At 65.9% G+C, this 919697-nt stretch carries 816 protein-coding genes, 9 tRNA genes, 1 other RNA gene, 22 pseudogenes and 1 riboswitch (2 of these 849 running past the window's edge); of the genes and pseudogenes, 374 read left to right on the top strand and 474 right to left on the bottom strand.

The window, feature by feature from the left end:
* On the bottom strand, positions 1-956 hold the start of the coding sequence (gene metE, locus AVCA_RS06320) for a 5-methyltetrahydropteroyltriglutamate--homocysteine S-methyltransferase (RefSeq protein ID WP_012700034.1). 1336 nt of this gene lie to the left of the window's left edge; the window shows 956 of its 2292 coding nt (coding positions 1-956); the start codon lies at positions 954-956; its stop codon lies off the left edge, out of view.
* 107 nt (positions 957-1063) lie between these two features.
* Between metE and metR the strand changes: the two genes are divergently transcribed.
* On the top strand, positions 1064-2062 hold the full coding sequence (metR, locus tag AVCA_RS06315; RefSeq protein ID WP_012700033.1) for a transcriptional regulator MetR: 999 nt from the start codon (positions 1064-1066) through the stop codon (positions 2060-2062).
* 54 nt (positions 2063-2116) lie between these two features.
* Positions 2117-5206 (top strand): transglycosylase domain-containing protein, encoded by a 3090-nt coding sequence (locus AVCA_RS06310; RefSeq protein ID WP_012700032.1) that lies wholly within the window; start codon positions 2117-2119, stop codon positions 5204-5206.
* Positions 5207-5246: 40 nt separating this feature from the next.
* Here AVCA_RS06310 and putA read toward each other — a convergent pair whose 3' ends face one another.
* Positions 5247-8411: a bifunctional proline dehydrogenase/L-glutamate gamma-semialdehyde dehydrogenase PutA gene (gene putA, locus AVCA_RS06305; protein ID WP_012700031.1), complete on the bottom strand. Its 3165-nt coding sequence runs from the start codon at positions 8409-8411 to the stop codon at positions 5247-5249.
* A 69-nt stretch (positions 8412-8480) separates the two neighbouring features.
* The gene (locus AVCA_RS06300; RefSeq protein WP_175555978.1) at positions 8481-10535 is read right to left on the bottom strand and encodes a TonB-dependent receptor; all 2055 of its coding nucleotides are present in this window, start codon (positions 10533-10535) and stop codon (positions 8481-8483) included.
* A gap of 170 nt (positions 10536-10705) precedes the next feature.
* Here AVCA_RS06300 and lon point away from each other — a divergent pair, with 170 nt between their 5' ends.
* The 4 genes from lon to AVCA_RS06280 all read left to right on the top strand — a co-directional run bounded on the left by lon (position 10706) and on the right by AVCA_RS06280 (position 17438).
* The gene (lon, locus tag AVCA_RS06295) at positions 10706-13108 is read left to right on the top strand and encodes an endopeptidase La (protein ID WP_012700028.1); all 2403 of its coding nucleotides are present in this window, start codon (positions 10706-10708) and stop codon (positions 13106-13108) included.
* Between the two features lie 213 nt (positions 13109-13321).
* Positions 13322-14713 carry a GntP family permease gene (locus AVCA_RS06290; protein ID WP_012700027.1) on the top strand — a complete coding sequence of 464 codons (1392 nt, stop codon included), beginning with the start codon at positions 13322-13324 and terminating at the stop codon, positions 14711-14713.
* A 23-nt stretch (positions 14714-14736) separates the two neighbouring features.
* Positions 14737-15897 carry an iron-containing alcohol dehydrogenase gene (locus tag AVCA_RS06285; RefSeq protein ID WP_012700026.1) on the top strand — a complete coding sequence of 387 codons (1161 nt, stop codon included), beginning with the start codon at positions 14737-14739 and terminating at the stop codon, positions 15895-15897.
* 44 nt (positions 15898-15941) lie between these two features.
* The gene (locus tag AVCA_RS06280) at positions 15942-17438 is read left to right on the top strand and encodes a CoA-acylating methylmalonate-semialdehyde dehydrogenase (protein ID WP_012700025.1); all 1497 of its coding nucleotides are present in this window, start codon (positions 15942-15944) and stop codon (positions 17436-17438) included.
* Between the two features lie 44 nt (positions 17439-17482).
* On the opposite strand, the gene AVCA_RS06275 is transcribed toward AVCA_RS06280, so the two are convergent.
* Positions 17483-18286: an IclR family transcriptional regulator gene (locus AVCA_RS06275; protein WP_012700024.1), complete on the bottom strand. Its 804-nt coding sequence runs from the start codon at positions 18284-18286 to the stop codon at positions 17483-17485.
* A gap of 192 nt (positions 18287-18478) precedes the next feature.
* On the opposite strand from AVCA_RS06275, the gene AVCA_RS06270 reads away from it, so the two are divergent.
* The 4 genes from AVCA_RS06270 to AVCA_RS06255 all read left to right on the top strand — a co-directional run bounded on the left by AVCA_RS06270 (position 18479) and on the right by AVCA_RS06255 (position 20905).
* A complete protein-coding gene (locus AVCA_RS06270; RefSeq protein WP_012700023.1) occupies positions 18479-18877 on the top strand; it encodes a protease inhibitor I42 family protein in 399 nt (132 codons plus the stop codon).
* An 88-nt stretch (positions 18878-18965) separates the two neighbouring features.
* Positions 18966-19709, top strand: a complete 744-nt coding sequence (gene cmoA, locus AVCA_RS06265) for a carboxy-S-adenosyl-L-methionine synthase CmoA (RefSeq protein ID WP_012700022.1) — start codon at positions 18966-18968, stop codon at positions 19707-19709.
* Positions 19706-20665, top strand: a complete 960-nt coding sequence (gene cmoB, locus AVCA_RS06260) for a tRNA 5-methoxyuridine(34)/uridine 5-oxyacetic acid(34) synthase CmoB (RefSeq protein WP_012700021.1) — start codon at positions 19706-19708, stop codon at positions 20663-20665. The genes cmoA and cmoB overlap by 4 nt, the downstream gene beginning before the upstream one ends.
* A gap of 33 nt (positions 20666-20698) precedes the next feature.
* Positions 20699-20905, top strand: a complete 207-nt coding sequence (locus tag AVCA_RS06255; protein WP_012700020.1) for a DUF2905 domain-containing protein — start codon at positions 20699-20701, stop codon at positions 20903-20905.
* Here the strand turns inward: AVCA_RS06255 and pdxJ are convergent.
* The 15 genes and pseudogenes from pdxJ to AVCA_RS24470 form a co-directional block, all read right to left on the bottom strand.
* A complete protein-coding gene (gene pdxJ, locus AVCA_RS06250; protein ID WP_012700019.1) occupies positions 20902-21648 on the bottom strand; it encodes a pyridoxine 5'-phosphate synthase in 747 nt (248 codons plus the stop codon). The genes AVCA_RS06255 and pdxJ overlap by 4 nt on opposite strands.
* The gene (gene recO / locus AVCA_RS06245) at positions 21641-22333 is read right to left on the bottom strand and encodes a DNA repair protein RecO (protein ID WP_012700018.1); all 693 of its coding nucleotides are present in this window, start codon (positions 22331-22333) and stop codon (positions 21641-21643) included. The genes pdxJ and recO overlap by 8 nt, the downstream gene beginning before the upstream one ends.
* A gap of 212 nt (positions 22334-22545) precedes the next feature.
* A complete protein-coding gene (locus tag AVCA_RS27105; RefSeq protein WP_072432621.1) occupies positions 22546-23952 on the bottom strand; it encodes a polysaccharide lyase family 7 protein in 1407 nt (468 codons plus the stop codon).
* A 1178-nt stretch (positions 23953-25130) separates the two neighbouring features.
* Positions 25131-26033 (bottom strand): GTPase Era, encoded by a 903-nt coding sequence (era, locus tag AVCA_RS06235; RefSeq protein ID WP_012700015.1) that lies wholly within the window; start codon positions 26031-26033, stop codon positions 25131-25133.
* Positions 26026-26715, bottom strand: a complete 690-nt coding sequence (gene rnc / locus AVCA_RS06230; RefSeq protein WP_012700014.1) for a ribonuclease III — start codon at positions 26713-26715, stop codon at positions 26026-26028. The genes era and rnc overlap by 8 nt, the downstream gene beginning before the upstream one ends.
* A pseudogene (locus AVCA_RS06225) lies at positions 26712-27078 on the bottom strand (DUF4845 domain-containing protein). The gene rnc and the pseudogene AVCA_RS06225 overlap by 4 nt, the downstream one beginning before the upstream one ends.
* Positions 27079-27170: 92 nt before the next feature.
* The gene (lepB, locus tag AVCA_RS06220; protein ID WP_012700013.1) at positions 27171-28022 is read right to left on the bottom strand and encodes a signal peptidase I; all 852 of its coding nucleotides are present in this window, start codon (positions 28020-28022) and stop codon (positions 27171-27173) included.
* A gap of 4 nt (positions 28023-28026) precedes the next feature.
* Positions 28027-29826 (bottom strand): translation elongation factor 4, encoded by a 1800-nt coding sequence (gene lepA / locus AVCA_RS06215; protein ID WP_012700012.1) that lies wholly within the window; start codon positions 29824-29826, stop codon positions 28027-28029.
* A 148-nt stretch (positions 29827-29974) separates the two neighbouring features.
* On the bottom strand, positions 29975-31396 hold the full coding sequence (locus AVCA_RS06210; RefSeq protein ID WP_012700011.1) for a DegQ family serine endoprotease: 1422 nt from the start codon (positions 31394-31396) through the stop codon (positions 29975-29977).
* Between the two features lie 11 nt (positions 31397-31407).
* Positions 31408-31878 (bottom strand): SoxR reducing system RseC family protein, encoded by a 471-nt coding sequence (locus tag AVCA_RS06205; protein ID WP_012700010.1) that lies wholly within the window; start codon positions 31876-31878, stop codon positions 31408-31410.
* The gene (locus tag AVCA_RS06200; protein WP_012700009.1) at positions 31875-32828 is read right to left on the bottom strand and encodes a MucB/RseB C-terminal domain-containing protein; all 954 of its coding nucleotides are present in this window, start codon (positions 32826-32828) and stop codon (positions 31875-31877) included. The genes AVCA_RS06205 and AVCA_RS06200 overlap by 4 nt, the downstream gene beginning before the upstream one ends.
* 8 nt (positions 32829-32836) lie before the next feature.
* A complete protein-coding gene (locus AVCA_RS06195) occupies positions 32837-33424 on the bottom strand; it encodes a sigma-E factor negative regulatory protein (RefSeq protein WP_012700008.1) in 588 nt (195 codons plus the stop codon).
* A 32-nt stretch (positions 33425-33456) separates the two neighbouring features.
* Positions 33457-33879 (bottom strand): annotated as a pseudogene (gene rpoE, locus AVCA_RS06190) (RNA polymerase sigma factor RpoE); the annotation flags it as partial.
* Positions 33879-34832, bottom strand: a complete 954-nt coding sequence (locus AVCA_RS06185; RefSeq protein ID WP_012700007.1) for an IS1595-like element ISAzvi1 family transposase — start codon at positions 34830-34832, stop codon at positions 33879-33881. The gene AVCA_RS06185 and the pseudogene rpoE, both read right to left, overlap by 1 nt.
* A 54-nt stretch (positions 34833-34886) precedes the next feature.
* Positions 34887-35072 (bottom strand): annotated as a pseudogene (locus AVCA_RS24470) (sigma factor); the annotation flags it as partial.
* Positions 35073-35426: 354 nt separating this feature from the next.
* Here AVCA_RS24470 and nadB point away from each other — a divergent pair.
* Positions 35427-37043 (top strand): L-aspartate oxidase, encoded by a 1617-nt coding sequence (gene nadB / locus AVCA_RS06180; protein WP_012700006.1) that lies wholly within the window; start codon positions 35427-35429, stop codon positions 37041-37043.
* Here nadB and AVCA_RS24465 read toward each other — a convergent pair.
* Both AVCA_RS24465 and AVCA_RS06175 read right to left on the bottom strand, forming a co-directional pair.
* Entirely contained in the window at positions 37012-37464 is a 453-nt protein-coding gene (locus AVCA_RS24465) for a protein YgfX (RefSeq protein ID WP_012700005.1), read from the bottom strand. The two genes, nadB and AVCA_RS24465, sit on opposite strands and share 32 nt — an antisense overlap.
* Positions 37448-37702, bottom strand: coding sequence for an FAD assembly factor SdhE (locus tag AVCA_RS06175; protein WP_012700004.1), 255 nt, complete (start codon positions 37700-37702; stop codon positions 37448-37450). The genes AVCA_RS24465 and AVCA_RS06175 overlap by 17 nt, the downstream gene beginning before the upstream one ends.
* 121 nt (positions 37703-37823) lie before the next feature.
* Here AVCA_RS06175 and ygfZ point away from each other — a divergent pair, with 121 nt between their 5' ends.
* Complete coding sequence (gene ygfZ, locus AVCA_RS06170; protein WP_041807518.1) at positions 37824-38765, top strand: CAF17-like 4Fe-4S cluster assembly/insertion protein YgfZ; 942 nt, start codon at positions 37824-37826, stop codon at positions 38763-38765.
* Positions 38766-38774: 9 nt separating this feature from the next.
* Here the strand turns inward: ygfZ and ung are convergent, their stop codons facing one another.
* Positions 38775-39473: a uracil-DNA glycosylase gene (gene ung, locus AVCA_RS06165; protein WP_012700002.1), complete on the bottom strand. Its 699-nt coding sequence runs from the start codon at positions 39471-39473 to the stop codon at positions 38775-38777.
* Between the two features lie 321 nt (positions 39474-39794).
* Between ung and AVCA_RS25930 the strand changes: the two are divergent.
* Positions 39795-40926 (top strand): annotated as a pseudogene (locus AVCA_RS25930) (IS630 family transposase).
* 20 nt (positions 40927-40946) lie between these two features.
* On the opposite strand, the gene AVCA_RS06150 reads toward AVCA_RS25930, so the two are convergent.
* Positions 40947-41842 (bottom strand): IS630 family transposase gene (locus AVCA_RS06150; RefSeq protein WP_236616293.1). Its coding sequence is split into 2 segments (ribosomal slippage): positions 40947-41548 and positions 41548-41842, totalling 897 coding nucleotides; the frame shifts between segments, so codons are not numbered across the junction.
* Between the two features lie 115 nt (positions 41843-41957).
* Between AVCA_RS06150 and AVCA_RS06145 the strand changes: the two genes are divergently transcribed.
* The 3 genes from AVCA_RS06145 (at position 41958) to AVCA_RS24455 (ending at position 45613) form a co-directional block, all read left to right on the top strand.
* Positions 41958-42974 (top strand): IS110-like element ISAzvi2 family transposase, encoded by a 1017-nt coding sequence (locus AVCA_RS06145; protein WP_012700000.1) that lies wholly within the window; start codon positions 41958-41960, stop codon positions 42972-42974.
* Between the two features lie 779 nt (positions 42975-43753).
* A complete protein-coding gene (locus AVCA_RS06140) occupies positions 43754-44572 on the top strand; it encodes an enoyl-CoA hydratase (protein ID WP_041807517.1) in 819 nt (272 codons plus the stop codon).
* Between the two features lie 94 nt (positions 44573-44666).
* Positions 44667-45613 (top strand): IS630 family transposase gene (locus AVCA_RS24455; protein ID WP_085930843.1). Its coding sequence is split into 2 segments (ribosomal slippage): positions 44667-45003 and positions 45003-45613, totalling 948 coding nucleotides; the frame shifts between segments, so codons are not numbered across the junction.
* A gap of 20 nt (positions 45614-45633) precedes the next feature.
* Here AVCA_RS24455 and AVCA_RS25920 read toward each other — a convergent pair.
* Positions 45634-46765, bottom strand: a pseudogene (locus AVCA_RS25920) (IS630 family transposase).
* Positions 46766-47545: 780 nt separating this feature from the next.
* Between AVCA_RS25920 and AVCA_RS24445 the strand changes: the two are divergent.
* Together AVCA_RS24445 and AVCA_RS06115 are read left to right on the top strand one after the other, a co-directional pair.
* Positions 47546-47770: a cysteine-rich CWC family protein gene (locus AVCA_RS24445; protein ID WP_072432525.1), complete on the top strand. Its 225-nt coding sequence runs from the start codon at positions 47546-47548 to the stop codon at positions 47768-47770.
* On the top strand, positions 47760-48452 hold the full coding sequence (locus tag AVCA_RS06115) for a pseudouridine synthase (RefSeq protein ID WP_012699996.1): 693 nt from the start codon (positions 47760-47762) through the stop codon (positions 48450-48452). Before AVCA_RS24445 ends, AVCA_RS06115 begins: the two co-directional genes overlap by 11 nt.
* A 222-nt stretch (positions 48453-48674) precedes the next feature.
* Here AVCA_RS06115 and ltrA (AVCA_RS06110) read toward each other — a convergent pair whose 3' ends face one another.
* From ltrA (AVCA_RS06110) to AVCA_RS06090, 5 genes are all read right to left on the bottom strand, one after another.
* A complete protein-coding gene (ltrA, locus tag AVCA_RS06110; RefSeq protein WP_072432526.1) occupies positions 48675-50366 on the bottom strand; it encodes a group II intron reverse transcriptase/maturase in 1692 nt (563 codons plus the stop codon).
* Between the two features lie 1032 nt (positions 50367-51398).
* Positions 51399-53039 carry a chaperonin GroEL gene (groL, locus tag AVCA_RS06105; protein ID WP_012699994.1) on the bottom strand — a complete coding sequence of 547 codons (1641 nt, stop codon included), beginning with the start codon at positions 53037-53039 and terminating at the stop codon, positions 51399-51401.
* A gap of 45 nt (positions 53040-53084) precedes the next feature.
* Positions 53085-53378: a co-chaperone GroES gene (locus AVCA_RS06100; protein WP_012699993.1), complete on the bottom strand. Its 294-nt coding sequence runs from the start codon at positions 53376-53378 to the stop codon at positions 53085-53087.
* Between the two features lie 431 nt (positions 53379-53809).
* Entirely contained in the window at positions 53810-54289 is a 480-nt protein-coding gene (locus AVCA_RS06095) for an FxsA family protein (protein WP_012699991.1), read from the bottom strand.
* Positions 54290-54354: 65 nt separating this feature from the next.
* Positions 54355-55086: a HugZ family pyridoxamine 5'-phosphate oxidase gene (locus AVCA_RS06090; protein WP_175555906.1), complete on the bottom strand. Its 732-nt coding sequence runs from the start codon at positions 55084-55086 to the stop codon at positions 54355-54357.
* Positions 55087-55197: 111 nt separating this feature from the next.
* Between AVCA_RS06090 and AVCA_RS06085 the strand changes: the two genes are divergently transcribed.
* The 3 genes from AVCA_RS06085 to AVCA_RS06075 are packed head-to-tail and all read left to right on the top strand — an operon-like array spanning position 55198 to position 57954.
* Positions 55198-55959: an SDR family oxidoreductase gene (locus AVCA_RS06085; protein ID WP_012699989.1), complete on the top strand. Its 762-nt coding sequence runs from the start codon at positions 55198-55200 to the stop codon at positions 55957-55959.
* Between the two features lie 44 nt (positions 55960-56003).
* Positions 56004-56417 carry an MGMT family protein gene (locus AVCA_RS24440; RefSeq protein WP_072432527.1) on the top strand — a complete coding sequence of 138 codons (414 nt, stop codon included), beginning with the start codon at positions 56004-56006 and terminating at the stop codon, positions 56415-56417.
* Entirely contained in the window at positions 56407-57954 is a 1548-nt protein-coding gene (locus AVCA_RS06075) for an AmpG family muropeptide MFS transporter (protein WP_012699988.1), read from the top strand. The genes AVCA_RS24440 and AVCA_RS06075 overlap by 11 nt, the downstream gene beginning before the upstream one ends.
* A 65-nt stretch (positions 57955-58019) precedes the next feature.
* Here AVCA_RS06075 and AVCA_RS06070 read toward each other — a convergent pair whose 3' ends face one another.
* Positions 58020-58499 (bottom strand): YajQ family cyclic di-GMP-binding protein, encoded by a 480-nt coding sequence (locus tag AVCA_RS06070; RefSeq protein ID WP_012699987.1) that lies wholly within the window; start codon positions 58497-58499, stop codon positions 58020-58022.
* Between the two features lie 146 nt (positions 58500-58645).
* Between AVCA_RS06070 and AVCA_RS06065 the strand changes: the two genes are divergently transcribed.
* Genes AVCA_RS06065 through AVCA_RS06055 form a run of 3 tightly spaced genes read left to right on the top strand, consistent with a single transcriptional unit; the run spans position 58646 to position 62255 of the window.
* Positions 58646-59596, top strand: coding sequence for a putative 2-dehydropantoate 2-reductase (locus AVCA_RS06065; protein ID WP_050764371.1), 951 nt, complete (start codon positions 58646-58648; stop codon positions 59594-59596).
* 45 nt (positions 59597-59641) lie between these two features.
* Positions 59642-61657 (top strand): ATP-binding protein, encoded by a 2016-nt coding sequence (locus AVCA_RS06060; RefSeq protein ID WP_012699985.1) that lies wholly within the window; start codon positions 59642-59644, stop codon positions 61655-61657.
* A gap of 19 nt (positions 61658-61676) precedes the next feature.
* Positions 61677-62255, top strand: a complete 579-nt coding sequence (locus AVCA_RS06055; RefSeq protein ID WP_012699984.1) for a cob(I)yrinic acid a,c-diamide adenosyltransferase — start codon at positions 61677-61679, stop codon at positions 62253-62255.
* Position 62256: 1 nt separating this feature from the next.
* Here the strand turns inward: AVCA_RS06055 and AVCA_RS06050 are convergent, their stop codons facing one another.
* From AVCA_RS06050 to secA, 4 genes are all read right to left on the bottom strand, one after another.
* Positions 62257-63198: a Nudix family hydrolase gene (locus AVCA_RS06050; RefSeq protein WP_012699983.1), complete on the bottom strand. Its 942-nt coding sequence runs from the start codon at positions 63196-63198 to the stop codon at positions 62257-62259.
* The gene (locus AVCA_RS06045; RefSeq protein WP_012699982.1) at positions 63195-63839 is read right to left on the bottom strand and encodes a glutathione S-transferase family protein; all 645 of its coding nucleotides are present in this window, start codon (positions 63837-63839) and stop codon (positions 63195-63197) included. The genes AVCA_RS06050 and AVCA_RS06045 overlap by 4 nt, the downstream gene beginning before the upstream one ends.
* Before the next feature lie 78 nt (positions 63840-63917).
* Complete coding sequence (gene argJ / locus AVCA_RS06040) at positions 63918-65135, bottom strand: bifunctional glutamate N-acetyltransferase/amino-acid acetyltransferase ArgJ (RefSeq protein WP_012699981.1); 1218 nt, start codon at positions 65133-65135, stop codon at positions 63918-63920.
* A gap of 150 nt (positions 65136-65285) precedes the next feature.
* Complete coding sequence (gene secA / locus AVCA_RS06035; protein ID WP_012699980.1) at positions 65286-68033, bottom strand: preprotein translocase subunit SecA; 2748 nt, start codon at positions 68031-68033, stop codon at positions 65286-65288.
* Between the two features lie 265 nt (positions 68034-68298).
* Here secA and AVCA_RS06030 point away from each other — a divergent pair, with 265 nt between their 5' ends.
* Positions 68299-68751 (top strand): DciA family protein, encoded by a 453-nt coding sequence (locus tag AVCA_RS06030; RefSeq protein ID WP_041807514.1) that lies wholly within the window; start codon positions 68299-68301, stop codon positions 68749-68751.
* Between the two features lie 69 nt (positions 68752-68820).
* Here the strand turns inward: AVCA_RS06030 and lpxC are convergent, their stop codons facing one another.
* The 18 genes from lpxC to rsmI all read right to left on the bottom strand — a co-directional run bounded on the left by lpxC (position 68821) and on the right by rsmI (position 88156).
* The gene (gene lpxC / locus AVCA_RS06025; protein WP_012699978.1) at positions 68821-69732 is read right to left on the bottom strand and encodes a UDP-3-O-acyl-N-acetylglucosamine deacetylase; all 912 of its coding nucleotides are present in this window, start codon (positions 69730-69732) and stop codon (positions 68821-68823) included.
* 106 nt (positions 69733-69838) lie between these two features.
* Positions 69839-71023 (bottom strand): cell division protein FtsZ, encoded by a 1185-nt coding sequence (gene ftsZ / locus AVCA_RS06020; protein WP_012699976.1) that lies wholly within the window; start codon positions 71021-71023, stop codon positions 69839-69841.
* 38 nt (positions 71024-71061) lie between these two features.
* Positions 71062-72309 carry a cell division protein FtsA gene (gene ftsA / locus AVCA_RS06015; RefSeq protein ID WP_012699975.1) on the bottom strand — a complete coding sequence of 416 codons (1248 nt, stop codon included), beginning with the start codon at positions 72307-72309 and terminating at the stop codon, positions 71062-71064.
* Positions 72310-72330: 21 nt separating this feature from the next.
* A complete protein-coding gene (locus AVCA_RS06010; RefSeq protein WP_012699974.1) occupies positions 72331-73191 on the bottom strand; it encodes a cell division protein FtsQ/DivIB in 861 nt (286 codons plus the stop codon).
* 3 nt (positions 73192-73194) lie between these two features.
* Positions 73195-74142, bottom strand: coding sequence for a D-alanine--D-alanine ligase (locus tag AVCA_RS06005; RefSeq protein ID WP_012699973.1), 948 nt, complete (start codon positions 74140-74142; stop codon positions 73195-73197).
* Positions 74139-75563, bottom strand: coding sequence for a UDP-N-acetylmuramate--L-alanine ligase (murC, locus tag AVCA_RS06000; protein WP_217652872.1), 1425 nt, complete (start codon positions 75561-75563; stop codon positions 74139-74141). Before murC ends, AVCA_RS06005 begins: the two co-directional genes overlap by 4 nt.
* Positions 75564-75597: 34 nt before the next feature.
* Positions 75598-76668 (bottom strand): undecaprenyldiphospho-muramoylpentapeptide beta-N-acetylglucosaminyltransferase, encoded by a 1071-nt coding sequence (gene murG, locus AVCA_RS05995; RefSeq protein ID WP_012699971.1) that lies wholly within the window; start codon positions 76666-76668, stop codon positions 75598-75600.
* A complete protein-coding gene (ftsW, locus tag AVCA_RS05990) occupies positions 76658-77878 on the bottom strand; it encodes a putative lipid II flippase FtsW (RefSeq protein ID WP_012699970.1) in 1221 nt (406 codons plus the stop codon). Before ftsW ends, murG begins: the two co-directional genes overlap by 11 nt.
* Entirely contained in the window at positions 77878-79224 is a 1347-nt protein-coding gene (gene murD / locus AVCA_RS05985; protein ID WP_012699969.1) for a UDP-N-acetylmuramoyl-L-alanine--D-glutamate ligase, read from the bottom strand. Before murD ends, ftsW begins: the two co-directional genes overlap by 1 nt.
* 10 nt (positions 79225-79234) lie before the next feature.
* A complete protein-coding gene (gene mraY / locus AVCA_RS05980; protein WP_012699968.1) occupies positions 79235-80317 on the bottom strand; it encodes a phospho-N-acetylmuramoyl-pentapeptide-transferase in 1083 nt (360 codons plus the stop codon).
* Entirely contained in the window at positions 80318-81685 is a 1368-nt protein-coding gene (locus tag AVCA_RS05975) for a UDP-N-acetylmuramoyl-tripeptide--D-alanyl-D-alanine ligase (protein WP_012699967.1), read from the bottom strand.
* Positions 81678-83141: a UDP-N-acetylmuramoyl-L-alanyl-D-glutamate--2,6-diaminopimelate ligase gene (locus tag AVCA_RS05970; protein WP_012699966.1), complete on the bottom strand. Its 1464-nt coding sequence runs from the start codon at positions 83139-83141 to the stop codon at positions 81678-81680. Before AVCA_RS05970 ends, AVCA_RS05975 begins: the two co-directional genes overlap by 8 nt.
* Positions 83141-84880: a peptidoglycan D,D-transpeptidase FtsI family protein gene (locus AVCA_RS05965; protein WP_012699965.1), complete on the bottom strand. Its 1740-nt coding sequence runs from the start codon at positions 84878-84880 to the stop codon at positions 83141-83143. Before AVCA_RS05965 ends, AVCA_RS05970 begins: the two co-directional genes overlap by 1 nt.
* The gene (gene ftsL / locus AVCA_RS05960) at positions 84877-85170 is read right to left on the bottom strand and encodes a cell division protein FtsL (protein WP_012699964.1); all 294 of its coding nucleotides are present in this window, start codon (positions 85168-85170) and stop codon (positions 84877-84879) included. Before ftsL ends, AVCA_RS05965 begins: the two co-directional genes overlap by 4 nt.
* Positions 85167-86108, bottom strand: coding sequence for a 16S rRNA (cytosine(1402)-N(4))-methyltransferase RsmH (gene rsmH, locus AVCA_RS05955; RefSeq protein ID WP_012699963.1), 942 nt, complete (start codon positions 86106-86108; stop codon positions 85167-85169). Before rsmH ends, ftsL begins: the two co-directional genes overlap by 4 nt.
* 2 nt (positions 86109-86110) lie before the next feature.
* A complete protein-coding gene (mraZ, locus tag AVCA_RS05950; RefSeq protein WP_012699962.1) occupies positions 86111-86569 on the bottom strand; it encodes a division/cell wall cluster transcriptional repressor MraZ in 459 nt (152 codons plus the stop codon).
* Positions 86570-86863: 294 nt separating this feature from the next.
* An RNA gene (gene rnpB, locus AVCA_RS24080) (RNase P RNA component class A) lies at positions 86864-87222 on the bottom strand.
* 70 nt (positions 87223-87292) lie between these two features.
* Entirely contained in the window at positions 87293-88156 is an 864-nt protein-coding gene (gene rsmI, locus AVCA_RS05945) for a 16S rRNA (cytidine(1402)-2'-O)-methyltransferase (protein WP_012699961.1), read from the bottom strand.
* A gap of 113 nt (positions 88157-88269) precedes the next feature.
* Between rsmI and AVCA_RS05940 the strand changes: the two genes are divergently transcribed.
* The 4 genes from AVCA_RS05940 (at position 88270) to AVCA_RS05925 (ending at position 91687) form a co-directional block, all read left to right on the top strand.
* A complete protein-coding gene (locus tag AVCA_RS05940; RefSeq protein ID WP_012699960.1) occupies positions 88270-90093 on the top strand; it encodes a penicillin-binding protein activator in 1824 nt (607 codons plus the stop codon).
* Position 90094: 1 nt separating this feature from the next.
* On the top strand, positions 90095-90457 hold the full coding sequence (locus AVCA_RS05935; RefSeq protein ID WP_012699959.1) for a YraN family protein: 363 nt from the start codon (positions 90095-90097) through the stop codon (positions 90455-90457).
* A 106-nt stretch (positions 90458-90563) separates the two neighbouring features.
* Positions 90564-91157, top strand: coding sequence for a phosphoheptose isomerase (locus tag AVCA_RS05930; protein ID WP_012699958.1), 594 nt, complete (start codon positions 90564-90566; stop codon positions 91155-91157).
* The gene (locus AVCA_RS05925) at positions 91154-91687 is read left to right on the top strand and encodes a BON domain-containing protein (protein ID WP_081434874.1); all 534 of its coding nucleotides are present in this window, start codon (positions 91154-91156) and stop codon (positions 91685-91687) included. Before AVCA_RS05930 ends, AVCA_RS05925 begins: the two co-directional genes overlap by 4 nt.
* Before the next feature lie 38 nt (positions 91688-91725).
* On the opposite strand, the gene AVCA_RS05920 is transcribed toward AVCA_RS05925, so the two are convergent.
* From AVCA_RS05920 to AVCA_RS05870, 11 genes are all read right to left on the bottom strand, one after another.
* The gene (locus tag AVCA_RS05920; RefSeq protein WP_012699956.1) at positions 91726-92133 is read right to left on the bottom strand and encodes a ClpXP protease specificity-enhancing factor; all 408 of its coding nucleotides are present in this window, start codon (positions 92131-92133) and stop codon (positions 91726-91728) included.
* A gap of 9 nt (positions 92134-92142) precedes the next feature.
* The gene (locus AVCA_RS05915) at positions 92143-92760 is read right to left on the bottom strand and encodes a glutathione S-transferase N-terminal domain-containing protein (RefSeq protein ID WP_012699955.1); all 618 of its coding nucleotides are present in this window, start codon (positions 92758-92760) and stop codon (positions 92143-92145) included.
* Positions 92761-92851: 91 nt separating this feature from the next.
* Positions 92852-93631 (bottom strand): cytochrome c1, encoded by a 780-nt coding sequence (locus AVCA_RS05910; protein WP_012699954.1) that lies wholly within the window; start codon positions 93629-93631, stop codon positions 92852-92854.
* Positions 93631-94842, bottom strand: coding sequence for a cytochrome b (locus tag AVCA_RS05905; RefSeq protein ID WP_012699953.1), 1212 nt, complete (start codon positions 94840-94842; stop codon positions 93631-93633). Before AVCA_RS05905 ends, AVCA_RS05910 begins: the two co-directional genes overlap by 1 nt.
* Positions 94842-95435, bottom strand: coding sequence for a ubiquinol-cytochrome c reductase iron-sulfur subunit (gene petA, locus AVCA_RS05900; RefSeq protein ID WP_041807007.1), 594 nt, complete (start codon positions 95433-95435; stop codon positions 94842-94844). Before petA ends, AVCA_RS05905 begins: the two co-directional genes overlap by 1 nt.
* A 262-nt stretch (positions 95436-95697) precedes the next feature.
* A complete protein-coding gene (rpsI, locus tag AVCA_RS05895) occupies positions 95698-96090 on the bottom strand; it encodes a 30S ribosomal protein S9 (protein ID WP_012699951.1) in 393 nt (130 codons plus the stop codon).
* Positions 96091-96105: 15 nt separating this feature from the next.
* Positions 96106-96534: a 50S ribosomal protein L13 gene (gene rplM / locus AVCA_RS05890; protein WP_012699950.1), complete on the bottom strand. Its 429-nt coding sequence runs from the start codon at positions 96532-96534 to the stop codon at positions 96106-96108.
* Between the two features lie 338 nt (positions 96535-96872).
* Positions 96873-97538 (bottom strand): deoxyribonuclease V, encoded by a 666-nt coding sequence (gene nfi, locus AVCA_RS05885; RefSeq protein ID WP_012699949.1) that lies wholly within the window; start codon positions 97536-97538, stop codon positions 96873-96875.
* A gap of 103 nt (positions 97539-97641) precedes the next feature.
* Positions 97642-98766, bottom strand: coding sequence for a cell division protein ZapE (gene zapE, locus AVCA_RS05880; RefSeq protein ID WP_012699948.1), 1125 nt, complete (start codon positions 98764-98766; stop codon positions 97642-97644).
* A 170-nt stretch (positions 98767-98936) separates the two neighbouring features.
* Positions 98937-100298 carry a tryptophan--tRNA ligase gene (locus AVCA_RS05875; protein WP_012699947.1) on the bottom strand — a complete coding sequence of 454 codons (1362 nt, stop codon included), beginning with the start codon at positions 100296-100298 and terminating at the stop codon, positions 98937-98939.
* A 22-nt stretch (positions 100299-100320) separates the two neighbouring features.
* A complete protein-coding gene (locus AVCA_RS05870; protein WP_012699946.1) occupies positions 100321-100953 on the bottom strand; it encodes an alpha/beta hydrolase in 633 nt (210 codons plus the stop codon).
* Positions 100954-101222: 269 nt separating this feature from the next.
* Between AVCA_RS05870 and AVCA_RS05865 the strand changes: the two genes are divergently transcribed.
* Complete coding sequence (locus AVCA_RS05865; protein WP_012699945.1) at positions 101223-101666, top strand: Z-ring associated ZapG family protein; 444 nt, start codon at positions 101223-101225, stop codon at positions 101664-101666.
* Positions 101667-101879: 213 nt separating this feature from the next.
* Here the strand turns inward: AVCA_RS05865 and cysN are convergent, their stop codons facing one another.
* The 3 genes from cysN to AVCA_RS05850 all read right to left on the bottom strand — a co-directional run bounded on the left by cysN (position 101880) and on the right by AVCA_RS05850 (position 105595).
* The gene (gene cysN, locus AVCA_RS05860; protein ID WP_012699944.1) at positions 101880-103781 is read right to left on the bottom strand and encodes a sulfate adenylyltransferase subunit CysN; all 1902 of its coding nucleotides are present in this window, start codon (positions 103779-103781) and stop codon (positions 101880-101882) included.
* Positions 103782-103793: 12 nt separating this feature from the next.
* Complete coding sequence (gene cysD, locus AVCA_RS05855; protein WP_012699943.1) at positions 103794-104711, bottom strand: sulfate adenylyltransferase subunit CysD; 918 nt, start codon at positions 104709-104711, stop codon at positions 103794-103796.
* Positions 104712-104836: 125 nt separating this feature from the next.
* A complete protein-coding gene (locus tag AVCA_RS05850) occupies positions 104837-105595 on the bottom strand; it encodes a Nif3-like dinuclear metal center hexameric protein (RefSeq protein WP_012699942.1) in 759 nt (252 codons plus the stop codon).
* A 111-nt stretch (positions 105596-105706) separates the two neighbouring features.
* Between AVCA_RS05850 and algW the strand changes: the two genes are divergently transcribed.
* Positions 105707-106858: a Do family serine endopeptidase AlgW gene (algW, locus tag AVCA_RS05845; protein ID WP_012699941.1), complete on the top strand. Its 1152-nt coding sequence runs from the start codon at positions 105707-105709 to the stop codon at positions 106856-106858.
* A gap of 39 nt (positions 106859-106897) precedes the next feature.
* On the opposite strand, the gene hisC is transcribed toward algW, so the two are convergent.
* The 10 genes from hisC to AVCA_RS05795 all read right to left on the bottom strand — a co-directional run bounded on the left by hisC (position 106898) and on the right by AVCA_RS05795 (position 114938).
* The gene (gene hisC, locus AVCA_RS05840) at positions 106898-107953 is read right to left on the bottom strand and encodes a histidinol-phosphate transaminase (protein ID WP_012699940.1); all 1056 of its coding nucleotides are present in this window, start codon (positions 107951-107953) and stop codon (positions 106898-106900) included.
* A 114-nt stretch (positions 107954-108067) separates the two neighbouring features.
* Positions 108068-109378 carry a histidinol dehydrogenase gene (gene hisD / locus AVCA_RS05835; protein WP_012699939.1) on the bottom strand — a complete coding sequence of 437 codons (1311 nt, stop codon included), beginning with the start codon at positions 109376-109378 and terminating at the stop codon, positions 108068-108070.
* Positions 109379-109486: 108 nt separating this feature from the next.
* Positions 109487-110122, bottom strand: coding sequence for an ATP phosphoribosyltransferase (hisG, locus tag AVCA_RS05830; protein WP_012699938.1), 636 nt, complete (start codon positions 110120-110122; stop codon positions 109487-109489).
* Between the two features lie 66 nt (positions 110123-110188).
* Entirely contained in the window at positions 110189-111454 is a 1266-nt protein-coding gene (gene murA, locus AVCA_RS05825; protein WP_012699937.1) for a UDP-N-acetylglucosamine 1-carboxyvinyltransferase, read from the bottom strand.
* A 20-nt stretch (positions 111455-111474) separates the two neighbouring features.
* Positions 111475-111714, bottom strand: coding sequence for a BolA family protein (locus AVCA_RS05820; protein ID WP_012699936.1), 240 nt, complete (start codon positions 111712-111714; stop codon positions 111475-111477).
* Between the two features lie 175 nt (positions 111715-111889).
* Complete coding sequence (locus tag AVCA_RS05815; RefSeq protein ID WP_012699935.1) at positions 111890-112198, bottom strand: STAS domain-containing protein; 309 nt, start codon at positions 112196-112198, stop codon at positions 111890-111892.
* A complete protein-coding gene (locus AVCA_RS05810; protein ID WP_012699934.1) occupies positions 112195-112842 on the bottom strand; it encodes an MlaC/ttg2D family ABC transporter substrate-binding protein in 648 nt (215 codons plus the stop codon). The genes AVCA_RS05815 and AVCA_RS05810 overlap by 4 nt, the downstream gene beginning before the upstream one ends.
* Before the next feature lie 19 nt (positions 112843-112861).
* Positions 112862-113332 carry an outer membrane lipid asymmetry maintenance protein MlaD gene (mlaD, locus tag AVCA_RS05805; RefSeq protein ID WP_012699933.1) on the bottom strand — a complete coding sequence of 157 codons (471 nt, stop codon included), beginning with the start codon at positions 113330-113332 and terminating at the stop codon, positions 112862-112864.
* The gene (gene mlaE / locus AVCA_RS05800) at positions 113332-114129 is read right to left on the bottom strand and encodes a lipid asymmetry maintenance ABC transporter permease subunit MlaE (RefSeq protein WP_012699932.1); all 798 of its coding nucleotides are present in this window, start codon (positions 114127-114129) and stop codon (positions 113332-113334) included. Before mlaE ends, mlaD begins: the two co-directional genes overlap by 1 nt.
* Complete coding sequence (locus tag AVCA_RS05795) at positions 114129-114938, bottom strand: ATP-binding cassette domain-containing protein (RefSeq protein WP_012699931.1); 810 nt, start codon at positions 114936-114938, stop codon at positions 114129-114131. Before AVCA_RS05795 ends, mlaE begins: the two co-directional genes overlap by 1 nt.
* Before the next feature lie 224 nt (positions 114939-115162).
* On the opposite strand from AVCA_RS05795, the gene AVCA_RS05790 reads away from it, so the two are divergent.
* The 10 genes from AVCA_RS05790 (at position 115163) to AVCA_RS05745 (ending at position 122305) form a co-directional block, all read left to right on the top strand.
* Entirely contained in the window at positions 115163-116137 is a 975-nt protein-coding gene (locus AVCA_RS05790; RefSeq protein WP_041807000.1) for a KpsF/GutQ family sugar-phosphate isomerase, read from the top strand.
* Between the two features lies 1 nt (position 116138).
* A complete protein-coding gene (locus tag AVCA_RS05785) occupies positions 116139-116663 on the top strand; it encodes a KdsC family phosphatase (protein WP_012699929.1) in 525 nt (174 codons plus the stop codon).
* Positions 116664-116671: 8 nt separating this feature from the next.
* Positions 116672-117247, top strand: a complete 576-nt coding sequence (gene lptC, locus AVCA_RS05780) for an LPS export ABC transporter periplasmic protein LptC (protein ID WP_041807512.1) — start codon at positions 116672-116674, stop codon at positions 117245-117247.
* Positions 117234-117788 (top strand): lipopolysaccharide transport periplasmic protein LptA, encoded by a 555-nt coding sequence (lptA, locus tag AVCA_RS05775; protein WP_012699927.1) that lies wholly within the window; start codon positions 117234-117236, stop codon positions 117786-117788. The genes lptC and lptA overlap by 14 nt, the downstream gene beginning before the upstream one ends.
* Positions 117788-118513, top strand: coding sequence for an LPS export ABC transporter ATP-binding protein (gene lptB / locus AVCA_RS05770; RefSeq protein ID WP_012699926.1), 726 nt, complete (start codon positions 117788-117790; stop codon positions 118511-118513). Before lptA ends, lptB begins: the two co-directional genes overlap by 1 nt.
* A 131-nt stretch (positions 118514-118644) precedes the next feature.
* Positions 118645-120153 (top strand): RNA polymerase factor sigma-54, encoded by a 1509-nt coding sequence (locus AVCA_RS05765; RefSeq protein WP_041806998.1) that lies wholly within the window; start codon positions 118645-118647, stop codon positions 120151-120153.
* Between the two features lie 119 nt (positions 120154-120272).
* Positions 120273-120581, top strand: coding sequence for a ribosome hibernation-promoting factor, HPF/YfiA family (gene hpf / locus AVCA_RS05760; RefSeq protein WP_012699924.1), 309 nt, complete (start codon positions 120273-120275; stop codon positions 120579-120581).
* 12 nt (positions 120582-120593) lie between these two features.
* A complete protein-coding gene (gene ptsN / locus AVCA_RS05755) occupies positions 120594-121058 on the top strand; it encodes a PTS IIA-like nitrogen regulatory protein PtsN (RefSeq protein ID WP_012699923.1) in 465 nt (154 codons plus the stop codon).
* A gap of 95 nt (positions 121059-121153) precedes the next feature.
* Positions 121154-122011: an RNase adapter RapZ gene (rapZ, locus tag AVCA_RS05750; RefSeq protein WP_012699922.1), complete on the top strand. Its 858-nt coding sequence runs from the start codon at positions 121154-121156 to the stop codon at positions 122009-122011.
* A 21-nt stretch (positions 122012-122032) separates the two neighbouring features.
* On the top strand, positions 122033-122305 hold the full coding sequence (locus AVCA_RS05745; protein WP_012699921.1) for an HPr family phosphocarrier protein: 273 nt from the start codon (positions 122033-122035) through the stop codon (positions 122303-122305).
* Between the two features lie 59 nt (positions 122306-122364).
* Here the strand turns inward: AVCA_RS05745 and pmbA are convergent, their stop codons facing one another.
* A complete protein-coding gene (gene pmbA, locus AVCA_RS05740) occupies positions 122365-123711 on the bottom strand; it encodes a metalloprotease PmbA (protein ID WP_012699920.1) in 1347 nt (448 codons plus the stop codon).
* A gap of 77 nt (positions 123712-123788) precedes the next feature.
* On the opposite strand from pmbA, the gene yjgA reads away from it, so the two are divergent.
* Positions 123789-124307, top strand: coding sequence for a ribosome biogenesis factor YjgA (gene yjgA / locus AVCA_RS05735; protein WP_012699919.1), 519 nt, complete (start codon positions 123789-123791; stop codon positions 124305-124307).
* Between the two features lie 16 nt (positions 124308-124323).
* On the opposite strand, the pseudogene tldD reads toward yjgA, so the two are convergent.
* The 8 genes and pseudogenes from tldD to AVCA_RS05695 all read right to left on the bottom strand — a co-directional run bounded on the left by tldD (position 124324) and on the right by AVCA_RS05695 (position 135292).
* Positions 124324-125766 (bottom strand): annotated as a pseudogene (tldD, locus tag AVCA_RS05730) (metalloprotease TldD).
* A 2-nt stretch (positions 125767-125768) separates the two neighbouring features.
* A complete protein-coding gene (locus tag AVCA_RS05725) occupies positions 125769-126617 on the bottom strand; it encodes a carbon-nitrogen hydrolase family protein (RefSeq protein ID WP_012699917.1) in 849 nt (282 codons plus the stop codon).
* 75 nt (positions 126618-126692) lie between these two features.
* Positions 126693-130526, bottom strand: coding sequence for a YhdP family protein (locus AVCA_RS05720; RefSeq protein ID WP_012699916.1), 3834 nt, complete (start codon positions 130524-130526; stop codon positions 126693-126695).
* Positions 130527-130535: 9 nt separating this feature from the next.
* Positions 130536-131993 (bottom strand): ribonuclease G, encoded by a 1458-nt coding sequence (rng, locus tag AVCA_RS05715; RefSeq protein WP_012699915.1) that lies wholly within the window; start codon positions 131991-131993, stop codon positions 130536-130538.
* Positions 131994-132039: 46 nt separating this feature from the next.
* Entirely contained in the window at positions 132040-132630 is a 591-nt protein-coding gene (locus tag AVCA_RS05710) for a Maf family protein (protein WP_012699914.1), read from the bottom strand.
* Positions 132631-132681: 51 nt separating this feature from the next.
* Positions 132682-133161 carry a rod shape-determining protein MreD gene (gene mreD, locus AVCA_RS05705; protein ID WP_012699913.1) on the bottom strand — a complete coding sequence of 160 codons (480 nt, stop codon included), beginning with the start codon at positions 133159-133161 and terminating at the stop codon, positions 132682-132684.
* Positions 133162-134217, bottom strand: a complete 1056-nt coding sequence (mreC, locus tag AVCA_RS05700; RefSeq protein WP_072432528.1) for a rod shape-determining protein MreC — start codon at positions 134215-134217, stop codon at positions 133162-133164.
* A gap of 37 nt (positions 134218-134254) precedes the next feature.
* Positions 134255-135292, bottom strand: a complete 1038-nt coding sequence (locus tag AVCA_RS05695) for a rod shape-determining protein (protein ID WP_012699911.1) — start codon at positions 135290-135292, stop codon at positions 134255-134257.
* A 205-nt stretch (positions 135293-135497) separates the two neighbouring features.
* Between AVCA_RS05695 and gatC the strand changes: the two genes are divergently transcribed.
* The 5 genes from gatC to AVCA_RS05670 all read left to right on the top strand — a co-directional run bounded on the left by gatC (position 135498) and on the right by AVCA_RS05670 (position 140327).
* Positions 135498-135785 carry an Asp-tRNA(Asn)/Glu-tRNA(Gln) amidotransferase subunit GatC gene (gatC, locus tag AVCA_RS05690; RefSeq protein WP_012699910.1) on the top strand — a complete coding sequence of 96 codons (288 nt, stop codon included), beginning with the start codon at positions 135498-135500 and terminating at the stop codon, positions 135783-135785.
* A complete protein-coding gene (gene gatA / locus AVCA_RS05685; protein ID WP_012699909.1) occupies positions 135785-137236 on the top strand; it encodes an Asp-tRNA(Asn)/Glu-tRNA(Gln) amidotransferase subunit GatA in 1452 nt (483 codons plus the stop codon). The genes gatC and gatA overlap by 1 nt, the downstream gene beginning before the upstream one ends.
* Before the next feature lie 106 nt (positions 137237-137342).
* Complete coding sequence (gene gatB / locus AVCA_RS05680; RefSeq protein ID WP_012699908.1) at positions 137343-138791, top strand: Asp-tRNA(Asn)/Glu-tRNA(Gln) amidotransferase subunit GatB; 1449 nt, start codon at positions 137343-137345, stop codon at positions 138789-138791.
* A 53-nt stretch (positions 138792-138844) separates the two neighbouring features.
* Entirely contained in the window at positions 138845-139216 is a 372-nt protein-coding gene (locus AVCA_RS05675) for a septal ring lytic transglycosylase RlpA family protein (protein WP_012699907.1), read from the top strand.
* Positions 139217-139244: 28 nt separating this feature from the next.
* Positions 139245-140327, top strand: coding sequence for a calcium/sodium antiporter (locus AVCA_RS05670; RefSeq protein WP_175555903.1), 1083 nt, complete (start codon positions 139245-139247; stop codon positions 140325-140327).
* A 9-nt stretch (positions 140328-140336) separates the two neighbouring features.
* Here AVCA_RS05670 and AVCA_RS05665 read toward each other — a convergent pair whose 3' ends face one another.
* Complete coding sequence (locus tag AVCA_RS05665; protein WP_012699905.1) at positions 140337-141278, bottom strand: AEC family transporter; 942 nt, start codon at positions 141276-141278, stop codon at positions 140337-140339.
* A 352-nt stretch (positions 141279-141630) separates the two neighbouring features.
* Here AVCA_RS05665 and AVCA_RS05660 point away from each other — a divergent pair, with 352 nt between their 5' ends.
* On the top strand, positions 141631-142491 hold the full coding sequence (locus AVCA_RS05660; RefSeq protein WP_236616353.1) for a class I SAM-dependent methyltransferase: 861 nt from the start codon (positions 141631-141633) through the stop codon (positions 142489-142491).
* 295 nt (positions 142492-142786) lie between these two features.
* Here AVCA_RS05660 and AVCA_RS05655 read toward each other — a convergent pair whose 3' ends face one another.
* Together AVCA_RS05655 and AVCA_RS05650 are read right to left on the bottom strand one after the other, a co-directional pair.
* Entirely contained in the window at positions 142787-143347 is a 561-nt protein-coding gene (locus AVCA_RS05655) for a response regulator transcription factor (protein ID WP_012699903.1), read from the bottom strand.
* Positions 143340-144602, bottom strand: coding sequence for an ATP-binding protein (locus AVCA_RS05650; RefSeq protein ID WP_041806992.1), 1263 nt, complete (start codon positions 144600-144602; stop codon positions 143340-143342). The genes AVCA_RS05655 and AVCA_RS05650 overlap by 8 nt, the downstream gene beginning before the upstream one ends.
* A gap of 176 nt (positions 144603-144778) precedes the next feature.
* On the opposite strand from AVCA_RS05650, the gene AVCA_RS05645 reads away from it, so the two are divergent.
* Genes AVCA_RS05645 through AVCA_RS05620 form a run of 6 tightly spaced genes read left to right on the top strand, consistent with a single transcriptional unit; the run spans position 144779 to position 150981 of the window.
* Entirely contained in the window at positions 144779-145489 is a 711-nt protein-coding gene (locus tag AVCA_RS05645; RefSeq protein ID WP_012699900.1) for an SIMPL domain-containing protein, read from the top strand.
* A 13-nt stretch (positions 145490-145502) separates the two neighbouring features.
* Complete coding sequence (locus tag AVCA_RS05640) at positions 145503-147116, top strand: ABC transporter substrate-binding protein (RefSeq protein ID WP_012699899.1); 1614 nt, start codon at positions 145503-145505, stop codon at positions 147114-147116.
* Positions 147117-147125: 9 nt separating this feature from the next.
* Positions 147126-148136 (top strand): ABC transporter permease subunit, encoded by a 1011-nt coding sequence (locus AVCA_RS05635; protein WP_012699898.1) that lies wholly within the window; start codon positions 147126-147128, stop codon positions 148134-148136.
* A gap of 10 nt (positions 148137-148146) precedes the next feature.
* Positions 148147-149046: an ABC transporter permease subunit gene (locus AVCA_RS05630; RefSeq protein WP_012699897.1), complete on the top strand. Its 900-nt coding sequence runs from the start codon at positions 148147-148149 to the stop codon at positions 149044-149046.
* Between the two features lie 10 nt (positions 149047-149056).
* Positions 149057-150025 (top strand): ABC transporter ATP-binding protein, encoded by a 969-nt coding sequence (locus AVCA_RS05625; protein ID WP_012699896.1) that lies wholly within the window; start codon positions 149057-149059, stop codon positions 150023-150025.
* Entirely contained in the window at positions 150022-150981 is a 960-nt protein-coding gene (locus AVCA_RS05620) for a dipeptide ABC transporter ATP-binding protein (RefSeq protein WP_012699895.1), read from the top strand. Before AVCA_RS05625 ends, AVCA_RS05620 begins: the two co-directional genes overlap by 4 nt.
* Positions 150982-151093: 112 nt before the next feature.
* On the opposite strand, the gene AVCA_RS05615 is transcribed toward AVCA_RS05620, so the two are convergent.
* The 5 genes from AVCA_RS05615 to AVCA_RS05595 form a co-directional block, all read right to left on the bottom strand.
* A complete protein-coding gene (locus tag AVCA_RS05615) occupies positions 151094-152014 on the bottom strand; it encodes a 5-oxoprolinase subunit C family protein (RefSeq protein ID WP_236616352.1) in 921 nt (306 codons plus the stop codon).
* Positions 152011-152685, bottom strand: a complete 675-nt coding sequence (gene pxpB, locus AVCA_RS05610) for a 5-oxoprolinase subunit PxpB (protein ID WP_012699893.1) — start codon at positions 152683-152685, stop codon at positions 152011-152013. Before pxpB ends, AVCA_RS05615 begins: the two co-directional genes overlap by 4 nt.
* On the bottom strand, positions 152685-153437 hold the full coding sequence (locus AVCA_RS05605; RefSeq protein ID WP_012699892.1) for a 5-oxoprolinase subunit PxpA: 753 nt from the start codon (positions 153435-153437) through the stop codon (positions 152685-152687). The genes pxpB and AVCA_RS05605 overlap by 1 nt, the downstream gene beginning before the upstream one ends.
* Positions 153438-153505: 68 nt before the next feature.
* Positions 153506-155857: a PepSY domain-containing protein gene (locus AVCA_RS05600; protein ID WP_012699891.1), complete on the bottom strand. Its 2352-nt coding sequence runs from the start codon at positions 155855-155857 to the stop codon at positions 153506-153508.
* Between the two features lie 208 nt (positions 155858-156065).
* Positions 156066-158327 carry a TonB-dependent receptor gene (locus AVCA_RS05595; protein WP_012699890.1) on the bottom strand — a complete coding sequence of 754 codons (2262 nt, stop codon included), beginning with the start codon at positions 158325-158327 and terminating at the stop codon, positions 156066-156068.
* 177 nt (positions 158328-158504) lie between these two features.
* On the opposite strand from AVCA_RS05595, the gene AVCA_RS05590 reads away from it, so the two are divergent.
* From AVCA_RS05590 to AVCA_RS05565, 6 genes are all read left to right on the top strand, one after another.
* A complete protein-coding gene (locus AVCA_RS05590) occupies positions 158505-159185 on the top strand; it encodes a Fe2+-dependent dioxygenase (RefSeq protein WP_012699889.1) in 681 nt (226 codons plus the stop codon).
* A gap of 10 nt (positions 159186-159195) precedes the next feature.
* Positions 159196-159957 (top strand): tetratricopeptide repeat protein, encoded by a 762-nt coding sequence (locus tag AVCA_RS05585; RefSeq protein ID WP_012699888.1) that lies wholly within the window; start codon positions 159196-159198, stop codon positions 159955-159957.
* Positions 159958-160131: 174 nt separating this feature from the next.
* A complete protein-coding gene (locus tag AVCA_RS05580; protein WP_012699887.1) occupies positions 160132-160731 on the top strand; it encodes a PepSY-associated TM helix domain-containing protein in 600 nt (199 codons plus the stop codon).
* Positions 160732-160743: 12 nt separating this feature from the next.
* The gene (locus AVCA_RS05575; RefSeq protein ID WP_175555904.1) at positions 160744-161256 is read left to right on the top strand and encodes a DUF2271 domain-containing protein; all 513 of its coding nucleotides are present in this window, start codon (positions 160744-160746) and stop codon (positions 161254-161256) included.
* 14 nt (positions 161257-161270) lie between these two features.
* Complete coding sequence (locus tag AVCA_RS05570) at positions 161271-162218, top strand: DUF4198 domain-containing protein (RefSeq protein WP_012699885.1); 948 nt, start codon at positions 161271-161273, stop codon at positions 162216-162218.
* 157 nt (positions 162219-162375) lie between these two features.
* Positions 162376-163917, top strand: a complete 1542-nt coding sequence (locus AVCA_RS05565) for a sulfite reductase subunit alpha (protein ID WP_012699884.1) — start codon at positions 162376-162378, stop codon at positions 163915-163917.
* A gap of 251 nt (positions 163918-164168) precedes the next feature.
* On the opposite strand, the gene AVCA_RS05560 is transcribed toward AVCA_RS05565, so the two are convergent.
* The 5 genes from AVCA_RS05560 to AVCA_RS26345 form a co-directional block, all read right to left on the bottom strand.
* Positions 164169-165284 carry an alpha-hydroxy acid oxidase gene (locus AVCA_RS05560; RefSeq protein ID WP_012699882.1) on the bottom strand — a complete coding sequence of 372 codons (1116 nt, stop codon included), beginning with the start codon at positions 165282-165284 and terminating at the stop codon, positions 164169-164171.
* Between the two features lie 12 nt (positions 165285-165296).
* Entirely contained in the window at positions 165297-165977 is a 681-nt protein-coding gene (locus tag AVCA_RS05555) for a Fe2+-dependent dioxygenase (RefSeq protein ID WP_012699881.1), read from the bottom strand.
* Between the two features lie 76 nt (positions 165978-166053).
* Positions 166054-168285, bottom strand: coding sequence for a TonB-dependent receptor (locus AVCA_RS05550; protein WP_231876165.1), 2232 nt, complete (start codon positions 168283-168285; stop codon positions 166054-166056).
* Between the two features lie 475 nt (positions 168286-168760).
* Positions 168761-169924 carry a type III PLP-dependent enzyme gene (locus AVCA_RS05545; RefSeq protein ID WP_012699879.1) on the bottom strand — a complete coding sequence of 388 codons (1164 nt, stop codon included), beginning with the start codon at positions 169922-169924 and terminating at the stop codon, positions 168761-168763.
* Between the two features lie 205 nt (positions 169925-170129).
* A complete protein-coding gene (locus AVCA_RS26345; RefSeq protein ID WP_175555905.1) occupies positions 170130-170435 on the bottom strand; it encodes a hypothetical protein in 306 nt (101 codons plus the stop codon).
* A 74-nt stretch (positions 170436-170509) separates the two neighbouring features.
* Between AVCA_RS26345 and AVCA_RS05540 the strand changes: the two genes are divergently transcribed.
* The 4 genes from AVCA_RS05540 to AVCA_RS05525 all read left to right on the top strand — a co-directional run bounded on the left by AVCA_RS05540 (position 170510) and on the right by AVCA_RS05525 (position 183308).
* Positions 170510-171487, top strand: a complete 978-nt coding sequence (locus AVCA_RS05540; RefSeq protein ID WP_012699876.1) for an AraC family transcriptional regulator — start codon at positions 170510-170512, stop codon at positions 171485-171487.
* Positions 171488-171614: 127 nt separating this feature from the next.
* Positions 171615-179765 carry an MBG domain-containing protein gene (locus AVCA_RS05535; protein WP_012699875.1) on the top strand — a complete coding sequence of 2717 codons (8151 nt, stop codon included), beginning with the start codon at positions 171615-171617 and terminating at the stop codon, positions 179763-179765.
* A 6-nt stretch (positions 179766-179771) separates the two neighbouring features.
* On the top strand, positions 179772-181433 hold the full coding sequence (locus tag AVCA_RS05530; protein ID WP_012699874.1) for a ShlB/FhaC/HecB family hemolysin secretion/activation protein: 1662 nt from the start codon (positions 179772-179774) through the stop codon (positions 181431-181433).
* 291 nt (positions 181434-181724) lie between these two features.
* Positions 181725-183308, top strand: a complete 1584-nt coding sequence (locus AVCA_RS05525; RefSeq protein ID WP_012699872.1) for a peptide chain release factor 3 — start codon at positions 181725-181727, stop codon at positions 183306-183308.
* 226 nt (positions 183309-183534) lie between these two features.
* On the opposite strand, the gene AVCA_RS05520 is transcribed toward AVCA_RS05525, so the two are convergent.
* Both AVCA_RS05520 and AVCA_RS05515 read right to left on the bottom strand, forming a co-directional pair.
* The gene (locus AVCA_RS05520) at positions 183535-184917 is read right to left on the bottom strand and encodes an IS4-like element ISAzvi7 family transposase (protein WP_012699871.1); all 1383 of its coding nucleotides are present in this window, start codon (positions 184915-184917) and stop codon (positions 183535-183537) included.
* Positions 184918-185054: 137 nt separating this feature from the next.
* Positions 185055-186008: an IS1595-like element ISAzvi1 family transposase gene (locus AVCA_RS05515; protein ID WP_012700007.1), complete on the bottom strand. Its 954-nt coding sequence runs from the start codon at positions 186006-186008 to the stop codon at positions 185055-185057.
* 187 nt (positions 186009-186195) lie between these two features.
* On the opposite strand from AVCA_RS05515, the gene AVCA_RS05510 reads away from it, so the two are divergent.
* Positions 186196-186948, top strand: a complete 753-nt coding sequence (locus tag AVCA_RS05510; RefSeq protein ID WP_012699869.1) for an SDR family NAD(P)-dependent oxidoreductase — start codon at positions 186196-186198, stop codon at positions 186946-186948.
* 2 nt (positions 186949-186950) lie between these two features.
* On the opposite strand, the gene AVCA_RS05505 is transcribed toward AVCA_RS05510, so the two are convergent.
* From AVCA_RS05505 to ptsP, 3 genes are read right to left on the bottom strand one after another with little or no spacing between them, the layout of a single operon-like run.
* Positions 186951-188726 carry a PTS fructose-like transporter subunit IIB gene (locus AVCA_RS05505; protein ID WP_072432687.1) on the bottom strand — a complete coding sequence of 592 codons (1776 nt, stop codon included), beginning with the start codon at positions 188724-188726 and terminating at the stop codon, positions 186951-186953.
* 32 nt (positions 188727-188758) lie between these two features.
* A complete protein-coding gene (gene pfkB, locus AVCA_RS05500) occupies positions 188759-189685 on the bottom strand; it encodes a 1-phosphofructokinase (RefSeq protein ID WP_012699867.1) in 927 nt (308 codons plus the stop codon).
* A complete protein-coding gene (gene ptsP, locus AVCA_RS05495) occupies positions 189685-192558 on the bottom strand; it encodes a phosphoenolpyruvate--protein phosphotransferase (protein WP_012699866.1) in 2874 nt (957 codons plus the stop codon). Before ptsP ends, pfkB begins: the two co-directional genes overlap by 1 nt.
* Positions 192559-192732: 174 nt before the next feature.
* On the opposite strand from ptsP, the gene cra reads away from it, so the two are divergent.
* Positions 192733-193725: a catabolite repressor/activator gene (gene cra, locus AVCA_RS05490; RefSeq protein ID WP_012699865.1), complete on the top strand. Its 993-nt coding sequence runs from the start codon at positions 192733-192735 to the stop codon at positions 193723-193725.
* A gap of 11 nt (positions 193726-193736) precedes the next feature.
* Here the strand turns inward: cra and AVCA_RS05485 are convergent, their stop codons facing one another.
* Positions 193737-195296, bottom strand: a complete 1560-nt coding sequence (locus AVCA_RS05485) for an alkaline phosphatase D family protein (protein ID WP_012699864.1) — start codon at positions 195294-195296, stop codon at positions 193737-193739.
* A 175-nt stretch (positions 195297-195471) separates the two neighbouring features.
* Here AVCA_RS05485 and AVCA_RS05480 point away from each other — a divergent pair, with 175 nt between their 5' ends.
* Both AVCA_RS05480 and AVCA_RS05475 read left to right on the top strand, forming a co-directional pair.
* Positions 195472-196848: a UDP-glucose dehydrogenase family protein gene (locus AVCA_RS05480; RefSeq protein ID WP_012699862.1), complete on the top strand. Its 1377-nt coding sequence runs from the start codon at positions 195472-195474 to the stop codon at positions 196846-196848.
* Positions 196849-196910: 62 nt separating this feature from the next.
* On the top strand, positions 196911-197690 hold the full coding sequence (locus tag AVCA_RS05475; protein WP_012699861.1) for a TatD family hydrolase: 780 nt from the start codon (positions 196911-196913) through the stop codon (positions 197688-197690).
* Between the two features lie 160 nt (positions 197691-197850).
* Here the strand turns inward: AVCA_RS05475 and ampE are convergent, their stop codons facing one another.
* Positions 197851-198693, bottom strand: coding sequence for a regulatory signaling modulator protein AmpE (gene ampE / locus AVCA_RS05470; RefSeq protein WP_012699860.1), 843 nt, complete (start codon positions 198691-198693; stop codon positions 197851-197853).
* A complete protein-coding gene (gene ampD / locus AVCA_RS05465; RefSeq protein WP_012699859.1) occupies positions 198690-199253 on the bottom strand; it encodes a 1,6-anhydro-N-acetylmuramyl-L-alanine amidase AmpD in 564 nt (187 codons plus the stop codon). The genes ampE and ampD overlap by 4 nt, the downstream gene beginning before the upstream one ends.
* A 141-nt stretch (positions 199254-199394) precedes the next feature.
* Here ampD and nadC point away from each other — a divergent pair, with 141 nt between their 5' ends.
* The gene (gene nadC / locus AVCA_RS05460; RefSeq protein WP_012699858.1) at positions 199395-200243 is read left to right on the top strand and encodes a carboxylating nicotinate-nucleotide diphosphorylase; all 849 of its coding nucleotides are present in this window, start codon (positions 199395-199397) and stop codon (positions 200241-200243) included.
* Positions 200244-200900: 657 nt separating this feature from the next.
* On the opposite strand, the gene AVCA_RS24425 is transcribed toward nadC, so the two are convergent.
* Complete coding sequence (locus AVCA_RS24425; protein WP_012699856.1) at positions 200901-201398, bottom strand: pilin; 498 nt, start codon at positions 201396-201398, stop codon at positions 200901-200903.
* A gap of 528 nt (positions 201399-201926) precedes the next feature.
* Here AVCA_RS24425 and pilB point away from each other — a divergent pair.
* The 5 genes from pilB (at position 201927) to yacG (ending at position 206908) form a co-directional block, all read left to right on the top strand.
* Complete coding sequence (pilB, locus tag AVCA_RS05450; RefSeq protein ID WP_012699854.1) at positions 201927-203627, top strand: type IV-A pilus assembly ATPase PilB; 1701 nt, start codon at positions 201927-201929, stop codon at positions 203625-203627.
* A 224-nt stretch (positions 203628-203851) separates the two neighbouring features.
* Positions 203852-205069 carry a type II secretion system F family protein gene (locus tag AVCA_RS05445; RefSeq protein ID WP_012699853.1) on the top strand — a complete coding sequence of 406 codons (1218 nt, stop codon included), beginning with the start codon at positions 203852-203854 and terminating at the stop codon, positions 205067-205069.
* Between the two features lie 2 nt (positions 205070-205071).
* Complete coding sequence (locus AVCA_RS05440) at positions 205072-205941, top strand: prepilin peptidase (RefSeq protein WP_012699852.1); 870 nt, start codon at positions 205072-205074, stop codon at positions 205939-205941.
* Between the two features lie 161 nt (positions 205942-206102).
* Positions 206103-206711, top strand: coding sequence for a dephospho-CoA kinase (gene coaE, locus AVCA_RS05435; protein ID WP_012699851.1), 609 nt, complete (start codon positions 206103-206105; stop codon positions 206709-206711).
* Entirely contained in the window at positions 206708-206908 is a 201-nt protein-coding gene (yacG, locus tag AVCA_RS05430) for a DNA gyrase inhibitor YacG (RefSeq protein ID WP_041806982.1), read from the top strand. The genes coaE and yacG overlap by 4 nt, the downstream gene beginning before the upstream one ends.
* A 105-nt stretch (positions 206909-207013) precedes the next feature.
* On the opposite strand, the gene AVCA_RS05425 is transcribed toward yacG, so the two are convergent.
* Genes AVCA_RS05425 through AVCA_RS05415 form a run of 3 tightly spaced genes read right to left on the bottom strand, consistent with a single transcriptional unit; the run spans position 207014 to position 208586 of the window.
* The gene (locus AVCA_RS05425; RefSeq protein WP_012699850.1) at positions 207014-207700 is read right to left on the bottom strand and encodes an energy-coupling factor ABC transporter permease; all 687 of its coding nucleotides are present in this window, start codon (positions 207698-207700) and stop codon (positions 207014-207016) included.
* Entirely contained in the window at positions 207697-208164 is a 468-nt protein-coding gene (locus AVCA_RS05420; RefSeq protein WP_012699849.1) for a hypothetical protein, read from the bottom strand. The genes AVCA_RS05425 and AVCA_RS05420 overlap by 4 nt, the downstream gene beginning before the upstream one ends.
* Positions 208161-208586 (bottom strand): GNAT family N-acetyltransferase, encoded by a 426-nt coding sequence (locus AVCA_RS05415; RefSeq protein ID WP_012699848.1) that lies wholly within the window; start codon positions 208584-208586, stop codon positions 208161-208163. Before AVCA_RS05415 ends, AVCA_RS05420 begins: the two co-directional genes overlap by 4 nt.
* 304 nt (positions 208587-208890) lie before the next feature.
* Between AVCA_RS05415 and AVCA_RS24420 the strand changes: the two genes are divergently transcribed.
* From AVCA_RS24420 to AVCA_RS05400, 4 genes and pseudogenes are all read left to right on the top strand, one after another.
* Positions 208891-209064 carry a DUF3094 domain-containing protein gene (locus AVCA_RS24420; RefSeq protein WP_012699847.1) on the top strand — a complete coding sequence of 58 codons (174 nt, stop codon included), beginning with the start codon at positions 208891-208893 and terminating at the stop codon, positions 209062-209064.
* Between the two features lie 64 nt (positions 209065-209128).
* Positions 209129-210427: an NAD(P)/FAD-dependent oxidoreductase gene (locus tag AVCA_RS05410; RefSeq protein WP_012699846.1), complete on the top strand. Its 1299-nt coding sequence runs from the start codon at positions 209129-209131 to the stop codon at positions 210425-210427.
* 1051 nt (positions 210428-211478) lie between these two features.
* Positions 211479-212353, top strand: a pseudogene (locus AVCA_RS26700) (beta-glucosidase); the annotation flags it as partial.
* Positions 212350-214149, top strand: coding sequence for an ABC transporter ATP-binding protein (locus AVCA_RS05400; RefSeq protein WP_012699845.1), 1800 nt, complete (start codon positions 212350-212352; stop codon positions 214147-214149). The pseudogene AVCA_RS26700 and the gene AVCA_RS05400, both read left to right, overlap by 4 nt.
* Before the next feature lie 681 nt (positions 214150-214830).
* Here the strand turns inward: AVCA_RS05400 and AVCA_RS05395 are convergent.
* The 6 genes from AVCA_RS05395 to rluD form a co-directional block, all read right to left on the bottom strand.
* Positions 214831-214906: transfer RNA gene (locus tag AVCA_RS05395), tRNA-Lys, on the bottom strand.
* A 15-nt stretch (positions 214907-214921) separates the two neighbouring features.
* A tRNA-Pro gene (locus tag AVCA_RS05390) sits at positions 214922-214998 on the bottom strand.
* Between the two features lie 9 nt (positions 214999-215007).
* Positions 215008-215083 (bottom strand) — tRNA-Asn (locus AVCA_RS05385).
* Between the two features lie 167 nt (positions 215084-215250).
* Positions 215251-217815, bottom strand: a complete 2565-nt coding sequence (gene clpB, locus AVCA_RS05380) for an ATP-dependent chaperone ClpB (protein WP_012699844.1) — start codon at positions 217813-217815, stop codon at positions 215251-215253.
* Between the two features lie 172 nt (positions 217816-217987).
* Positions 217988-218716, bottom strand: coding sequence for a peptidoglycan editing factor PgeF (gene pgeF / locus AVCA_RS05375; protein WP_012699843.1), 729 nt, complete (start codon positions 218714-218716; stop codon positions 217988-217990).
* Positions 218716-219687, bottom strand: coding sequence for a 23S rRNA pseudouridine(1911/1915/1917) synthase RluD (rluD, locus tag AVCA_RS05370; protein WP_041807510.1), 972 nt, complete (start codon positions 219685-219687; stop codon positions 218716-218718). The genes pgeF and rluD overlap by 1 nt, the downstream gene beginning before the upstream one ends.
* 146 nt (positions 219688-219833) lie before the next feature.
* Here rluD and AVCA_RS05365 point away from each other — a divergent pair, with 146 nt between their 5' ends.
* A complete protein-coding gene (locus AVCA_RS05365; RefSeq protein ID WP_012699841.1) occupies positions 219834-220847 on the top strand; it encodes an outer membrane protein assembly factor BamD in 1014 nt (337 codons plus the stop codon).
* Between the two features lie 100 nt (positions 220848-220947).
* Here AVCA_RS05365 and AVCA_RS05360 read toward each other — a convergent pair whose 3' ends face one another.
* Positions 220948-222582 (bottom strand): NAD+ synthase, encoded by a 1635-nt coding sequence (locus tag AVCA_RS05360; protein ID WP_175555955.1) that lies wholly within the window; start codon positions 222580-222582, stop codon positions 220948-220950.
* Between AVCA_RS05360 and AVCA_RS26340 the strand changes: the two genes are divergently transcribed.
* The 3 genes and pseudogenes from AVCA_RS26340 to AVCA_RS05350 form a co-directional block, all read left to right on the top strand.
* Positions 222581-222802, top strand: coding sequence for a hypothetical protein (locus AVCA_RS26340; protein ID WP_175555956.1), 222 nt, complete (start codon positions 222581-222583; stop codon positions 222800-222802). The two genes, AVCA_RS05360 and AVCA_RS26340, sit on opposite strands and share 2 nt — an antisense overlap.
* An 8-nt stretch (positions 222803-222810) precedes the next feature.
* Positions 222811-223053 (top strand): PP0621 family protein, encoded by a 243-nt coding sequence (locus AVCA_RS05355; protein ID WP_012699839.1) that lies wholly within the window; start codon positions 222811-222813, stop codon positions 223051-223053.
* Between the two features lie 141 nt (positions 223054-223194).
* Positions 223195-223512, top strand: a pseudogene (locus AVCA_RS05350) (AAA-type ATPase lid domain-containing protein); the annotation flags it as partial.
* Positions 223513-223582: 70 nt separating this feature from the next.
* On the opposite strand, the gene thiO reads toward AVCA_RS05350, so the two are convergent.
* The 6 genes from thiO to AVCA_RS05320 form a co-directional block, all read right to left on the bottom strand.
* A complete protein-coding gene (gene thiO, locus AVCA_RS05345; protein ID WP_012699837.1) occupies positions 223583-224674 on the bottom strand; it encodes a glycine oxidase ThiO in 1092 nt (363 codons plus the stop codon).
* A gap of 329 nt (positions 224675-225003) precedes the next feature.
* Positions 225004-228138 carry a pilus assembly protein gene (locus AVCA_RS05340; protein WP_236616351.1) on the bottom strand — a complete coding sequence of 1045 codons (3135 nt, stop codon included), beginning with the start codon at positions 228136-228138 and terminating at the stop codon, positions 225004-225006.
* Positions 228139-228173: 35 nt separating this feature from the next.
* Positions 228174-228659 (bottom strand): hypothetical protein, encoded by a 486-nt coding sequence (locus tag AVCA_RS05335; protein ID WP_012699835.1) that lies wholly within the window; start codon positions 228657-228659, stop codon positions 228174-228176.
* Positions 228656-229843: a PilW family protein gene (locus AVCA_RS05330; protein WP_012699834.1), complete on the bottom strand. Its 1188-nt coding sequence runs from the start codon at positions 229841-229843 to the stop codon at positions 228656-228658. Before AVCA_RS05330 ends, AVCA_RS05335 begins: the two co-directional genes overlap by 4 nt.
* A complete protein-coding gene (gene pilV, locus AVCA_RS05325; protein WP_269078194.1) occupies positions 229840-230412 on the bottom strand; it encodes a type IV pilus modification protein PilV in 573 nt (190 codons plus the stop codon). The genes AVCA_RS05330 and pilV overlap by 4 nt, the downstream gene beginning before the upstream one ends.
* The gene (locus AVCA_RS05320; protein WP_012699832.1) at positions 230409-230804 is read right to left on the bottom strand and encodes a type IV pilin protein; all 396 of its coding nucleotides are present in this window, start codon (positions 230802-230804) and stop codon (positions 230409-230411) included. The genes pilV and AVCA_RS05320 overlap by 4 nt, the downstream gene beginning before the upstream one ends.
* Positions 230805-231116: 312 nt before the next feature.
* Here AVCA_RS05320 and AVCA_RS05315 point away from each other — a divergent pair, with 312 nt between their 5' ends.
* Positions 231117-231632, top strand: a complete 516-nt coding sequence (locus tag AVCA_RS05315) for a GspH/FimT family pseudopilin (protein ID WP_012699831.1) — start codon at positions 231117-231119, stop codon at positions 231630-231632.
* 31 nt (positions 231633-231663) lie between these two features.
* Here AVCA_RS05315 and ispH read toward each other — a convergent pair whose 3' ends face one another.
* The 8 genes from ispH to AVCA_RS05275 form a co-directional block, all read right to left on the bottom strand.
* The gene (gene ispH / locus AVCA_RS05310) at positions 231664-232611 is read right to left on the bottom strand and encodes a 4-hydroxy-3-methylbut-2-enyl diphosphate reductase (protein ID WP_012699830.1); all 948 of its coding nucleotides are present in this window, start codon (positions 232609-232611) and stop codon (positions 231664-231666) included.
* A gap of 40 nt (positions 232612-232651) precedes the next feature.
* Positions 232652-233089, bottom strand: a complete 438-nt coding sequence (locus AVCA_RS05305; RefSeq protein ID WP_012699829.1) for an FKBP-type peptidyl-prolyl cis-trans isomerase — start codon at positions 233087-233089, stop codon at positions 232652-232654.
* Positions 233082-233585, bottom strand: a complete 504-nt coding sequence (lspA, locus tag AVCA_RS05300; RefSeq protein WP_012699828.1) for a signal peptidase II — start codon at positions 233583-233585, stop codon at positions 233082-233084. Before lspA ends, AVCA_RS05305 begins: the two co-directional genes overlap by 8 nt.
* Positions 233586-233621: 36 nt before the next feature.
* Positions 233622-236453 (bottom strand): isoleucine--tRNA ligase, encoded by a 2832-nt coding sequence (gene ileS, locus AVCA_RS05295; RefSeq protein WP_012699827.1) that lies wholly within the window; start codon positions 236451-236453, stop codon positions 233622-233624.
* The gene (gene ribF / locus AVCA_RS05290) at positions 236450-237406 is read right to left on the bottom strand and encodes a bifunctional riboflavin kinase/FAD synthetase (protein ID WP_041806975.1); all 957 of its coding nucleotides are present in this window, start codon (positions 237404-237406) and stop codon (positions 236450-236452) included. Before ribF ends, ileS begins: the two co-directional genes overlap by 4 nt.
* Before the next feature lie 135 nt (positions 237407-237541).
* The gene (gene murJ, locus AVCA_RS05285) at positions 237542-239086 is read right to left on the bottom strand and encodes a murein biosynthesis integral membrane protein MurJ (protein ID WP_012699825.1); all 1545 of its coding nucleotides are present in this window, start codon (positions 239084-239086) and stop codon (positions 237542-237544) included.
* A gap of 574 nt (positions 239087-239660) precedes the next feature.
* Complete coding sequence (locus AVCA_RS26695) at positions 239661-240167, bottom strand: hypothetical protein (protein ID WP_231876192.1); 507 nt, start codon at positions 240165-240167, stop codon at positions 239661-239663.
* 78 nt (positions 240168-240245) lie between these two features.
* Complete coding sequence (locus AVCA_RS05275; RefSeq protein WP_012699823.1) at positions 240246-240455, bottom strand: DUF2790 domain-containing protein; 210 nt, start codon at positions 240453-240455, stop codon at positions 240246-240248.
* A 1229-nt stretch (positions 240456-241684) separates the two neighbouring features.
* Here AVCA_RS05275 and AVCA_RS05270 point away from each other — a divergent pair.
* Positions 241685-241897, top strand: a complete 213-nt coding sequence (locus AVCA_RS05270; protein WP_012699820.1) for a cold-shock protein — start codon at positions 241685-241687, stop codon at positions 241895-241897.
* A gap of 97 nt (positions 241898-241994) precedes the next feature.
* Positions 241995-242489, top strand: coding sequence for an RDD family protein (locus AVCA_RS05265; protein WP_072432609.1), 495 nt, complete (start codon positions 241995-241997; stop codon positions 242487-242489).
* 46 nt (positions 242490-242535) lie between these two features.
* On the opposite strand, the gene lptG is transcribed toward AVCA_RS05265, so the two are convergent.
* Together lptG and lptF are read right to left on the bottom strand one after the other, a co-directional pair.
* On the bottom strand, positions 242536-243597 hold the full coding sequence (gene lptG, locus AVCA_RS05260) for an LPS export ABC transporter permease LptG (RefSeq protein ID WP_012699818.1): 1062 nt from the start codon (positions 243595-243597) through the stop codon (positions 242536-242538).
* Positions 243590-244711: an LPS export ABC transporter permease LptF gene (gene lptF / locus AVCA_RS05255; RefSeq protein ID WP_041806970.1), complete on the bottom strand. Its 1122-nt coding sequence runs from the start codon at positions 244709-244711 to the stop codon at positions 243590-243592. The genes lptG and lptF overlap by 8 nt, the downstream gene beginning before the upstream one ends.
* Before the next feature lie 270 nt (positions 244712-244981).
* Here lptF and AVCA_RS05250 point away from each other — a divergent pair, with 270 nt between their 5' ends.
* The 6 genes from AVCA_RS05250 to rlmF all read left to right on the top strand — a co-directional run bounded on the left by AVCA_RS05250 (position 244982) and on the right by rlmF (position 253581).
* On the top strand, positions 244982-246472 hold the full coding sequence (locus AVCA_RS05250) for a leucyl aminopeptidase (RefSeq protein ID WP_012699815.1): 1491 nt from the start codon (positions 244982-244984) through the stop codon (positions 246470-246472).
* Positions 246473-246518: 46 nt separating this feature from the next.
* Entirely contained in the window at positions 246519-246947 is a 429-nt protein-coding gene (locus tag AVCA_RS05245; protein ID WP_012699814.1) for a DNA polymerase III subunit chi, read from the top strand.
* A 6-nt stretch (positions 246948-246953) separates the two neighbouring features.
* Positions 246954-247304 (top strand): hypothetical protein, encoded by a 351-nt coding sequence (locus AVCA_RS05240; RefSeq protein ID WP_012699813.1) that lies wholly within the window; start codon positions 246954-246956, stop codon positions 247302-247304.
* A 144-nt stretch (positions 247305-247448) separates the two neighbouring features.
* Positions 247449-250283, top strand: a complete 2835-nt coding sequence (locus tag AVCA_RS05235) for a valine--tRNA ligase (RefSeq protein WP_012699812.1) — start codon at positions 247449-247451, stop codon at positions 250281-250283.
* Positions 250284-250736: 453 nt separating this feature from the next.
* A complete protein-coding gene (locus AVCA_RS05230; protein WP_012699810.1) occupies positions 250737-252497 on the top strand; it encodes a putative bifunctional diguanylate cyclase/phosphodiesterase in 1761 nt (586 codons plus the stop codon).
* Between the two features lie 76 nt (positions 252498-252573).
* Positions 252574-253581 (top strand): 23S rRNA (adenine(1618)-N(6))-methyltransferase RlmF, encoded by a 1008-nt coding sequence (rlmF, locus tag AVCA_RS05225; protein WP_012699809.1) that lies wholly within the window; start codon positions 252574-252576, stop codon positions 253579-253581.
* A 58-nt stretch (positions 253582-253639) separates the two neighbouring features.
* On the opposite strand, the gene AVCA_RS05220 is transcribed toward rlmF, so the two are convergent.
* Positions 253640-254344: a GNAT family N-acetyltransferase gene (locus AVCA_RS05220; protein ID WP_012699808.1), complete on the bottom strand. Its 705-nt coding sequence runs from the start codon at positions 254342-254344 to the stop codon at positions 253640-253642.
* Between the two features lie 535 nt (positions 254345-254879).
* Between AVCA_RS05220 and AVCA_RS05215 the strand changes: the two genes are divergently transcribed.
* Complete coding sequence (locus AVCA_RS05215; RefSeq protein ID WP_012699807.1) at positions 254880-256436, top strand: TerC family protein; 1557 nt, start codon at positions 254880-254882, stop codon at positions 256434-256436.
* A 4-nt stretch (positions 256437-256440) separates the two neighbouring features.
* Here AVCA_RS05215 and AVCA_RS05210 read toward each other — a convergent pair whose 3' ends face one another.
* The 7 genes from AVCA_RS05210 to AVCA_RS05180 all read right to left on the bottom strand — a co-directional run bounded on the left by AVCA_RS05210 (position 256441) and on the right by AVCA_RS05180 (position 264088).
* Complete coding sequence (locus AVCA_RS05210) at positions 256441-256671, bottom strand: hypothetical protein (protein ID WP_012699806.1); 231 nt, start codon at positions 256669-256671, stop codon at positions 256441-256443.
* Positions 256672-256838: 167 nt separating this feature from the next.
* The gene (locus AVCA_RS05205) at positions 256839-260252 is read right to left on the bottom strand and encodes an AAA family ATPase (RefSeq protein WP_012699805.1); all 3414 of its coding nucleotides are present in this window, start codon (positions 260250-260252) and stop codon (positions 256839-256841) included.
* Positions 260249-261469, bottom strand: a complete 1221-nt coding sequence (gene sbcD / locus AVCA_RS05200; RefSeq protein WP_012699804.1) for an exonuclease subunit SbcD — start codon at positions 261467-261469, stop codon at positions 260249-260251. The genes AVCA_RS05205 and sbcD overlap by 4 nt, the downstream gene beginning before the upstream one ends.
* A gap of 81 nt (positions 261470-261550) precedes the next feature.
* Positions 261551-262075: a cytochrome b gene (locus AVCA_RS05195; protein ID WP_012699803.1), complete on the bottom strand. Its 525-nt coding sequence runs from the start codon at positions 262073-262075 to the stop codon at positions 261551-261553.
* 11 nt (positions 262076-262086) lie between these two features.
* Positions 262087-262404 (bottom strand): DUF2218 domain-containing protein, encoded by a 318-nt coding sequence (locus AVCA_RS05190; RefSeq protein ID WP_012699802.1) that lies wholly within the window; start codon positions 262402-262404, stop codon positions 262087-262089.
* Positions 262405-262454: 50 nt separating this feature from the next.
* Positions 262455-263249 (bottom strand): SDR family NAD(P)-dependent oxidoreductase, encoded by a 795-nt coding sequence (locus AVCA_RS05185; protein WP_012699801.1) that lies wholly within the window; start codon positions 263247-263249, stop codon positions 262455-262457.
* A gap of 26 nt (positions 263250-263275) precedes the next feature.
* Positions 263276-264088: a DODA-type extradiol aromatic ring-opening family dioxygenase gene (locus tag AVCA_RS05180; protein ID WP_012699800.1), complete on the bottom strand. Its 813-nt coding sequence runs from the start codon at positions 264086-264088 to the stop codon at positions 263276-263278.
* 105 nt (positions 264089-264193) lie between these two features.
* On the opposite strand from AVCA_RS05180, the gene AVCA_RS05175 reads away from it, so the two are divergent.
* The 5 genes from AVCA_RS05175 to AVCA_RS05150 all read left to right on the top strand — a co-directional run bounded on the left by AVCA_RS05175 (position 264194) and on the right by AVCA_RS05150 (position 269821).
* Positions 264194-265105: a LysR family transcriptional regulator gene (locus AVCA_RS05175; protein ID WP_175555957.1), complete on the top strand. Its 912-nt coding sequence runs from the start codon at positions 264194-264196 to the stop codon at positions 265103-265105.
* 207 nt (positions 265106-265312) lie between these two features.
* The gene (locus AVCA_RS05170; protein WP_012699797.1) at positions 265313-266650 is read left to right on the top strand and encodes a TAXI family TRAP transporter solute-binding subunit; all 1338 of its coding nucleotides are present in this window, start codon (positions 265313-265315) and stop codon (positions 266648-266650) included.
* Positions 266651-266750: 100 nt separating this feature from the next.
* A complete protein-coding gene (locus AVCA_RS05165; RefSeq protein WP_012699796.1) occupies positions 266751-267452 on the top strand; it encodes an HAD-IA family hydrolase in 702 nt (233 codons plus the stop codon).
* Positions 267453-267969: 517 nt separating this feature from the next.
* Positions 267970-268983: a nucleoid-associated protein YejK gene (gene yejK / locus AVCA_RS05155; protein ID WP_012699795.1), complete on the top strand. Its 1014-nt coding sequence runs from the start codon at positions 267970-267972 to the stop codon at positions 268981-268983.
* Positions 268984-268996: 13 nt separating this feature from the next.
* A complete protein-coding gene (locus tag AVCA_RS05150; protein ID WP_012699794.1) occupies positions 268997-269821 on the top strand; it encodes a polyphosphate kinase 2 family protein in 825 nt (274 codons plus the stop codon).
* 27 nt (positions 269822-269848) lie between these two features.
* Here AVCA_RS05150 and AVCA_RS05145 read toward each other — a convergent pair whose 3' ends face one another.
* A complete protein-coding gene (locus AVCA_RS05145) occupies positions 269849-271102 on the bottom strand; it encodes a CobW family GTP-binding protein (protein WP_012699793.1) in 1254 nt (417 codons plus the stop codon).
* Between the two features lie 449 nt (positions 271103-271551).
* Between AVCA_RS05145 and AVCA_RS05140 the strand changes: the two genes are divergently transcribed.
* From AVCA_RS05140 to AVCA_RS05115, 6 genes are all read left to right on the top strand, one after another.
* Positions 271552-273570 (top strand): sigma-54-dependent Fis family transcriptional regulator, encoded by a 2019-nt coding sequence (locus AVCA_RS05140; protein ID WP_236616350.1) that lies wholly within the window; start codon positions 271552-271554, stop codon positions 273568-273570.
* 542 nt (positions 273571-274112) lie between these two features.
* Positions 274113-276050, top strand: coding sequence for a hydantoinase/oxoprolinase family protein (locus tag AVCA_RS05135; protein WP_012699791.1), 1938 nt, complete (start codon positions 274113-274115; stop codon positions 276048-276050).
* Between the two features lie 3 nt (positions 276051-276053).
* On the top strand, positions 276054-276452 hold the full coding sequence (locus tag AVCA_RS05130) for an acetone carboxylase subunit gamma (RefSeq protein ID WP_175555958.1): 399 nt from the start codon (positions 276054-276056) through the stop codon (positions 276450-276452).
* 77 nt (positions 276453-276529) lie between these two features.
* Entirely contained in the window at positions 276530-278665 is a 2136-nt protein-coding gene (locus AVCA_RS05125) for a hydantoinase/oxoprolinase family protein (protein ID WP_012699789.1), read from the top strand.
* 43 nt (positions 278666-278708) lie between these two features.
* Entirely contained in the window at positions 278709-280985 is a 2277-nt protein-coding gene (locus tag AVCA_RS05120; protein ID WP_012699788.1) for a hydantoinase B/oxoprolinase family protein, read from the top strand.
* On the top strand, positions 280982-281848 hold the full coding sequence (locus tag AVCA_RS05115; protein ID WP_012699787.1) for a hypothetical protein: 867 nt from the start codon (positions 280982-280984) through the stop codon (positions 281846-281848). The genes AVCA_RS05120 and AVCA_RS05115 overlap by 4 nt, the downstream gene beginning before the upstream one ends.
* A 393-nt stretch (positions 281849-282241) precedes the next feature.
* On the opposite strand, the gene AVCA_RS05110 is transcribed toward AVCA_RS05115, so the two are convergent.
* The 4 genes from AVCA_RS05110 to AVCA_RS05095 all read right to left on the bottom strand — a co-directional run bounded on the left by AVCA_RS05110 (position 282242) and on the right by AVCA_RS05095 (position 286338).
* Positions 282242-283177, bottom strand: a complete 936-nt coding sequence (locus AVCA_RS05110; protein WP_012699786.1) for a glutathione S-transferase family protein — start codon at positions 283175-283177, stop codon at positions 282242-282244.
* Between the two features lie 30 nt (positions 283178-283207).
* Positions 283208-283471, bottom strand: a complete 264-nt coding sequence (locus tag AVCA_RS05105) for a GIY-YIG nuclease family protein (protein ID WP_012699785.1) — start codon at positions 283469-283471, stop codon at positions 283208-283210.
* Positions 283472-283578: 107 nt separating this feature from the next.
* A complete protein-coding gene (locus tag AVCA_RS05100) occupies positions 283579-284865 on the bottom strand; it encodes an OprD family porin (protein ID WP_012699784.1) in 1287 nt (428 codons plus the stop codon).
* A 327-nt stretch (positions 284866-285192) separates the two neighbouring features.
* Positions 285193-286338, bottom strand: coding sequence for an IS481-like element ISAzvi11 family transposase (locus tag AVCA_RS05095; protein ID WP_012699782.1), 1146 nt, complete (start codon positions 286336-286338; stop codon positions 285193-285195).
* An 805-nt stretch (positions 286339-287143) separates the two neighbouring features.
* On the opposite strand from AVCA_RS05095, the gene AVCA_RS05090 reads away from it, so the two are divergent.
* Together AVCA_RS05090 and rhlB are read left to right on the top strand one after the other, a co-directional pair.
* A complete protein-coding gene (locus AVCA_RS05090; protein WP_012699780.1) occupies positions 287144-287803 on the top strand; it encodes an alpha/beta hydrolase in 660 nt (219 codons plus the stop codon).
* Between the two features lie 167 nt (positions 287804-287970).
* Complete coding sequence (gene rhlB, locus AVCA_RS05085; RefSeq protein ID WP_201765942.1) at positions 287971-289452, top strand: ATP-dependent RNA helicase RhlB; 1482 nt, start codon at positions 287971-287973, stop codon at positions 289450-289452.
* A gap of 54 nt (positions 289453-289506) precedes the next feature.
* Here the strand turns inward: rhlB and moaE are convergent, their stop codons facing one another.
* From moaE to AVCA_RS05060, 5 genes are all read right to left on the bottom strand, one after another.
* A complete protein-coding gene (gene moaE, locus AVCA_RS05080) occupies positions 289507-289953 on the bottom strand; it encodes a molybdopterin synthase catalytic subunit MoaE (protein ID WP_012699778.1) in 447 nt (148 codons plus the stop codon).
* Position 289954: 1 nt separating this feature from the next.
* Positions 289955-290203 (bottom strand): MoaD/ThiS family protein, encoded by a 249-nt coding sequence (locus tag AVCA_RS05075; protein ID WP_012699777.1) that lies wholly within the window; start codon positions 290201-290203, stop codon positions 289955-289957.
* Between the two features lie 173 nt (positions 290204-290376).
* On the bottom strand, positions 290377-290853 hold the full coding sequence (moaC, locus tag AVCA_RS05070; RefSeq protein ID WP_012699776.1) for a cyclic pyranopterin monophosphate synthase MoaC: 477 nt from the start codon (positions 290851-290853) through the stop codon (positions 290377-290379).
* An 89-nt stretch (positions 290854-290942) separates the two neighbouring features.
* Positions 290943-292337, bottom strand: a complete 1395-nt coding sequence (locus AVCA_RS05065) for a PhoH family protein (RefSeq protein WP_012699775.1) — start codon at positions 292335-292337, stop codon at positions 290943-290945.
* A 327-nt stretch (positions 292338-292664) separates the two neighbouring features.
* Positions 292665-293735 (bottom strand): cation diffusion facilitator family transporter, encoded by a 1071-nt coding sequence (locus AVCA_RS05060; RefSeq protein ID WP_015589526.1) that lies wholly within the window; start codon positions 293733-293735, stop codon positions 292665-292667.
* A 62-nt stretch (positions 293736-293797) separates the two neighbouring features.
* Here AVCA_RS05060 and yaaA point away from each other — a divergent pair, with 62 nt between their 5' ends.
* Together yaaA and AVCA_RS05050 are read left to right on the top strand one after the other, a co-directional pair.
* Entirely contained in the window at positions 293798-294577 is a 780-nt protein-coding gene (yaaA, locus tag AVCA_RS05055; RefSeq protein WP_012699773.1) for a peroxide stress protein YaaA, read from the top strand.
* 315 nt (positions 294578-294892) lie between these two features.
* A complete protein-coding gene (locus AVCA_RS05050) occupies positions 294893-296263 on the top strand; it encodes a metal-dependent hydrolase family protein (protein WP_012699772.1) in 1371 nt (456 codons plus the stop codon).
* Here the strand turns inward: AVCA_RS05050 and AVCA_RS05045 are convergent.
* From AVCA_RS05045 to coxB, 4 genes are read right to left on the bottom strand one after another with little or no spacing between them, the layout of a single operon-like run.
* A complete protein-coding gene (locus AVCA_RS05045; protein WP_012699771.1) occupies positions 296260-297081 on the bottom strand; it encodes a cytochrome c oxidase assembly protein in 822 nt (273 codons plus the stop codon). The genes AVCA_RS05050 and AVCA_RS05045 overlap by 4 nt on opposite strands.
* Positions 297072-297407, bottom strand: a complete 336-nt coding sequence (locus tag AVCA_RS05040) for a hypothetical protein (RefSeq protein WP_012699770.1) — start codon at positions 297405-297407, stop codon at positions 297072-297074. Before AVCA_RS05040 ends, AVCA_RS05045 begins: the two co-directional genes overlap by 10 nt.
* Complete coding sequence (gene ctaD, locus AVCA_RS05035; RefSeq protein WP_012699769.1) at positions 297404-299911, bottom strand: cytochrome c oxidase subunit I; 2508 nt, start codon at positions 299909-299911, stop codon at positions 297404-297406. The genes AVCA_RS05040 and ctaD overlap by 4 nt, the downstream gene beginning before the upstream one ends.
* Positions 299908-300855 (bottom strand): cytochrome c oxidase subunit II, encoded by a 948-nt coding sequence (coxB, locus tag AVCA_RS05030; protein WP_012699768.1) that lies wholly within the window; start codon positions 300853-300855, stop codon positions 299908-299910. The genes ctaD and coxB overlap by 4 nt, the downstream gene beginning before the upstream one ends.
* Before the next feature lie 21 nt (positions 300856-300876).
* Between coxB and AVCA_RS05025 the strand changes: the two genes are divergently transcribed.
* On the top strand, positions 300877-301374 hold the full coding sequence (locus AVCA_RS05025; protein ID WP_012699767.1) for a DUF2231 domain-containing protein: 498 nt from the start codon (positions 300877-300879) through the stop codon (positions 301372-301374).
* Between the two features lie 34 nt (positions 301375-301408).
* Here AVCA_RS05025 and AVCA_RS05020 read toward each other — a convergent pair whose 3' ends face one another.
* The gene (locus tag AVCA_RS05020) at positions 301409-301822 is read right to left on the bottom strand and encodes a CopD family protein (protein WP_012699766.1); all 414 of its coding nucleotides are present in this window, start codon (positions 301820-301822) and stop codon (positions 301409-301411) included.
* Between the two features lie 247 nt (positions 301823-302069).
* On the opposite strand from AVCA_RS05020, the gene AVCA_RS05015 reads away from it, so the two are divergent.
* On the top strand, positions 302070-302255 hold the full coding sequence (locus AVCA_RS05015) for a con-10 family general stress protein (protein ID WP_012699765.1): 186 nt from the start codon (positions 302070-302072) through the stop codon (positions 302253-302255).
* Between the two features lie 121 nt (positions 302256-302376).
* On the opposite strand, the gene AVCA_RS05010 is transcribed toward AVCA_RS05015, so the two are convergent.
* Together AVCA_RS05010 and AVCA_RS05005 are read right to left on the bottom strand one after the other, a co-directional pair.
* Positions 302377-303723 carry a sigma-54-dependent transcriptional regulator gene (locus AVCA_RS05010; protein WP_012699764.1) on the bottom strand — a complete coding sequence of 449 codons (1347 nt, stop codon included), beginning with the start codon at positions 303721-303723 and terminating at the stop codon, positions 302377-302379.
* A 469-nt stretch (positions 303724-304192) separates the two neighbouring features.
* Positions 304193-304705: a DUF4142 domain-containing protein gene (locus tag AVCA_RS05005; RefSeq protein WP_012699763.1), complete on the bottom strand. Its 513-nt coding sequence runs from the start codon at positions 304703-304705 to the stop codon at positions 304193-304195.
* A gap of 257 nt (positions 304706-304962) precedes the next feature.
* Here AVCA_RS05005 and AVCA_RS05000 point away from each other — a divergent pair, with 257 nt between their 5' ends.
* On the top strand, positions 304963-305472 hold the full coding sequence (locus AVCA_RS05000; RefSeq protein WP_012699762.1) for a ferritin-like domain-containing protein: 510 nt from the start codon (positions 304963-304965) through the stop codon (positions 305470-305472).
* A gap of 203 nt (positions 305473-305675) precedes the next feature.
* On the opposite strand, the gene AVCA_RS04995 is transcribed toward AVCA_RS05000, so the two are convergent.
* Positions 305676-306536: an SDR family oxidoreductase gene (locus tag AVCA_RS04995; protein WP_012699761.1), complete on the bottom strand. Its 861-nt coding sequence runs from the start codon at positions 306534-306536 to the stop codon at positions 305676-305678.
* A 251-nt stretch (positions 306537-306787) separates the two neighbouring features.
* Here AVCA_RS04995 and AVCA_RS04990 point away from each other — a divergent pair, with 251 nt between their 5' ends.
* From AVCA_RS04990 to AVCA_RS04890, 21 genes are all read left to right on the top strand, one after another.
* The gene (locus tag AVCA_RS04990; protein ID WP_012699760.1) at positions 306788-307342 is read left to right on the top strand and encodes a hypothetical protein; all 555 of its coding nucleotides are present in this window, start codon (positions 306788-306790) and stop codon (positions 307340-307342) included.
* Between the two features lie 10 nt (positions 307343-307352).
* Positions 307353-307802, top strand: coding sequence for a DUF421 domain-containing protein (locus tag AVCA_RS04985; protein ID WP_012699759.1), 450 nt, complete (start codon positions 307353-307355; stop codon positions 307800-307802).
* 118 nt (positions 307803-307920) lie between these two features.
* A complete protein-coding gene (locus tag AVCA_RS04980; protein ID WP_012699757.1) occupies positions 307921-309351 on the top strand; it encodes a cytochrome ubiquinol oxidase subunit I in 1431 nt (476 codons plus the stop codon).
* A 4-nt stretch (positions 309352-309355) separates the two neighbouring features.
* Positions 309356-310363: a cytochrome d ubiquinol oxidase subunit II gene (cydB, locus tag AVCA_RS04975; protein WP_012699756.1), complete on the top strand. Its 1008-nt coding sequence runs from the start codon at positions 309356-309358 to the stop codon at positions 310361-310363.
* 663 nt (positions 310364-311026) lie between these two features.
* Positions 311027-311194: a hypothetical protein gene (locus AVCA_RS04970; RefSeq protein WP_012699754.1), complete on the top strand. Its 168-nt coding sequence runs from the start codon at positions 311027-311029 to the stop codon at positions 311192-311194.
* A 164-nt stretch (positions 311195-311358) separates the two neighbouring features.
* The gene (locus AVCA_RS04965; RefSeq protein ID WP_012699753.1) at positions 311359-311760 is read left to right on the top strand and encodes a KGG domain-containing protein; all 402 of its coding nucleotides are present in this window, start codon (positions 311359-311361) and stop codon (positions 311758-311760) included.
* A 316-nt stretch (positions 311761-312076) separates the two neighbouring features.
* Positions 312077-313117, top strand: coding sequence for an AI-2E family transporter (locus AVCA_RS04960; RefSeq protein ID WP_012699752.1), 1041 nt, complete (start codon positions 312077-312079; stop codon positions 313115-313117).
* Between the two features lie 520 nt (positions 313118-313637).
* Entirely contained in the window at positions 313638-313796 is a 159-nt protein-coding gene (locus AVCA_RS24395) for a DUF1328 domain-containing protein (RefSeq protein WP_012699750.1), read from the top strand.
* Positions 313797-314991: 1195 nt separating this feature from the next.
* Positions 314992-316302, top strand: a complete 1311-nt coding sequence (locus AVCA_RS04950; RefSeq protein WP_012699749.1) for a nucleotide sugar dehydrogenase — start codon at positions 314992-314994, stop codon at positions 316300-316302.
* 113 nt (positions 316303-316415) lie between these two features.
* Positions 316416-317897, top strand: coding sequence for a mannuronan synthase (gene alg8, locus AVCA_RS04945; protein ID WP_012699748.1), 1482 nt, complete (start codon positions 316416-316418; stop codon positions 317895-317897).
* Positions 317898-317933: 36 nt separating this feature from the next.
* Positions 317934-319100, top strand: a complete 1167-nt coding sequence (locus AVCA_RS04940; protein WP_012699747.1) for an alginate biosynthesis protein Alg44 — start codon at positions 317934-317936, stop codon at positions 319098-319100.
* A 13-nt stretch (positions 319101-319113) separates the two neighbouring features.
* Positions 319114-320487 carry a sel1 repeat family protein gene (locus AVCA_RS04935; protein WP_012699746.1) on the top strand — a complete coding sequence of 458 codons (1374 nt, stop codon included), beginning with the start codon at positions 319114-319116 and terminating at the stop codon, positions 320485-320487.
* An 8-nt stretch (positions 320488-320495) separates the two neighbouring features.
* On the top strand, positions 320496-321986 hold the full coding sequence (locus tag AVCA_RS04930; RefSeq protein ID WP_012699745.1) for an alginate export family protein: 1491 nt from the start codon (positions 320496-320498) through the stop codon (positions 321984-321986).
* A gap of 29 nt (positions 321987-322015) precedes the next feature.
* On the top strand, positions 322016-323596 hold the full coding sequence (algG, locus tag AVCA_RS04925; protein ID WP_012699744.1) for a mannuronan 5-epimerase AlgG: 1581 nt from the start codon (positions 322016-322018) through the stop codon (positions 323594-323596).
* Positions 323597-323616: 20 nt separating this feature from the next.
* Positions 323617-325068 (top strand): alginate O-acetyltransferase AlgX-related protein, encoded by a 1452-nt coding sequence (locus tag AVCA_RS04920; RefSeq protein ID WP_012699743.1) that lies wholly within the window; start codon positions 323617-323619, stop codon positions 325066-325068.
* A gap of 8 nt (positions 325069-325076) precedes the next feature.
* A complete protein-coding gene (locus AVCA_RS04915) occupies positions 325077-326201 on the top strand; it encodes a mannuronate-specific alginate lyase (protein WP_012699742.1) in 1125 nt (374 codons plus the stop codon).
* A gap of 192 nt (positions 326202-326393) precedes the next feature.
* On the top strand, positions 326394-327893 hold the full coding sequence (locus tag AVCA_RS04910) for an MBOAT family O-acyltransferase (protein WP_012699741.1): 1500 nt from the start codon (positions 326394-326396) through the stop codon (positions 327891-327893).
* Positions 327894-327905: 12 nt separating this feature from the next.
* The gene (locus tag AVCA_RS04905; protein WP_012699740.1) at positions 327906-329072 is read left to right on the top strand and encodes an alginate O-acetyltransferase; all 1167 of its coding nucleotides are present in this window, start codon (positions 327906-327908) and stop codon (positions 329070-329072) included.
* A 35-nt stretch (positions 329073-329107) separates the two neighbouring features.
* The gene (locus AVCA_RS04900; protein ID WP_012699739.1) at positions 329108-329761 is read left to right on the top strand and encodes an alginate O-acetyltransferase AlgF; all 654 of its coding nucleotides are present in this window, start codon (positions 329108-329110) and stop codon (positions 329759-329761) included.
* A 96-nt stretch (positions 329762-329857) separates the two neighbouring features.
* Entirely contained in the window at positions 329858-331303 is a 1446-nt protein-coding gene (locus AVCA_RS04895; RefSeq protein WP_012699738.1) for a mannose-1-phosphate guanylyltransferase/mannose-6-phosphate isomerase, read from the top strand.
* Between the two features lie 195 nt (positions 331304-331498).
* Entirely contained in the window at positions 331499-331963 is a 465-nt protein-coding gene (locus AVCA_RS04890; RefSeq protein WP_012699737.1) for a hypothetical protein, read from the top strand.
* An 881-nt stretch (positions 331964-332844) separates the two neighbouring features.
* Here AVCA_RS04890 and AVCA_RS25735 read toward each other — a convergent pair.
* A protein-coding gene (locus tag AVCA_RS25735; RefSeq protein ID WP_144061657.1) for an IS5 family transposase occupies positions 332845-333602 on the bottom strand; the annotation gives its coding sequence in 2 pieces (ribosomal slippage) (positions 332845-333287 and positions 333287-333602; 759 coding nt in all).
* 184 nt (positions 333603-333786) lie between these two features.
* Between AVCA_RS25735 and AVCA_RS04875 the strand changes: the two genes are divergently transcribed.
* Complete coding sequence (locus AVCA_RS04875; protein ID WP_012699736.1) at positions 333787-336405, top strand: DEAD/DEAH box helicase; 2619 nt, start codon at positions 333787-333789, stop codon at positions 336403-336405.
* A gap of 126 nt (positions 336406-336531) precedes the next feature.
* Here the strand turns inward: AVCA_RS04875 and AVCA_RS04870 are convergent, their stop codons facing one another.
* On the bottom strand, positions 336532-337032 hold the full coding sequence (locus AVCA_RS04870; RefSeq protein WP_012699735.1) for a phosphate-starvation-inducible protein PsiE: 501 nt from the start codon (positions 337030-337032) through the stop codon (positions 336532-336534).
* Positions 337033-337315: 283 nt separating this feature from the next.
* On the opposite strand from AVCA_RS04870, the gene AVCA_RS04865 reads away from it, so the two are divergent.
* Positions 337316-337537 carry a DUF3509 domain-containing protein gene (locus AVCA_RS04865; RefSeq protein WP_012699734.1) on the top strand — a complete coding sequence of 74 codons (222 nt, stop codon included), beginning with the start codon at positions 337316-337318 and terminating at the stop codon, positions 337535-337537.
* Positions 337538-337588: 51 nt separating this feature from the next.
* On the opposite strand, the gene AVCA_RS04860 is transcribed toward AVCA_RS04865, so the two are convergent.
* From AVCA_RS04860 to AVCA_RS04845, 4 genes are all read right to left on the bottom strand, one after another.
* On the bottom strand, positions 337589-338692 hold the full coding sequence (locus AVCA_RS04860) for a dihydrolipoamide acetyltransferase family protein (RefSeq protein ID WP_012699733.1): 1104 nt from the start codon (positions 338690-338692) through the stop codon (positions 337589-337591).
* A gap of 19 nt (positions 338693-338711) precedes the next feature.
* The gene (locus AVCA_RS04855) at positions 338712-339698 is read right to left on the bottom strand and encodes an alpha-ketoacid dehydrogenase subunit beta (RefSeq protein WP_012699732.1); all 987 of its coding nucleotides are present in this window, start codon (positions 339696-339698) and stop codon (positions 338712-338714) included.
* A complete protein-coding gene (gene pdhA / locus AVCA_RS04850; RefSeq protein WP_012699731.1) occupies positions 339691-340779 on the bottom strand; it encodes a pyruvate dehydrogenase (acetyl-transferring) E1 component subunit alpha in 1089 nt (362 codons plus the stop codon). The genes AVCA_RS04855 and pdhA overlap by 8 nt, the downstream gene beginning before the upstream one ends.
* A gap of 133 nt (positions 340780-340912) precedes the next feature.
* Positions 340913-341932 (bottom strand): Leu/Phe/Val dehydrogenase, encoded by a 1020-nt coding sequence (locus AVCA_RS04845; RefSeq protein WP_012699730.1) that lies wholly within the window; start codon positions 341930-341932, stop codon positions 340913-340915.
* 124 nt (positions 341933-342056) lie between these two features.
* Here AVCA_RS04845 and AVCA_RS04840 point away from each other — a divergent pair, with 124 nt between their 5' ends.
* From AVCA_RS04840 to AVCA_RS04805, 8 genes are all read left to right on the top strand, one after another.
* Positions 342057-342860, top strand: a complete 804-nt coding sequence (locus AVCA_RS04840; RefSeq protein ID WP_012699729.1) for a SirB1 family protein — start codon at positions 342057-342059, stop codon at positions 342858-342860.
* Positions 342861-343763: 903 nt separating this feature from the next.
* The gene (locus tag AVCA_RS04835) at positions 343764-344759 is read left to right on the top strand and encodes a ribonuclease T2 (RefSeq protein WP_012699728.1); all 996 of its coding nucleotides are present in this window, start codon (positions 343764-343766) and stop codon (positions 344757-344759) included.
* A 105-nt stretch (positions 344760-344864) separates the two neighbouring features.
* Complete coding sequence (locus AVCA_RS04830) at positions 344865-345800, top strand: LysR family transcriptional regulator (RefSeq protein ID WP_012699727.1); 936 nt, start codon at positions 344865-344867, stop codon at positions 345798-345800.
* Between the two features lie 205 nt (positions 345801-346005).
* Positions 346006-347511 (top strand): CoA-acylating methylmalonate-semialdehyde dehydrogenase, encoded by a 1506-nt coding sequence (locus AVCA_RS04825; protein WP_012699726.1) that lies wholly within the window; start codon positions 346006-346008, stop codon positions 347509-347511.
* Positions 347512-347565: 54 nt separating this feature from the next.
* On the top strand, positions 347566-348342 hold the full coding sequence (locus AVCA_RS04820) for an enoyl-CoA hydratase (protein ID WP_012699725.1): 777 nt from the start codon (positions 347566-347568) through the stop codon (positions 348340-348342).
* Between the two features lie 46 nt (positions 348343-348388).
* Positions 348389-349282 carry a 3-hydroxyisobutyrate dehydrogenase gene (gene mmsB, locus AVCA_RS04815; protein WP_012699724.1) on the top strand — a complete coding sequence of 298 codons (894 nt, stop codon included), beginning with the start codon at positions 348389-348391 and terminating at the stop codon, positions 349280-349282.
* Positions 349279-350361, top strand: a complete 1083-nt coding sequence (locus AVCA_RS04810; protein WP_012699723.1) for an enoyl-CoA hydratase/isomerase family protein — start codon at positions 349279-349281, stop codon at positions 350359-350361. The genes mmsB and AVCA_RS04810 overlap by 4 nt, the downstream gene beginning before the upstream one ends.
* Before the next feature lie 20 nt (positions 350362-350381).
* On the top strand, positions 350382-351533 hold the full coding sequence (locus AVCA_RS04805) for an acyl-CoA dehydrogenase family protein (RefSeq protein ID WP_012699722.1): 1152 nt from the start codon (positions 350382-350384) through the stop codon (positions 351531-351533).
* Between the two features lie 33 nt (positions 351534-351566).
* Here AVCA_RS04805 and AVCA_RS04800 read toward each other — a convergent pair whose 3' ends face one another.
* The gene (locus AVCA_RS04800; RefSeq protein ID WP_012699721.1) at positions 351567-352457 is read right to left on the bottom strand and encodes a LysR family transcriptional regulator; all 891 of its coding nucleotides are present in this window, start codon (positions 352455-352457) and stop codon (positions 351567-351569) included.
* A gap of 469 nt (positions 352458-352926) precedes the next feature.
* On the opposite strand from AVCA_RS04800, the gene AVCA_RS04795 reads away from it, so the two are divergent.
* The 5 genes from AVCA_RS04795 (at position 352927) to AVCA_RS04775 (ending at position 359631) form a co-directional block, all read left to right on the top strand.
* Positions 352927-354816, top strand: a complete 1890-nt coding sequence (locus AVCA_RS04795) for a propionyl-CoA synthetase (RefSeq protein ID WP_012699720.1) — start codon at positions 352927-352929, stop codon at positions 354814-354816.
* A gap of 710 nt (positions 354817-355526) precedes the next feature.
* Positions 355527-356897 (top strand): OprD family outer membrane porin, encoded by a 1371-nt coding sequence (locus AVCA_RS04790; protein ID WP_012699718.1) that lies wholly within the window; start codon positions 355527-355529, stop codon positions 356895-356897.
* Between the two features lie 386 nt (positions 356898-357283).
* Positions 357284-358363: a tonB-system energizer ExbB gene (gene exbB, locus AVCA_RS04785; protein ID WP_012699717.1), complete on the top strand. Its 1080-nt coding sequence runs from the start codon at positions 357284-357286 to the stop codon at positions 358361-358363.
* Positions 358364-358366: 3 nt separating this feature from the next.
* Positions 358367-358792, top strand: coding sequence for a TonB system transport protein ExbD (exbD, locus tag AVCA_RS04780; protein ID WP_012699716.1), 426 nt, complete (start codon positions 358367-358369; stop codon positions 358790-358792).
* The gene (locus tag AVCA_RS04775; protein WP_012699715.1) at positions 358789-359631 is read left to right on the top strand and encodes an energy transducer TonB; all 843 of its coding nucleotides are present in this window, start codon (positions 358789-358791) and stop codon (positions 359629-359631) included. Before exbD ends, AVCA_RS04775 begins: the two co-directional genes overlap by 4 nt.
* A 269-nt stretch (positions 359632-359900) precedes the next feature.
* Here AVCA_RS04775 and AVCA_RS04770 read toward each other — a convergent pair whose 3' ends face one another.
* Positions 359901-361379 (bottom strand): inorganic phosphate transporter, encoded by a 1479-nt coding sequence (locus tag AVCA_RS04770; RefSeq protein WP_012699714.1) that lies wholly within the window; start codon positions 361377-361379, stop codon positions 359901-359903.
* A 241-nt stretch (positions 361380-361620) separates the two neighbouring features.
* Between AVCA_RS04770 and AVCA_RS04765 the strand changes: the two genes are divergently transcribed.
* The 3 genes from AVCA_RS04765 (at position 361621) to AVCA_RS04755 (ending at position 364950) form a co-directional block, all read left to right on the top strand.
* Positions 361621-363087, top strand: a complete 1467-nt coding sequence (locus AVCA_RS04765) for a DUF4118 domain-containing protein (RefSeq protein ID WP_012699713.1) — start codon at positions 361621-361623, stop codon at positions 363085-363087.
* Entirely contained in the window at positions 363084-363773 is a 690-nt protein-coding gene (locus tag AVCA_RS04760) for a response regulator (RefSeq protein WP_012699712.1), read from the top strand. Before AVCA_RS04765 ends, AVCA_RS04760 begins: the two co-directional genes overlap by 4 nt.
* Before the next feature lie 172 nt (positions 363774-363945).
* On the top strand, positions 363946-364950 hold the full coding sequence (locus AVCA_RS04755) for a TerC family protein (protein WP_012699711.1): 1005 nt from the start codon (positions 363946-363948) through the stop codon (positions 364948-364950).
* A 57-nt stretch (positions 364951-365007) separates the two neighbouring features.
* Here AVCA_RS04755 and AVCA_RS04750 read toward each other — a convergent pair whose 3' ends face one another.
* The 6 genes from AVCA_RS04750 to AVCA_RS04725 are packed head-to-tail and all read right to left on the bottom strand — an operon-like array spanning position 365008 to position 369273.
* The gene (locus tag AVCA_RS04750) at positions 365008-365466 is read right to left on the bottom strand and encodes a ferritin-like domain-containing protein (protein WP_012699710.1); all 459 of its coding nucleotides are present in this window, start codon (positions 365464-365466) and stop codon (positions 365008-365010) included.
* A gap of 9 nt (positions 365467-365475) precedes the next feature.
* Positions 365476-365760, bottom strand: coding sequence for a ferredoxin family protein (locus tag AVCA_RS04745; RefSeq protein WP_012699709.1), 285 nt, complete (start codon positions 365758-365760; stop codon positions 365476-365478).
* Positions 365761-365771: 11 nt separating this feature from the next.
* On the bottom strand, positions 365772-367070 hold the full coding sequence (locus AVCA_RS04740) for an FAD-dependent oxidoreductase (protein ID WP_012699708.1): 1299 nt from the start codon (positions 367068-367070) through the stop codon (positions 365772-365774).
* A gap of 12 nt (positions 367071-367082) precedes the next feature.
* A complete protein-coding gene (locus AVCA_RS04735) occupies positions 367083-368165 on the bottom strand; it encodes an electron transfer flavoprotein subunit alpha/FixB family protein (protein ID WP_012699707.1) in 1083 nt (360 codons plus the stop codon).
* Positions 368166-368176: 11 nt separating this feature from the next.
* Positions 368177-369022 (bottom strand): electron transfer flavoprotein subunit beta/FixA family protein, encoded by an 846-nt coding sequence (locus tag AVCA_RS04730; RefSeq protein ID WP_012699706.1) that lies wholly within the window; start codon positions 369020-369022, stop codon positions 368177-368179.
* A 32-nt stretch (positions 369023-369054) separates the two neighbouring features.
* Positions 369055-369273 (bottom strand): 4Fe-4S binding protein, encoded by a 219-nt coding sequence (locus AVCA_RS04725; RefSeq protein WP_012699705.1) that lies wholly within the window; start codon positions 369271-369273, stop codon positions 369055-369057.
* Between the two features lie 360 nt (positions 369274-369633).
* Between AVCA_RS04725 and AVCA_RS04720 the strand changes: the two genes are divergently transcribed.
* The 4 genes from AVCA_RS04720 (at position 369634) to AVCA_RS04705 (ending at position 375625) form a co-directional block, all read left to right on the top strand.
* Positions 369634-371328 carry a cation:proton antiporter domain-containing protein gene (locus tag AVCA_RS04720; protein ID WP_012699704.1) on the top strand — a complete coding sequence of 565 codons (1695 nt, stop codon included), beginning with the start codon at positions 369634-369636 and terminating at the stop codon, positions 371326-371328.
* 115 nt (positions 371329-371443) lie between these two features.
* Positions 371444-372028, top strand: a complete 585-nt coding sequence (locus tag AVCA_RS04715) for an RNA polymerase sigma factor (protein ID WP_012699703.1) — start codon at positions 371444-371446, stop codon at positions 372026-372028.
* Entirely contained in the window at positions 372025-373074 is a 1050-nt protein-coding gene (locus AVCA_RS04710; RefSeq protein WP_072432548.1) for a FecR family protein, read from the top strand. The genes AVCA_RS04715 and AVCA_RS04710 overlap by 4 nt, the downstream gene beginning before the upstream one ends.
* 118 nt (positions 373075-373192) lie before the next feature.
* Positions 373193-375625: a TonB-dependent siderophore receptor gene (locus AVCA_RS04705; protein ID WP_012699699.1), complete on the top strand. Its 2433-nt coding sequence runs from the start codon at positions 373193-373195 to the stop codon at positions 375623-375625.
* A gap of 128 nt (positions 375626-375753) precedes the next feature.
* Here the strand turns inward: AVCA_RS04705 and nhaA are convergent, their stop codons facing one another.
* The 3 genes from nhaA to AVCA_RS04690 all read right to left on the bottom strand — a co-directional run bounded on the left by nhaA (position 375754) and on the right by AVCA_RS04690 (position 380236).
* Complete coding sequence (nhaA, locus tag AVCA_RS04700; protein WP_175555929.1) at positions 375754-377115, bottom strand: Na+/H+ antiporter NhaA; 1362 nt, start codon at positions 377113-377115, stop codon at positions 375754-375756.
* A gap of 171 nt (positions 377116-377286) precedes the next feature.
* Positions 377287-379497, bottom strand: coding sequence for an LTA synthase family protein (locus AVCA_RS04695; RefSeq protein ID WP_175555926.1), 2211 nt, complete (start codon positions 379495-379497; stop codon positions 377287-377289).
* A gap of 271 nt (positions 379498-379768) precedes the next feature.
* Positions 379769-380236: a ferritin-like domain-containing protein gene (locus tag AVCA_RS04690; protein WP_012699695.1), complete on the bottom strand. Its 468-nt coding sequence runs from the start codon at positions 380234-380236 to the stop codon at positions 379769-379771.
* A 229-nt stretch (positions 380237-380465) separates the two neighbouring features.
* Here AVCA_RS04690 and AVCA_RS04685 point away from each other — a divergent pair, with 229 nt between their 5' ends.
* The gene (locus AVCA_RS04685; protein WP_012699694.1) at positions 380466-381383 is read left to right on the top strand and encodes a LysR family transcriptional regulator; all 918 of its coding nucleotides are present in this window, start codon (positions 380466-380468) and stop codon (positions 381381-381383) included.
* Between the two features lie 52 nt (positions 381384-381435).
* On the opposite strand, the gene AVCA_RS04680 is transcribed toward AVCA_RS04685, so the two are convergent.
* From AVCA_RS04680 to mdcA, 10 genes are all read right to left on the bottom strand, one after another.
* On the bottom strand, positions 381436-382839 hold the full coding sequence (locus AVCA_RS04680; protein WP_012699693.1) for a sodium:proton antiporter: 1404 nt from the start codon (positions 382837-382839) through the stop codon (positions 381436-381438).
* 629 nt (positions 382840-383468) lie between these two features.
* The gene (gene madM / locus AVCA_RS04675; RefSeq protein ID WP_085930862.1) at positions 383469-384233 is read right to left on the bottom strand and encodes a malonate transporter subunit MadM; all 765 of its coding nucleotides are present in this window, start codon (positions 384231-384233) and stop codon (positions 383469-383471) included.
* 8 nt (positions 384234-384241) lie between these two features.
* Entirely contained in the window at positions 384242-384667 is a 426-nt protein-coding gene (gene madL / locus AVCA_RS04670; RefSeq protein ID WP_012699690.1) for a malonate transporter subunit MadL, read from the bottom strand.
* Positions 384668-384719: 52 nt separating this feature from the next.
* Complete coding sequence (gene mdcH, locus AVCA_RS04665) at positions 384720-385655, bottom strand: malonate decarboxylase subunit epsilon (protein WP_012699689.1); 936 nt, start codon at positions 385653-385655, stop codon at positions 384720-384722.
* Entirely contained in the window at positions 385652-386290 is a 639-nt protein-coding gene (locus tag AVCA_RS04660; RefSeq protein WP_012699688.1) for a malonate decarboxylase holo-ACP synthase, read from the bottom strand. The genes mdcH and AVCA_RS04660 overlap by 4 nt, the downstream gene beginning before the upstream one ends.
* Positions 386291-386313: 23 nt before the next feature.
* Entirely contained in the window at positions 386314-387120 is an 807-nt protein-coding gene (gene mdcE / locus AVCA_RS04655) for a biotin-independent malonate decarboxylase subunit gamma (protein WP_012699687.1), read from the bottom strand.
* A complete protein-coding gene (locus AVCA_RS04650; protein WP_012699686.1) occupies positions 387117-387968 on the bottom strand; it encodes a biotin-independent malonate decarboxylase subunit beta in 852 nt (283 codons plus the stop codon). Before AVCA_RS04650 ends, mdcE begins: the two co-directional genes overlap by 4 nt.
* Positions 387961-388260 (bottom strand): malonate decarboxylase subunit delta, encoded by a 300-nt coding sequence (locus AVCA_RS04645; RefSeq protein ID WP_012699685.1) that lies wholly within the window; start codon positions 388258-388260, stop codon positions 387961-387963. Before AVCA_RS04645 ends, AVCA_RS04650 begins: the two co-directional genes overlap by 8 nt.
* 2 nt (positions 388261-388262) lie before the next feature.
* A complete protein-coding gene (locus AVCA_RS04640) occupies positions 388263-389141 on the bottom strand; it encodes a triphosphoribosyl-dephospho-CoA synthase (protein ID WP_012699684.1) in 879 nt (292 codons plus the stop codon).
* Entirely contained in the window at positions 389141-390802 is a 1662-nt protein-coding gene (gene mdcA, locus AVCA_RS04635) for a malonate decarboxylase subunit alpha (protein WP_012699683.1), read from the bottom strand. Before mdcA ends, AVCA_RS04640 begins: the two co-directional genes overlap by 1 nt.
* Before the next feature lie 303 nt (positions 390803-391105).
* Here mdcA and folM point away from each other — a divergent pair, with 303 nt between their 5' ends.
* The 4 genes from folM (at position 391106) to AVCA_RS04615 (ending at position 393008) form a co-directional block, all read left to right on the top strand.
* Positions 391106-391849 (top strand): dihydromonapterin reductase, encoded by a 744-nt coding sequence (gene folM, locus AVCA_RS04630; RefSeq protein ID WP_175555927.1) that lies wholly within the window; start codon positions 391106-391108, stop codon positions 391847-391849.
* A 41-nt stretch (positions 391850-391890) separates the two neighbouring features.
* Positions 391891-392268 (top strand): dihydroneopterin triphosphate 2'-epimerase, encoded by a 378-nt coding sequence (gene folX / locus AVCA_RS04625; RefSeq protein WP_012699681.1) that lies wholly within the window; start codon positions 391891-391893, stop codon positions 392266-392268.
* A 108-nt stretch (positions 392269-392376) separates the two neighbouring features.
* A complete protein-coding gene (locus AVCA_RS04620; RefSeq protein WP_041806950.1) occupies positions 392377-392670 on the top strand; it encodes a DUF1244 domain-containing protein in 294 nt (97 codons plus the stop codon).
* Positions 392667-393008 carry a HopJ type III effector protein gene (locus AVCA_RS04615; protein ID WP_012699679.1) on the top strand — a complete coding sequence of 114 codons (342 nt, stop codon included), beginning with the start codon at positions 392667-392669 and terminating at the stop codon, positions 393006-393008. Before AVCA_RS04620 ends, AVCA_RS04615 begins: the two co-directional genes overlap by 4 nt.
* Positions 393009-393076: 68 nt before the next feature.
* On the opposite strand, the gene AVCA_RS04610 is transcribed toward AVCA_RS04615, so the two are convergent.
* Entirely contained in the window at positions 393077-394471 is a 1395-nt protein-coding gene (locus AVCA_RS04610) for a cytochrome-c peroxidase (protein ID WP_012699678.1), read from the bottom strand.
* Positions 394472-395060: 589 nt separating this feature from the next.
* Between AVCA_RS04610 and cysZ the strand changes: the two genes are divergently transcribed.
* The gene (cysZ, locus tag AVCA_RS04605) at positions 395061-395837 is read left to right on the top strand and encodes a sulfate transporter CysZ (protein WP_050764359.1); all 777 of its coding nucleotides are present in this window, start codon (positions 395061-395063) and stop codon (positions 395835-395837) included.
* A 63-nt stretch (positions 395838-395900) separates the two neighbouring features.
* On the opposite strand, the gene AVCA_RS04600 is transcribed toward cysZ, so the two are convergent.
* A complete protein-coding gene (locus AVCA_RS04600; RefSeq protein ID WP_012699676.1) occupies positions 395901-396194 on the bottom strand; it encodes a hypothetical protein in 294 nt (97 codons plus the stop codon).
* A 394-nt stretch (positions 396195-396588) separates the two neighbouring features.
* Here AVCA_RS04600 and AVCA_RS04595 point away from each other — a divergent pair, with 394 nt between their 5' ends.
* The gene (locus AVCA_RS04595; protein WP_012699675.1) at positions 396589-397800 is read left to right on the top strand and encodes a glycosyltransferase family 4 protein; all 1212 of its coding nucleotides are present in this window, start codon (positions 396589-396591) and stop codon (positions 397798-397800) included.
* Here the strand turns inward: AVCA_RS04595 and mnmH are convergent.
* Positions 397761-398873, bottom strand: a complete 1113-nt coding sequence (gene mnmH, locus AVCA_RS04590) for a tRNA 2-selenouridine(34) synthase MnmH (RefSeq protein ID WP_012699674.1) — start codon at positions 398871-398873, stop codon at positions 397761-397763. The genes AVCA_RS04595 and mnmH overlap by 40 nt on opposite strands.
* A complete protein-coding gene (gene selD, locus AVCA_RS04585) occupies positions 398873-399910 on the bottom strand; it encodes a selenide, water dikinase SelD (protein WP_012699673.1) in 1038 nt (345 codons plus the stop codon). The genes mnmH and selD overlap by 1 nt, the downstream gene beginning before the upstream one ends.
* 114 nt (positions 399911-400024) lie before the next feature.
* On the opposite strand from selD, the gene AVCA_RS04580 reads away from it, so the two are divergent.
* Positions 400025-401014: a patatin-like phospholipase family protein gene (locus AVCA_RS04580; protein ID WP_012699672.1), complete on the top strand. Its 990-nt coding sequence runs from the start codon at positions 400025-400027 to the stop codon at positions 401012-401014.
* A 49-nt stretch (positions 401015-401063) separates the two neighbouring features.
* Here AVCA_RS04580 and AVCA_RS04575 read toward each other — a convergent pair whose 3' ends face one another.
* The 3 genes from AVCA_RS04575 to AVCA_RS04565 form a co-directional block, all read right to left on the bottom strand.
* Positions 401064-402158 (bottom strand): AI-2E family transporter, encoded by a 1095-nt coding sequence (locus tag AVCA_RS04575; protein ID WP_012699671.1) that lies wholly within the window; start codon positions 402156-402158, stop codon positions 401064-401066.
* A gap of 114 nt (positions 402159-402272) precedes the next feature.
* Positions 402273-403076, bottom strand: a complete 804-nt coding sequence (locus AVCA_RS04570; protein WP_012699670.1) for a DUF4892 domain-containing protein — start codon at positions 403074-403076, stop codon at positions 402273-402275.
* Positions 403077-403196: 120 nt separating this feature from the next.
* Positions 403197-404060 (bottom strand): alpha/beta fold hydrolase, encoded by an 864-nt coding sequence (locus tag AVCA_RS04565; protein ID WP_175555928.1) that lies wholly within the window; start codon positions 404058-404060, stop codon positions 403197-403199.
* 100 nt (positions 404061-404160) lie between these two features.
* Between AVCA_RS04565 and AVCA_RS04560 the strand changes: the two genes are divergently transcribed.
* Positions 404161-404931 (top strand): phytanoyl-CoA dioxygenase family protein, encoded by a 771-nt coding sequence (locus AVCA_RS04560; protein WP_012699668.1) that lies wholly within the window; start codon positions 404161-404163, stop codon positions 404929-404931.
* Between the two features lie 323 nt (positions 404932-405254).
* Here AVCA_RS04560 and AVCA_RS04555 read toward each other — a convergent pair whose 3' ends face one another.
* A complete protein-coding gene (locus AVCA_RS04555) occupies positions 405255-405782 on the bottom strand; it encodes a cytochrome b/b6 domain-containing protein (RefSeq protein WP_012699667.1) in 528 nt (175 codons plus the stop codon).
* Positions 405783-405788: 6 nt separating this feature from the next.
* Complete coding sequence (locus AVCA_RS04550; protein WP_012699666.1) at positions 405789-406055, bottom strand: PepSY domain-containing protein; 267 nt, start codon at positions 406053-406055, stop codon at positions 405789-405791.
* A 265-nt stretch (positions 406056-406320) separates the two neighbouring features.
* On the opposite strand from AVCA_RS04550, the gene AVCA_RS26335 reads away from it, so the two are divergent.
* A complete protein-coding gene (locus AVCA_RS26335; protein WP_012699665.1) occupies positions 406321-406485 on the top strand; it encodes a hypothetical protein in 165 nt (54 codons plus the stop codon).
* A gap of 9 nt (positions 406486-406494) precedes the next feature.
* Here the strand turns inward: AVCA_RS26335 and AVCA_RS04545 are convergent, their stop codons facing one another.
* On the bottom strand, positions 406495-407673 hold the full coding sequence (locus AVCA_RS04545; protein ID WP_012699664.1) for a multidrug effflux MFS transporter: 1179 nt from the start codon (positions 407671-407673) through the stop codon (positions 406495-406497).
* A gap of 274 nt (positions 407674-407947) precedes the next feature.
* Between AVCA_RS04545 and AVCA_RS04540 the strand changes: the two genes are divergently transcribed.
* A complete protein-coding gene (locus AVCA_RS04540) occupies positions 407948-408601 on the top strand; it encodes a TetR family transcriptional regulator (protein WP_012699663.1) in 654 nt (217 codons plus the stop codon).
* Here AVCA_RS04540 and AVCA_RS04535 read toward each other — a convergent pair.
* Positions 408580-408777 (bottom strand): heavy-metal-associated domain-containing protein, encoded by a 198-nt coding sequence (locus tag AVCA_RS04535; RefSeq protein ID WP_012699662.1) that lies wholly within the window; start codon positions 408775-408777, stop codon positions 408580-408582. The genes AVCA_RS04540 and AVCA_RS04535 overlap by 22 nt on opposite strands.
* A gap of 102 nt (positions 408778-408879) precedes the next feature.
* Between AVCA_RS04535 and cueR the strand changes: the two genes are divergently transcribed.
* Positions 408880-409296 carry a Cu(I)-responsive transcriptional regulator gene (gene cueR, locus AVCA_RS04530; RefSeq protein ID WP_012699661.1) on the top strand — a complete coding sequence of 139 codons (417 nt, stop codon included), beginning with the start codon at positions 408880-408882 and terminating at the stop codon, positions 409294-409296.
* A 48-nt stretch (positions 409297-409344) separates the two neighbouring features.
* Here the strand turns inward: cueR and bfr are convergent, their stop codons facing one another.
* Positions 409345-409809, bottom strand: coding sequence for a bacterioferritin (bfr, locus tag AVCA_RS04525; protein ID WP_012699660.1), 465 nt, complete (start codon positions 409807-409809; stop codon positions 409345-409347).
* Positions 409810-409973: 164 nt separating this feature from the next.
* On the opposite strand from bfr, the gene AVCA_RS04520 reads away from it, so the two are divergent.
* The 3 genes from AVCA_RS04520 to AVCA_RS04510 are packed head-to-tail and all read left to right on the top strand — an operon-like array spanning position 409974 to position 412472.
* Positions 409974-410210, top strand: a complete 237-nt coding sequence (locus AVCA_RS04520) for a hypothetical protein (RefSeq protein ID WP_012699659.1) — start codon at positions 409974-409976, stop codon at positions 410208-410210.
* A 54-nt stretch (positions 410211-410264) separates the two neighbouring features.
* Positions 410265-411185 carry a histone deacetylase family protein gene (locus AVCA_RS04515; RefSeq protein ID WP_041806946.1) on the top strand — a complete coding sequence of 307 codons (921 nt, stop codon included), beginning with the start codon at positions 410265-410267 and terminating at the stop codon, positions 411183-411185.
* 54 nt (positions 411186-411239) lie between these two features.
* The gene (locus AVCA_RS04510; protein WP_012699657.1) at positions 411240-412472 is read left to right on the top strand and encodes a TIGR03862 family flavoprotein; all 1233 of its coding nucleotides are present in this window, start codon (positions 411240-411242) and stop codon (positions 412470-412472) included.
* 19 nt (positions 412473-412491) lie between these two features.
* Here AVCA_RS04510 and AVCA_RS04505 read toward each other — a convergent pair whose 3' ends face one another.
* The 3 genes from AVCA_RS04505 to hrpB form a co-directional block, all read right to left on the bottom strand.
* Positions 412492-413796 (bottom strand): DEAD/DEAH box helicase, encoded by a 1305-nt coding sequence (locus AVCA_RS04505; protein ID WP_012699656.1) that lies wholly within the window; start codon positions 413794-413796, stop codon positions 412492-412494.
* A 252-nt stretch (positions 413797-414048) separates the two neighbouring features.
* On the bottom strand, positions 414049-414804 hold the full coding sequence (locus AVCA_RS04500; protein WP_012699655.1) for an SDR family oxidoreductase: 756 nt from the start codon (positions 414802-414804) through the stop codon (positions 414049-414051).
* Between the two features lie 66 nt (positions 414805-414870).
* Positions 414871-417387 carry an ATP-dependent helicase HrpB gene (gene hrpB / locus AVCA_RS04495; protein ID WP_012699654.1) on the bottom strand — a complete coding sequence of 839 codons (2517 nt, stop codon included), beginning with the start codon at positions 417385-417387 and terminating at the stop codon, positions 414871-414873.
* A 107-nt stretch (positions 417388-417494) separates the two neighbouring features.
* On the opposite strand from hrpB, the gene AVCA_RS04490 reads away from it, so the two are divergent.
* From AVCA_RS04490 to AVCA_RS04475, 4 genes are all read left to right on the top strand, one after another.
* A complete protein-coding gene (locus tag AVCA_RS04490; protein WP_012699653.1) occupies positions 417495-417914 on the top strand; it encodes a hypothetical protein in 420 nt (139 codons plus the stop codon).
* Positions 417915-417983: 69 nt separating this feature from the next.
* On the top strand, positions 417984-418865 hold the full coding sequence (locus AVCA_RS04485) for a cation diffusion facilitator family transporter (protein ID WP_012699652.1): 882 nt from the start codon (positions 417984-417986) through the stop codon (positions 418863-418865).
* Between the two features lie 320 nt (positions 418866-419185).
* Positions 419186-419665 carry an Lrp/AsnC family transcriptional regulator gene (locus AVCA_RS04480; RefSeq protein WP_012699651.1) on the top strand — a complete coding sequence of 160 codons (480 nt, stop codon included), beginning with the start codon at positions 419186-419188 and terminating at the stop codon, positions 419663-419665.
* A gap of 59 nt (positions 419666-419724) precedes the next feature.
* Positions 419725-419928, top strand: a complete 204-nt coding sequence (locus AVCA_RS04475) for a DUF2788 domain-containing protein (RefSeq protein WP_012699650.1) — start codon at positions 419725-419727, stop codon at positions 419926-419928.
* Between the two features lie 12 nt (positions 419929-419940).
* Here the strand turns inward: AVCA_RS04475 and AVCA_RS04470 are convergent, their stop codons facing one another.
* The 3 genes from AVCA_RS04470 to AVCA_RS04460 form a co-directional block, all read right to left on the bottom strand.
* A complete protein-coding gene (locus AVCA_RS04470; RefSeq protein WP_012699649.1) occupies positions 419941-420573 on the bottom strand; it encodes a pseudouridine synthase in 633 nt (210 codons plus the stop codon).
* Positions 420574-420634: 61 nt separating this feature from the next.
* Positions 420635-421447 carry an ethanolamine ammonia-lyase subunit EutC gene (gene eutC, locus AVCA_RS04465; protein ID WP_012699648.1) on the bottom strand — a complete coding sequence of 271 codons (813 nt, stop codon included), beginning with the start codon at positions 421445-421447 and terminating at the stop codon, positions 420635-420637.
* Between the two features lie 161 nt (positions 421448-421608).
* Complete coding sequence (locus tag AVCA_RS04460; protein WP_012699647.1) at positions 421609-423003, bottom strand: ethanolamine ammonia-lyase subunit EutB; 1395 nt, start codon at positions 423001-423003, stop codon at positions 421609-421611.
* A 361-nt stretch (positions 423004-423364) separates the two neighbouring features.
* Between AVCA_RS04460 and AVCA_RS04455 the strand changes: the two genes are divergently transcribed.
* The 6 genes from AVCA_RS04455 to AVCA_RS04430 all read left to right on the top strand — a co-directional run bounded on the left by AVCA_RS04455 (position 423365) and on the right by AVCA_RS04430 (position 428598).
* Complete coding sequence (locus AVCA_RS04455) at positions 423365-424204, top strand: urease accessory protein UreD (RefSeq protein ID WP_012699646.1); 840 nt, start codon at positions 423365-423367, stop codon at positions 424202-424204.
* Positions 424205-424507, top strand: a complete 303-nt coding sequence (locus AVCA_RS04450) for an urease subunit gamma (RefSeq protein ID WP_012699645.1) — start codon at positions 424205-424207, stop codon at positions 424505-424507.
* Between the two features lie 82 nt (positions 424508-424589).
* Positions 424590-424895 (top strand): urease subunit beta, encoded by a 306-nt coding sequence (locus tag AVCA_RS04445; RefSeq protein ID WP_012699644.1) that lies wholly within the window; start codon positions 424590-424592, stop codon positions 424893-424895.
* Between the two features lie 116 nt (positions 424896-425011).
* Positions 425012-426712, top strand: coding sequence for an urease subunit alpha (gene ureC / locus AVCA_RS04440; RefSeq protein WP_012699643.1), 1701 nt, complete (start codon positions 425012-425014; stop codon positions 426710-426712).
* A 290-nt stretch (positions 426713-427002) separates the two neighbouring features.
* Positions 427003-427953 (top strand): lysylphosphatidylglycerol synthase transmembrane domain-containing protein, encoded by a 951-nt coding sequence (locus AVCA_RS04435; protein ID WP_012699641.1) that lies wholly within the window; start codon positions 427003-427005, stop codon positions 427951-427953.
* A gap of 195 nt (positions 427954-428148) precedes the next feature.
* Positions 428149-428598, top strand: a complete 450-nt coding sequence (locus tag AVCA_RS04430; protein WP_012699640.1) for a tellurite resistance TerB family protein — start codon at positions 428149-428151, stop codon at positions 428596-428598.
* Here the strand turns inward: AVCA_RS04430 and AVCA_RS04425 are convergent.
* Positions 428572-429492 (bottom strand): DMT family transporter, encoded by a 921-nt coding sequence (locus AVCA_RS04425; RefSeq protein WP_050764356.1) that lies wholly within the window; start codon positions 429490-429492, stop codon positions 428572-428574. The two genes, AVCA_RS04430 and AVCA_RS04425, sit on opposite strands and share 27 nt — an antisense overlap.
* Positions 429493-429731: 239 nt before the next feature.
* Between AVCA_RS04425 and AVCA_RS04420 the strand changes: the two genes are divergently transcribed.
* The 5 genes and pseudogenes from AVCA_RS04420 to AVCA_RS04400 form a co-directional block, all read left to right on the top strand.
* Positions 429732-430454 (top strand): TorF family putative porin, encoded by a 723-nt coding sequence (locus AVCA_RS04420; RefSeq protein ID WP_012699638.1) that lies wholly within the window; start codon positions 429732-429734, stop codon positions 430452-430454.
* 194 nt (positions 430455-430648) lie between these two features.
* Positions 430649-432070, top strand: a complete 1422-nt coding sequence (leuC, locus tag AVCA_RS04415) for a 3-isopropylmalate dehydratase large subunit (protein ID WP_012699636.1) — start codon at positions 430649-430651, stop codon at positions 432068-432070.
* 3 nt (positions 432071-432073) lie between these two features.
* The gene (gene leuD, locus AVCA_RS04410; RefSeq protein WP_012699635.1) at positions 432074-432682 is read left to right on the top strand and encodes a 3-isopropylmalate dehydratase small subunit; all 609 of its coding nucleotides are present in this window, start codon (positions 432074-432076) and stop codon (positions 432680-432682) included.
* 82 nt (positions 432683-432764) lie between these two features.
* Positions 432765-433159, top strand: a pseudogene (locus AVCA_RS24360) (transposase); the annotation flags it as partial.
* A 59-nt stretch (positions 433160-433218) separates the two neighbouring features.
* A pseudogene (locus AVCA_RS04400) lies at positions 433219-433482 on the top strand (transposase); the annotation flags it as partial.
* Positions 433483-433735: 253 nt separating this feature from the next.
* Here AVCA_RS04400 and AVCA_RS04395 read toward each other — a convergent pair.
* Positions 433736-434761 carry an IS110-like element ISAzvi4 family transposase gene (locus AVCA_RS04395; RefSeq protein ID WP_076611906.1) on the bottom strand — a complete coding sequence of 342 codons (1026 nt, stop codon included), beginning with the start codon at positions 434759-434761 and terminating at the stop codon, positions 433736-433738.
* 76 nt (positions 434762-434837) lie between these two features.
* Between AVCA_RS04395 and AVCA_RS04390 the strand changes: the two are divergent.
* Positions 434838-435725: pseudogene (locus tag AVCA_RS04390) on the top strand (IS3-like element ISAzvi9 family transposase); the annotation flags it as partial.
* 632 nt (positions 435726-436357) lie between these two features.
* On the opposite strand, the gene AVCA_RS23970 reads toward AVCA_RS04390, so the two are convergent.
* From AVCA_RS23970 to AVCA_RS25900, 14 genes are all read right to left on the bottom strand, one after another.
* Positions 436358-436852, bottom strand: a complete 495-nt coding sequence (locus tag AVCA_RS23970) for a disulfide bond formation protein B (protein ID WP_269078200.1) — start codon at positions 436850-436852, stop codon at positions 436358-436360.
* A gap of 13 nt (positions 436853-436865) precedes the next feature.
* Positions 436866-437495: a thiol:disulfide interchange protein DsbA/DsbL gene (locus AVCA_RS23965; RefSeq protein WP_236616349.1), complete on the bottom strand. Its 630-nt coding sequence runs from the start codon at positions 437493-437495 to the stop codon at positions 436866-436868.
* The gene (locus AVCA_RS04385) at positions 437488-439149 is read right to left on the bottom strand and encodes an ABC transporter ATP-binding protein (protein ID WP_012699627.1); all 1662 of its coding nucleotides are present in this window, start codon (positions 439147-439149) and stop codon (positions 437488-437490) included. Before AVCA_RS04385 ends, AVCA_RS23965 begins: the two co-directional genes overlap by 8 nt.
* Positions 439150-440004, bottom strand: a complete 855-nt coding sequence (locus tag AVCA_RS23960) for a lanthionine synthetase LanC family protein (protein WP_232294630.1) — start codon at positions 440002-440004, stop codon at positions 439150-439152.
* Between the two features lie 44 nt (positions 440005-440048).
* The gene (locus AVCA_RS04380; RefSeq protein ID WP_004543203.1) at positions 440049-441881 is read right to left on the bottom strand and encodes a DUF4135 domain-containing protein; all 1833 of its coding nucleotides are present in this window, start codon (positions 441879-441881) and stop codon (positions 440049-440051) included.
* Between the two features lie 922 nt (positions 441882-442803).
* On the bottom strand, positions 442804-446970 hold the full coding sequence (locus AVCA_RS04375; RefSeq protein WP_012699625.1) for a non-ribosomal peptide synthetase: 4167 nt from the start codon (positions 446968-446970) through the stop codon (positions 442804-442806).
* A 147-nt stretch (positions 446971-447117) separates the two neighbouring features.
* Complete coding sequence (locus AVCA_RS04370) at positions 447118-447393, bottom strand: phosphopantetheine-binding protein (RefSeq protein WP_041806940.1); 276 nt, start codon at positions 447391-447393, stop codon at positions 447118-447120.
* Entirely contained in the window at positions 447387-447953 is a 567-nt protein-coding gene (locus AVCA_RS04365; protein ID WP_041806938.1) for an AMP-binding enzyme, read from the bottom strand. Before AVCA_RS04365 ends, AVCA_RS04370 begins: the two co-directional genes overlap by 7 nt.
* A 28-nt stretch (positions 447954-447981) precedes the next feature.
* A complete protein-coding gene (locus AVCA_RS04360) occupies positions 447982-451860 on the bottom strand; it encodes an AMP-binding protein (protein ID WP_012699624.1) in 3879 nt (1292 codons plus the stop codon).
* A gap of 203 nt (positions 451861-452063) precedes the next feature.
* Positions 452064-452705: a thiol:disulfide interchange protein DsbA/DsbL gene (locus AVCA_RS24350; protein WP_232294634.1), complete on the bottom strand. Its 642-nt coding sequence runs from the start codon at positions 452703-452705 to the stop codon at positions 452064-452066.
* Positions 452695-453075 carry a hypothetical protein gene (locus AVCA_RS25905; protein ID WP_139239968.1) on the bottom strand — a complete coding sequence of 127 codons (381 nt, stop codon included), beginning with the start codon at positions 453073-453075 and terminating at the stop codon, positions 452695-452697. Before AVCA_RS25905 ends, AVCA_RS24350 begins: the two co-directional genes overlap by 11 nt.
* 3 nt (positions 453076-453078) lie before the next feature.
* A complete protein-coding gene (locus AVCA_RS24345; protein ID WP_157158204.1) occupies positions 453079-453987 on the bottom strand; it encodes a JmjC domain-containing protein in 909 nt (302 codons plus the stop codon).
* Entirely contained in the window at positions 453980-455668 is a 1689-nt protein-coding gene (locus tag AVCA_RS24340) for an ATP-binding cassette domain-containing protein (RefSeq protein ID WP_004543226.1), read from the bottom strand. Before AVCA_RS24340 ends, AVCA_RS24345 begins: the two co-directional genes overlap by 8 nt.
* Positions 455669-455719: 51 nt before the next feature.
* Positions 455720-456421 (bottom strand): glycine-rich domain-containing protein, encoded by a 702-nt coding sequence (locus AVCA_RS25900; RefSeq protein WP_139239967.1) that lies wholly within the window; start codon positions 456419-456421, stop codon positions 455720-455722.
* Between the two features lie 1334 nt (positions 456422-457755).
* Here AVCA_RS25900 and AVCA_RS26690 point away from each other — a divergent pair.
* A pseudogene (locus tag AVCA_RS26690) lies at positions 457756-457949 on the top strand (IS110 family transposase); the annotation flags it as partial.
* 249 nt (positions 457950-458198) lie between these two features.
* On the opposite strand, the gene AVCA_RS04345 reads toward AVCA_RS26690, so the two are convergent.
* From AVCA_RS04345 to AVCA_RS04325, 4 genes are all read right to left on the bottom strand, one after another.
* Positions 458199-458948 carry an IS5 family transposase gene (locus AVCA_RS04345; RefSeq protein WP_004543214.1) on the bottom strand — a complete coding sequence of 250 codons (750 nt, stop codon included), beginning with the start codon at positions 458946-458948 and terminating at the stop codon, positions 458199-458201.
* 129 nt (positions 458949-459077) lie between these two features.
* Positions 459078-460013: a DUF4198 domain-containing protein gene (locus AVCA_RS04340; protein ID WP_012699617.1), complete on the bottom strand. Its 936-nt coding sequence runs from the start codon at positions 460011-460013 to the stop codon at positions 459078-459080.
* 367 nt (positions 460014-460380) lie between these two features.
* Positions 460381-461138 (bottom strand): IS5 family transposase gene (locus tag AVCA_RS25725; protein WP_144061657.1). Its coding sequence is split into 2 segments (ribosomal slippage): positions 460381-460823 and positions 460823-461138, totalling 759 coding nucleotides; the frame shifts between segments, so codons are not numbered across the junction.
* Positions 461139-461602: 464 nt separating this feature from the next.
* Positions 461603-462619, bottom strand: coding sequence for an IS110-like element ISAzvi2 family transposase (locus AVCA_RS04325; RefSeq protein WP_012699615.1), 1017 nt, complete (start codon positions 462617-462619; stop codon positions 461603-461605).
* Between the two features lie 115 nt (positions 462620-462734).
* Between AVCA_RS04325 and AVCA_RS04320 the strand changes: the two are divergent.
* A pseudogene (locus tag AVCA_RS04320) lies at positions 462735-463591 on the top strand (IS630 family transposase).
* A 52-nt stretch (positions 463592-463643) separates the two neighbouring features.
* Here the strand turns inward: AVCA_RS04320 and istB are convergent.
* The 5 genes and pseudogenes from istB to AVCA_RS25880 form a co-directional block, all read right to left on the bottom strand.
* Positions 463644-464423, bottom strand: coding sequence for an IS21-like element helper ATPase IstB (gene istB, locus AVCA_RS04315; protein WP_012699613.1), 780 nt, complete (start codon positions 464421-464423; stop codon positions 463644-463646).
* Positions 464420-465445, bottom strand: a complete 1026-nt coding sequence (istA, locus tag AVCA_RS04310; RefSeq protein ID WP_012699612.1) for an IS21 family transposase — start codon at positions 465443-465445, stop codon at positions 464420-464422. The genes istB and istA overlap by 4 nt, the downstream gene beginning before the upstream one ends.
* A gap of 583 nt (positions 465446-466028) precedes the next feature.
* Positions 466029-466247 (bottom strand): hypothetical protein, encoded by a 219-nt coding sequence (locus AVCA_RS27220; RefSeq protein WP_407919055.1) that lies wholly within the window; start codon positions 466245-466247, stop codon positions 466029-466031.
* Between the two features lie 162 nt (positions 466248-466409).
* A pseudogene (locus AVCA_RS27215) lies at positions 466410-467100 on the bottom strand (IS701 family transposase).
* Positions 467101-467400: 300 nt separating this feature from the next.
* Positions 467401-467556, bottom strand: a pseudogene (locus tag AVCA_RS25880) (NAD(P)-dependent alcohol dehydrogenase); the annotation flags it as partial.
* A 47-nt stretch (positions 467557-467603) separates the two neighbouring features.
* On the opposite strand from AVCA_RS25880, the gene AVCA_RS04300 reads away from it, so the two are divergent.
* The gene (locus AVCA_RS04300; protein ID WP_236616347.1) at positions 467604-467957 is read left to right on the top strand and encodes a type 2 periplasmic-binding domain-containing protein; all 354 of its coding nucleotides are present in this window, start codon (positions 467604-467606) and stop codon (positions 467955-467957) included.
* A gap of 106 nt (positions 467958-468063) precedes the next feature.
* Here the strand turns inward: AVCA_RS04300 and AVCA_RS04295 are convergent, their stop codons facing one another.
* A complete protein-coding gene (locus AVCA_RS04295; RefSeq protein ID WP_012699610.1) occupies positions 468064-468978 on the bottom strand; it encodes a LysR substrate-binding domain-containing protein in 915 nt (304 codons plus the stop codon).
* Positions 468979-469238: 260 nt separating this feature from the next.
* On the opposite strand from AVCA_RS04295, the gene AVCA_RS04290 reads away from it, so the two are divergent.
* Both AVCA_RS04290 and AVCA_RS04285 read left to right on the top strand, forming a co-directional pair.
* Positions 469239-470111: an alpha/beta fold hydrolase gene (locus tag AVCA_RS04290; protein ID WP_012699609.1), complete on the top strand. Its 873-nt coding sequence runs from the start codon at positions 469239-469241 to the stop codon at positions 470109-470111.
* Between the two features lie 112 nt (positions 470112-470223).
* Positions 470224-471525: a dicarboxylate/amino acid:cation symporter gene (locus tag AVCA_RS04285; RefSeq protein WP_012699608.1), complete on the top strand. Its 1302-nt coding sequence runs from the start codon at positions 470224-470226 to the stop codon at positions 471523-471525.
* 311 nt (positions 471526-471836) lie between these two features.
* Here AVCA_RS04285 and ltrA (AVCA_RS04280) read toward each other — a convergent pair.
* Positions 471837-473204 (bottom strand): annotated as a pseudogene (gene ltrA, locus AVCA_RS04280) (group II intron reverse transcriptase/maturase).
* 491 nt (positions 473205-473695) lie between these two features.
* Positions 473696-474706: an inositol 2-dehydrogenase gene (iolG, locus tag AVCA_RS04275; RefSeq protein WP_050764345.1), complete on the bottom strand. Its 1011-nt coding sequence runs from the start codon at positions 474704-474706 to the stop codon at positions 473696-473698.
* A 506-nt stretch (positions 474707-475212) separates the two neighbouring features.
* Between iolG and ureE the strand changes: the two genes are divergently transcribed.
* From ureE to ureG, 3 genes are read left to right on the top strand one after another with little or no spacing between them, the layout of a single operon-like run.
* Entirely contained in the window at positions 475213-475713 is a 501-nt protein-coding gene (gene ureE / locus AVCA_RS04270) for an urease accessory protein UreE (protein ID WP_012699604.1), read from the top strand.
* Positions 475710-476384 carry an urease accessory protein UreF gene (locus AVCA_RS04265; RefSeq protein WP_012699603.1) on the top strand — a complete coding sequence of 225 codons (675 nt, stop codon included), beginning with the start codon at positions 475710-475712 and terminating at the stop codon, positions 476382-476384. Before ureE ends, AVCA_RS04265 begins: the two co-directional genes overlap by 4 nt.
* A 15-nt stretch (positions 476385-476399) precedes the next feature.
* Complete coding sequence (gene ureG / locus AVCA_RS04260) at positions 476400-477014, top strand: urease accessory protein UreG (RefSeq protein ID WP_012699602.1); 615 nt, start codon at positions 476400-476402, stop codon at positions 477012-477014.
* A gap of 193 nt (positions 477015-477207) precedes the next feature.
* Here ureG and amn read toward each other — a convergent pair whose 3' ends face one another.
* Positions 477208-478704 (bottom strand): AMP nucleosidase, encoded by a 1497-nt coding sequence (gene amn, locus AVCA_RS04255; RefSeq protein ID WP_175556004.1) that lies wholly within the window; start codon positions 478702-478704, stop codon positions 477208-477210.
* Positions 478705-478859: 155 nt separating this feature from the next.
* Between amn and AVCA_RS04250 the strand changes: the two genes are divergently transcribed.
* From AVCA_RS04250 to AVCA_RS04220, 7 genes are all read left to right on the top strand, one after another.
* On the top strand, positions 478860-479636 hold the full coding sequence (locus AVCA_RS04250; RefSeq protein ID WP_012699600.1) for an HpcH/HpaI aldolase family protein: 777 nt from the start codon (positions 478860-478862) through the stop codon (positions 479634-479636).
* A 6-nt stretch (positions 479637-479642) separates the two neighbouring features.
* Positions 479643-481757: a TonB-dependent receptor family protein gene (locus AVCA_RS04245; protein ID WP_012699599.1), complete on the top strand. Its 2115-nt coding sequence runs from the start codon at positions 479643-479645 to the stop codon at positions 481755-481757.
* Positions 481758-481836: 79 nt separating this feature from the next.
* Entirely contained in the window at positions 481837-483036 is a 1200-nt protein-coding gene (locus AVCA_RS04240) for a siderophore biosynthesis protein PvsA (protein ID WP_012699598.1), read from the top strand.
* Positions 483037-483044: 8 nt separating this feature from the next.
* The gene (locus AVCA_RS04235; RefSeq protein WP_236616346.1) at positions 483045-484811 is read left to right on the top strand and encodes an IucA/IucC family protein; all 1767 of its coding nucleotides are present in this window, start codon (positions 483045-483047) and stop codon (positions 484809-484811) included.
* Positions 484796-485935, top strand: a complete 1140-nt coding sequence (locus tag AVCA_RS04230; protein ID WP_012699596.1) for an MFS transporter — start codon at positions 484796-484798, stop codon at positions 485933-485935. The genes AVCA_RS04235 and AVCA_RS04230 overlap by 16 nt, the downstream gene beginning before the upstream one ends.
* A complete protein-coding gene (locus tag AVCA_RS04225) occupies positions 485932-487692 on the top strand; it encodes an IucA/IucC family protein (protein WP_012699595.1) in 1761 nt (586 codons plus the stop codon). Before AVCA_RS04230 ends, AVCA_RS04225 begins: the two co-directional genes overlap by 4 nt.
* A complete protein-coding gene (locus tag AVCA_RS04220; RefSeq protein ID WP_012699594.1) occupies positions 487683-488873 on the top strand; it encodes a type III PLP-dependent enzyme in 1191 nt (396 codons plus the stop codon). The genes AVCA_RS04225 and AVCA_RS04220 overlap by 10 nt, the downstream gene beginning before the upstream one ends.
* A gap of 10 nt (positions 488874-488883) precedes the next feature.
* Here AVCA_RS04220 and AVCA_RS04215 read toward each other — a convergent pair whose 3' ends face one another.
* Positions 488884-490533, bottom strand: a complete 1650-nt coding sequence (locus AVCA_RS04215) for an acyl-CoA dehydrogenase family protein (protein ID WP_041806925.1) — start codon at positions 490531-490533, stop codon at positions 488884-488886.
* 112 nt (positions 490534-490645) lie between these two features.
* On the opposite strand from AVCA_RS04215, the gene AVCA_RS04210 reads away from it, so the two are divergent.
* From AVCA_RS04210 to AVCA_RS04195, 4 genes are all read left to right on the top strand, one after another.
* Positions 490646-491443: a hydroxymethylpyrimidine/phosphomethylpyrimidine kinase gene (locus AVCA_RS04210; RefSeq protein WP_041807505.1), complete on the top strand. Its 798-nt coding sequence runs from the start codon at positions 490646-490648 to the stop codon at positions 491441-491443.
* 98 nt (positions 491444-491541) lie between these two features.
* Positions 491542-492171 carry a thiamine phosphate synthase gene (gene thiE, locus AVCA_RS04205; protein WP_012699591.1) on the top strand — a complete coding sequence of 210 codons (630 nt, stop codon included), beginning with the start codon at positions 491542-491544 and terminating at the stop codon, positions 492169-492171.
* Between the two features lie 55 nt (positions 492172-492226).
* Positions 492227-493516, top strand: coding sequence for a glutamate-1-semialdehyde 2,1-aminomutase (gene hemL / locus AVCA_RS04200; RefSeq protein WP_012699590.1), 1290 nt, complete (start codon positions 492227-492229; stop codon positions 493514-493516).
* A gap of 347 nt (positions 493517-493863) precedes the next feature.
* Positions 493864-494409 carry a tetratricopeptide repeat protein gene (locus AVCA_RS04195; protein ID WP_012699589.1) on the top strand — a complete coding sequence of 182 codons (546 nt, stop codon included), beginning with the start codon at positions 493864-493866 and terminating at the stop codon, positions 494407-494409.
* Positions 494410-494613: 204 nt separating this feature from the next.
* Here AVCA_RS04195 and aldA read toward each other — a convergent pair whose 3' ends face one another.
* The 9 genes from aldA to AVCA_RS04150 form a co-directional block, all read right to left on the bottom strand.
* Complete coding sequence (gene aldA / locus AVCA_RS04190; RefSeq protein WP_012699588.1) at positions 494614-496047, bottom strand: aldehyde dehydrogenase; 1434 nt, start codon at positions 496045-496047, stop codon at positions 494614-494616.
* 17 nt (positions 496048-496064) lie between these two features.
* Complete coding sequence (locus tag AVCA_RS04185) at positions 496065-496865, bottom strand: aldolase/citrate lyase family protein (RefSeq protein ID WP_041807504.1); 801 nt, start codon at positions 496863-496865, stop codon at positions 496065-496067.
* Between the two features lie 114 nt (positions 496866-496979).
* Entirely contained in the window at positions 496980-498164 is a 1185-nt protein-coding gene (rhmD, locus tag AVCA_RS04180; RefSeq protein WP_012699586.1) for an L-rhamnonate dehydratase, read from the bottom strand.
* A gap of 23 nt (positions 498165-498187) precedes the next feature.
* Positions 498188-499483 carry an MFS transporter gene (locus AVCA_RS04175; protein WP_050764337.1) on the bottom strand — a complete coding sequence of 432 codons (1296 nt, stop codon included), beginning with the start codon at positions 499481-499483 and terminating at the stop codon, positions 498188-498190.
* Positions 499484-499847: 364 nt separating this feature from the next.
* Positions 499848-501083 carry a maltoporin gene (locus AVCA_RS04170; RefSeq protein WP_012699583.1) on the bottom strand — a complete coding sequence of 412 codons (1236 nt, stop codon included), beginning with the start codon at positions 501081-501083 and terminating at the stop codon, positions 499848-499850.
* A 146-nt stretch (positions 501084-501229) separates the two neighbouring features.
* Positions 501230-502207, bottom strand: a complete 978-nt coding sequence (locus AVCA_RS04165; RefSeq protein ID WP_012699582.1) for an amidohydrolase family protein — start codon at positions 502205-502207, stop codon at positions 501230-501232.
* Positions 502208-502352: 145 nt separating this feature from the next.
* Positions 502353-503123 (bottom strand): NAD(P)+-dependent L-rhamnose 1-dehydrogenase Lra1, encoded by a 771-nt coding sequence (gene lra1 / locus AVCA_RS04160; protein WP_012699580.1) that lies wholly within the window; start codon positions 503121-503123, stop codon positions 502353-502355.
* 31 nt (positions 503124-503154) lie between these two features.
* Positions 503155-504222, bottom strand: coding sequence for an L-rhamnose/proton symporter RhaT (gene rhaT / locus AVCA_RS04155; protein WP_012699579.1), 1068 nt, complete (start codon positions 504220-504222; stop codon positions 503155-503157).
* Between the two features lie 26 nt (positions 504223-504248).
* A complete protein-coding gene (locus AVCA_RS04150; protein ID WP_012699578.1) occupies positions 504249-504560 on the bottom strand; it encodes an L-rhamnose mutarotase in 312 nt (103 codons plus the stop codon).
* Between the two features lie 381 nt (positions 504561-504941).
* Here AVCA_RS04150 and AVCA_RS04145 point away from each other — a divergent pair, with 381 nt between their 5' ends.
* Positions 504942-505886 carry a LysR family transcriptional regulator gene (locus AVCA_RS04145; protein WP_012699576.1) on the top strand — a complete coding sequence of 315 codons (945 nt, stop codon included), beginning with the start codon at positions 504942-504944 and terminating at the stop codon, positions 505884-505886.
* Positions 505887-505907: 21 nt separating this feature from the next.
* On the opposite strand, the gene AVCA_RS04140 is transcribed toward AVCA_RS04145, so the two are convergent.
* Positions 505908-506237: a DUF1820 family protein gene (locus AVCA_RS04140; protein ID WP_012699575.1), complete on the bottom strand. Its 330-nt coding sequence runs from the start codon at positions 506235-506237 to the stop codon at positions 505908-505910.
* 755 nt (positions 506238-506992) lie between these two features.
* Here AVCA_RS04140 and AVCA_RS04135 point away from each other — a divergent pair.
* The 6 genes from AVCA_RS04135 (at position 506993) to lnt (ending at position 513852) form a co-directional block, all read left to right on the top strand.
* Complete coding sequence (locus AVCA_RS04135) at positions 506993-508138, top strand: IS481-like element ISAzvi11 family transposase (protein ID WP_012699574.1); 1146 nt, start codon at positions 506993-506995, stop codon at positions 508136-508138.
* Between the two features lie 252 nt (positions 508139-508390).
* The gene (gene miaB, locus AVCA_RS04130) at positions 508391-509719 is read left to right on the top strand and encodes a tRNA (N6-isopentenyl adenosine(37)-C2)-methylthiotransferase MiaB (protein ID WP_012699572.1); all 1329 of its coding nucleotides are present in this window, start codon (positions 508391-508393) and stop codon (positions 509717-509719) included.
* Between the two features lie 139 nt (positions 509720-509858).
* Positions 509859-510869, top strand: a complete 1011-nt coding sequence (locus tag AVCA_RS04125; protein WP_012699570.1) for a PhoH family protein — start codon at positions 509859-509861, stop codon at positions 510867-510869.
* Positions 510862-511350: an rRNA maturation RNase YbeY gene (gene ybeY, locus AVCA_RS04120; protein WP_012699569.1), complete on the top strand. Its 489-nt coding sequence runs from the start codon at positions 510862-510864 to the stop codon at positions 511348-511350. The genes AVCA_RS04125 and ybeY overlap by 8 nt, the downstream gene beginning before the upstream one ends.
* The gene (locus AVCA_RS04115; protein ID WP_012699568.1) at positions 511347-512189 is read left to right on the top strand and encodes an HlyC/CorC family transporter; all 843 of its coding nucleotides are present in this window, start codon (positions 511347-511349) and stop codon (positions 512187-512189) included. The genes ybeY and AVCA_RS04115 overlap by 4 nt, the downstream gene beginning before the upstream one ends.
* A 112-nt stretch (positions 512190-512301) precedes the next feature.
* Positions 512302-513852, top strand: a complete 1551-nt coding sequence (gene lnt, locus AVCA_RS04110) for an apolipoprotein N-acyltransferase (protein WP_012699567.1) — start codon at positions 512302-512304, stop codon at positions 513850-513852.
* Here the strand turns inward: lnt and AVCA_RS04105 are convergent.
* Together AVCA_RS04105 and AVCA_RS04100 are read right to left on the bottom strand one after the other, a co-directional pair.
* Positions 513843-514604: a YdcF family protein gene (locus tag AVCA_RS04105; RefSeq protein WP_012699566.1), complete on the bottom strand. Its 762-nt coding sequence runs from the start codon at positions 514602-514604 to the stop codon at positions 513843-513845. The two genes, lnt and AVCA_RS04105, sit on opposite strands and share 10 nt — an antisense overlap.
* A gap of 26 nt (positions 514605-514630) precedes the next feature.
* Positions 514631-515059 (bottom strand): zinc ribbon-containing protein, encoded by a 429-nt coding sequence (locus AVCA_RS04100; RefSeq protein WP_012699565.1) that lies wholly within the window; start codon positions 515057-515059, stop codon positions 514631-514633.
* Between the two features lie 197 nt (positions 515060-515256).
* Between AVCA_RS04100 and leuS the strand changes: the two genes are divergently transcribed.
* From leuS to holA, 3 genes are read left to right on the top strand one after another with little or no spacing between them, the layout of a single operon-like run.
* Positions 515257-517869, top strand: coding sequence for a leucine--tRNA ligase (leuS, locus tag AVCA_RS04095; RefSeq protein ID WP_012699564.1), 2613 nt, complete (start codon positions 515257-515259; stop codon positions 517867-517869).
* Between the two features lie 50 nt (positions 517870-517919).
* Entirely contained in the window at positions 517920-518546 is a 627-nt protein-coding gene (locus tag AVCA_RS04090; RefSeq protein ID WP_012699563.1) for an LPS-assembly lipoprotein LptE, read from the top strand.
* Positions 518547-518583: 37 nt separating this feature from the next.
* Entirely contained in the window at positions 518584-519624 is a 1041-nt protein-coding gene (gene holA, locus AVCA_RS04085) for a DNA polymerase III subunit delta (RefSeq protein WP_012699562.1), read from the top strand.
* A 28-nt stretch (positions 519625-519652) separates the two neighbouring features.
* Here holA and AVCA_RS04080 read toward each other — a convergent pair whose 3' ends face one another.
* Positions 519653-520237: a YfbU family protein gene (locus AVCA_RS04080; protein WP_231876357.1), complete on the bottom strand. Its 585-nt coding sequence runs from the start codon at positions 520235-520237 to the stop codon at positions 519653-519655.
* A gap of 209 nt (positions 520238-520446) precedes the next feature.
* On the opposite strand from AVCA_RS04080, the gene arfA (AVCA_RS04075) reads away from it, so the two are divergent.
* Positions 520447-520608 carry an alternative ribosome rescue factor ArfA gene (arfA, locus tag AVCA_RS04075; protein ID WP_012699560.1) on the top strand — a complete coding sequence of 54 codons (162 nt, stop codon included), beginning with the start codon at positions 520447-520449 and terminating at the stop codon, positions 520606-520608.
* 178 nt (positions 520609-520786) lie between these two features.
* Here the strand turns inward: arfA (AVCA_RS04075) and AVCA_RS04070 are convergent, their stop codons facing one another.
* Positions 520787-521413: a thermonuclease family protein gene (locus AVCA_RS04070; RefSeq protein WP_012699559.1), complete on the bottom strand. Its 627-nt coding sequence runs from the start codon at positions 521411-521413 to the stop codon at positions 520787-520789.
* A gap of 498 nt (positions 521414-521911) precedes the next feature.
* Here AVCA_RS04070 and arfA (AVCA_RS04065) point away from each other — a divergent pair, with 498 nt between their 5' ends.
* Positions 521912-522070: an alternative ribosome rescue factor ArfA gene (gene arfA / locus AVCA_RS04065; protein WP_012699558.1), complete on the top strand. Its 159-nt coding sequence runs from the start codon at positions 521912-521914 to the stop codon at positions 522068-522070.
* A gap of 116 nt (positions 522071-522186) precedes the next feature.
* On the opposite strand, the gene AVCA_RS04060 is transcribed toward arfA (AVCA_RS04065), so the two are convergent.
* The 4 genes from AVCA_RS04060 to AVCA_RS04050 form a co-directional block, all read right to left on the bottom strand.
* The gene (locus tag AVCA_RS04060) at positions 522187-522483 is read right to left on the bottom strand and encodes a type II toxin-antitoxin system RelE/ParE family toxin (RefSeq protein WP_012699557.1); all 297 of its coding nucleotides are present in this window, start codon (positions 522481-522483) and stop codon (positions 522187-522189) included.
* Positions 522480-522692 carry an addiction module protein gene (locus tag AVCA_RS04055; protein WP_012699556.1) on the bottom strand — a complete coding sequence of 71 codons (213 nt, stop codon included), beginning with the start codon at positions 522690-522692 and terminating at the stop codon, positions 522480-522482. Before AVCA_RS04055 ends, AVCA_RS04060 begins: the two co-directional genes overlap by 4 nt.
* A gap of 11 nt (positions 522693-522703) precedes the next feature.
* Complete coding sequence (locus tag AVCA_RS26330; protein WP_012699555.1) at positions 522704-522856, bottom strand: hypothetical protein; 153 nt, start codon at positions 522854-522856, stop codon at positions 522704-522706.
* A gap of 364 nt (positions 522857-523220) precedes the next feature.
* Entirely contained in the window at positions 523221-524915 is a 1695-nt protein-coding gene (locus tag AVCA_RS04050; protein WP_012699553.1) for a sigma-54-dependent Fis family transcriptional regulator, read from the bottom strand.
* Between the two features lie 382 nt (positions 524916-525297).
* Between AVCA_RS04050 and AVCA_RS04045 the strand changes: the two genes are divergently transcribed.
* From AVCA_RS04045 to AVCA_RS04000, 10 genes are all read left to right on the top strand, one after another.
* Positions 525298-525555 (top strand): phenol hydroxylase subunit, encoded by a 258-nt coding sequence (locus AVCA_RS04045; RefSeq protein WP_012699552.1) that lies wholly within the window; start codon positions 525298-525300, stop codon positions 525553-525555.
* A 57-nt stretch (positions 525556-525612) separates the two neighbouring features.
* Complete coding sequence (locus tag AVCA_RS04040; protein WP_012699551.1) at positions 525613-526611, top strand: aromatic/alkene monooxygenase hydroxylase subunit beta; 999 nt, start codon at positions 525613-525615, stop codon at positions 526609-526611.
* Entirely contained in the window at positions 526608-526877 is a 270-nt protein-coding gene (locus AVCA_RS04035; protein ID WP_012699550.1) for an MmoB/DmpM family protein, read from the top strand. Before AVCA_RS04040 ends, AVCA_RS04035 begins: the two co-directional genes overlap by 4 nt.
* A gap of 38 nt (positions 526878-526915) precedes the next feature.
* Positions 526916-528451 (top strand): aromatic/alkene/methane monooxygenase hydroxylase/oxygenase subunit alpha, encoded by a 1536-nt coding sequence (locus AVCA_RS04030; RefSeq protein WP_012699549.1) that lies wholly within the window; start codon positions 526916-526918, stop codon positions 528449-528451.
* A gap of 62 nt (positions 528452-528513) precedes the next feature.
* A complete protein-coding gene (locus AVCA_RS04025; RefSeq protein WP_012699548.1) occupies positions 528514-528873 on the top strand; it encodes a phenol hydroxylase subunit P4 in 360 nt (119 codons plus the stop codon).
* A 10-nt stretch (positions 528874-528883) separates the two neighbouring features.
* On the top strand, positions 528884-529945 hold the full coding sequence (locus AVCA_RS04020) for an NADH:ubiquinone reductase (Na(+)-transporting) subunit F (RefSeq protein WP_012699547.1): 1062 nt from the start codon (positions 528884-528886) through the stop codon (positions 529943-529945).
* Between the two features lie 289 nt (positions 529946-530234).
* Positions 530235-531161: a catechol 2,3-dioxygenase gene (locus AVCA_RS04015; protein ID WP_012699546.1), complete on the top strand. Its 927-nt coding sequence runs from the start codon at positions 530235-530237 to the stop codon at positions 531159-531161.
* Positions 531162-531266: 105 nt separating this feature from the next.
* Positions 531267-531458 (top strand): 2-hydroxymuconate tautomerase, encoded by a 192-nt coding sequence (locus tag AVCA_RS04010; protein WP_012699545.1) that lies wholly within the window; start codon positions 531267-531269, stop codon positions 531456-531458.
* 328 nt (positions 531459-531786) lie between these two features.
* A complete protein-coding gene (locus AVCA_RS04005) occupies positions 531787-532593 on the top strand; it encodes a SphA family protein (RefSeq protein ID WP_012699544.1) in 807 nt (268 codons plus the stop codon).
* A gap of 79 nt (positions 532594-532672) precedes the next feature.
* Entirely contained in the window at positions 532673-533785 is a 1113-nt protein-coding gene (locus tag AVCA_RS04000; RefSeq protein ID WP_012699543.1) for a hypothetical protein, read from the top strand.
* On the opposite strand, the gene AVCA_RS03995 is transcribed toward AVCA_RS04000, so the two are convergent.
* The 17 genes from AVCA_RS03995 to AVCA_RS03915 all read right to left on the bottom strand — a co-directional run bounded on the left by AVCA_RS03995 (position 533736) and on the right by AVCA_RS03915 (position 550258).
* Complete coding sequence (locus tag AVCA_RS03995; RefSeq protein WP_236616345.1) at positions 533736-534650, bottom strand: LysR family transcriptional regulator; 915 nt, start codon at positions 534648-534650, stop codon at positions 533736-533738. The two genes, AVCA_RS04000 and AVCA_RS03995, sit on opposite strands and share 50 nt — an antisense overlap.
* Before the next feature lie 86 nt (positions 534651-534736).
* Positions 534737-535186, bottom strand: a complete 450-nt coding sequence (locus tag AVCA_RS03990) for a GlcG/HbpS family heme-binding protein (protein WP_012699541.1) — start codon at positions 535184-535186, stop codon at positions 534737-534739.
* A gap of 96 nt (positions 535187-535282) precedes the next feature.
* Positions 535283-536332: a 4-hydroxy-2-oxovalerate aldolase gene (gene dmpG / locus AVCA_RS03985; protein WP_012699540.1), complete on the bottom strand. Its 1050-nt coding sequence runs from the start codon at positions 536330-536332 to the stop codon at positions 535283-535285.
* 55 nt (positions 536333-536387) lie between these two features.
* The gene (locus tag AVCA_RS03980; protein WP_012699539.1) at positions 536388-537848 is read right to left on the bottom strand and encodes a 2-hydroxymuconic semialdehyde dehydrogenase; all 1461 of its coding nucleotides are present in this window, start codon (positions 537846-537848) and stop codon (positions 536388-536390) included.
* Between the two features lie 25 nt (positions 537849-537873).
* Positions 537874-538797, bottom strand: coding sequence for a catechol 2,3-dioxygenase (locus AVCA_RS03975; RefSeq protein ID WP_012699538.1), 924 nt, complete (start codon positions 538795-538797; stop codon positions 537874-537876).
* Positions 538798-538805: 8 nt separating this feature from the next.
* Positions 538806-539120 (bottom strand): 2Fe-2S iron-sulfur cluster-binding protein, encoded by a 315-nt coding sequence (locus AVCA_RS03970; RefSeq protein ID WP_012699537.1) that lies wholly within the window; start codon positions 539118-539120, stop codon positions 538806-538808.
* 13 nt (positions 539121-539133) lie between these two features.
* Positions 539134-540090, bottom strand: coding sequence for an acetaldehyde dehydrogenase (acetylating) (locus tag AVCA_RS03965; RefSeq protein ID WP_012699536.1), 957 nt, complete (start codon positions 540088-540090; stop codon positions 539134-539136).
* Positions 540091-540136: 46 nt separating this feature from the next.
* Positions 540137-540328: a tautomerase family protein gene (locus AVCA_RS03960; RefSeq protein WP_041806918.1), complete on the bottom strand. Its 192-nt coding sequence runs from the start codon at positions 540326-540328 to the stop codon at positions 540137-540139.
* A gap of 16 nt (positions 540329-540344) precedes the next feature.
* Positions 540345-541133, bottom strand: a complete 789-nt coding sequence (gene dmpH / locus AVCA_RS03955) for a 2-oxo-3-hexenedioate decarboxylase (RefSeq protein ID WP_012699534.1) — start codon at positions 541131-541133, stop codon at positions 540345-540347.
* A gap of 13 nt (positions 541134-541146) precedes the next feature.
* Positions 541147-541932 (bottom strand): 2-oxopent-4-enoate hydratase, encoded by a 786-nt coding sequence (gene dmpE, locus AVCA_RS03950; RefSeq protein ID WP_012699533.1) that lies wholly within the window; start codon positions 541930-541932, stop codon positions 541147-541149.
* Positions 541933-542426: 494 nt separating this feature from the next.
* Entirely contained in the window at positions 542427-543698 is a 1272-nt protein-coding gene (locus AVCA_RS03945) for an OprD family porin (protein WP_012699532.1), read from the bottom strand.
* Between the two features lie 212 nt (positions 543699-543910).
* On the bottom strand, positions 543911-545242 hold the full coding sequence (locus AVCA_RS03940) for an MFS transporter (RefSeq protein WP_012699531.1): 1332 nt from the start codon (positions 545240-545242) through the stop codon (positions 543911-543913).
* A gap of 85 nt (positions 545243-545327) precedes the next feature.
* The gene (locus AVCA_RS03935; protein WP_012699530.1) at positions 545328-546101 is read right to left on the bottom strand and encodes a 1,6-dihydroxycyclohexa-2,4-diene-1-carboxylate dehydrogenase; all 774 of its coding nucleotides are present in this window, start codon (positions 546099-546101) and stop codon (positions 545328-545330) included.
* A 46-nt stretch (positions 546102-546147) separates the two neighbouring features.
* Positions 546148-547158 (bottom strand): benzoate 1,2-dioxygenase electron transfer component BenC, encoded by a 1011-nt coding sequence (gene benC / locus AVCA_RS03930; RefSeq protein ID WP_012699529.1) that lies wholly within the window; start codon positions 547156-547158, stop codon positions 546148-546150.
* A gap of 106 nt (positions 547159-547264) precedes the next feature.
* Positions 547265-547753, bottom strand: coding sequence for a benzoate 1,2-dioxygenase small subunit (gene benB / locus AVCA_RS03925; RefSeq protein ID WP_012699528.1), 489 nt, complete (start codon positions 547751-547753; stop codon positions 547265-547267).
* A 2-nt stretch (positions 547754-547755) separates the two neighbouring features.
* Positions 547756-549117: a benzoate 1,2-dioxygenase large subunit gene (gene benA / locus AVCA_RS03920; protein WP_012699527.1), complete on the bottom strand. Its 1362-nt coding sequence runs from the start codon at positions 549115-549117 to the stop codon at positions 547756-547758.
* Between the two features lie 181 nt (positions 549118-549298).
* Entirely contained in the window at positions 549299-550258 is a 960-nt protein-coding gene (locus AVCA_RS03915) for an AraC family transcriptional regulator (RefSeq protein WP_012699526.1), read from the bottom strand.
* A 239-nt stretch (positions 550259-550497) separates the two neighbouring features.
* Here AVCA_RS03915 and AVCA_RS03910 point away from each other — a divergent pair, with 239 nt between their 5' ends.
* Entirely contained in the window at positions 550498-551421 is a 924-nt protein-coding gene (locus AVCA_RS03910) for a LysR family transcriptional regulator (RefSeq protein WP_012699525.1), read from the top strand.
* Positions 551422-551449: 28 nt separating this feature from the next.
* Here AVCA_RS03910 and AVCA_RS03905 read toward each other — a convergent pair whose 3' ends face one another.
* The 4 genes from AVCA_RS03905 to AVCA_RS03890 are packed head-to-tail and all read right to left on the bottom strand — an operon-like array spanning position 551450 to position 557664.
* Positions 551450-554674: an efflux RND transporter permease subunit gene (locus AVCA_RS03905; protein WP_012699524.1), complete on the bottom strand. Its 3225-nt coding sequence runs from the start codon at positions 554672-554674 to the stop codon at positions 551450-551452.
* Positions 554675-554684: 10 nt separating this feature from the next.
* Positions 554685-555944, bottom strand: coding sequence for an efflux RND transporter periplasmic adaptor subunit (locus AVCA_RS03900; protein WP_012699523.1), 1260 nt, complete (start codon positions 555942-555944; stop codon positions 554685-554687).
* The gene (locus AVCA_RS03895; RefSeq protein ID WP_012699522.1) at positions 555941-557215 is read right to left on the bottom strand and encodes a TolC family protein; all 1275 of its coding nucleotides are present in this window, start codon (positions 557213-557215) and stop codon (positions 555941-555943) included. Before AVCA_RS03895 ends, AVCA_RS03900 begins: the two co-directional genes overlap by 4 nt.
* Positions 557216-557271: 56 nt before the next feature.
* Positions 557272-557664, bottom strand: a complete 393-nt coding sequence (locus AVCA_RS03890; RefSeq protein ID WP_236616344.1) for a hypothetical protein — start codon at positions 557662-557664, stop codon at positions 557272-557274.
* A gap of 162 nt (positions 557665-557826) precedes the next feature.
* Between AVCA_RS03890 and AVCA_RS03885 the strand changes: the two genes are divergently transcribed.
* Positions 557827-559143, top strand: coding sequence for a lytic murein transglycosylase (locus tag AVCA_RS03885; protein ID WP_012699519.1), 1317 nt, complete (start codon positions 557827-557829; stop codon positions 559141-559143).
* A gap of 361 nt (positions 559144-559504) precedes the next feature.
* Here the strand turns inward: AVCA_RS03885 and AVCA_RS03880 are convergent, their stop codons facing one another.
* From AVCA_RS03880 to AVCA_RS03820, 13 genes are all read right to left on the bottom strand, one after another.
* Positions 559505-561301: a thiamine pyrophosphate-requiring protein gene (locus AVCA_RS03880; RefSeq protein WP_012699518.1), complete on the bottom strand. Its 1797-nt coding sequence runs from the start codon at positions 561299-561301 to the stop codon at positions 559505-559507.
* A gap of 369 nt (positions 561302-561670) precedes the next feature.
* Entirely contained in the window at positions 561671-562648 is a 978-nt protein-coding gene (lipA, locus tag AVCA_RS03875; protein ID WP_012699516.1) for a lipoyl synthase, read from the bottom strand.
* Complete coding sequence (lipB, locus tag AVCA_RS03870; protein WP_012699515.1) at positions 562645-563301, bottom strand: lipoyl(octanoyl) transferase LipB; 657 nt, start codon at positions 563299-563301, stop codon at positions 562645-562647. Before lipB ends, lipA begins: the two co-directional genes overlap by 4 nt.
* Complete coding sequence (locus tag AVCA_RS03865; RefSeq protein WP_012699514.1) at positions 563301-563579, bottom strand: DUF493 domain-containing protein; 279 nt, start codon at positions 563577-563579, stop codon at positions 563301-563303. Before AVCA_RS03865 ends, lipB begins: the two co-directional genes overlap by 1 nt.
* Positions 563580-563649: 70 nt before the next feature.
* Positions 563650-564864: a D-alanyl-D-alanine carboxypeptidase family protein gene (locus tag AVCA_RS03860; protein WP_012699513.1), complete on the bottom strand. Its 1215-nt coding sequence runs from the start codon at positions 564862-564864 to the stop codon at positions 563650-563652.
* A 62-nt stretch (positions 564865-564926) separates the two neighbouring features.
* Positions 564927-565904 (bottom strand): septal ring lytic transglycosylase RlpA family protein, encoded by a 978-nt coding sequence (locus tag AVCA_RS03855; protein ID WP_012699512.1) that lies wholly within the window; start codon positions 565902-565904, stop codon positions 564927-564929.
* Positions 565901-566929 (bottom strand): lytic murein transglycosylase B, encoded by a 1029-nt coding sequence (mltB, locus tag AVCA_RS03850; protein WP_012699511.1) that lies wholly within the window; start codon positions 566927-566929, stop codon positions 565901-565903. The genes AVCA_RS03855 and mltB overlap by 4 nt, the downstream gene beginning before the upstream one ends.
* 14 nt (positions 566930-566943) lie before the next feature.
* Complete coding sequence (gene rodA, locus AVCA_RS03845) at positions 566944-568092, bottom strand: rod shape-determining protein RodA (protein ID WP_012699510.1); 1149 nt, start codon at positions 568090-568092, stop codon at positions 566944-566946.
* Positions 568093-568412: 320 nt separating this feature from the next.
* A complete protein-coding gene (gene mrdA, locus AVCA_RS03840) occupies positions 568413-570335 on the bottom strand; it encodes a penicillin-binding protein 2 (protein WP_012699509.1) in 1923 nt (640 codons plus the stop codon).
* A 13-nt stretch (positions 570336-570348) separates the two neighbouring features.
* Positions 570349-570816 (bottom strand): 23S rRNA (pseudouridine(1915)-N(3))-methyltransferase RlmH, encoded by a 468-nt coding sequence (rlmH, locus tag AVCA_RS03835; RefSeq protein WP_012699508.1) that lies wholly within the window; start codon positions 570814-570816, stop codon positions 570349-570351.
* 7 nt (positions 570817-570823) lie between these two features.
* The gene (gene rsfS / locus AVCA_RS03830; RefSeq protein ID WP_012699507.1) at positions 570824-571177 is read right to left on the bottom strand and encodes a ribosome silencing factor; all 354 of its coding nucleotides are present in this window, start codon (positions 571175-571177) and stop codon (positions 570824-570826) included.
* Positions 571178-571197: 20 nt separating this feature from the next.
* Positions 571198-571842, bottom strand: a complete 645-nt coding sequence (gene nadD, locus AVCA_RS03825) for a nicotinate-nucleotide adenylyltransferase (protein ID WP_012699506.1) — start codon at positions 571840-571842, stop codon at positions 571198-571200.
* Positions 571842-573107 (bottom strand): glutamate-5-semialdehyde dehydrogenase, encoded by a 1266-nt coding sequence (locus AVCA_RS03820; RefSeq protein ID WP_012699505.1) that lies wholly within the window; start codon positions 573105-573107, stop codon positions 571842-571844. The genes nadD and AVCA_RS03820 overlap by 1 nt, the downstream gene beginning before the upstream one ends.
* Before the next feature lie 198 nt (positions 573108-573305).
* On the opposite strand from AVCA_RS03820, the gene AVCA_RS03815 reads away from it, so the two are divergent.
* Together AVCA_RS03815 and AVCA_RS03810 are read left to right on the top strand one after the other, a co-directional pair.
* Positions 573306-574625, top strand: coding sequence for a bifunctional DedA family/phosphatase PAP2 family protein (locus AVCA_RS03815; RefSeq protein ID WP_012699504.1), 1320 nt, complete (start codon positions 573306-573308; stop codon positions 574623-574625).
* Between the two features lie 316 nt (positions 574626-574941).
* Positions 574942-576672 carry an alpha,alpha-phosphotrehalase gene (locus tag AVCA_RS03810; RefSeq protein WP_236616343.1) on the top strand — a complete coding sequence of 577 codons (1731 nt, stop codon included), beginning with the start codon at positions 574942-574944 and terminating at the stop codon, positions 576670-576672.
* A 33-nt stretch (positions 576673-576705) separates the two neighbouring features.
* Here the strand turns inward: AVCA_RS03810 and AVCA_RS03805 are convergent, their stop codons facing one another.
* From AVCA_RS03805 to AVCA_RS03795, 3 genes are read right to left on the bottom strand one after another with little or no spacing between them, the layout of a single operon-like run.
* A complete protein-coding gene (locus AVCA_RS03805) occupies positions 576706-577296 on the bottom strand; it encodes an LON peptidase substrate-binding domain-containing protein (RefSeq protein WP_012699502.1) in 591 nt (196 codons plus the stop codon).
* A 9-nt stretch (positions 577297-577305) separates the two neighbouring features.
* A complete protein-coding gene (locus tag AVCA_RS03800) occupies positions 577306-578022 on the bottom strand; it encodes an LrgB family protein (RefSeq protein ID WP_012699501.1) in 717 nt (238 codons plus the stop codon).
* Positions 578019-578381, bottom strand: a complete 363-nt coding sequence (locus AVCA_RS03795) for a CidA/LrgA family protein (RefSeq protein WP_012699500.1) — start codon at positions 578379-578381, stop codon at positions 578019-578021. Before AVCA_RS03795 ends, AVCA_RS03800 begins: the two co-directional genes overlap by 4 nt.
* A gap of 266 nt (positions 578382-578647) precedes the next feature.
* Between AVCA_RS03795 and AVCA_RS03790 the strand changes: the two genes are divergently transcribed.
* Complete coding sequence (locus AVCA_RS03790; RefSeq protein WP_012699499.1) at positions 578648-579289, top strand: Rossmann-fold NAD(P)-binding domain-containing protein; 642 nt, start codon at positions 578648-578650, stop codon at positions 579287-579289.
* A 291-nt stretch (positions 579290-579580) separates the two neighbouring features.
* Here AVCA_RS03790 and AVCA_RS24300 read toward each other — a convergent pair whose 3' ends face one another.
* A complete protein-coding gene (locus AVCA_RS24300; protein ID WP_041816953.1) occupies positions 579581-579769 on the bottom strand; it encodes an oxidoreductase-like domain-containing protein in 189 nt (62 codons plus the stop codon).
* Positions 579766-581616, bottom strand: a complete 1851-nt coding sequence (gene ftsH, locus AVCA_RS03785; protein ID WP_012699497.1) for an ATP-dependent zinc metalloprotease FtsH — start codon at positions 581614-581616, stop codon at positions 579766-579768. The genes AVCA_RS24300 and ftsH overlap by 4 nt, the downstream gene beginning before the upstream one ends.
* Before the next feature lie 238 nt (positions 581617-581854).
* Between ftsH and AVCA_RS03780 the strand changes: the two genes are divergently transcribed.
* Together AVCA_RS03780 and AVCA_RS03775 are read left to right on the top strand one after the other, a co-directional pair.
* A complete protein-coding gene (locus AVCA_RS03780; protein ID WP_012699495.1) occupies positions 581855-582076 on the top strand; it encodes a hypothetical protein in 222 nt (73 codons plus the stop codon).
* Positions 582040-583398, top strand: coding sequence for a sensor domain-containing diguanylate cyclase (locus AVCA_RS03775; protein WP_236616342.1), 1359 nt, complete (start codon positions 582040-582042; stop codon positions 583396-583398). Before AVCA_RS03780 ends, AVCA_RS03775 begins: the two co-directional genes overlap by 37 nt.
* Before the next feature lie 192 nt (positions 583399-583590).
* Here AVCA_RS03775 and AVCA_RS03770 read toward each other — a convergent pair whose 3' ends face one another.
* The 4 genes from AVCA_RS03770 to AVCA_RS03755 form a co-directional block, all read right to left on the bottom strand.
* Positions 583591-585363, bottom strand: a complete 1773-nt coding sequence (locus tag AVCA_RS03770) for an aryl-sulfate sulfotransferase (RefSeq protein ID WP_012699493.1) — start codon at positions 585361-585363, stop codon at positions 583591-583593.
* Between the two features lie 110 nt (positions 585364-585473).
* Positions 585474-586715, bottom strand: coding sequence for an aryl-sulfate sulfotransferase (locus AVCA_RS03765; RefSeq protein ID WP_231876445.1), 1242 nt, complete (start codon positions 586713-586715; stop codon positions 585474-585476).
* The gene (locus AVCA_RS03760) at positions 586708-588060 is read right to left on the bottom strand and encodes an aryl-sulfate sulfotransferase (RefSeq protein WP_012699491.1); all 1353 of its coding nucleotides are present in this window, start codon (positions 588058-588060) and stop codon (positions 586708-586710) included. The genes AVCA_RS03765 and AVCA_RS03760 overlap by 8 nt, the downstream gene beginning before the upstream one ends.
* An 11-nt stretch (positions 588061-588071) precedes the next feature.
* Complete coding sequence (locus AVCA_RS03755) at positions 588072-590435, bottom strand: TonB-dependent receptor (protein ID WP_373878255.1); 2364 nt, start codon at positions 590433-590435, stop codon at positions 588072-588074.
* 183 nt (positions 590436-590618) lie between these two features.
* Between AVCA_RS03755 and AVCA_RS03750 the strand changes: the two genes are divergently transcribed.
* A complete protein-coding gene (locus AVCA_RS03750) occupies positions 590619-591572 on the top strand; it encodes a LysR family transcriptional regulator (RefSeq protein WP_012699488.1) in 954 nt (317 codons plus the stop codon).
* Positions 591573-591726: 154 nt separating this feature from the next.
* A complete protein-coding gene (locus tag AVCA_RS03745) occupies positions 591727-592779 on the top strand; it encodes an ABC transporter substrate-binding protein (RefSeq protein WP_012699487.1) in 1053 nt (350 codons plus the stop codon).
* A 58-nt stretch (positions 592780-592837) separates the two neighbouring features.
* Here AVCA_RS03745 and AVCA_RS03740 read toward each other — a convergent pair whose 3' ends face one another.
* Positions 592838-593734, bottom strand: a complete 897-nt coding sequence (locus AVCA_RS03740; RefSeq protein ID WP_012699486.1) for a TauD/TfdA dioxygenase family protein — start codon at positions 593732-593734, stop codon at positions 592838-592840.
* A 37-nt stretch (positions 593735-593771) separates the two neighbouring features.
* Positions 593772-596183, bottom strand: a complete 2412-nt coding sequence (locus tag AVCA_RS03735; RefSeq protein ID WP_012699485.1) for a TonB-dependent receptor — start codon at positions 596181-596183, stop codon at positions 593772-593774.
* A 326-nt stretch (positions 596184-596509) separates the two neighbouring features.
* Between AVCA_RS03735 and AVCA_RS03730 the strand changes: the two genes are divergently transcribed.
* Positions 596510-597427 carry a LysR family transcriptional regulator gene (locus AVCA_RS03730; RefSeq protein WP_231876423.1) on the top strand — a complete coding sequence of 306 codons (918 nt, stop codon included), beginning with the start codon at positions 596510-596512 and terminating at the stop codon, positions 597425-597427.
* A gap of 18 nt (positions 597428-597445) precedes the next feature.
* On the opposite strand, the gene AVCA_RS03725 is transcribed toward AVCA_RS03730, so the two are convergent.
* The gene (locus AVCA_RS03725; protein ID WP_175556038.1) at positions 597446-598483 is read right to left on the bottom strand and encodes an ABC transporter substrate-binding protein; all 1038 of its coding nucleotides are present in this window, start codon (positions 598481-598483) and stop codon (positions 597446-597448) included.
* 282 nt (positions 598484-598765) lie between these two features.
* Between AVCA_RS03725 and AVCA_RS03720 the strand changes: the two genes are divergently transcribed.
* The 5 genes from AVCA_RS03720 to AVCA_RS03700 are packed head-to-tail and all read left to right on the top strand — an operon-like array spanning position 598766 to position 603190.
* The gene (locus AVCA_RS03720) at positions 598766-600352 is read left to right on the top strand and encodes an ABC transporter permease (protein WP_012699480.1); all 1587 of its coding nucleotides are present in this window, start codon (positions 598766-598768) and stop codon (positions 600350-600352) included.
* Positions 600349-601158, top strand: coding sequence for an ABC transporter ATP-binding protein (locus tag AVCA_RS03715; protein WP_012699479.1), 810 nt, complete (start codon positions 600349-600351; stop codon positions 601156-601158). Before AVCA_RS03720 ends, AVCA_RS03715 begins: the two co-directional genes overlap by 4 nt.
* 60 nt (positions 601159-601218) lie before the next feature.
* Complete coding sequence (locus AVCA_RS03710) at positions 601219-602043, top strand: energy transducer TonB (protein ID WP_012699478.1); 825 nt, start codon at positions 601219-601221, stop codon at positions 602041-602043.
* Between the two features lie 33 nt (positions 602044-602076).
* A complete protein-coding gene (locus AVCA_RS03705) occupies positions 602077-602787 on the top strand; it encodes a MotA/TolQ/ExbB proton channel family protein (protein ID WP_012699477.1) in 711 nt (236 codons plus the stop codon).
* A gap of 1 nt (position 602788) precedes the next feature.
* Positions 602789-603190 carry an ExbD/TolR family protein gene (locus AVCA_RS03700; RefSeq protein ID WP_012699476.1) on the top strand — a complete coding sequence of 134 codons (402 nt, stop codon included), beginning with the start codon at positions 602789-602791 and terminating at the stop codon, positions 603188-603190.
* A gap of 175 nt (positions 603191-603365) precedes the next feature.
* Here the strand turns inward: AVCA_RS03700 and AVCA_RS03695 are convergent, their stop codons facing one another.
* From AVCA_RS03695 to AVCA_RS03680, 4 genes are all read right to left on the bottom strand, one after another.
* Positions 603366-603662, bottom strand: a complete 297-nt coding sequence (locus AVCA_RS03695) for a YceK/YidQ family lipoprotein (protein WP_012699475.1) — start codon at positions 603660-603662, stop codon at positions 603366-603368.
* Positions 603663-603970: 308 nt separating this feature from the next.
* Positions 603971-604603: a flavin prenyltransferase UbiX gene (gene ubiX, locus AVCA_RS03690; protein WP_012699474.1), complete on the bottom strand. Its 633-nt coding sequence runs from the start codon at positions 604601-604603 to the stop codon at positions 603971-603973.
* Between the two features lie 4 nt (positions 604604-604607).
* Positions 604608-605960 (bottom strand): UDP-N-acetylmuramate:L-alanyl-gamma-D-glutamyl-meso-diaminopimelate ligase, encoded by a 1353-nt coding sequence (gene mpl / locus AVCA_RS03685; protein ID WP_012699473.1) that lies wholly within the window; start codon positions 605958-605960, stop codon positions 604608-604610.
* An 82-nt stretch (positions 605961-606042) separates the two neighbouring features.
* Positions 606043-607953, bottom strand: coding sequence for a sigma-54-dependent Fis family transcriptional regulator (locus AVCA_RS03680; protein WP_175556030.1), 1911 nt, complete (start codon positions 607951-607953; stop codon positions 606043-606045).
* A 309-nt stretch (positions 607954-608262) separates the two neighbouring features.
* Here AVCA_RS03680 and exaC point away from each other — a divergent pair, with 309 nt between their 5' ends.
* The 13 genes from exaC (at position 608263) to AVCA_RS03615 (ending at position 623078) form a co-directional block, all read left to right on the top strand.
* A complete protein-coding gene (gene exaC / locus AVCA_RS03675; protein WP_012699470.1) occupies positions 608263-609783 on the top strand; it encodes an acetaldehyde dehydrogenase ExaC in 1521 nt (506 codons plus the stop codon).
* 212 nt (positions 609784-609995) lie between these two features.
* A complete protein-coding gene (yiaY, locus tag AVCA_RS03670) occupies positions 609996-611144 on the top strand; it encodes an L-threonine dehydrogenase (RefSeq protein ID WP_012699468.1) in 1149 nt (382 codons plus the stop codon).
* Between the two features lie 106 nt (positions 611145-611250).
* A complete protein-coding gene (locus AVCA_RS26325) occupies positions 611251-611589 on the top strand; it encodes a hypothetical protein (RefSeq protein WP_175556029.1) in 339 nt (112 codons plus the stop codon).
* Between the two features lie 34 nt (positions 611590-611623).
* On the top strand, positions 611624-612652 hold the full coding sequence (gene adhP, locus AVCA_RS03660; protein WP_012699466.1) for an alcohol dehydrogenase AdhP: 1029 nt from the start codon (positions 611624-611626) through the stop codon (positions 612650-612652).
* Positions 612653-612774: 122 nt separating this feature from the next.
* Entirely contained in the window at positions 612775-613599 is an 825-nt protein-coding gene (locus AVCA_RS03655; protein ID WP_012699465.1) for a M90 family metallopeptidase, read from the top strand.
* Positions 613600-613682: 83 nt separating this feature from the next.
* Entirely contained in the window at positions 613683-614210 is a 528-nt protein-coding gene (ppa, locus tag AVCA_RS03650) for an inorganic diphosphatase (RefSeq protein ID WP_012699464.1), read from the top strand.
* 187 nt (positions 614211-614397) lie between these two features.
* Complete coding sequence (locus tag AVCA_RS26320; protein WP_041806908.1) at positions 614398-614688, top strand: hypothetical protein; 291 nt, start codon at positions 614398-614400, stop codon at positions 614686-614688.
* Positions 614682-617090 carry an EAL domain-containing protein gene (locus tag AVCA_RS03640; RefSeq protein ID WP_012699461.1) on the top strand — a complete coding sequence of 803 codons (2409 nt, stop codon included), beginning with the start codon at positions 614682-614684 and terminating at the stop codon, positions 617088-617090. Before AVCA_RS26320 ends, AVCA_RS03640 begins: the two co-directional genes overlap by 7 nt.
* 143 nt (positions 617091-617233) lie before the next feature.
* A complete protein-coding gene (locus AVCA_RS03635) occupies positions 617234-617476 on the top strand; it encodes an exodeoxyribonuclease VII small subunit (RefSeq protein ID WP_012699459.1) in 243 nt (80 codons plus the stop codon).
* Positions 617473-618360 (top strand): (2E,6E)-farnesyl diphosphate synthase, encoded by an 888-nt coding sequence (ispA, locus tag AVCA_RS03630; protein WP_012699458.1) that lies wholly within the window; start codon positions 617473-617475, stop codon positions 618358-618360. The genes AVCA_RS03635 and ispA overlap by 4 nt, the downstream gene beginning before the upstream one ends.
* A gap of 107 nt (positions 618361-618467) precedes the next feature.
* A complete protein-coding gene (dxs, locus tag AVCA_RS03625; RefSeq protein ID WP_012699457.1) occupies positions 618468-620369 on the top strand; it encodes a 1-deoxy-D-xylulose-5-phosphate synthase in 1902 nt (633 codons plus the stop codon).
* 114 nt (positions 620370-620483) lie between these two features.
* Positions 620484-622376: a TonB-dependent receptor domain-containing protein gene (locus AVCA_RS03620; RefSeq protein WP_012699456.1), complete on the top strand. Its 1893-nt coding sequence runs from the start codon at positions 620484-620486 to the stop codon at positions 622374-622376.
* A 123-nt stretch (positions 622377-622499) separates the two neighbouring features.
* The gene (locus AVCA_RS03615) at positions 622500-623078 is read left to right on the top strand and encodes a peroxiredoxin (RefSeq protein WP_072432507.1); all 579 of its coding nucleotides are present in this window, start codon (positions 622500-622502) and stop codon (positions 623076-623078) included.
* A 17-nt stretch (positions 623079-623095) separates the two neighbouring features.
* Here the strand turns inward: AVCA_RS03615 and AVCA_RS03610 are convergent, their stop codons facing one another.
* The 6 genes and pseudogenes from AVCA_RS03610 to AVCA_RS26315 form a co-directional block, all read right to left on the bottom strand.
* Positions 623096-623377, bottom strand: coding sequence for a phosphate/phosphonate-binding periplasmic protein (locus tag AVCA_RS03610; RefSeq protein WP_012699454.1), 282 nt, complete (start codon positions 623375-623377; stop codon positions 623096-623098).
* Positions 623376-623606 (bottom strand): annotated as a pseudogene (locus AVCA_RS26685) (phosphonate metabolism protein PhnP); the annotation flags it as partial. The gene AVCA_RS03610 and the pseudogene AVCA_RS26685, both read right to left, overlap by 2 nt.
* Before the next feature lie 88 nt (positions 623607-623694).
* Positions 623695-624246 carry a phosphonate metabolism protein/1,5-bisphosphokinase (PRPP-forming) PhnN gene (gene phnN / locus AVCA_RS03605; RefSeq protein WP_012699453.1) on the bottom strand — a complete coding sequence of 184 codons (552 nt, stop codon included), beginning with the start codon at positions 624244-624246 and terminating at the stop codon, positions 623695-623697.
* Positions 624246-624864 (bottom strand): annotated as a pseudogene (locus tag AVCA_RS26680) (alpha-D-ribose 1-methylphosphonate 5-triphosphate diphosphatase); the annotation flags it as partial. The gene phnN and the pseudogene AVCA_RS26680, both read right to left, overlap by 1 nt.
* 361 nt (positions 624865-625225) lie before the next feature.
* A pseudogene (gene phnK / locus AVCA_RS27210) lies at positions 625226-625366 on the bottom strand (phosphonate C-P lyase system protein PhnK); the annotation flags it as partial.
* A 141-nt stretch (positions 625367-625507) separates the two neighbouring features.
* Positions 625508-625783: pseudogene (locus AVCA_RS26315) on the bottom strand (phosphonate C-P lyase system protein PhnH); the annotation flags it as partial.
* Positions 625784-626070: 287 nt separating this feature from the next.
* Between AVCA_RS26315 and AVCA_RS03600 the strand changes: the two are divergent.
* A complete protein-coding gene (locus AVCA_RS03600; RefSeq protein ID WP_041806907.1) occupies positions 626071-627366 on the top strand; it encodes an NCS2 family permease in 1296 nt (431 codons plus the stop codon).
* A 34-nt stretch (positions 627367-627400) separates the two neighbouring features.
* The gene (trmA, locus tag AVCA_RS03595; protein WP_012699451.1) at positions 627401-628486 is read left to right on the top strand and encodes a tRNA (uridine(54)-C5)-methyltransferase TrmA; all 1086 of its coding nucleotides are present in this window, start codon (positions 627401-627403) and stop codon (positions 628484-628486) included.
* Positions 628487-628493: 7 nt separating this feature from the next.
* On the opposite strand, the gene AVCA_RS03590 is transcribed toward trmA, so the two are convergent.
* Positions 628494-628997: a DUF4345 family protein gene (locus AVCA_RS03590; protein ID WP_012699450.1), complete on the bottom strand. Its 504-nt coding sequence runs from the start codon at positions 628995-628997 to the stop codon at positions 628494-628496.
* 176 nt (positions 628998-629173) lie between these two features.
* Between AVCA_RS03590 and AVCA_RS03585 the strand changes: the two genes are divergently transcribed.
* Entirely contained in the window at positions 629174-629608 is a 435-nt protein-coding gene (locus tag AVCA_RS03585; RefSeq protein WP_012699449.1) for a DUF411 domain-containing protein, read from the top strand.
* A 91-nt stretch (positions 629609-629699) separates the two neighbouring features.
* Positions 629700-630554 carry a KPN_02809 family neutral zinc metallopeptidase gene (gene ypfJ / locus AVCA_RS03580; protein WP_012699448.1) on the top strand — a complete coding sequence of 285 codons (855 nt, stop codon included), beginning with the start codon at positions 629700-629702 and terminating at the stop codon, positions 630552-630554.
* A gap of 8 nt (positions 630555-630562) precedes the next feature.
* Here ypfJ and AVCA_RS03575 read toward each other — a convergent pair whose 3' ends face one another.
* The 3 genes from AVCA_RS03575 to AVCA_RS03565 form a co-directional block, all read right to left on the bottom strand.
* Positions 630563-631159 (bottom strand): HAD family hydrolase, encoded by a 597-nt coding sequence (locus AVCA_RS03575; RefSeq protein WP_012699447.1) that lies wholly within the window; start codon positions 631157-631159, stop codon positions 630563-630565.
* The gene (gene tesB / locus AVCA_RS03570; RefSeq protein WP_012699446.1) at positions 631156-632028 is read right to left on the bottom strand and encodes an acyl-CoA thioesterase II; all 873 of its coding nucleotides are present in this window, start codon (positions 632026-632028) and stop codon (positions 631156-631158) included. Before tesB ends, AVCA_RS03575 begins: the two co-directional genes overlap by 4 nt.
* A 98-nt stretch (positions 632029-632126) precedes the next feature.
* Positions 632127-632903 carry a ferredoxin--NADP reductase gene (locus AVCA_RS03565; protein WP_012699445.1) on the bottom strand — a complete coding sequence of 259 codons (777 nt, stop codon included), beginning with the start codon at positions 632901-632903 and terminating at the stop codon, positions 632127-632129.
* A gap of 141 nt (positions 632904-633044) precedes the next feature.
* Here AVCA_RS03565 and AVCA_RS03560 point away from each other — a divergent pair, with 141 nt between their 5' ends.
* Together AVCA_RS03560 and AVCA_RS03555 are read left to right on the top strand one after the other, a co-directional pair.
* Positions 633045-634169 carry a methyltransferase gene (locus tag AVCA_RS03560; protein WP_012699444.1) on the top strand — a complete coding sequence of 375 codons (1125 nt, stop codon included), beginning with the start codon at positions 633045-633047 and terminating at the stop codon, positions 634167-634169.
* A gap of 591 nt (positions 634170-634760) precedes the next feature.
* Positions 634761-637034, top strand: a complete 2274-nt coding sequence (locus AVCA_RS03555; protein WP_012699441.1) for a YgiQ family radical SAM protein — start codon at positions 634761-634763, stop codon at positions 637032-637034.
* A gap of 1 nt (position 637035) precedes the next feature.
* Here the strand turns inward: AVCA_RS03555 and AVCA_RS03550 are convergent, their stop codons facing one another.
* The 8 genes from AVCA_RS03550 to rnr all read right to left on the bottom strand — a co-directional run bounded on the left by AVCA_RS03550 (position 637036) and on the right by rnr (position 645372).
* The gene (locus AVCA_RS03550) at positions 637036-638250 is read right to left on the bottom strand and encodes an MFS transporter (RefSeq protein WP_012699440.1); all 1215 of its coding nucleotides are present in this window, start codon (positions 638248-638250) and stop codon (positions 637036-637038) included.
* A 67-nt stretch (positions 638251-638317) separates the two neighbouring features.
* Entirely contained in the window at positions 638318-639709 is a 1392-nt protein-coding gene (dnaB, locus tag AVCA_RS03545; protein WP_012699439.1) for a replicative DNA helicase, read from the bottom strand.
* Between the two features lie 111 nt (positions 639710-639820).
* Positions 639821-640267, bottom strand: coding sequence for a 50S ribosomal protein L9 (gene rplI / locus AVCA_RS03540; RefSeq protein WP_012699438.1), 447 nt, complete (start codon positions 640265-640267; stop codon positions 639821-639823).
* Between the two features lie 21 nt (positions 640268-640288).
* On the bottom strand, positions 640289-641179 hold the full coding sequence (locus tag AVCA_RS03535; protein WP_012699437.1) for a hypothetical protein: 891 nt from the start codon (positions 641177-641179) through the stop codon (positions 640289-640291).
* A gap of 35 nt (positions 641180-641214) precedes the next feature.
* Positions 641215-641445, bottom strand: a complete 231-nt coding sequence (gene rpsR, locus AVCA_RS03530) for a 30S ribosomal protein S18 (RefSeq protein ID WP_012699436.1) — start codon at positions 641443-641445, stop codon at positions 641215-641217.
* 28 nt (positions 641446-641473) lie between these two features.
* The gene (gene rpsF, locus AVCA_RS03525; RefSeq protein WP_012699435.1) at positions 641474-641884 is read right to left on the bottom strand and encodes a 30S ribosomal protein S6; all 411 of its coding nucleotides are present in this window, start codon (positions 641882-641884) and stop codon (positions 641474-641476) included.
* 162 nt (positions 641885-642046) lie between these two features.
* Positions 642047-642790, bottom strand: coding sequence for a 23S rRNA (guanosine(2251)-2'-O)-methyltransferase RlmB (gene rlmB, locus AVCA_RS03520; RefSeq protein WP_012699434.1), 744 nt, complete (start codon positions 642788-642790; stop codon positions 642047-642049).
* Positions 642787-645372, bottom strand: a complete 2586-nt coding sequence (rnr, locus tag AVCA_RS03515) for a ribonuclease R (protein ID WP_012699433.1) — start codon at positions 645370-645372, stop codon at positions 642787-642789. Before rnr ends, rlmB begins: the two co-directional genes overlap by 4 nt.
* Positions 645373-645580: 208 nt before the next feature.
* Here rnr and AVCA_RS03510 point away from each other — a divergent pair.
* Positions 645581-645667, top strand: a tRNA-Leu gene (locus AVCA_RS03510).
* 107 nt (positions 645668-645774) lie between these two features.
* A tRNA-Leu gene (locus tag AVCA_RS03505) sits at positions 645775-645861 on the top strand.
* A gap of 130 nt (positions 645862-645991) precedes the next feature.
* On the opposite strand, the gene AVCA_RS03500 is transcribed toward AVCA_RS03505, so the two are convergent.
* The 12 genes from AVCA_RS03500 to AVCA_RS03445 form a co-directional block, all read right to left on the bottom strand.
* On the bottom strand, positions 645992-647284 hold the full coding sequence (locus tag AVCA_RS03500) for an adenylosuccinate synthase (protein WP_012699431.1): 1293 nt from the start codon (positions 647282-647284) through the stop codon (positions 645992-645994).
* A gap of 55 nt (positions 647285-647339) precedes the next feature.
* On the bottom strand, positions 647340-648527 hold the full coding sequence (locus tag AVCA_RS03495) for an ATP phosphoribosyltransferase regulatory subunit (RefSeq protein WP_012699430.1): 1188 nt from the start codon (positions 648525-648527) through the stop codon (positions 647340-647342).
* Positions 648528-648561: 34 nt separating this feature from the next.
* Positions 648562-648747, bottom strand: coding sequence for a DUF2065 domain-containing protein (locus tag AVCA_RS03490; RefSeq protein WP_012699429.1), 186 nt, complete (start codon positions 648745-648747; stop codon positions 648562-648564).
* A 104-nt stretch (positions 648748-648851) separates the two neighbouring features.
* On the bottom strand, positions 648852-649721 hold the full coding sequence (gene hflC / locus AVCA_RS03485) for a protease modulator HflC (RefSeq protein ID WP_015589520.1): 870 nt from the start codon (positions 649719-649721) through the stop codon (positions 648852-648854).
* The gene (gene hflK, locus AVCA_RS03480) at positions 649721-650884 is read right to left on the bottom strand and encodes an FtsH protease activity modulator HflK (RefSeq protein WP_072432508.1); all 1164 of its coding nucleotides are present in this window, start codon (positions 650882-650884) and stop codon (positions 649721-649723) included. The genes hflC and hflK overlap by 1 nt, the downstream gene beginning before the upstream one ends.
* A gap of 95 nt (positions 650885-650979) precedes the next feature.
* Positions 650980-652281, bottom strand: coding sequence for a ribosome rescue GTPase HflX (hflX, locus tag AVCA_RS03475; RefSeq protein WP_012699426.1), 1302 nt, complete (start codon positions 652279-652281; stop codon positions 650980-650982).
* 13 nt (positions 652282-652294) lie between these two features.
* The gene (gene hfq / locus AVCA_RS03470; RefSeq protein WP_012699425.1) at positions 652295-652549 is read right to left on the bottom strand and encodes an RNA chaperone Hfq; all 255 of its coding nucleotides are present in this window, start codon (positions 652547-652549) and stop codon (positions 652295-652297) included.
* A gap of 90 nt (positions 652550-652639) precedes the next feature.
* The gene (gene miaA / locus AVCA_RS03465) at positions 652640-653611 is read right to left on the bottom strand and encodes a tRNA (adenosine(37)-N6)-dimethylallyltransferase MiaA (RefSeq protein WP_012699424.1); all 972 of its coding nucleotides are present in this window, start codon (positions 653609-653611) and stop codon (positions 652640-652642) included.
* 76 nt (positions 653612-653687) lie between these two features.
* A complete protein-coding gene (gene mutL, locus AVCA_RS03460) occupies positions 653688-655613 on the bottom strand; it encodes a DNA mismatch repair endonuclease MutL (RefSeq protein ID WP_012699423.1) in 1926 nt (641 codons plus the stop codon).
* Entirely contained in the window at positions 655610-657037 is a 1428-nt protein-coding gene (locus AVCA_RS03455) for an N-acetylmuramoyl-L-alanine amidase (protein WP_012699422.1), read from the bottom strand. Before AVCA_RS03455 ends, mutL begins: the two co-directional genes overlap by 4 nt.
* Before the next feature lie 20 nt (positions 657038-657057).
* Complete coding sequence (gene tsaE, locus AVCA_RS03450) at positions 657058-657528, bottom strand: tRNA (adenosine(37)-N6)-threonylcarbamoyltransferase complex ATPase subunit type 1 TsaE (protein WP_012699421.1); 471 nt, start codon at positions 657526-657528, stop codon at positions 657058-657060.
* The gene (locus tag AVCA_RS03445) at positions 657513-659015 is read right to left on the bottom strand and encodes a bifunctional ADP-dependent NAD(P)H-hydrate dehydratase/NAD(P)H-hydrate epimerase (protein WP_012699420.1); all 1503 of its coding nucleotides are present in this window, start codon (positions 659013-659015) and stop codon (positions 657513-657515) included. Before AVCA_RS03445 ends, tsaE begins: the two co-directional genes overlap by 16 nt.
* Positions 659016-659074: 59 nt before the next feature.
* On the opposite strand from AVCA_RS03445, the gene queG reads away from it, so the two are divergent.
* On the top strand, positions 659075-660139 hold the full coding sequence (gene queG, locus AVCA_RS03440; RefSeq protein ID WP_012699419.1) for a tRNA epoxyqueuosine(34) reductase QueG: 1065 nt from the start codon (positions 659075-659077) through the stop codon (positions 660137-660139).
* 15 nt (positions 660140-660154) lie between these two features.
* On the opposite strand, the gene orn is transcribed toward queG, so the two are convergent.
* Positions 660155-660697, bottom strand: coding sequence for an oligoribonuclease (gene orn / locus AVCA_RS03435; RefSeq protein WP_012699418.1), 543 nt, complete (start codon positions 660695-660697; stop codon positions 660155-660157).
* A gap of 84 nt (positions 660698-660781) precedes the next feature.
* Between orn and rsgA the strand changes: the two genes are divergently transcribed.
* From rsgA to AVCA_RS03415, 4 genes are all read left to right on the top strand, one after another.
* Positions 660782-661813 (top strand): small ribosomal subunit biogenesis GTPase RsgA, encoded by a 1032-nt coding sequence (gene rsgA, locus AVCA_RS03430; protein WP_012699417.1) that lies wholly within the window; start codon positions 660782-660784, stop codon positions 661811-661813.
* Between the two features lie 53 nt (positions 661814-661866).
* Complete coding sequence (locus AVCA_RS03425; protein ID WP_012699416.1) at positions 661867-662682, top strand: thiosulfate sulfurtransferase; 816 nt, start codon at positions 661867-661869, stop codon at positions 662680-662682.
* 9 nt (positions 662683-662691) lie between these two features.
* Positions 662692-663552, top strand: coding sequence for an archaetidylserine decarboxylase (gene asd, locus AVCA_RS03420; RefSeq protein ID WP_012699415.1), 861 nt, complete (start codon positions 662692-662694; stop codon positions 663550-663552).
* 453 nt (positions 663553-664005) lie between these two features.
* Entirely contained in the window at positions 664006-665079 is a 1074-nt protein-coding gene (locus tag AVCA_RS03415; protein WP_012699413.1) for an NAD(P)-dependent alcohol dehydrogenase, read from the top strand.
* 148 nt (positions 665080-665227) lie between these two features.
* Here AVCA_RS03415 and serB read toward each other — a convergent pair whose 3' ends face one another.
* Positions 665228-666442: a phosphoserine phosphatase SerB gene (serB, locus tag AVCA_RS03410; protein ID WP_012699412.1), complete on the bottom strand. Its 1215-nt coding sequence runs from the start codon at positions 666440-666442 to the stop codon at positions 665228-665230.
* 182 nt (positions 666443-666624) lie between these two features.
* Here serB and AVCA_RS03405 point away from each other — a divergent pair, with 182 nt between their 5' ends.
* From AVCA_RS03405 to AVCA_RS03400, 3 genes are all read left to right on the top strand, one after another.
* On the top strand, positions 666625-668268 hold the full coding sequence (locus AVCA_RS03405; protein WP_012699411.1) for an AhpA/YtjB family protein: 1644 nt from the start codon (positions 666625-666627) through the stop codon (positions 668266-668268).
* Positions 668269-668552: 284 nt separating this feature from the next.
* Positions 668553-668717: a hypothetical protein gene (locus AVCA_RS26310; protein ID WP_175555895.1), complete on the top strand. Its 165-nt coding sequence runs from the start codon at positions 668553-668555 to the stop codon at positions 668715-668717.
* A 249-nt stretch (positions 668718-668966) separates the two neighbouring features.
* A complete protein-coding gene (locus AVCA_RS03400) occupies positions 668967-669143 on the top strand; it encodes a con-10 family general stress protein (RefSeq protein ID WP_012699409.1) in 177 nt (58 codons plus the stop codon).
* A 30-nt stretch (positions 669144-669173) separates the two neighbouring features.
* Here the strand turns inward: AVCA_RS03400 and AVCA_RS03395 are convergent, their stop codons facing one another.
* On the bottom strand, positions 669174-670361 hold the full coding sequence (locus tag AVCA_RS03395) for an acetyl-CoA C-acyltransferase (RefSeq protein WP_012699408.1): 1188 nt from the start codon (positions 670359-670361) through the stop codon (positions 669174-669176).
* 43 nt (positions 670362-670404) lie between these two features.
* A complete protein-coding gene (locus AVCA_RS03390) occupies positions 670405-671169 on the bottom strand; it encodes an SDR family NAD(P)-dependent oxidoreductase (protein ID WP_012699407.1) in 765 nt (254 codons plus the stop codon).
* A gap of 105 nt (positions 671170-671274) precedes the next feature.
* Here AVCA_RS03390 and msrP point away from each other — a divergent pair, with 105 nt between their 5' ends.
* The 11 genes from msrP (at position 671275) to AVCA_RS03335 (ending at position 679939) form a co-directional block, all read left to right on the top strand.
* Positions 671275-672285, top strand: a complete 1011-nt coding sequence (msrP, locus tag AVCA_RS03385) for a protein-methionine-sulfoxide reductase catalytic subunit MsrP (protein WP_012699406.1) — start codon at positions 671275-671277, stop codon at positions 672283-672285.
* Entirely contained in the window at positions 672285-672887 is a 603-nt protein-coding gene (msrQ, locus tag AVCA_RS03380; RefSeq protein ID WP_012699405.1) for a protein-methionine-sulfoxide reductase heme-binding subunit MsrQ, read from the top strand. The genes msrP and msrQ overlap by 1 nt, the downstream gene beginning before the upstream one ends.
* Positions 672888-673095: 208 nt before the next feature.
* Entirely contained in the window at positions 673096-674004 is a 909-nt protein-coding gene (locus AVCA_RS03375) for a glutamate/aspartate ABC transporter substrate-binding protein (RefSeq protein WP_012699403.1), read from the top strand.
* A gap of 76 nt (positions 674005-674080) precedes the next feature.
* Positions 674081-674824 (top strand): amino acid ABC transporter permease, encoded by a 744-nt coding sequence (locus AVCA_RS03370; RefSeq protein ID WP_012699402.1) that lies wholly within the window; start codon positions 674081-674083, stop codon positions 674822-674824.
* The gene (locus AVCA_RS03365) at positions 674821-675489 is read left to right on the top strand and encodes an amino acid ABC transporter permease (RefSeq protein ID WP_175555896.1); all 669 of its coding nucleotides are present in this window, start codon (positions 674821-674823) and stop codon (positions 675487-675489) included. The genes AVCA_RS03370 and AVCA_RS03365 overlap by 4 nt, the downstream gene beginning before the upstream one ends.
* Complete coding sequence (locus AVCA_RS03360) at positions 675486-676220, top strand: amino acid ABC transporter ATP-binding protein (protein ID WP_012699400.1); 735 nt, start codon at positions 675486-675488, stop codon at positions 676218-676220. Before AVCA_RS03365 ends, AVCA_RS03360 begins: the two co-directional genes overlap by 4 nt.
* Positions 676221-676230: 10 nt before the next feature.
* Positions 676231-677319 (top strand): asparaginase, encoded by a 1089-nt coding sequence (locus AVCA_RS03355; RefSeq protein ID WP_012699399.1) that lies wholly within the window; start codon positions 676231-676233, stop codon positions 677317-677319.
* Between the two features lie 79 nt (positions 677320-677398).
* Positions 677399-677704, top strand: a complete 306-nt coding sequence (locus tag AVCA_RS03350) for a MazG-like family protein (protein WP_012699398.1) — start codon at positions 677399-677401, stop codon at positions 677702-677704.
* Positions 677701-678459: a methyltransferase domain-containing protein gene (locus AVCA_RS03345; RefSeq protein ID WP_012699397.1), complete on the top strand. Its 759-nt coding sequence runs from the start codon at positions 677701-677703 to the stop codon at positions 678457-678459. The genes AVCA_RS03350 and AVCA_RS03345 overlap by 4 nt, the downstream gene beginning before the upstream one ends.
* A gap of 79 nt (positions 678460-678538) precedes the next feature.
* Entirely contained in the window at positions 678539-679144 is a 606-nt protein-coding gene (locus AVCA_RS03340; RefSeq protein WP_012699396.1) for a DUF4136 domain-containing protein, read from the top strand.
* A 249-nt stretch (positions 679145-679393) separates the two neighbouring features.
* Positions 679394-679939, top strand: a complete 546-nt coding sequence (locus AVCA_RS03335) for a DUF4136 domain-containing protein (protein WP_012699395.1) — start codon at positions 679394-679396, stop codon at positions 679937-679939.
* A gap of 29 nt (positions 679940-679968) precedes the next feature.
* Here the strand turns inward: AVCA_RS03335 and AVCA_RS03330 are convergent, their stop codons facing one another.
* Complete coding sequence (locus AVCA_RS03330) at positions 679969-680988, bottom strand: patatin-like phospholipase family protein (RefSeq protein ID WP_231876227.1); 1020 nt, start codon at positions 680986-680988, stop codon at positions 679969-679971.
* 839 nt (positions 680989-681827) lie between these two features.
* On the opposite strand from AVCA_RS03330, the gene AVCA_RS26305 reads away from it, so the two are divergent.
* Entirely contained in the window at positions 681828-681977 is a 150-nt protein-coding gene (locus AVCA_RS26305; RefSeq protein WP_175555898.1) for a hypothetical protein, read from the top strand.
* 623 nt (positions 681978-682600) lie between these two features.
* Here the strand turns inward: AVCA_RS26305 and AVCA_RS03320 are convergent.
* The 6 genes from AVCA_RS03320 to AVCA_RS26660 all read right to left on the bottom strand — a co-directional run bounded on the left by AVCA_RS03320 (position 682601) and on the right by AVCA_RS26660 (position 686095).
* The gene (locus AVCA_RS03320; protein ID WP_236616340.1) at positions 682601-683692 is read right to left on the bottom strand and encodes an eCIS core domain-containing protein; all 1092 of its coding nucleotides are present in this window, start codon (positions 683690-683692) and stop codon (positions 682601-682603) included.
* A gap of 48 nt (positions 683693-683740) precedes the next feature.
* Complete coding sequence (locus tag AVCA_RS27000; RefSeq protein WP_269078191.1) at positions 683741-683866, bottom strand: hypothetical protein; 126 nt, start codon at positions 683864-683866, stop codon at positions 683741-683743.
* A 6-nt stretch (positions 683867-683872) separates the two neighbouring features.
* Positions 683873-684106, bottom strand: coding sequence for a YidH family protein (locus tag AVCA_RS26670; RefSeq protein WP_236616339.1), 234 nt, complete (start codon positions 684104-684106; stop codon positions 683873-683875).
* Between the two features lie 130 nt (positions 684107-684236).
* A complete protein-coding gene (locus tag AVCA_RS03310) occupies positions 684237-684602 on the bottom strand; it encodes a hypothetical protein (protein ID WP_236616338.1) in 366 nt (121 codons plus the stop codon).
* 278 nt (positions 684603-684880) lie between these two features.
* Entirely contained in the window at positions 684881-685432 is a 552-nt protein-coding gene (locus AVCA_RS26665) for a cytochrome P450 (RefSeq protein WP_231876225.1), read from the bottom strand.
* 45 nt (positions 685433-685477) lie between these two features.
* Positions 685478-686095 carry a cytochrome P450 family protein gene (locus AVCA_RS26660; RefSeq protein WP_231876224.1) on the bottom strand — a complete coding sequence of 206 codons (618 nt, stop codon included), beginning with the start codon at positions 686093-686095 and terminating at the stop codon, positions 685478-685480.
* A 513-nt stretch (positions 686096-686608) separates the two neighbouring features.
* Between AVCA_RS26660 and AVCA_RS03300 the strand changes: the two genes are divergently transcribed.
* Positions 686609-688369, top strand: a complete 1761-nt coding sequence (locus AVCA_RS03300) for an ABC transporter ATP-binding protein/permease (RefSeq protein ID WP_231876223.1) — start codon at positions 686609-686611, stop codon at positions 688367-688369.
* On the opposite strand, the gene AVCA_RS03295 is transcribed toward AVCA_RS03300, so the two are convergent.
* From AVCA_RS03295 to AVCA_RS03285, 3 genes are all read right to left on the bottom strand, one after another.
* Positions 688355-689461 (bottom strand): glycoside hydrolase family 5 protein, encoded by a 1107-nt coding sequence (locus AVCA_RS03295; protein WP_012699388.1) that lies wholly within the window; start codon positions 689459-689461, stop codon positions 688355-688357. The two genes, AVCA_RS03300 and AVCA_RS03295, sit on opposite strands and share 15 nt — an antisense overlap.
* Positions 689462-689609: 148 nt before the next feature.
* Positions 689610-690323 carry an aquaporin Z gene (aqpZ, locus tag AVCA_RS03290; RefSeq protein ID WP_012699387.1) on the bottom strand — a complete coding sequence of 238 codons (714 nt, stop codon included), beginning with the start codon at positions 690321-690323 and terminating at the stop codon, positions 689610-689612.
* 182 nt (positions 690324-690505) lie between these two features.
* Entirely contained in the window at positions 690506-691459 is a 954-nt protein-coding gene (locus AVCA_RS03285; protein WP_012699386.1) for an SdiA-regulated domain-containing protein, read from the bottom strand.
* A gap of 643 nt (positions 691460-692102) precedes the next feature.
* Between AVCA_RS03285 and AVCA_RS03280 the strand changes: the two genes are divergently transcribed.
* The 3 genes from AVCA_RS03280 to AVCA_RS03270 all read left to right on the top strand — a co-directional run bounded on the left by AVCA_RS03280 (position 692103) and on the right by AVCA_RS03270 (position 694698).
* The gene (locus tag AVCA_RS03280) at positions 692103-692957 is read left to right on the top strand and encodes a universal stress protein (protein ID WP_012699384.1); all 855 of its coding nucleotides are present in this window, start codon (positions 692103-692105) and stop codon (positions 692955-692957) included.
* An 89-nt stretch (positions 692958-693046) separates the two neighbouring features.
* Positions 693047-693340, top strand: a complete 294-nt coding sequence (locus AVCA_RS03275; RefSeq protein ID WP_012699383.1) for a hypothetical protein — start codon at positions 693047-693049, stop codon at positions 693338-693340.
* A complete protein-coding gene (locus AVCA_RS03270; protein ID WP_012699382.1) occupies positions 693337-694698 on the top strand; it encodes an MATE family efflux transporter in 1362 nt (453 codons plus the stop codon). Before AVCA_RS03275 ends, AVCA_RS03270 begins: the two co-directional genes overlap by 4 nt.
* 392 nt (positions 694699-695090) lie before the next feature.
* On the opposite strand, the gene speA is transcribed toward AVCA_RS03270, so the two are convergent.
* From speA to AVCA_RS03235, 7 genes are all read right to left on the bottom strand, one after another.
* Positions 695091-697001, bottom strand: a complete 1911-nt coding sequence (gene speA / locus AVCA_RS03265) for an arginine decarboxylase (protein ID WP_012699380.1) — start codon at positions 696999-697001, stop codon at positions 695091-695093.
* Between the two features lie 38 nt (positions 697002-697039).
* Positions 697040-697411, bottom strand: a complete 372-nt coding sequence (locus tag AVCA_RS03260) for a translation initiation factor Sui1 (protein WP_012699379.1) — start codon at positions 697409-697411, stop codon at positions 697040-697042.
* 170 nt (positions 697412-697581) lie between these two features.
* Entirely contained in the window at positions 697582-697926 is a 345-nt protein-coding gene (locus tag AVCA_RS03255; protein WP_012699378.1) for a nucleotidyltransferase family protein, read from the bottom strand.
* Entirely contained in the window at positions 697913-698344 is a 432-nt protein-coding gene (locus AVCA_RS03250) for a nucleotidyltransferase substrate binding protein (protein WP_012699377.1), read from the bottom strand. The genes AVCA_RS03255 and AVCA_RS03250 overlap by 14 nt, the downstream gene beginning before the upstream one ends.
* Before the next feature lie 207 nt (positions 698345-698551).
* Positions 698552-699559 carry a 2-hydroxyacid dehydrogenase gene (locus AVCA_RS03245; protein ID WP_012699376.1) on the bottom strand — a complete coding sequence of 336 codons (1008 nt, stop codon included), beginning with the start codon at positions 699557-699559 and terminating at the stop codon, positions 698552-698554.
* 199 nt (positions 699560-699758) lie between these two features.
* Positions 699759-700292, bottom strand: coding sequence for an NUDIX hydrolase (locus AVCA_RS03240; RefSeq protein ID WP_012699375.1), 534 nt, complete (start codon positions 700290-700292; stop codon positions 699759-699761).
* On the bottom strand, positions 700292-701341 hold the full coding sequence (locus tag AVCA_RS03235) for a DUF2333 family protein (RefSeq protein WP_012699374.1): 1050 nt from the start codon (positions 701339-701341) through the stop codon (positions 700292-700294). Before AVCA_RS03235 ends, AVCA_RS03240 begins: the two co-directional genes overlap by 1 nt.
* 210 nt (positions 701342-701551) lie before the next feature.
* Between AVCA_RS03235 and AVCA_RS03230 the strand changes: the two genes are divergently transcribed.
* The 13 genes from AVCA_RS03230 to AVCA_RS03170 all read left to right on the top strand — a co-directional run bounded on the left by AVCA_RS03230 (position 701552) and on the right by AVCA_RS03170 (position 717423).
* Positions 701552-703315 (top strand): protein-disulfide reductase DsbD, encoded by a 1764-nt coding sequence (locus AVCA_RS03230; protein ID WP_231876311.1) that lies wholly within the window; start codon positions 701552-701554, stop codon positions 703313-703315.
* A 167-nt stretch (positions 703316-703482) separates the two neighbouring features.
* Positions 703483-703926: a type II 3-dehydroquinate dehydratase gene (gene aroQ / locus AVCA_RS03225; RefSeq protein ID WP_012699372.1), complete on the top strand. Its 444-nt coding sequence runs from the start codon at positions 703483-703485 to the stop codon at positions 703924-703926.
* Between the two features lie 22 nt (positions 703927-703948).
* Positions 703949-704410: an acetyl-CoA carboxylase biotin carboxyl carrier protein gene (gene accB / locus AVCA_RS03220; protein ID WP_012699371.1), complete on the top strand. Its 462-nt coding sequence runs from the start codon at positions 703949-703951 to the stop codon at positions 704408-704410.
* A 17-nt stretch (positions 704411-704427) separates the two neighbouring features.
* Entirely contained in the window at positions 704428-705777 is a 1350-nt protein-coding gene (accC, locus tag AVCA_RS03215; protein ID WP_012699370.1) for an acetyl-CoA carboxylase biotin carboxylase subunit, read from the top strand.
* A 155-nt stretch (positions 705778-705932) separates the two neighbouring features.
* Positions 705933-706811 (top strand): 50S ribosomal protein L11 methyltransferase, encoded by an 879-nt coding sequence (gene prmA / locus AVCA_RS03210; RefSeq protein ID WP_012699369.1) that lies wholly within the window; start codon positions 705933-705935, stop codon positions 706809-706811.
* Positions 706812-706888: 77 nt separating this feature from the next.
* A complete protein-coding gene (locus AVCA_RS03205) occupies positions 706889-708055 on the top strand; it encodes a DUF3426 domain-containing protein (RefSeq protein WP_012699368.1) in 1167 nt (388 codons plus the stop codon).
* Positions 708056-708230: 175 nt separating this feature from the next.
* Complete coding sequence (gene dusB / locus AVCA_RS03200; protein ID WP_041806902.1) at positions 708231-709229, top strand: tRNA dihydrouridine synthase DusB; 999 nt, start codon at positions 708231-708233, stop codon at positions 709227-709229.
* The gene (fis, locus tag AVCA_RS03195) at positions 709226-709546 is read left to right on the top strand and encodes a DNA-binding transcriptional regulator Fis (RefSeq protein ID WP_041806900.1); all 321 of its coding nucleotides are present in this window, start codon (positions 709226-709228) and stop codon (positions 709544-709546) included. The genes dusB and fis overlap by 4 nt, the downstream gene beginning before the upstream one ends.
* Positions 709547-709618: 72 nt before the next feature.
* On the top strand, positions 709619-711226 hold the full coding sequence (gene purH / locus AVCA_RS03190) for a bifunctional phosphoribosylaminoimidazolecarboxamide formyltransferase/IMP cyclohydrolase (RefSeq protein WP_012699364.1): 1608 nt from the start codon (positions 709619-709621) through the stop codon (positions 711224-711226).
* A gap of 148 nt (positions 711227-711374) precedes the next feature.
* Positions 711375-712655, top strand: coding sequence for a phosphoribosylamine--glycine ligase (gene purD / locus AVCA_RS03185; RefSeq protein WP_012699363.1), 1281 nt, complete (start codon positions 711375-711377; stop codon positions 712653-712655).
* Between the two features lie 131 nt (positions 712656-712786).
* On the top strand, positions 712787-715594 hold the full coding sequence (locus AVCA_RS03180; RefSeq protein ID WP_015589522.1) for a response regulator: 2808 nt from the start codon (positions 712787-712789) through the stop codon (positions 715592-715594).
* Between the two features lie 62 nt (positions 715595-715656).
* The gene (locus AVCA_RS03175; protein WP_012699361.1) at positions 715657-716922 is read left to right on the top strand and encodes an Hsp70 family protein; all 1266 of its coding nucleotides are present in this window, start codon (positions 715657-715659) and stop codon (positions 716920-716922) included.
* 126 nt (positions 716923-717048) lie between these two features.
* A complete protein-coding gene (locus tag AVCA_RS03170) occupies positions 717049-717423 on the top strand; it encodes a hypothetical protein (RefSeq protein WP_012699360.1) in 375 nt (124 codons plus the stop codon).
* 43 nt (positions 717424-717466) lie between these two features.
* Here AVCA_RS03170 and AVCA_RS03165 read toward each other — a convergent pair whose 3' ends face one another.
* Positions 717467-718351 (bottom strand): esterase/lipase family protein, encoded by an 885-nt coding sequence (locus tag AVCA_RS03165; RefSeq protein ID WP_012699359.1) that lies wholly within the window; start codon positions 718349-718351, stop codon positions 717467-717469.
* Positions 718352-718482: 131 nt separating this feature from the next.
* Here AVCA_RS03165 and AVCA_RS03160 point away from each other — a divergent pair.
* Positions 718483-718880: pseudogene (locus AVCA_RS03160) on the top strand (termination factor Rho).
* Here AVCA_RS03160 and AVCA_RS03155 read toward each other — a convergent pair.
* From AVCA_RS03155 to nrdR, 11 genes are all read right to left on the bottom strand, one after another.
* Positions 718877-719725, bottom strand: a complete 849-nt coding sequence (locus AVCA_RS03155; RefSeq protein WP_012699357.1) for a cobalamin-binding protein — start codon at positions 719723-719725, stop codon at positions 718877-718879. The pseudogene AVCA_RS03160 and the gene AVCA_RS03155 sit on opposite strands and share 4 nt — an antisense overlap.
* A gap of 1 nt (position 719726) precedes the next feature.
* Positions 719727-720353, bottom strand: a complete 627-nt coding sequence (gene ribA, locus AVCA_RS03150) for a GTP cyclohydrolase II (protein ID WP_012699356.1) — start codon at positions 720351-720353, stop codon at positions 719727-719729.
* 292 nt (positions 720354-720645) lie between these two features.
* A complete protein-coding gene (locus AVCA_RS03145) occupies positions 720646-721392 on the bottom strand; it encodes a substrate-binding periplasmic protein (protein WP_012699355.1) in 747 nt (248 codons plus the stop codon).
* Complete coding sequence (locus tag AVCA_RS03140; RefSeq protein WP_012699354.1) at positions 721389-721868, bottom strand: phosphatidylglycerophosphatase A family protein; 480 nt, start codon at positions 721866-721868, stop codon at positions 721389-721391. Before AVCA_RS03140 ends, AVCA_RS03145 begins: the two co-directional genes overlap by 4 nt.
* Positions 721869-721872: 4 nt before the next feature.
* Complete coding sequence (gene thiL / locus AVCA_RS03135; protein ID WP_012699353.1) at positions 721873-722838, bottom strand: thiamine-phosphate kinase; 966 nt, start codon at positions 722836-722838, stop codon at positions 721873-721875.
* 10 nt (positions 722839-722848) lie between these two features.
* A complete protein-coding gene (gene nusB / locus AVCA_RS03130; protein ID WP_050764334.1) occupies positions 722849-723328 on the bottom strand; it encodes a transcription antitermination factor NusB in 480 nt (159 codons plus the stop codon).
* Positions 723325-723801, bottom strand: a complete 477-nt coding sequence (gene ribH, locus AVCA_RS03125; RefSeq protein WP_012699351.1) for a 6,7-dimethyl-8-ribityllumazine synthase — start codon at positions 723799-723801, stop codon at positions 723325-723327. Before ribH ends, nusB begins: the two co-directional genes overlap by 4 nt.
* A 132-nt stretch (positions 723802-723933) precedes the next feature.
* Positions 723934-725013: a bifunctional 3,4-dihydroxy-2-butanone-4-phosphate synthase/GTP cyclohydrolase II gene (gene ribBA / locus AVCA_RS03120; RefSeq protein ID WP_012699350.1), complete on the bottom strand. Its 1080-nt coding sequence runs from the start codon at positions 725011-725013 to the stop codon at positions 723934-723936.
* 15 nt (positions 725014-725028) lie between these two features.
* Positions 725029-725688 carry a riboflavin synthase gene (locus AVCA_RS03115; protein ID WP_012699349.1) on the bottom strand — a complete coding sequence of 220 codons (660 nt, stop codon included), beginning with the start codon at positions 725686-725688 and terminating at the stop codon, positions 725029-725031.
* Positions 725689-725805: 117 nt separating this feature from the next.
* Positions 725806-725962: riboswitch (FMN riboswitch) on the bottom strand.
* An 80-nt stretch (positions 725963-726042) separates the two neighbouring features.
* Complete coding sequence (gene ribD / locus AVCA_RS03110; protein WP_072432509.1) at positions 726043-727146, bottom strand: bifunctional diaminohydroxyphosphoribosylaminopyrimidine deaminase/5-amino-6-(5-phosphoribosylamino)uracil reductase RibD; 1104 nt, start codon at positions 727144-727146, stop codon at positions 726043-726045.
* The gene (gene nrdR, locus AVCA_RS03105) at positions 727143-727607 is read right to left on the bottom strand and encodes a transcriptional regulator NrdR (protein ID WP_012699346.1); all 465 of its coding nucleotides are present in this window, start codon (positions 727605-727607) and stop codon (positions 727143-727145) included. Before nrdR ends, ribD begins: the two co-directional genes overlap by 4 nt.
* Before the next feature lie 112 nt (positions 727608-727719).
* Between nrdR and AVCA_RS03100 the strand changes: the two genes are divergently transcribed.
* The 3 genes from AVCA_RS03100 to trxA all read left to right on the top strand — a co-directional run bounded on the left by AVCA_RS03100 (position 727720) and on the right by trxA (position 729779).
* A complete protein-coding gene (locus AVCA_RS03100) occupies positions 727720-728163 on the top strand; it encodes a hypothetical protein (RefSeq protein WP_012699345.1) in 444 nt (147 codons plus the stop codon).
* Positions 728160-728819: a class I SAM-dependent methyltransferase gene (locus AVCA_RS03095; RefSeq protein WP_012699344.1), complete on the top strand. Its 660-nt coding sequence runs from the start codon at positions 728160-728162 to the stop codon at positions 728817-728819. The genes AVCA_RS03100 and AVCA_RS03095 overlap by 4 nt, the downstream gene beginning before the upstream one ends.
* Positions 728820-728909: 90 nt before the next feature.
* Positions 728910-729779: a thioredoxin gene (gene trxA / locus AVCA_RS03090; RefSeq protein WP_012699343.1), complete on the top strand. Its 870-nt coding sequence runs from the start codon at positions 728910-728912 to the stop codon at positions 729777-729779.
* An 11-nt stretch (positions 729780-729790) separates the two neighbouring features.
* On the opposite strand, the gene AVCA_RS03085 is transcribed toward trxA, so the two are convergent.
* Positions 729791-730126 carry a hypothetical protein gene (locus AVCA_RS03085; protein ID WP_012699342.1) on the bottom strand — a complete coding sequence of 112 codons (336 nt, stop codon included), beginning with the start codon at positions 730124-730126 and terminating at the stop codon, positions 729791-729793.
* Between the two features lie 147 nt (positions 730127-730273).
* On the opposite strand from AVCA_RS03085, the gene AVCA_RS03080 reads away from it, so the two are divergent.
* The 6 genes from AVCA_RS03080 to AVCA_RS03055 all read left to right on the top strand — a co-directional run bounded on the left by AVCA_RS03080 (position 730274) and on the right by AVCA_RS03055 (position 735754).
* Positions 730274-730843 carry a DUF2796 domain-containing protein gene (locus AVCA_RS03080; RefSeq protein WP_012699341.1) on the top strand — a complete coding sequence of 190 codons (570 nt, stop codon included), beginning with the start codon at positions 730274-730276 and terminating at the stop codon, positions 730841-730843.
* A 100-nt stretch (positions 730844-730943) separates the two neighbouring features.
* Positions 730944-731591, top strand: a complete 648-nt coding sequence (locus AVCA_RS03075; RefSeq protein WP_012699340.1) for an ABC transporter ATP-binding protein — start codon at positions 730944-730946, stop codon at positions 731589-731591.
* 1 nt (position 731592) lies between these two features.
* Entirely contained in the window at positions 731593-732858 is a 1266-nt protein-coding gene (locus AVCA_RS03070; protein ID WP_012699339.1) for an ABC transporter permease, read from the top strand.
* 9 nt (positions 732859-732867) lie between these two features.
* Positions 732868-733383, top strand: a complete 516-nt coding sequence (locus tag AVCA_RS03065) for a DUF3299 domain-containing protein (RefSeq protein WP_012699338.1) — start codon at positions 732868-732870, stop codon at positions 733381-733383.
* Positions 733384-733941: 558 nt separating this feature from the next.
* Entirely contained in the window at positions 733942-734622 is a 681-nt protein-coding gene (locus tag AVCA_RS03060; RefSeq protein WP_012699337.1) for an OmpW/AlkL family protein, read from the top strand.
* A 457-nt stretch (positions 734623-735079) separates the two neighbouring features.
* Complete coding sequence (locus tag AVCA_RS03055; RefSeq protein ID WP_012699335.1) at positions 735080-735754, top strand: OmpW/AlkL family protein; 675 nt, start codon at positions 735080-735082, stop codon at positions 735752-735754.
* Positions 735755-735891: 137 nt separating this feature from the next.
* Here AVCA_RS03055 and AVCA_RS03050 read toward each other — a convergent pair whose 3' ends face one another.
* From AVCA_RS03050 to AVCA_RS03040, 3 genes are all read right to left on the bottom strand, one after another.
* Positions 735892-736830, bottom strand: coding sequence for an NAD-dependent epimerase/dehydratase family protein (locus AVCA_RS03050; protein WP_012699334.1), 939 nt, complete (start codon positions 736828-736830; stop codon positions 735892-735894).
* Positions 736823-737707 carry a sugar nucleotide-binding protein gene (locus AVCA_RS03045; protein WP_041806899.1) on the bottom strand — a complete coding sequence of 295 codons (885 nt, stop codon included), beginning with the start codon at positions 737705-737707 and terminating at the stop codon, positions 736823-736825. Before AVCA_RS03045 ends, AVCA_RS03050 begins: the two co-directional genes overlap by 8 nt.
* Positions 737708-738188: 481 nt before the next feature.
* The gene (locus tag AVCA_RS03040) at positions 738189-738926 is read right to left on the bottom strand and encodes an SDR family oxidoreductase (protein ID WP_012699332.1); all 738 of its coding nucleotides are present in this window, start codon (positions 738924-738926) and stop codon (positions 738189-738191) included.
* A gap of 131 nt (positions 738927-739057) precedes the next feature.
* Here AVCA_RS03040 and AVCA_RS03035 point away from each other — a divergent pair, with 131 nt between their 5' ends.
* Positions 739058-739957, top strand: coding sequence for a LysR family transcriptional regulator (locus tag AVCA_RS03035; protein ID WP_012699331.1), 900 nt, complete (start codon positions 739058-739060; stop codon positions 739955-739957).
* A gap of 71 nt (positions 739958-740028) precedes the next feature.
* Here AVCA_RS03035 and AVCA_RS03030 read toward each other — a convergent pair whose 3' ends face one another.
* Both AVCA_RS03030 and AVCA_RS03025 read right to left on the bottom strand, forming a co-directional pair.
* Positions 740029-740532, bottom strand: a complete 504-nt coding sequence (locus AVCA_RS03030; RefSeq protein ID WP_012699330.1) for a single-stranded DNA-binding protein — start codon at positions 740530-740532, stop codon at positions 740029-740031.
* A 9-nt stretch (positions 740533-740541) separates the two neighbouring features.
* Complete coding sequence (locus AVCA_RS03025; RefSeq protein WP_012699329.1) at positions 740542-741930, bottom strand: MFS transporter; 1389 nt, start codon at positions 741928-741930, stop codon at positions 740542-740544.
* Between the two features lie 132 nt (positions 741931-742062).
* Here AVCA_RS03025 and uvrA point away from each other — a divergent pair, with 132 nt between their 5' ends.
* Positions 742063-744897 (top strand): excinuclease ABC subunit UvrA, encoded by a 2835-nt coding sequence (uvrA, locus tag AVCA_RS03020; protein ID WP_012699328.1) that lies wholly within the window; start codon positions 742063-742065, stop codon positions 744895-744897.
* 253 nt (positions 744898-745150) lie between these two features.
* On the opposite strand, the gene rplQ is transcribed toward uvrA, so the two are convergent.
* The 55 genes from rplQ to bioB form a co-directional block, all read right to left on the bottom strand.
* Positions 745151-745543 (bottom strand): 50S ribosomal protein L17, encoded by a 393-nt coding sequence (gene rplQ, locus AVCA_RS03015; protein ID WP_012699327.1) that lies wholly within the window; start codon positions 745541-745543, stop codon positions 745151-745153.
* 44 nt (positions 745544-745587) lie between these two features.
* A complete protein-coding gene (locus AVCA_RS03010) occupies positions 745588-746589 on the bottom strand; it encodes a DNA-directed RNA polymerase subunit alpha (RefSeq protein ID WP_012699326.1) in 1002 nt (333 codons plus the stop codon).
* A gap of 22 nt (positions 746590-746611) precedes the next feature.
* On the bottom strand, positions 746612-747232 hold the full coding sequence (gene rpsD, locus AVCA_RS03005; RefSeq protein WP_012699325.1) for a 30S ribosomal protein S4: 621 nt from the start codon (positions 747230-747232) through the stop codon (positions 746612-746614).
* 16 nt (positions 747233-747248) lie between these two features.
* A complete protein-coding gene (gene rpsK / locus AVCA_RS03000; RefSeq protein WP_003093689.1) occupies positions 747249-747638 on the bottom strand; it encodes a 30S ribosomal protein S11 in 390 nt (129 codons plus the stop codon).
* A gap of 30 nt (positions 747639-747668) precedes the next feature.
* Complete coding sequence (gene rpsM, locus AVCA_RS02995) at positions 747669-748025, bottom strand: 30S ribosomal protein S13 (RefSeq protein WP_012699324.1); 357 nt, start codon at positions 748023-748025, stop codon at positions 747669-747671.
* Positions 748026-748158: 133 nt separating this feature from the next.
* Positions 748159-748275 carry a 50S ribosomal protein L36 gene (gene rpmJ, locus AVCA_RS02990; protein WP_012699323.1) on the bottom strand — a complete coding sequence of 39 codons (117 nt, stop codon included), beginning with the start codon at positions 748273-748275 and terminating at the stop codon, positions 748159-748161.
* A 28-nt stretch (positions 748276-748303) separates the two neighbouring features.
* Positions 748304-749632: a preprotein translocase subunit SecY gene (secY, locus tag AVCA_RS02985; RefSeq protein ID WP_041806896.1), complete on the bottom strand. Its 1329-nt coding sequence runs from the start codon at positions 749630-749632 to the stop codon at positions 748304-748306.
* A complete protein-coding gene (gene rplO / locus AVCA_RS02980) occupies positions 749633-750067 on the bottom strand; it encodes a 50S ribosomal protein L15 (RefSeq protein ID WP_012699321.1) in 435 nt (144 codons plus the stop codon).
* Positions 750068-750070: 3 nt separating this feature from the next.
* Positions 750071-750247 (bottom strand): 50S ribosomal protein L30, encoded by a 177-nt coding sequence (gene rpmD, locus AVCA_RS02975; RefSeq protein ID WP_012699320.1) that lies wholly within the window; start codon positions 750245-750247, stop codon positions 750071-750073.
* 2 nt (positions 750248-750249) lie between these two features.
* Positions 750250-750750: a 30S ribosomal protein S5 gene (gene rpsE, locus AVCA_RS02970; RefSeq protein WP_012699319.1), complete on the bottom strand. Its 501-nt coding sequence runs from the start codon at positions 750748-750750 to the stop codon at positions 750250-750252.
* Positions 750751-750753: 3 nt separating this feature from the next.
* The gene (gene rplR, locus AVCA_RS02965; protein ID WP_012699318.1) at positions 750754-751104 is read right to left on the bottom strand and encodes a 50S ribosomal protein L18; all 351 of its coding nucleotides are present in this window, start codon (positions 751102-751104) and stop codon (positions 750754-750756) included.
* Between the two features lie 10 nt (positions 751105-751114).
* A complete protein-coding gene (rplF, locus tag AVCA_RS02960) occupies positions 751115-751648 on the bottom strand; it encodes a 50S ribosomal protein L6 (protein WP_041806894.1) in 534 nt (177 codons plus the stop codon).
* 12 nt (positions 751649-751660) lie between these two features.
* Positions 751661-752053, bottom strand: a complete 393-nt coding sequence (rpsH, locus tag AVCA_RS02955) for a 30S ribosomal protein S8 (protein ID WP_041806892.1) — start codon at positions 752051-752053, stop codon at positions 751661-751663.
* Between the two features lie 183 nt (positions 752054-752236).
* Positions 752237-752542 carry a 30S ribosomal protein S14 gene (gene rpsN / locus AVCA_RS02950; RefSeq protein ID WP_012699315.1) on the bottom strand — a complete coding sequence of 102 codons (306 nt, stop codon included), beginning with the start codon at positions 752540-752542 and terminating at the stop codon, positions 752237-752239.
* A 12-nt stretch (positions 752543-752554) separates the two neighbouring features.
* Positions 752555-753094 (bottom strand): 50S ribosomal protein L5, encoded by a 540-nt coding sequence (gene rplE, locus AVCA_RS02945; RefSeq protein WP_012699314.1) that lies wholly within the window; start codon positions 753092-753094, stop codon positions 752555-752557.
* A gap of 20 nt (positions 753095-753114) precedes the next feature.
* A complete protein-coding gene (gene rplX, locus AVCA_RS02940; RefSeq protein ID WP_012699313.1) occupies positions 753115-753429 on the bottom strand; it encodes a 50S ribosomal protein L24 in 315 nt (104 codons plus the stop codon).
* A 12-nt stretch (positions 753430-753441) separates the two neighbouring features.
* Positions 753442-753810: a 50S ribosomal protein L14 gene (rplN, locus tag AVCA_RS02935; protein ID WP_003289207.1), complete on the bottom strand. Its 369-nt coding sequence runs from the start codon at positions 753808-753810 to the stop codon at positions 753442-753444.
* Between the two features lie 23 nt (positions 753811-753833).
* Positions 753834-754100 carry a 30S ribosomal protein S17 gene (gene rpsQ, locus AVCA_RS02930; protein ID WP_012699311.1) on the bottom strand — a complete coding sequence of 89 codons (267 nt, stop codon included), beginning with the start codon at positions 754098-754100 and terminating at the stop codon, positions 753834-753836.
* A 2-nt stretch (positions 754101-754102) separates the two neighbouring features.
* Positions 754103-754294: a 50S ribosomal protein L29 gene (rpmC, locus tag AVCA_RS02925; RefSeq protein WP_012699310.1), complete on the bottom strand. Its 192-nt coding sequence runs from the start codon at positions 754292-754294 to the stop codon at positions 754103-754105.
* Positions 754294-754707: a 50S ribosomal protein L16 gene (rplP, locus tag AVCA_RS02920; RefSeq protein WP_012699309.1), complete on the bottom strand. Its 414-nt coding sequence runs from the start codon at positions 754705-754707 to the stop codon at positions 754294-754296. Before rplP ends, rpmC begins: the two co-directional genes overlap by 1 nt.
* 14 nt (positions 754708-754721) lie before the next feature.
* Positions 754722-755408, bottom strand: coding sequence for a 30S ribosomal protein S3 (gene rpsC / locus AVCA_RS02915; RefSeq protein WP_012699308.1), 687 nt, complete (start codon positions 755406-755408; stop codon positions 754722-754724).
* A 13-nt stretch (positions 755409-755421) separates the two neighbouring features.
* The gene (gene rplV, locus AVCA_RS02910; RefSeq protein ID WP_003304070.1) at positions 755422-755754 is read right to left on the bottom strand and encodes a 50S ribosomal protein L22; all 333 of its coding nucleotides are present in this window, start codon (positions 755752-755754) and stop codon (positions 755422-755424) included.
* Between the two features lie 13 nt (positions 755755-755767).
* Positions 755768-756043 (bottom strand): 30S ribosomal protein S19, encoded by a 276-nt coding sequence (gene rpsS, locus AVCA_RS02905; RefSeq protein WP_012699306.1) that lies wholly within the window; start codon positions 756041-756043, stop codon positions 755768-755770.
* A gap of 16 nt (positions 756044-756059) precedes the next feature.
* Entirely contained in the window at positions 756060-756881 is an 822-nt protein-coding gene (gene rplB, locus AVCA_RS02900) for a 50S ribosomal protein L2 (RefSeq protein WP_012699305.1), read from the bottom strand.
* 11 nt (positions 756882-756892) lie between these two features.
* Positions 756893-757192: a 50S ribosomal protein L23 gene (gene rplW, locus AVCA_RS02895; RefSeq protein WP_012699304.1), complete on the bottom strand. Its 300-nt coding sequence runs from the start codon at positions 757190-757192 to the stop codon at positions 756893-756895.
* Positions 757189-757791, bottom strand: a complete 603-nt coding sequence (rplD, locus tag AVCA_RS02890) for a 50S ribosomal protein L4 (RefSeq protein ID WP_012699303.1) — start codon at positions 757789-757791, stop codon at positions 757189-757191. The genes rplW and rplD overlap by 4 nt, the downstream gene beginning before the upstream one ends.
* Positions 757792-757805: 14 nt before the next feature.
* The gene (gene rplC, locus AVCA_RS02885) at positions 757806-758441 is read right to left on the bottom strand and encodes a 50S ribosomal protein L3 (protein WP_041806890.1); all 636 of its coding nucleotides are present in this window, start codon (positions 758439-758441) and stop codon (positions 757806-757808) included.
* Positions 758442-758525: 84 nt separating this feature from the next.
* A complete protein-coding gene (rpsJ, locus tag AVCA_RS02880) occupies positions 758526-758837 on the bottom strand; it encodes a 30S ribosomal protein S10 (RefSeq protein ID WP_003243886.1) in 312 nt (103 codons plus the stop codon).
* A gap of 150 nt (positions 758838-758987) precedes the next feature.
* Positions 758988-760181 carry an elongation factor Tu gene (gene tuf, locus AVCA_RS02875; protein WP_012699289.1) on the bottom strand — a complete coding sequence of 398 codons (1194 nt, stop codon included), beginning with the start codon at positions 760179-760181 and terminating at the stop codon, positions 758988-758990.
* A gap of 30 nt (positions 760182-760211) precedes the next feature.
* The gene (gene fusA, locus AVCA_RS02870) at positions 760212-762314 is read right to left on the bottom strand and encodes an elongation factor G (protein ID WP_041806888.1); all 2103 of its coding nucleotides are present in this window, start codon (positions 762312-762314) and stop codon (positions 760212-760214) included.
* Positions 762315-762344: 30 nt separating this feature from the next.
* Entirely contained in the window at positions 762345-762815 is a 471-nt protein-coding gene (gene rpsG, locus AVCA_RS02865; RefSeq protein ID WP_012699299.1) for a 30S ribosomal protein S7, read from the bottom strand.
* 98 nt (positions 762816-762913) lie between these two features.
* A complete protein-coding gene (gene rpsL, locus AVCA_RS02860; RefSeq protein WP_012699298.1) occupies positions 762914-763285 on the bottom strand; it encodes a 30S ribosomal protein S12 in 372 nt (123 codons plus the stop codon).
* A gap of 137 nt (positions 763286-763422) precedes the next feature.
* Entirely contained in the window at positions 763423-767622 is a 4200-nt protein-coding gene (rpoC, locus tag AVCA_RS02855; RefSeq protein ID WP_012699297.1) for a DNA-directed RNA polymerase subunit beta', read from the bottom strand.
* A 65-nt stretch (positions 767623-767687) separates the two neighbouring features.
* Positions 767688-771764: a DNA-directed RNA polymerase subunit beta gene (rpoB, locus tag AVCA_RS02850; protein WP_012699296.1), complete on the bottom strand. Its 4077-nt coding sequence runs from the start codon at positions 771762-771764 to the stop codon at positions 767688-767690.
* A 214-nt stretch (positions 771765-771978) separates the two neighbouring features.
* Positions 771979-772347, bottom strand: a complete 369-nt coding sequence (rplL, locus tag AVCA_RS02845) for a 50S ribosomal protein L7/L12 (protein ID WP_012699295.1) — start codon at positions 772345-772347, stop codon at positions 771979-771981.
* A gap of 81 nt (positions 772348-772428) precedes the next feature.
* Positions 772429-772929 (bottom strand): 50S ribosomal protein L10, encoded by a 501-nt coding sequence (gene rplJ / locus AVCA_RS02840; RefSeq protein ID WP_012699294.1) that lies wholly within the window; start codon positions 772927-772929, stop codon positions 772429-772431.
* 197 nt (positions 772930-773126) lie between these two features.
* Positions 773127-773822, bottom strand: a complete 696-nt coding sequence (rplA, locus tag AVCA_RS02835) for a 50S ribosomal protein L1 (RefSeq protein ID WP_012699293.1) — start codon at positions 773820-773822, stop codon at positions 773127-773129.
* Positions 773823-774254 carry a 50S ribosomal protein L11 gene (gene rplK / locus AVCA_RS02830; protein ID WP_012699292.1) on the bottom strand — a complete coding sequence of 144 codons (432 nt, stop codon included), beginning with the start codon at positions 774252-774254 and terminating at the stop codon, positions 773823-773825.
* 116 nt (positions 774255-774370) lie between these two features.
* Positions 774371-774904 (bottom strand): transcription termination/antitermination protein NusG, encoded by a 534-nt coding sequence (gene nusG, locus AVCA_RS02825; protein ID WP_039806181.1) that lies wholly within the window; start codon positions 774902-774904, stop codon positions 774371-774373.
* A gap of 10 nt (positions 774905-774914) precedes the next feature.
* Entirely contained in the window at positions 774915-775289 is a 375-nt protein-coding gene (gene secE, locus AVCA_RS02820; protein ID WP_041806885.1) for a preprotein translocase subunit SecE, read from the bottom strand.
* A 42-nt stretch (positions 775290-775331) separates the two neighbouring features.
* A tRNA-Trp gene (locus tag AVCA_RS02815) sits at positions 775332-775407 on the bottom strand.
* 53 nt (positions 775408-775460) lie between these two features.
* On the bottom strand, positions 775461-776654 hold the full coding sequence (gene tuf / locus AVCA_RS02810; protein WP_012699289.1) for an elongation factor Tu: 1194 nt from the start codon (positions 776652-776654) through the stop codon (positions 775461-775463).
* 67 nt (positions 776655-776721) lie between these two features.
* Positions 776722-776797: transfer RNA gene (locus AVCA_RS02805), tRNA-Thr, on the bottom strand.
* Positions 776798-776820: 23 nt separating this feature from the next.
* Positions 776821-776894: transfer RNA gene (locus tag AVCA_RS02800), tRNA-Gly, on the bottom strand.
* Between the two features lie 26 nt (positions 776895-776920).
* Positions 776921-777005: transfer RNA gene (locus AVCA_RS02795), tRNA-Tyr, on the bottom strand.
* A gap of 134 nt (positions 777006-777139) precedes the next feature.
* Positions 777140-777811 carry an SPOR domain-containing protein gene (locus tag AVCA_RS26655; protein WP_231876202.1) on the bottom strand — a complete coding sequence of 224 codons (672 nt, stop codon included), beginning with the start codon at positions 777809-777811 and terminating at the stop codon, positions 777140-777142.
* A gap of 8 nt (positions 777812-777819) precedes the next feature.
* Positions 777820-778575, bottom strand: a complete 756-nt coding sequence (locus tag AVCA_RS02785) for a pantothenate kinase (RefSeq protein ID WP_012699287.1) — start codon at positions 778573-778575, stop codon at positions 777820-777822.
* Complete coding sequence (gene birA, locus AVCA_RS02780; RefSeq protein ID WP_175555932.1) at positions 778559-779524, bottom strand: bifunctional biotin--[acetyl-CoA-carboxylase] ligase/biotin operon repressor BirA; 966 nt, start codon at positions 779522-779524, stop codon at positions 778559-778561. Before birA ends, AVCA_RS02785 begins: the two co-directional genes overlap by 17 nt.
* A 108-nt stretch (positions 779525-779632) precedes the next feature.
* The gene (locus AVCA_RS02775) at positions 779633-780565 is read right to left on the bottom strand and encodes a phosphatidate cytidylyltransferase (protein ID WP_012699285.1); all 933 of its coding nucleotides are present in this window, start codon (positions 780563-780565) and stop codon (positions 779633-779635) included.
* Complete coding sequence (locus AVCA_RS02770) at positions 780565-781257, bottom strand: lysophospholipid acyltransferase family protein (RefSeq protein ID WP_012699284.1); 693 nt, start codon at positions 781255-781257, stop codon at positions 780565-780567. The genes AVCA_RS02775 and AVCA_RS02770 overlap by 1 nt, the downstream gene beginning before the upstream one ends.
* Positions 781258-781402: 145 nt before the next feature.
* Positions 781403-782026, bottom strand: coding sequence for a CDP-alcohol phosphatidyltransferase family protein (locus AVCA_RS02765; protein WP_085930860.1), 624 nt, complete (start codon positions 782024-782026; stop codon positions 781403-781405).
* A gap of 88 nt (positions 782027-782114) precedes the next feature.
* A complete protein-coding gene (gene bioC / locus AVCA_RS02760; RefSeq protein WP_012699282.1) occupies positions 782115-782918 on the bottom strand; it encodes a malonyl-ACP O-methyltransferase BioC in 804 nt (267 codons plus the stop codon).
* Positions 782911-783633 carry an alpha/beta fold hydrolase gene (locus AVCA_RS02755; protein WP_012699281.1) on the bottom strand — a complete coding sequence of 241 codons (723 nt, stop codon included), beginning with the start codon at positions 783631-783633 and terminating at the stop codon, positions 782911-782913. The genes bioC and AVCA_RS02755 overlap by 8 nt, the downstream gene beginning before the upstream one ends.
* A complete protein-coding gene (gene bioF, locus AVCA_RS02750; protein WP_012699280.1) occupies positions 783630-784805 on the bottom strand; it encodes an 8-amino-7-oxononanoate synthase in 1176 nt (391 codons plus the stop codon). Before bioF ends, AVCA_RS02755 begins: the two co-directional genes overlap by 4 nt.
* 116 nt (positions 784806-784921) lie before the next feature.
* The gene (gene bioB, locus AVCA_RS02745) at positions 784922-785977 is read right to left on the bottom strand and encodes a biotin synthase BioB (RefSeq protein ID WP_012699279.1); all 1056 of its coding nucleotides are present in this window, start codon (positions 785975-785977) and stop codon (positions 784922-784924) included.
* Positions 785978-786078: 101 nt separating this feature from the next.
* On the opposite strand from bioB, the gene AVCA_RS02740 reads away from it, so the two are divergent.
* The 4 genes from AVCA_RS02740 (at position 786079) to dsbG (ending at position 790019) form a co-directional block, all read left to right on the top strand.
* On the top strand, positions 786079-786816 hold the full coding sequence (locus AVCA_RS02740; protein WP_175555933.1) for a ComF family protein: 738 nt from the start codon (positions 786079-786081) through the stop codon (positions 786814-786816).
* Between the two features lie 109 nt (positions 786817-786925).
* Positions 786926-787900, top strand: coding sequence for a serine/threonine protein kinase (locus AVCA_RS02735; protein ID WP_012699277.1), 975 nt, complete (start codon positions 786926-786928; stop codon positions 787898-787900).
* 184 nt (positions 787901-788084) lie between these two features.
* Complete coding sequence (rarD, locus tag AVCA_RS02730; protein WP_012699276.1) at positions 788085-788981, top strand: EamA family transporter RarD; 897 nt, start codon at positions 788085-788087, stop codon at positions 788979-788981.
* Positions 788982-789245: 264 nt separating this feature from the next.
* Positions 789246-790019 (top strand): thiol:disulfide interchange protein DsbG, encoded by a 774-nt coding sequence (gene dsbG, locus AVCA_RS02725; RefSeq protein WP_012699275.1) that lies wholly within the window; start codon positions 789246-789248, stop codon positions 790017-790019.
* 13 nt (positions 790020-790032) lie between these two features.
* On the opposite strand, the gene AVCA_RS02720 is transcribed toward dsbG, so the two are convergent.
* A complete protein-coding gene (locus AVCA_RS02720) occupies positions 790033-790551 on the bottom strand; it encodes a glycine cleavage system transcriptional repressor (protein WP_012699274.1) in 519 nt (172 codons plus the stop codon).
* A gap of 303 nt (positions 790552-790854) precedes the next feature.
* Between AVCA_RS02720 and AVCA_RS02715 the strand changes: the two genes are divergently transcribed.
* Together AVCA_RS02715 and AVCA_RS02710 are read left to right on the top strand one after the other, a co-directional pair.
* Positions 790855-793029, top strand: coding sequence for a malate synthase G (locus tag AVCA_RS02715; RefSeq protein WP_012699273.1), 2175 nt, complete (start codon positions 790855-790857; stop codon positions 793027-793029).
* Positions 793030-793283: 254 nt separating this feature from the next.
* Positions 793284-795221 carry a putative nucleotidyltransferase substrate binding domain-containing protein gene (locus AVCA_RS02710; protein WP_012699272.1) on the top strand — a complete coding sequence of 646 codons (1938 nt, stop codon included), beginning with the start codon at positions 793284-793286 and terminating at the stop codon, positions 795219-795221.
* Between the two features lie 34 nt (positions 795222-795255).
* Here the strand turns inward: AVCA_RS02710 and AVCA_RS02705 are convergent, their stop codons facing one another.
* Positions 795256-796401: an RNA-guided endonuclease InsQ/TnpB family protein gene (locus AVCA_RS02705; RefSeq protein WP_012699271.1), complete on the bottom strand. Its 1146-nt coding sequence runs from the start codon at positions 796399-796401 to the stop codon at positions 795256-795258.
* 132 nt (positions 796402-796533) lie between these two features.
* Between AVCA_RS02705 and AVCA_RS02700 the strand changes: the two genes are divergently transcribed.
* Positions 796534-797256 carry a 3'-5' exonuclease gene (locus AVCA_RS02700; protein WP_012699270.1) on the top strand — a complete coding sequence of 241 codons (723 nt, stop codon included), beginning with the start codon at positions 796534-796536 and terminating at the stop codon, positions 797254-797256.
* Between the two features lie 219 nt (positions 797257-797475).
* Here the strand turns inward: AVCA_RS02700 and katG are convergent, their stop codons facing one another.
* Both katG and AVCA_RS02690 read right to left on the bottom strand, forming a co-directional pair.
* Positions 797476-799674, bottom strand: coding sequence for a catalase/peroxidase HPI (gene katG, locus AVCA_RS02695; protein WP_012699269.1), 2199 nt, complete (start codon positions 799672-799674; stop codon positions 797476-797478).
* 77 nt (positions 799675-799751) lie between these two features.
* The gene (locus AVCA_RS02690; RefSeq protein ID WP_012699268.1) at positions 799752-800000 is read right to left on the bottom strand and encodes a hypothetical protein; all 249 of its coding nucleotides are present in this window, start codon (positions 799998-800000) and stop codon (positions 799752-799754) included.
* 324 nt (positions 800001-800324) lie between these two features.
* Here AVCA_RS02690 and AVCA_RS02685 point away from each other — a divergent pair, with 324 nt between their 5' ends.
* Entirely contained in the window at positions 800325-801212 is an 888-nt protein-coding gene (locus AVCA_RS02685; protein WP_012699267.1) for an acyltransferase, read from the top strand.
* Positions 801213-801264: 52 nt separating this feature from the next.
* Here the strand turns inward: AVCA_RS02685 and AVCA_RS02680 are convergent, their stop codons facing one another.
* Both AVCA_RS02680 and AVCA_RS02675 read right to left on the bottom strand, forming a co-directional pair.
* Positions 801265-802242, bottom strand: coding sequence for a Bug family tripartite tricarboxylate transporter substrate binding protein (locus AVCA_RS02680; protein WP_012699266.1), 978 nt, complete (start codon positions 802240-802242; stop codon positions 801265-801267).
* Positions 802243-802555: 313 nt separating this feature from the next.
* Positions 802556-803974: an MFS transporter gene (locus AVCA_RS02675; protein ID WP_012699265.1), complete on the bottom strand. Its 1419-nt coding sequence runs from the start codon at positions 803972-803974 to the stop codon at positions 802556-802558.
* Here AVCA_RS02675 and AVCA_RS26300 point away from each other — a divergent pair.
* Positions 803892-804197, top strand: coding sequence for a hypothetical protein (locus AVCA_RS26300; RefSeq protein WP_175555935.1), 306 nt, complete (start codon positions 803892-803894; stop codon positions 804195-804197). The two genes, AVCA_RS02675 and AVCA_RS26300, sit on opposite strands and share 83 nt — an antisense overlap.
* Before the next feature lie 191 nt (positions 804198-804388).
* Here the strand turns inward: AVCA_RS26300 and AVCA_RS02670 are convergent, their stop codons facing one another.
* Both AVCA_RS02670 and AVCA_RS02665 read right to left on the bottom strand, forming a co-directional pair.
* Complete coding sequence (locus tag AVCA_RS02670; RefSeq protein WP_012699264.1) at positions 804389-805129, bottom strand: TraX family protein; 741 nt, start codon at positions 805127-805129, stop codon at positions 804389-804391.
* A gap of 26 nt (positions 805130-805155) precedes the next feature.
* A complete protein-coding gene (locus tag AVCA_RS02665; protein ID WP_012699263.1) occupies positions 805156-805461 on the bottom strand; it encodes a hypothetical protein in 306 nt (101 codons plus the stop codon).
* A gap of 170 nt (positions 805462-805631) precedes the next feature.
* Between AVCA_RS02665 and mdtD the strand changes: the two genes are divergently transcribed.
* Positions 805632-807053, top strand: coding sequence for a multidrug transporter subunit MdtD (gene mdtD, locus AVCA_RS02660; RefSeq protein ID WP_012699261.1), 1422 nt, complete (start codon positions 805632-805634; stop codon positions 807051-807053).
* Between the two features lie 391 nt (positions 807054-807444).
* A complete protein-coding gene (locus AVCA_RS02655; RefSeq protein WP_012699260.1) occupies positions 807445-809349 on the top strand; it encodes a diguanylate cyclase in 1905 nt (634 codons plus the stop codon).
* A gap of 28 nt (positions 809350-809377) precedes the next feature.
* On the opposite strand, the gene AVCA_RS02650 is transcribed toward AVCA_RS02655, so the two are convergent.
* The 6 genes from AVCA_RS02650 to AVCA_RS02625 form a co-directional block, all read right to left on the bottom strand.
* Positions 809378-810067 carry a glutathione S-transferase N-terminal domain-containing protein gene (locus AVCA_RS02650; protein ID WP_012699259.1) on the bottom strand — a complete coding sequence of 230 codons (690 nt, stop codon included), beginning with the start codon at positions 810065-810067 and terminating at the stop codon, positions 809378-809380.
* Positions 810068-810079: 12 nt separating this feature from the next.
* On the bottom strand, positions 810080-810766 hold the full coding sequence (locus AVCA_RS02645) for a glutathione S-transferase N-terminal domain-containing protein (protein WP_236616337.1): 687 nt from the start codon (positions 810764-810766) through the stop codon (positions 810080-810082).
* 48 nt (positions 810767-810814) lie between these two features.
* Complete coding sequence (locus tag AVCA_RS02640) at positions 810815-811402, bottom strand: TetR/AcrR family transcriptional regulator (protein ID WP_012699257.1); 588 nt, start codon at positions 811400-811402, stop codon at positions 810815-810817.
* A gap of 166 nt (positions 811403-811568) precedes the next feature.
* The gene (ald, locus tag AVCA_RS02635) at positions 811569-812690 is read right to left on the bottom strand and encodes an alanine dehydrogenase (protein WP_012699256.1); all 1122 of its coding nucleotides are present in this window, start codon (positions 812688-812690) and stop codon (positions 811569-811571) included.
* Between the two features lie 162 nt (positions 812691-812852).
* Positions 812853-813611 (bottom strand): slipin family protein, encoded by a 759-nt coding sequence (locus AVCA_RS02630; protein ID WP_012699255.1) that lies wholly within the window; start codon positions 813609-813611, stop codon positions 812853-812855.
* A gap of 1 nt (position 813612) precedes the next feature.
* A complete protein-coding gene (locus AVCA_RS02625) occupies positions 813613-815031 on the bottom strand; it encodes an NfeD family protein (RefSeq protein ID WP_012699254.1) in 1419 nt (472 codons plus the stop codon).
* 843 nt (positions 815032-815874) lie between these two features.
* Here AVCA_RS02625 and yccS point away from each other — a divergent pair.
* The 3 genes from yccS to AVCA_RS02610 all read left to right on the top strand — a co-directional run bounded on the left by yccS (position 815875) and on the right by AVCA_RS02610 (position 820213).
* Positions 815875-818049: a YccS family putative transporter gene (gene yccS, locus AVCA_RS02620; RefSeq protein ID WP_012699250.1), complete on the top strand. Its 2175-nt coding sequence runs from the start codon at positions 815875-815877 to the stop codon at positions 818047-818049.
* A gap of 113 nt (positions 818050-818162) precedes the next feature.
* Positions 818163-819560 carry a cytochrome b6 gene (locus AVCA_RS02615; protein ID WP_012699249.1) on the top strand — a complete coding sequence of 466 codons (1398 nt, stop codon included), beginning with the start codon at positions 818163-818165 and terminating at the stop codon, positions 819558-819560.
* A 170-nt stretch (positions 819561-819730) separates the two neighbouring features.
* On the top strand, positions 819731-820213 hold the full coding sequence (locus AVCA_RS02610) for a GreA/GreB family elongation factor (RefSeq protein WP_012699248.1): 483 nt from the start codon (positions 819731-819733) through the stop codon (positions 820211-820213).
* 43 nt (positions 820214-820256) lie between these two features.
* On the opposite strand, the gene AVCA_RS02605 is transcribed toward AVCA_RS02610, so the two are convergent.
* The 3 genes from AVCA_RS02605 to AVCA_RS02595 form a co-directional block, all read right to left on the bottom strand.
* Positions 820257-821192 carry a DUF808 domain-containing protein gene (locus AVCA_RS02605; protein ID WP_012699247.1) on the bottom strand — a complete coding sequence of 312 codons (936 nt, stop codon included), beginning with the start codon at positions 821190-821192 and terminating at the stop codon, positions 820257-820259.
* 172 nt (positions 821193-821364) lie between these two features.
* Entirely contained in the window at positions 821365-821643 is a 279-nt protein-coding gene (locus AVCA_RS02600) for a DUF3509 domain-containing protein (RefSeq protein ID WP_012699246.1), read from the bottom strand.
* A gap of 170 nt (positions 821644-821813) precedes the next feature.
* On the bottom strand, positions 821814-822329 hold the full coding sequence (locus tag AVCA_RS02595) for a M48 metallopeptidase family protein (RefSeq protein ID WP_012699245.1): 516 nt from the start codon (positions 822327-822329) through the stop codon (positions 821814-821816).
* Positions 822330-822589: 260 nt separating this feature from the next.
* Between AVCA_RS02595 and AVCA_RS02590 the strand changes: the two genes are divergently transcribed.
* Genes AVCA_RS02590 through AVCA_RS02580 form a run of 3 tightly spaced genes read left to right on the top strand, consistent with a single transcriptional unit; the run spans position 822590 to position 824851 of the window.
* Positions 822590-823369, top strand: coding sequence for a DeoR/GlpR family DNA-binding transcription regulator (locus tag AVCA_RS02590; protein ID WP_012699244.1), 780 nt, complete (start codon positions 822590-822592; stop codon positions 823367-823369).
* Entirely contained in the window at positions 823362-824387 is a 1026-nt protein-coding gene (locus tag AVCA_RS02585) for an oxidoreductase (RefSeq protein ID WP_231876204.1), read from the top strand. Before AVCA_RS02590 ends, AVCA_RS02585 begins: the two co-directional genes overlap by 8 nt.
* A complete protein-coding gene (locus AVCA_RS02580; RefSeq protein ID WP_012699242.1) occupies positions 824384-824851 on the top strand; it encodes a heme-degrading domain-containing protein in 468 nt (155 codons plus the stop codon). The genes AVCA_RS02585 and AVCA_RS02580 overlap by 4 nt, the downstream gene beginning before the upstream one ends.
* Positions 824852-824896: 45 nt before the next feature.
* Here AVCA_RS02580 and fba read toward each other — a convergent pair whose 3' ends face one another.
* The 4 genes from fba to tkt all read right to left on the bottom strand — a co-directional run bounded on the left by fba (position 824897) and on the right by tkt (position 830544).
* A complete protein-coding gene (fba, locus tag AVCA_RS02575; RefSeq protein ID WP_012699241.1) occupies positions 824897-825961 on the bottom strand; it encodes a class II fructose-bisphosphate aldolase in 1065 nt (354 codons plus the stop codon).
* Between the two features lie 225 nt (positions 825962-826186).
* The gene (locus AVCA_RS02570) at positions 826187-827347 is read right to left on the bottom strand and encodes a phosphoglycerate kinase (protein WP_012699240.1); all 1161 of its coding nucleotides are present in this window, start codon (positions 827345-827347) and stop codon (positions 826187-826189) included.
* 32 nt (positions 827348-827379) lie between these two features.
* Entirely contained in the window at positions 827380-828426 is a 1047-nt protein-coding gene (gene epd / locus AVCA_RS02565; RefSeq protein ID WP_012699239.1) for an erythrose-4-phosphate dehydrogenase, read from the bottom strand.
* Between the two features lie 120 nt (positions 828427-828546).
* Positions 828547-830544, bottom strand: a complete 1998-nt coding sequence (gene tkt, locus AVCA_RS02560; protein ID WP_012699238.1) for a transketolase — start codon at positions 830542-830544, stop codon at positions 828547-828549.
* Between the two features lie 253 nt (positions 830545-830797).
* Between tkt and AVCA_RS02555 the strand changes: the two genes are divergently transcribed.
* The 3 genes from AVCA_RS02555 (at position 830798) to AVCA_RS02545 (ending at position 835266) form a co-directional block, all read left to right on the top strand.
* Positions 830798-831808 (top strand): ArsR/SmtB family transcription factor, encoded by a 1011-nt coding sequence (locus tag AVCA_RS02555; RefSeq protein ID WP_012699235.1) that lies wholly within the window; start codon positions 830798-830800, stop codon positions 831806-831808.
* A gap of 59 nt (positions 831809-831867) precedes the next feature.
* Positions 831868-833058 carry a methionine adenosyltransferase gene (metK, locus tag AVCA_RS02550; protein ID WP_012699234.1) on the top strand — a complete coding sequence of 397 codons (1191 nt, stop codon included), beginning with the start codon at positions 831868-831870 and terminating at the stop codon, positions 833056-833058.
* Positions 833059-833367: 309 nt separating this feature from the next.
* Positions 833368-835266, top strand: coding sequence for a beta-ketoacyl synthase (locus tag AVCA_RS02545; RefSeq protein ID WP_012699232.1), 1899 nt, complete (start codon positions 833368-833370; stop codon positions 835264-835266).
* 42 nt (positions 835267-835308) lie between these two features.
* On the opposite strand, the gene cysQ is transcribed toward AVCA_RS02545, so the two are convergent.
* Positions 835309-836133, bottom strand: coding sequence for a 3'(2'),5'-bisphosphate nucleotidase CysQ (gene cysQ, locus AVCA_RS02540; RefSeq protein WP_012699231.1), 825 nt, complete (start codon positions 836131-836133; stop codon positions 835309-835311).
* Entirely contained in the window at positions 836130-836696 is a 567-nt protein-coding gene (nudE, locus tag AVCA_RS02535) for an ADP compounds hydrolase NudE (RefSeq protein ID WP_012699230.1), read from the bottom strand. Before nudE ends, cysQ begins: the two co-directional genes overlap by 4 nt.
* Positions 836697-836854: 158 nt before the next feature.
* Between nudE and yrfG the strand changes: the two genes are divergently transcribed.
* Together yrfG and AVCA_RS02525 are read left to right on the top strand one after the other, a co-directional pair.
* Positions 836855-837520: a GMP/IMP nucleotidase gene (gene yrfG / locus AVCA_RS02530; RefSeq protein WP_012699229.1), complete on the top strand. Its 666-nt coding sequence runs from the start codon at positions 836855-836857 to the stop codon at positions 837518-837520.
* Between the two features lie 317 nt (positions 837521-837837).
* A complete protein-coding gene (locus AVCA_RS02525; RefSeq protein WP_012699228.1) occupies positions 837838-838296 on the top strand; it encodes a glycine zipper domain-containing protein in 459 nt (152 codons plus the stop codon).
* A 66-nt stretch (positions 838297-838362) separates the two neighbouring features.
* Here AVCA_RS02525 and cls read toward each other — a convergent pair whose 3' ends face one another.
* The 3 genes from cls to hslO all read right to left on the bottom strand — a co-directional run bounded on the left by cls (position 838363) and on the right by hslO (position 842615).
* The gene (cls, locus tag AVCA_RS02520) at positions 838363-839808 is read right to left on the bottom strand and encodes a cardiolipin synthase (protein ID WP_012699227.1); all 1446 of its coding nucleotides are present in this window, start codon (positions 839806-839808) and stop codon (positions 838363-838365) included.
* Between the two features lie 114 nt (positions 839809-839922).
* Entirely contained in the window at positions 839923-841467 is a 1545-nt protein-coding gene (locus AVCA_RS02515) for a phosphoenolpyruvate carboxykinase (protein ID WP_041807502.1), read from the bottom strand.
* Positions 841468-841721: 254 nt separating this feature from the next.
* Positions 841722-842615 carry an Hsp33 family molecular chaperone HslO gene (hslO, locus tag AVCA_RS02510; protein ID WP_012699224.1) on the bottom strand — a complete coding sequence of 298 codons (894 nt, stop codon included), beginning with the start codon at positions 842613-842615 and terminating at the stop codon, positions 841722-841724.
* A 351-nt stretch (positions 842616-842966) separates the two neighbouring features.
* Here hslO and AVCA_RS27205 point away from each other — a divergent pair.
* From AVCA_RS27205 to AVCA_RS02435, 15 genes and pseudogenes are all read left to right on the top strand, one after another.
* Positions 842967-843059 (top strand): annotated as a pseudogene (locus AVCA_RS27205) (hypothetical protein); the annotation flags it as partial.
* A gap of 86 nt (positions 843060-843145) precedes the next feature.
* Complete coding sequence (locus AVCA_RS02500; RefSeq protein WP_012699222.1) at positions 843146-844267, top strand: NAD-dependent epimerase; 1122 nt, start codon at positions 843146-843148, stop codon at positions 844265-844267.
* A gap of 55 nt (positions 844268-844322) precedes the next feature.
* Positions 844323-844991 (top strand): sugar transferase, encoded by a 669-nt coding sequence (locus tag AVCA_RS02495; RefSeq protein WP_309299841.1) that lies wholly within the window; start codon positions 844323-844325, stop codon positions 844989-844991.
* Positions 844992-845033: 42 nt separating this feature from the next.
* The gene (locus AVCA_RS02490; RefSeq protein ID WP_012699220.1) at positions 845034-845705 is read left to right on the top strand and encodes a CpsD/CapB family tyrosine-protein kinase; all 672 of its coding nucleotides are present in this window, start codon (positions 845034-845036) and stop codon (positions 845703-845705) included.
* A 28-nt stretch (positions 845706-845733) separates the two neighbouring features.
* Positions 845734-846738, top strand: a complete 1005-nt coding sequence (locus AVCA_RS02485; protein ID WP_012699219.1) for a polysaccharide biosynthesis/export family protein — start codon at positions 845734-845736, stop codon at positions 846736-846738.
* 2 nt (positions 846739-846740) lie between these two features.
* Positions 846741-848330, top strand: a complete 1590-nt coding sequence (locus AVCA_RS02480) for a GumC family protein (protein ID WP_012699218.1) — start codon at positions 846741-846743, stop codon at positions 848328-848330.
* The gene (locus tag AVCA_RS02475; protein WP_012699217.1) at positions 848303-849415 is read left to right on the top strand and encodes a glycosyltransferase family 4 protein; all 1113 of its coding nucleotides are present in this window, start codon (positions 848303-848305) and stop codon (positions 849413-849415) included. The genes AVCA_RS02480 and AVCA_RS02475 overlap by 28 nt, the downstream gene beginning before the upstream one ends.
* Before the next feature lie 4 nt (positions 849416-849419).
* On the top strand, positions 849420-850823 hold the full coding sequence (locus AVCA_RS02470; RefSeq protein WP_012699216.1) for an O-antigen ligase family protein: 1404 nt from the start codon (positions 849420-849422) through the stop codon (positions 850821-850823).
* Entirely contained in the window at positions 850820-851785 is a 966-nt protein-coding gene (locus tag AVCA_RS02465) for a glycosyltransferase family 2 protein (protein ID WP_012699215.1), read from the top strand. The genes AVCA_RS02470 and AVCA_RS02465 overlap by 4 nt, the downstream gene beginning before the upstream one ends.
* On the top strand, positions 851778-852929 hold the full coding sequence (locus AVCA_RS02460; protein ID WP_012699214.1) for a glycosyltransferase family 2 protein: 1152 nt from the start codon (positions 851778-851780) through the stop codon (positions 852927-852929). The genes AVCA_RS02465 and AVCA_RS02460 overlap by 8 nt, the downstream gene beginning before the upstream one ends.
* Before the next feature lie 9 nt (positions 852930-852938).
* Positions 852939-853994: a polysaccharide deacetylase family protein gene (locus AVCA_RS02455; protein ID WP_012699213.1), complete on the top strand. Its 1056-nt coding sequence runs from the start codon at positions 852939-852941 to the stop codon at positions 853992-853994.
* Entirely contained in the window at positions 853991-855292 is a 1302-nt protein-coding gene (locus tag AVCA_RS02450) for a lipopolysaccharide biosynthesis protein (protein ID WP_012699212.1), read from the top strand. The genes AVCA_RS02455 and AVCA_RS02450 overlap by 4 nt, the downstream gene beginning before the upstream one ends.
* A complete protein-coding gene (locus tag AVCA_RS02445) occupies positions 855289-857229 on the top strand; it encodes a hypothetical protein (protein WP_012699211.1) in 1941 nt (646 codons plus the stop codon). Before AVCA_RS02450 ends, AVCA_RS02445 begins: the two co-directional genes overlap by 4 nt.
* A gap of 141 nt (positions 857230-857370) precedes the next feature.
* Positions 857371-858510, top strand: coding sequence for a GNAT family N-acetyltransferase (locus AVCA_RS02440; protein ID WP_012699210.1), 1140 nt, complete (start codon positions 857371-857373; stop codon positions 858508-858510).
* Positions 858495-859280, top strand: a complete 786-nt coding sequence (locus AVCA_RS02435; protein WP_012699209.1) for a ChbG/HpnK family deacetylase — start codon at positions 858495-858497, stop codon at positions 859278-859280. The genes AVCA_RS02440 and AVCA_RS02435 overlap by 16 nt, the downstream gene beginning before the upstream one ends.
* Positions 859281-859532: 252 nt before the next feature.
* Here AVCA_RS02435 and AVCA_RS02430 read toward each other — a convergent pair whose 3' ends face one another.
* The 6 genes from AVCA_RS02430 to AVCA_RS02405 form a co-directional block, all read right to left on the bottom strand.
* On the bottom strand, positions 859533-859928 hold the full coding sequence (locus AVCA_RS02430) for a DUF6491 family protein (protein WP_012699208.1): 396 nt from the start codon (positions 859926-859928) through the stop codon (positions 859533-859535).
* 215 nt (positions 859929-860143) lie between these two features.
* Entirely contained in the window at positions 860144-861082 is a 939-nt protein-coding gene (locus AVCA_RS02425) for a 2-hydroxyacid dehydrogenase (protein ID WP_012699207.1), read from the bottom strand.
* Positions 861083-861112: 30 nt separating this feature from the next.
* A complete protein-coding gene (gene garD / locus AVCA_RS02420) occupies positions 861113-862666 on the bottom strand; it encodes a galactarate dehydratase (RefSeq protein ID WP_012699206.1) in 1554 nt (517 codons plus the stop codon).
* A 21-nt stretch (positions 862667-862687) separates the two neighbouring features.
* Positions 862688-864079: an MFS transporter gene (locus AVCA_RS02415; RefSeq protein ID WP_012699205.1), complete on the bottom strand. Its 1392-nt coding sequence runs from the start codon at positions 864077-864079 to the stop codon at positions 862688-862690.
* A 232-nt stretch (positions 864080-864311) separates the two neighbouring features.
* Positions 864312-865223 carry a 5-dehydro-4-deoxyglucarate dehydratase gene (gene kdgD / locus AVCA_RS02410; RefSeq protein ID WP_012699203.1) on the bottom strand — a complete coding sequence of 304 codons (912 nt, stop codon included), beginning with the start codon at positions 865221-865223 and terminating at the stop codon, positions 864312-864314.
* A gap of 615 nt (positions 865224-865838) precedes the next feature.
* Positions 865839-866597 (bottom strand): FadR/GntR family transcriptional regulator, encoded by a 759-nt coding sequence (locus tag AVCA_RS02405; RefSeq protein WP_012699200.1) that lies wholly within the window; start codon positions 866595-866597, stop codon positions 865839-865841.
* Between the two features lie 317 nt (positions 866598-866914).
* Here AVCA_RS02405 and AVCA_RS02400 point away from each other — a divergent pair, with 317 nt between their 5' ends.
* A complete protein-coding gene (locus AVCA_RS02400; RefSeq protein ID WP_012699199.1) occupies positions 866915-868492 on the top strand; it encodes an aldehyde dehydrogenase (NADP(+)) in 1578 nt (525 codons plus the stop codon).
* A gap of 468 nt (positions 868493-868960) precedes the next feature.
* Complete coding sequence (locus tag AVCA_RS02390; protein ID WP_041806879.1) at positions 868961-870259, top strand: OprD family porin; 1299 nt, start codon at positions 868961-868963, stop codon at positions 870257-870259.
* Between the two features lie 21 nt (positions 870260-870280).
* Here the strand turns inward: AVCA_RS02390 and AVCA_RS02385 are convergent, their stop codons facing one another.
* Entirely contained in the window at positions 870281-870673 is a 393-nt protein-coding gene (locus tag AVCA_RS02385) for an RNA-binding S4 domain-containing protein (RefSeq protein ID WP_012699197.1), read from the bottom strand.
* A gap of 92 nt (positions 870674-870765) precedes the next feature.
* Between AVCA_RS02385 and rimB the strand changes: the two genes are divergently transcribed.
* Complete coding sequence (gene rimB, locus AVCA_RS02380) at positions 870766-871236, top strand: retropepsin-like aspartic endopeptidase RimB (RefSeq protein ID WP_041806877.1); 471 nt, start codon at positions 870766-870768, stop codon at positions 871234-871236.
* On the top strand, positions 871233-872138 hold the full coding sequence (gene rimK / locus AVCA_RS02375) for a 30S ribosomal protein S6--L-glutamate ligase (protein WP_012699195.1): 906 nt from the start codon (positions 871233-871235) through the stop codon (positions 872136-872138). Before rimB ends, rimK begins: the two co-directional genes overlap by 4 nt.
* Before the next feature lie 42 nt (positions 872139-872180).
* Here the strand turns inward: rimK and AVCA_RS02370 are convergent, their stop codons facing one another.
* Entirely contained in the window at positions 872181-873494 is a 1314-nt protein-coding gene (locus AVCA_RS02370; RefSeq protein ID WP_012699194.1) for an ATP-binding protein, read from the bottom strand.
* Positions 873495-873591: 97 nt separating this feature from the next.
* A complete protein-coding gene (gene ompR / locus AVCA_RS02365; RefSeq protein WP_012699193.1) occupies positions 873592-874332 on the bottom strand; it encodes an osmolarity response regulator transcription factor OmpR in 741 nt (246 codons plus the stop codon).
* A gap of 386 nt (positions 874333-874718) precedes the next feature.
* Between ompR and AVCA_RS02360 the strand changes: the two genes are divergently transcribed.
* From AVCA_RS02360 to gshA, 10 genes are all read left to right on the top strand, one after another.
* Complete coding sequence (locus AVCA_RS02360; RefSeq protein WP_236616335.1) at positions 874719-875222, top strand: hypothetical protein; 504 nt, start codon at positions 874719-874721, stop codon at positions 875220-875222.
* On the top strand, positions 875213-876004 hold the full coding sequence (gene bcsQ, locus AVCA_RS02355) for a cellulose biosynthesis protein BcsQ (protein WP_012699191.1): 792 nt from the start codon (positions 875213-875215) through the stop codon (positions 876002-876004). Before AVCA_RS02360 ends, bcsQ begins: the two co-directional genes overlap by 10 nt.
* Positions 876005-876032: 28 nt before the next feature.
* Positions 876033-880400 (top strand): UDP-forming cellulose synthase catalytic subunit, encoded by a 4368-nt coding sequence (gene bcsA / locus AVCA_RS02350; protein ID WP_012699190.1) that lies wholly within the window; start codon positions 876033-876035, stop codon positions 880398-880400.
* A gap of 9 nt (positions 880401-880409) precedes the next feature.
* Positions 880410-884513 carry a cellulose biosynthesis protein BcsC gene (locus tag AVCA_RS02345; protein WP_012699189.1) on the top strand — a complete coding sequence of 1368 codons (4104 nt, stop codon included), beginning with the start codon at positions 880410-880412 and terminating at the stop codon, positions 884511-884513.
* On the top strand, positions 884510-884980 hold the full coding sequence (bcsD, locus tag AVCA_RS02340) for a cellulose biosynthesis protein BcsD (RefSeq protein ID WP_012699188.1): 471 nt from the start codon (positions 884510-884512) through the stop codon (positions 884978-884980). Before AVCA_RS02345 ends, bcsD begins: the two co-directional genes overlap by 4 nt.
* Positions 884970-885983, top strand: coding sequence for a glycosyl hydrolase family 8 (locus AVCA_RS02335; protein ID WP_012699187.1), 1014 nt, complete (start codon positions 884970-884972; stop codon positions 885981-885983). Before bcsD ends, AVCA_RS02335 begins: the two co-directional genes overlap by 11 nt.
* A 35-nt stretch (positions 885984-886018) precedes the next feature.
* Complete coding sequence (locus AVCA_RS26295; RefSeq protein ID WP_156483686.1) at positions 886019-886159, top strand: hypothetical protein; 141 nt, start codon at positions 886019-886021, stop codon at positions 886157-886159.
* Positions 886160-886250: 91 nt separating this feature from the next.
* A complete protein-coding gene (locus AVCA_RS02330; protein ID WP_012699186.1) occupies positions 886251-888563 on the top strand; it encodes a Tex family protein in 2313 nt (770 codons plus the stop codon).
* A gap of 10 nt (positions 888564-888573) precedes the next feature.
* A complete protein-coding gene (locus AVCA_RS02325; protein ID WP_012699185.1) occupies positions 888574-888957 on the top strand; it encodes a PaaI family thioesterase in 384 nt (127 codons plus the stop codon).
* A gap of 173 nt (positions 888958-889130) precedes the next feature.
* Positions 889131-890723: a glutamate--cysteine ligase gene (gshA, locus tag AVCA_RS02320; protein WP_012699184.1), complete on the top strand. Its 1593-nt coding sequence runs from the start codon at positions 889131-889133 to the stop codon at positions 890721-890723.
* A gap of 458 nt (positions 890724-891181) precedes the next feature.
* Here gshA and AVCA_RS02315 read toward each other — a convergent pair whose 3' ends face one another.
* Genes AVCA_RS02315 through AVCA_RS02290 form a run of 6 tightly spaced genes read right to left on the bottom strand, consistent with a single transcriptional unit; the run spans position 891182 to position 898045 of the window.
* Positions 891182-891478: a hypothetical protein gene (locus tag AVCA_RS02315; protein WP_012699183.1), complete on the bottom strand. Its 297-nt coding sequence runs from the start codon at positions 891476-891478 to the stop codon at positions 891182-891184.
* Positions 891475-892347 (bottom strand): energy transducer TonB, encoded by an 873-nt coding sequence (locus AVCA_RS02310; protein WP_012699182.1) that lies wholly within the window; start codon positions 892345-892347, stop codon positions 891475-891477. Before AVCA_RS02310 ends, AVCA_RS02315 begins: the two co-directional genes overlap by 4 nt.
* On the bottom strand, positions 892344-892787 hold the full coding sequence (locus tag AVCA_RS02305; protein WP_012699181.1) for an ExbD/TolR family protein: 444 nt from the start codon (positions 892785-892787) through the stop codon (positions 892344-892346). The genes AVCA_RS02310 and AVCA_RS02305 overlap by 4 nt, the downstream gene beginning before the upstream one ends.
* A gap of 9 nt (positions 892788-892796) precedes the next feature.
* On the bottom strand, positions 892797-893501 hold the full coding sequence (gene tolQ, locus AVCA_RS02300) for a protein TolQ (RefSeq protein WP_012699180.1): 705 nt from the start codon (positions 893499-893501) through the stop codon (positions 892797-892799).
* A complete protein-coding gene (locus tag AVCA_RS02295; protein WP_012699179.1) occupies positions 893498-895489 on the bottom strand; it encodes a phytase in 1992 nt (663 codons plus the stop codon). The genes tolQ and AVCA_RS02295 overlap by 4 nt, the downstream gene beginning before the upstream one ends.
* A gap of 27 nt (positions 895490-895516) precedes the next feature.
* Entirely contained in the window at positions 895517-898045 is a 2529-nt protein-coding gene (locus AVCA_RS02290) for a TonB-dependent receptor (protein ID WP_012699178.1), read from the bottom strand.
* A 332-nt stretch (positions 898046-898377) separates the two neighbouring features.
* On the opposite strand from AVCA_RS02290, the gene AVCA_RS02285 reads away from it, so the two are divergent.
* Both AVCA_RS02285 and AVCA_RS02280 read left to right on the top strand, forming a co-directional pair.
* The gene (locus AVCA_RS02285) at positions 898378-899292 is read left to right on the top strand and encodes a GGDEF domain-containing protein (protein ID WP_012699177.1); all 915 of its coding nucleotides are present in this window, start codon (positions 898378-898380) and stop codon (positions 899290-899292) included.
* 2 nt (positions 899293-899294) lie between these two features.
* Positions 899295-900329 carry an AraC family transcriptional regulator gene (locus AVCA_RS02280; RefSeq protein WP_012699176.1) on the top strand — a complete coding sequence of 345 codons (1035 nt, stop codon included), beginning with the start codon at positions 899295-899297 and terminating at the stop codon, positions 900327-900329.
* A gap of 469 nt (positions 900330-900798) precedes the next feature.
* Here the strand turns inward: AVCA_RS02280 and argA are convergent, their stop codons facing one another.
* Both argA and argE read right to left on the bottom strand, forming a co-directional pair.
* The gene (gene argA / locus AVCA_RS02275) at positions 900799-902097 is read right to left on the bottom strand and encodes an amino-acid N-acetyltransferase (protein ID WP_012699174.1); all 1299 of its coding nucleotides are present in this window, start codon (positions 902095-902097) and stop codon (positions 900799-900801) included.
* Positions 902098-902137: 40 nt separating this feature from the next.
* Complete coding sequence (gene argE, locus AVCA_RS02270; protein ID WP_012699173.1) at positions 902138-903295, bottom strand: acetylornithine deacetylase; 1158 nt, start codon at positions 903293-903295, stop codon at positions 902138-902140.
* Positions 903296-903601: 306 nt separating this feature from the next.
* Here argE and AVCA_RS02265 point away from each other — a divergent pair, with 306 nt between their 5' ends.
* Positions 903602-904363, top strand: coding sequence for a hypothetical protein (locus AVCA_RS02265; protein ID WP_012699172.1), 762 nt, complete (start codon positions 903602-903604; stop codon positions 904361-904363).
* A 326-nt stretch (positions 904364-904689) separates the two neighbouring features.
* On the opposite strand, the gene AVCA_RS02260 is transcribed toward AVCA_RS02265, so the two are convergent.
* A complete protein-coding gene (locus tag AVCA_RS02260; RefSeq protein WP_012699170.1) occupies positions 904690-906300 on the bottom strand; it encodes an inorganic phosphate transporter in 1611 nt (536 codons plus the stop codon).
* A 75-nt stretch (positions 906301-906375) separates the two neighbouring features.
* Positions 906376-907395, bottom strand: a complete 1020-nt coding sequence (locus tag AVCA_RS02255) for a transporter (RefSeq protein ID WP_012699169.1) — start codon at positions 907393-907395, stop codon at positions 906376-906378.
* Positions 907396-907889: 494 nt separating this feature from the next.
* On the opposite strand from AVCA_RS02255, the gene AVCA_RS02250 reads away from it, so the two are divergent.
* The 5 genes from AVCA_RS02250 to AVCA_RS02230 all read left to right on the top strand — a co-directional run bounded on the left by AVCA_RS02250 (position 907890) and on the right by AVCA_RS02230 (position 912625).
* The gene (locus tag AVCA_RS02250; protein WP_012699168.1) at positions 907890-909254 is read left to right on the top strand and encodes a CYTH domain-containing protein; all 1365 of its coding nucleotides are present in this window, start codon (positions 907890-907892) and stop codon (positions 909252-909254) included.
* A gap of 52 nt (positions 909255-909306) precedes the next feature.
* A complete protein-coding gene (locus tag AVCA_RS02245) occupies positions 909307-909996 on the top strand; it encodes a DUF502 domain-containing protein (protein WP_012699167.1) in 690 nt (229 codons plus the stop codon).
* A 74-nt stretch (positions 909997-910070) separates the two neighbouring features.
* Entirely contained in the window at positions 910071-911855 is a 1785-nt protein-coding gene (locus AVCA_RS02240) for a type IV pilus assembly ATPase TfpB (protein WP_012699166.1), read from the top strand.
* Between the two features lie 94 nt (positions 911856-911949).
* Positions 911950-912201: a membrane protein gene (locus AVCA_RS02235; protein ID WP_012699165.1), complete on the top strand. Its 252-nt coding sequence runs from the start codon at positions 911950-911952 to the stop codon at positions 912199-912201.
* 88 nt (positions 912202-912289) lie between these two features.
* The gene (locus tag AVCA_RS02230) at positions 912290-912625 is read left to right on the top strand and encodes a DUF2388 domain-containing protein (RefSeq protein ID WP_012699164.1); all 336 of its coding nucleotides are present in this window, start codon (positions 912290-912292) and stop codon (positions 912623-912625) included.
* A 608-nt stretch (positions 912626-913233) separates the two neighbouring features.
* On the opposite strand, the gene AVCA_RS02225 is transcribed toward AVCA_RS02230, so the two are convergent.
* Entirely contained in the window at positions 913234-913905 is a 672-nt protein-coding gene (locus tag AVCA_RS02225; protein ID WP_012699161.1) for a YceH family protein, read from the bottom strand.
* A gap of 151 nt (positions 913906-914056) precedes the next feature.
* Here AVCA_RS02225 and AVCA_RS02220 point away from each other — a divergent pair, with 151 nt between their 5' ends.
* The 4 genes from AVCA_RS02220 to AVCA_RS02205 are packed head-to-tail and all read left to right on the top strand — an operon-like array spanning position 914057 to position 917554.
* Positions 914057-915205 carry an MlaE family ABC transporter permease gene (locus AVCA_RS02220; RefSeq protein WP_012699160.1) on the top strand — a complete coding sequence of 383 codons (1149 nt, stop codon included), beginning with the start codon at positions 914057-914059 and terminating at the stop codon, positions 915203-915205.
* Positions 915202-916002 carry an ABC transporter ATP-binding protein gene (locus tag AVCA_RS02215; RefSeq protein ID WP_012699159.1) on the top strand — a complete coding sequence of 267 codons (801 nt, stop codon included), beginning with the start codon at positions 915202-915204 and terminating at the stop codon, positions 916000-916002. The genes AVCA_RS02220 and AVCA_RS02215 overlap by 4 nt, the downstream gene beginning before the upstream one ends.
* The gene (locus AVCA_RS02210; protein WP_012699158.1) at positions 916002-916940 is read left to right on the top strand and encodes an MlaD family protein; all 939 of its coding nucleotides are present in this window, start codon (positions 916002-916004) and stop codon (positions 916938-916940) included. Before AVCA_RS02215 ends, AVCA_RS02210 begins: the two co-directional genes overlap by 1 nt.
* Positions 916937-917554, top strand: coding sequence for an ABC-type transport auxiliary lipoprotein family protein (locus AVCA_RS02205; protein ID WP_012699157.1), 618 nt, complete (start codon positions 916937-916939; stop codon positions 917552-917554). The genes AVCA_RS02210 and AVCA_RS02205 overlap by 4 nt, the downstream gene beginning before the upstream one ends.
* Positions 917555-917557: 3 nt before the next feature.
* On the opposite strand, the gene AVCA_RS24235 is transcribed toward AVCA_RS02205, so the two are convergent.
* On the bottom strand, positions 917558-917716 hold the full coding sequence (locus AVCA_RS24235; RefSeq protein WP_012699156.1) for a YqaE/Pmp3 family membrane protein: 159 nt from the start codon (positions 917714-917716) through the stop codon (positions 917558-917560).
* Between the two features lie 476 nt (positions 917717-918192).
* Entirely contained in the window at positions 918193-919365 is a 1173-nt protein-coding gene (locus AVCA_RS02195; RefSeq protein WP_236616334.1) for an aspartate aminotransferase family protein, read from the bottom strand.
* A gap of 220 nt (positions 919366-919585) precedes the next feature.
* Between AVCA_RS02195 and AVCA_RS02190 the strand changes: the two genes are divergently transcribed.
* Positions 919586-919697, top strand: the start of a protein-coding gene (locus AVCA_RS02190) for a LysR family transcriptional regulator (RefSeq protein ID WP_012699154.1). The gene runs 788 nt beyond the window's last position; only the first 112 of its 900 coding nucleotides appear in the window; the start codon lies at positions 919586-919588; its stop codon lies off the right edge, out of view.

The raw sequence follows: 919697 nt of genomic DNA, 5'->3' as shown, positions 1-919697 counted from the left end.
GATGGCGCCACCCACAGCCGCTGGCCGAAACGTTCGGCTGCCAGGCGCAGCAACCGCAGGGCCTGCTCCAGATCGCAGCGCCAGATGTTACGGCCGTCAACCATGCCGAGGGACAGCACCTTGTACGACGGCAGACGGTCGAGCACGCCGGCCAGTTGCTGCGGGGCACGGACCAGGTCGATGTGCAGGCCGTCGACCGGCAGGTTCGCCGCCAGGCCGAGGTTGTCCTCCAGCGCGCCGAAATAGGTCGCCAGCAACTTTTTCGGCGGCGTCTGCTGGAGCAGGTGATAGGCACGCTCGAAGGCGCTTTTCCAGGCCTGGGGCAGGTCCAGCACCAGGATCGGCTCGTCGATCTGCACCCACTCCACACCCAGCGCGGCGAGCCGGCCGAGGATCTCGCCATAGACCGGCAGCAGCCGTTCGAGCAGCTCCAACCGGTCGAACGCGTCGTCCCGTGCCTTGCCCAGCCAGAGATAGGTCAAGGGGCCGAGCAGTACCGGCTTGACCCTGTATCCCGACTGGTGAGCCTCGGCCACCTCTTCGAACAACTGCTCCCAGCTCAGCCGGAACTCCTGGTCGACGCTGAATTCGGGGACCAGATAGTGATAGTTGGTATCGAACCACTTGGTCATCTCCAGCGCCCGGGTACCGGTGCCGCGCGCCATGGCGAACAGGGTATCCAGGCCGATCCGCCCGTCGGCCGGGCGAAAGCGCGGGGGAATCGCGCCGACTAGCAGCGAATGGGCGAGTACCTGGTCGTACCAGGCGAAATCGCCGACCGGCAGCAGCTCGATGCCGGCATCCCGCTGCATCCGCCAGTGGGACGCACGCAGCGAGCGGCCGACCGCACGCAGACCGGCCTCGTCCAGCCGGCCCTGCCAATAGGCTTCGAGGGCCTGTTTCAATTCACGATTGCGGCCGATGCGCGGGAATCCAAGGGTGTGAGACAGGGCCATGCGCCTTCCTCCATATCAGTGAGGGCGGCATTGTCGACAAGGCCTCCAGCATGAGACAAACTCAGATTATTCTTGATTAACTTTATAAATTTTCATGGGAGCCCCTTATGCTCGAGCTGCGCCACCTGCGTACCCTGCACGCCCTGCGCGAGGCCGACAGTCTGGTGGAGGCCGCCGAGCGTCTGCATCTGACCCAGTCGGCGTTGTCCCACCAGTTCAAGGAGCTGGAGGAGCGCCTCGGCCTGCAGCTGTTCGTACGCAAGACCAAACCGCTGCGTTTCACCAGTGCCGGTCTGCGTCTGCTGCAACTGGCCGATGCCCTGCTGCCCCAGTTGCGCAGCGCCGAACGAGACCTGGCGCGCCTCGCCGGTGGAACCGCCGGCCGCCTGCACATGGCCATCGAATGCCACAGTTGCTTCCAGTGGCTGATGCCGACCATCGACCAGTTCCGCGATGCCTGGCCCGAAGTCGAACTGGATCTCGCCTCCGGTTTCCCCTTCGCGCCCCTGCCGGCCCTGGCGCGCGGCGATCTCGATCTGGTGGTGACTTCCGATCCGCTGGAAATGCCCGGCATCGCCTACGTGCCGCTGTTCACCTACGAGGCGTTGCTGGCCGTGGCCAACCAGCACCCGTTGGCTGCCAAGGCATACATCCGACCTGCTGACCTAGCCGAGGAAGTGCTGATCCACTACCCTGTGGAGCGTGATCGCCTGGACATATTCACACGCTTCCTCGACCCGGCCGATATCGAACCGGCCGGTGTGCGCACCGCCGAGCTGACGGTGATGATGCTGCAGCTCGTGGCCTCCGGACGCGGGGTCTGCAGCCTGCCGAACTGGGCGCTGCACGAGTACAGCTCGCGCGGTTACGTCACCGCCAGGCGGCTCAGCGAAAAGGGCCTGCACGCCACGCTGTATGCGGCGATCCGTGCCGACATGCTGGACGCCCCCTTCATGCGCGACTTCCTACTGACCGCCAAGGACACCTCCTTCTCCACCCTCGAGGGGGTCAGCGCGGCACAGAAAGATCGCTCCTCCGCGACAAAGAGAGATGAAGCACAAAAGGCTGGCAAAAGAGGCTCCCCGGCGCCATCGGGCAACGGCTAAGCTAATTATCCGACGGACAAGCGGACAGGCGGGAAACGCCAGGTACAGGTCGATATGGGTGTAATTTGGCAGCGAGATGAACAGCGATCCGCACTCTCCGAGCGCGACCTGCCGACCTCAGCGCCCCCGCCTTCCCACCGGTTGCGCTGGCGCCTGCTGGTCTGGTTCGTGGTGCTGGCCGGTGCCGCTGTGCTCGGCGTACTGCTCTATTTCGAACTGCAGACCTCGCGCCTGCAGTCGCGGGAATTGAGCCGCTACGCGGCGACCCTCGGCTACTCCGTGGGCGATGGCCCGAGTCCGGCGATCCACTTTCCGGAATACGGCCCCTACGATCGCCGCCTGGGCTACACGGCGTTGCCCGAATGGCTGCCGCGGCTCGAACAGCGGGGTTTCGAGATCACCCGCCAGGCGCGCTTCTCCCAGCCGCTGCTGGAATACAGCCACCGCCGCCTGTTCCCGCCCTACGCGGAAAAACCCCAGGCCGGGCTGACCATCAGCGACTGCCGCGGCATGCCGCTTTATAGCTACCGCCTGCCGAGGGAGTTCTATTCCAGCTATGCCAGTATTCCGCCGCTGGTGGTGCACAGCCTGCTGTTCATCGAAAACCGCTATCTGCTCGACCCGTCGCAGCCACTGGCCAACCCCGCGGTGGACTGGCCGCGCTTCGCCAAGGCCGCGCTCTCGCAGGTCCGCGAGATGTTCGGTTTGTCCGGCCAGACGGCCGGCGGCAGCACCCTGGCCACACAGATCGAGAAATACCGCCATTCGCCGGATGGCCTGACCGACTCGGCGATGGAAAAACTGCGGCAGATGTTCTCCGCCAGCGTGCGTGCCTACCAGGGTGGAGCGCAGACGATGGAGGCCCGGCGGAACGTGGTGCGCGACTACCTGAACAGCGTGCCGCTCGCCGCCGCGCCGGGCTACGGCGAAGTGCACGGCCTGGCCGACGGCCTGCGGGTCTGGTACGGCACCGACTTCGCACAGGTCAACCGGCTGCTCGCCTCGGCGGACGCCGATCCGGCCGAGCGCGGCCTGGCGTTGCGCCAGGTGCTCTCGCTGCTGATCGCCCAGCGTCGCCCCTCCCACTACCTGATCGCCGGCCGCGAAGAACTGGCCACCCTCACCGATAGCCACATCCGCCTGCTGCGCAAGGGCGGCCTGCTCGACCCCGTGCTGGCCGAGGCCGCCCTCGCCCGGCGCGCCGTGTTCCGCGACTGGATGCAGGAGCCCGTGGTCCAGCCTGTCGAAACCACCAAGGGCATCAGTGTCGCCCGCAGCCGCCTGGCCACCCTGCTGCAACGCTCGTTGTACGACCTCGATCGTTTCGACCTGTCCGCCAGCACGCCCCTGCAGGGCGAACTGCAGGATGCGGTCACCCGCTATCTGGGCCAACTGGCCGATCCGTCGTTCGCCGAAGGCATCGGTCTGTTCGGCGAACGCCTGCTGTCGCCGGAGAAAACCGCCGAAGTGCGCTACAGCTTCACGCTGTTCGAGCGCAGTGGCGACAGCTTCCTCGTGCGGGTGCAGACCGACAGCACCACACAACCCTTCGATATCAACGAAGGCAGCAAGCTGGAGCTGGGCTCGACCGCCAAGCTGCGGGTGCTGACCACCTATCTGGAAATCATCGCCGAGCTGCACGCGCGTTTCGCCGGACAGGAACGGACCGCCCTGCAGGCAGCCAGGGCCGAGACGGAGCCGCTGGATTTCCTGACCCAGTGGGCCATCGAGTGGCTGATGGCGAATCCCGGCGGAACCCTGCCGGCCATGCTGGACGCGGCCCTCGAACGGCGCTACTCGGCGAGCCCCGGAGAGAGCTTCTTCACCGGCGGCGGCCTGCACACCTTCACCAACTTCAACAGGGTGGACAACGGACGCCGACCGACCATGCGCGAGGCCCTGCGCGACTCGATCAACCTGCCTTTCGTGCGCCTGCTGCGCGACATCGTCCGCTACACCATCTACCAGTCGCCGAACAACAGCGTCGCCCTGCTCAAGGACGACCAGGACCCGCGCCGCCTGGAATACCTGACCCGCTTCGCCGACCGCGAGGGCACGGTCTACCTGCGCCGCTTCTGGAACAAGTACCGGGGCAAGAGCAGCGACGAGCGCCTGGCCACCTTCCTCGAAGGCCTGCGCGTCACATCGGTGCGGCTCGCCGCGGTGCACCGCTACCTGTTGCCGCAGAGCGACCGCGCCACCTTCGATACCTTCCTGCGCGCCCACCTGCCGAACGACCGCACCCTCACCGAGAAACGTCTCGACAGCCTCTACCGCAGCTACGGCCCGGGCGCCTACAGCCTGCCCGACCAGGGCTACATCGCCCGGGTCCATCCCCTCGACCTGTGGCTGCTGGGCTATCTGATCCAGCACCCGGCGGCCAGCTACCAGGAGGTGGTGGAAGCCAGCCGCGACGAGCGCCAGGAAGTCTACGGCTGGCTGTTCAAGAGCCGGCATCGCAGCGCCCGGGACAGCCGCATCCGCACCATGGTGGAGGTCGAGGCCTTCCTCGACATCCACCAGCGCTGGCAGCAGCTCGGCTATCCCTTCCCCCATCTGGTGCCTTCGCTGGCCACCGCCCTGGGCAGTTCGGGAGATCGCCCGGCGGCGCTCGCCGAGCTGATCGGCATCATCCTCAACGATGGCGTGCGCCTGCCGGTGGTGCGCATCGACAACCTGGAATTCGCCGTCGACACCCCCTACGAAACCCGTCTCGGCCTCGCCCCCGGTCGCGCCCGCCGGGTATTGGCCCCGGAGGTCGCGGCAGCCCTGCGCGGCGCTCTCGCCCAGGTAGTGGAAAACGGCACGGCACGGCGCCTGTTCGGCAGCTTCCAGCAGGCCGACGGCAAGCCCCTGACCGTCGGCGGCAAGACCGGCACCGGCGACAACCGTATCCAGCGGGTCGCTCGCGGTGGCTATGTGATCAGCTCTCAGGCACTGAACCGCACCGCCACCTTCGTCTTCTACCTCGGCCCGAACCACTTCGGCACCCTCACCGCCTACGTTCCCGGTCGCGCCGCGGAGAAGTTCCGCTTCACCTCGGCATTGCCGGTACAGGTGCTCAAGGGCATGGCGCCGATCCTGCAGCCCTATCTGCGGGGACAGAACAGCCTCTGCCAAGCACCGGCGAGCGCGCGGAACTGAACAGCAGCAGCCTTCCCCGTCCCGGCGGGGAGGCGCAGCCTCACTCCCTCTCGGTCAGGGACAGCAGCGAGGCATTGCCGCCCACCGCAGCGGTATTGATCGCGGTGGAGCGCTCATGCACGAAGCGCAGCAGATAGTTCGGTCCGCCGGCCTTCGGCCCGGTACCGGACAGGCCGCAGCCGCCGAAAGGCTGGACGCCGACCACCGCGCCGATCTGGTTGCGGTTGACATAGAGGTTGCCGACCCGCGTCAGAGCCTCGATGCGCCGGGCGGTCGCTTCGTTGCGGCTGTGCACGCCCAGGGTCAGGCCATAACCGCTGGCATTGATCGCCGCGACCACCTGTTCGAGATCCTCCGCGGCATAGCGCACCACGTGCAGAATGGGGCCGAAGTGCTCCTTCCTGAGTTCGCCGATGCCGCCGATCTCGAAGGCCAGCGGGGCCAGGAAATGGCCGTTCAGAGCGGGCGCCAGTCCCGCTTCGGCGAGCAGGCGCTCCTCGCCCTTGAGCAGGTCGACATGCTCCAGCAGCGCCTGGCGGGCCTGGGTGTCGATCAGCGGCCCGACATCGGTGTCGCGGCGCTGCGGCAGACCGACCCGCAGCTCGGCCATGGCGCCCCGCAGCAGCTCGATCACCGGCCCGGCGATTTCGTTCTGCAGGTAGAGCACGCGCAGCGCCGAGCAGCGCTGCCCGGCACTGGTGAAGGCCGAATGCAGGGCATCCTTGACCACTTGTTCGGGCAGCGCGGTGGAGTCGACGATCATCACGTTCTGCCCGCCGGTCTCGGCGATCAGGGTGACCAGCGGCCCGTCGCGCCAGGCCAGGCGGCGATTGATCAGCCGCGCGGTTTCCGTGGAGCCGGTGAAGCAGACCCCGGCCAGGTGCGGATCGGCGCAGCAGGCAGCGCCCAGAGCGGGGCCGTCGCCGGGCAGGAAAGCTATCGCCTCCTTCGGCAGACCGGCGGCGAACAGCAATTCGAGCGCGCGGGCGGCGATCAGGCTGGTCTGCTCGGCCGGCTTGGCCAGCACGCAGTTGCCGGCAACTAGGGCGGCAACGATCTGCCCCAGATAGATAGCCAGGGGGAAGTTCCACGGACTGATGCAGACGAACAGGCCGCGCCCCTCGTAGAAAAGCTCGTTACGCTCGCCGGTCGGCCCCCTGAGTTCCGTGCGCTTCAGGGTCAGGCGCGCCTGCTGGGCGTAGTAGCGGCAGAAGTCGACCGCCTCGCGCACCTCGTCGAGGCTGTCCTGGATGGTCTTGCCGGCCTCCAGGATGCATAGCGCCACCAGCTCGGTGCGGTGCTCCTCGAGCAGGTCGGCGAGCCGCCCGAAAATGGCGGCACGCCGCTCCATCGGTGTGGCGTTCCAGCGCGGCCAGGCGGCGGCGAGCCGCGCCATGGCCCGGTCGACCAGCTCCGCCCCGGCGAACCAGACGGTGCCGACCACCCGATCGAGATCCTGGGGGCTGCGCACTTCGTGCACCTCGCCGGCGAGAACCTGGCCATCGACCAGAGGCGCAGCCTGCCAGCGATGTTCCAGTTGCACCCGCAAGGCCCGCTCGAACGGCTCCCATTGGCTGCGCACGTTCAGGTTGATGCCCCGCGAATTCTTCCGTCCCGCCCCATGGATATCCACGGGCAGCGGAATGCGCGGGTTGGCCAGACCACTGCAGCGGCGCAACTGCTCCACCGGATGCCCGATCAACGCCTCCACCGGAATCCGCGGATCGACCAGCCGGTGCACGAACGAGGAATTCGCGCCGTTTTCCAGCAGGCGGCGGACCAGATAGGGCAAAAGCTCGCGGTGTTCCCCCACCGGCGCGTAGATGCGTACCTGCACCTGCTGTCGTTCGAGGAGGCAGTCGTACAGGGCATCGCCCATGCCGTACAGGCGCTGGAATTCGAAGTCATGCGGCGGATGGGTCTCGGCCATGGCCAGAATGCAGGAAACGGTATGCGCGTTGTGGGTGGCGAACTGCGGATAGAGCACCCCACGGCAGTGCTCGCCGAGCAGGTAGCGGGCGCAGGCCAGGTAGGAGGTGTCGGTCCCTTCCTTGCGGGTGAACACCGGATAGCCCTCCAGCCCTTGCACCTGGCACTGCTTGATCTCGCTGTCCCAGTACGCCCCCTTGACCAGGCGCACCGGAATGCGCGTATCCAGCTCGCGGCCGAGCAGGGTCAGCCAGACCAGTACCGGCAGCGCGCGCTTGGAATAGGCCTGCACCACCAGACCGAACTCGCCCCAGCCACGGATCGCCGGATCGCAGAGCAGCTTTTCGAACAGCTCCAGGGACAACTCCAGCCGGTCGGCTTCCTCGGCATCGATGGTGATGCCAACGTTCAGCGAGCGGGCCAGTTCGGCCAGTTCGCGCACGCTGGCGAACAGCTCGGCGAGCACCCGCCGGCGCTGCGCCGCTTCGTAGCGCGGATGCAGTGCCGAGAGCTTGATCGAGATCGACGGCCGCGGTCCGCCGCCGACCTGCGGCTCGCGACCGAGCGCCTCGATGGCCAGGCGGTAGTCGGTCAGGAAGCGTTCGGCGGCCGCCTCGGTCAGGGCCGCCTCGCCGAGCATGTCGAAGGAATGACCGTAGCCCCGCTCGCGGGCCCGGCGCGCATTGCGCAACGCCTCGGCGATGTTGCGGCCGAGGACGAACTGGTTGCCCATCAGCTTCATCGCCTGGTTCAGCGCAGCGCGGATCACCGGCTCGCCGGAGCGCTGCAGCAGCCGGCCGATCACCTTCTTCGGCCGGCCGTCGGAGCTTTCCGGACTGACCAGCCGGCCGGTCATCAGCAGACCCCAGGCGGCGAAGTTGACCAGCAGGTTGTCGCTGTGGCCGAGGTGCTGCGCCCACTGCGCCGCACTCAACTTGTCGCGGATCAGCGCCTCGGCGGTGGCAGGGTCGGGCACCCGCAGCAGCGCCTCGGCCAGGCACATGAGCATCAGCCCTTCCTGGGTGTCCAGGCTGTATTCGCGCAGCAGGGCATCCAGGGTGACCTCCACATTGCCGCGGCGGCGCACCGCCTCGATCAGTGCCCCGGCCCGCTCGCGGATCGCCGCGATGCCGGCCTCGCCGGGATCGGCCAGCGGCAGCAGTTCGTTCAGCCAGGCCGCTTCGTCGACGCAATAGTTGGCACTGATGAATGGAAAGAATTCTCCGGCGCTGGTGTCGAGCACATTACCCTGCAGAACCCGACTGGCTTTGAACATCGTCCACCTCCTTCTCGCCATTCCCGGAATTAGACGATAGCAAGCGGCAAGAGGCCAGTCGCGCCAGATTCAGAATGTCATCCGCAGCCCCAGGGTCAGGTTGCGTCCCGGCTGCACCACGTCGTCCTTGATGAAGGAACTGTGGTCGCGGGCCTTCTCGTCCAGCAGGTTGTCTCCCTTGAGATAGATCTGATAGTCGGCACGCCGGAGCGCGCCATGGTAGGTGAGGCTGGCGCCCAGCATGCTGTAGCCGGAAGTCTCGGTCTCGAAGTCGGCCAGGCGGTGCTGGTGATTCACCCGGTAGAACTCCAGTTGACCGTCGAGGCTGGAAGTGAAACCGTGGTCCAGGCGCACACCGAGGCGCCCCGCGGGAATCCGTGGCAGGTCGCCGCCGCCATCGAGCAGCTTGCCGCGCACATGGTCGCCGAACAGGGTCAGGGCCGTGGCGTCGGTGGCCTGGAAGCGCACCTCGCCCTCGACGCCGGTGAACAGCGCATCCTGCTGCCGGTACTCGATCTCTCGGTAGCCGGAGCCGATGTCGCGCCCGGTATCGGCGGCATAGATGTAGTCGTCCACCTGGTTGCGATAGAGGGTGAAGCTGAAAGTGGTGCGCCCGGCGAACTTGCGCAGAGTCAGCTCGAGGTTGTGCGAGGTTTCCTCGTCCAGTTCGGGGTCGCCCAGCTCGACGGTGCGGGTCGCCGCATGCGGGCCGTCGGCGTAGAGCTCCTCGGCGCTGGGCAGGCGCTGCGAACGGCTCAGCGAGAAGCCGAGCGAGTAGTTCGGCGCAAAGCTCCACACCGCGCCGGCGGAGAACGAGGTGCCGCGGTGGTCCTTGTCCGGTCGCCCCTCGGCCTCGATGTCCTGCCATTCGTGGCGCAGGCCCAGTTCGTAGCGCCAGGCGCCGTCGGTGTATTCCTCGAGCAGGAACAGCGCATGGTTGCGGGTGATGGTCGGCGGCACGTAGGCCTCCTCGCCGCTAGCCCTGAAGTCGCGGCGCAGAGTCTGTCCGCCGAGCACGCCACGCCAGCCGAACAGCGGCTGGTGGGTCAACTCCAGACGGGCGTCGCTGGCATCGTTGTCGAAGCGGGTACTGACCTGCCCCCCTTCGACCTCCTCATGGCGGTAATCGCTGTGGGCGACGCGCAGGCGCGCCAGCTCGAAGCCGGGCAGCGGGTCCTGGAGTTCGCCGCGCAGGTCCCAGCGATACTGACGGAGATCCACGTAGGGCACGCCCTCTCCCTCGTGCTCGTGGTCATGCTCGTCGTGATCCTCATGCTCCTCGTCTTCGTGTTCCTCCTCGTGCTCGTCCTCATGCTCGCCGCAATGCCAGGCCGGCCCGTCGAGGTGGCAGTCGGCGTGCTGGTGACCGAGCAGGCCATAGCGATTGTTCTGCTCGGTGAAGGCCACGCCGAGGTAGCCGCGTTCGCCGACGAAGCTGGCGCCCAGGCTGAAGGTATCGGTGTCGTTGTACGAGCCATCCTGCTTGCTCGGCGAGCCATGGATCTCGTAGTCGTCCGCCTGGCGCTTGACCCCCTCGACGCGCACCGCGAAGTTGCCGCTGCCGGCGGTGATGCCGAACACGCCGGAACCCTCGTTGGCCACGCTGTTGGCACGCAGCTCCAGCTCGCCCTCGTAGCCGTTTTCCGGGACATGGGTGGGCACCTTCTTGTCGATCACGTTGACCACCCCGCCGATCGCGCCGCCGCCGTAGAGCAGGGTCGCCGGTCCCTTGAGCACCTCGATGCGCTCGGCCATCAGCGGCTCGCTGCTCACCGCGTGGTCCGGGCTGATGTTCGAGGCGTCGAGCACATCCACGCCATCGCTCAGCATCTTCACCCGCGCGCCCTGCTGGCCGCGGATCATCGGCCGCCCGACCCCGGCACCGAAGCTCGCCGAGCGTACGCCGGGCAGACCTTCCAGGGTCTCGCCGAGGGTCGCCTCGCGGCGCAGGACCAGTTCGTCGCCTTCCAAAACTTCGGCCGGGGTGGTCATTTCGTGGGGCTTCTTGGCCAGGGCGCTGGCACTGACCACGGTGGACTCCAGTTCCAGCGGCTCGCTCGCCCCGATGGCCGGGACCAGGCTCAGTCCGAGGGTCCAGGCGAGGGAATGGCGCTTCATACAAATCTCCAGAATACGGATGGCGAAGGCCTGGGCAGACGCTCCCGGCCACGTCGGGCAGCGAATTTACCACGTTATATCATAACAATTAACCCCCTTTAGACGGTCCATCCATCGATTGAAAAAACCGCGCCGCCACCCCATCTAGTCAACAAAGTTGCCAGACAAGGTGAGTCATGAACGACCAGGAAATCGCGCCCGAGATCGTCGACGAAAAAACCGCGGCCAACAGTCTCGTCCTGCCCGAGCAGACTCTGCCCGAACAGGTGTACGTCATTCCGATCCACAACCGCCCGTTCTTCCCGGCCCAGGTGCTACCGGTGGTGGTCAACCCCGATCCCTGGGCGGAAACCCTCAAACGCGTGGTCAAGACACCGCAGCACAGCCTGGCGCTGTTCTACATGGACCCGCCGCCGGAGGATGCCGAGGACTTCGACCCGGACAAGCTGCCCGAGCACGGCACCCTGGTGCGCGTGCACCACGCTAGCCAGGAAGGTGGCAAGCTGCAGTTCGTCGCCCAGGGGCTGGCGCGGGTGCGCATCCGTGGCTGGCTGAGCCGCAAGCCGCCCTATCTGGTCGAGGTCGATTATCCGAAGAGCGCCCAGGACCCGCGCGACGAGGTCAAGGCCTACGGCATGGCGCTGATCAACGCGATCAAGGAACTGCTGCCGCTCAATCCCCTGTACAGCGAAGAGCTGAAGAACTACCTGAACCGCTTCAGCCCCAACGAGCCCTCGCCCCTGACCGACTTCGCCGCCGCGCTGACCACCGCGCCAAGCACCGAGCTGCAGGAAGTGCTGGATACCGTGCCGGTGCTCAAGCGCATGGAAAAGGTCCTGCCGCTGCTGCGCAAGGAAGTCGAGGTCGCGCGCCTGCAGAACGAGCTGTCCGCCGAAGTCAACCGCCAGATCGGCGAGCGCCAGCGCGAGTTCTTCCTCAAGGAGCAGTTGAAGATCATCCAGCGCGAGCTGGGCATCACCAAGGACGACAAGAGCGCCGACGCCGACGAGTTCCGCGCCCGCCTGGAAGGCAAGGTCGTGCCGGCGGCGGCGCGCAAGCGCATCGACGAGGAACTCAACAAACTGTCGATCCTCGAAACCGGCTCGCCGGAATACGCGGTCACCCGCAACTACCTGGACTGGGCGACCAGCATCCCCTGGGGCGTCTACGGCAAGGACCGGCTCGACCTGGCCCATGCCCGCAAGGTGCTCGACAAGCACCACGCCGGAATGGACGACATCAAGGCGCGGATCACCGAGTTCCTCGCCGTCGGCGCCTTCAAGGGCGAGATCGCCGGCTCCATCGTGCTGCTGGTCGGTCCGCCCGGCGTCGGCAAGACCAGCATCGGCAAATCGATCGCCGAATCCCTCGGCCGGCCCTTCTATCGCTTCAGCGTCGGCGGCATGCGCGACGAGGCGGAGATCAAGGGCCACCGGCGCACCTATATCGGCGCGCTGCCGGGCAAGCTCGTGCAGGCCTTGAAGGACGTCGAGGTGATGAACCCGGTGATCATGCTCGACGAGATCGACAAGCTGGGCGCCAGCCATCACGGCGATCCGGCCTCGGCGCTGCTGGAAACCCTCGATCCCGAGCAGAACGCAGCCTTCCTCGACCACTATCTGGACCTGCGCCTGGACCTGTCCAAGGTGCTGTTCGTCTGCACGGCGAACACCCTGGATTCGATCCCCGGCCCCCTGCTCGATCGCATGGAGGTGATCCGTCTGTCCGGCTACATCGCCGAGGAGAAGTTCGCCATCGCCAAGCGTCATCTGTGGCCGCGCCAGCTGGAAAAGGCCGGGGTGCCGAAGAACCGCCTGTCGATCAGCGACAGCGCGCTGAAGGCGGTGATCGAGGGTTACGCCCGCGAGGCCGGCGTGCGCCAGTTGGAGAAACAACTGGGCAAAATCGTGCGCAAGGCGGTGGTCAGGCTGCTGGAAGCCCCCGAAGCCAGGCTGAAGGTCGGCCCCAGGGATCTCGAGGACTATTTGGGCATGCCGCCGTTCCGCAAGGAGCGGCGCCTGGAGGGCGTCGGCATCATCACCGGCCTGGCCTGGACCAGCATGGGCGGCGCCACCCTGCCGATCGAGGCGACGCGCATTCACACCCTGAACCGTGGCTTCAAGCTGACCGGCAAGCTCGGCGAGGTGATGAAGGAATCGGCGGAAATCGCCTACAGCTACGTCAGTTCGCACCTCAAGCAGTACAAGGGCGACCCGACCTTCTTCGACCAGGCCTTCGTCCACCTGCACGTACCGGAGGGCGCCACGCCCAAGGACGGTCCCAGCGCCGGCATCAGCATGGCCAGCGCCCTGCTGTCGCTGGCCCGCAACCAGGCGCCGAAGAAGGACGTGGCGATGACCGGCGAACTGACCCTCACCGGCCAGGTGCTGGCCATCGGCGGAGTCCGCGAGAAAGTGATCGCCGCCCGCCGGCAGAAGATCTTCGAACTGGTCCTGCCGGAGGCCAATCGCGGCGATTTCGAGGAACTGCCGGCCTACCTCAGGGAAGGCCTCACCGTGCACTTCGCCAGGACCTTCTCAGACGTGGCCAGAGTGCTGTTCCCCCACGACAAGCCCTGATCCACCCAGCGGACAGCCCCGTCCGCCCTACCTCCCGCCCCGGCGCCGGTCCTCCCGGCGCCTTCTTCGCCCTCCTCCCGCTCCCCCGCAGTCAAGGCCAGGCTGACGGACAAGGCTGTCCTGTCCGCCTCGAAATCCGGCTTGACACAAGATAAATCATCAATAACGATACAGATCATATCGTTTTAAACAAAAATAACAAAGGAAAACGCTATGCTCGCCATCACCGGGATAGTCCTATCCCTCGTTCTACTCATGTATCTCGCCTACCGTGGGATCAACGTCCTGGTCCTCGCTCCCGCCCTGGCACTGTTCGCCGTGCTGTTCAGCGGCGAAAGCGGCACCCTGCTCGGCACCTACACCCAGGTGTTCATGCAGAGCCTGGGCAACTACGTGGTCAAATATTTTCCCCTGTTCATGCTCGGCGCCATCTTCGGCAAGCTGATGGACGACTCCGGCTCGGCCCGAGCCATCGCCCACTGGCTGGTACGCCGGCTCGGCAGCGAACGCTCGATCCTCACCATAGTGCTGGCCTGCGGCATCCTCACTTACGGCGGCGTCTCGCTGTTCGTGGTCGGCTTCGCCGTCTACCCCATCGCCGCCGCCCTGTTCCGCGAGGCGGACATGCCCAAGCGGCTGATTCCCGGCGCCATCGCCCTGGGCGCGCTGACCTTCACCATGACCGCGTTGCCCGGCACGCCGGCGATCCAGAACGCCATCCCGATGCCCTTCTTCGGCACCGATGCCTTCGCCGCGCCGGTACTCGGCATCCTCGGCGGCGGCGTCATGCTGCTCGGTGGCATGTTCTGGCTGAACCACCGGGCATCCCTGGCCAGGGTCGCGGGAGAAGGCTTCGGCAGCCATGTGGATGAGGCCCGGATCGAAGAAGCGACGGGCAGCGGCCCCGGCATCGCTCTGGCACTGTTGCCCATAGTGCTGGTGATCCTCGGTAACTTCGCGTTCACCAAATACCTGATCCCGGCGCTGGATCACGGCTACCTGGCGCAGCCGAAGTTCGGCGCCACCGACCTCGGCGCGGTGCTCGGCATCTGGTCGATCATCTGCGCCCTGGCGCTCGCCTGCCTGGTGCTGATCGCCGCCAACTGGCGGCGCTGGACGAACCTCCGGGACACCCTCAACAAAGGCACCCTGGGTTCGCTGCTGCCGATCTTCAACACTGCCTCGGAGGTGGGCTACGGCTCGGTGATCGCCTCGCTGGGCGCCTTCGTGGTCGTCCGCGACTTCCTGGTCGGGCTATCGCCGAACAACCCGCTGATCTCCGAGGCCATTCTGGTCAACGCGCTGGCCGGCATCACCGGCTCGGCTTCGGGTGGCATGAGCATCGCGCTCAACACCATGGGCCAGACCTATCTGCAGTTGGCCAACCAGTTCGGCATCGCGCCGGAACTGCTGCACCGGGTCGCCTCGATCGCTTCCGGCGGACTGGACGCCCTGCCGCACAACGGCGCGGTGATCAGCCTGCTGGCGATCTGCGGACTGACCCACCGGCAATCCTATTCCGACATCTTCGTCGTGGCGGTGGCGATTCCGCTGCTGGCCCTGGCGCTGGTGATCGCCCTCGGCACCGCCTTCGGTGCCTTCTGATTCCTTCCCAGAGGAGAACTCCCATGTCCGTGCAAGCCATACTGCCGCGCATCATGGAAATCGGCGCCGGCGCCAGCCGGAAACTTCCCGAAGTGCTGGCCGTCCTCGGCTGCCGGCGGCCGCTGCTGGTCACCGACCGGATGATGGTCGAACTCGGCTACGCCGAACGCCTCCAGGCGCCCCTGAACGAGCGCGGCATCGCCTGCGAGACCTTCGCCGACACCGTGCCCGAACCCACCGCGGCCTCCATCCAGGCGGGCGTGGCCAAGGTGCGCGAAGGTGACTACGACGCCATCGTCGCCCTCGGCGGTGGCAGCCCGATCGACAGCGCCAAAGCCATCGCCATTCTCGGCAGGCATGGCGGGCAGATCCGCGATTACCGCTTCCCGCGCCAGGTGAACGAGCCCGGCCTGCCGATCGTCGCCATCCCCACCACGGCCGGGACCGGCTCCGAGGTGACTCGCTTCACCATCATCACCGACGAGAGCAGCGACGAGAAAATGCTCTGCGCCGGGATCGGCTTCATGCCGCAGGCGGCGCTGATCGACTACGAGCTGACCCTCTCGCTGCCGGCACGGGCCAGCGCCGACACCGGCCTCGACGCCCTCACCCATGCCATCGAGGCCTATGTCAGCCGCAAGGCCAATCCCTACAGCGACAGCCAGGCCATCGCCGCCATGCGCCTGCTCGGCCCGAACCTGCGACGGGTCTACCGCGACGGCGGCGACCGGGCGGCGCGCGAAGCGATGATGCTCGGCGCGACCCTGGCGGGAATCGCCTTCTCCAACGCCTCGGTGGCGCTGGTGCACGGCATGAGCCGGCCGATCGGCGCCTTCTTTCATGTGCCGCACGGGCTGTCCAACGCCATGCTGCTGCCCAGCGTCACCGCCTTCTCGATCCCGGCCGCCGAGCGGCGCTACGCCGAATGTGCGCGCGCCATCGGCATCGCCGCCGGATCGGATGACGACGCCAAGGCCAACGCGAAGCTGTTGGCCTTCCTTCACGAGCTGAACAGCGAACTCAAGGTGCCGACCCTGGAACAGTTCGGTGCCGAGCGCGCGCGTTTCGAGCAACTGCTGCCGACCATGGCCGAGCAGGCCCTGGCCTCCGGCTCCCCCGGCAACAACCCGCGCGTGCCCGACCAGGCGCAGATCGTCGAGCTCTACCAAGGCCTCTGGCGCTGAGCACCAACCCATTCCATCCAACAAGCACAAGAGAGAGCGAAGCCATGACCCTCATTGGACACTTGATCGGCGGCGAGCGCCGCAACGACGCGACCCGCACTCAGGAGGTCTTCAATCCCGCCACCGGCCGGGCCGAAAAACAGGTGGCCCTGGCCGCCAAATCCACCGTGGAAGAAGCCATCGCCGCCGCGCAGGCGGCCTTCCCCGCCTGGCGCGACACCCCGCCGATCAAGCGCACACGGATCATGTTCCGCTTCAAGGAACTGCTGGAGCAGAACGCCGAGCGGATCTGCCAACTGATCGGCGAGGAGCACGGCAAGATCGTCCACGACGCCGCCGGCGAGCTGCAGCGCGGCATCGAGAACGTCGAGTACGCTTGCGGCGCGCCACAGTTGCTCAAGGGCGAGCACAGCCGCAGCGTCGGTCCGGGAATCGACTCCTGGAGCGAATTCCAGCCGCTCGGCGTGGTGGCCGGTATCACTCCGTTCAACTTCCCGGTGATGGTGCCGTTGTGGATGTTTCCCATGGCCATCGTCTGCGGCAACTGCTTCGTCCTCAAGCCTTCCGAGCGCGATCCCGGCGCGACCCTGTTCATCGCCGAGCTGTTGCACGAGGCCGGCCTGCCGCCGGGCGTACTGAACCTGGTCAACGGCGACAAGGAGGCGGTCGACACCCTGCTGCACGATCCGCGCGTGCAGGCGGTCAGCTTCGTCGGCTCGACGCCCATCGCCGAATACATCTATGCGACCGCCGCGGCTAACGGCAAACGCTGCCAGGCGCTGGGCGGGGCGAAGAACCACGCCATCCTGATGCCCGACGCCGACCTGGACAACGCGGTCAACTCGCTGCTGGGCGCCGCCTTCGGTTCTTCCGGCGAGCGCTGCATGGCGCTCTCGGTGGTGGTGGCGGTCGGCGACGCGGTGGCCGATGCGCTGGTCGCCCGTCTGCGGGAGGCCATGCGGGGCCTGAAGCTCGGCATCCACCACGAGCGCGGTAACGACTTCGGCCCGCTGATCACCCGCCAGCACAAGGACAGGGTGGTCGGCCACATCGACAGCGCCGAACGCCAGGGCGCGCAGGTGGTGGTGGATGGACGCGGCGTGCGGACTCCCGGCTGCGAGGAGGGTTTCTTCGTCGGCGCCACCCTGCTCGATCGGGTGAGCCCGGAGATGGACAGCTACCGCGCGGAAATCTTCGGCCCGGTGTTGCAGGTGATACGGGTGTCGAGCCTGGAGGAAGCCATGGCGCTGATCGACGCCCACGAATATGGCAACGGCACCTGCATCTACACCCGCGACGGCGAGGCGGCGCGCTATTTCAGCGACCGCATCCAGGTCGGCATGGTGGGCATCAACGTGCCGCTGCCGGTGCCGGTGGCCTATCACAGCTTCGGCGGCTGGAAGCGCTCGCTGTTCGGCGACCTGCACGCCTACGGCCCGGACGGGGTGCGCTTCTACACCCGGCGCAAGACCATCACCCAGCGCTGGCCGTCGGCCAGCCTGCGTGAAAGCGCCGAGTTCTCGATGCCGACCCTGAAGTGAAAGCGCTTCCGCGCTCCGCCCTTCGCCGGGCGGTCGCGGGGCGCTCAAGCCGATGGCAGGCCGTCCTGCGGACGCGCTTCGAGCAGCAGCTCGGCCAGTTCGTCCGCGGCACGACGCAACAGCGGCTCCATCGCCTCGAGTTCGTCCAGGTTCCTGCGCAGCGTCGGCGCATGCACGAACAGGCAGGCATGCAGGCGGCCTTCCGGCCCGCGGATGGGCACCGAGCAGGCCACCATGCCGTCGATGAACTCCTCGTTGTCCACGCCCAGGCCGGTTTCGGCGATCGACTGCAGGGCAGCCTCCAGCTCTTGCGGATCGGTGATGGTATTGCGCGACAGCCGCGTGAGCGGCAGATTGCGCAGGATCTGCTGGCGGCGTGCCCTGGAGAAGCTGCTCAGGTAGAGCTTGCCGCTGGCCGAACACCACATCGGGACATGGGAGCCGACCGGCAGATGAATCTGCAGCGGCCAGTTGCTCTGCACCCGGTCGTAATAGACCATGTCGATGCCGTCGGGGATGGCGATACCGCAGGTTTCGCCGGTTTCCCTCGCCACGCGCTGCAGGATCGAACGGCGCAGCGCCTTGTGCCGGCTGGCGTACAGCACCCCCATGGCGATCCGCTGCAGGCGGTCGCTGGGCACGATCAGCCCGCGCAGATCCACCTGCAGGTAGCCGTCGGCTTGCAACTGCTGCAGCAGGCGATGGATGCTGGGTTTGGGGATGTCCAGCATGAAGGCCAGTTCGGCCGGCGATAGCGCCCGCTCCGACTGCGCGACGGCCTCGACGATCTCCAGGACGCGCGAAATGGAAGACCCCTTGCTCCTGCGTTCCGTTTGCTCACCCGTCATCCGACCACTCCCCCGACCACCGAATCGCCTTGTACCGGCACCTGTGCATCCGTGCATTTTCCCTTCTGCCCGACCGGCCTGTCCAACCATGGTAGGTGTCAGCTCCACGGATCGTGGCCCCAAGCTCCAACCTCTGCAGAGCCCCGCCCCTCCGGCTATGATCCCCCATCATCCTCGCCAGGAGTCCTCCGCATGCGCCTTGCCCTGCCCTATCTGCTGCCCCTCGGCTTCGCCTGGCTGACGGGCTGCGCCCACGACGACGGCAGCTCCACCGTCACCCTCGTGGGGGACGACGACTGTCCGCTGCATCTGGAAAGTCGCCAGCACCTGGTACTGACGCTGCCCAGCAACCCGTCCACCGGCTACCGCTGGCAGGTGCGCGAATCCGCCTCGCGGGTACTGCGCAGCCTGGGGCCGGAGGTCTACAGCGAAGCGAAGGAGTCGGGGGTGGTCGGCAGCGCCGGGCAGTCGACCTGGCGCTTCCAGGCCGTGCAGGCCGGCCAGGACAGCCTGCTGCTGGTCTACCAGCGGCCCTGGGAAGCCGGCAGGGAACCGGAAAAGGTCTTCGACTGCGCCATCAGCGTCGAATGACCGCCCGGCGCGCATTGCCCGGCTCCGCTGTATGGGCAAGGCACTCTTGGCTAAAATGCCGCGCCCTGCCCCCAGTTGCGGAACCCCTGTGAAGCACTCTCCCGACCGTCTCTTCGCCCGGCCACTCGCCGAAGTGCCGGACTTCGCCTTCAACGAGGACGTGGCCCGGGTGTTCCCGGATATGATCAAGCGCTCGGTGCCGGGTTATCCGACCATCGTCGAGAACATCGGCGTGCTCGCTGCGCAGTTCGCCCGGCCCGGCACCCGCCTCTACGACCTCGGCTGCTCCCTCGGCGCCGTCAGCCAGGCACTGCGCCGCCATGTGAAGAGCGAAGGTTGCCGGGTGATCGCGGTGGACAACTCGCCGGCCATGCTCGAGCGCTGCCGCGAATACCTGCATGCCCAGGACTCCATGTTCCAGGAACTGCTGCCGGTGGAAACCGTCGAGGCGGACATCCTCGCCCTGGCGCTCGAGCCGGCCTCCCTGGTGGCGATGAACTTCACCCTGCAGTTCATTCCGCCGGAACGGCGCCTGGAGCTGCTCGGCCACATCCACCACAGCCTGTTGCCGGGCGGGGCGCTGATCCTCTCGGAAAAGCTGCGCTTTTCCGATGCCGAGGAGCATGGCCTGCTCGGTGACCTGCATCTCGCCTTCAAGCGGGCCAACGGCTACAGCGAACTGGAGATCGCGCAGAAACGCAGCGCCATCGAAAACGTGATGAAGCCGGACAGCCTCGAAGAGCATCGCCAGCGCCTGCTGGCTGCCGGCTTTCGCAAGGTGGTGCCCTGGTTCCAGTGTCTCAACTTCGCCTCGCTGATCGCCCTGCCATGATCGACTTGTCCCCGCTCGTCCGCCGCCTCGCCGGCACCCCCCTGGCCGCCTGGGCCGACAGCCTTCCGGCCGAGTTGGACGAACGGCTGACCCGCAGCCATGGCGACCTGCAACGCTGGAAGGCGGCATTGCAGGCCCTGCCCGCCTTGACGGCCGAGCGCATCGAGCTGAATGGGCGAGTGAGCCTGAGCGGTACTTGCCACGAAGAGACCCGCGCCGCCCTGCGCCAGGCCCTGCTCGGCCTGTCGCCCTGGCGCAAGGGTCCCTTCGAGCTGTTCGGCGTACTCGTCGATACCGAGTGGCGCTCGGACTGGAAGTGGCAGCGGGTCGCTCCGCATCTGGATCTGCGCGGCCGGCGCATCCTCGATGTCGGCTGTGGCAATGGCTACTACATGTGGCGCATGCTCGGCGCCGGCGCCGACTGCGTGATCGGCATCGATCCCAACTGGCTGTTCTTCTGCCAGTTCCTCGCGCTCCGGCATTACCTGCCGGAACTGCCCGCCTGGCACTTGCCCCTGGCTCTCGAGGACCTGCCGGAAAAACTGGAAGGCTTCGATACGGTGTTCTCCATGGGCGTGCTCTATCACCGCCGCTCGCCGATCGACCACCTGCTGGCGCTCAAGGATTGCCTGCGCCCGGGGGGCGAACTGTTGCTGGAAACCCTGGTGGTCGACGGCGATGTCGGCACCGTGCTGGTGCCGGAGGACCGCTACGCGCAGATGCGCAACGTCTGGTTCCTGCCCTCGGTGGCGGCCCTGGAACTGTGGCTGCGCCGCGCCGGCTTCGTCGAGGTGCGCTGCGTGGATGTCGCCGTCACCTCCGTAGAGGAACAACGCGCCACCGAATGGATGACTTTCCAGTCTCTGCCAGACTTTCTCGATCCGACCGACCGGGGCAAAACGGTCGAAGGCCTGCCCGCACCGACCCGTGCCGTGCTGCTGGCCCGCAAGCCCTGAACCCGTTCCACCTCGCCGGCAGGAGGTGACTGGATGGCCCGCTGGCTGATGATCCTCGGAGCGGCCCTGCTGCTGCTCGGCATCGCGCTGCAGCATGCCCCCTGGCTGTTCGGCTGGTTCGGCCGCCTGCCGGGCGATATCCACATCGAGACGGAGCGCGGCGGACTCTTCATCCCCTTCACCTCCATGCTGCTGATCAGCCTGGTGGCGAGCCTGTTGTTCAATCTGTTCCGCCGTTAGCGACGCGACGCGGCGCCCACCATCAGCAGCTTCATCTCCTGCACCGCCGCCTTGAAGCCGACGAACAAGGCATGCGCGACTATGGCATGACCGATATTCAGCTCGTGCATGCCCGGAATGGCCGCCACCGGCTCGACATTGTGGTAGTGCAGGCCATGGCCGGCATTGACGATCAATCCATGACTCAGGCCGTACTCCACGCCATCGCGGATGCGCGCCAGCTCGCGCGCCGTCTCCGCCGGGGTGCGGGCATCGGCATAGCGTCCGGTGTGCAATTCGACGGCCGGTGCGCCGATGCGCGCAGCGGCCTCGATCTGCTGCGGTTCGGCATCGATGAACAGCGACACCTCGCAGCCGATACGCGCCAGGCGCTCCACTGCGGCGCGAATGCGTGCCTCCTGGCCGGCGACGTCCAGCCCTCCTTCAGTGGTCAGCTCCTGGCGGGTCTCGGGGACGAAACAGGCATGCGCCGGGCGGATCAGTTCGGCGAAGGCGAGCATCTCTTCGGTGACGCCCATTTCGAAGTTCATCCGCGTCTGCAGCACCTCCTTGAGCACCCGCACGTCGCGCTCCTGGATGTGCCGGCGATCCTCGCGCAGATGCACGGTGATGCCGTCGGCCCCGGCCTCCTCGGCATCCAGGGCGGCCTTGAGCGGATCCGGATAGCGGGTGCCGCGGGCCTGACGCAGGGTCGCCACATGGTCGATGTTCACGCCGAGCAGAATACGGTTGGCTTCAGTCACGGGAAGACTCCTTGAGATTCGTGAAGAGTTCGCGGCTGACCAGCGGCCGACCGCCGAGATGAGGCGCCAGGGCTTGGCGCATCAGGCGCTTGGCCGCGGCCAGAGCACCGGGAAACCGCCAGTCGGCCTCGGCCATCGCCAATAGTTCGCCACCACTGAACAGGCCCGGCTGCAACTGATCGACGGGCTCCAGTCCGACATCCGGCAGCAAGCGGTAGAGCCTTCGGACCTGCACGGACTGGCCGTTCAGATCGCGATCCAGGGAAAAACCATAGCCCAGCTCCACCAGCAGGCGCCATTCGAAGGCGCGCAACAGCGGCTCCAGCGGACGCCCGACAGCCAATGCGTCGAGGGTCAGGGAGTAATGTTCGAACAGGGACGGAAAGGGATCTTCAGGAGGCAGGAGACGGATCAACAACTCGTTCAGGTAGAGCCCGCTGAACAGGCTGGCGCCAGTCAACCAGCGGGGAGAGCCGTTGCTTTCCAGGCGGGCGACGCTCTTCAGCTCGCTCCGGCCGCGCAATACCAGCTCCAGCGGTACGAAGGGTCGAGCCAGACTGCCAGATTTGCCGCGCGCGGAACGCATCGCAGCACGCAGTCTCCCTTGCGGGGTGAAGAAATCCGCCAGCACGCTGCTTTCCCTGTAGGGACGGCTATGCAGGATAAAGGCAGGTTGGCTGGTCATTGTGAGGGCAGGCAGGAAAGATCCATTTCCTGCCTCTTTCCGGCTCTAGCAGTCTGCTGAAAAACCCCTTGGCCAGCATGAAGCGGCGCTTTTTCAAAGGGGAGACGAGACATTTTACACTGGGTCTTGTCTATCTTTCACTCTGAATCAGCGAATCGAATGAATTCATGACACTGAAACGAGGTCTTTTTCAGCAAGCAGCGAAATAGCCGTCAGACAATCAGCGCGCTGGTATCCGTCACGCTGTCATCGACACCGACAACCGTCACCAGAGTGACATCTGCGGCAGACCCCTTGGCTCCGTCGGCATCGACGTGCACTTCGTAAGTATTATCGGTAGTTTCCTTGAAATTGATGAATCCATTGGATTTCAAATCTTTCAAGGACATGTCGTCACCGCCGCGGGAGAAATCCTCCACCAGTGAGGAAATATCGATCACATCTCCCGAACGGAAGTCGGTAATGGTGTCGCCAGCGTCCTCGAGGCTGGTGAATACGAACTTGTCCGCACCGCTGCCACCTTCGAGCAAGTCTTTGCCAGGCCCGCCCTGCAGCACGTCATCGCCAGCAGTACCATAGAGCTTATCGTCACCGGCATTTCCGTACAGCTTGTCGTTACCGCTGTTCCCATACAGCTCGTCGTTGCCGTCACGGCCATATACCTTGTCATCCCCACCATTTGCACGGATGACATCGTTCTCTTTGGTTCCGGTGAGGGAATTGGCCTTATCGTCACCCTTCAGGGTTGCAGAAGTTGAGGAGGCGGAGGAAGTTGAGGAAGTTGAACTGGAACTACCGGTAGTGCTGCTGGACTGGCTCTCGGTATCAGTCACGGCACTGGACGCGGTGCTGGTGCTGGTGCTGGTGCTTTTCGTAGTCTGCTCCTGCAGACCGGCAAGACCGCCACCATCGGTATGAGAGAAATCCAAACCGTAGAAGGATACCTGAGCGCTACCCGAGCCGCTGCTGTCATTGACGCCCAAGTAAGCCCCGGCCTTGAAGTAAAACTTATCCGACTGCCAGACGGAACTGATCTTGCTGGTCGAAGTGTATGTATTGCCATCGGCATAGACTTCAACCGTAAGCTCGTCACTCTTGGCATCGATCTTGTAGGAGAACTTCTCGTTCAAGGACACATTGGGCTCATTGCCATTGGCGTCCTTGAGAGCGAAAGTCGTCTCGGTATTCTTGGAGCCGGCTCGGTCGTTTACAAAATAGACCTTCCCGTTTTCATAATAAAGACGGACAAGCTCCTCGTCCTGGCCATGGATCTGGCCAACGACCACCCGACCCGGGCTGCCATCGGACTTTTGCGGAACCTTGTCTACCTCGAGGGTTGCCGTCATGGTGCCACCCTCGCTGAGCTTCCAGGCGGCACGCTCGCTCCCCTTCATCTCGCGCAGTTCGGAACGCGCATACTTGGAGCCGCTGGTCGTCGCACCATTTACCATGGCAGAGAAAACCATGGCCTTGTCAGACGCATCGTAAAAATAGTTAGAGTTCTCATACCCCACAAGATTCTCTACTTCCACGGCCACACCACTGGTGCTGCCCTTACTATCAACCGGCAAAGTGAGTTTCCAGTTGCGAAGGTCGAAATAATCCGAGTTGTAAGCCATCTTTCCTCTCAATTAGTAATTTGCTCTGATCACATCCCGTGACATTGATTGAAAACACCAAGTCGGGCAGCAGGCCATAACCCCAAATTCAAAAGGGCAAAAAGTGAACTACAAGCCCAGCTAAACCGACTGGCTCGAGGCAGCCACCCAGAAAGGCGGCAATACTGGAAAATCCGAACGAGGTTTTGTACAGATTCACTCGGTCCGGCTTGAAAACAATCAGGCTACTTGGCAACCCGACAGAATAAATCAGGCACTGCCATTACCCCCAAAGCTCAGTATCCGGCACAGAGGTACCTCGGGCTCAGTCCGACGAGAATACTTGCAGAATATATTGGCGCATGCATGAAAGGCCCAGCAGCCAAGATCGTACAAGTGCGCCTGCCGAATAAACCGCATATGCTGCCGAGCTTAAAGCACGCAGCAAATGGCAAGATCGTCTTATATCGCTATACCTCTGACACACCCCAGTGACATTGAATACTCGAAAAATTTCGAGCATAGCCAGCCCGCCTCCAGCCTCGAGAAACAGGCAGGAAATCATCGTGACCAACTCATCACAAAACGACCGGCTGTAAGTCCCTATACTTGAAATATCAGGCCGAATATTCGGCAAAATTCTTTCACATAATTTTCAACAACCGAACTACACTTACCCCTAAAACGCCATCGATTCTGAACAACTTTCCCGCAGGATTCCAGTCCATTCGTCGCTTCGCTTAAGCGAGTCGATATAGCACAACAGATAGATAACTATATCGTTATGAAAAATACGGAATTCAACGAGGCTCGAACGAGAGAATGAGCAAAGAATACAGCCGACAATGATGCCATTAGGCCATAACTATTTCGTATATGTCACCATTTGCTTTCCGATGAAACATCGGAAATTACAACTCGATTTGGGAAAGTAATATGGAGAATATGCGGGAGATTTGCGCCCGATTTGGCGCGGCTTCGATTGCGGGAGAAGAATCGTCGCATGCCCCTGTAGCCCTGTCTGGAATGGGGCTACAAGACGCACGGACTCAAAGGCGAAAGGCCACCATGCGCCAGCATGCCGCAGAGTCTGCAACACGCTTCAGGAGGAATGGAGAAAGGGGAACCGAACGGGAAGAGAACAAGAAAGTTTCGCCCAATGGCGAGGAGCCCCTTGCGGGTCGTTAAGCAAGAAAGGATTAGCTATCGCGATATCCCAACGAATGAAGGGCTCGCTCATCATCGGACCAGCCGCCCTTCACCTTGACCCATAGGTTAAGCATGACCTTGGAATCGAAAAGCACCTCCATGCCCTGGCGAGCCTCCTGGCCAATACGCTTGATCCGTTCGCCCTTCTCGCCAATGATGATTTTCTTCTGCCCCTCGCGCTCGACGAGGATCAGCGCATGGATATGCAGAACCTGCCCCTGCTGCTTGAAGTCCTCGATTTCCACTGTGACCTGGTAGGGCAACTCGGCCCCGAGCTGGCGCATGATCTTTTCCCGCACCAGTTCGGCGGCGAGAAAGCGGCTGGAGCGATCGGTGATCTGGTCTTCCGGGAAGAAATGCTCGCCCTGCGGCAAACGCCCGGCGACCAACCGCTCCAAGGTATCCAGATTGTGTCCGTGCAATGCGGAAATAGGCACGATTTCGGCATTGGGCAATTGCTGCGCCAACCATTGCAGATGCGGCAGCAACTCGACTTTATCCTCGAGGCGGTCAGCCTTGTTCACCGCAACCAGAACCGGCCCCTGCACATATTGGAGACGATCGAGCACCAGTTGGTCCTCTTCGGTCCAGCGCATGCGATCGACCACGAAGATCACCACATCGACATCCTTCAGCGCAGCCGAGGCGGTCTTGTTCATGTAGCGGTTGAGCGCCTTGTCGTTCTGCTTGTGCAGGCCGGGGGTATCGACATAGATCGCCTGCACGTCGCCTTCGGTCTTGATACCCAGCATGTTGTGACGAGTGGTCTGCGGCTTGCGCGAGGTGATTGCCAGCTTCTGCCCGAGAATGTGGTTGAGCAGTGTGGATTTGCCCACATTGGGGCGTCCAACGATGGCCACGTAGCCACAGCGCAACGAGTTTTCCTCAGTCATTGCCATTCTCCACTCCAAGGGCCACCAGCGCCGCCGCTGCCGCCACCTGCTCGGCGATGCGACGGCTGGCCCCCTGGCCATAAGTTTTGTCGTTCAGCAAAGCCACTCGGCATTCGACGAAGAACGTCCGGCAATGCGGCTCACCCTGGATGTCCACCACCTCATAACGGGGCAGTTCGCAAGCCCTGGACTGGAGAAATTCCTGCAGGCGGGTTTTGGGGTCCTTGTTGGTGTCGACCAGGGTCAGGCTATCCAGTTCGCCGGCCAGCCAACCCAGGACACGCTCGCGCACCGTATTCAGACCGGCGTCGAGGTAGATGGCCCCAATCAATGCCTCGAGAGCATCGGCAAGAATGGATTCACGCCGAAAGCCGCCGCTTTTCAGCTCACCGGAGCCAAGCCGCAAATGATCACCGAGATCGAAGCCACGGGCCAGCAAGGCCAGGGTTTCGCCCTTGACCAGCCGGGCCCGCAGACGCGACAGCTGCCCCTCCTTCGCCTGAGGGAAGCGCTCGAACAAGGCTTCGCCAGCGACGAAATTGAGGATGGCATCGCCGAGAAACTCCAGCCTCTCATTGTTTCGACTGGCAAAACTGCGATGAGTCAGCGCCAGGAGCATCAGATCCTGGTTCTTGAAAGTATGGCCGAGCTTGCGCTCAAGACGGTTCAGGGATGCGCTCACGGTATGGATACACGGAATTCTTTGTCGAAATTCACCACCAGATCGAGACTCTCGATCAGGGGCTCGCGCTTTTCGTATTTTAGATGAGCACGGAACTCATTGTTTTCCAAGGTCATGTTCAACACCTCCTGCAGATTCAGATCCCACAGAGGTTGTCGACCTGCATACCCTTGCTGACATGGGCATAAAAGTCTCCGCTGCTGCGGGCCTCGCCGGCTCGATCCGTTTCGATGGCAGTGATGATCTTCTCCATGGACATATAGTCGAAATAGCGAGGAATCATCTTGAATATCGTACTGGCGAAAAATGCCACCACAGCCAACCCAGTATCGACAGGCCTTTCCGCGAATGAGGGAGTTTCATGCTCAATCTCTTTCGTCCAGCCACTGACGGTGAGACAGCCTACAGTCCAGCTGCCCCACCGTGCTGACGAATACCGCACATTTGTCGAGCGGTCAGTGGATCAGACCGACACGCGTGAAATTCGGCAAATTCTGCAGCTTGGGCTCCGGCCAGCTCATCCAGACGGCGAAGGCTTTGCCGACGATGTTCTCGTCAGGAACCATGCCCTGCATCTCGTCGGCAATCAACGGATCGTTCCAGTAACGGCTGTCGTTGGAGTTGTCGCGATTGTCGCCCATCATGAAGTAATGCCCCTCCGGCACTACCCATTCATGCGAGGGCTCGGCATTGCGCCTGCTTTCCTTGCGGATCAGGTGCTCGACATCTCCGAGCTGCTCCTTGTAAAGCACTGCATTGCCCAGAACCCCGGGCGCCTTGCCCAGTAACTGCTCGGGAACCGGGGCTCCATTGACGAACAGGCGCTTGTCGCTGCCATAGCGGATATGATCACCCGGCAAACCGACTACCCGCTTGATGTAATTGATGCTCGGATCGCTGGGGTAGCGAAACACCATCACATCGCCACGTTGCGGTTCACCCACCTCGATCACCTTGGTATCCAGTACGGGCAGACGAATCCCATAGGCAAATTTGTTCACCAGAATGAAATCCCCCACCTCAAGGGTGGGCTTCATCGAGCCCGACGGAATCTGAAAGGGCTCTACCAGGAAAGAGCGCAGGACAAGCACTATGGCCAGTACCGGGAAGAACGACTTGCCATATTCGACCAGCAACGGTTCCTTGTTGAGACGGTCCACCACACTCTGGTCAGGCTGGCCGACACTGCCCTCGTACTCGGCAACCGCCGCCCGTCGGCGCGGCGCCAGCACAAGCAGATCAAGCAGGACCAGTGCACCGCTGATCAGTACTGCCAGCACTAGTAATAGAGGGAAATTGATCGACATAGAGCTAACTATCTACCTTGAGCACAGCAAGGAAAGCTTCCTGTGGAATTTCGACACTACCAACCTGCTTCATCCGCTTCTTGCCGGCCTTCTGCTTCTCCAGCAATTTGCGCTTACGCGTCACATCGCCGCCATAGCATTTTGCCAGGACATTCTTTCTCAGCGCCTTGACCGTGGTCCGTGCCACTACCTGTCCGCCAATGGCGGCCTGGATGGCCACATCGAACATCTGCCGAGGAATCAGTTCCTTCATCTTCTCGGTAAGTGCCCGCCCCTTCTGGTGAGCCTTGTCGCGATGCACGATGAGCGCCAGGGCATCCACCTTGTCGCCATTGATAAGGACGTCCAGCTTGACCAGATTGGCAACCTGAAAGCGATCGAAACTGTAATCCAGCGAGGCATAGCCACGGCTGACCGACTTCAAGCGGTCGAAGAAATCCAGTACCACCTCGTTCATCGGCAAGTCGTAACTGATCTGGACCTGGCTACTGAGGAACTGCATGTCGCGTTGGACACCACGCTTCTCGATGCACAGATTGATGACATTACCCAGATGTTCCTGCGGCACCAGAATATTGGCGCGAACGATCGGCTCACGCATTTCGGCAATGGAAGCCAGGTCCGGTAACTTCGACGGATTGTCGACACATATCGTATCGCCATTCTTCAGCAGGACTTCATAGACCACCGTCGGCGCTGTGGTGATCAGATCCAGGTCATATTCGCGCTCCAGGCGCTCCTGGATGATTTCCATATGCAGCATGCCAAGGAAACCGATGCGGAATCCGAAACCGAGCGCATCCGAACTTTCTGGCTCATACTGCAGCGCAGCATCATTAAGCGTCAGCTTCTGCAATGCCTCGCGGAAATCTTCGAAATCATCCGAGCTGACCGGAAACAGTCCTGCATAGACCTGCGGCTTGATTCGTTGGAAACCTGGCAGCATATCCACATTGGGAGTGCTGGATAGCGTCAGGGTGTCGCCTACCGGTGCACCGTGAATGTCCTTGATGCCGGCGATGATGAAACCCACCTCACCCGCCTTGAGATCAGGCATCTCGGTGTGCTTTGGGGTGAAAACCCCGACGCTGTCCACCTGATGGACCTTACCGGTGGACTTCACCAGAATCTTGTCACCCTTCTTCACTCGGCCGTGCTTGACCCGCACCAGCGAAACCACGCCCAGGTAGTTGTCGAACCAGGAGTCGATGATCAGCGCCTGCAGCGGCGCTTCGATTTCGCCTTGGGGCGGAGGAATGACCCGGACCAGATGCTCGAGCACATCGGGCACACCCATTCCGCTTTTCGCACTGCACAAGACCGCATCGCCGGCATCTATGCCGATGATGTGCTCGATCTCATCCTTGACCCGCTCCGGCTCTGCCTGGGGCAGGTCCATCTTGTTCAGCACCGGCATCACCTCCAGCCCCTGCTCGATAGCCGTATAGCAATTAGCGACCGACTGGGCCTCTACCCCTTGACCGGCATCCACTACCAGCAGGGCCCCTTCGCAGGCAGCCAGGGAACGGCTGACTTCGTAAGTGAAATCGACATGACCGGGCGTATCGATAAAATTCAACTGATAGGTTTTGCCGTCCTGCGCCTTGTAATGCAGGGTCACGCTGTGGGCCTTGATGGTGATGCCACGTTCGCGCTCAAGATCCATGGAGTCCAAAACCTGAGCCTCCATTTCCCTCTCGGAAAGGCCGCCACAGATCTGAATGAATCGGTCTGCCAGTGTCGACTTGCCATGATCGATATGGGCGATGATGGAGAAATTGCGGATATGACTGAGGTCACTCACAGTTCAGCACTCGAAAAGGCTCGGGCGGGCTAGCCGTCAAAATGGCCGGAGAGTTTAACTGATCAATATTACCAGCGTCACGCATTACCTCTCTTGACAGGCATGAAAAGAGGGCGGTTTCACCGCCCTCTTTTCATGTCCGGGAGCCTCACTCGGCCAGTTTGAAAGTAATGAAACTGGCACGCCCCTGGCGCAGCACCCTCATGGATACCGACCGGCCTTTTGGCAACGCACCGGCCACTTCGGCAAAGGTCTTCGCCGAGTCGATCGGCTGATTGTTCAAATGGGTAACTACATCGCCAGGCCGCAGTCCGATCAATGCGGCCGGACCGTTCAGCACTTCGCGAATGACCACACCACCCTTGAGATCAAGGGATTTCTTCTGCTCAGCCGTCAGTTCGGTGACCGTCACTCCAAGGCGATTGCTGCTCTGTTCCGTGCCCGCGATACTCGGCTGAACCCCATTCCCCTCCTCCGGCAAGGCCCCGACAGTGATAGCGATGTTCCTCCGCTTGCCGTCACGCACCACCTCGAGATTGGCTGCAGCCCCGGGTTTGAGCCCCCCAACCAGATGCGGCAGATCGGCCGACATCACAATAGGATGACCATCTAGGCTGAGAATGACATCGCCGACCTGCAAACCGCCCTTGTCCGCCGGTCCATCCTCCAAGACCTGGGCGACCAACGCTCCGGCCGGCCGATCCAGACCAAAGGACTCAGCCAGATCCTTGTTGACTTCCTGAATGATTACTCCCAACCAACCGCGAGCAACCTTGCCAGTGGCCTTCAACTGATCGGCCACGCCCATGGCAACCTCGATGGGAATCGCGAAAGACAAGCCCATGAAGCCCCCCGACCGGGTGAATATCTGGGAGTTGATGCCTATGACCCGTCCATCCAGATCGAAGAGCGGCCCGCCGGAGTTACCGGGATTGATGGCCACATCGGTCTGGATGAAAGGAACGTAACTCTCGTTCGGCAGGCTTCGCCCCGTGGCACTGATGATGCCCGCAGTCACGGAATGATCGAAACCGAAAGGGGAACCGATGGCCAGAACCCATTCCCCGACTCTCAATTGGTCGGTACGTCCCAGTTTGACTGTGGGGAGATTCGAACCCTTGACCTTCAACAAAGCTACATCGGTAAGAGGATCGGCCCCGACCAGCTCGGCCTCGAGCTCACTGCGATCGGACAAACGCACGATGATTTCATCGGCATCGGCCACCACATGGTTGTTGGTTAGAACATAGCCATCTGGAGAAATGATGAAACCCGAGCCCAGGGAGTGCGCCTCACGCTGCCGCCCGTTATCCGGAGTACGCGGAAGTTGCGGAATGCTGCGCTCCAGGAACTCCCTGAAAAGCGGCGGAAGCCCCTCGAGATCAGGCAATCCCTGAACCGTGGAGCGATCGGGAAGCTTTTGCCGGGTACTGATATTGACTACCGCCGGCGAGGCTTCCTCCACCAGCGAGGTGAACTCCGGTAATTGCGCCTGCACGAAGAGCGACTGCCCGAGCAGCAGGGCACCTGCCAAAACGGAGGCGAAGGACTTAAAACCAACCTTTGACATACTTCCTCCACTCAAAAAGCCGCTTGCCTGACTTGTCCTTCGGAAGCACCAGGCAAGGCACGCAGCACCACTGGCTGCAATGTCGGATCATTCATCTGGCGTCGGCTTATTCTGCGCACCATGGCCCAAACAGAGACAAACCCCAGAAAACCGGCCGGGATCATCAACGACTCCCCGAAACCGAGCTGCTGAATGGCAATAGTGCAGACAAACAGCCCCAGCAAGGGTAACAGGTAGATCGCAAGAGTGCTGCGTAACAGGAAGTCCTCTCGGATGCCGACCACCACGGCGTCGCCGACTCGAAGCGGCATGACCGACAAGGCACGGATACGCCTGCGCCGCCTCGGTGTCTCCAGCCAGTCGAACGACCAGCGACCGCAACCGACGCTTGCAGTACAGCCAGGACAGGCGGCTTCATCCAAGGCTTCGATCCATACAGCCTCACGCTCGATTGCTACCACCCGGCCCGGCTCCTCGATCATCGATCAGCCTGTTCCTCACTTGCACGAATCGACAGGACTATACGCTCGGCCGTCCCCAAAGGAACTTCGCCGATGACGGTAACCATCATATCGCCATCTGCGGTCGATATACGCTTGGACACAACGACAGTCGGCCCCAACTGGCTGCGGGCATCCTCGACAAGAGCGCTATGCAAGGGCTCGATGAATACCGAAAAACGCGCCAAGCCATCACCGTACATCAAGTAGGTGATGTTTTCACCTGAGACGGGACTGGGCTGGGTATGCATGCTACGCAGGGTAAAACCTGGCGGCAGCCATTCGGAACGCCAGGCTCCCTGCTTGGGAGTCGACGTCTGAAGGACTTCGACAGGTTGGCAGGCAGGACCAGGCTCCAGTTTATCCTTGGTCAAGGGGGTGGATGTATCCAACTGAGTGAATTGGAGCCGCTCGAGCAGTTGGCCTTTCTCGTTCAGGAGGAGGGACTTGAGAGGGAGGGAGGTTTCTCGATCGAGATGCAGCTCGAAACCATAGCGGTATTGATCACGCGGCAATATGGTCAGTACCACGGCAGAGCGGCCGGCGACCCGGGACTCGCCAACCATCCGAATCTCATACCACTCGGCGAGCTTCTGCGGATCCAAAGGACGGGGCGGCCATGGTCCCTCGCCCTCGATCAACTGATCTGCCACGGCGCTGCTGCCGCACTTGAGTCGCCCATCGACTCGCATAACCTCCACGGGAGCGCCATCCAATCTCAAAAGGCGCTCTCTCGACTCCCCATCATTCTGGCCAGCCTGATGCCAAATGGCATGCGTGGAAAAACTGCCGTTACGCTCGTAGACAAAAACGCCTTGAAAGCTTTGCCGCTGCTCCGCCTTCAGCAGGCGGCTCAACCAATTCTGCGCATCGGCAGCCTGTACGGACATCGCCATGCTGCCAACGAGCAAAAGCAGAGAAAAAAAACGCATGCTCCTCCTCAGCGGTTTTCCAAGCTGGCCGCACGGGCATAAGGTAAAGCACTCTCGGCCCCATTCACAGACGACTGCTGCACATGTTGACGAAGATAGGTGGGAAGCCTTTTTTCATGCCATTCCGAATCCTTCCCCATGTCCTTGGAAGAAGGCTCCTGGGATTGCTCGACGCCCTCGGTGTAGCCCGCCAGAATCGGGGTGCCCTGCACCTGCGGTGCCGACAGGGAAGGTTGCGGTGCCCTCTGAGCCAGTTCGGCATCGCTCATCTCGCTCTGGTTATAGAGACGAACGCCCGCCAAGACCGCGACAGTCACCGAAGCCGCCACCGTGATGCGGCCGACGAATCCCCACGAGAAAATTCGGGCCTTGGGCATCGCCTCCGCAGCCAGGGCGGCCGAAACACCGGCAGCGATATCCAGACGCGGCTCGAGCAGATCCCTGTGCATGACGGCACGCGCCAGTTGATAACGCGACCAAGCGGCCCGCAACTCGGCATCATCCTTGGTGGCAGCGAGCACACGATGCAACTCCATCTCGTCCGCCTCGTCGTCCATCACTGCGGACAGCGATTCATACAGGGCTTCACGACTCATGATGATACCTCTCTCGGCAGACGGCCGCAGTCTTAGGTTTCCTGCAGTAATGGCTGCAGCGCTTTATCTATCGCTTCACGCGCCCGAAAAATGCGTGAACGCACGGTTCCAACCGGACATTGCATGACGCTGGCAATATCTTCGTAACTCAATCCATCGAACTCGCGTAGCGTCAGCGCCGTACGCAAGTCCTCCGGCAACTGCTGAATGGTGCGGTGCACAGTGGCCTCGATTTCATCCCTCAGCAAAGAGCGCTCCGGTGATTCGATATCCTTGAGGGCATGATCACCCTCATAAAACTCGGCATCACCTGCACTCACATCGCTGTCTGGAGGACGTCGTCCACGGGCCACCAGATGATTTTTCGCAGTATTGATGGCAATGCGATACAGCCATGTATAGAAAGCGCTGTCACCACGAAAATTGCCAAGTGCACGATAGGCTTTGATGAAGGCTATGTCTGAGTTAGCTGTTGCATGGCTACTCGCCCCAGCGCCTCCCTCAAGCAAATCAATGGATTGAGCTGCGTCTTGTAGCGTTCGAGCAGGCGGCGCCATCCCAGGTAATGGGTCAGATACTTGGTGGCCACCCCATGAAAGGGAATCATCCAGCTCTTCAGTCGGCTGTCATAGGCGTTCACGTTCTGGATGTGAAAAGGCCCATCGACCCTGCGCTTCTGGCTCGGATTGACCGGCTGATGGGTGATGCCTTCTGCCTTGGCAAAGTGGGCATAGACGGCGGCACTGTCAGAGCAAAGAATCGCATCAGCATCGATCAGGGGGCGTAGTCGCTCCCTGACATGCACGGCATCGAGCTTCTTCAGCTGAAAGTCGGCATGCTGGCCGCTGCGATCTCTCACCACCAGGACAGGAATCTGCTCGGCAGACAACCCGCGTTGCTTCGCGCTGCCTCCGCGCCTGCGAGGTGGGCGCGGCAAGTCTCGCTGTCCCTTGAAAGACTCCAGGAAGAAGGTTTCATCGGCCTCGACAATCCCGGACTCATGCTGAGCCTGGTGATCGGCGATCTGGGTCAGGAACCGGTGTCGCCACAGGAAGGCTGTGTTCTTACTGACGCCACAGTGTTTCGCCGCCCTGCGTACCGTCAGGCTCTGGGTCAACGCCTCGGCATAGCCTTGCCAGAGATGGCGCTTTCGCAGGCGCGCCATCGGTGTACCCGTCAATGGGTTGCTGGTTTTGCCGCAAAACTTGCAGCGATACCGTGGCAGGCCGCCACTGGAGCCCCACGGCTGTAACTCGCTGGACTGACAGTGCGGGCAACTGCTGGGCGTGGCGATCATCTCCTGCGGAAGGCTGCCTGGTGCCGACAGGCATGCCTTCAGCTGCTCACGCTGTTCCGGGCTGAGGTTGGAGAGCTGAGCGATCCATCGCGTGAACTGACTCGCTTTCATGATCCACCTCCCGCATGCAGAGACGCCATGATCAGCTTAGCCTGCTGCAACAGCTAACTCAGACATAGCCTTGATGAAAGCCTCTTGAGCAACATCCTGAGCCTCATGAGCATCATGCACAAAACGCACGATCAAACCGAGAATCTTGTGCTGGTATTTCAGCACCAGCAAATCGAAGGCTCGCCTGTCACCACGCTGCACTCGCTCGACCAATTGCTGATCTTGCTCCTGGTTTAACATGAATACTCCTCGTTAAACCCCAGGGGGCACAGCATCAGACGCCGGATCACTCTGTTTTCATTGACATGGGTATTAAGCAAAAGTTCCCCCTCAAAGCGAGGCTTCCCGTAGAAAGCGAACAACTCCGATGGATCAAGCAACCTGAACTACCCACAATGGAAATAGTCACTCGCTGAGCTAGACCTGCTCCTCTCCGAGCTTTCACTGTCGCCAACCGGTATGCCATCCTGTTGCAGCCGGTTATTGACTCCTGAGGGAGCTGCAGAGTTCCCCTCGCAGCCCTGCGGCCAAGTCGGCAATTGTGCCAAGCCCGACTTTTCCCTACCAGCTTTTTGTTTTCCCGGATTTTTCGATATGAGCCAACACTTTCAGCATGATGTCCTGATCATTGGCAGCGGTGCGGCCGGCCTGACTCTGGCACTCAACCTGCCGTCTCAATTGCATATCGCGATCCTGAGCAAGGGAGAGCTCTCCAACGGCTCTACCTTCTGGGCTCAAGGCGGCGTCGCCGCTGTGCTGGACGACACCGACACGATCGAGTCCCATGTCGAGGACACATTGATCGCCGGTGCCGGCCTCTGCCGAGAAGAGGCAGTGCGCTTTACGGTGGAGCATAGCCGGGAAGCCATCCAGTGGCTGATCGAACAAGGTGTTCCTTTCACCCGCGAAGACCCTACGGCACGAGACGATGGCGGTTTTGCATTTCATCTGACCCGCGAAGGCGGCCACAGCCATCGGCGCATCATCCACGCCGCGGATGCCACCGGGGCCGCCATCTTCAAGACTCTACTCGCCAAAGTGCAGGCACGACCGAACATCGAACTGCTCGAACAGCACGTCGCCATCGACCTGATCACCGAAAGCAAGCTCGGCCTGCCAGGCAGGCGTTGCCTGGGCGCCTACGTCCTCGATCGTCAGAGCGGCGAAGTCGAGACACACAGCGCACGCTTCACTGCGCTGGCTTGCGGCGGCGCAGCCAAAGTCTACCTCTACACCAGCAATCCCGACAGCGCCTGCGGCGACGGCATCGCCATGGCCTGGCGTGCCGGCTGCCGGGTGGGCAACCTGGAGTTCAACCAGTTCCACCCGACCTGTCTTTATCATCCTCAGGCCAAGAACTTCCTGATCACCGAAGCCCTGCGCGGCGAGGGCGGGCTGCTCAAGCTACCCAACGGCGAACGCTTCATGCCCCGCTTCGACCCACGCGCAGAGCTGGCACCCCGGGATGTCGTCGCCCGCGCCATCGACCATGAAATGAAGCGTCTCGGAATCGACTGCGTGTATCTGGATATCAGCCACAAACCGGCGGACTTCATCCAATCGCACTTCCCGACCGTCCATGAACGCTGCCTGGACTTCGGCATCGACATCACCCGCGACCCCATCCCCGTGGTCCCTGCCGCCCACTATACCTGTGGCGGTGTCGTCGTCGACAACCATGGACGGACCGACATTCCCGGACTCTATGCCATCGGTGAAACCAGCTTCACCGGCCTGCATGGCGCCAACCGCATGGCCAGCAACTCTCTGCTCGAGTGCTTCGTCTATGCGCGCTCCACCGCCTTCGACATGCTCGAGCAAATGGCGGACATCGAATTGCCGAGCAATCTGCCGAGCTGGGATGCCAGCCAGGTCACCGACTCCGATGAAGATGTGATCATCGCGCACAATTGGGACGAACTACGGCGATTCATGTGGGACTACGTCGGTATCGTACGCACCAGCAAGCGCCTGCAGAGAGCCCAGCACCGGGTCAAGCTGCTACTCGACGAAATTAACGAGTTCTATAGCAACTACAAGGTTAGCCGCGACCTGATCGAGCTGCGCAATCTGGCCCTCGTCGCCGACCTGATGATTCGCTCGGCCATGCAACGCCACGAAAGCCGTGGCCTGCACTACACCCTCGACTATCCGGACATGCTGCCCGAGGCCCGCGACACTATTCTGGTGCCACCCACCTACGCCGGCTGAATTTCAGCCGCACCCTCAAGCGACGATGAACATCCCGCGCCAGCGCATCGCGCGGGATGCATATGCCCCTCACCCACCGCTCCTCCGGCAGACGAAAGCGCAGAATGATCGCCAGCGGGAGGGCCAGGCTGTCCGGCCGCAACTGCACGGACTGCCAGCCTCCGCGCGCACTCCACAACTGCCAGCCTTTTGCTGTATGACGCACACCACGGAAAGCCACGGAATGGGATAGCAGGACATGTCTTGGCAGACACCAGACCGCATGCGCCAGGCACAGCGAAACACCGAGCAACTGCCCCCAGGAAGGAATATCGGCCAGCGCAAGGGAGCCCAGGGCGAGCGCCTGGACGATCAGGTAGGCCGCCAACAACTGCCGCGAGGGCTGCCAGCGGCACTCGAAGACATCACTTGGGTTGGACACGATCCAGAATAATGGTCACCATGCGACGCAAATCGGGATCGGCCGGCTCTTCCCGACGCATGAACCAGCCAAACATATCCTGATCCTCACACGCCAGCAGCTTGCGAAAACGCGCCTGGTCCTCTGCATCCAGATTGGGATAAGCCTCTTTCACGAAAGGCACCAGCAGCACGTCCAGCTCCAGCATGCCACGCCGGCTATGCCAGGAAAGACGGTTGAGTTCGATATCGTCGACCATGGAATGGGTTCCTTGAAAGAAGGGTCGCATTATAGCCACGTTGCAAGGCAACGACACCGCTGACAAGGCATGGACCGGTCTCTATGATGAGTGCCATTCCCTATCAACTGCAGTGATGATCATGGCCGACTCCGCTTTCTTTTGCCCGCTGCGCCACGAGGGTGTGCTTGCCGTTCGTGGGCCGGATGCCGATAAATTCCTTCAGGGGCAGGTGACCTGCAACCTCGATTACTTGAAGGATGGCAGCTCCAGCCTCGGTGCCCGATGCACACCGAAGGGGCGCATGGTGTCGAGCTTTCGCCTCCTTCCCGACCGGGATGGCTTTCTCTTGGCCATGGCCAGCGAACTGATCGAGCCCCAGCAGACCGAGTTGAAAAAGTTCGCAGCCTTCTCCAAGTCCCAGTTGATCGACGAAAGCGGCGCCTGGTGCCGCTTCGGCCTTCTGGGCGATGACGCTGCCCTGGCTGCCCTGGACCTGGTTCTCCCCCAGGAAGCCGGCCGGGTCGTCCGCAACGGCGAACTCGCCGCCATCCGCTTGGAAAGTGGACGCGCCGAACTCTGGGCACCAGCCGAACAGGCTGAAGCATTGCATACCCGTCTGGCCGGCCATTTGCCCGAAGCCCCGCTGGAGTCCTGGCTGCTGGCGCAGATCCGTGCCGGAATCGGCCAGGTCTACGGTGCGACCCGCGAACTGTTCATTCCGCAGATGATCAACCTGCAGGCGGTCGGCGGCGTGAGCTTCAAGAAGGGCTGCTACAGTGGCCAGGAAATCGTCGCGCGCATGCAGTACCTGGGCAAGCTCAAGCGGCGCCTCTATCGTCTGGCGCTGCCTGGCGCCGAAGCACCGGCTCCCGGTACCGAGCTGTTCTCCCCCGTACACCGCACCAGTGTCGGCGAAGTAGTCCTGGCCGCCCCCGCTGAAAACGGCGTTGAACTGCTCGCTGTGTTGCAGGAGGATGCCGTCGAGGACGGCCGCATCGCGCTAGATACGCCCGACGGGGTGGCCCTGCACCTGCTCGATCTTCCCTACGAGTTGAATCAAGAATCGGAAAACCGGCGTTAGGGCCAGCGTTCAGGGCTCTTCCGGCAGGTGCCAATCGATCGGTGTCAAGCCATGCTGTTCAAGAAACTGATTGGCTCGACTGAAATGGCCGTTGCCGATAAAGCCCCGGTGAGCCGACAGCGGCGAAGGGTGCGCCGAGCAGAGAACCAGGTGCTTGCTCGAATCGATCAAGCGCCGCTTGCTCTGCGCATGGGAACCCCAGAGCATGAACACCACATGCTCCCGCCGCTGACTGACCACTTCGATCACCCGATCGGTGAATCGCTGCCAGCCCATACCGGCATGGGAGCCGGCATTGCCCCGCTCTACCGTCAGCGAGGTGTTGAGCAACAGCACCCCTTGCTCGGCCCAGCGTTGCAGATGACCATGCTTCGGTATGTCAATGTTCAGATCGCGCTTGAGCTCCTTGAAGATGTTCTGTAACGAGGGTGGCACCGGCACGCCAGGCTGTACCGAGAAGCACAGGCCATGGGCCTGACCGGGCCCATGGTAGGGGTCCTGGCCGATGATCACCACCTTGACCTGGTCCAGCGGCGTCGAATCGAGCGCATTGAAGATCAGCGATCCTGGTGGATAGATCTCCTTGCCGGCAGCCTTCTCCCGCCGCAGAAAATCGCTCAGCTCCTGCATATAGGGCTTTTCGAACTCGTCGTGGAGTGCCTCCTTCCAAGATGCCTCCAGCCTGACACGATCCTCGACGCGGCCCATATCTTGCCCTCTTGCAAATGACTGCCGCACGCTAGTGAAGCCCCGCCGCCAAGTCAAGGCTGGGCCACAAGTGCGGCTATAAAGAGGCCCGCCCACGCAAACCTCCGGCCATCCCCACAACGCATGACGTTGAGGACGGGGTAAGGCACCGATATATCGATCATCGTGCCCCAGGAAGGGACCGACACGGGCAAGCGCACCGATCCACCGTCCTCACAAGAAAGAACGCACTTGAAAAGGCAACTGCCTCGCCCGTATTCGTCCAGACGACACGACCTAGTGTTATGACACAGCTAAATCTGCGTCATGCATAATGTCGGCATGGAACATTACAGAATCATCCTCAGTCCTCAAGAAAGAGCGCGGTTGCAAGAGCTGACAAGCAAAGGCAGGACCGCGGCAAGCCAAGTCATCAACGCCCTGATCCTGCTGGCCTGCGACCGCTCGCAAGACCAGGGGCCGCGCAAGACCAGTGCACAGATCGCCCAGATGCTGGGCGTGAGCCAACGCAAGATCGACAACCTCAAGCGGCGTTGCGTGCAGGAAGGTCTGGAGTCGGTGCTGGTGAGAAAGAAACCCCGGCGCGAATACGCCCGCAAGATCGACGGCGAACTCGAGGCACGCCTGATCGCCCTGAGCTGCGGACCTGCTCCCGAAGGTCATGCGCGCTGGACGCTCAAACTGCTGGCCGAGCGTGCGGTGGAGTTGGAATATGTAGACTCGCTGTCGTCGGAGACGGTGCGACGTGCCCTAAAAAAAACGAACTCAAGCCGTGGCGCAAGGTTGGCTGGGTGATCCCGCCGAAGGCCAGCGGGGAATTCGTGGCGGCCATGGAGCAGGTGCTGGATGTCTACAGTCGACCCTATGACGAAGGCCATCCGGTGGTCTGCATGGACGAAACGCCGCGGCAACTGATCCGCCAGGTGCGCGAGCCCCTCGAGGCGGTACCGGGGCATCCCGGGCGCGATACGAGTACGAGCGCGCTGGCACCTGCAACGTCTTCGTAGCCTGTGAGCCGCTGGCCGGGCGGCGCATCGCCAAGGTCACCGAGTACAAGAAAAGGCAGGACTGGGCGCTGTTCCTGCAGGACATCGCCCAAGCCTGGTCCGGGGCCGAGCGCATCACGCTGGTGATGGACAACCTCAACACCCACAGTGCCGCCTCGTTGTACGAGACCTTTATGCCCGAGCAGGCCAAGGCCCTGAGAGATCGCTTCGAGTTCGTCTACACCCCCAAGCATGGCAGTTGGCTGAACATGGCCGAAATCGAGATCAACGTACTCGCCGGCCAGTGCCTGGACAGGCGCATCGACTCCCTCGAGCGGATGCGCAAGGAGGTCGCCGCATGGCAGCAATGCCGCAACCAGCTCGATGCCAAGATCAACTGGCAGTTCACCACCCAGGATGCGAGGGTCAAGCTACGCAGCCTATATCCGCAGATTGAAGTGTGTTGAGATACTAGAGCATTTTTACCTTATCCTGATTCATATCCGGCTGCCTCGAAGTAGTGCCTGCAGTCCTGCGCCGAGAACTGCGCAATCGCCTCGCCAATGCTCTGCCACAGCTGCGGCACGGTCCGCGCCGCCGCCTTTCTCAGCAGTGCCTTGAGCTTGGAGAAGGCCATCTCGATCAGGTTCAGGTCGGGGCTATAGGGTGGCAAGTAGCGCAGTGTGGCTCCTGCGCCTTCGATGGCCTGGCGTACCCCCGCCACCTTGTGGGCCGGCAGGTTGTCCATCACCACGATATCGCCGGGCGTCAGCTCGGGTACCAGAACCTGCCCGACATAGGCCAGGAAGACCGGGCCGTTCATGGCGCCGTCGAGCACCAGCGGCGCGCTCAGGCCATCCAGCCGCAGGCCGGCGGTAAAGGTCGTGGTTTTCCAGTGGCCGTGGGGGATCGCGGCCCGGCAGCGCTCGCCGCGAGGGGCCCAGCCTCGCAGGCGGGCCAGGTTCGTCGAAGCGGCGGTTTCGTCGACGAAGATCAGCTTGCGCCAATCGAAACCGGACTGCTCCTCGATCCATCCCTGTCGGGCTGCCTGGACGTCCGGCCGTTGCTGCTCGGCTGCATGCGCGGTCTTTTTTTGAACGTCATGGCGTGCCGGTCGAGAAACGTCCACACCGTCGCCAGGCTGACACGGACGCCACGCTCCCGTTCGAGGGTCGCGGCGAGTTCGGCCAGCGTCAGGTCGGGGGTCTGCTCGAGCAGGCCGAGCAGGTAGTCCGCATGGGGATCGAGCCGCAAGCCCCGGGGCTTACCCTGTCGGCGGGCGACGAGTTCCCCGCCTTCCCGGAAGCGCCGTACCCAGACGATCGCTGTTGCCGTCCCGACGTCGAATCGCTCGGCGGCCTGCCGAGCCGATAGCCCACCCATGGCCGCGTCGACGACGCGCCGGCGAAGGTCAATGAAATGGACTCCCCCCTCCTACGGCGTCAATGCACCAGACTGAAGTTGCTGGAAACAGCAGTCACCAGAGGAGAGCGTCCCCATGAAACTCAAGCGGATAGGCGTCGATTTGGCAAAGCAGGTGTTCCAGATTCATGGCGTCGACAGCCACGAGCAGGCGGTCTGTCGCAAACAGCTCAAACGCTCGCAAATGCTGGACTTCTTTCGTCAACTCGAACCCTGCACGGTGGCGATGGAGGCCTGCGGCAGCTCCCATTACTGGGCGCGCGAGCTGAGAGTCCAGGGACATGAGGTGCGACTGATCGCACCGCAGTTCGTCAAACCCTACGTCAAGAGCGGCAAGAACGACGCCAATGACGCCGAAGCGATCTGCGAGGCGGCCAGTCGACCGAACATGCGTTACGTCGAGGTGAAGAGCGCCGAGCAGCAGGCCGGCCAGGCCCTGCACCGGATCAGGAGCCGCCTGATCCGGGCGCGGACGGCGCTGGTCAACGAGATTCGCGGGTTGCTGGGCGAGTTTGGCCTGGTCGAGAGCCGGCACGGCGTGGCGGCTACCCGCCGACTGGCACAGGCGGCCTTGGCGGATGCCGAGAACGGCCTGCCGGGCCAGATGCGCGGGTTACTGGTGGAGTTGCAAGGCGAATTGGTCGAGCATGAAGCGCGCTTGTCTCGTCTCGACGAAACGATCCAGCGCCAGGCTCGCGAGGACGAGCGGGTGGAACGCCTGATGCTGGTCGAGGGCATCGGTCCGATCACGGCCACCGCCCTGGTGTCGGCCGTGGGCGATGCTCGCCAGTTCCGCAGCGCCCGGCAGTTCGCTGCCTGGCTGGGGTTGGTTCCTCGCCAACACTCCAGCGGCGGCAAGGAGCAGCTGGGCCCGATCAACAAGCGAGGCGATACTTACTTGCGCACGCTGCTGGTTCACGGAGCCCGAGCGGTGCTCAGGCACTGCCAGGACAAGGCGGATCGACGCAGCCAGTGGCTCCAGCGCTTGCTGTGTCGACGCAACCCGAACATCGCCACGGTCGCTTTGGCGAACAAGAATGCCCGGATCGTCTGGGCGATCCTCAGTCGGGGAGATTGCTATCAACCTGGCTGAAAATAAAATCGCAGGCTGCACAGCCTGCAAAATGTTGAGCAGTAACCAGTAGATCCACCCCGATTGCACAGTGACATGCAGCGATGACGAACCGGTCGAACCGGCATGTGTAAAGCCTGCACAGTGCGTCGGCCCCCTGCAAGCAAGGCCGCTAGATCAATCAGGCACACATGAGCGGATTTTCATCATGGCTCGGGGCAGCCAATGCCTCATCGGAAGCCGGATATACGCAAGCAGTCGTACCTACGTTCGTCGGCAGGGCAAATCACTGGCAAACCGGGGGGAGTCCATATATGCACTGTATGCCCGAGCCATTCTGGTCTCCTTGTCCGAGCGGGAGAGGAGAACCGAAATGACCAGGAAGAGCAACCCCTGTATGTCGAATTCGTATTTTCTAAAAATGCTCTAGACTTGAGCATGCCGCCAGTTGCCTCTCCCTCGATGCGACATAGGCAATTCTGGATCAATCTTTAGCTGCAACTGGCCGCTGACCGGCTGGACCATCGCCATACGCGGGCTAGCCTTATTGCGTGATCGCCAAGCGTTTTCCGCCACCGATCAGTGCCGGGATCGGGCAAGGAGCCCTTGCACTCTCATGGCGCCCAACGGTTATCCGGCAACCATCCGCTGGAGCGCAGAGCAGCGACTGCGCACACCAGGCACTCGAAGGAGGCCCGAAATCGTACGTGATCATCGCCTGCCATTTGCTGGAGAAGGACGGCACGATGGTGCGGTGGCCAATCCAGCGCAGCCATCGGCCTGCCCTCAAGGAAAACACCATGAGTCATTCTGTAGAAACCTACCATTCCGGGCCCTTTGACCTGACCCACAAACTGACGGTGGAAAAGCACGGGCATACCGCGCTGATCACCATCAATCATCCACCGGCCAACACCTGGGACCGAGACTCGCTTATAGGTCTGCGCCTACTGCTCGAACATCTCAATCGCGACGATGACATCTATGCCCTGGTGGTGGCCGGACAGGGAGAAAAATTCTTCAGTGCCGGCGCCGACCTCAAGGTGTTCGCCGATGGCGACAAGGGGCGCGCCCGGGAAATGGCCCGACACTTCGGCGAAGCCTTCGAAGCACTGCGCGATTTCCGCGGCGTCTCGATTGCTGCGATCAATGGCTATGCCATGGGTGGCGGCCTGGAATGCGCGCTGGCTTGCGACATCCGTATTGCCGAGCGGCAAGCCTTGCTGGCCCTGCCGGAAGCGGCGGTGGGACTGCTGCCCTGTGCTGGCGGCACCCAGATACTGCCCTGGCTGGTCGGCGAGGGCTGGGCCAAACGCATGATGCTATGCGGTGAACGAGTGGACGCCGAAACAGCCCTGCGTATCGGACTCGTCGAGGAGGTCGTCGAACCCGGCGAGTCCCGCGGCCAGGCTCTGCTGCTGGCAGCCAAGGTGGCCCAGCAGAGTCCGGTCGCGGTTCGTGCCATCAAGCCCCTGATCCAGGGTGCCCGCGAACGTGGTCCGAACGGCTGGCTCGCGGAGGAACGTGAGCGTTTTGTCGATCTCTTCGAAGCCGAGGATACTCATGAGGGGGTCAACGCCTTTTTCGAAAAGCGCACGCCGCAGTGGCGTAACCGCTAGAGCATTTTTGGCCTGACTAGTGGTTGTAGCCAAGCCGGGATCGGGCAGCCAAGCTGAACGGAAGCATGGGTTCGGCAAGCACTGGAGGTGGCTCATGGGATGGCGTCGAGGGCAGGCCTACGGGCAGGATCTGCGTGATCGGGTGCTGGCGGCCGAGGGCTCGATTCGCGAGGTGGCCAGGCGCTTTGCGGTGAGCGACTCCTATATGGCGCGGGCACGCTCGCGACAGCAACGGGGCCAGGTCAGTGCCGGGGTCCAGTGCAACCATGTCCCCCCTCGACTCCAGGGGCTCGAAGGGGCACTGACCGAGCGCGTGGCCGCCGCGCCCGAGCAGACGCTGACGCAGTTGTGCCAGTGGATCGAGGCCGAGCATGGCGTGCGGGTGAGCCTGACCACGATGTGGAAGACGCTGGGACGGTTGGGGCTGACGCTCAAAAAAAGACCGCGCATGCAGCCGAGCAGCAACGGCCGGACGTCCAGGCAGCCCGACAGGGATGGATCGAGGAGCAGTCCGGTTTCGATTGGCGCAAGCTGATCTTCGTCGACGAAACCGCCGCTTCGACGAACCTGGCCCGCCTGCGGGGCTGGGCCCCTCGCGGCGAGCGCTGCCGGGCCGCGATCCCCCACGGCCACTGGAAAACCACGACCTTTACCGCCGGCCTGCGGGTGGATGGCCTGAGCGCGCCGCTGGTGCTCGATGGCGCCATGAACGGCCCGGTCTTCCTGGCCTATGTCGGGCAGGTTCTGGTACCCGAGCTGACGCCCGGCGATATCGTGGTGATGGACAACCTGCCGGCCCACAAGGTGGCGGGGGTACGCCAGGCCATCGAAGGCGCAGGAGCCACACTGCGCTACTTGCCACCCTATAGCCCCGACCTGAACCTGATCGAGATGGCCTTCTCCAAGCTCAAGGCACTGCTGAGAAAGGCGGCGGCGCGGACCGTGCCGCAGCTGTGGCAGAGCATTGGCGAGGCGATTGCGCAGTTCTCGGCGCAGGACTGCAGGCACTACTTCGAGGCAGCCGGATATGAATCAGGATAAGGTAAAAATGCTCTAGTATCTCAACACACTTCAATCTGCGGATATAGGCTGCGTAGCTTGACCCTCGCATCCTGGGTGGTGAACTGCCAGTTGATCTTGGCATCGAGCTGGTTGCGGCATTGCTGCCATGCGGCGACCTCCTTGCGCATCCGCTCGAGGGAGTCGATGCGCCTGTCCAGGCACTGGCCGGCGAGTACGTTGATCTCGATTTCGGCCATGTTCAGCCAACTGCCATGCTTGGGGGTGTAGACGAACTCGAAGCGATCTCTCAGGGCCTTGGCCTGCTCGGGCATAAAGGTCTCGTACAACGAGGCGGCACTGTGGGTGTTGAGGTTGTCCATCACCAGCGTGATGCGCTCGGCCCCGGACCAGGCTTGGGCGATGTCCTGCAGGAACAGCGCCCAGTCCTGCCTTTTCTTGTACTCGGTGACCTTGGCGATGCGCCGCCCGGCCAGCGGCTCACAGGCTACGAAGACGTTGCAGGTGCCAGCGCGCTCGTACTCGTATCGCGCCCGGGATGCCCCGGTACCGCCTCGAGGGGCTCGCGCACCTGGCGGATCAGTTGCCGCGGCGTTTCGTCCATGCAGACCACCGGATGGCCTTCGTCATAGGGTCGACTGTAGACATCCAGCACCTGCTCCATGGCCGCCACGAATTCCCCGCTGGCCTTCGGCGGGATCACCCAGCCAACCTTGCGCCACGGCTTGAGTTCGTTTTTTTTAGGGCACGTCGCACCGTCTCCGACGACAGCGAGTCTACATATTCCAACTCCACCGCACGCTCGGCCAGCAGTTTGAGCGTCCAGCGCGCATGACCTTCGGGAGCAGGTCCGCAGCTCAGGGCGATCAGGCGTGCCTCGAGTTCGCCGTCGATCTTGCGGGCGTATTCGCGCCGGGGTTTCTTTCTCACCAGCACCGACTCCAGACCTTCCTGCACGCAACGCCGCTTGAGGTTGTCGATCTTGCGTTGGCTCACGCCCAGCATCTGGGCGATCTGTGCACTGGTCTTGCGCGGCCCCTGGTCTTGCGAGCGGTCGCAGGCCAGCAGGATCAGGGCGTTGATGACTTGGCTTGCCGCGGTCCTGCCTTTGCTTGTCAGCTCTTGCAACCGCGCTCTTTCTTGAGGACTGAGGATGATTCTGTAATGTTCCATGCCGACATTATGCATGACGCAGATTTAGCTGTGTCATAACACTAGGGCAGCCCACACTCCGAGCGCCCACCGGGAGGGCGGGCTTCGACTGCCCCGCATGACACGGCCATTCCGCTACGCCCAGGCCTCCTGGAGCCTGCCGCACCAACCACGGCCATCATGCCTGGCACGGGAATGATCACGGCATCCATCCCATCGGACGCTCCGAAGGCAGTCTCCGCAGGCTTTCCACCATGTACGGGCAGCCGCCCGAGCAGACGTCTCGAGTGCCCGCGTGGCGCACGAGCCGGCTCGCCCTGCGCCCCACGTGGCATCATGGATGCATTCCGAATGCGGCAAAGGCCAATATTCACTGGCCTTCGCTTGGTAGCATCCGTTCAGCATCGAAAGAGCGCACTCGCTCAGCAGTTACCCTTCTTGACCTGTCCCGGCGGACAGAAATATCCACCATGTGCTCCGCGACTATCACTCAGGTCAAGATGTACATCATTCTTCCGCTCGGTGCGAACACCTGGCGCACTCGTACTGCAACCGCTCAGCAATAAAACTGCCCCCAAAAGACACACTGACAAGCCACGCATCGGATACTCCCGAATTCTCTACCAAAGCATAAAAAACCAATAAAAATAAAGACCTACCAAGAACATGAAGACATAATCGCAAAATTTATATGGTCATTCTAAGCTTGGGCACTTTCCTTTTGCCATTACCCTTCGGCGGACTTATGCACTGGCTCGGTGAGATACCGAAATTTTGCACAATATCGGTGCACCTCCTGTCATGACCAGAGAGAAAGATCCCCGACATTGCCCTTTGTGCGACAGCCCCAACGCCTGCGCGCAGGCCAATCCAATCCAGGAGCAGACAGCCATCTGCTGGTGCTTTTCCAGAACGATCAATCCCATCGTCCTACAGGCTGTGCCAGCGGACCTGCGCGGCCGGGCCTGCCTGTGCAGCCGGTGCCTGCTGCGCTTGCAAAAAGAAACCCCTCCCGATGCGCCTTGACCGCTTTCTCGGCAACCTGCCCGACTTCAACCGCCGGAATTCACGCCTGCTCCTGGCCAGCGGACGAGTACGGGTCGATGGTCAGGTAGTTCGCGACGGCTGCAGCGAAATTCGCGAGTTCAGCAGGATCGAAGTGGACGGCAGGATCCTGCAGCCCGGCAGAGCAGCGCTTTATTTCATGCTGCACAAGCCCGCAGGAGTGGTCAGCGCCACTCGCCATGAACGGCACCGTACCGTGCTCGATCTACTGGACGAGCCGGACAGGCAGGGACTGCATCTGGCCGGGCGCCTCGACCTCGGAACCACCGGCTTGCTATTGCTCACCAACGACGGGCATTGGTCACGCCGAATCACGCATCCACGATACAAGCTGGCCAAGGTGTATTACGTGGAAACCGCCGAGCCGATCGGTGAGGAATACATCGAAACATTCGCTCGTGGCCTCTATTTCGCCTTCGAGGATCTCGTTACCCAGCCTGCCCACCTGGAACTGCTCGGCAGCCACAGTGCCCGACTGACGCTGTTCGAAGGACGCTACCACCAGGTCAAACGGATGTTCGGATACTTTCGCAACCCAGTGCTGCGCCTGCACCGGGAAAGCATGGGACCGCTACGACTGGAGTCAGAACTGCCCCCCGGTCACTATCGCCCTTTGACAAGCGAGGAAATCCAACTGATTTGAAAGAAAGCCGGAGTACCGAGAAACATGGGCGAAGCCTTCCCGGCACGAAGTACCGGCGGAAAGGCAGACGCCCCGAACGAATCGGGGCGTCTGTGGGCGATCAATCCCTACATAGGCAGGAAATCGACCGGAAACGGATCGACAGGGCTGTCGGGTAAGGAGCGACCATTGCTGGCCACCCCTCCCCTAAGAACCGTACGTGCGAGTTTCCCCGCATACGGCTCAAGCCTTTGTAAGCCCTTTCTCAATCGAAAGAGCCGGTGCCGCACTGTGTAGCTGTCGATGACAGTTGGGATGCAACAGCACCAGATTGTCCAGCTCGTCGCCTCCGCCCATGTGCCGCTTGATGATGTGGTGGATGTTCCATCCCGTCTCGAACGTGATCAACTGCTTGCACATCGGGCAGCGCTTGCTCTGGCCTAGCCACAGCCTCAGCGTTTTCCGTTTCCCTTCGTCCGATCTCCGCCAGGCGTATTCCAGCCTTTCCTCGAAGTACATCTCGTCTTCCGGGTCGTACGGATTGGCCTCCGCTCTGATTTTCTTGTGCCGCTGTATGGTTGTGTCGTCGGCGTACAGCAATGTGGCCAGTTTGCCGCTGGGATACCGCCCGGAGAACACCCAACTGCGCGTACCGATGCGCTTGAAGTATTTCTCCTTGATCCAACGTTTGCAGCGATTTCCATGTCGCCGCCTGCACCACCGCCACAACAACTTCCATATCCGGTAATCCACGTAATTGAAGGTCTGCTTGGCGACTATCGGCCGATGATAGTTGGCCCAGCCCCGGATGACCGGGTTGAGCTTGTCTATCAACAGACTGGCCGGAGCCGTCTTGTTCCCCTCGATCAACGCCTTGACCTTGGCCAGAAATGCCTTGACGTTCCGGTGAGCTGGCTTGATCAGCAGCTTGTCACCGTACTTGCGAACATTCTGGCCGAGGAAATCGAACCCCTCCGATACATGCGTGAACAGCGACTTTTCCGCCGCGAGGCTCAACCCGCGCTCCGCCATGAAGGCGGCGACGACGGGCTTCACCTCATTCACCAGCAGCTCTTTCGAGATGCCGGTGATGACGAAATCGTCCGCATACCGCACATAGTTGACCTTGGTCTTGTAGCTGGCTTTGGTGTTGCGTTGCCCGAATCGCGATTCGAGCGCCTTTTCCAGACCATCAAGCGCCAGGTTGGCCAGCACCGGCGAGATGATGCCTCCTTGCGGAGTTCCCGCCCCGGTGGGGTTCAATTGGCCGGATTCCAGGTATCCCGCCTTCAGCCATTTCCGTAAGACCGCCTTGTCCAGCGGGACGTTGGCGATCAGCCAATCGTGACTGATGTTGTCGAAACAGCCTTTGATATCCCCTTCCATGACCCACTGCGCGGAGTGCTTGCGACCGAGGTTGACGAACAATTGCTCGATTGCATCCGCCGTGGAACGGTGAGGACGAAAGCCATAGGAATTCCGGTCCGCCGTGGTCTCGGACACCGGTTCGAGCGCCAGCAGGTATAATGCCTGCATGGCCCGATCCAGCATCGTCGGTATTCCCAGCGGTCGGCGCTGGCCGTTGGCTTTGGGGATGTACACCCGCCGCAACGGCCTGGGCCGGTAGCCCGTGCGCTGTAACCGAAAAATAGCCTTCCATTTGCTTTCAGGCGTGCTCCAGGTTTCCCCGTCGACGCCCGGAGTCCTGCGACCCCGGTTTTCAGTGACCCGTTTGACCGCCAATGCCTTGGCGGCGAACGAGCGGACCAGCATGCGCTGCAAGGTTTTCACCTGCCGCCATTGCCGATTCTTGGCTGCCTTCGCGATCCGTACCTGTAGCCCTCTCACCCGCCGATGACTGGTTGCCCAGTCGATCGTGTGCCAACTGCTGGCCGGGAGGGAGGACGCAGGTACTTCCTTTTCAGACGCACTCATCTTGCTTTCCTCCAAAGAAGATTTCCCCGGAGGAGCAGCGGACGCACGTCGCCCTTGCGGGGAGTGAGTTCACTACCCCGCGAGGGATTTCTGTTCAGACGCCGCCGGTCGGACCGAACGACGCCAGCTTTTATGGCTTTACAAGCCTTTTCGCGATCAAAGACCAGTCGGAAGTGGGCACCCTTTCGGGTCGGGGCAACGGCCCCTATCCAGCCCCGTTACAGGGCGGCATTCGCTTTTTCCGACCTCCTTTACCCGCACTTTCAACAGCCTTCCTTGCGGTCGACCTGCCCCCGCTCTACCAGCCAGTGGCGAAAATACGGGCTTACCGAGTTCCATAACCATCACAAGAGTGGGTTAGGCCCTGCCTGTTCACCGGTGACTCGATGTCAGCGTGTCCCCAGATGTAAGAGGGACAACCAGTCACGCACCCTTTTGGTCGAAGCCTGTCAGCAACTTTGGCTCCATGCGGTTGACGGTGTTTATCAGCAGTTCACTTACGTTGGCCGTACCACCCAGCCTAGCGCCTCGCCCGCGTGTTGCTCGCAGGGTCTGCATGGCGCCTCGCGGCGACCACGCACCACAGACATCATGGGGCTACATTGTCAGGACGCTTCGCACCCCGCCGTTACCGGCGACGCACTGTCCCTAGGCTACTTTCTGGCTGAACAGAAGGTCTCGCGCCCCGGCCACCTTGCGGTTTTCGGGTGAGACAATGACAGCTATGGCTTGCGCCCTACGGATAGGAGCAGCCAGCTTTTGGACACGATCTCCCATACCTCCCCTGTACTCAAAACGCGAAATACAGGCTCAGTACGAATATCGTTTTATGGTCTCCACGGTGGAAGACCGGATATTTAGGCAACGAATTGCCGAATCCTTAGCGCCTTGACGGCACCCTGAATCCGGGCTTTTGTCGCCCGGATCTCGGGTTTTTAGAGCTGTTTTGCGGGAAAAGCGGCCACCAACCATGTGGTGACCGCCTAGGATGTAGCCCGCTAGGTACTCCTACCTATAGCGACTCTCGTCGCACTACATCATGCCGCCCATGCCACCCATACCGCCCATGTCCGGCATGGCTGGAGCTGCCTTGTCTTCGACAATGTCGGCGACCATGGCCTCGGTGGTGATCATCAGTCCACCGATCGAAGAAGCCGCCTGCAGCGCGGAGCGGGTAACCTTGGCCGGATCGAGGATGCCCATCTCGATCATGTCGCCGTATACGCCGCTGGCAGCGTTGAAGCCGAAGTTGCCAGAGCCCTGCTTGACCTTGTCGACCACCACGCTCGGCTCATCACCGGCATTGGCGACGATCTGACGCAGCGGTGCTTCGACGGCACGACGTAGCAGGGCGATGCCGACGTTCTGGTCTTCGTTGTCGCCCTTCAGACCCTCGATGGCCTGCAGGGCACGCACCAGAGCCACGCCGCCGCCGGGAACCACGCCCTCCTCCACTGCCGCACGGGTCGCATGCAGGGCGTCTTCGACGCGGGCCTTTTTCTCCTTCATCTCGACCTCGGTGGCGGCACCGACCTTGATCACGGCCACGCCACCGGCCAGCTTGGCCAGACGCTCCTGCAGCTTCTCGCGATCGTAATCGGAGGAGGTTTCCTCGATCTGCTTGCGGATCTGCGCCACACGAGCCTCGATGTCGGCCTGGGCACCGGCACCGTCGATGATGGTGGTGTTTTCCTTGTTCAGCACGACGCGCTTGGCGTTACCCAGATGCTCCAGAGTGGCGCTTTCCAAGCTCAGGCCGACTTCCTCGGAGATCACGGTGGCGCCGGTCAGGATGGCGATGTCCTGCAGCATGGCCTTGCGACGATCGCCGAAGCCCGGAGCCTTCACGGCAGCGACCTTGACGATGCCACGCATGTTGTTGACCACCAGGGTGGCCAGGGCTTCGCCTTCGACGTCTTCGGCGACGATCAGCAGCGGACGGCCGGACTTGGCCACGGCTTCCAGCACCGGCAGCAGCTCGCGGATGTTGGAGATCTTCTTGTCGACCAGCAGCAGCAGCGGGTTGTCCAGTTCGGCAACCATGGTGTCGGGCTTGTTGATGAAGTACGGAGACAGGTAGCCACGATCGAACTGCATGCCTTCGACGACGGACAACTCGTTCTCCAGGCCCGAGCCTTCCTCGACGGTGATCACGCCTTCCTTGCCGACCTTGTTCATGGCCTCGGCGATGATGTTACCGATGGACTCGTCGGAGTTGGCGGAAATGGTGCCTACCTGGGCGATCGCCTTGGAGTCGGAGCACGGCTTGGCCAGCGACTTCAGCTCCGCAACGATGGCGATGGTCGCCTTATCGATGCCGCGCTTCAGATCCATCGGGTTCATGCCTGCGGCAACGGCCTTCAGGCCTTCGTTGACGATGGCCTGGGCCAGTACGGTAGCGGTGGTGGTACCGTCACCGGCTTCGTCGTTGGCCTTGGAGGCCACGTCCTTCACCAGTTGGGCGCCCATGTTCTCGAACTTGTCTTTGAGCTCGATTTCCTTGGCCACGGATACGCCATCCTTGGTGATGGTCGGTGCGCCGAAGCTCTTGTCCAGGACCACGTTGCGGCCTTTCGGGCCGAGAGTGGCCTTGACGGCATCGGCCAGGACGTTCACGCCTACCAGCATTTTCTTGCGGGCGGAATCACCGAACTTGACTTCTTTTGCAGCCATTTTGATCGTTCCTCAATCTTGGATGTTCTATGGAGACTCGGGGAATCAGGCTTCGACGACGGCGAAAATTTCGTTTTCGCCCATCACCAGCAGATCTTCGCCATCGACCTTGATGGTATTGCTGCCGGAATAGGGGCCGAACACCACCTTGTCACCGACCTTCACGGCCAGCGGACGGACTTCGCCGTTGTCCAGCACACGGCCAGTGCCCACAGCGACGACTTCGCCACGGTTCGGCTTTTCCGCAGCGGAGCCCGGCAGCACAATGCCGCCGGCGGTCTTGGTTTCTTCTTCGCTACGACGAATCACGACGCGGTCATGCAGAGGACGAAGCTTCATTGTCGATCTCTCCTAGTTTTCTATCGTTTCAGCAACCGATGCCATCATCGGCCCGTTAGTAAAAGCCGGCATTGCCGGTTGCGGCCCGCAGTGCGGGACCGCAGAAGATAGCCTGTCGTCCGACAGGAACCTTGCGGTGACCGCTAGATGTGGGCACCCAAGAGCATTTCAAGAGCGGAATGGAAAAATTTTCCGCCCACCGGTCCGGTTGTCGGCCATGACGGTACAGGCCGGAAAAGCCAAGGCGCATGGGCCCATGGGGCCGATACCATGGCCAGGGAAACGCGGCTGTCCAGAAGCAGAAACCGGGGCAGAAAAGAAGAGACTCACAGGCTCAAGACCGGACGACAGAGCCCGATCGCCATCAAGGTAGCGATACTCAAGGCAACGCATACGGTCCTGCAGAGAAGGGACAGGAGACGGACACCGAATCAGTCGTCCCGGCGCTCGTACTCGCCCTCGATGACATTGGGGTGACTAGAGCGGGGGGAGGCCTCCGGACGGGACTGACCGGAGCGGGCGGCCAGATCGTCGAAGAAGGCACGACGACGCAAGGCCTGCTCCTTGGTACGCCGACGCAGCCGGTCCAGCAGGAAATGCCGCGTGAAAGGCAGCAGGCAAGGTATGGCCAGCAGGTCGCTGACGAAACCGGGCAACAGCAGCAGGCCGCCGCCGATGGCGATCAGTAACCCGTCGAGCATTTCCTGTTCCGGCAACTCGCCACGCGCCAGCCGCTCGCGGGCGCGCCAAGCGGTCGCCACACCGGCGAGGCGCAGAACCAGTCCCCCGACCAGCACGCCGAGGACGATCAGCAGCAGAGTCGGCAAAACGCCGATCGCGGAGCCGACCTTGATCATCACGGCCAGCTCAAGCAGGGGGAACAGCAGAAACAGTAGTAGAAAAGCGCGCATCAATGATTTCCCGGGCGGAAGAACGCTTCCAGTCGGTGACTAAATGGGGCTTTTCCATCGCCAATTCAAGCCTGCTCCTGCCCAACGGTTGGCCAGACCTCGGCGTGAGCCAGTTGTACCAAGGCCTGGCGAACCATGGCGGGATTATTACAAGGTGTGGAGAAGGCCAGCCAGTACAGTGCCTGACCGATACGCAGATGGAAGCCCTCGCTGTCGATGCCGACCATTTCCGCCGGCTCGTCGGCCGGCAGTCCGGCCAGTGTGACGTAATGGGCGATGGCCACGGCGTGGTCGCGGTTCATGTGCTCGATCATATCGACCTCGATCGTTCCGGCGAAGGGGTTGGCCAATTCCACGCCTTCCAGCCAGTGAATGGAACCGAAGCCGCCGATGAAACGCCAGCGCACCGGCTCCAGCACCCAGAAATCGAAGTCGTGGGCGCGATGGTAGTTTCGCGAGGCCGGAAAATAGCAGTAGTAGCGTGCAGCGGCCGCCTCGATCTGCGCCTCGTCCTGCAACGGCCGGGCTTCGGCCATGAGCGTCAGGCGCCCGGCGGCCTGCACGTCGAGCGCTCCGCGCTCGCCGACCAGCAGCGAGCACCTGCGGTCGACCTGCAGGTTGCGGGTGTGCTGGGCGATCCGGCTGATCAGGAGCAGCGGGCAGCCCGCCGCATCCAGGCAGTAAGGCACCGCCGATCCGAAAGGGAAGCCGGGGAGGCTCTGGGACAAGGTCGCCAGCGCCCCGCGGTACTCTTTGAGTAATAATTGTCGGGCATCCTTTGGATCCTTCACCTTCACGCTCACCTTATGACTCCTCGTCGAAGATCCGTCACAGCGGACAAGTGCCCAGCATAGCGAGTAACGGCACCGGCAAGGCAACAGTGAATCCATCCCAAAGAGGGATAGCAGATGCAACTGAACGATAAGGTCATCATCATCACCGGAGGTTGTCAGGGGCTGGGGCGGTCCATGGCCGAATATCTGGCGGCCAGGGGAGCGAGGCTCGCGCTGGTCGATCTCAACGCGGAAAAACTCGACGACACCGTCACGGCCTGCCGGGCGGCCGGCGGTGGCGAGGCGCGTGCCTACCTGTGCAACGTGGCCAGGGAAGAAGAGGTGATACGAATGGTCGGCCAGGTGGCCGAGGACTTCGGAGCGATCAATGGTTTGGTGAATAACGCGGGCATCCTGCGCGACGGTCTCACCGTCAAGCTCAAGGATGGCGAGTTGAGCACCCTGAGCCTGGCCCAATGGCAGGCGGTGATTGACGTCAATCTGACCGGTGTGTTCCTCTGCACACGGGAAGTGGCGGCGAAGATGGTGGAACAGGGCGACCATGGCGCGATCATCAACATTTCCTCCATATCCCGCGCCGGCAACATGGGCCAGGCCAATTATTCGGCGGCCAAGGCCGGGGTGGCAGCCGATACCGTGGTCTGGGCCAAGGAATTGGCGCGTTATGGCATCCGCGTGGCGGCCATCGCCCCGGGATTCATCGAGACGGAAATGACCGCCAGCATGCGCCCCGAGGCCCTGGAAAAGATGACTGCCAGCATTCCGCTCAAGCGCATGGGCAAGCCTGCGGAGATCGCCCATGCTGCCACTTTCATCTTCGAAAACGATTATTTCACCGGGCGCGTCATCGATCTGGATGGCGGCCTACGCCTGTAGACGACGGGCTCCGGGCGCAGGCCTGGAGCCGCTTTTCCGATACGATGCATTCCCAAGTCCCTTACAGCCCCCTCCATGAGCCCGCAGCGGAAGACGCTAGCGGGCGCCGGCAGGCCCTGTATCAGACACTGGCCCAGGTGCCACCCGGCCAGGTGGTCAGCTACGGATACCTCGCCGAACTGGCCGGACTCGGTCGGGCGGCCCGCTGGGTCGGTCGTGTCCTGGCGCAGTTGCCGAAAGACACACGCCTGCCCTGGCACCGCGTAGTCGCTGCCGATGGCCGACTCAGTCTCGCCCCGGATACCCCTGCAGGCGAAGAACAACGCGCCCGACTGCGCGCGGAAGGGCTGGTCATACGCAACAATCGCGTGGATATTCGCCGGCACGTCTGGCATCCAAATGATGCTGCGGTTAGAGTGCGCCCTTTGCCCGCCACAACGAAGCCCCATGTCCCATAAATCCTGGCGCGACGCCCTCGCTGCTTATGCCAGCCCCGCCACCTTAGCCTTGCTGATGCTCGGCTTTGTTGCCGGCTTGCCTTACATGCTGGTGTTCTCCACCCTGTCGGTGTGGCTGCGAGAAGCCGGGATCGCTCGCGAAACCATAGGCTACGCCAGCCTGATCGGCCTGGCTTATGCCTTTAAATGGATCTGGGCCCCCCTGCTCGACCAGTGGCGCCTGCCGCTGCTCGGCCGCCTCGGCCGACGACGCTCCTGGTTGCTGCTGTCGCAGACAGCGGTCGCGCTGGGGCTGGCCGGGATGGCGCTGTGCGACCCACAGCGCGCCCTGCCCTGGCTGATCGCCCTGGCGGTGCTAGTCGCCTTCGCCTCGGCTACTCAGGACATCGCGGTGGACGCCTATCGCCTGGAAATTGCCGAGGGCAGCCGCCAGGCCGCCCTGGCCGCCAGCTACATGGCTGGTTACCGGGTATCCGCCCTGCTGGCCACCGCCGGCGCCCTGTACTTCGCCGATTGGTTCGGCTCCACCAAAGGGCTCTACAATGCCTCCGCCTGGGGCTCCACCTATCTGGTGTTCGCCCTTCTGATGCTGCCCGGCCTGATCACCACCCTGCTGATGCGCGAACCCACGGTTCCCCTGCAGACCCAGCAGGAGGCGGCGCGCTTCAGCTTCAACCACCAGATGCTGTCGATCCTGGTGCTGATTGTGCTCATGGTCTCGGTTCCGGCGACCTTCACCCAGCTCTACAGCAGCGACATCCTGCTGGTGCTGCAGGGGCGCATGGGCGTGGTCGAGCTGATCGGCGAGGATCGCGCCTTCCTACGCTTTCTGCTCTATCTCATCCTCTCGACCTTGTGCCTGTCGGCCATGGGTCGGCGCAGCCTAGCGCCGGTGCTGACCCCGATCAGCGACTTCATCCAGCGTTACCGCTGGCAGGCCCTGCTGCTGCTCGGTCTGATCGCCACCTATCGCCTGTCGGATACGGTGCTCGGCGTGATGGCCAACGTGTTCTATATCGACCAGGGTTTCAGCAAGGAACAGATCGCCGGCGTCAGCAAGCTGTTCGGTCTGATCATGACCCTGCTCGGCGCCGGCTTCGGCGGCCTACTGATCGTCCGCTTCGGCATTCTGCCGATCCTCTTCATCGGCGGCGCGGCCTCGGCGGCCACTAACCTGCTGTTCCTGATGCTCACCAGTATGGGAGCCAATCTGGAGATGCTGGTAGTGACCATCTCCTGCGACAACTTCAGCTCCGGCCTGGCCACCTCGGCCTTCGTCGCCTACCTGTCGAGCCTGACCAGCCTGAAGTTCTCCGCCACCCAATACGCCCTGCTCAGCTCGATCATGCTGCTGCTGCCGCGACTGATCGGCGGCTATTCCGGCGTGCTGGTGGAAAAACACGGCTATGCCCAGTTCTTCCTGTTCACCGCCCTGCTCGGTGTCCCGACCCTCTTGCTGATTCTCTGGCAGTCGCGCCAACAACCCCTCAGCCCCGAACCTACGGAAGATGGCGACGCCGTTACCGAGCAATCCTGAAGCGCAACGCAAGCCCCCCGGCCTGGCCGGGGGCTTATGTTGCATACACGGGATCCGGGACCAGCTCAGTCACGGAAGTTGTTGAACTGCAGCGGCATGCCCAACTCTTGGCCGCGCAGCAAGGCGATGGCCTCCTGCAGGTCGTCGCGCTTCTTGCCGGTAATACGCACCTGCTCGCCCTGGATCGCCGCCTGCACCTTGAGCTTGGAGTCCTTGATCAGCGCGACGATCTTCTTCGCCAAGTCCTTGTCGATGCCCTCGCGCAGAATCACCTCCTGCTTGACCACCTTGCCCGAGGCATAGGAATCCTTGTATTCCAGGCACTGGATGTCGACCTTGCGCTTGATGAGGGCGAGTTTGAGGATCTCGATCATCTGTTCGAGCATGAAGTCGGCCTCGGCAGTCAGAGTGAGCGTCTTGTCCTTGAATTCGAAACTACCTTTGCCACGCAGGTCGTAGCGCCGATCCAGCTCTTTGATCGCGTTGTCGACGGCGTTGGTGACTTCGTGCTTGTCCAGTTCGGACACCACGTCGAACGAGGGCATGGAATTCCTCCAGTTGGGGCGCGGCCGGCATCGCGGCAAGCGCCAAGCTTGACGGTTGAAATGACTTCTCATTATAACGGTTCGATCACGGTGCATGCCGGAGCCCAGGGCACCCGGAACGCCCCGAGCCACCTGCGAGTCCCGCCATGTCCCCAACCCCGCTCGACGCCTCCCGGCCCACCTTCGGCGAGCCGACCTGGCACGTGCTCGGCGCCGGCAGCCTCGGCAGCCTCTGGGCCGTACGCCTGGCCCGTGTCGGCCTGCCCGTACGACTGATCCTGCGCGACCCGCAGCGTTTGTCCGCCTACCACTGCGCTGGCGGCCTGCGCCTGGTGGAGGACGGCATGGAGCAGTTGTATCCGATTCCGGCCGAAATCCCCGACGCCGCGCCCCCCATCCGTCGCCTGCTGCTGGCCTGCAAAGCCTATGACGCGGTACCGGCGGTCGAACACCTGGCATCCCGGCTGGCAGCAGGTGCCGAACTCGTCCTGCTACAGAACGGGCTCGGCAGCCAGGATGCAGTGGCCGCCCGGCTGCCCGGATGCCGCTGCGTGCTCGCCTCGACTACCGAGGGGGCCTTTCGCGATGGCGACTTCCGGGTGGTGTTCGCCGGCCGGGGGCATACCTGGCTCGGCGATGCGGGACAGCCGCCGGCCTGGCTGGACGAACTGGCCGCAGCCGGCATCCCCCACGCCTGGAGCGAGACGATCCATGGCCGGCTGTGGCGCAAGCTCGCCCTCAACTGCGCGATCAATCCACTGACCGTGCTGTACGATTGCCGCAATGGCGGTCTGCAGGCGTACGCCGGAGAAGTCGCCGAACTCTGCGCCGAGCTCGCCGAACTGCTGCGCCACTGCGATCAGAGGGACGCCGCCGAAGGACTGCAGGAAGAGGTCGAACGGGTGATCCAGGCCACTGCGGCCAATTATTCATCGATGCATCAGGATGTGGCCCGTGGCCGACGCAGCGAGATCGCCTACCTGCTTGGTCATGCCTGCCGCGAAGCCGAGCGCCATAAACTGCATCTGTCCCGCCTGAAGGCCCTGCAGCAGCGACTGCAACGGCATCTGGCCGAACGCGGATTGCCGCTCGACTGAAGCTCGCGCTAACCTGCCATTTCCTCCTTCAGCCGCGTGATGCCCATGGGTTTGCGTCAGCGTCTCGAAAATCTGCCGGTCGGCCGCAAGCTCCTGGCAGCCCTGGTGGTCCTGCTTGCCACGGTGCTGCTGCTGGCCAATCTGGCCTTCATCAGCGCGGCCTACTGGATCTCCCAGCAAAACATGACCCCTCAGGCGCTGGGCGTACTGGGCCACCTGATCGCCAGCCCGTCACTCGCCGGGCAGGTCCTCTCCTCGCCGGAGGCGGCCCATGAGGTGCTCCTGCGTCTGGAGTCCTATGCCCCGCTGCGCAGCGCAGCCCTGTATGGCCGCGACGGTCGCCTGCTCGCCCGGATACAGCGGGGCGAGCCGCTGCACTTGCCGGAACATGTCGACAAGGTGCCGACCTGGCAACAACTCGAATTTCGCGTCACCCAGTTGATCGAGCTGCCACAGCCGGACCAGCCTTCCGGCCATCTGCTGCTGGTCGCCTCCAGCGAATTGCCGGGCGCCTTCTACACGGGCACTCTCACCGCCAGTCTGTTGATCCTGGCTTTCAGTGTCCTGCTGTGGATGCTGGTGGCCCGCCAGATCCGACGGCTGATCACCCGGCCGATCCGCAAACTGGAGGAGCTTTCGCGCCGGGTCACCCTCGAGGAGAACTACTCGCTGCGCGCCCTACGCGGCAACAGAGACGAAATCGGCAACCTGGCCGATGCTTTCAACACAATGCTGTCGCGCATCGAGGCCCGCGAACAACAGCTCAAGCGTGCCCGCGACGAGGCGCAAAACGCCTTCGACCAGGCCCAGAGCCTGACCGAGGAAACCCGCCGCTTCAATCGCAAACTGGAACTGGAAGTCCAGGTGCGCAGCAAGATCGAGAAGAAGCTCACCGGCTTCCAGAACTATCTCAACAGCATCATCGACTCGATGCCCTCGGCCCTGATCGCCCTCGACGAGCAGCTCTACGTCACCCAGTGGAACCAGGAAGCTAGCAGCCTCTCCGGGACGCCCCTGCACGAGGCCCTGAACCAGCCGATCTTCCTCGCCTTTCCGCCGTTGCAGCCGTTCCTCGACCAGCTCAGGCATACCGCCGAACTCCACCAGGTGGAGAAGATCGAGCGCATCACCTGGCCGCGCAACGACGAACCCCGCCACTACGCACTGACTTTCTATCCGCTGATGGGCGGCGGCGGGCGGGGTGTGGTGATCCGCATCGACGACATCACTCAGCGCCTGTCCATGGAAGAGCTGATGGTACAGTCGGAGAAGATGCTGTCGGTCGGCGGCCTCGCCGCCGGCATGGCTCACGAGATCAATAATCCATTGGGTGCCATCCTGCACAACGTGCAGAACATCCGTCGGCGCCTGTCGCCGGAGCTGCCGAAAAACCTCGAACACTCGGAGGAGTGTGGCATCTCGCTGACTGCGGTGAACGACTACCTGGATCGGCGCGGAGTGCCGCAACTGCTCGACGGCATCCAGCAGGCCGGATCCCGCGCGGCGAAGATCGTCAGCCACATGCTCAGCTTCAGCCGGCGCAGCGACCGGCAACTGAGCCCGAGCCTGCTCCCGGCGCTGATCGATCAGGCCCTGGAAATCGCCGGCAACGACTTCGCCCCGGCCGAGAGCTTCGACTTCAAGAACATCCGCATCCTGCGCGATTTCGATCCGAGCCTCGGTCCGGTACTGGTCATCGCCAACGAACTGGAGCAAGTGCTGCTCAACCTGCTGAAGAACGCCGCCCAGTCCATCCACCAGCGCCAGAGCGGACCGCCTGGGCGCATCGTGCTGCGCACCCGCCGTAATCCGCCATGGGCGGAGATCACTGTCGAGGACAACGGTGTCGGCATTCCCGAAAATGTACGCAAACGCATCTTCGAGCCGTTCTTCACCACCAAGGAGGTCGGCCAGGGCACCGGTCTCGGCCTGTCGGTGTCCTACTTCATCATCACCAACAACCACAAGGGACAGATGGAGGTGCAATCGCGCCCGGGCCAGGGCAGCAGCTTCACCCTCCGCCTGCATCTGGCCGAGTCCCCGGAAGGCGCCGAACTCTGACCCGCGGAGAGAAATAGCCATGGGCAACCGACTTTCGAAAATCTACACGCGCACTGGCGATACCGGTGAAACCAGCCTGGCCGATGGCCGCCGGGTAGCCAAAGACCACCCTCGGGTGGAAGCCATGGGCGAGGTGGACAGCCTGAACTGCCAGCTCGGCCTGCTGCTCGCCGAGCTGGACGAGCAGCGGACGCGCTGGCCCGGTCTCGGCGAACTGAGCGAAGTCCTGGCGCCCTGCCAGCACCGTCTGTTCGATCTGGGCGGCGAGTTGGCGATGCCGGTCTATCGAGCGCTCGAAGGGCGCGAAATCGAACGCCTGGAAGCGACTCTCGACCGCTGGAACGCCGAACTGGGCCCCTTGCGGGACTTCATCCTGCCTGGAGGATCGCGGCTGATCGCCCAGGCCCATGTCTGCCGCAGCCAGGCCCGCAGCGCCGAACGGCGCTGCCAGCAGCTGAATGCCATCGAGGCGCTGCGCCCGGAACTCCTCGCCTACCTCAACCGACTCTCCGATCTGTTGTTCGTTGCCGCGCGACTGATCGCGCGCCGCCAGGACCGGGCGGAAGTCCTCTGGCAGGCGGCCAGCCCGCCGGCCTGAATCATTCCGACCAGAGCCCACGGATGGCGGCGATGCCCTGGGCACCGGTCCGCCAAGCACGCGCCAGATCCTGGCTGCCGAGCCCGCCGAGCAGAAATGCCGGGCGGTTGAAGCCCCGCAGCAGCTCGGCCGCCCGTTCCCAGCCCAGCGGACTGGCCCCGGGATGACTGCTGGTGGCCTCGATAGGCGACAAGGTGACGAAGTCCACCCCCATCCGGGTGGCCAGAGCCAGTTCCTCGGCATCGTGGCAGGAGGCCGCCAGCCAGCGTTCGGCCGGGAAGGGCCGGCCGTTGGCGGCGTATTCGCGCAGTTGTCGGGCCGTCAGATGCCAGCCGGCCGCCGGGAAATCGCCGAGCCACTCCAGCGGCCCCTTGAGCATTAGTTGCGCCCGCCCGGCACAGAGCCCCTGCACATCGACCGCCAGATCGCGGTACTGAGGGTCGAACATGTTGGGAGCCCGCAGTTGGATCAGACGGATACCACCCTCCAGGGCGCTCCTCAGACCCCGCAACAACGCCTGCGGAGAAAGGTCTTCCGGCGTGATCAGGTAACGCTCGGGCAGCCGGGCAGCGGCGACGATCGGATGATTGGCGGCCGGAAACCGATAATCCGGAAGTTGCCGTGGAGCGACCCAGGCCAGCGCCTGCCCCTCGGCGCCGTGCGGCTCGCCGGCGAAGGCTGCGACCTCCCAGACATCCAGCAGCACGTACTGGTCAGGGTAGTCGTGACGCACCTGGATCAGCGGCCTGGCGGCGCTCACGCGAATACCCAGCTCCTCCTCCAGTTCCCGGGCCAGGGCCGCCTCGACCGCTTCGCCCGCCTCGACCTTGCCGCCGGGAAACTCCCAGAGCCCCCCCTGATGCTTTTCCTCCGGGCGTCTGGCGATCAGCACCCGGCCGTCGGCACCGCGGATCACCGCTGCCGCGACATGTATACGCTTCATTCGATCGTCTCCGTTTCCTGAAGGGCCGCTTGGTACCAGCGCTGGAAGGCTGGCCACCGGTAGATGGTTTCCACGTAGGCCGCCGCCGGCTCCGGCAGGGATACCGCATAGCTGCGCAGGCGCGCCGCCACCGGGGCATAGAAGGCATCGGCGATCCCGGCATGGCCGAACAGGAAAGGACCATCCGCGCCGAAACGCTGCCGGCAGTCGGCCCAGAGCGCGCAGATGCGGCCGATGTCCTCCTGCACGGTAGCCGGCAACGGCAATGCCAGCGGCCTCGGCCGACGCCGGAGATCCATCGGTAGATGGCTGCGTAGCGCAGCGAAGCCGCTGTGCATCTCGGCGCACAGCGAACGCGCCACAGCCCGAGCGTATTCGCCGCGTGGCCAGAGGTGGCGGTCGCCACAGGTTTCGGCCAGATACTCGGCGATCGCCAGGGAGTCCCAGACCGGCCCTTCCTCGGTCAGCAGCACCGGCACCTTGCCGGTGGGCGAGTGACTCAGCAGGCGAGCGCGACTCGTCTGCTGGTACAGGGGGATGCGGACCTCCGTATAAGGCTCCTCGGTCAGCTCCAGCACCAGAGCGGCGCGCATCGACCAGGAAGAGTAGTTCTTGTTGCCAATGATCAGGGTCAGGGGCATGGCAGTCTCCTTGGCTGCGGGCAGCTCACGGCGCGCGAGCACCGCTGCGCAGCCAGCGACCTGCCGCCCGCGCGGCGCTCAGGTCCGGTATTCGGCGTTGATCTTCACGTAGTCGTGAGACAGATCGGTGGTCCAGATGGTTTCGCTGCAATCGCCCCGCCCGAGCTCGATGCGGATACCGATCTCCGGCTCGGCCATCACTGCGGCGCCCTGCTCCTCGGTATAGGTCGCGGCCCGGCCACCCTGCCTGGCGATGCAGACATCGCCGAGGAATACATCGATCCGGCTCACGTCAAGCTGCGGCACACCGGCGCGTCCGACGGCAGCGAGAATGCGTCCCCAGTTGGGATCGGAAGCGAACAGCGCAGTCTTGATCAGGGGCGAATGGGCGACGGCGTAGCCGACGTCCAGGCATTCCTGATGGGTGGCACCGCCATTGACCTGCACGGTGACGAACTTGGTCGCGCCTTCGCCATCGCGGACGATGGCCTGGGCCAGTTCCATGCTCACCTCGAACACGGCCCGCTTCAGTCTGGCGAACAGCTCGCCCTCGGCCGCGCGAATCTCCGGCAGCGCCGCCCGGCCGGTGGCGACCAGCATGCAGCAATCGTTGGTGGAAGTATCGCCATCGATGGTGATGCGGTTGAACGACTTGTTCGCCGCATCGCGCAGCAGATCCTGCAACACCGGCTGGGCGACCTTGGCATCGGTGGCGATGTAGCCGAGCATGGTCGCCATGTTCGGCCGAATCATCCCGGCCCCCTTGGAGATGCCGGTGACGGTGATGGTGACGCCGTCATGCACGAACTGGCAACTGGCCCCCTTGGGCAGGGTGTCCGTGGTCATGATGCCCTCGGCGGCGGCGGCCCAGTTGTCGGAGGCGAGATCGGCCAGGGCAGCCGGCAGTGCGGCCTCGATCTTTTCCACCGGCAGGGGTTCGCCGATCACCCCGGTGGAGAACGGCAGCACGGCACTCTCATCGACTCCGGCCAGTTCGGCCAGACGGGCGCAGGTCCGTGCGGCGGCCAACAGGCCCGGCTCGCCGGTACCGGCATTGGCGTTACCGGTGTTGGTCAGCAGGTAGCGCACACTCCCCTGGACACGCTGTTTGGCGAGAACCACCGGCGCCGCGCAGAAGGCATTGAGGGTGAACACCCCGGCGACCGTGGAGCCTTCGGTACAACGCATCACCACCACATCCTTGCGCCCGGGGCGCTTGATGCCGGCGGAAGCGATGCCGAGTTCGAAACCGGGGACCGGGTACAGGGTAGGCAGAGGGCCAAGACCGACAGCCATGAAGGGCTCCTTCGTATGGGTTCTGTTGAATGAACGTACCAGGGTACGGAAAACGGGCGGAAAAACGCCGCGACCGGTCGGGCCGGCCGCGGCGCTGCGGATGCGATCCTGCGCACTCCGGATGCTGCGCCGGAACGCAGCCTAGCAACTCTAGTTGAGCTGCCCGTGACAGTGCTTGTACTTCTTGCCTGACCCGCAGGGACAGGGCTCGTTGCGCCCGATCTTCGGCTCCGGACGCACCGGCGCAGTCCCCGGCAGAGGCACCTCCTCCACGACTTCGAGGTCGTCCTCCTCCGCCTGAGGAGCCAGGGCCGAAGCGGCCGCATGCTGGAATTGCATGCGCCTGGCCAGGGCCTCTGCCTCACGACGCAGCCGCTCCTCCTCCTCGGCCGGATCCTCGCGACGGACCTGTACGTGGGAGAGTACGCGGATGGCATCGCGCTTGATCGACTCGAGCAGACTCTGGAACAGCTCGAAGGATTCGCGCTTGTATTCCTGCTTGGGATTCTTCTGTGCATAGCCGCGCAGGTGAATGCCGTGGCGCAGATGGTCCATGGTCAACAGGTGGTCCTTCCACAAGTCGTCCAGCACGCGCAACAAGATCTGCTTCTCGAAGGTCCGCAAGGCCTCGGTGCCGGCAATCTCCTCCTTCTCGCGATAGGCGACCAGCAGCGCCTCGAGGATACGCTCGCGCAGTGCCTCCTCATGCAGCCGGTCGTCTTCGTCGAGCCACTGCTGCAGCGGCAGTTGCACACCGAAATCGCTCTGCAGCACGGCCTCCAGACCAGCGACGTCCCACTGCTCGGGCAGCGACTGCGGCGGGATATGCTGGCCGATGGCCGCGCCCAGCACCTCCCGACGGAATTCGGCGATGGTCTCACCGATGTCCTCGGACTCCAGCAGGCTGTTGCGCATGTGGTAGATCACCTTGCGCTGCTCGTTGGCCACGTCGTCGAATTCGAGCAACTGCTTGCGCATGTCGAAGTTGCGCCCCTCGACCTTGCGTTGGGCCTTCTCGATGGCATTGGTCACCATGCGATGCTCGATGGCCTCGCCAGCCTGCATGCCAAGCGCCTTCATGAAGTTCTTCACCCGGTCGGAGGCGAAGATGCGCATCAGGTTATCTTCCAGAGACAGGTAGAAACGGCTGGAGCCCGGATCGCCCTGGCGGCCGGCCCGGCCGCGCAACTGGTTGTCGATACGCCGGGATTCGTGGCGCTCCGAAGCGATCACGTGCAGGCCACCGGCCTCGATCACCTGCTGGTGGCGCTTTTGCCAGTCGGCCTTGATCTGTGCGACCGGCTCATCGGTCGGGTTTTCGAGGGCGGCGACCTCGACCTCCCAGTTGCCGCCGAGCAGGATGTCGGTACCCCGGCCGGCCATGTTGGTGGCGATGGTCACCGCGCCGGGGCGCCCGGCCTGGGCGATGATCTCGGCCTCCTTCTCGTGGTACTTGGCATTGAGCACCTGATGCGCGATGCCTTCCTTCTTCAGCAGTTGGGAAACGTATTCGGAGCTTTCGATGGAGGCGGTCCCCACCAACACCGGACGTCCCTGGGTCTGGCATTCCTTGATGTCGCCGATGATCGCCGCGTACTTCTCTTCCTGGGTCAGGTAGACCAGATCGTTGAAGTCCTTGCGTGCGATCGGCCGGTGGGTCGGGATCACCACCACGTCGAGGCCGTAGATCTGGCGGAACTCGAAGGCTTCGGTGTCGGCGGTGCCGGTCATGCCGGCCAGCTTGTGATAGAGACGGAAATAGTTCTGGAAGGTGGTCGAGGCCAGGGTCTGGCTCTCCGCCTGGATCGGCAGCCCCTCCTTGGCCTCGATGGCCTGGTGCAGCCCCTCGGAAAGGCGCCGGCCCTGCATGGTCCGCCCGGTGTGCTCGTCGATCAGCAGCACCTGGTTGCCCTGCACGATGTATTCGACGTTGCGATGGAACAGCACATGCGCGCGCAACCCGGCGTAGACGTGGGTCAGCAGTTGCAGATTATGGGCGGAGTAGAGGTTGTCGCCCTCGGGCAGCAGGCCGGCACTGGCCAGCAGTTCCTCGATGAACTGGTGGCCCTGCTCGTTCAGCTCGATCTGCCGGGTCTTTTCGTCGACGACGTAGTGGCCTTCCTGGGTGACCACGCCCTCCTCTTCCTCGATGTGACGCTTCAATCGCGGAATCAGGGCATTGATCTGCAGGTACAACTGCGAGCTGTCCTCGGCCTGGCCGGAAATGATCAACGGCGTACGCGCCTCGTCGATCAATATGGAATCGACCTCGTCGATCACCGCATAGTTGAGTTCGCGCTGAAACTTATCCTCCAGACTGAAGGCCATGTTGTCGCGCAGGTAGTCGAAGCCGAACTCGTTGTTGGTGCCGTAGGTAATATCGGCAGCATAGGCGGCCCGCTTCTCCTCCGGCGGCTGGAAGGGCGTGACCACGCCGACGGAAAGCCCCAGGAACTCGTACAACGGGCGCATCCAGTTGGCATCGCGACGGGCCAGGTAGTCGTTCACCGTCACCACGTGCACACCCTTGCCAGCCAGGGCATTGAGATAGACGGCCAGGGTCGCCACCAGAGTCTTGCCCTCGCCGGTACGCATCTCGGCGATCTTGCCCTCGTGCAGAACCATCCCGCCGATCAATTGCACATCGAAGTGGCGCATGCCCATTACCCGCTTGCCTGCCTCCCGGGCAACGGCGAAGGCTTCGGGCAGCAGTTGGTCAAGGGTTTCGCCCTTGCCGAGACGGCCTCTGAACTCCTCGGTCTTGGCGCGCAACTGTTCGTCCGTCAGCGCCACCATCTGCTCTTCGAGGGCATTGATCGCCCGCACGGCTCGACGCATGCGCTTGACTTCACGATCGTTCTTGCTCCCAAAGAGCACTCTCAACAAAGGCGCAAACATATCGACAGGTTCTTCCTCACATATGAATGGTGGGCGGGCACGAGGCCGACCCGGCAGCCGCAAAGGGCCGCAATGGGAAAAAGGCATTCTACTCGCAAACTCGCCCGGCAAGAAAAGAGGCATCATGCAGCAGGACTTTCTACTGCTCGAAGTGCGAAGGCCACACGCCAGACTCAGGACTGCCCGAAGCCCGCCCCCTGCGACAGAACCTCAAACGAGCATGGGTTCTGCTACCATGGACAGCCTCATCCTCCGGCCAACAACCATGACCTTTCGTCCCTCGCCGGCCCGCCCCTCCGCTGCGCTGCTGCGCGAATCCAGACCGCTCAAGTCGCTGTTCGGCCAGGCGCAGCAATTGGTCCGGCTCCAGCACCTGCTGGACAGTCAGTTACAGCCTGCCGCGCGTGGGCATTGCCACGTAGCATCCTGGCGTGAAGGTTGCCTGCTGCTGATCGTCACCGATGGTCAGTGGGCCACCCGATTGCGTTACCAGCAACGTCGTCTGCAGCGCCAGTTGCTGACGCTGGAGGCATTCCGGGGCCTGAGCAGGCTCCTCTTCAAAGTGCGCCCCCCCATGCAGGCGAACGCCTCTTCCTCCCGCGTGAACAAGCTATCCCCGGCCGCTGCCGAGAGTCTCCGGACGGCAGCCGAAGGCATTGACGATCCCAGGCTCAGGGCGGCACTGAAGCGGCTGGCCCGTCACGGCCGGCCCGACTAGCCGAAAACGAGACGCCTCGCTGCAGGCCCCGGAGCTGGAAAAGGAAGAGGAAGAGGAGAAGCGCTCGGCTCAGACAGCCGCTATGGGACGCACGTAGGAGATGGGAGCACTCATGGCGTCTTCGAAGGTGACCACTTCCCAAGCATCCTTCTGTTCGAGCAGAGCGCGCAGCAAGCGGTTGTTCAAAGCGTGCCCCGACTTGAAGCCGCGGAATTCGCCGATCAGGCTGTTGCCCAGCAGGTAGAGGTCGCCGATGGCATCGAGAATCTTGTGCTTGACGAACTCGTCCTCATAGCGCAGACCATCCTCGTTCAATACCCGGTTTTCGTCGACCACGATGGCGTTATCCACGCTGCCACCTAGCGCGAGGTTGTGCGAGCGCAGAAACTCGATATCGCGCATGAAACCGAAGGTTCGTGCACGACTGACCTCCTTGACGAACGAAGTACTGGAGAAATCGATACTGGCGGTCTGCGTACGGCCGCGGAACACAGGATGATCGAAATCGATTTCGAAGCTCACCTTGAAGCCATCGAAGGGCAGGAAGACGGCACGCTTGTCATCTTCCTCCACGGCCACTTCACGCTTGATGCGGATGAACCTCTTGCAAGCCTCCTGTTCCTGCAAACCTGCGGACTGGATAAGAAAGACGAAAGGACCGGCACTGCCATCCATGATCGGCACTTCGGGGGCGGAGAGTTCGACGTAAGCATTATCGATCCCAAGACCGGCCATGGCCGAAAGCAGGTGCTCCACCGTGTCGACCTTGACATCACCCTTGACCAGCGTCGTGGACATGGTGGTTTCACCGACGTTTTCAGCCCTTGCGGGGATATCCACTACCGGATCGAGATCGATGCGCCGAAACACGATCCCCGTGTCGACAGGAGCGGGTTTCAAGGTCAGATAAACCTTCTCCCCCGAGTGCAAACCCACTCCCGTGGCACGAATAATGTTCTTCAGGGTGCGTTGTTTGATCATGGTTTGGCCGCTAGCAGTTGCGAATCTTCTTCAATAACCAGCAAAAATGATAGCAGAACCAATATTTGCTGGATATCAATCAATACAAGACCCCTGATAAACGCAATCAATCTGCTTGACGGCGCAGGAAAGCCGGGATGTCCAGGTAGTCCAGGTCGTCCTGCGGGTTGATCTTGGCAGCCGTGGCGCTGGCGGCATGGCTCTGGCGCTGTACGGTGGGCCGCTCGTAGTCCTTGTAGTTCACCGTCTGATCGCCGCGAGGTACAGCGGGAGCAGCAGCAGCAGCGCCAGCGGGCTGCAGCGTATTGTCCACCACTTTCATCGGCTTGTCGGCTCGCGTGCCCAGACCAGTGGCAACCACGGTCACATGCAATTCGTCGCGCATGTCCGGATCGATCACGGTGCCCACCTTCACCATGGCCTGGTCGGATGCGAACTGCTCGATGATGTTGCCGACGTCGGAGTATTCGCCCAGGGAGAGATCCGGGCCGGCCGTGATATTCACCAGAATGCCGCGAGCGCCCTGCAGATGGACATCCTCCAGCAGCGGGTTGCGGATCGCCGCCTCGGTGGCCTCGCGCGCCCGGTTCGGACCGCTGGCAAAACCGGTACCCATCATGGCCATGCCCATTTCGCTCATTACCGTCTTCACGTCGGCGAAGTCGACGTTGATCATGCCGGGACGCTTGATGATGTCGGAAATACCGCGAACCGCACCGGCCAGCACATCGTCAGCCTTGGCGAAAGCGGACAGCAGGCTGGCATCCTTGCCGAGAATGGTCAGCAGTTTCTCGTTGGGGATGGTGATCAGCGAATCCACATGCTCGGCCAGCAGGCGGATACCCTCTTCGGCAACCTGCATGCGCTTACGTCCTTCGAACGGGAACGGGCGGGTCACCACGGCCACCGTCAGAATGCCCAGCCCCTTCGCCACTTCGGCGATGACCGGAGCGGCGCCAGTACCGGTACCGCCGCCCATGCCGGTAGTGATGAACACCATGTCGGTGCCCTGCAGCACCTCAGCGATACGCTCGCGGTCCTCCATTGCGGCTTCGCGGCCGACCTCGGGGTTGGCACCGGCTCCCAGCCCCTTGGTCACCCCCGAGCCCAATTGCAGGACCGTCCGTGCAGTAATGTTCTTCAACGCCTGCGCATCGGTGTTGGCGCAAATGAACTCGACGCCCTCGATGCTGGTGGCTGCCATGTGATTCACGGCATTGCCGCCGCCACCACCGACACCGATGACCTTGATCACTGCACTTTGCGGAACGTTGTCTACGAGCTCGAACATATTCCCTCTCCTTTCTTTTTTACTGCCTACCGCCGTTGTCAGAAGTTGCCTTGGAACCATCGCTTGAGTCGTTCCAGGACAGGTATCTTGGTTTCTTCGCCATAACTGCTGGTGCCGGATACGGGCGTGCCCTCGGTCTGCTTCTGCAGCCCGTAAAGCAGCAATCCCACCCCGGTCGAATAGATCGGGTTGCCGATCACGTCATCCATTCCCCTGACACTGTGCGGCACCCCCAGGCGCACAGGCATGTGGAAGATCTCCTCGGCCAGCTCGACGGCGCCTTCCATCTTCGCCGAGCCGCCGGTCAGAACGACGCCGGCGGGTATGAGGTCCTCGTAGCCGCTACGCTGCAGCTCTGCATGGATCAGGCTGAACAGCTCGTCGTAGCGAGGCTCGACCACTTCCGCCAGCGCCTGGCGGGAAAGCTCCCGCGAGGGGCGCTCGCCGACACTGGGGACGTTGATGGTTTCGCCGGCGCCGGTCAGCTTGGCCAGGGCGCAGGCATAACGAATCTTGATCTCCTCGGCATACTGGGTCGGCGTGCGTAGCGCCATGGCGATGTCGTTGGTGACCTGATCGCCGGCGATCGGGATCACAGCGGTATGCCGGATCGCTCCCTCGGTGAAGATGGCGATATCGGTGGTACCGCCACCGATATCGACCAGGCATACGCCCAGCTCCCTCTCGTCCTCGGTGAGTACCGCATGGGCGGAAGCCAACTGTTCGAGGATGATGTCGTCCACCTCCAGATCGCAGCGGCGCACGCACTTCTCGACGTTCTGCGCGGCATTCACCGCACAGGTCACCACGTGCACCTTGGCCTCCAGACGCACGCCGGACATCCCCAGCGGCTCGCGTACGCCTTCCTGGTTATCGATCACGTAGTCCTGCGGCAGGGTGTGCAGCACTCGCTGATCCGAAGGAATCGCCACCGCCTGGGCCGCATCCAGAACGCGCTCGAGATCCGCCTGACTGACCTCGCGATCACGGATGGCGACAATTCCGTGGGAGTTCAGACTGCGGATATGGTTCCCGGCCAGGCCGACGAAGGCCGAGTGAATCTGGCAGCCGGCCATCAGTTGGGCCTCTTCCACTGCCCGCTGGATGGACTGCACGGTGGACTCGATATTCACTACCACACCCTTCTTCAAACCTCGCGAAGGATGGGAACCGATCCCGACGATCTCCAATTGGCCATCGGCCGTCACCTCGCCAACCAGGGCCACCACCTTGGAGGTGCCGATGTCGAGACCGACGATCATCTTGCCGCTCTGCGCGCTTGCCATGTTTTCTGCCTGCTCCTCAACTCAGTGCACAGCGGCGGGCTCGACCGCCGTTGGCGCGACCGGCTCCCGCCATGCCACGGCCAGCCCGTTGGCATAGCGCAGATCGATGCGCGCGATATTCGCATTCTGCTCTTTCAAGGCCCGCTCATAGATGGCGCTGAAGCGGCGCATCTTGGCGAGCAAATGATCACGCCCGAGCAACAGCTCGATGCCCTGGGTGGTGGTGACGTACCAACTGCCGCGCTCGCGCAGCTCCAGACGTGCAATGGAAAAGCCCAGGGGCCTGAGCATCTGGTTGAGCACGTGATACTGCTGCATCACCTTTTCCTGCGCCTGCTGGGGGCCGGCCAACTGCGGCAGATGCTCATAGCGGGATACTTCGCTCGGCGCGAAGGACTCTCCCTGATTGTTCAGCAACGCTTCATCGCCCCAGCGCGCTATCGGCAGTTGCTCTTCCAGGTGAACCACCAGTTGATCGGGCCATACGCGCCGCACTTCGGCCTTAGCGATCCAGGAAATGCTCTCGAGCGCATCGCGGATGCCGGCCAGATCGACGCTGAAAAAGCTCGCCTGGCGGAAAGGCGCGATGCGATCGAGGACTGTCTGGTTGCTGACGTAGCTGAGATGCCCTTCCAACCTGACATCGGCGATCGGCTGGTCCGCATAGGGCATCAGACGTTGCGCCAGGAAGTAGCCACCCGCGCAGAGAGCCGCCAACAGGAGCAAACCGCCCAGCTTCTTCAGCAAGGTCATGCCCAGTGTCGACAGGCGCGCCGATACGGGCGGCTTGGCCACCGTGCGGCTGGCTCCCCGGCGAACCGGCTTGCGTGCCGGGGCTCGCCCCAGCCCTGGTTGTCGATGACGAAGCATGGTGCCGTACATGGCTCAGCCCCTTGCCTCGACGCTGTCGGCCAGAACCGCCAGCACCAGTTGCTGGAAATCCAGTCCCGCGGCACGCGCGGCCATCGGCACCAGACTATGATCGGTCATGCCCGGCACCGTATTGACTTCAAGCAGCCAGAAGCGGCCCTCCGCGTCCTGCATCACGTCGACCCGCGCCCAACCCTGCACCCCCACCGCCTCGCAGGCACGCGCGCACAACGCCTTCAACTCCTCCTCCTTGCTGGAATCGAGCCCGCAGGGAATCCGGTACTGGGTATCCGAGGCCAGATACTTGGCGTCGTAATCGTAGAAACTGTGCGGCGTGCCCAGACCGATCGGAGGTAACACCTGCCCACGCAATAGGGCGACGGTGAACTCCGGCCCCTGGATCCACTGCTCGACCAGCACCTGGGGGTCATGGGAGCGGGCAGACAGCCAGGCGGCGATCAGTTCGTCGATGTCATTCACCTTGGCCATGCCGATGCTCGAGCCTTCGTGGGCCGGCTTGACGATCAGCGGAAAACCGAGATCCCGTGCGGCGGCCCGGCAGTCGCTCTCGCTGGTCGGCACCGCATGGCGCGGCGTCGGCAACCCCAGGCTCTGCCAGACCTGCTTGGTGCGCAGCTTGTCCATCGCCAGGGCCGAAGCGAGAACGCCGCTGCCGGTGTAGGGAATGCCGACACATTCGAGCAGGCCCTGCATGCTGCCATCCTCGCCGCCACGGCCATGCAGGACGATGAAGGCCCGATCGATCCGCTCGCGACCCAGTCGCTCGAGCAGGTCGTCGCCGACGTCGATGCCGAAAGCGTCCACGCCGGCGCTCTGCAGCGCTTCCAGCACGGCCTGGCCGGACTTCAGGGAGACCGCCCGCTCGGCGCTCTTGCCGCCGAACAGTACGGCGACACGACCGAAGGCTTGCGGAGCCAGTGTGGACTTCAGGGCGTGATTCATGGCAATTCCCTCTGGGCGACCGCCTCGGGCCGGCCGCCGAACAACGGATTCCGGAGCAGTTGTGGTGCCAGGCCGCCGATATCGCCGGCCCCCTGGCAAAGCAGGATGTCGCCGGGACGCAGCAACGGCTTGAGCAACGGGGCAATATCCGCACCACGCTCGACGTAGATCGGGTCCAGTTGGCCGCGCTGGCGGATGCTGCGGCACAGGCTGCGACTGTCGGCCCCGGGAATCGGCTCCTCGCCGGCCGGGTAGACCTCCATCAGCAGCAGCACATTGGCATCGGACAGGATCTGGACGAAGTCCTCGTAGAGATCGCGCGTCCGGGTGAAGCGGTGCGGCTGGTAGACCATCACCAGACGGCGATCCGGCCAGCCGCCACGGACTGCCTTGAGCACCGCGGCGACCTCGCGTGGATGATGGCCATAGTCGTCGACCAGCATCACGCCGCCCCCCTCGATCTGCAGTTCGCCATACACCTGAAAGCGCCGGCCGACCCCCTGGAAGCCCGACAGTCCCTGGACGATGGCGGTATCGTCGATGCCTTCGTCGCAGGCGATGGCAATGGTGGCCAGGGCATTCAGCACGTTGTGCACTCCCGGCATGTTGACCGACATCTCGAGCGGTGCACGCTCCTGGCGCAACACGGTGAAATAGGTACGCATTCCGGCCTGGCGGATGTCGACGGCACGTATATCGGCATCCTCGCCGAGGCCATAGGTGATCGTCGGACGGGCGACCAGGGGCAGGATCTCGCGTACCACCGGATCATCCACACAAAGCACCGCCAGGCCGTAGAACGGAAGATTGTGCAGAAAATCCACGAAGGTCTTCTTCAGCCGGCTGAAGTCGCCTTCATAAGTGTCCATGTGATCGGCATCAATGTTGGTGACCACGGCCACCATGGGCTGCAGATGCAGGAAACTGGCGTCGCTCTCGTCGGCCTCGGCGATCAGATAGCGGCTGCTGCCGAGCTGGGCATTGGTGCCTGCGGCATTCAGCCGGCCGCCGATGACGAAGGTCGGGTCCAGCCCACCGGCCGCGAATACCGAAGCGATCAGACTGGTGGTGGTGGTCTTGCCATGGGTACCGGCCACGGCGATGCCATGTCGGTAACGCATCAGTTCGGCGAGCATCTCCGCCCGCGGCACCACCGGGATGCGTCGTTCCAGGGCGGTCATCACCTCAGGGTTGGAACTGTTCACCGCACTGGATACCACCAGCACATCGGCGCTGGCGGCATTCTCGGCACGATGACCGATGAAAATCTTCGCACCGAAGCTTTCCAGGCGCGCGGTCACGGGCGACGCCTTGAGATCGGAACCGGAAACCTCATAACCGAGATTCAGCAGTACCTCGGCGATGCCACACATGCCGGCCCCCCCGATACCGACGAAGTGAATGCACCCGATCCGCCGCATGCGGCGGATCTCGGCCTGGATCGCGTCCTGGGACTTAACCACGCGCCACCTCCAGGCAGATGTCCACGACCGTACGGGTCGCATCGGGCTTGGCCAGACGGCGGGCCCTGGCGGCCATACCTTCGAGTTGCTCGGGGTGCATCGATACCTCGCTCAGGCGGGCGGCCAGGTCGGCGGCTGTCGTGGTCGCTTGCGGCAACAGGAAGGCCGCGCCCTCCCGTGCCAGATAATCGGCATTGCGGGTCTGGTGATCGTCGATGGCATGCGGCAGCGGCACCAGCAACGCAGGCAGCCCGGCGGCGGCAAGCTCGCTCACGGTCAAGGCGCCAGCACGGCAGACCACCAGATCGGCCCAGGCGTAGACGCGGGCCATATCCTCGATGAAGGGCACGACCTCGGCCTCCACCCCGGCTTCGCGGTAGCGATCGGCGGTGCTCTCATGGTGCTGGCGACCGGCCTGATGAAAGAGCTCCGGCCGCTGCTCCACAGGAATCAGCGCCAGGGCCGCGGGCAGCAGCTTGTTCAGGGGCTCGGCGCCCAGGCTTCCGCCCAGGACCAGCAGGCGCAGCCTGCGTCCGTCGGGGATCTGCCGCGAGCTGTCCAGAAACAGCTCGGAACGCACCGGATTACCGGTAGTACGGCGTTTGCCGGTGGGCTTGAAGGTATCCGGAAAGGCCTCGCAGATCCTGTCGGCCAGCGGCGCCAATGCCCGGTTTGAGGTGCCTGCCACGGCATTCTGCTCGTGGATGACCAGGGGGGCGCCAGTCAGTTTTGCCGCCACACCGCCGGGACCGGTGACGAATCCGCCCATACCCAGCACGCATACGGGACGCAGCTCGTTCATGATCCGACGGGCCTGGAACAGCGAGCGGATTAATTGGAAAGGAGCCTTGAGCAGGGTTGCCAACCCCTTGCCACGCAGCCCGCCGATCTGAATCCGATGCAGCGGCAGCCCGGCCGAGGGCACCAGATCGTTCTCGATTCCACGCGGTGTACCGAGCCAGTGCACGGCATAGCCACGCGCCTGGAATTCCCGTGCACAAGCAAGCGCCGGGAATACATGGCCCCCAGTACCGCCTGCCATGATCAGTACATTAGCGCCCATCGGTTTGCTCCTCGTGATCCTCGGCGAAATCTTCCTCGCTGAACCGTGCGTTTTCGTTGCCCAGCCGAGTGCGGCGCTCCCAGTCCAGACGCAACAGCAGACCCAGGCTGACACAGCAGATCACCAGCGAACTACCGCCATAACTGAGGAAAGGCAGGGTCAGCCCCTTGGTCGGCAGCAGACCGACATTCACCCCGATGTTGATGAGGAACTGGCCGATCCACAGGAAGGCCAGTCCATAGGCCACATAGGCCGAGAAATATTGCCGCGCCTTCTCGGCCCATAGCCCGAGATAGAGCGCGCGCACGCAAACGAAGGTAAATAGGCCGAGGGTCGCCAACGCACCGAACATCCCCAGTTCCTCGGCCAGCACGGAGAAGACGAAATCGGTGTGCGCCTCCGGCAGGTAGAACTGCTTCTGTACGCTGTTGCCGAGTCCGACCCCCAGCCACTCGCCACGCCCGAAAGCGATCAGCGCCTGGGTCAACTGATAACCGGCACCGAACTGGTCGGCCCAGGGATCTGTGAAGGTGATCAGGCGTTGCAGGCGATATTCCTGGGTCTGCACCAGCACGAACACCGCAGCGACGGCAGCGCCGGCCAACAGGGTGAAACGGAACAGGCCGACGCCGCCGAGGAACAACATCGCCGCAGCGGAGCCCAGCATCACCACGGTGGCGCCGAAGTCCGGCTCCAGCAGCAGCAACCCAGCCAACGGGATCAATACGATGATCGGCTTGATGAAGCCGATCCAGCGCCGGCGCACCTCGTCCTCGCGGCGCACCAGATAGCCGGCGAGGTAGATCACCACGAACAACTTGGCGAGCTCCGATGGCTGGACGTTGAAAGCACCGAAACCGATCCAGCGCATCGAACCGTTCACCTCGCGCCCGATACCCGGGACCAGCACGAGGATCAGCACACCAAAGGCGGCCAGCAGCAGCTTGCCCCCCATGCTCTGCCAGGTTTCCAGCGGTATCAGCATCACCACGCCACCCGCGACGATGCCGATCACCAGATACACCAGATGGCGGACCATGTAATAAAAGGTGTTACCGGCTTGCACCGCAGCGACTTCGGAGGATGCCGAGGTAATCATCACCAGTCCGAGGCCGAGCAGGGCCAAGCAACCGGCCAGCATCGGAAAGTCGACATCGAAGCCACGCTGGCTGAAGAGTGGCGACGGATAGGGACGCAACAGGGCCAGCATCAGGAGAGCCCTCCCACCGCTTGGGCGAACAGGCGTCCACGCTCTTCGAAGTTTCGGAACATATCCAGGCTGGCGCAGGCCGGCGACAGCAGCACGGCATCGCCCGCCTCGGCCAGGGAAGCCGAACGCTCGACCGCCTCCTCCAACGTCCCGACCCGGACCAGCGGTACGGCGCCATCCAGCACCACGGCGATGCGCCCGGCATCGCGCCCGAGCAACACTACGGCACGGCAGTGCTCAGCGACCGGCCGACGAAGACTGGAGAAATCCGCCCCCTTGCCATCGCCACCGGCGATCAGCACCAGCTTGCCGGCGATATCCGCCCCCAGCCCCTCGATCGCTGCCAGCGCGGCACCGACATTGGTTGCCTTGGAGTCATCGTAATACCCCACTTCACGCACGTCCCGCAGCCACTGGCAACGGTGGGGCAATCCGGCGAAGCGCTTCAGAGTCTCCAGCATCGGCGCGAACGGCAAGCCAACCGCGTGCCCCAGGGCCATTGCCGCCAGGGCATTGGCCTGGTTGTGGGCACCGCGAATCTTCAGTTCGCGGACCGGCATGAGCGTCTCGAACTGGAAGGCCAGGCATTTCTCGCCGTTCTCCTCCAGCAGACCGAACCCCTTGAAATCCGGCTTGCCGAGGCCGAAGGTCCAGCATGGTAGCCGGTCGGCGACCAGCGGCCGGGACAAGGCATCGTCCCGGTTCACCACCACCTGGCGTGCGCCGCGGAAGATGCGGTGCTTGGCCAGGTGATAGGCCTGCAGGTCGGCATAGCGATCCATGTGGTCTTCACTGACGTTGAGACAGGTGGCGACCTCGGCATTCAGCCGTTCGGTGGTCTCCAACTGGAAGCTGGACAACTCCAGCACATACAACTCGATGCCATCGTCCAGCAGGTCGAGGGCCGGAGTACCCAGATTGCCGCCCACCGCCACACGCCGCCCGGCCGCCCGGGCCATCTCGCCAACCAGGGTGGTCACCGTGCTCTTGGCGTTGGAGCCGGTAATGGCGACGATCGGCGCCCTGGCGTACCGGGCGAACAACTCGATGTCGCCGGACAACCTCACTCCGCGCGCGGCTGCGGCCTGCAATGCCGGCGTGGACAGAGCCAGGCCAGGACTGACGTAAAGCTCGCTGGCGCGGCAGAGGAATTCCACGTCCAACTCACCGCAACGCACTTCGACCTGCGGGAACTGTGCCTTCAAGGTGGCCAGCTCCGGAGGATTGGCGCGGGTGTCGACCACGGCGAACCGCGCGCCCTGGCGGGCCAGGAAGCGCACCAGGGACATGCCGCTCTTGCCGAGACCGACGACGATGCGGAATTGGTCGGAAGCGATCAGGCTCATTTCCCTGCCCTCAGCGCAACTTCAGGGTCGCCAAACCGATCAGCACCAGAACCACGGTGATGATCCAGAAACGCACGATCACCCGTGGCTCCGGCCAGCCCTTCAGTTCGAAGTGGTGGTGGATCGGTGCCATGCGGAACACGCGCTTGCCGGTGAGCTTGAAGGAGGCGACCTGGATCATCACCGACAGGGTTTCCATGACGAACACTCCTCCCATGATGAACAGCACCACCTCCTGACGAACGATCACCGCGATGGTGCCCAGCGCCGCTCCCAGCGCCAGCGCTCCCACATCGCCCATGAAGACTTGGGCCGGATAGGTGTTGAACCAGAGAAAACCGAGACCGGCACCGATCAGCGCGCCGCAGAACACGATCAGTTCGCCGGCGCCTGCCACGCTGGGAATCAGCAGGTACTCGGCGAACTTCACGTTGCCGGACAGATAGCAGAAGATGCCCAGGGCACCACCGACCATCACCGTGGGCATGATCGCCAGACCGTCGAGTCCGTCGGTCAGGTTCACCGCATTGCTCGAGCCGACGATGACGAAATAGGTCAGCACGATGAATGCGGCGCCGAGAGGGATCTCGATGGTCTTGATCAACGGCAGGATCAAGGTGGTTTCGGCCGGAGTCTGTGCAGTCATATAAAGGAAGAGCGCGGCGCCGAGGCCGAAGACCGATTGCCAGAAATACTTCCAGCGGCTCGGCAGGCCGCGGGAGTTCTTCTCGATCACCTTGCGGTAGTCATCGACCCAGCCGATGGCACCGAACAGCAGGGTCACGGCCAGTACGGTCCAGACGTAGCGGTTGGACAGGTCCGCCCAGAGCAGGGTGCTGATGGCGATGGCGGACAGGATGAGCGCGCCGCCCATGGTCGGCGTACCCTTCTTCGACAGGTGCGACTGCGGACCGTCGTCGCGCACCGCCTGGCCGATCTGGCGGATCTGCAGGGTCCGGATCATCCAGGGGCCCAGGCACAGAGCCAGGATCAGGGCGGTCAGCACCCCGAGAATCCCGCGCAGGGTCAGATACTGGACGACCGCGAAACCGGTATGGAACTGTTGCAGGTACTCTGCCAGCAGCAGCAGCATTTAATGAATCTCCTCGCTGGAACCGCAGAGAGCCGAGACGATCTTGTCCATCGCCGCACTTCGCGAACCCTTGATCAGAATGGTGGTATCAGGATGCTGCTCGCTGCACAGGGCCTCGAGCAGACCGGCTTGGTCGGCGAAATGCCGGCCGCCTTTTCCGAACGCCGCGACCGCATGCGTCATCAGCGGCCCCACGGCATACAGGGCATCGACCTTGCCGGCCGCATAGGCACCGACCTGACGGTGGCCCTCTTCCGCCCAGGCACCCAGTTCGCCCATGTCGCCGAGAGCAAGGAGGGTGCGTCCGGAAAAGCCGGCGAGTATATCGATAGCCGCACGCATTGACGCGGGATTTGCGTTGTAGCTGTCATCGATCACTCGTACGCCACTCGGCGCGAACTGCGCCACGGCGCGGCCCTTGACCGGCTGCAGGCTTTCCAGCCCGGCCCGGATTCCGACCAGCGGCATCCCCAGGGCATGGGCCGCGGAGGCAGCGGCCAGGGCATTGGCCACATTGTGCCGGCCCAGCAGATTGAGCTGGATGCGCGCCTCGCCGGCGGGCCCCCGGAGCGTGAAAGCCGGGCAGCCACGGGCGTCGGGCTGGATATCCCGCGCCAGGAAATCGGCGTCGCTCGCATCCAGTGCGAAACTCAGCACGCGCCGCCCCGCGGCGCGCCGCTGCCAGATGTCAAACGCCGGATCATCGCGATTGAGCACGGCAATGCCGTCGGCCGGCAGGCCCTCGAGTATCTCGCCCTTGGCCTCGACGATCTTCTCCGGCCCGCCGAACTCGCCGACATGCGCCGTGCCGGCGTTGGTGATGATCGCCACCTGCGGACGGGTCAGAGCGACGGTGTAGGCGATCTCGCCGATCCGGGAAGCGCCCAGTTCGATCACCGCACCGACATGCTCGGGCGCCAGTTCCAGCAAGGTCAGCGGCACCCCCAGGTCATTGTTCAGGTTGCCACGGGTCGCCAACACCGGACCACGGGTACGCAGGATGCTGGCGAGCATTTCCTTGACCGTGGTCTTGCCGCTGGAACCGGTCACCGCGGCCAAAGGACCGCTGTAGGCCTGGCGATTGAGGCTCCCAAGCCGACCGAGGGCAAGCCGGGTATCGGCCACCTGCAACTGCGGCAGTCCCAGCTCCGGCATGGTGCGCTGCACGAGGGCAGCCACGGCCCCCTTGGCGGCAACCTCGGCGAGAAATGCATGGCCATCGAAACGTGGTCCGACCAGCGCGACGAACAATTGTCCCGAACGAATCGCCCGACTATCCGTGCCGACCGAATCGAACGTCACATCATCCCCTGCCAAGGCCCCCTGCAGCGGACCGGCGATTTCGTTCAGGTACAGAGCCTTAAGCATGAGCTACTTCCCAGGCGTACAGGGCCTTGGCGGCCTCCTCGATGTCGGAAAAAGGCTGACGCACGCCATTGATTTCCTGGTAGTCCTCATGCCCCTTGCCGGCCAGCAACAGCACGTCGCTCGCGTCGGCACCGGCGATCAGGCGGGCGATGGCCTGGCCACGTCCATGCAGGCAGGTAACCTTTTCCGGTACACCGATACCGCTGCGGATATCGGCGAAAATCTGCTCCGGAGACTCGCTGCGAGGGTTGTCGTCAGTAATCAGCAGCGCATCGGCCAGGCGCTCGGCGACCGCCGCCATCAGCGGACGCTTGCCGCGATCACGATCGCCGCCGCAGCCGAACAGGCACAGCAGGCGCCCGCGGACATGGGGACGCAGCGCCTCCAGAACCTTCTCCAAGGCATCCGGGGTATGGGCATAATCCACCACGACCAGCGGCTTGGCGCCTCCCCCCAGCCGCTGCATGCGTCCGGCCGGAGCCTGCAATTGCGGCACGACGCGGAGAATTTCGTCCAGTGCGTAGTCCAGCCCCAGCAGTGCCCCGACCACCGCCAACAGGTTGCTCAGATTGAAACGCCCCAGCAGCGGGCTGTGCAGCAATCCCTCACCTTGCGGGGTCGCCACCTCGGCCCGTACCCCCTGCTCGTCGAAATGCGCACGGCGACAGTGCACCTGGGCAGAGCGACTCTCCAGGCTGTAACCGATCAGGCGGGATGCATTCGCCTCCCCAGCCAGGAGCCGACCGAAGGGATCGTCCAGATTGAGCACCCGGCAGCGCAGCCCGGGCCAGGCGAACAGCCGGGCCTTGGCCGCACCATAGGCATCCATGCTGCCGTGGTAGTCGAGATGGTCGCGCGACAGATTGGTGAAAATCGCCACATCGAAGTCCAGCGCCGACACACGGCCCTGCGCGAGCGCATGGGAAGACACTTCCATGGATACCGCACGGGCACCGGCCTGCTTCAATCCCGCCAAAGCCGCCTGCACGCTGATCGGGTCGGGCGTGGTGTGGCGACCACTCTGCAACGCGCCATGAAAACCATTGCCCAGGGTACCGATGATGCCGCAGCGCTCCCCGAGCAAATCCAGGGCCTGGGCGAGTAGTTGGCTGACGCTGGTCTTGCCGTTGGTCCCGGTCACACCGACCAGACACAAGGCTCGGCTCGGCTCGCCATAGAAGCGGCCGGCAATTGCCGACAACTGCCCGGCCAGCCCTTTGATTGGAACCAACGGTACACCACCGTCAGCGAACGATGGCGCCCCCGCGGCCTCGTAGGCCACGGCCGCCGCCCCCCGGGCAAGCGCATCCGGGATATGGGCGCGGCCATCCTGCCGGCCCCCCGGAACCGCGAGAAAGAGGTCCCCCGGACGCACCTGGCGGCTGTCCAGGGTCAACTCCCGGATCAGTAGCGCCGTCTCGGCCTGTGGCAGCAACTGATTGAGCGGCATGGGCATCAGATACGCTCTCCTTTGCCGGACGCATCCTTGTTGACGGTCTTGGTCTCGGCCGGCGGCGGCAGGTTGTCCGGTGCCACGTTCATCAGGCGCAACGCGCCGGCCATGACCCGGCCGAATACGGGCGCCGAAACCAGACCACCGAAATAGGCGCCGTTGCTCGGCTCGTCGATCACCACGGCCATGGCGATACGAGGGGCGCTGGTCGGGGCGAAGCCGGCAAACAGCGAGCGATACGACTTTTCCTTGTATCCCTTGGCGCCCACGCTGGCCTTGCGCGCCGTGCCGCTCTTGCCTGCGACGTGATATCCCGGCACCTTGGCGCGGAATACGCCGCCCGGAGCTTCGACGACCTGCTGCAACATGCCCTGCATGGTCTTGGCGACGTTCGGGGAGATGACCTGAACGCCTTCCGGCGCCTGTTCCTGCCGGGCCAACGCAAGAGGCAACGAACGACCATCGTTGGCCAGCGTGGCATAGGCATGGGCCAGTTGAACGGCCGTTACCGAGAGGCCATAGCCATAGGACAGCGTGGCAGTCTCCGCCTTGCGCCATTCGCGATGACTGGGCAGGTTGCCCACCTGCTCGCCAGGGAAGCTCAGACCGGTATCCTGGCCGAAACCGACACGCTGCATCAGCGAGTGGATGGATGCACCACCGATATCGAAGGCAACCTTGCTCATGCCGACGTTACTCGACTTGATCAGGATGCCAGTCAGATCCAGAACGCCTCCTTCGGCGTGCGAAACATCGCGAATGGTATAGCGCCCGATCTGCAACCTGCCCGGCGCCACCTCCACCCTGTCGCTGGGCTTCCAGCGTCCGGTTTCCAGCGCGGCGCTCATGGAAAGCGGCTTCATCGTCGAGCCGGGCTCGAAGACATCGACCAGGGCGCGATTGCGCATGGCCGCCGGATTGAGGTTGCGCTTGTTGTTCGGGTTGTAGGTCGGCTGGTTGACCATCGCCAACACTTCGCCGGTCTTCACATCGATCATCACCAGGGTGCCGGCCTTGGCGCCGACCTCGGTAATGGCATTGCGCAACTCCCGATGTGCCAGATACTGCAGCCGCAGATCGATGGACAGCGCCAGCGTCTTGCCAGCCTTGGCGTTCTGTACCACCTGGACATCCCGGATCAGCCTACCGCGACGGTCCTTCAGCACTTGCCGCTTGCCGGGCACACCGGCCAGCCATTCGTCGAAGGCCAGCTCCATGCCTTCGCGCCCATGATCATCGATATCGGTGAAGCCGAGCACATGGGCGGTGACCTCGCCCGCCGGATAGAAACGCCGGAACTCTTCCAGGGCGTAGACACCCGGGATCTTCAAATCGAGCACGGCCTGCCCCTGCTCCGGGGTCAACCCTCGGACCAGATAGGCGAACTCGCGGCCAGCCAGTTGCTCGAGACGCTCGGTCAGCGCCTTCTCATCCTGGCCCAGGGCCTTGGCCAGGGTGGCCCACTGGTCGCGTGCACCGGCCAGCTCCTTCGGATTGGCCCACAGGGTGGTGACCGGAGTACTGACCGCCAGAGGCTCGCCATTGCGATCGGTGATCAGTCCACGATGCGCGGGGATAGGGATGTGCCGCATGCTGCGTGCATCACCCTGCCCCTTGAGGAAATCATGATCGAAAATGTGTAGGTCGACGATGCGCCAGGCGATGGTAGCCACCATCAGAGCCAGGAGAATCAGCACCAGACGGAAACGCCAGGGATAGAGTGCCCCCTCGAGCTTCATCATGGCGCCACCAGCCGTACTTCCGCCGCGTCCGGGACGCGCATCTTCAAAGTTTCGGTGGCCAGGGTCTCGACCCGGCCATGCGCGGTCCAGGTGCTCTGCTCGAGGATCAATCGTCCCCATTCGGCCTGCAGCTTGTCGCGCTCGCTCAGTTCGCCGTACAGGGCATTGAGCAACTGACGATTCCAGTAGGCGCTATAGGACACCGCGATGGCGGAGAACAGGGAGGCAACGAAAAGTACCAGCATCAACAGACTACCGCCCGGCATGGTCTTGTCCGACATACGACTCATCGAAGCTTCTCCGCCACACGCATGATCGCGCTGCGGGCACGGGGATTGGTCTTGAGTTCGGATTCGGAGGCATATCGCGGCTTGCCAATCAGCTTGAGACGCGGCTCGAAGGCAGCCGGACGGATCGGCAGATCACGCGGCAGCTTGTCAGCCTCGCCCTTGACCTGCCGACGCATGAACCGCTTGACGATGCGGTCCTCCAGCGAATGGAAACTGATCACGGCCAGGCGGCCACCGACTTCAAGTACCTCCAGCGCAGCATCAAGCCCCTGCTCGAGATCGCCAAGCTCATTGTTTATATGAATACGCAAGCCCTGAAAGGCACGCGTTGCCGGGTTCTTGCCCTTCTCCCAGGCTGGATTGGCGGCAGCCAGTACCTGCGCCAGATCGGCGGTACGCTCGAACGGCCTCTCCTGGCGACGCTGTACCACGGCCTGAGCCATGCGCCTGGCAAAGCGCTCTTCACCATAATCCTTGAACACGTGGGCAATCTCCTCGCAGGAAGCCTGAGCCAGCCATTCGGCCGCACTCAGGCCGCGGCCCGGATCCATACGCATGTCCAGCGGACCGTCGTTGAGAAAGCTGAAACCACGCTCGGGATCGTCCAGTTGCGGCGAGGACACACCCAGATCGAGCAGCACACCACTGACCTTGCCGACCAGCCCACGCATTTTCATCTCGTCCGCCAACTCGGCAAAACTGCGCTGCACGATGACGAAGCGAGCGTCCTCCGTAGCCAGAGCAAGCCCGGCAGCGACCGCCTGGGGATCCTTGTCGAACCCAAGCAGGATACCTCCCGCGCCAAGACGCCCGAGAATCAGCCTGCTATGCCCGCCTCGCCCGAAAGTGCCGTCCAGATAACAGCCGCCCTCCCGGATGGACAGAGCGTCGACCGCCTCTTCAAGCAGCACGGTGATATGACTGAAACCACTCTTCATAATCACAGGATCAAGTCGCGCAATTCGCCCGGCAGGTCTCCGGGTTGTTGTTTGATAGCCGCCAGATCCGCATTTGCAATCGCGATCCAGGCATCTTCATTCCACAGCTGAAATTTGTTCAGTTGGCCGACCAGCATCGCGTGCTTGTCCAGACTCGCATGCTCCCGCAGGCGTGGCGGAATCAGGAAACGCCCACTGCCATCCAGCTCGAGATCCACGGCATTACCGATCAAAAGCCGCTGCAGACGGCGAGTTTCCTCACGCAGCGAAGGAAGCTCACGCAGTTTGGTCTCGATGAGCTCCCATTCCGGCAGAGGGTATATGCAGAGACAGGGGTCCATCGCATCGATGGTGACGATGAGTTGCCCCGCCGAGCGAGCCATGAGCTCCTCACGATACCGGGCAGGCATCGAAATCCGCCCCTTAGCGTCAAGACTGACGGCATTTGCTCCGCGAAACACGGTCGCGCTTCCCCTGACTGCAAGCTTCCCTGCCCACTGAAACCCACTTTATGCCACTTCGTACCACCTTGCGCACACTATAGAAACGCCCCACCCCACCGTCAAGGCAGCGGAAAATGAAAAAATCCTTATGGGACGGCGATTTAGCTGATTATGAGAGAGAAAAATCGCAACTAATGCGGAACAAATTCAGCAAAATCAACAAGCTGAATTGCATACTTGAAGGGGATTATGAGATGGAGGTTTCCTGCTCGGCCTCTGATAGGCCTCACAAAGCGCGGCGAGGAGAAAAAGGGGGAGAGCCGGTCTGTAAGCCGGGTTCTGTCGAGGACAGTCATTCCTCTACGACGACCATCGCTGGCCGCCTTTAGCAACCTACCCGGATCCAGCGCGGGCCACGCCAATGGATCCCTATTTGGTCTTGCTCCGAGTGGGGTTTACCTAGCCACGAACTGTTGCCAGCCGTGCGGTGCGCTCTTACCGCACCTTTTCACCCTTACCGGCGCTTGCGCGCTTAGGCGGTTGTTTTCTGTGGCACTTTCCGTAGGCTCGCGCCTCCCAGGCGTTACCTGGCACTCTGCCCTATGGAGCCCGGACTTTCCTCCCTCCCATATTGAGGAACAATATGGGACAGCGACTGTCCAACCGACTCTCCGCCGGCAAGGGTAATGCTCGCCGACAGTATCCGCAAGCACTCCTCCTCCAGGGCAACATGCGCCGGCCTCATCCTCGACGTTCCAGAGCTGCCTGATAAAGCAGGTTCTTGCGTACTCCGGTAATCTCAGCGGCCAAAGCTGCAGCCTTCCCCAACGGCATCTCCTTTAACAAGAGATCGAGGACGCGAAGCGCTTCCGCCGATACCGAATTGTCGGAAGGAGCCTGCCAGCCAGCCAACAAGAGCACGCACTCGCCACGTTGCTGATTGCCATCGGCAGCAACCCAGGCACGCAACTCGCCGAGGGGCAATCCCTGGAAGGTTTCGAAGGTCTTGGTCAGCTCTCGTGCCAGAACCGCCAGACGATCGCTCCCCATGATCCGCTCGAGATCACCCAGGCATTCGAGCAACCGATGCGGCGCCTCGTAGAAAATCAGCGTGCGAGACTCTTCTTTCAAGCGCTCCAAACGAGCTTGACGCGCAGCCGTCCTGGCCGGCAAAAAACCCTCGAAGACAAAACGATCCGAAGGCAATCCCGCGGCGGACAGCGCCGTGATCAAGGCACAGGGGCCGGGCACCGGGACCACCCTTATACCGGCGGCGCGCGCCTGACGTACCAGATGAAACCCTGGATCGGAGATCAATGGGGTACCGGCATCGGAAATCAGCGCGACATCCTCACCAGCCAGCAGCCGCGCCAGGAAGCGCGCGCCCTGGTCACGCTCATTGTGCTCATGACAGGCAGCCAAGGGCGTCATGATGCCGAAATGCTGCAGCAAACGCGCGGAATGACGAGTATCCTCGGCCGCGATCAGGGCCACGTCGCGCAGCACGCTGAGCGCCCGTGTGGAGATATCGTCAAGGTTGCCAATCGGGGTAGCAACGACATAAAGGATGCCTATCCTTGGATTCAGCGCAGCGGATACGGCCATGGCACCCCCTTAGACGATCAAAACACGCATTGTAACCGGTTTCCCGATCACGACATCACACCCAAGGCTTGGGTACAATTCTTCAATTGTCCTTGAGCATCAGGAACGCCTCAATGATCGCCTGTCTGCGCCCCCTTTCCGCCCTTTTTCTTGCCGGTCTCCTGACTGCCTGTGCCAGTTCGCCGTCGTCCAAGCTGGGCGAACTGCCCTCGCCTTCACAAGCCAGCGTCGAGCAACTCCTGCAGCAGGCAGACAAAAGCAAACCGGAAAAGGCCGCACTCCTGCGTCTGACGGCCGCTGACCAGGCTTACCGGCAGAAGGACCTGGCCCAGGCCATGCGCATTCTCGAGCAAATTCCGCTGGATAGTCTCAAGCCCGCCCAGCAGATCTTCGCCAGCACTCTCGGCGCAGAGATCGCCTTGGCCCGCAACAATCCCAAAGTAGCGCTCAAAACCCTCGACCACCCCAGCATGCAACACTTGGGCGAACTGCCCATACAGCAACAGATTCGCACCCAACTCACGCGCGCACGTGCCCTGGAAGCGGATGGACAGCACCTGAGCGCTGCCCGCGAGCGGATTTTCATCGCTCCCCTACTGAGCGAATCGAACGCCAGCGAAAACCACGAGCGGATCTGGCGACTGATTCAGGGTCTGCCACTGGATGCTCTGAATGCCCCCGGAGAAGAGAACAGTGAACTGGGAGGTTGGCTGGCCTTGGCTCGCGGCATAAAAAGTGCCGGCACCCTGGAGTTGCAGCAGGCGGCCATCGACCAGTGGCGCGCAGCCAACCCGCAGCATCCGGCAGCCCTGCAGTTGCCGGTACCGCTCATCAAACTACGCGAGCTGGCCAGCCAACCGCTGAACAAGATTGCCCTGCTGCTTCCGGAGGAAGGCCAGCTCGCCTCAGTGTCCCGTGCCTTGCGCAACGGCTTCATGGCCGCCCATTACCAAGCGCAGCAACTCGGCCAGCAGCCCCCCAGCATCGAGCTCTACGACAGCAGCCGATTGACCTCCATCGACGACTTCTATCGCCAGGCCCAGGCCGCCGGAGTGCAACTGGTCGTCGGCCCCCTGGAAAAAACCCTGGTCAAACAGCTCGGTGATCGGGAACAGCTACCGATCACCACGCTCGCCCTGAACTACGGCAACGCCGGACAGGAAGGCCCGCCACAGCTTTTCCAATTCGGTCTGGCAGCAGAAGATGAAGCCCGAGGAGCCGCCCGCCGCGCCTGGGCAGACGGTATGCGCAGGGGCGTCGCCATGGTGCCCTCCGGCGAATGGGGCGACCGGGTTCTTCAAGCCTTCCAGCAAAGCTGGCAGGCTGCGGGCGGCAACCTGGTTGCCGTCGTTCGGATCGATCAGCCTGCCCATCTGGCTCAGCAGATTGCCGAACTGTTCCAACTGCGTCAAAGCGAGGCACGCGGCAAACGCCTGCAGGCTGTGCTTGGTAGCGAGGTGGTCGCACAACCCTCGCGGCGCCGCGATATCGACTTCATTTTCCTCGCCGCCACCCCGCAGCAGGCCCAGCAAATCAAGCCGACCCTCGCCTTCCAATATGCCGGCGACGTACCGATCTATGCCACTTCGCATCTCTACAGCCCCAAGGAGGAACGGAACTATTACCTTGACCTCGAAGGTATTCAGTTCTGCGAAACACCCTGGCTGCTGGATGCAAATCCGAATGACAACCTACCGCAACTGGTTGGAAATCAATGGCCGCAGGCCAAAGGTAGTCTGGGACGCCTCTACGCCATGGGCGTCGATGCCTACCGAGTCGCTCCGCGACTGGCACAACTCAAGGCACTACCGGAAACCCGCATCGACGGGCTCTCCGGCAACCTGAGCCTGAGTCCCGACCAGCGCATCCAGCGCCAGTTGCCTTGGGCTGCGTTTCGCGATGGCCAGATACAGCGCTTGCCGGCCAGCGGTTTCTGACATGGACAGGCAACGCATAGGACGCGATGCCGAGGCTCTTGCCCTACTCCATCTAACAGCGCAAGGGATGCGCCTCCTGGCGCAAAACTGGCGCTGTCGATGCGGCGAGCTCGATCTGGTCATGCTCGACGGCGATACGGTAGTATTCATCGAGGTGCGCTATCGGCGGCATCTCGCCTGGGGAGGCGCACTGGAGAGCATCGATACACGCAAGCGCATGAAACTCATCCGCACCGCTCAGTATTTTCTACAGCAAGAAACACGTTGGGCCAGGCATCCCTGCCGTTTCGATGTCATTGCCATCAATGCCGACGAGAGCGCATCCAGCCGTCTGAACTGGATTCGCAGTGCTTTCGATGCCTGATCCGGCAAGCTACCTAGTTCTCAAACGTTCTGCGGCAGCCCCACCGCCCCCATGCGCCAGACTTTCCTCTGACCGCAGCGAACACCAACTTTGAAGGCTATCGCCGATGGACATGCACGCCCGCATCAGCCAGCTCTTTCAGGCCAGCATTGAAACCAAGCAGCAGGCCATGGAGGTCATCCTCCCCCATATCGTCCAAGCCAGCGAACTCATGGTTCAGGCCTTGCTCAACGAAGGCAAGATCCTTTCTTGCGGCAATGGCGGTTCAGCCGGAGATGCACAACACTTCTCGTCGGAACTGCTCAACCGCTTCGAGCGCGAACGCCCCAGCCTGCCGGCCATCGCACTGACCACCGACAGTTCGACGCTCACTTCGATCGCCAACGATTACAGCTACAACGAAGTTTTTTCCAAGCAGATCCGCGCCCTGGGTCAACCCGGCGACGTTCTGTTGGCCATTTCCACCAGCGGCAACTCCGCCAATGTGATTCAAGCCATCCAGGCCGCTCATGACAGGGAAATGCAGGTAGTTGCTTTGACTGGCCGCGATGGGGGCGGCATGGCCGCATTACTGCTCCCCGAGGACATCGAAATCCGAATACCAGCCAAGGTTACGGCCAGGATTCAGGAAGTGCACCTGCTGGTCATCCACTGTTTGTGCGATTTAATCGACAATCAACTGTTTGGAAGCGAAGAATGAAAAGCTCACTTCTGATCATTGGTGCCCTGACGGCAAGCCTCTTCTTGGGAGGCTGCAGCAATCGCAGCATCGGTAACAGCATTGACGATCAATTCATCGAGCCCAAGGTTGCCGAGAAAATCCGCCAGGCACATGCCGACCTGGATAGCGACAGTTCGCATATCGTGGTCACGACCTACAATGGCGTCACCCTGCTTGCAGGCCAGACTCCGCGCACAGAACTCAAGCAACTCGCCGAACAAGCCGCACTCTCGGTCCCCGGGGTAACGAGGGTGCATAATGAAATACAGATCCTTTCCCCCGCTTCGCTCCTTGCCCGCAGCAACGACTCTTTGCTGACTACCAAGATCAAGACGCAAATGCTTGCCGATAGCACGATCCCTGGCTCGAAAATCAAGGTGGTCACCGAGAACGGCATCGTCTATCTACTGGGATTGATCACTCGACAGGAAGCGAATAGAGCAGCCAATCTGGTACAGGGCGTTTCCGGCGTGCAGAAAGTCGTCAAACTGTTCCAGTACACGGACTGAATAAAAAGGCGATCCCGAGGGATCGCCTCTTGTACGGACTATTTGACCACCTTCAGGCTCGGGCGCCCAGCCGGCCGCGGCGGCTCGCCACCGGAAGGCCCATCATCGTCGGGGCCAGCGCCTCCCTCCGCAGCCGGTGGCTCGACCTCGAAAACCATGCCTTGGCCATTTTCGCGCGCATAGATAGCCATGACGGCTTCGGGTGGTATGAACAGGCTATGAGCGACACCACCGAAGCGGCCTTCGAAACTTACCCCCTGATTGTCCATATGCAGATGCCTCACAGCGCTGGGAGAAATATTGAGGACAATCTGCCCATCGCTCACGTAACCGGCCGGAACCTGTACATTCGGCATCTCGGCATTGACCAGCAAGTGAGGCGTGCAATCGTTATCGACGATCCACTCATAGAGCGCACGCAGCAGATAGGGACGACTGGAGTTCATATCACCTCCTCATGTTGGCCGCATATCGCGTTCGACAGCGGACAGGCTGACCTGAAAGGCCTGGCGAGCGAACTGGCGCTCCATGTATTCGAGCAGAGGCCTTGCACTGCGCGGAAGCTCTATACCCAATAGCGGTAGCCGCCAGAGAAGCGGCAAGAGACAGCAGTCCACCAAGCTTGGCTCGTCACTAAGAAAATAAGGTTTTTCAGCAAATAAGGGAGCGACTTCAAGCAGGCTCTCTCGCAGCTCCCTGCGCAACTGATTGCAACCGCCCCCATCGCTACGCTCATTCAAAATCCGATCGACCAGAACGCACCAGTTGCTCTGGATACGATGCATCAGCAGACGACTGTTGGCACGGGCGACAGGATACACCGGTAGCAGCGGCGGATGCGGATAACGCTCCTCAAGATACTCCATGATCACCCCCGGCTCGTACAGGAGCAAATCACGATCCATCAGCGTGGGTAACGCGCCATAGGGATTGAGCTCGGCAAGCTTGTCCGAGTCCTGCCCCGGATCTATGTCCAGGATCTGGACGACAATCCCTTTCTCGGCAAGCACCATCCGCACACGATGGGAATAGTGGTCAGCCGGGTCGGAGTAACAGGTCAACCGTTTGGTCATGCCCGGCCCCTCGGTTGCAGGTCATATTTTCGGAATAAAAAAACACACGCGCCCCGAGGACGCGTGTGTTTACAGGCGCAAGTGCGATACGTCAGTGCACGTCTTTCCAGTATTCGCGCTTGAGCAGATAGGCGAACACGAAAAAGACCGCCAGGAACAGAAGCACGTAACCACCGACTCGCTGGCTTTCCAGCTTGACCGGGTTGGCCGAATAGGCAAGGAAGGTCACCAGATTCTTCACCTTCTCGTCGAACTCTTCGGGGGTCAGTGTGCCGGTTTTCGGCAGAATGGTCAGTTGATCGCAAGCCTCATGGGTAATCTCCGCCCCCGTGAGCGGGTCATACTGCTTCTTGCCATCCTCAACCACCTGAACCTGCTTGCAACCGAAGACCTGACGCCCCTGCAGGCCAGCCAGCACGTTAGGCATGCCAACGTTTGGAAAAACCGTGTTGTTCACTCCCAGAGGACGCGACGGATCTTCATAGAAGCTGCGCAGATAGCTATACAGCCAGTCGTTGCCACGCACACGGGCGACCAGTGTCAGATCCGGTGGCGCCGCACCAAACCAGACCTTGGCATCCTCCGGGCGCATACCGATCTTCATGTGGTCGCCAATCTTGGCACCGGTGAAGATGATGTTTTCCAGCATTACCTCTTCCGGAATGCCCAAGTCCCTGGCTACCCGCTCATAGCGCTGGAAACGGGCGCCATGACAACCCATGCAATAGTTGGCGAAGGTCCGCAGGCCATCCTGCATGGCAGCCTTATCAGCCAGATCAACGTCGACTTTGTCCAGTTCGACAGCGGTCCCCGCAGCAAAGGAAAAGGCCGGCAGGATTGCAAGAATTAACGCAGCAAATTGCTTTTTCATCAGCCAGTCACCCTTTCCGGAACCGGTTTGGTCTTTTCCATCCTGGTATAGAAAGGCATCAGGATGAAGAATGCGAAGTACAGAACCGTGCATACCTGCGACAGCAGGGTGCGACCCGGCGTGGGAGAAAGCACTCCAAGCACACCGAGAATCAGGAAAGAGACACAGAATACCAGCAGCCACAACTTGCTCAGCCAGCCCTTGTAGCGCATGGACTTGACAGGACTGCGATCCAGCCAAGGCAGAACGAACAGCACGGCGATAGCCGCTCCCATGGCGATGACGCCAAGCAGCTTGTCCGGAACGGCGCGCAGGATTGCGTAGAATGGCGTGAAGTACCAGACGGGCGCGATATGTTCGGGTGTCTTGAAGGCATTGGCCTGCTCGAAATTCGGCTTCTCGAGGAAATATCCGCCCATTTCCGGGAAGAAGAACACCACAGCGCAGAAGACAAAGAGGAACACCACCACACCGACTATGTCTTTCACGGTGTAATAAGGATGGAAAGGAATGCCGTCCAACGGCTTGCCATTGGCATCCTTGTTCTTTTTGATCTCGATACCGTCAGGGTTGTTGGAGCCAACCTCATGCAGGGCCAGGATATGCAGAACGACCAGACCAAGCAGAACGATCGGCAACGCGATGACGTGCAGAGCGAAGAAGCGGTTCAGGGTAATGCCGGAGATCAGATAGTCGCCACGGATCCATTGGGTCAGATCCTCGCCGATCACCGGAATGGCGCCGAACAGGGAAATGATGACCTGAGCCCCCCAATAGGACATCTGGCCCCAAGGCAACAGATAGCCCATGAAGGCCTCGGCCATCAGGCACAGGTAGATCAGCATACCGAAGATCCACACGAGCTCGCGCGGCTTCTGGTAGGAACCATAGAGCAACCCGCGAAACATATGCAGGTAGACCACGATGAAGAACGCCGAAGCGCCGGTGGAGTGCAGATAGCGAATGATCCAGCCGTACTCGACATCGCGCATGATGTATTCGACGGAAGCGAAGGCCTCCTCGGCGGACGGGGTGAAGCTCATGGTCAGCCAGATACCGGTGAGGATCTGGTTGACCAGCACCAGCAACGCTAGAGAGCCGAAGAAGTAGAAGAAGTTGAAATTCTTCGGTGCGTAGTATTTGGACAGATGGTCTTCCCACATCGAGGTAGCGGGAAAGCGGGCATCGATCCACTCCATGAATTTGCTCATCACGCCTTCTCCTGATCCACGCCGACAATGATCACATCATCCGATTCATAGGAATGCGGAGGTACCGGCAGGTTCAAGGGCGCGGGCTGTGCCTTGTAGACACGACCGGCCAAATCGTACTTGGAACCATGACAGGGACAGAAGTAGCCCCCCACCCAGTCGCCCCCCAGATCCGCCGGCGCAACCTCGGGACGGAAGGAAGGAGCACACCCCAGGTGCGTGCAGAGGCCGACCAGCACCAGGATCTCGGGCTTGATCGAGCGCAGTTTCCGGTCGACATAGGCTGGCTGGACCGAGGCAGCGGAATCAGGGTCCGCCACGGCAGACTCAACCTTCTTCAGATTGGTGAGAATCTCCTCGGTACGGCGGACGATAAACACCGGCTGGCCACGCCATTCAGCCACTATTTGCTGCCCTGGCCCAATTTTGCTGACATTCACCTTTACCGGTGCACCTGCGGCCTTGGCCTTGGCACTTGGGAACCAGGATCCCACGAATGGGACCGCAGCCCCCACCGCCCCCGCCGCACCCACCACTGAGGTGGCTGCAACCAGGAAGCGACGCCGGCCGACATTCACGCCGTCATTGCTCATTCAGTTGTCTCCCATCAACTCTGCGGTCCGTTACCCGGACCTGTAATAAAAAAACGAGGCGCGCGAAAAAACGGCAAAATGTTAAAGAAAACCCTTAGGTCTGACAAGGTAATAGCCGGATACAATAATGTCGCGGCGCTTGCAAAGAGCGGCATCGGAGTCGCGACAAGCTGTCGCAGAACCTCTCCAGGCACAAAAACTCCGGACATAAAAAAACACCCGGTACTCGACGAGTACCGGGTGTTTCCTGAAAGCGCCGGAATCAGCGCTTGGAGTATTGTGGACGCTTGCGCGCCTTGCGCAGACCAACCTTCTTACGCTCGACCTCACGGGCATCGCGCGTCACATAGCCAGCATGGCGCAACGAACTGCGGAAAGTCTCGTCATACTCGATCAGAGCGCGAGTGATGCCATGACGAATGGCACCAGCCTGACCGCTGACACCACCACCAATGACAGTGACATAGATATCGAACTTTTCCACTGTTTCGGTCAGCTCGAGCGGCTGACGAACCACCATACGAGCGGTTTCGCGACCGAAGAACTGCTCGAGAGAGCGGTTGTTGATGGAAATCTTGCCAGTGCCCGGACGCAGGAAGACGCGAGCGGTAGCAGTCTTGCGACGGCCAGTGCCGTAGTTTTGAGTCGCCGACATAATTGAGCTATCCCCTTAAATCTTCAGTTCTTGAGGCTGCTGAGCGGTATGCGGGTGAACAGCACCCTTGTACACCTTCAGCTTGCGATACATGTCGCGACCCAGCGGATTCTTCGGCAGCATGCCCTTGACCGCAGTCTCGATCACGCGCTCGGGCGCCTTGGCAATCAACTTCTCGAAGCTGATGGATTTGATACCGCCCGGAAAACCGGAATGGGAATAGTAGATCTTGTCGCTGCTCTTGGCACCGGTAACCCGTACTTGCTCGGCATTGATCACGACGATGTAATCACCGGTATCCACATGCGGAGTGTATTCAGGCTTGTGCTTGCCGCGCAGACGGCTGGCGATCTCAGTAGCCAGACGACCCAGGGTCTGGCCGGCAGCGTCGACGACATACCAGTCGCGCTTAACGGTTTCCGGTTTCGCAGTAAAAGTTTTCATTCGTTATAGCCTCAGGGGCCACCCTGAAAATAAGGGGGCGAATCGTACTGAATGGTGCTTGCCTTGACAAGGCCAAGGCGGCCGGAAACAGACGCTATCGGGGGCTCGGGTCAGCGCGTCCGCAACGGCGGGAGATCGGTAGGCTAGGCATCCCCTACCTGATTTCTAGCGGGCTAGGCATCCTCACCAGAAAATCTCTCAAATCATACCGACTAACGAGAAAATAGCAACTATTTTTCCGTAGGAAACGGAACCTTACCCTAGCTCGCCAAGAGTCCTTGAAGCACTTGCCCCGTCAGCCGACCATTCGCCGCCCAGGTCCGGCCGGTCACTGTTTATCAGGCTCTGCGCGAAGCAAGCCGATCGGCCAGACGGGTCGGCTCGGGCAAGCGATAACGCGTAACACAAGCCATGACCAATCGTGGCGCGCTGGCCAGACTGACGCGATGCCCCGGAGAAACGATCAGGGGACGCACCCGATCCTTGCTGCGCAGCACCGCTCCCAGCACCTCGCCCCGATACATCAGAGGAACCTGATCTCCGCGGTGGGAACCCAACTCCGCATGGGTACCAACGAGAATCTTCTTGGCCACACCAATGGTTGGCAGGCCGCTGACTACTCCCAGATGGGCCGCAATGCCCAATCTGCGTGGATGGGCTATCCCCTGCCCATCGCAGAAAACCAGATCAGGAACCCGCGGCAACTCCGCCAGGGCGCGCAGAACGGCAGGAAGCTCGCGAAAGGACAGCAATCCCGGAATATAGGGCATAGAAGTCGGAATGCGTACCAGACTCTCGGCAAGCACTCCCAGGGTATTGGCATCGAGCAGCACCGCCGCCGCTCGCGTGATGCCCCCACCCTCTTCGAAACCGACATCCACGCCGGCTATCAGGCCCAGATCGGGAAAATCGTCGCGCAACACAACCCGCCCGGCCAGTTCCTGCTGCAGAAGACGGGCTCCGGCGGGCGTGCCATCCCAGTCACCGAAAGGCGAGTCGGGCACAACCAGAGGCGCAGACATACCTTGAATCCCCTTCCACCACAGTCTGATCGAAGCAAAGGACGCCAGCCACAAATGACGGGGCCGCTCACACGGCCCCTGTCGATCACGGCTTGTGTGGCCGTGCGAGGAACTCGTGGGACTGCATTTCCAGCAGACGGCTCAGTGTCCGCTGGAATTCGAACTCCAGACGACCACCGGTATAAAGATCCTTAAGTTCGACTTCGGCAGAAATGATCAATTTGACGTTGCGATCATAAAACTCATCAACCAGGTTGATGAAACGTCGCGCCATGTCATCCTTGGAGACATTCATCTGTTCGACATTGGACAGCAATACCGCCTCGAAGACCTTGCCCAGCTCGATGTAATCGTTCTGACTGCGCGGACCGTCGCACAATTCGCGGAACTCGAACCAAGCCACATCATTGGCAGTCTTGCGTGCGCGAATCTCACGGTTCTCGATCAGCAGGACATCGTTCTCCTTGACCGCACAACGCTCGGTGAGCAGGCTGTTGAAGCTGCGCTCCAGACTCTCCTCCGCCTCAGCATCCAGCGGCCAGTGGTACAACTCGGCCTGCTCCAGGGCGCGCAAGCGATAATCGATGCCACTGTCGACGTTGACGATCTCCGTATGCGCCTTGAGCAGGGCGATCGCCGGCAGGAAACGGGCACGCTGCAGGCCGTCCTTATAGAGGCCATCCGGCACGATATTGGAAGTAGCCACCAGACTCACGCCATTCTTGAACAGCTCCTCCAACAAGGTAGCGAGAATCATCGCATCGGTGATATCGGATACGAAGAACTCGTCGAAGCAGATGACCCGTGCCTCGTTGGCAAAACGCTTGGCAATGATGGTCAGCGGATTCTTCTCGCCCTTGAGGGTTTTCATTTCCTCGTGCACCCGCTTCATGAAGCGATGGAAGTGGGTGCGCATCTTCTGTTCAAAGGGTAGCGCGTCGTAAAAAGTGTCGACCAGATAGGTCTTGCCGCGCCCCACCCCTCCCCAGAAATAGAGCCCCTTGATTGGCTCCTTCTGCTGAGTCTGCGACTTCTTGCCGAGCAGCCTATCGAACAAGCCGAGCTTGCTGCCCGTGGCCGCCGCCTGCGGACCGGTGCCGACCAGGTCGTCATAGAGGCGCTGCAGATGACGCACCGCATTTTCCTGAGCGGTGTCGTGGAAGAAATCGGGGCGTTTCAGGTCGGCTTGATAACGCTCAAGGGGTGTCATGGTGGAGTCGGGATAAAGTCGTGAAGAGGCCGCCTTGGCGGCGCTCTCGTCTGTTGGGAATGTCGTCAAGTCGTTCAAAACGGGCCACCCTCATCAAGAGTTCAAAGGTTCGCAACCGTCTGTCCGAGCCGAAAAGCGTAAATCCGGTACGGTACAGAGTCGCACGGCGATCAATCGGCAAGCCCTGAAATCGCTTCCCGCAGGCGCAACATGGCTGCCTCCAAAGCATCCGGATCGGCATACGTCGGGCTGTCGGCCATGCATTCGCCATCCAGCCAGAGACTGAACTGGGCGCCTTCGTCGGCACGCAGTTCGAGCGCATCCGCCCCCAGGGCAATCAACTGCTGGCTGATCCGCCCCACAGCCTTAGGATCGTCAAAAGGCCGCGACAACAGCAACTCCTCGCCATCGGCGGCCAGAAAACGGAAGCGGAAACTTCCGTCGGGCTCACGAAAACTGACGAAACGCGCAGTTTTCACTGCCTTCTTCTTGCCACCGGCAGTCTGACTGTGCGCCTCAGTGCGGAACGAGCGTAACCCGACCGCCTCGCGCAGCTCGCCGAGGAAAGGGGTGGCGATCCTGCGCGCCTTTGCCGCACCGGCGAGAAGAATGTCCTCCAAGTCAAACGGTCTCGCAATCAGCGTTTGGTAGCGCTCACGAGCCTCGCCCAACTCGTTTTCCAATAGTTGGAGCAAACGCTGCTTGGCCTCGCCCCAGGCGAGACCAGCCAGCAGATCGGCACGAAATTCGTCGAGTTGCTCGGGCGTGGCGAACGCCTGGTAGAGCGTGAACAGATGCGAGCCGTCCGGATCCTTCGGCTCGCCCGGCTCCCGCGAATCGGTGACGATGCGGGCAATGGCATCTTTCAACTGGCGACTGGAGCCGAACAGCGGAATGGTATTGTCATAACTCTTCGACATCTTGCGGCCATCGAGTCCCGGCAGGGTAGCGACCTCTGCCTCGATCACCGCCTCTGGCAGGGTGAAGAGCTCCCGTCCCCGACCGAACAGATGGTTGAAGCGCTGTCCGATGTCGCGTGCCATTTCCACGTGCTGGATCTGATCGCGACCGACCGGCACCTTGTTCGCGTTGAACATCAGGATGTCCGCCGCCATCAGCACTGGATAGCTGAACAAGCCCATCGTCACCCCGGTATCGGGGTCTTCTCCGCCCTCCAGATTCTTGTCCACCGCGGCCTTGTAGGCATGCGCGCGGTTGAGCAGCCCCTTGGCCGTCACGCAGGTGAGTAGCCAGGTCAGCTCGGTAATCTCGGGGATGTCCGACTGCCGGTAAAAAGTCGTCCTCTGCGCATCGAGTCCGCAGGCCAGCCAGGTAGCGGCAATTTCCAGGCGTGAGCGCTGGATGCGCGCCGGGTCGTCACACTTGATCAATGCGTGATAGTCGGCGAGGAAATAGAACGAGTCGGCCTGGGGATCGCGGCTGGCAACGATTGCCGGGCGAATGGCACCGGCATAATTGCCAAGATGCGGAGTACCGGTAGTGGTGATGCCGGTGAGAATTCGAGTGGTCATGGTATGAGCTTGTCTACGATGATCAGAGGCGCGAACTGACCAAGTCCTTCAACTCGCCCAGCCTGCCATGGAAGAAATGCCCGCATTCTGCCACTTTCAGTAACTCATGGGGACGCTGCAGGGCTGCCGACCAGTCGTAGACCAATTGCGGGCTGACCACCTCGTCCTGTTCCGGCTGGATGATCGTCAGGTCACTACCCTGTGGCACAATCATCGTTGCACGATCCAGGCGCATCACCGCCGGCGCGACCAGGAACATCCGCTCCGGCACCTGCCCCAGTACAGCCAGGCGCTCCGCAAGATTGAGTGCGACATAGCCACCGAAGGAAAAGCCGAAAATATTCAAGGGTAGCTGCGGCAACTGCCCGCGTACCCAACGAACGACCGCTTCGGCATCATCTACCTCGCCGCTACCCATGTCGTGATCGCCTGCGCTGGCGCCGACGCCCCGATAGTTGAAGCGCAGCGTACTGTAGCCGGCATCCCGGGCGGTACGTTGCAGGGTGGAGACGACCTTGTTCAGCATGGTCCCGCCCTTCACCGGATTGGGATGGCAGAGCAGCGCCAGGCCGCGGGCCTGCGGTATCTCAAGGTAAAGAGCCTCGAGTGGGCCACAGGGTCCATCGATGAACAGGGAGTTTTCGCGATTCGACAAACTATATCTCCGTGAGCAAGCCAGAGGCCGACTCGTCTGGCGTGGTTGGATCGCCGCGCCCTGCAAAGGGACCGCAGCACAGGAATGCGCTGCGCCGCCAGCCCCGTGGGCGGGCCGTGACAAGGCTTGTCCAATGACGGCACACTGTCCATGACACGGTCAAGTCCGGACCCATTTGCCGGCATGGAGCATCGCGTGCGTCTAGATCAGCTATACAGGGCATCCTGGAGCCGCTAACGTAAAACAAAGAAGCGTATAGAGGAAGGATCGTGGAACAGACGCTCATGGCTTGGTTACTACCAGCCCTCACCCTGCTCGTCGGCATCACCATCGGCTTCATTGCCGCCCGTCTATTGCCCAATGCGGTCCCCAGCCGGACACAACGCCAACTGGACGAACTGCAGGAGCGCTTCGATACCTATCAGAGTGAAGTGATCACCCATTTCAACACCACCGCAAGCCTGGTGAAGAAGCTCACTCAGAGTTATGCGGAGATTCAGGAACACCTGTCAGAAGGCGCCAGCCGTCTCGCACTCGATGAATTGACCCGCCAGCGTCTGCTCGCCACGCTGCAAAACGAAGAAAACCTCGGCAACCATGAGCGCCTGTCCAGCGCAATGACTCCCGAGGCTCCCAAGGATTACGCTCCCAAGCTAGCCAATGCCCCCGGCATGCTGGACGAACAGTTCGGCCTGAAGGGCGACAGGCACTGAAGCTCTTCTCTTGCAAGGCTCCAGGCCCCGCCCTGGCGGGGTTTTTCCCTTCCCGAACTACCCACCACAACGACACCGATAGAGGCTTGCACCGCTCATCGCCGTGGAGACTGACGAAGCCCGCAGGCACCTTGCAGGCCGCAAAAAATCGGACTCCAGGGAGGTCGACACTCCACGCCCCCCGCGACACAGCCACGGGGGGAGTGGACGGGCCTAAAGGGCGCCGCGACTACGCAACAGCTCGAGCACCTGCTTCACCCCCTCTTCCACCGAAAGATGCAAGGTATCGACCACCAGATCCGCATCCAGCGGTATGTCGTAGGGGAAGGACTCACCGGGGATATGATCGCCTCCCGCAGCATAGAGGCCCTGTGGATCCCGCTCACGGCAGACCAGCGGGGAAGCCTGTACATAGACGGTGATCAGGCGCTCGACACCGATCAGAGCCCGCGCCTGGGCACGCCCCTCGGCATCCGGAGCGACGAAGGCGGCCAGCGTCAGTAGACCGGCTTCGTTGAACTGCCGAGCCACCTGGGCGGCGCGCCGCCAGTTCTCGGCGCGCCCGGCACGATCCAATGGCAATCCCTTGTTCAGATCATGACGCAGATTCTGCCCATCCAGTACGTATACTGCGCGCCCCATATCGAACAGTTTGCGCTCCAGGGCATAGGCCAGGGTGCTCTTGCCGGCGCCTGACAGGCCAGTGAACAGAATCGTGGCCGGCCGCTGGCCGAAGCGTGCGGCACGCTCTTCGGCGCTGACATGGGCTAGCAGCCCATGATGACCGCCGACGTTCTGCCCGGACGGAGGCTCGGCGACGATCATACCGGCGCCAACGGTACCGTTGGTCAGCCGATCGATGACGATGAAGGCACCGGTGGTGCGGTTGTACTCATAACCATCGAGGGCAATGGGCGCATCCAGGCCGACCCGAACACGAGCGATCTCATTGAGCTTCAGTTCGCTGGCCGGTGCACGATCGAGGGTGTTGACGTCGATACGGTGCCCGATGGCGACGATGTTGCCCGGCACATAGCTGGTGGCGCGCTTGATGTCGTACTTCTTGCCCGGCAGCATCGGCTCCTCGGCCATCCATACCAGCATGGCCTCGAAGCTGTCGGCGACCTGTGGACGATTGTCGGCATGCACCAGCATGTCGCCGCGCGACACGTCGATCTCGTCCTCGAGAGTCAAGGTGATCGCCTGACCGGGAATCGCCTGCTCCAGTTCACCATCATAGGTGACGATGGAACGCACTCGACTGGTCTTGCCCGACGGCAACACGGCGACCTCGTCCCCCTTGTGCACGACACCACTGGCCAGGGTGCCGGCGAAACCACGGAAGTTGAGGTTCGGCCGGTTGACGTACTGAACCGGGAAACGCATGTCGGTCAGATTGCGATCGGCGGCGATTTCGACGGTCTCGAGGATCTCCATCAGCGATGGCCCCTGGTACCAGGGCGCACGCTCGCTCCGGTTGACCACGTTGTCTCCCTTGAGCGCGGACATCGGCACGAAATGCAGCGAACTCGGCCTGAGGCCGAGGCGCTCGGCAAACTGCAGGTAATCGGCCTGGATGCGCTCGAAAACACCCTGATCGAAATCCATCAGATCCATCTTGTTGACCGCGACCACGATGTGCCTGATACCCAGCAACGAGGCGATGAAACTGTGCCGGCGGGTTTGGGTCTGCACGCCGTAGCGGGCGTCGATGAGGATGATCGCCAAATCGCAGGTGGATGCGCCGGTGGCCATGTTGCGGGTGTACTGCTCGTGGCCAGGGGTGTCGGCGATGATGAACTTGCGCTTGGCAGTGCTGAAATAGCGATAGGCGACGTCGATGGTGATGCCCTGCTCGCGCTCGGCCTGCAGGCCGTCGACCAGCAGCGCCAGATCGACCTCATCGCCGGTCGTGCCGACCTTCTTCGAATCGCGGGTGATTGCTTCCAGGTGATCCTCGTAGATCATCTTGGAATCGTGCAGCAGGCGACCGATCAGGGTGCTCTTGCCGTCGTCGACATTGCCACAGGTGAGAAAGCGCAGCAGTTCCTTGCGTTCGTGCTGAGCCAGATAGGCGAGGATGTCCTCGCTGATCAATTCGGATTGATGCGACATGGAGCGAAGACCTTAGAAGTAACCCTGACGTTTCTTTTCTTCCATCGAGCCGGCGCCATCGTGATCGATGACTCGCCCTTGGCGTTCGGACGTGCGGGTCAGGAGCATTTCCTGGATGATGTCCGGCAGGGTAGCGGCGGTAGACTCCACGGCACCGGTCAACGGGTAGCAACCGAGGGTGCGGAAACGCACCATCTTCTTCTGGATGCGCGCTTTCTCCTCGGCGGAGAGATGTTCGAGAATACGATCATCGTCGATCATGATCAGGGTGCCGTTCTTCTCGATGACTTCGCGCTCGGCGGCGAAGTACAACGGCACTATAGGGATCTGCTCCAGGTAGATATACTGCCAGATATCCAGCTCGGTCCAGTTGGACAACGGAAACACGCGAATCGATTCGCCCTTCTTCACCTTGCCGTTGTAGACGTTCCACAGTTCGGGGCGCTGGTTCTTCGGATCCCAGCGATGCTTGCTGTCGCGGAACGAATACACGCGCTCCTTGGCGCGGGATTTCTCCTCGTCGCGCCGGGCACCGCCGAAGGCGGCATCGAAGCCGTACTTGTCCAGCGCCTGCTTGAGGCCCTCGGTCTTCATGATGTCGGTGTGCTTGGCACTACCGTGGGTGAAGGGGTTGATGCCCTGCGCCACCCCGTCGGGATTGACGTGGGTGATCAGCTCCAAGCCCATCTCCGCGACCATCTTGTCGCGAAATCTGTACATCTCCTGAAACTTCCACTGAGTATCGACATGCATCACCGGGAACGGCAGCTTGCCCGGGAAGAATGCCTTGCGCGCCAGATGCAACATCACGGCAGAGTCCTTGCCGATGGAGTACAGCATCACCGGGTTGTCGAACTCAGCGGCCACCTCACGGATGATGTGGATGCTTTCCGCCTCCAGCTGCTTCAGATGCGTCAGTTTGTCGGCCATGGTTACTCACGGATTGCGGATGGGTTACGGCCGGCGGGCCGTGGGACGTCGGCGCACTCTAGCACAGTCCCACTTCTAATAGACGAAGCACTCAGATCAAAGCGATCTAGCGATATAGCTGCCACTCAAACCGGATTGGGGCAATCGACGAACAGATGCTCGACGTCAAAGGTTCGCGCCAGGTATTCGCCCAGAGCCTGCACACCATAGCGTTCGGTGGCATGGTGCCCTGCCGCGAGGAAATTGATACCGTTCTCCCGGGCACTGTGCACGGTGGCCTCGGAAACCTCGCCGGTCAGATAGGCGTCGGCATCGGCGGCGATCGCCTGTTCGATGTAGCCCTGTGCGGCCCCGGTACACCAGGCGATACGATGGATCGGTCGCTCGGCTTCGATCAGCAGGGGCTGACGACCCAGCACCTGATGCACTTGCCGGGCGAACTCCAGTGCCGCCACCGGCTCGGCCAGGCAGCCGATCAGACCGACCGAGCGCGGATTGCCCGGCTCCAGCGCTCCCTCCACCCGCAGCCCGAGCCGCCTACCCAGTTGCACGTTGTTGCCCACCTCGGGATGTACATCCAGCGGCAGATGGTAAGCCAGCAGGCTGATCTCGTTGCTCAGCAGGGTATGCAGCCGGCGCCGTTTGTTGCCCACGACACAGGGATTTTCGTTGCGCCAGAAATAACCATGATGGACCAGCACCAGATCTGCCCCGACCTCGACCGCCGCATCCAGCAGCGCCTGGCTGGCCGTTACGCCACTGACGACTCTGGAGACCCGGGGACGTCCCTCGACTTGCAGGCCGTTCGGACAATAATCGGCGATGCCGCTCACCGCCAGATAGCGATCGGCTTCTTTCACCAGTTCAGACAGGGCGATGGCCATCTACGTCTCCATGAAAGGCTCGCGAGCCGCTAGCCAGTCGGCGGCTCCCTCGTATAATGGCGCACCTTACGATCCCCCCTTAGCCCTCGCAACCCCAAGGACTCCCGCTCCATGCTAAAGGCCCTGCGTTTTCTTGGCTGGCCCCTGGCGGTCGGAGTGCTGCTGGCCCTGCTGATCATCCAGCGTTATCCGGAGTGGGTCGGCTTGCCCCGGCAGCTTGCCGATGAGCAGCAACTGTCCCGCTCCATCCTCGCTCCCCAAGGCCCCGTCTCCTATGCCAATGCCGTGAGCAGCGCCGCACCGGCGGTAGCCAACCTGTACACCACCAAGGTCGTCAAGAAATCGAACCAGCCGCTGTTCGACGATCCACTGCTGCAACAGTACTTCGGCAACTCCCTGCCCAGTCAGCGGCGCCTGGAATCCAGCCTGGGGTCTGCGGTGATCATGCGCCGGGATGGCTACCTGCTGACCAACAACCACGTCACCGCCGGTGCCGACCAGATCGTCGTCGCCCTGCGGGACGGACGGGAAGTCCTCGCCCGGGTGATAGGCAACGATTCGGAAACCGATCTGGCCGTGCTCAAGATCGATCTGGACGAATTGCCGGTCATGCATCTCGGACGCTCCGACAGCATCCGCATCGGTGATGTCGCCCTGGCCATCGGCAACCCCTTCGGCGTCGGCCAGACCGTGACCATGGGCATCATCAGCGCCACCGGGCGCAACCAACTGGGCTTGAATACCTACGAGGACTTCATCCAGACCGATGCAGCGATCAATCCGGGCAATTCGGGCGGCGCGCTGATCGATGCCAATGGCTATCTGATCGGCATCAATACCGCCATTTTCTCCAAGTCGGGCGGATCCCAGGGTATCGGCTTCGCGATTCCGGCCAAGCTTGCCCTGGAGGTGATGGAGGAAATCATCAAGCACGGTCAGGTAATTCGCGGCTGGCTCGGACTCGAGGTGCAACCACTGACCAAGGAGTTGGCCGAATCCTTCGGCCTGGAAGGCCGGCCAGGCATCGTCGTCGCCGGCATATACCGTGACGGCCCCGCACAACGGGCCGGTCTGCAGCCGGGCGACCTGATCGTCAGTATCGATGGCCAGCCGGCCACCGATGGACGCCATGCCATGAATCAGGTCGCCCAGACTCGACCGGGAGAAACCATCGAAATCGAGGTCCTGCGCAACGGCCAAGCCCTCACCCTTAGCGCCGAGATCGGCCTGCGCCCGCCACCCACCGCCGTGCAGCAGCCATGAAACCACCCTGCCTGGGAACGAGACGGGCCCACTTGCGGCTCAGCAAAGGGCCGCCAGCACATCGGTCAGCGCCCGGTTCTGTTCCGGGGCTCCGACGGTGATGCGCAAGAACTGACGAATCCGTTCCTGCTTGAAATGGCGAACTATCACCCCCTGCTCGCGCAGCCCTGCCGCCAATCGTTCGGCATCGTGAACAGGGTGGCGAGCGAAGACGAAGTTGGCTGCCGATGGCAATACTTCGAAGCCCAGACGCTGCAACTCACCGACCAGGCGTTCGCGGCTGTCGATCACCTGCCGGCAGGTCTGCTCGAAGTAGGCACGATCCTCGAAGGCCGCCGCCGCTCCAGCTATGGCCATACGATCCAGCGGATAGGAATTGAAGCTGTTCTTGATCCGCTCCAGCGCCTCGATCAGTTCCGGGTGACCGACCGCCAGACCGACCCTCAGCCCGGCCAGGGAACGCGACTTGGACAGGGTCTGGGTCACCAGGAGATTGGCATGCCGGTCAACGAGACCGATCGCCGTCTCGCCACCGAAATCCACATAGGCCTCATCCACCACCACCACCGAGTCCGGATTGCTCTCGAGCAGCCGCTCGATGGACTCGAGCGGCAGCAGGCAGCCTGTCGGAGCATTGGGATTGGGGAAGATGATGCCTCCGTTGGGACGCACAAAGTCTTCGACGCGAATGCGAAACTCCTCGTCCAGCGCAACGGTCTCGAAGGGAATTGCGTAGAGACCACAGTACACCGGATAGAAACTGTAGGTCACATCCGGGAACAATAGCGGCCGGCCATGCTGGAACAGCCCATGGAAGATGTGCGCCAGCACCTCGTCGGAGCCATTGCCGACGAACACCTGACTGCTCCGCACTCCATAGTAGTCGGCGATCGCCTGCTTCAGGCGCTCGCCGTTGGGATCGGGATACAGACGCAGGCCATCGTTCAGCTCGGCCTGCATGGCGGCGATCGCCCGCGGCGACGGCCCGTAGGGATTTTCGTTGGTATTGAGCTTGACCAGCTTGCTCAGCTTCGGCTGTTCGCCTGGCACATAGGGCACCAGGTTCTTGACGAAGGGACTCCAGAATTTGCTCACGCCCTTCCTCTCCTCGGATTCGTTGCAATCGTCTTGCGTAGAAGCCAATCCTCCGGCGCGCTCATGCTCGTGAGCATCGCGGACGGATTCGCCTCCGCCGGTTTTGTGTGGACTTCACGCCTTGATCCGGTACTCGGCGCTGCGCGCATGAGCCGTCAGGGACTCGCCACGGGCCAGCACCGATGCGGTCTCACCCAGTTCGGAAGCGCCCGCCGCCGAGCAGAAGATGATCGACGAGCGCTTCTGGAAATCGTATACACCCAGCGGCGACGAGAACCGTGCGGTACCGGAAGTCGGCAGCACATGGTTGGGACCGGCGCAATAGTCACCCAGCGCCTCGGCGGTATAGCGCCCCATGAAGATGGCACCGGCATGGCGGATCTTCGGCAGCCAGCGCTGCGGATCGGCTACCGACAGCTCGAGATGCTCGGGGGCGATACGATTGGCCACGGCAATGGCCTGTTCCAGGTCGGTCACTCGGATGAGCGCGCCACGCCCCTCCAACGAGGTACGGATGATCTCCGCGCGCTCCATGGTCGGCAGCAGGCGGGCGATGCTCTCGGCCACCCGCTCGAGGAAATCGGCATCCGGACTGACCAGAATCGACTGGGCATCCTCATCGTGCTCGGCCTGGGAAAACAGGTCCATGGCGATCCAATCCGGATCGCTCTGCCCATCGCAGACCACCAGGATCTCCGAGGGGCCGGCGATCATATCGATGCCGACCTGACCGAATACGTGGCGCTTGGCCGTAGCCACATAGATGTTGCCGGGGCCGACGATCTTGTCCACCTGCGGCACACTCTCGGTGCCATAGGCCAGCGCAGCCACGGCCTGGGCTCCGCCGATGGTGAACACGCGGTCGACGCCTGCCACGCAGGCGGCAGCCAGCACCAGTTCGTTGAGCTCGCCACGCGGGGTCGGCACCACCATCACCACCTCCGCGACACCAGCTACCTTGGCTGGAATGGCATTCATCAGCACCGAGGATGGATAAGCCGCCTTTCCGCCCGGCACATACAATCCCGCACGGTCGAGCGGAGTGATCTGCTGACCGAGCACGGTGCCATCGGCTTCGGTATAGGTCCAGGAGTCCTGCTTCTGCCGCTCGTGGTACAGGCGTACACGCCCGGCAGCTTTTTCCAGGGCTTCGCGCTGCTCAGGGGAAATGCGCGTCAAGGCCAGTTCCAGACGCTCGCGCGGCAGGATCAGTTCGGCCATGGAGCCAGCCTCGACATTATCGAAGCGCCGGGTGAACTCGACTACGGCAGCATCACCACGCTCGCGTACGGCCTGGAGGATATCCAGCACGCGTCGATTGACGGCCTCATCGGAAACGCTTTCCCAGCTCAGCAAATAATCCAGATGGCGCGGAAAGTCCGGATCGGCAGCGTCGAGTCGGCGAAGGGCGAGGGATGTGGTCATAACGGCCTCTTGAATGGCTGGAACTCGGGCGCCGCTAGCCTAGCAAGCCTTCCGCGCGGGCACCCGAGAAATTTCGCTATGACACGGATAGGCGTTGGCGGATCAGGATCAGGCCGGATGTCGGCTTTCGACGGCGGCGCGCAGGGTATCGATCAGGGTCTGGATGCGCGCATGCTGCATCTTCATCGAAGCCTTGTTGACGATCAGACGCGAGCTGATGGTAGCGATCAGCTCTTGAGGCTCCAAGCCGTTGGCGCGCAGGGTATTGCCGGTATCGACCACGTCGATGATCTTGTCGGCAAGGCCCACCAGCGGTGCCAGTTCCATGGAACCATAGAGCTTGATGATATCCACTTGACGACCCTGCTCGGCGTAATAGCGCTTGGCCACATTGACGAACTTGGTAGCCACCCGCAGACGTCCCCTGGGCGCTTCGGCACCGACCTTGCCGGCGGTCATCAGCTTGCAGTTGGCGATCTTCAGGTCGAGGGGCTCGTACAACCCCTGGCCACCATACTCCATCAGCACATCCTTGCCGGCGACACCCAGGTCGGCAGCACCGTTTTCGACATAGGTCGGCACATCGGTGGCACGGACGATCAGCAGGCGCACGTCTTCTTGGCAAGTGGGGATGATGAGCTTGCGGCTCTTGTCCGGATTCTCGATGGGTACGATGCCGGCTTTTGCGAGCAGCGGCAAAGTGTCATCGAGAATCCGGCCTTTGGACAGGGCGATGGTTAGCATGAAAACGGATGTCCTTGATATTGACCCCATCGTGGGCTGAAATCGGCGCCGTGCCAGACGCCGACCCTAGCCCGGAATGCGACGGATCTTGGCACCGAGCAGTTGCAGCTTTTCCTCGATGCATTCGTAACCGCGGTCGATATGGTAGATGCGATCGATCAGGGTATCCCCTTCCGCTACCAGCCCGGCGATCACCAGACTGGCGGAGGCACGCAGGTCGGTAGCCATGACAGGAGCCCCCTTCAGGCAGGGCACGCCTGTGACGATGGCGGTGTTGCCCTCCACCAGAATGCGCGCGCCCATGCGATTCATCTCGTAGACGTGCATGAAGCGGTTCTCGAATACCGTTTCGATGACGGTGCCAGTACCTTCGGCCACCGCGTTCATGGAAATGAACTGAGCCTGCATGTCGGTCGGGAAAGCAGGATAAGGCGCGGTGCGTACGTTCACGGCCTTGGGCCTGTTTCCCTTCATGTCCAAGGAAATCCAGTTGTTGCCGGTATCGATCTGTGCCCCCGCCTCCTCCAGCTTGAGCAGTACCGCCTCGAGAATGGTGGGATCGGTATCCTTGAGCTTGACCCGGCCACGGGTGGCAACAGCGGCCACGAGGTAGGTCCCGGTTTCGATACGGTCGGGCATCACGCTGTAACGGCCGCCGCCTAGGCGTTTGACGCCTTCGATAACGACGGTGTCGGTGCCGGCGCCCTTGATCTGGGCGCCCATGCCGATCAGAAAGTTGGCCAGGTCGACCACTTCAGGCTCGCGAGCGGCATTCTCCAGCACGGTACGCCCGCTGGCCAGCGCCGCAGCCATCATGATGTTCTCGGTACCGGTCACGCTGACGATATCGAAAAAGAAATGACCGCCACGTAGACCGCCGGCCGGAGCCCTGGCCTTGATGTAGCCGCCATCCATTTCGATCTGTGCACCCAGTGCCTCGAGACCACGGATATGCAGATCGACCGGCCGCGAACCAATGGCACAGCCTCCCGGCAGAGCCACCTCGGCCTCGCCGAAGCGCGCCAGCATGGGGCCGAGCACCAGGATCGAGGCACGCATGGTCTTGACCAGTTCGTAAGGCGCCACCAGCGTCTTGATGCTGCTGGCGTCCATTTCGACGCTGAGCTTTTCGTCGATCACGGGCTGCACCCCCATGCGCCCGAAAAGCTCGATCATCGTGGTGATGTCGTGCAGGTGCGGCAGGTTGCAGACGGTAACGGGAGTGTCGGCCAGCAGGGTCGCCGCCAGAATGGGCAAGGCCGCGTTCTTCGCTCCAGAGATACGGATCTCGCCATCGAGACGATGACCGCCGGTAATGATCAGTTTGTCCATGGTTTCTCGCGCAGACAGGCTCAGGAACGCTCGGCCCAGGCGGCGCGACTGAAAAATTTCATGGTGATGGCATGGATCCGACCATCGACGATCCAGTCGTTCAGCTGTGCATAGACCAATTGCTGACGCTTCACCGGGCTCATGGCTGCCAGTTCGTCGCTGATCAGGATGAGCTGGAAGTCGCAGCCCTGCCCCTGCACCTCAACCTGGGCGCCAGCCAGCCTGCTCTCCAGAAAGGTCTTGACCTCGATAGGCTGCATGCATACTTCGGAAGCTGTCATGAATTACTCCTGCAGTGGGGTATGGGCGCACAAATAGACAGGCCCTTGGAATGACCGGCTTCCTGGATGCACCGGAAAGCCGCTCATCTTACAAAAAAGCCTACCGACTGCGAACCCTGCCGACATCGAACCGACAAAAGACCTGCACGGATAGTCACGCTTCCAGCGGCAAGAGCTCGAGCAACCCACAAACCTGGGCGATCTCGCACATATCCTCGGGCAGCGCCCGCACCTGCAGGCGCTTGCCGGCAGCCTTGGCATCGCGCAGATACGCCAGCAGCAGGGATACCCCGACACTACTGGATTTTTCCACAGCCGAGCAATCGAGCACCAAACCGTCAGTTCCGGCGGTACCGATCAGGGCCCGTCCCTGCTGACGCAGAGCCGGCCCGGTGCCATAGTCAAGCACTCCGGAAAGGGCAAGCACGCCAGGCTCGGCCTGAAGAATCGAAGCCTCGCTCATTGGCCCTGAGCCTTCCTACCTTCCTCGCTATCCTTGGCCTTGGCTACCACATCGGCCCAACCATCGATGGTCTTGTCAAGATTCTGGCCGTTGCGCTGCATGCTGTCGGCGAACTGATCACGGAACAGTTTGCCGATATTGATGCCATTGATGACGACATTGCGCAGCAGCCACTGGTCCTGCTTCTTCACCATGGTGTAGGAAACCGGATAGACGGTACCCTGAGTATCGCGGACCTCCATGCCGACACTGGCGCGGTCGCCCGCGGCCGGAGCAGACGAAGGCAATACGCGAATGTCCTGATTGGTGTACTCCAGAAGGGCGTTACCGTAGAACTGCATCAGGCTACGCTTGAAGTTCTCCTGAAAACGAGTCATCTGCTCGGGGCTCGCCTGGCGCGAATACTTGACGGTCATGATGCTACGCGAAATTCCGTCGGCATCCACGACCGGCCCCAGAATCCGATTCAATGCATCATAGAAAGCCTGTGGATTGCTCTTATAAAAAGCCTTGTTCTTCTTCAGATCGTCGAGAAGAGTTTCGGTAGTCTGCTGCACCACCTGATGGGGAGTGGTCGATGCAGCTGCAAATAGCGGCAGAAGAGCCAGCAGAATCAGAAAACCACGACGCAAAACGGTAAGCATGGGAGAATATCCTCTGTAACTATTCTTCTTTGGCCTTGTTGACGGAGTTCATCAGGAACTTGCCGATCAGATCCTCGAGCACCAGTGCCGACTGGGTATCCCTGATCGAGTCGCCATCCTTCAGCACTTCCTCTTCGCCTCCAACACTGATGCCAACGTACTTCTCGCCCAGCAGGCCAGCGGTCAGAATAGACGCCGTGGAGTCGGTCGGCAGATTGTCGACACGTTTTTCCAGCTCCATGGTCACGCGACCGGTGTAACTGTTGCGATCCAGATCGATGGCCGTGACCTTGCCGATGGCAACGCCGGCCATGGTCACCTTGGCCCTGTTCGTCAGGCCGGCGATGTTATCGAAATACGCATAAAGCCTGTAGGTATCACCATTGGTACTGACCGTCAGGCCACTGACACGCAGTGCCAGCAGCAGGAGGGCCAGCATACCTGCCAGGATGAACAGGCCAACACCGGTTTCCAGGGTGCGGGTTTGCATCAGTTATCTCCAAACATCAAGGCTGTCAGAATGAAGTCCAGTCCCAGCACGGCCAGCGAGGCATAGACCACTGTTCTTGTAGTAGCGCGACCGATTCCCTCCGAGGTCGGTTCGCAGTCGTAACCTTGGAATACGGCAATCCAGGTCACCACAAAGGCAAAGGCAATGCTCTTGATCGCGCCGTTGACCACGTCGTCGTACAGATCCACGCTGCTTTGCATACTGGCCCAGAACGAGCCGTCGTAGACGCCCAGCCAGTCCACCGCGACCATGGCCGCCCCCCAGATGCCGACCACATTGAAGATCGCGGCCAGCAACGGCATGGAAAGGAAACCGGCCCACAGGCGCGGTGCGATGATGTACTTGAGCGGATCGACACCGATCATTTCCAGACTGGAAAGCTGCTCGGTGGACTTCATGTTGCCGATTTCCGCGGTGAGCGCCGAACCGGCACGTCCGGCGAACAGCAACCCGGTGACAACCGGCCCCAGCTCGCGCAGCAGGGTCAGGGCGACCAACTGCCCGACCGCCTGCTCCGAGCCATAGCTGACCAGGATGTTATAGCCCTGTAGCGCCAGCACCATGCCGATGAAGAGACCGGAGACGACAATGATCGGCAACGACAGCACACCAATCGAATGAATCTGCTTGACCAGCAACTGGAAGCCGCCCCCGGCCCCGCTCCGGCCGAACGTGGCATGCATCAGGAACAGCGCGGAACGCCCCAGCGCTTCGATCACATCGATCGCAGCGCGGCCGAGCAGGCCGACCTGCTCGAAGAGGGATCTCTTGTGCATCAGCGCCTCCCCAGAAGGTCGTTGCGATAATCCGGGGCCGGAAAATGGAAGGGTACCGGCCCGTCCGGCAGCCCCTTCATGAACTGGGTAACACGCGGATTCTTGGAGTTCATCAAGTCCTCGGGAGTCCCCTCCCCCAGAACCTGCCCATCGCCTACCACGTAGAGGTAATCGGCGATGCTGGCCGTTTCGGCCAGATCGTGGGAAACCACGATACTGGTAATGCCAAGGGCATCATTGAGCAGGCGAATCAGGCGGACCAGCACACCCATGGCGATCGGATCCTGGCCGACGAAGGGTTCGTCGTACATGAGGATCTGGGGATCGAGGGCAATCGCCCTGGCCAGCGCCACCCGGCGCTTCATACCTCCGGAAAGCTCATCGGGCATCAGATCTATGGCGCCACGCAATCCGACCGCCTGCAGTTTCATCAGGACGATGTCACGGACCATTTCATCCGGCAGCTTGGTATGGACCCGCAGCGGAAAGGCAACGTTCTCGAACACATCCAGATCGGTGAAAAGGGCCCCGCTCTGGAACAGCACGCCCATTTCCTTGCGCATCTCGAACAATTCGCTGCGAGAAAGCTGCGGGAGATTATGCCCATTGACCCAGACTTCGCCGCTTTCCGGCCTCAACTGGGCAGCTATCAGACGCAACAGAGTAGTCTTGCCACAGCCCGAAGGGCCCATGATTCCGGTGACTTTGCCACGCGGTATGCGGATATCTACATTGTTGAAGATGCTGCGCGAGCCTCGCTTGAAGGAAACGCCCTTCAGCGTGACCGCGTAGTCGTTTGAGTCGCTCATCTAGACTCCTATGTGAATACCTCTCGGCTAGACGCCGCCCCAAGGCAAAAGAGGGACACCGTACCGTTTGGTCGGACTGGCGGGCACTATAACACTGCAAGCACCGGCGTCCCAAGCATACAGGCGTCGTAGACCGCGCTGGCCGTAATAGCGGTAGTGGAAACGTGAGCAAATATGACCTTTACCGCTATAATCGACGCCTTTTTCAAGCGACGAGCCGCCCTATGCCACACTCGAGCAACCCGATCCAGTCAGCCCAACGCACCATACGCCTGGAAATCGAGGCCATCGAGGCGCTTCTTGCACGCATCGACGATACGTTCACCACGGCCTGCAAACTGATTCTCGAGTGCAAGGGGCGGATAGTGGTCGTCGGCATGGGCAAATCCGGGCACATCGGGCGCAAGATTGCCGCCACCCTGGCGAGTACCGGAACACCGGCATTCTTCGTCCATCCCGGCGAAGCCAGCCACGGAGACATGGGCATGATCACACGCGACGATCTGGTCCTGGCCCTTTCCAACTCCGGCTCCACCGTGGAGATCCTTACCCTGCTGCCACTGATTCAACGCCTTGGCATCACCCTGATCAGCATGACCGGCAATCCAGACTCTCCCCTGGCAGGAGCGGCTACCGTCAATCTCGACGCCGGCGTCAGCCAGGAAGCCTGTCCGCTCAATCTGGCGCCCACCTCATCCACCACGACCGCCTTGGTGCTCGGCGACGCACTGGCCATCGCCCTGCTCGAGGCGCGAGGCTTCACCGCCGAGGACTTCGCCTTCTCCCACCCCGGCGGCGCTCTCGGCCGTCGCCTGCTGCTGAAGGTGGAAAACATCATGCACGCCGGCGATAGCCTGCCCTGCGTGCAGCGCGGCACCACGCTGCGCGAAGCGCTGCTGGAAATGACCCACAAGGGGCTTGGCATGACCGTGGTGCTCGAGACCGATGGACGTTTGGCCGGCATCTTCACGGACGGCGACCTGCGTCGCGCCCTGGATCGCAATATCGATGTGCGCCAGGCCACCATCGACGAAGTGATGACCCCGCACGGCAAGACCGCACGCGCAGGAATGCTCGCCGCCCAGGCCCTGAAAATCATGGAAGACCACAAGATCAACGCCCTGGTGGTGGTAGACGAGGAGGATCGTCCGGTCGGCGCCTTGAATATGCACGATCTGCTGCAGGCGGGGGTTCTGTAAGATGAACGACGAACTGCTGCAGCGGGCTCGGGGCATTCGCCTGGCCGTTTTCGATGTCGACGGAGTGCTCACCGACGGGCGTCTGTATTTTCTGGCCGACGGCAGCGAATTCAAGACTTTCAACACGCTGGACGGTCATGGCATCAAGATGCTGATCAATTCCGGAGTGCGCACCGCTATCATCAGCGGCCGCAGCACCCCGGTTGTCGAGCGCCGTGCCCGGAACCTGGGCATCCAGCACCTGTACCAGGGGCGCGAAGACAAGCTGGCCGTGCTGGATGAGCTGCTTGCCGAACTGAAGCTGGACCACGGGCAGGTCGCCTACCTCGGTGACGATCTCCCCGACCTGCCGGTCATCCGTCGTGTCGGCCTGGGCATGGCCGTGGCCAGCGCCGACTCCTTCGTCCGCCAGCATGCCCACGGCGTCACCCGGGCGCGCGGCGGCGAAGGTGCGGCCCGTGAATTCTGCGAGCTGATCCTGCAGGCCCAGGGCAACCTCGAAACCCTCCAGAGCGCTTACCTGTAGAGGCGATGATGCTGCGCAAACTTCGCTCCCCCCTGATCCTGCTCCTGCTGGTCCTGGCTGCTCTGCTGGCGGCAGTGGGTTACTGGAACATTCGCCCTGCGAGCTTCATGGACAAGACGCCTGCCGCCACTGACGACAGCGCCATCGACTTCTACGTGACCAACGCCTACACACTGCAATACCAAGCCGAAGGCAAGCTGCATTACGAGATGACAGCCGAAAAAGTGGAACACCTCAAGACCAGCGAGATCACCCTGCTCACCCGACCCGACCTGCTGCTTTTCCGCGGCACGCCCATTCCCTGGCACGTTCGCAGCGAGCGCGGCGAAGTCAGTCCCGCAGGGGATCAGGTCGAACTGGTCGATGCGGTGCGGGTCGAGCGCACCGATACCCAGGGACGCCCGACCATCCTCACAACCAGTCGCCTGAGCGTGTTTCCCGAGCGGGAATATGCCGAAACCCAGCAACCCGTTAAGATCGAAGCGGCCAACGGGGTGACCACGGCCGTCGGGATGAAAGCGTATTTGGATGACAGCAGGATGCACCTGCTGTCCAGTGTAAGAGGCCAGCATGAGGTTCGCTAACCGTTTTTCCCACCGGGCCCTCCCTCTCCTGCTCAGCCTGCCCCTGCTGGGGGCGGCGAGCGCCTGGGCCCTCTCATCCGATCGCGACCAGCCGATTCGCGTCCAGGCCGACAGCGCCGAACTCGATGACAAGCAAGGGGTCGCGGTCTACCACGGCGACGTGGTGATCACTCAGGGCACGCTGAAGATCACCGGCAACAAGGTCACCATCACCCAGGACGACAATGGCGACATCAAGGTCTTCACCTCGGTCGGCAATCCGGCCTACTACGAGCAGAAGCCGGCGCCCGACAAGAGCGTCGTCAAGGCCTACGGTCAGACCATCCAGTATTTCGCCGAAAACGAACGCATCGTGTTGATCGACAAGGCTCGCGTGATCCAGGACGGCAACACCTTCGAAGGGGAGAAGATCGTCTACGACACCCAGCGCCAGATCGTCAACGCAGGTCGCGCCACGGGGGCCAAGGTAACCAGCCCGAAGCCGCGGATCGACATGGTCATTCAACCGAAAAAGAAACAGCAGCCAGGACAGACACAGTAATGGCCACCCTCAAAGCCCAGCATTTGGCCAAAAGCTACAAGGGCCGCCAGGTCGTCCGCGACGTCAGCCTCTCCATCGAGAGCGGCCAGATCGTCGGCCTGCTCGGTCCCAACGGCGCAGGCAAGACCACCTGTTTCTACATGATCGTCGGCCTGGTCCGTGCCGATCAGGGGCGTATCCTGGTCGATCAGGACGATGTAACCCATCTCCCCATGCACGGCCGCGCCCGGGTGGGTATCGGCTACCTGCCCCAGGAGGCTTCGATCTTCCGCAAGCTCACGGTGGCCGACAACATCATGGCGATTCTCGAAACGCGCAAGGATCTCGACAAAGAAGGCCGCCGCCAGGCGCTCGAAGCCCTGCTGCAGGAGTTCCACATCAGCCATATTCGCGACAGCCTCGGCATGAGCCTCTCCGGCGGCGAACGGCGTCGCGTCGAGATCGCCCGCGCCCTGGCCACCACACCGAAGTTCATCCTGCTCGACGAACCCTTTGCCGGCGTCGACCCGATCTCGGTGAACGATATCAAGCAGATCATCCACCACCTCAAGAACAAGGGCATCGGCGTCCTGATCACCGACCATAATGTCCGTGAAACGCTGGATATCTGCGAAACCGCCTACATTGTCAACGATGGACAATTGATAGCCGAAGGCGACGCCGAGGCCGTCCTCACCAACAAACTGGTGCAGGAGGTCTATCTCGGCCACGAATTCCGACTATGAAACGCTCCACAGAATGGGATAGACCAGTCAAATTCCGTTATAATCAGGCATAGAATTTGCTTTAAGAGGGCGCATCGTCGCCTCGTAGTGATTGACGCGAATGCTTCGGCAAATATGGTGCTTCCTACAATATGAAACCATCGCTAGTCCTTAAGATGGGGCAGCAGCTGACGATGACCCCGCAGCTGCAACAAGCCATCCGTCTGCTTCAACTGTCGACCCTGGATCTGCAGCAGGAAATCCAGGAGGCCCTCGACTCCAATCCCATGCTGGAACGTCAGGAGGACGCCGAGGACTACGACAGCCCGGATATGCTGGGCGAGCATGGAGACCAGTCGACGCTCGACACCACGCCCGGCTCTTACCAGGAAGGCTACGAGAGCGGGGCGGCCAGCGAGGATGGCGGTACCCTCGAAGAGGGCGACTGGCACGAGCGGATTCCCAGCGAGCTGCCGGTGGATACCGCCTGGGAAGACATCTACCAGACCAGTGCCAGCAACCTGCCGAGCACCGATGAAGACGAGTGGGACTTCACCACCCGCACCTCCACGGGCGAGAGCCTGCAGAGCCATCTGCTCTGGCAGTTGAACCTGACCCCGATGTCGGATACCGATCGCCTGATCGCCGTCACTCTGATCGACAGCATCAACAGCGACGGCTATCTGGAGGCCGCCCTGGAGGAAATCCTCGCCTCTCTGGACCCGGAACTGGGAGTCGAACTCGACGAAGTGGAAATGGTGCTGCGCCGCATCCAGCAATTCGAACCGGCCGGGATCGCTGCCCGCGACCTCAGCGAATCGCTGCTGCTGCAACTGCGCCAGCTACCGCCCGATACCCCCTGGCTGGAAGAGGCGAAACGACTGGCCAAGGACTATCTCGACCTGCTGGGTAACCGCGACTTCACCCAGTTGATGCGACGCATGAAACTCAAGGAAGAAGAATTGCGTCCGGTGATCGAGCTGATCCAGAGCCTCAACCCTCGTCCCGGGGCCCAGATCGAGAGCAGCGAGCCCGAATATGTCGTGCCTGACGTCATCGTGCGCAAGCACAACGACCGCTGGCTGGTGGAGCTCAATCAGGAGGCGGTGCCGCGCCTGCGCATCAACCCGCATTACGCTGGCTTCATCAGACGCGCCGACGCCAGCGCCGACAACACCTTCATGCGCAACCAACTGCAGGAGGCGCGCTGGTTCATCAAGAGCCTGCAAAGTCGCAACGAAACCCTGATGAAGGTTTCGACCCAAATCGTCGAGCACCAGCGCGGCTTTCTCGACTACGGCGAAGAGGCCATGAAACCGCTGGTGCTGCACGATATCGCCGAGGCTGTCGGCATGCACGAATCGACCATCTCCAGGGTCACCACCCAGAAATACATGCACACTCCACGCGGTATTTACGAGCTGAAGTACTTCTTTTCCAGTCACGTCAGTACCGCCGAAGGCGGTGAGTGCTCGTCCACGGCCATCCGCGCCATCATCAAGAAATTGATTGCGGCGGAAAATCCGAAAAAGCCATTGAGCGACAGCAAGATCGCTGGTTTACTGGAAGAACAAGGCATACAGGTGGCTCGCCGTACAGTTGCCAAATACCGGGAATCGCTCAGTATTGCGCCTTCCAGCGAACGCAAGCGGCTTATGTAACGGGACGGGATCGGGTGTGCCCATTGCGCTGGCAGCAACCGCCCGGCGCCTCACTCGAAGCAGCGTATACCGGTAGCAGGCCCGTCAGCCTGCATCAAATAGAAACAAGGAGAAGCGGTATGCAAGTCAACATCAGTGGACATCAACTGGATGTGACCGACGCCCTGCGCGACTATGTCGAGGAGAAGATCAGCCGGCTCGAACGCCATTTCGACCGCATCACCAGTGTCCAGGTGATCATGACGGTCGAGAAGCTCAAGCAAAAGATCGAAGCGACCCTGCATGTCTCCGGCGCCGAAGTGGTCGCCAATGCCGAGCACGAAGACATGTATGCGGCCATCGATCTGCTGGCCGACAAGCTTGATCGCCAACTGATCAAGCACAAGGAAAAGCAGATCGAACGCCAGCAGGGCGCAACGGCCCGCTGACTCTCCTGTCCCATGATCAGACTCGAAGACATTCTGACCCCCGGCCGTTCCCTGGTGAACGTGCCGGGAGGAAGCAAGAAACGCGCTCTCGAATACATAGCCAATCTGGTCGCCCGCGAAATGCCCGATCTGAATCAGCAGACGATTTTCGAGAACCTGATTGCCCGTGAAAAACTGGGCTCGACCGGTTTCGGTAACGGCATCGCCATTCCTCATTGCCGCCTGCCCGGCTGTCCTGCCCCGATCAGTGTCCTGCTGCGGCTGGATGCGCCGATCGACTTCGATGCCATCGATGGCGCTCCGGTAGACCTTCTGTTCGTTCTGCTGGTGCCGGAAGCCGCCACCGACGAGCATTTGCAATTGCTTCGCCAGATTGCCAGCATGCTCGATCGTAGCGAGGTGCGCGAGCGCCTGCGCCAGGTCGAGAGCAGCGAGGCCCTTTACCAGGTGGTCGCGGACGCACAGAAGAGCCTGTAAAGTTTCCACCGGAATGCGGAGGTTCGTCGGCCGTGAACGAGCAAATTGGCAACCCAGCTTTCGGCATTCATGCCTGACGACGGAAAGCTCTCATCATGCGCGTGATCATCGTCAGTGGCCGCTCTGGCTCCGGTAAAAGCACCGCCCTCAACGTGCTGGAAGACAACGGCTTCTTCTGCATCGACAACCTGCCGGCGGTCCTGCTTCCCGAGCTGGCCGAGCGGGCGCTGTTGCATACCGAACTGCTCGAGCCACAGGTCGCCGTATCCATCGACGCACGCAACCTGCCCAGCCAGTTGAAACGCTTCCCCGAACTGCTCGCCGAAGTGCGCACCCGTTATATTCTCTGCGACCTGCTCTACCTGGATGCCGACGACAAAACCCTGCTCAAGCGCTTCTCGGAAACCCGCCGGCGCCACCCGCTGACCAATGAGAATCGCTCGCTGGCCGAAGCGATCCGCGACGAAGGCCGTTTGCTCACACCGATCAAGGATCTGGCCGATCTGAAGATCGACACGACCCATCTCAATCTTTACCAGTTGCGCGACACGCTCAAGCTGCGTCTGCTGAACAAGCCGGAACCGGGAACGGCCTTTCTGATCGAATCCTTCGGTTTCAAGAAGGGAATGCCGGTGGATGCGGATCTGGTATTCGATGTGCGCTGTCTGCCCAACCCCTACTGGAAACCGGATCTGCGCGACTTTTCCGGCCTGGACCAACCGGTCGCCGACTACCTCGCCGTCCAGCCGGACGTCGAAGAGATGTATCAGGACATCCTGACCTATTTGCAGAAATGGCTGCCCCGCTTCGCCGCCAGCAACCGCGCTTATGTCACCATCGCGATCGGATGCACCGGCGGCCACCACCGTTCGGTCTACCTGGCCGATCGGCTCGGCCAAGCCTTGAAGCAGTCACTCAAGAACGTTCAGGTTCGCCACCGCGACCTTTGCTGACGCTGAAGGATGGATAACGCGATGCCCGCCTGCGAAGTCACCATCATCAACAAGCTCGGGCTGCATGCCCGGGCAGCCGCCAAGTTCGTCGGCATCGCCGGACGCTATGCCTGCGCGGTACGCATCGGCCGCGCTCCGGAGAATCTGGTCGATGGCAAGAGCATCATGGCGGTCATGATGCTGGCTGCCGGCAAAGGAACGGTCATTCACCTGCATACGGAAGGCGAGCAAGACAGGGAGGCGCTGGAGGCCTTGGTCCAACTGATCAACAATCGCTTCGACGAAGACGAATGACGCTGCCCCACTACCGCCGGGAGCCCCGACGGTAGCCATTCGGCTCGGCGCCACCCCGCTCAGCTTCCCGCCAGGGTCATCCGCTCCACGAGCACCGAACCGGTGCAGATGTTGCTGCGATGCTCCAAATCGTTACCGACCGCGACAATCCGTCGGAACATATCACGCAGATTGCCGGCGATGGTCACTTCCTGGACCGGATACTGGATCTCGCCGTTCTCGACCCAGAAACCACCGGCACCACGGGAGTAATCGCCGGTCACCAGGTTGAGTCCCTGCCCCATCAGCTCGGTCAACAGCAATCCACGCCCCATTCGGCGAATCAGTGCGGCCTGATCCTCATCGCCATGGGTCACAAACAGGTTGTGCACCCCACCGGCGTTGGCCGTGCTCGGCATACCCAGCTTGCGTCCCGAATAGGTTCCCAAGGCATAGCTGGCCAAGCGCCCCTGCTCGACGAAATGCTTGGCGCGGGTCGGTAATCCATCGGCGTCGAAGGCGGCGCTGCCCAACGCCCGGGGAATATGCGGGCGCTCGTCGAGACTCAACCACTCGGGAAACAACTGCTCGCCAAGGGCTCCCTCGAGGAAAGAGGCATGCCGATAGAGATTGCCGCCGGTAATGGCGGCGATGAAATGCCCGAACAGGCCGGTAGCCAGTTCGGCGGAGAACAGCACCGATACCTCACAGGTCGGCACCGGCCGCGCGCCGAGACGACGCGCGGCCCGCTCCGCCGCCTGCCGACCGATCGTCTGCGGATCGGCCAGCGCCTCGCCAATCCGGTTGACGTCATACCAGTAGTCGCGCTGCATCTGGCCTTCGCCTTCGGCGATCATCACGCAACTGAGACTGTGCCGGGTACTGGCATAGCCGCCGACGAAGCCATGGCTGTTGCCGTAGACGCGGCATCCCTGGTGCGAATTGAGCGAAGTGCCGTCGGCATTGCGAATCCGCGGATCGGCGGCAAAGGCCGCCGCCTCGCATTCCAGCGCGCGCTCGATGGCCTGCTCGGGAGCGATCGCCCAAGGATGGAAGAGATCCAGTTCCGGTAGCTCGTCCGGCATCAGGCCAGCGTCCGGCAGACCGGCGCAGTCGTCCTCGGAAGCGTGCCGGGCGATCGCCAACGCGGCAGCCACGGTTTCCCGGATCGCCTCCTCGCCCGTCGCCGAAGTGCTCGCCGAGCCCTTGCGCTGACCGAGATAGAGGGTGATGCCGAACCCCTGGTCGCGATTGAACTCGACGGTCTCCACCTCACCCTGGCGCACGGTGGTGGACAGGCCCTGCTCGATGGATACGGATACCTCGCAGGCTGTGGCGCCCTGCCGCGCGCTTTCGGCGAGTATCCGCTCGACCTTGGCCCGCAACTCCGGCAGCGCCTGCGGACCTACCATTTCTGCTGGATTCATAACTACTCCTGTCAGGTCCGGGCCAGTCGCTCCGGAGCTGCTGTTATCATGGCGGCCTGTATCTCTGGACCACCACCATGTCTGAATTTCACCAAGACCTCTCCGAAGAGAAGAGCAAATCCCAGGTCAAGCGCGAGTTGCATGCCCTGCAGGAACTCGGCGAGCGCCTCGCCGGCCTCAGGCCCGAGCAGCTCGATCGCCTGCCGTTGACCGACGCCTTGCGCCGCGCCTTGCTGGATGCGCCGAAACACACCGCGCACATCGCCCGCAAGCGGCACATCCAGTACATCGGCAAGCTGATGCGCGACCAGGACATTGACGCCATTCTCGCCCTCTTCGAGCAGTTGGACGCCTCCAGCCGCCAGTACAACGAGCGCTTTCACGCCCTCGAGCGCTGGCGCGACCGGCTGCTCGACGGCGGCGACGAAGCGCTCGAGGCCTTCGTCGGCGACTACCCGGACACCGACCGCCAGCACCTGCGCGGCCTGATCCGCCAGGCCCGCCACGAGACGGCGCAGAACAAGCCACCGGCCGCCAGCCGCAAGATCTTCAAATACATCCGCGATCTCGACGAAAGCAGGCGCGGGCTTCGCTGATACCCCGGCACCGGCCTCAGGCCCCGGTACCGCCGACGGTGATCGCATCGATCTTCAGGGTAGGCTGGCCGACCCCTACCGGAACCGACTGACCGTCCTTGCCACAGGTGCCGACACCGCTATCCAGCACCAGGTCGTTGCCGACCATGGAAACCCGGGTCATCACCTCCGGACCATTGCCGATCAGGGTCGCTCCCTTGACCGGCGCCGTGATCCGGCCATCCTCGATCAGGTAGGCCTCGCTGGTGGAGAAGACGAACTTGCCACTGGTGATGTCCACCTGGCCGCCGCCGAGGCTGGCGCAATAGATCCCCTTCTTCACCGAGGCGATGATCTCCTCGGGTTCGCTTTCCCCGGCCAGCATGTAGGTGTTGGTCATGCGCGGCATCGGCAGGTGCGAATAGGACTCGCGGCGACCGTTGCCGGTCGGCGCCACGCCCATCAGGCGGGCGTTCAGCTTGTCCTGCATGTAACCGCGCAGAATGCCGTTCTCGATCAGCGTGGTGCATTGGGTCGGCGTGCCCTCGTCGTCCAGGCTGAGCGAGCCGCGCCGGCCGGCCAAGGTGCCGTCGTCGACGATGGTGCACAAGCTGGAAGCCACCTGCTCGCCGATCCGGCCACTGTAGGCCGAGCTGCCCTTGCGGTTGAAATCCCCTTCCAGTCCATGGCCGACCGCCTCGTGCAGCAGCACGCCGGACCAGCCCGGACCGAGCACCACCGGCAGCGTACCGGCCGGCGCCGGGATCGTTTCGAGGTTGACCAGCGCCTAGCGCACGGCCTCGCGGGCATAGCCCATGGCACGTTCCTCGTCGAGGAAGAAACGGTAGTCGGTGCGTCCGCCGCCACCGTGCCCGCCGCGCTCGCGACGGCCATTCTGCTCGACGATGACACTGACGTTGAAACGCACCAGCGGACGCACATCGGCACCCAGGCTGCCGTCGCTGGCAGCGATCAGGATGTGCTCCCAGGCGCCGGCCAGACTCACGGTGACCTGCTTGATGCGCGGGTCCAGCGACCGCGTGGCGGCATCGACGCACTTGAGCAGCTCGACCTTCGCAGCCCGATCGATCACCTCCAGCGGATTGTCGGCTGCATAGAGACGCGTCACCGACGCTCCGGTAAAAGCCTGCACGCGGCCCGACTGCCCGCTACGGGCGATCGAACGCGCCGCCTGGGCCGCCTGACGCAACGCCTCGCCGGTGATCGCGTTGCTGTAGGCGAATCCGGTCTTCTCGCCGGACTGGGCGCGCGCACCGACGCCCTGGTCGAGATGGAAGCTGCCCTCCTTGACGATACCGTCCTCCAGCACCCAGGACTCGGATACCTGGCTCTGGAAATACAGGTCGGCCGCGTCGATGCCGGGGCCGGCCAGTTCGCCGAGCAGCGCCGGCAAGGCATCGAGATCCAGACCACCGGGGCTCAGCAACTGCTGGCTGACGGGTAACAACAACTCGCTCATATTCACTCCATTTCGATCGGCCGCGGCACGGCCGACACTGAAAATCGCCGATGGCGCTGCACCGGCATACGCTGACGGATCGCCGCCTGCTCGTCGGCATCCCGGCGGGCCAGCAGTACGCCCTCGCCCTGCGCCTGCTCGGCCAACGGCCGCCCCCAGGGATCGACGATGACCGAATGGCCGTAGGTTTCCCGGGGGCCGGGATGCAGGCCCCCCTGGGCGGCCGCCAGCAGATAGCACTGGGTTTCCAGCGCACGCGCACGCACCAGCACATGCCAGTGGGCGCCGCCGGTCACCGCCGTGAAGGCCGAGGGAGCGCTGATCAGCTCGGCCCCGGCATCGCGCAGGGCGGCATAGAGCTCGGGGAAGCGCAGGTCGTAGCAGACCGACAGACCGAGCCGACCGGCCGGGGTATCCGCCACCACGATCCGCTCACCATGGGCATAGTCGTCCGATTCGCGGTAGCGTCCGCGCTGGTCGGCCACGTCCACGTCGAACAGGTGCAGCTTGTCGTAGCGAGCCACCTGCTCGCCATGCTCGTCGAACAACAGCGAACAGGCATGGGCCTTGGCCCACGGCCGGCCGTCCGGCGGCAGCGGCAGGGTACCCGCGACTATCCACAGGCCGAAATCACGGGCCGCCTGGCGCAGGCAGGGCAGCACCGGCCCTTGCCCTTCGGCCTCGGCACGGGCCAGGGCAGCGCTATCGCGCCGACCCAGGGCGGCGAAGTTCTCCGGCAGAACGGCAAGGCGCGCGCCCCCGATAGCGGCCTGCTCGAGCAGACGGCGCGCGGTCGCGAGGTTGGCCGGCACATCGTCCTGGCTGACCATCTGCAATACCGCCACGTTCATTGGCCTTCTCCGCTTTTCCAGGATTTGTCTGCCCAAGCTCTCGCACTTTGCCAGCCACTGCAAGCCTTCCTGCGGCTAGCGCGGCTTCTCGAAAGGCTTGTCGAAGGTAATTCTAGGCTCTCGCCAAGGACCCTGGACGCGATACTGCACACTGGCGAAACGTGCCACGCGATCGCCGAGCAGCTTGTCCACGACGAACAAGGCCCCGCCGACCGCCGGTGCGCCGGCCAGCAGGGCGGCGAGCGGCAGGTTGTTGGTGATCGGCAGGGTGACCAGCAGCTTGGCATCGATATTATCGCCGGGCAGGTTGAGGACGCCGTCCAGCTCCAGATTGCTCGAGGGGCCGGTCAGGGTCAGCGGAATCTCCGTCCGGAAGACTCCGTCGCGCCCTTCGACCAGCCCCTTGACCCGGTCGTAGCTCAACCCCTTGCCGAACAGGTCGGAGAAATCCAGGCGCAACCGACGGCCAATGGCATTGAAGTTGAGCAGGCCGAACGCCCGCAGGGCCGAGGCCGCGCCCTCCACTTCGTGGAACTGCCCTCGTCTCAGGCTGACATCGAAGCTGCCCGTATAGCGCTGCAAGGCCAGGGCCGCCGGAGAGCCCGGCCAGTTGCCATCGATGTCCACACGGAACGTCTCGCTGGAAGCACTCGGGGCGAATCCCCAGGCCAGCAGCACATCGGCGAGGTCGCCCCCCTGCAAGCGCCCCCGGAACCAGCTACGGGTAGCGCCGGGCCGCCCCTGCCAGCCGGCGCTGCCGAGCACTCGCAAGCCCTTGAGGTCCAGATCCAGGTCGCTGAACTGCACGCCGTCGGGACGCGGCCGGGCCTTCAACGACCAGGCCCCCAGCGGCTCGGCGCCCTGTTGCAGACGGGCGATGCGCACATCCAGCGCCGGAATCTTCCGCGGGTCGACCGCCTGCAGGGAATCGTCGGCCGACGCGCCGGATGGCGCACCGCTAGATCCGGCCACACTGGCCGGTAGTTGCAGATGCGACAGATCGACGACGATCGGCGCCTGGGAAGTCGTCGGAATGGCGATGCGCCCCTGAACCTGCGGGCTTTCCAGTTGCAGGTTCCAGCCGGCCCGGCCGGATGTCAGCGAGGCGCCGAGCGAGTCCAGGTGGACACCGAGCCCCTGGAAACGACCGATCTCCAGTTCGGCGCCACGCAGCAGGCCGGCCTGCGCACCGCCTTGGGCGGCCAGAGGGGCCAGAGCTACCTGCCAGGCGTCCCAGTCCAGGGTGGGAATCCGACCGCGCAGCCAGAGGCCACGTGCCCTCGGCAACCGAGCTTTGCCGCTGCCGAGAAGCAGTTCGCCGCGCCCCTCGCCGAAGCGTCCGGACGGCGCGGCCAGAGCCAGACTGGCCTGATCGGCGTAATCCAGCCGGTAACGGCGCTCGGCGCCATCCAGGGTCATGCGCCAACGCGTATTGCGGGCCTCTCCGGCCGGCTTGCCCAGCGGCTCCGGCAGATCGATGCGCAGGCCGCGCAAGGTGGAATCGGCCTGTAGCCAACTGTTCGCGCCGTCCAGCAGCAACTCGAGGCGATAAGGTAGCTCGCCGGACAGCGGCAGGCGCTGGCTTACCTGCAACCACTTGGCAAGCGCCGCCGCGGATACCTGACCGTTGGCCTGGATACGGGTCCGCGCCTTGCCCTTGCGCCCCTCGGCGAGAGCCCGGCCGCGTACCGGCCGGCCGAACGCCTGGGCGCGGATGTCCGGCGCACTGAGCCCCTTCGCCGTATCGTAGCTGAAGGCACCTTGCAGGCGGGTCAGTTGCAGGTTCGGCTGGGCCATCTGCAGGCGCGCGCCCTCGGTGTGCAACTCCGCCACCACTCGCGGTGGCCGATCCACCTCCCGGCGCAACGGGATGTCCAGCGTGAGCCGCCCCCGCAGCGGCCCCTCGCCCGACCAGCCGGCGAAGATTTCCGCGGTCTCCAGCGGCGCCTCCCGGAGAATGCGCAGGCCGTCGCCGACACTGCCTTCCAGCTCGCCTTCCACCTGCAAGTGCGGCACCCCGCCCTTGGCCGAAGGAATCTCGGCCATGGCCGAACTCAGCCGGGTGTCCAGCACCCGCCCGCTATCCAGGCGCACGCGCACGCCGCTGTCCTCGACGAACACCTCGCCCTGCGCCTCGCGCAACGCCGGCCAGCCCGGCTGATAGGCCAGCTCGACATCGCGCACCTTGAAGAACAGAGCGAGACTGCGCGCCGCATCCTCGGCGCCCTTGTTCAGCGAGCCCTGATAGAGGAAATAGCCTTCGTCCACGCGGCCGGCACGGATCGCGGTCTTCAGCCAGTCGGCCAGTTGCGGCGACAGCCCGGGCGAAAGGGTCGGCAGGTATTTCTCGGCGTAACGGGCATCGCCATCGCGCAGACCGACGCGCAGATCCATGTAGTCCTCCTCCGCCGGATCGCGGCGCAGGCGGATCAGGAAGTCCCCGCTGGCGCGTCCCTCCTCGCCGTCCGTCTGCACGTAGGGGCTGCGCAGGGTCACGCTCTGCTCGTCGATCCGCCAGAACAACTGACCGGCCGCATGCCGGTAGTGCCAGGGACGGGGGAACAGGCGCGCGAGATGCAGGGCGAGGTCCTCGCCGTTGAAGCGCAGCTCGCCGCCGGCCAGATCGCCGCTGACACTGCCGCTGACATTGTTCGCCGCCGGCACACCCTGCCAGGCATCGAAGGCCACGCCCTGAAGATTGGCCGCATAGGCGAGACGCTGGCCTCCCTCGGCCCGGGGACGGTAATCCAGCCGCAGGTTGCGCAGGCTGCCACGCGGCCGCAAGGCCTCCAGGGCGCCTTCGGCGGCCTCCGGCAGCGGCGCAAGGGACTGTACCAGCGGGGTCAGCGGGGTCAGGTCGAGGTGGTTGGCGGTCAGCGTCCAGGCAGAGGCGGCATCGGCCGCGGTCCGGTGCTCGAGCGCGATCTGCACGCCCGCCCAGCGGCTCTCGCCGAAGTCGGCTTGCAGCGAATCGATCAAGGCGCGGAGATTTTCGCCATCGCTCAGAAAATGCCCGCTCAGCGCCAGGTCACGCACCTCGGCCGGCGCCTGCCCGGTGCGCTGGATGCGCAGCTCGGGCGCCTGCAGGCGGGCCGCCGCGCGCTGCAGGCGGCTCTTGTCCCAGGCCAGCCAGAACTCGCCGCCGGCACGCAGCCGCTCGATCCGCCAGTCGCCGGTCAGGCTGCGCGGCACCCAGCTCGCCCAATCGCTCTGCGGCAGGCTGACGTAGAGTTCGGCGGAACTCTGCCGCCAGCCCTCGTCGGCCAACTGGCCGTGCAGGCTCAATTGCAGCGGCTGGCCGTCGGGCAGGATCAGCCGACCGTCGAGACGCTGCCGCCAGCCGTCGCTGCGCAACGTGAGGTCGACGTTCTGGAGAGAGAAAGGCTCCTGCCCGTGCGGCGCGAAGGTGACCTGGCTGTCCAGCAGCGACAGATGATCGATCCGCTCGAGCGCGCGCAGGGACTCGTCCGGGTTGAACGGCCGCTGCCGGCCGCGCTGCGGCGCCCCCTCCAGGGTCCAGCGTCCACCGGCATCCTGCGCCAGAGTGAAACTCACCCCCTCGACCTCCAGCGCGGCGACGCGCAACTCGCGGGCCAGCAGAGTGCGCAGCAGATCGAGGCGCACCTGGACCCGCTCCAGGTGCAGCGCATCCTCGCCCTCGCCGATCGTCACGTCACGCGCCAGCAGGCGTGGCGACAAGGCGGTCCAGCGCCCCTCCAGGGCACGGATGGCGACCGGCATGTCCAGTACGTCGCGGACCCGCGCCTGCACTTCGAGGCGCGTGTCGGCGACCAGTGGCGCCAACTGACGCCCCAGGCTGACGCTCAGCGCCAACAGCATCAGGCCGAGGAAACCGAGCCCGAGCAGGATACGCAGGACGATCGCGAACAGGCGGGAGGATCGCGGCATGATCAGCGCTTACAGCAGGACGACATCGTATTGCTCCTGGGAGTAAGTGCCCTCGACCTGGAACTTGATCGGACGGCCGATGAAGGCCTCGAGATCGGCGACGTTGCCCGACTCCTCGTCGAGCAGTCGATCGACCACCTTCTGATTGGCCAGCACCAGATAGCCCTCGGCCTGGTAGGCGCGGGCCTCCCGGAGAATCTCGCGGAAGATCTCGTAACAGATGGTCTCCGCCGTCTTCAGCTTGCCACGCCCCTGGCAGCAGCTGCAGGGCTCGCAGAGCACCTGTTCGAGGCTCTCCCGGGTGCGCTTGCGGGTCATCTGCACCAGCCCCAGCACGGTGATGCCGATGATGTTGGTCTTGGCGTGGTCGCGCTCCAGCTGCTTCTCCAGGGTACGCAGCACCTGGCGCTGATGCTCCTCGTCCTCCATGTCGATGAAGTCGATGATGATGATCCCGCCCAGATTGCGCAGGCGCAGCTGGCGGGCGATCGCGATGGCCGCCTCGAGATTGGTCTTGAAGATGGTTTCTTCCAGGGTGCGATGGCCGACGAAGGCGCCGGTATTGACGTCGATGGTGGTCATCGCCTCGGCCGGATCGATGATCAGGTAGCCACCGGACTTGAGCATCACCTTGCGCTCCAGGGCCCGCTGGATCTCGTCCTCGACGCCATAGAGGTCGAAGATCGGGCGCTCGCCGGGATAATGCTCGAGGTGGTCGGTGATCTCGGGCATCAGTTCGGAGACGAACTGCAAAACCTTCTGGAAGGTTTCCCGCGAGTCGATGCGGATTTTCTCGATGCGCGGGCTGACTAGGTCGCGCAGGGTGCGCAGGGCCAGGCTGAGGTCCTCGTAGATCACCGCCGGTGCGCTGGCGGTCTGGATCTGCCCGGCGATCTGGTCCCACAAGCGGCGCAGATAGCGGATATCCGCGAGAATCTCGTCGGCGCCGGCACCCTCGGCGGCGGTACGCAGGATGAAACCGCCCTCGTGCTCGATCCCTTCGCTGGCCACGCAGTCGGCTACCACCTTCTTGAGACGCTCGCGCTCGGCCTCCTCCTCGATCTTCAGGGAGATGCCCACGTGGCGGGTACGCGGCATGTAGACCAGATAGCGGGAAGGAATCGACAGGTGGGTGGTCAGTCGGGCCCCCTTGCTGCCGATCGGGTCCTTGGTGACCTGCACCACCAGGCTCTGTCCCTCGTGCACCAGGGCCGCGATGTTCTCCACCGCACTGCCCTCGCGGGTGGAGATTTCCGCGGCATGGATGAATGCCGCGCGCTCCAGGCCGATGTCGATGAAGGCTGCCTGCATGCCCGGCAGCACCCGCACCACCCGCCCCTTGTAGATGTTGCCGACGATGCCGCGGCGCTGGGTGCGCTCGACGTGCACCTCCTGCAGTACGCCGTTCTCCACCACCGCCACGCGCGACTCCATCGGCGTGATATTGATCAGGATTTCTTCGCTCATCGCATATTCCCGAAGCTGGGCGCGGCTTGTCCGCTCAGGCGCCTTGTCATTGTCGTTGCCAGCATGGAATGCCGAATTCGGCCAGCAGTTGCGCGGTTTCGCAGAGCGGCAGGCCGACCACCGCCGAGTAGCTGCCCTCGAGATGGCTGACGAATACCGCAGCGAGGCCCTGGATGGCATAGCCGCCGGCCTTGTCCAGCGGCTCGCCGGTGGCCCAGTAGGCCTCGGTCTCGGCAGCGGCGAGCGGACGGAAGGTCACCCGGCTGCGCACCAGCCGCGCCTCGCAACGCCCGGCAGAAGCCAGGGCCACCGCGGTCAGCACCTCGTGCCCGCGCCCGCCGAGCGCCCGCAACATGGCCAGCGCCTCGGCACGACTCCCCGGTTTGCCGAGGATGCGTCCGTCCAGCGCCACGGTGGTGTCCGCACCGAGCACCACCGCCTGGCGGTCGCCGGCGAGGCCGGCCAGACCGGCCGCCGCCTTGTCGCGCGCCAAGCGCTCCACATAGGTTGCCGGAGTTTCGTCCGCCAGGGGAGTCTCGTCGATAGTCACCGCCAGCGTGGTGAAGGGTACGCCGATCTGTGTCAGCAGCTCGCGTCGACGGGGCGAGCCGGAGGCCAGGTAGAGCGTGGCAACCATGCGATTTCCCTCTGTCTGAAGATCCACCCGCCGTCACGCCGGAACCAGGGGTCAATTGACATTGAAGCGCAGTCGAAGACTGCGCAGAGCGGTGAACACCCAGGGCCAGAGCAGGGCGCTGACCAGAGCCGGCAGCAAGAAGACCAGGGTCGGCGGGCGATTGCCGGCCAGCGCATTGAGCCAGAGCTGTACCAGTTGGGCCAGGCCGAAGACTACCAGCAGGACCAGGCTCTGTTGCCAGAGCGGAAACATGCGGACACGCTGCTGCAAGGTCAGCATCAGGAAGGCGATCAGCGTCAGGGTCAGGGCATGCTGTCCGAGCAGAACCCCATAGAGCACATCCATCGCCAGCCCCAGCAGCCAAGTCAGGGTCAGGCTGACCCGCTGCGGCACGGACAGAATCCAGTAGGTGATGAACATCGCCAGCCACAACGGCCGGCCGAGTTCCATGAAATCCGGCATGGGCGCCACGCTGAGCAACAGGCCCACCAGATAGCTGGCCCAGATCAGCCAACCGTTGTGCTCGCCCATTCAGCGTGCCCCACCCGCACTTGCCGGGGCCGGTCGTGCCGGCTGCGCCGGCGCGGGAGCCGGCGCAGCCTCCGCCGAGGGCTTCGCGTCCTGCTTCTTCGCCTGCTCGGCGAGCTGGCGATCGTGCGCCTCCTGCGCCTGGGCCGCCTCGCTGGCGCGCTGCTCCGGCGAGCGCGGATCGCTGAACACCATGAGCATGTAACGGGTACGATTGAGGGCCGCCGTGGGCACGGCGCGAACGATGGCGAACGGCTGTCCGGAATCGTGGATCACCTCGCTCACCACGGCCACCGGATAACCGGCGGGAAAGCGCTGGCCCATGCCGGAGCTGACCAGCAGGTCGCCTTCCTTGACGTCGGCGGTATCGGCGACATGGCGCAGTTCGAGACGCTCCGGATTGCCGGTGCCGACGGCGATGGCGCGCAGACCGTTGCGGTTGACCTGCACCGGAATGCTGTGGGTGGTATCGGTGAGCAGCAGCACCCGCGCCGAGTAGGGCATGACTTCCACTACCTGCCCCATCAAACCGCGGGCATCGAGCACCGGCTGGCCGAGAAACACCCCGTCGCGCTCGCCCTTGTCGATCAGGATGCGATGGGTGAAGGGATTAGGATCGACGCCGATCAGCTCGCCGACCAGCACCTTCTCGTCCACCAGCGCCGCGGAGTTGAGCAGTTCGCGCAGACGCACGTTCTGCTCGGTCAGCGCCGCCAGCTTCTGCAGGCGGCGTTGCATCAGCAGGGCCTCGGCCTTGAGCTTCTCGTTTTCCGCTAGCAGCTCGCTACGGCTGCTGAACTGCTGATTGACGCCATCCCAGATGCGCACCGGCAGATCGGCCAGCCAATAGAAAGGGGTCAGCACCAATCCCAGTTGGCTGCGTACCGGCTTGAGCGTGTCGAAACGGGCATCCACCACCATCAGCGTGGCGGCGAGCACCACCAGCACCAACAGACGCATCACGAGCGAAGGCCCTTTGCTGAAGAGCAGTTTGATAGCGGGTTCCTCGCGACTACACACCCAACCGCCTGTCACGCCCCCCGGGACACCGGAGGGCATCGCTTCCGGCGCGCACCCCGGAGCCCGGCCCGGCGGCTCACTCGGTGGAGAGCAGATCCATGCGGTGGCTGTCGATCATTTCCAGCGCCCGGCCGCAGCCGCGCGCCACACAGGTCAGCGGGTCCTCGGCGACGATCACCGGCAGTCCGGTTTCCTGGGCCAGCAGCTTGTCCAGATCGCGCAACAGGGCGCCCCCGCCGGTCAGTACCAGACCGCGCTCGGCGATGTCCGCGGCCAGCTCCGGCGGAGACTGCTCCAGGGCGCTCTTCACCGACTGCACGATGCTCGCCAGCGACTCCTGGATCGCATCCAGCACCTCGTTGGAATTGAGGGTGAAGCTGCGCGGCACGCCCTCGGCCAGATTGCGCCCGCGCACGTCGATCTCGCGCACCTCGCTGCCCGGCCAAGCGGCACCGATCTCCTGCTTGATGCGCTCGGCGGTCGCCTCGCCGATCAGACTGCCGTAGTTACGCCGCACATAGGTGACGATGGCTTCGTCGAAACGGTCGCCGCCGACCCGGACCGATTCGGCATAGACCACGCCGTTCAGCGAAATCAGGGCGATCTCGGTGGTGCCGCCGCCGATGTCCACCACCATCGAGCCATGCGCCTCGTCCACCGGCAGGCCGGCGCCGATGGCCGCGGCCATCGGCTCCTCGATCAGGAACACTTCGCGGGCACCGGCACCGAGGGCCGACTCGCGGATGGCCCGGCGCTCGACCTGGGTCGACTTGCAGGGCACGCAGATCAGCACGCGCGGACTGGGCTGCAGGAAACTGCTCTCGTGCACCTTGTTGATGAAATACTGCAGCATCTTTTCGCAAACGCTGAAATCGGCGATCACGCCATCCTTCATCGGACGGATCGCGGTGATGTTGCCCGGGGTTCGTCCCAACATGCGCTTGGCCTCGGTGCCAACCGCTACGACGCTCTTCTGGTTGCCGTGCGTGCGGATGGCGACCACGGACGGCTCGTTCAGAACGATGCCGCGCTCGCGCATATAGATGAGGGTGTTGGCAGTTCCCAGATCGATCGACAGATCGCTGGAAAACATGCCACGGAGTTTCTTGAACATTGACGGGAACCCTGAGGCGAAGCATGGGTAAAAAAGAGCGCAAACTCTAACAATGGCAGGGATTTTGGGCAAGGCGCCCACTGTGCTAAATTCCCCGTTTTCAGCAGCCCGCAAGGCCGGCGAGCACGGTCTTCGCCCCCTGTCCGTGCCCCGGTGCCCGGACTTTCCCCCAGCGGCCGGCTGCCCGTTTTTCTGGAGAATCCCGATGGCGCTTGAACGCTCCGACGTGGAAAAGATCGCTCACCTGGCCCGCCTGGGGCTGGACGACGCCGAGATTCCACGCACCACCCAGACCCTGAACGACATCCTCGGCCTGATCGACCGGATGCAGGCCGTCGACACTCATGGCATCGAGCCCCTGGCCCATCCCCTGGAAGCCACCCAGCGCCTGCGTCCGGACGAGGTCACCGAGACCGACCACCGCGACGCCTACCAGGCCATCGCCCCGGCCGTGGAGAACGGCCTGTATCTGGTTCCCAAGGTGATCGAGTGATGCATCGACTGACTCTGGCGCAAATCGCCCGCGGCCTGGCCGCCAAGGAATTCTCCTCCGTCGAGCTGAGCGAGGCCCTGCTGGCCCGCATTGCCGAACTCGACCCCGGGCTCAACAGCTTCATCACCGTCACCGCCGAGCAGGCCCTGGAGCAGGCCCGCGCCGCCGATGCGCGGCGCGCCGCCGGCGAGAGCGGCGCCCTGCTCGGCGCGCCGATCGCCCACAAGGACCTGTTCTGCACCAAGGGCGTGCGCACCAGTTGCGCCTCGAAGATCCTCGACGACTTCATCGCCCCCTACGACGCCACCGTGGTGGAGAGACTCGCCGCCGCCGGCTGCGTGAGCCTCGGCAAGCTGAACATGGACGAGTTCGCCATGGGCTCGGCCAGCGAATCCAGCCACTACGGCCCGGTGAGAAACCCCTGGAACACCGAATGCGTCCCCGGCGGCTCCTCCGGCGGCTCGGCCGCCGCGGTGGCGGCGCGGCTGGTCCCGGCGGCCACCGGCAGCGATACCGGCGGCTCGATCCGCCAGCCGGCGGCATTGACCAACCTCACCGGCCTCAAGCCCACCTACGGCCGCGTCTCGCGCTGGGGCATGATCGCCTACGCCTCCAGCCTCGACCAGGGCGGCCCGCTGGCGCGCAGCGCCGAGGACTGCGCCCTGCTGCTCTCCGCCATGGCCGGCTTCGACCCGAAGGACTCCACCTGCGTCGATCAGCCGGTGGACGATTACCTGGCCGCGTTGCACCGGCCGCTGGCCGGCCTGCGCATCGGCCTGCCGCGCGAATACTTCGGCGCCGGCCTCGATCCGCGCCTGTCCGATGCGGTGATGGCCTGCGTCGAGGAACTGAAGAAGCTCGGCGCCACGGTGAAGGAAATCGGCCTGCCCAGCATGCAGCATGCGATCCCCGCCTACTACGTGATCGCCCCGGCCGAGGCCTCCTCCAACCTGTCGCGCTTCGACGGCGTGCGCTTCGGCTACCGCTGCGAGAACCCGCAGAGCCTCGAGGACCTGTACAAGCGCTCGCGCGGCGAAGGCTTCGGCGCGGAAGTGAAGCGGCGCATCATGGTCGGCACCTACGCCCTCTCCGCCGGCTACTACGACGCCTACTACCTCAAGGCGCAAAAGATCCGCCGGCTGATCCGCAGCGACTTCATCGGCGCCTTCCAGGAGGTGGACCTGATCCTCGGCCCGACCACCCCGAACCCGGCGTGGAAGCTCGGCGAGAAGGGCGACGACCCGGTCGCCGCCTACCTCGAGGACATCTACACCATCACCGCCAACCTCGCCGGCATTCCCGGCCTGTCCATGCCGGCCGGCTTCGTCGACGGCCTGCCGGTGGGCGTGCAATTGCTCGCGCCCTACTTCCAGGAGAGCCGTCTGCTCAACGTCGCCCACCAGTACCAGCAGGCGACCGACTGGCACCAGCGGGCACCGGAAGGATATTGAGGCATCGCTCCGCAATGCGGCCGATGCTCCTCTCCCCGCCGGGGGAGAGGGTGGCCCGCAGGGCCGGGAGAGGGGCCGCATGCCACCAGATTCGAGGAACACACAGATGCAATGGGAAACCGTGATCGGGCTGGAAATCCACGCACAGCTCGCCACCCGCTCGAAGATCTTCTCCGGCAGCGCCACCGCCTTCGGCGCCGAGCCCAACACCCAGGCCAGCCTGATCGACCTCGGCATGCCCGGCACCCTGCCGGTGCTCAACGAGGAAACCGTGCGCATGGCGGTCCGCTTCGGCCTGGCCATCGAGGCGGAAATCGGCCACACCAACGTCTTCGCCCGCAAGAACTACTTCTACCCGGACCTGCCCAAGGGCTACCAGACCAGCCAGATGGACAAGCCCATCGTCGGCAAGGGCCACCTGGATATCACCCTGGAGGACGGCACGCTCAAGCGCATCGGCATCACCCGCGCGCATCTGGAGGAAGACGCCGGCAAGAGCCTGCACGAGGACTTCCACGGCATGACCGGCATCGACCTCAACCGCGCCGGCACGCCCCTGCTGGAAATCGTCTCCGAGCCGGACATCCGTTCGGCCAAGGAGGCGGTCGCCTACGTCAAGGCGATCCATGCGCTGGTCCGCTACCTCGGCATCTGCGACGGCAACATGGCCGAAGGTTCGCTACGCTGCGACTGCAACGTCTCGGTGCGACCCAGGGGCCAGGAAGCCTTCGGCACCCGCGCCGAGATCAAGAACGTCAACTCCTTCCGCTTCATCGAGAAGGCGATCAACCATGAGATCCAACGGCAGATCGAGCTGATCGAGGACGGCGGCAAGGTGATCCAGGAAACCCGCCTGTACGATCCGAACAAGGACGAGACGCGCTCCATGCGCGGCAAGGAGGAAGCCAACGATTACCGCTACTTCCCCTGTCCCGACCTGCTGCCGGTGGTGCTGGAGGACGGTTTCGTCGAGCGATTGCGCGAAACCCTGCCCGAGCTGCCCAACCAGAAACGCGAGCGTTTCCAGAGCCAGTACGGTCTGTCCGCCTACGATGCCAGCGTGCTGTCGGCCAGCCGCGAGATGGCCGAGTACTTCGAGGCGGTTTTCGAGGTCTGCGGCGATGCCAAGCTGGCGGCCAACTGGGTGATGGGCGAGTTGTCCAGCCTGCTCAACAAGGAAGGCCTGGAGATCGAGCGCTCGCCGGTATCCGCCGAACAGCTCGGCGGACTGATCCGGCGCATCCAGGACAACACCATCTCCGGCAAGATCGCCAAGATGGTCTTCGAGGCCCTGGCCGCCGATGAAGGCGCCAGCGCCGATGCGATCATCGAGCGGAAGGGCCTGAAGCAGGTCACCGACACCGGCGCCATCGAGAGCATGCTCGACGAGATGCTGGCCGCCAACGCCGCCCAGGTCGAACAGTACCGCGCCGCCGACGAGGCCAAGCGCGCCAAGATGTTCGGCTTCTTCGTCGGCCAGGCGATGAAGGCCTCCAAGGGCAAGGCCAACCCCGGCCAGGTCAACGAACTGCTGAAGAAGAAGCTCGAAGGCTGAGCCAGCGACAGCGCCGGGCCCAAGCCGGCGCTGCACTTCCCGGAGCTTCGATCATGCTGCGAACATTGCCACTCGCCCTCCTCCTCGCCCTGCTCGCCGGCTACCCTTCGGAGCGGCTCGAAGCCGCCCGCTACAGCGCCGAGGGCATGGCCTCCTACTATGCCAGCCACCACCACGGCAAGCGCACCGCCAGTGGCGAGCCCGTGGATCGCAACACCCTCACGGCCGCCCACCGCACCCTGCCGCTCGGCAGCCGGGTGCGGGTGACCAGCCTGAGTACCCGCCGCAGCGTGGTGGTGCGCATCAACGACCGCGGCCCCCACACCCACGGACGGATCATCGACCTGTCCTACAAGGCCGCCCGGCAGTTGGAGATACTGCATGCCGGCGTGGCCCTGGTGCGTCTGGAACTGCTCGACAACTGAGGGAATGACCGCCTGGGACGGACCCCGAATGAATCCTCTGACCTTCATCTGCCTGATCGCCGGCCTGGCCCTGCTGATCGCCGGCGCCGAAGCCCTGGTCCGCGGCGCCGCACGCCTGGCCGCCCGCTTCGGCATTCCGCCGCTGATCATCGGCCTGACCGTGGTGGCCTTTGGCACCAGCGCCCCGGAAATGGCCGTCAGCGTGCGATCAGCCAGCGGCGGACAGGGCGATATCGCGGTCGGCAACGCCATCGGCAGCAACATCTTCAACGTGCTGATGATCCTCGGCCTGTCCGCACTGGTCATTCCGTTGCGGGTTTCGCGTCAACTGATCCGTTTCGACGTACCCGTCATGATCGGCGTCAGCCTGCTGGCCTGGCTGCTGGCCATCGACCGCGAGTACGGCCGTCCGGATGGAGCGCTGCTGTTCGCCGGCATTCTCGCCTACATCGCCTTTCAGGTGCGCAGCGGCCTGAATGCCGGAACCAGCGGCGACGGCAACGAATTCGAGACGGAGTTCGGCAGGAAGCCCGAGGGACGCCTCGCCCTGCCTGGCCACCTGGCGCTCGTCGCCCTCGGCCTGGCCATGCTGGTCTGGGGCTCCGACCTGCTGATCGATGCCACGGTGACCCTGGCCCGAGCGCTCGGCCTGTCCGAACTGGCGATAGGCCTGACCATGGTCGCCGCCGGAACCTCGCTGCCGGAACTGGCCACGTCGCTGGTGGCCGCCATCAAGGGCGAGCGCGATATCGCCGTGGGCAATATCGTCGGCAGCAATATCTTCAACCTGCTCGCGGTCCTCGGCCTGGCCGCGCTGGTCTCGCCCGCCCCGATCGAGGTATCGCCCAACGCCCTGGCCTTCGACTACCCGGTGATGATCGCGGCGGCGGCGGCCTGCCTGCCGATCTTCCTCACTGGCTACCGCATCGGCCGCTGGGAGGGGTTGCTGTTCTTCGGCTACTACCTGGCCTACGGCGCCTACCAGGTACTGTTCGCCAGCGGCGCTTCCGCCGTAGACCTGCTGCACGACGCCCTGGCCTGGTACGCCCTGCCGCTGACCGCCGTGACGCTGCTGGTCATCGCCGTCCGCGGATGGCGGCAGCGAGGCTGAGGGCGCAGCTCAGATCCAGCCGAGCCACTGCAGGATGAAAATACCGATATTGGTGGTCACCGCGGCCAACAGCGTGGTGATCACCACTATCCCGCCCGCCAACTGATGATTGCCGCCTACCGCCTTGGCCATGACGAAGCTGGCCGCGGCGGTCGGGCTCGCGAAATAAAGGAAGAGCACGCCCAGTTCGGCACCACGGAAACCGCACAGCCAGGCGCCGAGCGTCTCCAGCAGCGGTAGCCAGACCATCTTCAGCAGACTGGCGCCAAGCGCCATGCCGCCGCTTTCGCGCAGGGCGGCGAGGGAAATGGTGCCGCCGATGCAGATCAGCGCCAGCGGCATGGTCATCTGCGCGAAATAGTCGCCGGAGGTGAGCAGCCAGGCCGGCAGGCCGACATGCCAGTAGGCGAACGGGATCGCCACCAGCACGCCGATGATCAGCGGGTTGCCGAGAATGCTCTTGGCGAGGCTCCAGGGATCGGTCCGGGCGGTCGGACTGTAGAACGCCAGCACTACCGATGCGAGCGTGTTGTAGACCAGGATCACCGCCCCGGCCAGCACCCCGCCGAGGGACAGACCGTAATCGCCGTACATGCTGGTGGCCAGGGCCAGGCCGACGATGCCGTTGTTGCCGCGAAACGCGCCCTGCACATAGACGCCGCGATCGGGACGCGGGCAACGCCACAGCGACCAAGCCCAGGCGATCAGGAAGCCGGCGATGGAGGCCAGGGTGAAATAGCCGAGCAGCGCCGGTTGCAACGCCGCATCCAGATCGGCCTGCAGGATCGCGAGGAACAGCATGGTCGGCATGGTGCCCTTGAACACCAGCGTCGACGCCGTGTCGATGAAGGCGATGTCGATCCAGCCGAGGCGCCGCAACAGTACGCCGAGAAACAGCATGGCGAATACCGGTGCGGTGATGCCCAGGGTTTGCGAGAACAGCGCGAACATGTGAAAAGTCCGAAAAATAATAGGCACCTATCATAACGGCATATCTCCCGCCGCGAGGCGGGATGCCGAGGCACGCCGCCCGGATGGCCCGGCCGGGCCGGAACCACGAGTTGCCGTCCCGGCACATCCGCTCCCGACGGCACCGGAATGATCGAAAAACGGGCAGTTCGACAAAGGGCTGCGGAGCCATGCTTAAAGACACCGTAACAAACCAGTGATAAATCAATATCCATCTGAAAAACCACAAGTGTTTTACGGGCAAATATTCAGGCACAGACATCTTGTCGCCACGGCCCGCCTATCGCCGTTCAAAACCAATCCGTCGTTTGACTTGGTGGTTGATGGAGAAAAAATGGAAAAGCATTGGTGCAGACTCGAACGAGAGGGCAACATCGGCATTGACTTCATAATCAACCCATACCTTTATAAAGAAATTGCCGACTTTCTCTGCGAAAACCCGGAATCGAAGATCGTCGATTTCGGTGCGGGCACGAACATGCTGGCGATTCAATTCATGTATGGAAACTCGCCAGACATCCCAGCCCTGGAGTCGATAAAAAACATCGCTCAGGCGAGAAAGAACATCGACAGCTTCATCGGCCTGGAAGGCTCCGAACAGTTGGTCGCAAAGGCCAGAGAACAGCTTGGCGAACTGGGACATCCGGGCAATATCGACATTCGCCACTTCGAGGTGAGGCACGGACGGAGAAAACCTTTCGGCGACTCGTCCATTGCCCTGGCCATTTCGCGAAACTTCGTCATGCACCTGGAAAAGAGCGATCTGGAATACCATGTCTCGGAAATTTCCAGAATTCTGAAAAGCGATGGAAAGTCCATCATCGCCTTTCTGAACCCGAGCTATGAACAAAAGAAACACCTCGACCTGAGCCCGCACAACAAACCGCTGCAGACCAACGAGAAATACTCATTCGTCCATGGCTCCCACGGAGAGCATGGAGTATTCGCCCATTACTGGAAGGACATCGATACCTACGAAAAGATCTTCGACAAACACCTGAAGATAATAAACCGGGTCGAGTGCTTCCCCATCACCGACAGATTCAGGGAAAAATACCACCGTTATTATCAGAAGGACTTACCAATGGCCCTGGTATACGTTCTGGCGAAGCGGCAAGGCCCCAACCATGAATCGCTCCTGCCGCCCGGCCGCCAATCCGCGCGATACATTGCAGGCGATACCGTCATGAGATGATCGGGCAGCGACTCCGGGAGCCCGACGCTCCAGGGCGATCGCATGGAGTCATCCGCTCGACAGTGGACTGGCAAAACCCATGTGCCAATTCGTTCCGGCGCGGTCTTCGGCACCGTTGCACGAGCCGCTGGCCGGGAGGCCGGACACTCCGCTTTCGGGCTCCCGCCAGTCACTTTCCCTTCGCTCGCGCGAACGAATGAAACAACCGAGAGAACGCGCGTCCGGCATCCGGGTCTGGCCTGCGGCCGCTCGCATCGAGCCGATGCCCGATGCGAAAGACCATGGCGCCAGGCCCTCAGCGGCGGACCGGACGCTTCTGCAGCTTGCGCTGCAATGTACGCCGGTGCATACCCAGGGCGCGGGCGGTGGCGGAGATGTTGCCGTCGTTCTCGCTGAGCACGCGCTGGATGTGCTCCCACTGCAGGCGATCCACCGACATGGGGTTGTCCGGCACCAGGCTGTTCAGGTCGACGTGCTCGGAAAGCAGCGCGGTGAGCACGTCGTCGGCGTCGGCCGGCTTGCACAGGTAGTTGCAGGCGCCACGCTTGATCGCCTCCACGGCGGTGGCGATGCTCGAGTAACCGGTGAGGATCAGCACGCGCATCTCGCTGTCCAGTTCGAGCAGCTTCGGCAGCAGCACCAGCCCCGAGTCGCCCTCCATCTTGAGATCCAGCACGGCATAGTCCGGCACGTCCTGAAGCGCCAGCTCCAACCCCTCCTCGGCCGAACTGGCACAACTCACCCGGAAGCCACGGCGGGTCATGGCCCGCATCATGACCCGGGTGAAGGTCGTGTCGTCGTCCACCAGCAGCAGGTGCGGCTGCTGTTCTTCTCCCTCGATCGGATGCTCACTCATAGTAGTCTCCTGGCCCCAGGCGCGGCAGCCGCAGCTCGGTCAGCGTACCGCCCTCCTCGTGATTGTAGAGTTTCACCGAGCCGCCGGCGCGAGTCACGCTGGCCTGGCTCAGAAACAGGCCGAGGCCGAAGCCCTTGCCCTTGGTGGTGAAGAAAGGCTTGCCCAGTTGCTCGGCGATCGCCAGCGGCACGCCTTCGCCATGGTTGCGGATGCTGATGCACAACTCCTCGACGTCCCAGTCGAGGTAGATGTCCAGGTCGTCCGGACAGGCATCGGCGGCGTTGTTGAGCAGGTTGAGCAGCGACTGGGTCAGGTCCGGCGACGGCGCCAGGCGCGGCATGGAACCCGTGCCGAGGATCTCGTAGCGATAGCTCGCTTCCGGGCGCATCAGGTGCCAGCGATTGAGCGCCGTCTCCAGCCAGGCCGCCGCGCTCTGCTCCTGGACCGTCTGCATGCGATCCGCCTCGGCGGCGCGCACCAGTTGCTGCAGGGTGTCCTTGCACAGCTTCACCTGTTCCTGGAGCACCGCCAGATCCTCCTGCAGCAGCGGATCGTCGTGCTCCTGGCGCAGTTCGGTGATCAGCACGCTCATCGTCGCCAGCGGCGTGCCCAGCTCATGGGCGGCGCCGGCCGCCTGGGTAGCCACCGCCAGCAGTTGCTGGTCGCGCATGCCCTCCTCGCGGCGCGTGGCCTGGAACTCCTCCTGACGACGCAGTTCGCCGGCCATCCGCCCGACGAAGAAGGTGATCAACGCCGCCGCCAGGGCGAAGCTCAGCCACATGCCGTAGATCAGCAGGGTGACGCGATGCTCCGGCGGCAGGGTAGTCGGGTTGTACCAGAAGACCAGCAGGGTGTAGGCCACGAACGCCAGGCCGGCGAGCATCACCGTGTGCCGCCTGGGCAGGGTCGCCGCGGCGATGGTCAGCGGCACCAGGTAATAGGAAACGAAGGGGTTGGTCGGACCGCCGGTGAAATACAGCAGCAGGCTGTGGATGATCAGATCGCAAGCCAGATGGCCGGCGTATTCCAGATCGGTCACCGGCCACGACATGGTCAGGCGCAGAGCGGTTCCCAGGCAAAGCATGGCCGACAGGCTGAGGGTGAAAGCGAGCGCCAGCCAGGGCAACGGCATCAGATCGGTGAGATAGGCGAGCCCGACCGAACCGGCCTGGGCGGCCAGCACGAGGACACGGATCAGGATGAGCCGACGGAGGTTGTGGCGGCTGGCCGACAGCATTTGAACGGGTGCGAGCATAGGAATGGCTTGTCATGGGGCCCCGGGAGCGCGCGGCCAGTATACCCAAAAGCCCGCCACCAGCCGGGCCGAATGCGGCAACCGGACGCAGGCGGGGCTGCAAAAACTGGACTACGCCGGTAGAGTCTGGCTCGACACCCAACGGACACGTTCCCGGCCCACACAAGGATTTCCCCATGCTCCGCCGTCTTCGCCCCGCCATTCCCCTCGTCCTCGCCGCTCTGGCCAGCCTGCCGGCACTGGCCGAGGACAGTTCCCGCTACAACCGAATCTCCCTGCACGCCGAGGCGAGCCGGGAGATCGCCCACGACCTGATGCGGGTGACCCTCTACGCCGAAGCCCAGCACAAGGACCCCGGCCAGTTGGCCGGCGACATCACCCGCACCCTCAACGGCGCGGTGGAGCGCGCACGCCAGGTGGCGGGGGTGAAGGTCAGCCTCGGCAACCGCAACAGCTATCCGGTCTACGAAGACCAGGGCCGGCGGATCGTCGCCTGGCGCGAGCGCGCCGAGCTGCGCCTGGAAAGCGCCGACTTCGCAGCCCTTTCCCAACTGAGCGCCGACCTGCTCGGCGAACTGAGGATCGCCGACATGCGCTTCGCCATCGCCGACGCCACACGCAAGAAGGGCGAGGACGCACTGCTGCAGGACGCCGTGCAGGCCTTCGGCGAGCGCGCCCAGCTCGCCACCCGGGCGCTCGGCGGCAGCGGCTACAAGCTGGTCAGCCTGAACCTCGGCAGCAGCGGCGTGGTCCCGCCCCCCTTCGCCCGCGTGGCGATGGCGAAGACCCTGGACCACGAGGCGGGCGCGCCGGCGCCGGAGATCGAGGCCGGCAGCAGCCAGGTGAGCGTCAGCGCCGACGGCGTGATCGAGGTGCAGATGCCCTGAGGCAGCCGCCATCATGATGCTCCGACGCCCGACCGCCCTCCTGCTCGCCGGCCTGCTCGCCGGCGCCGTCCAGGCCGCGCCGAGCAGCCTGGTGGTCTGTACCGAGGGCAGCCCGGAAGGCTTCGACATCGTCCAGTACACCGCCGCCGTCAGCGCCGACGCCTCGGCGGAGACGGTGTTCGACCGCCTGCTGCGCTTCGCTCCCGGCGGCAGCGAACTGCTCCCCGCCCTCGCCGAGCGCTGGGAGGTGTCCGCCGACGGCCTCGAATACACTTTCCACCTGCGCCGCGGCGTGAAATTCCAGCGCACGCCCTGGTTCATGCCGAGCCGCGAATTCAACGCCGACGACGTGATCTGGAGCTTCCGGCGGCAGATCGATCCCGCGCATCCCTGGCACAAACTGTCGCCGCGCGGTTTCCCCTATGCCGAATCGATGGCCGTGGGCGAGCTGATAGAACGCATCGAGCGCCTCGATGAGCACCGCGTGCGCTTCGTCCTGCGCCACCCGGAGGCGCCCTTCCTGGCCAACCTGGCGATGGGCTTCGCCTCCATCTACCCGGCCGAATACGCCGATCGACTGCTGGCCGCCGGCACCCCGGAGCGCCTCAACAGCCAGCCGGCGGGCAGCGGCCCCTTCATCTTCGAACGCTACGAGAAGGACGCCCAGGTGCGCTTCCGGCGTAACCCGGACTACTGGGACGGCGCGCCGGCCATCGAGCGGCTGATCTTCGCCATCACCCCCGAGCCCAACGTGCGGGTGCAGAAGCTCAAGGCCGGCGACTGCCAGATCGCCCTCTACCCGCGCCCGGTGGACCTGCCCGGCCTGCGCCGGGACGTGCGCATCCAGGTGCTGGAGGACGAACCGCTGCTGACCGCCTACATCGGCATCAACACCCGTCATCCGCCGCTCGACGACGTGCGGGTGCGCCAGGCGCTCAACCTCGCCTTCGACAAGTCCGCCTACCTGCGCGCCCAGTACGGCGAGGGCGGCGCCAGCCCGGCGGTGGCACCCTACCCGCCGAGCCTGTGGGGCTCCGACCCGACGCTCGCCGGCTGGCCCCACGACCCGGCGCGAGCCCGCGCCCTGCTGGCCGAAGCCGGACACGCCCAAGGCCTGAAGCTGAGTATCTGGACCCGTCCCGGCGGCGGCCCGACCAACCCCAACCCCGGCATCGGCGCCCAGTTGCTGCAGGCCGACCTGGCCGCCATCGGCATCCGGGCGGAAATCCGCGTGCTGGAATGGGGCGAGCTGATCAAGCGGGCGAAGAACGGCGAGCACGACCTGGTGTTCATGGGCTGGGCCGGCGATAACGGCGACCCGGACAACTTCCTGACCCCCAATCTGTCCTGCGCCGCGGCCGCCTCGGGCGAAAACCAGGCCGGCTGGTGCGACGAGCGCTTCGACGCCCTGTTGCGCGAGGCGCGCCGCACCACCGACCAGGCGCAACGCACCGCGCTCTACCGCCAGGCCCTGGCGATCTTCCACGAACAGGCGCCCTGGATTCCCCTGGCCCATCCCCGCGAGTTCGCCGCCGTGCGCCGCGACGTCGAGGGCTTCGTGATCAGCCCGCTGGGCACCAACAACTTCGCCGGCGTGCGTCGCGCCCCGGCCAACGCTCCGGAGTGAGCCCCGCGCATGTTGTCCTTCCTCGCCCGCCGTCTCGGCTTGCTGATCCCCACCTTCCTCGGCGTGACCCTGCTGACCTTCGCCCTGATCCGCCTGATCCCCGGCGACCCGGTGGAGGTGATGATGGGCGAGCGCCGCCTCGACCCGCAGATGCATGCCGAGGCCATGCACCGGCTCGGCCTCGACCGGCCGCTGCACGAGCAGTACCTGAGCTACCTCGGCCAACTGGCCCGGGGCGATCTCGGCCAGTCGCTGCGCACCCGCGAAAGCGTCTGGAACGAGTTCGCCGGGCTGTTTCCGGCCACCGTCGAACTGGCCCTCGCCGCCCTGCTGCTGGCCGGCGTCCTCGGCCTGCTCGCCGGCACCCTGGCGGCGCTGAAGCGCGGTTCCATCCTCGACCACGGCACCATGGGCCTGGCGCTGACCGGCTACTCGATGCCGATCTTCTGGTGGGCGCTGGTGCTGATCATGTTCTTTTCCGTGGAACTCGGCTGGACACCGGTCTCCGGGCGCCTCGACCTGCTCTACGACGTACCGCCGGTGACCGGCTTCATGCTCGTCGACACGCTGCTCAGCGACGAGCGGGGCGCCTTCCTCGACGCCCTGCGCCACCTGATCCTGCCGGCCATCGTGCTCGGCACCATCCCGCTGGCGGTGATCGCCCGCATGACCCGCTCGGCGATGCTCGAAGTGCTGCGCGAGGACTACATCCGTGCCGCCCGCGCCCGTGGTCTGTCGCCGGCGCGTCTGGTGTTCGTGCACGCGCTGCGCAACGCCCTGGTCCCGGTGCTCACGGTGTTCGGCCTGCAGGTCGGCTCGCTGCTCTCCGGCGCGGTGCTCACCGAAACCCTGTTCTCCTGGCCGGGCATCGGCAAGTGGCTGATCGAGGCCATCGGCGCCCGCGACTATCCGGTGGTGCAGAATGGCATCCTGCTGATCGCCGCGCTGGTCATCCTGGTCAACTTCGTCGTGGACATCCTCTATGGCCTGGCCAACCCACGCATCCGTCACCGGCAATGAGGGCCCGTCGATGAATACCTCCTCCCTCGCCAGCGAACCGGCCTGGCCCTCGCCCTTGCGCGACTTCTGCCGAGCCTTCGCGCGCAACCGTGGCGCCTTCGCCGCCCTGCTGTTCCTCGCCCTGCTCGCTCTCTGCGCGCTGCTGGCGCCCTGGCTCGCGCCCTTCGACCCCGCCGCCCAGCACCGCGACTTCCTGCTCACCCCGCCGGCCTGGCTGGAGGGCGGCGAGACGCGCTTTCCGCTCGGTACCGACGAACTGGGCCGCGACCTGCTCTCGCGACTGATCCATGGCGCGCGCCTGTCGCTCTCGATCGGCCTGGCCTCGGTGGCGCTGTCGCTGCTGCCCGGCGTGCTGCTCGGCCTCTGCGCCGGCTTCTTCCCGCGCCTGCTCGGCCCTTCGATCATGCGCCTGATGGACATCATGCTGGCGCTGCCCGCCCTGCTGCTGGCGGTGGCGGTGGTCGCCGTGCTCGGTCCGGGACTGCTCAACACCGTGCTGGCGATCGCCATCGTCTCGCTGCCCGCCTATGTGCGCCTGACCCGCGCGGCGGTACTCGGCGAGATCCACCGCGACTACGTCACCGCCGCGAAGCTGGCCGGCGCCGGACGGCTGCGCCTGATGTTCGTCGCGGTGCTGCCGAACTGTCTGGCGCCCTTGATCGTCCAGGCTACCCTGGGCTTCTCCGCGGCCATCCTGGATGCCGCCGCGCTGGGTTTTCTCGGCCTCGGCGTGCAGCCGCCGAGCCCGGAATGGGGCAGCATGCTGGCCGCGGCGCGGGATTACATCGAACGCGCCTGGTGGGTGGTGACCCTGCCGGGCCTGGCCATCCTCTCGAGCGTGCTGGCGATCAATCTGGTCGGCGACGGCCTGCGCGACGCGCTGGACCCGAAGCTGAAGAACCTGGCCTGAGGAACGCACCATGAGCCTGCTGGAAATCGACAACCTCAGCGTGCGCTACGGCCCCGCCGGCGCCCCGCCGGTGGTGGACGGCCTCGACCTGCGCCTGGAGGCCGGCGAGGTGCTGGCCATCGTCGGCGAGTCCGGCTCCGGCAAGTCGCAGGCCATGCTCGCCCTGCTCGGCCTGATCGATCCGCCCGGCCGGGTCGCCGCCGGGCGCCTGCGCTTCGCCGGTCACGACCTGCTCGCCCTCGGCGAACGCCAGCGGCGCCGGCTGCTCGGCAAGGAGCTGGCGATGGTCTTCCAGGACCCGCTGGCCGCCCTCGACCCCAGCTACCGGATCGGCTTCCAGCTCGAGGAAGTGCTGCGCCAGCACCTCGGCCTGCGCGGTCGCGAGGCCCGCCGGCGCGCCCTGGAGCTGCTCGAACAGGTCGAGATCCCGGCCGCCGCCAGCCGTCTGGAGGCCTACCCGCATCAGCTCTCCGGCGGCATGGCCCAGCGCGTGGCCATCGCCCTGGCGATCGCCGCCGGGCCGCGCCTGCTGATCGCCGACGAACCGACCACCGCCCTCGACGTGACCATCCAGGCGCAGATCCTCGAACTGCTGCTGAACCTGCAGCGCGAGCGCGGCATGGCCCTGCTGCTGATCAGCCACGACCTCGCCGTGGTCGCCGAATGCGCCAGCCGGGTCTGCGTGATGTACGCCGGCCAGGCGGTCGAGGTCGGCGAACTGCCCGGCCTGTTCGACGCCCCGGCGCATCCCTATACCGAGGCGCTGCTCGCCGCGCTGCCCGAGGCCGGTACCGCGCGCCGCCCGCTGCGCGGCCTGCCGGGAAGCGTCCCCGGCCATCACGACCGCCCCGCCGGCTGCCTGCTGGCGCCGCGCTGCGCCTATGCGCAGGACGACTGCCGCGCCCTTCGGCCAGCGCTGGAAGCCAGGCGCCGAAGCCTGGCGCGCTGCTTCCACCCGCGCAACCAGGAGAGTCCATGAATCCGGTGCTGATCGCCCGCGACCTGACCCGTCACTACCGTGTCTCCCGCGGCCCGTTCCGTCCCGCGGCCAACGTCCAGGCGCTGAACGGCCTGTCCTTCGAGCTCGAGGCCGGCGAGACCCTGGCGGTGGTCGGCGAGTCCGGCTGCGGCAAGTCGACCCTGGCCCGCGCCCTGACCCTGGTCGAGGAGCCGACCGCCGGCTCGCTGCGGATCGCCGGCCGGGACGTCGCCGCTACCGATCACCGGCTGCTGCGCCGCGACGTGCAGATGGTCTTCCAGAACCCCTACGCCTCGCTCAACCCGCGCCGGCGGATCGGCGACCAGTTGGCCGAACCGCTGGCCATCAACACCGACCTTTCCGGCGCCGAGCGACGCGCCAGGGTGCTGGCGATGCTTGACCAGGTCGGCCTGCGCGCCGAGCACTATGCACGCTACCCGCACATGTTCTCCGGCGGCCAGCGCCAGCGTATCGCCATCGCCCGGGCGATGATGCTGCGTCCCAAGGTGCTGGTCGCCGACGAGCCGACCTCGGCGCTCGATGTGTCGGTACAGGCCCAGGTGCTCAACCTGTTCCTGGAACTGCAGCGGCAATTCGGCACCGCCTACGTGTTCATCTCCCACAACCTGGCGGTGGTGCGCCACGTCGCCGACCGCCTGCTGGTGATGTACCTCGGCCGGTCCATGGAGCTCGGTCCCGCCGAAAGGATCTACCGGAAGCCGCTGCACCCCTACACCCAGGCCCTGCTCGCCGCCACGCCGACCCTGCATCCCGAGCCGGGCCGCCAGCGCGTCCGCCTCGCCGGCGAGCCGCCCGACCCGCTGGAGCCGCCGTCCGGCTGCGTGTTCCATCCGCGCTGCCTATATGCGACGGAGCGTTGTCGGGTAGAGGTGCCGGCGCTGCGGGAGGTCGATGGCCGGAAAGTGGCTTGTCATTATGCGGAGCGGTTCGTGTAGGGCGGGTTGGTGCAGCGTAACCCGCCGGTATGCCGGGGGGGCCGGCCCATTTTCCGCGCTCATGACATCGCGCTTTCCTCGCGAAAGTGAGGCCACGAAAACCGGCAAGCGCTCAGCGTCCGAAGAACCGATAGAACTCCCGAATATCCTCCTGCATCCCCCCCAGCTTCACCCGCTCGAAACGCACCTCCCGGTGCGCCGGGCACTGCGCCAGCAAGCCCAGGTCCAGCGGATGCACCCAACCGAGGATGGGATAGCCGCCCATGGTCTGTCGGTCGGCCATCAGCACGATCGGCTGGCCGTCCGGCGGCACCTGGATGGCGCCCGCGGTCACTCCCAGCGACCACTGCCTGGCCGGTGCCCGCAGGGGCTCGCCGGAAAGGCGCGTCCCCATGCGGTCGGACTGCGGACTGAGGCGCCAGGGCCGGGCGAAGAAACGCTGGCGATCAGCCACGCTGAAATCCCCGGCATCGCCGCCGAGCATCACCCGCAGGCAGGGCTCGGCCCGGTAGTCCGGCACGAAGCGCCAGGGCACGCTGGCGGCGCCGGGCAGGACGACCGGCACGCAGGGCAGGAAGTCCCCGGCGCACAGCGGCCGGCCGTCGCCGTGCAGGCCGCCGAGCCCCTCGCGCTCCTGGGTCGCCACGCTGCCCAGCACGGGAGCGGCGCGAAAGCCTCCCGCCACCGCCAGGTAGGCGCGCTGGCCGCTGCGCGCGAAACCGAGGCTCAGACGCTGCCCGGCGCGCAGGGCGAAGCGCGACCAGTTCGGCCGTGGCGCGCCGTCCAGGCGGATATCCAGTTCGGCGCCGCAGAGCGCCACCCAAGTGTCGAGCGCGCTTTCCAGCTCCATGCCGCCCAGGGCGATTTCCACCAGCGGCGTGCCCCGGGGATTGTCCAGCAGTCGGTTCGCCCAGGCCGCCGCCTGGATGTCCAGAGGGCCCGCGGGAGACACGCCGAGGTGCTGCCAGCCCAGCCGGCCGGCATCCTGCAACAGGCTGAACGGCCCGGGGCGAATCACCGCGAGGCCCGTCACGGCGCACCGCCCTCGGCGCGAAAGGCCGCTTCGTCGATGGCCAGGAAACGCACCCGGTCGCCCACCGCCAGCGCGCAGGGCGGCTCGGCCTGGGCGTCGAACAGGCGCCACGGACAACGCCCGATCAGGTGCCAGCCCCCCGGCGAAGTCTGGGGATAGATCGCCGTCTGCCGCTCGGCGATGGCCAGCGAGCCGCCCGGTACCCGGGTGCGCGGCGTGCGCCGGCGCGGCAGGGACAGGCGCGCGTCCAGTTCGCCGAGGTAGGCGAAGCCCGGGGCGAAGCCGATGGCGCCGACCCGGTACTCCACGCCGCTGTGCAGGGCGATCAGCTCGGCCTCGCTCAGGGCGCAGGCGCGGGCCACCTCGGCCAGGTCCTCGCCGGCATACCAGACGGGGATCTCGTGCAGATGCCCGCTGCGGGAAGGCTGCGCCTGCACGCACCAGTCCTCGAGCAGGGGCAACAGGCGCCTGCTGAGCTGCAGATGATCGGTCCGCAGCAGATCGTAATGCAGCAGCAGGGTGGTCCAACCGGGCACCAGATCGACGACCAGCGGCCCCAGTTCGAGCTGGATCAGATCGGCCAGGGCGGCGATGCGCAGCGGCAGGCCGGCGTCCGGCTGGTCGGCCAGGACCAGCAGCAGGGCTTCGGGGCCGGCGGGTTCGAGGCGCATCAGAGAGCGTCGAGCGCCGCGCGCAGGCGGCGCAGCACGGCCAGCGACTCGGCGTTGTCGCCGTGCACGCAGAGGCTGTCGGCGCGCAGGCGCAGCGGCTTGCCGTCGAGGTCCGGGAAAGGCTCGCCGCGGGCGATGGCCAAAGCCTGGACGAGGATGCGCTCGGGGTCCGTGTGCAGCGCTCCGTCCAGGCGGCGCGGCGCCAGCCGGCCGTCGGACAGGTAGGCGCGGTCGGCGAAGGCCTCGAACAGCAGCGGCACCCCGGCGGCCTCGGCGAGCCGCCGCTCGCGGGCGTTGTCGGCCAGCGCCAGGACCATCAGCGGCAGACCCGGACGGAAGGCCGCGCAGGCCTCCAGCACGGCGCCGAGCAGTTCGTCGTCGAGCACCAGATCGTTGTACAGCGCGCCATGCGGCTTGACGTAGTCGACGCGGGTGCCGGCGGCGCGGCAGAAGGCCTCGAGCGCGCCGAGCTGATAGAGCACCAGGGCGCGCACCTCGTCGGGCGAGCAGTCCAGGTGGCGGCGACCGAAGCCGGCCAGGTCCGGGTAGGCCGGGTGCGCGCCGATGCTCGCCCCGTGGCGCACCGCCAGGGCCACGCTGCGCTGCATGGTCAGGGGGTCGGCGGCATGGAAGCCGCAGGCCAGATTGGCCTGGTCGATCAGCGGCATGGCGAGCGCGTCGTTGCCCATTTTCCAGACGCCGAAGCTCTCGCCCATGTCGCAGTTGAGAAGGATGCGGGTAGCGGTTTTCATCGCGCTAGCTTGGAGCCTCCGCCGCTCTGTCGCAAGCCTGCGGGAGGAATAGCCCCCGCGCGACGACTTCAGAAGAGATCGCGGCGAAAGCGTCCCTCGTCGCGCAGGCGCTCGACCGCGGCGCTGCCGAGCAGCTCGATGAGCACCGCCTCGACCCCGGAAGCCATGCCACGACTGCCGCACAGGTAGATGACGGCCCCCTCGGCCAGCCAGCCGCGCAGGACGTCGGCGGCGTCGCGCAGGCGATCCTGCACGTAGACCTTGCTTCCCGCGTCGGTGGAAAAGGCCAGGTCGAGGCGGGCCAGCCGCCCCGCCGTCTGCCAGGCCAGCAACTCGTCGCGACAGAGGAAATCATGGGCCTCGCTGCGTTCGCCGAAGATCAGCCAGTTGCGGCTCTGGCCACGCCGGACGCGCTCGCGCAACAGGCCGCGCAGCCCGGCCAGACCGGCGCCGTTGCCGATCAGCAGCAGCGGCCGGTCGTCCGCCGGCAGGCGGAAGCCGCCGTTGGAGCGCAGACGCATCGGCACGCGGGCCCCCGGCGCCAGCTCGCACAGCCAGCCGGAGCACAGCCCCGGCGTACCGTCGGGACGCCGCTGCCGGCGCACCAGCAGCTCCAGCACACCATCCTCTTCCAGCGAGGCGACCGAATAGCAGCGCGGCAGCGCATCCTGCGGTGGACGGATCTCCACCAGGTCGCCGGCCTCCCAGTGCTGCCCGTCCGGCACCTGGAAAACCAGGCGCCAGACCGGTTCGGCCGTGCTGCCCGGGTTGAGGCACTCGCGGGCCAGCAGCATCCATTCGTCGAAGCGCTCCTCCTGCGCCGCCGGCGAGCCGCCGCCGACCAGCCGGCCGAGTTGCTCGCGCCAGGTCTGCAGGGCCGCACCGTCGTCGCCATCCACCTCCACCGGAGCGAACAGCGCCCGGGCCCCCTGCTTTTTCAGCCACTGCTCGAGACGCCGGGCGAAGGCGCAGAAATGCGGGTACTGGCGGTCGCCGAGCCCGAGCAGGGCGTACTGCAGGTGGCTCAGTTCGCAGTCGCTGCCGAGCACCCGGCGCGCGAAGCCACGGGCGCTGTCCGGCGCCTCGCCGTCGCCGAAGGTGCTGACCACGAACAGTACGCGCTCGGCACCGCGCAGGTCGCTCTCGTCGAGCTGCGCCAGCGAACGCACCTGCACCGCGGCGCCAGCCGCCTGCAACTGGCCGGCGGCCTGCCAGGCCAGGCGTTCGGCGAAACCGTTCTGGCTGGCGAAGCCGATCAGCCACGGCTGGCCCTCGACCGACAGCGCCAGGGCCCGTTGCGCCTCGCGAGCGGCGCGGCGGCTGCGCCGGCGATCGAGATAGAGCTGCCAGCCGGTGACGAAAAACAACGGCATGCCCAGGCTGGCGAGCATCATCAGCACGCGCCCGGGATGGCCGAAATACTCGCCGGTATGCAGTGGGTAGAGGCTGGCGAGCAGGCGCCGGGGCAGGCTCTTGTCCGCGTAGCGTTCATGCTCGAGCGGCATGCCGCTGGCGATGTCGAGGCTCAGCCGGTCGGTCGCCCGGGAATGGTCGGCGCCGGACGCGACATAGGTGATCTGCAGCGGCTGGCCGGGACGCTCGGGCAGCGTCAGGTTGACCTGCCGGTAGGTATCCCCCACCTCGCGGCGAAAAGCCTGGAACAAGGGATCGAGGTCGATCGCCGGCGCCGCCGCCCCGTCCTGCCCGCCTCCCGGAGGCGGAGCGCGGCGTCCGCCGTGCTGCGCGGCGGTTTCGCCGGCCAGGGCGAAGAGGCCCTGGCGATACCAATCGTAGGACCAGTTCAGGCCGGTCAGCGCGGCCAGCATATAAAGCAGCAGCACCCAGGTACCGGCCACCGCATGCAGGCCCCAGAAAAAACCGCGCCCCTGGCGCGACCAGTCGAGGACCAGCCAGGCGCGCCAGTCGCCGGCCTGGCGCGGCCAGCGCAGGTAGAGGCCGGACAGGCAGAGGAACACCAGGATCAGGGTCGAGGCGCCGGTGATCGCCTTGCCGGTGTCACCGATGGCCAGCCAGCGATGCACCTGCATCATGAAACGGAAGAAATCCAGTCCCCGCGCCGCGCCGAGCAGGTCGCCGCTGTAGGGATCGGCGTAGAGGGTCTCGCCGCGCGGAGCGGCGCCGTCGACGCTCACCCGGGCGGCATCCTCCGGCGCGCTCGACAGGGTCAGCCCGAGCACCCGGCGCTGCCCCAGTTGCCCGCGCAGGCTGGCGAGCAATTCGTCCGGAGTCAGCGCCCGGGCGTCCTGCGGCACCTCGACGGTCATCACCCCCGGATTGAGAAAACGCAGCAACTCGTCCTGGTAGGACAGGCTCGCGCCGCTCACCCCCATGACCGCCAGCACCAGCCCGGCAGTGATGCCGAACAGCCAGTGCAACTGGAAAAGAATCTTCTTCAACACCTGATGTCACCCGATCGGTATCACCCCTGGCGACACGCCTGGAATCGAAATGCGCTCGCCCGTCATGCCTGCCGTCACGGCAGTGTGAGAGGATTCTATTCGAGAGCTTTTTGCAACAAACCGGCTTTACTCAGCCTTTACCCGGTATGCCGACCAGATGCGCGAAGACCGCCCGCGGGCGGCCTCCGGCAGCTTCGCAGCCTGCTCATCAGAAGTGCAGGTTGGTGGCCAGCAGCACGGTGCGCCCCGGCGCCACGTGGGCCATGTGGGTCGGATAGATCTGGTCGAAGTAGCGCTTGTCGGTCAGGTTCTGCACGTTCAACTGCAGGTCGAGGTTCTTGCTCACCTTCAGGTTGGCCATGGCGTCGTAGCGCCAGTAGCTGGACACCAGGGCCGTGTTGGCAGCGTCGCCGTAGCGCGAGTCCACGTAGTTGGCGCCGCCGCCGACGGTCAGGAAGGGGAACAACTGGTAGGTACTCCAGAAGCTGAAGCTGTTCTCCGGCGTGCTGGGGTTCTCGTTGCCGTCGTTGGCGCCGTCGACGCCGTTGACCACACCGCCGTTGACGATCTCGCTGTCGAGGTAAGTGTAGTTGGCGAAGATCTGCCATTCGCGGCTGAGCCGCCCGCTGACGCCCAGCTCGAAGCCCTTGATCTCGACCTCACCCATGTTCTGCGTCCGGCCATCCTGGTCGGTGACCCGTGCGTTGGACTTCTTGGTCTTGAAGATCGCCGAATCCAGCGCCAGGCGACCGTCGAAGAACTCCCACTTGGTGCCCAGCTCGATGTTGCGGTTGCGTTCCGGCTCGAGATCCTGGGTAGCGGTTGCGATGCTGTCGCTGCCTTCGCCGGAGGTCTCGCCGACCGGGTTGCGCGAAGTCGACCAGGCCACGTAGATGCTGCCGTTGGGTAGCGGGTTGTAGACCACGCCGAGCTGGTGGCTCCAGAAGTTGTTGTTGTTCTCGTATTTGAAATTGCCCGCGGACGTACCACGGCCACCCGTGGAATAGCCCGAGGATTTGGTTTCGAAGTCGTCGTAGCGCAGGCCGAGGTTCAGCGACCATTGGTCGTTGAACTTGAGGGTGTCGAACAGGTAGCCGGACTTGGTCTGGGTATCGGTGTCGGTATAGGCCAGACCGTCGGTGTAATACCCCGACCAGGAATCCTTGTAGGTCGGGTTGTTCAGGGTCGTACAGTCGCCCGAGGCCAGCAGCGCCGAGCTACAGACCCGGCCAGCGGCTCCCTGGGTGAAGGCGTAGGGCCGGTTGTGCACGTCCTGGTCGGTGATCTCGATGCCGCCCACCATGGTGTGCTCGATGAAGCCGGTCTTGAACTTCGCCCGGATATCGGTCTGGTTCACCCAGCCTTCCGAAGTGGAGTTGCGGCTTTTCGGCGAGCGCCACACCAGTCCCTGCTCGATATTCCCGGCCGCGGAGTCGTTCGGGTTGGTGGCGATATAGTCGAGGGTGGTGCGCACCTGGCGGAAGGAGTTGGAGATCGTCACGTTCTCGGCGAGGTCGTGCTCGATCCTGAAGGTGCCCGAATCGGTGCTGCTTTCCCGGAAGTCGCGGCTGCTCAAACCGTAGAAGGCGTCCTTGTGACCCACCGGACGGCGCACCGAACCGGTACCGGACGGGCTCAGCGGAATGCCGTAATCCGGCATATCGTCGGCTTCCACGTGATAGTAGGAGAAAGTCGCGCGGGTCGGGGTGTCGAAGCCGAAGGTGATGGTCGGCGCCACGCCCCAGCGGCTGACGTCCACCCCGTCGCGGCCGGCGACGTTGGCGTCGTGCTTCATCAGGTTCAGGCGAAAGCCGATCTGGTCGCTCAGCATCCGGTTGAAGTCCAGGGTGGAACGACGGGTCTGGTCCGAACCGAAAGTCTGGCTGATATCGAGGAAATCGTTGCGCTTGGCGGTCTTGGTGATCATGTTCACGCTGCCGCCGGTGGAACCGGCGCCGGTATAGGCCGAGCCCGGCCCCTTGCTCACCTCGATCTGCTCGATGTTGAAGATCTCGCGGGTCTGCGAGGCGACGTCGCGCAGGCCGTCGATGAAAGTGTCGCTCTCGGCGTTGAAGCCGCGGATGATCGGCCGGTCGCCCGCCGGGTTGCCGCCCTCGCCGGCGCCGAAGGTGATGCCGGAGGTGGTGCGCAGGGCATCGACCAGGCTCAGCGAGCCGGTGTCCTCGATGACCTGCTTGGAAATGATGGTGACCGACTTGGGCGTCTCGCGTAGCGGCGCGGTGAACTTCTTCGAAGCCGACTCGACCTTGTACTCGCCCTCCCGCTCGTCGACGATGCTGTCCGCCTCCATCGACACGACGCCCTGCTTCTCGGCATCCTTTTCCGTCGGTTTCTTCTGCGACACTTCCTCGGCACGCAGCCCGCCGATCGAGCTGAAGGCCGTCATGACTCCCAACGCGGAAGCCAGCACGCGCGGCGTGGCGGCCGGGCGCTCATTGATACGCGACATTTCGTTTCCCCCTGGCGAACGAACGGCGCGCACTCTATTCGAGAACAATTCTCGAAATCAATAGATACAATTTTCAAATGCACCGAATTTTCAATCTTTACCTTTCGTACCATTTACCCGGAAAATAGAAAAAAATATCATTTGAGATACATTCTCGATTAACAAGGGCCAGCCAGCATGCTGCTACACATACCGGGGGTGTTTTCCCGCGACGAGGTCCGGCGCATTCGCCAGGCACTGGAGCAGGCGCAATGGCTCGACGGCAAGGTGACCGCGGGCTATCAGTCGGCGCGCACCAAGCACAACCTGCAGCTCGCCGAGGACGACCCGCTGGCGCGGGAGATCGCCAGCGCCATGCTCGAACGCCTGTGGCAGAACCCGCAATTCATGTCCGCCGCGCTGCCGCACAAGGTCTATCCGCCACTGTTCAACTGCTATACCGACGGCGGCACCTTCGGCTTCCACATCGACAACGCCGTGCGCCAGGTACGCGGCTCCGCCGAACGGGTACGCACCGACCTCTCCTCCACCCTGTTCTTCAGCGATCCGGACGAATACGACGGCGGCGAGCTGGTGATCCAGGACACCTACGGCTCGCAGCGGCTCAAGTTGCCGGCCGGCGATCTGGTGCTCTACCCGGCCACCAGCATCCACCAGGTCACGCCGGTCAGCCGCGGCGCGCGCTACGCTTCCTTCTTCTGGACGCAGAGCCTGGTCCGCGAGGACTCCCAGCGCAGCCTGCTGTACGAGATGGACCAGGCGATCCAGAGCCTGTCGCGCGACGTGCCGGATCACCCGGCGCTGGTCCAGTTGACCGGCAACTACCACAACCTGCTGCGCCGCTGGGGCGAAGTGTGAGCGAACGGCCATGAGCTTCATCCTCCGCCGCACCGAAACCCCCGACCTCGAACGGCTGGGCCGCAGCCTGGCCGACGATCCGCGCCAGGCGGCGCGCTGGATTCTCGCCGCGGCGGGCGCCGGCGAACCGGAGGCCCAGGCCCTGCTCGGCCAGATCCTGCTCGATGGCCTCGGCATCCAGCCCGACGCGGTGCTGGCCCGCGACTGGTTCGCGATCGCCGCCCGCAAAGGGCACGCCATGGCCGGCAACATGCTGGGGCGCTGCTGCGAACTGGGCTGGGGCGGCCCCGTCGACGAAGCCGCCGCCGCCCGGCATTACCACGAGGCGGCCGTGCGCGGCCTCGACTGGGGCATGTACAACTACGCCAACCTGCTCGCCACCGGCCGCGGGGTCGAGCGCGACGAGGAGCAGGCCTTCGCCTGGTATCAACGCGCCGCCGCGCAGGGGCACGCCAAGTCGATGAATCTGGTCGGACGCTACTACGAGGAAGGCCGGGTGGTCCGCGCCGACCTGCAGGCCGCCTTCGAATGCTACCGGCGCTCCGCCGAAGCCGGCGATTTCCGCGGCCAGTTCAGCTACGCGACGGTACTGATGGGCCTGGACCGCTGGGACGAGGCCCGCCACTGGCTGTGCGAAGCCCTCGCCCTCGGTCATCTGAAATTCCTGCGCAAGGCCTGCGACGAACTGCGCCGGGCCGCCGTCGCGGAAGTCGCCGACATCGCCGAAGCCTACGCCCGGCGCTGCACCGAGCTGGAGGCGACGGCCTCCTGAGCGAAAGGCCGGCGTCCACGCCGGAGCCGCCGTGCGGGTGTCGCTTGCCACGCTTCCCCGGCGGCGAGCCGAGGGGTAAACACGAACGTATATTATTGGTAAATTTTTCGCATAAATCGCACGGGCCTCCCTAGAATCCGCCGGAATTCCGACCTCTCCGAACAGAAGCTCCCCATGCCCCGTACTTTCTGGCTCGGCACCCTCCGCCAATGGCACTGGATCAGCTCCGCCCTCTGTCTGGCCGGCATGCTGCTGTTCGCCGTCAGCGGCATCACCCTCAACCACGCCGCGCAGATCGAGAGCAAGCCACGGGTGGAAAACCGCAGCGCCCATTTGCCCGAGGAACTGCTCGCCGCGCTGCGCGCCGAGGCGCCGGGAAACGGCCTGCCGGCCGTGCTGCGCGACTGGTTGGAAGAAGAACTGGACATCCGCCTGGACGGACGCGAGGCCGAGTGGACGGAGGACGAGCTGTACGTCGGCCTGCCGCGTCCGGGCGGCGACGCCTGGCTGAGCCTCGACCTGAAGTCGGGCGAACTGGAGTACGAGGACACCGACCGCGGCTGGATCGCCTACCTGAACGACCTGCACAAGGGCCGCCACGCGGGCGTCGCCTGGAGCTGGTTCATCGACATCTTCGCCGCGGCCTGCGTGGTCTTCAGCCTGACCGGCCTGCTGCTCCTGCAGCGCCAGGCCGGCGCACGGCCGAGCACCTGGCCACTGACCGGCCTCGGCCTGCTGCTGCCACTGTTGATCGCCTTGCTGTTCATCCATTGAAGGATCATGCCCATGCGCAAACGCTTGCTGCTCCCCCTCTGCTCGCTGCTCGCCGCCCCGGCCTTCGCCGCCGAACTGCAGATCGGCGTGGAAATCCCCCGCCTCGAGGTCGCCGAGTACCATCGCCCCTATGTCGCCATCTGGCTGGAGAAACCCGACCAGCAGCACGTCGCCGACCTGGCGGTCTGGTACGACCTGAAGATGAAGGACAAGGAAGGCGAGAAGTGGCTCAAGGACCTGCGCCAGTGGTGGCGCCGCAGCGGCCGCGGCCTCGAACTGCCGGTCGATGGCGTCAGCGGCGCGACCCGCGCGGTCGGCACCCACAACCTGACCTTCGGCGGCGACAGCGCCCAGCTCAAGAATCTGCCGGCCGGCGAATACAGCCTGGTGGTCGAGGCGGCGCGCGAGGTCGGCGGCCGCGAACTGCTGCGCGTTCCCTTCGCCTGGCCGCCCCGGCAGGCCGAGCAGCACCAGGCCCAGGGCAAGAGCGAACTGGGCACCGTCACCCTCCAGTTGAAACCCTGACCAAGGAAGCCACCATGAAACCGATCTTCAAATGGACCGCCCTGGCCCTCGCCGCCTGCCTGCCGCTGTCCGCCCATGCCCACCGCGTCTGGATGCTGCCTTCCGCCACCGTGCTGTCCGGCGAGGACCCCTGGATCACCGTGGACGCCGCGGTATCCAACAACCTGTTCTATTTCGACCACTTCCCGCTGCAACTGGAAGGCATCGGCAAACCGCAACTGCCGCCCTCCGCTCCGGCGCCGCAGAGCGGCCCCGACGGCAAGCCCGCCGCGCAGGCCGGCCAGCCCGGCGGCCCGGGCGCTCCCGGTGGCCAGCCGCCGATGCGCCGCCCGCCCAACAAACTGCTGGTGCTGGCCCCCGACGGCAGCGAGGTGAAGCCCGAGAACGGCAATCGCGGCCGCTACCGCAGCACCTTCGACGTGCACCTGACCCAGAAGGGCACCTATAAACTGGCGGTGGCCAACAGCGGCCTGATGGCCTCCTGGAAGGAGAACGGCCAGCCGCGCCGCTGGATGGGCAAGGCCGAGGATCTGGACAAGGATGTACCGGCCAAGGCCGAGGATCTGAAGGTGGTGCAGACCAGCAACCGCATGGAGGTCTTCGTCACCTCCGGCAAGCCCACCGATACCGTGCTCAAGCCCACCAACCAGGGGCTGGAACTGGTGCCGGTCACCCATCCCAACGACCTGGTCGCCGGCGAGGCCGCCGAGTTCGGTTTCCTGCTCGACGGCAAGCCGGCCAAGGACCTGGAGATCACCCTGATCCCCGGCGGCAACCGCTATCGCGACGAGACCGGCGAGATCAAGGCGAAGACCGACGCCCAGGGCAAGGTCAGCATCACCTGGCCGAGCGCCGGCATGTATTGGCTGGAGGCCGAGCTGAGTAGCACGGAGGGCGTCGCCAAGCCGGTCACCGAGCGCCGCGCGGTGTACAGCGCGACCCTGGAAGTGCTGACCCCCTGAGCGGTCCGCGACAGCCGGTAGGGTGGATGGCCACAGCCATCCACCACGGTGGACGGGCCGGCGGCATCGTCGTCCACCTCGCGGGGAGCGGGGAGGACGCCAAGTCCTTGCTCGCGACGTCTTGCCGCCGTCGCCTCACGCCGCGGAGCCCACGACCTTGAAGCCGTTCCTTCTCCTCGCCGGCCTGGCGTTCATCGCCCTGCTGCCGTGGCTGCAACCCTCCCGCGAGCTTTCCGCCCTGTTGGCCGTCCTCGCCTGGCTGGGCGTCTGCCTGCACGGCTGGCGGCAATGGCGGGCCGGGCGCGATGACACCCGCCCCGGCGACGGCCTGCCGGTCGCCTACGCCAGCCAGGGCGGCCAGGCGCGGGCCATCGCCGAGCGCAGCGCCGCCCAACTGCGCGACGCCGGCCTGCCCGCCCGTGCCCTGCCGCTGGAGGCGCTCGACCTGCGACGGCTGGCGCAACCGGCGCGCCTGCTGCTGGTGGCCAGCACCTATGGCGACGGCGAAGCGCCCGACCACGCGGCGCGCTTCGAGCGCCGGCTGCTCGGCGAACGTCCCGACCTGCGCGCGCTGGAATATGCCGTGCTGGGCCTCGGCGACCGCCAGTATGCGCATTTCTGCGCCTTCGCCCAGCGCCTCGACCGGCGCCTGCGCGAGCTGGGCGCCACGCCGCTGTTCGACCGCCTGGAGGCCGACCGCGCCGACCCGGCGGTGTTGCGCCGCTGGCAGCAGCAGCTCGGCCGACTCGCCGGCGATACCCGCTTCGACGACTGGCAGGAAGTCGACTATCAGCCCTGGACATTGATCCGGCGCCAGTGCCTCAACCCCGGCAGCCAGGGCGCGCCGGTGTTCCACCTGCACCTGGCCCCGAACGACAGCGCCGCCGACTGGCGGGCCGGCGACATCGCCGAGGTAGGTCCGTGCCTGCCGGCCGAACGGGTCGCCGTCCTGCTCGAACGCCTCGGCCTGGACGGCGGAGAGTTCCAGGCCGACGGCCGCCCGCTGGCCTGGCACCTGGCTCGCCGCCAGTTGCCGGAGGATGCCCGCGAACTGACCGGGCTGTCCGCCGCGGAACTGCTGGAGCGGCTGCCAAGGCTGCCGCACCGCGAATACTCCATCGCCTCGCTGCCCGGCGACGGCCGTCTCGAACTGCTGGTACGGCAGATGCGGCACCCCGATGGCCGCCTCGGCCTCGGTTCCGGCTGGCTGTGCCACCATGCCGCCCCCGGCGCGACCATCGATCTGCGCGTGCGCGCCAACCCCGGCTTCCGCCTGCCCGCCGATGGCGGTCCGCTGATCCTGATCGGCAACGGCACCGGCCTGGCCAGCCTGCGCGCCCATCTGCGCGAACGCGAGCGTCTGGGTCGGCACGGCCACTGGCTGCTGTACGGCGAACGCAACGCCGCCCACGACCGTTTCTTCGCCGAGGAACTGGAGACCTGGCGGCGCGACGGCCATCTGGCGCGCCTGGACCTGGCCTTCTCCCGCGACCAGGCCGCGTCGGTCTACGTCCAGCACCTGCTGCGCGAGGCCGCCGACGAGTTGCGCGCCTGGCTGGCCCGCGGCGCCAGCCTGCTGGTCTGCGGCAGCCTGCAGGGCATGGGCCGCGAGGTCGACGCCCTGCTCCACGGCCTGCTCGGCGGCGCCGAGGTGGAACACCTGCGCGAGGCCGGACGTTACCGCCGCGACCTTTACTGACAGTTGCGGACAACGGAAACCTCGTGCTCCACACCGGTCGCGAACGAACCCGCTTCTACAGGGAGAGTGCCGAACGTCCGGCGTTGCAAGGTGGCGCTCCCGGGTAGGAGCGGATCACCGCGGCGGCCGTCCGCCGCGACCTACCGAAGGCGCCCGAAGCCCCGTACCCACTCCGGATCGCGAACGAATTCACGCCTGCAAGGGGAACGCGAAAGTCCGGCGCCATGGCGATCGCCCGGTGCAGGAGCGGATCACCGCCCCGGCCGCCAGAGCAGCTCGGGTCCGATATCGGCCAGGGTCCGGCAACCGGTCAGGGCCATGGCGACCTCCAGCTCGGCGCGCAGCAGTTGCAGCGCATGGCAGACGCCGGGCGCGCCCGCCGCGGCCAGGGCAAAGACGTAGGACCGCCCCACCAGCACCGCGCTGGCGCCCAGGGCCAGGGCCTTGAGCACGTCGGTGCCGCGGCGGATGCCGCCATCCAGCAGCAAGGGCAGCCGTCCCTCGACGACCCCGGCGATCTCCTCCAGCACCTCGATGGTCGCCGGCTGGGTGTCCAGGGTTCGCCCGCCGTGGTTGGAGACGATGATCCCGTCGATGCCCTCGGCCAGCGCGCGGCGGGCATCCTCGGGGTGCATCACGCCCTTGACCAGCAGCGGCAGACGGGTCAGCGAACGCAGCCAGGCGAGCTCCCGCCAGGTCGGCGCGGCGGCCAGCAGCGGGCCGCCGAACAGCGGGCTGTCGCCGATCCGGGCGATGGTCGGCGGCAGCGCGCGCATGCCGCGCAGGTTGACCGCCTCGACTCCCTCCGGCAGCGCGAAGCCGGCGCGCTGCTCGCGGTTGCGCAGGCCGCTGACCGGCGCATCCACGGTCACCACCAGCGCCTGGTAACCGGCCGCCTCGGCGCGCTGCACCAGTTCGCGGGTGAAGGCGCGGTCGGGCTGCACGTAGAGCTGGAACCACAAGGGCGTCTGCGCCTGGCGGGCGATGTCCTCCAGCGCCACGCTGGCCTGGGTGCTGACCACCATTCCGGCGCGCGCCGCCGAGGCCGCCAGTACCGTGGCCAGCTCACCGTCCGGGTGGACCAGCTTCTGGTAGGCCACCGGCGCCAGCAGGATCGGCTGCTCGAAGCGCTGACCGAACAGTTCCAGGCGGGTATGGCCGTCCGTCAGGTCGGGCAGCGCCCGGCTTCGCAGGCGCAGGCGCTGGAAGGCCGCGCAGTTGTCGCGCAGGGTCAGTTCGTCCGCCGCGCCACCGGCCATGTAGGCCCAGGCCTGCTCGCTCATGCGCTCGCGGGCGAAGGGCTCGTAGTCGGCGAGCGCGGCGATGCTCGCGGGAATCTGCTGCAGCTTGGGCAGGGGGTCGTGCATCGGGTCCGCTCCTCAGGTATCCGCCCAGTGCCGCAGCAGGTTGTGATAGACGCCGGTCAGACGCTCCAGCAGCGGACTGTCGGGCCGCTCGGCGGCCAGCGCCTGGATCGACTCGTCCAGCTCCAGCAGCGTGGCCCGCTGGCTGTCCCCGCGTACCAGGCTCTGGACCCAGAAGAACGCGGCGTAGCGCGCGCCGCGGGTGACCGGAGTGACCTGGTGCAGGCTGGTGCCGGGGTAGAGCGCCAAGTGGCCGGCCGGCAACTTGACCCGCTGCGTGCCGTAGGTGTCCCGGATCACCAGTTCGCCGCCATCGTATTCGTCCGGATCGCAGAAGAACAGAGTGGCCGACAGGTCGCTGCGAACCCGGTGCGACGTCCCCGGGACACTGAAAACCGCATTGTCGATATGGTCGCCGTAAACGCCGCCGCCAGTGTAGCAATTGAAGCGCGGCGGCAGCACTTTCAACGGCAGGGCTGCGGCCAGAAAACGCGGGTTGGCGCCGAGACGCTCCAGAATCAGCGCCCCCAGCCGCGCGACCAGCGGATCGTCCTGGGCCAACTGCAGGTTGGCCTTGGCCCGGATCGCCACATGTCCGGCGGTCTGCCGCCCGTCATGCCAGGCGGCCCGTGCCAGGGCCTCCCGACACTGGCGTAGCTGACCCACCGTCAGCACATCGGGAATCGTCAACATCATCGTCAAAGCATCCCATCGAGCGGAACACCACCGGGATTGGCGCGAGCCGCTCCCTGGCGGCGAATACGGGCGGCGTTCAGAACCGGAAGTCGGTACTGACCTGAACCAGGCGCGGACTGCCCCACGCCACACGGGTTCCGTTCCAGTTCGAAGACACCGGATATTCCTCGTTGGTGAGGTTGTCGACGTTCATGCGTATCCCGATGTTCTGATTGATGTCGTAGGAAGCCATCAGGTTGTAGATCGTATAGCTGGGCAGCTTGCCGTACAGACCGTTGGCGATGATGCGGTTGGCGTCGTCCGGACGCCCCAGATAGGACGAACCGACGTGCTGCAGGCCGCCCCCCACCGTCAGGCCGAACGGCAGGCGATACGTGGTCCACAGGCTGGCGGACACCTCCGGCGTGAAGGCCAGGTCATCGCCATCGGTGCGGGAATGGCTGCCGTAGTCGGCCGGGTTGGCGTTGCGGCGCACCTGATCCATGCGGGTGCTGTGCCGGCGCTCGCTTTCCATCAGCATGAGGCCGCCGAACACGCTCCAGTTTTCGGTCAGCTTGCCGGTCGCGCTCAGTTCGAGGCCGTAGACGACCTGCTTGCCGTCGCCCTTGTGGCTGTCCTGGGTTTCGCCCGCGTCGCGGCCGGTGATCGGCACATCTTTCTTTTCCGTATAGAACAGCGCCGCCGCGGTGGAGAGACGATCCTTGAAAAAGTCCCACTTGGTGCCGATCTCGTAGCTGTAGGACACCACCGGATCGGCGCCCTCGACGAAACCGGGGAACACATTTGCATCCGGGCGGGAAATATCCGGGTTGGACAAATAGGACCCCGGCGGCTGGTGCGAAACCCCGAAGGCGGCATAGATGCTGCCGTTCTTCGCCGGCTTGTAGACCAGGCCCAGCTTGCCGCCCACCGTGAATTCGGAGTCGTCGTAACCGTCGATGGCCATGCGCGTACCATTCGCCAGCTTGCTGTCGATCCGTACCCGGTAATGCTCCAGGCGCACGCCGCCGGTGAGTTGCCAGCGCTCGTTGAATTCGGCGGTGTCGTAGGCGTACAGCGCCACGGTGTCGATCTTGACCTTGCTATCGTTGGCTTTCGACGGAGTCGCCGAACCGGTCCGGTTGTAGTCGGGCTCGTTGATGGGCGTGTTGCCGCCGTTCACGGTGGGATAGCCTTTGGATTCCGACTTTTCCAGGGTGAATTCGAGGCCGGCGGCCAGATTGTGCTTTATGGAACCGGTGAGAAAGCGCGCCGACAGATTGGTCAGGTTGCTGAAGGTGTAATTGTCCCGGTCGTAGAACTGCGTCTGGGTGGTGGCCTGCCGGGTGGCCGGAACGTAGCCGGTCGGCACGGTATAACGGGCATCCCGGCTGACCCGCGACCAGCGGGTCTGGTTGCTGAGACTCAGCCCGTCGCGCAGATCGTGCTCGAAGCGAGCCATGAAGGAATAACTGGTGGTGTCGTCGTAATCGGAGTCCAGGCCGTAGAACTCGTCGCGGTCGCCGCTGCCGGCACCGGGATCGTGCCGGTCCATGTAACGCACCGTGGCGCCGGGCACGCCCCAGTCGGGCCGGTCGTTCTGCTCCAGGTGCTCGTAGAAGAAGATCGCCCGGGTGTCGGTGCCGAGGCCGAAGGCCAGGGAAGGCGCCAGGCCCCAACTGTTTTTCTCGGCATGTTCGCGGCCGGGTATGCCGCTGTCCTCCCACAACAGGTTCAGGCGCATGGCCACGGTGTCGGCCAGCGGCTGGTTGAGGTCCAGAGTGGTGCGTTTGCGGGCCTCGGACTGGTACTGATCGAAGCCATAGGTGGCCACACCGCCGATGGATCTTTCCAGCGTTGGAACCTTGGTCACCATGTTGACATAGCCGCCGGCACCGCCGCGGCCGTTGTCGGCGGCCGGCCCCTTGACGACCTCGACCTGCTCGATGTTGAACACATCACGGGTGTAGCTGCCGGAGTCGCGCGAATCATCGATGAAGATGTTGCCGCTGGTGTCGAAGCCGCGCAGACTGAAGTTGTTGGAGCTGGTGGAGAAACCGTTCTCGCCGGCGTTGAAACTGATCCCCGGAGTGTTTCTCAGGACCTCGGTCAGGTTGCGCGCGCCTTGCTCCCGATAGAGGGTTTCCGGAATCACGCTGATGGTTTGTGGCGTATCCAACAACGGCGCGGTGTGCTTGGGCGAAGAAGTCCGATCGACCTTGTAGCCATCATCCTTCTCGCCAAGAACCGAGAAACTGTCGAGCTCTACCGAATCCTCGCGCTCCCTGGCGACCTCCGCCGCCAGCCCGGCCTCCCCGCAAGAAAACATGGCAAGACCGATTGCCGAAACCAGTGGGCCGCGCTGCTGAAATCCTTCAACGCCATCTTCGCAGAGTTGCTTTCTCATGAAAAATCGACTCGATTTGGGGATTTCCCAAATCCTACTCAAGAGAGAATCTCATTCAACAATTGAGATTTATTTACATTTACAAAATGTGACATACGAGTATGTATATATAAATGCAGAAATAGATGAGTCACCTTGCCGTCTCTGAACGTACCCGCTCCCCGCGGTCGCCCACTCCGCCCCGGCAAGGGGCCGCAGCCGACGGTTCGAAAAATAAGGTCGAGAGAGGATGGCGCAGCCCCCAATGGGGGAATGGCGACGAACACCGGCGCCAGCTTCGGAACCAGAATCACGCAAGGTGGGAACCGGTCGATCGGTTCGCGTTGGAGGTCGCCTCCGGACACGAAAACGCCGCGACGGACGCGGCGTTTTTCACTGGCGGGCAGAGCTTATAGGCTTATAGATAATAGGACTTCAGCGGCGGGAAGCCGTTGAACTCCACGGCGCTGTAACTGGTGGTATAGGCGCCGGTGGACAGCCAGTACAGGCGGTCGCCGCTGGCCAGGTTGAGCGGCAGGCCGTACTTGTAGTTCTCGTACATGATGTCGGCGCTGTCGCAGGTCGGCCCGGCGATCACCACCTCTTCCATCTCGCCCTTCTTCTCGGTCCAGATCGGGTACTTGATGGCCTCGTCCATGGTCTCGATCAGACCGGAGAACTTGCCCACGTCGGTGTACACCCAGCGCTCCACGGCGGTGCGCGACTTGCGCGAGACCAGCACCACTTCGCTGACCAGGATGCCGGCGTTGGCGATCAGCGAGCGGCCCGGCTCGAGGATGATCTCCGGCAGTTCCTCGCCGAAGTCTTCCTTGAGGAAGCGGATGATTTCCTCGGCATAGGTCTGCAGGCTGTTGGTCTTGGTGATGTAGTTGGCCGGGAAACCGCCGCCCATGTTGATCATCTTCAGCTCGATGCCGTCTTCCTGCTTGAGGCGCTCGAAGATCACCTTGACCTTGGCGATCACCGCGTCCCAGACGTCGATGTCGCGCTGCTGGCTGCCCACGTGGAAGGACAGGCCGTAGGGCACCAGGCCCAACTGGCGGGCGAGGATCATCAGGTCCAGGGCCATGTCCGGCTGGCAGCCGAACTTGCGCGACAGCGGCCAGTCGGCCGACGCGGTGCCCTCGGTGAGGATGCGCACATAGACCTTGGAGCCCGGCGCGGCCTTGGCGATGTTGCGCAGGTCGGCCTCGGAATCGGTGGCGAACAGGCGCACGCCCTTCTCGTAGAAGTAGCGGATGTCCTTGGCCTTCTTGATGGTGTTGCCGTAGCTGACGCGCTCGGGACCGACGCCTTCGGCCATCACCTTGTCCAGCTCGTAGCGCGAGGCGATGTCGAAGTTCGAGCCCTTGTCGCGCAGCAGGCGAATGATCTCCACCGCCGGGTTGGCCTTCACCGCGTAGTAGATGCGGGCGAAGGGGAAACAGTCGCCCAGTTCCTCGTAGGCGTTGGCGATGATCTCGGTATCGATGACGACGAAGGGCGTTTCCTGCTTGTCGGCGAAGGCCTTCATGCGCTGGAAAGTGGCGGGTGGGTAGTAGTCTTCGATCTTGATCGACATGCACGGACTCCAAATGGCAAAACGCGGAAAGGGTCAAAAAGGGGTTCGAACGCCTGATCAGTTTCCCCACTTTGGTTCGCCTACTTCCCAAGGCTTGTCGCCGAAAGCAAAAAGGCCAACCGGAAAGGCGGGTTGACCTTGCTGTCTCGTCGTCAGTACTTGAGCCGGATGGATCGTTTCCAGCATGGACGTTCGGCCGCGAACTTTAGGGCCACACGCCACGGGCGGCAATCGGAAATTGCCCTGCAAGGCGGCTCTTTACATTGTCACCGACGAACGTTGCAAATCTTCGACAGAACGTCATGAATGCTGCACGTTCCATGACCTTCGGAACATGCTCCGCCTCGAAAACCGGCAGGCTCGCGCCGCTGGACACGCCGCCAGGGCCCGACAGCGAACCGCTCGTCGGCGAAATCGTCCAGCGCGCCTTTTCCTGGTTGCCGGCCGACCGGGCAGTGTTTTGAGTTTTTCGAAAAAGTTCCTTATTTTCCGTCGGCCAGCTCCTTGCCACGAACCGCCGCCGGGCCGAGGGCATGGCCCGGCGATCGCCGGTCGACCCCATGCGTTGCCGAAAAGGAATCGCCCATGCTTCCCGCGGACCCCGTCACCGGCCAGCCCGACGCACAGACGGAATCCCATCTGATCGAGCAGGAGCTGGCGCTGCTGTTCGACAAACCGCCGGCCGGCCCGCTCGCTCCCCGCCTGCGCAACGGCCTGCCACCCCGCTTGCTGGAAGACACGCGTATCGTCAAGGCCATCCGCCTGATCGAATCGACCACGGAAGAGCCGTTCCCCCTGGAGCGGATCGCCGCCCACGCCAATCTCAGCGCCTCGCGTTTCCAGCGCCGCTTCCAGGAGGCGATGGGCGAGAGCCCCGGCGAGTACCTGCGGCGCACGCGGCTGGACCGCGCGGCGATCTTTCTCATCATCTCCCAGGAGTCGGTGCTGTCGATCGCCCTGTCGACGGGTTATGCCAGTCATGAAGCCTTCATCCGCGCCTTCCACCGCCAGTTCGGCCTGGTACCCACGCAATACCGCCAGTTCGCCCGCCGGGCCTCCACCCCATTGGCCCCGGAAGACGAACCACGCGTAGCCCAAGTGCGGGTGGAATCCTTCCCGTCGCAGCCGGTGCTGGCCATGCGCTTCTATGGCAGCTATGCGCTGGTCGAGGACAACTGGCGGCGCTTCGCCGAATGCCTCGACCGGGCCGGCTTTCCCCTGGCCGATGCCCAGGCCGTCGGCATCGTTCAGGACAACCCGGAAATCACCCCCAACGACCTGGTGCGCTACGATTGCGCCATCGTCGACGCCGGCTTCGACCGCGAGCACCCCGCTCTCTCGCGCCTGATCCTGCCCGCCGCGCGCTTCGCCTGCCTGGAGCATCGCGCACCCTACAGCCACATCTTTCCGGTCTATCGCACCATCGGCTCGGTGTGGGGGCCACGCTCCGGCGAATGCTTCGGCGCCGGCGGGACGGGCACCCTGGAGCGCTACCGGCAGCCACCCTGGCTGAACGGCGGCGGAGAGCAATGGCTGGACGTGACCATCGCTCTGAAAAACTGAGCCAGGACGCGGGAAGGCGCGACGCGCCCGCAATGATGGCGAAAAGACAGCAATCTCTATCAAGAAGGTATCCGCGCCCACCTCCTAGGCTACCCGGCTCAATTGCTTCGGGCAGTCGGGAGGGAACATGAACCGGATCTTCAACATCGTCTGGAACCGTTCGCTGGGCGGCTGGACAGTCGCCAGCGAACACGCCCGCCAGCGCGGCAGGCCCGGCGGCGCCTGCCGCGCCCTGGCCAGCGTCGTCGCCCTCGCCCCCGCCTGCGCTTTCGCCGCCGACCTGCCCAGCGGCGGCGACGTCGTCTCCGGCGCCGCCGGCATCGCCACCACCGGCAAGGAGATGACCGTCTCCCAGTCCACCGCCAAAGTCGCCATCGACTGGCAATCCTTCGACATCGGCACCGACAACAAGGTGACCTTCGACCAGCCGAGCAGCAGCTCCATCGCGCTGAACCGCGTCACCGGCTCCGACGCCTCGAAGATCATGGGCACCCTGCAAGCCAACGGCCGGGTCTTCATCGTCAACCCCAACGGCGTGCTGTTCGGCAAGGACGCCCAGGTAGAAGTCGGCGGACTGGTCGCCTCCACCCTGGACATCGCCAACGAGGACTTCGAGAAGGGCAACTACCGCTTCAAGGGCGACGGCAGCAACGCCGCCGTCACCAACCGGGGCAACATCACCGCCGCCGACGGCGGCGCCGTGGCCCTGCTCGGCGGCACCGTCAGCAACCGGGGCACCATAGTCGCCAACCGGGGCACGGTGGCCCTGGCCGCCGGCAACGCGGTGACGCTGGACTTCGTCGGCGACGGCCTGCTCAGCGTGCAGGTCGACGAAGCCACCGCCGACGCCCTGGTGGAAAACCACCAGCTCATCAAGGCCGACGGCGGCCAGGTCATCATGACCGCCCGGGCCAGCGACGCCCTGCTGAAGACCGTGGTCAACAACGACGGCATCGTCGAAGCGCAAACCCTCGGCGAGATGAACGGCCGGATCGTCCTCGACGGCGGCGACGAAGGCACCGTGCAGGTCGCCGGCACGCTCGACGCCAGCGCCACGCTGTCCTCTCCCCCGGCCCCTCTCCCGCAAGCGGGCGAGGGGAGCCAAGCCGCGGACGCCCTCGGCATTACCGCTCCACACCCACAAGAGGAGAGCCGGATCGCGGGCCTCACCGGCAGCACGGGCAACCTCCCCTCTCCCATGCATGGGAGAGGGGCCGGGGGAGAGGGTAACGGCGGCAGCATCGAGGTCACCGGCCGGCGCATCGCCCTGACCGGAGCCACCCTGGACGCCAGCGGCACGACCGGCGGCGGCACCATCAAGGTCGGCGGCGACTGGCAGGGTTCCGGCACCCTGGCCCACGCCAAGACCACCACGGTGGACGCGAAAACCACCCTCAAGGCCGACGCCACCGAACAAGGCGACGGCGGCAAGGTCGTGGTCTGGTCGGACGAGAAGACCACCTACGCCGGCAGCATCAGCGCGAAAGGCGGCAAGCGGGGCGGCGACGGCGGCAAGGCGGAAGTCTCCGGCAAGGCGGTGCTGGCCTTCGAGGGCAAGGTCGACCTGACCGCCGAACAGGGCCGGACCGGCGACCTGCTGCTGGACCCGTACGACCTGACCATCAGCGACACCGGCGACAGCAATGTCAGCAGCTTCACCGCCAGCGGCGACGACAGCGTGCTCGACGCCTCCACCCTGGAAACCGCGCTGTCCACCGCCAACGTCACCGTCTCCACCGGCACGGGCGGCACCCAGGCCGGCGACATCACCGTGGCCTCGGCAGTGGAATGGAGCGCAGATACCGTCCTGACGCTGCAAGCGGCGGGCAACATCGACGTCGACGCAGACATCACCGCCACCGGCGACAGCGCCGGCCTGGTCCTCTCCTACGGTTCCGGGCAAGGCTACGGCCTCAACGATGGCGCGCGGATCACCCTGTCGGGGGACGCCGCCACGCTGTCCATCGGCGAGACCGGTTCGCTTGCCAGCTATACGCTGATCCATGATGTCACCGCCCTGCAGGCCATGAGCCTGAGCGGTTATTACGCCTTGGCCGAGGATATCGACGCCAGCGCCACCAGCGCGTGGAACGGCGGCGCCGGGTTTGCCCCCATCGGCACCATTGGCGGGAGTGAATTCGGCGGTACCCTGGCCGGTCTGGGCCATGCCATCGACGGGCTGACCATCAAGCGCAGCAGCAACGCGACCGGATTGTTCGGCGCCACCAGCGGCACCACCATCCGCGACCTGACGCTATCCAACGCCGCCATCGTCGGCATGGCACGCACCGGGGCGCTGATCGGCGATGCCTATGGCACCACGCTGACCAATATCCATATCACCGGCACGGTGACCGGGTATCAGGAAGTCGGCGGCATCGCCGGATGGTTCGGCGATTCATCCCTGACCGATTCATCATCCACGGCCAGCGTGACAGCCACCGTCAACGCCGCCGGGGGATTGGCCGGCTATGGCTATTACGGGGTGAGCATATCCGACTCCTATTCCGTCGGGGCGGTCAGCGCCGGCGACCAGGCCGGCGGGTTGATCGGGCGGGCCAGCGGTGCCACCACGACCCTGAGCAATGTGTACGCCAGCGGCGCAATCACCGGCAGCAATGCCGGTGGGTTGATCGGCGTCGCGAATAGCGGCACCACCTTCGCCACCACCAATGCCTATTGGGATATGACCACCACCGGCCAGGGCACCAGCCCCACCGGCACCGGCATCGCCAACAGCAATGCCTTTACCCAAGCCACCTATGCCGGCTTCGACTTCACCAATACCTGGGTGATGATCGCGGGCCAGACCCGGCCGATGCTGCGCAACGAATATTCCACCGTCATCCATACGCCCCATGCGCTGCAATTGATGTCGCTGGCCCCGTCGGGCAGCTACCGGCTGGGCACCAACCTGTCCCTGGCCGCCACCGCCAGCAACAGCGGCGAAATCTGGGGGGCCGGCGGCTTTTTCCCCATCGGCGACAATTCCACCCCCTTTACCGGCACCTTCAATGGGCAAAGCCATACCATCGCCGGCCTGACCATCGATCGCGGCGCCACCGATTACGTGGGTCTGTTCGGCTATACCAGTGGGGCCACGATCAGCAATGTGGGCCTGGCAGGCGGCAGCGTCACCGGCAATGATGATGTCGGCACCCTGATCGGTTACATGCAGGACGGCTCAGTGACCAATGCCTCCGCGAGCGCCACGGTCTCGGCGAACAGTTCCGGCGAAGCCAACGCGGGTGGCCTGGTGGGCGCCAATGATGGAGGTGCCATCAGCAGTTCCTCCGCCAGCGGCAATGTGACGGGCGCGGGTTATCAGGCCGGCGGGCTGGTCGGCTATCTCCTCAACGGAGGATCCATCGCCCAGTCTTATGCCACAGGCAACGTGACAGGGACCAATACGACCGCTGGATACGGCTACATCGGCGGTCTGGTCGGCGCCAATGGCTTTTCCGGCGACGGCGGCACGATCAGCCAGTCTTACGCCACCGGCTCGGTGACCGGCGCCGCCGGCCCCATCGGCGGATTGGTGGGCCACAACGAGGGTGCCATCACCAATTCCTATTCCCTTGGTGCGGTGATCGGCACCGGTTCGGCTTCGAACGTCGGCGGACTGGTGGGGGTCAATTACAACAACGGCACCATCGTCACCAGCTATGCCGCCGGCTATGTCAGCGGCACCGGCCCGGGCGGGCTGGTGGGCTGGAACAACAATGCCGCCGGGGCCATCGTCCTGAGTTACTGGAACACCGAAACCACCGGCCAGTCATCGGGAATAGGCGGGGGCAACGGCAACGCCATCGCCCGGACCACGGCACAGTTGCAGGGCACCCTGCCCACCGGTTTCTCCGCCTCGATCTGGGGCGCCGGCGCCAATCTCTATCCCTATTTCGGCTGGCGCTATCCGACGACGCCGATCGCGGTTTCGGGCCTTGCCTATTCCGATGCGGGCACCAGCGCCCTGGCCGGCGCCGGGGTCACGGCGATTTCGGACGGCAGCGCCATCGGTTATGCCAGCACTGGCGCCAACGGCTACTACTACGTCCTGGCCGACGCGGATACCTTGGCGAGCACCGGGGCGCTCGCCTATCTCGATAACGGCAGCGCCAATGGGGCGGCATTCAGCGACGTGATCGGCACCAACGGGGTGCAGAACCTGTCGATCTATGGCTCGGGCGCCCACCTGATCACCGACGCCGCCACGCTGACGGCCACGCGCACGAACTACATCGCGACCTTCGGCGGCTACGGCGACAGCGACCTGTCGTTCCTGTCGAACAGTTCGCTCGACAACCTGACCACCGTCGCCGGCTACGGCGTCTACCTCGACGCCAGCGGCGACTACGGGTTGAACACCAACCTGGGATCGAGCGGCCTGCTGTCGCTCGCCAGCGGCGGCACCTTCGGCGTGTCCGGCGACATCGATCTCACCGCCGCCGGCGACCTGACGATCGGCGATGCCGTCGCCTGGAACGACACGTCGAGCCTGACCCTGACCACCACGTCGAGCGGCGACATCGCCCTGGGCGACACGCTGACCGCCGCCGACGGCACGCTGACCGTGGCAGCAGCGGGCACGGCAACGACGGCGGACGCGATCGACGTCGGCACCTTCGCCCTGACTTCCGGCACCTGGCGGCAGATCGCCACCAGCCTGCCGTCGTTCAGCGCCACCGATTTCCGCCTGACCACCAGCGCCACCTTCATCCGGGCGACCGGCGGCACCGGAGCCAGCGGCACCCCCTATCTGATCGCCGATGTCTATGGGCTTCAGGGCATGGCCTCGACTTCGCTGCTCGGCGCGCACTTCGCGCTGGCCAACGACATCGACGCCAGCGGCACTGCCGACTGGAACTGCGACGGCAGCGGCAATTGCACCGGCTTCAACCCGATCGGCGATATCGGCACCACCTTCACCGGCACCTTTGACGGTAACGGGCATATCATCAGCGACCTGACCCTCAACCGCAGCGACAGCGAGAACTACATCGGTCTGTTCGGCTACGTCGGCAGCAGTGGCAGCATCGCCAACGTCGGGCTGGAGGACGGCAGCGTCAGCGGCGGCTATTACTACATCGGCAGCCTGGCCGGCTACAACGCCGGCACCATCAGCGGCAGCCATGCCGATGTGAACGTGAGCGTGAGCGGCGCCAGTTGGTACGGTGGCGGGCTGGTCGGCTACAACGCCGGCAGCATCAGCGACAGCCACGCCACCGGCGACGTGCAGGCCGTCGGCGTCAGCCGCGAATACGGCAGCCAGTATCTCGGCGGGCTGGTCGGCAACAACACGGGCAGCATCCAGTACAGCTACGCCACCGGCGATGTCAGCGGCGAATACATCGTCGGCGGGCTGGTGGGCAGCAACAGCGGCAGCATCGAGGCTTCCTACGCCACCGGCGACGTCAACGGCATCACCGACTACTACGGCGGCAACTTCATCGGTGGTCTGGCGGGGGTCAACAACAACGGCAGCATCAGCGACAGCTACGCCAGCGGCAAGGTGACGGGCAACTACGACGTGGGCGGGCTGGTCGGGGATAACTTTGCCTACGGCGGCACGGCCAGCATCGGCAACAGCTATGCCACCGGCAGTGTGACGGGCACCAACTACATCGGTGGGCTGGTCGGGACGAACAATTCCAGCATCACCGCCAGCTTCTACGCCACCACCGATACCGACGGCAATGCCATCAACAACGGCAGCGACGGTGCGTGGACCGGCAACGCCTATGGCACGGCCAAGACCCTGGCGCAACTGCAGACCCTGTCCACCTTCACCGACGCCGGCTGGGACATCGACGACGAAGGCGGCACCGGCAAGACCTGGCGCCTCTACGAAGGCGACACCACGCCGCTACTGCGCCATTTCCTGACCGCCGTGACGGTGACGGCCGACGGCAGCGCGAGCAAGACCTACGACGGCACCAGCACGGGCAGTCTGGGCAGCGGCTACACCGCCACGCTGACCGACGGCAGCGCCGCCGACGCCAGCCCGATCGACGGCACGCTGACCTACACCACCGGCAGCGCCAATGCCGGCAGCTACACGCTGGCCGCTGGCACACTGGGCCTGGGCGGACTGTATTCCGACCAGCAGGGCTACGACATCGGCTACGCCGGCACGGCCAGCGTCAGCATCGACAAGGCGGCGCTGACCGTGACCGCCAACGATGCCGACAAGACCTACGACGGCCTCGCATACAGCGGCGGCAATGGCGTGACTTACAGCGGCTTCGTCAACGGCGAAGACACTTCGGTGCTTTCCGGCACGCTGGGCTATGGCGGCACGGCGCAGGGCGCGGTGAACGCCGGCGACTACGCGATCGCCGCCAGCGGCCTGAGCGCCACCAACTACGCCATCGCCTACGTCGCCGGCGATCTGAGCATCGACAGGGCGGCGCTGACCATCACCGCCTCCGATGCCTCCAAGACCTACGGCGAGACCGCGAACCTGAGCGACTACAGCGTGTCGGGTCTGGTCAACGGCGATTCGGTCGGCCGCGTCGATCTCGCCAGCACCGGCGAGCCGGCGACCGCGACGGTCGGCCGCTACGCCATCGCCGCCAGCGGTGCCGAGGGCACGGGCCTGTCGAACTACGACATCGGCTATGTCGACGGCACCCTGACGGTCGGCAAGGCCGGGCTGACCATCACCGCCTCCGATGCCTCCAAGACCTACGGCGAAACCGCGAGCCTGGGCGGCTACAGCGTGTCGGGTCTGGTCAACGGCGATTCGGTCGGCCGCGTCGATCTGGCCGGCGCCGGCACGGCCAACACCGCGACGGTCGGCAGCTACACGATCACGGCCAGCGACGCCGACGGCACGGGGCTGTCGAACTACGACATTACCTATGTGGACGGCACCCTGACCGTGGCCAAGGCCGGGCTGACGATCACGGCGAGCGATACGTCCAAGACCTACGGCGAAACCGCGAGTCTGAACGGCTACACGGTCGATGGCCTGCTCAACGGCGACAGCGTGAGCGGCGTCGATCTGGCCGGCGCCGGCACGGCCAACACCGCGACGGTCGGCAGCTACACGATCACGGCCAGCGACGCCGACGGCACGGGGCTGTCGAACTACGACATCACCTATGTGGACGGCACCCTGACCGTGGCCAAGGCCGGGCTGACGATCACGGCGAACGATACGTCCAAGACCTACGGCGAAACCGCGAGTCTGAACGGCTACACGGTCGATGGCCTGGTCAACGGCGACGGCGTGAACAGCGTCGATCTCGCCAGCACTGGCAAGGCGGCGACCGCGACGGTCGGCAGCTACGCCATCGCCGCCAGCGGTGCCGAGGGCACGGGTCTGTCGAACTACGACATCGGCTATGTCGACGGCACCCTGACGGTCGGCAAGGCCGGGCTGACCATCACCGCCTCCGATGCCTCCAAGACCTACGGCGAAACCGCGAGCCTGGGCGGCTACAGCGTGTCGGGTCTGGTCAACGGCGATTCGGTCGGCAGCGTCGATCTCGCCAGCACCGGCGAGGCGGCGACCGCGATGGTCGGCCGCTACACCACCACCGCCAGCAACGCCGACGGCACGGGCCTGTCGAACTACGACATCGGCTATGTCGATGGCTCGCTGACGGTCGGCAAGGCCGGGCTGACCATCACCGCCTCCAATGCCTCCAAAACCTACGGTGAAACCGCGAGCTTGAGCGGCTACAGCGTGTCGGGTTTGGTCAACGGCGATTCGGTCGGCCGCGTCGATCTCGCCAGCGCCGGCAAGACGGCGACCGCGACGGTCGGCAGCTACGCCATCACCGCCGCTAATGCCGATGGCACGGGCTTGTCGAACTACGACATCGGCTATGTCGACGGCACCCTCACCATCGGCAAGGCCGGGCTGACGATCACCGCCAACGACGCCGGCAAGACCTACGACGGGCTGGCCTTCAGCGGCGGCAACGGCGTCAGCTATTCCGGTTTCGTCGAGGGCGAGGACGCTTCCGTGCTGTCCGGCACCCTGGTCTACGGCGGCTCGGCTCAGGGCGCCGTCGATGCCGGCGGCTACGAGCTCAGCGCCGGCGGCCTGACTTCCGGCAATTACGCCATCGCCTACCTGCCCGGCGGCCTGACCATAACCCCGGCCATCCCGGTCGTCGCCGAACCGTCCCGCCTCTTCCAGCCGCCGGCGGCCTATGCCGACATCCTCGCCTCGGTCCACGACAACGAGCGCAAGCCGCTGGTTCTGGGCGGGCAACGCGACCCCTACCAGGTCATCGACACCGGCATCCGCCTGCCCGAAGGAATCTGATCCGCCATGCGCCTGTCCACGAGTCTGCTGTCCGTCGCCTTGCTGCCCGTTTCCCTGCTCGCCTCCTCCGTCGCCCTGGCCGCCAGTGCGCCGGACGCCGGCCAGACCCTGCAGAGCCTGGAGCCGCCGCTGCAATTGCCGCCGCGCCAGTCCCTGGAGCTGAACCTGCCCGACGCGCCCGCCGCCGAGGTCAAGTCCGGCGGGCCGAGCCTGCAGGTCCGCGGTTTCGTTCTCGACGGCAACGCCGCCATTCCCGCCGCCGAGTTGTTGCCGCTGCTCGGCGATCTCAAGGGCCGCTCGGTGTCGCTCGGCGAGCTGCGCGCCGGCGCCGGGCGCATCACCCGCCTGTACCGCGAGCGCGGCTATCCGCTGGCCCGCGCCTATCTGCCGGCCCAGGAGATCGAGGCCGGTGTCGTGAAGATCGCCGTGCTGGAAGGCCGTTATGGCGAGATCCGCGTCGACGGCAAGGCGCACCTCGGCGGTTCGGCCCTGGCCCCGCTGGCCGCCCTCAAGCCCGGCGAGGCGGTGCGCGCCGGCCCGCTGGAGCGCAGCCTGCTGCTGTTGCAGGAAACCCCCGGCGTGGCGGTGAAGTCGACGTTGCGCCCCGGCGCCGATACGGGTACCACCGATCTGCTGGTCGAGACCAGGCCGGAGCGGCTGGTCAGCGGCAGCATCGATGCCGACAACTACGGCAACCGCTTCACCGGCGAGTACCGGCTGGGGGCGACCGTGAACGTCGACAATCCGCTGGGCCTGGGCGACCGCCTGAGCCTGCGCGCCATGGGTTCGGACGAGGATCAGGATTACTACCGCGTCGCCTATCAACTACCGGTCGGGCCCTGGGCGACCCGCTTCGGCGTCGCCTGGTCGGACATGGATTACCAGCTCTCCAAGGATTTCGGCGATCTCGATGCCCACGGCGAGGCGCGCATCGCCAGCCTGTTCGCCCTCCAGCCGCTGATCCGCCGCCGGGATTTCTCCCTGGATGCCCGCCTGCAGTTCGATGCCAAGCACCTGAAGGACGATATCGATCTGTTCGACAGCCGCAGCGACAAGCGTTTCCGGGTCACCACCCTGGGCCTTTCCGGCGGCGGGCGCGACCGGCTGTCCGGCGGCGGCGTCTATGCCTTCGCCCTGGACTGGAGCCACGGCAGCCTGAACCTCGACGGCGGCCAGGAGAAGGACTCCGACCGCGCCAGCGCCGGCATCGCCGGGCAATACCATGTGCTGCGCCCGAGCCTGACCCGGCTGCAGCGCCTGACCGAGCGCTTCAGCCTGTATGCCCAATTGCAGGGGCAGTGGGCCGACGGCAACCTGGACAGCTCGGAAAAGCTCTACCTGGGCGGCGCCTACGGCGTGCGCGCCTACCCGCAGGGCGAGGCGTCCGGCGACCAGGGCTGGCTGGCCAACCTCGAACTGCGCTATGCGCTGAGCGACGCCTGGCAGTTCTCCAGCTTCGTCGACCACGGCGAAGTGCGGCTGCACAAGGACACCTGGGACGACGGCGAAAACCACCGCCATCTGTCCGGCGCGGGGCTCGGCGCCGCCTGGGCCACGCATGGCTGGCGGGTCAGCGCCACGGCGGCCTGGCGGCTGGGCAACGAGGACGCCGAGAGCGACAAACGCCGCGTGCCGCAGCTCTGGGCGCAGGTGGTGCGCTATTTCTGAGTAACCGTATTCGGGGCCAGCCGGTTCCGGATCGGCACGACAGCGCGGGCGCCGGGCTTCGGGCTGCCTGCGGCAGGTCGCGGATGAATCCGCTCCCACAGGGAGAACACTGCCGGTGTGGGAGCGGATTCATCCGCGACCCGCGCCGACGGAACGGCAGGCCGGCTGGTCGCCGGGCAGCCGGTTCCGCTACTGCCCGGCGGATGGAATCGCTCCGGCGAATGACGGGGGAAGCCGGCGCCATCCTGTATACTTCGCGTCCATTTTTCGCTCCGCTCCAGGTTTCCACCCATGACCACCCAGGCCGCCGAAGTCGCCAAGCGCCGTACCTTCGCCATCATCTCCCACCCCGACGCGGGCAAGACCACCATCACCGAGAAGCTGCTGCTGATGGGCCAGGCGATCGCCGTGGCCGGCACGGTGAAGTCGCGCAAGTCCGACCGCCACGCCACCTCCGACTGGATGGAGATGGAGAAGCAGCGCGGCATTTCCATCACCACCTCGGTGATGCAGTTCCCCTACCGCGAGCACATGATCAACCTGCTCGACACCCCCGGCCACGAGGATTTCTCCGAGGACACCTACCGCACCCTGACCGCGGTGGACTCGGCGCTGATGGTGCTCGACGGCGGCAAGGGCGTCGAGCCGCGGACCATCGCGCTGATGGACGTCTGCCGGCTGCGCGACACGCCGATCGTCAGCTTCATCAACAAGCTCGACCGCGACATCCGCGACCCCATCGAACTGCTCGACGAGATCGAGGCGGTGCTGAAGATCAAGGCCGCGCCCATCACCTGGCCGATCGGCTCCTACAAGGACTTCAAGGGCGTCTATCACCTGGCTGCGGACAGGATCTTCGTCTACGTGCCGGGCCACGGCCACGAACGCATCGAGGTGCCGGTGATCCAGGGGCTGGATTCGGCCGAGGCGCGCGAGCACCTGGGCGATCTCTACGACGGCTTCGTCGAGCAGCTTGAGCTAGTGAAGGGCGCCTGCCACGAATTCGACCGGGACGCCTTCCTCGAGGGCGAGATGACCCCGGTGTTCTTCGGCACCGCGCTCGGCAACTTCGGCGTCGACCAGGTGCTCGACTGCATCGTCGACTGGGCGCCGCAGCCGCTGTCGCGCGCCGCCCACGAGCGGGTGGTGGAGCCGACCGAGGAGAAGTTCACCGGCTTCGTGTTCAAGATCCAGGCGAACATGGACCCGAAGCACCGCGACCGCATCGCCTTCCTGCGCATCTGCTCGGGCAGGTACGAGAAGGGCATGAAGATGCGCCACGTGCGGATCAAGAAGGACCTGAAGATCGCCGACGCGCTGACCTTCTTCTCCAGCGAGCGCGAGATGCTGGAAGAGGCCTGGGCCGGCGACATCATCGGCCTGCACAACCACGGCACCATCCAGATCGGCGATACCTTCAGCGAGGGCGAGATCCTCGGCTTCACCGGCATCCCGCATTTCGCCCCGGAGCTGTTCCGCCGCGTGCGCCTGAAGGACCCGCTGAAATCCAAGCAGTTGCGCCAGGGCCTGCAGGAGCTGGCCGAGGAAGGCGCGACCCAGGTGTTCTTCCCCGAGCGCAGCAACGACATCATCCTCGGCGCGGTCGGCGTGCTGCAGTTCGACGTGGTGGCCAGCCGGCTGAAGGAGGAATACAAGGTCGAGTGCGCCTACGAGGCGGTCAACGTCTGGTCGGCACGCTGGATCGAATGCGACGACAAGAAGAAGCTCGAGGACTTCAAGGTCAAGGCCTTCGAGAACATCGCCATCGACGGCGGCGGCCACCTCACCTACCTGGCGCCGACCCGGGTCAACCTGAGCCTGATGGAAGAGCGCTGGCCGGAAGTGAAATTCCGCGCTACCCGCGAGCATCACTGATCCCCTGGGCAGGAGCCGGCCCGGCCGGCTCCGCACCTCCCGCCGCCCTCCCCGCACGAAGGCTGTCAGGCCCAGCCCTCCGAGGCCTTTTGCTTTTCGCGGCGTCGAGCGCGCCTGCGCTTGCCCCTCCCTACGGCGCGGAGCGACCGGCCCCGGAACTCTCGCGCAGGAGCGAGAGAGCCATCGAGCGACGAGGATGATCGTGCCCACGCTTCTGCGCTCGTCGTTATACATAAGTTCCGGCGAGCGCATCGCGTGCTTCCAGTGCAATGACAAACTCCCGCAATCGCTGCAATCCGATCCACATGGCCTTGGGGCCGGGTGGGCCATCGTGTTTGCGCCCCAGATAGCCGCCCAGACCGGCCACCCACTCAACCATCTCGCCCAGTCGAGGTGGCACCGGCGGCGGTGGGCAGCGCTTGATCACGAGGTAGGCGGCCCGCCACTCCCGGGCTTCGAAAATCAACTCGCAATTCAGCTCCGGGCAGGCACGTCCGAGCATCAGGCTGTACAGCACTCGCCAGGCAACCACCAGGTAAAGCCCGATGCAAGGCAGTAGCCGCTCCTCGGTTTCCAGTTGCAGGCAATTGATCTGACAGCCGTTTTTCAGGACATGAAAGTAAATCTCGATATACCAGCGCACGGCATACCAGGCGACAATCGTAGAGGCCTGTTCCAGGCTGCCCACCGGCAAGCTGGTCAGCAACAGCCACTCCAGCGGCTCGACGCCCTCCGGAGGATTCTCTTCGCGGGCCAGCACGGCATTGACGGAGACTTCCGGCAAGTGGCGACCGATTCGAGCGGGGGGACGCAGCACGACAGTGGCCGAACGCAACGTGACCCGGGCCTGCCGGGCCGGGCGCTTCGGGCGTGCCCGGACCTCGACGGCGAGCTGCCCCAGACCCGGCGCCATGGCCAGCGATGCCCATAGCTTGTCGGCATCGCCCGTCAGCACGCGTCGATCCTGTGCCGCACGCACGATCCACTGCGCCCGCGTGGACGGTGCGACTTCCGCATACTCGGTGAACCATTCATACAGATCCCCTTCCGCATCGGCGAGGTTCACCAATTGCGTTTTGGAGATCTGCCCCTGCAACGCGCAGCTAGCCTGGTAACTGTCGATCCAGCGCCGGCTCTCCTTCTCGTCCACGCCCTTGCCACGACGCGCCTTGCGCGGACTCGGTTCGTCGCGGCTCCACCACAAGGCCTCCACGACCCCAAGGCAGATGCGTTCTGGGGTAAAGGCCACGGTCGGATGCAACCGACGCGGGTATTTCTGCTGCTCCTTGAGCGTGCCCACGCCCTTGGGGCCCAGGCTCACCCACTTGTCGAGCTCGGTGGTGTCCTGTACCAGCAACACCACCGGGCAACACTCCATGCGCTGCAGCGTGGCATCCCGATGCGGTGTCAGCACCGTCTCGAATGTTGCCTTCTCGTGGTCGAAGAACCGATAGGCCGCCATCGTTTCCGCCCAGCCCCGGCAGGCCGCGGGAATGCTGCTCCCCGGGTGCGCTCCCAACCGCTCCAGGACCTTGGCTACCCGTACATTCAGGCGCTCATCGCCCAGGTCGGCGGTCTGCATTTCCTCCTCTGCCCAGTTCATCGTCATTCTCCACGAATCCCTTTTGGGTATAGACCTGTGGGGACTGGAGTTGTGTATAACGACGAGCGCTCCTGCGTGGGCACGTTGCAGAGGACGCTTCGGCGCCTTTCCTGCCGATCGATTATCGGGGAGTTTAGGCAAGGCTATGTCTGAGTTAGCTGTTGCATGGCTACTCGCCCCAGCGCCTCCCTCAAGCAAATCAATGGATTGAGCTGCGTCTTGTAGCGTTCGAGCAGGCGGCGCCATCCCAGGTAATGGGTCAGATACTTGGTGGCCACCCCATGAAAGGGAATCATCCAGCTCTTCAGTCGGCTGTCATAGGCGTTCACGTTCTGGATGTGAAAAGGCCCATCGACCCTGCGCTTCTGGCTCGGATTGACCGGCTGATGGGTGATGCCTTCTGCCTTGGCAAAGTGGGCATAGACGGCGGCACTGTCAGAGCAAAGAATCGCATCAGCATCGATCAGGGGGCGTAGTCGCTCCCTGACATGCACGGCATCGAGCTTCTTCAGCTGAAAGTCGGCATGCTGGCCGCTGCGATCTCTCACCACCAGGACAGGAATCTGCTCGGCAGACAACCCGCGTTGCTTCGCGCTGCCTCCGCGCCTGCGAGGTGGGCGCGGCAAGTCTCGCTGTCCCTTGAAAGACTCCAGGAAGAAGGTTTCATCGGCCTCGACAATCCCGGACTCATGCTGAGCCTGGTGATCGGCGATCTGGGTCAGGAACCGGTGTCGCCACAGGAAGGCTGTGTTCTTACTGACGCCACAGTGTTTCGCCGCCCTGCGTACCGTCAGGCTCTGGGTCAACGCCTCGGCATAGCCTTGCCAGAGATGGCGCTTTCGCAGGCGCGCCATCGGTGTACCCGTCAATGGGTTGCTGGTTTTGCCGCAAAACTTGCAGCGATACCGTGGCAGGCCGCCACTGGAGCCCCACGGCTGTAACTCGCTGGACTGACAGTGCGGGCAACTGCTGGGCGTGGCGATCATCTCCTGCGGAAGGCTGCCTGGTGCCGACAGGCATGCCTTCAGCTGCTCACGCTGTTCCGGGCTGAGGTTGGAGAGCTGAGCGATCCATCGCGTGAACTGACTCGCTTTCATGATCCACCTCCCGCATGCAGAGACGCCATGATCAGCTTAGCCTGCTGCAACAGCTAACTCAGACATAGCCTTAGGCAAAGACCTTGGAGGGGCCGGCTGTCAGGCCTTGTCAAACCGCTCTGGCATGCTACTTCTACGCCCTCGCGCTCGCCCCGGCGAGCCAACCCCCTCACTCAAGGAGAAGTCCATGGATCTTCAATTGCAGAACCGAAACGTACTGGTCACCGGCGGTACCCGCGGCATCGGCCGGGCCATCGTCGAAGGCTTTTTGCGCGAAGGCGCGCGCGTGGCCTTCTGCGCCCGCGACCCGCAGGGCGTGGCGCAGGCCGAACGGGAACTCGGCGCGCAGGCCTTCGGCCAGGCCGTCGACGTCACCGACGGCGCGGCGCTGGAGCAGTGGGTGAAAGACGCGGCGGCGCGCCTGGGCGGGATCGACATCGTCGTGCCCAATGTCAGCGCGCTGGCCGGCGGGCAGAATCTGTCGGCCTGGCGGCAGGCCTTCGAGACCGACCTGCTCGGCACCGTCGGCCTGGTCAACGCCGCCCTGCCCTGGCTCGAGCGATCCGAGGCGGGAGCGATCGTGATCATCTCCAGCGTCTCCGGCCGGCAGATCGACCTCTTCGCGGAGCCCTACGGCGCACTCAAGGCGGCGCTGATCCACTACGGCAAGGGCCTGGCCCTGCGCCTGGCCGGGCAGCGCATCCGGGTCAACGTGGTCTCGCCGGGCAACGTCTACTTCGAGGACGGCGTCTGGGGCCGGATCGAGCGCGAGCAGCCGGAACTCTTCGCCAGGTGCCTGGCGGCGAACCCCATGGGCCGCATGGCGCGGCCCGAGGAAGTGGCCAACGCCACGCTGTTCCTGGCCAGCGCGGCCGCCAGCTTCACCACTGGCACCAGCCTGCTGGTCGACGGCGGCCTGACCCAGGCGGTCCAGTACTGAGTTCAGGCGTGCCGGCCCGACGGCCGCTCGGCGGGCTGGCCGGGCCGCTCCGTCGCAGCCGCCATCTCGGCGACCTCCCCGCGCTTGAGCACGGCGTACAGCCCCCCGGTCAGCAGGCTGCCGGCGGCGATCGCCAGCAGGTACAGGAGCGCATGATTGATCGCGTTGGGAATCAGCAGCACGAACAGTCCGCCGTGCGGCGCCATCAGCTTGCAGCCGAAGAACATCGACAAGGCGCCGGTCAGGGCGCCGCCGGCGACGCTCGCCGGGATCACCCGCAGCGGGTCCCTGGCGGCGAAGGGTATCGCCCCCTCGGAGATGAAGCACAGTCCCAGCACGCCGGCGGCCTTGCCGGCCTGCCGCTCGGCCTGGGCGAACTTGTAGCGGGCCAGCAGGCTGGCGATGGCCATGCCGAGCGGCGGCACCATGCCGGCCGCCATGGTCGCCGCCATCGGCGCGTAGCTCTGCGAGGCCAGGAGCCCCACCGAGAAGGCATAGGCCGCCTTGTTGACCGGCCCGCCCAGGTCGACGCACATCATGCCGCCGAGCAGCAGGCCGAGGAGCACGGCATTGGTGCTGCCCATGCCGTTGAGGAAGTCGGTCAGCCCGGCGAGCATGCCGGCCACCGGCGCACCGACCACGTAGATCATCACCAGCCCGGTGAACAGGCTGGAGAGCAGCGGGATCAGCAGGATCGGCTTGAGCGATTCGAGGCTGGCCGGCAGGCGCAGCCAGCGGCCGAGGGCGCGGGAGCAATAGCCGGCGAGAAAGCCGGCGGCGATGCCGCCGATGAAGCCCGCGCCCAGTTCGCCGGCCAGCAGGCCGCCGATCATCCCCGGCGCGAGGCCGGGACGGTCGGCGATGGAATAGGCGATGTAGCCGGCCAGCACCGGCACCATCAGCTTGAACGCGGTGTCGCCGCCGATCCGCATCAGCGCCGCGGCCAGACTGCCCTCCTCCCTGAACGCCTCAATGCCGAAGACGAACGACAGGGCGATCAGGAGGCCGCCGGCCACCACCATCGGCAGCATGTAGGACACCCCGGTCAAGAGATGTTTATAGGGGCCGCTCCTCATCGCCTTGCCCGGCGAGGCAGCCGCGGCGGGGCTCGCGCCGGCCTGCGGCAGCGCCTCCTCCAGGGCGCGGCGCAGGGTCTGCTGCGGCTGCTTGAGGGCCACGCCGGTGCCGCAGCGGTAGATTTTCTTGCCGGCGAAGCGGCTGGTGTCCACCTCGATGTCGGTGGCCAGCAGCACCACGTCGGCGGCGGCGATGGCCGCCTCGTCGAGCAGGTTGCGCGCGCCCACCGAACCACGGGTCTCCACCTGCAGCGCGTAGCCGAGCTGCCTGGCGGCCTGCTGCAGGGCCTCGGCGGCCATGAAGGTGTGGGCCACCCCAGTCGGACAGGCGGTCACCGCCACCAGCCGCGGCTGGGCACCGGACGTGGCAGCCGGCGCGGCCGCCCGCGGCTGGAACGGCTCGGCACGCGCGGCGGCCTCTTCGAGGAAGCGCTGCGGGTCCTGCAGCGCATCGGCCGGAGTGGACTGCAGCAGACGCTTGCCGGCGAAGCGGTCGAGCGCCAGCTCGCCGGTCTTGACCACCACCACCAGATCGGCGGCGGCGATGTCTTCCTCGGCGAGCGGCGAGCCGATCGCCCTGGGATCATGCACCTCGACACGGGTGGTCCAGCCCAGGCGCAGGGCCGCCGCTTCCAGCAGGCGCGCGCAGAGCACGCTAGTGACCATGCCGCTCGGACAGGCAGTGACGATCAGCAGATTCATGAAAAAGAAACCTCTTTTCTTGTTGTGTCGTATCAGGCCAGCGAGGTGACCGTGACGCCCGCCTCCAGGCGCGCCAACTGTTCCCGGTCGTGGATGCCGAAGCCCAGTTGGGTGACCGCCTGGGCGGCGATGGCGGTGGCCAGGCGCAGGGTGCGCTCGGCCGGCCAGCCCTCGAGCAGACCGTGCAGGGTCGCGGCGAGCAGCGAATCGCCGGCGCCCACCGTGCTGACCACCTCGACCCTGGGCGGGCACGCCGCCAGGGCGATACCCGGACCGAACCAACTGGCTCCGGCGGCGCCGCGCGACAGCAGCACATGCTCGACGCCCTGGGCGCGCAGGCGCGGCGCGGCGCCCAGCGCCTCGCTCGCGGCGACGCCGAGGACCTCGGCCAGTTCCTCCTCGTTCGGCTTGACCAGCCAGGGCGCCAGCTCCAGACCGGCACGCAGGGCCGCGCCGCTGCTGTCCAGCACCAGCGGCACCCCGAAGGCTCCGAGCCGGCGCAGCAGCACGGCGAACCATTGCGCCTCCACGCCTTGCGGCAGGCTGCCGGCGACCACCACGGCGTCGTGCCCGCCGACGATCGGCTCCAGCCGTTCGAGCAAGGCTTCGCGATGCTCGGCCTCGACCAGCGGTCCCGGCCCGTTGATATCGGTGATCCGCCCGCTGTGCTCGGTCAGCTTGATGTTGCTGCGGGTCTCTCCCGGCACCCGGACGAAGGCATCGAGGAAACCGCGGCGATGGAACAGCGCCTCGAAAGGCGCCGCGTTGGCGCTGCCGAGAAAGCCGCAGACGGTCACCCGGTGCCCCAGGTCGGCGAGCACCTGGGCGACGTTCAGGCCCTTGCCGGCGGCGTGACTGACCAGCGCCTGGCTGCGGTTGACCGTGCCCGGCTGCAGGCTGTCGAGGCGCAGGGTCAGGTCCAGCGCCGGGTTCAGGGTCAGGGTCAGGATGCGCGCCATCAGTGCGTCTCCCCGACCAGGTCGCGCACCGCACCGGCGCTCTCCAGCGCCAGGGCCCGCTGCGCCAGCGCCCGGCTATGGGCGAGGTCGAGTTCGCGCACCCTGGCCTTGACCAGGGCGATGGAGCGCGCCGAGACGCTCAGTTCGTCCACCCCGAGGCCGACCAGCAGCGGCACGGCGAGCATGTCGCCGGCCAGTTCGCCGCACACGCCGACCCACTTGCCCTCGGCATGGGCCGCCTCGACGGTCATGCCGATCAAGCGCAGGACGGCGGGATGCAGGCCGTCGGCCTGGGCCGACAGGGTCGGATGGCCACGGTCGATGGCCAGGGCGTACTGGGTCAGGTCGTTGGTGCCGATGCTGAAGAAATCCACCTCGCGGGCCAGCACCGGGGCCAGCAGCGCCGCCGAGGGCACCTCGACCATGATGCCGAGTTGCAGGTCGTCGACCGGGATCTCCTCGCGCAGGCGCAGGGCCAGGTCGCGGGCGATGCGCCATTCCTCGACGCCGCCGACCATCGGGAACATGATCCGCAGCGGCCGGCCGTCGGCCGAGGCCAGCAGCGCGCGCAACTGGGTCTCCAGGATGTCCGGGCGCTGCAGGCTCAGGCGGATGCCGCGCACGCCGAGGAAGGGGTTCTCTTCCGCCGGCATCGGCCAGTAGGGCAAGGGCTTGTCGCCGCCGACGTCCAGGGTGCGCACCACCAGCGGCCGGCCGCCGAGGCCGTCGAGCACGCGGCGGTACTCGGCTTCCTGGGCGTGCCGGTCCGGCGCCTGGGCGTGGTCCATGAACACCAGTTCGGTGCGCAGCAGGCCGACCCCCTCGGCGCCCAGCTCGACCGCCTCGGCGCTCTCGCCGCTGGCGCCGATGTTCGCCGCCACCTCCACCGCGTGGCCGTCGCGGGTCACCGCCGGCAGCATGCGCTCGGCGTGGGCGCGCTCGCGGCGCAGCCGGTTGGCCTCGCGCTCGCGGCGTGCCTGCTCGAGGGTCTGCGCGTCCGGCGCGACGCGCAGCACGCCGTGGTCGCCGTCGAGCAGCAACGGGGTGCCCTGGGCCAGCGCCAGCACCGCCTCGCCGGCGCCGACGATGGCCGGAATGCCCAGGGCGCGGGCGATGATCGCGCTGTGCGCGGTGGCGCCGCCGCGGGCGGTGAGAATGCCGGCCACGCGCAGGCGGTTGAGGCTGGCCACGTCGGAGGGCGCCACCTCGTCCATCACCAGGATGTAGGGCTCGTCCGGCTCGCGCGGCGCCTCGACGCCGCACAGGTGCGCCAGCACCCGCCGGCCGATGTCGCGCAGGTCGGCGGCGCGCTCGGCGAGCAGCGCATCGTGCAGGGCCTCCTGCTGCTGCGCCACCGCCTCGGTTTCCACGCTCCAGGCGGCCTCGGCGCTGAAACCGTCGGCCAGACGCGCGTTGACGTCCTCGCGCAGCGTCGGATCGCGCAGCATCGCCTGATGGGTGATGAAGATCTCGCGGACGTTGGCTTCCTCGCTGTCGTCGATCAGCCGCTGGATGTCCGCGGTGACCTGCGCCAGGGCGCTGTCCAAGCGTTGCAGCTCGACCAGCATGCCCTGGCCGCGCTGCGGGTAGTCGAGTTCCAGCGGGGTGCGCACCAGCGCCGGACCGATGGCGATGCCCGGCGCGGCGGCGACCGCCTGCAGACGCGTGCCGGCCGCTGGCGCTCGCGGCCGGACGAAGGTGGAGGTGCCGGGCTCTTCGGACGGCGGCGTCTCGCCCGGCAACGCCAGGGGCTCGATGCTCTCGCCGAGGCCGGCCAGCACGGCCGCCTCGATCGCCGGCAGGGCATCGGCGGCGATCGCCGGTTCGGCGCTGAACTCCAGTGCCTGGCCGCGCCGCGCGCCGAGCGCCAGCAACTTGCTCAGGCTCTTGGCCGACACCCCGCGGCCGCTCTCGCCGGCCAGACGGATGCGGATCTCGCCGTCGAAGGACTGGGCGACCTCGACCAGCGCCTTGGCCGGCCGCGCGTGCAGCCCGTGAGCGTTGGCCAGGGTGACGCGCAGGCTCGGCCAGTCCTCCGGCAGTTCGGCGCCCAGGGCCTCCAGCACGGCACGGCTGCAGGTGGCCTGGCTGAAGGTGGCGCCGCGCCCCTCGATCAGCAGGTCGCAGAGTCGCTCGAGCAACTGGCGGTGCGCTTCGCCCAGGCTGGCCAGGCAGAACAGCCCGGTCAGCGGCTGGCCGTGCAGGACGAGCGGCCGGGCCGGGGTGACGAAGGCGAGCCCGGGTTGCTCCACCGCCTGCTCGCTGTTGAGCCACCAGAGTCCCTCGCCCAAAGGCAGCGGCTGACTCTGCAGCAGGCTGCCGGCGAAGCCGGAAGCCACGCAGCCGGCCCGCTTCAAAAGGCGCGCGCCATGCCAGACCAGTTCGTCGAAGTCCTCGGCGGCCACGCCCAGGCCGATCAGTTGACTGTCCAGGGCCAGTTCGCGCGGCGCGCCCTGCAGCAGCGCGACCAGTTGTTCGGGCTCGCCGGCCTCGCGCAGCGCCTGGCTCAGATCGCCCTCGCCGAGCGCCCGGGTCAGCAGTTGCAGCAGGTGCAGGTGCTCGTCGGAACGGGCGGCGACGGCGATCGCCAGGTAGACCTGCTGGCCATCGCCCCAATCCACGCCGTCGGGGAACTGGATCAGACGCACGCCGGTACGCTTCACCTGGTCGCGGGTTTCCGGCGTGCCATGGGGAATCGCGATGCCCTGGCCGAGGTAGGTCGAGCCCTGGGCTTCGCGGGCCTGCATGCCGGTGAGGTAGCCGGGCTCGACCAACCCGTCGTCTACCAGACCCTCGGCCAGCAACGCCAGCGCCGCCAGCTTGTCAGGCGCGGCGCGGCCCATGCGGATCTGCGCGGCATTCAACTCGAGCATGGAAATCTCCTGATTGTTCTGGTTCTGGCAAGAGCCACCGTCGAGCGCAGGCGACGCCGGTCATTTATGGAAGAATAGTTCAACGGATCGCCTGCTGAATCGTTTCACTGCGGGCTGGCACGTTACCCGATAATGGGCGATCCTTGAAGCCCTGCCGTTACCCAGGATGCAACCTTGAAACTCAGCGATATCGCCCGTCTGGCCCAGGTATCCGTCACCACCGCCAGCTATGTGATCAACGGCCAGGCCGCCCAGCGGCGCATCAGTCCGGCCACCGTGGAACGCGTGCTGGCGGTGGTCGAGCGCTACGGCTATCTACCCGACCAGCAGGCCGCCGGCCTGCGCCGCGGCCAGAGCCGCTGCCTGGGCTTCATCCTCCCGGATCTGGAGAACCCGAGCTATGCGCGCCTGGCCAAACTGCTCGAACAGGGTGCCCGCGCCGTCGGCTACCAGTTGCTGATCGCCAGTTCCGACGACGACCCGGCCAGCGAGCGCCAACTGCTCGAACTGTTCCGCTCGCGGCGCTGCGACGCGCTGATCGTCGCCAGTTGCCTGCCGCAGGACGACCCGCTCTACCGCAACCTGGTCGAGGGCGGGCTGCCGGTGATCGCCGTCGACCGCGCCCTCGACGCCGCGCACATCCGTTCGGTGGTCAGCGACGACCAGTTGGCCGGCGCCCAGCTCACCGCCAGCCTGCTCGACCCGCCGCCGCGGCACATCGCGCTGATCGACGCCTACAGCGCCCTGCCGATCAGCCAGGCCCGCGAGCGCGGTTTCCACCAGGCCCTGGAAGGCTTCGAAGGAATCGTCAGCGTACACCATGCCGAGCAGTTCAGCCGGGCCTGCGGCTGCCGGCAGATGCGCGAGCTGCTGAACGGCGCGGACCGGCCGGACGCCCTGGTGACCACCTCCTACGTGCTGCTCGAAGGCGTCTTCGAGGCGCTGCGCGACTACCCGGCGGAGACGTTCGCCGACCTGCGCCTGGCCACCTTCGGCGACGCCCAGTTGCTGGACTTCGTGCCGCTGCGGGTCAATACCATCGCCCAGCAGTACGACCGCATCGCCGAACGGGTGCTCGAGCGGACCCTGCGCGCCATCGAGGGCGACTACCAGCCGGGGATCGAGGCCATCCCGCGCACCCTGAAGGTGCGCCGCGGACAGGCGTAGGCGGAAACGGCTCAGGTCGGCTGCAACTCCCGGCCGTACACCGCCACGCCGTCGATGTCCCGCAGGCTGACCCGCAGCAGGCCGCTCCGTGCCTCGATCTCCACCTCGCCGAAGAACTGGTAGCCGGCCAGCGGCGAGCTGTTGGCCACCGGCGGCGCCTTCTGGAACACCACCTCGGGTCCGAAGGTGCGGTCCAGCGGATTGGGGCCGAAGCTGCCGGCGTTGAGCGGGCCGGCGACGAACTCCCAGAACGGCTCGAAATCCTGGAAGACCGCCCGCTCCGGGCTGTAGTGGTGAGCCGCGCAGTAGTGCACGTCGGCGGTCAGCCAGACGATGTTGCGGATATCCTGCCGGCGGATGAAGGCCAACAGTTCGGCGATCTCCAGCTCGCGGCCGAGGGCCGGCCCGTCGTTGCCGTTGGCGATCGCCTCCCAGCGTCGCCGGCCCTGGGCGTCCTCGCCGTCGGGGATGAGCAGGCCGACCGGCATGTCCGCGGCGATCACCTTCCACAGCGCCCTCGAGGCACGCAGCTCGCGCTTCAGCCAGTCGAGCTGGGGATGGCCGAGGAAGGCGGTGCCCGGCCCCTGGCGCGGCTGCAGGTTGTCGCTGTTGGCATCGCGGTAGCTGCGCATGTCCAGCACGAACACCTCCAGTTGCGGACCGTAGTCGAGCTTGCGGTAGATGCGCCCGGCGCCGTCCGGGCGCAGCACGCGCATCGGCGAATACTCGAGGAAGGCCTGGCGGCCGCGGGCGGCGAGCAGGCCGATGTCGCGCACCCGGTAGCGGTCGTCCAGTTCCTTGCCCGGCGACCAGTTGTTGGTCACCTCGTGGTCGTCCCACTGCCAGATCTGCGGCACCTCGGCGTTGAAGCGGCGCAGATTGTCGTCGAGCAGGTTGTAGCGGTAATTGCCGCGGAACTCGTCGAGGGTCTCGGCCACCTTGCTCTTCGCCTCGGTGACCAGGTTCTTCCACACCTGGCCGTCGGCGGTCTGGATCTGCGCGCTGATCGGTCCGTCGGCATAGACGCAGTCGCCGCTGTGCAGGAAGAAATCCGGCTGGCGCCGGCGCATGGCCTCGTAGATGCGCATGCCACCGATCTCCGGATTGATGCCGAAGCCCTGCCCGGCGACGTCGCCGCCCCAGACGAAGCGGATGTCCCGTGCCTGCGCCGGGGCGCTGCGCAGGTGGCCGAACCAGGGCTCGCCGAGGCTGCCGTCGCGGGCGTCCTCGAAACGCACCCGGTAGAAGATCGACTGGTCCGGCGGCAGGCCGCTCAGGTCGATGCGCGCGGTGAAGTCGCGGCTGGCGTCGGTCACCTCCCCTACCAGCCGCCGCGGCGCGCTGAACACGCTGCGGGTGTCCCACTCGACGATCATCCGCGCCGCCCGGTCGCAGCGGCTCCAGATCACCGCGCGATCGCCCTGCAGGTCGCCGGACTGCACACCGTCGGCGATGCGCGGCCGGGCGCCGGGAGCGGCGATCAGCGCCGGGGCGCAGCCCATCCCCGGCAGCAGCAGGCCGGCGCCGAGTCCCTTCAGCAGGCGACGGCGGTGGCTATCGATATCGCTCATGTACGTCTTCCCATACGGACCCCGAGGAAACAACGGTTTAAGCCATTCCCTTGACCGGAACATGACGGAAGACGCCAACCGTCCCGGTCCGCCGATCCGCCACGGGATCGTAAAGTCCCTGACACATCGCTGCGCCAGCATCGCTGCATCGCTTGCGCACTCGGGAGTATCGGTCTTGAAAATCAGTGTCTTCGGCATCGGTTACGTGGGTCTGGTGCAGGCCGCGGTCATGGCGGAGGTCGGCCACGACGTGCTCTGCATGGACATCGACGCGGTCAAGATCGCCCAATTGCAGCGCGGCCAGGTGCGCCTCTACGAGCCCGGCCTGGCCGAGCTGGTGCGGGAGAGCCTGGAGGCCGGGCGACTGCGCTTCAGCACCGACGAGCGGGCGGCCGTCGAGCACGGCCGGGTAGCGTTCATCGCCGTCGGCACCGACTCGCAGGCGGACGGTTCGGCCAACCTCGCCGGCGTGCTGGCAGTCAGCGACGCCATCGCCCGCCATCGCCGCGATCCGCTGGTGATCGTCGAGAAGTCCACCGTGCCGGTCGGCACCGGCGACCGCCTGCAGGCGCGCATCGCCAGGGCCGTGAAGGACGCCGGGCGGAATCTGGACTTCGAGATCGTTTCCAACCCGGAATTCCTCAAGGAAGGCTCGGCCCTGGCCGACTGCCGCAGGCCGGACCGCATCATCGTCGGCAGCACCTCGGCGCATGCCCGCGAAACCATGCGCGAACTCTACGAACCGTTCAACCGCAACCACGACCGCATGCTGTTCATGGACCTGCGCAGCGCTGAGCTGACCAAGTACGCGGCCAACTGCATGCTCGCCACCAAGATCAGCTTCATCAACCAGATGGCCGAGCTGGCCGAGCATCTGGGCGCCGACATCGAAGCGGTGCGCCAGGGCATCGGCGCCGACCCGCGCATCGGCTACCACTTCATCTACCCCGGTTGCGGCTACGGCGGCTCGTGCTTTCCCAAGGACCTGCGGGCGCTGATCCACAGCGCCGGCGAAGCGGGCTGCGCCAGCGACCTGCTGCAGGCGGTCGAAGCGGTCAATGCGCGGCAGAAGGGCAAGCTGTTCGAACTGGTGCGCCGCCATTTCGGCGACGACCTGCGCGGGCGGACCTTCGCCCTCTGGGGACTGGCCTTCAAGCCGAACACCGACGACATGCGCGAAGCGCCCAGCCGCGACCTGATGGAAGCGCTGTGGGCCGCCGGCGCGCGGGTGCGCGCCTACGACCCGGAGGCCATGCACGAGGCTCAGCGGCTCTACGGCGACGACGAGCGGCTGCAGTTGATGGGCACCCCGGAGGCCGTGCTGAGCGGCGCCGACGCCCTGCTGATCTGCACCGAATGGCAGCAGTTCAAGGCCCCGGACTTCGCGCTGATCGCCCGCAAGCTGGCGGCTCCGGTGATCATCGACGGCCGCAACCTGTTCGACCCGGAACGCCTGGCCCGTTACGGCCTGCGCTATTTCGCCATCGGCCGCGGCGAGCGCCTGCCGGCTCTCGGCAGCCCGCAGGCGGACAGTCTGCAGCGCACGGCCTGAACCGGGCAGGCGACGACGGGATATCCTTGGAGAAACCCGCTCTCCCAAGGAGTCCGCCGCCGGTGCGCCTGATCGACACCCACAACCACCTCGATTTCTCCGACTTCGACGCCGACCGCGCCGCCGTGCTGAGCCGCAGCCGGGCACTGGGCGTCGACCGACAGGTGCTGGCCGGGGTGTACCGCGCGAACTGGCAGCGGGTGTGGGACCTGGCCTGCGCCGAGCCCGGCCTGTACGCCGCTCTCGGCCTGCACCCGGTCTATCTGGAGCGGCACCATGCGAGCGACCTGCGGGAACTCGGCGCCTGGCTGCAGCGCCTGCGCGGCGACGGCCGGCTCTGCGCGATCGGCGAGTTCGGTCTCGACTACTATCTGGCGGAACTGGATCGCGAACGCCAGCAGGCGCTGTTCGAGGCCCAGTTGCGGCTGGCGACGGACGTGGAGTTGCCGGTCCTGCTGCACGTGCGGCGCGCCCATGCCGCGACCGTCGCCACCCTGAAACGCCTGCGCCCGCCCCGCGCCGGCATCGTCCATGCCTTCAGCGGCAGCCGCGAGGAAGCGCGGGAATACCTGAAACTGGGTTTTCGCCTGGGGCTCGGCGGCGCGCCGACCTGGCCCCAGGCCAACCGCCTGCGCAAGGTCGTCGCCGAACTGCCGCTGGAGGCCGTGGTGCTGGAAACCGACGCCCCGGACATGGCGCCGGCGATGCACCCGGGCATGCGCAACAGCCCGGAGCATCTGCCGGACATCTGCGCCGCCCTCGCCGCGATCATGCGAGTCGAACCGCAGGTCCTGGCCGAGGCCAGCACGCGCAACGCCTGCGAACTGTTCAACTGGCGCTGAGCGGGACCGCGGTCCTCGCCGGCGAAACTCCCGAAGCGCGCCGATGATGGCGGATGAATCGGCCCCATGGCATCGGCTGGAAAACCGCGTAGCGTTTTCCGTCGGAATCCGCGGTTGGTGGACGGCCGAAGCCATCCACCCCATGGGGCGGGCAGCCGGCCTAGAGAAACAGAATCGCCAGCGCCATCACCACGTACCAGAGCATCCCGGCGCGCACCAGCAGTTGCCACAGCTCGTCCAGGGTCATCAGCCCCGCCTCGCCGGCCAGCACCTCCGCCTCCAGCCCCTCGTTGGCCGCCCGTCCGGCCTCGATCACCACTTTCGCCGCCGGTACCTCGCGATCCGACAGATAGCGCAGCAGCACGCGGAACACCGCGCCGAAATTGCCGACCAGGGCGAAGCTCAGGGCCAGGCCCCGTGCCGGCAGCCAGTCGAGCAGATGGCGCAGGCGCACCGAATGCTCGCGCAGGGCCGGCAGGCTCGTGTGCTCGCCGGTCAGCGCCGTCAGGCGATAGGCCAGCACCGCCACGGGCCCGAGCAGGGCGTACCAGAAGATCACCGCGAAGAAGCTCTGATAGGCCTGCCAGAGCAGGTAGCCCTGTACCCGGCGCAGCAGCGACAGGCTCTCCTCGGCCCCCACCGCCAGATCGCGCTCGGCCGCCAGACAGGCGGCTTCGCTGTCGCCGCGCCGCCAGGCCTCGCGGAACGGCTTCAGCTCGGTCAGGATATCGCCGCGTCCCAGGCTGTAGACCAGCACGAAAACATGCAGCGGCAGCGCCAGCCAGCCGTAGAGCGGGAGCGACAGCAGCGCCAGCAGCACGCCCAGCACCAGCGCCGACAACAGCACCAGACGGAACAGCGCGCGCCGCGGATCGCCGGCCAGATCCGGGTTCGTCTCGACCCGGTCCAGCAGCCTCAGCCAGAAAATGTCCTGCTGGATGTGCAGGCGCCAGCGGGAAAACCGTTCCACCAGCAGGGCCAGCAGGAGCACCAGAAACGTCATCGAATATCTCCCGGATCGGACAGGGCGGTGCGGTAGCGCACCCAATCGAACGCCAGCCCCGGATCGGTCTTGCGCTGCGGGGCGATATCGGCATGGCCACGGATGCGCCGGACATCGAGCGCCGGATAGGCCTTCAGCAGCAGACGGGTGAGGATCGTCAGGCTGGCGTACTGGGCGTCGCTGTACGCTAGTTCGTCGGTGCCTTCCAGCTCGATGCCGAGGGAGAAGTCATTGCAGTTCTCGCGTCCCTCGAAGCACGACTGCCCGGCGTGCCAGGCACGTTCCAGGCAGGAGACGAACTGGGTGACCGCCCCGTCGCGCTCGATGAAGAAATGCGCCGACACCCGCAGCGCGGCGATGGACGCGAAATAGGGATGCTCGTCCGCCGGCAGGCAGTTGCGGAAGAACTGCTGCACCTTGCCGGTGCCGAAACAGCCCGGCGGCAGGCTTATGTTGTGGATCACCAGCAGGGAAACTTCACCTTGTGGGCGGGCATTGAAATTCGGCGACGGACAATGGCGGATACCCTGGAACCAACCGGTGGAGGGGTCGAACTGCATGCATCTCTCCTGAAACCAGCCGACACTCTAGAGCAGCCGGGCCGCCGGGCCAAGCGATGTGCTGCCGCGCAACGACTCCGTACTGCACGGGAGACGGCACGCCCCCTATAATCCGGGGCACCCCACCTGCCGGAGTCCTTCATGCCAGACCTCATCCTTGCCGATCTGAGCGCCGAAATCGCGGCCAACGTCCGCCGCGCCCTGGCCGAGGACATCGGCGGCGGCGACATCACCGCGCAACTGATTCCCGAAGGCCGCCAGGCCCGGGCCCGCGTCATCACCCGCGAGGCGACGGTGATCGCCGGCAGCGCCTGGGTCGACGAAGTGTTCCGCCAGATCGACCCGCGCGTCGCCGTGCGCTGGGAGGTCGCCGACGGCGAACGGGTCGACGCCGACAAGCTGCTGTTCAGCCTGGAGGGCCCGGCCCGGGCCTTGCTCAGCGGCGAACGCAGCGCCCTGAACTTCCTCCAGACCCTGTCCGCCGTGGCCACCCGCTGCCGCTACTACGCCAATCTGGTCGAGGGCACCCCGGTGCGCCTGCTGGACACCCGCAAGACCCTCCCCGGCCTGCGCCTGGCGCAGAAGTACGCGGTCACCTGCGGCGGCTGCCACAACCACCGCATCGGCCTGTTCGATGCCTTCCTGATCAAGGAAAACCACATCGCCGCCTGTGGCGGTATCGCCGCGGCGGTCGCCACGGCCCGGCGCATCGCGCCCGGCAAGCCGGTGGAAGTCGAGGTCGAGGACCTGCAAGAGCTCGACCAGGCCCTGAACGCCGGCGCCGACATCGTCATGCTCGACGAACTCAGCCTCGAAGACATGCACATCGCCGTGCGCCGTACCGCCGGCCGGGCCAAGCTGGAAGCCTCCGGCGGCATCAACGAAAGCAGCCTGCGCCGGATCGCCGAAACCGGCGTCGACTATATCTCCCTCGGTACCCTGACCAAGGACATCAAGGCAGTGGATCTGTCGATGCGGCTGCAGTTGTGAAGGAGTTCACCTTTTCCTGCCACCCGGCGCTTGAGCCATTCGCTACGAATATTCAGGCACGAAATTCGATATTCGCTGCGCTTCCGGATCGAACCGTTACGGCAGGAATACTCGATATTCACCTGGAAACAGCCGGCCCACGCATTCCAGGCAACACCACAAGGGTTCGTTTCCAGGGCCTGGCGCTCGGTCGTCGGTTCGCGGTACAGCAGCGCAAGGTGACGTGACGTGGACATCGCCACAGTCGTTGCCTTGGCGAACAGGAATGCTCGGCTTGCCCGGGCGATCCTCGGCCGGAGTGAAAGTCATCGGCCCGGCCAAGGGGTCCAGGCCGTACACCCTGGAAAACGTTGAGTCGAAGATCCACCACGATTGCACAGTGACATGCAGCAATGGCGAACCGGCCTGTGCGAAACCTGCCTTTGCTCCAGGCCCACTGATCACCGAGGCCGCCAGGGCGGAGCGGCTATTCGTCATGACTCAAGACAAACACGTCTTCGCCGAAAGCCGAATATGCGGAAGCAGTCGTACCACGTCGTCGACAAGAATTTTCACTGGCAACCAGGGGAGTCCATATAGAGAAAGCCCGCCGGACATGACGAGAAACCACGCGTGGGGCGGCGGGTTACATTCCCCCTACAAGGCTACGAAGCTGAATTAACGACAGCTAGCGGGCAGATACTTAGACTCTATGCCATTCGATGCGGCCGATTGACACTTCCATCCTTTTACAGAGTTCAGAGTTGTGCGATTGAAATCCGCAGCACTAGCAGCGGCGGACAAGCCTGCGTCGGTATAAGGAACAAACTCCAGAGCGGTATTAGTGCCAAGTTGGGAAATATTTTGGGCAACGACAGTAATAACCCCGACTGCAGAGGTGTTAACCGATGCCACATACTGGGATGGAGCATCGGCACCACTAGCAGTCTCACCACAACCGAACCCATCGGCGGTTGCATCAGCAGCGAAACCAATCTGCGAGGCTTCGGTAATCGCGATGCGGCAACTGGAGGCTGCCAATACAACTTCGGAAACCTTGGCACGCGCAGTGTAATCCTGATAAGCCGGCAACGCTACCGCAGCCAAAATCCCGATGATCGCCACCACCATCATCAATTCGATCAGGGTAAAACCATTCTGCGCTTGAGCTTTCATGAAACATCTCCTTGAAGTATTCAGGCATTCTTCCTGGACTGCCAGACTCATTGAAGGCAATGTACCAGTCATACCTGACCTCTTCCGTGATGCTCTAGACCTTTGAGGGCTAAAAATGCTTGCGCAAAATTGTCTGAAAGTTTCATCGTCATCAAGCCTCGACTTATAAATCGGTATTTAAACCGCCCCGAGACATGAGTAACGAATCACAAAACAACAACCTGTAACTGTGACGAAGTTCCCCAGCCTCCTGCCGTAGAAACATGCAGAAATCGCCAACCCGGCATACTCTTACAACAGCCCGACTCCCAAGGCTGCCAACTTCTGAAATTTTCCGTCACTCGGTCACTTCGAATTGGCGGCTGAGTTACAAGGCGAGTCATTGCCCATACAGGGAAACACTCCCTATTTTTCGACTCATGCTCCAGCCTTCCCGGTGAGTAAGGGATGGGAATGAGCTTGAGAGCACTCGGCGGCGACCGGCCCTCGGCTCGTCATCTTTTCCTGGCGCAGAGAGCTGTCCACCCGATGCACGACGACATTTCCCTCCACGGTCTGGCACGGCAGATGGTGCTGGCCGGACTGATCGACGAGAAGACGGTCCTGCAGGCCCAGCGGCAGGCACAGCGCAACCAGACCCCACTGGTCACCTGGCTGGTGCAGAACAAGCTGGTCAAGAGCCGGGGGTTGGCGGAGCTGGCCGCGGAGCAGTTCGGCATCGCCCTGTTCGATCTCGGGACGCTGGAGCGGGAAAACCAGCCCCGCGACCTGCTCAGCGAGAAACTGATCCGCCAACATCGCGCTCTGCCGTTGTGGCGGCGCGGCAACCGGCTGTTCGTGGCGATTTCCGACCCGACCAACCACGAGGCAATTCGTGAGATCCGCTTCGGCACCGGGCTGAACACCGAAGCCATCCTGGTCGAGGACGACCGTCTGGGCGAAGCCATGGAGAAGTACTTCGAGGGCGCCGACACCGCCCTGGACGATCTCGCAGACGCCGGGCTGGACGGCCTCGATATCGAAGCCGGCGACCGGCATGACGAAGCGCTCAATCCGGCCGGAGATGCCGAAGATGCGCCGGTGGTGCGCTTCATCAACAAGATATTGCTGGATGCGATCCGCCGCGGCTCCTCGGATCTGCACTTCGAACCCTACGAGAAGAGCCACCGGGTGCGTTTTCGCACCGACGGCATCCTCCATGAGGTGGCCCGGCCGCCCGTCCGGTCGGCGCCGAAGATCGCCGCGCGCCTGAAAGTGATGGCCGGGCTGGATATCTCCGAGCGGCGCAAACCGCAGGACGGTCGGATCAGGATGAAGCTGCCGAAGGGCAAGGCCATCGACTTTCGGGTCAACACCCTGCCCACGCTGTGGGGCGAAAAGGTGGTGATGCGGATTCTCGACCCGTCCAGCGCGCAGATGGGTATCGATGCCCTCGGCTACGAGGAGAGCCAGAAGGCGCTCTACCTGGAGGCACTGAGCCAGCCGCAGGGCATGATCCTGGTGACTGGTCCGACCGGTTCGGGCAAGACGGTGTCCCTGTATACCGGCCTGAACATTCTCAATACCGCGGAGGTGAATATCTCCACCGTCGAGGACCCGGTGGAAATCAACCTGGAAGGCATCAACCAGGTCAACGTCAACCCACGCCAGGGCATGGACTTCTCCCAGGCGCTGCGCGCCTTCCTGCGCCAGGACCCGGACATCATCATGGTCGGCGAGATCCGCGACCTGGAAACCGCGGAGATCGCCATCAAGGCCGCACAGACCGGCCACATGGTGATGTCCACCCTGCACACCAACAGCGCGGCGGAAACCCTGACCCGCCTGCGCAACATGGGGGTGCCCTCCTTCAATATCGCCACCTCGGTGAACCTGATCATCGCCCAGCGCCTGGCGCGCAAGCTGTGCGCCTGCAAGCAGGCGGTGGACATTCCCCACGAAACGCTGCTCGCCGAGGGATTTCCGGAAGAGCGCATCGGCGCCTTCAGGCTTTATGCCCCGACCGGTTGCGAGAACTGCAACGGCGGCTACAAGGGCCGGGTCGGCATTTATGAAGTGGTTAAAATCACTCCGGCCCTGCAGCGCATTATCATGGGGGACGGCAACTCCATCGATATCGCCCGGCAGATGCGCGCCGAGGGTTTCAACGACTTGCGCGCATCGGCCCTGTGGAAAGCAATGCAGGGCGTCACCAGCCTGGAAGAAGTCAACCGCGTCACCAAGGACTAGCGCATGTTCATGAAATATCCACTCGCGGCGGCTGCGATCCGGGCGTGGCGGCCTATAGCGCCCTCTCCCCGGAGCAAGCCGTAACACCCCGCAGGAGCAGGCTCCTGCGACAAGCAGCATGGTGCGGGAAAAACGGGTTTCCCGGTCCTCTCTCCATCACTTTCCGGCTTGTGCCGACTCCAAACGGCAACGCAACCCAGAAACACTCGATGACAGGCCCCGACATGGCGGAAAAAGCGTTGAAAATCAGTCTGTTCACCTGGGAGGGCATCGACCGGCGCGGTGCCAGGATCAAGGGAGAACTGAACGGGAGAAATCCGGCGCTGGTCAAGGCGCAACTGCGCAAGCAGGGCATCAATCCGACCAGGGTACGCAAGAAGGCCGGCTCGCTGTTCGGCGGCGACCAGAAGATCAAACCGCTGGATATCGCCCTGTTCACCCGGCAGATGGCCACCATGATGAAGGCAGGCGTGCCGCTGCTGCAGGCCTTCGACATCATCTCCGAGGGTTTCGACAAACCGGCCATGCGCAAGCTGGTGGACGAAGTGAAACAGGAGGTGGCGGCGGGCAACGGTTTCGCCGCTTCACTGCGCAAGAAGCCCCGCTATTTCGACAACCTCTACTGCAACCTGGTGGAGTCCGGCGAGCAGTCCGGCGCCCTGGAAAGCCTGCTGGAGCGGATCGCCACCTACAAGGAGAAGACCGAGGCGCTGAAGGCCAGGATCAAGAAGGCGATGACCTACCCCATCGCGGTGATCCTGGTGGCGATCGCCGTCTCGGCCATTCTGCTGATAAAGGTGGTACCGCAATTCCAGTCGGTGTTCGCCAACTTCGGTGCCGAACTGCCGGCGCTCACGCTGCTGGTCGTCAACCTGTCGGAAGTTCTGCAGGAATACTGGTTCTACGCGCTGCTCGGAATACCCATCGCAGTTCTCATCCTGAAGCAGGCCCACCGGCGCTCCGAGGCGTTTCGCAACTGGACGGATCGCAGCCTGCTGAAGCTGCCGATCGTCGGCCAAATCCTCTACAAGTCGGCGGTGGCCCGCTTCGCCCGCACCCTGTCCACCACTTTCGCCGCCGGTGTGCCGCTGGTCGACGCACTCGACTCGGTGGCCGGCGCCACCGGCAACGTGGTGTTCCGCAACGCCACCGAGAAGGTCAAGGCCGACGTCACCACCGGCATGCAACTGAACTTCTCCATGCGCACCACCGGCACCTTCCCCAGCATGGCGATCCAGATGACCGCCATCGGCGAGGAGTCCGGCACGCTGGACGAGATGCTCGACAAGGTGGCGGGCTTCTACGAGGCCGAAGTGGACAACATGGTGGACAGCCTGACCGGTTTGCTGGAGCCGATGATCATGGCGGTGCTCGGCGTGCTGGTCGGCGGCCTGATCGTCGCCATGTACCTGCCGATCTTCCAGTTGGGCTCCGTGGTCTGAACATGTCCATCGTCGATCTTCTGGCCGGCCCCGGACTGGCCTTCGCCGTTTTCGCGGGGCTGCTGGGCCTGCTGGTCGGCAGCTTTCTCAACGTGGTCGTCCACCGCCTGCCGAAGATGATGCTGCACGACTGGCAGGCACAGGCGCGGGAAGTGCTGGAACTGCCCAACGAGCCTCCCGGCGAGCCTTTCAATCTGCTGCTGCCCCACTCCCATTGCCCACATTGCGGGCACGCGATCAGGCCCTGGGAGAACATCCCCCTGCTCAGCTGGCTGCTCCTGGGTGGCCGCTGCTCGGCCTGCAAGGCCCGGATCGGCGCGCGCTACCCCCTGGTGGAGCTGACCTGCGGGCTGCTTTCGGCCCATGTCGCCTGGCATTACGGCTTCGGCTGGCAAGCCGGCGCCATGTTGTTGCTCGGCTGGGCTCTGCTGGCCATGAGCCTGATCGACTACGATCATCAACTGCTGCCGGATTCGCTGGTGCTGCCGCTGCTCTGGCTGGGCCTGATCCTCAACAGCTTCAGTCTGTTCGTTTCCCTGGAGGACGCCCTCTGGGGCGCGGTGACCGGCTACCTCAGCCTGTGGTCGGTGTACTGGCTGTTCAAGCTGTTCACCGGCAAGGAAGGCATGGGCTACGGCGACTTCAAGCTGCTGGCGATGCTCGGCGCCTGGGGTGGCTGGCAGATCCTGCCGCTGACCGTACTGCTCTCCTCGCTGGTCGGCGCCATGCTGGGGATCGTCATCCTGCGCCTGCGCAAGGCCGAAAGCGGCACGCCGATCCCCTTCGGTCCCTTTCTCGCCTTCGCCGGCTGGATCGCCCTGCTCTGGGGCGAGCAGATCACCGCCGGCTACCTGCGCTTCGCCGGTCTGTAAGGACAGAGCCCGCCTTGGCCTTTCTGCGGATTGCCAAGAACCGGACTTTCGCCGTGTCCGGCGGCGTGCAGCCGCCTTACGCAAGGGCCATGGGTCACGAAGCGTTGCATATCCGCCGGCAACAGGGTATCTAGCACGGCACTGCGGCACTGGGAGCGCTCATGAAACCCTGGATTCTCGGCCTGACGGGCGGCATCGGCAGCGGCAAGAGCGCCGCCGCCCAGCATTTCAGAACGCTAGGCGTGCCGCTGGTGGACGCCGACGAGGCGGCGCGCTGGGTGGTCGAGCCCGACCGCCCGGCCCTGGCGAAGATCGCCGAGCATTTCGGCGCGGACGTTCTTCAGCCCGACGGATACCTCGATCGCGCCGCGCTGCGCGCCCGGATTTTCCAGAACGCCGAGGAGCGCCGCTGGCTGGAGCGATTGCTGCATCCGCTGATACGCCAGGAAATCCGCAGCTATCTCGAGCGCGCCACCTCGCCTTATGCCATTCTGGTTTCACCCCTGCTGCTGGAAACCGATCAGCACAGGATGACCCAGCGCATCCTGGTCATCGATGTGCCCGAATCCCTGCAGCTCGAGCGTGCCATGCAACGCGACCGGGCCGACCGGAAACAGGTCGAGGCGATCATCAAGACCCAGGCCGGCCGCGAAGAGCGCCTGCGTCGAGCCGATGACGTAGTGATGAACGACCGAGACCTCGCCTGGCTGCACAGCGAGATCGAACGCCTGCACCGGCTCTACCTGACCCTGCGCGGAGGCCAGCCATGAAACAACCCTTGACGGTAGCCTGCCCCACCTGTCGAGCGCCGGTCGAATGGGGCCCGCAAAGCCCGCACCGGCCATTCTGCAGCGAGCGCTGCAAACTGATCGACTTGGGCGCCTGGGCAGCCGAGGAACATGCGATCCCCGGCGACAGCCTGGAAGGCGAACTGTTTTCCGAAGAACTGCCGCCCCGCGGCCACTGAACTGTCCCGAACGGTTCGCAGGGCGGCTGCAACCCTCCGCCGTTTCCGGGATCGTCCTCGATCCCTCCCGGAGGGGCGCGCCCTTGCGTGCCGGCGCGCTATCGGTCAGCGCGGCTCGTCATCCTTCCACGGCGCCTGCAGGTAACGGCTGCGGTTGAAGGTCTCCAGCCACTCCGGGCAGTACACCACCAGGCCGCTGATGACCGCTCCATTGATGAATGCCTCGGGGAACATCACCAGCCACAGATAGCCGAGGTAATCCTGCAGCCACGGCGGCATTTCGTACCGGCCGTCCAGCCACAGCACGGCGAATCCGGCCAGCAGGCAGGTCAGGGCGCTCAACCCGGCGGGAAAGAAGCCCGAACAGAAGATGTAGACAAACAGGTTGCGCGGCTGCGCACGCTCGACCAGCAGGGCGCAGCCTTCGGTGATCGCCACGGGAATGCCCACCAGCAGCAGGCCGTTGACGCCCAGCGCCGCCAGATCCTGCCGCCCCAGTAGCAGTAGCCCGAGCTGCGCAGCCAATCCGACGAGCATCGCCAGCGGCCAGTCGAGCAGCAGGGTCACCGCCGTCATGCCGATAAAGTGAAAGGAGAGTCCGGAAACGAAATCGCGCCGCACCAGCCAGAGCAGGAACAGCGCCAGGACGGTGCCGAACACCAGGTGCTGGCGCCGGCTGTCGCTGAACAACTCCAGCCAGGGCGCACGCCAAACGGCATAGAGCATGAGTCCCAGATAAAGGCCCGCACCGATCAGCCGGGTATCGGGCGCCAGCAGATCGGCGGCGATCACGGCGCCGCCTGCTCCAGGGCCTCGACCAGGGTCCCGGCATCGGCGAACTCGCGCATGGCGCGCAACCGCCCCTGCTCCAGATCGAGCCACAGCACCTTGGCCGGATCGCCCGGATAACGGGAAGCGACCCGGGCATCGCGATCGAGCAACACGCGATAGGGATAGTCACGCATCGCCGGAATGGCGAACAGCCGGGCGACCAGCGAGGGCATGCGGCTGATGTCGGCGACGAACACGGCCCTGCGCGCCTCCAGGTAGCCCTGCGGCCTCGTCTTGAGCGCCGCCTCGACCAGCCGGGCGCCATCCATGCTGCGCGCGATCAGCAGAACGCGGGTTTCCTCGTTCAGGCTGTAGGCCTGCTCATGCTGGTCCAGCAGGGTCCAGGGCGTGAGCCGTTCGCCCACTTCGAGCGCCAGCGCCCAGAGGGGCGCCAGGGCAAGCACGATGCCGGCGAAGATCCTCACTCGCTGCTCCTCCGCGTGGAATAGACTTGAATGTCGCTGCGCCTCTCCCAGCCGGTCTGTGCCGACCAGAAAGTCTGTGCCAGGGGGGCGTCCCGCAGGACGAAGACATGGGACTTGCCGATCCCCAATCGCGCGAGCCTGGCCAGCGCCTCGTCCAGCAGCGCCCGGGCGAAGCCGCGACCACGGCAAGTCTGGTCGACGGCCAGATGTTGCAGGTAACCGCGGCGCCCGTCATGACCGACCAGCAATGAGGCAACGATTCGTCCATCGAGTTCGATCAGCAGGCTAAGTTCCGGATTGCGGGCAAGGTAGGCACAGAAGGGTTCGTAGCCATCTTCGTCACGCAATTGCAAACCCGGCGTACGCTGCCAGAGCGCCAGCAAGGCCGGATGATCGGCAGGTGCGATGGGGCGGATGGGCATGGAAAACTCCGGAAAACGGACGATGAAGTCTATACGGGTCGCGACCGGACCGGCGGGCGGCAAGGAGCCATCATGAGGGTGGGCAGACAAACGTTTGGGAAGCCCCTGGAGAGGCCGCTCCAGAGATATATCCCGTGATTGGCCGCTACCGTTGAGCGGACTTCGACCATTTTAAAAAATTTAGCCAAAAGACATATTGCCAGCCGAGCGGCACAACGAGTTATGATTCATGTCAACAATCCAGCGAGCATTTCGGCCTGCCCAAATGTCGCATGGAAGGATTTCACAGAATGTCGAGCCCTGCATGCCAAGCCGCCTGAGCCCCGATGATCAGCAACGTGTCGATGAGTACCTGAGCGCCCCGCAGCATCAGGTGGAACGCCAGCCGTTCCGCCCATGGCGCCTCGCATTGATCGTGCTGGCCGTGGTTGTCTGCCTGGGCCTGCTGAGCCGAATTCTGGGTCGCCTGGCGCTATGAGCTGCCTTGCGCTCGCCCCCGCGACCCCTACCCCGGTTTTTTCTGGCCTTATGAGACTCTAACCATGACTCATCGTATCGTAATCGTCGGCGGTGGCGCTGGCGGCGTGGAACTCGCTACCCGCCTCGGCAAGACCATGGGCAGGAACTTCCAGGCGAAGATCACCCTGGTCGACGCCAACATGACCCACCTGTGGAAACCGCTGCTGCACGAAGTCGCCGCCGGCTCGCTGAACTCGACCGGCGACGAACTGAACTATGTGGCCCAGGCCAAATGGAACAACTTCGAGTTCCAGTACGGCCGCATGTGCGGTCTGGACCGGGCCAACAAGCGTATCCGCCTGGCGGCCCAGCCGGCCCAGGAAGATCGCGCGCCCCTGCCCGAGCGCGAACTGGAATACGACACCCTGGTCCTTTCCGTCGGCAGCACCACCAATGACTTCGGCACCCCGGGCGCCGCCGAGAACTGTATTTTCCTGGAAAGCCGCGACCAGGCCGAGCGTTTCCGCCGTCTGCTGCTCAGCCACTACTTGCGTGCCCACGCCAGCAATGACGACGGCCATCAGGTCAAGGTCGCCATCGTCGGCGCCGGTGCCACCGGGGTCGAACTGGCCGCAGAACTGCGCCACGCCTCCAAGGAACTGGTCGCCTATGGGCTGGAGCGCATTCCGCCGGAGAACCTCAGCATCACGCTGATCGAATCCAGCCCGCGTGTACTCGCCGCCCTGCCCGAACGCATCAGCCGCTCCGCGCACGCCACCCTGGAAAGCCTGGGCGTTCGCGTGCTCGTCAGCACCGCCGTCAGCGAGGTCACCGCGGAAGGCGTGAAGACGAAGGACGACCAGTTCATCCCCGCCGACCTCATGGTCTGGGCCGCAGGCGTCCGCGCGCCCGCCTTCCTCAAGGAGCTGGATGGTCTGGAAACCAATCGCATCAACCAGTTGCAGGTCCGCCAGACCCTGCAGACTACTCTGGACGACGATATCTTCGCCTTCGGCGATTGTGCCTCCTGCCCGCAGCCGGGTACCGACCGCCCCGTTCCGCCGCGCGCCCAGGCCGCTCACCAGCAGGCCAGCCTGCTGGCCAAGTCGCTCCACCGCAAGCTGCAGGAAGACAAGCCTCTGCTGGAGTATCGCTACAGCGACCACGGCTCGCTGATCTCCCTCTCGAGCTTCTCGGCGATCGGTAACCTGATGGGCAACCTGACCGGCAACGTGACCTTGGAAGGCTGGCTGGCCCGCAAGTTCTACATTTCCCTGTACCGCATGCACCAGATGGCGCTCTACGGTACCTTCCGCACCCTGATGATGATGCTGGGCGACCGCTTCCGCAGCAGCACCGAACCCCGCCTCAAGCTTCACTGAGTCCCCTCCCCAGCCCCGCGAGCGCCAGCCGCTCGCGGGCTCTTTCCCCCGGAGTTTCGAAGGCGGCGACTCGGAAGCGCTGTATCGTGAGGCAGGCATCCTCATGAACTCGTGCAGCCCTGCCATCGCGTTACACCGCGTACCCGCAGCATCCGCTGGATGTGCCCGCTCAGCACCTCGTCACGCACTGTTTGCAACGAACGCCACTCGAGGTCGGCTTGACGGGATGCGTGGACACAATAGCCGACGGAGCGATCGGTAGTACCCGACAGATCGCCCCATGGCGCACAGGGTATCCATCGATGGAAGCCTTCATGGTTTCTTGAAGCACCGCAGAAGTGCCTGCCAGTCATCCCTGCCTGGGCGAAATACGCCTTGCGCAGGATCTCGTTGGCCTGGCTCAGTTCCCGGCTCTCTCGCTCGCAGGTGCTCAGCCTATTGTTTGTCACACCCAGCCTAGCGAACCCACGAGCGAAGGATTTCAACGGTGCAACCGATCTTCGGCGCATCGAATCGATCGCCCGACTGCAAGTCGCGCTCATGCTGCTCCGGCACCAGGCGTACGGCGGCCGACCGGCAGACAAGGCGGAACCTGTCCGCTTTTTCTCCACTCCATACCCCCCGCCTGTCGAACGGAGAGCCGGACAACGACAACCGGAAGCGGGATGCAGCCCGCTTGCGCCATGGGGGACCAAGCATGAGCTGGGCAAGACCCTTTCAGTCCGCTCTCGGCAAATCGAATCGGACCATACCCACGGCAATGATCGACTACAGGGTAGACGTGCCAACTCTGCTATACCTGTCGCACCTGCGCTGAAGCTTCGTCTACCAGCGCCCGCAGCACCTGATGGCGCGCTTCGCCCGCGACTGGCAGGTGCTGTTCTTCGAAGACCCCATGGCCGATGCCGCCGAGCCCTGGCTGGAAATCCGCCATGAGGAAGGCATGCAGGTGCTGGTGCCGCACCTGCCGCCGGACTGCCGTGGCCCGGCAGCCTCCGCAGCCCTGCGCCGCCTGCTCGACGGGCATCTGGCCGTGCAGCCTCCGCAGCGCCTGATCGAGCGCTCGCCGGACCAGTACGACTGGTCGGGCTTCCTGCCCATGCTGCGCGCCGCCCAGGAGCGGGGCCAGCAGGTGATCTGGGACATCTGCCACTACGGCTGGCCGGATGACCTCGACCTCTGGCGGCCGGCCTTCGTCGAGCGCTTCGCCGGTGCCCTGGCTCGACTGCTGCGCAACGAGGGTATCGACGCCCCCTTCTATTCACCGGTCAACGAGATTTCCTACTGGGCCTGAGCCGGCGGCGACCAGGCGTTGTTCAACCCGCTGGTCCGCGGCCGTGGCCGTGGCCGTGGCCGTGTGGCCAGGAACTCAAGCACCAGTTAGTGCGCGCCAGCATCGCGGCGATCGAAACGATCCGCGAGGCCCAGTATGAGGCCTGGGACCTGCTCACCGGACGGGCTTGGCCGGGCCTCGGCGGCCGCCCCGAGTACCTCGACATCGCCGGCGTCAATCACTATTCGGACAACCAGTGGTACCACGGCGGCGCCACCATCCCTCTCGGCGATCCGGCCTACCGCTCCTTCCAGAGCATTCTCGCCGAGGTCTACCAGCGCTACCGGCGGCCGCTCCTGATCGCCGAGACCGGCGCCGAGGGCGAGGCTCGTGCGCCTTGGCTGCGCTACATCGCCGAACAGGCCTTCGCCGCCATGCGGCGCGGCATGCCGATAGAAGGCATCTGCCTCTATCCGATCCAGGACTATCCCGGCTGGTTCGACGAACGGCACTGCCCGACAGGCATCGTCGGGATGCCCGACAGCCAGGGTCGGCGCATACTGCACAGCTCGCTGCAGACCGAGCTGCGCACGCAGCAGGCCATGCTGACCCGACTTCTGGAAGACTCGAGCGCATCGCATTTTCTGTCATGAGCCCAAAAAGCAAGTCCGCTCCCCGCCGACGGCTGCAACTGCCGAGCCGTCCACTACCCTTTCTCTGGCGCTATGTGCGCCGGCGCCCCTGGCATTTCGGCCTGATGTTCGCGCTGATCGTCGGCGCCGCCGGAAGCGCGGTGGCGGTGCAGTACGGCATGAAGCTGCTGGTCGATGCCATGACCACGGCCGACCGCCTGGCCGCCGACGTGTGGACGCCATTGGCGCTGTTCCTCGGCCTGATCATCGCCGAGAACGCCTTCTGGCGTCTCGGTGGCTGGCTCGGCTGCCAGACCGTGGTGGCCAGTTGCGTGGATATCCGCGTCGAGCTGTTCCGCTATCTGACCGGCCACCCGATGCGCTACTTCAACGAGCACTTCGCCGGCGCCCTGGGCAACCGCATCACCGCCACCGGCTCGGCGGCCGGCACCATCTACGGCGGCTTCGCCTGGAAGATCATGCCGCCCCTGGTCGATTTCGCCGGTGCCGTGGTGGTGCTGCTCACCGTCGACTGGCGCATGGCCCTGACGTTGATCGGCGCCGTGCTGCTGATCGCCCTGCTGATCACCAACTACGGCATCCGCGGCCGCACCAGGCACCAGCGCTACGCCGCCCAGGCCGCGCATGTCGGCGGCGAACTGGTCGATGCGGTGTCCAACGTCTGGACCATCAAGGCTTTCTCCGCCCGCGACCGCGAGAGCGAGCGGCTGGCGCAGAAGATCGGCAGCGAGGCCCATGCCCATCGCAAGAGCTGGATGTACATGGAGAAGGCGCGCCTGCTGCACGACGTCTGCCTGTCACTGATGGCCGGCGGCATGCTGGTCTGGGCCATCCAGCTATGGCGCGCCGGCAGCGTCAGCGCCGGCGACGTGGTGCTGGTCAGCGCGCTGACCTTCCGCATCCTGCACGGCTCGCGCGACCTGGCCCTCGCGCTGGTGGATACAACCCAGCAGCTCGGCGCCATCGCCGATACCCTGCGCATCATCGTCCAGCCCCATGCCCTGCACGACCCCGACCAGCCGCTGACCGCCGCCGACGGCACCATCGACCTGATCGACGTGGGCTACCGCTACCCGGACGACCGCCAGGTATTCAAGGACTTCAACCTGCACATCCCGGCCGGGCAGAAGATCGGCCTGGTCGGCCCAAGCGGGGCCGGCAAGTCGACACTGGTGTACCTGATCCAGCGCCTGGACGATGTCCAGGAGGGCAGTATCCGCATCGACGATCACGATATCCGCCAGGTCAGCGTGGACAGCCTGCGCCAGATGATCGCCGTGGTGCCCCAGGAAACCGCGCTATTCAACCGCAGCATCCGCGAGAACATCCGCTACGGCCGCCCCGAGGCCAGCGACGAGGAGGTCGAGGAGGCGGCGCGCATGGCCTATTGCGATGCCTTCATCCGCGAGCTGCCACGGGGCTACGACACCCAGGTCGGCGAGCGCGGGGTGATGCTCTCCGGCGGTCAGCGCCAGCGTCTGGGGATCGCCCGTGCCTTCCTCAAGGACGCACCGATCCTGATTCTGGACGAGGCCACCTCGGCCCTCGACACTCATTCCGAGGCGGAGATCCAGGTCGCCCTGGCCGATCTGGTGCGCGACCGCACGGTACTGGCGGTGGCACACCGATTGTCCACCGTAGCCAATTTCGACCGCATCCTGGTGATGCAGAAAGGCAAGGTGGTGGAGGACGGCAGCCCGGCCGAACTGCTTGCCCGCGACGGCCTCTACGCTTCGCTGTGGCGGATGCAGGCCGAGGGCTTCCTGCGCGACCCCAAGCTGCCGACGGTCGGCTGAGCAATGCAGCAACAGCTGAACTCCCACGCCTCCGACCCGACTCGCCTGGGCTCTGTGCGCAAGAGGCATCGCCCCCTGCTGCCCGAAGCGAAAACCTTCGACAAGGGGGCAACGATTTTCACCAAACCATTCCAACCCATTCTCGATTTCCCCCAGCCCTCCAGCCGGCGAAAGGCATGACAGTCCCCTCTTGAACGACGAAATGATCCAAGGAGGTGTGAAAAAGGAACGAATGACGACAGCAAGAGACCTACCCGAAAGAGCCGGGACTCGCTCCTGAAATGGCTAAAGGGTCTGGCCCGGCCTTGGGGTTCAGGCTGGTCGTCTTCGAACCCCTCTTTCACATCGGCATTCGCCTGAAATGCCCTGCTGCAGATCCGGGCGATGGATGTCCACCTACTGAATCGCTATATCCGCATCCGCGACGAGACAAGAACCCCATCGGAATTCAGCGTACGCAATTAACGGCGTTTCAAGCGAGGCAGGGAGATAGCGGAAGGAGGAGTAATTACCGCAGAGAATGGCCGCGACAGAACCAAACTGCTCATCTGAAAAATGCAGAAGTGATCTGACACTGCCTCGGAAACAACCCGTCTTTCGGGCTGACTTGCAACCGAGTAATCTGTGCAGAATCGAGAAAGCCCACAGCGAACCACGAAATCCGCTGAAAGCCATAAGTAATGGTGGGTCGTGTAGGATTCGAACCTACGACCAATTGGTTAAAAGCCAACTGCTCTACCGACTGAGCTAACGACCCAAGCGAGTGAAGAGATGGTCGGGGTAGAGAGATTCGAACTCCCGACATCCTGCTCCCAAAGCAGGCGCGCTACCGGACTGCGCTATACCCCGTCTGAAAGCTGGCTCCGCGACCTGGACTCGAACCAGGGACCCAATGATTAACAGTCATTTGCTCTACCGACTGAGCTATCGCGGAACTTTCATCACTTCTAGTACTTGCAACGAAACGCAAACACCGTGTCCGTTGCAGTGGCGCGCATTTTACGATTCCCGACGCCTCTGTCAACCCTTGAAAATACTTTTCGCAGCAAACACTTATTTTCGCCCTCTGCCGTCGATGCGGGAGAAGGCGAAAGGACAGCATCAGCCAAAGACGATCTCGTCGCCCTCCACCCTGGCGAAGATCTTCGCGCCAGGCGCGAACTGCCCGGCGAGAATCTGCTGCGCCAGCGGGTTCTCGATCCAGCGCTGGATCGCCCGCTTCAGGGGCCGTGCCCCGTAGACCGGGTCGTAACCGACGGCGATCAGCTTGTCCAGGGCCTCATCGGAAAGTTCGAGGCTCAGCTCGCGCTCGGCCAGACGCTGGCGCAGGCGCTTCAACTGAATCTCGGCGATGCCGGCGATCTGCTCGCGGGCCAGCGGGTCGAATACCACCACCTCGTCGATGCGGTTGATGAACTCCGGCCGGAAATGGTGGCTTACCGCATCCATCACCGCCGCCCGCTGCGCCTCGCGATCGCCGGCCAGCTCCTGGATCTGCGCCGAACCAAGGTTGGAAGTCATCACCACCACGGTGTTCTTGAAGTCCACGGTACGCCCGTGGCTATCGGTCAGACGACCGTCCTCCAGCACCTGCAGAAGGATGTTGAACACATCGGGGTGAGCCTTTTCCACCTCGTCCATCAGCACCACGGAGTAAGGCTTGCGGCGCACCGCCTCGGTCAGGTAGCCGCCCTCCTCATAGCCGACATACCCCGGAGGGGCGCCGATCAAGCGGGCTACCGAGTGCTTCTCCATGAACTCGGACATGTCGATGCGCACCAGGGCCTCCTCGGTATCGAAGAGGAACTCGGCCAGCGCCTTGCACAGCTCGGTCTTGCCGACCCCGGTCGGGCCGAGGAACAGGAAGGAGCCGCTCGGCCGGTTCGGATCGGCGAGCCCGGCGCGGGAACGCCGCACCGCATTGGCCACGGCGGTCACCGCCTCGTTCTGGCCGATCACCCGCTGATGCAGCAACTCCTCCATCTTCAGCAGCTTCTCGCGCTCGCCCTCGAGCATCTTGGCCACCGGGATGCCGGTCCACTTGGAGACCACCTCGGCGATCTCCTCGTCGGTGACACGATTGCGCAACAACTGGTTCTCCCGCGGCTGCCCGCCGTCGGCGGAGGCCAGCTTGCGCTCCAGCTCCGGAATCAAACCGTACTGCAGCTCGGCCATCCGGTTCAGATCACCCTTGCGGCGTGCCGCCTCCAGATCCAGCTTGGCCTGCTCCAATTGCTGCTGGATCTGTGCCGAGCCCTGCACCTCGGCCTTCTCCGACTTCCAGATCTCCTCGAGGTCGGCGTACTCGCGCTCGAGCTTGGCGATGTCCTCTTCCAACTTGGCCAGGCGCTTTTTGGTCGCCTCGTCGGTTTCCTTCTTCAGCGCCTCACGCTCGATCTTCAGCTGGATCAGCCGGCGATCCAGGCGATCCAGTTCCTCGGGCTTGGAGTCGATCTCCATGCGAATGCGGCTGGCCGCCTCGTCGATCAGGTCGATGGCCTTGTCCGGCAGTTGGCGGTCGGTGATGTAGCGGTGCGACAGCTTGGCCGCAGCGATGATGGCGCCGTCGGTGATGGTCACTCCATGGTGCACCTCGTAGCGCTCCTTCAGGCCGCGCAGGATGGCGATGGTGTCCTCCTCGCTCGGCTCGTCCACCAGCACCTTCTGGAAGCGGCGCTCCAGCGCGGCATCTTTCTCGATGTACTGGCGGTACTCGTCGAGGGTGGTGGCGCCGACGCAATGCAGCTCGCCACGCGCCAGAGCGGGCTTGAGCATGTTGCCGGCATCCATGGCGCCTTCGGCCTTGCCGGCGCCGACCATGGTGTGCAGTTCGTCGATGAACAGGATGACGCGCCCCTCCTGCTTGGCCAGCTCGTTGAGCACGGCCTTCAGGCGCTCCTCGAACTCGCCGCGGAACTTGGCGCCGGCGATCAGCGAACCCATGTCCAGCGCCAGCAGGCGCTTGTCCCTGAGTCCGTCCGGCACCTCGCCGTTGACGATGCGCTGGGCGAGGCCTTCGACGATGGCGGTCTTGCCGACACCCGGCTCGCCGATCAGCACCGGGTTGTTCTTGGTACGCCGCTGCAGCACCTGGATGGTGCGGCGGATCTCGTCGTCGCGTCCGATCACCGGGTCGAGCTTGCCCTCCTCGGCCCGGGCGGTCATGTCGACGCAGTACTTGTCCAGGGCCTGGCGGGACTCCTCGGCATTCGGATCGTTCACCGTCTGGCCGCCACGCAGGTTACCGATGGCGTTCTCGATAGCCTTCTTCGACACGCCCTGGCCAAGCAGCAGCTTGCCCAGGCGGGTGTTGCCGTCCAGCGCGGCGAGCAGCACCAGTTCGCTGGAAATGAACTGATCCCCCTTCTGCTGGGCCAAGCGGTCCGCCTGGTTGAGCAGACGCGCCAGGTCCTGGGACAGATTCACGTCGCCAGTGGGGTTCTGCAGCTTGGGCAGTTGATCCAGCTCCTTGCTCAGAGCCTGGCGCAGGCCGTTGATATCGAAGCCGACCTGCATCAGGAGCGGCCTGATCGAGCCCCCCTGTTGATCGAGCAGCGCCTGCATCAGGTGTAGCGGCTCGATGGCGGCGTGGTCGAGGCCGACTGCCACGGACTGGGCATCGGACAAGGCAAGTTGCAGTTTGCTGGTCAATCGGTCGATTCGCATGGAGTCATCCTTCCTGAAGGAGCGGGCTGGCATACTGGATGGCCTGCCGGGTTGAAGCATAGATAAGGATGATCGGCGGGGATTCAAGGCCGCGGAATTGATCCGCGTCAGCAGCCAGGCCCATGGGCCGAAAAATCGGCGCGGAAACCCGCCCGGCCGCGAGACGAGGCGATCAGGGCGCGGCCAGCCACACCAGACTGGCGAAACGGCCGGTGCGCGGCGTGCGGCGATAGGAGTAGAAACGCTCATCCCGGACGGTGCAGAAGCCACCGCCATGAACCGCCTCGATACCGCGGGCAGCCAGGCGGATGCGGGCGAGCCGGTAGAGATCGGCCATGAAACGCCCGGGGTTTCGACTCGGCACGAAGGCCGGGGCAGCCTGCGGATGATGCTCGAGAAAGGCCTCGCGCACCTCGGGCCCCACTTCGAAGGCCGCCGGTCCGATGGCCGGACCGAGCCAGACCAGCAGCTCCTGCGGCGCCACGGCCAGGGCATCCAGGGTCGCCTCCAGCACGCCGCCGGCCAGCCCGCGCCAGCCGGCATGGGCTGCCGCCACGCGCGTGCCGGCACGGTCGCAGAACAGTACCGGCAGGCAGTCGGCGGTGAGAATGGCGCAGGCGACACCCGCACGGTCCGTCCAGCAGGCATCGGCCTCGGGCGTCAGCGCCGGATCGGCCGGAACCACCGTCACCCCGTGCACCTGGCGCAGCCAGGCGGGCTCGCAGCCGAGGCCGGACTGCAGGCGTCGACGATTCTCGGCCACGGCTTCCGGCTCGTCCCCGACATGGTCGCCGAGGTTGAAGCTGTCGAAAGGCGCGACACTGACGCCTCCCGCGCGGGTCGTCACGCAGGCGCGCACCCGTGCTGGCACGGGCCAGTCCGGCGCCAGCCGGGCATTCATCAGACGAACGCCTCGTTGTCCTGGCGCAGCAGTGTCAACAGCCAGACGAAATCGTCCGGCAGCGGCGCCTCCCATTTCAGGCGCTCGCCGCTGGCCGGGTGATCCAGTTCGAGGAAGCGGGCGTGCAGGGCCTGGCGCGGAAACTCCCGAAGCGCCTGCACCAGGGTCGGACTGGCCGCCGGCGGAATGCGGAAACGCCCGCCATAGACCGGATCGCCCACCAGCGAATAGCCGACGTGCGCCATGTGCACGCGGATCTGGTGGGTTCGCCCGGTTTCCAGCTTGATACGGGCATGGGTATGCGCACGGAAGCGTTCGAGCACACGGTAGTGGCTGACCGCGGGCTTGCCGCCCTCGACCACCGCCATGCGCTGGCGCTGCTGGCCATGCCGGCCGATGGGCGCATCGATGGTGGCGCCGGCGGTGATCACACCGACCACTATGGCCTCGTAGATGCGGCTGACACTGCGCTTTTGCAGTTGCTCGACCAGCCGGGTCTGCGCCTGCAGGGTCTTGGCCACCACCATCAGGCCGGTCGTGTCCTTGTCCAGACGGTGGACGATGCCCGCGCGCGGCACATTGACCAGCCCCGGCACATGGTGCAGCAACGCATTGAGCAGGGTGCCGTCGGCATGCCCGGCAGCCGGATGCACGACCAGCCCGGCCGGCTTGTTCAGCACAAGGATCTGCTCGTCCTCGTGGACGATGTCCAGTTCGATGGCCTGGGCGATCCACTCGCCCTGCGCCTGCTGCTCGGCATCCAGTTCGAGCAGCGCGCCGCCATGCACGATGTCGCGGGGGCGCAGCGCGGCGCCATCGACGGTCAGTCGCCCGTCCTTGATCCAGGCGGCCAGGCGCGAGCGCGAATGCTCGGCGAAGAGTTGTGCGGCGACCTGGTCCAGGCGTTGGCCGCCCAGCTCGACGGGGACTTCGGCGCGAAGTCTGATAGCCTGATCGTTGTGTATTGACATGCTCGGCAACGGCGGGGCATGGCCTTTGGTTTCGACCATGCGCTTGTGGTTAAATACGGCCCCTCTGCCCCGGCTCGTGCGGGGCGCCCATCATAACAGGACGGCCCGGCCCCCGACAGCCGCCGTCACAGGGACGCACAGCCTCCATGCACCTGAAACACCTGCTGCTGATCGCCTCGCTCGTTCTCATCGCCGCCTGCGGATCGAAAAAAGAGAAGGAGGAAGTCGTCGACGAGAATCTGAGCGAGACCGAGCTGTACCAGCAGGCCCAGAACGACCTCAACAACGAGAACTTCGGCTCCGCGACCACCAAGCTGAAGGCCCTGGAATCGCGCTATCCGTTCGGCCGCTACGCCGAACAGGCACAGCTCGAACTGATCTACGCCTACTACAAGAGCCAGGAAACGGACGCCTCGCGCTCGGCCGCGGAGCGTTTCATCCGCCTGCACCCGCAACACCCGAACGTCGACTACGCCTACTACCTCAAGGGGCTGGCTTCCTTCGACCAGGACCGGGGGCTGCTGTCGCGCTTCCTGCCGCTGGACATGACCAAGCGCGATCCGGGCGCGGCCCGCGACTCCTTCAACGAGTTCGCCCAACTCACCAGCCGCTTCCCGAACAGCCGCTATGCGCCGGACGCCAAGGCGCGCATGGTCTATCTGCGCAACCTGCTGGCCGCCTACGAGATCCATGTCGCCCATTACTACCTGAAGCGCGAAGCCTACGTCGCTGCCGCCAACCGGGGTCGCTATGTTGTGGAGAACCTCCAGGAAACGCCCGCGGTGGGCGACGGCCTGGCGGTGATGATCGAAGCCTACCAGCGCATGACCCTGGACGAACTGGCCACCACCAGCCTGGAAACCCTGAAGCTGAACTATCCCGATCACCCCAGCCTGCAGAACGGCCAGTTCGTACCGCTGGAGGAAGAGGACGACAACCGCTCCTGGCTGGGCAAGGCGACTCTCGGCCTGATCGAGAGCAAACCGCCTCTGCCGCCGGGCGAAACCCGCGCCAATCAGGACATCCGCCGCATGTACGAGGAGGCCCGTCAGGAAATCCGCGCCGACCTGAAGCAAGGCGAGGAGACCCGCGAAGCGGTCGAAAGCGCCGATCGCAAGCCCAAACGCGCCTGGTGGAACCCCCTGCGCCTGCTCGACTGAAACCAGTGCCGACAGCAAGCAATGGGGAGGGAGGCCCAAGGCCTCCTTCCCGCTTCGACGAAGGACCGGCCACACGCGGGACTCCCCGCGTGCTCCTCGCTCAATCCCCCAGCCGCCAGCCGGACGTGATCGGATAGCGCCGGTCCCGGCCGAAGCCGCGCTGGGTCACCCGTACTCCGACCGCGGCCTGGCGGCGCTTGTATTCGTTGAGATCCACCAGCCGCAGCACCCGCCTGACGGTGTCCTCGTCGAAACCTTCGGCGACGATGGCGTTGGCCGAAAGGTCGTACTCGATATACAGCTTGAGGATCTCGTCGAGCACCGGATAGGGCGGCAGGGAATCCTCGTCCTTCTGGCCCGGAGCCAATTCGGCCGACGGCGGGCGGTCGACGACCCGCTGGGGAATCACCGCCCCCAGGCGATTGCGGTAGTCGCAGAGACGGAACACCAGGGTCTTGGGCACGTCCTTGAGCACGTCGAAGCCCCCGGCCATGTCGCCGTAGAGCGTCGCGTAGCCCACCGCCATCTCGCTCTTGTTGCCGGTGGTCAGCACCAGATAGCCCTTCTTGTTGGAAATGGCCATCAGCAGGGTACCACGGCAGCGCGCCTGCAGGTTCTCCTCGGTGGTATCCCGGCCGAGCCCCTCGAACACCGGCGCCAGGGTCCCCATGAAGGCCTCGACCATCGGTGCGATCGGCAGCACCCGATAGGTCACGCCCAGGGCGCGCGCCTCGGCCTCGGCATCCTCGAGACTCATCTGCGCCGTGTAGTGATAGGGCATCATCACCGCCTCGACCCGCTCCGCTCCGAGCGCATCCACCGCCACGGCCAGGGTCAGGGCCGAATCGATACCGCCGGACAGCCCCAAGACCACCCCCTTGAAGCCGTTCTTGCACACATAGTCGCGCACGCCCAGCACCAGCGCCTGATACACGCTCGCCTCCAGCTCGGGCAGTGGTGCGCAGTTGGTGGCCCGCGGCGTCGCCGCCCCGTCGTCCCCGATGCCGAGATCGACCGGATAGAGCCCTTCGACGAAGGCCGGCGCACGCTGGACGACCTGACCGTCCGCCGCGACCACGCAGGAGCCGCCGTCGAAGACCAGTTCGTCCTGGCCGCCGACCTGGTTGACGTAGATCACCGGCATGCCGCCTTCGCTCGTCCTGGCGACGAGGATCTCCTCGCGCTCGCGCTGCTTGTCCAGGTGGAAGGGCGAGGCGTTCAGACTGAGCATCAGCCGTGCGCCGGCCTCGCGCGCCTGGCGCATGGGCCCGGGGAACCAGATGTCCTCGCAGATCGACAGGGCCACGGGGATGCCCTTGATATCCAGCAGGCAGGCCTCGCTGCCCGGCTCGAAGTAGCGACGCTCGTCGAACACCCGATAGTTCGGCAAATGCTGCTTGTAGTAGCTCGCGAGAAGCTCGCCATCGGCGATCACCGCGGCGGCGTTGAAGCGCCGCCCATCCTCCAGCCAGGGATAGCCGATCACTAGATAGATGCCCCGCACTTCGTCCTTGAGTCGCTGCAGGCCTTGCTCGATACGTAGTTGCATGCTCGAGCGCAGCAGCAGATCCTCCGGCGGGTAGCCGCACAGCGCCAGTTCGGGAAACACGATGACATCCGCGCCCCGGTCGTCGCGGGCACTGCAGGCCGCCTCGATGATGCGTTCGACATTGCCGTGCACATCGCCGACGCGCAGATTCAGTTGGGCCATCACGACCCGCAGGGTTTGGCTCATGGCCGTCTCCACCGATGAATATGACGCACCCGGCATGCCACGGGCGCGTTCCGAAAAAATCCATTCTCCCGCATCGGCGCCCGCGAAAACAACGCACGAAGGCCCCTGGCGGGAAGAGCCGAAAAGCATCCTCGAAGCTGCCGACCAACGCACGGAAGCAGACAGTGACATGGCCCCGGCAAACCCCGGCTTGCTAAAATGCCGGCTCTCTTTCGATTAGAGCACCTCATGGGCCTGTTTCGTCTGCTGTTCTGGATCCTCGTCATCATTGCCGTCATCTGGCTCTGGCGCAGACTGATGCGCCCCGCCGCCCCTCCCGTCAACAAGAGTGGCCCCGACGCCCCCAAGCCCATGGTCCGCTGCGCCCACTGCGGCATACACCTGCCGCGCGAGGAAGCCCTCGCCGAAGGCAGCCGCTGGTACTGCAGCCAGGCGCACCTGACCCAGGGTCCGCGACGCGGTGGACGCTGACCCTTTGCCGGAACGCAATGCCTCGCCGCGCGGCGCTCCGCTGGACGGTACCTCGGCGGGCGCCTGTGCCCGTACCACCGGTATCGGCTGGTGACGGAGGAAGCCGGCCAGCCCCCTGCCCGACTCGGCGAGGATGCCTAGGAAAAGCTCCGTAGCTACCGCTTTCCGGGCAACGTGCGCGAACTGGAGAATATGCTGGAACGGGCCCATAGCCTCTGCGAGAACGCCCTGATCCTGGCTAGCGACCTGCGCCTCTGCGACACCTCGAAGCCCGCCGAGAACGATGGAACGATGCGGGCGGACATCGGCAACCTCGAGGACCATCTGGAGGAAATCGAACGCCGGCTGATCGTGCAGGCCCCCGAAGAGGCCCGCAGGAATCGAACCGCCGCAGCCCAGCGCCTGGGCCTGACCTTCCGCTCCATACGCTACCGTCTGAAGAAGCCGGGCATCGACTGAGCCCCGGCCCATGTCCCGGCGGATCTCTCCCCGGGGAGGCCCGCCTCGTCGCCGGGGCGGGAGTTCGGTGCTATCCGATCCTTCCTGCCGGCGCGTAAGGCGCCGGATCGATGATCGGCTCGCGCTCCAGCAGCAGGTCGGCGAACAACTGGCAGGACGCCGGCGCCAGCACCAGCCCATTGCGGAAATGCCCGCAGTTCAGCCATAGGCCTTCGCAACCGGGCACCGGACCGATATAGGGAATGCCCTCGGGAGACCCCGGCCGCAGCCCCGCCCAGTGCTTGACCACCTCGGCGCCGGCCAGCGCCGGCAGCAGCGCTTCGGCGGACGCCTTGAGGCTCGCGAGAGCATCCTCCGTGGGGGTCTTGTCGAAGCCGACATCCTCCAGGGTGCTGCCCACCAGGATGTGCCCGTCCCGCCGGGGAATCGCGTAGCGCCCATCGGCCATCACCATCCGCGGCAGGAAATCCTCGGCGCACTTGTAGAGGATCATCTGTCCCTTCATCGGCTTGACCGGCAGTTCCAGTCCCAGGGTGGCGAGCAGCTTGCCGCTCCAGGCGCCAGCCGCGACCACCACCCGATCGGCACGCAGGTCGCCGGACGGCGTGCTCACCCCGACGATCCGCCCGCCCTCGCGAACGAAACCGGTCGCCGCGCGGCTCTCCTCGAGAACCACGTTGGGCATACGCAACAGTGCCGCGTGCAACGAAGCGAGCAGCCGGGGATTGCGCACGTTGGCCACGCCCGACATGAAGAGCGCCCGCGAAAAGCCCGGCCCCAGGGCCGGCACCGCCTGGTGCACGGAGCCGATGTCCACGGCCTCCAGCGGCCGTTTCTCGCGGGCCGCCCAGGCCAGCGCCTCGGCCTCGTCCTCCAGATCCAGCCAGTAGAGGCCGGTGACATGCACCTCGGGATCGATGCCGGTCTCGTGCCGCAAGCGCTCGCCCAGGGCCGGATAGAAATCCTGCGACCAGTGCGCCAGCGCAGTCACCGCCGGGCTGTAACGCCAGGGATAGAGCGGCGACACTATGCCGCCGCCGGCCCAGGAGGACTCCTGGCCAAGCGGGCCCTGATCCAGCAGGCGGACCTCCAGGCCGGCCTCCGCCAACCGCTGAGCCGACAACATACCGATGGCACCACCGCCAACCACCAGGACTCGCATCACACCCTCCCCAAACAAAACGGGCCGTAAATCGGCCCGTTATACCTCCGCCGGACGACTGCCGGCCAGTACTTATCGCGAACGCCGACTGCAGCGACGACTGCTCACGCGCATGGGCACAGTCCATTCGCGGTGCTCCTCACCAAGGTTCGCCCCGCCAGGCCGACCTCGACCACTCGCTCCCGGCTACCCGCGCGGGGAAAAGTGCGACAGAGGCATGAGCACGCCGGGCAGGGACTCGGTCAAGGCGAACCCGCGCAGACCGCGACGACGCCGTGCGAATCCGCGCCACTACCGGATGCCGCCACCGGAAGGACGTAGGCCTGCCCTCATCGCTCGATATTCCAATAGACCTTGGCCTTGGGCTGGACGACACCTGAAGCCGCCCTGGGAGATCCGCCTTCCAGCGGGGAGTCGGGATCGGAGCCGATGATGAAAGGCACGCTCGAACCGTCATCGAGCGTCACCATGCCGGCTACCGGGGACGGCGGCAAACCGCCGCCCACGATGACTTCGTAACGCATGGCGCCGCCGTTCCCGCTCTCGGCATTGCGGTAGTCGATGTTGTACACCCTGGCGGTTCCCAGTCTGGAGCACTGGCCGGGGCCATGGACCGCCGGCGTGTGCGTACTGAAGGTCACGGTGCCATGGACCGTGATGGCCGAAGTCACCGTCTGCTCGCTATCGGCGAGCGCCAGATACCAGCCCTTCTTCCGTGCCAGAAGCGCTTCGCTAGGCGTATCCGGGGTCGTAATGGGATATAGCGAGTCCATGCATAGATAATCGCCAGCGCAAACACCCTTCGCGTTCTCGTCGGTCAGCCAGGCCGTATCCGTCGGTTTGTCCTTGAGCATGAAGAAATGGTTGGCGACGCTGGTGGCCGCCGCGTAGCTGGCCAGCGGCTTCTCGCGATCTCCCGAGCCCAGCAGCACGTAATGGGTATCGCCCAGCATCACCACGTCCGGCGCGAACATGAACTTCCGGTTGGCATCGCAGGATGAACGTCCATCGCAGCCCAGCGAAGCGATCCGGACCATGCTCCAGTCGCCGGGCCCGGCCGCGTCGAAAGCGATCCGGTAAACCGTCCCGCCGGTATCCGCGACATAGGCGTAAATGGCCAAGCCGCTCTCGTCGGGCACTATGGTGACATCACCGACCACGCTGCGCTCGGTCTTGAACTCGGCGATCGGTTCCCCGTCGTCGGCATCCATCACGTAGATCCGGTTGCCCAGCGGGTTGTCGCCGCAAAGATGGTTATGGGCGAGGTCGTCGGTCTTGTCCTCGCAGGTATCGTAGCCAGCCCCCATGATCAGCAGCGGAGACTTGCCGGAATCGTAGCCCGCCGTCTGGAACGGCCTGGCCGACGACCAGGTCTGTCCCAGACGCTCGAAACCATCGGTGCAGTCCGTACCGCTCATGTCGCTGTCACAACCAATCCGCCATTTGAACACTGGCTTGGCCAAGGCAGTGTCGGACACCTGGAAAGCATACAGGGCACGCCCTCCGCGACGCATGCCGGCGTAGATCCACGCACCTCCGCTGTAACGATGGGCCGTGATCGGGCCGTCGAAGCCATAGGGTTTCGGCTCGGGCTCGGGTACCGCGCCGGACGCCACCGCTGTCCGATCCTTGTAAGCGATGCCGACGATGTTGTCGCGCAGCCGTGCGATCCGGGGATGGAATTCCGGGGCCATGAAGGACCACAGCTCGCCGCCAGGCGCCATGCCGCCGATGGAGGCACCGGAGTCGCGGTTGCCGTTCACCGCGCGCAGGATGCCATCGTTCCCCCCATAGAAAACCACCACCTCGGCATCGCTATCGGTGCCGAAATTGATGGCCATGGGACGGGAATGGAGCACATCGGCATGCACCGATGGGCGTACGGTCGTCGCGCTGATAGCGGTCGGATCGACAAACTCCGTTTCACCGTTGCCGCCACGCCCCCAGTTGATCTCGTCGGCAGCGATCGAACCGACCGTCAGAGCATGGAAGTCGATCAGTTCGGTACAGGCCGTCGTCGCACAGCTCTTGATGTTGCGTGCGTCACTGCCGCTCAGGGTACGAAGCCTGTAGCTCTGGGCCCCCTTCTCCACCACGTTGCCATCCGGATAGTCCGCATGGACCGAGTCGGCGACGGCAAGACAGCCGCCGGCCGGAGCGCCATTGACATTACCCCAGTAGGCGGGCTGCGTGACCGATGCAGGGCCCCAGAAGCTGCGGGCGCATTCGCCGATGAAGCCGGTCGAACTGTCGATCGCCTGCTCGCCTTCGGCATCCAGCAACTTGAGCGCATTGTCGACCAGGCCGAGCTTGTACTGCTTGAGATTACCCGCCCAGCGAGGCAGGCCATTCGCATCCGGGCGGAACATCCCGACATAGACTTGATTGCGGTAGGTGCCCCGGGTGTTGACGCTGGCCGGCAGGCTGACCGAGGCGAATACGCTGTCGACCGCCTGAATCTCGGAAAAGATGGTGCTCAGTGCCGTCTCGATTTCATCGGCATTGGTCGCCGAGAAATATTTCCCGCCCCCGACATGCGCCATGCTCTTCAGCAGCCTGCTGTGATCCTCGCTGGCTTGCCTGTTGTAGACGTCGATGGCGTAGGTAAGCACGTTCTGCTTGCCGGGCGCCGCGCTGACGTCGGTCTGATATAGAAAGCGGGCCATCTCGTCGCCATAACGCACCTTGGACGAGGTGGTTTGATAGAGCTGACCGGCATCTCCCCCCACGTTCTTCAGCAGGGTGGCGACTTCGTCCTCGCCATTCGGCGACCAGCCGTTGCCGATCAGGATGAGGTAGTTTTTCGACTTGCAGGTTTCCGTGGCCGGTACGACGGGCTTGTAGAGGGTTTGCCGGCTATCGGAGAAGGCGGCCGCATCCCGCCTGTCGAAGACATCGTCACCCGAATAACGCCACGGCCCGAAGTGGGTCGGACCGACTGGCGAACCGGCCGTGTCATCGTAGGCATTGGCCGGACTGGTATGACCGCCGAAGTATTTGAATACCTCGAACATCGCCCGGCTATAGCCCACCTCCGTCGTTACCTGCCCGCCCGTACTGAATTCGGACTCGATCTCGGCAATTTCGGCCAGAAGCTCGGCCCTGGCCCCCTTGGTCATCTGCTTGACGTGCGAGCGCACATAACCGCCGTCGAAGCGCTGTCCGGTCCCCTCGTCGAGCATCATGAGCCCGACGTTGAGCTTGGCGTCCTCCCCTTCCGGCGCCAGCGCACCGATCACCGTCCTGATGGCGCTCAGTTCGGCCAGCCCTTGCTTCATATCCGGGAAATATTGAGCGTCGTCCGCCCAGTTGGCCGTGTTATCGAGCAGGATGACGACATTCGGGTAATCCGTACCCCGTTCCGATTCCACGCCGACGAACAGGTCGATATCCTCCGCATCCGCGCCAGCTCCGATCGCCAGCAGGGTAGCGGCCAGCAACCCTCTCCTGAATCTATTCCTCATGCTGCGGATTCCATTGGAGGTTTCGGGAACTTGCCTCAGGGACAGACCTTGCCTTTCTCCGCACTGCTGAGCAGGACTCGCACACCCGAACGCACCAGGGTATCGGCCCCACTGAGCGGGTCGTTCACCGAGGCACGGATTTCCCAAACGGTATTCCAGGTGAAGTCGGCCATCGCCGGCAGGGTCACGCTGCTCGGCGCGGTCGCAGCGGCGGGCGACGCCCGAACGCATTCCGGTTCGGCGATATCCACCCCGTAATCGGTTTTGTCGTCATCGTTGAGATCGATCTCCACGCGTTGCCCGGATGGAGATGCGCTGAAAGGCGTGCTCAATATCAGATTGGTGGCCATATTGGCCGCGGCTATCGACTCGTCGCGCGACTGCATGTTGCCAACGGCTTTGAGATTGCTCGTGCCGAGTACGAAAGCGCTGGAAACCAGCAAGGTGAACAGCAACAGCACGACGAGGCCGACCACCAGCGTCGCGCCAGCCTGGCGGCGATGTCCGGGAAGAGTCCTCATGGCGTTTCCCTTCTTCCCGAAACATTGTTCAGCCGGACGACCGTGGAAAATACATGACGCTTGAAACCATCGTTGGCGGCCGCGACCGCCTGCTCCCCCAAGGTATAAGACTTGCCGTCCGTATATCCGGGAGTGCCGGTCTGAGCACGCACCAGCAGATGGAGCTTCACCGCGACCACATTGATCAACCTGTCGAGCGAACAAACTCCCGAACAATGAACGAACTCGTCCGGTACGCCATCTCCACGATTCACGGGAGAGGTCAGGTTTTTCCTATCGGCCCACTCGACCGCCTCCCTGTAGGGATCTGCGTCGGAACTTTCGACGATGATATCCCTGCCGGAATCGCTGATCCGATCCACGCCCAACTCGACCCTGAATCCTTCTATACCCTCGATCAGTACAACGGCGGATCTGGCCTTGATCTCTCCAGCCTCCAGATCGAGTTCCGAACGCACCAGGGTCGGAACACCATCTCCCAGCGTCACCGCGTAGTCGCGGATATAGTAGATATGGGAAAGGAATCTTCGCCTGGAAGCGATAGTCGTACAGTCGCGATCATGCAGGACGAAATCGGCAGGATCGGTGGAAAATATATATGGAGCCTCCGAAGAAACGCTGGCGGGACAGTCGCCTCCACGGGCACGGGATGCCTGAAAATAGAGTCTCCCGCTCTCTTCCGCTTCACAGCCGCCAGCAACGCAGGTATTCAAGTGGCGCACCACCAGAATATCGGTACCACTTCTGCGATTGGTTATCACGGCCCCGCATTCGGAAGGTGGCGAATCATGGACCTGCAGCGGAACTCCCAACTGGCTGGTACGAGTCGCTGCTGTCCATGAAGAATACGCCAGACAAGGATCGGGAACGACAGCCGGAATCTCGGCCGGTACCGCAGTCACTGTCAGATCGTCGAAGTCCGGAATATAACTATCCCAGAAACCGGCATGGGCGATATCGTTCTGCAATAACTGAATCGCGAATCGTCCATTCTCGATCAGCATATTGGTCTTGGCCATTTCATCATTGGTGCGACTCACATTGAGAAACAGCGTCAAGACCGCCGTCATGATCAAGAGTCCGATGGTCGAGGCGACCATCAATTCGATCAGACTGAAACCGGTCTGGGCGCAATGAATGAATATGCGGGCGGACCGCCGTCCGCCATTGAAACGCTTGTTCATAGGTCGGCGATCCGCACGATGGTGGTCACGACACGCCGGCAGCGATCAGCGGCACAGGCCGAGCCGCCGTCCCCGTCGTATTGCCCCGCTGCGCAGGCGACACTGGCCGGCGGCGCGGCAATCGGCCCTCCGCCCTGCCAGGCGACCGTGATCAGGTACTCGTCGCTGCCGAGAGACTCGATGCAACCGCGTCCTCCCAGCATGGCTCCCAGCCTGCTCGAATCGCTGCCGGTTTCCGCCGCGCCCTGCAAGGCGGCACACCATTCGCCGAGGTCGATGTCCTTGCGCGATGCCGTCGAAGTCCCACAGGCGGAACCGACCCCGACAGGGCTGCCGGCGCCCGTCACATAGCCCGCCGCCGCGTTGCGGTTGGCCGAGATCCGGTTCGCCATGTCGCTCAGCAGGAGCAGCGCCTGGACGCGTTGATAGACCTCCATCTCCGACTGTTGCAGGCGCACCTGCAGAGCCGCCATGCCAAGCAGCCCCACGGACAGGATCAGAAGGGTCACCAGCACTTCGATCAGCGTCACGCCAGTCTGCTCACTCCGGCGAAACCGCCTGCGGGTCACCACTTGTCCGCAGGGGTTCTCACCCCTTCGCTGTCGAGCGTCAGCCTCTCGGCATCCTTCATCTGCACGCCCCTGGCGGTAAAGGCGATGAGAAAGGAAGGAAGCGTGCCGCTGCCGGGCGTCACCGCATAGTCATAGTGAGCCGCCACATCGCTCGGCAGTACATATCCGCTCTTCTCCAGTTCATCCCGGGTGGCATAGGCACGGTTGGCCAGCAGAAACTGCTGCTGGCGGCTGGCGATTTCCATCATCGCCCCTTGAGCGGCTCCCCGATTGCCGCGCAGAACGTACTGCCGATAGCCGGGATAGGCGATCGTCGCGAGTATTGCGATTATCGCGACGACTATCATCAATTCGATCAGGGTAAAACCGCGCCTTCCATTTCGCTCCATCGCGTGACTCCATAACCCGCGCAGCATGATTTTTTTGCTTCACTGCCACAGAGCCGTATTTTCAAGAAGTCCGGAAAAATTCCCGAGCACTGGTCCACTTATCCGAATATCCGCTTCGCTCCGTTCCAGCGGGAAACCCGGACCCTTGAAGCGCATCACGCTCGGTTCCCAGCTCACCTGCTTAACCTTCGAAAGACGGTTCCGGAGTCTCCGGCTCATCCGGATCGGACGGGCTCATTCCAGCCCCGTCGTCATCCGGAAAACGGCTCCCGCGGGATGTAGGGGTCGTTCACACAGATAAGGTGGATACCAATGCCCGGCTTTTCCCGCGCCTACACGCTGATCGAACTCATGACCACCCTCGCCCTGGTCGGCGTGCTCGCCATGGTCGGCGCCCCCGCGCTCAGCCATAGCGTCGAAGGCCAAAGGGTCGGCACTACCAGCCGCAACCTCGGCGCCGGCCTCGCCCTGGCCAGGCATGCGGCGATCAGCCAGAACCATCCGGTACTGGTCGAGAGTCTCGAAGGCGATTGGGAGGCAGGCTGGAGGGTGTATGTCGATGCCAATTCGAATGGCGCTTTCGATCCCGGCGAGCGGGAGCTGTCGAGACAGGGCAAAGCCCCCAGCGGCGTGCGAATCGCGCCGAACAGTCCTGTCCGGGGCTATGTGCGCTATATCGCGACGGGGCAGGCGCAACTGGCGAGTGGAGCCTTCCAGGCCGGAACCTTCACTATCTGCCACCAGAACGGCCGGCATGCCGTGAGAAGCCTGATCCTGAACGCCAGCGGCCGGGTCCGCTCGACCCGGAACGCTCCCGGTACCTGCTGACGGAGAGAAACGGCCGGATCGTGCCGGACACTCAGTCCGACGACACCACCCGCAACTCCTTCGGTATCGAGAAGGTGATGTTTTCTTCGCGGCCGGTCAATTCCTCGACGTTGACGACGCCCCATTGCCGCAGTCGGTCGATCACGTCACGTACCAGCACCTCCGGTGCCGAAGCGCCGGCGGTGACACCGACGCGCCGGATGCCATCGAACCATTCGCGACGAAGATCCTGGGCGCCGTCGACCAGATAGGCGGGAACTCCGATGCTCTCGGCCAGTTCACGCAGGCGGTTGGAGTTCGAACTGCTGGAGCTGCCGACCACCAGCACCAACTGGCACTCGCCGGCCAGTTGCCTGACCGCGTCCTGGCGATTCTGGGTGGCGTAGCAGATGTCGTCCCTACGCGGGCCACCGATGCCCGGAAAGCGGGCGCGCAGGGCATCGATCATGCGGGCGGCGTCGTCCATGGACAGGGTGGTCTGGGTGACGAAAGCCAGGGACACGGGATTGCGCACCTGCAGGCGGGCGACGTCCTCCTCATCCTCCACCAGATAAATAGCGCCGCCATTGGCCGTATCGTACTGGCCCATGGTGCCAACCACCTCCGGATGCCCCTGGTGCCCGATGAGGATGCACTCCCGGCCCTCGCGGCTGTAGCGGGCGACCTCCATGTGCACCTTGGTCACCAGCGGACAGGTGGCGTCGAACACCTTGAGCCCGCGCCGCGCGGCTTCCTGGCGCACCGCCTGGGACACGCCGTGGGCGCTGAAGATGACGATGACGTTGTCCGGCACCTGGTCCAGTTCCTCGACGAAGATGGCTCCCCGAGAACGCAGATCGTCCACCACGAACTTGTTGTGCACCACCTCGTGGCGCACGTAGATCGGCGGACCGAAGACCTCCAGGGCACGGTTGACGATCTCGATGGCGCGATCGACGCCGGCGCAGAAACCACGGGGATTGGCAAGCTTGATGTGCATGGGAGGTCTCGGCAGGAATGGGGCGGATGGCGATCGCGGCTCAGACGGCCCTGACCTCGAGGATTTCCACTTCGAAGGTCAAGTCGCGGCCGGCCAGCGGGTGATTGAAATCGACGGTGACCTGCTGATCGTCGAAGGACTTGACGACACCCGGCATCTCGCCGCTGGCGGCATCGTTGAAGATCACCATCAGGCCTTCGGAGAGCTCCATGCCTTCGAATTGGCCGCGCGGCATGACCTGTACGTTCTGCGGATTGGGCCGGCCGAAGCCCTGCTCCGGCGCAATCGGCAGGGCACGCTTGTCGCCGGCCTTGAGGCCATAGAGAGACAGCTCGAACCCGGGCAACAGATTGCCATCGCCAACCCGGAAGGTGGCCGGACGCCTGTCGAAGGTACTGTCGACCACATCGCCCGAGTCGAGCTTGATGGCGAAATGCAGGGTGACTTCCCGATCGGGACCGATGCGCAGCTCAGTCATGGGCAGTTTCTCCGGACTTCTTGCTGATGAACATATCCAGCGCCAGCATGATGGCGCCCACGGTAATGGCGCTGTCGGCCAAGTTGAATGCCGGGAAGAACCAGCGATCCTGCCAGTGCACCAGGATGAAGTCGATCACATGGCCATAGGCCACGCGATCGAACAGATTGCCCACGGCGCCACCCAGCACCAGCGCCAAGGCGATGGCCAGCCAGGTTTCGGAGGGCTGGAGACGCTTGAGCCAGACCACCAGAACACTGCTGACCGCGATCGCGATCAGGGCGAACAGCCAGCGCTGCCAACCGGACTCGCCGGCGAGGAAGCTGAAGGCGGCGCCGGTATTGTAGGCCAGGGTCCAACTGAACAGACCGGGAAGGATCTCGATCTGCTGGTGGAGCTGCAGGGCACCCTCGAAATGGAGCTTGCTGACCTGGTCGAGGACGAATACCAGAAGGCTCAGCCAGAGCCAGGGCAGCTTGCCGAAACGGGAATTCATCGACGCCCACCTACCCCGCCGCTGCCACGATGCGGATCATGCATACTGGCGGACCTCGCCCTCGCCCTGGATGTTCTCCACGCAACGCCCGCAGATCTCCGGATGCGCCGGATCGAGCCCCACATCTTCGCGATGGTGCCAGCAACGGGCGCACTTGGTATGGACCGACTTGCTCACCTGAATGCGCAGACCGGCGACCTCGGTGTCCACCGCATCCGCGGGAGCGGCCCCGAGCGGCTGGACCTGCGCGGCCGAAGTGATCAGCACGAAGCGCAGTTCGTCGCCCAGCAGGGCCAGGCGCCCGGCCAGGGCCGGCTCGGCGAACAGGACGACCTCGGCCTGCAGGTTGCCGCCGATGGCCTTGGCATTGCGCCGGTTCTCCAGCTCCTTGTTCACTGCGGCCTTGACCGCCATGACCTGTTCCCAGAAGGCGCGATCCAGGGCGAAGCCGTCCGGCAGCTCGGCGAAACCCTGGTACCAGGTGTTGAGCATCACCGATTCGTTGCGCTCGCCCGGCAGGTACTGCCAGATCTCCTCGGCGGTGAACGCCAGGATCGGCGCGATCCAGCGCACCAGCGCCTCGCCGATGTGGTACATGGCGCTCTGGCAGGAACGGCGCGCCACGCTGTCGGCGGCGCAGGTGTACTGGCGGTCCTTGATGATGTCGAGGTAGAAACCGCCCAGCTCCTGCACGCAGAAGTTGTGCACCTTCTGATAGACGACCCAGAAGCGATAGCTGTCGAAGGCTTCCTCGACCTCGCGCTGCAGCAGCAGGGCGCGGTCCACCGCCCAGCGGTCCAGCGCCAGCATGTCCTCGGCGGCCAGCAGATCCTTCGCCGGATCGAAGCCGCTGAGGTTGGCGAGCAGGAAACGCGCGGTGTTGCGGATGCGCCGGTAGGCGTCGGCGCTGCGCTGGAGGATCTGCTTGGATACCGCCATCTCGCCGGAATAGTCGGTGGCCGAAACCCACAGGCGGAGGATGTCGGCGCCCATGCTGTCGGTGATTTCCTGCGGGGCGATGACATTGCCGAGGGACTTGGACATCTTGCGGCCGTTCTCGTCCACGGTGAAGCCGTGGGTCAGCAGGCCGCGATAGGGCGCATGGCCGTCGATGGCCGCGCCGGTCAGCAGCGACGAGTGGAACCAGCCGCGGTGCTGGTCCGAGCCCTCCAAGTAGAGATCGGCACGCGGCCCCTGGTCATGGCCCATCGGATGCGAGCCGCGCATCACGTGCCAGTGGGTGGTGCCGGAGTCGAACCAGACGTCCAGGGTGTCGGCGATCTTGTCGTACTGGTCGGCCTCGGCACCGAGCAGTTCGGCGGGGTCGAGCCTGAACCAGGCCTCGATGCCTTTCTGTTCGACACGCCTGGCCACCTCCTCCATCAGCTCGACGGTACGCGGATGCAGCTCGCCGCTTTCCTTGTGCAGGAAGAAGGGAATCGGCACGCCCCAGTTGCGCTGGCGCGAGATGCACCAGTCCGGACGGCCGGCGATCATCCCGTGCAGGCGCGCCTGGCCCCAGGCGGGGACGAACCGGGTCTGCTCGATGGCGGCCAGGGCGCGTTCGCGCAGCGTGGTGCCGTCCTTCGCCTTGCTGTCCATGCCGACGAACCACTGCGCGGTGGCCCGGTAGATCAGGGGAGTCTTGTGCCGCCAGCAGTGCATGTAGCTATGGCTGATCGTCTCGTGCTTGAGCAGGCAGCCGACTTCGGCGAGCTTGGCGACGATGTTCGGGTTGGCTTTCCAGATGAACTGGCCGCCAAAGAACGGCAGCGACTCGACATACACGCCGTTGCTCTGCACCGGGCTGAGAATCTCGTCGTTGCTCATGCCGTAGCGCTTGCAGGAACGGAAGTCGTCCTCGCCATAGGCGGGAGCCGAGTGGACGATGCCGGTACCGGCGTCCAGCCCGACGTAATCGGCCAGATAGACCGGCGAGAAGCGTTCGTAGAACGGATGGCGGAAGCGGATGAGCTCCAGCGCCTCGCCCTTGGCGGTGGCCAGCACCTGGCCCCGCAGGCCGTAGCGGGCCAGGCAGCCCTCTACCAGTTCCTCGGCCAGCAGCAGCAGCCGGTCGCCGCAATCCACCAGGGCATAAATGAAGTCCGGATGGACGTTGAGCGCCTGGTTGGCCGGAATGGTCCAGGGAGTGGTGGTCCAGATGACGATGCCGGCCGGCTTGTCCAACTGAGCCAGGCCGAAGGCGGCGGCCAGCTTGTCGGCATCCCCGACCGGGAAGAACACATCGATCGCGTCGGACTTCTTGTCCTGGTATTCGACCTCCGCCTCGGCCAGCGCCGAGCCGCAGTCGAAGCACCAGTTCACCGGCTTGAGACCCTTGAACACGAAACCGCCCTCAACCATCTTCGCCAGGGCGCGGATTTCCCCGGCCTCATTGGCGAAATCCATGGTCTTGTAGGGGTTTTCCCAGTCGCCGAGCACACCGAGACGGATGAAGTCGGCCTTCTGCCCCTCGACCTGTTCGGCGGCATAGGCACGGCAGCGCTCACGGGTCAGGTCCGCCGGCTGGTTCTTGCCGAAGGTGGTTTCCACCTTGTGCTCGATGGGCAGGCCGTGGCAGTCCCAACCCGGTACGTAAGGCGCGTCGAAGCCGGCCAGGGTCTTCGAGCGGACGATCATGTCCTTGAGGATCTTGTTGACCGCATGGCCGATGTGGATGTTGCCGTTGGCGTAGGGCGGGCCGTCGTGCAGGATGAACTTCTGACGTCCCTCGCCGATCTGCCGCAGCTTGCGGTACAGGCCGATGCTGTTCCAGTGCCGCAGCGTCTCCGGCTCGCGTTGCGGCAGGCCGGCCTTCATCGGGAATGCCGTTTCCGGCAGGTTGAGGGTCGCTTTGTAGTCGGTCATCGTTGTTCGGGCTCGTGAGTAAGCGGTTTACCCTGCCAGTAGGCTCGGGCGGCGGCGATATCCGCGTCGATCGCCGCTTTCAGCGCATCCAGGGAAGCGAAGCGTTCCTCGTCGCGCAGCTTGTGATGGAAGGTGACACACAGGTGTCGGCCATACAGGTCGCCGGCAAAATCCAGCAGATGCGCCTCCAGATGTGCGCGGCCATCGCCCGTCACCGAGGGGCGCACACCGATGTTGGCCACTCCCGGCCAACGCCGCCCGTCCAGTTCGGTGCTCACCAGGTAGACGCCGGTGAGCGGCACCCGGCGGCGCTTGAGCTGCACGTTGGCAGTCGGCGTGCCGAGTTGGCGGCCCAGTTTCTGGCCATGCAGCACCCGGCCGCAGAGGCTGAACGGCCGGCCGAGCAAGCGCTCGGCCAGGGGCAGATCGCCATGACTCAGGGCGGCACGCAGCCGCGTGCTGCTGACGCGCAGGCCGTCCACCTCGACGGTGACCGCCGCCTCGACGGTGAAGCCCTCCGCCACACCGGTCTGGCACAGGAATTCGAAGTCGCCGGCGCGGTCGCAGCCGAAGCGAAAGTCGTCGCCGACCTCCAGGTGGCGCACGCCCAGTCCCTCGACCAGCACGCTCTGCACGAACGCCCGGGCACTCAGCTCGCACAAGCGGCGATTGAAGGCCAGACAGAGCACCCGGTCGACGCCCTGCGCCGCGAGCAGTTCGAGCTTTTCCCGCAGGCGGGTCAAGCGCGCCGGGGCACGCTGCGGACTGAAGAACTCCCGCGGCTGGGGTTCGAAGATCACCACGCAACTGGGCAGGCCCAACTCGGTCGCGCGCTCGCGCAGGCGCGTGAGGATCGCCTGGTGACCACGGTGGACACCGTCGAAATTCCCAATGGTGGCGACACAACCCCGATGCTGGGGCCGCAGATTATGGAGGCCTCGAACCAGCTGCATAGGAAACATCTTGCCTGCAAAGTGGCCGATTATACGCACAGCCGAGGCCTGGCGACAGGTCGGCAAGACGCTCAGAACGGCGGATCGCCGCCGGAAACGCCGCTCTCACGACCAGTTGCACGACACCCACCGGGATCAGGCGATCGACCTGCGGGAAAAATCCCGCAACCGGAAGCCGAGCAGCAGCAACGTACCGAAATAAGCCACGATACCTGCCAGCACCAGGGCGCCCAGGCGCAGGAAGCGCTCCGCCATCACACCCTGCTCCCAGGCCGGCATCAGCGCCATCCCCCCGAGCAACACCGCGCCCATCGCCAGCACGGCCACCAGCAACTTGAGGAGGAACACGCCCCAGCCCGCCTGCGGCTCGAACCGCCGCTGCTGGCGCAGCTTCCAATAGAGAAGACCGGCGTTCAGACAGGCCCCCAGCCCGATGGCCAGCGCCAGGCCGGCATGCGGGACGGGAAAGGTCAGGATGAAGGTCACGTTCATGACTTGGGTGGCGCCCAGGGTCAGCATAGCGATGCGCACCGGCGTACGAATGTTCTGCTGGGCGTAGAAGCCCGGCGCCAGCACTTTCACCAGAATGATCCCGAGCAGCCCGACCGCATAGGCGATCAGGGCATATTGGGTCATCAGGGCATCGTGGGCTGTGAACCTGCCGTATTGGAACAACGACACGGTCAGCGGCTCGGCGAGAATCGCCAGAGCCAGCGCACAGGGCAGCACCAGCAGGAAGCACAGGCGCAGCCCCCAGTCGAGAAGCCGCGAATACTCCTGCCGGTCCCGGCTGGCATGGGTCTTCGACAGGGCCGGCAGCAGGATGGTCCCCAGCGCCACGCCGAGCACGCCGGACGGCAGCTCCATCAGGCGGTCGGCGTAGTACATCCAGGACACCGAACCGGCGGCGAGAAAGGATGCGAAGATGGTGTTGATGATCAGCGAGATCTGTCCCACCGAGACGCCGAAGATGGCCGGCGCCATCTGCCTGAGTACCCGCCACACGCCGCTATCGCGCAGGTTCAGCCGCGGCAGCACGAGCATCCCGATCTTCTTCAGGTGCGGCAACTGGTAGAGCAGTTGCAACAGGCCGCCGGCCAGCACCGACCAGCCCAGCGCCAGCACCGGCGGATCGAAGAAGGGCGCGAGAAACAGTGTGAAGGCAATCATGCTGAGGTTTAGCAGGGTCGGCACGAAGGCCGGCACGCCGAACCTGTTCCAGGTATTGAGAATCGCCCCGGCCAGCGAAGACAGTGAGATCAGCAATATATAAGGAAAGGTGATCCGCAGCAGCGTGGCGGTGAGCTCGAACTTTTCCGTGGACTCGGCAAAACCCGGCGCCGAGACCCAGATGATCCAGGGCGCCGCCAGGATGCCGAGCAGGGTCACCAGCGCCAGCACCAGGGTCAGCAGACCGGCGACATAGGCGATGAAGGTGCGCGTCGCCTCCTCGCCCTGCTGGGTCTTGTATTCGGCGAGGATCGGCACGAAGGCCTGGGAAAAGGCGCCTTCGGCGAAGATGCGCCGCAGCAGGTTGGGCAACTTGAAGGCGACGAAGAAGGCATCGGTGGCCAGACCGGCGCCGAAGATGCGCGCCACCAGGGTATCGCGCACGAAGCCCAGCACGCGGGACAGCATGGTGATGGAGCTGACCGCCGCCAGCGACTTGAGTAGATTCATGGAAACCGGGATTCGAGGTCTGGCTGGAAGAGAACGGGTCCGACCGAATGCCAGCCGGCCGCGGCCGACGGTGGCGGCGAGGCCTGGCCCCGAGCGGAGCCGCGAGTGTAGAGACCGACGACGGCTATCGCAATGCGCTGCGCGCAGAGCCTTCGGAGCAATCGCATGAAGCCATGAGCGGATTGAAAGCGGACTGGAAAGATCGTGCGTCGAGTGGTTCCGGCGTTTTCTGGTGCACTGGCTGCTTGCCGAGCGCTCCGATACGCCCTGTTTCGAGCCCCACCCGAGTTACTGTCTCGTTGCTTGCCCGACAGGTCGAAAAGCAGCCGAACAAGGGGTACCTTTCGACTTGAGGACGTATTGGGGGTAGAAATTCGATAATCACGCGGCTTTCAGGGCCCGACAAAGGCGCAAAGCAAGACACTATCGGCCTTGCAGCAGCCCCTCGCGAATCGACGCATCGGCCAAGGGTTGTACCTGTTCGGGCACCACGGAATACATTCAGCGCCAGGCGGGCCCTGAAACTGAAAAACCGGCTAAAAGCCGGTTTTTGTTGTCTCGTCCGCGACGCCTTTTAGCCCTTCGCATACTCCCGCAGCCGCGCCTGCAGCCAGGCCCGCTCCTGCTCGGCAATCCGCGCCCGCACACGCCGCTGGTACAGTGCCAGTCTTTGCCGTCGCTCGTCGACCGAGAGGCCATCCCAGCCGCAGAACAGTCCGGCGTCGTCCACCGGCTCCTCGGGATCTGCCCCCGGTTTCGGTGTGGGCTGCATCCAGCGCCCCAGAAACAGCCCGGCCATGAACAAGCCACAGCATGCAAGCACAAGAGAAAGAATCGGATCGATGGTCATCGGCTGCCCTTCCCGGCATAACAACTCACGCGGAACCACATGCCAGTTGTGACCGCACGACAGGCTCAAAGTGCCATCGACCCGAATCATCTTTGCATAACATCCCCTTCTCCTGCGCGGGATGACCATGCCGAAGCCGGACAAGGCTACCGGGAGGTCCAGCGAAGCATCGATCGCCGTTGCCCACGCTCGTCTTGCAAGGGCACGATGCCAATGCCCGGAGCGGGCCATGAAGTCTCCGGCTGATGCTGACGAAAGGACGCCTCTCGGAGCTACATCGCATTAGATAAATTTCTTGCGGGAAGCACACTAGTTATCATGGCACCCCGCAGTTTCCGGATACAGATAACGAATGGTATTGAGATTTCCAGTGGAGTCCTCATAGGTCATCTGTGCAGGAATGACCCCGCAAAAATCCGGTTCGGGCGGGAAATACTCCATGGCGACTACTTCGGCAATATCCAGGCGCATGCCATATTCATAATCCGTCACTTCGGGTTCTTCGGAATAGATGATCATCTCTTCCAGCTCCGTAGATTCTACGGCAGGACGGCCCCCATTCTCGGCCATGGACAGAGAGGCCGACAAAAGCAGGACTGCAGCGCAAATTACTTTCACGGATTTCATGCCAGAGACTGTCATAGGAATACCCCTCCCACAGGAGAAGAACTCAAGAAACACACGACGCACGGCAACAACCGGCGCCGCTCCTCAGGCAGTCAATAAGTAAAAAGCGAAACCGGTCCGAGGAGCCGGCCCGCTGTCCTCCCGACCGGCGAGAGGTCGCGGCAGAACCCTTCTCCGCATCGCCAGCACATCCACATCCGGTAGCCACGCCCGACGAAAGCGAAACGGTCACGGACATGCGTCCCTGCAGTAACAGCAATGATCGAATGAAAGCCCACTGCCACGGGAAGGCACATGAATGTGCCCGCAATCCCCTTCTTGCCTGGCGCCACCCGACCTATCGTTCGTCGGAAGCCCTGCCATATCCAACTTCCGAACAATGCCTGTAATTTTCATCCGCCGTCGATACAAGCAAAGATCCCATGGCTATCAGGGTCAAGCCGAGGCTTATCGGATAGGGTTATTTCAATATGAATATATAGAATCGAAGATTATTCGAAGAATGAAATCCCTTTGAAAAGCCAAAGAAAACAAGATCCATGCCTGTTGTCTTCAAACATTATCATGCTGCGACCAGTCGAATTTCCTGCCCCCACATAATGCGGAACAAGGGGAAAACCCCACCTGTCCCCGCCTCGCTCAAGAGCCGTGAAAACCTTCGCCGCCCCGATCCCGCGAACAGTGCGCCGCATTGCAATCACCCTGCAATCAATGGAAACAAAACGAGACGGCAACGCCCGTCCAAGGCTCGGCGAAGCGCCGGCTGGACACCTGCTCGCCTGTCGGCAGCTCCTGCTTCGCGCCCGGCGCAAAAGCCGCAACATCCCCATACGGAAATGGATATTTCTCATAAAAACATGATTTTTCATCAAAAATAGCCACAAGTTTCAGGCAACGAACCGGCCATGAAAACCTTCCGCTACAGGGCTTGGCTTTTTCCGCGGACTTGGCGTACAGTATCTAAACTGTGTTTGCGTGGGTCGCTGTTGAATCTTGACTTGGTGGCAGTAGGTCCTACAGGTCCGCTACATCCCGCTCGACTTCTCTTACTCTCTGCAACCAGTTCTAGCTCTCTGTTGTCACAGAGACTGCCATCAACTCCAGTTTCAAGGAAATAAGACATGTCGAATCGTCAAACCGGCACCGTCAAGTGGTTCAACGACGAGAAAGGCTTTGGTTTCATCACTCCCGAGAGCGGTCCGGATCTGTTCGTTCACTTCCGTGCGATCGAAGGTACTGGCTTCAAGAGCCTGAAGGAAGGCCAGAAAGTCAGCTTCGAAGCAGTGCAGGGCCAGAAGGGCATGCAGGCCGACAAGGTTCAGATCCTGGGCTGATCGCCGGCTCGACAAAAAGCCCTCGATGACGGCATCGAGGGCTTTTTCATGCCCGGATCCCTTAGAATGCCGGCCTTTGCCTGACCGCGAGTCCGCCATGCCCAAGCCCGCCCTGATCCCCCGAGGTGATTTTCCTGCCGCAGGGCTGCCCCGTCGCCTAGCGGCGATGTTCTATGACTTCCTGCTCTGCGTAGCCCTGCTGATCGTCGTCACCTTCATCTACAAGCTGGTCCAGATGGCCATCCTCGGTAGCGAGCGCCTCAGACAACTGTCCGATGCCGGCGCACTGGATGGCGACCCGTTGCTCTCCACCCTGCTGTTCTTCTGCCTGTTCGGCTTTTTCGCGAAATTCTGGACACACAAGGGCCAGACCCTCGGCATGCAGGTCTGGGGCCTGCGCGTCCAGAACAGCGACGGCACCGCAATCGACCTCTGGCAGGCGCTGCTGCGTTTTCTGGTCGCCATCGCCTCCTGGCTGTGCTTCGGCCTGGGCCATTTCTGGATGCTCTGGGACAAGAGGGGACGCACCTGGCAGGACATGTACTCCAGCAGCCAGGTGGTCCGGCTGCCGAAGAACATCCACAAGAAGTAGCGCTCGCCCGGCCTTCCTCCGCCCACCATGACGGTGGGGGAAGCCCCTACCCTGCACGTCGCAGCAGATACACCCCCAGCAGGGCGCAAAGCCCGGCAGGCAGGAGCACTGCCAGCAGGGGCGAGAAGCCGAACACCTGGCTCGAAGGGCCGAGCAGGTCCTGGAACATGCGGAAGACGAAGCCGGCCAGCACCCCCGTGAAAAGCCGCTGTCCGAGGGTGACCGAACGCAGCGGGCCGAAGATGAAAGAAATCGCCATCAGCACCAGCGCCGCGGTCACCAGAGGCTGCAGCACCTTGCCCCAGAAGGCCAGCCAGTAGCGCGCGTTGTTCAGCTCCTGCTCGGCCAGGTAATGGATGTAGTGCCAGAGCCCGGTGACCGACAAAGCCTCCGGGTCCATGACCACCGTTCCCAGCAGTTGCGGACTCAGCAGGATATCCCACTGTTCCGTCGCGGCCTTGGCGACCTCGGTACTGCGTTCGAGGAAACGGGTGGTCGTCACGTCCTCCAGTTGCCAGTTCCCACCCCGGAACTCTGCCTTCCGGGCGAAGCTGGACCACAGCATGTGGCGCTGATCGTCGAAGCGGTAGCGCGTCACCCCGTACAGCACGCCACCCGGCTGCACCGCGTTGATATGCACGAATTCGTTGCCCTGGCGATGCCAGAGACCATGCTTGGCGGTCTGCGCCTCGCCGCCGCCCTGTGCCAGGGAACGGTGCGCCTCGGCCTTGTTCTCCGCCCAGGGCGCCAGGTATTCGCCGAGCAGACCGCCGAGCACCATCAGCACCAACATGGGCTTCATCACCGCCCAGACGATACGGCCGAGGGATATCCCGGAAGCCCGTATGACCGTCAGTTCGCTGCTGCTGGCCAGGCTGCCGAGGCCGATCAGGCAACCGATCAGCGCCCCCATCGGCAGCATTTCATAGGTTCGCTGCGGCACGGTCAGGAAAACGTACCAGGCCGCGGCGGCCAGATCGTAATCGCCCTGGACATCGCCCAGTTCGTCGACGAAGGAGAACAGCAGGGCCAGGCCGACGAGCACCCCGAGCACCGCCAGGATGGAGAGAGACACGCTGGCGCCGATGTATCTGTCCAGCTTACCCATGATTCAGACTCCGCTCGGCACGCCGACGCGCCAATTGCAGGCGCAGGGGTTCCCAGAACAGCAGCCCCAGACCGATCAGCAGGAAAACTCCATGGACCCACCAGAGGCCTATCAGCATCGGGATCTTGCCCTTGTCCAGTTCGCCGCGCACGGCGATCAGCGTGGCCAGATAGGCCATGTAGAGAAGAATCGCCGGAAGCAGCTTGAGAAAGCGGCCCTGGCGGGGATTGGCCCTGGCCAGCGGCACCGCCAGCACGGCGACCACGAACACCAGCAGGGGCAGGGAAAGGCGCCATTGCAGCTCGGCCTGATGACGCGGCTGGTCGCTGCCGATCAACTCACTGGTGGGAATCGCCTCGCGCTCGTTGATCTCGCTGCTCACCGCCGGCCTGGCCAGCAGCACGCCATAGGTGTCGTAGCGGATCACCCGATAGTCGGCTTCGCCGGGGTTGCCATCGTAGCGGTAGCCGTTCTGCAGGATCAGGTAACGACTGCCGTCCGCCTGTACTTCCTGACGCCCACCTTCCGCCACCAGCACGGCGATGCCACGCTCCTTCCCACCGTCGCGGGACATCTGCTTCTCGCTGATGAACACGCGGGAAAGCTCAGTGCGATCATCCGTCAGGTCCTCGACATAGGTCACCCGGGAACCGTCCTTCATGGTCTGGAAGCGGCCCGGCACCAGGGTATCGAACTCGGTCAGGGCCTTCTGCTCGTTGAGCAGTTGCTCGACCAGGCGTATCCCCTGGGGCGCCAGCCCCAGGCTCATCCAGGCGACCAGCGCGGCGACCGGAATGGCCGGTACCAGGGTATAGACGGCCAGGCGCTGCGGACTCATGCCGGTCGCCGCCAGCACGGTCATCTCGCTGTCGAGATACAACCGGCCGTAGGCCAGCAGAATGCCGAGAAACAGCCCCAGCGGCAGGATCAGCTCGAGGAAGCTGGGCACCCGGTAGAGCATGATCTGCAGCAGTACGCCGGGATCGAGCAGGCCTTGGGCGGCCTGCGCCAGATATTTGATGAAGCGGCCGCTCATGATGATCGCCAGCAGCACGGCACTGACCGCGCCCAGCGTCATCAGCAGCTCACGGGAGAGATAGCGAGGAATGATCAAACCGGACACTCCAGGGTTGTCAGGCTCAGGCGGCTGTGCTCAAACTAGCCGCCTCGTTGCCGACCCACCGCCCCACGGGCCGTCGAAGAAGCCGCGCGGCCGGACGGGGCAGGACCAGGCAAGGCTGTGCAGTGTCCCTGACGTGAAAGGGCGCCAACCCGATCCCGCACCGATGGCCGAACGCAGCATTCCCGGCGGCCTGCAACGCGCCACAAAAAAGAACGGCATTATCCTGCAAACCAGACCCATTTGTCTTGGGGACATCACGCCATGCAACTCGTTGTCAAAAGTACCAGCCCGCAAACCCTGAAAACTGCAACGCTGGTGGTTGCCGTCGGCGAAGGCCGCAAACTGGGCGCCACCGCCAAGGCCATCGACCAGGCCGCCGACGGCGCCCTGTCGGCCGCCCTCAAGCGCGGCGACCTTGCCGGCAAGGTCGGACAGACCCTGCTGCTGCACGCGGTGCCGAACCTCAAGGCGGAGCGCGTGCTGCTGGTCGGCGCCGGCAAGGAGGGCGAGTTGAGCGACCGCCAGTTCCGCAAGATCGCCGCTGCAACCTACGGCGCGCTGAAGGGCCTGGGCGGCAGCGATGCCGCCCTGACCCTGGGCGAACTCCAGGTCAAGGGACGTGACACCTATGGCAAGACCCGCCTGCTGGCCGAGACCCTGCTCGATGCCACCTACGCGTTCGATCGCTTCAAGAGCGAGAAGGCCTCCGCGCCGGTCCTGAAGAAGCTCGTCCTGCTCTGCGACAAGGCCGGCCAGGCCGAGGTGGAGCGCGCCGCCAGCCATGCCCAGGCGATCGTCGACGGCATGGCCCTGACCCGCGACCTCGGCAACCTGCCGCCGAACCTCTGCCATCCGACCTCCCTGGCCAGCGAGGCCAAGGCGCTGGCCAAGACCTACGACACCCTGAAGGTCGAAGTCCTCGACGAGAAGAAACTCAAGGAGCTCGGCATGGGCGCCTTCCTCGCCGTGGCCCAGGGCAGCGACCAGCCGCCACGGCTGATCGTGCTCGACTACCAGGGCGGCAAGAAGGACGAGCAACCCTTCGTGCTGGTCGGCAAGGGCATCACCTTCGACAGCGGCGGCATCAGCCTCAAGCCGGGTTCGGGCATGGACGAGATGAAGTACGACATGTGTGGCGCCGCCAGCGTGCTCGGCACCTTCCGCGCCCTGCTCGAACTGGCGCTGCCGATCAACGTCGTGGGCCTTCTGGCCTGCGCCGAGAACATGCCCAGCGGCGGCGCCACCCGCCCCGGCGACATCGTCACCAGCATGAGCGGGCAGACCGTGGAGATCCTCAACACCGACGCCGAAGGCCGTCTGGTGCTGTGCGACGCCCTCACCTACGCCGAACGCTTCAAGCCGCAGGCGGTGATCGACATCGCCACCCTCACCGGCGCCTGCATCACCGCCCTGGGCACCCAGGCCTCGGGCCTGATGGGCAACGACGACGACCTGATCCGCCAGGTCCTCGAGGCCGGCGAACATGCCGCCGACCGCGCCTGGCAGTTGCCGCTGTTCGAGGAATACCAGGAGCAGCTCGACAGCCCGTTCGCCGACATGGCCAATATCGGCGGCCCCAAGGCCGGCACCATCACCGCCGCCTGCTTCCTCTCGCGCTTCGCCAAGAACTACCACTGGGCGCACCTGGACATCGCCGGCACGGCCTGGATCAGCGGCGGCAAGGAAAAGGGCGCCACCGGCCGCCCGGTACCGCTGCTGACCCAGTTCCTGCTGGACCGCAGCGCCCCCTGAGCCACGGCGGGAGCGGCCGCCCCGCTCCCGCGCCGCCGAGGACTCCATGCCCCAGGTCGACTTCTATATCCTGCCCTCCGCGGACCCGGCGGCACGCCTGGATTTCGCCTGCAAGCTGACGGAAAAGGCCTGGCGCCTGGGGCGCCGCATCTACCTGCACTGTCAGGACGCGCCCCAGCGCGAAACGCTGGACGCCCGGCTATGGAGCTTCAAGAGCGAGGCCTTCCTCCCCCACGGCCTGTTCGAGGAGGACGCCGATGCACCGATCGCCCTGGGCCTGGGCGACGACCCCGGCAGCCATCGCGACCTGCTGATCAACCTGGCCCTGAGCGTGCCGTCCTTCTGCGCACGTTTCGAGCGGATCGCCGAACTGGTAGTGAGCGAACCGGTCATACGTCAGGCCACGCGCGCCAGCTACCGCCTCTACCGCGAGCGCGGCTATGCTTTACAGGATCATCGTCTGTCACGCATCTGACACGCCATGGATAGCCTGAAGCCAAAACCGGACACCAACCACCTGCTGAGCGATCTGCAATCGATCCGCGACCTGCTGGACGAAGACTCGCTGCCGCCCCTGCTCACCGAAGCCCTCGATGCCGACGACATCCCGCTGCTCTCGGAGATCGTTCCCGGCGATGAAGAAGAGGAAGAGGAAGAGGAAGCCGAGCCGCTTCCGGCCGCTCCGCCGCCGCGTCTGGAGCAGAACCTGCGCGCCGAGGCCCAGTCGATCCTGCAGGAGGTCGTCGACGACTTCGTGCCGCAGATCGAAGCCGAGCTGAAACGCCGCCTCGAAGCCCGCCTGGGCCTCCTGCTCGTCGCCCGCAAGCCGTAGCACACAGGCCTTGCGGCCACCCGCCTGTATTCCTGTATTTACAGAAACCCCGCTCGCCGTAAATACATGAAACCATGAACAAGTATTTACATTTATACTCCCCGGTCTTCCCCAGATCAGCCGTCTTACAAGGGTTTCCTCCGCATGGACAAGACCTACCAGCCGCACGCAATCGAATCCCGTTGGTACGCCGAGTGGGAGTCGAAGAACTACTTCGCCCCGCAGGGCAGCGGCGAACCCTACACCATCATGATTCCGCCGCCGAACGTCACCGGCAGCCTGCACATGGGCCACGGCTTCAACAACGCGATCATGGACGCGCTGATCCGCTTCCGCCGCATGCAGGGGCGCAATACCCTGTGGCAGCCGGGCACCGACCACGCCGGCATCGCCACCCAGATGGTAGTGGAGCGCCAACTGGCGGCCCTGGGCCTCGACCGCCACGCGCTCGGTCGCGAGAAGTTTCTCGACAAGGTCTGGGAATGGAAGGAGCAGTCCGGCGGCACCATCACCCGGCAGATTCGCCGCCTCGGCAGCTCGGTGGACTGGTCGCGGGAACGCTTCACCATGGACGAGGGCCTTTCCGAAGCGGTCAAGGAAGCCTTCGTCCGCCTCCACGAGGACGGCCTGATCTACCGCGGCAAGCGCCTGGTCAACTGGGACACCAAGCTGCACACCGCGATCTCCGACCTGGAAGTGGAGAACCACGACGAAAAGGGCCACCTCTGGCACCTGCGCTACCCGCTGGCCGACGACGCCTGCACCGCCGAAGGCAAGGACTACCTGGTGGTCGCAACCACCCGCCCGGAAACCATGCTGGGCGACGCCGCCGTCGCCGTACACCCGGAGGACGAGCGCTACCGGGACCTGATCGGCCGCCACGTGCTGCTGCCGCTGGTCAACCGCCTGATCCCGATCGTCGCCGACGAGTACGTCGACCGCGAATTCGGCACCGGCTGCGTGAAGATCACCCCGGCCCACGACTTCAACGACTACGAGGTCGGCAAGCGCCACCACCTGCCGCTGATCAACATCTTCGACAAGAACGCCGGCATCCTGGCCCAGGCCCAGGTGTTCGACATCGACGGCACGCCGAACACCCGCGTCGCCCCCAGCCTGCCGGACGGCTACGCCGGCATGGACCGCTTCGACGCGCGCAAGGCCATCGTCGCCGACTTCGAGGGCATGGGCCTTCTCGAGAAGATCGACGACCATGCCCTGAAGGTGCCGCGCGGCGACCGTTCCGGCACCATCATCGAACCCTGGCTGACCGACCAGTGGTACGTCTCCACCAAACCGCTGGCCGAGAAGGCCATCGCCGCCGTCGAGGACGGTTCCATCCAGTTCGTGCCCAGGCAGTACGAGAACATGTATTTCTCCTGGATGCGCGACATCCAGGACTGGTGCATCAGCCGCCAGCTCTGGTGGGGCCACCGCATCCCGGCCTGGTACGACGAGGCCGGCAACGCCTACGTCGGCCGCGACGAGGCGGAAGTGCGCAGCAAGTACGCGATCCGCAACGACGAGCCGCTGCGCCAGGACGAAGACGTGCTGGACACCTGGTTCAGCTCCGGCCTGTGGACCTTCTCCACCCTCGGCTGGCCGCAGCAGACCGAGTTCCTCAAGACCTTCCACCCCACCGATGTGCTGGTCACCGGCTTCGACATCATCTTCTTCTGGGTCGCCCGGATGATCATGCTGTCCCTGCACCTGACCGGGCAGATCCCCTTCAGGACCGTCTACGTCCATGGCCTGGTACGCGACAGCCAAGGCCACAAGATGTCCAAGTCCAAGGGTAACGTGCTCGACCCGCTGGACATCGTCGACGGCATCGACCTGGAAAGCCTGGTGACCAAGCGCACCAGCGGCATGATGCAGCCCAAGCTCGCCGAGAAGATCGCCAAGCAGACCCGCGCCGAATTCCCCGAGGGCATCGCCAGCTACGGCACCGACGCGCTGCGTTTCACCTTCTGCTCGCTGGCCTCCACCGGCCGCGACATCAAGTTCGACATGGGCCGGGTCGAGGGCTACCGCAACTTCTGCAACAAGCTGTGGAACGCCGCCAACTTCGTCTTCGAGAACACCGAGGGCAAGGATTGCGGCGCCGCCGACGAACCCGTCGAGCTGTCCCCGGTGGACCGCTGGATCGTCTCGGCGCTGCAGCGCACCGAGCAGGAGGTGACCCGCCAGCTCGACGCCTTCCGCTTCGACCTCGCTGCCCAGGCGCTCTACGAGTTCATCTGGGACCAGTACTGCGCCTGGTACCTGGAGCTGGTCAAGCCGGTGCTCTGGGACGAGACTGCTAGCGTCGAGCGCCAGCGCGGCACTCGGCGCACCCTGGTGCGGGTGCTGGAAACCGCCCTGCGCCTGGCGCACCCCTTCATGCCTTTCATCAGCGAGGAAATCTGGCAGCGCCTCGCGCCGCTGGCCGGCAAGTCCGGCCCGACCCTGATGCTGCAACCCTGGCCGCTGGCCGACGAGGCGCGCATCGACGCGGCCGCCGAGGAGGACATCGAGTGGGTCAAGGCGCTGATGCTCGGCATACGGCAGATCCGCGGCGAAATGAACATCTCCATGGCCAAGCGCATTGACGTGGCGCTGAACAACGCCTCGGACAGCGACCGGCGGCGCCTCGAAGAAAACCGGCCGTTGCTGACGAAACTGGCCAAGCTGGAATCCATCCGCGTGCTGGAAGCCGGCGAGGAAGCACCGCTGGCCGCCACCGCGCTGGTCGGCGAGATGCAGGTGCTGGTGCCGATGGCCGGGCTGATCGACAAGGACGCCGAACTGGCCCGTCTGGACAAGGAGATCCAGCGCCTGGAAGGCGAGGTCAAGCGCGTCGGCGGCAAGCTGGGCAACGCCAGTTTCGTCGACAAGGCCCCGGCCGAGGTGATCGCCAAGGAGCGCGCCAGACTGAACGAGGCCGAACAGGCCTTGGGCAAGCTGGGCGAACAGCGCGCGCGCATCGCCAGCCTCTGAGGCACCCGCCCCCGGCACGCGAGCGGCGTGCCGGCTCTCGACGAGGCCGTCCGCCGGTCAATCCCGGCGGACGGCCTTTTTCGTTCGCGCGGCCCGCCCGCGCCTGAAAAGCCGGCGAGACGCGGCTCGAAGCGGACGATGCGACCGGAACCCAGTCGATCCCGGCCCATGGCCGGGCATTGCCGGCCATGCCATTTCGCGTAATAGCCGTCCCAAAAGCGTGCATGCTTCACATTCTGGCAAACTGCAATACAGAGATATCAAATAGCCATCACAGAAAATGACGCATCTATCCTGTGGCATGGCATCATCCCCGCCGGCCTCGCGATGGCCGCGCCAAGCCAGTCCCGTCGCAGGATTGCCAGGCCACGCCCGGTTCGTGCCTGCGCGCTGTTTCCTAGCGCGCCGCACGACGGGACTTCTCCCGTCGACCGATGCCAATTGCAGACAAGAATGAAGCAGCCGCCCCCCTCCCCCCAGCCGTCCGCCGAACAGTTGGAACTGCTCGCCGTTCTCGAACACGCCATGGCCATCGCCGAATTCGCGCCGAACGGCCGCGTCCTGCGCGTCAACGACAAGTACCGGCAGATCTTCGGCTACAGCGAGCAATCCATCGGCCAGCGCCGTCACCAGCAACTCTGCGCGCCCGACCCGACCAACCGGCACGATTTCGACGGTCTGTGGGCCGGACTGGAAATGGGCCGCCCGGCGAACGGCCGCTACCCCTACGCGAGCGCCGACGGCCGATGTCTGTGGCTGGAGTCGACCTACGTCCCCATTCGCGACGACGCCGGACGCCTGAAGCGCATCGTCCAGATCGCCATCGACGTCAGCGTCCAGACCGAACGCGAGGAAGTCGCACGGCAGCGCTGCCGCCAACTGATGCTGGAGCGCGAGGAAAGTCACGACCGGATTCGCCAACTGGCCTTCTACGACCCCCTCACCGACCTGCCCAATCGAGGCCTGCTGCTGATCCAGGCCGACCAGGCGATCGCCCGGGCCAGGCGCGAGCGCACGGCCTTGAACGTCCTGTTCTTCGACCTGGACCGTTTCAAGCTGATCAACGACACCCTCGGCCATCCGGCCGGCGACCTCATGCTGCGCACCATCGCCCAGCGCCTGCGCAGCGAACTGCGGACCACCGACATCGTCGGCCGCCTGGCCGGCGACGAATTCGTCGTGGTGCTCGCCGACTGCGATCTCCGGCAGACGACCGAAACCATCCGGCGCATCCAGAAGCAGTTGTCGGCATCCTGCCAGATCGCCGGAGCGACCCTCGCCCCCTCGGCCAGCATCGGTATCAGCCGCTTTCCCGACGACGGCGAGGACATGGAAACCCTGCTGTACTACGCCGACCTCGCCATGTATCAGGCCAAAAGCAAAGGACGCGGCCAGTTCAGCTTCTTCAGCGAGGAGATGAACCGTCAGGCCCAGGAGCGCCGGACGCTCGAGACGGACCTGCGCGAAGCGCTGCGGCGGCGGCAGTTGCAGCTCCACTACCAGCCGCAGATTGACCTCAGCAGCGGCCGGCTGTGCGGCATCGAAGCCCTGGCCCGCTGGTTCCACCCGCAACTCGGCAACATTCCGCCGAGCCGCTTCGTTCCGCTGGCGGAGGAATGCGGGCTGGCCGGCGAGCTGGATCGCTGGGCGCTGGAGGAAGCCTGCCGGCAACTCGCCGCCTGGCGCGAGGCCGGACTCGAACCGGTGACGGTCTCGGTGAATCTGTCGCCGCTCAGCATCCACGACACCGAACTGCCCGCTCGGATCGCCGACATCCTGCGCCGCCACGCCCTGGCGCCGGCCGCCTTGAACCTGGAAATCACCCAGGAGGCGCTGCACGGCGGCAACCCCGGCACGCTGAAGACCCTGCATGCCGTTCAGGCCATGGGCATCGGCCTGACCGTCGACGACTTCGGTACCGGCCAGTCCTGTCTCGGTTACCTGCGCCACCTGCCGATCCGCGCCCTGAAACTGGACCGCAGCTTCGTCCGCGACCTGGAGCACGACGAGGCCACCCGCGCCCTGACCGAGGTGGCCATGCACATCGGCGACAGCCTGCGCATCGCCGTGTTCGCCGAGGGAGTGGAAAACGAGGAACAACGCCGGCTGCTCACCAACCGGGGCTATCAGGTGGTCCAGGGCTTCCTGCTCTCGCAGCCGCTGTCCGCCGACCAGTTGTCGGAGTGGCTGGCCAGGCGCTGGCCCGACCGCTAGCGGCCGAGCACCGGGCAGCGCGCCGCCCCGAGTTATGGGACAATCCGCCGCCCAGCCTATCCGCCAGCCCTCCGCGATGCCGAGCACACCCCGTCCCCCCACGTCGCCAGCGCAAGACCCGAGCCCGCTGCATCCACGCAACCGCCACCGGGGCCGCTACGACTTCCCCGCGCTGATCCGCCGCCATCCGGCACTGGCCGCCTTCGTCATCCTCAACCCCTACGGCAAGCGAAGCATCGACTTCGCCGATCCCGAGGCGGTGAAGGCCCTCAACCGCGCCCTGCTCGCCGAGCACTATGGCATCCGCCAGTGGGACATCCCGCCCGGCTACCTGTGCCCGCCGATCCCCGGCCGCGCCGACTACCTGCACGGCCTGGCCGACCTCCTGGCCGCCGAGCACGGCGGCATCATCCCGCGCGGCGCCGCGCTGCGGGTGCTGGACATCGGTGTCGGCGCCAACTGCATCTATCCCCTGATCGGCCACCGCGAGTACGGCTGGCGCTTTCTCGGCGCCGACATCGACCCGATCGCGCTGGCCTCGGCCGAGGCCATCGTCCGCGCCAACCCCGGCCTGGCCGCGGCCATCCGGCTGCGCCGCCAGAACGACCCCGCGCACATCTTCCAGGGCCTGCTGCGAAGCGACGAACGCTTCGACCTGAGCCTCTGCAACCCACCCTTCCACGCCTCGCCGGAAGAGGCCGTCCGTGGCAGCCGGCGCAAGTGGCGCAACCTCGGCAAGCTCGATCCCCGGCGCAAACTGCCGCTGCTGAACTTCGGCGGCCAGGGCGCCGAACTCTACTGTCCCGGCGGCGAAGCCGCCTTCGTCGCCCGGATGATCGCGGAAAGCGCGCAGTTCGCCGGACAGGTGTGCTGGTTCAGCAGCCTGATCTCCAAGACCGCCAACCTGCCCGCCGCCCGGGCCGCGCTGCAGCGGGCCGGAGCCCGCGAGGTGCGTGTCGTGCCCATGGCCCAGGGGCAGAAGCAGAGCCGCTTCGTCGCCTGGACCTTCCTCGACGACGCGGCCCGGCGCCACTGGCGGGAAGAACGCAGGAAAACTCCGCGTCGGGAAACCGCCCGGGACTGAGTCCCGCTCGACCGGCACGCGACGCCAACCGCATCCGGCGAGCGGAAACGCCCCTCCCTCATGCCTTGCGAGCGCTCATGCCCTCCATCGACTCGTCGTCGTGCAGGGCGAACCGGTAGCGGCGACAACCGGGACCGCACAGGCGCAGGTCGTAGCCGAAGAGGCGCAGCAGGTAGATCGAGCCGAACGCCCGGTAGCCCAGGCGGAAGCAGGATTTGAGCGAGTCGCCGTTGGTCGATTCGACGTAGGAAACGATCCCTTTCGCACCCTCCTCCCGATAGCACTGCAATGCCCGGTTCATGCCGATGGCGTGCAATCGCCGCCCGCGATAACGAGGGTCGGTCAGCCCCTTGTACATGTAGACATACTCCGGATCGAAACCGAGCAGCAGGTCCGGCGGGTCGATGCGGGTCGGCAGACGCGAGTACCAGCCGTAGGCGGCCAGCGTCTCGCCGTCGAGAATCGCATAGCAGCGATCGCCCTTGGCCAGGGCCTCGTCGAGAAAAGCGTCATCCAGCCCGCTCCGTGGATCGCAGGCGAAGTGACGCAGTCGCTTCTCGTCCAGAAAGCCCGGCGTGTAGCCGGCCGGACAGTCGAGGAACGCCGGATCGACCTCGAGCAGCAGGATGCCGCGCAGGATCTTGAACAACGCCAGGCGATTGATGGTTTTCACCAGCAGCAGGTGAAGGCTGTGGGCGGGACCCAACTGCTGCAGTCTGCGCCATGTCCGAGCGACATGGTCATGCCGTTGCAAGCTTTCCATGATGGCCTCATCGTGCTTCGAAATGTTGAAGGCACAACTCAAGGGCTGAAAAGACTGCGAACTCGTCAACCTGACAGCTTGTTTGCGAACTGCGGAGATCGGCCTCCGAGTACCCGAGTGCCAATCTCCATCAACTCTAGCCGGGGCCCTGGAAAAACTGACATACATACACACATATCGAAAAACGCCAGCCGCCGGCCCGCACGACCGTGCCCGGCGCAGCGCAAATCCTCTCCAGGCCGACGCGCCCATGACGAGCACGCATCGAAACGCCTGCCCCTGGTCCGCCGGACTCTAAAAAACGGTTACGTTTGCGCGCTTAGCGACGCCGGGGCTCTGCCGTAACATGGCGCGCCTCTCCTCATCCATCGGTCGTACATGGACCACACTTGCAGTCAGCCGCCCCGACGGCCCGGAGCGTACTTCCCGGCCGAGCCGGCATCGCTCGCTCACCCCCTGTCCGCGTCCCCCGCGCCGCTACCGGAAGACCGCAGGCTCCCCCTCCCCCGCATCCGAACGCAAAAGGAAACCGCTCATGGAATGGCTGGCTGACCCCACGGCCTGGCTGGGTCTTCTGACCCTGATCGTGCTGGAGATCGTGCTCGGCATCGACAACCTGGTATTCATCGCCATCCTCGCCGACAAGCTGCCGCCCGAGCAGCGCGACCGCGCGCGGATCATCGGCCTGTCGCTGGCGCTGCTCATGCGCCTGGGCCTGTTGGCCAGCATCTCCTGGCTGGTGACTCTGACCGAGCCGCTGCTCTCGCTACTCGGCAAGAGCTTTTCCGGGCGCGACCTGATCATGCTGTTCGGCGGCCTGTTCCTGCTGTTCAAGGCCACCATGGAACTGCACGAACGTCTCGAAGGCCATGCCCATATCCAGTCCGGCAGCCGGACCTACGCCCGCTTCTGGCCGGTGGTGGCGCAGATCGTCGTGCTCGACGCGGTGTTCTCCCTGGACGCGGTGATCACCGCCGTCGGCATGGTCGACCAGTTGCAGGTGATGATGCTCGCCGTGGTGATCTCCATCGGCCTGATGATCGTCGCCAGCAAGCCGTTGACCGCCTTCGTCAACGCCCACCCCACGGTGATCATGCTGTGCCTGGGCTTTCTGCTGATGATCGGCCTCAGCCTCACCGCGGAAGGCCTCGGCTTCCACATTCCCAAGGGCTACCTGTACGCGGCGATCGGCTTCTCGATCCTCATCGAGCTGTTCAACCAGTTGGCCCGCTGGCGCCGCAAGAAACAGTTGCAGGGCCGGCACACGCTGCGCGAGCGCACCGCCCACGCGGTGCTGCGCCTGCTCGGCGGGCAGCGGCTGGAGGCCGAGGAGATCGGCGAGGAGATCGCCGACATGCTCGGCGGCGACGAGGCCGGCACCGCGCTCTTCGGCCGCCGCGAACGGGTGATGATCAGCGGCGTGCTGCACCTGGCCGAACGGCCCATCGCCAGCGCGATGACCGACCGCATGCAGGTCGACCACATCGCCCTCGACGCCGACGAGGCGCAGATCCGCCAACGCCTGCTCGACTCGCCCCACTCGCGGCTGGTGGTGGCGCGTGGCGCCGCCATCGACGAGCCCCTGGGCTACGTGCACAAGAAGGAACTGCTGCGCCTGCTGCTGCAGGACGAGCACCCGGACATCGAGCGGCTGGTGCGCCAGCCGCTCAATCTGCCGGACGGCTGCTCGGTGCTCAACGCCCTCGAACAGATGCGCCAGGCCTCGACCCATGTGGCGTTCGTGGTCAACGAATTCGGCCATTTCGAGGGCCTGCTGACCCTCACCGACATTCTCGAGGCGATCGCCGGCGAACTGCCGGACGCCAGCGAGATGGAGGGACCGGACGTGATCGAGCGCGAAGGGGCCTACGAGGTCAGCGGCGCCATCAGCCTGACGCAGCTCGGTCGACGCCTGGGCTTCCAGGCCCAGGCCACCGACGACTACCAGACCCTGGCGGGGCTGGCCATGAGTCTGCTCGACCGCCTGCCGGCGCCCGGCGACGAACTGACCTATCGCGGTTGGCGGCTGCGGGTCAGCGAAGTGAAGGAGCGGCGGATCACCCGCATGCTGCTGCAGCCGCTCCGGACCTGAGCGGTCAGTGCCGATCGCCGCGCTGGCGCCGCTCGAGCCAACTGTCGTTGGCATGCGCCCACAGCCGGCGGTCCTGCAGCTCGGCGGTGCGGATGTAGCGCGGCGCGCCGCCGACCTCCTCCAGTTCGGTCATCCCCGCCAGTTCGTCGACCACGCGATAGCGTTTGCCGACCCGCTTGTCCTCGAGGGGATAGAGTTGGGCGATCTGTTCGACGAGTTCGGTCAGGGTGGACATACCACGGGGCTCCGCTTTGCGATGGCAGCTATTTACAGAAGATTGGTTACCGTTCCGCGACAGGGCGACCGCTGCACGCCGCTGGTGCGACGAACCGGCCCGCCCCGCCGATTCGCGGGAACGGGCCGGCTGCAGGCATATTCCGCGCCATCCCGGCAGAGGCCGACTCAGGACAGGGCGAAGCGCCTTTCCAGGGCGCTGTAGCCCATCCCCACGCCCTTGCTCACCCTGAGCTGCACCGGGATGCGCTCCTTGAGCGCTTCGACGTGGCTGATCACGCCGATGGTCTTGCCGCTGGCGTTGAGGCTGTCCAGGGCGTCCAGGGCCACCTCCAGGGTCTCGCCGTCGAGGGTGCCGAAGCCCTCGTCGAGAAACAGCGAGTCGATGCTGGTCTTGTGACTGACCAGGTCGGACAGCGCCAGGGCCAGGGCCAGGCTGACCAGGAAGCTCTCGCCGCCGGACAGGGTGCGGGTGTCGCGGGTCGCGTCGCCCTGCCAGGTGTCGACGACCTCCAGCTCCAGTTCGCCGTCGGAACGTCGTGCCAGTTGGTAACGGCCGTGCAGACGCGCCAGTTGGCGGTTGGCCAGCCAGACCAGATGGTCGAGGGTCAGGCCCTGGGCGAACTTGCGGTACTTGGCGCCGTCGGCCGAGCCGATCAGCCCGTTGAGGTGCTGCCAGAGATCGTACTCGGCCCGGCAGCGCTCGATCTCCGCGAACAGCGCCTGCCGGCCTTGCCGGCGCTCGTCGTCGGCGGACAGCGTGGCGCGGATCGCCCCCTGCTCCTCGGCCAGGCTCCGCAGCCGCCCGGCCAGTTCCTGCGCCTGTCGCTCCAGTTCCTCGCCGCTGGCCGTGGTCCGGGGTTCGGCCAGCAGGCCGGCCAACCGCCCCTCGGCGGCGGCGAGCAGGGCCAGTGCCTCGGTCCGCGCCCGTTCCAGACGCGCCTTGAGGTCCTGCAGGGCGGCACGCTGGGCATCGTCGAGCAGCGCCGCGCGGAATGCCGCCTCGTCGGCGAACGGACTCCGCGCCAATTGCGCCCGCCAGTGCGCGCCGCAGGCCTCCAGATGGCGGCGCTGCTGCCGTACCTGTTCTTCCAGCGACAGCAGGCGCCCGTCCAGTTCGTTGGCCCGGCGCCGGGCAGCGTCCAGTCCGGCTTCCGCCCCGGCGAGGGCGTCCTGGGCATCGACGCATTCGGCCGGGGCGGTCCGCCCGGCTTCGCCCAGTTCGCTCCAGCGTCCTTGCCAGAGCGCCGCCTGCTTCTCGGCGGCCTCGACCAGGGCGCTCTGCTCCAGCCGCTCGCGCTCCAGTTGCTGCAGACGGTTCTGCCGCCGCTGCCAGTCCTGCCACTCGCCCTGCCGCCGCGCGAGCCAGGCCGCGCCGTCGTCCGGCAGCGGATGGCCGAAGGCGGCCAGTTCCTCGGCCAGGGCCTGCTCGCCGCGACTCAACAGCTCCCTGCACTGGCGCAAGCGTTCGTCCAGCTCCTGCGCGCGACCGCGACTGGCGAGCAGGCGTTCTTCGAGCAACCGCACCTGCTGACCATCCTGCTCGCAAGCGCGCTCCATCCGCTGGCGCGCCTCGGCGGATTGCGCCACGGCCTGCCGGCCGAGTTCGAGCTGTTGCAGACGCCCTTCGAATGCCGCCAGCCGTTCGTCCAGCGCATCCCGGATGGCCGCCAGATCGATTGGCTCCGTGCCCAGCTCCGCACACAGTTGCCGCCACTGTTCACGCTGCCGGCGCAACTCGTCCCCGTCCTGTTCGCGGCGCCGGCGCAGCGCCCCGAGTTCGGCGTCGAGCACGGCCAGCGCGTCCCGTGCCGCCTCGCCTTCGCGGAGTAGCGCCTCCAGCTCCGCCTCGGCGGCCTGCAAGTCCCGTTCGCCGGCGGAAAGGTCCAGCGCCCGGTAGGTGTCGACGGCCGGATGCTCGCGGGAGCCGCACAGCGGGCAGGGCTCGCCCGGCTGCAACTGGCTCCGCTGGGCTTCCAGATCGAGAATGCGCCGCTCCTGCTCCAGCAGTTTTTTCCTCGCCGCGACCAGCGCCTGCGAATCCCTGTAACGCTGGCGCAGCAATTCGAGACGCGCCTGCTGCTCGCCATGCCGCCGCCGACCGTCGGCCAGTTCGGCGTCGATGGCGGCCAGACGCGCTTCGCCGCTGCCGCGCTGGCGGGCATTCTGCTCCAGTTGCTGCAGCAGGTTGCGGCGGGACTGCGCCTGCCGCCAGTGTTCGCGCAGCGCGCTTTCGGGCTCGCCCTGCAGCAGCGTGTCCAGACTCTCGCGGGCCTGGCGTTCGGCCGCGCAGGCGCTGTCCAGCTCGGCCTGCCGGCGCCGCAGATGCTCCTGCGCCTGCCGCTGCCTTTCGCCCAGCTCGGCGAGCGCGGCCTGTTCGTTTCGCTGCCGGTCCTGGAGCGCGGCGATCTCTTCCTGCCACTGGCGGTGGCATTCGAATCGTTCGCGCCAGGCACCGAGGCGCTCGCCCAGCTCGGCATACCGTGGCTGTTCGGCCAATTGCTCGGCCAGTTGCCGGTGCTGCGAGTGCAACCGCCGGGCCTGCTCCTGCGCCGCCACGGCGATCCGCCGGGCGAATTGGCCGGCCTGCCACAGATGCAGGCCGACCGCCTCGCCGGCCTGGCGCCGCTCGGCACGGATCTGCGTCAGATTGCGCTCGCCCTGCTCCAGTTGCTGGCACGCCTGCTGCCAGTCCCGATGCGCAGGCAGCAACGCGGCGGCCGGCTCGCCGGCCGCCAGCCGGGCCAGTTGCGGCGCGGCTTCGGCCAGCGCCAAGCCGGCTCGTCGACTCGCCTCCCCCGCCTCCCGGCAGCGCAGCTCCGCCTGCTCCAGCTCCGCGCGCCACTGGCGCCGGGCCTGCAGCTCGCCCTGGCGCGCCAGCAACGGCGCCTCCTCGGCGGCCAGCACGGCGGCCCGCTCTTCCAGGGCTCGGCGCTCCCCGTCATCCAGCAGCTCGACTCCGGCGGCCCGCTCCTGCAGCCGTTCGAGGGCCACCTTCGCCTCGCGGGCATGTTCGAACACCCGCTGGGAGATCCGCCCGTAGATGTCGGTGCCGGTGAGCTGCTCCAGAAGTTCGGCGCGGCTCTTCGCATCGGCCTCGAGAAAGGCGGCGAAACCGCCCTGGGCGAGCAGCATGGAGCGGGTGAAACGCGCGAAGTCGAGGCCGGTGAGCGCCTCGATCCGCGCCAGCTTGTCGCCGACCTTGTCGGCGAGGATGCTGCCGTCCGCCGCGGCCAGCTCGACCCTGGGCATCTGCAGCGCGCCGTCGGCCCGGTCACGGGCGCGGCGCTGGCTCCAGAAGGCGCGGTAGCCCCGGCCCTTCACCTCGAATTCCACCTCGGCCAGGCACTCGGCGGTGTGCCGGGTCATCAGCTCGTTGGACTCCTTGGATAAACGGTCCATGCGCGGCGTGCGGTGATAGAGAGCCAGGCAGATGGCGTCGAGCAGGGTGGTCTTGCCGGCGCCGGTCGGCCCGGTGATGGCGAACAGGCCGTTGTCCCTGAACGGCGCTTCGCGAAAATCGATCTTCCACTCGCCCTTCAGCGAGTTGAGGTTCTTCAGGCGCAGGCTGAGGATCTTCACGCCCGCTCCTCGCGCAGCTCGTCGAGCACCTGGCGGTGCAGGCCGCGCAGGCGCCCGGCCAGCGCCTCGTCCAGTGCCGCGCCGGCCAGGCGCTGTTCGAACACCTCCTCGGGGCTCAGTTCGTCGAGGGTTTCCCGTGCCTCGCGGCACAGGCGGGCGACTGCGTCGCCGCGCTCGCGGCGGATGCGCAGCACCTCCACCGGCAGCCCCGCGCAAAGGGCGGCGACGCGCGCCGGCAGGTCGGGCAGGTGCTCGTCGGCGACGACCCGGACCTCCAGCCACACCGGACGCTCGGCGCTACCCCCGGCGGCCGCCTCGACAACGGCGCCGGCCAGCTCGGCGAGATCGCCGCGCAGCGTGAGCAGCGGCTGGAAACAGGGCACTGGCAGCGGCGTCACCGCCTCGAGGCCGTCCTCGCCCAGGTCGACCAGCAACACCTCCTTGCACTGGCGCGCCTCGTCGAAGGACAGCGGGATCGGCGAGCCGCTGTAGCGGATGTGCTCCAGCCCGGCGACCTGCTGCGGGCGATGGATATGGCCGAGGGCGACATAGGCCGCCGGCGGGAAGGCATCGGTCGGGAAAGCCTCCAGGCTGCCGACGTAGATCTCCCGCACCGATTCGCTGGCACTGGCGCCGACGGTGGTCAGGTGCCCCGTGGCGACGATCGGCAGGGCGCCGCCCAGCTCGCGGCGACGCGCCTCGGCGAGGGCGAACAGCGCCCGGTAGTGTTCGCGGATCGCCGCCTGCAGCGCCTGCAGCTTGGCGTCCGCGCTCTGCCCGGCCTCGCTTTTCAGCACGTCGCGCGGACGGATGAAGGGGATGGCGCAGAGCAACGCGCCCGGCGCACCGTCGCGCCGCGGCAACAGCAGGAGCTGCTCGGCCGGGTCCGCCGCCACGCCCGGAATCACCCAGGTGTCCAGGCAGGCCAGAAGACCGCGCGACTCGCCGAGCATGGCCACCGAATCGTGGTTGCCACCGAGCACCACCAGGCGGGCGCCGGTCGCGCGCAGCGCGACGATGAAGCGGTTGTACTGCTCGCGGGCATGACTGGGCGGCGCGCCGCTGTCGAACAGGTCGCCGGCGACGATCAGCGCGTCGACCGCGTGCTCGCGCACCCGCTCGACGAGCCAGTCGCAGAAGGCCCGGTGCTCGGCCTGGCGGGTCTTGCCCATGAAGTGCTGGCCGAGGTGCCAGTCGGAGGTGTGCAGGAGGCGCATGGAGGTCCGTCGTCCGAAAGAAGGCGGGGAACCTTGGCACCTCCGCGCCCCGGCTGGCAAGCCCGTGGGCGCCTGCCGGAATCAACCGGCCATGCGTCGCAGGGTGTCGTCGTCCTTGACCAAATGATGGAACAGCGCGGCGCCGACATGCCCGAGGATCAGCGCCAGCAGCAGCCAGGCGAGCGGTGCATGCAGGCTGCCCAGGGCCGCGAGCCAGCCGGTTTCCAGCCCGCTCCTGGCGACCAGTTGGACGCCGAAGACCTTCAGGCCGTAACCCTTGCCGAGCATCAGCAGCAGGCCGCTGAGCGGCATCAGAAGCATGCCGGCGTACAGCAGAAAGTGGCCGCCCTTGACCAGCGGCGCGCCGGGCCCCTGGTGCGGCGGCCGCCGGTGCCGCTGGCCCAGGGCCCAGAGCATGCGTAACACGACCAGCACCAGCAGCAACGCGCCGATGGAAATGTGCCAGGGGACCAGGGTCCGGCCCACCCAGTGCTCGCCGTCGGCGATCCGGTCGCCCAGCTTGAGGAACTGCCAGAGGATCAGGACGGCCATGGACCTGTGCAGGAGCCGGGTGATGGCGCCGTAACGGCTCTTCGAATCGAACATGCCTTCGCTCCTCAATCCTTTCCCTCGCCGGACGCGATCCCGGCCTCGTCGTCGCGCCAGGCGAAATCCAGCGTTTCGCCACCGGCCATGCGCTGCAGGTGCTCGGCGACCACCTGGCGGAAGAACGAGGCCTGCCCGGCGTCGCTCGCCTGCAGGCGCACATCCAGCAGCCCGTCGCCCGCCTGCAGCAGGCAGTGGCCCAGGGCGAGCTGGATCTCGCCCTGCCGCTCGTCGAAGCTGACCGGATACTTGTGCGCCCAGTGCTTGCACAGGCGCCGGATCAGGCGGGACGGGTCTTGCGTGGCGATGCGCACGGATGAAACGGACATGGCGGCACTCCTTGGCATGTCGGCCGGACAAACCGGCCAGTGGATGAATGTCAGGCGATGCTCTCGACGATCCCGCCCTCCACCCGCAGCGCCGCGCCGGTGGTGGCGCTGGCCTGCGGCGAGGCGGCATAGACGCAGAGACTGGCGACCTCCGCCGGCTCGGCGAAGCGCCGCAGCAGGCTCGACGGCCGATGGCGCTGGATGAACAGCCGCTCCATCTCCTCGGGGCTGACGCCCTCCTGGCGAGCCATCTCGCCGATGAAGGCGATCACCCCCTCGGTGCGGGTCGGCCCCGGCAGTATGCTGTTGACCGTCACCCCGCTGCCGGCCAGCACCTTGGCCAGGCCGCGCGAGACACCCTGTAGCGCCGTCTTGCTGACTCCATAGTGGACCATCTCGGCAGGAATGTTCAGCGCCGACTCGCTGGAAATGAACTGGATGCGTCCCCAGCCACGGGCCTGCATGCCTTTGGCGTAATGCCGCGACAGGCGGATACCGCTGAGCACGTTGACCTGGAAGATTTCTTCCCACTCTTCGTCGGTTATCTCGAAGAACTCGCGGGCGCCGTAGATGCCCAGGTTGTTGACCAGGATGTCGGCCTCCGGCTCGGCGGCGATCAGCGCCTGGCAGCCGGCGGCCGTCCCCAGGTCGCAGGCCAGCCCGCGAGCCGCAGCACCGCCTTTGGTATCGCGCAACTGCGCCAGGGCCGCGTCGACCCTGGCCTGCTCGCGGCCGTTGACGATGACGGTGGCGCCGGCCTCGGCCAGCCCGCGCGCGATGGCCAGACCGATGCCGCCGGTGGAGCCGGTGACCAGGGCGGTCTTGCCGGACAGATCGATGAGCATGCGAATCTCCTTGAATTATCGATGGTTCAGTCGAAACGGAAGGCGGACAGGGTGGTTTCCATCACCCGATCGGAGAACACCCGCCGGCCGCGCCCCTCGGCCGCCGCGCCGGCGACCGTCATGAGCGGCAGCAGGTGTTCCTCGGCGCGCGGCGGATGGCACAGCCGCGCCGCCGGCGCCGCCTCCCAGCGCGCCAGACGCGCCGCGCGCTCGGCGGGCCCGGCCTCGACCGTGGCGGTCAGCCACTGGTCGAACTCGTCGGACACCGGCGCGAAGCGCGGGTCGCCGTAGCCGCGCATGTTGTGGAAGCTCATGCCGCTGCCGACGATCAGCACGCCCTCCTCGCGCAACGGCGCCAGCGCGCAGCCGGCGTCGAAATGCGCCTGGGGGTCGAGATCCTGACGCAGCGACAATTGCACCACCGGGATGTCGGCGGCGGGAAACATCAGCTTCAGCGGAATGAACATGCCGTGATCGAAGCCGCGCCGCGCATCCCCCCGGCAAGGCAACCCGGCCGCGCCGAGCAGCCTGGCGACTTCCGCGGCCAGCGCCGGATCGCCGGGCGCGGGATAGCGCAGCTCGTAGGTGTGCGGCGGAAAGCCGTAGTAATCGTAGATCAGCTCCGGCTGGCGGCCGGCGCCAACGGCGAACTCCGCTTCCAGCCAGTGCGCCGAGACCATCAGGATCGCCCGTGGCGGCCGCGCCAGCGTGCCGGCGATGCCGCGCAGGAACGCGGCCATGGCGCTCCAGGCATCCGGCGGATTCCAGTCCATGAAGAAACAGGGGCCGGCCCCATGGGGCACGAACAGGGTCGGCTGGATGGTTTCGCGGGCGGACATGGGCAGACTCCATCGACGGCGGATGCAGGGAGTATGGACCTGCGCCTGGCAACGGATAATCTGCCAGTCCGCAGCAGCAGTTCTTACCGACAGCAGGAAATCCCCATGCTCGATCGCATCACCGGCATGCGCGTCTTCGTCCGCGCCGCCAGCGCCGGCAGCCTGTCCGCCGCCGCCCGTCAACTGGAGATGTCGCCGGCCATGGCGACCAAGCACGTGGACGCCCTGGAGCGGCGTCTCGGCCTCAAGCTGTTCCAGCGCAGCACCCGGCGCCTGGTCCTCACCGACGCCGGCAGCCAGTACCTGGACACCTGCCAGCGCCTCCTCGGCGAACTCGACGAGGCCGAGGCGGCGCTGCTCTCGCAGCGGGTCGAGGCCAGCGGCCTGCTGCGCATGAACGTGCCGCTGAGCTTCGGCAACCGCTTCATCGCTCCGCTGCTGCCGGCCTTCGCCCGCCGTCATCCGGCGGTGCGCATCGAACTGGGCCTGACCGACAGTCAGGTCGACCTCATCGAGGACCGCTGGGACCTGGCCGTGCGCATCGGCCGGCTCGCCGACAGCCCGCTGCAGGCGCGCCGCCTCGGCGACTGCCCGACGCTGGTCTGCGCCGCGCCGGACTATCTCGACCGGCGCGGCGTGCCGCGGCGGGTCGTCGAGCTGGGCCAGCACAACTGCCTGGGCTACAGCCTGTCGTCCTGGGGTGGCAGCCGGGAATGGGCCTTCGGCCGCGACGGCAGCGTGCGCGTGGCGATTTCCGGCGACCTGGCGGCGAACAACGGCGATGCCCTGCTGGCCGCCGCGCTCGATGGCCAGGGGCTGATCTACCAGCCGCTGTTCATCGTCGCCGACGCCTTGCAGCGCGGCGAGCTGGTGTCCCTGGAACTCGACCACCCGCCGCATCCTTTGGGCGGCATCCATGCCCTCTACCCGCCCGAGCGCCGCCCGCCGGCCAAGGTCCGGGCGATGCTCGACTACCTGGTCGAAGCCTTCGCCGCCCGCCCGCCGTGGGCGCGCTGAACGGCATCCATCTGGCGGCTTGGCTATCTTCTTGGCTACGACGACGACGTGAACGAGCTCGCCGCAGGAGCGGATTCATCCGCGCTCGACTGCCGGCAAAACCCGCGGCATCGCGAACGAGTTCACTCCCACAGGGCATGGTCGGCGAACCCGAGAACATCGCCGGCCAGCCCATGCACCGTTCGCCACCGTGGGTGATCGAAAGCCATGACCCGCCTGCACGACCTGAAGATCTACCTCAAGGCCAACCTCTGGCTGGTACCCATCCTGCTGCTGATCGGCATCCTGTTCGTCCTGGCCCTCGACCCGGCCCCGCCGACCCGCCTGAGCCTGGCCACCGGCCCCGAGGGCGGCGGCTACCAGGCCTTCGGCGAACAGTTGAAAGCCCGCCTGGCCGAGGAAGGCATCGCACTGGAACTGATCGCCACGGCCGGCTCGCCGGACAACCTCCGCCGCCTGCTCGCCGCGGACGGCCCGGTGCAGATCGCCCTGGTGCAGAGCGGCACCGAGCGGCAGTTGACGCCGGAGGAGCACCAGCGCCTGCACGGGCTCGGCGCGCTCTACCAGGAACCGTTGTGGCTGTTCCAGCGCCGCGACCTCGACATCCGCGATCTGCCCGGACTGCGCGGCAGGCGGATCGGCCTCGGCCAGGACGGCAGCGGTACCCAGGCGGTGGTCCTCGGCCTCCTCGAGGCCAGCGATATCGCGCGGGAGCCGGACTGGCTGGCCCTCGGTGGCCGGCAGGCGAGCGCCGCGCTCGAAAACGGCAGCCTGGACGCGGCCTTCTTCGTCGGACCGCCGGAAAATGCCCTGATCCAGGCGCTGGCGCGCAATCCCGCGCTGCGCCTGGCCGACCTGCGCCGCGCCGCGGCCTACCAGGCGCACCTGCCCTACCTCAAGACGCTGCCCCTGCCGGAAGGGCTGCTCGATCTGGCCCACAACAGCCCCGACCGGCCGCTCACCACCCTGTCGCCGGTGGCCACCCTGGTCGCCAACCATGGCCTGCACCCGGCGCTGACCCCGCTGCTGCTGGAAAGCTCGCGGCGGATTCTCCGGCCGGGCAGCCTGATCGACCCGCCGGGCAGCTTCCCGCGTCCCGAACCGAGCGGCTTTCCCCTGACCAAGGAGGCCGACAGCTACTACCACAGCGGCCTGCCCTACCTGCAACGCTTTTTGCCGTTTCGCATCGCCTCGCTGGTCGACCGCTACATCGTGCTGCTGATCCCCTTCCTGGCCATCCTGCTGCCGCTCGGCAAACTGGTCTCGCCGCTCTACGAATGGCGCATGCGCGCGAGGACCTACAAGTGGTACCGGCATCTGCACGAGATCGACGCGCGCATCCACGACGGCAGCATCCGCGGCCACGAGGCGGAGGAAATCGCCCGCCTCCAGGAGATGGAAAAGCGCCTCGGCCGGGTCGAGCTGCCGCTGTCCTACTCCCACGAGCTGTACAGCCTGCACCTGCACGTGCGCTACATGATCGAACGGCTGCGCGGGATCGCCGGCGAACAGCGGCCGCCCGAGGAAACGCCACGCGCGGACTAGCCTGCCATCCAAGGAGCCTTGCGCACTGTCCCTCCGGCCGGGTTATATGCACGGACCGTCTTCGGATACTGGAAAACGAACTCGCCAAAGAGGCCCGCGTATGACCCGAACCAGCCATATCGACCTACTGATCTGCGATTGCGACGGCGTGCTGATCGACAGTGAAATCATCACCGGCCGCGTGGTCCGCGAGGCGCTCGCCGCGCTGGTGCCGGAACACGAGCTGGACGTGCTGCTGGCCGGCACCTTCGGCCTGCAGAGCCGCGACATCATCGCCCGGGTCGCCGCGCATTTCGGCCTCGACCTGCCGGCCGACTTCCACCCCAACGTGCGCCGCCGCGCCGAGGCGATCATCCGCGCCGAGGTGCAGGCCATTCCCCACGTGCGCGAGGCGCTCTGCGCGATCGACCTGCCGCTGGCGGTCGCCTCCAACAGCCAGAGCGAGGCGGTGCACTACGCCCTGCAACGCACCGGGCTGACCGAGCGGGTCGATGTCGGCGTGTTCGGCGCCGACCTGGTCAAGCGCCCCAAGCCAGCGCCGGACCTCTACCTGCTGGCGGCCGGCACGGCGGGCGTGGAGCCGCAACGCTGCCTGGTCGTCGAAGACAGCGCTACCGGAGCCACCGCTGCCCTTACCGCCGGCATGCGGGTGATCGGCTTCCTCGGCGCCAGCCACATTCCCCCGGAACAGGGCGAGATCCTGCGTGAACTGGGAGTCGAGCATCTGCTGCACGACATGCGCGAACTGCCGGCGCTGGTCGAAAGATTGCGCTATCCAGCCACCACCGAAACCTCCGCCTGAACCCGCCCCGGCAGAATCGATCCGGGCGGCGTGGAACCCGCCCGACGAGCCGCCGGCTGCGCCGTGGCCCCGGCGATCGCCTGCTACAGTTACAGAACATCCCGCAACGGAGAGCGAACGATGTTCACGATCAGCACCACTCTTATCCTTGCGTTACTGGGTTGCGCCCTGCTTGGCCGGAGGCTGTATCTGAATCGCTGGACGCGAGCGAGGGCGCCATATCGACTCGACGGCTCGCAGGACGATCTGTGGGCCCGTCAAGAATTCGCCGCGCAGCAGCAGGCCTGGGAGCACCTGCAGCGGCTGGAGCGCGCCACGAAGAGAAGAAGACGCTAGACATACTCGCTAGAGCCCGCAGGACGCGGGCTCCACACCGCGAACCGTCCGCCCCGGCGCCAGCGCTGGCCGGACCGCACGCCTCTTCCGCTTCCACGCATCTTCGCCGGAACGGCGCCCCGCCCTCTTCCCACCGCCTCGGGTAAACTGCCGCATCCTTTTCTCACTGCCCGAGACCGCCGTGCCGATACGCCACTGCATCGTTCATCTGATCGAGAAGAAACCCGACGGCAGCCCCGCCGTGCTGCACGCCCGCGATTCCGAGCTGGCCGAGTCGCAGGCGCTGGAGAACCTGCTCGTCGACCTCAACGACAGCTACAACGCCAAGCAGGGCAAGGCCTGGGGACTGTTCCAGGAGGAATCCGGCGCCTACCCCTTCAGCGGCTGGCTGGGCGCCTACTTGGAGGGCGCCCGGGACTTCGCCGCGTTCAGCCGCCAGGCCGTGGAGCACCTGAAGACGCTGATGGAGGAGTCCAACCTGTCCAGCGGCGGCCACGTACTGTTCGCCCACTACCAGCAGGGCATGACCGAGTACCTGGCCATCGCCCTGCTCCACCACAGCGAGGGAGTGACCGTCACCGAGACCCTGGAGGTGGCGCCGGCCAAGCACCTGGATCTCGCCCAACTGCACCTGGCGGCGCGGATCAATCTCTCCGAGTGGCGCAATAACCGGCAGTCGAAGCAGTACATCTCCTTCATCAAGGGCAAGAACGGCAAGAAGGTCTCGGACTACTTCCGCGACTTCATCGGCTGTCGCGAGGGCGTCGACGCGCCCGGCGAGACGCGCACCCTGCTCAAGGCCTTCAGCGACTTCGTCGAGAGCGAGGACCTGGCCGAGGAAGAGGCCCGCGAGAAAACCAGCGCACTGGTCGACTACGCCAGCACCCAGGCCCGCCTCGGTGCGCCGATCGCCCTGGAGGAGCTGTCCGGGCTGATCGACGAGGAGCGCCCGCGAGCCTTCTACGAACATATCCGCAACAAGGACTACGGCCTGTCGCCGGAAATTCCGCCGGACAAGCGCACCCTCAACCAGTTCCGCCGCTTCACCGGCCGCGCCGAGGGCCTGTCGATCAGCTTCGAGGCGCACCTGCTGGGTTCGCGGGTCGAATACGACGAGGAGCACGACACCCTGACTATCCGCCAGGTGCCGAGCCAGTTGAAGGACCAGCTCAAGCGCCGCAAGGACGGCCAGTAGGCCCGCGCGAGGAATGCCCGTGCCGCGCCTGCCCGATGCGCTCCTCGACGCCTGCCTGTGCACCCCGGAAGCGCCGCTGGACGGCGATCCGGCACGCCGCTTCGGACTGGACAAGGCCGATGCCGCCGTCCGCCTGGCGGCGCTCCGGGACTGGCTGCGCCGGCGCTCGACTATGCTGCGCGCCAACCGCCGCAGCGCCCTGCTGCTGGTCCTGCAGGGACCGGACTGTTCCGGCAAGGATGGCGTGATCCGCCGTGTGCTGGCCGGCCTCGATCCGCTCGCCCTGGCGGTCCACGACTTCCAGCCGCCGGATGCCGGCGAGCGCCGCCACGACTTCCTCTGGCGCTACCGCCGGCGCCTGCCCGCGCCCGGCCAACTCGGGGTGTTCGACCGCAGCCATTACGAGGCGCTGGTCAGCGACCCGCTGGACGGCCTGTGCGGCGACGCCGAGCTGCCCGGCCGCCTGGCGCGGATCGAGGCGTTCGAGGCGCGCCTCGTCGCCCACGGCATCCAGCCGCTCAAGTGCTACCTGCAGATATCCCGCGCCGAGCAGAAACGTCGCCTGCGCCGACGCCTGGAGCGCCCGGACAAGCGCTGGAAGCTGGCCGCCGGCGATCTCGCCGCGCACCGCCGGTTCGCCGAGCGCCAGGCGCGCTGGGCCGCGGTGCTGGCCGCCAGCCACAGTCCCGCCGCGCCCTGGTACGTGATCCCGGCCGACCGCCGCTGGCTGCGCGACCTGCTGGTCGCCAGCCTGCTGGCGCGCGAGTTCGAGAAACTGGCGCTGGACTGGCCACGACGCCCGCCGCCGTTCGCTGCCGGGGAGCTGGAGCGCGCCTGAGCCCCTCCGGCGGCTCGACGGCAAGATTCAGTCGCACGTGCCGATGACGGGGCGTTTCGCGAAACGCTTCGGGCGGACGAACCAGGCATCGAGTTCGATGTCCCGCTCGGAGCCGACCGGCATGTGCCGGCCGAGCCAGCAGCGCGTGGGCAGCAGGGGCCGGGCAGCGGCCATGCGCATGGCCGCTGCCGTGCCGGGAAGGTCAGTCAGCGCCTCGCGGATGCTCTCGACCGCCGCCGGCTCGAGATCCCGCGCGATGAACACCAATCGCCCGCAGCGGTCGGCGAAAGCGCCATCGGCGGGCCAGGCCGGGAGCCGTACGGGCGGATAGGCCGCGTCCTGCACGCACTGGATGACATGCGGCTGTGGATCGCCGGCCACCGCCATCAAGCCCTTCACCCGCAGCAGCCGTTGCCCGTGCGCCGCCAGGATGCGCCCGAGCGACACCGCGAAACCCGGCCACGGGACCGGCGCCTCGAAGCGCACGACGAAGGACGAGACGCCGTCGCCATGCCGCTCGACGTGCAGGCGCCGCTGCACGGCCGCTCCATGCGCCAGGCCGGCCGGCGCCGCCAGCGGCCGATAGCGTCCGCGCTCGTCCATCAGCCAGCGGGCGACGTCGGGCGACTTTCCGGCGGCGGCGTAGATGCCGCCGCCGAACAGCCGATCCGCCGGCACCTTGCCGTGGCGCACCTCCAGACGGAGCGCCGTGGGGTTGAGAGCGGCGAGTTTCGCCTCCAGCCGCGTCCGGGTCGCGGCATCGCAAAGGTCGCCCTTGCCGATCAGCAGGCGGTCGGCCATGGCTACCTGGCGCACGGCCTCGCGATAGCGGCCCAACTGATCGAGACCGTGTTCCGCGTCGACGACCGTCAGCACGCCGTCGCACAGGTAGCGCGCCGCGACGAAGCGCTCCTCCATCAGCGTACCGACGAGGGGAACCGGGTCGGCGAGCCCGGTCGTCTCGATGAGCACGCGGGAAAGCGCGGGGATTTCCCGCCGGGAAAAGCGCTGGTGGAGTTCCCGCAGGGCCCGCACCAGATCGCCCTGCACGCTGCAGCAGATGCACCCGGAGTCGAGCAGCAGGGTGTGCTCGTCGAGCCTGTCGACCAGGTGATGGTCGATACCGACCTCGCCGAACTCGTTGATCAACAGCACGCTGCCCGCCATCGCGGGGTCCTTCATCAACTGCTTCAACAGGGTCGTCTTGCCTGCGCCGAGAAAGCCGGTGAGCAGGCTGACCGGAATGCGCCCGACGGGGCGCTCCGCAACGGGACTGGGCATGGTGCCTCCGGTGTCGTGGGTGGTTTCCGAGCTTGGCGCCTGGAACCGACAGCAAAGGCCGGGCCAGGCCCCGGCGACCGCCGGCAAAAACCCCCGGCACGCCGGCAGGCGGTCGCACCGCGCCTCCCGGCCCGTGCGAAAGACCCCGCGCCCAGCGGGAATTCGTACCGACGTGCGTTCGATTTTCGAACGCAGCGGCGCCCGACAATCGAACGCCCGTTCCGGACGCGAACGGCCGGCCGCTCCGCTTCGGCCGCCACGCAGGCCGGCGACGGGCGTTGGCGCACATATTGCTCCATGTCCGGAACCGGCTTGCAAACGCACCCGGCCGAGCGACCGGCAAACCCGGCGCCGGACTCGGGAACGGCTTCGCGGCGGGTCATAAAAAATACAAGAGAGAACCGAGCGCCGCGCTCACCGAGGCGGCGACGCGGTCAAAGGAGACGAACATGCCTGCCACTGCTACGGGTCAGATGTTCCCCGTGCCGGAAAACGACGACCGCATCAAGGTTTTGTGGGAGAGGTTCCTCAATGGCGGCGAGCCCGGATCGGATGCGCTGCGCCGCCTGATCGACGACTCCTGGCGGCGCTGCCTCGGCGCCAGCGTCGACCCGGACCGCTTCCAGGCGCCGCCGCCGCTCAGCGAGCATTCCCTGCATTCCCTGCGCGACGAATCCGCCGACCTGCTGAGCGCCAGCGCGCCCATCATGGCGGCGGCGCGGGACTTCCTCGCCGAAACCGGAACGGTGATGGTGCTCGCCAACCCGAGCGGCACCATCCTCAATCTCGAAGGGGACGTGTCCACCCGCGGCCTGGCGGAAAACATCTATCTGCTGTCGGGGGCGAACTGGAGCGAACTGGCCTGCGGCACCAACGCGATCGGCACCGCGCTGGAGGTCGGCCAGCCGGTGCAGATCCATTCGGCGGAACACTATTGCGCCGGCATCAAGCGCTGGTCCTGTTCGGCGACGGTGATCCGCGACCCCTGCGACGGCAGCATCCTCGGCGTGGTCGACGTGTCGGGGCTCAGCGCCTCCTACAGCCGCCACAGCCTCGCCCTGGTCGTGGCGACGGCCGGGCGTATCGAGAGCCGTCTGGCGAAAATGGAAATGGATGTCCGTTACCGACTGCTGGAAACCTGCATCGGTCGCCTGTCGCCGAGCGCGACCGACGGCATCGTCGTGTTCGACCGGCGCGGCCGCGCCATCCAGGCGAATGCGCGCGCCTCGGCGATGGTGGCCGACCTGGCCAGCCGCGAGCCGCTCGGCTCGACCGGCGAGCTCGGCGCCTTGTCGCTGAAATGGGAGAAAAACGGCGGGCTCGCCGAGCACCTGCCCGAATGGATGGACCCGGACTGGCTGCAGCCGGTGATCGTCGGCAACCAGCATCTCGGCACGCTGCTGACGCTGCCGAACCGGCGCGCGCCCGGCGCCGGCGCGGCCAGCCCGGCCGTCCTCGACGAGAGGTTCGACGAGAGCGGCTTCGACAAGGTGGTCGGCGAATCGACGGCGCTGCTGCAGGCGGTCGGCCGTGCCCGGCAGCTCGCGAAATCCCGCGTCCCGGTCCTGCTGCTGGGCGAGACCGGCGTGGGCAAGGACGTGTTCGCGCGCGGCATACACGAATCCGGCGCGACCCGCGACGGCCCCTTCGTCGCCCTGAATTGCGGCGGCTTCTCGCGCGAGCTGTTGACCAGCGAGCTGTTCGGCTACGTCGAAGGCTCGTTCACCGGCGCACGGCGCGGCGGCATGATGGGCAAGATCGAGGCGGCCGACGGCGGCACCCTGTTCCTCGACGAGATCGGCGAGATGCCCATCGACCTCCAGCCCCATTTCCTCCGGGTGCTGGAGGAAGGCGAGGTCTATCGCATCGGCGAGACCAAGCCGCGCAAGGTCAATTTCCGCCTCGTCGCCGCGACCAACCGCGACCTGCACAAGGAAATCCAGGCCGGCACCTTCCGCATGGACCTCTTCTACCGGGTCGCGGTGACCAGCATCCACATCCCGTCCCTGCGCGAGCGACTCGGGGACATTCCCCTGCTCGGCGAACACTACCTCGACATCCTGACCCGCCAGCACGGGCTCGCACCGCGGACGCTGTCGGCCGGCGCGGTGACCCTGCTGCAGCGCTACGCCTGGCCGGGCAACATCCGCGAGTTCCGCAACGTCATCGAAAGCATGCTGCTCACCTCGCCGGCGAGCGTGCTCGGCGAAGCCGACGTGCCGCTCGACGGGCGCTGCGTGGCCCACGCGACACGCCAGCCGGAACCCGACGCGCAGGACGAGGCGCGCGATCTGAACGGCCTGGAAAGCGCCGAGCGCGAGGTCATTCGGCGAACCGTCAAGGGCTGTCGCGGCAACATGACCGCGGTGGCGCGGGAACTGGGCATAGCCAAGAGCACCGTCTACGCGAAGCTCAAGCGCTTCGGCCTGGAAACCTACGTGGAAGATCTGCGCAACTACCGCGCCTGAGCCCACCCCCTCCCCGCTCGCCCCGCCTCCGTCCCCGCCCGGGGCCGGAGGCTTCCGGCCCTGTCGCCGAAGTGTCCGCCCGCCATGCCTCGATATCGGCGACACGCAACTTCCCTAGCCTCTTCGCCGAACTCGAGCCACTCGCCCGTGGAACTTCTCCGAGCGACTTCGCCGTCGCCATTCATATATTCGACAGCGCATCGAAAAGCGCTCTCCCGGATATACGGCAACTCCTCATCTTGCGTCGCACAAATCCAACCGGAATTCGAACGGATATTCGCGAAAGCAGACGCCGACGACTCCACCGAAATCGAAAACAATTAATTTTTTACTTGAAAAACAACAAATTAAGAAAACAAAAAGAAGATTACAAAACTGGCACAGCCGTTGCGATAAGTATCGATGAAGAGTCCGCTCACGCTGTTTCGGAAACACCGAACATCCACCGACGCGAGCGGACTCGGCGAGCCGGGAAACATACATACCGACGACCGACATTGACGACATTCCAATCCAAGAACAGATGGCGGAGGAAATGCGGCATGACATTACAGATAAACATCGATAACGGTGGCACGCTCACCGATATATGCATCATGACCGATGACGGAATCAGGAAAACCAAGGTGCTGACCACGCCTTACGACCTGAGCAAGTGTTTCTTCGAAGGCCTGCAGAAGGCGTCCGGCGTGCTCTACGACAAGCCGGACGTAGCGCGGCTGCTCGAAGAGGTCGACCTCATCCGCTATTCGACGACGCAGGGCACCAACGCCATCTGCGAACGCAAGGGACCACGGCTCGGCCTCATCGTCGACGCCGGCGACCGCGAACTGCCGGCGCGCCTGGCCGAACACGACCCGGAGGTATACGAAGCGCTGGTCGGCGACCGCGTGGAGTTCCTCGACGCCGTCGCCGTGCGCGGCGCGGATGCCGACGTCGAGGTGGTGAGGGCGATCAACCGGCTCACCGCCACCGGCGCCAACCGCCTGGTGGTGAGCTTCGGCGGCAGCGCCTTCCGCGAGATCGAGGAGGCTTTCCGCAAGGTGGTGCTGCGCAAGTACCCGCGGCACCTGCTGGGCGCGGTGCCGGTGCTCTACGGCAGCGACCTGACGACGGATCGCGATCCGCTGCGGCGTACCTGGACGGCGCTGATCAATTCCTTCCTGCATCCGGCGACCGAGGCATTCCTGTTCAACGCCGAGAATCGCCTGCGCGCCTATCGCACCAAGAATCCGCTGCTGATCTTCCGCAACGACGGCGACGCCTCGCGCGTCGCCAAGACGGTGGCGATCAAGACCTACAGCTCAGGCCCGCGCGGCGGCATGGAGGGCATGAAGTCCTTCTCCAGGCTCTACGGCCTGTCCGACATGGTCGCCATCGACGTCGGCGGCACCACCACCGACATCGCCCAGTGCCTCGACGGCGTGGTCGCCGAGGTGCAGCGCGGCCACGTCGAGGGCATCAGCGTGTCCTTCCCGCTGTGCGAGATCGTCAGCGCCGGCGCGGGCGGCAGTTCGATCTTCAAGGTGGTCGACAAGCGCATCGCGATCGGCCCGGAAAGCGTGGGCGCGGTGCCGGGACCGGCCGCCTTCGGGCGTGGCGGCAAGGAGGCGACGATCACCGACGCCAGCCTGCTGCGCGGCATCTTCGACCCCGCGTCCTACTTCGGCGGCGGCATGGCGCTGGACCTGGACCGCGCCGCCAGCGCGGTCAGCGTCAACATCGCCGAGCCGCTGGGCCTCGCGCTCGACGAGGCGCTGCTGCAGATGGCGAACGCCTACGAAGAGAAGATCGCCGCCGAGTTGCACCGCTTCACCCGGATATCGAAGGACACGGTGATGCTCGCCTTCGGCGGCGCGGGGCCGCTCAACGCCTGCGGCGTGGCGGAGAAGGCCGGCATCGGCCGGGTCGCCGTGCCCAAGCTGGCGGCGGTGTTCAGCGCCTTCGGCATCGGCGCCTGCGATATCTCGCAGCGTTACGCGGTCGCGCTCGACGAGCGCAGCGCCAGGGGCGTGGACGAGGCGTTGGCCGAACTCGGCCGCAAGGCGGCGCGCGACATGTTCGCCGAGGGCTTCGCCGAAGGTCAGTACGAAGTGCAGGCCTGGCTGGCGGGCGAGCTGGAAGACGGCCGCGAACTGCGCTTCCCGGTCGCCGACGGCGCCGCTTTCCCGGCCGAACTGGCGCGGGCCAGGGCGGTGGAGCTGGGCCTGCGCGCCGTCAAGCCGCTGCGCAGCGAAGCCGGCAGGACCGCGCGCTTCGCCGCAAGCCAGGCCGCCGGCGCCGCCGGCATGCGCCAGGTGCTGACCCGCTGCCAGGGACGCATCGACATCCCGGTCTATCGCCTGGCCGAACTGGCGCCGGGCGACCACGCGGCCGGGCCCGCGATTCTCGAAGAAGACTTCTTCACGTGCCACGTGCTCGATGGCTGGACCTTCGTCATCAGTGACGCGGGCGACATCATGCTGAACAGGAAGGGCTGAAAAATGAAAGTTCCGATGACCGAATACCTGCGCATCGATCTCGATTCGGAAAAGTGGGAGTGCCGGGTGTGCGACCACGAGATCGGCCCGGCGACCAAGGGCTACAAGGAGGGCATGCTCGTCCACGACCGCGATCCGCGCGAGATCCACCCGCCGATCCTCGACCCCGACAAATACCGCTACACCTTCTGCCCCGACCCGGAGTGGGTGCGCATCCTCGAATACTACTGCCCGCACTGCGGAACCATGGTCGAGACCGAATACGCCATCCCCGGCCATCCGCCGCTGCACGACATGCAGCCGGACCTGCCGGTCCTGCGCGCGCAGTGGGCCGGACGCGGACAACTCGCGGAGCCGGTCGTCGGCCCCGAAGTGCTGGCCGACCAGGGCCACAGCCACTGAACCACCGTCGACCGCCGGTTCCCAACGCCGCCACGTTCCGGGTGGCGCCGGCGCCGAGAACAACGAGGAGACAACAAATGAGGCGCGTTTCAGTCGATATCGGTGGCACCTTCACCGATTGTTTCGTGGTCTGGGATGGCAAGTACATCGAGGCCAAGGCCCTGACCACCCATCACAACCTCGCCCTGGGCTTCAACGAGGCGCTGGGCAAAGCCTACCGCGACCTCGGCCTGGAGCTCGAGGAAATCCTTGCGCAGGTGGACTCCGTCCGCTACGCCACCACGCTGGGCACCAATGCCCTGATCGAACACAAGGGCCCGCGGATCGGCATGCTGGTCACCGCCGGCTACGAGGCCACGGTGCCGCTGTCGCGGGCCCGCGGCTACGGCGAAGGGCTGGACATCCTCGGCCAGCAGGACCTGCCCAACGCCCAGCGCCCCGACCCGCTGGTGCTGCCGCACATGATCCGCGGGGTGCGCGAGCGCGTGGACTTCCAGGGCGACCTGGTCATGCCGCTCGACGAAAACGACGTGCGCGCCCAGATCCGCGAACTGGTGGACCGCGGCGCCGAAATCATCGTGGTGGCGCTGGTCAACTCGGTGGTCAATCCGGCGCACGAGCAGCGCATCGAGGAAATCCTCCTCGAAGAGTACCCATCCCATCTGCTGGGGGCGATTCCGGTGGTGCTGTCCCACCAGGTGGCGGGCCGCAAGGGCGAGTACGTGCGGGCGAGTTCGGCGATCGTCGACGGCTACCTGCACTCGACCATGTACCACGCCCTGTCCGCGCTGGAGCAGAACCTGCGCGCCCACCGCTACGAGCAGCCGATGCTGGTCATCCACAACTCCGGCGGCATGGCCCAGCTCAACTCGACGGATGCCCTGCAGACCATCCACTCCGGACCGGTTTCCGGCATCGGCGCCTCCGAGCACCTGGCCATGCAGTGCGGCCTGGGCAACGTGGTGGCGACCGACATGGGCGGCACCAGCTACGACATCGGCATCGTCGTCGAGGGCGGCATCAAGCACTACGACTTCAACCCGGTGATCGACCGCTGGCTGGTGTCGGTGCCCATGGTGCACTTGGTGACCCTGGGTTCCGGCGGCGGCTCCATCGCCAGCTACGACCGCATGTACGACACGGTGAAATGCGGCCCCGAATCCGCCGGCTCCGACCCCGGCCCGGCCTGCTACGACCGCGGCGGCATGCGCCCGACGGTGACCGACGCCGACCTGCTGCTGGGCTACCTGGACCCGCAGAACTACGCCGGCGGATCGATCCCGCTGAATCCGCGCCGGGCGGCGGCGGCGGTCGAGGACACGCTGTGCGACGAGCTCGACTGCTCGGTCATCGAGGCCGCGCTGCTGATCCGCGAGAAGGTGGACGACAACATGGCCAACGGGCTGTTCACCGAGCTGCGCGCCCGCGGCTACGATCCCAAGGATTTCACCATGCTGGCCTACGGCGGCAACGGACCGCTGCACTGCTGCGGCATCGCGCAGAACCTGAGCATCGACAAGATCCTCGCGCCGCCGTTCAGCTCGGTGTTCTCGGCGGTCGGCGCCGGCAACCTGCACCAGCTCCACATCCACGAAACCTCGCTGTACATGGTGTTGTACGACTCGAACAGCCGCCGCCTGTTCGACGACTACGTGCGCTTCAACGACATCGTCGCCGACCTGAAGGAGCGCGGCACCCAGGACCTGCTGCGCCAGGGCATGGCCCGCGAAGACATCCACCACAGCCTCGAACTGGACATGCGCTACGGCAACCAGTTGGTGCAGACCACCGCGGTCATCCCCCGGCACGAGGTGCGGGGACCGGCGGACGTGCTGGCGATCATCGAGCAGTTCTCCGAGGACTACGGCAAGCGCTTCGGCAAGGGTTCGCAGGCGCCGGAGGCCGGCATCCGCATCAACACCATCCGGGTCGCCGCGTTCGTCCGCCACGAGACGGTGCAGTTCGAGGACATCAAGCCGCTGCCGGCCGAACGGCGCAAGTCGCCGCCACCGCCGTCGTCCACCCGCACCTGCCACTTCGTCGGCCACGCGGGCGCCTTCGAGACGCCGGTATGGAGCCGGGCGGCGATCGAGCCGGGGATGCAGATCGCCGGCCCCGCGATCATCGCCTCCGAAGTGACCACCTTCCTGGTCAATCCGGGCTGGAACTTCGTCGCCGCCCGCCAGGGCGCCTCCTGGTTCCTGCGCGCCTGAACGGCGCGCCACGACCCTCTTTCACTTTCAGACAGGATCGGACATGAACAAGATCGCCACCCCCGCGAAGACAAAGACGCCGAGCAGCGAAGAACTGGCACTGATCGAGAAGTTCCTCAACGACACCACGCTGTTCCTCGGGCCGGACCCGGAGATCATGCAGAACCACGACCTGATGCCGCGCAGCGCGGTCGAGGACGAAGCCATCGGCAGGATGAGCGACGCCCACACCATCGCCAAGATCCGCGACCGCATCCAGGCCGGCTGCGACGAAGGCTACGAAATGGTCGAGCAGATGGGCGCGGCGCCCGGCGCCAAGTGGGGCGACGTCATCACCGGGGTGTACTCGGCCTCGGGCGACCTCGCCATCGCCAGCGCCGGCGGCGTGCTGCTGTTCTCCGCCCTGGTGCACCACCCCATCAAGTTCATCATCAAGAACTGGCTGAACGACCCCACCGTGGGGGTGCGCGAGGGCGACGGCTTCATCCACAACGACTCCCGCTACGGCAACGTGCACAACACCGACCAGAGCATGATCCTGCCGATCTTCCACGACGGGAAACTGGTGTGCTGGGTGGCCTCGACGGTGCACGAGGGCGAGAACGGCGCGATCGAGCCGGGCGGCATGCCGTCCATGGCCGAGAGCCCGAGCGACGAAGGGCTGAAGATGTGCCCCTTCAAGGTCGTCGAGAACTACGAGATCAAGCGCGACCTGCTGACCTTCCTGCAGAACTCGGTGCGTGAACCCAAGCTGCAGTACGAGGACATGAAGGTCAAACTCTACGCCTGCCTGCGCATCAAGCAGCGCATCGTGGAGACGCTCGGGACCGACGGCCCGGACGCGCTGGTCTCGACCCTGCGCCTGACCATGGAAAACGTCCGCACCGAAGTGAAGCGCCGCGTCAGCGAATGGCCGGACATGACGGTGCGCACCTACGTCATCCAGGACTCGACCCTGCGCGAGAACTGCGTGGTGAAGGTCAACTGCAAGCTCACCAAGACCGGCGACCGGCTGATCTTCGACTTCCGCGGCTCGGCCCCGGAATTCACCAACCGGCCGACCAACACCATAGTCGCCGGCCTCAAGGGCATGCTCTCGCAACTCTTCCTGTGCTACGTGTGGCCGGACCTGCCGCGCGGCCAGGCGGCCTTCGCGCCGATCGAGGTGATCACCGACCCGCACTCGATCATGAACTGCTCCTACGACGCGCCGAACTCGCAGAGCCTGATGTCGATCTTCACCGGCTTCACCGCCGGCCAGCACGCGGTGGCGAAGTTCCTCTACAGCTGCCCGGAGAAGTACACGAAGGTGCATGCGCCGACCTTCAACATGATCAACACCTTCATCTGGGGCGGGGTGAGCCAGCACGGCGAAACCCTCGGCAACCTCTGCGCCGACCTGAACGGCATGGGCGCCGGCGCCACGGTGGACCGCGACGGCGAGCACGCCCTGGCACCAATCTTCGCCACCATGGCGGACATCGGCGAGCAGGAGCTGAACGAGGAGGACGTGCCCTTCCTGCAACTGGTGTCGAAGAAGATGACCCGCGACGCCATCGCGCCGGGCAAGTATCGCGGCGGCCAGGGCTACACCATGATGGTGGCGACCAAGGACAGCGATCAGTGGGGCTTCATGACCACCTGCCAGGGCGCCAAGATCCCGCCGATGCAGGGCCTGTTCGGCGGCTACGCCTGCGGCACCTACCCGCTCGCCAAGATCAGGGGCGTGGACGTGTACGACGTGCTGCTCGAAACGCCGGAAAAATTCCGCCACTCGATCGAGGAACTCATGAACGAACGTCCCTTCGAAGGGGCGAGCTACACCACCCACCACATGGGCATGGGCTTCGAGATTTCCAAACGCGGCGAGCTGTTCATGATTTCGCAGGGTGCCGGCGCCGGTTACGGCGACCTGCTGGAGCGCGATCCGGCGGGCGTCGTCCGCGACATCGAGGAGGGGCTGATCTCGCCGGGCGTCGCCGAGCGCCTGTACAAGGTCAAGTTCGACCCGGCGACGCTGGCGATCGATCACCAGGCCACCGCCACCGCCCGCGATGCCGAGCGCAAGGCGCGCCTGGCCCGTGGCGTGCCCTACGCCGAGTTCGTCAAGACCTGGAACAAGCCGACGCCACCCGCCCATCTGCAGTACTTCGGCTGTTGGGGCGAGGATATCGACAAGCTCTACATGGGCAGCGCCGAGCGGTTCCGCACGGGCAGCGAGCCCAAGCCCAACTACATGCCCAACCCGAAGGACGTGCGCATCGCCGAACTCGAAGCGCGCCTGGCGGCACTCGACGCGCTGGGAGGCGAGAAGCAATGAGCCGGCATCTCGCCGAGGATCTGCCCGGCGGCACGGGCGGCGGAGGCCTGCGGGTGTGGCTGAAGGCTTCGGCCTACACCCGACGGCTGCTGTTGGGCGCGGACGGCGATCCCTGGACGGGCGCGGCGCAATACCTGGCCTATTTCAGCCAGGCCCAGGGCCTGCTGCGCCCGGACGCGGCGGTGCTGGAGGTCGGCGAGCTATTCGACTCCTGGCTGTCCCGCCACCCGGAAGCGGTGGCGGAGCTGGGCTCGAAACGGCGCGCGTCCTTCCCGCTGCGCAAGCTGCTGGAGCAGGATGAGCCGCGCCGGCTGCTCGCCGAGGTCGTCGAGGCGGTGGTCGCCAACCTGCGCGGGCGGACGCCGCTGGTGCTGGCCATGCCGTCGCCCAGGCACTGGCTGCTGCACGCCAACGCGCTGGCCGGACGCTCCGGGATCGAAACCAACCCGGACGCGATCGAGGATGCCGCCATGTACATGGCGGACCTGCTGCGCGCCCTGTCCGCCCAGCCGGTGGGCGGGGTGCTGCTGGAGGAGCATCCCGCCGATGACCGCCCGGGAACGACCGACCTCGAACACTACCGCCCGCTGATCAACGTGGCCAGGCACTACCGCTGGTCGCTGGCCTGGCGGCCGCGCGGCGACGCCGACCTGGGGTCGCCGGCGCTGGCCGAGTTCGATGCGCTGATCTCGGCGGATCTCCGGCTGCAGCGGCCGGCATCGAGCGGCGTGGATGTGGGCGCCGTCCTGTGGCAAGGCGGCGACTTGCCGACCCTCGATCAGGGGCAGTTCTACTTCGTCGAGATTCCCGCCGATCAGCAGCCGGAGTTCGTCCTGGACAGTCTCGCCCGGCTGCGCGGCTGAGAGCCCTGTTCACGATCCAGCGAGCTAGAGCCATGCAAGGCAAAAACAGGCGAGGAAGCGGAGTTTACGTAGGGTAAATGAGCATTTCGAGCCTGTTTTTAACGCAGCAGGGCCAACGCGCAGCAGATCGTGAACAGGCTCTGAGAGCCGTCGGACAAGCGTCTCGGTGGGCCACGGACGGCCCGGCCGATCGTCTTGTCGCCCTTGCCGTCCCCGGCTTCCCACAGGCTCCGCCACCGTTGCCCGGACAGGCAGCGAGCCTGTGAGGGCCCCGCAAATGCGGGCGCCCGATGCCGCGGGACGGATTTTTTACCCGCCACCGCCTCATTCACGGACCCGAAACAGCGGGTTTCCCGTGTATCGTCGATACCTCCTCGCCCTGCCCGATCGAACTCAGCGCCCGACGACGCGAAACCCCAGGCGCGGCAGGTGCACGTGCAGCACCCCGGCCCGCGGGTCCTCGCGACGCAGGATCAGTTCCTCGAACCCGGCGTGCAGCAATTCGCCCTCCAGCGGCTCGACGCCGTAATCGGTGGCGGCGACGGCCACCCGCTGGCCGACGTGCCAGTCGCCGCCCTCGATGGAAGGCTCGTTCGGCAACGACGCGGGAATCGCCGCGCGGGCGATATCGATGGCATCCGCGGCGGACAGTCCGCTGGAGGAGCCGTGGCCGAAGCCGAGCACCCGGTCGAGCCAGGCGGCCACCGCCGGCCAGGCGTCGACCAGGGCGGTGGTCAGCGGCATGGCGCGCAGCAGCCAGAGGGGATGGGCCACGGCGAAATCGGCCAGCGAAGGCTCGCCGAACAGGTAGTCGCCGTCCGCGTGCTCCAGTTGCCGCTGCAGGCGGGCCATCAGGGTCGGCCACTGCTGGCGGGCCTGCTCCAGCGGCAGGCGCTCGAAGGTGCCGCCACTGAACAGCGCCGCCCGGTCCTCGACGAAGGCCTTGAGTTCGCCCGGCGGCGACTGGGCGAAACGCTGAGCGACCGCCTCGGGCTGGAAGGCCAGGGCCGCCGCATGCAGGAAGAAGAACTCGTCGGCCCAGGCGGCGAGACCGGCGACATTGAATGCCTGCTCCTCGGGAAACAGCGTCGGGAAAACCTTTTCCGCCTCCAGGCGGCGGGCGATCAGCGCGCTGTCGCAGTAGACGTCGGCACCGATCTGCAGCACCGGCGTACGCCGGTAGCCGCCGGTCAAGGCCAGGAGATCGGGCTTGGGCATCACCCGTGGAACGATCACCGAGCGCCAGGACAACTGCTTGAAGCCGAGGATCAGGCGCACCTTCTCGGCGAACGGCGAACTCGGGTAATGGTGCAGGACGGGCTCGTGCATCGCGGCTTTCTCCGCAGGCGGATCGGTGGGCTACGGGGCGGCGGCCACCAGGGCTTCCTTGGCGGGCTTCGACAGGCGCTTGAGCGCCCGCTCGCGGCGCAAGGCTGCTCCCTTGTCGGCGCAGGATTCGACATAGACTAGCGCCTGCGCCGGACTGGTATGGAAGAAACGGGCGCCGCGACCGCTCCGATGCATGGCGAAGCGTCGCTGCGGATCGTCGCTGATGCCACAGTAGAGCGCACCGTTGGCAGCCCTCACCAGGTAGACGAACCAGGGCTTGGACGGCGCGCTCATGCGGGCTGCGCGCCGCTGGCGGGGAATGACGGCAAGACGGCTCTCCGGCGCGGGAACGGGCTGCCGAGCTTAGGCAATTCCCGTCGGTCGGGCCAGCGGAGCATGGCTCAGATCAGTTTCATGGTGTAGCTGACGATCACCCGGTTCTCGTCGATGTCGGAGCGGTAGTTGGCACGGGCCATGGCATGGCGCAGACGGAGGCTGACGTCCTTCAGGGGGCCGTCGTGCATCGTGTAGGACAGGTCGATGTCGCGCTCGCTGTCCTCCCCTTCGAAGCCACGCCCGGTACGCACGTCGCCGCCCTCGACGTAACGCAGGGTGGCACTCAGCCCGGGCAGGCCGAGGAAGGCGAAATCGAGATCGTCGCGTACTTGCCAGGAGCGCTCGCCGGGCTGGGAGAAATCGTAGGTGGGCAGCGTGTTGCCGAGCGGAGCCAGGGTGTCGCCGATCTCCACGAAGCCGTCGGCGCCGGACATGGACTGGTAGCCCAGGGTCAGGGTATCCGCCTTGTACCTGGCCGACAGCAGCGTGTACAGCGCCCGGTTGTCGATGTTGCCGGCCCGCGCCCGGCCGCTTTCCTCGGTGTCGTAGTAGCCGACGGTGGCGCTGAGCACCCAGTCGCCCAGCGGATGGGTCTCCTTGAAACCGTAGAAGCGCTGCCGGTAGATGTCCTTGAGTTCGCCCTGCCAGACGCGGGCCAGGCTGTGGTCGTGGTTGAAACTGTAGTCGAGGCCGACGTAGTCGAAGCGGTGCGAGGTGATGCCGGCGATCCGCGACGGATTGGCGGACTCGGTGAGGGTCGCGTACAGCGGCTGGCTGTCGCCGGAGTCGCGCCGGCTGAAGGAGCGCAGTCGGCCGGCCTGCAGGGTCAGTCCGGGAATCTCGTTGGAGACCAGCGATGCGCCCTGGTAGGTCGGCGGCAGCAGGCGGATGTCGCTGTACATGAGCACCGGCAGCTCCGGCTGCAGCCCGCCGATCCTGACCTCGCTGTTGGAGGCCAGGACCTTGAGCGCCGGCATGATCCGCCCGAACTCGCCGGCGGCCTTGCCATCGTCATGTACCGGCAGCAGGCCGGTCCCGCTCCGCTCGGGGCTGCTGTCGAGCCGGACGCCCAGCACGGCGAGGGCGTCGAGGCCAAGGCCGACCGGTCCGGTCGTGTAACCCGAACGGTAGTTGAAGATGAAGCCCTGGGCCCACTCCTCCGCCTTCGACTTCGACTTCTTGCTGGCCCCGACGATGTCGGAGAAATCGCGGCTGAAATAATAGTTGCGCAGTTGCAGGGTGGCCGAGGAGCCTTCGAGGAAACCGGGTTCGGCGGCGTGGACCGAAGGCAGGAAAGCGGCTGCGGCGATGGACGGGATGAGGCGGGAAATACGCGAACGACTCTTCTTCATGGGAAGGAACTACTCTTCGCAGGATCATGGAGAAAGATGGAAACCGGGCGGTCGATTGTCCGACGCGGAAAATCGACCGCATGGCGCCGGGCCATTAGACACCAGCTTCCGGCTACGATGCACGGGCCCGTCTCCCCCGTCAGGGCAATCGCATGAAGCGCTCGCCTGATATCGGACTGGAAAGAAAGATTGTGTGAGCCTTGGCATGGCTGCTTGCCGAGTGCTCCGACACTCCCTGTTTCGGCCCCCCGGCCGAGTCACTTTTTCTTGTCTGGCTGTACGGACCGGAGACATGGTGGACACATGTGCGGGGACATGGTTGACGGATTATGCGTCAGTTTTGGCTAACTCCCGCAGGTCAATCTGCACCAGCTTGTGATGGACGAAGTACACGTCGTATAAGCCGTCGGTATCGCCGCTCGGACGGATGGCCACCGGCTGGTCGCGCAGTGGATTGGAGAGTTTGTAGCTGCGTCCTTTGAACCTGATCGCCCCAAGCGCCTTCACTGTCACCACGGTATCGTCCGGCCCGTATTCAATGGTGGGCAGTTGTACAGGATAAGTCCGTGGGCTGACTCGGTAGCGTGTGACAGGCGTGACCATCCGAAGGGCTTCGTGGGGTCGCTGGTGGTTGTAGACCACACGCCAGTTGTCGAAGGCTTCCTGGGCCTGGTGCAGGGTGTGGAAGCTGCGGCCATTGAGGACTTCGGCCTTGAGTGAGCGGTGAAAGCGTTCATCCTTGCCGTTGGTTTGCGGGTGACGAGGACGGCTGAAGCTCAGGCGGATGCCCAACCGGATCAGCCAGATGGCAAGTTCGGTCAATTGCCCCGGTTGGCGCGAGGCACCCCAAGGGGCGCCGTTGTCCGTGTTGATCCGTACCGGCAAGCCATAGCGCTCGAAGATGCCGATCAGTTCACCCTGCACGGTGCCATGGCGCTGACAGGCGCAGGCCCGCAGGCCCAGGTTGAAACGCGAGTGGTCGTCCAGCACGGTCAGTGGATGACAGGGGCCTTCGGATGTCTGGAAATACCCTTTGAAATCCATTTGCCACAGATCGTTGGGTGCCGCGTGCTCGAAGCGTTTCCAGGGCACGGCCGCTTCTGAGGCCAGGGGATCGATCAGTCCGTGACGGTGCAGGATAGAGGTGATGGTGCTTGGCGCCAAGGCTGGATGCCCCAGGTCTTGCAAGCGCCGACTCAGCTTACGTCCACCCCAGCACGGATGGGCCTGGCGCAGCTCCACCACCCGGGCTTCCAGACTGGGCGATGTCAGGTGTGGGCTGGTCTTGGGGCGCCTGGAAAGGTCGGCCAGGCCGGCACGCCCTTGCTGTTCATATCGGACCAGCCACTTGTACGCAGTCTGCGGGCTGATCCCGAAGCGTCGGCACAACTCACGGCGGTTGCTGCCTTCCTGCTGGGCCAGCAGGACAAATTCTTCTCGTAGGTTCATGGTGTCTTGAATGTTCCAGGGCATGGTCGTTGGCTCGGCAGGTCACTGCCGAAAGTGTCAACCATGTCCCCGCACACCTGTCACCTAGGTCTCCGGTCTGTACATCTGGCCAAGAAAAAGTAACCCAAAAGAAGGCCACCCCCTCATCCGGCCCTGCGCTTCGCTCCGGGTTCCCTCCCTACATCGCCGTTCCAGGGGCCCGCCGCGAAGGGCCATCCATGGCCCATCGCGGCTCTCGCGGCATCCTTGCCGCTCGCCCCCTTCCACGACGATTCCGCTCGGCCTCCTGAAGGGGGTATCCGGCGCGGCCTGACAGGCCGTGCCGCAAGAAGGGCAAAAGCGCTTTCAGGCAGCTCGGAACCGACTCCCGTTCAGGAGGCCGAGCGCAGGTGTCGCGGAGGGGGACGCGAGGCAGGACGCCGAGCGAGTCGCGAAGGGACAGGGACGTCCCTTCGCGACGTGCCCCCGGAGCGGCGCCGGAGCGAGGGAGCCCCGGCGCAGCCGGGGCCGAATGATCGGGCGCGCTTTCTCTTTGGTTACTTTCTCTTTCGCGCGAGCAAAGAGAAAGTGACTCGGCCGGGGGGCCGAAACAGGGACTGTCCGGCCCCTCGGCAAGCAGCCGATGCACCGGATCTGGAGACCACGCCGGAACGGACCAGGTACACAATCTTTCCAGTCCGGTATGGAGCGGGCATTTCATGCGATTGCCCTGTCTCCCCCGTCCGGGACAATCGCATACGGCACGGCCGGCGAAACTGTGTAAGCTTGCCGCAGTTCCGGCGTCGCACCGGCCGACAATCCACAGGCCCCGCCCCGTACTGGAGTCCCCATGAACGAACCTTTGATCCTGGAGCCGACGAGCGCCGCCGACGCCTGCGTCATCTGGCTGCACGGCCTCGGCGCCGACCGCCACGACTTCGAGCCGGTCGCGCGCCTCCTGCAGCGCCGCCTGAACGGCGTGCGCTTCGTCCTGCCACAGGCGCCGAGCCGTCCGGTGACCATCAACGGCGGCTGGAGCATGCCCAGTTGGTACGACATTCTCGCCATGAGCCCGAGCGCCCGGGCCATAAACGAGGACCAGTTGGAGGAGTCGTCGCGCCATGTCGTCGAGCTGATCGAGGCACAACGCCAGGCCGGCATCGAGCCGGCGCGGATCGTCCTCGCCGGCTTCTCCCAGGGCGGCGCGGTGGTCCTGCACACCGCCTTCCTGCGCTGGCCTGGCCCCCTGGCCGGCGTGCTGGCGCTCTCCACCTATGCGCCGACCTTCGATCGGCTCGAACTCGACGCACAGCGGAGCCGACTGCCGGTGCTGCACCTGCACGGCAATCACGACGAGGTGGTGCCGCCGGCGCTCGGTCGCGTCGCCCACGATGCGCTCGCCGAGCATGGCGTGCCGGTGGAGTGGCGGGAATATCCGATGGGACACCAAGTGGTCGCCGACGAGATCCACGACATCGGCCTCTGGCTCGCCGAGCGCCTGGCCCGCTAGCGCAGCGCGCTCCCGGGGCGCCGATGTCCCGGGAACGGTCCGCGCTGGCGGGAACGCCGCCGAAATGGCCGGCGCATCGTTGCATCCCGGCTGCGCAGCCCTTCGCCCGCCTGGCCTCTTGCTTTACACTGGCGGCAATCCATTCCTCATCCATCGACGAGATAACCGTGCTCAAGGCACTCAAGAAACTTCTAGGCATGGGCGAACAGGCACAACCGCCTGTCGCCGCCGACATGCCAGCTCCCGCCACCCGCTCCACCGCTCCCGCCGCTCCATCCAAGCCGCCCCGGCAGAAAACCAAGCCCCCCCGCAGCGAAGGCAAGCCCGCCGGCAGGAAAATCGTCGCCGACAAGCCCGTCGGCGAACGCAAGGGCGCCGGCAAGCCCCAGGTCGGACGGCCACGGCGCGAGCCACCGCCGGACAAGCCGGCGGCGGAGTGGAAGCTGGAGGACTTCGTGGTCGAACCCGTGCCGGGCAAGACCCGTTTCCACGACTTCGACCTCGACCCGCGGCTGATGCACGCCATCCACGACGTCGGCTTCCCCTACTGCACGCCGATCCAGGCCCAGGTGCTCGGCTACACCCTCAAGGGCCGGGACGCCATCGGCCGCGCCCAGACCGGCACCGGCAAGACCGCGGCCTTCCTGATCTCGATCATCAGCCAGTTGCTGCAGACCCCGCCGCCCAAGGAGCGCTACATGGGCGAGCCGCGCGCGCTGATCATCGCGCCGACCCGCGAGCTGGTGGTGCAGATCGCCAAGGATGCCCTGGCGCTGACCCGCTACACCGGCCTCAACGTGATGAGCTTCGTCGGCGGCATGGACTTCGACAAGCAGCTCAAGCAACTGGAGGAGAAGTTCTGCGACATCCTGGTGGCCACCCCCGGCCGCCTGCTGGACTTCAACCAGCGCGGCGAGGTGCATCTGGACATGGTCGAGGTGCTGGTGCTGGACGAGGCCGACCGCATGCTCGACATGGGCTTCATTCCGCAGGTGCGGCAGATCATCCGCCAGACCCCGTACAAGGGCGAACGGCAGACCCTGCTGTTCTCGGCGACCTTCACCGAGGACGTGATGAACCTGGCCAAGCAGTGGACGGTCGATCCGGCGATCGTCGAGATCGAACCGGAGCATGTCGCCAGCGACAGCGTCGAGCAGCACGTCTACGCGGTGGCCGGCAGCGACAAGTACCGGCTGCTGTACAACCTGGTGACCCGCAACAACTGGGAACGGGTGATGGTGTTCGCCAACCGCAAGGACGAGGTGCGGCGCATCGAGGAGCGCCTGACCAAGGACGGCATCAGCGCCGCGCAGATGTCCGGCGACGTGCCGCAGCACAAGCGCATCAAGGTCCTGGAAGGCTTCCGCGAGGGCCGCATCCGCGTGTTGGTGGCCACCGACGTGGCCGGCCGCGGCATCCATGTCGAGGGTGTCAGCCACGTGATCAACTACACCCTGCCGGAAGATCCGGACGACTACGTGCACCGCATCGGCCGCACCGGCCGGGCCGGCTCCAAAGGCACCTCGATCAGCTTCGCCGGCGAGGACGACGCCTTCGCCCTGCCACCGATCGAGGCGCTGCTCGGGCGCAAGATCGACTGCGAGATCCCGCCCGCCGAACTGCTCCAGCCGGTGCCGCGGCGCTCCTGAAGCCCGGCCAGCCCGCAGGCTTGCCCACCTGGCGGGTGACTCCGGCCCATCCCCCTACCAGCGCCGCGCCGCTTCCTGGTCGCTATCGCGGCCCTCGACCCAGCGCGGTCCCTCACCGGTATCTTCCTTCTTCCAGAACGGTGCGCGGATCTTCAGGTAATCCATGATGAACGCGCAGGCGTCGAAGGCCGCCTGCCGGTGGGCGCTGGCGGTGCCGACGAAAACGATCGGCTCGCCCGGCTCCAGGCGGCCGATGCGGTGCAGCACCTCCACCCGGAGCAGCGGCCAGCGCCGCGCGGCCTCGTCGGCGATCTTCGCCAGGGCCTTCTCGGTCATCCCCGGATAGTGCTCCAGGAACATCCCGCCGACCTCGCGGCCCTCGTTGAAATCGCGCACGTAGCCGACGAAGCCGACCACCGCGCCGACCCCGGCGTTGGCCGCGTGCAACGCATCGAGTTCGCGCCCCGGCTCGAAGGTTCCGACCTGTACCCGAATACCCATCTCAGCCTCCGGTGACGGTGGGGAAGAAGGCGACCTCGTCGCCGTCGGCCAGGGGCTCGTCCAGGCCGCAGAGCTCCTGGTTGCGGGCGCACATCAGGTTGCGCTCGCCGAGCACCGCCCAGTCGCCGCCGCGCGCCAGCAGGTGGCGGCGCAGGTCGTCCAGGCGGGCGAAGCCCTCTTCCCAGGCGAGGCGTTCGGAATCGACGCCGAGCGTCTCGCGGTAGCGGGCGAAATACTGCACGTGAATCATGGGGATACTCCGGAAAGCAGGCGTTGCAGGCCGTGTGAAAACGTAGCGAGCGAAGGTCGGGCAAGGCGAATCGAGCGAAGAAGCGGAGTTTGCGTGACTCGCTCCGCTCGCCCCTTCGGGACCGCACTTGAAGTGCGTCAGCCGCAAGCGGCCGCCGAGCTCGATTTGGCCTTTCACATGGCCTGGCCGGCTTGGTAGTGGCCACTCTTGCCGCCTTTCTTCTCCAGCAGGCGGACCTGCTCGATGAGCAGGCCGCGATCGACCGCCTTGCACATGTCGTAGAGGGTCAACGCGGCGACGCTGGCCGCGGTCAGCGCCTCCATCTCCACGCCGGTCTGCCCGGCCAGTTTGCAGCGGGCGACGATGCGTACACGGTCCTCGCCCTCGGCGCTCAACTCGACCTTGATGCCGGTCAGCAGCAGCGGATGGCAGAGCGGAATCAGTTCGTGGGTCTTCTTCGCCGCCATGATCCCGGCGATGCGCGCCACGGCGAAGACGTCGCCCTTGGGATGGCCGCCCTTCTGGATCAGTTCGAGGGTTTCCGGGCGCATGCGCACCCAGGCCTCGGCCTCGGCTTCGCGGGCGGTGCTGGCCTTGTCGGTGACGTCGACCATGTGGGCATGGCCCCGGGAATCGAGATGGGTGAGCATGGGCAATGCCTCCTTCAGCGAAAGGGGGCCAATTGTATACCCCCGTGGAGGCCGGAAGGCCGCGGGAATAACCCCCGCGGCCGCGACGGCTACAGGTGCGCCTCGGCATACTCCGCCAGGGCCGAGCGCGGCACCCCCTGCAGGGTGATGTGCACGCCGTGGCGGAAGTCCTTGAAACGCTCGGTGAGATAGGTCAGCCCGGAACTGGTGGCCGACAGATAGGGCGTATCGATCTGCGCCAAGTTGCCCAGGCAGACCACCTTGGAGCCGCTGCCGGCACGGGTGATGATGGTCTTCATCTGGTGCGGGGTGAGGTTCTGGCACTCGTCGATGAGGATCAGGCTCTGCTGGAAGCTGCGTCCGCGGATGTAGTTCAGCGATTTGAACTGCAACGGCACCTTCTGCAGGATGTAGTCGACGCTGCCGTGGGTGTTCTCGTCATCCATGTGCAGCGCCTCCAGGTTGTCGGTGATGGCGCCGAGCCAGGGTTCCATCTTCTCCGCCTCGGTGCCGGGCAGAAAGCCGATGTCCTCGTCCAGCCCCTGCACGCTGCGGGTGGCGATGATCCGCCGGTAGCGCTTGCTGACCATGGTCTGCTCGATGGCCGCGGCCAGGGCGAGGATGGTCTTGCCCGAGCCGGCGGCGCCGGTCAGGTTGACCAGGTGAATATCCGGATCGAGCAGGGCGAACAGCGCCAGGGCCTGGTAGATGTCGCGCGGCCGCAGCCCCCAGGCCTCCTGGTGCAGCAAGGGCTCCTGGTGCAGGTCGAGGATCAGGAGCTCGTCGCCCTTGATGCCCTTGACCCAGCCGACGAAGCCCTGCTCGTCGAGGATGAATTCGTTGAGGTGCAGCGACGGCAGGTTGTCGGTGAGCTGTACCCGGTGCCAGGCGCGGCCGTGGTCCTGGCGGGTCTCCACCTTGCTCACCCGGTCCCAGAAGGAGCCGCTCAGGCTGTGGTAGCCGCGCGGCAGCAGGCTGACGTCGTCGATCAACTGGTCGGTGTGGTAGTCCTCGGCCGCCACTCCGCAGGCGCGCGCCTTCAGGCGCATGTTGATGTCCTTGGTGACCAGCACCACCGGCACGTCCGGCCGGCGCTTCTTCAGGTCCACCACCAGGTTGATGATGCGGTTGTCGTTGCTTTCGTCATCCGGCAACCGCTCTTCGGCCTCGGCGCGGCGGCTCATGAGGATCGACAGCAGGCCGCAGGGGCCGCTCTTGCCGCGCTGGATGGGTACGCCCTGCTCGACCTCCTCGGGCGTCGCCTCACCGAGCACCTGATCGATCAGCCGGATCGCCTGGCGGCACTCGGCGGCCACGGTGTGCTTGCCGGTCTTCAGCTTGTCGAGTTCCTCAAGCACCGTCATCGGGATACCGACGTGGTGCTCCTGGAAGTTCAGCAAGGCGTTGGGATCGTGAATCAGGATGTTGGTGTCGAGGACGTAGAGGGTCGCCTGGGTGGGGTGGGCGCATCCGTGTTCATCCATATTCGGTCACCTTTTTCTGGCCGGGGGCAGGCGACGGAATGCCGGATACAGCGCTCCGCCGCGGGGAACCGCCATCCTCTCCGGCACCGGGCGGGAGAGTCCGGGCACGCCGCCGGCCGGAAGCCGCCGGACGTGCGCGCAATCGACAGACCGTGGCGACGCTCGTGACGCGCAGGGCATCCTCCTTGGTCTGTCAGACGGTCTGGTTTCGTTGATACAGCAAAACGGATGACAGAAAAAAGTACTTTTCAGCGCCTGCCGGGCTTTTTTTATACCTCCGCCGAATGACCTTGGCGGCTCCGCTCGCGGTCGCTAGAGTGAGAGGGATCACCCTCGCCCGCCTGCCTGTCCCACCTCGCAGCGATTCACCTCCACGGTCACGTGAACCAGCCCGGAAATGCCCGTCAGACAGGCCTTGTAGCGGTCCGCGCTGTTGTCGCCATGGGTCACCACACTGAGGATGCAGGCGTACTGGGCGCGGCCGACGCGCCACAGGTGCAAGTCGGCCACCTCGGTGTCCGGCTCGCGTTCCAGCGTGGCGCGCACCCGCGCCACCAGCGGGCTGTCCATCTCCCGGTCGAGCAGCACCTTGCCGGTCTCGACCAGCAGGCCTCTGGCCCAGACGCCGATCACCAGCGCGCCGACGATGCCCATCAGCGGGTCCAGCCAGTTCCAGCCGAAGAGCTTGCCGCCGAGCAGCGCGACGATGGCCGCCACCGAGGTGAGCGCATCGGTCAGCACGTGCAGGTAAGCGGCGTGGCGGTTGAGATCGCGGTGGCCGTGACCGTGATGGTCATGGTCATGGTCATGGTCATGGTCATGGTCATGGTCATGGTCATGGTCATGGTCATGGTCATGGTCATGGTCATGGTCATGGTCATGGTCATGGTCATGGTCATGGTCGGCATGCTGATGGTGCCCGTGGGCATGTCCATGGTGATCGTGCTGGTCGCGCAGCAGCCAGGCCGACAGCAGGTTGACCGCCAGGCCGAGCGCCGCCACCCAGAGCGCCAGATCGAAGGCGATCTCGCGGGGCTCCCAGAGCCGCCAGAACGACTCGACGAGCATCAGGAACGCCACCACTACCAGCAGCAGCGCGCTGGCGAAGCCGGCCAGCACCTCGATCTTCCAGGTGCCGAAGGCGAAGCGCGGGTCCCGCAGGTAGCGCCGGGCGAGCAGATAGGCCACGGCGGTCAGGCCGATCGCCACCATGTGCGAAGCCATGTGCCAGCCGTCGGCCAGCAGCGCCATGGAGTTGAATCCGTAACCGGCGGCGATCTCCAGCAGCATGGTGACCCCGGTCAGGGCCACCACCAGCCAGGCCTGGCGCTCGCTGCCGGCCTCCAGCGGGCGGTAGTCGTGGGAAGACCGCCAGTGTTCATGGTTGCATTCGATCATCGCTAGCTCCGGGAAAACGTGGGCACGGGCTAGAATCGCCGCAGTTTCGAAGGAGAGCAACGATGCTGATGGTGATTTCCCCGGCCAAGACCCTCGATTACCGGACCCCGCCGGTCACTGCGCGCCATACCCTGCCCCGCTACCTGGACCACGCCGCCGAACTCATGGTCCGGCTGCGCGAGCTGACCCCGCAGGCGATCGCCGAGCTGATGAGCTTGTCCGACAAGCTCGCCGGGCTCAACGCCGCGCGCTACGCCGAATGGACGCCCGACTTCACCCCGGCCAACGCCAAGCAGGCCCTGCTCGCCTTCAAGGGCGATGTCTACACCGGGCTCGACGCCGAGGACTTCGACGAGGCCGATTTCGACTTCGCCCAGGCGCACCTGCGCATGCTCTCCGGCCTCTACGGCGTGCTGCGCCCGCTCGACCTGATGCAGCCCTATCGCCTGGAGATGGGCACCAAACTGGCCAACGCCCGCGGCAAGGACCTCTACGCCTTCTGGGGCGAGCGCATCAGCCTGTGGCTGAACGAAGCGCTGGCCGAACAGGGCGACGATATCCTGCTCAACCTGGCTTCCAACGAATACTTCTCGGCGGTCAGGCGCCCGCTCCTGCGCGGCCGGGTCATCGACACCGAGTTCAGGGACCTGAAGAACGACCAGTACAAGATCGTCAGCTTCTACGCCAAGCAGGCCCGCGGCCGCATGGCCCGCTACGTGATCAAGGAGCGACTGCGCGACCCGGAAGGCCTCAAGGACTTCGACGAACGTGGCTACCGCTTCTCCATCAGCCACTCCACGCCCGAGCGCCTCGTATTCCTGCGCGACCGGCCGATGGACTGAGAGCGTCCGACAGAACGGGGCTCGGGCGCCCGGCTTTTCACGTCGCGATACAGGGCATGGGGCACTGCGACAAGCTTCGTGCCGCGTCATGGAAGCGCATCGAGCCCCTCTCTGTCCGCAGCCAAGCCCTCCGCCGCCCGGGGCGCTCGTCCCGAAGCCCTTCTCCGCTGCCGCGCCCCGCCAGGCCCGGCGGCAACTTCCCGATCGCCCCGGCGGTCGAATCCCCCGGCGAAGCGCTACCGGCGAATGGTAACGAGGCGCCGGACACGAAATGAATGCCCGAGCATCAGGACCGCCGACAACAAGGAAAGACACATGACGACTCCCCCCAAGCGAACCTCCCGTCGCCGCCTCGCCGGCGCGCTTCTCGCCGCCGGGCTGGCGGCCAGCTTCGGCGCGGCCGCCGACAGCGTCGCACTGCGCCATGTGCGGGTGATCGACGGCACCGGCAGCGCTCCGCGCGAGAACAGCACGATCCTGATCGAGGACGAGCGCATCGCCGCCGTCGGGCCGGACGCGCAGGTGACGCTGCCGGAAGGCGCCCGCGAGCTGGACCTGTCGGGCAGGAGCGTCCTGCCGGGGCTGATCTCCAACCACTCGCACCTGGGCATGACCGACGGTACCGGCGCCGGACCGCAGAACTACAACCGCGGCAACATCGAGCGGCAACTGCGCCAGTTCCAGCGCTACGGGGTGACCACGGTGACCTCGCTGGGCCTGAACGGCCCGCTGTTCCAGCGACTGCGCGACGAGGCGCGCGCGGGCATCGGCGTCGGCGCGGACCTGTTCGGCGCCGACCGCGGCATCGGCGTGCCGGAGGGCGCACCGCCGATGAACGTGGCGCCCGACCAGTTGTACCGGCCGGCCACCGTGGAAGAGGCGCGCGCGGCGGTGCGCGAGATGGCCGCCCGCAAGCCCGACCTCATCAAGATCTGGGTGGACGACTTCAACCACACCCTCGCCTACAAGATGAAGCCGGAAATCTACACGGCGGTCATCGACGAGGCGCACGCGCACGGACTGCGCGTGGCCGCCCACGTCTACTACCTGGACGACGCCAAGAAACTGATCGCCGCCGGCGCCGACATCCTCGCCCACGGCGTGCGCGACCTGCCGCTGGACGACGAACTGATCGAGGCGATCAAGGCCAGGGACGCCTGGTATATCTCCACCCTGGATCTGGACGAAGCCTTCTACATTTTCGCCACCCAACCGGAATGGACCCGGACACCTTTCTTCCGCCAGGCACTGCAACCGGCGCTGGCGGCGCAATTGGACGATCCGGCCTGGCGGCGGCAGACGCTGGCCGACCCAAAGAAGCTGGCGATCTGGGAACAGGGCGTGAAGACCAACCAGGCCAATCTCAAGCGCCTGGTCGAGGCCGGAGCGAAGGTGGGCTTCGGTACCGATTCCGGCGCCACGCCGCTGCGCATCCCCGGCTTCGCCGAGCATCGCGAACTGCAACTGGCGGTGGACGCCGGCCTGACGCCGCTGCAGGCGATCGCCCTGGCGACGGGCAATGCCGCCGCCCTGCTCGGGCTGGACGACCGCGGCGTGATCGCGCCCGGCAAGCGTGCCGACCTGCTGGTGGTCGCCGGCGATCCTTCGCAGACGATCGCCGACAGCGAGAAGATCGAAGCGGTCTGGCAGCAAGGGCGCGAGGTGTCCGGCCCCGTCGTGCCCTAAGCCTGCCGGTCATGGCCGGGCAGCCGGCGCAGCAGGCGTCGCCACCAGCGCTGCCCGCACCAGAGGGCGGCGCACAGGTAGACCAGGCCGCCCGGCACCCACATCAGCAAGCCGGCCAGTTGCTGGTCGCCCAGATCGCCGGCCTCGCGGTAGAGCGGCACCCGGGCGAAGCTCAGCAAGGCGCCGAGCAGGCCGGTGTGCATGCTGGTCAGCAGCAGGGCCAGCAGCGCCTGGCCCTGCTGTCGCGGCCCGGCGTGCAGCACCGACCACCAGAACAGCCAGGCGCTGAACAGGAAGCAGGCATGCTCGAAGAAGTGCCACCAGAGGTTGTCCAGCGCCAGCCGGTAGGCTCCCGGCGCATGCCAGATCCAGATCAGCGCGCCGTGCAGCACCGCGCAGGCCAGCGGCCGGCGGGCCAGGCGCAGCGGGCCGTGCCACAGGCTCTTCAGGCGTGGGCCGCACAGGGCGTGCCACTGCGGCAGTGGCCGGGCCAGCGCGAGCAACGGGGCGACGGCCAGCATCAACAGCATGTGCTGCGCCATGTGCGCGGCGGCACTGCTTTCCGCGGCCTCGTCCAGGGGGCCGAAAAGACTGAGGGCGGCGAGCAGCAAGCCCCCGTGCAGCAGCGCACGCCGGCGCCGCGCCGCCGGACGGTGTCGACAGCCGCCTTCGTAGCCGATCCAGGCGGCGGCCAGCAGCCCGGCGCCGAGCAGCACCGGCAGGCGCTCGCCCAGCAATTGGCCGAGGCCTTCGTCGAACAGTCCGTGGGCCTGCGCGCCGGCCGGCAGCAGCAGGAGCAGCAGGCCGCTCAGAGGCATGGCGGCAGCGCCATGATCGGCAGGCCGACGAACAGCGTGGCCACGGCCGCCAGGAGGTGGACCCAGGCACCGACCCGCACCACGAAGCGCCGCGCCGCCAGCACCGGCGGCGGCGTGCGCCACAGCCGCCAGGCGCAGCCGAACAGCCAGGCCGCGGTGAGCAGGGTGAGCAAACCGAGCAGTTCGTTGAGCCAGGAGCCCACGCCCAGCCCGGCGTCCGGCCGGACCGACAGGCAGCCCAGCGACAATCCGGCGTACACGGCGACCAGCCACAGACTCCAGACGATCAGCCCGAGCGCCAGTTGCAGCGGATGCCCCGGCCTCATGCGCCGATCCCGCGGGGAAACAGCACCAGGGCGAAGTAACTCACCCAGAAGACCAGCAGGCAGTAATCCCACCACTGCAGGACCACCGCCGGCTCGTAGGGCGCCCGCTCGCCGACCAGCCCCAGGCATACCCGCCAGGCCTGCAGCGCGCTGAACAGCGGCGCCAGCGCGCAGTGCAGCAGCAGATAGCCGAGGGTCGTGGCGATCAGCGCGTCGTGGGCGCTGGCAGCGGGCGCCAGCGGCATCGCGACGAGTATCCGGGCGAGCCACGCCGCCTGCAGCAGGCCCAGTCCGGCGAGCGTCCAGAGCCCCGCCTCCAGCCGGCGCTGCTCGCCCCGGCGCAGGCGCCGCACCAGTCGGTGGAAGCCCAGCACAATAGCGGTGAGCAGCAGCCCGTCGAGCAGCAGCGGCAATTCGGGCAGCGGCGACTGCGCCGGCGGCCGCCACTTCGGCGCCACGGTCCACAGGTAGAACCAGGCGAAGATCAGCGAGAAGAACAGCACGCCGTTGGCCAGCAGGGCGGTGCCCATGCCCCACAGGCCGGGCCCGTCGAAGGTGCGCGAATGCAGCGGCGGGTCGCCCGGCTGGGTACGCTCGTCCGGCGCCGCCAGGGGATGCGCGCCGTTGACCCAGGACCAGCGCAACAGGATGCCCAGGGTCGCCAGCGCCGCCACGCCGGCCAGGGCATAGGCGCCGTTGAGCAGGGACAGGCAGACCAGCGTCAGGACCAGCGCCGCGTACAGCGGCAGCCAGCTATTGCCCGGCAGGTGGATGATCTCGCGCACCTGCCCGGTCAGCGGGTCGCTGCCCCAGGTCTCGCGGCGACCGTGGTCGACGATCGACAGGCCGTGGCGCCCCTCGGCGATGCCCCGGCCGAGGGCCGGGTTCTCCCACAGCGGATGGCGGCCGGTACAGGCCGGCAGGCTGACGAAATTGTAGGAAGCCGGCGGCAGCGCGGTGGCCCATTCCAGGCTGTCGGCCCGCCAAGGATTGTCGCCGGCGCGGCGGCCGAAGCGGAAATGCAGGCCGATGTCCAGCAACACCATGACCACGCCCATGGCCATCACGAAGCTGCCCACCGAGGAAACCAGGTTGGGCAGGTCCCAGCCGAGACCGGCCTGGTAGGTGTAGACCCGCCGTGGCATGCCGAGCAGGCCGGTCCAGTGCATCACCAGGAAGGTCGCGTTGAAGCCGACGAAGGTCAGCCAGAAGCCCCAGCGTCCCAGTTGCGCGGACGGCAGCCGCCCGGAGAAGTGCGGTAGCCAGTAGTAGAGCCCGGCGACCAGCGGGAAGAGCATGCCGCCGACCAGCACGTAGTGCATGTGCGCCACCACGAAGTGGGTGTCGTGCACCTGCCAGTCGAAGGGCACCAGCGCCAGCATCACCCCGGTCAGGCCGCCGGCGACGAAGATCACCAGGAAACCGGCCAGCCAGAGCATCGGTACGTTGAACAGCGGTCGGCCGGTCCACAGGGTCGCCAGCCAGGCGAACACCTGGATGCCGGTGGGCACCGCCACCAGCATGCTGGCCGCGGAGAAGAAGGCCTGTCCCAGCAGCGGAATGCCCACGGTGAACATGTGGTGCACCCACAGGCCGAAACTGAGAAAGCCGGTGCCGATCACCGCCAGCACCAGCCAGCGGTAGCCCACCGCCGGGCGGCGGGCGAACACCGGCAGCAGGGTGCTGACGATGCCCGCCGCCGGCAGGAAGATGATGTAGACCTCCGGGTGGCCGAACAGCCAGAACAGGTGCTGCCAGAGCAACGGGTCGCCGCCGCGGGCGACGTCGAAGAAGGCGAAGCCCGCGGCGCGCTCCAGTTCCAGGAGGATGCTGCCGAGGATCAGCGGCGGGAAACCGAACACGATCATCAGTCCCGTCACCAGGATGTACCAGGCGAACAGCGGCATCCTGTCGAGGCTCATGCCGGGCGCGCGGCTGCGCAGGATCGACACCACCAGCTCGATGCCGCCAGCCACCGAGGAAATCTCCACGAAGGTGATGCCGAGCAGCCAGAAATCCGGGTTCACCCCCGGCGAATGGGCATCGCCGCTCAACGGCACGTACATGAACCAGCCACCCGCCGGCGCCAGCCCCAGGGCCAGGCTGGAAACCAGGATGACGCCACCGAACAGGTAGCACCAGTAGCCGAAGGCGCTGAGCCGCGGAAACACCAGGTCGCGGGCGCCGAGCATCTTCGGGATCAGGTAGACGGCCAGCCCCTCGACCATCGGCACGGCGAAGAGAAACATCATCACCGAGCCGTGCATGGTGAACAGTTGGCTGTAGGTCCGGGGGTCGATCAGCGGCAGATCGGGGCGCGCCAGTTGGACGCGCAGCAGCATCGCCAGCAGCCCGCCGATGAGGAAGAACAGCGTCCCCGTGACCATGAAGCGCAGGCCGATGCTGCTGTGGTTGACGGCGGACAGCGCCCGCCAGCCGCGCGGATTGCCCCACACGGCCTCGAAGTCCTGGTGCAGTCGCTCGGGATTCCGGGTGTCGTTCATGGGACGAGGGTCTCCAGCCAGGCGGCGATGGCATCCAGGGTGTCCTCGGGCAACCGGTCGTGCCGCGGCATGCCGTTGTACGGCTTGAGCCGCTGGTGCTCGCGCAGCCAGCGGCGCATGGCGCCCTGCTCCATCTCCAGGGTGCCGGCGCCGAGGCCGGGCCGCGCGCCGACGTCGCTGAGGTCCGGGGCCCGGCGGCCGTCGCTGATCCCGGCCACCCGGTGGCATTCGCCGCAATAGGGGCGGAAGGCCCGCACCGCCGCGGCATGCTCCCGGGCGACCGCCGGCTCGACCCGGCGCGCCGCCTGCCAGGCGTTGAAGTCCGCCATTTCCAGGGCCTCGACCGCCAGGACCATGTGCGCGTGCTGGGAGCCGCAGAACTCCGCGCACTGCCCGCGGTAGGGGCCCGCCCGGTCGGCCCGCAGGCGCATGGTCAGGCGGCGCCCCGGCAGCATGTCCAGCTTGCCGCCCAGGCGCGGCACCCAGAAAGCGTGGATCACGTCGGCGCTGGCCAGCTCCAGGTCCACCGGCTGGCCGACCGGCAGGATCAGTTGATTGGCGGTGACCACGCCGGTCTCGGGGTAGCGCACCTCCCACCACCACTGATGCCCGGTCACCTCGATCCGCAACGGCGGCGGTCCGCCCAGCGGCAGGGGCAGCATGCGCAGGCCGAGGGGAATGCCGAAGGCCAGCAGTACCAGGATGCTGAGCCCCGGCAGCAGCACGCCGCCGGCGAGAATCCAGCGCAGCCCCACCTGGCGGGCCTGCTCGGCGTCGTAGCTACGCGGCCGGCGGCGCCAGGCCACCAGCCAGAGGCTCGCGACCAGCAGCAGCACCAGGCCGAACCAGACGAACATGCCCCACCACAGCCAGGCCGCCGCCTGTGCCGCCGGCCCGTCCGGGGCGAGCGTGGACTGCGGCCCGCCGCAGCCGGCCAGGAGCATTGCCGGGCTGATGGCGGTCAAATGAACGCATGCGGCCCGCCGCCCTTTTCCGCCCAGGAGGTTTCGATGCCCGAGCAGACCATCCGCAGCCGCGCCGCCCTGGGCGGCCATCCGCTGCATCCGATGATGATCCACTTTCCGGTCGCCGCCCTGGTCGGACTGCTCGCCAGCGACCTCGGCTACCTGCTGAGCGGCGACCCCTTCTGGGCGCGGGCCAGCCTGTGGCTGTCGGGGATCGGCGCCTTCGGCGGCTGGATCGCCAGCATCGCCGGGATGATCGACCTGTTCGGCGTGCGCCGGATCCGCCGCCTGGTCACCGGCTGGTGCCATGCCCTCCTCGCCGTGATGATGCTCTCGCTGGCTTCGCTGAACTGGCTGCAGCGCCATCTCGCCGTGGAGCACATCTTCCCCTGGGGCCTGTACCTGTCCGCGCTGACCGCGCTGCTGATCGTGCTGGCCGCCTGGCTGGGCGGGCGCCTGGTCTACGAGCACGCGGTGGGGGTCGATGTGGAAAGTTGAGCGCAGGCCGGAATCCAGCATGGCGGAAACCTCCTCAGTCAGGCTTGGCCAGCACCAGCCAGACAGCGCAGAGCACGGCCAGCGCGGACGTCGCCGCCAGGACCACGCAGGGGAATGCCACCCCGCTGCGCGGCTCGCTCTCCAGGCGCAGGATCAGCGCACCGCACACCACATGACAAATCGCCATGACCGCCACGGCGGTCAGCTTGAGCACCAGCCAGACGCCGAAGATGCCCTGCACGAGAAACAGCAGCGTGCCGCTGGCGATGGTGAGAAGCGCCGCCGGAGTCGCCAGCAGATTGAACAGCCGCCGGGGCGGCAGGACGCCGGGCTCGCGGGAGGGATCGAAGTCGGCGCCGTAGCTGTCCGCGATCAGGGCCGGGAGATAGAGCAGGGTCCCGCACCAGACCAACAGGAAAACGATATGCACAACCAGAAGCCAGGGCATGGCGGCGCTTCCCGATCCGTTGCGGACTCCCTGTTCCATGCCAGGCTGCCGGCATGGCCGAAAACAGCGTGCCACCCGATATCCGGATGAGTGTAAGTTCGAATATGGCGGAACGCCGGAAGTTCCGTATTCCCTACCGTTTGTCCATCATTCGCCATTGCCTTGGAAGCCGAGGAACTCCTGCAACGGAGTGATTTCAGTATCCATGCGAGCTGGGTAAAACTTCAGCCTCAGATGGAGAAAGAACATGACCCGGAACAGCAACCCCGGCAACTTCGCCAACGACCGCCAGAAAGCTTCGGAAGCCGGCCGCAAGGGAGGTCGGAACAGCGGCGGCAACTTCGCCAAGGATCGCGAGAAAGCCTCCGAGGCCGGACGCAAGGGCGGCCAGCGCAGTCATGGCGGCGGACAGGCCGGCAAGGAAGGCCGTTGACCTCCAGGCGAGCCTCGCCCGGAGACGGGCGGGGCGCCTTTCGGACGTCCCTGCGGACGATCGGCCCGACAAGACCATGCCCGATGTCGCCAATGCGGCCTGCAAGGCGCCGCGCCGCACTTCACAGGCCATACTGTTTGCGTTTGCGATACAGCGTCGAAGCATCGATGCCGAGCGTCCTGGCGGCCTGTTCGAGGGTCTCGCTGCTCGCCAGCACCGCGGTGATATGGGCCTTCTCCAGTTCCTCGAGACGCAGCGGCATGCCCACCCGCGGCACGCTGCCACCCGGCTGCTCGCCCAGTCCCAGGTGACTCGTCCCGATTACCTCCTGCGGACAGATGATGCTGGTCCGCTCCACCACGTTGCGCAGCTCGCGGATGTTGCCCGGCCAGTGGTAGCCCAGCAGGGCCGCCTGCGCCGCCTCGCCGAAGCGGCGCGCCGGACGCCCGTAGTTCCTGACGAACATCCGCAGGAAACGCTCGGCCAGGACGAGGATGTCCTCGGAACGCTCGCGCAGCGGCGGCAGATGCAGGGTGATCACGTTGATCCGGTACAGCAGGTCCTCGCGAAAGCGCCCGGCCTGCACCATGGCCTCCAGATCGAGGTTGGTGGCGGCGAGGATGCGCACGTCGGCCTGGCGGGTCACCGGATCGCCGATCCGCTCGTACTCCTTGTCCTGGATGAAGCGCAGCAGCTTGGGCTGCAGGGACAGGGGAAAGTCGCCGATCTCGTCGAGAAACAGCGTACCGCCGTCGGCCTGGTTGACCCGCCCCAGGGTGCTCTCCGTGGCCCCGGTGAAGGCGCCGCGGCTGTGCCCGAACATCTCGCTCTCCATCAGCTCGGCGGACAGCGAAGGACAACTGATGGTCACGAAGGGCTTTTTCGCCCGCCGGCTCCAGCCATGGATGGCGCGCGCCAGCTCGCCCTTGCCGGTTCCCGATTCGCCGAGAACGAGGATATTGGCGTCGGTGTCCGCCACCTGCCGGGCGGTCTCCAGCACCGCCATCATCGTCGGATTGTCCGAGCCGAAGGCATCGCCGGCCTGGCGCAACTCGCCCTCCAGCGCCTCCAGGCGCGATGCCAGCGGGCCGGTCTCCAGTTGCTTGGCCGTGACCCGGCATAGCTGGTCGGGGCTGCAGGGCTTGACCAGATAGTCCGAGGCGCCGGACTTTATGGCCTCGACCGCCGTGTTCACGGCGCTCATGGCGGTGACTATCACCACCCGCATCCAGGGCGCCTGGCTGCGCAGGCGCTGCAGTATCGATAGGCCGTTTTCCCTGCCCAGACGCAGATCGAGGAAACACAGATCGAAGACATGGTGTTGCAACAGCGCCTCCGCCTGCGGCCCGCTGCCGGCACTCATCGCGCTGTAGCCACGCTCTTCGAGACAGGAACGGAACGTGCGCAGTATTACCGGATCGTCATCCACCAAGAGAATGCGGCCGGTGACTTCCGTCGTTGGTTTCATTCTCCCCCTCACGTGTGTTCATGGTGCCAAGGTCAGGCCTTCAGCGTAGTTGCAAACGCCCGGTAGCGTTTTTCCTGGAGGGCGGCCGGACAGGCCGTGTCGGAGGCGGGGAACGGAAGCAAAGCTCGGGGACGAAGCAGCAATCTGTCAGGAAAATTACAACAAATGCCGTGGTATTTGCCTCTATCCGAACATCCGTACACGAACCGGGATGCGCCCCGGGGTACCGACCGACGGCACGCAAGTATCGGATTTTATGGAAAGCGGATCATCTCCAGGCGCTTGCCCGGCAGGCCGGAGGACAGGGGTGGGCCGACGGACGGCGGAACGACCGGGGACGAACGGCGAGACAGCGCGGGCGCCGCCGAAGCGGCCGTACAGGTAATCTGCCCGTCCGACGCCATCCTTGCCGCGAAACGACCGGCCGGCCACGGAAACGGGCGGACTCCCGGTACGGCCGCGAACCCGCTCAGTCGCGCTTGCCGTGGCTGGCCGCCAGTTGCCTGGCCTCCTCCCAATGATGTTCCAGCACCGGCAGGGTCTTGCCGGCGAAAGCCTTGAGTTCCGGGTCCTCCAGGTCCTGCGCGGCTCTGCGGTACAACTGGACGGTATTTTCGTGCGAGGCGACCTGGTTCTTGGCATAGGCCTCATCGAAGGATTCGCCTTCGCGCAACTGCAGAATCCATTTCTTGGCCTTGCTCATCAGTTCGGCCTCGTCGGCCACCTCCAGATTCTTGCTCCGGGCGATCTGCGCCAGTCGTTCGTTCGTCGCGGTATGTTCGTCGACCATCTGCTGGGCAAAGGCCTTGATATCCGAGGAAGTGCTCTTTTCCAGGGCAAGTTTGCCGCTCTCTATTTCCGCTATTCCCTTCGCCGAAGCCTCGTCGACGAAATCATCGGCCTCCATCGTATCGGCGGCATACAAGCTGCCGAATACAGCGAGCAATATACTGGCAACGAAGGCTTTATATATTCCCATCATGGCATCTTACCTCTTGAGAAATGTTTCATATATGAGGTCGCCAGACAAAGAACGGCATGCGCCGGCAATAATACGACTTGCATGGCCGGATAGAGTTCTGGGTTTGCAGATAGCCAGCCGAGCCCCTGCAATACAGGGCATTACGCCAACTCGATGAACGCCTACTGCTTTTCCACCCGTCAGCCGGGATGAACTTTCAAAGATCGGGCGGATTCTACCCAGTGAACACTCCGTTCCCTTGGCAAGGAGATTCTCAAATGGCAACCGTTCACGAAAATCTGCTTGACTGGCTTCGCGATGCCCACGCCATGGAACAACAAGCGGAAAGTATGCTGACGTCCATGTCGGATCGCATCGAGAATTATCCCCAACTCAAGGTACGTATCGATCAGCACATCGAAGAAACCCGCTGGCAGAAGACCCAGATAGAAAGTTGTATCAATCGCCTGGGGAGCAGCCCTTCGGCCTTCAAGGACATGGCCGCCAGGATCGTGGCCTTCGGACAGGGTCTCGGCGGTGTGGCCATGAGCGATGAAGTGGTCAAGGGCGCGATGGGCTCCTATATCTTCGAGAACATGGAGATCGCCTCCTACCGGATCATCATCGCCGCCGCCGAAATGGCCGGCGACGCGGAAACCAAGCGGATCGCCCAGGAAATCCTGATGCAGGAACAGGCCATGGCCGACTGGCTGCTGAACCACCTGCCGGAACTCACCACTCAGTTCCTGAGCCGTTCCGAAACCCCCGACGTGGCCGCCAAGCGCTAAGGCTGCCGGCAGTACGCGACGCAGGGCCGAGGGCGATGGGCTCTCGGCCAAGCCGATGCCTGTCGGCACGCACGTGGGTATCGGCCACGGCCACGCTGATGCGGCCCCAGCGCCAGCGCCTCCCCCGCCAGCAAAAGCCAGGCAACGCTCCCGACACGGGACACAAGTGCCGAGCGGCTACCCGGCACTTGCCCGGCCCCGCTTCAGCCATTGACCACCGTTCCGCCGTTCACGTGCAGCACCTGTCCGGTCACGTAGGACGAATCGTTGCAGGCGAGATACACGTAGGCCGGTGCCACTTCCTCCGGCTGCCCGGGACGTTTCATCGGCGTGGAGGCGCCGAAGTGCGCCACCTCCTCCTCACTAAAAGTGGAAGGAATCAGCGGGGTCCAGATCGGCCCCGGCGCCACTGCATTGACGCGAATGCCCAGCGGCGCCAGATTGGCCGACAGGGAACGGGTGAAGGCGGTGATCGCTCCCTTGGTGGAGGAGTAATCGATCAGCTTGGGATGGCCCTTGTAGGCGGTGACCGAGGTGGTGTTGATGATGGCGCCGCCCTCCCGCATCGAGGGCAGCGCCGCCTTGGTCAGTTGGAACATGCCGAAGATATTGGTGCGGAAGGTCTTCTCCCACTGTTCCTCGCCGATGTCCTCGAGCCGTTCCTGCGGATGCTGCTCCCCGGCGTTGTTGACCAGCACATCCAGACATCCCCACTGCTGCATGGTCTTCTCGACCACCTGGCGGCAGAAGTCGGCATCGGCCACGTCGCCGGCTAGGGTCAGGCAGCGCCGGCCGAGCTTCTCGACCTCGCGGCGGGTTTCCTCGGCGTCTTCCGGCTGATCCAGATACAGCACGACGACATCGGCCCCCTCCTTGGCGAAGACCACCGCCACGGCGCGGCCGATGCCGCTGTCGGCGCCGGAGATCACCGCGACCTTGCCTTCCAGCTTGCCGGCGGCCTTGTAATCCTCGGCCCTGTATGCCGGCCGCGGATGCATCGCGCTTTCCTTGCCTGGACGTCGGTCCTGATGCTGCGGCGGCAGGGTTTGTTCGTTTTCGGTCATGACGTTCACCTTGCATCGGGAATAACAGGTGGATGGAATGCGACCCGAACGGACGCGCGGGGGAAACCTCCCTCTCGCGTACCCTCCCCTCAGCAGACTCGACCCGTTTTTTCGAGTTCTAGCGCAGCGTCGGATTCCACCGCCGTGCGGCCCGGCGGAACTCCCGCCCGGTGCGGATGCCGCGGCCGCCCGGCGGGACAAAACCGGGAAACGACGGTCGGACTCATCAAGCAGCAATACGGGCCACCGCCATGACCGACGCCTCGCCAGACGCCCGCAAGCCACGCACACCAGCGGACGCCGCGCAGCGGGACGACTTCGCCCCGCGCAGCCAGCCGATCGCCGACCGGATCGCCTACCAGCGCAAGACCTGGAGGTTCGAGCGGATCGGCTTCGGCGTCCTGCTCGTCCTCGTGCTCCTGGCCCTGACCGGCCTGTTCTCCGACGGTCCGCTCAGCCGGCACAGCAGCAGCGGCCCCGGACAGCGGCTGAGCGTGGAATACGAGCGTTTTCTGCGCAATGGCGCCAGCAGCCGGATCGTCCTCACGGCCCGGACCCGCCCCTCGGCCCTGGCGACCCTGCGCATCGACCGGGCCCTCCTGCGCACTCATACGATCGAAAGCCTGCAGCCGCAGCCCCTGTTCGCACGCAGCCACGAAGGCGGGCTGGAACTCGTCGGCCAGGCCGACGAACGGGGTCGCCTGACCCTCTACCTGACCATCCGCCCGGAGAGCCCGGGGCTGGTGACCAACTCGGCCTGGTTCGAGGGCGAACGGGTGATCTTCAGCCAATTCATCTACCCCTGAAGAGGTGACGATGGACGCCGTTCTGCGAGCCGCCGCGGTCTATGCGCTCCTCCTGGTCCTGTTCAAGATCGCCGGCCGGCGCACCCTGGCGGACATCAGCAACTTCGACCTGCTGCTGTTGCTGATCATCGGCGAGGCGACGCAGCAGGCCCTGCTGGGCGACGATTTCTCGCTCACCAAGGCGATCCTGGTGATCGTCACCCTGATCGTCATCGATGTCGGCCTGTCCTTTCTCAAGCTCAGGTTCGCCCGGCTCGACACGCTGATCGAGGGCACCTCGACGCTGATCGTCGAGGATGGCCGCCCCCTGAGGAAACGCCTGCGCGAGGCCCGGCTGCGTGAGGAGGACATTCTCCTAGTGGCGCGCCAGACCCAGGGGCTGGAGCGGATGGCGCAGATCAAGTACGCGATTCTCGAGAAGAACGGCAAGATCTCGATCATCCCCTACCCGTCCGGGTGAGCGGCCCGGCAGCCGCCCCCTGCCCGTTTGCCGGGAACGGAAAAAACCATTGAACGTCGCGGCGCCGAGCCTCTCCAAACAGCATGACCCCCTTGCCGCCGCTCCGGGAGGACTTGTCATGTTCGGATGGGAAGCACTCGACCTGGCCCGCATCCAGTTCGCCTTCACCGTGTCCTTCCACATTCTCTTCCCGGCGATCACCATCGGCCTGGCCAGCTACCTGGCGGTGCTCGAAGGGCTCTGGCTGAAGACCCGCGAGCAGGTCTACCTCGACCTGTACCACTTCTGGCTGAAGATCTTCGCGGTGAACTTCGGCATGGGGGTGGTTTCCGGCATCGTCATGGCCTACCAGTTCGGCACCAACTGGAGCAACTTCTCCACCTTCGCCGGCAGCGTCACCGGCCCGCTGCTCGCCTACGAGGTGCTCACCGCCTTCTTCCTCGAAGCGGGCTTTCTCGGCGTCATGCTGTTCGGCCTGAACCGGGTCGGCCCCGGCCTGCACTTCTTCGCCACGCTGATGGTGGCGATCGGCACCCTGATCTCGACCTTCTGGATCCTCGCCTCCAACAGTTGGATGCACACCCCGCAGGGCCACGCGATCGTCGACGGCAAGGTCATCCCGGTGGACTGGCTGGCGGTGATCTTCAACCCCTCCTTCCCCTATCGCCTGCTGCACATGGCGGTCGCCGCCTACCTGGCCACCGCCTTCTTCGTCGGCGCCTCGGCCGCCTGGCACCTGCTGCACGGCCACGACAACCCGGCGCTGCGCAAGATGCTCTCCATGGCCATGTGGATGGCCCTGCTGGTCGCCCCGCTGCAGGCGGTGATCGGCGACTTCCACGGCCTCAACACCCTGAAGCACCAGCCGGCGAAGATCGCCGCCATCGAGGGCCACTGGGAGAACCGCGCGGGCGAGCCGACGCCCCTGATCCTGGTCGGCTGGCCGGACATGCAGCGCGAGGAAACCCGCTTCGCAGTGGAGATTCCGGTACTCGGCAGCCTGATCCTCAAGCACAGCCTGAGCGAGCCGATCCCGGCGCTGAAGGAGTTCGCCCCGCAGGACCGGCCCAACTCGACCGTCGTGTTCTGGACCTTCCGCATCATGGTCGGCCTCGGCCTGCTGATGATCGCCACCGGCCTGTGGAGCCTGTGGCTGCGCCGGAGCGGCGGGCTCTACCAGTCGCGGCGCTTCCTGCGCATGGCGCTGCTGATGGGGCCGTCCGGGCTGCTCGCCATCCTCGCCGGCTGGTTCACCACCGAGATCGGCCGCCAGCCCTGGGTGGTCCACGGCCTGCTGCGCACCCGCGACGCGGTCTCGGCGCACGGCGTGACCGAGATGAGCATCAGCCTGGCGCTGTTCGTGGTGGTCTACCTGGCGGTGTTCGGCGTCGGCTTCGGCTATGTGCTGCACCTGGTGCACAAGGGGCCGCAAACCGACGAGGGCCGCGAGCCCGCCCATGGCGGGGCGGGCCGGCCGCGCACGCCGGCGCGGCCGCTATCCGCCCCCGAGGAAGGCCTGGACGAAGGCGCACCGAGCGCGAGGAGCTGAGCAAATGGGCATCGATCTTCCCCTGATCTGGGCGGTGATCATCAGCTTCGGCGTGATGATGTACGTGGTGATGGACGGCTTCGACCTGGGCATCGGCATGCTCTATCCGTTCTTCAAGGACGCCGGCGACCGCGACGTGATGATGAACACCGTGGCGCCGGTCTGGGACGGCAACGAAACCTGGCTGGTGCTCGGCGGCGCCGGGCTGTTCGCGGCCTTCCCGCTGGCCTATGCGGTGGTCCTCTCGGCGCTCTACCTGCCCCTGGTGTTCATGCTGATCGGCCTGGTGTTCCGCGGCGTGGCCTTCGAGTTCCGCTTCAAGGCCCGCGAGGAGCGGCGGCATATCTGGGACAAGGCGTTCATCGGCGGTTCGCTGGCCGCCACCTTCTTCCAGGGGGTGGTCCTCGGCGCCTTCATCGAGGGCATCCCGGTCGTCGACGGCCGCTTCGCCGGCGCTGCGCTCGACTGGCTGGCGCCCTTCCCGCTGTTCTGCGGCCTGGGCCTGGTCGTCGCCTACAGCCTGCTCGGCTGCACCTGGCTGATCATGAAGACCGAGGGTCCCCTGCAGCGACGCATGCACACTCTGGCCAGGCCGCTGGCCCTGGCGTTGCTGGCGGTGATCGGCATCCTCAGCCTGTGGACGCCGCTGGCCCACGAGGCCATCGCCCGGCGCTGGTTCAGCCTGCCCAACCTGATCTGGTTCCTGCCGGTGCCGCTGCTGGTGCTGCTGAGCATCCGGGCCCTGCTGCGTTCGGTGGCGAACGACGATCAGGTACGGCCCTTCCTGCTCACCCTGGCGCTGGTCTTCCTCGGCTACAGCGGCCTGATCATCAGCCTGTGGCCGAACATCATCCCGCCCTCGATCAGCCTCCGCGACGCCGCCGCGCCGCCGCAGAGCCAGGGCTTCGCGCTGGTCGGCGCGCTGCTGATCATCCCCGTCATCCTCGGCTACACCGCCTGGAGCTACTACGTGTTCCGCGGCAAGGTGCGGCACGGCGAAGGCTATCACTGACAGCCGCGGGCGGCAGGCGGAGCGAAACGGCTCCGCCTTTTCGCCACGCCACATCTCGCCGGAGAACGACCGAAGCAACTTCCGCGCGCCAAGTCATTCCATCCGGCCTGCCCCGCAGTCGCTCTTTCGAAAACTAGCGGTCACACGCCTGAGTGCCTGTCCCCCATACTGCGGAAGTTAACTTCCGGCAACTTTCCCGGGCAGGCGTTCTACAACTTTTGGCAACTCTTCGCCAATAACCGTGCAATCGGGAGGACATCGACGGCCATTCGTCGGCATAGGGAAACCTTGGTGGTCATCCGCCATCGAAACTAGCAACTGTTTCCCGAGCAGGTATTTTCCGGCTGCCAGACTTCGCATGCACACAAGCGGAACTTCTTCCGCACGGTGGCCGGCTCCGACAAGCGCACCTTCTGCCCCGGAGAACGGTTGTGGCCGCGGATGGGCCGTATCGAATGGGAGATGGGCCATGCGTAAAGCCGAAAGCGGCCCGGGCGCCAGCCGGGCTGGCAGGAAAGGAAGTTCCGTATCTCATGGACACGAGTTCTATCAGCAACTGGGCCATAGGGGTGGCCCGCAGGATGGCGCGCACATACGTGACGCCATACATAAAAGAAGAGCGAAGGAAATTCCCAGGAAGTCGCTGAACCAAGAGGTGAGGTCATGGCTAACGAAAAAGGTTCGATCAGTGTAAGCGAGGCCGGCCGCAAGGGCGGCGAGGCGCGCAAGGAACAACTCGGCCCGAAAGGCTATTCCGAACTCGGCCATAAAGGTGGGCAACGCGTTCGTGAACTCATCCAGGAAGGAAAAAAAGCCAGGGGCGAAAAATAGGCGGTAAATACACGAACGGCACACCAACGGAACTGGATCGGTTGGACAGGGAGCGGTAGACAACCAGGCCCTGTATGCAAGTCCGAAACAATCAGGAGAGCATTATCATGGCAACTTCACGTCAAGGCGGCTCTGGTTCCGGTCAAGGCAAGGACAAAGGCTCCATGAGCGTACGGGAGGCCGGCCAGAAAGGCGGCGAGATCCGCAAGGAGCAGCTCGGCCCGGAAGGCTACTCCGAACTCGGCCACAAGGGTGGCGAGGCCCGCAAGGAGCAGCTCGGCCCGGAAGGCTACTCCGAACTCGGCCACAAGGGTGGCGAGGCCCGCAAGGAGCAGCTCGGCCCGGAAGGCTACTCCGAACTCGGCAAGAAGGGCGGCGAGGCCCGCAAGGAGCAACTCGGCCCGGAAGGCTACTCCGAACTCGGCCACAAAGGCGGCCAGCGGGTCCGCGAACTGATCGAGGAAGGCAAGCGCGCCGAAGGCCAGCAGGGCAGCCAGGGCGGCAAACAGGAAAACCGCGGGCAGTCCCGGCAGGAAGATCAGGATAAGGGCAGCCGCAAGAGCTAGGTAACCGCCCATCCCGACAAAGGCTCGAAAGGGGGAACACTCCCTTTCGAATCACGAACCGAAAACAGGGTCGCGGCATGCGGGGCGATCGCCCCGGCATGTCGCCGGCCGGCAACGGACGCCAGGAAATGCGCAGAACGAGAAGGGACGCGAAGAAGAAGCGCTCGACCCCTATCGCAAAAAAACCCATCGGAACGCTGCCGTCCGTTCCTGGTCCCGCCACGTCGCGGGCAGACTTCGCGACGAAGCCCGCAACATCATCGCGCGGGCAGCCGGAACCTTCCCTGCGACGCGACCGGTCATGGCCTGATATCCGATGATCAATCCCCGCTTCGAATACCGGGTCTTCCTGTTTTTGCTGGTGCTGATCTCGGTGGCCTTCGTCTGGATCATCCTGCCCTTCTACGGCGCCATCTTCTGGGCGGCGGTGCTGGCCATTCTCTTCCATCCCCTGCAGATCCGCCTGCAGCGGCACCTCGGCAACCATCCGAATCTGTCGGCCTTGCTGACCCTGATCGTCTGCGTGGTAGTCGCCGTCCTGCCCATCACCATCGTGTCCATGCTGCTGATCCAGGAAGGCGCCACCCTCTACAACGAGATCGAGGCGGGCCGGATCGACTTCGCCGGCATGCTCGAGGGTCTCAAGGCGCAGCTTCCGGAGCCGCTGCAGGCACAGATGTCCCGCTTCGGTCTGGACAGCCGCTACGACCTGCGCGACCGGATCGCCAACATCGCCATGCAGGGCAGCCAGCTCCTGGCCACCAAGGCCTTCAACATCGGCCAGAACACCTTTCAGTTCATCCTCGGCTTTTTCGTGATGCTCTACCTGCTGTTCTTCTTCCTCCGCGACGGCACTGCGCTGGTCGCCCGGATCAGGGAAGCCATACCCCTCAGCGAAATGAAGAAGTCCCGCCTGTTCCAGCGCATCACCGGCATGGTGCAGGCCACCATCAAGGGCAGCCTCGTCGTCGCGGTCATCCAGGGCAGCCTGGGCGGCGTCATATTCGCCCTGCTGGGCATTCCTCGGGCGTTGCTCTGGGGGGTCGCCATGGCCTTCCTGTCGTTCCTGCCGGCCTTGGGAACGGGACTCGTCTGGGCCCCCGTGGCCATCTATTTCCTGCTCAGCGGCGCGATCCTCAAGAGCGTGCTGCTCACGGCTTGCGGCATCTTCATCATCGGCCTGGTGGACAACATCGTGAGACCCATCCTGGTGAGCAAGGACACCCGCCTGCCGGACTACCTGGTCCTGGTATCGACGCTGGGCGGGCTGGCCCTGTTCGGCCTCAACGGCTTCGTCATCGGCCCGGTGATCGCCGCTCTGTTCGTATCGACCTGGACCCTCTTCCAGACGCACTGAGCGGAACGACGGCTCCCATCGCTTCGTGCAAATTGCATAACCTGACCAGCGCGAATCCCGCACCCTGCAACACAAGCGTTCCCGGCCGACCGGGATATGCCGTTGAAATGACGGACAATATCGGAACTTCCGGGCTTGGCGCGTCGCTTGCTTCAATGAAAAGAACCGGGCGGTAACACACAACGCACGAAACGACCGAGGAATTGTCAACCATGAGACACGGCAAGATCCATTCTGTTCTGCGTGGTAAAAGCCTCTCCGTCGGCATTATCTTGAGCCTGGCCGTGGGAGCGGCCATATATAGTGGAAACGATCTTCCTCTCGAAAAAAGTGCCTCGAGTCCCGCACAGCAAAGCTCTCTGAGCCTGCCGACCCTGCGCTCCGTGAACGACCATCAAGCCACTGTTCCCAAAGGTATTAGCCATCACACGCTGCTGGTACCCCAACCGCGATGGATCTTTTGAGTCTTCGGATATCTAATGAAGGGTAGTCATCACATCCGCAAGAGAAGGAACATGACATGTTAACTTGGTCAATCATATTCCTTGTCGTCGCCATTATTGCCGGACTACTCGGCTTCGGCGGTATAGCAGGAACCGCCACCGGTATCGCCAAAATACTTTTCGCGCTCTTTCTGATCCTCTTCGTAGTTTCCTTGTTGTTCGGTCGCACCGGCTAGGCCGCTCTTTCGCAGATAGCCATTTCACTCCGCAATATATAAAGGCGGCCCTGCCGGAAAGAAAGGCAGCGGCCGTCTTTTCAATTCGTCTTTCACTATCCTCTTTTTCATCGTCCGCTTCCGGCGGAAACAATCCGGCGAAGTCGTTCCATGGCTGTTGCCTCGCCGGCATGGAGAAGGCGCCGCCTGGCGGAGGTGATCGCCCCGCGGGAGAATGCCCCGCTCCGGACCATGAATATCACATAGCCATCAAAGGCTTATAGCCACTACGGCAATCCCATTGCTGCCGGCAGGATTTTCCCTTCCTTCGAAAAGTTCCAAAGACCTGGAAGAATATTAGGGCCTGTTAACACTACTCTCCGCGAGCCGCGTTGCTGCGGCAAATGGCGCCAGGCGAGGCGCGGGACGCAGGGAATGGCATTCCCTTGCCAAGTCCCGCAACGACGCATGGCGCCATTTGCCGCGCAACCCGCAGGGACGGGCCCGTTTTTGCGCGGAGCGTCGTTACTCGTCGTTCGTTTGGAATGACCAAACTTCTCTCCTCGCGCCTAACCCCGCGCAAAAACAGGCTCCGTCGCGGCCGCGCGGAGTAGTGTTAACAGGCCCTAGTCGACTGACATCGCGTGATGTCAATTAGATATCCAATGGCCATCTTTTAGCAATGAATCGCCACCCAATTGATATCAAAACGACATCCAACAAGCGGCAAAAACAAAAAAATTCACCTATTCCACACTGGCCAAGGGATGGCCAGGGAACTTCTCCAAGTGCCAGCACTCTGTATGGAGCGAAGGGGACGCGTGCTGGCAAACTGCCGAAAAGGCTGCTGCCAGGGAACGAGGCCAGGGAACTATTTCGGAGAAAGTATTTCTTAGGCCTGCAACTATTCGAGCCCACAATCGTAACCCATGGAAGGACCATACAAGCCAGGAACCAATCACTACAATGAATTGGATGCTGTAATGGCAAAAAGATAGCGACCCGCGAAAGCGGGCGGCCCATGACGAACCGAACATGGATCGCTTGAGCAGTTATAAAGCATCCCTTGCAACCTGCCTTTTAACGCCAGCTCATTTGGCACGACATTTTATTGACTATAATTCGGCCTGCAAATTTCCCTTGAAGGCCGCCGGCAATGTGACGACCAAGGGTTTTAGTCGTCGACTTTTCGTTAAATAAGGACGAGGTGAACGCAATGCGTATCAGCATTTTCGGACTGGGCTATGTAGGTGCAGTATGCGCCGGCTGTCTTTCGGGACGTGGGCACGAAGTGGTCGGCGTGGATATTTCCGCCGCCAAGATCGACATGATCAATCAGGGCAAATCCCCCATCGTCGAGCCGGGACTGGGAGAACTGCTGGCCGAGGGCGTGAAGACCGGCCGCCTGCGCGGCACCACCAACGTGACCGAAGCGGTCCTCGCCACTGAGCTGTCCATGCTCTGCGTCGGCACGCCGAGCAAGCTGAACGGCGACCTGGAGCTCGACTACATCGAGGAAGTTTGCCGCCAGATGGGTTCCGCCCTGCGCGACAAGACCGAACGCCACACCGTGGTGGTGCGCAGCACCGTGCTGCCGGGCACCGTGCACAACGTGGTCATTCCGATTCTCGAGGAGTTCTCCGGCAAGAAGGCCGGCGTCGACTTCGGTGTGGCGGTCAACCCCGAGTTCCTGCGCGAGAGCACCGCGATCAAGGACTACAACTTCCCGCCGATGACCGTGATCGGTGAGCTGGACAAGGCCTCGGGCGACGCCCTGGCGTCCATCTACGCCGAACTCGACGCCCCGATCGTCCGCAAGGACATCGCCGTCGCCGAGATGATCAAGTACACCTGCAACGTCTGGCACGCGACCAAGGTCACCTTCGCCAACGAGATCGGCAACATCGCCAAGGCCGCCGGCGTCGATGGCCGCGAGGTGATGGAAGTGGTCTGCATGGACAACAAGCTCAACCTGTCCCAGTACTACATGCGCCCCGGCTTCGCCTTCGGCGGTTCCTGCCTGCCCAAGGACGTCAGCGCCCTCAGCTACCGTGCCCACCTGTGGGACATCGAGGCGCCGCTGATCAGCTCGCTGATGCGCAGCAACGCCGCCCAGGTGCAGAAAGCCTACGACATGATCGACAAGCACGGCTCGCGCAAGGTCGCCCTGCTCGGCCTGAGCTTCAAGGCCGGCACCGACGACCTGCGCGAAAGCCCCCAGCTCGAGCTGGCCGAGATGCTGATCGGCAAGGGCTTCAAGCTGAGCATCTTCGACAGCAACGTCGAGTACGCCCGTGACCACGGCGCCAACGGCCACTACATCAAGAACGAGATCCCCCACGTCTCCGCCCTGTTGCAGTCCGATCTGGACAAGGTCGTCGCGGAAGCCGACGTCATCGTTCTCGGCAACGCCGATCCGCGCTTCGAGAAGCTGGCCAAGGACGTGCCGGCCGGCAAGAAGGTCATCGACCTGGTCGGCTTCATGCCTCAGCGCACCGCCGGTGCCGCAGAAGGCATCTGCTGGTAATCCGCCGCCGTCCGCCCCTTCGGGGGCGGACTCTGGAAGGGCGTGCGGACAAGAACGACAACAGTGCCGCCCGGACCGGCTCGCGAATACAGACGACGGACTCAAGAAGAATTATGGACAGGCTTAAGCATGCTCTTGGAGAGGCCACCGGCTGGCTACTCTTCCTCAGTTTCCTGATGCTGCTGGCGCTCGCCCTGCCGCCGCAGGTGTTCGATCCGGAATCCAAGCATTTCATCATGCTGATAGGCCTGATCGGCGTGTGGCGCTATTCCATGGGAATCATCCATTTCCTGCGCGGCATGCTATTCCTCTACGTGGTCTACCCCTACTACCGGCGCAAGGTGGAAAAACTGGGCAAGGACGCCGATCCTTCCCATGTGTTTCTCATGGTCACCAGTTTCCGCATCGACGCCCTGACCACCGGCAAGGTCTACGGCTCGGTGATCAAGGAGGCGATCAACTGCGGTTACCCGACCACAGTGGTCTGCTCGATCGTGGAAATGTCCGACGAGCTGCTGATCAAGAGCCTTTGGGAAAAACTCGATCCGCCGGACCGGGTGAAGCTGGACTTCGTGCGCATCGCCGGCACCGGCAAGCGCGACGGACTGGCCAACGGTTTCCGCGCCATCTCCCGCCACATGCCCGACGAAGACTCGGTGGTCGCGGTGATCGACGGCGATACCGTGCTGAACGAAGGCGTGGTCCGCAAGACGGTTCCCTATTTCAAGATCTTCCCCAACATGGGTGGCCTGACCACCAACGAATTCTGCGAAGTGCTGGGCGGCTACGTCATGAGCGAGTGGCACAAGCTGCGCTTCGCCCAGCGCCACATCAACATGTGTTCCATGGCGCTGTCCCACCGCGTGCTGACCCTCACTGGGCGGATGTCGGTGTTCCGCGCCGCGGTGGTCACCGACCCCGAATTCATCGTCGACGTCGAGAACGACAACCTCGACCACTGGCGCCTCGGCCGCTTCAAATTCCTCACCGGAGACGACAAGTCCAGTTGGTTCAGCCTGATGCGCCTGGGCTACGACACCTTCTACGTGCCCGATGCCTCGATCCACACGGTCGAGCACCCGCCGGAGAAGCGCTTCGTCAAGGCCAGCCGCAAGCTGATGTTCCGCTGGTACGGCAACAACCTGCGGCAGAACTCCCGCGCCCTGAAGCTCGGCGTGCAGCGCCTCGGCTGGTTCACCTCGGTGGTGCTGTTCGACCAGCGCGTGTCCATGTGGACCAGCCTGCTCGGCCTGACCGTGGCGATCATCGGCTCCATCAAATACAGCATCGCCATTTTCATCGCCTATCTGCTGTGGGTCTGCTCCACCCGCCTGGTCCTGACCCTGCTGTTGTCTCTTTCCGGACACCCGATCGGACCGGCCTACCCGCTGATCCTCTACTACAACCAGATCGTCGGCGCCGTGGTGAAGATCCATGTGTTCTTCCGCCTCGACCAGCAATCCTGGACGCGCCAGGACACCAAGCTCAACCGTGAACTCGCCAGCTTCCAGAGCTGGTTCAACAACTGGTCGTCAAAGGCCATGACCTTTTCAGCGACCAGCATCTTCATCGCTGTGCTGATGCTGTCGGTCTGACCGGGACTGAATGATCGAGAAGGAAGACATGCAACCATGAATACCGCGACCCTTAATGTAAACGTGGTCCACGAGTCGGAAGCGCAACGCCAACACGCGCGCGTCAAGCTGCCCGGTAAGATCCGCTTCCTCGGCCCCAACCGGGAAACCATCGAGCAGCGTCTGATCGACATCTCCGCCGGTGGCTTCAGCTTCGCCAGCGGCAAGCCGGTCACCCAGCAGGGTGCCTTCCACCGCGGCAAGCTGCTGTTCCAGCTGGACAGCCTGGGCCTGGCCATGGACGTGGAGTTCCAGGTGCGCAACCTCGACCCGGAAAGCGGCCGCACCGGCTGCCAGTTCCACGGTCTGGGCGCACGCGAGATCTCCACCCTGCGCCAGATGATCACCTCGCACCTGAGCGGCGAGTTGGTCACCGTCGGCGATGTGATCTGCACCCTGCAGCGCGACAACTTCACCAAGGCGCGCAAGGGCAAGGGCCTGGCCCAGCAGACCATGTTCGAACGCTTGCGCGCGGTCAGCTTCAGCCTGGCGATCTTCATCGTCGGCCTCGGCGCCTTCGGCCTGATCCTCAAGCAGCTCTACGACCTCTACTTCGTCACCCATGCCGAGTCGGGCATGGTCAGCGTGCCCAGCATGGAAGTGACCATGCCCCGCGAAGGCACGGTGCAGAGCCTGGTCGGCCCGGACGGCCTGGTCGCCAACGGTGCGCCGATCGCCAGCTTCTCCGCCTCCATGCTGGAAATGCTCAAGGGCCACCTGAGCGAGGAGCAGCTCAACCCGGCCAACGTCGAGAAGCTGTTCACCCGGCAGATGAAGGGCACCCTGACCAGCCCGTGCGATTGCAAGGTGGTCGCCCAGCGCGTGGCCGACGGCCAGTTCGCCTCCAAGGGCCAGGTGATCTTCGAGCTGCTGCCGCGCGACGCCGCCGCTACCGTCGAGGCCCGTTTCCGCTACCACGACTTCGCCAAGGTCAAGCCGGGCACCCAGGTCACTTTCAGCGTTCCCGGCGAGGACCAGCCGCGCCGCGGCCGGATCGTCAGCACCGCCCTGCAGAATGAAGGACTGTCCAGCGATATCCGCGTGCTCATCCAGCCCGAACAGCCCCTGGACAGCGCCCTGGCCGGCCAGCCGGTGGAAGTGGTCATCGACCACGGCCCTTCCTACGACTGGCTGATCGACAAGGCCGTGACCGCCGGACTCTGAGAGGACACCTCAGGTGAACCTGACCAAGCCCCTGCTGCTCTCGGCGCTGGCCGGCCTGACCGCCTGCGCCAACCTCGACCTGCCCGACCAGCGTCTGGCGAAGGAAGCCCTGCAACGCGGCGACACCCAGACCGCCGAGCGGCATTTCCGTCAACTCGCCGACATGGGCTTCACCGAGGCCCAGCTCGGCCTGGCCGACATGCAGTTGGCCAGCGGTGATCCCGAGCAGCTGCGCAAGGCGGAACAGACCTACCGCATGGCGCTGGACGCCTCGCCGCGGGCCAAGGCCCGCCTGGGCAAGCTGCTGGCCTACAAGCCGACCAGCAGCGAGGCGGAAAAGCGCGAGGCCGCCCAGTTGCTCAGCGATGCCTTCGCCGCCGGCGAGGATGGCGTGCTGCTGCCCCTGGCGATGCTTTACTTGAAGAACCCGCAGACGTTCCCCGACGTCAGCCTGCAGCAACGCATCGATCAGTGGCGCGCCGCCGGACATCCCCAGGCGGACATCGCACAGATCGTGGTCTACCGCACCCAGGGCACCTACGACCAGCACCTGGACGACATCGAGCGGATCTGCCAGCAGCGCCTCGCCGAGCACAGCGACTGCTACGTCGAGCTAGCCACCGTCTATCTCAAGCGCGACCAGAACGACCGCCTGCAGGCGCTGGTGCAACAGCTCATGGCCGCTCATCGCGCGGGCGGAGTGTCAGCGCAACTGGTGACGGAAGTCGCCGGCGTGCTCTCCAACCCGCTGCTCGGCCAGTCGAACGAAAAGACCGCCCAGACCATGCTCGAGGAAATCGCCCCGACCTACCCCGCCGCCTGGGTCAGTCTGGCGCGTCTGATCTACGACTTTCCCGGCACCGGCGACACCGACCAGATGCTCGACTACCTCGAGCGTGGCCGTGCCGCCGCCCAGCCGGCAGCCGATCTGTTGCTCGGTCGGCTCTACTACGAAGGCAAGCTGCTTCCACAGGACCCGTTCAAGGCCGAGGAATATTTCATCAAGGCCCGCGCCACGGAAAACAGCGCCCACTACTACCTGGGTCAGATCTATCGCCGCGGCTTCCTCGGCGAGGTCTACCCGCAGAAGGCCGTCGACAGCCTGCTGACCGCCGCCCGCGGCGGCCAGGCGAGCGCCGACTACGCCCTCGCGCAGCTGTACTCCCAGGGTCGCGGCATCCGCATCGACCTGGCCAACGCCTACGTCTTCGCACGTCTCGCCGTTTTGCAAGGCCGCCCCGATTCCGAGCCCCTGCTTCAGGAAATAGAGGCTAATCTCGCTCCTGCAGAACGTACCCGGGGTGAGCAGATGCTGCACGCGGAACAGCAGGCTCGTTACGGCGTGTGGCAGACCTCGACGCAGCTGCAAGCCATGCAAAATCAATAGGAAGCATTATGAGTAGGAAGCAACGCATAAGCGCGGGACTGGGCCTGGGAGCCAGTCTGCTCTGCTGCAATCCGCTGTTCGCAGGGCCCGTGGGTCCCGATCGCAATTTCGGCATGGAGGTGAAGGTCACCGCCCAGTCGGAAGACGACCGTGACCTGGACACCCGCAGCGGCGGTGACGCCGAGGGTATCGCCCTCGACTTGCGGCCCTGGGTCTACGGCCAGCGCGGCAACTGGGGAGCCATGGTGATGCTCCAGGCGGTCGCGGCCACCGACATCATCGAAACCGACCCCACCGATCCCAACGAAGAACCGGGGGGCGATCCCGCGAACGGCTTCAGCCGCGACAGCAGCCGCGACCCGGACAAGAGCTACCTCGCCCTGCGCGAATTCTGGATCGACTACGCCGGCCTCACCCCCTACCCCGGCGAGCACCTGCGCATCGGCCGCCAGCGCATACGCAGCCTGACCAACGAAGGCACCTGGTGGGACATCCACATGGAGTCGGTGAACTGGACCATGGACACCAGCCTGCTGCGTGCCCAGGCCGGCGTCGCCGAACGCTTCGACGAATACCGTACCGACCTGGACAACCTGAGCGCGGAAGACAAGGACCGCACCCACGTCTTCGGCGGCCTCGACTACCAGTGGCGGCAAGGTCACTGGGCCGGCTTCAAGGTGCACCACACCAGCGACGACGGCGACCTGCCGGACAGCCAGATGGATGTCTACGAAGACCGCCAGAGCAAGTCCTACACCGGCGACCTGACCTGGCTGAGCGTGCACCTGGACGGCGACTTCTTCAATCCTCGCTCGACCCTGCCGATCAACTACTGGGGCGAATTCACCTGGCTGACCGGCGAGATGGACAGGAGCCACTTCGCCAGCGACGGCAGCGCCGACCACTACAAGGACGTGGATGTCGACGCCTGGGCCGTGGACCTCGGCCTGCGCTGGAACATCAGCGACCGCTGGAACGTCGGCGCGGCCTATGCCCGCGGCAGCGGCGGCGAGGGCGACGACGAGTCCGAACAGTTCATGCAGACCGGCCTGCAGAGCAACCGCTCCACCTTCACCGGCCTGCAGACGCGCATCCACCGCTTCGGCGAAGCCTTCCGCGGCGAACTGACCAACCTGCAGGTGGGCACCCTGTTCACCTCCTGGAAGCCGAGAGAGGACCTCGAGACCAGCCTGATCTATCACAAGTTCTGGCGCGTCGACGATGACGAGGATCTCGGCCAGAACGGCATCAGCCCGATCGAGAAGGACGGCAAGCCCGCGCTCAAGGCCGGTGAGAAGGACCTCGGCCAGGAAGTCGACCTGATCATCACCCGCTACTTCAACCAGGGCATGTTGCCGGCCAACTGGGGTGGCGAGCTGGACGAGCAGTCCGCACTGATCCGCCTGCGCAGCGGCCTGTTCTTCCCGAGCAACGCCTATGCCAGCAAGGGCGACAGCAAAATGCACCGTGTCTTCGTCGACATGATCTGGCGCTTCTAAGGTCCAGCGGCACGCTGAGAGGATCGAACATGAACGTGCAAAGAAAACTTGCATCCACCCAGCTGAAACCCGTGTTGCTCGGCGTGCTGCTGGCCACCAGCGCCTGGAGCCAGGCCGCCCCGCCGGAGCAGGCGAGGCAGTCCGCGCCCCCCACCCTGAGTTCGAAGCAGTACAGCGTCACCAGCGCCTCGATCGAAGCCTTGAAGCTGGACCCGCCCAAACTGCCGGATCTCTCCGGCTACACTCACGCGGCGGTGGAGGCCAAGATCCGGCGCAAGCCCGGTGGACGCATCGCGCTGCGGCGCATGCTGCAGCAGACCGCCCTGAAGGACTTCACCGGTGGCAGCGGACGTCTGCGCGAGTGGATCGTCCGCCAGGGCGGTATGCCTCACGCGATCTTCATAGAAGGCGGCTATGTCGAGCTGGGTCAGTTGGCCAGGCAGTTGCCGGCCAATCAGTTCGCCGAGACCACGCCGGGCGTCTACGTGGCGCGGGTGCCGATCGTCGTCGCCCCCGGCGCGACCCTGCACATCGGCAAGAACGTCAAGGAGCTGCGCCTCTCCGAGGAGCGCGGCGCCTTCCTGGTCAACGATGGCAAGCTGTTCATCACCGACACCAAGCTGGTCGGCTGGAGCGAGAAGAACAACGCTCCGTCCGCCTACCGCGGCCCGGAAAGCTTCCGGCCCTTCCTGGTGTCCTGGGGCGGCACCGAGACCTACATCTCGCGCAGCACCGTCGCCAGCCTGGGCTACAACACCAGTAAGGCCTACGGCGTGAGCATCACCCAGTACACCCCGGAAATGCACAAGCGCCTCAAGCGCCCGCGCCCGACCGGCTGGCTGATCGACTCGGTATTCGAGGACATCTACTACGGCTTCTACTGCTACGAAGCCGACGACGTGGTGCTCAAGGGCAATACCTACCGCGACAACATCATCTACGGCATCGACCCCCACGACCGCTCGGAACGCCTGATCATCGCCGAGAACCACGTCTACGGGACGAAGAAGAAGCACGGCATCATCGTCTCGCGGGAGGTCAACAACAGTTGGATCATCAACAACCGCACCCACGACAACAAGCTGTCGGGCATCGTTCTCGACCGTAACAGCGAACACAACCTGGTCGCCTACAACGAGGTGTACCAGAACCACTCCGACGGCATCACCCTCTACGAGAGTTCGAACAACCTGATCTGGGGCAACCGGCTCATCAACAACGCGCGCCACGGCATCCGCATGCGCAACAGCGTGAACATCCGGATCTACGAGAACCTGTCCGTCGCCAACCAGTTGACCGGCATCTACGGCCACATCAAGGACCTCAGCAGCACCGACCGCGACTTCAAGCTCGACCCCTTCGACACCAAGGTGTCGATGATCGTGGTCGGCGGCCAACTGACCGGCAACGGCTCGTCGCCGATCTCCGTGGACTCGCCGCTGAGCCTCGAACTCTACCGCGTGGAGATGCTCGCCCCGACCAAGAGTTCCGGCCTCACCTTCACCGGCATCCTCGAGGACAAACAAGAAGAGATCCTCGATCTGCTGGTGCGCCGCCAGAAGGCCGTGCTGATCGACCCCGTCGTCGATCCCGCCCAGGCCGAGCTGTAGAACCGATGAGACTGCGCAACATGAAGACCCACAACAGCAAATGGATTGGACCCGCCGCGCTGGCCGCGGCGATCGCCCTGGCCGCCGCCGAGGTGCGTGCCGAAGAAACCCCTACCGGGCTGCCCGTCTACCGCGCCGAGTCCTGCTGCGACCTGTGCCCGGCCGCCGCGGACCCCAACAGCTACACCAGCAACTACATGAAGGGCTTCGTCACCCTGGTGCAGGGCAACGAGAGCGACTGGCTGTTCCGTACCAACGAGGACCTGCGCACCGAATTCGGTACCACTCCAGAAGGTTACCGTCAGCTCAAGGCATTGCACGACGCCTTCAAGAGCCGCGGCGTCGAGTTGGTGATCGTCTACCAGCCGACCCGCGGCATGGTGCAACGCAACAAACTGTTGCCCGCCGACTACGCCCGCTTCGACTACGACAAGGCGGTGAGGAACTTCCGGGCGACCCTGAAGCATTTCGAGCAACTCGGCTACTGGGTGCCCGACCTGACTCCGCTGACCGACGAAAAGGTCGAGCCGGCCTTCTACTTCCGCGGCGACCACCACTGGACCTCCTACGGCGCCGAACGCAGTGCGCGGATCGTCGCCGAGACCGTGAAGGAGATCCCCGCCTTCGCGGACATCCCGCGCAAGGAGTTCGTCACCAAGAAAATGGGCCGCATGGGCAAGCGCGGCACCCACCACCGGGTCGCCGGCCAGTTGTGCAACACCACCTACGCCTTCGAGCACAGCGACCAGTTCTTCACCGAACCCAAGGGTGAAGGCGGCGGCGACCTGTTCGGCGACAGCAGCCTGCCGCAGATCACCCTGGTCGGTACCAGCCACAGCGGCACCAACTACAACTTCGCCGGCTTCCTCTCCGAATACATGGGTGCCGAAATCCTCAACGTCGCCTTCCCCGGCAGCGGCCTGGAAGGCTCGATGCTCGAATACCTGGCCAGCGACGAATTCCAGAAGAATCCGCCGAAGATCCTCATCTGGGAATTCTCGCCGCTCTACGACCTGGCCGAGGACAAGTTCTACCGCCAGGCGCTGTCCATGCTCGGCAATGCCTGCGAAGGCGAAAAAACCCTGCTCGCCGGCAAAGCCACCCTGCGCCCCGGCGAAGCCGGCAAGGAAGTGCTGATCAACGGCGCCGGCCGACTGGTCGAGGCCACCAACTCCCGCCATCAGGTGGACATCCGCTTCAGCGACCCCTCGGTGAAAAAGCTGGAAGGCACCATCTGGTACATGACCGGCCGCCGCGAGAAGTTCCAGTTCGACAAGCCGGTCACCACCGAAACCAACGGCCGTTTCGCCTTCAACATGCGCGACGAGGCCGACTGGGGCGGACTCAACTTCTTCGCCATGGAAATCCAGCCGCCGGAGGGGCTCAAGGAGCCCGTCGAGGTCGAGGTGCGCCTCTGCAAGCGCCACGACTATCACGCTCCGGCCAACCTGACCGCCCGTAGCGGCAACTGAGGCCTACCATGCACAAGACCAGACTCGCCCTCTCCTGCCTGCTCGGCAGCCTGCTGTTGAGCGGCGCCGTCCACGCCGCCGAAGCCCTGGTTCCGCCCAAGGGCTACTACGCGCCGGTGGATATCCGCAAAGGCGAGGCGCCGGCCTGTCCGGTGGTGCCCGAACCCTTCACCGGGGAACTGGTCTTTCGCAGCAAGTACGAAGGCTCGGACGCGGCCCGGTCGACCCTCAACGAGGAAGCGGAAAAGGCCTTCCGCACCAAGACCGCGCCGATCACCCAGATCGAGCGCGGCGTCAGCCGGATGGTCATGCGCTACATGGAGAAAGGCCGCGCCGGCGACCTGGAATGCACCCTGGCCTGGCTGGACGCCTGGGCCGAAGACGGCGCCCTGCTCACCACCGAGTACAACCACACCGGCAAATCCATGCGCAAGTGGGCCCTCGGCAGCCTGGCCGGCGCCTACCTGCGCCTGAAATTCTCCAGTTCGCAGCCGCTGGCGGCCTATCCCGAACAGGCACGGCGCATCGAGAGCTGGTTCGCCAAGGTGGGCGACCAGGTGATCAAGGACTGGAGCGACCTGCCGCTCAAGCGGATCAACAACCACTCCTACTGGGCGGCCTGGGCGGTCATGGCCGCCGGCGTGGCGACCAACCGCCGGCCGCTGTTCGACTGGGCGGTCGAGCAGTTCCACATCGCCGCCGGGCAGGTCGACTCGAATGGCTTCCTGCCCAACGAACTCAAGCGCCGCCAACGTGCGCTGGCCTACCACAACTACAGCTTGCCGCCCCTGATGATGGTCGCCGCCTTCGCCCTGGCCAACGGTGTCGACCTGCGCGGCGACAACGATGGCGCCCTGGGCCGCCTGGCCGGCAACGTGCTGGCCGGCGTCGAGAAGCCCGAACCGTTCGCCGAACGGGCCGGCGACGAGGATCAGGACATGGAGGATCTGGAGACCGACGCCAAGTTCTCCTGGCTGGAACCCTACTGCGCGCTCTACTCCTGCTCCCCCGCCCTGCGGGAAAGGAAGGCCGAGATGGGCCCGTTCAAGAATTTCCGCCTGGGTGGCGACGTGACCCGGATCTTCGATCCGGCCGAGAAGTCGCCCAGATCGACCGTCGGCAAGCGCGACTAGCGCGGCCCCGACGTCGCCCCAGCAGCCGGCAGTCAGTCCGTCGCCGGCCGCCACGCCCTTCCGGGCCAGGCGGAATGCCCCGAAATGCGCAACAGACGCAGCCGGGAACGGACCTCTTCGGGGACCCCCCGGGGGAGAGGCCGGGCTCAGAGAAGAGCCTGAAACATTGGTGCTAGAAGCGAGACACGGGTAATGGTGTTTTCATCCAACGTCTTCCTGTTTTTATTCCTGCCGCTGTTCCTCGGGTTGTACTACCTGAGCCCGGCGCGCTACCGCAACCTGTTGCTGCTGACCGCCAGCTATGTCTTCTATGCCTGGTGGCGCATCGACTTCCTTGGACTGTTTGCCGCCGTCACCGTCTTCAACTACTGGATCGGCCTACGCATCGGCGCCGCCGGTGTGCGCACCCAGTCCGCACAACGCTGGCTGACGCTCGGCGTGGTGGTCGACCTCTGTGTGCTCGGCTACTTCAAGTACGCGAACTTCGGCGTGGACAGTCTGAACGCGATCATCACCTCGTTCGGCGTGGAACCCTTCGTGGTCACCCACATCCTGCTGCCGATCGGCATCTCCTTCTACGTCTTCGAATCCATCAGTTACATCATAGACGTTTATCGCGGAGATACCCCGGCGACCCGCAATCTGGTCGACTTCGCGGCCTTCGTGGCGATCTTCCCGCACCTGATCGCCGGTCCGGTGCTGCGCTTCCGCGACCTGGTCGACCAGTTCAACCATCGCACCCACACGCTGGACAAGTTCGCCGAAGGCTGCACCCGCTTCATGCAGGGCTTCATCAAGAAGGTGTTCATCGCCGACAGCCTGGCGCCGATCGCCGATCACTGCTTCGCCCTCAGCGATCCGACCACCGGCGATGCCTGGCTCGGCGCCCTGGCCTACACCGCCCAGCTGTACTTCGACTTCTCCGGCTACAGCGACATGGCCATCGGCCTCGGCCTGATGATCGGCTTCCGCTTCATGGAGAACTTCAACCAACCCTACATCAGCCAGTCGATCACCGAATTCTGGCGCCGCTGGCACATCAGCCTGTCCACCTGGCTGCGCGACTACCTGTACATCAGCCTGGGCGGCAACCGCGGCACCACCTTCCAGACCTACCGCAACCTGATCCTCACCATGCTGCTCGGCGGCCTGTGGCACGGCGCCAACTGGACCTTCATCATCTGGGGCGCCTGGCACGGCACCTGGCTGGCGATCGAGCGCGCCCTGCGCATCGACGCCGCGCCGAAGACCATTCGCCCGCTGCGCTGGGTCTTCGCCTTCCTGCTGGTGATGGTCGGCTGGGTGATCTTCCGCGCCGAGAACCTCGACGTCGCCTGGCGCATGTACGCCGCCATGTTCAGCTTCGGCGACTGGACCCTGTCCGACCTGAACAAGGCACAACTGACCAGCCTGCAGATCGCCACCCTGCTGCTCGCCTACGTGGTGATCGCGGTGTACGGCATTCGCCAGTTCTACGCCCAACCGCTCACCGGCGCGCCCAAGGCCAAGGCGAACGATCAGGCCGACGCGCCCCAGGGCATCGTCCATGCGTCGAGCGGCACCCTGGCCTATTCGCAGGCCATCGATATACCGGCACTGGCGACCCGCGTCGCGGTGCTCCTGCTGTTCGCCGCCTCTGTGCTCAAGCTTTCGGCGCAGAGTTTCTCGCCTTTCCTCTACTTCCAGTTTTGAAGAGGGACCGCCATGAATAGAACAACCAACCTGGTCTACGCCGGTACCTTCGCCGGCACCCTGCTGGCGCTCAGCCTGTGGTCGCTGAAAGGCGCCGCCGGCTTCTCCACCGCCGATAACACCCCGGTGCTCAACGGCAAGCTGGCCCTGGCCTTCGAGAAACACTACGACGAGGAATTCCCGATCAAGAAGCTCGGCACCAACCTCTGGGCGGCGCTGGACTACACGCTGTTCGGCGAAGGCCGTCCCGGCGTGGTGATCGGAGCCAACCAGTGGCTGTTCAGCGACGAGGAGTTCAAGCCCACCGCCGCCGCCTCGCAGAACATCACGGACAACCAGGCGCTGATCCAGGGCGTGCGTGAAACCCTGGCACGGAACAACGTGCAACTGGTGATGGCGATCCTGCCGGCCAAGGCACGCCTGTACCCGGAGAACTTCGGCGAGCAGCAGCCCGCGTCCCTGCACGAGCAGCTCTACCAGAACTTCCGCCGGATCGTGGCCGATGCCGGCATCCAGGCACCCGACCTGCTCGGCCCGCTGCAGCAGGCCAAGGCCGGGGGCCAGGTGTTCCTGCGCACCGACACCCACTGGACGCCCTACGGCGCCCAGGTGGTCGCCGGCCAGTTGGCCACGACGATCAAGCCGATCGGCGTGCTCCCGGAAAGCGGCAACGTCTACGTCACCGAAACCCTGCCGGGCGGGCCGCACAAGGGCGACCTGACCAACTTCCTGCCGCTCGACCCGCTGTTCGAGGAACTGCTGCCGCCGCCGGATCAACTGGCCAAGCACAACACCCGCCAGCAGGAGGAAAGCGCCCCCGCCGGGGACGACCTGTTCGCCGAAACCCAGGTGCCGGTGGCCCTGGTCGGCACCAGCTACAGCGCCGACGAACGCTGGAACTTCGCCGGCGCGCTGCGCCAGGCGCTCGGCAGCGACCTCGTGAACTTCGCCGAGGACGGCCGCGGGCCACTCCTGCCGATGCTCAAGTTCCTGCAGAGCGAGGACTTCAAGAAATCCCCGCCGCGCCTGGTGATCTGGGAATTCCCCGAGCGTTACCTGCCGATGGCCTATGACCTGAGCGAGTTCGACGCCGACTGGATCGCCCAGCTCAAGGCCGCCGGCCGCCAGGACAAGCAGTTGGCCGACAACACCGCTACCAACCAGGGCGCACGCCACTGAACGCCCTTCCATCGATTCGCAAAGGAGTACCTGCAATGACCCGACTGCACCGCAAGCACCGCATCGCCCTCGGCCTCGGACTCGGCCTCCTGCTCGGTTTCGGCGGCACCACCGTCCAGGCCGCCGGCGACGCGGCGCTCTACGAAGCCGTGGCGCCCAAGGGCTCGACCTTCGTGCGTCTCTACAACGCCAGCAACCAGGAAGTCAGCGCCAACGTCGGCAGCATCAACCTGGAGGACGTTTCGCCGCTGTCCAGCAGCGGCTTCGAATACCTGCCAGCCGGCCAGTACAGCGCCCGCGTCGGTTCCCAGAACCTGCCTGTGAACCTGTCGGCCGAGCACTACTACACTTTGGTGACTCAATCCGGAGCCGCTCCTCTGCTGGTCGAGGAGCCGGCCTTCAAGAGCAAGCAGAAGGCCCTGCTGCGGGTACAGAACCTCTCCGACAAGCCGCTGACCCTGAAAACGGCCGACGGCAAGACGGAAGTGGTGAAAAGCGTGGAGCCCAAGGGCCGGGGCGATCGCGAAATCAACCCGGTGAAAGCCAACCTGGCGCTGTTCGACGGCGAGCGCAAGGTCGCCGACCTCAAGCCAATCAGCCTCGCCCGTGGTGAAGTTGTCTGCCTGTATGTGACGGGCACAGCGAACCAGCTCAATCCCGTGTGGGTCAAACCGCCGGTGAAGGAGTGAGTTGCTCGTCACGCAGTACATGCAAGACCAGTGCGGAACACTTGCAGGGACCCAGCAACAAACGGCAGTACCCCTAATATCAAAGGAGAACGACACATGATTCCGGTGATCTTGTCAGGCGGCAGCGGCTCGCGTCTCTGGCCTCTTTCCCGCAAACAATATCCCAAGCAGTTCCTCGCCCTGACCAGCGAGCGGACGCTCTTCCAGCAGACCCTGCAGCGCCTGAACTTCGAAGGCATGCAAAGCCCCATCGTGGTCTGCAACCAGGAGCACCGCTTCATCGTCAAGGAACAGCTCGAGGCCATCGGCCTGAACATCCAGGGGCTGCTGCTCGAACCCTTCGGCCGCAACACCGCGCCGGCCATCGCGCTGACCGCCATGAAGCTACTCGCCGAAGGCCGCGACGAACTGCTGCTGATCCTCCCGGCCGACCATGTGATAGCCGACCAGCAGGCTTTCCAGCAGGCCCTCAAGGTGGCCGCCCAGGCCGCGGAGATGGGTGAACTGGTACTGTTCGGCATTCCCGCGCACAGCCCGGAAACCGGCTACGGCTACATCAAGTGCGATCTCGCCGTGCAGGGCACCCTGCCCGAGGGCTCCAACCGCGTCCTGCAGTTCGTCGAGAAACCGGACCTCGCCCGCGCCCGCGAATTCGTCGAGTCCGGCAACTACTTCTGGAACAGCGGCGTCTTCCTGTTCCGCGCCAGCCGCTTCCTCGAGGAACTGAAGGAGCACGACCCGGACATCTACGATAACTGCCTGCTGACCCTGGAGCGCAGCGAGCCGCACGACGACGAGGTGAAGATCGATCCGGCCACCTTCGCCTGCTGCCCGGACAACTCCATCGACTACGCGGTGATGGAGAAGACCCGCCACGCCTGCGCTGTGCCGCTGTGCGCCGGCTGGAGTGACGTCGGTTGCTGGGCTTCGATCTGGGAAGTGCACGACAAGGACGAGAACGGCAACGTGGTCAAGGGCGACGTGATCCTCCACGATACCCGCGACAGCCTGGTGCACAGCAACGGCAAGCTGGTCACCGTGATCGGCCTGGACAACGTGGTGGTGGTGGAGACCAAGGACGCCACCATGGTGGTGCACAAGGACCGCGTGCAGGACGTCAAGAAGCTGGTCAAGATTCTCGACGACCAGGGCCGCAAGGAAAGCCTGAACCACTGCCAGGTCTACCGTCCCTGGGGCGCCTACGACTCGGTGGACATGGGCAGCCGCTTCCAAGTCAAGCGCATCACCGTCAAGCCGGGCGCCAGCCTCTCGCTGCAGAAGCACCACCACCGTGCCGAACACTGGATCGTGGTATCCGGTACCGCTCAGGTGACCTGCGACGAGAAGACCTTCGTGCTCACCGAGAACCAGTCCACCTACATCCCGGTCGCCGCCGTGCACCGTCTTGCCAACCCCGGCAAGATCCCGCTGGAAATCATCGAAGTGCAGTCCGGTAGCTACCTGGGCGAAGACGACATCGAACGGCTCGAAGACATCTACGGCCGTACCGAGGGCGTCCAGAGCCGCTCCGTGGCCGGATGACCGCAGCGCGCTCCGGACGCTGCCCCGGCGTCCGGACCTCTGCCGCCGCCGGGCAATCCGGCGGCAGGCGCGCCTTGCGCCTGATCGCCCCGCGCCGGGGAGCCTTGCATCAGGAATTCCCCGTCGGCTGGACTCCTCCGTAGAATGCGACGGCATCCTGCTCCGAGGCCGTCCCATGATCTCCCTCCTCCGCCCATGCTGATCGGTGTCCTGCTTCTGCTCGTCTGGCTGGGCCTGCTGCTGCGCTATCCCGACAAGGTCGCGACGGTTTCCCTGGCCGCCGCGTTCGGTGTGGCGCTGATCGCCGCCGGCACCCTGTGGCAGGAGCGGCGCACCGCGCAGCACCTCGCGCAACTGGAGCTGCGGCTGCGCCACGCCCCCGACGAATGCCCCGCCGACCGCCCGCTGGCCGTGCACCTGCACAACGGCAGCCGGCTGCCGCTGCTGGAGCTGCGCTGGCAGGTCAGCGCCCGTGTCCCGGGGGATAGCGTCGAATTGAACGAAGACCGTTACGACATGCCGCACTACAGCGCTTCCGGTCCCCTCCAGCCGGGCGGCGACTGGCACGCCTGCCTGCCCCTGCCGCCGCTACGCCATGGCTATCGGGCACAGAGCCTGGAATTCCACGCCGAACGCCTGGACGGCCGTTTCGCCGACTGAACCGCAGCCGTCTCCGGACGGCCGGGGCAATCGCGTGAAACGCCCGCCGGATACCGGACTGGAAAGATTGTGTGAACCTTGGCATGGCTGCTTGCCGAGGGGCCGGACAGTCCCTGTTTCGGCCCCCCGGCCGAGTCACTTTTTCTTGTTTTGGCCAAGAAAAAGTAACCCAAAAGAAGGCCACCCCCTCATCCGGCCCTGCGCTTCGCTCCGGGTTCCCTCCCTGCGTCGTCGCTCCAGGGGCACGTCCCGAAGGGCCATCCATGGCCCTCGGGCCTTGAGCCGCATCCCTGCGGCTCATCCCCTTGCGCGACGACTCCGCTCGGCCTCCTGAAGGGGGCATCCGGCGTTGCCTGACAGGCCGTGCCACAAGAAGAGCAAAAGCGCTTTCAGGCAGTTCGGAACCGACTCCCGTTCAGGAGGCCGAGCACAGGTGTCGCGGAGGGGGACGCGAGGCAGGACGCCGAGCGAGTCGCGAAGGGACAGGGACGTCCCTTCGCGACGTGCCCCCGGAGCGGCGCCGGAGCGAGGGAACCCCGGCGTAGCCGGGGCCGGATGATCGGGCGCGCTTTCTCTTTGGTTACTTTCTCTTTCGCGCGAGCAAAGAGAAAGTGACTCGGCCGGGGGGCCGAAACAGGGACTGTCCGGCCCCTCGGCAAGCAGCCGATGCACTGGATCTGAAGACCACGCCAGAACGACCAGGCACACAATCTTTCCAGTCCGGTATCAGGCAAGCGCTTCATGCGATTGCCCTGGCCATTCGGCGGAGCAATCGCATGAAGCTTCGAAAGGGGAAGCCGGGCTGGAACGCTCCGACACACAATCTTTCCAGTCCAGTATCGGGCGGGCATTTCATGCGATTGCCCTAGGGCCTGTTAACACTACCGTAGGGCCTCAGCGATAAGAGCCACAGTGACGAAGGCGGCGTACATGAGGTCAAGCTTGTCGTAGCGCGTGAACACGCGGCGCCAGGCCTTGAGTCGTCGAAACAGCCGCTCGATACCGTTGCGTCGGCGATAGAGCGGTTTGTCATACTCCCACGGCTGGCGCCGCCGGGGGTTGGGTGGCACCACCGGCACGAAACCCAGGCCGCAAGCCAGCTCGCGCGTGGCATTGTCTTGGTATGCACTGTCCATCAACAGAGCCACGAGCCCGTGGTGAGGTCCCAACGCCTGAATCAAGCGCCTGCCTTCGGGGGCATCGCCAGCCTGCCCCGCCGTCAGGCTCCAGGTCACGACATTGCGATCATCCGCGGCAACCAGATGCAGTTTGGTGCTCCAGCCGCCGCGGCTGCGACCGAGGGCTTGAGGACCGTTTTTTTTCGCGCGCCCGTACCATCCGGATGCACCTTCACGATACTGGAGTCGAGGCTGATGGCCTCGATGCGTATCTGCATAAGTCGCTGGCGCTGCAACTGTTCGAAAACACGATCGAGCACGCCGGCTTTGCTCCAGCGCATCATGCGGGTGTAGACGGTGTGCCAGTTGCCATAGCGTTCGGGCAGCGCGCGCCATTTGCAGCCGTTGGCTGCCACATACAGGATGGCGTTGAGTACTTGCAGGTTGCCCAGGCGTACATTGCCGCGTTGGCGCGGCAACAAGCCTTCGATTTGTTTGAATTGCTCGGCGGTCAGTTGCATGGCACTCGGTCTCAACACTGTTTTGCTGCATTCTAGTAAATAGAGTTAACAGACCCTAGCCGAATGGCCGACAAGGCTGCCCGATGCGCGTCGCTGTGAGAGAATCGGCGGTTTCCATCGATTTCCCAGTGCCCATGAACAATCTCCTCCCTCCCCCGCAGCATCCGCCACGGCAGGGTCGCTGATGCAGCCCGATTTCCTCCGGATGCGCCTGGAAGACTGGCGCGACCAGTTCGACCCCGGCACCCTGCAGCGCGGCCAGGATTACGCCAGCCAGGGACGCTGCACCCTGCTGCAGGTCGCCCCGGACGAAATCGACGCCAGTTGCCGAGGCTCGGTGACCCGCCGCTACCGGCAGCACATCCGCCTGCAGTCGCGGGCCGACGGCTGGCGCATCGACGGCCGTTGCAGTTGTCCGGTGGGACACAACTGCAAGCATGTGGTGGCGGCCCTGCTCACCCTGCAGCGCCAGTCGCCGCCCGCCGAGCCGAAGGCGGTGTTGCCCGAGCGGCGGATCGACGACCTCGAGCCAGCCCCCCAATTGACCCTGGGCAGCCACGTACGACTGCACTACGACACCCGCAAGGGGCGCATGGTGGAACAGCTCCAGCATCGCGCGGCGCTGGCCTTCCGCTATGGCGACCAACTGGCCTTCGGCAAGCCGGCGAAGGATCTGCTGGTACCCGGCGCCACGGAAATCCTGCGTATCCGCCGTCATTCCGAGAGCGAGGCGCGCCACCGGCGGACGCTCGCCGCACAGGGCTTCCACATCGCCCTGCGCAAGAGCGAGGCCCTGCCGGAAACGGTCGGCGAACTCCTCGAACTGCTCGACGACGAAAGCTGGCTGCGCTGGGTGCGCCACGACCTGCCGCGGCTGCGCGAACAGGGTTGGCATATCGAGATGCGCCCGGACTTCCATTACAACCTGCTGGATATCGACGACTGGTATCTGCACCTGGAGCCGGCCGCAGGGCAGGACTGGTTCGATCTGGAAATGGGTATCGAGGTGCAGGGCCAGCGCCTCAGCCTGCTGCCGATCCTGCTCCACGCCATCCGCCACAGTCCCTGGCTGCTGACCCCGGAAGCCCTGGCCAGGCGCGCCGACGACGAACTGCTGCTGGTACCGGTGTCACGCACGCCGGGCGTCACCCAGCGCGTCGCCCTGCCCTTCGGCCGCCTCCGGCCGCTTCTGGCCAGTCTCGGCGAATTGTTCTTCCAGAGGCCTGACGAAGCCCCGCAGCGCCTGCGCCTGGCGCGTCCCGACGCGGCCCGGCTGGCCGCCCTCGAGGCGGAACTGCCGCTGCACTGGCAAGGCGGCGAGACGCTGCGCGACTTCGCCCGTCGCCTGCGCGACCTGCCACAACAGCCGATCGCCGCTCCCGCCGGCCTGCGCGCCGAGTTGCGCCCCTATCAGTTGCAGGGCCTGGCCTGGCTGCAGGCGCTGCGTGAACTGCGGGTCGGCGGCGTGCTGGCCGACGACATGGGTCTGGGCAAGACCCTGCAGACCCTGGCGCACATCCTGCTGGAAAAGGAAGCCGGGCGCCTGAGCGCGCCGGCGCTGATCGTCATGCCCACCAGCCTGATCCCCAACTGGCAGGACGAGGCCGCGCGCTTCGCCCCCGACCTGCGCGTGCTGGCCCTGCACGGGCCCAGGCGCAGCGCCCTGTTCGGAGAAATGGGCGACGCCGACCTGCTGCTGACCAGCTACGCCCTGCTCTCCCGCGATCTCAAGGCTCTGGCCCGCCAGTCCTATCACCTCTTGATTCTCGACGAGGCGCAGAACATCAAGAACCCGCGCAGCAAGGCCGCCCAGGCCGCGCGGGAACTGGACGCCCGGCACCGCCTGTGCCTGACCGGAACCCCCATGGAAAACCACCTGGGCGAACTCTGGTCGCTGTTCCACCTGCTGATGCCCGGCTGGCTCGGCGATCAGCAGGCCTTCAAGCGGAACTATCGTCTTCCCATCGAGAAGCACGGCGACCTCGCCCGCCTGGCCCATCTCAAGGCGCGGGTGCGTCCCTTCCTGCTGCGCCGGACCAAGGAACAGGTGGCCCCCGAACTGCCGCCCAAGAGCGAGATCACCCAGTATCTGGACCTGAGCGAAGCGCAGCGCGACCGCTACGAGACCCTGCGCCTGGCGATGGACAGCAAGATCCGCGCGGAGATCGAGCGCCAGGGTCTGGCGCGCAGCCAGTTGCTGATCCTCGAGGCCCTGCTGCGCCTGCGCCAGGTGTGCTGCGACCTGCGCCTGCTCGAGGATGAGGCGGTGGCCGGCTGCCAGGCCGCCGACTCGGCCAAGCTGAGCGCGCTGCTGCCGATGCTCGAGGAACTGTCCGCCGAGGGCCGGCGCGTGCTGCTGTTCTCCCAGTTCACCGGCATGCTCGAACTGATCGCCAGGGAATTGGAAGCACGCAAGATCCCCTACGTCCAGTTGACCGGCGCCACCCGCGACCGGCGGACTCCGGTGGAGGAATTCCAGGCGGGCCGGGTGCCGGTGTTCCTGATCAGCCTGAAGGCCGGCGGCGCCGGACTGAACCTGACCGCCGCCGACACCGTGATCCATTTCGACCCCTGGTGGAACCCGGCCGCCGAAGCCCAGGCCAGCGACCGCGCCTACCGCATCGGCCAGGACAAGCCGGTGTTCGTCTACCGGCTGATCGCCCGCGGCAGCGTCGAGGAAAAGATCCAGCACTTGCAGAAAGCCAAGGCCGAGCTGGCCCATGGCCTCCTGGAAGGCGCCATCCAGGGCGAATGGCGCATGGAAGAGGAAGATATCGCCGCGCTGTTCGCGCCGCTGGAATGAGGGTTTGCGGCATCGCCGCGAAGAGGCGTCGGCGTGCATCCCTGCACGCCCGTCCCGCCGTCCGGGCGGAGCAGACTCCGGTCTGACGCGACCCGGTCTGCCGTGACCCGGTCTGACGCGACCCGATCAATCGGTCGTGGCGGTGGTCTTTTCCTTCGACATCATGAAGCGCCGACGTATGGAGGACGGGCTTTCCGATTGCTCGGACGGGAAGCGCGAGGAGGCGTAGCGCACCACTAGGTTCGACAGGGCCAGCAGCAGGATCGCCCCGGACACTATCACCACCCCCCAGGAGGGCGAGTGGTTATGGGAAATGTCGCCGATCATCAGCCGGGTCAGCGCGGTGATCGCCACGTAGATGAGGAAACGGATCGGCATGTGGTTGGTCTTGAAGTAGATGCCGACCATGGCGCCGAGCTCGAGGTAGATGAACAGCAGGAGGATGTCGTCGATGGTGATGTGGCCCTTTTCGACCATGTCGAAGAAGGCATGCACCGCCGCCCAGGCCGTCACGCCACCGATCGCGAACAGCGCCAGGTAGTGGAACCCCTCCACCAGCAGGTTGCCCAGCGACTCGGCCACCCCATGCATCTGCTGCCGCAATCCTTCAGCTTTGTCGATCTTCACTTTACAGCCCTCGCGTAAGCGCCCGACGGGGACAGCCCGGCAGGCGGCCTTGAATGGATGCATGTAGTATGCATGAAACGGACCAGATACCCCATCGAATCCGTCGGGGAGCATTATCGACAGCTCGGTGCGGAAACGCACTAGCCCATGTTTTGCAAATCGTCGAATCCAACTCAAGCCCATCGGTCGGAAAAAAATGTAGGGGCTTGATCGGATGACTACGAACTTGCTGCGCCGCTGCCTGTCCATTCGTTCATCAGTCACTCGTGCAGGAAGTACGCCCATGGATAGCCCTTTCCAGACCATCAGCGAGGCTTTCCAAGCGGAATACAACGTCAATTTCTGCGTGAAAGGCCCGGACGGCAGCATTCTGATGACGCTTTCCGACAACACGGGCATCGCCCTGCGCCACCTCATCGAGGCCGACCAATGGCGCGACCCGCAGTGGCTGCAGGGCTGCATCGCCGCAGTGAAGGGAGAGCTGGCGGCAAACTCCGCCAGCTAGGGCGAACCGTCGCGCCACCGGGCGGGCCGGGCGGATGGCGCGAGCCGCGGGCTACGGCCGTTCCAGCGCCTCGACCAGCGCCTTGAGAAAACGCGCCGCTTCGCCGCCGGTGACCGCGCGGTGGTCGAAGGTCAAGGACAGCGGCAGCACCGGATGCACGGCCACCCGGCCGTCCACCGCCACCGGTTCCTGGCGGATGGCGCCGGCGCCGACGATGGCTACCTGCGGCGGCACCACTACGGGATTGGCGTAGCGCCCGAACAGGGTGCCGTAGTTCGACAGGGTGAGGGTCGCGCCCATCATCTCCTGCGGCGGAATGGAGCGCGCCCGCACGTCGGCGCGCAGTCTGGCCATGCCCTCCTTCAGATCCTCCGCGCTACGCGCACCAACGTCGCGCAGCACCGGCACGAAGAGACCGTCCGGGGTGTCCACGGCGATGCCCAGGTCGAGCTGTGCGTGCCGGCGCAGCGACAGGCTCCTGCCGTCGAACCAGGCGTTGAGCAGCGGTTCGGCGGCGCAGGCGGCGGCGATGGCCCCGGCCAGGCGCACCATGGGGTCGCGGGCCTGCGCCCAGCGATGCAGGTCGGCGTCGGCGAACAGGGTCACCGGCACCACCTCGGCATGCGCGCGGGCCATGTTGATCGCCATGCTGCGCCGCACGCCGCGCAGCTTCTCGCCACCGAAGCGCGCGCGCGCGCCCTCCGCGGCGGCCTCCACGTCGGCGCGGGTGACCAGCCCGTCCGGGCCGGAGCCCTTCAGATCGGCCAGCTCGACGCCCAGTTTCTGCGCCAACTGGCGTACCGCCGGGGTAGCCCGCGGTGCCAGATGCTCGCGGGTCGAGGGCGCGGCGCCGATGCAGAAGCTGTCCGCCTGTCCCTCGGCGCCGCCTTCCAGACGGCCGACCACGGTGCCGGCGTCGCCCTCTCCTTCGTAGCCGATCAGCGGCTCGCCGACGTGCAGCAGATCGCCCACCCCGCCGAAGGTCTTGGCCACCACCCCGTCATAGGGCGCCGGGATATCGACGATGGCCTTGGCGGTTTCCACCGAAACCAGCAACTGGTCGGCCTTCACGCTGTCGCCGGCCTTGACGTGCCACTCGACGATCTCGGCTTCCTGCAGACCTTCGCCGAGGTCGGGCAGTTTGAAATATTTCATGCTCGTTCTCCTCTGTCCCTCAGGCGTAGTCCAGCACCGTCTCGCAAGCGGCGAGGATGTCCCCGGTGCCCGGCAGGTAGAACTGCTCCAGCCGGTACAGCGGCGGCGGAATGTCCGGGGCGGCGACGCGCTGGATCGGCGCATGCAGGTCGGGCAGGACGCGCTCGTAGAGGCTGGCGGCGATCTCCGCGCCGACCGCGCAGCTCTTCGGCGCCTCGTGGACGATCACGCAGCGGCCGGTCTTGCGTACCGAGGCCTCCAGGGTGTCGAGGTCCAGCGGCTTGAGGCAGGCGACGTCGATCACCTCGGCGTCGATGCCGCGCTCGGCCAGGGCGGCAGCGGCCTGCAGGCTCTCGTGGACGCTGGCGCCCCAACTGACCAGGGTCAGGTCGCGGCCCTCGCGCAGGGTGAAGCAACTGTCCAGCGGCAGGCGCCGGCCGTCGTCGGCCACGGGCTGCGGATTCATCCGGTACAAGCGGGTCGGTTCGAGGAAGACCACCGGGTCGGGGTCGTCGATGGCCGCCAGCAGCAGGCCGTAGGCCCGCGCCGGGGAAGACGGCACCACCACGCGCAGACCGGGGATGTGCGCGAACAGCGCCTCGGTGCTCTCGCTGTGGTGCTCCGGCGCGCGGATGCCAGCGCCCATCGGCGTGCGCAGCACCATGGGGCAGCTCAGCCGGCCGCGGGTGCGGTTGCGCAGGCGGCTGGCGTGGGACACCAGGTGCTCCATGGCGGCGTAGACGAAACCCATGAACTGGATCTCGACCACCGGCCTGAGCCCCTGGGCGGCCATGCCCACCGAAAGGCCGGCGAGCATGGTCTCGGCCAGCGGCGTGTCGAGCACCCGCTTGAAGCCGAAGGCCTCGCGCAACCCGAGGGTGGCGCGGAACACCCCGCCATTGACCCCCACGTCCTCGCCGAGCACCACCACATTCTCGTCGTCGCGCATCGCCCGGTGCAGGGCCAGGTTGACCGCCTCCACCAGGGTGTATTTTCCGTTACTCATGACATTCGCCTCCCTGGCGGCGGACCAGCCGTTCCGCGAGCGTCTCGCGCTGCTCGGCCAGGGCCGAGGGCCAGCGCGCGTAGACATGCTCGAACACCGAGGACAGCGGCTGCACGCCGGCCGCCTCGAAGGACTCCACGGCGCGCTGCACCTCGGCCTGGCAGTCGGCGACCAGCGCCTGCTCGCGGCCTTCGTCCCATACCCCCTGGGAAGCGAGGAAGGCCCGCAGACGCTTGACCGGCTCCTCCTCCCAGGCCTGGCGAACCTCCTCGGCGCAACGGTAGCGGGTGGCGTCGTCGGCGGTGGTGTGGTCGCCCAGGCGGTAGCTCAGGCACTCCAGCAGCACCGGCCCCTTGCCGTGGCGGGCGCGCGCCAGGGCCTGGCGCATGCGGTCGCAGACGGCGAGGATGTCGTTGCCGTCGACCTGCTCGCCGTGGATGCCGGCGCCGATCGCCTTCTGCGCCAGGGTCGGCGCGCCGCACTGGATGCGCCGCGGCACCGAGATCGCCCACTGGTTGTCGTTGACCACGAAGACCACCGGCAACTGCCAGGCGCCGGCGACGTTCAGCGCCTCGAGAAAGTCGCCCTTGCTGGTCGCGCCGTCGCCGCAGGTGGTGACGGCGACGCGGTGCTCGCCGCGGATCTTGAACGCCGTGGCCACGCCGCAGGCATGCAGGGCCTGGGTGGCGATCGGCACGCAGATCGGGAAATCCCGGGCGGCGCGCGGATCGACGAAGTCGCTGCCGCGCTCGTCGCCGCCCCAGTAGAGGAGGATCTCCTCCATGCATACCCCGCGCATCAACTGCACGGCGGTGTCGCGGTAATAGGGCACCAGCACGTCCTCGGCCTGCATCAGGCTGCCGATGGCCACGCCGATGGCCTCCTGGCCGAGGGTCGGCGCATAGGTGCCGATCCGCCCGGTGCGCTGCAGGGCCACTGCCTTCTGGTCGAACAGACGGGTCAGCACCATCTGCCGGTAGAGTCGGGTGAGCAGGTTGAAATCGTCGGCCCAGGCGGGCAGCTCGGCCAGCGGCCGGCCGTCGGGCGCCAGGTAGCGGGTGTAGGGAAGATCGGGTGACATTCTGGACTCCTCGGCGCCTTGTGGGCGCGTCCGAACCCGCCGCTTGTGGCTGCGGGCAATGACGGGACGATTGCATCTCGAAATCCACGAGGGCGCCGCGAAGGGGTGTCCTCCGGCCGGCGCCTCCTGAACTCTAGCCGTAGATCAGCCGCTCCGCCTCCTCGTCGGCGATGCGCGCCGGCGAGCATCCCTCGGCCAGGGAACGTGCGTAGATGGCGCTCAACCGCAGGCGGATGCCGCCCAGGTGCGCGCCGATGCTCTGGTCGCTTTCGCCGCGGTGACGCAGCGCCACGTAGATCAGCCCGCCGGCATTGATAACGTAGTCCGGCGCATAGAGGATGCCGCGCCGTTGCAGCAGATCGGCGACCTCCGGGCCGGCCAGTTGGTTGTTGGCAGCGCCGGCCACCGCGGCGCAGCGCAGCGTGCCGACCGACTCGCCGTTGAGGATGCCGCCCAGGCCGCAGGGCGCCAGGATGTCGCAGGGTTCGCGCAGCAGCGCGTCGCTGGCCACCGGGCGCGCGCCCAGGTGCTCGACCGCCCGCTGCACGCGGCTGTGCTCGAGATCGCTGACCAGCAGTTCGGCACCGGCCGCGGCGAGCCGCTCGCTCAGCGCGTAGCCGACATGGCCGAGGCCCTGCACGGCGATACGCAAGCCCTCCAGCTCCTCGCAACCGAGACGCGCCCTGGCCGTGGCGCGGATGCCGGCGAACACCCCCTCGGCGGTGTGCGGCGAGGGGTCGCCCTCGTCGGTGGTGCTGGTGACATGTCGGGTCTGCCGGGCGATGCAGTCCATGTCGGTGCTCGAGGTACCGCTGTCGACGGCGGTGATGTAGCGGCCACCGAGGGTTTCGATGAAGCGTCCGAAGGCCTGGAACAGCGCGCAGCGGTCGCCGATGTGCGGTGGGCGGATCAGCACCGCCTTGCCGCCGCCGAGTTCCAGCCCGGCCAGCGCGGCCTTGTAGCTCATGCCCTGGGCCAGGCGCATGGCGTCGCGCACCGCGCTCTCGGTGTCGGCGTAGTCGAGGAAGCGGCAGCCGCCGAGCGCGGGACCGAGACGGGTGCTGTGGATGGCGATGATGGCTTCGAGGCCGGTGACGGGATCCCGCGTCAGATGCAATGCTTCGAGCCGGGCGGCTTTCATCAGGGCGAACATGGCGATACTCCCTGGCTGACGTTCACCCTGAGTATAGGCGTGGCCCCCGGCCGCAGCGGTCGGCGCGCTCTGGACGGATTCCTTCACGGCGGCTAAAAACAGGACAAGAGTGCAGGAGTATGTCATGAACTCGCGCCAAGCCTGCTTTGCCTGCCTGCAACGCGATCCGCCAGCCCTCTTCGAGGCTGCCTTGTGGATCGCCACCGAACACGACCCCGCCCTGCGCCCCGAACCCGTCCTGCGCGACATCGGCGGCCTGGCGCAACAGGTCGCCGCCGGCCTGCCCGTCCTGCCGGCGCGGGAGTTGGGTCAGCCGCTGCTGCGCCTGTTGCACGACCTGGGCCTCCACGAAGAGGACCACCTGCCGCTGCGCCCGGCCGCGGCGCTGCCGCACCGGGTGCTGCAACAGCGTCGCGGCCATCCGCTGGCGCTGGCGCTGATCGCCCTGGAAGTGGCCCGGCGCCTGGAGATTCCCCTGTATGGCGTGGACTTCCCCGGACACCTCCTGCTGCGCGTGGAAAACGCCGACCACCTGCTCGATCCCGTCAGCGGCCGCCGCCTCTACAGCCGCGACTGCCGCGAACTGCTGCTGCGCCAGCACGGCGCGCCGGCGGAACTGGAGGGCCGCCACCTGCAGTCCTGTCCCGCGCATCACCTGCTGCAACACCTGTCGCGCCTGCTGCGCCAGTTGCACGAGCAGAACGACGACCCGCTGGCGGCCCTGAAGGACGCCGAGCGGGTCCTGCTGCTCGGTCCGCCCAGCGTCGCCGACCACCTCGCCCGGGCCGATCTCTACCAACGGCTCGAATGCCCCCAGGGCGAGCGTTTCGACCTGCAGCGCGCCCTGCTGCTCTGCGACGACCCGAGCGAGCGCCTGCGGCTGGACCAGCGCCTGCGTCAGGTAGAAGTGGTGGATGCGCTGCACTGAGCCTGCCGCTCCATCCATGCCAGGACAACGGGGGACGACGCCCGGTCCGGGAGGCCGGCCCCTGCGGTCAGAGCCCTTGAAAGGATCGGTAATCGGGGCAATCGCATGAAGCGCTCGCCTGATATCAGACTGGAAAGATTGTGTGAGCCTTGGCATGGCTGCTTGCCGAGGGGCCGGACACTCCCTGTTTCGGCCCCCCGGCCGAGTCACTTTTTCTTGTTTTGGCCAAGAAAAAGTAACCAAAAAGAAGGCCACCCCCTCATCCGGCCCTGCGCTTCGCTCCGGGTTCCCTCCCTACATCGCCGTTCCAGGGGCCCGCCGCGAAGGGCCATCCATGGCCCATCGCGGCTCTCGCGGCATCCTTGCCGCTCGACCCCTTCCACGACGATTCCGCTCGGCCTCCTGAAGGGGGCATCCGGCGTTGCCTGACAGGCCGTGGTGCCACAAGAAGAGCAAAAGCGCTTTCAGGCAGCGCGGAACCGACTCCCGTTCAGGAGGCCGAGCGCAGGTGTCGCGGAGGGGGACGCGAGGCAGGACGCCGAGCGAGTCGCGAAGGGACAGGGACGTCCCTTCGCGACGTGCCCCCGGAGCGGCGCCGGAGCGAGGGAACCCCGGCGCAGCCGGGGCCGAATGATCGGGCGCGCTTTCTCTTTGGTCACTTTCTCTTTTGCGCGAGCAAAGAGAAAGTGACTCGGGCGGGGGCCCGAAACAGGGACTGTCCGGCCACTCGGCAAGCAGCTGATGCAGCGGAGCCGAAACGCCCCGACATACAATCTTTCCAGTCCGGCTTCATCCCCTCCGCCTGCCCAGGCCGGTTAATGAAAGGAATCCCGCCATCGCCCTTGCTATAGTGGCGCGCCTTTCGAAATCGCCCCCCGCGCCCTTCCCTGCCAGATAAACATCATGCACAGATCCGCCCTGCTCCTGCTGCTCTACCTCCTGACCGACATCGCCTGGGCCAGCCAGCCCGCCTCCGGCACCTTCGTCGCCGGGCAGAGTTGCGAGGCCTACCAGTCGTTCCGCAAGAAGACCAATCCCGGCGCGGTGAAGACCGAACCCGGCCGCGAGTACCGGATTCGCGAGATCGACGAACGCGATTACCAATGGCTGCGCATCGAAATGCCCGGCAACGCCGAGCCATTGCGCTGGGTTCCGGCGGATTGCGGCGATGCCGGGGCCCTGGAACCGGCCAGTTCAGCCCGCCGCGAACGGCCGCAGCAGTCCGCCGGCGTCTGCCAGACCCCGGGCCTGCAGGATAGCTATGTACTGGCCATTACCTGGCAGCCGGGCTTCTGCGAACACAAATTGGCGAAAAGCAAGAGCAAGCAGAAACCCGAATGCCGGGCCATGGAAAGCGGCGAACTGAACATCGCCAACTTCACGCTGCACGGACTCTGGCCGAACAAGAAGGAGTGCGGCAAGAATTACGGCAACTGTTCCAGAACCGATATTCAGCTCAGCGAAGAAACGCTCTCCTACATCAAGCCCTGGATGCCGAACTTCTATTTCGAAAACGACTTCGGCAACTACGAATGGAAGAAACATGGCACCTGCCAGACCGACATGGACGACGACGCCTATTTCCGCAAGGCGGTGACCGCGGTGCGCACGGTCAACGATTCGGAACTCGGCCAGTACATCCGGGCGAACATCGGCAAGAACGTCGAACGCCGCACGCTGCAGGAAATCCTCCGCCGCACCCATCCGGACGCGCCCGACAGCTTCGCTTTCCTGTGCACCGACAACCGGCTCCACGAGATCCAGGTCCACCTGCCGGTGGACTTCCGGGAGGGCCCGACCCTGGCCGGCCTGATCGGCCCACGACCGTCCAGGACGCACGGCCCCACCCCTGGCGAGTGCAGCCAGGAACGCATCCTGATCGAACGGAGCGGGCGCTGAAGGAGCGAAAAGTGCCTGCGCAGAGAGGTTTCGACCGATTTCGCCGACAACAAGCGGAGCGGCTTTGCGCATAATCGCCCTGTTTCCCGTCCCGGAGTAGCAGTCATGGATATTCTGCAAGCGATGCGCGCCTTCGTGCGGGTAGTGGACAGCGGCAGCTTCACCGCCGCGGCCGCTTCCCTGCAGCTTTCCAATGCCCAGGTGTCGCGCCTGGTGTCGGACCTGGAGGCCAGCCTGCAGGCTCGCCTGCTGCACCGCACCACTCGCCGCCTGGCGGTGACCGAGGCCGGCGAGCGCTACCTGCAGCGCTGCCGGAACATCCTCGCCGAAGTGCAGGATGCCGCCGTCGAGGCCAGCGGCGCGCACCTGACGCCCCGGGGCCGCCTGCGCGTGCACTCCATCACCAGCCTCGGCACCCTGCAACTGGCGCCGCTGGTGGCCCGCTACACCGCGCTCTACCCCGAGGTGAGCCTGGATCTGACCCTGTCGCAGCGCACGCCCGACCTGCTCGAGGAAGGCCACGACGTGGTCATCACCCTGTCCCGCGAGTTGCCCGATTCGGAGCTGGTGGCCCAGCGCGTGGGCGACCTGCACAGCGTGGTCTGCGCCGCGCCGCAATACCTCGAACGCCACGGCACTCCGAAAATTCCCCAGGACCTGCACGAGCACCGCTGCCTGCGCCTGGTCGATCCGCTGTTTCCCGATCGCTGGGTGTTCCAGGACGGCGACGGAGAGCTGACCGTGCGCCCCGGCGGCCACTTCCAGGTCAACGTCGCGGAAGCGATGGCCCAGGCCGCGGCGGCCGGCATGGGCGTCTGCCTGCTGCCCAGCTTCGTCGCCGCCAAGGCCCTGCGCCAGGGCACCCTGAAGCGCCTGCTGCCGCAATACCAATTGCACCAGCGCAGCATCTACGCGCTCTACCCCTCGCGCAGCTTTCTCGACGCCAAGACCCGCACCTGGATCGAACTGCTCAAGGAAGAACTGCCCAAGGCTTTCACCCAGGACCAGGAAATCCTCGACGACGCGACCTACTGGGCCTGACCCTCGAAAGGCCCGCAGGGCTGGCCCCGGGCACGCCGGCCCCTTGGCGAAAATGCCTTCGCCTCTCCCCATGAATGTGTATTTCTGCAGAGCCGCTCTGCGGATATCGCCATTGTACCGGGCAAATTCGCACTGCTAGGCTCCAGATACCCCCTCGCAGCGGTCGGCGAGAACAACAACAATGCCCAGCAGGCGGAGACATGCGATGACCCACTCCATCCCCAGCATCAAACTGCTGATCGACGGCCAGTTCGTCGAATCCACCACCAGCCAATGGCGCGAGGTGGTCGACCCGGCCACCCAGCAGGTCCTGGCCCGCGTCCCCTTCGCCAGCGAGGCGGAGCTGAACGCGGCGGTGGCCAGCGCCGCCGCGGCGTTCAAGACCTGGCGCAAGACCTCCATCGGTACCCGCGCGCGGCTCTTCCTCAAGTACCAGCAACTGATCCGGGAGAACCTCAAGGAACTGGCGGCGATCCTCAGCGCCGAGCAGGGCAAGACCCTGGCCGACGCCGAGGGCGACGTGTTCCGCGGCCTGGAGGTGGTCGAGCACGCCGCCGGCATCGGCAACCTGCAGCTCGGCGAACTGGCCAACAACGTCGCCGGCGGCGTCGACACCTACACCCTGCTGCAGCCGCTCGGCGTCTGCGCCGGCATCACCCCCTTCAACTTTCCGGCGATGATCCCGCTGTGGATGTTCCCGATGGCCATCGCCACCGGCAACACCTTCGTCCTCAAGCCCTCCGAGCAGGACCCGATGGTCACCATGCGCCTGGTCGAGCTGGCCTTGGAAGCCGGCGTGCCGCCGGGAGTGCTCAACGTGGTCCACGGCGGCGCCGAGGTGGTCGACCGGCTCTGCGACCACCCGGACATCAAGGCACTCTCCTTCGTCGGATCGAGTCGCGTCGGCGCCCACGTCTACCAGCGCGCCAGCCAGGCCGGCAAGCGCGTGCAGTGCATGATGGGCGCGAAGAACCACGCCGTCGTCCTGCCCGACGCGCACAAGGAACAGACCCTCAACAGCCTGGCCGGTGCCGCCTTCGGCGCGGCCGGCCAGCGCTGCATGGCGATCTCGGTGGCGGTCCTGGTCGGCGCGGCCCGCGACTGGCTGCCGGAGCTGGTGGCCAAGGCCGCCACCCTCAAGGTCGGCGCCGGCAGCAAGCCCGGCACCGACCTCGGCCCACTGATCTCGCGCGCCGCCCTGGACCGGGTCGGCAGCCTGATCGAGCAGGGCGTGCGCGAAGGCGCGCGGCTGGAGCTGGACGGCCGCAACCCGGTCGTCGCCGGCTACGAGCAGGGCAATTTCGTCGGCCCGACCCTGTTCTCCGGCGTCACCCCTGGGATGAGCCTGTACCGCGAGGAGATCTTCGGCCCGGTGCTCTGCGTGATGCAGGCCGAGACCCTGGACGAGGCCATCGCCATCGTCAACGCCAACCCCCACGGCAACGGCACCGCCCTGTTCACCCGCTCCGGCGCCGCGGCCCGGCACTTCCAGGAGGAGATCGAGGTCGGCCAGGTCGGCATCAACGTGCCGATCCCGGTGCCGGTGCCGATCTTCTCCTTCACCGGCTCGCGGGCCTCCAAGCTCGGCGACCTGGGGCCGTACGGCAAACAGGTGGTGCAGTTCTACACCCAGACCAAGACCGTCACCCAGCGCTGGTTCGACGAGAACGAGGTCGGCGGCCCGGTCAACACCACCATCACCCTCAAGTGAACCCCGGTGCGGCGCCCGCCGGCGCCGCTCGCCAGACACCGAAGGACAGTCAAGATGAGCTACGAGAACCTGCTGCTGGAAATGCACGGCAAGGTCGCCCTGATCACCCTCAACCGCCCGCAGGCCCTGAACGCCCTGTCGCCGGCGCTGACCGCCGAACTGAGCGCCCTGCTCGATGCGCTGGAGACCGACGACGGGGTCGCCGCGGTGGTCCTCACCGGCAGCGAGAAGGCCTTCGCCGCCGGCGCCGACATCAAGGCGATGAAGGACTGGGGCTATATGGACGTCTACAAGTCCGACTTCATCACCGCCACCTGGGAGCGCCTGGCCAGCTTCCGCAAGCCGAGCATCGCCGCGGTGGCCGGCTACGCCCTGGGCGGCGGCTGCGAGCTGGCGATGATGTGCGACTTCATCATCGCCGCCGACAGCGCCAGGTTCGGCCAGCCGGAAATCACCATCGGCACCATTCCCGGCGCCGGCGGCACCCAGCGCCTGACCCGCTTCATCGGCAAGTCCAAGGCCATGGACATGGTCCTCACCGGGCGCCTGATGGACGCCCAGGAGGCCGAGCGCTGCGGTCTGGTCAGCCGCCTGGTGCCGGCCGACCGGCTGATCGAGGAAGCCCTCGCCGCCGCGACCAAGATCGCCCAGATGTCCGCGCCCATCGCCATGATGGCCAAGGAATCGGTCAACCGCGCCTTCGAGACGCCTCTCGCCGAGGGCATCCGCTTCGAGCGCCGGCTGTTCCATGCCACCTTCGCCACCGAGGATCGCCGGGAGGGCATGGCCGCCTTCGTCGAGAAGCGCAAGCCCGACTTCAAGGATCGCTGAGCCGCTGCACCGCGCATCCCCACAACAAGAACAAGAGGACATCATCATGCACATCGGCTTTATCGGCCTGGGCAACATGGGTGCGCCCATGGCCCGCAACCTGCTCGCGGCCGGCCACCGCCTGAGCGTCCACGACCTCTCCGCGCCGGCCGTGGCCGGCCTGGCGCAGGCTGGCGCCACGGTGGCGGACTCCCCGGCGGCCCTGGCCCGGGAGGTCGAACTGATCATCACCATGCTGCCCGCATCCGCCCACGTGAAAGGCGTCTATCTCGGCGAGGACGGCCTGCTCGCCCAGGTCCGCCCCGGCGTGATGCTGATCGACAGCTCCACCATCGATCCGCTGAGCGCCCGGGAAGTGGCCGCCGCCGCCCGCGAGCACGGCAACCCGATGCTCGACGCGCCGGTGTCCGGCGGTACCGCCGGCGCCGCCGCCGGCACCCTGACCTTCATGGTCGGCGGCGAAACGGCCGACTTCGAACGCGCCCGCCCGGTGCTCGCCGCCATGGGCAAGAACATCGTCCACTGCGGCCCCGCCGGCAACGGCCAGGTCGCCAAGGTGGCCAACAACATGCTGCTCGGCATCTCCATGATCGGCGTCGCCGAGGCCATGAGCCTGGGCGTCGCGCTGGGCATGGAGCCCAAGGTGCTGGCCGGCGTAATCAACAGCTCCAGCGGCCGCTGCTGGAGTTCGGACAGCTACAACCCCTTCCCCGGCGTCATGGACAACGTGCCCGCCGCGCACGGCTACAGCGGCGGCTTCGGCACCGACCTGATGCTCAAGGACCTCGGCCTGGCCAGCGAGGCCGCCCGCCAGGCGCGCCAGCCGGTGATCCTCGGCGCCCTCGCCCAGCAGCTCTACCAGGCGTTCAGCGCCCAGGGCAACGGCGCCCTGGACTTCTCCGCGATCGTCAACCTCTACCGCAAGGACGCCAACGCATGAGCGAAGCTCCCGTACTGGCGGCGGTGCGCAACCGCATCGGCCACCTCACCCTCAACCGTCCGAACGGCCTGAACGCCCTCAGCCTGCCGATGGTCCGCCTCCTGCACCGGCAGTTGCAGGCCTGGGCCGACGACCCGCAGATCCTCGCCGTGGTCCTGCGCGGCGCTGGCGAGAAAGCCTTCTGCGCCGGCGGAGACATCCGCTGGCTGTACGAAAGCTACAAGAAGGCCGACGGTCAGCACGAGGTCTTCTTCGTCGAGGAATACGCCCTCGACCAGTACATCCACGCCTACCCCAAACCCGTCCTGGCGCTGCTCGATGGCTTCGTCCTCGGCGGCGGCATGGGCCTGGCCCAGGGCGCCGCGCTGCGGGTGGTCGGCGAGCGAACGCGGATGGGCATGCCCGAGGTCGGTATCGGCTATTTCCCGGACGTCGGCGGCAGCTACTTCCTGTCGCGCATGCCGGGCGAGTTGGGCACCTACCTGGGCGTCACCGGCGTGCACGTCGGCAGCGCCGACGCCCTGCACGGCGGACTGGCCGACTGGCATCTGCCCAGCGAACAGTTCGCCGAGCTGGACCGCTGCCTGGACGAGATGCGCTGGAATGTGCATCCCGCCGAAGCCCTGCGCACCCTGCTCGCCACCCTGGCGGCGGATCGCCTGCCGGATGCGCAGCTCGCCGCCCTGCAGCCGGCCATCGACACGCACTTCGCCCTGCCGGACATCGCCGCCATCCGCGCCTCGCTGCGGGCCGAACGGCGCCCGGAGTACCGCGACTGGGCCGAAGAAACCCTCGGCCTGCTGGACAGCCGCTCGCCGCTGGCCGTCTGCCTGACCCTGGAACTGCTGCGCCGCGGCCGCGAGCTGTCCCTCGCCGACTGCTTCGCCCTGGAACTGCATCTGGACCGCCAGTGGTTCGCCTCGGGCGACATCATGGAGGGCGTACGCGCCCTGCTGATCGACAAGGACAAGTCTCCCCGCTGGAATCCGCCCGGTTTTGCGGAAGTCACGCCGGAACGGGTCCAGACTTTCTTTGCCGGCTTCGCGCCGGGCGCCGGCAAGAACCGCCGTCAGGCCTGACGCGAGCGGAGGAGAACGCGATGCACGATATCGAACTGAGCGAAGAACAACGCATGATCCGCGACATGGCCCGGGACTTCGCCCGGCGCGAGGTCGCTCCGCGGGCCAAGGAGTGGGAAAAGGCCGGCTGGATCGACGATGCCCTGGTGGCGCAGATGGGCGAGCTGGGCCTGCTCGGCATGGTGGTGCCGGAAGAATGGGGCGGCAGTTACATCGACTATGTCGCCTACGCCCTGGCGGTGGAAGAAATCTCCGCCGGCGACGGCGCCCTCGGCGCGCTGATGAGCATCCACAACTCGGTCGGCTGCGGCCCCCTCCTGCAATACGGCAGCCAGGCGCAGAAGGACGCCTGGCTGGCCGAACTGGCCGCCGGCCGGGCCATCGGCTGCTTCTGCCTGACCGAGCCGCAGGCCGGCTCGGAGGCGCACAACCTGCGTACCCGCGCCGAACTCGCGGGCGATCGCTGGATACTCGACGGCGCCAAGCAGTTCGTCAGCAATGCCAGGCGCGCGAAGCTCGCCATCGTCTTCGCGGTGACCGACCCCGAACTCGGCAAGAAGGGCCTGTCGGCCTTCCTGGTGCCCACCGACACGCCCGGTTTCGTGGTCGAGCGCAGCGAACACAAGATGGGCCTGCGTGCCTCCGACACCTGCGCGGTGAACCTGAGCGGCTGCAGCATCCCCGCGGAAAACCTGCTCGGCGAGCGCGGCAAGGGACTGGCCATCGCCCTCTCCAACCTGGAGGGCGGGCGCATCGGCATCGCCGCCCAGGCGCTCGGCATCGCCCGCGCGGCCTTCGAGGCGGCGCTGGCCTACGCCCGCGAGCGCGTGCAGTTCGGCAAGCCGATCTGCGAACACCAGAGCATCGCCAACCTGCTGGCCGACATGCATACCCGGCTCAACGCCGCGCGCCTGTTGATCCTGCATGCCGCGCGCCTGAAGGGCGCCGGCCTGCCCTGCCTGTCGGAAGCCTCGCAGGCCAAGCTGTACGCCTCGGAAATGGCCGAACGGGTCTGCTCCAGCGCCATCCAGATCCACGGCGGCTACGGCTACCTGGAGGACTATCCGGTGGAGCGCTACTACCGCGACGCACGGATCACCCAGATCTACGAGGGCACCAGCGAGATCCAGCGCCTGCTGATCGCCCGCGAGCTGGCCCACTATCCGCTGTGAGCCCCGGCGGCGGGCCCGCAGCGGGCCTGCCGCTCAGCGCCCCATCATCAGGTCCTGGTGCTGGCGGGCCATCTCCCGCAAGAAATCCCAGGTCACGCGCATCCGCGCCAGATCCTTGCTTTCCACCGGCATCAGCATCCAGAAGGTGCGGGTGAACTCCACCTGGTCGGCGAGCACCTCGACCAGCGCCGGGTCCTTGCGCGCCGCGAAGCTGGGCAGGATGGCGATGCCGGCGCCGGCGGCGGCGGCCTTCTGCTGGGCGAGGATGCTGGTGCTGCGCAGGGCGACCTGCCGGGGCCGGCCGATATCGTCCAGGTAATGCAGCTCCTTGCTGTAGAGCAGATCCTCGATGTAGCTGACGAAGCCGTGTTGCCGGAGGTCGTCGCGGCTGCGGATCGGCGGCTGCGCGGCGAGGTAGTCCGCCGAGGCGTAGAGGCGCAGCACGTAGTCGGTCAGCCGGGTGATGATGTAGGGCCCGCGTTCGGGACGCTCCAGGGTGATGACGATGTCCGCCTCGTGGCGCGACAGCCGCACCATGCGCGGCACCGCCAGCAGATCGACGCCCAGGTGGGGATAACGCCGGGTCAGGGCCGCCAACTGGCCGGCGAGCAGTTCGATGCCATAGCCCTCGGTCGCGCCGATCCGCACCAGCCCCGACAACTGGTCGGCCGTGTCCGGATCGTCCTGCTCGATGGCGCGGTAGGCGCTTTCCATGGCCTCCACCTGGACCAGCAGGCGGCGCCCCGCCTCCGTCGGCCCGTAGCCCGAGCTGCCGCGGATGAACAGCGGCTGCCCGAGGCTCTTCTCCAGCGCTTGCACGCGCCGCGCCACCGTGGTGTGGTCCACGCCGAGACGGCGGGCCGCCACGGTCAGCTTTTTCGCCCTCGCCAGTTCGAGGAAGAAGCGCAGATTGTCCCAGTCCATGTCCTTGCCTTGGGGGAGATCACGGCGCCGATCATGCAACGCTTGGGCATCCTTGCACAGCCCCGGCCCACACGCCCGGCACCTGTGCATAAATGCAGAACGGCTCTGCACCCGGCCGTCTTGATAAGGACAGGGGCGCTGTTAGGCTCAGTGACGAGAGGCGATGGACCCCGCATGCAAGGGAAAGCCCGCAGCATCGGGCGCGATCCGCGGGTTCCGCCCGCCCTCGGGACGCCGGCGGCCGCTCGCCCGACAGTCCCGCTTCACGCGAACCTCACACAAGAACAATGATGCAGAGGGATCGATGAACGAAGCGTCCTCCCCGGACCACCGTCCGGGACGCCGCCCCATCTCCGCCGGCCGAGTCGCCGCCGTCGCAGCGAAAGGCCTCGTCCGCTCCGACCCGCTACGGTCGCGGTTCCCGTGCACTCGCCGTTCTCCCCAATAACAACAATAGAGAGCCGAAAAGATGAACTATCAGCACTACCATGAACGCTCCATCGCCGATCCCGCCGGTTTCTGGGCCGAACAGGCGCAGGCCGTGCGCTGGTTCCGCCAGCCGACGGAAATTCTCCGCGCCCTGGCGGACGGCACGCACCAGTGGTTCGCCGACGGCCGGTTGAACAGTTGCTATCTGGCCCTGGATCATCAGATCGAACAGGGCCGTGGCGAGCAGACGGCCCTGATCCACGACTCGCCGGTCACCGGCGGCAAGGCCCGCTACAGCTACCGCGAACTGCGCGACGAAGTGGCGCGCCTGGCCGGCGCCCTGCGCGAGCTGGGCGTGGAAAAGGGCGACCGGGTCATCATCTACATGCCGATGGTGCCGCAAGCGGCCATGGCCATGCTCGCCTGCGCGCGGATCGGCGCGGTGCACTCGGTGGTGTTCGGCGGCTTCGCCCCTCACGAACTGGCGCTGCGCATCGACGACGCCCGGCCCAAACTGCTGCTCACCGCGTCCTGCGGCCTGGAGTTCGACCGGGTCATCGAATACAAACCGCTGGTCGACAAGGCCCTGGAACTGGCCAGCCACCAGCCCGGGCACGTACTGGTGCTGCAACGGCCACAAGCGAGCGCCGCGCTGCTCCCAGGGCGCGACCTGGACTGGCAGGCCAGGGTCCCGCTGGCCGCGCCGGTGGAGCCCGTGCCCCTGGACAGCGGCGATCCGCTGTACATCATGTACACCTCCGGCACCACCGGAAAACCCAAGGGCGTCGTGCGCGACAACGGCGGCAACGCGGTGGCCCTGAGCTTCGCCATGCGCCATGTCTACGCCATGCGGGCCGGCGACGTCTGGTGGGGCATCTCCGACGTCGGCTGGGTGGTCGGCCATTCGCTGATCGTCTACGGCCCGCTGATGAACGGATGCACCAGCATCCTCTACGAAGGCAAGCCGGTCCGCACGCCCGACGCCGGCGCCTACTGGCGGGTGATCGAGGAATACGGCGTCAACGGCCTGTTCTGCGCGCCGACGGCGATCCGCGCCATGCGCAAGGAAGATCCTTCGGGCGAACTGAGCGGGCGCCACGACCTGGGCTCGCTGCGGCACCTGTTCCTGGCCGGCGAGAAGCTCGATTCGAGCACCCACCGGTGGCTGGAGGAACTGACCGGGAAGCCGGTGCACGACCACTGGTGGCAGACCGAGACCGGCTGGCCGGTCACCGCTCCCTGCGCCGGGCTGGAGGGCCACACCGCACGCCACGGTTCGAGCAACCGCCCGGTGCCCGGCTATCGCGTCCAGGTGATGGACGAACAGGGTCACCTGCTCGGAGCGAACCGGCAGGGCTCGATCGTCATCGCCCTGCCCCTGCCGCCGGGCTGCGCGCAGACCCTGTGGAACGACCACGAGCGCTATCTGCGCTCTTATCTGAGCTCCTATCCCGGCTACTACCACACCGGCGACGGCGGCTACCTGGACGACGAGGGCTTCGTCTACATCATGGGCCGCACCGACGACGTGATAAACGTGGCCGGCCACCGCCTCTCCACCGGAGAAATGGAAGACCTGGTGGCCCGGCATCCGGCGGTGGCCGAATGCGCGGTGATCGGCATCCCCGACGCGATCAAGGGACAGGTGCCGCTGGGCCTGATCGTCCTCAAGGACGGCAGCCGAATCCGCGAGGAGCAACTGCAGCGGGAGTTGACCGCCTCGATCCGCGAGCAGATCGGCGCGCTGGCCTGCTTCCAGCGGATAGCGACGGTCAAGCGCCTGCCGAAGACCCGTTCGGGCAAAATCCTCCGGGCGGTGCTGCGCAAGATCGCCAACGGCGAGGAGGTGGCCACGCCCATGACCATCGACGATCCGGCGATACTCGGGGAAATCGGCGCCGCCCTGGCGTTGTACACGCGCGCCAGTTGAAGCCGATCCGGCCCCTTCCGGCCCCCGTGGCGCTGCCGGAGCCCTTTCCGGGCTCCGGCAGCGCCGGCAAGACGCTCGGACCTTTTCCACGCAAGGCTGCCCAGCCAGCGGGCCATCCCACCGGGCGTTCGCCCTTCGCAGCGGTATTTTCCATATCGACGCCAAATGCAACCTCTGATTGTTGCACTCGAGTACAAGGTCAAGTTCGCAATTTTCTATTTTATCAATATATAGAAATATTTAGATTCATTTAGGTTTTATGACAATAAAAAGAAGAACCATCGATCGAAACCGTTGCCGGGCCGCTGCGCGGGGAACTCCCGGTCAGTGTCGATGCGACCCGAGTCGGTCTCGGAGCACGCCGCCTCGCGGAAGGGAACATGGGTGAAAACAACGGCTGCTCCACCCCGCCGGATCACCTGTGCCAAAGCCATCGCATCTCGAACACGAGCTCAGGCGTGCAAACAGCGAAAGCCCTTTCGAGCCGACGATTCATTTGCATTCGAACGCGTCAGGACCGGCCCCGCGCATCGGGGACGCGGCCGGCCAATATGCACATGAGTTTCCGACGGGGCGTCGTATGCCCGTGCAAGCAGGTCGATCCTTCATGAAGCGCCAAACATCGTTATTTCTTATATACGGGAGAAAGCGATAAGCAGTCGTGGAAAATGCTCCGGCATGTTTTCCGGCGACGCTTTCGCACAGCGGACATGAACCGATCGTTTTCCAATCTGAGTCTATTGCTGGCCATCGCCGGTGGATCGTTCGTCGAAGAGGCGAGCGCGGAGTTCCTGAAGGACAGCAAGGCCACGCTCACCCTGCGCAACTACTACATCAATCAGGACACCCGCAACAAAGCGGATTCTCCCCGGCTCGATGAATGGGGGCAGGGATTCCTGCTCGACTTCCAGTCCGGCTATACCGAAGGCGCGCTGGGCTTCGGCCTGGATGTGCTGGGTACCTATGCCATCCGCCTGGACAGCGGCAGCCACGCGGGCAAAGCGGATGCCGACCGGGCACCGGGCACCAGCGGCACTTTCCCGCTGGAGAGCAACGGCAAGTCGAAGCGCGACTTCGGCCGTGTCGGCGTGACCGGCAAGATGCGCTACTCGCAAACCGAACTGCACGTGGGCACCCTGCGGCCCAAGCTGCCGGTGGTGATCTACAACGACGGCCGCCTGCTGCCGCAAACCTACGAGGGCTACCAGATCACCTCCAGGGAAATAAAGGATCTGACCTTCATCGCCGGCAAGCTCGAACACTCCACCGAGCGAAACTCCAGCAACAGCGACAGCCTGTCCATCCAGGGCTCGAACAATCGCAAGACGGGGCAGTTCAGCAACCAGTTCCTGTATGGCGGTTTCGATTACAAACTCAACAAGGACCTGGTCCTCAGCTATTACTTCGGCAAACTGCAGGACTTCTACGAGCAGCACTTCGTCGGCCTGATCCACAACTGGGCATTGCCGGTCGGCTCCCTGAAGACCGACCTGCGCTACTACGACAGTTCCTCCACGGGCGCCAACGCCTCCGCCTCCGGCCGGGCCGACGGCTATCGCGCGCAGGGCTGGTGGTCCGGCAACGACTCCGACCGCTACGAAGTGGACAACAAGCTGTGGAGCGCCCTGTTCACCTACAGCCTGGCCGGGCACGCGATCAAGGCCGGCTATCAGAAAGTCACCGGCCACAGCGACTTCCCCAGCCTCGCTCCTGACTCAGGCACCGGCCGCTCGCTCTACCTGATCACCAATACCAACATCCAGGCGGCGAAATTCGCCAGCGCCGGCGAACAGACCTGGGTGGTCGGCTATGCCTACGATTTCGCCCGGATCGGCATGCCCGGCCTGACGTTCAGCACCACCTACTACAATGGCACCGACATCGACGACACCGTCAATGGCCGGCGGGGCAACAGCGAGGAATGGGCGCGCGACATCAACCTGGGCTACAAGGTGCAGAGCGGCCCGCTCAAGGGCCTGGGCATCGACTGGCGCAACGGCACCTGGCGCGGCAACGATTCGGGCACCGTCGATCGCGACGAGAACCGCGTGATGGTGAGCTACAACATCCCCCTGCTCTGACTGCCCGGGCCCGCAAGCCTGCCTTTCTCGACGCCTTGCTCGCCGATCGCCAGGGTTTCCGGCGACGCGGGCAAACCCGGTATCCCCACTGGAGGATACCGGTCGCCTTCTGCCCACGAAGCGGCGTCCGTCCCGGACCTCGCCGCCGGCGAGCCAGAGCGGTCCGCTGCGTCAACATGGCGCAGCCCGATCGGCCGATCGTGAAGACAAGAGTGATTATCCTTTGTATCCATTTTCCTGTTATGAGGTTAGGATAATTGCCTAACAAATCGCCAAGGTGACGGCCAGGCCCGCGATCCTTATCCATAATAAGGCTGAAGCGGCCCTTCCCTTGGTGGCTCCGACTATCCTGGCAGCGACACTGCCCTCACTCAGATATCCGGCCCATGTACCCTATCCTTTCCAGCGCCCAGCCAACCCGATCAGTCCCACGCCGTCGTCTGCCCGCCGCCCTGCTGCTCTGCAGCCTGCTGCTGGCGCCCGCCATCCAGGCCGTCGAATCGACGTCCGGCGCGGCGACGACGCCCAATGCGACGGCGCCCGGCACCTCTCCAGCCTCCACCGCCGCGTCTCCTTCCGCAGCGGCAACGCCGCCTGCCGCGGGCGCTCCGGCGCTGCCTGCGACCGACGCGCCGACCGATCCGGCTACAGCGGCCGCGGGCCAGCCCGCCGGCGAAGCCGGTGCCGCCGCGCCGGCCGACGCCAGCTCGGCAGCCGTCCCCGGCGAGGCGGAGGAGCCGGCCGAGTCCGGTCTGGCCCACGACCTGTCGCCCTGGGGCATGTACCAGAACGCCGACATCGTGGTGAAAGGCGTGATGATCGGCCTGCTGCTGGCTTCGGTGGTCACCTGGACCATCTGGATGGCCAAGGGGCTCGAACTGCTCGGCGCGCGCCGTCGCCTGCAGCGGTCGCTGGCCGACATCAAGGGCCTGCGGACCCTCGATCAGGCCTCCGCGCTGCCGAGCGGCGAGAACTGCCTCAGGGCCAAGTTGATCGCCGACGCCCGCGAAGAACTGCAGCTTTCCGCCGGCACCATCGACAAGGACGGCATCAAGGAGCGCGTCAGCTTCCGTCTCGAACGCCTGGTCGCCGAATGCGGCCGCAAGATGAGCGTAGGTACCGGCGTACTCGCCACCATCGGCTCCACCTCGCCGTTCGTCGGCCTGTTCGGTACCGTCTGGGGCATCATGAACAGCTTCATCGGCATCGCCAAATCGCAGACCACCAACCTCGCGGTGGTCGCCCCCGGCATCGCCGAGGCCCTGCTGGCCACCGCCATCGGCCTGGTCGCGGCGATCCCCGCGGTCATCATCTACAACGTCTTCGCCCGTTCCATCGCCGCCTACAAGGCGCAGGTCGCCAACCTCTCGTCCGAGGTGCTGCTGCTGGTCAGCCGCGATCTTGACCAGCCGTCGAACGTCCGTCAGAGTCCGGCGCCGGTATCGCTCAGGGCGGCAGTGGAGTAAGCCATGGGAATGCACATGAACGAGGGGGGGGATGACCTCCAGGAAGCCCACGACATCAATGTCACCCCCTTTATCGACGTCATGCTGGTGCTCCTGATCATCTTCATGGTCGCCGCCCCGCTGGCCACCGTGGACGTCAAGGTCGACCTGCCCGCCTCGACCGCGCAGCCGACGCCACGCCCGGACCAGCCGATCTACCTGAGCATCAAGAAGGATCACAGTCTCTATATCGGCAACGACAGGGTGGAGCCGGACCTGCTCGGCAACACGCTCGACCAGCAGACCAAGGGCGACAAGGAAGAAACCATCTTCGTCCGTGGCGACGAGGACGTGGAATATGGCCAACTGATGGAGGTCATGGATCTGTTGCGTACCGCCGGCTACCTGAAGATCGGGCTGGTCGGCCTCGAGACAGTGGGCAAGCCATGAGCGAACAACTGCGTGTTCTGCCGCGCTGGGGCCTGTGCCTGCTGCTGGTGCTCGGCCTGCACGTCGGCATAGCGCTCTGGTCGCTGTACTGGCGGCCGGAGAGCAAGCCGATCCAGTTGGCGCCGCCGCCACCGGCCATGATGGTGGACCTGGCGCCCGCCGCCGCTCCTGCCGCGGCAGCGGCTGCGGCGGCCGCACCACCGCCCCCGACGGCGGAGCCAGAGCCGGAACCGGAAGCGCAACCCGACATGCTGGCGCAGGCGAAGCCGATCGAGGCGCCCAAGCCCAAGCTGGCCCTGCCGCCGCCCAAGCCCAAGCAGAAAGAAAAACCCAAGCCGAAACCCAAGACCGAGGCCAAGCGGGAGCAGAAAAAGCCCGACCCCAAGCAGGAACAGAAGCAAGAGCAGAAGCAGGACGCCGAGCCGCAGCAACAGGTCGCCCAGAGCCAGGCGCAAGGCAACGCGGCCGCCGCCGGGGCATCGAACGCCGCGGACAGCAACGCGAAGCCGGCCGGTCAGATGGGCACCCCCGGGTCGTCGAACGCGATGCCGACCTGGCAGGGCATCCTGCGCGCGCACCTGAGCCGTTACAAGCGCTACCCGCCGGAGTCTCGCCGCCGCGGCGACGAAGGCACCGTCACCCTGCGCTTCAAGATCGACGGCCAGGGCCGGCTGCTGTCCTACGAGTTGGTCGCCCGCTCGGGCAGGATCGCCCTGGATCAGGCCACCCTGCAGATGATCCGCCGTGCCGAGCCGCTACCGCCCCCACCAGCGGAGCTGCTGACCAACGGCACCCTGGAAGTGGTGGCGCCCTTCGCCTATTCGCTGCGCGACCGCTGATCGCCAACCGCCGCCCCGCCGGGGCGGCGCGATGGCCCCTCCTTCGAAATCCCCCTCTCCCGATCGTCCCGGCCAACACCGGAAAAGCGGAATCCCGGAGCGGACCGCCCCGCATCGCCCCTGCGCGTGAGGCAGGCAAGGCAGCAGGCACCTTGGCGCCGGGACGTCCATATCCGCAACCGACACAGGCCGGCCCCCTTGCCTGCGCGCGGCATCGCCGTAGGCCGTGGCGGACCGGCCCGTTCCTGCCGGTCCCCCCGGAGCGCGGGTCAGTTGCCGATGAACAGGTAATTGGCGAGCAGATACAGACCTGCGGCCAGTCCCATCGCCGCCGGCAGGGTCATCACCCAGGCGAGGAGAATGCTCCCCACCGTGCCGCCCTGCAGGCCGCTCCGGTTGGCGACCATGCTACCCGCCACGCCGGACGACAGCACATGGGTCGTCGAGACCGGCAGGCTGTAGAGGTTGGCCAAGCCGATGGCCATGGCGGCCGTGACCTGGGCGCTCATGCCCTGCGCATAGGTCATACCCTCCTTGCCGATCTTCTCGCCCACGGTCAGAACGACGCGCCGCCAGCCGATCATGGTTCCCAGGCCCAGGGCCATGGCCACCGCCATCACCACCCAGAACGGCGCGTACTCGGTCGTCGCCCGCAGATCCTTGCGCAGCTTCTCCAGATCCCTCTTCTCCGCCGCCGACAGTTCCTCCAGCTTGCCGACCTTGCGCGCCGAGTCGTCCAGGCAGAGCAGATAGCGGCGAATGTCGACCCGCATCTGCTCCGGCAGCTCCGCATAGACCCGCGCCCCGTCCAGGGCCGCCATCAGGGCTTCCAGGGTGACCTCGGTCTGCTTGGGATCGCAGCGGTACTTCTCCGGCAGGTCGGTGCCGTTGCCCTTGCCGAGCGCCAGGTATTCCGCGAGCGATCCGGCATTGCGCTGGTAGAAGTCGCGCAGATGCACGGCCGCGTCGCGCGTCCGGTCGAGTTCGTAGGCCGTGCTGTCCAGGTTGAGGGCGAAGTGCGCGGGCACTATCCCGATCAGTACCAGCATGATCAAGCCGATGCCCTTCTGGCCGTCGTTCGAACCATGCACGAAGCTCACGCCCATGGCCGACAGGACCAGGATCAGGCGGTTCCAGAACGGTGGATGCTTCTTGCCTATCTGCGCCTTGCGCTGCTGTGGGGAGCTATGCATGGAGGAGCGCGGCTTCCACAGCTTCAGGCCGAGGAAGATCGAGCCGGCGACCAGGAAACCCGCCAGCGGCGAGAACAGCAGTGAAATGCCGATATCGGCGGCCTTCTGCCAGTTGACGCCTTCGGAGACCGTCACATCGGTCAACAGCGTATTGGCCAGGCCCACGCCGAGGATCGAGCCGATCAGGGTATGCGAACTCGAGGCCGGGATGCCGAAATACCAGGTGCCCAGGTTCCAGACGATGGCGGCGGCCAGCAGCGAGAAGACCATGGCCAGCCCGCGGCCGGTGTTCACGTCGATGAGCAGCTCGACGGGGAGCAGGTGCACGATGGCATAAGCCACGCCGACACCGCCCAGCAGAACGCCGAGGAAGTTGAACACCCCGGATGCGAAGACCGCCAGATAGGGCGGCATGGCCTTGGTGTAGATCACCGTCGCCACCGCGTTCGCGGTGTCGTGGAAGCCGTTGATGAATTCGAAGGCCAGAACGAAGGTCAGCGCCACGGCCAGACCGACGAGCAGCCAGCCGTCCAACTCAAGCAAAAGGTCAAGCATGTGAGGGAGCTCAGGAAAGGGGGCGGCATTGTCACAAAACTTTCAAGAAGACCCCAAACACATCCTGCCGAATCACCTTCTCACACACCCGCGCAACGATGTCCTGCCCTCTTCGAGACCTGGAGTTCACGCTCGCCCGATGACGAAAGACGAACTGTAACTGGTCGTTTTTTATACCGTTTTTATTCCGCTCCCGATAGGATGTCCCGTCTTCGAGACCCCGGGGTAAGACCAGGCCACCGTGACACTGCATAAACTCCTGCCCGCCATCCTGGTCAGCGTCGGCCTCACCCTGCTCATGCTACCGCTGCAGGAAGCTATCGACCTCTCCAACACGGCGCTGCTCTACGTACTGGCCGTCGTCGTCATCGGCAGCCACTACGGCCGCGGCCCGGCCATCGCCACGGCCTTGCTGAGCGCCCTGCTCTACGCCCACGTCTTCGTTCCGCCGCTGTTTTCCCTGGCGATCACCGAGGTCCAGTACCTGCTGGCTGCGGTGGTCATGCTGGTGGTAGCCCTGTTGGTCGGGCATCTCACCGCCTCCCTGAAGGGCCAGGCCGAGCAGGTGCAGGCCCGGGAAACCCAGACCCATGCCCTGTACGATCTGGCCCGCCACCTGACCGCTGCGCAGAAGCCGACCGAAGTGGAGGAGATAGCCAGCCGCTTCCTCCGCACCGCGCTGCAGGCCGAACATACCCGCATCCTGCCGGAAAGCGCCCTGGCCGCGCCGCCGGCCCCGCTCACCGCAGCGCTGCTGCAGTCGGCCCTCGCCAGCCGCCATCCCCTGATGAGCGCCGGCAGCGACCCGCAGCACACGCTGGCCCTGGTCCCGCTGATCGCCAGCGGCCCGCAGCACGTGCTGGCCTGCGAACTGCCGGCGACCCAGGCAGGCAGCGATGCGACCCGCACCTTCCTGGAAACCGCCTCGTCGGTGCTGACCGTCGCCCTGGAGCGCACCCACTTCGCCGAGATCGCCCGGGAAACCGAACTGCGCCGAGCCGCCGAGTCCCTGCGCAGCTCCATCCTCTCCGCGCTGTCCCACGACCTGCGCACGCCGCTGACGGTGATGGTCGGACTGGCCGACACCCTGGCCCTCGGCAAGGCCTCGCCGGAGCGCCAGAAGAACATGCTGAACGCCCTGCGCAATCAGGCCCTGTCGATCAACCAGTTGGTCACCAACCTGCTCGACATGGCCCGCCTGCGCTCCGGCAACATCGAACTGAACGAGGCCTGGCAGCCGATCGACGAAGTCATCGGCGCCACCCTGCGCCAGGTCCGCACCCAGTGGAAGGACCGGGAGATCACCCTGGACATCCCGCTGGGCCTGCCGCCGCTGTGCTTCGATGCGGTGCTGGTGGAGCGAGTGCTGTGGAACCTCCTGGAAAACGCCATCAAGTACTCGCCGGCCGATACCCCGGTGGAGCTGGTGGTACGCCGTTTCGGCGACTGGCTGGACGTGATGGTCTGCGACTGGGGCCCCGGACTGCCGCCCGAGGGCGCCGAGGAGCTGTTCGGCCTGTTCCGCCGTGGCCAGACCGAGTCCAATATCCCTGGAGTCGGCCTCGGGCTGGCTATCGCCCGCAGTATCGCCGAGGCCCATGGCGGCCAGGTACTGGCGGAAAACCGCATGGGCGGCGGCGCCTGTTTCCGCCTGCGCCTGCCGCTGGGCAGCGCGCCTACCCTGAGCGACTTGAAGGACGAGACATGAGCGAAACCCCGACCATCCTGCTGGTGGAGGACGACCCGCAGATCCGCGAACTGGTGGCCGCCACCCTGGAAGGCGAAGGCTACACCATCATCGAGGCCGGTACCGCCGCCCAGGGCGCGGTGGAAGCCGGCGCCCGCAAGCCGGACCTGCTGATCCTCGACCTGGGCCTGCCGGACCGCAACGGCATCAACTTCATCCGCGACTACCGGATCTGGTCCGCGGTGCCCATCCTGGTGCTCTCCGCCCGCTCCCAGGAAATCAGCAAGGTCACCGCCCTGGATGCCGGCGCCGACGACTACCTGACCAAGCCCTTCGGGGTTTCCGAGTTGCTGGCGCGGGTGCGTGCCCTGCTGCGCCGCAACCCTTCGGAGCGGGAACAACTGGAGCCGATCATCGAGTTCGGCGAGTGCCGGATCGACTGCGTGCACCGCGCGGTCACCCGTGCCGGCGAACCCCTGCATCTGACCGACATCCAGTACCGCCTGCTGATCCTGCTGGCCTCCAACCCCGGCCGGGTGCTCACCCACCGGCAACTGCTGCTGCAGATCTGGGGCAGCCACGCGCTGGAAAACAATCAGTACCTGCGGATCTACGTGGGCCATCTGCGGCAGAAGATCGAGCGTATCCCGGCCCAGCCGCGGCACATCATCACCGAGATCGGCGTCGGCTACCGCTTCGAGCCCTGAACTCCAGCGGAGCACGCCGCCTGGCGCTCCGAAAAAGCTTGCAACGGCTTCGGGCTTGAGTCCTGCGCGCCGGATCACTAGCCTGAATACGTGACGCCGGGCCCCTCTGACGGCTGCCGCCGCCATGTCGGAGTCACCGATCCTTCAACTTCGACATTGCAAGGAGGGGCTTATGGACGCTTTCATGGCGTTTGCCTCGACCGCTTTTCTCGGTACACCCACTTGGCTGTGGCTGCTGTTCATCGGCATCGTCGTCGCGCTGCTGACCTTCGACCTCGGCGTGCTGCACCGCGACCATCATGAAATCGGCGTGAAGGAAAGCCTGCTGCTGTCGGCCGGCTACATCAGCGCGGGGCTGCTGTTCGGCCTGCTGGTCTGGCACTGGAAGGGAGCGGACGCGAGTCTCGAATACTACACCGGCTTTTTGATCGAGAAGTCGCTGTCGATGGACAACGTGTTCGTCATGGCGATGATCTTCGGCTACCTGGCCATTCCCCGCAAATACCAGCATGAAGTGCTGTTCTGGGGCATCCTCGGCGTGATCGTGCTGCGTGCGCTGATGATCGGCCTGGGCGCCGCGCTGATCACCCAGTTCCACTGGATCCTTTACGTGTTCGGCCTGTTCCTGCTGCTGACCGGCCTGAGAATGCTGTTTTCCAGAGTCGATGACGAACAGAACATGGAAAACAACAAGTTCGTCCGGTTCCTGCGCAGCCACCTGCGGGTGACCGACCAGTTGCACGACGGGCGCTTCCTCGTCCGCCAGCCCAACGCCAGCGGCAAAAGCGTGATCTGGGCCACCCCGCTCCTGCTGGCACTGATCCTGATCGAGTGTGCCGACGTGGTGTTCGCGGTGGACAGCGTGCCGGCGATCTTCGCCATCACCCTGGACCCCTTCATCGTCTACACCTCGAACATCTTCGCCGTCCTCGGCCTGCGGGCGCTGTACTTCGCCCTGGCGGCGCTGATCCACCGCTTCGCCTACCTGAAGTACGCCCTGGCCCTGGTGCTGGTGTTCATCGGCGCCAAAATCTTCCTGGTCAACATCATCGGCAAGATCCCGGCCGGCATCTCGCTCGGCGTCACCTTCGGCCTGTTGCTCGGCGGCGTCCTGGTGTCCCTGTGGAAGACCCGCAACCAGCCGGTGCTCGAGGACCCCGGCAAGCCACTCCACTGACGAACCGGCCGGCAGGAGCGGTTCGAACCGCTCCTGCCGGCCGAGTCCGAAACGACTTCAGTTCTTGGCCGAGCGGCTCCGCCAGGCTTCCAACTGGGCCACGTGTTCGGCCTCCTCCTCGGCGAAAGCCTCGGCCATGCGCTTCACTTCCGGGTCCGGGGTCCTCTCGGCGATGGCCCGGTAGTAGTCGCAACTGCGACGCTCGCCGTCCAGGGCCAGGTCCAGGGCGCCGGACACGTCCATGAAACCATCCGCGCCGGCCCAGGCGGCCGCTTCGGGACTCGTCCCTTCGGGCCATTCGTAGGCATCGGGGGCCAGCTTCGGCAGGTCGTGAAAACCGCCACGCTGCATGGCCTCCTTCAGGTGCAGGCGGGAATAGTGCGCCATCTGCCGGAAGAATTCGGCCACCTCCGTGCTGCCGAGGCTCTGCATGGCCTCGGCCAGTTCCTCATAGCGGCGCGCCGACTCCTTCTCCAACTGGATGGCGTGGGCCAGAAAAAGCTGGATATCGTTCATTGTCATCCCTCAACCGAACTTGAACAGGATTCCGAATCCGCCCCTGGGCCATTCCCACTCCAGGTTGCCGCTGTCCTGGCAAATGATCCTGCAGGTTCCGCACTCCAGGCAGCCGTCGGTCACCAGGGTGACCTTGCCGTTGGTTTCGCGGGTGTAGCAACCGGCCGGACAGCAGACGGTGCACTGCTTTTCCAGACATTCGGTGCAATGGTCGGGGTCCTTGATCCTGATGTGCGGCCGGCCGGAGTCGACCCGATAACGATCCTGGAACAGCTTTTCTTCGATCTTCGACATGGGCTTTCTCCTTACTCGACGGCACGCCAGAACTTGAAGGCATCGCCGATCAGCCCGAACAGCGAACGTGAGGCGATGAAGCTTTTCTTGATTTCCTTTTCCTTGGTTTTCTTGTCCACGCCATCGACCCGGATAAGGGTCTGCGCGGCCCTGGAGAGCAGGTCCGGATAGGTGGTGAAGAACTGCTTGTTCTTGTGGAAGATCTCCGGCATGCGCCGGTACTTCTTCAGGTCCTTCATGACGAAGCTGTCGTCCAGCTTCTTCTTGTACTCGGCCAGGTTGGCGGCGCTGAAGGGCTTGTCCGCGGCCCGCAGCTCGACCAGGGTCTGGGCCGCCAGCATGCCGGTGGTCATGGCCAGGTTGGAGCCTTCGCGATGGATGCCGTTGACGAACTGGCCGGCGTCGCCGGCGATCATCCAGCCGTCGCCGTATACCTGGGGAATGGCGTTGTAGCCGCCTTCGGGGATCAGGTGGGCGGCGTACTCCTTCATCTCGCTGCCGGCGATCAAGGGCGCGATGGAGGGGTGGGTCTTCATCCGGTCCAGCAGCTCATAGGGGGAGATCTTCTGCTGCTTGAAGTCGGACAGCATGCAGCCGACCCCCAGGGTGATCGACTCCTTGTTGGTGTAGAGGAAGCCGGTGCCCATCATGCCGGCGCTGATCTTGCCGGCCATCTCGATGGCCACGCCTTCCTCTTCGCCGATGTTGAAGCGCGCCTCGATGGTTTCCTGGGGCAGGAAATGGATTTCCTTCACCGCCAGGGCCACGTTCTCGGGCTTGATCTCCGGCTGGAAGCCGGCCTTCACCGCCAGGCGCGAGTTCACCCCGTCGGCCAGGATCACCGCGTCGGCACGGACTTCGCCGCCCTGGCGATCGGTGCGCACGCCCACCACCTTGCCACCCTCGATCAGCAGATCGGTGACGGTGGTTTCGCAGATGGTCAGCACGCCGGCCTCGCGGGCCTTCTTGTTGAACCACTGGTCGAAATGCACGCGGATGATGGTGTAGCGGTTGTAGGGCGGCTTGTTGAAGTCCTCCGAACGGTAGTGGGTACCGACGTAGGAAGCGTCGTCCATCACCCACACGCGCTGCTCGATCAGGTGCCGCTCCAGGGGCGCGTCGTCGCGGAAGTCGGGAATGATCTTCTCGATGGCGTCGGCATAGAGGATGGCGCCCTGCACGTTCTTCGAACCGGGGGTTTCGCCCCGCTCGATCTGCAGCACCTTGAGCCCCCCCTTGGCCAGGGTGTATGCGGCGGCGTTACCGGCCATGCCGGCGCCGACCACGATCACGTCGAATCTTTCAGCCATGATGTTCTCCTGTCAGCCGGCTTTTTTCAGTTGTCCCAGACGGGCCTTGAAAGCTTCGGTCAGTGCCGGCAGGACGGTGATGGCGTTACCGACGATGCCGTAGTGGGCGAAATCGAAGATGGGTGCGTTGGGATCGGTGTTGATGGCGATGATCACGTCCGCCCCGTCCATGCCCACCCGGTGCTGGATGGCGCCGGAGATGCCGGCGGCGATGTACAGCTTGGGCCGCACGGTCTTGCCGGACTGGCCGACCTGGCGGTCCAGCTCGGCCCAACCGGCCTGGACGATGGGGCGCGAGGCGCCCACTTCGGCGCCGAGGACCTTGGCCAGGTCCCAGACCAGCTGGAAATTCTCCTGGTTGCGCAGCCCACGGCCGCCGGCGACGATGATGTCGGCGAAAGGCAGGTTGGGCTTGTCGCGGGTATCGTCGGGAATGAACTCCAGCACCTTGGTGATGATGTCGGTCTCGATCATCGAGAACGGCACCTCGATGATCTCGCCGCTGCGGCTGGCGTCGGGCTCCGGCATGGCCATCACCCGCGGCCGCACGGTGGCCATCTGCGGCCGGTGGCGCTGGGTGAGGATGGTGCACAGCAGGGAACCGCCGAAAGTCGGACGGGTGGAGGCCAGGTTGCGGGTTTCCGTGTCGATCACCAGTTCGGTGCAGTCGGCCACCAGGCCGGTGCCCAGGGTGGTGGCCACCGAGCCGGCCAGGTCGCGGCCCAGGGTGGTGGCGCCGAGCATGAGGATTTCCGGCTGGTAGCTGTTGACCAGGTCAGTGAGCGCCTTGGTGTAGGGCTCGTTGCGGTAGTCCCGCAGGATTTCGTGCTGCAGCAGATAAGCCTTGTCGGCACCATGCTGGAAGGCTTCGCCGCAGATTTCCTTGCCGCGCTCGCCGGGGCCGCAGATGACCACACCGTAGAGCTCGACGCCCAGGGCGTCGGCCAGCTTGCGGCCCTCGCCCAGGAGTTCCCAGGAAACCGGGTGCACCACGCCGCGCTCGCTTTCGATGCAGACCCAGACGTGACGGTAATCGACGAAGCGCGGGTCCAGTTCGACCTTCTTCTTCGTCGGCTTTTTCGGTTGTTCGCTCATGTGTTCGCTCCTCAGACCGCCCGCTTGGCGATTTCCTGTTCCAAGTTGGGATGCTGGGTGAACAGCTTGGCCAGCGCGGCCTCGGCCAGATTCTTCGGATCGCTGTCGTGGCTTTCGATGAGTTCGGCGCGCTTGCTGCGGGGCTTGGGCGCGAAGACCTTGCTGACCACCGTGGGGCTGCCCTTGAGGCCGATCATCTCCACCGTATCGATGCCGGCGGCCACGCGGTCCCAGACCTTGAGTTCGTGGCGCGCGGCGCGAAACAGGTCGTCCAGATCGCCGAAACGCATTTCATTGGTGCCTTCCAGCATGGTGATCAGGCAGGGAAGGGAGGTCTCGAGCAACTGCACGCCGCCTTCGGCGCGACGCTCCACCTGGATTTCCTTCTTCGCGGTGTCGACGTCGACGATCCTGGACACATAGGTGAGCAACTGGTAGTCCAAGCGCTTGGCGATGCCCGGCCCGACCTGGGCGGTGTCGCCGTCGATGGTCTGCTTGCCGGTGAAGATCAGGTCCACCGGCATGTCTTCCATGATCTTGCGGATGACGGCGCTGAGGGCATAGGAAGTGGCCAGGGTGTCGGAGCCGGCGAAGGCCCGGTCCGACACCAGGATGGCGTCGTCGGCGCCGAAGGACAGGCACTTGCGTAGCGCCGCCTCGGCCATGGGCGGGCCCATGGTGACCACGGTGACCGTGCCGCCGAACTTATCCTTGAGGCGCAGGGCCTCCTCCAGGGCGAACAGGTCATAAGGGTTGATGATCGCCGGGACACCCTGGCGCATGATGGTGTTGGTGACCGGGTGAACCCGGATCTGGGCCGAGTCCGGCACCTGCTTGATACAGACGACGCTGTGCATGGGATGGCACTCCGATAAGGGGGTGACGGGGCTCAGAGGGCTTGGTAGCGCGGTACGCTCTTGTCGATGCGAATGCAATCGACCGGGCAGTTCGACACGCACTGGGGTTCGTCGTGGTCGCCCACGCATTCGGTGCACAGTTCGCTCTTGATGGCGTAGACGCCGTTCTTTTCATGGATGGCGTCGTTCGGGCACTCGGACTCGCAGGCAGCGCAGGCAGTGCATTCGGAACCGTTGATCTTGTAGGGCATGGGAAATCTCCTGATGAGCTATCGGCTAATTGGCTGACAGTGAAACTGCAACAGCCGTACCACACCCGAAACAGAGGATTTTTATATAAAATAAATATAAAAATCCTTTAAAATCATTCAGATAAAAATTGTTCTCTTTATGCGTGATGTGCCCGGCGCACATTGCTTTTAGTAGTGTTTGCCGCAAATAAAAACGTACTTCCGGACCGGGCGGATAAATCGGGATACAGAAACAGAGCCAGCGAGGGCAGGCAACCACCGATCAATCCGTTATGGTGTCGCTACACTTTATCGCCCCGCATATCCAAGGAGCCCGTATGCCCGACCATTTCCCCGTCGTGACCGGCAGGGAGCATCCCCATGCCGCATAGCCTTCCCCTGATCACCACCCTGGCCACTGCGTTCGGCCTGGCCCTGGTGCTGGGTGTCCTCGCCGCCCGCCTCCGGCTGCCGGCCCTGGTCGGCTACCTGCTGGCCGGCATCATCCTCGGCCCCTTCACCCCGGGCTTCGTGGCCGATACCCATCTCGGCCACGAACTCGCCGAGATCGGCGTGATGCTGCTGATGTTCGGCGTCGGCCTGCACTTCTCCCTCGACGACCTCCTGGAAGTGCGCAAGATCGCCCTGCCGGGCGCCATGCTGCAGATCGCCGTGGCCACCGCCCTCGGCGCCGTCGTCGCCATCAGTTGGGGCTGGAGCCTCGGCGGTGCGCTGGTGTTCGGCCTGGCGCTGTCGGTGGCGAGCACCGTGGTGCTACTCAGAACCCTGGAGGCGCACGGCGTCCTCGAATCCCTGAACGGGCGCATCGCGGTCGGCTGGCTGGTGGTCGAGGACCTCGCCATGGTGCTGGTGCTGGTGCTGCTGCCGCCGCTGTCCGGCTGGCTGGGCGGTACGACCGCGGAGGGCGCGGACGGCAACCTGTGGGGCACCCTCGCCCTCACCCTGCTCAAGGTATCGGCCTTCATCGCCCTGATGCTGGTGGGCGGCCGCCGGGTGTTCCCCAAGCTGCTCTGGCTGGTCGCCGCCACCGGCTCGCGGGAACTGTTCACCCTGTGCATCGTCGCCGCCGCGGTGAGCATCGCCTACGGAGCGGCCGAACTGTTCGGCGTATCCTTCGCCCTGGGGGCCTTCTTCGCCGGCATGGTGCTGCGCGAATCCGAGTTCAGCCACCGCGCCGCCGAGGAGTCGCTGCCGCTGCGCGAGGCCTTCGCCGTGCTGTTCTTCGTCTCGGTGGGCATGCTCTTCGACCCGCGGGTGCTGGTCGAGCAACCGCTGCAGGTACTGGCCGTGGTCGGCATCATCGTGGTCGGCAAGTCGATCGCCGCCGCCGCCCTGGTCCTGCTCCTGCGCTACCCGCTGAACACCGCGCTGATCGTGTCGGCGAGCCTGGCGCAGATCGGCGAGTTCTCCTTCATCCTGGCCGGACTCGGGGTGAGCCTGGGCCTGCTGCCGGTGGAAGGCCAGAGCCTGATCCTCGCCGGCGCGCTGATCTCGATCGCCATCAACCCGGTGGTGTTCAAGACCGCCGAGCCGCTGCAGGCCTGGCTGGACTCGCACTCCAAGCTGGCGCGGCGGCTGGAACATCCCGTCGATCCGCTGGCCGAACTGCCGATGAGCACCCACGAACGCTACCTGTCCGGCCAGGTCGTGCTGGTCGGCTACGGTCGCGTCGGCCGGCGCATCGCCAAGGCTCTGGCCGAACGCGACATCCCCTACGTGGTGGCCGAGCAGAACCGCGAACTGGTCGAACGCCTGCGCGCCGACGGCGGCGCCGCCGTCTCGGGCGACGCCACGGACCCGGCGGTGCTGATCCAGGCGCACATCGCCCGCGCCAGCATGCTGGTGGTGGCCATCCCCGACACCTTCAACGCGCGGCAGATGATCACCACCGCCCGCACCCTCAACCCGACGATCGAGACGGTGCTGCGCACCCACAACGAGGAAGAGGCCGAGTTGCTGGAACGGGAAGCCGCCGGAAAAGTCTTCCTCGGCGAAAACGAGCTGGCCAACGGCATGGCCCAGCACGTGCTGAAGCGCTACGGGAAAGTCCACTGAGTGCAGGGGTCGGGACGCCGGCGCCGCCGGCCGTCCGGCGGCGCATGGCTACCCTCGGAAGATGATAGGAATTATCATCTTCTCCCGCCCTTGCCGAGCCGCGTCGTTCCCGCCGATGTCCGATCACGATTCCCCTGCCGACCTCGATCCGGCGGCCGCGCCGGCGCCGGGCGAGGAGCAGGACTTCCTGCGGGTCTTCCTGGCCCAGCGCGAGCGGATGGAGGCCCTGGTCAGCCGGCGGGTCGGCTGCCGCGCCACGGCGGCGGACCTCATCCAGGACCTGTTTCTGCGCTTCTGGAAACGGCCCATGAGGCAACTCGACGAGCCCGGCACCTACCTGCTGCGCAGCGCACGCAACCTGGCCATCGACCATCTGCGCGGCGAAGGCAAGCGCAACCGCTCGCTGGACAGCCTGGGGCCGGAGCACGACGGCGCGACCGCCTCGCTCGAGACGGCGCTGCAGGCCGGCGACGAACTGCGCCTGGTCGAGGCCGCGCTGCGCGGCCTGCCGGAGCGCACCCGTCACATCTTCCTGCTCAACCGCATCCACGGACGCACCTACGGCGAGATCGCCAGGGCCATGGGACTGTCCCAAAGCGCCGTGGAAAAACATATGATGCGTGCCCTAGATACCTGCAAGGCGGCTCTCGAAGCAACGCCCGACAGCCGCGGCGCCACGCCAGGGAACGACCGTCGATGACTTCACCACCCACCTCCGCCGCATCCACCGTCCAGGAACGGGAAGCCTGGCGCTGGCTCGTGCGACGGCACACCCCGCCGGGCCACGAAAGGCCGGGCCGCGACAGGCCGGGCTGCGACGAACGGGCCTTCGAGCGCTGGCTGGCCGCCGATCCCCGGCATCCGGAAGCCTACGCCAGGGCGGAGGCGGTATGGATCTGCAGCGCCGCGCCCGCCGCCCGGCTGGCCGAGGAAGAGTCGGCCGCCCTCGCCGGCTATCTGGCGCGCATGGACGCACCCGCCAGCCGACGTCGCGGCCCGGCCTCGCGTGGCCCGGCCTTTCGTGGCCCGGCCTGGACGCTGGCCATGGCCGCCTGCCTGCTGCTGGTGCTCTGGACCGGCGGCTGGTGGCAGCCGCAGCGCTGGCTCGGCGACCTGCGCGCCGACTACGTCTCGGCGCCCGGCCAGATCCGCGAACTGACCCTGACCGACGGCTCGCACCTGGTGCTGGACAGCGACAGCGCCCTGGCGCTGCGTTTCGACGGACGCGAACGGCGGGTCGAGCTGCTGCGCGGCGGCGCCGTCTTCAAGGTGGCGCACAATGGCCAGCCCTTCGTGGTCGGTGCCGAAGGCGGCGAGGCGCGGGTGCTGGGCACCGAGTTCGAAGTCCGCCGCCTGCGCCGGGAGACCCGCGTCACCGTCGCCACGGGTCGGGTGGCGGTACGCGCCGACGAAACCGCCGAGCTGCCGCAGGCGGTGCTGCACGCCGGACAGCGAGTGGCCTTCGCCGACGGCCGCCTGACGGCTCCCGAGGCGGTCGACAGCGGCGCCGTCCTGGCCTGGCGCCAGGGTTGGCTGGCCTTCTACCAGACGCCGCTGAGCGAGGTGCTGGAGCGCCTCGGCGACTACTATCCCGGCCGCATCCTGCTGCTCGACGACGATCTGGCGGCACGCCGCGTGACCGGCTCCTTCCCCAGCGCCGACCCGCACGCGGTCCTCGACTCGCTGCAGGCGGTACTCGGCTTCCGGCAGCGCGAACTGCTCGGGCGGGTGATCGTCATCCACTGAATCGAGCAACCTCGATTTTTTTTCATTTTCCGGTGAGGTAATCCGGCGCGGGTTCCGTGTAGTAGTCGAATTGCGATTCATTCGCATCGATGCAGACCATGCGCATGAGAAGACCTCGATGACCCACCGCTTCCCTCCCCTGTCCCGCCTTTCCCGACGGCTCCTGGCGACCGCCCTGCTGGGGGTCGGCCTGAACGGCCTGCCGCCGGCTCCGGCCCAGGCCGAAACCGCGCAGGCCGCCTGGCAGGACCGCCGCCACGACTTCGCCATCGCCGCCGGCCCGCTGCCACGGGCGCTCGGCGAATTCAGCCGGATCACCGGCCTCAGCCTGGTCTACACCGACGAGGCGCCATACCAGGTGCGGAGCGCGGCGCTGCAGGGCAACCTGAGCGCCGCCGCCGCCCTCGAACGGCTGCTCGCCGGCTCCGGCTACACCTATCGCCAGCTCGACGAGCGCACCCTGACCCTGCAGCGCCTGGCCAGCGACGGCGCGCTGATGAACCTGCCGAGCACCCTGATCAGCGGCACCGGCGGCACGCCGGACAGCTACCAGCCGGAGCCGGTCGCCTCGATCATGCGCAGCGACACGCCGGTGCTGGAGATTCCGCAGACGATCAACGTGGTCGCCGCCCAGGTGGTCAAGGACCAGCGCCCGCGCAACCTGGACGACGCACTGAACAACATCAGCGGCATCACCCAGGCCAACACCCTGGGCGGCACCCAGGACGCGGTGACCAAGCGCGGCTTCGGCGACAACCGCGACGGTTCGATCATGCGCGACGGCATTCCCTCGATCCTCGGCCGCAACTTCACCGCCAGCGTCGACCACGTCGAAGTGCTCAAGGGGCCGGCGAGCCTGCTGTACGGCATCCAGGACCCGGGCGGCGTGGTCAACCTGGTGAGCAAGAAGCCGGAACTGGTTTCCCGCCACGCCGTCTCGGCCAGCACCTCGTCCTATGCGCACGGGCGCAACGGCAGCGGCGGCCAGTTCGACAGCACCGGTGCGCTGGGCGACTCCGGGCTGGCCTACCGGCTCATCGTCGACTACGAGGACGAGGATTACTGGCGCAACTTCGGCACCAACCGCGAGACGGTCATCGCGCCCTCGCTGGCCTGGTACGGCGCGGACACCACCGTGCTGTTGAGCTATGAGCACCGCGAATACAGCTATCCGTTCGATCGCGGCACGGCCATCGATCCGGGCACCGGGCGACCGCTGGACATCTCCCGCAGGCGCCGGCTGGACGAGGAGTTCAACATCACCGACGGCCGCTCCGACCTGACCCGCTTCAGCATCGACCACGATTTCGACGAGCACTGGAAAGGCCACTTCGCCTACGGCTGGACCCGCGAGACCTACGACGACAACCAGGCGCGGGCGACCGCGGTCAACACCAGCAGCAAGACCGTGACGCGCCGCGTCGACGGCACCCACGGCGCGGTCAGCACCAACAGCTTCGCCCGGCTCGGCCTGAACGGCGATTTCGAGCTGTTCGGCCTGCGCCACGAACTGATGACCGGCATCGACAGCGAGAAGCGCAAGATCTTCCGTGCCGACCTGATCCGCGGCGCCACCTCGACGATCAGCTACAGCAACCCCGTCTACGGCCAGGTCGGGGCGTCCGACAACGTCGATGCCGCCAGCAGCGACCAGACCGACAAGCTGCGCACCGACTCCGCCTACATCCAGGACTCCATCCACCTGAACGAGCGCTGGATCCTGGTGCTCGGCACGCGCTACCAGCGCTACGATCAGTGGGCCGGGCGCGGCCGGCCGTTCCAGGCCAACACCGACGTCCAGGACCACGAATGGACGCCGCGCGCCGGCCTGGTCTACAAGGTGAGCGACGAGGTCTCGCTGTACGGCAGCTACACCTACTCCTTCAAGCCCAACTCGACCATCGCGCCGCTGGGCAACAATCAGATCCTCGACGGCTCGGTCGCGCCGGAAGAGGCGCGCTCCTGGGAGATCGGCGGCAAGCTGGACATTCCGGGAAGGATCACCGCCAACCTGGCGCTGTTCGACATCCACAAGCGCAACGTGCTGGTCAGCCAACTGGACGCCAGCGGCGACAGCTACAGCCGCGCCGCCGGCAAGGTCCGCTCCTACGGCCTGGAGCTGGACGTCAGCGGCCAGCTCGGCGAGCGCTGGAGCCTGATCGGCAGCTATGCCTGGCTGCACGCCGAGGTGACCGACGACCCCGAACTGGAGGACAACCACCTGCAGAACGTGGCCAAGACCACCGCCTCGGCCTCGCTGGTCTACGACGCCGGCAGCCTGTTCGGCGGCGACCAGTTGCGGCTGGGCGGCGGCACCCGCTACGTGGGCAAGCGCTCGGGGGACTCGGCCAACTCCTTCACCCTGCCCGCCTACACGGTGACCGACCTGTTCGCCACTTACGACACCCGGATCGGCGAACACAAGCTCGGCCTGCAGTTCAACGTGAAGAACCTGTTCGACAAGACCTACTACTCGTCCAGCGCCAACCAGTACTACGTGTCGCTCGGCGAGGCCCGGCAGTTCCAGCTCTCCACCACGCTGGAATTCTGAGAGGCCGCCCGCGACCCGCCGGCGGGATCGGGCCCGCTACCGAAGCCGCGGTTCTTGCCGCGACCGGCACGCCGAGCAAGGCGCCGCGAGCCGGGCCGGATATCGGCCGGCCCGGCTCGATTCGTCCGTCAGCGGCTGTCGGCGGCCCTTGCGCGCAAGACCAGGATACGTCCGAGAACGAGGCCGATCGCTCCGGCCAGCCCCGAGGCGAGAAGCACCCCCAGCTTCGCGGCGCTCAGCAGGCTGGCATCGTCGAAGGCGAGCGTGGCGATGAAGATCGACATGGTGAAGCCGATACCGGCCAGACAGCCGATCAGCCACATCCACGACCAGTTCATGCCTTCCGGGAGACGGCACCAGCCCAGGCGGACCAGTATCCAGCTGCTGAGCATGATGCCCAGCGGCTTGCCGACGATCAGGGCCAGCGAAACGCCGAGCACCACGCTCGACGAGCCGCCATTTCCCGGATCGACGCCATCGAGGTTCACGCCGGCGTTGGCGAGCGCGAACAGCGGCATGACCGCATAGGCGACCCACGGATGCAGCGCCATCTGCACACGGACGACGGGCGGCAGCAGTTCGCGCTGCGCGTGGCGGAGCCGCTTCACCGGCTGCATCAGGCGGTGCGCATCCTCCGAGCCATGCTGCACTCGCTCGACGAAGTCCTTGATGGCGCATGTCGCCGTTTCGATGGGGCTCTCGACGCTGCGCGCCGGGAAGACCGGCGTCATCAAGCCGAGAATCACGCCCGCCAGCGTCGGATGCGCCCCGCTCCACAGCAGACCGAACCACACCAGGGCGCCGGGGATGACGTAGGCATAGGCCGAGCCGATGCCGATCTGCTGGAAGCCCAGTACCAGCGCTATTCCGACTCCCGCGATCAGGAAGCCCGCCGGATCGAGCCCGCCCGAAAAGAACAGCGCGATGATCAGTACCGCAGCGATGTCGTCGATGATCGCCAGGGCCAGCAGAAAGACCCGCACGGAACCGGGAATCGATTTGCCCAGCAAGGCCAGCACCCCCACGGCGAAGGCGATGTCGGTCGCCGTCGGTACCGCCCAGCCCTGGCGAAGACCTTCGCCGCCGTTGACGGAGAGGTACACAAGCGCCGGCATCGCCACGCCGCCCAGGGCCGCCACCATGGGCAGGGCGGCCTGGCCGAGACTCGCCAGGGCTCCGGCATGGATTTCCCTGCGGATCTCCATGCCGACGACCAGGAAAAACACCGTCATCAACGCGTCGTTGATCCAGAAGTGCAGGGAATGCGAGACGACATGCTCGCCGATTCCGAAGGTGAGCGGCGTATGCCACAGATGCGCATAGCTCGCTGCGGCCGGCGAGTTGGCCCAGATCAGCGCCGTGGCGGCGGAAATCAGCAGGACGATGCCGCTGACCGCTTCTATGTGGAGGAAACGCTCGAGGGCGTCGAAAGCTCTGTCGGCCAGGCGCTGCGCGGACGGCAACGCCCCTCGGGAATGGTCTCGATTCATGAGGTCGCTCGCATTCGGCTGTGCGGCGGCCCGACCGACACAAGAAACCTGTCCGGCCGCACCCGCGGACCCGACACCCGCCAGCGACCCTACACAAACGAAGCCGAAATGTGAACCCGATTCCGCCGCAAACCTCTCCCGCGGGACGCCGCCCATCCGTCCGGGGACGCCTCAGCTCGACCGGGCATCGTCGTCGTCCGCGACTTCGTCCAGCGATTCCGCCTGTCCCGGCAACTCGGTGATCACGCTGAAGTCGCTTATCTCGATGGCGCCCGGCCCATAGCCGAGCAGGTGAAAGGAGAACGCCTTGCGCGACTCCGGATTGTCGAAACCGAAATCCATCTCCAGCGGCTGTTCGGGCGTGACCAGCATTTCCGTCGGCAGGCCCAGGGGCACGTCCTGCTCGAACTCCTTGGCCTTGAGCAGAATGTAGGCGTTCTGTCGCGGCTCCACGGCGCGGACGGTCAGGCGCACGCGGGTGTGCGATCCCTTGGGCATCTCCAGATACTGGGCGCCGATGAGGTTGTCGGCCCAGTCGTCCTCGACTTGCGCCCGCAGCGGGATTCTCGCCGGACTTCCGAACTGATAGCGTCGGTTCGACGCGGTACGCAGCAGGGCGCTGTCCAGCGCGGCGGCCCTCGACATTATCTGTCGCGCACGCTTGCCGCCATACTGGCCGAGAAAGGTCGCTCGCTCGGCGATGAAACCTTCGCTCGCGTAATACCGGCAGCGCTGCTGGAAATCGCATTCGGTCAGGGTTCCCCGGCCATCGTGATAGCGCAGCTTGCCGTTGGTGAACGACATAATCTCCCGGCCCGTCTCGTAGTCGCGGAACAGCGAACGGCCGCTCAGGCTGGCGGGCACCGGGAAAGCGAAGTAGTCGAGTACCGAGGCGCTCAGATCGACGTGCCCGTAGACCCCGGACTTCACCCTGGGCAAACGCTCCCGCTCCGGCGCCAGCACCAGGGCGAAGCCCCAGGACGAGGCCAGGCGCACGCCGTCGATACCATGGGATTCGTCCGAAGTGACGATGACCAGGGTATCCCGCAGCACGCCCCGCCGCTCCAGTTCGGTCAGGAACTGCCCGAGCGCGTCGTCCAGATAGCCCACCGCCGCCCGCTTGGGCGAGTCATGGCGCTGCAGGTATTCCTCGGGGGCCGAATAGGGCTGGTGAGTACCGACGGTCAGCAGCGTGAGCATCCAGGGCCGCTCCTGCCGCCGCAGTTGTCCGACATAGTCCAGTGCGCCTTCGAAGAACGCCTTGTCGTCCTGGCCCCAGGGGAAATCCAGGTACGGCGGCCTGGCGAACCACTCCCGGCCCAGGGTGGTGTCGAAGCCGATGTGCGGCATGATCCGGTCCTTGGCCATGAACCTGAGGCCTGCGCCCTGCAGGTAGTGCGTGGCGAACCCGTTCTTGCGCAGGCGGGCCGGCAGGCAGTCCTGGTTACGCCGGGTCAGAGCCAGCATCTCGACCCCCTTGGGCGTGCCGTTGTCGAGCTTGTCGTAGTCGCCGCAGAGCATCGAATACAGGCCGCGAATGGTCTGATGGGTGTGCAGCACGTAGTCGGGCGTGTTCATGCCGCGCTCGGCCCATGCGCTCAGGTGCGGCATCGGGTTTTCCCGGTAGCTACTGTGCAGGGCATGCCGGTTCACCCCCACATAGGCGCCCGGAATGCCTTCGAGCACGACCAGCAGCACATTGCGTGCGCGTCCGGGCTCCGGCAGCAGTTTCCGTCCATCCAGGTCGAGCCGGGTGAGGCCCGCCATCCGCGGTGGAGTGTCGGCGCCGTCGCCTTCCAGCCATTCCTCCAGACGGGCCTGTCCCTCCCCGATGCCCGCCACCAGCAGTTGGTGCGGCAGGTTGAACAGCCGCCACGGGTCCTCCTCGCTGGGATACCGGTATTGCACGCCGCCGTGGACCAGCAGGAGCAGCGCCGGAACCGTCCAGGCGTGCCGGGGCAAGCCTGCGGCGGGTTTCGAACGGCCGGCCCAGCGGGCGATCAGCCAGAACGCCAGGCCGGACGCCAGGGCGGCGGCCAGCCAGGGCTGGGCGAAACCGCCGCCAGTGGAGTTTTCCAGGAACTGCAAGTCGAGCAGGTAATGGACGTCCGCCATGCTCGGCAGCCTGCCGACCGCACTGACCAGCTCGACCGAGGCCAGGGTCATCAGGCACCACACCGACAGCACCGGCAACGCCAGCCACCATGGACGGCGCTGTAGAAGCACGACCAGCAGGCCGGCAATGCCCAGGTCCGACAGATAGCCGAGCGGGTCGGACCAGCCCAGGGCCAGGCGCAGGCCCAGGGGAACGGCGAGCAGCAAGCCGATCAGGGCGGCGAGGGAGGACAGAGGGTGCTGCAAGCAGCGGCGAATGAGGCTCACGAAAATCCTGCCAGTCGAGGGCTTGTCATCGATTGTTTCCCTTGTTGCGGCGGAACCTGCGCCTGGCACGGGGCCAGGCGCAGGGAGAGGGGTACGCTCATTCCCAATGAGCGACGAGCGACATGGCGCTTCGCAGCGGGTCATTATCCCGATGTGACAGGAATGTGAACAGACTGTGAACGTCCGGAAAGCCGAAGGCCGGACGACGCATCGCGCATCGTCCGGCCTTCGGGAATGACGGCGGGCCGCGGAGCGGCTCCGCCCTGGGGGATCAGCTGGCGGCGCTCAGCTTGGACAGGTTGGCCTGCCAGACATCCAGTTGCTCCACGTGCTCAGCCTCCTCGTCGGCGAACTCCGTGGCCATCGCCTTCACCTCCGGGTCGGCGGTTTCGTCGGCGATCTTCTGGTAGTACTCGTGGCTGCGCTGCTCGCCGTGCATGGCCAGCGCCATGGCGCCGAGGACGTCGATGTCCGGGGCCACCGGCCCCCAGGCGGCTTCCGGGCTGGAGCCCTCGGGCCAGTCGTACTCGTCGGCCGCCAGCTTCGGCAGATCGTGGAAGCCGCCGCGCTCCATGGCCTCGCGCTGATGCAAGCGGGAATAGTGGGACATCTGCTGGAAGAAATCCGCCACCTCGGCATTGCCGAGGGCGGTCATGGCTTCGGCCAGCTCGGCATAGCGGCGGGACGACTCCTTCTCCAGCTGGATGGCATGGGCAAGGAAACGCTGAATCTCGTTCACGCCCCTCTCCTTTATCGATTGAAGGTGGATGAAAGCCGAAGCCGCCACAGCCCTCTCGGGCGACCGGGAGGCCTCACGGAACGTGAGGATAATGCGGCAGGTTCCGCACGCTCGGCAACCGGCGATTTGCCACGGCGGATGCTGCCCGTCGGACGAAGCGCCCGTTAGACTCGCAGCGAAGACCGGAGCAACCGCCGCTGGAGGCGGCCCCCATCCGCGGTGGCAACCCATGCAGATCGACGAAGAACTGACGTTCAAGAAACTGGAAATTTTCCTGGCCTTCATGCGCAGCGGCAACCTGTCGCGCGCCGCCGCCGAGCTGGACACCAGCACGGTCAGCGTGCACCGCGCCCTGCATTCGCTGGAGAACGCTCTGCGCTGCCCGCTGTTCAAGCGCGAAGGACGCAAGCTGACGCCGCTGGAGAGCGCCCATGTGCTGGAGGACCGCGCGCAGAAGCTGGTCGCCGACGTGCTCGACACCGTGCGCCTGACCCGCGAGGCCGCCGGCTTCTCCGCCGAGCGCTTCAAGCTCGGCGCGCTCTACTCGCTGACGGTGAAGACCGTGCCGCAATTGATCATGGGCCTCAAGCTGCGGCGCAGCACGCTGAACATCGACCTGATCCTCGGCTCCAACATCGACCTGCTGTACAAGCTGAAGAACCTCGAGCTGGACGCCATCCTGGTCTCGCTCAACGACAGCGTGAGCGATCCGGACTGCGAGTCGCTGCCGCTGTTTCGCGACGACATTTTCCTCGCCGTACCGGTCGACTCGCCTTTCGCCGGCCAGGCCGAGGTCGACCTGGCCGAACTGCGCGAAGCCACCTTCATCACCCTGACCCAGGGCTTCGCCACCCACCAGGACGCCCTGCGCGTGTTCCGCCAGGCCGGCTTCGCGCCCAAGGTGGCGATGCAGGTCAACGACATCTTCACCCTGCTCAGCATGGTCAGCTCCGGGGTCGGTTACGCCCTGCTGCCGGGGCGCATCGCCGCGGTGTACGAGAACCGCATACGGTTGATCCCGCTCGAGACGCGCTACCGCCTGCAGCAGCAGATCGGCGTGGTGTTCCTCAAGAGCCGCGAGCGCGACCCCAACCTGCTGGCCCTGCTCGCCGAGTGCCGGATGTACGCCAAGCGCCACGCGGGCTGAAAACGCGAAGGCCCCGCGCGGAGCGGGGCCTTGCGCTAGCCGAGGCGGACGTTCAGAAAAAGAACAGCGTCAGCAGCACGAACCAGGGCAGCAGGATGGCGCACGACCAGCCCATGTAGCCGAAGAAGCTCGGCATCGGCACGCCGCGCTGGTCGGCGATGGCCTTGACCATGAAGTTCGGCGCGTTGCCGATGTAGCTCAGCGCGCCCATGAACACCGAGCCCATGGACACCGCCACCAAGGTCCGCGGCAGCTCGTTCATCATCGTCTGCGCATCGCCGGAGGCCAGGTTGAAGAACACCAGGTAGGTCGGCGCGTTGTCGAGAAATCCCGACAACAGGCCGGACATCCAGAAATACATGCCGTCGATCGGCGTGCCGTCGGTCCGGGTCACCGCCGCCACCAGACCGGCCAGGTGGCCTTCGCTGCCGGCGCGCAGGATGGCGAGCACCGGCACTATGGTCAGGAAGATCCCGGCGAACAGCTTGGCGACCTCCTGGATCGGCCCCCAGTCGAAATCGTTACCGGCGCGCACCTGCTTCGACGTGACCTTCAGGGACACCAGGGCCAGGCCGAGCATCAGCAGATCGCGCATCAGGTTCTGCCATTCGATCGGCGTGCCCATCACCGTGAAGGCCACCCCCGGCTTCCAGATTCCCGACAGCAGCACGGCGCCGATCACCCCGCCGAGCAGCAGGAAGTTGACCGAGCCATAGAGCCTGAGCGGCGAATCCGGCGACGGATCGCGCGGCAGCAGTTCGTCTTCCCGGGCGTAGAAATAACGGTCGATGAAATAGAACACGGTCAGCAGCGCCGCACTCGACAGCAGCACCGGCAGCAACATGTGCTCGACCGTCCAGAAGAAGCCGACCCCCTTGAGGAAACCGAGGAACAGCGGCGGATCGCCCAAAGGCGTCAGCCCGCCGCCGATATTGGCCACCAGGAAGATGAAGAACACCACCACGTGCACGCGGTGCTTGCGGTTGTCGTTGGCGCGCAGCAACGGACGGATCATCAGCATCGCCGCCCCGGTGGTGCCCATCAGCGAGGCCAGGGCCACACCGATGGCCAGCAGCGTGGTGTTCAGGCGTGGCGAGCCGTGCAGGTTGCCCCAGACCAGGATGCCGCCGGAAATGGTGTAGAGCGAGAACAGCAGGACGATGAACGGCAGGTATTCGGCGAACAGCGCATGCACAATCACCGCGAAAGTGTCGTGCGGGCCGAAGGCGAAGGCGAACGGCACCAGGAACAGCAATGTCCAGAGCGCGGTGATCTTGCCGAAGTGATGATGCCAGACATGGGCTGCGAACAATGGAAACAGGGCGATCGACAACAGGATTCCCACGAAGGGAATACCCCAGGCGGGACTCAGGCTGGCGCCATCGACTTCCGCCGCGAACGAGAGTCCGGGCGACAGGGCCAGCAAATACGGCAGCCGACGCAGAATCGACTTCATCAACTCATTCTCCCAGCGAAAGTTAATTACGGCTGTCCAACCTTTTGCGGGTCACGCATGGGCGCGAAACAGCGGCCCATCGAAAAAACGGGCCCTTCCGTAAAAGCAGGATTTGCGCCAAATCAATATCGAAAGAAACTTTTCCGACGAGAATCTGCCTCTTTCTCCGTTCGGCTCGAGGCGAGCGACTGCGCACCGGGCCACGAGGGGGCGACCAGGCGGTAGCGCCCGGTATAGAGCGGATCGGCGCAAGGGCCGTGATTCCTGGCCAGCGGCCAGCAATGGACCCGCCGTTTCGCGACACGCCCGGCGGAATCGGCCACGGCCGCCATTGCCCGGAAATCCCCGCCACACGCTTCGGCAGCCTTGGAATCGATAACGGAAGTTCGGCTCCGGCTTTGTATGAAAAGCACCCGCGACCAATAATGCGTTGTAAAAAAATGGTCGAAACAGCACAGGTTTAAATATCCATGAGTTATTCATGGACTTATTTCACGACACCTTTCTCCTGACGTTCGCGGGCCGACTACAGACCCGGAAGTCTTTTCGTTCGAAGAGCGAGGACTCGAAAAGATGGCCGCCTCGCGGCGGCCGGAAGTTTCGACGGTAACTGGCGGGAGGGCCGGCGCTCAGCCGAACAGACCACGCATCATGAAGTACAGCAGCGAGGGGCCGAGCAGACAGCCCAGCGCGGTGTAGAAGGCCGCGGTCAGGCAGCCGTAGGGCACCAGCTTCGGATCGGTGGCGGCCAGGCCGGCTGCCACGCCGCTGGAGGTGCCCATCAGGCCGCCGAAGATCACCGCCGAGCGCGGATTGTTCAGCCCGATCAGCGGCGCGACGAAGGGCGTGACCACCATCACCGCCATGGCCTTGATCAGGCCGGCGGCGATCGACAGGGCCATCACTTCCGAACTGGCGCCCAGCGCCGCGCCGGTCACCGGGCCGACGATGTAGGTCACCGCGCCGGCGCCGATGGTGGTCAGGCTGACCGCATCGGTGTAACCGAAGACCAGCGCCACGCTTACCCCGGCGATGAACGAGACGAAGACGCCGAACGCCAGGGCGATCACCCCGCTGACGCCGGCCCGCTTGAGCTCCTTCGGGTTGACGCCGAAGGCGGTGGCGATGATCGCGAAGTCGCGCAGCATGGCGCCGCCGAGGATGCCGATGCCCGACAGCAGCGGGATGTCCGCCAGGCCCTTCTGGCCGCCGGTATGGAGCCCGCCGAGATAGGACAACAGCAGGCCGAGGAGAATGGCGATGGCCGAGCCGTGCAGGCGTCCCCTGGTGAATTTCGCGGACATCCAGTAGGACAGCCACATGGTCGCGCCGATCACCGCGAAGCCGCTGATCAGACCGTAGCCGGTGAGTACCTTGGTCAAGGTTTCAGTGATCATGGCGCTTACCTCTGCACGCTGGCGACGGACTGGGCGGCACTGCCCGGCTCATGCGGCTTTTTTTCGACGGCGGCGTCCTGGCGGCCGAGCCTGTCCAGCACCGGCACCATGGCGAAGCTCAGGCCGACCGCCAGCAGGCCGGCGAGGATCGCCATCGGACCGCTGCTCAACGCGCCGACCACGTTCTGCTGGGCCGCCATGGCGACCACGATGGGGATGTAGATGGCGCTCCAGAACTCGATGCCCTGCTCGGTCTTGGCGGCGAGCAGGCCGCGTCTGGCCAGCCAGTTGCCGCCGAAGATCAGCAGAATCATGGCGATGCCGACACCGCCGACATTGGAGGGAACGCCGAGGAGCACGCCGAGCAGGTCGCCGATGAACAGGCCGGCCAGGGTGCAGATGGAGAGCAAAGCAACACCGTAGATGATCATTGTTATTGTCCTGTCTGAAAAAAATATTGTTCTTGTCGTGCAGGCAGTGGCGTCAGCGGTCGAGACAACCCTCCTCGCGCAGCAGCGCATCCAGTGTGTCGAGGCGGGCGCCCTGGAAGGCGATCACAGCGCCCTGGCGCATCGCCCGCCGCGCCAGGCCGCTGAGCACCGTGCCGGGCGGCAGCTCGACGTGCAGGCGCACGCCGCGCTCGTAGGCGCTGCGCAGGGTGCCTCGCCAGTCGACCACACGGCACATGTTGAAAGCCAGATCGTCGCGCAGCGCCTCGGGATCGAGCAGCAGGCGCGCCGAGCTGCCGCTCAGGTAGCGCAGCGCCGGGCGGCGCAGCCGCACCCCGGCGAAGGCCTCGGCCAGTCGCGCCGCCGGTTCGGCCAGCAGCGCGCAGTGCGAGGGCACGCTGACCGCCAGCCGCCGCGCCGCACCGGCGCCGCTGCGCCGGGCCAGTTCGCCGACCGCGCTCATCGCCGCCTCGCTGCCGGCGATCACCAACTGGTTGTCGGCGTTGATGTTGGCCAGGAACACCGGGCTGTCCGGGCCGTTGACCCGCGCCAGCAAGGGCTCCAGCTCGGCCGGACCGAGGCCCATGATGGCGGTCATGCCATGACCGCCCGGCCAGGCCCGTTCCATCAGTTCGCCGCGCAGGGCCACCAGGCGCACCGCATCGGCCAGCTCCAGCGCACCGCCGACCACCGCCGCCGGATAGGCGCCGACCGACAACCCGGCGACATAATCCGGCCGTGCGCCGCGCGCCAGCAGCAGCCGCGCGCCGGCGACCCCGGCGAGCAGCAGGCAGAGCTGCACGGCGCGGGTCGAGGCCAGAGCCTCGGCGCTGTCCAGCGCCCGCACGTCCTCGCCCAGCGCGTCGCTGGCCTCCTCCAGGCAGGCCCGCACCAGAGGCTCGTCCGGCAGTTGGTGAAGCATGGCCGGCTGCTGGGCGCCCTGGCCGGGAAAGGCGAACAGGCTGCTCATGCCGCCACCTCCCGCCAGGGATCGCCAACCAGCCGCGCGCCGCTGCCGGCCTTGAGCAGCACCCGCGCCGCAGGGCTCGCCCAGTCGCGCAGGGCGACGGCGCCGGCCGGGGTTTCCAGTTGCAGGTCGACCCGACAGGGCAACTGCTCCAGCCGCTCGAGCAGAGCCAGGGCCTGCCGGCGCTCCAGCGGCCGCGGCACGCGCAGCAGCAGGTCGAGATCGCTGTGCTCGCCGAGCACCGTCACGCCGGTTGCCAGTTGGTAACCGGCGCCGCCGGTCACCCCCCAGGCCAGGCCACGCTGGCGGCACAGCGCATCCAGTTGCGGCTGCAGCAGGGCCAGGGCACGCAGCGGCGCGCAGACGCCCTCCCGTTCCCCACCGCCGGTCAGTTGCTCCGGTTGCACGCGCCGGCGGATCGCCGCCCGCGGCATCCAGGCGGCGTGGCGCTGCTCGCGTCCGTGCCCGCGCACCCCGACGGCGATCCAGCCGTCCCGCGCCGGCGCACGGCGCACCACCACCGGCCGGCCGGCAGCGAGCACCTCGGCCGCCCAGGTCGGTGCGGCGGCGTCGAGCCGGTCGGTGCTCATCCCCCAGAGCAGGTCGTGGGGCTGCGGCAGCAGGCGAGTTTCGTGCATCGGCGTCTCCTCCACCCGGCCGGTTACCACTGCGCCCGCAGCAGTTCGCGCACCCGGCGCGAGGCAGCGCGGTTGGCGGCGCCGAGGCGGCCGCGCAGGTCGCTGCCTTTGGTGCGGATGTCGGCCTGCGCGTGGGCCAGGCAGGCCTGTACCCGCGCCAGGTCGTCGCCCTGCGGCGCCTCGATGGCGTCCACCGAGAGGGTTTCCCAGAGCAGGCCGAGCGAGGCGTAGCTGTCGAGGTCGTAGGCCATCGGCGGCACCCTGGCGGCCAGAGCCTCCAGCTCGTCCACGGTGCGCAGGGTGACCCGCGCGGCGGATTCCTTGCCCATGGCATGAACCATCACCCCCGGATCGCGCAGGGCGACGATGCGGTTGGCCTGGTAGCCGTGGGCGAGGAAGGCGCCGGACATTGCCTTGCCGACCAGCAGGGCGATCAGCGGATGCCCGGCCAGACGGGCACGGGCATAACCGTCCACCGCGCCGGCCAGCGCCTGGTGGATGCCGTAGGCCTCCTCGCGACGGCCGTAGGCCTGGCTGGGCACGTCGACCACGGCGATCAGCGCGCGCTTGACCGGCGCGTCGCAGTCGGCCTGGATCACCTCGTCCAGCGCACAGCCCAGGCTCCAGCCCTCGAGCAGGCCGACCTCGCCGCTGCGGGCACGCGGAAAGCGGTTGTCCGCATCCGGCACCACGGCGATATAGCGGGCCGGGCGGCCGGCCAGCGAGGCGTCGACCACCTTCAGCGAGGCCGGGTAGCCCGGCTGCTCGGCGGCGTCGGCGGTCAGGGCGCGCAGCCAGTTCAGACCGCGTTGCGAAAGGGCGTTGCTCATGGCTGGTCTCCTTGGTAGAGGGCGCGCACAGCTGCGGCGTCGGCTTGCGGGCGGGTGTCCACGCGCCCCAGCAGGTCGAGGAAGCGTCGATACTGGCGGCTGCGCGGCGGGGCGTCGCCGGGCCCCTCGAGAATGCCCAGCAGCCGCTCGCGGATGGCCTGCGCGTCGTCGGCCACATAGGCGTCGACCAGCCCGCAGGCGAAGCGCTGCTCGCCGCCGGTCAGGCTCCAGATGAATGGACGGTCGCGCGAGTCGTACTCCTCGATGCCGGCTTCCTGCTCGATCACCTGCGGGCCGTTGAGGCCCAGGCGCGCCTCGCGGGTCGCCAGCAGGTGGCTGCACAGCGCGGCGGCGATCGACATGCCGCCGAAGCAGCCCACCGGGCCGGCGACCACGCCGATCACCGGCCGGTACTGGCGCAGCTCCACGATGGCCGCCTGCACCTCGGCAATCGCCGCCAGGCCCAGGTTGGCCTCCTGCAGACGCACGCCGCCGGTCTCCAGCAGCAGCACGGCGCAGGTCGGGATGCCGTTGCGGTTGTCCTCGGCGGCCAGCTCCAGGGCGCCGGCGATCTTCGCGCCGCCCACTTCGCCGAGGCTGCCACCCTGGAAGTTGCCCTCGATGGCGGCGACCACCGCCGGGCGACCGCCGAGGGTGCCCTTGGCCACCACCACGCCGTCGTCGGCCTGGGCGACGATGCCCTGGGCCTCCAGCCACGGCGACTTGATCCGGGCGAAGGGGTCGAGCAGCTCGCGCAGGCTGCCCCGATCGAGCAGCGCGGCGACCCGCTGGCGGGCGCCCAGCTCGACGAAGCTGCGGCTGTGCAGCAGTGCATTCAGATCAGACATTGCTCACCTCCTCCAGCGCCTGTTCCAGACGCAGCCGCACCACACCGGGAGTGGCGCCGAAATCGTGGATATCGACGTTCAGGGCCGGCGGCTCGGCGCCGGCAAACATGCGCTCGAACAGGTGGCGCCAGCGCTCGGCGCTGCCGTTCACCGAGGTGACCACCTGGATGTTCAGGCGACCGGCCGGGCCGGGCTCGAGCAGCACCTCCAGGTCGCCGGAGCCGACGCAACCCACTTGGGCGCGCTGGCGGGCCGGCTGGCCGGCGGGAAATTCGAAGGACAGGGTTTCCATGTTTACAAGCTCCCAATCGGCGCCCCGAGCATCGGCTCCAGGCGGTCGAGGAATAAGGTCACGGCGAGCAGATCGGCTGCTCCGCCGGGCGAGGCGTTCAACTCCAGCAAACCGAGCTCCAGATCCCTGAGGCTACGGCGGCCGGCCAGGCTGGCGCTGCCGCCGGCCACCAGCACCGCGCGGGCGCCGTCCTGCATGCAGCGCAGCCCCTCCAGGCCGGCGCGGTGCAGCACGCAGGTGTCCTCCAACTGGGCCATGATCGCCAGCAGCGCATCCAGGCGTGCGTGGTTTTCGTCGCAGCCGGCCGCGCGGCTGCGCCGGAGCTGCGGCAGGCCATGCCGGATTACGCCGGGGAAGCCGCCGCGGGCCTCTTCCCGCGCACCGCGCACGCCGTAGCGCTGACGCACGCGCTCGCCATGGCTGGGCGGCTGCGCCGGCATCTGCCGATCCTCCAGCCGGGCCAGTCGCGCGGCGCGCAGGCTCACCTGCTCCGGCGCGAGCCGCTGCGGTTCCAGCGCGGCGGCGGTGACCAGGAGGCCCAGCGCCCAGATCGCGCCGCGATGGGTGTTGACCCCGCCGGTGACCGCCAGCATTCGCGCTTCGCCCTCGCGGCCGAGCCGACCGATGGTTTCGCGCAGCGGCCGGTCGAGTTCGGCAAGGCTCCGGGCGGCCTCGGCCATGGCGTGGAAGGCCGGCCACAGCGCGCGCGCCGAGGCGTGCATCAGCTTCAGGTCGAGGTCGCGGTGCGCGCCGCTGCCGCGCCGGTCGACCAGCGCCGGCTTGGGCGACAGCTCGGCCTCGTCGATCAGCGCCCCGACGGCGAGGTCGGCGAAGCGTTCGGCCAGGCTCGGGCGAGGTATCGTTGCAATGAATGCGCTCATCACCAGCTCCTGAACTTGGCGGGCGGGTCGTAGAGGCCGCCGGACCAGTCGACCAGCTCGGCGATGCTTTTCGCCGCGAGCAGCTCGCGGCTCGCCTCGGTGCGGCGGATGCCGAGATCCTCCGGCAGGGCGATCAGCCCCTCGCGGCGCATACGCTCGGTATCCTTCGGGTCGTGACGCAGGCCGATGGCGGTGACGCCGGCCACCGCGGCGATCATCGCCCTGCGTTCTTCCAGCGTGCGCGCCCTGTACAGGTAGGCGATGCCCTCCTCGGTGAGCAGGTGGGTGACGTCGTCGCCGTAGATCATCACCGGTGCCAGCGGCATGCCGACCTTGCGCGCCACCTCGACGGCGTCGAGCTGCTCGACGAAGGTGGGTTTGCCGCCTTCCTGGTAGGTCTCGACCATCTGCACGACCAGCTTCTTGCCGCGCTCGAGCAGGGTGAGCGGCTCGGTCATGTCGAGCCAGGCGGGGGTGGCGTGGCGGCGGCCACGCGGGTCGTGGCCCATGTTCGGTGCGCCGCCGAAGCCGGCCAGGCGGCCACGCGTCACCGTGGAAGAGTGACCGTCGCCATCGACTTGCAAGGTAGCGCCGATGAACAGGTCGACCGCATACTGGCCGGCCAGCTGGCACATCATGCGGTTGGAGCGCAAGGAGCCGTCACGGCCGGTGAAGAACACGTCCGGGCGCGCCGCCACGTAGTTCTCCATGCCCAGCTCGGTGCCGAAGCAGTGCACGCTCTGGACCCAGCCGGTCTCGATGGCCGGAATCAGGGTCGGGTGCGGGTTGAGCGTCCAGTTGCGGCAGATCTTGCCCTTGAGGCCCAGGCGCTCGCCGTAGGTGGGCAGGATCAGCTCGATGGCCGCGGTGTTGAAGCCGATGCCGTGGTTGAGCGACTGGACCTTATGCTTCTCGTAGATGCCGCGGATCGCCATCATCGCCATCAGCACGTGCACCGGCTTGATGTGGCGCGGGTCGCGGGTGAACAGCGGCTCGATGTAGAACGGCTTGTCGGCCAGCACCACGAAATCGACCCAGGAGGCCGGGATGTCCACGCGCGGCAGGTCGCGCGGGTCCTCGACGATCTCGTTGACCTGGACGATGACGATACCGTCGGCGAAGGCGGTCGGCTCGACCAGCGCCGGGGTGTCCTCGGTGCTCGGGCCGCTGTAGATGTTGCCCTCGCGGTCGGCCATGAAGCCGGCGACCAGCGCGACGTTGGGGATCAGGTCCACCACCAGGCGCGAGTACAGCTCGATGTAGGTGTGGATGGCGCCGACTTCGAGCAGGCCGTCTTCCATCAACTGGCCGATGCGCAGGCTCTGCGGGCCGGCGAAGGAGAAGTCCAGCCTGCGGGCGATGCCGCGCTCGTAGAGGTCGAGGTGCTCGGCACGGCTGACGCTGGGCATGATCATGTGCAGATCGTGCAGCTTGCCGGGATCGACCCTGGCCAGCGAGCGGGAGAGGAAATCCGCCTGCTTCTGGTTGTTGCCTTCCAGCACCACGCGATCGCCGGGGGCGATCAGCGCTTCCAGGGCGGCGACCATCCTGTCGCTCGGCAGGACCACGCCATCGGCGAGATTTCGCACCTGCTCGAGCCGGCGCAGCTTCTCGCTGCGCCGACGCGACCACTGCGGCGGGGGGGAAATTGTTGTTGTCATGCTTGCTCCACGGGTTCCGCTGTCGAGGCCTCACGGTAGGGCGGCGGCCGGGGAGCGTTCAATCAAGCTGGCTCGACGTTCATTACTCTCAAGTTAACGATTCACGGAAAAAAAACCTCTCTCCGGCGAGTCCCGCCTGGCGTCGTCATACCTTGGTCTGGTCCGAAGGCCGGGCACGGTTGTACAAAGCGGGACACTGCTATAAGTTCCCTGCAGGTTCGGTGGCGCGGTGTCTCTCCCAACTGGTCAGGTGCCCGGATGCTGCGTCGCTGGACCCACTCTCCCCGACTGCGCGAGTCCTCCATGAGTGCGTCCCCGGCTCCCATCCTGATCACCGGCGCCAGCCAGCGCATAGGCCTGTACTGCGCCGAGCGCCTGCTCGACGAGGGCCAGCCGGTGATCGCCACCTTCCGCTACGAACGGCCGGGCCACGAACGGCCGGGCCTCGCGCGGCTGCGCGAACGCGGCGTGCCGACCCTGCAGGCGGACTTCGCCGACGAGGCCGGCATCCTCGCCTTCATCGGGCGGCTCAAGGAACACACCGACCGCCTGCGCGCCATCGTGCACAACGCCTCGGAGTGGCTGGGCGAGACGACGCCCGGCGAAGCGACGCCCGGCGAGGAGGCGCGGATCTTCCAGCGCCTGTTCAACGTACACATGCTGGCGCCCTACCTGATCAACCTGCACTGCGCCGAGTTGCTGGAACGCTCCAGCCCGGCGGACATCGTGCATATCGGCGACGACGTGACACGCAAGGGCAGCGCCCGGCACATCGCCTACAGCGCCAGCAAGGCCGGCCTCGACAACCTCACCCTGTCCTTCGCCGCGCGCCTGGCGCCGCGCGTCAAGGTCAACGGCATCGCGCCGGCGCTGATCCTCTTCAAGCCGGAGGACGATGCCGAATACCGCGCCAGGACCCTGGCCAAGTCCGCCCTCGGCATCGAGCCCGGCGCCGAGGCGGTCTACCTGGGCCTGCGCTATCTGTTGGACAATCCCTACGTCACCGGCACCACGCTGACGGTCAACGGCGGCCGTCACCTCAAGTGAGTGCCACGCCACTTCCGCAACCGACAGGACGGAGCGAGCCTATGCCGCGACTGGAACCAGGCATGGCGCGGATTCGGGTCAAGGACCTGCGTCTGCGCACCTATATCGGTATCAAGGAGGAGGAAATCCTCAACAAGCAGGACGTGCTGATCAATCTCACCGTGCTCTACCCCGCCGTGGATGCCGTGCGCGACAACGTCATCGACCAGGCCCTGAACTACCGCACCCTGACCAAGGTGATCATCCATCACGTGGAAGAGAACCGCTTCGCCCTGCTCGAACGCCTGACCCAGGAAATCCTCGACCTGGTGATGGGCTACCCGAGCGTGCACTACGCCGAAGTGGAGGTGGACAAGCCCCATGCCCTGCGCTTCGCCGAATCGGTGTCGATCACCCTCGCCGCCCATCGCCAGAGCTGAGCGCGGCCCGCCCGGACGCGCTGGTGACGGCCAGCGGCGCCAAGTATGATCGCGCCCGACGGCCGCCTCGCCGGCCGTCCACCGACGACTGTCAGCCGGGGAACCAAGATGACCGAAGAACAACGCATCGAACTCGAAGCCGCCGCCTTCCGCCGCCTGGTCCAGCATCTGCGCAGCCGGCCGGACGTGCAGAACATCGACCTGATGAACCTCGCCGGTTTCTGCCGCAACTGCCTGTGGAAATGGCTGAAGGCCGCCGCCGACGACCTTTCCGTCGAACTCAGCGTCGAGCAGGCGCGCGAGGAGATCTACGGCATGCCGTACGAAGAGTGGAAGAACAAATACCAGAAAGAGGCCAGCCCCGAGCAGTCGGCGGCCTTCGAGAAGAGCAGCAGGAAATGACCGATCTGAACGACTTCCGTGCCCGCCTGCGCAGCGGGGAACACGCCTTCGCCGACACCCTGGCCTTCGTCGCCGCGCACTACGACTACCGGCCGAGCGCCTTCGTCAACGGTTCACTGGAGAATGCCGCCGGGCAGAACGAGGGCTCCTGCAAGACCCTGGGCCTGGCGCTGCTGGAGAACTTCGGCGACGAGGAGGCCCTGCTGGCCTTCGGCGAGCACTACCGCGCCGTGCTGGCCGATCCCCAAGGCTGCGACCACGGCAACATCCGCGCGCTCATGCGCAGCGGCCTGGCCGGCGTACGCTTCGCCGGCCAGCCGCTCGGCCACAAGGGCTAGCTAGAGTCCGTCGACACCACCCTCCGCGGCTGCGTGGCGCGGTGTCGACGGCCCCCGGAGCCATCCGGTCACTGCAGGGTCTTGCCCTGGTACTCGCCGTTGAGGGTCTGCAGGAAGGCGACGATCTTGCCGATCTCGTCCTTCGACAGTTTCATGCCGACCTGGTACTCCGCCATCTTGTCGACCGCGTCCTCCAGGGTCTTGGCGCTGGCGTCGTGGAAATAGGGCGCGGTCAGCGCGACGTTGCGCAGGGTCGGCACCTTGAAGCGGTACATGTCGTGCGGGTCCTTGGTCACGTTGTAACGCCCGTGGTCCACTTCGCTGACATTGCCGCGGTCGGCGAAATAATCCTTCTTGATGCCCATCAGTTCGAAGGACTGGCCGCCCATCGCCTCGCCCACGTGGCAGGTCGCGCACTTGGCGGTCTTGAACAGTTCGTAGCCTTCCTTCTCCACGCTGCTGAGAGCGTCGCCCTGCCCTTTCAGGAACAGGTCGAAGCGGCTGTTCGGCGTGACCAGGGTCTTCTCGAACTCGGCGATGGCGTCGGTGATGCTGTTCTCGGTGATGCCTTCCGGATAGAGGGCGGCGAACTCGGCGCTCAACTGGGCGTCCTGCGTCAGCTTGCCGACGATCTGCTCCCAGGAGGTGGAAGCCATCTCCAGCGGGTTCATCGGCGGGCCGCCGGCCTGCTTCTGCAGGTCGGCCGCGCGGCCGTCCCAGAACTGCAGGACGTTGAAGGCGGCGTTGTACACCGTCGGTGCGTTGATCGGCCCCTTCGAGCCGCCGACCCCGACGGAAACATCCAGGCGGTCCACCCCGCCCTTGTCCAGGGCATGGCAACTGGCGCAGGAGACGGTGTCGTCGCTGGACAGGCGGGTATCGTGGTAGAGCTTCTCGCCCAGCGCGACCTTGGCCGGGTTCACCGGAAAGCTGGTGGTGATCGGCTGCACCGGCTCGTACTTGTAGGCGTCGGCGACCGCATCGGCCGAACTCTGCTTCAGGCGCTCGGCCTTCACCCAGTCGAGCAGCACGCCCTTCTCCTCGTCGGACAGCCGGGACCGCCAGTGCATGCCCAGGTAGAGGTTCGGCGGCATGGCGTTGTCCTGCATCACCGACTCGATCTTGGCCAGGTCCACTTCCGAGACCGCCTTGCCCTGTTGCGCGCTGGCCAGCAGCGACTCGATGTTGAACTGGCGCTGGGCCAGCTCGATGTCCTTGTTCATCAGTTGCTTGGCGATCGGCATGTTGGCGTAGAACGGCAGCTCGCTGTTGCGGGTATGGCAATACTGGCAACCATTGCTGTTCAGCACCTTGAAGGCTTCGCTCGTGAGCTTGTCCATGCCGTTCAGTTGGGCACTGGCCAGATGCTGTTCGCTGAGACGCACGTCGAAACGGTCTACGATGAAGACGGTTGCCAAGTAGCCGGCGACGCAGGCTCCAATGACGAGGGGTAGCTTTTTCACGGATCTTCCTTTGCGAGGGTTGATTAAACCAAGGGACAGCCGACGGCCCGTCGGCCGTGGACGCGAGGCGCCGGCCGTCGATTGAATCACGAATCGGATGAACGGCACCTTAACGTCTATATCCCTGGCAAAGGAAATGCTTAAAGCCAATCCCCCTCATAGGAGAAAGCTATCTTGCCATTTGCCTCGATGTATCGACGCCGCAAGCGCCGAAAATCGAAGCACCGAGACGGGAAAGGAAAAACCGGCATCGCCGCCGTGCTCTTGCAGCCGGCCGGCGGCTACCGCTCCGGGAGCGGGAGAATAAAACGGCCCGGGCGGTGTGCGCTGCGACACCCCCGCCACGAGGCCTGAACAGGTATAAAAGGGGAGCCACCGCACAAGGGGAAGACTTCAAGGAGAGCGGAGGCCCCGGCAACTGTCTGGCGACTCTACATATCGCTGTCGGCATGCTACCCACTGTGCCCGGCCTGCGGAAATTTTCAATATCAATCTACCCGATAGACAGATCCTATCATGGCCCGAGCAGCGCTTTTCCTGTTCCGGCAAAGCCGGTAAGGTCGGCGCGAATCAGCTTCCGGAGACCCCCATGCCCCCGTCCGTCCTGTCTGGCCCGCACTATCTGGGCGAAGGCCTGAGACTCGTGCTCAGCCCCGGCCTGCGCCTTTTCGTCCTGCTGCCGCTGGCGGTCAACCTGTTGCTCTTCGCTGGACTGATCACCTTCGCGATACGCCAGTTCGAACACTGGGTCGATGCCCTCATGCCCAACCTGCCGCAGTGGCTGTCCTTCCTCGACTACCTGCTGTGGCCGCTGTTCGTCGTGCTGGTGGTATTGATCGTGTTCTTCACCTTCACCCTGCTGGCCACGATCATCGCCGCGCCCTTCAACGGCTTCCTGGCGGAAAAGGTGGAGGTGGTGGTGCGCGGCGAGGATCACTTCCCGCCCTTCCACTGGCGCGAACTGCTCGACATGGCGCCGCGCACCTTCAGCCGCGAATGGCGCAAGCTGACCTATCTGCTGCCGCGGGCGCTGTTCCTGCTGATCCTGTCCTTCATCCCCGTGCTCAATCTGCTCGCCCCGCCGCTCTGGCTGCTGTTCGGCGTGTGGATGATGGCCGTGCAGTACATCGACTATCCGGCCGACAACAACAAGCTGTCCTGGAACGAGATGCTCGCCTGGCTGCGCGCCCGCCGCTGGCAGAGCCTGAGCTTCGGCGGCATCACCTACGCCGCGCTGCTGGTGCCCGGCCTGAACCTCCTGGTGATGCCCGCCGCGGTGGCCGGCGCCACGCTGTTCTGGGTGCGCGAGGGTGGCGTACCGGTGGTCGGCAAGCGCGACCGAGAAGAGATCGAGAAGCCATCATGAGCGTCCCGATCCCGCCCCGCCGGGATCGGGAGACGGGACGCCCGGAGCGCGCCGCTTCCGGACTCAATCGACGATCTCGGCCTCTTTCCAGCGCCAGCGGGCAAGGGCCAGGGCCTGAGTGCGGCTCATACCGGGGCCGATCAGGAAGAACCGGTAACCGGACACCGAGATCGTCCAGGCCCTGCGCCGGGGATACGCCTCGGACGGCTTCAGGATCTCGACGATCAGGGCCTCGTGGGCCGACAGTTCGGCCATCAGCGACGGGGGCGGAATATCGTCCGCATCCAGGCGATCGGCGTTCACCTCGAGGGTGATACCTTCGTCCCTGGCCCAGCGGATGATTTCGAATACGTTCATGCGTGGGCCATTGCTTCTGGAACGGCGAACCGGCGTATCGGTTCGAAGGGAAGTCAGATAGCGCACCGGGGAAAGAGAAGTCGACATGGGTGGCGAATGCCTTTTGCGGGATCCGGAACAAGAGTGCGGGCAGCCGGCTAGTGTAACCCCATGGAGTCGTTCATGGCAGTGAAACGGACGACGCGGGGTCGATGGCCGCAACGGACGTGGCGCCGCTCGCAGGCATCGCCGCAGGCCAATGGCACCCCGCCCCCGCGCGAATGCGTCCGGCGGCCGGTCCCCGAGGCATGCGAGACCGACGGACGATCTTCCGATCGCCACAGAACGTCGCCCATCACCGGAACGTCAGCCGGCTGTCATCGGTCTGACATGTCATGCTCCGAGACTGACGGTCATGACTGACATCCTGCATATCGCCCTGATCAGCGAAACCTTCCCCCCCGAGGTCAATGGCGTCGCCAATACCCTGGGCCGGTTGTGCGACGGGTTGCGCGCCCGCGGTCACCACGTGCAAGTGGTGCGCCCCCGGCAGAGCACCGACCAGGGCCGGCGCGGCGACGAGCGGCTGGTCCTGACCCGCGGCTGGCCATTGCCCGGTTATCCGGGCCTGCAGTGGGGCCAGTCGGCCACCGGCAAGCTGCTGCACCGCTGGAAACGCGAGCGCCCGGACGTGATCTACATCGCCACCGAAGGACCGCTGGGCCTGTCCGCCCTGCGCTGCGCGCGGCGCCTGGGGATTCCGGCGATCAGCGGCTTCCATACCAACTTCCAGCAATACAGCAGCCATTACGGCTTCGGCCTCCTGACCCGCCTGCTGACCGGCTACCTGCGCTGGTTCCACAACCACTCCCGGCTAACCCTGGTGCCCAGCGCCAGCCAGCGCATGGAACTGACCCGACGCGGCTTCGAGCGCCTGGAACTGCTCTCCCGCGGCGTCGACAGCCACCTGTTCCATCCGGCCCGGCGCTCCGCCAGCCTGCGCGCCAGTTGGGGAGTGGGCGACGACGACCTGGTCGTGCTGCACGTCGGACGGCTGGCGCCGGAGAAGAATCTCGGCCTGCTCGGCAGCAGCTTCCGCAGCCTGCAGGCGGCCCATCCGCAGCGCCGGCTGAAGCTGGTGGTGGTCGGCGACGGCCCCCTGTACGCCAGCCTCCGCCAGCAGTGGCCGGAAGCCCACTTCTGCGGCATGCAGTTGGGCGAGACGCTGGCCACCCACTACGCCTCGGGCGATCTGTTCATCTTCCCCAGCCTCTCGGAAACCTTCGGCAACGTGGTGCTGGAGGCGCTCGCCTCCGGGCTCGGCGTGGTCGCCTACGACCAGGCCGCCGCCGCCCAGCACATCCGTCACGGGCACAACGGCGCACTGGCCGAGCCGGGCGACGAGCAGGGCTTCATCGAAGCGGCCAACTGGCTGCTGGAGGACGAGGAAAACCTGCGCAGGGTCCGCCTGAACGCCCGCCAGCACGCCAGCCACCAGGGCTGGGAGGCCATCGTCGGGCAGTTCGAGGAGCACCTGCGCGGCACCCTGCAGGCACCGGCCGTTCAGGCCTCGGGGAAGCGGCACGCTCAGCCGTCGACGGCTCCCGCCGCGCACTCGCGCAGATAGGCCAGCACGGCCTCCCGGTCGCCGGAAAAGACGATGCGTTCGGCCTTGCTCTCACGCTGATAGGCATACATGGGGTCGTAATACTCACGCAGCAGGCCGACGATCCAGTCGCGGTGCAACGCGACGCCACGTCCCGCCTCCTGCTCGGCGAGAGCCCGGGCCATGAGCGTCGACAGCCGCTGATAACGCTCGCCGCCGAGCCTCTTGACGATGTTCGCCAGGCTCTGGGTGAGGCGCGCGGCGAAGGCGGCGAAACCGGCCTGCGGTCCTTCGACGGCGACGAACTCGGCGCAGAGATCAACCACGTAGTCGCGCAGGATGCGCTCGACGCGCCCTTCGAAGCTGTCCTCCAGCCAGACCAGCGGATAGCGCTGCATGCCCTGGTGCAGCTCCAGCGGCAACGAGCAACTGCCGACCAGGCGGCTCTCGTCCTCCAGCACGAAGCGGCCGACGCCGGCCGCGCGCTTTCGCAGGATGTCGATGGCCAGGCGGTTCTCGAAGTCGATCTGCGCCGGCTGCGGCGTGGCCCGCTTGCCGAAACTGGAGCCGCGGTGATTGGCGTGGCCTTCGAGGTCCAGGGCGTTGCCCAGGGCGGCGATCACTTCGGTCTTGCCGGTGCCGGTGAGACCGCCGACCAGCACGAACGCGCACTGCGCGGTGGCCTGGCGGGTGGTGTCGAGGAGAAAGTTGCGCATCGCCTTGTAGCCGCCAGTCACCCGCGGGTAGTCGATACCGGCCTCATCCCTCAGCCACTGCTGGACGATCTGCGAACGCAGGCCGCCACGGAAGCAGTACAGGTAGCCCTCGGGATGGGCGCGGGCGAAATCCGCCCAGGCCTGGATACGCAGCTCCTTGGTCCGGCCGGATACCAGCCGGTGGCCGAGCTCGATGGCCGCCCGCTGGCCGTGCTGCTTGTAGCAGGTGCCGACCTTCTGCCGCTCGCTGTCGGTCATCAGCGGCAGGTTGAGTACGTTGGGAAAGGCGCCGCCGGCGAATTCCACCGGGGCGCGGGTGTCCATCATGGGGACGTCTTCGAGGAAAAGCTGCGGGTAATCGGCGGTATCGGCGCGCATCAGAAGAGCACCTCGACCGCCAGGCGCTGTCGCTCGACCATCTCGCCGATCGGCGCCAGCGCCAGGCCCAGTTCGGCGGCGCAGGCGAGGAACTCCGCCTCGCCCTCGGGGCTCACCGCGACCAGCAGGCCGCCGCTGGTCTGCGGGTCGCAGAGGATCAGCTTGCACAGCTCCGGCATCGGCGCGATGCGCTCGCCGAAGCTGTCGAAGTTGCGCAGGGTGCCACCGGGGACGCAGCCCTGCTCCAGGTAGTAGTCCAGCTCGGGAAGGCGCGGCACCGCGGCGAACTCGATGCACGCCGACAGCCCGCTGCCGTCGGCCATCTCGACCAGGTGGCCGAGCAGGCCGAAGCCGGTGACGTCGGTCATCGCCCTGACCCCCGCCAGCTTGCCGAAGCGGCTGCCGGGCTTGTTCAGGGTGCACATCCAGTCGCGCGCCACGCCCACATCCTGGGGACGTAGCCTGGAGCGCTTCTCCGCGGTGGTGAGGATGCCGATGCCCAGCGGCTTGGTCAGGTATAGCCGGCAGCCGGCGCTGGCGGTGTCGTTGCGTTTGAGAAAACGCTTTTCCACCATGCCGGTCACCGCCAGGCCGAAGACCGGCTCCGGGGTGTCGATGGAATGTCCGCCGGCCAGCGGGATGCCCGCCGCATCGCAGACCGCGCGACCGCCGGCGACCACCTCGCGGGCCACTTCCGGCGGCAGCTTGTTGATCGGCCAGCCGAGGATGGCGATGGCCAGGAGCGGATCGCCACCCATCGCGTAGATATCGCTGATGGCGTTGGTCGCGGCGATGCGCCCGAAGTCGAAGGGGTCGTCGACGATCGGCATGAAGAAATCGGTGGTCGACACCACGCCGCGCTCCTCGTCGATGGCGTACACGGCGGCGTCGTCGCGCGAGGCGTTGCCGACCCAGAGCTTCGGGTCGAGATTCTGTGCGCCGCTGCCGGCGAGGATCACTTCCAGCACCTTGGGGGCGATCTTGCAGCCACAACCGGCGCCATGGCTGTACTGGGTCAGACGAATGGGCTCGCTCACGGGGCGTCCTCGGAAACAGGGAACTGAAAAGGCGGCGAATTGTAGCAAAAGCCTGCCTTGGCGCCGCGCCATGCCCGGCGTATGGTTCGGGAAACGAGCGGAACGGGAGATCCCATGGGCAGACGGGTGGCTTTGGTACTGGGTTCGGGCGGCGCACGAGGCTACGCCCACATCGGGGTGATCGAGGAACTGGAAACCCGTGGTTACGAGATCGGCTGCATCGCCGGCTGCTCCATGGGCGCGGTGATCGGCGGCATCCATGCCGCCGGCAAGCTGCCCGAGTACCGCCAGTGGATCGAGAGCCTGAACTACCTGGCCCTGCTGCGCCTGCTCGACGTCAGCTTCAGCCTGGGGGTGATCCGCGGCGACAAGATCTTCGCGCACATCCGCGAGATCGTCGGCGAGGTGAACATCGAGGACCTGCCGATCCCCTTCACCGCGGTGGCCACCGATCTCACCACCCACCAGGAGATATGGTTCCAGGAAGGCTGCCTGCACCAGGCGATGCGCGCCTCGGCGGCGATTCCCAGCCTGTTCACCCCGGTGACCAAGGGCCACCACATGCTGGTCGACGGCGGCCTGCTCAACCCGCTGCCGATCGTCCCGGTGGTGTCCAGCCACTGCGACCTGATCGTCGCGGTCAACCTCGGCGCGCCCAACCACAAGCAGTACCGGCTGCCGGCGAGCGAGCGTCCGGCGCCGCGCTGGAGCCGGGTCGATGCCGTGCTCGACTCGCTCGGCTCGCGCCTGCCGTTCCGCCGACGCGAGGAAGACGGCACGCCGCTGCCGGTGGTGCTGCGCGAGGAGCCGGACGAGCCATCCGCGCCGGAGACGGAAAGCCCGCCGAAGTCGGCCAGCGGCGCCAAGGTGGTCGACTCCCTCGCCCCGGCGACGCTGCTCGATTTGGTCAACCAGAGTTTCGAGGTGATGCAGAACGCGTTGACCCAGTACAAGATCGCCGGCTATCCGCCGGACATCCTGATCAACGTGCCCAAGCAGGCCTGCCGCTTCTTCGAGTTCCACAGGGCACCGGAGATGATCCAGCTCGGCCGGCAGATCGCCCGCGACAGCCTGGACGCCTACGAACGCGAGAACGAGCGTTAGCGCCCGTCGACGCAGCGACACGCGGTTCGTGAAACAGTATCGACAGGCCCTAGGAGACCCTCTCCTCCCCGGCCTCCCGCCGCGGCGCCGGGCTGGCCGGCAGCTCCGCCGGCCGCGCCTCGCTCACCCAGTCGCTGAGCAGGCTGTAGGCCACCGCCAGCAGCGTCGGGCCGAGGAACAGGCCCATGAAGCCGAAGGCATAGATGCCCCCGAACACCCCGAGCAGCACCACCACCAGCGGCAGGTTGCCGCCACGGCTGATCAGGTAGGGCTTGAGCACGTTGTCCACGCCGCTGATCACGAACATGCCCCAGATGCCGAGGAAGATCGCGTAGCCGTAGTCGCCCTGCCAGACCAGCCAGGCGGTGGCCGGTATCCAGGCCAGCGGCGGGCCCATGGGAATCAGGCTGAGGGCGAAGGTGAGCAGGCCGAGCAGCAGCGCTCCCGGCACCCCGGCGATCCAGAAGCCGATCAGCGCCAGGGCACTCTGGGCCGCGGCGGTACCGATCACCCCGTTGACCACCCGTTGCACGGTGGCGGCGACCAGTTCCAGGTAATGTTCGGCGCGCTCGCCGATCAGCCGCGTCAGCAAGCTCTGCACGAAACGCTCCAGGCGCGGCCCGTCGCGATAGAAGAAAAACACCAGCACCAGGCTCAGGGCCAGCTCCAGCATGCCTCCGGCGAGCTTGGCGCTGCGCGCCAGCAGCCAGTTGCCGACCTGGCCGAGATAGGGCTTGAGCGTGGCGAACAGCGCCAGCCCCTGCTGATCGACGGTACGCCAGAGGTCGACCAGTTCGTCGCCGAACAGCGGCATTCCGGCCAGCCACTCCGGCGGCGGCGGCAGGCCCTCCAGGCGCAGCGTGTTGATCAGCCCGGTGAGTTCGCGGATGTAATCGACCAGGTTGAAGCCGAACAGCAGCAGCGGCACCGCCACCAGGATCACCCAGCCGGCGGTCAGCAATCCGGCCGCCACCGATTCCCGGCCGTTCAGCCGGGCGGTCAGCAGGCGCATCAGCGGCCAACTGGCGAAGGCCAGCACGGCCGCCCAGAAAAGCGCCGAGGCGAACGGCAGCAGCACCCACAGGCAGGCGCCGAGCAGCGCCAGAAGCAGCAGCAGCACCAGCAGACGATCGTTATTGAACATTCGGACTCGCAACTCCATCGAAAGGACTGCCAGGGATTGGACGGCATCGCCATTGTGACGGCGGCAGGCGACGGAAAAGGCACCGGACAACGACCGGGGGAACGCCGGTCCGACTCACGGCAGGCGGCTCAGACGCAACCCGTCGACGGCTGTCTCGTCCAGCTCCAGACGCGCGGCCCGCACGCCCCGCTCGATCAGCGCGCCGCGCCAGGCGGACGCCTGCGCCCCGGCGAGGGCGACCCGCAGGGTACTGTCGAGCATCAGGCTGCGGGCCAGCACATCGACCCAGGCCGCGCCCGGCTCGCCGCTCAACGCCGGCAGCAGCAACTGGCCATCGGTACGCAACTGGCGCAGCAAAGTGGCAGGAGTCGGCAGCAACTCGCCGAGTGCGGCGGCGGCATCGAGCCGCTCGACATGCAGATAATCCCGGCGATTGCCGCGGGTGATCGCGTACAGCGCCAGCAGACTGTCGCGGCGCGGCGCGGCCAGGCGCAACAGGGCGAAGGCCTGGCGCTCGTCCGGGCCGTACAGGCGGGCGTTGCCGAACACCGTATTGGCCCACAGGCTGCTGGAGCCACAGTCGCGCCCATCGCACCAGTAGAGCAGCTCGGCCCCCTGCCGGAGCAGGGATTCGCGGGCCTGGGCGAAGGCCTCCGCGGCGAGGTGCCCGACCGGCAGCCGGTAGGTGGTCGCGGACAACCACCCCTCGGCCAGGACTTCGCGCTCGTAGCGCAGGCGTCCGCTGATCCGCTGAATGCCGCCCAGGGGGTAGCGGCGCTCCGCATCGCCCTGGCTGGACTCGACGATCTCGGCCTGGGGGAAGCGCGGCAGCACCTCGTGGTCGTGGCCGTCCGGCAGGTCGGCGGCTAACAGGGAACTGCCGGCCAATAGCAGACAGCAGAAGGTGCTCAGGCGCATCCGGCTCCTCGAAGACTCGGCTCGAACGAACGGTGGGAGGCGCGGCGGACAGGCACGCATGGCCTGCCGCCATGACGGCTCCCGGAGGTGCGGCCACTCTCCCGAGCAGTCCCCGACAAGTCAAGACGCGGGGAACAGCGCTTTGAAACAGTCTGCTACAGCCTGGGCGCCGGCCTCGTCGTCCAGATGCAGATGATGTCCGCCGGGCAGCTCGTGCACCTCGAAGGATAGCCGCTCCAGCAGCGCCGCCACCGACGGCCGGCCGGCCAGCAGTCCCTCGCGGGCCAGCACCAGGCTCACCGGACAACGCACCGCACGCAGGAACGCCTCGGCCTGAGCCGGGTCCAGGCGCAGCGCATAGGGCAGACGCAGGCGGCTATCGGCCCGCCAGGTATAACCGCCGGGCACCGGCATCAGGCCGCGTTCGGCGAGCCGCTCGGCGGCCTCGCGGCTCAGCGCGGCCATTCCGTGCATGCGCGCCAGCACCGCCCGCTCGACGTTCTCGTAGACCGGCTTGCGCTTGCCGGCCAGCGCCAGGTGCCCGCGCAGGGCATCGCCGAGCTGCTGTGGCGCCTCGGCGGCCTCGCGGGTGATCGGCATGCCGCCGTCGATCAACGCCAGCCGCTCGACCCGTTCCGGCAGCGCACCGGCCAGCAGCACGGCGACGATGGCGCCCATGGAGTGGCCGAGCAGGGAGAAGCGTTGCCAGCCGAGTTGCTCGGCGACCTGCAGCACGTCGAAGGCATGTTCCCAGTGGCTGTAGCCCAGGCCGGCCGGACGATGGGCGGAATGGCCGTGGCCGGCGAAGTCCAGGGCGACGATGCGCAGTCCCGCCAGGCGCGGCGCCAGGCGGGAGAAACTCATGGCATTGTCCAGCCAGCCATGCAGGGCCAGCACCGGCGGGCCGTCCTCCGGTCCATAGAGATGGGCGGCCAGTTCGATATGGGGCAGATTGAGGCGAACCTCTTCGCAGTGCAGGCTCATGGACGATCCTCGGCGACCAGGATGCAGGAGCCGCAGCATAGCGGATGCGGAGCCCGCGCCGACGGTTCTAGACTGGAGCGAAAAGCGGAAACCGAAAGCCATGCCCCGCGTCCCTGTCATCCCGGAACCGACCGCCCGGCGCCTGCAGGCGCTGCACGAGGAAGGCTTCGCGCTGCTGCCCGGCGTGCTGGATGCCGGACAGATCGCCAGGCTGCGCGACGCCATCGATCGCCTCGAGCCCGAGCACTGGGACTACACCGGCCTGCTCGATCACTACAAGTGTGTATTCAACCGCTCGCCTCTGTGGCTGCCCTACCTCGACCTGCCGGGGGTGATCGAACTGGCCGAGGCCGCGCTCGGCGCCGACTGCCATGTGATCGGCCAGACCGCCTGGCGTTGCCATCCCGGTTTCATCGGCGCCGACCTGCACCTCGACTATCTGGTCATGGAACTGCCGCCGAACCTGCTCGCCGATCCGGCCTTCCAGTTGCCCATGCAGATCTGCACGGCGCATCTCTACCTCGACGAGATCGACGAGGATCTCTGTCCGACCCTGGTCATTCCCGGCAGCCACCGCGCCGGTCGGCCGCCCCGTCCGGGCGAGGAGCACTGGCAGGGCCTCGCGCCCGAACCGGTGCTGTGCCGGGCCGGCGACCTGCTGTTCTTTCGCAGCGAACTCTGGCATGCCGGCAGCCGCAACCGCACGCCGGACCGGACGCGCTACCTGCTGCAGGTGCACTACGGCCGGCGGATGGTGGCGCAGAAGTTCTCGCCCTACCTGTACTGGCGCTTCGATCCGGCAGTGCTGGCCGCCTGCACGGCGCGCCAGCGACGCCTGCTGGGCGACCACGAGCCGGCGGAATACGACTGACGGGACGCCATCATCCGGCTTTTATTCACAAAGACTGTGGGCGCAACTGTGGATAACACCGGGATGAGTGGCTGGCGGCCGCAGCGGACCTGGCCCGCGGACGCTCCGTACAGTTTTTGTCCAGCGCCGGCCCGGTGGCCTGCCCTCCCCTTCGCCCACAGGCTCCCGGCCAGCGAAGGGTTTTCCCAGGAGCGGACCGTGTTTCTCAACAATAGGCGGGGAAAAGGCTGTGGATAAAGCCGGGATGGCCGGACCGGATGCCGAGCCCGCGCGGGCTCCAACGGGTTGCGCAAAAAATCGCCAGTCGGCCCGGCGATCCCCGGCTACGGCTTGCGCCGCCGGCCGGTGATCATCGACAGGAGCAGGTTCTCGCGCAGGCGGACGCTTTCGATCGAGGCCGCAGCCAGATGCAGGCAGACCAGCACGAGCAGAACGTCGGCCAACGACTCGTGCAGCGCCTCGAGCGCATCCGAGCCCCAGAAGTAGTCGACCTCCTTCATCAGGAAGCCGCTCACGCCGAGGCCGGACATGCAGGCCATCATCAGGATCATCACCAGCGCGCCCAGCGGCGAATGACCGAGCCGGTGGTACGGACGACCGCTCTCCAGCGCCCGCAGGTGCTCGGCCAGACGCGCCCGGGTCGGCCAGAAATCCGCCCAGCGCGCCGCCGGCGTGCCGACGAATCCCCACAGCACCCGGACCGGAATCCAGGCCAGCGCGTAGTAGCCCAGCCAGACATGCCAGGACTCGCCCGCCTCGGTGAAGAAGTAGTTGGCGACGAACACGCCGGCCAGCGACCAGTGGAACAGGCGCACCAGCGGGTCCCACAGGCGCAGGGTTTCGCTGCCCATGACCGCTCAGTCCTCGATGTTTTCCTTGATCGCCCTGCCGCTCACCGGATCGAAGTAGATCTCGACCTTGCGCCTGTCCTTGTCGAATCCGTAGATCTCGTAGCAGTTACCGTCGGTGACCTTGAACTTCCTGATCTCGTAGCCCTGGGCCTTGAGCTGTTCCTGGAACTTCGTCGGGTCCTGCCACTGGGCCTTGTCGGCCTCGCTGCAGCGGGGGCCGGCGAGAGCCAGCGGACTGGCCAGGGCGAGGCCCAGCAGGATGATTTTGCGCATGGAAACGACCTCGTGTGGGATAGCGGCGCGACTCTGTGCCTGTCGGCTTAAAGCAACCTTAACGATAGTCGGCCAGCATGATCGCCACGGCCGGGCTCGATCGCCCAGCGGCAAGCGACGCTGCGGGCAGGCGATTTGCCGCAGCGCGCTTCCGGCCCGTTTTGATCCGCGTCATCCAGCGCGACGCCGCGCAGCCGGAGCATTCCGGAAAGAAAGGTAGTGCCGGGCGCAACCTGCCCCGGCGACAACACGAAAGGAGAAAGCCATGCACGTCACCATTCGACCGATCGTCAGCCCCCGGGACCGCTGGACGGTACAACTGGACAGGTTCGCGGTACCGTTTCGCAGCGAACACGAGGCCCGCCAGTTCGCCAGTCGCCTGGAGAACCGCCTGAAGGCACCGCATTCCTGGCCGCGGAACGAGCGCTGAACGACGCGCTCAACGCGGCCGGGTATCCAGTTGGCCGCTGTACCAGCCGACGCCCGCCGCGATCAGTGCGCACAGGCCGATCACCTGGGCCATGGGCAGGGCGCTGCCGTCGTGCAGCACACCGACCAGGGCCGAGGCCAGCGCCGCCATGCAGAACTGCAGGCTGCCCAGCAGCGCCGAGGCGCTGCCCGCCTGAGCGCCCTGCTTGGCCAGGGCGCAGGCCGTGGCGTTGGGCATGATCGCCCCGAGGCTGGCGATGCAGACGAACAGCGGCGGCAGCAGCGGCCACAGCGTCGCCGGCCGGGCCAGCGCCACCAGCAGCAGGACCAGCGCGCTGCCGGCATGCAACCAGATCACCCGGCGCAGCCAGAACCCCGGGCCGCGCCAGTGCAGCGCCCGGGCATTGAGCTGGGACACCAGGATGAAACCCGCCGCGTTGCTGCCGAACAGCCAGCCATAGTGCTCCTCCGGTACTCCGTAGAGTTCGATGAAGACGAACGGCGAGCCGGCGATATAGGCGAACATCCCGGCCATGGCCACCCCGCCGGCCAGGCTGAAGCTCATGAATTCCCGGTCGCGCAGCAGCCTGAAGTAGTGCCGGAAGCCCTCGCCGCAGGAAGGGCGCGGCGTATCGCCGACCAGGGTTTCCGGCAGCAGCAGGACCACGGCCAGGAAGGTCAGCGCGCCGAACAGGGTCAGGCAGAGGAAGATCGACTGCCAACCGAACGCCTGGAGCAGCAGTCCGCCGGCCAGGGGCGCGAGAATCGGCGCCAGTCCCATCACCAGCATCAGGCGGGAAAACACCTTCGCGGTGGTCAGCGGATCGCACAGATCGCGGACCACCGTGCGGGCGACCACCATGCCGGCGCAGCCGCCGAGCGCCTGGGCGAAGCGCGCCACGATCAGTTGCTCGAGGCTGCCGGCCAGGGCGCAGGCCAGCGATGCCAGACTGAACAATGCGACGCCGAAAAGCAGTGGCAGGCGCCGGCCGAGGCGGTCGGCCAGCGGCCCGTAAGCCAGTTGGCCGATGGTCATGCCGATGAAATAGGCCGCCAGGGACAATTGAACCTGCTCCACATCGGTGCCGAAGGCGGCGGCCAGGGCAGGAAAGCTGGGCAGGTAGAAATCGATGGCCAGTGGACCGAAGGCCGTCAGGGCACCGAGAATCAGCAGCAGGGGTAGAGTCAAGTGGGCGAACTCCCACCGCGGCGAGGACGGCCACGGAACGTCTGGAGAAGAACGGAAGGCGAAGGATGCGACGGCATCCGGCGGATGCTTACATGCGGATGTGCTTGTAAACAAGGTGTAAACAGAGCGTTCCAGGCAGCAAAGGCAGGTAAACTCCAGTACCTCAGCCGAGCGCGACCGCGGTCCCGCCGACTGGCGCGCTCCTGCACGGGCCAAGGCCCGGAGCCAGCCCGTAAAGGGATTTTTCATCACCGCCAATCATTCAGAACACGCTATGCGCCGAACCAAGGCTGATGCCGAAAAGACCCGCGAAAACATCCTCGCTACCGCCGAGCGGTTGTTTCTACGCAACGGCGTGGCCCATACCAGCCTGGAACAGATCGCCCGCGCCAGCGGCGTGACCCGTGGTGCGGTCTACTGGCATTTCCAGAACAAGAGCCATCTGCTCAACGAAATACTCGACCAGGTCCGCCCGCGGCCGGAACAGATCGCCGAGCGGCTGAACGCCCCGGCGCAAGCCTACCCCCTGCAGAACCTGCGCGACCTGCTCGTGGAAATCATGGCCGACCTGGCCGCCAACGAGCAGGAGCGCAACATCCTGACGATCCTGCTGATGCGCTGCGAATTCACCGACGAATTGAGCGACGCCCAGGAACGCCACACCAACTTCATCAACCAGTTCATCGCCCTCAGCGAGGAACAGTTCGAACGCGAGCGGCAACGCCTGCGTCCCGGCATCAGCCCGCCCCTGGCGGCGCGCCTGCTGCACGCCACCCTGGTCGGCATGCTCAGCGACCGCCTGCGCGATCCCGGGCTGTTCGACGTCCAGACCGAGGCGCCGGTGATGATCGACGCCCTGTTCAGCGGCCTGCTCTGCGACTGGCGGATCGCCGGCCAGCGCCCCGTTCAGGCCGGCGCCACCTCGTAGCCCTCCTCGCGGATCGCCTCCATCACCTGCTCGGCAGGCAACCGGCTGGCCACCCTCACCTCGCCGCCGGGCAGGTCCACCTGCACCTCGGCCGCGGCATCCAGCGCCTGCACCGCCTGGGTGACGGCGCGTACGCAATGGCCGCAACTCATGCCCTTCACTTGAAACTTCTGCATCCTGACACTCCTCTGGAGAATGGGAGGGCACAGTGTCAAGCTTGCCCCCCGGGCAAGGTCAAGCCCCGGAACGGGCCAGCGGCCCAGCAGAGGAAAGCAGCGATGAACATCGGCCAAGCAGCGAAGCACAGCGGCCTGTCCGCCAAGATGATCCGCCATTACGAAGCCATCGGCCTGATCGCCCCGGCCGGGCGCGGTGCCAATGGCTATCGCCACTACACCGAGGCCGATCTGCAGCGCCTCGCCTTCATCAGGCGCTCGCGGGATCTGGGCTTTTCGCTGGCCGAGGTCGGCCGGCTGCTCGGCCTCTGGGAAAACAGCCAGCGCACCAGCGCCGAGGTGAAGGCGCTGGCCTGCGCGCATATCGAAGCGCTGGAGCGCCGGATCGACGAACTCGCCAGCCTGCGCGACACGCTCCGCAACCTGGTGGATCATTGCCGGGGCGACGAGCGCCCGGACTGTCCGATCATCAGGGAACTGGAGACGGGCGGCCAGCGCACGGACCGATGTCCGTCCTGACGGCAGGCCCCATGGCGGGAGACTCTGGCCACAGGCCGGAGCGGGAATTCACATCTGCGACTGCAGGTAGTTCTGCAGGCCGATGCGATCGATCAGGCCGAGCTGCTGCTCCAGCCAGTAGGCATGGTCTTCCTCGGTGTCGTCGAGCTGCGCCTGGAGGATGTTGCGGGTGACATAGTCGCCGAGCTGTTCGCAGAGTTCGATGCCCTTGGCCAGCGCGTCGCGCACGTGGTACTCGAGCGCCAGGTCGTTGCGCAGCATTTCCGGCACGGTCTGCCCCGGATTGATCGGCTCGGGACTCATGTCCGGCGTTCCCTGCAGGAACAGGATGCGCTTCAGCAGAGCGTCGGCATGCTGGGTCTCCTCGCTCATCTCGTGGTCCATGCGCTCGTGGAGCTTGCTCAGGCCCCAATCGGCGTACATCCGCGAGTGCAGCATGTACTGATCGCGCGCCGCCAGTTCGCCGCGCAGCAATTCCTTCAGATAGTCGACGACTTGCGCCTGCCCCTGCATTTAAACCCCCCGTTCACTGAAAGAAAGCGCGCAAGGATCGGCCTTGGGCGCTTCATGGTCAAGACTGGCCGTCTACCGAGCCTCCCTGAAGCATAGCCGGCCAAATCAGGAAACCCGCATGATTCTGCAGGTCAAACGCTACAGCGACAAGCTGGAAGAGCACCATGACCAGACTCGAACACTATATCGTCCAGTACAGCATCAACGGCCGGAGCGACTCCCTGGCCATGCGGGGCTACGGCGAACCGACCCTGGACCAGGCGCGCCTGCAGATCCTGCTCAAGCACATTCCGCAACTGCAGATCGCCGAGGACGCGCCCTGGGAGCGGCCCACCCGGTCCAGCCTGGAAAGCCGCACCGAGGAGCTCGGCGTCAGCGATATCCGCATCCGGCGCACTTGAGCCCCGCCACGGCTGCCCGCCATCATGAACCGCCCCTTGCCGCGGAGCGCCGCCATGTCCTTACCGCTGGTCTACCACGACGAATACAGCCCGTCCTTCCCGGATGGCCACCGCTTTCCCATGGAAAAGTTCCGCCTGCTGCGCGACCACCTGGTCGACAGCGGCCTGACCAGCGACGCCGAGCTGCGCCGCCCCGAGCCCTGTCCGACGGACATCCTCGCCCTGGCCCACGACCCGGCCTACATCGAGCGCTACTGCAGCGGCGCACTGAGCCGCGAGGAACTGCGCCGCCTGGGCCTGCCCTGGACCCCGGCGCTGGCCCGACGCACCGTGCTGGCGGTGGGCGGCTCGCTGCTGGCCGCGGAACTGGCCCTGGAACACGGACTCGCCTGCCACCTGGCCGGCGGTACCCACCACGCCCACCACGACCACCCTTCCGGCTTCTGCATCTTCAACGACCTGGCGGTGGTTTCCCGCTACCTGCTGGCGAGCGGGAGGGTCGGCCGCGTGCTGATCTTCGACTGCGACGTGCACCAGGGCGACGGCACCGCGCGCATCCTCGAAGACACCCCGGAGGCGATCACCGTGTCGCTGCACTGCGAGCAGAACTTCCCGGCGCGCAAGGCCAGAAGCGACTGGGACATCGGCCTGCCGCGCGGCATGGGCGATGCCGACTACCTGAAGGTGGTCGACGACGCGCTGAACTACCTGCTGCCGCTGTACCAGCCGGACCTGGTGCTCTACGACGCCGGCGTGGACGTGCACCAGGACGATGCCCTCGGTTACCTGGCGCTCAGCGATGCCGGCCTCGCCGCCCGCGACGGCGCCGTGCTGCGCCACTGCCTCGCGCGCGGGATCGCGGTGCTCGGCGTGATCGGCGGCGGCTACGACCGGGACCGCGCCGCCCTGGCGCGGCGCCACGGCATTCTCCACCATGGCGCCGCGCGCCTCTGGCGGGAACTGGGCCTCGGCTGAAGCCGCACCGCCGGCGGAGTAGAATGCGCCCCCCGCCCCTGCCCCGGAGCCTGCATGTCCGACGTCACTTCCACCCCCATGGTCGCCATCATCGGCGGCGGACCGGCCGGCCTGATGGCCGCCGAGGTGCTGAGCCGGGCGGGCCTTGCCGTCGAGCTGTACGAACGCATGCCCTCGGTCGGGCGCAAGTTCCTGCTCGCCGGGATCGGCGGGATGAACATCACCCACGCGGAGGCGCACGAAGCCTTCCTGTCCCGCTACGGCACGCGACGCGCGGAAATCGGACGGCTGCTGGAGGAGTTCGACGCCCAGGCGTTGCGCCAGTGGGTGCACAGCCTGGGCATCGACACCTTCGTCGGCAGCTCCGGGCGGGTATTCCCCGCCGACATGAAGGCCGCGCCGCTGCTGCGCGCCTGGCTGCGGCGCCTGCGCGAGGCCGGCGTGCAGATCCACACCCGCCACCGCTGGCTCGGCTGGGACGCCGATGGCGCCCTATGCCTGGCCACTGCGGCGGGCGAGCGGCGCATCCGGCCCGCCGCCACCCTGCTCGCCCTGGGCGGCGGCAGTTGGGCGCGGCTCGGCTCGGACGGCGCCTGGGTAGCGCTGCTGGAGGCGCGCGGCATAGCGGTCACGCCCCTGCGCCCGGCCAACTGCGGCTTCGATGTGGCCGGCTGGAGCGCGCACCTGCGCGAACGCTTCGCCGGCGCGCCGTTGAAGAACGTCGCCCTGGGCCTGGACGACGGGCCGGCGCGGCAAGGGGAGTTCGTGCTGACCGCCGGGGGAATCGAAGGCAGCCTGGTTTATGCGCTGTCCGCGACGATCCGCGACAGGATCGAGCGCGAAGGCGGCGCCACCGTTTTCATCGACCTGCTGCCGCGGCACGCGCCGGCCAGGGTGCTCGCCGCCCTGCGCAAACCACGCGGCTCGCGCTCCATGGCCAGGCACCTGCACGGCCAGCTCGGCCTCGACGGGATCAAGGCCGCGCTGCTGCGCGAACTGGCGCCGGCCGCCGCCTTCGTCGAGCCGGAGCGGTTGGCCGGGCTGATCAAGGCATTGCCGCTCGAACTGGTGCGCCCGCGCCCGCTGGACGAGGCGATCAGCAGCGCCGGCGGCGTGCCTTTCGAGGCACTGGACGAAAACCTGATGCTGCGCGAGGCGCCGGGAACCTTCTGCGCCGGCGAGATGCTCGACTGGGAGGCGCCGACCGGCGGCTACCTGCTCACCGCCTGCTTCGCCGGCGGCCGGGCCGCGGCCCACGGGCTGCTGCGCTGGCTGGGATACCGATAGGAAAGCGCACCGGACCGGCCTACTTCTTCCTGTCCGGCGGCGTACTCAGATTGGGCATCTGGCGTACCGCTTCCACTGCCGGCCGGGCCTTGTCGTCGAGCCGGTCGCCGAATTTGGGGGCCGGTTTCTGCCTGGGCTGCTTCGGCTTGCTCAGGATGACGCCACCCAGGGCGGTTTCCGGCACCCGGTGCTCGGGGCTGAAGTCGGGCTCCTCGCGGCGCGGCAGCAACTGGCGGATCAGCGCCTCGATGGCGGCCAATTGTTCGACCTCGTCGGCGCAGACCAGCGAGATCGCCTCGCCGCTGGCACCGGCACGGCCGGTACGGCCGATGCGGTGCACGTAGTATTCGGGGGCGACCGGCAGATCGAGGTTGACCACCAGCGGCAGGCCCTGGATGTCCAGCCCGCGGGCAGCCACGTCGGTGGCCACCAGCACCTGCAGCTCGTCGGCCTTGAACTGCTCCAGGGCGCGCAGGCGCGCCGGCTGCGGCAGGTCGCCGTGGATCGCGCCGGCCCGGTAGCCGCGCTGCTGCAGTTCCTCGGCCAGCCGCTCGACGCCCTTGCGGGTGCGCGAGAACACCAGCACCTGCTCCCAGCGCTCGCGCTCCAGCAGATGCAGGAACAGCTCGGCCTTGCGCTTCTTGTCCACCGGGATCATCCACTGGGCGACGCTCGGCGCCGCCGAGTTGGGCGCGCTGATCTCGATGGTCAGCGGGTCGCGCAGCAGGCCGGTGGCGATCTGGCGGATCTCCTCGGAGAAGGTGGCCGAACACAGCAGGGTCTGGCGCTGCGCCGGCAGCAGGACGAACAGTTCTTCCAGCTCGCGGGAGAAGCCCAGGTCGAGCATGCGATCGGCCTCGTCCAGCACGAGGATCTGCAACTGGTCGAAGCGTACGGCGTTCTGCCGGTACAGGTCGAGCAGCCGGCCGGGCGTGGCCACCAGCACGTCGATCCCCGGACGCAGCAGCATCATCTGCGGATTGATGCTCACCCCGCCGTAGGCCACCGCGGTCCGCAACGGCAGCTCCATGCCGCAGGCACGGATGGTCCCATGGACCTGCTCGGCCAGTTCGCGGGTCGGCACCAGCACCAGCGCACGCACCGAGTTGGCGGCGGCCGGCGATCCCTCCAGGGTCAGCCGCTGCAGTACCGGCAGGGCGAAGCCGGCGGTCTTGCCGCTGCCGGTCTGCGCCGCCACCAGCAGGTCGCGGCCGGCCAACAACGCGGGAATCGCCTGGCGCTGCACCGGCGTGGGCAGGATGTAACCGAGTACGGGCAAAGTCCGCAGAAGAGGCTTGATCAAGCCAAGATAGGCAAAGGTCATGACAGGCCACCAGTATGTAAAGGCGCCATCTTACCCGCAAACTTTGCAGGGTTGCTCGAAGAATGGGCAGCAAACGGGACGGCGCCGGACGAAGACGACGAAACGAAACGATTATTCCACGACCCGCCGGAACACGGGCGCAGACCCCGGCGACGGGAAGCGTGCCGGGCGCGCATGTTCATACCCTGTCCCGGCGCCGCCGGCAAGACTCCCCCCTCTCCGCCCCCCTTGCTTGCGTCCCGTCCGGCCCGGCTATTGCGCGAGCCGCGCCAGCAGCCGGGCGCGCCAGTCGTAGCCGGGCAGCATCAGCAGATGGCGGCGGCGCAACGCTCCCTGGAAGATCGCCTCGGCGATGTCCTGCGCCGAGGGCAAGCGGCCCGCCGCCTCGGCGCCGGACGGGTCGTCGCACGCCGGATCGCCGGCGCGGCCGGGACACACCAGCATCACGTTGACACCGTCCGCCGCGACCTCCAGGCGCAGCGTCTCGAACAACCCGAGCAGCGCCTGCCGGCTGGCGGCCTCGGCGCCACGGCCGGCCTGCGGCGGACCGAAGGCGGGCAGCGCCCCGGCCACGACGATCTGCCCGCGCCGCGCGAGCAGGCCGGGTAGCGCCGCCCGGGCGCAATGCAGGGCGCCGAAAAAGTTGACCTCCATGACCCGCCGGAACACTTCCGGCGCGGTGTCGCAGATGCCGCCGCAGTGATGGACGACGGCGCAGCAGGCGAGCAGATCGATGCCGCCGAAACGCTCGCCGACCAGCGTTACGGCGCGCTCCACCGCTTGCGCGTCGGTCAGGTCGCAGGGCAATCCGAGCGCCGCGCAGTTGTGATGGTCGGCCAGGTGCTCGACCAGGCTGTCCAGCGCAGTTGCATCGAGGTCGAGCAGCGCCAGGCTCGCGCCGGCCTGCGCCAGGCGTACCGCCAGCGCCCGGCCGACGTCGGAGCAGCCGCCGCCGATCAGCGCCACCTGGCGCTCGAATACCCTGCCAGCGAAGACCTTGCGATGCATGCCATCTCCTTGGGCTGGCGGAACCGATCCCGCCGAAACCTTCCAGCATAGCTCGGCGGGCCGGACCTACTGCCGCGGCCTGGCGCGGGCGGTGGGTTCGGCGATCAGCGGATCGTCCGGCCAGTAGTGCTTGGGATAGCGGCCCTTGAGATCCTTCTTCACCTCGGCGTAGGTGTTGGCCCAGAAGCTCGCCAGATCCTGGGTGACCTGCACCGGCCGGCGCGCCGGCGACAGCAGGTGCAGCTTGACCGCCAGCCGCCCGCCGGCGATACGAGGCGTCTGCGCCAGGCCGAACAGCTCCTGCAGGCGCACGGCGAGCACCGGCGGCTCTTCGGCGTAGTCGAGGCGGATGCGCGAGCCGGACGGTACGGCGATGGCCGGCGGCGCCAGTTCGTCGAGACGCTGCGGCAACGGCCAGGGCAGCAAGCCCCTGAGGATGCCGGGCAGGTCCAGCGCGGCGAAATGGCTGAGCCGCGAGACCTGCCCCAGGTACGGCGCCAGCCAGTCCTCCAGGCTCGCCAGCAGGGCCGCGCCGGACAGGTCCGGCCAGTCGCTTTCGCCCTTTTCCGCCAGATCGAGGCGACGCAGGAGCGCCACCCGCGCCTGCCACTGGCGCAGTTCGGGCGTCCAGGGCAGCAGTTCCAGGCCCTTGCGCCGCACCAGGCCGAGCAGCGCCCGGCCGCGCGCCGCCTCGTCGAGCCCCGGCAGCGCCCGACGCTCCAGCACCAGCTCGCCGACCCGCCGCTGGCGCTCGGCGCGCAATACGCCCTCGCGCTCGTCCCAGTCCAGTTCGTCGCGCACGCTCACCTGTTCGGCGAGCACTGTCTCGAACAGTGCCGGGTCGAGTTCGGCGGCCAGATAGATGCGTTCTTCGCGCTGGCCCTGGCGGCTACCCAGTTCGGCGACCACCAGCCATGCGTGCTTCATCAGCGCATCCGGCTCGGCGAACAGTGCGGCGCGGCCGTTGGCCAGGCGGTACTCGCCACCGCCGGGGCGGCGCTGGCAGGCGATGCGGTCCGGATAGGCGAAGGCCAGCAGCGCCCCCAGCCAGCGCGGATGCGCGGGATCGGCGACCGCCTCCTGCCCCCCCTTCGGCAGCAGCCCACGGTACTGGCGGGCCAACTGGCGGGCGCGCTGCATGCCGCCCCGGGCGCCGCGCCCGGCCCGCTCCGTGCCGCCGAGCAGGGCCAGCCGGCTGTGCAGGTCGGCGCCGGCGCCGCGCAGGATGTCTCGCTCGCCGAGCAGCGCGGCGACGTCGCAGGCCAAATCGCCGAGGCCCAGCGCCTGGCCGCGCAGCAGAAGGTGGGCGATGCGCGGATGCGCCGGCAGTCCGGCCATGGCCTGGCCATGGGCACTCAGGCTGCCGTTGGGAGCGAGCGCGCCGAGCCGCGCCAGCAGTTCGCGGGCCTGGGCGAAGGCGGCCGCCGGCGGTGCATCGAGCCAGGCCAGTTCGGCCGGTTCCACGCCCCAGCGCGCCAGTTGCAGGGCGAGCCCGGCGAGATCGGCCTGGAGAATCTCCGCGTCGTCGTGGGCGGGCAGTTGTTCGTGCTGCGCCTGCGACCACAGCCGGTAGCACACGCCCGGCTCCAGGCGCCCGGCACGGCCGGCGCGCTGGGTCGCCGAGGCGCGGGAGATGCGCTGGGTGTCCAGGCGGGTCATGCCGCTGCCGGGGTCGAAGCGCGGCACCCGCGCCAGTCCCGCGTCGACCACCACGCGCACGCCGTCGATGGTCAGGCTGGTCTCGGCGATGTTGGTGGCCAGCACCACCTTGCGCGTGCCGGCCGGGGCCGGCTCGATGGCGGCGCGCTGGGCGGCCAGGTCCAGTTCGCCGTGCAGCGGGCAGAGCAGGATGCCGGCGCGCCCGGCCAGGACCTCGCCGAGCTGCTCGTGGAGGCGGCGGATCTCCGCCTGGCCGGGCAGGAACACCAGCAGGCTGCCGGACTCATCCTCCAGCGCCTGCAGCACCGTCTGCAGGAGCCGCGGCTCGATCCGTTCGCCGGGCGGCAACGGGCGCCCCCAGCGGATCTCCACCGGATACATGCGCCCCTCGCTGCGCACCAGCGGCGCATCGTCCAGCAGCGCGGCGAGCCGTTCGCCCTCCAGGGTGGCGGACATCGGCAGCACCCGCAGCGGCGTGTCGCGCAGCAGGGCGCGGCCGTTGAGGGTCAGCGCCAGGGCCAGGTCGGCGTCCAGGCTGCGCTCGTGGAACTCGTCGAAGATCACCAGGCCGACGCCCTCCAGCGCCGGGTCGTCCTGCAGGCGGCGGGTGAGGATGCCCTCGGTGACCACCTCGATGCGCGTGCGCGGGCCGACCCGGCTGTCCAGGCGGATGCGGTAGCCGACCGTCTCGCCGACCGTCTCGCCCAATTCGGCGGCCAGGCGCTCGGCGGCGGCCCGCGCGGCCAGCCGGCGCGGTTCGAGCATCAGGATGCGTTGCCCTTCGAGCCAGGGCTCGTCGAGCAGGGCCAGCGGCACGCGGGTGGTCTTGCCGGCGCCGGGCGGCGCCTCGAGCACGGCCTCGTGGCGCAGGGACAGGGCCTCGCGCAGGGCGGGCAGGACGGCGTCTATGGGTAGCGGATTCATCGGTCACTCCACGGCAGGGCGCCGATTATAGGGGGCATGGAGCATGGACGCCTGTCATGCCGGCCTTGCTATAGTTCCCGCCCCCAGACCACCTTCAGGACAGCTTCATGCACCTCCGGACCCGCATTCTGGGCGGCCTGCTGGCCGTCGCCCTGACCACCCAACTGAGTGCCTGCGGCAGCATCTTCTTTCCCGACCGGCGCGGCCAGATCGAGGGTCAGATCGACTATCTGGTCGCCGGCCTGGACGCCATCGGCCTGCTCTTCTACGTGATCCCCGGGGTGATCGCCTTCGCCGTCGACTTCACCACCGGCGCCATCTACCTGCCGCCGGGCGAAAGCTATTCGGTGGCGCCACAAACCCTGCGCCGCAGCATCGGTGCCGATGGCCGCATCGACCCGGCGCGGCTCAAGACGCTGATCGAGCGGGAAACCGGTCGCCGCCTGCCGGCGGGCGAGCCGCGCCTGATCCAGCGCGATTCCGGCCCCGGACGTCTGGCCGCCGCCGGCCTGCTGCCGTCCGCCTGAAGCTCCGCCTGCGCAGTGCCCTGCTATGATGCCGCCCGCTCCCACAGTCGCCACGAAGATCCCCTGCCGATGAAGACCCCGCAGGAACAGGCCCGCCTGATGCGCCTGGCCAGCACCGCCGCCCTGGCGGTGGCCATCGGCCTGGCACTGGCCAAGGCGGTCGCCTGGTGGCTGAGCGGCTCGGTCAGCCTGCTCGCCGGCCTCACCGACTCGCTGCTGGACGGCGCCGCCTCGCTGATCAACCTGCTGGCGGTGCACTACTCGCTGCGTCCGGCGGACGACGACCACCGCTACGGCCACGGCAAGGCCGAGGCGCTGGCCGGTCTCGGCCAGTCGGTGTTCATCGGCGTCAGCGCCCTTCTGGTCGGCGTGCAGGGCATCGACCGCCTGCTGCACCCGCAACCGCTCCATGCGCAGACCCTGGGAATCGTCGTGATTCTGCTGTCGCTCGCGGCCACCGCCGGCCTGCTGCAGTTCCAGCGCCGCGTGGTGCGGGCGACCGGCTCCACGGCGATCCGCGCCGACTCGCTGCACTACCGCTCCGACCTGCTGCTCAACGCCAGCATCCTGCTCGCCCTGCTGCTGGTCAATCTCGGCCTCGGCGAGCTGGACGCGCTGTTCGGCATCGGCATCGCCGGCTACATCCTGTGGAGCGCCGCGCAGATCGGCCATGAGGCGGTGACCGTGCTGATGGACACCGAGCTGCCCGCGCAGGTGCGCCAGCGCATCGCCGAACTGGCCGGCGACGTGCCCGACGTCATGGACGTGCACGACCTGCGCACCCGCATCTCCGGTACCCGCTGGTTCGTCCAGTTGCATGTGCGCCTGCCGGGCGAAATGTCGCTGACCGAAGCCCACCGCCGCACCGTAGCGGTGGAGCGGGCGATCCATGCGGAATTCCCGCGCGCCGAGGTGCTGGTCCACACCGACCCGCCGCAGGACGAAGACTGAAAAGGAAAACGGGAGGACAGGCCAGCGCCTGTCCTCCCGTTTTCGCTCCGTCCGTCGTCGGCGAGAGTCTCGCCGCCTTCCCGCGCTGCCCGGTCGGCGGCGCATGCCCGGATGCCGCGCGACCCGGTAAGATCGCGCGGCGCCGGAGCGCCTGGTTGGGCGCGCCGGGTGGACCAGATGTCCGGGCCTCGAAGTGGGGAAAAGAATAAACCCGCGAATCCGGCAGAGGATTGCGAACATTGCCCGATGAACTACGACTTGCGCAATCAGTCATCAGGAAAGCAAGATAATCGGCAATCTTTTCACACAGGCCATCCGCCATGGGCAAACTCGACCGCTACGACCTGCGCATCCTCGCCGAACTGCAGCACGATGCCCGCCTGTCCAACCAGGAGCTGGCCGAGCGCATCGGCCTGTCGCCCTCGCCCTGCTCGCGGCGGGTCAAGCAACTCGAGGACGACGGCTACATCCTGCGCCAGGTGGCCCTGCTCGACCGCAAGCGGCTCGGCCTGACCCTCACCGCCTACGTGCTGATCGGCATGGACCGGCACACCCCGGACCGCTTCGAGCATTTCGAGGCGGTCATCGGCAAGTGTCCGGAGGTACAGGAGTGCAGCCTGGTCACCGGGATGGACGCCGATTACCAGTTGAAGGTGGTGGTGCCGGACATGGACAGCTACCAGCAGTTCCTGCTCGGCACCCTGACCCGCATCGAGGGCGTTGCCAGCGTGCGTTCGAGCTTCGTCCTGCGCCAGGTGCAGTCGAGCACCGAGCTGCCGCTGGAACACCTGCGCGCCTGAGACGGAGCCGACTCCGCTATACTCGTCGGCCTTCTCCGTAAGCCCCGCAGGAGGTCGCAGTGGAACCCGAAGTGTTCGAAGAGTGGATGATGATCGGCCTGGTCGGCGGTCTCATCCTGTTCATGGCGTTCATCGTCTGGGATCTGGCGCGCAAATCCAACGCCGGCCGCCTCGGCACCCTGGTGCTGTTCTTCGCCCTCGGCCTCGGCGTGCTCGGCTTCGTCATCAAGACCCTGGTGATCGGCAGCCTGGAAGGTTTCTGAGCACCCCGCCCCTCACAACCGCGCCGGCGCCTCCCGCCACTCCCCCGGCGCCAGACCGTCCACACTCCAGGGGCCGATGCGCACCCGCACCAGGCGCAGGGTCGGCAGGCCGACCGCGGCGGTCATGCGCCGCACTTGGCGGTTGCGCCCCTCGCGGATGGTCAGCTCCAGCCAGGCGGTCGGCACGCTCTTGCGAAAGCGCACCGGCGGGTCGCGCGGCCAGAGTTCGGGCGCATCGAGCCGGCGCACCTCGGCCGGGCGGGTCGGGCCGTCGTTGAGCGTCACCCCCTCGCGCAGGCGCTGCAGTTGCGCCTCGTCCGGCTCGCCTTCCACCTGCACCCAGTAGGTCTTGGCCAGCTTGTGCCGGGGATCGGCGATGCGCGCCTGCAGGCGGCCGTCGTCGGTCAGCAGCAGGAGGCCCTCGCTGTCGCGGTCCAGGCGGCCGGCCGGATAGACGCCGGGGACCGGGATGAAGTCCTTGAGGGTCGCCCGCCCGTCGCCGCCGCGAAACTGGGTGAGCACGTCGAACGGCTTGTTGAACAGGATCAGCCGCGGCGCGGCCTGTGGCGCCTCGGGCGGTCCCGGACGGCGGGTTGGCGCCTGAGCGGCGGGCCGGCGGGGAGCGGGACGGGCTGGGCGGGCCATGGCGGGTTCACCGGTTCGAAGGGGCGCCCATGCTAGGGGCGCCACCGGCCTCCGGCAAGCCTCAGCCCTCGCCGAGCAGGAAGTTGCCCGGCCCCGAGCCGGCGCCGTCCAGCCGCGCCACCTCGGCCTCGTCCTTCAGCTCCACCCCGGAGAGCCGGCGGCGGCAGGCCTCGCGCATCAGGTAGAGCAGCTTGTGGGCGGCCATCGCATAGCTCAAGCCTTCCGGGCGCACGTTGGAGATGCAGTTGCGCGCGGCGTCGGTGAGGCCGACGCGCGGCGCGAAGGTGAAGTACAGGCCCAGGCTGTCCGGCGAGCTGAGACCGGGGCGCTCGCCGATGAGGATGACCGTCATCCGCGCGCCGAGCAGTTCGCCGATCTCGTCGGCCACCGCCACCCGGCCCTGTTCGACCAGACTGATCGGCGCCAGCGACCAGCCCTCGGCCGGCAATCGCTCCAGCAGGCAGTCGAGCAGCGGCAGGGCGTGGCGCTGCACGGCCAGCGCCGACAGCCCGTCGGCGACGACGATGGCCAGATCCCGGCCGCCGCCGTGCTCGGCGTGCCAGTCGCGCAACCGCGTGGCGCACTCCGGCCGCAGGCGACGCCCCAGGTCGGGGCGCTGCAGGTAGGTGTCGCGGTCCCGCGCGGCGCTGCGCAGCAGCAGGCCGTCGAGACCGCGCCGGCGCAGCCCGTCCTGCAGGGCGGCGGGCTCGAACGGCAGGTGCACGGCGTCGCGCGCCTGGGCGTGGGCGAACTGGAAGGCCAGATGCGCCGCGGTCGGCAGGCTGGCGCCGGCGCGGCCGAGGGCGATGCGTGCCGGGGTGAGGCGACGCAACTGCTGCCAGGGATTTTCGGTGGCGGGGGATCTGTCGGACATGTCGACCTCGAAACGGGCTGATTCTCTTCCCAAGACTCGCGTAGGGTGGATGGCCACCCCGTGTAAAACCGCACAGCGTTTTCCACCGCAGGCTTCTCGATGACCGGCTGGTGGAAAAGACCTGCGGTCGTTTTCCACCCTACACATGTACGCGCTGCGGCTCAGGACAAGCGCGCCAGCGCCGGGCGGAAGGCCGCCGGCAACTCGTCGCCGAGGACCAGCCGGCCGCCGTCCTGGCGCAGGATGCCCATCCGCGCGAGCCATTCCTCGAACTCCGGCGCGGCGCGCAGGCCGAGGGTCTGCCGGGCGTAGAGGGCGTCGTGGAAGGAGGTGCTCTGGTAGTTGAGCATCACGTCGTCGGAACCCGGCACGCCCATGATGAAGTTGACCCCGGCCACGCCGAGCAGGGTCAGCAGCATGTCCATGTCGTCCTGGTCGGCCTCGGCATGGTTGGTGTAGCAGATGTCGCAGCCCATCGGCAGGCCGAGCAGCTTGCCGCAGAAGTGGTCCTCGAGACCGGCGCGGACGATCTGCTTGCCGTTGTAGAGGTATTCCGGGCCGATGAAGCCGACCACGGTGTTCACCAAAAGTGGCCGGAAGCGCCGCGCCACGCCGTAGGCGCGCGCCTCGCAGGTCTGCTGGTCGACGCCGTGGTGGGCGTTGGCCGACAGCGCGCTGCCCTGGCCGGTCTCGAAGTACATGAGGTTGTCGCCGAGGCTGCCGCGCTTCAGGCCGAGGCCGGCTTCGTAGCCCTCGCGCAGCAGTTCCAGGTCGATGCCGAAGCTGGCGTTGGCCGCCTGGGTGCCGGCGATGGACTGGAACACCAGGTCGACCGGCAGGCCGCGCTCGATGGCGGCGATCGACGAGGTGACATGGGTGAGCACGCAGGCCTGGGTGGGGATCTGGTAGCGCTGGATCACCGCGTCGAGCATCTTCAAGAGTTCGCCGATCGCCTCCAGGCTGTCGCTGGCCGGGTTGACGCCGATCACCGCATCGCCGTTGCCGTAGAGCAGCCCGTCGAGGACGCTGGCGGCGATGCCCGCCGGATCGTCGGTGGGATGGTTGGGCTGCAGGCGGGTGGAGAGCCGTCCGCGCAGCCCGAGGCTGTTGCGAAAGCGTGTCTGCACGCGGATCTTCTGCGCCACCAGCACCAGGTCCTGGACGCGCATCAGCTTGGATACCGCGGCGGCCATCTCCGGGGTCAGCCCCGGCGCCAGGGCGGCCAGCGTCGTCTCGTCGGCTTCGGGGCCGAGCAGCCAGTCGCGCAGGCCGCCGACGGTGAGATGGGCGACCGGGGCGAAGGCGACGGCGTCGTGGCTGTCGAGGATCAGCCGGGTGACCTCGTCCGCCTCGTAGGGGATCACCGCCTCGTTGAGGAAGTGCCCGAGCGGCACCTCGGCCAGCGCCATCTGCGCCGCCACCCGCTCGGCGTCGCTCTGTGCCGCCACTCCGGCCAGATAATCGCCGGAGCGCGCCGGACTGGCCTTGGCCAGCAGTTCGCGAAGACTGTCGAAGCGCCAGGTCTGGCCGCCGACGGCATGGGCAAAACCGCTCATGGGAACCCCCTCCCGGAAAAAGGTCGTGTGCGGAAACCTTAGGGCCTGTCGACGCCTGGGCGCGAGCCGCGTTGCCGCGCAACCCGCAGGGACGGGTCCCGTTTGGCGCAGCACGGCGTCGCTCGTCGTTCATTTGGAATGACCAAACTTCTCTCCTCGTTCCTTGTTCTGCGCCAAACGGGCCTCCGTCGCGGCCTACGCCCAAACGTCGACAGGCCCCTGCGCCCCTCGTCCCGACGGGACGCCTTGGCGCTATTGAAGCAGACCCGCCGCGGCCGGCCTACCCGCGACGAGCGGAGCAGCCTAGAGCGGCCCTCGGCGCCACGCTACACTGGCCGCTCCTCGACCACGGCAGATCCCGATGAACGCGCCCTCGGCCCCCGTCCCGTTCAGCCCCGTCTGGCACGCCGAGCTGGACCTCGCCTACGCCCGCGCCGGCGATGCCACGCGCCCGGTACGGCGCCGCCACGCGGGGCCGCTGCGGGTGCAGAAACATCTCTACCCGGAAGGACCGCGAGTCTGCCAGCACATCCTCGTGCATCCGCCGGGCGGCATCGCCGGCGGCGACCGCCTGGAGATCGCCGCCGAGGTCGGCAGCGGCGCCTGGGCGCAACTGACCAGCCCCGGCGCGGCCAAGTGGTACCGCGCCGCCGCGCCGGCCACCCAGCGGCTGCGGCTGCGCGTGGCGGCCGGCGCCACCCTGGAATGGCTGCCCCAGGAAACCATCGTCTACTCCGCCGCCCAGGCCGAGCTGGCCACGCGGATCGAACTGGAGGGCGACGCCCGGCTGTTCCACTGGGACATCGTCGCCCTCGGCCGCCCGGCCAGCGGCGAGCGCTTCGCCGCCGGCCGCTACCGCGCCGCCCTGGACATCCGCCGCGACGGCCGCCTGCTCTGGCACGAGCGCCAGTGCCTGGACGGCGGCGACGGCCTGCTCGACTCGCCGGTCGGCCTGGACGGCGCGCCGGTGTTCGCCACCCTGCTGGCCAGCGGCGAGATCGACGCCGAACTGCTGGCGCGCTGTCGCGAACTGCCCGGACGGGTGCGCGGCGACCTCACCCAACTGCCGGATCTGCTGGTCGGCCGCTGCCTGGCCGACCAGGCACTGGACGCCCGCGCCTGGCTGATCGATTTATGGCGCCTGCTGCGCCCCGCCCTGCTCGGCCGCGACGCCCTTCCCCCCCGAATCTGGAGCACCTGAATGGATCTGACCCCCCGCGAGAAAGACAAGCTGCTGATCTTCACCGCCGGCCTGCTGGCCGAGCGGCGCCTGGCCCGCGGCCTCAGGCTCAACCACCCGGAAGCAGTGGCCTACATCTCCGCCGCCCTGCTCGAGGGCGCCCGCGACGGCCACACGGTGGCCGAGCTGATGCACATCGGCACCACCCTGCTCAGCCGCGACCAGGTGATGGAGGGCGTGCCGGAAATGATTCCGGAGATCCAGATCGAAGCCACCTTCCCCGACGGCACCAAGCTGGTGACCGTGCACCAACCGATCGCCTGACAACTTCCTCTCCCTCCGCGAGAGGGGCGGGCCGAGGGGCGAACGCCACCTCCGGCCCGGATACCGACACAGGAGTCCCCATATGATCCCCGGCGAATACCAGATCCAGGACGGCGAGATCGAACTCAACGCCGGCCGCCGCACGCTGACCCTGAACGTGGCCAACAGCGGCGACCGGCCGATCCAGGTCGGCTCGCACTACCACTTCTTCGAGACCAACGACGCCCTCGTCTTCGACCGCGCCCTGGCCCGCGGCATGCGCCTGAACATCCCGGCCGGCACCGCAGTGCGCTTCGAGCCGGGGCAGAGCCGCGAGGTCGAGCTGGTCGAGCTGGCCGGCCTGCGCCGCGTCTACGGCTTCGCCGGGCGGGTGATGGGCGAACTGTAGCCGTCCCTCCCCATACCTTTGCGTAGGGTGGAAAACGCCGCAGGCTTTTCCACCGCTCACGGAAAACGCGGTGGACAAGCAGAGCGTTGTCCACCCTACAGACAGGAACGAACGCCATGAAAATCAGCAGACAAGCCTACGCTGACATGTTCGGCCCCACGCTCGGCGACCGGGTGCGCCTGGCCGACACCGAGTTGTGGATCGAGGTGGAGCAGGACTTCACCGTCTACGGCGAGGAAGTGAAGTTCGGCGGCGGCAAGGTGATCCGCGACGGCATGGGCCAGGGCCAGTTGGAGAGCGCCGCGGTGGTCGACACCCTGATCACCAACGCGCTGATCCTCGACCACTGGGGCATCGTCAAGGCCGACGTCGGCCTCAAGGACGGGCGCATCGCCGCCATCGGCAAGGCCGGCAACCCGGACATCCAGCCGGGGGTGACCATCGCCGTCGGCGCCGCCACCGAGGTGATCGCCGGCGAGGGCATGATCCTCACCGCCGGCGGCATCGACAGCCACATCCACTTCATCTGCCCGCAGCAGATCGAAGAGGCGCTGATGAGCGGCATCACCACCATGATCGGCGGCGGCACGGGACCGGCCACCGGCACCAACGCCACCACCGTCACGCCCGGTCCCTGGCACATCGCGCGCATGCTGCAGGCCGCCGACGCCTTCCCGATGAACCTGGGCTTCACCGGCAAGGGCAACGCCAGCCTGCCGGGCCCCCTGGCCGAGCAGATCGAAGCCGGCGCCATCGGCCTCAAGCTGCACGAGGACTGGGGCACCACCCCGGCGGCCATCGACAACTGCCTGTCCGTGGCCGACCGTTACGACGTGCAGGTGGCGATCCATACCGACACCCTCAACGAGTCCGGCTTCGTCGAGACCAGCCTGGCCGCCTTCAAGGACCGCACCATCCACACCTACCACACCGAGGGCGCCGGCGGCGGCCACGCGCCGGACATCATCAAGGCCTGCGGCCTGCCCAACGTGCTGCCCAGCTCGACCAACCCGACCCGGCCGTTCACCCGCAACACCATCGACGAACACCTGGACATGCTGATGGTCTGCCACCACCTCGATCCGAGCATCGCCGAGGACGTGGCCTTCGCGGAAAGCCGCATCCGCCGCGAGACCATCGCCGCCGAGGACATCCTCCACGACCTCGGCGCCTTCAGCATGATCTCCTCGGACAGCCAGGCCATGGGCCGGGTCGGCGAAGTGATCGTCCGCACCTGGCAGACCGCCGACAAGATGAAGAAACAGCGCGGCCCGCTGCCCGAGGACGTCGCCGGCCACGACAACTTCCGCGTCAAGCGCTACGTCGCCAAGTACACCATCAACCCGGCGATCACCCACGGCATCAGCCACGAGGTCGGCTCGGTGGAGGTCGGCAAGTGGGCCGACCTGGTGCTCTGGCGGCCGGCCTTCTTCGGCGTGAAACCCTCGCTGATCCTCAAGGGCGGCGCCATCGCCGCGAGCCTGATGGGCGACGCCAACGCCTCCATCCCCACCCCGCAGCCGGTGCACTACCGGCCGATGTTCGCCAGCTTCGCCGGCTCGCGCCACGCCACCAGCATCACCTTCGTCAGCCAGGCGGCGCTGGCCGCCGGGGTGCCGGAACGACTCGGTTTGCACAAGCGCATCGGCGTGGTCAAGGGCTGCCGGAACGTGCGCAAGAAGGACCTGATCCACAACGGCGCCACCCCGACCATCGAGGTCGATCCGCAGACCTACCAGGTCAAGGCCGACGGCCAGTTGCTCTGGTGCGAACCGGCCGAGGTGCTGCCGCTGGCGCAGCGTTATTTCCTCTTTTGACCCCTCCGCCTCCGTCGACCGGTGCTGATGTCTTACGGATATCATCGCCGGCGGCGACAATCGCCCTGCCAGACACGTCCCAGGCGCCTGGCGGCGACTCGCACGATGTCTCCAGCCACGGGACAAAGCCGGGGTCGCGCGATATCGGGAGCGGGTCGGAACGAGCGAATGGGTTGAGCCCGACGGTCGGCTTCAGGATACTGCGCGGCGCCATGCGTTAAGCTGGCCACGAAATGACCACCCGAAGCGTCGTACAGGACGGCCGTCGAGAGCAATAAGGAGCCAACCCTTTGAAAAAACGAAGCGATCTCATCTGGACGCTGATCGGTCTCGTGGCGGTAGTGCTGTCCTGTTTCCTGCTTTACCGCGAACTGCGCAACATCTCCCTGGATGACATCGCCGAAAGCCTGCGGGCGATTTCCGTCAGCAGTTGGCTGATGGCCGCGCTGGCCACCTGCGGCGCCTACTGGGCGCTGGCCTGGTACGACCGCATCGCCGTCGCCCACCTGGGCAAGTGCATCTCCTGGCGCTTCATCACCCTCTGCTCCTTCACCACCTATGCCCTGGCCCACAATATCGGCGCCTCGGTGTTCTCCGGCGCCATGGTGCGCTACCGCGCCTACCGCACCAAGGGCCTGTCGCCCCACGAGATCGGCATCCTCATCGTCTTCTGTTCCCTCACCTTCGCCCTCGGCGCCCTGCTGACCAGCGGCTGCGTGCTGGTGCTGCAACCCTCGCTGATCCAGCGCGTGGCCGACCTTCCCGCGCAGTTCTCGGTGACGATCGGCTGCACCTTCCTGGCGCTGGTGGCCCTCTACGTGCTCGGCTCGTGGCTCCAGCTCAAGCCCTGGACCCTGGGCAAGCTGCACATCGAGTACCCGAGCCTGCCGATCGTCGGCCGTCAGTTGCTCGCCGGGCCGCTGGAGCTGCTCTGCGCCGCGGCGATCATCTATTTCGCCCTGCCGGCGGAAAACAATCCCGGCTACCTGGTGGTGCTCGGCGTGTTCCTCGCCTCCTTCTCCCTGGCCCTGCTATCGCACGCCCCGGGCGGCCTCGGCGTGCTCGAGGTGACCTTCCTGGCCACCCTGCCAGAACTCGATCCGGCGGACGTGCTGGCCGCGCTGGTCGTCTTCCGCGGCCTCTACCTGCTGCTGCCCTTCGCCCTGTCGCTGCTGGTGGTGCTGGGCTTCGAGTGGAAACAGTGGCAGATCCGCCGCAACGCCGTCGGCGACAACAACTGAAGCGGGCGCGGCAGCGGAACGCCCCTCTTGAAACCGGAAAATCCGGATACATATCCATTCCCGTGCCGGATGCCAGGCTCCGCGCGGCCTGCAGGGCTATGCTTCGCGCAGGGTCCGGACGGGACACTGGCCAAACCGCGGAGGATCGACCATAGTCGGCCCCGCCCTCGGCAACACTTGATCAGGAGTAATCCAATGCTCGATTGGCTGAAAAGCAACACGGCTGCTGCACGCGAGAAACTCGCCACCGAAGTGGCCAAGTTCCGCAACCGTGAATTCATGGAAGCCGTGGTCGCCGGCTGCGCGCTGGTGGCGGCCGCCGACGGCAGCATCAGCAGCAGCGAAAAGCAAAAGATGATCGGCTTCATCCAGAACTCGAACGAACTCAAGGTGTTCGATCTCCAGGAAGTCATCAAGGCCTTCACCGACATCTGCCTCAAGTTCGAATTCGACGCCGAGATCGGCCGCGCCGAGGCGCTGCGCACGGTCTGCAAGCTGCGCGGCAAGGAAGACGCCGCCCGCCTGCTGGTGCGCGTCTGCTGCGCGATCGGCAACTCCGACGGCAACTTCGACGAAGGCGAGCGCGCGGTCTGCCGCAGCATCTGCGCCGAACTCGGCCTAGCCCCGGCCGACTTCGGCCTCTGAGCCCCTCCCCTGGCGGTCGGCGGCCGGCGGCAGCGCCGCCCGCCGCTGCACCCAGACCGACAGCACCCCGCTGGCGATGACGATGGCGATGCCCAGCAGGGCGACGCCGTCCGGCACGTGGTCGAAGGCGACGGCGCCGACCAGTACGGCGAAGACGATCTGCGAATAGGTGAAAGGCGCCAGGGTCGCGGCACTGGCGTAGCGGTACGCATGACTCAGCAGCAGGTGCCCGGACATGGCCACGCCGCCCATCCCGGCCAGCAGCAGGCCGTCGTGCGAATCGGGCGTCTCCCAGTAGAAGGGCACCAATACGCTCATCAGCAGGGTGCCCACCAGGCTGGAGAGAAAGTTGCAAGTGACCGGATCGTCGCTCTCGCTGAGACGCCGGGTGAGCAGCATGAAGGTCGCCAGGCAGAACGCCGCTCCCAGCGGCAGCAGGGCCGCCGGGGTGAACAGCGCGCCGCCCGGCCGCACGATGACCAGCACGCCGAGCAGGCCGAGGACCACCGCGCCCCACTGCCCGCGGCTGACCCGTTCGCGCAGCAGCGTCGCCGACAGCCCGGTGATGAACAACGGTGCGAGGAACAGCACCGCGGTCGCCTCGCCGATGGGGATGTGGCGCAGGGACGAGACGAACAGCAGGCTGACCGCGACCAGGCACAGCCCGCGGATCAGTTGCAGCACAGGATGGCCGGTGCGGACGATCGACAGCCCCCGGCGCGGGCCGAACAGCAGCAGCATCACGAGGCTCTGCGACAGGTAGCGTGCCCAGACCACCAGGATCAGCGAGTGGCTCAGGGCCAGGTATTTGGCGATGCCGTCATGGCTGGCCAGCACCAGCCCGGCGGCGAGAATCAGCAATATCCCGTGGAACGGATGGGAGGCGGTATTCAAGGACGAATCCTCGGCAGGAAACGGACGGAAGGGGAAGGAACGAAAGCAGCCTAAGCGTTATGCTCGATAAGCATCAAGCGCAAAAACCTTCGTATGCCATTGCAGCGAACGCAACGAACCTCTGGCTTTTTGACACGACTGGGCCTGACCACCGTCGCAGGGCTATCCTGTGGCTTTTCGCGGGGTATCGGTTCGAGGCGGGAGCGCTTGGCTGCCCGACCGGAGACAGGGAGAACGCGATGATCGGCAGGAACAAACCGCTGCTGGCGCTGTTCGCCGGCATGGCCGTGACGGCACAGGCCCAGGTGCTCGAACGCGAACTGGGCGACTTCGAACTGAAGCTGGGCTCGACGCCGAGCCGCAGCATGGCCCAGGGGCTGGTGCAGCAGGAACAGGCCGGCACCTTCTACGGCGGCCTGGACCTGACCCACCCGAGCGGCTGGTACCTGGGCAACTGGTCGCCCAGCGCCGGCGTGCTCAGCCCCAATCAGATGGAGCTGAACTCCTACCTGGGCTACAAGCGTCCCTCCGACGATACCCTGGGCTACGAGTTCGGCCTGATCCGCTATACCTTCCCGCGCCTGCAGGAACAGGACCGGCACGAGCTGTATGCCGGCATCAGCCTCGAGAACAGCCGCCTGGGCACCGCCTGGAGCCTGGCCTCGGAGCGTACCGACGGTACCCTGCTGCTCGACCTGGACCTGCTGCACCCGCTGAACCTGGACATGAGCGTGAAATACGCCAACCACGCCCTCGACCGGCCGGTGTACCTGTCCGACGGCGCCAGCGTGCAGCGCTTCAACGACTGGTCGCTGAACCTGTCGCGTCCCTGGGCCAGCCTGCGGGTCGGCGTCACCTACAGCGGCTCGGACCTGCGCGGCACCGGCTGCAGCGCCTATTCGGGCCAGAACGCCCGCTGCGACGACTCGCTGACGCTGAAGCTGGAACATCCGCTGTTCTGACTCCCCGTCCCCGCCGAAGACGGCCGCAGCGGGTGGCGTCGAAACGGTACGGCCCGATTGAACACGAAACGCATAAAAAGACATCACACATGCGCCATTGATAGCGAAAAAGTGTTCAATATTCTCGCAAGGGAAGGTTCCGATGCCCCGCATCGGGACTCTTGCATTCCCCATGAACCAGCGAGCCCTGCCGAATGAACCAAGCACGAACGCTCTACGACAAGCACATCGACTCCCATACCCTGTGCCCGCTCGACGACGACGGCCACGTACTGCTCTACATCGACCGTCAGGTGCTCAACGAATACACCAGCCCGCAGGCCTTCAGCGGGCTGCGCGAGGCCAGGCGCGGCGTCTGGCGCCCGGAAACGGCGCTCGCCGTGGTCGATCATGTCAATTCGACCGCCCCCCTGCGCAGCGCCGCCATGCCCGACGCGGGCGGCGCCCGCCAGGTGTCCTACCTGGCCGAGAACTGCCGCGACTTCGGTATCGAGCTGTTCGATGCGCTCGACGAACGCCAGGGCATCGAGCACGTGGTCGCCCCGGAACAGGGCTTCGTCCTGCCCGGCATGGTGGTCGCCGCCGGCGACAGCCACACCACCACCTATGGTGCCCTGGGCGCCTTCGGCTTCGGTATCGGTACCTCGGAGATCGAGCACCTGCTGGCCTCGCAGACCCTGGTCTACAAGCGCCTGAAGACCATGCGCGTGACCGTGGAAGGCGAGCTCGGGCCGGGCGTGGCCTCGAAGGACATCATCATGGCGCTGATCGAAAGGATCGGCGCTTCCGGCGCCACCGGCTACGCCATCGAGTTCGCCGGCCCGGCCATCGCCGCGCTGAGCGTCGAGGCACGCATGACCGTCTGCAACATGGCCGTCGAGGCCGGTGCACGAGGTGCCTTCATGGCCCCGGACGACAAGGTCTTCGCCTATGTGAAGGACAAGCCCCGCGCGCCCAAGGGCGAGCACTGGGAGCGGGCCCTGGCCAAGTGGCGCGAGTTGAAGAGCGACGAGGGTGCCTCGTTCGACCGCGAGGTGACGCTCGACGCCGCGGCCATCCAGCCGATGGTCACCTGGGGCACCAGCCCGGACCAGGCCGCCCCCATCGGTGCCCGGGTGCCCGATCCGGCCGCCGAGGCAGACCCGATTCGCCGCCGGGACCTGCAGCGCGCTCTGGGCTACATGGGCCTCGAACCCGGCCAGCGGCTGGAGGGGATCGCCATCAGCCATGCCTTCGTCGGTTCCTGCACCAATGCCCGTATCGAGGACCTGCGCCAGGTCGCCGAAGTGGTCAGCGGACACCGGGTCGCCGCCGGAGTACGGGCGATGATCGTGCCCGGCTCCAGCACAGTGCGGGCGCAAGCCGAGGCCGAGGGACTGGCGGAGATCTTTCTCGCCGCGGGTTTCGAATGGCGCCAGTCCGGCTGCTCCATGTGCCTGGCGATGAACGACGACGTGCTGGGCGCCGGCGATCGCTGCGCCTCCAGCACCAACCGCAACTTCGAAGGGCGCCAGGGCGCCGGTGCGCGCACCCACCTGATGAGCCCGGCGATGGTCGCCGCCGCCGCCCTTACCGGTCGCCTGACCGATGTCCGCTCGCTGTCCCCGGAGGCCTGAAGCATGCAACCCTTTCTCACCGTCGGCGGCAAGGCCGCGCCCCTGCTCGCCGCCAACGTCGATACCGACGTGATCATGCCCAAGCAGTTCCTCAAGGGCATCGACCGCAGCGGCCTGGACCGCGGGGTATTCTTCGCCCTGCGCTTTCTCGAGTCCGGCGCCCCGAACCCGGAGTTCATCCTCAACCGGAGCCCCTGGCAAGGCGCGAAGTTTCTGGTGGTCGGCCCCAACTTCGGCTGCGGCTCGAGCCGCGAGCATGCGGTCTGGGGCCTCAAGCAACTGGGTATCCGCGCGCTGATCGGCACCAGCTTCGCCGGCATCTTCCATGACAACTGCCAGCGCAACGGCGTGCTCACCGTCAGGCTGGAAGAGGACGAACTGCGCGAGCTGGGCCGGCTGGTCGGCCAGCCGGAAAGCAACCGGATCTCCGTCGATCTGCCGGCCCAGCAGATCCACCTGCAGGACGGCCGGACCATCGGCTTCCGGATCGACGCGCTGCGCAAGGAGGCGCTGGTCCAGGGACTGGACGCCATCGGCAGCACCCTGCAGCGGGCCGAGCAGATCCGCGCCTTCGAACGTCGACACCTGCAGGAAAACCCCTGGCTCGCCTGAGCCCTTGCCCATGAACCGCGCGCCGTCCCCGGCGCTGCGGTTTGCAGTGCGCTGCCGGTAACGCCGTCTACAGGGCACATCCATTCGCTTGGAGTCGGTCAGCCTGGACAGCACCATCGTCAAGGTGCATCCCGATGGCACGGGCGCACGAAAAAAAACGGGGCCCAATCCATCGGGCGCTCCCGAGGGGGCTGGACCACCAAAGTTCATTTGGCTGCCGCGGATGATCGCCGCGTCCTCGCCTTCTCCCTGACCCCCGGGCAAGCCGGGGATGGCCCTGCCGGTCGGGCGCTGATGCGCACGCTGGCGCGACCCGAAGGGCATTGCCACCTGATCATGGACTGTGCCTATCAGGGGGACGACACGCGGCAATTGGCCCTGGAGTTGGGCTTCGATCCTGTCGTGCCGCCCAATCCCCAACGACTGCAGCCATGGGAATATGATCGGCAGGTCTACAAGAAGCGCAATCAGGTCGAATGATCTTGCCCCGCCTCAGTGGACACCCCGTTAAGCGATACACTGCAACGAGGTGATCCATGGCAAGGCAAGCAAGCCCGATGAAACCAACCCGTATCCGCCACTCCCAAGCCTACAAGGACGAAGCGCTGGCCTTGGCCGAACGGATTGGCGTCAGCAAAGCGGCCGAACAACTTGGGCTGCCCCCCTCCCAGCTCTATGGCTGGCGGAGCAGGAAACAGCAGGCCCAGACCAGCAGCGAGCGCGAGCAGTTGTTGGCCGACGAAAACGCCCGCCTCAAACGGCTGTTGGCCGAACAGTCCGAGGAGTTGGCCATCGTAAAAATCTATGGTCACCCCCGTTTTTGCAATAGTGATCAGCGATGAGTATTGGGCTTGCCTAAATCTATCCGGCGTCCGTTTGGAGCATGCTCCGCGCCACGATGAGAGTCGCGCCTGGCGATCCTGAAAAAGTCGGCGGCTTCGAAAGCCGATTTTTACGCCAGGTTTTTCGCCAGGCCGGTGGGCCGTTCACGTCATCGCTTGTCCAGCTATCGCAAAACCTGGAAGGTGTTCGGGGTACTGCGCAACGGCAAGGTCAGGCCGCCGAGGCGTCTGGCCCCGCTTCGAACTGCGTGTGGTTGGCCGCGATCGACCAGGCGATGCGAGCCAACTTGTTGGCCAAGGCGCAGGCGACCACGTTCGAGTGGCGGCGACTGCGCAGGGCGCGTACCCAGTCGGCCAGGGCGCCGCGCTGATGCTCCAGTCGTTGCAGGTAAACCCTGGCGCACTGGACCAGCAGTTGCCTGAGCCTCTTGTCGCCGCGCTTGCTGATGCCCAGTAGCCTGGCTTTGCCACCGGTGCTGTACTGCCTGGGCACCAGACCGACGGACGCGGCGAAGTCCCGGCTGCATCCGTATTGCCTGCCATCGCCTATTTCGGCAGCCAATAGGCTGGCGGTGATGGGGCCGATGCATGGGATGGTCAGCAAGCGGCTGCCCAGGTCATCGCTCGCGAGCTGGCCTGCAACCTCCTTGTCCAGTTCCCTGATCTGTTTGTCGAGGTAGTCGAAGTGCGCGTGCAGGCGCTGCAGCAGCAGGCTTAACCGAACAGGCAGTGGCCGCTCGCTCAGGACACCGGGCAGGCGCCTCATGACTGCCAACCCTTTGGGCAGACTGACTCCGAACTCCAGCAGAAAACCATGCATCTGATTGGCGGTTTTGGTCCGATCCCGCACCAGGGATTCCCGCATGCGATGCAGGACCGAGAGCGTCTGCTGGGCCTCGGTCCTGGGCGTCACGAAGCGCATTGAGGAACGTGAAGCGGCTTCGCAGATCGCTTCGGCATCCACGAAGTCGTTCTTGTTGCTCTTGACGAAGGGCCGGACGAATTGCGGGGAGATCAGCTTGGCCTGATGCCCCAAGGCCATCAGCTCCCGGGCAATGAAATGGGAGCCGGCACAAGCCTCCATCACCACGGTGCAAGCCGGGAGGTTGCCGAAGAACCGCATCATCTGCTGACGCGACGACTTCCTGCGAAAGACCTCTCGGCCGATCTTGTCTTGTCCGTGAAGATGGAAGCTGTGCTTGCCGAGGTCGATTCCTATCAGTGCCACGTCGCTCATGGTGATGGTCTCCAAAATGAAACACCCTGCGAAAGCATGGCCCTCGCAGGGTGTGGGGGTGACCATCTCATTAAGCCGCCGCGTACTTTGCCAGGAGCCTCAAGTGAAGTACGCCTTCATGCAAGCCCATACTCGGCAGTTTCCACTGAAGGTCATGTGCCGTGTGCTGGGCATTGCCCGCAGCGGCTACTACGCCTGGTGTTCGCGCACGCTCTCGAAGCGCCGCCAGCAACAGACCCAACTGGACCGCCTGGTAGCTCAGGCCTACCACGAGCGGAAGGGGCGCAGCGGGGCTCCGCGGTTATGCCTCGACCTGAAGGCGTCGGGCCTGCCCTGCAATCGCAAGACCGTGGCTGCTTCGATGCGACGCCAGGGACTGCGGGCCAGGGCTGCCAGGAAGTTCAAGGCCACCACGAATTCCAGGCACTCACTACCGGTGGCGGACAACCTGCTCCGGCAGGACTTCACGGCAGCGGCGCCCAACCGGAAGTGGGTGGGCGACATGACTTACCTGCGTACGGAAGAAGGCTGGTTGTATCTGGCCGTGATCATCGACCTGTACTCGCGCAGGGTGATCGGCTGGGCCATGAACGAGCGCATGACGGCCGAGCTGGCCTGCGATGCCCTGCGCATGGCCCTGTGGCGGCGCAAGCAGCCTCAAGGCGTGATCGTGCATACGGATCGAGGCAGCCAGTACTGTTCGGCGGCCTATCGGGAACTGCTTCGTGCCCATCGGCTGCGCGGCAGCATGAGCGCGAAGGGCAATTGCTACGACAACGCCTGTGCCGAAAGCTTCTTTCACAGTCTGAAGGTCGAGTGCATCCATGGGGAACGCTTCGGTACGCATGCCCAGATGCGTCAAACCGTGTTCGAATACATCGAAACCGACTACAACCGCCAGCGTCGTCATAGCACACTGGGATACATCAGTCCGGAAGCCTTCGAGGCCCGGATGAGTGCTTAAACCTGTGTCCACGAGGGCTGGGCAAGATCAACCAGGGCCGCGAGACCATCGATGGATTTTCGGAAATTGACCAGCTTGGGATAGAGGTAGACTCTTTCGACCTTGGCGTCGGGATGCATCATGGCCACTGGCTCCAGAAAATAACGGGAGCACAGCATCGTCGGGTCTGTACCTCATTTGAAGGCGGGTTCATGGATCACATACTTTTCCTGCATCCACTTCGGCCGGTTTCTGCTTGTTTCGGCGGGCAGGTTGGGCATGCGGCGCCTCGTCAGTGCACACGTCCTCTCGCTCGACTCAGGATGAAACTCATTGTCTTCCCGCAATTGCTCGTTTTTATCAGCAGAACACCGCACTACCGAATGCCCCGAAGCAGGACTTGCAGAGCCATTTGGCTGAAAGGCGTCCCCTCTGGCAGACGCCCTTTCAAATCCCCTCCCCTCAACCAACCTGCTCAGGCTGCACGACAGCGGCCAGTTCGATGGTCGTGGCCACCGGTGCGGCGAAAAGGAAATCCTCGGCGGAAAGAAGAGTTCATTATTGATCGCTCTTATATTTGCTTACGCAAGAGAGCTTGACCATATACAAACATCAAATTAACTCATCAAAGCATATCATTTTACCGAGACTCCTTACTCGTGCTGATTTATAATTTGCAGCTTATAGAAATACAAAAGAAACAATGTTACACACAAGATAAGCGTGAAAATCAATAGTGACCACTCTGGAATGGAGAGACTCAGTAATGTCCAGGTAACCTCTGCGCAGTCAACACTACCAGAAAATATAAGCTGTAATGAGTCGATGACCGGAAATGCCTCAATCATGTAGCTTAGTCCAGGCAAACAGCCACCCAAAGACTCTGCAGGTAGGTAAGTAATCCAAACGTGTCTTCCGGCAACAATTGCTCCTACTAGTAACCATAGAATTGTTGACAACAACCAATAAGACTTCGGCCAAAACACGAAGGCCACAAGACCGAGTGCAGATAGTAAAAAAAATACCCTCTGAATTATGCAGAGTGGACAGGGCTCCAATAATAAATAGTACTCCAAGTAAAAAGCAAAGCATAAGGAAAAAATCATAATTACCGAGCAGCCAGCCGAAACAAATCGAAAATACAGCATCATTAATTTAATCTCACTCCAAACGTAACAGATAAATCAATGTGTTTACCAAATGGCGTTCAGCATAAGGCTCCGGCCTTAACCCGCTAACGATATACTTTCCTCTCACCAAGAAAGTTGGTGTTCCAGTCAATGCAAGCGTTTTAAATCTTTCCCTATCGTCAGATAATTTCTTTTGGGCGTAAATATACGAATCCTGATACTTCTCCGCCGAAAGCCCTAAATCCTCAAAGAAAATTTGTAGATATGATTTCTCGGACAGACGATTATACTTTTTTAGCTCCCACGATAGTGGCGACCTGATAACCTGAAACATATACTTATGATATTTACTTTCTAGGCCGTTAAATTTTAATATATATGAAGCAATTGCCGCAGGTTCGTACCTATACTTCTTACCCATAACAACAGGAATTCTTTCAAAAGAAATTTTTTCGGGAAGGTGCTCGTACAGTCTATCGATATCTGTTTCTACCCGATAGCAGTACATACATGCATAATTAAAAAACTCAATAATCGAGCCACTATACTCTAAGCGCTCTGGCTCTATAATATAATAATCCTTACCTGCTATAAACTCCTGGGCTGAAGAAGTGGAATTAATTACTACCAAAAACAGACCTACCCAAAAAAATTTAAACATTCTCAAGCCTCCCCTTCTCCAAGGTAAATACATTATCTGCAGAATCAATAACACTATCTCGATGTGCAATCATTAAGATTATTTTATCCGAAAATGTTTTCTTAATCTCTTCAATAATATACCTTTCTGTTTTATAATCGAGCGAGGATGTACTTTCATCGAAAATAATAACATCAGGATTACGCAAGAATATTCGAGCGATGGTGAGTCTCTGCCTTTCTCCACCGGAAAGCTTTAACCCTCTCTCTCCGACTATAATTCCGAGCTTTTCTGGAGATCTATCTACAAGATAGCTCAACTGTGCTTTAGAAAGAGCTTCATATAGATCTAGATCAGAAGCATTCGGGTTTGCGACTCTGAGGTTAAACTCAAGAGATTCATTAAATATTCCGAGATCCTGAGTCACAAGTGAAAATTTTTCATGAAAAATATCATCATCAATATTATAAATATTTACCCCACCATATTCGACTTGCCCACTCTGAGGCCGTATGAGCCTCATTATCAGCTTGATCAATGTTGTTTTACCAGAACCTGAAGAGCCAGTTATCACATTGAATGTGCCGGGTTTAAAGGTCATAGAAACATCATCAATGCCTTCACTTTCACCGTAGCGATAACAAATCGACTCAAGCTTAAGAGACGGCCTTGAATGAATTGAAATATTTCTACTCTTATAACCATCTATCTCAGACAGACGAATGATATCGATTAATGGCTTATACCCAGCGAAAGACTCAATAACATTACCTATAGTTTGAAGAAGGCTTTCATACGGCCGGCACACTTGGAACAAATAAGTATTAATCATTACGAATTCACCTATGCCTATCGAACCGGCTATTACTTTGCGGCCAGTGAACCATAATGATCCTAAAAATATAACAATGAACAGAGTTGACTTAGCCAAGCTCAAGCTCAAATTTTTCTTATAAAAATCCCTCCAAGCATTAATAAGCTTATTATTGTCTACATTGTATTTCTCGATTATTATATTTTTAGCATTCAAAATCTTTACTGTTTCAATACCTGAAACTATTCCATTAACTCTTTTCGCTGTCTCCATATTGAAGAATATGCACTGTCGGAAGACACGCGAGAGAGCATCAATAAAACGCCTTGAAATAAGGCCAAACAATAAAATATATACCAATATTACTGAGGTTACAACATAGTTTCCTGTGGCCAGCAGCACTGAGATCGCCACAGCCATCTCAAAAATGGTCGGAGCTATTGACTGCAAAGCCGACTGAATTAGGGTATTGTTGCTTGCTTTTGCATTGTTTAAAGCCTGTACAGTATATGCTGCACCTTTATCTATTATAGTATTAGTACCACACTTTAGCACTCCCTTAATGTACTCCTCACCTAATTTTGAATTTGTCTCATGTACAAATATTTGAGCACGACCATTAATGTAGTCCTTTCCACACTGTGAAAGCCATACAAAACCAGCCATTGCAGCCAATAGGTAAATGAAAGTGCTAGATTTTTGAGAAAGTGAATCTAGAACATATTGCAGAATTAGTGGGATTACAGCCGAAACCATTGAGCATACAACAACAGCGCCAAATATCCATATGGCCTCTGCTTTATGCCTCCGACCAATGCTCATGGATAGCACTTTTAAAGCATTCCTGAGATCTTCAATCATTCATATCACCAAAAGCTCATGAGGCAGCAAGGGAAATTCCTGACTATGGGAGTGAGCAAGATAGTAGCCAGAGAGGCCATTCAATAAGCCACAACCAGATACAAATCCACAATATTTATTGGAAAGCCCTTTACCTAAAGTCATTGATTCTTTAAAGATCCGGCTCCGGATTAATCTGGCCCCGACCTCTCCATTAGCAATAGATCCACTGCGCGTTGTCAAATCATTTAGATTTAAGGCAAATGCGTCATATGATAAATCCATACAAGAAATTACTTCCGAAACCGAATAGATAGATGATATATAATCAAGTGCGAGGTAAACTCCAGCTCCACCATAAGCCCAGCTAAAGTCATGACTATCCAACGCTTGCCGAGGCCTAACTCTTAAGTCAGGCCAATTTAGAGTCGGGCGATCAAAACAATCATACTCATATCTAAGAATTCCACTGATATAATAAAGGCATATATCACGCATTTCGGGAAATATTGTAGCGAACACACTAAAACAGTATGCAATCCCCGCCTGTCCATGAGCCAGGCCGGAAAGACCACGATGTTTTCCTAACGATAAATCTTGGTTGTTTTCATAAACTATCGTGCCATCAGGCAACTTTTTGCATTTTATAGTAAGCAGATTAAAAAGCTTAAAAGCAATATCTTGCCACTCTTGGCTACTAGAAACTTTCGCAAAACATGCAGAAAGTAACATTGCACCACTTATCCCAGCGACAAGTCCGTGACTTCTACCGTAATTATACGACCCACTTGTGATTTTTAAATCAATCCACTTTATTATTTTGGTAGTGAACGGCTCTAATTGCTTGTGATAGCTTTTGTATATTGGTAGCAGCAAAGATAAAGCACCTACGTATGCTCCGCCTACAGAGCTTTCCTCTCCTAGTTTCGTTGAGTTGAGTTGAGTCGTTCGATATAATTTGCTATTATTCGATCGCTAATCGTGCTTTCAACGGGTAATTTCTTGATCGCTGCCAAATACACAATGCCTCCAATACCGGAAAATATATCTAGCCCACAGGATTTTAACTCTAAACAATAATCATTTCTCGGCATGAAGAACACGGGCATTTTATTATTTAGTGCGAATTCATTTGCACAATTTATTAGCTTTTGATAGTTTTCTATCTCATAGCTTTTGGCATTAACTGACATCACCCTATATGCTTCGGCATAGCTCTTCTCGATATAAAATATCTCCTCATCTACGATTTTGTCATTTAGATCCTGAAGATATTGTAGCGTCCTTGACACACCTGTACATATATGGCGTAATGTTGTTGGTGTTTGTTGATAATAAGAATCAAGAATTAATGAATTTGCGGTTGTTATAAATCTCGGTACGTCGCCCAAATAGCAAGCTTTTATTTCTCCCCATTTCGCCTCATCTCCTTCAACATATTTGTTTTCCGATTCAAAACATTGCGTGATATATTCCTCCCTAATAACTGCCGACTTCAAAAGGGCAGGATGCATTGATGACTCAATAATAGTGGCGTAGCTATATGTAGCTTTGAAAATGAACCTAGTCCTAAAGTTTTCTATTCTTACAATGTGATCTACGAATTTCTCTTTATACTGAATTACTTTAGCAAAACCAAGTCGCAATCCTTGTTTAATATACTCTATATAGTCAATTGGGCTAGCTATTTTATTATCGAAACAAACCTCGTTATTCTTACTTTTTAAACGATACTCTGGAAAAATGTTGCCTATACCACAACTTTCTTCCGTTGGCGAGCCATTCCTGTCGAGCTTAAGGAAGCTTGGAAACAGGCCGGTCCGTAAAGCATTGGTGCTACCGCCCCCTTCAACACAGTGATGTAATGTTGTTTCAAGATCAACAATGACTGGAGAGCCAGCATGTATAATTATATTCTCATGATTGAGATCTGTTATACCTAAAGCACAACTAATTGAAGCAAGAACCCCCGATCTAAAATAACTTTCCGTAATCTGCTTTTCACTATTGAGGTCCTGACGAGGTCGCCAACTTACCCAACCAACCTCACCATGATCAAGATAATTTGGAAAATTCCAATCCTCAAAACCCATATTTTCTCTTAGAAAACCAGATATAAAATCATTAGTTTGCTTTTCCAAAGTTATATTTCGTAACTTTAGAGCAAACGCAGGTTTGTAGCTATCATAAAAAAGCACAATATTCTTATTAGCATCGTGACTTTCATCGCTCAACAAGAAGATGTTTGTAATATTATTTACCGAACTCAAATAGCCATTACTCACGAGTTCAAATTCTGCATCCTCAAAGCTTTTTATTATCAATGTAAAATTTTCTATCAGCGAAGACCCAAGATGATCTACCAGTGGCTCAAGACCTGGATATTTTTTTAAAATTGCAATATATAATTCATCACTATCCATTATGTAGTCTAGATTAACGTTTTCCAGTACCTCAGACAGGGACCCAAGCTCAAACTCCAAAACATGCCTCATATATAGATCAATTTTATTTGCTGCATATCCAGCCAGTGCTGTCACAAGCTTTCTATGGATATCTTTGCGCTTATCAAAACATGTTCTTTCTAGGATATCATTAATTATTACCTCAACAAGAACCCTATGTTTACCATTATAATTTGCTGCAGTAACACAATCGCCACCATTGATTGCTGTTGCGTATATCACTTCTGTTTCTCTTTTAATGGGCGCGCCACCACCCAGGTGGCGCGCTTTTGACTTAGTGGAAAACAACTACTCCATTTTTTTCTTCGGAGGTGCACATACAAGTTCCGTTCATTACGGAATCGGTCGAGTATGACGTTAGGCAGCATGCGTTCCAACACTGCGTACAAAGACTAGTTGAGGCTATCAACTCATCCTCACCATAATTTATTGTTTCAATTCCTAACATGTATTCCGCAATAATTTGAGCAGGAGAGAGACACTCTTTAAAATTTTCAGAATTTGCGTGGCGTTTGCTTATAGCATCGACAAGCAGACTATTCGTAGTTGCATTCATTATATTCGCACTCTTTAGTTGAATTAATGTGTTAATTGAGTCAGACATGTCATGTCAGACTCAATTAAATCACTATCTACCCGAATACTGATCAAGGGAGTGAGTGGGACAAATTTATTCTATGTTTTAGATGGTGTAACGCTACTTGTCAGGAGCGCAGCTTCTACAGACACATCAACTGGTCCAACTCAGCGTTTGGCAGCCGTGAGTTGACGGAGAGAAGTGAAAATAGATCCGGTCCATGGCTTGGCTTTCCTTCTTCTAGAAGACGCTCTAAACAATATCTGTCTAGTGAGACTAGTATATTTGGTTTCAATTTGCAGGAAGGCAAGCGATTAAGTAACTTTTAGTTTTCGCACCTTGTTTCGAGAAATTTCAGCTTGGTCTATTGGGGAGCCGCTGGACAGAAAATTAAAACTACTGCTCATACATCTCCGTTCAGACTCCATCGGGATGGAATAGCCCAGCATTAAATGACGGCAGTACTGATTGTAAAAGCAGATGTAGTCGAACAGATTTATCTACGCCCCAAATGCCAGAAATCTCCAATTGATGCTGGCCCTGAAAACACCAGCATGGCTACTATTATTACGTTCCGGGAGGCATCTATATAAACGCACCGAAATGCTATCCAGCCTGCAACGGGCTCTCTACCTACCCGTTCGCCGTGTCAATTGCTTTACCTTCCGAAACCTGTAAACTTTCGAGCAAGCTGTCCAAAGAGCGCAGAAAGGACGGTACACTAAGGATACTATTATGCTCAGCAGCCAGCTCGATGATATCGACCTTAGGACTCAGATCCTGCCAACGCAGAATCTGCGATGAAGCAATAGTCTGATGGGTCTGGCACAAGTGAACACTCAAAGCCGTATCGAGCTTCGGGATACTCGCCTCGGCCAATAACCGACATGCTCGCTCCAAAGCCCAGGCGCTGACTTCAAACTGGGATCTTGAGAGCACAGCGCTCAGTTTCTCCTCATTGACGGTATAGAGGTACTTAAGCAGCCCAGCGAACGAACTGAAACCCTCAGCCCCTTTCACTATCAGGCAGTGCTTGTCGAGTCCGTACATCTCCACCGCATTGGCGACCAGTCTCAACCACTGCTTGGTGCGCCCCTTGCCAACCATTGGCGCATAATCCAAACCCGAGTCTACTACTACTACATGTCTAACTCTGATGCCATGGCGCACCAAGCGTTCACACAGGTTCATCGCTAGAATGCCACCCAATGACCAGCCAACCAGCACCAAGTGCCCTTGACTGGGAATGTCCAGCAACGAATTGACATGAGCTTCGAGCAACGCTTCAAAAGCCAGTTCGCAGTCAGGACCGATGCTGGCCAATGCAGGGCTGCTCAATCCGAACAGATTGCAACGCCCCGCATAGCGTGTCTGGAGTGTGCGATATGGCTCGAGATGCCCTCCGGCAGCATGCACGAAGCACAAACTCAAGGCGCCAACAGAAGCCTGCTCGAAAGTCGATAGCTTCGACAGAACCAGAGGTACCACACGGATCTTCTCAGCCAGCTCGACCAATGAGGACGCCTCCAAGATGTCCGTGATCGATAGGTTAACTTGCCAATGCGTGGCTCCTTTGACTGCCAGACTAACCGCCTGCAGAGATGTGCCGCCCAACTGATAGAAGCTGTGCTGTGGATCGAGCTCCGCCATTGGTCTGTCTAGAACCACAGAAACAATTTCCATGAGCTTGAAAAGGTGTTCATCCGCATCCCATCCAGAAGTGGATGACGCACGCATCGGTGCCAGCCTCCTCAAGCGGCTAGTATCCACCTTGCCATTGGCCGACAACGGGAATTGCTCATAAAAACCATAGTGCAACGGTTGCATGTAAGGGCTTAGCAGCAATGCCGCATGTGCTCGAAGCGTCGGCTCTAACTGTGCTGTCAACGGCGACGCAACGATATGGGCCTCTAGGTAGGAACCGCCTCCCCCCGTTGAGGATCGAATCAACACAACTGCATCACGTACGAAACTAGCGCGTTTTAGCACAGATTCGACTTCGCCAAGTTCGACCCTGTACCCTTGGATCTTGACCTGCTTGTCCTCCCGTCCCAGAAACTCGATGTAACCCGCTGTATGCCAACGTCCACGATCACCGGTCTTGTATAGGCGCTGCTTCAGTTGGGGATGGACGGTAAATTTACTCTCGGTCAACCGGGGGGCTTGGTGATAACCTCGAGCGACACCGTAACCAGCAATGTAAATATCGCCACTGACCCCGAAATCACAAAGCTCCAGTTGTTCATCTAGGACGAACATACCTTGGTTGGGCAATGCTCTACCGTAGGGGATACTGCCAAGGTAGACTTGGTCTTGCAGTGGATGGTAGATCGACCAGATGGAGCCTTCGGTAGCTCCGCCCAAGCTAATGATTTTGGCCTGTGGAAAGCAGCATCTAGCCTGTTCGATTAGCTTCGGCGGAATCCAATCGCCACTCAACCAAATGTGTCGGACTCCCGGAAAGGTATTCAGTCTCAACCCCTGAACGAAAGCGAGCATCATTTGTAGTACCATGGGCACTGAGTTCCATACGCTGACGTGGTTCGCATGAATGGCCTGTACCCAACTGGCAGGATCCTTACTTGCCGACTCGGACAACAGGACCACGCAGGCACCAGCAGTCCAAGTACCGAACAGGTCATATACAGATAAGTCGAAACTTATGTTGGAAATGGCCAAAACCCTGTCGTGTTGCGACACGCCGAAATATTGGTTCATTGCCAATAGTGTATTGCACACCGCCGCATGTTCGATGGCGACGCCCTTGGGTGTCCCTGTGGTTCCCGAGGTGTAGATCAAATATGCTAAATCAGAGGGGCTGATCGATGTATCACGGGTAAATGGAGCATGCTCAAGCTGGCACCACAGTATCCGCGAGGGCAATACCCGAATACCTGGGTACATCTGTTCATCGAGCACATCGCCGATCAGCAGGGTGCAACCTGATGACTCAAGGATACTGCGGGCACGCGATATCGGCGTGTCCATAGCCAGCGGAAGGTAAACTCGCCCACTAAGCACGGTAGCAAGCAACAGCAGGGCCTGCAGATAGCCCCGCTTGATCTGGACAGCGACAATCGCCTGTGGCTCGCAGAGCGAGTCAAGATATCCGGCTAGGCTCTTAGCACCGGCAAACAGCTGCGCATAGGTATATTGATCATTACCATCGATCACCGCAATATTGTCGGCGAAACGTGATTTTGACTGCTCCATCAGTCGATCGAGTGTTTGTCCAACAAACACATCAACCTGGTCCCCCATCGACAGTTCGAGTAAGGTCTTCCTTCGCTTCGGAGACATGAGACCGAAGCAACCTAGCGGTAGTGAGGGAGCCTTCATAACCTGCTCAAGCAAGTTGAGAAAATGCTGGGCAAACGACGCAATCCTGTCAAAGGAGAAGTAGTTGGGATGGAACTGCCACTCCAACGTTATCCTATCCTGGTGCAGGATGACCTCGAGTGCAAGGTCACTTTTAGGGGTTGAGTAGGTTCGTTGTACATCATGAACTTGTGCATCCACAAACTGCAGGTGGCTATCCTGCTGGTGTTGGCAAACGAAAAGAATCTGGTAAATTGGATTGAAATCACCACGTTCTGGACGAAGCTGCTCAACCACGTAGGAGAATGGCAAACCATGGTGCGGATGCGAGCGTATTAATTTATCTTGAGCTACTTGCACAAGATCAGAAAAGCTTTGTACTTCCTCTAGATTAAAATAAAGTGCAATAGTGTTTACAAAACTACCCAATGCAGTGTTAAGTTCAACATGGGGGCGATTGGCCACTGGAGTACCGATTACAATACGACGTTGCCGACTCAGCTTCGATAGCAGTAGAACAAAGGTGGCTTGCAGTACAACCGAGATCGAAACCCCATGGGCCCGGGAAAAGCCTTTTAAGGATTGCAAAGAGGCCTCGGAAAGTATCGAAGTCACTACGTTTTTGTGTAAATCAGTATGCTTCTCTACAGCATCATAGGCTAGGCCGTGGCGAGCCGGAGCATGCTCAAGTTCCTTCATCCAAAATGCCAAGCTTTCGTCGACCGAGGCTATGAAGGCAAACGGATTCTGAGCGTAACTCCAAGCAGCGGGTAAACAGTCCGGTACGAAAGAGAGATCTTGATAGGTGGCGCTCAACTCGTTGAGGAACTGACCAATCGACCAGCCATCGACCGCCGAATGATGGAACGTCAGGAACAACCAATGCTCGTCATCTCTAGTACGAACGATACGACAGCGGATTGGAACCTCACAACTGAGATCGAACGCACACTGGCTGCATTCCAAGGTGAAGTTTTCCAACCATTGCTGCTGTTGTGAAGTACTCAGTCCCGAAATGTCGGTCAGGGCGTCAGCAAACAAACTGGTAGGTAATACCCTAGTAGACATATGCAACTGTGCCTCCTGCAACTGATAGACCGTAGCGAAGATGCCATGGTGCTGCACCAGTCGAGACAACGCGTAAATTAAGCGCTCTACATCCACTGACCCGCTTATCCGCTTGCACAACGGAATATTGTAGAGCGCACTATGGTGTCTGAGGTTATCGAACACCCATAGATACTGGCCAGCATAACGGTTTACCACAAACGTTTCGCCCGGCCTGACCGAACGGATACCTGTCCGCTCATCTTGACTTTTTTCGGTGTCACTCAAAAACTCAAAAATCTGCGCTTTGCTATGCTGCCACAGTGCCTCGCCTTCATTATTAGTCGACCGACAAATATCCAAGCGCTCGGCACTGACCCGCTCGAATGCCCATCCTTTTTCCGCTAATTCGATTAGTGCAGACAAGCCATCCATATCCACTTTCTATTCTCCCGGCACATCTTCTCACTAGGGAAACTCCGAATAAGTCGCCATTTGACAAGAGGCCCTAGCAATTACGCGGTTTTCAGGGATGTTTCGTGCGAAAAAAGAACTTGTTCGAATTTTCCCTAAGCGCGTTCATTATGGGTGAGTTTGTCTCGTCAAACGCTCCGCGACCAACTGTTCGAGCTCTAGCAGCGAGGGGTTTTCCATGACATCGATGAACCCCAACGCCACACCCTGACGGCGCAAGGCTTCCAGCAGGCTAAGCAAACGAACCGAGTCCATTCCCAATTCAATTAGTGGCACTTGGTCGTCGGGTATCTCATTCAAGCCACACAGAGCACTGACCTGCCCAAGCAGAAAGGCTCTGATCTCATTGCGTTGCAGCCTTTGTTCTTCATTGACTGTCAGCATTTCTTGGCCTTGAGCAATTGCAGCTGGACCTGTTGCCTTAAGGCCCTGCGACTCAGTTTGCCAACCCCCGTCGTTGGAAAGTGCTCAACCTCAATGAAGACATCCGGTAACTTATAATTGGCCATGATGCCATGCAAGTGGCGCTTGAGGTCCGTAAGATTGGTGCTTGAGTTGGCGATGACAATACCGACGATCCTATCGCCCACGTACTCATCCACTTGCGCGACAACAACCGCATCACTGACAAGGCCAGTTTTGATGATCACATCCTCCGCCTTCTCAGGTGATACTTTCTCGGCACCCTTGTTGATCTGGTCCTTGAACAGGTCATCCAATTCCAGTGCTCTGCCGCGCGCCCTCTTGAAGACCGAGTACTTAAGAGTGCGGAGTTGTCGGTAGGTAATGGTGCACTCGCCGCCCACATTTGCCGGTGAATAGGCAATACGTCGTGCATCAGTATCGAGCAACGAAACGAAGGTCTCTTCAGCCCAGTAGTTCTTTTCAATATACAAGCGATTGAAAGACTCTGGCCAATTCGGTGTCTTTTCTCTTATATCCACAACCTGCTCCTTGGTGTGCAGTTGTTGTTCACAAGTTCAAACGGTATACAGTGCGCTGCTCCAACCTATGGCAGGGGCTCCCTGAGTATCGAGTGATTTCTTTCAGCCATTGGGCAAAGCTACAGACTTTCACATCGGGGTTGAAACTTTGCGCTCGTGCGAACAGGCGATCCCGAACAGACATGCGTACCCGCCCTGGCCGGCCGGCTAATTCAGCAAGCAGATTACGCATGCTTACGAAGCATGGCGGCAAGTTCAGATCTGGGAAGTAACCTATACGCACAGACCAGTCCACGATCAGTTCTTCCTGATGTTGCCGCTCCTGCAGCGCGTGAGGTGAACATGTGTGAAATTCCAGCCGTTTGCATTCCGCAGCCGACAAGATGTGTTTTTCGAACCAGCGCCGGCCCTCCCGATCGGTAACGATCAGTGCACGCTCCAGATTGTGCATCTGTAGTTGCCTGAGCCTTTCCAGGCATCGCTGCGACCAAGCCGGATAGGCTTCTGGACGGTGCGGCATGATGAAGATTGCGTATTGCACTGCGGGTATCTGTGTCACAGGCCAAGCTTGGCCTTGATGCCATAAGCCGCCCTGTACATCGTGCCAGTACAGCCTGTCTTGGACAGAGCAGTCTTTGCCCACTGGCTGAGCATCGTCATTACGACTCACGACCAAGTAAAGGTCCAGCTTTTCGGCCAATCCTTGCAGATCAGCAAAGTGGTGCAGCGGATGCGCTTCGAGGAAAACCGTGCGCCGAGCTGACCATTGCACAGGAGAAGGTGGTTTCAACAATGCATTGCGCAGTTCCAAGCAATCAACTTGCAAACCGAGTTTCGTTATTTCCCGAACAATATAGGCAAGTAGTCCCTTCAGGGTCTTCGAATCAAACACCGTCTCCATAGTCAATGCCAAGCCGAGTTCGGCATTCAGCCGGTTGACCATACGCAATGCCATTAACGAGTCACCGCCCTGCTGAAAAAAATCGAGAGCCTCATTGCTTCCCAAGCTTTCGCACCAGATCATGCGCACATGCTGCTCGAGCCAGCCCTGCCGCTCAACAATCTTTGGCAAGGACAAGGGGGGCGTCTTTTTGCCATGGCGCTGGAGCTGGGCACGATCGATTTTCCCCGAGAAAGTTTTGGGAAGTGGCGAGGCATGCCAGTGATAGCTGCGCGGCAGGAACTCAGGCGCTATCTGAGAGCCCAAGTCTCGGCGAACCGTCTGCTCTAGTGCTGGATCACCATAGATATGCGCGCTCAGTGACCGAGGAAAGATACTTTCTTGCAGTACGACGCAGACTTCCCTGACTCCGGCACAGGCTTCGATCAAGGCCTCCAGCTCAGACAGATTCAGCCGTTGACCGGCGATCTTCACCTCATGGTCTAGGCGGCCCATGTAGTGCAACTGGTTGTCCCTGCCTAGGAGTGCTAGATCACCAGTGCGGTAGCCACGACGCATTTTTCCATCGATGCAGATCTCGACGAATCTTTCTGTAGTGCGTTCTGCATCACCTAGGTAACCTTCGGCGAGCGTATCACCGAATAGCAGCAGCTCACCACTCGCTCCTTGTGGCAGAAGTGTTAGCCCAGGGCCCAGGATCGCGCACTGCACTCCGGCTAAGGGGCGCCCTATCGAAGCCCCTTCTGCCTTGTCCAGCAATGCACAGGTGGCAACTACAGTAGCCTCTGTCGGCCCATAGGAGTTGAATAGCTGGGGACTATCACCGACTTTCTCGAACCAATGGTATAGAGCCTGCTCGGACACACGCTCCCCACCGATGACCACAAGGCGTACCCGGGTACGCTTCATCATATGGGCATCCATGGCAATAGCCATTTCATGCCAATAGGCTGTGGGTAAGTCAAGGACAGTGATCGCCTGCATAGCACAGAAGCTGAGGAAATGCCGCGTCGACCTATGAGCATCGGCTGGACGAATCACCAGCCGAGCACCGGCGGTCAATGCCCCGAAAATCTCCTCAATGCAGGCATCGAAAAAATGCTCCGAGAAGTTGAGTACTACATCCGTAGTGTCGAAGCCATATCGATTAACCGCCGTGCCGACAAACGCATCCATTGCTTGCCTAGATATCTTCACTGCCTTGGCCTTACCAGCGGTACCTGATGTGAACATCAAGTAGGCAAGCGCACCGAATCCGCTTGTGCCCTCACCCTGCAAACGCGTGAAGCGCAGTGCCTCATATCCTTTTATCTGCAGGTACTGCGCACTTTCCTGCCACCCGGCAGAGTCGCTAGATACTTCCTGCCTGGCCACCAGCAAGGCGTGAGTAGCATGCTGGACCAGGACCTCTAGCATCTGTTGCGCCCTCATGGGATTGAGAACGACGAAAGGCACACCCAAGCGCAGAGCTATCAGCATGAAAAGGATGGAATCGCTGGAGCGAGGCAAATCTAGTACTAACAGATCAAAAGCCGCACACTCTCGCAAAGAATGAGCCAACCGCTCGACCTCATCAACCAACACCTGATAAGTGATACTTTGCCAGTTCTCCTGTGGATTGCAGATGTCTGTCAGCGCGACCTGCTTTCCTTGGTTCTGAGCACGGTCGAAAATCGAACTGAGTACATCCTGACGTGCGCAAGCTCGAGCCCCTTCCAGCCAAGCCATGGGCCTAGGCCTAGGCAGCGCCGACAGATGGATTTGCGGTTGCGCCATCAGGGTGCGAACGACGTTCAACAATCCACTAACATGCATTTGCAGGTCGCTCGCGGAGTACAAGCGGCCATTGGCATCGACGGTGACATGCAGCCTTGACCCGGCCAAGTCAGGCCTGACAGTGAAAGCGATGTCGTTGACTGCACCCGCCCTGATGTTCCGCACTTCACTTTCCTGCTGTATGTCAAACATAACGTGGGGCGTGAAGGGCAAGATATTCAGCACGGTATTGAAGGGCAAGGATTGCAGGCCACTGGACAGCGCTCCAGCGGGATACTGCTGGTGACGCTTGAGTTGCGAGAGGCGGTCACTGACAGCTGCCAGGGTCTGCTCGACGCTGGCCTCAGCGCAAAGCTCGACGGACAGTGGCAAGACATTCACGCGGCAAGCGGGGACCGCCCATTCGGCTGGCGCTTTCCGGGCTAGCATGGGGATACCAATAACCTGCCTACGATTTCCGCTCATCATCCACAGATAGACCAGCAAGCTCGTTATCAATCGACTTGGCCAATCTACCTTCTCCGCCATGAGGCCAAACCACCCCGTCGGCACAGGCTCTTCACAGGAGAAACGCAGGCACTCTCCTGCATGTTGTGGCTTCGGGCTGAGGCTTGTTGGTTCCGGCAGCAAGGACACTTGGTGTTGCCAATAATCATAGTTGAGAGCATAAGTGGCTGATTCCAGATAGGCATCTTCTGCAGATACGACGGCAGAAAAATTCGAGGCTGTCCGGTCGATTACTACTGCTCCTACAGAGCGATAAGCTTTGGCCACCCGACTTAAGACCTGAAGCATGGCAAAAGCGTCAAGTACGAGATGGTGACTGCAGAAGTACCAGAGTTGACAGCTGTCGCTGATCCTGTACAGGCATTGACGGTACAAAACATCGTTAGTGATATCGAAGGGCTTAGCTGAGTCCACCGTCATTTGGCTCAAAGCAATCTCGAAACCTGTTGAGAGACCACGCAGGTCAACCAACTCGAGCTTAACTGGACGCGGCAAGTGTTGCTGCCTACCATGGCCATCATGAGAGCGAAAAACAAAGCTCAACGTCTCTATATCTGCCAGCACGCTTTTATTGGCTTGATAGAACCGATCAACATCAAACTCGCCTTCAATAACAACATATTCAGCCACATTGAAATCAGCTTTATTATCACGCAACTCATGACCATAATAAAAACCCTCCTGTGCGGCCAGCAGCCGATAGCTCCTTTCGAGCATGCCCATATCCTTGCAAAATTGACTTCCATAAATCAAAAATCAAAGCACTCAACAACACAAGATAGCCATCAGCAATGAACATTACTCCCTAGGCTATGCACTAAGAGCATGATTTCAAATGTAACACTTCCTGTAGAATTACAGGATGTATGCCATAGCAGCAACAGTTAAGCAGAGCATAATCCATGCTGTATTCCGGAGCCTAATTTTCATGGCTTTATCGCAAGATGTAAAATCAGATCCGCCATCATGAATTCGGCAAACGGCTTAGAGCGCATACCCTGTACCAGATACTTCCCTCGAACTAGAAAGGCAGGAGTTGAAGTAATCTTGAGCTGTCGAGCTAATGCTTCTGTTATTTCGATGCGAGCTTTGGCACTCTTAACTGCTGCTTCGTATATTTTTGCATCTGTACCCATATCCATAAACAGCGTACGCACGTTTTCCATACTTGAAAGTCGATTATAACGCTTGATTTCCCACGGGAGCGGCGCTCGAGCCAGTTGGAACAAGTAGTGACGATACTTTTCCATATAGCCTAGCTCATCAGCGATCCAACCCACATAGGCTGCAGAGTTAAAACGCTCGCCCTTGCCTAAAACCAATGGCAAACGGGTTAATTGGATGTTCTCAGGTAGATGCTGTTCAAGATACGCAACACCGCCTTCCGCTCGAAAACAATAAACACAAGCAAAATTATAAAACTCTACAACTTTATCTTGATAGCCTTCAATATCTGCTGACAAAGTTTTGTAATGCCGTCCCTCCACATACTCATTAGCATTAACACCATTTCCGACAAGCGCCAAAAAAGCAATAAAACAACAAAATAACAACTTCTCACCATTCATTTTCTGGCAAACTATCGTATGCAAGACTTTGAACTTTCCAATTGCCATCAACCAACACCCATATTTCCACTGCCTGAATCCGGCCAATTAATTTATCTCCCTCGAACACCGCAGAGTTGGCATTAATTACAACAAGACTACCCGAGCGACGCTCCAGCATTAAATCGTAATCTACAAACCGAGTACTCCGTGAACTCCAGCGATCGCTAAAATTAGCGCCGCGCATACGTTGAAAGCGCTCTTTACGCAGTATGGTTTTCCCTCCAACGGTGACGGAAAAATCCTCTGTTTCCATATATTGCAATTTTTCAGTGTCGGCTGCGATATAAGCGTTCTGCCAAGCAATGCGATTTTTTTTAAGATCATCCATGATTCATTCTAATAATGTTAGTTTTGGCAAATTAACTTTGGGTTGATCGGCGATAGCGAAGCACCGTAGGGCCTTTGCCCAAGCCGCAAAATCATTAGTACTGAATAATTTGAGAATTTCAGTTTGTATAACATCCAACATCTGATTTTCTTCTTCCAATGGAAGAGATTGCCTAAACTCGGGCTTGTTGAGCAGGGTATCCAGCATAATCTTTGCTATGTCATGGTACCGCAGTCGTGGTATAGCAAAAGAAACATGCAAGGAAGGTGCATCCATAGTTTTCACATCGTGCCAATAGCCACGTGGTACATAGACCAGCTCCCCAGGTCGTAACATTACCTCTTTTATCGGCGGTGTCGTTGGTGCATCGTATTTAAAGCTTTTCTGTCCAGGTAACGGATCTGTCAGGGTCGGAGCGTGAAAGGTCCAGAACTTTGAACCACTGACTTGTAGAGCAACGACGTCGTGGTCATCGTAATGCAGTCCAAAGCCTGGTTCTTCTGTCCATGAAGCGTATAGGTTGGCGGAAGTACGACAATCAAAAATATAGCTTAGCGAACGACGAATCGTCTCGATGGAATGAAAATAACTATGACAGCGATCAAGAACGAGGGTACAACCGTCGTTCAGTGCTTGCAACAGTCGTTTAGGGCGAATGCTTGGAATAAGATCACCGGTTTCAGTGACTCCATAGCCCATAAAACCAGCATAACCTCGACTATAAAGATTTTTTTTAGCAATTACTCTCAATCGAGGATGGTCAATAAGATCACTACTAAGAAGTGTATTGAGCGCTTCCCAAGTCAGAAGCTCTGATGTATCTAAGGGGTTGTTTGAGAAATGAATAATACCTTTTCCAATTTGATCACGTATATGGCTATCTGCAAACAATTCAGAAACGTGCTTACTCAACAGTGGATCGGGGACATGTGCTGACTCCAATGGGTTTGAGCCCAACAGTCGAAAGTTCGTATACATTATCGCTTTCCTCCTTAATGAGCGAAGTGTCATGGGTAATCACTAACAGACATGCATTCTGAGCAACTGCGTCAATAAGCAACCTAATATTTTTAGTATTTTCCGAATCAAGCGCCGCGGTTGGCTCGTCAAGGATAATTAGCGGAGCACTCTTCAAGAGCGCACGAGCTAAGCTGATACGCTGCTTTTCACCACCAGACATTTTCTGCCCGCGCTCTCCTACCTGACAATCAAGTCCACCGCGTTGATCATCAAATAGATAGCCGAGACCGACTTTATTTAATACTATCAGCAACTCATCATCAGTGGCATTTGGATTGGCCACCAAGAGATTTTGCTTCAGAGTAGAATTGAACAGTACAACATCCTGGCTGGCGATAGCCATATTTGCACGAATAGACTCCTGACTTAAATGCTGACAATCATAACCATTAATAGTTAAACGACCAAAACTAGGCTTGGTGAGACCGCATAGCATCCTTACTATAGAAGACTTGCCAATACCACTTTTCCCTACAACAAATGCAAGCCCATTAAGATGCAATGTACCTTGAAGCTTAGTAAATATCTCGCTGCCGTCGCGTGACTGCAAAGATAAATCTTCAAAACGCAATAGTATTGGTGCCCCTGGTCTAATATGCAGATCGATATTGCGCTCCGACTCGACTGACGCAAGATCAAGAATATCTTTCATTTGTGTCATATCATACAGACCTTTCTTGATCTGCCTAAATGACAAACCCAGCGAATTCAAAGGTAGAAAGATTTGAAACAAGTAAGCGGTAAGCATCAGATAACCACCGATGGTCATCATCTGGTGAGTAATGCTCAGGCTACCCCATATCAGAATTAATAAGCAGCCCAAAGCGGAGACCACTGACGTCAAGGTAGTCAGCCAATATAAATTACGCCTAGATTTTTGCTGGGCACTCAAGTATCTATCAATAAATTGCCAGTGTTGATTCAGCTCATCCTGAATCGGAATAAATAGCCTGACGCTTTCCTGGTTTAAATAGCTGTCATGAGTAAAAGCTGCTAGTGCCCTATCTGTATCAGATACCTCTGCGAGGAATGACATACGACGGTTAGTAAAGTAGAACACTATACTCAAGTACGCGGCGACAACACTAGCGATTACTGCTGCATACCCTAGACCAAAGAAGTAGGTGACAATGCCGATGATCAATAGAACATCCAGCGCTACAGGCATAACATTAAGAAATAACGCACGAGTTATGGACTTGAAAGCACTCAGACCAACTTGGACACGACGAATAACATCACCGGTATTTTTCGCAACCTGATAATCGTGATCAAAATTATGCAATGTTCTGAAGGCTTGGTGTCGCAGATGCGCTTCTTCTTCATCAGACAATTTAGAGCAAACGAACTCCTTAGCCCCATGTACCATCGGAGTAAGAAAGCGGATCGACACGAATAAAACTGAAAAAATGATAAGCGTATTCAAGTCTTTTGAAGCGCTGCTTAGCGTATCAATCGTGGCTTTTATTAACAAACCAAAGCCAACATTGCAAAAAGCGCCCAAAAGCGTAAGAAATACCAAAATTATTGCTAGCATTTGGTTTCTAGCAATGCGCTGAAAAATAAATTTCACGTTTATTCCTTTTGAGCAACGCCCTCTTCGCAGAGAAAGAGGGCGGCCTAATTAAACGTTACATTGTTGGACGTTCGAATTACAGCTACAATAAGCACCACAACTCTGACCACCACAATAGAAGCTGGCCGCATATGTGTTGATTATGGCCTTTACCATATCATCATAACTTTTCTCTCTCATACTAGCGGGAGTAAGTGTGCTTGCCGCATATGTAGTATCTTCATGGAAGACTGGACGTCGCAGACTAACCATCATTTCGCGAGTATAGCGCGTAGCGTACTCAGAGTACCATTTTATGAGGGTCTTTTCACCCAAAGTAGCCTTGATTAAATCAAGCTGTTTACGCATTTTTTGTGCTTTGGCCTGACCAAAAGTAATACCTTGAGAGCTTAAATTATTTATGCTTTTCTTCAGCTCAGTCTTTGAGTAAGGCACATGGTGTACCATGCCACCGAAGAACTTTAAGCAAAAAGCCTCATAGTCACGAGTAAAAAGTATAAATGTGTGCCACATTTCATCGATCATCAAGGTGGGCTCTTCAATATCCATATTGAAGCACTCTTGCTGAGCGAGACACGCGACATATAGGAATTTTTTCATTTCGGTGAAGATATCTTCGGCTTCTTCCCTATCAACGCGCCAAGCGTCTTGGAATTTATATAAGACATCTTCGTTTTTATAGGCCATAAGCATAGCAAAATCCGGAGTCGCCAGAGTGCCAGCCCGGTGTTTGACTGCAGTATTTTTCATTTGCATTCCTTCTTATTTCCTTGAGGTTACTCGCTTACACTTTCTTCCACAGCACAATCACATCCTAAATTGTGCACTATTACAGGTAGATAACTGCAGGCTGATATCTGCATTTTGATAATGAGAAGCATTCAATAGAACCATTGACCAGCACTATGCACTTAAGTAAATAAAAAATCAAAACCAGTATCTAAAAATTCCTTCACAAATGTTACTTTTTATTTCCAGCCAGACTATGCATGACAATCTGTAGAAGATGAGAAGCGCGAGTTACAGCCTTGAAGATAACGAACCATAGCTCACTTGCTGGACCTAAATAAGAACACAGGACAATCAAGGGAAGAAAAATCATTTATTATTTCAATAGATAATTGGCTGCTTAGGCCCCAGACAGAGCATGATAATTGATTGATATTTAGGACTTTTAAGACCCCATACGATCTCTAGGAGGTAATATACGGCAAGCTTTTTTGAAGATTATTAGTACTATCGCTCCATATTTGCCAATCATTTTGCCCAGTCCCAAGGCACACCCCGTTAAGCGATACACTGCAAGGAGCTGAATCTAGACCAGCTCATGGGCCATGCGATGGATCAGCAAGGCCGAATCTGGATCGGTGCGTATCGCTTGTGCTCCCCGCCTACCCACCGCCGCCGGACCAGGGGCCGCTGTTGGTCGGAACCGATCCCCAGCCGCCGCCTCCGCCGGACACCGGGCTGGTATCAGCGGGGTTGGTGCGGCTGTGGAGGATGTTGTAGCCGGCCCGGACGGTATCGCCCACCGGCTGGATGGGTTTCTGCCCCTTGCCGCCATGGTTCTGGCCACCGACCCAGGGCAGGCCGTTGTTGCCTTTCTGCTGTTCGGCCTGGGCGATGGTGGGGTCGGGAGACGAGGCGGCTGCGTTCTACCAGGCGGTCGCGGTGGCCGCCTGCTTGACCTTGTTGCCCAGGATCCAGTCGATCGTCCGGGCCATCCCACCTCCCAGTCAGGCGACCTGGAGGATCGGTGCCGCCTCGGTGGCCAGCCAGATGACCGCCACGACCAGGCACACGGTGGTGGCGAATTTACCCCACTCCTCACGGGCGCGGGCCCCCTTGAACGAGGCGATCGAGGCGTTGGCCCACCAGCAGGAACGCGACGGTACAGATGATCAGGCCCATCACGATGCCGAAGTCGTAGATGTACCCCTGCATGTTCTTGACCAGGCTGCCCTAGGTGTTTAGTCCCGAGAAGTAATGGCCAGGATCGCCTTTGAAAGGCTGCGGATCCTTATGCCATTGTTCCAGGATAAAGCCAATCGGCGTACGCCCTTTCAGCGCGCGTAACGGACGAGCGCTGTTATATGCCCAGAGGTCATCTCGACCGGCAGCGGGGGGCGCTGGCTGAATGGGTGCGGGGAGCCTGCAGCTTCGCCAGCACTCCAATATGGTGGCCTGCGCCCTGGCCAGCAAGCTGGCTCGGATCGCCTGGGCCCTGGCCACGAAACACACGCGGTTTGACGCCGGTCCGGACACCTTGCCCGCTTGATCCCAAGCTGCACCGTACAGAAACATCCTTTCGGTTTTGCGATAGTGAACGACTGATGACGTGAACGGCACAGCGGCCTGGCGAAGAACCTGACATGTGAAATGGCATTCGATGCCGATGACGTTTTCAGGATCGACGGGCGCGACTCTCATCGTGGCGCGGAGCATGCTCCAACTAGACGCCGGATAGATTTAGGCAAGCCAACACCCATCGTTGATCTCTATTGCAAAAACAGGGGTGACCATAGATTCACATGAGGAGCCATAGAAACCCACAGGCCATGGCTACCATGCTCTCGTAATTTCGCTTCAGCTTGTCGTAGCGGAACGCTACGGCTCGGTAATGTTTAAGCCGTGCAAAGGCGTTCTCGACCAGATGCCGGTAGCGATACAGCCCCCGGTCCAGATCGCCATTGCCCTTGAGCGAGTTGCGCTTTCGGGGAATGACTGCCCGTGCGCCCTGCGCCTCGATCTGTTCGCGGATGCGCTCGCTGTCATGGCCCTTGTCGGCCACGATCGCCTCGGCAGACGGCAACTGCGCAATCAACTCGGGGGCCGAAGTGCAGTCGTTGACGTTGCCCCCGGTGATCTCGAAAGCCACCGGCAAGCCATGCGCATCGACGGCCAGGTGGATCTTGCTCGTGTGTCCCGCGCGGCTTTTGCCGATAGCCTCGGGCTGATCGCTGGCAGCACCGCTACTGTGCTGATGGGCCTTCACGTAGGTGCCATCGATGAAGGCCCACTCGAGATCGGGCTCCTCGATCAACGCCTGGGAAACCTTGAGCCACTTGCCGGCCGCCGACCACGCATTGAAGCGCTTGTAGACCGAGCTCCAACGCCCGAAGGCGCTGGGCAGGTCTCTCCAGGGGCAGCCGGCGCGCATCCGGCAGAGCATCCCCTCGACCGTCATGCGCAGATCCGGCTTGTGATAAATGGCTTGCTGAAGCAGCACGTTTTCCAGCTTCGACCAGAGTTCGTCACTGAGCATCAAGCGGGGCATTGCAAACTCGCGGGATTATCGGGCTGGGAGCCTGAATTCTGCGGGTTTGCTCTTCTTCATCAACGCCTCTGGCTCGAAACGTCAACAGCCCCTAGCGAAAGCCCCTTCCTCCAACGGATATGAACGGAATCAGGGCGTCAGGACTTCCAGCGTCGCACTGTAGCTAGCGAAGCGCTCGGTCGCCGGTTTGACGGCACCTTCAGGGGTGGTCAGATCGGCATGTAGCCCGTATATACCGGCACTCGGCCAGGTAACGCTGAACTTGCCCTGAGCATCGGTCTTGAATTTGAGTTCGTTCGCCTCGTTACGGTAACGCTGACCGCTGGGGATAATGATGACATCAAGGTCTGTCGCGGGTTTGCCATCGAGCAGGAAGTAAAATTCGGCCGACTCTCCAGCGACCAGGTCATTCGGATGGGTGATCGGTACCAGTTCCAGACCGTAATTGGTGGGTTTCAATACGGTTTCGGTCGGCTGACCCAAGGTGACGAACGTTTCCAGGCGGGAATCGCCTTGGCCGATCTTCAGTTCACTGGCCAAGGACGGAACATGGGCGGCCAGATCCTCGCGTTTGCCCTTCCAGTGGCGCACCTGGCCATTTTCTTTCCAGGTTGCCAACAGACTGCCATTATTGAGCATCGCCAGCTTGTAGGTGCCTTTCTGAGTCAGGTGGACATCGAAGGTGGTGCGGTAATGGCCGACATGACCATTCTCGGGCGCAACGCTGCTGCCATCCGGCGCCGTGATCTGCAGTTTGTTCGGAGAGCGGCCCCCGCCTGCCACTGGCTGTGGACCTTTACCTTGAGCCGCTGCCTGTCTGGGCTGGGAAGCCTTTCCCTGTCCAGGCGCTTGTCCAGGCTGCGGCGGCTTGCCGATGCCTTCCAGCCGCAACGGAACTTTGTCGAAATAGAACAGGTTGTTGGAGACGGCTGCATCCACAGTGATCCAGGTATCCGTTTCGGACAATACCGTGCTGGACGGCAGCATCCAGATGCGGTGCGCTTCAGCCGATAGGGGCAGGCAGATTGCAAAGGCCAGGCAGGCCCATTTGAGATTGGGTTTCATGCGTAGAACGTCCTTTTTCAAAATGTCGATTGCAAGGCAAAGCGGTCGGTCCGCTGTTGCCCTGGAAGGTTTGCCGTTCGACCCTGCCCGGCCGGACAAAAGGAAAATCTCGCTCCGGAACAGGCTGGAAGCGCCTTGAACGGAAACGGATTTTAGGGAAGATCCGAAATTGATGAGAAAACTTTACCGATAATATACATTCTCGCCAAAGCGGTCTCATCACCGATAAGGACCGTCAAGCGCCTACCCAGGCTGCAACAGGGATATGCCCTCTACGCCTATGACAGGAGCCGGGCGGACACCCCCTGTGCAGTCAGAAGTTTTACCGCTTTCCTGTCAAAGGAAACTGGACTATGGCCTGTTAACACTACCGTAGGGCCTCAGCGATAAGAGCCACAGTGACGAAGGCGGCGTACATGAGGTCAAGCTTGTCGTAGCGCGTGAACACGCGGCGCCAGGCCTTGAGTCGTCGAAACAGCCGCTCGATACCGTTGCGTCGGCGATAGAGCGGTTTGTCATACTCCCACGGCTGGCGCCGCCGGGGGTTGGGTGGCACCACCGGCACGAAACCCAGGCCGCAAGCCAGCTCGCGCGTGGCATTGTCTTGGTATGCACTGTCCATCAACAGAGCCACGAGCCCGTGGTGAGGTCCCAACGCCTGAATCAAGCGCCTGCCTTCGGGGGCATCGCCAGCCTGCCCCGCCGTCAGGCTCCAGGTCACGACATTGCGATCATCCGCGGCAACCAGATGCAGTTTGGTGCTCCAGCCGCCGCGGCTGCGACCGAGGGCTTGAGGACCGTTTTTTTTCGCGCGCCCGTACCATCCGGATGCACCTTCACGATACTGGAGTCGAGGCTGATGGCCTCGATGCGTATCTGCATAAGTCGCTGGCGCTGCAACTGTTCGAAAACACGATCGAGCACGCCGGCTTTGCTCCAGCGCATCATGCGGGTGTAGACGGTGTGCCAGTTGCCATAGCGTTCGGGCAGCGCGCGCCATTTGCAGCCGTTGGCTGCCACATACAGGATGGCGTTGAGTACTTGCAGGTTGCCCAGGCGTACATTGCCGCGTTGGCGCGGCAACAAGCCTTCGATTTGTTTGAATTGCTCGGCGGTCAGTTGCATGGCACTCGGTCTCAACACTGTTTTGCTGCATTCTAGTAAATAGAGTTAACAGACCCTAGAGCATTTTTAGAAAATACGAATTCGACATACAGGGGTTGCTCTTCCTGGTCATTTCGGTTCTCCTCTCCCGCTCGGACAAGGAGACCAGAATGGCTCGGGCATACAGTGCGTATATGGACTCCCCCCGGTTTGCCAGTGATTTGCCCTGCCGACGAACGTAGGTACGACTGCTTGCGTATATCCGGCTTCCGATGAGGCATTGGCTGCCCCGAGCCATGATGAAAATCCGCTCATGTGTGCCTGATTGATCTAGCGGCCTTGCTTGCAGGGGGCCGACGCACTGTGCAGGCTTTACACATGCCGGTTCGACCGGTTCGTCATCGCTGCATGTCACTGTGCAATCGGGGTGGATCTACTGGTTACTGCTCAACATTTTGCAGGCTGTGCAGCCTGCGATTTTATTTTCAGCCAGGTTGATAGCAATCTCCCCGACTGAGGATCGCCCAGACGATCCGGGCATTCTTGTTCGCCAAAGCGACCGTGGCGATGTTCGGGTTGCGTCGACACAGCAAGCGCTGGAGCCACTGGCTGCGTCGATCCGCCTTGTCCTGGCAGTGCCTGAGCACCGCTCGGGCTCCGTGAACCAGCAGCGTGCGCAAGTAAGTATCGCCTCGCTTGTTGATCGGGCCCAGCTGCTCCTTGCCGCCGCTGGAGTGTTGGCGAGGAACCAACCCCAGCCAGGCAGCGAACTGCCGGGCGCTGCGGAACTGGCGAGCATCGCCCACGGCCGACACCAGGGCGGTGGCCGTGATCGGACCGATGCCCTCGACCAGCATCAGGCGTTCCACCCGCTCGTCCTCGCGAGCCTGGCGCTGGATCGTTTCGTCGAGACGAGACAAGCGCGCTTCATGCTCGACCAATTCGCCTTGCAACTCCACCAGTAACCCGCGCATCTGGCCCGGCAGGCCGTTCTCGGCATCCGCCAAGGCCGCCTGTGCCAGTCGGCGGGTAGCCGCCACGCCGTGCCGGCTCTCGACCAGGCCAAACTCGCCCAGCAACCCGCGAATCTCGTTGACCAGCGCCGTCCGCGCCCGGATCAGGCGGCTCCTGATCCGGTGCAGGGCCTGGCCGGCCTGCTGCTCGGCGCTCTTCACCTCGACGTAACGCATGTTCGGTCGACTGGCCGCCTCGCAGATCGCTTCGGCGTCATTGGCGTCGTTCTTGCCGCTCTTGACGTAGGGTTTGACGAACTGCGGTGCGATCAGTCGCACCTCATGTCCCAGGACTCTCAGCTCGCGCGCCCAGTAATGGGAGCTGCCGCAGGCCTCCATCGCCACCGTGCAGGGTTCGAGTTGACGAAAGAAGTCCAGCATTTGCGAGCGTTTGAGCTGTTTGCGACAGACCGCCTGCTCGTGGCTGTCGACGCCATGAATCTGGAACACCTGCTTTGCCAAATCGACGCCTATCCGCTTGAGTTTCATGGGGACGCTCTCCTCTGGTGACTGCTGTTTCCAGCAACTTCAGTCTGGTGCATTGACGCCGTAGGAGGGGGGAGTCCATTTCATTGACCTTCGCCGGCGCGTCGTCGACGCGGCCATGGGTGGGCTATCGGCTCGGCAGGCCGCCGAGCGATTCGACGTCGGGACGGCAACAGCGATCGTCTGGGTGCGGCGCTTCCGGGAAGGCGGGGAACTCGTCGCCCGCCGACAGGGCAAGCCCCGGGGCTTGCGGCTCGATCCCCATGCGGACTATCTGCTCGGCCTGCTCGAGCAGACCCCCGACCTGACGCTGGCCGAACTCGCCGCGACCCTCGAACGGGAGCGTGGCGTCCGTGTCAGCCTGGCGACGGTGTGGACGTTTCTCGACCGGCACGCCATGACGTTCAAAAAAAGACCGCGCAGGCGGCCGAGCAGCAGCGGCCGGACGTTCAGGCCGCCCGACAGGGATGGATCGAGGAGCAGTCCGGTTTCGATTGGCGCAAGCTGATCTTCGTCGACGAAACCGCCGCCGCGACGAACCTGGCCCGCCTGCGAGGCTGGGCCCCTCGCGGCGAGCGCTGCCGGGCCGCGATCCCCCACGGCCACTGGAAAACCACGACCTTTACCGCCGGCCTGCGGCTGGATGGCCTGAGCGCGCCGCTGGTGCTCGATGGCGCCATGAACGGCCCGGTCTTCCTGGCCTATGTCGGGCAGGTTCTGGTACCCGAGCTGACGCCCGGCGATATCGTGGTGATGGACAACCTGCCGGCCCACAAGGTGGCGGGGGTACGCCAGGCCATCGAAGGCGCAGGAGCCACACTGCGCTACCGGCCACCCTATAGCCCCGACCTGAACCCGATCGAGATGGCCTTCTCCAAGCTCAAGGCACTGCTGAGAAAGGCGGCGGCGCGGACCGTGCCGCAGCTGTGGCAGAGCATTGGCGAGGCGATTGCGCAGTTTGTCAACGCCGACTGAAAACTGACCCACCTTGGCCCTTATTTGCCGAAGTAATAATGACCCACCTGGATCACTCGGGGTTACGGTTCTGGCGGATGACGCCCGCCTTGCGTTTGTCCTTGAGTCGGTAGCTTTCTCCGGTCAGGGTGAGGATATGGGCATGGTGCAGCAGCCGATCCAGCATGGCCGCCGTCAGCGTGGCGTCGCCGCTGAAGGCCTCGGCCCACTGGCTGAACGGCAGGTTCGAGGTCAGGATCATCGAACCCTTCTCGTAGCGTTTGGCGACGACCTGGAAGAACAGGTTGGCCTCCTCGCGACCGAACGGCAGGTAGCCGATCTCATCGATCACTAGCAGTCGGGGGGCCAGGATGGCGCGGTTGAGGTAGGTCTTCAGCCGGCCCTGCCGCTGGGCCGCGCCCAGTTGCAGCATCAGGTCGGCCGCCGTGATGAAGCGGGTCTTGAGGCCGCTCTGTGCTGCCCGGTAGCCGAGGGCGATGGCCAGGTGCGTCTTGCCGACGCCCGAGGGGCCGATCAGCACGATGTTTTCGGTGCGCTCGACGAAGGCCAAGCCCGCCAGCTCATGCAGCAGGGCCTTGGGTACACCGGGGCTGAAGCTGAAGTCGTACTCCTCAAGCGTCTTGATCGCCGGGAAGCAGGCCATCCGCGTCAGCAACTCGCGGCTGCGCTGCTGGCGAAAGCCGTGCTCGTGCCGCAGCAGTTGCTCCAGGAAGTCGCCGAAGCTCAGGTCGTCCTTGACCGCCTGCTGGGCCAACAGTGGGTAGTGATCAACGATGCGCTCGAGCTTGAGCGCCTGGCACAGTTCGGCGATGCGCGCGTGTTGCAGGTTCATGCGCAGGCCTCCCGGATCGACTCGTAGACCGACAGCGGGTGCTGCAACGACTCATGCGGTACGGGCCCTGGCCGCTCCCCCAGCAACGGCCCCCAGGCCCGCCGCAGAGCCTGCGGCAGGGGTGTCAGTTGGCCTTGCTCGTGACGCCAGCGATCGATCGGGCGTTCACCGAGCGTGGCATGCACGCGCACGTTGGCGACCTCGGCCAGCCAGCCGCCGACCAGCCGATTGGCTGTGCCGCAATCCACCAGCAGACCGGCGGCCTTCACCCGGCTGTGCAACGGGTTGTAGAAGCTCTCGCGCAGGTAGCGGTTAAAGCGCTCGACCTTGCCCTTGGTACGCGCCCGGTAGGGGCGGCACAGGCGGATGTGGAAGCCCAGATCGTCAGCCAGTTGAAGCAGCCCGGGGTGGAAGCGGTGGCTGCCGTCGCCATAGGCATCGCGTTCCAGCACGACGGTCTTCATGTTGTCGAACAGCACGTGCTGCGGGACACCGCCGAAGTAGTCGAAGGCCAGCAGCAACGCGTCATGCACCGAGTCGAACGACTCGTCCGGCACGAAATGGACGTAAGTCATCCGGCTGTAGCCCAGGGTGGCGACGAAGGCCGACAACGGTGATTTGGCGCGGCGGAAAACCACGAAGTCAGCCTGCATCTGCTGGCCGGGCTCGGTCTCGAAGCGCACCGCCGGGCCATCGTCCGGCCTGCTCGGCTTGAGTCTGGCCAGCCAGGCGCGCAACTGGGAAGCGCCGCCCTGGTAGCCTTGCTCGCGGATCTCGCGCAGCAGCACGGTGGCCGGCAGCCAGAGCGGATGCGCCTGCTTCACCCGCTCGCGCAGATAGTCATGGAAGGGGTCGAGCTTGGTGGGCCTGGGGTCTCGCGGCGAGTAGCGCGGGACGGTGGGCTCCTTGAGGTAGCGCCGGACGGTGTTGCGGGACACGCCCAGCATCTTGGCGATCTGCCGAATGCTGTGCCCTTGACGGGCTAATACTCTGATCTCCACTGCTTGCTCCTGGGTCAACATGGGCGGCCTCGAAAAGGCCGCGACGTTAGCCCAGGTGGGTCAATTTTACTTCGCTGGGGTGGGTCAGTTTTACATCGGCGCTAACAGTTCTCTGCACAGGACTGCAGGCACTACTTCGAGGCCGCCGGATATGAATCGGGATAAGGTAAAAATGCTCTAGGGCCTGTTAACACTACTCTCCGCGAGCCGCGTTGCTGCGGCAAATGGCGCCAGGCGAGGCGCGGGACGCAGGGAATGGCATTCCCTTGCCAAGTCCCGCAACGACGCATGGCGCCATTTGCCGCGCAACCCGCAGGGACGGGCCCGTTTTTGCGCGGAGCGTCGTTACTCGTCGTTCGTTTGGAATGACCAAACTTCTCTCCTCGCGCCTAACCCCGCGCAAAAACAGGCTCCGTCGCGGCCGCGCGGAGTAGTGTTAACAGGCCCTAGCACTACAGTTGCATTTTTCTTTTCATGTGTGCTTGTTGGGCCCTGTGCTGATGTCTCCTGCGCCAGAGCGACCAAGCCATGATGTGATCCGGTGCGATTTGCCGTTGTGCCAGTCGGGTAGCCATTCGCCGGATTTCCCGCATGGACCAGCGGATCAACCCGGATATGTCAGGGCGATCAGCCGCTGGATGGTTTTTGGGGGAGCCGGGGCGTTGGCCTGATGGCGCACCCGGGCCAACAAGGCAAAGGCCAGCATGACCAGCGAGACATGGCGATGCCAGCCATGCCAGGAGCGGGTCTCGTTGTGATCCAGGCCCAGCTCGCCCTTGGCCGTTTCGAAGGCGCTCTCGATCGACCAGCGATGGCCCTCCACCCAGGCCAGCCTCTTCAGAGCGGTTCCAGCCGGTGCCCAGGTGGTGAAATAGGCCAGTTCTCCGTCAACCAGACGGCGACGGATCAGCAGGCCCCGTGTCCAGACGCCCGTTGCGGAGGGGGCATAGTCACTGGCCTCCAGGTCCGCCAGCTCCAGATAGGCTCACTCGTGCAGGCGTGGCCCCTGAGTGCCTTCGCCTGCCGAGCAGCGCCTCCAGGCCGAAGACGGTAACGCCCGGGCCACCTGTTCGGCCGTGCCGGAGAGCCAGGGCCGGTCAATCCAGGCCTTGACCGCATGGGTGCCCTTGACACCCAACACGTAGCCCTTCCCGGCACGTCGCAGGGCGGTCTCGAGATGACCCACTCCATAGACGCTGTCGGCGGCCACCCAGGCGAACGGCGTATTCGCTGCGATGGCCCGCTCGATCATGTCCTGAGCCAGCCGGGGTTTGGTCGAGAATTCGATGCCCTTCGGTACATGGGCGGCGGCCAGGCGTTCGGGGTCTGCCGTCCAGTCCCTGGGGAGATACAGCGCTCGGTCGATGAAGGCCTGTCCGTGGCGCGAGACATAAGCGGCAAAGACACCGATCTGGCAATTGGTGATCGCCGGCCGAGCCGGTGTACTGGCGAGCAACGCCACAAGAGGTATGGCCTTGCTTGAGAAAGCCCGTCTCGTCCAGAACCAGAACGGCTTCGTCGTCGGCCAATTGCTCGAGCACATAGTCGCGAACCAGATCGCGCAAGGCATCGGCCGCCCAGCGGCTGCGCCCTAGAATGGCCTGTTGTCGCCAGGGGCCGGGATCGCCCGCCGCCTCGGCACGCATCCAACCGGTCTTGCGTGGCTCGGCACCCAACAGGCCATCCAGAAACAAGGCTGCAGAAGCGGCTACGCGCTCCTGAGTGAACAGGGGTCTGATGCGCTGCTTAACGTCCCGCAGCGACGAGACCCATAGCTCCAGAGTGGTTTCGATGAGTGGTTTCGATGGAAGCGTGAGTCATCTGAAATCTCCTCGCCAGAAGGAAGATCATCAGGACAGATAAGCTGCAAAAACGCAACTGTAGTGCTAGGCCGGGTCCGGTTTCAAGCTGATCGCCGGCTTTCGTAGTGCCGGGCCACGACCTCGGCTGCCCGGATCGCGTTGCCCCATCCGCTAGCCGCCGTGGTTGCGCGCGATGTGCCAGTCGGTGTGGCCGACGCCGCAGTAGAGGACGTCCAGCACGACGTCATCGGGCCGCGGTTCGCGCCGCTCGAACTGGAACGGGGCCAGCGCGCCGGTCGCGGAATGCGCTGCATATCCGAAGGTGTTCATGAGGAAGTCCTCTCCGCACCAGCCCGTCCGGCTTCTTGAGCGGCACGGTGGATGCCTGGAGTTTCCGGGCAACCGACGGCAGCATCACCACGCTCGATCCGACGGACTCGGCGGTCTTGACGCTCTCCGCACCGGAAACCCTCCTCGAACCCGCATGCGACGGCATCGGCGTGGCACGGGTCGCCGTTCACCTCGCCTGGGAGCACTTGGTGGCCGGCAGCTCGAAGGTCGTCCTGCATCCGCAGCATCATCCGGGTAGCTATGAGATGGTGATCCAGTACCCGCATCGCGCCCTGATCGCCCCTCGCGTGCGGGTCGTGGTGGATTACCTGCTCGAAGCATTTGCCGCGAACAGCACCTTGCATGTGCCGCTGGATACGCTGGCCGAGTACGCCGGCTGACCACCAGCGACTCGCGCTCTGGCGAAAGATCTCGACCCGTGCCGACCGAGCCAGCCCGGTGCGGATGCCATGCTCCGGCTGCCTCGCCTGCGCTTTCAGAGGTGCCCTACAGGGAAATCCCCTTGAAATGCTGTTCGAGGAACTCGACGCAGACCCGCAGCTTCGCCGAGTTGGACAGCCGCGTCGGGTAGACCGCCCAGACGTTGGCGCTCTGGCTGTAATCGTGCAGCACCTGCACCAGCCGCCCCTGCTCCAGCAGCGGCTTCACGTCCCACAGCGAGCGCAGCAGAATGCCCCGCCCGTGCAACGCCCACTCCAGCACGATTTCCCCGTTGTTCGACGACAGCGGTCCGCTGACGCGCACGCTGGCGGGCTTGCCGTTTCGCGAGAGGTGCCAGATTCCGAAGGGGTTGTTGCGCTCCTTGAGCACCAGGCAATCGTGGTGTTGCAGGTCGTCCAGGCTGGCGGGCGTGCCGCGTCTGGCCAGATAGCCCGGCGTGGCGCAGAGCACCCGCTTGTTGCTCACCAGTCGCTTGCAGATGTGCTGGCCGGGCAGGTCGTCGCCGACCCGGATCTCCAGGTCGAAGCCCTCGCCGACGATATCGACCACCCGGTCGAACACCTCCAGGCGTATCTCCAGTTCCGGATAGCGCTCGGCGAGCAGCGAGATGGCCGGCGCCACATGGTTGCGCCCGAAGCCGAAGGTACTGCTGATGTGCAGCAAGCCGCGCGGAGTCTGCCGAGCCTGGGACAACTCGTCGAACAGGTCGTCGAGGTCGCCCAGGATGCGCACCGCCCAGCGCTGCGCGCGCTCGCCGTCCTCGGTCAGGGCGATGCGCCGCGTGGTGCGGTGCAACAGGCGGGCCTTGAGGGTCGACTCGAGTATGTGAATGCGCTTGCTGACATAGGCCGGCGACAGCCCCAACTCTTCCGCCGCCGCGGCGAACCCCTGCTTGCGGATCACCGTAAGGAAGACCCGCAGGTCCTCGGGCAGGGGCAATTGGTCACGTATCGTGTTCATTCATTGCTCATATGGCCAGGCCGATGCACGAAAAGGAAAGATAGCATGCCCGCGGCAGAGACCAGTCCCGTTCTTCGCGCCAGGAATCGCCGCTCCTCGAAGGAACGGCTCCGGCCCCGCTTCGTTCATGCTTCGATGACCAATCGGGTATTACGGAAAAATTCGTGCACGTTTCATGAATGATCACGCCACGCTTCGACCATTGATGGCCAGCGGCAAACACCTAGGATGGAGACCGCGACAATGAGGGAGTGACCACCATGTTCACCGATTTCAAGAAAGACGCGCGCCAGGTCAATGGCGTGCGGATCACCTACCGCATCGGCGGCGAAGGGCCGGCCCTGCTGCTGCTCCACGGCCACCCGCAGACCCATGTCATCTGGCACAAGGTAGCGCCGCGACTGGCGCGGCATTTCACGGTGATCGCCGCCGACCTGCGCGGTTACGGCGACAGCGACAAACCCGAAGCGGATGCCGAGCACCTCTACAGCAAGCGCGAGATGGCCCGCGACATGGTCGAACTGATGGCCACCCTGGGCTTTTCCCGGTTCGACCTGCTGGCCCATGACCGCGGCGCGCGCGTCGCCCACCGGCTGGCCTTGGACCACCCGGCCGCGGTGCGCCGCCTGATCCTGCTGGACATCGCGCCGACCCTGGCGATGTACGCGCAGACCACGGAAACCTTCGCCCGCGCCTATTGGCACTGGTTCTTCCTGATCCGTCCGGCGCCCTTGCCGGAAACCCTGATCGAGGCCGACCCGGAACTCTATCTGCGCAGTGTCATGGGTAGCCGCAGCGCGGGCATGCGCCCGTTCAGCGACGAAGCCTTCGCCGAGTACCTGCGTTGCCTGAAACTCCCCGGCACGGCGCGCGGCATCTGCGGCGATTACCGCGCCAGCGCCGGCATCGACCTGGAACACGACCGCGCCGATCTGGCCGCCGGCCAGCGGCTGCAGATGCCGCTGCTGGCGCTGTGGGGGGAGCAAGGCACGGTGGGCAAGTGCTTCGATCCCCTGACCGAGTGGCGCAAGGTGGCGGCCGACGTGCGCGGCAAGCCGCTGCCCGCCGGGCACTACCTGGCCGAGGAAATCCCCGAACTGCTGCTCGAAGAGACGCTCGCCTTCCTGCTCTGAAGCCGGCTTCCGCCCTTTCCCGATAGCTCTCATCCGGGGTGCGCGGCCGCGAGGCCACGCACCGGGGGGAACCTTTACCCGTCGCAAACGCGGCACTACCAGGACAACAACAATGACAATCAAGAAGTTGCTCGGCACCCTCTACGTTCAGGTCGTGATTGCCATAGTGCTCGGCATTCTGATCGGCCATTTCTGGCCAGGGACCGGCATCGAACTCAAGCCCCTGGGCGATGCCTTCATCAAGCTGATCAAGATGATCATCGGGCCGATCATTTTCTGCACCGTGGTTTCCGGCATCGCCAGCATGCAGGACGTCAAGCGGGTCGGCCGGGTCGGCGGCAAGGCCCTGCTGTACTTCGAGCTGGTTTCCACCGTGGCGTTGTTTATCGGCCTGCTGGCGGCCCATCTGCTGCGCCCCGGCGCCGGCTTCGATGTCGACGTGCGCAGCCTGGATGCCAGCGCCGTCTCCGGCTACGTCAGCCAGGCCTCGCATGGCGAGGGCCTGGTCGGCTTCCTGATGCACACGATTCCGGCCACCTTCTTCGATGCCTTCGCCAAGGGCGAAATCCTGCCCATTCTCATGGTCTCGGTGCTGTTCGGCGTCGCCCTGGTACTGCTCGGCGAGCGTGCCCGGCCCCTGACCGAGCTGATCAACCAGGCTTCCGAAGTCTTCTTCCGTATCGTCGGCATGATCAGCCGGGTGGCGCCGCTCGGCGCGCTGGGAGCCATCGCCTTCACCGTCGGCAAGTACGGACTGGGCTCGCTGGTGCCCCTGCTCAAGCTGATCGGCACCTTCTACTTCACCGCCTTCGTTTTCGTCGCCTGCGTGCTCGGCAGCATCGCCCGGCAGGCCGGCTTCAGCATCTTTCGCCTGCTGGGCTACATCAAGGCCGAACTGCTGATCGTACTGGGCACCAGCTCCTCGGAGTCGGCACTGCCGCAACTGATGCGCAAGCTGGAGGATGTCGGCTGCTCGAAGGGCGTGGTCGGCATCGTGGTGCCCACCGGCTACACCTTCAACCTGGACGGCACCAACATCTACATGACCCTGGCGGTGCTGTTCCTGGCCCAGGCCTGCAACATTCCGCTGACCCTGGAACAGCAACTGACCCTGCTGGTGGTGACGATGCTCACCTCCAAGGGAGCGGGCGCGGTGGTCGGCGCCGGTTTCGTGGCCCTGGCCGCGAGCCTGGCCACGGTGCCGACGGTGCCCGTCGAAGCCATGGTGCTGATCCTGGGGGTGGATCGCTTCATGGCCGAATGCCGGTCGCTGACCAACATCATCGGCAATGCCGTGGCAGGCGTGGTCGTGGCGGCCTGGGAAGGCGAACTGGACCGCTCGCGGATGGGGCCGATCGCCCTGAAACGCCGCTCCCGCCTGGCTGCCGGCGCCGCGCAAGGCGATTGCGAGTGAGTTGCCAGGGGGCGGGATCATCATATCCCGCCCCACCCGACGTATCCCCCATTTTCCGAAGCGCGGGAAAGCATGCGAGGCGGCGCCGGCGCGCCAAGCCCGAACCGCTGGCCGCTTCGCCGCCAAGGTATTCAGGTGCGCTATTCGCCCACGAGAAAACGCGCCGCTCTCCAGCGCGGCGTTACCGATCCGAAAGGGACGACATTCCGCGCGAATAGGCACTAATCGGCATAGGGGGCTGCCGTCAAGGCAGCGCCCCTGCCACACCACCCGGCATGCGGGTCCGCACCGGGCGGTTCGAGAGGTTGAGGTCAGGCGAGTCGGGGTAGGCCAAGCCGGTCGAACCACGCCAGGTTGAGCACGCTGTTCAGGAGCTTGCCGCTGTTGCGCCACCATCGGCGGCTGTTGGCCGCGATCCGTTGCGCCACCTCGTGGCTGGCCCCCAGGGCGCGCAGTTCCCGAAACAGGGTCTTGCCGCGTTTCCACTGTTTGAGCTGGACGGCACGCAACCGATGCCGCAGCCATTCGCCCAGCGAACGCCAGACTCTCGGTGTCTACGACAGTCCGAAGTAAGCCTTCCAGCCCAGCACATACGGACGCAGCTCCTGCACGACTTGCGCCATGCTGCGCCCACCGCTGCGCCGCGTCAGTTGCCTGATCCGCTGCTTGAACGTCGCCAACGGCTTGGCCGCCACTTTGCGCTTGACCTGTCCCTTCGGCGCTGCCCAGAAGGCATACCCCAGGAACTTGCGGCCGAACGCACTGGCCACCGCGCTCTTGGCTTCGTTGACCCTCAGCTTGAGCCGGCCGTACAGCTTGCGCAGCAGATTCATCACCCGCTCGCCCGCCCGCCGACTGCGTACGTACACGTTGCAGTCATCGGCGTAGCGCACGAAGCAATGGCCCCGCCGCTCCAGCGCCCGGTCCACCTCGTCGAGCAGGACGTTGGCCAACAGCGGCGACAGCGGCCCGCCTTGCGGCGTCCCCTGGTCCCGCTCGATGACCACCCCGCCATCCATGATCCCCGCGTTCAGGTACGCACGAATCAGCCGGATGACTCCCGCGTCGTCGATGCGTTTGCGTAGGCGGTCGATCAGAATGTCGTGGTTGACCCGGTCGAAGAATTTCTCCAGGTCCACGTCCACCACTATCCACCGGCCCGACTGCACGAACGATTGCGCGGCCAACACCGCGTCATGCGCCCGTCTTCCGGGCCTGAACCCGTAGCTGTGCTCACTGAAGCTCGGATCAAGCAGCAGTTGCAGCACTTGCAACAACGCCTGCTGAATCAGTCTATCCGTCACCGTCGGAATACCCAATTCTCGTTGGCTCCCATCCGGCTTCGGAATCATCACCCGCCGTACCGGACTGGGCCGGTACGTCCCCCGCAGCAATTGCTCCCGGATCGCAGGCCACTCGGTCACCAGCTTGCGCGCCGTCTGGTCGATGTCCAGACCGTCCACGCCCGCCGATCCCCGGTTGGCTCGCACCCGCTTGAACGCTTGCCGCAGGTTCTCTCGCGTCAGCGCCGCTTCCAGCAGCGCCGACCCTGTGCCTTCCATCTCATGTCGCGGGCCTTCGGCTTCACCACGGGATACCTTGGCCGGGGCTTCACCCTGGCCTGCGGCATGCCGCCCCGCGCACGCGGGCTTCTGGTGCATGGCCTCCGACATCGACATCGTTTCCAACACTTCCTCTCGTTCGGTCCTTCACCGGTTCGCATCTGGCCTCTGCGGCCCCGCTACTGCGGCTACTACGACCTCTGCTGACTTCTCGCTCCGGCTCGACACCGTCGCCCTTTCAGGCATGAGGCGAGATCTCACCAGGTAAGAACGCACTCCTTCACCGCACAACCGCCGCATCTACGCCACCTCGCCTTGGTCACAAGAGCTTCGCGGTTACTGGCCCGCTTGCCCTGCTCGGCAGCGCCTTCTATGCGGTTCTTGTTCATCGGCTCACGATTTACGCTCCGCGCTTCCTCCCCACGCTCGGTCGCCCTCACGCAGTTGCGCTTCGCTTCATTCGCTGTGACCAGCTCATGGCGGGACTTGCACCCGCAGGAGTGCGCCCATGCTGGGCGCACCAAAAAAAAGCCCGCTATCGAGCGGGCGAGAAGGGTTGACCAAGCACTTTCAGCACAGTCACGCAATAAACACGGGATCGATGGGATTCAGTTCCTCGAAGAGGGCTGGACCCGGACGGCGCGCCCCGTTCGGATCGACTCGTAGGCGCACTCCGCCAGCCAGGAGGCGATCAGCCCGTCCCGTACCGTGACAGGCATGGCCGTACCGGCCTCGAGCGCGGAAATGAAATGCTCCAGCTCGGCCTGGTAAGACTCCTGGTAGCGTTGCAGGAAAAAGTTCAGCAACGGTTCGCGCGCATCGGTCTGGGTACTGTTCCAGCGGCGGATGGTAGTCGGACGAAGATTGTCCTGAAGCAACATGCCCACGGAGCCGAACGCTTCGAAACGCTGGTCGTAGCCATACACCGCGGAACGACAGCAGTTGATATGGCACTGTTTGCCGGAGGCCGTGCGCATCTGCACCATGACGGTATCGAAATCCGGTATTTTCTCCAGTCCGGGATCGACCAGACGGCCAGCCATGGCCATGATTTCGACGGGCTCCTCCCCCAGAAGGAATCGAGCGAAGTCGAAATCGTGAATGACCATGTCCCGGAAGATCCCGCCCGAATGCCTGAGGTAGTCTTCCGGTGGCAGTTCCGGGTCGCGGCTGGTGATGATGACCTGGCGGATCTCGCCGATCTCCCCCGCATCGATTGCCGCGCGAAACTCCCGGGAGGTCGGATCGAAGCGGCGATTGAAGGCCATCATGACCCTGCCGCTCAGTCGCTCGATCTCTTCGACCGCCGCCCGGCTTCTCGCGATATCCCTATCGACGGGCTTTTCGCACATGACCGCCTTGCCCTTGCCGACGGCACGCAACAGATAATCCAGGTGCGTGTCGGTAGGCGTCCCGATAATGATGGCGTCGACATCTTCACGGTCGATGGCGGCTTCGCAATCCGTGGACGGATCGCACTTGTAACGTTCGGCCAGGGCACCGGCCGCTTCGGCGAACGGGTCCGCGACGACGACCAGTTCGGCGCGCGGATTGCCCGCCACGTTTGCCGCATGGATCTTTCCGATACGTCCGGCACCGAGGACGGCTATTCTTATCATTCTTCTGCTCCAGGAATGGACTTCGTCAGTAGTCGCTTCGGCGAAGGGCTTTTTCTTCGTCTCCCGAACGACGGCCGGGGAGAAACCAGTCGATCCGACGAACGAGGCGCGAAGAAACAATCCTGTTCTTCCGGCACTGAAAGACCTGACCCGATCGTCGGGCGGATATCGATTTCAATGCCCGGCGAAATGGAATCCGGCAGTCCCCATTCATCGACTCTTGTCGTCCCGGCGCGTGGCAAGCATTCGCCCGAACGCGCTCCATGGACAGCAGACTAGCATCGGATACGCCTTGTAAAAGCGCATAAAAACCTCAAGAAAACCTCATGCAGGGTGGTCCTCTGCCCACCCGATGCCTCGCCGGGGATGACGGAGGAGAAGGACGCCGTCCGCCGTGGTCGTCCGTCACATCCGGATCGGACCCGGACGCAGCGCGCCCCCGGTGGAAAAGCGCATCGCTTGGCCCTACAGTCGCTCGATGACCGACCTGCGACGGAAATCCGCCCATGCTGATGATTCGCCAGCGCACCACGGCACGCCCCGAGTGGGACGCCGAACTGGAACTGAGCCTCGAGGCGCGCAGCAAGAGCCGCCTGCGCTGCTTCACCACCGCCGGCGAGGACGTCGGCCTGTTCCTCGAACGCGGCCAGCCGCCGCTGGCCGACGGCGATTTCCTGCTGGCCGACGACGGCCGCCTGGTGCGCGTGCGCGCCCGTCCCGAGCGGCTGCTGCACGTCGCCTGCGCCAACGCCTTCGAACTGACCCGCGCCGCCTACCACCTGGGCAACCGCCATGTCGCCCTGCAGATCGGCGACGGCTGGTTGCGCCTGCTCGACGACTACGTACTGGAGGACATGCTGCGGCAGCTCGGCGCCCGGGTCGAAACCGTCGAGGCGCCCTTCCAGCCCGAGCACGGCGCCTACGGCGGCGGCCACCATCACTCCCACGGCGGCGAGGCCGAATTCAGCTACGCGCCGAAGCTGCATCAATTCGGCGTGCGCAAATGAATGGCATGTGGGCGTTGCTGAGGCTCGCCAGCCCGCAACTGCCGATCGGCGGCTACAGCTATTCCCAGGGCCTGGAACTGGCGATCGAGCGTGGCCTGGTGTGCGATCCGCCGACGGCCCGGCGCTGGCTGGAAGACCAGTTGCTGCTCAATCTCGCCCGCTTCGAAGCGCCGCTGCTGCTGGCCCAGTGCAGGGCAGCCGCGGACGGCGACTGGACGGCGCTGGAAGCGCTCGCCGAACGCCACCGCGCCAGCCGCGAAACCCGCGAGCTGCATCTGGAGAGCCGGCAGATGGGCTTTTCCCTGCGCCAGTTGCTGGAGGACCTGCCGGAACTGGACGAGCCCTCCCGCGCCGTTTTCGCGCGGCTCGTCGAGCCGGGCCTGGCGCCGGCCTGGGCGCTGGCGGCGCGCGCCTGGGGCATCGCCCCCGAGGACGCCCTCGCCGCCTGGCTGTGGAGCTGGCTGGAGAACCAGTTGGCGGTGCTGATGAAGAGCCTGCCGCTCGGCCAGCAGGCCGCCCAGCGTCTGACTTCGGCCCTGCTCCCCGCGCTCGGGCAGGCGCAACGCACGGCCTGCGCGCACGCGCCCGACGACTGGGGCACCGTAGCCTTCGGCCTGACTCTGGCGAGCATGGCCCACGAGCGGCAGTACAGCCGCCTTTTCCGTTCCTGACAGGAGAGAACCAGCATGAACAGCCAACCCCTGCGCGTCGGCATCGGCGGCCCGGTCGGCTCCGGCAAGACCGCCCTGACCCTGGCGCTGTGCCGGGCCCTGCGCGGGCGCTACGAGCTCGCCGTGGTGACCAACGACATCTACACCCAGGAGGACGCCGAGTTCCTGGTGCGCAACGAGGCGCTGGCGCCGGAACGGATCATCGGCGTGGAAACCGGCGGCTGTCCGCACACGGCGATCCGCGAGGACGCCTCGATCAACCTGGAGGCGGTCGAACGACTCAACCGGCGCTTCCCCGGCCTCGACCTGATCCTCGTGGAGTCCGGCGGCGACAACCTCTCCGCCACCTTCAGCCCGGAACTCTCCGACCTGACCCTCTACGTGATCGACGTTTCCGCCGGCGACAAGCTGCCGCGCAAGGGCGGTCCGGGAATCTGCAAGTCGGACCTGCTGGTGATCAACAAGATCGACCTGGCGCCCCTGGTCGGCGCCTCGCTGGAGGTGATGGAACGCGACGCGCGCAAGATGCGCGGCGAGCGGCCGTTCGTGTTCAGCAACCAGAAGACCGGCCAGGGTCTCGAGACGATCGTCGCCTTCATCGAAAAGCAGGGCATGCTCGGCGTGGCCTGAGCCTGCCGAGGCGGTTTCCCGCCCCGTGCACGCGTAGGGTGGGCAACGGCGAAGCCTTGCCCACCAGCTCGGGCAGGGTAGATGGCCACCCCATGGAAAACCGCATGGCGTTTTCCACCACAAGCGCCTCCATGGCCGGCAGGTGGAAAAGACCTGCGGTCGTTTTCCACCCTACGGCTGCAGGCCGCGGCACTCAGCGGAACGGCGGCTCGTCGAAGCTGCGCAGCTTGCGCGAATGCAGGGTGTCGAGCTGGCCGCGCAACAGGTCGAGGGCGGCGATACCGATGCGCAGGTGCTGGCTCACCGCCCGCTCGTAGAAGGCGTTCGCCGCGCCGGGCAGCTTGATCTCGCTGTGCAGCGGCTTGTCCGAGACGCACAGCAGGGTGCCGTAGGGCACCCGCAGGCGATAGCCCTGGGCGGCGATGGTGCCGCTCTCCATGTCCACCGCCACCGCCCTCGAGAGGTTGATCAGCGGCCGCTCCTGGGCCCAGCGCAGTTCCCAGTTGCGGTCGTCGTAGGTCAGCACGGTGCCGGTGCGCAGCCGACGCTTGAGCGCCTCGCCCTGCTCGCCGGTGATCTGCGCGGCGGCTTCCTGCAGCGCCTGCTGCACCTCGGCCAGGGCCGGCAGCGGGATGTGCGGCGGCAGCACCCGGTCGAGGATGCCGTCGCGGCGCATGTAGGCGTGCGCCAGCACGTAGTCGCCGATGGTCTGCGACTGCCGCAGGCCGCCGCAGTGGCCGATCATCAGCCAGCAGTGCGGACGCAGTACCGCCAGGTGGTCGGTGACGTTCTTGGCGTTCGACGGGCCGACGCCGATGTTCACCAGGGTGATGCCGTGACCGTCCTCGGCGATCAGGTGGTAGGCCGGCATCTGGTAGCGGTGCCAGAGCACGCCCTCGACCAGCGCCTGGGCCTCGTCCTCGCCCATGCCGCGCTCGATCGTCACGTTGCCGGGCAGCACCAGACGCACGAAGCGGCCATCCTCGCGCAGGCATTCGAGGCCGTGGCGGACGAACTGGTCGACGTAGCGGTGGTAGTTGGTCAGAAGAATCCACGGCTGCACATGACGCCAGTCGCTGCCGGTGTAGTGCACCAGGCGGCGCAGCGAGAAGTCCACCCGCGCCGCGTCGAACAGCGCCAGCGGGAAGGACTCGGCGCCGGCCCAGGCGAGCAGGCCGTCGGCGACGTCGTCGGAGGCCGCGGCCAGGTCGGTGCTGGGGAAGACCCGCGCCAGCTCGGCGGCGGTGACGCCCGAACCGCCCAGTTCGTCGCCCTGCTCCACCACATAGGGATAGGGGATGTCCTGCACCCCCACGCCGACCTCGACCTGCACGTCGAATTCGTTCATCAACGGGCGCAACTGGTCGAGCAGGTAGCGGCGGAAGGCCTGCGGCTGGGTCACGGTGACGCTGTAGACGCCCGGTGTCTGGACCTTGGCGAAGGCCCGCACGGTGAAGGGCACCTGGCCCTGCGGCAGGTGGGTCAGGCGCAGTTCGGGATAGCGGAACAGGTGGCGCTGCGCGGCATCCGGCTCGACCCGCTCGGCCAGGTAGCGCTTGAGCGCCTGGCGCAGGGCGGACGTGGCGCGCTGGTGCAGGGCGGCGAGGCGCTCCACCGCCTCCTCGGGAGTGGCCGCGACGACGAAGGATTCGGTGTCGGTATTCACGATCGGACTCTCTGTCTTGTTCAACGGCCTATCTTGCCCGGATTTGCCCGCCGGGCGTTAGCGGCGGCGACGGGAACGACTCACCGCGATGTACGAAATACCGATCCGAACGCTTGACTCCTGCCTATCAAAGCAATAACAATTCTCATTAATACAAGTATACATACACAAATGGAATCATGATCAGAAAGCCCCATGTGTTCGCCCGGCTGCGCCAGGGCGACGAAGTCTTCGGCTTGCTCAATTCGGTCCCCTCTCCCCTGCTCTGCGAAATGATCGCCGCCGCCGGCTATCACTTCGTGATTCTCGACATGGAGCACCTGCTGCGCTCCGGGGACGAGCTGATGCACTGCCTGCGCGCCTGCGAAAGCGCCGGCATCGCCCCCTGGCTGCGCCTGCCCGAAGTGGACGAAAAGCTGATCGGCCGGGCCCTGGACGCCGGCGTCGAGGCCATCGTGCTGCCGCGCGTGGAAAGCGCCGCGGAAGTCGAGCGGGCCGTCGCCGCCGCCTGGTTCCCGCCCCGCGGCCGGCGCGGCATCAGCGGAGGCCGGGTCACCGGCTTCGGCGCCCTGGCCCTGGCGGACTACATCGAGCGGGCCAACGACGAGCCGCGCATCGTGCCGATGATCGAAAGCGCTGCCGGCCTCGCGGCCCTGCCGGAAATCCTCGCCCTGCCGGGGATCGGCATGCTCCTGGAGGGCGCCCTCGACCTGGCCCTGGACCTGCGACTCGGCCCCGATCCGACCCACCCGCGGGTCTGGGAAGCGCTGCAGTCGATGGCCGCCGCCTGCGCCGCCGCCGGCGTGCCCTTCTGCGCCAACCCGCGCACCCCCGAACAGATCCGCCACTGGCGCGGCCAGGGCATCAGGAGCTTCCTCGCCGGCGAGGACCGCGGCCTGCTGCTCGCCGCGCTGAAAAATCGCCTGAACAGTTTCCAATCACCCACAGAAGTCTGACTATCCATGAAGATCAACACTCGCCAGTGCAACTGGCGTTTCAGCCTGCTGGCCGTGGCCGTGGCTTTCGCCCAGCCTGCGCTCGCCGAAGAGCGACAGGAAAACGGGACCTCCAGGGAAGAGGAGGTCTCGCTCTCCGCCACCATGATCAAGGGCGACGTGCTCGGACAAGCCACCGACGAGGAGGTCCGCACCTACGCCGGCAGCCGCAGCGTGGTCAAGGCCGAAGACCTGGAGAAGGCCAGCGTGCGCGGCCTGGACGACGCGCTGCAGCGCGTGCCGGGCGTGAAGATCTTCGACGAGACCGGTACCGGCGTGCTGCCGCAGATCTCCGTGCGCGGCCTCTACGAGAGCCGCAGCGGCCGCGTGCAGGTGCTCTCCGACGGTATCCCGCTGTCCCTGTCGCCCTACGGCCAGACCAGCCTGTCGCTGTTCCCGCAGACCCTGGCGACCGTCGACCGGATCGACATCGTGCGCGGCGGCGCCGCGGTGCAGTACGGCCCGAACAACGTCGGCGGGGTGATCAACTTCATCAGCAAGCCGATTCCCAAGGAGTGGGAGAACAATCTGGCCGAGCGCATTACCTTCTACGAAGGCGGCCACCAACTGTTCGACACCTACTTCAGTACCGGCGGCAGGGTCACCGACAGCCTCGGCCTGTTCTTCGAGTACGACGCCAAGAGCGGCCACTACGAGCGCGACCACTCCGACACCGACGTCGAGAACATCCGCCTGCGCGGCCAGTGGGACATCGACGAGAACCGCAGCCTGAGCTTCGGCATCCAGCGCTACGACGCCGACCAGGACCTGGCCGGTGCCCTCAGCAAGAAGGACTACGACAAGGACCGCCGCGACTCGACCCGCAACCTCGACCGCTTCGAGGGCGACACCGACCGCCTGTGGGGCACCTACAAGCAGTACCTGGGCAGCATCGGCTTCGCCGACGACGTGGAATTCAGCTTCACCGGCTTCGGCCACCACGACTACCGCAACTACTACGTCGGCCTCGACGCCGCCAGGACGTTCAACCCGGCGAATCCGCCGGCCTACCTGCAGGACGCGCCCCGCGACTACAGGGTCTGGGGACTCGAACCGCGCCTGAGCTTCACCATCTACGGCGACAAGGTGAACCAGACCTGGCTGATCGGCGGCCGCTACGTCCGCGAGGACACGGAATTCGAGGTCTACCGGGAAAACCTGAGGACCGGCGCGGTGGACACCGTCCGCGACTGGGACTTCGACACCGAAGGCAAGGCCACCTACATCAGCAACGCCATCAGCATGCTCGACGGCCGCCTGACCATCACCCCCGGCATCCGCCACGAACGCGTGCACCAGGACTATTCGGACGCGGTCACCGGCAAGAAGACCGAAAACCTCGACGACGAATGGCTGCCCGGCCTGACCATGGGCTACCAGATGACCGACGAGTGGTTCCTCTTCGCCAACGCCCAGCGTTCGCTGCGCGTGCCGCAGATCACCACCATCGTCTACGACGGCGACGTGAGTTCCGAGGTCGCCTGGAACTACGAGGTCGGCTTCCGCTACACGCCCCTGCCGAACCTGCGCTACGACTTCAACCTGTACCGCATCGACTTCGACGACCAGATCCTGTTCCAGGACGGCGCCTGGAAGAACGTCGGCAGCACCCGTCAGCAGGGCTTCGAGACCGAGCTGTTCTGGACCCCGGCGGCCATGCCGAATCTCGACCTGCACGCCAGCTACGCCTTCCTCGACGCCAAGATCCGCACCGGCCAGTACGAAGGCAACGAGGTGCCCTACGCCTCGCAGAGCCAGTTCAACGTCGACGCCCGCTGGCGCTTCGCCGAGGGCTGGACCTATACCCTGGACGGCCTGTACGTCAGCGAAGCCTATTCGGACGACGCCAACCACCGCGAGGAGAACGCCACCGGCTCCTATGGCGAACTGCCCTCCTACTGGATCTGGAACACCTCGCTGGAACGCAAGTTCAAGCTCAAGGAAAGCGAGCTGACCACCTCGGTCGGCGTCAGCAACCTGTTCGACCGCGAGTACTACTTCCGCGGCATCGACACCAGCCCCATGGGCCGCCAGCCGGCGCCCGGCCGCGCCGTCACGGTCGCCGCCAACTACCGCTTCTAGGACCCGCCCTCACCTCAACCGCACCGCAGGCATCGTCGTCCAGCCTCACGGCCGGACGGCTCCTGCCCGGAGAACGTCCATGCAAAGGCCTTTCGTCATTCTCAGTCACGTCGCCACCCATGCCGTCTGCGAAGGCTTCCTGCCTGCCGCGCAGCGGCGCGGGCATCCGCTGCTGCTCATCACCGACCATGCCCAGGGGCATTGGCGCCATCTGGCCGAGGCCGGGGTTTCGGTCGACGGGCTGGAGATCCTCGAATGCGACGTCTTCAACCCGCTGGCGGTGATCGAGTCGCTGCACGCCCATGGGCAACGCCCGCTGGCGGTGTTCTCCAACAGCGATCACCTGCAGACCAGTTGCGCCCTGGTGGCCGAAGCCTTCGACTGCCCCGGCAAGGACTGGCGGACCTGCCACGCGGCGAAGAACAAGGCGGAGATGCGCGAGCGCCTGCAGCGCCTCGGCCTTCCCGGCCCCTGGTTCCGGGTGCTGACCCCCGGCGCGGCGCTGCCGGCGGACGCCCCCTTCCCGCTGGTGGCCAAGCCGCGCGAGGGCGTCGCCAGCCTGGACGTGCAGTTGTGCCGCGACGCCGGCGAACTGGCCGCCTACTGCGAAGCCTTCTGGCAGCGCCAGCCGAACCGCGCGCTGCTGCTCGAAGCCTACCTGGAAGGACCGCTGTTCACCCTGGAGACCCTCGGCGACGGCCAGCGCCTGCAGGCCATCGGCGGCTTCGACGTGACCCTCTCGTCACCGCCGCACTTCGTCGAGCTGGAGGCGCGCTGGAACGGCCCGCTGGGTCGGGCGGCACGTAACGCCGCGCTGGCCCAGGTCGCCGCCTTCGGGGTCGACTTCGGCGTCTGCCACAGCGAATTCATCCTCACCGCCGACGGCCCGGTGCTGGTGGAGATCAACTACCGCAGCATCGGCGACGGCCGCGAATTCCTCCTCGACCGCCTGCTGCCGCAGGGCTGGTTCGAACGCATCCTCGACCTGCACCTGGGCGGCACCCTGGCCGACAACCAAAGCAGCAGCGCCGAAGCCCTGGTGCACTACCTGGTCGCCCCGCGCGCCGGCCGTCTGCTGGCGGCCAGCCCGAGCTTTCGCGACGAAGGCGACGGCCATTGGGTCGACTACTGCGCGCTGCGCGAGGTCGGCGAAGAGATCCGCCTGAGCAACTCGAACAAGGACTACCTGGGCGTGCTGCGCCTGATCGCCCCCGACGCGGCCGCCCTCGCGGCACGCTTCGATGCCGTGCGCAGCGACCTGCGCTGGGAGCTGGCATGAACCTCGACATGACGAATCACGACCGCGCGGCCATCGGCCAGCGCATCCTCGACTGCTGCCTGCGCGAGAACATCCGCGACCTGCTCGGCCGGGCACGGCCGGGCGCCCTGCCGGCGGAGCTGGCCGTCCACTGGCCGCAGCCGGCACAGCCGGACTGGCTGTGCATCGACCACCTGGGCTGCGGCGAACTCTGGCTGCCGGTGCGCCGCGGCGCGCCGCTGCAGGACTGGAGCGCGGTCGGCGACCGCTGGCTGCGCCGCGAGGGCGACAGCGTGCGTCTGGAGCAGGGCTACCGGCGCTGGCTCGAGCATCTGGCCAGCGGCCTGGACGCCGAGAGCCTGGCGCTGTTCGCCGACTACATCGAGGAAGCCGACTGCGCGGTCGAGCACCGTCGGCTGTGCCGCGAGGCGTACAGCGCGCACGCCAGCGAACTGGGCGAGATTCTCGCGGAAGCGGACTGGGGCCGGCGCCTGCTCGGCATCGACCGCCTGGCCAGCTACCTGGACCACCCCTTCTACCCCACCGCGCGGGCCAAGAGCGGCTTCGGCGCCTCGGCCCTGCAGGGCTACGCCCCGGAGTTCGCGCCGCGCTTTCGTCTCAACTGGCTGGCCGTGCCCAGGACGCTCCTCGAGCGGCCCAGCGCGCCGCCGGCGCTCTGGCCGGGCTTCGCCGAAGTCGGCCTGGACCCGGCGCTGGAGGAGAGCCACGCGCTGCTGCCGGTGCATCCGCTGACCTGGCCCGAGCTGGACGCCCACGGCCTGCCGGAAGGCTGCCTGCGCGCGCCGCACGGCGCCCTGGAGGTGGAGCCGACCCTCTCGGTGCGCACCGTGCTGTGCGTCGCCGAGCCGCGCTGCCACATCAAGCTGCCGCTGCTGGTGCGTACCCTGGGCGCGCGCAACCTGCGCCTGATCAAGCCGAGCACCCTGTACGACGGCCACTGGTTCCAGACCGTCCTCGAAACCCTCGCCGCCCGCGACGCCCGGCTCGGCGCGCGCTACCTGCACGTCGACGAGCAACACGGCGGGCATGCCGCCGGCGAGCGCCACCTGGCCTACATCGTGCGCCGCTACCCGACGGGCCTGGAGCGGGCGAGCCTGGTGCCGGTCGCCGCCCTGGCCAGCCGGCTGCCCGACGGCCGGCTGCTGGTCGAGGCGCTGGTCGAGCGCTTCCACGGCGGCGACCCGATGGCCTGGTGGCGGGACTACCTCGACCTGCTGCTCGGCGTGCACCTGCGTCTCTGGCTGCGCTACGGCATCGCCCTGGAGGCCAACCAGCAGAACGCCGTGCTGCTCTTCGAGGCCGGCCGCCCGCTGCGCCTGTTGATGAAGGACAACGACGCCGCGCGGCTCTGGCCGGCGCGCTTCGCCGCCGCCTGCGCGGACCTGGCGCCGCGTCTGGCCGAGCTGCGCGACGAGCGGATCCGCGTCGACGGCGTGCAGCCCTTGGCGGAGATGTTCTGCACCATCACCCTGCAACTGAACATCGTCGCGCCGCTGGAAGCCGTCGCCGAAGCCGGCCTGGCCGGGCGCGAGGCGCTCTACGCCTGCCTGCGCCAGCGCCTGCGCGCCTGCCTGGATGCGCTGGAGGACGAGGGCATCGCCGTCGAGGAGGCGCGCCGCTTCCTGCTCGACGCCCCGAAACTACCGGTGAAATACCTGCTCAGCGCCGGCAGCCTGTTCAGCAAGGAGCGCTCCGGCGCGGCCGACATCAACAAGTTCTACGGCTACAGCGCGGCGAACTTCCTGCAGGATGCGGCCCCATGTCCCGGCGCCTGACCGCCAGCGTCCTGCTCGGCCACTACCTGTCGGCCTTCACCGCCCTGGGTGCGCCGCTGTTCCTGCCGCGCATCCTCGCCGACCTCGGCAGCGCGGCGCCGACCTGGAGCATCGGCGCGCTCTACGTGCTGCCGACGCTCTGCACCGCGCTGGCGGCGCCGCTCTGGGGGCGCCTGGCCGACCGCCACGGCTGTCGGCTGTCGCTGCTGCGCGCCCACGCCGGCCTCGCCGCCGGCTTTTTGCTCGCCGGGTTCAGCCCGAACCTGACGGTCTTCACCCTCGCGCTGATCGTCCAGGGCACCTTCGGCGGCGCCATGGCGGCGTCGAACGCCTACCTGGCGACCCAGCTCGACGGCAAAGGCCTGTCGCGCGCCCTCGACCTGACCCAGTACTCGGCGCGCCTGGCGATGCTCAGCGGTCCGGTGTTGGTCGGCCTGCTGGCCGGCGCCGGCCTGGGGATCGAGATGTACCGCTATCTGGCCTGGCTGCCGCTGGTCGCCTTCCTGCTGGTCCTGCCGCTGCCGGCCGATGCGCCGCGCGCCGAGGCACGAAGCGCGGACGGCAACCCGGCTGCCGGCGAACTGCCGGCGGACCTGCCGCGCCTGCTCGCCGTGCAGTTCCTGTTCAGCTTCGCCATGGTGGTGACCTTCCCCTACTTCGTGCCCTACGGCGAGGCTCTAGGGGTGAGCAACGACGCGCTGATCGGCCTGCTCTACAGCCTGCCGCACCTGGTCTACCTGCTCGCCCTGCCCTGGGTCCAGCGCAGGAACGGCCCGCTGCTGCCGGCCGGGCTCGCCCTGCTGGCGCTCGGCAACCTGCTGCAGTTCCTGCGCCTGCCGGCCGAGCTGCTGTTCGCCCTGCGCCTGCTCGCCGGGCTGGGCATGCTGCTCGCCTTCGTCGGCCTGCACCGCTGCCTCGCCGCGCGGCGCCGCGCCGGCGGCGCCGGCCGGCTGTTCAGCTGGTATGACGCCAGCGGCAAGTGGGCCGGCACCGCCGCCGGCCTGGTCGCCGGCCTGGCCTGCCAGCGCTACGGCATCGCCATGCCCTTCCTGATCGCCTGCCTGGCCGCGCTCGCCGCGCTGGCCATGACCCAATCCTTACGCTCGCCGGAGATTGCCCCATGATCCGTGTCGCCCGCTCTCCCTACGAACGCACCCTGGACGGCGAGGCCCAGCGCCACGCCATCGACTGCCTGCTCAACTGCTACCTGCGCGAGTACGCCCTGCCGCGCGGCGAGGCGAGCCTCGACAGCCGGGCGCCGGACCTGCCCATGAGCCTGCGCCACGCCGAAGGCCGCTGCGTCGGCATCCGGCTGGCCGACGGCAGCCGCCTGGCGCTGCTCGCCGACCGCGCCAGCGTGCTCGGCCGCTGCCGCTTCGTCAGTCCGCCCTACTTCAAGGGCCACGACCAGGGCTGGCGGCCGCTGGACGCCACCGAACTGGCGCGCCTGCTGCTCGCCCCGCTGAACGGCCCGGAACGCCACGGCGAGCTGCTCGAACAGATCGACAACAGCCTGCGCATCACCCGCGCCTTCCTCACCCACGCCCGCGCCGCCAACCACGATCAGGCAGACACGCTCCTGCGCTCCGAGCAGGGCCAGGTCTGGGGCCATGCCCTGCACCCGACGCCGAAAAGCCGCGACGGCGTCTCCGAGGCCGACCTGCTGGCCTGCTCGCCGGAGGTCGGCGCGCAGTTCCCGCTGCACTGGTTCCGTGTCGATCCGGCGCTGATCCGCCACCAGGGCGACGACCCGCGCGGCCTGCTCGCCCGGATCGCCGGCGCCGACGACCTCTACCCCTGCCATCCCTGGGAGGTTTCCCGGCTGCTGGCCGACCCGCTGGTCCGCCGGGTGCGCGACCTCGGCCTGCTGGAATACCTCGGTCCGCAGGGCCTGGCGCTCTACCCGACCTCCTCGGTGCGCACCCTCTACCACCCGGCATTGAGCCATTTCCTGAAGTTCTCGATCCATGTGCGGCTGACCAACTGCGTGCGCAAGAACGCCTGGTACGAACTGGACAGCGCGGTGGCCCTGACCGGCCTGCTCGGTCCGCTGATGCGCGAACTGACCGACAGCCAGCCGGGCTTCGCGCTGATGCCCGAGCCGGCCGCCAGCACTCTGGACCTGTCCGCCCACGGCAGCGCGGAGGAGGCCCGCGAGGTCACCGAGTGCTTCGGCATCCTCTACCGGCAGAACCTCGATGCGGCCAGCCGCGCGCGCTACCAGCCACGGGTCGCCATGGCCCTGTTCACCTGGACCCTGGACGGCATCAGCGCCTGCCAGGCGCCGGTCGCGCATTGCGCGGCGCAACTCGGCGTGGACCAGGCCGAAGCCGCGTTGCGCTGGCTGCGCGCCTACGCCGGACTGCTGCTCGGCGGCTCGCTGCACTGCCTGTTCCGTCACGGCGTGGCGCTCGAACCGCACCTGCAGAACACCCTGCTCGGCTTCGACGCGCAAGGCCTGCCCTGCCGCGTGTGGGTCCGCGACCTGGAAGGCACCAAGCTGGTCCCCGAGCACTGGCCGGCCGAGCGCCTCGCCCACCTCGACGCGCGCACCCGCGCCTCGCTTTACTACGACGCCGACAAGGCCTGGAAACGGGTCGCCTACTGCAGCCTGGTCAACAACCTCGGCGAGGCCGTGTTCCATCTGGCGGACGGCGATGTGGCGCTGGAGGAACGCCTGTGGCGCGAAATCGCCGATCTCCTCGAAGCCCGGCGCGCACCGCTCGGCGATCCGCGGGCGCTGCGCGAGCTGTGCGCCGGCGCGCCCCTGCCGAGCAAGGAAAACTTCATGACCCGCCTGCTGATGAAGGCCGACCGCGAGGCCGGCTACACCGCCCTGCCCAACCCGCTGACCGCCACCTGCCATGGAGAATGCCGATGAACCTGCCCGCCTCCGTCCAGCAGGCCATCGCCGGCCTGCGCCGTTTCCATTCCGAGCCGTTGTGCGCCTATGTCTACGACCTGCCGGCGCTGGCGCGCCACGCCCGCGCCCTGCGCGCGGCGCTGCCGGCCGGCTGCGAGCTGTTCTACGCCGCCAAGGCCAACCCCGAGGCACCGATCCTGCGCAGCCTGGCGCCCTGGGTCGACGGCTTCGAGGCAGCCTCCGGCGGCGAACTGCGCTGGCTCCACGAATGCCATCCGGACAAGCCGCTGATCTTCGGCGGTCCCGGCAAGCTGGACAGCGAACTGGCCGCCGCCATGGACTGCGGGATCTCCGCCTTCCACGTCGAGAGCATCGGCGAGTTGCGCCGCCTGGCGGTCGTCGCCAAGGCCCACGGCCGTCCGGCCCCGCTGCTGCTGCGACTCAACCTCAAGCTCGACGAGGCGCCGGACAGCCGCCTGGTGATGGGCGGCAAGCCGACCCCCTTCGGCCTCGACGAGGAGGCCCTGGACGAAGCCCTGGCGCTGCTCGCCGGCGAGCCCTGGCTGGAGCTTCAGGGCCTGCACTTCCACCTGCTCTCCCATCAGTTGGACAGCGCCGCCCACCTGCAACTGATGCGCAGCTACTTCCGCTGCTTCCGCCAGTTGAACGCGCGCCACGGCCTGGATCTGAAACTGCTCAACGTCGGCGGCGGCATGGGCATCGATTACCGGGACCACGCCCGCTCCTTCGACTGGCCGGGCTTCTGCGCAGGGCTGGCCGCGCTGATCGCCGAGGAAGGCATGGCCGGCACGCGCATCCGCTTCGAGATCGGCCGCTTCCTCGCCGCCGCCTGCGGCTACTACCTGATGGAAGTGCTGGACATCAAGCGCAACCACGGCCAGTACTTCGCCGTGGCCCGCGGCGGCACCCACCACTTCCGCACCCCGGCGGCCCAGGGCCACGACCATCCCTTCGTGGTGCTGCGCGGCGAGCGCCCGGCCGAGCTGGAAAACCAGCCGGTGACCCTGGTCGGCCAGTTGTGCACGCCCAAGGACGTGCTGGCCCGTCAGCAGCCGGTGGCCGCCCTGGCGGTCGGCGACCTGCTGGTGTTCCCCCTGGCCGGCGCCTACGCCTGGAACATCTCGCACCAGCACTTTCTGATGCACGAGCCGCCGCGGATGCTGTTCCTCGAAGCCTGAAGCCGGCCGGCTAGCCGGGCTGCGGCGCGCTGCGCGCCAGCAGCCCGGCCACGTCCAGGCCGCGCGGCAGGGTGCCGTAGACCCGGCCGCCCTCGCCGAGGCGGCTGTGGATGAAGGCGTCCGACACCGCCGCGTTGCCGGCTTCCAGTAGCAGCCCGGCCTGCAGGGTCACGGCCAGCTCCTCGACCAGCCGGCGGGCGCAGTAGTGGATCTCGGTGCGGTCGGCCAGCGCCTTGCGCAGCCATTCGATGCGCGCCTTGAGCCGCGCGTCGCCATGGCCGCCGTCCAGCTCGTCGAACAGCACCTCCAGCGCCTCCGGTTCCTTGCCGAGCACGCGCAGCACGTCCAGGCACTGCACGTTGCCCGAGCCCTCCCAGATGGAGTTGACCGGCGCCTCGCGGTACAGCCGCGGCAGGATGCTCTCCTCGACGTAGCCGGCGCCGCCCAGGCACTCGGCGGCCTCGCCGATCATTTCCGGGGCGCGCTTGCAGATCCAGTACTTGCCGATCGCGGTGAGCAGCCGGGCGAGCGAGCGCTCGCTTTCGTCCTCGGCATGATCGAGCGCCCGCGCCAGGCGCAGGGTCAGGGCCAGCGCGGCCTCGCTCTCCAGGGCCAGGTCGGCCAGCACGTTCTGCATCAGCGCGTGCTCGCTCAGCACCTGGCCGCCGACCAGGCGGTGCGCGCAGTGGTGCAGGGCCTGGGTTAGCGCCTGGCGCATCAGCGCACTGGAGCCGATCATGCAGTCGAAACGGGTCAGGCCGACCATCTCCAGGATGGTCGGCACGCCGCGCCCCTCCTCGCCGATCATCCAGGCCAGGGCGCCACGGTACTCCACCTCGGCGGAGGCGTTCGACCAGTTGCCCAGCTTGTTCTTCAGGCGCTGGATATAGAACTCGTTGCGCCGGCCGTCCGGGCGGTGGCGCGGCAGCAGGAAGCAGGACAGCCCGCCGTCGCTCCAGGCCAGGGTGAGGAAGGCATCGCTCATCGGCGCCGAGCAGAACCACTTGTGGCCGAGCAGTTCGTAGGCCTGCCCCGGCCCCGCGGCACCGACCGGCCAGGCGCGCGTGCTGTTGGCGCGCACATCGGTGCCGCCCTGCTTCTCGGTCATCGCCATGCCCAGGGTGGCGCCGCCCTTGCGCTCGACCGGCAGGTTGCGCGGATCGTATTCGCCGGCCAGTACCCTGGGCAGCCAGCTTTCGGCGATCTCCGGCTGGCGGCGCAGCGCCGCCACGCTGGCGAAGGTCATGGTCAGCGGACAGGCGGTGCCGGCCTCGACCTGATTGTGCAGGTACATCAGCCCGGCACGGGCGACCTGGGCGCCGGGCCGTGGCTCGCGCCAGGGCAGCACCGGCAGGCCATGGGCGATGGCCGCGCGCATCAGCTCGTGATAGGCCGGGTGGAAATCCACCTGGTCGATGCGGTGGCCGTAGCGGTCGTGGCTGCGCAGCAGCGGCCGGTTCTCGTTGGCGGCGAAGCCCGCCGCCAGCAGCGGCCCGCCGGCCAGCGCACCGTAGTCGTCCAGGCGGCGCTCCGCCCAGCCGCCGTCGTAGCGGCGCAGCCACTCCTGCAACGGTCGGTCGATGCGGTAGAGATTGGCGCCGTCCAGGGGCGGCACCTGGTTGGTCACCTCGTGGGTCTCGGCGTACTGGTGCAGGTCCATGACGGCGCTCCTCGACGACGCTTGCTCCTTGAGTGAAGCACGCGCGATCCGTTGCGGCAGGGGCATCCGACGGGGACTCGACACGGACGATTAAATGGTAAGCTCGCAGGCCATGAACACGCCCAACTCCCGTCCCATCGTCCTCTGCCTGTCCGGCCACGACCCCAGTGGCGGCGCCGGCCTGCAGGCGGACATCGAGGCCCTGCTCGCCCAGGGCTGCCATGCCGCGCCGGCGGTCACCGCGCTGACCGTGCAGGACACCCGCGACGTCAGCGACTTCCGCGTGCTCGACCCCGCCTGGGTGCTGGCCCAGGCCGAGGCGGTGATCGCCGACCTGCCGGTCGCCGCGATCAAGCTGGGCATGCTCGGCTCGCTGGAAATGGTCGATACCGTGACCGGAATCGTCCGTCGCCGGCCCGGCGTGCCGCTGGTCTGCGACCCGGTGCTGCGCGCCGGCGGCGGCGGCGCGCTGGGCCGCGACGAGGTCGCCCAGGCGATCCGCGAGCGCCTGCTGCCGCTGTGCCGCATCGCCACCCCGAACCTGCCGGAGGCGCGCCTGCTCGCCGAACTGCCGGAGGGCAGCGCCGATGCCTGCGCCGAGCGGCTGCTCGAACACTGCGAGCACCTGCTGATCACCGGCGGTCATGGCGACGAGAGCGAGGTGCACAACCGCCTGTATGCGCGGGACGGCGACCGGCAGACCTTCACCTGCGTGCGCCTGCCGGGCAGCTACCACGGCTCCGGCTGCACCCTGGCCAGCGCCCTGGCCGGACGCCTGGCCCTCGGCGAGGAACTGGCCAGTGCGGTGCGTTCGGCGCTCGACTACACCTGGCGCACCCTGCGCGACGCCGAGGCGCCGGGCCGCGGCCAGTACCTGCCGCGCCGCCTGCCGCTGGATTTCGCCAACTGATCCGGCGGCGCCTGGCGCGGAACGGGCGCATCGGCTTGACTCTGCCGGGTCACCCCGGCGAACTTCCGCCGGCCATTCGCAGACGAGGCGAATCCACCATGAAACTACGCGGTCTCTACGCCATCACCGACAGCCGGTTGCTCGCCGACGGCAGGCTGCTGCCCTACGTCGAAGCCGCGCTCAGGGGCGGCGCCCGCTTGCTGCAGTATCGCGACAAGTCCGACGAGGACGCCCGCCGCCTGCGCGAGGCCGAGGCGCTGCGCGATCTCTGCCTGCGCTACGGCGCGCAGTTGATCGTCAACGACGACCTGGAGCTGGCCGCGCGCCTGGGCGTCGGCCTGCACCTGGGCCAGCAGGACGGCTCGCTGTCGGCCGCCCGCGCCCTGCTCGGCCCCAAGGCGATCATCGGCGCCACCTGCCACGGCCAACTGGAACTGGCCGAACAGGCCGCCGCCGACGGCGCCAGCTACCTGGCCTTCGGCCGCTTCTTCGACTCCTCGACCAAGCCCGGCGCGCCGCCGGCTAGCCTCGAACTGCTGGAACGGGCCCGCGCGCGCTTTCCCCAGCCGCTGGTGGCCATCGGCGGCGTGACCCTGGACAATGCGCCGGAACTGATCCGCCGCGGCGCCGCCATGATCGCGGTGATCAACGCGCTGTTCGCCGCCGCGAACGCCGCCGAGGTCGAACAGCGCGCGCGCGCCTTCGGCCAGTTGTTCGCCGACACCTGACTCTCCCTCCCGGCGGCGCCCGCCGTGCGGCGCCGCCCTTGCTCGCGAGGCCCACATGTCCCGTTCCGAAACCCTCTTCGCCAACGCCCAGAAGCACATCCCCGGCGGCGTCAACTCGCCGGTGCGCGCCTTCCGCGGCGTCGGCGGCACCCCGCTGTTCTTCAAGCACGCCGAAGGCGCCTACGTGATCGACGAGGACGACAAGCGCTATGTCGACTACGTCGGCTCCTGGGGCCCGATGATCCTCGGCCATGCCCACCCGGACGTGCTCGAAGCGGTGCGCCGGCAACTGGAGCACGGCCTCTCCTACGGCGCGCCGACCGCGCTGGAAACCGAGATGGCCGAACTGGTCTGCTCGCTGGTGCCGTCGATGGACATGGTGCGCATGGTCAGCTCCGGTACCGAGGCGACCATGAGCGCGATCCGCCTGGCCCGCGGCTACACCGGCCGCGACAGCATCATCAAGTTCGAGGGCTGCTACCACGGCCACTCCGACAGCCTGCTGGTCAAGGCCGGTTCCGGCGCCCTGACCCTCGGCGTGCCCAGCTCCCCCGGCGTGCCGGCGGCCTTCGCCAAGCACACCCTGACCCTGCCCTACAACGACCTGGGCGCGGTGGAAAAGACCCTCGCCGAGGTCGGCCGGGAGATCGCCTGCATCATCGTCGAGCCGGTGGCCGGTAACATGAACTGCGTGCCGCCGGCGCCGGGCTTCCTCGAAGGACTGCGCGCGCAGTGCGACCAGCACGGCGTGGTGCTGATCTTCGACGAGGTGATGACCGGCTTCCGCGTCGCCCTGGGCGGCGCCCAGGCGCACTACGGGGTCACCCCGGACCTCTCGACCTTCGGCAAGATCGTCGGCGGCGGCATGCCGGTCGGCTGCTTCGGCGGCAAGCGGGCGATCATGGAATGCATCGCCCCGCTCGGCCCGGTCTACCAGGCCGGTACCCTTTCCGGCAATCCGCTGGCCATGGCCGCGGGCCTGACCACCCTCAAGCTGATCGGCCGGCCGGGCTTCCACCGGGAACTCGCCGAGTACACCGGCCGCCTGCTGCAGGGCCTGCAGGAACGCGCCGACGCCGCCGGCATCCCCTTCGTCACCACCCAGGCGGGCGGCATGTTCGGCCTGTACTTCAGCGGCGCCGACGAGATCGTCACCTTCGCCGACGTGATGGCCAGCGACGCCGAGCGCTTCAAGCGCTTCTTCCACCTGATGCTCGACGGCGGCGTCTATCTGGCGCCCTCCGCCTTCGAGGCCGGCTTCACCTCCATCGTCCATGGCGAGACGGAGCTGTCGATCACCCTCGAGGCCGCCGAGCGCGCCTTCGCCACTCTCGCCAAGGCCTGAACGACCCGCTGGCGCCCCCGGCGGTTTTCCCGTTCCGGGGGCGGCAAAGGCACAGGCCGTGCGAAACCTGGCGAGCGAAGGTCGAGCAAGGCGAAATCGAGCGAAGAAGCGGAGTTCACGCATGGTGAATGAACACGACTCGCTCCGCTCGCCCCTTCCGGGCCGCACCGAAGCGCGTCGGCCGCGAGCGGCCGCCGGGCCCGATTCAGCGCGGTATGGCCGGGCGCGGCAGTTTTTGCACAGCCAAAGGCTTTGTAAGGCCCGCGCCGCTTATTCATAATGTGGCGGCCGGCACACTTCGCCGGCCGGGCTACTCCGCCCGCTCCGACTCGAGGCGCAGCGATTCCATGATCCGCCGTAACCTGACCCTGGGTTGCCTGTTGCTATGTTCTTTTTCCTTGCCGGTCATGGCCGGGGAGAACACCCTGCTGATCCCGGCGCCGGGCAGCTGCACCCTGGACAGTCCGGCCGAGGAACTGCCGGCGGCGCTGTCGCGCTGCGAACAGGCCGCGCAGGACGGCGACCCGCAGGCCGAATACGAACTGGGCGAGTTCTACTACGACGGCAAGCGCACCCCGCGCGACCTGGCCCGCGCGCTGCACTGGTTCGAACAGGCTTCGCTCAAGGGCCACGCCGAGGCCCAGTACCGCCTGGGGCTGATGTTCTTCCACGGCGAGGGCGTACCGGCCAACATGGTGCAGGCTTATATAGTGCTGAAGATGGCCGCGGTGAACGGCTCCGAGGATGCCCTGGACAGCGCCGACCAGGTCGCCGAGCGGATGAGCGGCGACGAGCTGGAGGCCGCCACCCAGGTGCTCGGCCAGATCTTCCGCAACTACCTCATGGAACTGCAGGCCCTCGAGGGCCGCTCGCCGTTCTCGCCGCTGCCCTGAACGCCCGCGGCGGGGCTCGCCCGCCGGCCACTTGCGGGCCACGAATCGTCCATTCGGAAGCGGCCGACGGCCATGCGGGAAATGCGACCGGCGTCTTTTCACGCGCCGCCAGGGGCTGGCCGGGCGGCCCGCCCGCTGCCGCCTGCGCCGCGCCTCGCAGGCGTTGCCCAGGCCCCTGGCGCCGCGCCGGACTACCGCCCGCCCTCAGCTCTGCAGGTACACCACATGGGTATGGGTGTATTCGTAGAGCCCGTGCTTGCCGTCCGCACCGCCGATGCCGGACTTGCGCACCCCGGCGTGGAAGCCCTGCATCGCCTCGAAGTGCTCGCGGTTGATGTAGGTCTCGCCGAAGTCCAGCTCGCGCAGGGCGTGCATGGCCTTGTTCAGGTCGCGGGTGAACACCGAGGAGGTCAGGCCGTACTCGCAGTCGTTGGCCAGGGCAATGGCTTCGTCGAGGTCGTCGACGATCTGGATCGGCAGCACCGGGCCGAAGATTTCCTCGCGCATGATCCTCGTGTCGGCCCGGCAACCGGTCAGCACCGTGGGCTGGTAATGATGGCCCGGACGCTCGGCGATGGCGCCGCCGGTGACCAGGGTGGCGCCCTGGGCCAGGGCGGTGCGCACCTTGGCGTCGATCTTCTCCAGCCCCAGGCGGTTGATCAGCGGCCCCATCTCCACCTCCGGCTCGGCGAGCGGGTCGCCGTAGCGGGTGGCCGCCATGGCCGCGGCGATCCGCTCGATGAACGGCTCCGCCACCTGGCGCTGGACGTAGACCCGCTCGGCGCAGTTGCAGACCTGGCCGCTGTTGATGATCCGCGAGTCGCGGATGGCCTTCACCGCCAGCTCCAGGTCGGCGTCGGCGAGCACGATGGCCGGCGCCTTGCCGCCCAGCTCAAGGTTCAGCTTGGTCAGGTTGGGCGCGGCCGCCGCCATGATCCGCGCGCCGGTCTCGACGCTGCCGGTGAAGCTGATCAGGTCGACGCCCGGATGCGAACTCAGCGCCCCGCCGACCTGGCCGGCGCCGCAGACCACGTTGAACACGCCGCGCGGCAGGTCGGTCTCGGCCACCAGGCGGGCGAACTCGAAGCAGTTGTTCGGGGTTTCCTCGCTGGGCTTGACCACGATGGTGTTGCCGGTAAGCAGCGCCGGCGCCATCTTGCGGGCGATCAGGAAGAACGGAAAGTTCCACGGCAGGATGCCGGCCACCACGCCGAGCGGCTTGCGGAACAGGAAGATGTTCTCGCCGGGACGGTCGCTGGCGATGATCTCGCCTTCCAGGCGCCGCGCCCATTCGGCCATGTAGTCCAGGTAGTCGGCGGTGAAGTTCACCTCGACTTCCGCCAGGCTGGCGATCTTGCCCTGCTCCAGGGTGATGGTGCGGGCGATCCGTCCGGCGTCGGCGCGGATCTTCGCGGCGATGCGGCGCAGATGGCCGGCGCGCTCGATGGCCGGCTTGCGCGCCCAGTCCTTCTGCGCGGCGCGGGCCGCGGCCAGCGCGCGCTCGACTTCCTCGGCGCTGGCGGCGGGTACCCTGGACAGCAGGGCGCCGTTGGCCGGGTTGAAGACCTCCAGATGCGCCGCGCTCTCGACGAAGGCGCCATCGATGTAGTTCCGGTGGACCGGTACGGACGAAGACATGCGGATTCTCCTTGGATTCAGTAGGTGCGCGAGGGCGCGTCGGACGCCGGAGTGTCGCGGAAGCGCGCCAGGCCGGCCAGCGCGCCCTGGCGCAGCAGGCTGATGTCGATGGCGACGGCGATGAACCGGCAGCCCCATTCCCGGTAGCGGCGGGCGTCCTCCTCGTGCGGGGCGAGGATGCCGCAGGCCTTGCCGGCGGCGCGGGTGGCCTCGATGGCGTGATGGATAAGCTCCTGCACCTGCGGATGGCCCGGATCGCCGGGATGGCCGAGGCCGATGGAAAGATCGGCCGGGCCGATGAACACCGCGTCGACGCCTTCCACGGCGGCGATCGCCTCGACGTTCTCGACCCCGGCACGCGATTCCACCTGGACGATCAGGCACAGCTCCTCATGGGCGGTGTTCAGGTAGTCGGGCACACCGTCCCAGCGGGTGGCGCGGGCCAGGCCGCCGCCGACGCCGCGGATGCCGTGCGGCGGGTAGCGCATGGCGCGCACCAGCGCCCTCGCCTGCTCGGCGCTTTCCACCATCGGCACCATCAGCGTCTGCGCGCCGATATCCAGCAGTTGCTTGATCAGTACCGGATCGCCACAGACCGGCCGCACCACCGGCTGGGTCGGATACGGCGCCACGCTCTGCAATTGGGCCAGGATGGTCGGCACGCTGTTGGGCGCGTGCTCGCCGTCGATCAGCATCCAGTCGTAGCCGGTGCCGGCGACGATTTCGGCGGCATAGCCGCTGGCGAAGCCGGCCCAGATGCCGTATTGGGTTTCCGGTCGTTGCAGCGCCGCCTTGAAGGCGTTGTGCGGCATTTTCATGAGTGTCTCCTCGAAAGCCGCGCGGAATGCGGGCATGGCGGGATTGATGAGGTGGATGGCCCGCCCGGCACCCGGCGAGGTCGCCGCGAGTACCGGCGCGGGCATCGGCCAGGGTCAATGGGTGTAGGGACGATGCAGTTGGCATTCCGGGTTCAGGGTGACGCCGAAACCCGGCTGGTCGAGGCGCGAGAGGCGCATGCGGCCATTCTCCGGGACCGGCTCGCCGAGCAGTTGCGGGTGGAACATCGGCACCACCTGGTCGGCCTTGGGCGCCATCATCAGGAACTCGGCGAACGGGCTGTTCTGCCGGGTGGCGACGAAGTGGTAGCTGTACACCGAGGAGCCATGGGGCACGACCAGCGCGTTGTGGGCGTCGGCCAGCGCGGAGATCTTGAGCAGCTCGGTGACCCCGCCGCACCAGCCCACGTCCGGCTGGATGATGTCGCAGCAGCCCATCTCCAGCAGCATGCGGAAGCCCCAGCGAGTGGCCTCGTGCTCGCCGGTGGTGACCATCATTCCGGTCGGCGCATTGCGGCGCAGCTCGGCGTAACCCCAGTAGTCGTCCGGCGGCAGCGCCTCCTCGATCCACTTCAGGCCGTACTCGCGGGCGCCCCGGGCCAGTCGGGTGGCGTAGTTCAGGTCCAGGCTCATCCAGCAGTCGAACATCAGCCAGAAGTCCGGACCGACCCGCTCACGCATGGTCGCCAGTTCCTCCAGGTTCTTCTTCAGGCCCTCCTCGCCCTCGGACGGGCCGTGGTGCAGGGGCATCTTGCCGCCGATGAAGCCCATCTTCTGCGCCAGGTCGGGACGCGCGCCGGTGGCGTAGAACTGCAACTCGTCGCGCACCGCGCCGCCGAGCAACTGGTGCACCGGCTCCCGGCGAACCTTGCCGAGCAGGTCCCACAGCGCCAGGTCGACGCCGGAGATGGTGTTGATCACCAGGCCCTTGCGCCCGTAGTAGAGCGTCGAGTTGTACATCTGGTCCCAGATGCGCTCGATGTCGGTGACCCTGGCCCCTTCGAGGAAACGCGCCAGGTGCTTCTCGACGATATAGGCCGCCGGCTCGCCGCCGGTGGTCACGGCGAAGCCGACATTGCCGTCGCTGGCCTCGATCTCCACCACCAGGGTGCCGAGCACGTTGATGCCGAAGCTGCGCCGGCTCTGCCGGTACTCGGGGTATTTGCCCATCGGCGTGGAGATGTGATCGTCGATCCAGTGGCCGTCGCCCTGGTCGTGGTAGTCGGCGCCGCCGCCACGCAGGACGAAGGCGCGGACCTGCTTGATGGTTGGAATGCTCATGGGGATGACTCCTTGCTTTGCGGTCAGTGGGAGGTGGTTCGTTCGGCCGGCAGGGGCCGGCCGGGAAGGTCGAGGCCCAGCAACATCAGGGCGGCCAGCACGGTGGTGGCCGACAGCAGGTAGAGGCCGGCGGCCGGCGAGTCGAAGGCGCGCTCCGCCCAGTTCTTGAGGAGCGGCGCGGCAAAGCCGCCGAGCGCGCCGAAGGAATTGATCAGTGCGATACCGCCGGCCGCCGCGCTGCCCGCCAGGTGGGCCGAGGGTAGGGTCCAGAACACCGGCTGCACGGCGATGAAGCCGGCCGCGGCGAAACACAGGGCCAGCAGCGCCAGCGGCGGGCTGGCAACGCTGACCGAACAGGCGATGCCGGCTACCGCCATCAGCAGGGTCAGCGCCCCGGTGCGGCGGCGCTCGCCGGTGCGGTCGGAATAGCTGGGAATCCACCAGGCGGCGAACAGCGCGCAGAGCCACGGGATCGCCGTGACCAGGCCGACGCCGAAGCCGACCTCGCGACCGAGCAGGCCGGCCACCTGGCTCGGCAGGTAGAACACCACGCCATAGACGCTCGCCTGGATCAGCAGAAAGATCGCGCAGAGGTACAGCAGCACGGGCTGGCAGAGCACCGCGAGAAGCGGTCCGTGCGAAACCTTGCCCCAGTCCTCCGCGTCGAGGATGTCCTGCAACCGCCGGCGCTCTTCGGCACTCAGCCATTTCGCCTCGGCCGGGCGGTTGTCCAGATACCAGTAGGCCCATACGCCCACCAGCGACGCCATCAGGCCTTCCACGGCGAACAGCCACTGCCAGCCGTGCAGGCCGCCCAGACCGTCGAGCTCCAGCAGCAGGCCGGAAAACGGACTGCCGAAGATGAAGGCCAGCGGCGCGCCGAAATAGAAGAAGCCCATGGCCTTGCCGCGTACCGCCGACGGGAACCAGTAGGTCAGGTAGAGGATGACGCCGGGAAAGAAGCCGGCTTCGGCGATACCGAGCAGAAAGCGCAGGACGTAGAAGCCGGTTTCGTCCCGGGCGAACATCATCGTCGCCGAAACCAGCCCCCAGGTGACCATGATCCGGCACATCCACAGGCGCGCGCCGACCCGGTGCAGCATCAGGTTGCTCGGCACCTCGAGCAGCGCATAACCCACGAAGAACACGCCGGCGCCGAAGGCGAAAGCACCGTCGGAAAGACCGGTATCGGCCTGGAAGGCCTGTTTGGCGAAGCCCACGTTGGCCCGGTCGAGGAAGGCCATGATGTACATCAACAGCAGGAAGGGCAGCAGCCGCCAGGACACCTTGGCGAGCAGGGCCGCAGGGAGAGTCTTCACGACAGTTTCCTCTTGGAATTGTTGTGCACTGCGTGTTGCGTCGTGGCTCGAAGCCGGTAGCCGGTTCGTGCTCAGTTGGGCGCCCGGTCCGGAGCGGCCGGCCGCCATGGCGGGTGGCGGAAGCCCCGCCCGGGGATGTCCGCCAGGGCGGACCCGGCGGGAGACCGAGAAGGGAAGTCGAACGTCGTCATGGTCATGCACCTCGGCTCGTCGTTCTTGTGTGAGGCGACTGTACTGTGCGGTTACGATGCACCACCAATCGCATTTTTCTTAAAATCGATACTTTGCAGGTATCGATACAAAAGACGGCTCCAGTACGCATCCCGCCATTGCCGGCGTCCGAGCCCGGCTCCTTCCGGGGACGTCATTTCCACCAGTGCTCCACCTGCACGCCGAAGGTGGCGCCGTTGCGGTCGGAGCCGAAGGTGCCGGTTTCGGAAAGCGTGGAGCCGGGATCGGCGGCGCGCTGCGCCGCTTCGTTCCAGGCGGCGTAGGTGTAGAAGACGCGGAGTTCCGGACGCTTCCAGAAGCCCGGCCCGGACGGCGACCAGGTCGGCGTGACGGTGAACTTGGTCAGCTTGCGGGTGCCGCCGGGGGCCTTCACCTGGTCGCGGCCCAGCTCGACGGAGACCTTGAACTGGTCGTTGATGCCGAATACCGGGCGCATGCCGACGGATAGCCAGCGCTGGCTGCCGCCATCCGAGCGGACATCCTTCTGGTAGAGAACGGAGAACTCGCCGCTGAAGCGCGGCCCCGTCTCCCAGTCGAAGATCTCGATCAGGCGCCAGCTCTTGTCGGTGCTGTTCAGGGTGGTATCGCCGGTATAGCTCAGGCCGGTACCCGAACCGCGGCCGAATTGCAGGGCCAGGGTGTTGCTGTTGCCCTCGCCCAGAAAGCCCTTCTGCTTGTGCTGTACGGTCGTCGACCAGCCACTGCGGGCGTCGCGGCTGTCCGGCTTCTGGATGTAGCTGACGCCGACCTTCAGTTCCCCGCCGGGGTTGGGCTCGAAGCCGCCGACGGTGATGTCGTGGCGGTTGACGTAGGGGTCCTGGTCCTGACCGTCCTTGCGCGAGAACACATAGCTGTACTCGAGATCGCCGATGGGCACCTCGTCGAAACCGAAGCCGGTGGCGCTCTGGTTCCAGTACCAGAAGTCGGAGATGTGGATGTCGTTGCGGTTGTACCAGCGCCGTCCCAGCCAGAAGTTGCCGCCGTTCAGGACCGGCATGTCCTTCCATTCGGCGTACCACTGGCTGAGGCGGCTGTAGCCATGCTCGTCGCTGAATTTCAGCGAGTGGCCGTACTCGTTGTAGAGCTGCGCCATGCCGAAGACGCCGAGCGTCGAGCCGTCGTCGAATTCGAGCACATCCTGGCGCAGGGCCAGCTCGATGTACTGCTCGCACTCGTTGCCCAGGCGGAACTTGGACTGCGCGCCGGGCAGCTTGAAACAGGCCTGCGTGCCGCCTTCGGCGGAACCGCCGAAACCGTCGCGGTAATAGCCGCTGAAGTCGAGCGCGGCAGCCGAAAACGGCAGGGCCAGGCAGGCGGCGCCGGAAAGCAGCAGGTTTCTTATTGTTCTTGTTGTCGGGATGCGTTTCATTTTTCGTTACTTCATGAATTTCGGGAACGGCCGACCCCTGCCGGAAAAGCCTGCGCTTTTCCGCCCGGTGGTCGATTCATGGATGTGTGCGCCTGCTTTCGCTCAGGGCGCCGGCAAATACCCAGTCGAAAGGCCGGCGCCGTCCGTCAGGGCTGTTCCGGACAGCGCGGCGACCAGCGGTAGACGCGCCTGGAGTTCAGGTAGAAGACCTTGCGCCGCGCCTGCTCCGGCTTGCCGGCCAGGTAGGCCCGGCTCAGCGCGACGGTCTGCGCCAGGCTGCCGAGATGCTCGCTGTTGGGCCAATCGCTGCCGAAGACGATGCGGTCTTCGCCGAACAGCTCCCACAGGCCGTCGAGCCGCGCCCGGTGATAGGCCAGGTCGAAGCGCACGGGCGCGTCCGCCCGGCCATCGTCCTCGCGACAGGGGATTTCCGAGAGCTTCATGAACACCTGGCGGCGCTGCGCCAGCTCGGCCAGGTCGCGCCGGTAGGAGCGCTCCACAGCGGCGGGCACCCTGGCGTTCGGCAGGTGGTCGACCACGATCCGCAGCTCCGGCAGCCGGTCGCTCAGGCGCAGCAGCGCGACGATGAGTCCGGGATCGGGGTTGGCGCTCTCCAGGACACGGCCGCTTTCGGCCAGGCGCCCGAGATCGGCGACGAAGGCGGGCCGTTGCAGGCCCACCCCCAGGTCGCGTCCCCAGAGGTTGCCGTAGCGCGTGCCGCAGAACAGCGGATCGGCGGCCAGGCGTTCGAGGTCCGCGGCGAAATGCGCCTCTCCCGGCTCCAGGTTGCCGACGAAGCCGACCAGGCGGGGATCGCCGCGCACCACGTCGAGCAGCCAGAAGTTGTCCTGCCGCCAGGGGCTGGCCTCGACCACCAGGGCGCCCACCACCCCCAGCGGCCGGGCCAGGGGGAAATAGTCGTCCGCCAGGGCGCGGCCATGGATGGCATCCTCCGGGGCCGGCCAGGGCACGCCCTCGGGGCGCGTCGCGTCGAACAGATGGATGTGGCCATCGAGCAGCGGGCCATCCCGGCGAGCCGACGGGACGCCGCCTTCGGCAGCCCCTGCAACCTTGGACAGACTCATGGCGATCAGCCCTCCTGCCAGGAACGCTCTGCGTCGCATGGGATCGTCCTTTCGGCCCGAAGGCACGCTGCGCTACGGATGGGCTGTCGCTCGATGGAAAGCCGCTGGGTCATGACGGAAGTCCTTCTTGTTCTTGTTGGCTGCAAGTTTCATCGGCCGCGCGTCCGGCCCCGGGCCCTTCCCGTCATTGCAGGTTGACGAACAACCCGCCATCGACCAGCAGCGAGGCGCCGGTGACGTAGCGGGCCATGTCCGAGGCGAGGAACACGATGGGGCCGGCCAGGTCGTCCGGTTCGCCGAGACGGCCCAGCGGCACGCGGCTGGTCATCCGCTCGCGCTTCTCCAGGTCGGACAGGTCCTCCTTGTTGATGTCGGTGGCGATGGTGCCGGGCAGCACCGCATTGCAGCGAATGCCGTAGGGACCGAGCGCGATGGCGCAGGACTGCATCAGCGAGAGCAGGCCGGCCTTGGTCGGCGTGTAGTGGGTCTGCATGGCGCCGCCCACCAGGGCGCTGATGGAGCTGACGGCGATGATGGCGCCGCCGCGGCCCTGCTCCTTCATCCGCCGGGCCGCCGCCTGGACCGTGAAGTAGGCGCCGTTGAGATTGGTGCCCACGGTCTTCAGGTAAAGCTCGCGGGGCATGTCGAGGAACGAATGGAAAGGACAGATGCCGGCGTTGTTGACCAGCACGTCGACGCTGCCGAAGGCCTCCACGGCGGCGGCCACGAGTTTCTCTCCCGAGTCCAGGTCGGCGGCGTCGGCGCCGACCGCGATGGCCGTCCCGCCGAAGGCGGCGATTTCCTCCGCCAGCGAGAGGGCGCCTGCGCGGCCCTCGTCGCTGCCGCTGTGGCCGATGACCACGCGGGCGCCCTGTCGGGCGCACTCCCTGGCGGCGGCGCGGCCGATGCCGCGGGAGGCACCGGTGACGATGACGGTCTTATCGATGAGCAGCATGATGGGGACTCCTTTTATAGGGTGAGCAGGATCAATTGAGATAGTTGCCGTAGCCGACGTTGACGATGGCCAGGAGGATCACCGAAATGCCCGCCAGCAGGACGCGCCGGTTCGCCTGGCTGGTGCCCTGCCATTCGCGGAAATACAATCCCCAGCAGTTGGAGACGATGATGATGAAGGACATGTGCAGGACCCAGGAGCTGGCATCGTTGTGCAGCCGGCTCTCGCCCATGCCGTAGAAGAAGAACTGCAGGTACCAGAGGGTGCCGGCGCAGGCCACTAGCAGGTAGTTGCGCAGCAGCGGCGTGCCGCGGTCGGTGTAGTCGCGGTAAGTCCCGTTGCGGCGGTTGAGCCACAGGCACCACAGGGCATTGGTGGTCAGCCCGCCCCACATGATGACCATGAAGGTGACGTTGTTCTGGAAGAGCGGATTGGCGCCGTGCGCCACGGCCGCCTCGGCCAGCGGCTGGCCGGCGCTGATGCCGTAGCTGAAGCAGGCGCTGAGAACGCCCGAGATCAGGGCCACCAGCGCCCCCTTGCTCAGGGAGAACTCGCTGACGCTGGCGAATTTCGTTTCGTCCGGCACTTCGCGCTCCTTCATGACCCCGGCACGCCCGCACAGCCCGATGCCGATCAGCGAGACGAAAACCCCGAACAGCACCCAGTATCCCCCCGTGCTGGTGAGCATGGCGCTGAGCGTGCCGTCGGCGGCATCGGTGAACAGGTCGCGATAGAGCGGCGGAATCAGCGCGCCCAGCGCGGAGGTGAGCCCCAAGACTATCGACATCCCCAGCGACAGCCCCAGATAGCGCATGGTCAGGCCGAAGGTCAGGCCGCCGATGCCCCAGAGCACGCCGAACAGATAGGTCCAGAGCAGGGTTCCGAAATCGGCGTCCCGCAGGATCTGCAGGTAGCCCGGCACCGTCAGTTCGGCGGCGACGAAGGGCACGATCAGCCAGGACACCAGGCCTCCCGCGATCCAGTAACTTTCCCAGGCCCAGCCGCGAACCTTTTTGTAGGGAATATAGAAGCTGCCGGAGGCAAAGCCGCCGATCAGATGCAGGGCGACGCCCAGGATGGTGGTTTCCACGATATACATCCTTCTTTTTATTGTGAGTCGGACCTTCACTCGCCGGCGGGAGCGCAGGTCAGGGTGAACATGGGCTGCAGATCGACGCAGACGGGCGAGCCGTCGGCATGGCAAGCCATGATGTCGCGCATGTGCCGCCACCAGCGCCGCATGACCGGCAGATCGGGCAGGGCATCGAGCGCATGCTCCTGCCGATGGCTCAATACGGCGAACAAGGCGTTCGTCCCGGGATCGAGGAAGATCCGGTAATCCTCGACCCCGGCCGCGCGCAGGGCATCCACCAGTTCGGGCCAGATGGCGTCATGACGGCGGCGATATTCCTCCGCCCGGCCCGGATCGAGGCTCATTCGAAAAGCACGTATCGGCATTGGAGTGCTCCATGGCTGCATGCTCGGCGGGACGGCGCGAGCGTCCCGCACGGTCCGCTTCGCGACAGTTGCAAGGGTCCTGGCGGGGAGCTGCGCGACGCCGTCCTGACAACCCCGGACGAACCGGCGCTCACTGGCGCTCGCGGCGACGGAGCCGGTGTGGAAGACGGAACGGCGGACTGAAGCAGAGAGTGAAGAGCGGGAAGGACAGCCAGGTGGAAAGGCTGGACAGCGTCATGGCGTTTACCTCGTGAATCTTTGTTTTTATGCGAGGCGACTGTACTGTGCTGTCCTGATACGTTACCAATCGATTTTTGATTAAAACCGATACCCTGGAGGTATCGATATGGAGACCCTCCCATGCACGCCCTTCCGGCATCCCGCAGCCTGTTCAGCCGATTGCGCTACAAGCACCTGCACATGCTGGTGGTGCTGGGTTCCAGCCAGAACCTGCACCGCGCCTCGCAGACCCTGAACATGTCGCAACCCGCGGCGACGCGCATGCTGCACGAGATCGAGGAGATGTTCGGCTGCGAGCTTTTCGAGCGCCTGCCGCGCGGCATGCGCCCGACCGCGCTGGGCCAGGAGTTGCTGCTTTTCGCCGAGTCGGCCCTGACCCGCCTCGACCGCTGCGCGGAAGACCTGGCCGCGCGCCAGCAGGGCGGCTACGGCTACCTGTCGATCGGCACCATCATGGGCGCGGCCCCCGGCCTGGTGATGGATTCGGTCGCGGAAATCAAGGCGCTCAAGCCGCAACTGCGCATTCGCATCATGGGCGACACCAGCGACCAGGTGATCCAGTCGCTCGAACAGAGCCGCATCGACCTGGCCATCGCCCGGCGCAACGCCATCACCGACAGCCAGCGCTACGCGTTCGAACTGGTGGGCAACGAGCGCCTGCTGGTGGTGGTACGCAGCGGACATCCCCTGGCGCAGCGAAGCCAGGTCGACCCGCTGGAACTGGTGAGCGCCTGGCCCTGGATCCTGCAACCGCAGACCAGTCCGGCGCGCATGGCCCTGGACCAAGCACTGCAGCGCCTGGCGCTGCCGGCGCCGGCCGACATCATCGAGTGCAACTCGGTGTATTCCATGCAGCAGTTGATCCAGCTCACCGAGGCGATCATGGTGCTCTCGGAAAGCGCCCTGCGCGATTACCTGCGGATGGGACTGGTCAAGGCCCTGCCCGTGGATCTGGCGGGGAAGATGGAGCCCTTCGGCCTGCTCTGGCGGAAGGACGAACCGATCAGCCGGGAAATGGAGCTGTTCATCGAACTGATACGGCGCCGCGCCACGGCGGCGCCTTGAGAGCCGCCGGGAGCCGCCCCGTCAGCTCTTGTCCGGCAGCGGCGGCAGCGGGAAGGGCGTGACGTTGCCGCCCTTGGCCTCGCTGATCCGCGCCGTGCCCAGGCGCTCCACCACGTCGATGCGGACGATCGCGTGCAGCGGCACGAAGCTGCGCTGCACGCCCTCGAACTGGCCGCGCAGGCGCTCCTCGCCGGGATCGATCAGCATCTGGGTACGCTCGCCGAAGACGAACTCCTCGATCTCCAGAAAGCCCCACAGGTCGCTCTGGCGGATCTGCCTGGCATACAGCTCGTAGACCTGGCCCTGGTTGAGGAAGATCACCTTGTAGATCGTGGCGTCGCGCTTGCTCATCTGGCTGCGGGTAAGTCGCTGGAAAGGAGCCGCGAAGGATAGCACAAGGGCCGCGGCGCACCGCCTGCCCGGCGTTTCTGGCCAGGGCAATCGCATGAAGCGCTCGCCTGATACCGAACTGGAAAGATTGTGTGCCTGGTCCGTTCCGGCGTGCTCTCCAGATCCGGTGCATCGTCTGCTTGCCGAGTGGCCGGACAGTCCCTGTTTCGGCCCCCCGGCCGAGTCACTTTCTCTTTGCTCGCGCGAAAGAGAAAGCGCGCCCGATCATTCGGCCCCGGCTGCGCCAGGGTTCCCTCGCTCCGGCGCCGCTCCGGGGGCACGTCGCGAAGGGACGTCCCTGTCCCTTCGCGACTCGCTCGGCGTCCTGCCTCGCGTCCCCCTCCGCGACACCTGCGCTCGGCCTCCTGAACGGGAGTCGGTTCCGAGCTGCCTGAAAGCGCTTTTGCCCTTCTTGTGGCTCGGCCTGTCAGGCAACGCCGGATGCCCCCTTCAGGAGGCCGAGCGGAGTCGTCGTGGAAGGGGTCGAGCGGCAAGGATGCCGCGAGAGCCGCGATGGGCCATGGATGGCCCTTCGCGGCGGGCCCCTGGAACGGCGATGTAGGGAGGGAACCCGGAGCGAAGCGCAGGGCCGGATGAGGGGGTGGCCTTCTTTTGGGTTACTTTTTCTTGGCCAGATGTACAGACCGGAGACCTAGGTGACAGGTGTGCGGGGACATGGTTGACACTTTCGGCAGTGACCTGCCGAGCCAACGACCATGCCCTGGAACATTCAAGACACCATGAACCTACGAGAAGAATTTGTCCTGCTGGCCCAGCAGGAAGGCAGCAACCGCCGTGAGTTGTGCCGACGCTTCGGGATCAGCCCGCAGACTGCGTACAAGTGGCTGGTCCGATATGAACAGCAAGGGCGTGCCGGCCTGGCCGACCTTTCCAGGCGCCCCAAGACCAGCCCACACCTGACATCGCCCAGTCTGGAAGCCCGGGTGGTGGAGCTGCGCCAGGCCCATCCGTGCTGGGGTGGACGTAAGCTGAGTCGGCGCTTGCAAGACCTGGGGCATCCAGCCTTGGCGCCAAGCACCATCACCTCTATCCTGCACCGTCACGGACTGATCGATCCCCTGGCCTCAGAAGCGGCCGTGCCCTGGAAACGCTTCGAGCACGCGGCACCCAACGATCTGTGGCAAATGGATTTCAAAGGGTATTTCCAGACATCCGAAGGCCCCTGTCATCCACTGACCGTGCTGGACGACCACTCGCGTTTCAACCTGGGCCTGCGGGCCTGCGCCTGTCAGCGCCATGGCACCGTGCAGGGTGAACTGATCGGCATCTTCGAGCGCTATGGCTTGCCGGTACGGATCAACACGGACAACGGCGCCCCTTGGGGTGCCTCGCGCCAACCGGGGCAATTGACCGAACTTGCCATCTGGCTGATCCGGTTGGGCATCCGCCTGAGCTTCAGCCGTCCTCGTCACCCGCAAACCAACGGCAAGGATGAACGCTTTCACCGCTCACTCAAGGCCGAAGTCCTCAATGGCCGCAGCTTCCACACCCTGCACCAGGCCCAGGAAGCCTTCGACAACTGGCGTGTGGTCTACAACCACCAGCGACCCCACGAAGCCCTTCGGATGGTCACGCCTGTCACACGCTACCGAGTCAGCCCACGGACTTATCCTGTACAACTGCCCACCATTGAATACGGGCCGGACGATACCGTGGTGACAGTGAAGGCGCTTGGGGCGATCAGGTTCAAAGGACGCAGCTACAAACTCTCCAATCCACTGCGCGACCAGCCGGTGGCCATCCGTCCGAGCGGCGATACCGACGGCTTATACGACGTGTACTTCGTCCATCACAAGCTGATGCAGATTGACCTGCGGGAGTTAGCCAAAACTGACGCATAATCCGTCAACCATGTCCCCGCACATGTGTCCACCATGTCTCCGGTCCGTACAGCCAGACAAGAAAAAGTGACTCGGCCGGGGGGCCGAAACAGGGAGTGTCGGAGCACTCGGCAAACAGCCATGCCAAGGCTCACGCAGCCTTTCCAGTCCGATATCGGACGGGCATTCCATGCTCCCGCCCGGCGTCTCTGGCCGCGCCCCGCGCGCCTCCCTATAATGCGCGGTCCCTCGAATCCCCCAGACCCGATTCCCATGGCCAAGAAGCTTTTCATCGAAACCCACGGCTGCCAGATGAACGAGTACGACAGCTCGCGCATGGCCGACCTGCTGGGTGAGCACCAGGCTCTGGAACTCACCGAGAACCCGGCGGAAGCCGACGTCATCCTCCTCAATACCTGCTCGATCCGCGAGAAGGCCCAGGAAAAGGTGTTTTCCCAGTTGGGTCGCTGGCGCGAGTTGAAGAAGCGCAACCCGGCGCTGGTGATCGGCGTCGGCGGTTGCGTGGCCAGCCAGGAGGGCGCGGCGATCCGCGAACGCGCGCCCTACGTCGACGTGGTGTTCGGTCCGCAGACCCTGCACCGCCTGCCGGAGATGATCGACGCCGCGCGCAGCACCCGGCAGCCGCAGGTGGACGTTTCCTTCCCGGAGATCGAGAAGTTCGACCGCCTGCCCGAGCCGCGGGTCGACGGCCCCAGCGCCTTCGTCTCGGTGATGGAGGGCTGCAGCAAGTACTGCAGCTACTGCGTGGTGCCCTACACCCGCGGCGAGGAGGTCAGCCGGCCGCCGGAAGACGTGCTCGCCGAGGTCATCCACTTGGCCGAGAACGGCGTGCGCGAGGTCACCCTGCTCGGCCAGAACGTCAACGGCTACCGGGCCACGACCGCCGACGGACGCCCGGTCGACTTCGCCGAGCTGCTCCATCTGGTCGCCGCCGTCGACGGCATCGACCGCCTGCGCTACACCACCAGCCACCCGCTGGAATTCTCCGACGCCATCATCGCGGCGCATGCCGAGATCCCGGAACTGGTGAAGTTCGTCCACCTGCCGGTGCAGTCCGGCTCCGACCGGATCCTCGCGGCGATGAAGCGCAACCACACCGCGCTGGAGTACAAGTCGCGGATCCGCAAGCTGAAGGCGGCGGTGCCGGACATCAGCATCAGTTCGGACTTCATCGTCGGCTTCCCCGGCGAGACCGAGCAGGACTTCGCGCAGACCATGAAACTGATCGAGGAGGTCGGCTTCGACTTCTCCTTCTCCTTCGTGTTCAGCCCGCGCCCCGGCACCCCGGCGGCGGAACTGCCCGACGACACCCCGGAAGAGCTGAAGAAGCAGCGCCTGCAAATCCTACAGAACCGCATCTACCAGCAGGGCTTCGAGATCAGCCGGCGGATGGTCGGCAGCATCCAGCGCATCCTGGTCAGCGACTACTCGAAGAAAGACCCCGGCATGCTCCAGGGGCGCACCGAGAACAACCGCATCGTCAACTTCACCTCGAACGACCCGCGGCTGATCGGCCAGTTCGTCCGGGTGCGCATCGACGACGCCCTGCCCCACTCCCTGCGCGGCAGCCTGCTCGACTGACGCCCATGCGCACCTCCGCCCCGGCGGCTGGCACCCGTCGGATCGGCACCCGCCGAGCGCCGTCGGCTTCCACCCCGCCGCCGACGGCGCTATTCTTTTCCCCATCATCCTGTCGTAGGACGGCTGTCCTCTGAAACCCTTGAACGCACCCATAGAACCCCATCGCTTCACCATCGCTCCCTTCGAAGCCCGCCGCTTCGCCAATCTCTGCGGACAGTTCGACGAACACCTGCGCCTGATCGAACAGCGTCTGGCCATCGAAATCCGCAACCGCGGCAACCAGTTCGAACTGCTCGGCGAGCCGAAACACACCCAGGCCGGCGAGAACCTGCTGCGCCGCCTCTACCGCGAGACCCACGGCGTCGACCTGACCCCGGACCTGGTCCACCTGTTCCTCCAGGAATCGGGCCTGGAGGCGCTGGCCGACCCCCATGCCGAAGCCGGGGTCGCCCTGCGCACCCGCAAGGGGCTGATCCGCCCGCGCGGCGCCAACCAGCAGCGCTACGTCAAGGCGATCCTCGACAACGACATCAACTTCGGCATAGGCCCGGCCGGCACCGGCAAGACCTACCTCGCCGTGGCCTGCGCGGTGGACGCCCTGGAGCGCGAGCAGGTGCGGCGCATCCTGCTGGTGCGCCCGGCGGTGGAGGCCGGCGAGAAGCTCGGCTTTCTGCCCGGCGACCTGGCGCAGAAGATCGACCCCTACCTGCGCCCGCTGTACGACGCCCTCTACGAGATGCTCGGCTTCGAACAGGTGGCCAAGCTGATCGAAAGGCAGGTGATCGAGATCGCCCCGCTGGCCTACATGCGCGGACGCACCCTGAACAACAGCTTCATCATCCTCGACGAAAGCCAGAACACCACCCTGGAACAGATGAAGATGTTCCTCACCCGCATCGGCTTCGGCTCCACCGCGGTGATCACCGGCGACATCACCCAGGTCGACCTGCCGCGCGGCACCAGGTCGGGCCTGGCCCACGTGATGGAGGTGCTCAAGGACATCCCGGGGATCAGCTTCACCCGCTTCCAGCCCAAGGACGTGGTTCGCCACCCGCTGGTGCAGCGCATCGTCGAGGCCTACGAGCGCTTCGAGGAACTCAACCCGCCTCGCCCGCAGGGCGAGCGCCAGGAAGGACGCCGCGATGCTTGAGCTGGACCTGCAGGTGGCCAGCGTACGGCCGCTGCCCGCCGAGGACGATTTCCGCCGCTGGTGCGAACTGGCCCTGCGCCAGCGCAGCGCCGACTCCGAACTGACCATCCGCCTGGTCGACGAAGAGGAAGGCCGCGAACTGAACCGTACCTGGCGGCACAAGGACTACCCCACCAACGTGCTGTCCTTTCCCGCCGAAGTGCCGGAGGGATTGCTGGACATCCCGCTGCTCGGCGACCTGGTGATCTGCGTGCCGGTGGTCGAGCGCGAGGCCGCCGAGCAGGACAAGGCAGCGGATGCCCACTGGGCCCATCTGGTGATCCATGGCTGCCTGCACCTGCTCGGCTACGACCACATCGAGGATGCGGAAGCCGAGGAAATGGAATCCTTGGAACGGGACTTGCTAGCTGAACTGGGCTATCCCGACCCCTACGATGGCGACGACCTGCCCGAACCGGGCACCATGAGCGAAGGAAGATGAGCGACGATCGATCAAGCAACGGGCAATCCTGGCTGAGCAAACTGACCCAGGCCTTTGCCCACGAACCCCGCAACCGTCAGGAACTGCTGGAAATCCTCCACGAGGCGCACCAGAACGAACTGCTCGACAGTGAAGCGCTGACCATCGTGGAGGGCGCCATCCAGGTCGCCGACCTGCAGGTGCGCGACATCATGGTCCCGCGTTCGCAGATGGTCACCGTCAGGGCCGACCAGACGCCCCGGGAGTTCCTACCGACCATCATCGAGGAAGCCCACTCGCGCTACCCGGTGATCGGCGAAAGCCTCGACGACATCGTCGGCATCCTGCTGGCCAAGGACCTGCTGCCGCTCCTGCTGCGCGGCGCCGACGAGGCCTGCGCCTGCGAACTCAGGGGGCTGCTGCGCCCGGCGACCTTCGTCCCCGAATCCAAGCGTCTGAACGTGCTGCTGCGGGAGTTCCGCAGCACCCACAACCACATGGCCATCGTCATCGACGAATATGGCGGCGTCGCCGGCCTGGTGACCATCGAGGACGTGCTCGAGCAGATCGTCGGCGACATCGAGGACGAGCACGACGTCGAGGAGGACAGCTACATCAAGGAACTGCCCAGCGGCGATTTCGTGATCAAGGCGCTGATGCCGATCGAGGACTTCAACAAGCACTTCGACAGCCAGTTGCCGGTCAACGAGTTCGACACCCTCGGCGGCCTGGTGGCCCATGCCTTCGGCCATCTGCCCAAACGCAACGAAACCGTCGAGGTCGGCGACTTCCGCTTCCGCGTGCTGAACGCCGACAGCCGGCGCATCCACCTGCTGCGCCTGAGCCCGCAGCGCCACTGAGAGCCCCACCAGGGTACTGCGCCGCAGTGCCCTGGCCTTTCACCGGGCCGCCATGGCATGCCGCGGGCCGCTCCATTAAGCTTGCGCCGCCATTTTTCTGGAAGGACTTCCGATGCGCTGGATCACCCGTCCCGGCTGGCCGGGCAACCTGCTGGCGCTGGCCGCCGGCGCCCTGATGCCCCTGGCCCAGGCCCCTTTCGACCTCTGGCCGCTGGCACTGCTGTCGCTCGCCCTGCTCTACCTCGGCCTGCGCGAGGCGCCGCCGCGGGCGGCGCTGTGGCGCGGCTGGTGCTACGGCTTCGGCCTCTACGCGGTCGGCACCAGTTGGATCTACATCAGCATCCACGACTACGGTGCCGCCTCGCTGCCGCTGGCCGGCCTGCTCACCCTGGCGCTGATGCTCGCCCTGGCGTTCTTTTTCGCCCTGCCCGCCTGGCTGTGGAGCCGCTGGCTGCGCCGGAGCGACGCGCCGCTGGCCGACGCCCTGGCCTTCGCCGCCCTCTGGCTGGCCCTGGAAGGCTTTCGCGGCTGGTTCCTCACCGGCTTTCCCTGGCTCTACGCCGGCTACAGCCAGCTCGAAGGGCCGCTCGCCGGCCTGGCGCCGCTGGGCGGGGTCTGGCTGCTGTCCTTCGCCCTGGCGCTGTCCGCCGCGCTGCTGGTCAATCTGCCGCGCCTGCTGCGCCGGCCGCCCGCGCTGCTCGGCGCCCTCGTCCTGCTGCTCGCGCCCTGGGCGACCGGACTGGCGCTGCGCGGCCACGCCTGGACCGCGCCGGCCGGCGCGCCGCTGAAGGTCGCCGCGGTGCAGGGCAACGTGGAGCAGAACCTCAAGTGGGACCCGGAACAGCTCAGCGCCCAACTGCTGCTCTACCGCGATCTCACTCTGCAGCGCGCCGCGCCGGTCGACCTGGTGGTCTGGCCGGAAACCGCCGTGCCGATCCTCAAGGAGTACGCCGAAAACTACCTCGCCGGCCTCGACCGCTACGCCCGACCGCGCCACATGGCGCTGCTCACCGGGGTGCCGATCCGCCGGCACAACGCCCAGGGCGAGCCGCGCTACTACAACGGCATAGTCGTCGCCGGCGAAGGCTCTGGCACCTACCTGAAGCAGAAGCTGGTGCCCTTCGGCGAATACGTGCCGCTGCAGGAAGTGCTGCGCGGACTGATCGCCTTCTTCGACCTGCCGATGTCCGACTTCGCCCGCGGTCCGGCCGACCAGCCGCTGCTCGAAGCCCGCGGCTGGCGGATCGCGCCCTACATCTGCTACGAGGTGGTCTATCCGGAATTCGCCGCCGGCTTGGCCGCGCGCAGCGATCTGTTGCTGACCATCAGCAACGATGCCTGGTTCGGCTCCTCCATCGGCCCCCTGCAACACCTGCAGATGGCGCAGATGCGCGCTCTGGAGGCCGGCCGCTGGATGATCCGCACCACCAACAACGGCGTCACCGCGCTGATCGACCCCTTCGGGCGGATCACCGAACGCCTGCCGCAGTTCCAGCGCGCCGTGCTCTACGGCGAGGTGACGCCGATGCAGGGCCTCACCCCCTACCTGCGCTGGCGCGCCTGGCCGCTGGCGGGCCTCGCCGTCCTGCTGCTCGGCTGGGCGCTGCTGCGCCGGCGGGCCGAGCGCGCCGCGCCCGGTCCGGCCGTCGAGGCTCAGCGGTAGAGCAGCGGATAGGCCAGCCGCCCCAGCGCCTCGTTGAGCAGCAGGCCGCTCTGCCACAGCGCCCGCCCCTCCGGCAGCCAGCCGCCCAGCGGACGCCCATTGGGCACGCCGAGAAAGCCCGCCGGGGCCGGCAGCACGCTGAAACCGGCCCGCTCGAAACACCAGCGCGCCCGCGGCATGTGCCAGGCCTGGGTCACCAGCACCACCCGGCGGATGCCCTCCGCTTGCAGCAGCTCGGCGCTGTAGCGGGCGTTCTCCCAGGTGGTGCGGCTGCGCTCCTCGCGCCAGCGCAGTTGCAGGCCATGGTCCTTCTCCAGCACCTCGCCGAGCAGCGCCGCCTCGCTGGGCGGCGCGCCGAAGTGCAAACCGCCGCTGGCCAGCAGCGGCAGACCCGAGGCCCTCGCCAGGCGGGCGGCGTAGCGCAACCGTTCGAGCGCCAGCGGGCTCGGCTGGTCGCCGCCCCAGGCCGGATCGCCGCGTTCGCGCCCGCCGCCCAGCACCACGATGGCCTCGGCCCGCTGCGCCAGGCGCGGCCACTGCGCCTCGGCCAAAGCCGGCTCGCGCTCGATCGCCCGCGCCAGCCACTCCACCGTCACCGGCAGGCTTAGCAACCACAGCCCGCCCGCGCCGAGCGTGAAACAGGCGGCGGCCAGCCGCGGCGCACGCTGGCGCAGCCACCAGCCGAGCGCCAACAGGAGCAGCGGGCCGGACGGCGGCAGCAAAAGTTGCTTGAGCAGATAGCGAAGCGGCATCGGCACCTCCGGGCGAGGCGCGCAGCCTAGCACGGACGCCGCCGGCCGACCCGGAACAGCCGCGAGGCGCAGACCGGGCAGGCCGAGACCTTGCCGGTGCGGCGCCAGCGCATGACCCGGCCGCACAGGGCGCAGCACAGATGGGCATGGCGCAGCGGACGAATCCGCGCCGGGGCGACCGGGCGCCCCCTCGGCACGAGGCCGCGGACGGCGCGCTCCTGGCGCTCGATCAGCGCCAGCTCCTCGGCCGCCGCCTGCCAGCCGCGCAGCCACTGCACGTCCTGACGCAGCCAGGCGCGGATCAGCGCCCGTTCGGCGGGCGACAGATCGTGCAGCTCCAGCACCGCCGGCTCCGCCCCGCCGCGCCAGCGTGTGGCCTCGGCTCCGCTCAGGGCACAGGCGATCCGCTCTATCAGTCGCCGGTACAGCCCGCCACGCGCGCCCAGTTCGTCCATCCCACACCTCGACGTCGGGAGAAACGGCATCCTTCCCCTGAGCTTAGCGCCCGCCCACGCCGCGGTCGGGCGCTGCGACAAACGGCGGCAGAGCGCCAGCGGTGACCGTTGCGCGCCGGCCGGGCGTTTCCCATGGCCAAGCCCGCTCATGTATGCTACGGGGTTTTCCACGCCCCCTTTTCCAGCGCCAGCAGACCATGCACGAACAGTATCAGCCCCGCGAGATCGAAGCCGCCGCGCAGTCCATCTGGGACGCCCAGAAATCCTTTGAAGTGCGCGAGCAGCCCGGCAAGGACACCTTCTACTGCCTGTCGATGTTCCCCTACCCCAGCGGCAAGCTGCACATGGGGCACGTGCGCAACTACACCATCGGCGACGTGATCGCCCGCTACCAGCGCATGCAGGGCCGCAACGTGCTGCAGCCGATGGGCTGGGACGCCTTCGGCATGCCGGCGGAGAACGCCGCGATGAAGAACCGGGTGGCGCCGGCCAAGTGGACCTACGAGAACATCGCCTACATGAAGTCCCAGTTGAAGAGCCTGGGCCTGGGCATCGACTGGTCGCGCGAGGTCACCACCTGCAAGCCGGACTACTACCGCTGGGAGCAGTGGCTGTTCACCCGGCTGTTCGAGAAGGGCGTCATCTACCGCAAGAACGGCACCGTCAACTGGGACCCGGTGGACCAGACCGTGCTGGCCAACGAGCAGGTCATCGACGGCCGCGGCTGGCGCTCGGGCGCGCTGGTCGAGAAGCGCGAGATCCCCATGTACTACTTCCGCATCACCGCCTATGCGGAAGAGCTGCTGCAGAGCCTGGATTCGCTTCCCGGCTGGCCCGAGCAGGTCAAGACCATGCAGCGCAACTGGATCGGTAAGAGCTACGGCGCCGACATCGTCTTCGACTACGATCAGGCCTCCGTCGGCGAAGCCGGCCAGCTCAGAGTCTACTCGACCCGTCCGGACACCCTGATGGGCGCCACCTACGTCGCCGTCGCCGCCGAGCACCCGCTGGCCCAGCGCGCCGCCGCGAACGACCCCGCGCTGGCGGCCTTCATCGCCGAGTGCAAGGCCGGCTCGGTGGCCGAGGCCGACATGGCCACCATGGAGAAGAAGGGCCTGGCCACCGGCCAGTTCGTCGTCCACCCGCTGACCGGCGACCGGCTTCCGGTGTTCGTCGCCAACTACGTGCTCTGGGGCTACGGCGAGGGCGCGGTGATGGCCGTGCCGGCCCACGACGAGCGCGACTTCGAGTTCGCCAACAAGTACGGCCTGCCGATCCGGCAGGTCTATGCCGCCGAAGGCAGGGACTTCAGCGCCAGCGAATGGCAGGCCTGGTACGCCGACAAGGAAGGCCTGACCACCGTCGACTCCGGCAAGTACGATGGCAAGTCCTTCACCGAGGCCTTCGACGCCATAGTCGCCGACCTGGAGGCGACCGGCCACGGCGCGCGCAAGACCCAGTTCCGCCTGCGCGACTGGGGCATCAGCCGCCAGCGCTACTGGGGCTGCCCGATCCCGATCATCCACTGCGAAGCCTGCGGCGACGTGCCGGTGCCGGAAGAGCAGTTGCCGGTGGTGCTGCCCGAAGACGTGGTGCCGGACGGCACCGGCAGCCCGCTGGCGAAGATGCCGGAATTCTACGAATGCGCCTGCCCGAAATGCGGTAAGCCGGCCAAGCGCGAAACCGACACCATGGACACCTTCGTCGAATCGTCCTGGTACTACGCCCGCTACGCCTCGCCGCAATACGCCGGCGGCATGGTCGACCCGCAGGCGGCCGACCACTGGCTGCCGGTGGACCAGTACATCGGCGGCATCGAGCACGCCATCCTGCACCTGCTCTACGCGCGCTTCTTCCACAAGCTGATGCGCGACGAGGGCCTGCTGTCCTCCGACGAGCCGTTCGAGAACCTGCTGACCCAGGGCATGGTGGTCGCCGAGACCTACTACCGCACCCTGGAGAATGGCGGCAAGGACTGGTTCAACCCGGCCGACGTGGAGGTCGAACGCGACGCCAGGGCCAAGGTGATCGGCGCCAGGCTCAAGTCCGACGGCCTGCCGGTGGAAATCGGCGGCACCGAGAAGATGTCCAAGTCGAAGAACAACGGCGTCGACCCGCAAGCGATGATCGACGCCTACGGCGCCGACACCTGCCGCCTGTTCATGATGTTCGCTGCCCCGCCGGAGCTTTCCCTGGAATGGTCCGACGCCGGCGTCGAGGGCGCCAGCCGCTTCCTGCGCCGCGTCTGGCGCCTGGCCCACGCCCACGTCGGCGCCGGCCTGCCGGGCACGCTGGACAAGGCACGGCTCTCCGACGCGCAGAAGGAAATCCGCCGCGCCATCCACCTGGCCATCAGGCAGGCCAGCCAGGACGTCGGCCAGCACCACAAGTTCAACACCGCCATCGCCCAGGTGATGACCCTGATGAACGTGCTGGAGAAGGCGCCGGCCGCCGACGAACAGGACCGCGCCCTGCTCCAGGAGGGCCTGGAAACCGTGGCCCTGCTGCTGGCGCCGATCACCCCGCACATCTGCCACGCACTCTGGGAGGCGCTGGGCAAGGACGGCCTGATCATCGACGCCGCCTGGCCGACGGTGGACGAGACCGCCCTGGTGCAGGACACCCTGACCCTGGTGGTGCAGGTCAACGGCAAGCTGCGCGGGGAAATCCAGGTGCCGGCCGCCGCCTCCCGCGAGGAGATCGAGGCCGCCGCCCGCGCCAACGAGAACGTGCTGCGCTTCACCGAAGGCCTGGCCATCCGCAAGGTCATCGTGGTACCGGGCAAGCTGGTCAACATCGTCGCCAACTGATGCGCCGTCCCGGCGGCAAGACGCCGCCGGTCATTCAAAGGGGAAACCAGATGATCAAACGGAGCCTCGCGCTCATCGCCCTGACCGGCCTGCTCGGCGCCTGCGGCTTCCAGTTGCGCGGTACCGGCGAGACCGGACGCATCTCCTTCAGCGAACTCAACCTGAGCGCCCGCAACGCCTACGGCGAGACCCAGCGGATGCTGCGCAGCCAGCTCGAAGCCAGCGGCGTCAAGGTCTATCCCGGCGCGCCCTACGAACTGGTGCTGGCCCGCGAAACCGAGAAGCAGCGTACCGCCAGCTACACCAGCTCGGCGCGCAGCGTCGAATACGAGCTGACCACCACCCTCGAATACGAACTGCTCGATGCCCACAAGCAGTTGCTCGGCAACAACGAGCTGCAGGTGCGCAAGGTCTACGTCCACGACCAGAACAACATCACCGCCTCGACCCAGGAAGCCCAGCAACTGCGCGAGGAAATGCGCCGCGAGATGGTCCAGCAACTGATGCTGCGCCTGCAGCAGCTCACCCCGGACCGTATCGCCCTGATGGAGCAACGGGCCAAGGAGCGCGCCGAGGCCGAGGCACAGGCCGCGGAGGCGGAGCGCCGCGCCCGGGAAGAGCAGCAAGACGAGCCGCAGCAGTCGCCGCTCGAACTGCCGCCCACCCTCATGCCCTGACGCTTCCGGGCGGGGCTGCGGCCCCGCCCCTGCCGCCATGAAACTCTCTTCCGCGCAACTACCCAGACAGCTCAAGGACAGCCTGGCACCGGTCTACGTGGTCAGCGGCGACGAGCCGCTGCTCTGCCAGGAAGCCTGCGACGCCATCCGCACCGCCGCCCGTGCCCAGGGCTTCAGCGAGCGCCAGGTGTTCAACGCCGACGCAGGCTTCGACTGGAATCAGCTCCACGAGGCCGGCGCCAGCCTGTCGCTGTTCGCCGAGAAACGCCTGCTGGAACTGCGCATCGCCAACGGCAAGCCCGGCGACAAGGGCGCCGCGGCGATCCTCGAATACCTGGCCCGCCCCGCCGAGGACAACCTGCTGCTGATCGACCTGCCCAAGCTCGACGCCGCCACCCAGAAGAGCAAGTGGGCCAAGGCGCTGCTCGACGCCCCGCAGGTGCAGTTCGTGCAGGTCTGGCCGGTCGACGCCCAGCAACTGCCGCAGTGGATCCGCCAGCGCCTGGCCCAGGCCGGGCTGGCCGCCAGCCAGGAGGCGCTGGAACTGATCGCCGCCCGCGTCGAAGGCAACCTGCTGGCCGCCGCCCAGGAAATCGAAAAGCTCAAGTTGCTCGCCGAGAACAATCAGATCAGTGCCGATACCGTGCAGGCCGCGGTGGCCGACAGCGCCCGCTTCGACGTCTTCGGCCTGCTCGACGCCGCCCTCGCCGGCCAGGCCGCCCATGCCCTGCGCATGCTCGAAGGACTGCGCGGCGAAGGCGTGGAAACGCCGGTGATCCTCTGGGCGCTGGCCCGCGAACTGCGCCAGTTGGCCGGCCTGGCGCAGCAATACGCCCAGGGCGTGCCGCTGGAAAAGGCCTTCGCGCAGGCGCGCCCGCCGATCTGGGAAAAACGCCGTCCGCTGCTGGCCAAGGCCCTGCAGCGCTACTCGGCGACACGCTGGAGCCAGTTGCTGCTGGACGCCCAACTGATCGACGCGCAGATCAAGGGCCAGGCCGAAGGCGAGCCGTGGAACGGCCTGGCCCGGCTGGCCCTGGCCATCGCCGGCCAGCGCCTGGGCCTGCCGCCGGAGCGCTGAGAGGCGACGCGTCGGCGGGCAGGAAGGGTCATGCCCGGAGCAGCACGTCGGCGTCCAGTTCCATGCCGCTCTTCGGGATGATTTCCGCGTTCAGTATTTCCGCCAGCGCCTCTACCGACAGCCCGGACGCGCAACCGGCACCCGAGAGGCGTTCGTACACCTCCAGCATCCGCCGGTAGCTGTCGGCCAGGATCCGGTGCGAGTCGGTATCGCGCCCCTTGAAGATCGGCCAGCGCCCCAGGTCGTCCACCAGGATCTGGACGATCCCGCGCAGATCGGCCTCGTGGTTGCCATCGAAGCCGCGAAACCGCGGATCGCGCCCGAAAGCCGGGGCCAGCCTGGCCAACTGCTCCCGGCGCACCCGGTCGAAGCCGGCATAGGCCTCCTCGATGGCTTCCCACATGCCCAGCACTTCGGCGACGAAGGTGACGGCCTCGGGGACTTCGACGCCGTCCCCGAACAGGCCGGGATAGGCCCAGCCGAGCGCCCAGCCGTGATCGTCCCGGACCATCCGCTGCACGAAGAGCGGGTCGATGCCGTTGTCGATGCCGAGACGGGCGTGGATATCGGTGAGCAGGGTGACGATCAGCTTCTGTTGGTTGGAAAACTCCATTTCTACCTCATCCTTGTTTTTGTTTTGCCGGAGATACCTGCATATAGTCCGTCCATCGGGCAAATTCCAGTCGGGCCGTCCGGATATCCGTTCACGGAAAGCGATATTGGAGCGGACGAACGCAGCCACACTCAACGCCACTGGACATTTTTTGACCAGCCGCGCATGATGCGCACGCCTGCACGGGGCAGGCCCACAGGAGGACGCCCATGGCGAAGAAATCCGTTTCCCGGCCCAACAAGGCCAAGTCCCTGGTCGCACAACCCTTGTTCCGCTGCCGCCAGGAACCCGCGAAGAAAGGCAAGGGCAGCTACCGCCGCGAAGCCTTCCGGTCCGACGACCGGGAGGCTTTCGTCTTTCTGGCCGCCTGAAAGGCCCGCGCCCCTCTCCCCGCCTCCCCCCATACCTTCGCCGCCACGGCGGAAATCCCTCCGGCACGTGCCGCGAGCCGTACGTTTCGCAGATCTTCCCGCCGTGCGCCTCGATGCCCAGGCGTCTCGCCATGAGCGCTCAGCGTCCCCGCGTGCCGTGCTTTCGGTCGGCCGTACGTCAACGAAGTGACAGCAATGCCGAGAGATGGGCCTGTCCGGCACTCAAGAACCGAAAGATGGCGTCCGGGATCCACCGGGAAATATCCAGACGCCCCGTCATCCACAGGTAGGCACCACCGGCCAGCACACCCGCCACCAGCATCGCCAGCAGCCATGGCCATACCTTCCAGCCCTTTTCAACTGGCCGGGCCTTCCCCTTCCCGAGCTTGCGCCACTCCCATGGCGGCACCCGCTTCGCCTTCGGCAAGGCCCACAGCCCCTGCCTGGCCCTGCGTGCCCGCTCTTCCAGCCGGGCAAACTCCGGCTCCCTGGAATAGTCATGGTAAACCCAGGCATGGCCGTGCCTGACCATTTCCTCATTGACGAACGTGCGCCCGCGAAAGACCCTTCCGACAATGCGGCCATAGCGATCCCGGGCCGTCTGCTCGATCCTGACGCTCTTGTTGAGCACCATCGCCGCCAGCGCCGCTCTCGCCTCCGCACCATAGGGCTGAGCCTGCTCCGGGGTATCGATGCTGCACAGTCGCACCACCACGGTCAGGCCATTGCCACAGTTCACCTTCAAGGTATCCCCGTCGGAGACATGAACCACCTTCGCTTCCAGCAGTTTCTTCCTGTCTACCATCAATGAACATCACTCACGCTGAAACCATATCCGGCCCCCTTCGAAGCTCATGGCTCCGATCGGCGATGAAAAAGGCCGCGCAGTATGACAGGGGAGTCCCCTGCTGTAAGCCATCGCCTACAGCAGGTCGGGCAGTCTCGCCATTGGTTCGAAACGGCCGGCGGCGTACATTGAACTCCACCAAGACGTCGAAGGATCGACGCAGGCCGACCAGGGATGGCGGCCGGAGGGACAGTCGCAGGATGCGGCTATTTCGTCAGGACGACGAGCACACGGACGTAAGGAAGCAGGAACGGCGAGGGCAACCCCCTCGCCGTTTTTGCGTGTGCCGGAAAAAGCAGCCATTCGCCACGCCTGCCGCCCTTCAAAACGCCGCCGTGACCGGGGCAGGCGAACTCCTGGCCCCCAGACAACCGGACTGGAGACCGCACGCCTCCGTCCCCTCACGGCGCATGCTCCACACACCAGCAGGGGTCAGGCACCGCAGGAGGCAATCCGATGGGCAAGAAATGTCGCTTCCGGCCCAACAAGGCCAGATCCCTGGTCGCCCCCTTGTTCCGCTACCGCCAGGAACGCGCGAAGACAGGCAAGGGCAGCTACCGCCGCGAAGCCTTCCGGTCCGACGACCGGGAGGCTTTCGTCTTTCTGGCCGCCTGAAAATCCCCACGCATCTCCCCCTCGAATCCACCGAGCCGCCCGGCCCGAGCAGTCGTTCGGGCAACCCCGGCTTCACATCCGCTTCCGACAGCCCCTCTTTCTCCGCTCGTCCGCTTCTAGCTGTTGGTCAGTGCCTGCACTGTGCGACCAGGGTCTTGCCGGCAATCCAGTACGCGCCAGACCTGGATTTCCTCACCTTCGACACGGTAGTAAATGGCAAAGGGGAAACGCTCCGCCAAGGCACGGTAGTAGCCGAACACCTGTTGATGAACGCCCGCATACAGCAGCAGGGAATCGATATCGGCAAACAGCGCATCAAGGAAATACTCGCCCAGATCGGGTTGCTGCTGCGCGTAGAAGGCACGCCCGGCGTCGAGGTCTTCGACGGCCAGGGTAAGAATGCGGATGTTCACGTCCGGGCGCGCTGGCGCAGCATGTCTTTCGCCTCGACCCAGTCCACCAGACGGGCGTTACCGGATGCCGCCGCCGCTTCGGCCTGTTTGAGCGCCTCGCCATGCCAGACGGGCGAAACGATACCCTCCGCCGAAGCGGAAAGGTCGCGCCACAAGGCTTCCATCATGCGGAGCTTTTCGGCGCGCGTAAGAGATTCAAGGGCAATCATGAGAGCCTCCCCTAAGCAGTGGGCTGCAGGATAACAGGAGCGGAGAACGCCTGAACATCGGCGCCAAAGCTGTGGAACTGCATCTGGCAGGTTTTACCGTCGGCGGCAATATGTGCAAATTTTTGCACATTGCTTTTCTCTTCCGGATCGCCTTCCTTGAACACGTTGTCGATGTGCTTGTAACGGCGGATCGCTCGCGCCCGAACAGCAGCACCATCTGTTCCTGACGAGAGCCGTCCCGACGAACTATCCGGAAATTCCGGATAGTTGCGGCTGCGGACTGTTCACAGGATGCGGATCACTTCATTGCCCTGACGGGAGAAACGCACCGATTCGCGGCGACCGTCCGGATATTCCTTCACGGCGGAGTCGAGCGTTCCCGATACATGCCGCACCGCAGTGACGAGTACACATGGTCCCGATGGACTGATACGACACACTCCCGCCAGCCCCGAATGCTGCCATCGGGCAGCACGACCAGAAAACCCTGTTCGGCGCATGGTCCGAGGAGCGTCTGTCCACTCCCCCTCAGCGATCCCTCGCATCTCCCCTGCGCTTCAAACGATAAGCCAGCGCCGGGCGGGTCATGCCCAGCAGCCGGGCGGCTTCCGAGACGTTCTGGCCGCTGCGTCGGAGGGCGCCATGGATCAGCGCATCCTCGATCGAATCCAGCCCTATTCCCTGGTCGAGCAGCCGCTCGATGCAATCGTCCTCAACCCCGGCGGAACGTTCCGCCAGGCAGCCGTCGCTGGCCAGGCCGATCCCCTGCGGTTCCACCTGGAAATGGGGGAAAAGCGCTTCGACCTCGATGCTCCGATTGGGCTCGGTGATGATCACACCGCGCTCGATCAGGTTCTCCAGTTCGCGGATATTGCCCGGCCAGTCGTAGCCCAGGCAGGTCTCCAGGGCCTGGTCGGAAAGCCCCAGGGTCTTCTTCCGGTAGCTGGCATGCATTTTCTCGAGGAAATGCTCGATCAGCAGCGGAATATCCTCCCGACGCTCGCGCAGCGCGGGAATGTGGACCGGGTAGACGTTCAACCGATAATACAGGTCGGCGCGGAAACGCCCTTCCCCGACCGCCTTGAGCAGATCCTCATGGGTGGCGGCGACGACCCGCACATCGACCTGCCGCGTCTGCGAGTCGCCGACCCGCTCCAGCTCCCGTTCCTGGAGCACGCGCAACAGGCTGGCCTGGGCGCGCGGGGTCAGCTCGACGACCTCGTCGAGGAACAGGGTGCCGCCGTTGGCGCGCTCGAAGCGGCCCATGCGCGACTGCTGGGCGCCGGTGTAGGCGCCCTTCTCCACGCCGAACAGCTCGGCTTCGATCAGATCCGGCGGGATCGCCGCGCAGTTCAGCGCGACGAAGGGACCACCGGCGCGCTCGCTGCGCAGGTGCAGGCTGCGGGCGATGACCTCCTTGCCCACGCCGGTCTCGCCCAGCAGCAGCACGGAAGCGTTTCCCAGGGCAACCTTGTCGATCAGGCTGCAGGTCTTGCGATAGACGCCGGAGCGGCCGACGCCGTAGAACAGGCCGGCTTGCTCCTGCAGACGCTGGCGCATGTTCGCCACCTGCTCCTGCAGGAGCTGCAACTCATCGATGATGGGATCGTTCCGGAAATACCGGAGGAAATCCTCGGCATCCTCCCATTCGCCCACCGGCTTGCCGACGATGCGGCACTGCGCATCGCCGCGCCCCCGACAACTGACCTCCTTGAACAGGATTTGCCGGCCAAGGAAGAACGAGGTGAAGCTGATCGCGTAGCCGAGCAGGGTCCAGCACACCGGCTGGTCGCTGTGCAGCCCCTCGGCCCGGCAGCTTTCCACTTCGAAGGAGTTCTCCCATTCCAGGTCGGCATAGAACGCCCCGCTCTCCTGGTCGATGCGGATTTCCAGCGGCCTGACCTTGGCCATGCCCTTGAGCGAATGTAACTGCGGACCGGCGTAGAACATCTCCAGCGCGCTGGCATCGGGGCGCAGCTTGCGCGCCAGCTCGGCATCCCGGAGACCGGACTTGTAGCCCAGGCGCAGGAAAAAGCCCTTGGCGCGCTCCACGCCGATACTCTCGATCATTTCGCGACGAACGGCGCTCAGCGCCGAGAGTTGCAACAGCAGCATGCGCTGCTGGCCGAGCCAGATCTTGCCTTCTTTTTCGACGAAGCGAATCTGCCCAGTGAGATCCTTGAATGCCGGTATCAACGCCGGCGCCGTATCGATTGGCTTCATGACATACCTTTTTATTTTTCTGTATGAAGATGGCGAACAAGCCAGTGAATCGCCACGGTCGAGCCAAAAGCCTTCGCGCTTACCTTCGGATGAAGTGTAACCACGCCTGTTTAATGGCTATGTCGACAAGAAGTCAATCGTCACCGGTCCTTCTTTCTTCGAGGCTTTATCCGAGCTTTCATCATTTGCTCGAAGAGCCTCGGATAAATGATCAAATGATTGAAGCAACGGCCCGCTTTTCGGATCGCCGATCTCTCCCCACGGACTTACCAAAAAATAAAATATATAAAATTCAATGAATTATATATAAATCAAATGACAACCAGCCGTACCGGCATAGCCCTTGCTCAAGCAATAGCGGACCAGCAAGGAGCTCTCAAACATGAGCCATTCAAGCTTCGAACAGTTACCGCGTTATGTTCGAGTACGCGGCCGATCCGATGATCCTTTCGTCGAATTCGATTTCGCCATCGGTCATCCGGAACTGTTCATCGAACTGGTCTTGCCGCGCAGTGCCTTTGAAAGCTTCTGCCGGAACAACAGCGTGCAATTCATGGATACGGCAATGGCCGAAGCCATCGACAGAGACATGCGGAAATGGCGCTACGGGACTTCCCATGGCGACGATGAAGGGTCTTGAGCCTGACGACACAAGGCTTGGATCGATAACACAACAACAAATACGGTATCGGACTTCATGAGTATCGAAATCAAGACGGTGGCCATCGAGCCCTTGCGTCACACCTACAGCCACATCCGTCGCCGCTTCGGCGACAAGCCAGCCAGCCGCTATCAGGAAGCGAGCTTCGACATCGAGGCGCGGACCAATTTCCACTACCGGCCGCTGTACCAGCCGGACAAGGAACTCAACGACCCGACCCGCACCGCCGTGCGCATGGCCGACTGGTACAAGGTCAGCGACCCGCGCCAGTACTACTACAACAGCTACGTGCAGGCCCGCGCCAGGCAGCAGGAGAACGTCGAGCACAGCTTCGACTTCTGCGAGCGCCGCCGACTGCTGGAAAACCTCGACCCGGCGCTGCGCCGGCAGGTCGTCCTGTTGCTGTTGCCACTGCGCCACGCCGAGCTGGGCGCCAACATGAACAACAGCAGCATCGTCGCCGACGGCACGGCCACCAGCCTGACCCAGATGCACATGTTCCAGTGCGTCGACCGCCAGGGCATCGCCCAGTACCTGACCCGCCTCGGCCTGCTGCTCGACGGCGGCGACACCACGCTGCTCGCCGAAGGCAAGCGCCTGTGGCTGGAAGAGCCGGCTTGGCAGGGCCTGCGCCGCTACGTGGAGGACACCCTGGTGGTCCGTGACTGGTTCGAACTGAGTCTGGCGCAGAACCTGGTCAGCGACGGCCTGCTCTACCCGCTGCTGTTCGTCCGTTTCGACGAGCAACTGGTGCGCCAGGGTGGCGGGCAGATCAGCCTGCTCACCGAATTCATGCGCCAGTGGTTCAGCGAGGGCCAGCGCTGGATCGATGGCATGGTCAAGACCGTGGCCGCCGAAAGCGCGGAAAACCGCGAGCTGCTGCAAGGCTGGATCGACCACTGGCAGACGCGCGCGCTGGCGGCCCTGGCGCCCTTGGCCGAACTGGGACCGGGCCGGGATGCCCTGGAAGCCGTCGCCGGCGAATTCGCCGCCCGCCTGAAAAAAATCGGCCTGACCGCAGGAGCCGCCGCATGACCTCGCTCGTCTTCATCGCCTTCCAGAACACCGACAACGCGCGCCTCTACATCGACGCCATCGTCGCCGACAACCCCCATGCGGAAATCCAGCACCAGCCGGCGATGATCCGCGTGCAGGCCAAGGATCGCCTGGACCTTCACCGGGAGACGGTGGAGGAACGCATCGGCCGCGTCTGGGACGTGCAGGAAATGCTGCTCGACGTCATCACCCTCGGCGGCAGCTTCGAGGAAGAGGAAGACCGCCTCAGCCTGCGCTGGAACTGACTCCCGACCAGACATTACAAGAATCCGGAGCGATCCCCATGTCTACCAAGAAGCTGAACCAGAAAGAAAAATACCGCTGCATGACCCGCGACCTGGATTGGGAGCCGAGCTACCAGACCAAGGAGGGCATCTACCCCTTCGAGCGTTTCGAGGGTATCAGGATCACCGATTGGGACAAGTGGGAAGACCCCTTCCGCCTGACCATGGACGCCTACTGGAAATACCAGGCGGAGAAGGAGAAGAAGCTCTACGCCATCTTCGACGCCTTCGCCCAGAACGACAGCCAGACCAAGATTTCCGACGCCCGCTACGTCAACGCCTTGAAGATCTTCCTCTGCGCGGTCACCCCGGTGGAATACCAGGCGTACCAGGGCTTCGCCCGGGTCGGCCGGCATTTCGGCGGGGTCGGTGCGCGGCTGGCCTGCCAGATCCAGGCGATCGACGAACTGCGCCACGTGCAGACGCAGATCCATGCCATGAGCCATTACAACAAGCACTTCAACGGCCTGCACGACTTCGCCCACATGCACGACCGGGTGTGGTTCCTCTCGGTGCCCAAGTCGTTCTTCGACGACGCGCGCAGCGCCGGGCCGTTCGAGTTCCTCACGGCGATTTCCTTCTCCTTCGAGTACGTGCTGACCAACCTGCTGTTCGTGCCCTTCATGTCCGGCGCGGCGCACAACGGCGACATGGCCACCGTGACCTTCGGCTTCTCCAGCCAGTCCGACGAGGCGCGGCACATGACCCTGGGCCTGGAAGTGGTCAAGTTCCTGCTGGAACAGCACGAGGACAACGTGCCGATCATCCAACGCTGGATCGACAAGTGGTTCTGGCGCGGCTACCGCCTGCTGACCGTGGTCGGCACCATGATGGACTACATGCTGCCGAACAAGGTGATGTCTTGGGCGGAAGCCTGGGAGATGTACTTCGAGCAGGCCGGCGGCGCGCTGTTCAAGGACCTGGAGCGCTACGGCATCCGCCCGCCCAAGTACGTCGAGCAGACCACCGTCGGCAAGCAACACATCAGCCATCAAGCGTGGTCGATCTTCTATCAACACAGCCAGGCCACCAACTTCCACACCTGGATTCCCAGCGATACGGAGCTGGACTGGATGTCGGCCAAGTACCCGGACAGCTTCGACCGCATCTACCGGCCGCGCTACCAGTACTGGCGCGACCAGCAGGTGAAGGGCGAACGCTTCTACAACCAGAACCTGCCGATGCTCTGTCAGGTCTGCCAGTTGTCCCTGTCGTTCACCGAGCCGGACGACGACACCAGGCTCAGCCACCGCAGCCTGATCCATCAGGGCGAGCGCTTCCATTTCTGCTCCGACGGCTGCCACGACATCTTCCGGCACGAGCCGGAGAAGTACCTGCAGGCCCGTCTGCCAGTACATGAAATCCTCAAGGGCAACTGCGGCGGCAGCAACGTCGAGGAGGTCGTCCGCGACTATTACCACATCACCTCCAGCGAGGAGAGCTTCGAATACCTGGGCTCCCCCGAGCACCGGCGCTGGCAGCAGTGGAAGAACGACGAACCGAAACCCGACGGCGACCTGCCCAAGGTCATCTGAATATTCGCGGGCGGCCATGCGCCGCCCGTCCATTCCCCTCGAACAAGAAAAAGGACAACGACATGCCTGTGAATGCAATCGGCGCCTATCCGGCCCAATCCCGCGATCGCCTGGAAAACTTCAACGGCCGGCAACTGCTGTACCTCGGCTGGAGCCGGCACCTGCTGTTCTGCGCGCCCATGACCTTCGCCCTGCCGCCGGAAATGACCTTCGGCGAATTCCTGGAAAGCGTGGTCAAGCCCGCCATCGCGCCCCACCCGGACGCCGCTTTCGTGGACTTCGCCAAGGCCGAATGGCAGCTCGACGACCAGCCCTTCGCCCCGGACCTCGCCGCCAGCCTGAGCGCCAACGGCATCGGCCACAAAAGCCTGCTGTTCCTGAGCACGCCCGGACTGGACGGCATCCACGGCAGCCACAACTGAGGAGGCGGCCATGAGCTACCAAGTCACCATCGAACCCACCGGCGAGCAGATCGAGGTGCGCGAAGGCCAGACCATCCTCCAGGCCGCGCTGCGCCAGGGCATCTGGCTGCCCTTCGCCTGCGGCCACGGCACCTGCGCCACCTGCAAGATCCAGGTACTGGAAGGCGAGGTGGACATCGGCGCCGCCTCGTCCTTCGCGCTGATGGACATGGAGCGCGACGAGGGCAAGGTCCTGGCCTGCTGCGCCATCCCGCGAAGCGACCTGATCATCGAGGCCGACATCGACGTCGATCCGGACTTCGCTGGCCATCCGGTGCAAGACTACCGGGCGACGGTCAGCTCCATCCTCGACCTGTCGCCGACCATCAAGGGCGTGCATTTCGAACTCGACCGGCCGATGGCTTTCCAGGCCGGCCAGTACGTCAACCTGCAACTGCCCGGCATCGAGGGCAGCCGGGCCTTCTCCATCGCCAACCCGCCGAGCCGGGCCGACGCGGTCGAACTGCACGTACGCCTGGTGGAAGGCGGCCTGGCCACCACCCATATCCACCGGCAACTGGAGGTGGGCGATACGGCGGAAATCTCCGGGCCCTATGGGCAGTTCTTCGTCCGCGAGTCGCACCCCGGCGGGCTGATCTTCATCGCCGGCGGCTCGGGGCTGTCCAGCCCGCAGTCGATGATCCTCGACCTGCTGGAGCGCGGCGACACGCGGCCCATGGCGCTGTTCCAGGGCGCGCGCAACCGCGCCGAGCTGTACAACCGCGCGTTGTTCGAGCGGCTGGCGGCCGAGCACGCCAACTTCACCTATGTGCCGGCGCTCAACCAGGCTGGCGACGACCCGGAATGGACGGGCTTTCGCGGCTTCGTCCACGATGCCGCGAAAGCGCATTTCGAGAACCGCTTCCAGGGCAACAAGGCCTATCTGTGCGGCCCGCCGCCGATGATCGATGCCGCCATCACTACCCTGATGCAAGGCCGCCTGTTCGAGCGCGATATCCATATGGAGCGTTTCTACAGTGCCGCCGACGGCGCATCGGAGGGGCAGCGATCGGCATTGTTCAAACGTATCTGAGGTCTGCCGGCCAACCAGCGTTTTATCCTCGGGCGAATACAAAGAGCCGATCTTTTTCAAATCGCGTCAAAGTATACCTTTCGAGCATGATTCATAACTTATTCAGTATTTGACGTGAATTCGTACCGCTTTGAATATGACTGTCAACCGCATCGATCGGAGCGCGACCGTCAGCCATTGAAGAGGAGCCCGACAGACAACCGATCCAACAGACAATCAACAGCCCGCTTTGCAACGGATAAGGCAAAGCCAGGACTGATACAACCAACAAAAACAAAGGAGTTTGGCAATGGCGATGACTGGCGTGCTACGACCCGGACATACCCAACTGCGTGTACTTAATCTCGAAGAGTCGATCAAGTTCTACACCGATGTACTCGGCCTCGTGGAAACAGGCCGGGACGCCGGCGGGCGAGTCTATTTCAAATGCCATGACGAACGCGACCATCACAGTTTGATCATTCGCGAGTCGGATCGCTCCGGAATGGATTTCTATGGATTCAAAGTTCTGGACAAGGCGACCCTCGACAGACTCGAAGCGGATCTTCGGGATTATGGAGTGGCCACCGAGCGTATTCCCGCGGGAGACCTGCTGGAAACCGGCGAGCGTGTGCGCTTCGAGATACCGACCGGCCACTTGATCGAGCTGTACGCCGAGAAAAAAGAAATCGGCGACAGTTTGGGTTACGTCAATCCGGATGTGATCATCGAAGGGCGCAAGGGAATTTCGCCCCTGCGGCTCGATCACTGGCAAATCCATGGCCGCGATCTGGATGGCAGTCGGGATCTTTTCGTCGATGTGCTGGGGTTCAGCCTGGTCGAGCGAATCCTCGGCGAGGACGGCAAGACCGATATGGCGGTCTGGCTTTCCTGCTCGACCAAGGCTCACGATATCGCCTTCGTCCGAGACGACCGGGACAATACCGTTCACCATGCAGCCTTCCTGCTCGATACCTGGGAACATGTATTGCGTGCGGCGGACATCATGACCAAGCACCGGGTATCGATCGATATCGGGCCATTGCGCCATGGCATCACGCGCGGAACGACGATTTATGCCTTCGATCCGTCCGGAAATCGCTTCGAAACATTCTGCGGCGGTTACAACTTCTATCCGGACATGCAGCCTTATACCTGGACCTGGGATGAAATCGGGACGGCGATCTTCTATCACACCCGCCAATTGAACGAGCGTTTCCTCACCGTCGTGACCTGACGCCGGACGAATCGACCGTAACGGGCGGAGTCTCGTCGAACAGGCTCCGTTCCATCTCCCGAAAGGCGCAGCGACGCGCCTGGTATGACAGATGAGGAAAGCACCATGCCCATCATGCAGATTCACCTGATCGAAGGCCGCAGCGAGGAACAGAAGGCGCGCCTGATCGAAGGACTGACCCGCGCCGCGGTGGATGCGCTCGACGCACCGGTCGAGAGTATTCGCGTGATAATCAGCGAAGTACCCAATACCGACTTCGGCATCGCCGGACAGACGGCCAAGCAGCGCGGCCGCTGAAAGCGTGCGGCCCGTTACGGGCATCGCGGGCGAAACGGGCCGCCCCAGGATTCGACCGCGGACTCGATCCGCGGGCGTGCAACCCGTTCTTCATCAATTCATGTTCCGGGTATTCCAGCCCATGAATTCCCGGATTTTCCGCTGAAACTTCCAGCCGGCGTCCAAAGACGAGTCCGGCCTGGCAATAAGAAAAACAATAAAGGTAAATGTCGTGATTCATATATATCGTTCTTCCGCCTGGCCTGTCCGGCTCCGGGTCGGCACCGCATTCTGTTTGTTGTTCGCCCCGGCCGTTCAGGCCACCGAGGGCGGTGGGTCGACTTACCCCATGGGGGTGGAGGCCCACATGATGGGGGCTTTTCCACCCGAGCCCGGTTTTTACAGTTTGAACTATGCCCAGCATTACGAAGCGCATCGTTTGCGCGGAAACGATGGCGAAAGACTACCGAACGATTTCCGGCTGCGCGCCGATGTCTTCGCCAGCCGTTTCGTCTGGATAACCGACAAGAAGTTGCTGGGCGGGCGAGTCGGGATTCATACCCTGGTTCCCCTGGTGGATCTGCGCGTGGAACTGGACGGTCGCAGCGACTCCGACAAGGGGATCGGCGATATCACCTTCGGCGCGCTTCTCGGCTACGACTACAGCGAAAGGTTTCACAGCATTTTCGCCATAGACGTAATAGCGCCGACGGGCCGGTACGACGAAGACAAGCTGGCGAATATCGGCCGCAACTATTGGGCCATCGAGCCGGTGGCGGCATTCACCTGGGTCGATCCACAGGGATTCAATGCCGATATAAAATTCATGTACGACTTCAACTTCGAGAACGACGATACGGATTACAAGTCCGGTCAGGAGTTCCACTTCGACTTCGACGCCGGCTGGGCGGTGAATGAACAATGGGTTCTCGGCGTCGGGGGATATGCCTACTGGCAGACCACCGACGATCGGCAACATGGTGACCGGGTAGACGATAACAAGGGGCGAGCGATGGCGATCGGACCGGCGCTCAAGTATTCGAGCAAGGATGGCTGGTTCATGAGTCTGAAATGGCAGAAGGAATACGAGGTCAGGAATCGGCCCGAGGGCGATGCGCTCTGGCTGAAGTTCACCGTACCCCTGATGCTGTTGTGACCACCCGTGCCTGCCCACTGTCCGGCATCGAATAGCGCTGCCGGACGAACACAATCAAAACGACAAGGGCTCCGTATCCATGAAAAACACCGAACCCGATTCCCTGGAATACCGTGCGGAGGCGGGAGCATCCCGCGCAGAAACCTCATCCGTCGGGCAGCCCGTTCTGGGCATGCTCGCCCTGGCCACGTCGATGGCCGTTTCCCTGGGCATCATCGCCCTGCTCGATGTGGACTTCTTCGCTACCTGGACGACCTTCTTCGTGGTCGCCTGCGTACCGGCGCAGATCGTGATTTCCATGGTGTGGGAACTGGACTATCCGGCGTTCGCCCGGAACCTGAAGCAGCCGTTCAAGGGCCTGTTCTTCACGGCGCTGATGCTGCTGGTCGCCGCGGTCGTCGCCACCGCGATCTATCTGGCCCAGCCGGTACCGGCGGGGCCGCCGACGCCCTTCGTGCTGATGTACGCGATCTTCTGCGTGCTGGTCGCCTTCTGGCTGGTCATCGTCTGGGGCTGCTGGCCGCTGTCCGCGCTGGCCGGGCATCCGCTGGCGCTCGGGCTGGGCATCCTGGCGGTCGCCTATGACGGCGGATTCGGCCTGTTCCGGCTGCTGTTCGATTTCGCCGCGCTGGGCGGCGCGCCTTTCTATTCGGCGGCGATGGACCCCGGCGGCGCCTTCCCGGCCTTCCATGCGCTGGCCTTTTCGGTGACCACGGTTTCGCTGCTGTTCTTCTGCGTGCTGTTCGATTTCTGGCCGATAAGCGCCTTTCCCGCGTTGCGCGTGCAGCCGGCGCAGGGACTGGCGGCGACCGTCTACATCCTCGGCCTGTCGGCGCTCGCCTACTGGCTCGGCATCGGCCTGCTGGAGATGGAGCCGGTCCCCTTCATGGTGCACGTCTCGATCGGCTGCCTGTTCGGCGCGCTGGTTCCGCTCATTCTGTTCGAGGGGAAGCTCTTCGCCGGCCTGCGCCAGCCGCTGAAAGGCCTCGGCCAATGCACCGTGGCCGTCATCGCCGCCGTGCTGCTGCCGGCGCTCTACCGGGCGGTCGCGCCGCTGGTTTCCGGGCCGCTGGTCAGCGGCGCACCCGGCTACCAATACGAGTTCTGGATGGCTTCCGCCCTGCTGGCGATGACCTTTCCGGTCATGGTAGTGGTCGGCAAGTTCCTCGACTTCTGGCCATGGAGGCGTTGACGATCGTGGCGCGGAGTTTCAGCACATGATCCGCGCCATCGCCCGCTCTCGTGGTCATGATCAGCGCCGCGCCGAGTTTCCGGTCGGCCAGGGGGCGGTAGACGATATCGTCGCGGCGCAGGCGCTGGACGCACTGCGGCACCAGGGTGACGCCCATGCCGGCGGCGACCAGCCCGATGGCGGTCTGCAGGCTGTTGGTTTCGAGGCTCTTGCCGATCCGGTAGCCCCTGGCGGCGAATTGCTGCAGCACCTGGTCGATGAAGCTCGGCCGGGGACTGGCGGGATACAGGAGCAGGACCTCTTCGAGCAGAGCCTCCAGCACGATACGGCCTTCCGCGGCCAGCGGACTGCCGGCCGGGACCGCCGCGACCAGCGGCTCCTCGGCCAGCAGGACGTTTTCCAACGCCTCGTCCTCGATCCTCAGCCGGCCGAAGCCGATATCGATGCGCCCGGCCTTCAGGGCCTCGGCCTGCTGGACGGAAGTCAGCTCCAGCAGGGAAGTCTCGACGCTCCCGTTGTCGAGGGAAAACTGGCGGATCGCCTGGGGGATGAAATCGTAGAGAATCGACGGGGCGAAGCCGACGCCCATCCAGCGCCGCGCGCCGCTGCCCAGCCGGCGCGTCTCGTCGCGGATCGCTTCGATCCGCTCCAGCAGCCGGACGGATTGCTCGTGGAAGAACACCCCCGCATTCGTCAGCCGCATCGGCCGCGAGGACCTGTCCAGCAGTCGCACGCCCAGTTCGTCCTCCAGTTGCTGGATCTGCCGGGACAGCGGCGGTTGCGCGATATGGAGCTGTTCGGCGGCCTTGCTGAAATTGAGCGTGCCGGCGACAGCCCTGAAGTACTTCAGTTGACGTAGCTCCATTTTCATCCCCGAACCATGGATAAGCGGCCCGCGAGGCCCGCCCGAGGGATAACGGCACGCGGGGCCTGCCGGCCCCTCGCCAGCGGCTAGGCGGAAGCGCTTTCCAGCAGGGCTTGCACGGTCCGCACCGCCGCCTGGGCGCACTCTTCGTCCTGTTGCTCGGAAGCGCCCGAGATGCCGATGGCACCTACCGGCCTGCCCTCGAACAGGAAAGGTTCGCCGCCGCCGAACAGGGCCATGCGCGGCTGTAGCGGCAATCCCTGGCGAACGGCATCGGACATCCCGGCCAGGCGCTCTTCCCAGACCCGCGTCGGCATCCCGAAGCCGACGGCGGTCAGCGCCTTGTTCAGGGCGATGTCGCGGCATTGCAGCGGCGCGCCATCCATGTGCGCGGTGTGGATCGGCAGGCCTGCCGCGTCGACCACCACGATGCTCACTCGCACCGACAGCGCCATGGCCCGGTCGAGCGCCGCCCGCAGGGCGTGCATGGCCAGGGCCAGGTTGATGCTGTCGGCCCGGCGCAGAGAAGGTTTCATCGCATTCGCTTCCTGTGTTGGCAAAAAGGCCCGGCAGCGGAACCGCTGCCGGGCTCGAAAACCGCCACGGCCAGGCCGGACGGAGCGGTCGACTCGTTACACCGCGGCCTGCCGGGCAGCGTCTCCCCGCTGGCGCAGCAGATCCAGCGCCACATCGACGATCATATCCTCCTGGCCGCCGACCATCCGCCTCCGGCCCAGTTCGACCAGGATGTCCACGGTGCTCAGGCCATATTTGCTCGCCGCCACCTCGGCGTGGCGCAGAAAGCTCGAATAGACCCCGGCATAACCCAGCGCCAGCGTCTCGCGGTCGACCCGTACCGGGCGGTCCTGCAACGGCCGGACGATCTCGTCGGCGGCGTCCATCAGGGTGTAGAGGTCGGTGCCGTGGTTCCAGCCCAGCCGCTCGGCCGCGGCGACGAACACCTCCAGCGGCGCATTGCCCGCCCCCGCGCCCATGCCAGCGAGGCTGGCGTCGATGCGGTCGCAGCCCTCCTCCACCGCGACGATGGAGTTGGCCACCCCGAGGCTGAGGTTGTGGTGGGCGTGGATGCCGGTCTGGGTCGAAGGCTCCAGCAGGTCCTTGACCGCGCGGAAGCGCTCGCGCACGTCCTGCATGCTCAAGGCCCCGCCGGAGTCGACCACGTAGATGCAGGTGGCGCCGTAGCTTTCCATCTTCTTCGCCTCGACGGCGAGGTTCTGCGGCGTGGTCATGTGGCTCATCATCAGGAAGCCCACGGTGTCCATGCCCAACTCGCGCGCGTAGGCGATGTGCTGTCTGGACACGTCCGCCTCGGTGCAGTGGGTGGCCACCCGGACGATGCGCGCGCCGGCGTCGTAGGCCTCCTTGAGGTGGTGGACGGTGCCGATGCCGGGCAGCAACAGGGTGGCGATCCTGGCATGAGTCACCACCTCGGCCACCGCCTCGATCCACTCGATGTCGCTGTGCGCGCCGAAGCCGTAGTTGAAGCTCGAACCCTGCAGGCCGTCGCCGTGGGCGACCTCGATGGAATCCACTTTCGCCTTGTCCAGTGCGCGGGCGATGTCCTGGACGTTCCTGATCGAGTACTGGTGACGCACGGCATGGCTGCCGTCGCGCAGGGTCACGTCGGAGATGTACAGCTTCTTGTGCGGATCGAAAGTCATCTTGGCTCTCCTCGGGCGGCGCTATTCGCGCCGCTTTCCTTGACGGGTGGCTGTCTCACAGCTTCACGCAGATGTTCTTCAGCTCGGTGTAGAACTCCAGCGAGTGCACCCCTCCCTCGCGGCCGATACCCGACTGCTTGGCGCCGCCGAAGGCGGTGCGCAGGTCGCGCAGGAACCAGCTATTCACCCAGACGATGCCGGCCTCGATCCGCCCGGCGACGCGGTGGGCGCGCGAGGCGTTCTCGGTCCAGATCGCCGAGGCCAGGCCATAGGGCAGGCTGTTGGCCAGCTCGATGGCTTCTTCCTCGGTATCGAACGGGCGGATGTGGCAGCAGGGCCCGAAGATTTCCTCGGTGACCACCGGCGAATCGTCCTTCAGGCCGGTCCAGATGGTCGGCTGCACCCAGGCGCCGCCGGCCAGGTGCTGAGGCATGTCCGGCACGCCGCCGCCGGTGACTATGGTGGCGCCCTCGTCCTTGGCCTTCTGGTAGTAGCTGAGCACCTTCTCGCGGTGCTTGTGGCTGACCAGCGGGCCGAAGTTGGCCTTCGGATCGTTCGGCTCGCCGATTACCAGCGCCTCGGCGCCGGCCTTCAGGCGGGCGACGAACGCGTCGAAGATCGGCCGCTGCACGTAGACCCGCTCGGTACCCAGGCAGACCTGGCCGCAGTTGGCGAAGGCCGAACGCAGGGTGCCCTCGATAGCCTTGTCCAGGTCGGCGTCGGCGAACACGATGCCGGCGTTCTTGCCGCCCAGCTCCAGGGACACCTGGCGCACGCCCTTGGCGGCGGCACGCATGATGGTTTCGCCGGTGCCGGTTTCACCGGTGAAGGTGATGCCGTCGACGTCCGGGTGGGCGGTGAGGAAGGCGCCGGCCGAGTTGCCGCCGAAGCCGTGCACCACGTTGTAGACGCCGGCCGGCACGCCGGCGGCGTTCATCACCTCGCCGAGCAGCGCGGTGGTGCTCGGGGTTTCCTCGGACGGCTTGACCACCACGGTGTTGCCGCAGGCCAGTGCCGGGCCGACCTTCCAGGTCATCAACAGCAGCGGCAGGTTCCACGGGCTGATCACGCCGATCACCCCCTTGGGCCGGCGCACGCCGTAGTTGAGCGCGCCGCTGCCGTCCGGGGTGGCCATCTCGAAGGCCTCGGTGGGGACGTTCTTCACCAGGTCGGCGAACACCGAAAAGTTGGCCGCGCCGCGCGGGATGTCGATATGCGAGGCGAGCGATTTCGGCTTGCCGGTGTCCTGGCACTCGGCTTCGAGGAACTCGTCGAAGCGCGCGGTGATGCCGGCGGCGACGCGGTGCAGGATCTCGGTGCGCTCGGCCACGCTCATCTTGCCCCAGGGGCCTTTCAGGGCGGCGCGGGCGGCCTTGACCGCGGCGTCCACCTCGGCCTCGCCGGCTTCGTGGATCCTGGCGATCACCTCGCCGTTGGCCGGGTTGACGTTGTCGAACAGCTTGCCGCTGGCAGAGCCGACGTATTCGCCGTTGATGAAGTGCTTGATCTCTTTCATGGGCTCAATCTCGTGAAATCTGGAATCAGGTCAGGGCGGTGAGGAAGCGCTCGTTGAGCTGGCGGTCGTGGTAGAAGATCGCCTTGCCCAACTGGTCGGCGGTCCAGGTCACCGGCGGGTGGTCCGGGTAGTGGTAGTCGCCGCCGCAGAACACCTCGTTGCGGTTACCCGAGGGATCGAAGAAATAGATGGTCTTGCCGTGGGTCAGGCCGTGGCGGGTCGGGCCGATGTCCAGCGAGGTGTCGCTCATGCTGATCAGATCGGCGGCGCGCAGCACGTCCTCCCAGGTTTCCAGGAAGAACGAGGCGTGGTGGAAGCGGCCCTTCTCCGGGTGCTCGATGAAGGCCACGTCGTGGGCCTTCATGCCGACGGTGAGGAACTGGGCGACGCGCCTGCCCGCGTCGTCGAGCACCTGCTCGGCGAGGCTGAAGCCGAGCACCTCGGTGAACAGGCGCAGGGTTTCCGGCAGTTCGACGCCGTACAGCAGGCAGTGGTCGAAGCGGGTCGCCTTCATGCCCTGCAGGCCGCGCGGCCAGGCTTCCGGGTTGACCTCGGAAACGCCCCACTTGCCGGTCTGCTCCTTCTCGGCGAACAGCTCGAAGAAGTGCCCGGACGGCGCCTCGAAGCGAATACGCCGGCCGCAGCCCTTGAGTTCGCCGGCCGGCAGGTTTTCCACCTGGCAGCCGAAGGCGGCCAGTTCCTCGCCGAGGCGGCCGAGGGTGGCATCGTCGACGACCTTGAAGCCGAGGAAGTCCATGCCCGGCTCGTCGGCCTGGCGCAGCACCACCGAGAACCTGTCGATCTCGGTCCAGCCCTTGAGGTAGACGCGGCCCTGCTCGTCCCTGCCCATCTCGATCAGGCCGAGCAGATCGACGTAGTGGCGCAGGGCAGCCTGCAGGTCCAGCACGCGAAGCTGGATATGGCCCGGACGTATTACACCTTTTTTCATGATGACACCTATTGTTTTTGTGGGACCGCGTGGCCTGGCTTGCCGCACGCCCGTATCTCGGAATCGCTCAGGGGAAACAGCCGGCAGGCCAGGGCCAAGCCTTGGCTGCGCTGGTCGATGTCCACATGGCTGCAACTCATGAGCCCATAGTCGAACCGGCCGGAAACGATGCGGACCTTGCAGATTCCGCAGCCGCCGCCCCGGCAACCGACCGGGATGCAGCGCTTTCCCTGGCGCTCCATGGCGCACAGCAGCGACTCGCCGGGCCGCACCTCGACCACTTCGCCGCTGACCTGTTCGAGGATGCGATGAGGCCGACTCATGGTCTCTACAGTCTCAAACCAGCGCCGAAGGCAGGGTGCGTACCTTGCCTCGTTCGGCCAGCCGCTCGGCGCAGGACAGCGCCGCCGAGGTCATGATGTCGAGGTTCCCCGCATAGGCCGGCAGGTAATGGGCGGCACCCTCCACCTCCAGGAAGATCGAGGTCTTGAGGCCCGACACCAGACCCACGCCGGGCACGTTGGCCGGCTTCTCGATCAGTTCGAACTGCACTTCCTGCTTGAGCCGGTAGCCCGGCACGTAGCGCTGCACGCTGGCCACCATCTCCTTGACGCTGGCGGCGATGGCATCCCGGTCGACCACCTCGGAGAGCACGAACACGCTGTCGCGCATGATCAGCGGCGGCTCGGCCGGGTTGAGGACGATGATCGCCTTGCCCTTGCGCGCCCCGCCGATCACCTCGATGGCCTTCGAGGTGGTTTCGGTGAACTCGTCGATGTTGGCGCGGGTGCCGGGGCCGGCCGACTTGCTGGCGATCGAGGCGACGATCTCGGCGTAGTGGACCTGCGCCACGCGGGACACCGCGGCGACCATCGGGATGGTGGCCTGGCCGCCGCAGGTGACCATGTTGATGTTCGGCGCGTCGAGTTCGGCGTCCAGGTTGATCGCCGGGACCACGTAGGGGCCGATGGCCGCCGGGGTCAGGTCGATGACCTTCACGCCGTGGGCCTGCAGCAGCTCGTTGTGGCGGGCGTGGGCACCGGCCGAGGTGGCGTCGAAGGCGATGCCGATGTCCTTGAACTCCGGCAGCGCCAGCAGCCCTTCCACGCCTTGCGCAGTGGTCGCGACGCCGAGCCGCTTGGCGCGCGCCAGACCGTCGGACGCCGGGTCGATACCGACCATGGCGCCCATTTCCAGGTGCCTGCCATGGCGCAGCACCTTGATCATGAGGTCGGTTCCGATGTTGCCCGAACCGATGATCGCAACCTTGCAACGGGACGATGTTCTATCCACGGAAAACCTCGACTTTTGTCATTGTGGTGGATGTCGGGCGGTACGCTCAGCGGCCGCGCTGCTTGGCCGTCTGCCCGGCGATGCCGAAATTGCCGCTGGGCACCTCGGTGATCACCACGCGCACGCTCTCGATCGGCGCGTCGAGGGCATCCACGGTGGCACGGGTCAGGGCGTCGATCAGGCGCGCCTTCTGCTCTTCGCTGCGGCCTTCGATCAGGTAAACCTGCATGATGGGCATGGTGTCCTCCTCGCACTCATACGAAGCGCATCGATACGCTGCCCAGATGCTGGAAGCGCACGTTGACGTTGTCGCCGGCGGCCACGGCCACCGCCTCGGTGACCCCGCCGGTGAGAATCAGGGTACCGGCGGGAATCTCCCGGCCGCGGGCGCCGAGCATGTTGGCGAGCATGGCCACGCTCTGCGCCGGATGGCCGAGCACCGCCGCACCGGAGGCCATGGCCACCACCTCGCCGTTCTTCTCCATCACCACGCCGAGGTTCTTCAGGTCGATGCCCTCGACGTTGCGGTTGGTGCCACCCAGTACGTAGCGGGCGGACGAAGTGTTGTCGGCAATCACGCTCTTGAGGTCGAAGCGGAAGTTCTCGTAACGCGAGTCGATGATCTCCACCGCCGGCAGGATGAAGTCGGTGGCCGCCAGTACGCTGCCGATGTGACAGCCCGGGCCGCTCAGCGGGCGCTTGGTGACGAAGGCGATCTCTGCCTCGACCTTGGGATGGATCAGGCGCCGGGTGTCGATCTCGCCGCCGTCGGCCACCGCGCCGTAGTCGGTGATGAAGCCGTAGACCGGGTCGATGACCCCCATCTGGCGCATCTTGGCGTGCGAGGTCAGGCCCATCTTCAGGCCGGCGACGCGCACGCCGCGCGCTTCCTTGAGGGCGCGCAGGGCGTCCTGGATGGCGTAGGCGTCTTCCCAGTCCATATCCGGGTAGTCGTCGGTGATCTTGTGGACCTCGCGGCACTCGGTTTCGGCGGCGTCGAGGTGCGCGGCGAGGCGCTCGATGGTTTGCGGGTCGAGATTCATCGGAATTCTCCTGTCAGACGAAGCGCACGCCGGCCGAGCCGATGCCGCCGATGCCGATGCGCAGGTTGTCGCCGGCCTTGACCGGCAGCATGGTGGAGAGGGAGCCGGAGAGGATCACCTCGCCGGCCTTGAGCGGCATTTCCAGGCGGCCGAGGGTATTGGCCAGCCAGGCCACGGCATTGGCCGGATGGCCCAGCGCGGCGGCGCCGGCGCCGGTGGCGGCGATCTCGCCGTTGACTTCGAGGGTCATACCGACCACGCCCAGATCCAGCCGGCGCGGATCGACGGCGGCGTCGCCGAGCACGAACAGCGCCGAGGAGGCGTTGTCGGCCACGGTGTCCTGGATGCGGATCTTCCAGTCGGCGATGCGCGAATCGACGATCTCGAAGCAGGGCACCACGAATTCGGTGGCGCGCAGCACGTCGGCGACGGTCACGCCCGGACCGGCCAACTCGTGCTTGAGCACGAAGGCGATCTCACCCTCGGCCTTCGGCGCGATCAGGCTGGCGGCCTCGATGGCCGCGCCGTCCTCGCGCAGCATGCCGGAGGTCAGGTGACCGAAGTCGGGCTGGTCGACCTTGAGCAGGTCCATGACCACCCGGCTGGTGACGCCGATCTTCTTGCCGATCACCTTCTCGCCGTCGGCGTCCAGGCGCCGGGCGAGCACCCGCATCTGGATCTGGTAGGCCTCTTCCAGGCTGAGGTCGGGGTCGCGCTCGGTCAGCGGAGCGATGGGACGGCGATCCGCCAGCGAGCGGTAAAGCTCGTCGGCGTACTGGTTGAGCAGGGCTTGGCGCATGGTTGTGTTCCTGCGGGCTAGGCGTGGATGGCGAACGGGATGCGTGTTGCGAAGCGCCGGCGGTACCCGGAACGCTTCGGGAGTGGCTGGAAGGTAAACAGGGGCAACGATGCCGTCCAATCGAATCTAGGCACCAGACAATGCTTTTCAGGCATAGATGCGGACGACCTCGCGATATCTCCGGAAAACGTCCCGTAAATCGGGAAGTTGCTTTGTCGGCGGGCGGCCGATGGCGGTGCGAAGTTCGTCACAGTCATTCCGGGGAATGAAAGTTTTTCGCTCGAAAGTCGCGAACCGAAGTGTCCCGGAGATGCACTGCGGATAATCGACAGAAACTGCAAAGATCTGTTTCGCATTTATGCTCTTCTCATTCCGGCAAACAGCCTTGAAACTTCCGGACACTTTCCGGGGCGGTTACGGCAGCCCGATCCGGTTATTTCATTGGTCCATATGAAACTTCCGGCGAATCGATCCGGATTTTCGAACGGAGGCGACTAGAACAACTTGATCGCGTAATTGATGATGATGCGGTTCTCGTCGATGTCGTTGGCGTAGTTGGAACGGGCGATCGCGTTGCGCCAGCGGATGTTGACGTTCTTCAGGGGGCCGCTCTGGATGGTGTAGGCCAGGTCGAGGTCGCGTTCCCACTCCTCGCCCTCGAAGCCGCGCGATCCGGTGTCGACGTTGTCGCCCTCGACGTAGCGCAGGGTGCTGGTCAGGCCGGGCAGGCCGACGCTGGCGAAATCGAAATCGTAGCGGACCTGCCAGGAACGCTCGTCCGGCGCGGAGAACTGGTAGGTCGGCAGTTCGTTGCCGAGCGGCGAGAGAGTGTTGCCGATGCGCAGGAAGCCGTCGTCGCCGTAGACGCCCTGGTAGCCGACGAAGAAGGTGTGGCCCTTGTACTTGGCCGAGAACAGCCCGTACAGCAACTGGTTGTCCAGGCTGCCGGCCAGGGTGTCGCCGTCGTCCTGGGCGGTGTAGTAGCCGATGTCGGCGGCCAGGGTCCAGGCGCCGACCGGCAGGGCGTGCTTGATGCCGTAGAAGCGCTGCTGGTAGATGTCTTCCAGTTGGCCCTGCCAGAAGCTCAGGGTGGTGCGATTGGCGTTGAAGCTGTAGTCGCCGCCGATGTAGTTGTAGTGGTCGCCGGTGACGTTGGCCAGGCGCCGGGGGTTGATCGGGTCGTTGATGATCCAGGCGTACATCTCGCCGTCGTCGGTCGAGTTGACCGTCTTCGCCGAGTTCAGCCGGCCGGCCTGCAGGGTCAGGCCGGGAATCTCCCGGGAGGTCAGGGTGGTGCCCTGGTAGGTCTGCGGCAGCAGGCGGTTGTCGGTATGCGCCAGGATCGGCAGGTTCGGCGTCTGCTCGCCGAACTTCAGCTCGGTGTCGGAGAAGCGCACCTTCAGCGTCAGCCCCAGGCGGGCGTACTCGTCGGCGGCCTCGCCGTCGCTGTGCACCGGCAGCAGTGCGGTGTTGGTCCGCTCGCGACTGCTGTCGAGCTTGATGCCGAGCAGGCCGAGGGCGTCGATGCCGAAGCCGATCGGTCCCTGGGTATAACCGGACTTGAAGTTGAGGATGAAACCCTGCGCCCACTCTTCCGACTTGGATTGTTTGCTGCTGCCCTGGAGATCGGAGAAGTCGCGCATGAAATAATAATTGCGCAGTTGCAGGGTGGCGGTGGAATCTTCGATGAATCCACTTTCGGCCATTGCCGCAGGCAGGCTTCCGAACGTCGCGACCGTCATGGCGACTCGCAGTTCTCGCTTCATGATGCTTCTCTTGTTGTTATTGTGAAAAGGTATTACGGCACTTTTCCGGCAAGTATCCGTGACAACTTTTATGGGAAACCCGGTAACTTCGTTTTTCTTTTTTATCGACCGCGATCTTCATTCCCGGCCGCACGAAGTTCGCGAACGCGGCGGGCGGCCGGCAGGGAGGCTGGCATGGTCGCCGGCCACCCTTCCCTGCCCCACGCTTCCCGTCAGGCCAGCGCCTCGCCCGGCGCGACGCCGGCCGCCGGCTGGCGCAGGCAGAACAGGGCCATGGCGATGGCCGCGAGCAGTCCGGGGATGGCGAAGGCGATGAAGTTCATCTGCAGCGGCAGGCTCATGCCGACCAGCGCGCCGCCGAGCAGCGGGCCGACGATGGCGCCGTTGCGGCCGATCCCCGAGGCCCAGCCGAGGCCGGTGGAACGGATGGCCATGGAGTAGAACTGCGCGGCGCAGGCGTAGAGCAGGATCTGCGAACCTATGGTGGTCGCCCCGGCCAGCGCGATCAGGGCGTAGAGCACCGGCGTCGGGCTCTTGAAGCCGAGCAGGCCGATCGACAGGGCGGCGACGGCGAAGAACGCCACCAGCACCTTGGGCAGGTTCATCCGATCACCCAGCCAGCCGCCGCCGATGGCGCCGAACACCGCGCCGAAATTCAGCACCAGCAGGAACGACAGGCTGGAACCCAGGCTGTAGCCGGCGCTGGCCATCATCTTCGGCAACCAGGAGCTGAGCGCGTAGACCATCAGCAGGCAGCAGAAGAACGCCACCCACAGCGACAGGGTGCGCAGCGCGCGGCCTTCGCGGAACAGTTGCAGCACCGGCGCGCCCTCGCCCTTGGCCTCGGCCATCTCCAGCCGGTCGTCGTCCGTCAGCGCCAGACCCGGATCGACGCGCCGGAGGATGGCGCGCGCCTGCTCGGTGCGGCCCTGGCGCAGCAGGTAGCCGACCGACTCTGGCAGGAACCAGAGGATCAGCGGCAACAGCAGCAGCGGCACGGCGGCGGCCTGGAACATCGCCTCCCAGCCGAAGCGCGGCAGCATATAGATGCCGAGGCCGGCGGAGAGCATGCCGCCCAGCGAATAGCCGCTGAACATGATGGCCACCAGGGTGCTGCGGATCTTCTTCGGCGCGTACTCGTTCATCAGCGCCACCACGTTGGGCATCAGCCCGCCGATGCCGAGGCCGGCGACGAAGCGGCAGACGCCGAACTCCAGGGGGTTGCGGACGAAGCCGTTGAGCACGGTGAAGCCGCTGAACAGCAGAAAGCAGATGGCGATGCCCTTCTTGCGGCCGATCCGGTCGGCCAGCGGACCGAAGAACAGCGCGCCGAACATCATGCCGAACAGCGCGTAGCTGCCCAGCGCGCCGGCCTCCAGCGGGCTCAGGCCCCAGGTTTTCATCAGCACCGGCAGGACCACCCCGTAGATGAACAGGTCATAGCCGTCGAAGATCAGCAGCAGTGCGCACCAGCACAGTACCCGCCAGTGGAAGCGGTTGAAGCGCGCCTCGTCGACGAGGCGATTGACATCGATGTTTCGCATGGCGTGGATCTCTGTTGTTGTTGTAATCGCAAAACCATGTGGGCGCTCCGCCCGATGGGGACCGCCCCGCGGCGGAACGCCGGCCTCAACCCAGGTCGCCGCCGCCTACCGGCAGGGTCGTACCGGTGATATAGGAGGCTTCGTCGGAAGCCAGGAAGAGGATCGCCCCGACCTGTTCGTCGATGGTTCCGTAGCGCTTCATCAGCGAGCTGTCGACGGTCTGGTCGACGATCCGCTGGTACCAGGTCCTCTCCTGCTCGCTCGGCTCGGCGGCATTGCGCGGAATGCGCCGCGGCGGCGCCTCGGTGCCGCCGGGCGCGGTGGCGTTGACGCGGATGCCGCGCTCGGCGGTCTCGAAGGCCAGGCAGGCGGTGAGCGCGTTGACGCCGCCCTTGGCTGCGCCGTAGGGCACCCGGTTGACCCCGCGGGTGGCGATCGAGGAGACGTTGACGATGGCCCCGTGGCCCTGTTCGAGCATCTGCGGCAGGGCCGCGCGGCAGCACCACAGGGTGGGGAACAGCGAACGGCGCACCTCGGCCTCGATCTGCGCTTCGTCGTAGTGCTCGAAGGGCTTGGCCCAGATGGTGCCGCCGACGTTGTTGATCAGGATGTCGAGACAGCCGAAGCGCTCGACCGTCGCCGTCATCACCCGCTGGCAGTCGGCGAAGCGCTCCAGGTCGGCGGTCAGGGTCAGTACCCGGTCGCTGCCCATCTCCCGCAGTTCATGGACCAGCTCGGAGCGGTCCACCGCGACCAGCCGGGCGCCTTCGCCGACCAGCCGCTCGGCGACGCGCCGACCGATGCCCTGGGCCGCGCCGGTGACCACCGCGACCCTGTCTTGAAAACGTTTTTCATGCATGGCGTTCTTATCCTTGGGGCCGCCCGTGCGGGCACGGGGCGGCGGCTCAGACGCTGGCGGCGAACTTCTCGTAGTGGAAATTGGCCGGCTGGATGCCCTGCTCGCGGAGGAACTTGTTGACCGCCTCGACCATCGGCGGCGGGCCGCACAGGTAGATATCCACCTCGCCGTCGTTCAGGTGGCGTGGCTCGATGTGCTGGGTGACGTAGCCCTTGTGCGGATAGCTGCTCTCCGGGCTGGCCACGCAGGCGGTGAAGGTGAAACCGGGAATGCGCGCGGCGAACTCCTGCAGGCGGTCCATTTCCACCAGATCGGCGTCGTGGGTGACGCCGTAGATCAGGTGCACGGGATGCGCGCTGCCCCCCTCGGCGATCTTCTCCAGCATGGCGGTGAAAGGCGCCAGGCCGGTGCCGCCGGCCAGCATCAGCAGCGGCCGGCGGATTTCGCGCAGGTAGAAGCTGCCCAGCGGCCCGGTCAGGGTCATCGGGTCGCCGGCCCTGGCCTGCTGGCTGAGGTAGCCGCTCATCAGGCCGCCCGGCACGTTGCGGATCAGGAAGCTGACCTCGCCATCGTGTGGCATCGAGCTGAAGGAATAGGCGCGGGTCTGGTCGCTGCCCGGCACCTCGAGATTGACGTACTGACCCGGCAGGAAGGACAGCCTGACCAGCGAGTCGCCCTTGATCGACAGGGAAATCACGCTGGGAGAAAGCGCGCGCACGTCGCTGATGACCGCCGCGTAGCTGGCCTGTTCGGTCTTGCAGACTTCGGAGGAGGCCGGGATGCGCAGCACGCAGTCGCTTTCCGGACGCATCTGGCAGGTCAGCACCAGGCCCGCGGCCTTCTCTTCCTCGCTCAGTGCGTCCTCGATGTAGTTTTCGCCCAGGTCGTAACGACCGGACTCGGCAAGACACTTGCAGGCGCCACAGGCTCCGTCGCGGCAGTCCAGCGGAATATTGATGCCCTGGCGGTAGGAGGCGTCGGCGACGGTTTCGCCACTGTCCACCTCGATGAAACGGGTGACCCCGTCTTCGAAATTCAGCGCAACCTTGTATGACATATGGCACCCCGCTCTGATTCTTGGGTTGGCGCGACCACCGGGCAGCGGGCGGGACACGGGGTCCCGCCATGCGCGGCGCCGGCGGAGCGCGGTCCTCGGGCTCGGCTCAGACGTGGTAGACGTCGAGGACGTGACGCACGTAGTCGTTCTTCAGCACGACCTTCTTCTCCTTGATCAGCGGGTTCGCGCCGCGGATGTCCAGGGTGTAGAAGCTGGTGCCGTAGAACTGGTCGACGATCTTGTAGCGGAAGCTCAGGGTGTGCCAGTTGAAGCGCAGGCGGCACAGCTCGTCGGTCTTTTCGAGGATTTCCAGGTTGGCGATGTTGTGCGAGGTGCGGGTATCCGGAATGGTCGCGCTGGAACGCTCGGTACGGATGCGGAATACCCGGTCCTCCAGGCCGCTGCGGCTGCCATACCAGATCAGCGAGATCTGGCTCTGCGGGTCCTCGGTCAGTTCATCGCGGTCGTCCCAGGTCGGCATCCAGAAGGTGCAGTCGGGCGCGTACTGCTCCAGCCAGCCGTCCCAGTCCTTCTCGTCCAGGTAGCGGGCTTCGCGGTAGAGGAAGTCGCGTACGGCTTCGTAAGTTGCGCTCATGATCAGTTGCCCTCCACCGGAATCGACTTGTCCTGCTCTTTCTTCAACGCCTCATTCATGCACTGCAACCAGTAGCGGTGCTGCACGACGTAGAGACCTTCGTCCTCCGGACGCGCGCCGCTCATCAGCGGTGACAGACCGATTTCCCTGGCGTCCTCGTCAGGCCCGTCGATCCAGTGCTCGGCCCCGCGCGACATGTCGTTCCAGACCATGGCGCGCCCCTGGAAGCCCTGCTGGCAGGCGCGGAACTCCTCGAGGTCGTCCGGAGTGGCCATGCCGGTCACGTTGAAGAAATCTTCATACTGGCGGATACGATGGGCGCGAGCCTCGGCGTTCTCGCCCTTGGGCGCGATGCAGTAGATGGTCACCTCGGTCTTGTCGACCGAGATCGGCCGGAGCACGCGCAACTGCGAACCGAACTGGTCCATCAGGTAGAGGTTGGGGTAGAGGCAGAGGTTGCGCGAATGGCCGATCATCCAGTCGGCGCGGGCCTGGCCGAATTCCTCGACCAGTTCGTCGCGGCGCTGATACAGCGGACGGTCTTCCGGGTTATCCCAGCGGGTCCAGAGCAGGATGTGGCCGTTCTCGAAGGCGTAGAAGCCACCGCCTTTCTTGCCCCAGCCGCCGGCGCTCATGGCGCGGATGCCGTCAGCGGCCTCCTTGAGCTTGCGCTGGTTCTGGGTCGCGGCATAGTTCCAGTGGGTGGCGGTCACGTGGTAACCGTCGGCGCCGTTCTCCGCCTGCACCTTCCAGTTGCCCTCGAACACATAGGTGGAGGCGCCACGCAGCACTTCCAGGCCCTCCGGCGACTGCTCGACCACCATGTCGATGACCTTCGCCGACTCGCCGAGGAACTCGCCCAGCGGCTTGACCTCGGCGCTCAGGCTGCCGAACAGGAAACCGCGGTAGGACTCGAAACGGGCGATCTTCTGCAGGTCGTGCGAGCCGTTGCAGTTGAAGCTGTCCGGGTAGCCGGCGTCCGACGGGTCCTTCACTTTCAGCAGCTTGCCGGAATTGTTGAAAGTCCAACCGTGGAAGGGACAGGTATAGGTGGCCTTGTTGCCGCTCTTGTAGCGGCACAGCGCCGCGCCGCGATGGCTGCAGGCGTTGATGAAGGCGTTCAGCTCGCCGTCCTTGTTGCGGGCGATGACGATCGGCTGGCGGCCGATGTAGGTGGTGTAGTAGTCGTTCTTTTCGGGAATCTGGCTTTCGTGGGCCAGGTAGATCCAGTTCCCCTCGAAGATGTGCTTCATCTCCAGCTCGAAGAGTTCCGGGTCGATGAACATGTCCCGCTTGCAGCGATAGAGGCCCTTTTCGCGATCCTCTTCCAGCAAGCCGTTGATCCCGTCGATACCAAGAGTCATTGCCGTCGGCTCCGTTGTTTTTGTGTCAGAGCCTCATGCTAAGAGTCGACGGGAAGGGGCAATATCCGTTTCCTGCAGGACCTTTATCCACTCCTTGCAAGGCGACGGACGAACGTCCGGCGAAAACGAACGCGCCGCCCCGGCTGCGGACCGGGGCGGCGCGGATGACGGCGGGGAAGGCTCAGCAGGCGCGGCGCTTCAGGGTGTCCGAAGGCAGCTCGCCGAAGGCGTTGCGGTAGGATTCGGAGAAGCGCCCGAGGTGCAGGAAGCCGTAGTCGAGCGCCACTTCGGTGATGTTGCGCACCGGCACAGAGGGATCGCGCAGGCTGGCGTTGATCCGTTCGAGCTTCTTCTGCCGCACGTAGTGCCTGGGCGTGGTCCTGGCGTGCTTCTCGAACAGCGCGTACAGCGAGCGCGGGCTGATGTTCGCCAGCCCGGCCAGTTGTTCGAGGGTGATGTCCTGCTTGAGGTTCTCCTCGATGAAGTGGGCGATCCGCTCGAAGATCGCCGAGGCGCCGCCCGGCTGTTCGCGGCGGACGTTGTTCTGCAGGCAGAGCAGCTTGTTGGCGATGATCCGCCCGTAGTGCTCCTGCAGGCGCGGCGGCGCGACGCCGGATTCGGCCTCCTCGCAGACCAGGCCGAGCAGGTTGAGCAGGCCGCCGATCTCTTGGAGGCCGTGCCGGTTGGCGGTGAAGCGGATACCCTCGCCGGGCCGCTGCCAGTGGTTCTCGGCGCAGGCCGCCTCCAGCAGCGACTCGGGCATCTTGACGATGAACTTCTCGCAGTCCTGGGAATAGGTCAGGTCCACCGGGTCGTCCGGATTGATCAGCAGCAGTTCGCCCGGCACGAAGTGGTGCTCCTGCCCTCGCGCGCCGCGCCACAGGCAATGGCCCTTGAGCAGGATCTGCAGGTGATAGATGGTTTCCAGGGCTTCGGAGGTCACCCGGACGGTGCCGCCGTAGCTGATCCGGCAAAGGTCGAGATCGCCGAACTTGCGATGGCTCAGGTCGGCGCTGGGGTGGCTGGTCCGCGACAGGCGGATGGAATGGGAACCGACATGCCGGTTCACATAGCCGGAAACGTCGTGGGGATCGGCCCCTTTGAAGACCACGCTCTTTTCTTTCAGCAGGGAAAACTCCATCACTCAAGGCCTCTCGGTATTGTTTTTCTTATGAAACCCGAGCGGTGCTTCGCCGCTTCGGGCTCGTTCTTCATGACGCGCCCCGTCCCTGGCGGGGGATTCTACCGATCGCCCTCCGGATGCCGGCACACCACCTAAGTTGAAGATAAACAGCCATGACAATGCCGTCCAATCGAATACAATCACCGAACGATACCTGAACGGCATCGCCATTCCCTCCCGTCCCGCATGGTGATCCCTTGGAAATCAGGCAGTTGAAGTATTTCGTGGCGGTGGCCGAGGAACTGAACTTCAATCGCGCCGCCGAACGGCTCTACATCACCCAGCCCGCCCTGAGCCGCCAGATCCAGCAACTGGAGGAGGCCATTCCCGCCGTGCTGCTGGAGCGCAACTCCAAGCGTGTCGCGCTGACCGATGCCGGTCAGGCCTTCTACCATCAGGCGCTGAACATCCTCGCCCAGTTGCAGCGCGCGGCCGACGAGTCGCGCCTGCTGGCCGAGGGCAAGAAGGGCAGCCTGGTGATCGGCATCTTCGGCTCGTCGATCCTCGACTTCATCCCGCGGGTGCTGCTGGAGTTCGGCCGCACCCATCCGGCCGTGGAGATCTCCCTGCATCCGATGGACAAGGACGCGCAGATCCAGGCGCTGCGCGAGCGCCGCCTGACCATCGGCTTCAACCGCCTGGTGCCGGGCGAGCCGGACATCGAGCAGGAACTGGTGCGCCGGGAGGCGCTGATGCTGGCGCTGCCGGCCAAGCATCCGCTGGCGGCGCGCGACGCCATCGAGCTGGGCGAGGTGTTGCAGGAGCCCTTCATCCTCTATCCGCGCGGCGTGCGGCGCGGCCTGACCACCCATGTGCGGCGGCTGTTCGCCGACTACGATGCGCTGCCCAGGGTGGCCCAGGAAGTCACCGACGTGACCACCAGCATCGCCCTGGTGGCCGGCGGCCTGGGGCTCTGCGTGGTACCCCGCTCCGCCGTCAACCTGCGCCTGCCGGGCGTCGAGTATCGCGCCCTGCGCTGCCGCGGCAAGGCCGAGATCGAGCTGGCCTGCCTGTACCGCAAGGGCGACGGCTCGCCCCTCCTGCGCGCCTTCCTGGCCACGGTCCGCCAGCTCGCCAGCCTCGAGGCGGCGCCCGCGGCCGACGACCGGCAGACGTCCTGAGGACGGCGCCGGGCCGGGCGCGGAAGGCTCAGGCGCTCGGCTCCTCCTGCCGGCGCGCCGGCACGGCCGCGCGTGCCTCCGGCCGCGGTCCGGGCGCGTCCTTTTCAGCGTGCAGCCAGCGGTACAGCGCCGGCAGCACCACCAGGGTCAACAGGGTCGAGGAAAGGATTCCGCCGATGACCACGGTCGCCAGCGGCCGCTGCACCTCGGAGCCGGCGCCGACGTTGAAGGCCATCGGCAAAAAGCCCAGCGAGGCGACCAGGGCGGTCATCAGCACCGGGCGCAGGCGGCCGAGGGCGCCCTCGACGATCGCCGTTTCCAGCCCGGCGCCGCGCTCGTGCAGGCGGCTCACCGAGGCGATCATCACCAGCCCGTTGAGCACCGCCACCCCGGACAGGGCGATGAAGCCGACCCCGGCGGAGATCGACAGCGGAATGCCGCGCAACGCCAGGGCGATCACTCCGCCGGTCAGCGCCAGCGGCACGCCGCTGAACACGATGAGCGCATCGCGCACCGAATTGAAGGCCCAGAACAGCAGGGCGAAGATCAGCGCCAGGGTCGCCGGCACCACGATCGCCAGGCGCTGGCTGGCCGAGATCATCTGCTCGAAGGTGCCGCCGTAGTCGATCCAGTAGCCGGGCGGCACCTCGACCTCGGCGGCCACCCGCCGGCGCAGTTCGGCGACGAAGCCGCCGAGGTCGCGCCCGCGCACGTTGGCGGTCACCACCACCCGGCGCTTGCCGTTCTCGCGGTTGATCTGGTTGGGCCCCTGCTGGATCTCCAGCCTCGCCACCTCGCGCAGCGGCACGGTCTGCGGCGCGCCGGCCAGCCAGGCGGCGGCGCGGCTGGACTCGTCGGCGTTGCGGTCGTCGCCGAGCGGGATCGGCAGGTCGGCCAGCGCCGCCGGGTCCTGGCGCAGGCGCTCGGGCAGGCGCACCACGATGTCGAAGCGCCGGTCGCCCTCGAACAACTGGCTGGCGACCTCGCCGCCGACCGCCGTGGCCAGGGTGTCCTGCACCGCGCCGGGATTGAGACCGTAGCGCGCCAGCGCCTGGCGGTCGGGGGTGACGCTGAGCAGCGGCAGCCCGGTGGCCTGCTCCAGCTTGACGTCGGCCGCGCCCGGCACTGCCCTGGCGGCGCGTTCGATCTGCCGGCCGACCGCCACCAGTTGCTCCAGGTCGTCGCCGTAGAGCTTGATCGCCACGTCGGCGCGCACCCCCGAGATCAGCTCGTTCATGCGCATCTGGATCGGTTGGGTGAACTCGTAGTTGTTGCCCGGCAGGCGCTTGACCGCCGCCTCGATCTCGGCGATCAGTTCGGCCTTGGGCTTGCGTGGATCGGGCCACTGTTCGCGCGGCTTGAGGATCAGGAAGGTATCGGCCACCGAGGGCGGCATCGGGTCGGTGGCCACCTCGGCGGTGCCGAGCTTGCCGAACACCCGCTCGACCTCGGGGAACTGCTTGATGCGCGTCTCCAGGGTCGCCTGCATGCGGATCGCCTGGTCCAGGCTGGTGCCGGGAATGCGCAGCGCGTGCAGGGCGATGTCGCCCTCGTCGAGGCTCGGCACGAACTCGCTGCCCAGCCGGCCGGCGAGCGCCGCGCAGGCGGCGACCAGCGCCAGCGCCATGGCGATCAGCCAGCCGCGCCGGCGCAGCGACCAGCCCAGCAGCGGCGCGTAGCCGCGCCGCGCCCAGCGCATCAGGCGGGTGTCGTGCTCGGCCACGCGGCCGCGCAAGAACAGCGCGATGGCCGCCGGCACGAAGGTCAGCGACAGCAGCATGGCGCCGCTCAGGGCCAGCACCACGGTGATCGCCATCGGCTGGAACATCCGTCCCTCGACCCCGGTGAGCGTGAGGATCGGCAGGTAGACGGCGGTGATGATGCCCAGGCCGAACAGGCTCGGGCGGATCACCTCGGCGCTGGCCGAGGCCGCGGCATCCAGCCGCTCGCCGTCGCTCATCGGCCGGCCCAGCGCCTGCTGCAGCATTCCGAAGCGGCGCAGACAGTTCTCGATGATGATCACCGCGCCGTCGACGATCAGGCCGAAGTCCAGCGCGCCCAGGCTCATCAGGTTGCCCGATACCCCGCCGCGCAGCATGCCGGTGACGGTGAGCAGCATGGACAGCGGGATCACCAGGGCGGTGATCAGCGCCGCGCGGAAGTTGCCGAGCAGCAGGAACAGCACCACGATCACCAGCAGCGCGCCCTCGGCCAGGTTCCTGGCCACCGTCTCGATGGTGCGCTCGACCAGCCGGGTGCGGTCGTAGACCGGGTTGGCGCTGACCCCGGGCGGCAGGCTCAGGCTGGCCTGGGCCAGCCTCTCCGCCGAGGCCTGGGCGACCTCGCGGCTGTTGGCGCCGATCAGCATGAACACCGTGCCCAGCACCACCTCGCGGCCATTCTGGGTGGCCGCGCCGTTGCGCAGCTCCGGCCCCTCGCCCACCTCGGCCACGTCACGCACGCGGATCGGCACGCCTTCGCGGCGATCCAGCACGATGTCGCGCAGGGCATCGAGGTCGGCGATCTGTCCGGGCGCGCGGACCAGGAACTGCTGGCCGTTACGCTCGATGTAGCCGGCGCCGAGATTGCGGTTGTTCGCCGCCACCGCGCGGACCACGTCCTGCAGTGTGAAGCCCAGGGCGACCAGCCTGGCCGGGTCGGGGGTGATGTGGATCTGCCGGGCGAAGCCGCCGATGGTGTTGACCTCGGTGACGCCGGGGGTGTTGCGCAGTTGCGGGCGCACCACCCAATCCTGCAGGGTGCGCAGGTCGGTGGCGCTCCAGGGCGTGCCATCGGGCTTGCGCGCACCGGGGTCGGCATCGAGCGTGTACATGAAGATCTCGCCCATGCCGCTGGCGATCGGCCCCATGGCCGGCTCGAGGCCGGCCGGCAGTTGCGCGCGCACCTGCTGCAGGCGCTCGCCGACCTGCTGGCGGGCGAAGTACAGGTCGGTGCCGTCCTTGAACACCACGGTGACCTGCGACAGGCCGTAGCGCGAGATCGAGCGCGTGTAGTCGAGGCCCGGCAGGCCGGCCAGCGCGGTCTCGATGGGGAAGGTCACGCGCTGTTCGGCCTCCAGCGGCGAGTAGCCCGGAGCCTCGGTGTTGATCTGCACCTGGACGTTGGTGATGTCCGGTGTGACGTCGATCGGCAGCCTGGTGAAGCTCCAGCCGCCCAGGCCCGCCAGGGCCAGGGTGAGGGCGAGCATCAGCCAGCGCTGGACGATGGCGAAACGGATGATGTTCTCGAGCATCGCGGCATCCTCAATGGTCGTGGGAAGCGCCGGACTTCTCGATGTCCGCCTTCACCAGATAACTCTGCTCGACCACCACCTGGTCGCCCGGCTCGATTCCCGAGAGCACCTCGATCCGCTCGGCGTCGCGCTTGCCCAGCTCGACCGGGCGCACCTCGTAGGTGTCGCCGACGCGGACGAACACCACCTGCCAGTCGCGGAAGCTCTGCAGCGCCGCCAGCGGCACGACCAGCGCGGCCGGCTGGCGGGCGACGACGATGCGCGCCTTGACCGCCGAGCCGGGACGCCAGAAGCCGTCGGCGTTGGCCAGGCTGGCGCGCGCCACGGTGCTCTGGCTGGCGGTCGCGGTGCCGGGCAGCACGCGCTCGAGGACGCTGCGCGCGCTGGCGCCGTCGCTCAGGCGGGTCACCTCGACGGGCAGGCCGGGGCGGATGTACTGGGCATCGGCGCCGAACAGGTGCAGATCGACCCACAAGGTCGACAGGTCGGCGATCTCGAACAGGGGCGCGCCCTCGCCGGCCAGGGCGCCGAGGCTGGCATTGCGCACCAGCACCACGCCGGAGATCGGCGCGCTCACCGCATACTCGGTCAGGCTCAGGTTGCTCTCCACGCTGGCCAGGGTCTGTCCGGCGCGGACCCGGTCGCCGACATCCACCGCGAGGCGGCGGATCGGTCCGGGAAAGCGCGCCATGACCTTGGCGATCCTGCCCTCGACCGGGGTCAGCAGCCCCTGCACCTCGTGGGCGTCGGCGATCTCGCCGGGACCGGCCGGCGCCACGCGGATGCCGGCTTCCTCGGCGACGGCCCGCTCGATCTCGGTGCGCCCCTCGTAGCTCGGGTAGCTCCAGCGCAGCGCCTGGCCTTCGATGCTGGCGAGTACCTCGACGTCGAAGGAGTGCGGCTCGCCGACCACGCTGGAAGCCATCAGGCTGCCATCGGCCCGGGCTTCCAGCCGGTGATTCTCGGGACGCCCGCCGAGGCGTTCGAGACGCACCTCGACGCTGCCGGCCGAGGCCGGCAGCAACCGGCCATCGCGGTACAGCCAGGCCTGGTACTTCGGCGGCGTGCCTTTTTCGGCGATGGCCAGCTCGACGGCCAGCGCGCCCTCTTCGAGCAGGCGGCCGCCGTGTTCGCCCTTGGGCGGCTCGTCATGCTCTTCGTGTTCGCCGGCATGTTCGTGCTGGGCGGACTCGCCCGCCGGCTGGCCGTCGCAGCCGGCCAGCGCCAGGATCAGGGCCAGCGGCAGGCCGGCCAGGAAGGATGTTTTCACGGGGTGTTTCCTTTGTCGGTGGGCTGGCCGGCGATCAGGGGCTGGCCGGTGAGCCGCTGGATTTCGATGAGGGTGCGCTGGGCGTCGAGCGCGGCGTCGAGCTGCTGGCGGCGGGCGGCGGTCCGCTCGGATTGCAGTTGGGCCCACTCCAGGTAACTGATGGCGCCGGCGCGATAGGCTCGCTCGGCGGCGCCCTCGGCGCGCGACAGCAGAGGGATCACCTCGTCCCCCAGGCGGCGCACTTCGAGTTGCGCGGCGCGATAGCGGCCGTGGGCCTCGGCCAGGGTGGAGTGCAGCGACAGCTCGCGCGCCTCGCGCTCGATCTCCAGCGCGCCCAGCTCAGCCTCGGCGGCGCGGATTTCCGGCGCGGCGCGGCGCGTCTCCCCCAGCGGCAGCGACAGGGTGCCGACCATGCCGAAATCGTCGCTCGCCTCGAGGCGGCGCACGCCGGCCTGCCAGCTCAGATCCGCCGTCGCCTGGCTGCGCGCCAGTTGCAGGCGCGCCTCGCGGATGCGCCGCTCGCCGACGAACTGGGTCAGTTCCGGGCTGTCTTCGAGCAGTGCGCCCAGGGCGGCGAAGTCGGCGATCTCCGGCAAGGCCGCGGGGTCGCCGGCGGCGATTTCGAAACGCGGATCGCGCTCGCCCCAGAGCGCCGCCAGATACTGGCGCGCGGCCTCGAAACGCTGCCGCGCGCGGGCCTTCTCCAGCTCGGCGCGGGCCAGCGCCGCCTCGGCGCTGAACACCACCGACTCCGGCGAGGCGCCGGCCTGCAGGCGCCGGCGCGCCCCGGCCAGGGTACGCTGGCGCTGGGCGATGTCCTGCTCGGCGATCTCGCCCTGGCGGCAGGCGGCGACCATGGCCAGATAGCGCCGGGCCACTTCGGCCAGCAGATCCAGGCGCCGCGCTTCGCGCTCGACCGCCAGGGCGTCGATGCGGCTGCGGGCCAGGGTCTGGCGCGCATCGAGCTTGCCGCCGCGCTCCAGCACCGAGGCCAGCGTGAGGGTCAGCTCGGCGCCCTGCAGGCCGCGCGCCTCGCCGCTGCCGAAGGCGTTTTCCAGGGTGGCGCCGGCGACCAGCGCCGGGCGCAGGGCGGCCCGCTCGCGCTCGGCGGCGAGCAGCGCGCCACGGCTGTCGAACAGACGCAACTCGGGATGGTTGGTGGCGACGCGGGCGAAGGCGTCGTCCAGGGAAAGACGCTCGGCGCCGAGCGCGGGCCAGGCCGCGGCGGACACCGCGACCCAGACGGCGAGCGTCGCGAATCGTGAACGCATGTGAAGACTCCGATCGAATCAGGGTAAGGGAACCCCGGCCATGGGCCGGCGGAGGCTTACGCGGCGATCGGCGGTCGGAAGGGAGCGTTGAGGGGCGATGCGGGCAGCAGCGGCGTTTCGTCCCGGCCCCGGGCGGCCCCCGCCGGAACCACGGTCAGGCGCGGGAAGGCGGCCAAAGCCAACTGTGCGACATGCCCGGCGCAATGGGCGGAATGGAGCAGCGCATGGAAGGCGTCGCCGTTCTCTCCATCCGCCCGGGCGTGGGCACCCGGATCGCCGTCCTGAGCGGAGACGAGCCCGAGATCGGCATGCGCGCCGAACGGCGCATGGGAAAGATCGTGGAGTTCGCCGAGCGAGGTCAATACCGGCATCAGCGACATGGCCAGCAGCAGCGCCAGTGCGGCGAGGCACGGCACGAACACGGGACGATGGCGGGAAGAACCGGACATGGCGGCGAGGACCTGGGCAATCCGCTGGCGGCGAGCGCGCCCACCCTACACGCGCCAGCGGTACGGCGCAACCGGGGCGCGCCCCTCCCGACGGTCCGGGCGGACAAGCCTGCCCCGGCATGCTATGGTCGCCGCTCGATCGTAGCTTTCCGAGATGTACCGATGCTCCGCACCCCGGCCCACGGCCAGATCCTCCGCCAGTTGATCGCCGGCAGCGCACTGGTCCTGCTGACCGCCTGCGTCGACACTCCCACGGCCGACTCCGCCCCGGCGGTCGTCGCGCCGCCTCCGGCCACCCCCGGCACAGCCACGGCGCCGACGGTCGCCGCCCCTCCCGCTCTCCCGGCCGCGACGCCCGTCGCCGCGAGCTTCGAGGACTGGCGCGACGGCTTCCGCAACGAGGCATTGGCCAACGGCATCCAGCCGCAGCTCTTCGACCAGGCGTTCGCCGGCGTCGCCCCCGATCCCACGGTGATCTCCGCGGACCGCAGCCAGCCGGAATTCACCCGGCCGGTCTGGACCTACCTGGAAGGCGCCCTGGCCGAGAAGCGGGTGCGCAGCGGCAAGACCCTGCTGAGCCAGCACACCGCGCTGCTGGAGCGGATCGAGGCGCGCTATGGCGTCGACCGCCAGGCACTGGTGGCGGTCTGGGGCATGGAAAGCAACTTCGGCCAGGTGATGGGCAGCAAGTCGGTGATCCGCTCGCTGGCCACCCTGGCCTTCGAGGGGCGCCGCCCGCAGTTCGCCCACGACCAGTTGCTGGCCGCCCTGTCGATCCTGCAGAACGGCGACGTGCGGCCGGAACGGATGATCGGTTCCTGGGCCGGCGCCATGGGCCAGACCCAGTTCATCCCGACCACCTACCTCAGCCATGCGGTCGACTTCGACGGCGACGGACGCCGCGACATCTGGGACTCGACCGCCGACGCCCTGGCCTCCACCGCCCACTACCTGCAGGCCTCCGGCTGGCGCCGGGGCCAGCCCTGGGGGTTCGAGGTGCGGCTGCCGCAGGGCTTCGACTATGCCCTGGCCGACATGACCACCCGCAAGTCGCTGCACGAATGGCGCCAGTCGGGCGTGGCCCTGCCCACCACCGCCGTCCAGGACGGCGAGCAGGCCAGCCTGCTGCTGCCCGCCGGGCATCGCGGCCCGGCCTTCCTGGTGCTGGACAACTTCCGCAGCGTGCTCAAGTACAACAACTCCACCTCCTACGCGCTGGCCATCGGGCTGCTCGGCGAACGCTTCCAGAACCGCGGGCAGATCGTCGCCGCCTGGCCGCTGGGCGACACGCCGCTGAGCCGCAGCGAACGCATCGAGCTGCAGAACCTGCTGGCCAGCAACGGCTTCGACCCCGGCAGCGCCGACGGCATCATCGGCGCCAATACCCGCAAGGCGGTGCGCAGCCTCCAGCAGCGCCTCGGCTGGCCGGCCGACGGCTATCCGACCAGCGAACTGCTCAAGGCCCTGCGCCAGCAGTGAAGCGCCGGCCCGGGTAGTCCTTCTCCCCGGTAGAGCGGCTCCACAGGGCGCAACACGCTCCTTGTCCGGGCCGCTTTGGCGAGGCAGGCCCGGCACAAGACGGCCACTCGGTCGGCGCGGGACAGCTTCGGCCACGCCCATGCCCGCGCCCCCGCCAGGACAGGCCGGCCAGGCGATGAGCGGTCGCCCGGAACCCGAAAGACAGCCCCGTCAAGGGCTTCGGCCGCTTGTCGGCAAGAGGTGGGAGCTTGGGGCCGTGCACATCGCGAATGAATTCGCTCCCGTCAGAGCGCTATCGCCTCATTCCCCTGGGCGAAACCTTGAAAAAGCCGGCTCTGGAAGGCTCCTGCCCCACCAGCGCTCAGCCATCGCGGTGACGGCCGGGCAGGACGCTGCCGAGCACCTGCTTGGCAGTCTGGGCGATGATGCCGGCCTGGTTCGGGTCGCCCCACAGCAAGGTGCCGGCGAATTTCCCGGCTTGCTCGAGCGTGATGTGCGGCGGCAGCGGCGGCACGTCGGGGTCGGTCTTGAACTCGATCAGCACCGGCCGGTCGGCGGCCAGGGCTTCCTCCCAGGCGGCGGCGACGAGATCCTCGCGGTCGACGTAAATGCCCCTGAGGCCGATGGATTCGGCGAAACGGTGATAGGGCACGTCGGGAATGTCCTGCGAAGCCTCGAATTTCGGGTCGCCCGCCATGACCCGCTGCTCCCAGCTGACCTGGTTGAGGTCCTCGTTGTTGAATACGCAGCAGATCCAGCGCGGGTCCCGCCATTCCCGCCAATACTTGGCGACGGTGATCAGTTCGGCCATGTTGTTCATCTGCATGGCGCCGTCGCCGACCAGGGCCACCACCGCGCGCTCCGGATGGACGAACTTGGCGGCGATGGCATAGGGCACGGCGGCGCCCATGGAGGCCAGACCGCCGGACAGCGAGCACATCATGCCACGGCGGATTTTCAGGTCGCGGGCGAACCAGTTGGCGCAGGAGCCGGAGTCGCAGGTGACGACGGCCCGCTCGGGCAGGCGCGGCGACAGTTCGAAGACCACCCGCTGCGGGTTGATCGGCTTGGCCGAGGCCAGGGCGCGGCGCTCGAGCTTCTTCTCCCAGTCGCCGCGCCACTCCTCGATGTCGGCGCGCCAGCGGCGATCCTCCTTTTCCAGCAGCAGCGGCAGCAGGGCGCGCAGGGTTTCGGCGGCGTCGCCCTCCAGGTTGACCTCCATCGGGTAGCGCAGGCCGAGCATGTCGGCCTTGAGGTCGATCTGCACGCCACGCGCCTGGCCCTCCCTGGGCAGGAATTCGGAATAGGGAAAGCCGGAGCCGATCATCAGCAGCGTGTCGCATTCGCTCATCAGCTTGTAGCTCGGCTCGGTGCCGAGCAGGCCGATGGAGCCGGTGACCCAGGGCAGTTCGTCGGGCAGCGCCGCCTTGCCGAGCAGCGCCTTGGCCACGCCGGCGCCGAGCCTTTCGGCGACCTGGATGACCTCGTCGCTGGCCCCCAGGGCACCGGCGCCGACCAGGATGGCGACCTTGCTGCCGGCATTGAGCACTTCGGCGGCGCGCTGCAGGTCCTCGTCGTAGGGCAGCTTCCTGGGGCGGCTGTAGCCGATGCCGGAGTGCAGGGTACCGTGCGCGTGCGGCGGCTCGCTGTAGTCCATCTCCTGCAGGTCGTTGGGCAAAACAATGGCGGTCACCCGGCGCTCGCCCAGCGCGGTGCGGATCGCCCGGTCGACCAGATGGCGCACCTGCTCCGGCGCACTGGCCTGCTGGACGAAGGCTCCCGCCACGTCCTTGAGCATCGACACCAGGTCCACCTCCTGCTGATAGTGCCCGCCCATGGCGGTGCGCGCCTGCTGGCCGGCGATCGCCAGCACCGGCATGTGGTCCAGGCGGGCATCGTAGAGCCCCGTGATCAGGTGCGAGGCGCCGGGTCCCGAGGTGGCGATGCAGACGCCCAGGCCGCCGCCGAACTTGGCCTCCGCCGAAGCCATGAAGGCGGCCATTTCCTCGTGGCGGACCTGGATGAAGCGGATCTTCTCCCGGGCACGGCTCAGGGCGCCGAACACCCCGTTGATGCCGTCGCCAGGATAGCCGTAGATGCGTCGCACACCCCACTGGTACAGGCGCTCGACCAGAAAGTCACCGACTGTCGTTGCCATGGCAAACCTCGCTGGATGAGAGTCCGAAATCCGGACCGACCGGCACGGCGGACTCCCATCGGGCGCGAAAGCATGCGAGCGGAGTGCCGCGACCGGAGTCCGATATCCAGTGCCCCGGACCGTCCGCCACGCGGGCGCGGGCGGCACGCGGCCGGGAAGCCGCGATCCGGGTCGAGCGGTCGAACGCTGGACGGACTCCGGCCTCGGGACACTCAGGTCTTGACCGAGGGTGGCGAAAAAGATTCGTGTTTTCCGGCGGGCGGCTGCCGAGGGCTCCGCGCCAGGCATGGAGAGCATGGGGCCGGGGCGGGAACGTTCTGCCCCGAGGCGCGGAGAGGCCCCGTTCGGGACCTCCCACGCGGCGGACGATCAGTCGCCTTTCGCGCCGTGGGCCTGCTGGTCGGCGTGGTAGGAGGAACGCACCAGCGGGCCGGAGGTGACGTTCTTGAAGCCCATCCTCTCGCCCTCTTCGGCGAACCAGGCGAAGGTGTCGGGATGGACGAAGCGCTGCACCGCCAGGTGGTTGCGCGAGGGCTGCAGGTACTGGCCGAGGGTGAGCATGTCGATCTCGTGCTCGCGCATGCGCTTCATCACCTCGATCACTTCCTCGTCGGTTTCGCCGAGGCCGAGCATCAGCCCGGACTTGGTCGGCACAGCCGGTACGCGCTTCTTGAAAGCTTCCAGCAGGTCCAGCGACCATTCGAAGTCCGCCCCCGGACGCGAGGCCTTGTACAGGCGCGGCACGGTTTCCAGGTTGTGGTTGAACACGTCCGGCGGTTCGGCCGCGGTGATGTCGAGGGCGATCTCCATGCGTCCGCGATAGTCCGGCACCAGGGTTTCCAGCTGGGTGCCGGGACTCAGCCGGCGGATCTCGCGCAGGCAGTCGGCGAAGTGCTGGGCGCCACCGTCGCGCAGATCGTCGCGGTCCACCGAGGTGATCACCACGTACTTCAGGCGCAGGTCGGCGACGGCGACGGCGAGGTTCTTCGGCTCGTCGGGGTCGAGCGGGTTCGGGCGGCCGTGACCGACGTCGCAGAACGGGCAGCGGCGGGTGCAGATGTCGCCCATGATCATGAAGGTCGCGGTGCCGCCGGCGAAGCATTCGCCGAGGTTCGGGCAGGAGGCTTCCTCGCAGACGCTGTGCAGCTTGTGCTGGCGCAGCAGTTGCTTGATCCGCTCGACCTCGGGGGAAGCCGGCATGCGCACGCGGATCCAGTCCGGCTTGCGCGGCAGTTCCTCGGTCGGAATGACTTTCACCGGGATGCGGGCGACCTTCTCCGCGCCGCGCAGCTTGACTCCGGTTTCGACCTTGGCCGGGCTCTTGCCCGTGGTTTCCGTCGTACTCATATGCTTTCGATCCCGCCCGTAAGGGTCTTCGCTTCAGCGTAACCGAGCTGCGCAGCGAGCTGTGCACGCAGGCGGCTGCGCACCTCGGCGAATTCGACCGGCCCGCGGGCCTGATCCTTGAGTTGTGTCATGAGCATGCCGGCATAGCCGCAGGGGTTGATGCGCTGGAAGGGCGCCAGGTCCATGTCCACGTTCAGCGCCAGTCCATGGAAGGAGCGGCCGTTGCGGATGCGCAGGCCGAGGGAGGCGATCTTCATCTCGCCGACATAGACCCCCGGTGCGTCCGGCCTGGCATGGGCCTCCACATCGTAGCCGGCGAGCAGCTCGATCAGGCTGCGCTCGATGCGGCTGACCAGCTCGCGCACGCCCATCCCCGAACGGCGCACGTCCAGCAGCAGGTAGCCGACCAACTGGCCGGGGCCGTGGTAGGTCACCTGGCCGCCGCGGTCCACCTGCACCACCGGGATGTCGCCGGGGAACAGCAGGTGCTCGGCCTTGCCGGCCTGGCCCTGGGTGAACACCGGGGGATGCTCGAGCAGCCAGAGTTCGTCGGGCGTCTGCGCCCCCCGCTGGCCGGTGAAGCGCTGCATCGCCTGCCAGGCCGGCAGGTAGTCGAGCAGGCCCAGTTCGCGGACACCGATCACTGCCGTCATCAGAGCACCATGTGCACGCGCCCGGTGGCGCGCAGGTCGAGGTGGATGGCCTGCAGTTGCTCGACGCCGGTGGCGGTGATCAGCACCTGCACCGAGAGGAAGCGTCCGTTGCGGCTGTCGCGCAACCTCAGGGTGGAACTGTCCAGGTCGGGCGCATGCCGCTGGATCACTTCGACGACCAGGTCGGCGAAGCCCTCGCCGGCATCGCCGATCACCTTGATCGGGTAGCGCTCGCAGGGAAATTCGATTTTCGGAGCTTGTACGTCGGTATCGGTCATGGCGGCAGCGGACGGTCGGCCCGCGGGGACGGCCACCCGCCGGAAACGGCGGGCGGCGGTCGGTCGAGGTTCAGTTGAACAAACTGTAGAAGAACAGGCGGATGCTATCCCATAGACGACGGAACAAACCACCCTCCTCGACGGCATCCAGGGCCACCAGATCGGCGCTGCGCAACACCTGCTCGCCCAACCGGACCTCGACCTTGCCGACCACGGCGCCCTGCTGGATCGGCGCGATCAGTTGCGGCTCGAAGGCGCTGGTGGTGGTCAGTTGCTTGAGCTGGCCGCGCGGCATGGTCAGGGTCAAATCCTCGGCCAGGCCGATCCTGACCTCGTTGCTGGCGCCTTTCCACACCGGCGAACGGGCCAGTTCGACGTTCTTCTGGAAGAAAGTCTGGGTCTCGAAGAAGCGGAAGCCGTAGGTCAGCAGCTTCTGGGTTTCGGCGGCGCGCGCCTGTTCGCTCTTGGTGCCGAACACCACGGCGATCAGCCGCTGGCCGTCGCGTACCGCGGAAGCCACCAGGCAGTAGCCGGCCTCCTCGGTGTGGCCGGTCTTCAGGCCGTCCACGGTCTTGTCGCGCCACAGCAGCAGGTTGCGGTTCGGCTGCTTGATGTTGTTCCAGAAGAACTCCTTCTGCGCGTAGATCGCATAATGCGCCGGATCGTCGTAGATGATCGCGCGGGCCAGCCTGGCCATGTCGTGGGCCGAGGAATAGTGCTCCGCATGCGGCAGGCCGGTGGCGTTCATGAAGTGGGTGTTGCTCAGGCCGAGGCGCTGGGCGGTGGCGTTCATCATGTCGGCGAAGGCGTCCTCGCTGCCGGCGATGTGCTCGGCCAGCGCCACGCTGGAGTCGTTGCCGGACTGGATGATGATGCCGTGCAGCAGGTCGCTGACGCTCACCTGGGTGCCGACCTGGATGAACATCCGCGAACCGCCGGTGCGCCAGGCGCGCTCGCTGACGGTGACCAGGTCGCTTTCCTTGATCTGCCCGCGCTTGATCTCCAGGGTGGCGATGTAGGCGGTCATCAGCTTGGTCAGGCTGGCCGGCGGCAGGCGCTGCTCGCCGTTGCTCTCGATCAGCACCTGGCCGCTGGCGGCGTCCATCAGCAGGTAGGCGGTGGAGGCCAGTTGCGGCGGCGCCGGAATGGCCTGCGGCTCCGCGGCCCGCGCCGGGGCCGGTGTAGGCTGGGGCTGGGGCTGGGGCTGGGGCTCGGCGGCCCAGGCGCTCGGCACGCCGATCAGGAGGGCCAGGAAAAGGCGTTGCACAAGTCGGGTGGTTTTCATCGTTCCTCGGGGTCGTTGGCTGGTCGAACACACCCTTTCGGGCTATGGAGAGGGGCCTGGTCTCAATCGGGCCTGACCAGGGTCGGCTGGCCGAGTCTGGCCAGGCGCACGCTGTCCTGCAGCCGGCGCGCCTCGTCCTGGCTGCCGATCGGGCCCAGACGCACACGGTGGAAGGTCTGCCGGTCGCGCACCACCGGGCTGACGAACACCGGGGTGGAACTGATCCGGCTGAGCTTGTCCTTGAGCAGCTCCGCCGCATCCGGATTGGCGAAGGCGCCGACCTGCAGGTACAGCCCGGCGTCCGGCGCGGCGACGGCCGGACCGGCGGCGACCGCCACGGGCAAAACGGGGGCCGCATGTTGCGTGGGCGGCGGCGAGTACTCCTCGATCGGCTGCGCCGCCGGTCGCGCCTCGGCCAGCGGCGGCCGGGTCGGCGCCAGCGGCGGCTTGCGACCCTGCTGGGCCAGCCACTCTTCCGGATCGATGCCCTCCACGCTGACCCGCGCGGTGCCGGTCTCGGCATAGCCGAGCTTCTTCGCCGCGGCGAAGGACAGGTCGATGATCCGCTCCGAATAGAAGGGACCGCGGTCGTTGACCCGCAGGATCACGCTTTTCTGGTTGTCCAGGTTGGTCACCCGGACATAACTGGGCAGCGGCAGGGTCTTGTGCGCCGCGCTCATCCCGTAGAGATCGTAGAGCTCGCCGTTGGCGGTGGCCTGTCCGTGGAACTTGGTGCCGTACCAGGAGGCGGTACCGGTGGCCTTGTAGCGGCGGCCGTCGTTCATCGGATAGTAGGTCTTGCCCAGCACCGTGTAGGGGTTGGCCTTGACCGGCCCGTAGTGAGGCGTGGGCACCGCGTCGGGAATCTTCGAGACGTCGACGTCCCACCAGGGCGCACCGTCCTTGAGCGGACGCGGCTGGCTCGGTTTGGCCCCGGACGACGCCGCGCCGCGCTCCGGCGACGTGCTGGAGCAACTGACCAGCAGCGCCAGGCCGCCGAGCAGGAGCAGACGGATCGACAGGGCAGCACGGCTCGTCATCGGCGGCCGCTCCGCGCCTGGAGCAGCAGATCGGAGAGCTGGTACACCGCCATGGCGTACATCACGCTGCGGTTGTAGCGGGTGATGGTGTAGAAGTTCGGCAGCCCCATCCAGTACTCGTCGCCGTCGGCGCCTTCCAGGCGGAAGGCGGTGACCGGCAGGCCATCGTCGAGAGGGTCGCGGTTCCGCCAGCCGAGGCTGCGCAGTTCGCCGACGCTCATCGCCGGGTCCAGCCCGGCGGACAGGCCTTTTTCGGCCTCGGTTCCCGCGACATCGGCGCGGCTGGCCACCGGCGCGCCGGCGACCCAGCCGTGGTGCCTGAAATAGCTGGCGACGCTGCCGATGGCGTCGGTCGGGTTCTTCCAGATGTCGATGTGGCCGTCGCTGTCGAAGTCCACCGCATAGGCGCGGAAGCTGCTCGGCATGAACTGCGGCAGCCCCATGGCGCCGGCGTAGGAACCGGTCAGGGTGAGCGGGTCGACCTGCTCCTCGCGGGTCATCAGCAGGAACTCGCGCAGCTCCTTGCGGAAGAAGGGCGCTCGCGGCGGGTAGTCGAAGCCCAGGGTGGACAGCGCGTCGATCACCCGGTAGTTGCCGGTGTTGCGTCCGTAGAAGGTTTCCACGCCGATGATCGCGACTATCACCTGGGCCGGCACGCCGTATTCCCGTTCGGCGCGGGCCAGGGCCTCCTCGTGCTCGCGCCAGAAATCCAGGCCGCGGGCCACGCGGGCCTCGGTGATGAAGATCGGCCGGTATTCCTTCCATGGCTTGGCCCGCTCCGCCGGCCGCGAGACGGCGTCGAGGATCGGCTGCTTGCGCTGCGCCTCGCGGAACAGACCGAACAACTGTTCGCTGGCGAAGCCATAGTCGCGGGTCATCTCCGCGATGAATTCGTCGACCTGCGGTGAATCCGCGTAATCGCCAGCCAGCGCCGCGCCGCCATGCAGCGCGCAGCTCAGCCCCAGGGAGCCCGCCAGGCTGGCCAAAGACAGGGTTCCGGCCACCCGGCCACGCCGTATGTGCATCGATCCGCTACTCTTCAAACTTGCGCGATCCATTTGCGATGGGTGTGGATCGACATCAAAACCCCGAACCCTGACAGCAGGGTCACCAGTGAAGTTCCACCGTAGCTAATGAACGGCAGGGGTACGCCCACCACCGGCAACAGGCCACTGACCATGCCGATGTTGACGAATACATAAACGAAGAAGGTCATGGTCAGACCTCCGGCCCAGAGCTTGCCGAACAGCGTCTGCGCCTGCACGGTGATCACCAGCCCGCGGGCGATCAGCAACAGGTAGACCAGCAACAGCAGACAGGCGCCGACCAGCCCGAACTCCTCGGCCAGGACGGCAATGATAAAGTCCGTATGGCTTTCCGGCAAAAAATCCAGGTGCGACTGGGTGCCGAGCAGCCAACCCTTGCCGAACACCCCGCCCGAGCCGATCGCCGCCTTCGACTGGATGATGTTCCAGCCGGTGCCCAAAGGGTCGCTCTCGGGATCGAGGAAGGTATGGATGCGCTGTTTCTGGTAGTCGTGCAGGACGAAGTACCACATCCCCACGGCGACCGGCACCACGGCCGCCACCGCGCCGGTGATCCACAGCCAGGGCAGTCCGGCGACGAACAGCACGAAGGCCCCGGAGGCGAGGATCAGGAGCGAGGTGCCGAGATCCGGCTGGCGCACGATCAGCACGAAGGGTATGCCGATCAGCGCCAGGGTGACGGCGGTGTGCCTGAGCCCCGGCGGCAGGTTGTTGCGGGCGAGATACCAGGCGATGGTCGCCGGCATGATGATCTTCATGAACTCCGAGGGTTGGAAGCGGATCACTCCGGGAATGTTGATCCAGCGGGTGGCGCCCATGGCGTTGTGCCCCATCACGTCCACGATCAACAGCAGGATCACCCCCAGGACGTAGGCCAGCGGCACCCAGCGCGCGATGAAGCGCACCTCCAGTTGGGCAATGACCAGCATGGCGAGCAGGCCGAGGCCGAACGAACTGGCCTGCCTCATCAGCAGGTCGAGGTTCCTGCCGCTGGCCGAATAGAGGACGAACAGGCTGCCGGCGGCGAGCAGCAGCAACAGCAGCAGCAGTGGGCCGTCGATGTGCAGACGCTGCAGCAGGGTGGCGCGACGGCGCAGCACGTCCTCGTCGGACAGGGTGCGATCGAAGCTAGGGCCTGTCATCAAGCATCTCCCCGGTTGCGTTGCTGCCGGAAGCGGAGCCGGGTAGGCGCAACCTGCGGACAATGGTCGTTCCCTTGCCGAGGGCCGCAACGCCGTATGGCTCCATTTCCGGCGCGATCCGGCGGGACGGGCCTGCTTCGGCATCGCGCCGCGTCGCTCGTCGTTCATTCGGAACGACCACGAAAACGCCGGGAGCGTTTTTACGCGCAAGCCCCGTAGGGGTGAAGCACATGGATGAGTCGGACAAACGCCCCTCCTCGCACCTTGCCCCGTACCGGAACAGGCTCCGTCGCGACGCGGGAAACGATTGACGACAGGCCCTACTGTTCACGAATGCCCTCCTGCGGCGCCGCGGCGAACTGCGCCGTCGCCTTCAACTGGCCTTTTTCGTCGAGCAGCCAGGCGTCCATCACCTGCTTGGCCACCGGCGCGGCGACGCCGGAGCCGGACTCGCCGTTTTCCACCATCACCGCCACGGCGATCCGCGGATTCTCGGCCGGGGCGAAGGCGATGAACAGCGCATGGTCGCGATGACGCTCCTGCAGCTTGTTGCGGTTATACCTTTCGCCCTGGCGGATCGCCACCACCTGCGCCGTGCCGCTCTTGCCGGCGATACGGTAGCGTGCCGTGGCGCCGACCTTGTGCGCGGTGCCGCGCGCACCGTGCACGACCTGCTGCATGTCGGAACTGATCAGGTCCCAGTTGTGCGGCTCCCTGAGCTGGATGTCCGGCGGTGTCGGGCGCGTCTCCAGAAGGCCGTTCGCCACCAGTTGCTCCGGGGTCAGGCCGTCGGCCTGCATCAGCAGGCGCGGACGGTGCCACTTGCCCTTGTTCGCCAGGAGGGCCGTGGCCTGGGCCAGTTGCAGCGGGGTGGCCAGCATGTAGCCCTGGCCGATCCCGGTGATCAGGGTTTCCCCCGGATACCAGGCCTGGCGCCGGCTGACCCGTTTCCATTCGCGCGAGGGCATCAGCCCGGAGGCTTCCTCGAACATGTCCAGGGACACCCGCTGGCCGATGCCGAACTGGCTCAGATAGCGGTGCAGGCGATCGATGCCCATGCGGTGCGCCAGGGAATAGAAATAGGTGTCGTTGGAACGGGTGATGGCCGCCTCCATGTTCACCCAGCCGTCGCCGCCGCGGTTCCAGTTGCGGTACTTGTGGCTGACGTTGGGCAACTGGAAGAAGCCGGGGTCGAAGACCCGCGTGCCGCGCTCCACCACCCCGCTGTCGAGTCCGGCCAGGGCGACCATCGGCTTGATGGTCGAGCCCGGCGGATAGATGCCGCGCAGTACCCGGTTGTAGAGCGGACGGTCGATGGAGTCGCGCAGCGCGGCATAATCCTTGACGCTGATCCCGGTGACGAACAGGTTGGGATTGAAGCTCGGCTGGCTGACCATCGCCAGCACGCCGCCGGTCGCCGGGTCGATGGCGATCACCGCGCCGCGCCGGTCGCCGAGGGCCGCCTCGGCGGCCTTCTGCAGGTTCAGGTCGAGAGTCAGGGTGAGATCCTTGCCGGGCACCGGGGCGGTATGCTTGAGCACCCGCAGCACCCGCCCGCGGGCGTTGGTCTCGACCTCCTCGTAGCCCACCTGGCCGTGCAGCAGATCCTCGTAGAACAGTTCCACGCCGGTCTTGCCGATATGGTGGGTGCCGCTGTAGTCGACCGGATCGAGCTTCTTCAGCTCGCGCTCGTTGATCCGCCCGACGTAGCCGACCGAATGGGCGAAATGCTCGCCCTGCGGGTAATGGCGGACCAGTTGGGCGGCCACTTCCACCCCCGGCAGAAGAAACTGGTTGACCGCGACGCGGGCGATCTGCTCCTCGGACAGCTCGAACAATACCGGCACCGGCTCGAACGGCCGGCGTCCCTGGCGCACGCGCTTCTCGAACAGGGCGCGCTCCTCCGGACCGAGTTCGAGCACCTCGACGATGGTATCCAGCACCTTCTGCCAGTCGCCGGCGCGCTCGCGGGTCACCGTCAGGCTGAAGCTCGGCCGGTTGTCGGCGAGGATCACCCCGTTGCGGTCGAAGATCAGCCCGCGGTTCGGCGGGATCGGCTGCACGTGGATGCGGTTGTTTTCCGCCAGGGTCGAGTGGTGTTGGTACTGAACCACCTGCAGGTAGTACAGGCGCACCACCAGCACCAGCGACAGCAGCACGATGGCCGTGGCGCCGACGACAGCCCGCGCGCGCACCAGGCGCGCGTCCTTCTCGTGGTCTTTGAGGCGAATCGGCTCCGGCATCTGCAAACCGCGGTCATTTGTGATACGGATGCCCGGACAGCAGGGTCCAGGCGCGATAGAGCTGCTCGCCGATGAGGATGCGGACCAGGGGATGCGGCAGGGTCAGCGGCGACAGCGACCAGCGCTGCTCGCTGCGCGCGCAGACCTCCGGGGCCAGGCCTTCCGGGCCGCCGACCATGAGATTGACGGTGCGCGCGTCGAGCCGCCAGCGCTCCAGCTCGGCGGCCAGTTGCTCGGTGCTCCAGGACTTGCCGGCCACTTCCAGGGTGACGATACGCTCGCCCGGCTGCACCTTGCCCAGCATGGCCTCCCCCTCCTGGCGGATCAGGCGGGCCACGTCGGCATTCTTGCTCCGCGTGTGCAGGGGGATTTCCAGCAGTTCGAGGGCCAGCTCGGGCGGCAGGCGCCTGGCATACTCGTGCCAGCCCTCCTCCACCCAACGCGGCATGCGCGAACCCACGGCGATCAGGCGCAAACGCACGACGGTTTCATTCCTCGCCGTGCTGGGCCCGGCTCTGCTCCGCACCCTGCCAGAGACGCTCGAGATCGTAGAACTGGCGAGTGGCGACCTGCATCACATGGACCACCACGTCGCCCAGGTCGAGCAGCGCCCATTCGCCCCCCTCCAGTCCCTCGCTGCCGAGCGGACGCACATCTTGCGCCTTGACCTTCTCCAGGACGTTTTCGGCGAGGGACTTCACATGGCGTCCGGAGGTGCCGCTGGCGACCACCATGAAGTCGGTGACGCTGGTCTTGCCGCGCACATCGATGACGGTGATGTCCTTGGCCTTGAGGTCTTCCAGGGCGTCGATCGCCAGCTGGACCAATTGTTCGTTCTGCATGGATTGCTCTTATGAATTGTTCAGTTCGACGCCGGGTACAACCCGTGCGCATGGATATAGGCCAGCACCGCATCGGGTACCAGGAAGCGCACCGAACGACCGCTGGCCAGGCGCTCGCGAATCTGCGTGGCGGAAACCTCCAGCGGCGTCTGCCAGACGAAGGCGATGTTCCCGCCCGGCCCGGCGAGGGCCTGCGGATCGCCGACGCTGCGCGCCGCCAGCAGGTTGCGCAGCGCTTCCGGCGGCTCGCTGGCGGCATCCGGGCGCTGCAGGACCAGGATGTGGCAGTGGTCGAGCAGTTCCTGCCAGCGATGCCAGCCCGGCAGGCCGCAGAAAGCGTCCCAGCCGAGCAGGAGAAACAGTTGGTCGTCCGGGGCCAGCTCGCCGCGCAGGGATTCCAGGGTGTCAATGGTATAGGACGGTCGCTCGCGACGAAGTTCACGGTCGTCCACGCTCAGCGGCGGCACGCCGTCGACCGCGCAACGGACCATCGCCAGGCGGTCGGCCGCCGATACCTGCGGCGACTGCCGGTGCGGCGGGCGGGCGCAGGGAATCAGGCGCAGCTCGTCGAGGCCGAACTGCTCGGCGACCTCGAGGGCACCGCGCAGATGACCGATGTGGATGGGGTCGAAGGTGCCGCCGAGAATTCCGATCTTTTTCGCCATCAGCCGCGCACGTGGCCATCGCCGAACACGACGTACTTCTCGCTGGTCAGTCCCTCCAGACCGACCGGGCCGCGGGCGTGCAGCTTGTCGGTGGAGATGCCGATCTCCGCGCCCAGGCCATACTCGAAGCCGTCGGCGAAGCGTGTCGAGGCGTTGACCATCACCGAACTGGAGTCCACCTCGGCGAGAAAGCGCCGCGCGTCGGTGAAGCTCTCAGTGACGATCGCATCGGTGTGGTGCGAGCCGTAGCGGTTGATGTGGGCGATGGCCTCGTCCAGCGAGTCCACCACGCGCACCGAGAGAATCGGCGCGTTGTACTCGCTGGACCAGTCCTCCTCGCTCGCTTCCAGGGTACCGGGACCGAGCAGCTCGCGGCTGCGCGGGCAGCCGCGCAGTTCGACGCCCTTGGCCCGGTAGATCTCGCCGAGCGGCGGCAGGGCGCGGGCGGCGATGGCGGCATGCACCAGCAGGGTTTCCATGGTGTTGCAGGGCGCGAAGCGCTGGGTCTTGGCGTTGTCGGCGACGCGGATCGCCTTGTCGAGGTCGGCGGCGCTGTCGATGTAGACGTGGCAGATGCCGTCCAGATGCTTGATCACCGGCACCTTCGCCTCGCGGCTGATGCGCTCGATCAGGCCCTTGCCGCCGCGCGGGACTATCACGTCGACGAATTCCGGCATGCCGATCAGCGCGCCGACGGCGGCGCGGTCGGTGGTCTCCACCACTTGCACGGCCGCCGCCGGCAGGCCGGCCTCGGCCAGGCCCAGCCGGATGCAGCGGGCGATCGCCTGGTTGGAATGGATCGCTTCCGAACCGCCGCGCAGGATGGTGGCGTTGCCCGACTTCAGGCACAGGCTGGCGGCGTCGATGGTCACGTTCGGGCGCGACTCGTAGACGATGCCGATCACCCCCAGCGGCACGCGCATCTTGCCGACCTGGATGCCCGAGGGCATGTAGCGCATGTCGCGGATCTCGCCGACCGGGTCGGGCAAGCGGGCGACCTGGCGCAGTCCTTCGATCATTTCGTCGATGCGCGCCGGGGTCAGCGCCAGACGATCGAGCATGGCCTCGTCCAGGCCGCCGGCGCGACCGGCCGCCAGATCCTGCGCGTTGGCCGCGGCGAGCGCCTCGCGGGCATCGTCCAGGGCCGCGGCGGCGGCCTCCAGGGCACGGTTCTTCTGCGCGGTGCTGGTGCGCGCGAGCACCCGCGAGGCTTCGCGGGCGGCGTGGCCCAGGCGGGTCATGTAGTCGAGCACGGACTCGGTCATGGTCTCGGGTCTGGCAGTCGGGAGAAAGCGGCTGATTATAGCGATACCGCCGCCCCGCGCCCAGCGGCCCGGGCACAAGGTCGCACCGCGCCGCGCACGCCCCGGCCGGCGCGGCTGCTATCATGCGCGGCTCGGCGCTCCGGCCGGCGGCCGGAGCGCCGAGCCCCCTCACAGGACCACGACAAGGAGCGCCGCTCGATGAGCGCATGGCTCGACAGCCTGACCGGCTGGCTGACCACTCACCCCGAATGGCTGGGACTGGCCATCTTCCTGATCGCCTGCGTCGAATGCCTGGCGATACTCGGCATCATCGTCCCCGGCACCGTACTGATGTTCGCGATCGCCGCCATGGCCGGCAGCGGCGCCCTGGGCCTCGGCCAGACCCTGCTGCTGGGCTATGCCGGCGGACTGCTCGGCGACGCCATCTCCTACGCCCTGGGCCGGCACTTCCACCAGGGCATCCGGCGCCTGCCCATCCTGCGCCACCATCCGGAATGGCTGGTCGGCGCCGAGGTGTATTTCCAGCGCTACGGCATCGTCAGCCTGCTGGTCGGCCGCTACATCGGCCCGCTGCGACCGATGCTGCCGATGATCGCCGGCATGCTCGACATGCCGCTGCCGCGTTTCGCCGCCGTCAGCCTGCTGGCCGCCGCCGGCTGGGCGGTGGTTTATCTGCTGCCGGGCTGGACCGCCGGCGCAGCGCTGCGCCTGCCGCTGCCCGAGGGTTTCTGGAGCGAGGCCGGGGCGCTCGCGGCGGGGCTGGCGCTGGTCCTCGGCCTGATCGTGCACACCAGCCTGCGCCGTCGGCGCTGGGCCACGCCGCTGGCCGCCGGCCTCTGCCTGGCGTCGCTCGGCGCCCTGCTGCTGGGCTGGAGCCATCTGCACGAACTCGACCAGGGGCTGCTGGCGCTGATCCAGGAGCATCGCCACGCCGGCCTCGACCGGACGATGGTGCTGATCACCCGCCTGGGCGACTTCGAAACCCAGCTCTACGCCGGCCTGCTGCTCGGCCTGCTGCTGCTGATCGTCCGGCAATGGCGCGCGGCCCTGTTCGCCGGCATGACCCTGCTCGGCACGGCCCTGGCCAACGGCGGCCTGAAGCTGTTGTTCGCCCGCGGCCGTCCGGAAGTCCTGCTCGAGCCGCTGCACAGCTACAGCCTGCCCAGCGGACATAGCTCGGCGGCCTTCGCCTTCTTCCTCACCCTGGGCATCCTCGCCGGCCGCGGCCAGACGCCACGGATGCGCCTGACCTGGCTGCTGCTGGCCTGCCTGCCGGCAACGACCATCGCCCTGTCGCGCGTCTACCTGGGCGTGCACTGGCCGACCGACATCGTTGCCGGCGCTCTGCTCGCCGGCAGCCTCTGCGCCCTCAGCCTGGCCCTGGTGCAACGACGGACCCCGCTCGAGAGGCTCGACGCACGTACCTGGTGGCTGGTCCTGCCGCTGTGCCTGGCGCTGCTCGGCGGCATCGCCATCCACGCGCTACCCGAAGCCCTGGCGATGTACCGCTATCGCTGAACCGCGGCCTCCCCCTTCGAACTCCCGCACTCCGCCGCCTCGAGCCGGGCGCCGGAGCGGCGGCCGCCTCGAACGCAACGGCACGCAGAACAGATGAATCGTTTCATCCAAGCAAAACCGAGGGTATATTCCGCCGAAAGCATGGGGAGATCGCCGAGGTCCCTCCCCATCCGCCCCGCCATGGCCCGGCCGCAAGCGGGAAGCGCCGAACAACAAGAACCCAAACCCCGGAAAAGGAAACGTCATGCAGACGGCAAGCTTTCGCAGAACCCTGTCGAGTGTCATGCTCGGCGCTCTGGCCATATGTCAAACAGCGATGGGCACTCCGAACACAGGCAGCGACACGGCGCGAGAAGACGTTGCAAAAACTCCGGCCGCGCGCCCCGACGCGCCCTGGTGGAAGGAGGCGGTCGTCTACCAGGTCTATCCGCGCTCGTTCAACGACACGAACGGCGACGGCATCGGCGACCTGAACGGCATCACGGCGAAGCTGGATTACCTGAAGGCACTAGGCGTCGACACGATCTGGCTGAGCCCGCACTTCGACTCGCCCAACGCCGACAATGGCTACGACATCCGCGATTACCGCAAGGTGATGAGCGAATTCGGCGACATGGACGACTTCGAGCGCCTGCTCGCCGGGATGAACAAGCGCGGCATGCGCCTGATCATCGATCTGGTGGTCAACCACAGCAGCGACGAGCATCGCTGGTTCGTCGAGAGCCGCCGGTCGAAGGACAACCCCTATCGCGACTACTACACTTGGCGCGACGGCAAGGACGGCGCTGCGCCGAACAACTATCCGTCGTTCTTCGGCGGCTCGGCCTGGAAGAAGGACGAGGCCACGGGGCAGTACTACCTCCACTACTTCGCCGGCAAGCAGCCCGACCTGAACTGGGAAAACCCCGAGGTCCGCGCCGAGGTCCACGACATCATGCGCTTCTGGCTGGACAAGGGCGTGTCCGGCTTCCGCATGGACGTGATTCCCTTCATCTCCAAACAGGACGGCCTGCCCGACCTGCCTGCGCAAGCCCTGGCCCATCCCGAGTTCGTCTACGCGAACGGCCCGCGCATCCATGAGTATCTCCAGGAAATGAACCGCGAAGTCCTGTCCCGCTATGACACCATGACGGTCGGCGAAGCCTTCGGCATCACCTTCGAACAGGCCCCGCTGTTCACCGACGCCCGCCGTCACGAACTGAACATGATCTTCCATTTCGACCTGGTGCGGCTGGACCGCGACGGCTGGCGCAAAAAGGACTGGACGCTGCCCGAGCTCAAGGCGACCTACGCGCGGATCGACCGCACCGGCGGCGACCATGGCTGGAACACCAGTTTCCTGGGCAACCACGACAATCCCCGCGCCGTTTCCCATTTCGGCGACGACAGCCCCGAATGGCGCGCCGCCTCGGCCAAGGCGCTGGCGACCATGATGCTCACCCAGCGCGCCACGCCCTTCCTCTACCAGGGCGACGAACTGGGCATGACCAACTATCCCTTCCGCGGCCTCGAGGACTACGACGATGTCGAAGTGAAGGGCCAATGGCGCGACTTCGTGGAAAGCGGCAAGGTGTCGGCGGACGAGTATCTCGCCCACCTGCGCCAGACCAGCCGCGACAACGCCCGCACCCCGATGCAGTGGAGCGACGCGCCGAACGGCGGCTTCACCACCGGCAAGCCCTGGCTTGCGGTCAACCCGAACTATCCGCAGGTCAATGCGGCATCCCAGGTCGACGATCCCGGCTCGATCTACCATCACTACCGTCGCCTGCTGGAAGTGCGCCGCCAGACCCCCGCGCTCATCCACGGCCAGTTCCGCGATCTCGATCCGGCCAATCCCAAGGTCTTCGCCTACACGCGCACGCTCGACGACAAGCGCTATCTGGTGCTGATCAACTTCACCCGCGAGACGGTCGCCTACGACCTGCCGGAAGGACTGAAGATCGCCGCCACGCTGCTGGACAACGGCGCCGCGCAAGAGTCGATGCAACCCGGCGCCGCGAGCGTAACGCTCCAGCCCTGGCAGGCGACGATCTACCGGCTCTGACCGGCCCTTTCCCCGCAGAGGCGCCCGGCCGGCTCAGTCCGGCGCCTCGCCCTGCAGGCGCTCCAGCAGTTGCCGGATATAGGCCAGGCGCCGCGCCGGCGCCCCCATCGCCAGAAGCTTCAGTTTCTCCTCGGCCTCGAACGGCAGCAGGTAACCCAGCCGGTTGGCCAGCACCTGCTGATCCGCGGCCGTACCGTCCATGCCCAGGGCCTCGACCAGCGGGTGCCGCGCCAGCGCCTGCAGCAGCGTGGCCAGGTCGGCGTGTCCGGCGGCCAGTGGCGCCGTCCTGACTTCGTGCAGCCAGTCGACCTCGGCGACGGTCAACTGGTCGTGCCGCACCTCGGCGCGATTGACCCGAAAACGCCGCGCGCCCTCGACGCGGATCTCCAGCACCCCGTCGGGACGCCGCTGCCAGTCGCGGATCAGCGCCTCGCAGCCGATCGCGGCGAAGCGGCCGGCCGCCTGGCCGACCTCCTCGCCCTCGAGGATGCACACCACGCCGAACCCCGTGTCCTGGCGCAGGCAGCGGCTGAGCATGTCCAGATAACGCGCCTCGAAGATCGACAGATCCAGCCGGCAGCCGGGAAACAGCACCGTGTGCAGGGGAAACAACGGAAAGTCCATCGGCCTTCCTCAGGCAACCATGGCCACGCTCAGGGGCAGCAGTATGGCGGTGAACACCCCCATCAGGCTCATCCCCAGGGCGGCGAAGGCGCCACATTCCTCACCCTCCTGCAATGCCCGGGAAGTACCCACCGCATGGGAAGTCAGGCCCAGGGCCATGCCCAGCGCCGCGGGATGGCGCACCCCGCAGCGGCGCAGCAGGACGGGGCCGCACACCGCGCCGAGGATGCCGGTGATGAGCACGAACACCGCCGCCAGGCCGGCCACGCCGCCGATCTGCTCGGACACCAGCATGGCGATCGGCGAGGTGACCGATTTCGGCGCCAGGGTCATCAGCATCAGCCGCTCGGTGCCGAACAGCCAGGCCAGCCCCACGCCCAGCAGGGTGGTGAAGAAGCCGCCGGCCAGCAGGGTCAGCACCACCGGCCAGAACAGCAGGCGAATGCGCTTCAGGTTGAGGAACAGCGGCACGGCCAGCGCCACCGTGGCCGGGCCGAGGAACAGGGTGAGGATCCTCGCGTCGTCGCGGTAGCTCGCATAGTCCACCCCGCAGACCGACAGCACGCCGATCACCAGCAACATCGACACCAATACCGGTTGCAGGAACACCCAGCGGGTCTTCTCGTAGGCGGCCACCGCCAGTTGGTAGGTGCCGAGGGTGATGCCGAAGGCGAACAGCGGATGCTGCACCAGCGCCTGCCAGGCCCCGTGCCAGTCGAAGCTCATGCCTCGCCCTCCCCGCGCGCCTGACGGTCGATCAGCCGTTGCATCAGCCAGCCGACGAAAGCCAGCGACGCCAGCAGGGACAGCAGCAACGCCCCGGCGATAGCCCAGAAGTCGGCAGCGATATCCCCGACATAGGCCATCACCCCCACCGCCGGCGGCACCAGCAGCAGCGGCAGGTAGCGCAGGAGGCTGCTGGCGGCCTCCTGTACCGGCGCGCTCACCTCGCCGCGCCAGACCAGATAGACGAACAACAGCAGCAGCCCGACGATCGGCCCGGGCAGCATGGGCAGGCAGAGCGCCTGGATGGCCGTGCCGAGCAATTGGAACAACACCAGCCAAGTGAGGCCTCGCAGCAACATATGAACCTCCATAATCGGGGCGACGCCTGAAAAATTCCGCCGGCGCAGGACAAGCCCCGGGATAGACGGCCGGGAAAGGCCCCATTATAGGCAGGCAAAGCCGTTCGCCATAAAGCGCGACGGCCTGCCCGGCTCCTGCCGGGCAGGGACGAGGGGTTTGAGCCACACTAGAACCCATGACAACAAGCGGAACGCCAGTACTGGCCGCTGCATGGAACGCACGTGCGCCAGTTTTCCGACAGCTCACCTTGCGCGAGGATCGCTCCATGTACCTGACGCCCCAGCACATCCTTATCGCCGGTGCCACCGGCCTGGCTGGCGAGCATCTGCTCGATCGCCTGCTCACCGAGCCGACCATCGCCCGGGTGCTGGCGCCCACCCGCCAGCCCCTGGCCGAGCATCCGCGCCTGGAAAATCCTCAGGGCCCGCTCGCCGAGTTGCTGCCACGCCTGAGCGGGCCGGTCGACACCGCCTTCTGCTGCATCGGCAGCAGCGCCGAGCAGGCCGGTTCCCAGGAAGCCTTCCGCGCCATCGACCACGACCTGGTCCTGGCCTTCGGCCGCCGCGCCCGCGAAATGGGCGCCCGTCACCTGCTGGTGATCAGCGCACGGTGCGCCGATCCCCGCTCGTCGCGCGCCTACTGCCAGGTCAAGGGAGAAATGGAGGAAGGCCTCAAGGCCCAGGGCTGGCCGCAACTGACGATCGCCCGGCCGACCCAGTTGCTCGGCCCGCGCCGCGAACTGCGCCTGCTCGACCAACTGAGCGACCCGCTGCTGCGCCTGACGCCCGGCCATTACCGCGCCATCGATCCCTGTGCCCTGGCCCGCGCCCTGTGGCGCCTGGCCTTGGAGGAAGAAGACGGGATACGCATCGTCGAGGCGGAGGAACTGCACCGGCTGGGACGCTAGCCAGGCTCGCGGACAGGACGCCAGCGCCGGACGGACTCGGCGCGGGCCTCGTTGCGCGAGCTGCAGGGAGGAAAACCGCGCTGGCGGCCAAGGCCTCGCCGTTATCCAGCCGACGAAACTTCCCTGGCCGGGGGCCTGGGGAGCGAGGCTGACGCTACCCGGGCAGGAGCGAATCCATCCGCGATGCTCCCGTTTCTGCCGACCATCGCGGATGAGTCCGCTCCTTGTCCTTGCCGGCAAGCAGCCGAACGACGTTCGGCCAGGAACCGAAAACCTCGCAAAGGCCGGGCGCTACTTTTCCGCCGGCTCGCGGGCATGGCGAACCTGCCACTCGGACAGCGCCCGGGCGTACTCGGCGCGGGCCTCGTTGTACTGTTCCCAGACGCAGGCCTCGCCGCAGCCGCTCTCGCAGCATTCGCCCTCCAGGGGCGGCTCGGGCGGCAACGGAGGAGGATCGTCGTACGGCTGTCGATCGTTCATTGCGGTATCGCCCCGGATCGTTCGGCGGTAGTGCCCTGCGCCTTGCCGACCAACTCGGCCAGTTGCTCGGCATCCAGGGTTTCCTCCTCCAGCAGGCGCCGGGCGCTGCGCTCGAGCAGCGCCCGGCGCTCTTCCAACAGCGTCACGGTACGCTGGAAGGCGTGCTCGACGATCGCCTGCACCTCGGTGTCGATGGCGGTCGCGGTGGTCTCGCCGTATTCGTGGCGAGGCGGCAGGCCGTACATCTGCTCGGCGCCCAGGAAGCTGCGCTGCTCGCGCTCCAGGCTGACATGGCCGAGGCGCTCCGACATGCCGTAGCGAGTGACCATGGCGCGGGCGATGTCGGTGACCTTGGCCAGGTCGTCGGCGGCGCCGGTGGAGAAGTGGGAAAACACTATCCACTCGGCCGCGCGGCCGCCGAGCAGCACCGCCATCTTGTTCTCCAGCTCTTCGCGGGTCATCAGGAAGCGGTCCTCGATGGGCCGCTGGATGGTGTAGCCGAGCGCCCCCATGCCGCGCGGAATGATCGAGACCTTGTGCACCGGGTCCATCCCCGGCAGGGCCATCGCTACCAGTGCGTGCCCCATCTCGTGATGGGCGACGATTTCCCGCTCCTTCGGATTGAGCAGGCGGTTGCGCTTTTCCAGGCCGGCGATGATGCGCTCGATGGCCGCGGTGAAGTCGTCCATGGTCACCGCGTCGGCACGCCGACGGGTGGCGAGCAGGGCCGCCTCGTTGACCAGGTTGGCCAGGTCGGCGCCGGTGAAGCCCGGGGTCAGCGCGGCGATCTGCTGCGGATCGACATCGGCCGACAGCCGCGCCCTCTTCAGGTGCACCTGGAGGATCTGCACCCGCCCGGCCTTGTCCGGCCGGTCGACCAGCACCTGGCGGTCGAAGCGGCCGGCGCGCAGCAGCGCCGGATCGAGGATTTCCGGACGGTTGGTGGCGGCCAGCAGGACCAGCCCGGTGGAGGTGTCGAAGCCATCCAGCTCCACCAGCAACTGGTTGAGGGTCTGCTCCTTCTCGTCGTGGCCGCCGCCCAGCGGGCCGACGCCACGGGCCCGGCCGAGGGCGTCCAGTTCGTCGATGAAGATGATCGCCGGGGCCTGCGCCCGGGCCTGCTCGAACAGGTCGCGGACCCTCGCCGCACCGACGCCGACGAACATCTCGACGAACTCGGAGCCGGAGATCGAGAAGAACGGCACCTTCGCCTCGCCGGCCACCGCCCGCGCCAGCAGGGTCTTGCCGGTGCCGGGCGGACCGACCAGCAGCACGCCCTTGGGCATGCGCCCGCCGAGGCGACCGTAGGTCTGCGGGTCCTTGAGGAAATCGACGATCTCCTTGAGCTCGTCCTTGGCCTCGTCGACTCCGGCCACGTCGGCGAAGGTCACCTTCATATCGGTCTCGACGTAGACCTTCGCCTTGCTCTTGCCGATCTGCATCATGCCGCCGCCGAGGCCGCCGCCGATGCGCTTGAGCAAGAACAGCCAGAGGCTGAAGAAGATCAGCGCCGGCAGGGTCCAGGACAACAGGTCGCGCAGCAGGGTGCTTTCGACCTTGCCGGCATAGCGCACCGGATATTGCTGCAGGTGCTCGGCCAGTTGCGGCTCGATGCGGATGGCGACGAAACGGGTCTGGCCGCCGGGCAACGGCTCCTTGAGCGTCCCCTGGATCTGCCGGTCGGTGATCGCCAGCTCCTCGACCCGCCCTTCCTTGAGGTACTGCTCGAACTCGCTGTAGGGAATCTGCGCCACCTGCTGGTGCTCGGTCAGCAGGCTCTGGATGAGCACGAACCCCAGCACCGCGAGGAACCAGTAACCGATATGGAACTGCGCCTGTTGTTTCACTATGCCTCCGATCGATGTCCGCCCGCTTCCCGCGAGGCTCACCGGTGCATTATCTGCGCAGCGGACGGAAAGCGGGCAAGCCGGACGACATTTCTGACCTTTGCATCATCGGCCCGGATCGATAATAGCCATATGCTATCCGAACGACGGCGCGCCACGGACACCCCGACGCCCCTTACACAGGAAGCGATGCCAGCCCCCACGGAAGGGGAACGGCCTGCCCTTGCCAGACACGCCCATGCCTATCCACACCCGGCCCGACCTCCACCGCCTGATTCTCCTGGCCAGCCTGGCGATCGCCCTGTTCAGCTTCATCAACAGCTTCCATGCCAGCTATCGGACCCAGCGCGACCTGCTGATCCGCCATACCCTGGAGTCCAACCGCGTCTACGCCGCCAAGCCACCGAGAAGCTGCTCGACGACATGCATCAGGAACTGGCCTACAGCGCCGACCAGTTGAAGGACCGGATGGACCGGCCGGAGCGCATGGCCGACGAGACCGAGCGTCTGATCCGGCAGAACCGCCATTTCAACACGGCTGTCGTGATCCGCCACGACGGCAAGGTACTGGCCACCTCGCCCGAGAGCCTCGGCCTGCTCGGCCAGACGGTCGACAGCGCGGGCGTACGGGAGGCCCTGGAAAAGCGCCGCCCGCTGATCAGCGACCCCTACATCAGCGCCAAGAACAGACTGGTGGTGTTCATCTCGCAGCCGATCTTCGCCGACGACGGCACCTACCGGGGCTATATCGGCGGCAGCATCCACCTGCAGCACGGAAACATCCTGCACACCCTGCTCGGCGAGCACTTCCATCAGGACGGTTCCTACCTCTATGTGATCGACCACAATCGCCGGCTGATCTACCACCAGGACCAGGGACGGGTCGGCGAGATCGCCGTCGACAATCCGGTGGTCGAGCGGGTGATCCGCGGCGAGGAAGGCAGCCAGGCGCTGATCAATTCCCGAGGCATCGAGATGCTCGCCGGTTTCGCGCCGGTGGCGGCGAGCGGCTGGGGCATCGTCGCTCAGCGCCCCCTGGAATTCACCCTGGAGGAACTGGATGGCCTGATGCTGAATACCCTGCGCCTGTCCCTGCCGCTGCTGCTGTTGTCGCTGGTCGGCATCTGGTGGCTCTCGCACCTCATCTCGCGGCCGCTCCGGCAACTGGCGAAAAGCGCCCAGCATTGGGATACCGAGGAAGCGCTGGAACAGGTACGGCGTGTCCATGCCTGGTATTTCGAGGCCGACCAGCTCAAGCGCGCGATACTCGGCAGCCTGGCGCTGCTCCATCAGCGCCTCGGCAAGCTCAGCCAGGAAAGCCTGACCGACCCGCTGACCGGCCTGGCCAACCGTCGCCGCCTGCAAGCCCAACTGGAACGCTGGCAGCAGCAGCGCCAGCCCTTCGCGGTCATCGCCCTCGACATCGACCATTTCAAGCAGGTCAACGACAACCACGGGCACGAATCCGGCGACCGCGTGCTGCAATACCTCGCCCGGCAGATGAACGAATGCTCGCGCGCCAGCGACCTGCTCTGCCGCAACGGCGGCGAGGAATTCCTCATGCTGCTGCCGGGCGCCAGCCTGGAAGCGGCCCGCCAGGTCGCCGAGCGGGTCCGCGCCAGGATGGGCGCGGCCAGCGGCGAGGACTGTCCGAGCGTCACCGTCTCGGCCGGCGTGGCGCACTGGCCGGATACCTCCGCCAGCGCCGAGGAGGTGCTCAAGCGCGCCGATGCGGCGCTCTACCAGGCCAAGCACGCCGGCCGCAACCGGGTGGTGGGTTAGGAACGGCCCTTCCAAGGGCTTTGGCTGGATGCCTCGGCTGCCTGTCCGTAAAGGCTGGACGGGGTCCATCCGGATGGGTGGCGAACGGTGCCAAGGCATCGCCAATGAATTCGCTCCCACCCAAGCGCTGTCGACCTCGCTATTTCAACCTTCCGACCAAGAAAGCGTACGGGATTTTCAAAGGGCTGCGGTTCAGAACAGCCGCTCCAGATCGATCACCAGCGCCCGGTAACCGACGTTGCCCGGCTGGCCGCTGACCACGCGGAATTCGCTGAGCACTTCCTGGGTGCCGTACTTCACTTCGCTGAGCACCGGCCGGGTCAGCCGCTGTGGCGTCAGATGCCCGATCGCCGCCGAGTAGATCAGCAGGGTGTCGGATTCCGGGCGGTACTCCACCACCGAGGTGATCGGGCTGTACCAGGCGTCGCCGCGTTCCTTGCCGAACTCCCAGAGTTGCTGCACGGTGCCCTTCTCCTCGTCTATGCGGTATTCCACCGCCCGGCTGTAGTTGCCTTCCAGGCGAGTGGGCGCCAGGTTGCGACCCCAGCCGTTATCGAACACGGTGAGCGTTCCCTTGCTGCTGAGCCAGGCGGTGTGCTGGGTCCAGGACCAGTCGAAGCCCTCGGGATAACTGCCGTTGGGATTCTGCGCCAATACCTCGCCAGCGGCGTTTACCGGCGTGAGCACCTTGGCCCGCAGGGCGCTGCTCCATCCTCGCGGATCGGCCAGCAGCCATTTCACCTGTTTGTCGCGCCCGATCTTGGCCACCCCCTGGTGACGGGCGGAGACGATGATGCTGTCGTCGGCCGGGTCATGCTCGATGGCGTTGACGTGGGCCCAGTTGCGCCCGGTGCCGACACCGGGTGTGTCACCGAACGGCAGGACATCGCCTTCGTTACGTTCGTTGTCCAGCAGATCGTCACTCCTGGCGACGCCCTCGGGCAGCAACACCGCGGCCCGTCCCAGGGTGTGCAGCAGTTCGGCGCGATAGGGGTCGAGGATTCGGTTCAGGTCCCAGAAGTCCACCACATCGCCGTTCTGGTCGACTTCCAGGATGTGGTCGCGGATCGAGCGCACCCGCTTTCCGTCGGCGCGACGATAGTCGCTGGTACCGACCCGCAGCAGGTAGGTACCTTTTTCGGTCTCGCGGATCTCATGGGAGAAGTCGGCGAACTTCTCCGGCAAGGTGCGCGCCCAGATCGTGCGGCCCAGCAGGTCGTGCTTGTAGTAGCGCTGGCCCTGGCCCCAGATCAGGTGGCCGTCGCGGGTCTGCTGGAAGCCCATGCTCGCCCCCAGCCCATCCTTGCGGGTGGAGTCGTGGATCTGCTCGATGTCCAGGTACCAGCGCACGTCGCCGTTGCTGTCGGCGATCCAATTGATCCCCACCGAGTCCCACTCGGCGGCGCCGCCCGGAGCGTTCCACTTCAGCAGGCGGTTGCTACCGGGAATCTCGGTGAGCAGGTGGTTGAACAGGTACAGGCGCTTTTTCAGGTGCGGCGCCACCTTCAGCGGCTCGACCCGTGGCAGCGCGCTTTCCTGACTGGCCACCACCGGCAGACGCACCGCCGGAGCATAGATGAAGTAACGCTCGCGAATGCGTTCGCCGTCCAGGCTGTAGGCCACCTCGACTTCGTTGCGATGGTCCGGATAGAGACCGAACACCGGGATGCCGCCGTGAGTCCAGAGAGTGCGATCCTCGACCGCGTAATCGATGTCCACCCCTCCCTCGCCGCGTCCCTTGACCCGCACCCGCGCCTGGGAGATGCGCTGGCCCCCGTCGCGGATGACGGCGGTCAACGGAGCCAGGCGATACGGGTTGACGACGATGGCGCCCAGCCTGGCGTTGTCGCTGTCGGGGATGCGGGCGGTGAGACAGGCGCCTTCGGGCAATGCCTGCTCGGGCTGTGCCCCGCGCTCCGGATGGGCGGAAGGCGATGGGGAGCTATGTTGTTCAAAATGGCTCATGGTGAATTCCTTGGATTGGCATGCTTGCACGGGAAAACCGGCTCGGAGAACGCCTTGGGCGCGTCGAACGCCTGCAGCCGGCGCCCGGAAGCCGAACCGGCGGGGGAAACTCAATGGCCGACCGGGTCATCCGGAACCCAGTCGAAAGGCACCGGCTGGGCGCGATAGACGAAATTGCTCCGGCAGCCACCGAAGAAGTCGCCGAAATAGGGACTGATGTATTCCCAGACGATCTCGCCGTCCGAGGTGACCTGGAAGATGCGTCCGGTCATACCCTCGTCGATCAGGGTATTGCCGTTCGGCAGGCGCCGGGCGCTGCTGATGAAGGAGCTGTAGAAACTCCAGACCGGCTGGCCGGAATCGAGCGCGCTGTACTGCCAGACGATCTGCCCGTCGATCGGGTCGATCTCCAGCACCCGCGAACCGGGCATTACCCCCAGATGTACCGGCGGATAGCCGGACCCGCCCTGGTTATCGAATACCAGCAGGTTGCCGGCGCCGGGCAGCCCCAGGGGGATCAGGTGAGCATCGTGGAGTCCCGCCAACTGGTCGACTGGACGCGGCAGCCGTGGAGAAAACTGGTTCTCCCGAGTCAGCCGCGGGTAATTGGGTCCCAGGTTCCACACCACCTTGCCGCTCCGCTTGTCGACGATGGCGATGAAATTGGCCTCGCGGGAATCGATGATCAGGTTGTCCGGGTGAAAACGCGCATCGCCTTGCTCATGCCACTTGTTCGGCCCCAGCACCTTGAGGTTGTTCAGGTGCAGGTAGTCGGCATGTTCGGTGTTGCGCACCAGTTCCAGTTGCTCGGGCGTGAAACCGAACTCCTGCAGATGCTCCGAGGCCAGCCATTGCCATACCACGCGGCCTTGCGGATCGACCTCGTAGATGATGTCGTCGATGCTTTCGTCCAGACGGAAACCGGGAATCCGCTGCAGCCTGTTGGCCAGCAGCAGGGTGTTGCCGTTGGCCAGGCGCTGCCAGTCGTGGTGCTGGCGCGCCGAACCGCCCGGCGCCTGGTCGCCCCAGATCCATATCGGTCGGCCGTGCCAGTCCAGTTCGGCGATCGCGTGAACGTTCAGGCCGTTGCCGAGGGCGCGCGGGTCCTGCTGCCGGCGCAATTCGTAGCGCACCAGCACATGCCCCTTGCGGCCGCCATTCACGGCCGGGTCGATCAGTGCGGTGGGCTGGCCATAATAGTCCCAGCGGTTGACCACCCGGCCCTCCAGATCGATCAGGTAACTGCGCTGGTCCAGGGCGGCGAACAGAACATGGCCATGCCAGGCCTTGCCGGGATCGTAACGGGTCACGCCACTGGGGTAGACCGCCGGGACGCGGGGAGCCTCAGTCATGGCGGGTATCCTCCTGGACGATGTGGAAGGACTCCGGCGCCGGAGGAACGACCGCCCTTTCGCTGCGCGGCGTGCCTTCCGGCACCCAGTCGTAGGGCACCGGCAGGGCTCGGTAGATCCAGTTGCTCCTGGCATTGCCGCCCGGTGCCTTGCCGAAGTAAGGGCTGACGTATTCCCAGACGATCTCGCCCGTCGGGGTGACCTGAAACACGCGGCCGAACTTGCCCTCGTCGATCAGCGTGTTGCCATTGGGCAGGCGCCGCGCGCTGCTGATGAAGGCGCTGTAAAAGGCCCAGCCCGGCTGGGCGGAATCGGCGGCGGTGTATTGCCAGACGATCTCGCCCTTGATCGGATCGATTTCCAGCACCCGCGAACCGCTCAGCAGGCCCAGCGGCGCACGTGGGTAGCCGGCCTCGCCCTGGTTGTCGAACACCAGCAGGTTGCCGGCACCGGGTAGGCCGGCGGGAATGATATGGGCATCGTGCTGGCCGATGAACTGGTCCGCCGGGCGCGGCACCTTGGCCGGCGCACGCCAGTCGAGTGGCGGCAGATCGGGTCCGAGCCGCCATGCCACCTTGCCCGTGGCCTTGTCGATGATGGCGATGAAGTTGCCCTCGCGGGAGTCGATCACCAGATTTTCCGGGTGGAAGCGCTGGTCGCCGCCATCGAACCATGTGTTGGGACCGACCGAGGCCAGGTTGTTGATGTGCAGCACGTCCGGGTTCTTGCTGGCGCGCACCAGCTCCAGTTGCTCGGGCGTGAAACCGAACTCCTCCAGATGTTCGGAGGCGGTCCAGGACCACACGACGTTGCCCTCGGGGTCCACCTCGTAGATCGCATCGTCGATCACTTCGGGTACGGCGAAGCCCGGAACCGGGTGCAACTTGTTGGCTAGCACCAGAGTGTTGCCATTGGCCAGCCGGCGTTGGTCATGGTGCTGGTGAGCGGCGCCGCCCGGCGCCTGTGCCCCCCACTGCCAGACGGCCTCGCCGTTCCAGTCCAGCTCTCCGATCGTCCTGTTACGCAGGCCGTTGCCCGCCGAGGCCAGCTTACTCGGCTCGGCCACCGCCTCCAGTTGCACAAAGATATGGCCGCGCTTGCCGCCGATGAGCCGCGGGTCGATCGGTGTGGCCGGGAAGCCGGCCTTGTCCCAGCTACGTACCAGGTTGCCGTTCATGTCGATCAGTCGGGTCTGCTGGTCCGGAGCGCTGAAGATCACGTAGGTGTTGTGGGCCTTGGCCGGGTCGTAGAGGGTCACGCCGGTGGGATAAACGCTGGGCGCGGCGGCAATGGCGGTACTGACCAGGGCGACGGAAAGCGCCAAGGTCTTGCGCATGGCATGCATGGATGAACTCCTCAGAAATCGTAGCGGGCGGTCAGGCCCAAGGTGCGCGGCGTGCCGAGCACGCCGGCGTAGCCGCCGTTGGCGGAATTCCACAGGCTGGTGTAATAGGTCTTGTCGAAGGCGTTCTTCAGCCACAGCGAGACATCCCACTGGCCATCGCCGAAATCGCCGCGCAGGCCGCTGGACAGGTTGACCACCGCATAGCTGGGAATCTGGCCGTGCTCGGAGTCGTCGATGGTTCCGACCGCCCGGTAGCGGAAGGCATAGCTGGCGTTCAGGTAGGGTTGCAGGCCATTGTTCAGCGTCCACTGATAGTGACCATTGAGGTTGGCGATCCAGCGCGAGGCGCCGACCACGCGATGACCGGTGAGATCGCAGGAAGCCGGGGCTCCGCTCCGGAAGCCCACTTCAGGCGGACAGGGCGCGTCCTCGTACTTGGTGTAACGGACGTCGTTGTACGAGCCATTGGCGTTGATCGTGAGCCCCCGCAGCGGTCGCCAGGTGGTTTCCACTTCGAGACCACGCGAACGCACATCGCCCGCGTTGGTCAGGTACGAAGTGCGCGTCGCATGGTCGTAGGCATTGGCCTGATAACCGTGCACCTGGGTCCAGAAGACGTTGGCGTTGAACAGCAAGGTGCCATCGAGCAACGTGCTCTTGAAACCCAGCTCGGCGTTGTTGACCCGCTCCGTGCCCACCAGCAGCGAATCCGCACCGGCGCTGGGCGCACTGCCCACGGTCAGGTTGACGCCGCCGGATTTCTCGCCATGAGACAGGGACGCATAGCCGAGCCAGCGGTCGTTGAAGCGATAGCTCAGGCTGAGCAGGCCGGACGGGCTGAAGGTGTATTGGCTGAGATCGCCGGAATCGTAGGCCCCGGCCCGGTTGTTGCGCTGGCTGGCCGCCGCCCCGCTCACCGCGTCGCCGCCGCGTGGAGCGTCGCGCCTTACCCAGGAATCCTTCTCCTCATAGGTGCCACGGATGCCGATGGTCAGATCCAGCCTGGGGGTCAGGTGCCAGTTGCCCTGGGCGAACAGCGCATAGCTGTCGGTCTCGATGTGGCCGTCGCCGATGCTGGTGACGTTGGCCAGCGCGCCGGTCACGGTGCCATTCCAGATGTCGGCCAGCGGGCCGTAATAGTTGAATGACTTGTTGTCCAGGTCCTGCTTGAACCAATAGGCGCCCAGTACGTAGTCGAAAGCGCCCCCCAAGGGCGAGGCCAGGCGGAATTCCTGGGAATACTGTTTGTCACGCACTTCGACGCCGGCGTTGATCTGAGCCGAAACGTTCAGTCCGTCGTCGTTGCGCGGGGTGAAATCCCACCAGCGGTAGGCGCTGATCGAAGTCAGGGTGAAGTCGTTGGGCAGGGTCCAGTTGGCCTCCAGGGAAGTGCCGCCCTGGAACACGGTGACCTGTTGATCGGAATCGAGGTCGACCTTGCGCTCCCTGGCCTTGACCAGCCTGGCGCCCGCCGCCGCCGCACGCTGCTCATAGCGGTTGACGCCATCGATGGTCGGGCCGGTGCTGTAGAGGGTGAGGATGCCGTTGTCGGAGTCCTCCTCGTTGTATTCGCCGATCCAGCGCAGGTTGAAGGTTTCGCTCGGCCGCCAGAGCAACTGGCTGCGGAAGCCCTGGCGCGCACCACCGTTGAGGTCGTCGCCGTCGTGAATGTTCTTCACGTAGCCGTCGTCGCGGGTGCGGTAGGCCGACAGACGCCCCGCCAGCGTGTCGCTCAAGGGGCCCGAGACGCTGCCCTTGGTCTGGAAATAACCGTCCTCGCCACCGGAGATCTCGACGCTGCGCTCAGGGTGGAAAGTCGGCTTGCGGGTGCTGATGTTGACCACCCCCGCCGTGGTGTTCTTGCCGAACAGCGTGCCCTGCGGACCGCGCAGCACGTCGATCTGTTCCACGTCCAGCAGGTCGAACACGGCCATGCCGGGGCGCCCCAGGTAGACGTTGTCCAGGTAGGTTCCGACCGCGGGCTCCAGCCCGTCGCTGGCCGGGTTGTTGCCCAGGCCGCGGATCGAGATGCTCGACTGACGCGCGTGAACGTAAGAGACATTCACGCTGGGCACCAACTGCTGCAGATCCTGCACGCGGTAGATACGCTGATTCTCCAGGGTCTGCGCATCCAGCACGCTGATCGGCGTCGGCACGTCCTGGGCGCTTTCCTCGCGGCGCCGGGCATTGACGGTAACGGCCCCCAGGCGCGGCTCTTCGCCGGCCTGTGCGCTCTGGACCGGGATCGGATCGTTATCGGTGTCGGCCAGAACTATCGAATCCGGTATCAGGCTGGTACCGCTCAACAGCAGCACAGCGTACAGCTGGTTCGGCCTGGCGAAGGCGCGGGGTCTCCCGCGGGGTTGCAAAACCATGAAATGCTCCTTGAAAGATCCAGCGAGCATTTCCGATGGCGGAAATGTATCGAAACGGCATGCTTATTACTTAAAAATATATAAATATCGAAAATTTATATTTTCCGGAAATAAGTGCGTGCCTTTATAAAAAACGTCCCCCCTTGCAGCAATTGCATTTGATCGAAAGTTTCCATGTAGAAAATGCATATCGACCTTCGCCAGCTCCGCCACTTCGTGGCTCTCGCCGAGCACCGCAGCTTCGTCGCCGCCGCTGCGGCGGTGAACCTGTCCCAGTCCGCCTTCAGCCGCAGCATCCAGTCCCTGGAACACAGCGCCGGCTTCCAACTGGTCGACCGGGGTAGCAAGGATCTGCCGCCGACCCAGCAGGGTCTGGTGCTGCTGGAGCATGCCCGGCGTCTGCTTCGCCAGGCACAGGAACTGGACAACGAGATCGGCCGCCTGAACGGCGCCGAGAGCGGTGCGTTGCGCTTCGGCTGCGGGCCTGCGCCGGCGGCGCAACTGGTGCCCCAGGCAGTGGCCGGCTTCATCGCCGACTATCCCAGGGCACAGGTGAATTTCCAGGTCGATAATTGGCAGGAGTTGAATGCGCGCCTGATCGCCGGCGAAATTGAATTCTTCGTCGCCGACACCCGCCGCTTCGAGGCCGACCCCGACTACCGGGTGGTACGCCTGCAACCGCAGCGCTGGACGTTCTGCTGCCGGGAGGATCACCCACTGGCGCAAACCGGGGCGCCGACCTGCCGGGAGCTGTTCGCCTTCCCGCTGGCCACCACCTTCCGTCCTCCGAACATTCGCAAGGTATTGGTGGATTACAGCGGTCGACGTGACTTCCAGCCCGCCGTGGAGTGCGAGCACTCCTACGCGCTGCTCAACGTGGTGCTGCATTCGGACGCCATCGGCATCGGCAGTGCGCTCAACCTGGAGCCCTACATCCTGCGCGGCAACCTCAGGCTCCTGACCCCGCGGGATCTGCCCGAGCATCTGGAGGAGCTGCACACCCGCTACGGAATCGTCAGCCGCAACGGGCGCACGCTCTCGCCGCTGGCCCAGGCGATGATCGCCCGCATCGAACACACCGACCGCGCGCTCACGGAACGGTTGTCCGGCCTGCCGTCGACCGGTTTCGACGCCTGACCGCGGGCGGCGGGATATGCACGTCACGCATACGAAATATTCCCATAATGCGATTGCCGTCATCCGGAGACGGGTCCTGAAATAAAAAAACATCTCAGATGACAGGCGTGGCCCCGGGCCCGCCGTTTTCGTCAACCGTTCTCCGGAGTGTTCCATGAGCCGCATCCGCACCCTCCTCGCCGGCGTCCTGCTGGGCTTGTCCGCCTCCATCGCCCAAGCCGCCGAACAACCGGCCAGCATCCGCATCGGCGCGCCGGACCAGAGCGCCGGCGCCAAGCCCTTCACCTCCGGCCCATTGGGCCTGGCGCATATTCGCGGGCAACTGGAAAAGGCCTTCGCCGCCGACGGCGTGAAGATCCAATGGCACTTCTTCAAGGGCGCGGGCCCGGCGGTCAACGAAGCCTTCGCCAATGCTCAACTGGATTTCGCCGGACTCGGCGACCTGGCCGCGATCATCGGCCGCGCCAGCGGCCTCGACACCCGTCTGATCCTCGGCGGACGTGGCGCCAACATGTACCTGGCGGTAACCCCGGAATCGGCCATCCGCAGCCTGGCCGACCTGCGCGGCAAGCGGGTTTCGGTCTACCGCGGCACCGCCGACCAGTTGTCCTTCGCCCGCGCCCTCGACGGCGCCGGCATCCAGGAACGCGACCTGAAGATCGTCAGCCTCGACTGGAGCGCCGCGCGCGCCGCCTTGGCCGCCAGACAGATAGACGCCACCTGGTCCGGCATGGGCGTGCTCGCCCTGCGCAAACAGAGTATCGAGTTCCCGTTCGGCACCAAGCAATTATCCCTTGCCGCCACCACTCAGACCGGGGTTGTCGCCAGCGCCGCCTTCATCCGCCGTTACCCCGAGGCGACCCAGAAACTGGTGGATGTGCTGGTGGAAAACGCCGCCTGGATCTCCGCCACGGAGCATCTGAACGAGTACATCGGACTGCTGTCCGGGCAGAGTTCGATTCCCGCGGAACTCTTCGCGGGCGAATTCGAAGGGGACGACCCGCGTTTCCGAAATTCGCCACGGCTGGACGGCTTCCTGCGTGCCAGCTTTCAGGACAGTGTCGAGCGGGCTGCAGGACTGCGCCTGATCCGCCAACCGTTTCGCGTGGACGACTGGGCGGAGCCGCGCTTCGTCGACAGCGCCATCGAACGCCGGGGATTGCAGGGCTTCTGGCCCGACTATGATGCCGCTGGCCATGCCGAATGAAGGTGTGCCTGGAGGAGGGAAAGGCCGGGAAACCTCTCCTCCCCACGCCCAGCCGGGATCAGCCCTTGCGCACGGTCTGGCTGCGGCGGCCGTCCACGCTCACCGGCACTTCGCCGGCTACGGTCGCCCGGCGTACCAGGCGGTCCTGGGTACCATAGTCGTCCACCGCGCGATGCAGAGTGGCGCGGTTGTCCCAGATCGCCACGTCACCGGCACGCCAGCGCCAGCGCACGGTGTTTTCCTCACGGGTGGCGTAGCCCTGGAAAATGTCCAGCAGGCGCTGCGAGTCGGCTTTCGACAGACCTTTGACGCGTTTGATGAAGTTGCCGACCAACAGGCTTCGTTCACCGTTCTGCGGATGCACGCGTACCAACGGATGTTCGGTTTCGTAGAGGGTGGAAGTGAATACCCGGCGATGTTCGGCCAGCACCGTCGGATCGACATCCGGTTTTTGGGTGGCGGTGTAGTCGTACTCGTTGCTGTGCACCGCCCAGAGCCTGTCGGCCAGTTCGCGCAGTTCGGCCGGCAGGTCGTCGTAGGCGGTGGCCGTGTTGGCCCAGACGGTGTCGCCGCCGAAAGCCGGAGCCACCAGCGAGCGCAGGATGCAGATCTTGGGATAGTCCTCGACGAAGGTCACGTCGGTATGCCAGGAATTGGCCCGGCGCGTGCTATCCAGCTCCAGCAGGCAACGGGAGCCTTCGCGCACCGGTACGGTGGGATGGGCGGCCGGGTCGCCGAACAATTCGGCCAGCCCTTCCTGTTCCGCATCGTCCAGGGTCTGGTCGCGGAAGAACAGCACCTTGTAGCGCAGCAGGGCGTCCTGGATGGCGCCCAAGGTGACGGCATCCAGTCCGGCGGAGAGTTTCACTCCGCGAATCTCGGCGCCGATGCGGCCAGTGATCGGCTGGATATCGAGCAGATCGTTGGACTCCAGGTTCAGTGCGGCATTGCTCATGGGAATATTCCCTCTGTTTGGGTGGTTGTGAAAAAACTCAGAAATCGAGGCGAGCGGTCAGGCCCGAGGTGCGCGGCGTACCGAGAATCCCGGTATAGCCACCGTTGGAGGCGCTCCACAGGCTGGTGTAGTAGGTCTTGTCGAAGGCGTTCTTCATCCAGAAGGAGACATCCCACTGGCTGTTGCCCAGGTCGCCGCGCAGACCGGTGGAGAGATTGACCACCGCATAGCTGGGGATCTGGGCGTACTCGGAGTCTTCCATGGTCCCGACCGCCCGGTAGCGGAAGGCGTAACTGGCGTTCACGTAGGGTTGCAGGCCGTTGTCCAGCCGCCACTGGTAATGGCCGTTGAGGTTGGCGATCCAGCGCGACGCGCCGACCACCCGGTGGCCGGTGAGGTCGCAGGAAGCCGGCGCGCCACTGCGGAAAGAGACTTCGGGCGGGCAGGGGCCATCCTTGTAGTCGGTATAGCGGACATCGTTGAAGGAACCATTGGCGTTGATCGTGAGCCCCCGGATCGGTCGCCAGGTGGTTTCCACTTCGAGACCGCGGGAGCGCACGTCGCCGGCGTTGGTCAGGTACGAGGAGCGCGCCTCGGGGTCGTAGGCGTTGGCCTGGTAGCCGTGCACCTGGGCCCAGAACAGGTTGGCGTTGAACAGCAAGGTGCCGTCCAGCAGGGTGCTCTTGAAGCCCAGCTCGGCGTTGTTGACCCGCTCCGTGCCCACCAGCAGCGAGTCCGCCCCGGCGCTGGGCGCGCTGGACACGCTCAGGTTGACGCCGTCGGACTTTTCACCATGGGACAGGGAGGCATAGCCGAGCCAGCGGTCGTTGAAGCGGTAGCTCAGGGCGAGCAGTCCGGACGGGCTGAAGCTGTACAGGTTGAGGTCGCCGGAGTCATAGGCACGGACCGAGGCGGCCGTGGTGCCGCTCGCCGAGTTGCCACCGGTCGGTGCATAGCGCCTGACCCTGGCATCCTTCTCCTCATAGGTGCCACGGATGCCGGCGGTCAGTTCCAGCTTCGGGGTGATGTGCCAGGTGCCCTGGGCGAATAGGGCATAACTGTCGGTCTCGATGCGGCCCTTGCCAGTGCTTCTGACATTGGCCAGTGCGCCGGGCGCGGTGCCGTAATAGACATCGGCCATCGGGCCGTATGAGAAGAACGTCTCGTTATCCAGGTCCTTCTTGAAATAGTAGGCGCCGAGCACATAGTCGAAGACGTCGCCGGTGGGCGAAGCCAGGCGGATCTCTTGCGAATACTGCTTGTCGCGCACCGCGACGCCGGCGTTGATCGCAGCCGAGATGCCCAGATAATCGAGATCGTTGCGCGGAGTGAAGTCCCACCAGCGGTAGGCGCTGATCGAGGTCAGGGTGAAATCGTTGGGCAAGGTCCAGTTGGCCTCCAGGGAGGTGCCGCCCTGGAACACAGTGACCTGCTGGTCGGAATCCAGGTCGACCTTGCGCGCCCTGGCCTTGACCAGCCGCGCCCCGGCCGCGGTCGCCCGCTGCTCGTAGCGATTGACGCCATTGATGGTCGGGCCGGAGCTGTAGAGCGTTGGAGTACCGTTGTCGGAGTCTTCCTCGTTGTATTCGCCGATCCAGCGCAGATTGAAGGTTTCGCTGGGTTTCCACAGCAGTTGCCCGCGAAAACCCTGGCGTGAGCCGCCATTGAGTTCATCACCGTCGTGGATGTTCTTTATGTAGCCGTCGTCGCGGCTGCGATAGGCCGAGAGACGTCCCGCCAGCGTATCGCTCAAGGGGCCGGAGACGCTGCCCTTGGTCTGGAAATAGCCGTCCTCTCCCCCGGAAATCTCGACGCTGCGCTCAGGGTGGAAAGTCGGCTTGCGGCTGGTGATGTTGACCACCCCCGCCGTGGTGTTCTTGCCGAACAACGTGCCCTGGGGGCCGCGCAGCACGTCGATCTGTTCCACGTCCAGCAGATCGAACACGGCCATGCCGGGCCGCTCCAGGTAGACGTTGTCCAGGTAGGTGCCGACCGCCGGCTCCATGCCGTCGCTGGCCGGGTTGTTGCCCAGGCCACGGATGGAAATGCTCGACTGGCGGGCGTGCACATAGGAAACGTTGGTGCTGGGCACCAGTTGCTGCAGGTCCTGGATGCGGTAGATGCGATGGTTTTCCAGGGTCTGCGCGTCCACGCTGTTGATCGGTATCGGCACGTCCTGGACGCTTTCCTCGCGGCGCCGGGCATTGACGGTGACGGTGCCCAGGCGCTGGCCGCTCCTCGAGGCAACCTGGGCAGTCACTGCCGGCGCCGATTCGCCACCGGCCTCGCCGACCACCTCGGCATTGGCTTCGGCAAGCGTGGTCCGTTCAGCGGCCCGGAGCGGCAAGGACACGCCCAGGCCGGCAAGCGCAATCGCCAGCCCCAGGGCATGCCGCGCAGGAATCGGCCGGCGCGGCGCTGGGGTGGAGGGGGAGGTTCGGTCTTTCATCGTCGTCTCGCTCCTTGGCGAAGCGGGCTCCTTTCCTTTCCGGAAGGCGAAAGGAGCCCCTGTCGCGCCCATGGGCGCAACGCGTGGATTCTGTTCACGGGAGTGGTTCCGGCCCGCCGTGTATCGACACGGCGCCCGGATCAACAGCGGAGGGAAAGGGTTCTGTTCATCGGCGATCAACCACGGTAGCCATGCATGGACATATTCAATTAACGTCTAAGCAAATAAAATTTATTGCATTGACGGAATAAGAGCCTGCATTTAAAACCAGTCCGTCGGGTGTGACAAATGCCCTGGATTTATATTTTGAATGCCGGGAGAGCATCGTGGATCTACGCCAGCTCCGTCATTTTCTCGCCCTCGTGGAACACCGCAGCTTCGTCCGCGCCGCCGATGCCGTGCGCATCACGCAGCCGGCCTTCAGCCGCAGCATCCAGGGCCTGGAGCAGGAACTGGGTTGCCAGTTGATCGACCGGGGCGCCAAGGATCTGCGCCCTACACCCGAGGGCCTGGTGGTCCTGCAATACGCGCAGGAACTGGTGCGCGGCGCCAGCAACCTGGCCCATGAGGTCAAACGCATGGGCAAGCTGGATGCCGGCGAGCTCTGCTTCGGTTGCGGGCCGGCGCCCGCGGCGCGGCTGGTGCCCGAGACCATGGCGCTGTTCGTTCGCCAGTATCCCGGTATCCATGTGCGTTTCGAGGTGAACAACTGGGAGCGTCTGGCGCGTCAGTTGAACAAGGATGAGATCGAGTTTTTCGTCGCCGACATTCGTTACTTCAGAACGAACCCGAACTTCCAGACCTTGCCGCTGGAACCCCGCCCAGGCGTCTATTTCTGCCGACCGGGGCATCCTCTGCTCGATCGGGGCCGGCTGACGCTTGGCGATCTGCTCGACTACCCGCTGGCTTCGGCCCGGATCCCCTTGGAGACACGCAAGACACTGGCGAACCTGAAAGGGGTCACCGATTTCAAGCTCAATATCGAGTGCGACCACCTGCCCGCACTGGAGCAGATCGTGCGTGGCAGCGATACCGTCGGCCTCATCACGGCCGAAGCGATCCAACCGTCGCTGGAGGCACGGAGAATGGTGCGTCTGCCGGTCGACCTGCCGCATGCCGAGCGGTCTGGAGCCCAGTGCGGCATCGTCACGCGTACCGGCTATCGCGTATCCGCGGCCGCGCGGGCCATGATCGATCTGCTCTGCGAGCAGGATCGCCGGCTGCACCCGGCGACGGCGGCCTGAAGCCGCCGTTTCAAGGTTCTATTGGCTTTGCTGCCCGACCGCCTGTTTCAGGAAGCGGTCGTCCACCCAGCCCTGGACATCGAATCCCTTGCGGATCAGCCGTTGCCGCAGCGCCAGATCCACGCTCGCCTGCAACTGGGCAAGAAAGCCCCGATCCAGGGCCGGAGAGAATCTTTCGCTGAAGTTGGCGTCGGCCAGATCGGTTTGCAGCAACCCTGACGGGTAACTGGCCAACCGCGAGACCAGCTCGATATACGCCTGCTTGTTCTCCCCGTTGCGCAACCAGGCCACCGCCTGCTGCTGCGCGCGCACTAGCCGGGCGGTCAATTCGGGATGGCCATCCACGAAGGCGCCGTTACCGATCAGCACGCTTTGCACGCTGCCCGCGCCGCCCAGATCGTCGGTATTCAATGGCAGCTCCGCCAGACCACGCTGGCGCAGGACAATCAGCCCGGCGCCGGCCCAGGTGGCGTCGATCTGTTTTGCCGCCAGCGCGGCGTTGGCGGCGCTGGCATCCAGGCTGATCACCTGCAGGTCGCGCTCCTGAAGGCCTTGGCTGGCCAGCGCGGCATCGAACGAGAGTTGATAGGCAGTGCCGCGGAATACCGCGACGCGCTTGCCCTTGAGGTCGCCCAGGGTGCGGATGCCGGAACCGGGAAGCACGGCCAGATACATCCTGGCATTGCGTGTGACGGCAGTGAGCAGGCGGGTATCCAGCCCATTGGACTTGCCGATGATCGCCCCCAGGTCGCCGAGAAAGGCGAAATCCACCTGCCCGTTGGCCAGTGACTCGTTGATGGCCGGGCCGGCGCCCTTGAAGAAGTTCCAGCGCACTTCGACGCCATCCGCGGCGAATTCCTTTTCGAGGATCCGTTGTTCACGCAGCACATCGACCACACCGTTGCCGCTGGGCTGGGCTCCCGCGCTCAGATCCGGCACCGCGATGCGGATTTCCCGCACTGCGGGAGCGGCCTGGACACCGGCATCAAGCGCCGGGAGTCCCAGCAAAAAAGGAAGGAATAAGGTCGTGGATAGTCTGCGAAGGATTCTGCCCATGATGTTTCTCATATCAAGGTGGAAAGTGGCGCGACCTTAGATTGAGAAGGGAAATATCCATAAATATCGAAAAGTAATTTTTATTTGTGCAAACAGCATAAGCCCGATATGCCGCAGGGCGGCCGATATATATGCATCGACGACATTGAAAGTATTCATTGAATGCATTGGAGATGAATCGAACAGCGCCGTTTTAATGATCCGGTTATCACGCAATAGAATTAAAACATTCAACCATATCCATATATCGAATATTCATAGCCGTACTGGATCAGGCCCGAGATGTCCCGAACAATCACTGCTTCGTACAGTCCCACGCGGTCCAGCCTGCTCTTCCGCCAGGGCGGCGACAGCCTGCTGCCCTGGCTGGTGCCGGCCGGAATCTTCCTGGCCTGGAGCCTGGCGAGCCATTTCGGCTGGATGAGCCGGCAAGTGCTGCCGCCGCCTTCGCTGGTCTGGCAGACCCTGCTGGAACTCGGCGGCGGCGAGCTTTGGGAACATCTGGGCATCAGCCTGCGGCGCCTGGCCCTCGGTCTGCTGGCAGGGGTCGCCGCCGGCGCCTTACTGGGCGCCACGCTCGGCGCCAACGCCCGCCTGGAGCGGCTGGCCTACCCCACCTTCGCCAGCCTGGCGCAGGTGCCGACCCTGGCCTGGATTCCCCTGTTCATGCTGTTCTTCGGCATCGGCGAAGCCCTCAAGCTGGTGGTGCTGATCAAGGCCGTGGTGGTACCGGTGACGGTGCATACCCTGGTCGGCGTGCGCGATACCCAACCGCGCCTGCGCGAAGCCGCGGCGGTGCTGCGCCTGGCGCCGCACCTGCGCCTGTGGCGATTGACCGTGCCCGCCGCCCTGCCTTCCTTCATGGCCGGCCTGCGCATCGCCCTGAGTACCGCCTGGTCCTCGCTGCTGGCGGTGGAGCTGCTGGCCTCCAGCGAAGGCATCGGCTACCTGATGGTCTGGGGCCGGCAGTTGTTCATGCTGGACATCGTCTTCGTCTGCATCCTGGCGATCGGCCTGCTCGGCGTGCTGATGGACAAGGGCATCGCCCTGCTCGACCGGCGCCTGCTGTTCTGGCCGCACCCACCGCTCGCGGAGTTCCGCCGGCGGCATATAAAGAGCGACTGGCAGCGCCTGGAACCCTGGCTGCTGCCATTGGCGCTGCTGGGCCTCTGGCAACTGGCCTGCAGCCGGCAATGGATCGACGCCAATATTCTGGTGGCGCCAATCGCGGTACTGCACAGCATCTGGTCCGGGTTACTCGACGGCAGCCTGGGCGAAGCCCTGGCGCGCAGCCTCGGCCGCGCCCTGGGCGGACTGCTGCTGGGTGGCGGCCTGGGTCTGGCCATGGGCATCCTGCTCGGCCTGTGGAGGCCCGGCGAACGCCTGCTCGGCCCGACCCTCGGCGTGCTGCGCCATGTGGCGATCTTCGCCTGGGTGCCGCTGATCACCGCCTGGTTCGGGCTGGGCGAAGCGGCCAAGCTGGTGTTCGTCGCTTTCGCCACCTTTTTCCCGCTGTTCATCGCCACCCGGCGGGGCATCGCCAACCTTTCACCGCAACTGGACGAAGCGGCGCGGGTGCTGCGCCTGAACCACCGCCTTCGCCTGACCCGCCTGGTGCTGCCGGGTGCCGCCCCGGCGATCTTCGCCGGCCTGCGCCTGGCGCTGATCTACGCCTGGCTGGGCACCATCGGCGCCGAGTATTTCATGCCCTCGGATGGCGGCATCGGCAGCCTGATGATCGCGGCCCAGCAACTGTTCCAGATGGACCGGATCATGGCCGCCATGTCGCTGATCGGCCTCACCGGTGCCCTGATCAATACCCTCGGACAACTGATCGAAGCGCGCGCCACGCGCTGGAGAAACGCATGACCGATGCCCTCGCCTCCTCAACCGCCGCGCTGCCGACGGTCCGTCTGAACAAGGTCGGCAAACGCTTTCCCCTCGAAAACGGCGAGCTGGAAGCGATCCGTGACTTCACCCTGGATATTCGCGAAGGCGAATCCATCGCCATTCTCGGCTCCAGCGGCTGTGGCAAGTCCACCCTGTTGCGACTACTGATCGGCCTGGACGAAACCTTCGACGGACAGATCCTCATCGACGGCCAGCCGGTGCGCGGCATCGGCAGCGAACGCGGCATCGTGTTCCAGGAACATCGCCTGTTCCCCTGGCTGAACGTGGCGCAAAACGTCGATCTCGGACTTGTCAACGAGAACCTGCCGCCGGAGCAGCGTCGCCGCCGGGTCGAGGAGTTCATCCGACTGGTGGAGCTGGACGGTTTCCAGCGCGCCTATCCGCATCAGCTTTCCGGCGGCATGGCGCAGCGGGTGGCGATTGCCCGCGGCCTGGTGGCCAGCCCGCGCATCCTCCTGCTGGACGAGCCGTTCGCCGCCCTCGATGCCCTGACCCGCCAGCAGATGCAGGAAGAGCTGCAGGCCATCCGCGCTCGCTCCGGCATCACCAGCCTGCTGGTCACCCACGATGTGGAGGAGGCCATCTTCATCGCCGACCGGGTGGTGGTGATGGCACCCCGTCCGGGCAGGATCAAGCGCATCGTCGAAATCGGTCTGCCGCATCCTCGCGACCGGGCCGGCTACGACTTCCACCGGCTGCGCCAGGAGTTGCTGTCCGAACTGACCGGCGGTTCGTCGAACGATCGCCGGCAGCCACGGCGATGAATTATCGAGCCTGAGAGATCAGCCGAACGGGCTATCGTTTCGATACCTTGGAGCTTGTCCATGAACCCTGTCCTGAAAGCCAACGTTCCCGGCATTGAGTCGTGGCCCGACGGCCGCCTGCCAGGCGAGGTGCTCGATCTGGCCGCGCCGATCCGCCGCTCCCTGGGCTCCGTGCGCTTCGCGGCGCCGGATACGCGCCCGTTGCGCCGCCGGGAAGCGCTCCTGCTCGGTGCCCTGGCGCTGGCGCTGCACGCCGGCGCCCTGCACTGGCTCGGCCGGCACAGCGCACCGCCCCTGCCGGAAGTCCCCGTGCAGGTCCCTCCCATGACCATCGAGTTCAGCAGCCCGGCGCCGCCCGCCGAGCCGCTCGAACCGACGCCTCCGCCACCGGCGGTCGCCGCACCGGAACCGCCTCCCCCTCCGCCGGTGGTCGAGGAACTGGCCCCCAGGAAGGCGCCGCCCAAACCGCCCAAACCCCAGCCGCCCAGGCAAAAGGCCGAAGCCAAGCCGGCCAGGACGCCTCCGGCCAAAGCCGAGGCGCCACCCGCTCCGACGGCGCCCCCGGCCCCGGCCGCCCCGGCATCGGCGCCCGCCCAGGCCCCGCTCACGCCGCCCTCGGCCGGCGCCGGCTATCTGAAGAATCCGGCACCCGAATACCCGGCCCTGGCCCTGCGCCGCAACTGGGAAGGCAGTGTCCTGCTGCGCGTGCATGTGCTGGCCAGCGGCAGGCCGAGCGAGATCCGCGTCCAGCAGTCCAGCGGCCGCGACCTGCTCGACGAAGCCGCGGTCGCCGCGGTCCGCCGCTGGAGCTTCGTCCCCGCCAAGCGCGGCGACCAGGCCCAGGACGGCTGGGTGACCGTGCCCATCGATTTCAAACTGAACTAACCCATCCGCACCCTTCTTCAGGAGGAACCCACCATGGATCTGCTCGGCAACCCCTTCGCCTCGGTCGAACATGTCGTCATCTGGGTCTTGATCGGCTTTTCCGTCCTCACCTGGGGCCTGGCCCTGATCAAGGCCATCCAGTTCGCCCGCCTCGGATACCGCGACCGCCGGCTGCTGAAACATTTCTGGCAGGCGCCCAGCCTGGACAGCGCCGCCGAACTCGTCCAGCGCCAGGCCGGCGCCGTGGCCCATGTCGCCCAGGCCGGCTTCGCCGCCATCCGGGAGGAGCCCGGCCAGCACGACCTGGCCCATTCGATCAACCACCAGGACCGCCTCGAACGGGCCCTGCGCCAGCAGATCCAGCGCGAGCGCCGCTCCCTGGAGTCCGGCCTGGCGGTGGTCGCCTCGATCGGCTCCACCTCCCCCTTCATCGGCCTGTTCGGCACCGTCTGGGGCATCATGGAAGCGCTCAAGGGCATCAGCGCCGCCGGCTCGGCCAGCCTGGAAACCGTCGCCGGCCCGATCGGCGCCGCCCTGGTCGCCACCGGCGTGGGGATCGCCGTCGCGGTGCCCGCCGTGCTGGTCTACAACTACTTCCTGCGCCGCCTGAAGCTGACCGCCGCGGACCTCGACGACTTCGCCCACGACTTCTACAGCCTGGCGCAGAAGAGCGCCTTCAAGCTGATCCCGTATCCGCGCGCCGGCCGGAGCCAGGGTGTCCAGCACGTCAAGGAGGCGATCTGAGATGGCCTTCTCGACCCAGGAAAGCGACGAAGTCCTCAGCGAGATGAACGTCACGCCGCTGGTCGACGTGATGCTGGTGCTGCTGGTGGTGTTCATCGTCACCGCGCCGATGCTGACCAACAGCATCCCCATCAACCTGCCCAAGACCGAGGCGGTCGCCCCGCCGGACACCAAGGACCCGCTGGTGGTGAGCATCGATGGCAGCGGCAAACTGTTCATCAACAAGGACGAGATCCAGCCCGACCTGCTGGAAAGCAACCTGCAGGCGGCCAAGGCCGCGGATGCCGAGCTGCGCGTGCAGTTGCAGGCCGACGACCAGGTGGACTATGGCGTGGTGGCCAGAGCCATGGCCGCCATCGAGCGGGCGGGGATCACCAAGCTCGCGGTGATTACCGCAAGATGAATGAGCGTCCCGCTCCGTGATCGGAGAAGTTTGTGCGGGGTCTCGAGAAAGGCGATCTTCAGAGCCGGCCCTTCCAAGGCCCCTACGTAAACGCCCCCGATAATCGGGTCGAACCAATATCGCTGGTTTCTCCGGGGCTGTGCCCTTCGCTACGGAAGAGCCGGCCCCGAGCCGCTCAGAGACCGCCGGACACGTTCAGCGCCACCCCCAGCTCGGCGGCCAGGGTGAAGGGCAGGAACAGGGTATCCAGCAGGACACTGCCCGGCAGGTCGAGGGCGGGATGACGGGGCGGCTCGGCGCCGAAGTGGTCGAGCGGGCAGCAGCCGCCGTGGATCGCGTACCAGTCCAGGCGAGTGCCGGAGTAGACCAGCGGCACATCCGCTCTGTTGGCGTTCAGGGTACGCAAGGTGGCGCAGCCGGCCAGCAGGCTTAGCGCAGCCAGCAATGCTCCCGCGGCGATTCGACGGGACATGCCCGGAAGGGTTGTCGAAGCCAATGACTATGCTCCAGTGGATCTTGGGTCTGCCGAGGTTCTGGAGCGGCGCGCCAGGACCTCGACCGAGCGTGCTCGTTTCCGGCCGAACGACCTGAGAATATGCCGCCTCCAGATGTACTGCACCGCTTTCAGCCATTCGCACCGCTCGCTATCTCGAGCCCCTGCCGGGTGAGCGGCTGGTCAACAGTTTCCTCTTTGGCTTGAGGGCATCGGCGAGATCGAGGCAACGCGGTCGCGTCTCGAGAAGGCGCGGCGCCCTCCGCGAAGGGCGGCCGGGACACAGGCTATTCCTCGCAACTGCTCCGATGGTGCTCGCCCCAGCGCGGCAGCATGTCCTGGGGAATGTCCAGCAGATTGAGGATACGCGCCACCACGAAGTCGACCAGGTCGTCGAGGCTCTGCGGCTGGTGGTAGAAACCCGGCGAGGCCGGCAGGATGATCACGCCGAGGTTCGACAGCTTGAGCATGTTCTCCAGGTGGATGCTCGAGTACGGCGCCTCGCGTGGCACCAGGATCAACTGGCGGCGCTCCTTGAGAGCCACGTCGGCGGCGCGCTCGATCAGGTTGTTGCAGGCGCCGCCGGCGATCGCCGACAGGCTGCCGGTCGAACAGGGCACCACCACCATGGCGTTCGGCGCGCTGGAGCCGGACGCCGGCGGCGCCAGCCAGTCCTCCTGGCCGAACACGCGGATCTGTCCGGGCGCCGCACCGGTATATTCGCTGAGGAAGGCCTGCATGGCCTGCGGCTTGCCCGGCAGGGTGACGTCGGTCTCGGTGGCGATCACCAGTTGCGCGGCCTTGGAAATCAGGAAATGCACCTCGCGCTCCTCCTGCACCAGGCAGTCGAGCAGGCGCAGGCCGTACTGGGCGCCGGAGGCGCCGGTCATCGCCAGGGTGATGCGTTGCGGTCCGGCCATCACGTCAGTCCTCCAGAGCCCTGGCCAGCTTGCCGTGCAGACCGCCGAAACCGCCGTTGCTCATGATCACCACCTGGGTGCCAGGCGCCGCCTGGCTCACGACCCGAGCGATGATCGCCTCCAGCGATTCGCAGACCACTGCCGGCACCGGACAGGCGGCGGCGGTGGCGGCCAGGTCCCAGCCGAGGTTCGGTGGCGCGTACCAGACCACCTGGTCGGCCTGAGCCACCGCCCCCGGCAGACCGTCGCGGTGGGCGCCGAGCTTCATGGAGTTGGAGCGCGGCTCGATCACCGCGATGATCGGCGCCTCGCCGACACGCTTGCGCAGGCCGTCGAGGGTGGTGGCGATGGCCGTCGGATGGTGGGCGAAGTCGTCGTAAAGGGTCACGCCGCGCACCTCGGCGACCTTCTCCATCCGCCGCTTGACGTTACGGAAGCCGCCCAGCGCGGCGATGCCCTGCTCCGCCGCCACACCCACGTGGCGCGCCGCGGCCAGGGCGGCCAGGGCATTGGCGACGTTGTGCCGGCCGCTCAGCTCCCAGTCGACCACCCCCTGCGGCGCGCCCTCGAAGCGCACCTCGAAGCGCGAACCGTCCTCGACCAGCAGGCGCGCCTGCCACTGGCCGCCCTCGCCGGTGGTCTGCACCGGGGTCCAGCGGCCCATGGCGAGCATCCGTTCGATGGCCTCTTCGGTGGTCGGGTAGACGATCAGCCCCTGGCTCGGGATGGTCCGCACCAGATGATGGAATTGCCGCTCGATGGCCGCCAGATCCGGGAAAATGTCCGCATGGTCGAATTCCAGGTTGTTGAGGATCGCGGTCCGCGGCCGGTAGTGGACGAACTTCGAGCGCTTGTCGAAGAAGGCGCTGTCGTACTCGTCGGCCTCGACCACGAAGAAGTCGCTGCCGCCCAGGCGCGCCGAGACGCCGAAGTTCTGCGGCACCCCGCCGATCAGGAAGCCCGGGCTCATGCCGGCCTGTTCCAGTACCCAGGCCAGCATGCTGGTGGTGGTGGTCTTGCCGTGGGTGCCGGCCACCGCCAGCACCCAGCGCCCCTGCAGCACATGGTCGGCCAGCCACTGCGGGCCGGAGACATAGGGCAGGCCCTGGTTCAGCACGTACTCCACCGCCGGGTTGCCGCGCGACAGGGCATTGCCGATCACCACCAGGTCCGGCGCCGGCTGCAGATGGCCGGGCGCATAGCCCTGCATGAGCTCGATACCCTGGGCCTCCAACTGGGTACTCATGGGCGGATAGACGTTGGCGTCGGAGCCGGTGACACGATGGCCCAGTTCCTTCGCCAGAACCGCCAGCGAGCCCATGAAAGTGCCGCAGATGCCGAGTATGTGGATGTGCATGAATGAATCCTGGCCAGAAAAGCGATGCGCGGCAGGTTAGCACAGCGCCCGGCGCCGCAGCAGGCGGCCGGGCGCTGCGGGGTCAGTCGCCTTCGCGGCGGATGCCGTGGCGCTGCAGCTTGCGGTAGAGGGTGTTGCGGCTGATGCCGAGTTGCTCGGCGGTACGGCTCACGTGCCAGTGATTGGCTTCGAGGGCGGCCAGCAGGGCATCGCGTTCGGCCTGCTCCAGGAGGCCGTTGGTTTCCAGCGGCGCCGGTGCCGGCAGTACCGGGGCCAGGCGCAGATCCGCCGGCAGATCGGCCAGACGGATCAGGCCATCCTCGCAGAGCGCCACCTGGGCGCGCAGCACGCTGCGCAACTGGCGCACGTTGCCCGGCCAGGCATAGGCGAGCAGTGCCTGGCGCGCCGCCGGCTCGAGCCGGATCGCCTCGCCGCGCGCCTCGCGGGCGAGCAGGTGCTCGATCAGTTCGCCCCTGTCGCTCCGCTCGCGCAGCGGCGGCAGGGTCACCGCCAGGCCGTCCAGGCGGTAGAACAGGTCCTCGCGGAACAGCCCGGCGGCGACCCGCTCGCGCAGGTCGCGGTGGGTGGCGCTGATCACCCGAACGTCCACCGGCTCCGGCTCGCCGCCGATGGGTACCACCTGGCGCTCGTCGAGCACGCGCAACAGGCGGGTCTGCAGCGCCAGCGGCATGTCGCCGATCTCGTCGAGGAACAGGGTGCCGCCGTCGGCCTGCTGCAACTTGCCGCGCATGCCCTCCTTGCGCGCGCCGGTGAAACTGCCGCCACGGTAGCCGAACAGCTCGCTCTCGATCAGGTTCTCCGGGATCGCCGCGCAGTTCAGCGCGACGAACGGCCGCTCGGCACGGCTGCCGGCCTGGTGCACGGCCTTGGCGAAGGCCTCCTTGCCGGAACCCGTCTCGCCGTGCAGCAACAGCGGCACGTCGCGCTCGATCACCCGCAGCGCACGACGGAAGGCCTGTTGCAACGCGGCATCGCCCAGGCAGATGCTCGCCGGCACCGCGGGCGAGGCGGCCTCCACCACCGGCACCGCGCCCACCGGACGGCGCGCCCGGCCGCGTAGCAGGGCGAAGAGCATCCGGCCATCCTGGGCGCGCAGCGGCCAACTGGCGCTCGGCTGCTCGCTGGCCAGAGCCAGCAAATCGTCCAGGCGCGAGGCGAAAAGGGATTCGACCGACTGGCCGAGCAGTTCGCGGCGGCTGCCGCCGAGCAGGTTGATGGCGGTCTGGTTGACCGCCAGCACCCGCCCTTCGCCGTCGAAGGCCAACAGCCCCTCGCTGAACAGCCCGACGTATTCGGCCTGCAGGTGGAAGCGCAGCAGCCAGTCGTTCTCGAAGCGGCGCAGGAAATAGCAGCTCTCGATCACCTTGGCCGAGAGGTTGACCAGCGCCATGGTGTGGAACTGGCTCTGCCGCGACACGTTGTCCTGCAGCGTGGAGACGTCGAGCACCGCGAGCAGTTCGCCGTGCGGGTCGAACACCGGGCTGGCCGAGCAGGTCAGGCCGGTGTGGCAACTGCGGAAGTGTTCCTCCTGCTGGATGGTCAGCGGCTGGCGCTCGACTAGGCAGGTGCCGATGCCGTTGGTGCCCTCGCAGGCCTCGCTCCAGTCGGCGCCCAGCCAGAGTCCGGCGTGCTCGAAGGTCGACTGCTCGGCGGCGGCGCTGACGCGGTTGAGGATCACCCCGCGGGCATCGGTCAGCAGCACGGCGTGGGCGCTGCCGGCCAGTTGCAGGTGGAGGTTGTTCATTTCGCCGCTGGCGATCTCCAGCACCCGCTGCAGGCGCTCGCGGCGCTCCAGCAGGTGACCGTGCTCCAGCACGCTGGGCGTCAGCGGCTGCGACGGGTCGAGCTGGTGCTGCTCCAGGCAGCGCAGCCAGGAGCGGGCGATCGAGGGATCGTTGGCCGGTCCGATGGCCTTTCCCTCGGCCAGGGTTTTCACCTGATGAACATGGCGAAGCATGCGGTTCGCTTGCATTGTCATTGTTGTCTCCGCAGTGATCGGCGGGCAGCTCCCGTACTGACCCCACAGCATCGTCCAGCCGGGGCGGCTTTGCAATGGCGTCACGTCCGGCGCCGACCGATACTGCCAAGTGGGCAGGACAAAATGTCACACCCCTGTTTCAACCCTGTCACAGGGTATCCCGTCCCACCCCCGAAAAGCTGCGGCGAATCCGCACAGGCACTGGGGTCGTGGCACTCTGGCACACCCCTTGCTGTATCCATCCGCAGACGTGCTCTTGCGCACTCCCCCGAAAGACAGAACCACAAGAATCAGGAGAATTCCATGCGGTATGCCCATCCTGGCAGTGAAGGCGCCATCGTTTCCTACAAGGTCCGCTACGGCAACTATATCGGCGGACAGTTCGTGCCTCCGGTGAAAGGCCAGTACTTCACCAACAGCTCGCCGGTCACCGGCGAGGAATTCGCCGAATTCCCCCGCTCCACCGCCGAGGACATCGAGAAGGCACTGGACGCCGCCCACGCCGCTGCCGGCGCCTGGGGCCGTACCTCGGTGCAGGAGCGCGCCGCCGTCCTGCTGAAGATCGCCGACCGCATCGAGCAGAACCTGGAAGTGCTGGCCGTCACCGAAACCTGGGACAACGGCAAGCCGGTCCGCGAAACCCTCAACGCCGACGTGCCGCTGTCCGCCGACCACTTCCGCTACTACGCCGGCTGCATCCGCGCCCAGGAAGGCAGCGCCGGCGAGATCAACGAGAATACCGTCGCCTACCACTTCCACGAGCCGCTGGGCGTGGTCGGCCAGATCATCCCGTGGAACTTCCCGCTGCTGATGGCCGCCTGGAAGCTGGCCCCGGCCCTGGCCGCCGGCAACTGCATCGTGCTCAAGCCGGCCGAGCAGACCCCGCTGTCGATCACCGTGCTGGTCGAACTGATCGGCGACCTGCTGCCGCCGGGCGTGCTGAACATCGTCCAGGGCTTCGGCCGCGAGGCCGGCGAGGCGCTGGCGACCAGCAAGCGCATCGCCAAGATCGCCTTCACCGGCTCCACCCCGGTGGGCGCGCACATCCTCAAGTGCGCCGCCGAAAACATCATCCCGAGCACCGTAGAGCTGGGCGGCAAATCGCCGAACATCTTCTTCGAAGACATCATGCAGGCCGAGCCGGCCTTCATCGAGAAGGCTGCCGAAGGCCTGGTGCTGGCCTTCTTCAACCAGGGCGAGGTGTGCACCTGCCCGTCGCGCGCGCTGATCCAGGAATCCATCTACGACGACTTCATGAAGGTCGTGATGAAGAAGGTCGGCCAGATCAAGCGCGGCCATCCGCTGGACACCGACACCATGGTCGGTGCCCAGGCGTCCAGCCAGCAGTTCGAGAAGATCCTCTCCTACCTGGAGATCGCCCGCAGCGAGGGCGCCGAAGTGCTGACCGGCGGTGCCGCCGAACGCCTGGAAGGCAGCCTGGCCAGCGGCTATTACATCCAGCCGACCCTGCTCAAGGGCCACAACAAGATGCGCGTGTTCCAGGAGGAAATCTTCGGCCCGGTGGTCGGCGTCACCACCTTCAAGGACGAGGCCGAGGCCCTGGCCATCGCCAACGACACCGAGTTCGGCCTGGGCGCCGGCCTCTGGACCCGCGACATCAACCGCGCCTACCGCATGGGCCGCGGCATCCAGGCCGGCCGCGTGTGGACCAACTGCTACCACCTGTACCCGGCGCACGCCGCCTTCGGTGGCTACAAGAAGTCCGGCGTCGGCCGCGAAACCCACAAGATGATGCTCGACCACTACCAGCAGACCAAGAACCTGCTGGTCAGCTACGACATCAACCCGCTGGGCTTCTTCTGATGCACGACCCCGGCCCCCGCCGACGGGGCCGGGACCGGATCGAGACGGTCTGGGCGAATCCTCGCCCGAATCACGGTAAAACCTGGCCGATGGGAGTATCCCCCCACGAGTGCCCGCGTGCGCGACCCGCGCGAGCACGGGGAAGATCGACCGCGGCCGCCTGGTGTGCAAGGTCGCCTTAAAAACAAGACAAAACGAGAGAGGAAAACCTCATGAGCAGCACCTTCTTCATCCCTGCAGTGAACATGATGGGCATCGGCAGCCTCGACGAGGCCATGGGCGCAATCAAGAACCACGGTTTCCGCAAGGCGCTGATCGTCACCGACGCCGGGCTGGCGAAAGCCGGCGTGGCCGACAGGGTTTCCCAGTTGCTGGCCCAGCAGGATATCGCTTCCGTTCTCTACGACGGCGCCAAGCCGAACCCCACCGTCAGCAACGTCGAGAACGGCCTGGCCCTGCTCAAGAGCAGCGGCGCCGATTTCGTCATCTCCCTGGGCGGCGGCTCGCCGCACGACTGCGCCAAGGGCATCGCCCTGGTCGCGGCCAACGGCGGCCACATCAGCGACTACGAAGGCGTCGACCGCTCGGCCCGCCCGCAACTGCCGCTGGTCTCCATCAACACCACTGCCGGCACCGCCAGCGAGATGACCCGCTTCTGCATCATCACCGACGAAGCGCGCCACGTGAAAATGGCCATCGTCGACCGCAACGTCACGCCGCTGCTGTCGGTCAACGATCCCTCGCTGATGGCCGCCATGCCCAAGGGCCTGACCGCCGCCACCGGCATGGACGCGCTGACCCACGCGATCGAAGCCTACGTCTCCACCGCCGCCACCCCGATCACCGACGCCTGCGCCCTGAAGGCCGTCGAACTGATCTCCGCCAACCTGCGCAACGCCGTGGCCAACGGCGGCGACATGACCGCCCGCGAGAACATGGCCTACGCCCAGTTCCTCGCCGGCATGGCCTTCAACAACGCCTCCCTGGGCTACGTGCACGCCATGGCTCACCAGTTGGGCGGCTTCTACGATCTGCCCCACGGCGTCTGCAACGCGGTCCTGCTGCCGCACGTGGAAAGCTTCAACGCCAGCGTCTGTCCCGAGCGCCTGCGCGACGTGGCCAAGTCCATGGGTATCGACGTCCAGGGCCTGAGCGCCGAACAGGGCGCCCAGGCGGCCCTCACCGCTATCCGCACCCTGTCCAAGGAAATCGGCATCCCCGGCGGCCTGAAGGAACTGGGCGCCAAGGCCGACGACATCCCGGTCCTGTCCGCCAACGCCCTGAAGGACGCCTGTGGCCTGACCAACCCGCGTCCGGCCGACCAGCAGCAGATCGAAGAAATCTTCCGCAACGCCTTCTAAGGCGACGGATCGCCCGGGCCGCCGCCCCGCTCCGGCCGGCCCGGGCTTTCCGGTCTCACTGTGCTCCCCGCCGCACTCCACCCCTCTGGTGGCGGGGGGCAGTTTTTTGGAAAGCGATCCCGGAAACCGAGCGGCCCCGCCCGGAATGCCGCTCTCTTCGGCGGCGAGCAGGGATCGTACGTCTACACCCGACTGTTCCACCAAGGCCGCGCTCGAACGGCGCATAACGACGCTGGAAGAGGCCGAGGACTGCCCGGGCCGCGGCATCGGCGTCGTTCCCGGCGCGATGTGGATCTTTCTCGAACAGAGCGACCATCTACTGGCGGACAGGGCGTCCGCTGACACGCACACGCCGTTCGAGGAGTCGCCGCCCGGGTTCGGCGCGACGACCGTGGCGGCGATCCGTCCCCGTCCTGGCGAGCGGGTCCGATCGGGCATTTACTGAAGGAGTCATCCATCCGCTCCACGAGGAGTACATCATGGCCCAGACGATGAAAGCGGCCGTTGTCGTCGAATTCGGCAAACCGCTGGAAATTCGCGAAGTGCCGGTGCCCACGCCCGGCCCCGGACAACTGCTGGTGAAGATCGCCGCCTGCGGCGTCTGCCACACCGACCTGCACGCCGCCGAAGGCGACTGGCCGGTCAAGCCCGAACCGCCGTTCATTCCCGGCCACGAGGGCGTGGGCCAGGTGGTCGCCGTGGGCGCCGGTGTCGGCCACGTCAAGGAAGGCGACCGGGTCGGCATACCCTGGCTGCACTCCAGTTGCGGTCACTGCGAGCACTGCCTGGGCGGCTGGGAAACCCTCTGCCTGGCGCAGAGCAATACCGGCTACTCGGTGAACGGCGGCTTCGCCGAATACGCCCTGGCCGATGCCGAGTACGTCGGCCACTTGCCGGACAACGCCGACTTCATCGAGATCGCGCCCATCCTCTGCGCCGGGGTGACCGTCTACAAGGGCTTGAAGATGACCGACACCCGGCCCGGCCAGTGGGTGGCGATCTCCGGGATCGGCGGTCTCGGCCATATGGCCGTGCAGTACGCCAGGGCCATGGGCCTGAACGTCGCCGCCGTGGACGTCGACGACGCCAAGCTGGAACTCGCCCGGCGGCTCGGCGCCAGCCTCACGGTCAATGCCCGCGACCAGGACCCGACGGCCTTCCTGCACAAGGAAATCGGCGGCATGCACGGCGTGCTGGTCACCGCCGTCTCGCCGAAGGCCTTCGAGCAGGCCCTGGGCATGGCCCGCCGCGGAGGCACCGTCGCCCTCAACGGCCTGCCGCCCGGCGAGTTCAGCCTGTCGATCTTCGACATGGTGCTCAACGGCACCACGGTGCGTGGCTCCATCGTCGGCACCCGCCTGGACCTGCAGGAAGCGCTGGACTTCGCCGGTCAGGGCAAGGTCCGCGCCACGGTCGCCAGCGAACCGCTGGAGAACATCAACGACATCTTCGCCCGCATGCACAAGGGGCAGATCGAAGGGCGCATAGTCCTCGACCTCGCCGCCTGAATCCGGGGCGCGCCATCGATCGCCGCCCCTGTCGCGGGACGGCTTGCGCCCGCCGGCACAGGCCTTGCCCCGCGCCCGCGGCACCCTTAAGGTGGCCCCTCCGCATTCTGGAGCCCTTGCCGATGTGGTCCTTCCGCGCCTGGCGCCGCCGGCGCATCCTCGCCCGTATCCCGGTCGATCCCGAACTCTGGCGCCAGGTGCTCGACAGCCTGCCGATCCTCGACGGCCTGAGCGCCGAGGAGACCGGGCGGCTGCGCGAACGCTGCGTGCTCTTCCTGCACGCCAAGCGGCTCACCGCGCTACCGGGAATCGAGCTGGACGCCTTCGCCCGCCTGCGCCTGGCCGCCCAGGCCGAACTGCCCCTGCTCAACCTGCCGGAACTCGACTGGTACCGGGGCTTCCACGAGTTGGTGCTGTACCCCGACGACTTCCTCAGCCCGCAGAAGCACCGCGACGCCGCCGGCGTGGTTCACGAATGGGATGCCGAACGCAGCGGCGAGGCCTGGCAGCAGGGCCCGGTGATCCTCGCCTGGCCGGGGATCGCCGCCAGCGGCGGATGGGACGGCTACAACCTGGCGATCCACGAACTGGCGCACAAGCTGGACATGCTCGACGGCGACCCCAACGGCCTGCCGCCGCTGCACGCCGACATGCGCCTGCAGGACTGGGCGGCCGCCCTGCAGACGGCCTACGACGACCTCGACGCCCGCCTGGAAGCCGACCCGGATGCCGAAACGCCGATCGATCCCTACGCCGCCGAGGACCCGGCGGAGTTCTTCGCGGTGACCAGCGAATATTTCTTCAGTGCCCCGGACCTGCTCGTCGAGGCCTACCCGGCGGTCTACGAGCAACTGACCGCTTTCTATCGCCAGGACCCGCTGGCACGATTGCGCCGCCTGCAGGTCGAAGATCCCCGGTACCGTGCGGCGGTCCGGCCGGTGAGCTAGGGCAAGAACCGGCCTCATGGCAAGCGCACGGGAATCTACCTATAATCCCGGCCACTTTTCGGCCTTTCCTTGAGAATCAGTCCATGAGCTATAGCAAGATCCCTGCGGGCAAAGACCTGCCGAACGACATCTACGTCGCGATCGAGATCCCGGCCAACCACGCGCCGATCAAGTACGAGATCGACAAGGACAGCGACTGCCTGTTCGTCGACCGCTTCATGGCCACGCCGATGTTCTACCCGGCCAACTACGGCTATATCCCCAACACCCTGGCCGACGACGGCGACCCGCTGGACGTGCTGGTGGTGACGCCCTACCCGGTCGTCCCCGGCTCGGTGATCCGCGCCCGCCCGGTCGGCGTGCTGCACATGACCGACGAGAGCGGCGGCGACGCCAAGCTGATCGCCGTCCCGCACGACAAGCTCACCGTCCTCTACCAGCACGTGAAGGAGTACACCGACCTGCCGGCGCTGCTGCTGGAGCAGATCAAGCACTTCTTCGAGAACTACAAGGACCTCGAAAAGGGCAAGTGGGTGAAGGTCGAGGGCTGGGGCGACGCCGAGGCGGCCCGTGCCGAGATTCTCAAGGCCGTCGCAGCCTATCAGAAGTAAGCTCCCCTTCCGGAAGGGCCGGCCACCGAGCCGGCCTTTCCATTTTCGCCTTCGCTACGCCGCAGAGCCACGCTCGTCATTTGCGCACGGCAAGCGTTTCTTGAATCGAGGCAACTTTTTTGAGTCCGGCGATTCACGCTGCCGCCCACATTCGCTAACGTGTCACATCCCTGGTTGGAGTGACAGGATGCACATCCGCCTGTTGGCGTTGACCTCCCCGGCCCCGTCGGCCTTCAAGATGGAACCGGCCGGCCTGCGGCCCGACGAGCCGAGCGGCGGGGAGCGCGTCCATGCCGGAGGGCACGGCCGCCCGAAATCCCTATCGCACGGAGTCCGACGCATCCGGCGGATGCCCGAGGACGGCCGCCCGTCGCGCGACACCGAACGCTTGAGCCAGCGCATGGTCGAATACGGGCCGTCATTCCGCCCGGGCAAGCCCTGGGAACTGCTCGCCAGCTGCAGGGACCCCAAATGCTGAGCCGACTCGCCCGACTGTCCCTGCGCAAATCCCTGCCACTGCTGCTCGGCCTTTTCGCCGTGGTCTTCACCCTGCTGCTGACCACCCTGTACCTGCCGCGCGCCATCGACAGGGAACTGCACGCCTGGCGCAGCCACACCGACCAGTTGCTCGCGCTGCTGCAGAACACCCTGAGCGACCACCTGCGTCATGGCCGCCTCGCGGAGCTGGAAACCGCGCTGAGCGAATTCGCCGGGCTGCAGGGGATCCGCTGGGCCATGGTGACCGACCCGCAACTGCAGGTACTGGCGACCACCCGCCTTGGCCTCGTGCCCCGGCACCTCGGTGTCGCCGCCGAACAGCTGAAGGCCCTCATGGCCAGCGGCCGCCCCGCCTGGCTGGAACATGCCGGAAGGCGCTATCTGGCCATTCTCCCGCTCGACCGGAAGCTCCAGGGCAACACGGGAAACGGCGAGACGCTGCTGGTCGACCTGGACTTCAATCCGCTGCTCGACCGAACCCGTTTCGAGGCCTGGCTCTACCTCGGCCAGACCCTCGTGCTGCTTTTGCTGCTCGGACTGCTGCTCAACCGTCTCTACCACCGCCTGATCACCCGGCGCCTGGCGCGCATCGACCGGGCGGCCCGGCGATTCGCCGCCGACCACGACCAGCGGCCGCGGCCGGCGACGGTCGAGGGCCACGACGAGATCGGCCAGTTGGCCGGAACCTTCAACCGGATGATGAGCCAGTTGCACGAGCGCCAGCAGGCCTTGCAGAACAGCGAGCGACTGATGCGCGAGCTGTTCGACAGCTCGCCGGTGGGCATGCTGGTGGTCAGTTGCGGCCTGTGCATCGAGCAGGCCAACCCGGCGGCGGCGGTGCTGTTCGGCTGCGCTCCGGCGGACCTGCCGGGCAAGCGTCCGCGCGATCGCCTGCTGAAAGGCGAGTCGCTCCGGCGCCTGTTGCGCACCCCGGCCAACACACCGGTCGAACTGACCGGCCTGTGCCAGGGGCGTGAACTGCCGCTGGAAGTCACCTGGACGCCCTTCGTGCGCGACGGCAGCCGGCACTATCTGCTTCTGCTGCGCGACATCAGCGAACGCCTGCAGGCCGAGCAGCGCCTGCGTTTCCTCGCTCATTTCGATCCGCTGACCCACCACCTGGCCAACCGCCACTATCTGGTCCAGCGTCTTGAACAGTTGCTGGCTACGCGGACGCCATTGAGCCTGCTGTTCCTCGACATCGACCACTTCAAGCGGATCAACGACACCCTCGGCCACGAGGTCGGCGACCACCTGCTGGTGGAAATCGCCCGGCGCCTGACCCGCCTGGTCCCCGACCAGGTGCTGGTGGCCCGCTCCGGCGGCGACGAATTCCTCCTGCTGCTGGCAAGGCGCGCGGCGGAGCAGGCCCGGGAGCTAGCCGAGACCCTGCTGCGCGACTTCAAGACGCCGCTGCAGGTCGGCCAGTACGAATGCTTCCTCACCCCCAGCATCGGCATCGCCAACTGCGACGGTCAGGGCGACGCCACCGATCTGCTCAAGCAGGCGGACCTGGCCCTCTACGCCGCCAAGGACGCCGGCCGCAACCGCCTGGCCGTCTACAGCCACCCGCTCGGCGAGGCCGCCGAGCACCGCCTGCAACTGGAGCACGAGCTGCGCCGCGCCCTGGACCTGCGGGAGTTCACCCTGCACTACCAGGCCCAGGTCGACGACCAGGGCCGTCCGCAGGTCATGGAGGCCCTGCTGCGCTGGCACTCGCCGACCCGCGGACTGGTGCTGCCCGGCGAATTCATCCCGGTGCTGGAAGAAAGCGGCATGATCATCGAAGCCACCCGCTGGGTGTTCCGCGAGGCCTGCCGCCAGGCGCGCCGCTGGGCCGGACAGGGCCATGCGCTGCGCATCGCGGTCAACCTGTCGCCGCTGGATTTCCGCCAGGCCGACCTGGCCGGCAGCCTGCTGGCCATCCTCGAAGAGGAACGGCCCCCGACCGGCTCGCTCGAACTGGAAATCACCGAGACCGCCCTGCTCGATGCCGGCGACGACGTCCAGCAGACCCTGGCCCGCCTCAAGGCCGCCGGCATGCCGCTGCTGCTGGACGATTTCGGCACCGGCCACGCCTCGCTGGCCTACCTGCAGCAGTTTCCCTTCGACGGCATCAAGATCGACCGCCAGTTCGTCGCCGGCCTCCCGGAAAGCGAGCACTCGGTGGCCCTGGTGCGCGGCATCCTGACCATGGCCCGACATCTCGGCCTGCACGTGGTGGCCGAAGGGGTGAGCAACGAGCGCCAGGCCGCCTTCCTGCGCCTCAACGGCTGCCCCAGCCTGCAGGGCTACCACTACTGCCGCCCGCAGCCGGCCGAAGACCTCGAGCGCATCTGGATACGGGAATCGTCGTCCAGCCTGCAGCCCTGGGGACACTGAAGCGGCGGACCGTTCGTCCCCAGGGTCTGCCGGCGTTCTGGCGTAGAGCGCCAAATTTCTACAGCCCCCAACGTTTGCCGCCCCGCCCCGGCTCTGCTAGTGTCGCGGCGATTTTCACATGCCGCCGACACAGGTTCCCGTCCATGGCCCGCAAGAAAGCCGCCGTCGATTTCGAGCAATCCCTCGCCGAACTGCACCAACTGGTCGAGCGCCTGGAGGCCGGCGAGCTGTCGCTGGAAGACTCCCTGGCCTGCTTCGAGCAGGGCATCCGCCTGACCCGCGACTGCCAGGCCGCGCTGGGCCAGGCCGAACAGAAGGTGCAGATCCTCCTGGCGCATGGCGGCACACTCGAAACGGCCCCCTTCGACGCGGACGCCCAGCCATGATCGCGGCCTACCAGAAGCAGTGCCAGGCCCGCGTCGACGCCGCCCTGGAAGCCCTCCTGCAGCCCCCGCGCGCCGAACTGCAGCGGCTCTACCAGGCGATGCGCTACAGCGTCGTCAACGGCGGCAAGCGGGTCCGCCCGCTGCTGGTCTACGCCGCCTGCGAGGCCCTCGGCGGCACGCCGGAGCGGGCCGAGGGCGCCGCCTGCGCGGTGGAGCTGATCCATGCCTACTCGCTGGTTCACGACGACCTGCCGGCGATGGACGACGACGACCTGCGCCGCGGCCAGCCGACCACCCACCGGGCCTTCGACGAGGCCTGCGCGATCCTCGCCGGCGACGGCCTGCAGGCGCTGGCCTTCGAGGTGCTCACCGATCCCCGGCGCAATCCCCGGGATGCCGGGTTGCGCCTGGAGATGTCGCGCACCCTGGCCCGGGCCGCCGGCCCGGCCGGCATGGTCGGCGGCCAGGCCATCGACCTCGAGGCGGTCGGCCGCCGGCTCGACCGCGACGCCCTGGAAACCATGCACCGGCACAAGACCGGCGCACTGATCGAAGCCAGCGTGCGCCTCGGCGCCCTGGCCAGCGGCCGCGCCGACGAGACCGACCTCGCCGCGCTGGCCGTCTACGCGCGGGCCATCGGCCTGGCCTTCCAGGTCCAGGACGACATCCTCGACGTGGAAAGCGACACCGCCACCCTCGGCAAGACCCAGGGCAAGGACCAGGCCAACGACAAGCCCACCTACCCCGCGCTGCTCGGCCTCGAGGCCGCCAAGGCCTATGCCCTGGCCCTGCGCGACCAGGCCCTGGGCGCCCTCGAGGGCTTCGACGCCGGGGCCGATCCCCTGCGCGCGCTCGCCCGCTACATCGTCGAGCGGCGCCACTGAGGCGCCGCCTGCGACCATCGACGCATGCGAAGCAGGTCGACGAATGTCTAGACGTCGCCGCGATCGGGTAAAATACCGCCTCTTTTTCCTGCCGTAACACTCCTCCGATGCCCAAGACGTTCCACGAGATTCCCCGCGAGCGCCCCGCCACCCCCCTGCTGGACCGCGCCGCGACGCCGGACCGGCTGCGCCAGCTCGGCGAGGCGGAACTCGAAGTACTGGCCGACGAACTGCGCCAGGAACTGCTCTACACCGTCGGGCAGACCGGCGGGCACTTCGGCGCCGGGCTCGGCGTGATCGAGCTGACCATCGCCCTGCACTACGTCTTCGACACCCCCGGGGACCGCCTGGTGTGGGACGTCGGCCACCAGGCCTACCCGCACAAGATTCTCACCGGCCGCCGCGAACGCATGCTCACGTTGCGCCAGAAGGACGGCATCGCCGCCTTCCCGCGCCGCTCGGAAAGCCCCTACGACACCTTCGGCGTCGGCCACTCCAGCACCTCCATCGGCGCCGCGCTGGGCATGGCCATCGCCGCGCGGCTGAAGGGCGAGCGGCGCCGCTGCATCGCCGTGATCGGCGACGGCGCGCTGACCGCCGGGATGGCCTTCGAGGCGCTCAACCACGCCTCGGACGTGCAGGCCGACATGCTGGTGGTGCTCAACGACAACGACATGTCGATCTCCAAGAACGTCGGCGGGCTGTCCAACTACCTGGCCAAGATCCTCTCCAGCCGCACCTACGCGAGCATGCGCGAGGGCAGCAAGAACATCCTCTCGCGCCTGCCCGGCGCCTGGGAGATCGCCCGGCGCACCGAGGAATACGCCAAGGGCATGCTGGTGCCCGGCACCCTGTTCGAGGAGCTCGGCTGGAACTACATCGGCCCGATCGACGGCCACGACCTGCCGACCCTGCTCGCCACCCTGCGCAACATGCGCGACCTCAAGGGGCCGCAGCTCCTCCACGTGGTGACCAAGAAGGGCAAGGGCTTCGCCCCGGCCGAGGCCGATCCCATCGGCTACCACGCGATCACCAAGCTGGAGCCCGAGGGCAGCGCCCCGCGCCAGCCCGGCCCTCCCCGATACTCCAGCATCTTCGGCCGCTGGCTGTGCGACATGGCCGCCGCCGATCCGCGCCTGGCCGGCATCACCCCGGCGATGAAGGAGGGCTCCGACCTGGTCGCCTTCAGCCAGCGCTTCCCGGAGCGCTACTTCGACGTGGCCATCGCCGAGCAGCACGCCGTGACCCTCGCCGCCGGCATGGCCTGCGACGGCCTCAAGCCGGTGGTGGCGATCTACTCGACCTTCCTGCAGCGCGCCTACGACCAGTTGATCCACGACGTCGCGGTGCAGAACCTCGACGTGCTGTTCGCCATCGACCGCGCCGGCCTGGTCGGCGAGGACGGCCCGACCCACGCCGGCAGCTTCGACCTCTCCTACCTGCGCTGCATCCCCGGCATGCTGGTGATGACCCCCAGCGACGAGAACGAGCTGCGCCGGCTGCTCACCACCGGCTACCTGTTCGAAGGCCCGGCGGCGGTGCGCTACCCGCGCGGCAGCGGACCGAACGCACCCCTCGAGCCGGGCCTGGAGCCCTTGCCGATCGGCAAGGGCGTGCTGCGCCGCCGGAGCGGGAAGAGCGACGGCCCGCGGGTCGCCCTGCTGGTGTTCGGCGTGCAGGTGGCCGAGGCGCTGCGGGTGGCCGGGAAGCTGGACGCCACGGTGGCCGACATGCGCTTCGTCAAGCCGCTGGACGAGGAACTGGTACGCGAACTGGCCGCCGGCCACGAGCTGCTGGTGACCGTCGAGGAGAACAGCATCATGGGCGGCGCCGGCAGCGCGGTGGCGGAATACCTCGCCGAGGCCGGCCTCCTCAGGCCGCTCCTCCACCTGGGCCTGCCGGACTATTACGTGGAACACGCCCGGCCCGCGGAAATGCTCGCCGAATGCGGCCTGGACGCCGCTGGCATCGAGGCGGCGGTGTGCGAACGACTGAACATGCTGAGCTGAATCGACCGAACGCGACGGATCGCCCCCATGCCCTCACCCGAACCAGCGCTGCCGGCCTTCCGGCGGCTCCGCCCCGCTCCATCCCGTCCGCCGGCGCTACTGCGCGCGCCGCGGATGGCCCCCCTCACCCTGGCCGCCGCCCTGCTGCCCGCGCCCCTTCTCGCCGCCGACTCGAGCGAGGCTCCGGCGACCTTCCGCTTGCCTACCCAGAGCGTCGTCTCGCGCCAGTCGACCGGGTCCATCGAGCCGGCGAGCGCCGCCGCCACGGTATTCACCCACGACGATATCGAGCGCCTGCAGGTGCAGAGCGTGCCGGAGCTGCTGAACCGGGTTCCCGGCGTGGTCATGGCCCAGGGCGGCGGACGCGGAGCGCTGAGCGGCGCCTTCATTCGCGGCGCCAATCCCGGCCAGACCCTGGTGCTGGTCGACGGGGTACGCATCAACAGCGCGGCCAGCGGCGTGGCCCGCCTGGAGTTCCTCGACCCCGGACGCATCGAGCGGATCGAGGTGATCCGAGGTCCCCTGGCCAGTCAGTACGGCGCCGATGCCATCGGCGGGCTGATCCGCATCTTCACCCGTCGCGGAGAGCCCGGCCTGCGGCCGCGCCTGCGTCTGGCGGTCGGTAACCGGGGCGCCTTCGAACGCGAGTTCGACCTCGCCGGCAGCGACGAGCGGACTCGCTTCGATCTGGGCGCCAGCCAGGTGGAAAGCCAGGGCTTCGACCGCAGCTCCGACAATCGCGGGCGCGACGCCGATCACGACGGCTTCCGCAGCCGCGCCCTCGACCTGACCCTGGAGCACCGCTTCGCCGACAACCTCCAGGCCGGCCTGAACCTGCTCGACCAGCGCGGCGAGAGCGAACTGGACGACGTCTACAGCTTCAGGCCCGGCGATCCCTACGAGCGCTTCGTCGTCAGCAGTGTCGCCGCCCACCTCGAGATCCGCCCCAGCGAGGCCTGGACCAGCCGAATCGAAACCGGCCACTTCGAGAACAGGAGCGAGAACCGCGACGATCACAACCTCGTCAACAACCACAGCTTCGACACCTACCGGGACTCACTGGCCTGGTTCAATACCCTGAGGCTCGACGAGCGCCGGCAGTTGCTGCTCGGTGCCGAGTGGTACGAAGAACGCCTGCACGGCGAACTCGACTACGACGAAACCCGGCGCTGGAACCGCGCGGCCTTCGTCCGCCACAGCTACCGGGGCGAAGGTCTTGGCGTCGAGATCGGCCTGCGCCACGACGACAACCAACGCTTCGGCAGCGAGGAAAGCTGGAGCGCGGCACTGACCCTGGACCTGGCGCGCGCTACCGAGCTGATCCTGAGTTATGCCGAGGGCTTCCATGCACCGAGTTTCAGCGAACTCTACTTTCCGCCCACCCCGCTCTACGGCGGCAATCCCGACCTCGCGCCGGAGCGTTCGAAGAGTTACGAGATCCAGTTGCGCGGCGAACACCGCGGAACCCACTGGAGCCTGTCCGCCTACCGTACCGAGGTGGACGACCTGATCGTGGAGACCAGCCGGCCGGGCAACCTCTCCGACCGCCTGGAGAATATCGACCGGGCGCGCCTGCAGGGGCTGGAGCTGGCCCTGTCGCGCGACATTCTCGGCTGGCGGGCGGCACTGGCCGCCAGCCTGGTCGACCCGCGCGACCGCGACAGCGGCCACACCCTGCCGCGCCGGGCCAGGCGCAACCTGAGCCTGGACCTCGACCGCCGCTTCGGCGCCTTCTCCGCCGGCATCGGCTGGCAGGCGGTATCCAGCCGCTACGAGGACGACGCCAACGAGCACGGGATAGCCGGGTACGCCCTGCTCGGCCTGCGCGGTAGCTGGCAGATGAGCGAGGCGCTGAAGTGGCAGGTCAAGATCGACAACCTGCTGGACAAGGAGTATTCGCAGGTGCTCTACAACCGGCCGGATACTCCCTTCTACACCAGCTTCGGCCTGCACGAATTCCGCCAGGACGGCCGCAGCGCCCTGCTCTCGCTGACCTGGACGCCGTAGCGCCTCCGGCCGAAAGAAGCCCCTGCCCCGATCGCGAGCCGTGCAAAGACGCCACCCTGATGCAACGGACCGCAGTCCCTGGGAGACTGCTCGAGTCCCCAATGGCCAAAGGAGCCGGTAACCATGCGCTCGGACAACCTTCACGCCCTTCCCGATGATCTGCCCGTTCCACGGGACGATGGAGCCTGCGACCACCTCCCCGGTACGCGGCTACCCACGATCGCCTTGCCGGCGACCTCCGGAGAAAGCGTGGACCTTTCCGGGGCAGGAACGCCCTGGGTCGTCGTCTATTGCTATCCACGGACAGGGAAACCCGATCAGGAACCGCTCGGTGGCACGCCGGCATGGAATGCGCTACCCGGTGCCCGCGGCTGTACGCCCCAGTCCTGCGCCTACCGCGATCACCACGCGCAGCTCCACGCCCTGGGTGCATCGGTCTACGGCCTGAGCGCGCAGGATACGGAGTACCAGCGAGAGGCCGTCGAGCGACTGCACCTGCCGTTTCGACTGTTGAGCGACGCCCGGCTCGCCTTCGCCGAAGCCTTGCGACTTCCCACCTTCACGGTGGCCGGGCAGGTGCTGATCAGGCGGCTCACGCTGATCGCCCGCGCCGGGCGGATCAAGAAAGTGTTCTACCCCGTCTATCCTGCCGACAGCGATGCGGAGCGCGTCATCGCATGGCTCGCCGCCCGGAAGCGCTAGATGGCGAAGCGCAGCGCTTAGAGCACTGCGCTCCGATTCGTCACCGGCTGGAACTCGATGTCGTAGCCGATCACCTTGGCCAACTCGTCCCCCAACGCGCCGAACTCGCATTGAAGCTCTTCCAGGCCGGCCAGGTCGGTCACCGTCGCCACGCAACCGAGAAAGAAGCCGCCGCCGATCCATCCGACCTCGGTATAGGGCAGTCCCCAGAGCGCCCGGAAGTCCGGCAGCCGCGCGGCGGACAGGGCGAAACCGGTCATGCCCAAGCGCAGCAGCGGGGTCAGGCCGCGCGCGCCCACAGCGCCCGTCCCCCGCCGGCAACGCCGCCGGATGCTCCATCAGCCAGGCGTCGAGGTTATGGCCGATGTGGGTCGGCACCGTCTCGGCCGGGCGCAGCCGCGCGACGACCGCCAGTGCCCGCGGCAGGTCGTTGTGATTGCACGGCTCCGGCTGCGGCGGCTCCGAGCAGTCCGGCACCAACAGGTCGAGCGGCGGCGCGACACCGGCCTCGGCGAGTCCGAGCGTGTCGGGACCGGCTCCCGCCGCGCCCGCTCGCAAGCGACGCACTCGCAGCCGTATACCGGCACCTGGCGGGTATTGCCGCTGCCGAGCAGGGTCAGGCGCATGCGCGCTTCCGGATCAGCCGCAGCAGGGCCTCGGCGGTCTGCGCCAGGCTGGCCGAGTTATCCAGCCGCTGGCAGTCCTCGCCGTCCAGCGGCAACCGCGCGTTGCGCGCCAGCCGGGCCTCGATCTCTTCGATCGTCTCGCGGCCGCGCGCCAGCAGGCGCTGGCGCAGCACCTGCGGCTCGACCGTCAGCAGCACCGCACAGAGCTCCGGGTAGCGCCGCCGCGCCGCGGCCAGGTGGCCGCGCGAGCCGTTGATCAGCACGTCGCGACCATCGACCAGCCAGTCGTCGATCTGCCGCGGAATGCCGTAGGCCAGCCCGTTGGCCCGCCAGTGCAGGGCGAAGGCGCCCTCGGCCAGCAGTTGCTCGAAGCGCTCCGGCGAAACGCCGAGCGCGTCTTCGCCGACCGCTTCCGGCGAGCGGGTGACGACCCGCCGGACGATCCGCCCGCCAGCCGCCAGCACACGCTCGCGCACGGCCTCCAGCAGACTGTCCTTGCCGGAGCCCGAGGCGCCCATCAGATAAATCAGCCGTCCGCCCATCAGAACACCCGTTCCCCTTTTCGCCAGACTTGCCGCACCGCCGCCTGCGCACCGACCACCCGCGCCTGCAGCAGATCGACGCGCAGGCCGACCTGCGGTTCGCCGCGATCCGCCAGCCCGGCGGCCACCGCCGGCCGCGGGTGACGGTGGCCACCGCCCGCGGCAGGTCGTAGTCGTTTTCCTGCCCGGCCGGCAGCAGGCTCGCCGGATAATAGTCGCTGGAGAGAATGTCGAGTACGCCCTGACGCGCCAGTTCGGCCGCGGCGATATTACCCGAGTGCGAGCCGTCGCGGACCAGGTTCGGCGCCCCATCGGCACCTCGAGTCCGGCGCGGTGGCTGGCCTGCGCAGCCGCGAGGCTGGTCGGGAACCCGGCGATGGACATGCCGAAGCCGGCCGACTCGGCGACGTGCTCGAAGGTCGTGTCGTCGAGGCTGGCGATCGACAGCCCGCGCGCCCGGCCTCCTCGACGATGGCGCGCCGCTGGCGGTCGCTGTATGCCAGCGAATTGGCTTTCTGCCGGCGGCTGAAGACAGCCATCTGCCCAGCATCGAGCTGGTACTTGCCCATAGTACTCGCGGTACCGGTCTTCCTGGGCGAACCGGCGCTGCCCCGGCGAAAGGAAGAGGTGAAGGCCAGGCGTGGGTTGGCCCCTCACTCCAGCCCTCTCCCGCAGGGAGAGGGGGTTGGAACGAGCGGGACTGGGAGATTGGACGAACGACCGCAGCGGCGCCTCGCGTGACGCCTGGGCTTCGGCGCTGCACCAACCCGCCCCCTCTCCCCCCGGGAGAGGGTTGGGGAGAGGGCCGTTCGCCCCGGATGCAAACCGGTTCGCAAGCAAGGACTCGGCGTCCCCCTCGCGCCAACACCGAATGGAAATGACGCCGTGTTGGCGGCCCATGCCAAGCCCCTGCCGGAGCCGGCTTGCTGGCGAAGCTTTTTGCGCAGGACCAGCGGCAGACAGAAGCCGCCCATGGCTGCAGCCGCGTGTAGGCATACTGCGGATCATCCAGCACCCGGTCGGTCAGCCCGGTTTCCACCACCCGCGAGCGACACATCACCATCAACCGATCGGCCAGCAGGCGTGCGACGGAAGGGTCGTGAATGACGATCACCACGCTCGCGCGGCAGGTCGAGCAACCGCGCCCGGACCGACAGGCTCGTCCATGATGGCCGGAAATCGGGTTGCGGACGATCTGCAGGCGCTGCTGCATGCCACCGGAGAAGGTGCCCGGCAGATCGTCGAGGCCGACGGCGTCGAGCATGGCGAAGGCGGCCCGCCCATGGACGGCCACCGGCGGGCAGCCACAGTGAAAGCTCAGCTTGGCGCGCACCCTCGGAATGTCGAAGGCCGGCGCCAGCCACACCGGGGCGCTGGCGTCGGGCAGGCTCAGGCACAGCGCATAGGTGGCCGGCGCCAGCCGCTCGAGCGCCGGGGTCGGCGGCAGCGGCTGCGCCAGACCCGGCTCGGCGAGCGCCTTGGGCGCCGCGCGGAAAGTCTGCCGGCCGGTCGAAGGCCGGTTGCAGGTAGAGGGCATCGCCCATCGGTTTTCTCCTCGAGCCAGGGCGACGAACTCCACAGAGGTAGCGGCGGTTTCCGCAGCGCGCCGGCTCGCGCGAGCGGTCGAGCGGCGGGATGATCGAAGCAGCCGAACAGGCCTTCGGCGGCCTCGATATCCCGGCGAGCAATCCGTCGAACCTTCACAGCCGTGCGCCCGGCAAATTTTCCCGGTTACGCCGAGCTGCTATCATCCGCAGCCCTTTCGCGCGGCGTGGCGCGCCCTGCCCGGCCTTTCCCCGAGCCGGGGCACCGACGGAGATCCGCATGCTGAAGAAGCTGTTCCGACTCGAAGCCCATGGCACCACGGTGCGCACCGAACTGCTGGCCGGCCTGACCACCTTCCTGACCATGGCCTACATCCTCTTCGTCAATCCGGGCATCCTCGGCGAGACGGGCATGGACAAGGGCGCGGTGTTCGTTGCCACCGCCCTGGCCGCGGCCATCGGCTCGGCGCTGATGGGGCTGATCGCCAACTACCCGATCGCCCTGGCCCCCGGCATGGGCCTCAACGCCTTCTTCACCTACGGCGTGGTGCTGCAGATGGGCCACAGCTGGCAAGTGGGGCTCGGCGCGGTGTTCCTCTCCGCCTGCCTGTTCTTCCTGATCTCGGTGCTGCGCATCCGCCAGTGGATCGTCGACAGCATTCCGCTCCCGCTGCGTCTGGCCATCGGCGCCGGCATCGGTCTGTTCCTCGCGCTGATCGCCCTGCAGAACGCCGGCATCGTCGAAGGCCATCCGGTGACCCTGCTGACCCTCGGCGACCTGACCCAGGCCCCGCCGATCCTCGCCGCGCTGGGTTTTCTGCTGATCGTCGCCCTGGAGGCGCGCCGGGTGCCCGGCGCGGTGCTGCTCGGCATCCTCGCCGTGACCCTGGCCGCCGTCGGCCTCGACGTCATCCCCTTCGCCGGGGTACTGGCGCCGCCGCCGTCGCTGGCGCCGACCCTGCTGCAACTGGACATCGCCGGCGCCCTGGAGATCGGCCTGGTCAGCGTGGTCTTCGCCTTCCTCTTCGTCGACGTGTTCGACAATTCCGGCACCCTGATCGCCGTGGCCCGCCGCGCCGGGCTGATGACCGCGGACGGTCGCCTGCCGAAGATGGGCCGCGCGCTCATCGCCGACAGCGCCGCGGCCATGGGCGGCGCCCTGCTCGGCACCTCGACCACCACCAGCTACATCGAGTCCGCCGCCGGGGTGAGCGCCGGCGGACGCACCGGGCTGACCGCCTGCACCGTCGCCCTGCTGTTCCTGCTCAGCCTGTTCTTCGCCCCGCTGGCCGCCAGCATTCCGCCCTTCGCCACCGCGCCGGCGCTGCTGTTCGTCGCCGTACTGATGGTTTCCGCCCTCGGCGAACTCGACTGGAGCGACCTGACCAGCGCCGCGCCGGCACTGGTCACCGCCCTGGCCATGCCGCTGACCTATTCGATCGCCAACGGCATCGCCTTCGGTTTCATCGCCTGGAGCGCGATCAAGCTCTGCACCGGCCGCCGCCACGAACTGAACCCGGCGCTGCTGATCCTCGCCGCGCTGTTCGTGGTCAAGCTCGGCTGGTTCGGCGCATGAGCCATCCCCCACTTTCACGCCCCATGAGCCGCCCATGAGTCTTCCGCATTTCGACCCCTCGCACTACGACGCCCAACTGGCCGACAAGCAGGCGCGCCTGAGCGGACTGCTGGCGCCGTTCGCCGCGCCCGAGCCGGAGGTGTTCGACTCACCCCGCGAGCACTATCGCCTGCGCGCCGAATTCCGCCTGTGGCGCGAGGGCGAAGCGCGCCACTATGCGATGTTCGATCCCGGCGACAAGCGCAAGCCCATCCTCCTCGACGACTTCCCCATCGCCAGCGAGCGCATCAACGATCTGATGCCGCGCCTGAAGGCCGCCTGGGAGAACGCCGCGCTGGGCTTCAAGCTGTTTCAGGTGGAATTCCTCACCACCCTGGCCGGCGACGCGCTGATCACCCTGTGCTACCACCGCCCGCTGGACACCTTCTGGCAGACCGCCGCCGAGCGGCTCGCCGCGGAACTGGGGGTGAGCATCGTCGGCCGCTCGCGGGGCCAGCGCCTGGTCGTCGGCCGCGACTACGTGGAAGAGGAACTGGAAGTGGCCGGGCGGCGTTTCCGCTACCGCCAGCCGGAGGGCGCCTTCACCCAGCCCAACGGCGTGGTCTGCCGGAAGATGCTGAACTGGGCCCATGACGTTCTGGGCGAGCGCGACGACGACCTGCTGGAGCTGTACTGCGGCAACGGCAACTTCACCCTGCCGCTGGCGACCCGCGTGCGCCGGGTGCTGGCCACCGAGATCAGCAAGACCTCGGTCAACGCCGCGCTGACCAATCTGGAAAGCAACGGCGTGGACAACGTGACCCTGGTGCGCCTGTCCGCCGAGGAGCTGACCCAGGCGCTCAACGAGGTGCGGCCGTTCCGCCGGCTGGCCGGCGTCGACCTGAAGGGCTACGACTTCGGCAGCCTGTTCGTCGATCCGCCGCGCGCCGGCATGGACCCGGACACCTGCGAGCTGGCCCGGCGCTTCGGGCGCATTCTCTACATCTCCTGCAACCCGGAAACCCTGGCGGCGAACATCGCCCGGCTCCACGACACGCACCGCGTCGTGCGCTGCGCGCTGTTCGACCAGTTCCCCTACACCCACCACATGGAGTCGGGAGTGCTGCTGGAGCGGCGCTGAACCGCGCTCAGTCGTGTCGCGTCTCGTCGGGCCGGTCCGGCGACGGCTCCTGGCGATGCAGGCGTTCGAAGTCGTCGTCGAAGGCTCCCGGCGCCGGTGTCGCCGGCAACGGCGGCGCCACCGCGGGCTCGGGCTTCAGGCGGTACAGGGCGAGCAGCGCCAGCAGCGCGCTGAGCAGCTTGTAGGACAGCGCGCCGATGTCCAGGTTGCGCAGGGTGCCGCCATCCAGCCAGAGCGCGCCGATTCGCGCCAGCACCAGCGCCGCCTGCATCATGACCAGCAGCACCAGGGCGCTGCGCACCCGTTCCGGGCGCCGGGTCGACCATAGCAGGAACAGCGCCAGGCCCAGTTGCAGGCCGCCGTAATAGACCCGGGTATTGCTCGCCGAGACCGCCTCCATCAACAGCATGCCGTTCAGGTTGGCCATTTCGTAGGGGCGCAGCCAGTAGGCCAGGCCCACGCCGCCCATGACCACGACCTGAAGCAGCAGGACGATTCGGGCGAAAAGCATGTCGACTCTCTCCATCAAAAGGAATGCGCCGCCGCCCCGGAGCGGGACGGCGTTTGGCCATCTGTGTGACGATCAACAAAAGACCCGCGCCGGCGCCATTCGTTCGCCATACCGATGGGGTTGGGCTGCCGGAACGGGAGGATTATCCTGCACGCCCGCCTTCACCGGAGATTCCCATGCACCGTTCCGTCCTGCTCGCCCTCGCTTTCGCCGGCGCCGTCCAGGCCGCCGATCCCGTCGCCATCGACGTGTACCGCGATCCCAACTGCGGCTGCTGCCAGGACTGGATCCGCCACCTGCAGGCCAATGGCTTCGCCGTCGACGACCACATCGAGGCGGACATGGCTGCGCTCAAGTCCCGCCTGGGCGTGCCCCACAGTCTGGGCTCCTGCCATACCGCACTGATCGACGGCAAGTTCGTCGAGGGCCATGTGCCGGCCGCCGATATCCTCAGGCTGCGGCGCGAGCCGGACCTGATCGGCGTCGCCGTGCCGGGCATGCCGGTCGGCTCGCCGGGCATGGAGATCGGCGAGCGCCAGGACGCCTACCAGGTGATCGGCGTCACCCGCAGCGGCGAACGACGCGTGCTCGCCGACTATCCGGCGCGCTGAGCCCGCGCCGGGGCCGGCGATCCCGCCGCGCAATCCAGGAGATCGGCGCCTAGACTGAGGAGTAATCGCTCGACTCGGAGGGAGTACCGCCATGCGCTGGAAACGGGCTCGACGCAGCGACAACGTGGTGGACGCGCGTGGCGGCGGCCTGCACGTCGGCGGCAAGGGACTCGGCCTCGGCGGCATCGCGCTGGTGGTGATCGTCGGCCTGCTGATGGGCCAGGACCCGGGGCAGATCCTCACCGAACTGACCAGCCAGAGTTCGCCCGGCACGGGGCAGAGCGGCGCTCCGCCCGCCCACGACGAACAGGCCGAATTCGTCCGCGCCGTGCTCGGCGACACCGAAGACACCTGGCGCCAGTTGTTCCAGCGGGCCGGGCGCCAGTACCGGGAGCCGCCCCTGGTGCTGTTCAGCCAGGGGGTGAGTTCCGCCTGCGGCTTCGCCAGCCAGGCGGTCGGCCCCTTCTACTGCCCGGCCGACCAGCGGGTCTACCTGGATCTGGCGTTCTTCCGCGAACTGGCCCAGCGCTTCGGCGCTTCCGGCGACTTCGCCCAAGCCTACGTGATCGCCCACGAAGTCGGCCATCACGTACAGACCCTGCTCGGCGTCTCCGCCCAGGTGAACGCCGCCCGCCAGCGCGGCGAGCGCATGGAGGGCGCCAACGGCCTGCTGGTGCGCCAGGAACTGCAGGCCGACTGCCTGGCCGGGGTCTGGGCCCACCATGCCCAGCAGCGCCTGGACTGGCTGGAGCCCGGCGACCTGGAAGAGGCCCTGAACGCCGCCAACGCCATCGGCGACGACCGCCTGCAGCGCCACGGTCGTGGCCAGGTGGTGCCCGACTCCTTCACCCACGGCACCTCGGAACAACGGGTGCGTTGGTTCCGGATGGGCTTCGAGAGCGGCGAAAGCGGACGCTGCAATACCTTCCAGACCAGCAGGCTGTGACCGGGACCTCACTCGCCGCGCAGTTGCGCCAGCAGTTCGAAACAGTCGCGCACCTGCCAGTCGGTCAGTTCGGGCCAGGGATTTTCCGTCGGGCGGATCAGCACGGCGTGCGCCCCCGCGCCGCGCGCGCACTCCAGATCGTTGCGGTAGTCGCCGACCATCACCAGCTCCGCGGGCGCCACGCCCCAGGCCGCGGCCAGTTGCAGCAGGCCGCCGGGATGCGGCTTGGGCGGCGCCTCGTCGCGACCGACGATATCCACACCGGCGAAGCAGTCGGCCAGGCCGATCGCCGCCAGGGTGAGCAGCGCCAATTCGTGGGCGTTGCGCGTCAGCAGGCCGAGCCGGCAGCCGCGCCGGCACAGCGTGCGCACCAATTCCACCGCGCCGGCGGCCGGACGCGCGCCCAGGGCCAGGGCGCGTTCGTGTTCGAGCAGCCAGGCACGCTTGGCCAGCGCCTGCTCCGCCGGCAGGGCCGCCAGGTGGTGGAGGATGTCGTCCTCCGGCGGGATCTCCAGGGCGCGGCGGATGGCGGCGAAATCATGGACGGCGACGGTCAGGGTACCGTCCATGTCGAACACCCAGTGGCGGGCGGCGGCGAACCTCACTGCCAGTCCTCGCGCAGACGGATCAGCCCCTCCTGGGCCATGGAGGCGACCAGCCGGCCATCGCGGTTGAACACATGGCCGCGGGCGAAGCCGCGGGCGTTGGCGGCCCAGGGGCTTTCCACCGCGAACAGCAGCCAGTCGTCCAGACGCAGATCGCCATGGAACCACAGGGCATGGTCGAGGCTGGCCACCTGCATGAAGTGCTGGAACACCGACACCCCGTGCGGCTGCAGCGCCGTGTTCAACAGAGAGAAATCCGAGGCGTAGGCGAGCAGGTAACGGTGCAGGTGCGGATCGTCCGGCAGACGTCCGTCGGCGCGGAACCAGGCGTAGCGGATCGGCGCGCAGGGCTCGGGGGAGAAGGGATTGACCCGGGTCACCGGACGGATCTCGATCGGCTTGGCGCTGATCGCCCAGTCGTGGATGCGCGCCGGCAACCGGTCGGCGACCTGCCGCGCCAGCTCGGTTTCCGAAAGCAGCCCCTCCGGCCCCGGCACCTCGGGCATCGTCGGCTGCTGGTGTTCGAGCCCCGCCTCTCCGGCCTGGAAGGAGGCGGCGCAGGTGAAGATCGGCCGCCCCTTCTGGATCGCGGTGACCCGCCTCGCGCTGAAGCTCTTGCCGTCGCGCAGCGGGTCGACCTCGTAGAGCACCGGCAGGCTGGCATCGCCGGGGCGCAGGAAGTAGCCGTGCAGCGAATGCACCTGGCGGCCGGGCTCGACCGTCTGGCTGGCGGCCGACACCGCCTGACCGAGCACCTGCCCGCCGAACAGCTGGCGCAGGCCGAGGTCCTCGCTGCGGCCGCGGAACAGGTTTTCCTCGATGGGCTCGAGGCTCAACAAGGCGACCAGGTTGTCCAGAATCTCCGTCATCGGATGTATCCCTCACGCAAGACTTGCCGGCGGCCGGACGGCCGCCCTGAGGATACGACTCTGCCAGCGGCCGCCGCCCAGGCCAAGAGGCACACCCGCTACCAGTAGTTTTCCACCGCCACCTGCCCCGGCTTGCGGCTCAGGCTGAGCTGCAGACCGCGCGCCTTGAGCAGCTCCCGGCAGTCCTTGATCATCTGCGGGTTGCCGCAGAGCATGAGCCGCGAGCAGGCCGGATCGAGCGCCAGACCGGCGGCGCGCTCCAGTTCGCCGTTGTCGAGCAGCGTGGTGATGCGCCCATGCAGGGTCCCGGGCACGGCCTCGCGGGTCACCAGCGGCAGATATTGCAGCCGTGCCCGGCCATCCGGTGGCTGCATGCGCGCCGGCAGTTCGCCGATCTGCCCGCGGTAGGCCAGTTCGCCCTCGGTGCGCACGCTGTGCACCAGCAGAATGCGCTCGAACCGCTGCCAGACCTCCGGATCGCGCAGGATCGACAGAAAAGGCCCGAGCCCGGTGCCGGTGGCCAGCAGCCACAGGTCACGGCCGTCTGGGAAGCGGTCGAGAGTGAGGAAGCCATAGGGCTGGCGCTCGACGAGCAGCGCATCGCCGGGCCCGAGGCGGCACAGCTCGCTGGTGAACTCGCCGCCCGGCACCACCACGGAGAAGAACTCCAGGTAGTCGTCGGCCGGCGCCGAGACCATCGAATAGGCGCGCCAGACGGTACCGCCGTCGGCCTTGCACAGGCCGAGACGGGCGAACTGGCCGGCACGGAAACGGAACTCCGGCGGGCGCGTACAGCGCAGGCTGAACAGGGTGTCCGTCCAGGGCCAGACCTCGAGCAGCGTCTGCCGGGTGAACTTGTCTTCGCTGGCGGTCATACTTCGCTCCTCATTCGCCGCGGATCTCCGGGCGAAAGCCATGACAGTATCCGGGCCGGCGCTCGCGGCCGGAGCGGTACGACCGCCCGGCGCGAACGCCGGCCTCTTCTTTGGTATAGGACAAACGCCCTTTTCCCCGCCATGCCCATTCTCGATACCCCGTTCGCCCGTCTCGAGCTGCAGCGCCAGCCAGCGCGGCGCGACGATCCCCTGCTGGCCTTCGATGCCGCCGACGAGTACCTGCTGCGGCACCTGCACGCGCAAGGCCTGCCCGCGGAAACGCGGGTCCTCGTGCTCAACGACGCCTTCGGCGCGCTGGCCTGTTCCCTGGCCGGCCATGCCCGGGTGACCAGCAGCGGCGACTCCCATCTGGGCCGGCTCGCCCTGCGCGACAACCTGCAACGCAACGGCCTGGCGGCGGAAGCGGTAGCCTTCGTGCCGGCCAGCGCGGTCGCCGAGGGTCCCTTCGAGCGGGTGCTGATCCGCGTGCCCAAGACCCTGGCCCTGCTCGAAGAACAGCTGATCCGCCTGCACGGCCGGCTGGCACCGGGCGCCCGGGTGATCGCCGCGGCCATGCTCAAGCACCTGCCGCGCGCCGCGGGCGACCTGCTCGAGCGCTACGTCGGCCCGGTGCAGGCCTCGCTGGCGGAGAAGAAGGCGCGCCTGCTGTTCGCCACGCCGGAGCCGAAGCCCGCGCCGCGCTCGCCCTACCCGACCCGCTACCGCCTCGACCGGCCCCCCGTCGAGCTGCTCAACCACGCCAACGTATTCTGCCGCGAAGGGCTGGACATCGGTACCCGCGCCTTTCTTTCCCATCTGCCCGGCAACCTCGGCAGTGCGCGGGTCGCCGATCTCGGCTGCGGCAACGGGGTGCTGGCCATCGCCTGCGCGCTGGCCAATCCCGAAGCGCGGCTGACGCTGGTCGACGAATCCTACATGGCCGTGCAATCGGCCACGGAGAACTGGCGCGCGACGCTCGGCGAACGCCCGGTGGAAATCCGCGCCGCCGACGGCCTGGCCGGACAGGCCGAGCGCTCCCTGGAGGCGGTGCTGTGCAATCCGCCGTTCCACCAGCAGCAGGTGGTCGGCGACTTTCTGGCCTGGCGCATGTTCCAACAGGCGCGCGCGGCACTGGTGCCGGGCGGCGCCCTGTGGATCGTCGGCAACCGCCACCTGGGCTACCACATCAAGCTCAAAAAGCTGTTCTCCCGGGTCGAGCAGGTGGGAGCGACGCCCAAGTTCGTCATCCTCAAGGCGATTCGCTGAACAAGAAACGAGCGATACCCGCCAGGGCCCGTCCCTGGCGGGCTCGCGCCATTCTTGCGCAGCTTATCCACAGCCTGCTCCACAGTTACGCTGGACAACCCCATGGCCTCCAGGACGATGCCGGAGCCGTGCGGCGACCACCCTCGACGCCAGGAAAACCGCCTGTTCCAATCCATTTCACCGTCTTCCCGCGCACTTTTCTCCCAGGCACGCCAGAAGCCGCGAGCGCTCCCGGATGGAAAACTTGTTCCCAGGTTTATCCACAGGCCTTTCCACAGAGTTCGGGGAAGTATCCGCACGATTTTCAGGCTCTTTCCCATCATTCGCATCAGATCCCACATCTGGAACAGATTCGCTGGTACGCCGCAGGCGTACCAGCGTCCCATTTCCCGCACCCCAGGGCCCTCTCGTCATCAGGCTCGAGCACCGCCGCCCACGGCGCGGCGCGGCGATGCGGGTGAGCGTGCGGATACCTCATCCAGAGCGGTCGGGCCGAGTCGGCACCCTGACATAACCAACTATTGCGCTCAGTCTTTTGCTCATTTTTTGTGCTATATTGCGCGCCCTTCGCAATCCCCGCCGGTCACCGCCATGCACGCAGCCAAGCCGCTCTTCGACTATCCCAAATACTGGGCCGAATGCTTCGCGCCGGCGCCCTTCCTGCCGATGAGCCGGGAGGAGATGGAACGGCTCGGCTGGGACTCCTGCGACATCGTCATCGTCACCGGCGACGCCTACGTTGACCACCCGTCCTTCGGCATGGCGATCATCGGCCGCCTGCTGGAGGCCCAGGGTTTCAGGGTCGGCATCATCAGTCAGCCGGACTGGCGTTCGAAGGACGATTTCATGAGGCTCGGCAGGCCGAACCTGTTCTTCGGGGTCGCCGCCGGCAACATGGATTCGATGATCAACCGCTATACCGCCGACCGGAAGATCCGCTCCGACGACGCCTACACCCCCGGCGGCCTCGCCGGCAAGCGCCCGGACCGCGCCAGCCTGGTCTACAGCCAGCGTTGCAAGGAGGCCTGGAGCGAGGTGCCGGTGGTGCTCGGCGGCATCGAGGCCTCGCTGCGCCGCATCGCCCACTACGACTACTGGCAGGACAAGGTGCGCCGCTCGATCCTGATGGACGCCACCGCCGACCTGCTGCTGTTCGGCAACGCCGAGCGCGCCGTGGTGGAAGTGGCCCACCGGCTCGCCGCCGGGGAGCGCATCGAGTCGCTCACCGACATCCGCGGCAGCGCCTTCGTCCGCCGCGACGCGCCGGAAGGCTGGTTCGAGATCGACTCCACGCGCATCGACCGTCCCGGCAAGATCGACAGGATCGCCAACCCCTACGTCAACACCCAGGATCTCGAAGCCTGCGCCCTCGAACGGGCCAGGGGCGAGCCGGACGATCCGCAGGCAGCGCGGCCGGTCGAGCTGCTGCCGCATCCAAAGCTGAGCCGCGAACGCACGGTGGTGCGCCTGCCGTCCTTCGAGAAGCTGCGCAACGATCCGGTGCTCTACGCCCACGCCAGCCGCGTGCTGCACCAGGAGACCAACCCCGGCAACGCCCGCGCCCTGGTGCAACGCCACGACAACCTGGACGTCTGGCTCAACCCGCCGCCGATCCCGCTCACCACCGAGGAAATGGACTACGTGTTCGGCCTGCCCTACGCCCGCGTGCCGCACCCGGCCTACGGCGGCGAGCGCATTCCGGCCTACGAGATGATCCGCTTCTCGGTGAACATCATGCGTGGCTGCTTCGGTGGCTGCACCTTCTGCTCGATCACCGAGCACGAGGGGCGGATCATCCAGAACCGCTCGGAGGAATCGATCCTGCGCGAGATCGAGGAGATCCGCGACCGGGTGCCGGGCTTCACCGGGGTGATCTCCGACCTCGGCGGGCCGACCGCCAACATGTACCGCCTCGCCTGCAAGAGCCGCAGGATCGAAGCCGCCTGCCGCAAGCCGTCCTGCGTCTGGCCGGGCATCTGCGACAACCTGAACACCGACCATTCGGCGCTGATCCACCTGTACCGTTCGGCCCGCGACCTGCCGGGGGTGAAGAAGATCCTGATCGCCTCGGGGCTGCGCTACGACCTCGCCGTGGAGTCGCCGGAGTACGTCAGGGAACTGGTCACCCACCACGTCGGCGGCTACCTGAAGATCGCCCCGGAGCATACCGAACAGGGCCCGCTGTCGAAGATGATGAAGCCGGGCATCGGCAGCTACGACCGCTTCAAGAAGCTGTTCGACAAGTACTCGAAGGAGGCGGGCAAGGAGCAGTACCTGATCCCCTACTTCATCGCCGCGCATCCGGGCACCAGCGACGCGGACATGATGAACCTCGCCCTGTGGCTCAAACGCAACGATTTCCGCGCCGACCAGGTACAGGCCTTCTACCCCTCGCCGATGGCCACGGCGACGGCCATGTACCACTCCGGGCGCGACCCGCTGCACAAGGTCACCTACAAGAGCGACGCGGTGACCATCGTCAAGAGCGAACGCCAGCGCCGCCTGCACAAGGCCTTCCTGCGCTGGCACGATCCGCAGAACTGGCCGCTGCTGCGCGAGGCGCTGAAGGAAATGGGCCGCAGCGACCTGATCGGCAACGGCAAGCAGCAGTTGATCCCGGCCTGCCAGCCGCAGAGCGACGGCTACCACAGCGTGCGGCGCAAGAACTCCACTCCGACCGCCGGCAAGAAGACCGGAAAACCCTTGCTCACCCAGCACACCGGCCTGCCGCCGCAAGGTCAGGACGGCAACCCCTGGGACAAGCGCGAACGGGCCAAGGCCGCCGCCGAGGCGCGGCGCAAGGCCAGCCAGGGCAAGCCGGCGAAAGGCGACAAGCCCGGCAAGCGCCCGCCGGCGCCGCGCTGATTCACGCAGCCCTGGCCCGTCCGTCCCAGGCCAGCAGCCCCAGGGCCGCCAGCGTGGCGAAGGCGGCACCGCCGAGGAAGGTGACGGCAGCGCCGAACTGCTGCCACAGAGCGCCGGCGATCACGTTGGCCGCCAGCAGCGCCAGGCCACCGAGCAGATTGAAGAAGCCGAAGGCGGTGCCGCGCAGCGCCAGCGGCGCGCTGTCGGCCACCAGCTTGGCCAGGAGGCCCTGGCTGAAGGCCATGTGCAGCCCCCACAGAGCGGCGCCGACAAAGGCCAGCCAGGGATCGTCGGCAGCGGCCAGCAGCAGATCGGCGAGGATCAGCAACGCCAGGCTGACCAGCAGCAGTCGACGCGCATCGAGACGGTCGGCGGCCCGGCCGGCCGGATAGGCGCACAAGGCATAGAACAGGTTCATCACCACCAGCGCCAGCGGCACCAGACCGAGGGGCACTCCCACGTCTTCGGCGCGCAGGATCAGAAAGGCCTCGCTGAAGCGCGCCAGGGTGAACACCGCGCCGATGCCCACCACCCACCAGTAGGCCCGGCCCAACCGACGCACGTCGCCCAGGCGCAGCGGTGGCCGGGCGTCCTTCCCGCTTTCCGCGCGCGCTGGCTCCTGCACACAGCGAAGCAGCAGGACCACGGTGAGGAAGGCCGGGATCACTGCCACCCACATCACCGCCTCGATGTCGTTGGCGAACCAGGCCATGAACAGCAGCGCCAGCAACGGGCCGATCACCGCGCCCAGGGAGTCGAGCGCCTGGCGCAGTCCGTAGGCCGCACCGCGCAGCGCCGGCGTCACCAGATCGGCGACCAGCGCATCGCGCGGGGCGCCGCGGATGCCCTTGCCGACGCGGTCGGCGAAACGCGCGGCGAACACCCAGTCGATGCTCGTCGCCAGGGGAAACAGCGGCTTGCTGAAGGCCGCCAGGGCATAGCCGAACACCACCAGCCGCTTGCGCTGCCCCAGGTAGTCACTGAGCGCGCCGGAGAACACCTTGGCGAAGGCCGCGGTGGCCTCGGCCACGCCTTCGACGATGCCCACCGTCACCAGCGAGGTACCGAGCACGCCGACCATGAACAGCGGCAGCAGGCTGTGGATCAGCTCGGAGGAGATGTCCATGAGCATCGAGCCGAACCCCAGCGCCCAGATCCCGGCCGGCAGGGCGCGCAAGCCGGCGGTCAGGGCGGAAGGACGCGCCGGAGCGGTCATATCGGACTCCCTGTGCGACGAATTCCTCCTTTGACGCTAAGCGGCGCCGGCCAGGCTGTCCAGTGCCTCACTCGTCGAACTGGTAACTGCCCGGCGCCAGGTTCTCGAAGCGCGAATACTTGCCGAGGAAAGCCAGCCGGGTGGTACCGATCGGGCCGTTGCGCTGCTTGCCGATGATGATTTCGGCGACCCCCTTGAACTCCGTCTCCGGGTGATAGACCTCGTCGCGATAGACGAACATGATGACATCGGCATCCTGCTCGATGGCTCCGGATTCGCGCAGATCGGAGTTCACCGGACGCTTGTTGGGACGCTGCTCCAGCGAGCGGTTGAGCTGCGAGAGCGCGATCACCGGGCAGTTGAACTCCTTGGCCAGCGCCTTCAGCGAACGGGATATCTCGGAAATCTCGTTGACCCGGTTGTCGCCGCCGGAACCGGGAATCTGCATCAGTTGCAGGTAGTCGACCATGATCATGGCGATCTCGCCGTGCTCGCGGGCCAGGCGCCGGGTACGCGCGCGCATTTCCGCCGGGCTGATGCCGGCGGTGTCGTCGATGAACAGCTTGCGCTCGTTGAGCAGGTTGACCGCCGAGGTCAGCCGCGGCCAGTCGTCGTCGTCCAGACGGCCGGCGCGCACCTTGGTCTGGTCGATGCGCCCGAGCGAGGCGAGCATACGGATCACGATGGATTCGGCGGGCATTTCCAGGGAATACACCACCACCGCCTTGTCGCTGCGCAGCACGGCGTTCTCCACCAGGTTCATGGCGAAGGTGGTCTTGCCCATGGACGGACGCCCGGCGACGATGACCAGGTCGGCCGGCTGCAGGCCGCTGGTCTGCTCGTCCAGGTCGGTGAAGCCGGTGGACAGCCCGGTGATGGCATCGCCGGAGTTGAACAGTGAGTCGATGCGGTCGATGGCCTTGACCAGGATGTCGTTGATCGCCATCGGCCCGCCGGTCTTGGGCCGCGCCTCGGCGATCTGGAAGATCAGCCGCTCGGCCTCGTCGAGGATCTCGTCGCCGGTGCGGCCCTGGGGCGCGTAGGCGCTGTCGGCGATCCGGTTGCTGGTGGCGATCAACTGACGCAGGGTGGCGCGCTCGCGGACGATCTGCGCATAGGCCTTGATGTTGGCCACCGAGGGCGTGTTCTTGGCCAGTTCCCCCAGGTAGGCCAGGCCGCCGACCTGCTCCAGATGCCCCTCCTTGTCCAGTTGCTCGGACAGGGTGACCACGTCGAACGGCATGTTGCGCTCGGCCAGTACGGTGATGGCGCGGAAGATCATGCGGTGGTCGTGACGGTAGAAGTCGCCGTCGGACACCTGGTCGAGCACCCGCTCCCAGGTGTTGTTGTCCAGCATCAGGCCGCCCAGCACGGCCTGCTCGGCCTCGATGGAATGCGGCGGCACCTTGAGGGCGGCGGTTTCCAGGTCGTATTGCTCGGGGGGACTGATGTCGTTCATGGCTGGCGAGAATTCCGGGAGTGCAGAAAGACAACGGGCACGCTCCGCGTGGCGGAGCGTGCCCGATGTTAGGCGTCCGGCGGCCAGGCCGCCAGACGGAGCGGCGCTTGCTTAGCCGCCGACCACGACCAGGCGGATGCTGGCCTCGACGTCGGTGTGCAGGTGCAGGGCCACGTCGTATTCGCCGGTCTGGCGAATGGTGCCGTTGGGCAGGCGCACTTCGCTCTTCGCCACGTCCAGGCCGGCGGCGGTCAAGGCATCGGCGATGTCGGCGGTGCCGATGGAGCCGAACAGCTTGCCTTCATCGCCGGCGGTGGCGGTGATGGTGATTTCCAGTTCGTTCAACTGGGCCGCGCGGGATTCGGCGGAGGACCTCTTCTCGGCCGCCAGGCGCTCCAGTTCGACACGACGGGCTTCGAACGCCGCGACGTTCTCGGCGGTGGCCGCGGTGGCCTTGCCCTGCGGCAGCAGGAAGTTGCGCGCGTAACCGCTCTTTACATTCACCTTGTCGCCCAGATTGCCGAGGTTGGTGATCTTTTCCAGCAGGATGACTTCCATTTGAGTCTTACCTCTTAACTTTTAACCTTCACCGTTCGCAGCTCCGGAGCCACCCTTGGGCGTCTGGCGACCGCGAAAATCAATCAGACTGTCGACGATGGCCAAAACCATCAGCAACGGATAGGTCAACTGCATGAACAGCAGCAGCGTCACGTACAGCCCCACCAGCCAGAACCGCCCCAGCCGCCCCTGCGCCACCAGCCCGTGTATCAGGGCTATGCCGGCGAAGACCAGCGGTACGCTGCACAGCGGCGCCAGCATGGCCATCCGGATGCCCATGCTGGGAGCGAGCAGCATGCCCGCCAGCAGCGCCAGGGCCCACGGCCCGGGCAGGCGCAGCGCGCGGAACTCGCGGGCGAAGCCGCCCGGGTTGTACAGCAGGCTCTGCCAGTAGCGGCCGAGCACCAGGGCGAGCAGACTGACGATCTGCAGCAGCGCCGCCAGCATGCCGGTCAGCACGGGTACCAGCAGAGCCCCCAGGCGCGTCTGCTCGTCCGCCGAGAGCGGAGTGGCCGACTGGAGCAGTTGGGGCATGAGCTGCCGCAACTCGCCGGCCATGGCCTCGATGGGCGCGCGGAACACCTCCTCCAGCACCAGGGCATAGGCCAGGCCGACCAGCACGCTGCTCATCAGCACCAGCCGCCAGGACACGCTGCTGCGCAGCAGTTGGGCCAACCCCAGGGTGCCGAGCAGCAACAGCAGGGTGCGCGGCTCGCCGAAGTACCACCAGACCGCTCCCGGCAGCAGGGCCAGGGCGACGATGCCGAAGGCATCGCCCAGGCCGCGGCGCAGAAGCACCAGACTGCCTGCCGCCGCGCTCAGCCAGAACAGCAGTGGCAGAGCGGCGCAGCCGACGACTACGAGGCCGGCCTGCATGCGACCACGCATGATGAACTCGGCCAGAACGCGCATGCGATTCTATCCCTTGCTTCGTCGACCGCCCGTCATCAGCGGCCGTGGCTGTCGGTGTAGGGCAGCAGGGCCAGGTAGCGGGCACGCTTGATGGCGGTGGCCAGCTGACGCTGATAACGGGCCTTGGTACCGGTGATACGGCTGGGAACGATCTTGCCGGTTTCGGAGATGTAGGCCTTCAGGGTGTTGAGATCCTTGAAGTCGATCTCCTTCACGCCTTCGGCGGTGAAGCGGCAGAACTTGCGACGACGGAAGAAACGTGCCATGGGAATTGCTCCTCAATAGATCCGGGAATTACTCGTCAGCCTTGTCGCTGTCGCCATCGAGGCCTTCGTGGCCACCGTGCTCGGGACGCTCGCGACGCTCGCGACGCTCGCTGCGGTTTTCTTCGGCCTTGAGCATCTCGGACTGACCAGTGATGGCTTCGTCGCGACGGATGACCAGGTTGCGGATGACGGCGTCGTTGTAGCGGAAGTTGTCTTCCAGCTCGCTCAGAGCCTTGCCGCTGCACTCGACGTTGATCAGCACGTAGTGGGCCTTGTGCACGTTGTTGATGGCATAGGCCAACTGGCGACGACCCCAGTCCTCCAGACGATGGATCTTGCCGCCGTCTTCTTCGATCAGCTTGGTGTAGCGTTCCACCATGCCGCCGACCTGCTCGCTCTGATCCGGATGGACCAGGAAGATGATTTCGTAATGACGCATAGATGCTCCTTACGGATTGCAGCCTGCCGACGCGATGCGGTCAGGCAAGGAGTGAATGACTCGTTGGACTTGTCGGAAGCCGGAACGCTGCGCCCCGGCTCGGGACAAGGGGCGCAATTCTAGAGAAGGGGCCGGAGGGAAGCAAGGCACGCTTCCCCGCCCTCATGGCCTGGATCGCTGACGCACGGCCTCGAACAGGCAGACGCCGGTGGCGACGGAGACGTTGAGACTGCTGACGCTGCCGGCCATCGGCAGGCGCACCAGATAATCGCAGTGCTCGCGGGTCAGCCGGCGCATGCCCTTGCCCTCGGCGCCCATGATCAGCACGGTCGGACCGCGCAGGTCCACCCCGTAAAGCTCCTGCTCGACCTCGCCGGCAGTGCCGACCGTCCACAGGCCACGCTGGCGGAGCTTCTCCAGAGTCCGCGCCAGGTTGGTCACCGCCACCAGCGGCACCACCTCGGCGGCGCCACAGGCGACCTTGCGCACCGTGGCGTTCAGGGTGGCCGACTTGTCCTTGGGCACTATTACCGCCTGCGCACCGGCCGCATCGGCGGTACGCAGGCAGGCTCCCAGATTGTGCGGGTCGGTGACGCCGTCGAGAACCAGCAGCAGCGGCGGTCCCTCGCAGCGATCGAGCAGTTCGTCGAGCATCGCCTCGCCCCAGACCTGGCTGGGACTGACTTCGGCGACCACCCCCTGATGGACGCCCTCGGCCCATTCGTCCAGCTCGCGACGCTCGCGCTGGCCGACCGCTATCCGGGCCTGCCGGGCCAGTTCGAGCAGCGCCTGGACCCGCGGGTCCTGACGCCCTTCGGCCAGCCAGAGGCGCTTGACCCTGCGCGGGTGATGGCGCAGCAGGGCCTCGACGGCATGCACGCCGTAGATCCTTTCCAGATCGCTCATGTCCCGGCCTTGCTCCGGCCCTTGCGGGAGGGTCCCCTGCCGGCCGGTTTGGACTGCTTGGCGCTGCTCTTCCCGGCAGGAGCCTTGGCCGTCTTCCGGCGCTCCGTCTTGGCGTCCTTGGCCTCGGCCAGCAAGGCCTGCTTGGTCGCCCGGCTTCTCTTCACGTCGGTATTGCCGAGCATGGCCTCGGCCTGGGCCAGCAGTTCGGAAGCCAGCGGCGCCAGCCCCTTGGCCTTGTCCTCCTTGGCGCGCTTGCCCGGCCCCTTCACGGCGCGCTCCTCGACCGGCTCTTCCGGCGGCTCGGAGTCACGCCGACGCCCGGCCATTCGTCCGCGGCCGCCCTCGATCAGCTCGAAATCGATCCGCCGCTCGTCCAGATCGACCCGCATCACCTGCACGACCACGCTGTCGCCGAGACGGAAGCTGCGCCCGCTGCGCTCCCCGGACAGGCAATGATGAACCGGATCGAAGTGGTAGTAGTCGGCCGGCAATGCGGTGACGTGCACCAGCCCCTCGACGTAGATGTCCTTCAACTCGACGAAGATGCCGAAGCCGGTCGCCGCCGAAATCACCCCCTCGAAGCGCTCGCCGACGCGATCCTGCATGAACTCGCACTTCAGCCAGTTGACCACGTCGCGGGTCGCCTCGTCGGCTCGCCGCTCGGTCATCGAGCAGGACTCGCCGAGTTGCTCCAGGGCGGCTTCGTCGTAGGGATAGATGCGCGCCTTGGGCATACTCGTCGCCCCCGCGCGGCGGACATGCGGCGTCTCGCGCTTGGAACGGATCACGCTACGGATCGCACGGTGCACCAGAAGATCCGGATAGCGCCGGATAGGCGAGGTGAAATGGGTATAGGCCTCGTAGTTCAGGCCGAAGTGGCCGCGGTTCTCGGCGCTGTACACGGCCTGGCTCAGCGAGCGCAGCATCACCGTCTGGATCAGGTGGAAATCCGCTCGCCCCTGGATCGACTCCAGCAGCATCTGGTAGTCCTTCGGGGTCGGGCCGTCCTTGCTGCGATGCAGGCTCAGGCCCAGTTCGCCCAGGAAGGCCTTGAGCTTCTCCAGGCGCTCCGCCGGCGGGCCATCGTGTACCCGGTAGAGGCCCGGCAACTCGTGCTTCTGCAGGAACGCGGCGGTCGCCACGTTGGCGCAGAGCATGCACTCCTCGATCAACTTGTGCGCATCGTTGCGCTCGGTCGGCAGGATTTCCGCGATCTTGCGCCCGGTGCCGAAGACGATGCGCGTTTCCTGGGTTTCGAAGTCGATGGCGCCACGCGCCTGACGCGCCTTCACCAGCACCTTGTAGAGCGAATGCAGTTGCTTGAGGTGCGGCAGCACCCCGGCATAGATGCTGCGCAGCCGCTTGCCTTCGGGGCTCTTCGGCTGCTCCAGCATGGCGCTGACGCGGTTGTAAGTCAGTCGGGCATGGGAATGGATGACCGCCTCGTAGAACTGGTAGTCGGTCATCTTGCCGGCGCGCGACAGGGTCATCTCGCAGACCATCGCCAGCCGGTCGACCTGCGGGTTGAGCGAGCAGAGTCCGTTGGACAGCTCCTCCGGCAGCATCGGTACCACTCGCTCGGGGAAATACACCGAGTTGCCGCGGCGGCTGGCCTCCTCGTCGAGCGCCGAACCGACCCTGACGTAATGGGAAACGTCGGCGATCGCCACGTAGAGGCGGTAACCTCCGGCGAATGGGGCCAGCAGGCTCTTCTCGCAATAGACCGCGTCGTCGAAGTCGCGGGCATCCTCGCCGTCGATGGTGACGAAAGGCAGGTGGCGCAGGTCGATGCGCTTGAGCTTGTCCTTCTCATCCACCTCGGGCTTGAGCTTGCGCGACTCCTTGAGCACGGCCTCCGGCCAGACATGGGGGATGTCATAGCTGCGCAGGGCGACCTCGATCTCCATGCCCGGCGCCATATAGTTGCCGATCACCTCGATGATGTCGCCCTGCGGCTGGAAGCGCAGGGTCGGCCAGTGAGTGATACGGATCTCGACGAACTGACTGACCGAGGCGTTGGCCGTACGCCCCGGGGTGACCAGCACCTCCTGCTGGATCTTCGGGTTGTCGGGAATCACGAAGCCGATGCCGCTCTCCTCGTAGTAGCGGCCGACGATGCTTTCATGGGCCCGCGAAACCACTTCGACGATGGCGCCCTCGCGGCGCCCCCGCCGGTCGAAGCCGGACACCCGCGCCAGGGCGCGGTCGCCGTCGAACAGCAAGCGCATCTGCATCGGACTGAGGAAGAGGTCGTCGCTGCCGTCGTCGGGAATCAGGAAGCCGAAGCCGTCGCGGTGACCGCTGACCCGGCCGAGCACCAGATCGAGCTTGTCCACCGGCGCATAGGTGCCGCGACGGGTATGGATCAACTGGCCATCGCGCTCCATGGCACGCAAACGCCGGCGCAGTGCCTCGAGCTGCTCCTCTTCGTGCAGGCCGAACTCCTCGGCCAGCTCTTCGCGACTGGCGGGGGCGCCGCGCTCGTCGAGACGCTGCAGGATCAGCTCGCGACTGGGAATGGGGTTATCGTACTTTTCCGCCTCGCGGGCGGCCTCGGGATCGAGACTTTGCCAATCGGCCATCAGTGCGTTGTCACCTTTTTCATGGTTTCCGTTCGTATGTTTGCCATTTGCTTATTGAAGCGCGAAATCCATCTGTCGGTCAGCTTCAAGAGGACAATAATTTTTTTCGCGGCAAGGGTTTACAAGCCATAGGCTGCTCCGTATAGTTCGCGCCCACAACGTTGAGACGTTGTAGCATGAAAATCGGTACATCAGTACCGGGATGCATGCCCAGGTGGCGGAATTGGTAGACGCACTAGGTTCAGGTCCTAGCGGTGGCAACACCGTGGAAGTTCGAGTCTTCTCCTGGGCACCAATCGATCGAAAGCTCGCTTCGATAAAGCGGTCTTGCGAGCGGACAGCAGGTTCCGCATCGTGTAGAACGATGAACACTGCAACAATCGACGCATGGTCGTCGCACGTGCCCAGGTGGCGGAATTGGTAGACGCACTAGGTTCAGGTCCTAGCGGTGGCAACACCGTGGAAGTTCGAGTCTTCTCCTGGGCACCACTCATTCGATGAAACCGAGCCACTGGCTCGGTTTTTTCGTTTCCGCTTCCGCAAAACCTCGCCAGCTTCATTCAATGGCGCGACGCCACAGAGAACGGCCGCCCGCAGGCGGCCCTGAAGCGATCCATCCTCAAGCGAACGGATGACGCAGCACTATGGTTTCGTTGCGATCCGGACCGGTGGAGATGATGTCGATGGGCGCGCCGACCAACGCCTCGATGCGCTTGATGTAGGCAAGCGCGTTGGCCGGCAGTTCGGCCAGGCTCTTGATGCCGACCGTCGACTCGCTCCAGCCCGGCATTTCCTCATATACCGGCTCTAGACCCACATAGCTGTCGGCATCGGTCGGCGCCTCGATGACGACTCCCTCGGCATTCCGGTAGGCCACGCAGAGCTTGACGGTTTTCAGGCCGTCCAGCACGTCCAGCTTGGTTAGGCACAGGCCGGAGATACTGTTGATCTCGATGGCGCGCCGCAGGATCACCGCATCGAACCAGCCGCAGCGGCGAGCGCGGCCGGTGGTGGAGCCGAACTCGTGCCCCTTGCTGGCCAGATGCGCGCCGATGTCGTCGAACAGCTCGGTGGGGAAAGGCCCGGACCCCACGCGGGTGGTATAGGCCTTGGTGATGCCGAGGATGTAGTCGAGATACAGCGGACCGAAGCCGGAACCGGTGGCGGTACCGCCGGCCGTGGTGCTGGAGCTGGTCACGTAGGGATAGGTACCATGGTCGATGTCCAGCAGCGATCCTTGCGCCCCCTCGAACATGATGCGGGCGCCCTGCTTGCGCAGTTCGTGCAGGCGCGCGGCGACATCGGCGATCATCGGCTTGAGCGACTCGGCATAGCCCAGCGCCTCGTCGAGCGTCTTCTGGAAGTCCACCGGCTCGACCTTGTAGAAGTTCTGCAGGACGAAATTGTGGTATTCCAGCAGTTCGTGCAGCTTCTTGGCAAAGCGTTCCGGATTGAACAGATCGCCGATGCGCAGGCCGCGGCGCGCCACCTTGTCCTCGTAGGCAGGGCCGATGCCACGCCCGGTGGTGCCGATCTTGCCTTCGGAGCGAACGGCTTCGCGCGCCTGGTCCAGGGCCACGTGATAGGGCAGGATCAGGGTGCAGGACGGACTGATGCGCAGGCGTTCGCGTACCGGCACGCCCTTCTCCTCCAGCTTGGCGATCTCGCGCAACAGCGCATCCGGCGCCACGACCACTCCGTTGCCGATCAGGCATTCCACGTTGTCGCGCAGAATCCCGGACGGGATCAGGTGCAGCACGGTCTTCTCGCCATCAATGACCAGGGTATGACCGGCGTTGTGGCCACCCTGATAACGCACGACGGCCGCCGCCTGATCGGTCAGCAGGTCGACGATCTTGCCCTTGCCCTCATCGCCCCACTGGGTGCCCAGGACCACGACATTCTTACCCATAACGCTTGTCCTCTTCGGAAAAACTGATGCCGGCCCATGGGCCGGCTGAAGAAACTCAGAGTGCCAGCGGCACGACTTGCCACTGGCCGTCGCTCAGCAGCAACTGCCGGTCGCAGCCGCCGGCCCGAGCGGCGTCGATCCGCTGGCCCGGCAGGGCCTGAACCACGCGCTCGCCCTGGCGACGCAGGCGCTGCACCATCTGCCAAAGATAGACATCGTGACTGTCCGGAGCCCAGATGCCGACTACCGGCTCGGCCGGCGCCACCTGCCCCAACGTCACCAGGGTCTTCAGATCGGTGGAGAAGCCGGTTGCCGGGCGGGCACGACCGAAATCGGCGCCGATGTCGTCGTAGCGGCCGCCCTGGGCGATCGACTGGCCGACACCCGGCACGAAAGCGGCGAACACCACGCCGGTGTGGTAGTTGTAGCCACGCAGTTCGCTCAGATCGAAATACAGCGGCAGTTCCGGATAGCGAACGCCCAGCGAGTCGGCGATGGCGATCAGTTCGTCCAGGGCCGCGTGCACCTCGGCAGGCGCGTCGACCAGGCAGGCCTGAGCCAGATCGAGGACCTCGCGCCCACCGCAGAGTTCAGCCAGGGCGCGCAGCATCGCAGCCTGGGCCGTGGGCAGCACCGCGGTCAGGACCTCCACCTCGTCGACGGCCTTGCGCTGCAGGGCATCGAACAATCGCTGCTCGACTTCGCCGGAAAGCCCGGCCGCCCGGGCCAGGCCCCGGTAGATGCCGACATGCCCGAGGTCCATGTGCACATCCGGCACCGCGACCTGTTCGAGCACCTCCAGCATCAGACTGATGACTTCCACGTCGCTGGCCGGACTGGCATCGCCGTAAAGCTCCGCACCCAGTTGAATGGGGCTGCGCGAGGTGGAAAGGGCCCTAGGCTTCGCATGCAGCACGCTGCCGGCATAGCAGAGCCGGCAAGGCCCCTCGCGGCGCAGGGTATGCGCATCGATACGCGCGACCTGCGGTGTGATGTCGGCGCGAAAGCCGATCAGGCGGCCGGACAGCGGGTCCGTCACCTTGAGGGTACGCAGGTCCAGATCCTGACCGGCGCCGGTCAGCAGAGACTCCAGGAATTCGATATGCGGGGTGACGACGAACGCATAGCCCCAGCGCTGGAACAGGTCCAGCATCTGGCGACGCACCACCTCGATGCGGGCCGCCTCGGGCGGCAGAACTTCCTCGATACCATCCGGCAGTAGCCAGCGGTCTACCGTTGCCATTACGCCTTTCCTCTCTTGATCCGGGCGGCAAGCCTCAGTGAAGCAAATAAAGGAGGGCGGTTCCCAGCAGCATGCTGGCCAGCCCCACGAGACGCAACTGGCGGTCCGACAACTGCACTACCAGCACGACCGCCCTACGCCAGCGTCGCGGATTGAGGAATGGCAGGATGCCTTCGAGCACCAGCACCAGACACAAGGCGATCGCGAGTTCCTGCCACATGATTCCCACAGACGCAAAAAAGCCGGGGTTTTCCCGGCTGGCCCATCATACCACGTTTTCCTGCCAAGACATCCCGGCGGGGCCACGGCCCCACCGGACATCCATCATGGATTGGCCTGCTCCAGATAGCGGAAGAACTCGCTCTTCGGATCCAGGACCAGCACATCCTTCTTGTCCGCGAAGCTGCTGCGATAGGCCTGCAGGCTGCGGTAGAAGGAGTAGAACTCCTGATCCTGCCCGTACGCCCGGGCATAGATGTCGGCGGCCCGCGCATCGCCCTCGCCCCGGACCTCCTCCGCCTCGCGATAGGCCTCGGCCAGCAGGACCCGGCGCTGGCGGTCGGCATCGGCACGTATCCCTTCGGCCAGTTCCTTGCCCTTGGCGCGGTGCTCGCGGGCCTCGCGCTCGCGCTCGGTGCTCATACGCTCGAACACGCTGCGGTTGACCTCCTTCGGCAGGTCGATGGCCTTGACCCGCACGTCGAGCACCTCGATTCCCAGCTCCTTGCGCGCCATCCGATCGAGCATCTGGGTGATGTCCGCCATCAACGCATCGCGCTCGCCGGAAACCACCTCGTGCAGGGTACGCTTGCCGAACTGGTCGCGCAGTCCCGATTCGAGACGACGCAGCAGACGCTCGTCGGCGACCTGCTTGAGGCCGGAGGTGGCGGTATAGAAGCGCTCGGCATCCGCCACCCGCCACTTGGCGTAGGCATCGACCATCACCGCCTTCTTCTCCAGGGTGAGGAAACGCTGGGTCGGCGAATCCAGCGTCACCAGGCGGGCATCGAACTTGCGCACCTTGTTGACATAGGGAATCTTCACGTGCAATCCGGGCTGCACATCGGCCTCGACGATGCGGCCGAAGCGCAGCAGGACGGCCCTTTCGGTTTGCGCCACGATGTAGAAGCTGTTCCAGGCGACGACGGCCAGGACCACTCCGACGACCAGGGCGATCACGGACTTGTTGCTCATCAACGCCTCTCCCTCGAACGCAGGTCCCGCTGCTGCAGATCATTGATGATCTGCGAGCCCATGTCGGCGGCGCCCGGCACGGCAGGCGCCGACGAACCGGCCGCCGGGCCGCCGGGCCGCCCCTCGAGCATCTTGTCGAGCGGCAGGTAGAGCAGGTTGTTCTGCCCGCCCTCGGTGGCGACCAGGACCTTGCTGCTGTTGCTCAGGACCTCCTGCAGGGTTTCCAGATAAAGGCGCCGACGCATTACCTCGGGTGCCTTGCGATACTCCACCACCAGCTTGCCGAAGCGCTGCGCCTCGCCCTCGGCACGGGCCACGACCTCCTCGCGATAACCGTTGGCATCCTCGAGAATCCGCTGGGCCTGGCCGCGCGCCTCCGGAATCACCCCGTTGGCGTAGGCTTCGGCCTGGTTGCGTTCGCGCTGTTCATCCTCGCGCGCCCGGATCACATCGTCGAACGCCTCCTGGACCTCGCGCGGCGCCTGGGCGTTCTGCACGTTCACCTGAGTCACGACGATGCCGGTCCGGTAGGTGTCGAGAAAACGCTGCAAGCGCTCGCGCACCTCGCTCGCCAGCAGCTCGCGCCCTTCGGTGAGCACCTGGTCCATCTCGGTGGAACCCACTACATGGCGCAGGGCGCTGTCGGTGGCATGCTGCAGGCTGACCTCGGGCTGGTCCACGTTCAGCACGAAGTCCTTCAGGTTGCTGATCTTGTACTGCACGGTGAGCGGCACCTCGACGATGTTCTCGTCCTCGGTGAGCATCTGCCCCTGCTTGCTGTAGGCCCGCTCGCGGGTGACGTTCTCCACGAACTTGCGATCGATCGGCGGGAAATGGATGTTCAGGCCGGGCCCGACGGTTTCGTGATACTTGCCGAAGCGCAGCACCACGGCCTGTTCCTGCTCGTCCAGCACGTAGACCGCGCTGTACAGCCAGAAAGCCGCCAGCACGGCCAGGGCTATGCCGAACAGGCCCAGACCGCCGCCGCCCTTGCCACCCGTTCCATCACCGCCACGCTTCTTGCCACCCAGCATGCCGTTCAGGCTTTCCTGCAACTTGCGAAACGCCTCATCGAGGTCCGGCGGTCCCTTGCGGTCACCTCCGCGACGTCCCCCCCAGGGATCCTGATTGTTAGAATTGCCACCCGGCTCATTCCAAGCCATAGCGCTCTCCATCCGAAAAACACAGACGCGCCCACGGCACGCCGCCCCATGCTACTCAATTGCCTGCTTCCGGCGGCAAAACGCCGGCTGCGCTTTCATTGCAAAGTATGTTGCGCGATGAATTCATCCGGCCGCAGTCCTTCCCGACTGACCAGACGATTGAGTTCGATCCGTGGCAAACGCACGGCCAGCAGACTCCCCCCTTCCTCGTCATGCGTCTCGCTGCGTACCGCCCCGAGCGAGAAGAACTGCGCGCGCAGACGTCCCAGCCCCTGCGGCAGGCGCAGGGTTCCGACGAACAGATCATTCCCCAGCAGCTCGGCGATGGCCTGACGCAACAGCTCCAACCCACGCCCGTCGCGGGCCGATACCCAGACCCGCAGCGGCTTGCCATCGACATCGCGCTGGATCTGCGGCTCCATGCCTTCGAGCAGATCCAGCTTGTTGTAGACCTCGAGAATCGGCAGGTGGTCGGCGCCGATCTCCCCCAGCACGGCCATGACCTGCTCGATCTGCGCCATGCGCTCAGGCTCATGGGCATCGATCACGTGCAGCAGCAGGTCGGAATTGCTCGACTCCTCCAGCGTAGCGCGGAATGCCTCGACCAGCTTGTGCGGCAGATGGCGGATGAAGCCCACGGTATCGGCCAGCACCAGCGCCCCCAGGTCGTCCAGTTCGAGCCGGCGCAGGGTCGGATCGAGGGTGGCGAACAACTGGTTGGCCGCATAGACCCCGGAAGCCGTCAAGGCGTTGAACAGGGTGGACTTGCCGGCGTTGGTGTAACCGACCAGGGAAACCAGGGGAATCTCCGCGCGCCGGCGACCGCGCCGCGCCTGCTCGCGCTGGCTGCGCACCTTCTCCAGACGCTGGCGGATCTGCCGGATACGCATCCGCAGCAGGCGCCGGTCGGTTTCCAGCTGGGTTTCCCCGGGCCCGCGCAGACCGATACCGCCCTTCTGCCGCTCCAGGTGGGTCCAGCCACGCACCAGCCGCGTGCTCATGTGCTCCAGTTGGGCCAGCTCGACCTGCAGCTTACCTTCGTGGGTGCGCGCGCGTTGGGCGAAAATGTCCAGGATCAGGCCGGTGCGGTCGAGCACCCGGCACTCGAAGGCGCGCTCCAGGTTGCGCTCCTGGCTGGGTGTCAGGACGTGATTGAAGATGACCAGTTCGGCCTGCTCGGTCCGGACCAGATCGTGCAGTTCCCCGACCTTGCCGGTACCGATCAGGTACTTGGCGCTCGGCTGGTGGCGCGTCACACCGACGAACGCCACCACGTCGGCGCCTGCCGAGCGGGCGAGCTCCTGGAACTCCTGCGGGTCCTCGCGCGCCTCGGGATCCTGACCCTCCAGGTGAACCAGAATGGCTCGCTCACCACCACCAGGGCGCTCAAAGAACAAGGTGGGCTCCTATTCAGGCGTTGCCGGGTTCGGGCTGCTCGCCCTCGCTCGCGGTGGGCAGACGCACGGGACGGCTCGGCACCACGGTGGAAATCGCGTGCTTGTAGACCATCTGGCTGACAGTGTTCTTCAGCAGAATCACGAACTGGTCGAAGGACTCGATCTGGCCCTGCAGCTTGATGCCATTGACCAGATAGATGGAAACCGGAACGCGCTCTTTACGCAGGGTATTAAGGTAAGGGTCTTGTAGCGAATGCCCTTTTGACATGTGGAATTCTCCTTTCAGGGATGATTTGGAAATCGAAGAAAAATGGCGGGCCGCCCCTGGAAAACCCGAAACGGCAGCAAGGACTGGAATTCAGGCCAATATGGCGGCCGTCTCCAGGTATTTCAAGGTGCGTTGAAGATTGTCGTCCCCCAGACTGTCCAACCAGTGAAGGTCGGTCCAGTTACGCAACCAAGTGAACTGCCGCTTGGCCAGTTGGCGTGTCGCGATGATGCCGCGCTCGACCATCTGCTCCCGTGTCAGTAGGCCATCCAGATATTCCCATACCTGCCGATAGCCGACCGCACGCATGGAGGGCAGGCTCGCATGCAGATCGCCGCGCCGCCACAGAAGCTCGACCTCGTCGACGAAGCCCTGTTCCAGCATCAGGCGGAACCGCCGGGCGATCCGCTCGTGCAGAATCTGCCGCTGCGTCGGCGCAATTGCCAGATGGACGACAGTATAAGGCAAATGCTCCCCGGCCGACCTGTCGGATAGAGGATTTTGCGCAACCTGACGCAAGCGGTGGGCCGTCATCGACAGGCCACTGACCCGATAGACCTCCAGAGCCCGCACCAGACGCTGGGGATCGTTGGGATGGATGCGCGCCGCCGACTCCGGATCGACCGTCGCCAGTTCCCGGTGCAGGGCCGCCCAACCTTCCGCGGCGCCCCGCGCCTCCAGCTCCGCGCGTAGCGCCGGATCGGCGCTCGGCATGTCCGCCAGCCCCTCCAGCAGGGCCTTGTAGTACAGCATGGTGCCGCCTACCAGCAGGGGGATGCGCCCCCGGGCGCTGATCTCGGCCATGGCCGCCAGGGCATCGTCGCGGAATTCAGCGGCGGAGTAGCTTTCCGCCGGATCGCGGATATCGATGAGACGGTGGGGAAACTCCGCCAGCAGCGCCTTCGCGGGCTTGGCCGTACCGATGTCCATGCCCCGGTAGACCAGCGCCGAGTCGACGCTGATCAGCTCGCACGGCAGGACCCGCGCCAGCTCCAGCGCCAGGTCGGTCTTGCCGGAAGCGGTCGGCCCCATGAGAAAGATGGCGGGAGGCAGGTGGGACATCGGCGGGCTCGGCACGAACACGAAAGGGGGCATAGTTTCAGATGCCGGACAACGGGCCGCAAGCGGCCGCGTCCGGTCAACGGCCGCGCAAGAACAGCTTGTCGAGGTCGGCCATACCCAATTGCGTCCAGGTCGGCCGCCCATGGTTGCACTGGCCGCTACGCTCGGTGCTCTCCATGTCGCGCAACAGGGCGTTCATCTCCGGCAGGGTCAGGCGCCGGTTGGCGCGCACGGAGCCATGGCAGGCCATGGTCGCCAGCAGTTCGTTGAGATGGGCCTCGATGCGGTCGCTGCTACCGTACTCCAGGAGATCGGCCAGCACGTCGCGCACCAGTTGGCCCGCCTCGGCCTGCCGGAGCAGGGCCGGTGTCTGGCGGATCGCCAGCGTTTCCGGTCCGAGGCGCTGCAACTCGAATCCCAGCCGCTGGAACCACTCGGCATGCTCCTCGGCGCAGTCCGCCTCGCGCTGGCTCAGGGCCAGCCCTTCCGGCACCAGCAGCGGCTGGCCGCGCAACCCCTCGCTGGCCATCGCGGTCTTCAGCCGCTCGTAGGTGATCCGCTCGTGGGCCGCATGCATGTCCACCAGCACCAGCCCTTGGGCATTCTCGGCGAGGATATAGATGCCCTTGAGCTGGGCCAGGGCATAGCCGAGCGGCGGAATGCCACCCGGCGAGGTGTCGCCCAGCGAGGTATCGCCCGACGAAATACCGCTCTCCTCTCCCGTCCGGGTCGCGGGCTCGGTCCGCGGCTCGGCCAGCGGTGCGAAGAACTCGCGATACACCCCGCCGGCCTCGGCGGAACGCGCCGGGCGCGGCGAAGGAGCCTGATAGCCGGCGCCCGCGCCTTTCCAGGCCGCCGGCCTGGCAGGCTCGCGCGCGGGCGGGGTAGCGGACAGCGGCATCTCCTCCTGTCCACGGAACTCGCCGGCGGCGGCCCCGGAAGCTGGCGCCGGCGGCGCCACGGCAGCAGGCGCCGCCAGACGATCCTCGGGACGCACCTCGCCCAGGACACGATGCAGGGTCCCGTAGAGGAAGTCGTGGATCATGCGGCTGTCGCGGAAACGCACCTCGTGCTTGGTCGGGTGCACGTTGACATCCACCACCGCCGGATCGACCTCGAGGAACAGCACGAAGGTCGGATGCCGACCGTTGAACAGCACGTCGCGATAGGCCTGGCGCACCGCGTGGGCGACCAGCTTGTCGCGCACCATGCGGCCGTTGACGTAGAAATACTGCAGATCGGCCTGGCTGCGCGAGAAGGTCGGCAGGCCGACCCAGCCCCACAGGCGCAGGCCGGCCCGCTCGACCTCGATGGGCAGCGCCTGCTCCAGGAAGGCCGGCCCGCAGACCGCCGCCACCCGCCGCGCCCGCGCCGTCTCGTCGCCGGCCTCGTGCAGGGCCAGCGCGCTGCGGCCATTGTGGCGCAGGTGGAAGGCCACGTCGAAGCGCGCCAGGGCCAGGCGCCTGACGACCTCCTGGAGGTGCTCGAATTCGGTCTTCTCCGCGCGCAGGAACTTGCGCCGCGCCGGCGTATTGAAGAACAGGTCGCGCACCTCGACAGAGGTGCCGACCGGGTAGGCCGCCGGCTGCACCCGCGCCTCCATGTCGCGCCCCTCGGTTTCCACCTGCCAGGCCTGCCCGGCATCGGCGGTACGCGAAGTCAGGGTCAGGCGCGCCACCGAGCCGATCGAGGCCAGCGCCTCGCCGCGAAAGCCCAGGCTCGCCACCCGCTCGAGATCCTCCAGTTCGCGGATCTTGCTGGTGGCGTGGCGGGCCAGGGCCAGCGGCAGGTCGTCGGCGGCGATGCCGCAGCCGTCGTCGCGCACCCGCAACAGCTTGACGCCGCCCTGCTCCACCTCGATGTCGACGCGCCGCGCGCCGGCGTCCAGGCTGTTCTCCAAAAGCTCCTTGGCCACCGAGGCCGGCCGCTCGACCACTTCGCCGGCGGCGATCTGGTTGGCCAGCCGCAGGCTCAGCAGTTGGATGCGCGCCGGGCCGCTCATGGCTGCCCCGCCAGGGTGGCGGCCGGGATGTCGAGGACCTGGCCGATCTTCAGGTCGTCGTTCTTCAGGCTGTTGGCCCGACGCAGCGCCACCATGTCGACCTGATAGCGCTCGGCGATCAGCGCCAGGGTTTCGCCGGAGGCGACCACATGCTCCTGCCGCCCGCGGGCGATCTTCCCGGAGTCGCGCAGCCAGGCGATATAGGTGCCCGGCGGCGGACTCTGGTGGAAGAACTGGCGCACCCCGCCATGGATGGCGCGCGCCAGCGCCTGCTGGTGACTGCGGGTCTGCAGTTTCTCGGACTCGCCGGGGTTGGAGATGAACCCGGTCTCCACCAGGATCGACGGGATGTCCGGCGACTTCAGCACCATGAAGCCGGCCTGTTCCACCCGTTCCTTGTGCAGCGGGGTGATCCGCCCCATGTTGCTCAATACCTTTTGGCCGATGTTCAGACTGGAGGACAGCGAAGCGGTCATCGACAGATCGAGCAGGACGCCGGCGAGCATGCGGTCCTTGTCTTCCAGACTGACGCTGCCGGCGCCGCCGATCAGGTCCGAGCGGTTCTCGCTATCGGCCAGCCAGCGTGCCGTTTCCGAAGTCGCGCCGCGATCGGACAGGGCGTAGACCGAGGCACCGAAGGCCGACGAGCGCGGCGCGGCGTCGGCATGGATGGAGACGAACAGGTCGGCGCCCTTCTTGCGGGCGATCTCGGTACGCCGGCGCAGCGGGATGAAATAGTCGCCGGTACGCACCAGTTCGGCGCGAAAGCCCTTCTCGGCGTTGATCTGGCGCTGCAACTCGCGGGCGATGGCCAGCACGACATGCTTTTCCTGCGCCCCCTGCGGGCCGATCGCGCCGGGGTCCTCGCCGCCGTGGCCGGCGTCGATGGCGACCACGATGTCGCGCTTGCCCCTGGGCAGCGGCGTGGTCGCCTTCGCCGCCGGCTTGGTCGGCGTCACCACCGGCGCCGGCAGCGGTACCGTCCGAGCGCTCGCGACGCGCGTCGGCGGCAACTCGGGAGCTGCGGCCGGTTCCTGGTCGAAGAGATCGAGCACCAAGCGATGGCCGTACTGCTGGTTGGGCGCAAGGGTGAAACTCTTGGGCACCACCGCCTTGGACAGATCAAGGACCAGGCGCAGGTCGTTCGGCGTCCGCTGCGCCGCGCGCAGGCCGCTGATCGGGGTGTTGCCCAGGGCGAGCTTGTCCAGTTGGGTGCGCAACTGGGCGCCACTGACGTCGATGACGATCCGGTGCGGTGCGGTCAGGGTGAAGACGCTGTGCTGCACCTGGCCGCTCAGATCGAAGACCAGGCGGGTGTTGTCCGGAGCCCGCCACAGGCGCACGCCACGTACCTCCGCAGCGGCCAGGGCATCGACGGCCAGGGCGGCGAGCAGCAGGCCGACGACGCTAGCCCAGGCGCGCATGGGAATAGCCCACATATGTTCTAGTTCTCCTGAGCCAGAGAGGCGCACCAGGCCTCGCCCCGTGCGCCATGGGGCGACAGGCGCAAGGTGCGGCCTCCCGCTTGCGGGGTAATGGTGATGTCGAGGTCCGGCTTCGGCAAAAAGCCCGAGCCACGCTGCGGCCACTCGACCAGGCACAGCGCATCGCCCTCGAAATAGTCACGAATGCCAAGAAATTCAAGCTCTTCCGGATCGGCCAGGCGATACAGGTCGAAGTGGTAGGCCTGCCGCTCACCGATCCGGTAAGGCTCGACCAGGGTGAAGGTCGGACTCTTCACCGCCCCGGCATGCCCCAGGCCGCGCAGGATGCCACGCGACAGGGTGGTCTTGCCGGCGCCGAGGTCGCCGTGCAGGAAGATGGTCCCGCGCCCCCCGGTGAGTGCGCCGAGGCGCTCGCCAAGGGCCAGTTGGGCCGCCTCGTCGGCGGCGAAGAGGCTCAGTCCGGGAGGCACGGCGAATGCTCCTCCAGCAACTGGCGGATCGCCGGGAACAGATCGCTCGCCACCAGCCCGCGGCCCTGCGCGCCCAGTCGCTCGCCCGCCCGGGCATGCAGCCAGACCGCCAGCGAAGCCGCCTCGAAAGGCTCCAGCCCCTGGGCCAGCAGGGCGCCGACCAGCCCGGCGAGAACATCGCCGAGCCCCGCCCCGGCCATCGCCGGGTGACCGTGGTCGCACAGCGCCAGACGCCCCTGCGGATCGGCCACCAGGCTGCCGGCGCCCTTGAGAACGACCACCGTGCCATGGCGCCGCGCCAGGGCGACGGCCGCCGCCGGCCGGTCGGCCTGCACCGTACCGATGTCGCTGCCCAGCAGACGCGCGGCCTCGCCGGGATGGGGCGTCAGCACGCCCCGCGCGGGTGCGCCCACCGCGCCGGCGGCGAGCAGGTTCAGCGCGTCGGCGTCCCACACCTGTGGCCGGTCGAGGCCGGCCGCCGCCGACAGCAGGCTGCGCCCCCAGGCTTCCTGTCCGAGTCCCGGCCCGACCACCAGCACGTCGGCCCGGGTCATCAGCGCCAATGCCTGATTGGCCGACTCGACGCCGCGGCTCATCAACTCCGGCCGCCGAGCCAGCGCCGCCGGCACGTGCACGTCGCGGGTCGCCAGGCTGACCAGTCCCGCGCCGGCGCGCAGGGCGCTCTCCGCGCTGAGCAGCGCCGCGCCGCCGAGACCGAGGTCGCCGCCGACCACCAGCACATGGCCGAAATGCCCCTTGTGCGCGGTACGCGGCCGTGGCGCCAGACAGGCCACGCCGCCGACCGCCAGCCGCCGGGCACTGACCGGCTGCGCGGCGACGATGTGCGGATCGGCCGCCAGGTCGTCGAACACCAGAGTACCGACGTGGTCCGGCGCCTCGCCGGTGAACAGCCCCAGCTTGAGGCCGATGAAGGTCACCGTCAGCCCGGCGCGTACCGCCACGCCCAACGCGCAACCGGTGTCGGCGCTGAGCCCGGAAGGAATGTCCACCGCCAGCACCGGCAGGCCGCTGGCGTTGATCTGGCGGATCGCCTGGGCGTAGGGCTCGCGCACCGCACCGCCGAGGCCGGTGCCGAGCAGCGCGTCGACCAGCACGCCGTCCAGCGCCGCGCATTCGCTCCAGGGCTCGATCGCCACCCCGGCCTGCCGGGCCTCGTCCCGGGCCAGGGCCGCATCGCCCTGCAACTGCTGCGGGTCGCCCACGGCCAGTACCCGCACGCGCCAGCCGGCGCGCTGCGCCAGCGTGGCGACCAGATAGCCGTCGCCGGCATTGTTGCCGCGCCCGGCGAACACCGTCGCGGCGCCGGCCCGGGGCCAGCGCCGGCGCAGGGCCCGCCAGGCGGCATGGGCGGCACGCCGCATCAGTTCGAAGCCGGGGGTGCCGGCGGCGATCAGACGTGCGTCGAGTTCGCGCACCTGGGCGGCGCTGTAAAGGGGAAGCGGCAAATTTTCCTGGATGTCTGGCATGCGTCGATCGGCTCCGGGGTCTGGCAGAATTATCGCATCTAACACAGGTTTTCTTCAGCATGTCCGCCAACACCCCCGACCTCGTCCGCCTCGCCCAGTCGATCAAGGACTGGGGCCGCGAACTGGGCTTCCAGCAGGTCGGCATCGCCGGCATCGAGCTGAGCCGGCACGAAGCCCACCTGCGGCGCTGGCTGGCGGCCGGCTACCAGGGCGAGATGGACTACATGGCCGCCCACGGCGACAAGCGTTCGCGTCCGGCCGAACTGGTGCCCGGCACCCTGCGGGCGATCTCGCTGCGCATGGACTACCTGCCGGCCGATACCCGGATGGCCGAACGCCTCGCCGCACCGGAAAAGGCCTACCTGTCCCGCTACGCCCTCGGCCGCGACTACCACAAGCTGATCCGCAAGCGCCTGCAACACCTGGCCGAACGCATCCAGGGAGAAATCGGCCCGTTCGGCCATCGCGCCTTCGTCGACAGCGCCCCGGTGCTGGAAAAGGCCCTCGCCGAGCAGGCCGGGCTGGGCTGGATCGGCAAGAACACCCTGCTGCTCAACAAGAAGGCCGGCAGTTGGTTCTTCCTCGGCGAGCTGTACGTCGACCTGCCCCTGCCCACCGACGCCCCCCATGTCGGCGAGCACTGCGGGCGCTGCTCGGCCTGCCTGGACAGTTGTCCGACCGGCGCCTTCGTCGGCCCCAGGCTGCTGGACGCCCGGCGCTGCATCTCCTATCTGACCATCGAGTTGAAGGGCTCGATCCCCGAGGAGCTGCGTCCGCTGGTCGGCAACCGGGTGTTCGGCTGCGACGATTGCCAGTTGGTCTGCCCCTGGAACCGCTTCGCCCGCCCCACGCGGGAAGGCGACTTCCAGCCGCGCCACGGCCTGGACAACGCCGAACTGGCCGCCCTTTTCCTCTGGAGCGAGGCCGAATTCCTCGCCCGCAGCGAGGGCTCGCCGCTGCGCCGTGCCGGCTACGAGCGCTGGCTGCGCAACCTGGCGGTCGGCCTGGGCAACGCCCCCTCGACCATCCCGGTGCTCGAGGCGCTCGAGGCGCGCCGCGAGCATCCCTCGGCGCTGGTGCGCGAGCACGTGCTCTGGGCGCTGCGCCGGCACGGTCGGGATTGACCCGCCCCTCGACCCTCAATACTTGATGAAATGCTCGCGATAATGGCACAGTTCGGCGATGGATTCGCGGATGTCGTCCAGCGCCAGGTGGGCGGCGCTCTTCTTGAAGCTGTCGCGCACCTGCGGCGCCCAGCGTCCGGCCAGCTCCTTGAGGGTCGAGACATCCACGTGGCGGTAGTGGAACCAGGCCTCCAGGCCCGGCATGTAGCGGGCGAGGAAACGCCGATCCTGACAGATGCTGTTGCCGCACATCGGCGACTTGCCCCTGGGTACCCACTGTTCGAGGAAGGCCAGGGTCCGGGCCTCGGCCGTCGCGGTATCGATGCGGCTGTCACGGACCCGCTGGGTCAGGCCGGAGCGGCCATGCTGGCGGGTGTTCCACTCGTCCATGCCGGCGAGGATCTCGTCGCTCTGGTGCACGGCGATCACCGGTCCCTCGGCCAGGATGTTCAGCTCGCTGTCGGTGACGATGGTCGCCATCTCGATGATGACGTCCCTTTCCGGATTCAGACCGGTCATTTCCAGGTCGATCCAGATCAGATTCTGCGGGTTCTGCATGGCTATACTCCGTGGCTTTGCCGCAGTTTAGCAGGGCCGGCCCATGCTAAACTCGCCGCCCCCAGCCACCCGACCTCCCGAGCCATGGCCAAACGCCAACTGACCCGCCGCCAGAGCTGGCGCATCGAAAAGATCCAGGAAGAACGTGCCGCCCGCGCCGCCAAGCGCGAGTCACGCGCCGTGGAAGAACTGGAGGGCGGCGACCTCGGCCCCGAGCAGAACGGCCTGGTGATCGCCCACTTCGGCGTCCAGGTGGAGGTCGAGGCCGAGGACGGCGAGCTGGCCGGACAGGTCTGCCGCTGCCACCTGCGCGCCAACCTGCCGGCACTGGTCACCGGCGACCGGGTGGTCTGGCGCGCCGGCAACCAGGGGGGCGGGGTGATCGTCGCGCAACTGCCGCGGCGCAGCGAACTGTGCCGGCCGGACATGCGCGGCCAGCTCAAGCCGGTGGCGGCCAACGTCGACCGGATCGTCATCGTCTTCGCCCCGCTGCCCGAGCCCCATGCCAACCTCATCGACCGCTACCTGGTCGCCGCCGAGCACGCCGGCATCCGCCCGCTGCTGCTGCTGAACAAGGCCGACCTGGTGAACGAGGAAAACGCCGCCGGCCTCGACGCCCTGCTCGCCACCTACCAGCGTCTCGGCTACCCCCTGCTGGAGGTCTCGGCCCGCCAGGGCGCCGGCATGCAGGAACTGCAGGCGGCGCTGGACGGTCATGTCAGCGTCTTCGTCGGCCAGTCCGGGGTGGGCAAGTCGTCGCTGGTCAACAGTCTGCTGCCCGGGGTCGACACCCGCGTCGGCGCCCTCTCGGAACAGACCGGCAAGGGCATGCACACCACCACCACCGCCCGGCTGTTCCATTTTCCCGGCGGCGGCGAACTGATCGACTCGCCCGGCATCCGCGAGTTCAGCCTCGGCCACGTCAGACGCGCGGATGTCGAGGCCGGCTTCATCGAGTTCCGCGACCTGCTCGGCCATTGCCGCTTCCGCGACTGCCGGCACGACCGCGAACCCGGCTGCGCGCTGCTCAAGGCCCTCGACGAAGGCCGCATCCAGCCGCAGCGCATGGCCAGCTACCGGCATATCCTCGCCAGCCTGCCCGAGCCCGAATACTGAAAACCGCCTTTGTCTTACAATTCTCCCTCCTCAACCCTGCCTGGAGCCATGCCATGGACGATTTCGCTTCGCTGCCGCTGGTCATCGAGCCGGCCGATCTGCAGGCTCGCCTGTCGGCGCCCGAGTTGATCCTGGTCGACCTGACCAGTGCCGCCCGCTACGCCGAGGGACACATTCCCGGCGCGCGTTTCGTCGACCCCAAGCGTACCCAGCTCGGCCAGCCGCCGGCGCCCGGCCTGCAGCCGCCCAGGGAACAACTGGAAAGCCTGTTCGGCGAACTCGGCCACCGCCCGGAGGCGGTCTACGTGGTCTACGACGACGAGGGCGGCGGCTGGGCCGGGCGCTTCATCTGGCTGCTCGACGTCATCGGCCAGCAGCGCTACCACTACCTGAACGGCGGCCTCACCGCCTGGCTGGCCGAGGACCGGCCACTGTCCCGGGAACTCCCGGCGCCGGCCGGCGGCCCCGTCGCACTCAGCCTGCACGACGAGCCGACCGCCAGCCGCGACTACCTGCTGGGCCGGCTCGGCGCCGCCGACCTGGCCATCTGGGACGCCCGCTCGCCCCAGGAGTACCGCGGCGAGAAGGTGCTCGCCGCGAAGGGCGGGCACATCCCCGGCGCGGTCAACTTCGAATGGACCGCCGCCATGGACCCGAGCCGCGCCCTGCGCATCCGTACCGATATCGCCGGACGCCTGGAGGAACTGGGCATCACCCCGGACAAGGAAATCGTCACCCACTGCCAGACCCATCACCGCTCCGGCCTGACCTACCTGATCGCCAAGGCCCTCGGCTACCCGCGGGTCAAGGGCTACGCCGGTTCCTGGGGCGAATGGGGCAACCATCCGGACACGCCGGTGGAGCTTTAAGGAAACCCGATGAAAGACCGTCTGTTCCTCCTCGGCCAGCACCTGCTGCCCCACCACCTGCTGTCGCGCGCGGCCGGCCGGCTCGCCGAATGCCGCGTTCCCTGGGTCAAGAACAGCCTGATCAAGGCCTTCGCCCGCCATTTCCAGGTCGACATGGGCCAGGCGCTGATCGAGGAGCCGACCGCCTACGAGCATTTCAACGCCTTCTTCACCCGCGCCCTGAAGGCGGACGCCCGCCCTCTCGACCCGACGCCCGGCGCCATCCTCAGCCCGGCCGACGGCGCCGTCAGCCAGCTCGGGAGCATCGAGCAGGGCCGTGTCTTCCAGGCCAAGGGCCACAGCTTCAGCGTGCAGGAACTGCTCGGCGGCGACACGGCCAGCGCCGCGTCCTTCCAGGGCGGCAACTTCGCCACCGTTTATCTGTCGCCCAGGGACTATCACCGCGTGCACATGCCGCTGGCCGGCACCCTGCGCGAGATGATCCATGTACCGGGTAAGCTGTACTCGGTGAATCGCCTCACCGCGGAGAACGTCCCCGAGCTGTTCGCCCGCAACGAGCGCCTGGTCTGCCTGTTCGATACCGAGTGCGGCCCCATGGCCGTGGTGTTGGTCGGCGCCATGATCGTCGCCAGCATCGAGACGGTCTGGGCCGGGGTGGTCACCCCGCCGCCCCGCCAGATCAAGCGCTGGCGCTACGACGAGGCGACGCATCCGCCGGTCCGCCTGGACAAGGGTGCGGAACTCGGGCGCTTCAGACTCGGCTCGACGGTCATCCTCCTGTTCGGAGCGGACCGGGTACGCTGGCGCGACGGGCTCGCCCCCCTCGGAGAACTGCGCATGGGCCAGGCGATCGGCCAGGCATCCGTCTGAGCGAGCGGCATCCGTGGCGTCCTGAAGAACTACGGCTGCGGCCACGGCGAGGGCACGCTGCCGCTCCATTTCGGCCGCGCGTCCGGTCTCTTCAACACGCTTCGCCACCTGCCGGTGGACTACCTCAAGGTTCCCCGACCGCTACCCTCGCCGGCGAGGCGGCCCGGGAAAGCCCCGAGGCCCTGCTCCGGGCGAGCTGCATGCCAGGGGCAAGCCGAGCATGGTGCCGGGCATCGGCAGCGCCGGCGCACTGGCGCCCCCTGGCAGGCCGGGGTCAGCTACGTCCAGGGGCATTACCTGCGGGCGCCGGACCACGAGTTCCCGCGCGAGGCGTAGCGCGGCCGGGCTGACATGCCATGCCGGTCCCTTCCCGAAGGTTGACCTGGGTCCGGGTCGCGGCTCGCGACATGCGCCTAGACTGCCAACATCGCCCGCCCGGAAAAGGAGACCGCCATGCCCATGATGAAAGCCGCCATGTTCGTCGAGCCCGGCCGCATCGAACTGCAGGACAAGCCCATCCCCGACGTCGGACCGGACGACGCCCTGGTGCGCATCACCACGACCACCATCTGCGGCACCGACGTGCACATCCTCAAGGGCGAATACCCGGTGGCCTCGGGCCTGACCATCGGCCACGAGCCGGTGGGCATCGTCGAGAAGCTCGGCAGCAACGTGAAGGGCTACAGCGAAGGCCAGCGGGTCATCGCCGGCGCCATCTGCCCGAGCTTCACCTCCTATGCCTGCCAGGATGGCTACCCGTCCCAGGACGGCGGCTGCGCCTGCCACGGCTACAAGCCGATGGGCGGCTGGCGCTTCGGCAACAGCATCGACGGTACCCAGGCCGAATACGTGCTGGTGCCCGACGCCCAGGCCAACCTGGCGCCGGTGCCGGACGGCCTGAGCGACGAGGAAGTGCTGATGTGCCCGGACATCATGTCCACCGGCTTCGCCGGCGCCGAGGCGGCGAACATCCGGATCGGCGACATCGTCGCGGTGTTCGCCCAGGGCCCGATCGGCCTGTGCGCCACCGCCGGCGCCAAGCTGCGCGGCGCCAGCACCATCATCGCCATCGACGGCGTCGACGAACGCCTGGAGATCGCCCGGCGCCTCGGCGCCGACGTCACCCTGAACTTCCGCAAGGTGGACGTGGTGGACGAGATCCTCCGGCTGACCGGCGGGCGCGGGGTGGACGCCTCGATCGAGGCGCTGGGCCTGCAGTCGACCTTCGAGAGCGCCCTGCGCGTGCTCAAGCCGGGCGGCGCCCTGTCCAGCCTGGGCGTCTACTCCAGCGACCTGACTATTCCCCTCGGCGCCTTCCACGCCGGTCTCGGCGACAACCGCATCGTCACCTCGCTGTGCCCCGGCGGCAAGGAACGCATGCGCCGCCTGCTCAACGTGGTCGCCTCGGGGCGCGTCGACCTCAAGCCGCTGGTCACCCACCAGTACCGGCTGGACGACATCGAGGCCGCCTACGACCTGTTCGCCCACCAGCGCGACGGCGTGCTCAAGGTGGCGATCAAGCCCTGACCTACCTAAGAGCCTGTTCACGATCTCGCGAGCTAAGGGCATGCAAGGCAAAAACAGGCGAGGAAGCGGAGTTTACGCAGGGTAAATGAGCATTCCGAGCCTGTTTTCAACGCAGCAGGGCCAACGCGCAGCAGATCGTGGACAGGCTCTAACGGATGCCGTCGCGGTCGCGATAGCCGAGCAGGTAGAGGATGCCGTCCAGGCCGAGGTTGGAAATCGCCTGCCTGGCCGACTGCCTGACCAGCGGCTTGGCGCGGAAGGCCACGCCGAGGCCGGCCAGGCCGAGCATCGGCAGGTCGTTGGCGCCGTCGCCGACGGCGATGGTCTGCTCCAGCGACAGGCCCTCCCGCTCGGCCAGTTGGCGCAGCAGGTCGGCCTTGCGCTGACCGTCGACGATCGGCTCGACAGCCACCCCGGTGACCTTGCCGTCGACGATTTCCAGTTCGTTGGCGAACACGTAGTCGATGCCCAGCCTGGCCTGCACCTGGCGGGCGAAGTAGGAGAAACCGCCGGAGAGGATCGCCGTCTTGTAGCCCAGGCGCCTGAGCTCGGCGAATAGCACCTCGGCACCCTCGGTCAGGCGCAGCGAGGCGCCGATCTCCTCCAGCACCTCCTCCGGCAACCCCTTGAGCAGCGCCAGGCGCTCCTTGAAGCTGGCGCGGAAGTCCAGCTCGCCGCGCATCGCCCGCTCGGTGATGGCCGCGACCTTGTCGCCGATGCCGGCAGCCTTGGCCAACTCGTCGATCACCTCCGCCTCGATCAGCGTCGAATCCATGTCGAACACCGCCAGACGGCGGATACGCCGGAACAGCGTGTCGAGCTGGAAGCCGATGTCGACGTTGAGCTCCTGGGCCGTCAACAGGAATTCCGCGCGCAGCGCCGCCGGATCGGCCGGCTCGCCACGCACCGAGAACTCGATGCAGCCCTTGCTGCGCGCCTCCGGCGTGTCCAGGGGCAGACGTCCGGACAGACGGTCGATCTGCTCGATTTCCAGGCCGTGGCGGGCGGTGATCGCACTGACCCGTTCCAGTTGCGCGGCGCTCACCCGGCGCGTCATCAGGGTGACGATGTAGCGCGGCTTGCCCTGGTCGGCGACCCAGGCCGCGTACTCGGCTTCGGAAACGGAGGTGAAACGCACCTGCTGCCCGAGCCCGTGGGCGACGAACAGCAGTTCCTTCTGCAGGATCGACAGTTCGCTCCCGGCCGGGACCTCGACCAGGATGCCGAACGACAGGGTGTCGTGGACGACCGCCTGGCCGATGTCGAGGATGCCCGCCCCGCAGCGGGCCAGCGCGCCGGTGACGGACGCGGTCAGGCCGGGACGATCCGGCCCGGTGAGGTTGATCAGGACAATTTCGCGCAAGGCGCCGTCTCCCATGGCAAAGAAGGCGGCATTCTAGCAGGGCCCGCCGCACCGGGCGCTTCCCGGCCGGCCGCCCACTCCGCCGAACGTACCCCGCCGGGCGGTTTCCCCCCGTCAAGCCTTACTGCGCGCCCCCGGCATTCCGTATACTGCCCACCCGAATTTTTCACGAGCCGCGATCAGTGACCCGGCCAGCCTCCGCCAAGCCCGAAAACTTCTTCGTCCTGCTGTTCCGCGCCTTGTGCCAGCGGCGCGTCCCAGTCTCCCTGCGTATCGTCAGCCACAGCCTGGTGCTGGTGATCCTGGCCCTGGCCCTCTATTCCTGGCTGGTCGGCCTGCAGGTCCGCCAGACCATGCACGAGCAGGCCGATGCCCTCGGCCAGACGCTGACCACCCAGACCAGCGCCGCGGCCAGCCACCTGTTGGTGGCCAACGACATCCTCAGCCTCAACGTGCTGCTGGGCAACTTGACGAAGAACCCGCTGGTCGCCCACGCGGCCGTCTACAACGCGGACAACCACCTGCTCGCCGAAGCCGGCAACCGTCCGCCGCGGATGCCGCCGGAAGGCGATCCCAGCCTCCACGCCCGGCCCATCACCTTCCAGGACAGTGTGACCGGTCACCTGCGCATCGTCCTGAACATGCCGCAGTTCCGCGAGCCCTTCATCATCGGCCTGCGCAACATGGGCCTGCTCGGCCTGGGCCTGCTGCTGCTGACGCTGATTCTCGGCCTGCGCCTGGGCTACGGCATCTCCACGCCGCTGCTGCAGTTGCGCGTCTGGCTGCGCGAGCCGGACGACCAGCCCCCCGGCGCCGAACGCCAGGACGAGATCGGCGACCTGGCCCGCCAGTTGCGAACCCGTCTCGCCCCCGAGCGGGCGTCCCGCCCAGCGCCCGACGGACTCGAGGACGACGAGCTGTCGCTCGACCTGTCCGATGCGCCTTCCACGGCCAGGACGTCCGCCGGGAAGCCGGTCTCACGCCCCATGTCCCACACGGCGGTGCCACCCTTCGCCACGCCCGAGCCGGCGAAGCGCAACGTGGCGGTGCCCGACGCCTCGAGACTCGGCGCGACGAACGCCAGGGCGGAGTCCTCGTCGCATCCCCTGTCCGGCTTGCACGCCGATATCGACGACCTGGACGACGAGGCCCCGCCGCTGCGCCGGCTGGTCCCGGATGCCGGCGACGAGCCCGGCTTCGGCGTGGACTTCGACGAAGACGTCGCCCCCGCGTCCGCCTCGCACCGTCAGGCCCGCGAGAGCGCTGTGCTGGCCATCCAGCTCGGCCCCCTGGACCAGTTGCGCAACCTGTCCCGCGAACGGCTGGCGGAACTGCGCCGGCGCTATCGCGACAGCCTGGAGCAGGCTGCGGCGTTCTACGGTGGCGAACTGCACCCGCTCGACGAGGACGGCGGCCTGCTGCTGTTCCATCGCCGCGAGTGCGGCGACGACTACCTGGCCGGTGCCATCTGTTGCGCCGAACTGCTGCGTTCGCTGAAATCCGAGTTGGAGCTCGAGGCCGCCGGCGACGCCAGCCTGCAATTGCAGCTCGGCCTCGCGCGCGGCGACAAGCTCGCCGGCCTCGGCCAGGCGGCCCTGCTGCTCAGCCCGGGCGGCCAGTCCGCACTGACCCTGGCGCAGTACAGCCACGACGTCCTGCTGCTGGAGCGGCAGATCGGCGAGGACCCCGCAGCCCGCCAGTGCGCGCGCTTGCGGTCGCTAGCCAATCCGGAAGGCGCCGCCACCATCGAGTACCTGCTCGAACCCTACGCCACCGAACTGGACGGCCAGTTGGCCCGCCTGCGCGAGGAGCTGCAAAGCTATTGATCTGATCCGCACCCTGCCAGCCCCCGAGCCCGCCGATCGCCGAAACGGCGCCGGCTCGCAGGCGCTGGCGCCTTCGCCGGCCAGCTCCCGGACCTCGGCCTGGGCAGCCCGCCCTCCCGCCACGCGCCATCCTCGACCGGACGCCCATCCCCGAGCCGAGCGTCGTCCCTGCCGGTCGGCCCCGCTTTGACAGCCGGGGCTCCGCCAGCTAAACAGGAAAACAAGAGTCAGCTAACGAATGCGCCCAGGCGCCGCCGATCCATGGGTATCTACAGGTGAACAAAATGAAAAAGAACACCGTGCTCGACCCCAAGAAGCATCTCGAACCGGGGCTGGAAATCCATAGCTGCGAAGACCTGCCGGAGGAGGCCGCCCTGCCGCGCGCCCGGGGCGACTGGCGCCTGTCGCGCTCCAACAAGCCACGGCGCACCTGGCGCCTGAGCAAATAGCCTTTCCTTCCCTGTCCGGCCGTTTTCACGCTCTCAGGCGGGAACGGCCTTCGCCGGCCTATTCCCGCCATCGAGCCCGCCGACGAGCGGCTGTCCGGCTACCGCCTGTCGAGCAGGCCCCTACCGTCCATCCACTGCCCGCCCCTTCGCCGGAAAAACCGGAACTCTGCCTATAGGCTTCTCTCAGTAACTGTGCAGCCAGACGCTTGTCCGGACTGCGCACTCCACCAGCTCGCGAGGAGAAAGGCCATGCCCAAACACGCCAATCCCGGAAACTTCGCCAACGACCCCGAACGGGCCGCCGCAGCCGGCCGCAAGGGTGGGCACAACAGCGGCGGCAATTTCGCCAACGACCCGAAAAAAGCCTCCGAGGCCGGCCGCAAGGGAGGCCGCAACAGCCACGGAGGCGGCCGCCAGCAACACTGACCGTTCCAGGCGGGAGTGTCCTCCCGCCTGTCAGGCCATCTCCACCGCCATCGCCGTCGCCTCGCCACCGCCGATGCACAGGCTGGCGACGCCACGCCGTCCGCCGCCGCGGCGCAGGGCGCCCAGCAGGGTAACCAGGATACGCGCCCCGGACGCGCCGATCGGATGTCCCAGGGCGCAGGCGCCGCCATGGACGTTGACCCGTGCCGGATCGAGCCTAAGATCGCGGATCGCCGCCAGGGTCACCACCGCGAAGGCCTCGTTGATTTCCCACAGGTCGACGTCGCCGACCGACCAGCCGAGCCGCTCCAGCAGTTTTCGCATCGCGCCGACCGGCGCGGTCGGAAACAGCCGCGGCTCATGGGCATGGCTGGCATGGCCGACAACGGTCGCCAGGGGCGCGAGTCCGAGCCGTCCGGCCGTGGAGCGGCGCATCAGCAGCAGTGCGGCGGCGCCGTCGGAAATCGAGCTGGAGTTGGCCGGCGTCACCGTACCGCCCTCGCGAAAGGCCGGCTTGAGTTCGGGAATCCGCTCCAGACGTGCCTTCGGCGGCTGTTCATCGTGCTCGATCAGTACCTCGCCGTGGCGGCCGGAGAGGCTCACCGGGGCGATTTCCCAGGCGAAGGCACCGGACTCGATGGCCGCCCGGGCGCGGCTCGTCGAGGCGATGGCCCAGGTGTCCTGCTCCTCGCGGCCGAAGCCGTGGCTGGCCGCGCAATCCTCGGCGAAGGTGCCCATCAGCCGGCCCCGGTCGAAGTAGGCATCCTCCAGACCGTCGAAGAACATGTGGTCGAGCGCCTGCCGATGCCCGAGCCGGTAGCCGCCGCGCGCGCCGGGCAGCAGGTAGGGGGCGTTGCTCATCGACTCCATGCCGCCGGCCAGCACGACCTCGGCGCTGCCGGCGAGCAGCAGGTCATGGGCCAGCATGGCGGCCTTCATCCCGGAGCCGCACACCTTGTTGACCGTGGTGCAGCCGACCGACAGCGGCAAACCTGCCTCGATCGCCGCCTGGCGGGCCGGCGCCTGGCCGAGCCCGGCCGGCAGCACGCAGCCGAGGATCAGTTCCTGCACCCGCTCGCCGGGAAGGCCGGCCCGCTGCAGCGCCGCGCGCACGGCGACGCCGCCCAGCCGCGGCGCGCTCAGCCCGGAGAGTTCGCCCTGGAACGCGCCGAGCGGCGTGCGCGCGGCGGAAACGATGACAACCGGATCCTGGGACATGTGACGTCCTCGCTGGCGGTTATTGACGAAAGAAGGGAGCGCCCTAGCGGGCGGCCATGCGGATGGCGCCATCCAGGCGGATGACCTCGCCGTTTAGGTACGGGTTGGCGAAGATGTGCTCCACCAGCGCGGCGAACTCCCCGGGCCGCCCCAGCCGTGGCGGGAAGGGCACCATCCGGCCCAGCGACGCCTGCACCTCGGCCGGCATGCCCAGCAGCATGGGGGTTTCCATGACCCCGGGCGCGATGCACATGACGCGGATGCCGTGCTGGCACAATTCCCGGGCCAGCGGCAGGGTCATCGCCACCACGCCGCCCTTGGAGGCGGCATAGGCGGCCTGGCCGATCTGCCCCTCGAAGGCCGCCACCGAGGCGGTATTGACGATCACCCCGCGCTCGCCAGCGGCATCCGGCTCCGTCTCGCGCATGATCGCGGCGGCCAGGCGGATCATGTTGAAGCTGCCCAGCAGGTTGATCTCCAGGGTACGGGCGAAGGTTTCCAGGGCATGCGGCCCCGCGCGCCCGACCAGCTTCTCCGCCGGGGCGATACCGGCGCAGTTCACCAGGCCGCGCAGAGGTCCCATGCCGACGGCGGCCTCGAAGCAGGCGTGGGCGCTGTCGGCGCGGGCCACGTCGGTTTCCACGAAACGCGCCCGCTCGCCCAGTTCCGCAGCCAGCGCGACGCCGGCCTCGCGGTCGATGTCGGCCAGCACCACCCGGCCGCCGCGCTCGACGATCAACCGCGCCGTCGCCGCGCCCAGTCCGGAACTCCCGCCGCTCACCACATACACGTTGTCCCCGATCCGCATGAGCTTTCCTCCCTGTCCTGCCGTAAAGTCTAGCCTTGCGTGCCGCCCCCGCGCGCCGGAGGGCCGCCATGGGTACCGTCGACCGCCGCCGTTCGAGAAACGACCATGCTGATCCAGATCCCACCCCGCTCGCACTGCCCGTCCTCCGAGATCACCCCGGAGTCCGTCTACCTGTCGCGCCGACGCTTTCTCGGCGCCGGGGCCGTGGCGCTGGGCGCCGCCGTCCTGCCCGCCCGGTCCCGCGCCGAAAGCCAGCGCTACGCCGGCGTCGAACCGGGCCGCCCGCCCGCCTGGTTCACCGAGAAGCTGCCGGATACCCGCTGGCAGGCGGTCGAGGCGCCGGGCGATGCGCTCACCCCGTTCCAGGATGCCAGCCACTACAACAACTTCTACGAGTTCGGCCCGGACAAGGGCGATCCGGCGGCGAACGCCGGCCGGCTGCCCACCGAACCCTGGAGCGTGCGGATCGACGGCGAGGTCGGCAAGCCGGGCCGGTACGCCCTGGAAGATCTGGTCCGCCCGCACGCACTGGAGGAGCGCATCTACCGGCTGCGCTGCGTGGAGGCCTGGTCGATGGTGATCCCCTGGCTGGGCTTCCCCCTCGCCGAGTTGCTCAAGCGCGCCGAGCCTACCGGCAACGCCAGGTACGTGGCCTTCGAGACGCTGGTCGATCCCGAGCACATGCCGGGCCAGCGCTCGCGCTTCGCCCTGCTCGACTGGCCGTACCGCGAGGGCCTGCGGCTGGACGAGGCGATGCACCCGCTGACCCTCCTGGCGGTGGGCATGTACGGTCGCGTGCTGCCCAACCAGAACGGCGCGCCGCTGCGGCTGGTCGTACCCTGGAAGTACGGTTTCAAGAGCATCAAATCGATCGTGCGCATCAGCCTGACCGAACGCCAGCCCTACACCAGTTGGCAGAACCGGGCACCCGAGGAGTACGGCTTCTACGCCAACGTCAATCCCGCCGTAGACCACCCGCGCTGGAGCCAGAAACGCGAACGGCGCCTGCCGGGCAGCCTGTTCAGTCCCAACCTGCGCGATACCCTGCCGTTCAACGGCTATGCCGAGGAAGTCGCCGGCCTCTACGCCGGCATGGACCTGACCAAGGACTACTGATGAAACATCCGCTCTGGCGCTGCGCCGTATTCGTCGCGGCCCTGTTGCCGCCGCCCGTCTGGCTGTACCAGGCCTGGATCTTCGCCCTCGGCCCGGACCCGGGCAAGGTGCTGCTCGAACGCCTCGGCCAGGGCGCGCTGATCCTGCTGCTGCTGACCCTGAGCCTGACGCCGCTGCAACGGGCGACGCACTGGAGCGGCTGGGGGCAGGTGCGCCGCCAGCTCGGCCTGTGGTGCTTCGCCTATGCCTGCCTGCACCTTCTGGCCTACCTGGTCTTCGTCCTGGGACTGGATTTCGCCCAGCTCGGTACCGAGCTGCAAAAGCGCCCCTACATCCTGGTCGGCGCGCTGGCCTGGTGCAGCCTGCTGCCGCTCGCCCTCACCTCGAACCGCTTCAGCATGCGCCGCCTGGGCCGGCGCTGGAAGCAACTGCACCGCCTGGTCTACGCGGCTCTCGGCCTGGCACTGCTGCACATGCTGTGGATCGTCCGCTCGGATATCGGCCAGTGGCTGCTGTATTGCGCCTGGGCCCTGCTCCTGCTGGCCCTGCGCCTGCCCGGCCCGGGACGCCGCCTCGGGCGAAGGGCCGGCGGCGCTCCGTGAGGCAGGTGCGGCCCAGCCCCGCGACTACAGGTTTCGCCCGTTTCACCGGCCCTGAAAAATCCCTTTCGAATCATGTGGATAAAAGAAAATCGGGCATTTTGCCCAACTGGCACGCATTCTGCCTTTAGACTTGAGGCCAGTGCGGTAGAGCCTCCCCGAGGGATCGGGCTACCGCCCTCAGTCAAAACAACGAGTAGAGGAAACACTCATGCGTATCGCCTCCTGCCTGCTGGGCAGCGCCCTGGCCGTCGCCCTGTCGTCCGGCACGGCCTTCGCCGCGGAAGAACTCACCGGCACCCTGAAGAAGATCAAGGACACCGGTACCATCACCCTTGGTCACCGCGACGCCTCCATTCCCTTCTCCTACCTGGGCGGCGCCTCGCGCCAGCCGATCGGCTACTCCCACGACCTGCAGTTGAAGGTGGTCGAAGCGCTCAAGCAGCAACTCGGCCTGCCCGAACTCAAGGTGCGCTACACCCTGGTCACCTCGCAGACGCGCATTCCGCTGGTACAGAACGGCACCGTCGACCTGGAGTGCGGCTCCACCACCAACAATCAGGAACGCCAACAGCAGGTGGCCTTCTCGGTGGGTATCTTCGAGGTCGGCACCCGCCTGCTGACCAGAAAGACCTCGGGCATCGCCGACTTCCCCGACCTCAAGGGCAAGAACGTGGTGACCACCGCCGGCACCACTTCCGAGCGCCTGCTCAAGGCCATGAACGTCGAGCGGCAGATGGGCATGAACATCATCGCCGCCAAGGATCACGGCGAAGCCTTCCTCATGCTCGAATCCGGCCGCGCGGTGGCCTTCATGATGGATGACGCGCTGCTCTACGGCGAAATGGCCAAGGCCAGGAAGCCCGACGACTGGACCGTGGTCGGCACGCCGCAGTCCTACGAGATCTACGGCTGCATGCTGCGCAAGGACGACCCGGCCTTCAAGAAGGCGGTCGACGGCGCCCTGACCGCGACCTTCGAGTCCGGCGAGATCAACGCCATCTACGACAAGTGGTTTCTCCAGCCGATCCCACCCAAGGGCCTGAACCTCCACTTCCCGATGAGCGACGAGTTGAAGAAACTGATCGCCGAACCCACCGACAAGGCCGCCGGCCAATAGCGAACGGCGGTGCCCTGCGCGCCGGGGCTTGTCCCGCGCAGGGCTCCCTCACAGTGCAGATCGGAGGAAATCCCCCATGGATTACAACTGGGACTGGGGCGTGTTCTTCAGGTCCACCGGGATCGGCGACGAGATCTACCTCGACTGGTTCGTCGCCGGCTTCGGCTGGACCCTCGCCGTCGCCCTGGTCGGCTGGATCATCGCCCTGCTGCTGGGCTCGCTGCTCGGCGTGCTGCGCACCCTGCCAAACCGCTGGCTGTCCGGCATCGCCAGCGCCTACGTGGAGCTGTTTCGCAACGTGCCGCTGCTGGTGCAACTGTTCCTCTGGTACTTCCTGGTGCCGGACCTCTTGCCCACGCCGCTGGAGCTGTGGTTCAAGCAGGACCTCAGCCCGGCCACCTCGGCCTACCTGAGCGTGGTGGTGTGCCTCGGCCTGTTCACCGCCGCACGGGTCTGCGAACAGGTACGCACCGGCATCCAGGCGCTGCCCAGGGGCCAGACCGCCGCGGCCCAGGCGCTGGGCCTGCGGAGCGGACAGATCTACCGCCAGGTGCTGCTGCCACAGGCCTTTCGCATCATCATCCCGCCGCTGACCTCGGAGTTCCTCAACATCATCAAGAACTCCTCGGTGGCTTCGCTGATCGGCCTGATGGAACTGCTCGCGCAGACCCGCCAGACAGCGGAATTCACCACCAACCTGTTCGAGGCCTTCACCCTGGCCACGCTGATCTACTTCACCCTGAACATGAGCCTGATGCTGTTCATGCGCTGGATCGAGAAAAAGGTCGCGGTGCCGGGTCTGATCGGGGGAGGCAAGTGATGGATTTCAGTTCGATCCCCGCCGCGCTCCCGGCGCTCTGGGAGGGCATGCAGACCACCCTGCTGCTGCTCGCCCTCGGCGTGCTCGGCAGCGTGCTGCTGGGCACCCTGCTGGCGATCCTGCGCCTTTCGCACAACCCGCTGCTGGCCGGCATCGCCTCCGCCTACGTCAACTACTTCCGCTCCATTCCGCTGCTGCTGGTGATCATCTGGTTCTATTTCGCGGTGCCCTTCGTGCTGCGCTGGATCACCGGCGAGGACACCCCGGTGGGCGCCTTCGCCTCCTGCCTGGTGGCCTTCGTGATGTTCGAGGCCGCCTTCTACTGCGAAATCGTCCGCGCCGGCATCCAGTCGATTCCGCACGGCCAGATGAGCGCCGCCCAGGCGCTGGGGATGACCTATGGCCAGAGCATGCGACTGGTCATCCTGCCGCAGGCCTTCCGCAAGATGACCCCGCTGCTGCTGCAACAGAGCATCATCCTCTTCCAGGACACCTCGCTGGTCTACAGCGTCGGCCTGATGGACTTTCTCAACGCCGCCCGCTCGCACGGCGACATCATCGGCCAGCCCCACGAATTCCTGATCTTCGCCGGCCTGGTGTACTTCGTCGTCAGCTTCGCCGCCTCGCAACTGGTCAAGCGTCTGCAGAAAAGGTTAACCGTATGATTTCGATCCGAAACGTCAGCAAGTGGTACGGGGACTTCCAGGTCCTGACCGATTGCACCACCGAGGTACGCAAGGGCGAGGTGGTGGTGGTCTGCGGACCGTCCGGCTCCGGCAAGTCCACCCTGATCAAGTGCGTCAACGCCCTGGAGCCCTTCCAGCAGGGCGACATCGAGGTCGACGGCACCTCGCTGGCCGCCCCGAAGACCGACCTGCCGAAGCTGCGTGCCCGGGTCGGCATGGTGTTCCAGCATTTCGAGCTGTTCCCCCACCTGACGGTCACCGAGAACCTGACCCTGGCACAGATCAAGGTCCTCGGCCGCGGCAAGGCCGAGGCCACCGAGAAGGGCCTGGCGCTGCTCGACCGGGTCGGCCTCGCAGCCCACGCCCACAAGCACCCCGGCCAGCTCTCCGGCGGCCAGCAGCAGCGCGTGGCGATCGCCCGCGCGCTGGCCATGGACCCGGTGGTGATGCTGTTCGACGAGCCGACCTCGGCGCTCGACCCGGAAATGGTCAACGAAGTGCTCGACGTGATGGTCCAGCTCGCCCAGGAGGGCATGACCATGATGTGCGTGACCCATGAGATGGGCTTCGCCCGCAAGGTCGCCGACCGGGTGATCTTCATGGACCGCGGCAACATAGTCGAAGACTGCGCCACGGAAGCCTTCTTCGGCGACATCGCGGCGCGCTGCGAGCGAGCCCGGCAGTTCCTCGCCAAGATCCTGCCGCATTGAGGGCCCGTGCATGAAGCCCTGCCTGCCCGTGCTCGCCCCCGTCCTGCTCGCCCTGGGCCTGCTGCTGTCGCCCGCGTCGCATGCCGCGGAAAGCGAAACCGCGCCGCCACGGCCGCGGGTGACCATACTCGCCACCGGCGGCACCATCGCCGGAGCCGGCGCCAGCGCCGCCGACAGCGCCACCTACCAGGCCGCCAAGGTCCCGGTCGAGCAACTGCTCGCCGGCGTACCGCAACTCGCGGACCTCGCCGAGGCGCGCGGCGAACAGGTGTTCCAGCTCGCCTCGGAGAGCTTCGGCAACGAGCAGTTGCTCGCCCTCGGCCGGCGTGTCGCCGAGCTGGCGGAGAATCCCGAGGTCGACGGCATCGTCATCACCCATGGCACCGACACCCTGGAGGAAACCGCCTACTTCCTCACCCTGGTCGAGCGTACCGACAAGCCCATCGTAGTGGTCGGCTCCATGCGCCCGGGCACCGCCCTGTCCGCCGACGGCGCGCTCAACCTGTACAACGCCGTCGCCGTGGCCGGCAATCCGCAAGCGCGTGGCAAGGGCGTGCTGGTGACTCTGAACGACGAGATCCACTCCGGGCGCGACGTCGCCAAGGCGCTGAACATCAAGACCGAGGCCTTCAAGAGTCCCTGGGGACCGCTGGGCATGGTGGTGGAAGGCAAGAGCTACTGGTTCCGCCTGCCGGCCAAGCGCCACACGCTGGACTCCGAATTCGACATCCGCCGGATCGACAGCCTGCCGCGGGTCGACATCGCCTACGCCTACGGCAACCTCGACGACACCGCCTACCGGGCCTTCGCTCGAGCCGGCGCCAAGGCCATCGTGCATGCCGGCACCGGCAACGGCTCGGTCGCCGCGCCGCTGGTGCCGGCCCTGCGCGCGCTGCGCGAGGAAGGCCTGCAGATCATCCGTTCCTCGCGCGCCGACCAGGGCGGCTTCGTCCTGCGCAACGCCGAACAGCCGGACGACCGCTACGACTGGGTGGTCGCCCACGACCTCAATCCGCAGAAGGCGCGCATCCTCGCCATGGTCGCGCTGACCCGGACGCAGGACAGCAAGGAGCTGCAGCGGATCTTCTGGGAATACTGACAGGCACGGCCCAGCCAGGCCGCACTTGCGGCCTGGCCGCCGACGGCCGAAGCTATCGGCCTTTCCGTCGGAGCCACCCATGAACACCACCGAACTCACCCGCCGCCTGCACGCCATCCGTGACACCAACAATTGGCAACGCTTCCACAGCCCGAAGAACCTGGCGATGGCCGCCAACGTGGAAATGGCTGAGTTGGTGGAGATCTTCCAGTGGAAAAGCGAGGACGAATCCCGCGCCCTGCCCGCCGACGAACTGGCGCACGCCGGCCAGGAGATCGGCGACGTGGTCCTCTACCTCCTCTTGCTCTGCGCCGAACTCGGCCTGGATCTGGACGAGGTGGTGCGCGCCAAGCTGGCCGACAGCGAACGGCGCTTCGCCCGATGAGCGACCGCCACTTCGACGACCTGGCCCTGCGTTTCGCCGAGAAGATCTACGGCGGCGCCAAGGGCGCGATCCGCCTCGCCGTGCTCCAGGCCGACCTGGCCGAAGTCTTGCCCGAACGCCCGCTGCGGGTGCTCGACGTCGGTGCCGGACTCGGCCACATGGCGCTCTGGCTGGCCAAGCGCGGCCACCTCGTGACCCTCGCCGAGCCGGCTGCGCCGATGCTCGGTGCCGCCCGCGAACGCTTCGCCGCCGCCGGCCAGCGGGCCACTTTCGTCCAGGCACCCTGGCAGGAACTGCCCGGCCGGCTCGATGCCCCCTTCGATCTGGTGCTCTGCCACGCCGTGCTGGAATGGCTGGCCGAGCCGCTGCGCATCCTCCCCGTGCTGCACCAGTTCAGCGCACCCGGCGGCTGGCTGTCGCTGGCCTTCTACAATAAGGACGCGCTGATCTACCGCAACCTGCTCAAGGGCCACTTCCGCAAGCTGCGCAAGGAACAGTTCGCCGGCGAAGGCCGCAGCCTGACCCCGCAGCGCCCGCTCGACCCGCGCGAGCTGAAGGCCGCGATGCAGAGCGCCTGGCGGATCGACGGCGAAAGCGGCGTGCGGGTCTTCCACGACTACATGCCGGTGGAATTCCAGGCCCGGGCGGAACTGCCCGACCTTCTGGAAATGGAACTGGCCTACCGCCGTCACCCGGCCTTCGCCGGTCTCGGCCGCTACCTGCATTGGCTCTGCCGGCCACATCCGACTTGCTAAGCTTGTAACGAGGGTATCGCCGTTCCAGGAGCGAAGCCCGAGCATTTCCCCGCTCCCCACCGGGGTGAGGGCCACCCGCATGCATCGCCTGGCCGCACTGTCGCTCTGTCTCGCGCTCGGCGCCTGCCAGGGCCCCAATCCCTACCGCGCCGAATCCCTGCCCCTGCCTCCGGCGCCCCCCACGGCCGCCACGCCCTTCGAGCCGGGCGTCTATCCGGCCCCGCCCAGGGACTACGCCGCCTACCGCGACTGGGCCTGGCTGCACGGCCGCCCGCCGGACGGCGACGCCGGCCTGGATGCCGCCCAGGTGCAGGAAATCCTCTCCGCCGAGCTGGACCAGCGCGGCCTGCGTCCGGTCCGTCCGGGCGCCGAGGCGGATCTGCGGGTCAGTGCGCAGTTGACCCTGAAGCGGCGTATCCGCATCTACAGGGATTACTACGATCGCTTTGGCGGCTACTACGGCTACGGCCATCACTGGGATCGTTTCGGGGTATGGGGCCGGGCTCCCCTCGTCTACCGCTACGAGGAACAGGTGCTGGTGGTGCGCATCGCGTTCACCGCCGGCACGGATGGTCGGCGGCTCTGGCACGGCAGCGGCGAGGCCCGCGTCGACGCCGAGCGGAGCGGCCGCGCCAGGGCTCTGCAGCAGGCGGCCCGGCTCGCCCTGCAAGGCTTTCCGCCGTAGCCCCGAATGGAGCCCGCCATCGACCTTCAAGAATGTTTGACCATCGACAAGTCGCACGAGCGCCGCAGGCTCGAAAATCCTCGCTCACCGATCGGTTATGGATTGGTTACGCACAAACTTTAGATTGGAAAGCGACACCGCCCTTTCCCCTCCTCTCGGGGGAAAACCGGCCGAAGCGAAGGGAACAACGTCCGCGACGGTCCATCCGCCGCATGCACCGCCACCGGAGAAACCACCATGCGAATCCGTATGCTGCTGCCTCTTCTACTGCTGCTCGCAGCCTGCCAGAGCGTCCAGCTCGAGCGCGACTTCGACCCCAGCCGCGATTTCGGCGCCTACCGCACCTGGAGCTGGCAGGAACCGGCGCTGCAGTTCCGCCCCTCCGACCCGCGCCTCAGAAGCGACCTGACGGAGCAGCGCGTACGTGCCGCCGTGGCCGAGCAGCTCGACCAGCGCGGCCTGCGCCAGGCCCCGTCCGGTAACCGGGGCGACATCCGGGTGCAGGTCTGGCTGGTCGTCGACCAGCGCCAGAGCCAGATCACCTCCTACCCCGGCGGCTACTGGGGCAATCCCTGGTATGGCTACTGGGGCGGCCCCGGCTTCGGCGAAACGCGCACCTACGACTACCAGGTCGGCACCCTGCAGATCGACTTCTACGATAGCCGCGACGGCAAGCTGGTCTGGCGCGGCAGCGCCCAGCAGATCCTGCGCGAGGGACCCTACGATCCGGCCGAGCGCACCCGGATGATCCGCGAGACCGTATCCCGGGTGCTGTCGCAATATCCGCCGCATTGAAACGCCGGCCGGCACGACGGCCGGCGGCGTCACACCCCTTCCAGCAGGACATCCAGATCCAGCGTCGAACGCCGGCCCAGGTCCTTGCGATGCGCCTCGAGGAAACCCTCGGCGGCCTTGCGGCCCTGGTCACGCAGCATCGTCAGGAACGCCCACTCCCCGTTCAGCTTCGAGGAGTAGCCCAGCTCCAGCAGCACATCGCTGGAGATCCGGTGAATCCGCATCGAGGCCCAGCGGGCGCTTTCGTTGTCGCCGAGACAGACCATCTGACGCAGCAGCGCGATCATCTTCAGTTCCTTCAACAGCACGGAGTTGAAGGAAACCTCGTTGAGACGGCTGAGGATGTTGCGCGCCGAGCGCGGCGTACCCGGACGCTCGATGGGATTGATCTGCACCAGGATGGTGTCGCTCGACTCGCACTCGCGCACCAGCGGCGTGATCGTGGGATTGCCGGCGTAGCCCCCGTCCCAATAGGCGTCACCGTCGATCTCGATGGCCTGGAACAGGTTCGGCAGACAGGCCGAGGCCAGCAACGCATCGAGCGTCAGGTCGCCGTTGCGGAACACCCGCCCGCGTCCGGTGCGCACGTTGGTCGCGGTGACGAACAGCTTGATCGGACTGTCGGCCAGATGCGCGAAGTCGATGGACTCCTCGAGGATGGCGCGCAGCGGATTGCTCCCGCCCGGGTTCAGGTCGTAGGGAGAGAACACCCGCGCGACCATGTCCATGGTCAGGAACATGGGCGAGTAGTCCAGGGTCCAGCGCCCCAGCAACACATCGAGCGGGCTGCGCCGGAACGGACTGAAGCGCGCGGCCTTCGAGACCCGGCGCCAGAATGTCTCCAGCGCGCGGCGGGCACTCTCCGGCCCGCCCTTGGCATAGCCGTCCACCAGGACGGCCGCATTCATGGCCCCGGCCGAGGTTCCCGAGATGCCATCCAGTTGAAGCTCCGGCTCTTCGAGCAACCGGTCGAGCACGCCCCAGGTAAAAGCTCCGTGGGCACCGCCTCCCTGCAGCGCGAGGTCCACCCGCGGGTGGCCTCGTTTCATCCTGTCTGGTCCTGGTGAAGACATGGCTTCCCCCAAAACAACGACAAAGGAATATTTTCGGCACTACGTTTCTTAGGCGATCGGTAACACGAACCTCGCCGCATTGTACTTAAAATTCATTGCGATATTCCAAAATCTCGGAAATACCGACAAACGGCTATAAGAAAAAGCAAAAAGCTTTCATTTGCCACTATTGACAAACACGGACATACCCAAGAGCACGCCAGCCCCACTCAAGCAGGCGACATCAGGCGATGCGGCGAAGCCCGCAATGATAGCCATATGCCATGATTATCGACCTTGCCGGATGAAAGGCGAGCCCATGCGGCACTTACCGCGAATTGCTCGCTTGCATCTTGCATATCGGACTCTTCGCAGATGGCGCTTTCCGTCAAATCCCACCAGATCGCTCTCGGAAAATCCCCTGATAGCTTCGTGCAAGCCTTTCGGCGAGCAAAGCAAGCCAAAATAATGGCACTTCACATGGGGACTTGGAAAAGCCACGGATAGGTGGCACTTTTATGACGCCGCGATATTATAGCGACACTGAATAGCCATCCATGGCCATTCAGTGTCGAAATGAAATCAATATGACATCACACCAAGGAGCTAACTTATCCCCAACCCACGATGGTTACCGCCCCTCGATACCAAGACAACCTGACATTGCCGGGTCCTTATATGAATGCGCCATTACGACTTTCATGCGTCGGAACACTCGGGGTCCTCCGCAAAGGCGGGGCGGAGAGTCTTCGCTCATCGGCACAACATATATTTCTGAAAGATCAATAAAAACAGATCAAAACCAAGTACTTGGCATTCGACAGGGGAAAACGGGCATGAACGATATTTTCACCAAAACCATTCCATCGACCGTATCGATTACAAAAGCGTGCAAGGTGACAAATGGCTTCAGGATGGATTGCTTGTACTTTGATTCTGATATTGACCCTATACTTCAACAACCTGATCCTGGAGGTGAAGAATGAGTTCAGCAGGCAGGTCGATACCTTGAGGAAGGAACTGCACGCAACGAGAACTTGCCTCGATGCCAAACACATCAAGAGTTCCGAAACCGAATTCAGCAGAAACCTGCAGCGTTTTGAAATCAGCGAACTCCCGAAGGCCCAGAAAAGACTCAACTTTTAGCCCTCCGGGCTGCACACGGGAGAGACACGGGAAAGACAAGCCTGTTTAGGGCTGCAGGTCGCCATAGCGCCGAGTCGGTAACCGAGTTCGAGACGTGCGAGCTCACTTCATATCACTACAATTCAATTGCCACCGACACTTCCAAAGGTTCGAAACCTCAGCCCCTACCTTTTTCAACCTATCGGCTTCTGGATACCAACAGGCCACCGCACTCGAAAGTGACCGGCCGTGCTCCACAGATGCCAACGCCATGCCCAGCATTGCCCGCTCACCGGGCGAATCGAGGCGATCGTTCGACCCCACTCGAAAGGATCGACCGAACATTCGCATACCTCGACCCATTCGCTTCCAACTTCTTCTCTTTTTCCCTCGACGCCGCAACCCTTTGCCCTCAACCGGCCGGAGTCCCGGCAGGGCCGCCCTCCTTCCGCAAGGCGGAGCTGGGAGAAATATCATTTCATCATCAGGGCACCTGTCCCTTCACCGCTCCCGCCGACCCCGGACAATGGCAGGCCTCCCCGGAGAGCAGGGGCCTGGACAGCGTACAGGCGCCACTGTGGGTCACACAGCGGTCACCCAGATTCCGCGGCTCGGCGGTGCCGGGAAAGCTGCCTTCGGGGGTGACGCAGGTGCAAGGCGAACCCGCTGCGATTTCACCGTCCAGGGGGCAGATACCGCCTGTGCTGCGGCAGGCGTTGGCTGGTGGCGCGGCGGGCGGGTCGGGGACCAGCGAGCCCGCAGCCGCGCCTGCTGGCAGGTTGCACCAGCAGGGCGTGCCGACGGGGCCGGCACCCTCGACCCGGCAGGTAGCCGCGGCCGTGCCGCAGGTGCTGGAGCTGCCGGCCGCGGGGAAAGGCGCGGGCAGGCGGCCCGCTCCCGAATCGCCGGTGGCCGCCAGCCGTTGCCCGTCGCGCAGCTTCGCCCAGGCCACATAGCGCGTCTCGGCCTCATAGGCTTCATGCTCCACGGCCTCGTAGTCGCGCAGGTAGCGGATAGCGAACTCCGGGATGCCCCAGCGCCGGTACTGCTCGACATGGGTCAGCTCGTGCGCCCAGAGCGTGGGGTTGTAGAGCGCGTCGCCGGCGTCCCTGAACACCACGACGTGATCGAGAGCGATGGCGCGAGCCTCGCCATAGCGGATCAGGTTCCACTGCAGGCTGAAGTCGTCGCCGCCCTGCACCCGGTAACGCACCGCGTCCAGCACCCGCTCCGGCAGAAAGCCTGCAAGCTGGCGGCGGACGTCCGGCGGCATGGGCTCCACGCCATTGCGCAGCGCCTCGTCGCGGGAATGGACGATCAGTTCCTGAAGGACGGGGCCCCCGGTCTGCGCCAGGGCCTCGTTGAAGGCGGCAGTCCCCTCGTCGATGGCTTGCGCCGGCGGGATCAGCGCCTTGATCTGGCGATGCAGTTCGTCGAACGTCATGTCCGCCGGCGGGGCGGCCGCATCGACGATCCCGCCGCCGCCCGGCTCCCCGCCGGCGACAGCGCCCGCGCAGAGCGCGAGCACGAAACCGGCCGCGTACAGTCTTCGAACGATCGCCGCATGCCTCGCCATCTCCATTCTCCTTTCTCAGCACAGGCGCCCGGCGCCATCACGCGCAATTCAACGCCAGTACAGAACCAGCGCCAGGCCGCTGCCGAGCAGCGCGACGATCAGGTTCACGGCGATCCCCCAGCGGGCGTCGTAACCCGGCGGATATTCGACAGGCGTCAGGGTTCTCAGCACCACCAGGTACTACCGGCACGAATAGACGGCGACAAAGGCACCCAACGCGATGAAGGCCAGCCCCAGCCAGAAGGTGGCGACCGAATCCTTCGCGGCCGGACTGTCGGGGGCGAGCGCCCGGACCAACAGGCCGGAACGCTCCACCACGAAGCCGAAGGCGATCAGCGCCAGGCCGGTCCTGTTCCAGGCCAGCAGGGTCCGCTCGGCGGCGAACAGCACTCGGGGATCGTTCAGGTCTGACATGCTCTCTCCTCGGATTGAATCGGCGTGCCGGCGGCGCACCGCGAACGGATGCGGCGGATGCATCGCTATCGGCAGTCCATGCCGTCAGGCGTGGAGCCACCAAGCCTTGCCAGTCGATCCCCACTCGGTCTCACTGCGCCATCGCATCCGCCCCGTGCTCGGACAGTTGGGCGCCGAACCAGCGGTGGATGGCGGTGATCATGCCGATGTCGCCGGCCTCGAAGCGGATTTCGCCACCATTGGGCAGGGGCAGGTAGGAAACCTTCATGCGCGAGGCGCCGGCCTCCAGCTCCTTGAGCCCCGGCATGTCCGCGCCGTGCAGGCTGGCCGGAGTGGAGAAGTCGCCGCTGGAGAAACGCGCCCGCATATGCAGGAGATGCCGCTGGATGCTCTGCAACTGGTCTTCCGCGCCCGGCTTGCGAATGACGACCTGCATGCTGCCGCCGGTTTCGGTCATGCGGAAGATATGCAGGGTACGCTCAAGGGAAAAAGGCATCACCCTGTGCCCTTGCTGATGGATATGCTCCTGCCGGCCTTGCGCTGAAGAAGAAGTAGCGGCCTGGGCCGGCACGGCGAAACAGGCACACAGGCCGATGACTGACAAGCGTAGATAACCGAACATGAAGATTGCTTTCCGGCAGTGGAGGTCGAAGCGCCGGGAAGGCGCGACGGATTTCGATCCGGCGCCGCGGACGATGCGCGCTGCGGTGCCGACGGGAAGTTATAGCGTATGGGTGGCCCAGTCCATGGCGGCGAACCGGACAGGACGCCGTCTCAGGGAGCCCCATGGATATCGCTCATGACGAATCGGCTTCTCGGCAATGCCGGGAGTCGCGAGAAGTCGATCTCGAGGTTCTGCATCGGCACCGCGTAGGAAAGCTCGCGCGCGAGCACGTCCGCGCCCAGCTTCATCACGATCCGCTCGCCCGGACAGCGATGGCCGCTCTCATGCTCGCCTCCGCCCTGGGGAATGAAATCGCAGGGACCGTACTCGCGGGAACCGAAGCGCTCCGGGCGGAACGTCTCCGGCGCCTGCCAGAGCCGGACGTCATGATCGGTACCGTACAGGTCCAGCATCACCCGCCTACCCGCGGGAAAGGCGTAGCCCCTCCACTCGAAGTCCTGCCGCACGCGCGCGACCACGGCCGGGAAGAAGGGATAGAAGCGGCGCACCTCCTGCACGAACCACTCCCGGTATTCGGCATCTCCGGAGCGGAGGCCATGCCGGCAGTGCGGATAGCGGTGCAATGCATGGGCGACGAAGGTGAGATAGACGGCGATCGCCACGACCGGCCGGATGACGTTCAGCAATTCGACGGCGGCCACATCGCGCTTCCAGCAGGTTGCCATCGAGCCCGCGATGCCAGGAAATCACCTGGGCGGCCGTCTCGGCGGGAGGCTGCCGCCGGCTGGCCCGGATCGACTCGACCAGCGCACCCATCCAGGCCTCGCTCCGCCTGCGCGCCAGACGCGAACGCCAGTGCTTCGGCCCCACCGATCCGGCGTAGTCGAACAGGAGAGCGATCTCGCGAGCACGCGGTCCGGCCTCCTCCTCGGCCAGCGGAATCCCGGCCCAGGCGCATCGTAAAGCACCACCTTTTCCATTCTCTCCCAGCGTCGCGCGCAGGTCCGCCATTCGCCGCGGACCGCCTCGACCAGTTGGGCGACCCGCTCGGCATCCATGAGCAGTGCGACGAACATGTGCTTGCGGTGCCGGTGCGCCTCGCCGTCCAGCCCTTGCACCCCGCCCACGCCGAACAGGGTTTTCTGCAGCCTGGGCGGCATGGCGCCATGGCGCACGAAGCGTTCGGGGTCGTAGAACAGGCGGGCCGCTTCGGCGCCACTCATGCAGAGGGTCTTTCGCAGCAGAAGGCGAGTCTCGAAGAGATTCGAGCCATGGAGACGACACCGCCTGGCGATGAACCGATAGGGGTCGTGCAACAGGGCCAGTGTGCTGTCCAGCCCTTTGTCCCGGGGAATCCTGTGCATGCGTTGTCTCCTCCTCCCGTGCGATGCCAAACCAGTGGCAGAACCGATGGTTGCGACGACACTCCCTTTTCGACTGCACCACATCCCGATCGGTCGCCGGGCACCTTTGCAGACGGCGCATCGTCCGCCTCCACGACAGCCGGCAGCACCCTGCCCGACTGGCTGGCCGGCCACGAGCTACGCTATGTCTATCGGCCGTCTGGCTGGAGCCTGCCGGCCATGGCAGGATGGCGTCCGCCCGTGCCGGAACGGTTCTTCCGAGGCAGGGGCAACGGACGGCAGAGGCGACGACGCTGGCCGCCGGCAGTCCGCGAGGCATGTCGTAGTGCCTGCGGCGAGGGTCGTACGCCTCCAACTGGCAGCGGAGGTGAAAGGGATGTCGTTCTGCGAACGGCAAATGGTCTTGCCGGCGGGCGCCCGGCGGCCGGCACAGGGGACGCACCCCGCATGCACGCCACGGCGCCGACCAAGCCGCGCGGGAACCCGGCCGGACCGGGCGGGGATCGAATGCCGATGAGCCAGAGCAACCCGCGCGCCCTGCCGCTGAGATGGCAGTTCGTCCACCTGGTGAAACCCTACTGGAACAGCGAGCGCAAGTGGCTGGTGCGCGGCACCGTCGGCCTGCTCCTGTTGCTGACCCTCGCCCAGGTCGGCCTGGCGATCTGGACCAGCTACTGGCACCGCGAGCTGTTCGACGCCCTGGAGGCACGCTCGCTCGATACCCTGCTGCTACAGATCGCCACCTTCGCGCTGATCTTCGCCCTGACCATGCTGGTCACCGCACTGCACCTGCACGTCAAGCGCCGCTTGCAGCTCGACTGGCGGCAATGGCTGACCCTGAAGCTGCTCGACCAGTGGCTGACGCATGCCCACCACTACAAGCTGCAGTTCACCAGCGGCGAACACGACAACCCCGACGGGCGCATCGCCGAGGACATCCGCATCGCCACCGAGAACGCGATCACCCTCGCCCATTCGCTGGTTTTCTCCCTGCTGATCCTCGGCACCTTCGTCGATATCCTGTTCAAGCTTTCCGGCAGCCTGGCGCTGCCCGGCACCGACATCGTCATCCCCGGCTTCCTGGTACTGCTGGCCTTCCTCTACGCCAGCGGCGGCAGTCTGCTGGGCCTGTTGCTCGGCCGCCCGCTGACCCAGTCCACCAACCGCCTGCAGACGGTCGAGGCGAACCTGCGCTTCGGCCTGGCGCGGGCCCGGGAGAACTCCGAGTCGATCGCCCTGATGCACGGCGAGGGCATCGAGCGCGCCTACGCCGGCCGGCTGTTCGCCGACGTCGGCCAGGGCTGGAACCGGCAGACCGTCGGCTACCTCGGCATCGTGTCCTTTTCCGCCGGCTACGGGGCGTTGTTGCCGGTGTTCCCGATCCTCGTCGCGGCGCCGCAGTACATCGCCGGCACCATGAGCCTCGGCGTGCTGATGCAGGCGGCGCAGGCCTTCCAGCGCCTGACCTCGGCGCTGTCCTGGCCGATCGACAACCTCGGCGAACTGGCCAAGTGCAAGGCTTCGGCGGACCGGGTGGCCAGCCTCTACAACGACATGCTGCAACTGGAGGAACGCGAGCGACTGCCGGTGGAGCACCGCATCGAGCTGGGCCACGGGCGGGCCAACGAACTGGTGTTCCGCGACCTGTGCCTGGCCAATCCGGACGGCGAGATCCTGGTCGAACGTCTCGACGCCACCATCCACCGCGGCGAACGGGTGCTGATCGCCGGCGACCCGGCGGTGACCATCGGCCTGTTCAAGGCGGTGGCCGGCCTCTGGCCCTGGGGCAACGGCAAGATCCTGCTGCCCGACGACGCCGGCGTGGTGTTCCTCTCGCAGCACCCCTTCCTGCCCGACGGCAGCCTGGAAGCGGTGCTCAGCTACCCGCGCGAACCCGGCCATTTCAGCCGGGCGGAACTGCACCACGCGCTCGAATGCGCCGGGGTGACCTGGCTGGCCCCGCGCCTCGCGGAGATCGACAGCTGGAGCCGGGTGCTGCCGCTGCGGGCCCAGCAGTGCCTGGGCATCGCCCGGCTTATCCTGCACCAGCCGCCCTGGGTGTTCCTCGAAGAGGCCACCGACGCCTTCGATCCCAAGGGCGAGGACTACATGCTGGAGATGCTCTGTCGCGAGCTGCCCGACTCGACCCTGCTGACCATCAGCTTCCACCCGGGGCTGGAGCCCCACCACACGCGGAAGCTGATTCTCAACCGCCAGGCCGAACCGCGCTTTCTCTCCTGCGCCAGCGAGCTGTGCGCGCTACGCAAAGGATGAGGGCAGCCAGCCGCGTTCGACGCAGTCGCGGAAGCACCAGGCCGGGGTGGTCTCGGTCTTGTAGTTCCAGAAGAACCAGCCCTGGTACTTCTCGAAGGTCGCCAACTGGGCGGCGGCGTAGCCGCGGTAGGCGACGTTCTCCTGGAAGGCGTCCATGTGCTCCAGGGCGTGGTTGAACGGTCCATCGGCCCACAGCGATACCACCTTGAGGTCCAGTCCCAGGCTCCATTCGCCGCAGATGGTCGGCAGCCCCAGCTCGGTGATGATGCCGTCGGCCTCGGCCTTCCAGATGCCCGCGGCCTTGTTCATGTGGCCGTAGATGTCCATGTCGATGTCGCCGCGCTCGAAGCACTGGTAGCGGTGGATGTCGAAGATCACGTTGCGGTATTCCGGCTCCTGCATGAAGCCCAGGTATTCGCGGAAGTCGCGGAAGCCGTCGTGGAGCACCACCGCCACCCGCTCGGGCGGGCAGTACCGGCGGATGCGCGCGTAGGCGTCCAGGTTGTAGGCCTTGAGATAGTCGGTGGGCACGTCCCAGCGCGGCTCGTTGAGTACCTCGATGGCGTGCAGCGCCGGGTGCTCGCGATAGCGCTCGGCCAGGCGTTCCAGCACCGACAACGAATGCTCGCGGTACTCGGGGCGGGTGTGCCATTCGCAGACATCCTTGATTCCGCCGTTGTCGAAGCCGTTCTGGCAACCCGACGCGGCGTGCAGGTCGAGCACCACGCGCAATCCGTGCTCTTCGGCCCATTGCATGGCGCGGTCGAGCACCGCGATGCCGCCTTCGACGAAGGGATGGCGGGCCTCGCCGTAGCTCGGGTGGTAGGGATAATCGGGGCCGAAGATCCAGTGGCCGACCGGGATGCGCACGGCGTTCAGGCCGCGCTCGGCCAGCCAAGCGAAATCGTCGCGGGTGATCCAGCGATTCCAGTGGGCGCGCAAGCGCTCGCCGGCCCGCTCGCCCAGTTCGGCGCACCAGGTGGTTTCGTCGGTGGCCGCCAGGCCCTCGAACAGGCTCGGCACCATCCACTTCTCCAACACCAGCCAACTGCCCAGATTGACGCCACGCAATTTCAGGCCGCTCTTGTTCATCTCGCTCTCCTGCGGAATTAAGGCCTTTCGAACAGCATAGATGGCCCGTCTCGCTGGAGCGCGAAGGCAGGCAGGCGAAGGATGACGAAGGGGGAAGCCGGGGGCGCGCAAAGCCCCCGGCCACGAAGGCGCCGCTCCGGCGCCGCGCTCAACCGCGCGCCGGCTGGCTGGCGAGGCCGGGCTGCTCGGCGATCAGCCGGTAGGCGGCGGCGCCGAGCAGCGCCCCGACGATGGGCGCGATCCAGAACAGCCAGAGCTGGGCGATGGCCCAGCCGCCGGCGAACACCGCGACGCCGGTACTGCGCGCCGGATTCACCGAGGTGTTGGTCACCGGGATGCTGATCAGGTGGATCAGCGTCAGGGCCAGCCCGATGGCGATCGGGGCGAAACCGGCGGGGGCGCGCTTGTCGGTGGCGCCGAGGATGATCAGCAGGAAGAACAGGGTCATCACCACCTCGGTCACCAGGGCCGACAGCAGCGAATAGCCGCCCGGCGAATGGGCGCCGTAGCCATTGGAGGCGAATCCCTTGGTGACGTCGAAACCGGCGGTGCCGCTGGCGATTACGTAGAGGACCGCGCCCGCGGCGATCCCGCCGAGCACCTGGGCGACGATATAGGGCAGCAGATCCTTCGCCGGGAAACGCCCGCCGGCCCACAGGCCGATGGATACCGCCGGGTTCAGGTGGCAGCCGGAGATATGGCCGATGGCGAAAGCCATGGTCAATACCGTCAGGCCGAACGCCAGCGAAACGCCGTGCAGACCGATGCCGACCTCTGGAAAGGCCGCCGCGAGGACAGCGCTACCGCAGCCGCCGAGCACCAACCAGAAGGTTCCGAGAAACTCCGCGCCATACCTGTTCATTTTTCCTACTCTCCGTGGAATTTGGGGCGGCGCCTCTCCGCCTTCGTAGAGGCGCTCGCGGCGAGTCTAGTCAAGAGGTTCACGGCAAGTCCAGCCAGGGACCTGCGGTGCTCCGCCGCTGGGAATCCGGCTCTCGGCAAGCGAAGTTCGCACGCCTGACCGGCGCGTCGGCACCGGCTGGATCAATCCTCGCGCTCGAAGACATAGAACAGGTTCGGCTCGCTGATCATGTAGAGCCGGCCTTTTTCGTCCAGGGCCAGGCCTTCGCCCTGCGGGACGTTCTCCTTGAGCCCGGCGGAATTGCGCCACAGGGAGCGCAGGCTGACCGTATCGCCCTGCCCGTCCACTTCGGCCAGCAGCCGCGACTCGTCGCTGAGCAGGATCAGGTGATCGCTGTCCTCGTCGTACTCCAGCGAAGCCAGGGCGGTGCCCCCGGTCCCGAAGAAGCCATCGTTCAGCCAGTCGGAACGGTCGAGCACCCGGAGGTTGAAGTCGCCGGCCAGACTGGCCTTGAAGCCACGGATTTCGTAGAGCTTGAGCGGCGAGTGCTCGGTGACCACGAACAGTCGATCGCCGCCGCGGTCGTAGGCGACGCCTTCGAAGCCACGGTTGTCGCCGTCGGGGTTGTCGAAGCCCAGGGTCAGCGACCGGTAGTCCCGGCGCTTCAGGGCGCCGGGAGCGCCCGGCACCGGCACGGCGACCAGCGCCTGGTCGCGCTCCTCGGTGAGCAGCAGCAGATCTCCGCCCAGGTAGGCCACGCCCTCGACATCCTTGAAACCGTGCAGCGGATAGCGCGCCAGTACCTCGCCCCCGGTGCTCAGGGCGATCAGTTCTTCGGGATTGTTGATCACCGCCCACAGGTGCTTGCGCGTGCTGTCATAGGTCAGCCCGGAAAGGTTGTTGCGCACGCCGACGACCGGCAACGCCTCGAGGCGCACCTCGTAGTCCGGCAGGCAGAAGTCGAGGCCTTTGGCGCAGGCCCCGAGCCAGAGGCTCTTGGCCCAGAAATACAGGCGCTCGTCGAGATGCCTGTCGTGTACCTGCTGCACCAGCAACAGGCCCAGCAAAAGAGAGATCCAGATCCTTGGACGTATTGTCGGCAGCCGTCCCAGCAGCCCCTTGGCAGTTGCGATCATGGTTGAGTGCGCTCACAACGGAACGGGGTCGTGACCCGAGTCTGCACCCCGGCGGCATGGTTTCGCCGGCGGCCCTACTAAAGATTCAGCAGTATTGCCTTGCTCCCGGTCACGTTACAGGAGCGGCGCGCGACGCGCTGCCACAAATTTTTTACTAAAAGCTAATACCAAGAAGAGCTTACGAATTCATGAACCGCCCGCAGGGAAGGCTCATGAGCCTCGTCGCAGCCATGGCCACGGGGCCATCGCTATCAATTCGCAAATGATAACAAACCTCATTTGCTAATAACAAATCCAAGGAGAGGCCCCGGATAGCGATGCCCATCACACCTGCCGGGGGCCGCGCACCACCCGGCCGGAAATCCGCCGCACCGCTCCCCGCCTGCCTGTCCCGCGGGGCGGATCGGCCAGAATGATGACCAGACCCGCCCCCCAAAGGCCGGCCGGGCAGGTATCCTTTCGATCCGTCGAGCGGATTCGAGGATGCCTCCGCGGCGCCGAACCGGCGCCGGCACCGATCCGTTCCGCGCCCGTTCTCAAGCCGCGACCCGGCAGGCCGGCGCCACCGCCGAGCCGCCCTGCACGACAAACCGGATGCCCGAGGGCACACTCGGGGAATACAGAAGAAAAAAGGAGCGACCCCATGACACGGATACTGGCCTGTATCGACGGCTCTCCGTCCACCGCGGCGGTCTGCGACGGCGCCATCTGGGCCTGCCGGCGCCTCGGCCTGCCGTTGACCTTCCTGCACGTACTGGACCGCGGGCGCTATCCGGGACCGGGCGACCTCGGCGGCGCCACCGGCCTGGGCAGCCGCGAACATCTGCTCGACGAATTGGCCCGGCTCGACGAGCGGCGCGCCACGGTGGCGCTGGAGTATGGCCAGGCGGTGCTGGAGGCGGCCCGCGAGCGGGCCGTCGCCGCCGGCCTGGAAACGCCGGAACTCTGCCAGCGCCATGGCAGCCTGCTCGAAACCCTCACCGAGATGGTCGACGACATCCATCTGCTGGTGATCGGCCGCCAGGGCGAGGACAGCCGCCAGCACACTGGCCAGCCGATCGGCAGCCAGTTGGAAAGCGTGACCCAGACCCTGGCCCGGCCGATCCTGATCGTGCCGGACGACTTCAAGGCGCCGGGCAGCCTGCTGCTCGCCTACGACGCCAGCCCGACCGCTCAGCAGGCGGTGCGCCTGCTGGCCGGAAGCTCGCTGGTCAAGGGCCTGCCGCTGCATCTGCTGATGGTCGGCGAGGACAACGCCCTGACCCGCGCCGCCCTGCACGACGCCCAGGCGCTGCTGGAAATCGCCGGCTTCCTGGTGATCCCGGCGATCCGCGAGGGCGGGGTCGAACCGGTGCTGCACGCCTACCAGCAGGAGCGCACCATCGACCTGCTGGCGATGGGCGCCTACGGCCATTCGCGGCTGCGCCGCTTCCTGCTCGGCAGCACCACCAGCCATCTGCTGCACACCTCGCTGACGCCCCTGCTGCTGCTGCGCTGAACGGCGCGTTATCCTTGTCCGGCCCTCCTCCGTGCCGCGCCGGCGCACGGGGAGGCCCGGCACCTTTCTTCGTTCGCCAGGGGGATGCAATGCAAGAGGAAAGCTTCTTCGAATGGCTCGGCGAGACGCTGGGCGCGGTGCTCCGCTATCTCGTCGAGACGCTGGGCGGTCTGTTCGGCTCGATCGCCAGGGCTGGCGGCGCCTTTCTCGAAGGACTGTCGCGCACCCTCGGCACGGACCCCACGCTGCTCGGCTTCGTCGCCCTGGCCGTCGGCCTGCTGTTGCTGGCCGGCGGCATACGCGCACTGCTCAGGCGCGCCTTCGTCGGCGGGACGATCAGCCTGCTGCTGGGCGTCTGGGTCCTCAGTTGGCTGATCCAGTGAGCGTCCTGGCCGAGGCCTGGCGCCATGCGCCGACCCAGCGCCGGGTCTGGGCGCTGGCCGCGCCGATGATCCTCTCCAACCTCTGCGAGCCCCTGGTGACGCTGGTCGACAGCGCGGTGATCGGCCACCTGCCGCACGCCCACCAGCTCGGCGCGGTGGCGGTCGGCGGCAGTCTGTTCACCCTGCTCGCCTGGGCCTTCGGTTTCCTGCGCATGGGCACCACCGGTTTCGCCGCCCAGGCCTGCGGCCGCGCCGACGGCGACGCGCTGCGCCGGGTGCTGCTGCAGAGCCTGCTGCTCGGGCTGGCCCTCGCCCTGCTGCTGGGCCTCCTGGCGTTGCCCTTCGGCGCGTTCGCCCTCGGCCTGATGCAGCCCTCGGCGGCGCTCGACGCGCTGGCCCGCGAATACTTCCATACCCGCCTGCTCGGCCTGCCGGCGGTGCTGGCCGGCTACGCCCTGATCGGCTGGCTGCTCGGCACGCAGAACGCCCGCGCGCCGCTGGCCATGCTGCTGGCCACCAGCCTGGGCAACGTGGTCCTCGACCTGTGGTTCGTCCTCGGCCTCGACTGGGGCGTGGCCGGCGCCGCCCGCGCCTCGGTGATCGCCGAGTGGAGCGGTACCCTGCTCGGTCTGGCGCTGGCCCGCCGGGCGCTGCGCCGGTATCCCGGCCGGCTGCCCTGGGACGCCCTGCGCCGCTGGACGAACTGGCGCCCGTTGCTGGCGGTGAACCGCGACATCTTCCTGCGCAGCCTGCTCCTGCAACTGGTGTTCTTCCTGATCACCGTGCAGGGCGCCCGGCTCGGCGACGCCACGGTGGCGGCCAACGCCCTGCTGCTCAACGGCCTGCTGCTCACCGCCCACGCCCTGGACGGCCTGGCCCACGCCGTCGAGGCGCTGTGCGGGCATGCCATCGGCAGCCGCGACCGCACCGCCCTGCAGCGTTCGCTGGCGGTCGCCGGACTCTGGTCGCTGCTGGCCAGCCTGGGCTTCGCGCTGTTCTTCCTGGCCGGCGGCGGGTTGTTCGTCGGCCTGCAGACCGACATCCCGGCGGTGCGCGAACTGGCCATGGAGTACCTGCCCTACCTCGCCGTGCTGCCGCTGATCGCGGTGTGGAGCTACCTGCTCGACGGCCTGTTCATCGGCGCCACCCGCGCCCGCGAGATGCGCGACGCCATGCTGATCGCCGTGGCCCTGGCGCTGCCGCTCGCCTGGCTGCTGCGCGGACTCGGCAACCATGGCCTGTGGCTGGCCTTCCTCGCCTTCATGGCGCTGCGCGCCCTGAGCATGGCGGCCTTCGCCCGGCGCCTGTGGCGCCAGGGACTGGCGGATCAGGCACCAGCGGCACAGGCCGCTGGCTAGGGCCTATTAACACTACTCTCCGCGAGCCGCGTTGCTGCGGCAAATGGCGCCAGGCGAGGCGCGGGACGCAGGGAATGGCATTCCCTTGCCAAGTCCCGCAACGACGCATGGCGCCATTTGCCGCGCAACCCGCAGGGACGGGCCCGTTTTTGCGCGGAGCGTCGTTACTCGTCGTTCGTTTGGAATGACCAAACTTCTCTCCTCGCGCCTAACCCCGCGCAAAAACAGGCTCCGTCGCGGCCGCGCGGAGTAGTGTTAACAGGCCCTAGGCCGATCCGACCTGGCGGGAAGGGCCATGGCCGTTTCCCACCCTGCGTACGGGCGATCGGATCGCAGGGTGGATAGCTATCCCGTGGAAAACCCGCGCGGCGGTTTCCCACCGAAAGCGGCGCTCAGCCCGACAGGTAGGACGAGCGCGTCAGCCCCAGGCGCAGGGCATCGAGGTACTGGGCGCGTTCGCGGGCGCTGATGGGCGCGCCGGCCACCTTGTCGCGGTAGTAGGTCATCAGTTCCTCGGGCGACAGGTGCACGTAGCGCAGCATGTCCTCGATGGTGTCGTGGGTTTCGATGCCGGCGTGGTAGATGCTGCCGTCGGCGCGCTGGTAGACGTTCACCGAGTCGGTGTCGCCGAACAGGTTGTGCATGTCGCCGAGGATCTCCTGATAGGCACCAACCAGGAAGATGCCCAAAAGGTACTCCTCGCCCGCGCGCAGCTCATGCACCGGCAGGCTGGTCTCGATGCTCTGCTCGTCGACGTACTGCTTGATCTTGCCGTCGGAGTCGCAGGTCAGGTCCTGCAGCACCGCGCGGCGCAGCGGCTCCTCGTCGAGCCGGTCGAGCGGCAGGATCGGCAGGACCTGACCGATCGCCCAGGTGTCCGGCAGGCTCTGGAACACCGAGAAGTTGCAGATGTACTTGTCCGCCAGCTTGTCGTTGAGTTCGTCGAGCACCTGGCGGTGGGAGCGCTGGCGGGCCTTCAGCGAGTCGTGCAGGCGCCGGCAGAGCGCGTAGTAGCACTGCTCGGCGAGCGCCTTGTCGGCCAGGCCCAGCTTGCCGTCGGCATACATGCGCGACAGTTCGCCCAAGTACTGGGTGGCGCGCCAGTAGGTCTCGGTGACCATCTCGTCATCGGTCGGGCCGAGCAGTTCGATCAGCCAGCGCAGCGTCTCCGGCAGACGCTGCGGATCGTTGATCTCCGGCAACTGGTCGTTGTGGCGCTCCACGTCGGTGACCTGCACCACCAGCATCGCGTGATGCGCGCTCAGGGCGCGGCCGCTCTCCGAAAAAATGTGCGGATGCGGCAGGCCCTGGGCATCGCAGAACTCCTGGAGCATGCCGACCACGGTGGCGGCGTAATCGTCCATGTCGTAGTTGATCGAGCTGGGATTGCGCGAATGGGTGCCGTCGTAATCGACGCCCAGGCCACCGCCGACGTCCACGTGGTCGAGGGGCAGGCCGAGGGCGCGCAGTTCGGCGTAGTAGCGGATGGCTTCCTTGAAGCCGCCCTGGTAATCGGCCAGGTTGGCGATCTGCGAGCCCATGTGGAAGTGCAGGAGGCGTACCCCCTGCTCCAGCCCGGCGTCGCGCAGGCGTTCGGCCACGCGCAGCAGTTGCGCCGCGGAGAGGCCGAACTTGGCCTTCTCGCCGCCGGTATCGGCCCATTTCGAGGAAGTCAGCGAGGACAGCCGCACGCGCAGGCCGAGCTGCGGGACGACCCGGAGTTCGGCCGCCTCCTCGATGATCAGTTGCACTTCCGATTCCTTCTCGACGACGATGAACACCGAGTGGCCGAGTTTCTGGCCGATCAACGCCAGGCGAATGAATTCGCGGTCCTTGTAGCCGTTGCAGACGATGGTGCCGCCTTTCGGCGCCAGCGCCAGCACGGCGAGCAGCTCCGGCTTGGAGCCGGCCTCCAGGCCGATGGAGACGTTCGCCGTGGCGATGATGCTCTCCACCACCGCTTCCTGCTGGTTAACCTTGATCGGGTACAGCGCGGTGTAGCCGCTCTGGTAGCCGAGGCGCGCGATGTTCGCATCGAAGGCACTGGTCAACTGGCGCACGCGGTCCTGCAGGATGTCCGGGAAACGCACCAGCAACGGCAGCGACAGGCCGGCCTCGCGCAACTGGCCGAGCAGTTCGACGAGATCGACCGGCCGGTCGGCGGCGCGGTTCGGCCGGGCCTCCACGTGGCCCCGCTCGTTGATCGCGAAATAACCGGCACCCCAGTGACGGATGCCGTAGACGGCGCGGCTGTCGGCCACGGTCCACTGGCTGCCGTCGTCCTTGCGTGTACGTCGAGCCATGAGTCGCTCCTGTGCAGAGAGGTCGTCTGATATAGAAACTAGCCGCCGGATTTCTTCGCCTTGAAGCCGCGCTTGGCGAGCTCTTCGAGAAGCAGCTCGACGTGCTCGCCCTGGATCTCGATGACCCCCTCCTTGAGCGCGCCACCGGTGCCGCAGCGGCGTTTCAGGGCACTGGCCAGCTCCTTCAGCGCATCGCCGGCCAGCGGCAGGCCGCTGACGGTGGTCACCGTCTTGCCGCCACGCCCCTTGGTCTCGCGGCGCACCCGGGCGACACCGTCGCCGGCCGCTACCTGACTCTGCCCGCAGATGCAGGCGGCGACCGGCTGGCCGCAGTCGGGACAATGACGGCCGCCGTCGGTGGAATAGACCAGACCGCCCAGGGCGGCGAACGAAGAGGCTTTCTTGGCCAAGGCTGGCTCCTCGGAAATGCGGGGAAACGAGGGGGCAGTTTAGCGGCAAGCGTGTGAAATGCCGAAGATGGTGGCGCTGTGTACTGGCCTTTATTCCGTGGTTGAATCGAGTATCCCTTTCGCTCACGGACTCCAGCAACGACTCTGGTCCGGCCGGCGCGGTTGGCCGTTCACCGCTCAAGGCTCCCGCCTCCCTCCTGAATCACCACATACGCCCGCTCGATCTCCCGCTGGAAAGTCTCTGGCAGAGCCGGCCAGGGGTGAACCTCCACCAGGATTGGCAGGCTGCTGGCCTGCAAGGCCTCCCTGAGTGCTGCCAGCCCCTCGACCGTGCGATCGGAGTCGACCGGATTACGCAGTACCAGATCGAGGTCGCTGGTTTCGTGAGCGCCGCCGCTGGCGCGGCTGCCGTAGGCCCAGACCTCGGCGCCCGGAACATGCTGGCGCAGCAGATCTTGCAGCAAGGCCAGGTGGCGCGGTTCAAGGCACAGGCGATCCGCCTCAAGGCGCGGCATCAAACACCTCCTGTAGCTTGCCAGCCAGGGCGCGCACGTCGGCCAGGTAGCCGGGCAGCAGCTTGAGGGTATCGTTGGCGAAGCCCTCACCGTAGTCATGGGCGGTGTTGTTGCGGTTGGCACGGTAGGCCAGCCAGCGCTCGACGCCGTCCGCATCCAGCAGGCCATGTTTGCCGGCATGGCGCAGCAGGTCGTTGAACACCAGCGCATCGACGCTGCGCGGGCTGCCGACATACAGCTTGAGTGCCTTGCGCAGCAGTTTGCCGGCGGTTTCCAGCGACAGCTCGAAACTCTTGATCGCGGCATTGCGGTAGAGGTCAAAGAGGATGTCCTCGCTGGACGGCGTTTTCTCCAGTGCCAGCAGGGCCTGTTCCAGAGTGGCTGCCGTGCGCAGCAGGTAGTCGACGTTCAATGCCATGACTGGTGCTCCTCAAGGCTGGAAAACCACGCTTTTCCCCGCGCTTCCGTCCGCATGCGGCCGGGTTCGCGCAAGGTAGCCTATAGGCAGCGCGGAAAAGCCGGAAAGGTAGCAAATCTCGGAAGGCCACAGCGAAGCCTGATGGACGGCGCGGCAGCCCCAGAGGTGAGGGCGGCCAGGCACGCCGCGCCCACCGCCCGTCGTCGCTCAGCCATCGCCCGCCAGCGCATTCCCGCAGGCGCGGCCGCTCGCGTAGCAGTCGAGGTTGCGCAGGGTGGTCTCGGCGATCTCGCGCAGCGCCTCGGCGGTGAAGAAGCCCTGGTGGCCGGTGACGATCACGTTGGGAAAGGTCATCAGCCGCGTGAAGACGTCGTCGTCGATGATGTCCGAGGAGCGGTCGTGGAAGAACAACTGGCTTTCCTGCTCGTAGACATCGATGGCCAGTGCCGAGAGGCGCCGCGATTTCAGCGCGGCGATCACCGCGTGGGTGTCGATCAGCGCGCCGCGCGAGGTGTTGACCAGCATGGCGCCGCGCTTGATCCGCGCCAGGCGGGCGGCGTCGATCAGGTGCCAGGTGGCCTCGCTCAGCGGACAGTGCAGGCTGACCACGTCGGATTCGGCGAGCAGCACGTCGAGCTCCACGTAGTCGCCGAGGGCGGCGAACTCGGCCGTCCGGTACGGATCGTGGCCGAGCACCCGACAGCCGAAGCCCTTGAGGATACGTGCCGTGGCCAGGCCGATCTGGCCGGTGCCGATCAGACCCACGGTCTTGCCGTGCAGGTTGAAGCCGAGCAGGCCGTCGAGCATGAAGTTGCCCTCGCGCACCCGGTTGTAGGCACGGTGGGTGTGCCGGTTGAGGGTCAGGATCAGGGCGATGGTGTGCTCGGCCACCGCTTCCGGCGAATAGGCCGGCACCCGGGCGACGAACAGCCCCAGGCTGCGGGCGGCTTCCAGGTCGATATGGTTGAACCCCGCGCAGCGCAGCAGGATCGCTCGCACGCCATAGCCGTGCAGGGTTTCCAGCACCGCGGCATCGAGCTGGTCGTTGACGAAGGCGCACACCGCTTCGCCCCCCTGGGCCAGCGCCACGGTCTGCGCGGATAGCGCGGCCTTCTGGTAGACCAGTTCGAAGCCGCGGGAAGCGTAGTCGCGCTGCAATACCTCGTCGAAAGAGCGCTCGTCGTAAGGTTGCGCACTGAACATCACGATTTTCATGGGGAAAGCTCCTGCCGTTCGTCCGGCGCCGCCAATCCCGGCAGGCCGGCTGCTGTGGAAATCGCTGACAGTGTAGAAATCCGTGCGGACCGCCGGCTGCGCCGGATCAAAGGACCCGGACGCGCACGGCTCCCGCTCTCGACGACACTCGCCGGACGCAGCCGCTCGACGCGGCGCGGGACCGGCAAGCAGCGCGCCCTCAGAGCATGCCGAGGTAGCGGCGCAACGCCTCCAGAGAATCCGGGCAATAGGGACGCTCGAAGGCCTCGCGCAGGGCCTCCTGGGGCGGGACGAAGCGGGCCTCCAGCACTTCCTCGGGCTGCAGCACCAGCGGGGCGTCGGAGACCGCCGAGAACACCGCGCACCACAGGCGGTTGTCCGGCTGGTCGAAGAAGAAGCGGCCGTGCTCGCGCAGCGCCACGCCGGTGATGCCGAGTTCCTCGGCCAGTTCGCGGACGGCGGACTCGCCATAGTCCTCCCCGGCCTGCACCATGCCGCCGGCGGCGACGTCCCAGTAGCCGGGATAGATCGCCTTGCTGAGGGTGCGCCGGTGCACGCAGAGCTGCCCGGCGCCGTTGAACAGCAGGATGAAAGTGCCACGGCCGATCAGGCCGCGCTCGCGCAGCTCGGCGCGGGGCAACGCGCCGAGCGGGCGGTCGTCGGCGTCGACCCAGGCGACCAGTTCGGCGTCCGAGGCGGCCCGATGGGCCGCCTCCCGTGCGGAAGTATCCATCAGCCCTGGGAAAGCAGCGCGCGCAGGTCGATCAGCGCGGCATTGGCCCGGGAGATGAAGTTAGCCATCACCAGCGAGTGGTTGGCCAGCATGCCGTAGCCGCCGCCGTTCAGCACCATCGGGCTCCACAGCGGCTCCTGCGCCGCTTCCAGCTCGCGGATGATCTGCTGGAGGCTGACGGTGGCGTTCTTGCGCGCCAGCACGTCGCCGAAGTCCACCTCGATGGCGCGCAGGAAATGCGCCAGCGCCCAAGCCTGGCCGCGCGCCTCGTAGAACACGTTGTCGATCTGCAGCCAGGGCGTCTTGACGACTTCGCCCTGCTGTACCTGGCCGGTCTCCTCGTCGGGCACCAGGTCGGCATCCAGGCGCTCCTGGCCGATGCTCGCCGAGAGCCGCTGGGAGAGCGAGCCGAGACGGGTGGCGACGTCGCCCAGCCAGCCATTCAGGTTGTCGGCGCGGGCGAAGAACTGCGCGCTGGGCTTGACCGGGTCGGCCAGGCGCGCCAGATAGCTGTCGAGCAGCTTGAGACCGGCGCGGTATTCGGTTTCGGAGGCCGGCAGCGCCCAGCTACGGTTGTCGAAGTTGAAGCGCGGCTCGGCCTTGGCCAGATCCGGGTCTTCGGTGGACTGCGACTGCGAACGGGCCATTTCCTTGCGCAGCGAGCGCGCCAGGTCGCGCACCTGGGTCAGCACGCCGAATTCCCAACTGGGCATGTTGTCCAGCCAGATGCCGGGCGGGGACAGGTCGTTGGTCAGGTAGCCGCCCGGCTTGTCGAGCAGGGTACCGGCCACGGTCCGCAGGGTCTCGACGGTGGTGTAGCCCTTGACGAACTTGCGCTGCGCCTGCTCGGCCGAGGCCTGGGCGTTCTCCTGCACCGGGAAGGCATCCGGCTCCAGGCTCCAGAACCAGCCCAGCAATCCGGTCACCAGCAGGTAGAGGGCGAGCAACAGCGCCAGGGCGCGCCCCAGCCAGTGGTTGCCGACGATGCGCCGCAGGGCGCTGTCGGCCCCACCGTACGCACGGCTTGCGCTTTCTTTCCAGTCCAGCATGACGAGATCCTTCATGATTCGAAAAGTCGGCCAGCCCGCCGGGCCGGCCGCGCAAGCCTAGCACTAATGGGTGGAATACCGGGACAACGCGGCACCGCGCCCGCCTGCGACCAAGGTGGCGCTTGCCAGGCCGCCTGCGGCCTGCAGCGCCTCGCCGCCTCCGGTATCATCCGTCCCCTTTGTATTTCTGCACGTTTCTGCGAGAACGCCATGCGCCGCCTGCTGCTGCCCCTGTTCCTGCTGCTGCTCGCCCTGCCCGCCGCCGCCGGCCTGTTCGACAACCGGCCCGGCGCCGCGCTGGGCGGCCTGGACAACCGCGGCGACTTCCTGCCGGTCCGCGAGGCCTTCCGCCTGAGCCTGGTGGACGCCACGCCGCAGGCGGTGAAACTGCGCTTCGTCGCCGCCGAGGGCTACTACCTGTACCGCCAGCGCTTGCAGTTCCGCAGCGAGACACTGGGGGTCGCGCCGGGCGAGCCGCGCCTGCCGGACGGCACGCGCAAGACCGACGAGTATTTCGGGGAGACGGAGGTCTACTACGGCGTGCTCGACGTCGAGTTGCCCGTGGCCAACCCGGACGGGCGCCCCTTCTACCTGCAGGTCGGCTACCAGGGCTGCGCCGACAAAGGGTTGTGCTATCCGCCGGAAACCGAACGGCTGCAGATCGGCGGCACTCCCGCGGCCGGGGCCGCTTCGCCCGCCGACGCGCCGGGCTGGGGCTGGCGGGAACTGGCCCTGTTCTTCCTCGCCGGCCTCGGCCTGACCTTCACTCCCTGCGTGCTGCCGATGCTGCCGATCCTCTCCGGCGTGGTGCTGCGCGGGGAGATCGGCGGCGCACGCGGCCTCGCCCTGTCGCTGGCCTACGTACTGCCGATGGCCGCCTGTTTCGCCGTGCTCGGCGCGCTGACGGGACTGTTCGGCGCAGAGTTGAACCTGCAGGCGCGCCTGCAATCGCCCTGGGTGCTGGCGCCCTTCGCCGCCTTCTTCGGCCTCTTCGCCCTGGCCATGTTCGGGGTCTTCGAGCTGCGCCTGCCGCCGGCCCTGGCCGCGCCGCTGGAGCGCCTGGCCGGCAATACGCGCGGCGGCTCGCTGTGGGGCGCCGCCGTCCTCGGCGTGCTGTCCAGCCTGCTGGTTTCGCCTTGCGTTTCCGCCCCGCTGGCCGGCGCGCTGCTGTACATCAGTTCGAGCGGCGATGCCCTGGGCGGCGGCCTGAAGCTCTTCGCCCTGGGACTCGGCATGGGCGCGCCGCTGGTACTGTTCGCCGCCGGTGGAGGCGCCCTGCTGCCCAGGAGCGGTCCCTGGATGGTCGTGGTGCGCAATGCCTTCGGCGTGCTGCTGCTGGCGGTCGCCGTGTGGCTGCTCGAACGGGTGCTGCCCGGCCCGCTGGCGCTGGCCCTGTGGGGCTCGCTGGCCGGCGGGGTGGCGCTGTTTCTCGGCGCCCTGGAGTTCACCGCGAAGAGCCACCGGCAGAAGCTCGGCCAGTTGGCCGGGCTGGCCCTGCTGGTCTATGCCCTGGCCAGTTGGACCGGCGCGCTGCGCGGCGAGTCCGATCCGCTGCGTCCACTGGGCGGCGCGTCCCTCTCCGCCGCTCCCGCGGCCCGGACCGCCGGCGCCTGGCAGACCCTCGACACGCCGGAAGCACTGGACGCCGCCCTGGCCGAAGCGAAGAATGCCGCCCAGCCGCTGCTGCTCGACTGGTATGCCGATTGGTGCATCAGTTGCAAAGTGATCGAGCGCGAGGTGTTCGCCGACCCACGGGTCGCCGCGCAGCTCGTCGGCTACCGGCTGATCCGCTTCGACATCACCGCCGGCACTCCGGCACAGCGCGCGCTGCTGGATCGCTACCGGCTGTTCGGCCCGCCGGCGATTCAGTTCTTCGCCGCCGACGGCACGGAGCACGAAAGGCTGCGGGTGGTCGGCGAGATCGACGCCGCCGCTTTTGCGCAACGCCTGCGGGAAAGTCAATCCCAACGCTAATCTTGCAAGGCATCTGCAAGGAATCGCAGGTAATATGCAGGAAATTCCGGTTAAAATGTTCGGCTGAAGGTCTCGACGGAACGGAGCCCCAGCCAGCCCGCGCCCCGCGGGACGGGAGGGCCCGTCGTCATGCCCCCTCACACAGTACGCAAGGACAACCAACCGACATGGCCACCCTACTGGTGCTGCACGGCCCCAACCTCAACCTGCTGGGCACCCGCGAACCCGGCGTGTACGGCGCCACCACCCTCGCGCAGATCGACCAGGACCTGGAACGCCGCGCCAGCAAGGCCGGCCATCGCCTGCTCCACCTGCAGAGCAACGCCGAGCACGTCCTGATCGAACGCATCCATGCCGCCCGCCAGGAGGGCGTGAGCTATATCATCTTCAATCCGGCGGCTTTCACCCATACAAGTGTCGCCCTGCGTGACGCATTGCTGGCGGTGAGCATCCCATTCATCGAAGTGCACCTGTCCAACGTGCACAAACGCGAGCCCTTCCGTCATCACTCCTACTTCTCCGACATCGCCGTAGGGGTGATCTGCGGCCTGGGCGCCAGCGGCTACCGGCTGGCCCTCGAGGCCGTCCTCGAACAACTTGAACGTCCCTGATTCGTAATCGGAGTTATTTCGAATGGATATCCGCAAAGTCAAGAAACTGATCGAACTGCTGGAAGAATCCGGTATCGACGAACTGGAGATTCGCGAAGGCGAAGAATCGGTTCGCATCAGCCGCCACTCCAAGAACGTTCCCCAGACGGTGTACGCCGCCGCACCGGCGATAGCCGCCATGCCCGCCCCGGTCGCCGCTGCCGTCGCCGCGCCCGCCGCGCCTGCCGAAGTCGCCGCACCCAAGCTGAACGGCCATGTGGTCCGCTCGCCGATGGTCGGCACCTTCTACCGCTCGCCGTCACCGAGCGCCTCGGCCTTCGTGCAGGTCGGCCAGAGCGTGAAGAAGGGCGATATCCTGTGCATCGTCGAAGCCATGAAGATGATGAACCACATCGAGGCTGAAGTCGGCGGCGTCATCGAAACCATCCTGGTGGAAAACGGCCAGCCGGTGGAGTACGACCAGCCGCTGTTCACCATCGTCTGAACCGCGGAGATCCTGCGATGCTGGAAAAAGTCCTGATCGCCAACCGTGGCGAGATTGCCCTGCGCATCCTGCGCGCCTGCAAGGAACTGGGCATCAAGACGGTGGCTGTGTATTCGACGGCGGACCGCGAACTGATGCATCTGGGCCTCGCCGACGAGAGCGTGTGCATCGGCCCGGCCCCGGCGGCCAAATCCTACCTGCACATCCCGGCCATCATCGCCGCCGCCGAAGTCACCGGCGCGACCGGGATTCATCCGGGCTACGGCTTTCTCGCCGAGAACGCCGACTTCGCCGAGCAAGTGGAGAAGTCCGGCTTCGCGTTCATCGGTCCGACCGCCGAAGTGATCCGCCTGATGGGCGACAAGGTTTCGGCCAAGGACGCCATGAAACGGACCGGCGTACCCACCGTGCCCGGCTCCGACGGCCCGTTGCCGGAAAACGAGGAAGAGGCCCTGGCGATCGCTCGCGAAGTCGGCTACCCGGTGATCATCAAGGCCGCTGGCGGCGGCGGCGGGCGCGGCATGCGCGTGGTCCGCAAGGAAGAGGACCTGATCAAGTCGGCGCGACTGACCCGCACCGAGGCCGAGGCCGCCTTCGGCAACGGCATGGTCTACCTCGAGAAGTTCCTGGAGAACCCGCGCCACGTGGAGGTCCAGGTACTGTCCGACGGCAAGGGCAACGCCATCCACCTGGGCGACCGCGACTGCTCGCTACAGCGCCGCCACCAGAAGGTCCTGGAAGAAGCCCCGGCGCCGAACATCGACCCGCAGGCCCGCGCCGAGGTACTGGACCGCTGCGTGCGGGCCTGCATCGAGATCGGCTATCGCGGCGCCGGCACCTTCGAGTTTCTCTACGAGGACGGGCGCTTCTACTTCATCGAGATGAACACCCGTGTGCAGGTGGAGCACCCGGTCACCGAGATGGTCACCGGCGTCGACATCGTCAAGGAGATGCTGCGCATCGCCGGCGGCGAGCCACTGTCGATCCGCCAGGAAGACGTGGTGATCCGCGGCCATGCGCTGGAGTGCCGGATCAACGCCGAGGACCCTGCGACCTTCATGCCCAGCCCGGGCAAGGTCAAGCACTACCACGCACCGGGCGGCAACGGCATCCGCGTCGACTCGCACCTCTACAGCGGCTATGCGGTGCCGCCGAACTACGACTCGCTGATCGGTAAAGTGATCGCCTACGGCAAGGACCGCGACGAGGCCATGGCGCGCATGCGCAACGCCCTGGACGAGATCGTCGTCGACGGCATCAAGACCAACGTGCCGCTGCACCGCGAACTCACCCGCGATCCGGGCTTCTGCCAGGGCGGCGTGAACATCCATTACCTGGAAAAGAAACTGGGTCTGGACAAGCACTGAGCGATACGCCCGCGCCGCACGGCGGGGTCGCCTTCGGGCGGCCCCTGTCGTTTCCGCCGTGTTCCCCGGCGTCGGCTGGCGGCCGGCGCCTCCCTCCAGTAAGCTTGCCCGCCACGCTTATCCGCGCCCGCCGTACTCCGCAAGAGGTCCCGCCCATGCCCTGGCTGCAAATCCGACTCGCCATCACCCCCGACCAGGCTGGCGCGCTGGAGGACCGGTTGCTCGAGCTGGGCGCGGTCTCGGTGACCTTCATGGACGCCGAGGACCAGCCGATCTTCGAACCGGATCTCGGCACCACTCCGCTCTGGTCGCATACCCACCTGCTCGCGCTGTTCGAGGCCGACACCGACGCGGACGCCCTGCTCGCCCACCTGCGCCTGCTGCGCGGCGGCGAACTGCCCGAACATCAGGTCGAACGCATCAAGGACCAGGACTGGGAGCGCAGTTGGATGGACAACTTCCAGCCGATGCGCTTCGGCCGCCGCCTGTGGATAGTGCCGAGCTGGCACCAGGCGCCGGAGCCCGGGGCGGTCAACCTGCTGCTCGACCCCGGCCTGGCCTTCGGCACCGGAACCCATCCGACCACCGCGCTGTGCCTGGAGTGGCTGGACGGCCAGGAGCTCGCCGGCCGCAGCCTGCTGGACTTCGGCTGCGGCTCGGGCATCCTCGCCATCGCTGCACTGCTGCTCGGTGCCGAACGGGCGGTCGGTACCGACATCGACCCGCAGGCACTGCAGGCCTCGCGCGACAACGCCCTGCGCAACGGCATCGATCCGGCGCGCTTCCCGCTCCATCTGCCGGCGGACCTGCCGCGCCAGCCGGCCGACGTAGTGGTGGCCAACATCCTCGCCGGTCCGCTGGTGCAACTGGCGCCGCAGCTCGCCTCGCTGGTCCGGCCGGGCGGCCGCCTGGCGCTGTCGGGTATCCTCGCCGAGCAGGCCGGGGAGGTACGTGCCGCCTACGAAGGCGCCTTCGTCCTCGCTCCCACGACGGAAAAGGACGGCTGGGTACGCATCGACGGCGTGCGTCGCTGACGCCCTGCCCCAGGGCCGTAGGCTGAGCTAGACTAGCGCTCCGACTCAGTCCAGAGCATCGACTGCCGGCTCGCCGCATGACAGACACCTTCGCCACCCAGTGCCCACACTGCCGGACCCGTTTCCGCGTCAACCGCGCGCAGCTCGATGCCGCCCGCGGCGCGGTGCGCTGCGGCTCCTGTCTGCGGGTATTCAACGCCGCCGAGCATCTGATCGAGCGACCGGCCCACCCCACGGACGCCGAGGCGCCGATCAGCGCAGCGCCGGCCGCCGCGCCCCCGGTAGCGCCGCCCGCCGAGATCCGTTCGGCGGAGCCCCCGGCCCACAGGGATTACGACGAACTCGACCTGGGCGATCTGGATCTGGACACCCTCGACCTGGACGAAGAACTGGCCAGGCTGGAAAGTCAGGAGCGCCAGTTGACGGCGACTCCGCAGAGCACCGACGTACCAGCGCCAGATCCGGCCGCGCCCCGCACACGACCAGCCCCCGTCGAACCGCAGTTGCCGCCGACCGGCAGCCTGCTCGTCATACCGAGCGGCCAGGGCGAGCGCCCCGAGCCGCCCCTGACCCTGGAACCGCACGTCGCCCGGGACGAGCCGCGCCGCTCAGCGTCCAGGGAAACGCCCGCCGTCAGGGGCGAAACGCGCCAGCCCGTCCTCGCCGGCCGGCCCGCCCACGGCACGCCGGAGCCTCCCGGGGAAGGACTGCTCGAACTGGTCGACGAACCTCTTCGCCTCGACTGGCGGAAACCACGCCAACCCTGGGGGCGCCGCCTCGTCTGGATCGCCCTGAACCTGCTCGCGATCGCCATCCTGGCCGGACAATACCTCTGGTTCCACTACGACGAACTGGCCCGCCAGGACAGCTACCGGCCCTGGTTCGAGCGGCTGTGCCCCTACCTCGGCTGCAGTCTGCCGCCACGGGTCGACATCGCCCGGATCAGGAGCAGCAACCTGGTGGTGCGCAACCATCCCGAATTCGCCGGCGCCCTGGTGGTCGACGCGATCCTCTACAACCGCGCCGCCTTCGCCCAGCCCTTCCCCCTGCTCGAGCTGCGCTTCGCCGACATCAACGGCCAGACCGTCGCCACCCGGCGCTTCAAACCCAACGAGTACCTCGGCGGCGAGTTGGCCGGGCAGCAGGAAATGCCGCCCCAGACGCCGATCCACATCTCGCTGGAGATTCTCGACCCTGGCACACAGGCGCTGAATTACAGCCTAAGCTTTCACTCTCCAGAGTGACTTCGCTGCCTGGAGGGCAGCCACCGGGCTGCCCTTCGGTCATGGGCGCCTGCCTGCCCGCTGTTCATATTTTGCGCAGCGCAGCCTTTATCCATTCATGGAGAGCAGGTATCATGCCTACCCCTTTTTTACGGTCCCCGTTCGACCTGAAATCCGTCTCCAGCAGGGAAGACCTATGTCGGCGGTACGCATCGGCCCCTACACTTTGCCCAACCGATTGATCCTGGCGCCCATGGCCGGTGTCACCGATCGACCGTTTCGCGCGCTGTGCCGCCGGCTCGGCGCCGGCATGACGGTTTCGGAAATGCTCACCAGCGACGTTCGCCTGTGGAACAGCCGCAAGTCGCGCCTGCGCCTGCCGCACGGCGACGAGCCGGAACCGCGCTCGGTGCAGATCGCTGGCGGCGACCCGCAGCGGCTCGCCGAGGCGGCCCGGCGCAACGTGGAACTGGGCGCGCAGATCATCGACATCAACATGGGCTGTCCGGCGAAGAAGGTCTGCAACAAAGCCGCCGGCTCGGCGCTGATGCGCGACGAGGCGCTGGTCGCCGAGATCCTCCGGGCGGTGGTGACCGCCGTCGAGGTCCCGGTGACCCTGAAGATCCGCACCGGCTGGGACCGGGCCAACCGCAACGGGGTCGGCATCGCCCGGCTCGCCGAGCAGGCCGGCATCGCCGCCCTCGCCGTGCATGGCCGGACCCGTGCCGACCTCTACGGCGGCGCGGCCGAATACGACACCATTGCCGCCATCAAGCGGGCGGTATCGATTCCGGTGTTCGCCAACGGCGACATCGACTCGCCGGAAAAGGCCCGCCAGGTGCTCGACGCCACCGGTGCCGACGGCCTGCTGATCGGCCGTGCGGCCCAGGGGCGGCCATGGATCTTCCGCGAGATTGAGCACTACCTGCGAACCGGCGAGCGCCTGCCGGCGATGACGGCGCTCGAGGTGGAGCCCGTTCTGCTGGAGCACTTGGCCGCACTGTACCGTTTCTACGGGGAGGAGCTGGGCGTTCGCATCGCCCGCAAGCACGTCGGCTGGTACCTGGCGAGCCTGCCGGGCGCGCAGGAGTTTCGAGCCCAGTTCAACCGCTTGGATACCACGGACGCACAGAGCGCCCACGTGCGGCGATTCTTCGCCGAACGTCACAAAGATGGAGAAGGGGTGGCCGCATGACGACGACGACCGAGACTTTAGAGAGTGGAACGACACCGGTGAGCGACAACGCCAATCTGAAACAGCACCTGAATACACCGAGCGAGGCGGGCCAGACGCTGCGCGACAGCGTGGAAAAGGCGCTGCGCAACTACTTCGCCCATCTCGAGGGCGCTGCCGTCACGGATGTCTACAACCTGGTGCTCTCCGAAGTGGAGGCTCCCCTGCTGGAAACCGTGATGCAGTACGTCAAGGGTAACCAGACCAAAGCCTCCGAACTGCTCGGCCTGAACCGCGGCACCCTGCGCAAGAAGCTCAAGCAGTACGATCTGCTGTAGCCCCACCTGCCTGAAACGGGAGCGGCCGGACCGCTCCCGTTTCCATTCAATCCTGTCCTGATGGAACCCGAGATGACCGACCAGACTACCCGCCTTCCCGTCCGCCGCGCGCTGATCAGCGTGTCCGACAAGACCGGCGTCGTCGACTTCGCCCGTGAGCTCGCCGCCCTCGGCGTCGAGATCCTTTCCACCGGCGGCACCTTCAAGCTGCTGCGTGAGCACGGCGTCGACGCCGTGGAAGTAGCCGACTACACCGGTTTCCCGGAAATGATGGACGGTCGGGTGAAGACCCTGCATCCGAAGATCCACGGCGGCATCCTCGGCCGCCGCGATCTCGACGCAGCGGTCATGGCCGAGCACGGCATCCAGCCGATCGATCTGGTCGCGGTCAACCTCTACCCCTTCGCCGCCACCGTGGCCAGGCCCGGCTGCACCCTCGCCGAGGCCATCGAGAACATCGACATCGGCGGGCCGACCATGGTCCGCTCGGCGGCGAAGAACCACAAGGACGTCGCCATCGTGGTCAACGCCGCCGACTATGCCGGCGTGCTCGAGAGCCTGAAGAACGGCGGCCTGACCTACGCCCAGCGCTTCGATCTGGCGCTCAGGGCCTTCGAGCACACCGCAGCCTACGACGGCATGATCGCCAACTACCTGGGCACCATCGACCAGGGCGCCGAAACCCTTACCACCGAAGGCCGTGCCGCGTTCCCGCGTACCTTCAACAGCCAGTTCGTCAAGGCTCAGGACATGCGCTACGGCGAGAACCCGCACCAGCAGGCGGCCTTCTACGTCGAGACCAGCCCGGCCGAGGCCAGCGTGGCCACCGCCCGCCAGTTGCAGGGCAAGGAGCTGTCCTACAACAACGTGGCCGACACCGATGCCGCGCTGGAGTGCGTGAAGAGCTTCGTCAAGCCGGCCTGCGTCATCGTCAAGCACGCCAACCCCTGCGGCGTCGCCGTGGTACCGGAAGACGAAGGCGGCATCCGCAAGGCCTATGACCTGGCCTACGCCACCGACAGCGAGTCCGCCTTCGGCGGCATCATCGCCTTCAACCGCGAACTGGACGGCGCGACCGCCAGGGCCATCGTCGAGCGCCAGTTCGTCGAAGTGATCATCGCCCCCAGCGTTTCCGCCGAAGCCCGTGAGGCGGTGGCGGCCAAGGCCAACGTGCGCCTGCTCGAATGCGGCCAGTGGCCGGCCGAGCGCGCCGATGGCCTGGATTTCAAGCGCGTCAACGGCGGCCTGCTGGTGCAGAGCCGCGACATCGGCATGATCGCCGAGGCCGACCTCAAGGTCGTCACCCGGCGCGCGCCGACCGAGCGGGAAATCCACGACCTGATCTTCGCCTGGAAGGTGGCCAAGTTCGTCAAGTCCAACGCCATCGTCTATGCCAGGAACCGCCAGACCATCGGCGTCGGCGCCGGCCAGATGAGCCGCGTCAACTCCGCACGCATCGCCGCGATCAAGGCCGAGCACGCCGGGCTCGAGGTCGCGGGGGCGGTGATGGCGAGCGATGCCTTCTTCCCCTTCCGCGATGGCATCGACAATGCGGCCAAGGCCGGCATCACCGCGGTGATCCAGCCGGGCGGCTCGATGCGCGACAACGAGGTGATCGCCGCGGCCGACGAGGCGGGCATGGCCATGGTGTTCACCGGCATGCGCCACTTCAGGCATTGATTCCAGCCGCACTGTAGCCGGCATCCGGGGCGCCCTGCATCTACCGGCTCCATTGCGACCTCGTGCCGAGGCGCCTTTTTTCGTAGGGTGGACAGCCTCAGCTGTCCACCGATCGGGCCACAGGTCCGACTCTCCCCAGGAGAACGCAATGAACGTACTGATCATCGGCAGCGGCGGTCGCGAACACGCCCTGGCCTGGAAGGTGGCGCAGGATGCGCGCGTCGAGAAGGTCTTCGTCGCGCCCGGCAACGCCGGCACAGCTACCGAAGCCAAGTGCGAGAACGTCGCCATCGATGTGCTGGCCCTCGAGGAACTGGCCGACTTCGCCGAGAAGCATGTGCAACTGACCATCGTCGGTCCCGAGGCCCCGCTGGTGAAGGGCGTGGTCGATCTGTTCCGCGCGCGCGGCCTGGACATCTTCGGCCCGACCGCCGGCGCCGCCCAACTGGAAGGCTCCAAGGCCTTTACCAAGGACTTTCTGGCCCGTCATGACATCCCCACGGCTGCCTACCGGAACTTCACCGAGGTCGAGCCGGCCCTCGCCTACCTGCGCGAGCGGGGCGCGCCCATCGTGGTCAAGGCCGACGGCCTGGCCGCCGGCAAGGGCGTGATCGTCGCCACGACCCTCGAGGAAGCCGAGGCCGCCGTGCGCGACATGCTCTCCGGCAACGCCTTCGGCGACGCCGGTGCCCGCGTGGTGATCGAGGAGTTCCTCGATGGCGAGGAAGCCAGCTTCATCGTCATGGTGGACGGCCAGAACGTGCTGCCGATGGCCACCAGCCAGGACCACAAGCGCGTCGGCGACGGCGACAGCGGTCCCAACACCGGCGGCATGGGCGCCTACTCCCCGGCGCCGGTGGTCACCCCCGAGGTGCACCGGCGGGTGATGGACGAGATCATCCATCCGACCGTGCGCGGCATGGCCGCCGAGGGCAACGTCTACACCGGCTTCCTGTATGCCGGCCTGATGATCGACAAATCGGGCGCACCCAAGGTCATCGAATTCAACTGCCGCTTCGGCGACCCGGAAACCCAGCCGGTGATGCTGCGCCTGGAGTCCTCGCTGGTGCTTCTGGTCGAAGCGGCGCTCGCCAGGGCGCTGGACAAGGTCGAGGCCCGCTGGGACCCGCGCCCGACCGTGGGCGTGGTGCTGGCCGCCGGCGGCTACCCGGGCGATTATGCCAAGGGTGACGTCATCGAGGGCCTGGACGACGCCGCGCAGCTCGACGGCAAGGTGTTCCACGCCGGCACCGCGCTCAAGGACGGGCGCATCGTCACCAGCGGCGGCCGCGTGCTCTGCGCCACCGCCATCGGCCCGAGCGTATCCTCCGCGCAGCAGCAGGCCTACCGCCTGGCGGAGAAGATCCGCTGGAGCGGTTGCTTCTACCGCAAGGACATCGGCTACCGCGCCATTGCCCGGGAAGGCTGAAAGCCTGCGATAATCACCGGAAAAAAGACAGATCGGCCGGAAAGGCCATCGACTGATGGCCTTTTCGCCCATTACCTCATCCACAGACCATTGGTTATAATTTAGCCACTCATTCAGGAAGGGACTTCGTCGTGCGCCGGCCTTGGAATGCCACAACGCTCATCGTCAGTCTGCTGCTGGTCGTACTCGCGGCCTTGCCGACCCTGGCAGGCAGCCTGCTGCGCTCGGACGAACAGTTCGGCCCGCTCGGCCCAGGCGCACCGAACGGCGACTGGCGAATCCTTCTCGACGAATCGGCCAGCCTCACCCTGAAGGATGTCATCGAGCGGCGCGACCATTTCGCCCCGCTCGGCCACCGCTCCCTCACCCTGCCGGCCAACCAGGCCGCCTGGCTGCGCGTGTCCATCGCCGGGCACGACACCCCGCGCTGGATCTGGGTGTTCGCTCCGCGCGTGGACCGGGTCGACTTCTTCCTGACCAACAGGGGCGCGACGGAGCGCCGGATCGAGACCGGAGCCATGCTCCCGGACGGCCTCTCCACGTCCGGGCAGGCCCACCTGTTCGACCTGCCGACGGACCAGACAACGCGCGAGGTCTGGCTGCGACTGGCTCCCCGGCAAGCCGCGCCGGCCTGGTTCGACTACGTGGATACCGCCGGACTGCTGGACAAGAACAAGCTGGCCTATACCCTCGGCGCCCTGCTCAGCGCCCTCGCCCTCGCCCTCGGGATGATCTACCACCTGGTCCGTTTCGGCTACAACAGGGTGCTCTGCAATCTCTGGCTGTCGGCCATGCAGGGCACGCTCCTGCTCAGCGCCATCGCGCATTTCGGCCTGCTCGGCGCCTGGTTGCCGCAACTCGGGCATTACCAGATCCGGGTGGCGGATATCACCGCCCTCCTCAGCTTCCTCTTCCTGCTGCAGTTCACTCGCAGCTTCTTCGACCAGGAGGAGTCCCCGCGCCTGCTCGACTGGCTGCTGCGCGGCGAGATCGCCGTGCTGGCACTGGCCGCCGTGCTCGACGGCGCCTCGCCCCACGACATGCTGCGCAGCGGGCTGATCCTGCTCGCCAGCCTGAGCGCGACGGGCTGCGCCCTCTACCACTGGCTGCACGGCTATCGCCCGGCACGCCTGGCGCTGGTCGGGACGCTGCTCTTCCACCTGGGTTTCAGCGCCTATCTGTCGATGCTGCTGGATTTCGGCCAGTTCGGCCCCTGCTGGCAGATCTTCGCGCTCTTCGCCTTCACCGCCGCCAGCGGCCTGCTGCTCGTCTTCGCCCTGGCCGAGCGGCAGTGCAAGATCGAGCGGGACCGCGCCGCCTGGCGCACCAGCGAAGCGGCGAGCAGCGCCGAATTGCGCGCCAAGAGCGAATTCCTGGCCAAGCTCAGCCATGAGATCCGCACCCCGATGAACGGCGTCCTGGGCATGACCGAACTGCTGCTCGGCACGCCGCTGACCGCCAAGCAATACGACTACGTGCAGACGATCAACAGCTCGGGCAACGAGCTGCTCAGCCTGATCAACGACATTCTCGACATCTCCCGCCTGGAATCCGGCCAGATCGAACTGGACGACGTGCAGTTCGACCTCAATGGCCTGATCGAGGACTGCCTGGGCATCTTCCGCGCCAAGGCGGAAAGGCGCCATGTCGAGCTGATCAGCTTCATCCAGCCGCAGGTGCCGCGGGTGATCAACGGCGACCCGACGCGGCTGCGCCAGATCCTGCTGACCCTGATCGAGAACGCCTTCCGGCAGACCGACGAAGGCGAAATCCTGCTCAAGGTGTCGCTGGAAACCGAGGGTCCCCGGCCGAACCTGCACGTCGCCGTGCAGGACAGCGGGGAACCGATGCCGGAGTCCAGACGCGAAGCGATGCTGAACAGCCGCGTGCAGAGCAGCGACCTGCTCTCCGCCGCGCAGATCGACGGCAGCCTCGACCTGATCATCGCCCGTCAACTGATCACCCTGATGCACGGTATCTGCGGCATCGATGCCGATCCGACCCGCGGCACCACGCTCTGGCTGTCGCTGCCCCTCGACCCGGCCCGCCTGGAGCATCCGGTCGCCGACCTGGACAGCCCGCTGCAGGACGCCCGCCTGCTGGTGGTGGACGACAACGACACCTGCCGCAAGGTCCTGCTGCAGCAGTGCGGGGCCTGGGGCATGAAGGTCAGTGCGGTCTCCTCCGGCAAGGAGGCCCTGGCCCTGCTGCGCACCAAGGCCCATCTGGGGGAATACTTCGACGCGGCGCTGCTCGACCAGAACATGCCCGGCATGAGCGGCCTGCAACTGGCCCAGCGGATCAAGGAAGACCCCGGCCTGAATCACGACATCCTGCTGGTCATGCTGACCGGCCTCAGCGATGCGCCGGGACGGGTCTACGCGCGCAACGCCGGCATCACCTGCAGCCTGGCCAAGCCGGTGGCCGGCTACACGCTGAAGACCACCCTCGCCGAGGAACTCGGCAAGCGCCGCGCGGCCCGGCCGGCCGCCAGCGGCCTGGAGGAGAACGCCCCCCTGGAAGTGCCGAGCGACTTCCGCATCCTGGTCGCCGAGGACAACAGCATCTCCACCAAGGTCATCCGCGGCATGCTGCGCAAGCTCAACCTGCAACCGGATACCGCCAGCAACGGCGAGGAGGCCCTGCAGGCGATGAAGGCCAAGCAGTACGACCTGGTGCTCATGGACTGCGAGATGCCGGTGCTCGACGGCTTCGCCGCCACCGAGCAGTTGCGCGCCTGGGAAGCCAGCGAACTCCGTCCGCACACGCCGATCGTCGCGCTCACCGCGCATATCCTCAGCGAGCACCGCGAGCATGCCCAGCGGGTCGGCATGGACGGCCACCTCGCCAAGCCGGTGGAGTTGTCGCAACTGCGCGCCCTGATCGAACACTGGGTCGAGCGCAAGGAGGAGTCCTACCGCCACGCGCTTCATCCCTGAGCGACGCCTGCCGGCCGGGTGCCTGCTAGAATGCGCGCCCCTTTTTCGCCCGAGCCCGCGCCATGACCACCGCCCTGCCCGCCCGCGCCTGCGGCATCGACTTCGGCACCTCCAACTCCACCGTCGGCTGGCTGCGCCCCGGCGAGGAAACGCTGATTCCCCTGGAGGATGGCCGGATCACCCTGCCCTCGGTACTGTTCTTCAACTTCGAGGAGCGCCGGCCGGTGTTCGGCCGGCGTGCCCTGCACGAATACCTGGAAGGCTACGAAGGGCGCCTGATGCGCTCGCTGAAGAGCCTGCTGGGCTCCAGGCTGCTGAAAAGCGAGACCACGGTGCTCGGCAGCGCGCTGCCGTTCAAGGAGATCCTCAAGCTGTTTCTCGGCGAGTTGAAGCGGCGCGCCGAGACGCAGGCCGGACGCCCCTTCGAGGAGGCGGTTCTGGGTCGCCCGGTGTTCTTCGTCGACGAGGACCCGCAGGCCGACCGGGAGGCCGCGGACACCCTGGCCGAGGTGGCGAAGGACCTGGGCCTGAAGGAGGTTTCCTTCCAGTACGAACCCATCGCCGCGGCCTTCGACTACGAATCGGTCATCGAACGCGAGGAACTGGTACTGATCGTCGACATCGGCGGCGGCACCTCGGACTTCTCCCTGGTGCGCCTGGCCCCCGCGCGCCGCGCCCTGGCCGAACGGCAGGACGACATACTCGCCACCGGCGGCGTGCACGTCGGCGGTACCGACTTCGACAGGCAGCTCAGCCTGCAGGGCGTGATGCCACTGTTCGGCTACGGCAGCAAGATGAAGAGCGGCGCGCCGATGCCGACCAGCACGCACCTCAACCTGGCCACCTGGCACACCATCAATGCCGTCTACGCCCAGGCTTCGCAGCGGGCGCTGGCGGGCATGCGCTACGACATACTCGACACCACGGGCGTCGACCGGCTGTTCCGCCTGATCGAACAGCGCGCCGGGCACTGGCTGGCGATGCAGGTGGAAGACGCCAAGATCGCCCTCGGCGACAACGGGCGGCAGCGCATCGACCTGTCGCGCATCGAGGCGGAGCTGGCCGCCGACCTCGACCGCGCGCTCTTCGAGCGGGCCATCGAACCGCTGCTGGAGCGCGTGCGCGCCAGCCTGGAGAAGCTGCTGAGCGGTGCCGGGATCGACCGCGAGCGGATCGACACGCTGTTCTTCACCGGCGGCTCCAGCGGCGTGCCGGCGCTGCGCCGGAGCGTCGCCGCGCTGCTGCCGAACGCCCGGCAGGTCGAGGGCGACCGCTTCGGCGGCATCGGCAGCGGCCTGGCCATCGAAGCGCGTCGGCGTTACGGCTGAACGGCGCCGCCCCGCACAGTTCCGCCCTGCCTTCCGCGGCGCGCGCCTGGTCGGGCCGGGCTCCGGCGAAAAGATTCTGGCCTATGGTTTTGAGGATCACCGAGGCCTCGAACGAGGGCACCCATCATGCACAACAATCGCCTCCTGCTGGTCTTCCTCCTCGCACTGCTGCTCGTTGCCGCCCTGCTGATCGGCGCTTCCATGGGACTGGCGAGCCAGGGCTGGGACACCTACGACACGGGACGGAGACTGACCATCGAGGCGCCCCTGAAGCAGGTGCTGTACCGCCGCCCGCAGACCGAGGTGCGGGTCGATTACCGGGGCGCGGAGTGGAAGGTGCTGCTGGGCCCCTCCTCGCGCCTGCTGTCGCGTGGGGCGGTCAGGAACGATCTGCGGCCGGGCAGGCCGGTGATTCTGATCGGTTATCCGCGCAAGGACGGCAGCGCCGAGATGCGCGCCGAGCGCCTCATCCTCGACGGACGCACGCTGGAGTTGCGCTGAAGGCAGCTCATGGAGCATTTCCCGCGTTACGGGGAAATACCTCCTACAGCCCGGCTTCGGCCAGCCGCGCCAGGTGCTCGAGATACACACCGAGCGGCCTGGCCTCACCCTCCCGACGCTCCCGGCAGCGGTTGATGACATCCAGATGATCGAAGGGATAGTCGGAGCGGATTACCTTGCCCAGGTGCGAGCTGAAACGGCCCACCAGACCATCGTTCTGCCCGGCCTCGCGGGCGAAACAGCGGGCCAGCCGCCGACACAGGGCATGTCCGGGATCGAAATCCGGCACGGCGTCGACGCGCGTCTGCAGGACGCCGCTCCAGGAGTAGTAACGCACCCCGTCGACCGCTCCGGCGCCCTCGCCACCCCAGCGCTCGGGCAGTCCCTGCGGATAGCGGGCATTGAAGCCGGCCATGCCCTCGCTGGTCAACGCCAGCAGCGAGGCCGGTCCGTCGAGGGGCAGGCAGAGCCCCGGCTCGGCGCACTCCAGCCGCTCCATCAGCCGTGCCAGGCCCTCGAAGCCACGCGCCAGCAGGCGCTCGCGCCGGCCGCTGGGCGGCAGCAGGTCGCGCAGCCGGTCGGCTACCTCGGACCCCTGGTTGGGCGTGGCCACGGTGGTCACCGAAGCCACCCAGTCCGGGCGCAACGCCGCCGCGTAGCGGGCGCTCAGGCCACCCTGGCTGTGACCGAGCAGATTGACCCGGCGCGCGCCACTGGCGGCGCGGACCGCGGCGATGCGTTCGAGCAACTGGTTTCCCAGCGCCTCGTTGTCGTGCACGCCGGACAGCCGTACCGCATGGACCTGCGCGCCCTGCCGGCGAAGCGCCACATCGATGCCGTTCCAGTAGGAATGCCCGGGCAGGCGCACGAAGCCGAGCAGACCATGCACCAGCACCAAGGGGTAGCGTGTCCTGAAGCTCGCCCCCATGGGCCTTTCCCCGTCAACAAGCCGCCAGTCGGCCAAGATTAACCCGATCGCGACCTGCCTCGACAAGCGCTGAAACCTTCTCCCGCGGGCCGGTCGAACCTTCTGTGATCCACGCGCGCAGGAGAGCCGTCATGTCCCGGGGTGACAAGTCCAGCTATACCGACAAGCAGAAGCGCAAGGCCGCCCACATCGAGGAAAGCTACGAGTCCCGCGGCGTTCCCGAAGAGGAGGCGCAGGCACGTGCCTGGGCCACGGTCAACAAGCAGTCCGGGGGCGGCGAGAAAAGCGGCTCCGGGCAGCGCAAGAGCGAAACCGCCAAGCGCGCCGAGCGCAAGGACTCGGCCCGCCGGGCCGCGGCGGTCAGTCGCCCAACCGGGGCTCCGCCAGTGCCCGCGAGCAGTCGGGCAGCACCTCGCTGAGCGACATGAGCCGCGCGGCCCTGCTCGAACGCGCCGCCGAGCAGGGCGTGCGGGGCGTGCGGGGCCGCTGGCGAATGCGCAAGGACGAACTGATCGCCGCGCTCAGCTAGGGGACCCGATGCAGCAGCTCGCACAGCTTGCGGGTAGCCGCCAGCATCTGCGGGCTGGGCCGCTCGAGGCCGAGGTCGGGCACGGCCCAGACCTGTCCGCGCCGCACGGCCTGCAGTTGCGGCCAGGCCTGCCAGGCATCGCGCTGCTCCGGCTGGCTGACCAGGATCACCTCGGGATCGCGCGCCAGCACCGCCTCGACGGAGAGCTGCGGCGCCGGCAGGTCGAGGTCGGCGAAGAGGTTCACCGCGCCGCAGACCCGCAGGGCATCGCTGATGATCTGCGGGCCGCCGATGCTGTACAGCGGGCGGTCCCAGACCTGGTAGAAGACCCGCAGCGGCGCTTCGCGACGGTAGTGGCGACGCAGCTCGTCGAGTTGCCGGCGCAACTGCGCGGCCAATTCGCGTCCCCGCTCGGCACGCCCGACCCGCTCGCCGAGCGCTTCGAGCTGCGTGGCGATGTCTTCCAGGCGCCGGGGCTGCGCCTCGAACACGGGGATACCGAAGCCACGCAACTGCTCGCGCTGCGCCGCGCTTATGCTGTCCGGCCAGAGCAGGATCAGGTCCGGGCGCAGGGCGAGCAAGGTTTCCATTTCCAGCCGGCCCCAGCGTCCCAGCGACGGCAGGCCGGCCAGCGCCGCCGGCCGCTCGCCGCCATCGAGCACACCGACCAGACGGTCGCCGGCCTGCAGTTCCAGCATCGATTCGGTGAGCGATGGCGCCAGACTGACCACCCGTTCGGCAGCGGCCAGCGGCAGGGCGAAACACAGCAGCAGGACGGCGCAGAGATGCCTCAGGCCAACTGCCGGAGCCCCGGCGCGCCGATCCGGGCCGGTGGTGCGCGCCATCTCAGCTCCCGGTCGGCGTTTCCACCTCGCCCTGATGCAGGCTGCCGAGCAGGTGACCGAGCTTGCCGGCCTTGGTCGCCAGGTATTTCTGGTTGTGGGGGTTGAGCCCGGTCTGCAGCGGTACCCGTTCGGTCACCTGGATGCCGGCCCCCTCCAGCGCCTTGACCTTGCGCGGATTGTTGGTCATCAGCTTGATCGCGGTGATGCCCAGATGCTCGAGCATCGGTTTGCAGATCCCGTAGTCGCGCTGGTCGGCGCGAAAACCCAGGCGCTCGTTGGCCTCGACGGTATCGGCGCCGGCGTCCTGCAGCTTGTAGGCGCGGATCTTGTTGAGCAGGCCGATGCCGCGCCCCTCCTGGCGCAGGTAGAGCAGCACGCCACGGCCCTCGGCGGCGATGGCGCGCAGTGCGGCTTCCAGTTGAAAGCCGCAGTCGCAGCGCAGGCTGAACAGCGCATCACCGGTCAGGCACTCGGAATGCAGGCGGCCGAGCACCGGCGCGCCATCGTCCACCGTGCCCAGGGTGAGCGCCACATGCTCCTTGCCGGTGGCTTCGTCGAGAAAGCCATGCATGGTGAAGACGCCGAACGGCGTGGGCAGCTTGGATGCGGCGACGAAGACGACGGACACCGGAAGACTCCTGAAAGATGCGGCAAGCTGTCATTGTAACAGCCACGCCGCCTGGCGGCGCAGCCGGAATTGCCGACGACCGACCGTCGTCGCTAGCGCCTCGACGCCAGCATCGGCATCTCCCGCTTCTCCCGCCAGCGCGCGATTCGGGAAGCTCATGCCGGGCATGGGCGGTAGCCGGCGGCACGCCTCGCGGGATCGCCGGCCCGGCGCCGGACACCTCCGGGGCCCCGGCCTTGCCCCCGACCTGGCGGTGGGCCGGCGCAAATCCGCCCCCCGCCGCCGGAACGCCTCAGTCGAACGGATAAGGCTGTTGCCAGCGGGCGAAGATCGGCCGCAGCTCGCCGGAGCGTACCAGCTCGGCCATGCGCCGGTCGTACAGCGCGGCCAGTTCGCGCCCGCGCGGAGTGTCGGCGAAACCGGGGTACAGGGGCAGCAAGGTCAGGTCGGTGATGCGGTAGGCGTCGGGCGTCTCCGCCCAGGCCAGAACGCTCTCGAGTTCGGCCCGGGCGGCGATCAGATAATCGGCATGGCCGACCCGGAGCATCGCCAGGGCGCCGTTGTAGCGCTGGATCTCCTGGTAGCGGTGCAGTTGCGGCAGGTACTTGTCGAAGGCATAGCCGCGTATCCAGGCCAGGCGGAAGTTGCCCAGATCCTCCAGGCGCGGTATCGGCGACGAGGCCAAGCCCAGCGCGCCGATCACCTCGGCGGCATAATGCCACTGGGGGAACAGCGCTCCCGTGGTTTCCTCCGGATAGGCGCCGACCCAGGCGTCGGCATCGCCACGGGCGACCAGACCGACCGCCCGGGTATAGGGCACGGTGCTGGTGTGCACCTGAAATCCGGCCGGCTCGAAGACCAGGCGCAGGACCTCCCAGACCAGGCCGCGGGCATCGGCGCCGGTATGCCCCTTGCGCTCGACGCCGACCAGCAGGATATCCCCGGCCTGTTCCTTCCCCTCCGGCAACTCTCCCGCCCCGGCGAGCACGGCGCCCAGCAGGCAGCAGCACAACAGCAGCTTCAGCCATGCCAGCCTCATAGCCAGGTCAGCCCCCAGACGAGCAGTTGCATCGCCAGCCAGGCGAAGACCCCGGCCAGCACGTCGTCCAGCATGATGCCGACGCCGCCGTGCACGTGGCGGTCGATCCAGTGGATCGGCCAGGGCTTGAGGATGTCCATCAGGCGGAACATCGCGAAGCCCAGCAGCAGCCATTGCCAGCCTTCCGGCACCAGCCAGAGGGTGATCCACATGCCGACCATCTCGTCCCAGACGATGCCTTCGTGGTCGTGCACCCTGAGGTCCGTGGCGACCTTGCCGCACAGCCAGAAGCCGAACAGCATGACCAGCCCGAGCAGCAGCCAATAGCCCCAGTCCGGCAACGCCTGCCAGAGCGGCACGAAGGGCAGCGCGACCAATGAACCCCAGGTGCCGGGGGCCTTGGGCAGCGTCCCGGAGCCGAAGCCGAAAGCCAGGAAATGCCAGGGATTGCGCCACACCGACGGCGGCACGCGCACGGATTCAGTCACGCGGACTCCCGAAATGTTGATAGCCCCCGACCGGCGGCGCGACCTCGCGGCCAGCGTCGTCGAGCAGATGCACGCCCGTACCGGCCTCGACCCGGCCGATCACCCGCAGCGGCCATTCGGCCTGCAGGGCGGCGAGGAAGCGCGGCGGCAGGGTGAAGGCCAGCAGGTAGTCGTCGCCGCCGCCTAGGGCGCAGGCCAGCGCCGCCTCTTCGCCGAGCAGGCGGCGCAACGGCACCGACAGCGGCACGCGGCGGCGTTCGATGCACAGCGCCACGCCGGAAGCCGAAGCGATGTGCCCGCAATCGGCGAGCAGGCCATCGGAGATATCCAGCGCCGCGCTCGCCCTGCCGCGCAGCGCCACCCCCAAGGATAGCTGCGGCCGTGGCGACCAGTAGCGTGCCAGCAGGGGGCTGGCGACCTCGGCCGGGGCCTGGCGCCGGTCGAGCACCAGTTCCAGGGCGCCGGCGGCATCGCCGAGCGGACCGCCGACGCAGAGCAGATCGCCGGGCCGCGCGCCATTCCGGCACAGCGCCAGGCCGGCCGGTACCCGGCCGAATACGCTCAGGCTGATGCACAGGGGACCGCGGGTGGTATCGCCGCCGATCAGCGCCAGGCCGCACTCGCGCGCCTTGTGGTCCAGGCCGCGGGCGAAGGCGGCCAGCCAGGCCGGATCGGCCGCCGGCAGGGTCAGGGCGAGGGTGAAACCGAGGGGCGTGGCGCCCATCGCCGCAAGATCGCTGGCGGCCGCGGCCAGGGCTCGCTGGCCGAGCAGGAAGGGATCGCAGGGAGCGGGGAAATGCACCCCGGCGACCATGGTGTCGGTGGAGATCGCCAGCCGCTCGCCGGCGGGAACCTCCAGCAGGGCGCAGTCGTCGCCGATGCCGAGGGCCACGCCGGGCGCCGCCTGCGCGCAGGCGGCGGCGGCGAAGTAGCGGCGGATCAGTTCGAACTCGCCCATCGGCGTTCGCTCAGCGCTTGCCGCCGCGGATTTCGGCCGCGCGCAGGCGCGGTGCCAGCTTGTCCAGCACGCCGTTGACGAACTTGTGCCCGTCGGTGGCGCCGAACACCTTGGCCAGCTCGATGCCTTCGTTGATCACCACCCGGTAGGGTACGTCGAGACGGTTGCTCAGCTCATAGGTGGACAGCCGCAGGATGGCCAGCTCCACCGGGTCGACCTCCGCCAGCGGACGATCGAGCAGCGGCGCGAAGGCCTCGTCGATCTCGGTCTTTTGACGCGGCACGCCGTGCAGGATCTCGTGGAAGTAAGCGCCGTCGACCGTGCTGAAATCGTTGTCGACGCGAAACTGCGCCTCGATCTCGTTGAGCGGCTGACCTGCCACGTGCCACTGATAGAGCGCCTGCATGGCCAGGACGCGCGCCTGTCGGCGCGCGGCTATCTTGCCCTTGGCCGGTCTGGCGCCCTGACCGTCGTCGCGATTCGCGCTCACTTGGCCTCCAGGGCCGCCATCAGGCTGACCATTTCCAGGGCGGACAGGGCCGCTTCGGCGCCCTTGTTGCCGGCCTTGGTGCCGGAGCGCTCGATGGCCTGCTCGATGGAGTCGACGGTAAGGACGCCGAAGGCGACCGGCACGCCGAACTGCAGAGACACCTGGGCCAGGCCCTTGGTGCATTCGCCGGCGACGTACTCGAAATGCGGAGTGCCGCCGCGGATCACCGCGCCGAGGGCGATGATGGCGTCGAACTCGCCGCGCTGGGCGACCTTCTGCGCCACCAGCGGGATCTCGAAGGCGCCGGGCACGCGGATGATGGTCAGCTCGCTCTGCTCGACGCCATGGCGCACCAGGGTATCGATGGCGCCCTGTACCAGGCTCTCCACGACGAAGCTGTTGAAGCGGCCGACCACCAGGGCATAGCGGCCCTTGGCGGCGGTAAAGGTACCTTCGATGGTCTTCAGGGTCATGGCGAATCTCGTCTCGTTAAAGAACCGGAGCGTCACAGGCGGCTCCGTAATCAATCGGTCCCGACCGTCCAGACGGAACCGCCCGCCCCCTGCCGGCAAGGGCATGGAAAAGGCGGGCGGCTCCAGTGGAGATCATTCGGCGGGCAGGTATTCTACAACCTCCAGGTCGAACCCGGATATCGCGTTGAACTTCATCGGCGCGCTCATCAGGCGCATCTTGCGCACGCCGAGGTCGCGCAGGATCTGCGAGCCGGCGCCGACCGTGCTGTAGGTGCTCGGCGACTTGGGCGTCCCCTCGCGCAGCAGGGTCAGCACTTCGTTGGCATCCAGCGGATGGCCGAGCAGCAGCACCACGCCGCTGCCGGCCCTGGCCACCTCGGCCATCGCCGCGCGCAGGCTCCAGCGGCCCGGCTGGCGGACCATCAGCAGGTCGCGCAGCGGGTCCATGTTGTGGACCCGCACCAGGGTCGGCTCGTCGGCCTGGATCTCGCCCATGATCAGCGCCATGTGCACATCCCCTTCCACCGCATCGCGGTAGGTCACCAGGTGGAAGCGGCCCAGCTCGCTGTCCAGCTCCTGTTCTGCGATGCGCTGGATGGTGCGCTCGTGGATCAGCCGGTAGTGGATCAGGTCGGCGATGGTACCGATCTTGATGCCGTGCTGTTCGGCGAAGAGCTCCAGCTCGGGACGGCGCGCCATGCTGCCGTCGTCGTTCATGATCTCGCAGATCACCCCGGAAGGCTCGAAACCGGCCATCCGCGCCAGGTCGCAGGCCGCCTCGGTGTGGCCGGCACGGGCCAGCACACCGCCCGACTGGGCCATCAACGGGAAGATGTGCCCGGGACTGACGATGTCATCGGCCTTGGCGCCCTTCGCCGCGGCGACCTGCACGGTGCGCGCCCGGTCGGCGGCGGAAATGCCGGTGGTGACACCCTCGGCCGCCTCGATGGAGACGGTGAACTTGGTACCGAAGCCGGAGCCGTTGCGCGGCGCCATCAGCGGCAGCTTGAGGGTTTCGCAACGCTCGCGGGTCATCGGCATGCAGATCAGCCCGCGAGCGTATTTCGCCATGAAGTTGATGTGCTCGGCCTGCACGCATTCGGCGGCCATGATCAGATCGCCCTCGTTCTCGCGATCCTCGTCATCCATGAGGATGACCATTTTGCCTTGGCGGATATCTTCGATCAGTTCGTCAATGCTGTTGAGAGCCATCGGGCCACTCCTCGATTACTTCAGGTAGCCGTGCTCGGCCAGAAAGCTTGCGGTGAGACCGGAAGCGTCGGGCTCGGCGGCCTTGTCGCCGAGCATCAGGCGCTCCAGGTAGCGTGCCAGGAGGTCCACCTCCAGGTTCACCTGCCGGCCCGGCCGGTAGTCGGCCATGATGGTCTCGCCCAGGGTATGGGGCACGATGGTCAGTTCGAACTCGGCGCCGTTCACCCCGTTGACCGTCAGGCTGGTGCCATCGACGGTGATCGATCCCTTGAGGGCGATGTAACGGGCCAGCTCGCGCGGTGCGTGGATGCGAAACTGCACGGCGCGGGCGTTGTCCTCGCGGGACAACACCTCGCCGACACCGTCGACGTGGCCACTGACCAGGTGACCGCCGAGACGGCTGGTCGGGGTCAGGGCCTTCTCCAGGTTGACCCGGCTGCCGGCCTTGAGGTCGATGAAGGCGGTGCGCGCCAGGGTCTCGCGGCTGACGTCGGCCCAGAAGCCATCGCCGGGCAGTTCCACCGCGGTCAGGCAGATGCCGTTCACGGCGATGCTGTCGCCGAGCTTGACGTCGGACAGGTCCAGCTTGCCGGTGTGGACGTAGACGCGCGCGTCGCCGCCCTTGGGGGTGAGTGCGCGGATGGTGCCGATGGCCTCGATTATGCCGGTGAACATGTAGTCCCCCTGGCGCGATGCTGCGGAAAATGGTGCATGGAACGATCTCCTGTTTCGGAAAAAACAGGGCATGCGGATCGAAAGGGATCGCGCGCGCAGACTGCGCGTGGCGGAACATCCCGCTCTCTCTCATCCGGACTCTGACCGTCGGCTCCGGAATCGCACCGGATCTGCTGACCTTGCGCGGGGGTTGCCCCGTGGCAAGCGCTCGCGGGCTGGACGCCTGGGCGTCATCACCGCCGGTGGGGAATTCCACCCCGCCCTGAGAACGTCGGACCGTGCGGCCCGGAGGCGCTTTTTACCACAAGGGCGCGCGGCCGGCCACCGGCGCCGCGGATCCGGATGCGGAACGGGTCAGGTCGCGGGCACGGCGACGATCTGCCAATCCTCGCCCACCGCGCGGATGTCGCGGATCTTCAGCTCGCGCGCCTCGGCCATGCGCTCCAGGGGCAGCTCCAGCAGGGGCCGGGCAGTCGAGCCGAGAAACTTGGGCGCGACGAACAGACGGTACTCGTCGACCAGTCCCTGCCGGGCGAAGGCCCCGGCCAGACGCGGACCGGCCTCCACCAGCACCTCGTTGGCCCCACGCGCGGCCAGCTCGGCCAGCAGCGCCGGCAGATCGACCCGGCCGTCCTCGCCCGGCACGGCCAGCAACTCGTGGCCGGCCGCCCGGTAATCCACCTCGCGTTCGGCCGAAACAGTCGCCACCAGCGCCGGCCCGGCCTGGAAGAAGGGCACATCCAGCGGCACCCGCAGGCGCCCGTCGACCAGCACGCGCAGCGGCGGACGCTGCAGCGCCAGGGCGACCTGTTCGGGCGCCAGCCCCAGCTCCTCGCCGCGCACGGTGAGCCGGGCATGGTCGACGAGAACGGTGTCGGCGCCGGTCAGCACCACGCTGGAACGGGCGCGCAGGCGCTGCACGGCGGCGCGCGCCGGCGCGCCGGTGATCCACTGGCTCTCGCCGCTGGCCATCGCCGTGCGGCCGTCCAGGCTCATCGCCAACTTGACCCGTACCAACGGCAGACCGTGCTCCATGCGCTTGACGAAACCGGCGTTGAGCGCACGCGCCTCGGCCTCCAGCACACCGACCTCGACCTCGATACCGGCCTGGCGCAGACGCGCCAGGCCGCGCCCGGACACCTGCGGATTGGGGTCCTGCATGGCCGCCACCACCCGACCGACCCCGGCGGCGACCAGCGCCTCGGCGCAGGGTGGCGTGCGCCCGTGGTGGCTGCAGGGCTCCAGGGTGACGTAGGCGGTGGCACCGCGCGCCGTCTCACCGGCCTGGCGCAGGGCGTGGACCTCGGCGTGCGGCTCGCCGGCGCGCACGTGCCAGCCTTCGCCGACGATCCTGCCGGCGGCGACGATCACGCAGCCGACCCGCGGATTGGGGTGGGTGGAATACAGTCCCTGGCGGGCCAGCTCCAGGGCACGGGCCATGTATCGATGATGGTTCATGGCTTGGACGGCTCGCGGGACAGGCGCTCGATCTCCTCGCGGAACTCGTTGAGGTCCTGGAAGCGCCGGTAGACCGAGGCGAAACGGATGTAGGCGACTTCGTCGAGCTTGCGCAGCTCGGCCATCACCAGTTCGCCGAGCACCCGCGACTTGACCTCCCGTTCCCCAGTGGCGCGCAGTTCGTGCTTGATCCGGCCGATCGCCGCCTCCAGGCGCTCGACGCTCACCGGGCGCTTCTCCAGCGCCCGCTGCATGCCGGCGCGCAGCTTGTCCTCGTCGAACGGCTGGCGGCTGCCATCCTGCTTGATGACCCGGGGCATGACCAGTTCGGCGGTCTCGAAGGTGGTGAAGCGTTCGCCGCAGGCCTGGCACTCGCGACGGCGGCGCACCTGATCGCCCTCGGCGACCAGCCGCGAATCGATGACCTTGGTGTCGTGGGCACTGCAGAAAGGACAATGCATGGGCGCGGGGCCATTGAAGAAAGGGAGTCATGGTAGCGCATCCCGCCCCCAAGACAAGCCGCGGGCTTTGCGCTATACAGACGCCCAGCCGCAACCCCGCCAAGGAGTCCCCATGTCGCCGCGCCCTTTCCTCCTCCTCGGCCTGAGCCTCCTGCTCGCCGCCTGTTCCAGCCAGCCCGAGGAAGAAGCCTCGCAAGCCTCCGCGAACCCCTCGACGCCCTCCGTCGCCGTCCAGCCGCTGCTGGCCGGCCAGCACGAGCTGCGCGGCAACCTGCTCGGCGCACCGACGAACAGCGAGGTGGAACTGGCGCTGCTATTGGTCGACGAGCGCGGCCGTCCGCGCGGGGAACTCGGCAACATCACCCTGCTGGGCAACGGCCAAACGCTGCCGTTCAGCCTGCGCTTCGTGCCGCAGCCCTTCGCCCCCGGCCTGCGCGCCGAACTGCGCGGCCGGGCCAGCCAGTCCGGCCGGCTGATCCTGCGCCTGCCGCCGCGTACCCTTTCCGGCCTGGACAGCCAGACGCTCGGCACCCTGCAACTGGTGCCCGCCCCATGAACGCGCCGCCCGCCCTGCAGGCGGCGCTCGGCGAGTTGCTCGGCGACGCCCGGCTGACCGCGCAACGATTGCCGGGCAGCGAACTGCGCCTCTGGCTGATCGACCCGGCGAACATGGCGCGCGCCTTCAGCCCGGAGGAAACCCGGCGCATCCTCGCGGAGCCGCCCTACTGGAGCTTCTGCTGGGCCAGCGGCCTGGCGCTGGCCCGCTGGCTGGCCGAACGCCCGGAGTGGGTACGCGGCCGGCGCGTGCTGGACTTCGGCGCCGGCAGCGGCGTCGCCGCCATCGCTGCGGCCCGGCTGGGCGCCGCCGAGGTGGTCGCCTGCGATCTCGACCCGCAGGCGCTCACCGCTTGCCGGGCGAACGCCGCACTGAACGGCGTCGAGCTGGGCTACTCGGCGGATTTCTTCGCCGAGGCCGACCGCTTCGATCTGATCCTGGTCGCCGACGTGCTCTACGATCGCGCCAACCTGCCGCTGCTCGACCGGTTCCTCGGCCGCGCCCGCGAGGCCCTGGTGGCGGACTCGCGGGTGCGCGACTTCGCCCACCCGCGCTATCGGCGCCTGGCCAGCCTCGAGGCCCGTACCTGGCCGGATCTGGCCGAACCGGCGGAGTTCCGCCGAGTCAGCCTGTACCACGCCCGGCGCACTGCCTGAGGGCAATTCAGCCGCGCCTGTCTCGCTTCCCCCGCCGCGCGGCCCCACTTACCATGCAGGATTCCATTCCAGCCACTGCCGAGAGCCCCGATGAGCGAAATCCCCTACATCTTCGACGTCACCGACGCCAGTTTCGACCAGCTGGTCCTCGAAAACTCCTTCCACAAGCCGGTGCTGGTGGATTTCTGGGCCGAATGGTGCGCTCCCTGCAAGGCACTGATGCCGCTCCTGGCGAAGATCGCCGAGAGCTATCAGGGCGAGTTGTTGCTGGCTAAGGTCAACAGTGACATCGAACAGCAGACCGTGATGCGCATGGGCATCCGCAGCCTACCGACCGTGGTGCTGTTCAAGGACGGCCAGCCGGTGGACGGCTTCGCCGGCGCCCAGCCGGAGTCGGCCATCCGCGCCATGCTCGAACCCCATGTGCAGATGCCCGAGGCTCCCGAAGCCGACCCGCTGGAGGTCGCCCAGGCCCTGTTCGCCGCCGGGCGGATCGGCGAAACGGAGAACCTGCTCGCGGCGCTGCTGAGCGAGGACAACGGCAACGGCGCCGCGCTGATTCTCTATGCCCGCTGCCTGGCCGAACGCGGCGAGCTGGGCGAGGCCGAGGCGGTGCTGGATGCCGTGACGGGCGACGAACACAAGCAGGCCCTGGCCGGCGCCCGCGCCCAGTTGACCTTCCTGCGCCAGGCCGCCGACCTGCCGGAAGTCGCCATCCTGAAAAGCCGTCTGGCCCAGGACGCCAACGATGATGAAGCCGCCTACCAGTTGGCGATCCAGCAACTGGCGCGGCAACACTACGAAGCGGCGCTGGAGGGCCTGTTGCGGCTGTTCGTGCGCAACCGCGGCTATGCCGAGGGCCTGCCGCACAAGACCCTGTTGCAGGTGTTCGATCTGCTCGGCAGCGATCACCCGCTGGTCTCCACCTACCGCCGCAAGCTGTATCAGGCCCTCTACTGAAGAGGCGATCCTCACTCCGTCCAGTGGTAGATCGGCGCGTCCGCTGCGTTCTCGACACGAACCTGCGCGCAGTGGCGCAGCCGCACCAACAGGCGTTTGCCGGCCTCGGCGCTGCCGGCCAGCGCCTGCAACTGGTTGAGCAGGGTCGGCCCCTCCATCTGCCCGGCGCTGCGCAGCAGTTGCTGGGCGGTTTGCCAGAGGCGGTCGGCCGGCTCCGCCGCCGGGCCCGCGGGCGCACCGGCCTTGCCGGCGGCCAGGCGGGCGCCGAGGCGCGCCCAATCCTCGTCGTCCAGTTCCAGGGTCAGGTCCACCGGCCATTCGCCGATGTGTCCACGTATTCTCAGCATGGGCACAGCTCCTCGCGATGAAGGCCCCATGCTCCCACGCCGCCCGCCCTCCGCCAAGCACGGGCGGGCCGATGCATCTGGCGGGATCATCTGGCGAGCCCCGGACAAACTCGTTATAACGTAACAAAACCCAGCCCGGAGACATCCATGCCCCGCCTGTTGTTCGCCCTGCCCCTCGCCTTTCTGGCCGTCTTCGTCCAGGCCGAGGACGATCATCACCACCATGATGCCGATCATCATCACGAATCGGCACGGGAAGCCTCCCTCGCCGCCCACGAGCACGGCAGCGCCCTGCTCAACCTGGCGTTGGACAACGATGTCCTGGAGATCGAGTTCATCAGCCCGGCCATGAACCTGCTCGGCTTCGAGCACGCGGTCCATAGCGACGAGGAGCGGGCCAGAGTCGACGCGGTCCGCGCCCAGCTCGAACGGCCGCTCGAACTGTTCGGCGTTCCCGTCGCGGCCGGCTGCCAAGTCCGCGAGCGCAGCCTGCACGGCGCCCACTTCGAGGCGACCGGGAACGACGACCGGGAGCACAGCGAAATCGAGGCCCGCTACCACCTGCAATGCGCTGCGCCGGAAGCATTGCAGAGCTTGAATCTCGCGGCGCTGTTCGGCACATTTCCGGCCACGCAGAAGATCCAGGTCCAACTGATCGGCCCCCGCGGCCAGCAGGGCCAGGAACTCAGCCCCGAGCGCAGCGGCCTGACATTCTGAGGTCAGGGCCAGGCGCCCCATCGACATCCCGGCCACCCCCATGAGCACACCCCTGATCGAACTGTCCGGCCTAGGTTTCGCCTAGCCGGGCCAGCCCGAATTGCTGGACATCCCCGAGTTCCACCTGCGGCGCGGCGAAACCCTGTTCCTCAAGGGCCCCTCGGGCAGCGGCAAGACCACCCTGCTCGGCCTGCTCGGTGGCGTGCAGAAACCGGCCCGCGGCCACATCCGTCTGCTCGGCACCGAACTGGGCGCGCTCTCCGCGGCGGCCCGCGACCGCTTTCGCGTCGACCACACCGGCTACATCTTCCAGCAGTTCAACCTGCTGCCGTTTCTCTCGGTACGCGCCAACGTCGAACTGCCCTGCCATTTCTCCAGGCTGCGCGCCGAGCGGGCCCGCCAGCGCCACGGCAGCGTCGAGCAGGCCGCCGTCCGCCTGCTGGCGCATCTCGGTCTCGACGCCACGCTGCTGGAACGGCGCGCCGCGGAACTGTCGATCGGCCAGCAGCAGCGGGTCGCGGCGGCCCGCGCGCTGATCGGCCAGCCGGAATTGGTGATCGCCGACGAGCCCACCTCGGCGCTGGACGCCGACGCCCGCCAGGCCTTTCTCGACCTGCTTTTCGCCGAGTGCCGCGAGGCCTCGGCCAGCCTGCTGTTCGTCAGCCACGACCAGAGCCTGGCCAGGCTGTTCGAACGCAGCCTGTCGCTCCTCGAACTGAACCGCGCCGCCCGCCCCCGGGAGATCTGACATGCACCTGTTGCGCCTGGCCCTGGCCAGTCTGGCCAACCGCCGCGCCACCGCCCTGCTCACGGTATTCGCCATCGCCGTCTCGGTCTGCCTGCTGCTCGCCGTCGAACGGGTGCGCACCGAGGCCCGCGCCAGTTTCGCCAGCACCCTGAGCGGCACCGACCTGATCGTCGGTGCCCGTTCCGGCCCGGTGAATCTGTTGCTCTATTCGGTGTTCCGTATCGGCAACGCCACCAACAACATCCGCTGGGAGAGCTTCCGGCACTTCGCCGAGCATCCACGGGTGAAATGGGCGATCCCGCTGTCGCTCGGCGATTCGCATCGCGGCTACCGGGTGCTGGGCACCACGGTGGCCTACTTCGAGCACTACCGCTACGGCCGCCGGCAGCCGCTGGAATTGAGGGAAGGCCGTGCCTTCGCCACGGACCCGTTCGAGGTGGTGCTCGGCGCCGAGGTGGCCGAGGCACTGCACTACAAGCTGGGCGACGAACTCGTGCTGGCCCACGGCGTGGCCAGGATCAGCCTGACCCGCCACGAGGACAAGCCGTTCCGCGTGGTCGGCATCCTCGGCCGCACCGGCACGCCGGTCGATCGTACCCTGCATATCGGCCTGACCGGCATGGAAGCGCTGCACATCGACTGGCGCGGCGGCGTGCCGGCCCGGGGCGGCGCGCGCATCGACGCCGAGCAGGCGCGCCGGATGGACCTGCAGCCCAAGGCGATCACCGCCTTCCTGCTCGGCCTCGACAGCCGGATCGCCACTTTCGCCATGCAGCGGGAAATCAACGACTACCTCGGCGAGCCGCTGCTGGCGATCCTCCCCGGGGTCGCCCTGCAGGAGCTGTGGAGCCTGATGGGCACTGCGGAGCAGGCCTTGTTCGTGGTCTCGCTGTGCGTCGTGCTGACCGGGCTGATCGGCATGCTCACGGCGATCCTCGCCAGCCTCAACGAACGCCGCCGGGAGATGGCGATCCTCCGCTCGCTGGGCGCCCGGCCCTGGCACATCGCCGGGCTGCTGGTGCTGGAAGCCTTCGCGCTGGCCCTGGCCGGCGTGCTGCTCGGCCTGGCCCTGCTCTATCTCGGCATCCTGCTGGCCCAGGGACCGCTGCAGGCGGCCTACGGACTCTACTTGCCGTTCGCTGCGCCGAGCACCTATGAATGGCTGCTGCTCGGTGCCATTCTGGCTGCGTCGCTGCCGCTCGGCGCGATACCGGCCTGGCGCGCCTATCGCCAGTCGCTGGCCGACGGTCTGTCCATTCGCCTGTGAGGAGTCCCGATGCGACGCCTTCCGCTTGTCCTGCTGCTCGTCCTCGCCATGCCGCTGTGGGCGGCCGAACCCCGCGACCTGGCCTGGACCGAGATGATCCCGGAGGGCACGCCGCCGGCGCAGGAACCGCAGGCGCCGATGCACGAGAGCCAGGGGGACGGTGGGCTGGCCGACGAATCCGCACCACCGGCCGCCCAGGCATCGCCGGCGGCGCCGGTGGTCAAGGCGCTGGACGGCCAACTGGTCCGGCTGCCCGGCTATCTGGTGCCGCTGGAGACCGCCAGCGACGGCCGCGTCCGCGAATTCCTCCTGGTACCCTACTTCGGCGCCTGCATCCATGTACCGCCGCCGCCGTCGAACCAGATCGTGCACGTGCGCAACGAGCCAGGCGTGCAACTCGAGGTGCTTTACCAGCCGTACTGGGTGGAAGGCAGGCTGCGGGTCGAGCAGACCAGCAGCGAACTGGCCGAGGCCGGTTACCGGATGACCACCAGCAAGGTCTATCCGTACCAGTTGGAGCAATGAAAACAGAGGGGACCACCACCGTTCGGCCGGCATGAAGCGGACCCGTTACCAACGTGCCGGTGACGACGCCTTTTGCCCGGCCATCTTCATTCTCTATCGAACCGGGACGGCCAGAGCGCAGCGGTCGCCGGCGGCCTTGGAGCGCCCGATCCGTGATCCATGTCATGAACTCCTTGAAAAGCCAAAAGTTTACGGAACTTTTTCTTGCCCCAGGTCAAAGCGGAGACGACCAGACGAATTATCCTCCTCCGACACCGCAAGAACTTGCGAGTCCGCTATCCGCTCCATCCGATACCGCAAAGCTTCTAATCTTCCCGCCGATTGATCGTTGATTCTTTCCAAAACCGACAATCACTCTTGATAAGTTTGCCGACTTAATTGGCGAAGCAAACTTTCCTCGCTCGCCATATTTATATTTCCAGAACTTTATAACCCTTATTTTCACCCGTCCGGCAGAGCAAAACCAAATACAAGAGTTTTCTTGAGGCAAATCAAGATCGGCCTAGTTGGAGTTACTAAGATCGACTCCATACGCAATTACTTCTTCGGGAGTTCGCCATGGCCAAGTTCAAATCCCTTTTCGCCCTTTCCCTGATCGGCATGGCCCTGGCAGCCCCCTACGCCACTGCACACGAGCGTGGCGATATCGTCCTGCGCGCCGGCGCCGTCGTCGTCGACCCGCACGAGGACAGCGAGGACATCCGCCTCGCCGGCGCCGGCAAGCTCCCCGGCACCAAGGCCACCCTCGACAGCGACGTGCAGCTCGGCCTGAACTACCTCTACATGCTCACCGACCACGTCGGCATCGAGTACCTGGCCGCCACGCCCTTCACCCACGAAGTGAAGGCCAAGGGCCTTCCGGGCGACCTGAACGGCCGCCTGGGCGACTTCAAGCAACTGCCACCGACCGTCAGCCTGGTCTACTACCCCTTCTCGCCCCACGCCACCATCCAGCCCTACGTCGGGGTCGGCCTCAACTACACCTACATCTTCGAGACCAAGCTGGGCAAGGCGGCCGAAGGCAAGGGCTTCAGCGGCCTGGACATGCAGGACTCCATCGGCCTGGCCGCGCAGGTCGGGGTGGACTACATGCTGACCGACACCCTCATGCTCAACGCCCAGGTGCGCTACATCGACATCGAGAGCAAGGCCACTACCTACCTGAACGACAGCAAGGTCACCGTCGACGTGGACGTCAACCCCTGGGTCTACATGGTCGCCCTGGGTTACAAGTTCTGAGCCTTGCCCTCCAGCGAAAAAGGCGCCGATCGGCGCCTTTTTCATTTCCAGTCCGGAGATCCCCCGGCAGCCTCTCAACGCGCCTCCATGGCGAACGAGCCCACCCCGCATTGATGCAAATCAAAAAATCATCATTTGAATCAAGCTTTCCGACAAATATCAGCTACAAGTTTTCTTCCAACTTTCCAGCGGAACGACAAAGCCTTTTCAAACCCCATCTTGACTCAGATCAACGAACAGTTCTCGATGAAGGCCACTCGGCATAACAAATCCGCCCGATTGACATGTATCAAGCCAACCAGAACAACTCGCCGGAAACCCCGACAGTTGGCATGAACATAGTGGCCATTATTTATTGAGTTGAATCAAAACGCCCCGGCACAAGCGGCCTAACATGAGCTCCAAGAATCAAACATATTAAAGGCCGATGAACTTGCAGGCCTTTAGGAGCAAGACCATGCGCAACTCAGTGTTCGCCCTCTCTCTGGTCACTCTGGCTCTGGCGGCCTCCTGCGCCACCGCACACGAGCGTGGCGATATCGTCCTGCGCGCCGGCGCCGTCGTCGTCGACCCGCACGAGGACAGCGAGGACATCCGCCTCGCCGGCGCCGGCAAGCTCCCCGGCACCAAGGCCACCCTCGACAGCGACGTGCAGCTCGGCCTGAACTACCTCTACATGCTCACCGACCACGTCGGCATCGAGTACCTGGCCGCCACGCCCTTCACCCACGAAGTGAAGGCCAAAGGCCTTCCGGGCGACCTGAACGGCCGCCTGGGCGACTTCAAGCAACTGCCGCCGACCGTCAGCCTGGTCTACTACCCCTTCTCGCCCCACGCCACCATCCAGCCCTACGTCGGGGTCGGCCTCAACTACACCTACATCTTCGAGACCAAGCTGGGCAAGGCGGCCGAAGGCAAGGGCTTCAGCGGCCTGGACATGCAGGACTCCATCGGCCTGGCCGCGCAGGTCGGGGTGGACTACATGCTGACCGACACCCTCATGCTCAACGCCCAGGTGCGCTACATCGACATCGAGAGCAAGGCCACCACCTACCTGAACGACAGCAAGGTCACCGTCGACGTGGACGTCAACCCCTGGGTCTACATGGTCGCCCTGGGTTACAAGTTCTGAGTCTTGCCCTCCAGTGAAAAGGCGCCGACCGGCGCCTTTTTCGTTTTGCCGGTCACCCGGGTAGGTCCCGGCCCGGCGCCAACGCCGCCGAAATGAACGCAGCAGCTTTCGCGCAGCCCGTCCGGTCAACCTTACCGTCAGGACCGAGCCGATCCCAGCAAACTGGCCAGGCCGGCAGCCATCGGCGTCGGCTCGGGCAATCGATAGCGTTCCCGCAGGCGCCGGTCGCTCGCTTGCGAATGGCGAATGTCGCCTGGCCGCGCAGCCTCCCGGCGCACCTCCGGCAAGCCACCGAACAATGCCGAAATCTCCTCGAGCAGCCGGTTCAGGCTGAGGCTGCGATTCAAGCCGACGTTCACCGCACCCGGCAGAATCTGCGGCGCCTCCAGAGCCTGCAGCAGAATCCCGATGAGATCGGCGATATAGACGAAATCGCGAGTCTGCTCGCCATCGCCGAACAGGGTGATGGGCAGACCTTTCGCGGCGCGCTCGGTGAAGATGCTGATCACCCCCGAATAGGGTGACGAAGGGTCCTGTCGCGGTCCGTAGATGTTGAAGAAACGGAAGATCGCCGGCTCCAGCCCATGCTGGCGGCGATAGAAGTCGAGGTAGTGCTCGCTGGCCAGCTTGTCCGCCGCATAAGGAGTGAGCGGTGCTTTCGGCGTGTCCTCGTCGATCACCTCGCCTTCTCCATTGTTGCCGTAGACAGCCGCGCTGGAGGCGAACAGCACGCGCCGGAGGCCCTGCTCGCGCATCGCTTCGCAGACGTTCAGGGTACCGATGAAATTGCTGCGGTGAGTGCCCACCGGGTCGATCACCGAGGCCTGCACCGAAGCCACGGCGGCCAGGTGGACCACAGCTCCGCAACCGGCCATGACTTCGCGTACCCGGACAGCATCGGCGACATTCCCCTCGATCAGCTCGAGTCGGGAATGGCCAAGCGGCAGATTGTCCGGCTTGCCGCTGGACAGGTTGTCCAGCACACGCACGGAGTAGCCCCTGGCGAGCAACGCATCGACCAGATGCGAACCGATGAAGCCGGCGCCACCGGTCACCAGAACGGGCAGATCAGACATAGCGATAATAACGATCCAGCAGATTCGGCAAACCGGCGCGCCAGGCACGCGGCTTGATACCGAAGGTATTGAGAATCTTCCTGCAGGATAGCACTGCATGTTGCGGCTCTTCGGCCGCATCCGGAGTCGCCCCGTGCGGCAGGGCCTGGATATCCTCGACGGCCAGCCTGCGGTAGACGCGCGCCTCGCCAAGGACCGCCTGGCCGAACGCCAACGCGGTGGTCGCTTCGTGACCACCATAATGGTAAGTACCCCACAACGGTGCCTGGCAATCCAGTTGCTTGAGTACGGCGAGCATCACCCGGGCGGCATCGTCCACCAGCGTCGGATTGCCGCGACGATCGTCGGCCAGCGCCAATACGCTTTCCCGTTCGGCACGCAGGAGAAAACGCCCGAGCACCCCGTCGAGGGTGTCGTCATACAGCCAGCCGAAGCGCAGCAGCACATGCCGGGGACAGAGCGCCCTCACGCTCTGCTCGACGCGCAACAAAGCCTGCCCGCGCAAGCCGAGCGGCGCCGGCTCGTCCTTCTCGCTGTAGGCCGTGGCCCGGGTACCGTCGAAAACCCGGTAGCTGGAGGGTTGCAACAGGATGATCCGATGGTGCTGGCAAAGCTCGGCGAGGCGCTCGGCCGCACGCTCCTGATTGGCCAGGCGCTCAGCATCCAGGGTGTCGGCCTGGAACCAGTCGTGGTAGTAGGCGAGATTGACCAGCGCATCGGGACGGGTCTCGTCGAGCAACCGGGTCAGGCTGGCCGAGTCCCATCCCCGCTCCGGAGGACGCGGCGCCAGGAAGCTGACATCGGCCTCGGCGCCCAGGTGCACCAAGGCCCGGCCCAGGGCGCTACCACCGCCCAGTAGCATCAGGCGCATATGCATGGAACGAGGCTACCCTGGGGTAGCGGAAGGAATGAACGCATGGGGAGAGTGAAACGGTCCATCATCAGCGCTGATCGGCGCCGGGGTGGCCAAGCCATCCACGGCAATTGGGTGGTATTGTGCGGCTTTCGCCCGTGCACGTCACTACTGCCCATGCCATGGCGCCGGTTGCCGGGCGCACGGCGCGCGACGCTATCCATAGCGACGAATACACCCGGAACGGATCGAAGACCGGGCTCATCGCCACTTGGTCGGCCAGGATGAAACCCCTGATTATCGCAGCCCCTCCCCGGCCGGCTGCTCACTCCAACGTCAACGTCGCCACACCCGGCCGGCCAGCAAGCAGGAGCGCGCGCCCGGGCAATGGCCAGGCCCAGCTCGGCAACGGCGGCAGATGCGAGACGAAGTAGCAGACAAAGAAGCCTTGAGGTGATCGGGAACCAGGGTACGGGACATCGCATGTCTCCTCGACTGTACGAGCTCAAGCGAAGCCGCCGTTAGCGCGCAGTATCTGGGCGTTGATCCAGGCGCCGTCGGGACCGGCGAGGAAGGACACCACCGAAGCGATATCCTCGGGCGTGCCGAGGCGTTCCAGCGGCGCCAGCCCCGCCAACTGCTCGATCTGCCCCGCGCTCTTGCCGGCGAAGAACAGTTCGGTGGCGACCGGACCCGGCGCCACGGCATTGACGCAGATTCCGCGCCCGCGCAATTCGTTGGCCAGAACATGTACCAGCCCCTCGACCCCCGCCTTGCTGGCGATATAGGGACCGTAGCCGGGGAAGGACTTGGCGATCGCACTGGTCGACAGGGCGATGATCCGCCCACCCTGGTCCATCTGCCGTGCCGCCTCGGCGAGCACGACGAAGGCACCGCGCAGGTTGGTGCGCAGCATCCGGTCGAACGGCTCGATATCGCCGTCGGCGATCTTCAGGCAGGACATGACTCCGGCACTATTGACCAGCACGTCGATGCGCTTGTAGGTCGCCCTGACCCTGGCGAACAGATGCGCCATGTCGGCCGGCTCGGCCACATCGCCGCGCACGGCGATGGCCTGCCCGCCGGCGGCGACGATTTCCGCTACCACAGACTCGGCCAGAGCCTGATTGCCGAGGTAATTGACGGCCACCGAGAAGCCGTCCTGCGCCAGACGCTTGGCAATGGCGCGGCCGATGCCGCGCGAAGCCCCGGTGACGATTGCCGCCTTGTTGACTGTTTGCATGATTTCACTCCCGTGTGGAGGGACGGCAAAGACCGTCTCCTATGGGAAGGCATTCTGGTAAGCGGGGCCGCTTGGATAAATGTGCGAGAATTGCCAGGATTATTCAATTCATCCCAACAATCGGATGAGCCATGGACAGATTCGATGCGTTGCAGCTCTTCACCCGGATCGTCGAGCTGGGCAGCTTCACCCGGGCGGCCGGCGCCCTGGACATCCCTCGCGCCACGGCCACCCACGCCATCAAGATGCTGGAGGAGCGGCTCGGCGCCCGGCTGCTGGAGCGCACTACTCGCCAGGTCCGTCCGACACCGGACGGGCAGGTTTTCTACGAGCGCTGCAAACGCATCCTCGGCGATCTGGACGATGCCGAATCCGCCCTCAGCACCGCCATGGCCAACCCGCGAGGTTCCCTGCGCCTCGACCTGCACGGCGCCCACGCCAACCTGATCATCCTGCCGCGCATCCAGGAATTCCACCGTCGCTATCCGCAGATCGAGCTGGTCATCAGCAGCGGAGACCGTCTGGTGGATCTGGTGGGCGAAGGCATCGACTGCGTGGTTCGTGCCGGCCAGCCGCGCGACTCCTCACTGGTGGCGCGACGCCTGGCGCTGATGCCGGAAGTGGTCTGCGCCAGCCCGGACTACCTGGATCGCCACGGCCGCCCAAGGCATCCCGAAGAGCTGGCAGCCCACCAGGCGGTGGGCTTCTTCTCCAGCAATCACGACATCCGCTACCCATTCAGCTTCCTGATCGACGGCGAGATGACGAAGTTCGAGGTGGGCGGCTGGATCTCGGTCAACGACGCGGAGTGCTACAGCACCTGCGCGCTGAGCGGCTGCGGCTTGATCCAGGTGCCACGCTTCCGGGTGGAGGAGCATCTGCGCAGCGGCAGGCTGGAAGAGGTACTGACGGAATGGCCCAGTCCAGGCTTGCCGGTCTCGGCACTCTATCCCTATCACCGGCAATTGTCGCCACGGGTCAGGGTCTTCGTCGAGTGGCTCTCGGCGCTCTATGCCGAGCGTTTCGGATAGAACCAGGCGCCACGGTTCATCCGCAGGCGCCAGGGAACGAGCCCGCCCTGGGCGACGGGCGGGACGGCCGGTCAGAACGGAATGTCGTCGTCGAAGCTGTCGTAGTCCGGCGCTGGCGGCTGCCGGTCCTGCTGCGGAGCGGGAGCGGGGCGCGACTGCGGAGCCTGGGCCTGCTGCTGCGGCTCGCGCGGGGGACGCGGCGCGCGCGGTGCGTCGTCGGGGTTGCCGGCGCGGCCGCCGAGCAGTTGCAAGGTGCCGTTCATGTCGACGACGATCTCTGTGGTATAGCGATCCTGGCCATCCTGCCCCTGCCACTTGCGGGTCTGCAGGCGGCCCTCGACGTAGCACTGCGAGCCCTTGCGCAGGTACTCGCCGGCGATCTCGGCGAGCCGGCCGAAGAACACCACGCGATGCCATTCGGTACGCTCCTGCTGCTGGCCGGTCTGCTTGTCCTTCCAACTGTCGGTGGTGGCCAGGGTGATGTTGGTGACCGCGTTGCCGTTGGGCAGGTACCGGGTTTCCGGATCGCCGCCGACGTTGCCGATCAGAATGACTTTGTTAACCCCACGGGCCATAACGTTCTCCTAGGCTTCGGCACGTACCGGCGCCGGGTCGATCAGGCGCTCGAGAGACGTGCGGTCCAGTTTTTGGGTATCCACTTTGATATAGAGGGCGGCCTCCTCGGCCACCACTTCGGCATCCGCCACTCCGGGCACGGCCAGCAGACGCTCGCGTAGAGCCTCGTCGCGCAGAGCCGCAGGCGATAGCGACAGGCGCAGGCTGGTCACGTAGGGAGGTTCGCGCATGGTAACAGCTATCGCCAGCCACAGAGCGCAGAGCAGCGCACAACCGACGAACACCGTACCCAGCCCGCCCTGCTGGTACAGCCAGCCGCCGAAGATGCCGCCCAGTGCCGCGCCGAGGAACTGGCTGGTGGAGTACACCCCCATCGCCGTGCCCTTGCCCCCGGCCGGAGCGACCTTGCTGACCAGCGACGGCAGGGACGCCTCCAGCAGGTTGAACGCCGTGAAGAAGAGCACGGCCCCCAGCACCAGCGCCGTCAGACCGCCGCCAAGCAGCCAGAAATACAGCTCGCAGAACAGCAGGACCGCCACCGCCGCGCAGAACACCTGCTTCATCCGGCGCTTCTTTTCAGCGTAGAAGATGAAGGGAACCATGCCGAAGAAGCCCACGAACAGGGCGACCAGATAGACCCACCAGTGCTCCTCGCGGGGCAGACCGCCCCGTTCCACCAAGGCCAGCGGCAGGGCTACGAAGGTTGCCATCAGGATCGCATGCAGGACGCCGATACCGAAATCCAGGCGCAGCAGATCGGGATGGCGCAACGTGGCGCCCAATGCCTGACGCGCCACGGCGGACTCACGGTGCTGCAGGACGCGCGGCGCCGCCGGCACCAGCGCGGCGATGATCAGGATACCGAACAGGGCCATTCCGGCGGTCGCCCAGAACAACCCGGACAGACCGAAGGCGCGGGTCAGCAGCGGGCCGATCACCATGGCCGCGGCGAACGATAGGCCGATGCTCATGCCGATCATGGCCATGGCCTTGGTGCGATGCTGCTCGCGGGTCAGGTCGGAAAGCAGCGCCATCACCGCCGCAGAGATTGCCCCCGCGCCCTGCAGCACGCGGCCGGCGATGACACCCCAGATGGAATCGGCATTGGCCGCCAGCACCGCCCCGGCGGCGAAGATCAGCAGGCCGGCATAGATCACCGGACGCCGGCCGATGCGATCGGAAAGAATGCCGAAGGGGATCTGCAACACCGCCTGGGTCAGGCCGTAGGCGCCGATCGCCAGGCCGATCAGGGCCGGGGTGGCGCCCGCCAGATCCATCCCATAGGTGGAAAGCACCGGCAGCACCATGAACATGCCCAGCATGCGGAAGGCGAAGACCAGCGCCAGTCCACCGCCCGCCCGAATTTCGCCGCCACTCATGCGCTCGCGATCGTGCATGCTCCAGTCCTCGTGAAAATGCGCGATTCTACCAGCCGCCGTCCGGCCAGCCCACGCCAGCCGGCCAGACGTTTCCGCCCTCCCGCAACGCGCCGTATACTCGCGGATTTCCGCCCGCCATGCGAGACCGCTTTGGACAAGATCCTGATCCGTGGGGCGCGCACCCACAACCTGAAGAACATCGACCTGACCCTGCCGCGCGACAAACTGATCGTTATCACCGGCCTGTCCGGTTCCGGCAAATCCTCGCTGGCCTTCGACACCCTCTATGCCGAAGGCCAGCGCCGCTACGTGGAGTCCCTCTCGGCCTACGCCCGGCAATTCCTGTCGATGATGGAAAAGCCCGATGTCGACGCCATCGAGGGTCTTTCGCCGGCGATTTCCATCGAGCAGAAATCGACTTCGCACAACCCGCGCTCCACCGTCGGCACCATTACCGAGATCTACGACTACCTGCGCCTGCTCTACGCGCGTGTCGGCACCCCACGCTGCCCGGAACACGACGTGCCGCTGGAAGCGCAGACCGTCAGCCAGATGGTCGACCAGGTGCTCGCGCTGCCGGAAAGCAGCAAGCTGATGCTATTGGCCCCGGTGGTCCGCGAGCGCAAGGGCGAACACCTCTCGATCTTCGAGGAGTTGCGTGCCCAGGGGTTCGTCCGCGCACGAGTCGACGGCAGGCTTTTCGAACTGGACGAGCTGCCCAAGCTGGACAAGCAGAAGAAGCACAGCATCGACGTGGTGGTGGATCGCTTCAAGGTACGCGACGACTTGCAGCAGCGCCTGGCCGAGTCCTTCGAGACCGCGCTGAAGCTGGCCGACGGCATCGCCCTGGTGGTACCGATGGAGGGCGAGACGGGCGACGAGTTGATCTTCTCCGCACGCTTCGCCTGCCCCCACTGCGGACACTCGATCGGCGAGCTGGAGCCCAAGCTGTTCTCCTTCAATAACCCGGCCGGCGCCTGCCCCTCCTGCGACGGCCTTGGCGTCAAGCAGTACTTCGACCCGCGCCGGCTGGTCAACGGCAAGCTGTCTCTCGCCGAGGGCGCGATCCGCGGCTGGGACAGGCGCAACGTCTACTATTTCCAGATGCTCGGTTCGCTGGCCGCACACTACGGCTTCAGCCTCGAAGAGCCGTTCGAGAACCTGCCGGCCAGCGTGCAGAAGGCCCTGTTGCACGGCAGCGGCCGCGAGAGCATCGAGTTCCGCTATCTCAACGACCGCGGCGACATCGTGGTCCGGGCCCATCCGTTCGAGGGCATCATTTCCAACCTGGAACGCCGCTACCGCGAAACCGAATCCGCCAGCGTGCGCGAGGAACTGGCCAAGCTGCTCAGCAGCCAGCCCTGCCCCGACTGCCGCGGCACCCGCCTGCGCCGCGAGGCGCGGCACGTCTGGGTCGGCGAAAAGACCCTGCCGGCGGTCACCGCCCTGCCGGTGGGTGAAGCCTGTGGCTATTTCGCCGGCTTGTCGCTGAGCGGTCGACGCGGCGAGATCGCCGGGAAGATCCTCAAGGAGATCCGCGAGCGCTTGCAGTTTCTGGTCAACGTCGGCCTCGACTACCTGACTCTGGATCGCAGCGCCGATACCCTTTCCGGCGGCGAGGCGCAGCGCATCCGCCTGGCCAGCCAGATCGGCGCCGGCCTGGTCGGGGTGATGTACATCCTCGACGAGCCTTCCATCGGTCTGCACCAGCGCGATAACGAGCGCCTGCTGGCTACCCTCACCCACCTGCGCAACCTGGGCAACACAGTGATCGTGGTGGAGCACGACGAGGATGCCATCCGCCTGGCCGACTATCTGGTCGACATCGGCCCGGGCGCCGGCGTGCACGGTGGGCAAATCGTCGCCGAGGGTGCACCGGCCGAGGTGATGGCCCATCCCGACTCGTTGACCGGCAAATACCTCTCCGGCCGCCTGAAGATCGAAGTTCCGGCCGCACGCACCCCGCGCGATGTCAAACGGCTCCTCAAGCTCAAGGGGGCCCGCGGCAACAACCTGCAGAATGTCGACCTGGAGATCCCGGTGGGCCTGTTCACCTGCATCACCGGAGTGTCCGGGTCGGGCAAGTCGACCCTGATCAACAACACCCTGTTTCCTCTCACCGCCATGGCGCTGAACGGCAGCAGTGGTCTGGAAACCGCCCCCCACGACAGCTTCGACGGCTTGCAGCACCTGGACAAGGTGGTCGACATCGACCAGAGCCCGATTGGCAGAACGCCACGCTCGAACCCGGCGACCTACACCGGACTGTTCACCCCCATCCGCGAACTGTTCGCCGGTGTGCCGGAGTCACGCTCGCGCGGCTACAACCCCGGGCGCTTTTCCTTCAACGTCAAGGGCGGTCGCTGCGAGGCTTGCCAGGGCGACGGCGTGATCAAGGTGGAGATGCATTTTCTGCCGGACATCTACGTTCCCTGCGACGTCTGCAGGGGCAAGCGCTACAACCGCGAAACGCTCGAGGTGAAGTACAAGGGCAAGAACATCCACGAAGTGCTGGAGATGACCATCGAGGAAGCCCGCGACTTCTTCGATGCCGTACCGGCGATAGCGCGCAAGCTGCAGACGCTCATCGACGTCGGCCTCTCCTACATTCGCCTGGGCCAGAGCGCCACGACCCTGTCCGGCGGCGAGGCGCAGCGGGTCAAGCTGAGCCGCGAACTGTCGAAACGGGATACCGGCAAGACCCTGTACATCCTCGACGAGCCCACCACGGGCCTGCACTTCGCCGATATCCAGCAACTCCTGGACGTACTGCATCGACTGCGCGACCACGGCAACACCGTGGTGGTGATCGAGCACAACCTGGATGTGATCAAGACCGCCGACTGGATCGTCGACCTGGGCCCCGAAGGCGGCTCGCGGGGCGGCCGGATCATCGCCGTCGGCACGCCCGAGCAGGTCGCGCAGATGCCGCAATCGCACACCGGACGCTTCCTCGCGCCCCTGCTGGAGCGCGATCGCGCCTGAACCGGAAGAGGATCGAGCAAGAGGCGGGGTCACCTCCGCCATCCTCTCGAAGCACCGAATGCCGGGCGTGTAGAAGACTTTCACCGCCAAGTCATCGGATCATTGCCACTGCGAACCGAACTCGAACTGCGCCAGTCACGCCATGCCTGGCGCACAACGAAAACACCCTGCGAAGACAAGCCTCGCAGGGTGCAAGATGAAACAGCCCATTGGAGAGCGAACACAAGGCCTATCTCTCCATGTGGCAAGCGCCTTATTCGGCGGCGCCCACCAGCGCTTCGCCGTCAACAGGGCGATCGACCAGCTCGACGTACGCCATGGGCGCATTGTCGCCAGCGCGGAAACCGCACTTGAGGATGCGCAGGTAGCCGCCCGGACGGTTGGCGTAACGCTTGCCCAAATCGTTGAACAACTTGCCCACGGCAGCTTTCGAACGAGTACGGTCGAAGGCCAGGCGGCGGTTGGCGACGCTGTCTTCCTTGGCCAGGGTGATCAGCGGCTCGGCGACGCGACGCAGCTCCTTGGCCTTGGGCAGGGTGGTTTTGATCAGTTCGTGCTCGAACAACGACACCGCCATGTTCTGAAACATGGCCTTGCGGTGTGCGCTGGTGCGGCTCAGGTGACGGCCACTTTTACGATGACGCATGATTCAATTCCTTACCAAACTTGTTCGTTCGGTGGTAATGACGTTCAGGCCGTGGCCTTGTCGTCCTTCTTCAGACTTGCAGGCGGCCAATTATCGAGGCGCATGCCGAGGGACAGACCACGGGAAGCCAGAACGTCCTTGATTTCGGTCAGGGACTTCTTGCCCAGGTTCGGAGTCTTCAGCAACTCCACCTCGGTGCGCTGGATCAGGTCACCGATGTAGTAGATGTTCTCCGCCTTCAGGCAGTTGGCCGAGCGTACGGTCAGTTCCAGGTCGTCGACCGGACGCAGGAGGATCGGATCGATCTCGTCTTCCTGCTCGACCACCACTGGCGCGGTATCTCCCTTGAGGTCGACGAACGCGGCCAATTGCTGCTGCAGAATAGTCGCGGCACGGCGGATGGCCTCTTCGGGATCCAGGGTACCGTTGGTTTCCAGATCGATGACCAGCTTATCCAGGTTCGTACGTTGCTCGACGCGGGCGTTTTCCACCACGTAAGCGACACGGCGGACTGGACTGAAGGAAGCGTCGAGCTGAAGACGACCGATGCTGCGACTTTCGTCCTCATCACTCTGACGGGCATCGGCGGGCTCGTAACCACGACCACGCGCCACCTTGAGCTTCATGTTCAGTGCGCCGTTGTCCGCCAGGTTGGCGATTACATGACCGCCATTGACGATTTCGACATCATGATCCAGCTGAATATCGGCAGCGGTTACCGCACCGGAGCCCTTCTTGCTCAGGCTCAGCGTGACCTCGTCGCGACCATGCAGCTTGATGGCCAGGCCCTTCAGGTTGAGCAGGATCTCGATGACATCTTCCTGCACTCCTTCGATGGCGCTGTACTCATGAAGCACGCCGTCGATCTCGGCCTCGACTACCGCACAGCCGGGCATGGAAGACAGCAGGATGCGACGCAGGGCGTTGCCCAGGGTATGACCAAAACCGCGCTCGAGCGGCTCGAGCGTGATCTTGGCACGGGTCGGGCTGACCGCCTGCACGTCGATGTGACGGGGGGTCAGGAACTCATTTACCGAACTCTGCATGGATATACCTATTTTCTAGCCCTTACTTGGAGTAGAGCTCGACAATCAGGTTTTCGTTGATGTCGGCAGACAGGTCACTGCGAGCCGGCACGCTCTTGAACACGCCAGACTTCTTCTCGGTATCCACTTCAACCCACTCGACGCGGCCACGCTGCGCGCAAAGTTCGAGAGCCTGAGCGATACGCAGCTGGTTCTTGGCCTTTTCGCGGATAGCGACGACATCGCCAACCTTGACCTGATAGGAAGGGATGTTCACGGTCTGGCCATTGACGGTAATGGCCTTGTGCGAAATCAACTGACGGGACTCGGCACGGGTAGCGCCGAAGCCCATGCGATAGACGACGTTGTCCAGACGGCACTCCAGCAGTTGCAGCAGGTTCTCGCCAGTGGAGCCCTTGCGACGGCTGGCCTCCTTGTAGTAACCGCTGAACTGGCGCTCCAGCACGCCATAGATGCGACGAACCTTCTGCTTCTCACGCAGTTGGGTGCCGTACTCGGACAGGCGACCGCGGCGCTGACCATGGATGCCCGGAGCCGACTCGACGTTGCACTTGGACTCGAGCGCACGGGAGCCGCTCTTCAGGAACAGGTCAGTGCCTTCGCGGCGGGACAGTTTGCATTTGGGACCAATGTAACGTGCCATTCTTCACTGTCTCCTATTACACGCGACGCTTCTTCGGCGGACGGCAGCCATTGTGCGGGATCGGGGTCACATCGGTGATGCTGGCAATCTTGTAACCGCAGGCATTGAGGGCACGGACAGCGGACTCGCGACCCGGGCCAGGTCCCTTGACGTTCACGTCGAGGTTCTTCAGTCCATATTCCAAAGCGGCTTGACCGGCACGCTCGGCAGCCACCTGGGCGGCGAACGGAGTACTCTTGCGCGAGCCACGGAAGCCGGAGCCACCGGAGGTGGCCCAGGAAAGGGCATTACCCTGGCGGTCGGTGATGGTCACGATGGTGTTGTTGAAGGACGCATGGATATGGGCGATGCCATCCACCACGGTCTTCTTGACTTTCTTACGAGGACGAGCAGCAGGTTTTGCCATGATTAGATTCCTGTCGATTCGCGAATGCGATTACTTGCGGATCGGCTTGCGCGGGCCCTTGCGGGTACGGGCGTTGGTCTTGGTGCGCTGACCGCGAACCGGCAGGCCACGGCGGTGACGCAGGCCGCGATAGCAGCCCAGGTCCATCAGACGCTTGATTTTCATGTTGACTTCACGGCGCAGATCACCTTCAGTGGTGAGCTTGGCCACTTCGCCACGCAGCTGCTCGATCTGCTCGTCCGAGAGATCCTTGATCTTTGCTGCCGGATTGACACCGGTAGCGGCACAGATAGCCTGTGCAGTGGTACGACCGACACCATAGATGTAGGTCAGCGAGATAACAGTATGCTTGTTATCCGGAATGTTGACGCCTGCGATACGGGCCATTCAGTGGAACTCCAATTGACAGCTACCCACGCCCTGGAAGCCAAGAAATAGGGCGCAGGATACTAGCGCTGTAATAAAAAAGAATCAACCCGGCAGCACACTAGCTGCCGGGCTCATCACGCGGGAATCACACTCAGCCTTGGCGCTGCTTGTGACGCGGCTCCGTACTGCAGATCACGCGCACGACGCCGTCGCGGCGAATGATCTTGCAGTTGCGGCACAGCTTTTTCACCGATGCACGAACTTTCATCACCAACTCCTCGAACCTTATGGACAGATCAGCGGAGCATGCCGCCGCCATAGCCCTTCAGGTTGCTTTTCTTCATCAGGGATTCGTATTGGTGCGAAACGAGATGCGATTGCACTTGCGACATGAAGTCCATCACAACCACCACCACGATCAGCAACGAAGTCCCGCCAAGATAGAACGGCACATTGGCTGCCACCACCAAGAACTGCGGAAGCAGGCAGACCGCCGTCATGTAGAGAGCACCAAAAATGGTCAAGCGGGTCAGCACACCATCGATATAGCGTGCCGACTGCTCACCCGGCCTGATGCCAGGAATGAAGGCACCCGATTTCTTCAGGTTTTCCGCCACATCCTTCGGATTGAACATCAACGCAGTGTAGAAGAAGCAGAAGAAAATGATCCCTGCACTGAACAGAATGATGTTCAACGGCTGTCCGGGCGCGATGGCCTGGGCTATGTCCTGCAGCCACCCCATGCCCTCCGACTGGCCAAACCAGGAGCCCAGAGAAGCGGGGAACAGCAGAATGCTGCTGGCGAAAATGGCCGGAATCACACCTGCCATATTCACCTTGAGCGGCAGGTGGCTGGTCTGCGCAGCGAAAACCTTCCGGCCTTGCTGACGCTTGGCATAGTGGACCGCGATACGACGCTGACCACGCTCGACGAAAACCACGAAACCGATGATCGCCACGGCCAGGAGCGCAACGGCCAGCAAGGCAATGATGTTGATATCACCTTGACGGGCAGACTCGAAGGACTGGCCGATCGCCGCCGGCAAGCCGGCCACGATCCCGGCAAAGATCAGCATCGAGATTCCGTTGCCGACGCCCCGCTCGGTAATCTGCTCGCCCAGCCACATCATGAACATCGCACCAGCCACGAAGGTGCTCACAGCCACGAAGTAGAAGCCGAAATCGGCGGCGAAGGCGACGCCCTGGCTGGCCAGACCGACGGACATGCCGAAAGCCTGAACGATCGCCAGAACGAGCGTCCCGTAACGGGTGTACTGGCTGATCTTGCGACGACCGGCCTCGCCTTCCTTCTTCAACTGCTCCAACTGGGGACTGACCACGGTCATCAGTTGCATGATGATCGATGCCGAAATATACGGCATGATCCCCAGCGCGAAGATGCTCATCCGCTCCAGCGCACCACCGGAAAACATATTGAAGAGGCTAAGAATGGTTCCCTCGTTCTGTTGGAACAGTTCCGCCAGCCTGTCGGGATTGATTCCTGGTACCGGGATGTGCGCGCCTATGCGATAGACGATGATCGCCAAGAACAGGAACCGCAGCCGAGCCCAGAGCTCGGACAGCCCGCCATTGCTGAGTGCAGAGAGAGCACCTTGCTTAGCCATTTAGTCCTCGATTTTACCGCCAGCTGCTTCGATGGCCGCACGCGCACCCTTGGTGACGGCGATTCCCTTCAGAGTAACGGCCCGGCCCACATCGCCAGACAGCATGACCTTCACGCGACGGACACCCTGATTGACCAGGTTGGCATCCTTCAGCGCCTGCAGAGTGACGACATCCCCTTCCACCTTGGCCAACTCGGAAGTGCGAATTTCCGCACGATCCAAGGCCTTCAGAGAAGTGAAGCCGAATTTCGGCAGGCGGCGATGCAGAGGCTGCTGACCGCCTTCGAACCCAGGCGCGATCTTGCCACCGGAGCGGGAGGTCTGCCCCTTGTGGCCACGGCCACCGGTCTTGCCGAGACCGCTGCCGATGCCGCGACCCGGACGCAGCTTCTCGCGCCGGGCTCCCGGCGCGGAACGCAGATCGTTCAGTTGCATGGATTAACCCTCCACACGCAGCAAGTAATGGGCCTTGTTGATCATCCCGCGGTTTTCGGGAGTATCCTGAACCTCGACGGTGTGACCGATGCGACGCAGACCCAGGCCCTTGACGCAGGCCTTGTGGTTGGCCAGTCGACCGATCAGGCTCTTGACCAGAGTGACTTTGACGGTTGCCATGATCAGAGAATCTCCTCGACGCTCTTGCCACGCTTGGCCGCTACGGATTCCGGGGACTGCATTTCCTTCAGTCCTTTGAAAGTGGCATAAACCACGTTTACCGGATTGGTCGAGCCGTAGCACTTGGCCAGAACGTTCTGTACGCCTGCGACCTCGAGGACGGCACGCATGGCACCACCGGCGATGATTCCGGTACCCTCGCTGGCCGGCTGCATGTAAACACGGGAAGCGCCATGGGCGGACTTGACCGGATACTGCAGAGTGGTGCCGCTGAGATCGACCTGGATCATGTTGCGGCGAGCAGCCTCCATGGCCTTCTGGATAGCAGCAGGGACCTCGCGGGACTTGCCGCGGCCGAAGCCGACACGCCCTTTGCCGTCGCCAACGACCGTCAGCGCGGTAAAGGTAAAGATGCGACCACCCTTGACGGTCTTGGCAACGCGATTGACTTGGACCAGCTTTTCGATGTAACCCTCGTCGCGCTTTTGCTCGTTATTTGCCATAACTTAGAACTCCAGCCCGCCTTCACGAGCAGCATCGGCCAGTGCCTTGACACGGCCGTGGTACTTGAAGCCAGAACGATCGAATGCCACCTGGGTTACGCCAGCAGCCTTCGCTCGCTCAGCCACCAGCAGACCGACCTTCTTGGCCGCCTCGACGTTGCCGGTAGCAGCGCCGCGCAGTTCTTTGTCCAAGGTCGAGGCAGAAGCCAGAACCTTGCCGCCGTCGGCCGTGATGACCTGGGCGTAGATGTGCTGGGAGGAACGGTGCACGCAAAGGCGTACAACCTCCAGCTCGCGCATTTTCAGGCGTGTCTTGCGAGCGCGACGCAGACGAGTTTCTTTCTTTACGCTCATTTGCTATGCCCTACTTTTTCTTGGCTTCTTTGCGATGGACCACTTCGTCGGAATACCGCACCCCTTTGCCTTTGTACGGCTCGGGACGACGGAAATCGCGAATCTCGGCTGCCACCTGGCCAACCAGTTGCTTGTCGATCCCCTTGATCAGGATATCGGTCTGGCTGGGAGTTTCCGCAGTGATGCCCTGCGGCAACTGATAATCCACCGGATGGGAGAAACCAAGCGCCAGGGACAGGACTTGCCCCTTGGCCTGCGCTTTGTAACCAACGCCGACCAGCTGCAGCTTGCGCTCGAAGCCCTGGCTGACGCCAATCACCATGTTGTTGACAAGTGCACGGGTGGTGCCGGCCATGGCTCTGTTCTGCTGATCGCCATTACGGGCAGCAAAACGCAGCTCGCCAGCCTCCTGAACGACCTCGACCGAGGGATGCACATTCAATTCGAGAGAGCCTTTCGCCCCCTTCACCGAAAGCTGCTGACCAGCCAGCTTGACCTCTACGCCAGCGGGCAGCTTGACGGGGTTCTTAGCAACGCGAGACATGCTGTTCCCCCCTTAGAACACAGTGCAGAGCACTTCGCCGCCAACACCGGCAGCACGAGCCGCACGATCAGTCATCACACCCTTGTTGGTGGAGACGATCGAAACGCCCAGACCGCCACGAACTTTCGGCAGTTGATCGACAGACTTGTACTGGCGCAGGCCGGGACGGCTCACGCGCTTGAGCTCCTCGATGACCGGACGGCCTTCGAAATACTTGAGCTCAATGGACAGCAGCGGCTTGGCATCGCTACTGACTTGGTAATCCGAAATGTAACCTTCGTTCTTGAGAACATTGGCCACTGCCACCTTCAGCTTGGAAGACGGCATACTCACGACGGTCTTCTCAGCCATCTGGGCATTACGGATACGAGTTAGCATGTCCGCTAACGGGTCCTGCATACTCATGGGCTAATTGCTCCTGATACAGAAAGAAAGCCTTGCGGCCCGAGCTCCGGACTTTGACGGATGAAAATCAAGAGTCAGGAGAGCCGAGCATCCTAGAGGCTGACCATAAAAGAATCAAGCCCCATAAGGGGCTTGATTCGATGATCCAGGCTCGACGATGAATTCGAGAGCCTAGGGGCGTGCTTACCAGCTGGCCTTGACCAGACCCGGCACATCACCACGCATGGCTGCCTGGCGCAGCATGTTGCGCGCCAGACCGAACTTGCGGTAGACCCCATGGGGACGACCGGTCAGGCGGCAGCGATTACGCAGGCGCGAGGCGCTGGCATCGCGGGGCTGCTTCTGCAGGGCGATCTGGGCTTCCCAACGCTGCTCCGGAGTGGAGTTCGGGTTGGCGATGATAGCTTTCAGCTCGGCACGCTTCTTGGCGTACTTGGCAACCGTCTGCTGACGCTTCAGCTCGCGGTTTTTCATGCTCTGTTTGGCCATTTCCTACTCCAATCAGTTGCGGAACGGGAAGTTGAAGGCGCGCAACAGGGCACGACCCTCGTCATCGGTACGGGCAGTGGTGGTCAGAGTGATATCCAGACCACGCAAGGCATCGATCTTGTCGTAATCGATTTCCGGGAAGATGATCTGCTCCTTCACACCCATGCTGTAGTTGCCACGCCCATCGAAGGACTTGGCATTCAGGCCACGGAAGTCGCGTACCCGCGGCAGGGAGATGGAAAGCAGACGATCCAGGAACTCGTACATACGATCACGGCGCAGGGTCACCTTGACGCCGATCGGCCAGCCTTCGCGGATCTTGAAACCTGCGATGGACTTGCGGGCATAGGTGACCACGGGTTTCTGGCCGGTGATCTTCTCCAGATCGGCAACAGCGTTCTCGATGACCTTCTTGTCACCAACCGCCTCGCCAAGCCCCATGTTCAGAGTGATTTTGGTGATGCGCGGAACCTCCATCACGTTGACCAGCTGAAGCTCGTTCTTCAGCTTGGGCGCGATCTCGTTCCGATAAATCTCTTTTAGTCGTGCCATGGTTATCTACCTAGCAGTGCTCAAGCATCAACCGGCTTTTGGGTCGACTTGAAGATACGAATTTTCTTGCCGTCTTCGATCTTGAAACCAACGCGATCAGCCTTGCTGGTTTCGGCGTTGAAGATGGCCACGTTGGAGACGTGCAGCGGCGCCTCCTTCTCGACGATACCGCCTTGGACGCCAAGCATGGGGTTCGGCTTGCTGTGGCGCTTGATCAGGTTGACGCCGCTGACGACCAGACGGTCGTCAGCGAGAACCTTGAGCACCTTGCCACGCTTGCCCTTGTCTTTGCCGGCGATGACGATGATCTCGTCGTCACGACGAATCTTTTGCATGACGGCTTCTCCTTACAGCACTTCAGGGGCAAGCGAGACGATCTTCATGAACTTCTCGGAACGAAGCTCACGAGTGACCGGCCCGAAGATGCGGGTGCCGATCGGCTCCTGCTTGTTGTTGAGCAGGACGGCCGCATTACCGTCGAAGCGAATGATGGAGCCATCGGGGCGACGCACGCCGTGCCGGGTGCGAACCACGACAGCGGTCATGACCTGGCCCTTCTTGACCTTGCCGCGCGGAATCGCTTCCTTCACGGTAACCTTGATGATGTCGCCGATGCCGGCGTAACGGCGGTGCGAGCCACCCAGTACCTTGATGCACATGACGCGGCGAGCACCACTGTTGTCGGCCACATCGAGCATGGATTGAGTCTGAATCATAACTTTCTCCGACCCTTAGTCTCTTAGACTTCCACCGCGCGCTCGACGACTTCCACCAGCATCCAGGACTTGGTCTTGGCCAGCGGACGGGTCTCGCGAATGGTGACCGTGTCGCCGATACGGCACTGGTTGGTTTCGTCGTGAGCGTGCAGCTTGGTCGAACGCTTCACGTATTTACCGTAGATCGGGTGCTTCACGCGGCGCTCGATCAGGACGGTGATGGTCTTGTCCATTTTGTCGCTTACGACACGGCCGGTCAGCGTGCGAACGGTTTTCTGAGCTTCAGCCATGATCACTTACCTGCCTGCTGGTTGAGCACAGTCTTGACGCGAGCGATGTCGCGCTTCACTTGCGAGAGCAGGTGAGTCTGCCCCAGTTGGCCAGTCGCCTTCTGCATGCGCAGATTGAACTGGTCGCGCAGCAGGCCGAGCAATTGCTCGTTCAACTGCTCAGCTGTTTTTTCACGAAGTTCACTCGCTTTCATCACATCACCGTCCGCTTAACAAAAGTGGTGGCGAGCGGCAGCTTGGCTGCTGCCAGGGCGAAAGCCTCGCGCGCCAGCTCTTCGGAAACACCCTCGATTTCGTAGAGCACCTTGCCCGGCTGAATCTGGGCAACCCAGTACTCGACGTTCCCCTTGCCCTTACCCATACGAACTTCGAGAGGCTTCTTGGTAACCGGCTTGTCGGGGAATACGCGGATCCAGATCTTGCCGCCACGCTTGACGTGACGGGTCAAGGCGCGACGCGCAGCCTCGATCTGGCGGGCGGTGAGACGACCGCGGCTCACGGACTTCAGGGCGAACTCGCCGAAGCTGACCTTGCTACCACGGTGAGCCAGGCCGCGGTTGTGGCCGGTCATCTGCTTGCGGAATTTTGTACGCTTGGGTTGCAACATGTTGCGTACTCCTCTTACTTAGCAGCTTTTTTGCGAGGCGCAGGCGCTTGCGGCTTGAGCTCTTCGTGCTGGCCACCGATGACCTCGCCCTTGAAGATCCAAACCTTGACGCCGATCACACCGTAGGTGGTGTGCGCTTCGTAGGTGGCGTAATCGATATCCGCGCGCAGGGTGTGCAGCGGCACACGGCCTTCGCGGTACCATTCGGTACGGGCGATTTCGGCACCGCCCAGACGACCACTCACCTGGATCTTGATGCCCTTGGCACCAATGCGCATGGCGTTCTGTACCGCACGCTTCATGGCGCGACGGAACATCACGCGACGCTCAAGCTGCTGGGCCACGCTCTGAGCAACCAGCATACTGTCGAGTTCCGGCTTGCGGATCTCTTCGATGTTGATGTGCACCGGCACACCCATTTGCTTGGTCAGGTCCTGACGCAGCTTCTCGACATCCTCACCCTTCTTGCCGATCACGATACCGGGACGCGCGGTGTGGATGGTGATGCGTGCGGTTTGAGCCGGACGAGCGATATCGATGCGGCTCACGGACGCGCTTTTTAGTTTGTCTTGGAGATACTCACGCACCTTCAGGTCGGCATACAAATAGTCCGCGTAATTCTTGCGGTCGGCATACCAAACCGAGGTGTGCTCCTTGACGATTCCCAGGCGAATGCCTACGGGATGTACTTTCTGACCCATCTGATCGACTCCGTTACTTGTCCGCAACCTTGACAGTGATATGGCAAGACCGCTTGACGATGCGATCAGCACGGCCCTTGGCACGCGGCATGATGCGCTTAAGCGAACGCCCCTCGTTGACGAAAACGGTGGAGACCTTCAGGTCGTCCACGTCTGCGCCCTCGTTGTGCTCGGCGTTGGCAACGGCCGACTCCAGCACTTTCTTCATGATCTCGGCGGCTTTCTTGCTGCTGAAAGCCAGCAGGTTGAGCGCATCGCCCACCTTCTTCCCGCGGATCTGGTCGGCGACCAAGCGGGCTTTCTGGGCGGAGATTCGAGCGCCCGACAGCTTAGCGGCTACTTCCATCTTTCCTTACCCCTCAACGCTTGGCCTTTTTATCTGCCGCATGACCACGATAGGTACGGGTAGCGGCAAACTCGCCCAGTTTATGACCGACCATATCCTCGCTGATGAGCACCGGGACATGTTGACGGCCGTTATGCACAGCAATGGTCAGACCGACCATCTGCGGCAGGATCATCGAACGACGCGACCAAGTCTTGACCGGTTTGCGATCGTTCTTTTCCACCGCCACTTCGACCTTCTTCAACAGGTGAAGATCGATGAAAGGACCTTTTTTCAGAGAACGCGGCACAGTCGTATCCCTCTAGTTACTTACGGCGGCGGACGATCATGTTGTCGGTGCGCTTGTTCGACCGGGTCTTCGCACCCTTGGTCGGGAAGCCCCACGGCGACACCGGATGACGACCACCCGAGGTACGACCTTCACCACCACCATGCGGGTGGTCGACCGGGTTCATCGCCACACCGCGAACGGTCGGGCGAACACCGCGCCAGCGTTTGGCGCCGGCCTTGCCCAGAGAACGCAGGCTGTGCTCGGAGTTGGAAACCTCGCCCAGAGTCGCGCGGCAATCAGCCAGGACCTTGCGCATCTCGCCGGAACGCAGACGCAGGGTCACATAGGCCCCTTCGCGTGCGACCAGTTGCGCGGAGGCACCAGCGGAACGAGCGATCTGCGCTCCCTTGCCCGGCTTCAGCTCGACACCGTGAATGGTGGAGCCGACCGGAATGTTGCGCAGCGGTAGCGTGTTGCCGGCCTTGATCGGCGCGTTCACTCCGGAAATCAACTGGTCACCGGCCACGACACCTTTCGGTGCGATGATATAGCGACGCTCGCCGTCGGCGTACTTCAGCAACGCAATGTGTGCGGTACGGTTCGGGTCGTACTCGATGCGCTCGACGGTGGCAGGAATGCCGTCCTTGTTGCGACGAAAATCGACCAGGCGATAGTGCTGCTTGTGACCACCACCGATATGACGGGTAGTGATGCGGCCGTTGTTGTTACGACCACCGGACTTGGACTTCTTCTCCAGCAGCGGCGCGTAAGGGGCACCCTTGTGCAGCTCCTGGTTGACCACCTTGACCACGAAACGGCGGCCAGCGGAAGTCGGCTTGCATTTAACGATTGCCATGATGCACCCCTTTACTCAGCGCTGCTGGCGAAATCGAGATCTTGGCCAGGCTGAAGAGCGACATATGCCTTCTTCCAGTCGTTGCGCTTGCCCAGACCGCGAACGGTACGCTTGGTCTTGCCCTGGACATTCAGGGTGGTGACATTAGCGACCTTCACGTCGAACAAGGCCTCGACGGCCTTCTTGATTTCCAGCTTGGTTGCATCGGTGGCAACCTTGAAAACGAACTGCTTCTTGCTTTCCGCCAGCACGGTGGCCTTCTCGGAGATGTGCGGACCAAGCAGTACTTTGAATACGCGTTCCTGGTTCATCCCAGCAGCTCCTCGAATTTCTTCACGGCCGGCACGGTGATCAGCACCTTGTCATAGGCGATCAGGCTGACCGGATCGGACCCCAGGACATCGCGAACATCGACGTGCGGCAAGTTACGGGCGGCCAGATACAGGTTCTGATCCACAGCATCGGAGACGATCAGCACGTCGCTCAGGCCCAGACCGCCCAGCTTGCTCACTAGGCTCTTGGTCTTGGGAGCATCCACGGCGAAATCTTCGACGACGACCAGACGCTCCTGACGCACGAGCTCGCTCAGGATCGAGCGCAGAGCGGCGCGGTACATCTTCTTGTTGAGCTTCTGATCGTGGTTTTGCGGGCGGGCGGCGAAGGTCACGCCACCGCCACGCCAGAGCGGACCACGGCTAGTACCGGCGCGCGCACGGCCAGTACCCTTCTGGCGCCAGGGGCGCTTGCCGCCACCACTGACATCGGAGCGGTTCTTCTGCTGCTTGCTGCCCTGACGGCCACCGGCCAGATAGGCGACGACTGCCTGGTGCACGAGGGTCTCGTTGAACTCGCCGCCAAAGGTGCGCTCGGAGACTTCGATCGCCTGAGCGCCATTCACATTCAATTGCATCTCAGCTTCCCCTCTTAACCGCGAGCCTTGGCCGCCGGACGCACGATCACATCGCCACCGGTAGCGCCGGGAATGGCACCCTTGACCAGCAGCAGATTGCGCTCGGAGTCGACACGAACCACTTCCAGGGACTGCACGGTCACGCGCTCGGCGCCCAAATGACCGGACATTTTCTTGCCCTTGAACACACGGCCAGGAGTCTGGCACTGGCCGATGGAGCCCGGAACACGGTGGGAAACGGAGTTGCCGTGGGTATTGTCCTGACCGCGGAAATTCCAGCGTTTGATGGTGCCGGCGTAGCCTTTACCCTTGGACTGGCCGGTGACGTCCACCAGCTGCCCGGCCTGGAAAATCTCGACAGTGATCTGGTCGCCGGACTGGTACTCGCCCTCTTCGAGGCGGAACTCCCAGACCCCACGACCGGCAGCGACATTTGCCTTGGCGAAGTGACCAGCCTGCGCCTTGGTCACACGCGAAGCCCGACGCTCGCCGACGGTGACCTGCACCGCCAGATAGCCGTCGCTCTCTGCATTCTTGAACTGGGTCACACGGTTCGGCTCGATCTCGATGACCGTAACCGGAACGGAGACACCCTCTTCGGTGAAAATGCGGGTCATACCGCACTTACGACCGATTACACCAATAGTCATTTCTTGAACCTCTTGAGTGTACGGGGCTTTCACCCGCTATGGCCGCCCATTTCAGAGCGTTACACGACCAAGACCTGAATGGTCTTAGCCGAGGCTGATCTGCACTTCCACGCCAGCCGCCAGATCGAGCTTCATCAGCGCGTCGACGGTCTTGTCGGTCGGCTGAACAATATCCAGCACACGCTTGTGGGTACGAATTTCGTACTGATCACGCGCATCCTTGTTGACGTGCGGCGAAATCAGAACGGTATACCGCTCTTTACGGGTAGGCAGAGGAATCGGACCACGCACCTGAGCACCAGTACGTTTCGCGGTTTCCACGATTTCCTGGGTAGATTGATCAATCAGGCGATGGTCAAAAGCCTTCAACCGAATACGGATTTGTTGGTTTTGCATTTTGACCTCAGACTCGAAGTTGCCACCCTACCGAGCGGAATACGCCCGATAAAAGGAGGCGCAATTGTACGGATGCCCCCCTGGGGTGTCAAACAAAATGATCAGCAATAGAAAAAGCCCCAAAAGGGGCTTTTTCTACCATCCCATCGATTACTCGATGATCTTGGCCACCACACCGGCGCCGACGGTACGACCGCCTTCGCGAATGGCGAAACGCAGACCGTCTTCCATGGCGATCGGAGCGATCAGGGTGACGGTCATCTTGATGTTGTCACCCGGCATCACCATCTCGACGCCTTCCGGCAGCTCGACGTTACCGGTCACGTCGGTGGTACGGAAGTAGAACTGCGGGCGGTAGCCCTTGAAGAACGGGGTGTGACGACCACCTTCTTCCTTGGACAGCACATACACTTCGGCTTCGAACTTGGTGTGCGGCTTGATGGTGCCCGGCTTGGCCAGAACCTGGCCGCGCTCCACGTCCTCACGCTTGGTGCCGCGCAGCAGGGCGCCGATGTTCTCGCCGGCACGCCCTTCGTCGAGCAGCTTGCGGAACATTTCCACGCCGGTGCAGGTGGTCTTGGTGGTCGGACGGATACCGACGATTTCCACTTCCTCGCCGACCTTGACGATGCCGCGCTCGACGCGACCGGTCACCACGGTGCCGCGGCCGGAGATCGAGAACACGTCCTCGATCGGCATCAGGAACGGCTGATCGACGGCACGCACCGGCTCCGGAATATAGGAGTCCAGGGTTTCCACCAGCTTGCGCACGGCGGAGACGCCGATGCCGTTGTCGTCCTTGCCTTCCAGCGCCATCAGGGCAGAGCCGGTGATGATCGGGGTGTCGTCGCCCGGGAAGTCGTAGGTGGACAGCAGATCACGCACTTCCATCTCGACCAGTTCCAGCAGCTCGGCGTCGTCGACCATGTCGGCCTTGTTCAGGAACACGACGATGTAGGGAACGCCTACCTGGCGGGACAGCAGGATGTGCTCGCGGGTCTGCGGCATGGGGCCGTCGGCGGCCGAGCAGACCAGGATCGCGCCGTCCATCTGGGCGGCGCCGGTGATCATGTTCTTCACGTAGTCGGCGTGACCGGGACAGTCGACGTGCGCGTAGTGACGGGTCGCGGAGTCGTATTCAACGTGCGAGGTGTTGATGGTGATACCGCGCGCCTTTTCTTCCGGAGCGTTGTCGATCTGATCGAAGGCACGAGCGGCGCCACCCCAGGTCTCGGCACAAACCTTGGTCAGAGCGGCCGTCAGAGTGGTCTTGCCATGGTCCACGTGACCGATGGTGCCAACGTTGACGTGCGGTTTGTTACGTTCGAATTTTTCCTTAGCCACGACAGTAAACCTCTTACTTAAAGGGCTGAATCAACCTTGTTTTTTGACGACAGCTTCGGCGATGTTGGCCGGAGCTTCGGCGTACTTCGAGAATTCCATGGAGTAGCTGGCGCGTCCCTGGGACATCGAACGTACATCAGTAGCGTAACCAAACATCTCGCCCAGCGGGACTTCGGCACGGATGACCTTGCCGGAAACGCTATCCTCCATCCCCTGGATCAGACCACGCCGACGGTTCAGGTCACCCATCACGTCACCCATGTACTCCTCCGGAGTCACCACCTCGACCTTCATGATCGGTTCCAGCAGCACGGCACCACCTTTCTGTGCCAACTGCTTGGTCGCCATGGAAGCCGCGATCTTGAACGCCATTTCGTTGGAGTCGACGTCATGGTAGGAACCATCGAACACGGTCGCCTTCAGACTGATGAGCGGATAGCCGGCGACTACGCCATTCTGCATCTGCTCCTCGACGCCTTTCTGAATCGCCGGGATGTATTCCTTCGGCACCACGCCACCCACCACTTCACTGGCGAACACCAGCCCTTCGACGCCTTCCTCGGCCGGCTCGAAGCGAATCCAGCAGTGGCCGAACTGACCGCGACCGCCGGACTGGCGCACGAACTTGCCTTCGATCTCGCACTTGTTGCGGATCGCTTCGCGGTAGGCCACCTGCGGCTTGCCGATGTTGGCCTCGACGCCGAACTCACGCCTCATGCGGTCGACGATGATGTCGAGGTGCAGCTCACCCATGCCACCGATGATGGTCTGACCGGACTCTTCGTCGGTCTTGACACGGAAAGACGGGTCTTCCTGGGCCAGCTTGCCAAGGGCGATACCCATCTTTTCCTGGTCGGCCTTGGTCTTCGGCTCGACGGCAACGTGAATCACCGGCTCGGGGAAATCCATACGCTCCAGGATGATCGGCTTCTCGATGGAGCACAGGGTGTCCCCCGTGATGACATCCTTCATGCCGATCAGGGCGGCGATATCGCCGGCGCGCACTTCCTTGATTTCCTCGCGGGTATTGGCGTGCATCTGCACCATCCGACCCACGCGCTCCTTCTTACCCTTCACCGAGTTCAGAACGGAGTCGCCCGAACTCAGCACGCCGGAATAGACACGCGCGAAAGTCAGGGTACCGACGAAGGGATCGGTCGCGATCTTGAACGCCAGGGCCGAGAACGGCTCGTCGTCGCTGGCATGGCGCTCGTCCTCGATCTCCTCGTGGTCCGGGTTGACACCCTTGATCGCAGGAACATCGTCCGGAGCCGGCAGGAAATCGATCACGGCGTCGAGAACCAGCGGCACACCCTTGTTCTTGAACGAAGAACCGCAGACTGCCGGAACGATCTCGCAGGCCAGAGTACGCAGGCGCAGGCCAAGCTTGATTTCCTCGACGGAAAGCTCGCCATCCTCCAGGTACTTGTTCATCAGCTCTTCATTGGCCTCCGCGGCGGCCTCGACCATGTTCGAGCGATACTCGTCGGCCAGATCCTGCAGCTCCGCAGGAATCTCTTCCTCGCGGTAACTCGTGCCCTGGTCGTCCTCGTTCCAATAGATCGCCTTCATCTTCAGCAGGTCGATCTGGCCCTGGAAGTTGTCCTCGGCACCGATCGCCAACTGGACCGGAACCGGGGTATGTCCCAGGCGCTTCTTGATCTGCTCGACGACGCGCAGGAAGTTGGCGCCGGCACGGTCCATCTTGTTCACATAGACGATGCGCGGGACACCGTATTTGTTGGCCTGGCGCCATACGGTTTCGGACTGCGGCTCGACGCCGGAGGTACCGCAGAACACCACCACGGCACCATCCAGCACCCGCAGCGAACGCTCCACTTCGATGGTGAAGTCCACGTGACCAGGGGTATCGATGATATTCACACGATACTTGTCGTACTGCTTGGTCGAGCCCTGCCAGAAGGCGGTGGTGGCAGCGGAGGTAATGGTGATGCCACGCTCCTGCTCCTGCACCATCCAGTCCATGGTGGCGGCGCCATCATGCACCTCACCCATCTTGTGGTTGACGCCTGTGTAGAACAGGATCCGCTCCGTAGTCGTCGTCTTGCCTGCATCCACGTGGGCACAGATACCGATGTTACGGTAGCGATTGATAGGGGTTGTACGGGCCACAATTAGGTCCTCGTAGATTGAGGCTGAATATCAGAAACGATAGTGCGAGAACGCCTTGTTCGCCTCGGCCATGCGATGCACGTCCTCACGCTTCTTCACAGCAGCGCCCTTGCCTTCGGAGGCATCGAGCAGTTCGCCAGCAAGACGCAGGGCCATGGACTTTTCACCACGCTTGCGTGCGGAGTCCACCAGCCAACGCATGGCCAGCGCATTGCGACGGGACGGACGAACCTCGACCGGAACCTGATAAGTAGCACCGCCTACACGGCGGGACTTCACTTCGACCAGCGGAGCGATGGCATCGAGTGCTTTTTCGAAGATTTCCAGGGGGTCGCTGTTCTTGCGCGACTTGACGGTATCCAGCGCGCCGTAAACGATGCGCTCGGCAACCGCCTTCTTACCGCTTTCCATCACATGGTTCATGAACTTGGCCAGAATTTGGCTTCCGTACTTCGGATCGTCCAGAATCTCGCGCTTGGCTGCTACACGACGTCTTGGCATTGATAAGCCCTCAAACGGTCTTCAGGTTAGCTCGGAACGGTAGCCACTCGACCACGCCCGACCTTACTCTTATCGACTCGACAAATGAAAAGTTCGAATTACTTGGGACGCTTGGCGCCGTACTTGGAACGGCCCTGCTTGCGGTCTTTCACGCCGGAGGTATCCAGCGAGCCGCGCACGGTGTGATAGCGCACACCCGGAAGGTCCTTGACGCGACCACCGCGGATCAGCACGACGCTGTGCTCTTGCAGGTTGTGGCCTTCACCGCCGATATAGGAAGTGACTTCGTAGCCATTGGTCAGACGAACACGGCACACCTTACGCAGTGCGGAGTTCGGTTTCTTCGGCGTGGTGGTGTACACACGGGTGCACACACCACGGCGCTGGGGGCAGTTCTGCAGCGCAGGCACGTCGCTTTTCTCGACGAGGCGCTTGCGCGGCTGGCGCACCAGCTGGTTGATAGTTGCCATCTACTAGCTCCACTGTTGTCTTTCGACATAAACAAAATGGCAGAGCGGTCCGCCCTGCCAAATTTAGGGTCCGTAAGTCTAAAGAGACTCCGAAACCCAGTCAAGGCAAGGCCCGGCAGGACGCCGGGCCATATCCGTCAGTTGCCGCTGGTGTTCAGGGCTTCGGTCAGCGCTGCCTCGACCTCTTCCGCACTCACCCGTACCGGCTTCTCGGCGTCGCGCTTGCGCCGGCGCTCGCTGTGATAGGCCAGGCCGGTACCGGCCGGGATCAGCCGCCCCACCACGACGTTTTCCTTCAGGCCACGCAAGTAGTCACGCTTGCCGGTGACCGCGGCCTCGGTGAGCACACGGGTGGTTTCCTGGAAGGAAGCGGCGGAAATGAACGACTCGGTCGAAAGCGATGCCTTGGTGATACCCAGAAGGATGCGCTCGTACTTCGCCGAGAAACGATCCTCGGTCGCCAGTTGCTCGTTCTCCTCGAGCACCTGGGTCAGTTCCACCTGATCGCCCTTGATGAAGCTCGAGTCTCCCGCCTCGGTGATCTCCACCTTGCGCAGCATCTGACGGAGAATGGTCTCGATGTGCTTGTCGTTGATCTTCACACCCTGCAGGCGATAGACATCCTGGATCTCGTTGACGATGTACTTGGCCAGAGCGCTGACACCCAGCAGACGCAGAATGTCATGCGGATTGCTCGGACCATCGGAGATCACCTCGCCACGGTTCACCTGTTCGCCCTCGAAGACGTTGAGGTGGCGCCACTTCGGGATCAGTTCCTCGTACGCCTCGCTGCCATCGTTCGGCGTGATGACCAGACGGCGCTTGCCCTTGGTTTCCTTGCCGAAACTGATGGTACCGCTGACCTCCGCCAGGATCGACGGCTCCTTCGGACGGCGCGCCTCGAACAGGTCGGCAACGCGCGGCAGACCACCGGTGATGTCGCGGGTCTTCGAAGTTTCCTGAGGAATACGGGCGATCACATCGCCCACTCCCACTTCGGCACCGTCGGCCACGCCGACCAGGGCGTTGGCCGGCAGGAAATACTGGGCCGGCACGTCGGTACCCGGCAGCAACAGTTCCTTGCCGCTGGCATCGACCAGCTTGACCGCTGGACGGATGTCCTTGCCGGCAGCCGGACGGTCCTTCGGATCGATCACCTCGATGTTGGTCAGACCGGTCAGTTCGTCGGTCTGGCGCTTGATGGTGATCCCCTCCTCCATGCCGACGAAGGTCACGGTACCCTTCATCTCGGTCACGATCGGGTGAGTGTGCGGGTCCCACTTGGCAACGATGGCCCCCGGGCTGACCTTGTCGCCCTCCTTCACCGAGATCACCGCACCGTACGGCAGCTTGTAGCGCTCGCGCTCGCGACCGAAATCGTCGGCCACGGCCAGTTCGCCGGAACGGGACACGGCGACCAGCGCACCATCGCTCCGCTCGACATATTTCAGGTTGTGCAGGCGGATGTTGCCGCCGTTCTTCACCTGGACATTGTCCACGGCCGAGGTCCGGCTGGCCGCACCACCGATGTGGAAGGTCCGCATGGTCAACTGGGTGCCCGGCTCACCGATGGACTGCGCAGCGATCACGCCCACCGCCTCGCCGATGTTCACCTGATGCCCGCGCGCCAGATCGCGGCCATAGCACTTGGCGCAAATGCCGTAACGGGTCTCGCAGGTGATCGGCGAACGCACGACCACCTCGTCGATGCTGTTCATCTCGATGAACTCGACCCACTTCTCGTCGATCAGGGTTCCGGCCGGCACTATGACCTCGTCGCCACCGGGCCGGAACACATCTCTGGCAATGACCCGGCCAAGCACCCGCTCGCCGAGCGGCTCGACCACGTCGCCGCCCTCGATGTGCGGAGTCATCAGCAGCCCCTGTTCGGTACCGCAATCGATCTCGGTCACCACCAGGTCCTGGGCCACATCCACCAGGCGACGGGTGAGGTAACCGGAGTTCGCGGTCTTCAGCGCGGTATCCGCCAGGCCCTTGCGGGCGCCGTGGGTGGAGATGAAGTACTGCAGTACGTTCAGGCCCTCGCGGAAATTCGCGGTGATCGGCGTCTCGATGATCGAGCCGTCGGGCTTGGCCATCAGGCCGCGCATGCCGGCCAACTGGCGGATCTGCGCCGCGGAACCCCGCGCTCCGGAGTCCGCCATCATGTACATGGAGTTGAACGACTCCTGCTCGACCTCGTTGCCCTGGCGGTCGATGACCTTCTCCTTCGAGAGGTTGGCCATCATCGCCTTGGACACTTCGTCGTTGGCCTTCGACCACAGGTCGATCACCTTGTTGTACTTCTCGCCCTGGGTCACCAGGCCGGTGGCGTACTGGCTCTCGATCTCTTTCACTTCCTCGGTGGCGCCTTCGATGATGCGCGCCTTTTCCGTCGGAATGACGAAGTCGTTCACTCCGATGGAAACCCCCGACAGGGTCGAGAAGGCGAAACCGGTATACATCAGCTGGTCGGCGAAGATGACGGTGTCCTTCAGACCCACGGTGCGATAGCAGTGGTTGATCAGCTTGGAGATCGCCTTCTTCTTCATCGGCTGGTTGACGACGTCGAACGACAAGCCGGCCGGTACGACCTGGAACAGCAGCGCACGGCCGACGGTGGTGTCGACGATGCGGGTGTTGTGGACCAGGCTGCCGTCCTTCTGCCTGACCGTCTCGTTGATCCGCACCTTCACGCGGGCGTGCAGCGACGCCTCGCCGCCCCGGAACACCCGGTCGACCTCCTGCAGGTCGGCGAAGACGCGCCCCTCGCCCCTGGCGTTCACCGCCTCGCGGGTCATGTAGTACAGACCCAGCACCACGTCCTGCGACGGCACGATGATCGGCTCGCCGTTGGCGGGCGAGAGGATGTTGTTGGTCGACATCATCAGTGCGCGCGCCTCGAGCTGGGCCTCAAGGGTCAGCGGCACGTGCACGGCCATCTGGTCGCCGTCGAAGTCGGCGTTGTAGGCGGCACAGACCAGCGGGTGCAACTGGATCGCCTTGCCCTCGATGAGCACCGGCTCGAACGCCTGGATACCCAGGCGGTGCAGGGTCGGCGCGCGGTTGAGCAGCACGGGATGTTCGCGGATGACCTCGGCGAGCACGTCCCAGACCTCGGGCAACTCGCGCTCGACCATCTTCTTGGCCGCCTTGATGGTGGTGGCCATGCCGCGGGTTTCCAACTTGCCGAAAATGAACGGCTTGAACAGTTCCAATGCCATCTTCTTCGGCAGACCGCACTGGTGCAGGCGCAGGGTCGGCCCCACGGTGATCACCGAACGGCCGGAATAGTCGACGCGCTTGCCCAGCAGGTTCTGACGGAAACGACCCTGCTTGCCCTTGATCATGTCGGCCAGGGACTTCAGCGGGCGCTTGTTGGAGCCGGTAATGGCCCGGCCACGGCGACCGTTGTCCAGCAGGGCGTCAACCGCCTCCTGCAGCATGCGCTTCTCGTTGCGCACGATGATGTCCGGTGCGGCCAGGTCGAGCAGGCGCTTCAGGCGGTTGTTGCGGTTGATCACCCGGCGGTACAGATCGTTCAGGTCGGAGGTCGCGAAGCGGCCACCGTCCAGCGGTACCAGCGGACGCAGATCCGGCGGCAGCACCGGCAACACGGTCAGCACCATCCACTCCGGCAGGTTGCCGGAGCCCTGGAAGGCCTCCATCAGCTTCAGGCGCTTGGACAGCTTCTTGATCTTGGTTTCCGAGTTGGTCTGCGGGATTTCCTCGCGCAGGCGGCCGATCTCGTGCTCCAGGTCGATCTGGTTGAGCAGCTCGCGGACCGCCTCGGCGCCCATGCGCGCATCGAAGTCGTCACCGAACTCCTCGAGGGCCTCGAAATATTGCTCGTCGTTGAGCAACTGACCTTTCTCCAGGGTGGTCATGCCCGGATCGATCACCACATAGCTCTCGAAATAGAGCACACGCTCGATATCGCGCAGAGTCATGTCCAACAGCAGGCCGATGCGCGACGGCAGCGACTTGAGGAACCAGATATGAGCGACCGGAGAAGCCAGCTCGATATGCGCCATGCGCTCGCGGCGCACCTTGGCCAGAGCGACTTCCACCCCGCACTTCTCGCAGATCACGCCGCGATGCTTCAGTCGCTTGTACTTGCCGCACAGACACTCGTAGTCCTTCACCGGCCCGAAGATCTTGGCGCAGAACAGGCCATCGCGTTCCGGCTTGAAGGTACGGTAGTTGATGGTCTCCGGCTTTTTCACTTCGCCGAAGGACCAGGAACGGATCATCTCGGGCGAAGCCAGACCGATACGGATGGCATCGAACTCTTCGAGTTGACCCTGGTTTTTCAAGAGATTCAGCAGGTCTTTCAAAGCCTTTCCTCCTCACGAACCGGCGGTGTCCGGCCCGCGCCGGGCACCGCGCGAGCGGTGCGTGGTTATTCGGTTTCCAGTTCGATGTCGATGCCGAGCGAGCGGATTTCCTTGATCAGCACGTTGAAGGACTCGGGCATGCCGGCCTCCATCCGGTGATCGCCATCCACGATGTTCTTGTACATCTTGGTCCGCCCGTTCACGTCGTCCGATTTCACGGTGAGCATTTCCTGCAGGGTGTAGGCGGCACCGTAGGCTTCCAGCGCCCAGACCTCCATCTCCCCGAAACGCTGACCGCCGAACTGCGCCTTGCCGCCCAGCGGCTGCTGGGTAACCAGGCTGTAGGAACCGGTGGAACGCGCGTGCATCTTGTCGTCGACCAGGTGGTTCAGCTTGAGCATGTACATGTAGCCGACGGTGGTCGGGCGCTCGAACTGGTTGCCGGTCCGGCCGTCGAACAGGCGCATCTGACCGCTTTCCGGCAGGTCGGCCAGTTTCAGCATGGCCTTGATTTCGGTTTCCCTGGCACCGTCGAACACCGGCGTGGCCATCGGCACGCCGCCGCGCAGGTTGCTCGCCAGGTCGAGAATCTCGGAATCGCTCAGAGAGTCCAGATCCTCCTTCTGGCGCCCGCCGATCTCGTTGTACACCTCGCCGAGGAACTGGCGCAGTTCGGCAACCTTGCGCTGCTCCTCGAGCATCCGGTTGATCTTCTCACCCAGCCCCTTGGCGGCCAGCCCCAGGTGGGTCTCGAGGATCTGTCCGACGTTCATCCGCGACGGCACGCCCAGCGGGTTGAGAACGATGTCCACGGGGGTGCCGTTGGCATCGTAGGGCATGTCCTCGACCGGCATGATCACCGATACCACACCCTTGTTGCCGTGGCGGCCGGCCATTTTGTCGCCAGGCTGGATACGGCGCTTGATGGCCAGATAGACCTTGACGATCTTCAGCACGCCCGGTGCCAGGTCGTCGCCCTGCTGCAGCTTGCGCTTCTTGTCCTCGAACTTGTCGTCGAGCAGTTGCCGGCGGTCGGCCAGATAGGCCTGGGCCTTTTCCAACTGCTCGTTGAGCGCGTCGTCGGCCATGCGCAGCTTGAACCACTGGCCACGCTCGAGTCCGTCGAGGATTCCGTCGTCGATCTCGGTGCCCTTCTTCAGGCCCGCCCCGCCCTCGCATACGGCACCGACCAGAGCGGCCCGCAGACGCTCGAAGGTCGCCCCCTCGACGATACGGAACTCCTCGTTGAGGTCCTTGCGGATTTCGTCCAGTTGCATCCTCTCGATGGCCAAGGCACGCGAATCGCGCTCGACGCCATCGCGGGTGAACACCTGGACGTCGATGACGGTGCCCTTGGTACCGGTGGGTACGCGCAGGGAGGTGTCCTTCACGTCGCTGGCCTTCTCGCCGAAGATCGCACGCAGCAGCTTCTCTTCCGGGGTCAGCTGAGTCTCGCCCTTCGGCGTGACCTTGCCGACCAGGATGTCGCCCGCCATGACCTCGGCACCGACATAGACGATACCCGCCTCGTCCAGCTTGTTCAGCGCGGCCTCGCCGACGTTCGGGATATCCGCGGTGATTTCCTCCGGGCCGAGCTTGGTGTCGCGGGCCACGCAGGTCAGTTCCTGGATATGGATGGTGGTGAAGCGGTCTTCCTGCACCACCCGCTCGGACAGGCAGATGGAGTCCTCGAAGTTGAAGCCGTTCCAAGGCATGAAGGCCACGCGCATGTTCTGCCCGAGGGCCAGTTCGCCCATGTCGGTGGACGGGCCGTCGGCCATGATGTCGCCGCGCGCCACCTGATCGCCCTTGCTGACCAGCGGACGCTGGTTGATGCAAGTGTTCTGGTTGGAACGGGTGTACTTGGTCAGGTTGTAGATGTCCACGCCGGCTTCGCCGGTCTCGACCTCGTCGTTGTTGACCCGCACCACGATGCGGCTGGCATCGACCGAATCGATCACCCCGCCACGCCGAGCCACCACGCAGACGCCCGAGTCGCGCGCCACGTTGCGCTCCATGCCGGTACCGACCAGCGGCTTGTCGGCGCGCAGGGTCGGCACGGCCTGACGCTGCATGTTGGAACCCATGAGCGCGCGGTTGGCGTCGTCGTGTTCGAGGAAGGGAATCAGCGAGGCGGCGACGGATACCACCTGGCGCGGCGACACATCCATCAAGGTGACGTCTTCGGGTGCCTTGACGGTGAATTCGTTCAGGTGCCGGACAGCCACCAGTTCGTCGATCAGCCGCCCGTTCTCGTCCAGCGTCGCCGAAGCCTGGGCGATCACGTGATCGGCTTCCTCGATGGCGGAAAGGAACACGATCTCGTCGGTCACCTGCCCTTCCTTGACCACCCGGTACGGGCTTTCCAGGAAGCCGTACTGGTTGGTACGGGCATAGGCGGCCAGCGAGTTGATCAGGCCGATGTTCGGACCTTCAGGGGTTTCGATCGGACACACGCGGCCGTAGTGGGTCGGGTGTACGTCGCGCACCTCGAAGCCCGCGCGTTCGCGAGTCAGACCACCCGGACCGAGCGCGGAAACACGACGCTTGTGGGTGATCTCGGAGAGCGGGTTGTTCTGGTCCATGAACTGCGACAGCTGGCTGGAGCCGAAAAACTCCTTGACCGCGGCAGCCACCGGCTTGGCATTGATCAGGTCCTGGGGCATCAGGCCCTCGCTCTCCGCCATCGACAGGCGCTCCTTGACAGCGCGCTCGACGCGGACCAGGCCGACGCGGAACTGGTTCTCGGCCATTTCGCCGACGCAGCGCACACGACGGTTACCCAGGTGGTCGATGTCATCGACGATACCCTTGCCGTTGCGGATGTCCACCAGGGTCTTGAGCACGTCGACGATATCCTCGCGGCTCAGCACCCCAGCCCCCTCGATCTCCTCGCGACCGATACGGCGGTTGAACTTCATGCGGCCGACAGCAGACAGGTCGTAACGCTCGGCACTGAAGAACAGGTTGTTGAACAGGGTCTCGGCGGCATCCTTGGTCGGCGGCTCGCCCGGACGCATCATGCGATAGATCTCGACCAAGGCTTCCAGTTGATTGGTGGTCGAGTCGATCTTCAGCGTGTCGGAAATGAACGGACCGCAGTCGATGTCGTTGGTGTAGAGGGTTTCGATGCGCACCACCTGAGCCTTGGCGATCTTCACCAACAGGTCCTGGGTCAGTTCGCTGTTGCACTCGGCGATGATTTCGCCGGTGGAGGGGTGCACGATGACCTTGGCCGAAGTCCGCCCGAGGACGTATTCCAGCGGAACGTCCAGCTCCTTGATGCCGGCCTTTTCCAGTTGGTTGATATGACGGGCGGTGATGCGCCGTCCCTGTTCGACGATGACCTTGCCGGAGGCATCCTTGATGTCGAAGACAGCGATCTCGCCACGCAGGCGCTGGGGCACCAGTTCCAGGCTGAGCCCCTGCTCCGTCACGTGGAATACGTTGGTGTCATAGAAAATGTCCAGCACTTCCTCGGTGGAGTAGCCCAGTGCCCGCAGTAGCACCGAAGCCGGCAGTTTGCGGCGGCGGTCGATACGGACGAACACGGCATCCTTCGGATCGAACTCGAAGTCGAGCCAGGAGCCACGGTAGGGAATGATCCGTGCGGAATACAGCAGTTTGCCGGAGCTGTGGGTCTTGCCGCGGTCGTGGTCGAAGAACACACCCGGGGAGCGGTGCAGCTGGGAAACGATCACGCGCTCGGTACCGTTGACGATGAAGGTGCCGTTCTCGGTCATCAGGGGGATTTCCCCCATGTAGACCTCCTGCTCCTTGATGTCCTTGATCGCCTTGTTCGAGGACTCCTTGTCGAAAATGATCAGGCGAACCTTCACGCGAAGCGGTACGGCGAAGGTCACACCACGCAGCACGCACTCCTTGACGTCGAAGGCCGGCTCGCCCAGACGGTAGCCAACGTATTCCAGGGCAGCATTGCCGGAATAGCTGATGATCGGGAAAACGGACTTGAAGGCTGCATGCAAGCCAACGTCGCGGAGCTTGTCCTTGCTCACACCGGCCTGCAGGAATTCGCGATAGGAATCCAACTGGATAGCCAGGAGATAAGGCACATCCATGACGTCCGGCAACTTGCTAAAGTCCTTGCGGATACGTTTTTTCTCAGTGTATGAGTAAGCCATCAGCGTTCCCCAGCTTGGTCACCTGCTTGTTTGGCCTCTCCGAAGGGGAGCTGCCAGAAATCGTGCAGGCCGATTGCCTGCGCCACCTCTGAGGTGGTAGGTCATGGGCGGCGGCAGACAGCAAGCCACCCATAACGGAAAAAGGCCGGTGGCTCCAGCCACCAGCCATCAGCCTTACGCAAGGGCGCGCAGGCCGTAGACGCAAGATCGTCGCTTACTTGAGCTCGACTTTCGCGCCAGCTTCTTCCAGGGCCTTCTTGGCAGCCTCGGCCTCATCCTTGGAGATGCCTTCCTTGACCACGCCCGGAGCGCCGTCGACAACGGCCTTGGCCTCTTTCAGGCCCAGACCGGTCAGCTCGCGAACGACCTTGATCACGTTCACCTTCTTGTCGCCGGCCTCGGCCAGAACGACGGTGAACTCGGTCTGCTCTTCGGCGACCGGAGCAGCGGCAGCCGGGCCGGCAGCCACGGCAGCGGCAGCAGTCACGCCAAACTTCTCTTCCATCGCCTTGATCAGCTCGACGATCTGCATGACGGACATTTCGGATACGGCGTTGATGATATCTTCGTTGGTCAGAGCCATGACTCTAATTCCTATTAGAGATAGACGGCCTTTTCGCGGCCATCAAAGTTAAATATGAAATCGAAGGAAGCCGGGCGCCGATCAGGCTGCCGCGCCTTCTTTCTGGTCGCGAATTGCCGCCAGGGTACGAGCTAGCTTGCTGGTAGCGCCCTGAATCACGCTCATCAGCTGTGCAACGGCTTCGTTGTAGGTCGGCAGAGTAGCCAGTACGTCGATCTGGTTGGCTGCGAGGAACTGCCCCTCGAATGCAGCGGCCTTGATCTCGAACTTGTCCTGACCCTTGGCGAACTCCTTGAAGATCCGGGCTGCAGCGCCCGGATGTTCGTTGGAGAAGGCGATCAGGGTCGGGCCTTTGAACGCGTCGTTCAGGATCTCGAACTGAGTGCCTGCGACAGCGCGGCGGGCCAGGGTATTACGCACGACTCGCACGTACACACCAGCCTCGCGGGCCTCTTTACGGAGTCCGGTCATGGCGCCGACTGTCACGCCACGGGCATCGGCCACGACAGCGGACAGGGCAGCTTTGGCAGCCTCGTTGACTTCAGCGACGATGGCCTTCTTGTCTTCGAGTTTGATTGCCACGGGTTCACTCCTGGATGTTACCGTTTCGCCCGGCAGGGCCGGGCGGCGCTTTGGTGTCTGATTCGGTACGAATCGGGAGCACCATCTGCGTAGGCTGAAAAGGTTTAAGGCTTTCGCCGCCTACGGTCTTGGACAGCCCCCGCCAGGCAGGGACCCCAATATTCGGCGTGACGGACCGATCCGCCACGCTCAATGCATTAGGCCTCCAAGGAGGCCTGATCGATGACCAGCCCCGGCCCCATGGTCGAGCTGAGAGTCACGCGCTTGACATAGATGCCCTTGGAGGTGGACGGTTTCAGGCGCTTCAGATCGCTCAGCAGTGCTTCGACGTTCTGCTTCAGCTTGATCGGTTCGAAATCGATCTTGCCCACCGAGGCGTGGATGATGCCGTTCTTGTCGGTACGGAAACGCACCTGACCAGCCTTGGCATTCTTCACGGCAGACGCCACGTCGGGGGTCACGGTGCCTACTTTAGGGTTCGGCATCAGGCCACGCGGACCGAGAATCTGGCCCAACTGACCGACGACACGCATCGCGTCCGGAGAGGCGATGACCACGTCATAGTTCAGATCGCCACCCTTCATCTCGGCAGCCAGCTCATCCATGCCCACCCTGTCGGCGCCGGCAGCCAGAGCCGCCTCGGCGGCAGGGCCTTGGGTAAACACGGCGACGCGGACGTCCTTGCCGGTGCCATTCGGCAGCACGGTGGCACCACGCACGACCTGGTCGGACTTACGCGGGTCCACGCCCAGGTTGATGGCGATATCGACAGATTCCTTGAACTTGATGGTGGAGAGCTCCGCCAGCAGGGCCGCGGCTTCCTCGAAGCCATACTGCTTCCCGGCTTCCACTTTTGCAGCGATCGCCTTCTGGCGCTTGGTCAGCTTAGCCATTTAAACACCCTCCACATTCAGGCCCATGCTGCGTGCAGAGCCAGCGATGGTGCGTACAGCGGCTTCCAGGTCAGCGGCGGTCAGATCGGCCTGCTTGGCCTTGGCGATCTCCTCCAACTGGGCACGGTTCACGGTGCCGACCTTCTGGGTGTTCGGGCGGGAAGAACCACTGGAGATGCCAGCCGCTTTCTTCAGCAGAACAGACGCCGGGGTGCTCTTGGTTTCGAAGGTAAAACTGCGGTCGCTATAGACGGTGATGATCACCGGAGTCGGCAGGCCCGGCTCCATGCCTTGGGTCCTGGCGTTGAACGCCTTGCAGAACTCCATGATGTTGACCCCGTGCTGGCCCAGGGCAGGACCGACCGGCGGCGACGGGTTGGCCTGACCGGCCTTCACCTGCAGCTTGATATAAGCTTGAATCTTCTTAGCCATGTAAAACTCCAGTTATGGGTTCAAACGCCCAAGGGCTCCCCTGTTGCTTTCGCGATTGCCCTAGCGACGACAAAACCCCGCAGCCAGCGACTGCGGGGTATGGGCAACTTCACCAGCTACGCCTTTTCGACTTGACTGAACTCCAGCTCCACTGGTGTGGAGCGACCGAAAATGAGCACCGCCACCTGGATGCGGCTCTTTTCGTAATTGACCTCTTCGACGACTCCGTTGAAATCCGCGAAGGGGCCATCGATCACACGCACTACCTCGCCCGGCTCGAACAAGGTCTTCGGCTTCGGCCGGTCACCGCTGTCGGCCACTCGACGAAGGATAGCCTCGGCCTCCTTGTCGGTAATCGGCGCCGGCTTGTCGGCAGTACCACCGATAAAGCCCATGACACGAGGCGTATCCTTGATCAGGTGCCATGTCGCCTCGTTCATTTCCATCTGGACCAGCACGTACCCTGGAAAGAACTTGCGCTCGCTTTTCCGCTTCTGGCCGTTCCGCATCTCCACCACTTCTTCGGTGGGAACCAGAATCTCGCCGAATTGATCTTCCATCCCGGCGAGCTTGACCCGTTCGATCAGCGAGCGCATGACATGCTTTTCATAGCCCGAATAGGCATGAACGACGTACCAACGCTTAGCCACGAGTGCACCCTTACCCAACGATCACGGAGACCAGCCAGCCGAGCAGGGAGTCTAGCCCCCACAGCAGCAACGCCATCACCAGAACCACAGCCACCACGATCAACGTGGTCTGCGTAGTTTCCTGGCGGGTCGGCCAGACAACCTTGCGGATTTCGGCACGCGCTTCTTTCGCGAGAGAGAAAAAAGCCTGCCCCTGACTGGTCCTGAGCGCGACGAAAGCCGCCACAAGCCCCAAGACCAGCAATGCGATAACGCGATACAAGATGGACTCGTCGGAGTATAGCTGATTACCAACCACACCCACCGCGACCAAGGCCACCACCACGAGCCACTTCACCACATCAAAGCGAGACTCTTTAGCTTCAGCTTCAGCCTTGGCATTCATCCGAGAGACCCTATAAAGAAATGCCAGAATTCTCTTGAAATCTGGCAGGCCAGGAGGGAATCGAACCCCCAACCTGCGGTTTTGGAGACCGCCGCTCTGCCAATTGAGCTACTGGCCTGTAACTTTGACGAGGCTGACCATCTTGCCAGCCCCAGAAACAAAGATCAACGATTACTCGATGATCTTGGCCACCACACCGGCGCCGACGGTACGACCGCCTTCGCGGATGGCGAAACGCAGACCGTCTTCCATGGCGATCGGAGCGATCAGGGTGACGGTCATCTTGATGTTGTCACCCGGCATCACCATCTCGACGCCTTCCGGCAGCTCGACGTTACCGGTCACGTCGGTGGTACGGAAGTAGAACTGCGGGCGGTAGCCCTTGAAGAACGGGGTGTGACGACCACCTTCTTCCTTGGACAGCACATACACTTCGGCTTCGAACTTGGTGTGCGGCTTGATGGTGCCCGGCTTGGCCAGAACCTGGCCGCGCTCCACGTCCTCACGCTTGGTGCCGCGCAGCAGGGCGCCGATGTTCTCGCCGGCACGCCCTTCGTCGAGCAGCTTACGGAACATTTCCACGCCGGTGCAGGTGGTCTTGGTGGTCGGACGGATACCGACGATTTCCACTTCCTCGCCGACCTTGACGATGCCGCGCTCGACGCGACCGGTCACCACGGTGCCGCGGCCGGAGATCGAGAACACGTCCTCGATCGGCATCAGGAACGGCTGATCGACGGCACGCACCGGCTCCGGAATATAGGAGTCCAGGGTTTCCACCAGCTTACGCACGGCGGAGACGCCGATGCCGTTGTCGTCCTTGCCTTCCAGCGCCATCAGGGCAGAGCCGGTGATGATCGGGGTGTCGTCGCCCGGGAAGTCGTAGGTGGACAGCAGATCACGCACTTCCATCTCGACCAGTTCCAGCAGTTCGGCGTCGTCGACCATGTCGGCCTTGTTCAGGAACACGACGATGTAGGGAACGCCTACCTGGCGGGACAGCAGGATGTGCTCGCGGGTCTGCGGCATGGGGCCGTCGGCGGCCGAGCAGACCAGGATCGCGCCGTCCATCTGGGCGGCGCCGGTGATCATGTTCTTCACGTAGTCGGCATGACCGGGACAGTCGACGTGCGCGTAGTGACGGGTCGCGGAGTCGTATTCAACGTGCGAGGTGTTGATGGTGATACCGCGCGCCTTTTCTTCCGGAGCGTTGTCGATCTGATCGAAGGCACGAGCGGCGCCACCCCAGGTCTCGGCACAAACCTTGGTCAGAGCGGCCGTCAGAGTGGTCTTGCCATGGTCCACGTGACCGATGGTGCCAACGTTGACGTGCGGCTTGTTACGCTCGAACTTTTCCTTAGCCATCGAAACCACCCCGCAATAATCACACCGCCAAAATAAAGGCAGATATTTTCATATCTGCCTTGATATTTGGAGCTCATGAGCGGATTTGAACCGCTGACCTCACCCTTACCAAGGGTGTGCTCTACCAACTGAGCTACATGAGCGAAAAACCCAGCAAAAACCGAACTGGAGCGGGTAGCGGGAATCGAACCCGCATCATCAGCTTGGAAGGCTGAGGTTCTACCACTGAACTATACCCGCATAGCCGTTAGGCCAATGCAAAAATCTGGTGGAGGGGGAAGGATTCGAACCTTCGAAGTCGAAGACGTCAGATTTACAGTCTGATCCCTTTGGCCACTCGGGAACCCCTCCTAAAACCCGGCGGCATCATGCCTCGCCACCCGGTAGCCGTCAAGAGTTTTCCCTTAAAAAACTTGAGCTTAGCTCACTTGACCGCTGCTTCCCGCGATACTCGAACCAGCCATTGCCTGAAAGCGGGCGTAATTCTATTCAAGGCGAACAGGACTTGCAACCCCCTCACATTCCTTTTTCAGTTGCCGCAACCTGGGGAAGGACTGCACGAGACTATCCATGAGATGCTCGTCGAACAACCGGGCCCCCTTGGGCGCCACCCTTACCCAATAATCCTGCCGCACCTGTGGCAACTCGCGCATCGCGGGCTCGTAGCCGGCCTCCCTGAAGCGCCGAACTGCAGCTCCCGCGGGCTCGGCCCGCGAGAAAACCCCCAGCGAAATGCCGTTGGTCAGATCTCCTTGAGCGATGACATAACTGTCGATTTTCCTTGCCTGCAGCTCCTTCAACCGCTGCAAAGCTGCATGACGAGACGCCAGCGGTGGCAAGTACACCAGATAATCCTCCGCGACAATGCGCTCGAACCGCTCCAGGCCGGAAGCAATGTCGAGGCTCAGCAGCCGCTGCACGATCTGGCGCCCCCGCTCCTCGGACAATCCGCCCCACAGAAACAGACACTCGTCTTTTCCGGACCTGCCCCCGCTCAACCGCGCGGCGATCTCCGACTCACTGAGAAGCTGAATTCCCGGCCCCGCATCACGAGACGAAGAAGCAGCACTTTCATCCCCCTCCCGAAAAGCAAGACGCTCGCTCAAGACCCAATAAGAGAAATTCAATACCACCAGCAAAAGGAAAAGCCAGCGCATGCATGACCTCAGGAGGGGATGGGACAGGCGATGGCAAGCCCGGTGAAAATCAGATCCGGCACAACTTTCGCGCGAGGCAAGACATCGGCAACCAAAGAAGCGTCCCCCCCCGTCAGGAATATCTCGAAACGATCCCCCCAATACTCCTTGGCCAATTCCAACTGGGAAGCGACGAATCCCCTCAGCATCAGGACACAGCCACGCTCGACCGCCTCGGCCGTGGAACGCCCCGGAGCGAACGACCCGCCCGTCAAGTCGTTGGCGGCAACGGCATCGTAATGGATGCGCCTGGTATGCTCGCGCAATTGACGACGCAACAGCGGCAATCCGGGACAGATGAATCCCCCCCTGTGCTCGCCGTCGGCATCGACGAAATCAGCCGTGACCGCGGTTCCCAGATCCAGCACCAGACAGGCACCGGCCGAGAGTCGGTAGGCAGCGACAACGGCCATCCATCGATCGAGACCGAGCCGCTCATGATTCAAATAGCCGTTTCGCACTCCCGCCAGGCAGGATGCCGGCCGCACGGCCGACACACGAAGCCCGAACCTTTGCGCAAGAACGCTCTCAAGCCGGGCAACTTCATCGTCGCTACGCACACTGACCATGCGGCAATGGGCGAACTCATGGGACGTTCGGGCCTCGTCCAGAGCATGGACCAGTTCTTCGATCGATTCGACCACTCCACTCGAGAGCACTCGAGAGAATGCGTCGATGATTCGCCACTTTATAAAACTGTTGCCACAGTCAAGCTCGACGATCATCACGCAACCTCAGGCTGATCTCTCCACCACTGAAACGCTGCTCCACCCCGCCAACGCTCAGGCGCAGGGCCCCCACACGGTCGATCCCCAGGACCATCCCCTCGATCCGTTGCGTCCCCGAAGCCAGCATCACTTCGCGCCCCTGCCACAAGTGGTTCGACTCCCACTCTTCCTGAAACGCGGCGAACCCCAGTTCCGCATGTCGGCTCAAGTGCTCATGCAACTGCCGACTCAATACACAGACGAATTCATTTCGATCGACCATGCGCTGTAGTTCCAGTTTCATGGAAGTCCAGGGCTGTTCGATACCCTGCGCATTCGCCATATTGACGTTTACACCGACTCCCACGACGACATGGCAGACATCCGCAGGATCGCCGGTCAACTCCAGGAGAATTCCTGCAATCTTTTTTCCGCCCACCAGAATATCGTTCGGCCATTTCAAGCCGGCGTCATCGAGACCCGATGCCCGCAGCGCCCGCATCACCGCCAGGCCCACCACGAGACTCAGGCCTTCCAACTGGCGAGCCCCCTTTTGAACTCGCAGCACCAGACTCGAATAGACATTCACTCCGAACGGACTTTGCCAAATACGGCCGCGCCGCCCACGCCCGGAAGTCTGTCTCTCCGACAGGACGAGAAAAGGCGGCTCGACGCCCTTGGCTACGAGTCTGGTCGCCTCGGCGCTCGTCGAATCCACTGACTCGTAAATATGAAAGGGCCAGATATCGGACAACCCCTTGTCACGCAGTACCGCATCGTTCAATAAAACCAATGGACTGGCCAACTGATAACCCCGCCCCCGCACCCGGTTCAACGCTATCCCCAGCTCGGACTCCAGCCGCTGCACCTGTTTCCAGACGGCATTCCGACTGATGCACAATGCATCGCCAATTGCCTGCCCGGAATGAAAACGACCATCTTGAAGGAGCCTCAACAAAGTCAGCATTCCATGCTCCGTATCAATATGACGCATGACGCCGGCATCATAGCGGCCTCCCTCCCGAAACCCCAGCACCCCTGCCGGAGCGCCACAGAAGCAAACAGCACCTCGCCATCACCCCCATCCCCATCTCAACACATGAAAGAACACCGGCGCCGCAAAGCACACCGAATCCAGCCGGTCGAGCATGCCGCCATGCCCTTCGATCATGTGGCCCCAATCCTTCACGCCGCGGTCGCGCTTGATGGCGGACATGACCAGCCCGCCGAAGAAACCGAGCAGCGTGACGGTCAGGGCGATGGCGAACGCCTGCCAGAGGTCGAACGGGGTGATCCAGTGGAGTGCGGTACCGGCCAGGGTGGCGAGAGCGATGCCGCCGGCGAAGCCTTCGACGGTCTTGGACGGCGACAGGCGCGGAGCGATCCTGCGCTTGCCGAAGAGCTTGCCGCAGACGTACTGCAGCACGTCGGAGAGTTGTACCACCAGCACCAGCCAGGCGATCAGCAACAGGTTGCGCCCCTCGTACCCCGGGATATCGAGGTTCAGCAGGGCCGGCACGTGGGAGATACAGAACACCGCGATCATGGTGCCCCACTGCACCTTGGCCGCGCGTTCGAGAAAGGCGCCGGTATCGCCACCGAGGGCGGCGAGAATCGGCAGCAGGAGGAAGACATAGACCGGGATGAAGATCGAGAACAACCCGTACCAGTCCACCGCGACCAACAGGTACTGCAGCGGCAGCACCAGATAGAAGGCCGCCGCCAGCGCCGGGTAATCGCTGCCGCGGGTCGGGGTCAGGGTGATGAACTCGCGCAGGGCGAAAAAGGATACGGCGCCGAACAGCAGGATCACCGCGCCGTGGCCGAGCCAGAAGGCGATGCCGAGCAGCGCGACCATCACCCACCAGGCGTTGATCCGCGCGTTGAGGTTGTCGATCAGCGGATCGGGGACGCCCCGGCGGCGCCACTGGAGGACGAAGCCGATCAGCGAGGCCAGCGCCAGCAGGGCGCCGATGCCGACGAACAGGAAGAGGGTATCGGCTTGCATCAGGCGGCCTCCACGGCCAGGTTCAGCAGGGCTTCGCGGGCGCGGGCGAGGAACTCCTCCTTGCGCTCGCCGGAGTCGAGGCTCAGGGGCGCGCCGAAGGTCACCGTACACAGCAGCGGCAATGGCAGTACGCGGCCCTTGGGCATCACCCGATTGAGGTTGGCGATCCACACCGGAACCAGCTCGACCTGCGGGCAGTCACGGGCGAGGCGGTAGAGGCCGCTTCTGAACGGCAGCAGCCCCTCTGCGGGATTGCGCGTGCCCTCGGGAAAAAGGATCAGCGAGTCGCCGCCGGCCAGGGCATCGAGCAACGGCTGCAGCGGATTGCTGTGCCGATCGCGCAGTTCGCGGTCGACCAGCACGCCGTGGAATACCCGCTGGATCAGGAAACGGCGCAGCCGGTCGCGCAGCCAGTAGTCGGCGCCGGCTACCGGACGGGTACGCATACGCAGCGCCGGCGGCAGCGACGACCAGAGCAGAACGAAATCGGCATGGCTGCTGTGATTGGCGAAATAGACGCGCTGCCTCGCCTCCGGCGCGCAACCGCGCCACAGGCTGCGCGCGCCGGTGAGCAGGCGGGCGAAGCCGATGATCGGCCAGGCCAGCAGGCGCTGCGTCCACGAGGAGCATGGCCGCGGCACGGAAGTGCCGGGCGATTCTTCGCCGGGCGGGGGAGTCTGCGAGTCGTTCATCGGATCGTTCCTTGCTGGCGATATGCACGTAGAGAAGGGGCGTCGGCGATGCGCCACCCAGCCCGTTCCCTCGACCCCGGCCTCCTCGCGCCCCTGTATTCCCGCAGTCGTCTCCCGCATGCGGACGAAGGGAGCCTCAAGCCGCTCAGGCCGGAGGATGGTTCCGCCCGGCCTCGGCGAGGCCCTGGCGCACGCGGTTGGCCAGGGTCCAGAGCAGCAGCGCGGCGATCAGCACGAGCAGGCCGTCGATCCAGGCGCCGGGCAGCAGGCCGCTGGCGACGCCCACGCCGAGCAGGCCGAAACAGAAGGCCCGATCGCTCTTGCCCATCGGCCCGTCGTAGCGTCGCGTGGCGCCGGCCAGCGGTCCCATGACCCCGGCGTATTCGACGACCAGCGCGAGCAGGGCCGCCAGCACCACCCATAGGGGCGTAACCCCCGGCAGCAGCGCGAAAGGCAGGATGAGCGCGCTGTCGGCGATCACATCGCACAATTCGTTGAGGTAGGCACCGAGGCGCGACTGCTGGCCGAACTCGCGGGCGAGCATGCCGTCGATGGCGTTCAGCGCCATGCGCAGGAACATCCACAGCGGAATCAGGGCGAACAGCCGGGCATGTTCGGCGAAAGCGGCGACCAACGCGCCCAGAAGCACGGAAACCACGGCGGCGGCGAGGGTCACCTGGTTGGCAGTGACGCCACACGCCTGGAGGCGCCGCACGAGAGGGCGCAGCAGGTTCTGGAAGCGCGGCTTGAGCTGGTAGATGGAAGGCATGGGCAGGGTCCGTCGCCGGGCGTACTGGCAGAAGAGTAGCGCACGATAGCCGCCGCGCCCGCCCGGCATCCGTGCTGCACGGCATGGCTTATTCGAGGCGCCGGCGCAGCACGCCGTAGACCGGCAGCCAGGTGGCCGGCAGCCCCGCGGGCGTACGCAGACGCTCGTAGGCCTCGACCAGCGCCAGCAGCCGCGCGCGGCCGGTGAGACCGTCCGGACGGCCGGGGTTGAGGTTGTGCGCACCGAGCGCCTTGAGTTCGTGAGTCAGTTGGCGCAGGTCGCGGTAGTACAGCAGCCGCGTCTCCATGTGCAAGTCGAGAATGTCGAGACCGCTGTCGGCGCACAGTTGCCGGTAATCCCTGAAACGGCGGAAGCGGTTGACATGGACGAAGCCGTCGACCGCCTGCCAACTATCGTGCAACTCCTGCAGGGTGCCGACACACAGGCTGCTGAAAGCGAAGACGCCGCCCGGACGCAGCACCCGGTGCGCCTCGCCGAGCACCGCGGCGAAGTCGCCGCACCATTGCAGCGCCAGGCTGGAGAACAGCAGATCCTGGCTGGCTCCGGCCAGCGGCAGACACTCGGCGTCGCCGCAGACGAAGTGCGCCGCACCGCCGCGCGGCCGGGCGTGGCGCAGCATGCCTTCGGCGAGATCCAGCGCCATGCCCTGCCCGGCGGGAAAACGTTCGGCCAATGCCTGGGAGAAATGACCGGTACCGCTCCCCAGGTCGACCCAGCGCTGCGCGCGCATGGCGGCCGGCAAGCGAGCTAGCAATTCGGCGCCGACCGCGCGCTGCAGCCCGGCCACGCCGTCGTAGCTGGCCGCGGCGCGGGAGAAGGAGGCGGCGATCCGGCGCTTGTCCGGCAGCACGTTCGGGTTGGCGTCAGTCATCGCCGGCCTCGCGGATGAAAGCGGCCAGGCGCGCGGCCAGTGCCTGCGGCCGTTCGAGGACGAAGGCATGGCCGGTCCCGGCGACGCGCTCGACCACACCGCGCGACAGCAAGGCCTGGAGAGGCTCGGCCGCCGCCACCGGGACCAAGGCGTCGGCCTCGGCCAGCAGGTGCAGTTGCAGGCCGGCGAAGGCCACCAGCGCCGCCCGGTTGTCCAGCGCGGCGAGTACCTCGAGGCCGGCGAGCCGCTGCGCCGTTTCTTCTGCCGGGATGCCCTGGTTGAGCTGGCGCGACAGGCTGCGGGCCTCGGTGCAACCCTGGCAGCAGAGCAGCGCGAAGCGCTTGAGAATGGCAACGCTGTCCTGCGCGCAGCCGTTGCGGAAAACGGCGAAGATGTCCGGGGGCATCGCGTGCGGCCAGTCCGCGCCGGCGACGAAACGGGCATTGCTGGCCAGCGTCAGCAGCCCGCGGCAACCTTCGCCGCGCCGCGCCGCCAACGCCGTGGCGAGCATGCCGCCGAGCGACCAGCCGCCGAGCCAGGCACCCTGCGGCAAACGGGCGTCCAGTTCGGCGAGCCAGGCCTCGGGATCGCTCTCGTCCAGTGCCGGCAGCCCGGCCAGTCCGACATCCAAGCCCCGCTCGCGCAAGGCGCCTGCCAGCGGCTCCAGGGCAGCCCGGCCTAGGCCCCAGCCGGGCAACAGGATCAGCCGAGTCATGCGTCTTCCTCCGCAGGCAACAGGGCCTGGCATTCGCCCAGCGCGGCGAGTAGACAGTCGACCTGCTCTTCGGTGTGGGCGGCGGAAAGGGTCACTCGCAGCCGCGCGGTGCCGGCCGGCACGGTCGGCGGACGGATGGCGCCAACCAGGAAACCGCGCTCGCGCAACAGACGGGAGAACTCCACGGCACGGGCGCTGGCGCCGATCAGCAGCGGCTGGATCGGCGTCGGGCTGTCCATCAACTCCAGGCCCAGTTCGACGGCGCCGGCACGGAAGCGGGCGATCAGGCGGGTCAGGTGCTCGCGGCGCCAACCCTCGGTGCGCAGCAGTTCGAGACTCTTCAAGGTGGCGCAGGCCAGCGCTGGCGGCTGGCTGGTGGTGTAAATGTAGGGGCGGGCGAACTGGATCAGCGTCTCGATCAGTTCCTCACTACCGGCGACGAAGGCCCCGGCGGTGCCGAAGGCCTTGCCCAGGGTACCGACCAGCACCGGCACATCCTCCGGCCCCAGGCCGAAATGCTCGACGATACCGCCACCGTGAGCGCCCAGCGGACCGAAGCCGTGGGCGTCGTCGACCATGACCCAGGCGCCCTTCTCCCTTGCCGCGGCGCAGAGCGCCGGCAGGTTCGCCAGGTCGCCGTCCATGCTGAACACACCATCGGTGACCACCAGAGTGTTGCCCGTCGCCTTGTCTAGACGACCGACGAGGCTCGCCGGATCGTTGTGCAGATAGCGCGAAAAGCGCGCTCCGGAGAGCAGCCCGGCATCCAGCAGCGAAGCGTGATTGAGGCGGTCCTCCAGCACGCTGTCGCCCTGCCCCACCAGCGCCGTCACCGCCGCCAGGTTGGCCATGTAGCCGGTGGAGAACAACAGCGCGCGCGGGCGGCCGGTGAATTCGGCGAGCGCCTCCTCCAGCCGGTGATGCGGCGTGCCGTGGCCGACGACCAGGTGCGAGGCGCCACCGCCGACGCCCCAGTGCGCGGCGCCGTCCTGCAGGGCGCGGACCACCTCGGGATGATTGGCCAGCCCCAAGTAGTCGTTGGAGCAGAAGGCCAGCAGCGTCCGTCCGTCGACGAGCACCTCCGGTCCCTGGGGACTTTCCAGCAGCGGGCGCTGGCGGTAGAGGTGCTCGGCGCGGCGGGCGGCGAGGCGAGCGGCGAGATCGAAGCTCATTGGACTATCCGCAGGAGTAAGGGACGGTGGATAACCGCAAGCGGGTTATCCACCCTACGAACAGGTTTCGACCTGCGTAGGGTGGATGGCGCTTTATCCATCCAGCAAGCGAAGGATCAGGCCGAGGTGGCGTCGTAGAACAGCGCGCTGTTCTTCTGCTCGATCAACGCCTGCTCGATGGCCGCTTGGTGCACCTCGTCGGCATGTTCCTCGCGCTCCTCCGGCCGGATGCCGAGGCGGGCGAACAGGCGCATGTCCTTCTCCGCCTCCGGGTTGCCGGTGGTCAGCAGGCGCTCGCCGTAGAAGATCGAGTTGGCGCCGGCGAAGAAGGCCAGGGCCTGCATCTGCTCGTTCATCTCGGAACGGCCGGCGGACAGGCGCACATGGGATCGGGGCATCATGATCCGCGCCACGGCGAGGGTGCGGATGAAGTCGAAGGGATCGACGTCCTCGGCGTTCTCCAGGGGAGTGCCCTTGACCTTGACCAGCATGTTGATCGGCACCGACTCCGGGTGCTCCGGCAGGTTGGCCAACTGGATCAGCAGGCCGGCGCGGTCGTCGAGGGACTCGCCCATGCCGAGGATGCCGCCGGAGCAGATCTTCATCCCCGCCTCGCGCACGTGGGCCAGGGTTTCCAGGCGCTCGGCGTAGGTGCGGGTGGTGACGATGTTGCCGTAGAACTCCGGCGAGGTGTCCAGGTTGTGGTTGTAATAGTCGAGGCCGGCCTCGGCCAGCGCCCGGGTCTGCTCGCGGCTCAGGGTGCCCAGGGTCATGCAGGTTTCGAGGCCCAGGGCCTTCACGCCCTTGACCATCTCCAGCACGTAGGGCATGTCCTTGGCCGAGGGGTGCTTCCAGGCGGCGCCCATGCAGAAGCGGGTGGAACCGATGGCCTTGGCCTCGGCGGCGGCCCGGATGACCTTCTGCACCTCCATCAGCTTGGCCTTGTCCAGCCCGGTGTTGTGATGGCCGGACTGCGAGCAGTACTTGCAGTCCTCCGGGCAGGCGCCGGTCTTGATCGACAACAGGGTCGACACCTGCACGCGGTTGGGGTCGAAATGCTGGCGATGTACCGCATGCGCCTGGAACAGCAGATCGTTGAACGGCAGTTCGAACAGCGCCCGGACCTCGTCGAGGGTCCAGTCGTGACGCAGGGAGGCGGCGGAGGCACTCATGGATTCTTCCTTGCAAGAAGGGCCCGAGCGGACGGGCAGGTCGGGGGCCACGACCTGCTAGAGTGCGTGGCGCCATGGCGGCATAAGTTTAGGGAAGCCCGATGTACTGTCAACCACGCTCGTTGAGACAGGTTTACAACTGGATAAAAAATAATCAATCCTGCCTGCTCTGCGACGAGCCGGCGGAAACCGGCCTGCCGCTGTGCGCCAGTTGCGAAGCCGAACTGCCCTGGCTCGGCGCGCACTGCGCGATCTGCGCCCTGCCGCTGCCGGCTGCGGACCTAGTCTGCGGCGCCTGCCAGAAGCGGCCGCCGGCCTTCGACCGGGTGGAAGCGCCCTGGCGCTACGCCTTCCCCGTCGACACCCTGATCGCCCGCTTCAAGCACCAGGCGCGCTGGCCGCTGGGCCGGCTGCTCGGCGAACTGCTCGCCCGCCACCTGCAACATGCCTATGCCGAGGGCCTGCCGCGTCCCGACGGCCTGCTGCCGGTGCCGCTGGCGCAAGGTCGGCTGCGTCGGCGCGGCTTCAACCAGGCGCACATGCTCGCCCGCTGGCTGGGCCGGCCCCTGGAGCTGTCGGTGGAGGAGCACCTGCTGTTGCGCCTGCACGATACCCCGGCGCAGCAGGAGCTGGATGCCATCGCGCGCCGGCGCAACCTGCGCGGCGCCTTCGCCCTGGCCGACCCCGCGGCCGTCGCCGGCCGCCACCTGGCGCTGGTCGACGACGTACTGACCACCGGCGCCACCGTCGAAGCGCTGGCCCGCCTGCTGCGCGCGGCCGGCGCAGCGCGGGTCGACGTCTACTGCCTGGCGCGCACGCCGAAGGCGGACGGCCGCTGATCCCTTGCGGGAGGCTGCCGGCGATCCATCCTCAAGGCCAGTCGCCATGCCCCGATACAGCTCTCCCCTGCAACCGCTAAACTGAGGACCATAGTCCTTGGAGTGCCCCATGAGCCATCCCTTCGATTCTCTCACCCCCGATCTGGTCCTCGACGCCGTGGAAAGCCTCGGCTACCTCAGCGACGCTCGCGTACTGGCGCTGAACAGCTACGAGAACCGCGTCTATCAGGTCGGCATCGAAGGCGGCGAACCGCTGATCGCCAAGTTCTACCGGCCGCAACGCTGGAGCGACGCGGCGATCCGCGAGGAACACGCCTTCAGCCTGGAACTGGCCGACTGCGAGGTACCGGTGGTGGCGCCGCTGTCCAGAGACGGCGAAACCCTGTTCGAGCACAGCGGCTTCCGCTTCGCCCTGTTCCCCCGGCGCGGCGGCCGGGCGCCGGAGCCCGGCAACCTGGACCAGTTGTACCGCCTCGGTGGCCTGCTCGGCCGCCTGCACGCGGTGGGCGCGAGCCGGCCCTTCGAACACCGCGAGGAACTGACGGTGGCCAACTTCGGTCACGACTCGCTGAGCACCCTGCTCGACGGCGGCTTCGTCCCGAAAAGCCTGCTGCCGGCCTACGAGTCGGTGGCCCGCGACCTGCTGGCGCGCCTCGACGCGTTGTTCGGCGCGACGACCTACCGGACGATCCGCATCCACGGCGATTGCCACCCGGGCAACCTGCTGTGCCGCGACGAAACCTTCCATATCGTCGACCTGGACGACTGCCGCATGGGCCCGGCGGTGCAGGACCTGTGGATGATGCTCGCCGGCGATCGCCAGGAACGCCTCGCCCAGCTCGCCGAACTGATGGACGGCTACCAGGAGTTCCACGACTTCGACCCGCGCCAGTTGGCGCTGATCGAGGGCCTGCGCGCCCTGCGCCTGATCCACTACAGCGCCTGGCTGGCCCGGCGCTGGGACGACCCGGCGTTCCCGCCAAGCTTTCCCTGGTTCGGCACCGAACGCTACTGGGGCGAGCAGATCCTCACCCTGCGCGAGCAGCGGGCGGCGCTGGACGAGGAACCGTTGCGGCTGTTCTGAGTAACCGTCTTCGGAGCCAAGCGCTGTGAAGCGAGTTGCTCCAGGGTTCGTGGGTTCCGACCATGGCATTGAACGGGGAAGGCCGGGCGGACCCACTCCGGAAAAACGCTGCACGAAACGGACAGACGTCCCCACGTCCCGCCCCTAGAATCGGCGACCTCGCCAATCGCCGCAGGATCACTGCATGCATGCCGCCAACCCGCGCCGCGGGTATCTCCTGGGCCTCACCGCCTACGGGCTCTGGGGTCTGTTCCCGCTCTACTTCAAGATCCTGGAAAACATCCCCGCCGGGGAAATCCTAGTCCATCGGGTGCTCTGGTCGGCCCTCTGCGGGCTGCTCCTGCTGCAGCTCTGGCGGCATCCGGGCTGGTGGCGGGAGCTGCGCGACAATCCCCGGCTCCTCGCCGTGCTCGCCGGCAGCGGCCTGCTGATCGCCTGCAACTGGCTGCTCTACGTCTGGGCGGTGAACAACGGACGCATGCTGGAGACCAGCCTGGGCTACTACATCAACCCGCTGGTCAACGTCCTGCTCGGCCTGCTGCTGCTCGGCGAACGCCTGCGCCCGCTGCAATGGCTGGCGGTGGGCCTGGCGGCCCTCGGCGTGCTACAGCAACTCTGGCAGCTCGGCAGCCTGCCGTGGATCTCGCTGGCGCTGGCGCTCTCCTTCGGCTTCTACGGACTGATCCGCAAGCGGGCGCCGGTCGCCGCGCTGCCTGGCCTGGTGGTGGAGACCTGGCTGCTGCTGCCGCCAGCCCTCGGCTGGCTATGGCTGCATCCGGACGCCGGCAGCGCCCAGGGCGCCTTCTGGAGCACACCGCAGGCGCTCTGGCTGGCCATGGCCGGCCCGGTCACCCTGGTGCCGCTGCTCTGCTTCAATGCCGCCGCGCGGCATCTGCCCTATGCAACCCTCGGCTTCCTGCAATACCTGGCGCCGACCCTGGTGCTGCTGCTCGCGGTATTCGTCTACGGCGAGCCGCTGGAGCCGGGCAAGCTGGCGGCCTTCGTCTGCATCTGGCTGGGCCTGGCGGTCTACAGCCTGGACATCTGGCGCCACCTGCAACGACCGCCCGCCACGCCATGAACCTGTACGTTTTTCGCGCAAACCGCCGCGGACCAGGCGCCATCGGCCCTGCAGCGAGTCGTCCCAAGCTTATCCACAGAGACGTTCACGCCCGCTGTGCACAAGGGCGAAAAGCTGCTCATTTTTTGCCCATTCCCCGGCAAACCCCATTCCGCCTGGCACGGCAGCCGGGCTCCCCAGGTTATCCACAGCACTGTCCAGCCGATCTGGGGATTGCTTGCCCGCACATTCTTTTCCACATTCTCCCGCACGAGGACACCAGCCATGATGCGTTTCGAGCGCCTTCCCCTCCTGCTGGCCGGCCTGGGCCTGCTGGGCCTGTCGGCGGCGGCCAGCCGCGCCGAGGAACTGCCGGCGCCGATCCAGGCGGCCAAGGCCCGCGGCGCCGAGATCATCGGTACCTTCGAGGCACCGGGCGGCCTGAAGGGCTACGCGGCCCGCTACGACGGCCAGGGCATGGCGCTCTACCTGACTCCCGACGGCCAGCACGTGCTGATCGGCAACCTGCTCGACGCCCGGGGCCAGGACCTGACCGGGCCGCGACTGGAAGAACTGGTCTACGCACCGCTGGGCAAGGAGATGTGGGCACGCATGGAGCGCAGCGGCTGGATCGCCGACGGCAGCGCCGCGGCGCCGCGCATCGTCTACCTGTTCTCCGATCCGAATTGTCCCTACTGCACCCGGTTCTGGCAGCAGGCCCGCCCCTGGGTCGAGGCCGGCAAGGTGCAATTGCGCCACATCATGGTCGGCATCCTGCGCGCCGACAGCGCCGGCAAGGCCGCCGCGCTGCTCGCGGCCGAACGGCCGGAACAGGCGCTGCACGAGCATGAAAGCGCCGGCAAGGCCAGCACGCTCGAGGCACTGGCGGAAATCCCGCCGCGGATCGGCGAGCGCCTGGAAGACAACCTCGAACTGATGAATGCCCTGGGCGCGATGGCGACTCCGGCGATCTTCTACCTGGACGCACGCGACCGTCTGCAGCAACAGCAGGGCGCCCCGGACGCAGCGGCGCTGGCGCAGATCATGGGGCCACGGTAGCCCGCGGGTCGGGCTAATCCTCCGGACGCAGGATCAGCTCCACCATCAGATCGTCGGCCAGGGTTTCCAGGCGGCGCTGCAACTGCTCCAGCGACAGCTCCATCGGTACCGCCAACTGGGCCTGGGCGTGGAACAGCGTCTCGCTGCTCATCGGCGCCGGCGCCACCTCGGTGTCCAGGCTTTCCAGGTTGACGCCGTGCTCGGCGAGCAGGCGGGTGATGTCGCGCACGATGCCGGGGCGGTCGTTGCCGACCAGCTCCAGTTGGACCGGGCGCCAGGCGCTGGCCGGCTCGTCGCCGCTCGGCGCCAGCAACACGCGGATGCCCTGGCTCTCCAGGTCGTGCAACGCGGCGGCGAGATCGCCATGGGCCGTCTCGGGCACGGCCACCCGCAGAATCCCGGCGAACTGCCCGGCCATGCGCGCCATGCGGCTTTCCAGCCAGTTGCCGCCATGCCCGGCGATGCACTGGGCGATCTGCTCCACCAGTCCCGGCTTGTCCCGGGCTATTACCGTCAGTACCAGATGCTCCACAGTCGTCTCCTTCTGCTGGCGAATCCGCGTCCCGTCTCGGTTGGCGGCGGACGCGCCGGGCTGCCAGACTCGTTTTCCGAAGAGGGTGGCCAAGGCGAACGAGGCATTCCCCGAAGTATAGGCACGACGGCGCCTCGCGGCCGTTTCGCACGAGCGCCGCACTTCCCCGTCTGACTTTCGTCGTAGGTCGCGCAGCAACACAGCTTTCCCCGCGGCCTTTATGTAGTATGCTGCGCAACGCACTACAAAACGAACGGGCGCCGTCCCGGTGCGATCCGGAATCCAACAGAAAACGAGGCAAACATGACCGAGCGCGTTCAAGTCGGCGGCCTGCAAGTCGCCAAAGTCCTGTATGACTTCATCAATGCCGAAGCCGTCCCCGGCACCGGCGTCGATGTCGCCGCCTTCTGGGCCGGCGCCGCCGATGTCATCCACGACCTGGCGCCGAAGAACCGCGCCCTGCTGGCCAAGCGCGACGAACTGCAGGCGAAGATCGACGCCTGGCACCGGGCCCGTGCCGGCCAGGGCCACGACGCCGTGGCCTACAAGACCTTCCTGCAGGAGATCGGCTACCTGTTGCCGGAACCCGAGGATTTCGCCGCCACCACCGAGAACGTCGACGACGAGATCGCCCGCATGGCCGGTCCGCAACTGGTGGTGCCGATCATGAACGCGCGTTTCGCCCTGAACGCCGCCAACGCCCGCTGGGGCTCGCTGTACGACGCGCTGTACGGCACCGACGCGATCCCCGAAGCGGGTGGCGCCGAGAAAGTCCAAGGCTACAACAAGGTTCGCGGCGACAAGGTCATCGCCCTCGCCCGCGCCTTCCTCGACGAGGCCGCACCGCTGGAAGGCACCTCCCATGCCGCCGCCACCGGCTATCGCATCGACGGCGGCAAGCTGGTCGTCGCCCTCGAAGGCGGCAGCGCCACCGGCCTGAAGAACCCGGCCCAACTGGTCGGCTTCCAGGGCGAGGCGGCCGCGCCCAAGGCCGTGCTGCTCAAGCACAACGGCATCCACTTCGAGATCCAGATCGACCCGCAGAGCCCGATCGGCAAGACCGACGCCGCCGGCGTGAAGGACGTGCTGATGGAGGCCGCCCTGACCACCATCATGGACTGCGAGGACTCGGTGGCCGCCGTCGACGCCGACGACAAGGTCATCGCCTACCGGAACTGGCTGGGCCTGATGAAGGGCGACCTGGCCGAGCAGGTCAGCAAGGGCGGCAGCACCTTCACCCGCACCATGAACCCGGACCGCGAGTACACCGCGGCGGGCGGCGGCGCCCTGACCCTGCACGGTCGCTCCCTGCTGTTCGTGCGCAACGTCGGCCACCTGATGACCAACGACGCGATCCTCGACAAGGACGGCAACGAAGTGCCGGAAGGCATCCAGGACGCGCTGTTCACCGGCCTGATCGCCCTGCACGACCTCAAGGGCGACACCAGCCGCCGGAACAGCCGCGCCGGCTCCGTGTACATCGTCAAGCCGAAGATGCACGGCCCCGAGGAAGTCGCCTTCACCAACGAGCTGTTCGGCCGCGTCGAGGGCGTCCTCGGCCTGACCCGCAATACCCTCAAGGTCGGCATCATGGACGAGGAGCGCCGCACCACGGTCAACCTCAAGGCCTGCATCAAGGCCGCCCGCGAGCGCGTGGTGTTCATCAACACCGGCTTCCTCGACCGCACCGGCGACGAACTACACACATCCATGGAAGCCGGCCCGATGATCCGCAAGGGCGAGATGAAAAACGCCACCTGGATCAAGGCCTACGAGAACTGGAACGTCGACATCGGCCTGGCCACCGGCCTGTCCGGCCGCGCGCAGATCGGCAAGGGCATGTGGGCCATGCCCGATCTGATGGCCGCCATGCTCGAGCAGAAGATCGGCCATCCGCTGGCCGGCGCCAACACCGCCTGGGTACCGTCGCCGACCGCCGCCACCCTGCACGCCCTGCACTACCACAAGGTCGACGTGTTCGCCCGCCAGCGGGAGCTGGCCAAGCGCAAGCGCGCCTCGCTGGACGACATCCTGAGCATCCCGCTGGCGCCGAACACCGACTGGAGCGCCGCCGAGATCCAGCAGGAGCTGGACAACAACGCCCAGGGCATCCTCGGCTACGTGGTGCGCTGGATCGACCAGGGCGTCGGCTGCTCCAAGGTCCCGGACATCAACGACATCGGCCTGATGGAAGACCGCGCCACCCTGCGTATCTCCAGCCAGCACATCGCCAACTGGCTGCGCCACGGCGTGTGCAGCCTCGAGCAGGTGATGGAAACCTTCAAGCGCATGGCCCTGGTGGTGGACCGCCAGAACGCCGGCGACCCGCTGTACCGTCCGATGGCGCCGGACTTCGACGGCGTCGCCTTCCAGGCCGCCGTCGAGCTGTGCGTCGAAGGCACCAGGCAGCCCAACGGCTACACCGAGCCGGTGCTGCACCGCCGCCGCCGCGAATTCAAGGCCAAGAACGCTCTCTGAACCCCTCCGGCAGGGATGCCGACCCGGAGCGCCGACCGGCGCTCCACCCCGCGCCGCGCACCCGGCCTGCTGTTTCCCCGGCAGACCGGGTGCGCGGCGCACTCTTTTCTGCCTGCGGATGCGCCGCAAGGCCCGCCGGAAAAGCACGCTTTCCCTGTCCGCCGTCAATCCGCGCGGCACGCTCCACGGCGCCGCGCCCACCGCTCGCGTGTCAGAATCGAAGGTGGACATCCAGCCCGCCAGGAGAACAACCGATGAGCAAGACGGACGCTTTCGCCGAAGCCGGCAAGACCGCAGTCATGCAGAACATCCAGGGCACCATGCAGTTCCTCCTCCAGTTCCCGCCGTTCGACCAGATGGAAAGCGGCCATCTGGCCTATCTGGTGGAACATTGCCGGCTGCGCTTCTACGCGGCGGGCGACTCCATCGTCAAGCCGGCGGACGGGCGGGTCGAGCACCTGCACATCGTCAAGCAGGGCCATGTCCTCGGCCAGCGTCCCAGCCTCTCCGGCAACGGCATCGACACCACCATGGAGATCGCTCCGGGCGAATGCTTCCCGATGGCGGCGATGGTCGGCGAGCGGCCGACCCGCACCGACTACATCGCCGCCGAGGACAGCTTCTGCCTGCTCCTCGAACGCCAGGCCTTCGCCAGGCTGCTGACCGACTCCGACCCGTTCCGCGACTTCGCCCTGCGCGGAGTCAGCAGCCTGCTCGACCTGGTCAACCAGCAGGTCCAGCTCAAGGCCGCGAAAACCCTCGGCGCGCAGTACTCGCTGGATACCCGCCTCGGCGAACTGACCGCGCGCCGCCCGGTCTTCTGCACCGGCGGCACCAGCCTGCGCGAGGCGGTGCGGCTGATGAACGAGCACCAGGTCGGCAGCCTGGTGATGGTCGATGCGGCCGAGTTCCCGGTCGGCATCTTCACCCTGCGCGACCTGCGCCAGGTGATCGCCGAGGGTAGCGGCGACCTCGAACAGCCGCTGGACGAACTGATGGTCCGCGACCCGGCCCGCCTGCCGCCCTCGGCCACCGCCTTCGACGCCGCGCTGACCATGACCCGGCGGCACATCGCGCACATCTGCGTGGTGGAGAACGACCGCCTGGTGGGGGTGATCTCCGAGCGCGACCTGTTCTCCCTGCAGCGCGTCGACCTGGTGCACCTGGCGCGCACCATCAGCAGCGCCGGCAGCGTGGCCGCCCTGGCCGCCCTGCGCGGCGACATCGCCCGGCTGATCGACCACATGCTCGCCCACGGTGCCAGCCCGGCGCAGTTGACCCATATCATCACCCAACTCAACGACCACACCGTGAGCCGGGTGATCGAGCTGATGCTGGAAAAGCACGGCGATCCGGGCGTGCCCTTCACCTGGCTGGCGTTCGGCAGCGAGGGGCGTCGCGAGCAGACGCTGCACACCGACCAGGACAACGGCATCCTCTTCGAGGCAGCCGGCCAGGCCGAGGCCGAGACCATCCGCCAGCGCCTGCTGCCGCTGGCCCGCGAGATCAACCTGGCGCTGGATGCGTGCGGCTTCAGCCTGTGCAAGGGCAACGTCATGGCCGGCAACCCCGAACTCTGCCTGTCGCGCCAGGAGTGGCTGCGTCGCTTCGGCGGCATCATCCAGTCGCCGAGCGCCGAGAACCTGCTGCGCTCGACCATCTTCTTCGACCTGCGCCCGGTCTGGGGGCCGACCCGACACTGCCGCGAGCTGCTCGACGACCTGCTGGAAATGATCGCCGACAACGCCCTGTTCCAGCGCATGATGGCCGCCAACGCCATGCAGCATCGACCGCCGATCGGCCGCTTCCTGCGCGACTTCGTGGTGGCCAGCCACGGCGCCGAGAAGGACACCCTGGACCTCAAGGTGGAAGGCCTGACGCCCTTCGTCGACGGCGCGCGCATCCTCGCCCTGGCCAACGGCATCCACGACAGCAACACCCTCGAACGCTTCCGGCAACTGGCGGCCAGGGGGGTGATCGATCCCAAGGACGCGGCATCCTACGAGGAGGCCTACCACTTCATCCAACTGATGCGCATGCAGCACCACCAACGCCAGCAGCACGAAGGCCGCCCGCTCGGCAACCGCCTCGACCCCGATACCCTCAACAGCCTCGACCAGCGCATACTGCGGGAGTCCTTCCGCCAGGCGCAGCGCCTGCAGAGCCGACTGAGCGTGCGATACCAGCTTTGACTGCTCCCCTCCCTGAAGGAAGGGGATTCCCAATTCACTGAGAACAGGACACGGATACTTGACCCATGCCGCTTACGTTCTCTCCAAGGGCTAACACCGCCAGCCCGGCGGCTTTAATGTTGATCGCGGCGTTCACGTCGCGGTCATGCTCGGTTCCGCATTCCGGGCAACTCCAGCGGCGAACATCCAGCGGCAGGCGCTCAAGGATATGCCCGCAGCAGGCACAGCGTTTCGAGCAGGGATACCAGCGGTCGATCTGGACGATCTGCCGACCGGCCCATTCACCTTTGTACTGGATCTGGCGCGTCAATTCGCCCCATCCCGCATCGGCAATGGCTTTGCTCAGTTTCGGATTGCGGATCATATTCTTCACGGCAAGGGTTTCAGCGCAGACCACTTGGTTCTCGTTAATCAGTCTGCGGGACAGCTTGTGCAAGCTGTCCGCTCGGCAATCGGAAATTTTGGCGTGAATACGGGCCACTTTCAGTCGGGCCTTGGCGCGGTTCTCCGAGCCGAGTTTCTTCTTGCTCAGTCGACGCTGTGCCCTAGCCAGACGGGTGGCGTATTTGGCCGTATGGCGGGGATTGCCGATCCGTTCGCCCTCGCTGGTGACGAACAGGTCTTTGATGCCCATGTCGATGCCGATCGTCTTCGGCGTGACGGGCAGTGCCTCGGGTTCGAACTCGCACAGGCAGGAGACGAAGTACCGCCCTGCAGAGTCCCGGGAAATCGTGACCGTGGAAGGCTCACCAGGAAGTGGCCGACTCCAGCGGATCGCCAGGGGCTCGTCGCACTTGGCCAGGAACAGCTTGCCGTCTCGGTAGCGGAAGGCCGAGCTGGTGAACTCGGCGGACTGCCGGTGCCGTTTCTTCTTGAAGACCGGGTACTTCGCTCGACCCTCGAAAAAGTTCTTGAACGCAGCCTGCTGGTGGCGAAGGCACTGCTGCAATGGCACCGCACTGACTTCATTGAGAAAAGCCAGCTCCGGTTGCTTCTTGAGCGCGGTCAGGCGACTGCTGGCCGCCGTATAGCCGATCTTCTTCTGCTCCTGGTAGAAGGCATCGGTACGCCAGCGCAGGATGCGATTGTAGACGGAACGCACGCAACCGAACGTCCTGGCAAGCAGTTCTGCTTGTTCTGGAGTCGGGTAGAAGCGGTACTTGTAGGCGCGTTTTGTCATGTCTCACAAAATAATCAAATTAATGTAAAGATAGCAACCACCTGAGAAGGAGGCAGCGAGAACAGGGGCGCCCTGCGGGCGCCGCGCTATCCCTCCCCGCACTCAAAGTACGGGGGTTCTCGCGCAAATCGGATGAATCCGTTCGCCTTCCTGTCTTCCCTGGGCATCGACAGGCCGCCGCTCGACGACGACCAGCGGCGCCGCCTGCGCCGCCTGCCGACGGCGCCGCACCTGGACAGCCGCCCGCTGCACGCCCAGCGTTTCGTGGTGCTCGACCTGGAGACCACCGGCCTCAACGTCGAGCGCGACGTCGTCCTGTCGATCGGCGCCGTGCTCATCGAGAACGACGCCATCGACCTCTCCCGGCAGTTCGAGTGCACCCTGCGGCGGCGCCTGAAAAGCGTGACCGAAAGCGTGCTGATCCACGGTATCGCGCCCAGCGCCCTGGCCGTCGGCACCGCGCCGGCCGAAGCCTTGCTGCGCTTCATGGAATATGCCGGCGACTGCGTGTTCCTCGCCTTCCACGCCCCCTTCGACCAGCGCATGCTGGGCCGCGCGCTGAAGGACGAGCTGGGCTACAGGCTGCGCCACCCCTTCCTCGACGTCGCCGATCTCGCACCCATGCTGTTCCCCGAGGCCCTCGTCCATCCGGGCGGCCTGGACCAGTGGATACAGTATTTCGGCCTGGACATGTCCCGGCGCCACCACGCTGCGGCCGACGCCCTGGCCACCGCCGAAATCGCCCTGATCCTGTTCAACCGCGCCCGGCGCACGGGCCTCGACAACATGGCCGAACTGGGCGAGCGGGCCGCCCGCTGGCAGCGGGCGCGCCGCGCAGTCCAGCACTCGCTTTGAATCTCGGCCCGGCGCCACGCGAGGGGGGACAGCCCCGCACACGGGGAAAGGATCGAAGGGAGGGTTTCGCGAGGGGAGCCGGCCGGCCCGATCGCGGATGAATCCGCTCCCGCCGGAGGGAAGCGCGAGCCCGCAGGGGCGGACTCGTCCGCGATCGATGCTGTACCCGGCGGACGCCCGAGACCGGGGCGCGGGAAAACCCCGCCCCCGTCGGCAGGATCAGGCGAGGTCGAACCGGTCGAGGTTCATCACCTTGGTCCAGGCGGCCACGAAGTCCTCGACGAACTTCTTCTGCGCGTCCGCACTGGCATAGACCTCGGCCAGGGCCCGCAGTTGGGAGTTCGAGCCGAAGACCAGATCGACGCGCGTGCCGGTCCACCTGGGTTCGCCCGTCTTGCGGTCGCGCCCTTCGAACAGGTCCTTGTCCTCCGAGAGCGCCTTCCACTCCGTACCCATGTCGAGCAGGTTCACGAAGAAGTCGTTGCTCAGCGTCCCCGGCGTCCCGGTGAAGACGCCGTGCCGGGTCTGGCCGAAGTTGCTGTCCAGCACGCGCAGGCCGCCGATGAGCGCCGTCAGCTCGGGCGCCGTCAGGGTCAGCAATTGCGCCTTGTCGATCAGCAGGTGCTCGGCCGGCACGACGTAGCGGCCCTTGAGGTAATTGCGGAAGCCGTCCGCGACCGGCTCCATCACGGCGAAGGAATGCACATCGGTCTGCTCCTGCGCGGCGTCCGTGCGGCCCGGGGCGAAGGGAACCGTCACATCGAAGCCGGCGCTCTTCGCCGCCTGCTCGACGGCCGCGCCGCCGGCCAGCACAATCAGGTCGGCGAGCGAGACCTTCTTGCCGCCGGGCGCGGAGCCGTTGAACTCGGCCTGGATGCCTTCCAGGGTGTTCAGCACCTTCGCCAGTCGCTCGGGCTGGTTGACTTCCCAATCCTTCTGCGGCGCCAGGCGGATGCGCGCGCCGTTCGCGCCGCCGCGCTTGTCCGAGCCACGGAAGGTGGATGCCGAGGCCCAGGCGGTCGATACCAGCTCGGAAACCGACAGGCCCGACGCCAGCACCCTGGTCTTGAGGGCGGCGATGTCCTGCGCGTCGATCAGGGGATGATCGAGCGCCGGAACGGGGTCCTGCCAGATCAGTTCCTCGGCCGGCACTTCCGGGCCCAGGTAACGGGCGCGCGGGCCCATGTCGCGGTGGGTCAGCTTGAACCAGGCGCGGGCAAAGGCATCGGCGAACTCGTCCGGATTCTCGTAGAAGCGCCGGGCGATCTTCTCGTAGGCGGGATCGAAGCGCAGGGCCAGGTCGGTGGTCAGCATGGTCGGCAGCAGCTTCTTCGACGGATCGTGGGCATGCGGGATCGATGCGCCGGCCCCCTTGGCGACCCACTGGTGCGCGCCGGCCGGACTCTTGGTCAGCTCCCATTCGTAGCCGAACAGGTTCCAGAAAAAGTTGTTGCTCCATCTGGTCGGGGTGGAAGTCCAGGTGACCTCCAGGCCGCTGGTGATGGTATCGGCACCCTTGCCGCTGCCGAAGCTGTTCCTCCAGCCCAGGCCCTGCGCTTCGAGATCGGCCGCTTCCGGATCGGCCCCCACATGCGACACATCGCCAGCGCCGTGGGTCTTGCCGAAGGTGTGGCCGCCGGCGATCAGGGCGACGGTCTCCTCGTCGTTCATCGCCATGCGGGCGAAGGTTTCGCGGATGTCCCTGGCGGCGGCGAGCGGATCGGGGTTGCCGTCCGGGCCTTCCGGGTTGACGTAGATCAGGCCCATCTGCACGGCGGCCAGCGGATTCTCCAGATCGCGGTCGCCGGAGTAACGGCTGTTGGGCTTGTCGCTGGTGGCCAGCCAGGTGGTTTCCCGGCCCCAGTAGACGTCCTGGTCCGGCTCCCACACGTCCTCGCGCCCGCCGGCGAAACCGAAGGTCTTGAAGCCCATCGACTCCAGGGCGACGTTGCCGGTGAGGATGATCAGGTCGGCCCAGGAAATCTTGCGGCCGTACTTCTGCTTGATCGGCCAGATCAGGCGGCGCGCCTTGTCGAGACTCACGTTGTCGGGCCAACTGTTGAGCGGAGCGAAGCGCTGCTGGCCGCGTCCCGCGCCACCGCGGCCGTCGCCGACGCGGTAGGTGCCGGCGCTGTGCCAGGCCATGCGGATGAACAAGGGGCCGTACTGCCCGAAGTCCGCCGGCCACCAGTCCTGCGAGTCGGTCATCAGCGTGCGCAGATCCTGCTTCACGGCTTCCAGGTCGAGGCCCTTGAACTCTTCGGCGTAGTCGAATCCCTCGTCCATGGGATTGGACTTGGAGGAGTGCTGGTGCAGCAGATCCAGTCGCAACTGATTCGGCCACCAGTCACGGTTCGAGGTTCCGCCGCCGACGGCGTGGTTGAATGGGCACTTTGTTTCGCTTTTTTCACTGCTCATGGTGTTACTCCTTTGTTTACCCACACGCTGTGTTTTATAGGAAAACCGACCAATGGTCGATCAACTGTATGACGGCCTCATGAGGCCTTGCAGCGTTCAGCGGCCCTGCCCGGCGGGCTGGAGCCGAGCAACGACGAATAGGGGCGTCGAACCGAAGACCGGCGCCCGAAGGCACCGGCCTTCTGCCGCGGCTCGACCGCCCGGTGGGCGATGGCCGCCTCGGCAGCGCGCGGGCTGCGGATGTCCTCGATCGGTTCCCGGGTCTGCGCCGGCGGCGTTGCGCTGATCGACGACGCGGCATGGCCCGCGGCCACGTCGAAGAGCATGTCCGGGGCGCCGATGCCCGCCGGGAAATGCCGAAGATGCCACCGCGGCCGCGATTCGCGCCGCCAACGCTTCCCGCTTCTCGCCGATCCCCGCTATCGGCCCGCTCTCGAGCAGATCGAGGGATCGAGACGAAGATCGCCGGAAGCGGTCGACCAGCCCGGCAGCGAGTCACAGATACGAGAGGAAATCCCCGCCGGGAACCCGAGCGGCGAAATCGTCCCGGAACCGCCCTTCCGCCATTCTCCGCCCGTGGAGGCATGCGGATACTGCCAGCCGCCCCGCTTCGCCCTTATGATGCCCGCCCCTGCCGACAAGGATTCTCCATGCGCCCACTGCTCACCGCCCTAGGCGTCCTTCTCCTGCTGCTGATCGACACCCTGCTGATGATCGTCCCGCTGCTACTGCTCGCCCTGCTCAGACTGATCCTGCCCGGCCGGCCCCTGAAGGCGTACTGCGCGCGCGGGGTGATGTGCTGCGCCGAGGGCTGGGTGGAAATCGGCAAGCGCATCTTCGCCCGACTCCTCCCCACCGTCTGGGACGTCCGCGGCAGCGCCGGGCTGCGCCGCGACCGTTCCTACCTGCTGGTGTGCAACCACCAGAGCTGGGTGGACATCCCCACGCTGCTGGAGGCTCTCGGCGGCCGGGTGCCCTTCTTCAAGTTCTTCCTCAAGCGGGAACTGATCTGGATTCCCTTCCTCGGGCTGGCCTTCTGGGCCCTCGACTACCCGTTCATGAAACGTCACTCCAAGGCCTACCTGGAACGCTACCCGGAGAGGCGCGGCGAGGACCTGGAGATCACCCGGCGCGCCTGCGCACGCTTTCGCGGCATCCCGGTGACGCTGGTCAACTATCTGGAAGGCACCCGCTTCACCCCGCTCAAGCACGCCCGCCAGGCCTCACCCTACCGCTACCTGCTGCGCCCCAAGGCCGGCGGCCTGGCCTTCGCCCTGGCCAGCCTCGGCCCGCAACTGGATGCGCTGCTGGACGTCACCCTGGTCTACCCCGGCCGGCGCGTTCCCGGATTCTGGGAGCTGATCAGCGGCCGGGTGGCACGGGTGATCGTCGACATCCAGACCCGCGAACTGGATCCGGCCCTCTGGCAGGACAACTACCAGAGCGACGCGGATTTCCGCCGCTTCGTGCAGGCCTGGGTGAGCCGCCTGTGGGAAGAGAAGGACGAGCGCATCGCCCGGCTGCGCGGCGCGGCGTGAGAGCATCGGCTGGGTCACCCCCGCCCGACCGGGGCTGGAGAGCGAGACCGGCTCAGTGGGTCAGGCCGAAGTCCCGGGCCATTTCCCGGTAGCGGGCGACCTCCCGGTGCACATGGGCCTCCAGCGCGGGGCCGGTCAGAGCGAAGGGCAGCAGTCCGTAGCGCTGACGCAGGCGGGCGAAGTCCTCAGAAGCGAGCAGCCGGTCGAAGGTCTTCCTCCACCAGGCGTAGTCGGCATCGCTCACCTGCGGCCCCATATAGAAGCCGCGTAGCACCGGCCAAACCACGTCGTAGCCCTGCTCGCGGGCGGTCGGGATAGAGGCCATCGCCGGCTCGTCCAGGCGCCGCTCAGCGAACACCGCGAGCAGGCGGACGGCGCCGCTGTTGAGGTGCGGCATGGCGTTGGAAATGTCCGTGCTGGCCACCTGTACATGACCGGCCGCCAGTGCCGTGGCGATTTCCCCGCCGCCTTCCAGGGCGATGTAATGCAGCTCGTGCGGATCGATGCCGGCCTGCCGGACGAGTTGGGCGAGCTGCATCCAGTCCTGGCTGCCGACAGTGCCGCCTGAGCCGACGATCACCGAATCCGGGTCCCTCCGGAGCGCGGCGAGCAGATCGTCGAGGGTCCGGTAGGGCGAATCGGCGCGCACCGCCAGGGCGCCGTAGCTGGTGCCGATCATCGCCAGCCAGCGCACCGCGGTTTCGTCGAAGCGGCCGAACTTGCCCAGAGCGAGGTTGAGCAGCGAGCCGCTGGAGAAGGCCACCAGGGTACCGGGCTCGGCCGATCGTTGGGCGACGACGGCGTTGTAGGCCACCGCGCCGACCCCGCCCGGCATGTAGGAGATATCCATCGGCTGGTGGGTCAGCCCGGCCTCCTGCAGCGCCTGGCGCGTCAGCTTGCAGAGCAGGTCGAAGCCGCCGCCGATCGCCGCGGGGACGATGCATTGCGGCGGTCCGGGCTCGGCGGCCTGGACGCTGCACAACGACAGAGTGGCGGTCGCCAGCAAGGCACGAAGGATTAATGGGGCCATGAGGATCTCCTCCGGTACGGGTCAGGTGCGGGCGCTCGGCCGGGCAGGAACATGGCCGGATGCCGGCAAGCACAGGATATAGAGATGGGCAGCGACGGGGATGGAGCGGACGGGGGAAGACCGAGGCGACCCGGCGGAGCCCGGTGCAGGGCTGGCGCTCATACAGAAGCGCTCGGAATCCATACCTGAAACATTGTCCTTGGCGTTTTTCGCATGGATATCCATCGGATGGAACGCTTGCCGATGCCGAACCGAAGAGAGGGGGGCGACAATCCCTGAAGCCCCCCCGGAGCAGCGCCGCGATCGGCTTGGCTCAGTTCATCAGGGGCCTCGCACTATTCATCCTGGTATTGCGGTAGCCGATAAGCAGAACCAGCATGCAACCAACGGCAGTGAGTGCACAAAGCGGCAACAGAGCTACCGGGAAACTTCCAGTTTCATGCTTCAGGTAGCCGATCAGCGCACTCATGCCGCCCGTACCCAGATGGGCAAGCGTATTGATTGCGGCAATCCCCGCGGCAGACGAGGCCGGCGAAAGCGTTTCAGAGGTCAGCGACCAGAACGGGCCTTTAATGGCGTAATTGCCCATCAACACCAGTGTCAGCAGAATCAGCGTGACGACCAACGAGCCGGTCAGCAGCGTTGCCGCGAAACTGATTGAGGTCAGTGCCAACGGCAGCGCCGTATTCAACACACGCTTGCCACTTTTATCGGTACGAATCCCCCAGAAGATCATGAACGCGGCAGCAATCCCGAATGGGATCATATTGAGCAAGCCGGCCTGCGTATTGGTGAGTTCGAACGACTTCAGGATCTGCGGCATCCACAAGGACAGCGTATTGCTCGTTGCGGAACTGCCCATATACACGAGGGCCAGCAGCCACACATACTTATTCGTCAGAACCGCCTTGATCTTGCCGCCGTGATCATGCTTCCCATCTTGCGCATGCTCTTGGCGCTCGATCACCTCCTTCTTGAGCTGTGCTTCCAGCCACTCTTTTTGTTCGGCGGCAAGCCATTTGGCTTCGGACGGCTTGCTGGGCAAGCAGACCAGTGCCAATAAGCCCAACACGATGGCCGGTATAGCTTCCAACATCAATAGCCACTGCCATCCTTGGAACTGCCAGAAACCGTCAAGTTTCAGCAGGAGTGCCGAAAGTGGGGACCCGAAGAAACTCGAAAGCGGAATCGCAACCATGAAGAACGCAATGATCCTGGCCAGGTAAGCCTTCGGAAACCACTGGGTCAGATACAGGATCACCCCAGGGAAAAAGCCCGCCTCGGCGGCTCCCAGCAGGAATCTGGACACCGAAAAGGAAATAGGCCCGACGACGAAGGCGGACAAGAAGCCAACGAGGCCCCAAGTAATCATGATGCGGGCAATCCAGCGCCGGGCGCCGAATCGCTCCATGGCTATGTTGCTTGGCATTTCAAACAAGACATAAGCCACAAAGAACAGGCTGCTTCCGAAACCGAATACCGAGGCGCTCAGGCCAAGATCTTCGTTCATGGTCAGCGCGGCAAAACCGATATTGACGCGATCCACATAGGCGATGAAATAGCAAAGTACCAAGAAGGGAATCAGGCGAAAGCCCAGCTTCCTCATCGTTTGATATTCTACCGAGTCTTTCGATGGACTGAGATTAGTCATGGCTTTCCTCGTTACCAACTCGCAAGGCATTCGATTTCTCGAGATGCAGCCATTTTCAGACTCCAGAAATGCATGGCGCATGCTTTATCGACGGCCATTGCCCTTCAATAAGGGCGCAGACCGGCGCGCATCGGCCGACGTATCAGCCGAGTTTCCGGAAAATGATCAGCCGCCGCTCGATGGGGCACCAGCTCGAGCAAGTACAGTGCTATGGAGGAAGGAGCGTTTTTGTGCAATGCGTCTGGCACATATAGAGATACCCATTGTTTTTATTCATGACCCGCTATTGGCAATAGCGACTTGAAAGCACACATGGAAAGATTGAACTCTTTCTATCGCGTGTGCTTTTTCGAAAAACTATCACGGGAAGCTTTCAGAGCCCTTTCAAGAAGCTGTCGCTTATTTGCTGTCGCAGTGCCTTGACCAGTGAACTTCACTACCCAGTAAGCAGCTGTTTTTCCTAGAAACATTGCAACGAGTTGATGACTCACTCGATTAACGCAGCCACTCGCGCAGGCCGTAAAGCAGCAGCAAATGCCCCGGATAGAAGGCATAGGCCCAGTGCCGCAGCGGCGGCACCGGAAAGCCGGGCGTCAGTCGCAGCAGAAGCAGCCCCAGAGGCGCAGCGAGGAAACAGGCGAAGACCACCGACAGGGCGAAACGCTGACCGAGCAGCGCATCGACATAGATCGGCGGCCAGTAGTTGGCCACCACCGTCACCCCGGCCGGCAGCAGCCAGCCCCAGCGCGGGCGCCGCAGGGCGAGCAGGAAGGCGGCCGGCAGGAGCACGCCGGCGACGCCGAACATCAGCCGCTCGCCCAGCGTCAGCGCCACGCCCAGGGCGACGATCGCGAGCAGGCGCTCGGCCGGCGAACACGGGCGCACGCCGTTGGCCAGCAGCAGGCCGAGCGCCAGGGTCGGCAGCACGTTGAAGCTGTCCGGCGCGTCGACCAGCAGCCGGTACGGCCATTCGGAGAGCAGGGCGAAAGCCAGCAGCCAGCCGCAATAGCGGGCCAGGGCCGCCCGCCGCAGCGCTTCGGGGCGGGGCCGGGCCAGGTTGACGGCGAGAATCAGGCAGAAGAAGGGAAATGCCAGCCGTCCCGGCACGTACAACCAGATCCGCTGCGGCCAGACCAGGCGCAAGTGGTCGAGCAGCATGCTGGCGAACGCCAGCCACTTGAGCAGATCGAGCGCCGCATCCCGCGCCGCGGGCACCCCGGCGAGCGGCGCCGCCAATCTCAGGACCGCACCGCCGCCGCTCCTCACTGTTGTCGGTTGAGCTGCGACAGACAACCGGTGGAAGTCTTGAGCAGACGCTCATGCATCGGCGCCGGCACCTGCTTCGCGCCCTGCAGTTCGCGCAGTTCGGCGCTGCTGAACTCGGCGGCGACGCGGTCGGCCGAACATTCGCAGTAGCGCCGCGCCGTTCCTTCCTCGTGGCGGGCCTTGGCGCCGGCCAGGCAGTCGCGGATGAACGCCTCGCGGGCGCCGCTGGGCCACTCGCCGGCGACCGCCGGCAGGGCGCCGGCCAGGGTCAGCAGGAAAACGGACAGAGAGAGGGAACGCATCACGAATCTCCTTTTCCTCTTCGGACGAGCCCGCACAAGCGGACCCTTAAGTCATAGAAGGACATCGCCGCTCGCACAAGGCGGGCCGCCCTCGGCCGCCGTGGCGACGCGGTGGGGAAATCTTCGCCGCCAGGCCCTAAACTGCACGGGTATCCCAGCCAGGACACCCCATGCCCACCGCCCTGCCGCTCTCCCCCCGCACCGCCCGCCTGCTGCCCTGGATCATCGCCACCGCCCAATTCATGCCGATGCTCGACGGCACCATCCTCAACACCGCCCTGCCGACGATGGCCAGGGATCTGGCCGAGGACCCGCTGCGCATGCAGTCGGTGGTGATCGCCTACATGCTCAGCGTGGCGGTGCTGATGCCAGCCTCCGGATGGATCTCCGACCGCTTCGGCACCCACCGGGTGTTCCTCGGCTCGATCCTGCTGTTCACCCTCGGCTCGCTGCTCTGCGCGCTCTCCGCTTCGCTGCCGCAACTGGTCGCCGCGCGGGTGCTGCAGGGCTTCGGCGGCGCCCTGATGATGCCGGTGGGACGGCTGGTGGTGCTGCGCGCCTATCCGCGCACGGAACTGGTGCGGGTGCTCAGCTTCGTCACCATGCCGGCGCTGCTCGGCCCGCTGCTCGGCCCGCCCCTCGGCGGCTGGCTGGTGGAGTACGCCAGTTGGCACTGGATCTTCCTGCTCAACCTGCCGGTCGGCCTGTTCGGCTGCCTGGTCGCCGCGCGCCTGATGCCCGATCTGCGCGGGCTGCAGCGGACGCGCTTCGATACGCCGGGCTTCGCGCTGTTCGGCGCCGCCATGCTGCTGATCAGCATCGCCCTGGAAGGCCTCGGCGAATTGCATCTGCCGCACGCCCGGGTCGTGCTGCTGCTGCTCGCCGGCCTGGCCTGCCTGGCCGCCTACTGGCTGCGCGCCGTCTTCGCCGAGGCGCCGCTGTTCTCGCCCGGCCTGTTCCGCACCCACAGCTTCGCCATCGGCGTGCTCGGCAACCTGTTCACCCGCCTGGGCAGCGGCGCCCTGCCCTTCCTCACGCCGCTGCTGCTGCAGCTCGGCCTGGGCTATTCGCCGAGCCAGGCGGGCATGGCGATGATTCCCGTGGCCCTGAGTTCGATGGCCATGAAGCCGCTGGCGCCCCGCCTGATCGAACGTCTCGGTTACCGCCGGGTACTGGTCGGCAACACCCTGCTGATCGGAGCCCTGCTGGCCAGCCTGGCGCTGGTCGACGGCGACACGCCCTATGCGCTCCTGCTCCTGCACCTGGGGCTGATCGGCGCGGTGAATTCCCTGCAGTTCTCGGCGATGAACACCGTCGCCCTGATCGACCTGCCCACCCGCGACGCCAGCAGCGGCAACAGCCTGCTGTCGGTGGTGGTTCAACTGTCCATGAGCCTCGGCGTGGGCATCGGTGCCGCCCTGCTCAACGGTTTCAGTGCCGACGGCGCGGCCCAGGGCGACTCGCTGCTCGCCGCCTTCCAGGGCACCTATGTCTGCGTCGGCCTGCTGGCGATGTTCGGCGCCACCCTGTTCTTCCAGTTGCGCCCCGAGGATGGCCGCCCCGGCTGGCGGCACGACGAATTGGCGGATTAGCGACTGGCGGGATCGAACGTTCCGTTCTTCACTTAGGGTCCAGCCCCTTCCAGGTCTTCGGTCGAACGTCGATCGGCCGCTCGCCGGCAAGGGGCGCAGGAGCGGATTCGTCCGCGACGGACTGTAGGACGGAAGCATTGCGAACGAATTCACCGCCACCGAAGCGCTAGCGACCGCTCGCCCCTGGCGCTCCGACGAGGGAAACACCTACGACCTCGGAAGAGCCGCCGCCCGCCAGCCGTCGAGGCTTGCGCTTCGCAGTGGCCGCGAATGCCGGGCAACGGTCCCGAAGGATTCGGCGAAGCCCACGAGGGCACCGGCCGGCACGGCCCCGGCTCCGCCCGACGATCGATCGAGCCAGCCTTGAGCAGCCAGGAGGAGCGCATCATCGATGGCTTTGTCAGCATGTGGGAGTCAGGGAACGGGCGAACGCTTTCCGCGCTGGCGCATCTGTGTACGTCTCGCCTTGCTGCTGGGCCTGCTGCACGGGGCCTCGCCGGCGATCGCCGGCCGGCAGGACGAGCCCGCCGCCCTGCGCCTGGACGGCAGCGAACGGTCACTGGACCTGCATCCCCACCTGCAGTTGCTGCACGACCCCGGCGGCCGGCTGCAGGCCGAGGAGGTCATGGCCAGCGGCCAGGCGTTCGCCCCGGCGGCCGGTCGCCACGACCTGAACTTCGGCTACACCCGCGACATCGTCTGGCTGCGCCTGGATCTCGAATCACGGGCGAAGGAAGTCCGCGAGTGGCAGATCGAGTTCCTCTACCCCTCCCTCGACCGCATCGAGCTGTTCGGCATCGGCGAAGCCCCCCTGCTGGGCGGCGACCGGGTACCCGCCGGACAGCGCGACAGCCCCCACCTGTCGCCGGCCTTCAGCGTGCGCCTGGCTCCCGGCGAACGGCGCAGCCTGTTCTTCCGCACCCAGTCGAGCGGCACCCTGACCCTGGACGCGCAGCTCTGGGAAAGCGCCGCCTTCGCCCGCCACAGCCGTCTGACGCTGATGCTGCAGAGCGGCTACATGGCCATGCTGGCTGCCCTGTGCAGCTACAACCTGTTGCTGTTTTTCGCCCTGCGCGAACGCAACTTCCTGCTCTACGTACTGTTCGCCGCCAGCCTCGGCGGCGGCATGCTCGCCCAGTCGGGGCTCGGCGCCCAGTACCTGTGGAGCGACGGCAGCGAGCTGGACAATCGCGCCCTGCCGTTCTTCCTGGCCCTCGCCCTGGCCCTGGGCACCCTGTTCACCCGCGAATTCCTCGATACCCGTCACGCCCTGCCGCGCTGGCACGAGTTGCTCGGCCAGGCCTGCGCCCTGCATTTCGGAGTGACCCTGGGCAGCCTGCTGCTACCGGTCGACCGGGCGCTGCAGACGCTCTCCGTGATCAGTATCGGCGGCATCCTGCTGTTGCTCGCCTGCGGCCTGGCCGGCCTGCTGCGGCGCTCGCCGGGCGCACGCATCTTCGTGCTCGCCGAGCTGGCGCTGATGGCTGGAGTAGTGCTCATGTCGCTGCGCAACTTCACCCTGCTGCCGAGCAACCTGGTCACCGCCAACAGCGTCCAGTTCGGCTCGGCGCTGGAGATGCTGCTGCTCTCCTTCGGCCTGGCGGCCCGCCTGGGCGAGCTCAAGCGCCTCAAGCTGGAGGCCCGCGAGGCCGTCCTGCGCAGCCAGCAGGAAGCCCTCAGGACCCTGCAGGAGCAGGAGCGTCTGCTCGAACGGCGGGTGGCCGAGCGCACCGCAGCCCTCGCCGAGGCCAACGCGCGCCTCAGCGCCATCGCCTTGCAGGACCCGCTCACCGGCCTGGCCAACCGCATCGGCCTGAACCAGCGCCTGACCCAGGCCTGGCAGCGCGCCCAGCGCAAGCAGGAACTGCTCGCGCTGATCCTGATCGATCTCGACGGTTTCAAGGCGATCAACGACCGCTACGGACATGCCGCCGGCGACCAGTTGCTGCTGCAGATCGCCGGACGCCTGCAGGCCAGCGCCCGCGCCACCGACCTGGTGGCCCGGCTGGGCGGCGACGAATTCGTGCTGATCTGCGAGGCCATCGGCTCCGAGGAGCAAGCCCACGCCCTGGCCGAGCGCATCCTCCACTCGCTCGGCCAGCCGGTGCAGCTCGGCGATGCGCAGGTCAGCCTGAGCGCCAGCATCGGCATCAGCATATGCCGCGGGCAGAGCCACGAAAAACTGCTGTGCGAAGCCGACCAGGCGATGTACCGGGCCAAGGCCGGCGGACGCAGCCGCATCCACCGGGCCGACAGCGACCCGCCGCCGCTCGACCCGGCCTACCGGCCGGGCTGAGCGGCGTTCCCGGCCCGGCGCCCCCGGCTCAGCGCTCCTGACCGAACAGCACCCGGCGCGCCTCGGCGGTGAGCAGCGCGCCGGGGTCGGCGTTGACCTGCTCGGCCAGGGCATAGGCGCGTTGCACCGCCGGCCGCGCGGCGATGCGTTCGAGCCAGGCGGCCATGGCGGGGAAGTCCTCGATGCGCTGGCGCTGCCCCTCCCAGAGCTTGGCCCAGGGGTAGATCGCCATGTCGGCGATGGAGTAGTCGCCGGCCACGTAGTCGCGCCCCTGCAACTGGCGGTCGAGCACACCGTACAGGCGCGTGGTCTCCTTCACGTAGCGCTCGATGGCGTAGGGAATCGGTTCCGGCGCATAGCGGACGAAGTGGTGGTTCTGTCCGGCCATCGGCCCCAGCCCGCCCATCTGCCAGTACAGCCACTGCAATGCCTGGAAACGCGGGCGGGTTTCCCGGGGCAGGAAGCGCCCGCTCTTGTCCGCCAGGTATTCGAGGATGGCGCCGGACTCGAACAGCGCCAGCGGCTCGCCGCCGTCGTCCGGCGCATGGTCGACGATCGCCGGAATCCGGTTGTTCGGGGCGATCCGGAGGAACTCCGGGGCGAACTGCTCGCCCTTGCCGATGTTCACCGGGCGCAGGCGGTAATCCAGTCCGGTTTCCTCGAGAAAGAGGGTGATCTTGTGGCCGTTGGGGGTGGTCCAGTAGTAGAGATCGATCATTGACGTGTTTCCTCAGTCGTTGGTGGCGCGCCGCACTGCTCCCTGGCGCTCTTCGCAGAAAGCCAGCAGGCGGCGGAACCAGTCGCCGGTCGGCGAATCCCCGGGCCAGAGCTGCTCGCCCAGGGTCCAGGCCCAGAAGAAGAAGCCGCCGATCAGGTAATCGGCGCCGGCCGGCTCCGCTCCGTCCAGCCAGGACTGCCCCTTCAGCATGGCGTCGAGCGGCTGCAGCGCCCGCGCCAGTTGCGCCTGCCCGGCGTCGCGGTCGGCGAAGGCCTCCAGGGACATGCCCAGGCTCTTCTCGCGGGTCTGGCGGAAGTAGTCGCGGTCCGGCGGATCGATGCTGGCCAGCACGCGCGGCAGCAGCAGGCGGACCAGCGCCGGACGCAGGTCCTGGCCGATCAGCCGGTCGATCAGCCGCAAGCGGCTTTCGCCCAGCGCGCCGCCGAGCAGACTGGGCTGCGGATAACGCTCGTCCAGATAGCGGAAGATCGCCAGACTGTCGTGGACCGTGGTCTCGCCGTCGCGCAGCACCGGCACCAGCGTCTGGCCGGAGAAGGCCAGGGCCTCCTTGTCGGTGAAACGCACCGGACGGCTGACGAAGTCCAGCCCCTTGTGCGCCAGGGCCAGGCGCACCCGCCAGCAGTAGGGGGAAAACAGCACTTCGGGGGAACTCCCACGAAGCTCGTACAGTTCGCGCATATCCATCTCCTTTTATCGGGACTTACCGGTCCAAAAACAGGCGAATCGTCACCGCAGACACCCCAGGGCCACCTCGATCGTCGCGCGCAGGGCCTCGACCGAGGCTCCCGCCTTGCGCTGGGTGCGCAGGCCGTTCATCACGCACTGCAGATAGCCGGCCAGCACTTGCACATCGGCCGCCGCATCCAGCTCGCCGCAATCCTGGGCGCGCCGCAGGGCCTCGACCAGCACCTGGCGCAGCCCCTCGACCCCGCTGCGCAGCAAGGCGGCGATCTCCGCGTCGGCCTGGGAAAACTCGCTGGCCACGTTGACCAGCATGCAGCCGCGCGGCGCCTCGCCGGCGCACTCCTCCTCCAGGGCGCAACACAACCAGCCGCGCAGGAACTCGCGCGGCGAGACGGCCGCCTGCAGGCGCTCGCGCAGTTCGCGGCGGCGCTGGGCGCAGTAATGGCGCAGCGCCGCCGCGAACAGGGCGCGCTTGCTCGGATAGGTCTGGTACAGGCTGCTCTTCGACAGGCCGGTCGCCGTCAGCAGGTCCTGCAGCGAGGTGGCTTCGTAGCCGTGCCGCCAGAACATCTGCATGGCCTGTTCGAGCATCCGTTCCGGATCGAAGGTACGAGGGCGTCCGCGAGTCATGGAGTGAATTTAGGACTGATCGGTTCACAAGTCAAACCGAGCGCAAAGCCTTCGGCGGGAGGAGCGGATTCATCCGCGATACGGAATGTGCCTGAATCGCGGATGGATGAATGCACTCGCGCGCGGGCGTCTCGCCGTCAGCGTGGCCGGAGCGATTCCCCGCCGCTCACAACCGCGCCAGCAACTCGGCGGCGTTGCGGTACGGCAGGCCGTGGGCTTCGGCCACGCTGGCGCAGGCGAGCTGGCCGCGCGCCAGGTTGAGGCCGTCGCGCAGGTGCGGATCTTCCTCCAGGGCGCGGCGCACGCCCTTCTCCGCCAGGGCGACGACGAACGGCAGGGTCGCGTTGTTCAGCGCCAGGGTCGAGGTGCGGGCCACCGCGCCGGGCATGTTGGCCACGCAGTAGTGCACCACGCCATCGACCACATAGGTCGGCTCGGCGTGGGTGGTCGGATGCGAGGTCTCGGCGCAGCCGCCCTGGTCGATGGCCACGTCCACCAGCACCGCGCCGGGCTTCATCCGCGCGACCATTTCCGCGCCGATCAGCTTGGGCGCCGCCGCGCCGGGGATCAGCACGGCACCGATCACCAGATCCGCCGCCAGCACCTGCTCGCGCACCGCCGCCCCCGTGGCGTGCAGGGTGGCGATGCGGTTGCCGTAGCGGGCGTCCAGCCGGCGCAGGACGTCCAGATCGCGGTCGAGCACGGTGACCTCCGCGCCCAGGCCGACGGCCATGGCCAGCGCCTGGCTGCCCACCACCCCGCCGCCGAGGATCGCGACCTTGCCGGCCGGCACCCCGGGCACTCCGCCGAGCAGCACGCCGCGCCCGCCCTGGGCCTTTTCCAAGCAGTGGGCGCCGGCCTGGATCGCCATCCGTCCGGCGACCTCGGACATCGGCGCCAGCAACGGCAGGCGGCCCTGGGCGTCGCTGACCGTCTCGTAGGCGATGCAGGTGGCGCCGCTGGCCAGCAGATCGTCGGTCTGCGCCCGGTCCGGGGCCAGGTGCAAGTAGGTGAACAGGGTGTGGTGCGGGCGCAGGCGGGCGCGCTCCTCGGCCAGCGGCTCCTTGACCTTGACGATCAGTTCGGCGGCCTCGTAGAGCGCCGCGCCGTCCGTGGCGATGTGCGCCCCGGCGGCCCGGTAGTCCGGGTCGGCGAAGCCGATGGCGGCGCCGGCCCGGCTTTCGACCCAGACCTCGTGGCCGAGAGCGCTCAGCTCGGCCACCGAGGACGGCGTCAGACCGACCCGGTATTCGTGGTTCTTGAGTTCCCTGGGTATCCCGATACGCATGGCTGTCTCCTCGCCCTACGGGTATTGCCTGTCGTTTCCCGCCCATCCCGCGCCCCCGAACGCCGGCCGCATGCGGACCGCTTGCCGGCGAACCCCGGCGCAAGCGCTCCAAAGCCTGTTGACGCTACTCTCCGCAAGCCGCGTGGAGTGACGTCGACGGCCCTATGCCTGCCGGTCCCGTTCCCTGAGCCCTTGCAGCAGCTCGATGGGCAGCGGGAAGACGATGGTCGAGCTCTTGTCGCCGGCGATGGCGCCCAGGGTCTGCATGTAGCGCAACTGCATGGCGCCGGGCTCGCGGCCGAGCATGGCGGCGGCCTGCATGAGCTTTTCCGAGGCCTGCAGCTCGCCCTCGGCATGGATCACCTTGGCCCGTCGCTCGCGCTCGGCCTCGGCCTGCCGGGCGATGGCGCGGATCATCGATTCGTCGAGATCGACGTGCTTGATCTCGACGTTGGCCACCTTGATGCCCCAGGCGTCGGTCTGCGCATCCAGCACCTGCTGGATGTCGCTGTTGAGCTTCTCGCGCTCGGCCAGCATGTCGTCCAGCTCGTGCTTGCCGAGCACCGCGCGCAGGGTGGTCTGCGCCAACTGGCTGGTCGCCGCGTGATAATCCTCGACCTGGATGATCGCCTTCTGCGCATCGAGCACCCGGTAATAGATCACCGCGTTGACCTTCACCGAAACGTTGTCGCGGGAGATCACGTCCTGGGTCGGCACGTCGAGCACTATGGTGCGCAGATCGACCCGCACCATCTGCTGGATGCCCGGAATGATCAGGATCAGCCCCGGCCCCTTGACCTTCCAGAAGCGGCCGAGCTGGAACACCACGCCGCGCTCGTATTCGCGCAGGATGCGGAACGCCGACAGCAAGAGCGCCACCAGCATCGCCAGGATGAAGCCGAAACTCAGTTCGAAGCCCATGTCAGCCTCCTTCGGGAGTGGGTTGCTCGGCCGCCGCCACCTCCAGCAGCAGCCCCTGGCGGGCCACCACGCGCACCGCCTGGCCCGACCGCAGCGGCTGCGGACTGCGCACCTGCCAGCGCTCGCCCTGCAATTGCACCCAGCCGGCCCGCGGATCGCCGGCCTCGACCGCGACCACCGCCGTCAGGCTGCCGACCAGCCCGGCGTCGCCGCTCTGCACCTCGCGCCGGCGCGCCTTCAGCGCCATGCCGACGATGAAGGCGATCAACCCCGCGCTGACCACCGCCAGGGTCACGATCAAAGGCAGCGGAATGCCGAAGCCGGGCACCTCGGTATCGATCAGGATCAGCGCGCCGATGACGAAGGCCACCACCCCACCGATGCCCAACACGCCAAAACTGGGCAGGAAGGCCTCGGCCGTCATGAAGGCGATGCCGAGCAGGATCAGGCCGACCCCAGCGTAGCTCACCGGCAGCAACTGCAGGGCATAGAGGGCGAGAATCAGGCAGATGGCGCCGAGCACCCCGCCGAGGCCGAAGCCGGGGCTGGAGAACTCGAAGAACAGCCCGTAGACGCCGAGCATCATCAGAATCAGCGCCACGCTGGGATTGGTGATCACCGCCAGGAGCCGGGTGCGCCAGTCCGGCTCGTGGAAAACCGGCTCGGCGCCCGCGGTCCGCAGGGTCACCATGCCCTCGGCCACCGCATAGCGCTTGCCATCCAGTTGGCGCAGCAGATCCGGCAGATCGGTGGCCTGGTAGTCGATCACCTTCAGCTCCAGCGCCTCCCGTGCGGACAGGCTGACCGCCTCGCGCACCGCCTGTTCGGCCCACTCGACGTTGCGCCCGCGCAACTGGGCGAGACCGCGGATATAGGCGGCGGCGTCGTTGATCTGCTTGCGGCTGAGGGTGTCGGCCGGCTCGCCGCTGGGCGCCGGCTCCTCGCCGGCCTTGTCATCCTTGTCGCCCTTGTCCGCCGGCGGCGAGCGGCCCGGCTGCTGCGGCGGCGTACCGGGCATGCCGCCGATCTGCACCGGGGTCGCCGCGCCGAGGTTGGTGCCCGGCGCCATGGCGGCGATATGGCTGGCATAGAGGATGTAGGTGCCGGCGCTGGCCGCCCGCGCACCGCTCGGCGCCACATAGCTGGCCACCGGCAACGGGCTGGCGAGGATCGCCTTGATGATCGCGCGCATCGAGGTGTCCAGCCCGCCAGGGGTATCGATGCGCAACACCACCAACTGCGAGCCCTCCTTCTCGGCACGGGACAGGCCGCGGATCAGGTAGTCGGCGCTGGCCGGACCTATCGCCCCCTCCACCGTCAGCACCGTGACCGGCGGGGGAGCGGCGAGGGCCGGCAGCACGGCCAGCAGCAGCGACGACAGCGCCAGGGCCCGGCGCAGGCAACGGGCGAAAGCGGGCATGGGCTCCCCGACAAAGGCGTGTGGATCAGGAAAGGATAGACGAGGGCCGAGGCGACCTGGCGCTGCCGGCCGGCACACGGGAAAAACCCTCGGCATCGGCACCGCAAGAATGCGACGAACGCCGAAATCCGATCCGGGAACGGTGCCAGTCCGGGCAGATGGCTATCGTCCTCGCATCCGGCTCACAGACACCGCAGGCGGAAGGAGATCGATCATGAAAACTCGGCTCATCGCCGCCGCCGGCGAACGGCTCGGCCAGCATCCGAACCTGCCGGCTCCGCCGCTCCCCCTCACCGCCCAGGCACAGACCCGCGAGGCCGCGACACAAGCCATCGAGCGACTCGGCCGCATCGACGTACGGCCGAACAATGCCGGCTTCGGCCTGCTCGGCGTCCCAAATGCATTTCTGGGCTGCTTATACGGCAGTGAAGCCAGCGTTCTGGCCGCAGATTCTGGATCAAGATTTCTGAGCGGCCTACGCGGCAGTGAAGAATCGAGCGGCGGTCCGCCCGGTCATCGCCGTTTTCTGAGCTGCCTACACGGCAGTGAAGTTCATCGATATCCGGGACAACCCGATTTCAAATTTCTGAGCTGCCGTGTAGGCAGCTCAGAAAGGCGGCGGCCGCAGGTCGAAGACCCAGAAGTCCTTCACTGCCGCTTAGGCCGCTCAGAAATTGAAGTACAGAGCCTCGCCGCCGTAGGACGACTTCACTGCTGCGTAAACAACCCAGAAAAGCTCGTCGAGCCCGCGCTGCTCTATGTGTTCCTTCACTGCCGCCACCGGTCTCCCGCCTCGCCAAGCCTGCGCCTACAATGCTCCGTCCCCACCACCAGGCCGACTCCATGCCCTCGACTCCGTTCAGCCAGTCCCTCCGCCAGCTCTGGGCCCATCATGTCTTCAGTTACAGCCTGCGGGTGTTCATCGCTCTCACCGGCAGCATGGCGCTGTGCTGGGTCCTGGATCGCATGGACCTGCTCATCCCGCTGTTCCTCGGCATCATCGCCAGCGCCCTGGCGGAAACCGACGACAGTTGGGAGGGCCGGCTGCAGGCCTTGCTGGTGACCCTGGCGTGCTTCGCCGCCGCGGCCTTCGCCGTGGAGTTGCTGTTCCCCTATCCCTGGAAGTTCGCCGCCGCCCTGGCGCTGTCCAGCTTCGGCCTGACCATGCTCGGGGCCCTGGGCGAGCGCTATGCCACCATCGCTTCGGGCACCTTGATCCTGTCGATCTATACCATGATCGGCATCGACCAGCGCGGCGGGCCGCCGGTCGATCTGTGGCGCGAGCCCTTGGTGCTGGTCGCCGGCGCCGCCTGGTACGGCGTGCTCTCGGTGATCTGGCAGGCGCTGTTCAGCACCCAGCCGATCCAGCAGAGCCTGGCCCGGGTGTTCCGCGAGCTGGGCGAGTACCTGAAGCTCAAGGCGTCGCTGTTCGAGCCGGTGCGCCACCTCGACGTGGGGCAGCGCCGCCTGGAGCTGGCGCAGCGGAACAGCCGGGTGGTGGCCGCGCTGAACGCCGCCAAGGAGATCATCCTGCACCGGGTCGAGAACGGCCGGCCGTCGCCGCAGGTGAACCGCTACCTGAAGCTGTACTTCCTCGCCCAGGACATCCACGAGCGCGCCAGCTCCTCGCACTATCCCTACAACGCGCTGGCCGAGGCCTTCTTCCACAGCGACGTGCTGTTCCGCTGCCGCCTGGTGATCCGCCAGCAGGGCAAGTCCTGTCTGGCCCTGGCGCGGGCCATCGAACTGCGCCAGCCGTTCGACTGCATCGATCAGAGCCAGGCCCTCGAGGACCTGCACACCTCGCTGGCTCACCTGCGGATGCAGAGCAATCCGGCTTGGCGCCACCTGCTGTACTCGCTCGGCGCGCTGGCCGACAACCTCATTCATCTCGACCGCCTGCTGCAGGATGCGCGCAACCCCGACGCCCTCGCCGATGCCCAGGACAACAGCCTGCTCGACCGCGAGCCGCAGTCGCTCGGCGAGGCCCTGAGCCGCCTGCGCCAGCAGATGACGCCGGCATCGCGGCCGTTCCGCCATGCCCTGCGCCTGGCCGTGGCGCTCCCCGCCGGCTACGGTCTGCTGCACCTGATCCACCCCACCCAGGGCTACTGGATACTGCTGACCACCCTGTTCGTCTGCCAGCCCAACTTCGGCGCCACCCGCCGCCGGGTCCGCCAGCGCATCCTCGGCACCGTGCTCGGCCTGCTGGCCGGCTGGGCGCTGTTCGCCCTCTTCCCCAGCCTACAGGTGCAGGCGCTGTTCGCGGTGGTCGCCGGGGTGGTGTTCTTCGCTACCCGGACCAGCCACTACACCCTGGCCACCGCGGCGATCACCCTGCTGGTGCTGGCCTGCTTCAACCAGGTCGGCGACAGCTACGGACTGATCTGGCCGCGCCTGGTCGACACCCTGCTCGGCAGCCTGATCGCCGGTCTCGCGGTGTTCCTGATCCTCCCCGACTGGCAGGACCGCCAGTTGAACCGGGTGCTGGCCAACACCCTGGCGTGCAACGCCCGCTACCTGCGCCAACTGATGCTGCAGTACCGCAGCGGCAAGCGCGACGACCTGGCCTACCGCCTGGCCCGGCGCGACGCGCACAACGCCGACGCGGCGCTGTCCACCACCCTCGCCGGGATGCTCATGGAGCCCGGCCAGTTCCGCCGCGAGGCGGACGTCGGCTTTCGCTTCCTGGTCCTTTCCCACACCCTGCTGAGCTACCTCTCCGCGCTCGGCGCGCATCGCGAGCAGTTGCCCGAGGCCGAGTGCCGCCCGCTGCTCGACGAGGCCGCCGAGCGCCTGGCCAACAGTCTCGAGGAGATCGCCCTGGAGCTTGCCGGCAACCGCCCGGTGGCCGAGCACGACGAGACCGAGCAGGTGCTGCTCCAGCGTCTCGAACAGTTGCCCGAAGAGCAGGACGACGGGCTGCGCCTGGTGCAGAACCAGTTGGCGCTGATCGCCGGCCAACTGGCGCCGCTGCGCAGTCTCGCCGCGCCCCTGCAACGGAACCCGGTGCACTGAGCGCGGCCGGCCGGGCGTTCCGGCCGTCCTTCTTTCTGGCGATTCGCCCTCTCCGCTGCGCTCGTCTATACCTGTTGCTGTTGCCTCTGGACATCCATCGCAGGGAGACCCCCATGAGCAAAGCAACAATAAAAGCGGGCCTGGCGATCCCGATCGCCCTGGCGCTGAGCCTGGCCGACAGCGTCCGGGCCGCCCCGGAAGAGAAACCGACCAGCTACTCGCCGGTGGCGATCACCGAAGACTTCGCCACCACCAAGGAACGCCTCGCGGGCGAGAAATCCAGCGTGATGCAGACCCAGCGGCGTCTGCTGGATGCGCGCTACGACCTGTCCGACAAGCCCGTCCAGGGCGTCGCCATGAGCAAGGGCAAGCCGGTGCAGGGCGGCGTGCGCGTCAAGCTGCCGGGCGGTACCAACTGGGACGACCTGGGCCGCCTGAACCCCGAGGAGATCCGCGGCAAGCGCCTGTTCCCGGCCGGTTTCATGCCGCTGCCCCATCCCAAGCACGGCGAGGGCGGCATGCTCTTCCCGCAGTTCATGATCGACGAGATCAACAAGCAGGAACAGCGCGACCTGACCCGCTTCGACCTGGACTACGACCTGCCCGACCATTTCCTACCCGAGTTTCCGGCGCCGATCTTCCTCACCACCCGCCCGGACCTGGGCGACGTGTCGCAGGGCAAGCAGGTGACCCTGTTCAACTACTACGAGCTGTTCAACGGCATCCTCAATCCCAAGCAGCTCGAAGGCCTGCGCCTGTTGCTCACGCCCTTCCCGCAGCAGCAGTTCAACGTCACCGAGGACCGCCGCAGCGAGCACCCGCACCGCGGCGTGGCCTGCCTCGACTGCCACGCCAACGGCCACACCAACGCCGCCACCCACCTGGTCGGCGACATCCGCCCGCAGGAACTGCGTCACCGCATCGATACCCCGACGCTGCGCGGGGTGAACATCCAGCGGCTGTTCGGTTCGCAACGGGCCCTGAAATCGGTGGAGGACTTCACCGAATTCGAGCAGCGCGCCGCCTACTTCGACGGCGATCCAGTGATCGCCACCAAGAAGGGGGTGAACATCCTCGAACGCGGCAGCCAAGTGCATTTCATGGGCGAGTTCCAGGCCCTTCTGGATTTCCCGCCGGCACCCAAGCTGGATGTCGAGGGCCGGCTGATCAAAGGCCAGGCCAGCGAGCAGGAACTGCGCGGCGAGGCGCTGTTCCACGGCAAGGCCGCCTGTGCCGGCTGCCACGCGCCGCCCTACTACACCGACAACCTGATGCACAATCTGAAGACCGAGCGCTTCTTCGAGCCGCAGACCATCAACGGCCGCCTGGCCAAGGCCGACGGGCCGATCAAGACCTTCCCGCTGCGCGGCATCAAGGACTCGCCGCCGTACCTGCACGACGGCCGCCTGCTGACCCTGGAAGATACCGTGGAGTTCTTCAATCTGGTGCTGCAGCGCGGCCTGAGCGCGGAGGAGAAGGCCGATCTGGTGGCCTTCCTGCGCACGCTCTGAGGGGCCTCGCGAGGGACGCCACCGCGTCGCGTCCCTCGCGCGACGGCGGGACTTGCAGGCGCGGCCGAATCGCAATCAACTATGAGCTTCGTGACGCCGGCCGCAGGCCGGCGTTCCTCGCCCGGCCGGATGCCGCCGGGCTTTTCTTTTCCCCGCCCCGACGCCTTCCGATGAGCAAAACCCGCGTACTGCAACTGATCCTCGCCCGCCTGGAGGACGATCTCGCCCTCGCCCGGATCGCCGTACAGACGGCCCACGAGGCGGCGACCCACGAAGAGAGCGTCGCCGAGAACAAATACGATACCCGCGGCCTGGAAGCGGCCTATCTGGCCGCCGGCCAGTCGCGCCGGCTGGAGGAAATCCGCCAGGCCCTGAACCGCTACCGGAACCTGCAAGCGCGTCCTTTCGATGCCGGGCGCGGCATCCAGTTGACCGACCTGGTGCGTCTGGTCGACGGGCAGGGCGTGGAACAGACGCTGTTCCTCGGCCCGGACGCGGCCGGGCTCAAGGTCCGCGACGGCGACCGGCAAGTGATGGTCATCACCCCGCGCTCGCCGCTCGGCCAGCGCCTGCTCGGACGCGGCGAGGGAGACGAGATCGAACTGACGCTGGCCGGGGCGCTCCAGCGCTACGAAGTGCTGGAGGTCGGTTGAAGGAGCCGGGCCATTCCTGGCGGAACGGCCCGGCCGAACGCTCTCAGCGACCGAAGGCTTTCATGACGCGCTCGACCAGCGTGACGCCGGCCAGCACCAGGCCGCCGGCGACGATGCCGACCAGTGCGTTCAGCACTGTCGGCAGCAGCGCCGAGAGGATGCTGCCGACATTCGGCAAGCCGTTGGTGGTGGCTTCCAGGCCGTGCAGCCAGTGGGCCAGGAACGGCAGGCCATGCACCAGGATGCCGCCGCCGACCAGGAACATCGCCGCGGTGCCGAGCACCGACAAGGCTTTCATCAGCCAGGGCGCCGCCGCCAGCAGGCCCCGGCCCAGCCGGTTCAGCAGCGCGCTGGGCTGGCGCTCCAGATAGAGGCCGAGGTCGTCCAGCTTGACGATGCCGGCGACCAGTCCGTAGACGCCAACGGTGATGATCAGCGAGATGCCCACCAGCACCGCGACCTGGGTGGTGAAGGAAGCCTGCGCCACGGTGCCGAGGCTGATGGCGATGATCTCGGCGGAAAGGATGAAGTCGGTGCGCACCGCGCCCTTGATCTTGTCCTGCTCGAAGGCGACCAGATCGATGTTCGGATCGGCCAGCGCGGCGCTCAGTTCGGCACGCTCGGTCTCGTCCTCGGCGGCGCTGTGGGTCAGCTTGTGCGCCAGTTTCTCGAACCCCTCGAAACAGAGGAAGGCGCCGCCCAGCATCAACAGCGGGGTGATCAGCCAGGGCGCCAGGGCGCTGATGAGCAGCGCGGCGGGCACCAGGATCGCCTTGTTGCGCAGCGAGCCCTTGGCCACCGCCCAGACCACCGGCAACTCCCGCTCGGCCGCGACGCCGGTGACCTGCTGGGCGTTGAGGGCGAGATCGTCGCCGAGCACGCCGGCGGTTTTCTTCGCCGCGAGCTTGGTCATCACCGAGACGTCGTCGAGCAGGGTGGCGATATCGTCGATCAGGGTCAGCAGACTGCTACCAGCCATGAAAAAAACTCCTTGTGGGAACGGCCAGGCGGGTATTGACGGACCTGGCGGAGCCGCCAGTAAAGCAGGTCGGGATGAAGCGGCAAAGATGGCGGGAGGAAACCGGAGGGATTTTCGCCGGTCGCGCCCGCCCCAAGGCGAAGGTCGCCCCGGAACGGACCGGTCTTCGCTATCAGTGGATGGCGTAGGTGGGCAAGCGGAGGCGGCTCTGGCTCTGCAGCCTGGCGACCATCGGCGCCTCGCCGGCCTCGATGGCCAGGTCGCGCTGTATGGCGCCGATCAGCCAGTCGAGCTGCAGGCTGTTCCGCATCTGATCGAGAGACAGGGCGCGGCGCATCACCGGCCGGCCGTCCTGCCGCAAGGTGAAGAGCAGGCTGCCGTCCGGACGCTGCTCGAGGAGAACCTCGTACTCGGGAAAAGCGGCGACAAGGGTTTCTTCTATCTGCTTCATTGGCTACCCCCTAATCATATGGTCCTGCGGCGGAAAAAATAGCAGGCTTCATGCCAAAGGCAATTACCCTATGAATCAATGAGTTGCAGAAAAACCCTAGAAGCATGTCCGGCAAAATGCAAGAAATTGCCCAGGCGCAGCGTGCACTTTGCCGGATGGGAAGGAAGGGCTCAGCGCCCCGGCAAGGCATCCTGCCCGCCCAGATCGCGCCAGGTCAGGTAGACGCGCAGGTCGAATTCGAGCTGCTGATAACCGGGCAACATGTGCTCGCAGAGCTGGTAGAAGGCCTTGTTGTGCTCGAACTCGCGCAGGTGCGCCAACTCATGCACCACGATCATGTCGAGGAACTCCGGCGCCGCCTCGCGGAACAGCGCGGCCACGCGGATCTCCTTCTTCGCCTTGAGCCTGCCGCCCTGCACGCGCGAGACCGCGGTATGCAGGCCGAGGGCGTTGCGCAGCACGTCCAGCTTGCTGTCGTAGAGCACCTTGTCGATGCCCGGCGCGTTGCGCAGGTAGCGCTGCTTGAGTTCCATGGTGTAGGCGTACAGCGCCTTGTCGCTCTGCACGGCATGACGGCCGGGATAGCGCTTGGCCAGGTAGTCGCCCAGGCGCCCCTCGGCGATCAGCCGGCGGACCTGATCCTGCAGGTGGGACGGGTAGGCGGCGAGGTACTTGAGCGGGGTCATGCCGGGGGTCTTCCTCGGTTGCACGGACGATTCGACGAGCGGGCGGCGTCGCCCCGAAAGCCTACCAGCATCGGCAGCGCAGCCCCATCGAACGAGCGGGAGCCACGGGCAGCGGGCGCTTACGAACGGTAAGTCCCGGCCAGGGAATCGACCCTTGCTTCGAGGCAAAATCACTTGAAAACACTTAACAAAACATTTGACTTGAGTGTTTTTGCCAAAATAAGCTTTTAATCACTTAAAAACATGCAGAATCACTTGAAATGAATGCCGTGACCCAGGAAGAGCGGCTCGCCGTCATCGCCAACCTGCTGGAGCGCCAGCAGCGCATCACCCTGGACGAGATCTGCCGGCACTTCGGCATCTCCCGCGACTCGGCACGGCGGGACCTGATCCGGCTGACCGAACAGCCCCGCTTCCAGCGCATCCGCGGCGGCGCCCGGCTGCTCACGCCGGCCAGCGAACCGCTGCCCTTCCAGCAGCGTCCGCGCAACGACGCCAAGGTCGCGCTCGCCAGGCGAACCCTGGAGATGCTCCAGCCCGGCGCCAGCCTGTACCTGGACGCCGGCAGCACCCTGCTGGAGCTGGCCCGGCTGCTCGCCGCCCAGCCCCAACCCTTCGCCCTGGTCAGCGCCGCACTGGATGCCTTGCAGTTGCTGAGCCGGAACCCGGCGCTCGGCCTCCATGCGCTGGGCGGGGAGTTCGATGCGCTGCAGCGCATGATGCTGGGGCCGGAAACCGAGCGGCAGCTCGGGCAGTTCCGCCTGCGGCACGCCGTCCTGGGCATCTGCGCCCTGAGCGAGCACGGCCTCAGCGCCCCGACGGCCAGCGAAGCCGCCCTGAAACGCCGGGCGATCGCCCAGTCCGAACAACTGATCGCGGTCGGCTGCGCCGACAAGTTCGACACCCAGCAGTTGCACCAGGTCTGCGAACTGGCCCGGCTGGACCTGCTGATCTGCGACGCGCTGCCCGACGGGCCGTTGCGCCGGGCGCTCGTCGACCTCGAGATTCCGATCCTCACCCTGGAGGCTCCCATTGATTAAGACCGCCGTGATCGGCTACGGGCTCTCAGCCCGCATCTTCCACCTGCCCTTCATCCACAACCAGCCGGAGCTGCGGCTGGTGGCCATCAGCAGCGGCCAGGAACAACTGCGCCAGGACTACCCGCGGTTGCAGCACTACTCCGACGGCAGCGAGCTGATCGCCCGCAGCGACGCCGAACTGGTGGTCATCACCTCGCCGAATCACAGCCACTATCCGCTGGCCCGGCAGGCCCTGCTGGCCGGCAAGGACGTACTGGTGGAAAAGCCCTTCGTGGTGACAGCGGAGGAAGGCGAGGAACTGCTGGCCCTGGCTGCCCGCCAGCAGCGGCTCCTGGCGATCTACCACAACCGCCGCTTCGACGGCGACTTCCTGACCCTGCAGCAGTTGCTGCGCGACGGCCGGTTGGGCGAGATCCGTCATTTCGAATCCCACTTCGACCGTTTCCGCCCCATCCCGCGCGCCCGCTGGCGCGAGCAGGCCGTCCCGGGCGGCGGCATCCTCTACGATCTCGGTCCCCACCTGATCGACCAGGCGCTGGTGCTGTTCGGCCCCCCCGAAGCCGTCACCGCCCGCTGTCGCCGGTTGCGCGACGGCGCCGAGGCCACCGACTACTTCCATCTGCAATTGCACTATCCGGACAAGGAGGTGGTGCTGCACTCGAGCCCGTTCTGCGCCGCCCCTACCCCGCGTTTCGTGCTGCAGGGCACCCTGGGCAGCTACCACAAGTACGGGCTCGATCCGCAGGAGGACGCGTTGCGCGCCGGCACGACGCCGGGTGGCCCGGACTGGGGGCTGGAGCCGGAGAGCCGGCACGGGCACCTGTACACGGAGCGGGAAACCCGCACGCTGCCGACCCTGGCCGGCAACTACCAACTGTTCTACCGGCATCTGGCGCAAGCCCTGCAGAAACGTCTGCCGCCGCCGGTGACGCCCGCCGACGCCCTGCTGGGCATCCGCCTGATCGAGCTGGCCTACCGTAGCCACGAACAGGGCCGCACGCTGGAGGTACGCCGATGAGCCCGTCCGAACTGCTGGAGCAGGAGGCGCGACTGCGCCTGCCCGCCTTAGACCTGGCCGACGCCTGGCGGCTGGGTCTGCACCTGCAGCGGCTCGCGAGCGCCGCCCAGGCCCCGGCCGTGCTGGAGATCCACGCCTACGGCCGCATCGTCTTCGGCGCCGCCCTGCCCGGCTCCAGTGCCGACAACCATGACTGGGTCAGGCGCAAGCGCAATGCGGTGCTGCGTTTCGGGCACAGTTCGATGTATCTGGGGGAGTACAACCGCGGCAAGCGGCGGGAATTCGAAACCCAGCCGCATATCGACGCGCACGAGTACGCGGCCCACGGCGGCGGCTTCCCGCTGCGCCTGGTCAACGGGGAACTGGTCGGCGCCCTGACCCTGTCCGGCCTGCCGCAGTGGGACGACCACCGGCTGGCGGTCGAGGCGTTGCAGGCCTGGCTGCAGGAAGACCGGCCCACTTGAAGCACGAGACCCGCGCGAAGCGGGCCTCGTGGAACAGGTCGGCGCTCAGTTGACCTTGGCGGCCAGCTCGCCCTTGGCGTAGCGCTGGAACATGGCTTCCAGGGAGAGCGGCTTGATCTTCGAGGCGTGGCCGGCGGTGCCGAAGGCCTCGTAGCGGGCGATGCAGATGTCGCGCATGGCCTCGACAGTCTTGGCCAGGTACTTGCGCGGGTCGAACTCGCTGGGGCTCTGGCCCATGAAGCGGCGGATCGCGCCGGTGGAGGCCAGGCGCAGGTCGGTGTCGATGTTGACCTTGCGCACGCCGTACTTGATGCCCTCGACGATTTCCTCGACCGGCACGCCGTAGGTTTCCTTGATGTCGCCGCCGTATTCGTTGATCACCTTCAGCCAGTCCTGCGGAACCGAGCTGGAGCCGTGCATCACCAGGTGGGTGTCGGGGATGCGCTTGTGGATTTCCTTGATGCGGTCGATGGCGAGGATGTCGCCGGTCGGCGGCTTGGTGAACTTGTAGGCGCCGTGGCTGGTGCCGATGGCGATGGCCAAGGCGTCGACCTGGGTTTCCTTGACGAAGCGCGCGGCCTCTTCCGGGTCGGTGAGCATCTGGCTGTGGTCCAGGGTGCCTTCGGCGCCGACGCCGTCTTCCTCGCCGGCCTGGCCGGTTTCCAGGCTGCCCAGGCAGCCCAGCTCGCCTTCCACGGAAACGCCGCAGGCGTGGGCGAAGGCCACGGTCTGCCGGGTCACGCGCACGTTGTAGTCGTAGTCGGCCGGGGTCTTGCCGTCTTCCTTCAGCGAGCCGTCCATCATCACCGAGGAGAAGCCGAGCTGGATCGAGCGCTGGCAGACGTCGGGGCTGGTGCCGTGGTCCTGGTGCATGCACACCGGGATGTGCGGGAACTCCTCGATGGCGGCGAGGATCAGGTGGCGCAGGAAGGGCGCACCGGCGTATTTGCGGGCGCCGGCGGAAGCCTGGACGATCACCGGCGAGTCGGTCTTGTCGGCCGCTTCCATGATGGCGCGCATCTGCTCGAGGTTGTTGACGTTGAAGGCCGGCACGCCGTAGCCGAATTCGGCGGCGTGGTCCAGCAGCTGACGCATGCTGATAAGTGCCATCTTTGTACTCCCTATAATGATCGTTCGATCGCTGCCCGTACCGCCGACGGCGGCCCGGGCTCAAGCCTGAATCCCTCTCCCGCACGGGCAGAGGGGAGAACATGAGCGTTCCCACGCTCCCGCGTGAGAACGCCTCCCCCGGACGCTCCGGCGTCCATGCAGCGGCGCCGGACATCCCGGGCGCGGCTCCCACGCCGGAGCGCGGGAGCCATCGAGATACGGGTATTACCTGGCGCGCTCTTCCAGCACCGCCACGGCCGGCAGCACCTTGCCCTCGACGAATTCGAGGAAGGCGCCCCCACCGGTGGAAATGTAGGAGATTTTCTCGCCCACGCCGTACTTGTCGATGGCCGCCAGGGTATCGCCGCCACCGGCGATGGAGAAGGCCGGGCTCGCCGCGATGGCCTCGGCCAGGACCTTGGTGCCGTTGCCGAACTGGTCGAACTCGAACACGCCGACCGGACCGTTCCACAGGATGGTCCGGGAGGATTTCAGCAGTTCGGCGAACTGCGCGGCGGTCTGCGGGCCGATGTCGAGGATCATGTCGTCATCGGCCACCTCGTCGATGGCCTTGACGGTGGCTTCGGCGGACTCGGCGAACGCCTTGGCGACCACCACGTCCACCGGCAGCGGCACGCTGACCTTGGCGGCGATGGCCTTGGCGGTGTCGACCAGATCGGCCTCGTAGAGCGACTTGCCGACCTTGTATCCGGCCGCGGCGAGGAAGGTGTTGGCGATGCCGCCGCCGACGATCAACTGGTCGCAGACCTGGCTCAGGGAGTTGAGCACGTCGAGCTTGGTGGACACCTTGGAACCGGCGACGATGGCGGCCATCGGCCGCTGCGGGTTGTCCAGCGCCTTGCCCAGCGCCTCCAGCTCGGCGGCCAGCAGGGGACCGGCGCAGGCGACCTTGGCGAACCTGGCGACGCCGTGGGTCGAACCCTCGGCGCGGTGGGCGGTGCCGAAGGCGTCCATGACGAACACGTCGCAGAGCGCGGCGTACCGCTGCGCCAGCTCGTCGGCGTTCTTCTTCTCGCCCTTGTTGAAACGCACGTTCTCGAACAGCACCACCTGGCCCGGCTCGACCTTCACCCCGTCCAGGTATTCCCCGAGCAGCGGCACCTCGCGACCGAGGGCCCCGGACAGGTAGTCGGCGACCGGCTTCAGGCTGTTCTCCTCGGAATATTCGCCCTCGGTCGGGCGGCCCAGGTGCGAGCAGACCATCACCGCCGCGCCCTTCTCCAGCGCCAGCTTGATGGTCGGCAGCGAAGCGAGGATGCGGGCGTCGCTCTTCACCACACCGTCCTTCACCGGCACGTTGAGGTCTTCACGGATGAGTACGCGCTTACCCTTGAGGTCGAGGTCGGTCATCTTCAACACGGTCATGCGGTCGGTCCTTTTCCCGGAGGCAGAAAGTTCTATCGTCGTGCAGCGGCGACGCCCAGCCAGTGACCGGCGACGTCGAGCATGCGGTTGGCGAAACCCCACTCGTTGTCGAACCAGGCCAGCAGGTTGACCAGCCGAGGGCCGGAAACGCGGGTCTGGCTGCCATCGACGATGGCCGAATGGGGGTCATGATTGAAATCGCAACTGGCGTGGGGCAATTCGGTGTAGTCCAGCAATCCCTTGAGCGGCCCCTGCCCGGCAGCCTGGCGCAGCACGCGGTTGACCTCCTCGGCCGAGGTATCGCGAGCGGTCTGCAGGGTGATGTCGAGGCAGGAGACGTTGAGCGTCGGCACCCGCACGGCTTTGGCCTGAATGCGCCCGGAAAGTTCCGGAAGCAGGCGCTCGATGCCACGAGCCAGGCCGGTCGACACCGGGATCACCGACTGGAAGGCCGAGCGCGTGCGGCGCAGATCCTCGTGGTGATAGGCGTCGATGACCGGCTGGTCGTTCATCGCCGAGTGGATGGTGGTGATGGACACGTACTCCAGGCCGATCGCCTCGTTCAGCGATTTCAGCAGCGGCACGCTGCAATTGGTGGTGCAGGAGGCGTTGGAAACCAGCCTTTCGTCGCCCGTGAGGCGCTGCTGGTTGATCCCGTAGACGATGGTGGCGTCGACGTCGTGCTCGCTGGCCATCGGCTGGGAGAACAGCACCCGCGGCGCCCCGGCGCGCAGGAAGCGCTCGCCGTCGGCACGGCTGTGATAGACGCCGGAACATTCCAGCACCAGGTCGATGCCGAGGGAGCGCCAGTCGACAGCTTCCGGGGTCGATGCGCGCAGCACCCGCAGGCTGTCGCCGTTCAGGCACAGCCGGTCGCCCTCGACCCGCACCTCGCCGGGGAAGCGCCCGTGGGTGGAGTCGAAACGGGTCAGGTATTCGATGCTCGCCTGGTCGGCCAGGTCGTTGAGCGCGACGATGCGGAACGCCGAAGACGCGCCCCGTTCATAGTGGGCGCGCAAGACGCAGCGACCGATGCGGCCATAGCCGTTGAGGGCGACGCGGTAGGGAGGATTGGGCATGACAGGTCTCGGAGGTAGACGGTTCGCACCCTCTTCCCCGCCGGGAAGAGGGCCGGGGAAAGGCGGCGCCGGCCAGGCTCCCTCCCCCTCTCCCGCCGCGGGGAGAGGGAGGCCGGCGCATCAGTCCCCGAGCAGTTCCCCGGCGCTGGCCAGCAGGTTGTCGAGGGTGAAGCCGAAATGCTCGAAGAGCGCGCCGGCCGGCGCGGACTCGCCGAAGCGGGTCATGCCGACGATGCGTCCAGCCAGCCCGACGTACTTGTACCAGAAGTCGGCGTGGGCGGCCTCGATGGCGATCCGCGCCCCGACCCCGGACGGCAGCACGGCCTGTTTCCAGGCGGCGTCCTGGCGATCGAACACGCTGGTCGAGGGCATGGAAACCACTCGCACCCGGCGGCCCTGCCCGCTCAGCGTCTCGTGGGCCTGCACCGCCAGGGCGACCTCCGAACCGGTGGCGATGAGGATCAGCTCCGGGGTGCCGGCACAATCGCGGAGCACGTAGCCGCCGCGGGCGATATCGGCCAGTTGCCGGGCATCGCGCGCCTGGTGCGGCAGGTTCTGGCGGCTGAACACCAGGGTGCTCGGGCCGTCCTGGCGCTCGATGGCGCATTTCCAGGCCACCGCCGACTCCACCGCGTCGCACGGGCGCCAGGTGTCGAGGTTCGGCGTGCTGCGCAGGCTGGCCAGTTGCTCGACCGGCTGGTGGGTCGGGCCGTCCTCGCCGAGGCCGATGGAGTCGTGGGTGTAGACGAACAGCACGCGCTGCTTCATCAGCGCGGCCATGCGCACGGCGTTGCAGGCGTACTCCATGAACACCAGGAAGGTGGCGCCGTAGGGAATGAAGCCGCCGTGCAGAGCGATACCGTTCATGATCGCGCTCATGCCGAACTCGCGCACGCCGTAGTGCAGGTAGTTACCGGAGGCGTCGTCCGCCGCGAGCGCCTTGCAGCCCTTCCACAGGGTCAGGTTGGAACCGGCCAGGTCCGCCGAGCCGCCGAGGAACTCCGGCAGCAGCGGGCCGAAGGCGTTCAGCGCGTTCTGGCTGGCCTTGCGGCTGGCGATGGTTTCCCCCTTGGCGGCGATTTCGGCGATGTATTCGCCGGCCTTCGCGGCGAAATCGGCGGGCAGTTCGCCACGGCTGCGGCGCAGGAACTCCGCGGCCAGTTCCGGGAACTCGGCCTGGTAGGCGGCGAAGCGCCGGTTCCATTCGGTCTCGCGGGCGGCGCCGGCGGCCCTGGCGTCCCAGCCGGCGTAGATCTCGGCGGGAATCTCGAACGGCGCGTGCTTCCAGCCCAGCGCGTCGCGGGTCAGGGCGATTTCCTCGGCCCCCAGCGCGGCGCCGTGGCAGGCTTCCTTGCCCTGCTTGTTCGGCGAACCGAAACCGATCACCGTCTTGCAGCAGATCAGGACCGGGCGCTCGCTCTTGCGCGCGGTCTCGATCGCGGTCCGGATCTCGTCGGCGTCGTGGCCGTCGACGTTGCGGATCACCAGCCAGCCGTAGGCCTCGAAGCGCGCCGGGGTGTCGTCGGTGAACCAGCCCTCGACCTCGCCGTCGATGGAGATGCCGTTGTCGTCGTAGAAGGCGACCAGCTTGTTCAGCCCCAGGGTGCCGGCCAGCGAGCAGACTTCGTGGGAGATGCCTTCCATCAGGCAGCCGTCGCCGAGGAACACGTAGGTGTAATGATCGACGATGCGCTGCCCGGGCCGGTTGAACTGCGCGGCCAGCACCTTCTCCGCCACGGCCATGCCGACGGCGTTGGCCAGGCCCTGGCCGAGCGGGCCGGTGGTGGTCTCGACGCCGGGGGTATAGCCGTATTCGGGATGGCCGGGGGTGCGGCTGCCGAACTGGCGGAAGTTCTTCAGGTCGTCGATCGAGAGGTCGTAGCCGGTCAGATGCAGCAGCGAATAGACCAGCATCGAGCCATGGCCGTTGGAGAGCACGAAGCGGTCGCGGTCGGCCCATTGCGGATTGGCCGGGTTGTGCCTGAGATAGTCGTGCCACAGCACTTCGGCGATATCCGCCATGCCCATGGGGGCGCCAGGATGGCCACTGTTGGCTTTCTGCACGGCATCCATACTCAGGGCACGAATGGCATTGGCTCGCTCACGACGGCTGGGCATCGCTGGATCTCCTGGGAGTCTTGAATCGAAAAAGTCGGTCATTTTCGCCCAGCCGCGAGGGCAGCGGCAATCGCGGATGGTCGAAGTGGCGACAACCCGCCAGATTAGCAGCCGGCAGCGCGGCAGCCCCCTCGCCCGCCGGCATTTCCGACCGGGTGCGGCGAACCGCGCCGCCCTGCGGGACAAGTGCAATATCAAAACTTTTTGATACAGCCTTGCTGCGCAAAAATCGACCGACTAGACTGCCGGCCCCATGAACATGCGTGTCCCCACCCTGCGCCGCGACGACGACTGCGACGAGCTGGCCGCCCTCTGCAAGGCCGGCGGCGATCCGCTGCGCCTCAAGGTGCTGCGCGTGCTGGCCAGCGACTCCTTCGGCGTGCTGGAGCTGGCGCAGATCTTCGCCATCGGCCAGTCGGGCATCAGCCATCACCTCAAGGTGCTGGCCCAGGCCGGGCTGGTGGCGACGCGCCGCGAAGGCAACGCGATCTTCTACCGCCGCGCCCTGCCGGCCGCCGCCGGCTTCGCCGGCACGCTGCGCGCGGCGCTGCTGGCGGAGGTCGACGCGCTGGAGCTGGAGGCCGCCATCCGCGCGCGGGTCGCCGAGGTGCACGCCCAGCGCGCCGCGGTCAGCCGCGACTTCTTCAGCCGCATGGCGGACAAGTTCCAGGCGCAGCAGGACCTGATCGCCGGCCTGCCGCAGTACCGCGACAGCCTGCTGGCCCTGCTCGATGCGCAGGCCTTCGCCGACTCGGCCTGCGCGCTGGAGGTCGGCCCCGGCGACGGCGCCCTGCTGCCCGAGCTGGCGCGGCGTTTCGCGAGGGTGACGGCCCTGGACAACAGCCCGGCGATGCTCGAACTGGCCCGCCAGCGCTGCGCCCGGGAATGCCTGGAGAACGTCGAGCTGAAGCTCGCCGACGCGCTGCAGGAGAGCCCGGACAGCGCCGACTGCGTGGTGCTGAACATGGTGCTGCACCACTTCGCCGCGCCGGCCGAAGCGCTGCAGCGGCTGGCCGGGCGGGTCAGGCGCGGGGGCAGCCTGCTGCTGACCGAACTGTGCCGCCACGATCAGGACTGGGCCCGCGAGGCCTGTGGCGACCTCTGGCTCGGCTTCGACCAGGACGAACTGGCGCGCTGGGCCGCGCAGGCCGGCCTGGAGCCCGGCGACAGCCTGTACATAGGCCTGCGCAACGGCTTCCAGATCCAGATACGGCACTTCGCCAGGACAACGGCGGGCGCCGGCGAACGACAGCGAACCCCTTGAACATTGGATGGCACGGCCACGAGGCCGACTCAGCCACCGGCAACAACAGGAACCGATAGATGAGCGAATACTCCCTTTTCACCTCCGAGTCCGTGTCCGAAGGGCATCCGGACAAGATCGCCGACCAGATTTCCGATGCGGTGCTGGACGCCATCATCGCCGAAGACAAGCACGCCCGGGTGGCCTGCGAGACCCTGGTGAAGACCGGTGTCGCCATCGTCGCCGGCGAGATCACCACCAGCGCCTGGATCGACCTGGAGGAACTGGTGCGCAAGGTCATCGTCGACATCGGCTACGACAGCTCCGACGTCGGCTACGACGGCCACACCTGCGGCATCATCAACATCATCGGCAAGCAGTCGGTGGACATCAACCAGGGCGTCGACCGCGCCAAGCCGGAAGACCAGGGCGCCGGCGACCAGGGCCTGATGTTCGGCTACGCCAGCGACGAGACCGAGGTGCTGATGCCGGCGCCGATCTGCTTCTCCCACCGCCTGGTCGAACGCCAGACCGAGGCGCGCAAGTCCGGCCTGCTGCCCTGGCTGCGCCCGGACGCCAAGAGCCAGGTCACCTGCCGCTACGAGAACGGCAAGGTGGTCGGCATCGACGCGGTGGTGCTGTCCACCCAGCACAACCCGGAGATCACCCAGGCCGACCTGCACGAGGCGGTGATGGAGCTGATCATCAAGCACACCCTGCCGGCCGAGCTGCTGCACAAGGACACCCAGTTCCACATCAACCCGACCGGCAAGTTCGTCATCGGCGGCCCGGTGGGCGACTGCGGCCTGACCGGGCGCAAGATCATCGTCGACTCCTACGGCGGCATGGCCCGTCACGGCGGCGGCGCCTTCTCCGGCAAGGACCCGTCCAAGGTGGACCGCTCCGCGGCCTACGCCGGCCGCTACGTGGCCAAGAACATCGTCGCCGCCGGCCTGGCCGAGCGCTGCGAGATCCAGGTCTCCTACGCCATCGGCGTGGCCCAGCCGACCTCCATCTCCATCAACACCTTCGGTACCGGCAAGATCGGCGACGACAGGATCGTCCAGTTGGTCCGCGAGCATTTCGACCTGCGCCCCTACGCGATCACCCACATGCTCGACCTGCTGCACCCGATGTACCGGCCGACCGCCGCCTACGGCCACTTCGGCCGCACGCCGGTGGAAATGACCGTCGGCAACGACAGCTTCACCGCCTTCACCTGGGAGCGCACCGACAAGGCCGAAGCGCTGCGTTCGGACGCCGGTCTGTGACCGCGACGACCGCCGCCGCCAACGGCGGCGGTCGTCTCCTTCCCTCTGCAGTCCGGAGCTACAATCGGCTAAGATCGCCCGTCGATGCCTTCACTCCCAGGCCGCTACAATGCCAAGCGAAGAGCGACCTGCGGTAACCGTGACTCGATCGTTGCCGATCCCGTCTACATGGACATCTCAAATTCTTCGCTTCGGCGTAGTCGATCCTCGGGGCCGGGCCAGCGGCCGGCCCCGGATCGGCCACTCCGCCAGCGACCGGCCCCCGATTCCGGAGCCTGCAATTCTCTTGCGTGAGGAGTTTTCCGAGCTATGTCTCGCTTACCTGTCATCGTTGGTTTTGGTGGTTACAACTCAGCCGGTCGCAGCTCCTTCCACCACGGTTTCCGCCGCACCGTCATCGAGTCCCTCACCCCCCAGGCCCGCCAGGAAACCCTCGCCGGACTGGCCGTGATGATGAAGCTGGTGAGCGTGGTCGATGGCCAATACCGCGACAGCGATGGCTCCACCCTCACCCCGGCCGAGATCGAGCGCCGCCATGGCGAACGGATCCTCGCCGCGACCCTGATCCGGCGCATCGAGCGGCAATATTTCGACGTCGACGCCACCCACTGGCACAAGAGCCTGACCCTGTCCGGCGAAGACCAGCCGCTGCACTTCACCACCAGCGCCAAGCAACTGCCCGAGCCGCTGCCGGCCAACTGGAGCGTCGAGCCCCTGGAAGAGCACCAGGTGCGGGTGACCATCCACGGCAGTTGCGAATTCAAGGTCGACAGCTACCGCGAGATGCCAGTGAAGTCCGCCGGCCAGTTGCCCACCGGCTTCGAGCCGGGGGAACTCTACAATTCGCGCTTCCACCCGCGCGGCCTGCAACTGTCGGTGGTGGCCGCCACCGATGCGCTGCGCTCCACCGGCATCGACTGGCAGACCATCCTCGACCACGTGCAGCCCGACGAGGTGGCGGTGTTCTCCGGCAGCATCATGAGCCAGCTCGACGAGAACGGCTACGGCGGCCTGCTGCAGTCGCGCCTGAAGGGCCACCGCGTGTCCTCCAAGCAACTGCCGCTGGGCTTCAACAGCATGCCCACCGATTTCATCAACGCCTACGTGCTGGGCAGCGTCGGCAGCACCGGCAGCATCACCGGCGCCTGCGCCACCTTCCTCTACAACCTGCAGAAGGGCATCGACGTCATCACCTCCGGCCAGGCGCGGGTGGTGGTGGCCGGCAACGCCGAAGCGCCGATCACCCCGGAAATCGTCGAGGGCTATGCGGCCATGGGCGCCCTGGCCACCGAGGAAGGCCTGCGCCACATCGAAGGCCGCGACCAGGTGGATTTCCGCCGTGCCAGCCGTCCCTTCGGCGCCAACTGCGGCTTCACCCTGGCCGAGGCGGCGCAGTACGTGGTGCTGATGGACGATTCCCTGGCCCTGGAGCTGGGCGCCGATATCCACGGCGCGGTGCCGGACGTGTTCGTCAACGCCGACGGCTTCAAGAAGTCCATCTCCGCCCCCGGGCCGGGCAACTACCTGACCGTGGCCAAGGCGGTGGCCAGCGCGATGCAACTGGTCGGCGAGGACGGCGTGCGCCAGCGCAGCTTCATCCATGCCCACGGTTCGAGCACGCCGGCCAACCGCGTCACCGAGTCGGAACTGCTCGACCGCGTCGCAGGAGCTTTCGGCATCGCCGACTGGCCGGTCGCCGCGGTCAAGGCCTATGTCGGCCACTCCCTGGCCACCGCCAGCGGCGACCAGTTGATCTCCGCGCTCGGCACCTTCAAGTACGGCCTGCTGCCCGGCATCAAGACCGTCGATCGCTTCGCCGACGACGTCCACGACCAGCACCTGCGTCTTTCCATGCGGGACGTGCGCCGCGACGACCTGGATGTCTGCTTCATCAACTCCAAGGGCTTCGGCGGCAACAACGCCACCGGCGTGCTGCTGTCGCCACGGGTCACCGAGAAGATGCTGCGCAAGCGCCACGGCGAAGCCGCCTTCGCCGATTACCGTTCGCGCCGCGAAGCCACCCGCGAGGCAGCCCGCCGCTACGACGAGCAGGTCCTGCAGGGGCGTTTCGATATCCTCTACAACTTCGGCCAGGACATGATCGACGAGCATGCCATCGAAGTGAACGAGGAAGGCGTCAAGGTACCCGGCTTCAAGCAGGCGATCCGCTTCCGCAAGGACGAGCGCTTCGGCGACATGCTCGACTGAGGCGAGTCCCGTGCCGCGGGGGGCGTCCCCCGCGGGCTTTTCTCACTCCAGCGTCCGCGCCAGTTCGAGCAGCCCGTCGCGCCAGCCGGCCGTGCGCGGCAGAGCCAGGAACGACGGGTTGAGGAAATCGGCGCGCGCCGCGTAGTCCAGCGCCCTGCCCTGCAGATCCAGCACCTCGCCGCCGGCGCCCTCGAGCACGCCCTGGGCGGCGGCGGTGTCCCACTGCGAGGTCGGCGCCAGGCGCGGATAGAAATCCGCCAGCCCCTCGGCGAGCAGGCAGAACTTCAGCGAACTGCCGACGCTGGTCAGCCGCAGGTTGCCGAAACGCGCGGCGAGCCCCTGCAGTAGGCGCTCCTGGGCCGGACTGCTGTGCCGCCGGCTGGCGACCACGGTGAAATCCTCGCCCGGCGCGCGACGCACGGCGATCGGCCGTTCGACGCCCGACATCTCGCTGCTCCAGGCGCCGAGCCCGGCGCCGCCGAAATAGCAGCAGCCGGTCGCCGGCACCCCGACCACGCCGAGCAGCACCCGGCCCTCCTCGATCAGCGCGACGTTGACGGTGAACTCCTCGCTGCCGGCGATGAACTCCTTGGTGCCGTCCAGCGGGTCGACCAGCCACCAGCGGCGCCAACCGGCGCGTTCGGCCAGGGGAATCGCGCAGTCCTCCTCGGAGAGCACCGGAACCGTCGGTTCGAGCGCCCGCAGGCCGGCGCAGAGCACGCGGTGCGCGGCCAGGTCGGCGGCGGTCACCGGCGAGGCGTCGTCCTTTTCCTGTACGTCGATACCGTCCATGCGCCAGTACGGCAGGATGGCGGCGCCGGCCTGGCGCACCAGGTCGATCAGCGGGGCGAAGGGAACGGCGCTCACAGGACCAGCGCTCCGCGCTGAACCAGCAGATCGCGCGCCAGATAGAGCGCGGCCAGGGCCCGTCCCTCGCTGAACTGCGCATGCCGGACCAGACCGGACAGCTCGCGCAGGTTGACCCGCTCGACCCGCATCGGCTCCGGCTCGTCGCCCGGCAGGCGCTTGGGGTAGAGGTCGCGGGCCAGCACCACCTGGATCTTCTGGGTCATGTAGCCGGGCGAAAGGGACAGCTCGGTGAGGTACTCCAGTTGATGGGCGCCGTAGCCGGCCTCCTCCTTCAGCTCGCGGTTAGCCGCCACCAGCACGTCCTCGCCCGGCTCGATCAGTCCCTTGGGCAAGGACAACTGGTAATCGTCGGTGCCGGCGCAGTACTCCTCCACCAGCAGGGCGTGCTGGTCGTCGATCAGCGCGACGACCATCACCGCGCCGTAGCCGCTGCCGGTACCCACCAGACGCTCATAGGTGCGCTCGACGCCATTGGTGAAGCGCAACTGCAATTCCTCGACGCGAAACAGACGGCTGGTCGCGACGATCGCTCGAGCGAGTACGGTGGGTTTCTGGCGCATAGTCATTCCTCGACTGGATGGGCGGCTCGATTGACGTTCTTCTGGAGCCTCGTGGCTGGTTATCATAACCCGGCTCGCGATCCGGCTCGCCTCCGGCCGATGGCGCGCAGGTCCTTCGCATGCCACGCTTCCCGAAGCCTCCACCGACAAGAGCCGCCATGCCCCCGCTATCCTGGAGCGAAATCGACACCGTCCTGCTCGACATGGACGGCACCCTGCTCGACCTGCACTTCGACAACCACTTCTGGCTGGAGCACCTGCCGCGACGCTACGCCGAGCACCACGGCATCGGCCGCGCCCTGGCCGAACGCGAACTGCTGCCGCTGTTTCGCGAGCATGCCGGCCGGCTGACCTGGTACTGCCTGGACTTCTGGAGCGCCGAGCTGAAGCTGCCGGTCGTCGAACTCAAGCGCGAGGTCGCCCACCTGATCGCCCTGCGCCCGGAGGCCGACCGCCTCCTCGCGGCCCTGCGCGGCGCCGGCAAGCGCGTCGCGCTGATCACCAACGCGCACCGCGATTCGCTGTCGCTGAAACTGGAGCGAGTCGAGCTGGCGCCCTGGTTCGAGCGCCTGATCAGCGCCCACGACTACGGCTTCCCCAAGGAGGACCAGCAATTCTGGTTCGCCCTGCAGCAGGACTTCGGCTTCGCGCCGGCGCGCACGCTGTTCATCGACGACAGCCTGCCGGTGCTGCGCAGCGCCCGGCGCTACGGCATCGCCCACTTGCTGGCGGTACGCCGGCCGGACAGCCGCCAGGGTCCGAAGGACACCGAGGAATTCGCCGCCGTGGAGAGCTATGCGACCCTGTGCGAAGGATTGTGCTGAGCCTCGGGCCGAAATGCGGGAGCGGATTCATCCTCGCGGCCAAAAGCATCGCGAACGAACTCGCTCCCAGCGGAAGAACTTCCACCGCGGTTCACGGAACGCTCGCCAAAACACGGGAAAACCGAAAATTCCGCGACTGCCGGAAAAACGGCCGGGACAATCCCAAAATTGGATCGACCGTCCCGTTTCAGCAAAGTTCCCCTTAGCAAACAATGAGTTACAAAGCAATGAAAAAATCGAAAAATCACTAAAAAACGCTTGCAAGGTGTCTGCACTCCAGCGAGGATCGCCTCGTCATCACCACTGAGGTTCACGTCATGAAGTACGCACCCATACTCCTGCTCTCCTTCGGCCTGATCAGCGGCGCGGCATTCGCTGGCGGCAACACCGAGGCAGCGGTCGGCGGCGCACTGGGCGGAACATTGGGTTCGGTCGTCGGTGGCGCCCTGGGCGGCTCCACCGGCGCGGTAATCGGCTCGGGCGTCGGCGGCGCGGCCGGCGCCGGCATCGGCGCCGATCGGCGCAGCCGGACCGAAGCGGCCATCGGCGGCGCGCTCGGCGCGGCCGGCGGCAACGCTATCGGCAACTCGGTCGGCGGCCGCACCGGCGGCGTGATCGGCGCCGCGCTCGGCGGCGCCGGCGGCGGCGCCCTGGGCAACGCCTACGGCGACGACGATGACGACGACCGCGGTCGCCGCCGTGTCGAGCATCATCACCATTACCACGGCAAAGGCCACTACCGTGGCCCCTACAAGTACAGCAAGCATCGTCGCTGATACGGCCCCGGTCCGGCGCGACAGCCGATCCGCAAAAGCCCGCCCGCCTCGGCGGGCTTTTCGCTTTCAGAGGATCGGCGAAATCAGCCGCGCCACCCGCATGCCCAGGCGTTTCAGGCGGTGCGCCCGGCGGCTCTCCCCCCTGTCCAGCTCGCGGGAACGGCTGAAATCCCTTTGCAGCATGCATTCCACCTCAGCGGCGAAGGCGGTATCGAGGACGAACAGGGTCAGTTCGAAATTCAGCCGGAACGAGCGGTTGTCCAGATTGGCGCTGCCCACCGCCGCGGTATCGTCGTCGATCAGCAGCACCTTCTGGTGCATGAAGCCCGGCAGATAGCGAAATACCCGGATGCCCGCTTCGAGCGCCTCGAAGGCATACAGGCTGGAAGCGGCGTAGACCACCCGGTGATCGGCCCGCGCCGGCAGCAGCAGGCGCACCTCCAGCCCGCGCAGCGCCGCCAGGCGCAAGGCGGCGAACACCGACTCGTCGGGCACGAAGTAGGGACTGGCCAGCCAGATCCGCCGACGCGCCGCGTTGATCGCCGCGACGAACTGCAGCGAGCCGGTTTCCTGGGGATCGGCAGGGCCGCTGCCGACCAGTTGGCAGAGCACCCCGCCGGCGGGATAGCGCTCCGGCAGCAGCAGCGGCGGCAGTTGCCGGGTGGTCCAGAACCAGTCCTCGGCGAAGGACTCCTGCAGGCAGGCCAGCACGGGCCCGCTCAGCTCCACCTGGGTATCGCGCCAGGGCGAGAGCCGCGGATTGTTTCCCAGGTAGTCGTCGCCGACGTTCATCCCGCCGAGAAAGCCGCGCTGGCCGTCGACCAGCACCAGCTTGCGGTGGTTGCGGAAGTTCAACTGGAAGCGGTTGAGCAGCCCGCTGCGCGCGGAGGCCGAAAAGGCCCGCATCGCCACCCCTCCCGCGCGCAGACGCTGCACATAGTGACGCGGCAGGGCGTGGCAGCCGACGCGGTCGTAGAGGAAGAACACCTGCACGCCGCTGGCGGCCCGCTCCAGCAGCAGGCTCTGCAGACGCCGGCCGAGGCGGTCGTCGCGGACGATGAAGAACTGCAGCAGGATCACCTGGCGCGCCTGGGCGACGGCCTCGAAAATCGCCGCGAAGGCGGCCTCGCCGTCGATCAGCAGGCGCACCCGGTTGTTGCCCAGTGGCGGCTGGCGGCCGAGGCGCGCCAGCACCTTGAGATCCTGCGAAGCCATGCTGCCATGGGCCGCCTTGGCCTCCTCGACCCAGGGACGCCAGTCCTGCTCGGCCATCGCCCGGCGCATCTGCCGGTCGGCCTGGCGCCGCGCCCGGATATAGGCGTCGAAACGGCTGCGACCGAACACCAGATAGGGCAGCAGGGTGAGATAGGGCATGAACAGCAGGGAGATGGCCCAGGCGATGGCTCCCTGCGCGGTCCGCACGGTGAACACCGCGTGGACGGCCGCAGCCACCCCCAGCGCCTGGATCAGCACCAGCAGGTAGCCCAAGAGCTGCAAAGCGCCCTGTTCCATGCCTCACTCCTTCGAGATGCCGGTCCTGAGCATAACAGGCAGGCATCGCGGCGGAGCTGGCGAACAGGCGTGAAAAAGCCGCCCGGAGGCGGCTTCTTCACCAGGCGCGGCGGCTCAGAGCAACGGGCCGGCGTTGCGGATGGCGTCGGAGACGTCGAACTTCCTGAAGTTCTCGACGAACTGCCTGGCCAGGGCGCGGGCCGCCTCGTCGTAGGCGCTCTTGTCGGCCCAGGTGTTGCGCGGGTTGAGCAGTTCGGTGTCGATGCCCGGCACGGTTTTCGGCACGTCCAGGTTGATGATCGGCAGGCGCTCGGTCTCGACGCCGATCAGCGCGCCGCTCTGGATCGCCGCGATCACGCCGCGGGTGGTCGGGATGTTGAAGCGCTTGCCGACGCCGTAGCCACCGCCGGTCCAGCCGGTGTTGACCAGGTACACCTTGGAGTCGTAGCCCTGGATGCGCCTGATCAGCAGTTCGGCGTATTCGCCGGCCGGACGCGGGAAGAAGGGCGCGCCGAAGCAGGTGGAGAAGGTCGACTTGATGCCCTCGCCGGAACCCATCTCGGTGGAGCCGACCAGCGCCGTGTAGCCGGACAGGAAATGGTAGGCCGCCTGTTCGTTGTCGAGGATCGACACCGGGGGCAGCACGCCGGTCAGGTCGCAGGTGAGGAAGATCACCGCATTCGGCTCGCCGGCGCGGTTTTCCTGCACGCGCTTCTCGATCAGCTCGCGCGGGTAGGCGGCGCGGGTGTTCTGGGTCAGGCTGCCGTCGGCGTAGTCGGGCAGGCGCGAACGCTCGTCGAGCACCACGTTCTCCAGCACGGCGCCGAACTTGATGGCGTTCCAGATCACCGGCTCGTTCTTCTCGGACAGGTCGATGCACTTGGCATAGCAGCCGCCCTCGATGTTGAACACGGTGCCCACGCCCCAGCCGTGTTCGTCGTCGCCGATCAGGTAACGGCTCGGATCGGCGGACAGGGTGGTCTTGCCGGTTCCGGACAGGCCGAAGAACAGGGTCACGTCGCCCTCCTCGCCCATGTTGGCGGCGCAGTGCATCGGCAGCACGTCGACCTCCGGCAGCAGGAAGTTCTGCACGGAGAACATCGCCTTCTTCATCTCGCCGGCGTAGCGCATGCCGGCCAGCAGGACCTTCTTGGCGGCGAAGTTGATGATCACGCAGCCGTCCGAATTGGTGCCGTCGCGCTCCGGCACGCACTCGAAGTCGGGTGCGTTGAGGATTCGCCACTCGCCCTTGCCGGCGGGATTGAACTTGTCCGGGTTGATGAACAGGCAGCGGCCGAACAGGTTGTGCCAGGCGGTTTCGGTGGTCATCTTGACCGCCAGGTAGTATTCGGGATCGGCCCCTACATGCACGTGCGAAACGAAATGGTCACGCTCGGCGAGATAGGCTTCGACACGTTGCCAGAGGGCGTCGAACCTGTCGGTGGGGAAAGGACGGTTGATATTGCCCCAGGCGATCTTGTGCTGGCTGCCCGGTTCCTCGACGATGAAGCGGTCGCTCGGGGATCGCCCGGTGCGATGGCCGGTCCGCACCACCAGAGAGCCGTTGGCTGCCAGTTCGCCTTCTCCTCGGCGGATGGCTTCTTCTACCAGTTGCGCGGCGCTGATGTCGGTAAACACGGCTTGAGTGGCTTGCGTCATGTGCATCCGATCGGCTTGTGGCCGATTCCTCCATACGTTTTTGTAGCGCGACATCCGGTCGCGCTACAGGGAAAAGATAAAAAAAGTGCGGTCATTCTACCAGAAAAGCCGCCGATACAGTAGGAGCCGCCAGTCCGGCAAAGGTTCCGTGCCACTCCGTCCGCAGGCGAAAACCGATGGTCCGGCCGTGCCGAAAGCGGATTCGATCCGCTGAAGGAATCCGCCGCGCCACCGGGCGGCGGAGAGCCGACGCATCAGTGGCGGGTCGCCGAGGGCGCCCCGCTGCCGCCGCCGGCGAACAGTTGAGCGATATCGGTGGCATCGAACTCGTAGCGCTGGTTGCAAAACTGGCAATCGACCACCACCAGGCCGTCGCGCTCGCGCAGCAGTTGTTCGGCATCCGCCTGCCCCAGGCTGGACAGGGCGTTGGCCGAGCGCTCGCGCGAACAACTGCAGCGAAAGCGCAGCGGCAGCGGCTCGAACAGGCGTACCGCCTCCTGGTGGTAGAGCCGGCGCAACAGGGTCTCGTTGTCCAGCCCGAGCAGTTCCTCGGCGGTCAGGGTATCGGCCAGGGTGACCAGGTGCTCCCAGTTGAGCGTGCGCGCCTCGGCGTCCTTCAGGCGGTCGGCAGGCAGTTGCTGGAGCAGGAGGCCACGGGCGCGGCGACCGTCGGCATTGAGCCAGAAACGTGTCGGCAACTGCTCCGAATCGGCGAAATAACCGGACAGGCAGTCAGCCAGGCTCTCGCCCCGCAGCTCGACGATGCCCTGGTAGCGCTGGCCCCGGCGCGGGTCGATGGTCAGGGTCAGCAGGCCCTCGGGCATCAGTTCGCGCAGCCCGGCGCCGGGCTCCACCTGCTCGGCGTGATAACGGGCGATGCCGCGCACCTCGCGTTCGCTGGAACATTCCACCATGAGCAGGGGAATCGGTCCCGGGGAGCGCGCCTGCAGCACCAGCAGGCCATCGAACTTGAGGGTGCCGACCAGCAGCGCGGCGGCGGCGAGCATCTCGCCGAGCAGTTGGGCGACCGGCTCGGGATAGGGATGCTTGGCCAGCACCTCGGCGTAACTGCCGCGCAGGTCTGCCAGCTCGCCACGCACGTCGGTGTCGTCGAAGAGAAAGCGTTGGGTGAAATCGAAATCGGACATATCGGCTGGCCAATGGCAGGGAATGGAGCTGGCGACGGCCAGTGCTCGGAATCGCCACGAAGGGCGAGTCGCGACAAATTCTAGGAACACGGCCGGAAATCTCCAAGCCATGGGTGGTTCGCGGCTTCCCCGCGACGTGCCGCTCGTCGGTTGAACGGATGCTTTCCCGGCCCTGGCCAATACTCCAACCGCGCGGAAAACATGGAAAATCGATGGGTTATGGAGGGAAGTCGGGGGCAATCTCGCCATCCGGGGAACGTCAGGCAGGAACCGGGCCGTCTGCTTGACAGTGTCCTCGCCCAACCGCCTATACCTGTATCACTGCATCCACCTCGACGAGGCACGCCAAACATGGATGTGAGCGTTTTCGGTACCGGATACGTCGGCCTGCTCCAGGCGGCAGCCCTGGCCGCGGTCGGTCATCGCGCACGCCGCGTCGACATCGGCGAAACGGCGGTCGGTCGGCGCATCGAGAAGACGCAGCAGCGGAGCACCGGTCTGCCGTGGATCGATCCCCGGGCGGGTGCGCAATGAAAGTCCTGGTCACCGGCGCGGCCGGCTTCATCGGCGCCCATTGCGTGCGCCGGCTGCTGCTCGACGGCCACGAGGTGGTCGGCCTGGATAACTTCAACGACTACTACGACCCGGCCCTGAAGGAGGACCGGGTGCGCTGGATCTGCCGGGAAGCCGGCGACTTTCCCCTGTGGCGGCTGGATCTCGGCGATGCCGACGGCGTCGCCGGCCTGTTCGCCGCCCAGCGCCCGGAGGTGGTGGTGCACCTGGCCGCCCAGGCCGGCGTGCGCCATTCGCTGAGCGATCCGCACGCCTACGTGCGCAGCAACCTGGCCGGCTTCCTGAACATCCTCGAAGGCTGCCGCCGGCAGCCGGTGCAGCATCTGGTCTACGCCTCGTCCAGCTCGGTGTACGGCGCCAACCAGCACACGCCCCATTCGGTGCAGGACAACGTCGACCACCCGCTGTCGCTGTACGCCGCGAGCAAGAAGGCCAACGAACTGATGGCCCACAGCTACAGCTACCTGTTCGGCATTCCCGCCACCGGCTTGCGCTTCTTCACCGTCTACGGCCCCTGGGGCCGACCGGACATGTCGCCGATCCAGTTCGCCCGGGCCATCGTCGAAGGGCGGCCGCTGCGCCTGTTCAACTACGGCCGGCACCAGCGCGACTTCACCTACATCGACGACATCGTCGAAGGAGTGGTACGGCTGCTGCCGCAGCCGCCCCGTTCCGATCCGCACTGGGACCGCGAGCGGCCCCGGGCGGAAAGCAGCATGGCGCCCTGGCGCCTGTACAACATCGGCGGGCATCGACCGATCGCCCTCACCGACTACATCGACACCTTGGAAAGGCATCTGGGCCGCAAGGCCCTTCGGGAATTGCTGCCTTTGCAGCCCGGGGACGTGCTCGACACTTGTGCCGACGTCTCGGAATTGCAGCGGGACACCGGCTTTCAGCCCCAGGTAAGTCTCGAAGAAGGCCTCGCCCGATTCGTATCCTGGTTTTGCCACTACTACAGGATCGACAGCCCCGATGCCCCGGCCATTTCATCCGCCGCCGCGGACGGGGAGCTGTCGCGTGAGGTAATGCGCAATGAATGCCCCGGGAAACTCGTTTCAACAGCCCAGCTTCGTTAAGGACGGCCATTACACGCTCAAGGAAAAACGTACCGATCCCTCGCAGCGGGAGAAGATCCAGAACGCCCTCTGGGTCCACGATCGCGGCTGGTTCAGCGGCCGCCAGGGCGGCAGCCCCTGGAGCCTGTCCCGCACCAAGCGCCTCGGCGAGGCCTGCGCCGCCCTGCTGCTGCTGCTCCTGCTCTCCCCCCTGCTGCTCGGCATCGCCCTGCTGATCAGGCTGGACAGCTCCGGTCCCGTGCTGTTCGTCCAGCGGCGCACCGGCTTTCGCGGGCGCCGCTTCGGCATGTACAAGTTCCGCAGCATGGTGGCCGACGCCGAGGCCCTGAAGGACTCGCTGCGCCACCTGAACAAGCACGGCGCCGAAGCCATCGACTTCAAGATCGACGCCGACCCGCGGGTGACCGCGGTCGGCCGCTGGCTGCGCCGTACCAGCCTGGACGAGCTGCCCAACCTGATCAACGTGGTGCGCGGCGAGATGCGCCTGGTCGGGCCGCGCCCCACCTCGTTCAATGCCAGCCGCTACCACGAGCACCACCTGGGCCGGCTGAGCATCTATCCGGGCATGACCGGCCTCTGGCAGATCTCCGGACGCAGCGACGTCGATTTCGACGACCGGGTCGAACTCGACATGGACTACATCCGCCGTCAGGGCCCCCTGCTGGACCTGTGGATTCTGCTGAAAACCCCCGTCGAGGTGTTCCACGGCCACGGCGCCGCTTGAACCCTCATACCCCCAGGCAGAGCACGCATCAGGAGTCAGCCCATGACCATGCTCCGTTCCGAGCAGACCACGCTATTGCTGGAGCAGGACCGCCGCGTTCTCAACCCCAGCGAAGTCAACCTGGCGGCCACCCTGCTCGACCAGAACTGCCGCACCCTGCTGCTGATCGCCCCGACCAGCGGCTGTGGCACCACCACCTGCGCCCTGAGCATGGCCCGGCAACTGGCCGGCTCGGTCAAGGGCAAGCTCCTGCTGGTCGATGCCGGCCCCTCGGCCACCGGCCTCAGCTCGCGCCTGGGCATGGCGGCCGACCGCGGCCTGTTCGAGCTGCTGCAGAGCCAGCATCCGGAGGGCGAACTCCGCCACTGCATCCAGCGCCATCCCGAACTGCCCTTCGATCTGCTGCCGCTCGGCCAGCCTTCGGTGGCGGCCGGCCGCCTCACCGCCGAGGACCTGCAGTACCTGTTCGACTGCCTGGCGGCCCGCTACCGCTTCGTGGTGATCGACGCCGAGGCCGTCTACGGCGGCAGCAGCGGCCTGATCCTGGCGGCCATGGCCGACGCCGTGGCGCTGGTGGTGCGCGCCGAGGAAACCCGCTGGGAAGTCGCCCAGGCCGCCGTGCAGCGCCTGCGCCAGGCCAACGCCAGGCTGCTCGGCAGCGTGCTCAACGCCCGCCGGCTCTACCTGCCGAAATGGCTCTACCGGCTGCTCTGATCGGATCGCCCACAGGACGGACGCCACCATGAACAAGCCCCTGCTTTTCCTGCTCGCCCTCCTGGCCCTGGCCGGATGCAGCAGCCAGCGCTCGATTCCCGCCTACATCCTCACCGCCCCCGAGGACCAGGCCACGCACAGCGAACTGATCCCGGTGACCCAGGTACTGCGCCCGCAGGACGTGCTCGACGTGATCTTCCACATCGAGATGGATTCGCCCAACGCCTACCGCATCCAGCCGGGCGACCAACTGGAGATCCTGTTCGCCACCGCCAAGGGCCTGACCGGCATCAAGACGGTGATGCCCGACGGCACCGTCAATCTGGAATACGTCGGCAGCCTCCAGGTCGCCGGGCTCACCGTCGACGAGGCCCAGGCGCTGATGACCGAGCGCTACAAGGACACCCTGCGCACACCGCTGATCACCGTCTCGGTGGCCAAGGCGCAGACCCGCGCCCAGAACCTGCGCGACACCCTGTTCAGCCCGAACACCGGCATGAGCCGGGAAATCACCGTCGGCGCCGACGGCCGCGCGACCTTCCCGATGCTCGGCAGCATCCGCCTCGGCGGCATGAACAGCGACGAACTCGAAAAACTCCTGAACGAGCGCTACCGCGAGGAAGTCGGGCCGATCCAGGTCGACGTGCTGCTCAAGTCCACCGCCGCCAACGAGGTCTACATACTCGGCGAGGTCGGCCAGCCCGGCGCCTATCCGGTGCGCCGGCCGATCTCGGTGCTCGAGGCGCTGACCCTGGCGCGCGGCTACAACCCCGTCACCGCCGACCTGGAATCGGTGCTGATCCTGCATCGCGACGGCGAGCGGGTGGTGTCGCGCACCTACGACATGGAGGCGTTGCTCGACAACGACGCCGACAGCGTCGCCTACCTGCAGCCGGACGACCTGCTCTTCGTGCCGCGCAGCAGCCTCGCCGGCGCCGGCGACACCATGCGCCAACTGGCCGACGTGATGCTCTTCAGCGGCTTCAACTTCGGCTTCTCCTACCAGGTCGACGACAAGGACGAGGATGACTGACGATGGACGCCCTCAGGCACGAGAACTCCCCGCACGCCTTCTTCTCCGCGCTGTTCGCCAACCGCCGGCTGGTCAAGCGGGTATTCCTGGCCTTCGCCGCGCTCGCCCTGCTGCTGCCGCTGCTGCTCGGCCGCTCGTACGAGATCGGCGCGGAGGTCATGGTACAGTCGAAGAAGGTGGCCCAGACCGAACCCAACAGCGCCACCCTGCAGCAGGAGACCGACAAGTTCCTGCCGCCGACCCTGGCCGACATGGAAACCGAGAGCAGCATCCTGCGCTCGCCCGAACTGGTCCGGGCGACCCTCGAGTCGCTGATCCGCGAGGGCCACTTCGCCGAGGACAAGGGCCTGGCGGGCCGGCTGCGCGACTACCTGGCCGTGCCCCTGCGCGAGCATGTGCTCGACCCGCTGCGCACCGCCCTGGGCCTGGCCGCCGACGCGCCGCGCGACAACCGCCTGGACGAACTGACCCTGGCCATCCTGGAAGACCTCGAAATCATCCCGCTGCCAGGCTCCAACGTCATCGCCGTGCATTACCGCTCCGGCGACCCGGCCCTCGGCACCCTGTTCGTCAACCGCCTGCTCGACACCTACCTGGTCCGCCGCCATGCGCTGCACTCCAACGAACTGCCGGAAGCCTTCTACGAACAGAAGAAGACCCAGTACCAGGACCAGTTGAACGGCCTCGAAGCGCAACGGCTGGCCCTGCTCGAACGGATTCGCGCGGCCAACCCCGAGGAGGAAATCACCTTCCGCCTCAACGCCATCAACCAGGAAGAACAGGCCCTCAACCAGTACCGCGACCGCCTGCTGGAGAACCAGCGCTGGGTCGACTACCTGCAGGGCAACCTGGCCGTGGCGCGCAAGGCCAGGCTGACCGACTACGGCTTTCCCTACACCTTCGCCAACACCCTCGACAACGCCGCCTTCGAGGACCGCGAGATCCGCCAACTGGGCGACCGGCTGATCGAGCAGATCGGCCGCTACGGCGCCGAGACCGACATCTACAACCCGAACAGCGAGCCGATGAAGAACCTCCATGCGCAGATCAGCCGGACCCGCCAGCAATTCCTCCAGGTGATCGGCAACCGCATCAGCGAACGGCGCAAGGAACTGGAGATCATCTCCGGGGTGATCGCCCAGAAGACCACGCGCATCGAGGAATACCAGGCGCGCATCCGCGAGCTGCAGGACGCGCAGAGCGGCCTGCGCCAGCTCAACACCGAGATCGAGGCCCTGCACCAGGCCTTCTTCACCTACACCCAGCGCTACGAGGAAAGCCGCAGCCGCGCCCTGCTCGACGGCGGCCTGTCCAACGCCAAGGTGCTCAGCCGCCCCTTCGAGCCCAGCGAGGCGAGCTTTCCGCGGCCGCTGCAGATCATCCCTCTCGGCCTGCTCACCGCCCTGCTGCTGGCCGTCGCCGCGGGATGCCTGCGCGAATTCTTCGATCGCCGCTTCAAGTATCCCGGGCAGTTGCAGAGCCAGCTCGGCCTGCCCGTGCTGATGACCCTCAACGCCGAGCAGCCGGCCGCGCTGCCCAATCCGCACAAACCCGGGAGCCTGCCATGGATTCGACACTGGGCGAGCGACTGAGCGCCCGCCACCAGGACGCGCCGCTGCGGATCGCCCACCTGCTCGGCAGCGGCGGCTTCTACGGCCTGGAGCGGATGCTCCTCGAACACTGCCAGTACGCCCCCGGCCAGCACCGGGTGATACTGCTGGGCGGCCCGGAGTCGCTGGCCCAGCGCTTTCGCGAGGCCGGCGTGGAGCTGACCCGCTGCGGCGGCCTGGGCAGCCTGCTGCGCCAGTTGGGACAATCCGACGCACGGCCGGCACTGCTCAACGGCCACGGCTTCAAGGGGCTGGTCTACGGCTGGCTGGGCGCCCTGCTGCTCGGCCTGCCGCTGGTCGCCACCCAGCACGGCTTCACCCCGCGCAGCCGCAAGCAGCGCTTCTACGCCTGGCTCAGCCTGCAGTTGTGCCGCACCGCCCAGGTGCGCACCGTGGTCTGCGTGGCCACCAGCATCGCCTGCCTGCACCGCCAGGCCGGAGTGCGCGCCGGCAAGCTGCAGGTACTGCCCAACGGCCTGCCGCCGGCGCCCGCGGTCACCTACCTGCGCCCGCCGGGAGCGCCCGCCGCGCCGCTGATCGGCTTCGTCGGCCGCCTCAGCGCGGAAAAGGGCCCGGACCTGTTCGTCGAACTGGCCATCGAGCTGTGCTGCCGCGATCCCCGCCTGCACGCCGTGCTGCTCGGCGAAGGACCGCTGCGCGACGAATTGCAGGAGATCATCGACGCCGCCGGCCTGCACGAGCGCATCCTCCTGCCCGGCTACCGGACGGACCTGCCGGCCTGGCTGCGCGCCCTCGACGCGCTGGTCATCAGCTCGCGCAGCGAGGGCACGCCGATGGTACTGCTGGAAGCCATGCAGGCCGGAGTGCCGGTGGCGGCCTTCGCGGTGGGCGGCATTCCCGACGTGCTCGACCACGAGGCCAGCGGCCTGCTCAGCCCGCCCGGCGAGGTCGGCGACCTGACCCGCCAGGTGGCGCGCCTGCTGTTCGACAAGCCCCTCGGCCGGGCACTGAGCGAACGGGCCCGCCTCGCCCAGCAGCGCCACCACCACCTGCCGGCCCAGGCCGAACGCTGGCGCCAACTGTACCGCAACGCGGCCGGGGGCTGAGGCGATGGTTCTGGTCCTGCCCCTGGCGTTGATCGCCGGCCTCGCCTGCCTGCTGCTGCTGGCCGGCCCCCATCCCTACCTGGCGCCGCTGGTGCTGCCCGGCCTGGCGCTCCTGGTCGCGCTCTACCGCCAGCCGACCCTGGGCCTGCTGGCGCTGCTCGCCCTGGTGCCCTTCGAGGGCCTGTTCTCCGCCGCCGATGCGAGCGCCGGCGGCGGCGCGGGCGGCGGTGGCGGCCTCACCCTCAACAAGCTGCTGGGCCTGACGCTGATCGCCATCGCCGGACTGCAATTGCTGCTGCGCCGCCTGCCGGCGCAGCGCCTGCGCAGCAACCTGTGGCCGCCGCTGCTGGCCTTCCTCGCCTGGTACCTGCTCAGCCTGGCGTTCAGCAGCCACCTCGGCCTGTCGCTGCAGCACCTGCGCCAGCTCACCGGCGGCCTGACCCTGTTCGTCCTCGCCGTGCTGCTCGGCCGCGACCTCGACCTGTCGACCCTGGCGCGGGTGCTGGTGCTCTCGGTGGCCAGCACCTGCGCGCTGGCCCTGCTGAGCGGCGACGCTCCGCCGGACAGCAGGGCCAGCGGCCTGCTCGCCGACCCCAACTACTTCGCCCTGCTGATCAGCGTCGCCTTCCCGCTGGCGCTGCTTCTGGCGCTGCGCGCGCCGCGCCCGGCGCGGCGGCTGTTCTGGCTGGCCCTGCTGGCGCTGCTGCTGGCCACCCTCGTGCGCACCGGCTCGCGCTCCGGCCTGCTGGTGGCGCTGCTGACCGCCCTCATGTCCGCCTGGCACTACCGCGCCCGCCTGAAACACCTGCCGGGCCGCCATCTCGGCTGGCTGATCCTGGCCCTGGCGATCGCTCTGCCGCTCGCCCCCAGATTGCTGCCGGACAGTCTCGTCCAGCGCCTGGAAGCCCTGACCAGCCTGAGGTCCGGGGTCAACGCCCACGCCGACCCCTCCCTGGCCCGGCGCAGCGCCTATCTGCTGGTCGGCGGCCAGGTGCTCGCCGAGCACCCGCTGCTCGGCAGCGGTCCGGGCACCTTCCCCCTGGAATTCGCCAGGACCGGCTACGCCATCGCCTTCGCCGACCGGCCGCACCCCAACGACCTCTACCGTGAAGCGCACAACACCTACCTGGGCATGTTCAGCGAAACCGGCCTGCCCGGCGGCCTGCTGTTCGCCGGCCTGGTGACGCTCGCCCTGCGCAACTGCCTGGTCGCCCGCCGCCACTGGCTGGAGCGCGGCGACCCCGGGCGGGCGGCGCTGGCCGCCCACTTCGGCCTGTCCTGCCTGGCGCTGGCCTGCTTCCTGTTCTTCCTCAGCGTACCGAGCCACAAGTACCTCTGGGTGATGCTCGGAATAACCAGCCTGCTGCGCCTGCAGGCCGACGACGATGCCGCCGGAGGGCGACCATGAAACAGATCTCCATCGTCATTCCGACCCTCGACGAGGCCGCCCACCTCGGCCGCACCCTGGAAGCCGCGCGGCACGCCGCCGGACAGGCCGGCCTCGACTGCGAACTGATCGTCCCCGACAACGGCTCCCGCGACGGCAGCCAGGCTCTGGCCCGGCGTCTCGGCGCCCGCGTACTGGACTGCCCCGGCCTGAGCCTCGGCGCCCTGCGCAACCGCGGTGCGGCGGCGGCCGGCGGCGACTGTCTGGCCTTCCTCGACGCCGACATGGAAGTCCCCCCGGACTGGCTGACCACCTGGTGCGCGGTGCGCCGGGAGGACCGCGCCGATGTGCTCGGCCTGGTCCACCAGGCGCCGCCGCAGGCGCCCTGGTATGCCCGCGCCTGGTTGCAACGGCTGGCCGCCGAACGCGACCGGCCGGCGCTGCTGGACTGGCTGCCGACCGCCAACCTGTGCCTGGAGCGCGTCTGGTTCGAGCGCGCCGGCGGCTTCGACGAAAGCCTGCGCAGCGGCGAGGACAAGGACTTCGGCCTGCGCCTCGGCGAGGCCGGCGCACGCCTGCTCAGCCTGCCACGGCCGACCGTGCTGAACTGGGGCTTCGAAGGCAGTTGGCGCGAATGGCTGGGCAAGGAACTGTGGCGCCAGAACAGCCAGACGCAACTGTTGCGCAAGGGCCGCGCCAGCCTGCGCCGGCTGCGCTTCCCGCTGCTGGCGGCCGGGCACTGGACGCTCGACGCGCTGGCGCTGCTCTGCCTGCTGCTCGGCCAGCCGCTCGCCGCCCTCGTCGCCTTCGCCCTCGGCTGGCTGCCGGCCGGCCTGCTCAGCCTGCGCCACGCCTACACCCGCCGACGTCCGCTGCTGGCGGCGCGCCTGGCGCTCCTGCACTGGCTGCGCCTGCACGTCGCCGGCATCGCCCTGTTGATGGACCTGACCAACCTGAGCGCCCGGAGGCCTTCCCGTGGCTGAAACGATCTTCTGGCTGTGCCTGTCCCTGCCGCTCTTCGCCTGCCTGGGCTACCCCCTGCTGCTGGCTTGCTGCGCGCCTTTCCAGCGCCCGCCGCCCAGCGGTGCGCCGACGCCGCCGCCGCGGGTCAGCGTGATCGTCGCCGCCCACGACGAGGAACGGCACATCGGGGCCAAGCTGCGCTCGCTGCTGGACGACGACTACCCGCGCGAGCGGCGGCAGATCGTCGTCGCCAGCGACGGCTCGCGCGACGCCACCGTGGCCCTGGCCCGGCACATCGCCCAAGGCAATCCCTGGGATGACATCCGGGTGCTGGACCTGCCGCGCGGCGGCAAGGCCGCGGCGCTGAACGCCTCGGTGGCCCTGGCCTACGGCGAGATCCTGGTGTTCAGCGACGCCGACACCCTGTGGCACGGCGACACCCTGCGCCAGTTGATCGCGCCCTTCGCCGACCCGCGGGTCGGCGCCAGCGCCGGCAACGTGACCATCCCCGACGGCGGCCGGGCGCTGGCCATCGGCGACCGCGTCTACCGCGCCTACGAGACCTGGCTGCGCCGCCTGGAAAGCCGCAGCGGCTGCCTGGCCTCGGCCGACGGCGGCCTGCAGGCCCTGCGCCGCGAGCTGTTCCAGCCGGTGCCGGACGACGTCACCGACGACTTCTTCCTGGTCACCTGCGCGCCGCTGGCCGGGCGGCGCATCGTCTTCGCCGAGGCCGCGCGGGTCACCGACCGGGGCGTGGAGTCGGCGCAGGGCCAGTTCCGCCGCCGCCGGCGGATCACCGTCCAGGGCCTGCAGAGCCTGGCGCGCCGGCGCGAACTGCTCGACCCGGCCCGGCACGGCCTGTTCGCCCTGGCGCTGATCACCCACAAGCTGCTCCGCCGGTTCGCCCCGCTGCTGCTGGTTCCGTTGCTGGCGAGCAATCTCTGGCTGTGGGGCGCAGGCGGCTTCTACCGCTTCGCCCTGCTCGCCCAACTCGCCGGCTACGGGCTGGCGCTGATCGGCCTGCTCGGCCGCCACCGGCGCCTGCCCAGGCCCTTCCGCCTGGCCGCCTGCGCCCTGGTGACCCTGGGCGCCATGGGCGTCGGGGTCTGGCAGTTCCTCGGCGGCTACCGTTACCGGCAATGGAATCCACAACAGAGTCGATAGGGACCTCGCATGATGCTCAAGCAGATGATCAAGGCCGGCACCGGCTGGCTCTACCTCGATACCCCCGCGGGACGGCGCCTGCTGCGCGGGACCGGGACCATCCTGATGCTGCACCGGGTGGTGGCCGACGACGCCCTGGCGGACCTGCCGCACCGCAAGGAGCTGTGCATCGGCATGCAGGCCTTCGACCGTCTGCTGCTCTGGCTCGGACGGCACTTCGAGTGCGTGCCGCTCGCCGAACTGCTCGCCCCGGACGGACCGACGGACGGCCCGCCGCGCCTGGCCCTGACCTTCGACGACGGCTGGCGCGACAACGCCCTGCACGCCTTCCCGCTGCTCAAGGAGCACCGCATGCCGGCGAGCGTCTTCCTGTCCACCGACTTCATCGGCAGCACGCGGCGCTTCTGGTGGGAAGCCATCGGCGAAACCCTCTGGGGCAGCTTCGGCGAGGAAGCGCGCGAACGGCTCTGCGTGCGCTTGCGCCGCCATCTCGGCCCGCCGGACGAACTCCGCGCGGCGGCGCCCGAGCAGCCGCGCAGCCTGGCCCTCGACCGGTTCCTGCAGCGTCTGAAAAGCCTGCCGCCGGCCACCCTGCAGGCACTCGCCGACGACTGCCCGAGCCCAGCCGAGCCGCACGCCCTGGACTGGCGACAGGTGCGCGAGATGGAGGCCTCGGGACTGCTGCGCTTCGGCCCGCACGGCGCCAGCCACGCGATCCTCACCGGACTCGACGACGCCAGCCTGCGGGCCGAGCTGCACCGCTCCCACGAGGCCATCGCCACGCATTGCCGCGAGCCGCTGCCGGTCTACTGCTACCCCAACGGCGACCATGACGAGCGCGTGCGCGCCGCCCTCGCGTGCCTGGGCTACGGCCATGCGCTGAGCACCCGCCCCGGCCTGCACCACCAGCGCCAGGGAGCGCCGCTGTCGCTGCCGCGCATCGGCGTCTGCCAGCACAGCGCACGCCAGCCCGCCCTGCTCGGCTGGCGCATCCTGCAGGGCGCCCGCCGGCACGTCGCGCCGGCCCTGCTGGCGCTGCACACCAGCGAGGCATCGGGTCGATGACGCGCAACCAGTATCTCCGCCACCTGCTGCTCAGTATCGGCACCAGCCTGGCGATGCTGGCCCTGCGCCTGTTGCGCAACATCCTGCTGGCACGCATCCTCGGTCCCGCCGACCGCGGCCTGTTCGCCCTGCTCAGCGCCCTGCCGGAGCTGATCGGCGCGGTCACCAGCGGCGGGCTGAACACCGCCGTCGGCTACCAGGCCGCGCGCCAGCGGCCGATGGGGCTGCTGCTGACGCTGATGCTGCTTTACGGCTGCCTGGCCTCGGCGCTGGCCACCCTGCTCGGCGTCCGGGCGCTGGACGCCTTCGGCCCGGAACTGGCGATCACCGTCCAGCTCGGCCCCTTCGCCGGCTTGCTGCTGCTGGCCGTGCCGCTGTTCGTGCTGAAAAGCGCCCTGCTCACCCTGCACAACGCCGACGGCCGGGTCGGCGCCTTCAACGGCCTGCGCCTGCTGGAATCGCTGACGCCGCTGGTGCTGTTCCTCGCCCTGTTCTGGATATGGCCGCACGCCGCGCTGAATGCCGCGCTGATCGGCTGGCTCGGCGGCCTGGGCCTGGTGGTGGCGGTCGGCCTCTGCCTGCTCGCCCGCCACCACAGCATCCGTCCGCACTGGGATTCGGCGAGCCAGGGCGAACTGCTGCGCTTCGGCGGGCGCAGCCATCCCGACGTACTGTTCCAGCAGTTGCTGATGCGCGCCGACTACCTGCTCATCGGCCTGTTCCTCGACAGCCGGGCGCTGGGCTACTACGCCATGGCCACCGCCGCCGCCGAGCTGCTGTTCATCGTTCCCGAGGCGGTCACCACGCCCCTGATGAAACGCCTGCTGCAGCAGGGCGAGGGCATCGAACGGCTCACCCCGCTGGCCCTGCGCCTGACCGGCACCGTCATGCTCCTCGCCTGCCTGGGCATGGCGCTGGTCGGCGAGCGGCTGATCGTGCTGCTGTTCGGCGATGCCTTCCGTCCCGCCTACCCGGCCCTGCTGGCCCTGCTGCCCGGCATGTTCGGCCTGTGCTATTCGAGCATCCTGCGCCTGGACCTGCTCGGCAAGGAGCGCCCCGGCACCCTTTCCGTCCTCGCCGGCGGCGCCGCGGCCCTGAACCTGCTGCTGGCGGTGTCGCTGATCCCGGTGTGGGGCATCGTCGGCGCCGCGATCGCCTCGTCGGTCGCCTACGGCGCCCTGGCCCTGGCCATGCTGCTGCTCTACTGGCGGGTCAGCGGGGTCGACTTCGGCCAGACCCTGCTGATCCTGCCCGGCGACCTGCGCCTGCTGCGCGCGCAACGGGGGACGGCGATATGAACGGCTGGCGCATCCTGCTCTTCGGCGGCCTGCTGCTCGGCGCACAATTGCCGCCAGCGCCGGCCCAGGACTGGAGCGGCATCCGCGACGGCGCGCTGTACCTGCGCGCGCCGCAGGGCGACACCCTGCAGGTCGACTGGCGGCCGGCCTGGCAGGCCGAGGCCAACGCCGAGCACCTCTACCTGCAGGCCGGCGACGGCCGCCTGCTCGCCCAGCGCGACATCGCCGCCGCGGAAACCCGCGGCAGCCAGCGCTGGACGCTGCCCGCCGGGAACGGCGACCTGCGCCTGGAGATCCCCGGCTACAGTTTCCGCCTCTACCGGGTCCGCCATGGCGACGACACCGCTGCGCTGTTCGAGCCGGTCAAGCAGCATTTCTGCGCCGAACTGCCGGCCGGCACGCAGTTGTACTTCCGTGTGCGCGCCGGCGAACGCGCGGTGCTCGCCGGCAAGTACCACGGCGGCGTCGACGGCCTGCACGTCGAGCGCCTGAGCGACGGCCACCAGCTCGACCTGCCGCTGTCGCGCGACAGCCACTACAGCCGCAGCGACCGCATCGAGCTGCCCGTTGCCGAGCGGGACCAGGTGTGGAGCCTGCGCCTGCGCGGGCACGGCAAGGCCGCCTTCTGGCTGGACGGCAGCGCCAACCTGTTCGCCCGGCGCCCGGAACACCTGTTCAGCCCCGAACTGGAGCGGGGCCGGGTCGGGCTGACGCTGCACGACGAGGTCGCCGGCCCCACGCCCCGGCTCGGCGTGGGCCTGCCCTACACGCCGCCGGAGGCGCCCGAACTGCTCGCCCGGCTGGCGCCGCGCGCGGCCAACCACTACAGCTTCGTCGACGTCACGGTGCGCCGCCCGCACCACGAGCAGGCCTTCCGCCCGCTGTACTTCACGCGCTACGGCATCGACGCCGACAGCACCCTGCTGTCGCAGACCGGCCGCCGCTCGGTGCTCGAGGCCGACGACGCCAGCCATGCCGGACTCGCCGCCTGGATCGACGGCATCCGCGCGCTCGGCGGCGCCGGCCGCCACTACATCTCCTTCGCCGACGAGCCCAACCTCAGCTATCCCGACTACCCCAGCTTCGCCAGCTACTTCGCCGCCATGGCCCGCCAGGTCCGCGCGACGGCCGGCGCGCGCGAGGCCGGCATCCGCATCGCGGTGCCGGCCTCCTCGCGCCTGGTCAACGGCCCGACCAGCGCCGACGCCAGCGCGCGCCGCGGCCTGGACTGGGCGCGCCGGCTGCTGGCCTCGCACGACGAGGAAATCGACGCCCTGGCCTGGCACGAATGGATGGTCCGCGACCTGCGCGCCACCCGCGTCTATCGCGACAGCGTGCGCCAGGCCGCGCAACTGGTCGGCCTGGACGAGCACGGCCGGCCGCGCAAGGCCCTGCTGCTGGAGCAGACCAACCTGTCCAGCGGCAACGACGTCAGCCCCTACGAGCAGGAAACCCGCTTCGCCGCGCTCTGGTGGGCCTCGGTGGCGATCAACGCGGCCCAGGACGGCCTGCTCGAACAGCTCAACTGGTTCCTCGCCACCGACGACGAAGAGCACTTCAAGGGCATGATCGGCCGGACCGGCGACGGCCGCTACGTGCTCAAACCGGTCGGCGAGGCCATGGCTTTCATGCAGCGGCACTGGCAGCAGGAAGTCCTGCGCTTGGACAACGACGCCTTCGAGGTGGACACGCTGGCCATGCGCACGGGTTCCCGTCTGGTCCTGTTCGGCGTGAACAAGACGCCACGACGCCAGGAGGTACGCCTGAGCGGCGCCCCCCTGGCCTGCCATGCCCAGGAGCCGCCGCGCCTGCGCCTGTTCGACGCGGAGGCGCCCGACGCGACGTCCGACGCGGCTGTCCTCGACTGCACGCAGCGACCATGGCGCTTCGGCCTGCCGGGGGAAAGCCTCTTCGTCCTCGAATGGACGGCGCCCTGAGCCCCCGGGCCGGGTGGCGCCGCAAGGGCCGGCCCGGTCCCCGGCGCGGACGGCCGGAGACAAGCCGGGCACTCCGGCGCCCGGCTGCTACGCTGCTTTACGACATGCCGAGCGAGCTACCCATCGAGGACGGACCTCACCATGGACTATCGCTTCGAATGGACCACCAGCCTCTGCGCGCCCGACTTTCCCCACGAGGCCTACGCCAGGCTCCATGCTCTGGTGCCGCAGGCCACCCCGTTCAACCGGCTCGGCTGGCTGCGGGCCGCTGAGCGCGCCCTCGAAGCGGAACAGCGCCTGCACGTGCTGCTGGCCTGGGAAGGCCGCGAACTGCGCCTGTGCCTGCCGCTGGTGCGTAGCCGCGAGCGCCGCCTCGGCCTGCGCTGGACGATCCTGCGCCATCTCGGCTATCCGCTCGGCGACCGCATCGCCCTGCTCTGCCAACTCGACGAAAACGGCCGGCGCCGGGCGCGCGAGGCCATCCACCGGCATCTGCCGCATGCCCTCCTGCAACTGCACGAACTGGCCGCGGATGGCGAGCAGCAAACCCTGCTCGAAGGCTGGGCCGTGGCCAGTTCGAGCCACGAAAAGCGCACGAGCTGCCGGGTGCCGGTGCACGCGATCGGCGAGGACGACCGGCGCGAACCGTCCGGCGACCTGCGCTACAAGTTGCGCCGGGCGCGCAAGCGCGCGGCCGCCTGCGACGCTCGGATACGCCGGCTGAGCCCGGACGGCGCGAGCATCGGCGCCGCACTGGAGACCATCGCCGCGGTCGAGCGGGCCAGTTGGAAGGGCGCGCAGGGCGTCGGCATCTTCTCCGGCGAACGGCGCCGGCAATGGATGCGCGAGGCCTTCGGCGAACTCGCCGCGGACGGCCTGGTGCGCATCGTCCTGCTCGAACACGGCGGCCGCTGCATCAGCTACCGCCTCGGGCTCCTCGAACACGGCCGGCTGTACGACTACAACCTGGCCTTCCTGCCGGACTACGCCGAACTCGGCAGCGGCCGCCTGCTGCTGGACGAATGGATCCGCTGGGGCCTGGAGGAGGGCTGGCGGTACGTCGACGCCTCGCGGGTCAGCCTGCGCGATTCCAGCCATCAACTGCACGAACGCATGACCGGCGCGGTCCTGCAACTGCGCTGGAGCCTCTACTCCCGGCGCCCCGAGGGCATCGCCCTGGGCCTCGCCTACCGCCTCTGGAGCGCCCTCAAGGCCCGGCGCCGGAGCGCCATGGTCTGCGCCTCCGCCGACACAGGAGAACGCCCATGCCCAACCGAGTGATCGTCAATGCCGACGACTTCGGCCTGAACCGCGAAGAGAACGCCGTCATCGTCCGCGCCTTCCGTTGCGGGCTGATCAGCTCGGCCACCCTGATGGCGAACATGCCGGCGTTCGCCCAGGCCTGCGCGCTGATCCACGCCGAGGGCCTGCACGGCCGGGTCGGCCTGCACGTCAACCTCACCCACGGCCGACCGCTGAGCGACGCCATCGCCAGCCTGTCCTGCTTCTGCGACGCGGCCGGCGAATTCCGCCTGCGCCTGCCGCGCCATCGCCTGTGGCTGGGCCGCGCCACGCGCGCGGCGATCGACGAGGAACTGGAAGCGCAATGGCAGCGTTGCCTGTACCACGGGGTGCGGCCCAGCCATCTGGACTCCCACCAGCACGTGCACAACATCTGGCCGGTCGGCGAACAACTGGCGCGCTTCGCCGCCGCCCGCGGCGTGCCGCTGCGCCTGGCGCGCAACCTGGGCAACAACCTCGGCCCGACCAAACGGTTGTTCAAGAGCCTGCTCAACCGGCGCCTGCGCCAGTTGGCCGGGCGCTGCGCCGAACACGTCTGCACCACGGCCGACCTGCGCGACCAGCCCCTGCCGGCGCAGGGCACGCTGGAGGTGATCGCCCACCCCTGCAACCTCGACCGGGACTTCGGCGACGCCTACCTGGCTCCCGGCGAATCCCTCGCCGCCCTGCTCGAACGCCGCCTCGGCAGCGTCCCGCGAACCGCCTACGGCATCGTGGAAAGGCCCGCGGGCAGTCCGTGCCCGCCGTGAGCGGGCGTTGGGAATCGACTGCAGCCGTGCGCTGCACCCGGCGCGCACGGTGGCGAAGTCCAACCTGCACATGAACGGCGTGCAGAAGCGAAGGTGTCCGCCCGCTCCAGGCGGCGGCGCAGTCAGCCAGATACGCCTGGTAGAGGTGACGCGCCGCGCCCTGGAGAGAGGCATCGGTCGCGGACATGGACGCTCGCCGATGCCCGCCGATTCCAAGTCGTCACAAGACGCACGCGGACCAGGGCATCGGGATCAATCCGGCCCATCCACCTTTTCCAGCGCATGGATATCACCGACCGGACAGGGCTCGAGAGCGCCGCCCGGTCCCCTGGAGAAGATACGGTCCTGCCGGGTCAGTTCGCCCAACGTGGTGCTGTAGGCCAGGGCGTTGTCGATGTCCAGATTGTTGCAGGGACGGCTGAACTCGATCAGGTAGCGCCGGCCGGGATCGTCGCGCAGGACGATGTGCCGCTTGTCCAGGTATTCCCAGTGGGAGAGGTCGTAGCGGCGGATCGACTCCACCCGTTCGCCCAGCCGGTAACCGCTCCCGGCCAGGCGCTGCTCCAGTGTCTCCCCTTCCGGTCGCGGCCGGCCGCCACAACCGGCCAGCGACACGGCGATCAGTCCCGCCAGCAGGATTCTGCCCATGGTGACGCCCCTCCTCGTCGCGCTCGTCCCGGCGTCCGATGGTGCGGGGCTCCATGGCATTTGTCGACCTTGCCACGGGCAGTCCCGCCGCGAAGAAAAAGGCGCCCCCCGTGGAGCGCCCTACCGCAATCACCAACCACCGAGGGTCGCGCGGCATCGCTGCCGCGCCTCACGGCACCGCCGCCCGGCGGCGCCATGATCGACATGGAGAGGCGTCAGACCGGGGTCAGCAGTTCTCCCTTGTCGATGAACGTCCGCAGGTTGGCGATGACCAGTTCCTCCATCTGCAGGCGGGTTTCCTCGGTGGCGCTGCCGATGTGCGGCAGCAGCACCACGTTGGGCATGTCCAGCAGCGCCGCCGGCACCCGCGGCTCGCGCTCGAAGACGTCGAGAGCCGCGGCGCCGAGCCGGCCCTCGGCCAGCGCCGCGACCAGCGCCGCCTCGTCGACCACCGAGCCGCGCGCCACGTTGACCAGCAGGCCCTTCGGTCCCAGCGCCGCGAGCACCTCGGCGTTCACCAGGTGGTGGGTCGCCGGGCCGCCCGGACAGGTCAGCACCAGGAAATCGGCCCACTGCGCCAGCTCCACCGGGGAGGCCGCGTAGCCGTAGGGACAACCGTCCAGCGGCCGGCGGTTGTGGTAGCGCACCTGCATGTCGAAGCCGCTGGAGCGCCGTGCCAGCGCCTGGCCGATGCGCCCCAGGCCGAGGATGCCCAGGCGCTTGCCGCTGACCCGCGCACCCAGCGGGAAATTGCCGACCAGCCAGTTGCCGGCGCGGACGAAACGGTCGGCCTCGGCGATCCGCCGCGCGCCGTCGATCAGCAGCCCCATGGCCAGGTCGGCGACGCAGTCGTCGAGCACGTCCGGCGTATTGCTCAGCGGGATGCCGCGCCGGCGCAGCGGCTCCAGCGGGATGGCGTCGTAACCGACGCCGAAACTGCACACGGCGCGCAGGTTGGGCAAGGCTTCGAGCATCGCTTCCGTGCAGCCGAAGCGCGCCGAAGTCACCAGCACCTCGAACTGCGCGCCCTGTCCGGCCAGGAAGGCTTGGCCATCGACATGTTTCCAGTACGGCTCGGCAGCGTACTCCTCGGCCATCCGCCGATTGAAACGCTCGCTCAGCGGGCCGACCTGCAGCACTTTCGGTCCATTCATCGAAAACTCCTCGACTGGATTGATCCGGCCTCAGGTTACCGGCGCCGGATTGAACAGCACCAGATCGTTGTGCAGGCGATGCCGCTCGGCCCAGGTCCGCGTGCGGCCGCTGGCCACGTCCAGGTAGAGCCGGAAGATCTCCCCGCCCAGTTCCTCCAGCGACAGCCGCCCCGAGGTCACCCTTCCGGCGTCCACGTCGATCAGGTCCGGCCAGCGCTCGGCCAGCTCGCTGCGGGTGGCCACCTTGATCACCGGCACCATCGCCAGGCCGTAGGGGGTGCCGCGCCCGGTGGTGAAGACGTGCAGGTTCATTCCGGCGGCCAGTTGCAGGGTGCCGCAGATGAAGTCGCTGGCCGGGGTGGCGCAGAACTGCAGGCCCTTGCCCCGGACCTTCTCGCCCGGCGGGACCACGCCGGCGATCGGGCTGGAGCCGGACTTGGCGATCGAGCCCATGGCTTTCTCGACGATGTTGTTCAACCCGCCCTTCTTGTTGCCGGGAGTGGTGTTGGCGCTGCGGTCGGCCATCCCCCGCGCCAGGTAGCGGTCGTACCAGTCCATCTCGCGGATCAGCGCGTCGGCCACCTCGGGCGTAGCCGCCCGCGGGGTGAGCAGGTGGATGCCGTCGCGCACCTCGGTGTTCTCCGAGAACATCACGGTGGCGCCGGCGCGCACCAGGAGGTCCGCGGTGACGCCCAGCGCCGGGTTGGCGGTGATCCCGGAGAAGGCGTCGCTGCCGCCGCACTGCATGCCGACCACCAGCTCGGAGGCCGGGCAGGTCTCGCGGCGCCGCGCGTCGAGCACCTCGAGGCGCGCCTCGATCAGGCCGAGGATCTGCCCGACCATCCCGGCGAAGCCGTTGCCCGACTCCTGCAGGCGGTACAGCCACTGCGGCTCGCTCATCCCGCTGGTCAGCGCGTCGCCCGGCATCAGCTGGACCGGCTGCAGCTTCTCGCAACCGAGGCCGATGACCAGCGCCTGGCCGCCGAGGTTGGGGTTGCGGGCCAGGTTGAACAGGGTGCGGATCGGGATCACCGCGTCCGGCGCGTTGATCGCCACGCCGCAGCCGTAGCTATGGCTCAGGGCGATCACGTCGTCGACGTTGGGATATTTCGGCAGCAGTTCCTTGCGCGCCCGCTCGACGCAGTGCTCGAGCACCCCGGCCACGCACTGCACGGTGGTGCTGACGCCGAGCAGGTTGCGCGTGCCGACGCTGCCGTCGGGGTTGCGGAAGCCCTCGAAGGTGAAGCCTTCCAACGGCTCCACCGGCGCGACGGCCTGGGTCGCCCGCGGCAGGCTGTCCAGCGCCGGCGGCTCGGGCATGCGCAGGTGCGCCTCGGTCACCCAACTGCCGCGGGGAATCGGCTGCAGGGCGTAGCCGATGACCTGGCCGTAGCGCACCACCTCGGCGCCTTCGGCGAGGTCCGCCAGCGCCACCTTGTGGCTCTGCGGGATGTGCTCGGCCGCCGCGAGACCGTCGGCGAAGCGGCTGCCGGCCGCCACGCCCTGGTCGTTGACCACCACGCCGACGTTGTCGTCCGCGTGCAGGCGGATGTAGCGCGGCGAGTCCTGATGTTCGATCAACATGACACTATCCTCGTACAGATTTCAGGCGGACGCCGCGCTGCCCTGGGAACCGAGTGGAGCGGCCGGGGCCTCCTCCCGGTGGGCCGAACCGCCCTGGGTCGGGCCGTCCCTGAGTTCGACGCGCTGGATGCGGCCGACGATCACCAGGTAGCTGAACACCGCCACCAGCGCGTTGGCGCCGACGTACACCAGCGCCCACTTGAAGGAGCCGGTGGCGCTGATGATGTAGCCGATGACGATCGGCGTAGTGATCGAGGCGATATTGCCGAAGGTGTTGAACAGCCCGCCCGAGAGGCCGGCGATCTGCTTCGGCGAGGTGTCCGCCACCACCGCCCAGCCCAGCGCGCCGAGGCCCTTGCCGAAGAACGCCAGGGTCATGAAGCCGACCACCATCCACTCCGCCTGGATGTAGTTGCAGAACACCATGCTGGTGGAGAGCAGCAGGCCGGTGACGATGGGCAGCTTGCGCGCCAGGGTCAGCGAGTGGCCGCGACGCAGCAGCCAATCGGAAATCACCCCGCCGAGCACGCCGCCGATGAAGCCGCAGAGCGCCGGCAGCGAGGCGATGAAGCCGGCCTTGAGGATCGACATGCCGCGCTCCTGCACCAGGTACACCGGGAACCAGGTGAGGAAGAAGTAGGTGATGCCGTTGATGCAGTACTGGCCGAGGTAGACGCCGACCAGCATGCGATTGGTCAGCAACTGGCGGATGTAGTCCCAGCGCGGCCCCTGGCTGCCCGGCTTGCGGGCGCTGTCCATATCGACCAGGCCGCCGTTCTGCTCGATGTGCTCCAGCTCGACGCGGTTGATGCGCGGGTGCTCCTTGGGGTTGTAGATGGTCTTCAGCCAGACCCCGGAGAAGACGATGCCCAGCGCGCCCATCATGACGAACACGTGCTCCCAGCCGAACTTGTGGACGATCCAGCCCATCAACGGAGCGAACAGCGCGGTGGCGAAATACTGCGCGGAGTTGAACACCGCCGAGGCCGTGCCGCGCTCGGCGGTGGGGAACCAGGCGGCGACGATGCGCGCATTGCCGGGGAACGACGGCGCCTCGGCGAAACCGACCAGAAAGCGCAGCATGAACATGGTGGTCACCGCCCAGGCCACCGGCATGCCGCCGACGAAGCCCTGCAGCAGGGTGAACAGCGACCAGGTGAAGATGCTCACCGCATAGACGCGCTTGGAGCCGAAGCGGTCGAGCAGCCAGCCACCGGGAATCTGCCCCAGCACGTAGGCCCAGCCGAAGGCGGAGAAAATGTAGCCGAGGGTCACGGCGTCGATGCCGAGGTCCTTCTGCAGGGAAGAGCCGGCGATGGAGATGGTGGCGCGGTCGGCGTAGTTGATCGTCGTCACCAGAAACAGCATGAGCAGAATCAGGTAACGCACGCGGGTTTGCTTGATGGCTTGCATGGCGTTGGCTTCCACGAATTGTTCTGTTGTTGCGTGGAGTGGCCCTGGCGGCGCAGGGCAACGGGTTCACGAGCGGCCGGTCACCCACCTCCCGCCGATACCACTGCACGGATACGTCGGGGCATGGCGATCCTGGATGGATACATGAAAGGTCCTCGGTTGCCAGGGTGTCGGGATGGCCGGTAAGACTGCCCGCCTGTGGCTCGCTCGCCGCTCCGCAGGCGGGGCGACATCACTGCGGGCCGAGCTTCCTGATCAGCGCGGCGAGACGCTCGTACTCGTCCGGCAGCAGGTCGGTCAGCGGCGCGCGCACCGGACCGGCGTCGTGGCCGATCACCCTCACCCCGGCCTTGACGATGCTCACCGCATAACCGGCGCGGCGGTTGCGGATCTCCAGCAGCGGCAGGAAGAAGTCGTCGATCAGCCGGCCCACGGTGACCTGGTCGTCGGCGGCCACCGCCTTGTAGAACTCCATCGCCGTGCGCGGGATGAAGTTGAACACCGCCGAGGAGTAGACCGGCACGCCCAGCGCCTTGTAGGCCGCGGCGTAGACCTCGGCGGTCGGCAGGCCGCCGAGGTAGGCGAAGCGCTCGCCCAGGCGGTGGCGGACCGACACCATCAGCTCGATCTCGCCAAGGCCGTCCTTGTAGCCGACCAGGTTCGGGCAACGCTCGGCCAGTTGTTCGAGCAGCGCCGGGGTCAGCCGGCAGACGTTGCGGTTGTAGACCACCACGCCGATCTTCACCGCCCTGCAGACCGCCTCGACATGCGCGGCGACGCCCTCCTGGCTGGCCTCGGTCAGGTAGTGCGGCAGCAGCAGCAGGCCCTTGGCGCCGAGCCGCTCGGCCTCCTGGGCCATGTGGATGGCCTGGCGGGTCGGGCCGCCGACGCCGGCGAGGATCGGCACGCTGCCGGCGCAGGTGTCGACCGCGGTCTTGATGATCCGCGGGTATTCGTCGAGGCCCAGCGAGAAGAACTCGCCGGTGCCGCCGGCGGCGAACAGCGCACTGGCGCCGTAGGGCGCCAGCCATTCCAGGCGGCGGGCGTAGGACTCGGCGTCGAAATCGCCGGCGGCATCGAAATCGGTGACCGGGAAGGACAGCAGCCCGGAGGAAAGGATGGACTTGAGTTCTTGTGGCGTCATGTTCGGGCACCCTGCATGGGAGGTGAAGGAGCCGGTCGGCGACCGGACTTGAAATACGTTATCGTATGACTTTGGCAAAAGCCACCCTCTTGCGAAGACTTTTCGTTCCAAACACCCTCTCATCCGAGCGCAAGGTGCTGCGCAGCATCCTCAACTAAAAACATAACTTATTGAATATAAAAAATATTATCGAATATCACGCAGCAATCGGCGACTCGACCGAGGCGTCTTCCCACCAAAAACTGTCATCGTATCTTTATCGGAAAAGTACGGCGATCGCGGCGATCGCCATGAAGCCTTGCGCACCGCCGGAGGTGCCGGTATGGCAAGAATCGCCTCGGAGACGAGCAGCCGACACGACGGGACGGGAAAGGACGGCGGACAACCGGACGGACATGCCGCACGGTCACGGGAAGGAATGAAGGAATGAAGGAATGAAGGAATGAAGGAATGAAGGAATGAAGGAATGAAGGAATGAAGGAATGAAGGAATGAAGGAATGAAGGAATGAAGGAATGAAGGAATGAAGGATGATCGCCAGGAAAGGCCGGAGTGGCCATACAGCCATGCAGGCCATGGCCCGCCCGGTGCGGGCCGCAATTCGCGGAGCGGACGGCTAGGACGTGGAGTCGGTCTGCCGGGATTCGGCTTCCTCGTGGGCCTGGCGTAGCCGCTCGCGGCTGTTGGTCAGGTGCAGGCGCATGGCGGCGCGCGCCGCGTCGGCATCCTGGCGGGCGATGGCCGCGTAGATTTCCTCGTGCTCGCGACACAACCGTGCGTGGTACTGCTGCTGGTCGGCGCGGGCGATATGCGCCGAATCCAGCCGGGTGCGCGGGATGATGCTGGTGCCGAAGTGCCCCATGATGTCGGTGAAATAGCGATTGCCGGTGGCCATGGCGATCTGCAGGTGGAACTGGAAGTCGCCGGCCACCGCGTCGCTGGCATGCCCGGCGCGATTGAAGGCGTCCAGCGCCGCGCGCATGGCGGCCAGTTGCTCGGCGCTGCGCCGGCGGGCGGCCAGGCCGGCGCACTCCACTTCGAGACTGACGCGCAGTTCGAGGATCGCCATCACATCGCGCAGGGTGACGATGGTCGCCGGGTCGATGCGAAAACCGCTGGAACTCGGCGTATCCAGCACGAAGGTGCCGATGCCGTGGCGCGTCTCGACCGTGCCGGAAGCCTGCAGGCGCGAGATGGCCTCGCGCACCACGGTGCGGCTGACCCCGTGGGCCTCCATGATTTCCGACTCGGTGGGCAGCTTCTCGCCGCACTTGATCTGCCCTTCGCGGATCTGCCGGGTCAGTTCGGCCACCAGATCCTGGGCAAGGCTGCGGCTCTTGCGGCGCGGGCGCGGTAGTGTGCTTTCGTTGCTCATTTCGATGCTCGGTTCGACTGTGTTCCGGAGATGTCATCATACGCCCAAGTCGTACGACAATAGTGTCCCGTTTTCGAAAACGGCGTCGAAGACCTGTGCTGCCGGCATGCCTGCCGCCGCTCTTCGCAGCAGGAAGCAGTCCGGCCACGCACGCCTCGCCAACGGACCACCCGGCCGATAGATGCGATAACCGATCAAGTCATATGATGACATTCAACATTCGAAGAGGTACAGTTCCTGCCGATTCCCCGGCCGGGCGCTCGCCCGGACAGTCCGTCAACAACCGCGACCCCCTTATCGCCAGAGGAGTTGAAGCAATGCGGATCGAAGGCAAGAACTACATCGCGGGAACCCGCAGCAACGCGGGCGACATCCGCGTCCACAGCGTCGACGCCAGCACCGGCGAAAAGTTATCCTATGACTTCTACCAGGCCACCCCCGCCGAGGTGAACGCCGCCGCCGAGGCCGCCGCCACCGCCTACCCGACCTACCGCGCCCTGCCCGCCGCCCGCCGCGCCGACTTCCTCGACGCCATCGCCGCCGAACTCGACGCCCTCGGCGACGACTTCGTCGCCCTGGTCGGCCGCGAGACCGCCCTGCCCGCCGCGCGCATCCAGGGCGAGCGCGGCCGCACCAGCAACCAGATGCGCCTGTTCGCCCAGCTCCTGCGCCGCGGCGACTTCCACGGCGCGCGCATCGACCGCGCCCTGCCCGAGCGTCAGCCGCTGCCGCGCGTCGACCTGCGCCAGTGCCGCATCGGCCTCGGCCCGGTCGCCGTGTTCGGCGCCTCCAACTTCCCGCTGGCCTTTTCCACCGCCGGCGGCGACACCGCCGCCGCCCTCGCCGCCGGCTGCCCGGTGGTGTTCAAGGCGCACAGCGGCCACATGGCCACCGCCGAGTGCGTCGCCGACGCCATCGTCCGCGCCGCCGGGAAGACCGGCATGCCCGCCGGGGTGTTCAACATGATCTACGGCAACGGCGTCGGCGAGGCGCTGGTCAAGCACCCGGCGATCCAGGCGGTCGGCTTCACCGGCTCGCTCAAGGGCGGCCGCGCCCTCTGCGACATGGCCGCCGCCCGCGCGCAGCCGATCCCGGTGTTCGCCGAGATGTCGAGCATCAACCCGGTGCTGCTGCTGCCCGAGGCGCTCGAGCAACGCGGCGAGCAGATCGCCAAGGAGCTGACCGCCTCGGTGACGATGGGCTGCGGGCAGTTCTGCACCAACCCCGGGCTGATCCTCGGCCTGCGCTCGGCGCAGTTCTCCGCCTTCCTGGAGGTCTTCGTCGCCGCCATGGCCGAACAGGGCCCGCAGACCATGCTCAACGCCGGCACCCTGAAGAGCTACGAGCAGGGCATCGCCGCCCTGCACGCCCACCCGAAGGTCAGGCACCTGGCCGGCCAGAAGCAGGAAGGCCGGCAGGCCCGGCCGCAACTGTTCCAGGCCGACGTCGCCCTGCTGCTGGACGGCGACGAACTGCTGCAGGAAGAGGTCTTCGGCCCGACCACCGTGGTCGTCGAGGTCGCCGACCAGGCCGAACTGGTCCGCGCCCTGCCGGCCCTGCACGGCCAGCTCACCGCCACCCTGATCGCCGAGCCGGCGGACCTGTCCGCCTTCGCGTCCCTGGTGCCGGTGCTCGAGCAGAAGGCCGGGCGCCTGTTGGTCAACGGCTACCCGACCGGGGTGGAGGTGTGCGATGCGATGGTCCACGGCGGCCCTTACCCGGCCACCTCGGACGCCCGCGGCAGCTCGGTGGGCACGCTGGCGATCGAGCGCTTCCTGCGCCCGCTGTGCTACCAGAACTACCCGGACGAACTGCTGCCGGACGCGCTGAAGAACGCCAACCCGCTGGGCATCCTGCGCCTGGTCGACGGCCAGCCGAGCCGCGAGGCGCTGTAAAGCCCCCCTCTCCCCCGGCCCCACTCCCACACCTGGGCGAGGGGAGAAGGCTACACCGCCGCCTCCCCTCTCCCCTTGGGGAGAGGGCCAGGGAGAGGGGCGACAGGCAACTCCAACCGCCCCACAACGACAACAAGAAACCGGAAGCGCCCATGACCGCCCCAGCCCACGCCCGCTCCGGCCCCTGATCCGCCGGCCCCGGCGATCAGCGCCGGACCGCCCCCTCTTCCGTCCGACGCATCCACGACCGCGGAGGGGGTCTTTCACGACTTTTTCACCGACCTTTCGCCGATGACAACAACAATGAAGAACACGACCCCAGGCTTTTCGCTGCATCCGTCCCTCCCCACCGTCCCGGCACGCAGCCTCGCGGATATCCGCCTCGCCATGGCGGTTTCCCCACGACGACGGGAAGCACCGCGCGAGATCCGTTCGGAAAACGAAACCGTGGCGCCACTCGCCCGGAGCATGGCCCTGTCCGCGCTGGCGGCAGTGCTGGCCATTCCTTCCATGGCCCAGGCGGAGTTCATCAAGGACAGCAAGGCCACGCTGAGCCTCAAGAACTTCTACATCAACCAGGACGTCCGCAACCAGGACGCGCCGCGCTCCGAGGAGTGGGGCCAGGCGTTCTTCCTCGACTACAAGTCCGGCTTCACCGAGGGTCCGGTCGGCTTCGGCCTCGACGTGCTGGCCATGCACGCCCTTCGCCTCGACGGCGGCGGCCGCTCCGGCAAGGCGGACATCGAACGCAGCCCAGGCGGCATGTTCCCGCTGGAAAGCAACGGCAAGGGCAAGACCGACTTCGGCCGCGTTGGCGTGACCGGCAAGCTGCGCTTCTCCAGGACCGAGGCGCGCCTCGGCACCTTGCTGCCGAAGATGCCGGTGCTGGTCTACAACGACGGCCGCCTGCTGCCGCAACTGTTCCATGGCGCGCAGATCACCTCCAACGAGATCAAGGACCTGACCCTGACCGCCGGCAAGATCGAGCACTCCACCGAACGCAACTCCAGCGACAGTTACGGCCTGTCGATCTCCGGCGCCAACAGCGGCAGCAAGGCCCAGTTCAGCAACGAGTTCTACTTCGCCGGCGCCGACTACAAGGCCACCAAGGATCTGCTGCTGCAGTACTACTACGGCAACCTGCGCGACTTCTACAAACAGCACTTCTTCGGCCTGGTGCACGACTGGAAGCTGCCGGTGGGTTCGCTGAAGACCGACCTGCGCTACTTCTACAGCGACTCCGACGGCAAGAACGAGAGCGCCTCCGGGCGTGCCGAGGGCTATGTCAGCAGCGGCGCCGACGGCAGCAGCGGCGAGGTCGACAACGACCTGTGGAGCGCCCTGTTCACCTACAGCCTGGCCGGTCACGCGCTGAGCGCCGGCTACCAGAAGGTCAGCGGCGACAGCGACTTCCCGAATATCTTCCAGGGCAGCGGGCGCAGCCTGTACCTGATCACCGACTCGCAACTCGGCAAGTTCGCCAGCGCTGGCGAGAACTCCTGGGTAGCCAAGTATGCCTACGACTTCGCCCAGGTCGGCGTGCCGGGCCTGAAGGCCAGCCTGGCCTATGTCAGCGGCGACGACATCGACGCCGCCGGCAGCGACAAGCGGGAATGGGAACGCAACATCCGTGTCGACTACGCGATACAGGGCGGCCCGCTCAAGGGCGTCGGCCTGTCCTGGCGCAACGCCGCGCTGCGCGGCAACGACAGTCGCGACCTGGACGAGAACCGCCTGATCGTCACCTACAGCATCCCGCTGCTCTGAGCCCGCCCGCAGGACGCGCCTTCAGCGCTCCTCGCGGAACTGGAACAGTTGCCGGCGCTGTTTCTTGGTCGGCCGGCCCGAGGTCTCCAGGCCGAGGGCGCCGGCCTTGCGCAGGGCCGCGGCTTCCTCGCGCCTGGTCCGGCTCTCGGCGGTCTCCTCGTAGAGCCGCTGGGCCTCGGGCGCGCCACGGCGCACCGCGCTGAGCGCGCGGATCACCACGGTGCGCTCGTCGAAGCCGCTGCGGATGGTCAGTTCGTCGCCGATCCTCGGCTCCTTCGAGGGCTTGCAGCGCTCGCCGCGGCAGTGCACCTTGCCGCCCTCGATGGCCTCCTTGGCCAACGCCCGGGTCTTGTAGAAACGCGCCGCCCAGAGCCACTTGTCCAGACGGATCTTTTCGTCATCTTTTTCGTTCATGCTTGTCGATCACCTCTACGCCGGCCTGAACAGGTGCGGTTGCCGGTCGTGCCGATTAGAATGCCTCACACCGACTGTGGAGCGCCGCCTTCTTGAAGACATTCGACCATCTTTCGGTGATTGGTCTGCGCGAATGGATCGACCTGCCCGACCTCGGCGTCGCCGGGCTGCGGGCGAAGATCGATACCGGCGCCAGCACCTCGACCCTGCACGCCACCGAAGTGGTGCAGTTCGAACGCGACGGGCGCCCCTGGGTGCGCTTCACCGCGCACCTCGGAACCCTGGTGCAACTGCGCCATCGCCATTGCCAGGCGCCCCTGGTGGCCGTGAAGACCATCAAGAGCTCCAACGGCCAGACCCAGACCCGCTACGTCATCCTCACCACCCTGGCGCTCGGCGACCGCACCTGGCCGGTGGAGTTCACCCTGACCTGCCGCAAGGCCATGCGCTACCGCGTGCTGCTCGGCTCGCGGGCCCTGGTCGACGGTCAACTGGTGGTCAACCCGGCGCTGACCTACGTGCAAGACAAACCCACCCTCCCCAAGCTGCTTGGTGTCCAATGAAAATCGCCGTGCTGTCGCGCAACCCGCGCCTCTACTCGACCCGTCGCCTGGTGGAGGCCGGCGAGCGGCGCGGGCATCAGATGGTCGTGATCGACACCCTGCGCGCCTACATGAACATCGCCAGCCACAAGCCGCAGATCCACTACCGCGGCCGCCCGCTGGAAGGCTTCGACGCGGTGATCCCGCGCATCGGCGCCTCGGTGACCTTCTACGGCTGCGCGGTACTGCGCCAGTTCGAGATGATGGGCGTGTTCCCGCTCAACGAATCGGTGGCGATCAGCCGCTCGCGGGACAAGCTGCGCTCGCTGCAACTGCTCTCGCGCAAGGGCATCGGCCTGCCGGTGACCGGCTTCGCCCACTCGCCGGACGACATTCCCGACCTGATCGCCATGGTCGGCGGTGCGCCGCTGGTGATCAAGCTGCTGGAAGGCACCCAGGGCATCGGCGTGGTGCTCTGCGAGACCCAGAAGGCCGCCGAATCGGTGATCGAGGCCTTCATGGGCATGGAGCAGAACATCATGGTCCAGGAGTACATCCAGGAGGCCGGCGGCGCCGACATCCGCTGCTTCGTGGTCGGCGAGAAGGTCATCGCCGCGATGAAGCGCCAGGCCAAGCCCGGCGAGTTCCGCTCCAACCTGCACCGCGGCGGCACCGCCAGCCTGATCAAGATCACCCCGGAAGAACGCATGACGGCGATCCGCGCCGCCAAGGTGATGGGCCTGAACGTCGCCGGGGTGGACATCCTGCGCTCCAATCACGGCCCGCTGGTGATGGAAGTGAACTCCTCCCCCGGCCTGGAGGGCATCGAGACCACCACCGGCAAGGACGTCGCGGGGATCATCATCGAATACCTGGAGAAGAACGCCGAGCACGGGCTGACGCGGACCCGCGGCAAGGGCTGAGCCGGAAACGGGCGACGCATGCGTCGCCCCGGCGTACGTTCCTCACACCGCGTCGCGCGGCAGCATCAGCCCCAGCGGCAGACAGACCCGCGCCTCCAGGCCGCCGCCCTGGCGGTTGCGCAGTTCGACGCTGCCGCCGTGCTGGGCGGCGATGCGCTTGACGATGGCCAGACCCAGGCCGGTGCCGGTGCCGCCGCGGGCGCGGTCGCCGCGGGTGAAGGGGTTGAAGATCTCGCCCATCTCCGCCGGGTCGATGCCGGCGCCGCGGTCGAGCACGCTGAGTACCACGTAGGGCGCGCTCTGGTCTCCGGCCACGTAGGCGGCGACCTCGACCTGCTCGCCGCCGTGGCGCAGGGCGTTCTGCACCAGGTTGCCGAGCAGCCGCTTGATCGACACCCTGCGCAGCGGGAACGGCGGGATCGGCTGTAGGGACAGGTGCACCTTGTCGCCCTTCTGATTGAACGGCGCCACCACCTCCTGCACCAGCTCGCCCAGTTCGAGCTGTTCCACCGTCTCGTCGCGACCGTCGCGGATGAAGGCGAGGAACTGGTCGAGGATGGCGTCCATGTCCTCGATGTCGCGCACCATCTCCTCGGTCAGTTCGGAGTCGTTGCCGAGCAGTTCCAGGGACAGGCGCAGGCGGGTCAGGGGCGTGCGCAGGTCGTGGGACACCCCGGCGAGCATCAGTTCGCGCTCGCGGCTGGCCTGCTCGACGTCGGCGGCCATCTGGTTGAAGGCGCGGTACAGTTCGGTCATCTCGCTCGGCGTGTCGCTGACCGGCAGGCGCACGCTGCGCCCCTGGCCGATCTGCCGGGCGGCGAACACCAGCAGCTTGAGCGGCGCGCTCAACTGGCGGACGAAGATCCAGGCCGCGGCGGTGGAGAGCAGGCCGATGCCGAGGAACCAGCCGAGCACGCTCCAGATCCGCTGGCCGCGCAGCGGATGCGGATACATGGGGATGCGCACCCAGTCCGCTCCCAGGCTGGGCGCATGTACCCAGAGCGCCAGGTTCGGCTGGGCGCGCATGCGTACCTGGGTTTCCGGTCCCAGCTCGTCCTGCATCTGGCGCTGGAAGATCTCGCTGTACGGCCAGTGGTGCTCGCCGAGCGGCACGTTTTCCGGCGCGCCCCGCACCAGGCCGGCCGCCTCGGCGATACGCGGCTGGTCGCGCTCGTCCGCGGCCCAGTAGGCGCGCAGGGTCAGCGCGGCGCCGTGGCTGTACTGGCGGTCCACCAGCACGTCCTCGTTCATCATCAGATAGACGAGGGTCAGCGCCTTGGAGAACAGCACGACCAGCAGCACCAACCAGAGGGTGCGGGCGAAGAAGCTTTGCGGGAACCAGACCGGTGTTTTCATCGATGGCAATCACAAGATCGGCGGCAGGGCGGAACGCCCTACCAGGCGGTTTTCCAGCGCTCGGACCGGTGGGGAAAGTCGGCGGCCGTCCGGCGCCCTACGACTTGGCGCCGTCCGGCACGAAGACGTAGCCGACGCCCCAGACGGTCTGGATGTAGCGCGGCTTGGACGGGTCCGGCTCGATCAGCCGGCGCAGGCGCGAGATCTGCACGTCGATGGAGCGCTCCAGCGCGTCCCATTCGCGGCCGCGGGCGAGGTTCATCAGCTTGTCGCGGGTCAGCGGCTCGCGGGCATGCTGGACCAGCGCCTTGAGCACGGCGAACTCGCCGGTGGTGAGCATCTGCACCTGGTCGCCCTTCATCAGTTCGCGGGTGGCCAGGGACAGGCGGTAGTCGCCGAAGCTGACGATCTCGTCCTCGCTGGCCGGCGCACCCGGCACCACCGGCACCTGGCGGCGCAACACGGCCTTGATCCGCGCCAGCAGCTCGCGGGGATTGAACGGCTTGGCCAGGTAATCGTCGGCGCCCTGCTCCAGCCCCTGGATACGACTGCCCTCGTCGCCCTTGGCGGTGAGCATGATGATCGACACCTGGTTGTCGCTCGCACGCAGCCGGCGACAGGCGGACATGCCGTCCTCGCCGGGCAGCATCAGGTCGAGCACCACCAGGTTGAAGAGTTCGCGACCGAGCAGGCGGTCCATCTGCTCGACGTTCTCCACGGCCCGCACGCGGTAGCCCTGCTCGCTGAGAAAGCGCTCCAGCAGGTGCCGCAGACGTGGGTCGTCGTCGACGACAAGAATCTTTTCGCCTTCCGGCGTGGCGCTGGCTGTGCTGTTCATCGGGACTCCTGACGGCGATCGGGCGCCATTATGACGCAGCCCGCAGGGCCGGGCCGCCGACCATTGTTAGCAGATTTTACCCGGCGCCGGGCATCCCGCCAGCGCAGGCTTTCCGAGGCATGGCGAATCCCGGCCGATCGTGTCGCACGGAGCGGGGACGCGGTTCGTCCTTATTGGATTGTCGTCGTATTCCCATGGATCGCCGATAACGCGACACTGGTTCGCCAGCTCCGTTCAACGGTCATCTGCTACAAAAAGTCACGCCCGCCCGAGGAGCCTCTTGGAACTATTGTTCGTGATACTAAACTAATGTAGTTTTGACACCACTCCGCAACTGCGAAAAGAATCGTCAAAAAACCGACGAAGATCGTTGCCGCGCCTTCCCGATGACCGTTCCCACCACAACCGACGCCTGTACATGCGCGGGCTTTCAGCCTCGACGCACAGGTACGAACCTGGAGTTGATCGTGCAGGACGATGTAAAACGACTGATGCAGCAGACGAACGGCTCGCCGGGCGCCTATCGGGAGTTCGCGGGCAACGCCACCGGCCAGGCATCCCCATGGGCGCTGCTGCAGGCGGTGCAGCAGGAAGGCGACGTGCCCCTGGAAGCGCCGCGCATGCCGAACGCCGCTCCCCGGCCGGCCCCGTTCCCGCTCGAAAGCGTCGCCCCTGCACCGGCCGCCGCCCGTCCCGCGCAGGCGATGGATGCCTCGCCCGCGCCGGCGGCCGCAACGCTCTTCGGCGCTCCGGAGCCCGCCCAGGCCGCGGTGGGCAACCCCTTCGGCAGGCTCTTCCGGAGCACCCCGCCGAGTGACCGGGACAGCCGCCAGGAACAATCCGAAGTCTCCCTGAAAAGTCTCCTGCGAGACATCGGCACATGCCGCTGATCTGCATCGCCTCCCCCAAGGGCGGGGTGGGCAGGACCACGCTCACCGCGGGGCTCGCCTTCGCCCTGCAACGACTCGGCCTGCCGGTCACGGTCATCGACTTCGATGTGCAGAACGCCCTGCGCCTGCATTTCGCCGTCGCCCTCGGCGACCTGCGCGGTTACGTGGCCCACGCCGAGCAATCCGACTGGCGGCGACTGGCGCTCCAGACCTCCGGCGGCATCGGGCTGCTGCCCTACGGCATGGTCGGCGAGGCGCAAAGGCTGCGCTTCGAGGCCCTCCTCGCCGAGACGCCGGGCTTCCTGGAGGAGGCCCTGCGGGGAATCCTGTCGATCCCGCGCATGGTGGTGCTGGCCGATACGCCGCCGGGCCCCTCGCCGGCGCTGAATGCCCTGAATGCCATCGCCGACGTCCGCATCGCGGTCCTGCTGGCCGACGCCGCGTCCGTTTCGCTGCTGCCGCAGATCGAGCAGGGCTTCTTCTACGTGCCGCAGGCCACCCGGAGTCCCCTGCCGGTCCTCTACATCATCAACCAGGTCGATCGCCGCCGTCGCCTGAGCGCCGACACCACGGAACTCATGCGCGCGCGGCTGCAGGGGTCGCTGCTCGGACTGGTGCACCGGGACGAAGCCCTGGCCGAGGCGCTCGCCTCGCAACAATCGATTTTCGCTTTCGACCCCAGCTCCGCGGCCGCCCACGATCTCGACACGATCGCCCGCCGGCTCGGGCGGCTGCTCGGAGACCTGGAGCCCCACGCCTCCGGCGTGCGCCGCCAGGGATGAACGGCCGATGCCACGCAGGTGACCCATCATGCCTCCCCCCTCCCGGAAAGCAGGGCTGTCGGCCTTCATTCTGATACTCGCCGCCAGTCCGGCCCTGCTGCTGTTCGTCACCGTGCCGCTCGACATTTCCACGCAGGTGGGGATGGGCGTGTGCATGATCCTGCTCATGCTGCTGCTGGGCCGGCTCCAGTCCTATACCGTCACGCTGATCCTGATCGTCGTCTCGGTCGCCGTCTCCACCCGCTACCTGTACTGGCGGACCACCCAGACACTGGTATTCGACAATAGCCTGGAGGCCTTCCTGGGCACGGGGCTCTATCTGGCCGAAGTCTACGTCTGGATGATCCTGACGCTGGGCTATTTCCAGACCGTCATGCCGCTGAAACGGGCGATCCGGCCGCTGCCGGAAGACCTCTCGCAATGGCCGACGGTCGATGTCTACATTCCGACCTACAACGAAAGCCTCGACGTCGTCCAGGACACCGTGCTGGCCGCGCAGAACATCGACTACCCGGCGGACAAGCTGCGCGTCTACCTGCTCGACGACGGCCGGCGCCCCGAGTTCGGCGCCTTCGCCGCGGCGGCGGGCGTCGGCTACATCACGAGGTCCGACAACCGGCACGCCAAGGCCGGCAACCTGAACAACGCCCTGAGCCTGACGGATGGCGAGCTGATCTGCATCTTCGACTGCGACCACGTCAGCACCCGCGCCTTCCTGCAGGCCACGGTCGGGGCGTTCCTGCAGGACGCCAGGCTGGCCCTGGTACAGACCCCGCACCACTTCCACTCCCCCGACCCCTTCGAGCGCAACCTCGCCACCGGGCGGGAGGTTCCCAACGAGGGCGAACTGTTCTACGGTCCCGTACAACAGGGCAACGACTTCTGGAACGCGGCGTTCTTCTGCGGCTCCTGCGCGGTGATCCGCCGCAGCGCCCTGGAGGAAATCGGCGGCTTCGCCGTGGAAACCGTCACCGAAGACTCCCATACCGCGCTCAAGCTGCAGCGCAGGGGCTGGAACACTGCCTTCCTGCCCGTTCCGCTGGCCGCCGACCTGGCCACCGAGCGCCTGGCCCTGCATATCGGCCAGCGGATGCGCTGGGCGCGCGGCATGACGCAGATCTTCCGCCTGGACAACCCCCTGCTGGGCCGCGGTCTGCGCCTGCCGCAGCGGCTCTGCTATCTCAACGCCTTGCTGCATTATCAGTTCGCCCTGCCGCGCATCGTCTTCCTGACGGCGCCGACCGCCTACCTGCTGCTCGGGCAGAACATCATCGCCGCCCCCGCCACCCTGATCTTCGCCTACATGCTCCCGCACATGGCCCACTCGATCATGGCCAACGCCAGGATCCAGGGCCGGCACCGCCATTCCTTCTGGGGCGAGCTGTACGAGACGGTGCTGGCCTTCCATATCCTCAAGCCGACCCTGGTCACCCTGTTTTTCCCCAAGCGCGGCAAGTTCAACGTGACCGACAAGGGCGAACTGCTCGACCGGGGCTTCTTCGATTTCGCCCTGGTCAGGCCGCACCTGCTCACTGCGGCGCTGCTGGCGACAGCCATCGCCGTGGGTCTGATCCGCTACTTCTATATCGATTGGTTTCCCATCGATGCCAAGGTGCTCGCGATGAGCATCGGCTGGGCACTGTTCAGCCTGCTCCTTTTGCTGGCCGCCTCTGCGGTGGCAATGGAAAGCCGGCAACTGCGCAGCACCACCCGGCTGACGCTGAAACTGCCGGTCGTCCTGCATTTCGACAACGGACGCAGTTGGCAGGGGGAAACCCTGGATATCTCCATGGGCGGCCTCAAGGTCGTCCCGGCGCAGACAGTGAAGAAAATGCCTCAGCCGCCGGGCCAGCTCGAATATATCGAGATCGCCTGCAATGGCCACACGGCACTGTTCCCCGCACACCTCATGGGAGCCGGCAGGCGGGAGTTGCGTCTGAGTTTCAGCCCGCTCGACATCGATCAGCGGCGCGAACTGGTACGCATCGTCATGGGCCGGGCGGATGCCTGGCTCGCCAGTACTCCGAAACGGCTGGATCGGCCCCTGCGCTCGCTCTGGAGCGTGGCGAAAAACGCCCTGACGCTGCTCAATCCCGCCAGACGGCGGAAGGAGCCGGCGCCAGCGACCGACGCCCGGACCCCGCAGGAGCGCGCCGGCCAGGCGGTACCGAACGCCTTCCTGCTGCTTCTCCTGTGCGTCCTCTGCCTCATCGCGGCAGCGCCCCTTCTGGCCGGGGAACTGGAACTCCCGCCCCCCTCGGCAACCGCGCAGCCGCCCGCGGCGGCAGGCCTGATCGAGGTCCTGCGCTTCGAGCAGTTGGGCATCGGGGACGGAACGACGCTGCGCGGAGCACGGGCCGAAGTGGACATCCCCTTTTCGATCGGTCGCCAGCAGATCGTCAGCGAAGCCCGGCTCGACCTGCACGTCCGTCACTCGGACAAGCTGCCGGCCGACGCCCGCCTGGAGGTTCTGCTCAACGGCGAGACGCTCGACGACCTGCGCCTGACCGCCGGCGAACCGCTCGACGACTTCGTCGAGATCGCCGTCAACCCCCTGTTGCTGCTGCCCCACAACAGCCTGCGCCTCCGGTTGCGTAGCGGCGAACAGCGCTGCGAGTCGCCCGAGCGCTCGCCGCTGCAGATCGCCATCGGCAAGGACTCCAGCCTCTCCCTGGAATTGCGCCGGCTGCCCCTGACGAACGATCTGGCGCTCCTGCCCGCCCCCTTCTTCGACGAGGCGCAGCCCGGCGAGCTGCGCCTGCCCACGGTCCTGGCCGGGCAGCCCGGCGCAGAAACCCTGCGCAGCGCCGCGCTGGCGGCCTCGCATTTCGGCGCGCTCGCCCGCTACCGGAGCCTGGACTTTCCGGTGACGATCGGCACGCTGCCGCTGGGCAACGCCCTGCTGTTCGCCCTCGTCGAGCAGCGCATCGACGGCCTGCAACTGCCGCCCATCGAGGGACCGACGCTGGCCATGCTGGACAACCCCCGCGATCCGCACGCCAAGCTGCTGCTGATCGCCGGGCGCACTCCGGCCGAGCAGCGCGCGGCGGCGCTCGCCCTGGTGCTCGGCGCCAGCCGTCTGAAAGGCGCCAGTATGCTGCTGGAAGAACCATCCGCGCCGCCACGGCGCGCGCCCTACGATGCGCCGCGCTGGCTGCCCGCCGAGCGGCCGGTGCGCCTCGCCGAACTGACCGACCAGCCCCTGGCGAGCCAGAGCCCCACGCCGGCGGGGGTGCACCTCAACTTCCACGCCGCTCCGGACAACTTCCTGTGGGGCGCGACGAATATCCCCATGCACCTGCGCTACCGCTTTCCCGAAGGCGACTGGCTGGATGCCTCCCGCACCCATCTGGACATCGCCCTCAACGGTCGCCACCTGGCCTCTCTGCCAATGCTGAAAGGCGGTCCGCTGGAAAGACTCAAGCACTACCTCGGCCGGCAGACCCGCCAGGAAGAGGCCAGGGTCGAGATACCCGCCTACCTGATCTACGGCGACAACCGCCTGGACTTCCATTTCAACCTGCGCACCAGGGACGACCCGGACTGCTCGCTGGAGCTGCCCGAACAGGCCCTGAGCCGGATCGACGGCGATTCCTCCATCGACCTCAGCGGCACCCGGCACTTCGCCCGGCTGCCCAACCTGTCGTTCTTCGTCGGCGCCGGCTTCCCCTTCACGCGAATGGCCGACCTTTCCGAAACGGCGGTACTGCTGCCGGGCACGCCGCGGGAAGAGGAAATCGAGGCGATGCTCGGCCTGCTCGGGCGCTTCGGCGAAGCCACCGGCTATCCGGCCCTGGGCGTCGAGGTGCTCGCCGGCCCGGCCCGGCTGTCCTCGGTCGCCGGGCGCGACCTGCTGGCGATCGGCCGGCTCGACGGCGACCTGGCCCTGGCGCCGCTGCTCGCCGGCTCGGACTTCCGCGTGGAGAAAGGACAACTGCGCATCGCCCCGTGGACGCCGCTCGAACGGGTGCGCCGCTTCGTTCTGGGCGACTGGGACAGCCAGGCGCCGGAGGCCGCGCGGCAACTCGCCGGCGACCAGCCGTTCCGCGGGCTGCTCAGCCGCCGTTCGCCCTTCGACCCGGCGCGGGCGCTGGTGCTGGTCCTGGCCCGCGAGGCGCAATGGCTGCCGCAGATCGTCGAGAGCCTGCACGCCCCCGAGGTCAGCGCGGAAATCCGCGGCGACCTCACCCATTTCGCGAGCGCCAGACAGGTGCAGAGCTTCCGCGTCGGGACGCAGTTCGCCTACGGCACCCTCCCCTGGCACATCCACGTCCGCTGGCTGTTCAGCGACCGTCCGGCGCTGCTGGCGACGCTATTGCTGGCCTCGGCGCTGCTCGTCGCGCTCGCCTTGCAACCCCTCCTGCGTGCGCGTGCGGCACGACGCCTGAGCGAATAGGAACCGTCCATGACCCGCGCTGCCCTGAAAAAACTCTCCCTGGCCGTGCTCTGCGCCGTCGCAGGGATCGCCCATGCCTCGGGCGTTTCGGCCGAGCCGGCGGATGCCGGCATGACGCTCCTGCTCGAACAGGCCGACTTCTGGCGCTCCCGCCACCGCCCGGACCTGGCCAGGGAGGCGCTGAACCGCGCCCTGCAAGTCCGACCGGACGCCGAGGAAGTCCTCTACCGGCTGGGAATGCTGTCGCTGGACGACGAAAAGGCCGCCCGCGCCTGGCTGCAGCGGCTGGCCGACAACCATCCCGGCAGCGCGCGTATCGGCGAACTGGAAGCCGCCCTGCGCGGCAGCAAGCTGGACAAGTCCGCGCTGGCCAGGACCCGGCTCATGGCCGGCCAGGGCGATTCGGCGGGCGCCGTGCAGGCCTATCGCAAGCTGTTCGGCGACGGAGCGCCGCCGCCCGATCTGGCGCTGGAGTATTACCAGACCCTGGCGGGCGTCGACGGGCACTGGCAGGAAGCCCGCGAGGGGCTGGAAAAGCTCCACGCCGGGCAGCCGGGCAACCCGCAGGTGAAGCTCGCCCTGGCCCGCGCGCTGAGCTACCGGGAAGCGACGCGTCGCCAGGCCATCGAGCGACTGGCCGATCTGGCGCCGCAATCGCCGGAGGCCCGCACGGCCTGGCGACAGGCCCTGCTCTGGCTGGACGCGGGGAGCGGGGACGAGGCCCTCTACAGCCGCTACGAGGCGGCCAATCCGGGCGACACCGAAGTGGCGGCGCGCTTCCAGGCGATGCTCTCGGCCAAGCGCCAGGAGCCCGGCGACGGCGCCAGGGCCGCCGGCTTCGACGCGCTGCAGGGCAAACGCAACGCGGCGGCCCTGCAGAGCTTCAGGCTGGCGCTGAACCACAACCCGCGCGACGCCGAGGCCTGGGGCGGCCTGGGCATCGCCCAACTGCGCGCGCAGAACTACCGGGACGCCGCCAGCAGCCTGCGCAGGGCCACCGAACTGGCCCCCGGCAGCCAGGACCGCTGGGCGAAGGCGCTGGCCGACGCCGAGTTCTACGGAAAGCTGCAGACCGCCCGGCAAAAGCGCGACGACGGCCACCTGGACAGCGCCGAGGCGCTGGCCCGGCCGCTCGCCGACGGCAGCGGGGAACGCCCGCGGGCCGCCAAGCTGCTGCTGGCCGACATCCTGCTGCGCCAGCAGCGCGACGCCGAGGCCGAACGGCTCTATCGCGATCTGCTCGCGGCGGCCGGAAACGACCGGGCGGCCCTGGCCGGCCTCTACGACAGCCTGCTGCGCCAGGGCAAGCGGCAGGCCGCCAGCGAACTGCTGGGCCGCAATCCCGGCCTGGCCGACGCCCTGCAAGGCGGCCGGCAGCAGGTCGAGGCACTGGCCCTGCGCGATCGCGCCGAGGCCCTGCTCAAACAGGGCAGCGGCGAGGAAGCCGCCCGACTGCTGAACGAAGCCTTGCGGCTGGCGCCGCAAAACCCCTGGATACGCCTGACCTACGCGCGGCTGCTCGATGCCAGGGGCGACCCGCAGCAGGCGCAACGCCTGATGGAGCCGCCGGCGAGCGCTCCCGTCGATGCCGAGGCCCTGCACGCCGCCGCGCTGCTGGCCATGGACCAGGCGCGCTGGGACGACGCCAGGGCCCATCTGCGCCGCTTGCCGCCGGAACGCCAGGCCAGCCCGCAGATCCAGGCCCTCGAACAGCGCCTGCGGATCAGGGAACGCATCGCCTCGGTGCGCGGTACCGCCACCGGCGCCAACCGCCTGGCTGCGCGCCGGGCCCTGCGCGCGTTGCACGACGAAACGCCGGAGGAGCCGCTGGTGCGCGGCGAGGTGGCGCTAGCCTTGGCGGAGCTGGGCGAGCCCGCCCTGGCCCTGGACATGGTGCGCGACGACCTGCGCAACCTCTCCAGCCACGCGCCCGCCGACTACCTCTCGCACGTCGCCGTACTGGTCAGGACCGGCCAGGTGGCCGAGGCCGAGGTCCTGATCCACCGCCTGGAACGCGGCGATCTCAACGCCGAGGACCGGGAAGCCCTGCGCAGGCTGCGCAACGGCTTCGCCGTCGCCCAGGCCGACCGGCAACGGCAGAACGGCGACTTGGCGGGCGCCTACGACACCCTGATGGCCCATATCGACGAATCGCCCGGCGATACCGAACTAATGCTGGCCATGGGCCGCCTGTACGACACGGGGAAGATGTACAAGGAAGCCACGGCGGTCTACGACTCGGTGCTGAAAGATGCGCCGGACAACCTCGAAGGCGTGCGCGGCGCGGTGAACGCCGCCCTGGGCGGCAACGACGCCAGGCGCGCCGCGCAGTTGATCGAGCGCGCCGGCCCGTCGCTCGACGAAGCCACGGCGCTGCTGCTGTCCGCCCGCGTGGCCGAAGCGAACGGCGACCACCGGCGCGCCATCGCCCTGCTCGAAAGCGCCCGGCGCAAGCACCTGGCGGCGACCGGCCAGGCCGGCGTCGCAGGCGCGACGGCCTTCATGAGGCGCGACAATCCCTTCCGCGACCCGCGCGACGCCATGTTCCCCGCCCTGGCGCAGGCCGACGCGGACGCCGGTATCGAAACGCCGGCGCAGCGCGCGACCGCTCCGCTGGCCGGCCTGCCCGGCTTACGGGCTTTTGCCGGCCGCGCTCCGTCCACGACGGCCGATCCCCTGGCCAGCGAAATCGAGGGCCGCCTGAACGCCCTGCGCGAGAAGACCGCCACCCGGCTGTCCGCCGCCACCAACCTGCGTATCCGCGACGGCGAGAAAGGCCTGTCCGAGCTGACCGAGGTCAAGGCGCCGCTGCAGCTCTCCATGGTGCCGCTGGACAACGGCCGCATCGAGCTGAGCGCCACGCCCACCCGCCTGGACGCCGGCACGCCCGGCAGCGACGCGGCCAAGCGTTTCGGCAGCTATGCGCTGGCCAGCGGCCTGACCGAGTCCGTCTTCGGCGCCTACAACGGACTGGTGCGGAGCTACTCCAGCTCGGCTCTGCAATTGAGAGAGCAGCAGGCCAGGGAGGCTGGCCAGGTGCTGACCCTGGCGGAACGCGCCGGGATCGTCGCGGAGGCCAGGAGCCAGGCCGCGCAGGAGATCGGCAACGCGGCCGTGGCGGCCGGGCTGAGCGCGGAGCAGGGCGAACGGCTCGCCAGCACCCTGCTCAACTCCACCGCCCAGCGCGTGCTCGCCCCCTACCGGCCGAAATCCCAGGACGACACGGGCGTGGGCCTGAACCTGGCCTACAGCTCCGACTCGCTCAAGGCCGACATAGGCACGACGCCGCTGGGCTTCGAGAAGACCAACCTGGTCGGCGGCGCGAAATGGACGCCGAAGGTCGGCCAGAACGGCAACCTCGCCCTGGGCGTCGAGCGGCGCGCGGTGACCGACAGCCTGCTCGCCTACGCGGGCGCCAAGGACCCGGTCAGCGGCAAGACCTGGGGCGGCGTCACCAAGACCGGGGTCAACGCCCAGTACGCCTACGACAACGGCGCCGCCGGTTTCTACGTCGGCGGCGACTATTACCTCTATCGCGGCGACAACGTCGAGAACAACCACTCCATCGGCCTGCACACGGGCGCCTATGCGCGCCCCATCAACACCCCCAGCCGGGAACTGCAGACCGGCGTGCACCTGAACTGGATGGGCTTCGACAAGAACCTCAGCGGCTATACGCTGGGCCACGGCGGCTACTTCAGTCCCGAGAACTTCGTCGGGCTATCCTTTCCCGTGCAGTACAGCCTCAAGAGTGACCGCTGGGACATGAAGCTGCGCGCGGCCGCCGGCTATCAGTCCTTCACCCAGGAGCGCGCGCCCTATTTCCCCAAGAACAAGGCGCTGCAGAACCAGCTCGAACAACTGGGCACGGCGGTGCAGAACCTCTCCGACGGACTGACCGCCGCCGGCCAGAGCACGACGTTGCCGGCCATCGAGACCCATTACCGCGCCGACAGCCAGAGCGGCATGGCCTTCAACGGCGGCGCCACGCTCGAATACCGCCTGAGCGAGCAGACCCGGGTGGGCGGCACCATCGGACACGACAGCTTCGGCGAATACTCGGAGACGACCGGCTCGATCTATTTCAAACACGCCCTGGAGAATCTTCCTTGACAGCGGAAAACGACATCCCGGCCAGGAACCTGGCCTATTACGGCGAGCGCCACGACGACCGCCCCTGGTGGCCGTTCGTGCGGACCCTGGTGGGCGAGATCTGCCAGTCGGCCGGCACCGCCGACGCCTGCCATTTCCTGCGCCACGTGGGTTCGCGCCTCGCCGCCGCCCATCCGCTGGAGGAACAGCCGACCCTCGCGGCCCTGGAAAAGGCCCTGAACGGCGTGCTGGGCGGGTTCGAGTGGGGCTGGGTGCAACTGAGCACCGACAACCGCTCGATCCGCATCCTGCATGGCGCCTATCCGGGCGCCCGGGAAACCGCGGAGCACTGGAGCCAGGCGATCGCCGCCGTGCTCGAAGGCATGTACCAGCATTGGTTCCAGGCGCAGAACCAGGAGGTGCGGCTGCAGGTGCAATGCACCGACAGGAGTCGGAGCGGCGCCCTGGTATTCCACTGTGGCCGCTAGGAAAGCCGGCCCGCTGGGGGCCCTGATCGCCCTGCTGCTCTTCTGCCTGCCGGCCAGCGCCGGCGAAGACGAATACTGGCGGCTCTACCAGACCCGCTACATCGACGGCGGCCGCGTGCTGGACACCGGCAACAAGGGCGTCAGCCATTCGGAAGGGCAAGGCTGGGGCATGCTGCTGGCGGAGGCCAACGGCGACCGCCGGACCTTCGACCGCCTCTGGAGCTGGACCCGCCGGCACCTGCAGCGCCGCGACCTGGCCCTGTTCTCGTGGCGCTACGACCCGGCCGCCTCGCCGCCGGTGCAGGACCTCAACAACGCCACCGACGGCGACCTGCTGATCGCCTGGGCCCTGCTGCGCGCCGCGCAGCGCTGGGACGCCGCCGACTACCGGAACGCATCGGCGAAGATCCGTCAGGCGATCGCCGGCCGGCTGATCAAGGAGCACGCGGGCCTGACCGTTCTCCTGCCCGGCCTGCAGGGTTTCGAGCAGAACGGCCAGCTCATTCTGAACCCGTCCTATCTGGTGATGCCGGCCATCCGGGCCTTCGCCCGGGCCGACCCCGGCGGCGGCTGGCAGAGGCTGCTGGACGACAGCCGGAGCCTGCTGGACCGCGCGCGTTTCGGGACGTACCGATTGCCTCCCGACTGGCTGGCCCTCGGCGCGGACGGCACGCTCGAGCCCGCCGCCGCCTGGCCTGCCCGTTTCGGCTTCGACGCCGTGCGGGTGCCGCTCTACCTGGCCTGGGACGGCGAGCCCCTCTCCTCGCCCCGGCTCGCGCCCTTCGCGGACTTCTGGTCCTGCTGCGAGCCGTTGCACGCCTGGGTGGACCTGAACAGCGGCAAACTCTCGCCCTATCCGGGCTCCGTCGGCGTCAAGGCGATCGCCGCCCTGCTCAGGGGAGAGGAACCCGTCGCCACGCCCGAACAACTCGCGAAGGAGGACTACTACTCGATGTCGCTGCTGATGCTCGCGCGCCTGGCGCGCAAGGAGGGGGCGCCATAGGGACAGCCGTCCCCTGCGGCCGGTCCGTGGCGCCAATGAACGACATCTCCGACCCGGCCTCGCGCCGGGTCTCGTCAGACGAAGAAAAGCCCCCGGTCGTCGTCCTGCTCATCCCGGGACAACGCCAGAGCATCGAGCAGCAGTTGATCCATCACTGCCTCATGCTCGACCGGTGAGCTTCGATCGGCACGGAAGTGGCCGCTATAATCGCGCTCCCTTGTGGCCACTGCCTGGCCACCTTCCCCCGCCCAAGCAGGAAGAAGTCGTATGGACAGCATCAACGCCCGCATCGCCGAGGAACTCGGCGTCCGCCCGCAACAGGTCGCCGCCGCCGTGGCGCTGCTCGACGAAGGCGCCACCGTGCCCTTCATCGCCCGCTACCGGAAAGAAGTGACCGGCAGCCTCGACGACACCCAGCTGCGTACCCTGGAGGAGCGCCTGCGCTACCTGCGCGAGCTGGAGGAACGGCGCACGGCGATCCTTTCCAGCATCGAGGAGCAGGGCAAGCTGACCCCCGAGCTGGCCCGCGAGATCGGCCTGGCCGACACCAAGACCCGCCTGGAAGACCTGTACCTGCCGTACAAGCAGAAGCGCCGCACCAAGGGCCAGATCGCTCTGGAGGCCGGCCTCGGCGAACTGGCCGACGCGCTGTTCGGCGACCCGCAACTGAACCCCGAGGCCGAAGCCGCGCGCTTCGTCGACGCCGAGAAGGGCTTCGCCGAGGTGAAAGCGGTGCTGGAGGGCGCCAAGTACATCCTCATGGAGCGCTTCGCCGAGGACGCCACCCTGCTCGACCGGCTGCGCGGCTTCCTCAAGAGCGAGGCCACCCTGAGCGCCCGCCTGGTCGCCGGCAAGGAAAACGAAGGGGCCAAGTTCAGCGACTACTTCGAGCACGACGAGCCGCTCAAGGGCGTGCCCTCGCACCGCGCCCTGGCGATCTTCCGCGGCCGCAACGAGGGCGTGCTGAGCGTTTCCCTCAAGGTCGGCGAGGAGCTTCCCGGGACCATGCATCCCTGCGAAGGCATGATCGGCGAGCGCTTCGGCATCGACAACCGCGGCCGCGCCGCCGACAAGTGGCTGGCCGAGGTGGTGCGCTGGACCTGGAAGGTCAAGCTCTACACTCACCTGGAGACCGACCTTCTGGGCGAGCTGCGCGAGGCGGCCGAGACCGAGGCGATCGCGGTGTTCGCCCGCAACCTGCACGACCTGCTGCTCGCCGCCCCGGCCGGGCCGCGGACGACCCTGGCCCTCGACCCCGGCCTACGCACCGGCTGCAAGGTCGCCGTGGTGGATGCCACCGGCAAGCTGCTGGACACCACCACCGTCTACCCGCACGCGCCGAGGAACGACTGGGACGGCACCCTGGCGACCCTCGCCAGATTGTGCGCCAAGCACGCGGTGGAACTGATCGCCATCGGCAACGGCACGGCGAGCCGCGAGAGCGACAAGCTGGCCGGCGAGCTGATCAAAAAGCACTCGGCGCTGAAGCTCACCAAGATCATGGTCAGCGAGGCCGGCGCCTCGGTGTACTCGGCGTCCGAGCTGGCCGCCAGGGAGTTCCCGGAACTCGACGTGTCGCTGCGCGGCGCGGTGTCCATCGCCCGCCGCCTGCAGGACCCGCTGGCCGAACTGGTGAAGATCGAACCCAAGGCCATCGGCGTCGGCCAGTACCAGCACGACGTCTCCCAACTGCAACTGGCGCGCTCGCTGGACGCGGTGGTCGAGGACTGCGTGAACGCCGTCGGCGTCGACGTCAACACCGCCTCGGCCGCGCTGCTGGCGCGCATCTCCGGCCTCAACGCGACCCTGGCGGGCAACATCGTCGCCTACCGCGACGCCAACGGCGCCTTCAAGAGCCGCGCCGAGCTGAAGAAGGTGCCGCGCCTGGGCGACAAGACCTTCGAGCTGGCCGCCGGCTTCCTGCGGGTGATGAACGGCGACAATCCGCTGGACGCCTCGGCGGTGCATCCCGAGGCCTATCCAGTGGTCAAGCGCATCGCCGCCGATACCAGCCGCGATATCCGTTCGCTGATCGGCGACTCGGCCTTCCTCAAACGCCTCGACCCGGCGAAATTCACCGACGAGACCTTCGGCCTGCCCACCGTCACCGACATCCTCAAGGAACTGGACAAGCCTGGCCGCGACCCGCGCCCCGAGTTCAGGACCGCCGAGTTCCAGGACGGCGTCGAGAGCCTCAAGGACCTGAAGCCCGGCATGATCCTCGAAGGCGTGGTGACCAACGTGACCAACTTCGGCGCCTTCGTCGACATCGGTGTGCACCAGGACGGCCTGGTGCACATCAGCGCCTTGTCGGAGAAGTTCGTGAAAGACCCCTACGAGGTCGTCAAGGCCGGCGACATCGTCAGGGTCAAGGTGATGGAGGTGGACATCCCGCGCAACCGCGTCGGCCTGTCCATGCGCATGGGCGACACCCCCGGCGAGAAGGTCGAGGGTCCGCGCGGCGGCAACCGTGGCGGACAGAATCGCGGCGAACGCAATGCGCCGCGCACGGAAAACAAGGCGCCGGCGAACAACGCCATGGCCGCGCTGTTCGCCAACGCCAAGCAACTGAGGAAATGACGCCGTGAGCATGCAAGAGGAAGAAATCGGCAGGAGCAGCGCTTTCGGGCGCCTGCTCGGCCTGGAGATACTGTCCGCCGGCGGCGGCGAGGCCAGCGTGCGCCTGACCATGCACGACGGCCTGCGCAACCTGCACGGCAAGCTGCACGGCGGCGCGCTGTTCTCGCTGATCGACAGCGCCATGGGCCAGGCCAGCCACAGCCTGGGCGACGGCACGCCGAACAGCGTCACCCTGGAGTGCAAGATCAACTACATCCGTCCGGTCAGCGAGGGCGCCCTGACCTGTCGTGCCTGGATCGAGCACCACGGCACGCGCACCCAGGTGATCGAGGCCGAGGTGCACCAGGACGGCAAGCTGGTGGCCAAGGCCCTGGCCACCTTCGCCCTCCTGTAGGCCTCTCGCCCGGCGTCGGGCAGGCAGGGAACGGCCGGCGGCTTCTCCCGCCGCGAGCGGTCCCGTGCGCCTGCCCGACCGCAGCCATTTCCCTTCGGCCCGGGGCCGACGATACTTGTATAGCCGTACGTCAGTCCCCATATTGGGCCGATCGTGCCTGAAGGAATCCTAACTTGAGCGAGCTTTTCTCCCGTCGCCTGGCCCTGCTGGGCGAGCCCGCCAACCAGTCCCTGCTCAGGCACTGCCTGCACGGCATCGAGCGGGAATGCCTGCGCGTCGACGCCGCCGGCGAGCTGGCGCGGACCCCGCACCCGGCGGCGCTGGGCTCGGCGCTGACCCATCCGTACATCACCACCGACTATTCGGAAGCGCTGCTGGAGTTCATCACCCCCGCCGAGACCGACTCGGCGGCGACCCTCGCCGCGCTGGAGCGCGTCCACCGCTTCGCCTGCGCCAAGCTCGACGGCGAATACCTCTGGAGCCCGTCGATGCCCTGCCCGCTGCCGGCGGAAGAGGACATCCCCATCGCCCGCTACGGCAACTCCCATATCGGCCGGCTCAAGCACGTCTACCGCAAGGGACTGGCGCTGCGCTACGGCAAGACCATGCAATGCATCGCCGGCATCCATTACAACTTCTCCCTGCCGGAAGAGCTCTGGCCGCTGCTGCAGCGGGCCGAGGGCGATGTCCGCGGCGTCCGCGGCGTCCGCGACTTCCAGTCCGAGCGCTACATCGCGCTGATCCGCAACTTCCGCCGCTACAGTTGGCTTCTGATGTACCTGTTCGGCGCCTCGCCGGCGCTGGACAAGAGCTTCCTGCGCGGCCGCCCGCATCACCTGCAGGAACTCGACGCCGAAACCCTCTACCTGCCCTGGGCGACCAGTCTGCGGATGAGCGACCTGGGCTACCACAACAACGCCCAGGCCGACCTGACCCCCTGCTACAACGACCTGGCCAGCTACACCGACAGCCTGCGCCGGGCGGTTTCCACCCCCTACGCGCCCTACGCCGCGATCGGCACCCAGCGCGACGGCGAATGGCTGCAGCTCAACACCAACGTCCTGCAGATCGAGAACGAGTACTACTCGACCATCCGCCCCAAGCGCGTCACCGCCAGCGGCGAGCGGCCGATCCAGGCGCTGGTCGCCCGCGGCGTGCAGTACGTCGAGGTGCGCTGCCTGGACATCGACCCCTTCCTGCCGCTGGGCATCGACCTCGACGAGGCACGTTTCCTCGACGCCTTCCTGCTGTTCTGCGCCCTCGAAGACAGCCCCTGCCTGGCCGCGGGCGAATGCGCCAGTTGCACCGGCAACTTCCTCAAGGTGGTCAAGGAGGGTCGCCGTCCCGGCCTGCATCTGCAGCGCCACGGACAGCCGATGCCGCTCGCGGCCTGGGCGGGCGAACTGCTCGAACGCCTGCAGCCGCTCGCCGCCCTGTTCGACCGGGCCTACGGCGGCGACGGCTACGAAAAGGCCCTGCACGCCCAGCAGGCCAAGGTCGCCGACCCGGAACTCACCCCCTCGGCGCGCCTCCTCGCGACCCTGCGCGAGCGCGGCGAGAGCTTCCGCGCCTTCGCCCTGCGCCAGAGCCTGGCCCACGCCGAAAGCCTCCGCGCCCGCCCACTGGGCGAGGAGGAGCGCCAGGCCTTCGAGGCCGAGGCCCGCGCCTCCCTGGCCGAACAAGCGGAGCTGGAACGCCGCGACACCGGCAGCTTCGACGACTTCGTCGCGGCCTATCAGGCGAGCATTCAAGGCGACGGGGGCTGACTCCTGCCCCCGGAGTCCCGCGCCGATCGATGCTCTCCACCGACAGCGTGCCTCCTTTCCGGGCACCCTTCGGCAGACGCAACAGTTCCGGTCGGCCGGCCTCGGCGCCATTGGCGTTCTCCGGCTACTCGCAGGCGATGGGCCAGGCATGCCCCGCTCCAGGGCCGGACTCCGACAACGGCGCGCCACGGGGAGTACCCCGCGCCAAGCCAGCCGATCGACCGAACTGGCCATCTGGCCGGCCAGGCGTTCGCCCGAACCTCAGCCCCTCTTGTCACCCGCAGACCAACGGCGAGGACGGGCGCCTCGACGATCGCGGTCGTCACTCGCCGCGGCAGGAGAAGCATGGCCATCCATATGCCTGCACGCACCATAATGCAGCGCAAAAAAAATCCCTCCATGCGGAGGGAGAAAGGTACTCATGCGAGTCACGCACCTACAAATTACGCGTCATTAAGCTAGACCAGCAACAAGAAAAAACATTCAAATTTTTTTTGCCATGCAAAAAAATCGTCCGATCGACTCGTGGAGTGCGAGCGGATCGCCTCCACGGTTCGGGGTGAGTCGTGGGGCCTGCCCCGGGAAAAGAACGGCACGACCGTATCGCCCCCGGCGACCGGCACGCGGTCGAATCGTGGGTCGCGCCGCGCCGGCACGCCCGCGAAGTCGAGCGCTTCGGCCAGCGGCGGATCGGCGCCGGCATCGATGGAGATGCCGTCATGGGCGGCGCGGAAGCGGCTGTGCTCCTGGCTCATCGGCGCTTTTCCCGGATTCGGTAGTGGAAGGTGTTCTTCACGTCGGGCACGACGACGGCCCGGCCGTCGACGATCCGTGGCCGGTAGCGGAAGGTCCTGGCCGCGGCCAGCGACGGGCGGACGAACAGCGGATGGCAGTCGCCGACGATCCGTGGCTCCTCCACCCGGCCCTGGGCGTCGACCCGGTAACCGACCGTGCAGTCGCCCTCGATGCCCCTGTCCAGAGCGGATTCTGGGTAGTCCGGGGCCCGCTTGGCGATCGGCAGGTATTGGCTGCTGGCCGCTTCGGCGGCCTCGGCGCGGGCGCGTTCGGCTGTGGCGGCGGCTTGCGCGACGCGGGCGCGTTCGGCTGTGGCGGCGGCTTGCGCGACGCGGGCGCGTTCGGCTGTGGCGGCGGCTTGCGCGACGCGGGCGCGTTCCGTGGCGGCGCGTTCGGCGGCTTCGGCCTCGCGCCGCGCCAGCGCCTCGGCCTCGCGGCGCGCCTGTTCGTGGCGCTCCTGCACGCGTTGCCGCTCGACGCGCTGCCGCTCGCGCTTTTCCATCTCCAGCCGCTTGCGCGCCAGGGCCGCCCGTTCCGGCTTCTGCCGTGCCGCGTGAGGCTCAGGCGCCGCCACGGGGCCGGGCGGTCGCGCCGCGACGGGCTGCTCCGGCAGCGGCGCGGATGCTGGCGCCAGGGCGACCAGCCGGGTGGTCAAGGTGCGCACCTGCGGGGCCAGCGGCGGCTCGTCCCGCCAGGCGAGCGTCAGCAGGGCCAGCACGGCAGCGTGCACAGCCAGCGCCACGCCGGCGGCGGCGAGCCGGCGCGACCGGTCGCCGCCGCTCCGGGCCGGGATGACGGCCGCCGGACCGTCGAGGATCGCGGCGCTCATTGCGGCGCCTCGGTGATCAGCCCGAGGTTTCTCACCCCGCCCTGCTGCAGCGCGGCGATGCCGGCGACCACGCTGGCGTAGTCGGCGTCCCGGTCGGCGCGGACGTAGACCTGGGTGTCGCCGTGCGCGGCGACTATGGCGCCGACCTTGGCGCTCATCTCCGCCAAGTCCGCCGCGCTGTCGGTACGGCCCTCGGTATCCAGTTCGGGGCCGAGGTTCCAGTAGTAGCCGCCGTCGGCCTTCACCGAGAGGGTGAGGATCTGCTGGCGGTTGTCCGTCGGCAACGCCTCGGCGGCGACCTCGGGCAGTTCGATCGGCACGCCCTGGGTGAGCAGGGGCGCGGTGACCATGAAGATCACCAGCAGCACCAGCAGCACGTCGATATAGGGCACCACGTTCATCTCGGCCTTGGGCGCGTGCGGGTTGTGCGGTTTGCGCATGCGGCCTCCTCAGGCGGCCCGGACCAGGCCGGGCGCGGCCTGCAGGCGACGGTGCAGGCGCCCCTGCAGCTCGTTGCCGAAGGCGTAGTAACGGCTGGAGAGGCTGGCGACGCGGGCACTGAAGCGGTTGTAGGCGAGCACCGCGGGAATCGCCGCGAACAGGCCGATGGCGGTGGCGATCAGCGCCTCGGCGATGCCCGGCGCGACGGTGGAAAGGGTCGCCTGGCGCACCTGCGACAGGCCGATGAAGGAGTTCATGATCCCCCAGACGGTGCCGAACAGGCCGATGTAGGGGCTCACCGAGCCGATGCTGGCGAGCAGCGCCAGGCCCTTGCCGAGACGCTCCTCCTCCTCGCTGATGGCCACCAGCAGACTGCGCTCGACGCCTTCGATCACCGCCTCGGGCGCCACGCCCGGCTCGCCGCCGAGCTGCTGGAATTCGCCGTAGCCGGCGCGGAACAGGCGTTCCAGGCCGGCGTCGGCGGGCAGTTCGGCGGCCTCGCGGTACAGCGGGGCGAGCTCGGCGCTGCCGCGAAAGCGCCGCAGGAAGTCCCTGCACAGGCGCTCGCTGGCGCCGAGCAGCAGGCTGCGGCGGACGATCAGGTACCAACTGGCGAGCGAGGCGAGGACCAGGGTCAGCATGACCAGCTTAACCAGCGGACTGGCCTCCTCGATCAGGCCCCAGACGCTCATCGGTTCGATGGCCGGACTCATGGTGCGACTCCCGTGGGTCCGTCCGCGTCGGCCGGCGACTGCGGTTCGACGTCGTTTTCGCCGGCCGCCGGCGGCGCCAGGCCCAGGCGCTCGGCGACCGCGCTCCAGGGCACGAACTTGAAGTTCTGGGTCCGCTCGGGCATGCGCTTGCGGCCGTCCTGCACCACCAGCAGGCCGGTGCTCCAGGGACCGCCGAGGTCGGCCGAAACGATCTCCAGGCCGTCGGTCTCGGAGGCGCCGTCGATGCCCAGCTCGACGTTCAGGCCGACCCGGAAGGCGCCTTTGAGCGCATGCGGCGGCTCGGCGTCGAGCACCAGATAGCTGTCGTTGCCCTGGCTGGAGACCACCAGATAGTCGTGGGCCGCGCCCCGGTAGAGGGCCAGCCCCTCGACATCGGCCTGCAGGTCCGCGCCGACGCGGATCACGCTTTGCAGCTCGACGGGCGCGTCCGGGCGGGCATCCAGCGCCCACACTCCGGTGTCCTCCTCGCCGAGGAACAGGCGCTGGCGGCGGTCGTCGGCGACGCAGCCCTCGGGCTGGCTGGCGACCCGGAAGCCGCGCAGCGGCTCGCCCGCCACCCGGCCGCCGGCGTCGTACAGGCGGTACTGCCGGAAGCTGCCGTCCTTGCCGTTGGCGAAGGCGTACAACTCGCCCGGCGCCGGCTGGAACAGGCAGATGCCGTAGATCTCCGCCAGCGGCGTGGAGATTTCGCCGGCCTCGCGCAGCTCGCCGCTGGCGCGGTCGATGGCGAACGCGACGATACTGTTGCGGTCGCGGTGGCTGGCCACGGCCAGGTCGACCCGCGTACCGCCGAGCGCGAAGTCCGGGCGCAGGTCGACGTTGTTCAGGCGCCCCACCGGCAACTCCTGCAGCAGTTTGCCGTCGAGGTCGTAGACCTGCAGGCCCTGCTTCTTGTCGGTGCCGAGCACCCGCGAGCGCGCCGGATCGCCGGGATGGACCCAGATCGCCGGGTCGTCGGCGGCGTCGCCATGGCGGCCGACCGGCTCGCTCTGGCGCAGCGCGGCGACCTCGGGCAGCGCCTTCGGCAGGGCCGGCGGGCTCGCCCGCCAGTCCAGCGTGCCGGCGAACAGGCGGCCGTCGTCGTCGCGGACCAGCAGTTCCAGCCCGTTGGCGGTGGGTCGCGCGGCCAGCCGCTCGGGCGCCGCCAGGCCGGCCAGCGGCAGCGCGCCCAGCGCCTGCCAGCCCCACGCCTGCCACTGGTAGAGGTGCAGCTCAGCGCGCCGCGGGTCCAGCGCCAGCAGACCGCCGGGCAGCGCGGCCACGGCCCCGGCGCGTCCGCCCAGCGAGCCGAAGGGATCGAGCATGTCCACCGGCCGGCGCGTGCCGTCGGCCTCGGGATGCGCCGGATAGGCCCACAGGCCGACGTCTTCCTCGTTGACGAACAGTAGGCCCGCGCCATCCTCGACCTGACAGTGCCCGGCCCCGGCCGGCAGTGGCAGGCTGCGTTCCAGGCGCGGCTCGCCGGCCAGTCGCTCGCCGCTGCCGACCAGCCACTGCTCGCCCCGCCCCTCCTCGCTGAGCAGGAACAGGTGGAGATTGGCCGCCTGGTCGCGGTACAGGCACAGCCCGGCGAGGCCGTAGTCGCGCGCCGGAAGCCACAGCGGCTGGCCCCACTGGCGGCTGGCCGGGTCGAGGGCGAACAGTGCGACCCGCTGGGCGGTCTCGTCCAGCGCGGCGACCATCAGCCGGGAACCGGCGAGGCGGCTGTCCAGGCTGGCGTAGCTGCCGCCCTGGCGCGCCAGTTCGCGGCCCTCGCCGTCGAGCAGCAGCAGCCCCTGGCGTTCGCTGGCGGCCAGACGCAGCCCGGCGCCGGCCGCTCCGTCCGGGACCAGGCGCAGGTCGGCGATCTCGACGCCGGCCGGCGCCTTCCAGGGTTGCAGTTCGAGGCGCGGCGGGTCGGCGGCCTGGGCCAGGCCGGCGCAGAGCAGCAGGCCGGCCGGGAGGACGCGGGAAAACGCGGGAATCATGGGCTGGGGAATCCTTGTCGTGGCGGATCAGAAATTGACCAGGGTCAGGCCGACCTTGTAGGTCGGGCCGTACTCCTCGTACTGGGCGTTGAAGCTGCGGTGGCCGCTGTAGACGTAGTAGTGCTCGTCGGTGAGGTTCTGCGCCTCGAAGGACAGTTGCAGGTTCGGGGTCAGGGAGTAGCGGGCGCTGAAATCGACGAAGGTCTGGTCGTCCACGTAGAGGTCGTGGTCCTCGTCGTCGATGCCGGCCACCTCTTGGAGGTAATCGGACTTGTAGTTGAGCGACAGGCGCAGGCTCAGCCGGTCGTCCTCCCAGCCGAGCATCAGGTTGCCGACCCGCTTGGACTGGTTGGGCAGGTCGATGTCGCGGTGCCGCTTGCGGCCGCTGTCCGGGTCGCGGCTACTGATGCTCGCCTCGGAATGGGTGAAGGTGAGGTTGCCGCCGACCAGCAGGCCGTTCCAGGGCGCCGGCAGCCAGTCGAACTTCTGCGACCAGGCCAGCTCCAGTCCCCAGAGGTCGGCGCGGTCGCCGTTGGCGTAGGTGTTCGCCTCGGAGAAGTCGGCCCAGACGCCGCTGCCGGCCAGATCGGTGTTATAGGCGAAGTTGTCGATGTCCTTGTAGAACAGGAAGGCCGAGACCACCCCGGCGCGGCCCAGGTAGTGCTCGATGCCCAGGTCGAAGTTGCGCGACTCCAGGGGCGACAGATTGGGGTTGCCGAAGCTCGCCTCGTCGCCGTCGATGACGAAGCCGGGCGCCAGTTGGCCGAAGGTCGGGCGCACCACCGAGTTGGTGATGGCGGCGCGCACCTGGGTGTTCTCGCCCAACCGGTAACGCAGGTGCAGGCCCGGCAGCCAGTGGTCATAGGTGTTGCGCTCGTCGATCGACTCGAAGTCGCCGTCGCGGATACCGCTGCCGCGGGCCTCGAAACGGGTCCTTTCGTAGCGCATGCCGGCGATGATGCGCAGGTCGCCGATGTCCAGGCTGTGCATCAGGTAGGCGGCGTCGATGTCTTCCTTCATGTCGTAGTCGTTCACCCGCGACTCTTCCTCGTCGTAGAAGTCGTCGCGGTCGAGCCCGCCGAGCAGCGCTCTGATCCGGCTGGCGGACAGCCCCGGACCGAAGTTGCCGAGGCCATAGTGCACCGTGCCGCTGGTGTAGCCACTCATCGCCAGTTGCGCGTCGCTCAGGCCGTATTCGTCGAGGTCCTCGTAGGTCCAGATATCGGTGTCGTTGTCCTTGTCGCGGCGGCTCAGCTTGCCGCCGAACTTGACCTGCGCGGCATGCCCGGACAGCTCGTAGTCGCGGGCCAGGTCGAGCTTGAGGTTGCGCTCGGTGTCGGTGGTGCGCTCCCTGGCCATCTCCGCCTCGTCGAAGCTGAAGCCGTCGGCGCTGAAGAAGCCGCTGCCGATGTTCAGGTGCGGTTTGGCGCGACTGGTGAAGCCGGCGTCCTCGAACTCCTCGTCGCTTTCGAAGACGGCGCTGCCCAGGCCGCGGGAGTTCTCGCTGGAGCGGCTGTAGCCGACCTGTCCCTTCAGGGTCCAGGGACCGAGCAGGCGCTCGCCGCCGAGCACGTAGGAGCGGATCGTCTGGATTTCCGTGCGATCCTTCAGCTCGCGCCAGCCCTCGGCCTCGCCGCTGCCGCCCGGCGCCAGCGGATCGGCGAACTCGACGCCGGCGGCGTTGCGCGTCTCGCTGTCGGCGTAACGGCTGTAGAGGGTGCGCAGGTAATAGCTGGAGTAGTCGTCCGGGCGGTAGTCGAAGTTGAGGCCGAAGCCGGTGCGCTCGCGGCTGATCTCGTAGTCGCGCAGCTCCGCCCCTTCCAGCCGCGGCCCGTCCTCGAAGTCCCAGTCGCCGCCGGTTTCCACGTTGTCCGAGCCGAAGTCGCGGTCCGACCAACTGTAGGCGGCGGCCACGCCGAAGTTGTCGATACCGTCGCCGAGGCTGAAGCGCTGGCTGATCGCGCCGGAGAACTTCGGGCTGTTCTCGCCGGTGTTCTCGTCGTGGCTGGCCTCGCTGCTCAGGGTGTAGAACAGCCCGTCGTGGTCGAAGGCGGACAGGCTCTCCACCTCGATGGTGCCGCCCAGGGAGTTGGCGTCCATGTCCGGGGTCAGGGTCTTGACCACCGACAGCGACTGCACCAGTTCGGCCGGCAGCACGTCGAGGGCCACCGCACGGCGGCCGCTCTCCGGCGCCGGCACCAGGGTGCCGTTGATGGTCACGCTGTTCAGGTCCGGCCCCAGGCCGCGCACGCTGACGAAACGGCCTTCGTTCTGGTCGCGCTCGATGGACACGCCGGGCAGGCGCTGCGCCGCCTCGGCGACGTTCTCGTCGGGCAACTGGGCGACGCCGTCGGCATGCACGGTGCTCTGCACGCTGTCGGAATCGCGCTGGTCGTTCAGCGCCGCGTCGATGCTGGCGGCCTGGCCGACCACCTCGATATGTTCGAGGGCCACGACGTTCTCTTCCACGGCCCCGACCGGCGCGGCGGCGATGGCCAGAGCCAGGGCACTGAGCCGGAAGCGCCCAGGGCGCGCGGCGAGTCGGCGTTGCTGCATCTCGGTTTCCCCCCTTCTCGATAGCGGCGGGCAAACGAGCCGCCGAAGTGGGAGCGCAAGCTAGGAGCGCGACATGGCACTTGCATGACAACCCCGGCCACGAAGCGCCGGAAACCGGGGTTTTCCGGGGCTTTCCGGCGCCGGATGGTCCGAAATGCCCCCTCCGCGCCGCCCCCGGAAAAGGAAGAAGCGTCCCTGGCGCGGGTAGCGGGCGGCGCGGCGCGAAAAAATTCCGAAGCGGACTGGCCCGATTTGCCCCCCTGCGCCGTAACCGTCCGGTCATATGCCTCTGTTCTGCTGGCGGCCTCGCCACCGGCCGGGACTCCGCGACCATGCCAAGCCTGCTGCGCCACCATCGCCTCAAACTGCTCGCCGTAGTGCTGGCGGCCAACTTCTCCCTGCTGCTGCACCTGGCGGCCGGCGACCCCATCCCGGTGCGCGAGTGGAATCCACTGGACATCTTCGGCGAGGGCGGCGCGGCGCTGCTGGCGCTGGTCTGGCTGGGCCTGATGCTCAGCAGCCGCCCGGCCGGACGGGTGACCAACCTGCTAGCCCTGGGGCTGGGCTGCGTGTTCTTCTCCTGGTGGACGGACTGCCTCGACGAGTTCGTCCGCCTGCCCGAGTCGGTGCACTGGGATCACTGGCTGGAGTCGGCGCCGATGCCGGTCGGCCTGCTGCTGCTGACCTACGGCCTCTACCACTGGCACCACGAGCAACTGGCGATCAGCGCCCAGATGGAAAAGCGCGAGCGGCTGTTCCGCGAACACCTGCTGTTCGACAAGCTCACCCCGCTGGCCGGCGCCGACTACCTGCGCCGCCAGTTGCAACTGAGCCTGGAGGAAAGCCGCCGCGAGGGCCGGCCGCTGTCGCTGGTGGCGGTGGACCTGGATCATTTCGACGCCATCAACCAGCGCTTCGGGCATGCCGAGGGCGATGCGGTGCTGCAGGCGGTGACCCAGTTGCTGCTGCTCAACCTGCGCCGCCAGGACCTGCTCTGCCGGCTGGCCGGCGACCGCTTCGTGATCCTCCTGCCGCACACCGGCGAGAGCCAGGCCCGGCAACTGGCCGGGGAAATGGCCCTGGCCGTCGAACACCTGGCGCACAAGACCCGCCAGCACGGCGAACGCCTGCAACTCGGCGCCAGCGTGGCCTGCGCGATGGCCCTCGACGAGGATGCCGAGCAGTTGCTGCGCCGCCTCAACCTGGCCCTGGCCCGCGCCAAGCAGGGCCTGGCCCTGAGCGCCTGAGCATGTCCGCCCGCGAGCCCTGGTACGAGCGCGACAGCCGCTTCATCGCCGCCCATCAGCAGCCCGCCGGGCTGCTCGACCTGGGCCTGGGCCGCGGCATCGACAGCCACCGCCTGCTACGCGGCAGCGGCCTGTTCCACGAGGACATCCTGCGCGGCGCGACGCTGATCAGCCCCGAGCAGTACCTGCGCCTGATCGACAACGCCCAGCGCCTGCTGGCGGCGGACGACACCAGCTTCCTGTTCGGCCAGCGGCTGCTGCCAGGCCACCAGGGCGCCGCCAGCCAGGCCCTGGCGCAGGCCGGCAACCTGCTGGAGGCGCTGCGCCTGCTCGGCGAACTGCGTGCCCTGCTCTGCCCGCTGCTGAGCCCGCGGCTGGTCTGCGACGAGCGGTACGCCTATTTGTACTGGCTCGACAGTTGCGGCGCCGGGCCGTCGCTGCGTTTTCTGCTCGAAGCGCACATGGCGGCGGCGACCGCCCTGGGCCGGCGGCTGAGCGGCGAACGCCTGCCCTGGCGCTTCCATTTCCGGCATGCCGAGCCGCGCTGCGTCGAGCAGTACTGGGTGCATCTGGGCGAGGACCTGCATTTCGGCAGCCCCTGCGACCTGATGCGCCTGCCGCTCGACTGCCTGAACCGCCCGCTGCCGCAGGCCGCCCCGACGGCCGGCGCGGTGAGCCGCCGACAGGCCCGCGCGCAACTGGAGAGCGCCGGCCCGGCGGCCAGCCTGCTCGACCGCCTGTACGACTGGCTGCTCGCGCACGTGCGCGAGGCGCCCGGCCTGGAGCGCGCCGCCGAAGCCTTCGCGATGAGCCCGACCACCTTCAAGCGCAAGCTGCGCAAGCACGCCACCAGCTACCAGGAGCAGCACGACCGCGCCCGTCTGCACGTGGCGCTCTGGCTCCAGCAGGTGAAGGGCTACGGCAACGAGGCGATCGCCAGCTACCTGCACTTCCACGACGCCAACAACTTCCGCCGCTCGTTCAAGCGCTGGACCGGCATGCCGCCCAGTTCGCTGCGCCAGTCGCTGTGCGGTTGAAACGACGAAAAACGCCGCGCTCCTGTAGATACCGTCTTGCCGCTCAGTGGGCCACCGCGCGCTGAGTCAGTAGGGTGGAAAACCGCTTAGCGTTTTCCACCACCCGCTGCCCACCACGGCGGATGGCTTCGGCCATCCACCCTACGGCCGGAGCGGATTCATCCGCGACCGACCCGCCCGGCGGATCGCCGCCCGGCGGGTCGCCGCTTGGCCGGTTCGTCGCGCCGTTGGCGCAAGTCGCGGATGAATCCGCTCCCACACCAGGCAGCCGGACGTTCGCCGCGCCCCTGGGTGCAACCCGCCGGACATGGTGGATCACGACGGAATCGGCGGGTGCACCCGCCCTGCGCCACCCAGGGACCGCGTAGGGTGGAAAACCGCGTAGCGTTTTCCACCGTGGTCGTGGTGGATGGCTTCGGCCATCCACACCTGGAATGTTTCAACGCCGTCGCGACGAGCCCGCTCCCGCCTACAGCGCCTTCTCGAACACCTTCGACTGGCGCTGGTAGTTGTACAGCGAGGCGCGCGCCGCCGGCAGGCGCTCGACGCCGCTGGGCTGGAAGCCGCGCTCGCGGAACCAGTGGGCGGTGCGGGTGGTGAGCACGAACAGGGTCTTGAGGCCCAGCGCGCGGGCGCGCGCCTCGATGCGTTCGAGCAGTTCGTCGCCGCGCCCGCCGTGGCGATAGTCGGGATTCACCGCCAGGCAGGCCAGTTCGCCGGCATCGGAGTCGGCGATCGGATAGAGCGCGGCGCAGGCGATGATCAGGCCGTCGCGCTCGACGATGCTGAATTGACCGATCTCGCGCTCCAGCACCTCGCGCGAGCGGCGCACCAGGATGCCCTGTTCCTCCAGCGGGCGGATCAGTTCGAGCAGCCCGCCGACGTCCTCGATGGTCGCCTCGCGCAGTTTCTCGAACTGCTCCTGGGTGACCAGGGTGCCGCCGCCGTCGCGGGTGAACAGCTCGGTGAGCAGCGCGCCGTCCTCGGCATAGCTGACCATGTGGCTGCGCGGCACGCCGGCGCGACAGGCCTGGGCGGCGGCGTCGAGCAACTCGCCCTGGTAGTCGGCGCCGAGGCGTTCGAGGTGCGCCGCCACCTGCTGCGGGCGCAGTTCGCGGATCAGCGTGCCCTGCCCGTCGAGCAGGCCCGGCTCGGCGCCGAACAGCAGCAGCTTGTCGGCCTTCAGGTCGATGGCCGCGCGGGTCGCCACGTCCTCGCAGGCGAGGTTGAAGATTTCTCCGGTCGGCGAATAGCCCAGGGGCGAGAGCAGCACTATGGCGCGCTCGTCGAGCTGGCGGCCGATGCCCTTGCGGTCGATCCGGCGCACCTCGCCGGTATGCAGGTAGTCGATGCCGTCGACCACGCCGATCGGCCGGGCGGTGACGAAGTTGCCGCCGACCACCCGCAGCCGGGCGCCCTGCATCGGCGAGGCGGCCATGTCCATCGACAGGCGCGCCTCAATGGCCAGGCGCAGGCTGCCGACCGCGTCGATCACGCATTCGAGGGTCGGCACGTCGGTGATCCGCAGGTTCTGGTGAAAGCGCGGGGTCAGCCCGCGGGCGGCGAGGCGCGCCTCGATCTGCGGGCGCGAGCCGTGCACCAGCACCAGGCGCACGCCGAGGCTGTGCAGCAGCACCAGGTCGTGGACGATGTTGCCGAAGTTGGGATGCTCGATGCCCTCGCCCGGCAACATGACCACGAAGGTGCAGTCACGGTGGGCGTTGATGTAGGGCGAGGCGTGGCGGAGCCAGTTGACGTAGTCGCGCATGGAAAACCTGTCGATGGAAAACCCGTGTCCGTGATCGCTCCTACGGGATAGGAGCCGGAGCGAGACAATAATGCCCGATCAGTTGCCGCAGCAGTTGCACGGTCGGCTCGATCCGCGCCAGCTCCAGGTATTCGTCCGGCTGGTGGGCGCAGGCGATGTCGCCGGGGCCGAGGACGATGGTCTCGCAGCCGAGCTGTTGCAGGTAGGGCGCTTCGGTGCCGAAGGCCACCGCCTCGGCGCGGTGCCCGGTGAGGCGCTCGGCGAGGCGCACCAGTTCGCTGCCTGCCGCCTGCTCGAACGGCGGCAGACCGGGGAACAGCGGGGCGTAGTCGATGCGCACGCCGCGCCGCTCGGCCAAGGGCTGCAGCTTGCCGCGGATCGCCGCGCGCAGTTGTTGCGGGTCCATGCCCGGCAAGGGGCGCAGGTCGAACTCCAGCGCGCACTGGCCGCAGATGCGGTTGGGGTTGTCGCCGCCATGGATGCAGCCGAGGTTCAGGGTCGGCTGCGGTACGTCGAACAGCGGGTTGCGGAATTCGCTTTGCCACTGGCCGCGCAGTTCGAGCAGCGCGCCGATGGCCTCGTGCATGGCCTCCAGGGCGCTGTTGCCGAGGCTCGGGTCGGAGGAATGGCCGCTTTTCCCCAGGATGTCGATGCGCTCCATCATCACCCCCTTGTGCAGGCGGATCGGCCTGAGCCCGGTCGGCTCGCCGATCAGCGCGGCGCGGCCGAGCGGCCGGCCGGCGGCGGCCAGGGCGCGGGCACCGGCCATCGAGCTTTCCTCGTCGCAGGTGGCGAGGATCAGCAGCGGCTGGCGGAACGGCCGGTCGAGCAGCGGGCGCAGCGCCTCGATCGCCAGCGGGAAGAAACCCTTCATGTCGCAACTGCCGAGGCCGTACCAGCGGCCGTCGGCCTCGCGCAGGGCCAGCGGATCGCTCGTCCACAGCGCGGCGTCGAAGGGCACGGTGTCGCTGTGCCCGGACAGCACCAGACCGCCGGGGCCGCTGCCGTAGCTGGCCAGCAGGTTGCACTTGCCGGGGGCGACCTCCCGGATCTCGCAGGCGAAGCCGAGTTCGTCCAGCCAGTCCGCCAGGCGCTCGATCAGCGGACGGTTGGGCAGGTCGAGGGCGGCCTGTGTGCAGCTCACCGAAGGCAGGGCGATCAGTTCGGCGAACTGCTGCTTGAGACTGGGGAGTGACATCGGCGGGTTTCCTGTACAGAGCCTGCCGTCATCATAGGCCGGGGTGGCGGCCGAGGATATCGCCGTAGGCGGGATACCGGGTAGCTGCGGCCCGCCGGACATGGCGCAAAGCCGCGGAATCGAAGGGTTACGCCCCGCAAACCGCCTTTCGGAGAGGTCCGGCATCGGACGGCTCGGAACCATCGCTAAGGTTTCCGCTCGCCTTGCCGTTAATTCAGCCAGGAAGAACGCGCGCTCGACGAGCCGCGCATCCCGCGAACCGAGACCCCGCCTGCCGAAGCCACTTGCCCAAGGAGAACCATCGTCATGGTCGGCATCACCCCCCACCTCTCGCTTTCCAGCAACCGCGCGACCGGCACCGCAAGCACCGCCACGGGCCGGACCCAGGCGGTTTCCAGCGCGGACAAGAGCGGCAGCGCAACCGCCACGAGCGCCTCTTCCAGCACCCTTTCCAGCCTCGCCCGGCAGTTGAGCGAGGCTGCTGCGGGCGCCGAAGTCCGCGATATGAGCCTAAGCTACAAAGAGCTGGGTCAAAAGGCCGCGACGCTGCTGGATCAAATCATTGGAGATAGCTATCACTACAACCAAGAGTTGCACGATGCAGAGGTACCCAACACTGACGACCCCAAGTTGCTAGCACGCGCAGAGCAGGCAACCGACTTCGTCAATGGCAAGGGCAGCAATCCTTTCAAAGGCATGTCGCGGGACCAACTGGCCCTGATCGCCTATGACGACAGTGGCACATTTACCGTCAACGAGCGACGGGCCGCTTACCTTGAAGCAGCCGATCAAGAACAGGTCTGGCGGCGAAAAGTAGTGGCTCAAGCAACGGACGAATACAACCGCACCGGCAAGCTCACCAATTTTTTCATTGAAGTGCTTGAACACTACAAGGAACTTCCCGCCATCGAGCAGGCGCAATACCCCAGCGACTACGCCGCCCGCTTGCAGGGAATGATCGACCTCGACTTCAACTACATGACCCACCAGACCGAAGGCGACGGCGCCTCGTCCGCCGGACTGATCGAACGCCTGCTCGCCACCGGCCCCTACGCCGGCCGGGACTAGTCAGCCGATAGGGATGAAGCCCGCCGAATATGGCGCGGAGCCGCACCGGAATCGGCGGATTGCGCCCTTCCTCGGACGCCCGGCTCCCTCTCCCCCAGCCCCTCTCCCATGCTTGGGAGAGGGGAGAAAGCCATGCATGCCGCTCGCCCCGCCGTGCAATCGCATGAAGCGCCCCACGGACCGCATCGGCTCGTGGTGCATGAAGAAACGGCCGGACGGAGCGAAGGTCCGCACCGGAGTCGGCGGCTCGAACCCGCCGGCGAAGGCGAAAAGGCCCGTGCCCGGACCGCCGCCGGAGGGAACCTCCGGGGCCGCGCGGGTCCGGCTCAGAACAGCCGGGTGAACAGCCAGTACAGCGAGCCGGAGAGCAGGATCGCCGCGGGCAGGGTCAGCACCCAGGCCATCAGCAGGTTGCGGATGGTGCCCATCTGCAGCCCGGAACCATTGGCCGCCATGGTGCCGGCCACGCCGGAGGACAGCACGTGGGTGGTGGACACCGGCAGGCCGAACATGTCCGCCGCGCCGATGGTGAGCATCGCCACGCTCTCCGCCGAGGCGCCCTGGGCGTAGGTCAGGTGCGACTTGCCGATCTTCTCGCCGACGGTCACCACGATGCGCCGCCAGCCGACCATGGTGCCCAGGCCGAGGGCGATGGCGACCGCCACCTTGACCCACAGGGGAATGAAGCGGGTCGCGCCGTCGATCTGCTTCTTGAAGGCCTGCAGCTTGCTTTGGGTATCGGCGTCGAAGTTGCCGATCTCGTCCTTCTCCATCAGGCGGATGGCCTCGGAAGCCAGGTACATGTCGTTGCGCACGTTGGCCACCGCCTCGGCCGGCACCCGCGCCAGCGCACCGTAGTCGCGGACCTCGTCGGCGATCACGCCGGTCAGCGCCGCCACGGCCGGGATCAGCTCCGCCGGGGCTTCCTTGCTGCGCAGGTAGCCGGACAGCACCTGGCGCGGGTCCTCGACCACCACGGGCTGCGGCAGATCCTTCAGCAGCGCCTGCTGGGTGACTTCGGCGACCGCGACGAACTGGGTGGTGTGCTCGACCGGCATGGCGCGGTTCAGCGCGTAGGCCGTCGGCAGGGTACCGACCAGGATCAGCATGATCAGGCCCATGCCCTTCTGGCCGTCGTTGGAGCCGTGGGCGAAGGACACCCCGGTGCAGGTGAGGACCAGCAGGCTGCGAATCCACCACGGCGGCGGCGTCTTGCCTTCGGGCGCCTTGTACAGGGTGCGGTTCTTCACCAGGGTGCGCAGCAACAGCAGCATCAGGATCGCGAAGACGAAGCCGATCACCGGCGAAAGCAGCAGCGAATAGCCCACCTTGACGACCTGCGACCACTCCACCCCGCTGGTGCCGTCGCGGCCGTGCATCAGCGCGTTGGCGATGCCGACGCCGATGATCGAGCCGATCAGGGTGTGCGAGGAGGAGGCCGGCAGCCCCAGCCACCAGGTGCCCAGGTTCCACAGGATGGCGGCGATCAGCAGGGCGAAGACCATGGCGAAGCCAGCCGAGGAGCCGACCTGCAGGATCAGTTCGACCGGCAGCAGGGTGATGACCCCGAAGGCCACCGCGCCGCTGGACAGCAGCACGCCGAGGAAGTTGAAGCAGCCGGACCAGACCACCGCGAAGTGCGGCGGCAGCGAGTGGGTGTAGATCACCGTGGCCACGGCGTTGGCGGTGTCGTGGAAACCGTTGACGAACTCGAAGCCGAGGGCGATCAGCAGGGCCACGCCGAGCAGCAGGAACGGCGTCCAGGTGGTCATCACGGTGCCGGCGCCGTCCATGTCCTGCACCAGGCTGTAGACGGAGAACAGCAGGCCGAGGCTGAGCATGGTGAGGAACATCGCCGCGGTGACCCGGCCGGCGCGCTGGTCCAGTTGAGGCCGGGCGTCGAGGAGCGCGGCCTGGGAAACGGAATCTGAAGTCATGAAGCGAAGAATCCAGGTTGAAAATGAAGGCAAGCGGATTCTCGTTGCAGAATGTGACAGTTCGCACATTTCCAGCTACTGGTCGCCGCCCTTGCGGAAGGCCCGGAAGCCGGCCAGGGCGGTGAAGGTGGCGACCAGCGCCACCAGGACCCAGAAGCCATGGGGATTGTCCGCCAGCGGGATGCCGTCGACGTTCATGCCGAAAAAGCCGGCGGTGATGTTGATCGGCAGCGCCAGGACGGTGACCAGGGTGAGGGTGGACAGCGTGCGGTTGCTCTGCTCGTTGAGGGTGGCGGCGATCTCCTCCTGCAGCAGCTTGATGCGCTCGCCGAGGGCGGTCAGGTCGCTGATCACCAGGGAGAACTCCTCGGTGGATTCGCGCAGCGCCTGCACGTCCGCCTCGGCCAGCCAGGCCGGCGGCCGGTTGAGCAGGCGCAGCAGCGCGCCCGGCTCCAGCGCCAGCAGGCGATGCAGGCGCACCAGCACGCGGCGCATGGCGCTGAGTTCGGCGCGATTGTCGGAAAGGCGCAGGGAAAGCAACTGGTCCTCGATGCGGTCGACGCCGGTGCTGGTATCGCGGACGATGCGGGTGAGGATGTCGCCCTGGTCGCGCAGCAGGTGCACCAGCAACTCCAGCGTGGAGCGGAAGCACTCGCCGCGCCGCACCGAGGAGCGCAGTTCATCCACCGAGCGCAGCGGCTGCAGGCGGACGCTGACCAGCAGGTGCCGGCGCGCGCAGACCCAGAGGGTGGCGACGTCCGAGGAAACCCGGCCGAAGCTGAACACCACGTCGTTGACCACCGCCAGCAGCGCCGCGTCGACGTGCTCGATGCGCGTCGAGCGGGAACCTTCGCGCAGGGTTTCGAAGAAGGACTCCGGCAGGTCCAGATGGGTCCGCATCCAGCGCTCGCAGGCGGCGTGCGCCAGGTTCAGGTGCAGCCAGAGGAACTCGTCGGAGTCGCGGGACTGGCGCAGGCATTCGAGCGCGGTCGCCGAATCGACCTCCCGGCCGCGCTCGCCGGGGCGGAAGCGGAAGCCGTAGAGCAGGCCGAACAGGTCGGCGTCCTGGCTGCTGTGGACGAAATCGCGGTTCATGCGGACCGGGCGAATCCTGGAGGTGGAAGGACAGGAAGCGTGCCCGGACGGGGAAAAGCGGGCACAGGGCTTCTTAACAGCTCCAGTTGACCGGGCGATGACAGTCGCCGACCAGGACGATCACATGAAACGCCCGCCTGATCCCGGCCCGGCAAGATTGCATGACCTTTGGCATGGCTGCTTGCCGAGCGCTCCGACACCTACGGCCTCTCGGCAAGCGGCCGATGCCGCGGATCGCAAGACGACGCCAACCTTGCCGGTCCAGTTTCAAGCTTCCCACAACTTCATGCGATTGCCCGATTCGCCGACGGGCCGACTCCGGCCCGCCCTGCCTTCTGGCATAATCGCGCGCCCCCGGCGGACAATCACGGAATTTTCATGCTTGATCCTCCTGCCGAACCGGATGCCCGGCGTCGACCGGTGCGAGCCCGGTTCCGCCGGTACTTCGGCCGGGTCCCGTGCCGTTCGCCCGAGCAACCCACTGTGAGTCGACGATGGCCAAAGAAACCGAAATCAAGCTGCGCGTCAGTCGCACCACCCTCGCCGCCCTGCGCGAACACCCCCTGCTGAACGCCCGCAGCGAGGGCGGCTGGCAGCGCCACGAACTGCTCAACCAGTACTACGACACCCCGGCGCGCGACCTGGCCCGCGCCCGGGTGGCCCTGCGCCTGCGGCGCGACGGCGGGCAGTGCATCCAGACCCTGAAGAGCCGCGGGCAGAGCGTCGCCGGGCTGTCCGAGCGCAACGAGTGGGACTGGTACCTGGAAGCGCCCGTCCTGGACCCGGCACTGCTCGACGACCAGTGCTGGCCGGCGGAGCTGGCCGGCCTGGACAAGGGCACCCTGCTGCCGATCTTCAGCACCGACTTCGTCCGCGAGAAGGCCGATCTGGTCTGGCAGCGCGACGGGCGTCGGGTGGCCGTCGAGGCGGCGCTGGATCTGGGCAAGGTGGTCGCCGGTCCGCGCGAGGAAGAAATCTGCGAACTGGAGCTGGAACTGCGCGAGGGCGAACCCGCCGCGCTGCTGGAACTGGCCCTCGCCCTGGCCGCCGACCTGCCGCTGATGCCCTGCGACATCAGCAAGGCCGAACGCGGCTACCGGCTGTTCGATCCGGCCAGCTACGCCCTCGTCCTGCCGGCGCCGATCCCGGACGCGGAGTTGCCGTTGGACGAGGCCTTCGCGCCGCTGGCCTGGCACCTGCTCGGCTGCAGCCAGCGCCTGGCCGAGCAGTACCGCTTCAACGGCCACTGGAAACTGCTGGAGCAGTGGCTCGCCCAACTGATCGACCTGCGCGCCCTGCTCGGCAGCCTCGGCCAGGCCGCTCCGCGGGCCGGCTCCAGCGCCCTGCGCGGCGCGCTGGACGCGCTGATCGGAGACTGGCGGCCACAGCTCGTCGCCGGCCGGGACGACGAAGCCGTGCGCCAGGCGGCTCCGGCCCGCTTCGCCGCCGAACTGGAACGACCGCGCTGGGGACTGTTCTCGCTGGAAGCCTCGCGCTGGCTGCTGACCCGCGCCTGGACCGAGCGGCGCAACGCCGCCGGCCAGCGCCAGGGCGCAGCGCCCCTGGGCCGCTGGCTGACGCACCTGCTGGCCGACGAAGCGCGCGCATTGTCGCTGCCCCGCTGCCAGCAACAGCCGGAAAATCTAACGGAGCAGCTTCCGCGCCTCGAGCGTGTGCTAGTCTGGCTGCGCCTTGCCCGCAACGTGCTTGAAATGCCCGAGCCAGACCGCCTGTACGGCGAACTGGCGAAGCTCGGCGAGCTGGCCGCCCGTCCGCTGGATGATGACCTGCGCGAGCAGCGCGCCGCCCAGGCGCAGATCGTGGCGACCCTGAAACCTTGGAAAGCGCTGCTGAAATAGGCTCCCGCCCGGCAGGCGGGCCCTGCCGCGCGACTCCATACGGACGCACGCAATGTTCAAGCTAAGTCTCAAAACCATCTTCACCACCTGGCTGACCGGCCTTCTGGCGCTTCTGCCGCTGACCCTGACCCTGGTGCTGCTGGCCTGGATCATCAGCCTGCTGAACCGCCTGATCGGCCCTTCCACCCTCGCCGGGCAGATCTCCGCCGGGCTCGGCCAGTACTTCGTGAGCAATCCGTCGCTGGCCTACCTGTTCGGCGGCTTCGTGCTGCTGGCCTGCCTCTACCCGCTGGGCCTGGCGGTGCAACTGGGCCTGCGCGGGCCGTTGACCCGGCTGATCGACGTCACCCTGCGGCGTACTCCGCTGATCGGCCAGCTCTACAACCTGGCGGACCGCTTCGTCGCCCTGCTGGACAAGGACAAGAACCCCGACATCGGCGCCATGAGCCCGGTCTGGTGCTTCTTCGGCGGCGACGGCGTCGCCGTGCTGGCGCTGCTGCCGAGCTCCGCGCCGATCGAGATCGAGGGCCGCAGCTACCATGCCGTGCTGGTGCCCACCGCGCCGATCCCGGTCGGCGGCGGCCTGCTCTACGTGCCGGTGGACTGGGTGCGTCCGGCGCACATGGGGATCGACGAGTTGACCAGCATCTATGTCTCCATGGGCCTCACGCCGCCCTCCAAGGCCAGGAGCCGGGCGAGAAGGGAACAAAGCCTCGACCTGGGTCACGGAAAAAGCCTCTGAAGACGGCCGTCGCTTCGCCCCGACGAGCCCATCGGGCATGCTGGCATGCGGACGTAGAACCGCCGAGACCCCGCATGCCTTCCATCGCATCTCCCACCGAGGACCGCCGGCTCGATCCGGGCGAGCTGTTGCGCGAGCTGGTCGCCTGCGGCCGGATCGACCGGGACAGCGCCGAGCGCTGCCTGGCGATCCAGCGCAGCACCCCGGACAGCCGACAGCACCCACTCGAGTCGCTCGCCGCCCAACGGCTCGACGACCGCCTCCGACCCGGCCGCAAGCTCGACCTGGAAAGCCTCACCCAGTGGCTGGCCGACCATGCCGGGCAACCCTACCTGCGTATCGACCCGCTGAAGCTCGACGTCGCCGCGATCACCCCGCTGATGTCCCGCGCCTTCGCCCAGCGCCACGGCATCCTCGCCGTGGCGGTCGCGGCGGACGGCGTCACGGTCGCCAGCGCGCAACCTTTCGTCGGCGCCTGGGAGGCCGATCTGGCCCAGGCACTCAGGCGGCCGATCCGCCGGGTGGTGGCCAACCCCGTCGACATCCGCCGCTTCACCCAGGAGTTCTACCGCCTGGCCAGGTCGGTCAGCGGCGCCTCGGCCCCGGAGCAGAAGAGCGCCGGCACCGGCAACTTCGAGCAGTTGTTCAGGCTCGGCGCGGCGGACCGGGAGCCGGACGCCAACGACGCGCACATCGTCACCATCGTCGACTGGCTGCTCCAGTACGCCTTCGAGCAGCGCGCCAGCGACATCCACATCGAGCCGCGCCGCGAGGCCGGCAGCGTGCGCTTTCGCATCGACGGCGTGTTGCACAACGTCTACCGGTTCCCGTCGCAGGTGAGCATGGCGGTAGTCGGCCGGCTGAAGAGTCTCGGCCGGATGAACGTCGCCGAGAAGCGCAAGCCGCAGGACGGCCGGGTCAAGACCAGAAGCCCGGACGGCGGCGAGATCGAGCTGCGCCTCTCGACCCTGCCGACCGCCTTCGGCGAGAAGCTGGTGATGCGCATCTTCGACCCCGAGGTATTGCTCAAGAGCTTCGACGCCCTCGGTTTTTCCGCCGACGACCTGCGGCGCTGGCGGAGCATGACCGACCAACCCAACGGCATCGTCCTGGTCACCGGCCCGACCGGCTCGGGCAAGACCACCACCCTCTACACCACGCTGAAACAACTGGCGACGCCGGAAGTCAACGTCTGCACCATCGAAGACCCCATCGAGATGATCGAACCGGCGTTCAACCAGATGCAGGTGCAGCGCAACATCGATCTGGACTTCGCCAGCGGCGTGCGCGCGCTGATGCGCCAGGACCCGGACATCATCATGATCGGCGAGATCCGCGACCTGGAAACCGCCGAGATGGCCATCCAGGCGGCACTCACCGGTCACCTGGTGCTCTCCACCCTGCACACCAACGACGCGCCCGGCGCCATCGCCCGCCTGCTCGAGCTGGGCGTGCCTCATTACCTGATCAAGGCCACCCTGCTCGGAGTCATGGCCCAGCGCCTGGTACGAACCCTGTGCCCGCACTGCAAGGCGCCGGTCAGCCTCGATGCGGCCGACTGGCAGGCCCTCACCCGTCCCTGGAACGCCCCGCCGCCGAGCGCTGCGCAGCGGGCGGTGGGCTGCGCCGAATGCCGCGACACCAGCTATCGCGGGCGCGCCGGAGTCTACGAGATCATGCTGCTGAACGATGCCCTCAAAGCGCTGATCAAAACCGATACCGACCTGCTCGCGCTGCGCCGCGCCGCCTTCAGGGACGGCATGCGCAGCCTGCGTCTGTCCGGCGCGCTGAAGGTCGCCGCCGGCTCGACCACCCTCGAAGAAGTCATGCGCGTCACCCCGCAGAGCGATCGGCAGTGAACCGGTAGGATTGCGTATCGTCCGTCCACCCTCGGGAAAGCTCCATGCCAAATCACCGAATCATCCGTCCCCGTCCCGGCCCGCGGAGCCGCCCATGTTGCTGACCTTTCTGCAGGGACTGTCGCCCTGGCACTGGCTGGGGCTCGGCATCCTGCTACTGATCCTGGAAGTCTTCGACGCCGGCGGCTACCTGTTGTGGATGGCCCTGGTCGCCACCGGCCTCGCCGTGCTGCTGCAGGTCCTGCCCGATTTTTCCTGGAAGCTGCAACTGCTGCTGTTCGTCAGCCTGTCGACGCTGTTGCTGCTGCTCTGGAAACGCTGGCGCGAGCATCTGCTGGACCGCTGATCGGGCCGGCCGGGTCCGGAGCCGCCGGCGGGGAACCCGGATCGCACGCCGATGATCTCATTTAGACATCGCGTCCAGGAGTTACCTCATGAACAGCAAGATCGCCGTCCTCGCCATCGGCCTCACCGCTCTCCCCTTCGGCGCGGCACAGGCCGACGACGACTTCGTACGCGACATCATCTCCTCCGGTATCACCACCGCCTCGACCTACCTGACCGTCAAGGACGACAAGCTGATCGTCGCTGCCCGGGAGGATGCCGGCACCTTCGTCGCCAGCGACGGGCGGATTCGCGGCCCCTACCTGGAGGCGGCGCTGCGGCAACTGCGCGAGGCCGACCCGCGACTGCAAGCCAGCGACATGGAACTGGCCGGCGCGATCCTCGCCGGCCAGCCCGAAGCTCCGGTGCATTTCGACGCCCGCTGAGCCCCGGCCGGGATCGGTAACAAACGGACGTTACCCAGCGGAGCCGGACGGGCAACCGGTTGTTACCCTCACCCCGGCCACGGGTAGCAGATCTGGGTCGAACGGAAACAGAATTTCCCTCTCCGTGGGCTCCACCAAAACACCACAAAATATAAGCCTTTGATTTTCAATGACTTTATTTTTTTGGCACAGGTAATGCTCTATCTCGCACACAACAAAAATAAAAAACGGTATCTCAAGAACAACAATACGAAACGACTCTGACATAACAAGAACAAGCACGGCAGAGACGGCGCAAACTGATTTTTTTGGAGAGGATTCGCGCTCCTGGGGTCTAGGCCCCGCAGCCGGACAGAGAACAATAAAACTACCTCGAGGTAGCGCCCGGACTGGTTGGATCACTTGGTGATCATCGCGATATCGGCGATCAAAGAAATACGTTTGCTCTTGGCCCCGGCTGGGGCCGACTGAAGCACTTTCTTCAGAGTGGCGGTCGACAAAAACAACAACAGATCGAGCACAAGAAGAACAAAGCACAAAGTCGATTTCGAGGGGAGCTCAGGCTCCCCTCTGTGCTTCGAGCGATCCCCCTTTCCGGAAAACCCGGCTCACCCCCGCGGCTCGCCGCTCCCCAGATCCTCCTCCAGCTTCGCCAACCGCGTCTCCAGCTCCGCGATGCGCGCTTCCAGCGCCTCGATCCGGCCACCCGCCGCCCCCTCGTTGACGGCCGCCTGGGTCGCGCGTGCGGCCAGCAGTTCCTCCAGATCCTCCGCGCTACCCAACCGATGCATGTAGCGCTCCTCGCGTTGCCCCGGCTGGCGCGGCAAGCGGCAGACAAGTTCGCGACCGATCAGCCGCTCCAGTTGGTGCTGCAGTTCCTCGCCGTCATCGAAAGCGTACAGGCGGGCGCTGCGGGTCAGCAGTTCGTTGACGGTCTGCGGACCGCGCAGCAACAGCAGGCCGAGCAGCGACAGTTGCGGCGGCGTGAGTTGCAGGGCCTTGTCGAGGCGATGCTCCCAGCGGTCCGCCCGGCTGCCCATGACCAGCTCCACCAGGGAGCGTCCCTCCAGTTGGCGCAACCCCTGGCCGACCTGGCCGGAAGCGAGGTTCATCAGCGGCTCGCGGCTGCTTTTCTGGTTGCAGGCCAGCACCAGGGCATTGAGGGTCAGCGGGTAGCTCTCCGGCGTGGTCGCCTGCTTCTCGATCAGGCACCCCAGAATGCGGACCTCGATGGCGTTGAACGGCTCCCGGACAGACGGCGTTTCGGCGCGGTCGGACATGGTGGAACATCCTCGACGTGAAAAGTCGCTAGCCTACCTGAACATATCCCGGCTCCGGCCGGCTGCATGCTGTGATCGAAAAAACAGGCTGCTATGATCCCCCGAGATTCGTCGCGAGTCTCCACCGCAAGGCGACACGGACAGGGCAACGATGTATCCGACCCCCTCATCACCAGGTCAACTGCAACCGAGCAGTGCCGGCCAGCCTCCCGGGCTGAACGTCGTCGGCGACTGGACGTTGCAGCACTATCCACGCCTGAAACGCGAAATCGAGCGCGCCAGGCCGCGGCTCGACGACGCCTGCCCGGTCGTGCTGGACGGCCTGGGCGCGCTCGACACCGCGGGCGCCGGCCTGCTCGTGGAGTTGCTCGGCGCCCGGCGCCTGACGGACATCGCCCGCTGGGCGCCGCAACTGCCGGCCGAGCGCCAGGCCCTGCTGCGCACGGTCGCCATGGCGGTCGCCGGCGCCGCCGGTACCGAGGAGGAGCCGGAACGCTCCACCCTCAAGGACGAGCTGGCGCACATCGGCCGGGTCGTCGAGACGCTCTGGGAACAGCAGCGCACGCTGTACGGCTTCATCGGCCTGACTCTGAGCACCCTGCTGGCGACCCTGCCGCGCCCGCGACGCTGGCGCATCACTCCGCTGGTGGCGCACATCGAGCGGACCGGGCTGGACGCCGTGCCCATCGTCGCCCTGCTGACTTTCATGGTCGGCGCGGTGGTGGCCTTCCTCGGCGCCACCGTGCTCGGCCAGTTCGGCGCCACCATCTATACCGTCAACCTGGTGGCCTATTCCTTCCTGCGCGAATTCGGCGTGCTGCTCTGCGCCATTCTGATGGCGGGACGCACCGCCAGCGCCTTCGCCGCGCAGATCGGCGCGATGAAGGCCAACGAGGAAATCGACGCGATCCGCGCCCTCGGCCTCGATCCGATCGAGTTGCTGGTGCTGCCGCGGGTGCTGGCGATGCTGCTGACCCTACCGATCCTCACCTTCATCGCCATGCTCTGCGGCATCCTCGGCGGCCTGGCGGTCTGCGTCCTGGCGCTGGACATCTCGCCGGTGCAGTACTTCGCCATCCTCGAACAGGAAATTCCGGTCAACCATTATCTGGTCGGCCTCGGCAAGGCGCCGCTGTTCGCCTTCCTGATCGCCGTGATCGGTTGCCTGGAGGGCTTCAAGGCCAGCGGCAGCGCCCAGTCGGTCGGCGAACGCACCACCTCCAGCGTGGTACAGTCGATCTTCATGGTAATCCTGATCGACGCCCTGGCCGCCCTGTTCCTCATGGAGATGGGCTGGTGAGCGCCGGCGCGCCGTCCCGGGAGGCGCTGATCCGGGTACGCGGCCTGGTGAACAGCTTCGGTCAGCAGACGGTGCACGACGGTCTCGACCTGGACATCCGCCGCGGCGAAATCCTCGGCGTGGTCGGCGGCTCGGGTACCGGCAAGTCGGTGCTGCTGCGTAGTATCGTCGGTCTGCACCGGCCCAGCGCCGGGCGGATCGAGGTGTTCGGCGAGGACCTGCTGGCCCTGCCGCCCCTGCGCCGTTCCCGGCTGGAGCGGCGTTTCGGCGTGCTCTTCCAGCAGGGTGCCCTGTTCACCTCGCTGAATCTCGAGGAGAACGTCGCCCTGCCGCTGATCGAACACGCCGGACTGACGCGCCCCGAAGCCGAGCATCTGGCCCGCCTCAAGCTGGCCCTGGCCGGCCTGCCGGCCAACGCCGCCGGCAAGTACCCGGACGAACTGTCCGGCGGCATGATCAAGCGCGCCGCCCTGGCCCGTGCCCTGGCGCTGGACCCGGAAGTGCTGTTTCTCGACGAGCCGACCGCCGGGCTCGACCCGATCGGCGCGGCGGCCTTCGACCGGCTCATCCTCACCCTGCGCGATGCCTTGGGACTCAGCGTGTTCCTGGTCACCCACGACCTCGACACCCTGTATACCAGTTGCGACCGGATCGCCGTGCTGGCGCAAAAGCGCGTGCTGGTCGAAGGCCGCCTGGAAACGGTGGCGGCCACCGACGATCCCTGGATACGCGAATACTTCCACGGCCCGCGCGGCCGCGCGGCACGGCAGGCCGCCGAACTGCAGGAGACCCCCTGATGGAAACCCGCGCTCATCATGTGCTGATCGGCCTGTTCACGGTCGTCGCGGTGATCGCCGCCCTGCTGCTCGCCCTCTGGCTGAGCAAGTCCAGCCTGGACCGCGAGTTCGATCACTACGAGGTGCTGTTCAACCATTCGGTGAGCGGCCTGGCGGTCGGCAGTCCGGTGGAATACAGCGGCATCCGGGTCGGCGACGTGGAACAGCTCTGGCTCGACCCCCAGGACCCGCGCATGGCCCGCGCGCTCATCCGCATCGACAGCGGCACGCCGATCAAGCAGGACACCCGCGTCCGCCTGCTGCTGGCCAACATCACCGGCGCCCGCAGCATCCAGTTGTTCGGCGGCACGCCGCAAAGCCCGCGACTCGAGCGCGAAGGCGGCAAGCCGCCGCTGATCGTCGCCGATCCCTCCCCGCTCAATACCCTGCTCGACGAGGGCGAGGACGTGATGAGCAGCATCAACAGCATTCTGACCGGCGCCAGCCTCCTCTTCTCGGCCGACAACGTCGGCCGCCTCGGCCATATCCTGGAACATCTCGAACAGGCCACGGGAGCGATCGCCGCGCAGCGCAACGAACTCGGCCAGACCGTGCGGCAGCTCAACCAGCTCGGCCGGCAGACCGGTACCCTGCTCGAAGAGATCACCCGCCTGGCGCGCAACGCCAACGGGCTGCTGGACGGCGACGGCCGCAAGTTGCTGGCCAGCGCACAGCGCTCGATGAGCGCCCTCGAACGCAGCACCTCGCGCCTGGATCGTCTGCTGGAGGAAAACCAGCAGGCCCTGCACAACGGCATGGACGGCATCGCCGAACTGGGCCCGGCGATCAGTGAGCTGCGCACCACCCTCGGCGGACTGCGCCGGGTCACCCGCCACCTCGAAGACGATCCCTCGGGCTTTTTCCTCGGTCGGGAGAAGATGCAGGAGTTCGCACCATGACCCGCCACCCCCTCTACCTGTTCGCTCTGCTCGGCAGCCTGACGGCCTGCTCGGTGCTGCCCGAAGCCGAGCCCATTCACATCTACCGCCTGCCCGGCACGCCTCTCCAGGCCCAGCCGGCCACCGCCCGCCTCGACCAGGCGCTGCGCATCGCCACCCCCAAGGCCGACCGCATGCTCGGCAGCGCACGCATCGCGGTGATGCCGGAGGGCAACCGGATCAGCAACTACCAGGGCGCCCGCTGGAGCGACGACGCCCCGACCCTGCTGCGCGACCGGCTGATCGAGGCCTTCCGCGAGGACGGCCGCACCGCCTCGGTGAGCAGCGACGACAATCATCTCTACGCCGATCTGGAACTGCTCGGCGACCTGCGCAGCTTCCATAGCGAATACGTCGACGGCCAGCCGCAGGTCCGGCTCGGTCTCGATGTCAGCCTGGTGCACAGCGCCAGCCAGCGTATCCTGGCCAGTCGCCGCTTCGAGGTGCGCCAGAGCGTCAGCGACGGACGGCTCGACAGCGTGGTCGCCGCCTTCGGCGCGGCCAGCGACCGGTTGAGCCGGCAACTGGTGGACTGGACCCTGGCCCAGGGCGGACGCCTGGCCGCCGGCCGCTGAGACTCAGCGCCTGGCGATGATGTACACCGCATGGATGATGCCCGGCAGGTAGCCGAGCAGGGTCAGCAGGATGTTCAGCCAGAAGGCGCCGGCGAAACCTACCTGCAGGAACACGCCAAGCGGCGGCAGCAGAATGGCGATGAGAATGCGCAGCAGGTCCATGGGATTCTCCGTCGATGGTCGCGAGGCTTTCCTGAATCGACCCGAGACAGCCCTCCCGGGTTCCTTGGCGCCCGCCGGTCCATGCTTGCCCTGCTCGATGCCCGTTGCGACGTCCGACTGGCGGGACATCCCGTGTCCAGCATTTCGGACATGTCCTGTCCGCAGGATGCCCCTGGCTCGCACGCCCCGTCAGACCTCGGCATGATCGGCGATTTTCAGCGAAATCCACCGCCAATACCCGCACCCGTCCAACGGCACGAATCTCGCTGAGGTTCCAGTGCTCGCCCGTCCCTGCGGAAATCGCGTCGGGGCAGAGCGCGGCACGGTTTGGCGTGAAGGTTGGGCAGCGGTCGGGCCCAGCCTCTTTTTTCGCCTTCGCCTCCACAAGGATTTTCTTCATTCGTTTTGGACCGACAGGCAAAAAAAACGCCCCGGCATTCCTGGCGGGGCGGCTGCGATTTCGCAAGAGACGGTATTCAGTTTCGGCCGGAAACCCGGCACAGCGCACGCGTCAGGCGCTTGAGCATTTCATCGATGTTGCCGTGGCTGACCGTCAGCGCCGGCGAAAAGCGCAGACAGTGCGCCTGCGGCGCGCCGATCAGCAGGCGCTCCTTCAGCGCCGCTTCCACCACCGCCGCAGCCGGGAGGCCCGCCAGCGGCAAATTCGTCAACAAACCCCGGCCGCGCAGCGGGCCGTGACCATAGCGACCGGCCAATTGGACCAGCCCCTCGCGCAGATGCTCGCCGGCCGCTCGAACGTGCTCGAGAAACCCCGCCTCCAGCACTGTGTCGAGTACCGCCAGACCGGCAGCGCTCGCCAGCGCGTTGCCATGACAACTGCCGACCAGATCGCCCGGCTCGAAGCAGCAGGCGCTACCGCGAGCCAGCAGGGCCGCCAGAGGCATTCCCCCGCCCAACCCCGTGCCGAGCGTGACGATGTCGGCACGTACGTCATACAACTCCCCGGCCAGCAGCGCGCCGTAACGCCCGATCCCGGTCTGTACCTCGTCGAGGATCAGCAGCAGGCCGCGCTCGTTGCACAGCCGGGAGACGGCCTGCAGGTACTCGCGAGTCGCCACCTCCGTCTCGCCCTGCAGCGGCTCCAGCATCACCGCCACGGTCCGCTCGTCGAGCGCGGACGCCAACGCCTGCAGATCGTTGCAGGGCACCCCGACGAGTTCCGCCGTACCCGGCTTGTCCACGGCAGTCGCCCAGTACCGGGCGGCCGGCGCATCCTGGACATTGCCGCGAGAACCGTCGCACACCATGACGATGCGACCGGCGCCACCGCGATGCAGTTGCCCCCACTTGCTCGCCAGCCGGATCGCCGCTCCCCTGGCCTCGGCACCGCTGCTCAGGAAATAGGCCTGATCGCTGTCGGTGACCTGGCACAGGCGCGTGGCCAGCTTGAGCATGCCGAGGTTGTAATAACCCGCCCCCGGATTGATCAGATTGTCCACCTGGCGCCGCAAGGCACCCACCAGAACGCTCGGACAATGCCCCAGGCTGTTCGCCATCAACCCCTGGGTGAAGTCGAGATAGGCATCACCTTCGACATCCCACAACCAGGACCCCTGGCCGCGCACGAAAAGCTGCGACGGACGCTCCAGGGTGCGCATCATCCGCATGCAGGCCAAGGCTTCACGCACCTTGCACCCCCTCCGGGCAGAGAGCCCGGCAGCCAGCGGCGCGGCTCAGTTCGACATCAATTCCTTCGGCTTTGCCTATGAGCACCCTTGATACCACTGCCTGGCACATCACTCAGCCTGGCCTCCAGAGCGCTGTAAGCGTGATCGATGGGGATTAGACTAGGAGGTATCGCCACCCACGGCTATTTCGATTTTCCAGATTCATCGATAAGAGAAAGTTATGGATTTCCGTCAGTTGCGTTATTTCGTCGCCCTGTACGAGGAAGGCCACGTAAGGCGCGCCGCAGAGCGCCTGAGCCTATCGCAGCCAGCGCTCTCGCAGCAGATCCGCC

Source organism: Azotobacter vinelandii CA (assembly GCF_000380335.1).
In the GTDB taxonomy this organism is placed as follows: domain Bacteria; phylum Pseudomonadota; class Gammaproteobacteria; order Pseudomonadales; family Pseudomonadaceae; genus Azotobacter; species Azotobacter vinelandii.
Note: the sequence above shows the minus strand (reverse complement) of the source record. Positions and strands in the feature narration are given on the sequence as shown.

Coding starts and splice junctions, on each gene's coding strand:
- AVCA_RS02515 (WP_041807502.1), bottom strand. CDS start 841,467: ATGACGCAAGCCACTCAAGCCGTGTTTACCGACATCAGCGCCGCGCAA.
- rplV (WP_003304070.1), bottom strand. CDS start 755,754: ATGGAAGTAGCCGCTAAGCTGTCGGGCGCTCGAATCTCCGCCCAGAAA.
- miaA (WP_012699424.1), bottom strand. CDS start 653,611: ATGTCCCACCTGCCTCCCGCCATCTTTCTCATGGGGCCGACCGCTTCC.
- rhaT (WP_012699579.1), bottom strand. CDS start 504,222: ATGTATATCGTGGAAACCACCATCCTGGGCGTCGCCCTGCATCTGATC.
- AVCA_RS04265 (WP_012699603.1), top strand. CDS start 475,710: ATGAATGGCATGTGGGCGTTGCTGAGGCTCGCCAGCCCGCAACTGCCG.
- AVCA_RS04795 (WP_012699720.1), top strand. CDS start 352,927: ATGAACTATCAGCACTACCATGAACGCTCCATCGCCGATCCCGCCGGT.
- AVCA_RS04090 (WP_012699563.1), top strand. CDS start 517,920: ATGATCAAACGGAGCCTCGCGCTCATCGCCCTGACCGGCCTGCTCGGC.
- AVCA_RS02465 (WP_012699215.1), top strand. CDS start 850,820: ATGAAACAGATCTCCATCGTCATTCCGACCCTCGACGAGGCCGCCCAC.
- zapE (WP_012699948.1), bottom strand. CDS start 98,766: ATGACACCCCTTGAGCGTTATCAAGCCGACCTGAAACGCCCCGATTTC.
- AVCA_RS04035 (WP_012699550.1), top strand. CDS start 526,608: ATGACCTCGCTCGTCTTCATCGCCTTCCAGAACACCGACAACGCGCGC.
- ileS (WP_012699827.1), bottom strand. CDS start 236,453: ATGACCGACTACAAAGCGACCCTCAACCTGCCGGAAACGGCATTCCCG.
- AVCA_RS04580 (WP_012699672.1), top strand. CDS start 400,025: ATGGGCAGACGGGTGGCTTTGGTACTGGGTTCGGGCGGCGCACGAGGC.
- AVCA_RS02640 (WP_012699257.1), bottom strand. CDS start 811,402: ATGACTCGCGGACGCCCTCGTACCTTCGATCCGGAACGGATGCTCGAA.
- rplK (WP_012699292.1), bottom strand. CDS start 774,254: ATGGCTAAGAAGATTCAAGCTTATATCAAGCTGCAGGTGAAGGCCGGT.
- AVCA_RS05180 (WP_012699800.1), bottom strand. CDS start 264,088: ATGTCCGCCCGCGAAACCATCCAGCCGACCCTGTTCGTGCCCCATGGG.
- nadC (WP_012699858.1), top strand. CDS start 199,395: ATGCCAGACCTCATCCTTGCCGATCTGAGCGCCGAAATCGCGGCCAAC.
- AVCA_RS05190 (WP_012699802.1), bottom strand. CDS start 262,404: ATGTCCGTTTCATCCGTGCGCATCGCCACGCAAGACCCGTCCCGCCTG.
- AVCA_RS04325 (WP_012699615.1), bottom strand. CDS start 462,619: ATGAAACTCAAGCGGATAGGCGTCGATTTGGCAAAGCAGGTGTTCCAG.
- rsfS (WP_012699507.1), bottom strand. CDS start 571,177: ATGCAGAACGAACAATTGGTCCAGCTGGCGATCGACGCCCTGGAAGAC.
- AVCA_RS04515 (WP_041806946.1), top strand. CDS start 410,265: ATGTCCTTACCGCTGGTCTACCACGACGAATACAGCCCGTCCTTCCCG.
- AVCA_RS02700 (WP_012699270.1), top strand. CDS start 796,534: ATGAATCCGTTCGCCTTCCTGTCTTCCCTGGGCATCGACAGGCCGCCG.
- AVCA_RS05105 (WP_012699785.1), bottom strand. CDS start 283,471: ATGAGCGCGCCGTCCAAGCCCTGGTTCGTCTACCTGGTGAGGGCTGCC.
- AVCA_RS02435 (WP_012699209.1), top strand. CDS start 858,495: ATGCCCAACCGAGTGATCGTCAATGCCGACGACTTCGGCCTGAACCGC.
- mpl (WP_012699473.1), bottom strand. CDS start 605,960: ATGCACATCCACATACTCGGCATCTGCGGCACTTTCATGGGCTCGCTG.
- AVCA_RS06200 (WP_012700009.1), bottom strand. CDS start 32,828: ATGCGTTTTTTTTCTCTGCTTTTGCTCGTTGGCAGCATGGCGATGTCC.
- AVCA_RS02775 (WP_012699285.1), bottom strand. CDS start 780,565: ATGCAAGCCGATACCCTCTTCCTGTTCGTCGGCATCGGCGCCCTGCTG.
- AVCA_RS02240 (WP_012699166.1), top strand. CDS start 910,071: ATGCCTTCCATCGCATCTCCCACCGAGGACCGCCGGCTCGATCCGGGC.
- AVCA_RS05100 (WP_012699784.1), bottom strand. CDS start 284,865: ATGAAGAAGAGTCGTTCGCGTATTTCCCGCCTCATCCCGTCCATCGCC.
- coxB (WP_012699768.1), bottom strand. CDS start 300,855: ATGCTCCTGGCCGGCTGCGGCGGGCCGCAGTCCACGCTCGCCCCGGAC.
- rplA (WP_012699293.1), bottom strand. CDS start 773,822: ATGGCTAAGCTGACCAAGCGCCAGAAGGCGATCGCTGCAAAAGTGGAA.
- benC (WP_012699529.1), bottom strand. CDS start 547,158: ATGTCATACAAGGTTGCGCTGAATTTCGAAGACGGGGTCACCCGTTTC.
- AVCA_RS03250 (WP_012699377.1), bottom strand. CDS start 698,344: ATGGCATTGAACGTCGACTACCTGCTGCGCACGGCAGCCACTCTGGAA.
- AVCA_RS04575 (WP_012699671.1), bottom strand. CDS start 402,158: ATGTTCAATAACGATCGTCTGCTGGTGCTGCTGCTGCTTCTGGCGCTG.
- garD (WP_012699206.1), bottom strand. CDS start 862,666: ATGTTGATCGAACATCAGGACTCGCCGCGCTACATCCGCCTGCACGCG.
- AVCA_RS03390 (WP_012699407.1), bottom strand. CDS start 671,169: ATGCGGATCGGGGACAACGTGTATGTGGTGAGCGGCGGGAGTTCCGGA.
- AVCA_RS06100 (WP_012699993.1), bottom strand. CDS start 53,378: ATGAAGCTTCGTCCTCTGCATGACCGCGTCGTGATTCGTCGTAGCGAA.
- AVCA_RS03415 (WP_012699413.1), top strand. CDS start 664,006: ATGCCCATGATGAAAGCCGCCATGTTCGTCGAGCCCGGCCGCATCGAA.
- AVCA_RS03070 (WP_012699339.1), top strand. CDS start 731,593: ATGCACCTGTTGCGCCTGGCCCTGGCCAGTCTGGCCAACCGCCGCGCC.
- groL (WP_012699994.1), bottom strand. CDS start 53,039: ATGGCTGCAAAAGAAGTCAAGTTCGGTGATTCCGCCCGCAAGAAAATG.
- AVCA_RS05820 (WP_012699936.1), bottom strand. CDS start 111,714: ATGCAGCCTATCGAGGTCAAGACCTTTCTGGAGAGCAGGCTGGCTGGC.
- AVCA_RS05065 (WP_012699775.1), bottom strand. CDS start 292,337: ATGGATGAACACGGATGCGCCCACCCCACCCAGGCGACCCTCTACGTC.
- AVCA_RS05530 (WP_012699874.1), top strand. CDS start 179,772: ATGCGCCTGTCCACGAGTCTGCTGTCCGTCGCCTTGCTGCCCGTTTCC.
- hflC (WP_015589520.1), bottom strand. CDS start 649,721: ATGAGCAACAAGTCCGTGATCGCCCTGGTCGTCGGAGTGGTCCTGGCC.
- ftsL (WP_012699964.1), bottom strand. CDS start 85,170: ATGAGTCGTATGTCGGACAAGACCATGCCGGGCGGTAGTCTGTTGATG.
- AVCA_RS05580 (WP_012699887.1), top strand. CDS start 160,132: ATGCCCCGTACTTTCTGGCTCGGCACCCTCCGCCAATGGCACTGGATC.
- AVCA_RS05660 (WP_236616353.1), top strand. CDS start 141,631: ATGGAAAAGCATTGGTGCAGACTCGAACGAGAGGGCAACATCGGCATT.
- rluD (WP_041807510.1), bottom strand. CDS start 219,687: ATGTCAATACACAACGATCAGGCTATCAGACTTCGCGCCGAAGTCCCC.
- AVCA_RS03010 (WP_012699326.1), bottom strand. CDS start 746,589: ATGCAGAGTTCGGTAAATGAGTTCCTGACCCCCCGTCACATCGACGTG.
- adhP (WP_012699466.1), top strand. CDS start 611,624: ATGGCCCAGACGATGAAAGCGGCCGTTGTCGTCGAATTCGGCAAACCG.
- AVCA_RS03555 (WP_012699441.1), top strand. CDS start 634,761: ATGCACGCAGCCAAGCCGCTCTTCGACTATCCCAAATACTGGGCCGAA.
- AVCA_RS05785 (WP_012699929.1), top strand. CDS start 116,139: ATGAACGACGAACTGCTGCAGCGGGCTCGGGGCATTCGCCTGGCCGTT.
- AVCA_RS05795 (WP_012699931.1), bottom strand. CDS start 114,938: ATGAGCGACTCAAACGACTACGCGGTCACGCTGAAGGGCGTTTCCTTC.
- AVCA_RS06205 (WP_012700010.1), bottom strand. CDS start 31,878: ATGATCGAGGAGCCGGGCCGGGTGGTAGCAATCGAGCGTGAGGCTGTA.
- AVCA_RS06280 (WP_012700025.1), top strand. CDS start 15,942: ATGACCCTCATTGGACACTTGATCGGCGGCGAGCGCCGCAACGACGCG.
- AVCA_RS05020 (WP_012699766.1), bottom strand. CDS start 301,822: ATGCCCTGGCTTCTGGTTGTGCATATCGTTTTCCTGTTGGTCTGGTGC.
- AVCA_RS04045 (WP_012699552.1), top strand. CDS start 525,298: ATGAGCCATTCAAGCTTCGAACAGTTACCGCGTTATGTTCGAGTACGC.
- AVCA_RS04100 (WP_012699565.1), bottom strand. CDS start 515,059: ATGGACGAACTGGGCGCGCGTGGCGGGCTGTACCGGCGACTGATAGAG.
- lra1 (WP_012699580.1), bottom strand. CDS start 503,123: ATGCTGCTCATCGATAAGACCGTCATCGTCACCGGTGCCTCCCGCGGC.
- mdcE (WP_012699687.1), bottom strand. CDS start 387,120: ATGAGCAACGCCCTTTCGCAACGCGGTCTGAACTGGCTGCGCGCCCTG.
- AVCA_RS02265 (WP_012699172.1), top strand. CDS start 903,602: ATGGTCGGCATCACCCCCCACCTCTCGCTTTCCAGCAACCGCGCGACC.
- cysN (WP_012699944.1), bottom strand. CDS start 103,781: ATGTCGCATCAATCCGAATTGATCAGCGAGGACATCCTCGCCTATCTG.
- aqpZ (WP_012699387.1), bottom strand. CDS start 690,323: ATGAACAGGTATGGCGCGGAGTTTCTCGGAACCTTCTGGTTGGTGCTC.
- AVCA_RS04480 (WP_012699651.1), top strand. CDS start 419,186: ATGGGCAAACTCGACCGCTACGACCTGCGCATCCTCGCCGAACTGCAG.
- AVCA_RS05765 (WP_041806998.1), top strand. CDS start 118,645: ATGAAACCATCGCTAGTCCTTAAGATGGGGCAGCAGCTGACGATGACC.
- istA (WP_012699612.1), bottom strand. CDS start 465,445: ATGTTGACCCAGGAGCAAGCAGTGGAGATCAGAGTATTAGCCCGTCAA.
- yjgA (WP_012699919.1), top strand. CDS start 123,789: ATGTCTGAATTTCACCAAGACCTCTCCGAAGAGAAGAGCAAATCCCAG.
- AVCA_RS04105 (WP_012699566.1), bottom strand. CDS start 514,604: ATGCCGCTTCGCTATCTGCTCAAGCAACTTTTGCTGCCGCCGTCCGGC.
- AVCA_RS04820 (WP_012699725.1), top strand. CDS start 347,566: ATGAGCTACGAGAACCTGCTGCTGGAAATGCACGGCAAGGTCGCCCTG.
- AVCA_RS03155 (WP_012699357.1), bottom strand. CDS start 719,725: ATGGCGCGCACCACCGGCCCGGATCGGCGCGCCGGGGCTCCGGCAGTT.
- AVCA_RS26335 (WP_012699665.1), top strand. CDS start 406,321: ATGCACGTCACCATTCGACCGATCGTCAGCCCCCGGGACCGCTGGACG.
- AVCA_RS03330 (WP_231876227.1), bottom strand. CDS start 680,988: ATGAAACGAGGCCACCCGCGGGTGGACCTCGCGCTGCAGGGAGGCGGT.
- AVCA_RS05005 (WP_012699763.1), bottom strand. CDS start 304,705: ATGATGGGAATATATAAAGCCTTCGTTGCCAGTATATTGCTCGCTGTA.
- orn (WP_012699418.1), bottom strand. CDS start 660,697: ATGCAGAACCCGCAGAATCTGATCTGGATCGACCTGGAAATGACCGGT.
- AVCA_RS02405 (WP_012699200.1), bottom strand. CDS start 866,597: ATGAGCAACGAAAGCACACTACCGCGCCCGCGCCGCAAGAGCCGCAGC.
- bcsQ (WP_012699191.1), top strand. CDS start 875,213: ATGCCGCTGATCTGCATCGCCTCCCCCAAGGGCGGGGTGGGCAGGACC.
- AVCA_RS06270 (WP_012700023.1), top strand. CDS start 18,479: ATGCGCCTTGCCCTGCCCTATCTGCTGCCCCTCGGCTTCGCCTGGCTG.
- AVCA_RS03995 (WP_236616345.1), bottom strand. CDS start 534,650: ATGGAGCTACGTCAACTGAAGTACTTCAGGGCTGTCGCCGGCACGCTC.
- AVCA_RS04240 (WP_012699598.1), top strand. CDS start 481,837: ATGCAAAGGCCTTTCGTCATTCTCAGTCACGTCGCCACCCATGCCGTC.
- gatC (WP_012699910.1), top strand. CDS start 135,498: ATGGCGCTTGAACGCTCCGACGTGGAAAAGATCGCTCACCTGGCCCGC.
- ureE (WP_012699604.1), top strand. CDS start 475,213: ATGCTGATGATTCGCCAGCGCACCACGGCACGCCCCGAGTGGGACGCC.
- AVCA_RS02430 (WP_012699208.1), bottom strand. CDS start 859,928: ATGGGCAGAATCCTGCTGGCGGGACTGATCGCCGTGTCGCTGGCCGGT.
- AVCA_RS03320 (WP_236616340.1), bottom strand. CDS start 683,692: ATGGCGAGGCATGCGGCGATCGTTCGAAGACTGTACGCGGCCGGTTTC.
- AVCA_RS26300 (WP_175555935.1), top strand. CDS start 803,892: ATGGCTTTCCTCGTTACCAACTCGCAAGGCATTCGATTTCTCGAGATG.
- AVCA_RS02650 (WP_012699259.1), bottom strand. CDS start 810,067: ATGATCGATCTCTACTACTGGACCACCCCCAACGGCCACAAGATCACC.
- AVCA_RS02735 (WP_012699277.1), top strand. CDS start 786,926: ATGAGCCATCCCTTCGATTCTCTCACCCCCGATCTGGTCCTCGACGCC.
- hemL (WP_012699590.1), top strand. CDS start 492,227: ATGTCCCGTTCCGAAACCCTCTTCGCCAACGCCCAGAAGCACATCCCC.
- AVCA_RS02325 (WP_012699185.1), top strand. CDS start 888,574: ATGCAAGAGGAAGAAATCGGCAGGAGCAGCGCTTTCGGGCGCCTGCTC.
- AVCA_RS02415 (WP_012699205.1), bottom strand. CDS start 864,079: ATGCAAGCCATCAAGCAAACCCGCGTGCGTTACCTGATTCTGCTCATG.
- yiaY (WP_012699468.1), top strand. CDS start 609,996: ATGAGCAGCACCTTCTTCATCCCTGCAGTGAACATGATGGGCATCGGC.
- mdcH (WP_012699689.1), bottom strand. CDS start 385,655: ATGAGCAGCCTGTTCGCCTTTCCCGGCCAGGGCGCCCAGCAGCCGGCC.
- AVCA_RS05710 (WP_012699914.1), bottom strand. CDS start 132,630: ATGGTTGCCACGCTCTACCTGGCCTCCGGCTCGCCCCGTCGACGCGAG.
- nadD (WP_012699506.1), bottom strand. CDS start 571,842: ATGGCGAAAAAGATCGGAATTCTCGGCGGCACCTTCGACCCCATCCAC.
- pilB (WP_012699854.1), top strand. CDS start 201,927: ATGCACGACGACATTTCCCTCCACGGTCTGGCACGGCAGATGGTGCTG.
- AVCA_RS24300 (WP_041816953.1), bottom strand. CDS start 579,769: ATGAACGATCGACAGCCGTACGACGATCCTCCTCCGTTGCCGCCCGAG.
- AVCA_RS04650 (WP_012699686.1), bottom strand. CDS start 387,968: ATGTCTGATCTGAATGCACTGCTGCACAGCCGCAGCTTCGTCGAGCTG.
- bfr (WP_012699660.1), bottom strand. CDS start 409,809: ATGCAGGGGCAGGCGCAAGTCGTCGACTATCTGAAGGAATTGCTGCGC.
- rimK (WP_012699195.1), top strand. CDS start 871,233: ATGAAAATCGCCGTGCTGTCGCGCAACCCGCGCCTCTACTCGACCCGT.
- AVCA_RS24420 (WP_012699847.1), top strand. CDS start 208,891: ATGCCAAGCCGCCTGAGCCCCGATGATCAGCAACGTGTCGATGAGTAC.
- AVCA_RS05000 (WP_012699762.1), top strand. CDS start 304,963: ATGGCAACCGTTCACGAAAATCTGCTTGACTGGCTTCGCGATGCCCAC.
- AVCA_RS03780 (WP_012699495.1), top strand. CDS start 581,855: ATGCCTATCCACACCCGGCCCGACCTCCACCGCCTGATTCTCCTGGCC.
- secA (WP_012699980.1), bottom strand. CDS start 68,033: ATGTTTGCGCCTTTGTTGAGAGTGCTCTTTGGGAGCAAGAACGATCGT.
- AVCA_RS03725 (WP_175556038.1), bottom strand. CDS start 598,483: ATGGGCAGAATCCTTCGCAGACTATCCACGACCTTATTCCTTCCTTTT.
- AVCA_RS05015 (WP_012699765.1), top strand. CDS start 302,070: ATGACCCGGAACAGCAACCCCGGCAACTTCGCCAACGACCGCCAGAAA.
- coaE (WP_012699851.1), top strand. CDS start 206,103: ATGAAACCCTGGATTCTCGGCCTGACGGGCGGCATCGGCAGCGGCAAG.
- AVCA_RS03655 (WP_012699465.1), top strand. CDS start 612,775: ATGTGGTCCTTCCGCGCCTGGCGCCGCCGGCGCATCCTCGCCCGTATC.
- birA (WP_175555932.1), bottom strand. CDS start 779,524: ATGCTGACTTTGTTGAGGCTCCTTCAAGATGGTCGTTTTCATTCCGGG.
- AVCA_RS06255 (WP_012700020.1), top strand. CDS start 20,699: ATGGCCCGCTGGCTGATGATCCTCGGAGCGGCCCTGCTGCTGCTCGGC.
- AVCA_RS05965 (WP_012699965.1), bottom strand. CDS start 84,880: ATGATGAAGCTCGAGGGGGCACTCTATCCCTGGCGTTTCCGTCTGGTG.
- era (WP_012700015.1), bottom strand. CDS start 26,033: ATGACTGAGGAAAACTCGTTGCGCTGTGGCTACGTGGCCATCGTTGGA.
- AVCA_RS24350 (WP_232294634.1), bottom strand. CDS start 452,705: ATGAATGGTGAGAAGTTGTTATTTTGTTGTTTTATTGCTTTTTTGGCG.
- AVCA_RS05925 (WP_081434874.1), top strand. CDS start 91,154: ATGAAAAGCTCACTTCTGATCATTGGTGCCCTGACGGCAAGCCTCTTC.
- AVCA_RS02655 (WP_012699260.1), top strand. CDS start 807,445: ATGGCTTTGTCAGCATGTGGGAGTCAGGGAACGGGCGAACGCTTTCCG.
- rlmF (WP_012699809.1), top strand. CDS start 252,574: ATGCCGAGCACACCCCGTCCCCCCACGTCGCCAGCGCAAGACCCGAGC.
- lnt (WP_012699567.1), top strand. CDS start 512,302: ATGCGCTGGATCACCCGTCCCGGCTGGCCGGGCAACCTGCTGGCGCTG.
- AVCA_RS03230 (WP_231876311.1), top strand. CDS start 701,552: ATGCGCCGCCTGCTGCTGCCCCTGTTCCTGCTGCTGCTCGCCCTGCCC.
- AVCA_RS03790 (WP_012699499.1), top strand. CDS start 578,648: ATGTACCTGACGCCCCAGCACATCCTTATCGCCGGTGCCACCGGCCTG.
- hflK (WP_072432508.1), bottom strand. CDS start 650,884: ATGGCTTGGAATGAGCCGGGTGGCAATTCTAACAATCAGGATCCCTGG.
- secY (WP_041806896.1), bottom strand. CDS start 749,632: ATGGCTAAGCAAGGTGCTCTCTCTGCACTCAGCAATGGCGGGCTGTCC.
- AVCA_RS04135 (WP_012699574.1), top strand. CDS start 506,993: ATGCCCTGGAACATTCAAGACACCATGAACCTACGAGAAGAATTTGTC.
- AVCA_RS02315 (WP_012699183.1), bottom strand. CDS start 891,478: ATGAGCCAGGAGCACAGCCGCTTCCGCGCCGCCCATGACGGCATCTCC.
- AVCA_RS04790 (WP_012699718.1), top strand. CDS start 355,527: ATGAACCGATCGTTTTCCAATCTGAGTCTATTGCTGGCCATCGCCGGT.
- AVCA_RS04165 (WP_012699582.1), bottom strand. CDS start 502,207: ATGCGACGCAGAGCGTTCCTGGCAGGAGGGCTGATCGCCATGAGTCTG.
- AVCA_RS04685 (WP_012699694.1), top strand. CDS start 380,466: ATGCAGATCGACGAAGAACTGACGTTCAAGAAACTGGAAATTTTCCTG.
- ubiX (WP_012699474.1), bottom strand. CDS start 604,603: ATGGCCGGACCGCAACGCATCACCCTGGCGATGACCGGCGCCTCCGGC.
- AVCA_RS05850 (WP_012699942.1), bottom strand. CDS start 105,595: ATGGCCATCGCCCTGTCTGAACTGGTGAAAGAAGCCGATCGCTATCTG.
- AVCA_RS05145 (WP_012699793.1), bottom strand. CDS start 271,102: ATGCCCAGTCCCGTTGCGGAGCGCCCCGTCGGGCGCATTCCGGTCAGC.
- AVCA_RS02480 (WP_012699218.1), top strand. CDS start 846,741: ATGGACGCCCTCAGGCACGAGAACTCCCCGCACGCCTTCTTCTCCGCG.
- AVCA_RS02715 (WP_012699273.1), top strand. CDS start 790,855: ATGACCGAGCGCGTTCAAGTCGGCGGCCTGCAAGTCGCCAAAGTCCTG.
- AVCA_RS03035 (WP_012699331.1), top strand. CDS start 739,058: ATGGACAGATTCGATGCGTTGCAGCTCTTCACCCGGATCGTCGAGCTG.
- AVCA_RS02250 (WP_012699168.1), top strand. CDS start 907,890: ATGGCCAAAGAAACCGAAATCAAGCTGCGCGTCAGTCGCACCACCCTC.
- ribF (WP_041806975.1), bottom strand. CDS start 237,406: ATGCAGCTGGTTCGAGGCCTCCATAATCTGCGGCCCCAGCATCGGGGT.
- AVCA_RS04550 (WP_012699666.1), bottom strand. CDS start 406,055: ATGCGCAAAATCATCCTGCTGGGCCTCGCCCTGGCCAGTCCGCTGGCT.
- AVCA_RS03640 (WP_012699461.1), top strand. CDS start 614,682: ATGCTGAGCCGACTCGCCCGACTGTCCCTGCGCAAATCCCTGCCACTG.
- exbD (WP_012699716.1), top strand. CDS start 358,367: ATGGGAATGCACATGAACGAGGGGGGGGATGACCTCCAGGAAGCCCAC.
- AVCA_RS04775 (WP_012699715.1), top strand. CDS start 358,789: ATGAGCGAACAACTGCGTGTTCTGCCGCGCTGGGGCCTGTGCCTGCTG.
- AVCA_RS03235 (WP_012699374.1), bottom strand. CDS start 701,341: ATGCTGGACTGGAAAGAAAGCGCAAGCCGTGCGTACGGTGGGGCCGAC.
- AVCA_RS05675 (WP_012699907.1), top strand. CDS start 138,845: ATGCTGCGAACATTGCCACTCGCCCTCCTCCTCGCCCTGCTCGCCGGC.
- AVCA_RS04565 (WP_175555928.1), bottom strand. CDS start 404,060: ATGAGCCTGCACTGCGAAGAGGTTCGCCTCAATCTGCCCCATATCGAA.
- AVCA_RS04015 (WP_012699546.1), top strand. CDS start 530,235: ATGGCGATGACTGGCGTGCTACGACCCGGACATACCCAACTGCGTGTA.
- AVCA_RS04920 (WP_012699743.1), top strand. CDS start 323,617: ATGAAGACCCACAACAGCAAATGGATTGGACCCGCCGCGCTGGCCGCG.
- argE (WP_012699173.1), bottom strand. CDS start 903,295: ATGTCACTCCCCAGTCTCAAGCAGCAGTTCGCCGAACTGATCGCCCTG.
- AVCA_RS06075 (WP_012699988.1), top strand. CDS start 56,407: ATGTCCCATAAATCCTGGCGCGACGCCCTCGCTGCTTATGCCAGCCCC.
- AVCA_RS04995 (WP_012699761.1), bottom strand. CDS start 306,536: ATGACCGAAAACGAACAAACCCTGCCGCCGCAGCATCAGGACCGACGT.
- AVCA_RS04560 (WP_012699668.1), top strand. CDS start 404,161: ATGCCCCGCGTCCCTGTCATCCCGGAACCGACCGCCCGGCGCCTGCAG.
- AVCA_RS03295 (WP_012699388.1), bottom strand. CDS start 689,461: ATGAACAAGAGCGGCCTGAAATTGCGTGGCGTCAATCTGGGCAGTTGG.
- AVCA_RS05645 (WP_012699900.1), top strand. CDS start 144,779: ATGCTCCGCCGTCTTCGCCCCGCCATTCCCCTCGTCCTCGCCGCTCTG.
- AVCA_RS05140 (WP_236616350.1), top strand. CDS start 271,552: ATGCCTGCCACTGCTACGGGTCAGATGTTCCCCGTGCCGGAAAACGAC.
- AVCA_RS04150 (WP_012699578.1), bottom strand. CDS start 504,560: ATGAGCCTCGATCCGGGCCGGGCGGAGGAATATCGCCGCCGTCATGAC.
- aroQ (WP_012699372.1), top strand. CDS start 703,483: ATGGCCACCCTACTGGTGCTGCACGGCCCCAACCTCAACCTGCTGGGC.
- katG (WP_012699269.1), bottom strand. CDS start 799,674: ATGAGCAGTGAAAAAAGCGAAACAAAGTGCCCATTCAACCACGCCGTC.
- AVCA_RS02740 (WP_175555933.1), top strand. CDS start 786,079: ATGTACTGTCAACCACGCTCGTTGAGACAGGTTTACAACTGGATAAAA.
- AVCA_RS04915 (WP_012699742.1), top strand. CDS start 325,077: ATGCACAAGACCAGACTCGCCCTCTCCTGCCTGCTCGGCAGCCTGCTG.
- sbcD (WP_012699804.1), bottom strand. CDS start 261,469: ATGCGCCTCCTGCACACCTCCGACTGGCACCTCGGCCAGCACTTCATG.
- mreD (WP_012699913.1), bottom strand. CDS start 133,161: ATGGGCGAGCACAACGGTTGGCTGATCTGGGCCAGCTATCTGGTGGGC.
- AVCA_RS04170 (WP_012699583.1), bottom strand. CDS start 501,083: ATGAAACGCATCCCGACAACAAGAACAATAAGAAACCTGCTGCTTTCC.
- AVCA_RS02455 (WP_012699213.1), top strand. CDS start 852,939: ATGATGCTCAAGCAGATGATCAAGGCCGGCACCGGCTGGCTCTACCTC.
- AVCA_RS04395 (WP_076611906.1), bottom strand. CDS start 434,761: ATGAGCGACGTGGCACTGATAGGAATCGACCTCGGCAAGCACAGCTTC.
- AVCA_RS03600 (WP_041806907.1), top strand. CDS start 626,071: ATGCTGAAGAAGCTGTTCCGACTCGAAGCCCATGGCACCACGGTGCGC.
- rarD (WP_012699276.1), top strand. CDS start 788,085: ATGCATGCCGCCAACCCGCGCCGCGGGTATCTCCTGGGCCTCACCGCC.
- AVCA_RS05150 (WP_012699794.1), top strand. CDS start 268,997: ATGCCCGTGCCGCGCCTGCCCGATGCGCTCCTCGACGCCTGCCTGTGC.
- AVCA_RS05590 (WP_012699889.1), top strand. CDS start 158,505: ATGCTGCTACACATACCGGGGGTGTTTTCCCGCGACGAGGTCCGGCGC.
- ribH (WP_012699351.1), bottom strand. CDS start 723,801: ATGACCCTGAAGACCATCGAAGGTACCTTTACCGCCGCCAAGGGCCGC.
- murG (WP_012699971.1), bottom strand. CDS start 76,668: ATGGGCGCTAATGTACTGATCATGGCAGGCGGTACTGGGGGCCATGTA.
- AVCA_RS03905 (WP_012699524.1), bottom strand. CDS start 554,674: ATGCTCGAGAACATCATCCGTTTCGCCATCGTCCAGCGCTGGCTGATG.
- hslO (WP_012699224.1), bottom strand. CDS start 842,615: ATGTCCGATTTCGATTTCACCCAACGCTTTCTCTTCGACGACACCGAC.
- AVCA_RS04225 (WP_012699595.1), top strand. CDS start 485,932: ATGATCCGTGTCGCCCGCTCTCCCTACGAACGCACCCTGGACGGCGAG.
- hisG (WP_012699938.1), bottom strand. CDS start 110,122: ATGCTAACCATCGCCCTGTCCAAAGGCCGGATTCTCGATGACACTTTG.
- dusB (WP_041806902.1), top strand. CDS start 708,231: ATGTCGGCGGTACGCATCGGCCCCTACACTTTGCCCAACCGATTGATC.
- nrdR (WP_012699346.1), bottom strand. CDS start 727,607: ATGCATTGTCCTTTCTGCAGTGCCCACGACACCAAGGTCATCGATTCG.
- algW (WP_012699941.1), top strand. CDS start 105,707: ATGCTAAAGGCCCTGCGTTTTCTTGGCTGGCCCCTGGCGGTCGGAGTG.
- AVCA_RS05340 (WP_236616351.1), bottom strand. CDS start 228,138: ATGAGGAATAGATTCAGGAGAGGGTTGCTGGCCGCTACCCTGCTGGCG.
- AVCA_RS04950 (WP_012699749.1), top strand. CDS start 314,992: ATGCGTATCAGCATTTTCGGACTGGGCTATGTAGGTGCAGTATGCGCC.
- AVCA_RS05400 (WP_012699845.1), top strand. CDS start 212,350: ATGAGCCCAAAAAGCAAGTCCGCTCCCCGCCGACGGCTGCAACTGCCG.
- AVCA_RS04510 (WP_012699657.1), top strand. CDS start 411,240: ATGTCCGACGTCACTTCCACCCCCATGGTCGCCATCATCGGCGGCGGA.
- AVCA_RS03350 (WP_012699398.1), top strand. CDS start 677,399: ATGAACACCACCGAACTCACCCGCCGCCTGCACGCCATCCGTGACACC.
- prmA (WP_012699369.1), top strand. CDS start 705,933: ATGCCCTGGCTGCAAATCCGACTCGCCATCACCCCCGACCAGGCTGGC.
- AVCA_RS05505 (WP_072432687.1), bottom strand. CDS start 188,726: ATGAATCTGCTGATCGTCACTGCCTGTCCGAGCGGCATGGTCACTAGC.
- AVCA_RS04025 (WP_012699548.1), top strand. CDS start 528,514: ATGCCTGTGAATGCAATCGGCGCCTATCCGGCCCAATCCCGCGATCGC.
- AVCA_RS02490 (WP_012699220.1), top strand. CDS start 845,034: ATGACCATGCTCCGTTCCGAGCAGACCACGCTATTGCTGGAGCAGGAC.
- AVCA_RS05330 (WP_012699834.1), bottom strand. CDS start 229,843: ATGAACAAGCGTTTCAATGGCGGACGGCGGTCCGCCCGCATATTCATT.
- AVCA_RS02500 (WP_012699222.1), top strand. CDS start 843,146: ATGAAAGTCCTGGTCACCGGCGCGGCCGGCTTCATCGGCGCCCATTGC.
- AVCA_RS05640 (WP_012699899.1), top strand. CDS start 145,503: ATGATGCTCCGACGCCCGACCGCCCTCCTGCTCGCCGGCCTGCTCGCC.
- AVCA_RS05120 (WP_012699788.1), top strand. CDS start 278,709: ATGAACAAGATCGCCACCCCCGCGAAGACAAAGACGCCGAGCAGCGAA.
- AVCA_RS04725 (WP_012699705.1), bottom strand. CDS start 369,273: ATGCCCTACAAGATCAACGGTTCCGAATGCACTGCCTGCGCTGCCTGC.
- rpsG (WP_012699299.1), bottom strand. CDS start 762,815: ATGCCAAGACGTCGTGTAGCAGCCAAGCGCGAGATTCTGGACGATCCG.
- AVCA_RS04210 (WP_041807505.1), top strand. CDS start 490,646: ATGAACACGCCCAACTCCCGTCCCATCGTCCTCTGCCTGTCCGGCCAC.
- AVCA_RS04235 (WP_236616346.1), top strand. CDS start 483,045: ATGACGAATCACGACCGCGCGGCCATCGGCCAGCGCATCCTCGACTGC.
- mutL (WP_012699423.1), bottom strand. CDS start 655,613: ATGAGCGGCCCGGCGCGCATCCAACTGCTGAGCCTGCGGCTGGCCAAC.
- AVCA_RS03175 (WP_012699361.1), top strand. CDS start 715,657: ATGACCACCGCCCTGCCCGCCCGCGCCTGCGGCATCGACTTCGGCACC.
- AVCA_RS05125 (WP_012699789.1), top strand. CDS start 276,530: ATGAGGCGCGTTTCAGTCGATATCGGTGGCACCTTCACCGATTGTTTC.
- rpsF (WP_012699435.1), bottom strand. CDS start 641,884: ATGCGTCATTACGAAATCATCTTCCTGGTCCATCCGGATCAGAGCGAG.
- AVCA_RS05025 (WP_012699767.1), top strand. CDS start 300,877: ATGAACGCATGCGGCCCGCCGCCCTTTTCCGCCCAGGAGGTTTCGATG.
- dmpE (WP_012699533.1), bottom strand. CDS start 541,932: ATGCGCCAAGCCCTGCTCAACCAGTACGCCGACGAGCTTTACCGCTCG.
- rplI (WP_012699438.1), bottom strand. CDS start 640,267: ATGGAAGTCATCCTGCTGGAAAAGATCACCAACCTCGGCAATCTGGGC.
- AVCA_RS03760 (WP_012699491.1), bottom strand. CDS start 588,060: ATGCATGCCATGCGCAAGACCTTGGCGCTTTCCGTCGCCCTGGTCAGT.
- AVCA_RS03895 (WP_012699522.1), bottom strand. CDS start 557,215: ATGCGTTCACGATTCGCGACGCTCGCCGTCTGGGTCGCGGTGTCCGCC.
- AVCA_RS02425 (WP_012699207.1), bottom strand. CDS start 861,082: ATGAATGGACCGAAAGTGCTGCAGGTCGGCCCGCTGAGCGAGCGTTTC.
- AVCA_RS05090 (WP_012699780.1), top strand. CDS start 287,144: ATGAACGAACCTTTGATCCTGGAGCCGACGAGCGCCGCCGACGCCTGC.
- miaB (WP_012699572.1), top strand. CDS start 508,391: ATGGCCAAGAAGCTTTTCATCGAAACCCACGGCTGCCAGATGAACGAG.
- AVCA_RS03560 (WP_012699444.1), top strand. CDS start 633,045: ATGCCCATTCTCGATACCCCGTTCGCCCGTCTCGAGCTGCAGCGCCAG.
- AVCA_RS03775 (WP_236616342.1), top strand. CDS start 582,040: ATGCATCAGGAACTGGCCTACAGCGCCGACCAGTTGAAGGACCGGATG.
- AVCA_RS02385 (WP_012699197.1), bottom strand. CDS start 870,673: ATGAACGAAAAAGATGACGAAAAGATCCGTCTGGACAAGTGGCTCTGG.
- metR (WP_012700033.1), top strand. CDS start 1,064: ATGCTCGAGCTGCGCCACCTGCGTACCCTGCACGCCCTGCGCGAGGCC.
- AVCA_RS03115 (WP_012699349.1), bottom strand. CDS start 725,688: ATGTTCACCGGCATAATCGAGGCCATCGGCACCATCCGCGCACTCACC.
- metK (WP_012699234.1), top strand. CDS start 831,868: ATGAGCGAATACTCCCTTTTCACCTCCGAGTCCGTGTCCGAAGGGCAT.
- AVCA_RS05240 (WP_012699813.1), top strand. CDS start 246,954: ATGGATAGCCTGAAGCCAAAACCGGACACCAACCACCTGCTGAGCGAT.
- yaaA (WP_012699773.1), top strand. CDS start 293,798: ATGCTGATGGTGATTTCCCCGGCCAAGACCCTCGATTACCGGACCCCG.
- AVCA_RS04840 (WP_012699729.1), top strand. CDS start 342,057: ATGAACTCGCGCCAAGCCTGCTTTGCCTGCCTGCAACGCGATCCGCCA.
- AVCA_RS04640 (WP_012699684.1), bottom strand. CDS start 389,141: ATGAGCGCATTCATTGCAACGATACCTCGCCCGAGCCTGGCCGAACGC.
- accC (WP_012699370.1), top strand. CDS start 704,428: ATGCTGGAAAAAGTCCTGATCGCCAACCGTGGCGAGATTGCCCTGCGC.
- thiE (WP_012699591.1), top strand. CDS start 491,542: ATGAAACTACGCGGTCTCTACGCCATCACCGACAGCCGGTTGCTCGCC.
- AVCA_RS03585 (WP_012699449.1), top strand. CDS start 629,174: ATGCACCGTTCCGTCCTGCTCGCCCTCGCTTTCGCCGGCGCCGTCCAG.
- asd (WP_012699415.1), top strand. CDS start 662,692: ATGAAAGACCGTCTGTTCCTCCTCGGCCAGCACCTGCTGCCCCACCAC.
- AVCA_RS02230 (WP_012699164.1), top strand. CDS start 912,290: ATGAACAGCAAGATCGCCGTCCTCGCCATCGGCCTCACCGCTCTCCCC.
- rlmB (WP_012699434.1), bottom strand. CDS start 642,790: ATGAGCGATCTGGAAAGGATCTACGGCGTGCATGCCGTCGAGGCCCTG.
- AVCA_RS04540 (WP_012699663.1), top strand. CDS start 407,948: ATGCGCCGAACCAAGGCTGATGCCGAAAAGACCCGCGAAAACATCCTC.
- AVCA_RS05445 (WP_012699853.1), top strand. CDS start 203,852: ATGGCGGAAAAAGCGTTGAAAATCAGTCTGTTCACCTGGGAGGGCATC.
- AVCA_RS03620 (WP_012699456.1), top strand. CDS start 620,484: ATGGCCCCCCTCACCCTGGCCGCCGCCCTGCTGCCCGCGCCCCTTCTC.
- AVCA_RS02450 (WP_012699212.1), top strand. CDS start 853,991: ATGACGCGCAACCAGTATCTCCGCCACCTGCTGCTCAGTATCGGCACC.
- AVCA_RS05210 (WP_012699806.1), bottom strand. CDS start 256,671: ATGTCCACCCTGACCGAACTCGTCGAACAGATCGCCCAACTCTATCCC.
- AVCA_RS05075 (WP_012699777.1), bottom strand. CDS start 290,203: ATGATTCACGTGCAGTATTTCGCCCGCTACCGCGAGACGCTCGGCGTC.
- AVCA_RS05975 (WP_012699967.1), bottom strand. CDS start 81,685: ATGCTTAAGGCTCTGTACCTGAACGAAATCGCCGGTCCGCTGCAGGGG.
- AVCA_RS04940 (WP_012699747.1), top strand. CDS start 317,934: ATGAATACCGCGACCCTTAATGTAAACGTGGTCCACGAGTCGGAAGCG.
- AVCA_RS06060 (WP_012699985.1), top strand. CDS start 59,642: ATGGGTTTGCGTCAGCGTCTCGAAAATCTGCCGGTCGGCCGCAAGCTC.
- gatB (WP_012699908.1), top strand. CDS start 137,343: ATGCAATGGGAAACCGTGATCGGGCTGGAAATCCACGCACAGCTCGCC.
- tesB (WP_012699446.1), bottom strand. CDS start 632,028: ATGACGGAGATTCTGGACAACCTGGTCGCCTTGTTGAGCCTCGAGCCC.
- AVCA_RS03495 (WP_012699430.1), bottom strand. CDS start 648,527: ATGGCAACGGTAGACCGCTGGCTACTGCCGGATGGTATCGAGGAAGTT.
- AVCA_RS05545 (WP_012699879.1), bottom strand. CDS start 169,924: ATGTCGATCAAGATCGAAGACTACTACCCACCCGCCACTTTCCAGCGC.
- secE (WP_041806885.1), bottom strand. CDS start 775,289: ATGAATGCCAAGGCTGAAGCTGAAGCTAAAGAGTCTCGCTTTGATGTG.
- lon (WP_012700028.1), top strand. CDS start 10,706: ATGAACGACCAGGAAATCGCGCCCGAGATCGTCGACGAAAAAACCGCG.
- moaE (WP_012699778.1), bottom strand. CDS start 289,953: ATGGGTATTCGGGTACAGGTCGGAACCTTCGAGCCGGGGCGCGAACTC.
- AVCA_RS03170 (WP_012699360.1), top strand. CDS start 717,049: ATGCACAACAATCGCCTCCTGCTGGTCTTCCTCCTCGCACTGCTGCTC.
- AVCA_RS23970 (WP_269078200.1), bottom strand. CDS start 436,852: ATGCTGTATTTTCGATTTGTTTCGGCTGGCTGCTCGGTAATTATGATT.
- AVCA_RS23965 (WP_236616349.1), bottom strand. CDS start 437,495: ATGTTTAAATTTTTTTGGGTAGGTCTGTTTTTGGTAGTAATTAATTCC.
- AVCA_RS27105 (WP_072432621.1), bottom strand. CDS start 23,952: ATGGCTTACAACTCGGATTATTTCGACCTTCGCAACTGGAAACTCACT.
- AVCA_RS03960 (WP_041806918.1), bottom strand. CDS start 540,328: ATGCCCATCATGCAGGTTTACCTGATCGAAGGCCGCAGCGAAGAGCAG.
- AVCA_RS03880 (WP_012699518.1), bottom strand. CDS start 561,301: ATGGCAACGACAGTCGGTGACTTTCTGGTCGAGCGCCTGTACCAGTGG.
- queG (WP_012699419.1), top strand. CDS start 659,075: ATGTCCGCCAACACCCCCGACCTCGTCCGCCTCGCCCAGTCGATCAAG.
- rpmJ (WP_012699323.1), bottom strand. CDS start 748,275: ATGAAAGTTCGTGCATCGGTGAAAAAGCTGTGCCGCAACTGCAAGATC.
- AVCA_RS04115 (WP_012699568.1), top strand. CDS start 511,347: ATGAGCGACGATCGATCAAGCAACGGGCAATCCTGGCTGAGCAAACTG.
- AVCA_RS03280 (WP_012699384.1), top strand. CDS start 692,103: ATGACACGGATACTGGCCTGTATCGACGGCTCTCCGTCCACCGCGGCG.
- AVCA_RS04420 (WP_012699638.1), top strand. CDS start 429,732: ATGATCGGCAGGAACAAACCGCTGCTGGCGCTGTTCGCCGGCATGGCC.
- rplF (WP_041806894.1), bottom strand. CDS start 751,648: ATGTCTCGCGTTGCTAAGAACCCCGTCAAGCTGCCCGCTGGCGTAGAG.
- AVCA_RS03990 (WP_012699541.1), bottom strand. CDS start 535,186: ATGAAACCTTCTCTGCGCCGGGCCGACAGCATCAACCTGGCCCTGGCC.
- AVCA_RS03455 (WP_012699422.1), bottom strand. CDS start 657,037: ATGCGCGCCTGGGCTAGCGTCGTCGGCCTGCTGCTCGCCGCCCTGGCC.
- rplC (WP_041806890.1), bottom strand. CDS start 758,441: ATGACTATTGGTGTAATCGGTCGTAAGTGCGGTATGACCCGCATTTTC.
- pfkB (WP_012699867.1), bottom strand. CDS start 189,685: ATGGCGCGCATCCTGACCCTGACCCTGAACCCGGCGCTGGACCTGACC.
- AVCA_RS05930 (WP_012699958.1), top strand. CDS start 90,564: ATGGACATGCACGCCCGCATCAGCCAGCTCTTTCAGGCCAGCATTGAA.
- AVCA_RS05095 (WP_012699782.1), bottom strand. CDS start 286,338: ATGCCCTGGAACATTCAAGACACCATGAACCTACGAGAAGAATTTGTC.
- AVCA_RS24395 (WP_012699750.1), top strand. CDS start 313,638: ATGTTAACTTGGTCAATCATATTCCTTGTCGTCGCCATTATTGCCGGA.
- ompR (WP_012699193.1), bottom strand. CDS start 874,332: ATGAACAGCACAGCCAGCGCCACGCCGGAAGGCGAAAAGATTCTTGTC.
- AVCA_RS05185 (WP_012699801.1), bottom strand. CDS start 263,249: ATGCTCATCGATCTGTCCGGCAAGACCGCCCTGGTCACCGGCTCCACC.
- AVCA_RS03710 (WP_012699478.1), top strand. CDS start 601,219: ATGAACCCTGTCCTGAAAGCCAACGTTCCCGGCATTGAGTCGTGGCCC.
- AVCA_RS03680 (WP_175556030.1), bottom strand. CDS start 607,953: ATGCAAGCGAACCGCATGCTTCGCCATGTTCATCAGGTGAAAACCCTG.
- rapZ (WP_012699922.1), top strand. CDS start 121,154: ATGCGCGTGATCATCGTCAGTGGCCGCTCTGGCTCCGGTAAAAGCACC.
- tolQ (WP_012699180.1), bottom strand. CDS start 893,501: ATGAGTCCGGCCATCGAACCGATGAGCGTCTGGGGCCTGATCGAGGAG.
- AVCA_RS05905 (WP_012699953.1), bottom strand. CDS start 94,842: ATGAGCAAATTCATGGAGTGGATCGATGCCCGCTTTCCCGCTACCTCG.
- AVCA_RS03550 (WP_012699440.1), bottom strand. CDS start 638,250: ATGACCGCTCCGGCGCGTCCTTCCGCCCTGACCGCCGGCTTGCGCGCC.
- ureG (WP_012699602.1), top strand. CDS start 476,400: ATGAACAGCCAACCCCTGCGCGTCGGCATCGGCGGCCCGGTCGGCTCC.
- AVCA_RS26310 (WP_175555895.1), top strand. CDS start 668,553: ATGAAAAAGAACACCGTGCTCGACCCCAAGAAGCATCTCGAACCGGGG.
- AVCA_RS04760 (WP_012699712.1), top strand. CDS start 363,084: ATGAGCGAAACCCCGACCATCCTGCTGGTGGAGGACGACCCGCAGATC.
- AVCA_RS04385 (WP_012699627.1), bottom strand. CDS start 439,149: ATGATTGAAGATCTCAGGAATGCTTTAAAAGTGCTATCCATGAGCATT.
- AVCA_RS03810 (WP_236616343.1), top strand. CDS start 574,942: ATGGGCACTCCGAACACAGGCAGCGACACGGCGCGAGAAGACGTTGCA.
- rpsN (WP_012699315.1), bottom strand. CDS start 752,542: ATGGCCAAACAGAGCATGAAAAACCGCGAGCTGAAGCGTCAGCAGACG.
- rpsD (WP_012699325.1), bottom strand. CDS start 747,232: ATGGCACGTTACATTGGTCCCAAATGCAAACTGTCCCGCCGCGAAGGC.
- AVCA_RS02525 (WP_012699228.1), top strand. CDS start 837,838: ATGAAGTACGCACCCATACTCCTGCTCTCCTTCGGCCTGATCAGCGGC.
- AVCA_RS05935 (WP_012699959.1), top strand. CDS start 90,095: ATGGACAGGCAACGCATAGGACGCGATGCCGAGGCTCTTGCCCTACTC.
- AVCA_RS04555 (WP_012699667.1), bottom strand. CDS start 405,782: ATGGGCAGCGAAACCCTGCGCCTGTGGGACCCGCTGGTGCGCCTGTTC.
- AVCA_RS04895 (WP_012699738.1), top strand. CDS start 329,858: ATGATTCCGGTGATCTTGTCAGGCGGCAGCGGCTCGCGTCTCTGGCCT.
- dsbG (WP_012699275.1), top strand. CDS start 789,246: ATGATGCGTTTCGAGCGCCTTCCCCTCCTGCTGGCCGGCCTGGGCCTG.
- AVCA_RS04215 (WP_041806925.1), bottom strand. CDS start 490,533: ATGGACCTGCACCAGTACGCCGAGACCCACGAGGTGACCAACCAGGTG.
- speA (WP_012699380.1), bottom strand. CDS start 697,001: ATGGCTCGACGTACACGCAAGGACGACGGCAGCCAGTGGACCGTGGCC.
- AVCA_RS04505 (WP_012699656.1), bottom strand. CDS start 413,796: ATGACCTTTGCCTATCTTGGCTTGATCAAGCCTCTTCTGCGGACTTTG.
- benA (WP_012699527.1), bottom strand. CDS start 549,117: ATGACTCTTGGTATCGACGGGATCAACGGCTTGCTGGAAGAGGATCGC.
- AVCA_RS04290 (WP_012699609.1), top strand. CDS start 469,239: ATGTTCACCGATTTCAAGAAAGACGCGCGCCAGGTCAATGGCGTGCGG.
- AVCA_RS03050 (WP_012699334.1), bottom strand. CDS start 736,830: ATGTCTGATCTGCCCGTTCTGGTGACCGGTGGCGCCGGCTTCATCGGT.
- leuC (WP_012699636.1), top strand. CDS start 430,649: ATGAACCAAGCACGAACGCTCTACGACAAGCACATCGACTCCCATACC.
- AVCA_RS04970 (WP_012699754.1), top strand. CDS start 311,027: ATGGCTAACGAAAAAGGTTCGATCAGTGTAAGCGAGGCCGGCCGCAAG.
- mmsB (WP_012699724.1), top strand. CDS start 348,389: ATGCACATCGGCTTTATCGGCCTGGGCAACATGGGTGCGCCCATGGCC.
- AVCA_RS05060 (WP_015589526.1), bottom strand. CDS start 293,735: ATGATCGAATGCAACCATGAACACTGGCGGTCTTCCCACGACTACCGC.
- iolG (WP_050764345.1), bottom strand. CDS start 474,706: ATGATAAGAATAGCCGTCCTCGGTGCCGGACGTATCGGAAAGATCCAT.
- AVCA_RS06310 (WP_012700032.1), top strand. CDS start 2,117: ATGGGTGTAATTTGGCAGCGAGATGAACAGCGATCCGCACTCTCCGAG.
- AVCA_RS05235 (WP_012699812.1), top strand. CDS start 247,449: ATGGACAAGACCTACCAGCCGCACGCAATCGAATCCCGTTGGTACGCC.
- rsmI (WP_012699961.1), bottom strand. CDS start 88,156: ATGGCCGTATCCGCTGCGCTGAATCCAAGGATAGGCATCCTTTATGTC.
- AVCA_RS02680 (WP_012699266.1), bottom strand. CDS start 802,242: ATGGCCCCATTAATCCTTCGTGCCTTGCTGGCGACCGCCACTCTGTCG.
- AVCA_RS06175 (WP_012700004.1), bottom strand. CDS start 37,702: ATGGTCGACGATATCGAACTCAACCGTCTTTCCTGGCATAGCCGGCGT.
- tuf (WP_012699289.1), bottom strand. CDS start 776,654: ATGGCTAAGGAAAAGTTCGAGCGTAACAAGCCGCACGTCAACGTTGGC.
- AVCA_RS04960 (WP_012699752.1), top strand. CDS start 312,077: ATGATCAATCCCCGCTTCGAATACCGGGTCTTCCTGTTTTTGCTGGTG.
- AVCA_RS04195 (WP_012699589.1), top strand. CDS start 493,864: ATGATCCGCCGTAACCTGACCCTGGGTTGCCTGTTGCTATGTTCTTTT.
- AVCA_RS04455 (WP_012699646.1), top strand. CDS start 423,365: ATGAACGCGCCCTCGGCCCCCGTCCCGTTCAGCCCCGTCTGGCACGCC.
- AVCA_RS04810 (WP_012699723.1), top strand. CDS start 349,279: ATGAGCGAAGCTCCCGTACTGGCGGCGGTGCGCAACCGCATCGGCCAC.
- thiO (WP_012699837.1), bottom strand. CDS start 224,674: ATGCGAGTCCTGGTGGTTGGCGGTGGTGCCATCGGTATGTTGTCGGCT.
- AVCA_RS04600 (WP_012699676.1), bottom strand. CDS start 396,194: ATGAACGTATTCGAAATCATCCGCTGGGCCAGGGACGAAGGTATCACC.
- AVCA_RS06275 (WP_012700024.1), bottom strand. CDS start 18,286: ATGACGGGTGAGCAAACGGAACGCAGGAGCAAGGGGTCTTCCATTTCG.
- AVCA_RS26320 (WP_041806908.1), top strand. CDS start 614,398: ATGCACATCCGCCTGTTGGCGTTGACCTCCCCGGCCCCGTCGGCCTTC.
- rplO (WP_012699321.1), bottom strand. CDS start 750,067: ATGCAACTGAACGATCTGCGTTCCGCGCCGGGAGCCCGGCGCGAGAAG.
- AVCA_RS04615 (WP_012699679.1), top strand. CDS start 392,667: ATGACCGATCTGAACGACTTCCGTGCCCGCCTGCGCAGCGGGGAACAC.
- mrdA (WP_012699509.1), bottom strand. CDS start 570,335: ATGCCGGAGCCGATTCGCCTCAAAGACCACGAGAAGGACGCGCGCCTG.
- exbB (WP_012699717.1), top strand. CDS start 357,284: ATGTACCCTATCCTTTCCAGCGCCCAGCCAACCCGATCAGTCCCACGC.
- AVCA_RS05510 (WP_012699869.1), top strand. CDS start 186,196: ATGGATCTTCAATTGCAGAACCGAAACGTACTGGTCACCGGCGGTACC.
- AVCA_RS06030 (WP_041807514.1), top strand. CDS start 68,299: ATGACCTTTCGTCCCTCGCCGGCCCGCCCCTCCGCTGCGCTGCTGCGC.
- AVCA_RS03040 (WP_012699332.1), bottom strand. CDS start 738,926: ATGCAAACAGTCAACAAGGCGGCAATCGTCACCGGGGCTTCGCGCGGC.
- AVCA_RS05915 (WP_012699955.1), bottom strand. CDS start 92,760: ATGACCAAACGGTTGACCTGTTACTCCGACCCGGCTGACCACTATTCC.
- AVCA_RS02615 (WP_012699249.1), top strand. CDS start 818,163: ATGAGCAAAGCAACAATAAAAGCGGGCCTGGCGATCCCGATCGCCCTG.
- AVCA_RS03055 (WP_012699335.1), top strand. CDS start 735,080: ATGCGCAACTCAGTGTTCGCCCTCTCTCTGGTCACTCTGGCTCTGGCG.
- AVCA_RS03750 (WP_012699488.1), top strand. CDS start 590,619: ATGCATATCGACCTTCGCCAGCTCCGCCACTTCGTGGCTCTCGCCGAG.
- istB (WP_012699613.1), bottom strand. CDS start 464,423: ATGAACCTGCAACACGCGCGCATCGCCGAACTGTGCCAGGCGCTCAAG.
- AVCA_RS02580 (WP_012699242.1), top strand. CDS start 824,384: ATGAGCCCGTCCGAACTGCTGGAGCAGGAGGCGCGACTGCGCCTGCCC.
- AVCA_RS04990 (WP_012699760.1), top strand. CDS start 306,788: ATGACCGACGCCTCGCCAGACGCCCGCAAGCCACGCACACCAGCGGAC.
- AVCA_RS04570 (WP_012699670.1), bottom strand. CDS start 403,076: ATGCGCCTGAGCACCTTCTGCTGTCTGCTATTGGCCGGCAGTTCCCTG.
- benB (WP_012699528.1), bottom strand. CDS start 547,753: ATGAGCGCAACTTACGAAGCCGTACGCGACTTCCTCTACCGCGAAGCC.
- AVCA_RS05115 (WP_012699787.1), top strand. CDS start 280,982: ATGAGCCGGCATCTCGCCGAGGATCTGCCCGGCGGCACGGGCGGCGGA.
- AVCA_RS02625 (WP_012699254.1), bottom strand. CDS start 815,031: ATGCCCGCTTTCGCCCGTTGCCTGCGCCGGGCCCTGGCGCTGTCGTCG.
- AVCA_RS04965 (WP_012699753.1), top strand. CDS start 311,359: ATGAGCGTACGGGAGGCCGGCCAGAAAGGCGGCGAGATCCGCAAGGAG.
- AVCA_RS03860 (WP_012699513.1), bottom strand. CDS start 564,864: ATGAAAACCACCCGACTTGTGCAACGCCTTTTCCTGGCCCTCCTGATC.
- AVCA_RS26655 (WP_231876202.1), bottom strand. CDS start 777,811: ATGCGCTGGCTTTTCCTTTTGCTGGTGGTATTGAATTTCTCTTATTGG.
- AVCA_RS03425 (WP_012699416.1), top strand. CDS start 661,867: ATGGACGATTTCGCTTCGCTGCCGCTGGTCATCGAGCCGGCCGATCTG.
- AVCA_RS05625 (WP_012699896.1), top strand. CDS start 149,057: ATGAGCCTGCTGGAAATCGACAACCTCAGCGTGCGCTACGGCCCCGCC.
- AVCA_RS05040 (WP_012699770.1), bottom strand. CDS start 297,407: ATGAGGCCGGGGCATCCGCTGCAACTGGCGCTCGGGCTGATCGTCTGG.
- dmpG (WP_012699540.1), bottom strand. CDS start 536,332: ATGACTTTCGATCCGCACAAGAAGCTGTACATCTCCGACGTGACCCTG.
- AVCA_RS05415 (WP_012699848.1), bottom strand. CDS start 208,586: ATGCCCATCCGCCCCATCGCACCTGCCGATCATCCGGCCTTGCTGGCG.
- ygfZ (WP_041807518.1), top strand. CDS start 37,824: ATGGCCGACTCCGCTTTCTTTTGCCCGCTGCGCCACGAGGGTGTGCTT.
- cysD (WP_012699943.1), bottom strand. CDS start 104,711: ATGGCCGACAAACTGACGCATCTGAAGCAGCTGGAGGCGGAAAGCATC.
- AVCA_RS02605 (WP_012699247.1), bottom strand. CDS start 821,192: ATGGCTGGTAGCAGTCTGCTGACCCTGATCGACGATATCGCCACCCTG.
- AVCA_RS26305 (WP_175555898.1), top strand. CDS start 681,828: ATGAACGATATTTTCACCAAAACCATTCCATCGACCGTATCGATTACA.
- AVCA_RS05635 (WP_012699898.1), top strand. CDS start 147,126: ATGTTGTCCTTCCTCGCCCGCCGTCTCGGCTTGCTGATCCCCACCTTC.
- mdcA (WP_012699683.1), bottom strand. CDS start 390,802: ATGACAACAACAATTTCCCCCCCGCCGCAGTGGTCGCGTCGGCGCAGC.
- ftsW (WP_012699970.1), bottom strand. CDS start 77,878: ATGCTGGCCCTGTTGCGTCCCTATCCGTCGCCACTCTTCAGCCAGCGT.
- AVCA_RS05550 (WP_231876165.1), bottom strand. CDS start 168,285: ATGTTTTCTTGCGGGGAGGCCGGGCTGGCGGCGGAGGTCGCCAGGGAG.
- AVCA_RS03085 (WP_012699342.1), bottom strand. CDS start 730,126: ATGCTGAGAATACGTGGACACATCGGCGAATGGCCGGTGGACCTGACC.
- AVCA_RS02205 (WP_012699157.1), top strand. CDS start 916,937: ATGACCCGCCACCCCCTCTACCTGTTCGCTCTGCTCGGCAGCCTGACG.
- AVCA_RS02765 (WP_085930860.1), bottom strand. CDS start 782,026: ATGCCTTCCATCTACCAGCTCAAGCCGCGCTTCCAGAACCTGCTGCGC.
- AVCA_RS04055 (WP_012699556.1), bottom strand. CDS start 522,692: ATGATTGCCCTTGAATCTCTTACGCGCGCCGAAAAGCTCCGCATGATG.
- trxA (WP_012699343.1), top strand. CDS start 728,910: ATGAGCGAAATCCCCTACATCTTCGACGTCACCGACGCCAGTTTCGAC.
- AVCA_RS03765 (WP_231876445.1), bottom strand. CDS start 586,715: ATGACTGAGGCTCCCCGCGTCCCGGCGGTCTACCCCAGTGGCGTGACC.
- yccS (WP_012699250.1), top strand. CDS start 815,875: ATGCCCTCGACTCCGTTCAGCCAGTCCCTCCGCCAGCTCTGGGCCCAT.
- rpsI (WP_012699951.1), bottom strand. CDS start 96,090: ATGTCGGCGACTCAAAACTACGGCACTGGCCGTCGCAAGACTGCTACC.
- AVCA_RS02755 (WP_012699281.1), bottom strand. CDS start 783,633: ATGACTCGGCTGATCCTGTTGCCCGGCTGGGGCCTAGGCCGGGCTGCC.
- nudE (WP_012699230.1), bottom strand. CDS start 836,696: ATGCGCCAGAAACCCACCGTACTCGCTCGAGCGATCGTCGCGACCAGC.
- mlaD (WP_012699933.1), bottom strand. CDS start 113,332: ATGCAAACCCGCACCCTGGAAACCGGTGTTGGCCTGTTCATCCTGGCA.
- AVCA_RS05245 (WP_012699814.1), top strand. CDS start 246,519: ATGCCCCAGGTCGACTTCTATATCCTGCCCTCCGCGGACCCGGCGGCA.
- AVCA_RS02470 (WP_012699216.1), top strand. CDS start 849,420: ATGGTTCTGGTCCTGCCCCTGGCGTTGATCGCCGGCCTCGCCTGCCTG.
- AVCA_RS05875 (WP_012699947.1), bottom strand. CDS start 100,298: ATGACCACTCGAATTCTCACCGGCATCACCACTACCGGTACTCCGCAT.
- AVCA_RS02485 (WP_012699219.1), top strand. CDS start 845,734: ATGAACAAGCCCCTGCTTTTCCTGCTCGCCCTCCTGGCCCTGGCCGGA.
- AVCA_RS03770 (WP_012699493.1), bottom strand. CDS start 585,363: ATGAGCCATTTTGAACAACATAGCTCCCCATCGCCTTCCGCCCATCCG.
- AVCA_RS05515 (WP_012700007.1), bottom strand. CDS start 186,008: ATGAAAGCGAGTCAGTTCACGCGATGGATCGCTCAGCTCTCCAACCTC.
- AVCA_RS03355 (WP_012699399.1), top strand. CDS start 676,231: ATGAAGCCCTGCCTGCCCGTGCTCGCCCCCGTCCTGCTCGCCCTGGGC.
- ispA (WP_012699458.1), top strand. CDS start 617,473: ATGATCGCGGCCTACCAGAAGCAGTGCCAGGCCCGCGTCGACGCCGCC.
- AVCA_RS02690 (WP_012699268.1), bottom strand. CDS start 800,000: ATGCTCTTCGACGTGGCCGCGGGCCATGCCGCGTCGTCGATCAGCGCA.
- AVCA_RS02245 (WP_012699167.1), top strand. CDS start 909,307: ATGTTCAAGCTAAGTCTCAAAACCATCTTCACCACCTGGCTGACCGGC.
- AVCA_RS04745 (WP_012699709.1), bottom strand. CDS start 365,760: ATGTCGAAGATCGAAGAAAAGCTGTTCCAGGATCGTTATCGGGTCGAC.
- epd (WP_012699239.1), bottom strand. CDS start 828,426: ATGCCCAATCCTCCCTACCGCGTCGCCCTCAACGGCTATGGCCGCATC.
- rplP (WP_012699309.1), bottom strand. CDS start 754,707: ATGTTGCAACCCAAGCGTACAAAATTCCGCAAGCAGATGACCGGCCAC.
- AVCA_RS03340 (WP_012699396.1), top strand. CDS start 678,539: ATGCATCGCCTGGCCGCACTGTCGCTCTGTCTCGCGCTCGGCGCCTGC.
- lptA (WP_012699927.1), top strand. CDS start 117,234: ATGAGGTTCGCTAACCGTTTTTCCCACCGGGCCCTCCCTCTCCTGCTC.
- leuD (WP_012699635.1), top strand. CDS start 432,074: ATGCAACCCTTTCTCACCGTCGGCGGCAAGGCCGCGCCCCTGCTCGCC.
- AVCA_RS05265 (WP_072432609.1), top strand. CDS start 241,995: ATGCCCAAGCCCGCCCTGATCCCCCGAGGTGATTTTCCTGCCGCAGGG.
- yrfG (WP_012699229.1), top strand. CDS start 836,855: ATGCCCCCGCTATCCTGGAGCGAAATCGACACCGTCCTGCTCGACATG.
- AVCA_RS05315 (WP_012699831.1), top strand. CDS start 231,117: ATGCCCGGCTTTTCCCGCGCCTACACGCTGATCGAACTCATGACCACC.
- AVCA_RS02295 (WP_012699179.1), bottom strand. CDS start 895,489: ATGATTCCCGCGTTTTCCCGCGTCCTCCCGGCCGGCCTGCTGCTCTGC.
- rpsM (WP_012699324.1), bottom strand. CDS start 748,025: ATGGCCCGTATCGCAGGCGTCAACATTCCGGATAACAAGCATACTGTT.
- AVCA_RS03080 (WP_012699341.1), top strand. CDS start 730,274: ATGCCCCGCCTGTTGTTCGCCCTGCCCCTCGCCTTTCTGGCCGTCTTC.
- AVCA_RS05725 (WP_012699917.1), bottom strand. CDS start 126,617: ATGAACGTGGCGGTATTGCAGATGGTCAGCCAGGACGATGTGCCGGCC.
- murD (WP_012699969.1), bottom strand. CDS start 79,224: ATGAGCCTGATCGCTTCCGACCAATTCCGCATCGTCGTCGGTCTCGGC.
- AVCA_RS02310 (WP_012699182.1), bottom strand. CDS start 892,347: ATGAGCGCCGCGATCCTCGACGGTCCGGCGGCCGTCATCCCGGCCCGG.
- AVCA_RS24440 (WP_072432527.1), top strand. CDS start 56,004: ATGCATTCCCAAGTCCCTTACAGCCCCCTCCATGAGCCCGCAGCGGAA.
- rplX (WP_012699313.1), bottom strand. CDS start 753,429: ATGCAAAAGATTCGTCGTGACGACGAGATCATCGTCATCGCCGGCAAA.
- pmbA (WP_012699920.1), bottom strand. CDS start 123,711: ATGAATCCAGCAGAAATGGTAGGTCCGCAGGCGCTGCCGGAGTTGCGG.
- AVCA_RS05010 (WP_012699764.1), bottom strand. CDS start 303,723: ATGAAACCAACGACGGAAGTCACCGGCCGCATTCTCTTGGTGGATGAC.
- AVCA_RS24425 (WP_012699856.1), bottom strand. CDS start 201,398: ATGAAAGCTCAAGCGCAGAATGGTTTTACCCTGATCGAATTGATGATG.
- AVCA_RS05670 (WP_175555903.1), top strand. CDS start 139,245: ATGAATCCTCTGACCTTCATCTGCCTGATCGCCGGCCTGGCCCTGCTG.
- AVCA_RS05365 (WP_012699841.1), top strand. CDS start 219,834: ATGCACCTGAAACACCTGCTGCTGATCGCCTCGCTCGTTCTCATCGCC.
- rng (WP_012699915.1), bottom strand. CDS start 131,993: ATGAGCGAAGAAATCCTGATCAATATCACGCCGATGGAGTCGCGCGTG.
- AVCA_RS05440 (WP_012699852.1), top strand. CDS start 205,072: ATGTCCATCGTCGATCTTCTGGCCGGCCCCGGACTGGCCTTCGCCGTT.
- AVCA_RS03500 (WP_012699431.1), bottom strand. CDS start 647,284: ATGGGTAAGAATGTCGTGGTCCTGGGCACCCAGTGGGGCGATGAGGGC.
- AVCA_RS04660 (WP_012699688.1), bottom strand. CDS start 386,290: ATGCACGAAACTCGCCTGCTGCCGCAGCCCCACGACCTGCTCTGGGGG.
- AVCA_RS05045 (WP_012699771.1), bottom strand. CDS start 297,081: ATGCCTCTGAGCGGCCTGCTGCTCCTGCTGCTGCCGGCCGGCGCGCAG.
- AVCA_RS05410 (WP_012699846.1), top strand. CDS start 209,129: ATGACTCATCGTATCGTAATCGTCGGCGGTGGCGCTGGCGGCGTGGAA.
- rpmD (WP_012699320.1), bottom strand. CDS start 750,247: ATGGCAACCGTCAAAGTCACTCTGGTCAAGAGCCTGATCGGTCGACTG.
- AVCA_RS25905 (WP_139239968.1), bottom strand. CDS start 453,075: ATGGATGATCTTAAAAAAAATCGCATTGCTTGGCAGAACGCTTATATC.
- mdtD (WP_012699261.1), top strand. CDS start 805,632: ATGCCCACCGCCCTGCCGCTCTCCCCCCGCACCGCCCGCCTGCTGCCC.
- AVCA_RS04890 (WP_012699737.1), top strand. CDS start 331,499: ATGCTGATCGGTGTCCTGCTTCTGCTCGTCTGGCTGGGCCTGCTGCTG.
- AVCA_RS03740 (WP_012699486.1), bottom strand. CDS start 593,734: ATGAGCAATGCCGCACTGAACCTGGAGTCCAACGATCTGCTCGATATC.
- lptG (WP_012699818.1), bottom strand. CDS start 243,597: ATGGGTAAGCTGGACAGATACATCGGCGCCAGCGTGTCTCTCTCCATC.
- AVCA_RS04805 (WP_012699722.1), top strand. CDS start 350,382: ATGCACGATATCGAACTGAGCGAAGAACAACGCATGATCCGCGACATG.
- pdhA (WP_012699731.1), bottom strand. CDS start 340,779: ATGTCACCCGATCTTCCCTACACCCGCTACCTGGCGCCCGACGGCCGG.
- AVCA_RS05575 (WP_175555904.1), top strand. CDS start 160,744: ATGCGCAAACGCTTGCTGCTCCCCCTCTGCTCGCTGCTCGCCGCCCCG.
- AVCA_RS05655 (WP_012699903.1), bottom strand. CDS start 143,347: ATGAGTGAGCATCCGATCGAGGGAGAAGAACAGCAGCCGCACCTGCTG.
- ribBA (WP_012699350.1), bottom strand. CDS start 725,013: ATGGCTCTCAACAGCATTGACGAACTGATCGAAGATATCCGCCAAGGC.
- AVCA_RS24445 (WP_072432525.1), top strand. CDS start 47,546: ATGACCAGAGAGAAAGATCCCCGACATTGCCCTTTGTGCGACAGCCCC.
- cydB (WP_012699756.1), top strand. CDS start 309,356: ATGGGCATCGATCTTCCCCTGATCTGGGCGGTGATCATCAGCTTCGGC.
- murA (WP_012699937.1), bottom strand. CDS start 111,454: ATGGACAAACTGATCATTACCGGCGGTCATCGTCTCGATGGCGAGATC.
- AVCA_RS03705 (WP_012699477.1), top strand. CDS start 602,077: ATGGATCTGCTCGGCAACCCCTTCGCCTCGGTCGAACATGTCGTCATC.
- AVCA_RS04430 (WP_012699640.1), top strand. CDS start 428,149: ATGCTCGATTGGCTGAAAAGCAACACGGCTGCTGCACGCGAGAAACTC.
- AVCA_RS04905 (WP_012699740.1), top strand. CDS start 327,906: ATGAATAGAACAACCAACCTGGTCTACGCCGGTACCTTCGCCGGCACC.
- AVCA_RS05940 (WP_012699960.1), top strand. CDS start 88,270: ATGATCGCCTGTCTGCGCCCCCTTTCCGCCCTTTTTCTTGCCGGTCTC.
- AVCA_RS04050 (WP_012699553.1), bottom strand. CDS start 524,915: ATGAAGCCAATCGATACGGCGCCGGCGTTGATACCGGCATTCAAGGAT.
- AVCA_RS05220 (WP_012699808.1), bottom strand. CDS start 254,344: ATGGAAAGCTTGCAACGGCATGACCATGTCGCTCGGACATGGCGCAGA.
- rplL (WP_012699295.1), bottom strand. CDS start 772,347: ATGGCTCTGACCAACGAAGATATCATCAACGCCGTATCCGAAATGTCC.
- AVCA_RS05605 (WP_012699892.1), bottom strand. CDS start 153,437: ATGAAAACCGCTACCCGCATCCTTCTCAACTGCGACATGGGCGAGAGC.
- AVCA_RS04250 (WP_012699600.1), top strand. CDS start 478,860: ATGATCAGAAAGCCCCATGTGTTCGCCCGGCTGCGCCAGGGCGACGAA.
- AVCA_RS02610 (WP_012699248.1), top strand. CDS start 819,731: ATGAGCAAAACCCGCGTACTGCAACTGATCCTCGCCCGCCTGGAGGAC.
- rplW (WP_012699304.1), bottom strand. CDS start 757,192: ATGAACCAGGAACGCGTATTCAAAGTACTGCTTGGTCCGCACATCTCC.
- AVCA_RS04705 (WP_012699699.1), top strand. CDS start 373,193: ATGACCCACCGCTTCCCTCCCCTGTCCCGCCTTTCCCGACGGCTCCTG.
- AVCA_RS04070 (WP_012699559.1), bottom strand. CDS start 521,413: ATGGTAGACAGGAAGAAACTGCTGGAAGCGAAGGTGGTTCATGTCTCC.
- AVCA_RS04470 (WP_012699649.1), bottom strand. CDS start 420,573: ATGGCCCGCCCAGCCCGTCCCGCTCCCCGCCGGCCCGCCGCTCAGGCG.
- rpsQ (WP_012699311.1), bottom strand. CDS start 754,100: ATGGCTGAAGCTCAGAAAACCGTTCGCACGCTGACCGGCCGTGTCGTA.
- AVCA_RS02685 (WP_012699267.1), top strand. CDS start 800,325: ATGCGCCCACTGCTCACCGCCCTAGGCGTCCTTCTCCTGCTGCTGATC.
- cueR (WP_012699661.1), top strand. CDS start 408,880: ATGAACATCGGCCAAGCAGCGAAGCACAGCGGCCTGTCCGCCAAGATG.
- AVCA_RS02220 (WP_012699160.1), top strand. CDS start 914,057: ATGTATCCGACCCCCTCATCACCAGGTCAACTGCAACCGAGCAGTGCC.
- ltrA (WP_072432526.1), bottom strand. CDS start 50,366: ATGAGTGCGTCTGAAAAGGAAGTACCTGCGTCCTCCCTCCCGGCCAGC.
- AVCA_RS03535 (WP_012699437.1), bottom strand. CDS start 641,179: ATGCGCGTTCTGGCCGAGTTCATCATGCGTGGTCGCATGCAGGCCGGC.
- AVCA_RS05525 (WP_012699872.1), top strand. CDS start 181,725: ATGACCACCCAGGCCGCCGAAGTCGCCAAGCGCCGTACCTTCGCCATC.
- rsgA (WP_012699417.1), top strand. CDS start 660,782: ATGGCCAAACGCCAACTGACCCGCCGCCAGAGCTGGCGCATCGAAAAG.
- AVCA_RS04005 (WP_012699544.1), top strand. CDS start 531,787: ATGGGGGTGGAGGCCCACATGATGGGGGCTTTTCCACCCGAGCCCGGT.
- aldA (WP_012699588.1), bottom strand. CDS start 496,047: ATGTCTTCGTCCGTACCGGTCCACCGGAACTACATCGATGGCGCCTTC.
- AVCA_RS05695 (WP_012699911.1), bottom strand. CDS start 135,292: ATGTTCAAGAAACTCCGTGGCATGTTTTCCAGCGATCTGTCGATCGAT.
- AVCA_RS03865 (WP_012699514.1), bottom strand. CDS start 563,579: ATGACCGATACCGACGTACAAGCTCCGAAAATCGAATTTCCCTGCGAG.
- recO (WP_012700018.1), bottom strand. CDS start 22,333: ATGACCAGCCAACCTGCCTTTATCCTGCATAGCCGTCCCTACAGGGAA.
- AVCA_RS03980 (WP_012699539.1), bottom strand. CDS start 537,848: ATGAAAGAGATCAAGCACTTCATCAACGGCGAATACGTCGGCTCTGCC.
- AVCA_RS03565 (WP_012699445.1), bottom strand. CDS start 632,903: ATGACCGCCAGCGAAGACAAGTTCACCCGGCAGACGCTGCTCGAGGTC.
- AVCA_RS03030 (WP_012699330.1), bottom strand. CDS start 740,532: ATGGCCCGTGGGGTTAACAAAGTCATTCTGATCGGCAACGTCGGCGGC.
- AVCA_RS02290 (WP_012699178.1), bottom strand. CDS start 898,045: ATGCAGCAACGCCGACTCGCCGCGCGCCCTGGGCGCTTCCGGCTCAGT.
- AVCA_RS03025 (WP_012699329.1), bottom strand. CDS start 741,930: ATGCACGATCGCGAGCGCATGAGTGGCGGCGAAATTCGGGCGGGCGGT.
- argJ (WP_012699981.1), bottom strand. CDS start 65,135: ATGGCTGTCGGTCTTGGCCCTCTGCCTACCCTGTACCCGGTCCCCGGT.
- lipB (WP_012699515.1), bottom strand. CDS start 563,301: ATGACGGCAGTGATCGGTGTCCGCGAACTGGGCCTGCTCGACTACCTG.
- lpxC (WP_012699978.1), bottom strand. CDS start 69,732: ATGATCAAACAACGCACCCTGAAGAACATTATTCGTGCCACGGGAGTG.
- AVCA_RS04845 (WP_012699730.1), bottom strand. CDS start 341,932: ATGTTCGCCCTGATGAAAGCCGCCCGGCTCGAAGCATTGCATCTGACG.
- AVCA_RS05110 (WP_012699786.1), bottom strand. CDS start 283,177: ATGCACGAGCCCGTCCTGCACCATTACCCGAGTTCGCCGTTCGCCGAG.
- AVCA_RS04735 (WP_012699707.1), bottom strand. CDS start 368,165: ATGAGCGAACAACCGAAAAAGCCGACGAAGAAGAAGGTCGAACTGGAC.
- ybeY (WP_012699569.1), top strand. CDS start 510,862: ATGCTTGAGCTGGACCTGCAGGTGGCCAGCGTACGGCCGCTGCCCGCC.
- leuS (WP_012699564.1), top strand. CDS start 515,257: ATGCACGAACAGTATCAGCCCCGCGAGATCGAAGCCGCCGCGCAGTCC.
- AVCA_RS03945 (WP_012699532.1), bottom strand. CDS start 543,698: ATGAAGCGAGAACTGCGAGTCGCCATGACGGTCGCGACGTTCGGAAGC.
- tkt (WP_012699238.1), bottom strand. CDS start 830,544: ATGCCCAGCCGTCGTGAGCGAGCCAATGCCATTCGTGCCCTGAGTATG.
- AVCA_RS03815 (WP_012699504.1), top strand. CDS start 573,306: ATGAGCGCATGGCTCGACAGCCTGACCGGCTGGCTGACCACTCACCCC.
- AVCA_RS06095 (WP_012699991.1), bottom strand. CDS start 54,289: ATGCGCGCTTTTCTACTACTGTTTCTGCTGTTCCCCCTGCTTGAGCTG.
- AVCA_RS04855 (WP_012699732.1), bottom strand. CDS start 339,698: ATGAGTAACGGAAAATACACCCTGGTGGAGGCGGTCAACCTGGCCCTG.
- AVCA_RS04900 (WP_012699739.1), top strand. CDS start 329,108: ATGACCCGACTGCACCGCAAGCACCGCATCGCCCTCGGCCTCGGACTC.
- AVCA_RS02280 (WP_012699176.1), top strand. CDS start 899,295: ATGTCCGCCCGCGAGCCCTGGTACGAGCGCGACAGCCGCTTCATCGCC.
- rplQ (WP_012699327.1), bottom strand. CDS start 745,543: ATGCGTCATCGTAAAAGTGGCCGTCACCTGAGCCGCACCAGCGCACAC.
- kdgD (WP_012699203.1), bottom strand. CDS start 865,223: ATGACGCCACAAGAACTCAAGTCCATCCTTTCCTCCGGGCTGCTGTCC.
- AVCA_RS03970 (WP_012699537.1), bottom strand. CDS start 539,120: ATGAGTCGGCCTCATCGCATCCTCGAACAGGTCAGCGGCGAAGTGGTC.
- AVCA_RS04800 (WP_012699721.1), bottom strand. CDS start 352,457: ATGGACTGGGACAATCTGCGCTTCTTCCTCGAACTGGCGAGGGCGAAA.
- rpsJ (WP_003243886.1), bottom strand. CDS start 758,837: ATGCAAAACCAACAAATCCGTATTCGGTTGAAGGCTTTTGACCATCGC.
- AVCA_RS04460 (WP_012699647.1), bottom strand. CDS start 423,003: ATGAGCGGTTTTGCCCATGCCGTCGGCGGCCAGACCTGGCGCTTCGAC.
- purD (WP_012699363.1), top strand. CDS start 711,375: ATGAACGTACTGATCATCGGCAGCGGCGGTCGCGAACACGCCCTGGCC.
- AVCA_RS05130 (WP_175555958.1), top strand. CDS start 276,054: ATGAAAGTTCCGATGACCGAATACCTGCGCATCGATCTCGATTCGGAA.
- rpsH (WP_041806892.1), bottom strand. CDS start 752,053: ATGAGTATGCAGGACCCGTTAGCGGACATGCTAACTCGTATCCGTAAT.
- AVCA_RS06285 (WP_012700026.1), top strand. CDS start 14,737: ATGTCCGTGCAAGCCATACTGCCGCGCATCATGGAAATCGGCGCCGGC.
- AVCA_RS06065 (WP_050764371.1), top strand. CDS start 58,646: ATGTCCCCAACCCCGCTCGACGCCTCCCGGCCCACCTTCGGCGAGCCG.
- hrpB (WP_012699654.1), bottom strand. CDS start 417,387: ATGAATCCGCTACCCATAGACGCCGTCCTGCCCGCCCTGCGCGAGGCC.
- AVCA_RS02785 (WP_012699287.1), bottom strand. CDS start 778,575: ATGATCGTCGAGCTTGACTGTGGCAACAGTTTTATAAAGTGGCGAATC.
- AVCA_RS04020 (WP_012699547.1), top strand. CDS start 528,884: ATGAGCTACCAAGTCACCATCGAACCCACCGGCGAGCAGATCGAGGTG.
- AVCA_RS04865 (WP_012699734.1), top strand. CDS start 337,316: ATGGATAGCCCTTTCCAGACCATCAGCGAGGCTTTCCAAGCGGAATAC.
- AVCA_RS05560 (WP_012699882.1), bottom strand. CDS start 165,284: ATGCACGACCCCCTGCCCAAGCTGCAGCAGATTCCCGCGAGCATCGCC.
- AVCA_RS26695 (WP_231876192.1), bottom strand. CDS start 240,167: ATGGCCCGCTCCGGGCATTGGCATCGTGCCCTTGCAAGACGAGCGTGG.
- AVCA_RS04500 (WP_012699655.1), bottom strand. CDS start 414,804: ATGCATCGCAAGGTCTTCGCTGGCAGGGTATTCGAGCGCCAGGTGGCG.
- accB (WP_012699371.1), top strand. CDS start 703,949: ATGGATATCCGCAAAGTCAAGAAACTGATCGAACTGCTGGAAGAATCC.
- AVCA_RS03205 (WP_012699368.1), top strand. CDS start 706,889: ATGACAGACACCTTCGCCACCCAGTGCCCACACTGCCGGACCCGTTTC.
- ftsZ (WP_012699976.1), bottom strand. CDS start 71,023: ATGTTCGAGCTCGTAGACAACGTTCCGCAAAGTGCAGTGATCAAGGTC.
- ampE (WP_012699860.1), bottom strand. CDS start 198,693: ATGACGTTTCTGGTGCTCCTGCTGGCCCTGCTGGTGGAACGGTTTTCC.
- AVCA_RS04230 (WP_012699596.1), top strand. CDS start 484,796: ATGTCCCGGCGCCTGACCGCCAGCGTCCTGCTCGGCCACTACCTGTCG.
- AVCA_RS02305 (WP_012699181.1), bottom strand. CDS start 892,787: ATGCGCAAACCGCACAACCCGCACGCGCCCAAGGCCGAGATGAACGTG.
- AVCA_RS05270 (WP_012699820.1), top strand. CDS start 241,685: ATGTCGAATCGTCAAACCGGCACCGTCAAGTGGTTCAACGACGAGAAA.
- lipA (WP_012699516.1), bottom strand. CDS start 562,648: ATGAGTACGACGGAAACCACGGGCAAGAGCCCGGCCAAGGTCGAAACC.
- rhmD (WP_012699586.1), bottom strand. CDS start 498,164: ATGAGCATTCCAACCATCAAGCAGGTCCGCGCCTTCGTCCTGCGTGGC.
- AVCA_RS05620 (WP_012699895.1), top strand. CDS start 150,022: ATGAATCCGGTGCTGATCGCCCGCGACCTGACCCGTCACTACCGTGTC.
- AVCA_RS04830 (WP_012699727.1), top strand. CDS start 344,865: ATGGATATTCTGCAAGCGATGCGCGCCTTCGTGCGGGTAGTGGACAGC.
- AVCA_RS26295 (WP_156483686.1), top strand. CDS start 886,019: ATGAACGACATCTCCGACCCGGCCTCGCGCCGGGTCTCGTCAGACGAA.
- AVCA_RS05485 (WP_012699864.1), bottom strand. CDS start 195,296: ATGAGCGATATCGATAGCCACCGCCGTCGCCTGCTGAAGGGACTCGGC.
- AVCA_RS04710 (WP_072432548.1), top strand. CDS start 372,025: ATGACTTCACCACCCACCTCCGCCGCATCCACCGTCCAGGAACGGGAA.
- AVCA_RS03300 (WP_231876223.1), top strand. CDS start 686,609: ATGAGCCAGAGCAACCCGCGCGCCCTGCCGCTGAGATGGCAGTTCGTC.
- rplE (WP_012699314.1), bottom strand. CDS start 753,094: ATGGCACGACTAAAAGAGATTTATCGGAACGAGATCGCGCCCAAGCTG.
- AVCA_RS05720 (WP_012699916.1), bottom strand. CDS start 130,526: ATGCCGCGATCCTCCCGCCTGTTCGCGATCGTCCTGCGTATCCTGCTC.
- AVCA_RS03165 (WP_012699359.1), bottom strand. CDS start 718,351: ATGGGGGCGAGCTTCAGGACACGCTACCCCTTGGTGCTGGTGCATGGT.
- moaC (WP_012699776.1), bottom strand. CDS start 290,853: ATGCTCACCCATCTCGATTCCCGGGGCCATGCCCACATGGTCGACGTC.
- AVCA_RS25900 (WP_139239967.1), bottom strand. CDS start 456,421: ATGAAAAATACTGCAGTCAAACACCGGGCTGGCACTCTGGCGACTCCG.
- argA (WP_012699174.1), bottom strand. CDS start 902,097: ATGCGCGACTACGTCAACTGGCTCCGCCACGCCTCGCCCTACATCAAC.
- AVCA_RS04340 (WP_012699617.1), bottom strand. CDS start 460,013: ATGAAACCCAATCTCAAATGGGCCTGCCTGGCCTTTGCAATCTGCCTG.
- mreC (WP_072432528.1), bottom strand. CDS start 134,217: ATGCCCTCCGGTGTCCCGGGGGGCGTGACAGGCGGTTGGGTGTGTAGT.
- AVCA_RS04750 (WP_012699710.1), bottom strand. CDS start 365,466: ATGAACGATATCCAGCTTTTTCTGGCCCACGCCATCCAGTTGGAGAAG.
- AVCA_RS03360 (WP_012699400.1), top strand. CDS start 675,486: ATGATTTCGATCCGAAACGTCAGCAAGTGGTACGGGGACTTCCAGGTC.
- ctaD (WP_012699769.1), bottom strand. CDS start 299,911: ATGAACGACACCCGGAATCCCGAGCGACTGCACCAGGACTTCGAGGCC.
- AVCA_RS05595 (WP_012699890.1), bottom strand. CDS start 158,327: ATGTCGCGTATCAATGAGCGCCCGGCCGCCACGCCGCGCGTGCTGGCT.
- AVCA_RS06010 (WP_012699974.1), bottom strand. CDS start 73,191: ATGTACGGCACCATGCTTCGTCATCGACAACCAGGGCTGGGGCGAGCC.
- algG (WP_012699744.1), top strand. CDS start 322,016: ATGAACGTGCAAAGAAAACTTGCATCCACCCAGCTGAAACCCGTGTTG.
- AVCA_RS05195 (WP_012699803.1), bottom strand. CDS start 262,075: ATGTTCGATTCGAAGAGCCGTTACGGCGCCATCACCCGGCTCCTGCAC.
- AVCA_RS03490 (WP_012699429.1), bottom strand. CDS start 648,747: ATGTGGCAGGAACTCGCGATCGCCTTGTGTCTGGTGCTGGTGCTCGAA.
- AVCA_RS03975 (WP_012699538.1), bottom strand. CDS start 538,797: ATGAAAAAAGGTGTAATACGTCCGGGCCATATCCAGCTTCGCGTGCTG.
- madL (WP_012699690.1), bottom strand. CDS start 384,667: ATGATCATCTACGGTGTTGCTTTGCTCTCCATCTGCACCCTGGCCGGC.
- mraY (WP_012699968.1), bottom strand. CDS start 80,317: ATGCTGCTGCTGCTGGCAGAGTACCTGCAACAGTTCCATACCGGTTTC.
- AVCA_RS05520 (WP_012699871.1), bottom strand. CDS start 184,917: ATGACGATGAACTGGGCAGAGGAGGAAATGCAGACCGCCGACCTGGGC.
- AVCA_RS03805 (WP_012699502.1), bottom strand. CDS start 577,296: ATGGACTTTCCGTTGTTTCCCCTGCACACGGTGCTGTTTCCCGGCTGC.
- AVCA_RS05540 (WP_012699876.1), top strand. CDS start 170,510: ATGCTTCCCGCGGACCCCGTCACCGGCCAGCCCGACGCACAGACGGAA.
- AVCA_RS04000 (WP_012699543.1), top strand. CDS start 532,673: ATGAAAAACACCGAACCCGATTCCCTGGAATACCGTGCGGAGGCGGGA.
- AVCA_RS02370 (WP_012699194.1), bottom strand. CDS start 873,494: ATGAAAACACCGGTCTGGTTCCCGCAAAGCTTCTTCGCCCGCACCCTC.
- AVCA_RS06085 (WP_012699989.1), top strand. CDS start 55,198: ATGCAACTGAACGATAAGGTCATCATCATCACCGGAGGTTGTCAGGGG.
- msrQ (WP_012699405.1), top strand. CDS start 672,285: ATGAAACATCCGCTCTGGCGCTGCGCCGTATTCGTCGCGGCCCTGTTG.
- AVCA_RS26340 (WP_175555956.1), top strand. CDS start 222,581: ATGGCCGTCTCCACCGATGAATATGACGCACCCGGCATGCCACGGGCG.
- ispH (WP_012699830.1), bottom strand. CDS start 232,611: ATGCACATCAAGCTTGCCAATCCCCGTGGTTTCTGCGCCGGCGTCGAT.
- ald (WP_012699256.1), bottom strand. CDS start 812,690: ATGCGTATCGGGATACCCAGGGAACTCAAGAACCACGAATACCGGGTC.
- AVCA_RS02345 (WP_012699189.1), top strand. CDS start 880,410: ATGACCCGCGCTGCCCTGAAAAAACTCTCCCTGGCCGTGCTCTGCGCC.
- lptB (WP_012699926.1), top strand. CDS start 117,788: ATGGCCACCCTCAAAGCCCAGCATTTGGCCAAAAGCTACAAGGGCCGC.
- AVCA_RS04145 (WP_012699576.1), top strand. CDS start 504,942: ATGCACGCCCTTCCGGCATCCCGCAGCCTGTTCAGCCGATTGCGCTAC.
- AVCA_RS03335 (WP_012699395.1), top strand. CDS start 679,394: ATGCTGCTGCCTCTTCTACTGCTGCTCGCAGCCTGCCAGAGCGTCCAG.
- AVCA_RS02400 (WP_012699199.1), top strand. CDS start 866,915: ATGCGGATCGAAGGCAAGAACTACATCGCGGGAACCCGCAGCAACGCG.
- AVCA_RS05360 (WP_175555955.1), bottom strand. CDS start 222,582: ATGAGCCAAACCCTGCGGGTCGTGATGGCCCAACTGAATCTGCGCGTC.
- AVCA_RS03715 (WP_012699479.1), top strand. CDS start 600,349: ATGACCGATGCCCTCGCCTCCTCAACCGCCGCGCTGCCGACGGTCCGT.
- ypfJ (WP_012699448.1), top strand. CDS start 629,700: ATGCGCTGGAAACGGGCTCGACGCAGCGACAACGTGGTGGACGCGCGT.
- exaC (WP_012699470.1), top strand. CDS start 608,263: ATGCGGTATGCCCATCCTGGCAGTGAAGGCGCCATCGTTTCCTACAAG.
- AVCA_RS02705 (WP_012699271.1), bottom strand. CDS start 796,401: ATGACAAAACGCGCCTACAAGTACCGCTTCTACCCGACTCCAGAACAA.
- AVCA_RS04770 (WP_012699714.1), bottom strand. CDS start 361,379: ATGCTTGACCTTTTGCTTGAGTTGGACGGCTGGCTGCTCGTCGGTCTG.
- AVCA_RS03255 (WP_012699378.1), bottom strand. CDS start 697,926: ATGCCGCGCCTTGAGGCGGATCGCCTGTGCCTTGAACCGCGCCACCTG.
- AVCA_RS05650 (WP_041806992.1), bottom strand. CDS start 144,602: ATGCTCGCACCCGTTCAAATGCTGTCGGCCAGCCGCCACAACCTCCGT.
- rodA (WP_012699510.1), bottom strand. CDS start 568,092: ATGACAGGCCCTAGCTTCGATCGCACCCTGTCCGACGAGGACGTGCTG.
- AVCA_RS05050 (WP_012699772.1), top strand. CDS start 294,893: ATGACGACTCCCCCCAAGCGAACCTCCCGTCGCCGCCTCGCCGGCGCG.
- bioB (WP_012699279.1), bottom strand. CDS start 785,977: ATGAGTGCCTCCGCCGCCTCCCTGCGTCACGACTGGACCCTCGACGAG.
- lepB (WP_012700013.1), bottom strand. CDS start 28,022: ATGTCGATCAATTTCCCTCTATTACTAGTGCTGGCAGTACTGATCAGC.
- AVCA_RS06055 (WP_012699984.1), top strand. CDS start 61,677: ATGGGCAACCGACTTTCGAAAATCTACACGCGCACTGGCGATACCGGT.
- ung (WP_012700002.1), bottom strand. CDS start 39,473: ATGGGCCGCGTCGAGGATCGTGTCAGGCTGGAGGCATCTTGGAAGGAG.
- AVCA_RS03370 (WP_012699402.1), top strand. CDS start 674,081: ATGGATTACAACTGGGACTGGGGCGTGTTCTTCAGGTCCACCGGGATC.
- AVCA_RS04375 (WP_012699625.1), bottom strand. CDS start 446,970: ATGGATGGCTTGTCTGCACTAATCGAATTAGCGGAAAAAGGATGGGCA.
- mltB (WP_012699511.1), bottom strand. CDS start 566,929: ATGCACATACGGCGTGGCCGGGTGGCCGGAACCCTGTCTTTGGCCAGC.
- arfA (WP_012699560.1), top strand. CDS start 520,447: ATGGCGAAGAAATCCGTTTCCCGGCCCAACAAGGCCAAGTCCCTGGTC.
- rpmC (WP_012699310.1), bottom strand. CDS start 754,294: ATGAAAGCGAGTGAACTTCGTGAAAAAACAGCTGAGCAGTTGAACGAG.
- AVCA_RS06145 (WP_012700000.1), top strand. CDS start 41,958: ATGAAACTCAAGCGGATAGGCGTCGATTTGGCAAAGCAGGTGTTCCAG.
- AVCA_RS03100 (WP_012699345.1), top strand. CDS start 727,720: ATGTCGCCGCGCCCTTTCCTCCTCCTCGGCCTGAGCCTCCTGCTCGCC.
- AVCA_RS02665 (WP_012699263.1), bottom strand. CDS start 805,461: ATGCGTTCCCTCTCTCTGTCCGTTTTCCTGCTGACCCTGGCCGGCGCC.
- AVCA_RS04730 (WP_012699706.1), bottom strand. CDS start 369,022: ATGCACAGCGTCGTCTGTATCAAGCAGGTGCCGGACTCGGCCCAGATC.
- phnN (WP_012699453.1), bottom strand. CDS start 624,246: ATGGGCGGACGGCTGATTTATCTGATGGGCGCCTCGGGCTCCGGCAAG.
- AVCA_RS02595 (WP_012699245.1), bottom strand. CDS start 822,329: ATGACCCCGCTCAAGTACCTCGCCGCCTACCCGTCCCACCTGCAGGAT.
- AVCA_RS03915 (WP_012699526.1), bottom strand. CDS start 550,258: ATGGAGTTTTCCCTGCTGAAAGAAAAGAGCGTGGTCTTCAAAGGGGCC.
- AVCA_RS03720 (WP_012699480.1), top strand. CDS start 598,766: ATGTCCCGAACAATCACTGCTTCGTACAGTCCCACGCGGTCCAGCCTG.
- rpsC (WP_012699308.1), bottom strand. CDS start 755,408: ATGGGTCAGAAAGTACATCCCGTAGGCATTCGCCTGGGAATCGTCAAG.
- clpB (WP_012699844.1), bottom strand. CDS start 217,815: ATGCGAATCGACCGATTGACCAGCAAACTGCAACTTGCCTTGTCCGAT.
- murJ (WP_012699825.1), bottom strand. CDS start 239,086: ATGAATCTACTCAAGTCGCTGGCGGCGGTCAGCTCCATCACCATGCTG.
- AVCA_RS03615 (WP_072432507.1), top strand. CDS start 622,500: ATGCGCTCGGACAACCTTCACGCCCTTCCCGATGATCTGCCCGTTCCA.
- folM (WP_175555927.1), top strand. CDS start 391,106: ATGAGTGCGTCCCCGGCTCCCATCCTGATCACCGGCGCCAGCCAGCGC.
- rplB (WP_012699305.1), bottom strand. CDS start 756,881: ATGGCAATCGTTAAATGCAAGCCGACTTCCGCTGGCCGCCGTTTCGTG.
- ampD (WP_012699859.1), bottom strand. CDS start 199,253: ATGCAGTTCGACCCCTCCACCGGTTGGTTCCAGGGTATCCGCCATTGT.
- putA (WP_012700031.1), bottom strand. CDS start 8,411: ATGTTCAAAGCCAGTCGGGTTCTGCAGGGTAATGTGCTCGACACCAGC.
- trmA (WP_012699451.1), top strand. CDS start 627,401: ATGAGTCTTCCGCATTTCGACCCCTCGCACTACGACGCCCAACTGGCC.
- rpoB (WP_012699296.1), bottom strand. CDS start 771,764: ATGGCTTACTCATACACTGAGAAAAAACGTATCCGCAAGGACTTTAGC.
- AVCA_RS02675 (WP_012699265.1), bottom strand. CDS start 803,974: ATGCGCCATGCATTTCTGGAGTCTGAAAATGGCTGCATCTCGAGAAAT.
- fis (WP_041806900.1), top strand. CDS start 709,226: ATGACGACGACGACCGAGACTTTAGAGAGTGGAACGACACCGGTGAGC.
- petA (WP_041807007.1), bottom strand. CDS start 95,435: ATGAGCAATGACGGCGTGAATGTCGGCCGGCGTCGCTTCCTGGTTGCA.
- ppa (WP_012699464.1), top strand. CDS start 613,683: ATGAGCTATAGCAAGATCCCTGCGGGCAAAGACCTGCCGAACGACATC.
- AVCA_RS02330 (WP_012699186.1), top strand. CDS start 886,251: ATGGACAGCATCAACGCCCGCATCGCCGAGGAACTCGGCGTCCGCCCG.
- AVCA_RS02630 (WP_012699255.1), bottom strand. CDS start 813,611: ATGGGCTTCGAACTGAGTTTCGGCTTCATCCTGGCGATGCTGGTGGCG.
- cls (WP_012699227.1), bottom strand. CDS start 839,808: ATGGAACAGGGCGCTTTGCAGCTCTTGGGCTACCTGCTGGTGCTGATC.
- AVCA_RS02225 (WP_012699161.1), bottom strand. CDS start 913,905: ATGTCCGACCGCGCCGAAACGCCGTCTGTCCGGGAGCCGTTCAACGCC.
- AVCA_RS02360 (WP_236616335.1), top strand. CDS start 874,719: ATGACCGTTCCCACCACAACCGACGCCTGTACATGCGCGGGCTTTCAG.
- nadB (WP_012700006.1), top strand. CDS start 35,427: ATGAGCCAACACTTTCAGCATGATGTCCTGATCATTGGCAGCGGTGCG.
- hfq (WP_012699425.1), bottom strand. CDS start 652,549: ATGTCAAAAGGGCATTCGCTACAAGACCCTTACCTTAATACCCTGCGT.
- AVCA_RS03060 (WP_012699337.1), top strand. CDS start 733,942: ATGGCCAAGTTCAAATCCCTTTTCGCCCTTTCCCTGATCGGCATGGCC.
- AVCA_RS03065 (WP_012699338.1), top strand. CDS start 732,868: ATGCGACGCCTTCCGCTTGTCCTGCTGCTCGTCCTCGCCATGCCGCTG.
- lptC (WP_041807512.1), top strand. CDS start 116,672: ATGCTGCGCAAACTTCGCTCCCCCCTGATCCTGCTCCTGCTGGTCCTG.
- pxpB (WP_012699893.1), bottom strand. CDS start 152,685: ATGCGCCTCGAACCCGCCGGCCCCGAAGCCCTGCTGCTGGTCCTGGCC.
- AVCA_RS05135 (WP_012699791.1), top strand. CDS start 274,113: ATGACATTACAGATAAACATCGATAACGGTGGCACGCTCACCGATATA.
- AVCA_RS02440 (WP_012699210.1), top strand. CDS start 857,371: ATGGACTATCGCTTCGAATGGACCACCAGCCTCTGCGCGCCCGACTTT.
- AVCA_RS04520 (WP_012699659.1), top strand. CDS start 409,974: ATGACCAGACTCGAACACTATATCGTCCAGTACAGCATCAACGGCCGG.
- AVCA_RS04360 (WP_012699624.1), bottom strand. CDS start 451,860: ATGGGCATGCTCGAAAGGAGCTATCGGCTGCTGGCCGCACAGGAGGGT.
- folX (WP_012699681.1), top strand. CDS start 391,891: ATGCCGCGACTGGAACCAGGCATGGCGCGGATTCGGGTCAAGGACCTG.
- AVCA_RS04295 (WP_012699610.1), bottom strand. CDS start 468,978: ATGAACACGATACGTGACCAATTGCCCCTGCCCGAGGACCTGCGGGTC.
- AVCA_RS03695 (WP_012699475.1), bottom strand. CDS start 603,662: ATGTCCCGTCGAATCGCCGCGGGAGCATTGCTGGCTGCGCTAAGCCTG.
- AVCA_RS04535 (WP_012699662.1), bottom strand. CDS start 408,777: ATGCAGAAGTTTCAAGTGAAGGGCATGAGTTGCGGCCATTGCGTACGC.
- AVCA_RS05910 (WP_012699954.1), bottom strand. CDS start 93,631: ATGAAAAAGCAATTTGCTGCGTTAATTCTTGCAATCCTGCCGGCCTTT.
- AVCA_RS03890 (WP_236616344.1), bottom strand. CDS start 557,664: ATGTCCGGTTCTTCCCGCCATCGTCCCGTGTTCGTGCCGTGCCTCGCC.
- AVCA_RS04720 (WP_012699704.1), top strand. CDS start 369,634: ATGCCGCATAGCCTTCCCCTGATCACCACCCTGGCCACTGCGTTCGGC.
- lspA (WP_012699828.1), bottom strand. CDS start 233,585: ATGAATTCCCGTTTCGGCAAGCTGCCCTGGCTCTGGCTGAGCCTTCTG.
- AVCA_RS02260 (WP_012699170.1), bottom strand. CDS start 906,300: ATGACTTCAGATTCCGTTTCCCAGGCCGCGCTCCTCGACGCCCGGCCT.
- AVCA_RS03395 (WP_012699408.1), bottom strand. CDS start 670,361: ATGTCCCAGGATCCGGTTGTCATCGTTTCCGCCGCGCGCACGCCGCTC.
- AVCA_RS03310 (WP_236616338.1), bottom strand. CDS start 684,602: ATGCCTTTTTCCCTTGAGCGTACCCTGCATATCTTCCGCATGACCGAA.
- rplN (WP_003289207.1), bottom strand. CDS start 753,810: ATGATTCAGACTCAATCCATGCTCGATGTGGCCGACAACAGTGGTGCT.
- AVCA_RS03285 (WP_012699386.1), bottom strand. CDS start 691,459: ATGATCGCAACTGCCAAGGGGCTGCTGGGACGGCTGCCGACAATACGT.
- AVCA_RS02475 (WP_012699217.1), top strand. CDS start 848,303: ATGGATTCGACACTGGGCGAGCGACTGAGCGCCCGCCACCAGGACGCG.
- AVCA_RS04910 (WP_012699741.1), top strand. CDS start 326,394: ATGGTGTTTTCATCCAACGTCTTCCTGTTTTTATTCCTGCCGCTGTTC.
- hisD (WP_012699939.1), bottom strand. CDS start 109,378: ATGACCACATCCCTCGCCCTTCGCCGACTCGACGCTGCCGATCCGGAC.
- eutC (WP_012699648.1), bottom strand. CDS start 421,447: ATGTCCGACAGATCCCCCGCCACCGAAAATCCCTGGCAGCAGTTGCGT.
- rplR (WP_012699318.1), bottom strand. CDS start 751,104: ATGAGCGTAAAGAAAGAAACTCGTCTGCGTCGCGCTCGCAAGACACGC.
- AVCA_RS24235 (WP_012699156.1), bottom strand. CDS start 917,716: ATGGACCTGCTGCGCATTCTCATCGCCATTCTGCTGCCGCCGCTTGGC.
- AVCA_RS05535 (WP_012699875.1), top strand. CDS start 171,615: ATGAACCGGATCTTCAACATCGTCTGGAACCGTTCGCTGGGCGGCTGG.
- AVCA_RS05215 (WP_012699807.1), top strand. CDS start 254,880: ATGGAATGGCTGGCTGACCCCACGGCCTGGCTGGGTCTTCTGACCCTG.
- AVCA_RS04680 (WP_012699693.1), bottom strand. CDS start 382,839: ATGAAGTCGATTCTGCGTCGGCTGCCGTATTTGCTGGCCCTGTCGCCC.
- AVCA_RS05335 (WP_012699835.1), bottom strand. CDS start 228,659: ATGAGGACTCTTCCCGGACATCGCCGCCAGGCTGGCGCGACGCTGGTG.
- AVCA_RS02570 (WP_012699240.1), bottom strand. CDS start 827,347: ATGACCGTGTTGAAGATGACCGACCTCGACCTCAAGGGTAAGCGCGTA.
- AVCA_RS03700 (WP_012699476.1), top strand. CDS start 602,789: ATGGCCTTCTCGACCCAGGAAAGCGACGAAGTCCTCAGCGAGATGAAC.
- bcsA (WP_012699190.1), top strand. CDS start 876,033: ATGCCTCCCCCCTCCCGGAAAGCAGGGCTGTCGGCCTTCATTCTGATA.
- AVCA_RS04445 (WP_012699644.1), top strand. CDS start 424,590: ATGATCCCCGGCGAATACCAGATCCAGGACGGCGAGATCGAACTCAAC.
- AVCA_RS02710 (WP_012699272.1), top strand. CDS start 793,284: ATGAGCAAGACGGACGCTTTCGCCGAAGCCGGCAAGACCGCAGTCATG.
- AVCA_RS06045 (WP_012699982.1), bottom strand. CDS start 63,839: ATGCCCCTGACCCTGATCATTGGCAACAAGAACTACTCTTCCTGGTCG.
- arfA (WP_012699558.1), top strand. CDS start 521,912: ATGGGCAAGAAATGTCGCTTCCGGCCCAACAAGGCCAGATCCCTGGTC.
- AVCA_RS03095 (WP_012699344.1), top strand. CDS start 728,160: ATGAACGCGCCGCCCGCCCTGCAGGCGGCGCTCGGCGAGTTGCTCGGC.
- AVCA_RS06115 (WP_012699996.1), top strand. CDS start 47,760: ATGCGCCTTGACCGCTTTCTCGGCAACCTGCCCGACTTCAACCGCCGG.
- AVCA_RS02555 (WP_012699235.1), top strand. CDS start 830,798: ATGAACATGCGTGTCCCCACCCTGCGCCGCGACGACGACTGCGACGAG.
- AVCA_RS26660 (WP_231876224.1), bottom strand. CDS start 686,095: ATGCACAGGATTCCCCGGGACAAAGGGCTGGACAGCACACTGGCCCTG.
- AVCA_RS05320 (WP_012699832.1), bottom strand. CDS start 230,804: ATGGAGCGAAATGGAAGGCGCGGTTTTACCCTGATCGAATTGATGATA.
- AVCA_RS03800 (WP_012699501.1), bottom strand. CDS start 578,022: ATGAGCTTCGACTGGCACGGGGCCTGGCAGGCGCTGGTGCAGCATCCG.
- AVCA_RS05815 (WP_012699935.1), bottom strand. CDS start 112,198: ATGAGCGAGGCTTCGATTCTTCAGGCCGAGCCTGGCGTGCTTGCCCTT.
- AVCA_RS26670 (WP_236616339.1), bottom strand. CDS start 684,106: ATGTCAGACCTGAACGATCCCCGAGTGCTGTTCGCCGCCGAGCGGACC.
- AVCA_RS02770 (WP_012699284.1), bottom strand. CDS start 781,257: ATGAACGACTCGCAGACTCCCCCGCCCGGCGAAGAATCGCCCGGCACT.
- AVCA_RS05970 (WP_012699966.1), bottom strand. CDS start 83,141: ATGCCCATGCCGCTCAATCAGTTGCTGCCACAGGCCGAGACGGCGCTA.
- AVCA_RS03245 (WP_012699376.1), bottom strand. CDS start 699,559: ATGAAAATCGTGATGTTCAGTGCGCAACCTTACGACGAGCGCTCTTTC.
- AVCA_RS05175 (WP_175555957.1), top strand. CDS start 264,194: ATGCTCGATCGCATCACCGGCATGCGCGTCTTCGTCCGCGCCGCCAGC.
- AVCA_RS04595 (WP_012699675.1), top strand. CDS start 396,589: ATGACTGACATCCTGCATATCGCCCTGATCAGCGAAACCTTCCCCCCC.
- AVCA_RS04620 (WP_041806950.1), top strand. CDS start 392,377: ATGACCGAAGAACAACGCATCGAACTCGAAGCCGCCGCCTTCCGCCGC.
- rpsR (WP_012699436.1), bottom strand. CDS start 641,445: ATGGCACGTTTCTTCCGTCGTCGCAAGTTCTGCCGCTTCACCGCCGAA.
- AVCA_RS03635 (WP_012699459.1), top strand. CDS start 617,234: ATGGCCCGCAAGAAAGCCGCCGTCGATTTCGAGCAATCCCTCGCCGAA.
- AVCA_RS03240 (WP_012699375.1), bottom strand. CDS start 700,292: ATGGATACTTCCGCACGGGAGGCGGCCCATCGGGCCGCCTCGGACGCC.
- AVCA_RS02285 (WP_012699177.1), top strand. CDS start 898,378: ATGCCAAGCCTGCTGCGCCACCATCGCCTCAAACTGCTCGCCGTAGTG.
- murC (WP_217652872.1), bottom strand. CDS start 75,563: ATGCGGCGGATCGGGTGCATTCACTTCGTCGGTATCGGGGGGGCCGGC.
- AVCA_RS02255 (WP_012699169.1), bottom strand. CDS start 907,395: ATGAACCGCGATTTCGTCCACAGCAGCCAGGACGCCGACCTGTTCGGC.
- AVCA_RS05275 (WP_012699823.1), bottom strand. CDS start 240,455: ATGATCATCTATTCCGAAGAACCCGAAGTGACGGATTATGAATATGGC.
- dnaB (WP_012699439.1), bottom strand. CDS start 639,709: ATGAACGACATCAGTCCCCCCGAGCAATACGACCTGGAAACCGCCGCC.
- AVCA_RS02545 (WP_012699232.1), top strand. CDS start 833,368: ATGTCTCGCTTACCTGTCATCGTTGGTTTTGGTGGTTACAACTCAGCC.
- AVCA_RS02390 (WP_041806879.1), top strand. CDS start 868,961: ATGGCCCTGTCCGCGCTGGCGGCAGTGCTGGCCATTCCTTCCATGGCC.
- AVCA_RS04985 (WP_012699759.1), top strand. CDS start 307,353: ATGGACGCCGTTCTGCGAGCCGCCGCGGTCTATGCGCTCCTCCTGGTC.
- AVCA_RS05585 (WP_012699888.1), top strand. CDS start 159,196: ATGAGCTTCATCCTCCGCCGCACCGAAACCCCCGACCTCGAACGGCTG.
- rpsK (WP_003093689.1), bottom strand. CDS start 747,638: ATGGCAAAACCTGCTGCTCGTCCTCGTAAGAAAGTCAAGAAGACCGTG.
- AVCA_RS02600 (WP_012699246.1), bottom strand. CDS start 821,643: ATGAAGCAGATAGAAGAAACCCTTGTCGCCGCTTTTCCCGAGTACGAG.
- fba (WP_012699241.1), bottom strand. CDS start 825,961: ATGGCACTTATCAGCATGCGTCAGCTGCTGGACCACGCCGCCGAATTC.
- gatA (WP_012699909.1), top strand. CDS start 135,785: ATGCATCGACTGACTCTGGCGCAAATCGCCCGCGGCCTGGCCGCCAAG.
- AVCA_RS04140 (WP_012699575.1), bottom strand. CDS start 506,237: ATGAGCAAGCGCGACGCCACGATCTACAAGGTGATCTTCCTCAACCAG.
- AVCA_RS03820 (WP_012699505.1), bottom strand. CDS start 573,107: ATGACCGAGTCCGTGCTCGACTACATGACCCGCCTGGGCCACGCCGCC.
- AVCA_RS03735 (WP_012699485.1), bottom strand. CDS start 596,183: ATGAAAGACCGAACCTCCCCCTCCACCCCAGCGCCGCGCCGGCCGATT.
- ftsA (WP_012699975.1), bottom strand. CDS start 72,309: ATGGCAAGCGCGCAGAGCGGCAAGATGATCGTCGGTCTCGACATCGGC.
- AVCA_RS02645 (WP_236616337.1), bottom strand. CDS start 810,766: ATGCGCGAACTGTACGAGCTTCGTGGGAGTTCCCCCGAAGTGCTGTTT.
- AVCA_RS03145 (WP_012699355.1), bottom strand. CDS start 721,392: ATGAGGCTGGCATGGCTGAAGCTGCTGTTGTGCTGCTGCCTGCTGGGC.
- AVCA_RS05920 (WP_012699956.1), bottom strand. CDS start 92,133: ATGAACTCCAGTCGTCCCTATCTGCTGCGTGCGCTCTATGAGTGGATC.
- bioF (WP_012699280.1), bottom strand. CDS start 784,805: ATGAGCTTCGATCTCGCCGCTCGCCTCGCCGCCCGCCGCGCCGAGCAC.
- holA (WP_012699562.1), top strand. CDS start 518,584: ATGAAACTCTCTTCCGCGCAACTACCCAGACAGCTCAAGGACAGCCTG.
- AVCA_RS06050 (WP_012699983.1), bottom strand. CDS start 63,198: ATGAAGCGTATACATGTCGCGGCAGCGGTGATCCGCGGTGCCGACGGC.
- AVCA_RS03855 (WP_012699512.1), bottom strand. CDS start 565,904: ATGACGAGCCGTGCTGCCCTGTCGATCCGTCTGCTCCTGCTCGGCGGC.
- rsmH (WP_012699963.1), bottom strand. CDS start 86,108: ATGAAGAGTGGTTTCAGTCATATCACCGTGCTGCTTGAAGAGGCGGTC.
- mlaE (WP_012699932.1), bottom strand. CDS start 114,129: ATGCACAAGAGATCCCTCTTCGAGCAGGTCGGCCTGCTCGGCCGCGCT.
- msrP (WP_012699406.1), top strand. CDS start 671,275: ATGCTGATCCAGATCCCACCCCGCTCGCACTGCCCGTCCTCCGAGATC.
- AVCA_RS03275 (WP_012699383.1), top strand. CDS start 693,047: ATGCAAGAGGAAAGCTTCTTCGAATGGCTCGGCGAGACGCTGGGCGCG.
- AVCA_RS03400 (WP_012699409.1), top strand. CDS start 668,967: ATGCCCAAACACGCCAATCCCGGAAACTTCGCCAACGACCCCGAACGG.
- ptsN (WP_012699923.1), top strand. CDS start 120,594: ATGATCAGACTCGAAGACATTCTGACCCCCGGCCGTTCCCTGGTGAAC.
- mnmH (WP_012699674.1), bottom strand. CDS start 398,873: ATGCGCGCCGATACCGCCGATTACCCGCAGCTTTTCCTCGAAGACGTC.
- AVCA_RS05230 (WP_012699810.1), top strand. CDS start 250,737: ATGAAGCAGCCGCCCCCCTCCCCCCAGCCGTCCGCCGAACAGTTGGAA.
- AVCA_RS05745 (WP_012699921.1), top strand. CDS start 122,033: ATGCCCGCCTGCGAAGTCACCATCATCAACAAGCTCGGGCTGCATGCC.
- AVCA_RS03375 (WP_012699403.1), top strand. CDS start 673,096: ATGCGTATCGCCTCCTGCCTGCTGGGCAGCGCCCTGGCCGTCGCCCTG.
- cmoB (WP_012700021.1), top strand. CDS start 19,706: ATGATCGACTTGTCCCCGCTCGTCCGCCGCCTCGCCGGCACCCCCCTG.
- AVCA_RS06005 (WP_012699973.1), bottom strand. CDS start 74,142: ATGAATCACGCCCTGAAGTCCACACTGGCTCCGCAAGCCTTCGGTCGT.
- AVCA_RS04345 (WP_004543214.1), bottom strand. CDS start 458,948: ATGCCCCGCTTGATGCTCAGTGACGAACTCTGGTCGAAGCTGGAAAAC.
- pgeF (WP_012699843.1), bottom strand. CDS start 218,716: ATGAATGCCCGGCTGGCGCCGGACTGGCCCGTGCCAGCACGGGTGCGC.
- AVCA_RS04245 (WP_012699599.1), top strand. CDS start 479,643: ATGAAGATCAACACTCGCCAGTGCAACTGGCGTTTCAGCCTGCTGGCC.
- AVCA_RS05355 (WP_012699839.1), top strand. CDS start 222,811: ATGGGCCTGTTTCGTCTGCTGTTCTGGATCCTCGTCATCATTGCCGTC.
- AVCA_RS05165 (WP_012699796.1), top strand. CDS start 266,751: ATGACCCGAACCAGCCATATCGACCTACTGATCTGCGATTGCGACGGC.
- AVCA_RS02235 (WP_012699165.1), top strand. CDS start 911,950: ATGTTGCTGACCTTTCTGCAGGGACTGTCGCCCTGGCACTGGCTGGGG.
- AVCA_RS06185 (WP_012700007.1), bottom strand. CDS start 34,832: ATGAAAGCGAGTCAGTTCACGCGATGGATCGCTCAGCTCTCCAACCTC.
- AVCA_RS04485 (WP_012699652.1), top strand. CDS start 417,984: ATGAAGACCCCGCAGGAACAGGCCCGCCTGATGCGCCTGGCCAGCACC.
- AVCA_RS06140 (WP_041807517.1), top strand. CDS start 43,754: ATGAGTCATTCTGTAGAAACCTACCATTCCGGGCCCTTTGACCTGACC.
- AVCA_RS04010 (WP_012699545.1), top strand. CDS start 531,267: ATGCCCATCATGCAGATTCACCTGATCGAAGGCCGCAGCGAGGAACAG.
- AVCA_RS06070 (WP_012699987.1), bottom strand. CDS start 58,499: ATGCCCTCGTTCGACGTGGTGTCCGAACTGGACAAGCACGAAGTCACC.
- yacG (WP_041806982.1), top strand. CDS start 206,708: ATGAAACAACCCTTGACGGTAGCCTGCCCCACCTGTCGAGCGCCGGTC.
- AVCA_RS05810 (WP_012699934.1), bottom strand. CDS start 112,842: ATGCTTACCGTTTTGCGTCGTGGTTTTCTGATTCTGCTGGCTCTTCTG.
- AVCA_RS03935 (WP_012699530.1), bottom strand. CDS start 546,101: ATGCATGAAAAACGTTTTCAAGACAGGGTCGCGGTGGTCACCGGCGCG.
- AVCA_RS04450 (WP_012699645.1), top strand. CDS start 424,205: ATGGATCTGACCCCCCGCGAGAAAGACAAGCTGCTGATCTTCACCGCC.
- AVCA_RS03940 (WP_012699531.1), bottom strand. CDS start 545,242: ATGCGAAACATCGATGTCAATCGCCTCGTCGACGAGGCGCGCTTCAAC.
- AVCA_RS04740 (WP_012699708.1), bottom strand. CDS start 367,070: ATGGCTGAAAGATTCGACGTGATCGTGGTCGGCGCCGGCATGGCCGGT.
- AVCA_RS06290 (WP_012700027.1), top strand. CDS start 13,322: ATGCTCGCCATCACCGGGATAGTCCTATCCCTCGTTCTACTCATGTAT.
- rpsL (WP_012699298.1), bottom strand. CDS start 763,285: ATGGCAACTATCAACCAGCTGGTGCGCCAGCCGCGCAAGCGCCTCGTC.
- AVCA_RS02590 (WP_012699244.1), top strand. CDS start 822,590: ATGAATGCCGTGACCCAGGAAGAGCGGCTCGCCGTCATCGCCAACCTG.
- ptsP (WP_012699866.1), bottom strand. CDS start 192,558: ATGCTCGAGTTGAATGCCGCGCAGATCCGCATGGGCCGCGCCGCGCCT.
- AVCA_RS06210 (WP_012700011.1), bottom strand. CDS start 31,396: ATGTCAAAGGTTGGTTTTAAGTCCTTCGCCTCCGTTTTGGCAGGTGCC.
- thiL (WP_012699353.1), bottom strand. CDS start 722,838: ATGGGCGAGTTCGAACTGATCCGCCGCTACTTCGCCGCCGCCGCCTGC.
- hpf (WP_012699924.1), top strand. CDS start 120,273: ATGCAAGTCAACATCAGTGGACATCAACTGGATGTGACCGACGCCCTG.
- rnr (WP_012699433.1), bottom strand. CDS start 645,372: ATGGCCGATTGGCAAAGTCTCGATCCCGAGGCCGCCCGCGAGGCGGAA.
- AVCA_RS04490 (WP_012699653.1), top strand. CDS start 417,495: ATGCACCTCCGGACCCGCATTCTGGGCGGCCTGCTGGCCGTCGCCCTG.
- AVCA_RS06195 (WP_012700008.1), bottom strand. CDS start 33,424: ATGAGTCGTGAAGCCCTGTATGAATCGCTGTCCGCAGTGATGGACGAC.
- AVCA_RS03045 (WP_041806899.1), bottom strand. CDS start 737,707: ATGCATATGCGCCTGATGCTACTGGGCGGTGGTAGCGCCCTGGGCCGG.
- AVCA_RS04285 (WP_012699608.1), top strand. CDS start 470,224: ATGACAATCAAGAAGTTGCTCGGCACCCTCTACGTTCAGGTCGTGATT.
- AVCA_RS04755 (WP_012699711.1), top strand. CDS start 363,946: ATGGACGCTTTCATGGCGTTTGCCTCGACCGCTTTTCTCGGTACACCC.
- nhaA (WP_175555929.1), bottom strand. CDS start 377,115: ATGAATCGAGACCATTCCCGAGGGGCGTTGCCGTCCGCGCAGCGCCTG.
- AVCA_RS03795 (WP_012699500.1), bottom strand. CDS start 578,381: ATGTTGCTGCGAGGCCTCACTTGGCTGGTGTTGTTCCAATTGCTCGGC.
- AVCA_RS04875 (WP_012699736.1), top strand. CDS start 333,787: ATGCAGCCCGATTTCCTCCGGATGCGCCTGGAAGACTGGCGCGACCAG.
- cysZ (WP_050764359.1), top strand. CDS start 395,061: ATGCCCCCGTCCGTCCTGTCTGGCCCGCACTATCTGGGCGAAGGCCTG.
- AVCA_RS02445 (WP_012699211.1), top strand. CDS start 855,289: ATGAACGGCTGGCGCATCCTGCTCTTCGGCGGCCTGCTGCTCGGCGCA.
- AVCA_RS05250 (WP_012699815.1), top strand. CDS start 244,982: ATGCAACTCGTTGTCAAAAGTACCAGCCCGCAAACCCTGAAAACTGCA.
- AVCA_RS04370 (WP_041806940.1), bottom strand. CDS start 447,393: ATGCTGACAGTCAATGAAGAACAAAGGCTGCAACGCAATGAGATCAGA.
- AVCA_RS05570 (WP_012699885.1), top strand. CDS start 161,271: ATGAAACCGATCTTCAAATGGACCGCCCTGGCCCTCGCCGCCTGCCTG.
- rplM (WP_012699950.1), bottom strand. CDS start 96,534: ATGAAAACTTTTACTGCGAAACCGGAAACCGTTAAGCGCGACTGGTAT.
- AVCA_RS03345 (WP_012699397.1), top strand. CDS start 677,701: ATGAGCGACCGCCACTTCGACGACCTGGCCCTGCGTTTCGCCGAGAAG.
- AVCA_RS05790 (WP_041807000.1), top strand. CDS start 115,163: ATGCCACACTCGAGCAACCCGATCCAGTCAGCCCAACGCACCATACGC.
- AVCA_RS05170 (WP_012699797.1), top strand. CDS start 265,313: ATGACCCGCCTGCACGACCTGAAGATCTACCTCAAGGCCAACCTCTGG.
- AVCA_RS03445 (WP_012699420.1), bottom strand. CDS start 659,015: ATGCCAGACATCCAGGAAAATTTGCCGCTTCCCCTTTACAGCGCCGCC.
- AVCA_RS05665 (WP_012699905.1), bottom strand. CDS start 141,278: ATGTTCGCGCTGTTCTCGCAAACCCTGGGCATCACCGCACCGGTATTC.
- AVCA_RS03755 (WP_373878255.1), bottom strand. CDS start 590,435: ATGGTTTTGCAACCCCGCGGGAGACCCCGCGCCTTCGCCAGGCCGAAC.
- alg8 (WP_012699748.1), top strand. CDS start 316,416: ATGGACAGGCTTAAGCATGCTCTTGGAGAGGCCACCGGCTGGCTACTC.
- AVCA_RS05630 (WP_012699897.1), top strand. CDS start 148,147: ATGAATACCTCCTCCCTCGCCAGCGAACCGGCCTGGCCCTCGCCCTTG.
- dxs (WP_012699457.1), top strand. CDS start 618,468: ATGCCCAAGACGTTCCACGAGATTCCCCGCGAGCGCCCCGCCACCCCC.
- rplD (WP_012699303.1), bottom strand. CDS start 757,791: ATGCAATTGAATGTGAATGGCGCTCAGGCGATCGAAGTCTCCGAGCGC.
- AVCA_RS04040 (WP_012699551.1), top strand. CDS start 525,613: ATGAGTATCGAAATCAAGACGGTGGCCATCGAGCCCTTGCGTCACACC.
- AVCA_RS04715 (WP_012699703.1), top strand. CDS start 371,444: ATGTCCGATCACGATTCCCCTGCCGACCTCGATCCGGCGGCCGCGCCG.
- AVCA_RS03590 (WP_012699450.1), bottom strand. CDS start 628,997: ATGCTTTTCGCCCGAATCGTCCTGCTGCTTCAGGTCGTGGTCATGGGC.
- AVCA_RS04835 (WP_012699728.1), top strand. CDS start 343,764: ATGCACAGATCCGCCCTGCTCCTGCTGCTCTACCTCCTGACCGACATC.
- dmpH (WP_012699534.1), bottom strand. CDS start 541,133: ATGAATCTCGACCCGCAAACCATCGAGCGCCTCGCCGCGCACCTCGAC.
- bioC (WP_012699282.1), bottom strand. CDS start 782,918: ATGACTGACGCCAACCCGAACGTGCTGCCGGACAAGCGCCGGATCGCC.
- AVCA_RS04980 (WP_012699757.1), top strand. CDS start 307,921: ATGTTCGGATGGGAAGCACTCGACCTGGCCCGCATCCAGTTCGCCTTC.
- rpsE (WP_012699319.1), bottom strand. CDS start 750,750: ATGGCAAATAACGAGCAAAAGCGCGACGAGGGTTACATCGAAAAGCTG.
- AVCA_RS03745 (WP_012699487.1), top strand. CDS start 591,727: ATGAGCCGCATCCGCACCCTCCTCGCCGGCGTCCTGCTGGGCTTGTCC.
- AVCA_RS04080 (WP_231876357.1), bottom strand. CDS start 520,237: ATGGAGTTTTCCAACCAACAGAAGCTGATCGTCACCCTGCTCACCGAT.
- AVCA_RS04220 (WP_012699594.1), top strand. CDS start 487,683: ATGCCGATGAACCTGCCCGCCTCCGTCCAGCAGGCCATCGCCGGCCTG.
- purH (WP_012699364.1), top strand. CDS start 709,619: ATGACCGACCAGACTACCCGCCTTCCCGTCCGCCGCGCGCTGATCAGC.
- AVCA_RS04930 (WP_012699745.1), top strand. CDS start 320,496: ATGAGTAGGAAGCAACGCATAAGCGCGGGACTGGGCCTGGGAGCCAGT.
- ureC (WP_012699643.1), top strand. CDS start 425,012: ATGAAAATCAGCAGACAAGCCTACGCTGACATGTTCGGCCCCACGCTC.
- AVCA_RS04825 (WP_012699726.1), top strand. CDS start 346,006: ATGACCCACTCCATCCCCAGCATCAAACTGCTGATCGACGGCCAGTTC.
- ribD (WP_072432509.1), bottom strand. CDS start 727,146: ATGAACCATCATCGATACATGGCCCGTGCCCTGGAGCTGGCCCGCCAG.
- AVCA_RS03885 (WP_012699519.1), top strand. CDS start 557,827: ATGCTCCGCACCCCGGCCCACGGCCAGATCCTCCGCCAGTTGATCGCC.
- AVCA_RS02210 (WP_012699158.1), top strand. CDS start 916,002: ATGGAAACCCGCGCTCATCATGTGCTGATCGGCCTGTTCACGGTCGTC.
- AVCA_RS04860 (WP_012699733.1), bottom strand. CDS start 338,692: ATGAAATATTTCAAACTGCCCGACCTCGGCGAAGGTCTGCAGGAAGCC.
- AVCA_RS05305 (WP_012699829.1), bottom strand. CDS start 233,089: ATGACTGAGCTGCGCATCGGTCCCGATCGGGAAGTCACCCTGCATTTC.
- AVCA_RS04030 (WP_012699549.1), top strand. CDS start 526,916: ATGTCTACCAAGAAGCTGAACCAGAAAGAAAAATACCGCTGCATGACC.
- AVCA_RS04185 (WP_041807504.1), bottom strand. CDS start 496,865: ATGAAAATGCCGCACAACGCCTTCAAGGCGGCGCTGCAACGACCGGAA.
- AVCA_RS05555 (WP_012699881.1), bottom strand. CDS start 165,977: ATGATGTTGACGATTCCCGATGTGCTGACGGTGGGTCAGCTACGCCAG.
- AVCA_RS04645 (WP_012699685.1), bottom strand. CDS start 388,260: ATGGAAACCCTGTCCTTCGAATTTCCCGCCGGCCAGCCGGCCCGCCAG.